This is a genomic window from Streptomyces armeniacus (genome assembly GCF_003355155.1).
Lineage (GTDB): Bacteria > Actinomycetota > Actinomycetes > Streptomycetales > Streptomycetaceae > Streptomyces > Streptomyces armeniacus.
This window is the reverse complement of the sequence record NZ_CP031320.1, coordinates 1,631,616-2,519,235: the sequence shown is the minus strand read 5'-3', so window position 1 is coordinate 2,519,235 and position 887,620 is coordinate 1,631,616. Positions and strand designations below refer to the sequence as shown.

The 887,620-nt window shown below is 72.2% G+C and carries 750 protein-coding genes, 1 tRNA gene, 1 rRNA gene, 16 pseudogenes and 3 riboswitches (1 of these 771 running past the window's edge); of the genes and pseudogenes, 364 read left to right on the top strand and 404 right to left on the bottom strand.

The features are described 5' to 3' along the window. Nucleotides 1–184: 184 nt before the first annotated feature. The 8 genes from rrf (at nucleotide 185) to DVA86_RS10950 (ending at nucleotide 6,157) form a co-directional block, all read left to right on the top strand. A 5S ribosomal RNA gene (rrf, locus tag DVA86_RS10985) occupies nucleotides 185–301 on the top strand. Nucleotides 302–381: 80 nt separating this feature from the next. Then, nucleotides 382–1,071, top strand: coding sequence for an HAD family hydrolase (locus DVA86_RS10980; RefSeq protein ID WP_208877751.1), 690 nt, complete (start codon nucleotides 382–384; stop codon nucleotides 1,069–1,071). Nucleotides 1,072–1,117: 46 nt separating this feature from the next. Further along, nucleotides 1,118–2,299 (top strand): acetoin utilization protein AcuC, encoded by a 1,182-nt coding sequence (locus DVA86_RS10975; RefSeq protein ID WP_208877749.1) that lies wholly within the window; start codon nucleotides 1,118–1,120, stop codon nucleotides 2,297–2,299. Nucleotides 2,300–2,450: 151 nt separating this feature from the next. Then, nucleotides 2,451–3,272, top strand: coding sequence for a phosphatase (locus tag DVA86_RS10970; protein ID WP_208884600.1), 822 nt, complete (start codon nucleotides 2,451–2,453; stop codon nucleotides 3,270–3,272). A 127-nt stretch (nucleotides 3,273–3,399) separates the two neighbouring features. After that, entirely contained in the window at nucleotides 3,400–3,609 is a 210-nt protein-coding gene (locus DVA86_RS10965; protein ID WP_121518344.1) for a helix-turn-helix domain-containing protein, read from the top strand. A gap of 196 nt (nucleotides 3,610–3,805) precedes the next feature. Continuing rightward, on the top strand, nucleotides 3,806–3,904 hold the full coding sequence (locus DVA86_RS10960; protein ID WP_003948845.1) for a 30S ribosomal protein bS22: 99 nt from the start codon (nucleotides 3,806–3,808) through the stop codon (nucleotides 3,902–3,904). Nucleotides 3,905–4,032: 128 nt separating this feature from the next. After that, nucleotides 4,033–5,142, top strand: a complete 1,110-nt coding sequence (locus DVA86_RS10955) for an NAD-dependent epimerase/dehydratase family protein (protein ID WP_208877747.1) — start codon at nucleotides 4,033–4,035, stop codon at nucleotides 5,140–5,142. Continuing rightward, nucleotides 5,135–6,157, top strand: coding sequence for a lysophospholipid acyltransferase family protein (locus DVA86_RS10950; protein ID WP_208877745.1), 1,023 nt, complete (start codon nucleotides 5,135–5,137; stop codon nucleotides 6,155–6,157). Before DVA86_RS10955 ends, DVA86_RS10950 begins: the two co-directional genes overlap by 8 nt. 81 nt (nucleotides 6,158–6,238) lie before the next feature. Here the strand turns inward: DVA86_RS10950 and DVA86_RS10945 are convergent, their stop codons facing one another. The 3 genes from DVA86_RS10945 to DVA86_RS10935 form a co-directional block, all read right to left on the bottom strand. Next, complete coding sequence (locus DVA86_RS10945) at nucleotides 6,239–7,483, bottom strand: DUF5667 domain-containing protein (protein ID WP_208877744.1); 1,245 nt, start codon at nucleotides 7,481–7,483, stop codon at nucleotides 6,239–6,241. 199 nt (nucleotides 7,484–7,682) lie between these two features. Beyond that, nucleotides 7,683–8,495 carry an ECF subfamily RNA polymerase sigma factor, BldN family gene (locus DVA86_RS10940; RefSeq protein WP_208877743.1) on the bottom strand — a complete coding sequence of 271 codons (813 nt, stop codon included), beginning with the start codon at nucleotides 8,493–8,495 and terminating at the stop codon, nucleotides 7,683–7,685. 388 nt (nucleotides 8,496–8,883) lie between these two features. Further along, complete coding sequence (locus tag DVA86_RS10935; RefSeq protein ID WP_208877741.1) at nucleotides 8,884–9,777, bottom strand: HAD family hydrolase; 894 nt, start codon at nucleotides 9,775–9,777, stop codon at nucleotides 8,884–8,886. An 82-nt stretch (nucleotides 9,778–9,859) separates the two neighbouring features. Here DVA86_RS10935 and DVA86_RS10930 point away from each other — a divergent pair, with 82 nt between their 5' ends. The 6 genes from DVA86_RS10930 (at nucleotide 9,860) to hemB (ending at nucleotide 16,311) form a co-directional block, all read left to right on the top strand. Next, a complete protein-coding gene (locus tag DVA86_RS10930; RefSeq protein WP_425470808.1) occupies nucleotides 9,860–10,114 on the top strand; it encodes a glutaredoxin family protein in 255 nt (84 codons plus the stop codon). A gap of 279 nt (nucleotides 10,115–10,393) precedes the next feature. Then, entirely contained in the window at nucleotides 10,394–11,173 is a 780-nt protein-coding gene (locus DVA86_RS10925; RefSeq protein WP_208877739.1) for a redox-sensing transcriptional repressor Rex, read from the top strand. Continuing rightward, on the top strand, nucleotides 11,170–12,582 hold the full coding sequence (locus tag DVA86_RS10920) for a glutamyl-tRNA reductase (RefSeq protein WP_208877737.1): 1,413 nt from the start codon (nucleotides 11,170–11,172) through the stop codon (nucleotides 12,580–12,582). Before DVA86_RS10925 ends, DVA86_RS10920 begins: the two co-directional genes overlap by 4 nt. Before the next feature lie 71 nt (nucleotides 12,583–12,653). Next, nucleotides 12,654–13,634 carry a hydroxymethylbilane synthase gene (gene hemC / locus DVA86_RS10915; RefSeq protein WP_281279356.1) on the top strand — a complete coding sequence of 327 codons (981 nt, stop codon included), beginning with the start codon at nucleotides 12,654–12,656 and terminating at the stop codon, nucleotides 13,632–13,634. Then, nucleotides 13,631–15,310, top strand: coding sequence for a bifunctional uroporphyrinogen-III C-methyltransferase/uroporphyrinogen-III synthase (locus DVA86_RS10910; RefSeq protein ID WP_208877736.1), 1,680 nt, complete (start codon nucleotides 13,631–13,633; stop codon nucleotides 15,308–15,310). Before hemC ends, DVA86_RS10910 begins: the two co-directional genes overlap by 4 nt. Nucleotides 15,311–15,321: 11 nt before the next feature. Beyond that, the gene (gene hemB, locus DVA86_RS10905; protein ID WP_208884597.1) at nucleotides 15,322–16,311 is read left to right on the top strand and encodes a porphobilinogen synthase; all 990 of its coding nucleotides are present in this window, start codon (nucleotides 15,322–15,324) and stop codon (nucleotides 16,309–16,311) included. A 39-nt stretch (nucleotides 16,312–16,350) separates the two neighbouring features. Here hemB and DVA86_RS10900 read toward each other — a convergent pair whose 3' ends face one another. From DVA86_RS10900 to DVA86_RS10890, 3 genes are all read right to left on the bottom strand, one after another. After that, entirely contained in the window at nucleotides 16,351–16,863 is a 513-nt protein-coding gene (locus DVA86_RS10900) for a GNAT family N-acetyltransferase (protein ID WP_208877735.1), read from the bottom strand. 140 nt (nucleotides 16,864–17,003) lie between these two features. Continuing rightward, nucleotides 17,004–18,494, bottom strand: a complete 1,491-nt coding sequence (locus tag DVA86_RS10895) for an FAD-binding protein (protein ID WP_208877733.1) — start codon at nucleotides 18,492–18,494, stop codon at nucleotides 17,004–17,006. An 83-nt stretch (nucleotides 18,495–18,577) separates the two neighbouring features. Beyond that, complete coding sequence (locus DVA86_RS10890) at nucleotides 18,578–19,180, bottom strand: TetR/AcrR family transcriptional regulator (RefSeq protein ID WP_208877731.1); 603 nt, start codon at nucleotides 19,178–19,180, stop codon at nucleotides 18,578–18,580. Nucleotides 19,181–19,270: 90 nt separating this feature from the next. On the opposite strand from DVA86_RS10890, the gene DVA86_RS10885 reads away from it, so the two are divergent. After that, nucleotides 19,271–20,065, top strand: a complete 795-nt coding sequence (locus DVA86_RS10885; protein WP_208877730.1) for an MBL fold metallo-hydrolase — start codon at nucleotides 19,271–19,273, stop codon at nucleotides 20,063–20,065. On the opposite strand, the gene argS is transcribed toward DVA86_RS10885, so the two are convergent. Then, the gene (gene argS / locus DVA86_RS10880) at nucleotides 20,062–21,840 is read right to left on the bottom strand and encodes an arginine--tRNA ligase (RefSeq protein ID WP_208877729.1); all 1,779 of its coding nucleotides are present in this window, start codon (nucleotides 21,838–21,840) and stop codon (nucleotides 20,062–20,064) included. The genes DVA86_RS10885 and argS overlap by 4 nt on opposite strands. A 166-nt stretch (nucleotides 21,841–22,006) precedes the next feature. Here argS and lysS point away from each other — a divergent pair, with 166 nt between their 5' ends. After that, nucleotides 22,007–23,755: a lysine--tRNA ligase gene (gene lysS, locus DVA86_RS10875; protein WP_208877727.1), complete on the top strand. Its 1,749-nt coding sequence runs from the start codon at nucleotides 22,007–22,009 to the stop codon at nucleotides 23,753–23,755. A 43-nt stretch (nucleotides 23,756–23,798) separates the two neighbouring features. Here lysS and DVA86_RS10870 read toward each other — a convergent pair whose 3' ends face one another. From DVA86_RS10870 to DVA86_RS10860, 3 genes are all read right to left on the bottom strand, one after another. Further along, on the bottom strand, nucleotides 23,799–25,340 hold the full coding sequence (locus tag DVA86_RS10870; protein ID WP_245997589.1) for a DUF2637 domain-containing protein: 1,542 nt from the start codon (nucleotides 25,338–25,340) through the stop codon (nucleotides 23,799–23,801). 128 nt (nucleotides 25,341–25,468) lie between these two features. Continuing rightward, nucleotides 25,469–26,155, bottom strand: a complete 687-nt coding sequence (locus tag DVA86_RS10865; RefSeq protein WP_208877725.1) for a DUF3558 family protein — start codon at nucleotides 26,153–26,155, stop codon at nucleotides 25,469–25,471. A gap of 85 nt (nucleotides 26,156–26,240) precedes the next feature. After that, a complete protein-coding gene (locus DVA86_RS10860) occupies nucleotides 26,241–27,221 on the bottom strand; it encodes a hypothetical protein (protein WP_208877724.1) in 981 nt (326 codons plus the stop codon). A gap of 191 nt (nucleotides 27,222–27,412) precedes the next feature. Between DVA86_RS10860 and DVA86_RS10855 the strand changes: the two genes are divergently transcribed. Next, nucleotides 27,413–28,606, top strand: coding sequence for an RtcB family protein (locus DVA86_RS10855; protein WP_208877722.1), 1,194 nt, complete (start codon nucleotides 27,413–27,415; stop codon nucleotides 28,604–28,606). A 110-nt stretch (nucleotides 28,607–28,716) separates the two neighbouring features. On the opposite strand, the gene DVA86_RS10850 is transcribed toward DVA86_RS10855, so the two are convergent. Further along, on the bottom strand, nucleotides 28,717–29,481 hold the full coding sequence (locus tag DVA86_RS10850) for an SDR family NAD(P)-dependent oxidoreductase (RefSeq protein WP_208877720.1): 765 nt from the start codon (nucleotides 29,479–29,481) through the stop codon (nucleotides 28,717–28,719). Nucleotides 29,482–29,575: 94 nt separating this feature from the next. After that, on the bottom strand, nucleotides 29,576–29,911 hold the full coding sequence (locus DVA86_RS10845) for a YnfA family protein (RefSeq protein ID WP_208877719.1): 336 nt from the start codon (nucleotides 29,909–29,911) through the stop codon (nucleotides 29,576–29,578). Between the two features lie 303 nt (nucleotides 29,912–30,214). Between DVA86_RS10845 and DVA86_RS10840 the strand changes: the two genes are divergently transcribed. Then, a complete protein-coding gene (locus DVA86_RS10840; protein ID WP_425470974.1) occupies nucleotides 30,215–31,966 on the top strand; it encodes a BCCT family transporter in 1,752 nt (583 codons plus the stop codon). 151 nt (nucleotides 31,967–32,117) lie between these two features. After that, nucleotides 32,118–33,869, top strand: coding sequence for a BCCT family transporter (locus DVA86_RS10835; RefSeq protein ID WP_222623312.1), 1,752 nt, complete (start codon nucleotides 32,118–32,120; stop codon nucleotides 33,867–33,869). An 84-nt stretch (nucleotides 33,870–33,953) separates the two neighbouring features. Here DVA86_RS10835 and DVA86_RS10830 read toward each other — a convergent pair whose 3' ends face one another. After that, complete coding sequence (locus DVA86_RS10830; RefSeq protein WP_208877715.1) at nucleotides 33,954–34,904, bottom strand: DUF389 domain-containing protein; 951 nt, start codon at nucleotides 34,902–34,904, stop codon at nucleotides 33,954–33,956. 197 nt (nucleotides 34,905–35,101) lie between these two features. On the opposite strand from DVA86_RS10830, the gene DVA86_RS10825 reads away from it, so the two are divergent. Beyond that, nucleotides 35,102–36,064, top strand: coding sequence for a TetR/AcrR family transcriptional regulator C-terminal domain-containing protein (locus DVA86_RS10825; RefSeq protein WP_208877713.1), 963 nt, complete (start codon nucleotides 35,102–35,104; stop codon nucleotides 36,062–36,064). Between the two features lie 113 nt (nucleotides 36,065–36,177). On the opposite strand, the gene DVA86_RS10820 is transcribed toward DVA86_RS10825, so the two are convergent. Continuing rightward, entirely contained in the window at nucleotides 36,178–36,729 is a 552-nt protein-coding gene (locus DVA86_RS10820) for a hypothetical protein (RefSeq protein WP_208884594.1), read from the bottom strand. A 125-nt stretch (nucleotides 36,730–36,854) separates the two neighbouring features. Between DVA86_RS10820 and hemL the strand changes: the two genes are divergently transcribed. The 9 genes from hemL (at nucleotide 36,855) to DVA86_RS10775 (ending at nucleotide 48,182) form a co-directional block, all read left to right on the top strand. Beyond that, nucleotides 36,855–38,162 carry a glutamate-1-semialdehyde 2,1-aminomutase gene (gene hemL / locus DVA86_RS10815; protein ID WP_208877712.1) on the top strand — a complete coding sequence of 436 codons (1,308 nt, stop codon included), beginning with the start codon at nucleotides 36,855–36,857 and terminating at the stop codon, nucleotides 38,160–38,162. Next, nucleotides 38,159–38,863, top strand: coding sequence for a histidine phosphatase family protein (locus DVA86_RS10810; protein ID WP_208877710.1), 705 nt, complete (start codon nucleotides 38,159–38,161; stop codon nucleotides 38,861–38,863). The genes hemL and DVA86_RS10810 overlap by 4 nt, the downstream gene beginning before the upstream one ends. Before the next feature lie 116 nt (nucleotides 38,864–38,979). Further along, entirely contained in the window at nucleotides 38,980–39,582 is a 603-nt protein-coding gene (locus DVA86_RS10805) for a TlpA family protein disulfide reductase (RefSeq protein WP_208877709.1), read from the top strand. Nucleotides 39,583–39,589: 7 nt separating this feature from the next. Further along, nucleotides 39,590–40,351: a cytochrome c biogenesis CcdA family protein gene (locus tag DVA86_RS10800; RefSeq protein ID WP_208877707.1), complete on the top strand. Its 762-nt coding sequence runs from the start codon at nucleotides 39,590–39,592 to the stop codon at nucleotides 40,349–40,351. Nucleotides 40,352–40,356: 5 nt separating this feature from the next. After that, the gene (gene resB / locus DVA86_RS10795) at nucleotides 40,357–42,108 is read left to right on the top strand and encodes a cytochrome c biogenesis protein ResB (RefSeq protein ID WP_208877705.1); all 1,752 of its coding nucleotides are present in this window, start codon (nucleotides 40,357–40,359) and stop codon (nucleotides 42,106–42,108) included. Beyond that, a complete protein-coding gene (gene ccsB / locus DVA86_RS10790) occupies nucleotides 42,105–43,241 on the top strand; it encodes a c-type cytochrome biogenesis protein CcsB (protein WP_245996481.1) in 1,137 nt (378 codons plus the stop codon). Before resB ends, ccsB begins: the two co-directional genes overlap by 4 nt. Before the next feature lie 171 nt (nucleotides 43,242–43,412). Continuing rightward, nucleotides 43,413–44,381 (top strand): helix-turn-helix domain-containing protein, encoded by a 969-nt coding sequence (locus tag DVA86_RS10785; protein ID WP_208877704.1) that lies wholly within the window; start codon nucleotides 43,413–43,415, stop codon nucleotides 44,379–44,381. Nucleotides 44,382–44,452: 71 nt separating this feature from the next. Then, entirely contained in the window at nucleotides 44,453–46,522 is a 2,070-nt protein-coding gene (locus tag DVA86_RS10780) for an ATP-binding protein (protein ID WP_208877702.1), read from the top strand. A gap of 31 nt (nucleotides 46,523–46,553) precedes the next feature. After that, the gene (locus DVA86_RS10775; protein ID WP_208877701.1) at nucleotides 46,554–48,182 is read left to right on the top strand and encodes an ABC transporter substrate-binding protein; all 1,629 of its coding nucleotides are present in this window, start codon (nucleotides 46,554–46,556) and stop codon (nucleotides 48,180–48,182) included. A 103-nt stretch (nucleotides 48,183–48,285) separates the two neighbouring features. Here DVA86_RS10775 and DVA86_RS10770 read toward each other — a convergent pair whose 3' ends face one another. Then, entirely contained in the window at nucleotides 48,286–48,642 is a 357-nt protein-coding gene (locus DVA86_RS10770; protein WP_208877699.1) for a PLD nuclease N-terminal domain-containing protein, read from the bottom strand. Between the two features lie 110 nt (nucleotides 48,643–48,752). On the opposite strand from DVA86_RS10770, the gene DVA86_RS10765 reads away from it, so the two are divergent. Then, nucleotides 48,753–50,204 carry a menaquinone biosynthesis decarboxylase gene (locus tag DVA86_RS10765; RefSeq protein ID WP_208877697.1) on the top strand — a complete coding sequence of 484 codons (1,452 nt, stop codon included), beginning with the start codon at nucleotides 48,753–48,755 and terminating at the stop codon, nucleotides 50,202–50,204. Then, nucleotides 50,201–51,121, top strand: coding sequence for a menaquinone biosynthesis prenyltransferase MqnP (gene mqnP / locus DVA86_RS10760; RefSeq protein ID WP_208877696.1), 921 nt, complete (start codon nucleotides 50,201–50,203; stop codon nucleotides 51,119–51,121). The genes DVA86_RS10765 and mqnP overlap by 4 nt, the downstream gene beginning before the upstream one ends. 125 nt (nucleotides 51,122–51,246) lie before the next feature. On the opposite strand, the gene DVA86_RS10755 is transcribed toward mqnP, so the two are convergent. After that, nucleotides 51,247–51,846, bottom strand: coding sequence for a rhomboid family intramembrane serine protease (locus tag DVA86_RS10755; protein WP_208877695.1), 600 nt, complete (start codon nucleotides 51,844–51,846; stop codon nucleotides 51,247–51,249). A 202-nt stretch (nucleotides 51,847–52,048) separates the two neighbouring features. On the opposite strand from DVA86_RS10755, the gene DVA86_RS10750 reads away from it, so the two are divergent. From DVA86_RS10750 to DVA86_RS10720, 7 genes are all read left to right on the top strand, one after another. Further along, nucleotides 52,049–52,789, top strand: a complete 741-nt coding sequence (locus tag DVA86_RS10750) for a UbiX family flavin prenyltransferase (RefSeq protein WP_208877694.1) — start codon at nucleotides 52,049–52,051, stop codon at nucleotides 52,787–52,789. 60 nt (nucleotides 52,790–52,849) lie between these two features. Beyond that, on the top strand, nucleotides 52,850–53,305 hold the full coding sequence (locus DVA86_RS10745) for an Lrp/AsnC family transcriptional regulator (RefSeq protein ID WP_208877686.1): 456 nt from the start codon (nucleotides 52,850–52,852) through the stop codon (nucleotides 53,303–53,305). 112 nt (nucleotides 53,306–53,417) lie between these two features. Next, nucleotides 53,418–54,584 (top strand): aminofutalosine synthase MqnE, encoded by a 1,167-nt coding sequence (gene mqnE / locus DVA86_RS10740; RefSeq protein WP_208877684.1) that lies wholly within the window; start codon nucleotides 53,418–53,420, stop codon nucleotides 54,582–54,584. 8 nt (nucleotides 54,585–54,592) lie between these two features. Next, the gene (locus DVA86_RS10735; RefSeq protein ID WP_208877682.1) at nucleotides 54,593–55,117 is read left to right on the top strand and encodes a GNAT family N-acetyltransferase; all 525 of its coding nucleotides are present in this window, start codon (nucleotides 54,593–54,595) and stop codon (nucleotides 55,115–55,117) included. 28 nt (nucleotides 55,118–55,145) lie between these two features. Beyond that, nucleotides 55,146–55,493 carry a DUF4229 domain-containing protein gene (locus DVA86_RS10730; RefSeq protein WP_281279278.1) on the top strand — a complete coding sequence of 116 codons (348 nt, stop codon included), beginning with the start codon at nucleotides 55,146–55,148 and terminating at the stop codon, nucleotides 55,491–55,493. Between the two features lie 340 nt (nucleotides 55,494–55,833). Continuing rightward, a complete protein-coding gene (locus DVA86_RS10725) occupies nucleotides 55,834–57,243 on the top strand; it encodes a dicarboxylate/amino acid:cation symporter (RefSeq protein WP_208877679.1) in 1,410 nt (469 codons plus the stop codon). A gap of 352 nt (nucleotides 57,244–57,595) precedes the next feature. Beyond that, nucleotides 57,596–58,204 (top strand): TetR/AcrR family transcriptional regulator, encoded by a 609-nt coding sequence (locus tag DVA86_RS10720; RefSeq protein ID WP_208884588.1) that lies wholly within the window; start codon nucleotides 57,596–57,598, stop codon nucleotides 58,202–58,204. Here the strand turns inward: DVA86_RS10720 and DVA86_RS10715 are convergent. Both DVA86_RS10715 and DVA86_RS10710 read right to left on the bottom strand, forming a co-directional pair. After that, the gene (locus DVA86_RS10715) at nucleotides 58,137–59,141 is read right to left on the bottom strand and encodes a MaoC/PaaZ C-terminal domain-containing protein (RefSeq protein ID WP_208884589.1); all 1,005 of its coding nucleotides are present in this window, start codon (nucleotides 59,139–59,141) and stop codon (nucleotides 58,137–58,139) included. The two genes, DVA86_RS10720 and DVA86_RS10715, sit on opposite strands and share 68 nt — an antisense overlap. A gap of 2 nt (nucleotides 59,142–59,143) precedes the next feature. Then, nucleotides 59,144–60,589 carry a 3-oxoacyl-ACP reductase gene (locus tag DVA86_RS10710; protein ID WP_208877678.1) on the bottom strand — a complete coding sequence of 482 codons (1,446 nt, stop codon included), beginning with the start codon at nucleotides 60,587–60,589 and terminating at the stop codon, nucleotides 59,144–59,146. Between the two features lie 72 nt (nucleotides 60,590–60,661). Here DVA86_RS10710 and DVA86_RS10705 point away from each other — a divergent pair, with 72 nt between their 5' ends. Further along, nucleotides 60,662–61,966: an acetyl-CoA C-acetyltransferase gene (locus tag DVA86_RS10705; protein WP_208877677.1), complete on the top strand. Its 1,305-nt coding sequence runs from the start codon at nucleotides 60,662–60,664 to the stop codon at nucleotides 61,964–61,966. A 284-nt stretch (nucleotides 61,967–62,250) separates the two neighbouring features. Then, the gene (locus DVA86_RS10700) at nucleotides 62,251–64,170 is read left to right on the top strand and encodes an AMP-dependent synthetase/ligase (RefSeq protein WP_425470806.1); all 1,920 of its coding nucleotides are present in this window, start codon (nucleotides 62,251–62,253) and stop codon (nucleotides 64,168–64,170) included. A gap of 93 nt (nucleotides 64,171–64,263) precedes the next feature. On the opposite strand, the gene DVA86_RS10695 is transcribed toward DVA86_RS10700, so the two are convergent. Then, nucleotides 64,264–65,169, bottom strand: a complete 906-nt coding sequence (locus DVA86_RS10695; protein ID WP_245997587.1) for a TauD/TfdA dioxygenase family protein — start codon at nucleotides 65,167–65,169, stop codon at nucleotides 64,264–64,266. A 237-nt stretch (nucleotides 65,170–65,406) separates the two neighbouring features. Between DVA86_RS10695 and DVA86_RS10690 the strand changes: the two are divergent. After that, a pseudogene (locus tag DVA86_RS10690) lies at nucleotides 65,407–66,476 on the top strand (ABC transporter ATP-binding protein). Here DVA86_RS10690 and DVA86_RS10685 read toward each other — a convergent pair. Continuing rightward, entirely contained in the window at nucleotides 66,477–66,680 is a 204-nt protein-coding gene (locus DVA86_RS10685; protein ID WP_031008279.1) for a cold-shock protein, read from the bottom strand. Nucleotides 66,681–66,964: 284 nt separating this feature from the next. Between DVA86_RS10685 and DVA86_RS10680 the strand changes: the two genes are divergently transcribed. The 5 genes from DVA86_RS10680 to DVA86_RS10660 all read left to right on the top strand — a co-directional run bounded on the left by DVA86_RS10680 (nucleotide 66,965) and on the right by DVA86_RS10660 (nucleotide 73,338). Then, entirely contained in the window at nucleotides 66,965–67,816 is an 852-nt protein-coding gene (locus DVA86_RS10680) for a menaquinone biosynthetic enzyme MqnA/MqnD family protein (protein WP_208877676.1), read from the top strand. Between the two features lie 80 nt (nucleotides 67,817–67,896). Further along, nucleotides 67,897–69,765 (top strand): serine/threonine-protein kinase, encoded by a 1,869-nt coding sequence (locus tag DVA86_RS10675; protein WP_208877675.1) that lies wholly within the window; start codon nucleotides 67,897–67,899, stop codon nucleotides 69,763–69,765. A 54-nt stretch (nucleotides 69,766–69,819) separates the two neighbouring features. Further along, a complete protein-coding gene (mqnC, locus tag DVA86_RS10670; RefSeq protein ID WP_208877674.1) occupies nucleotides 69,820–71,016 on the top strand; it encodes a cyclic dehypoxanthinyl futalosine synthase in 1,197 nt (398 codons plus the stop codon). Between the two features lie 80 nt (nucleotides 71,017–71,096). Continuing rightward, nucleotides 71,097–71,795: a demethylmenaquinone methyltransferase gene (locus DVA86_RS10665; RefSeq protein WP_208877673.1), complete on the top strand. Its 699-nt coding sequence runs from the start codon at nucleotides 71,097–71,099 to the stop codon at nucleotides 71,793–71,795. Between the two features lie 229 nt (nucleotides 71,796–72,024). Continuing rightward, nucleotides 72,025–73,338 carry a geranylgeranyl reductase family protein gene (locus DVA86_RS10660; protein WP_222623311.1) on the top strand — a complete coding sequence of 438 codons (1,314 nt, stop codon included), beginning with the start codon at nucleotides 72,025–72,027 and terminating at the stop codon, nucleotides 73,336–73,338. 609 nt (nucleotides 73,339–73,947) lie between these two features. On the opposite strand, the gene DVA86_RS36090 is transcribed toward DVA86_RS10660, so the two are convergent. The 3 genes and pseudogenes from DVA86_RS36090 to DVA86_RS10650 form a co-directional block, all read right to left on the bottom strand. Continuing rightward, entirely contained in the window at nucleotides 73,948–74,418 is a 471-nt protein-coding gene (locus tag DVA86_RS36090) for an MmyB family transcriptional regulator (RefSeq protein WP_342776349.1), read from the bottom strand. 101 nt (nucleotides 74,419–74,519) lie between these two features. Next, nucleotides 74,520–74,804: pseudogene (locus DVA86_RS36085) on the bottom strand (helix-turn-helix domain-containing protein); the annotation flags it as partial. A 124-nt stretch (nucleotides 74,805–74,928) separates the two neighbouring features. Next, nucleotides 74,929–75,756, bottom strand: coding sequence for a C40 family peptidase (locus DVA86_RS10650; RefSeq protein WP_208877671.1), 828 nt, complete (start codon nucleotides 75,754–75,756; stop codon nucleotides 74,929–74,931). A gap of 808 nt (nucleotides 75,757–76,564) precedes the next feature. Here DVA86_RS10650 and DVA86_RS10645 point away from each other — a divergent pair. Genes DVA86_RS10645 through nuoN form a run of 14 tightly spaced genes read left to right on the top strand, consistent with a single transcriptional unit; the run spans nucleotide 76,565 to nucleotide 92,670 of the window. After that, nucleotides 76,565–76,924, top strand: a complete 360-nt coding sequence (locus tag DVA86_RS10645) for an NADH-quinone oxidoreductase subunit A (protein WP_208877670.1) — start codon at nucleotides 76,565–76,567, stop codon at nucleotides 76,922–76,924. Between the two features lie 11 nt (nucleotides 76,925–76,935). Further along, complete coding sequence (locus tag DVA86_RS10640; RefSeq protein ID WP_208877669.1) at nucleotides 76,936–77,490, top strand: NuoB/complex I 20 kDa subunit family protein; 555 nt, start codon at nucleotides 76,936–76,938, stop codon at nucleotides 77,488–77,490. Continuing rightward, nucleotides 77,487–78,236, top strand: a complete 750-nt coding sequence (locus DVA86_RS10635; protein WP_208877668.1) for an NADH-quinone oxidoreductase subunit C — start codon at nucleotides 77,487–77,489, stop codon at nucleotides 78,234–78,236. Before DVA86_RS10640 ends, DVA86_RS10635 begins: the two co-directional genes overlap by 4 nt. Beyond that, nucleotides 78,236–79,570 (top strand): NADH-quinone oxidoreductase subunit D, encoded by a 1,335-nt coding sequence (locus DVA86_RS10630; RefSeq protein WP_208877666.1) that lies wholly within the window; start codon nucleotides 78,236–78,238, stop codon nucleotides 79,568–79,570. The genes DVA86_RS10635 and DVA86_RS10630 overlap by 1 nt, the downstream gene beginning before the upstream one ends. Further along, nucleotides 79,567–80,427, top strand: coding sequence for an NADH-quinone oxidoreductase subunit NuoE (gene nuoE, locus DVA86_RS10625; protein WP_208877665.1), 861 nt, complete (start codon nucleotides 79,567–79,569; stop codon nucleotides 80,425–80,427). Before DVA86_RS10630 ends, nuoE begins: the two co-directional genes overlap by 4 nt. Further along, entirely contained in the window at nucleotides 80,427–81,767 is a 1,341-nt protein-coding gene (gene nuoF, locus DVA86_RS10620) for an NADH-quinone oxidoreductase subunit NuoF (protein WP_208877664.1), read from the top strand. The genes nuoE and nuoF overlap by 1 nt, the downstream gene beginning before the upstream one ends. Continuing rightward, nucleotides 81,764–84,280 carry an NADH-quinone oxidoreductase subunit G gene (locus DVA86_RS10615; RefSeq protein ID WP_208877663.1) on the top strand — a complete coding sequence of 839 codons (2,517 nt, stop codon included), beginning with the start codon at nucleotides 81,764–81,766 and terminating at the stop codon, nucleotides 84,278–84,280. The genes nuoF and DVA86_RS10615 overlap by 4 nt, the downstream gene beginning before the upstream one ends. Continuing rightward, nucleotides 84,280–85,701, top strand: a complete 1,422-nt coding sequence (gene nuoH, locus DVA86_RS10610; protein WP_208884585.1) for an NADH-quinone oxidoreductase subunit NuoH — start codon at nucleotides 84,280–84,282, stop codon at nucleotides 85,699–85,701. The genes DVA86_RS10615 and nuoH overlap by 1 nt, the downstream gene beginning before the upstream one ends. After that, on the top strand, nucleotides 85,694–86,317 hold the full coding sequence (nuoI, locus tag DVA86_RS10605) for an NADH-quinone oxidoreductase subunit NuoI (protein ID WP_208877662.1): 624 nt from the start codon (nucleotides 85,694–85,696) through the stop codon (nucleotides 86,315–86,317). Before nuoH ends, nuoI begins: the two co-directional genes overlap by 8 nt. Then, nucleotides 86,314–87,219 carry an NADH-quinone oxidoreductase subunit J gene (locus DVA86_RS10600; RefSeq protein WP_208877661.1) on the top strand — a complete coding sequence of 302 codons (906 nt, stop codon included), beginning with the start codon at nucleotides 86,314–86,316 and terminating at the stop codon, nucleotides 87,217–87,219. Before nuoI ends, DVA86_RS10600 begins: the two co-directional genes overlap by 4 nt. Beyond that, the gene (nuoK, locus tag DVA86_RS10595) at nucleotides 87,216–87,515 is read left to right on the top strand and encodes an NADH-quinone oxidoreductase subunit NuoK (RefSeq protein WP_208877660.1); all 300 of its coding nucleotides are present in this window, start codon (nucleotides 87,216–87,218) and stop codon (nucleotides 87,513–87,515) included. The genes DVA86_RS10600 and nuoK overlap by 4 nt, the downstream gene beginning before the upstream one ends. A gap of 13 nt (nucleotides 87,516–87,528) precedes the next feature. Beyond that, entirely contained in the window at nucleotides 87,529–89,412 is a 1,884-nt protein-coding gene (gene nuoL / locus DVA86_RS10590; RefSeq protein ID WP_208877659.1) for an NADH-quinone oxidoreductase subunit L, read from the top strand. A 1-nt stretch (nucleotide 89,413) separates the two neighbouring features. Beyond that, nucleotides 89,414–91,021 (top strand): NADH-quinone oxidoreductase subunit M, encoded by a 1,608-nt coding sequence (locus DVA86_RS10585; RefSeq protein WP_208877658.1) that lies wholly within the window; start codon nucleotides 89,414–89,416, stop codon nucleotides 91,019–91,021. Continuing rightward, the gene (gene nuoN / locus DVA86_RS10580) at nucleotides 91,018–92,670 is read left to right on the top strand and encodes an NADH-quinone oxidoreductase subunit NuoN (RefSeq protein WP_208877657.1); all 1,653 of its coding nucleotides are present in this window, start codon (nucleotides 91,018–91,020) and stop codon (nucleotides 92,668–92,670) included. The genes DVA86_RS10585 and nuoN overlap by 4 nt, the downstream gene beginning before the upstream one ends. 108 nt (nucleotides 92,671–92,778) lie before the next feature. Here nuoN and DVA86_RS10575 read toward each other — a convergent pair whose 3' ends face one another. Further along, nucleotides 92,779–93,285 carry a hypothetical protein gene (locus DVA86_RS10575; protein WP_208877655.1) on the bottom strand — a complete coding sequence of 169 codons (507 nt, stop codon included), beginning with the start codon at nucleotides 93,283–93,285 and terminating at the stop codon, nucleotides 92,779–92,781. A gap of 89 nt (nucleotides 93,286–93,374) precedes the next feature. Continuing rightward, nucleotides 93,375–94,610: a fumarylacetoacetase gene (gene fahA, locus DVA86_RS10570; RefSeq protein WP_208877653.1), complete on the bottom strand. Its 1,236-nt coding sequence runs from the start codon at nucleotides 94,608–94,610 to the stop codon at nucleotides 93,375–93,377. 129 nt (nucleotides 94,611–94,739) lie between these two features. Here fahA and DVA86_RS10565 point away from each other — a divergent pair, with 129 nt between their 5' ends. Continuing rightward, nucleotides 94,740–95,207, top strand: coding sequence for a PucR family transcriptional regulator ligand-binding domain-containing protein (locus DVA86_RS10565; RefSeq protein WP_208877651.1), 468 nt, complete (start codon nucleotides 94,740–94,742; stop codon nucleotides 95,205–95,207). Here the strand turns inward: DVA86_RS10565 and DVA86_RS10560 are convergent. The 5 genes and pseudogenes from DVA86_RS10560 to DVA86_RS10545 form a co-directional block, all read right to left on the bottom strand. Then, a complete protein-coding gene (locus tag DVA86_RS10560; RefSeq protein WP_208877649.1) occupies nucleotides 95,155–95,715 on the bottom strand; it encodes a carboxymuconolactone decarboxylase family protein in 561 nt (186 codons plus the stop codon). The genes DVA86_RS10565 and DVA86_RS10560 overlap by 53 nt on opposite strands. A gap of 62 nt (nucleotides 95,716–95,777) precedes the next feature. Further along, the gene (locus DVA86_RS10555; RefSeq protein ID WP_425470804.1) at nucleotides 95,778–96,317 is read right to left on the bottom strand and encodes an alpha/beta fold hydrolase; all 540 of its coding nucleotides are present in this window, start codon (nucleotides 96,315–96,317) and stop codon (nucleotides 95,778–95,780) included. An 85-nt stretch (nucleotides 96,318–96,402) separates the two neighbouring features. Further along, a pseudogene (locus DVA86_RS36435) lies at nucleotides 96,403–96,567 on the bottom strand (alpha/beta fold hydrolase); the annotation flags it as partial. A gap of 173 nt (nucleotides 96,568–96,740) precedes the next feature. Then, entirely contained in the window at nucleotides 96,741–97,994 is a 1,254-nt protein-coding gene (locus DVA86_RS10550) for an alpha-amylase family protein (RefSeq protein WP_208877648.1), read from the bottom strand. Next, nucleotides 97,994–99,004 carry a 5-dehydro-4-deoxyglucarate dehydratase gene (locus tag DVA86_RS10545; RefSeq protein WP_208884584.1) on the bottom strand — a complete coding sequence of 337 codons (1,011 nt, stop codon included), beginning with the start codon at nucleotides 99,002–99,004 and terminating at the stop codon, nucleotides 97,994–97,996. The genes DVA86_RS10550 and DVA86_RS10545 overlap by 1 nt, the downstream gene beginning before the upstream one ends. A gap of 139 nt (nucleotides 99,005–99,143) precedes the next feature. On the opposite strand from DVA86_RS10545, the gene DVA86_RS10540 reads away from it, so the two are divergent. Next, nucleotides 99,144–99,962 (top strand): NAD-dependent epimerase/dehydratase family protein, encoded by an 819-nt coding sequence (locus tag DVA86_RS10540; RefSeq protein WP_208877647.1) that lies wholly within the window; start codon nucleotides 99,144–99,146, stop codon nucleotides 99,960–99,962. Nucleotides 99,963–100,033: 71 nt separating this feature from the next. Here DVA86_RS10540 and DVA86_RS10535 read toward each other — a convergent pair whose 3' ends face one another. Continuing rightward, a complete protein-coding gene (locus tag DVA86_RS10535; protein WP_245996480.1) occupies nucleotides 100,034–100,654 on the bottom strand; it encodes a TetR/AcrR family transcriptional regulator in 621 nt (206 codons plus the stop codon). Nucleotides 100,655–100,799: 145 nt separating this feature from the next. On the opposite strand from DVA86_RS10535, the gene DVA86_RS10530 reads away from it, so the two are divergent. Together DVA86_RS10530 and DVA86_RS10525 are read left to right on the top strand one after the other, a co-directional pair. Beyond that, on the top strand, nucleotides 100,800–101,849 hold the full coding sequence (locus DVA86_RS10530) for a DMT family transporter (protein ID WP_208877646.1): 1,050 nt from the start codon (nucleotides 100,800–100,802) through the stop codon (nucleotides 101,847–101,849). After that, on the top strand, nucleotides 101,749–103,068 hold the full coding sequence (locus tag DVA86_RS10525; protein ID WP_208877644.1) for a TerD family protein: 1,320 nt from the start codon (nucleotides 101,749–101,751) through the stop codon (nucleotides 103,066–103,068). The genes DVA86_RS10530 and DVA86_RS10525 overlap by 101 nt, the downstream gene beginning before the upstream one ends. Before the next feature lie 84 nt (nucleotides 103,069–103,152). Here the strand turns inward: DVA86_RS10525 and DVA86_RS10520 are convergent, their stop codons facing one another. The 6 genes from DVA86_RS10520 to DVA86_RS10495 all read right to left on the bottom strand — a co-directional run bounded on the left by DVA86_RS10520 (nucleotide 103,153) and on the right by DVA86_RS10495 (nucleotide 112,453). Continuing rightward, entirely contained in the window at nucleotides 103,153–103,629 is a 477-nt protein-coding gene (locus tag DVA86_RS10520) for a hypothetical protein (RefSeq protein ID WP_208885617.1), read from the bottom strand. Between the two features lie 186 nt (nucleotides 103,630–103,815). Then, nucleotides 103,816–104,445, bottom strand: a complete 630-nt coding sequence (locus tag DVA86_RS10515) for a carboxymuconolactone decarboxylase family protein (RefSeq protein WP_245996479.1) — start codon at nucleotides 104,443–104,445, stop codon at nucleotides 103,816–103,818. Between the two features lie 122 nt (nucleotides 104,446–104,567). Next, a complete protein-coding gene (locus DVA86_RS10510) occupies nucleotides 104,568–106,043 on the bottom strand; it encodes an alkaline phosphatase PhoX (protein WP_208877642.1) in 1,476 nt (491 codons plus the stop codon). Nucleotides 106,044–106,331: 288 nt separating this feature from the next. Further along, nucleotides 106,332–107,570 carry a S8 family peptidase gene (locus tag DVA86_RS10505; protein WP_208877641.1) on the bottom strand — a complete coding sequence of 413 codons (1,239 nt, stop codon included), beginning with the start codon at nucleotides 107,568–107,570 and terminating at the stop codon, nucleotides 106,332–106,334. 160 nt (nucleotides 107,571–107,730) lie between these two features. Further along, entirely contained in the window at nucleotides 107,731–110,715 is a 2,985-nt protein-coding gene (locus DVA86_RS10500) for a helix-turn-helix transcriptional regulator (protein WP_208877639.1), read from the bottom strand. A 238-nt stretch (nucleotides 110,716–110,953) separates the two neighbouring features. Then, complete coding sequence (locus DVA86_RS10495; protein WP_208877638.1) at nucleotides 110,954–112,453, bottom strand: hypothetical protein; 1,500 nt, start codon at nucleotides 112,451–112,453, stop codon at nucleotides 110,954–110,956. Nucleotides 112,454–112,678: 225 nt separating this feature from the next. On the opposite strand from DVA86_RS10495, the gene DVA86_RS10490 reads away from it, so the two are divergent. The 3 genes from DVA86_RS10490 to DVA86_RS10480 all read left to right on the top strand — a co-directional run bounded on the left by DVA86_RS10490 (nucleotide 112,679) and on the right by DVA86_RS10480 (nucleotide 116,208). Further along, complete coding sequence (locus DVA86_RS10490; RefSeq protein ID WP_245996477.1) at nucleotides 112,679–114,511, top strand: endonuclease/exonuclease/phosphatase family protein; 1,833 nt, start codon at nucleotides 112,679–112,681, stop codon at nucleotides 114,509–114,511. 118 nt (nucleotides 114,512–114,629) lie between these two features. Then, entirely contained in the window at nucleotides 114,630–115,526 is an 897-nt protein-coding gene (gene dapA / locus DVA86_RS10485) for a 4-hydroxy-tetrahydrodipicolinate synthase (protein WP_208877637.1), read from the top strand. A 70-nt stretch (nucleotides 115,527–115,596) separates the two neighbouring features. Then, nucleotides 115,597–116,208: a Uma2 family endonuclease gene (locus DVA86_RS10480; protein ID WP_208877635.1), complete on the top strand. Its 612-nt coding sequence runs from the start codon at nucleotides 115,597–115,599 to the stop codon at nucleotides 116,206–116,208. Here the strand turns inward: DVA86_RS10480 and DVA86_RS10475 are convergent. Further along, a complete protein-coding gene (locus DVA86_RS10475) occupies nucleotides 116,162–117,013 on the bottom strand; it encodes an EI24 domain-containing protein (RefSeq protein ID WP_208877633.1) in 852 nt (283 codons plus the stop codon). The genes DVA86_RS10480 and DVA86_RS10475 overlap by 47 nt on opposite strands. Nucleotides 117,014–117,129: 116 nt before the next feature. Here DVA86_RS10475 and DVA86_RS10470 point away from each other — a divergent pair, with 116 nt between their 5' ends. Together DVA86_RS10470 and DVA86_RS10465 are read left to right on the top strand one after the other, a co-directional pair. Then, nucleotides 117,130–118,236, top strand: coding sequence for a sensor histidine kinase (locus DVA86_RS10470; protein WP_208877631.1), 1,107 nt, complete (start codon nucleotides 117,130–117,132; stop codon nucleotides 118,234–118,236). Further along, nucleotides 118,233–118,898, top strand: a complete 666-nt coding sequence (locus DVA86_RS10465) for a response regulator (RefSeq protein WP_208877629.1) — start codon at nucleotides 118,233–118,235, stop codon at nucleotides 118,896–118,898. The genes DVA86_RS10470 and DVA86_RS10465 overlap by 4 nt, the downstream gene beginning before the upstream one ends. Nucleotides 118,899–118,976: 78 nt before the next feature. Here DVA86_RS10465 and dapD read toward each other — a convergent pair whose 3' ends face one another. From dapD to DVA86_RS10440, 5 genes are all read right to left on the bottom strand, one after another. Continuing rightward, nucleotides 118,977–119,966, bottom strand: a complete 990-nt coding sequence (dapD, locus tag DVA86_RS10460) for a 2,3,4,5-tetrahydropyridine-2,6-dicarboxylate N-succinyltransferase (RefSeq protein ID WP_208877628.1) — start codon at nucleotides 119,964–119,966, stop codon at nucleotides 118,977–118,979. Between the two features lie 244 nt (nucleotides 119,967–120,210). Then, a complete protein-coding gene (locus tag DVA86_RS10455; protein ID WP_208877627.1) occupies nucleotides 120,211–120,756 on the bottom strand; it encodes a TetR/AcrR family transcriptional regulator in 546 nt (181 codons plus the stop codon). Next, nucleotides 120,756–121,076 (bottom strand): DMT family transporter, encoded by a 321-nt coding sequence (locus DVA86_RS10450; protein ID WP_208877625.1) that lies wholly within the window; start codon nucleotides 121,074–121,076, stop codon nucleotides 120,756–120,758. The genes DVA86_RS10455 and DVA86_RS10450 overlap by 1 nt, the downstream gene beginning before the upstream one ends. Before the next feature lie 140 nt (nucleotides 121,077–121,216). After that, the gene (locus tag DVA86_RS10445; protein WP_208877624.1) at nucleotides 121,217–121,921 is read right to left on the bottom strand and encodes a response regulator; all 705 of its coding nucleotides are present in this window, start codon (nucleotides 121,919–121,921) and stop codon (nucleotides 121,217–121,219) included. After that, nucleotides 121,918–123,111, bottom strand: a complete 1,194-nt coding sequence (locus tag DVA86_RS10440) for a sensor histidine kinase (RefSeq protein ID WP_208877622.1) — start codon at nucleotides 123,109–123,111, stop codon at nucleotides 121,918–121,920. Before DVA86_RS10440 ends, DVA86_RS10445 begins: the two co-directional genes overlap by 4 nt. Before the next feature lie 227 nt (nucleotides 123,112–123,338). Between DVA86_RS10440 and DVA86_RS10435 the strand changes: the two genes are divergently transcribed. Continuing rightward, complete coding sequence (locus DVA86_RS10435; protein WP_208877620.1) at nucleotides 123,339–123,770, top strand: DUF6223 family protein; 432 nt, start codon at nucleotides 123,339–123,341, stop codon at nucleotides 123,768–123,770. A gap of 85 nt (nucleotides 123,771–123,855) precedes the next feature. On the opposite strand, the gene DVA86_RS10430 is transcribed toward DVA86_RS10435, so the two are convergent. From DVA86_RS10430 to DVA86_RS10390, 9 genes are all read right to left on the bottom strand, one after another. Then, the gene (locus DVA86_RS10430; RefSeq protein ID WP_281279276.1) at nucleotides 123,856–124,659 is read right to left on the bottom strand and encodes an SAM-dependent methyltransferase; all 804 of its coding nucleotides are present in this window, start codon (nucleotides 124,657–124,659) and stop codon (nucleotides 123,856–123,858) included. A gap of 155 nt (nucleotides 124,660–124,814) precedes the next feature. Next, nucleotides 124,815–125,144, bottom strand: coding sequence for a metal-sulfur cluster assembly factor (locus tag DVA86_RS10425; RefSeq protein WP_208877618.1), 330 nt, complete (start codon nucleotides 125,142–125,144; stop codon nucleotides 124,815–124,817). Continuing rightward, nucleotides 125,141–125,608 (bottom strand): Fe-S cluster assembly sulfur transfer protein SufU, encoded by a 468-nt coding sequence (gene sufU, locus DVA86_RS10420; RefSeq protein ID WP_208877617.1) that lies wholly within the window; start codon nucleotides 125,606–125,608, stop codon nucleotides 125,141–125,143. The genes DVA86_RS10425 and sufU overlap by 4 nt, the downstream gene beginning before the upstream one ends. 49 nt (nucleotides 125,609–125,657) lie before the next feature. Further along, nucleotides 125,658–126,926 (bottom strand): cysteine desulfurase, encoded by a 1,269-nt coding sequence (locus DVA86_RS10415; RefSeq protein ID WP_208877615.1) that lies wholly within the window; start codon nucleotides 126,924–126,926, stop codon nucleotides 125,658–125,660. After that, nucleotides 126,923–127,687, bottom strand: a complete 765-nt coding sequence (sufC, locus tag DVA86_RS10410; RefSeq protein WP_208877614.1) for a Fe-S cluster assembly ATPase SufC — start codon at nucleotides 127,685–127,687, stop codon at nucleotides 126,923–126,925. Before sufC ends, DVA86_RS10415 begins: the two co-directional genes overlap by 4 nt. Before the next feature lie 7 nt (nucleotides 127,688–127,694). Beyond that, nucleotides 127,695–128,036 carry a non-heme iron oxygenase ferredoxin subunit gene (locus tag DVA86_RS10405; RefSeq protein WP_208877613.1) on the bottom strand — a complete coding sequence of 114 codons (342 nt, stop codon included), beginning with the start codon at nucleotides 128,034–128,036 and terminating at the stop codon, nucleotides 127,695–127,697. Next, nucleotides 128,033–129,211 carry a Fe-S cluster assembly protein SufD gene (gene sufD / locus DVA86_RS10400; RefSeq protein ID WP_208877611.1) on the bottom strand — a complete coding sequence of 393 codons (1,179 nt, stop codon included), beginning with the start codon at nucleotides 129,209–129,211 and terminating at the stop codon, nucleotides 128,033–128,035. The genes DVA86_RS10405 and sufD overlap by 4 nt, the downstream gene beginning before the upstream one ends. Before the next feature lie 227 nt (nucleotides 129,212–129,438). Next, nucleotides 129,439–130,860, bottom strand: coding sequence for a Fe-S cluster assembly protein SufB (sufB, locus tag DVA86_RS10395; RefSeq protein ID WP_208877610.1), 1,422 nt, complete (start codon nucleotides 130,858–130,860; stop codon nucleotides 129,439–129,441). Further along, nucleotides 130,857–131,759: a helix-turn-helix transcriptional regulator gene (locus DVA86_RS10390; protein ID WP_245997583.1), complete on the bottom strand. Its 903-nt coding sequence runs from the start codon at nucleotides 131,757–131,759 to the stop codon at nucleotides 130,857–130,859. Before DVA86_RS10390 ends, sufB begins: the two co-directional genes overlap by 4 nt. Before the next feature lie 213 nt (nucleotides 131,760–131,972). On the opposite strand from DVA86_RS10390, the gene DVA86_RS10385 reads away from it, so the two are divergent. From DVA86_RS10385 to DVA86_RS10375, 3 genes are all read left to right on the top strand, one after another. Continuing rightward, nucleotides 131,973–132,896: an ABC transporter ATP-binding protein gene (locus DVA86_RS10385; RefSeq protein WP_208877607.1), complete on the top strand. Its 924-nt coding sequence runs from the start codon at nucleotides 131,973–131,975 to the stop codon at nucleotides 132,894–132,896. Nucleotides 132,897–132,984: 88 nt separating this feature from the next. Then, nucleotides 132,985–133,785 carry an ABC transporter permease gene (locus DVA86_RS10380; RefSeq protein ID WP_208877606.1) on the top strand — a complete coding sequence of 267 codons (801 nt, stop codon included), beginning with the start codon at nucleotides 132,985–132,987 and terminating at the stop codon, nucleotides 133,783–133,785. A 184-nt stretch (nucleotides 133,786–133,969) separates the two neighbouring features. Continuing rightward, nucleotides 133,970–134,968, top strand: a complete 999-nt coding sequence (locus tag DVA86_RS10375) for a COX15/CtaA family protein (RefSeq protein ID WP_208877604.1) — start codon at nucleotides 133,970–133,972, stop codon at nucleotides 134,966–134,968. Here the strand turns inward: DVA86_RS10375 and DVA86_RS10370 are convergent. After that, nucleotides 134,941–136,137 (bottom strand): amidohydrolase, encoded by a 1,197-nt coding sequence (locus DVA86_RS10370; RefSeq protein ID WP_245996474.1) that lies wholly within the window; start codon nucleotides 136,135–136,137, stop codon nucleotides 134,941–134,943. The two genes, DVA86_RS10375 and DVA86_RS10370, sit on opposite strands and share 28 nt — an antisense overlap. Nucleotides 136,138–136,485: 348 nt before the next feature. Between DVA86_RS10370 and DVA86_RS10365 the strand changes: the two genes are divergently transcribed. Then, nucleotides 136,486–136,875 (top strand): hypothetical protein, encoded by a 390-nt coding sequence (locus DVA86_RS10365; RefSeq protein WP_208877603.1) that lies wholly within the window; start codon nucleotides 136,486–136,488, stop codon nucleotides 136,873–136,875. Nucleotides 136,876–137,197: 322 nt separating this feature from the next. Here the strand turns inward: DVA86_RS10365 and DVA86_RS10360 are convergent, their stop codons facing one another. Then, nucleotides 137,198–138,139 (bottom strand): heme o synthase, encoded by a 942-nt coding sequence (locus tag DVA86_RS10360; RefSeq protein ID WP_208877602.1) that lies wholly within the window; start codon nucleotides 138,137–138,139, stop codon nucleotides 137,198–137,200. A gap of 435 nt (nucleotides 138,140–138,574) precedes the next feature. On the opposite strand from DVA86_RS10360, the gene tkt reads away from it, so the two are divergent. Genes tkt through pgl form a run of 5 tightly spaced genes read left to right on the top strand, consistent with a single transcriptional unit; the run spans nucleotide 138,575 to nucleotide 145,246 of the window. After that, on the top strand, nucleotides 138,575–140,650 hold the full coding sequence (gene tkt / locus DVA86_RS10355) for a transketolase (protein WP_208877600.1): 2,076 nt from the start codon (nucleotides 138,575–138,577) through the stop codon (nucleotides 140,648–140,650). A gap of 32 nt (nucleotides 140,651–140,682) precedes the next feature. Beyond that, nucleotides 140,683–141,801: a transaldolase gene (gene tal / locus DVA86_RS10350; RefSeq protein ID WP_208877598.1), complete on the top strand. Its 1,119-nt coding sequence runs from the start codon at nucleotides 140,683–140,685 to the stop codon at nucleotides 141,799–141,801. A gap of 6 nt (nucleotides 141,802–141,807) precedes the next feature. Then, the gene (zwf, locus tag DVA86_RS10345; RefSeq protein WP_208877597.1) at nucleotides 141,808–143,334 is read left to right on the top strand and encodes a glucose-6-phosphate dehydrogenase; all 1,527 of its coding nucleotides are present in this window, start codon (nucleotides 141,808–141,810) and stop codon (nucleotides 143,332–143,334) included. Further along, the gene (opcA, locus tag DVA86_RS10340; RefSeq protein WP_208877596.1) at nucleotides 143,331–144,464 is read left to right on the top strand and encodes a glucose-6-phosphate dehydrogenase assembly protein OpcA; all 1,134 of its coding nucleotides are present in this window, start codon (nucleotides 143,331–143,333) and stop codon (nucleotides 144,462–144,464) included. The genes zwf and opcA overlap by 4 nt, the downstream gene beginning before the upstream one ends. Then, nucleotides 144,461–145,246, top strand: a complete 786-nt coding sequence (pgl, locus tag DVA86_RS10335; protein WP_208877594.1) for a 6-phosphogluconolactonase — start codon at nucleotides 144,461–144,463, stop codon at nucleotides 145,244–145,246. Before opcA ends, pgl begins: the two co-directional genes overlap by 4 nt. Nucleotides 145,247–145,277: 31 nt before the next feature. On the opposite strand, the gene DVA86_RS10330 is transcribed toward pgl, so the two are convergent. Together DVA86_RS10330 and DVA86_RS10325 are read right to left on the bottom strand one after the other, a co-directional pair. Then, on the bottom strand, nucleotides 145,278–147,113 hold the full coding sequence (locus DVA86_RS10330) for a pectate lyase (RefSeq protein ID WP_222623310.1): 1,836 nt from the start codon (nucleotides 147,111–147,113) through the stop codon (nucleotides 145,278–145,280). 103 nt (nucleotides 147,114–147,216) lie between these two features. Further along, nucleotides 147,217–147,672 carry an ATP-binding protein gene (locus DVA86_RS10325; protein WP_281279275.1) on the bottom strand — a complete coding sequence of 152 codons (456 nt, stop codon included), beginning with the start codon at nucleotides 147,670–147,672 and terminating at the stop codon, nucleotides 147,217–147,219. Between the two features lie 293 nt (nucleotides 147,673–147,965). On the opposite strand from DVA86_RS10325, the gene DVA86_RS10320 reads away from it, so the two are divergent. The 4 genes from DVA86_RS10320 to DVA86_RS10305 all read left to right on the top strand — a co-directional run bounded on the left by DVA86_RS10320 (nucleotide 147,966) and on the right by DVA86_RS10305 (nucleotide 150,032). Then, complete coding sequence (locus DVA86_RS10320) at nucleotides 147,966–148,802, top strand: helix-turn-helix domain-containing protein (protein ID WP_208884576.1); 837 nt, start codon at nucleotides 147,966–147,968, stop codon at nucleotides 148,800–148,802. Further along, nucleotides 148,799–149,005 (top strand): DUF397 domain-containing protein, encoded by a 207-nt coding sequence (locus tag DVA86_RS10315; protein WP_208877592.1) that lies wholly within the window; start codon nucleotides 148,799–148,801, stop codon nucleotides 149,003–149,005. The genes DVA86_RS10320 and DVA86_RS10315 overlap by 4 nt, the downstream gene beginning before the upstream one ends. 49 nt (nucleotides 149,006–149,054) lie before the next feature. Then, nucleotides 149,055–149,261 carry a DUF397 domain-containing protein gene (locus tag DVA86_RS10310; RefSeq protein ID WP_208877590.1) on the top strand — a complete coding sequence of 69 codons (207 nt, stop codon included), beginning with the start codon at nucleotides 149,055–149,057 and terminating at the stop codon, nucleotides 149,259–149,261. A gap of 201 nt (nucleotides 149,262–149,462) precedes the next feature. Continuing rightward, nucleotides 149,463–150,032 (top strand): TetR/AcrR family transcriptional regulator, encoded by a 570-nt coding sequence (locus DVA86_RS10305; protein WP_208877589.1) that lies wholly within the window; start codon nucleotides 149,463–149,465, stop codon nucleotides 150,030–150,032. Between the two features lie 124 nt (nucleotides 150,033–150,156). On the opposite strand, the gene DVA86_RS10300 is transcribed toward DVA86_RS10305, so the two are convergent. Further along, complete coding sequence (locus DVA86_RS10300; RefSeq protein WP_208877588.1) at nucleotides 150,157–151,605, bottom strand: NCS2 family permease; 1,449 nt, start codon at nucleotides 151,603–151,605, stop codon at nucleotides 150,157–150,159. A 273-nt stretch (nucleotides 151,606–151,878) separates the two neighbouring features. On the opposite strand from DVA86_RS10300, the gene DVA86_RS10295 reads away from it, so the two are divergent. After that, nucleotides 151,879–152,556, top strand: coding sequence for a helix-turn-helix domain-containing protein (locus DVA86_RS10295; protein ID WP_245996473.1), 678 nt, complete (start codon nucleotides 151,879–151,881; stop codon nucleotides 152,554–152,556). A 307-nt stretch (nucleotides 152,557–152,863) separates the two neighbouring features. Here DVA86_RS10295 and DVA86_RS10290 read toward each other — a convergent pair whose 3' ends face one another. Continuing rightward, the gene (locus tag DVA86_RS10290; RefSeq protein WP_208877586.1) at nucleotides 152,864–153,166 is read right to left on the bottom strand and encodes a hypothetical protein; all 303 of its coding nucleotides are present in this window, start codon (nucleotides 153,164–153,166) and stop codon (nucleotides 152,864–152,866) included. Between the two features lie 901 nt (nucleotides 153,167–154,067). Between DVA86_RS10290 and DVA86_RS10285 the strand changes: the two genes are divergently transcribed. Further along, on the top strand, nucleotides 154,068–155,420 hold the full coding sequence (locus DVA86_RS10285) for a preATP grasp domain-containing protein (RefSeq protein ID WP_208877584.1): 1,353 nt from the start codon (nucleotides 154,068–154,070) through the stop codon (nucleotides 155,418–155,420). Between the two features lie 46 nt (nucleotides 155,421–155,466). On the opposite strand, the gene pgi is transcribed toward DVA86_RS10285, so the two are convergent. The 13 genes from pgi to DVA86_RS10220 all read right to left on the bottom strand — a co-directional run bounded on the left by pgi (nucleotide 155,467) and on the right by DVA86_RS10220 (nucleotide 171,477). Beyond that, nucleotides 155,467–157,107, bottom strand: coding sequence for a glucose-6-phosphate isomerase (gene pgi / locus DVA86_RS10280; protein WP_208884573.1), 1,641 nt, complete (start codon nucleotides 157,105–157,107; stop codon nucleotides 155,467–155,469). Between the two features lie 250 nt (nucleotides 157,108–157,357). Then, nucleotides 157,358–157,693 (bottom strand): RNA polymerase-binding protein RbpA, encoded by a 336-nt coding sequence (locus DVA86_RS10275; RefSeq protein ID WP_208877582.1) that lies wholly within the window; start codon nucleotides 157,691–157,693, stop codon nucleotides 157,358–157,360. A gap of 155 nt (nucleotides 157,694–157,848) precedes the next feature. Next, complete coding sequence (gene secG / locus DVA86_RS10270; protein WP_208877581.1) at nucleotides 157,849–158,085, bottom strand: preprotein translocase subunit SecG; 237 nt, start codon at nucleotides 158,083–158,085, stop codon at nucleotides 157,849–157,851. A gap of 123 nt (nucleotides 158,086–158,208) precedes the next feature. Further along, nucleotides 158,209–158,985 carry a triose-phosphate isomerase gene (gene tpiA / locus DVA86_RS10265; RefSeq protein ID WP_208877579.1) on the bottom strand — a complete coding sequence of 259 codons (777 nt, stop codon included), beginning with the start codon at nucleotides 158,983–158,985 and terminating at the stop codon, nucleotides 158,209–158,211. A 5-nt stretch (nucleotides 158,986–158,990) separates the two neighbouring features. After that, a complete protein-coding gene (locus tag DVA86_RS10260) occupies nucleotides 158,991–160,223 on the bottom strand; it encodes a phosphoglycerate kinase (protein ID WP_208877578.1) in 1,233 nt (410 codons plus the stop codon). A gap of 124 nt (nucleotides 160,224–160,347) precedes the next feature. Then, entirely contained in the window at nucleotides 160,348–161,352 is a 1,005-nt protein-coding gene (gene gap, locus DVA86_RS10255; RefSeq protein WP_208877576.1) for a type I glyceraldehyde-3-phosphate dehydrogenase, read from the bottom strand. Nucleotides 161,353–161,686: 334 nt separating this feature from the next. Continuing rightward, on the bottom strand, nucleotides 161,687–162,664 hold the full coding sequence (gene whiA / locus DVA86_RS10250; RefSeq protein ID WP_208877574.1) for a DNA-binding protein WhiA: 978 nt from the start codon (nucleotides 162,662–162,664) through the stop codon (nucleotides 161,687–161,689). Continuing rightward, nucleotides 162,655–163,737 (bottom strand): gluconeogenesis factor YvcK family protein, encoded by a 1,083-nt coding sequence (locus tag DVA86_RS10245; protein WP_208877572.1) that lies wholly within the window; start codon nucleotides 163,735–163,737, stop codon nucleotides 162,655–162,657. The genes whiA and DVA86_RS10245 overlap by 10 nt, the downstream gene beginning before the upstream one ends. 116 nt (nucleotides 163,738–163,853) lie before the next feature. Beyond that, the gene (gene rapZ, locus DVA86_RS10240; RefSeq protein ID WP_208877570.1) at nucleotides 163,854–164,789 is read right to left on the bottom strand and encodes an RNase adapter RapZ; all 936 of its coding nucleotides are present in this window, start codon (nucleotides 164,787–164,789) and stop codon (nucleotides 163,854–163,856) included. A 43-nt stretch (nucleotides 164,790–164,832) separates the two neighbouring features. Beyond that, nucleotides 164,833–166,857, bottom strand: coding sequence for an excinuclease ABC subunit UvrC (gene uvrC, locus DVA86_RS10235; RefSeq protein WP_208877568.1), 2,025 nt, complete (start codon nucleotides 166,855–166,857; stop codon nucleotides 164,833–164,835). Nucleotides 166,858–167,011: 154 nt separating this feature from the next. Then, nucleotides 167,012–170,089 (bottom strand): DEAD/DEAH box helicase family protein, encoded by a 3,078-nt coding sequence (locus tag DVA86_RS34955; protein WP_222623309.1) that lies wholly within the window; start codon nucleotides 170,087–170,089, stop codon nucleotides 167,012–167,014. After that, nucleotides 170,068–170,724, bottom strand: coding sequence for an MBL fold metallo-hydrolase (locus DVA86_RS10225; RefSeq protein WP_208877566.1), 657 nt, complete (start codon nucleotides 170,722–170,724; stop codon nucleotides 170,068–170,070). The genes DVA86_RS34955 and DVA86_RS10225 overlap by 22 nt, the downstream gene beginning before the upstream one ends. Before the next feature lie 30 nt (nucleotides 170,725–170,754). Further along, on the bottom strand, nucleotides 170,755–171,477 hold the full coding sequence (locus DVA86_RS10220; RefSeq protein WP_208877565.1) for a maleylpyruvate isomerase family mycothiol-dependent enzyme: 723 nt from the start codon (nucleotides 171,475–171,477) through the stop codon (nucleotides 170,755–170,757). 230 nt (nucleotides 171,478–171,707) lie between these two features. Here DVA86_RS10220 and uvrA point away from each other — a divergent pair, with 230 nt between their 5' ends. Further along, nucleotides 171,708–174,704, top strand: coding sequence for an excinuclease ABC subunit UvrA (uvrA, locus tag DVA86_RS10215; protein WP_208877563.1), 2,997 nt, complete (start codon nucleotides 171,708–171,710; stop codon nucleotides 174,702–174,704). Between the two features lie 469 nt (nucleotides 174,705–175,173). Beyond that, nucleotides 175,174–178,431, top strand: a complete 3,258-nt coding sequence (locus tag DVA86_RS10210) for a phosphodiester glycosidase family protein (RefSeq protein ID WP_245997579.1) — start codon at nucleotides 175,174–175,176, stop codon at nucleotides 178,429–178,431. Nucleotides 178,432–178,526: 95 nt separating this feature from the next. Here the strand turns inward: DVA86_RS10210 and DVA86_RS10205 are convergent, their stop codons facing one another. From DVA86_RS10205 to uvrB, 4 genes are all read right to left on the bottom strand, one after another. Further along, nucleotides 178,527–179,546, bottom strand: a complete 1,020-nt coding sequence (locus DVA86_RS10205) for a TerC/Alx family metal homeostasis membrane protein (RefSeq protein WP_208877561.1) — start codon at nucleotides 179,544–179,546, stop codon at nucleotides 178,527–178,529. A gap of 292 nt (nucleotides 179,547–179,838) precedes the next feature. After that, a complete protein-coding gene (locus DVA86_RS10200) occupies nucleotides 179,839–181,908 on the bottom strand; it encodes a TerD family protein (protein ID WP_208877554.1) in 2,070 nt (689 codons plus the stop codon). Between the two features lie 42 nt (nucleotides 181,909–181,950). Next, nucleotides 181,951–182,529, bottom strand: a complete 579-nt coding sequence (locus DVA86_RS10195; RefSeq protein ID WP_208877553.1) for a TerD family protein — start codon at nucleotides 182,527–182,529, stop codon at nucleotides 181,951–181,953. A gap of 126 nt (nucleotides 182,530–182,655) precedes the next feature. Continuing rightward, nucleotides 182,656–184,785 carry an excinuclease ABC subunit UvrB gene (uvrB, locus tag DVA86_RS10190; protein ID WP_208877551.1) on the bottom strand — a complete coding sequence of 710 codons (2,130 nt, stop codon included), beginning with the start codon at nucleotides 184,783–184,785 and terminating at the stop codon, nucleotides 182,656–182,658. Between the two features lie 159 nt (nucleotides 184,786–184,944). Between uvrB and DVA86_RS10185 the strand changes: the two genes are divergently transcribed. Both DVA86_RS10185 and DVA86_RS10180 read left to right on the top strand, forming a co-directional pair. Further along, entirely contained in the window at nucleotides 184,945–185,826 is an 882-nt protein-coding gene (locus DVA86_RS10185; RefSeq protein ID WP_208877549.1) for a glycerophosphodiester phosphodiesterase, read from the top strand. A 138-nt stretch (nucleotides 185,827–185,964) separates the two neighbouring features. Beyond that, on the top strand, nucleotides 185,965–186,570 hold the full coding sequence (locus DVA86_RS10180; RefSeq protein ID WP_208877546.1) for a methylated-DNA--[protein]-cysteine S-methyltransferase: 606 nt from the start codon (nucleotides 185,965–185,967) through the stop codon (nucleotides 186,568–186,570). Nucleotides 186,571–186,686: 116 nt separating this feature from the next. On the opposite strand, the gene DVA86_RS10175 is transcribed toward DVA86_RS10180, so the two are convergent. Further along, nucleotides 186,687–187,370, bottom strand: coding sequence for a M23 family metallopeptidase (locus tag DVA86_RS10175; RefSeq protein ID WP_208877544.1), 684 nt, complete (start codon nucleotides 187,368–187,370; stop codon nucleotides 186,687–186,689). Between the two features lie 473 nt (nucleotides 187,371–187,843). Here DVA86_RS10175 and DVA86_RS10170 point away from each other — a divergent pair, with 473 nt between their 5' ends. Continuing rightward, nucleotides 187,844–189,388, top strand: a complete 1,545-nt coding sequence (locus DVA86_RS10170) for an MFS transporter (RefSeq protein WP_425470800.1) — start codon at nucleotides 187,844–187,846, stop codon at nucleotides 189,386–189,388. Here the strand turns inward: DVA86_RS10170 and DVA86_RS10165 are convergent. The 3 genes from DVA86_RS10165 to DVA86_RS10155 all read right to left on the bottom strand — a co-directional run bounded on the left by DVA86_RS10165 (nucleotide 189,376) and on the right by DVA86_RS10155 (nucleotide 192,856). After that, entirely contained in the window at nucleotides 189,376–190,143 is a 768-nt protein-coding gene (locus DVA86_RS10165; protein WP_208877543.1) for a PIG-L deacetylase family protein, read from the bottom strand. The genes DVA86_RS10170 and DVA86_RS10165 overlap by 13 nt on opposite strands. A 433-nt stretch (nucleotides 190,144–190,576) precedes the next feature. Then, entirely contained in the window at nucleotides 190,577–191,935 is a 1,359-nt protein-coding gene (gene gad / locus DVA86_RS10160) for a glutamate decarboxylase (protein WP_208884569.1), read from the bottom strand. A 174-nt stretch (nucleotides 191,936–192,109) separates the two neighbouring features. Next, nucleotides 192,110–192,856, bottom strand: coding sequence for a MerR family transcriptional regulator (locus tag DVA86_RS10155; RefSeq protein ID WP_208877541.1), 747 nt, complete (start codon nucleotides 192,854–192,856; stop codon nucleotides 192,110–192,112). Between the two features lie 102 nt (nucleotides 192,857–192,958). Between DVA86_RS10155 and DVA86_RS10150 the strand changes: the two genes are divergently transcribed. Then, entirely contained in the window at nucleotides 192,959–193,957 is a 999-nt protein-coding gene (locus DVA86_RS10150; RefSeq protein ID WP_222623308.1) for an ABC transporter ATP-binding protein, read from the top strand. Continuing rightward, nucleotides 193,954–194,808, top strand: a complete 855-nt coding sequence (locus tag DVA86_RS10145; protein ID WP_245996469.1) for an ABC transporter permease — start codon at nucleotides 193,954–193,956, stop codon at nucleotides 194,806–194,808. The genes DVA86_RS10150 and DVA86_RS10145 overlap by 4 nt, the downstream gene beginning before the upstream one ends. Nucleotides 194,809–194,916: 108 nt before the next feature. Here the strand turns inward: DVA86_RS10145 and DVA86_RS10140 are convergent, their stop codons facing one another. From DVA86_RS10140 to DVA86_RS10120, 5 genes are all read right to left on the bottom strand, one after another. Then, the gene (locus DVA86_RS10140; RefSeq protein WP_245997576.1) at nucleotides 194,917–195,864 is read right to left on the bottom strand and encodes an ABC transporter ATP-binding protein; all 948 of its coding nucleotides are present in this window, start codon (nucleotides 195,862–195,864) and stop codon (nucleotides 194,917–194,919) included. A 140-nt stretch (nucleotides 195,865–196,004) separates the two neighbouring features. Next, on the bottom strand, nucleotides 196,005–196,430 hold the full coding sequence (locus DVA86_RS10135) for a lasso peptide biosynthesis B2 protein (RefSeq protein ID WP_208877539.1): 426 nt from the start codon (nucleotides 196,428–196,430) through the stop codon (nucleotides 196,005–196,007). Then, the gene (locus DVA86_RS36080) at nucleotides 196,427–196,849 is read right to left on the bottom strand and encodes a lasso peptide biosynthesis PqqD family chaperone (RefSeq protein WP_208877537.1); all 423 of its coding nucleotides are present in this window, start codon (nucleotides 196,847–196,849) and stop codon (nucleotides 196,427–196,429) included. The genes DVA86_RS10135 and DVA86_RS36080 overlap by 4 nt, the downstream gene beginning before the upstream one ends. A 22-nt stretch (nucleotides 196,850–196,871) precedes the next feature. After that, complete coding sequence (locus DVA86_RS10125; protein WP_208877536.1) at nucleotides 196,872–198,770, bottom strand: asparagine synthase-related protein; 1,899 nt, start codon at nucleotides 198,768–198,770, stop codon at nucleotides 196,872–196,874. Between the two features lie 16 nt (nucleotides 198,771–198,786). Beyond that, nucleotides 198,787–198,915 (bottom strand): lasso RiPP family leader peptide-containing protein, encoded by a 129-nt coding sequence (locus DVA86_RS10120; RefSeq protein WP_208877535.1) that lies wholly within the window; start codon nucleotides 198,913–198,915, stop codon nucleotides 198,787–198,789. A gap of 550 nt (nucleotides 198,916–199,465) precedes the next feature. Here DVA86_RS10120 and DVA86_RS10115 point away from each other — a divergent pair. Beyond that, nucleotides 199,466–200,056 carry a CAP domain-containing protein gene (locus DVA86_RS10115; RefSeq protein ID WP_208877534.1) on the top strand — a complete coding sequence of 197 codons (591 nt, stop codon included), beginning with the start codon at nucleotides 199,466–199,468 and terminating at the stop codon, nucleotides 200,054–200,056. A gap of 82 nt (nucleotides 200,057–200,138) precedes the next feature. On the opposite strand, the gene DVA86_RS10110 is transcribed toward DVA86_RS10115, so the two are convergent. From DVA86_RS10110 to DVA86_RS10095, 4 genes are all read right to left on the bottom strand, one after another. After that, a complete protein-coding gene (locus DVA86_RS10110) occupies nucleotides 200,139–200,834 on the bottom strand; it encodes a M48 family metallopeptidase (RefSeq protein ID WP_281279273.1) in 696 nt (231 codons plus the stop codon). 114 nt (nucleotides 200,835–200,948) lie between these two features. Further along, entirely contained in the window at nucleotides 200,949–204,620 is a 3,672-nt protein-coding gene (locus DVA86_RS10105) for a type I restriction endonuclease subunit R (protein ID WP_208877533.1), read from the bottom strand. A gap of 116 nt (nucleotides 204,621–204,736) precedes the next feature. Then, the gene (locus DVA86_RS10100; RefSeq protein WP_208877532.1) at nucleotides 204,737–205,729 is read right to left on the bottom strand and encodes a hypothetical protein; all 993 of its coding nucleotides are present in this window, start codon (nucleotides 205,727–205,729) and stop codon (nucleotides 204,737–204,739) included. Nucleotides 205,730–205,923: 194 nt separating this feature from the next. Then, complete coding sequence (locus DVA86_RS10095; RefSeq protein WP_208877531.1) at nucleotides 205,924–206,142, bottom strand: hypothetical protein; 219 nt, start codon at nucleotides 206,140–206,142, stop codon at nucleotides 205,924–205,926. 135 nt (nucleotides 206,143–206,277) lie between these two features. Here DVA86_RS10095 and DVA86_RS10090 point away from each other — a divergent pair, with 135 nt between their 5' ends. After that, nucleotides 206,278–207,063 carry a helix-turn-helix domain-containing protein gene (locus DVA86_RS10090; protein ID WP_208877530.1) on the top strand — a complete coding sequence of 262 codons (786 nt, stop codon included), beginning with the start codon at nucleotides 206,278–206,280 and terminating at the stop codon, nucleotides 207,061–207,063. Next, nucleotides 207,060–207,296, top strand: a complete 237-nt coding sequence (locus tag DVA86_RS10085) for a DUF397 domain-containing protein (RefSeq protein ID WP_208877529.1) — start codon at nucleotides 207,060–207,062, stop codon at nucleotides 207,294–207,296. The genes DVA86_RS10090 and DVA86_RS10085 overlap by 4 nt, the downstream gene beginning before the upstream one ends. Before the next feature lie 8 nt (nucleotides 207,297–207,304). On the opposite strand, the gene DVA86_RS10080 is transcribed toward DVA86_RS10085, so the two are convergent. The 6 genes from DVA86_RS10080 to DVA86_RS10055 all read right to left on the bottom strand — a co-directional run bounded on the left by DVA86_RS10080 (nucleotide 207,305) and on the right by DVA86_RS10055 (nucleotide 215,392). Next, a complete protein-coding gene (locus DVA86_RS10080) occupies nucleotides 207,305–208,516 on the bottom strand; it encodes a restriction endonuclease subunit S (protein WP_208877527.1) in 1,212 nt (403 codons plus the stop codon). Then, nucleotides 208,506–211,145: a type I restriction-modification system subunit M gene (locus DVA86_RS10075; RefSeq protein WP_208877525.1), complete on the bottom strand. Its 2,640-nt coding sequence runs from the start codon at nucleotides 211,143–211,145 to the stop codon at nucleotides 208,506–208,508. The genes DVA86_RS10080 and DVA86_RS10075 overlap by 11 nt, the downstream gene beginning before the upstream one ends. Before the next feature lie 74 nt (nucleotides 211,146–211,219). Continuing rightward, a complete protein-coding gene (locus tag DVA86_RS10070; RefSeq protein WP_208877523.1) occupies nucleotides 211,220–211,936 on the bottom strand; it encodes an RloB family protein in 717 nt (238 codons plus the stop codon). Continuing rightward, nucleotides 211,936–213,174: an AAA family ATPase gene (locus DVA86_RS10065; RefSeq protein WP_342776412.1), complete on the bottom strand. Its 1,239-nt coding sequence runs from the start codon at nucleotides 213,172–213,174 to the stop codon at nucleotides 211,936–211,938. The genes DVA86_RS10070 and DVA86_RS10065 overlap by 1 nt, the downstream gene beginning before the upstream one ends. 152 nt (nucleotides 213,175–213,326) lie before the next feature. Continuing rightward, nucleotides 213,327–213,971 carry a LuxR C-terminal-related transcriptional regulator gene (locus DVA86_RS10060; RefSeq protein WP_208884563.1) on the bottom strand — a complete coding sequence of 215 codons (645 nt, stop codon included), beginning with the start codon at nucleotides 213,969–213,971 and terminating at the stop codon, nucleotides 213,327–213,329. Between the two features lie 101 nt (nucleotides 213,972–214,072). Beyond that, the gene (locus DVA86_RS10055; RefSeq protein WP_208877519.1) at nucleotides 214,073–215,392 is read right to left on the bottom strand and encodes an ATP-binding protein; all 1,320 of its coding nucleotides are present in this window, start codon (nucleotides 215,390–215,392) and stop codon (nucleotides 214,073–214,075) included. A 151-nt stretch (nucleotides 215,393–215,543) separates the two neighbouring features. On the opposite strand from DVA86_RS10055, the gene DVA86_RS10050 reads away from it, so the two are divergent. Next, a complete protein-coding gene (locus DVA86_RS10050; protein ID WP_208877518.1) occupies nucleotides 215,544–216,932 on the top strand; it encodes a PspC domain-containing protein in 1,389 nt (462 codons plus the stop codon). After that, the gene (locus tag DVA86_RS10045) at nucleotides 216,929–217,453 is read left to right on the top strand and encodes a hypothetical protein (RefSeq protein ID WP_208877516.1); all 525 of its coding nucleotides are present in this window, start codon (nucleotides 216,929–216,931) and stop codon (nucleotides 217,451–217,453) included. The genes DVA86_RS10050 and DVA86_RS10045 overlap by 4 nt, the downstream gene beginning before the upstream one ends. A 21-nt stretch (nucleotides 217,454–217,474) precedes the next feature. On the opposite strand, the gene DVA86_RS10040 is transcribed toward DVA86_RS10045, so the two are convergent. Both DVA86_RS10040 and DVA86_RS10035 read right to left on the bottom strand, forming a co-directional pair. Continuing rightward, entirely contained in the window at nucleotides 217,475–218,068 is a 594-nt protein-coding gene (locus tag DVA86_RS10040) for a DoxX family protein (RefSeq protein WP_208877514.1), read from the bottom strand. Between the two features lie 186 nt (nucleotides 218,069–218,254). Next, a complete protein-coding gene (locus DVA86_RS10035; protein ID WP_208877512.1) occupies nucleotides 218,255–219,046 on the bottom strand; it encodes a class II aldolase/adducin family protein in 792 nt (263 codons plus the stop codon). A gap of 128 nt (nucleotides 219,047–219,174) precedes the next feature. On the opposite strand from DVA86_RS10035, the gene DVA86_RS10030 reads away from it, so the two are divergent. Together DVA86_RS10030 and DVA86_RS10025 are read left to right on the top strand one after the other, a co-directional pair. Next, on the top strand, nucleotides 219,175–219,528 hold the full coding sequence (locus tag DVA86_RS10030; protein WP_208877511.1) for a hypothetical protein: 354 nt from the start codon (nucleotides 219,175–219,177) through the stop codon (nucleotides 219,526–219,528). A 1-nt stretch (nucleotide 219,529) separates the two neighbouring features. Next, nucleotides 219,530–220,348 (top strand): alpha/beta fold hydrolase, encoded by an 819-nt coding sequence (locus tag DVA86_RS10025; protein WP_208877509.1) that lies wholly within the window; start codon nucleotides 219,530–219,532, stop codon nucleotides 220,346–220,348. A gap of 58 nt (nucleotides 220,349–220,406) precedes the next feature. On the opposite strand, the gene DVA86_RS10020 is transcribed toward DVA86_RS10025, so the two are convergent. Then, nucleotides 220,407–221,552, bottom strand: coding sequence for a C40 family peptidase (locus DVA86_RS10020; RefSeq protein WP_208877507.1), 1,146 nt, complete (start codon nucleotides 221,550–221,552; stop codon nucleotides 220,407–220,409). An 8-nt stretch (nucleotides 221,553–221,560) separates the two neighbouring features. Beyond that, nucleotides 221,561–221,719: riboswitch (cyclic di-AMP (ydaO/yuaA leader) on the bottom strand. A gap of 165 nt (nucleotides 221,720–221,884) precedes the next feature. On the opposite strand from DVA86_RS10020, the gene pcrA reads away from it, so the two are divergent. Continuing rightward, entirely contained in the window at nucleotides 221,885–224,383 is a 2,499-nt protein-coding gene (gene pcrA / locus DVA86_RS10015) for a DNA helicase PcrA (protein WP_208877503.1), read from the top strand. Nucleotides 224,384–224,518: 135 nt separating this feature from the next. On the opposite strand, the gene DVA86_RS10010 is transcribed toward pcrA, so the two are convergent. Beyond that, nucleotides 224,519–226,258 carry a M23 family metallopeptidase gene (locus DVA86_RS10010; protein ID WP_208884562.1) on the bottom strand — a complete coding sequence of 580 codons (1,740 nt, stop codon included), beginning with the start codon at nucleotides 226,256–226,258 and terminating at the stop codon, nucleotides 224,519–224,521. A 466-nt stretch (nucleotides 226,259–226,724) separates the two neighbouring features. Here DVA86_RS10010 and icmB point away from each other — a divergent pair, with 466 nt between their 5' ends. Beyond that, on the top strand, nucleotides 226,725–227,135 hold the full coding sequence (gene icmB / locus DVA86_RS10005) for a coenzyme B12-dependent isobutyryl CoA mutase small subunit (protein WP_208877502.1): 411 nt from the start codon (nucleotides 226,725–226,727) through the stop codon (nucleotides 227,133–227,135). 124 nt (nucleotides 227,136–227,259) lie between these two features. Here the strand turns inward: icmB and DVA86_RS10000 are convergent, their stop codons facing one another. Continuing rightward, nucleotides 227,260–229,017: a DUF5691 domain-containing protein gene (locus DVA86_RS10000; RefSeq protein ID WP_208877501.1), complete on the bottom strand. Its 1,758-nt coding sequence runs from the start codon at nucleotides 229,015–229,017 to the stop codon at nucleotides 227,260–227,262. Between the two features lie 5 nt (nucleotides 229,018–229,022). Then, the gene (locus DVA86_RS09995) at nucleotides 229,023–230,519 is read right to left on the bottom strand and encodes an SWIM zinc finger family protein (RefSeq protein WP_208877500.1); all 1,497 of its coding nucleotides are present in this window, start codon (nucleotides 230,517–230,519) and stop codon (nucleotides 229,023–229,025) included. Between the two features lie 92 nt (nucleotides 230,520–230,611). Here DVA86_RS09995 and DVA86_RS09990 point away from each other — a divergent pair, with 92 nt between their 5' ends. From DVA86_RS09990 to sucD, 8 genes are all read left to right on the top strand, one after another. Further along, entirely contained in the window at nucleotides 230,612–231,739 is a 1,128-nt protein-coding gene (locus DVA86_RS09990) for an ATP-binding protein (protein WP_425470799.1), read from the top strand. Next, nucleotides 231,718–234,330 (top strand): DUF5682 family protein, encoded by a 2,613-nt coding sequence (locus DVA86_RS09985; protein WP_245996466.1) that lies wholly within the window; start codon nucleotides 231,718–231,720, stop codon nucleotides 234,328–234,330. Before DVA86_RS09990 ends, DVA86_RS09985 begins: the two co-directional genes overlap by 22 nt. Further along, the gene (locus DVA86_RS09980; protein WP_208877498.1) at nucleotides 234,327–235,502 is read left to right on the top strand and encodes a VWA domain-containing protein; all 1,176 of its coding nucleotides are present in this window, start codon (nucleotides 234,327–234,329) and stop codon (nucleotides 235,500–235,502) included. Before DVA86_RS09985 ends, DVA86_RS09980 begins: the two co-directional genes overlap by 4 nt. 102 nt (nucleotides 235,503–235,604) lie before the next feature. Then, on the top strand, nucleotides 235,605–236,612 hold the full coding sequence (locus tag DVA86_RS09975; RefSeq protein ID WP_208877497.1) for a hypothetical protein: 1,008 nt from the start codon (nucleotides 235,605–235,607) through the stop codon (nucleotides 236,610–236,612). A gap of 94 nt (nucleotides 236,613–236,706) precedes the next feature. After that, nucleotides 236,707–237,801 (top strand): hypothetical protein, encoded by a 1,095-nt coding sequence (locus DVA86_RS09970; RefSeq protein WP_208877496.1) that lies wholly within the window; start codon nucleotides 236,707–236,709, stop codon nucleotides 237,799–237,801. A gap of 338 nt (nucleotides 237,802–238,139) precedes the next feature. Further along, entirely contained in the window at nucleotides 238,140–238,511 is a 372-nt protein-coding gene (locus DVA86_RS09965) for a hypothetical protein (protein WP_208877495.1), read from the top strand. 195 nt (nucleotides 238,512–238,706) lie between these two features. Continuing rightward, the gene (gene sucC / locus DVA86_RS09960) at nucleotides 238,707–239,897 is read left to right on the top strand and encodes an ADP-forming succinate--CoA ligase subunit beta (RefSeq protein ID WP_208877494.1); all 1,191 of its coding nucleotides are present in this window, start codon (nucleotides 238,707–238,709) and stop codon (nucleotides 239,895–239,897) included. Between the two features lie 65 nt (nucleotides 239,898–239,962). Continuing rightward, nucleotides 239,963–240,847 carry a succinate--CoA ligase subunit alpha gene (sucD, locus tag DVA86_RS09955; protein ID WP_208877492.1) on the top strand — a complete coding sequence of 295 codons (885 nt, stop codon included), beginning with the start codon at nucleotides 239,963–239,965 and terminating at the stop codon, nucleotides 240,845–240,847. 134 nt (nucleotides 240,848–240,981) lie between these two features. Here the strand turns inward: sucD and DVA86_RS09950 are convergent, their stop codons facing one another. Further along, nucleotides 240,982–241,998, bottom strand: coding sequence for an RNA polymerase sigma factor (locus tag DVA86_RS09950; protein WP_208877490.1), 1,017 nt, complete (start codon nucleotides 241,996–241,998; stop codon nucleotides 240,982–240,984). A 142-nt stretch (nucleotides 241,999–242,140) separates the two neighbouring features. Between DVA86_RS09950 and DVA86_RS09945 the strand changes: the two genes are divergently transcribed. Continuing rightward, entirely contained in the window at nucleotides 242,141–243,922 is a 1,782-nt protein-coding gene (locus tag DVA86_RS09945) for a cell division protein PerM (RefSeq protein WP_208877488.1), read from the top strand. A gap of 27 nt (nucleotides 243,923–243,949) precedes the next feature. Here the strand turns inward: DVA86_RS09945 and DVA86_RS09940 are convergent, their stop codons facing one another. Further along, on the bottom strand, nucleotides 243,950–244,861 hold the full coding sequence (locus DVA86_RS09940) for a hypothetical protein (RefSeq protein WP_208877487.1): 912 nt from the start codon (nucleotides 244,859–244,861) through the stop codon (nucleotides 243,950–243,952). 215 nt (nucleotides 244,862–245,076) lie between these two features. Here DVA86_RS09940 and purN point away from each other — a divergent pair, with 215 nt between their 5' ends. Together purN and purH are read left to right on the top strand one after the other, a co-directional pair. Then, a complete protein-coding gene (gene purN / locus DVA86_RS09935) occupies nucleotides 245,077–245,703 on the top strand; it encodes a phosphoribosylglycinamide formyltransferase (RefSeq protein ID WP_425470798.1) in 627 nt (208 codons plus the stop codon). Beyond that, complete coding sequence (gene purH / locus DVA86_RS09930; RefSeq protein WP_208877483.1) at nucleotides 245,700–247,262, top strand: bifunctional phosphoribosylaminoimidazolecarboxamide formyltransferase/IMP cyclohydrolase; 1,563 nt, start codon at nucleotides 245,700–245,702, stop codon at nucleotides 247,260–247,262. The genes purN and purH overlap by 4 nt, the downstream gene beginning before the upstream one ends. A gap of 83 nt (nucleotides 247,263–247,345) precedes the next feature. Here the strand turns inward: purH and DVA86_RS09925 are convergent, their stop codons facing one another. Both DVA86_RS09925 and DVA86_RS09920 read right to left on the bottom strand, forming a co-directional pair. Further along, on the bottom strand, nucleotides 247,346–247,993 hold the full coding sequence (locus DVA86_RS09925) for a hypothetical protein (RefSeq protein WP_208877481.1): 648 nt from the start codon (nucleotides 247,991–247,993) through the stop codon (nucleotides 247,346–247,348). Nucleotides 247,994–248,111: 118 nt separating this feature from the next. Beyond that, on the bottom strand, nucleotides 248,112–248,834 hold the full coding sequence (locus DVA86_RS09920; RefSeq protein ID WP_208877480.1) for an RDD family protein: 723 nt from the start codon (nucleotides 248,832–248,834) through the stop codon (nucleotides 248,112–248,114). Between the two features lie 296 nt (nucleotides 248,835–249,130). Between DVA86_RS09920 and DVA86_RS09915 the strand changes: the two genes are divergently transcribed. The 10 genes from DVA86_RS09915 to DVA86_RS09870 all read left to right on the top strand — a co-directional run bounded on the left by DVA86_RS09915 (nucleotide 249,131) and on the right by DVA86_RS09870 (nucleotide 262,486). Then, nucleotides 249,131–249,997 (top strand): bifunctional methylenetetrahydrofolate dehydrogenase/methenyltetrahydrofolate cyclohydrolase, encoded by an 867-nt coding sequence (locus tag DVA86_RS09915; RefSeq protein ID WP_208877478.1) that lies wholly within the window; start codon nucleotides 249,131–249,133, stop codon nucleotides 249,995–249,997. Next, complete coding sequence (locus DVA86_RS09910) at nucleotides 249,997–250,539, top strand: DUF3017 domain-containing protein (protein ID WP_208877476.1); 543 nt, start codon at nucleotides 249,997–249,999, stop codon at nucleotides 250,537–250,539. The genes DVA86_RS09915 and DVA86_RS09910 overlap by 1 nt, the downstream gene beginning before the upstream one ends. Before the next feature lie 210 nt (nucleotides 250,540–250,749). Next, entirely contained in the window at nucleotides 250,750–252,192 is a 1,443-nt protein-coding gene (locus tag DVA86_RS09905) for a helix-turn-helix domain-containing protein (protein WP_208877474.1), read from the top strand. A gap of 336 nt (nucleotides 252,193–252,528) precedes the next feature. Continuing rightward, entirely contained in the window at nucleotides 252,529–253,518 is a 990-nt protein-coding gene (locus DVA86_RS09900) for a malate dehydrogenase (protein WP_208877472.1), read from the top strand. Between the two features lie 369 nt (nucleotides 253,519–253,887). Then, entirely contained in the window at nucleotides 253,888–255,372 is a 1,485-nt protein-coding gene (locus tag DVA86_RS09895; RefSeq protein ID WP_425470797.1) for an aldehyde dehydrogenase family protein, read from the top strand. A 75-nt stretch (nucleotides 255,373–255,447) separates the two neighbouring features. Beyond that, entirely contained in the window at nucleotides 255,448–257,031 is a 1,584-nt protein-coding gene (locus DVA86_RS09890; protein ID WP_208877470.1) for a GMC family oxidoreductase, read from the top strand. Next, nucleotides 257,031–258,191 (top strand): quaternary amine ABC transporter ATP-binding protein, encoded by a 1,161-nt coding sequence (locus DVA86_RS09885; protein ID WP_208877469.1) that lies wholly within the window; start codon nucleotides 257,031–257,033, stop codon nucleotides 258,189–258,191. The genes DVA86_RS09890 and DVA86_RS09885 overlap by 1 nt, the downstream gene beginning before the upstream one ends. Nucleotides 258,192–258,243: 52 nt before the next feature. Continuing rightward, entirely contained in the window at nucleotides 258,244–260,283 is a 2,040-nt protein-coding gene (locus tag DVA86_RS09880) for an ABC transporter permease (protein ID WP_208877468.1), read from the top strand. 130 nt (nucleotides 260,284–260,413) lie between these two features. After that, a complete protein-coding gene (locus DVA86_RS09875; protein ID WP_245996465.1) occupies nucleotides 260,414–261,340 on the top strand; it encodes an ABC transporter substrate-binding protein in 927 nt (308 codons plus the stop codon). A 189-nt stretch (nucleotides 261,341–261,529) separates the two neighbouring features. Further along, nucleotides 261,530–262,486 carry an ABC transporter substrate-binding protein gene (locus DVA86_RS09870; RefSeq protein ID WP_208877466.1) on the top strand — a complete coding sequence of 319 codons (957 nt, stop codon included), beginning with the start codon at nucleotides 261,530–261,532 and terminating at the stop codon, nucleotides 262,484–262,486. 82 nt (nucleotides 262,487–262,568) lie between these two features. On the opposite strand, the gene DVA86_RS09865 is transcribed toward DVA86_RS09870, so the two are convergent. Beyond that, complete coding sequence (locus DVA86_RS09865; RefSeq protein WP_208877465.1) at nucleotides 262,569–263,336, bottom strand: isocitrate lyase/PEP mutase family protein; 768 nt, start codon at nucleotides 263,334–263,336, stop codon at nucleotides 262,569–262,571. Between the two features lie 8 nt (nucleotides 263,337–263,344). Then, complete coding sequence (locus DVA86_RS09860; protein WP_208877463.1) at nucleotides 263,345–263,824, bottom strand: carboxymuconolactone decarboxylase family protein; 480 nt, start codon at nucleotides 263,822–263,824, stop codon at nucleotides 263,345–263,347. Nucleotides 263,825–263,871: 47 nt separating this feature from the next. On the opposite strand from DVA86_RS09860, the gene pdxR reads away from it, so the two are divergent. Continuing rightward, the gene (gene pdxR, locus DVA86_RS09855) at nucleotides 263,872–265,395 is read left to right on the top strand and encodes a MocR-like pyridoxine biosynthesis transcription factor PdxR (RefSeq protein ID WP_208877461.1); all 1,524 of its coding nucleotides are present in this window, start codon (nucleotides 263,872–263,874) and stop codon (nucleotides 265,393–265,395) included. A 237-nt stretch (nucleotides 265,396–265,632) separates the two neighbouring features. Here pdxR and rocD (DVA86_RS09850) read toward each other — a convergent pair whose 3' ends face one another. Continuing rightward, a complete protein-coding gene (rocD, locus tag DVA86_RS09850) occupies nucleotides 265,633–266,838 on the bottom strand; it encodes an ornithine--oxo-acid transaminase (RefSeq protein ID WP_208877459.1) in 1,206 nt (401 codons plus the stop codon). Between the two features lie 210 nt (nucleotides 266,839–267,048). Here rocD (DVA86_RS09850) and trpS point away from each other — a divergent pair, with 210 nt between their 5' ends. The 4 genes from trpS to DVA86_RS09830 all read left to right on the top strand — a co-directional run bounded on the left by trpS (nucleotide 267,049) and on the right by DVA86_RS09830 (nucleotide 271,858). Next, nucleotides 267,049–268,065, top strand: a complete 1,017-nt coding sequence (gene trpS, locus DVA86_RS09845; RefSeq protein ID WP_208877457.1) for a tryptophan--tRNA ligase — start codon at nucleotides 267,049–267,051, stop codon at nucleotides 268,063–268,065. Nucleotides 268,066–268,214: 149 nt separating this feature from the next. Continuing rightward, a complete protein-coding gene (locus tag DVA86_RS09840) occupies nucleotides 268,215–268,814 on the top strand; it encodes a 2'-5' RNA ligase family protein (RefSeq protein WP_208877455.1) in 600 nt (199 codons plus the stop codon). 480 nt (nucleotides 268,815–269,294) lie between these two features. Continuing rightward, nucleotides 269,295–270,686, top strand: coding sequence for a hypothetical protein (locus DVA86_RS09835; protein ID WP_208877454.1), 1,392 nt, complete (start codon nucleotides 269,295–269,297; stop codon nucleotides 270,684–270,686). Between the two features lie 116 nt (nucleotides 270,687–270,802). After that, complete coding sequence (locus DVA86_RS09830; protein ID WP_208877452.1) at nucleotides 270,803–271,858, top strand: YihY/virulence factor BrkB family protein; 1,056 nt, start codon at nucleotides 270,803–270,805, stop codon at nucleotides 271,856–271,858. On the opposite strand, the gene DVA86_RS09825 is transcribed toward DVA86_RS09830, so the two are convergent. Next, entirely contained in the window at nucleotides 271,749–273,092 is a 1,344-nt protein-coding gene (locus tag DVA86_RS09825; protein WP_425470796.1) for a D-alanyl-D-alanine carboxypeptidase family protein, read from the bottom strand. The genes DVA86_RS09830 and DVA86_RS09825 overlap by 110 nt on opposite strands. A 224-nt stretch (nucleotides 273,093–273,316) precedes the next feature. Between DVA86_RS09825 and DVA86_RS09820 the strand changes: the two genes are divergently transcribed. Continuing rightward, entirely contained in the window at nucleotides 273,317–274,660 is a 1,344-nt protein-coding gene (locus DVA86_RS09820; protein WP_208877450.1) for a metallophosphoesterase, read from the top strand. A gap of 27 nt (nucleotides 274,661–274,687) precedes the next feature. Here the strand turns inward: DVA86_RS09820 and DVA86_RS09815 are convergent, their stop codons facing one another. Continuing rightward, nucleotides 274,688–276,286 (bottom strand): sensor histidine kinase, encoded by a 1,599-nt coding sequence (locus tag DVA86_RS09815; RefSeq protein ID WP_208877448.1) that lies wholly within the window; start codon nucleotides 276,284–276,286, stop codon nucleotides 274,688–274,690. A 152-nt stretch (nucleotides 276,287–276,438) separates the two neighbouring features. Then, a pseudogene (locus DVA86_RS09810) lies at nucleotides 276,439–277,137 on the bottom strand (response regulator transcription factor); the annotation flags it as partial. Between the two features lie 175 nt (nucleotides 277,138–277,312). Here DVA86_RS09810 and DVA86_RS09805 point away from each other — a divergent pair. Then, the gene (locus DVA86_RS09805) at nucleotides 277,313–279,916 is read left to right on the top strand and encodes an MMPL family transporter (RefSeq protein WP_208877444.1); all 2,604 of its coding nucleotides are present in this window, start codon (nucleotides 277,313–277,315) and stop codon (nucleotides 279,914–279,916) included. Between the two features lie 8 nt (nucleotides 279,917–279,924). Here DVA86_RS09805 and DVA86_RS09800 read toward each other — a convergent pair whose 3' ends face one another. Further along, entirely contained in the window at nucleotides 279,925–280,671 is a 747-nt protein-coding gene (locus DVA86_RS09800) for an AraC family transcriptional regulator (protein WP_208877442.1), read from the bottom strand. A gap of 177 nt (nucleotides 280,672–280,848) precedes the next feature. Here DVA86_RS09800 and DVA86_RS09795 point away from each other — a divergent pair, with 177 nt between their 5' ends. Next, nucleotides 280,849–282,036 (top strand): MFS transporter, encoded by a 1,188-nt coding sequence (locus tag DVA86_RS09795; protein WP_245997573.1) that lies wholly within the window; start codon nucleotides 280,849–280,851, stop codon nucleotides 282,034–282,036. A 4-nt stretch (nucleotides 282,037–282,040) separates the two neighbouring features. Here DVA86_RS09795 and DVA86_RS09790 read toward each other — a convergent pair whose 3' ends face one another. The 5 genes from DVA86_RS09790 to DVA86_RS09770 all read right to left on the bottom strand — a co-directional run bounded on the left by DVA86_RS09790 (nucleotide 282,041) and on the right by DVA86_RS09770 (nucleotide 286,330). Beyond that, a complete protein-coding gene (locus tag DVA86_RS09790; RefSeq protein ID WP_208877430.1) occupies nucleotides 282,041–282,826 on the bottom strand; it encodes a succinate dehydrogenase iron-sulfur subunit in 786 nt (261 codons plus the stop codon). Beyond that, on the bottom strand, nucleotides 282,826–284,580 hold the full coding sequence (sdhA, locus tag DVA86_RS09785) for a succinate dehydrogenase flavoprotein subunit (RefSeq protein WP_208877428.1): 1,755 nt from the start codon (nucleotides 284,578–284,580) through the stop codon (nucleotides 282,826–282,828). The genes DVA86_RS09790 and sdhA overlap by 1 nt, the downstream gene beginning before the upstream one ends. Nucleotides 284,581–284,604: 24 nt before the next feature. After that, a complete protein-coding gene (locus DVA86_RS09780) occupies nucleotides 284,605–285,078 on the bottom strand; it encodes a succinate dehydrogenase hydrophobic membrane anchor subunit (protein ID WP_208877427.1) in 474 nt (157 codons plus the stop codon). Between the two features lie 5 nt (nucleotides 285,079–285,083). Further along, on the bottom strand, nucleotides 285,084–285,464 hold the full coding sequence (sdhC, locus tag DVA86_RS09775; protein ID WP_208877426.1) for a succinate dehydrogenase, cytochrome b556 subunit: 381 nt from the start codon (nucleotides 285,462–285,464) through the stop codon (nucleotides 285,084–285,086). Nucleotides 285,465–285,793: 329 nt separating this feature from the next. Next, the gene (locus DVA86_RS09770; protein WP_208877424.1) at nucleotides 285,794–286,330 is read right to left on the bottom strand and encodes a 2-oxo-4-hydroxy-4-carboxy-5-ureidoimidazoline decarboxylase; all 537 of its coding nucleotides are present in this window, start codon (nucleotides 286,328–286,330) and stop codon (nucleotides 285,794–285,796) included. A gap of 535 nt (nucleotides 286,331–286,865) precedes the next feature. Between DVA86_RS09770 and DVA86_RS09765 the strand changes: the two genes are divergently transcribed. Beyond that, complete coding sequence (locus DVA86_RS09765; RefSeq protein ID WP_245996464.1) at nucleotides 286,866–287,657, top strand: 2OG-Fe dioxygenase family protein; 792 nt, start codon at nucleotides 286,866–286,868, stop codon at nucleotides 287,655–287,657. 24 nt (nucleotides 287,658–287,681) lie between these two features. Here DVA86_RS09765 and DVA86_RS09760 read toward each other — a convergent pair whose 3' ends face one another. From DVA86_RS09760 to DVA86_RS09750, 3 genes are all read right to left on the bottom strand, one after another. Next, nucleotides 287,682–288,848, bottom strand: a complete 1,167-nt coding sequence (locus DVA86_RS09760) for a carboxylate-amine ligase (RefSeq protein ID WP_208877423.1) — start codon at nucleotides 288,846–288,848, stop codon at nucleotides 287,682–287,684. 76 nt (nucleotides 288,849–288,924) lie between these two features. Continuing rightward, entirely contained in the window at nucleotides 288,925–290,067 is a 1,143-nt protein-coding gene (locus DVA86_RS09755; RefSeq protein WP_208877421.1) for a hypothetical protein, read from the bottom strand. Between the two features lie 204 nt (nucleotides 290,068–290,271). Then, entirely contained in the window at nucleotides 290,272–291,801 is a 1,530-nt protein-coding gene (locus tag DVA86_RS09750; protein WP_208877420.1) for a helix-turn-helix domain-containing protein, read from the bottom strand. 340 nt (nucleotides 291,802–292,141) lie between these two features. On the opposite strand from DVA86_RS09750, the gene acnA reads away from it, so the two are divergent. The 10 genes from acnA (at nucleotide 292,142) to DVA86_RS09700 (ending at nucleotide 306,889) form a co-directional block, all read left to right on the top strand. Continuing rightward, complete coding sequence (gene acnA / locus DVA86_RS09745; RefSeq protein ID WP_208877418.1) at nucleotides 292,142–294,859, top strand: aconitate hydratase AcnA; 2,718 nt, start codon at nucleotides 292,142–292,144, stop codon at nucleotides 294,857–294,859. 355 nt (nucleotides 294,860–295,214) lie between these two features. Further along, complete coding sequence (gene ngcE / locus DVA86_RS09740) at nucleotides 295,215–296,636, top strand: N-acetylglucosamine/diacetylchitobiose ABC transporter substrate-binding protein (RefSeq protein ID WP_208877416.1); 1,422 nt, start codon at nucleotides 295,215–295,217, stop codon at nucleotides 296,634–296,636. 99 nt (nucleotides 296,637–296,735) lie between these two features. Next, the gene (locus DVA86_RS09735) at nucleotides 296,736–297,812 is read left to right on the top strand and encodes a carbohydrate ABC transporter permease (RefSeq protein ID WP_208877414.1); all 1,077 of its coding nucleotides are present in this window, start codon (nucleotides 296,736–296,738) and stop codon (nucleotides 297,810–297,812) included. Nucleotide 297,813: 1 nt separating this feature from the next. Next, nucleotides 297,814–298,758, top strand: coding sequence for a carbohydrate ABC transporter permease (locus DVA86_RS09730; protein ID WP_208877412.1), 945 nt, complete (start codon nucleotides 297,814–297,816; stop codon nucleotides 298,756–298,758). A gap of 249 nt (nucleotides 298,759–299,007) precedes the next feature. Continuing rightward, entirely contained in the window at nucleotides 299,008–300,228 is a 1,221-nt protein-coding gene (locus DVA86_RS09725; protein WP_208877410.1) for an ROK family transcriptional regulator, read from the top strand. Nucleotides 300,229–300,392: 164 nt separating this feature from the next. Then, nucleotides 300,393–301,484, top strand: coding sequence for a substrate-binding domain-containing protein (locus tag DVA86_RS09720; protein ID WP_425470795.1), 1,092 nt, complete (start codon nucleotides 300,393–300,395; stop codon nucleotides 301,482–301,484). 155 nt (nucleotides 301,485–301,639) lie between these two features. Next, a complete protein-coding gene (locus DVA86_RS09715) occupies nucleotides 301,640–302,419 on the top strand; it encodes an ATP-binding cassette domain-containing protein (RefSeq protein ID WP_208877408.1) in 780 nt (259 codons plus the stop codon). Beyond that, complete coding sequence (locus DVA86_RS09710) at nucleotides 302,416–303,732, top strand: sugar ABC transporter permease (RefSeq protein ID WP_208877406.1); 1,317 nt, start codon at nucleotides 302,416–302,418, stop codon at nucleotides 303,730–303,732. Before DVA86_RS09715 ends, DVA86_RS09710 begins: the two co-directional genes overlap by 4 nt. Nucleotides 303,733–303,975: 243 nt before the next feature. Beyond that, nucleotides 303,976–305,904 carry a 1-deoxy-D-xylulose-5-phosphate synthase gene (dxs, locus tag DVA86_RS09705; protein ID WP_208877404.1) on the top strand — a complete coding sequence of 643 codons (1,929 nt, stop codon included), beginning with the start codon at nucleotides 303,976–303,978 and terminating at the stop codon, nucleotides 305,902–305,904. Nucleotides 305,905–306,067: 163 nt separating this feature from the next. After that, entirely contained in the window at nucleotides 306,068–306,889 is an 822-nt protein-coding gene (locus tag DVA86_RS09700) for an SGNH/GDSL hydrolase family protein (RefSeq protein WP_245997571.1), read from the top strand. Here the strand turns inward: DVA86_RS09700 and DVA86_RS09695 are convergent. Beyond that, nucleotides 306,886–307,062, bottom strand: a complete 177-nt coding sequence (locus tag DVA86_RS09695; RefSeq protein WP_222623475.1) for a hypothetical protein — start codon at nucleotides 307,060–307,062, stop codon at nucleotides 306,886–306,888. The genes DVA86_RS09700 and DVA86_RS09695 overlap by 4 nt on opposite strands. Here DVA86_RS09695 and DVA86_RS09690 point away from each other — a divergent pair. From DVA86_RS09690 to DVA86_RS09680, 3 genes are all read left to right on the top strand, one after another. Then, nucleotides 307,049–307,441, top strand: coding sequence for an MFS transporter (locus DVA86_RS09690; RefSeq protein WP_425470794.1), 393 nt, complete (start codon nucleotides 307,049–307,051; stop codon nucleotides 307,439–307,441). The genes DVA86_RS09695 and DVA86_RS09690 overlap by 14 nt on opposite strands. Nucleotides 307,442–307,502: 61 nt before the next feature. After that, nucleotides 307,503–309,014, top strand: a complete 1,512-nt coding sequence (locus DVA86_RS09685) for an amino acid permease (protein WP_245996463.1) — start codon at nucleotides 307,503–307,505, stop codon at nucleotides 309,012–309,014. 109 nt (nucleotides 309,015–309,123) lie between these two features. Continuing rightward, nucleotides 309,124–310,608 carry an ArnT family glycosyltransferase gene (locus tag DVA86_RS09680; protein WP_208877403.1) on the top strand — a complete coding sequence of 495 codons (1,485 nt, stop codon included), beginning with the start codon at nucleotides 309,124–309,126 and terminating at the stop codon, nucleotides 310,606–310,608. Here DVA86_RS09680 and DVA86_RS09675 read toward each other — a convergent pair. The 6 genes from DVA86_RS09675 to DVA86_RS09650 all read right to left on the bottom strand — a co-directional run bounded on the left by DVA86_RS09675 (nucleotide 310,590) and on the right by DVA86_RS09650 (nucleotide 317,641). Further along, nucleotides 310,590–311,042 carry a PIN domain-containing protein gene (locus tag DVA86_RS09675; RefSeq protein ID WP_208877402.1) on the bottom strand — a complete coding sequence of 151 codons (453 nt, stop codon included), beginning with the start codon at nucleotides 311,040–311,042 and terminating at the stop codon, nucleotides 310,590–310,592. The genes DVA86_RS09680 and DVA86_RS09675 overlap by 19 nt on opposite strands. A 128-nt stretch (nucleotides 311,043–311,170) precedes the next feature. Further along, nucleotides 311,171–313,300, bottom strand: coding sequence for a 3-hydroxyacyl-CoA dehydrogenase NAD-binding domain-containing protein (locus DVA86_RS09670; protein ID WP_208877401.1), 2,130 nt, complete (start codon nucleotides 313,298–313,300; stop codon nucleotides 311,171–311,173). Next, entirely contained in the window at nucleotides 313,297–314,511 is a 1,215-nt protein-coding gene (locus DVA86_RS09665) for a thiolase family protein (protein ID WP_208877400.1), read from the bottom strand. Before DVA86_RS09665 ends, DVA86_RS09670 begins: the two co-directional genes overlap by 4 nt. A gap of 222 nt (nucleotides 314,512–314,733) precedes the next feature. Beyond that, the gene (locus tag DVA86_RS09660) at nucleotides 314,734–316,005 is read right to left on the bottom strand and encodes a ribonuclease D (RefSeq protein ID WP_208877399.1); all 1,272 of its coding nucleotides are present in this window, start codon (nucleotides 316,003–316,005) and stop codon (nucleotides 314,734–314,736) included. 87 nt (nucleotides 316,006–316,092) lie between these two features. Further along, complete coding sequence (locus DVA86_RS09655; protein ID WP_208877398.1) at nucleotides 316,093–316,770, bottom strand: response regulator transcription factor; 678 nt, start codon at nucleotides 316,768–316,770, stop codon at nucleotides 316,093–316,095. 205 nt (nucleotides 316,771–316,975) lie between these two features. Beyond that, nucleotides 316,976–317,641 carry a DUF3000 domain-containing protein gene (locus tag DVA86_RS09650; protein ID WP_208877397.1) on the bottom strand — a complete coding sequence of 222 codons (666 nt, stop codon included), beginning with the start codon at nucleotides 317,639–317,641 and terminating at the stop codon, nucleotides 316,976–316,978. Nucleotides 317,642–317,723: 82 nt separating this feature from the next. Here DVA86_RS09650 and hemE point away from each other — a divergent pair, with 82 nt between their 5' ends. Next, nucleotides 317,724–318,788: a uroporphyrinogen decarboxylase gene (hemE, locus tag DVA86_RS09645; protein ID WP_208877395.1), complete on the top strand. Its 1,065-nt coding sequence runs from the start codon at nucleotides 317,724–317,726 to the stop codon at nucleotides 318,786–318,788. A gap of 87 nt (nucleotides 318,789–318,875) precedes the next feature. Here the strand turns inward: hemE and DVA86_RS09640 are convergent, their stop codons facing one another. Next, entirely contained in the window at nucleotides 318,876–319,817 is a 942-nt protein-coding gene (locus tag DVA86_RS09640; protein WP_208877394.1) for a DUF4349 domain-containing protein, read from the bottom strand. 136 nt (nucleotides 319,818–319,953) lie between these two features. On the opposite strand from DVA86_RS09640, the gene hemG reads away from it, so the two are divergent. Next, nucleotides 319,954–321,381, top strand: a complete 1,428-nt coding sequence (gene hemG / locus DVA86_RS09635) for a protoporphyrinogen oxidase (RefSeq protein ID WP_208877392.1) — start codon at nucleotides 319,954–319,956, stop codon at nucleotides 321,379–321,381. Nucleotides 321,382–321,385: 4 nt separating this feature from the next. Beyond that, nucleotides 321,386–322,102, top strand: coding sequence for a hydrogen peroxide-dependent heme synthase (gene hemQ / locus DVA86_RS09630; protein WP_208877390.1), 717 nt, complete (start codon nucleotides 321,386–321,388; stop codon nucleotides 322,100–322,102). A gap of 39 nt (nucleotides 322,103–322,141) precedes the next feature. On the opposite strand, the gene DVA86_RS09625 is transcribed toward hemQ, so the two are convergent. The 7 genes from DVA86_RS09625 to DVA86_RS09595 form a co-directional block, all read right to left on the bottom strand. Continuing rightward, nucleotides 322,142–323,797 (bottom strand): alpha/beta hydrolase, encoded by a 1,656-nt coding sequence (locus tag DVA86_RS09625; RefSeq protein WP_208877388.1) that lies wholly within the window; start codon nucleotides 323,795–323,797, stop codon nucleotides 322,142–322,144. 99 nt (nucleotides 323,798–323,896) lie between these two features. Beyond that, nucleotides 323,897–324,760 (bottom strand): TIGR04222 domain-containing membrane protein, encoded by an 864-nt coding sequence (locus tag DVA86_RS09620; RefSeq protein WP_208877387.1) that lies wholly within the window; start codon nucleotides 324,758–324,760, stop codon nucleotides 323,897–323,899. 124 nt (nucleotides 324,761–324,884) lie between these two features. Next, entirely contained in the window at nucleotides 324,885–325,595 is a 711-nt protein-coding gene (locus DVA86_RS09615; RefSeq protein WP_245996460.1) for a peptidyl-tRNA hydrolase, read from the bottom strand. A 64-nt stretch (nucleotides 325,596–325,659) separates the two neighbouring features. Continuing rightward, on the bottom strand, nucleotides 325,660–326,664 hold the full coding sequence (locus DVA86_RS09610; RefSeq protein WP_208877386.1) for a GNAT family N-acetyltransferase: 1,005 nt from the start codon (nucleotides 326,662–326,664) through the stop codon (nucleotides 325,660–325,662). After that, a complete protein-coding gene (locus DVA86_RS09605; RefSeq protein ID WP_208877384.1) occupies nucleotides 326,661–327,917 on the bottom strand; it encodes an MFS transporter in 1,257 nt (418 codons plus the stop codon). The genes DVA86_RS09610 and DVA86_RS09605 overlap by 4 nt, the downstream gene beginning before the upstream one ends. Continuing rightward, nucleotides 327,914–329,152, bottom strand: a complete 1,239-nt coding sequence (locus tag DVA86_RS09600; protein WP_222623306.1) for an ATP-grasp domain-containing protein — start codon at nucleotides 329,150–329,152, stop codon at nucleotides 327,914–327,916. Before DVA86_RS09600 ends, DVA86_RS09605 begins: the two co-directional genes overlap by 4 nt. A 12-nt stretch (nucleotides 329,153–329,164) precedes the next feature. Then, nucleotides 329,165–330,418: an ATP-grasp domain-containing protein gene (locus tag DVA86_RS09595; protein ID WP_208877380.1), complete on the bottom strand. Its 1,254-nt coding sequence runs from the start codon at nucleotides 330,416–330,418 to the stop codon at nucleotides 329,165–329,167. A 226-nt stretch (nucleotides 330,419–330,644) separates the two neighbouring features. Between DVA86_RS09595 and DVA86_RS09590 the strand changes: the two genes are divergently transcribed. Genes DVA86_RS09590 through DVA86_RS09575 form a run of 4 tightly spaced genes read left to right on the top strand, consistent with a single transcriptional unit; the run spans nucleotide 330,645 to nucleotide 334,832 of the window. After that, nucleotides 330,645–332,081 (top strand): coproporphyrinogen-III oxidase family protein, encoded by a 1,437-nt coding sequence (locus DVA86_RS09590; RefSeq protein WP_208877379.1) that lies wholly within the window; start codon nucleotides 330,645–330,647, stop codon nucleotides 332,079–332,081. Further along, the gene (locus tag DVA86_RS09585; protein WP_208877377.1) at nucleotides 332,078–333,244 is read left to right on the top strand and encodes a DUF1152 domain-containing protein; all 1,167 of its coding nucleotides are present in this window, start codon (nucleotides 332,078–332,080) and stop codon (nucleotides 333,242–333,244) included. The genes DVA86_RS09590 and DVA86_RS09585 overlap by 4 nt, the downstream gene beginning before the upstream one ends. An 11-nt stretch (nucleotides 333,245–333,255) precedes the next feature. Next, complete coding sequence (locus tag DVA86_RS09580) at nucleotides 333,256–334,167, top strand: ABC transporter ATP-binding protein (protein ID WP_208877375.1); 912 nt, start codon at nucleotides 333,256–333,258, stop codon at nucleotides 334,165–334,167. After that, entirely contained in the window at nucleotides 334,164–334,832 is a 669-nt protein-coding gene (locus DVA86_RS09575; protein ID WP_208877373.1) for an ABC transporter, read from the top strand. The genes DVA86_RS09580 and DVA86_RS09575 overlap by 4 nt, the downstream gene beginning before the upstream one ends. 166 nt (nucleotides 334,833–334,998) lie before the next feature. On the opposite strand, the gene DVA86_RS09570 is transcribed toward DVA86_RS09575, so the two are convergent. Beyond that, a complete protein-coding gene (locus DVA86_RS09570; RefSeq protein WP_208877372.1) occupies nucleotides 334,999–336,390 on the bottom strand; it encodes an alkaline phosphatase PhoX in 1,392 nt (463 codons plus the stop codon). A 197-nt stretch (nucleotides 336,391–336,587) separates the two neighbouring features. Further along, the gene (zapE, locus tag DVA86_RS09565; RefSeq protein WP_245996459.1) at nucleotides 336,588–337,721 is read right to left on the bottom strand and encodes a cell division protein ZapE; all 1,134 of its coding nucleotides are present in this window, start codon (nucleotides 337,719–337,721) and stop codon (nucleotides 336,588–336,590) included. A gap of 66 nt (nucleotides 337,722–337,787) precedes the next feature. Here zapE and DVA86_RS09560 point away from each other — a divergent pair, with 66 nt between their 5' ends. The 4 genes from DVA86_RS09560 to DVA86_RS09545 all read left to right on the top strand — a co-directional run bounded on the left by DVA86_RS09560 (nucleotide 337,788) and on the right by DVA86_RS09545 (nucleotide 341,230). Then, nucleotides 337,788–338,681 carry a pyrimidine reductase family protein gene (locus tag DVA86_RS09560; protein ID WP_208877369.1) on the top strand — a complete coding sequence of 298 codons (894 nt, stop codon included), beginning with the start codon at nucleotides 337,788–337,790 and terminating at the stop codon, nucleotides 338,679–338,681. A gap of 113 nt (nucleotides 338,682–338,794) precedes the next feature. Next, a complete protein-coding gene (locus DVA86_RS09555; protein WP_208884554.1) occupies nucleotides 338,795–339,268 on the top strand; it encodes an indole-3-glycerol phosphate synthase in 474 nt (157 codons plus the stop codon). 165 nt (nucleotides 339,269–339,433) lie between these two features. Then, nucleotides 339,434–339,892, top strand: coding sequence for an RrF2 family transcriptional regulator (locus DVA86_RS09550; RefSeq protein ID WP_208877367.1), 459 nt, complete (start codon nucleotides 339,434–339,436; stop codon nucleotides 339,890–339,892). 270 nt (nucleotides 339,893–340,162) lie between these two features. After that, a complete protein-coding gene (locus DVA86_RS09545) occupies nucleotides 340,163–341,230 on the top strand; it encodes a sulfite exporter TauE/SafE family protein (protein WP_208877366.1) in 1,068 nt (355 codons plus the stop codon). Nucleotides 341,231–341,378: 148 nt separating this feature from the next. On the opposite strand, the gene DVA86_RS09540 is transcribed toward DVA86_RS09545, so the two are convergent. Beyond that, a complete protein-coding gene (locus DVA86_RS09540) occupies nucleotides 341,379–342,269 on the bottom strand; it encodes an ABC transporter permease (RefSeq protein ID WP_208884553.1) in 891 nt (296 codons plus the stop codon). Nucleotides 342,270–342,490: 221 nt separating this feature from the next. Here DVA86_RS09540 and DVA86_RS09535 point away from each other — a divergent pair, with 221 nt between their 5' ends. The 5 genes from DVA86_RS09535 (at nucleotide 342,491) to DVA86_RS09515 (ending at nucleotide 347,224) form a co-directional block, all read left to right on the top strand. After that, nucleotides 342,491–342,721, top strand: coding sequence for a lantibiotic dehydratase (locus DVA86_RS09535; RefSeq protein ID WP_208877364.1), 231 nt, complete (start codon nucleotides 342,491–342,493; stop codon nucleotides 342,719–342,721). A gap of 280 nt (nucleotides 342,722–343,001) precedes the next feature. Beyond that, nucleotides 343,002–344,372, top strand: coding sequence for a UDP-N-acetylmuramate--L-alanine ligase (gene murC / locus DVA86_RS09530; protein ID WP_208884551.1), 1,371 nt, complete (start codon nucleotides 343,002–343,004; stop codon nucleotides 344,370–344,372). Between the two features lie 92 nt (nucleotides 344,373–344,464). Further along, nucleotides 344,465–344,875: a peptide-methionine (R)-S-oxide reductase MsrB gene (gene msrB / locus DVA86_RS09525; protein WP_208877363.1), complete on the top strand. Its 411-nt coding sequence runs from the start codon at nucleotides 344,465–344,467 to the stop codon at nucleotides 344,873–344,875. A gap of 144 nt (nucleotides 344,876–345,019) precedes the next feature. Beyond that, on the top strand, nucleotides 345,020–346,822 hold the full coding sequence (locus tag DVA86_RS09520) for an outer membrane protein assembly factor BamB family protein (RefSeq protein WP_208877361.1): 1,803 nt from the start codon (nucleotides 345,020–345,022) through the stop codon (nucleotides 346,820–346,822). A 45-nt stretch (nucleotides 346,823–346,867) separates the two neighbouring features. Beyond that, on the top strand, nucleotides 346,868–347,224 hold the full coding sequence (locus DVA86_RS09515; protein WP_208877360.1) for a VOC family protein: 357 nt from the start codon (nucleotides 346,868–346,870) through the stop codon (nucleotides 347,222–347,224). Nucleotides 347,225–347,302: 78 nt separating this feature from the next. On the opposite strand, the gene DVA86_RS09510 is transcribed toward DVA86_RS09515, so the two are convergent. From DVA86_RS09510 to DVA86_RS09500, 3 genes are all read right to left on the bottom strand, one after another. After that, a complete protein-coding gene (locus DVA86_RS09510; protein ID WP_208877358.1) occupies nucleotides 347,303–347,500 on the bottom strand; it encodes a hypothetical protein in 198 nt (65 codons plus the stop codon). Then, complete coding sequence (locus DVA86_RS09505) at nucleotides 347,500–347,901, bottom strand: carboxymuconolactone decarboxylase family protein (protein ID WP_208877356.1); 402 nt, start codon at nucleotides 347,899–347,901, stop codon at nucleotides 347,500–347,502. Before DVA86_RS09505 ends, DVA86_RS09510 begins: the two co-directional genes overlap by 1 nt. A gap of 282 nt (nucleotides 347,902–348,183) precedes the next feature. Continuing rightward, nucleotides 348,184–349,398 carry a glycoside hydrolase family 183 protein gene (locus DVA86_RS09500; protein ID WP_208877354.1) on the bottom strand — a complete coding sequence of 405 codons (1,215 nt, stop codon included), beginning with the start codon at nucleotides 349,396–349,398 and terminating at the stop codon, nucleotides 348,184–348,186. Between the two features lie 137 nt (nucleotides 349,399–349,535). Between DVA86_RS09500 and DVA86_RS09495 the strand changes: the two genes are divergently transcribed. Next, a complete protein-coding gene (locus DVA86_RS09495) occupies nucleotides 349,536–351,122 on the top strand; it encodes an NnrS multi-domain protein (protein ID WP_208877352.1) in 1,587 nt (528 codons plus the stop codon). Between the two features lie 26 nt (nucleotides 351,123–351,148). Here the strand turns inward: DVA86_RS09495 and DVA86_RS09490 are convergent, their stop codons facing one another. Beyond that, a complete protein-coding gene (locus tag DVA86_RS09490) occupies nucleotides 351,149–351,583 on the bottom strand; it encodes an ATP-binding protein (protein ID WP_208884550.1) in 435 nt (144 codons plus the stop codon). 179 nt (nucleotides 351,584–351,762) lie between these two features. On the opposite strand from DVA86_RS09490, the gene DVA86_RS09485 reads away from it, so the two are divergent. The 6 genes from DVA86_RS09485 (at nucleotide 351,763) to DVA86_RS09460 (ending at nucleotide 356,511) form a co-directional block, all read left to right on the top strand. Continuing rightward, nucleotides 351,763–352,620 carry a helix-turn-helix domain-containing protein gene (locus tag DVA86_RS09485; RefSeq protein WP_208877351.1) on the top strand — a complete coding sequence of 286 codons (858 nt, stop codon included), beginning with the start codon at nucleotides 351,763–351,765 and terminating at the stop codon, nucleotides 352,618–352,620. Beyond that, nucleotides 352,617–352,826, top strand: a complete 210-nt coding sequence (locus DVA86_RS09480; protein ID WP_208877349.1) for a DUF397 domain-containing protein — start codon at nucleotides 352,617–352,619, stop codon at nucleotides 352,824–352,826. The genes DVA86_RS09485 and DVA86_RS09480 overlap by 4 nt, the downstream gene beginning before the upstream one ends. Then, nucleotides 352,787–353,020, top strand: a complete 234-nt coding sequence (locus tag DVA86_RS09475) for a DUF397 domain-containing protein (protein WP_208877348.1) — start codon at nucleotides 352,787–352,789, stop codon at nucleotides 353,018–353,020. Before DVA86_RS09480 ends, DVA86_RS09475 begins: the two co-directional genes overlap by 40 nt. A 114-nt stretch (nucleotides 353,021–353,134) precedes the next feature. After that, on the top strand, nucleotides 353,135–354,268 hold the full coding sequence (locus DVA86_RS09470) for an extracellular catalytic domain type 1 short-chain-length polyhydroxyalkanoate depolymerase (RefSeq protein WP_208877346.1): 1,134 nt from the start codon (nucleotides 353,135–353,137) through the stop codon (nucleotides 354,266–354,268). Next, nucleotides 354,265–355,761 (top strand): tannase/feruloyl esterase family alpha/beta hydrolase, encoded by a 1,497-nt coding sequence (locus DVA86_RS09465; protein WP_208877345.1) that lies wholly within the window; start codon nucleotides 354,265–354,267, stop codon nucleotides 355,759–355,761. Before DVA86_RS09470 ends, DVA86_RS09465 begins: the two co-directional genes overlap by 4 nt. 93 nt (nucleotides 355,762–355,854) lie before the next feature. Then, on the top strand, nucleotides 355,855–356,511 hold the full coding sequence (locus DVA86_RS09460) for a LysE family translocator (RefSeq protein ID WP_208877343.1): 657 nt from the start codon (nucleotides 355,855–355,857) through the stop codon (nucleotides 356,509–356,511). Nucleotides 356,512–356,530: 19 nt separating this feature from the next. Here DVA86_RS09460 and DVA86_RS09455 read toward each other — a convergent pair whose 3' ends face one another. Both DVA86_RS09455 and DVA86_RS09450 read right to left on the bottom strand, forming a co-directional pair. Next, on the bottom strand, nucleotides 356,531–356,872 hold the full coding sequence (locus tag DVA86_RS09455) for a DUF5713 family protein (RefSeq protein ID WP_208877341.1): 342 nt from the start codon (nucleotides 356,870–356,872) through the stop codon (nucleotides 356,531–356,533). Nucleotides 356,873–356,986: 114 nt separating this feature from the next. After that, the gene (locus DVA86_RS09450) at nucleotides 356,987–357,859 is read right to left on the bottom strand and encodes an alpha/beta fold hydrolase (protein WP_208877340.1); all 873 of its coding nucleotides are present in this window, start codon (nucleotides 357,857–357,859) and stop codon (nucleotides 356,987–356,989) included. Between the two features lie 85 nt (nucleotides 357,860–357,944). On the opposite strand from DVA86_RS09450, the gene DVA86_RS09445 reads away from it, so the two are divergent. Then, complete coding sequence (locus DVA86_RS09445) at nucleotides 357,945–358,817, top strand: AraC family transcriptional regulator (RefSeq protein ID WP_208877339.1); 873 nt, start codon at nucleotides 357,945–357,947, stop codon at nucleotides 358,815–358,817. On the opposite strand, the gene treZ is transcribed toward DVA86_RS09445, so the two are convergent. Continuing rightward, entirely contained in the window at nucleotides 358,814–360,601 is a 1,788-nt protein-coding gene (gene treZ, locus DVA86_RS09440) for a malto-oligosyltrehalose trehalohydrolase (protein ID WP_208884548.1), read from the bottom strand. The genes DVA86_RS09445 and treZ overlap by 4 nt on opposite strands. A 100-nt stretch (nucleotides 360,602–360,701) precedes the next feature. Further along, entirely contained in the window at nucleotides 360,702–361,646 is a 945-nt protein-coding gene (locus tag DVA86_RS09435; RefSeq protein WP_208877337.1) for a GNAT family N-acetyltransferase, read from the bottom strand. A gap of 404 nt (nucleotides 361,647–362,050) precedes the next feature. On the opposite strand from DVA86_RS09435, the gene DVA86_RS09430 reads away from it, so the two are divergent. Continuing rightward, nucleotides 362,051–362,596, top strand: a complete 546-nt coding sequence (locus DVA86_RS09430; RefSeq protein WP_208877335.1) for an FHA domain-containing protein — start codon at nucleotides 362,051–362,053, stop codon at nucleotides 362,594–362,596. A 268-nt stretch (nucleotides 362,597–362,864) separates the two neighbouring features. On the opposite strand, the gene treY is transcribed toward DVA86_RS09430, so the two are convergent. Beyond that, complete coding sequence (gene treY, locus DVA86_RS09425) at nucleotides 362,865–365,309, bottom strand: malto-oligosyltrehalose synthase (RefSeq protein ID WP_208877333.1); 2,445 nt, start codon at nucleotides 365,307–365,309, stop codon at nucleotides 362,865–362,867. 124 nt (nucleotides 365,310–365,433) lie between these two features. Beyond that, nucleotides 365,434–367,548 (bottom strand): glycogen debranching protein GlgX, encoded by a 2,115-nt coding sequence (gene glgX / locus DVA86_RS09420; RefSeq protein WP_208877331.1) that lies wholly within the window; start codon nucleotides 367,546–367,548, stop codon nucleotides 365,434–365,436. A gap of 881 nt (nucleotides 367,549–368,429) precedes the next feature. Between glgX and DVA86_RS09415 the strand changes: the two genes are divergently transcribed. From DVA86_RS09415 to DVA86_RS09395, 5 genes are all read left to right on the top strand, one after another. Further along, the gene (locus tag DVA86_RS09415) at nucleotides 368,430–369,674 is read left to right on the top strand and encodes an SAV2148 family HEPN domain-containing protein (protein ID WP_208877329.1); all 1,245 of its coding nucleotides are present in this window, start codon (nucleotides 368,430–368,432) and stop codon (nucleotides 369,672–369,674) included. A 227-nt stretch (nucleotides 369,675–369,901) separates the two neighbouring features. Beyond that, nucleotides 369,902–371,449, top strand: coding sequence for a bifunctional cytidylyltransferase/SDR family oxidoreductase (locus DVA86_RS09410; RefSeq protein ID WP_245996457.1), 1,548 nt, complete (start codon nucleotides 369,902–369,904; stop codon nucleotides 371,447–371,449). A gap of 80 nt (nucleotides 371,450–371,529) precedes the next feature. Continuing rightward, nucleotides 371,530–373,485, top strand: a complete 1,956-nt coding sequence (locus DVA86_RS09405; protein ID WP_425470973.1) for a hypothetical protein — start codon at nucleotides 371,530–371,532, stop codon at nucleotides 373,483–373,485. Nucleotides 373,486–373,589: 104 nt separating this feature from the next. Beyond that, nucleotides 373,590–376,328 carry a CDP-glycerol glycerophosphotransferase family protein gene (locus DVA86_RS09400; protein WP_208884544.1) on the top strand — a complete coding sequence of 913 codons (2,739 nt, stop codon included), beginning with the start codon at nucleotides 373,590–373,592 and terminating at the stop codon, nucleotides 376,326–376,328. Between the two features lie 119 nt (nucleotides 376,329–376,447). After that, nucleotides 376,448–377,596, top strand: a complete 1,149-nt coding sequence (locus DVA86_RS09395; RefSeq protein WP_245996456.1) for an acyltransferase family protein — start codon at nucleotides 376,448–376,450, stop codon at nucleotides 377,594–377,596. Here DVA86_RS09395 and DVA86_RS09390 read toward each other — a convergent pair. After that, nucleotides 377,569–377,871 carry a hypothetical protein gene (locus tag DVA86_RS09390; RefSeq protein ID WP_208877326.1) on the bottom strand — a complete coding sequence of 101 codons (303 nt, stop codon included), beginning with the start codon at nucleotides 377,869–377,871 and terminating at the stop codon, nucleotides 377,569–377,571. The genes DVA86_RS09395 and DVA86_RS09390 overlap by 28 nt on opposite strands. A gap of 235 nt (nucleotides 377,872–378,106) precedes the next feature. Between DVA86_RS09390 and DVA86_RS09385 the strand changes: the two genes are divergently transcribed. Together DVA86_RS09385 and DVA86_RS09380 are read left to right on the top strand one after the other, a co-directional pair. Then, a complete protein-coding gene (locus tag DVA86_RS09385; RefSeq protein ID WP_208877325.1) occupies nucleotides 378,107–378,685 on the top strand; it encodes a TetR/AcrR family transcriptional regulator in 579 nt (192 codons plus the stop codon). Nucleotides 378,686–378,769: 84 nt separating this feature from the next. Beyond that, nucleotides 378,770–379,954 carry a GDSL-type esterase/lipase family protein gene (locus DVA86_RS09380; protein WP_208877324.1) on the top strand — a complete coding sequence of 395 codons (1,185 nt, stop codon included), beginning with the start codon at nucleotides 378,770–378,772 and terminating at the stop codon, nucleotides 379,952–379,954. A 116-nt stretch (nucleotides 379,955–380,070) separates the two neighbouring features. On the opposite strand, the gene DVA86_RS09375 is transcribed toward DVA86_RS09380, so the two are convergent. After that, entirely contained in the window at nucleotides 380,071–382,290 is a 2,220-nt protein-coding gene (locus tag DVA86_RS09375; RefSeq protein ID WP_245996455.1) for an MMPL family transporter, read from the bottom strand. A 266-nt stretch (nucleotides 382,291–382,556) separates the two neighbouring features. Here DVA86_RS09375 and DVA86_RS09370 point away from each other — a divergent pair, with 266 nt between their 5' ends. Both DVA86_RS09370 and DVA86_RS09365 read left to right on the top strand, forming a co-directional pair. After that, nucleotides 382,557–383,159 (top strand): DUF1697 domain-containing protein, encoded by a 603-nt coding sequence (locus DVA86_RS09370; protein ID WP_208877323.1) that lies wholly within the window; start codon nucleotides 382,557–382,559, stop codon nucleotides 383,157–383,159. 120 nt (nucleotides 383,160–383,279) lie between these two features. Continuing rightward, nucleotides 383,280–384,290: an NAD-dependent epimerase/dehydratase family protein gene (locus tag DVA86_RS09365; protein WP_208877322.1), complete on the top strand. Its 1,011-nt coding sequence runs from the start codon at nucleotides 383,280–383,282 to the stop codon at nucleotides 384,288–384,290. A 74-nt stretch (nucleotides 384,291–384,364) separates the two neighbouring features. Here the strand turns inward: DVA86_RS09365 and DVA86_RS09360 are convergent, their stop codons facing one another. Both DVA86_RS09360 and DVA86_RS09355 read right to left on the bottom strand, forming a co-directional pair. Beyond that, the gene (locus tag DVA86_RS09360) at nucleotides 384,365–385,186 is read right to left on the bottom strand and encodes a sirohydrochlorin chelatase (RefSeq protein WP_208877321.1); all 822 of its coding nucleotides are present in this window, start codon (nucleotides 385,184–385,186) and stop codon (nucleotides 384,365–384,367) included. A 69-nt stretch (nucleotides 385,187–385,255) separates the two neighbouring features. Next, nucleotides 385,256–385,441: pseudogene (locus DVA86_RS09355) on the bottom strand (hypothetical protein); the annotation flags it as partial. Here DVA86_RS09355 and pulA point away from each other — a divergent pair. Continuing rightward, nucleotides 385,437–388,034: a pullulanase-type alpha-1,6-glucosidase gene (gene pulA, locus DVA86_RS09350; protein WP_245996452.1), complete on the top strand. Its 2,598-nt coding sequence runs from the start codon at nucleotides 385,437–385,439 to the stop codon at nucleotides 388,032–388,034. The pseudogene DVA86_RS09355 and the gene pulA sit on opposite strands and share 5 nt — an antisense overlap. A gap of 81 nt (nucleotides 388,035–388,115) precedes the next feature. Here the strand turns inward: pulA and DVA86_RS09345 are convergent, their stop codons facing one another. The 3 genes from DVA86_RS09345 to DVA86_RS09335 form a co-directional block, all read right to left on the bottom strand. Beyond that, nucleotides 388,116–388,877 (bottom strand): TetR/AcrR family transcriptional regulator, encoded by a 762-nt coding sequence (locus tag DVA86_RS09345; RefSeq protein WP_245996450.1) that lies wholly within the window; start codon nucleotides 388,875–388,877, stop codon nucleotides 388,116–388,118. Nucleotides 388,878–388,988: 111 nt separating this feature from the next. After that, on the bottom strand, nucleotides 388,989–389,636 hold the full coding sequence (locus DVA86_RS09340; protein ID WP_208877318.1) for a LuxR C-terminal-related transcriptional regulator: 648 nt from the start codon (nucleotides 389,634–389,636) through the stop codon (nucleotides 388,989–388,991). 116 nt (nucleotides 389,637–389,752) lie between these two features. Further along, a complete protein-coding gene (locus DVA86_RS09335) occupies nucleotides 389,753–391,054 on the bottom strand; it encodes a sensor histidine kinase (protein WP_245996449.1) in 1,302 nt (433 codons plus the stop codon). Between the two features lie 257 nt (nucleotides 391,055–391,311). On the opposite strand from DVA86_RS09335, the gene DVA86_RS09330 reads away from it, so the two are divergent. Together DVA86_RS09330 and DVA86_RS09325 are read left to right on the top strand one after the other, a co-directional pair. Beyond that, the gene (locus DVA86_RS09330) at nucleotides 391,312–391,689 is read left to right on the top strand and encodes a 5-carboxymethyl-2-hydroxymuconate Delta-isomerase (RefSeq protein WP_208877317.1); all 378 of its coding nucleotides are present in this window, start codon (nucleotides 391,312–391,314) and stop codon (nucleotides 391,687–391,689) included. Beyond that, nucleotides 391,686–392,570, top strand: coding sequence for a Gfo/Idh/MocA family protein (locus tag DVA86_RS09325; protein ID WP_208877315.1), 885 nt, complete (start codon nucleotides 391,686–391,688; stop codon nucleotides 392,568–392,570). The genes DVA86_RS09330 and DVA86_RS09325 overlap by 4 nt, the downstream gene beginning before the upstream one ends. Nucleotides 392,571–392,643: 73 nt before the next feature. Here the strand turns inward: DVA86_RS09325 and DVA86_RS09320 are convergent, their stop codons facing one another. Further along, nucleotides 392,644–393,012 carry an arsenate reductase family protein gene (locus DVA86_RS09320; protein ID WP_208877313.1) on the bottom strand — a complete coding sequence of 123 codons (369 nt, stop codon included), beginning with the start codon at nucleotides 393,010–393,012 and terminating at the stop codon, nucleotides 392,644–392,646. 248 nt (nucleotides 393,013–393,260) lie between these two features. Here DVA86_RS09320 and DVA86_RS09315 point away from each other — a divergent pair, with 248 nt between their 5' ends. Then, nucleotides 393,261–394,112: an NmrA family NAD(P)-binding protein gene (locus DVA86_RS09315; protein WP_208877311.1), complete on the top strand. Its 852-nt coding sequence runs from the start codon at nucleotides 393,261–393,263 to the stop codon at nucleotides 394,110–394,112. Between the two features lie 144 nt (nucleotides 394,113–394,256). Here the strand turns inward: DVA86_RS09315 and DVA86_RS09310 are convergent, their stop codons facing one another. From DVA86_RS09310 to DVA86_RS09300, 3 genes are all read right to left on the bottom strand, one after another. Further along, nucleotides 394,257–395,240 carry a sigma-70 family RNA polymerase sigma factor gene (locus DVA86_RS09310; RefSeq protein WP_208877309.1) on the bottom strand — a complete coding sequence of 328 codons (984 nt, stop codon included), beginning with the start codon at nucleotides 395,238–395,240 and terminating at the stop codon, nucleotides 394,257–394,259. A 286-nt stretch (nucleotides 395,241–395,526) separates the two neighbouring features. After that, nucleotides 395,527–397,041 carry an exo-alpha-sialidase gene (locus DVA86_RS09305; protein ID WP_208877308.1) on the bottom strand — a complete coding sequence of 505 codons (1,515 nt, stop codon included), beginning with the start codon at nucleotides 397,039–397,041 and terminating at the stop codon, nucleotides 395,527–395,529. A 367-nt stretch (nucleotides 397,042–397,408) separates the two neighbouring features. Continuing rightward, nucleotides 397,409–398,050: an LAETG motif-containing sortase-dependent surface protein gene (locus DVA86_RS09300; protein WP_245996447.1), complete on the bottom strand. Its 642-nt coding sequence runs from the start codon at nucleotides 398,048–398,050 to the stop codon at nucleotides 397,409–397,411. Between the two features lie 189 nt (nucleotides 398,051–398,239). Here DVA86_RS09300 and DVA86_RS09295 point away from each other — a divergent pair, with 189 nt between their 5' ends. After that, complete coding sequence (locus tag DVA86_RS09295; RefSeq protein WP_208877306.1) at nucleotides 398,240–398,815, top strand: tetratricopeptide repeat protein; 576 nt, start codon at nucleotides 398,240–398,242, stop codon at nucleotides 398,813–398,815. Between the two features lie 6 nt (nucleotides 398,816–398,821). On the opposite strand, the gene DVA86_RS09290 is transcribed toward DVA86_RS09295, so the two are convergent. Then, nucleotides 398,822–399,157, bottom strand: a complete 336-nt coding sequence (locus DVA86_RS09290; protein WP_208877305.1) for a hypothetical protein — start codon at nucleotides 399,155–399,157, stop codon at nucleotides 398,822–398,824. A gap of 110 nt (nucleotides 399,158–399,267) precedes the next feature. Continuing rightward, a complete protein-coding gene (locus DVA86_RS09285; protein WP_208877304.1) occupies nucleotides 399,268–399,585 on the bottom strand; it encodes a nuclear transport factor 2 family protein in 318 nt (105 codons plus the stop codon). Between the two features lie 301 nt (nucleotides 399,586–399,886). On the opposite strand from DVA86_RS09285, the gene DVA86_RS09280 reads away from it, so the two are divergent. Then, the gene (locus DVA86_RS09280) at nucleotides 399,887–401,125 is read left to right on the top strand and encodes a lipase family protein (protein ID WP_208877302.1); all 1,239 of its coding nucleotides are present in this window, start codon (nucleotides 399,887–399,889) and stop codon (nucleotides 401,123–401,125) included. A gap of 100 nt (nucleotides 401,126–401,225) precedes the next feature. Here the strand turns inward: DVA86_RS09280 and DVA86_RS09275 are convergent, their stop codons facing one another. Then, on the bottom strand, nucleotides 401,226–402,548 hold the full coding sequence (locus tag DVA86_RS09275; protein WP_208877300.1) for an aspartate aminotransferase family protein: 1,323 nt from the start codon (nucleotides 402,546–402,548) through the stop codon (nucleotides 401,226–401,228). Between the two features lie 103 nt (nucleotides 402,549–402,651). On the opposite strand from DVA86_RS09275, the gene DVA86_RS09270 reads away from it, so the two are divergent. After that, nucleotides 402,652–403,398, top strand: coding sequence for a helix-turn-helix domain-containing protein (locus DVA86_RS09270; RefSeq protein WP_208877298.1), 747 nt, complete (start codon nucleotides 402,652–402,654; stop codon nucleotides 403,396–403,398). Nucleotides 403,399–403,463: 65 nt separating this feature from the next. Here DVA86_RS09270 and DVA86_RS09265 read toward each other — a convergent pair whose 3' ends face one another. Then, entirely contained in the window at nucleotides 403,464–404,447 is a 984-nt protein-coding gene (locus DVA86_RS09265) for a class I SAM-dependent methyltransferase (protein WP_208877297.1), read from the bottom strand. Nucleotides 404,448–404,998: 551 nt separating this feature from the next. Continuing rightward, nucleotides 404,999–407,896, bottom strand: coding sequence for an AfsR/SARP family transcriptional regulator (locus DVA86_RS09260; protein WP_208877296.1), 2,898 nt, complete (start codon nucleotides 407,894–407,896; stop codon nucleotides 404,999–405,001). 358 nt (nucleotides 407,897–408,254) lie between these two features. Here DVA86_RS09260 and DVA86_RS09255 point away from each other — a divergent pair, with 358 nt between their 5' ends. Next, nucleotides 408,255–410,666, top strand: coding sequence for an ATP-binding protein (locus DVA86_RS09255; protein ID WP_208877295.1), 2,412 nt, complete (start codon nucleotides 408,255–408,257; stop codon nucleotides 410,664–410,666). A gap of 515 nt (nucleotides 410,667–411,181) precedes the next feature. On the opposite strand, the gene DVA86_RS09250 is transcribed toward DVA86_RS09255, so the two are convergent. Further along, on the bottom strand, nucleotides 411,182–412,402 hold the full coding sequence (locus DVA86_RS09250; protein ID WP_222623304.1) for a hypothetical protein: 1,221 nt from the start codon (nucleotides 412,400–412,402) through the stop codon (nucleotides 411,182–411,184). A 584-nt stretch (nucleotides 412,403–412,986) separates the two neighbouring features. On the opposite strand from DVA86_RS09250, the gene DVA86_RS09245 reads away from it, so the two are divergent. After that, on the top strand, nucleotides 412,987–414,003 hold the full coding sequence (locus tag DVA86_RS09245; RefSeq protein ID WP_208877293.1) for a hypothetical protein: 1,017 nt from the start codon (nucleotides 412,987–412,989) through the stop codon (nucleotides 414,001–414,003). A gap of 990 nt (nucleotides 414,004–414,993) precedes the next feature. Here the strand turns inward: DVA86_RS09245 and glnA are convergent. Then, a complete protein-coding gene (gene glnA, locus DVA86_RS09240; RefSeq protein ID WP_208877292.1) occupies nucleotides 414,994–416,409 on the bottom strand; it encodes a type I glutamate--ammonia ligase in 1,416 nt (471 codons plus the stop codon). A 225-nt stretch (nucleotides 416,410–416,634) separates the two neighbouring features. On the opposite strand from glnA, the gene DVA86_RS09235 reads away from it, so the two are divergent. Further along, a complete protein-coding gene (locus DVA86_RS09235; RefSeq protein ID WP_208877291.1) occupies nucleotides 416,635–417,105 on the top strand; it encodes an RDD family protein in 471 nt (156 codons plus the stop codon). A 193-nt stretch (nucleotides 417,106–417,298) separates the two neighbouring features. Here DVA86_RS09235 and DVA86_RS09230 read toward each other — a convergent pair whose 3' ends face one another. From DVA86_RS09230 to lipB, 4 genes are all read right to left on the bottom strand, one after another. Beyond that, entirely contained in the window at nucleotides 417,299–417,988 is a 690-nt protein-coding gene (locus DVA86_RS09230) for a DUF4191 domain-containing protein (protein WP_208877290.1), read from the bottom strand. Between the two features lie 102 nt (nucleotides 417,989–418,090). Continuing rightward, nucleotides 418,091–418,261 carry an SCO2195 family GlnR-regulated protein gene (locus DVA86_RS09225; protein WP_208877288.1) on the bottom strand — a complete coding sequence of 57 codons (171 nt, stop codon included), beginning with the start codon at nucleotides 418,259–418,261 and terminating at the stop codon, nucleotides 418,091–418,093. 197 nt (nucleotides 418,262–418,458) lie between these two features. Beyond that, complete coding sequence (gene lipA, locus DVA86_RS09220) at nucleotides 418,459–419,400, bottom strand: lipoyl synthase (protein WP_208877287.1); 942 nt, start codon at nucleotides 419,398–419,400, stop codon at nucleotides 418,459–418,461. 72 nt (nucleotides 419,401–419,472) lie between these two features. Beyond that, nucleotides 419,473–420,273: a lipoyl(octanoyl) transferase LipB gene (lipB, locus tag DVA86_RS09215; RefSeq protein WP_208877285.1), complete on the bottom strand. Its 801-nt coding sequence runs from the start codon at nucleotides 420,271–420,273 to the stop codon at nucleotides 419,473–419,475. A 204-nt stretch (nucleotides 420,274–420,477) separates the two neighbouring features. Between lipB and DVA86_RS09210 the strand changes: the two genes are divergently transcribed. Further along, the gene (locus DVA86_RS09210) at nucleotides 420,478–422,142 is read left to right on the top strand and encodes an NsdA family TPR-like regulatory protein (protein WP_208877283.1); all 1,665 of its coding nucleotides are present in this window, start codon (nucleotides 420,478–420,480) and stop codon (nucleotides 422,140–422,142) included. A 141-nt stretch (nucleotides 422,143–422,283) separates the two neighbouring features. Here the strand turns inward: DVA86_RS09210 and DVA86_RS09205 are convergent, their stop codons facing one another. The 4 genes from DVA86_RS09205 to DVA86_RS09190 all read right to left on the bottom strand — a co-directional run bounded on the left by DVA86_RS09205 (nucleotide 422,284) and on the right by DVA86_RS09190 (nucleotide 426,192). Then, nucleotides 422,284–422,733: a VOC family protein gene (locus DVA86_RS09205; protein ID WP_208877281.1), complete on the bottom strand. Its 450-nt coding sequence runs from the start codon at nucleotides 422,731–422,733 to the stop codon at nucleotides 422,284–422,286. Nucleotides 422,734–422,893: 160 nt separating this feature from the next. Beyond that, nucleotides 422,894–423,283 carry a hypothetical protein gene (locus DVA86_RS09200; protein ID WP_208877279.1) on the bottom strand — a complete coding sequence of 130 codons (390 nt, stop codon included), beginning with the start codon at nucleotides 423,281–423,283 and terminating at the stop codon, nucleotides 422,894–422,896. A 198-nt stretch (nucleotides 423,284–423,481) separates the two neighbouring features. Beyond that, complete coding sequence (locus DVA86_RS09195; RefSeq protein ID WP_245996446.1) at nucleotides 423,482–424,957, bottom strand: FAD-dependent oxidoreductase; 1,476 nt, start codon at nucleotides 424,955–424,957, stop codon at nucleotides 423,482–423,484. 344 nt (nucleotides 424,958–425,301) lie between these two features. After that, nucleotides 425,302–426,192, bottom strand: a complete 891-nt coding sequence (locus tag DVA86_RS09190) for a TIGR01777 family oxidoreductase (protein WP_425470791.1) — start codon at nucleotides 426,190–426,192, stop codon at nucleotides 425,302–425,304. Nucleotides 426,193–426,243: 51 nt separating this feature from the next. Between DVA86_RS09190 and DVA86_RS09185 the strand changes: the two genes are divergently transcribed. Then, nucleotides 426,244–426,789, top strand: coding sequence for a GNAT family N-acetyltransferase (locus DVA86_RS09185; RefSeq protein WP_208877277.1), 546 nt, complete (start codon nucleotides 426,244–426,246; stop codon nucleotides 426,787–426,789). Between the two features lie 137 nt (nucleotides 426,790–426,926). Here the strand turns inward: DVA86_RS09185 and DVA86_RS09180 are convergent, their stop codons facing one another. Then, on the bottom strand, nucleotides 426,927–427,448 hold the full coding sequence (locus DVA86_RS09180; protein WP_208884533.1) for a DUF4240 domain-containing protein: 522 nt from the start codon (nucleotides 427,446–427,448) through the stop codon (nucleotides 426,927–426,929). Between the two features lie 298 nt (nucleotides 427,449–427,746). Between DVA86_RS09180 and DVA86_RS09175 the strand changes: the two genes are divergently transcribed. Continuing rightward, nucleotides 427,747–428,661: an SDR family oxidoreductase gene (locus tag DVA86_RS09175; protein ID WP_208877276.1), complete on the top strand. Its 915-nt coding sequence runs from the start codon at nucleotides 427,747–427,749 to the stop codon at nucleotides 428,659–428,661. 151 nt (nucleotides 428,662–428,812) lie between these two features. Here the strand turns inward: DVA86_RS09175 and DVA86_RS09170 are convergent, their stop codons facing one another. Continuing rightward, nucleotides 428,813–429,799 carry a helix-turn-helix transcriptional regulator gene (locus DVA86_RS09170; RefSeq protein ID WP_208877274.1) on the bottom strand — a complete coding sequence of 329 codons (987 nt, stop codon included), beginning with the start codon at nucleotides 429,797–429,799 and terminating at the stop codon, nucleotides 428,813–428,815. A gap of 358 nt (nucleotides 429,800–430,157) precedes the next feature. On the opposite strand from DVA86_RS09170, the gene DVA86_RS09165 reads away from it, so the two are divergent. Continuing rightward, nucleotides 430,158–431,723: a sodium-dependent transporter gene (locus tag DVA86_RS09165; protein WP_208877273.1), complete on the top strand. Its 1,566-nt coding sequence runs from the start codon at nucleotides 430,158–430,160 to the stop codon at nucleotides 431,721–431,723. After that, the gene (locus DVA86_RS09160) at nucleotides 431,723–431,854 is read left to right on the top strand and encodes a methionine/alanine import family NSS transporter small subunit (RefSeq protein ID WP_208877271.1); all 132 of its coding nucleotides are present in this window, start codon (nucleotides 431,723–431,725) and stop codon (nucleotides 431,852–431,854) included. Before DVA86_RS09165 ends, DVA86_RS09160 begins: the two co-directional genes overlap by 1 nt. 240 nt (nucleotides 431,855–432,094) lie before the next feature. On the opposite strand, the gene aceE is transcribed toward DVA86_RS09160, so the two are convergent. The 8 genes from aceE to DVA86_RS09120 all read right to left on the bottom strand — a co-directional run bounded on the left by aceE (nucleotide 432,095) and on the right by DVA86_RS09120 (nucleotide 443,986). Next, nucleotides 432,095–434,845 (bottom strand): pyruvate dehydrogenase (acetyl-transferring), homodimeric type, encoded by a 2,751-nt coding sequence (gene aceE, locus DVA86_RS09155; RefSeq protein WP_208877269.1) that lies wholly within the window; start codon nucleotides 434,843–434,845, stop codon nucleotides 432,095–432,097. 351 nt (nucleotides 434,846–435,196) lie between these two features. Continuing rightward, nucleotides 435,197–435,820 carry a GntR family transcriptional regulator gene (locus DVA86_RS09150; protein WP_208877267.1) on the bottom strand — a complete coding sequence of 208 codons (624 nt, stop codon included), beginning with the start codon at nucleotides 435,818–435,820 and terminating at the stop codon, nucleotides 435,197–435,199. 166 nt (nucleotides 435,821–435,986) lie between these two features. After that, complete coding sequence (sucB, locus tag DVA86_RS09145; protein ID WP_208877265.1) at nucleotides 435,987–437,792, bottom strand: 2-oxoglutarate dehydrogenase, E2 component, dihydrolipoamide succinyltransferase; 1,806 nt, start codon at nucleotides 437,790–437,792, stop codon at nucleotides 435,987–435,989. A gap of 60 nt (nucleotides 437,793–437,852) precedes the next feature. Next, nucleotides 437,853–439,241: a dihydrolipoyl dehydrogenase gene (lpdA, locus tag DVA86_RS09140; protein WP_208877263.1), complete on the bottom strand. Its 1,389-nt coding sequence runs from the start codon at nucleotides 439,239–439,241 to the stop codon at nucleotides 437,853–437,855. A 289-nt stretch (nucleotides 439,242–439,530) separates the two neighbouring features. Further along, on the bottom strand, nucleotides 439,531–441,141 hold the full coding sequence (locus DVA86_RS09135; protein WP_208877261.1) for a leucyl aminopeptidase: 1,611 nt from the start codon (nucleotides 441,139–441,141) through the stop codon (nucleotides 439,531–439,533). Between the two features lie 281 nt (nucleotides 441,142–441,422). Beyond that, on the bottom strand, nucleotides 441,423–442,229 hold the full coding sequence (locus DVA86_RS09130) for an adenosylcobinamide-GDP ribazoletransferase (protein ID WP_208877259.1): 807 nt from the start codon (nucleotides 442,227–442,229) through the stop codon (nucleotides 441,423–441,425). A gap of 60 nt (nucleotides 442,230–442,289) precedes the next feature. Further along, nucleotides 442,290–443,429, bottom strand: a complete 1,140-nt coding sequence (locus DVA86_RS09125) for a nicotinate-nucleotide--dimethylbenzimidazole phosphoribosyltransferase (protein ID WP_208877252.1) — start codon at nucleotides 443,427–443,429, stop codon at nucleotides 442,290–442,292. Nucleotides 443,430–443,782: 353 nt separating this feature from the next. After that, nucleotides 443,783–443,986, bottom strand: a complete 204-nt coding sequence (locus tag DVA86_RS09120; protein ID WP_208877251.1) for a hypothetical protein — start codon at nucleotides 443,984–443,986, stop codon at nucleotides 443,783–443,785. 84 nt (nucleotides 443,987–444,070) lie between these two features. Here DVA86_RS09120 and DVA86_RS09115 point away from each other — a divergent pair, with 84 nt between their 5' ends. Further along, nucleotides 444,071–445,360 (top strand): bifunctional adenosylcobinamide kinase/adenosylcobinamide-phosphate guanylyltransferase, encoded by a 1,290-nt coding sequence (locus tag DVA86_RS09115; protein WP_208877249.1) that lies wholly within the window; start codon nucleotides 444,071–444,073, stop codon nucleotides 445,358–445,360. A 79-nt stretch (nucleotides 445,361–445,439) separates the two neighbouring features. Here the strand turns inward: DVA86_RS09115 and DVA86_RS09110 are convergent, their stop codons facing one another. Further along, the gene (locus tag DVA86_RS09110; protein WP_425470972.1) at nucleotides 445,440–446,189 is read right to left on the bottom strand and encodes a class I SAM-dependent methyltransferase; all 750 of its coding nucleotides are present in this window, start codon (nucleotides 446,187–446,189) and stop codon (nucleotides 445,440–445,442) included. Beyond that, nucleotides 446,189–446,782 carry a DUF3043 domain-containing protein gene (locus DVA86_RS09105; protein WP_208877248.1) on the bottom strand — a complete coding sequence of 198 codons (594 nt, stop codon included), beginning with the start codon at nucleotides 446,780–446,782 and terminating at the stop codon, nucleotides 446,189–446,191. The genes DVA86_RS09110 and DVA86_RS09105 overlap by 1 nt, the downstream gene beginning before the upstream one ends. Before the next feature lie 310 nt (nucleotides 446,783–447,092). Here DVA86_RS09105 and DVA86_RS09100 point away from each other — a divergent pair, with 310 nt between their 5' ends. The 4 genes from DVA86_RS09100 to DVA86_RS09085 all read left to right on the top strand — a co-directional run bounded on the left by DVA86_RS09100 (nucleotide 447,093) and on the right by DVA86_RS09085 (nucleotide 450,302). Beyond that, the gene (locus DVA86_RS09100; RefSeq protein WP_208877246.1) at nucleotides 447,093–447,872 is read left to right on the top strand and encodes a PspA/IM30 family protein; all 780 of its coding nucleotides are present in this window, start codon (nucleotides 447,093–447,095) and stop codon (nucleotides 447,870–447,872) included. Nucleotides 447,873–447,963: 91 nt separating this feature from the next. Then, nucleotides 447,964–448,251: a PspA-associated protein PspAA gene (gene pspAA / locus DVA86_RS09095; protein WP_208877245.1), complete on the top strand. Its 288-nt coding sequence runs from the start codon at nucleotides 447,964–447,966 to the stop codon at nucleotides 448,249–448,251. 111 nt (nucleotides 448,252–448,362) lie between these two features. After that, a complete protein-coding gene (locus tag DVA86_RS09090; RefSeq protein WP_208877244.1) occupies nucleotides 448,363–449,625 on the top strand; it encodes a sensor histidine kinase in 1,263 nt (420 codons plus the stop codon). After that, nucleotides 449,622–450,302 (top strand): response regulator transcription factor, encoded by a 681-nt coding sequence (locus tag DVA86_RS09085; protein ID WP_208877242.1) that lies wholly within the window; start codon nucleotides 449,622–449,624, stop codon nucleotides 450,300–450,302. Before DVA86_RS09090 ends, DVA86_RS09085 begins: the two co-directional genes overlap by 4 nt. A 62-nt stretch (nucleotides 450,303–450,364) precedes the next feature. Here the strand turns inward: DVA86_RS09085 and DVA86_RS09080 are convergent, their stop codons facing one another. Further along, nucleotides 450,365–451,330, bottom strand: coding sequence for a GNAT family N-acetyltransferase (locus DVA86_RS09080; protein ID WP_208877241.1), 966 nt, complete (start codon nucleotides 451,328–451,330; stop codon nucleotides 450,365–450,367). Between the two features lie 114 nt (nucleotides 451,331–451,444). After that, nucleotides 451,445–452,650, bottom strand: a complete 1,206-nt coding sequence (gene nadA / locus DVA86_RS09075) for a quinolinate synthase NadA (protein ID WP_208877239.1) — start codon at nucleotides 452,648–452,650, stop codon at nucleotides 451,445–451,447. A gap of 271 nt (nucleotides 452,651–452,921) precedes the next feature. On the opposite strand from nadA, the gene DVA86_RS09070 reads away from it, so the two are divergent. Continuing rightward, on the top strand, nucleotides 452,922–453,275 hold the full coding sequence (locus DVA86_RS09070) for a HesB/IscA family protein (RefSeq protein WP_208877238.1): 354 nt from the start codon (nucleotides 452,922–452,924) through the stop codon (nucleotides 453,273–453,275). A 167-nt stretch (nucleotides 453,276–453,442) separates the two neighbouring features. Here the strand turns inward: DVA86_RS09070 and DVA86_RS09065 are convergent, their stop codons facing one another. Together DVA86_RS09065 and DVA86_RS09060 are read right to left on the bottom strand one after the other, a co-directional pair. After that, on the bottom strand, nucleotides 453,443–455,119 hold the full coding sequence (locus tag DVA86_RS09065) for a hypothetical protein (protein WP_208877236.1): 1,677 nt from the start codon (nucleotides 455,117–455,119) through the stop codon (nucleotides 453,443–453,445). Nucleotides 455,120–455,209: 90 nt separating this feature from the next. Further along, on the bottom strand, nucleotides 455,210–455,464 hold the full coding sequence (locus DVA86_RS09060; RefSeq protein ID WP_208877235.1) for a hypothetical protein: 255 nt from the start codon (nucleotides 455,462–455,464) through the stop codon (nucleotides 455,210–455,212). A gap of 138 nt (nucleotides 455,465–455,602) precedes the next feature. Between DVA86_RS09060 and DVA86_RS09055 the strand changes: the two genes are divergently transcribed. Further along, nucleotides 455,603–456,577, top strand: a complete 975-nt coding sequence (locus DVA86_RS09055; RefSeq protein ID WP_208877233.1) for a carbohydrate kinase family protein — start codon at nucleotides 455,603–455,605, stop codon at nucleotides 456,575–456,577. A 135-nt stretch (nucleotides 456,578–456,712) separates the two neighbouring features. Here the strand turns inward: DVA86_RS09055 and DVA86_RS09050 are convergent, their stop codons facing one another. Beyond that, complete coding sequence (locus DVA86_RS09050) at nucleotides 456,713–458,137, bottom strand: cysteine desulfurase/sulfurtransferase TusA family protein (RefSeq protein WP_208877232.1); 1,425 nt, start codon at nucleotides 458,135–458,137, stop codon at nucleotides 456,713–456,715. 530 nt (nucleotides 458,138–458,667) lie between these two features. On the opposite strand from DVA86_RS09050, the gene ctaC reads away from it, so the two are divergent. The 4 genes from ctaC (at nucleotide 458,668) to DVA86_RS09030 (ending at nucleotide 463,473) form a co-directional block, all read left to right on the top strand. Next, complete coding sequence (ctaC, locus tag DVA86_RS09045; protein ID WP_425470790.1) at nucleotides 458,668–459,663, top strand: aa3-type cytochrome oxidase subunit II; 996 nt, start codon at nucleotides 458,668–458,670, stop codon at nucleotides 459,661–459,663. After that, the gene (gene ctaD, locus DVA86_RS09040; protein WP_245996443.1) at nucleotides 459,660–461,423 is read left to right on the top strand and encodes an aa3-type cytochrome oxidase subunit I; all 1,764 of its coding nucleotides are present in this window, start codon (nucleotides 459,660–459,662) and stop codon (nucleotides 461,421–461,423) included. The genes ctaC and ctaD overlap by 4 nt, the downstream gene beginning before the upstream one ends. Next, on the top strand, nucleotides 461,420–461,818 hold the full coding sequence (locus DVA86_RS09035) for a cytochrome c oxidase subunit 4 (protein WP_208877229.1): 399 nt from the start codon (nucleotides 461,420–461,422) through the stop codon (nucleotides 461,816–461,818). The genes ctaD and DVA86_RS09035 overlap by 4 nt, the downstream gene beginning before the upstream one ends. Nucleotides 461,819–462,219: 401 nt before the next feature. Further along, nucleotides 462,220–463,473 carry a L,D-transpeptidase gene (locus DVA86_RS09030; RefSeq protein WP_208877227.1) on the top strand — a complete coding sequence of 418 codons (1,254 nt, stop codon included), beginning with the start codon at nucleotides 462,220–462,222 and terminating at the stop codon, nucleotides 463,471–463,473. A 63-nt stretch (nucleotides 463,474–463,536) separates the two neighbouring features. Here the strand turns inward: DVA86_RS09030 and DVA86_RS09025 are convergent, their stop codons facing one another. Further along, nucleotides 463,537–463,947 carry a response regulator transcription factor gene (locus DVA86_RS09025; RefSeq protein ID WP_208877226.1) on the bottom strand — a complete coding sequence of 137 codons (411 nt, stop codon included), beginning with the start codon at nucleotides 463,945–463,947 and terminating at the stop codon, nucleotides 463,537–463,539. Between the two features lie 185 nt (nucleotides 463,948–464,132). On the opposite strand from DVA86_RS09025, the gene ctaE reads away from it, so the two are divergent. The 6 genes from ctaE (at nucleotide 464,133) to DVA86_RS08995 (ending at nucleotide 471,725) form a co-directional block, all read left to right on the top strand. Continuing rightward, nucleotides 464,133–464,744, top strand: a complete 612-nt coding sequence (gene ctaE, locus DVA86_RS09020; RefSeq protein WP_208877225.1) for an aa3-type cytochrome oxidase subunit III — start codon at nucleotides 464,133–464,135, stop codon at nucleotides 464,742–464,744. An 89-nt stretch (nucleotides 464,745–464,833) separates the two neighbouring features. Beyond that, nucleotides 464,834–465,646: a cytochrome bc1 complex diheme cytochrome c subunit gene (gene qcrC, locus DVA86_RS09015; protein ID WP_208877223.1), complete on the top strand. Its 813-nt coding sequence runs from the start codon at nucleotides 464,834–464,836 to the stop codon at nucleotides 465,644–465,646. After that, a complete protein-coding gene (qcrA, locus tag DVA86_RS09010) occupies nucleotides 465,643–466,740 on the top strand; it encodes a cytochrome bc1 complex Rieske iron-sulfur subunit (protein WP_208877221.1) in 1,098 nt (365 codons plus the stop codon). The genes qcrC and qcrA overlap by 4 nt, the downstream gene beginning before the upstream one ends. Then, nucleotides 466,737–468,386 (top strand): cytochrome bc1 complex cytochrome b subunit, encoded by a 1,650-nt coding sequence (gene qcrB, locus DVA86_RS09005; RefSeq protein ID WP_208877219.1) that lies wholly within the window; start codon nucleotides 466,737–466,739, stop codon nucleotides 468,384–468,386. The genes qcrA and qcrB (DVA86_RS09005) overlap by 4 nt, the downstream gene beginning before the upstream one ends. A 375-nt stretch (nucleotides 468,387–468,761) precedes the next feature. Next, nucleotides 468,762–469,826, top strand: coding sequence for an anthranilate phosphoribosyltransferase (gene trpD / locus DVA86_RS09000; RefSeq protein ID WP_208877217.1), 1,065 nt, complete (start codon nucleotides 468,762–468,764; stop codon nucleotides 469,824–469,826). A gap of 305 nt (nucleotides 469,827–470,131) precedes the next feature. Then, nucleotides 470,132–470,249, top strand: a riboswitch (SAM riboswitch). 42 nt (nucleotides 470,250–470,291) lie between these two features. Continuing rightward, a complete protein-coding gene (locus DVA86_RS08995) occupies nucleotides 470,292–471,725 on the top strand; it encodes an aminotransferase class V-fold PLP-dependent enzyme (RefSeq protein ID WP_208877216.1) in 1,434 nt (477 codons plus the stop codon). 169 nt (nucleotides 471,726–471,894) lie between these two features. Here DVA86_RS08995 and DVA86_RS08990 read toward each other — a convergent pair whose 3' ends face one another. From DVA86_RS08990 to DVA86_RS08960, 7 genes are all read right to left on the bottom strand, one after another. Further along, nucleotides 471,895–473,187, bottom strand: coding sequence for a glycerate kinase family protein (locus DVA86_RS08990; RefSeq protein WP_208877214.1), 1,293 nt, complete (start codon nucleotides 473,185–473,187; stop codon nucleotides 471,895–471,897). Between the two features lie 31 nt (nucleotides 473,188–473,218). Then, complete coding sequence (locus tag DVA86_RS08985; RefSeq protein WP_208877212.1) at nucleotides 473,219–474,643, bottom strand: SLC13 family permease; 1,425 nt, start codon at nucleotides 474,641–474,643, stop codon at nucleotides 473,219–473,221. Nucleotides 474,644–474,765: 122 nt separating this feature from the next. Next, a complete protein-coding gene (locus DVA86_RS08980) occupies nucleotides 474,766–475,428 on the bottom strand; it encodes a response regulator transcription factor (RefSeq protein WP_208877211.1) in 663 nt (220 codons plus the stop codon). After that, nucleotides 475,425–476,876, bottom strand: a complete 1,452-nt coding sequence (locus DVA86_RS08975; RefSeq protein ID WP_245997568.1) for a sensor histidine kinase — start codon at nucleotides 476,874–476,876, stop codon at nucleotides 475,425–475,427. Before DVA86_RS08975 ends, DVA86_RS08980 begins: the two co-directional genes overlap by 4 nt. Before the next feature lie 113 nt (nucleotides 476,877–476,989). After that, nucleotides 476,990–477,361, bottom strand: coding sequence for a hypothetical protein (locus DVA86_RS08970; RefSeq protein WP_208877207.1), 372 nt, complete (start codon nucleotides 477,359–477,361; stop codon nucleotides 476,990–476,992). 131 nt (nucleotides 477,362–477,492) lie between these two features. Next, nucleotides 477,493–477,774 carry an Lrp/AsnC family transcriptional regulator gene (locus DVA86_RS08965; RefSeq protein WP_208877205.1) on the bottom strand — a complete coding sequence of 94 codons (282 nt, stop codon included), beginning with the start codon at nucleotides 477,772–477,774 and terminating at the stop codon, nucleotides 477,493–477,495. Then, entirely contained in the window at nucleotides 477,771–478,520 is a 750-nt protein-coding gene (locus DVA86_RS08960) for a rhomboid family intramembrane serine protease (protein ID WP_245996441.1), read from the bottom strand. Before DVA86_RS08960 ends, DVA86_RS08965 begins: the two co-directional genes overlap by 4 nt. A gap of 140 nt (nucleotides 478,521–478,660) precedes the next feature. On the opposite strand from DVA86_RS08960, the gene DVA86_RS08955 reads away from it, so the two are divergent. The 5 genes from DVA86_RS08955 to DVA86_RS08935 all read left to right on the top strand — a co-directional run bounded on the left by DVA86_RS08955 (nucleotide 478,661) and on the right by DVA86_RS08935 (nucleotide 484,357). Further along, the gene (locus tag DVA86_RS08955; RefSeq protein ID WP_121516464.1) at nucleotides 478,661–478,900 is read left to right on the top strand and encodes a hypothetical protein; all 240 of its coding nucleotides are present in this window, start codon (nucleotides 478,661–478,663) and stop codon (nucleotides 478,898–478,900) included. Nucleotides 478,901–478,919: 19 nt separating this feature from the next. After that, nucleotides 478,920–480,278: an NYN domain-containing protein gene (locus tag DVA86_RS08950; protein WP_208877203.1), complete on the top strand. Its 1,359-nt coding sequence runs from the start codon at nucleotides 478,920–478,922 to the stop codon at nucleotides 480,276–480,278. Nucleotides 480,279–480,689: 411 nt separating this feature from the next. Continuing rightward, nucleotides 480,690–481,724 (top strand): C40 family peptidase, encoded by a 1,035-nt coding sequence (locus DVA86_RS08945; RefSeq protein WP_208877202.1) that lies wholly within the window; start codon nucleotides 480,690–480,692, stop codon nucleotides 481,722–481,724. A 234-nt stretch (nucleotides 481,725–481,958) separates the two neighbouring features. Continuing rightward, nucleotides 481,959–482,993 (top strand): C40 family peptidase, encoded by a 1,035-nt coding sequence (locus DVA86_RS08940; RefSeq protein ID WP_245996440.1) that lies wholly within the window; start codon nucleotides 481,959–481,961, stop codon nucleotides 482,991–482,993. A 104-nt stretch (nucleotides 482,994–483,097) separates the two neighbouring features. Further along, nucleotides 483,098–484,357, top strand: a complete 1,260-nt coding sequence (locus DVA86_RS08935) for a hypothetical protein (RefSeq protein WP_208877201.1) — start codon at nucleotides 483,098–483,100, stop codon at nucleotides 484,355–484,357. On the opposite strand, the gene DVA86_RS08930 is transcribed toward DVA86_RS08935, so the two are convergent. Further along, entirely contained in the window at nucleotides 484,333–485,589 is a 1,257-nt protein-coding gene (locus tag DVA86_RS08930; RefSeq protein ID WP_208877200.1) for a glycosyltransferase 87 family protein, read from the bottom strand. The genes DVA86_RS08935 and DVA86_RS08930 overlap by 25 nt on opposite strands. A gap of 59 nt (nucleotides 485,590–485,648) precedes the next feature. On the opposite strand from DVA86_RS08930, the gene DVA86_RS08925 reads away from it, so the two are divergent. The 3 genes from DVA86_RS08925 to DVA86_RS08915 all read left to right on the top strand — a co-directional run bounded on the left by DVA86_RS08925 (nucleotide 485,649) and on the right by DVA86_RS08915 (nucleotide 488,704). Further along, complete coding sequence (locus DVA86_RS08925) at nucleotides 485,649–486,791, top strand: glycosyltransferase family 4 protein (protein ID WP_208877199.1); 1,143 nt, start codon at nucleotides 485,649–485,651, stop codon at nucleotides 486,789–486,791. Nucleotides 486,792–486,851: 60 nt separating this feature from the next. Continuing rightward, nucleotides 486,852–486,908 (top strand): trp operon leader peptide, encoded by a 57-nt coding sequence (locus DVA86_RS36265; protein ID WP_208884529.1) that lies wholly within the window; start codon nucleotides 486,852–486,854, stop codon nucleotides 486,906–486,908. Between the two features lie 125 nt (nucleotides 486,909–487,033). Beyond that, a complete protein-coding gene (locus DVA86_RS08915; RefSeq protein ID WP_208877198.1) occupies nucleotides 487,034–488,704 on the top strand; it encodes a chorismate-binding protein in 1,671 nt (556 codons plus the stop codon). Nucleotides 488,705–489,703: 999 nt separating this feature from the next. Here the strand turns inward: DVA86_RS08915 and DVA86_RS08910 are convergent. From DVA86_RS08910 to DVA86_RS08900, 3 genes are all read right to left on the bottom strand, one after another. Continuing rightward, a complete protein-coding gene (locus DVA86_RS08910; protein ID WP_208877191.1) occupies nucleotides 489,704–490,051 on the bottom strand; it encodes a hypothetical protein in 348 nt (115 codons plus the stop codon). Between the two features lie 274 nt (nucleotides 490,052–490,325). After that, the gene (locus DVA86_RS08905) at nucleotides 490,326–490,916 is read right to left on the bottom strand and encodes a lytic polysaccharide monooxygenase auxiliary activity family 9 protein (RefSeq protein WP_208877190.1); all 591 of its coding nucleotides are present in this window, start codon (nucleotides 490,914–490,916) and stop codon (nucleotides 490,326–490,328) included. Between the two features lie 421 nt (nucleotides 490,917–491,337). Beyond that, nucleotides 491,338–491,790 carry an excalibur calcium-binding domain-containing protein gene (locus tag DVA86_RS08900; protein ID WP_208877188.1) on the bottom strand — a complete coding sequence of 151 codons (453 nt, stop codon included), beginning with the start codon at nucleotides 491,788–491,790 and terminating at the stop codon, nucleotides 491,338–491,340. Nucleotides 491,791–492,018: 228 nt separating this feature from the next. Here DVA86_RS08900 and DVA86_RS08895 point away from each other — a divergent pair, with 228 nt between their 5' ends. Next, nucleotides 492,019–492,270 carry a hypothetical protein gene (locus DVA86_RS08895; RefSeq protein WP_208885614.1) on the top strand — a complete coding sequence of 84 codons (252 nt, stop codon included), beginning with the start codon at nucleotides 492,019–492,021 and terminating at the stop codon, nucleotides 492,268–492,270. Next, on the top strand, nucleotides 492,263–493,060 hold the full coding sequence (locus DVA86_RS08890; RefSeq protein WP_208877186.1) for an Fpg/Nei family DNA glycosylase: 798 nt from the start codon (nucleotides 492,263–492,265) through the stop codon (nucleotides 493,058–493,060). Before DVA86_RS08895 ends, DVA86_RS08890 begins: the two co-directional genes overlap by 8 nt. Before the next feature lie 81 nt (nucleotides 493,061–493,141). Here DVA86_RS08890 and DVA86_RS08885 read toward each other — a convergent pair whose 3' ends face one another. The 3 genes from DVA86_RS08885 to DVA86_RS08875 all read right to left on the bottom strand — a co-directional run bounded on the left by DVA86_RS08885 (nucleotide 493,142) and on the right by DVA86_RS08875 (nucleotide 495,912). Further along, complete coding sequence (locus DVA86_RS08885; RefSeq protein ID WP_208877182.1) at nucleotides 493,142–493,366, bottom strand: hypothetical protein; 225 nt, start codon at nucleotides 493,364–493,366, stop codon at nucleotides 493,142–493,144. A 506-nt stretch (nucleotides 493,367–493,872) separates the two neighbouring features. Next, the gene (locus DVA86_RS08880; RefSeq protein ID WP_208877181.1) at nucleotides 493,873–494,394 is read right to left on the bottom strand and encodes a hemerythrin domain-containing protein; all 522 of its coding nucleotides are present in this window, start codon (nucleotides 494,392–494,394) and stop codon (nucleotides 493,873–493,875) included. A gap of 108 nt (nucleotides 494,395–494,502) precedes the next feature. Then, nucleotides 494,503–495,912 carry an amidase gene (locus tag DVA86_RS08875; RefSeq protein ID WP_208877179.1) on the bottom strand — a complete coding sequence of 470 codons (1,410 nt, stop codon included), beginning with the start codon at nucleotides 495,910–495,912 and terminating at the stop codon, nucleotides 494,503–494,505. A 100-nt stretch (nucleotides 495,913–496,012) separates the two neighbouring features. Between DVA86_RS08875 and DVA86_RS08870 the strand changes: the two genes are divergently transcribed. Continuing rightward, a complete protein-coding gene (locus DVA86_RS08870; protein ID WP_208877177.1) occupies nucleotides 496,013–496,219 on the top strand; it encodes a hypothetical protein in 207 nt (68 codons plus the stop codon). Between the two features lie 318 nt (nucleotides 496,220–496,537). Here DVA86_RS08870 and DVA86_RS08865 read toward each other — a convergent pair whose 3' ends face one another. Next, nucleotides 496,538–496,744, bottom strand: coding sequence for a hypothetical protein (locus DVA86_RS08865; RefSeq protein WP_208877176.1), 207 nt, complete (start codon nucleotides 496,742–496,744; stop codon nucleotides 496,538–496,540). Between the two features lie 347 nt (nucleotides 496,745–497,091). Between DVA86_RS08865 and DVA86_RS08860 the strand changes: the two genes are divergently transcribed. The 4 genes from DVA86_RS08860 (at nucleotide 497,092) to DVA86_RS08840 (ending at nucleotide 501,441) form a co-directional block, all read left to right on the top strand. Then, nucleotides 497,092–497,700, top strand: a complete 609-nt coding sequence (locus DVA86_RS08860) for an SRPBCC family protein (protein WP_245996439.1) — start codon at nucleotides 497,092–497,094, stop codon at nucleotides 497,698–497,700. Beyond that, nucleotides 497,700–499,361 carry a radical SAM protein gene (locus tag DVA86_RS08855; RefSeq protein WP_245996438.1) on the top strand — a complete coding sequence of 554 codons (1,662 nt, stop codon included), beginning with the start codon at nucleotides 497,700–497,702 and terminating at the stop codon, nucleotides 499,359–499,361. The genes DVA86_RS08860 and DVA86_RS08855 overlap by 1 nt, the downstream gene beginning before the upstream one ends. Then, a complete protein-coding gene (locus tag DVA86_RS08850; protein ID WP_208877175.1) occupies nucleotides 499,358–500,176 on the top strand; it encodes a class I SAM-dependent methyltransferase in 819 nt (272 codons plus the stop codon). Before DVA86_RS08855 ends, DVA86_RS08850 begins: the two co-directional genes overlap by 4 nt. A 140-nt stretch (nucleotides 500,177–500,316) precedes the next feature. Continuing rightward, on the top strand, nucleotides 500,317–501,441 hold the full coding sequence (locus DVA86_RS08840; RefSeq protein ID WP_245996435.1) for a Crp/Fnr family transcriptional regulator: 1,125 nt from the start codon (nucleotides 500,317–500,319) through the stop codon (nucleotides 501,439–501,441). Nucleotides 501,442–501,474: 33 nt separating this feature from the next. On the opposite strand, the gene DVA86_RS08835 is transcribed toward DVA86_RS08840, so the two are convergent. Continuing rightward, nucleotides 501,475–502,983, bottom strand: coding sequence for a SulP family inorganic anion transporter (locus DVA86_RS08835; protein WP_208877173.1), 1,509 nt, complete (start codon nucleotides 502,981–502,983; stop codon nucleotides 501,475–501,477). Between the two features lie 356 nt (nucleotides 502,984–503,339). Here DVA86_RS08835 and DVA86_RS08830 point away from each other — a divergent pair, with 356 nt between their 5' ends. From DVA86_RS08830 to DVA86_RS08805, 6 genes are all read left to right on the top strand, one after another. Next, nucleotides 503,340–503,738 (top strand): MerR family transcriptional regulator, encoded by a 399-nt coding sequence (locus tag DVA86_RS08830; protein WP_208877171.1) that lies wholly within the window; start codon nucleotides 503,340–503,342, stop codon nucleotides 503,736–503,738. Nucleotides 503,739–504,088: 350 nt separating this feature from the next. Continuing rightward, a complete protein-coding gene (locus DVA86_RS08825; RefSeq protein ID WP_208877169.1) occupies nucleotides 504,089–505,393 on the top strand; it encodes an ABC transporter substrate-binding protein in 1,305 nt (434 codons plus the stop codon). Next, nucleotides 505,390–506,358 (top strand): carbohydrate ABC transporter permease, encoded by a 969-nt coding sequence (locus tag DVA86_RS08820; RefSeq protein WP_208877167.1) that lies wholly within the window; start codon nucleotides 505,390–505,392, stop codon nucleotides 506,356–506,358. The genes DVA86_RS08825 and DVA86_RS08820 overlap by 4 nt, the downstream gene beginning before the upstream one ends. Nucleotides 506,359–506,363: 5 nt before the next feature. Then, on the top strand, nucleotides 506,364–507,176 hold the full coding sequence (locus DVA86_RS08815) for a carbohydrate ABC transporter permease (RefSeq protein ID WP_208877166.1): 813 nt from the start codon (nucleotides 506,364–506,366) through the stop codon (nucleotides 507,174–507,176). 58 nt (nucleotides 507,177–507,234) lie between these two features. Then, nucleotides 507,235–510,405, top strand: coding sequence for a glycoside hydrolase family 38 N-terminal domain-containing protein (locus tag DVA86_RS08810; RefSeq protein ID WP_208877164.1), 3,171 nt, complete (start codon nucleotides 507,235–507,237; stop codon nucleotides 510,403–510,405). Between the two features lie 79 nt (nucleotides 510,406–510,484). Further along, a complete protein-coding gene (locus DVA86_RS08805) occupies nucleotides 510,485–512,155 on the top strand; it encodes a class I mannose-6-phosphate isomerase (protein WP_208877163.1) in 1,671 nt (556 codons plus the stop codon). Nucleotides 512,156–512,204: 49 nt separating this feature from the next. Here DVA86_RS08805 and DVA86_RS08800 read toward each other — a convergent pair whose 3' ends face one another. Beyond that, entirely contained in the window at nucleotides 512,205–512,741 is a 537-nt protein-coding gene (locus tag DVA86_RS08800; protein ID WP_425470971.1) for a Dps family protein, read from the bottom strand. 288 nt (nucleotides 512,742–513,029) lie between these two features. Between DVA86_RS08800 and DVA86_RS08795 the strand changes: the two genes are divergently transcribed. From DVA86_RS08795 to DVA86_RS08785, 3 genes are read left to right on the top strand one after another with little or no spacing between them, the layout of a single operon-like run. After that, complete coding sequence (locus tag DVA86_RS08795) at nucleotides 513,030–514,214, top strand: lycopene cyclase family protein (RefSeq protein WP_208877160.1); 1,185 nt, start codon at nucleotides 513,030–513,032, stop codon at nucleotides 514,212–514,214. Between the two features lie 36 nt (nucleotides 514,215–514,250). Continuing rightward, nucleotides 514,251–514,979 (top strand): methyltransferase, encoded by a 729-nt coding sequence (locus tag DVA86_RS08790; protein ID WP_208877158.1) that lies wholly within the window; start codon nucleotides 514,251–514,253, stop codon nucleotides 514,977–514,979. After that, nucleotides 514,976–516,526, top strand: a complete 1,551-nt coding sequence (locus DVA86_RS08785; RefSeq protein WP_208877157.1) for an FAD-dependent oxidoreductase — start codon at nucleotides 514,976–514,978, stop codon at nucleotides 516,524–516,526. The genes DVA86_RS08790 and DVA86_RS08785 overlap by 4 nt, the downstream gene beginning before the upstream one ends. A 63-nt stretch (nucleotides 516,527–516,589) precedes the next feature. Here DVA86_RS08785 and DVA86_RS08780 read toward each other — a convergent pair whose 3' ends face one another. The 10 genes from DVA86_RS08780 to DVA86_RS08735 all read right to left on the bottom strand — a co-directional run bounded on the left by DVA86_RS08780 (nucleotide 516,590) and on the right by DVA86_RS08735 (nucleotide 529,173). Next, a complete protein-coding gene (locus tag DVA86_RS08780) occupies nucleotides 516,590–517,618 on the bottom strand; it encodes a DUF5914 domain-containing protein (RefSeq protein WP_208877155.1) in 1,029 nt (342 codons plus the stop codon). Next, complete coding sequence (locus DVA86_RS08775; protein ID WP_208877153.1) at nucleotides 517,615–518,613, bottom strand: phytoene/squalene synthase family protein; 999 nt, start codon at nucleotides 518,611–518,613, stop codon at nucleotides 517,615–517,617. The genes DVA86_RS08780 and DVA86_RS08775 overlap by 4 nt, the downstream gene beginning before the upstream one ends. Next, entirely contained in the window at nucleotides 518,610–520,142 is a 1,533-nt protein-coding gene (locus tag DVA86_RS08770; RefSeq protein WP_208877152.1) for a phytoene desaturase, read from the bottom strand. The genes DVA86_RS08775 and DVA86_RS08770 overlap by 4 nt, the downstream gene beginning before the upstream one ends. Then, nucleotides 520,139–521,401: a polyprenyl synthetase family protein gene (locus DVA86_RS08765; protein WP_208877150.1), complete on the bottom strand. Its 1,263-nt coding sequence runs from the start codon at nucleotides 521,399–521,401 to the stop codon at nucleotides 520,139–520,141. Before DVA86_RS08765 ends, DVA86_RS08770 begins: the two co-directional genes overlap by 4 nt. 703 nt (nucleotides 521,402–522,104) lie before the next feature. After that, nucleotides 522,105–522,668: an ATP:cob(I)alamin adenosyltransferase gene (locus DVA86_RS08760; RefSeq protein ID WP_208877148.1), complete on the bottom strand. Its 564-nt coding sequence runs from the start codon at nucleotides 522,666–522,668 to the stop codon at nucleotides 522,105–522,107. After that, the gene (locus DVA86_RS08755) at nucleotides 522,665–524,401 is read right to left on the bottom strand and encodes an L-lactate permease (RefSeq protein ID WP_208877146.1); all 1,737 of its coding nucleotides are present in this window, start codon (nucleotides 524,399–524,401) and stop codon (nucleotides 522,665–522,667) included. Before DVA86_RS08755 ends, DVA86_RS08760 begins: the two co-directional genes overlap by 4 nt. 95 nt (nucleotides 524,402–524,496) lie before the next feature. Then, entirely contained in the window at nucleotides 524,497–526,113 is a 1,617-nt protein-coding gene (locus DVA86_RS08750) for a methylmalonyl-CoA mutase family protein (RefSeq protein ID WP_245997567.1), read from the bottom strand. 210 nt (nucleotides 526,114–526,323) lie between these two features. Next, nucleotides 526,324–527,262: a methylmalonyl Co-A mutase-associated GTPase MeaB gene (gene meaB / locus DVA86_RS08745; RefSeq protein WP_208877142.1), complete on the bottom strand. Its 939-nt coding sequence runs from the start codon at nucleotides 527,260–527,262 to the stop codon at nucleotides 526,324–526,326. Next, the gene (locus tag DVA86_RS08740) at nucleotides 527,259–528,749 is read right to left on the bottom strand and encodes a phenylacetate--CoA ligase family protein (RefSeq protein WP_245996431.1); all 1,491 of its coding nucleotides are present in this window, start codon (nucleotides 528,747–528,749) and stop codon (nucleotides 527,259–527,261) included. The genes meaB and DVA86_RS08740 overlap by 4 nt, the downstream gene beginning before the upstream one ends. A gap of 1 nt (nucleotide 528,750) precedes the next feature. Then, nucleotides 528,751–529,173: a cobalamin B12-binding domain-containing protein gene (locus DVA86_RS08735; protein WP_208877140.1), complete on the bottom strand. Its 423-nt coding sequence runs from the start codon at nucleotides 529,171–529,173 to the stop codon at nucleotides 528,751–528,753. 111 nt (nucleotides 529,174–529,284) lie between these two features. On the opposite strand from DVA86_RS08735, the gene DVA86_RS08730 reads away from it, so the two are divergent. The 5 genes from DVA86_RS08730 to DVA86_RS08710 all read left to right on the top strand — a co-directional run bounded on the left by DVA86_RS08730 (nucleotide 529,285) and on the right by DVA86_RS08710 (nucleotide 534,937). Further along, nucleotides 529,285–530,397 (top strand): enoyl-CoA hydratase/isomerase family protein, encoded by a 1,113-nt coding sequence (locus DVA86_RS08730; RefSeq protein WP_208877130.1) that lies wholly within the window; start codon nucleotides 529,285–529,287, stop codon nucleotides 530,395–530,397. A 7-nt stretch (nucleotides 530,398–530,404) separates the two neighbouring features. Beyond that, on the top strand, nucleotides 530,405–531,136 hold the full coding sequence (locus tag DVA86_RS08725; protein WP_245996426.1) for a FadR/GntR family transcriptional regulator: 732 nt from the start codon (nucleotides 530,405–530,407) through the stop codon (nucleotides 531,134–531,136). Nucleotides 531,137–531,161: 25 nt separating this feature from the next. Then, nucleotides 531,162–531,899: a VOC family protein gene (locus DVA86_RS08720; protein WP_208877128.1), complete on the top strand. Its 738-nt coding sequence runs from the start codon at nucleotides 531,162–531,164 to the stop codon at nucleotides 531,897–531,899. 129 nt (nucleotides 531,900–532,028) lie between these two features. Beyond that, nucleotides 532,029–533,228 carry an AAA family ATPase gene (locus DVA86_RS08715; protein WP_208877126.1) on the top strand — a complete coding sequence of 400 codons (1,200 nt, stop codon included), beginning with the start codon at nucleotides 532,029–532,031 and terminating at the stop codon, nucleotides 533,226–533,228. A 20-nt stretch (nucleotides 533,229–533,248) separates the two neighbouring features. Continuing rightward, entirely contained in the window at nucleotides 533,249–534,937 is a 1,689-nt protein-coding gene (locus tag DVA86_RS08710) for a VWA domain-containing protein (protein ID WP_208877125.1), read from the top strand. Nucleotides 534,938–535,035: 98 nt separating this feature from the next. Here DVA86_RS08710 and DVA86_RS08705 read toward each other — a convergent pair. Beyond that, nucleotides 535,036–535,533, bottom strand: a pseudogene (locus DVA86_RS08705) (TetR/AcrR family transcriptional regulator); the annotation flags it as partial. Between DVA86_RS08705 and DVA86_RS35235 the strand changes: the two are divergent. Continuing rightward, nucleotides 535,531–535,710 (top strand): annotated as a pseudogene (locus DVA86_RS35235) (amidase family protein); the annotation flags it as partial. The pseudogenes DVA86_RS08705 and DVA86_RS35235 overlap by 3 nt on opposite strands. Before the next feature lie 264 nt (nucleotides 535,711–535,974). On the opposite strand, the gene DVA86_RS08700 reads toward DVA86_RS35235, so the two are convergent. The 13 genes from DVA86_RS08700 to DVA86_RS08640 form a co-directional block, all read right to left on the bottom strand. Beyond that, nucleotides 535,975–536,880 carry an alpha/beta fold hydrolase gene (locus DVA86_RS08700; protein WP_208877124.1) on the bottom strand — a complete coding sequence of 302 codons (906 nt, stop codon included), beginning with the start codon at nucleotides 536,878–536,880 and terminating at the stop codon, nucleotides 535,975–535,977. Between the two features lie 153 nt (nucleotides 536,881–537,033). Then, the gene (locus tag DVA86_RS08695; protein WP_208877122.1) at nucleotides 537,034–537,693 is read right to left on the bottom strand and encodes a response regulator; all 660 of its coding nucleotides are present in this window, start codon (nucleotides 537,691–537,693) and stop codon (nucleotides 537,034–537,036) included. Next, complete coding sequence (locus DVA86_RS08690) at nucleotides 537,690–538,862, bottom strand: sensor histidine kinase (protein ID WP_208877121.1); 1,173 nt, start codon at nucleotides 538,860–538,862, stop codon at nucleotides 537,690–537,692. Before DVA86_RS08690 ends, DVA86_RS08695 begins: the two co-directional genes overlap by 4 nt. After that, nucleotides 538,859–539,692, bottom strand: coding sequence for a CPBP family intramembrane glutamic endopeptidase (locus DVA86_RS08685; RefSeq protein ID WP_208877116.1), 834 nt, complete (start codon nucleotides 539,690–539,692; stop codon nucleotides 538,859–538,861). Before DVA86_RS08685 ends, DVA86_RS08690 begins: the two co-directional genes overlap by 4 nt. A 148-nt stretch (nucleotides 539,693–539,840) precedes the next feature. Next, complete coding sequence (locus DVA86_RS08680) at nucleotides 539,841–540,836, bottom strand: aldehyde dehydrogenase family protein (RefSeq protein WP_245997566.1); 996 nt, start codon at nucleotides 540,834–540,836, stop codon at nucleotides 539,841–539,843. 1 nt (nucleotide 540,837) lies between these two features. Beyond that, a complete protein-coding gene (locus DVA86_RS08675) occupies nucleotides 540,838–542,322 on the bottom strand; it encodes an aldehyde dehydrogenase family protein (protein ID WP_208877114.1) in 1,485 nt (494 codons plus the stop codon). Between the two features lie 4 nt (nucleotides 542,323–542,326). Continuing rightward, a complete protein-coding gene (gene deoC / locus DVA86_RS08670; RefSeq protein ID WP_222623303.1) occupies nucleotides 542,327–543,301 on the bottom strand; it encodes a deoxyribose-phosphate aldolase in 975 nt (324 codons plus the stop codon). Beyond that, nucleotides 543,294–544,304 carry an ABC transporter permease gene (locus DVA86_RS08665; protein ID WP_208877113.1) on the bottom strand — a complete coding sequence of 337 codons (1,011 nt, stop codon included), beginning with the start codon at nucleotides 544,302–544,304 and terminating at the stop codon, nucleotides 543,294–543,296. Before DVA86_RS08665 ends, deoC begins: the two co-directional genes overlap by 8 nt. After that, nucleotides 544,301–545,854, bottom strand: a complete 1,554-nt coding sequence (locus DVA86_RS08660; protein WP_208877112.1) for a sugar ABC transporter ATP-binding protein — start codon at nucleotides 545,852–545,854, stop codon at nucleotides 544,301–544,303. Before DVA86_RS08660 ends, DVA86_RS08665 begins: the two co-directional genes overlap by 4 nt. Then, nucleotides 545,851–546,837, bottom strand: coding sequence for a sugar-binding transcriptional regulator (locus DVA86_RS08655; protein ID WP_208877111.1), 987 nt, complete (start codon nucleotides 546,835–546,837; stop codon nucleotides 545,851–545,853). The genes DVA86_RS08660 and DVA86_RS08655 overlap by 4 nt, the downstream gene beginning before the upstream one ends. An 8-nt stretch (nucleotides 546,838–546,845) precedes the next feature. After that, nucleotides 546,846–548,348, bottom strand: a complete 1,503-nt coding sequence (locus DVA86_RS08650; protein WP_208877109.1) for an FGGY-family carbohydrate kinase — start codon at nucleotides 548,346–548,348, stop codon at nucleotides 546,846–546,848. Then, entirely contained in the window at nucleotides 548,345–549,409 is a 1,065-nt protein-coding gene (locus DVA86_RS08645; protein WP_222623302.1) for a galactitol-1-phosphate 5-dehydrogenase, read from the bottom strand. Before DVA86_RS08645 ends, DVA86_RS08650 begins: the two co-directional genes overlap by 4 nt. 74 nt (nucleotides 549,410–549,483) lie before the next feature. Further along, complete coding sequence (locus tag DVA86_RS08640) at nucleotides 549,484–550,470, bottom strand: substrate-binding domain-containing protein (RefSeq protein WP_222623301.1); 987 nt, start codon at nucleotides 550,468–550,470, stop codon at nucleotides 549,484–549,486. A gap of 312 nt (nucleotides 550,471–550,782) precedes the next feature. Between DVA86_RS08640 and DVA86_RS08635 the strand changes: the two genes are divergently transcribed. From DVA86_RS08635 to DVA86_RS08625, 3 genes are all read left to right on the top strand, one after another. Next, a complete protein-coding gene (locus DVA86_RS08635; RefSeq protein WP_208877105.1) occupies nucleotides 550,783–553,092 on the top strand; it encodes a hypothetical protein in 2,310 nt (769 codons plus the stop codon). A 242-nt stretch (nucleotides 553,093–553,334) separates the two neighbouring features. Then, nucleotides 553,335–554,270, top strand: coding sequence for an arginase family protein (locus tag DVA86_RS08630; RefSeq protein WP_208877104.1), 936 nt, complete (start codon nucleotides 553,335–553,337; stop codon nucleotides 554,268–554,270). Further along, nucleotides 554,267–555,736 carry a sodium:solute symporter family transporter gene (locus DVA86_RS08625; protein ID WP_208877103.1) on the top strand — a complete coding sequence of 490 codons (1,470 nt, stop codon included), beginning with the start codon at nucleotides 554,267–554,269 and terminating at the stop codon, nucleotides 555,734–555,736. Before DVA86_RS08630 ends, DVA86_RS08625 begins: the two co-directional genes overlap by 4 nt. On the opposite strand, the gene DVA86_RS08620 is transcribed toward DVA86_RS08625, so the two are convergent. Next, nucleotides 555,706–557,214 carry a PucR family transcriptional regulator gene (locus tag DVA86_RS08620; protein WP_208877101.1) on the bottom strand — a complete coding sequence of 503 codons (1,509 nt, stop codon included), beginning with the start codon at nucleotides 557,212–557,214 and terminating at the stop codon, nucleotides 555,706–555,708. The genes DVA86_RS08625 and DVA86_RS08620 overlap by 31 nt on opposite strands. Nucleotides 557,215–557,266: 52 nt before the next feature. Here DVA86_RS08620 and DVA86_RS08615 point away from each other — a divergent pair. The 3 genes and pseudogenes from DVA86_RS08615 to rocD (DVA86_RS08605) all read left to right on the top strand — a co-directional run. Beyond that, a pseudogene (locus tag DVA86_RS08615) lies at nucleotides 557,267–557,755 on the top strand (Lrp/AsnC family transcriptional regulator); the annotation flags it as partial. Nucleotides 557,756–557,981: 226 nt separating this feature from the next. Further along, complete coding sequence (ddaH, locus tag DVA86_RS08610; RefSeq protein WP_222623300.1) at nucleotides 557,982–558,797, top strand: dimethylargininase; 816 nt, start codon at nucleotides 557,982–557,984, stop codon at nucleotides 558,795–558,797. After that, entirely contained in the window at nucleotides 558,794–560,074 is a 1,281-nt protein-coding gene (gene rocD / locus DVA86_RS08605) for an ornithine--oxo-acid transaminase (protein ID WP_208877097.1), read from the top strand. Before ddaH ends, rocD (DVA86_RS08605) begins: the two co-directional genes overlap by 4 nt. 28 nt (nucleotides 560,075–560,102) lie before the next feature. Here the strand turns inward: rocD (DVA86_RS08605) and DVA86_RS08600 are convergent, their stop codons facing one another. The 5 genes from DVA86_RS08600 to qcrB (DVA86_RS08580) all read right to left on the bottom strand — a co-directional run bounded on the left by DVA86_RS08600 (nucleotide 560,103) and on the right by qcrB (DVA86_RS08580) (nucleotide 564,169). Then, a complete protein-coding gene (locus tag DVA86_RS08600) occupies nucleotides 560,103–560,633 on the bottom strand; it encodes a hypothetical protein (RefSeq protein ID WP_208877096.1) in 531 nt (176 codons plus the stop codon). Then, nucleotides 560,617–561,108, bottom strand: coding sequence for an RNA polymerase sigma factor (locus DVA86_RS08595; protein WP_208877095.1), 492 nt, complete (start codon nucleotides 561,106–561,108; stop codon nucleotides 560,617–560,619). Before DVA86_RS08595 ends, DVA86_RS08600 begins: the two co-directional genes overlap by 17 nt. Before the next feature lie 85 nt (nucleotides 561,109–561,193). Continuing rightward, nucleotides 561,194–561,865 carry a class F sortase gene (locus DVA86_RS08590; RefSeq protein WP_208877093.1) on the bottom strand — a complete coding sequence of 224 codons (672 nt, stop codon included), beginning with the start codon at nucleotides 561,863–561,865 and terminating at the stop codon, nucleotides 561,194–561,196. Continuing rightward, nucleotides 561,862–562,260, bottom strand: coding sequence for a Tat pathway signal sequence domain protein (locus DVA86_RS08585; RefSeq protein WP_208877092.1), 399 nt, complete (start codon nucleotides 562,258–562,260; stop codon nucleotides 561,862–561,864). Before DVA86_RS08585 ends, DVA86_RS08590 begins: the two co-directional genes overlap by 4 nt. Before the next feature lie 142 nt (nucleotides 562,261–562,402). Beyond that, on the bottom strand, nucleotides 562,403–564,169 hold the full coding sequence (qcrB, locus tag DVA86_RS08580) for a cytochrome bc1 complex cytochrome b subunit (protein ID WP_208877091.1): 1,767 nt from the start codon (nucleotides 564,167–564,169) through the stop codon (nucleotides 562,403–562,405). A gap of 924 nt (nucleotides 564,170–565,093) precedes the next feature. On the opposite strand from qcrB (DVA86_RS08580), the gene DVA86_RS08575 reads away from it, so the two are divergent. Beyond that, nucleotides 565,094–565,747, top strand: a complete 654-nt coding sequence (locus DVA86_RS08575; protein ID WP_208877090.1) for a YceI family protein — start codon at nucleotides 565,094–565,096, stop codon at nucleotides 565,745–565,747. A gap of 118 nt (nucleotides 565,748–565,865) precedes the next feature. On the opposite strand, the gene DVA86_RS08570 is transcribed toward DVA86_RS08575, so the two are convergent. Continuing rightward, on the bottom strand, nucleotides 565,866–566,738 hold the full coding sequence (locus tag DVA86_RS08570) for a universal stress protein (RefSeq protein WP_208877089.1): 873 nt from the start codon (nucleotides 566,736–566,738) through the stop codon (nucleotides 565,866–565,868). 361 nt (nucleotides 566,739–567,099) lie between these two features. Between DVA86_RS08570 and DVA86_RS08565 the strand changes: the two genes are divergently transcribed. After that, on the top strand, nucleotides 567,100–567,855 hold the full coding sequence (locus DVA86_RS08565; RefSeq protein WP_208877087.1) for a polyamine aminopropyltransferase: 756 nt from the start codon (nucleotides 567,100–567,102) through the stop codon (nucleotides 567,853–567,855). Between the two features lie 179 nt (nucleotides 567,856–568,034). Then, the gene (locus DVA86_RS08560; RefSeq protein ID WP_208877086.1) at nucleotides 568,035–568,496 is read left to right on the top strand and encodes a VOC family protein; all 462 of its coding nucleotides are present in this window, start codon (nucleotides 568,035–568,037) and stop codon (nucleotides 568,494–568,496) included. Nucleotides 568,497–568,503: 7 nt separating this feature from the next. On the opposite strand, the gene DVA86_RS08555 is transcribed toward DVA86_RS08560, so the two are convergent. Then, nucleotides 568,504–569,544 carry a GlxA family transcriptional regulator gene (locus DVA86_RS08555; RefSeq protein ID WP_208877084.1) on the bottom strand — a complete coding sequence of 347 codons (1,041 nt, stop codon included), beginning with the start codon at nucleotides 569,542–569,544 and terminating at the stop codon, nucleotides 568,504–568,506. Nucleotides 569,545–569,718: 174 nt separating this feature from the next. Here DVA86_RS08555 and DVA86_RS08550 point away from each other — a divergent pair, with 174 nt between their 5' ends. Continuing rightward, nucleotides 569,719–570,150, top strand: a complete 432-nt coding sequence (locus tag DVA86_RS08550) for a Rid family hydrolase (RefSeq protein WP_208877083.1) — start codon at nucleotides 569,719–569,721, stop codon at nucleotides 570,148–570,150. An 18-nt stretch (nucleotides 570,151–570,168) separates the two neighbouring features. Here the strand turns inward: DVA86_RS08550 and DVA86_RS08545 are convergent, their stop codons facing one another. The 4 genes from DVA86_RS08545 to DVA86_RS08530 form a co-directional block, all read right to left on the bottom strand. Beyond that, on the bottom strand, nucleotides 570,169–570,642 hold the full coding sequence (locus DVA86_RS08545) for a thioesterase family protein (protein ID WP_208877081.1): 474 nt from the start codon (nucleotides 570,640–570,642) through the stop codon (nucleotides 570,169–570,171). Further along, entirely contained in the window at nucleotides 570,639–571,673 is a 1,035-nt protein-coding gene (locus DVA86_RS08540) for a 3-hydroxyacyl-CoA dehydrogenase NAD-binding domain-containing protein (RefSeq protein ID WP_208877079.1), read from the bottom strand. The genes DVA86_RS08545 and DVA86_RS08540 overlap by 4 nt, the downstream gene beginning before the upstream one ends. A 90-nt stretch (nucleotides 571,674–571,763) precedes the next feature. Beyond that, nucleotides 571,764–572,651 carry a beta-keto acid cleavage family enzyme gene (locus DVA86_RS08535; protein ID WP_208877077.1) on the bottom strand — a complete coding sequence of 296 codons (888 nt, stop codon included), beginning with the start codon at nucleotides 572,649–572,651 and terminating at the stop codon, nucleotides 571,764–571,766. Between the two features lie 211 nt (nucleotides 572,652–572,862). Continuing rightward, the gene (locus tag DVA86_RS08530; protein WP_208877076.1) at nucleotides 572,863–573,696 is read right to left on the bottom strand and encodes an IclR family transcriptional regulator; all 834 of its coding nucleotides are present in this window, start codon (nucleotides 573,694–573,696) and stop codon (nucleotides 572,863–572,865) included. Between the two features lie 454 nt (nucleotides 573,697–574,150). On the opposite strand from DVA86_RS08530, the gene DVA86_RS08525 reads away from it, so the two are divergent. Together DVA86_RS08525 and DVA86_RS08520 are read left to right on the top strand one after the other, a co-directional pair. Next, nucleotides 574,151–576,013, top strand: a complete 1,863-nt coding sequence (locus DVA86_RS08525) for an ABC transporter ATP-binding protein (RefSeq protein WP_208877075.1) — start codon at nucleotides 574,151–574,153, stop codon at nucleotides 576,011–576,013. 5 nt (nucleotides 576,014–576,018) lie between these two features. After that, entirely contained in the window at nucleotides 576,019–577,818 is a 1,800-nt protein-coding gene (locus tag DVA86_RS08520) for an ABC transporter ATP-binding protein (RefSeq protein WP_208877073.1), read from the top strand. A gap of 27 nt (nucleotides 577,819–577,845) precedes the next feature. Here DVA86_RS08520 and DVA86_RS08515 read toward each other — a convergent pair whose 3' ends face one another. The 11 genes from DVA86_RS08515 to bdeA all read right to left on the bottom strand — a co-directional run bounded on the left by DVA86_RS08515 (nucleotide 577,846) and on the right by bdeA (nucleotide 600,404). Beyond that, on the bottom strand, nucleotides 577,846–578,652 hold the full coding sequence (locus DVA86_RS08515; RefSeq protein ID WP_208877072.1) for an alpha/beta fold hydrolase: 807 nt from the start codon (nucleotides 578,650–578,652) through the stop codon (nucleotides 577,846–577,848). 75 nt (nucleotides 578,653–578,727) lie between these two features. Then, nucleotides 578,728–579,579 (bottom strand): pyrroline-5-carboxylate reductase family protein, encoded by an 852-nt coding sequence (locus tag DVA86_RS08510; protein WP_208877070.1) that lies wholly within the window; start codon nucleotides 579,577–579,579, stop codon nucleotides 578,728–578,730. Further along, nucleotides 579,576–580,775 carry a pyridoxal phosphate-dependent aminotransferase gene (locus DVA86_RS08505; protein WP_208877069.1) on the bottom strand — a complete coding sequence of 400 codons (1,200 nt, stop codon included), beginning with the start codon at nucleotides 580,773–580,775 and terminating at the stop codon, nucleotides 579,576–579,578. Before DVA86_RS08505 ends, DVA86_RS08510 begins: the two co-directional genes overlap by 4 nt. Beyond that, nucleotides 580,772–582,025, bottom strand: a complete 1,254-nt coding sequence (locus DVA86_RS08500) for a glutamate-5-semialdehyde dehydrogenase (protein ID WP_208877068.1) — start codon at nucleotides 582,023–582,025, stop codon at nucleotides 580,772–580,774. Before DVA86_RS08500 ends, DVA86_RS08505 begins: the two co-directional genes overlap by 4 nt. A gap of 91 nt (nucleotides 582,026–582,116) precedes the next feature. After that, nucleotides 582,117–583,301 (bottom strand): glutamate 5-kinase, encoded by a 1,185-nt coding sequence (proB, locus tag DVA86_RS08495; protein WP_208877066.1) that lies wholly within the window; start codon nucleotides 583,299–583,301, stop codon nucleotides 582,117–582,119. Nucleotides 583,302–583,303: 2 nt separating this feature from the next. Continuing rightward, the gene (locus DVA86_RS08490) at nucleotides 583,304–583,522 is read right to left on the bottom strand and encodes an MbtH family protein (RefSeq protein WP_208877064.1); all 219 of its coding nucleotides are present in this window, start codon (nucleotides 583,520–583,522) and stop codon (nucleotides 583,304–583,306) included. A gap of 39 nt (nucleotides 583,523–583,561) precedes the next feature. Continuing rightward, nucleotides 583,562–590,941, bottom strand: a complete 7,380-nt coding sequence (locus tag DVA86_RS08485; RefSeq protein WP_208877057.1) for a non-ribosomal peptide synthetase — start codon at nucleotides 590,939–590,941, stop codon at nucleotides 583,562–583,564. A 5-nt stretch (nucleotides 590,942–590,946) separates the two neighbouring features. Further along, nucleotides 590,947–594,297 carry an amino acid adenylation domain-containing protein gene (locus DVA86_RS08480; RefSeq protein ID WP_245997565.1) on the bottom strand — a complete coding sequence of 1,117 codons (3,351 nt, stop codon included), beginning with the start codon at nucleotides 594,295–594,297 and terminating at the stop codon, nucleotides 590,947–590,949. 282 nt (nucleotides 594,298–594,579) lie between these two features. Next, on the bottom strand, nucleotides 594,580–595,869 hold the full coding sequence (locus DVA86_RS08475) for a PucR family transcriptional regulator (protein ID WP_208877054.1): 1,290 nt from the start codon (nucleotides 595,867–595,869) through the stop codon (nucleotides 594,580–594,582). Nucleotides 595,870–596,005: 136 nt separating this feature from the next. Next, nucleotides 596,006–599,326 (bottom strand): helix-turn-helix transcriptional regulator, encoded by a 3,321-nt coding sequence (locus DVA86_RS08470; RefSeq protein ID WP_245996422.1) that lies wholly within the window; start codon nucleotides 599,324–599,326, stop codon nucleotides 596,006–596,008. Between the two features lie 172 nt (nucleotides 599,327–599,498). Then, nucleotides 599,499–600,404 carry a bis(hydroxyethyl) terephthalate hydrolase gene (bdeA, locus tag DVA86_RS08465; protein ID WP_208884514.1) on the bottom strand — a complete coding sequence of 302 codons (906 nt, stop codon included), beginning with the start codon at nucleotides 600,402–600,404 and terminating at the stop codon, nucleotides 599,499–599,501. A 657-nt stretch (nucleotides 600,405–601,061) separates the two neighbouring features. Here bdeA and DVA86_RS08460 point away from each other — a divergent pair. The 3 genes from DVA86_RS08460 to DVA86_RS08450 all read left to right on the top strand — a co-directional run bounded on the left by DVA86_RS08460 (nucleotide 601,062) and on the right by DVA86_RS08450 (nucleotide 602,826). Then, nucleotides 601,062–601,484, top strand: a complete 423-nt coding sequence (locus DVA86_RS08460; RefSeq protein ID WP_208877053.1) for a hypothetical protein — start codon at nucleotides 601,062–601,064, stop codon at nucleotides 601,482–601,484. Between the two features lie 66 nt (nucleotides 601,485–601,550). Next, complete coding sequence (locus DVA86_RS08455; protein ID WP_245996420.1) at nucleotides 601,551–601,709, top strand: hypothetical protein; 159 nt, start codon at nucleotides 601,551–601,553, stop codon at nucleotides 601,707–601,709. A 184-nt stretch (nucleotides 601,710–601,893) separates the two neighbouring features. Then, entirely contained in the window at nucleotides 601,894–602,826 is a 933-nt protein-coding gene (locus DVA86_RS08450) for a phosphatidylinositol-specific phospholipase C (RefSeq protein ID WP_208877051.1), read from the top strand. Between the two features lie 85 nt (nucleotides 602,827–602,911). Here DVA86_RS08450 and hisF read toward each other — a convergent pair whose 3' ends face one another. The 8 genes and pseudogenes from hisF to hisD form a co-directional block, all read right to left on the bottom strand. Then, nucleotides 602,912–603,694, bottom strand: a complete 783-nt coding sequence (hisF, locus tag DVA86_RS08445; protein ID WP_208877050.1) for an imidazole glycerol phosphate synthase subunit HisF — start codon at nucleotides 603,692–603,694, stop codon at nucleotides 602,912–602,914. A 113-nt stretch (nucleotides 603,695–603,807) separates the two neighbouring features. Further along, nucleotides 603,808–604,200: pseudogene (locus DVA86_RS08440) on the bottom strand (RidA family protein); the annotation flags it as partial. Then, nucleotides 604,197–604,952: a bifunctional 1-(5-phosphoribosyl)-5-((5-phosphoribosylamino)methylideneamino)imidazole-4-carboxamide isomerase/phosphoribosylanthranilate isomerase PriA gene (gene priA, locus DVA86_RS08435; protein ID WP_208877047.1), complete on the bottom strand. Its 756-nt coding sequence runs from the start codon at nucleotides 604,950–604,952 to the stop codon at nucleotides 604,197–604,199. The pseudogene DVA86_RS08440 and the gene priA, both read right to left, overlap by 4 nt. Then, nucleotides 604,952–605,602 carry an imidazole glycerol phosphate synthase subunit HisH gene (gene hisH / locus DVA86_RS08430; protein WP_208877046.1) on the bottom strand — a complete coding sequence of 217 codons (651 nt, stop codon included), beginning with the start codon at nucleotides 605,600–605,602 and terminating at the stop codon, nucleotides 604,952–604,954. Before hisH ends, priA begins: the two co-directional genes overlap by 1 nt. Next, entirely contained in the window at nucleotides 605,599–605,763 is a 165-nt protein-coding gene (locus DVA86_RS08425; protein WP_208877045.1) for a hypothetical protein, read from the bottom strand. Before DVA86_RS08425 ends, hisH begins: the two co-directional genes overlap by 4 nt. A 388-nt stretch (nucleotides 605,764–606,151) precedes the next feature. Then, a complete protein-coding gene (gene hisB, locus DVA86_RS08420; protein WP_208877044.1) occupies nucleotides 606,152–606,745 on the bottom strand; it encodes an imidazoleglycerol-phosphate dehydratase HisB in 594 nt (197 codons plus the stop codon). Next, entirely contained in the window at nucleotides 606,742–607,845 is a 1,104-nt protein-coding gene (locus DVA86_RS08415) for a histidinol-phosphate transaminase (protein WP_208884511.1), read from the bottom strand. The genes hisB and DVA86_RS08415 overlap by 4 nt, the downstream gene beginning before the upstream one ends. Nucleotides 607,846–607,905: 60 nt before the next feature. Then, nucleotides 607,906–609,252 carry a histidinol dehydrogenase gene (hisD, locus tag DVA86_RS08410; RefSeq protein WP_208877041.1) on the bottom strand — a complete coding sequence of 449 codons (1,347 nt, stop codon included), beginning with the start codon at nucleotides 609,250–609,252 and terminating at the stop codon, nucleotides 607,906–607,908. A 148-nt stretch (nucleotides 609,253–609,400) separates the two neighbouring features. Between hisD and DVA86_RS08405 the strand changes: the two genes are divergently transcribed. The 4 genes from DVA86_RS08405 to DVA86_RS36430 are packed head-to-tail and all read left to right on the top strand — an operon-like array spanning nucleotide 609,401 to nucleotide 612,643. Beyond that, on the top strand, nucleotides 609,401–611,020 hold the full coding sequence (locus tag DVA86_RS08405) for an oxidoreductase (RefSeq protein ID WP_208877035.1): 1,620 nt from the start codon (nucleotides 609,401–609,403) through the stop codon (nucleotides 611,018–611,020). A 52-nt stretch (nucleotides 611,021–611,072) separates the two neighbouring features. Beyond that, nucleotides 611,073–611,912, top strand: a complete 840-nt coding sequence (locus DVA86_RS08400) for an LON peptidase substrate-binding domain-containing protein (protein WP_208877033.1) — start codon at nucleotides 611,073–611,075, stop codon at nucleotides 611,910–611,912. A gap of 4 nt (nucleotides 611,913–611,916) precedes the next feature. Next, complete coding sequence (gene ybaK, locus DVA86_RS08395; RefSeq protein ID WP_208877032.1) at nucleotides 611,917–612,417, top strand: Cys-tRNA(Pro) deacylase; 501 nt, start codon at nucleotides 611,917–611,919, stop codon at nucleotides 612,415–612,417. A 34-nt stretch (nucleotides 612,418–612,451) separates the two neighbouring features. Continuing rightward, nucleotides 612,452–612,643, top strand: coding sequence for a hypothetical protein (locus DVA86_RS36430; protein WP_484421917.1), 192 nt, complete (start codon nucleotides 612,452–612,454; stop codon nucleotides 612,641–612,643). An 89-nt stretch (nucleotides 612,644–612,732) separates the two neighbouring features. Here DVA86_RS36430 and DVA86_RS08390 read toward each other — a convergent pair whose 3' ends face one another. Further along, nucleotides 612,733–613,419 carry a hypothetical protein gene (locus DVA86_RS08390; RefSeq protein ID WP_208877030.1) on the bottom strand — a complete coding sequence of 229 codons (687 nt, stop codon included), beginning with the start codon at nucleotides 613,417–613,419 and terminating at the stop codon, nucleotides 612,733–612,735. Nucleotides 613,420–613,496: 77 nt separating this feature from the next. After that, complete coding sequence (locus DVA86_RS08385) at nucleotides 613,497–614,825, bottom strand: DUF2252 domain-containing protein (protein ID WP_208877028.1); 1,329 nt, start codon at nucleotides 614,823–614,825, stop codon at nucleotides 613,497–613,499. 248 nt (nucleotides 614,826–615,073) lie between these two features. On the opposite strand from DVA86_RS08385, the gene dnaE reads away from it, so the two are divergent. Next, nucleotides 615,074–618,616, top strand: a complete 3,543-nt coding sequence (gene dnaE / locus DVA86_RS08380) for a DNA polymerase III subunit alpha (protein WP_208877027.1) — start codon at nucleotides 615,074–615,076, stop codon at nucleotides 618,614–618,616. A gap of 82 nt (nucleotides 618,617–618,698) precedes the next feature. Here dnaE and DVA86_RS08375 read toward each other — a convergent pair whose 3' ends face one another. Together DVA86_RS08375 and DVA86_RS08370 are read right to left on the bottom strand one after the other, a co-directional pair. Beyond that, nucleotides 618,699–619,709: an SAM-dependent methyltransferase gene (locus DVA86_RS08375; RefSeq protein ID WP_208877026.1), complete on the bottom strand. Its 1,011-nt coding sequence runs from the start codon at nucleotides 619,707–619,709 to the stop codon at nucleotides 618,699–618,701. A 156-nt stretch (nucleotides 619,710–619,865) separates the two neighbouring features. Then, the gene (locus tag DVA86_RS08370; protein ID WP_208877024.1) at nucleotides 619,866–620,039 is read right to left on the bottom strand and encodes a hypothetical protein; all 174 of its coding nucleotides are present in this window, start codon (nucleotides 620,037–620,039) and stop codon (nucleotides 619,866–619,868) included. A gap of 197 nt (nucleotides 620,040–620,236) precedes the next feature. Between DVA86_RS08370 and DVA86_RS08365 the strand changes: the two genes are divergently transcribed. From DVA86_RS08365 to DVA86_RS08340, 6 genes are all read left to right on the top strand, one after another. Continuing rightward, the gene (locus tag DVA86_RS08365) at nucleotides 620,237–621,502 is read left to right on the top strand and encodes an NYN domain-containing protein (RefSeq protein WP_208877023.1); all 1,266 of its coding nucleotides are present in this window, start codon (nucleotides 620,237–620,239) and stop codon (nucleotides 621,500–621,502) included. Between the two features lie 153 nt (nucleotides 621,503–621,655). Beyond that, nucleotides 621,656–622,648: an ABC transporter ATP-binding protein gene (locus DVA86_RS08360; RefSeq protein WP_208877022.1), complete on the top strand. Its 993-nt coding sequence runs from the start codon at nucleotides 621,656–621,658 to the stop codon at nucleotides 622,646–622,648. A gap of 310 nt (nucleotides 622,649–622,958) precedes the next feature. Then, nucleotides 622,959–623,687, top strand: coding sequence for an ABC transporter permease (locus DVA86_RS08355; protein WP_245997563.1), 729 nt, complete (start codon nucleotides 622,959–622,961; stop codon nucleotides 623,685–623,687). Between the two features lie 348 nt (nucleotides 623,688–624,035). Continuing rightward, nucleotides 624,036–624,725, top strand: a complete 690-nt coding sequence (locus DVA86_RS08350) for a hypothetical protein (protein WP_208877020.1) — start codon at nucleotides 624,036–624,038, stop codon at nucleotides 624,723–624,725. 43 nt (nucleotides 624,726–624,768) lie between these two features. Then, nucleotides 624,769–625,686: a thioredoxin domain-containing protein gene (locus tag DVA86_RS08345; protein WP_208877019.1), complete on the top strand. Its 918-nt coding sequence runs from the start codon at nucleotides 624,769–624,771 to the stop codon at nucleotides 625,684–625,686. Between the two features lie 208 nt (nucleotides 625,687–625,894). Further along, nucleotides 625,895–627,637 (top strand): serine/threonine-protein kinase, encoded by a 1,743-nt coding sequence (locus tag DVA86_RS08340; RefSeq protein ID WP_208877018.1) that lies wholly within the window; start codon nucleotides 625,895–625,897, stop codon nucleotides 627,635–627,637. 54 nt (nucleotides 627,638–627,691) lie between these two features. On the opposite strand, the gene DVA86_RS08335 is transcribed toward DVA86_RS08340, so the two are convergent. Continuing rightward, complete coding sequence (locus DVA86_RS08335; RefSeq protein ID WP_208877016.1) at nucleotides 627,692–628,264, bottom strand: dienelactone hydrolase family protein; 573 nt, start codon at nucleotides 628,262–628,264, stop codon at nucleotides 627,692–627,694. A 145-nt stretch (nucleotides 628,265–628,409) separates the two neighbouring features. On the opposite strand from DVA86_RS08335, the gene DVA86_RS08330 reads away from it, so the two are divergent. Further along, complete coding sequence (locus tag DVA86_RS08330) at nucleotides 628,410–629,525, top strand: mechanosensitive ion channel family protein (RefSeq protein ID WP_208877014.1); 1,116 nt, start codon at nucleotides 628,410–628,412, stop codon at nucleotides 629,523–629,525. Nucleotides 629,526–629,865: 340 nt separating this feature from the next. On the opposite strand, the gene DVA86_RS08325 is transcribed toward DVA86_RS08330, so the two are convergent. Together DVA86_RS08325 and DVA86_RS08320 are read right to left on the bottom strand one after the other, a co-directional pair. Then, nucleotides 629,866–631,461, bottom strand: a complete 1,596-nt coding sequence (locus DVA86_RS08325) for a Na+/H+ antiporter (RefSeq protein WP_208877012.1) — start codon at nucleotides 631,459–631,461, stop codon at nucleotides 629,866–629,868. A 2-nt stretch (nucleotides 631,462–631,463) separates the two neighbouring features. Further along, nucleotides 631,464–632,405, bottom strand: a complete 942-nt coding sequence (locus DVA86_RS08320) for an RluA family pseudouridine synthase (protein WP_208884509.1) — start codon at nucleotides 632,403–632,405, stop codon at nucleotides 631,464–631,466. 246 nt (nucleotides 632,406–632,651) lie between these two features. On the opposite strand from DVA86_RS08320, the gene DVA86_RS08315 reads away from it, so the two are divergent. Then, nucleotides 632,652–633,881 carry a metallopeptidase domain-containing protein gene (locus DVA86_RS08315; protein WP_208877007.1) on the top strand — a complete coding sequence of 410 codons (1,230 nt, stop codon included), beginning with the start codon at nucleotides 632,652–632,654 and terminating at the stop codon, nucleotides 633,879–633,881. An 82-nt stretch (nucleotides 633,882–633,963) separates the two neighbouring features. Here DVA86_RS08315 and lspA read toward each other — a convergent pair whose 3' ends face one another. Both lspA and DVA86_RS08305 read right to left on the bottom strand, forming a co-directional pair. Further along, nucleotides 633,964–634,533, bottom strand: coding sequence for a signal peptidase II (lspA, locus tag DVA86_RS08310; RefSeq protein WP_208877006.1), 570 nt, complete (start codon nucleotides 634,531–634,533; stop codon nucleotides 633,964–633,966). Between the two features lie 34 nt (nucleotides 634,534–634,567). Beyond that, on the bottom strand, nucleotides 634,568–635,605 hold the full coding sequence (locus tag DVA86_RS08305) for a TraR/DksA family transcriptional regulator (RefSeq protein WP_208877004.1): 1,038 nt from the start codon (nucleotides 635,603–635,605) through the stop codon (nucleotides 634,568–634,570). A 489-nt stretch (nucleotides 635,606–636,094) separates the two neighbouring features. Here DVA86_RS08305 and ileS point away from each other — a divergent pair, with 489 nt between their 5' ends. Next, nucleotides 636,095–639,232 (top strand): isoleucine--tRNA ligase, encoded by a 3,138-nt coding sequence (gene ileS, locus DVA86_RS08300; protein ID WP_208877003.1) that lies wholly within the window; start codon nucleotides 636,095–636,097, stop codon nucleotides 639,230–639,232. Between the two features lie 119 nt (nucleotides 639,233–639,351). Here ileS and DVA86_RS08295 read toward each other — a convergent pair whose 3' ends face one another. From DVA86_RS08295 to rsmH, 16 genes are all read right to left on the bottom strand, one after another. After that, nucleotides 639,352–640,566 (bottom strand): DivIVA domain-containing protein, encoded by a 1,215-nt coding sequence (locus DVA86_RS08295; protein ID WP_208877001.1) that lies wholly within the window; start codon nucleotides 640,564–640,566, stop codon nucleotides 639,352–639,354. Between the two features lie 52 nt (nucleotides 640,567–640,618). Continuing rightward, on the bottom strand, nucleotides 640,619–640,903 hold the full coding sequence (locus DVA86_RS08290; RefSeq protein ID WP_208876999.1) for a YggT family protein: 285 nt from the start codon (nucleotides 640,901–640,903) through the stop codon (nucleotides 640,619–640,621). A 61-nt stretch (nucleotides 640,904–640,964) separates the two neighbouring features. Continuing rightward, nucleotides 640,965–641,603, bottom strand: a complete 639-nt coding sequence (locus DVA86_RS08285) for a cell division protein SepF (RefSeq protein WP_208876998.1) — start codon at nucleotides 641,601–641,603, stop codon at nucleotides 640,965–640,967. Between the two features lie 163 nt (nucleotides 641,604–641,766). Continuing rightward, nucleotides 641,767–642,486: a YggS family pyridoxal phosphate-dependent enzyme gene (locus tag DVA86_RS08280; RefSeq protein ID WP_208876996.1), complete on the bottom strand. Its 720-nt coding sequence runs from the start codon at nucleotides 642,484–642,486 to the stop codon at nucleotides 641,767–641,769. A gap of 44 nt (nucleotides 642,487–642,530) precedes the next feature. Next, the gene (pgeF, locus tag DVA86_RS08275) at nucleotides 642,531–643,280 is read right to left on the bottom strand and encodes a peptidoglycan editing factor PgeF (protein WP_208876995.1); all 750 of its coding nucleotides are present in this window, start codon (nucleotides 643,278–643,280) and stop codon (nucleotides 642,531–642,533) included. Between the two features lie 115 nt (nucleotides 643,281–643,395). Beyond that, the gene (ftsZ, locus tag DVA86_RS08270; protein ID WP_208876993.1) at nucleotides 643,396–644,628 is read right to left on the bottom strand and encodes a cell division protein FtsZ; all 1,233 of its coding nucleotides are present in this window, start codon (nucleotides 644,626–644,628) and stop codon (nucleotides 643,396–643,398) included. Between the two features lie 240 nt (nucleotides 644,629–644,868). Then, nucleotides 644,869–645,696: a cell division protein FtsQ/DivIB gene (locus DVA86_RS08265; protein WP_208876991.1), complete on the bottom strand. Its 828-nt coding sequence runs from the start codon at nucleotides 645,694–645,696 to the stop codon at nucleotides 644,869–644,871. Nucleotides 645,697–645,747: 51 nt separating this feature from the next. Beyond that, entirely contained in the window at nucleotides 645,748–646,842 is a 1,095-nt protein-coding gene (murG, locus tag DVA86_RS08260; RefSeq protein WP_208876990.1) for an undecaprenyldiphospho-muramoylpentapeptide beta-N-acetylglucosaminyltransferase, read from the bottom strand. A gap of 6 nt (nucleotides 646,843–646,848) precedes the next feature. Further along, nucleotides 646,849–648,402 (bottom strand): putative lipid II flippase FtsW, encoded by a 1,554-nt coding sequence (ftsW, locus tag DVA86_RS08255; protein ID WP_245996418.1) that lies wholly within the window; start codon nucleotides 648,400–648,402, stop codon nucleotides 646,849–646,851. Nucleotides 648,403–648,454: 52 nt separating this feature from the next. Continuing rightward, nucleotides 648,455–649,915 carry a UDP-N-acetylmuramoyl-L-alanine--D-glutamate ligase gene (murD, locus tag DVA86_RS08250; protein ID WP_208876989.1) on the bottom strand — a complete coding sequence of 487 codons (1,461 nt, stop codon included), beginning with the start codon at nucleotides 649,913–649,915 and terminating at the stop codon, nucleotides 648,455–648,457. Beyond that, nucleotides 649,912–650,976: a phospho-N-acetylmuramoyl-pentapeptide-transferase gene (gene mraY / locus DVA86_RS08245; protein ID WP_208876987.1), complete on the bottom strand. Its 1,065-nt coding sequence runs from the start codon at nucleotides 650,974–650,976 to the stop codon at nucleotides 649,912–649,914. The genes murD and mraY overlap by 4 nt, the downstream gene beginning before the upstream one ends. Next, entirely contained in the window at nucleotides 650,973–652,379 is a 1,407-nt protein-coding gene (locus DVA86_RS08240; protein ID WP_208876986.1) for a UDP-N-acetylmuramoyl-tripeptide--D-alanyl-D-alanine ligase, read from the bottom strand. Before DVA86_RS08240 ends, mraY begins: the two co-directional genes overlap by 4 nt. Next, nucleotides 652,376–654,175: a UDP-N-acetylmuramoyl-L-alanyl-D-glutamate--2,6-diaminopimelate ligase gene (locus DVA86_RS08235; protein ID WP_208876984.1), complete on the bottom strand. Its 1,800-nt coding sequence runs from the start codon at nucleotides 654,173–654,175 to the stop codon at nucleotides 652,376–652,378. The genes DVA86_RS08240 and DVA86_RS08235 overlap by 4 nt, the downstream gene beginning before the upstream one ends. Continuing rightward, nucleotides 654,159–656,345 carry a peptidoglycan D,D-transpeptidase FtsI family protein gene (locus tag DVA86_RS08230; RefSeq protein WP_208876982.1) on the bottom strand — a complete coding sequence of 729 codons (2,187 nt, stop codon included), beginning with the start codon at nucleotides 656,343–656,345 and terminating at the stop codon, nucleotides 654,159–654,161. Before DVA86_RS08230 ends, DVA86_RS08235 begins: the two co-directional genes overlap by 17 nt. After that, nucleotides 656,342–656,719, bottom strand: a complete 378-nt coding sequence (ftsL, locus tag DVA86_RS08225) for a cell division protein FtsL (protein WP_208876980.1) — start codon at nucleotides 656,717–656,719, stop codon at nucleotides 656,342–656,344. The genes DVA86_RS08230 and ftsL overlap by 4 nt, the downstream gene beginning before the upstream one ends. After that, complete coding sequence (rsmH, locus tag DVA86_RS08220; protein ID WP_208876978.1) at nucleotides 656,716–657,675, bottom strand: 16S rRNA (cytosine(1402)-N(4))-methyltransferase RsmH; 960 nt, start codon at nucleotides 657,673–657,675, stop codon at nucleotides 656,716–656,718. Before rsmH ends, ftsL begins: the two co-directional genes overlap by 4 nt. A 387-nt stretch (nucleotides 657,676–658,062) precedes the next feature. Between rsmH and DVA86_RS08215 the strand changes: the two genes are divergently transcribed. From DVA86_RS08215 to DVA86_RS08200, 4 genes are read left to right on the top strand one after another with little or no spacing between them, the layout of a single operon-like run. Then, nucleotides 658,063–658,605 carry a beta-class carbonic anhydrase gene (locus DVA86_RS08215; RefSeq protein ID WP_208876977.1) on the top strand — a complete coding sequence of 181 codons (543 nt, stop codon included), beginning with the start codon at nucleotides 658,063–658,065 and terminating at the stop codon, nucleotides 658,603–658,605. Nucleotides 658,606–658,638: 33 nt separating this feature from the next. Further along, the gene (locus DVA86_RS08210; RefSeq protein WP_208876975.1) at nucleotides 658,639–659,673 is read left to right on the top strand and encodes an AAA family ATPase; all 1,035 of its coding nucleotides are present in this window, start codon (nucleotides 658,639–658,641) and stop codon (nucleotides 659,671–659,673) included. Next, a complete protein-coding gene (locus DVA86_RS08205; protein WP_208876973.1) occupies nucleotides 659,673–661,094 on the top strand; it encodes a DUF58 domain-containing protein in 1,422 nt (473 codons plus the stop codon). Before DVA86_RS08210 ends, DVA86_RS08205 begins: the two co-directional genes overlap by 1 nt. Then, nucleotides 661,091–663,472, top strand: a complete 2,382-nt coding sequence (locus DVA86_RS08200; protein WP_208876971.1) for a transglutaminase TgpA family protein — start codon at nucleotides 661,091–661,093, stop codon at nucleotides 663,470–663,472. The genes DVA86_RS08205 and DVA86_RS08200 overlap by 4 nt, the downstream gene beginning before the upstream one ends. Before the next feature lie 264 nt (nucleotides 663,473–663,736). Here DVA86_RS08200 and DVA86_RS08195 read toward each other — a convergent pair whose 3' ends face one another. The 3 genes from DVA86_RS08195 to DVA86_RS08185 form a co-directional block, all read right to left on the bottom strand. Further along, on the bottom strand, nucleotides 663,737–664,156 hold the full coding sequence (locus tag DVA86_RS08195) for a DUF3040 domain-containing protein (RefSeq protein ID WP_208876970.1): 420 nt from the start codon (nucleotides 664,154–664,156) through the stop codon (nucleotides 663,737–663,739). 267 nt (nucleotides 664,157–664,423) lie between these two features. Next, nucleotides 664,424–665,179, bottom strand: a complete 756-nt coding sequence (locus DVA86_RS08190) for a methyltransferase (protein WP_208876968.1) — start codon at nucleotides 665,177–665,179, stop codon at nucleotides 664,424–664,426. 153 nt (nucleotides 665,180–665,332) lie between these two features. After that, nucleotides 665,333–665,866: an SAV_6107 family HEPN domain-containing protein gene (locus DVA86_RS08185; protein ID WP_208876966.1), complete on the bottom strand. Its 534-nt coding sequence runs from the start codon at nucleotides 665,864–665,866 to the stop codon at nucleotides 665,333–665,335. Nucleotides 665,867–666,052: 186 nt separating this feature from the next. Here DVA86_RS08185 and DVA86_RS08180 point away from each other — a divergent pair, with 186 nt between their 5' ends. The 4 genes from DVA86_RS08180 to DVA86_RS08165 all read left to right on the top strand — a co-directional run bounded on the left by DVA86_RS08180 (nucleotide 666,053) and on the right by DVA86_RS08165 (nucleotide 671,422). Next, the gene (locus tag DVA86_RS08180; RefSeq protein ID WP_208876964.1) at nucleotides 666,053–666,940 is read left to right on the top strand and encodes an ATP-binding cassette domain-containing protein; all 888 of its coding nucleotides are present in this window, start codon (nucleotides 666,053–666,055) and stop codon (nucleotides 666,938–666,940) included. After that, nucleotides 666,940–669,030: a YhgE/Pip domain-containing protein gene (locus DVA86_RS08175; protein ID WP_208876963.1), complete on the top strand. Its 2,091-nt coding sequence runs from the start codon at nucleotides 666,940–666,942 to the stop codon at nucleotides 669,028–669,030. Before DVA86_RS08180 ends, DVA86_RS08175 begins: the two co-directional genes overlap by 1 nt. An 11-nt stretch (nucleotides 669,031–669,041) precedes the next feature. Further along, entirely contained in the window at nucleotides 669,042–669,656 is a 615-nt protein-coding gene (locus DVA86_RS08170) for a TetR/AcrR family transcriptional regulator (RefSeq protein ID WP_208876961.1), read from the top strand. A gap of 296 nt (nucleotides 669,657–669,952) precedes the next feature. Then, on the top strand, nucleotides 669,953–671,422 hold the full coding sequence (locus DVA86_RS08165; RefSeq protein ID WP_208876960.1) for a phytoene desaturase family protein: 1,470 nt from the start codon (nucleotides 669,953–669,955) through the stop codon (nucleotides 671,420–671,422). Between the two features lie 76 nt (nucleotides 671,423–671,498). Here DVA86_RS08165 and DVA86_RS08160 read toward each other — a convergent pair whose 3' ends face one another. The 5 genes from DVA86_RS08160 to DVA86_RS08140 form a co-directional block, all read right to left on the bottom strand. Then, nucleotides 671,499–672,722, bottom strand: coding sequence for a hypothetical protein (locus DVA86_RS08160; protein ID WP_245996412.1), 1,224 nt, complete (start codon nucleotides 672,720–672,722; stop codon nucleotides 671,499–671,501). A gap of 53 nt (nucleotides 672,723–672,775) precedes the next feature. Then, on the bottom strand, nucleotides 672,776–673,699 hold the full coding sequence (gene metF, locus DVA86_RS08155; RefSeq protein WP_208876959.1) for a methylenetetrahydrofolate reductase [NAD(P)H]: 924 nt from the start codon (nucleotides 673,697–673,699) through the stop codon (nucleotides 672,776–672,778). A 240-nt stretch (nucleotides 673,700–673,939) separates the two neighbouring features. After that, nucleotides 673,940–674,611, bottom strand: a complete 672-nt coding sequence (thiE, locus tag DVA86_RS08150) for a thiamine phosphate synthase (RefSeq protein WP_208876957.1) — start codon at nucleotides 674,609–674,611, stop codon at nucleotides 673,940–673,942. 85 nt (nucleotides 674,612–674,696) lie between these two features. Beyond that, nucleotides 674,697–675,062: a helix-turn-helix domain-containing protein gene (locus DVA86_RS08145; protein ID WP_208876956.1), complete on the bottom strand. Its 366-nt coding sequence runs from the start codon at nucleotides 675,060–675,062 to the stop codon at nucleotides 674,697–674,699. Between the two features lie 79 nt (nucleotides 675,063–675,141). Further along, nucleotides 675,142–676,344, bottom strand: a complete 1,203-nt coding sequence (locus DVA86_RS08140; protein WP_245997560.1) for an NAD(P)/FAD-dependent oxidoreductase — start codon at nucleotides 676,342–676,344, stop codon at nucleotides 675,142–675,144. A gap of 161 nt (nucleotides 676,345–676,505) precedes the next feature. After that, nucleotides 676,506–676,618, top strand: a riboswitch (TPP riboswitch). Here DVA86_RS08140 and thiO point away from each other — a divergent pair. The 7 genes from thiO (at nucleotide 676,616) to DVA86_RS08105 (ending at nucleotide 684,172) form a co-directional block, all read left to right on the top strand. Next, nucleotides 676,616–677,938, top strand: coding sequence for a glycine oxidase ThiO (gene thiO, locus DVA86_RS08135; RefSeq protein WP_208876953.1), 1,323 nt, complete (start codon nucleotides 676,616–676,618; stop codon nucleotides 677,936–677,938). (Overlaps the previous riboswitch by 3 nt.) Beyond that, a complete protein-coding gene (thiS, locus tag DVA86_RS08130) occupies nucleotides 677,938–678,156 on the top strand; it encodes a sulfur carrier protein ThiS (protein WP_208876951.1) in 219 nt (72 codons plus the stop codon). Before thiO ends, thiS begins: the two co-directional genes overlap by 1 nt. 189 nt (nucleotides 678,157–678,345) lie before the next feature. Further along, nucleotides 678,346–679,089: a thiazole synthase gene (locus DVA86_RS08125; protein WP_208884507.1), complete on the top strand. Its 744-nt coding sequence runs from the start codon at nucleotides 678,346–678,348 to the stop codon at nucleotides 679,087–679,089. Between the two features lie 109 nt (nucleotides 679,090–679,198). Further along, the gene (locus DVA86_RS08120) at nucleotides 679,199–681,469 is read left to right on the top strand and encodes a Stk1 family PASTA domain-containing Ser/Thr kinase (RefSeq protein WP_208876949.1); all 2,271 of its coding nucleotides are present in this window, start codon (nucleotides 679,199–679,201) and stop codon (nucleotides 681,467–681,469) included. 397 nt (nucleotides 681,470–681,866) lie between these two features. Then, nucleotides 681,867–682,589, top strand: a complete 723-nt coding sequence (locus tag DVA86_RS08115; RefSeq protein WP_208876948.1) for a transglycosylase SLT domain-containing protein — start codon at nucleotides 681,867–681,869, stop codon at nucleotides 682,587–682,589. A 5-nt stretch (nucleotides 682,590–682,594) separates the two neighbouring features. Further along, nucleotides 682,595–683,464, top strand: a complete 870-nt coding sequence (locus DVA86_RS08110; RefSeq protein WP_208876946.1) for a deoxyribonuclease IV — start codon at nucleotides 682,595–682,597, stop codon at nucleotides 683,462–683,464. Nucleotides 683,465–683,584: 120 nt separating this feature from the next. Beyond that, nucleotides 683,585–684,172, top strand: a complete 588-nt coding sequence (locus tag DVA86_RS08105) for a DUF4396 domain-containing protein (protein ID WP_208884506.1) — start codon at nucleotides 683,585–683,587, stop codon at nucleotides 684,170–684,172. Between the two features lie 34 nt (nucleotides 684,173–684,206). On the opposite strand, the gene DVA86_RS08100 is transcribed toward DVA86_RS08105, so the two are convergent. Continuing rightward, nucleotides 684,207–684,830, bottom strand: a complete 624-nt coding sequence (locus DVA86_RS08100; protein ID WP_208876945.1) for a sulfite oxidase-like oxidoreductase — start codon at nucleotides 684,828–684,830, stop codon at nucleotides 684,207–684,209. Nucleotides 684,831–685,014: 184 nt separating this feature from the next. On the opposite strand from DVA86_RS08100, the gene bfr reads away from it, so the two are divergent. Continuing rightward, nucleotides 685,015–685,494, top strand: coding sequence for a bacterioferritin (gene bfr, locus DVA86_RS08095; protein WP_208876944.1), 480 nt, complete (start codon nucleotides 685,015–685,017; stop codon nucleotides 685,492–685,494). Nucleotides 685,495–685,547: 53 nt separating this feature from the next. On the opposite strand, the gene DVA86_RS08090 is transcribed toward bfr, so the two are convergent. From DVA86_RS08090 to DVA86_RS08075, 4 genes are all read right to left on the bottom strand, one after another. Then, nucleotides 685,548–686,000, bottom strand: a complete 453-nt coding sequence (locus DVA86_RS08090; RefSeq protein ID WP_245996410.1) for a DUF7144 family membrane protein — start codon at nucleotides 685,998–686,000, stop codon at nucleotides 685,548–685,550. A gap of 75 nt (nucleotides 686,001–686,075) precedes the next feature. Then, a complete protein-coding gene (locus DVA86_RS08085; RefSeq protein WP_208876942.1) occupies nucleotides 686,076–686,417 on the bottom strand; it encodes a (2Fe-2S)-binding protein in 342 nt (113 codons plus the stop codon). 191 nt (nucleotides 686,418–686,608) lie between these two features. After that, nucleotides 686,609–687,958 (bottom strand): class II 3-deoxy-7-phosphoheptulonate synthase, encoded by a 1,350-nt coding sequence (locus tag DVA86_RS08080; RefSeq protein WP_208876940.1) that lies wholly within the window; start codon nucleotides 687,956–687,958, stop codon nucleotides 686,609–686,611. Nucleotides 687,959–688,120: 162 nt separating this feature from the next. Continuing rightward, the gene (locus tag DVA86_RS08075) at nucleotides 688,121–689,938 is read right to left on the bottom strand and encodes an AMP-dependent synthetase/ligase (protein WP_208884504.1); all 1,818 of its coding nucleotides are present in this window, start codon (nucleotides 689,936–689,938) and stop codon (nucleotides 688,121–688,123) included. A gap of 264 nt (nucleotides 689,939–690,202) precedes the next feature. Here DVA86_RS08075 and DVA86_RS08070 point away from each other — a divergent pair, with 264 nt between their 5' ends. From DVA86_RS08070 to DVA86_RS08045, 6 genes are all read left to right on the top strand, one after another. Continuing rightward, the gene (locus DVA86_RS08070; RefSeq protein ID WP_208876938.1) at nucleotides 690,203–690,964 is read left to right on the top strand and encodes a metallophosphoesterase family protein; all 762 of its coding nucleotides are present in this window, start codon (nucleotides 690,203–690,205) and stop codon (nucleotides 690,962–690,964) included. 108 nt (nucleotides 690,965–691,072) lie between these two features. Further along, nucleotides 691,073–691,561, top strand: a complete 489-nt coding sequence (locus DVA86_RS08065) for an SRPBCC family protein (RefSeq protein WP_208876936.1) — start codon at nucleotides 691,073–691,075, stop codon at nucleotides 691,559–691,561. A gap of 1 nt (nucleotide 691,562) precedes the next feature. Beyond that, the gene (locus tag DVA86_RS08060; RefSeq protein ID WP_208876935.1) at nucleotides 691,563–692,921 is read left to right on the top strand and encodes an ArsA family ATPase; all 1,359 of its coding nucleotides are present in this window, start codon (nucleotides 691,563–691,565) and stop codon (nucleotides 692,919–692,921) included. Nucleotides 692,922–693,012: 91 nt separating this feature from the next. Next, nucleotides 693,013–693,561: a DUF5304 domain-containing protein gene (locus tag DVA86_RS08055; RefSeq protein ID WP_208876934.1), complete on the top strand. Its 549-nt coding sequence runs from the start codon at nucleotides 693,013–693,015 to the stop codon at nucleotides 693,559–693,561. A gap of 108 nt (nucleotides 693,562–693,669) precedes the next feature. After that, nucleotides 693,670–694,611 (top strand): ROK family glucokinase, encoded by a 942-nt coding sequence (locus tag DVA86_RS08050; protein ID WP_208876932.1) that lies wholly within the window; start codon nucleotides 693,670–693,672, stop codon nucleotides 694,609–694,611. A 236-nt stretch (nucleotides 694,612–694,847) separates the two neighbouring features. Then, a complete protein-coding gene (locus DVA86_RS08045; RefSeq protein WP_208876930.1) occupies nucleotides 694,848–695,624 on the top strand; it encodes an endonuclease/exonuclease/phosphatase family protein in 777 nt (258 codons plus the stop codon). 411 nt (nucleotides 695,625–696,035) lie between these two features. On the opposite strand, the gene DVA86_RS08040 is transcribed toward DVA86_RS08045, so the two are convergent. Continuing rightward, the gene (locus DVA86_RS08040) at nucleotides 696,036–696,704 is read right to left on the bottom strand and encodes a hypothetical protein (RefSeq protein WP_208876929.1); all 669 of its coding nucleotides are present in this window, start codon (nucleotides 696,702–696,704) and stop codon (nucleotides 696,036–696,038) included. Beyond that, nucleotides 696,691–697,461 carry an alpha/beta hydrolase gene (locus DVA86_RS08035; RefSeq protein WP_208876927.1) on the bottom strand — a complete coding sequence of 257 codons (771 nt, stop codon included), beginning with the start codon at nucleotides 697,459–697,461 and terminating at the stop codon, nucleotides 696,691–696,693. Before DVA86_RS08035 ends, DVA86_RS08040 begins: the two co-directional genes overlap by 14 nt. 155 nt (nucleotides 697,462–697,616) lie before the next feature. Here DVA86_RS08035 and DVA86_RS08030 point away from each other — a divergent pair, with 155 nt between their 5' ends. The 4 genes from DVA86_RS08030 to DVA86_RS08015 all read left to right on the top strand — a co-directional run bounded on the left by DVA86_RS08030 (nucleotide 697,617) and on the right by DVA86_RS08015 (nucleotide 701,677). Next, nucleotides 697,617–698,417, top strand: coding sequence for a lysophospholipid acyltransferase family protein (locus tag DVA86_RS08030; protein ID WP_208876925.1), 801 nt, complete (start codon nucleotides 697,617–697,619; stop codon nucleotides 698,415–698,417). A 32-nt stretch (nucleotides 698,418–698,449) separates the two neighbouring features. After that, nucleotides 698,450–699,655: a MacS family sensor histidine kinase gene (macS, locus tag DVA86_RS08025; RefSeq protein ID WP_245996409.1), complete on the top strand. Its 1,206-nt coding sequence runs from the start codon at nucleotides 698,450–698,452 to the stop codon at nucleotides 699,653–699,655. Between the two features lie 79 nt (nucleotides 699,656–699,734). Then, the gene (locus DVA86_RS08020; protein ID WP_245997559.1) at nucleotides 699,735–700,388 is read left to right on the top strand and encodes a response regulator; all 654 of its coding nucleotides are present in this window, start codon (nucleotides 699,735–699,737) and stop codon (nucleotides 700,386–700,388) included. Between the two features lie 260 nt (nucleotides 700,389–700,648). After that, nucleotides 700,649–701,677, top strand: coding sequence for a 6-phosphofructokinase (locus DVA86_RS08015; RefSeq protein ID WP_208876922.1), 1,029 nt, complete (start codon nucleotides 700,649–700,651; stop codon nucleotides 701,675–701,677). A gap of 68 nt (nucleotides 701,678–701,745) precedes the next feature. Here DVA86_RS08015 and DVA86_RS08010 read toward each other — a convergent pair. Both DVA86_RS08010 and DVA86_RS08005 read right to left on the bottom strand, forming a co-directional pair. Continuing rightward, a pseudogene (locus DVA86_RS08010) lies at nucleotides 701,746–702,078 on the bottom strand (glutamine amidotransferase-related protein); the annotation flags it as partial. 68 nt (nucleotides 702,079–702,146) lie between these two features. Beyond that, entirely contained in the window at nucleotides 702,147–703,982 is a 1,836-nt protein-coding gene (locus tag DVA86_RS08005; RefSeq protein ID WP_208876918.1) for a sensor histidine kinase, read from the bottom strand. Between the two features lie 658 nt (nucleotides 703,983–704,640). Between DVA86_RS08005 and DVA86_RS08000 the strand changes: the two genes are divergently transcribed. Next, nucleotides 704,641–705,432: a tyrosine-protein phosphatase gene (locus DVA86_RS08000; protein WP_245996407.1), complete on the top strand. Its 792-nt coding sequence runs from the start codon at nucleotides 704,641–704,643 to the stop codon at nucleotides 705,430–705,432. A gap of 31 nt (nucleotides 705,433–705,463) precedes the next feature. Here the strand turns inward: DVA86_RS08000 and DVA86_RS07995 are convergent, their stop codons facing one another. From DVA86_RS07995 to DVA86_RS07950, 10 genes are all read right to left on the bottom strand, one after another. After that, nucleotides 705,464–706,858: an aspartate aminotransferase family protein gene (locus tag DVA86_RS07995; protein WP_208876915.1), complete on the bottom strand. Its 1,395-nt coding sequence runs from the start codon at nucleotides 706,856–706,858 to the stop codon at nucleotides 705,464–705,466. Further along, the gene (gene dxs, locus DVA86_RS07990) at nucleotides 706,855–708,855 is read right to left on the bottom strand and encodes a 1-deoxy-D-xylulose-5-phosphate synthase (RefSeq protein WP_208876913.1); all 2,001 of its coding nucleotides are present in this window, start codon (nucleotides 708,853–708,855) and stop codon (nucleotides 706,855–706,857) included. Before dxs (DVA86_RS07990) ends, DVA86_RS07995 begins: the two co-directional genes overlap by 4 nt. 21 nt (nucleotides 708,856–708,876) lie before the next feature. After that, nucleotides 708,877–709,899, bottom strand: a complete 1,023-nt coding sequence (gene hpnH, locus DVA86_RS07985) for an adenosyl-hopene transferase HpnH (protein WP_208876911.1) — start codon at nucleotides 709,897–709,899, stop codon at nucleotides 708,877–708,879. A 7-nt stretch (nucleotides 709,900–709,906) separates the two neighbouring features. Next, nucleotides 709,907–710,548, bottom strand: a complete 642-nt coding sequence (locus tag DVA86_RS07980) for a phosphorylase family protein (protein ID WP_208876910.1) — start codon at nucleotides 710,546–710,548, stop codon at nucleotides 709,907–709,909. After that, nucleotides 710,548–712,551 carry a squalene--hopene cyclase gene (shc, locus tag DVA86_RS07975; RefSeq protein WP_208876909.1) on the bottom strand — a complete coding sequence of 668 codons (2,004 nt, stop codon included), beginning with the start codon at nucleotides 712,549–712,551 and terminating at the stop codon, nucleotides 710,548–710,550. The genes DVA86_RS07980 and shc overlap by 1 nt, the downstream gene beginning before the upstream one ends. Before the next feature lie 72 nt (nucleotides 712,552–712,623). Continuing rightward, on the bottom strand, nucleotides 712,624–713,733 hold the full coding sequence (locus DVA86_RS07970; protein WP_208876906.1) for a polyprenyl synthetase family protein: 1,110 nt from the start codon (nucleotides 713,731–713,733) through the stop codon (nucleotides 712,624–712,626). After that, nucleotides 713,730–715,190 (bottom strand): hydroxysqualene dehydroxylase HpnE, encoded by a 1,461-nt coding sequence (hpnE, locus tag DVA86_RS07965; RefSeq protein ID WP_208876905.1) that lies wholly within the window; start codon nucleotides 715,188–715,190, stop codon nucleotides 713,730–713,732. The genes DVA86_RS07970 and hpnE overlap by 4 nt, the downstream gene beginning before the upstream one ends. Further along, nucleotides 715,187–716,155: a presqualene diphosphate synthase HpnD gene (gene hpnD / locus DVA86_RS07960; RefSeq protein ID WP_208876904.1), complete on the bottom strand. Its 969-nt coding sequence runs from the start codon at nucleotides 716,153–716,155 to the stop codon at nucleotides 715,187–715,189. Before hpnD ends, hpnE begins: the two co-directional genes overlap by 4 nt. An 8-nt stretch (nucleotides 716,156–716,163) precedes the next feature. Next, nucleotides 716,164–717,078: a squalene synthase HpnC gene (gene hpnC, locus DVA86_RS07955; protein WP_425470970.1), complete on the bottom strand. Its 915-nt coding sequence runs from the start codon at nucleotides 717,076–717,078 to the stop codon at nucleotides 716,164–716,166. 225 nt (nucleotides 717,079–717,303) lie between these two features. Continuing rightward, nucleotides 717,304–717,966, bottom strand: a complete 663-nt coding sequence (locus DVA86_RS07950; RefSeq protein WP_208876901.1) for a TetR/AcrR family transcriptional regulator — start codon at nucleotides 717,964–717,966, stop codon at nucleotides 717,304–717,306. Nucleotides 717,967–718,050: 84 nt separating this feature from the next. On the opposite strand from DVA86_RS07950, the gene DVA86_RS07945 reads away from it, so the two are divergent. Next, nucleotides 718,051–720,258 (top strand): MMPL family transporter, encoded by a 2,208-nt coding sequence (locus DVA86_RS07945; protein ID WP_208876898.1) that lies wholly within the window; start codon nucleotides 718,051–718,053, stop codon nucleotides 720,256–720,258. A 114-nt stretch (nucleotides 720,259–720,372) separates the two neighbouring features. On the opposite strand, the gene DVA86_RS07940 is transcribed toward DVA86_RS07945, so the two are convergent. From DVA86_RS07940 to DVA86_RS07910, 7 genes are all read right to left on the bottom strand, one after another. Continuing rightward, entirely contained in the window at nucleotides 720,373–721,197 is an 825-nt protein-coding gene (locus DVA86_RS07940; protein WP_245996406.1) for an ABC transporter ATP-binding protein, read from the bottom strand. Next, nucleotides 721,184–722,119, bottom strand: coding sequence for an ABC transporter permease (locus DVA86_RS07935; RefSeq protein ID WP_208876897.1), 936 nt, complete (start codon nucleotides 722,117–722,119; stop codon nucleotides 721,184–721,186). Before DVA86_RS07935 ends, DVA86_RS07940 begins: the two co-directional genes overlap by 14 nt. Before the next feature lie 62 nt (nucleotides 722,120–722,181). Beyond that, complete coding sequence (locus DVA86_RS07930; RefSeq protein WP_208884497.1) at nucleotides 722,182–723,054, bottom strand: glycosyltransferase family 2 protein; 873 nt, start codon at nucleotides 723,052–723,054, stop codon at nucleotides 722,182–722,184. A gap of 11 nt (nucleotides 723,055–723,065) precedes the next feature. Next, nucleotides 723,066–723,848: a CDP-alcohol phosphatidyltransferase family protein gene (locus DVA86_RS07925; RefSeq protein WP_208876896.1), complete on the bottom strand. Its 783-nt coding sequence runs from the start codon at nucleotides 723,846–723,848 to the stop codon at nucleotides 723,066–723,068. Beyond that, nucleotides 723,826–724,890, bottom strand: a complete 1,065-nt coding sequence (locus DVA86_RS07920) for an iron-containing alcohol dehydrogenase family protein (RefSeq protein ID WP_208876894.1) — start codon at nucleotides 724,888–724,890, stop codon at nucleotides 723,826–723,828. Before DVA86_RS07920 ends, DVA86_RS07925 begins: the two co-directional genes overlap by 23 nt. Further along, nucleotides 724,878–725,639, bottom strand: a complete 762-nt coding sequence (locus DVA86_RS07915; protein WP_208876892.1) for a phosphocholine cytidylyltransferase family protein — start codon at nucleotides 725,637–725,639, stop codon at nucleotides 724,878–724,880. The genes DVA86_RS07920 and DVA86_RS07915 overlap by 13 nt, the downstream gene beginning before the upstream one ends. Then, entirely contained in the window at nucleotides 725,636–727,573 is a 1,938-nt protein-coding gene (locus tag DVA86_RS07910) for a DUF5941 domain-containing protein (RefSeq protein WP_208884499.1), read from the bottom strand. The genes DVA86_RS07915 and DVA86_RS07910 overlap by 4 nt, the downstream gene beginning before the upstream one ends. Nucleotides 727,574–727,815: 242 nt before the next feature. On the opposite strand from DVA86_RS07910, the gene galE reads away from it, so the two are divergent. From galE to idi, 3 genes are all read left to right on the top strand, one after another. After that, nucleotides 727,816–728,811 (top strand): UDP-glucose 4-epimerase GalE, encoded by a 996-nt coding sequence (gene galE, locus DVA86_RS07905; protein WP_208876891.1) that lies wholly within the window; start codon nucleotides 727,816–727,818, stop codon nucleotides 728,809–728,811. Between the two features lie 161 nt (nucleotides 728,812–728,972). Continuing rightward, complete coding sequence (locus tag DVA86_RS07900; protein WP_208876889.1) at nucleotides 728,973–729,908, top strand: cation diffusion facilitator family transporter; 936 nt, start codon at nucleotides 728,973–728,975, stop codon at nucleotides 729,906–729,908. A 50-nt stretch (nucleotides 729,909–729,958) separates the two neighbouring features. Next, a complete protein-coding gene (idi, locus tag DVA86_RS07895) occupies nucleotides 729,959–730,519 on the top strand; it encodes an isopentenyl-diphosphate Delta-isomerase (RefSeq protein ID WP_208876887.1) in 561 nt (186 codons plus the stop codon). A 106-nt stretch (nucleotides 730,520–730,625) separates the two neighbouring features. On the opposite strand, the gene DVA86_RS07890 is transcribed toward idi, so the two are convergent. After that, nucleotides 730,626–731,174: an ATP-binding protein gene (locus DVA86_RS07890; RefSeq protein ID WP_208884496.1), complete on the bottom strand. Its 549-nt coding sequence runs from the start codon at nucleotides 731,172–731,174 to the stop codon at nucleotides 730,626–730,628. Nucleotides 731,175–731,381: 207 nt separating this feature from the next. Between DVA86_RS07890 and DVA86_RS07885 the strand changes: the two genes are divergently transcribed. The 4 genes from DVA86_RS07885 (at nucleotide 731,382) to DVA86_RS07870 (ending at nucleotide 736,118) form a co-directional block, all read left to right on the top strand. Then, nucleotides 731,382–732,173, top strand: a complete 792-nt coding sequence (locus DVA86_RS07885) for an enoyl-CoA hydratase/isomerase family protein (protein WP_208876885.1) — start codon at nucleotides 731,382–731,384, stop codon at nucleotides 732,171–732,173. Nucleotides 732,174–732,414: 241 nt separating this feature from the next. Further along, nucleotides 732,415–733,278 carry an SCO6745 family protein gene (locus tag DVA86_RS07880; RefSeq protein WP_208876884.1) on the top strand — a complete coding sequence of 288 codons (864 nt, stop codon included), beginning with the start codon at nucleotides 732,415–732,417 and terminating at the stop codon, nucleotides 733,276–733,278. 85 nt (nucleotides 733,279–733,363) lie between these two features. After that, nucleotides 733,364–733,504, top strand: a complete 141-nt coding sequence (locus DVA86_RS07875) for an LPFR motif small protein (protein WP_208876882.1) — start codon at nucleotides 733,364–733,366, stop codon at nucleotides 733,502–733,504. A gap of 130 nt (nucleotides 733,505–733,634) precedes the next feature. Then, nucleotides 733,635–736,118: a Tex family protein gene (locus DVA86_RS07870; RefSeq protein WP_208876880.1), complete on the top strand. Its 2,484-nt coding sequence runs from the start codon at nucleotides 733,635–733,637 to the stop codon at nucleotides 736,116–736,118. A 108-nt stretch (nucleotides 736,119–736,226) separates the two neighbouring features. Here DVA86_RS07870 and DVA86_RS07865 read toward each other — a convergent pair whose 3' ends face one another. Next, nucleotides 736,227–736,625, bottom strand: a complete 399-nt coding sequence (locus DVA86_RS07865; RefSeq protein ID WP_208876878.1) for a gamma-glutamylcyclotransferase family protein — start codon at nucleotides 736,623–736,625, stop codon at nucleotides 736,227–736,229. Nucleotides 736,626–736,934: 309 nt separating this feature from the next. Here DVA86_RS07865 and DVA86_RS07860 point away from each other — a divergent pair, with 309 nt between their 5' ends. Continuing rightward, nucleotides 736,935–737,906 carry an acyl-ACP desaturase gene (locus tag DVA86_RS07860; protein WP_208876877.1) on the top strand — a complete coding sequence of 324 codons (972 nt, stop codon included), beginning with the start codon at nucleotides 736,935–736,937 and terminating at the stop codon, nucleotides 737,904–737,906. A gap of 84 nt (nucleotides 737,907–737,990) precedes the next feature. Here the strand turns inward: DVA86_RS07860 and DVA86_RS07855 are convergent, their stop codons facing one another. Continuing rightward, a complete protein-coding gene (locus DVA86_RS07855) occupies nucleotides 737,991–739,625 on the bottom strand; it encodes an ABC-F family ATP-binding cassette domain-containing protein (protein WP_208876876.1) in 1,635 nt (544 codons plus the stop codon). Nucleotides 739,626–740,281: 656 nt separating this feature from the next. Here DVA86_RS07855 and DVA86_RS07850 point away from each other — a divergent pair. Continuing rightward, a complete protein-coding gene (locus tag DVA86_RS07850) occupies nucleotides 740,282–741,469 on the top strand; it encodes an amidohydrolase family protein (RefSeq protein ID WP_208876874.1) in 1,188 nt (395 codons plus the stop codon). A 26-nt stretch (nucleotides 741,470–741,495) separates the two neighbouring features. On the opposite strand, the gene DVA86_RS07845 is transcribed toward DVA86_RS07850, so the two are convergent. Together DVA86_RS07845 and DVA86_RS07840 are read right to left on the bottom strand one after the other, a co-directional pair. Beyond that, nucleotides 741,496–742,188: a nitroreductase family protein gene (locus DVA86_RS07845; RefSeq protein WP_208876872.1), complete on the bottom strand. Its 693-nt coding sequence runs from the start codon at nucleotides 742,186–742,188 to the stop codon at nucleotides 741,496–741,498. 2 nt (nucleotides 742,189–742,190) lie between these two features. After that, complete coding sequence (locus DVA86_RS07840; RefSeq protein WP_208876871.1) at nucleotides 742,191–743,087, bottom strand: LysR family transcriptional regulator; 897 nt, start codon at nucleotides 743,085–743,087, stop codon at nucleotides 742,191–742,193. Nucleotides 743,088–743,161: 74 nt separating this feature from the next. On the opposite strand from DVA86_RS07840, the gene DVA86_RS07835 reads away from it, so the two are divergent. Next, nucleotides 743,162–744,211 (top strand): DMT family transporter, encoded by a 1,050-nt coding sequence (locus DVA86_RS07835; protein ID WP_245996401.1) that lies wholly within the window; start codon nucleotides 743,162–743,164, stop codon nucleotides 744,209–744,211. Between the two features lie 306 nt (nucleotides 744,212–744,517). Continuing rightward, nucleotides 744,518–746,125 carry an ABC-F family ATP-binding cassette domain-containing protein gene (locus DVA86_RS07830; protein WP_208884493.1) on the top strand — a complete coding sequence of 536 codons (1,608 nt, stop codon included), beginning with the start codon at nucleotides 744,518–744,520 and terminating at the stop codon, nucleotides 746,123–746,125. A gap of 132 nt (nucleotides 746,126–746,257) precedes the next feature. On the opposite strand, the gene DVA86_RS07825 is transcribed toward DVA86_RS07830, so the two are convergent. Continuing rightward, entirely contained in the window at nucleotides 746,258–747,481 is a 1,224-nt protein-coding gene (locus tag DVA86_RS07825; RefSeq protein ID WP_245996398.1) for an oxidoreductase, read from the bottom strand. Nucleotides 747,482–747,548: 67 nt separating this feature from the next. On the opposite strand from DVA86_RS07825, the gene DVA86_RS07820 reads away from it, so the two are divergent. Together DVA86_RS07820 and DVA86_RS07815 are read left to right on the top strand one after the other, a co-directional pair. Further along, on the top strand, nucleotides 747,549–748,472 hold the full coding sequence (locus DVA86_RS07820; RefSeq protein WP_208876870.1) for an FAD-dependent oxidoreductase: 924 nt from the start codon (nucleotides 747,549–747,551) through the stop codon (nucleotides 748,470–748,472). Between the two features lie 50 nt (nucleotides 748,473–748,522). Beyond that, on the top strand, nucleotides 748,523–750,058 hold the full coding sequence (locus tag DVA86_RS07815; RefSeq protein WP_208876869.1) for a M1 family metallopeptidase: 1,536 nt from the start codon (nucleotides 748,523–748,525) through the stop codon (nucleotides 750,056–750,058). Between the two features lie 73 nt (nucleotides 750,059–750,131). Here DVA86_RS07815 and DVA86_RS07810 read toward each other — a convergent pair whose 3' ends face one another. The 3 genes from DVA86_RS07810 to DVA86_RS07800 all read right to left on the bottom strand — a co-directional run bounded on the left by DVA86_RS07810 (nucleotide 750,132) and on the right by DVA86_RS07800 (nucleotide 752,110). After that, nucleotides 750,132–750,725, bottom strand: a complete 594-nt coding sequence (locus DVA86_RS07810) for a hypothetical protein (protein WP_208876867.1) — start codon at nucleotides 750,723–750,725, stop codon at nucleotides 750,132–750,134. A gap of 26 nt (nucleotides 750,726–750,751) precedes the next feature. Next, a complete protein-coding gene (locus DVA86_RS07805; protein ID WP_245996395.1) occupies nucleotides 750,752–751,198 on the bottom strand; it encodes a hypothetical protein in 447 nt (148 codons plus the stop codon). A gap of 87 nt (nucleotides 751,199–751,285) precedes the next feature. Next, nucleotides 751,286–752,110: an oxygenase MpaB family protein gene (locus tag DVA86_RS07800; protein ID WP_208884489.1), complete on the bottom strand. Its 825-nt coding sequence runs from the start codon at nucleotides 752,108–752,110 to the stop codon at nucleotides 751,286–751,288. Nucleotides 752,111–752,651: 541 nt separating this feature from the next. On the opposite strand from DVA86_RS07800, the gene DVA86_RS07795 reads away from it, so the two are divergent. Then, nucleotides 752,652–753,482, top strand: coding sequence for a MerR family transcriptional regulator (locus DVA86_RS07795; RefSeq protein WP_208876866.1), 831 nt, complete (start codon nucleotides 752,652–752,654; stop codon nucleotides 753,480–753,482). 28 nt (nucleotides 753,483–753,510) lie between these two features. Here the strand turns inward: DVA86_RS07795 and DVA86_RS07790 are convergent, their stop codons facing one another. The 6 genes from DVA86_RS07790 to DVA86_RS35225 all read right to left on the bottom strand — a co-directional run bounded on the left by DVA86_RS07790 (nucleotide 753,511) and on the right by DVA86_RS35225 (nucleotide 761,232). Next, nucleotides 753,511–755,733 (bottom strand): 3-hydroxyacyl-CoA dehydrogenase NAD-binding domain-containing protein, encoded by a 2,223-nt coding sequence (locus tag DVA86_RS07790; RefSeq protein WP_208876864.1) that lies wholly within the window; start codon nucleotides 755,731–755,733, stop codon nucleotides 753,511–753,513. Between the two features lie 104 nt (nucleotides 755,734–755,837). Continuing rightward, entirely contained in the window at nucleotides 755,838–757,052 is a 1,215-nt protein-coding gene (locus DVA86_RS07785) for an acetyl-CoA C-acetyltransferase (RefSeq protein WP_208876863.1), read from the bottom strand. Between the two features lie 96 nt (nucleotides 757,053–757,148). Continuing rightward, a complete protein-coding gene (locus DVA86_RS07780) occupies nucleotides 757,149–758,291 on the bottom strand; it encodes an acyl-CoA dehydrogenase family protein (protein ID WP_208876862.1) in 1,143 nt (380 codons plus the stop codon). Between the two features lies 1 nt (nucleotide 758,292). Continuing rightward, the gene (locus DVA86_RS07775) at nucleotides 758,293–759,603 is read right to left on the bottom strand and encodes a CaiB/BaiF CoA transferase family protein (RefSeq protein ID WP_208876861.1); all 1,311 of its coding nucleotides are present in this window, start codon (nucleotides 759,601–759,603) and stop codon (nucleotides 758,293–758,295) included. 442 nt (nucleotides 759,604–760,045) lie between these two features. Next, nucleotides 760,046–760,834, bottom strand: a complete 789-nt coding sequence (locus tag DVA86_RS07770) for a class I SAM-dependent methyltransferase (protein ID WP_208876859.1) — start codon at nucleotides 760,832–760,834, stop codon at nucleotides 760,046–760,048. Then, the gene (locus DVA86_RS35225) at nucleotides 760,831–761,232 is read right to left on the bottom strand and encodes an MmcQ/YjbR family DNA-binding protein (RefSeq protein WP_245997555.1); all 402 of its coding nucleotides are present in this window, start codon (nucleotides 761,230–761,232) and stop codon (nucleotides 760,831–760,833) included. Before DVA86_RS35225 ends, DVA86_RS07770 begins: the two co-directional genes overlap by 4 nt. A gap of 367 nt (nucleotides 761,233–761,599) precedes the next feature. Here DVA86_RS35225 and DVA86_RS07760 point away from each other — a divergent pair, with 367 nt between their 5' ends. Further along, nucleotides 761,600–762,754: a sulfotransferase gene (locus DVA86_RS07760; RefSeq protein WP_245996394.1), complete on the top strand. Its 1,155-nt coding sequence runs from the start codon at nucleotides 761,600–761,602 to the stop codon at nucleotides 762,752–762,754. On the opposite strand, the gene DVA86_RS07755 is transcribed toward DVA86_RS07760, so the two are convergent. From DVA86_RS07755 to DVA86_RS07745, 3 genes are read right to left on the bottom strand one after another with little or no spacing between them, the layout of a single operon-like run. Then, nucleotides 762,751–763,524, bottom strand: coding sequence for an endonuclease V (locus DVA86_RS07755; protein ID WP_208876856.1), 774 nt, complete (start codon nucleotides 763,522–763,524; stop codon nucleotides 762,751–762,753). The genes DVA86_RS07760 and DVA86_RS07755 overlap by 4 nt on opposite strands. Then, a complete protein-coding gene (locus DVA86_RS07750; RefSeq protein WP_208876855.1) occupies nucleotides 763,521–764,366 on the bottom strand; it encodes an arylamine N-acetyltransferase family protein in 846 nt (281 codons plus the stop codon). Before DVA86_RS07750 ends, DVA86_RS07755 begins: the two co-directional genes overlap by 4 nt. Nucleotides 764,367–764,395: 29 nt before the next feature. After that, entirely contained in the window at nucleotides 764,396–765,733 is a 1,338-nt protein-coding gene (locus DVA86_RS07745) for a GNAT family N-acetyltransferase (protein WP_245996389.1), read from the bottom strand. Between the two features lie 184 nt (nucleotides 765,734–765,917). Between DVA86_RS07745 and DVA86_RS07740 the strand changes: the two genes are divergently transcribed. Then, complete coding sequence (locus tag DVA86_RS07740; protein ID WP_208876853.1) at nucleotides 765,918–766,661, top strand: SDR family oxidoreductase; 744 nt, start codon at nucleotides 765,918–765,920, stop codon at nucleotides 766,659–766,661. A gap of 229 nt (nucleotides 766,662–766,890) precedes the next feature. On the opposite strand, the gene DVA86_RS07735 is transcribed toward DVA86_RS07740, so the two are convergent. From DVA86_RS07735 to DVA86_RS07720, 4 genes are read right to left on the bottom strand one after another with little or no spacing between them, the layout of a single operon-like run. Then, on the bottom strand, nucleotides 766,891–768,093 hold the full coding sequence (locus DVA86_RS07735; protein ID WP_245996388.1) for a WD40/YVTN/BNR-like repeat-containing protein: 1,203 nt from the start codon (nucleotides 768,091–768,093) through the stop codon (nucleotides 766,891–766,893). 42 nt (nucleotides 768,094–768,135) lie between these two features. Next, nucleotides 768,136–768,762 (bottom strand): hypothetical protein, encoded by a 627-nt coding sequence (locus DVA86_RS07730; RefSeq protein ID WP_245996387.1) that lies wholly within the window; start codon nucleotides 768,760–768,762, stop codon nucleotides 768,136–768,138. After that, nucleotides 768,759–769,769 (bottom strand): lysophospholipid acyltransferase family protein, encoded by a 1,011-nt coding sequence (locus DVA86_RS35220; protein WP_245996386.1) that lies wholly within the window; start codon nucleotides 769,767–769,769, stop codon nucleotides 768,759–768,761. Before DVA86_RS35220 ends, DVA86_RS07730 begins: the two co-directional genes overlap by 4 nt. Continuing rightward, nucleotides 769,766–770,614, bottom strand: a complete 849-nt coding sequence (locus DVA86_RS07720; protein ID WP_208876852.1) for a GNAT family N-acetyltransferase — start codon at nucleotides 770,612–770,614, stop codon at nucleotides 769,766–769,768. The genes DVA86_RS35220 and DVA86_RS07720 overlap by 4 nt, the downstream gene beginning before the upstream one ends. Nucleotides 770,615–770,881: 267 nt before the next feature. Here DVA86_RS07720 and DVA86_RS07715 point away from each other — a divergent pair, with 267 nt between their 5' ends. Beyond that, complete coding sequence (locus DVA86_RS07715) at nucleotides 770,882–771,307, top strand: OsmC family peroxiredoxin (protein WP_208876850.1); 426 nt, start codon at nucleotides 770,882–770,884, stop codon at nucleotides 771,305–771,307. Nucleotides 771,308–771,478: 171 nt separating this feature from the next. On the opposite strand, the gene DVA86_RS07710 is transcribed toward DVA86_RS07715, so the two are convergent. The 6 genes and pseudogenes from DVA86_RS07710 to DVA86_RS07685 all read right to left on the bottom strand — a co-directional run bounded on the left by DVA86_RS07710 (nucleotide 771,479) and on the right by DVA86_RS07685 (nucleotide 780,209). Then, the gene (locus DVA86_RS07710; RefSeq protein ID WP_208876849.1) at nucleotides 771,479–772,531 is read right to left on the bottom strand and encodes a glycoside hydrolase family protein; all 1,053 of its coding nucleotides are present in this window, start codon (nucleotides 772,529–772,531) and stop codon (nucleotides 771,479–771,481) included. 111 nt (nucleotides 772,532–772,642) lie between these two features. Then, nucleotides 772,643–773,920: a TRAP transporter large permease subunit gene (locus DVA86_RS07705; protein ID WP_208876848.1), complete on the bottom strand. Its 1,278-nt coding sequence runs from the start codon at nucleotides 773,918–773,920 to the stop codon at nucleotides 772,643–772,645. Nucleotides 773,921–774,094: 174 nt separating this feature from the next. Continuing rightward, nucleotides 774,095–774,724, bottom strand: a pseudogene (locus tag DVA86_RS07700) (hypothetical protein); the annotation flags it as partial. A gap of 119 nt (nucleotides 774,725–774,843) precedes the next feature. After that, nucleotides 774,844–777,090 (bottom strand): hydantoinase/oxoprolinase family protein, encoded by a 2,247-nt coding sequence (locus DVA86_RS07695; RefSeq protein WP_208876847.1) that lies wholly within the window; start codon nucleotides 777,088–777,090, stop codon nucleotides 774,844–774,846. Between the two features lie 181 nt (nucleotides 777,091–777,271). Continuing rightward, the gene (locus DVA86_RS07690) at nucleotides 777,272–778,900 is read right to left on the bottom strand and encodes an FAD-dependent oxidoreductase (RefSeq protein WP_208876845.1); all 1,629 of its coding nucleotides are present in this window, start codon (nucleotides 778,898–778,900) and stop codon (nucleotides 777,272–777,274) included. A gap of 133 nt (nucleotides 778,901–779,033) precedes the next feature. Next, nucleotides 779,034–780,209: a LacI family DNA-binding transcriptional regulator gene (locus tag DVA86_RS07685; RefSeq protein WP_208876844.1), complete on the bottom strand. Its 1,176-nt coding sequence runs from the start codon at nucleotides 780,207–780,209 to the stop codon at nucleotides 779,034–779,036. A 164-nt stretch (nucleotides 780,210–780,373) separates the two neighbouring features. Between DVA86_RS07685 and DVA86_RS07680 the strand changes: the two genes are divergently transcribed. Then, nucleotides 780,374–781,240, top strand: coding sequence for an Fpg/Nei family DNA glycosylase (locus tag DVA86_RS07680; RefSeq protein WP_208876843.1), 867 nt, complete (start codon nucleotides 780,374–780,376; stop codon nucleotides 781,238–781,240). A 90-nt stretch (nucleotides 781,241–781,330) separates the two neighbouring features. On the opposite strand, the gene DVA86_RS07675 is transcribed toward DVA86_RS07680, so the two are convergent. Both DVA86_RS07675 and DVA86_RS07670 read right to left on the bottom strand, forming a co-directional pair. Then, entirely contained in the window at nucleotides 781,331–783,073 is a 1,743-nt protein-coding gene (locus tag DVA86_RS07675; protein ID WP_208876841.1) for a pyruvate dehydrogenase, read from the bottom strand. Nucleotides 783,074–783,262: 189 nt separating this feature from the next. Then, nucleotides 783,263–784,081 (bottom strand): GGDEF domain-containing protein, encoded by an 819-nt coding sequence (locus tag DVA86_RS07670; protein WP_208876839.1) that lies wholly within the window; start codon nucleotides 784,079–784,081, stop codon nucleotides 783,263–783,265. Nucleotides 784,082–784,416: 335 nt separating this feature from the next. On the opposite strand from DVA86_RS07670, the gene DVA86_RS07665 reads away from it, so the two are divergent. The 4 genes from DVA86_RS07665 (at nucleotide 784,417) to DVA86_RS07650 (ending at nucleotide 789,982) form a co-directional block, all read left to right on the top strand. Next, nucleotides 784,417–785,544, top strand: coding sequence for a hypothetical protein (locus DVA86_RS07665; RefSeq protein ID WP_208876837.1), 1,128 nt, complete (start codon nucleotides 784,417–784,419; stop codon nucleotides 785,542–785,544). Between the two features lie 235 nt (nucleotides 785,545–785,779). Further along, the gene (locus DVA86_RS07660) at nucleotides 785,780–787,180 is read left to right on the top strand and encodes an erythromycin esterase family protein (protein WP_208876836.1); all 1,401 of its coding nucleotides are present in this window, start codon (nucleotides 785,780–785,782) and stop codon (nucleotides 787,178–787,180) included. 191 nt (nucleotides 787,181–787,371) lie between these two features. Next, nucleotides 787,372–788,679, top strand: a complete 1,308-nt coding sequence (locus tag DVA86_RS07655) for an NAD(P)/FAD-dependent oxidoreductase (RefSeq protein ID WP_208884482.1) — start codon at nucleotides 787,372–787,374, stop codon at nucleotides 788,677–788,679. A 508-nt stretch (nucleotides 788,680–789,187) separates the two neighbouring features. Continuing rightward, complete coding sequence (locus tag DVA86_RS07650; protein ID WP_208876834.1) at nucleotides 789,188–789,982, top strand: AfsR/SARP family transcriptional regulator; 795 nt, start codon at nucleotides 789,188–789,190, stop codon at nucleotides 789,980–789,982. A 5-nt stretch (nucleotides 789,983–789,987) separates the two neighbouring features. Here the strand turns inward: DVA86_RS07650 and DVA86_RS07645 are convergent, their stop codons facing one another. Then, entirely contained in the window at nucleotides 789,988–790,668 is a 681-nt protein-coding gene (locus DVA86_RS07645) for a hypothetical protein (RefSeq protein ID WP_208876832.1), read from the bottom strand. Nucleotides 790,669–790,823: 155 nt separating this feature from the next. Here DVA86_RS07645 and DVA86_RS07640 point away from each other — a divergent pair, with 155 nt between their 5' ends. The 5 genes from DVA86_RS07640 to DVA86_RS07620 all read left to right on the top strand — a co-directional run bounded on the left by DVA86_RS07640 (nucleotide 790,824) and on the right by DVA86_RS07620 (nucleotide 795,758). After that, a complete protein-coding gene (locus DVA86_RS07640; RefSeq protein WP_208876831.1) occupies nucleotides 790,824–792,185 on the top strand; it encodes a sensor histidine kinase in 1,362 nt (453 codons plus the stop codon). Nucleotides 792,186–792,194: 9 nt separating this feature from the next. Beyond that, a complete protein-coding gene (locus DVA86_RS07635) occupies nucleotides 792,195–792,839 on the top strand; it encodes a LuxR C-terminal-related transcriptional regulator (protein ID WP_208876830.1) in 645 nt (214 codons plus the stop codon). A gap of 72 nt (nucleotides 792,840–792,911) precedes the next feature. After that, complete coding sequence (locus DVA86_RS07630) at nucleotides 792,912–793,223, top strand: glutaredoxin domain-containing protein (RefSeq protein ID WP_208876828.1); 312 nt, start codon at nucleotides 792,912–792,914, stop codon at nucleotides 793,221–793,223. 146 nt (nucleotides 793,224–793,369) lie between these two features. Beyond that, nucleotides 793,370–795,229 (top strand): asparagine synthase (glutamine-hydrolyzing), encoded by a 1,860-nt coding sequence (gene asnB, locus DVA86_RS07625; RefSeq protein ID WP_208876826.1) that lies wholly within the window; start codon nucleotides 793,370–793,372, stop codon nucleotides 795,227–795,229. Between the two features lie 61 nt (nucleotides 795,230–795,290). Then, a complete protein-coding gene (locus DVA86_RS07620; protein WP_208876824.1) occupies nucleotides 795,291–795,758 on the top strand; it encodes an anthrone oxygenase family protein in 468 nt (155 codons plus the stop codon). A gap of 86 nt (nucleotides 795,759–795,844) precedes the next feature. Here DVA86_RS07620 and DVA86_RS07615 read toward each other — a convergent pair whose 3' ends face one another. Both DVA86_RS07615 and DVA86_RS07610 read right to left on the bottom strand, forming a co-directional pair. Then, the gene (locus DVA86_RS07615; RefSeq protein WP_208876823.1) at nucleotides 795,845–796,912 is read right to left on the bottom strand and encodes a methyltransferase; all 1,068 of its coding nucleotides are present in this window, start codon (nucleotides 796,910–796,912) and stop codon (nucleotides 795,845–795,847) included. Between the two features lie 125 nt (nucleotides 796,913–797,037). Continuing rightward, nucleotides 797,038–798,240 carry a cytochrome P450 gene (locus tag DVA86_RS07610; RefSeq protein WP_208876822.1) on the bottom strand — a complete coding sequence of 401 codons (1,203 nt, stop codon included), beginning with the start codon at nucleotides 798,238–798,240 and terminating at the stop codon, nucleotides 797,038–797,040. Nucleotides 798,241–798,556: 316 nt separating this feature from the next. Here DVA86_RS07610 and DVA86_RS07605 point away from each other — a divergent pair, with 316 nt between their 5' ends. The 13 genes from DVA86_RS07605 (at nucleotide 798,557) to DVA86_RS07545 (ending at nucleotide 809,012) form a co-directional block, all read left to right on the top strand. Then, complete coding sequence (locus tag DVA86_RS07605) at nucleotides 798,557–798,892, top strand: TcmI family type II polyketide cyclase (RefSeq protein WP_208876820.1); 336 nt, start codon at nucleotides 798,557–798,559, stop codon at nucleotides 798,890–798,892. An 86-nt stretch (nucleotides 798,893–798,978) separates the two neighbouring features. After that, nucleotides 798,979–799,470, top strand: a complete 492-nt coding sequence (locus DVA86_RS07600; RefSeq protein ID WP_208884481.1) for a cupin domain-containing protein — start codon at nucleotides 798,979–798,981, stop codon at nucleotides 799,468–799,470. After that, the gene (locus tag DVA86_RS07595; RefSeq protein WP_208876819.1) at nucleotides 799,467–800,732 is read left to right on the top strand and encodes a beta-ketoacyl-[acyl-carrier-protein] synthase family protein; all 1,266 of its coding nucleotides are present in this window, start codon (nucleotides 799,467–799,469) and stop codon (nucleotides 800,730–800,732) included. Before DVA86_RS07600 ends, DVA86_RS07595 begins: the two co-directional genes overlap by 4 nt. Next, nucleotides 800,729–802,063 (top strand): ketosynthase chain-length factor, encoded by a 1,335-nt coding sequence (locus tag DVA86_RS07590; protein WP_208876818.1) that lies wholly within the window; start codon nucleotides 800,729–800,731, stop codon nucleotides 802,061–802,063. The genes DVA86_RS07595 and DVA86_RS07590 overlap by 4 nt, the downstream gene beginning before the upstream one ends. A gap of 132 nt (nucleotides 802,064–802,195) precedes the next feature. Next, nucleotides 802,196–802,486 (top strand): acyl carrier protein, encoded by a 291-nt coding sequence (locus DVA86_RS07585; protein ID WP_208876816.1) that lies wholly within the window; start codon nucleotides 802,196–802,198, stop codon nucleotides 802,484–802,486. Between the two features lies 1 nt (nucleotide 802,487). Beyond that, a complete protein-coding gene (locus tag DVA86_RS07580) occupies nucleotides 802,488–802,988 on the top strand; it encodes an SRPBCC family protein (protein ID WP_208876814.1) in 501 nt (166 codons plus the stop codon). Continuing rightward, a complete protein-coding gene (locus DVA86_RS07575; protein WP_208876813.1) occupies nucleotides 802,985–803,791 on the top strand; it encodes an SDR family NAD(P)-dependent oxidoreductase in 807 nt (268 codons plus the stop codon). The genes DVA86_RS07580 and DVA86_RS07575 overlap by 4 nt, the downstream gene beginning before the upstream one ends. Continuing rightward, the gene (locus DVA86_RS07570) at nucleotides 803,791–804,132 is read left to right on the top strand and encodes an antibiotic biosynthesis monooxygenase family protein (RefSeq protein ID WP_208876807.1); all 342 of its coding nucleotides are present in this window, start codon (nucleotides 803,791–803,793) and stop codon (nucleotides 804,130–804,132) included. Before DVA86_RS07575 ends, DVA86_RS07570 begins: the two co-directional genes overlap by 1 nt. Continuing rightward, a complete protein-coding gene (locus tag DVA86_RS07565) occupies nucleotides 804,132–804,566 on the top strand; it encodes an antibiotic biosynthesis monooxygenase family protein (RefSeq protein WP_208876806.1) in 435 nt (144 codons plus the stop codon). Before DVA86_RS07570 ends, DVA86_RS07565 begins: the two co-directional genes overlap by 1 nt. Before the next feature lie 261 nt (nucleotides 804,567–804,827). Further along, nucleotides 804,828–805,247 (top strand): RbsD/FucU family protein, encoded by a 420-nt coding sequence (locus DVA86_RS07560; RefSeq protein ID WP_208876804.1) that lies wholly within the window; start codon nucleotides 804,828–804,830, stop codon nucleotides 805,245–805,247. Between the two features lie 3 nt (nucleotides 805,248–805,250). Continuing rightward, nucleotides 805,251–806,903: a sugar ABC transporter ATP-binding protein gene (locus DVA86_RS07555; RefSeq protein ID WP_208876802.1), complete on the top strand. Its 1,653-nt coding sequence runs from the start codon at nucleotides 805,251–805,253 to the stop codon at nucleotides 806,901–806,903. A gap of 76 nt (nucleotides 806,904–806,979) precedes the next feature. Then, nucleotides 806,980–807,990 carry an ABC transporter permease gene (locus DVA86_RS07550; protein ID WP_208876800.1) on the top strand — a complete coding sequence of 337 codons (1,011 nt, stop codon included), beginning with the start codon at nucleotides 806,980–806,982 and terminating at the stop codon, nucleotides 807,988–807,990. A gap of 56 nt (nucleotides 807,991–808,046) precedes the next feature. Further along, complete coding sequence (locus tag DVA86_RS07545) at nucleotides 808,047–809,012, top strand: ABC transporter substrate-binding protein (RefSeq protein ID WP_208876799.1); 966 nt, start codon at nucleotides 808,047–808,049, stop codon at nucleotides 809,010–809,012. A gap of 30 nt (nucleotides 809,013–809,042) precedes the next feature. Here DVA86_RS07545 and DVA86_RS07540 read toward each other — a convergent pair whose 3' ends face one another. Then, on the bottom strand, nucleotides 809,043–810,533 hold the full coding sequence (locus DVA86_RS07540; protein WP_208876798.1) for an FG-GAP repeat domain-containing protein: 1,491 nt from the start codon (nucleotides 810,531–810,533) through the stop codon (nucleotides 809,043–809,045). Between the two features lie 352 nt (nucleotides 810,534–810,885). Here DVA86_RS07540 and DVA86_RS07535 point away from each other — a divergent pair, with 352 nt between their 5' ends. Beyond that, nucleotides 810,886–811,578, top strand: coding sequence for a class I SAM-dependent methyltransferase (locus DVA86_RS07535; RefSeq protein WP_208876797.1), 693 nt, complete (start codon nucleotides 810,886–810,888; stop codon nucleotides 811,576–811,578). Nucleotides 811,579–811,616: 38 nt separating this feature from the next. Here DVA86_RS07535 and DVA86_RS07530 read toward each other — a convergent pair whose 3' ends face one another. Further along, nucleotides 811,617–811,964 carry an MmcQ/YjbR family DNA-binding protein gene (locus DVA86_RS07530; protein WP_245996385.1) on the bottom strand — a complete coding sequence of 116 codons (348 nt, stop codon included), beginning with the start codon at nucleotides 811,962–811,964 and terminating at the stop codon, nucleotides 811,617–811,619. A gap of 119 nt (nucleotides 811,965–812,083) precedes the next feature. Here DVA86_RS07530 and DVA86_RS07525 point away from each other — a divergent pair, with 119 nt between their 5' ends. Continuing rightward, a complete protein-coding gene (locus tag DVA86_RS07525; protein ID WP_208876795.1) occupies nucleotides 812,084–812,641 on the top strand; it encodes a DinB family protein in 558 nt (185 codons plus the stop codon). Nucleotides 812,642–812,732: 91 nt separating this feature from the next. Here DVA86_RS07525 and DVA86_RS07520 read toward each other — a convergent pair whose 3' ends face one another. The 3 genes from DVA86_RS07520 to DVA86_RS07510 form a co-directional block, all read right to left on the bottom strand. Continuing rightward, entirely contained in the window at nucleotides 812,733–813,884 is a 1,152-nt protein-coding gene (locus DVA86_RS07520) for an RNA polymerase sigma factor (RefSeq protein ID WP_208876788.1), read from the bottom strand. 17 nt (nucleotides 813,885–813,901) lie between these two features. Further along, nucleotides 813,902–814,309, bottom strand: coding sequence for a YciI family protein (locus DVA86_RS07515; protein WP_208884479.1), 408 nt, complete (start codon nucleotides 814,307–814,309; stop codon nucleotides 813,902–813,904). A gap of 307 nt (nucleotides 814,310–814,616) precedes the next feature. Beyond that, entirely contained in the window at nucleotides 814,617–815,624 is a 1,008-nt protein-coding gene (locus tag DVA86_RS07510) for an FUSC family protein (protein WP_208876786.1), read from the bottom strand. Nucleotides 815,625–815,999: 375 nt separating this feature from the next. Between DVA86_RS07510 and DVA86_RS07505 the strand changes: the two are divergent. Further along, a pseudogene (locus DVA86_RS07505) lies at nucleotides 816,000–816,203 on the top strand (sulfate adenylyltransferase subunit CysD); the annotation flags it as partial. 67 nt (nucleotides 816,204–816,270) lie between these two features. Here the strand turns inward: DVA86_RS07505 and DVA86_RS07500 are convergent. From DVA86_RS07500 to DVA86_RS07485, 4 genes are all read right to left on the bottom strand, one after another. Further along, nucleotides 816,271–817,086, bottom strand: a complete 816-nt coding sequence (locus DVA86_RS07500) for a carbohydrate ABC transporter permease (RefSeq protein WP_208876784.1) — start codon at nucleotides 817,084–817,086, stop codon at nucleotides 816,271–816,273. Further along, nucleotides 817,086–818,012, bottom strand: a complete 927-nt coding sequence (locus DVA86_RS07495; RefSeq protein ID WP_208876782.1) for a carbohydrate ABC transporter permease — start codon at nucleotides 818,010–818,012, stop codon at nucleotides 817,086–817,088. Before DVA86_RS07495 ends, DVA86_RS07500 begins: the two co-directional genes overlap by 1 nt. Nucleotides 818,013–818,018: 6 nt before the next feature. After that, nucleotides 818,019–819,410: an ABC transporter substrate-binding protein gene (locus tag DVA86_RS07490; protein ID WP_281279271.1), complete on the bottom strand. Its 1,392-nt coding sequence runs from the start codon at nucleotides 819,408–819,410 to the stop codon at nucleotides 818,019–818,021. 148 nt (nucleotides 819,411–819,558) lie between these two features. Next, complete coding sequence (locus DVA86_RS07485; protein WP_208876780.1) at nucleotides 819,559–820,602, bottom strand: NAD-dependent epimerase/dehydratase family protein; 1,044 nt, start codon at nucleotides 820,600–820,602, stop codon at nucleotides 819,559–819,561. A gap of 106 nt (nucleotides 820,603–820,708) precedes the next feature. Between DVA86_RS07485 and DVA86_RS07480 the strand changes: the two genes are divergently transcribed. Beyond that, nucleotides 820,709–821,908 carry a thiolase family protein gene (locus DVA86_RS07480; protein WP_208876779.1) on the top strand — a complete coding sequence of 400 codons (1,200 nt, stop codon included), beginning with the start codon at nucleotides 820,709–820,711 and terminating at the stop codon, nucleotides 821,906–821,908. Nucleotides 821,909–822,106: 198 nt separating this feature from the next. Then, nucleotides 822,107–822,180 (top strand) — tRNA-Pro (locus tag DVA86_RS07475). Nucleotides 822,181–822,399: 219 nt separating this feature from the next. Here the strand turns inward: DVA86_RS07475 and DVA86_RS07470 are convergent. From DVA86_RS07470 to DVA86_RS07455, 4 genes are all read right to left on the bottom strand, one after another. Further along, nucleotides 822,400–824,781, bottom strand: a complete 2,382-nt coding sequence (locus DVA86_RS07470; RefSeq protein ID WP_208876778.1) for a beta-xylosidase/alpha-l-arabinosidase — start codon at nucleotides 824,779–824,781, stop codon at nucleotides 822,400–822,402. Nucleotides 824,782–824,857: 76 nt separating this feature from the next. Next, the gene (locus DVA86_RS07465; protein WP_208876776.1) at nucleotides 824,858–825,751 is read right to left on the bottom strand and encodes a carbohydrate ABC transporter permease; all 894 of its coding nucleotides are present in this window, start codon (nucleotides 825,749–825,751) and stop codon (nucleotides 824,858–824,860) included. 1 nt (nucleotide 825,752) lies between these two features. After that, nucleotides 825,753–826,655, bottom strand: a complete 903-nt coding sequence (locus DVA86_RS07460; protein WP_208876774.1) for a carbohydrate ABC transporter permease — start codon at nucleotides 826,653–826,655, stop codon at nucleotides 825,753–825,755. Continuing rightward, nucleotides 826,652–827,965 (bottom strand): extracellular solute-binding protein, encoded by a 1,314-nt coding sequence (locus DVA86_RS07455; protein WP_208876773.1) that lies wholly within the window; start codon nucleotides 827,963–827,965, stop codon nucleotides 826,652–826,654. The genes DVA86_RS07460 and DVA86_RS07455 overlap by 4 nt, the downstream gene beginning before the upstream one ends. Nucleotides 827,966–828,480: 515 nt before the next feature. Between DVA86_RS07455 and DVA86_RS07450 the strand changes: the two genes are divergently transcribed. From DVA86_RS07450 to DVA86_RS35205, 6 genes and pseudogenes are all read left to right on the top strand, one after another. Beyond that, the gene (locus tag DVA86_RS07450; RefSeq protein WP_208876771.1) at nucleotides 828,481–829,509 is read left to right on the top strand and encodes a LacI family DNA-binding transcriptional regulator; all 1,029 of its coding nucleotides are present in this window, start codon (nucleotides 828,481–828,483) and stop codon (nucleotides 829,507–829,509) included. A 236-nt stretch (nucleotides 829,510–829,745) separates the two neighbouring features. Next, complete coding sequence (locus tag DVA86_RS07445) at nucleotides 829,746–831,419, top strand: tetratricopeptide repeat protein (RefSeq protein WP_208876770.1); 1,674 nt, start codon at nucleotides 829,746–829,748, stop codon at nucleotides 831,417–831,419. 109 nt (nucleotides 831,420–831,528) lie between these two features. Then, entirely contained in the window at nucleotides 831,529–832,161 is a 633-nt protein-coding gene (locus tag DVA86_RS07440; RefSeq protein WP_208876768.1) for a class I SAM-dependent methyltransferase, read from the top strand. Nucleotides 832,162–832,308: 147 nt separating this feature from the next. Continuing rightward, nucleotides 832,309–832,731, top strand: coding sequence for a glycoside hydrolase family protein (locus tag DVA86_RS35215; RefSeq protein WP_245996384.1), 423 nt, complete (start codon nucleotides 832,309–832,311; stop codon nucleotides 832,729–832,731). Next, nucleotides 832,715–833,155 (top strand): annotated as a pseudogene (locus tag DVA86_RS35210) (glycoside hydrolase family protein); the annotation flags it as partial. The gene DVA86_RS35215 and the pseudogene DVA86_RS35210, both read left to right, overlap by 17 nt. A gap of 13 nt (nucleotides 833,156–833,168) precedes the next feature. Next, nucleotides 833,169–833,660 carry a hypothetical protein gene (locus DVA86_RS35205; RefSeq protein ID WP_245996383.1) on the top strand — a complete coding sequence of 164 codons (492 nt, stop codon included), beginning with the start codon at nucleotides 833,169–833,171 and terminating at the stop codon, nucleotides 833,658–833,660. 618 nt (nucleotides 833,661–834,278) lie between these two features. Here DVA86_RS35205 and DVA86_RS07430 read toward each other — a convergent pair. From DVA86_RS07430 to DVA86_RS07395, 8 genes and pseudogenes are all read right to left on the bottom strand, one after another. Next, nucleotides 834,279–836,006 (bottom strand): PQQ-binding-like beta-propeller repeat protein, encoded by a 1,728-nt coding sequence (locus tag DVA86_RS07430; protein WP_208876767.1) that lies wholly within the window; start codon nucleotides 836,004–836,006, stop codon nucleotides 834,279–834,281. Further along, on the bottom strand, nucleotides 836,003–836,761 hold the full coding sequence (locus DVA86_RS07425) for a hypothetical protein (protein ID WP_208876766.1): 759 nt from the start codon (nucleotides 836,759–836,761) through the stop codon (nucleotides 836,003–836,005). The genes DVA86_RS07430 and DVA86_RS07425 overlap by 4 nt, the downstream gene beginning before the upstream one ends. A gap of 474 nt (nucleotides 836,762–837,235) precedes the next feature. Then, a pseudogene (locus DVA86_RS36260) lies at nucleotides 837,236–837,386 on the bottom strand (MFS transporter); the annotation flags it as partial. Nucleotides 837,387–837,510: 124 nt separating this feature from the next. Further along, nucleotides 837,511–838,695, bottom strand: coding sequence for a hypothetical protein (locus DVA86_RS07415; protein ID WP_208876765.1), 1,185 nt, complete (start codon nucleotides 838,693–838,695; stop codon nucleotides 837,511–837,513). A 136-nt stretch (nucleotides 838,696–838,831) separates the two neighbouring features. Beyond that, on the bottom strand, nucleotides 838,832–839,542 hold the full coding sequence (locus DVA86_RS07410) for a GntR family transcriptional regulator (protein WP_425470775.1): 711 nt from the start codon (nucleotides 839,540–839,542) through the stop codon (nucleotides 838,832–838,834). 34 nt (nucleotides 839,543–839,576) lie between these two features. Then, on the bottom strand, nucleotides 839,577–840,080 hold the full coding sequence (locus tag DVA86_RS07405; protein WP_208876764.1) for a flavin reductase family protein: 504 nt from the start codon (nucleotides 840,078–840,080) through the stop codon (nucleotides 839,577–839,579). 49 nt (nucleotides 840,081–840,129) lie between these two features. Beyond that, a complete protein-coding gene (locus DVA86_RS07400; protein ID WP_208876763.1) occupies nucleotides 840,130–840,555 on the bottom strand; it encodes an ester cyclase in 426 nt (141 codons plus the stop codon). Continuing rightward, a complete protein-coding gene (locus DVA86_RS07395; RefSeq protein ID WP_208876762.1) occupies nucleotides 840,488–842,143 on the bottom strand; it encodes a BCCT family transporter in 1,656 nt (551 codons plus the stop codon). Before DVA86_RS07395 ends, DVA86_RS07400 begins: the two co-directional genes overlap by 68 nt. Before the next feature lie 244 nt (nucleotides 842,144–842,387). On the opposite strand from DVA86_RS07395, the gene DVA86_RS07390 reads away from it, so the two are divergent. The 7 genes from DVA86_RS07390 to DVA86_RS07360 all read left to right on the top strand — a co-directional run bounded on the left by DVA86_RS07390 (nucleotide 842,388) and on the right by DVA86_RS07360 (nucleotide 847,695). Further along, nucleotides 842,388–843,017 (top strand): amino acid synthesis family protein, encoded by a 630-nt coding sequence (locus DVA86_RS07390; protein WP_208876761.1) that lies wholly within the window; start codon nucleotides 842,388–842,390, stop codon nucleotides 843,015–843,017. After that, nucleotides 843,014–843,565 (top strand): amino acid synthesis family protein, encoded by a 552-nt coding sequence (locus DVA86_RS07385; RefSeq protein ID WP_208876760.1) that lies wholly within the window; start codon nucleotides 843,014–843,016, stop codon nucleotides 843,563–843,565. The genes DVA86_RS07390 and DVA86_RS07385 overlap by 4 nt, the downstream gene beginning before the upstream one ends. Nucleotides 843,566–843,571: 6 nt before the next feature. After that, on the top strand, nucleotides 843,572–844,312 hold the full coding sequence (locus tag DVA86_RS07380; RefSeq protein WP_245996382.1) for an alpha/beta fold hydrolase: 741 nt from the start codon (nucleotides 843,572–843,574) through the stop codon (nucleotides 844,310–844,312). Beyond that, nucleotides 844,305–845,792, top strand: coding sequence for an aldehyde dehydrogenase (locus DVA86_RS07375; protein ID WP_208876759.1), 1,488 nt, complete (start codon nucleotides 844,305–844,307; stop codon nucleotides 845,790–845,792). The genes DVA86_RS07380 and DVA86_RS07375 overlap by 8 nt, the downstream gene beginning before the upstream one ends. A gap of 1 nt (nucleotide 845,793) precedes the next feature. Further along, on the top strand, nucleotides 845,794–846,069 hold the full coding sequence (locus DVA86_RS07370; RefSeq protein ID WP_208876757.1) for a tautomerase family protein: 276 nt from the start codon (nucleotides 845,794–845,796) through the stop codon (nucleotides 846,067–846,069). After that, on the top strand, nucleotides 846,066–847,136 hold the full coding sequence (locus DVA86_RS07365; protein WP_208876756.1) for an LLM class flavin-dependent oxidoreductase: 1,071 nt from the start codon (nucleotides 846,066–846,068) through the stop codon (nucleotides 847,134–847,136). Before DVA86_RS07370 ends, DVA86_RS07365 begins: the two co-directional genes overlap by 4 nt. Nucleotides 847,137–847,281: 145 nt before the next feature. Continuing rightward, a complete protein-coding gene (locus DVA86_RS07360; protein ID WP_208876754.1) occupies nucleotides 847,282–847,695 on the top strand; it encodes a phosphatase PAP2 family protein in 414 nt (137 codons plus the stop codon). Nucleotides 847,696–847,702: 7 nt separating this feature from the next. Here the strand turns inward: DVA86_RS07360 and DVA86_RS07355 are convergent. From DVA86_RS07355 to DVA86_RS07345, 4 genes and pseudogenes are all read right to left on the bottom strand, one after another. Next, nucleotides 847,703–848,503 (bottom strand): annotated as a pseudogene (locus DVA86_RS07355) (aminotransferase class III-fold pyridoxal phosphate-dependent enzyme); the annotation flags it as partial. Next, nucleotides 848,498–848,896 (bottom strand): annotated as a pseudogene (locus DVA86_RS35195) (type 1 glutamine amidotransferase family protein); the annotation flags it as partial. The pseudogenes DVA86_RS35195 and DVA86_RS07355, both read right to left, overlap by 6 nt. Before the next feature lie 258 nt (nucleotides 848,897–849,154). Beyond that, nucleotides 849,155–849,949, bottom strand: coding sequence for a carbon-nitrogen hydrolase family protein (locus tag DVA86_RS07350; protein WP_208876753.1), 795 nt, complete (start codon nucleotides 849,947–849,949; stop codon nucleotides 849,155–849,157). Between the two features lie 64 nt (nucleotides 849,950–850,013). After that, nucleotides 850,014–850,781, bottom strand: coding sequence for an HpcH/HpaI aldolase family protein (locus tag DVA86_RS07345; protein ID WP_208876752.1), 768 nt, complete (start codon nucleotides 850,779–850,781; stop codon nucleotides 850,014–850,016). A 54-nt stretch (nucleotides 850,782–850,835) separates the two neighbouring features. On the opposite strand from DVA86_RS07345, the gene DVA86_RS07340 reads away from it, so the two are divergent. Then, nucleotides 850,836–851,513 (top strand): GntR family transcriptional regulator, encoded by a 678-nt coding sequence (locus tag DVA86_RS07340; RefSeq protein WP_208876750.1) that lies wholly within the window; start codon nucleotides 850,836–850,838, stop codon nucleotides 851,511–851,513. Between the two features lie 20 nt (nucleotides 851,514–851,533). Here the strand turns inward: DVA86_RS07340 and DVA86_RS07335 are convergent, their stop codons facing one another. The 5 genes from DVA86_RS07335 to DVA86_RS07315 form a co-directional block, all read right to left on the bottom strand. Then, nucleotides 851,534–853,210: an ABC transporter ATP-binding protein gene (locus tag DVA86_RS07335; RefSeq protein WP_208876749.1), complete on the bottom strand. Its 1,677-nt coding sequence runs from the start codon at nucleotides 853,208–853,210 to the stop codon at nucleotides 851,534–851,536. Further along, the gene (locus tag DVA86_RS07330; RefSeq protein ID WP_208876748.1) at nucleotides 853,207–854,028 is read right to left on the bottom strand and encodes a creatininase family protein; all 822 of its coding nucleotides are present in this window, start codon (nucleotides 854,026–854,028) and stop codon (nucleotides 853,207–853,209) included. Before DVA86_RS07330 ends, DVA86_RS07335 begins: the two co-directional genes overlap by 4 nt. 70 nt (nucleotides 854,029–854,098) lie before the next feature. Beyond that, the gene (locus DVA86_RS07325; RefSeq protein ID WP_208876742.1) at nucleotides 854,099–854,992 is read right to left on the bottom strand and encodes an ABC transporter permease; all 894 of its coding nucleotides are present in this window, start codon (nucleotides 854,990–854,992) and stop codon (nucleotides 854,099–854,101) included. 1 nt (nucleotide 854,993) lies between these two features. Next, the gene (locus DVA86_RS07320; protein WP_208876741.1) at nucleotides 854,994–855,938 is read right to left on the bottom strand and encodes an ABC transporter permease; all 945 of its coding nucleotides are present in this window, start codon (nucleotides 855,936–855,938) and stop codon (nucleotides 854,994–854,996) included. Nucleotides 855,939–855,993: 55 nt separating this feature from the next. After that, on the bottom strand, nucleotides 855,994–857,586 hold the full coding sequence (locus DVA86_RS07315) for an ABC transporter substrate-binding protein (RefSeq protein WP_208876740.1): 1,593 nt from the start codon (nucleotides 857,584–857,586) through the stop codon (nucleotides 855,994–855,996). Nucleotides 857,587–857,855: 269 nt separating this feature from the next. Here DVA86_RS07315 and DVA86_RS07310 point away from each other — a divergent pair, with 269 nt between their 5' ends. Beyond that, entirely contained in the window at nucleotides 857,856–858,659 is an 804-nt protein-coding gene (locus tag DVA86_RS07310) for an SAM-dependent methyltransferase (RefSeq protein WP_208876739.1), read from the top strand. Nucleotides 858,660–858,735: 76 nt separating this feature from the next. Here DVA86_RS07310 and DVA86_RS07305 read toward each other — a convergent pair whose 3' ends face one another. The 4 genes from DVA86_RS07305 to DVA86_RS07290 all read right to left on the bottom strand — a co-directional run bounded on the left by DVA86_RS07305 (nucleotide 858,736) and on the right by DVA86_RS07290 (nucleotide 862,559). Continuing rightward, nucleotides 858,736–860,367, bottom strand: coding sequence for an acyl-CoA synthetase (locus DVA86_RS07305; RefSeq protein WP_245996381.1), 1,632 nt, complete (start codon nucleotides 860,365–860,367; stop codon nucleotides 858,736–858,738). Between the two features lie 112 nt (nucleotides 860,368–860,479). After that, the gene (locus DVA86_RS07300; RefSeq protein ID WP_208876738.1) at nucleotides 860,480–861,310 is read right to left on the bottom strand and encodes an SAM-dependent methyltransferase; all 831 of its coding nucleotides are present in this window, start codon (nucleotides 861,308–861,310) and stop codon (nucleotides 860,480–860,482) included. 83 nt (nucleotides 861,311–861,393) lie between these two features. Next, nucleotides 861,394–861,612, bottom strand: a complete 219-nt coding sequence (locus DVA86_RS07295; protein ID WP_208884471.1) for a DUF397 domain-containing protein — start codon at nucleotides 861,610–861,612, stop codon at nucleotides 861,394–861,396. A gap of 74 nt (nucleotides 861,613–861,686) precedes the next feature. Next, nucleotides 861,687–862,559 carry a helix-turn-helix domain-containing protein gene (locus DVA86_RS07290; RefSeq protein ID WP_208876734.1) on the bottom strand — a complete coding sequence of 291 codons (873 nt, stop codon included), beginning with the start codon at nucleotides 862,557–862,559 and terminating at the stop codon, nucleotides 861,687–861,689. Nucleotides 862,560–862,871: 312 nt separating this feature from the next. Between DVA86_RS07290 and DVA86_RS07285 the strand changes: the two genes are divergently transcribed. Continuing rightward, nucleotides 862,872–863,369 (top strand): ATP-binding protein, encoded by a 498-nt coding sequence (locus DVA86_RS07285; protein WP_208876732.1) that lies wholly within the window; start codon nucleotides 862,872–862,874, stop codon nucleotides 863,367–863,369. Nucleotides 863,370–863,427: 58 nt separating this feature from the next. On the opposite strand, the gene DVA86_RS07280 is transcribed toward DVA86_RS07285, so the two are convergent. From DVA86_RS07280 to DVA86_RS07260, 5 genes are all read right to left on the bottom strand, one after another. Beyond that, a complete protein-coding gene (locus DVA86_RS07280; protein ID WP_222623299.1) occupies nucleotides 863,428–864,990 on the bottom strand; it encodes a family 43 glycosylhydrolase in 1,563 nt (520 codons plus the stop codon). Nucleotides 864,991–865,164: 174 nt separating this feature from the next. After that, the gene (locus DVA86_RS07275; RefSeq protein WP_208876731.1) at nucleotides 865,165–866,451 is read right to left on the bottom strand and encodes an NAD(P)/FAD-dependent oxidoreductase; all 1,287 of its coding nucleotides are present in this window, start codon (nucleotides 866,449–866,451) and stop codon (nucleotides 865,165–865,167) included. Beyond that, nucleotides 866,448–867,974 carry an NAD(P)/FAD-dependent oxidoreductase gene (locus DVA86_RS07270; RefSeq protein ID WP_208876730.1) on the bottom strand — a complete coding sequence of 509 codons (1,527 nt, stop codon included), beginning with the start codon at nucleotides 867,972–867,974 and terminating at the stop codon, nucleotides 866,448–866,450. The genes DVA86_RS07275 and DVA86_RS07270 overlap by 4 nt, the downstream gene beginning before the upstream one ends. Next, the gene (locus DVA86_RS07265) at nucleotides 867,971–869,410 is read right to left on the bottom strand and encodes an FGGY family carbohydrate kinase (RefSeq protein WP_208876728.1); all 1,440 of its coding nucleotides are present in this window, start codon (nucleotides 869,408–869,410) and stop codon (nucleotides 867,971–867,973) included. Before DVA86_RS07265 ends, DVA86_RS07270 begins: the two co-directional genes overlap by 4 nt. After that, nucleotides 869,407–870,939: an APC family permease gene (locus DVA86_RS07260; protein WP_208876727.1), complete on the bottom strand. Its 1,533-nt coding sequence runs from the start codon at nucleotides 870,937–870,939 to the stop codon at nucleotides 869,407–869,409. Before DVA86_RS07260 ends, DVA86_RS07265 begins: the two co-directional genes overlap by 4 nt. Nucleotides 870,940–871,160: 221 nt before the next feature. Between DVA86_RS07260 and DVA86_RS07255 the strand changes: the two genes are divergently transcribed. After that, nucleotides 871,161–871,922 (top strand): DeoR/GlpR family DNA-binding transcription regulator, encoded by a 762-nt coding sequence (locus DVA86_RS07255; protein ID WP_208876726.1) that lies wholly within the window; start codon nucleotides 871,161–871,163, stop codon nucleotides 871,920–871,922. 14 nt (nucleotides 871,923–871,936) lie between these two features. On the opposite strand, the gene DVA86_RS07250 is transcribed toward DVA86_RS07255, so the two are convergent. Next, a complete protein-coding gene (locus tag DVA86_RS07250; protein WP_208876724.1) occupies nucleotides 871,937–872,980 on the bottom strand; it encodes a LacI family DNA-binding transcriptional regulator in 1,044 nt (347 codons plus the stop codon). Nucleotides 872,981–873,217: 237 nt separating this feature from the next. On the opposite strand from DVA86_RS07250, the gene DVA86_RS07245 reads away from it, so the two are divergent. From DVA86_RS07245 to DVA86_RS07225, 5 genes are read left to right on the top strand one after another with little or no spacing between them, the layout of a single operon-like run. Further along, nucleotides 873,218–874,225, top strand: a complete 1,008-nt coding sequence (locus DVA86_RS07245) for a zinc-dependent alcohol dehydrogenase (RefSeq protein WP_208876723.1) — start codon at nucleotides 873,218–873,220, stop codon at nucleotides 874,223–874,225. Next, on the top strand, nucleotides 874,215–874,793 hold the full coding sequence (locus tag DVA86_RS07240; protein ID WP_222623298.1) for a TRAP transporter small permease: 579 nt from the start codon (nucleotides 874,215–874,217) through the stop codon (nucleotides 874,791–874,793). Before DVA86_RS07245 ends, DVA86_RS07240 begins: the two co-directional genes overlap by 11 nt. 3 nt (nucleotides 874,794–874,796) lie before the next feature. Next, the gene (locus tag DVA86_RS07235) at nucleotides 874,797–876,071 is read left to right on the top strand and encodes a TRAP transporter large permease (RefSeq protein ID WP_208876722.1); all 1,275 of its coding nucleotides are present in this window, start codon (nucleotides 874,797–874,799) and stop codon (nucleotides 876,069–876,071) included. Nucleotides 876,072–876,076: 5 nt separating this feature from the next. Next, a complete protein-coding gene (locus DVA86_RS07230) occupies nucleotides 876,077–877,141 on the top strand; it encodes a DctP family TRAP transporter solute-binding subunit (protein ID WP_222623297.1) in 1,065 nt (354 codons plus the stop codon). 47 nt (nucleotides 877,142–877,188) lie between these two features. After that, complete coding sequence (locus tag DVA86_RS07225; protein ID WP_208876720.1) at nucleotides 877,189–879,054, top strand: bifunctional sugar phosphate isomerase/epimerase/4-hydroxyphenylpyruvate dioxygenase family protein; 1,866 nt, start codon at nucleotides 877,189–877,191, stop codon at nucleotides 879,052–879,054. Between the two features lie 25 nt (nucleotides 879,055–879,079). Here the strand turns inward: DVA86_RS07225 and DVA86_RS07220 are convergent, their stop codons facing one another. The 9 genes from DVA86_RS07220 to DVA86_RS07180 all read right to left on the bottom strand — a co-directional run. Continuing rightward, the gene (locus DVA86_RS07220; protein WP_222623296.1) at nucleotides 879,080–880,078 is read right to left on the bottom strand and encodes a zinc-binding dehydrogenase; all 999 of its coding nucleotides are present in this window, start codon (nucleotides 880,076–880,078) and stop codon (nucleotides 879,080–879,082) included. After that, nucleotides 880,075–880,920: an ABC transporter permease gene (locus DVA86_RS07215; RefSeq protein WP_208876718.1), complete on the bottom strand. Its 846-nt coding sequence runs from the start codon at nucleotides 880,918–880,920 to the stop codon at nucleotides 880,075–880,077. The genes DVA86_RS07220 and DVA86_RS07215 overlap by 4 nt, the downstream gene beginning before the upstream one ends. A gap of 13 nt (nucleotides 880,921–880,933) precedes the next feature. Then, entirely contained in the window at nucleotides 880,934–881,743 is an 810-nt protein-coding gene (locus DVA86_RS07210; protein WP_222623295.1) for an ABC transporter ATP-binding protein, read from the bottom strand. A gap of 293 nt (nucleotides 881,744–882,036) precedes the next feature. After that, on the bottom strand, nucleotides 882,037–883,065 hold the full coding sequence (locus tag DVA86_RS07205; RefSeq protein ID WP_208876715.1) for an ABC transporter substrate-binding protein: 1,029 nt from the start codon (nucleotides 883,063–883,065) through the stop codon (nucleotides 882,037–882,039). Nucleotides 883,066–883,239: 174 nt separating this feature from the next. Beyond that, nucleotides 883,240–884,016, bottom strand: a complete 777-nt coding sequence (locus DVA86_RS07200) for an SDR family NAD(P)-dependent oxidoreductase (RefSeq protein WP_208876713.1) — start codon at nucleotides 884,014–884,016, stop codon at nucleotides 883,240–883,242. A gap of 40 nt (nucleotides 884,017–884,056) precedes the next feature. Further along, on the bottom strand, nucleotides 884,057–884,848 hold the full coding sequence (locus DVA86_RS07195) for an enoyl-CoA hydratase/isomerase family protein (protein WP_208876712.1): 792 nt from the start codon (nucleotides 884,846–884,848) through the stop codon (nucleotides 884,057–884,059). Between the two features lie 103 nt (nucleotides 884,849–884,951). Beyond that, the gene (locus DVA86_RS07190) at nucleotides 884,952–886,100 is read right to left on the bottom strand and encodes an acetyl-CoA C-acetyltransferase (RefSeq protein ID WP_208876710.1); all 1,149 of its coding nucleotides are present in this window, start codon (nucleotides 886,098–886,100) and stop codon (nucleotides 884,952–884,954) included. A gap of 7 nt (nucleotides 886,101–886,107) precedes the next feature. Next, the gene (locus DVA86_RS07185; RefSeq protein ID WP_208876708.1) at nucleotides 886,108–887,151 is read right to left on the bottom strand and encodes a quinone oxidoreductase family protein; all 1,044 of its coding nucleotides are present in this window, start codon (nucleotides 887,149–887,151) and stop codon (nucleotides 886,108–886,110) included. Next, nucleotides 887,148–887,620, bottom strand: partial view of a DUF7064 domain-containing protein gene (locus DVA86_RS07180; RefSeq protein WP_208876706.1) — the 3' portion only. Its footprint extends 523 nt past the window's final position; 473 of the gene's 996 nt are visible here — the last part of the coding sequence; the start codon falls outside the window, past its right edge; the stop codon is at nucleotides 887,148–887,150. Before DVA86_RS07180 ends, DVA86_RS07185 begins: the two co-directional genes overlap by 4 nt.

Genomic DNA, 887,620 nt, shown 5'->3' with positions numbered 1-887,620 from the left:
CTTTGAGATGACCGGGTTGATAGGCCGGATATGGAAGCCTCGTGAGGGGTGGAGTTGACCGGTACTAATAGGCCGAGGGCTTGTCCTCAGATGCTCGCGTCCACTGTGTTGGTTCTGAAACCACAACCAGCCGCACGCCCCCATGCGTGGGGTGTGCTGGTGTTGGGTGCTGGTTTCGTTGTGTTTCGGTGGTCATAGCGTGAGGGAAACGCCCGGTTACATTCCGAACCCGGAAGCTAAGCCTTTCTGCGCCGATGGTACTGCATACGGGAGTGTGTGGGAGAGTAGGACACCGCCGAACTATCTTTAGGGGTAGCCCCGTTGGCCTTGTGCCGACGGGGCTGTCTCACGTTCAGGGCAGGTGCCTCGTAGGCTGGCGCAATGCGCTACGACCTCGTCATCTTCGACAACGACGGCGTCCTTGTGGACAGTGAGCCGATCGCCAACCGGATTCTCTCCGCCTATCTCAGCGAGTTGGGCCACCCCACCACCTACGAGGACGCGCTCCGCGACTACATGGGCGGGTCCGTGCAGCGCGTGCACGACCTCGTACGCGAGCGGAGCGGGCAGCAACTCCCGGCCGACTTCGACGAGGTCCTGCACCAGCGCACGTTCGAGACCTTCCGGCGCGAACTCCAGCCCGTGACCGGTGTGTCCGAGGTGCTGGAGAAGCTGGCGGCCGACGGCGTCCCGCGCTGCGTCGCGTCGTCCGGGACCCACGAGCGCATACGTGTCGCGCTCCACAAAACCGGCCTCTACGCGCACTTCGGCGAGGAGCGCATCTTCAGCTCCCAGGACGTGGCCCACGGCAAGCCCGCGCCCGATCTGTTCCTGCACGCCGCCGCGGCCATGGGCGTACGGCCCGAGCGGTGCGCCGTGGTCGAGGACAGCCCACTCGGCGTACGGGCGGCGCTCGCCGCGGGGATGGACGTGTACGGGTACACGGCGATGACCCCGCCCGCCAAGCTCCGCCAGGCGCAGGCAGAGGCCCGAGGAGAGTCGCGGGTGGACTCCCGCGCCGGCGTCCTCTTCGACGACATGAGCGCCCTTCCCGGCCTGCTCGCGGGCTGAAGGGCCGGAACGGGTCGTTCACCGCGCCGGACGGTACGGTGTCGGCATGAGTGGCGGTGCGCAGCTGATGTGGGACGAAGCGGTCGCGGGTTACGACTTCGGTCCCGGTCATCCGATGGACCCCGTCCGTCTGTCGCTGACGATGCGGCTGATCGAGGCGTACGGCCTGGACCGGGAGCCCGGTTTGAAGGTCGCGGGTGCCCCGTCGGCCGGTCTGTCGACACTGCGCCTCGTCCACCGGCAGGACTACATCGACGTCGTGAAGCGGGTCTCCGCCGACCCGACGACAGCGGACGGGTCGTACGGGCTCGGCACCGCCGACGACCCCGCGTTCGCGGGGGTGCACGAGGCGTCGGCGCTGATCGCGGGCCAGTCCGTCGGCGCCGCCGAGGCCGTGTGGCAGGGCGAGGCGCTGCACGCGGTGAACTTCACCGGCGGCTTGCACCACGCGATGCCCGGTTCCGCTTCCGGTTTCTGCATCTACAACGACCCCGCCCTCGCCATCGCCCGCCTCCTCGAGCTGGGCGCGGAGCGCGTCGCGTACATCGACGTGGACGTGCACCACGGCGACGGCGTGCAGACCGTCTTCTGGGACGACCCGCGGGTGCTGACCATTTCGCTGCACGAGCACCCCCGCGCGCTGTTCCCCGGCACCGGCTGGCCCGAGGAGAGCGGCGGCGAGGACGCCGAGGGGACGGCCGTGAACGTGGCGCTGCCGCCCGGCACCGCGGATGACGGCTGGCTGCGCGCACTGCACGCGGTGGTGCCGGAGCTGCTGGAGGCGTTCCGGCCGGACGTGCTCGTCACGCAGCACGGTGCGGACACGCACATCGACGACCCCCTCGCGCACCTCGCGGTCTCCCTGGACGCCCAGCGGGCGGCGGCCGAGGCGTGCCACGGCTGGGCACACGAGCTGGCCGGCGGCCGGTGGGTGGCGCTCGGCGGAGGCGGCTACTCGGTGGTGGACGTCGTACCCCGCAGCTGGACGCACCTGGTGGCGATCGCGGCGGGCGCGCCGGTGCCGCCCGAGACGGTGGTGCCGGAGGAGTGGCTCGGCACGGTGTACTCCCGTACGGGAATGTCGACGGCGCCGCGACGCATGACGGACGGCCGCGAAGCGGCCTGGAAGGCGTGGGGAGAGTCGGGCTACGACCCGGCCGACGCGCTCGACCAGGCGGTGCTGGCCACGCGCCGCGCGGTGTTCCCGGCGCACGGGCTGCTGCCCTGACGGCGTACGGGCGTACGGGCGGACTGACTGACCGGCGAACGGACTGACCGGCGTACCCGCGTACGCACGCGCGCTGCGCCCCACGGGTGATGCCGCCCCGAACCCCCGCCCTCCACCCCGTACGGCCGCCAGCATGGTCGGCATGGAGTGCGTGCTGAGTAGTGCTGCCGCCGGACTGCGGTCCCATCTGCTGTCGTCCCGGCTGGCCGGGACGGTCGCGACGACGCGCGAGAAGAGTCTTGAGCGGTACCGCCTGTTCGCCGCCCGCGACCCCCGCGCGCTGCTCGGTCTGGAGCCAGAACGGGACTGGAGCGTGCCGGACTTGGTGGCCCTGATGGCCGCCGAGTGCGGCGTCTCGCCCGACCCGGCGCGGCTGACCGGGCAGGACACGATCGACCCGGACCGTACGGTGGCCGCGCTGGACGCGTTCGCGGCGCGGCTCGCGGCGGCGGCGCGGCGGCGGGCTCCGGTGCTGCTGGGAACGGGGCATCCGGGCCGACTCCTCGGGTTCTACGCTTCGTTGGCGTCGGGCCTCTCGGCGGCCGGCTGCCCCGTACTAGCACCAGCGGAGGGCAGCCGTGTCGACATAACGACCCGGTTCGGCGTACGCCCGTACAACCTTTCCTACGTACGGGGAGTCGCGTTGGTCCACGAGCCCGGCGCTCGCCCAACTCCGGGTGCGCCGGGCGCACATACCCACTCACCCCTCCCGTTGCGTACGGCACTGGCCGCGGCCGCGACCGGTGACGGGCCCGTTCCGGAACTGGTCATCGGTGATCATGGTTGGGTCTGCGCAGCAGGTCAGCTCGGCATCGAGGCGATGGGGCCGGGTGATACGGACGACCCGGCGCTGTTCGTCGGACAGGCCGAAGGCCGGGTGTCGGTCGCCGTTCCCCTCGATGACACTGCGCGGCCCGACCGCTACGGACCGCTAGCTCACTATGTACTCAATCGAGCGTGTCTGTCACAGTAGGAGACCGAACGCTACTCCTCTTCCCCACTTGCATCACCCGCACCTAATCTGGGGAGGAGCGCACATGCGAGCAGGAGTCACCGGAGGGGAAGCCGGTGCCCGACATGTGCGGAAGGTCAGGTGTGACATGGCTGCTGGCGAGAGGCCTCTCAACGAGGTCGTGTTCCTGACCGTGGCGGAAGTCGCCGCGGTGATGCGAGTGTCCAAGATGACCGTGTACCGCTTGGTGCACAGCGGTCATCTGCCGGCGATCCGGGTGGGCAGGTCATTCCGGGTCCCAGAACAGGCCGTTCATGACTACCTCCAGGAGTCGTACGTGGGGGTGGAGAGCGCTTAGCCGTCCTTGATCGCGAACGGTCCGCAGAGTTCCGTGGAGTTCCGCGGAGTGGCACGACGGACCTCGGTTTACGAGCATCACTCGGTGGCGGGTAGGCTGGCCCCATGTAGGTCGTGTGGGCTCGGACGCCCCGCACCGAGTGATTCGAGATGAGTTCTCCCCGCGTCAGTGGGGATGACCGTGAGCGAGGGTAGTCGTGGGCTCTGTTATCAAGAAGCGGCGTAAGCGGATGGCCAAGAAGAAGCACCGCAAGCTGCTCAAGCGCACGCGCGTGCAGCGCCGCAACAAGAAGTGAGCGAGCGCGCTGCTCGTTGACCGCCGCTTTTCGCCCCGCACCGCAGTGTGTGAGGCGGCGAGCGGCGGTTTTGTTGTTGCCTCGCGCCGTCGCGGGACACGTGGGACACCGGACGATGGGGAGAGTTCGTGGGCAAGGTCGTGCTCGTCACCGGTGCCGCCCGGCAGCTCGGTGGCCGTTTCATCCGCCGTGTGCAGCGCGACCCGGATGTCGAGCGGGTGATCGGCGTCGACGTGGTGAAGCCCGTCCACGAGCTGGGGGACGCGGAGTTCGTACGGGCGGACATCCGGCAGCCGACCATCGGCAAGGTCCTGGTGGAGCACGACGTCGACACCGTCGTCCACATGGACATCCACGGCACGCCGCTGAGCCCGCGAGGCGCCCGTGCGGCGGTCAAGGAGACCAACGTCATCGGCACGATGCAGCTGCTCGGCGGCTGCCAGAAGGCGCCCGGCGTGCGGCGGCTGGTGGTGAAGTCGAGCATCGGCGTCTACGGTTCGGCGCCCCGCGACCCGGCCGTCTTCGACGAGAGCACCCCGCCCAAGGCGCTGCCCAGCGGTGGCTTCGCCAAGGACGTGGTCGAAATTGAGGGGTATGTACGGGGTTTCGGCCGCCGCCGCCCCGACGTCTCCGTGACGGTGCTGCGCTTCGCGCACGTGCTCGGTCCGACGGTGGACTCGCCGATGGGCGACTACTTCGCGCTGCCCGTGCTGCCGACCGTGCTGGGTTACGACCCGAGGCTGCAGTTCGTGCACGAGGACGACGCGGTCGAGGTGCTGCGGATGGCGTCCGGCGAGCCCGCCCGCGGCACGTTCAACGCGGGCACCTTCAACATCGCCGGTGACGGCGTCCTGCTGCTGTCGCAGTGCGCGCGGCGGCTCGGCCGCCCGACTGTCCCGATGCTGCTGCCCGCGATCCGCTGGGGCGGCTCGGCGCTGCGCTCGGTGGGTCTCACGGACTTCTCGCCCGAGCAGATCCGGCTGCTCACGCACGGCCGGGTCGTACGGGCCGTGCAGATGCGGGAGGTGCTCGGGTTCGCGCCGCGCCACACCACGGCCGAGACCCTCGCGGACTACGCGCGCACCCTCGGCGAGGGCCTGCTGCCCCCGGAGCGGCTGGCGGGGGCCGTCGACCGGTTGGCGGCGCGGATGTCCGTACCGTACGCGTACGGGCGCGCGGGGGAGTCCGACCGTACGGGGGAGCAGCTGCACGAGGAGGGGCCGCACCGCCATGGCTGACGCCAAAGTGATCCCGTTCGACGACGACGGCCGGCGGCGGCGCCGTACGGACGGCCCGCAGGACGCGCCTCCGCGGGCGTCGGCGGCACACGACGCGCCGCAGGAGCCGCCCCCGTCCGAGTCCGGGGCTCCGCCCCGGACTGACGCGCCGGAGGACGACGCGCCCCCGCAGGGCCGCGGCTGGGAGGAACGGGCCGCCCGCGGGCTGGCGTTCCTCCGGCGCCGGATCACGGGCGACTACGAGGTCGACGACTTCGGCTACGACGCCGAGCTCACCGACCAGGTGCTGATGTCCCTGCTGCGCCCGCTGTACGAGACGTACTTCCGCGTCGAGGTGAAGGGCATCGAGAACATACCGGCTGACGGCGCCGCCCTCGTGGTCGCCAACCACTCCGGCACGCTCCCACTCGACGGGCTGATGCTGCAGGTCGCGGTGCACGACAACCACCCCGCGGGGCGTACGCTGCGACTGCTCGCGGCCGACCTGGTGTTCATGCTGCCGGTCGTGAACGAGCTGGCGCGGAAGGCCGGTCACACGCTCGCGTGTGCCGAGGACGCGCACCGGCTGCTTGGGCGCGGCGAGGTCGTCGGCGTGATGCCGGAGGGCTTCAAGGGGTTGGGAAAGCCGTTCGCGGAACGGTACAAACTCCAGCGTTTCGGGCGAGGCGGCTTCGTGTCCACCGCGCTGCGGACGGGCGCGCCCATCGTGCCGTGCTCGATCGTCGGAGCCGAGGAGATCTACCCCATGCTCGGCAACTCCCGGACGCTGGCGCGGCTGCTGGGCCTGCCGTACTTCCCGGTGACGCCCACGTTCCCCTGGCTCGGTCCGCTGGGCGCGGTGCCGCTGCCGACGAAGTGGACGATCCAGTTCGGCGAGCCGATCCCGACCGACGGCTACGCGCCGGAGGCGGCGGACGATCCGATGCTGATGTTCAACCTGACCGACCAGGTCCGGGAGACCATCCAGCACACCCTCTACAAGCTGCTGGTCCAGCGCCGTTCGGTGTTCTTCTGAGCGGTCCGGACCGCGACCCGGACCGCCGTTCCGACTGCCGTCCGGGTTCGCCGGACGCGGCGGACTCCGGTGTACGCGGGCCTACTTGTCGCCGCCCTTCCCATCGCCGCCCAGCCCCGGCAGGACCTCGGGGACCAGCGGCGGCAGGGTGATCTCCGGCGCCGGCTGCTTCGGCGTCTCCGACCCGGGGTCGGTGTCCGCCCCGGACCGCCGGCCGTCGGGCCTGCCGGACGGGTCGAAGAGGCCCTTGCCGCCGAGCAGTCCGTCGTCGGCCGATTCGGAGCCGGAGCCGGACGGCGTGGGCGTGCCCGAGTCCTCGCCCGTACCGTCCGCGGGGTCCGTCGACGAGGACGGTGTGGGCCGCGGCGGAGCGTCGTCCTCGGTGCTGCGCCCCTCGATCCCCGGGTCCTTCTCGGCGGGCGCGGCGTCGTCGGGCGACGGCGGGAACAGCGACCTGAGCGGACCGACCTCCTGCTCTATGGCGTCGAAGACGGAGCTCACCCGCTCCCCGACGTCGGAGAGCTGCCCCGGCAGCAGGTCGCGCAGCTGCGCCCAGCGCAGCCGGTGCTCCTTGGAGAAGGACGAGAGCGACTGCATCGTGCCGATCTTGCCGTCCCGTTCGTACGCCGCGCTGAGCAGCCGGTGGCCCTCGGAGGCGTCGTGCTGCATGCCGGAGAGCGCCCGGCGGACCTCCTGTACGGACTCGTGGTCGAGGTCGCCGGAGCGGCCACGCTCGACCAGCCGGCGGGCCTCACGCAGCCGGGTGGAGGCGTGGTCCAGATAGACCTTGCCGCGGTCGGCGTCGTCGCCCGCGAGGTCCAGCTGGATGCCCTCCATGCCCCGCTTGAGCCCGTACAGCGTGTCGCCGGGGAGCGCGTCCGAACTCGCCGCCGCGGCACCGCCGAACGCGGTGGCCGCCACGCCCACGCTCAGGCCGCCCGCCGCCAGCCCTTTGCCCAGCCGGGTCTTGGGGCGCAGCCGGGCCATGGCGCTCAGCGGTGGCGCGCGGTGCGCGCCTCTGCCCGTACGGGCGCCGCCGCGCTGCTCCGGCACCGGACGCCCGTCGCCCCTGCCGGCGGCGCCTTCGCCGAGGGAACCCTCGGCGAAGGCGGCCTCCATGGCGGCGATGAGCTGGGCCCGTTGGACGGTCTTCACCTCGGGGTCCAGGTCGGGCTTCGGCAGCGCGTCCAGTCCGTCCGCCACGGCGAGCAGTACGGACTGCTCGTGGTCGCCGTCGGCCGTTTCCTCGCCGACCTCGCGGTCGTGCTCGTCCAGGGCCTGGGCGAGGGCATGTGCCCGGCGGCTCGTCGACACGGATCCGATCACCGGCGGCACCTCCTCTCGTCAGCACGCGTCGACCCCCGCGGCAGGGAAGGAGTACGGCCCGCCCTCGTCCGCTCGGTGAACGGAAACCCAGGGCACGGCATGACCGCGGGGCGTCTGCATCCCCCTCAACGAGCGGAAAGCCAGTCGGGTTACGGAGTCACGATGATGTGACCGGGGGTGCCTGTGCTGCTACGAGTGGTTACCGCACGTCCTCCGGGAGGAGCCGGGCGAGCGTACGGACCGCGCGGTACTGGAGGGTCTTGATCGCGCCCTCGTTCTTGCCCATGATCCGGGCCGTCTCGGCCACCGTGAGGCCTTGCAGGAAGCGCAGGGTCACGCACTCCTGCTGCTGCGGGTTGAGCCTGCGGACGGCCTCCAGGAGTGCGGCGTTGGAGAGGGTCTCCAGAACCGATTCCTCGGGGCTGCGCTCGACTTCGTTCGCGTCGAGCATCTCGCCGGTGGTCACCTCGAGCCGGAAGCGGCTCGACTTGAAGTGGTCGGCGACCAGGTTCCGGGCGATCGTGACGAGCCAGGCGCCGAAGTCGCGGCCCTGCCAGGTGAACGTGCCGATGCGGCGCAGGGCGCGCAGGAACGTCTCGCTCGTGAGGTCCTCGGCCGTGGCACGGCCGCCGACGCGGTAGTAGATGTAGCGGTAGACGGTGTCGCTGTACTGGTCGTAGAGGCGCCCGAACGCGTCGGACTCGCCGTTCTGGGCGCGTTCGACCAGATCCATCATGCGGCGGGCGTCGCTGTCGCTCACCGCCGGACGGCGGCGTGCGGTCGAGGTGCCGGAGGAGCCGGTGCGGGCGCGTCTGCCGACGGCCCGGGGGCCCGTGGTGGCGCCGGTGGTGGCACCGTCGGCGAGTGCGTAGCAGGGGCGTGCGGGGACAGGTGCGGCTGCGGCGAGGGCGGGGACGGCGTACGCGGTGGGGACGAAAGTACGCAACTGGTCGACGACCGTTGTGCGCAGCGTAGCCAGGCCCGAGGTGTCAACCCCGACGTGTGGGTACACGGGACTCCCAGAGGCAGAGCTTCCATACGTGCAGAGCGGGACCTTGCGTCCGGTGCAGGGACGTGTGGGTACCGGATTGCGTCTGAGGAGAATAACGCTTCGTACAGGGAGCGCTACACCTAGTTGCTGAAATCGCCGATTCGGTTTGATCTGTTACGTGTTGACACTCGACCAGAAATCGAACACGTAGGGGGTGCTGACCGCTTTGGGAGCAGGTTTTGTCGATTACGTGGCCACTTCCGGCCGATTGCGGATCGCGGGACTGGCGGGGCGCAGGTGGGGGTAAAGGAGTGCGATGGGCGCGCGTGTCGTCGCCGTGCCCCGTTCGCACGCCGCCGTGCTCCCGGCGCGGGCAGTCGCGTTGGCCGCCCCGTAGTGCGTAAAGGCGCTAGCGGCGGCGGCGTTGGAGTGCGACGGCGGCCGCCGCGCCGCCCGCGACCGCGCCGACTCCGGCGGCGGCCGGTATGCCCACCTTCGCTGCCTTGCGCCCGGTCCTGTAGTCCCGCAGCCGCCAGCCCATTTCGGCGGCGTGCGCGCGAAGCCGGCTGTCAGGATTGATCGCATACGGATAGCCGACGAGCGACAGCATCGGAATGTCGTTCGCCGAATCGCTGTACGCGGCGCACCTGTCGAGCTCCAGATGCTCCGCCGCGGCCAGCGCGCGTACGGCCTCCGCCTTGGCCGGGCCGTGCAGCGGCTCGCCGACGAGACTGCCGGTGTAGACGCCGCCGACGGACTCGGCGACGGTGCCCAGGGCGCCGGTCAGTCCCAGCCTGCGGGCGATGATCGTCGCGGTCTCCACGGGCGCGGCGGTGACGAGCCAGACCTTCTGCCCGGCGTCCAGGTGCGCCTGCGCGAGGGCGAGCGTGCCGGGCCAGATGCGGCCGGCCATGTACTCGTCGTAGATCTCCTCGCCGATCGCCATGAGTTCGGACACCCTGTGGCCCTTGACGATGGACAGGGCGCTGTCACGGGCGTCCTGCATGTGCCCGGCGTTCTCGGCGCCCGCGAGTCTGAAGTACGCCTGCTGCCAGGCGAACCGGGCCAGCTCGCCCTTGCTGAAGAACTTCCGCTTGTACAGCCCGCGGCCGAAGTGGAAGAGGGCCGCGCCCTGCATGATCGTGTTGTCGAGGTCGAAGAACGCCGCGGCGCGGGTGTCCCCGCTGACCGGGAACTCCGGCGCCTCCTGCTTGCGCGCCGCCTCGGCGGCCGCCTCGCCCGCGAGAACGCTCCGCGCGGTCGCGGAGCGCCTACGGGGAGTGAGCCAGGACGGAATGGCCATACTGCGAGCATAGCCAGTCCGCCCGGTGGGTCCGTTACGGGCGGATGTCAGCTCGGGAACGCGGCGCAGGACAATGGGTCCCATGGAGACGCAGGAGCCCCAGAAGAAGGTCACTCTGATCGGGAAGCCCGGCTGCCATCTGTGCGATGTGGCCAGGGACACGATCGTCAGGGTCTGTTCCGAGACAGGCGCCGGCTGGGAGGAGAAGGACATCAACCAGGATCCGGAGCTGTACCGGCTGTACTGGGAGCAGATCCCCGTGGTGCTGGTGGACGGCGCACAGCACGACTTCTGGCGGGTGGATCCGGAACGGCTGCGGGCGGCGCTCACGGGCTGAGGCGTACGGCCGCACGGCGCCCGCGCGGTCCGTAATCGACTGGAATTCGATTACCATCGAGGTCGTTTTGAGTTCCGGGGGCGTATACGTGAGGAGTGTGACCGCGTGTCCCCCTTGGTGCATGTGGCGCCGGTCACGTTGACCGGACAAAGCGGACACCATCTTTGTGCACGCGTTCACAAAGGCATAGCCTGGACGCGACGGAGCGGTCCGGGTGAGTGCGCAGGGACATGCGTGGCCAGAGACCGCTCACCGCTTCGCGTAACCGGCAGGAGCACCGTGGCAACTGGCCGAACCCACCGACCGGCGACGACTCGGAGCCGAGGGATCCCCGAGGCGACCGTCGCACGGCTCCCGCTGTACCTGCGGGCACTCACCGCTCTGTCCGAGCGGTCGGTCCCCACTGTCTCCTCCGAGGAGCTGGCGTCGGCCGCCGGGGTCAACTCGGCAAAGCTGCGCAAGGACTTCTCGTACCTCGGCTCGTACGGGACCCGCGGTGTCGGCTACGACGTCGAGTACCTCGTCTACCAGATCTCCCGCGAACTGGGCCTGACCCAGGACTGGCCCGTCGTGATCGTCGGCATCGGCAACCTCGGCGCCGCCCTCGCCAACTACGGCGGGTTCGCCTCCCGCGGCTTCCGGGTCGCCGCGCTGATCGACGCGGACCCGGCGATGGCGGGCAAGCCCGTCGCGGGGATTCCCGTACAGCACACCGACGAGCTCGAGAAGATCATTTCGGACAACGGCGTCTCCATCGGCGTCATCGCCACCCCCGCCGGTTCCGCGCAGCAGGTCTGCGAGCGGCTGGTCGCGGCGGGCATCACCTCGATCCTCAACTTCGCGCCCACGGTGCTGTCCGTGCCGGACGGCGTGGACGTACGGAAGGTGGATCTGTCGATAGAGCTGCAGATCCTCGCCTTCCACGAGCAGCGCAAGGCCGGCGAGGAGGTTCCTCCCGAGGAGGAGACCGCGCCGCCCGCGGCACCGCCCGCCGCGACCGTGACCAAGCGCCCCGACTCGGGACCGGACGGGGACGTGCCCGCCGTGATGCCGGCATGAGTCTCCTCGTAGTCGGTCTCAGCCACCGCAGCGCTCCCGTGAGCGTGCTGGAACGCGCCGCGCTCGAGAGCGGGATGCGCGGCAAGCTGCTGCACGACACGGTCAGCGCCGAACCCGCCGCGGAGGCGGCGGTGCTGTCGACGTGCAACCGGCTGGAGCTGTACGCGGACGTGGACAAGTTCCACGCCGGCGTCGCCGAACTCTCCACGCTGCTCGCCCGGCACAGCGACGTCAGCCTCGACGAGCTCACGCCGTACCTCTACGTCCACTACGAGGACCGGGCCGTCCACCACCTCTTCTCGGTGGCCTGCGGGCTGGACTCGATGGTCGTCGGCGAGGGCCAGATCCTCGGCCAGATCAAGGACGCGCTCGCCGTCGCCCAGGACGAGCACACCGCCGGGCGGCTGCTCAACGACCTTTTCCAGCAGGCCCTACGGGTCGGCAAACGGGCGCACACCGAGACCGGCATCGACAAGGCGGGCCAGTCGCTCGTCACTGTCGGGCTGGAGACGCTGGCCGACGGGCGCGAGGTGGCGCCGTGGGTCGCGGGCAAGCGCGTCCTCGTGATCGGCGCGGGCTCGATGTCCTCGCTCGCCGCCACGACCCTCGCACGGCGCGGTGCCACCGAACTGGTGATCGCCAACCGCACCCTGGAGCGCGCGAACCGGCTCGCGGCGAGCCTCGCCGAGGCGGGTACGAGCGGCGCGCGCGCCGTCCCCGTCGGTGAACTCGCCGCCGAACTCCCGCGCGCCGACATCGTGGTGTCCTGCACCGGAGCCACCGGCCTGGTCCTGACGGCGGACGCGGTACGCGACGCGCTCCGCGACCGTACGGGCAGCCCGGACGGCGGCTCCGACGGCGGCCCGGACGGCGGCCCGGACGGCGAGCCCGTCGCGCTGCTCGACCTCGCCATGCCGCGCGATATCGACGCCGCCGTCCACCGGCTGGACGGCGTACGGCTGGTGGACATCGAGTCCCTCGCCGAGGCCGCCGCCGACGCGCCGATGGCCGCCGACGTGGACAAGGTGCGCGACATCGTGACGGAGGAGGTCGCGGCGTTCGGCGCCGCCCAGCGCGCCGCCGTCATCACGCCCACCGTGGTCGCGCTGCGCGCCATGGCCTCCGAGGTCGTGGCGGGCGAGATGGCGCGGCTGGAAGGCCGGTTGCAGGGCCTGGACGACAAGCAGCGCGCCGAGATCACGCAGACCGTGCGCCGCGTCGTGGACAAGCTGCTGCACGCCCCGACGGTACGGGTGAAGGAGCTGGCCGGTGAGCCGGGCGGCGCCGGGTACGCGGACGCGCTGCGGGAGCTGTTCGACCTCGACCCGCAGGCCGTGGCCGCCGTGAGCAGCCCCGGGCAGCCGGGCGGCGCGGGCCGGCACAGCGGCGCGGAACAGGAGCGGCCGTGAACGCGCCCTCCTCGCCGCGCGGCGACACGCGTAGCACCGGCAACGCCACCGGCAACGGCACCGGCGCCCCGCTGCGCCTCGGCACCCGGCGCAGCGAGCTCGCCATGGCGCAGTCCGGCCTGGTCGCCGAGCGCGTACGGCAGGTCACCGGCCGCCCCGTCGAACTCGTCGGCGTCACCACGCGCGGCGACGCCAGCCGTGAGCAGCTCACGCAGATCGGCGGCACCGGGGTGTTCGTGTCCGCGCTGCGCGAGGCGCTGGCCGCCGGCGACATCGACTTCGCGGTGCACTCGCTCAAGGACCTGCCGACCGCGCAGCCGCCGGAGCTGACGCTGGCCGCGCTGCCCGTACGAGGTGACCCGCGGGACGCGCTGATCGCCCGCGACGGGCTGGACTTCGAGCGGCTCGTACGGTCCGCGCGCGACACCGGAGCGCGCCCGCCGCGCGTCGGCACCGGGTCGCCGCGGCGTACGGCGCAGCTGAAGGCGTGGGCACGATCACTCGGCGCGGAGGTGGAGACTGTCCCCGTTCGTGGGAATATCGAGACGCGGATCGGGTACGTGCGCTCAGGCGACTTCGACGCGATCGTGCTTGCCGCCGCCGGGCTGACCCGTATCGGCCGGATCGACGAGGCCACCGAGCTGATCGCCCCGGACGTCATGCTGCCCGCCCCCGGCCAGGGGGCACTCGCGGTCGAGTGCGCGGTCACCCAAGCGCACCTGACCGCACAGCTCGCCGAGCTCGACGACCCGTTCACACGGGCCGCCGTGACCGCCGAGCGAACCCTGCTCGCCGCCCTGGAGGCCGGCTGCAGCGCACCTGTGGGTGCGCTGGCCGACCTGTTGGTCGACGGGCAGGCTGCCACCGAACTGCGCCTGCGTGGCGCCGTCGGCACGACCGACGGCACGACGTTGGTGCAGCTGTCCACCACCGGTCCCGTACCGGCGTCCGCCGCCGAGGCCGTGTCCCAGTCCGAACGACTGGGCCGCGAACTCGCCGACGAGATGCTCGCCAAGGGCGCGGCCGGTCTGATGGGGGAGCGAGCACTTTGAGCCCCACCGCCGCCCAGTCTTCGACAACGCAACACCTCTACGGTGCCCACGGGCACGTCACCTTCCTAGGTGCCGGGCCCGGAGACCCGGGACTGCTCACGCTGAGCGCCGTCGAGGCGCTGGCGCGGGCCGATGTGCTGGTCGCCGATCCGCAGGTGCACGGGATCGTACGGCCCCACGCGCGGGCAGGCGTGGACACACCGCTGCGCGGCGCGGAGCAGCCGGACCCCACCGGACAGGCCTCAACTGCCCATGCGGCCACCGGCGATTGGGCAAATATTGTCATGGCGGCCGCGCGCAGCGGCAAGCGGGTCGTCCGTGCGGTCGTGGGCGACCCGGGCCTCGACGCGGACGCCGCGCAGGAGATGCTGGCGTGCGTCGCCGAGGGCATCACGTTCGAGGTGGTGCCGGGTGTGGCGACCGCCGTGGGCGTACCCGCGTACGCCGGTGTGCCGCTGCGTGACGCGCAGGGCACCGACGTGCGGTTCATCGACGCCCGTACGGCCGACGACAGATGCTGGACGGAGAGCGGCGCGAGCGACGCCACCCTCGTGGTGTCCGTGGCGCTCGACTCGGTGGCCGCCGCCGCGGGCGAACTCGTCGCGGCGGGCCGCAAGCCCGACACCCCGCTGTCCGTGACCCTCGCCGGCACGACCACCCGGCAGCGCACCTGGACGGCCACGCTCGGCTCCATCGCGCAGACTCTGAAGGCGGCGAAGGTGCTGCCGTCGTCGGACGGCGGGCAGCCGGTCATAGCCGTGGTCGGCGAACGGAGCGCGCCCGCTCACCGTGAGCAGCTGGCGTGGTTCGAGTCGAAGCCGCTGTTCGGCTGGCAGGTGCTGGTGCCGCGTACGAAGGAGCAGGCGGCGTCGCTCTCCGACCAGCTGCGCTCGTACGGTGCCGTGCCCGCCGAGGTGCCCACCATCGCGGTCGAACCGCCGCGCACACCGCAGCAGATGGAGCGGGCCGTCAAGGGCCTCGTCACCGGCCGCTACGAGTGGATCGCGTTCACCTCCGTCAACGCGGTGAAGGCGGTGCGCGAGAAGTTCGAGGAGTACGGGCTGGACGCGCGCGCGTTCGCCGGAATCAAGGTCGCGGCCGTGGGGGAGCAGACCGCCGCCGCGCTGGTCGAGTTCGGCGTCAAGCCGGACCTGGTGCCCAGTGGCGAGCAGTCCGCGGCCGGGCTGCTGGAGGACTGGCCGCCGTACGACCCGGTCTTCGACCCGATCGACCGGGTGTTCCTGCCGCGCGCCGACATCGCCACCGAGACGCTGGTGGCCGGGCTGATCGAGCTGGGCTGGGAGGTGGACGACGTGACGGCGTACCGCACCGTACGCGCCTCGCCGCCGCCCGCCGAGACCCGTGAGGCCATCAAGGGCGGCGGGTTCGACGCGGTGCTGTTCACCTCGTCGAGCACCGTGCGGAACCTGGTCGGCATCGCCGGGAAGCCGCACAACGTCACGATCATCGCGTGCATCGGCCCGGCGACGGCCAAGACCGCCGAGGAGCACGGGCTCCGGGTGGACGTTTTGTCGCCGGAACCGTCCGTGCACAAGCTCGCCGAGGCGCTCGCGGACTACGGCCAGAAGCGCCGTTCCGAGGCCGCCGAGGCGGGCGAGCCGGTGAAGCGGCCGAGTGAGAAGCGGCCGACGAGGAGGAGGGCACGTACATCGTGAGCAGGGACGGCATGGCTGACGGCGGCTTCCCGCGCGTACGCCCGCGGCGGCTCCGTACGACCGCGGCGATGCGCCGTATGGTCGCCGAGACCCGGGTGCTCCCGGAGGACCTGATCCTGCCCGCGTTCGTGCGGGAGGGCATCGCCGAGCCGGTGCCCATCGGGTCGATGCCGGGTGTCGTCCAGCACACGCGGGACTCGCTGCGCAAGGCCGCCGTGGAGGCGGCCGAGGCGGGCGTCTCCGGGTTCATGCTGTTCGGCGTGCCCGAGGAGAAGGACGCGGTCGGCTCGCAGGGCACCGACCCGGACGGCATCCTGCAGCGCGCGCTGCGCGACGTACGGGCCGAGGTGGGCGACGCGCTGGTCGTCATGTCCGACCTGTGCCTGGACGAGTACACCGACCACGGCCACTGCGGCGTCCTCGACGCGCAGGGCCGCGTCGACAACGACGCCACGCTGGAGCGCTACGCCGAGATGGCCCGCGTGCAGGCCGACGCGGGCGCCCATGTGCTGGGCCCCAGCGGCATGATGGACGGCCAGGTCGGATACGTGCGCGCGGCGCTGGACGCGGCGGGGCACCAGGACGTGGCGCTGTTCGCGTACACCGCGAAGTACACCTCGGCGTTCTACGGCCCGTTCCGCGAGGCCGTCGCGTCCTCGCTGTCGGGCGACCGCAAGACGTACCAGCAGGACCCGCCCAACGGCCGCGAGGCCCTCCGCGAACTCGCCCTGGACGTCGCCGAAGGCGCGGACATGGTGATGGTCAAGCCGGGCCTGCCGTACCTGGACGTGCTCCATGCCGTCGCGGAACGCGCGGAGGTCCCGGTCGGCGTCTACCAGATCTCCGGCGAGTACGCGATGGTCGAGGCCGCCGCGGAACGCGGCTGGGTGGACCGCGAGCGGGCCATCGTGGAGACCCTGACGAGCTTCAAGCGGGCCGGTGCGAGCATGATCCTCACGTACTGGGCGACGGAGGCCGCCCGCCTGCTGGCCCGCGGCTAGCCGTACGGCGGGCGGGGCGGCCTGCGTACGTGGCTCGGCCTACGTCAGTTCGTCCGCCAGGAGGTCCATCAGCAGGCCGTCGTGCCAGGTGCCGTCCGGGCCGCGTTCGTACTGGCGCATGATCCCGACCGGGCGGAAGCCGACCTTGCGGTAGCAGGCGATGGCGGGCTCGTTGTCCGCCGCCGGGTCGATGACCAGGCGGTGGAAGCCGAGGTCGTGGACCAGGTGGCGGGCCAGGGTGCGGACCGTGTCGGTGCCGACGCCGTGGCCGTGCACGTCCGGGGCGAGGAAGAGGTCGATGTTCGCGTGCCGGTAGTCCGGCTCGTCCTCGGCGCCCCACTGGACCGCGCCGGCCACCTGCCCGCCGTACAGCACCGCGTACGTGTGGACCTCCGGGTCGGCGAGGTCCGCGGCCACGTCGGCCGCCAGGTCGCCGCCGCCGCGCCAGCGCGCGTACACCTCGGGCGTGGCACGGATCGCGGCCAGGGCCGGAACGTCGTCCGGGGTGGCCGGGCGCAGCGTGACCAGAGCGCCGGTCAGGATCTTCCGCATGCCCCCGATCCTGCCGGACGGGGGCGTAGGGGCGCCGTCAGGGGTGCGTACCGGCGCGTACGGAGTGGCGTACGCCTCCGTACGCGCCGGGTGCTGCGGGTGTCGCGGGTGTGTGCCGCGGCCGGCGGACGGCTCCGCCGTCAGAAGATGCCCTGGCCGGGGACCAGGATGCCGTGCGGGTCGTAGCGCCGCCGGGCCGCCTCGAGGCGCGGCCACGCGCTGCCGAAGTGGTCCCGCCAGTCCTCCGGTTGGAACGGAATGGACCCCACCGGGTACTGCTTGCCGCCCCGCTCCCGCACCGTCTCGTACGCGGTGCGGTTCGCGGCCAGCATCCGGTCGATCGTCTCCGGTTCCTCGGGCGGGCTGCTGCGGAGCACCGCCAGCAGATACGGCACCGCGTCATCCGGCACACGGAGCATCGGGGTCCGCAGGCGTTCGCGCAGCAGCGGGTAGAGCAGGACGACGCCCGGACCGACGTCCTCCGGGGTGAGGCGGCCGAGCAGTTCCGCCGCGAGCGGCTCGATGTCGTCGCCGGGCAGCAGCAGGTTGAGCCAGGGGTGCGCGTCGTCCCACAGGCCCGCCTCCTTCTGCTGCTCGACGGACTCGGCGAGCCGGTCGAGGAACGCGTAGTAGCCCATGCCGGCGATCTCCGCGCCCGCCGGGTCGTGACGCAGCCCGCGCAGCAGCTCGGCGTCGTCCGGCACGGGCCCGGCGGGCGGCCCGTACGCGACGGCCTCCAGCAGGTACGTACGGAACGTGCCTGTGTCGTCCGCCGCGACCTGCCCCTCCACGTACGCGAAGCGCCGCTCCTCGACCAGCCGCCGCTGGTCGGCCAGGAAGACCGCCAGGTCGGCGTACGGCAGGAGGTAGTGGCGTACGGTCTCCGGCGCGGTGACGAGCCGCAGCGTGGCGCCCACGACGATCGCGCACTGGCCGAGCCCGGCGCGTACGGCGTCGAACAGGTCGGCGTGCCGCACCGCCGAGCAGCGCACCAACTCGCCCGCACCCGTGACGACTTGGAGCTCCACCACCGTGTCCGCCTGCGCGCCGTGCCGGTGGGTCTGGCCGCCGAGGCCGCCTACGGAGACGGTGCCGCCGACGGACAGTTCGAGGTAGTCGGTGAACACCGGGGGTGTCAGGCCGTGTTCCAGCGTCGCCTTGGTGACTGTGCTCCAGCGGGCGCCGGCGCCGACGGTCACGGTGCCGCGCTCCGGGCGCCCCACGCCGGACAGCGCGTCCGTCGAGGTCTCGATCACCAGCCCGTCGGCGACCTGCGCCTGCCCGTTCGTCGCGTGGCCCTGGCCGCGCGGGGCGACGGGGATGGCGTGCTTCACGCAGAACCGGACCATGGCCACGACGTCGGCCACCGAGCCCGGCCGCAGCACGGCGGCGGGCGTGCGGTGCACCATGTGGCCGTAGTCGTCCGCGGCGGCGGCGCGCGAGGCGTCGTCGGTCACCAACTCGCCGTCCAGCGGCGGCACCTCGTCGAACGGCGCGCCGCCCGCGCCCTGTCTCGCGTCCCGTTCGGTGGCCCAGGCGCGGGCCGCCGGGTCGAAGCCCACGACGGTGACTGCCGCCGCCGTCGCGGCCAGTCCGTGCAGGGCGTGACGACGGGTCAATTCCAGGCGCATGCGCGGTCCTCCGATAGCTGCTGACTGCGTTTCCGTTCCCTGGTGGGGACGGAGAGACGCTACCCGGTGGAGGATCCCCGCTGTCAGGACTGGTCCAGGGCCCGCTCGATCGAGCGCCGGGCGCGGGCCGCGGCCGTACGGTCGTGCTGGAGCTGCATGGCCGCGTTCAGCGCCAGTCCGGCGGCGACGATCTCGAACAGCGCCTGGTCGATGTCGAATCCGGCGGGCAGCTCGCCGTTCTCCACCGCCGCGGCCAGGTCCGCCCGCAGCTGCTCCTGCCAGCGCGACCACACCTCGGCCACCGCGTCGCGGACCCGGCCGGGGCGGCCGTCGTACTCGCTGAGCGCCGCGGTCATCAGGCAGCCGCCGGGCAGCAACGGCGCCTCCAGGTAGCCGACGGAGTTGGCGCACACCGCGCGCAGCCGCCGCAGACCCGGCGGCTCGGCCAGCGCGGGCTCGACCACCCGGTGCCAGAAGTCCACGAACGCCTTGTCCAGCGTGGAGATCTGCAGCGTCTCCTTGGTGCCGAAGTGCTTGTGCACCCCGGACTTGCTCATCTCCAGCTCGTCGGCGAGCCGGCCGATGGTGATGCCGTCCAGCCCTTCCTCGGAGGCGATCTCGGCGGCACGGCCGAGGATGCGGCCCCTGGTGGCCTGCGCTTCGGCCGCTGAGCGTCGTGGTGACATACGGCAAGAATAGCGTACGGCCGTTCGCTATTGATTTAGCGAACGGCCGTACGCTAAAGTCCGGAGCCCACCGAGAAGAAGGAGCACGGGATGCGGGTACGACGACTGGGCTGGGCCGGACTGGAGATCGAGGCAGGCGGCAAGCGGCTGGTGATCGACTACGTGCGGGACCTCTCACCGCTGTTCACGGGATGGCCGCCCGGCGAAGGGCTGGCGGAGCCGGGAGGGAAGGCCGACGCCGCACTCGTCACCCACCTGCACCGGGACCACACCGACGCGGGCGCGCTCGCGGAGGTGCTGACACCGGGGGCGCCGGTGCTGCGGCCCGCGCCCGGCCACGGCGACGACGTGGACAACGTGACGACGCTGCCCGCCGAGCGCGAGCTGGTCCGGCACCGGCTGGCCGCCGAGATCGTGGATGTCTGGTCCACCCACGAACTCGGGCCGTTCCGCGTCACCGCGGTGCCCTCCGTCGACGGGCTGGGCGACCCGCAGCTCAACTGGGTGGTGGAGGCCGACGGTCAGCGGGTCTTCCACGGCGGCGACACGATGTTCCACGGCTACTGGTGGCTCGTCGCGCGCCGCTTCAGCCCGTTCGACGCCGCGTTCCTGCCCGCCAACGGCGCGGTGGTCGACGCGCCGCACCTGCAGCCGCCGAGCCCGCTGCCCGCCGCGCTGGACCCGGAGCAGGCCGCGGCGGCCGCGGAGATCCTCGACGCGCGGTACGCGGTGCCGATGCACTACGAGACGGAGCAGCCGGACAAGATCCCGGGCTACGTCGAAGTCTCCGACCCGGAGAAGGAGTTCCGCGCGCACGCCGGACGGCGCGCACACGTGCTGGCCGTCGGGGAATGGCTGGACCTCGGGGCCCCGGGCCTGACCTAGAGCCGCTCGGGTGTGCGGATGCCCAGGAGGGCCATGCCCTGGTGCAGGGTGCGGGCCGTCAGGTCGCACAGGAACAGCCGGTTCTCCACCTGGTCCGGGCCGCCCTCCGCCTTCAGGACCGGGCACTGGTCGTAGAACGTCGTGTACAGCGACGCCAGTTGGTAGAGGTACGCGGCGAGCTTGTGCGGCTCGTACGCCTCCGCCGTCTGTGCCAGGGTGTCGGCGAACTCGTCCAGGTGCAGCCCCAGGGCGCGTTCGGCCGGCGCCAGCGCGATCTCCGGGTGCGCCGCGGGCTTCGCGTCGCCGCCCGCGCGGCGCAGGATGGACTGGATGCGCGCGTAGGCGTACTGGAGGTACACGCTGGTGTCGCCGTTCAGCGACACCATCCGGTCGAGGTCGAAGACGTAGTCGCGGGTGAGGGAGTTGGACAGGTCGGCGTACTTCACCGCGCCGATGCCGACCTGCGTGGACCGCTCCCGGATCTCCTCGTCGGTGAGCCCGAGGCCCGCGCTCTTCTCCCGTACGACGGCGGCCGCCCGCTCCACGGCCTCGTCCAGCAGGTCGACCAGCCGGATCGTCTCGCCGGCCCGCGTCTTGAACGGCTTGCCGTCCTTGCCCAGGACCGTGCCGAACGGCAGCTGCCGCGCCGCGCCGTCCGGCAGCCAGCCCGCCCGCCGCGCGGTCTCGAACACCATCCGGAAGTGCAGGGCCTGCCGTGCGTCGACCACGTACAGCAGGGTGTCGGCGTGCAGCGTGCCGATCCGGTCGCGGATCGCGGCGAGGTCGGTGGCGGCGTAGCCGAAGCCGCCGTCGGACTTCTGGACGATCAGCGGCGTGGGATTGCCGTCGGGGCCCTTCACGTCGTCGAAGAACACGCACAGCGCGCCCTCGGAGCGCACGGCGACGCCCGACTCCTCCAGCTCCTTGACGACCTGGTGCAGGTCGTCGTTGTACGCACTCTCGCCGAGGGTGTCCTCGTCGCGGATCTCGACGTCCAGCAGCCGGTAGACGCCCTGGAAGTAGATCTTCGACTCGTCGACGATCTTGTGCCAGAGCCGCAGCGTCTCCTCGTCGCCGCCCTGGAGCTGCGCCACCCGGTCCCGGGCGCGGGTCTTGAACTCGGCGTCGGAGTCGAAGAGCACGCGCGACGCCTTGTACAGCCGGTTCAGCCGGGCCATCGCGGCCTCGCCCTCGCCGGTGGCGCCGGCCGCGTCCGAACTGTGGTCCAGCTCGTGCGGGTGCTCGATCAGGTACTGGATGAGCATGCCGAACTGCGTGCCCCAGTCCCCGATGTGGTGCCGCCGGACGACCTTCTCGCCCTGGTGCTCCAGGATCTGTACGAGCGCGTCGCCGATCACGGTCGACCGCAGATGGCCGACGTGCATCTCCTTGGCGACGTTCGGCTGCGAGTAGTCGATGACGGTCGTGCCGGGGTGCTCGGCGTACGGCACGCCCAGCCGCTCGTCGGCGGCGCGCGCGGCGAGCGTACGGACGACGGCCTCGTCCGTGACGGTGATGTTGAGGAAGCCGGGGCCGGAGACCTCGATGTCCGCGATCTCCTCGTTGGCGGGCAGCGCCTCGGTGACCCGCGCGGCGAGCTCCCGCGGGTTGCCCTTCAGCCGCTTGGCGAGCGCGAGCATGCCGTTGGCCTGGAAGTCCGCCCGGTCGCTACGGCGCAGCATGGGGTCGGCGCCCGCGGCCTCCGGCACGGCGGCCGAGAGAGCGTGCGCGAGGCGCTGGTGGACCGTGGCGGCGAGGGAGGGGACCGAGGCCATGGGCTGCTTACCGTTCCGTCGGGTGGTCAGGATGGTCAGAAGTGTTCAGCAGGGTTCCGCACGGGGGGTGGAATGAGCCCAGTATCCCATGGGCCGCATCCCCTTTTCCGGATGGGACAATGGGGCTGCCAGCCCCGTGAGCACGAATGCGAAGGAAGTACCGGACGTGGCAGAGACCACCCCCGAGGCCGACTGGGTTTCCCGTATCGCCGATGACGTCATCGCCGAGGCGGAGCGCCGCGCCCCGGGGAAACCTGTCGTGTGCGCGTCCGGACTCAGCCCGTCCGGGCCGATCCACCTGGGCAACCTCCGCGAGGTGATGGTCCCGCACCTGGTCGCCGACGAGATCAAGCGGCGCGGGGTGCCTTGCGAGCACCTCATCTCCTGGGACGACTACGACCGGTTCCGCAAGGTGCCCGCCGGGGTCGAGGGCGTCGACGAGTCCTGGAGCGAGCACATCGGCAGGCCGCTCACCTCCGTGCCCGCCCCGCACGGCAGCCCGCACGCCAGCTGGGGCGAGCACTTCAAGGCGGCGATGGCCGCGTCGCTCGCCGAGCTGGGCGTGGAGTACCGCGGCATCAGCCAGACGGAGATGTACACCTCCGGCGCGTACCGCGACCAGATCCTCTTCGCGATGCGCGAGCGCGCCCGTATCGACGCGGTCCTGGAGCGCTACCGCACGCTGGACAAGGCGGCCGGCGGAAACGCGGCCGGCGGCAGGAAGAAGCAGCAGAAGGCGCCCGACGCGGCCGAGGTCGAGGCCGCCGAGGGCTCGGGTGCGGCGGCCGAGGACGACGGCTCGGGCGCGGGCGCCGGCGCGTACTACCCGTACAAGCCGTACTGCACCGTCTGCGGCCGCGACCTCACCACCGTCACCGGATACGACGACGAGAGCACCGAGCTGTCGTACGTGTGTCAGTGCGGGCACGGCGAGACGGTGCCGCTCACCGAGCACCGGCGCGGCAAGCTCGTGTGGAAGGTCGACTGGCCGATGCGCTGGGCGTACGAGGGCGTGACCTTCGAGCCGAGCGGCGTCGACCACCAGTCGCCCGGCTCGTCGTTCGTCGTCGGCGGGCAGCTGGTGCGGGAGATCTTCGGCGGCGAGCAGCCGATCGGCCCGATGTACGCCTTCGTCGGCATCAGCGGCATGGCGAAGATGTCGAGTTCGAAGGGCGGCGTGCCGACCCCGGCCGACGCGCTGGAGATCATGGAGGCGCCGCTGCTGCGCTGGCTGTACGCGCGCCGCAAGCCGAACCAGTCCTTCAAGGTCGCCTTCGACCAGGAGATCCAGCGCACGTACGACGAGTGGGACGCGCTCGGCCGCAAGATCACGGAGGGCGCCGCGCAGCCCGCGGACATCGCCGCGCACCTGCGCGCGTCCACCACGGCCGCCGGGCCGCTGCCCGCGACGCCGCGCCCGCTGCCGTTCCGTACGCTCGCGTCGGTCGCGGACATCACGGCGGGCAACGAGGAGCAGACGCTGCGCATCCTGAGCGAGCTCGACCCGTCCGACCCGGTCGGCTCACTCGACGAGTGCCGGCCGCGGCTGGACTGCGCGGAGCGCTGGATCACCACACAGGTGCCGGTGGAGCAGCGCACGCGGGTACGGGAGACGCCGGACGCCGAGCTGCTCGACTCGCTGGACGAGGGGCAGCGCGACGGGCTGCGGCTGCTGCTGGAGGGGCTGGACGAGCACTGGTCGCTGGAAGGGCTGACCGGGCTCGTCTACGGCGTGCCGAAGGTGCTGGCCGGGCTCGAACCGGACGCGAAGCCGACGCCGGAGCTGAAGACGGCGCAGCGCGCGTTCTTCGCGCTGCTGTACCAGCTGCTGGTCGGCCGGGACACGGGGCCGCGGCTGCCGACGCTGCTGCTGGCGGTGGGTGCGGACCGGGTGCGGAAGCTGCTGGGCGCCTAGGGGCGCGCAGGGGCACGCAGGGGCCGCGCAGGGGAGTTCGGCGTCAGCCGCCCATGCCCATCTCGGTCTTGTACCGGTCGCGCAGTTCGTGGAGGTACCCCCGCAGGTACACCTCGCTGAGCAGGCTGCCGTCGGCGTCCGTGACACCGAACCTGTCGTGCAGCGTGCGCGAGAGCTGGCGGGCGCTGGGGAAGTCGTACTTGGCGGCGGCGTAGTCGCGGTACGCCTGGAAGTAGACCTCTTCGACGGCGACGCCGTCGGGTATGCCGGTGGGCTGGACCGTCTCCGGGTCGGGTTCCTGCTCCGGTTCCGGGCGGGGCTGCGATTGCAGCTGCGGCTCGGGCGCGTGCTCCTGCTCCGCCTGCCCGTCCGTGAGCTGGGGTTCGAGGAACAGCCGGTCCTGCTCCTGCTGTTCGGGCTCTGCCTGCCGGGCCGGGGCGTACGCGGCGGCGCCCGCGTGGCCGTTGACGGGCGCGTTGGCGTTGCCGAGCGCGCGTACGCGGCCGGGGCCCACGGGCACCGTGACGCGCGGGGCGCTGCTCGTGGGGGCGTACGCCTCGGCGGTGTACGCCTCGGCCGCGTAGGCGGGATCGGGCGCCGGGTCCGGGCGCTCGGCCTGCCGGGCGTGCTGCGGCCCGTGCCTGCGCGCCGGCGCCCCGGCGGGCGGTGCCGCTTCGGCCGCCGGTTCCCGTACGCCCGGCTCCCGCACGTCCGCCGCCTCCTGCGCGCCTGCGCCCTGTGCGCCCGCCTCGTGCGGGCCGGGCTCCCGTACGCCCGCCTCCCGCACCGCCGGCGATCCGGCCGGCGACCCGGCGGGCGCCACCGCCGCCGTCGCGCCCGGCGCGGCGCCCGCTGTGAGGCCCCACCCGGCCCCGGCACCGGCCACGAGCACCGGCGGCTTGATGCCCGCCGCGGCCAGCCCCGCCGGGCCCGTCTCGGCGAGCGGCACCCCGTAACGCGCCAGCCGCAGCGGCATCAGCGACTCCACCGGCGCCTTGCGCCGCCAGCCGCGGCCGTAACGGGCGCGCAGCCGCGCCTCGTACACCAGCCGGTCCTGCTCCATCCGGATCACCTGGTCGTAGGAGCGCAGCTCCCACAGCTTCATACGGCGCCACAGCCGGAACGTGGAGGGGAACGCGAGCAGCCAGCGCGAAACCCGTACGCCCTCCATGTGCTTGTCCGCGGTGATGTCCGCGATCCGCCCGATGGCGTGCCGGGCCGCCTCGACGGCGACGACGAACAGGACGGGGATGACCGCGTGCATCCCGACGCCCAGCGGGTCCGGCCAGGCGGCCGCGCCATTGAAGGCGATCGTGGCGGCCGTCAGCAGCCAGGCGGTCTGCCGCAGCAGCGGAAAGGGGATGCGGATCCAGGTGAGCAGCAGATCGAGCGCGAGGAGGACGACGATGCCCGCGTCGATGCCTATGGGGAAGTACGGTGCGAAGGCGCCGAAGTCCTTCTGCTCGGCGAGGTCGCGCACGGCGGCGTACGAACCGGCGAAGCCGATCGCGGCGATCACGACCGCGCCGGTGACGACGACGCCGATCAGTATTCGGTGCGTACGGGTCAGTTGTACGGCCTGCACTGGACTTGTCCCCACCCCTCGGAAGCTGGCGGCGCCCAGCCTGGCACACCCGGCCGGATCCCGGGCACCGGAACCTGGACGGGGCTGCTACCGCGGTGAGTTGACGGCCCGGTCCGGCCGCCGATTCGTCACTTGACGGCCGCGACCGCCTCCCTCGCCGCCTTTTCCCCCTTCTTCTTCAGTTCGTCCGCGCTCGGGAGCTTCGCGTCCTCGAAGCCGGTGCCCTCGTAGTCGACGGTGACGACGACGTTGTAGTTGCGTACGACGGTGCGGCTGATGCGGTAGTCCTGGTCCTTCTTGTTGGTCTCGTAGCCGATCGAGACCGCTTCCTGGCCGATCCCGGCGACCTTCGCCTGGTCGGCCTTCTTGTTGTCCTTGTTGCCGACGACCGACTCCGCCTCCTGCTTGAGGAAGCGACCCGCTTGCGTGTCACCGGAGCCGAGAGACGGGCCCGAGTCGTACCGCTTGAGCGAGACCGTCAACGCGCGGTACTCCGCGTTGTTCTTGCCGCTGCCGCCGCTCCACAGGCACGAGCCGTAGCTCTCGGTGTCGGTCGAGGCGAGGTTCTTCCCCTTCTCGCTCTGCGCGCCCGGCACCACGTCCTCGACCGTGCCCTTCGACAGGGTCTTGCACGGGTCCGGCAGCTGCTTGAACTTGACGGGCGCCACGCTCGCCGACTTGCTCGGGCTGGGGCTCTGGGCCTCGTCGTCGCCGTCGCCGTCGGAGTCGCCCGTGCAACCCGCGAGCAGGAGCACGGGTACGGCTACGGCTGCGCAGGCGATCTTCCGGGCCAGGCGCGGGTCGATTCGGTGCATGGTTCCTTCGCTTCCGGGTGTACTCGGGGGCCTCGTTGCTCTGCGGCCTCGGTTGTCGTCGGAGCTCAGTCGAGGTGAGTCGAGGTCAGTTGTCGTCGAACTTGCCGGCCAGCTGCCGGCCCAGCTCCTGCGCCTGCTCCTGGAGCTCGGCGCTGTCCGGGGTGCGGCGCTCGTCGGCGACCGACTGGGTGTACTCGACGGTGACGAGCACGTTCGCCGTACGGAAGACGAGCTTGATGTCCCGGTGCGTGGCGCGGCCGCTCTTCGTGGCGACGAGCTCGTCGTCGATGAAGGCGGCGTCGCCGATCCCGTCGAGCGTACGCGAGGGCAGCGCCTCCTCCGTGGACGGGGAGCCCGAGGGGGCCTCGGACGACGGCGACCCGGACGGGTCGGACGCCGACGGGTCGGAGCCCGCGCCGGGGGACTCGGTCGCCTTGCCGCCCTCGGGGGTCGCGCCGCCGCCGGGCTGGTCGTCGGGGGTCTCCTCGCCGGAGCTCCCGGAGTCCTCGGTGCCTTCGGCGGATTCGCTGTCCTGGGCGTCCTCGGTGTCCTCGGTGTTCTCGGGTTCCGTCGGGTCGGCCGAGGGGTCGACCCCCGCCTTCTCCGCCCGCTCGACGTACAGCAGATCGGTCTGCTCGTCGTCGCTCACGGCCGGGTCGTACGACACCACCCGCTCGAAGTCCACGGTGAGATGCCGGCTGCCGAGACTCGTCGCGCTCTGCCACGTGCACCCGACGCGACGGTCGGTGTCGTACGTGACGGACGCCTCACCCTCGTACGGCGACGGGCCGGTGCTGCTGCCGGGGTCGTCGGTGTCGGCGCCGTCCTCGGACTCGGCGCCGGGCAGCATCTGCTCCAGTGTGTCGCGGCTCACCTCACCGCACGGCTCGGGGAGCGTGCGGTACTTGCCGGGCGGCGCGGCCGTCTGCGACGAACTGCCGCCGCCCGGCTTGGTGTCGCCGCCGTCGCCGCCGGAGTCGGACGAACCGGTACAGGCGCTCAGTCCGCCGGTCAGCGTGACCACCAGCGCCGCACTGGTCAGGAACGTCCTTGCCCTCCGCTGCACCGGTCGCCTCCTGGGGTCGAAAACTTGTTGCCGCCACTGGGGGACAACGGAACACAATGTCTATCGCACGCACGACGCGGCCGTCCGGTCCACTGACGCCTATGTTGCGCGAAGTCCGGCTTTTCCTGTTGGGACGTTTTGCGGTCGAGTGCGGTTCTATCTTTGGGTTTATTACGGGGGAGTCGAGCGGGATGTCGTACACGGAAGTGCCCGGTGCCCGGGTGCCGATCCGGATGTGGGCCGACCCGGCCACGGTGGAAGACGGCGCGATGCAGCAGCTGCGCAACGTCTCCACGCTCCCCTGGATCAAGGGCCTCGCGGTCATGCCCGACGTGCACTACGGCAAGGGTGCGACGGTCGGTTCCGTCATCGCGATGCACGGGGCGGTCTGCCCGGCGGCGGTCGGCGTCGACATCGGCTGCGGCATGTCCGCCGTCAAGACCTCGCTGACGGAGAACGACCTGCCGGGCGACCTCTCCCGGCTGCGCTCCAAGATCGAGCAGGCGATCCCGGTGGGCCGCGGCATGCACGACGCACCCGTGGACCCGGCCCGGCTGCACGGCTTCCCGACCGCGGGCTGGGACGACTTCTGGTCGCGCTTCGACGGGGTGGCCGAGTCGGTGAAGTTCCGTCAGGAGCGGGCGACAAAGCAGATGGGCACGCTCGGCTCGGGCAACCACTTCTGCGAGGTATGCATTGATACGTCCGGTTCTGTGTGGCTGATGCTGCACTCCGGCTCGCGGAACATCGGCAAGGAGCTCGCCGAGCACCACATCGGCGTCGCCCGTGACCTGCCGCACAACCAGGGCCTCGTAGACCGCGACCTCGCCGTCTTCGTGGCGGACACCCCGCAGATGGCGGCGTACCGGCACGACCTGTTCTGGGCGCAGGAGTACGCCAGGAACAACCGGGCGATCATGATGGGGCTGCTCCAGGACGTCGTACGCAAGGAGTTCAGGAAGGCCAAGCCGGCGTTCGAGTCCGTGATCTCCTGCCACCACAACTACGTGGCGGAGGAGCGGTACGACGGGATGGACCTGCTCGTCACCCGCAAGGGCGCCATTCGCGCGGGCAGCGGCGACTACGGCATCATCCCCGGCTCGATGGGCACGGGCTCGTACATCGTCAAGGGCCTGGGCAACGCCGACGCCTTCCACTCCGCCTCGCACGGCGCGGGCCGGCGGATGAGCCGCAACGCCGCGAAGAAGCGGTTCTCGGCCCGCGACCTGGAGGAGCAGACGCGGGGCGTCGAGTGCCGCAAGGACTCGGGCGTGGTGGATGAAATCCCGGGCGCGTACAAGCCCATCGAGCAGGTCATCGACCGGCAGCGGGACCTGGTCGAGGTCGTCGCGAAGCTGAAGCAGGTCGTCTGCGTGAAGGGCTGACGTACCGGAACGACGCACGTACGCCGCCGGGGCACGCGCCCCGGCGGCGTACGTACAGCCGAACCGCCGCGCCCGCCGCGGCAGTCGGGCGCGCCCGCGGGCGCGGGCGGTCAACCCTCGCGGTGGACCTTCGTGTTGGACGCCTGCGCGCGCGGGCGGACGATCAGCAGGTCCACGTTCACGTGCGGCGGCCGGGTGACCGCCCAGCCGACGGTGTCCGCGACGTCGTCGGCCGTCAGCGGCGCGGCGACACCCTCGTACACCTTCGCCGCCTTCGACTCGTCGCCGCGGAAGCGGGTGAGCGCGAACTCGTCCGTCTTCACCATGCCGGGCGCGATCTCGACGACCCGTACGGGATGGCCGCACAGCTCGAGCCGCAGCGTCTCCGCGAGCACGTGCGCGCCGTGCTTCGCCGCGGCGTAGCCGGCGCCGCCCTCGTACGTGCCGTGGCCCGCGGTGGAGGAGAGGACGACGACCGTGCCCTCGTCCGTGGGCGAGGCGGCCAGCGCGGGCAGCAGCGCCTGCGTCATGTGCAGCACGCCGAGCACGTTGACCTCGTACATCTGCCGCCAGTCGGCGGGGTCGGCGCTCGCGACGGGGTCGGCGCCGAGGGCGCCGCCCGCGTTGTTGAACAGCACGTCGCAGCCGTCCAGGCCGGCTGCGAAGGCGTCCACGGCGGCGCGGTCGGTGACGTCGAGCGCGTACGCCTCGGCCTGGTGCCCGGCCCCGGTCAGCTCGGCGGCCAGCGCCTCGATGCGGTCGGCGCGGCGTGCGGTGAGGATGACGCGGAAGCCCTCCGCGGCGAGCCGACGCGCGGTGGCGGCACCGATACCGCTGCTGGCTCCTGTGATGACTGCGGTACGTGTGGTCGTCATGCCCGCAGCGTACGTGCGCCCGCCGGGCCGTCCTCCGGGGGCTCGGCGCCCGCCGGGCCCGCCCTCTCCGCCCGCCGGGCCCGCCGCCGCGGGCTCAGCCGTTCCTCGGCGCGTACATGATGAGCCCGACCCCCGCGAGGCACACCAGCGCCCCCAGCACGTCCCAGCGGTCCGGGCGGAAGCCGTCCGCGACCATGCCCCAGGCCAGCGAGCCGGCCACGAACACTCCGCCGTACGCGGCCAGGACCCGCCCGAAGTTGGCGTCGGGCTGGAGGGTGGCGACGAACCCGTAGGCGCCGAGCGCCAAGATTCCGGCTCCGATCCAGATCCATCCACGGTGATCGCGGATACCCTGCCAGACCAGCCAGGCGCCGCCGATCTCGAGCAGCGCGGCGAGCACGAAGAGCGCGATGGAACGGGCGATGAGCATGGGGGAAGGCTATGTGCCCCGCACGGTCCGGCTCGGGTTTGGGCTCCCCGCGAGGACGGTCGTATCGTCGCCGGGCGCTACCGGACTGAGATAATCGGGACAGATCACCCGATTCCACGGCGAAGAAGTGCGAAAGGGGAGCTCTCCGAGTCAAGCGGCGGCGATTGACCGATATGCCGCGGCGCATGCGGACAGTGAAGTCGGGTAGCGGCTTTCAGGGTCCATCTCCATAAGGGATTGAACGAAAGGTCGAGCAACGTGCAGGACAAACGGGAGGAAAGGGAGTCAAAGGGTGATCCGCCACTGGTCCCGGACTCAGTCAGCCAGCATTCCCCTTTGGCTCCCCAAACAGACAAGGTTGTATTCGGCGTCACCGCGGCGCTGACGCTCGCGTTCATCATCTGGGGCGCGGTCGCGACGGATTCCCTCGAGGACGCGTCGACCTCGATGCTGGACAGCGTGATGAAGAACGCGGGCTGGGCGTTCGTTCTCGCGGCGTCCGGATTCGTGGTCTTCTCGCTGTGGCTGGCCTTCAGCCGTTACGGAAAGATCACCCTCGGTAAGGAGGGTGAGCCGCCGGAGTTCAAGACGGTTTCCTGGGTCGCGATGATGTTCAGCGCGGGCATGGGCATCGGCTTGATGTTCTACGGCGTGAGCGAGCCCCTGACGCACTACACCTCTCCGCCGCCCGGCACGAATCCGGCGGACTCGGGCGCCAAGATGGAAACGTCGATGGCGACCACGCTGTTCCACTGGACGCTCCATCCGTGGGCGATCTACGCGGTGGTCGGTCTCGCGATCGCTTACAGCGTCTTCCGCCGCGGCCGGCGCCAGACGATCAGCGCCGTGTTCACCCCGCTCATCGGCGAGAAGAACGCGAACGGCCCCCTCGGGCGTGCCATCGACGTGCTGGCGATCTTCGCGACCCTGTTCGGCTCCGCCGCTTCGCTGGGTCTCGGCGCGCTGCAGATCGGCAGCGGTGTCGAGGAGGTGGGCTGGATGTCGAACGTGGGCACCGGCGTGCTCGTCGTCATCATCGCCGTGCTGACCCTGGCGTTCATCCTGTCCGCGGTGTCCGGTGTGGCCAAGGGCATCCAGTGGCTGTCCAACATCAACATGGTGCTGGCGGCGCTGCTGGTCGTGTTCCTCTTCGTGGCCGGCCCGACCGTCCTGATGCTCGACCTGCTGCCGACGTCGATCGGCTCGTTCTTCGGCGACCTGCCGCAGATGGCATCCCGTACGGAGGCCAGCAGCGGCGACGGCATCCTCGCGTGGCTGTCCGCCAACTCGGTCTTCTACTGGGCCTGGTGGATCTCCTGGACGCCCTTCGTCGGCATGTTCATCGCGCGCATCAGCCGCGGCCGTACGATCCGGCAGTTCGTCGGCGGCGTCATCCTCGTGCCGAGCGTCGTCAGCCTGATCTGGTTCGCGATCTTCGGTGGCACGGCGATGCACCTCCAGGAGGGCGGCGCGAAGCTGACCGACGAGGCGACGCCCGAGGGTCAGCTCTTCGCCGTGCTGCGGGAGTACCCGATCGCCGGCGCGACCACCCTGATCGTGATGATCCTGGTGGGCATCTTCTTCGTCTCCGGCGCGGACGCGGCCTCCATCGTGATGGGCACGCTCTCGCAGAAGGGGACCATGGAGCCGACCCGCATGGTCGTCATCTTCTGGGGTGTGCTGACCGGTGCGGTCGCCGCGATCATGCTGCTGATCGGCGAGGGAGGGGATACGGCGCTCACGGGCCTGAAGAACCTCACGATTCTCGCCGCGGTGCCGTTCGCCCTCGTCATGGTCGCGTTGTGTGTGGCGCTCATGCGCGACCTGCGCCGCGACGCGCTGATCCTGCGCAGCGAGAAGGGCGAGGAGGCCGTCGAGATGGCGGTCATCGCCGGGCACACGCAGTACGACGGCGACTTCGAGATCCGGATCGGTCCGGGCAGCGACGTCTCCATCGAGGACGTACGCAACCGGGCCGACGCTCTCATGCAGGAGGAAGAGGAGAACGGGAGCGACGGTGCCGAGGAAGTGACGGGCGGCACCCGTAAGGAGTGACGCCTTCCGCGGGGCGCCTTCCTGAGGGAACGCGCCCCGCCATTGAGATGTTTTTGTGATGAGTGACATAGCGGGCTCGGGGCAGGCACTTCCCCCGGGCTGAGTCGTCCCAGCCCGCTCTGCACTGTCTCTAGCGATAAGGAATGAATGCGTGGCTGCGCACACAACGTCTGAGCCGGCAGATAAGGAACCGGAAGTGGAACCGCCGGTACCGTATAAAACATCCTCCGTTGCGGCCCGCGTCTTCTGGCCTTCCGCAATCGTCATCCTGGGCTTCGTGCTCTATGCGGCGATAGGGCAGGAAACGGCCGCGGACCATGTCCAGACCGTGCAGGATGAGATCGTCGGCAATCTGAGCTGGCTCTACATGGCTCTGGTGTCGCTCTTTGTCATCTTCGTGCTCTGGGTCGGCATCGGCCGCTTCGGCGATATCCGGCTCGGCCGGGACAACGAGAAACCCGAGTTCAGCACACTTTCCTGGCTGGCGATGCTGTTCGCCGCCGGCATGGGCATCGGCCTCGTCTTCTGGGGCGTCGCCGAGCCGCTGAATTTCTACGACGCGCCCATGCCGGGCACCGGTGAGAGCGAGGCCGCGCGGTCGGAGACCGCGATGGTGCGGACCTTCCTCCACTGGGGCATCCACCCGTGGGCCATCTACGTGGTGGTCGGCCTCGCCGTCGCCTACTCCGTGCACCGCAAGGGCCGCCCGGTCTCGATCCGGTACGCGCTGGAGCCCCTCTTCGGAGACCGGGTGAAGGGCATCTGGGGCGACATCATCGACAGCATCGCCATCATCGGCACGCTGTTCGGCGTCGCGACCTCGCTCGGCCTCGGCGTGATGCAGGTGGCCAGCGGCATGAACTACCTCGGCTGGGTCGACGACCCGGAGAGCAAGACCCTGCTGGTGATCCTCATCGCCTGCATCACGGCCGTCGCGACGCTCTCCGTGGTCAGCGGCATCGGCAAGGGCATCAAGTGGCTGTCGAACATCAACATGGGCCTCGCCGCGGCGATCATGCTCTTCGTGATCATCGCGGGCCCGACGCTGTTCATCGCCAACGGGCTCGTCCAGGACACCGGCCTCTACCTGCAGGAAGTCGCCCGGTTGAGCTTCGACACCGGTGCGTCCCAGGGCGATGAGGGCACCACCTGGGTGAACGGCTGGACCGTCTTCTACTGGGGCTGGTGGATCTCGTGGGCGCCGTTCGTCGGCGTCTTCATCGCGCGCATCTCCCGCGGCCGTACGGTGCGCGAGTTCGTCTGCGGTGTGCTGCTCGTCCCGACCCTGCTGACCTTCGTCTGGTTCGCCGTCTTCGGCGGCAGCGCGCTGAAGCAGCAGATGGACGGCAAGGAGGACTACACCGACGGCGGCGTCAACACCAACAACGCGCTGTTCGAGCTGCTGGACACACTGCCCGGCGGCACGTTCGTCGCGGGTGTGGCGATCCTCCTGATCGTGCTGTTCTTCGTCACGTCCTCGGACTCCGGCTCGTACGTGGTCGACATGCTGGCCTCCGGCGGCGACCCGAACCCGCCGATCTGGAGCCGCGTGTTCTGGGCCCTCGCCGAGGGGGCCGTGGCCATCGCGCTGCTGCTCGCCTCCGGGTCCGGCGGCACGGCCTCGCTCGACACGCTGAAGACGGCGGCGATCGTGATCGCCTTCCCGTTCAGCCTCGTGATGGTCGGCATGTGCATCGCGACGCTGAAGTCCTTCCGTGAGGAACGGGCGGCATACCTCAAGGCCAAGCAGGAGCGGGAGCACGAGCGGATCATCGACCGTGCCGTCGCGGCCATGGAGGAGAGCATCGACGTGAACGGCAACGGCGACACCGGAGACGGCGGCGCCGGCGGCACCGACGCGGAGGGGGCGACGGCCACGCTGACGAAGAAGGACAAGGGCTAACCGGCCCCGGCGCGCCGCTGGGCGCCGGTCAGGACGACGACCGGCGCGCCGGCGGCCCGTACGCCACGGCGCCCCGCCGTGGTCTCAGACCTCTGAGACCACGGCGGGGCGCTGCTTGCGTTTCCGGGCCCAGAACGCCTTCTGCGCCAGCAGCGTGAGGGTGCCGGCGAGCAGGATGCCGACGAGGTTGACGCCGAGCTGCCCCATGGCGGAACCGGCCTCGGACAGTTCGCCGTAGCCGAGCGCGACGGCGGCGTACGCGGCGGCCGGGACGGTGGTGACGGAGATCGCGACGCCGACCAGCGCCCCGGACTTCGAGGAGGTCAGGGAGAGTATCCCGGCGACCCCGGCGAGCAGCGCCACCACGAGGGACATCTTGTCCGGGTGCCACACGAAGTCGCTCACCGGATGCGGCTTCGCGAAGTCCGCCTCGGAGAACAGCCCCAGCCCGTCCATCAGCAGGCTGAACAGGCCGGTCAGCAGCATCGCCAGCGGGAAGCCCGCCACGATCGCCGTCAGGGAGCGCAGCGCCAGCCGGGGCACACGGCGCACCAGGCTCGTACACACCCCGGCCAGCGGTCCGAACTCCGGCCCGACGACCATCGCGCCGACGATCAGGATCGCGCTGTCCAGCATCACCCCGCACGCCGCGAGCATGGTCGCCACGGTGAGGAACGCGAGGTAGGTGACGGACAGTTGGGACTCCTCGTGTGTCGCCTCCGTCAGCGACTCCCACAGCACCGCGTCCACGCCCTCGCCGGGCGCGTCCACCTTCGCCCGCTCGGCACGGTCCGACAGGCTCAGTTCGACCTGGTCGACCGCGACGCAGCCGTGCTCCGGGAGCCCGAGCGCGCGCAGTTCCTGCAGCAGATCGTCCGCGGCCTCGCGCGCCACGTCGCACATCACGACATCACCGGGCGGCGTGCGCGCGGCCCCGGGGAGCACGGCGAGATGGGTGGCGCCGACGGTGCTGTCCAGCAGTTTCACGACGGCGTCGGTGCGGTCCCCGGGCGCGATGATGCGCAGATGCAGCATGGCGGAAAGAGTAGACGGGACCGTGCCTCTGTCATGTCCGCTTCGACCCTGGTACGCCGTACCCGATCGCGCGTACGATGTACGTTCAGGCCGTTCAGCTGGCCAAATACCCAAGCTGCCCTAGGGTAGTGCGGTTCCGCGTGCGGCTGGCCTACTGCTAGCCTCTGCACTAGTACAGGAGAGGAAGGCAGTAGCACGTGACGAAGCCCACAGAGCCCTCCGAGCAGCCGCCCTATCTGCGCATCGTCGCCGGGATCCGCCGGCGCATCGTCGACGGCGAGCTCGTTCCGGGCGACACGGTGCCCTCGACGCGTCAGATCGCCAGGGAATGGGGCGTCGCGCTGGCGACCGCCACCAAGGCCCTGACCACCATGCGCCTCGAAGGGCTTGTCGAGACCCGCCCCCGATCCGGCACCGTCGTCGCGGGCGCCGCCGCCGTCGCGCCGCCCCGCAGACGTACGTCCGTCGCCCTGGCGCCCGACCAGGAGCTGAGCCTCGACCGGATCGTCGGCACGGCCATCGACATCGCCGACGCCGAGGGGCTGTCGGCGCTCTCCATGCGCGGCGTCGCGGCCCGGCTCGGGGTCGCCGCCATGTCGCCGTACCGGTACGTCCCCAGCAAGGACGACCTCGTCCTCCTCATGGCCGACGCCGCGTTCGGCGAGGTGGCGTACCCCGAGCACGCGCCCGAAGACTGGCGCGCCAGCGTCGAGTTGGGGGCCCGTGCCCTCTGGGCGCTGTACCGCAAGCACCCGTGGCTGGCCCAGCTGGGCTCACTCTCCAGGCCGCTGCTCGTGCCGAACCTGATGATCTACGGGGAGTGGGTGCTCGGCGCCCTCGACGGCCACGGCCTCGAACCCCACACGCTGTTCGACATCCACCTGCTGATCTACAGCCATGTCCAGGGCATGGCCGTCCATCTGGAGTGGGAGGCGCAGGCGGAGGCCGCCACCGGGCAGTCGGAGGACCAGTGGCGGGACAGCCGGGCACCCGTACTGAAGGAACTGGTGGAGTCCGGCCGCATTCCGACCTACGCCAGAGTGATGGGCGGCCTGGGCGGCGCGTACGAGCTGCGCCTCGACGTCCTCTTCGACCTCGGCCTCAGGGCGCTCCTGGACGGCATGACGCCTCTCGTGGAGGGCGGCCGGACGGAGCGCTGAAGGAGCGGCGCCGCCACCGGCGGCGCCGGCTCCGAACGCGGGCCGCGCGGCGGGGCGTTCGGCGTACGGTCGCATGCGGGGTCGCGTACCGGGGGTCGCGTACGGGCGGGGGCTCAGGGCCAGACGAGGCAGTACGCCTGGTGCCCGGCGAAGTGCAGCCGTTCGGAGAAGTCCTGCCACTCGTGCAGGAGTTGGTAGACGTTGAACGCGTCCTGCGGCCCCGAGCGGTCGGGAACCGTGGACCAGATGAACGCGGCGGCGCCCACGGACTCCTCGCCGATGCCGCGGAGCGGGTCGACGACGGTCATGGGGAGCTTCACCACGGCGTAGTCCGGGTGCAGGACGACGAGTTCGAGCGGGGGGACGCGGTAGAGCGGTATGCCCTCGATGCCGGTCAGGACCATCGCGGCCATCGTCTCCGGCTTGATCTTGGTGAACATTCCGTGACCCAGCTCGTCCCCGCCCAGCTCCTCGGGCCGCATGGAGATCGGCACGCGGGCCGCGGTGGCACCGTCGGGCGCGCCGAAGTACTTGTAGGTCACCCCCACTCGGCCGCCACCCTCGCTGCTCCCAGTCCTCGCCACCGCGTCACGTCGGTGCCGGCCCCGTGCGCGTTCAGGCTCGAGGTCCCCGGTCCCCTCGCCCAGTCCGCCACCGCGCTTCATGTCACCACCCGACCACTCGCGGCTCGCGCCGCGCAACCCGATCATCGTGTCAGAGACCTCCCCGCACACGCGTGTGTGAAACGCCCGGCGGCGGAAGGGCACACGGCTCTGACACCATGGCTCCTGTGACCTACTCGTACGATGCCCCAGTATCGCAGTCGCTGTTCGACCGTGCCTCCGTTGTGACACCAGGAGGTGTGAACTCTCCGGTTCGCGCCTTCCAGGCAGTGGGTGGTACGCCCCGCTTCATGGTGTCCGGTGAGGGTCCGTACCTCACGGACGCCGACGGCCGGGAGTACGTGGATCTGGTGTGCTCCTGGGGCCCGATGATCCTCGGGCACTCGCATCCGGAGGTGACCGCGGCCGTACGGGACGCGGTGAGCCGCGGCACGTCGTTCGGTACGCCGGGTGCGGACGAGGTGGCGCTGGCCGAGGAGATCACCGCCCGGGTCGCGCCCGTCGAGCGGGTGCGACTGGTCTCCAGCGGCACCGAGGCGACGATGTCGGCGATCCGGCTCGCGCGCGGCTTCACGGGCCGTACGAAGATCGTCAAGTTCGCCGGCTGCTACCACGGCCACGTCGACGCCCTGCTCGCCGCCGCCGGTTCCGGCGTCGCGACGCTCGGGCTGCCGGACACTCCCGGCGTGACGGGCGCGCAGGCCGGGGACACGCTCGTGCTGCCGTACAACGACCTCGAGGCCGTACGCGCCGCCTTCGCCGCGCACCCCGGCGAGATCGCCTGCGTCATCACGGAGGCGTCGCCCGGGAACATGGGCATCGTGCCGCCGCTCGACGGCTTCAACGAGGGGCTGCGGGACCTGTGCCGCGCCGACGGCGCGCTGTATGTCTCGGACGAGGTGATGACGGGGTTCCGGGTCGGCCGCGCCGGCTGGTACGGGCTCGACGGCGTCACCCCGGACCTGATGACCTTCGGCAAGGTGATGGGCGGCGGCTTCCCGGCCGCGGCCTTCGGCGGACGCCGCGACATCATGGATCAACTGGCCCCCGCCGGGCCCGTTTACCAGGCCGGCACCCTCTCCGGGAACCCGGTCGCCACCGCCGCCGGCGTCACGCAGCTGCGGCTGCTGGACGACGCGGCGTACGCGGCCCTGGACGCGGTGTCCGAGCAGCTGCGCGGGCTGGTCACCGAGGCGCTGGCCAAGGAGGGCGTCGCGCACCGGGTGCAGACGGCGGGCAGCATGTTCTCCGTCTTCTTCACGGACGGGCCCGTACGGAACTACGCGGAGGCGAAGGCGCAGGAGTCGTTCCGCTTCACCCCGTTCTTCCACTCGATGCTGGCGCAGGGCGTGTATCTGCCGCCTTCCGCCTTCGAGTCGTGGTTCGTGTCCACAGCGCACGACGAACGCGCCGTCGAACGCGTCGCCGCCGCGCTGCCCGCCGCGGCCCGCGCCGCCGCGGAGGCGACCGCATGAGCGCCGTCGGCCCGGCGGGCGTCGCGGACAGCAAGACCGTGACCGTCGTCCACGTGCTGCGGCACGGCGAGGTGGAGAACCCGGAGGGCGTGCTGTACGGCCGGCTGCCCGGCTACCACCTATCCGACCTCGGCCGCCGGATGGCCGACCGGGTCGCGGAGCACCTCGCCGAGCGTGACCTGACGCACGTCGTGGCCTCCCCGCTGGAGCGCGCCCAGGAGACCGCCGCGCCCATCGCGAAGCTGCACGGCCTGGACACGGCGACCGACGAGCGGCTGATCGAGGCGGAGAACGTGTTCCAGGGCCGCACCTTCGGCGTCGGCGACGGCGCCCTGCGCCGCCCGGTCAACTGGCGGCACCTGCGCAACCCGTTCCGCCCGTCCTGGGGCGAGCCGTACATCGACCAGGTCGTCCGCATGCGCGCCGCGCTCGACGCCGCGCGGGACGCCGCCCGCGGGCACGAGGCGGTGTGCGTCAGCCACCAGCTGCCGATCTGGATTCTGCGGAGCTACGTCGAGCGGCGCCGGCTGTGGCACGACCCGCGCAGCAGGGAGTGCAGCCTCGCGTCGCTGACGAGCTTCACGTACCTCGGCGACCGCATCGTGTCCGTCGGCTACAGCGAACCGGCACGCGACCTCGTGCCCGCCCATCTGCTGCCGGGCGCCAAGCCGGTGCGCGGCGCGAAGGGCCACGGGGCCTGAGGGAACACGGGGACTGAGGGGCGGCGCGGCGCCCGGCAACGGCGCCTGAACGGCCCGTACGTAACGGACAAGGGGGGCGACCAAGATCCCTCGGACGCCCATGCGAAACTTTTCACATGTTCCGAGTCCGCGCTGCCCGAAGCCGTACGACCCTGCTGGCCGCCGGGGCCGCGGCCGGGGTGATGGTGCTGGCCGGCTGCGGTGGCGGCGATACCGGCTCGTCGTCCGGCGACACCCAGTTCGTGCAGGGCACGGGCCAGGTCACCACCGTGCCCGAGGGCAAGCGCAAGGCCGTCCCGGACATCTCGGGGGAGACCGTGGACGGCGGCGAGCTGAAACTGTCGTCGTACCGCGGCAAGATCGTCGTGCTGAACGTCTGGGGCTCCTGGTGCGCGCCCTGCCGCGCCGAGGCGCCGCACCTGGCGAAGGTCGCCAAGGAGACCGAGGACAAGGGCGTCCAGTTCATCGGGATCAACACCCGTGACCTCGACAAGGCCAACGCCAAGGCGTTCGAGCGCACCTACGGCATCGACTACCCGAGCCTGTACGACCCGAGCGGCAAGCAGATCCTGAGGTTCCCCGAGAACAGCCTCTCCCCGCAGACCATCCCCTCCACGCTGGTGCTCGACCGGAACGGGAAGATCGCCGTCCGCGCGCTCAAGGAACTCGGCGAGGAAGACCTGCGCGCCATGCTCAAGCCGCTGACCGCGGAGAAGTGACCGCGTCATGAACGCACTCGCGGCCACCGGCGTCAACGAGACCGTCCTCAGCGGGACGCTCCTGCTCGCGCTGCCGATCGCGGTCCTCGGCGGCCTCGTGTCGTTCTTCTCGCCGTGCGTGCTGCCGCTGGTGCCGGGCTACCTCTCGTACGTCACCGGGGTCAGCGGCACGGACCTGGCGGAGGCCAGGCGCGGGCGGATGTTCTTCGGGTCGGCGCTGTTCGTGCTCGGCTTCACGGCGGTCTTCGTGTCCGGGGGCGCGCTGTTCGGCGGCTTCGGGGGGACGCTGCAGGAGCACCGGGACGTCATATCGAAGGTGCTGGGGACGCTGACGATCCTGCTGGGGCTCGCGTTCATGGGGATCATGTCGCGGTTCACCTCGCGGGAGTTCCGCATCCACAAGCGGCCCGCCGTCGGGCTCGCGGGCGCGCCGATGCTCGGCGTGCTCTTCGGCATCGGCTGGACGCCGTGCATCGGGCCTACGCTGGCGGCCGTGCAGACCCTCGCCTTCAACGAGGCGAGCGCGGGCCGCGGCGCGCTGCTCACGGTGGCGTACTGCCTCGGCCTCGGCCTGCCCTTCGTGGTCGCGGCGGTCGCCTTCCGGCGCACGCTGGGCGCGTTCAGCTGGGTCAAGCAGCACTACGCGTGGGTGATGCGGATCGGCGGCGGCATGCTCGTCGCGGTGGGCGTGCTGCTCGTGACGGGGGCCTGGGACCGGATCGTTTACGAGATGCAGGTGTGGTCGTCCGACTTCACCGTGGGGATCTGAGCGCGATGAGCGAAGACGTGACCAACGGACGCGACTCCTCCGTCGCGGTCGACGAACCGGACGCCGAGGACGACGCCCGTTCGCAGCTGTCGACCGCGCCCGCCGAGGAGCGGGCGCAGGCCGTCCCCGGCTCGTTCGGCGGCGTCCGCGCACCGGGCGCCGCCGGCCGCGCGCTGTGGCTGCTGCGCGAAGTGGCGGGCTGGGCCCGGTGGTTCTGGCGGCAGCTGACGTCGATGCGGGTCGCGCTGATCCTGCTCTTCCTGCTTTCCCTCGCCTCCGTGCCGGGCTCGCTGATCCCGCAGACGTCCGTGGACGCGGTGAAGGTCGACCAGTTCAGGCAGCAGCACGACGTGGTGGCGCCGCTGTACGAGAAGCTGCAGCTGTTCGACGTCTACACCTCGGTGTGGTTCTCGGCGATCTACATCCTGCTGTTCGTCTCGCTGGCGGGCTGCATCGTGCCGCGCAGCTGGCAGTTCGTCGGCCAGCTGCGGGCCCGCCCGCCGCGGGCGCCGCGCCGGCTGGACCGGATGCCCGCGTACACCACCTGGCACACGGACGCCGAGCCGGACGAGGTGCTCGGCACCGCCCGTACGCTGCTGGGCGGGAAGCGGTTCCGGGTGCACGCGCAGGGCGACGCGGTCGCCGCCGAGAAGGGCTATCTGCGCGAGGCGGGGAACCTCCTCTTCCATATCGCCCTGATCGTGCTGCTGCTGGCCTTCGCCGCCGGGCAGCTGTGGAAGTCCGAGGGCGGCAAGCTGATCATCCAGGGCGACGGCTTCTCCAACACCCTCACGCAGTACGACGACTTCAAGTCCGGTTCGCTGTTCGGCCCCGACGACCTCGACTCCTTCGGCTTCCGGCTGGAGGACTTCACCGCGACGTACGCGAAGGACGGCCCGGACGCCACGACGCCCCGCGACTACCGCGCCGACATCACGTACTGGGAGGGCGCCGACGGCAAGGAGAAGAAGACCTCCATCGAGATGAACCATCCGCTGGAGGTCGGCGGCTCCAAGGTCTACCTGCTCGCCCACGGCTTCGCGCCCGTCGTCACGGTCAAGGACGGGCAGGGCGACATCGCGTACCGCGGCCCGGTCGCGTTCCTCCCGCAGGACACCAACCTCACCTCCAGCGGCGTCGTCAAGGTGACCGACTACCGGGACGCGAAGGGCCGCAAGGACCAGCTCGGCTTCCAGGGCTTCTTCGTGCCGACCTTCGGCGGCGCGAACTCGGGCACGATGTTCTCGCAGTCGCCCGAGCTGGACTACCCGGTGCTGTTCCTCACCGCGTACCGCGGCGACCTGGGGCTGGACGCCGGGCTGGCGCAGAACGTGTACCAGCTCGACACCGACAACATGAAGCAGTTCAAGGCCGAGGACGGCCGCGCCCTCGCCCAGAAGATCCTGCCCGGCGAGACGATGAAGCTGCCGGACGGCGCGGGCTCCCTGAAGTTCGAGGGCGTCAAGCAGTGGGCCAACTTCCAGGTCTCCCACCAGGTGGGGAACGGCTGGGCGCTCGGCGGCGCCCTCGCCGCGATCGCGGGGCTGGCGGGCTCGCTGTTCATCCAGCGGCGCCGGGTGTGGGTACGTGCCGTGCCCGCGGCCGACGGCCGTACGGTGGTGGAAATGGCCGGACTCGGCCGCAGCGAGTCCCCCCGGCTCCCCGAGGAGCTGTCGGACCTCGCGATGAGCATGCAGGCCGAGGCGCCTGCCGTAGCAGAACCTTCCGAAGAATCTGCTGAAGGAGCAGGCAAGTGACCATCCTCGCTGCCGCACAGAACGAGAATCTCGCCGAGATCAGCAACTACCTGATCTATTCGGCGATGGCCGTCTACACCCTCGCCTTCTTCGCGCACATCGCCGAGTGGGTCTTCGGCAGCCGCAGCAAGGTGGCCCGTACGGCCGCCGCCCTCACCGCGAAGCGCGGCTCCGACGACTCGGGGGACCGGGAGCGGGAGGAGCCCGCCGCCTCCGCCCCGGCCGTCACCGTACGGAAGGGCGGCAGCACCTCGGTCCTCGAACGCCCCAAGGCCGCGCGCCCGAAGGTGGTCGTACGCTCCGCCGCCGGCCGCCGCGGCGACCTCCCGGACGGGCCCGGCGCCGCCGGCGGCGACGAACAGGGCGACCTGTACGGGCGGGTGGCCGTCTCGCTCACCGTGCTGGCGTTCCTGCTGCACGCGAGCAGCGTGCTGGCGCGCTCCCTGTCCGTGGAGCGGGCGCCCTGGGGCAACATGTACGAGTTCTCGACGGCGTTCTCCATGGTGGCCGTCGGCGCGTACCTCGGCTTCCTGCTGGCGAAGAAGAACGTGCGCTGGATCGGCCTGCCGCTCGTCACCACCGTCCTGCTGGACCTCGGGCTCGCCGTCACCGTGCTCTACACCGAGAGCACCCAGCTGGTGCCCGCGCTCGACTCGTACTGGCTGTGGATCCACGTCTCGCTCGCCATCGTCTGCGGCGCCCTCTTCTACCTCGGCTTCGTCGCCACCGCGCTCTACCTCTTCCGGGACCGCTACGAGACCAAGCTGCTGGCCGGCGGCACCCCGTCGCGCTGGGCCACGTCCGTGCTGGAGCGGCTGCCGTCGGCGTCCTCGCTGGACAAGTTCGCGTACCGGGTCAACGCCGCGGTCTTCCCGTTCTGGACGTTCACGATCGTCGCGGGCGCCATCTGGGCGGGCGACGCCTGGGGCCGCTACTGGGGCTGGGACCCCAAGGAGGTCTGGTCGTTCATCACCTGGGTCGCGTACGCCTGCTACCTGCACGCGCGGGCCACGGCCGGCTGGAAGGGGCGCAAGGCGGCGTACCTCGCGCTGCTCGCCTTCGCGTGCTTCCTCTTCAACTACTACGGCGTCAACATCTTCGTGACCGGCAAGCACTCGTACGCGGGCGTCTGATAACGCTTTCGCCTGCACTTCGCGTGACTCACTGGTGACTGCGCGGATGCCTGTGTAGGTTCGAAGGGCGGCGACAGACAGTTACGCACAGGCCAGTCGGTGCCGGTCGAGGGGGAGTTCGCCGCCAGTGTGCCTGCGACCGGGTGCCGGCGCGACGGACAGGACGCACGGGTGGCAGCAGCGGTTCCCTCGTTCCCCGATCCCGGTTCCGGCCCTCAGCCGTCCACCGCGGGCACGGACCGGTACGAGCCGCGCTTCCTGCTGTGGTTATGGCAGCGGACCGACGGTGAGCTGGACCTGCCCGTGCCCTCGGACAGTTTCGCCGCCCGGCAGAACATCCCCGAGAGCACCGTCCGCGCCGTCGCCGACCGGCTCCGCGGGCACGGCCTGATCCGTACGCACGAGGGCCCCGGCGAAGCCCGTACGGACCTGGCGCCGGCCGTCAGCCTGCGCGCGGCCGGCGCGGACCACGCACGCTGGCTGCAGGCGCGGCGCGCGGACCCGGCGGAGCGCGGGCGCTTCGCCCGTACGGCGCTGCTGGGCTGGATCTTCGCGCAGTCGGACCGGCGGCCGCTGCGCATCGAGGAGTTCTTCGACTCCGGGGAGATCTTCTTCCTCGGCGAGGCGCTGTCCGGCGGCGAGGTCGCCAGGACCGCCGCCTACCTCGCCGAGGCCGAACTCATCGCCTGCGAAGGCCCGCTGTTCCAGGGCCGCGTCGGCTCGCACGTGTCCCTCACCCAGCTCGGCGTGGACTGCGTGCTGACGGGCGCCGACGTCGGCCGGTACGTGGCGCAGTGGCGCCAGTCCGCGCGGCCGGTCAGCAACACGTACGTCGACACGGTGGTCGGCACCGTCCACGGCGACGTCACCGTGCAGCCCCTCTCCACGGTCGAACTCGCCGACCTCGTCGAGCAGTTCGCGCCCGCCCTGGTGCAGGACGAGGAGTCGCTGGCCGCGCTGCTGCGCAGCGCCGACGCGCTGCGCGAGGGCGACGACCCGCACGGCGGCGCGCCGGACCGCCACCACCAGCAGGGCCTGCTGGAACGGATCCGCAGCGCCGTGGGCGGATCGCCGGACTCCGTCGGCCGACAGGTGGTGCTGGACGCGGTGGGGCAGGCGATGCAGCGGCTGATGGGGTAGCGCGGAGCGGGCCGGGACGCCGTACGCGCACGCCGTACGGGGACGCATTACAGGGGGAAGGACAGGAGCACGTGACGGAGCTGTACGCACGGGAACCTCTCGTGCGGGGGCTGGTACCCAAACTGGTGGGCCTGGCGCACGACCGGCAGCAGACCGTGCCGCGGCAGCCCGACGACGACCTTCCGGTGGTGCTGCTGACCGGCCGGCACGGCATGGGCAAGACCGCCGTCCTGGACGAGCTGGCCACCTCGTACGAGGGCCGGCTGCCGCTCGCCCGCGCGGACCTGGCGGCGGCCGCGCCCACGGCGCGTACACAGCTGGGGACGAGCAACGTCTCGGCCGTCGTCGACACGCTGTTCCTGCTGGCCGAGGGGCTGGCGCCGGCGGTGCCGCAGTACGGGCGGCGCCGCTTCGACCGGCTGCTGCCCGGCTTGTTCGCGGTGTCCAGCTGGCACCGCGGGAACGTGGCCGAGCAGACCCTGGCACGCGAGCGCATCGCCCGCCTGCTCACCGCCTGCGAACTGCGGAGCGGCGATGAGGACGAGGGCGACACCGGCGTCGCGTGGATGGCGGACGTCGCCGCCCAACTGGCCGAGGCGAACGGCGACGACGACCTGGAGCCGGTCGCGGACGCCGTCGTACGGCAGTACTTCGACCGGCACGTGGGGCGCCGCGAGGCCCGTACGGTGCTCGACTGGTACGCCGCTCAGTCCAGCGCCGGCGACCAGGGCCCCGAAGTGCTGGTCAAGCTGAGCCTCCGGTTCCACCGCGGCGGCGACTTCCGGTACGACGTCGAAGACACCCTCGTGTCCGCCTTCCTGGCGGACCTGGCCGACGCGTACGGCACGTGGAAGCGCCGCACGGGTACGCCGCGGCCGCTCGCCCTGCTGGACAACGTGCACACGCCCGGCGGCCGGCAGTTGATCGACCTGCTGCTGCGCGCGCGGGCGGGAGCGCGGGCACGCGGTGACCGGCCCGACCCGCTGGTCGTCGTCGCGACGCAGCTCGGGCGCGGCGGTGGCGCGGCCGGTGAACCGGCCGAGCCCGCCGCGATCGCCGACGCCGCGGCCTGGTGCCGGCTGCCCGCGGGCACGTCGCCCGTGCCGCTCCACACGGTCACGCTGCCGCCGCTGAGCCGCCGCGACGTCCTGGCGATGCTCGACCACACGCCGCGCGCCCTGGACGCGTACCTGCCCAGTGCCCTGCACCGGCTCACCGGCGGCCAGCCGCTGGGCTGCGGCGTGCTGAGCGACGCCGTGCTCAACCTCGCGGAGGAGCGGGCGGCGCGGCCGGGGCAGCTGCTGGAGCTCACCACCCCGGACGGCAGGCCCGTCACCGAGGAGCTGCTCGAACGGCTCGTGGGGCAGCCGCAGTTGCGGGACCTGCTGGTGCTGCTGTCCCTCGCGCGCGACCCGGAGGCGGCGGGTGCGCTCGCGACCGCGTACGCGCCGCTCAGCGCCGAGCCGTACCCGGCGGACACCGCCGAACGCGACCTTGAACGGGAGCTGTGGACGGCGGGCGACGGGACGGCGTTCGTGGACGATCCGTTCCTCCGCGCCCTGCTGGTCGAGGAGTTGCGCAGGCGGTGCGCGGGCGACGGCGCCCGGTACCGCTGGCAGGACCTGCACGGCACCCTGCGCGACCACCACACCGCGCTCGGCGCCGAGGGCGAGCCGGACGCGCTGCGGCACACCCTCGCGGCCGGTGCCGCGGAGGCCGTGGTGGACCGGCTGACCGGCTGCTTCGGTGACTGGGAGGCCGCCCGCTGGCTGGACTGCCTGCGGCACGTGGCCACCGCCCCGCACCCGCCCACCGCCGAGTGGGAAGACCGGCGCCAGGAGATCGCCCGCGGCGATCACGACCGGCTGCGTGCCGACACCGACGACGTGCAGCGGTCCGTCCACAGGCTGCTGCACGGACTGTGGTACGTCGTCGACACCGTCGCCGAACCGTCCGAGCAGGCCTGCGCGGACATGGGCCGGGAGCTGGCCTTCCTGGCCCAGCGGCACGTCTCCGGCCACGCCGCGCTGACTTGGGCGTCCCAGGAGTGGCCGCTGGCCGCCCGGGAGAAACGGCCCCTGCCCGCCGCGGCCGGCCCGGGTGGCACCGGCGGCACCGGCGGCACCGGAAGAGCCCAGTGAAGCGAGCCAGCCGTTCAGAGAGCGAGAGGTCATGTCCCCGCAGATACGAGACCGCGTATGGCTCCCGGTGCACAAGTTCCTTGCCGGCGTGGTGTGTTTCCTGGTGCTCGTGGCCGGCGCGGCGCTGGTCGCCGTAAGCCTGGACGACGACGAACCGTGCGCGGAAGGACTGAAGGAGACCGGCCCGGCGAAGGAGTGCATCGGCGTCACCGACGAGGCGTACGTCTTCGAGGACGAACTGGAGGGTCTGATCCGCGGCATCGCGGCCGAGAACGCCCGCGTCCGCAAGGGCTGGGACAGCCCGGAGGACGGCCGTGCCCCCATCCCGTACGTCCGGATCGCCCTCATGATGCCGATGACACGGGACGCCAGCAGCGTCATGACCATCGAGCTGATCCGGAACGCGCTGGCCGGCGCCCACACCGCCCAGCTGCGCGCGAACCAGGACTCGGGGATGCGCTACCAGCTGCTGCTGGCCAACGACGGCAAGGATCTCGACCAGTGGGCGCCCGTCGTCGACCAGTTGGCGGGCATGACCGACGAAGAGTCGCCGCTGGTCGCCGTGATGGGCTTCCCGAGCAGCCATCCGCACACGCAGCGCGCGGCCGAGGCGCTGTCCGCACGGAAGATCCCGGTCGTCGGCCCGGTGATCACCTCGCCCGACATGAGCGCCGACTACCTCTTCAAGACGTCCGCGTCGAACGAGCACTTCGCGCAGGCGTTGGAGCGCTACCTCGAACGGGAGCCCGGCTCCGGCAAGGGGTTCCTGGTCTGGGACTCCAGAAAAGAGGACAACTACTCCGTCAACCTGCGCCAGGTCTTCATGAACCGCTTCGACAAGGACTACGGACTGCGTAAACGGAACGCCTCGTACCTTGGCGAGACCGGCTCCGGGGAGGGCATCCCGCAGCTGTTCGCGTCCATCGCGCAGAAGATCTGCCTGACGAAGGCGGACACCGTGTTCTTCGCCGGGCGCGACCGCGACCTGCCCGGTCTCGTCACCCAGCTCGCGGACCAGGCGTCCTGCGAGCACAAGCGGCCGATCAGGATCATGAAGGTCGGCATCGGGCAGGACCCCGTCTTCACCGACGAGGAGACCACCGAGCGGATGCGGAAGGCCCGTATCACCACGGTCGGCGGCTCGGACGTCGACCCGCGGTGGTGGCAGAAGGGGGAGGGGCAGCCGCCGGGCTTCGACGCGTTCCAGGAGGTGTACGAACGCCTCGCCAAGAAGCTGGACTTGGGCGGGAAGGCGCTGGACGACGGCTACACGATCATGTACCACGACGCGTTCACGGTGCTCGCCCAGGCCGCCGACGAGGCGTACACGGCGGCGAACAGCGAAGAGGGGAAGCGCGAAGGCAAGGACGAGGGTGAGGACGAGGGCGAGCCGCGGCTGCCGTCGAAGGACGATGTCTACAACACCATGACCAACATGAACGTGCTCGGCACGGAGGACGGCAGCGACTGCGTCAACTGCATCCGCGGCGCCAGCGGCACCTTCGGGTTCGACGCCGCCCCCGAGACGGACAAGTGGCCGGTGTGCAAGCCGGTGCCGGTGGTGGAGTACCCGGTGGGGGGCTCGGGTTCGGGCTCCGGCGGGAAGCGGGAGCCCGACTACCGCACGCACGAGGACATCTTCGACGGCAAGTGCCTGTGAGGCCGTGGCGCGTGCCTGTGAGGCCGTGCCCGTGAAGCCCGCGCCCGGCGGCCGTACGAGGGCGCGGGCGGGGCGCGTACGGGCGGTCAGGCCCGTACGGCCCTCAGGTGCCGGCCGGCGGCGGGGTGTCGTCCGGGCCTTCGTCGCCCGTGGTCCCGCGGTTCTTCCGGCGCCGTGCCTCTTCGTCCTCGTTGATCGACTTCAGGAACTCGGGGTTGTCGTCCGGCGCCACCCAGCGCCGCTCCTGCGGGCGCGTGGCACCGTACGGCGCGTTCTTGCGCGGGCGGCCGACAGCGAACCACGCGATCGGGCCCAGCAGAACCTGCCCGAAGAGCAGCACGATGATCACCCATGCGACCTTGGGCAGTTTGCGTACTTCCTTCTCCGGGGTGTTCAGGCAGTCGATGAAGGCATAGATCCACACCGCCAGGACCAGTAGGAACGGCAGATACCTCAGCATGTGGTGCGCCCCCTGGGTGCGAGCGGTTGCGGCGCGGCGTCGCCGTGCGGACGGCGGCCGTACAGGGCCAGCGTAACGGTGCGGGAAAGCCATGGATGATACTGGGGCGTATGGCATACGACGATCTCCGCTCGCTGCTGCGGGCGCTCGAGCGCGACGGCGACCTCAAGCGGATCAGGGCGGAGGTCGATCCTCGGCTGGAGATCGGGGAGATCGTCGACCGGGTGCAGAAGGACGGCGGGCCCGCGCTCCTCTTCGAGAACGTGCGCGGCACCCAGGTCCCGCTGGCGATGAACGTCTTCGGCACCGACCGCCGGCTGCTCAAGGCGCTCGGGCTGACCTCGTACGGTGAGATCAGCGAGAAGATCGGCGGGCTGCTCAAGCCGGAGCTGCCGCAGGGGTTCGTGGGGCTGCGCGAGGCGTTCGGCAAGCTCGGCGCGATGGCGCACGTACCGCCGCGGAAGGTCAAGGAGGCGCCCGTACAGGACGTGGTCCTGCGCGGCGACGAGGTGGATCTGGACGCGCTGCCCGCGCTGTTCACGTGGCCCGAGGACGGCGGCTGGTTCTTCAACCTCGGGCTGACGCACACCAAGGACCCGGAGACGGGCGTGCGGAACCTCGGCCTCTACCGGCTGCAGCGGCACGACCGGCGCACCATCGGGATGCACTGGCAGATCCACAAGGACAGCCGGAACCACTACCAGGTGGCGGCCAAGCGAGGCGAGAAGCTGCCCGTCGCGATCGCCTTCGGCTGTCCGCCCGCGGTGACGTACGCGGCGACCGCGCCGCTCCCCGGTGACATCGACGAGTACCTCTTCGCCGGCTTCACGCAGGGCAAGCGGATCGAGATGGTCGACTGCAAGACGGTGCCGCTGCAGGTGCCCGCCGCCGCCGAGGTGGTGCTGGAGGGGTGGCTGGAGCCGGGGGAGATGCTGCCGGAGGGCCCGTTCGGCGACCACACCGGCTTCTACACGCCGCAGGAGGACTTCCCGGCGCTGCGGATCGACTGCGTGACGATGCGGAAGCGGCCGGTCTTCCAGTCGATCGTGGTGGGGCGGCCGCCGACGGAGGACGGGCCGCTGGGGCGGGCGACGGAGCGCTTCTTCCTGCCCCTGCTCAAGATCATCATCCCGGACATCGTGGACTACCACCTGCCGGAGGCGGGCGGCTTCCACAACTGCATGATCGTCGCGATCGACAAGAAGTACCCCAAGCACGCGCAGAAGGTCATGCACGCCATCTGGGGCGCGCACATGCTCTCCCTGGAGAAGCTGATCGTGGTGGTGGACGCCGACTGTGACGTGCACGACCTGCACGAGGTCGCCTGGCGCGCGCTGGGCAATGCCGACTACGCCCGCGACCTGACCGTCGCGGAAGGCCCCGTCGACCACCTCGACCACGCCTCGTACCAGCAGTTCTGGGGCGGCAAGGCGGGCGTCGACGCCACCGCGAAGTGGCCCGAGGAGGGCTACACGCGGGACGGCGGCTGGCCGCAGATGATCGAGTCCGATCCGGACATCGCCGAACTGGTCACCAAGCGCTGGAAGGAATACGGGCTGTGAGCACCGCTGAGGGCGTGCCGGTGCCCGGTCCCACACGGCCCGAGACCGGCAGAGTACGGGCCTTCCTGCGGCTCGTGATGATCGAACACTCCGTGTTCGCGCTGCCGTTCGCGTACATCGCCGCGCTCGTCGCGATGTTCCACGACGACTCCACCGTCCACTGGCGGCAGCTCCTCCTCGTCACCGTCGCGATGGTGACGCTGCGCACCTTCGCCATGGCCGCGAACCGGATCATCGACCGCGAGATCGACGCCCGCAATCCGCGCACGGCGGGACGTGAACTGGTCACCGGCGCCGTGACCGTACGGACGGCCTGGACCGGCGCGCTCGTCTCCGTCGTGATCTTCCTGACCTCGTGCGCCCTGCTGAACCCCCTCTGCCTCGCGCTCTCCCCTCTCGCGGTCATCCCGATGGTCGTGTATCCGTACGGCAAGCGGTTCACGGACTTCCCGCACGCCATCCTGGGTCTCGCCCAGGCCATCGGGCCGACCGGCGCCTGGATCGCCGTGACCGGAGCCTGGTCCTGGGACGCGGTCGCCCTCGGCCTGGCCATCGGCATCTGGATCGGCGGCTTCGACCTGATCTACGCCTGCCAGGACGTGGCCACGGACCGGGCCCAGGGCGTCCGCTCCTTCCCCGCGCGGTTCGGGATCGCCGCCTCGCTGTACACCGCGCGCGGCTGCCACGCCGTGACGGTGGCGCTGCTGGCGCTGTTCGGGTCGCTGACCGGGGCCGGGCTGCTCTACTGGCTGGGCCTGCTGATCGTGGTCGGGGCGTTCGTCTACGAGCACTCCGTCGTCCGGCCGACGGACCTGTCCCGGCTCAACCGCGCCTTCTTCACGGTGAACGGGATCATCGGCATCGTGCTCTTCGTCTTCGCCCTGCTCGACCTGGTGGTCCGCGGCCTCACGGGGTGACCCGTGGCCCGCGGCAGCACGCGGCGGTCTTCGTACAGCGGTCCGGTACGGCGATCCCGTACGGCGGCGGTCCCGGCCGTCCTGGCCGGGCCCCGGCGCCCGGCCGTCCTGGCCGGGCCCGGCGGTCAGTGCCAGGCCGGCGGCCGTCCGGCGCCTATCGCGCCGCGCGTGCTGGAGGTCATGAAGGCCGCCAGCACGCCGCCTATCAGCCCGAAGAGGTGCCCCTGCCAGGAGATCCCGGCCGAGGTGGGCAGCACGCCCCAGAGGATCGAGCCGTACAGCACGGCGACAACCCCGCCCAGCGCCACGTCCGTGATGCGCCGGTCCACGAAGCCGCGCACCACCAGATAACCGAACAGCCCGAATACCAGCCCCGACGCGCCCGCCGTGTTGCTGTGCTCCGGAGCGGTCACCCACACGCCCAGCCCGCTCACGACGATGATCGTCAGCGCCACCGCCAGGAACCGGCCGGTGCCGCGCAGCGCCGCCATGAAGCCCAGCACCAGCAGCGGCAGCGTGTTCGCCATCAGATGGTCGAAGCCGAAGTGCATGAAGGACGCCGGGATCACGTCCAGCAGCTCGTCGGCGCGCCGTGGCTCTATCCCGAAGGTGTCCAGCGCGTTCCCCGTGGCCTGGTCCACCGCCTCCAGCACCCACAGGAGCCCGACCCAGAGCAGGATGAGCAGGGCCGCGGCCTTCACCCTGTAGCTTGATTCGCTCGCCATCGTCCTCTCCATCCCCCAAGAGAGCCGGTGCTGTCACCGGTGCGCGTACGACGTTCGCGCCGTTCGTCCGTTACAACGCCACAGGGGGTGTCCGGAGTTCCCGGCGCCGTCAACGGCCCCGTCAACGGCCCCGCGAACAGGCGCGGGAACGGACCCGCCCCCGTGTCCTGTGCCCGCCCGCGGGCGTCGTAGTCTCGAAGGCGTGAATTCCAGCCAGCGCCGCCCCTGGGTGGTAGGTGTGTCCGGCGCGTCCGGAACGCCCTACGCCGCCGCCGTCCTCCGCGCGCTGCTGCACGCCGGGGAAGCTGTGGACCTGGTCGTGAGCCGGGCCGCCCGGCTGACCGTCCTGGACGAGACGGGCCACCCGTTCCGCGACGCCCACGCCGCCGACGACCTGCACCGCTGGCTCGCCCGCGGCGCGGACGGCACCCCCGACGCGTACGACCCGGACGTCAGCGGCGTACGCCACTGGCCCGCCGGCGACCTGGCCGCGGGGCCGTCCTCGGGCTCGTATCCGGTGCGCGGCATGCTGATCGTGCCGGCGAGCACCGAGTGCGTCGCCGGTGTCGCGCTCGGGCTGTCGAAGGACCTGCTCCAGCGCACCGCCGCCGTCACGCTGAAGGAGCGGCGGCCGCTCGTGGTCGCCGTCCGCGAGACCCCGCTGACCGGCACGACCCTGCGGCACCTCGTCACGCTCGACGAGGCCGGGGCCGTCGTGCTGCCGACCTCGCCCGCGTTCTACGCCGGCGCGCGGGGCATCCAGGACCTCGTCGACTTCGTGGCCGGACGGGCGCTGGACGCCGTCGCCGTCCCGCACAAGCTCTACCGCCGCTGGGACCCGACCGCGGACCGCACGACCCAGGACCGTTCGACCCCGGACGGGTCGCCCGCGGATCGTACGACCCTGGAACGGACGCGAGGCACCGGCGGCCCGATGCCTTAGATTCGTATCCGAAGAATCCAGGAGTCTGCGAATCCCAGGAGAACGGAAGGCCCGGTACGCATGGACGCGGTGGACAGGCAGCTCATCCAGGCGCTGCGCGAGAACGGCAGAGCGTCGTACGCCGAGCTGGGCCGGCTCGTCGGCCTCTCCGGCCCCAGCGTGACCGACCGCATCAACCGGCTGGAGGCGGCGGGCGTCATCACCGGCTACCGCGCCACCGTCCACGCCCCCTCGCTGGGCCTCGGCGTCACCGCGCTGATCGGCATCCAGCTCTCGGACGCAGTGGACCACGAGGAGGTCGCGTCGCGGCTGCGGGACCTCGCGGAGATCGAGGACTGCTGGTTCATCGCGGGTGACGACTCGTTCATGCTCAAGGTGCGGGCGGGCGACATCGACGATCTGGAACGCGTCATCCGGCGGCTGTCCGGGACGAAGGGCGTGTCCCGCACGCGTACGACGATGGTGCTCTCCACCAAGTGGGAGAACCGCGTCGGCGAGCTGCCCGAGGACGCGTAGCACCCCGTACCACGCCCGTACGGCGCCGTACAGAGGGGCGGGGCACAAACCGCGGCAGCCGGGGGAGTACGCTCGAAAACCGCTCATCGCAGACCGAGGGAGGCGCGTGCGCATGGACGCTGGACTCAAGCGCGAGCTGGAGGAGAAGGTCCGTTCCGGGCAGCGGCTGACCCGCGAGGACGGCATCGCCCTCTACGAGTCCGACGACCTCGCCTGGCTTGGCGGCCTCGCCCACGAGGTGCGTACGGAGAAGAACGGCGACGTCGTCCACTTCAACGTCAACCGGCACCTCAACATGACCAACGTGTGCACGGCGTCCTGCGCCTACTGCTCGTTCCAGCGCAAGCCGGGCGAGAAGGACGCGTACACGATGCGCATCGAGGAAGCGGTGCGGCTGGCCAAGGCCATGGAGGGGGAGAACCTCACCGAGCTGCACATCGTCAACGGCCTCCACCCGACGCTCCCGTGGCGCTACTACCCGCGGTCGCTCAGCGCCCTCAAGGAGGCGCTGCCGGACTCGGTGTCGCTGAAGGCCTTCACGGCGACGGAGATCCACCACTTCGAGACGATCTCCGGGCTGGACGCGAGCGAGATCCTGGACGAACTGATCGACGCGGGCCTGGAGTCGCTCACCGGCGGCGGCGCCGAGATCTTCGACTGGGAGGTCCGCCAGCACATCGTGGACCACGCCACCCACTGGGAGGACTGGTCGCGCATCCACCGGCTCGCGCACCAGAAGGGCCTCAAGACGCCCAGCACGATGCTGTACGGGCACATCGAGGAGCCCCGGCACCGCGTCGACCACGTCCTGCGGCTGCGTGAACTCCAGGACGAGACGGGCGGCTTCCAGGTCTTCATCCCGCTGCGCTACCAGCACGACTTCGTGGACATGCAGGACGGCAAGGTACGCAACCGGCTCCAGGCGCGTACGACCATGGCCAGCGGCGCCGAGGCGCTGAAGACCTTCGCCGTGTCCCGGCTGCTGTTCGACAACGTGCCGCACGTGAAGGTGTTCTGGGTCATGCACGGCGTGCAGACCGCTCAGCTGGCGCTGCAGCACGGCGCGGACGACATGGACGGCTCGGTCGTCGAGTACAAGATCACGCACGACGCGGACAACTTCGGCACCCCCGACAAGCTCACCCGCGAGGACCTGCTCGACCTGATCCGAGACGCGGGCTTCCGCCCGATGGAGCGGAACACGCGCTACGAGATCATCCGCGAGTACGACGGGCCCGACCCGGACCGCCGTGAGTCGCCCCAGCCGATGCGGGTGTGAGTGCGCGCATGACCCTCCGCTTCGTCTCCGGGCCGCCGCTGGAACCACGCGTCACCGAGGGCATCACCGCCCTCTGGGCGGACGTCGTGAACGCCGGCGGCGCGGTCGGCTTCGTACCGCCGGTGACGCGGGAGGACGTACGGCCGGAGCTGCTGCGGTATCTGAACGGGATGGCCGAGGGCAGCGTCCGGCTGGTGGCCGGGTTCGACGAGCGCGGCGAGGTCGCCGCGACGGCCTTCCTGACGCTCAACTCCCACCGGCTGATGCGGCACTGGGTGTGGCTGTACACCGTGATGGTGCACCCGTCCCTGCAGGGCACCGGCACCGGACGGGAGTTGATGGCCGCCGCGGCGGACGCGGCCCGCGACCTCGAGGGGGTCCGGGGCATCCGGCTCACGATGCGCGGCGGACGCGGGACGGAACGTTTCTACGCCTCCTGCGGCTACAAGGAGGTCGGCCGCGTGCCGGACGCGATCAGGGTGGCCGACGGCGAGTACGAGGACGATGTCACCATGTGGATGACACTCCACTGAGTCGGATCGGACGAAGGAAGAGAAGGCCGTGAGCAGCACCTCACACGCAACGCTCCGCTACACCACCATGCGGCTGGGCATCTTTGTCGGCTGCCTCGTCCTCGTCGCGGTGCTGGCGTACGCCGGAATCCTGCCCGAGGGCATCGGCGACTCCAACCCGCTGTGGATCTTCCTGCTGGCCCTGGTGATCTCCGCGCCGCTCAGCTTCGTCCTGCTGCGCGGGCAGCGGGACGCGATGGCACAGCAGCTGGCCGGCGGAGTGGACAAGGCGAAGGGGAAGCTGGCCGCGAACCGCAGCATGGAGGACGACGCACAGGACGCGTCCGGGGGCGGTACGGGCGGCGGTACGGCGGACGAGTCGCCGCGTACGGCGTGAGAGCCGAGCAGCCGCGTACGGCGTAATCCGCGTCACATCCGAAACAGCGCCCCGCCGGGAATCACCTTCCACGGCGGGGCGTTGTGCGTCTTCGTGGCGTTACCCAAAGAGAAGCTTTGGGTACATCAAAGACGTGGTGTTAGCGTGAGCTCCGTGACGACAGCGGCCCCCTTCTCCGACGCGACGAGCGCGATGCTCGTCGCGCGGCTGCACGTCGACCTCTGCCGCTGCCTCTCCGCGGCCTGTCAGCGCCGCTGACCAGCGGCCGGACTTCCGCTCCGGTGTTCGCTCTGCTCCGCCTGCGCTCGCTCACGTCCCCTTTTTCCGTCCTCACCGGAGTGTGTCCGTGTCCACTGATACGTCCGCGTCCGCCGCGCCCGCACCCGCGCGTGTACGCATACCCAAGGTCCCGTTCTGGGCCCAGATCCTGGGCGGTCTCGTGCTGGGCGTCCTGCTCGGCTGGGCCGCCCGGCACTGGGAGATCGACTGGCTCGGGACCACCCTGACGAAGATCGGCGAAACGTTCGTACAGCTGCTGAAGCTGGCCGTCGCGCCCCTCGTCTTCTTCGCGATCGTCATCTCCATCACCAACCTGCGGAAGGTGTCCAACGCCGCACGGCTCGCCACCCGCACGCTGCTCTGGTTCATGGCCACGTCGCTGATCGCCGTTGCGATCGGCCTCGCCATCGGCCTGCTCACCAACCCGGGTTCGGGCACCGGGCTCAGCGCCCGTGACGGCGCCGAACCGGAAGAGAAGGGCAGCTGGCTGGACTTCCTCACCGGCATCGTGCCGACGGATGTCATCACGCCGTTCACCGAGCTCAACGTCCTGCAGATCGTGTTCATGGCCGCCGTGGCGGGCATCGCCGCGCTCCGGCTGGGGCCCAAGGCGGAACCGCTGCTGACGCTCGGCGAGGCCGTGCTCGCGCTGCTCCAGAAGGCGCTGTGGTGGATCATCCGGCTCGCGCCGCTCGGTTCGCTCGGCCTGATCGGCACCGCGATCAAGGACTACGGCTGGAACCTCATCAGCCAGTACGCGACCTTCACCGCCGACATCTACATCGGCTGCGCCATCGTCATGTTCGGCGTCTACCCGCTGCTGCTGGCCACCGTCGCCAAGGTCAACCCGGTGCAGTTCTTCCGGGGCGCCTGGCCCGCGATCCAGCTGGGCTTCGTCTCCCGCTCGTCGGTCGGCACCATGCCGCTGACGCAGAAGGTGACCGAACGCCTCGGGGTGCCGAAGGAGTACGCGTCGTTCGCCGTGCCGTTCGGCTCCACCACCAAGATGGACGGCTGCGCCTCCATCTACCCGGCGATCGCCGCGATCTTCGTCGCCCAGATCTTCGGCATCGACCTCGGCGTCGGCGACTACCTCCTGATCGCCTTCGTCTCGGTGATCGGCTCCGCCGCCACGGCGGGCCTGACCGGCGCCACCGTGATGCTCACGCTGACCCTCTCCACGCTGGGCCTCCCGCTGGCGGGCGTCGGTCTGCTGCTGGCCATCGACCCGATCCTGGACATGATGCGGACGGCGACGAACGTCGCCGGGCAGGCGCTCATCCCGGTGCTCGTGTCGGCCCGCGAGAAGATCCTGGACCTGGAGGCGTTCAACAGCGCCAAGAGCTTCAGCCTGGACGATCTGGAACGGGACGAGGCGCGGTCCGCGCGTACGCCGGACGGCGACCGCGACAGCGACGGTGACCGCGACCGCGACGCCGCCGGGGAGGGCGCGCAGCCGCTGCCCGCCTGATCCCTGCCGCCCTTTCTGGTGCCCCTTCTGGTGTCGGCCCGGTCCGTCCGGGCCGGCACCAGACCCGTTTTGGATCCGTTTCCGGCCAAGCGCCGCCCGTTTCCGGCCCGTTTCAGTTCCGGTCGCATTCGCCGGTCAAACCGTCGCGTATGTGCGGCCGTTCGGAACGGGCCGGTCGGCATGGGCCGTCAGCACGCTCCCGTACGCCGGACGCGCCCGGGGAACCGGGGGTGTGGGCGCGCTTCGGCGTAGCCTGACCACTGTTGACGCTCGGGGGACGGCGGGGTGGAGGAGCACAGAGGTGGGGACGAAGGCAAGCAAGCGGGTGCCAAGGGCTGTCCGCGAACAGCAGATGCTCGACGCGGCGGTCGAGGGATTCGCGCGGTACGGCTACCGCGCCGCGTCCATGGACGACATAGCGGAGGCGGCGGGGGTCTCGAAGCCGCTGGTCTACCAGTATCTGAAGTCGAAGGAAGAGCTGTTCACCGCGTGCATACAGCGCGAGGCCGCCGCGCTGGTCGCGGCCGTGCGCGCGAGCACCGAGGACGGCGCCGGCTGGGTGTCCGCCGACCGGCGGCTGTGGAACGGCCTGTGCGCCTTCTTCGCGCACACCGCCGCCCACCCGCACGGCTGGGTGGTGCTGCACCAGCAGGCCCGTACGCAGGGGGAGCCGTTCGCGCGCGAGGTCGCCGTGCTGCGTACGGAGATCACGGACCTGGTGACCTCGCTGATCGGGAAGGCGGCGCGGGACGCGGGCTGCGCGGACGACGTGCTGGCGGAACGGGAGGTGTCCGGGCTGGCGCACGCGCTGGTCGGGGCCGCCGAGTCGCTCGCCGACTGGGCCAACAGCCGCCAGGAGGACGCGCCTTCGGCGAAGGAGACGGCGGCCACGCTCATGAACTTCTGCTGGGCGGGCCTGGAGAACCTGATGAAGGGCGCCCGCTGGACACCCGGCCGCTGAGGTGCAGAGGCGGCTCGCCGCCGGCCGTGCCCGCTCCGGTGGGCGCGCCACGTAGCTCGAACGAGCCGTTCCGCTCGCCGTAGGCGACGGTGGCGGGGAGCAGCACGGGGGCACGGAACTCCGCCGAGAGGGCGAGCTGTTCGGCGCTCCCCGCGCTCCCGGTGCCGGTGCCTCCGGTGCCCGTGCCCCCGGTGTTCTGCGCTTCCGCGAGGCAGCGCGCGACCAGCCACATGCCGTGCGCGATGGCCCGCCGGAAGCCGAACGGGCGGGCGGTGAGCGGGTGCAGGTGGATCGGGTTGCGGTCGCCGGACGCCGCCGCGTAGCGGCGCCCCAGGCTGCCCGGCAGCGCCCACTCGGCGCGTACGGGGAGCGGCTCGGCGCGCGCGGCCTCCGTACGGTGCTCCGCGTCACGGTGGCCCTCGTCACCGTGCTCCGCGTCCGTACGGCCGTTCCGCGCGCCCTCGTCGGGGGCGCGCCGGTGCCGGTACAGGTAGGTGCTGCGTGAGCGCCACACCTCCGTACCGTCCAGCCACGCCTCCGTCAGCACGTCGAACCTGCTGCCCCTGCGGTGCGGCGCCAACCCCTCCGCACGTACCCGGAGTTCCGGGCGGTCCGCCGCGCGCAGTGCCCTGTGCTGGGTGATCTCGATGCCCGTGTGCACCAGGCCGAGCAGCGGGAACGGGAACGCGGGGTCGGCCATGAGCCGCATGGCCAGCGGAAAGCCCAGAACGTGCGGATAGGTGGCGGGCAGCAAGGCCCGCGCCGGGGGTGTCACGGGAGGCGTGAAGCCGCAGACGTCCGCGTACGCCGCGAGCTTGCCGTGGTCCACGCGCGCCCCGCTGAGCACCAGTTGCCCGGCGGGCAGCCGTGCGCCGTCGTACGGTCCGCGCTTGCGCAGGGAGCCGAGCGCGCCTTTCGCGAGGGTGGTGGCGAGCATCGTCACGCCCCCAGAAGGCTCTGTCCGCAGACGCGGACGACCTGCCCGTTCACCCCGCCGGAGCCGGGATGCGCGAACCACGCGACGGTCTCCGCGACGTCGGCCGGAAGGCCGCCCTGGGATAGGGAGTTCATGCGGCGGCCCGCCTCGCGGACGAAGAAGGGGACGGCGGCCGTCATCCGGGTCTCGATGAAGCCGGGCGCGACGGCGTTCACGGTGACGCCGTGCTCCGCGGCGGCGCGCGGCGCCAGCGAGCGGACCATGCCGGCAACGCCGGCCTTGCTCGCCGCGTAGTTGGTCTGGCCGGTGTTCCCGGCGATGCCCGCGATGGAGGCGGTGGCGACGATACGGCCGCCCGCGCGCACCGCGCCGGAGCCGAGCAGGTGGTCGGTGGTGCGCAGCACGGCGGCGAGGTTGATGTCCAGTACGGAACGCCAGCGTTCGGCGGACATGTTGGCGAGGCGCCGGTCGCGGGTGATGCCGGCGTTCTGTACGAGCACGTCCAGGCCGCCGGAGGGGAGAGCGGCGGCGATGTCGGCGCCCGCGAAGGGCGTGCCGATGTCCATCGGGAGCGCGCTGCCGCCGAGCCGTTCGGCGAGGGCCGACAGTTCCGGTTCGGACTGCGGCACGTCGAGGCAGACGACGTGCGCGCCGTCCCGCGCCAGCGTCTCCGCGACGGCCGCGCCGATGCCGCGCGCCGCTCCGGTCACCAGCGCCGTACGGCCGGCCAGCGGGCGCGCCGGACCGGCCGCTCGCCGGTCGCCGGAGGTCCGGCCGCCGGAGTGCCCGTCGCCTGCCTCCGGTACGGCGGCGGCCGTGGGGAGCGAGGGGTCCACGGTGATCGACTGGCCGCTGACGTAGGCCGACTTGGGGGAGAGGAGGAAGTGCAGGGTGGACTCCAGGGCGCCCGTACGCACGGTGCCGGCGTGCGCCTCGCCGTGCGCGCCGGGCGCCACCCGTACGCGTACGAGCTGCGCCGTGCACCCCTTCGTCAGCTCCTTGCCCAGTGACCGTACGAACCCCTCCAACGCCTGCTGGGCCGCCGCCTGGTGGTGGTCGTCCGGGGCGGGGACGCTGCCCAGGAGCACCACGCGGCCGTTCGCCGCGAGGCTGCGTACGACGGGATGGAGGGCGCTGTGCACCTCCCCGAGTTCCGCTGCGGACCGAATACCCGTAGCGTCCAGGACCACGGCGGAGAAGTGGGTTTCCGGTCGGGACGTATCGGCGGTTTTGGTGCGGACCGGCAGCCCGCACCCGCCGAGCGCCGCTGCGAGCGCAGCGCCGTCGCATGCCGTACGTCCGGCGGTGAGGTGCAGCAGCGGACCCCCTTCCAGTACGGGCCGCTCCGCCGACCAGCGGTGGAGCCGCGCGGGCTGGGGGAGGCCGAGGCGTCGGGAGAGGAAGCGGCCGGGACCCGTACGGGTCCAATGAAGGTAGCGGTCGGCCATTCCCCAACTCCTCGGCTTCGCGTAAATTTACTTCCGAGTAAGGTTACTCACAGGTCAGGAGTTTGGTCGAGGATGAGTTCCAGCGGCCTCATACGTTCCCAGGTCCCGCGCCGGGTGGCGGTCATCGGCGGCAGCCGCATCCCCTTCGCGCGCGCAGACGGTCCCTACGCGACCTGCTCGAACCAGGACTTGCTCACCGCCGCGCTCGGCGGCCTCGTCGAACGGCACGGCCTGCACGGCGAGCGCGCCATCGGCGAGGTCGTGGCCGGCGCCGTACTCAAGCACAGCCGGGACTTCAACCTGGCCCGCGAGAGCGTGCTCTCCACCGGCCTCGACCCCCGCACGCCCGCGTACGACATCCAGCAGGCCTGCGCCACCAGCCTGCAGGCCGTGATCGCGGTCGCGAACAAGATCGCACTCGGTCAGATCGACTCCGGCATCGCCGGCGGCGCCGACACCACCAGCGACCCGCCCATCGCCATGAACGACCGGCTGCGCCGCATCCTGCTCGCCACCCGCCGGGCCAAGACCCTCAGGGCGCGGACCCGTGAGATCGCCCCCGTACGGCCGAAGCACCTCCTGCCGGAGATCCCCCGCAACGCCGAGCCGTGCACCGGCCGTTCCATGGGCGAGCACGCCGCCCAGACGGCCAAGGAGTGGGGCATCACACGGCTGGAACAGGACGAACTCGCCGCCCGGAGCCACCGCAACCTCGCCACCGCCTACGACAGCGGCTTCCTGCACGACCTCGTCGTCCCCTTCAACGGCCTCGCCCGCGACCAGAATCTGCGCCCCGGCACCTCCGTGCAGAAGCTCGGTGAGCTCGAGCCCGTATTCGGCGTCACCGAAGGCGAGGTCACCGGCGAGGCCACCATGACCCCCGGGAACTCCACCCCGCTCAGCGACGGCGCCGCCACCGTCCTGCTCGCCGGGGAGGAGTGGGCACGGGAACGCGGTCTGCGGCCGCTCGCGTATCTGACCGCGTACGAGACCGGAGCCGTCGACTTCACCGAGGACGCCGGCGAAGGGCTGCTGATGGCGCCCGCCTTCGCCGTACCCCGGATGCTGCGGCGGGTCGGGCTCGGCATGGAGGACTTCGAACTCGTCGAGATCCACGAGGCGTTCGCCTCCCAGGTGCTCGCCACCATGGCCGCCTGGGAGAAGCAGGGCCTCGCGCCGGTGGACCGGAGCCGCCTCAACACCGCAGGCTCGTCGCTCGCCACCGGCCACCCCTTCGCCGCCACCGGCGCCCGCATCGTCGCGACGCTCGCCAAGCTCCTCGCGGAGCGCGAGGGCGCGCGGCCGGGCGCGCGGGGGCTCATCTCCATCTGCGCCGCCGGCGGTCAGGGGGTGACGGCGATTCTCGAACGTGCGTAGGGACTCCGGTCGGACCCGTCCCTTTCCGTGCCGTTCCGCTCCTTCCGCTCCTTCCGCTCGGTCTGTTCGGTCCGCTCGGGTCCGCGGGCGGGCTCGCGGAGCTGCGGGGCGGCGCGGACCAGCTCGGTCACACCGGTCGGCGCTCCTACGCACCGCGCACGCCGTACGCCACGCCGCGCGGCCCCGCCAGGGCAGGGCAGGACCGCGCGGCAGGCGGGGCCCGCGCCCTCCGTACGACCCAGCAGATCCGCGGAATCGGAACCTCCGACCCTCAAGGAGCCGCCATGCCAGAGCAGATCGCCGTCCCACCGGCATCCGCGACCGCCCCCGCCCCCGCCCTCGTCGAGCCGACCCGGCACGTGGTCGACGGGGTCGTACGAGAGGTGTCGGTGCCACCACTCGTGGCGCCCGCGCAGCACGGCTCCCTCGCGGACGTGCCCTTCCACAACTCCGCGGACGCCCCCACGGACGTCGTCCTCAGCCGCAAGCAGCCGGACGGGCGCTGGACGGACGTGACGGCGGCGACGTTCGCCGAGGAGGTGCGCGCCACCGCGAAGGGCCTGATCGCCCATGGCCTGCGGCCCGGCGACCGGCTGGCCATCATGGCCCGTACGAGCTACGAGTGGACCCTGCTCGACTTCGCCGGCTGGGCCGCCGGGCTGGTCACCGTGCCGATCTACCCCACGTCCTCCGCCTCGCAGGCGCGCCACATCCTCCAGGACGCCGACGTGGTGGCCTGCGCCGTGGAGAACGTCGAGCACTCGCGGCTGGTCACGGGCGTACGCGGCGCGCTGCCCGCACTCGAACACCTCTGGCAGCTCGACGCCGGCGCCGTCTCCCAACTCGTCGCCGCGGGCCAGGAGGTGCCGGACGAGGCCGTCGACGAGCGCCGCAGGCTGCTCACCCCGGACACCATCGCCACCCTGATCTACACCTCCGGCACTACCGGCCGGCCCAAGGGCTGCGTCCTCACCCACGGCAACTTCTTCGCCGAGGTCGACAACAACATCGAACTGCTCCACCCGATCTTCAAGTCCGTCAGCGCGGAGCCCGCCTCGACACTGCTGTTCCTGCCCCTGTCGCACGTGTTCGGGCGGATGGTCGCGGTCGGCTGCGTACGGGCACGGGTGCGGCTCGGGCACGCGCCGAGCATCAAGACGGACGAGCTGCTGGCGGACCTGGCCGGCTTCCAGCCCACCTTCCTGCTGGCCATCCCGTACGTCCTGGAGAAGGTCTACAACACCGGCCGCGCGACCGCCGAGAAGATGCGCCGCGCCTCCTCGTTCGACCGCGCCTCGAAGATCGCCGTGCGCTGGGGCGACGCCTGGATCGACGCCCGGCACGGCAGCGGCCCGGGGCCGGGCCTGGGCATCCGGGCGGCCCGCGGACTGTACGACCCGCTGGTGTACCGGCGGATCCGGGCGGCGCTCGGCGGGAAGGTGAAGTACGTCATCTGCGGCGGCTCACCGCTCGGGAAGCGCCTCGGCGCGTTCTTCACGGGCGCGGGGGTCGAGGTGTTCGAGGGGTACGGGCTGACGGAGACCACCGCCGCCGCCACCGTGACGCCACCGCTCAAACCGCGGCTGGGCACGGTCGGCTGGCCGCTGCCCGGCACGGCCGTACGGATCGCGGACGACGGCGAGGTGCTGCTGAAGGGCGGCCAGGTGTTCCGCGGCTACTGGGACTCCGCCCGGCGCGAGGCCGTGCCCGACGTGTCCGACGACGGCTGGTTCCGTACGGGGGACGTCGGCCGGCTGGACGACGAGGGCTATCTCACCATCACCGGGCGCAAGAAGGACCTGATCATCACCTCCGGGGGCAAGAACATCGCGCCCGCGCCGCTGGAGGACTGGCTCCGCGCCCACCCCCTCGTCAACCAGTGCCTGGTGGTCGGCGACGACCGGCCGTACGTCACCGCGCTGATCACCCTGGAACCGGACGGGCTCGCGCACTGGCAGCAGATGCACAAGAAGCAGGAACTTACGCTCGCGGAACTGGCCGAGGACGAGGACCTGCTGCGCAACCTCCAGCAGGCGGTGGACGAGACCAACCGGCTGGTGTCGCGCGCCGAATCGATCCGGCGCTTCGCGGTGCTGCCGCTGGACTTCACGGAGGAGGGCGGGCACCTCACCCCGTCGCTGAAGCTGAAGCGGGCGGCGATCGTACGGGACTTCGCCGAGGAGATCGACCGGCTCTACGCGTGAGGGGCGCGCCCGAGTGTGCCTGAGCGCGTCCGGGGCGGGCGACCGGCCGTGGTGTCACGGCCGGCCGCCCGCCGGAGGCGGTCCGCGGACCGCCTAGAAGGGGCGGTCGCCCGCGATCGCGACCCGTTCGGCGACGCGGCGGTGCGGCGCGTAGTCGTCCACCGCGTAGTGCTGCGTGGCGCGGTTGTCCCAGAACGCGATGTCACCGGGCTGCCAGTGGAACCGCACCTGGTACTCCGGGATGTGCGCCTGCTGCACCAGCTCGCGCAGCAGACGATCGCTCTCCTCCCTGGACATCCCCGTGATGTGGGTGGTGAAGGAGGTGTTGACGAAGAGGAGCTTGCGCCCGGACTCCGGGTGGGTGCGCACGACCGGGTGCTCCACGGGCGGGAACTGGTCCTGGAGCGGGGCGAGCCGTTCGGGACCGTAGAACCGGGAGAAGCCCGGGATGAAGTCGTGCACGGCGGTGGCGCCGTCGATCCGCTCCTTGATCTCGTCCGACAGGTTGTCGTAGGCGCAGCCCATGTCGGCCCACATGGTGTCGCCGCCGACCGGCGGCACCTCACGGAGCTGCAGGACGGCGCCCAGCGCGGGACGTTCGCGGAAGGTGACGTCGGCGTGCCAGACGTTCTCGAAGGTGGGTGTGGCGCTGCCGCCCTTGTCGAACCGCACCACCTCGTCGGAAGCGCCGCGCGCGAGCAGCGGGTTGGTCTCCAGCTCGCCCCAGTGCCGGGCGAAGTCGCGCTGGTGCTCGGGGCTGAGGTGCTGGGCGCGGAAGAACAGCACCTTCCACTCCAGCAGTGCGCGGTTCAACTCCTCGCGCACGGCGGGGCCGAGGGGTTGCGAGAGGTCGAGACCGTGGATCTCGGCCCCGATCACGCGGCCCAGCGGGACGAGCCGGAACAGCTCGTACGGGCGGTCCTCCCAGCCCTCGGGGACGCGGCGCAGGGTGCGGCGGCCCTCGTAGATGCCGCCGTCGGGGACCCGGGCGGCGCGCAGGCGGGGAGTGGGGGCGGGGGTCGCGGTCGTGGTGGATACGACGGGTTCGGTGCGGGTGCCAGCGGTGTGCGGATCGGTCAGAGACACAGAGCTCTCCTGGCTGCAGGGGTGAATGAGGACGTACCAGCGGGATGAAGGCGCTGACGTGCCGCAGCTAGAGACCGGACCGCTCGCACCCGTCGCGGTCCGGGACACCGAGGGTGCCTGCCGCGTATGACGAGTGCTGCATGATCATGCATGCCATTCTGGGAGCGGCCGCCGGCAGTGTCAATCCCACCTCCGGGTGCCGCTCCGCCCCGCACGCCGCCGCGTGTGCCGCTCACTCCCTGCGTGCTCTGGCCTCCCTCGCCGCCCGGCAGCCCCGGCGAAGGCGACCCCCGAAAGGAGCCCCCGGTGACCGCAGAGACCGGCCCCACCACCCCGACCGGCCTGCCCGTGCTCGCCGTTGATGCCCTGCGCAAGGCGTACGCGCTGCCCGGCGGCGGCCGCCTCACCGCCGTCGACGACATCGGCTTCACCGTGCCCGCCGGCGGCTCCCTCGGCATCGTCGGCGAATCCGGCTCGGGCAAGACGACCGTCGCGCGGATGCTCGCCGGCCTCGTACGGCCCGACGCGGGCACCGTCGCCGTCGCGGGCCGCGTACGGGACAGACGCACGCCCCGCGGGCGTACGGCGCGGCTGGCCCGGGCCCGGGAGATCCAGATGGTGTTCCAGGACCCGTACGTCTCGCTCGACCCCCGGCTGACCGCCCGCCAGTGCCTGCTCACCGCCCTGCGGCTGCACGGCAGCGCGCCCGCCGCGGCCGAGCGGCGGACGCTGCGGCTGCTCGACCAGGTCGGCTGGGCAGCAGCGAGGCCGCGGCCCGCCCGCACACCCTCTCCGGCGGTCAGCGTCAGCGCCTGGCCATCGCCCGCGCGCTCGCCGTGGACCCCGCCGTGCTCGTGCTGGACGAGGCGGTCGCCGCGCTGGACGTGTCGATCCAGGCGCAGATCCTGCACCTGCTGCTGGAGATACGCCGCGAGACGGGCGTCGCCCTCGTCTTCGTCAGCCATGATCTGGCCGTCGTCCGGCACGTCACCGACGAGACGCTGGTGATGTGCGGCGGCCGTGCGGTGGAACAGGGGCCGACGGCCCGGGTGCTGGACAGCCCGGAGGACGCGTACACGCGCGCGCTCCTCGCCGCCGTGCCCGGCGAGGGCTGGGACCCGGCCGAGGCCGTACGGGCCGCGGCGCCCGAAGGGGCACACACGGCAGGAGCCCCCGCTGGTGGCGGGGGCTCCTTGGGTGCTGCTCAATCAGTGAAGTGATCAGACGGGGGTGACGTTCTCCGCCTGCGGGCCCTTCGGGCCCTGAGTCACGTCAAAGTTCACCTGCTGGTTCTCCTCGAGGGAGCGGAAGCCGGTGGCGTTGATCGCGGAGTAGTGGACGAAGACATCGGGACCGCCGCCGTCCTGGGCGATGAAGCCGAAGCCCTTCTCGGCGTTGAACCACTTGACGGTTCCGGTAGCCATAAGCCCTCCCTGGGCCTATAAGGGTCGCCCTGCTCCAGAACCTGCAAGAAGTCTGAAAATGACGAGAGCCCGCGGTCACATGCTCCGCAGGCTCTGTACTGCAAGGGAAACCAAACTGCAACTTGCGGCGAGCCTAGCACGGTGATGCTGTGGCGCGGAAGTGCTGACGATCACCCTACGGACAGCCGCCCCGGCCCCCGCCCCGCCCCTGGCCAGACCGGGTCCGCGACCTGCTCGCGGTGCCGGTGGCCGGGCCGGGCGCTGCCGGGCGTACGCTCCGCAGTGTGACAGCACAGCCGAGATACCGCCCCCGCGTCGGGCACATCGAGTTCCTGAACTGCCTGCCCCTCTATTGGGGTCTCGCACGCACCGGCACCCTGCTCGATCTGGAGCTCACGAAGGACACTCCTGATCGCCTCAGCGAACTGCTGGTGAACGGAGATCTCGATATCGGACCGGTCCCGCTGGTCGAATTCCTTCGCAATGCGGACGACCTCGTCGCTCTCCCGGATATCGCGGTCGGCTGCGACGGCTCCGTCATGTCCTGCGAGATCGTCTCCCGGGTGCCGCTGGAGCGGCTGGACGGCGCACGCGTCGCCCTCGGCTCCACCTCCCGCACCTCCGTACGCCTGGCTCAGCTGCTGCTCGCCGAGCGGTACGGCGTCCAGCCCGACTACTACACGTGCCCGCCCGACCTCACGCGCATGATGAGCGAGGCCGACGCCGCCGTCGTGATCGGCGACCTCGGGCTGCGGTCCTATCTGCGCGCCCTCCCCGAGCCGGACCTCGACGTCCACGACCTCGGCCAGCTGTGGAAGGACTGGACCGGCCTGCCCTTCGTGTTCGCCGTCTGGGCCGTGCGCCGCGACTACCTCGAGCGCGAGCCCGAGATCGTACGGGCCGTGCACAAGGCGTTCCTCACCTCCCGCGACCTGTCGCTCGAGGAGGTCGCGAAGGTCGCCGAGCAGGCGGCCCGCTGGGAGCCCTTCGAGGCCCGCGTCCTGGAGCGCTACTTCACGACGCTCGACTTCCGGCTGGGCACGGAGCAGCTCGCCGGCATCCGGGAGTTCGCGCGCCGCACCGCCGGCACGCTCGGCTTCGACGAGGACGTACGGGTGGAGCTGCTGGACGGCTGACGATCGCGTGTGACGTGCCGTACGCGCCCCCTAAGCTGGTGCGGGAGCGCCCGCGCGGGTCATGGGGGAGGACACACACGATGCAGCCGCTCGATGCCGACGATCCGCGGGTCATCGGGGAGTACCGGCTGCTGCGCCGGCTCGGCGCGGGCGGCATGGGGCGGGTGTATCTGGGCCGCAGCCCCGGCGGCCGTACGGTCGCGGTGAAGGCGGTGCATCCGCGCTTCGCCGCCGACGACGAGTTCCGCGAGCGCTTCCGGCGCGAGGTCGACGCGGCCCGCCGGGTCGGCGCCGCCCCGCCGGGCGGCGGCCTCGCCTGGACCGCGCCCGTGCTGGGCGCGGACCCGGACGCGCGGGTGCCGTGGGTCGCCACCGAGTACGTCGCGGGCCCCACGCTGCAGCAGGCGGTGGCCGATCACGGTCCGCTGCCCGAGACGTGCGTACGGGCGCTGGGCAGCGGGCTCGCCGAGGCGCTGGCGGCGGTGCACGGGCTGGGCCTGGTGCACCGGGACGTCAAGCCGTCGAACGTGCTGCTCACCCTGGACGGCCCGCGGCTCATCGACTTCGGCATCTCCCGCGCCACGGACGGCACCTCGGTGCTCACCTCGACCGGCGTCTCGATCGGTTCGCCCGGTTACATGTCGCCCGAGCAGGTGCTCGGCAAGGGCCAGGTCGGGCCCGCCTCGGACGTCTTCTCGATGGGCGCGGTGCTGGCGTACGCGGCGACGGGCGGGTCGCCGTTCCCGGGCGACAGTTCGGCGGCGCTGCTGTACCTGGTCGTGCACGAGGAACCGGAACTGGACGGGCTGGCCGGTGAACTGCGCGAGCTCGTCGCCGAGTGCCTGGCCAAGAAGGCCGGGGACCGGCCGGACCCGGCGTCCGCCGCGGCGCGGCTCGTGGGCCCGGCCGTCGCGGGGGCGAGCGCGCTGATCCGTCCCGGCTGGCTGCCGGGCCCGCTGGTCGAGCAGGTCAGCCGGAGCGCGGTCGAACTCCTCAACCTCGAGCCGGAGACGCCGGACGAGGCGGCCTCGGGCCTCGTGCCCTTCACGCACAGCTCGCGGTCACCGGCCGAGGAGTGGCCCGGCGCGGCCCCCGGCGACGGCACGGACGTACGTCCTCCCGCCGGGCGGTGGCCGACACCGGCCGGCGCGGAGCCCGTCGCGGAGCCCGGTCCGGCGCCCGCCGGGGGAGGGGCGTTCGGCCCGCCCGACCCGTCGGCGCCCCCGGCGCAGAGCCCGTCCGCCCAGGTCCCCGCCGTGCCCGCGCAGGCCCAGAGCCCCGTCGTGCCGCCCGGCCTCGCACCCGTACCGCCCCCGCCCGAGCCGCCACCGCCGCCGCGGCGCGGCCGGTTCTCCGTCTCGGCCAACGCCACGACGAGCACCGCCGCCAACCCCGACGGCAGGCCGCGCGGACGGCAGTTGAGCTGCACTCTCGTGCTGTCCGTGGCCGGCGCGCTGGCGGTGGCGCTGATCACCGGCACCTTCGTCTTCGACCTGCTGCCCGGCGGCGGCGGAGCGAACGAGAGCGGCAAGGACAACGGCGGGCAACCGCCTGGCGTGACCGAACCGCCCTCCCCGACACCCAGCGCCGAGCCCACCGCGGGCGATGTGCCCGCCGCGTTCCTCGGCAAGTGGCGCGGCAGCGTGAAGATGGACAGCGGGCTGCCCGGCGGCACCCTGACCGTCACGTTCAAGAACGGCGCGAAGGGCGACCGTATCGCCCAGGGCAAGGTCGAACTCGCCGGCCTGTCCTGCCCCGGCTCCTGGAAGCTGACCTCCGCGAGCTCCGACAAGCTGCGTACGGACGGCTCCTCGCCCAGCAATGTGCAGGGGTGCACCAACGGCAGCACGAACGAGGAGTTCACGCTCCGGAAGGACGGCACGATCCGCTACGAGTCCAACGACGACGCGGGCGGCAACGTCGCCGGGACACTGCGCAAGATCGGCTGAAGGGGCTGGCGTACGCTGGATCAGTCGTTGCCGCCACCACGAAGGGACGCCTCGGTGCCCGAGAACGCCGACCTCCAGTCCGTGCTCGACCGCGCCGCCCAGGGTGGCCGCGTCACTCCCGAAGAAGCGCTCGACCTCTACCGTTCCGCACCCCTGCACGCGCTGGGCAGCGCCGCCGACGCGGTGCGGCGCAGGCGCTACGCGGGTACGGAGCACATCGCGACGTACATCATCGAGCGGAACATCAACTACACCAACTCCTGCGTCACCGCCTGCAAGTTCTGCGCGTTCTACGCCTCGCCGAAGAGCGACAAGGTGTGGACCCGGGACCTGGACGACATCCTGCGGCGCTGCGCCGAGACGGTGGAGCTGGGCGGCACCCAGATCATGTTCCAGGGCGGGCACCACCCGGACTTCGGCGTGGAGTACTACGAGGAGCACTTCGCCGCGATCAAGAAGGCGTTCCCGCAGCTGGTGATCCACTCCCTGGGCGCGTCCGAGGTGGAGCACATGGCGCGCATCTCGGAGGTGACGCCCGAGGAGGCGATCCGGCGCATCCACGCCGCCGGGCTGGACTCGTTCGCGGGTGCGGGCGCGGAGCTGCTTCCCGAGCGCCCCCGGAACGCGATCGCGCCGCTCAAGGAGTCCGGCGAGCGCTGGCTGGAGATCATGGAGACGGCGCACGGGCTCGGCGTCGAGTCCACGTCCACCATGCTGATGGGCACCGGCGAGACCAACGCCGAACGGATCGAGCACCTCCGCATGATCCGGGACGTGCAGGACCGTACGGGCGGCTTCCGCGCCTTCATCCCGTACACCTACCAGCCGGAGAACAACACGCTGAAGGGCCAGACGCAGGCCACCCTGTTCGAGTATCTGCGGCTGATCGCCGTCGCCCGGCTGTTCCTCGACAACGTCGCCCACATCCAGGGCTCCTGGCTGACCGTCGGCAAGGAGGTCGGCCAGCTGTCGCTGCACTACGGCGCGGACGACCTCGGCTCGGTGATGCTGGAGGAGAACGTCGTCTCCTCGGCCGGCGCGAAGCACCGCTCCAACCGCATGGAGCTGATCGACCTCATCCGCAAGGCGGGCCGGGTCCCGGCGCAGCGTGCGACGACGTACGAGCACCTGGTCGTCCACGACGACCCGGCGAACGACCCCGTCGACGACAAGGTCGTCTCGCACCTGTCGTCCACGGCGATCGAGGGCGGCACCGCGCACCCGGAGCTGAAGCTCGTCGACGCGGGCTGAGCGCGTACGGGCGGTGCGGCTGAGTGCGTACGGGCGGGGCGCGCGTACGGCTTCCGCGCGCCCGGTGAACAATGGGGTGCGTGACCCGCGCATCCCTGGACAAGCAGCCGCACGAAGTCGCCGCGATGTTCGACGACGTCGCCGCGCGCTACGACCTGACCAACGACGTGCTGTCCCTCGGGCAGGCGCGCCTCTGGCGCCGGGCGGTGGCTCGCGCCGTCGACGCGCGACCCGGTGAACGGGTGCTCGACCTGGCGGCCGGTACGGCGACCTCGTCGCTGCCGTTCGCCGAGGCGGGCGCGTTCACGGTGCCGTGCGACTTCTCGCTCGGCATGCTCGCGGAGGGCAAGCGGCGGCACCCGTGGATGCCGTTCACGGCGGGCGACGCGACGCGGCTGCCGTTCCGCGAAGGCGCGTTCGACGCCGTGACCATCAGCTTCGGGCTGCGCAACGTACACGACACGGACGCCGCCCTCGCCGAGCTGCTGCGGGTGACCGCGCCGGGCGGGCGCGTCGTCATCTGCGAGTTCAGCCACCCCACTTGGGCGCCGTTCCGCACCGTCTACACCGAGTATCTGATGCGCGCGCTGCCGCCCGTGGCCGACAAGGTGTCGAGCAGCCCCGACGCGTACGTGTACCTGGCCGAGTCCATCCGCGCCTGGCCCGACCAGCCCGCGCTCGCGCGCCGGCTCCAGCAGGCGGGCTGGGCGAAGGTGGCCTGGCGCAACCTCTCCGGCGGCATCGTCGCCCTGCACCGCGGCACCCGCCCGAAGGACTGACGGCGGCGCCGCGCGACCGCTACGGCGGCACCGGTGCCGTCGCCGCGCGACGACTCCCGGGCGCCCCGCGGCGCGAGCGCCACCCGCCGCCCTCATAGACTGTGCTTGTCCAGTGCACGGGCCATGGGGTCTCTCCCCCGCTCGAAGAGCCAGCGTGGGGTCTCCCCAGCTCGAAGAGCGAGGCGAAGGGCCGGCCGGCACGCGCCACCGAGTCTTGCAGGAGACCGACGTGACCGAGCCCTTGTCGAAGGTACCGTCCGAGCAGCGCGCCGACGTGATCGTCGTCGGCGCCGGACCGGCCGGTTCCACCACCGCGTACCACCTTGCCCGCGCCGGACTCGACGTCCTCCTCCTGGAGAAGACGTCCTTCCCGCGCGAGAAGGTCTGCGGCGACGGCCTCACGCCCCGCGCCACCAAGCAGCTCGTCGGGATGGGCATCGACATCTCCGAAGAGGCGGGCTGGCTCCGCAACAAGGGCCTGCGCATCATCGGCGGTGGCCAGCGCCTCCAGCTGGACTGGCCCGAGCTGTCCAGCTATCCGGACTACGGCCTCGTACGCAAGCGCGACGACTTCGACGAACAGCTCGCCCGCCAGGCCGAGAAGGCCGGAGCCCGCCTCTACGAGCGGTGCAACGTCGGCGACCCGGTGCTGGACGACCGTACGGGCCGCATCGTCGGCGTCGAGGCGAAGCTGGGCGAGGCGGGGACCGCCGCGAAGGACAAGACGGCGGTCACGTTCCGGGCGCCGCTCGTCGTCGCAGCGGACGGCAACTCCACGCGCCTGTCCCTGAAGATGGGCCTCCACCGGCGCGAGGACCGCCCGATGGGCGTCGCCGTCCGTACGTACTTCACCTCGCCCCGGCACGACGACGACTACCTCGAGTCCTGGCTGGAGCTGTGGGACCGGCGCGGCCCGCAGGACCGGCTGCTGCCCGGCTACGGCTGGATCTTCGGCATGGGCGACGGCACCTCCAACGTCGGGCTGGGCGTGCTCAACACCTCCTCCGCGTTCAAGGACCTCGACTGGCGGGAGATCCTCAAGGCGTGGTGCGCCTCGATGCCGGAGGACTGGGGCTACACCCCGGACAACCAGCAGGGCCCCATCCGCGGCGCCGCACTCCCCATGGCGTTCAACCGGCAGCCGCACTACACCCGCGGGCTGCTGCTGGTGGGCGACGCGGGCGGGCTGGTCAACCCGTTCAACGGCGAGGGCATCGCGTACGCCATGGAGTCCGGCCAGATGGCCGCCGAGGTCATCGCCCAGGCCCAGGCCCGCCAGACCCCCGCCCAACGCGAACTGGCCCTGCGCAGCTACCCCAAGGCCCTCAAGGACACCTACGGCGGCTACTACACGCTGGGCCGCGCCTTCGTGAAGCTCATCGGCAACCCGAAGGTCATGAAGCTGGCCGCGGAACGCGGCCTGAGCCACCCGATGCTGATGCGCTTCACCCTGAAGATGCTCGCGAACCTGACGGACCCGGTGGGCGGCGACAGCATGGACCGGATCATCAACGGCCTGTCGAAGGTGGCCCCGAAGGCGTAGCGCCCGACTCCGCTGAGACGGTCCCGTCCCGGCCGGTCTGAGCCGCGGCGGCTACGTGGAGAACGCCCCTGTACGTCCCTGTACGTCCCTGTACGGCCCGTGTGCGGGCCGTACAGGTGCTTCTTGCCGTCCTTGGCGACCGCGGTCAGATCGACGCACCAGTCCTGCTTCCCGGTCTCGCGGTCGACGTTGACGGGCCTGCGCCGACACCAGTTCAGGGTCGTCGACGTGGGTGCGCACCTTTCCGTCCAGGCCGACGGCGGAGATCGTGCCGTGCTTCAGCCGTCAGGGCCCTTGGCGCCGATGACGCCCGGCGTCGGCTGGCTGCCCTGGCCTGTCCGGTGCTGGTCAGAGCCGGAGCCGGAAGCGGAGTCGTTCATGGCGAATGCCGTACCGGTGGCCACGACGGCGACGAGAGCGGCGACCGCGACGGCGATCTGGAGCTTCTTCTTCAGTGTCCTCGTTTCTCAGGAAGGCAGCGGGTGTTGCGCGTGCCGGAATGAGGCATGCGTGTACCGCGGTGAGTTGAAGGCGTGAAATTCATCCGGCGGGCAGGCAGGCAGGCGTGCGTGACGAGGCGGCGCTGCCCGCGGCGGCCATACGGGCGGATCAGGCGCGTACGGAAGGAACGGCGCCTGCGGGGCCGTCGGCGTCGGCGTCCGCGTCCGCGTCGGCGTCCGCGTCCGTGTCGGTTTCGGTGGCCGCCGGGCTGTCCGCGGCGGGCTGAAGGTTCTGGGAGAGCAGCTGCAGTGCCGCCTGCGAGGCGGAGCCGGACGCGGCCGTCGTCACCACCAGCCGGATCCCCTGCGCCCGGGGCACCGGGAGCGAGTGCTGAAGGACATCCAGCTCACCGACCATGGGATGCCGCATCCGGTACTCGGCCGTGTCCCACGCGCGTACGCGGTGCTCGGCCCACAGCGTGGCGAACTGCGGGCTGCGCATGGTCAGCTCGCCGATGAGGGACGCCAGGTGCGGGTCGTCGGGGTATTCGCCGACCGCCTGCCGCAGCTTGCCCACGACGTCCCGTGCCTTCCTGGGCCAGTCCACGTACAGGTCCCGCGTGTGGGCGTCCAGGAACACCGGCCGGGCGGTGTAGGGACGCGTGGCCCCTGGGCCGGGCTGTCCGGAGCCGGGTGCCCGGCGAACAGCGCGTGCCCGGTGCGGTTCCACGCCAGGACGTCCGAGCGGCGGCCGACGACGACCACGGGCGAGTCCCCGAAGGCGTCCATCAGTTGGCGGACCGCCCCGGTGAAGCGCACGGCGGGGAGCCTGCGGCGGCGCGGACGGGCATCACCGGACAGGGTGTGCAGGTGGCGCCGCTCCGCGGGGTCCAGCCGCAGGGCCGTGACGAGCGCGTCGAGGACCTGCGGCGAGGCGTTGAGCGACAGGCCCTGCTCCAGCCGGAAGTAGTAGGCGACGCTGACACCGGCCAGCTGGGCCAGTTCCTCGCGCCGCAGCCCCGGCACCCGAGCGGGCACCCCGTACGGGCGGACACGACGGAGCCGGCCGTCGGTGTACGACGGCCGGCTCCGGCTGCGTTGCTGGGTTCCTGCGGTGCTGCGTGCGGCCGGCGCGTGCCTCAGAGGGGTGTCAGAGGACGCGGGTCGCGGAGGTGGGCGGGTAGTCGGAGAGCGCCTGCTGCACAACGCCCTTGGACGGGTTCGCCGCGTCGATGTACTGGTCGTTACCGACGTACACGGCCACGTGGTACGCGCTGCCGGTGCCGCCCCAGAACAGGAGGTCGCCCGGCTGGGCTTCGCTGACCGAGATCGGGGTGCCGGTGGTGGACTGGTCCTGCGAGACGCGCGGCAGGTCGATGCCGACCTGCTTGAACGCGGCCTGGGTCAGCCCGGAGCAGTCGTAGGCGCTGGGACCGGTGGCCCCGGAGACGTACGCCTTGCCGAGCTGCGCCCGCAGGAAGCTGATCACCTCGGCGGCGCTGCCCGTCGCGGTGGACGGCGCGGAGGCCGTGTCCGGGGCTTCGGCGGCGCTCAGCGTGGTGCGTTCGGAGGCGCGGGACGCGCGCTCCTCGGCCTTCTCTGCGGCCGCGGCCCTGCGGGCCTCCTGTGCCTCGCGCTCGGCCTTGGCCTTGGCTTCCTTGGCCTTCTCCGCCGCCTTGCCGGCCGCGGTGTCCCTGGCCTCGTCCAGCTCGTACTGGAGGGCCGACATCGCGAGCGAGTCGGCGGTCCGCTGCGCCGTTTCGGGCAGGTCCGCGGAGAGGGCGGGCATTTCTGCTGTCGTCTCGGCGGGCGAGCTCTTCTCGCCGGCCGAGTGGTCGCCGGACGACGCCGATGCTGCACCGGTCGTCACCGCGATCGTGCCGAGGACGCCACCGGCAACTCCGGCGCGCAGCGCCAGGTTCTTCCTGGACCGGGCGCGGGGCTTCCGGTGGCTGGGTATGTGAGCGGTCTGGGACATGGGTACTGGCTATCAGGGGTTCCGGGGTGCCTTCAATAAGAGTGGGATGCGCCACATTGGGGCCGTGGAAGGCGAGTTGAACGCTTCTGGATCTCTATCCGGGACTTCCGCGCGGGACGTCAATGCCCAACTACGCGCCTGTGTCCTGGCAGTTGTCCAGTAAGACCGAATTGCTCTCTCGGCTTATCACGCTCGTATAACGGGCGCAAAGAAGTCAGCGACTGCCGCGAGTTCGCGTGGTGCAGGTCACGGAGCATGTCCGAACTGCCCCTGTAAATCACCTACTCGGGAAGATAAGCCGCATCCTGCCTTGTGCGGGCGTTCACGACCTTCGGTCCCGTGGCGCGTTCCCGTGCGTCGTGAGAACGCTCCCCGCTGTCGTGCCGCGGAGCGCGGGAGCGCCCCGGCGCGTGTGCGCGGCTAGCACTCGGAGTTGTCCAGCGCGAATTTGCCACCGCAGTTCTACCCTTGTTATTGGCGGACAGTCTTTGGCAGGTCATGACGGGTGCCGGATCACCTGTGGTGAAGAACTGAATGCTTTGCGTATGCAGATGGCTGAGCATCTTTCGTCATGATCATCTATCGGGTGGTGGAGATCACAAAGGTCGTTGTCGTACCCCGTGTCGCAGATCACAGAGCAGCGGGCATAGGATGCCTCCACCAGGGCTTGTGAACTGCCTCACATAGGAGCGATCTTCGTGGGAAACGGCACCGGCCCAGTGGTCAGCCGGAAGTCAGAGTCGATCCCCCTCGGCCTGGCGGCCTGGGAATTGCCCCAGCAGGGGTCGACTGGAAGGAGCGAGGAGCGGTGAACGCGTACGCGCCCATCCTTGTACTGGGGGGCATCGGAGCTGCCTTTGCCATCTTCTCCGTGATCGCGGCCTCGGTCATCGGCCCCAAGCGCTACAACCGGGCCAAGCTCGAGGCGTACGAGTGCGGAATCGAGCCCACGCCGCAGGCGAAGGGCGGCGGGCGCTTCCCCATCAAGTACTACCTGACGGCGATGCTCTTCATCGTCTTCGACATCGAAATCGTCTTCCTCTACCCGTGGGCGGTCTCCTTCGACGCCCTCGGGATCTTCGGGCTCGTGGAGATGCTGCTCTTCGTGCTCACCGTCTTCGTCGCCTATGCGTACGTGTGGCGGCGAGGCGGGCTGGAATGGGACTAGGTGCATAAGTAATGGGACTCGAAGAGAAACTGCCGAGCGGCTTCCTGCTGACCACCGTCGAGCAGGCCGCCGGCTGGGTGCGCAAGTCGTCGATGTTCCCGGCGACCTTCGGACTCGCCTGCTGCGCCATCGAGATGATGACGACGGGCGCCGGCCGGTACGACCTGGCCCGGTTCGGCATGGAGGTCTTCCGCGGCTCACCGCGCCAGGCGGACCTCATGATCGTGGCCGGCAGGGTCAGCCAGAAGATGGCCCCCGTGCTGCGACAGGTCTACGACCAGATGCCCAACCCCAAGTGGGTCATCTCGATGGGCGTCTGCGCCTCGTCCGGCGGGATGTTCAACAACTACGCGATCGTCCAGGGCGTCGACCACATCGTGCCCGTCGACATCTATCTCCCCGGCTGCCCGCCGCGTCCCGAGATGCTGCTCGACGCGATCCTCAAGCTGCACGAGCACGTCCAGGGCGAGAAGCTCGGCGTCAACCGTGAGCAGGCGGCCCGAGAGGCGGAGGAAGCCGCGAAGAACGCGCTCCCGACGATCGAGATGAAGGGGCTGCTGCGGTGACTGAGAACAACGGTGTCAACCCCGACCAGGACCTGAACGCCGAGAACCTCCCCGGTCACCGCGGTGAGGGCGGCGAGGTCATCGGCGTGCGCCGCGGCATGTTCGGCGCCAACGCGGGCGCCGACACCTCCGGTTACGGCGGCCTCGTCCGCACCGTACGGCTGCCCGGCGGCACCCAGCGCCCGTACGGGCCGGGCCCGGAGGCGGGCTGGTTCGACGAGGTGGCCGACGAGCTGGAGGGCGCGCTCGAGGAGCAGGACCTGCTGCCCGAGAACGTGATCACCAAGACGGTGGTCGACGTCGGCGAGCTCACCTTCCACATCGAACGGGAGCACCTGCCCCGGGTCGCCCGCACCCTGCGCGACGACCCCGCGCTGCGGTTCGAGATGTGCACCGGCGTGAGCGCCGTCCACTTCCCCGAGGACCGCGGGCGCGAGCTGCACGCCGTCTACCACCTGCGTTCGCTCACCCACAACCGGTTGATCCGGCTCGAGGTCACGGCTCCCGACGCGGACCCGCACATCCCGTCGATCGTCGACGTCTACCCGACGAACGACTGGCACGAGCGCGAGACGTACGACTTCTTCGGCCTGATCTTCGACGGGCATCCCGCCCTGACGCGGATCATGATGCCCGACGACTGGCAGGGCTTCCCGCAGCGCAAGGACTACCCGCTCGGCGGCATCCCCGTCGAGTACAAGGGCGCCCAGATCCCGGCTCCCGACCAGCGGAGGTCGTACAGCTGATGTCATCCTCAACGACGCATGCCACCGCGGGTATCCGCGAGACCACCGAGGGCACCGTCTACGACGTGACCGGTGGCGACTGGGACGAGATCGCCGCGGCCGCCGCCCAGAGCGACGACGAGCGCATCATCGTCAACATGGGCCCCCAGCACCCCTCCACGCACGGCGTGCTGCGGCTCATCCTGGAGATCGACGGCGAGACGGTCACCGAGGCCCGATGCGGCATCGGGTACCTGCACACCGGCATCGAGAAGAACCTCGAGTACCGCACGTGGACGCAGGGCACGACCTTCGTGACGCGCATGGACTACCTCACGCCGTTCTTCAACGAGGCGGCGTACTGCATGGCGGTCGAGAAGCTGCTGGGCATCGAGGACGAGATCCCGGACCGCGCGAACGTCATCCGCGTGCTGATGCAGGAGCTCAACAGGCTCTCGTCGCACCTGGTCTGCGTCGCCACCGGCGGCATGGAGCTCGGTGCCACGACCGTCATGATCTACGGCTTCCGCGACCGCGAACTGGTCCTGGACGTCTTCGAGCTGATCACCGGCCTCCGGATGAACCACGCGTACATCCGGCCCGGCGGCCTCTCCCAGGACCTGCCGCCCGGGACGGTGGACGCGCTGCGCGAGTTCGTCAAGAAGATGCGGAAGAACCTGCCGGAGTACGACAAGCTCGCCACCAACAACCCCACCTTCAAGGCGCGGCTGAAGGACATCGGCTACCTCGACCTGGCCGGCTGCATGGCACTCGGCGCCACGGGCCCGATCCTGCGCTCCGCCGGGCTGCCGCACGACCTGCGCAAGGTGCAGCCGTACAGCGGCTACGAGACGTACGACTTCGACGTGCCGACCGTGGACACCTGCGACTCGTACGGCCGGTTCCTGCTCCGCATCGAGGAGATGCGGCAGTCGCTGCGCATCATCGAGCAGTGCATCGACCGGCTGGAGCCGGGGCCCGTGATGGTCGGCGACAAGAAGATCGCCTGGCCCGCGCAGCTCGCGCTCGGCCCGGACGGGCTCGGGAACTCCCTCGACCACATCAAGAAGATCATGGGCACCTCCATGGAGGCCCTGATCCACCACTTCAAGCTGGTGACGGAGGGCTTCCGGGTGCCGCCGGGGCAGGCGTACGCGGCGGTGGAGTCCCCCAAGGGCGAGCTGGGCGTGCACGCCGTGAGCGACGGCGGCACCCGCCCGTACCGCGTGCACTTCCGCGACCCGTCGTTCACCAACCTCCAGTCGATGGCGGCGATGTGCGAGGGCGGCCAGGTGGCCGACGTCATCGTCGCCGTCGCGTCCCTCGACCCCGTGATGGGAGGCGTCGACCGATGACGGATGTGTCACTCGGCATGCCCGAGCTGCCTGCGCCCGACTACCCGTCGGACGTACGGGCGCGGCTGGAGGCCGACGCGAAGGAGATCATCGCGCGCTACCCGGACAGCCGCTCGGCGCTGCTGCCGATGCTGCACCTGGTGCAGTCCGAGGAAGGCCATGTCACCCGCACCGGGCAGAAGTTCTGCGCCGAGATGCTGGAGCTGGCCACGGCCGAGGTGAACGCGGTCGCGACGTTCTACAGCATGTACCGCCGCAAGCCGTCCGGTGACTACCAGGTCGGGGTGTGCACCAACACGCTCTGCGCCGTCCTGGGCGGCGACGCGATCTTCGAGGAGCTGCAGCGCCACCTCGGCGTCGGGAACAACGAGACGACCGACGACGGCAAGGTGACCGTCGAGCACATCGAGTGCAACGCCGCCTGCGACTTCGCGCCGGTGGTGATGGTCAACTGGGAGTTCTTCGACAACCAGACGCCGGACAGCGCCAAGGCCCTCGTCGACGACCTGCGGGCGGGCCGCGAGGTGCAGCCGACCCGCGGCGCCAAGCTCTGCACGTTCAAGGAGACGGCCCGCATCCTGGCCGGATTCCCGGACGAGCGGCCCGGTGCCACCGAGGCGACCGGGGGAGCGGGCCCGGCGTCGCTCGCCGGACTGCGGCTCGCGAAGGGCGACACGGCGGGCCGTGTCGTCTCCCCGCGCAGCGCGCAGCCGCCCTCGGGCGAGCGGCCCGCGACGACGCCCAGCTCGCACGACGCACCCCAGCAGAACGCGCCGGCCGACCCCGCGCACCCGTCCGGACCGGTCACCGAGGCCGACCCGGTCGCCGAGCGCCCGGCCACCGAGGAGGGCCAGTGATGACCGCCGAGTCTCCCGAGAAGCTGCTGACCCCGGTGCTCTCGGCGTTCTGGGACCAGCCCGACGCCTGGACGCTGGACACCTACCGCCGTTACGAGGGCTACGAGGGCCTGCGCAAGGCGCTCGCCATGCCGCCGGACGACGTCATCGCGTACGTGAAGGACGCGGGGCTGCGCGGCCGCGGCGGCGCCGGCTTCCCCACCGGCATGAAGTGGCAGTTCATCCCGCAGGGCGACGGGAAACCGCACTACCTCGTGGTGAACGCGGACGAGTCCGAGCCCGGCACCTGCAAGGACATTCCCCTCCTCTTCGCCAATCCGCACTCGCTGATCGAGGGCATCGTGATCGCCTGCCACGCGATCCGCTCCGACCACGCCTTCATCTACCTGCGCGGCGAGGTCGTACCCGTGCTGCGCCGTCTGCATCTGGCGGTGCGCGAGGCGTACGAGGCCGGATATCTCGGCAAGGACGCGCTCGGCCCCGGCAAGGACCTGGAGCTGACAGTGCACGCGGGCGCGGGTGCGTACATCTGCGGCGAGGAGACGGCGCTGCTCGACTCCCTCGAAGGACGCCGCGGCCAGCCCCGGCTGCGGCCCCCCTTCCCGGCGGTCGCGGGCCTTTACGCGTGCCCCACTGTGGTGAACAACGTCGAGTCCATCGCCTCGGTTCCCGCCCTGATGAACAAGGGCAAGGAATGGTTCAGGTCGATGGGCAGCGAGAAGTCCCCGGGCTTCACGCTCTACTCCCTGAGCGGCCACGTCGCGGGCCCCGGCCAGTACGAGGCCCCGCTCGGCATCACGCTGCGCCAGCTGCTGGACATGAGCGGCGGCATGCGGCCCGGGCACCGGCTCAAGTTCTGGACCCCGGGCGGCTCGTCGACGCCGATGCTCACCGAGGAGCACCTCGACGTGCCGCTGGACTACGAGGGCGTGGGCGAGGCCGGTTCGATGCTGGGCACCAAGGCGCTCCAGTGCTTCGACGAGACCACCTGCGTCGTACGCGCCGTGACGCGCTGGACCGAGTTCTACGCGCACGAGTCCTGCGGCAAGTGCACCCCGTGCCGCGAAGGGACGTACTGGCTCGTCCAGTTGCTCCGCGACATCGAGGCGGGCAAGGCCACGCTGTCGGACATCGACAAGATCGACGACATCGCCGACAACATCAACGGCAAGTCCTTCTGCGCGCTCGGTGACGGCGCCGCCTCCCCGATCTTCTCCTCGCTCAAATACTTCCGCGAGGAGTACGAGCAGCACGTCACCGGCCGTGGCTGCCCCTTCGACCCGGCCGCCTCCACGGTCTGGGCCGACGACAAGACCGCTCACCTGGAGGTGAATGCGTGACCGTGACGACCGACGCCAAGACCTCCGGTGGCGGGGAGGGCCCTCCGCCGGAGGATCTCGTCTCGCTGACCATCGACGGCGTACCGATCAGCGTGCCCAAGGGCACCCTCGTCATCCGCGCCGCCGAACAGCTCGGCATCGAGATCCCCCGCTTCTGCGACCACCCGCTGCTGGACCCCGCGGGTGCCTGCCGGCAGTGCATCGTCGAGGTCGAGGGCCAGCGCAAGCCGATGGCCTCGTGCACCATCACCTGCACCGACGGCATGGTGGTCAAGACGCAGCTCAGCTCGCCGGTGGCCGAGAAGGCACAGCGCGGTGTGATGGAGCTGCTGCTCATCAACCACCCGCTGGACTGCCCTGTCTGCGACAAGGGCGGCGAGTGCCCGCTGCAGAACCAGGCCATGTCCACCGGCTCCGCGGACTCCCGCTTCGAGGGCAAGAAGCGCACGTTCGAGAAGCCCGTGCCCATCTCCACGCAGGTGCTGCTGGACCGCGAACGCTGCGTGCTGTGCGCCCGCTGCACCCGGTTCTCCAACCAGATCGCGGGTGACCCGATGATCGAGCTGCTGGAACGCGGCGCGCTCCAGCAGGTCGGTACGGGAGAGGGCGACCCCTTCGAGTCGTACTTCTCCGGCAACACCATCCAGATCTGCCCCGTCGGCGCGCTCACTTCGGCGGCGTACCGCTTCCGCTCCCGCCCGTTCGACCTGGTGTCCTCACCGAGCGTCTGCGAGCACTGCGCGGGCGGCTGCGCGACCCGTACGGACCACCGCCGCGGCAAGGTCATGCGCCGGATGGCCGCCGAGGACCCGGAGGTCAACGAGGAGTGGCTGTGCGACAAGGGCCGCTTCGGCTTCCGCTACGCGCAGCGCCCGGACCGGCTGACCACCCCGCTCGTACGCGACCCCGACACCGGTGAACTGGCCCCGGCCAGCTGGCCGGAGGCGCTGGAGGCGGCGGCACGCGGACTGGCCGCGGCCCGCCGCGACGGCGGCGTCGGGGTGCTGACCGGCGGCAGGCTGACGTACGAGGACGCCTACGCGTACGCCAAGTTCGCGCGCGTCGCGCTCGGCACCAACGACATCGACTTCCGCGCGCGCGTACACACCGCCGAGGAAGCCGCGTTCCTCGCCGCTCGCGTCGCGGGGCGGGGCCGGGACCTGGACGGCAGCGGGCTCACGTACACCACGCTGGAGCAGGCGCCGGCCGTACTGCTGGCGGGCTTCGAGTCCGAGGAGGAGGCGCCCGGCGTCTTCCTCCGGCTGCGCAAGGCGCACCGCAAGCACGGGCAGCGCACGTTCGCGCTGGCCACGCACGCCACCCGCGGGCTGGAGAAGGCCGGCGGCACGCTGCTGCCCGCCGCGCCTGGCACCGAGACGGAGTGGCTGGACGCGCTGTCCGGCGGCGTCGGGCTCGACGCGGCCGGCGAACGGGCCGCGGAGGCGCTCCGTACGGACGGCGCGGTGATCGTCGTAGGGGAGCGGCTGGCGGCCGCACCGGGCGCGCTCACCGCGGCCGTACGGGCGGCCACCGCCACCGGGGCACAGCTCGTGTGGATTCCCCGCAGGGCGGGCGAACGCGGCGCCATCGAGGCGGGCGCACTCGCCGGGCTGCTGCCCGGCGGACGCCCCGCGTCCGACGCGCGCGCACGCGACGAGGTCGCCCGGGCCTGGGGCCTGCCCCGGCTCCCGGAGGAGCGGGGACGCGACACCGCCGGGATCGTCGAGGCCGCGGCCGCCGGCGAGTTGGCCGGACTGGTCGTCGGCGGCGTCGAGGTGGCCGACCTGCCCGACCCCGCCCGCGCCGCCGAGGCGCTGGCCGAGGTCGGCTTCCTGGTCAGCCTGGAACAGCGGCCCTCCGAGGTGACGGAGCAGGCGGACGTGGTCCTCCCGGTCGCGGCCGTCGTCGAGAAGACCGGCACGTTCCTCAACTGGGAAGGCCGCGCACGCCTTTTCGACGCCGCGCTGAAGCCCGACCAGATGACCCGCCGCCACGTACAGCCCGACGGCCGGGTGCTGCACATGCTGGCCGACGCGCTGGACGAGCCCATGGCGCTCCCCGACGTCCGCGCCGCCCGCCGCGAGCTGGAACGCCTCGGCGGCTGGAACGGCCCGCAGCCGGAGCCGCCGCAGGAGCGGTCCCGCCCGCTGCCGCAGCCCGGCAAGGGCGAGGCGGTGCTCGCGGGCCACCGGCTGCTGCTCGACCAGGGCCGCCTGCAGGAGGGCGACGAGGCGCTGGCCGGCACGCGGCACGCCGCGGTCGTACGGGTCTCTCCGCGCACCGCGGAGGAGGCCGGCGTCAAGGACGGCGAACTGGTCCAGGTCACCGGCCCCGCCGGGCACGTACGGCTCCCGCTGATGGTCACCGACCCGATGCCGGAGCACGTCGTCTGGCTCCCGCTCAACTCCACCGGCGGCGGCGCCCAGCGGGACCTGGGCGCGCTGCCGGGTGCGTTGGTCAAGGTCACGCCCGTGCCCTCGGGCACGCCCGTCCCGAAGGAGGTGGACGCGTGATGCACGGCTACGCGCACGTGGTCGCGGCCGAGGACATGACGGCCTTCGGCACCGACCCCTGGTGGCTGATCGGGATCAAGGCGGTCTTCTGCTTCGCCTTCCTGATGCTGACCGTGCTCCTCTGCATCGTGCTGGAGCGCAAGGTCGTCGCCTGGATGCAGCTGCGCATCGGACCCAACCGGCACGGGCCCTGGGGCATGCTCCAGTCCCTCGCCGACGGTGTGAAGCTGATGCTCAAGGAAGACATCGTGGTGAAGGGCGCCGACAAGGCGGTCTACATCCTGGCGCCGATCGTCGGCACCATCCCCGCCTTCATGGCCATCGCCGTGATCCCCTTCGGGCCGCCCGGCAACGAGGTGTCGATCTTCGGCACCCGCACCGCCATGCAGCTGACCGACCTGCCGGTGGCGGTGCTCTACATCCTCGCCACCTCCTCCATCGCCGCGTACGGCGTGGTGCTGGCGGGCTGGTCGTCCAACTCGACGTACCCGCTGCTCGGCGGCGTACGGGCGACAGCCCAGGTGATCAGCTACGAGGTCGCCATGGGCCTCAGCTTCGCCGCCGTGTTCCTCTACTCCGGGTCGATGTCCACCTCGGCGATCGTCGCGGAGCAGGACGACCGGTGGTTCGCGGTGCTGCTGCCGGTCTCGTTCCTGATCTATCTGGTGTCGATGGTCGGTGAGGCGCACCGGGCGCCGTTCGACATGCCGGAGTCCGAGGGCGACCTGGTCGGCGGCTTCAACACCGAGTACTCGTCGATCAAGTTCGCGCTGTTCATGCTCACCGAGTACGTCCACATGGTCACGGTGTCCGCCCTCGCGGTCACCCTGTTCCTGGGCGGCTGGCGCGCGCCGGCACCGATCTCCACGTACTGGGAGGGCGCGAACCACGGCTGGTGGCCGATGCTGTGGTTCATCGCCAAGATGCTGGTGCTGCTGTTCGGCTTCGTCTGGATCCGGGCGGCGCTGCCGCGCGTGCGCTACGACCAGTTCATGAAGCTCGGCTGGAAGGTCCTCATCCCCGTCTCGATGGTGTGGCTGATGCTGGTCGCCGCCGTACGGGCGATGCGGAACGAGAACTACTCATTCGCCGACATCATCTACTGGGTCGCCGGCGCCGTGATCATCGTGCTGCTGCTGTCGTTCCTGGTCGACATCTTCCGCGAACGCGGCGAGAAGGCGCGCCAGGCCGAGGAGGAGAAGCAGCAGGCCGAGTCGGGCGGCGTGCCGTTCGACCCGATGGCGGGCGGCTATCCGGTGCCCCCGCTGCCCGGCCAGGCGCTGCCGCCCACACCGCGGCGGCCCTCCCGGGCGGAGCGGGACCGCGAACTGGTCGGCACGGCGGCGGAGCCGGCGGAACCCGCCGGACCGTCCGAGAGCAACACAGCGACCTCCCAAGGAAGGGGGAGCGACGATGCCTGAAAACCCCCTGGGCGGCTTCGGCGTGACCTTCAAGGCCATGTTCAAGAAGCGGCTGACCGAGCAGTACCCGGAGTACAAGAAGCCGACGGCGCCCCGCTTCCACGGGCGCCACCAGCTGAACCGGCACCCGGACGGGCTGGAGAAGTGCATCGGCTGCGAGCTGTGCGCCTGGGCCTGTCCGGCGGACGCGATCTACGTCGAGGGCGCGGACAACACCGAGGAGGAGCGCTACTCCCCGGGCGAGCGCTACGGCCGCGTCTACCAGATCAACTACCTGCGCTGCATCCTGTGCGGCCTGTGCGTCGAGGCGTGCCCGACCCGCGCGCTGACCATGACCAACGAGTACGAACTCGCCGACTCCTCCCGCGCGTCGCTCATCTACACCAAGGAGGAGCTGCTCGCGGGCCTCGATGAGGGCATGGTCGACTCGCCGCACGCGATCTTTCCGGGGATGACCGAGAAGGACTACTACAGCGGCCTGGTCACCGAGGCCGCCCCCGGCACCGTGCAGCAGGAGCCGCACTCCAAGAACAAGCTGAACGAGCCCCCGCAGCCCGCGGAGACCACCTTCGGGCCCGACGAGCCGGCGGCCGCGGAGGCGGTGAGGGAGAAGTGAGCGCCACTCTGGCGGCCACCACCACCTCCAGCGGCGAGGCCGTGCAGTTCTGGGTGCTCGGCACCGTGGCGGTCCTCGGCGCGCTCGGCACCGTACTGATGAAGCGGGCCGTGCACTCCGCGCTCTGCCTCGCCGGCACCATGATCATCCTGGCGGTCTTCTACCTCGCCAACGGCGCGTACTTCCTGGGCATGGTCCAGGTCGTGGTCTACACGGGCGCCGTGATGATGCTCTTCCTCTTCGTGCTGATGCTCGTCGGCGTCACCGCCAGCGACACGCTCAAGGAGACCATCAAGGGCCAGCGCTGGCTGGCCCTCGTCTGCGGCCTCGGCTTCGGCGTGCTGCTCATCGGCGGCCTCGGCAACGCGTCGATCAGCACGTTCAACGGGCTGGAGGAGGCCAACTCCGAAGGCAACGTGCACGGGCTGGCCCGGCTGATCTTCACCAAGTACGTCTTCGCCTTCGAGATCACCGGCGCCCTCCTGGTCACCGCCGCCGTCGCCGCCATGGTGCTCACGCACCGCGAGCGTACGGAGCGCAGGTCGACGCAGCGCGAGATGGCCGAGGAGCGCGTACGCGAGAACCGCCAGGTGCCGCCGCTGCCCGCGCCCGGTGTCTACGCACGCCACAACGCCGTGGACATCCCGGGCCTGCTGCCCGACGGCAGCCCCTCCGAGCTCACCGTCAACCCGACCCTGCGCGGCCGTGGCCAGGTGCGGGACGTCTCCACCGAGGCGCTCGCCGAACTGGCGGCGCTGGAGCAGCGTACGGAGGAGTACCTGGAGCGGGGCGAGGATCCCGAAGCGGCCGACGCCGACCGCGACCGCGACCCCGACCCTGACCCCGGCACCGACCGTGACGACGACGGGTCCGGCGACAGGGAGAAGGAGAAGGCCAAGTGAATCCGGTCAACTACCTCTATCTCTCGGCGCTGTTGTTCACCATCGGCGCCGCCGGGGTGCTGATCAGGCGGAACGCGATCGTCGTCTTCATGTGCGTCGAGCTGATGCTGAACGCCAGCAACCTCGCGCTGGTCACCTTCTCCCGGCTGCACGGCAATCTCGACGGCCAGATCATGGCGTTCTTCACCATGGTCGTCGCCGCCGCCGAGGTCGTGGTCGGCCTGGCGATCATCGTGACGCTCTTCCGCTCCCGCCACTCGGCCTCGGTCGACGACGCCAGCCTGATGAAGCTGTAAGGAGTACGGACCAGTGGAATCACTCATCGGGCTGCTCGTCGGAGCACCGCTCCTCGGCGCGGCCGTCCTGCTGTGCGGAGGCCGCAGGCTCGACCGTACGGGGCACTGGCTCGGCACGCTGCTGGCCGCCGCCTCGTTCGTGATCGGGCTGCTGCTCTTCGCGGACATGCTCGGCCAGGACGCCGAGCACCGCTCCATGCACCAGCACCTGTTCAGCTGGATCCCGGTCGCCGACTTCCAGGCGGACGTGGCGTTCCAACTCGACCAGCTGTCCATGACGTTCGTGCTGCTGATCACCGGAGTCGGCACGCTGATCCACCTCTACTCCGTGGGCTACATGGAGCACGACGAGCGGCGGCGGCGCTTCTTCGGCTATCTCAACCTGTTCCTGGCGGCGATGCTGCTGCTCGTCCTCGCCGACAACTTCCTGCTGCTGTACGTCGGCTGGGAGGGCGTGGGCCTCGCCTCGTACCTGCTCATCGGCTTCTGGCAGCACAAGCCGAGCGCGGCGACAGCGGCGAAGAAGGCGTTCCTGGTCAACCGGGTCGGCGACGTCGGTCTGTCGATCGCCATCATGCTGATGTTCACCACGTTCGGCACCTTCGCCTTCGAGGGCGTCTTCGAGGCGACCGGCGAGACCAGCGAGGGCAAGCTCACGGCCATCGGGCTGATGCTGCTGCTCGCCGCCTGCGGCAAGTCCGCGCAGGTGCCGCTCCAGTCGTGGCTCGGCGACGCGATGGAGGGCCCGACCCCGGTCTCCGCGCTGATCCACGCCGCGACGATGGTGACCGCGGGCGTGTACCTCATCACCCGCTCCGGCGAGATCTTCAACGCCGCCCCCGACGCGCAGCTCGCCGTCGTCACGGTCGGCGCGGTCACGCTCCTCTTCGGTGCGATCGTCGGTTGCGCCAAGGACGACATCAAGAAGGCCCTCGCGGGCTCGACGATGTCGCAGATCGGCTACATGATGCTGGCGGCCGGACTCGGCCCCATCGGCTACGCGTTCGCCATCATGCACCTGGTCACGCACGGCTTCTTCAAGGCGGGCCTCTTCCTCGGCGCCGGTTCCGTGATGCACGGGATGAACGACGAGGTGGACATGCGGAAGTACGGCGGGCTGCGGAAGTACATGCCCGTCACCTTCGTCACGTTCGGCCTCGGCTACCTCGCGATCATCGGCTTCCCAGGCCTGTCCGGGTTCTTCTCCAAGGACCAGATCATCGAGGCGGCCTTCGCCAAGGGCGGCACCCAGGGCTGGATCCTCGGCAGCTGCGCGCTGCTGGGCGCGGCCATCACCGCGTACTACATGACGCGGGTCATGGCGCTCACCTTCTTCGGTGAGAAGCGCTGGGACCCGGAGAAGACGCACCCGCACGAGTCGCCGAAGACGATGACGATCCCGATGATCGCGCTGGCCTTCGGATCGGTGTTCGCGGGCGGCTACTTCAAGCTGAACGAGAACTTCGTGCACTGGCTCGAACCAGTCACCGAGTTCGAGCACGGGCACCCGCCCATGTCGGCGTCGACCGTCACGGCGGCCACCGTCGTCGCGCTGCTCGTCGGTGTCGGTGCGGCCTGGCTCCAGTACGGGCGCCGGCCGGTGCCCGTGGTCGCGCCGCGCGGCAGCCTGCTGACCCGCGCGGCACGGCGCGACCTGCTCCAGGACGACCTGAACCATGTCGCTCTGGTGAAGCCCGGCGAGTACCTCACGCGCGGGCTGGTCTACCTCGACCACAAGCTGGTCGACGGGGTCGTCAACGGTACGGCCGCCTCGTTCGGCGGGCTGTCCGGGCGGGTCCGGCGGGTCCAGAACGGTTTCGTCCGCTCGTACGCGGTCTCGATGTTCGGGGGTGCGGCGGTGCTCGTCGCCGCGACCCTGCTGATGAGGGCGGTCTGAGATGTCATTTCCCCTGCTGACGGTCACCGCAGTGGTCCCGGCGGCCGGTGCGATCGCCACCGCCGCCGTGCCCGCCGCGCGCCGCGTGGCGGCCAAGTGGCTGGCGCTGTCCGTCTCCCTGGTGACGGTCGTGCTGGCGGCGGTCGTGCTCGTACGCTTCGACCCGGGCGGCGACCGCTACCAGCTCACCGAATCCCGGCCCTGGATCGCGGACTTCGGCGTCCGCTACGAACTGGGCGTGGACGGCATCGGCGCCGTCCTGATGGCGCTGACCGCGTTGCTGGTCCCGTTCATCATCCTCGCGGGCTGGCATGACGCAGATGAGCCAGCCGCGGAGGAGGGCGGCGACAAGCCGGGCCGCCGCTGGCGCCCCACCCAGGGCTTCTTCGCGCTGATCCTGGCCGTCGAGGCGATGGTGATCATCTCCTTCCTGGCCACGGACGTCTTCCTCTTCTACATCTTCTTCGAAGCCATGCTCATCCCGATGTACTTCCTCATCGGCGGCTTCGGCGACCGTGCCCACGAGCACGGCGAGGAGGAGGCGTCGCGCCAGCGGTCGTACGCCGCGGTGAAGTTCCTGCTCTACAACCTGGCCGGCGGCCTCATCATGCTGGCCGCCGTGATTGGCCTGTACGCGGTCACCGCCGACCAGCTCGGCGAGGGCACGTTCTCGCTCCAGGCGATCACGGAGGCGCGTGCCAACGGCGACCTGGACATGGCCACCAACACCGAACGGCTGCTGTTCCTCGGCTTCTTCTTCGCCTTCGCCGTCAAGGCGCCGCTGTGGCCGCTGCACACGTGGCTGCCCAACGCGATGGGGGAGTCCACCGCGCCGGTGGCCGTCCTGATCACCGCGGTCGTCGACAAGGTCGGCACGTTCGCGATGCTCCGCTTCTGCCTCGGGCTGTTCCCGGAGGCGAGCGAGTGGGCGACCCCGGTGGTGCTGGTGCTGGCACTGATCAGCATCATCTACGGCGCCCTGCTCGCCGTCGGTCAGCGCGACATCAAGCGGCTGATCGCGTACGCCTCGATCTCCCATTTCGGGTTCATCATCCTCGGCGTCTTCGCCATGACCTCGCAGGGCCAGGGCGGCGCCACGCTCTACATGGTGAACCACGGGCTGTCCACGGCCGCGCTGATGCTCGTCGCCGGCTTCCTCATCTCCCGGCGCGGCTCGCGGCTCATCGCGGATTACGGCGGGGTGCAGAAGGTCGCGCCGGTCCTGGCGGGCACGTTCCTGATCGGCGGTCTGGCGACGCTGTCGCTGCCCGGACTGGCGCCGTTCATCAGCGAGTTCCTGGTGCTGGTCGGCACGTTCAGCCGGTACCCGGTGATCGGGATCATCGCCGCCGCGACCATCGTGCTGGCCGCGCTGTACGTCCTCGTCCTCTACCAGCGGACGATGACCGGCCCGGTCAAGGACGGCGTACGGGGCATGCCGGACCTGCGCGTCCGCGAACTCGCGGTGGTGACCCCGCTGATCGCCCTGCTCATCTTCCTCGGCGTCTTCCCGAAGCCGCTGACGGACATCGTCAACCCTGCGGTCGAGCACTCGCTCTCCGATGTGGAGAAGCACGATCCTGCCCCTGATGTGGAGGCGGCCAAGTGAGCACCACGCAATCTCTCCACAACCTGTGGACGACGGCAGCGGCGGAGCCGGAGAAGATCCCGGGCCCGCACATCGAGTACGCCCAGCTGTCGCCGACGCTGATCGTGCTCGGCGCCGCCCTGGTCGGCATCCTGATCGAGGCGTTTCTGCCGCGGCGCAGCCGCTACACCGCGCAGCTCCTGGTCGCCGTACTGGCGCTGGCGTCCGCGTTCGCCGCGGTTGTCGGGCTGGGCGTAGCCGGGTACGGCACGTCCAAGGCGCAGATCGCCGCCATGGGCGCCATCGCGGTGGACGGCCCGGCGCTGTTCCTCCAGGGCACGATCCTGCTGGTGGGCCTGATCGCGATCTTCACGTTCGCGGAACGGCGGCTCGACCCCGTGACGCACGGCAACCGCGTCGACTCCTTCGCGGCGCAGGCCGCGGCCACCCCGGGCGGGCAGGCCGAACGGGACGCCGTACGCGCCGGGTTCACCACCACCGAGGTCTTCCCGATCGCGCTGTTCGCGATCGGCGGCATGCTGGTCTTCCCGGCCGCCAACGACCTGCTGACCCTCTTCATCGCGCTGGAGGTCTTCTCCCTCCCGCTGTACATCCTGTGCGCGCTGGCCCGCCGCAACCGCCTGATGTCGCAGGAAGCGGCGGTGAAGTACTTCCTGTTGGGCGCGTTCTCCTCCGCGTTCCTGCTGTTCGGCATCGCCCTGCTGTACGGCTACGCGGGCGCCGTCGACTACTCGGGCATCGCCCGCGTCGTCAGCAACGCCGATGCGGCCACCGATCCGGCCCTGGCCGGGACCATGGGCAACGACGCGCTGCTGCTCATCGGCGGCGCGATGGTGCTGATGGGCATGTTGTTCAAGGTCGGCGCCGTGCCGTTCCACATGTGGACCCCGGACGTCTACCAGGGCGCCCCCACCCCGGTCACCGGCTTCATGGCGGCTGCCACCAAGGTGGCGGCGTTCGGCGCGCTGCTGCGGCTGCTGTACGTCGTCCTGCCGGGCCTGCGCTGGGACTGGGAGCCCGTCATGTGGGGCGTCGCGGTCGTCACCATGCTCGGCGGCGCGATCGTCGCGATCACGCAGACCGACATCAAGCGCCTGCTGGCGTACTCCTCCATCGCGCACGCAGGCTTCATCCTGGCCGGTGTCATCGCGACCTCGGAGGACGGCGTCTCGTCGGTCCTCTTCTACCTGGCCGCGTACTCGTTCGTCACGCTGGGCGCCTTCGCGGTCGTCACCCTCGTACGGGACGCGGGCGGCGAGGCCACGCACCTGTCCAAGTGGGCGGGGCTGGGCCGGCGTTCGCCGCTGGTCGCGGCGGTCTTCGCGGTGTTCCTGCTGGCGTTCGCGGGCATTCCGCTGACGTCCGGCTTCGCCGGGAAGTTCGCGGTGTTCAAGGCGGCGGCGGAGAGCGGCGCGGGCGCCCTGGTGGTGGTCGGCGTGGTCTCCTCCGCCATCGCGGCGTTCTTCTACGTCCGGGTGATCGTGCTCATGTTCTTCCAGGAGCCGAAGGCGGACGGGCCCAGCGTGGCCGTCCCCAGCCCGCTGACGGTGACGGCCATCGGCATCGGCGTCGCGGTCACCCTGGTGCTGGGTGTGGCGCCGCAGTACTTCCTGGACCTGGCGGGCGACGCGGGGGTCTTCGTACGCTGAGCCGCCGCACGCTCGTAGCCGCACACAGCACAGACCGCCGCCCGGCGCCTCGGATGAGGCGCCGGGCGGCGGTCTGCCGCGGCCGTGCTGTCCGTACGGCCGCTTCCGTTACGGCAGGTCGTCCGCGCCGGGCGGACCGTTCGGGTCCGGGAGGTCCTGCGGGTCGGTCTTGCTCTTCGTGAACGTGCTCGACTGGCCGCTGTCCCACGCGACCGTCAGCTTCTCGCCGTCGAAGCTCTTGAAGGTGCCCTTGGCGTAATCCGTGCTGCCGTCCGCGCACTTCAGGTCCAGGGTCGCCGGCTGGGTGCTGTCCACCACTTCGCCCGAGCACGCGAACTTGCCGGTGACCAGGGCCTTCTGCTCGGCCACGACGAGGATGAGCGCGCTGCTGCCGGCGCCCTCCGTCGTCCAGCCGCCCTGGATGTCCATGGCCTTGACCTCGGTGCCGGCTTCCTCCTCCGGCGCGTTCTCCTCGCCGCCCTTGTCCTGGCTCTCCGATGCCTCGGACTCCTTCGAGGACGAGTCGCCGCCGTCGTCGCTTCCGCAGCCCGCGATCAGCAACGTGGCCGCCAGCGCCGCGGCGGCCACCCCCGAGATTCGTTTTGACGCGCGCACTTGTGGCACTCCTCCGTAGGTGTGCGGGCTCTCACCGGCCCGCAGGTGCACGTCAAGCTAGCAGCCGCCACGCGGCCGCGCCGTGGGCTTCATACGGTGCGCGCAGGTTCGACACGGCCCGACACCGCGCCCAGCCCGATTCGGGTGCCGGACGGCCCCGGCGCCCACGCGGTCAGCGTCACCTCGTCGCCGTCGGCCAGGAACGGGCCCTTGCCCCCGGTGAGTTCGAGGAGCGAGCCGAGCTGGTCCGGGTCCGGGCCGCTGACCGTTCCGGAAGCGAAGAGGTCGCCGGTGCGCAACGAGGCGCCGTTCACCGTCATGTGCGCCAGCTGCTGCGCCGCCGTCCAGTACATGGAGGAGAACGGCGGCTCGGCGGTCTTCCGCCCGTTCAGCGTGACGGTGATGCGGATGTCGAAGCCGCCCGGCTCGTGCCCGTCCGCGGCGCTGTCGTCGAGGTACGGGAGCAGCGGGAAGTCGCGGGCGGGCGGCTCCGTACGGGCCGCGTCCAGCGCGTCGACCGGGGTGATCCACGGCGACACGGACGTCTGGAACGACTTGCCGAGGAACGGGCCCAGCGGCACGTACTCCCACGCCTGGATGTCACGCGCCGACCAGTCGTTCAGCAGGCACACGCCGAAGACGTGGTCGCGGAACGCGTCCAGGCCCGCCGGCTCGCCCAGCCGGGACGGCGTACCGACCACGAAGCCGACCTCCGCTTCGATGTCCAGCCGCGCGGAGGGGCCGAACTGCGGCACCGCCTCGGCCGGCGGTTTCCGCTGGCCCTGCGGGCGTACGACGGGGGTGCCGGACACCACGACGGTGCCGGCGCGGCCGTGGTAGCCGATCGGCAGGTGCTTCCAGTTGGGGGTGAGCGGCTCGCTGTCGGGGCGGAAGATGCGGCCGACGTTCGAGGCGTGGTGCTCGCTGGCGTAGAAGTCGACGTAGTCGGCGACCTCGAACGGCAGCCGCAGCTCCACCCCGGACAGCGGGTACAGGTGCCGGGCGACGGTGTCGCGCCGGTCCGGGCCGGTCAGCCAGCCGCGCAGCTCGGCGCGTACGGCCTGCCAGACGGGGCGGCCCGCGGCCATCAGCGGATTGAGCAGGGGCTGTTGGAGCAGCTCCGCGTGCGGCGAGCCGAGCGCGGCGGCGACCGCGCCCGCGTCCAGCACGTGGGAGCCGTAGCGGACGCCGATCCGGGGCCGCCCGTCGGCGCCGGCGGGGGTGTCCCGGGGGCCGGCGTTCGCGGGTGAGAACAGGCCGTAGGGCAGATTGTCCGGTCCGAAGAGATCGTCTCCGGGCAGGTCGAGCGCGCTGGCGTCGGTCATCTGTGGTGCCTCGCCTTCGAGGTCGTCGCCGGTCAGGGGCGGGGCCAGGCTATCGGCCGCCGCGCACCGTACGGCGCGGGGCGGCCGCAGGGTGCCCGGTGGGACGTATCCGCGCCACGCCGCCGCGGGATGGGCCGCCGCGGCCGGGTGCAGCGTGTCCCGGAGCCGCTTCAGGTCGACGGGGAGGGCGCGGCGCCAGCCGAGCGTGATGACGGGGAGGAGCAGGAGGACCTGCTCGGACGCACCGTCCGCTGGGCCCACGTCAGCCAGCTGACGGACCTCACCGGGCTGCTGCGCGGTGGCGAACTCGTCCTCACCACCGCGGACGCGCTGCGCGGCGGCGCGGTCCGCCCGTCCGCCTACCTGGCCGGGCTCGCCGCAGCCGGCGCCGCCGGACTCGGCGGCGACCTCCCCGCCGCCGCGGCCCGCGCAACCCCCGCGCCTGTCCCGGACCGCGGCGGCGGCCACACCCCGTACGGTGGCCGCCGCACCGGCCGGTCCCGGCGGTGGGCGTTGCGGTCGGAGCCTGCGGCCGGGCCCCGGGTCAGGCCGTACGCAGCGGCACCGCGCACTGGTCGGAGAAGCCCTGGCCGGTGAGGCCGAGCGCGGCGTTGACCCGCGAGCGCTGGTTCTCGACGGCGACCATCATCACCAGCTCCATGAACGGGCGTTCACCGAGCCGGTCCACGAGCGCCGCCGCCAGCTCGTCGGTGACGGACGGCACGGTCTCGGTCATGGCGTCCGCCAGCTCCAGGACCAGCAGCTCCAGTTCGCCGAACTCCTCCCGGTGCTCGCGCCAGCTCGGCACGTACTGGATCTTCTCCATCGGCAGGCCCTGCTCGTCGGCCTCCCAGTGCCCGAAGTCCACGCACCAGGAGCAGCCGATACGGGCCGAAACCGCCAGCACGGCGAGGGTCTTCAGCCCCGGGTCCAGCTCGTTCCAGCGGGCGATCCGCTGCTCGTACCGGCCGCTGTCGCGCAGCATCCTGGGGTGGTGCCCCATGGCGGCGAGCGGGTCGAGCACCTTCCCGAACTTCCGCCGGGAGTACCACGCGGCCAACCGCACGGTGAGCGTGCGCGGCGGATCGAGCGAGATGCGGGCCATGATCGTCCTCCTTGGAGTGCCTCGTCACTCCTACGACGGACGGGGCACCCGGGAATGTGACATCAGGGCTCAGCCGGGCCTGCGGGGGCCGGCGGACCGGCGGGACCGGGCGCCGCCTCCGCGCGCGCGAAGCGCCTCACCGCGTCCGTGAACGCGGCCGGGTCGTCGAAGTTCGACAGGTGGCGCGCGCCCGGGACGAGTTCCACGCGGGCGCGGGGATGCGCGGCGGCGAACTCCCGCTCCCCCGCGCGGAACAGCCGGTCCTTCTCGCCGTTGAGGATCAGCACCGGCGCCCGTACGGCGCTCAGGTCGGAGGCGTCGAACCGGCCGAGGACCTCGCCCCAGGCGGCGGACAGGGTGTGGAAGGCGTAGCCGTCCGCGATGGTCTCCGCGACCACCTCGGGCGGGTACGTGCGGCGCAGCAGCGCGTCGTTCCAGCGGGTCAGCCGGGCGGCGCCGCGCTCGTGGCGGACGAGCCGCGGCACGAGCCGGGCGAGGGCCCGGTACGGGCCCGCCCAGGGGCCGCGGGTGGCGGCGCTGGCACCGGCGAGCACCAGGCCGCGCAGCCGTTCCGGGTGCCGCCGGGCGAAGTCCAGCGCCACGTAGCCGCCGAGGGAGTGGCCCCACGACGACGGCCGGTCCGGCGCCGAGTCCGTCGACCGCGCCGGCGACGACGCCGGCCGCGCTCTCGAGGCTCCACGGCTCCCGCCACCGCCTGCCGTGCCCCGGCAGGTCGACGGCCGCCACCGGGAACTCGTCCCGCAGGGCCGCGACCTGCGCGCTCCACTGGCCGCGGGCGAAGCGCGTGCCGTGGACGAGGACGATCGGCGGCCCGTCCTGTGTCTCCCCCACCAGGTCTCCGCGGTGTTCGGTGCGTGGACGGCGGCGTTGCGCCCGCCCGCCCCGGACGGTGGTCCGGCGGACACCAGTTGACCAGACAGTGCCGCGCACAGGGGCGGCCGCCCCGGCTCGGCGCAGCCGCTTCAGCCGATCCGCCTCAGCCGATCCGCCTCAGCCGATCCGCCTCAGCCGATCCGCTTCAGCGCGTCGCGCACCTGCGCGAGGTCGCCGTCGGAGGCCAGGCCCGCGTGGTACAGGCGCAGTTCGCGCGCGCCCAGCTCGCGTGCGTGTACGGCGTCCTCGGCCAACGTGTCCGGGGCGCCGCCCATGCCGGAGACGACGGGGAAGTTCGCGGCGAGCACCGCAGTGCGCGCGTCCGTTCCCGCACTCCTATCCGCGGATGCCCGCGCGAACGGCTCCAGCACCGCCGTACGGGCCGCCGCGCCGCCCCCGCAGGGCAGTACGACGCCGTCGGCGTGCTCCAGCACGGCGGCCGGTTCGGTGCCCGCGTTGGCGCCCGTACGGTGCGCGCCGGGGTGAGCGTGCAGCAGCACCCGAAAGCCATCGCCCGTACGCGCGTCCGCTCCCGTACGGGCACGCGCCTCCGCCCGTACGGCCGCCACCGCCTCCCTCTGGAGGCGGTTCGCCGCTCCGTCACGCCAGACCGAGACCGCCGACGCGTGCTCCGTGCCGAGCAGTTCGGCCACCGCCTGCCGCTCCTCCGCCACCGTAGGGGCGTGCGGCTCCGGCGCGCCGCGCCACAGGGGGGCGAGCGCGCGCAGCACCGTACGGCGCAGCTTTTCCGGGTCGGCGTCCAGTGACGCGTAGCCCTCCTGGCACGTGGCGCAGAAGCAGAGGGACATCAGGTGCTCGGCGACCGGTCCGAGCGGCACTCCGCCGGTCTTGTCGTGCGCGTGCAGGTGCGCGAGCCCGTACCAGCCGCAGGACTCCAGCTCCGTGCCGCGCGCCCCCGGTCGTACGGCGGCCTCGGCGGCGAGCGTGACGGCGTACTCGCGGACCTCCGGCTGCGCGATGCACGGGGCCCAGGGGTAGCGGTCGCCGTAGGCGTTGCGGACGCTGGTGTGCGGATGCTCCTCGCCCAGCCGGGAGTTGTGCGCGAGCACCACCCAGGAGTGCACCTCGAGTCCGGCCGCGGCGAGCTCGTGCGCGGCCTCCCCGAAGGGGTCGGCGGAGTCCAGCCAGCCCTGCGCGTACGGGCGGAGTGCGCGGCCCGCCCAGCGTGCGGGGTCCGCGGGGTAGAGGACGGCGGAGTGCCGTGCGGTGACGATGCGGGTGTGCGGGTGGCGCGGGGTCAGGGCGCGGGTGGAGTGGTAGGCGGAGGCGAGGGTGACCTGCTGTACGCCGAGACCGGCGAGGCGCCCGGGGGCCTCCGAGTCGCCGATGACGTCCCACGGGTACAGGAAGGCGGAGGCCCGCATCAGGCGTCGCCGGCCCGGCCGTTGGCGCCGGCCGCGTCGCCGGCCAGCGCGAGGCCGCGTTCCATCAGCGCGGACAGCTCCTTGACGTGCGCCGCGGTCGGTTCGGTCAGCGGCGGCCGTACCTCTCCGGCGGCCAGGCCGCGCAGCCGTACGCCGGCCTTGACGAGCGAGACGGCGTAGCCGGGGCGCTGGTTGCGCAGCTCGACGAGGGGCCGGAAGAAGCCGTCGAGCAGCCGTGTGACCGTGGCATCGTCGCCCGCTCCGAGCGCGCGGTGGAAGGCGAGGGCGACCTCGGGGGCGAAGCAGAAGGCGGCGGAGGAGTAGAGGTCGACGCCGATGCCGCGGTAGGCGGGGACGGTGAGTTCGGCGGTCGGCAGGCCGTTGAAGTAGCGGAAGCCGGTGCCGGGGTGCGCGGTGCGGACGGCGCTGACGATGCGCTGCATCAGGTCGAGGTCGCCGAGGCCGTCCTTGAAGCCGATCACGTTCGGGATCCGCGCCAGTTCGGCGACGGTGCCGGGGGCGAAGACGGCGTTGTCGCGCTGGTAGACGACGATGTCGAGGTCCGTGCCGGCGGCCAGCGCGCGGTAGTGCGCGAGCAGCCCTTCCTGGCCGGGTGTGATGAGGTAGGGCGGCATGGCCAGCAGCCCGTCCGCACCGGCGTCCTCGGCCAGCCGCGCGAACTCGGCGGCGAGCGCCGGTCCGTACCCGACACCGGCCACCACCGGTACGCGTCCCGCCGCCTCTTCGACCGCCGCCCCCACGCACTGCCGGAACTCCCCCGGCGCCAGCGCGTGGAACTCGCCGGTGCCGCAGCACGCGAACACCGCCCCGGCCCCCGCCTCGACGCCCTGCCGCACATGGGTGCGGAACACCGCCTCGTCCACCCGGCCGTCCGGCCCGTACGGCGTCACGGGGAAGAACAGCAGACCGTCGAGCCGCGCGGCCAGCGAAGACGCCGGAGCGGACCCGGCGGGCGAGGACGATGCGGACGGCGAGTCGGACGAGGACATCGGCGCTCCCAGATGGATGTACATGTTTATGATTGGCATCTATATTTCTGAACACGCTCACGCTAAGCCACGCATTTCTCGCGGGTCAAGGGCGCGGCCGGCGTGACAGACCACCAGGGCCACGAACGGAGACCTCCCCATGCCTGCTCCCCGCACCGTCCTGCTCACCGGCGCCGCCGGCGGACTCGGCACACTGATGCGCGAGCTCCTGCCCTCGTACGGCTACGAGCTGCGGCTGTTCGACGTACAGCCCGTGGACGGCGCACCGGAGGCGATCACCGCGGACCTGAACGACACCGCCGCCCTACGCGAGGCGGTGCGCGGCGCCGACGCCGTCCTGCACCTCGCGGGCATCTCCCTGGAGGCGCCGTTCGAGAAGATCCTCGCGGCGAACATCCAGGGCACGCACGCGCTGTACGAGGCCGTACGGCAGGAGGGCGTGCCCCGCGTCGTGTTCGCATCCTCGAATCACGCCGTCGGCTTCACCCCGCGCCCGCCGCAGCCGCGCGGAGACGTCCCGCTGATCCCCGTGGACACGCCGCGCCGCCCCGACACCTTCTACGGGCTGTCCAAGTCGTTCGGCGAGGACCTGGCGCAGCTGTACTGGGACCTGCACGGCATCGAAACGGTCTCCGTACGGATCGGCTCCTGCTTCCCCGAGCCCACCAGCGTCCGGATGCTGTCCCTCTGGATGAGCCCGGCGGACGGCGCGCGCCTCTTCCACGCGGCGCTCACGGCGGACGGCGTCGGGCACACCACCGTCTACGGCTCCTCCGCCAACACCCGTCTGTGGTGGGACCTGTCGTCCGCGCGGGCCCTGGGATACGAGTCGCAGGACGACTCCGAGCCGTACGCCGCGAAGCTCGTCGCCGAACAGGGCGAACCGGACCTGAGCGACCCCGAACACGCCTACGTGGGTGGCCACTTCTGCACCCGCCCGCCGCAGTGGCCGCACTGAGCCTGTCAGCCCTCACGGCCTCGGCCCCCAGGGGCGCGGCGCAACGGGGCGCGGTGCTACGGGTGGCGGCACTACGGGTGGCGGCAGCCCGCCCGTTCCAGGGCCAGGACGGCCAGTGAGCGGGCAGTCGCCGCCGGGGCCGGGGTGATTTCGAGGCCGCCGAGCACGGTCGCACCCTCGTACAGCAGCAGCAGTTCGTCCGCGAGCTCCGCCGGGTCGGCAGCGCCGGTGCCCGCGCACAGCTCCCGGAGGTAGCCGCGCATCCAGTGCTTCTGGCCCTCGATGACCGCACGGCCGGGGTGCGAGGCGTCGGGGAGTTCGGCCGCGGCGTTGACGAAACCGCAGCCGCGCGGGTTCTCGCGGCGCATCCACTCGGCCAGCGCGTCGAAGGCCGCCAGCACGCGTGCGTACGGGGTGTCGCCGGCCGCCTCGACCCGGCCGGTCAGCCAGTCGCGCCAGCGCTGGTCCCGCTCCCGCAGATAGGCCGCGACGAGGGTCTCCTTCGAGCCGAAGCGGTCGTAGAGCGTCTTCTTGGTGACGCCCGCCTCCCGGGCGATGAGGTCGACTCCGACCGCGTTGATGCCGCGTCCGTAGAACAGCCCGGACGCCGCGTCGAGGATCTTCCGCCCGCCGGGCGTGAGCACCTGCTCTGCCTGTCCTGCCTGCTCGGTCTGCTCAGCCTGCTCAGCCACTGGTCTGCCTCCTCCGCGTCGCCGCTCCGCTCGCCGTGCCGCTTGCGGTAAACCGATCTGTCTAGTTCACTCTACAGGCAGGACGACTAAACAGATCGGTTTACCACTCCGGCCGTACGCGGCCGCGACCGCGAGGAGCGACCCCATGCCCGCCGCCGTCATCTCCGCCGGCCTCGTGCTGATGTGGAGCTCCGGGTTCGTCGGCGCCGAACTCGGCACCCGCCAGGCCGGCGCCGACACCCTCCTGATGTGGCGGGCCGTCGCCGCCGCCGTGCTGCTCGGCAGCGGCTGGCTGCTGCTGCGCCGCCGCCGCATCCCGCTCCGGGTGCTGGCCGCGCAGGCGGTGATCGGCCTGCTGTCGCAGGCCGTCTACCTCGGTTCGATCTTCTGGGCCGTCGGCGCCGGCGTCCCCGCCGGCACCTCGGCGCTGATCGCCGCGCTCCAGCCGCTGGCCGCGGGCGCACTCGCCGGGCCGCTGCTCGGCGAGACGGTCACCCGGCGCCAGTGGGCCGGGCTGGTCACCGGGCTGGCCGGGGCGACCCTCGTGGTGGCCGACGACCTGACGGCGCCCGGGGCCGCACCGCCGTGGGCGTACGCGCTGCCCTTCACGGGCATGGCCGGACTGCTCGCCGCGAGCTTCCTGGAACGCCGTACGCCGCGGCCGCTCGAGCCCGTGGACGCGCTGCCCGTGCACTGCCTGACCAGCGCGCTCGCCTTCACGGCGATCGCCGCCGCGGCGGGGCACGCGACGCCGCCGGGCACCGGCTCGTTCTGGCTGGCGGTGGCCTGGGTGGTGCTGCTGTCCACCGTCGGCGGCTACGGCTTCTACTGGCTCAGCCTCCGCCGCAGCGGCGTCACCCGCACCAGCGCGCTGATCTATCTGACGCCGCCGACGACGGCGGTGTGGGCGTACGCGATGTTCGGCGAGTCCATGGGCACGCTCGCGCTGGCAGGGCTGGCGGTGAGCGTGGCGGGTGTCGTCACGGCGACGCTGCCCGTACGGGAGCGGGCGGGCGTACGGGGACGGGTGCCCATACGGGTTCGGGCAAAGGAACCGCAAACCACGGCCGTTCGTTACCCCGGTCATGACTGCTATGACCCCTGGCTCGAACCTTCCGCTGACCGCCGCGAGAGTGGCGGTGGAGGTGACGGCACCGGTGCGGCTCGACGTGTCCGGCCTGCTGATCGCCGCTGACGGCAAGGTCCGGTCCGACGCCGACTTCGTGTTCTACAACCAGCCCAGCGGTCCCGGCGTGACCCACAGCAGCGGTGCGGCCGACACCATCACGGTGGACACCGCGGCCGTTCCGGCCGATATCGAGAAGATCGTGGTCACGGCGAGTCTGGACGCCCCGGGCGCCACCTTCTCGGGCACCGAGCCCACCGCCACGGTCCGCGACGCGGGGTCGCAAGCGGTCGTCGCCACCTTCACACCGCCGCAGCTGAGCAACGAGACGGCGCTGGTCGTGGTGGAGGTGTACCGGCGTAACGGCGCGTGGAAGGTGCGCGCCGTCGGCCAGGGATACGCGAACGGACTCGGCGGCATCGCCACGGACTTCGGCGTCAGCGTGGAGGAGGAGCCGGCCGCCGCGCCGCAGGCGCCCCCGGCGCCGGCAGCACCTCAGGCCCCGCAGGCACCTCAGGCCCCGCAGGCCCCGGCGGCACCTCAGGCACCGCCCGCTCCCTCCGCTCCGATGCCGCCGTCCACGCCCGCGCCCTCGTTCCCGAGCCCGCCCGCCGCCCCGCAGGCACCCACCGGCCCGGCGGCACCGCCCGTACCGCCGGCCCCGGCACCCGCGCCGGCCGCCGCACCCGCACCCGCACCCGGCGGCGGCGGCAAGATCAACCTCGACAAGGGCCGGGTGAGCCTCCAGAAGAACGAGACCGTCTCGCTCGTCAAGGGCGGCCGCCCGATGCTCGCTTCGGTGAAGATGGGCCTCGGCTGGGAGCCCGCGTTCCGCTCGAAGGACATCGACCTGGACGCGTCGGTCATCGCGTACGACGCGAACCGCAAGAAGATCGACTCCTGTTACTTCGGCAAGCTCGCCATCCTCAACGGCGTCATCCAGCACTCCGGTGACAACCTCACCGGCGAGGGCGCGGGCGACGACGAGGTGATCACGGTCCACCTCGGCGATCTGCCCCAGCAGGTCTCCGGGCTGGTCTTCACCGTGAACTCCTTCTCGGGGCAGAAGTTCACGGACGTCGCGAAAGCGTACTGCCGTCTGCTCGACGCGGGCAGCGGCCAGGAGCTCGTCCGCTTCGACCTCACCAACGCCGAGCCGCGCACCGGGGTCCTGATGTGCAAGCTGATCAGGCAGTTCTCCGGTGAGTGGGAGATGACGGCCCTCGGCTCGTACGTCGACTCGCGCACCGTCCGCGGCATGGTCAAGCCGGGCGCCGCGGCGCTCTAGCGAGCACCGCACCCCGCACGCTCCGCACCCGAACCGGCGAAGGGCCGGCGCCCGTACGGCGCCGGCCCTTCGGCATGCCCCCGGCTACTCGATGGTGCCGGTCCAGCCCGGGTCCTCCAGCGTCAGGGCGGCGTCATCGGACGTACGCATGACGGTGACGCGGACCTTCTTCCCGTACCTGTTGTCGATCGCGTACTCCGCGGTCTTCTCCGCCTCGACGCCTGCGGCGAGGTTCTTGTCCTCACCCGGTTCCCCCGGCTCCCCCGGCCCCCCGTCGCCGCCCGCGTCCTTCAGCGCGTCGGCGAGGATGTCCTTGGCCATGTCCTCGAGTTCGGCGTTCCTGAAGCCGCGGCAGGGCGCGGGGGTGGCGTCGGAGACGGGCCCGTCGGGGTCCTTCTCGGCCCGGTCGACCTCCTTGCGTATCTCTTTCCTGCAGGAGTCGGCGGACTTGGTCTCACTGCCACCGCCGCCGTTGCCGCCGCCTCCGCCGCACGCGGCGGTGAACGTGAGCGCTGCCGCGGCGACCAGCACGGCCACCGCGCGGGTACGTCTCTCGGACATGGGTGATCCTTCGGGTGAGTCAGCGCGGGGTGGCGCATAGGGGACTCACAAGCCGAAGGGATGGTTGTGCCGGGGCCCCCGCGACTGGCCCAACACGCCCGACGCACACCACACGTACACCGCGGCAGACGGGCGTCCTCAAACGCCGGACGGGCTTGATCCAGCGCGCCACGGCCCGGCGGTCGCTCACGCGTAGTCGGTGAAGCGCGGAGCCTCCGGCTCCAAGGGGAGTCTTGTGGCGCGGGCCAGGAAGCTCACCGCGTGGTACCAGCCGCACAGCGTCAGCAGGTCCAGCAGCTGCTCCGGGGCGAACTCGCCCGCCAGCCGCCCCCACAGCTCGTCCGGCACGTCCGAACCGGCGTGCAGCGCGTCCGTCAGCTCCACGAGGAGCCGGTCGCGTGGGTCCGTCCAGCACGCGTCCGTGTGCGCCCCGTGGGTCAGCGAGCGGATCTGCTCCGCGTCCAGCCCCGCGCGCTCCGCGAAGACCGCGACGTGCACGCCCCATTCGTACTCGCAGCCGCGCAGCGCGCACGTGCGGTCGATCACGATCTCGCGCTCGCGGAGGCTGAACGTGGGGCGGCCACGGCCGAGTTCGTAGCCGCCCCACTCGTGCATCGCCTCGGCCAGCGGCGCGTTGCGCGCCAGCATGCGGAACAGCGCGATGGGCTCGCGGCCCGGCATCATCCGTTCCAGCAGTTCGGCCGTCTCCGGCGCGTACGGCGGCTCCAGCGGCGGGATACGACCGCCCCCGTCGACACCCTCAGCCGCCCCGGCGCCCTCGGCTCCGCCGGTCTCCCCGGCTCCCGGTGTCGACATCCTCGGCCCTCCCCGCTGCGGCGTCCGAAACGGCCACCCTACCCAGGCCGTTCAGCGCGGGACGGGCGCACAGCCGGGCCCGCGGAGCACCGGCCACGCCGTACGGGTCAGCGCCGTACGGGTCAGCGCCTCCGCTGACGTCGCCACGGCCCCGTGATGGCCAGCAGGATGCCGGGCATCTGGATGCTCGCGAACAGCGTGCTGCCGTCGGCCGAGAAGCAGACGCCCGCGAACTCGCTGTAGTCCGGCTCCTCCTCCGTGCCCAGGTTGAACTCGTTGCGCGCCAGCGGATACGTCTCGCCGCTGTCCGTCGCGCCGAACAGGTGCTGGTGGCCCTCGCCGTCCTCGGCGAGGATCAGGCCGCCGTACGGGGACACGGTGATGTTGTCGGGCCCGTCGAGGCCGCCGGGCTGGTCCGGGTCCTTGTTGACGGCGAGCCGCACCTTCAGCGTGACGGTGCGCCGCTTGGGGTCGTAGAACCAGACCTGGCCGTCGTGCGGTTCGCCGGGGCTGTCCTCGGCGCGGGCGTAGGAGGAGACGAAGTACGCGCCGCCGTCGCCCCACCACATGCCCTCGAGCTTGCGGGCGCGGGTGATCTCGTGGTCCGCGAACTGCTCGCGTACGGGCGTCTCGCGGGCGTCGCGGTCGGGCACGTCCACCCAGTCCACGCCGTACACGACACCCGTCTTGGTGCTGTGCGACAGGTCCTCGACGAAGCGGCCGCCGGAGTCGAAGCACTTCATGGCCTGCAGCTTGCCCGCGTCGTCCGCGAGGCCGCGCAGCCGGCCGCGGCCGTGCCGGAAGCCGGACGGCGGAACCCAGCGGAAGAAGAGGCCGTTGGGCTCGTCGGCGTCCTCGGTGAGGTAGAGGTGTCCGCGCCGGCTGTCCACGACGACGGCCTCGTGGTCGAACCGGCCCAGCGCCTTGATCGGCTGCGGGTCGCGGTTCGCGCGGCGGTCGTGCGGGTCGACCTCGAAGACGTAGCCGTGGTCCTTGGTCATGCCGTTCTCGCCGGCGCGGTCGGTGGTCTCCTCGCAGGTGAGCCAGGTGCCCCAGGGGGTGCTGCCGCCCGCGCAGTTCTGCGCGGTGCCGGCGATGCCGACCCACTCGGTGACGTGGTCACCGTGCTTGGAGACCTCCACGACGGTGCAGCCGCCGGGCGCGGCCGGGTCGTAGACGAGGCCGTCGGTGAGCGGCACGGGGTGGTCGTGCTCGCTGCGCGGCCCGGACAGCTCGTGGTTGTTGACCAGCAGCGTGGCGCCCCGCGCGCCCTCGAACGGCGCGGTGCCGTCGTGCTTGGCGGGCGTGCTCTCGCCGGACTCCAGCTTGGTGACGCCGGAGTGCGTGAGGACCTGGTACGAGAAGCCCTCCGGCAGCGCGAGGATGCCGTCGGGGTCGGGGATCAGCGGGCCGTAGCCGAGTTCGGGCCGGTGGCCGCCGCCGTGTCCCTGCGCGTTCCCGTCCCCGCTGCCCGTCCCGTCTCCCGGCGCCGCCAGTGCGCCGGGCGCACTGCTCAGTACGCCCGCGCTGCCGACGATGGCGACGCCCGCGCCCGTGACGGCGGATCGCCTGGCGAAGTCTCTGCGGCTGATCGGCATGTCTCTGCGGCCTCTCCCGTACGGCGACCGTACGTGCTCAACAGTGGTGACGCCGCACACACTGCTGCCCTTGGGCGAACCGCGGCTGAACTCCGTACGACGAATCCCCGTACGACGAACGGAAGCCTGACCGCCGGCAGCCCTGTGGCCGTGCCCGGGGAACGGGCACGGCCACGGGGTGCCGAACGGGCTCCGGGGTCCGGGGGCCAGGGTTCAGGACCCCGGAGCCACGTGCGCGATTTTCAGCCGTTCTCGATCATGCTCACCTCCGGTGCGGACCGGGAATGCTCAACGCAGCCCCAGGCCCGTCACGTTCAGCAGCCGGTTCGGCGAGCCGCTGCCCGGGTTGGACACCGCGCCGGACTGGGCGGCCGTCACGATCGCGTCGCTGACCTGCTGCGGGCTCGCGTCCGGGTGTGCGGACAGGTAGAGCGCCGCGGCGCCCGCCGCGTGCGGCGAGGCCATCGAGGTGCCGCTCATCTGGGTCGAGCCGCCGCCGTTGGCGGTGGAGACGATGGCGCCGCCGGGCGCGAACAGGTCGAGGCAGCGGCCGTAGTTGGAGAAGCTGGAGCGGCCGTCGCTCCGGTCCGTCGAGCCGAGCGTGATGGCCTGCGGCACCCGCGCGGGGCTGGTCCCGCACGCGTCCCTGCTGTCGTTCCCGGCCGCGACCGAGAAGGACACGCCGCTGCTGATGGCGCCCTGGACCGCGCTGTCCACCGAGGAGTTGGCGGGTCCGCCGAGGCTCATGTTGGCGCTGGAGGGGCCGTCGGCGTTCTGCGCCACCCAGTCGATGCCGCCGATGACCTGCGACCACTGGCCGCTGCCCTGGCAGTCGAGCACCCGTACGGAGACCAGGTCGGTCTTCTTCGCGACGCCGTAGTCCCGGCTGCCCATGGTGCCGGCCACGTGCGTGCCGTGGCCCTGGCAGTCGCTGGCGTCGCTGTCGTTGTCGATGAAGTCACGGCCGCTGGTGGCGCGGCCCTCGAAGTTCGGGTGGTCCATGTCGACGCCGGTGTCCACCACGTACGAGGTGACGCCCGCGCCGTCGTTCGGGTACGCGTAGTTGCCGTTCAGGGAGCCGTCGACGCGGTCGATGCCCCATGACGGCGGGTTGGGCTGCTCGCCGGTGGCCCGCGCCACCGCGTCCGCCTCGACGTACCGCACGCCGGGCGCCGCGGCCAGCCGTTCGGCCTGGTCCTCCGTGGCCTCCAGGGCGAAACCGCGGAAGGCCGCCGAGTACACGAGCTCCACGTCGCCGCCATGGCTGCCGACCAGGTCCTCTGCCTGGGTACGTACGGCGGCCCGCACACCGGACCGTACGGACGCGGCGCCGTCCAGCGCCACGATGTACCGGCCCTCGACCGCGCCCGGTACGTCCGCGTTCCGTATGCTGCCCCGTTCCGCGGACCCGTCCGGTGCCGTCTCGCCAGCCACAGCGGTGGTGCCGGCCAGCGCGAGCGCCATCGCGGCGATGCCTCCGGCGCCGACCGCTCCGAACCGTCTCTTCCTCGTGCTCCGTGTACGCATCCTGCTGCTCCTCAGGTGGGGGTTGCCCCGGGCCCGGTGGGGGAGCGCCGGCAGCGCCGGACCCGGTGGCCAGGCTCACCATCGGTGGGCGGGTGGGGCGAAACAATCCGGGATGCGGTAGGTAGGGGTACGCATTCAATCGCCGCGGTGTGTACGGGTGTCACGTACGTCCCGCCGGGTCGCGCCCCGTGCGGAGGGCGGCGACCTCGCTGCGGGAGGCGGCGTTCAGCTTGCGCAGCACTTTGGCGACATGCTGCTCCACCGTACGCGGTGACAGGTACAGCACGTCGGCGATCTCGCGGTTGGTGTGGCCGAGCGCCACGAGCCGGGCGACGTCGTCCTCGCGCGGGGACAGCTGGTCGCCGTAGCCCCTGCGGCCCCTGCGCGAGGGCAGCGTGACGCCGCTGCCGCGCACGGCGCGGCGGCAGCGCGCGGCGTCGCGCGCCGCGCCGAGCTCGGTGAACTCCTCGGCGAGCGCGGCCAGTTCGGCGGTCGCCGCGGCCGTTTCGCCGGTCCGGATGCTCCCGTCCGCACCCGTACGGGGGCCCGCACCCGTACGTGCGCCCGCCTCACCGCCGTCCGCGCCCGCATCCCGCTCCCCCGCCGCCGCGATGCGGCTGCGCGCCGCCGCCTCCGCGGCCCGCGCCGCGGCGTACGGCTGCGGCAGCGCCGCGTACCGCGCCCGCGCCTCGCCCAGCGCCGCCGCGGCCTCCTCGTGCCGCCCGCGCGCCCCCGCCACCAGGCCCCGGCACGCCCACACCGCGGCCGCCGCCAGCGGCGCGTCCCGCCCGGCGACGCCCGCCTCGAACTCGTCCGCCAGCCGCGCCGCGTCGTCCGTACGCCCGCCGCGCACCAGCGCGCCGACGGCCGCCGGCGCCAGGTCGCCCGCCCAGGGCCAGATGCCCTTGCGGCGGATGCGGGCGACGCCGCGTTCCGCCTCGGCGCAGGCGCCGGACAGTTCGCCGCGCGACACGCGCAGCCGCGCCATCATTCCGGCGGCGGTTGCGAGGATCGGCGCGGGCGCGTTCGCGGGGTCGGCGAGCCCGGCGGCGTCCAGCCGCGCCGCGGCCTCCTCCCACTCGCCGCGCGCCAACGCCAGCATGCCCAGCACCAGATGGGCGTCGGCGGCGATGCCGGACACGCCCTGCACCACGTCGAGGGTGTGCCGGGCGCGTTCGGCGAGACCCTGCCAGCGGCCGGCGTACCAGTCCAGCCGCAGCCCCGTGCCCTCCACGATGCCCTCGGTGTACGGCGCGCCGCACTCGGCGGCCAGCCGCCAGCCCTCGGCGCGGTATCGCTGCCCCTTCGCGTAGTGCCCGAGGCTGGTCGCGGCGTCCGCGAAGTTACCGCAGGAACGGGCGATCTGGCGGCGTTCCGCAACCGAACCGCCCTGCCCCAGCAGTTCCTCCGCGCGCGCCCACACGGAGCTGTCGCCGAGGCTCATGCGCAGCGCCAGGTGGTTGCCGCGTACGGCCATCAGCGCCTCGGGGTCGTCGCCCCGTTCGGCCAGCTCCTCGGCGCGCGTGATCCACCGCTCGTACACCTGGTACGGGTGGTCGCCCCAGCTGGGCATCGCCAGCGCGGCCATGCCGCGGGCGGCGAGTTCGGGGCGGTCGCGCAGCTCCTCCACGGCGATCTCGGTGTCGGCGCGGCCCGCCTCGTGGTCGCCGGCCTGGTTGTAGAGCAGCAGCCCGAGGTGGAGGCGTATCTCGCCGCGCAGCGCGTCCGGCAGCTGGCTCTCGCCGACCACGCGGCGCAGCAGCGCGCAGGCGCGGCGGTGCGACAGGCCGGCCACCGCGTCCCGGCTGAGCTGTGCGGCGAGCCGGCCGAGTTCGAGCGGGTCGAGGCGCGCGTCGGAGAGGAGCTCCTCCAGGAGTTCGACGGCGAGCGCGATGTCGCCCATCTCCCGCGCCGCCTCCGCGGCCGCCTCGCCGTACCGGTGCCACTCGGCGAGCGCGCCCGCCCGCCGCGCGTGGTACGCGAGTTGGACCAGCGGCGGTGCCTCGCGTGCGGCGAGCACCACCATCACCTCGCGGTGCAGCCGGTGCCGGTCGGGCCCGGGCAGGCCCGCGTACACCGCCTGCTGGGCGAGCGCGTGCCGGAAGCCGTAGCGGCCGTCCCCGTACTCGTGCAGCACCCCGGCGAGCAGTGCCTCCCGTACGGACTCCCCCGCCTCGGCCCGCGACGTGCCCGTCACGGCGGCGAGCAGCTCCTCGTCCACGGGCACCCGCAGCACCGCCACGGCCCGTACGGCGTCGGACGCGGCCGGGGACAGGACGGCCATCCGGTCCGTGATGGCCTCCTGGAGCAGCATCGGCACCTGTACGTTCTCCAGCGCCGCCCGCCCGCTGCCCGGATCGGACAGCCCGTCGGCGCCGGGCAGCGCGCGGATCACCTCCTCCAGCACGAACGGGATGCCCGCGGTGCGTTCCAGCAGGGCGGCGGCGAGCGGGCCGGGAATGTCGGAGTTGCCGGTGATGGCGGCGGTGAGGCTGCGTACGGCGTGCACGTCCAGCACCTGGAGCGGGATCAGCACGGCGGTGGTGCCGGGCGGATGGCGGTACGCGCGGCCCAGCGGCAGCCCGGTGCCCGGCAGGTCCTCGCGGCGGTAGCTGAGCACGGCGGACAGGCCGGCCGGCGGCTCGTCCACCAGGAACCGTACGAGATCGCGGGTGCCGTCGTCCGCCCAGTGCAGGTCCTCGACCACCACGACGACGTCGCCCAGCGCCGCCAGCAGCGCGCGTACGGCGCGGAACAGCCGGTGCTGGCGCGCGCGGTGGTCCTCCAGCGGCTCGGGGGCGGGCGGCAGCAGCCCGGCGAGCTCGGGGAGGTACGGGCGCAGCGCGCCGCACACCGGGCTGAGCCCGTCGGGGAGCCCGCCGTCCAGGCCGCGCAGCAGCTCGAACACGGGCCCGTACGGGAACGGTTCGCGCAGCGGGTGGCAGCTGCCGAGGAGGATGCGGCGGGCGCGTACGGAGGGGTGCCGGAGCGCCTCGCGGATCAGCCGGGTCTTGCCGATCCCGGCCTCGCCCTCCACGAGCGCGACCGACGGCGGGTGCGTGATCGCGTCGAGCAGCGCATGCAGCTCGCCGGTGCGCCCGACCAGGACCGGTGCCTCGGAACGCCGCTGGACCGCATCGGACATGTGCGTACGCCTCCCGGCCGGTGGGGTTCCGCGGGTGCAGAGCGCGCACTGCGACGACGGTACGGGTGGTGCGGGTGGTTGCTCACGGTGCGTAGGGGGTGCGTGGGGGTGACGTACCCGTGCGGTGCGGCGACAGCGCGAAAGCTATGCGCTCACGCGCGCCCCGGCAAGGCTTCCCGCACCGTACGGACGCGCCGCCTGCCGTACCGCCGCCTCCGGACACACGTCCGCGCGTCCCTCAACGCGACTGCGAGCGCGCCTTGAACGCCGCCTTCCGCGCCTCCTTGGCCGTCCGCTTGTCCGGGTGGATGCGCCCCATCGCCTCCAGCACGTCCGCCGTCGAGGGGTGGTCCACCTGCCAGGCGCGGTCGAAGAATCCGGTGTGCTGGTCGACCAGCCCCTGCACCAGGTCGCGGAGTTCGTCCGGCTCGCCCGCCGTGGCCAGCTGCGCGGCGAGGGTGTCCACGGTCAGCCAGAAGACCATCTCCTCGTCGGGCTGCGGCACGTCCCGCGCGCCGTTCTCCACCAGCCAGACCCGTGCCAGGCCGCCCAGTTCGCGGTCGTCCAGCACCTCCCGCAGCGCCGGTTCGGCCTCCGCGCCCGCGAGCGTCAGCGCCTGCTGGCAGGCGAGCCGCCGGGCGGGCGCCGTGCCGTCCTGGCCCCGCGCGGCGGCGAGGAGTTCGCGTGCGGCGTCCAGGACCGTACGGGCCGCCAGCCACTGCTCGAACTCCTGCCGCGCGCTCTCCTCCGGGAACGAGGGCACCGCGTCGAGCAGCATCCCCGCGTCCTCCCCCGCCAGGTCGCCCACGAGCGGCACGTCGAGGCCGGCGGCCAGCATCCGCTGCCGCACGCCGTACAGCCCCAGCGGCGTCAGCCGCACCATGCCGTAGCGCGAGACGTCCTCGTCGTCCGGCTCCTCGGGCAGCTCGCCCTCGGACTCCTGGGTGAGCGCCTCGTCCACCGGCTGGTACTCGACCAGGCCCGTCGGCGCCAGGATGCGGAACTGCTCGTCCAGTCGCATCATCGCCGACGAGACGCTCTCCAGCACCTCGTCGGTCGGCTCGTCCATGTCGTCGGGCACGATCATCGACGCGGCCAGCACCGGCAGCGGCACCATCGAACCGTCGGCCACGGCGGGGTCGGTGGCCGCGAGCAGATAGAGGTTGCCGAGCGCGCCGTCCAGGAAGTCGCTCTCCGCCTCGGCGTCGAAGTCCAGCGAGTCCAGCCCGACGGCGTCCGGGTCGAGCTGCCCGTCCGGGCCGACCGCGCCCTCGATCTCCCCGACCACGTCCTCGAGGCTGGGCGTCGCGGCGTCCTGGAGCACGCTCTCGAACCCGTCGGACCACACCTCCAGCACGTCCGCCGGCCCGCCCTCGCCCGTGACGCGGCCCAACTCGTCGCCGGGGGCGGCGGTCCCGACGGGCTCGTCGCTCTCCAGCGTGGGCTCCGCGTCCTCGTCCTCCGCCACCTCGACCAGGCCGGTGTCGAGAGCGAGGTGCCACGCCTCCGAGGCGTGGTACGGGCCCTCCTCGTCGTCCTGCAGACCCAGGTGTCCCGCGGCCTCCTTGAGCTGCCCGCCGAGCAACTCGCCGCCCGCGCCCACGCGGACGCCGCTGCCCGCCCAGCGGGCGAGCCGTACGGCCCGCGAGAACAGCGGTGCGGCCAGTGCGTCCCTGGCCAGTTCGGCCTCGGAGGGCAGCCGTACGGGCGGCATGGTGGGACTCTCGTCACCGTGCATGGAGGGTGGCTCCTCAGTGGAACGCGGATGGTGCGGATGCTGCGGTGCCCCAGCCTAGGACGTACCGGCGCGTCCCGTGGGTTCACCTGCCCGTGCTCCCGCGTATACCCGCCGTGTCTTGACAACATCGGGGGCCTCCGGGAACTTTACGCGCGTAGAAACCGACTCGCCCGCGCCCGCCACCCGGCCGCCGTGCCCGGCCAGTCTCCACGCCCGGAGGACCCCTTGACCACCCGTCACCACGCCGCGCTCGGCGCCCTCACCGTCGCCGCGCTCACCTCGACGCTGCTCACCGTCCCCGCCGTGACCGCCGGGGCCGACGCCCCGGAGCAGGTCCGGATACGCGACCTGCAGGGCACCACCCGTACGTCCCCGTTCGAGGGACGCGCGGTCACCGAGGTGCCGGGTGTCGTCACGGGCGTGCGCACATACGGCTCGAAGGGCTTCTGGATGCAGGACCCGGAGGCCGACGGCTCCGCGGCCACCAGCGAGGGCGTGTTCGTCTTCACCGGCTCCGCGCCCACCGTGCGCACCGGCGACGCCGTACGGGTCTCGGGCTCCGTAGGGGAGTTCGTGTACGGCGGCGCCGACTCCGGGAACCAGTCCGTGACCCAGATAACCAAGCCCGAGGTGAGCGTCGTCTCCTCGGGCAACCCCCTCCCCCGCGCCGTACGGCTCAGCGCGGACACCGTCCCCGACGCGTACGCGCCGGAGGGCGATCCGGCGGCCGGCGGCAGCATCGACGGGCTGAAGCTGCGCCCCGGACGGTACGCGCTGGACCGCTACGAATCACTGGAAGGCATGAACGTCCAGGTTGCCGACGCGCGCGTGGTCGGCCCCAGCACCGAGTACGCCGAGCTGTGGGTGACCGTGAAGCCGCGGGAGAATCCGACGGCGCGCGGCGGCACGCGCTACGGCTCGTACGACGCGCAGAACTCCGGCCGCCTGAAGGTCGAGAGCCTCACGCCGCTGTCCGAGGAGCCGTTCCCCACGGCCGACGTCGGCGACCGGCTGACCGGCGTCACCGCCGGCCCGCTCGACTACGACCAGCACGGCGGCTACCACGTGGCCGCCCGCGAGCTGGGCACCGTCACCGACGGCGGCCTCGCCCCCGAGCGGACCCGTGCGCAGCGCGACGGTGAACTGGCCGTCGCCACCTACAACGTGGAGAACCTCGACCCCGGCGACGACCAGGCGAAGTACGAGCGGCTGGCCAAGGGCGTCGTACGCGATCTCGCCGCGCCCGACATCCTCGCCCTGGAGGAGATCCAGGACGACACCGGCGCGGAGGACGACGGCACGGTCACCGCGGAGAAGACCGTACGGAAGCTGATCGACGCCATCGCCGCGGCGGGCGGCCCGCGTTACGACTGGCGCGGCATCGACCCGGAGGATGGCCGCGACGGCGGCGAGCCGGGCGGCAACATCCGCAACGTCTTCCTGTTCAACCCCGACCGGGTGTCGTTCACGGACCGGCCCGGCGGCGACGCCACCACCCCGGCGGAGGTCGTCGAGCGCGAGGGCCGCGCCGCGCTCAGCCACTCGCCGGGCCGCGTCGCGCCGGAGGACGCCGCGTGGGAGGACAGCCGCAAGCCGCTGGCGGGCGAATTCCGGTTCCGCGGGCGGCCGGTGCTCGTCGTGGCGAACCACTTCGCGTCCAAGGGCGGCGACGAGCCGCTGTACGGGCGGGTGCAGCCGCCGCGCCGGTCCTCGGAGGAGCAGCGGGTGAAGCAGGCACGGCTGGTCAACACGTTCGTCAAGGACGCGCTGGCCGTGGAGCGCAAGGCCCGGGTGGTGGTGCTCGGGGACGTCAACGACTTCGAGTTCTCGGACACGGCCGACGCCCTCACCGACGGGCGCGCGCTGCGCGGCGCGGTGGGGACGCTGCCGCCGCGGGAGCGGTACACGTACGTGTTCCAGGGCAACTCGCAGGTGCTCGACCAGACGCTGGTCTCACCCGGCATCCGCCGCTTCGACTACGACATCGTGCACACGAACGCCGAGTTCGCCGGCCAGGTCAGCGACCACGACCCGCAGGTGCTGCGCTTCCGGCCATGAGCGGCAGGGGGCGTCCGGGGCACGGCCGGGGGCGTACGGCGCACTGTTGAGCGCCGCTTACGCGACACGCCAGGACAACTAAGTGGACCCGCGCGCCCCCGGCTTCCACACTCCGGACATGTCCGCATCCCCCGGCCCCTTCGGCCGCATCAACGCCGCCATGATCACCCCGTTCGACGCCGACGGCGCCCTCGACCCGGAGGGCGCCGCACGGCTCGCGGCCCGCCTCGTGGACGAGGACGGCTGCGACGGCCTCGTCGTCAGCGGCACCACGGGTGAGTCGCCGACGACGTCCGACGAAGAGAAGACCCTCCTGGTACGCACCGTGGTCGAGGCGGTCGGCGACCGCGCCACGGTCACGGCGGGCGTCGGCTCCAGCGACACCCGGCACTCCGCCGGACTGGCCCGCGCCGCCGAACGCGCGGGCGCGCACGGCCTGCTGGTCGTCACGCCGTACTACTCGCGGCCCGGTCAGCCGGCCGTCGTACACCACCTGCGTGAGGTCGCCGACGCCACCGGCCTCCCGGTGCTCCTCTACGACATCCCCGCCCGTACCGGCACCGCCCTCAGCACGGAGTCACTGCTGCGGCTGGCCGAACACCCGCGCATCCAGGGCGTGAAGGACTGCTCCTACGACCCCCTCAAGGCCGCGAAGATCATCGGCGCCACCGGCCTCTCCTACTACTCCGGCTGCGACGAACTGATCCTCCCCCTCCGCTCGATCGGCGCGGTGGGCTGCGTCAGCAGCGTCGCCAACGTCGCGGGCCGGCACGTCCGCGCCATGCTCGACGCCTTCGACGCGGGCGACCACACCACGGCGACGCGCCTCCACCTCGCGCTCGTCCCGCTGGTCGACGCCCTGATGTCGGAGGCGCCCTACACGGTGACCCTCAAGGCCCTCCTCGCGGCCCACGCCCTCCCCTCGGGCCCGCTCCGCGCCCCGCTCCTCCCGGCCGACGACCTCCTCACGACCCGCGTGGTGGAGGCGTTCAAGCAGCTCACCCCGGCGACGTGACCGGCCCCCGGCCGTATCGTTGCACCGTGCGGCCGCGCCGCCCGGTGCGGCGGGGAGGAGGGGCACGTCGATGACCGTCGAGCTGACCGACAGGATCGAGATGGCCGAGAGCAACGACCGCAGGCTGGACTACATGTTCGAGCTGCTGGAGCGGATGCCGGTCCCCGAGGGCTACAAGGCCGAGATCGTCGAGGGGACCATCACCATGTCACCGCAACGGAGCGCGCACTGGGAGATCATCCGCCGGATCGTGCGGGCGCTGGAGGACCACTTCGGCATGGACATCCGGGTCATGTCCGACGTACGCATCGACCTTCCGGGGCACGAGAACGGCTTCTCCCCCGACGTGGCCCTGCTGAAGGACTCCGCCGAGTTCGTGCAGCCCGACGGCAGCCGCGGCTGGCGGTACCAGGACGTGGAGTTCATCGCCGAAGTGATCTCCCGGGGCACGGCCGCCAACGACTACGGGCCCAAGCGGGACGCGTACGCGCTGGCCGAAGTGCCCGTCCTGCTGATCGCGGACCCGTACACCGCCACGTGTCACGTGCACACGCACCCCAAGGGCGGCGAGTACCAGAGCCGACTGATCGCGAAGTTCGGCGAGGAGATCGACCTGACCGGGACAGTCCTCGGACTCACCCTGTCGACCGCGGAGTTCCCGTCGGAGGACCGGAGGGCCTGACCCCGTACGTGTCCGGGCTGCCGTACGGCGGCGGCTCCGGGTGGGCGGGCGGCGGGGTGGCCGGGGGCTGTTCGTCCAGCACGTCGCGTACGAGCAGGGCCGCGCCCGCCACCGCGCCCGGCATGAGGAGCACCGCCACGAACGGCACCAGGAAGGCCAGCACCAGCGGGGCGCCGAAGCCGATCGCGAGGCCCCTGCGGGTGCGCAGCAGCCGCAGCCGTTCGCGGACCGGGATGTCGCGGCGCTGCATGGCCACCGAGGTGAGTTCCAGGGTGAGGAAGAAGCCGGAGACGCAGATCCCGAGGACCGGGACGACCGTCTGGCCGAGGACCGGGACGAAGCCCAGGAGGAACAGCGGGAGGGCGTACAGCAGCGCGCGGTACAGCACGTACAGGCTGTCGCGGAGCGAGATCCACAGTTCGCGCCAGAGCGGCCGGTCGGGGCCGGGCGGGCAGCCGCCCTCGGACTCCTCGACCTGTTCGGACAGCTTCTCGTAGAACGGGTCGCCGATCAGCAGCGTGACGGCGGTGAAGGTCAGGACGGCGAGCAACAGCGCGCCGAGCCAGAGCAGCACCGCGAACAGGGTGCGCAGCACCGACTGCCACGGCGAACCCCAGTCGTCGGCGAAGGGCGTGGCCCAGGTCGCGATGTCGTCGGCCCAGAAGGCCAGCCCGGTCAGCGCGGCCGCGTACAGCAGGAACGCGAGCAGCGCGGGAATCAGTCCGAAACCGAACCAGCGGGTGTGCGCGCCGACCCACCGCTGTCCACGCCCCAAGTACCGCAGCCCCACCGCGAGATCGCTCATGACGGCACACTATCGCCGCCCTCACCGCGGCACGGACCGAGGCCGGAACGGAGGGCCGGGACAGAGGGCCGGGACAGAGGCGGGAACGTCCCAGGACCGTCGGCCATAATCCCCGCATGCTCCGCGTACGCCGCCGCCCCCTGCGCCTGACCGCCGACATCGCCGTGTCGGTGCTCGTCGCGTACTACCTCACCGTCGTCGTCCTGCTGGAGTCGGAGGGGCAGCCGTGGGCGCTGACCGCCCTCGGACTGGCCGCGGCGGCCGGGCAGGCGGTGGCGCTGTGGTGGCGGCGTACGCGCCCGGTGCCGGTGATGGCGGTCGCGCTCGCGGGCGGGACCTTCACGCACGTGATCGCCCCGGAGGGGGTGTTCCCGGTGGCGGCGCTGGTCGCGGTCGTGCCGCTGACGCTCGCGTATCCGCCGCGCTTCTCGCTGTACGGGCTGGCCGCGCTGCTCGCGCTCACCTCGATGAACTTCTGGACCACGACCACCGGGGACGCCCAGTTCGCGATGGTGATCCCGGTCCTCGTATGGACGCTGACGGAGACCGTACGGAGCCGCCGCGCGGCCATCGCGGAGGCGTCGCGGCGGGCGGTCGGCGAGGAACAGGCGCGGATCGCGCGGGAGTTGCACGACGTGATCGCGCACAGTGTGTCCGTCATCGTCGTACAGGCGGCGGCGGCCGACGACGTGTTCGACGAGGCGCCGGAGCAGGCGCGCGCGTCGCTCCGTTCGATCGAGTCCACGGGCCGGTCCGCGCTGGGCGAGCTGCGCAGACTGCTCGCGGCCACGCGCCCCGGCGGCGAGGACGAGTCGCGCCGGCCGCAGCCCGCGCTCGACCGGCTCGGCGAACTCGCCGAGCCGCTCCGCGCCGCCGGCCTGCACGTCGCTGTGCACCGGGAGGACACGACGGACGGGCCGCCCGTACCGGCCGGCGTCGAGCTGTCCGCGTACCGCATCGTGCAGGAGGCGCTGACGAACACGCTGCGGCACGCGGAGGGCGCGGGCCGGGTCGAGGTGACCGTACGGACGGCCGCTGGAATGCTGGAGATCGATGTGCTCGACGACGGCGGAGGCTCCGCCGCCGACACGGAGGGCGGGGGTTTTGGGATCACCGGGATGCGGGAGCGTGCCTCGATGCTCGGGGGAAGCCTGGACGCGGGACCGTGCTCTGGGGGCGGCTTCCGCGTCCAGGCCCGTCTGCCGCTGGAGGTGACGGGGTGACTGTACGGGTGGTGCTGGCCGATGACCAGGCACTGGTACGCGGCGGTTTCCGCATGATCATCGACGCCAAACCGGACCTCGAAGTGGTCGGCGAGGCGGCCGACGGCGAGGAAGCGTCGGTCCTGGTCGCGCAGGTCAAACCGGACGTGGTGCTGATGGACGTACGGATGCCGCACGTCGACGGCGTCGAGGCCATCGAACGCATCGTCGCCTCCGGCAGCGCGTCCCGGATCATCGTCCTGACGACGTACGACGTGGACGAGGCGGTGTTCGCCGCGCTGCGGGCAGGTGCCTGCGGCTTCGTGCTGAAGGACGTGCGCCCCGGCGAACTCGTCGAGGCGATCCGCGTCGTCGCGCGCGGCGACGCGCTGCTCGCGCCGTCCGTCACGCGCCGCCTGCTCGACCGCTTCGCCAACCGCCTGCCGGCGCCGACGGCCGCTCCGCCACCGGACCTGGCGCAGCTGACGGAGCGCGAACGGGAGGTGCTGCGGCTCGTCGCCCTCGCCCTGTCCAACGCGGAGATCGCCGAACGGCTGTCGCTGACCGAGTCCACGGTCAAGGCCCACGTGTCGGCGCTGCTGCGGAAGCTGGAGCTGCGCGACCGCGTACAGGCGGTGGTGCTGGCGTACGACCTCGGGCTCGTACGGCCGCGCTCCGGCTGACGGTGCCGGGCGCGGCCGTACGTCGGCGATACGTCGACCGTACGTCTCCCGTACGGCTCGTTGTTGCCGTGCGGCCGCCTAGTTGTTGCTGTGCAGCGCCTCGTTGAGGCCGCCCCACGAGCCCGTGCGCTGGAGCGCCTCGACGGTGCCGGTGGTGGAGTTGCGGCGGAACAGGAGGTTCTGCGCGCCGGACAGCTCCAGCGCCTTGACCACGTTGCCGTCGGGCAGCGTCACGCGCGTGCCGGCGGTGACGTACAGCCCCGCCTCGACGACGCAGTCGTCGCCGAGCGAGATGCCGATACCGGCCTCGGCGCCGAGCAGGCAGCGTTCGCCGATGGAGATGACCTGCTTGCCGCCGCCGGACAGCGTGCCCATGATCGACGAGCCGCCGCCGATGTCGGAGCCGTCGCCGACGACGACACCCGCGGTGATCCGGCCCTCGACCATCGACGTACCGAGAGTGCCCGCGTTGAAGTTGCAGAAGCCCTCGTGCATCACGGTGGTGCCCGCGGCGAGGTGCGCGCCGAGCCGTACGCGGTCCGCGTCCGCGATCCGTACGCCGCCCGGCACCACGTAGTCGGTCATGCGCGGGAACTTGTCGACGCTCGTCACGTTCAGCTGCACGCCGCTCGCGCGGGCCGCGAGCCGCGCCTCCTCGATACGGTCGGCCTGGACAGGGCCGATCGTGGTCCAGGCGACGTTCGCGAGCAGCCCGAAGAGGCCCTCCAGGCTCTGCCCGTGCGGCCGTACCAGCCGGTGGCTGAGCAGGTGCAGCCGGAGGTACGCGTCGTGCGCGTCCAGCGGCTTGTCGTCCAGGGAGCCGATGACCGTGCGTACGGCGACGACCTCCACCCCGCGGCGCGGGTCGGGGCCCAGCGCCTTCGGGGCGGCGTCGCCCAGCAGCTCGGCGGCGCGCTCGGCGGTCAGCCGCTCGGTCCCGGAGGGGCCGGGGGCGTCGGCCAGTTCGGGGGCGGGGAACCAGGTGTCGAGGACGGTGCCGTCGTCGGCGACGGTGGCGAGCCCGGCGGCGACGGCGCCGGTCGTACGGGTGCTGGGTGCGTCGGTCATAGCCGTCACGCTAACCGGACGGCGCGGGCGGTGGCGAACCGGGCCTCCCGGCCGGTACGGCGGCCGGGGCCGGGCGGGTGTGCCGTCGGGCACCGCGCTGCGTGTGCCGTAGGCGGCGCGCCGTGTCTGCCGTAGGCGGGGGCGCCGTGTCTGGCGTAGGCGGGGGCGCCGGTCACACGAGGACCGCTGCTCACACGGGCACCGCGGGTACCGCCCGGCCCGCTGGTCATTTCTGCCGCACCCGTCACACGGGCGCCGCGAAACCGTCCAGCAGCGCGCGGACCTCCGAGCGGACCACCGGCCGGTCGGTCAGCAGGAGTTGCAGCATCAGCCCGTCCAGCAGCGCGGCCAGCGCGCGTGCGTGCGCGTCATCGGCGGTACGGCGGCGCAGCTGGGCGGTGAGACCGTCCACGCACTTGGCGGCGATGGGCCGGACGCTGGGGTGGTGCAGCGCGGCGAGGTACAGCTCGTACTCGATCCGGGCACGCGTGCGGTCCCCGGACAGCGACTCCACGACGAACCGGGCGATCTCGTCGGCGAACGGCACGTCCGGGTCGACGCCGTCCACCCACCGTTCGACCGCGGCCAGCCACTCGTCGCTGATCTGCCCGAGCGCGGCGACCAGCAGATCGTCGCGCGAGGCGAAGTGGTACGTGGTAGAGCCCAGCGGCACGTCCGCCTCGGCGGCCACCCGGCGGTGGCTCACTCCCGCGATGCCGTGCCGGGCCACCACCCGGATCGCCGCATCGATGAGGCGCTGGCGGCGCTCCGGGTCGTAGCGGCGTGCCATCAGTGGGCTCCTCCCAGGTTGAGAACGACGACGCCCGCGATCACGAGCAGCAGTCCGAGTATCTTCGCAACGGTCACCGCCTCGCCGATGAAGACCATCCCGATGGCGGCGACGGCCGCGGTCCCGGCACCGGACCAGATCGCGTACGCCGTGCCGACGGACATGGTCTTGAGCGTCTGCGCGAGGAGCACGAACGCCACGATGTAGCCGACGGCCGTGCCGAGCGAGGGCCAGAGACGGGTGAAGCCTTCGCTGTACTTCATGGAAGTGGTGCCGAGTATCTCGGCGAGGATGGCGCTCCCGAGCATCACATAGACCATGCGTACGACCGTACACAACGATGTGTACGGTCGTCCATAGCGCGCGGCGGTCCGTGTGCCACCCAGCGATGCGCCCCGCTGCGGGCAGGCGGCCGCACCGGTCCGTCCTCAAACGCCGGACGGGCTGGATTCGGCACCGGTCAGGGGTCGCCGGGGGTCACCAGGCCCGATTCGTAGGCGAGGACCACCAGTTGGGCGCGGTCCCGTGCGTGGAGCTTCGTCATGGCGCGGTTGACGTGCGTCTTCGCCGTCAGCGGGCTGATCACCATCCGCGTGGCGATCTCGTCGTTGGACAGGCCCTGGGCGACCAGCGCGACGGCCTCCCGTTCGCGGTTGGTCAGCCCTTCCAGCCCGGCGCCCGCGCCCACGCCCTCCGCCCCGCCCGGACCACCCGCGCCGCCCGGACCGGCGCGCGGCGGCTGCGCCACGTACCGGTTGATCAGCTTGCGCGTGATCGACGGCGCGAGCAGCGCGTCCCCGCGCGCGGCGACCCGTACGGCGTGCAGCAGATCCTCCGGCACGATGTCCTTGACGAGGAATCCGGCCGCGCCCGCGCGCAGGGCGTGGAAGACGTACTCGTCGAAGCCGTAGTTGGTCAGGATCACGACGTGCACCCGGGCCAGGTCCGGGTCCGCGGCGATGCGCCGGGTCGTCTCGATGCCGTCGACCACCGGCATCCGGATGTCGACGAGCGCGATGTCCGGCAGGTGCTCCCTGGCCAGCGCCAGGCCCTCCGCCCCGTCGGCGGCCTCGCCCACCACCTCGATGTCGTCCTCCAGGTCGAGGAGCGCGCGGAATCCGCTGCGCAGCAGCGGCTGGTCGTCGACCAGCAGGACGCGGATCACGGCGTGCGGTCCAGGGGGAGTTCGGCCTCGGCGACGGGGAGTTCGGCTTCCACGCGGAAGCCACCCCCTTCGCGCGGTGCCGCGCGCAGACGGCCCCCGAGGGCGGTGACGCGTTCGCGCATCCCGAGCAGCCCGACCCCGGGCACCACGCCGGGCCCGGCCCCGGGCCCGCCCCCCGAAGGAGCGGAAGACGTGGCCGTGCCGTTGTCGTCGACGCGTACGACGAGGGCGTCCGGACGGTGCTCGACGCGCACGGAGACCGTGGTCGCGGCGGCGTGCCGGGCGACGTTGGTGAGCGACTCCTGCACGATCCGGTAGACGGTACGATCCACCGCGGCCGGAACGGCCGGCACGGCCGGTGCGCCGGGCGACCGCCCCTCGACCGTGAGCGTCACGTCCAGCCCGGTCGTACGGGTCCGCTCGACCAGTTCCTCCACGTGGGCCAGGCCGCGCGGCGGGGCCGTACCGTCGTCGCGCAGCGCCTCCAGCGTCGCGCGCAGTTCCCGTGTCGCCTCGCGGCCGGCGGCCTGGATGGCCAGCAGCGGCTCCGGCACCGGTTCGCCGCGCTTGCGGGCGACACGTACGGCGACCTCGGCCTGCACCTTGATGACCGAGATCTGGTGGATGAGCGAGTCGTGCAGCTCCCGCGCGATGTGCAGCCGCTCCTCGTCGGCGCGGTGCCGCGCGGTCTCCTCGCGGGTGCGTTCGGCCTCGTCGGCCCGCTGTTCGGCCTGCCGAAGCGCCTCGCCCGCGGCTCCGGCGGCGACCAGCCAGGCCAACTCCAGGGCGCCGCGGGCCTGCTGGAAGGCCTCACCCGTGTCGTGCAGCGAGGCCAGGGCCGCGAGCGGGAGCGCGGCCAGCATGGCCACGGACGCCACCACGGTGAGGGTGCGGTGCCCGGCCCGTACGGCGGCGTAGACGGCGAAGAGGTACGCGACGGCCGGTACGTCGAACCCGGCCGCCTGGTGGCCCACCGCGCACAGCCCGGTGGCGGCCAGGACGGGTACGGGCGCCCGGGAGCGCGCGGCGAGCGCCAGACCGCCCGCGGCGAGCAGCACGTAGCCGAGGGGCGCGGGTTTCCCGCCGGGGTGGTCCCCGGACACCCCCGCGAGCAGCAGCGTCGCCGCCACGCAGGCGGCGATCGCCCAGTCCCTGACACCGGCCGGCAGGCCGGACCCCCCTGCCCTCATGCGCGCACCCTAGCCCGGCGGCGCCGCGCGGGAGTCCCGCTCACGGACGAGGGGACGACTACCGCGCACGCGGTAGGCCCGTACCGGCTGCACCGTACGCGGCAGCCGGGTGCGCCGCCGGCGGCAGCGCGAAGTGCGTCCGTCCGCAGGACGACCGGCGGTGCGCCCGGCGGACATGCTCGGGCCACACCCGTACAGCACGACAAGTGACGCAGGAGGAGAGGGACATGAGCTCACCAGGAGCCCTGATGTCGAGCGGGCTGGTGCCGAGCGGGCTGGTGCTGGCCGCACCGGTGACCGCCGCCGGTTTCGACACCTCGACCTACGGGCGGCCCGTGGCCTCCGCCGCCGCCCTGCTGGGGCTGGCCGGTGTGGTCGTCGGCTGGCTGGCGCTGGCCCGGCCCGCCGGGCGGTTCGGTACGGGCGGCGGGCGGGGCGGAGCCGTCGCGGCCCTGGCGGCGGGGCTCGCCGCCGTGGCCTTCGGCGGGCTGGTCGCGGCCGCGTCCGACGGCGGTCTCGGCACCGGCAACGGGCTGGGCGGCGCCTTCGTCGCCCTCGCCACGGGGCTGGCCGCCACCGCCCTCGGCGCACGTGCCGTGGCCCGCACCCGCCGCGCCACGGCACCGGCCGAACCGCCGGCGGGACGGCGGACCGGCTGAACAGCCAAGGCGCGTACGGGCGGTGGGGCGGGTACGAACGGCGCAGCCCCTAAGGGCAGCGAGGCCCGTACGGGCGGCGAAGCCGTCACCCCTTGCGGGCCACCCCGCCCGCGAGTGCGAGCGTCTCCAGTTCGGGCTCCCGCTCCGGCCGCCAGCGGTCGGCGCGGACCACGCCGGGCTCCACCAGCTCCAGACCGTCGAAGAAGGCCGTGATCTGCTCGCGGTTCCGGCCCGTCACGTAGATGCCGCTGCTGCGGTAGAGGCGGGTGACCGCGTCCCGGGTCTCGGGGTTGCTCTCCGGCATGCCGTGGGTCAGCGCGAGGTAGCTTCCCCGCGGCAGGTCGGCCATCAGCCGGGCGACCAGCTCGTACGGGCGCCGGTCGTCCGGTACGAAGTGCAGCAGCGCGTTGAGCGAGAGCGCGACGGGCTCGCCGAGGTCGAGGGTGTGCCGCAGCTGCGGGGCGTCGAGGATGGTGCGGGGATCGGTCACGTCCCCGTGCAGATACGTGGTGCGGCCCTCGGGGGTGCCGGTGAGCAGGGCGCCCGCGTAGTTGAGGACGATCGGGTCGTTGTCGACGTACACCACCCGGGCCTCCGGGACGGCCTCCTGCGCGATCTGGTGCAGGTTCGGCTCGGTGGGGATGCCGGTGCCGATGTCCAGGAACTGCCGGATGCCCGCCTCGGCCGCCAGCCAGCGGGTCGTACGGTGCATGAACGACCGGTTCGCGCGCGCCCACGCCCGTACGCCGGGCCACACGGTCAGCACCTGCTCGGCGGAGGTCGCGTCGATCTCGTAGTGGGTCTTGCCACCGAGGTAGTAGTCGTACATGCGAGCCGAGTGCGGCTTGCTCGTGTCTATCTCGCCCGCGGGGTTCTCCCGTCCGGCCACAGCGGTCCTCCTCAGTCACCCGATACGGGGACCCTACCGGGCCGGGGCCGGGCAGACGGCGATGCCCGCCGGACCAACCGGCCCGGCGGGCATCGCCGTTGGAGCAAGCGCCGTAGGAACAGCGCCGTTGCGAACAAACGCCGTTGGAAACAGGCTCAGACGTTGAAGCCGAGCGCGCGCAGCTGCTCGCGCCCGTCATCGGTGATCTTGTCGGGGCCCCACGGCGGCATCCAGACCCAGTTGATCTTCAGGTCGTTCACGATGCCCTCGGTCGCGGCCCGTGCCTGGTCCTCGATGACGTCGGTCAGCGGACAGGCCGCGGAGGTCAGTGTCATGTCCAGCGTGGCGACGTTGGCTTCGTCGATGTGCACGCCGTAGATCAGACCGAGGTTGACGACGTCGATCCCCAGCTCGGGGTCGACCACGTCGTACAGCGCCTCGCGGACCTCTTCCTCGCTCGCGGGCTTGGTGGTGGTCTCGCTCATGCGGTCCTCTCCTTCGCAGCGCCCTCGCCCAGTGCCTGGGCGGTGGCGTCCTTCCATGCCATCCAACTCAGCAGAGCACACTTCACCCGCGCCGGGTACTTCGAGACGCCGGCGAACGCGACCGCGTCCTCCAGCACCTCCTCCATGGCGTCGTCCGGCTCCAGCTGACCCTTGGACTGCATCAGCTCGAGGAAGGTGTCCTGGATCTTCCGTGCCTCGTCCAGCTCCCTGCCGACCAGGAGCTCGTTGAGTACGGAGGCACTCGCCTGGCTGATCGAGCAGCCCTGCCCCTCGTACGACACGTCCGCGACCGTCTCGCCCTCGTACCGCACACGCAGGGTGATCTCGTCACCGCACGTCGGGTTCACGTGGTGCACCTCGGCGTCGCCGTCGCGCAGCCCGCGCCCGTGCGGGTGCTTGTAATGGTCCAGGATCACTTCCTGGTACATGGAGTCGAGCTTCACGAGTCCGTCCGTCCCTGCCCTCAGCTTGCGCGGGCTTGTCGCCAGTCGCCTATCCGAAGAAATTCCGTACCTGCTCCAGGCCGTCCACCAAGGCATCCACCTCGGCCGGCGAGGAGTACAGATAGAACGACGCTCGCGTGGTCGCAGGAATTCCGTACCGCAGGCACACCGGCCGTGCGCAGTGATGACCCACCCGGACCGCGATCCCCTGCTCGTCGAGCACCTGGCCCACGTCGTGCGGGTGGATGTCACCGAGCGTGAACGAGATCGTGGCGCCCCGCTCGTCGCCCGTGACGGGCCCGATGATCCGCAGGTCCGGCACGTCACGCAGCTTGGCGACCGCGTACTCGGTGAGCGCGTGCTCATGGGCCTGGATACGGTCCATGCCGATCGCCGAGAGATAGTCCACCGCCGCGCCCAGCCCGACGGCCTGCGCGATCGGCGGCGTGCCCGCCTCGAACTTGTGCGGCGCGGGGGCGTACGTCGACGAGTGCATCGACACCGTCTCGATCATCTCGCCGCCGCCCAGGAACGGCGGCAGGTCGTCCAGCAGCCCCTTGCGGCCCCAGAGCACGCCGATGCCGGTCGGACCGCACATCTTGTGCCCCGTGAACGCCACGAAGTCGGCCTGCAGCGCCTGCACGTCCAGCACCATGTGCGGCGCCGCCTGCGAGGCGTCGATGACCACCAGGGCGCCGACGTCCTGGGCGCGGCGCACGATCGCCTCGACCGGGTTGACGGTGCCCAGGATGTTGGAGACCTGCACGAACGAGACGACCTTGGTCTTCTCGGTGATGATCTCGTCGATGTTGGAGAGGTCGAGCCGGCCCTCGTCGGTCAGCCCGAACCACTTCAGCTTCGCGCCCGTGCGCTGCGCGAGCAGCTGCCACGGCACGATGTTGGAGTGGTGCTCCATCTCCGTGATGACGATCTCGGTGTCGTGCTCGACGCGGTACGGCTCGTCCGCCCAGCCCAGCATGTTGGCGACCAGGTTGAGCGACTCCGAGGCGTTCTTGGTGAACACCACCTCGTCGCGGCTCGGCGCGTTGATGAACGCGGCGACCTTGTCGCGCGCGCCCTCGTACAGCGCCGTGGCCTCCTCGGCCAGCACGTGGACGCCGCGGTGCACGTTGGCGTTGTGCCGCTCGTAGTAGCCGTTCAGGGCGTTGAGGACCTGGCGCGGCTTCTGCGAGGTCGCGGCGTTGTCCAGGTACACCAGCTTGTCGCCGTCGTGGACCGTGCGGTCCAGGATCGGGAAGTCCTTGCGGATCGCTTCGGTGTCGAGCAGGCCGTGAAGTCCGCGACCGGATGTTGTCACGCGGGTGCGCCCCCCTTCACGTACGACTCGTAGCCCTCCGACTCCAGCTTGTCCGCGAGCTCCGGGCCGCCGGACTCGGCGATCCGGCCGTGGGCGAACACGTGGACGTGGTCGGGCGTGATGTAGCGCAGGATGCGCGTGTAGTGGGTGATCAGCATGGTGCCGACCTCGCCGCTCTCGCGGACGCGGTTGACGCCCTCCGAGACGACGCGGAGCGCGTCCACGTCCAGGCCCGAGTCCGTCTCGTCGAGGATCGCGATACGCGGCCGGAGCAGCTCCAGCTGGAGGATCTCGTGGCGCTTCTTCTCACCGCCGGAGAAGCCCTCGTTCACGTTCCGCTCGGCGAACGCCGGGTCGATCTTGAGGCGCTCCATGGCCTCCTTGACCTCCTTGACCCACGTACGCAGCTTCGGTGCCTCGCCGCGGATGGCGGTGGCGGCGGTGCGCAGGAAGTTGGAGACGGAGACGCCGGGGACCTCCACCGGGTACTGCATGGCGAGGAAGACGCCGGCGCGGGCGCGCTCGTCGACGGACATCTCGAGGACGTCCTCGCCGTCGAGCCGCACCGAGCCGCCGGTGACGGTGTACTTGGGGTGTCCGGCCAGCGAGTACGCCAGCGTGGACTTGCCGGAGCCGTTCGGACCCATGATCGCGTGCGTCTCGCCCTGCTTCACGGTCAGGTCGACGCCGCGCAGGATCTCGCTCGGACCGCTCTCGGTCTCGACGGACACGTGCAGGTCATTGATCTCAAGCGTTGCCATGGGGAACTCAGGACTCCTGGTTGACGGAGACGAGCACAGCCGCGTCAGGGCCGTCTCCTTCGATCATTACGGGATATACGGGCACGGGGCGGGTCGCGGGCAGGCCCGAGGGCTTGCCCGAACGCAGGTCGAAGCTGGAGCCGTGCAGCCAGCACTCGATCTGGCAGTTGTCCACCTCGCCCTCGGAGAGGGAGACGTGGGCGTGCGAGCAGATGTCGTAGATGGCGAACACCTCGCCCTCGGTGCGTACGAGGGACACCGGGGTGCTGTCGATCTCCACCCGCTTCGGGGTGTCCTCCTCCAGCTCGCCCAGCTTGGCGACGCGTACGAAACCGGCTGCGCTGGTCATACCGTGGCTTCCAGTTCGGTCTCGATCTTCGCCAGCAGGCGCTCCTCCACGTCCGGCAGCCCGATCTGCTGCACGAGCTCGGCGAAGAAGCCCCGCACGACCAGCCGGCGGGCCTCCCGCTCCGTGATGCCGCGTGCCATCAGATAGAACAGCTGCTCGTCGTCGAAGCGGCCGGTGGCGGAGGCGTGGCCGGCGCCGACGATCTCACCGGTCTCGATCTCGAGGTTGGGCACCGAGTCGACGCGCGCGCCGTCGGTGAGCACGAGGTTGCGGTTCAGCTCGTACGTGTCGGTGCCCTCGGCCGCCTTGCGGATCAGCACGTCGCCGATCCACACCGCGTGCGCGTCGTCGCCCTGGAGCGCGCCCTTGTACGCGACGTTACTGCGGCAGTTGGGGCTGTCGTGGTCGACGAACAGCCGGTGCTCCTGGTGCTGGCCGCTGTCGGTGAAGTACAGCCCGTACAGCTCGGCCTCGCCGCCCGGACCCGCGTAGTTGACCCGCGGGTGGAGCCGCACCACGTCGCCGCCGAAGGTGATGACGACCGACTTGAACCGCGCGTCCCGGCCGACCAGCGCGTTGTGCTGGGAGCAGTGGACGGCGGTGTCGTCCCAGTCCTGCACGGACACGACGGTCAGCTTGGCGCCGTCGCCGAGCACGTACTCGACGTTGGCGGAGCGGACGTTGTCCCCGGTGTGGTCGATGACGATGACCGCCTCGGCGAAGGCGCCGAGCTCGAACACGGTGTGTCCGTAGCTCACGCCGCCCTCGCCGTGCAGGTTCACCCGCACCGGCTCGGTCAGCACGGCCTCCTTCGGCACCGTGACGACCGTCGCCTTCTCGAACGAGCTGAACGCCTGCGCCGCGACCCGGTCCACCGGCTTGCCCGCCCGGCCGACGCGCGCGTCGTCGCGGGCGACGGTCTCGACGGCCACCACGTCCGGCGCCGTGACCTCCGCCTTGAGCGAGCCGGACGCCTCCGCCGTACCGTCGTGCAGGCCCCTCAGCCGCTCGAGCGGAGTGAAGCGCCACTCCTCCTCGCGGCCGTGCGGCACGGGGAAGTCGGCCACGTCGAAGGACGGCGCCGCGCTCATCCTCGTGGCGACGGTGGACTCGGCAGCCACCGCGATCGATCCGGTGGTATTCGAACCGACCGGGATGTTCTGAGCCTCAGCCATGTCTCTCTGTTTCTAGTGTTCGTTCGCCTCCGGGCGCTCGTACCCGGTGTCGACGCTCTTCGACTTCCCCTGCCTTCGGCGGGGAGACCCCATGCGCGCGCTCGTTTCTCGCTCGCTTGGTCGCATCACTTCGACACCGGCGCGCCCTTTGGCTCACTCACCCAATTGCGGTTGGTAGGGGGCTTAGGTGCGGGCTGGGCCTGGTGACCCTGTCAGCAGCCGGCCGGTCAGCCGACGGCGCCTTCCATCTGCAGCTCGATCAGCCGGTTGAGCTCCAGCGCGTACTCCATCGGCAGCTCCTTGGCGATCGGCTCGACGAAGCCGCGGACGATCATCGCCATCGCCTCGTCCTCCGACAGCCCGCGGCTCATCAGGTAGAACAGCTGGTCGTCGCTGACCTTGGAGACGGTCGCCTCGTGGCCCATCGTCACGTCGTCCTCGCGTACGTCCACGTACGGGTACGTGTCGGACCGCGAGATGGTGTCGACCAGGAGCGCGTCGCACAGCACGTTGGACTTGGAGCCCTCGGCGCCCTCGGCGATCTCGATCAGACCGCGGTACGACGTACGGCCGCCGCCGCGCGCCACCGACTTGGAGACGATGTTGGAGGACGTACGCGGCGCCATGTGCACCATCTTCGCGCCCGCGTCCTGGTGCTGGCCCTCGCCCGCGAAGGCGACGGACAGCGTCTCGCCCTTGGCGTGCTCGCCCATCAGGTAGACGGCCGGGTACTTCATGGTGACCTTGGAGCCGAGGTTTCCGTCGACCCACTCCATGGTCGCGCCCTCGTACGCCACGGCGCGCTTGGTGACCAGGTTGTAGACGTTGTTCGACCAGTTCTGGATCGTCGTGTAGCGGCAGCGGCCGCCCTTCTTGACGATGATCTCGACGACGGCGGAGTGCAGCGAGTCCGAGTTGTAGATCGGCGCGGTGCAGCCCTCGACGTAGTGCACGTAGGCGTTCTCGTCGACGATGATCAGGGTCCGCTCGAACTGGCCCATGTTCTCGGTGTTGATCCGGAAGTAGGCCTGCAGCGGGATGTCGACGTGCACACCCGGCGGCACGTAGATGAACGAGCCTCCGGACCACACGGCCGTGTTCAGCGCGGCGAACTTGTTGTCACCGGCCGGGATGACCGTGCCGAAGTGCTCCTGGAAGATCTCCGGGTGCTCGCGCAGCGCCGTGTCGGTGTCCAGGAACAGGACGCCCTGCTGCTCCAGGTCCTCGCGGATCTGGTGGTAGACGACCTCCGACTCGTACTGCGCGGCGACACCGGCGACCAGGCGCTGCTTCTCCGCCTCCGGGATGCCGAGCTTGTCGTAGGTGTTCTTGATGTCCTCGGGCAGGTCCTCCCAGGTCTGGGCCTGCTTCTCCGTGGACCGCACGAAGTACTTGATGTTGTCGAAGTCGATCCCGCTCAGGTCGGAACCCCAGTTGGGCATCGGCTTCTTCCTGAAGAGCTTGTGGCCCTTCAGGCGGAGCTTCAGCATCCACTCCGGCTCGTTCTTCTTGCCGGAGATGTCGCGGACGACGTCCTCGGAGAGGCCGCGCTTCGCCGCGGCTCCGGCCGCGTCCGAGTCGGCCCAGCCGTACTCGTAGTTGCCCAGCCCTTCCAGTTCGGGGTGGGCAGTCTCCGTGGGGAGCGTCATGCGGGGTTCCTCCCGGCTGATTTCGCTGTGGTGGCGTTGCTGGTCGTGCTGGTGCCGGCGCTGCCGCCGGCCGTGCTGGTACTTCGGGTGCTGCTCGTACTTCGGGCGGTCCCGCCGGCCTTCCGACCGGCGGTCTTGGTGCCGCCGGCCGTGGAACCGCCGCCGGCCTGGCCGTCGGTACGGGTCTGGGGCACGAAGGTGGTGCACACTCCGTCGCCGTGTGCGATGGTCGCCAGCCGCTGCACGTGGGTGCCGAGCAGGCGGGAGAAGACCTCGGTCTCCGCCTCGCACAGCTGCGGGAACTGCTCGGCCGTGTGCGCCACCGGGCAATGGTGCTGGCAGAGCTGCTCTCCCCCCGAGCCGCGCTCGGCGGCGCCCTCGGCGGACGCGGGTGCGCTGCGCGCGGTGGCAGCGTACCCGTCCTCGGTCAGAGCCTCCGCCAGGGCCTTCGTACGCTCCTCGGGCGGCACTTGGTCGAGCGCCTGCCAGTACCGCTCCGCCTGGGCCTCGACCCGGGCACGCGCGAACTCGGCGACCGCGGCGTCACCCGCCGCGCCGCCGCCCGCCGTACGGGCGATCCAGCGCATGGCGTCGGCCGCGAGCTGGTCGTATGCCTGGTCGAACGCGTCCCGGCCGCAGTCGGTGAGCGCGAAGACCTTCGCCGGGCGGCCGCGCCCGCGCGAGCCGTAGACCCGCTTGGCGCGTGCCTCCACGACGCCCTCGCTGACGAGGGTGTCCAGGTGGCGGCGGACCGCCGCCTGGGTCAGCTCCAGGCGCAGGGCCAGCTCGGCGGCGGTGGAGGGGCCGTGGTCGAGAATGGAACGGGCGACCCTGTTCCGGGTGCCGTGCTGCTCGTCCGGCGTCGCGCTCCCCGCGGCGGACGGCCGTGCGCCGGGCACGTTCGAGCCGCCGGCGGCCGTGCCGACCGCCGTGCGCGTCTCGTGAGCGTCTCCAACGTTTTTCACAACGCTATTGTTGCGTAATTCGCGGTAGTGCGGCAAGCCACGCCCTGACCTGCCCGAATGGAGTACGTCACGTTAGGCGAGCCTTACCCGGCCCGGCCGCGAACCCCCGCGAACCGGCCACTCCCCCGCGCTCCTTAGACTCCCCGTATGCACTGTGCACCGGCTGTCGAGATCGCGGGACTGTTGAAGCGGTACGGCAGCAAGGCCGCGGTGAACGGGCTCGACCTCACCGTCGCCACCGGCTCCGTCACCGCCGTCCTGGGGCCGAACGGCGCGGGCAAGACCACCACCATCGAGACCTGCGAGGGCTTCCGCCGCCCCGACGCGGGCAGCGTACGGGTGCTCGGCCTGGACCCGTACGCCGACACCGCCCGGCTCCGCCCGCGCGTCGGGGTGATGCTGCAGAACGGCGGCGTCTACCCCGGCGTACGCGCCGACGAGATGCTCCGCCACATGGCCGCCCTGCACGCGCACCCCCTCGACGTCGCCACGCTGACCGAACGGCTCGGGCTGGGCGGCTGCGGCCGTACGCCCTACCGGCGGCTGTCCGGCGGCCAGCAGCAGCGGCTCGCGCTGGCGATGGCCGTCGTCGGCCGCCCCGAACTGGTCTTCCTCGACGAGCCGACCGCCGGCCTCGACCCTCAGGCCCGGCACGCCGCCTGGGACCTCGTACGGGAGCTGCGTACGGACGGCGTGACCGTCGTGCTCAGCACGCATCACATGGAGGAGGCGGAGGAGCTGTCCGACCACGTCGCGATCGTGGACGGGGGACGCGTGATGGCCGAGGGGCCGCCCGAGGAGCTGTGCCGCGGTGGCGCGGAGAACAGCCTCCGCTTCGCCGGCCGCCCCGGGCTCGACCTGGCCTCCCTGCTCAAGGCGCTCCCGGCCGACACGGCGGCCGCCGAGCTCACCCCCGGCGCGTACCGCCTGACGGGCACGGTCGACCCGCAGCTGCTCGCCACGGTCACGTCCTGGTGCGCGCAGAACGGCGTACTGCCGGACCGGATCTCGGTGGAACGGCGGACGCTGGAGGACGTGTTCTTGGAGCTGACGGGGAGGGAGCTGCGCTGATGAACCGGCATCGCCACCACCATCGGGGGTACGGGGGTCGCTCCCCGGGAGACCGCAGCCTGGAGCTGACGGGCAGGGAGCTGCGCTGATGAGTACCGGCACGCGTACCGGCGCGTTCACACCGGAGCCGGGGGCCGCGCCGCTGCCGCGCATGATCGCGGCGCAGGCCGCGCTGGAGACGCGGATGCTGCTGCGGCACGGCGAGCAGCTGCTGCTGACCGTCGTGATCCCCACGCTCCTGCTGGTCCTGTTCAGCGGCGTCGACATCGTCGACCTGCCGGACGGGCCGCCCGGCGGCGACGCCGACCAGCGCGTCGACTTCCTCGCGCCCGGCATCCTGGCGCTGGCCGTGCTTTCCACCGCCTTCACCGGGCAGGCCATCTCCACCGGCTTCGAGCGGCGCTACGGCGTACTCAAGCGGCTCGCCGCCTCCCCGCTGCCGCGCTGGGCGCTGATGACCGCCAAGACCTGCGCGGTGCTGGTGATCGAGCTGTTGCAGATCGCGCTGCTGACGGCGGTCGCGTTCGCGCTCGGCTGGTCGCCGCACGGCAACCCCGCGGCCGTACTGCTGCTCCTGGTCGCGGGCACCGCCGCGTTCTCCGGACTCGGCCTGCTGATGGCCGGGACGCTGCGGGCGGAGGCGACGCTGGCCGCCGCGAACCTGGTGTTCATCCTGCTGCTGGTCGGCGGCGGGGTGATCGTGCCGTTGGAGAAGTTCCCCGGGGCCGTACGGGGCGCGCTGGAGCTGCTGCCGATCTCGGCGCTCTCGGACGGGCTGCGCGACGTGCTGCAGAACGGCGCGGGGATGCCGTGGGGCGCGCTGGGGGTGCTCGCGGTGTGGGCGGTGCTCGGGCTGGCCGCGGCGGCCCGCTTCTTCCGCTGGGAGTGACGCACGCTCCCGTACGGAGGCGCCGCACGCAGCCGTAGGGACGCGCCGCTGACTCCCGTACGGAGGCGCCCCACGCTCCCGTACGGAGGTGCGGGGCGGCACCGTACGGAGGCACCGCGCGGCGCCGTACGGGAGCGCAACCCCCCTTGTGAAGGCGCGCACAAGGGGGTCATAACATGGCCTCGTGCCGAACCTCCTCGAAATCGCGCGGAACCCCATCGCGTACACCGCCGCCCGCTGGACGCCGACCCAGCGCACGCTGGAGCGCGCCACGCTGTCGTCCGTCGTGATGAGCGTGGTCATCGTGGTGACCGGCGGCGCCGTACGCCTCACGGGCTCCGGGCTCGGCTGCGAGACCTGGCCCAAGTGCGGCGAGGACAGCCTCACGGCCACGGCGGAGATGGGCATTCACGGTGCCATCGAGTTCGGCAACCGCATGCTCACGTACGTCCTGTGCGCCGCCGTCGGCTGGGCGATCGTCGCCGCGCGCTCCGCGAAGCCCGCGCGTACGGAGCTCAGCAGGCTCGCCTGGGCGCAGTTCTGGCTCGTCGCGGCGAACGGCATCATCGGCGGCGTCACCGTGCTGACGGAGCTCAACCCGTACACCGTCGCCGGGCACTTCCTGCTCGCCATGACGCTGCTCAGCGTCTCCACCGTCACGTGGCTGCGCGCCCGCGAGGGGGACGAGCGGCCGCGCCCGCTGGTCGGCAAGGCCGTGAAGCAGCTGGTGGCCGGGCTGACGGCGGCCGGCTTCGCGCTGGTCGCGATGGGCACCGTCGTCACGGGTTCCGGCCCGCACGCGGGCGACAGCAGCGATGTGCCGCGCATGCCCGTCGACGAGCAGCTGGCGGCGCAGCTGCACGCGGGACTCGCCTGGGTGGTGGTGGCGCTGACCCTGGCGCTGTGGCTCGTACTGCGCGCGTTCGACGCACCGGTCGGCCCCAGGGCGCGTACGCGTGAACTGTTCCTGGTGCTGCTCTCGCAGGGTGTGATCGGTTACGTGCAGTACTTCACGGAGCTGCCCGAAGTCCTCGTCGGGCTGCACCTGTTCGGCTCCACGCTGGTCTGGATCGCCGTACTCCGGCTGATCCTGTCGCTGCGCGAACGGGGGCTGCCGGAGGCTCCGGCCGTCCCCGCCCAGGCCACCGCCGGTGCTCAGCCGGTGGCCGCCTCGAGCGGGTAAGGGCGGGCCGCCTCGCCGCCCGGCGCGGGCTCCAGGCCGTACACGTGGCGGGCGTTGCCGTGCGCGAGCTGCCGCGCGATGCGTACGGCCTCCGCGTGCGAACAGGCGCCGCTCTCCGTCCAGCGGGCCAGCAGCCGCTCCGTGCGCGCCACGAAGCGCCGCGCGGCGACCACGTACAGCTCGGGCAACGCCCACGCGTCGCTGGAGAACAGCAGCTTCCCGGACGGCGCCTCCGCCAGCGTCTGCTCCGGCCAGGGCCCGGCATCGGCGTACACGTGTGGGAACTCCGCGGCGAGTTGCGCCCCCGTACGGTGGTGCGGCGCGCGCGGCAGCAGCACGATCCGCGCCCCGAGCCCGCCGGTCGCGTACAGGAACGGCCGCAGCCGCGCGGGATCCGCGCAGTGCAGCTGCACGGGGCGGCCGGTGGTGAGCGCCGCCCACAACAGGTGCCGTACGAGGGCGGGTTCGTCGGGGACAGGCGCGTGCGGTCCGTACGGTGCGCACTGTCCGTACGGCGCGGGGGTGCCGCGTGTGGGCGCCGTCCCCGTACGGTCCGGGTCCGGGTCCGCCGTACGCGCGGCACGTGCCCGCAGCCAGCGCCCCGCCGCGCGGCGCACCTCGTACGGGGTGGGTGCCGACCCCTCGTGGAAGGCGCCGCCCGAGACGAACGCCACCGCGTGCGACGCGGTGTGCAGGGCCTCGGCGACGTTGCCGAGGAACGCGTTGACGGAGCCCGAGGTGTCGGCGACCTGCGCGGCGAGCTCGCGCAGCGACACCGCCTCCCGGGCGCGGCCCAGGGCGGCGAGCCCGAGTTCGGCGGGGGTCATGGGCACGTCGCGCGTGCCCGCGGGAGCGCCGACAGGCATGACGTTCGTACCGGCCACGCCGGCGGGCGCCGCGCTGGTGTCCGTCACGAAGGCGCCGATGCCGCTGCCGCGCAGCAGCGCGCGGGTGGCGGCGTACGCGCCCAGCTCGCGGCGGCGCGCGAGGTAGTGCACCGGCGGGCAGTGCGCCGGCAGCCCCAGCAGGGGCGGGCACCAGCGGCGCAGGTCGCGGCCGAGCCCGCTGTCGAAGTGGCTGCTGCCGCGCGGCGGCGTACCACCGTGCGCACCGGCGACGGCGGCGAGATACGCCTCGAACGAGCCGATGCCCAGCTCGCCGTGGAGCACACCGCGGCCGTACTGGTCCGTGAGCGGCGTACGGCACAGGAACGGATCGCCGCGGCGCGCGTCTGCGGCGCCGCCGCCTGTGTCTGTGACGCCTGTGCCGTGTGCACCGCGTGTGCCGCGTGTGCTGCTTGTGGCGTCTGCCGGGTCTGCCGGGCCTGCCGGAGCCGTCACTTCCACCGCGCTCATCCCGTACCTCCGCACCGGCCGCTGCCCGTCCTTGTCCGCCGTGGCCGACGGCCACAAGGACTAACGCCTCCGGGCAAGTTGAGTGTCGCGCCGTGTGTGATCGGTCTCGCCCGCGGCGGCAGGCATCGCCAGCGCGGGATACCCGCCGGTAGCATCCTGTGCATGGCAGACACACAGCAGGCCGACGACGACGCGGCGGCCACGACCCCGTCCGGCGGCAGCGACAGCGGAACCGGCAGCGACCGGGACGCACGCCGTACGGCCCGCCTCGCCAAGCGGATCTCCGCGTTCGCGGCGTCACACGGCGGCAGCGCGGACGGCCAGATCGCGTACCTGGGCCAGCGGGGCGTCCGCCTCGTACTCGTCGCGCAGGACGGCACGTGGGGCGACCTGGTGGCCCCGTCCCGCACCCAGGCCGAACAGGCCGCGGCACGGGCGGGGATCACCCTGCACGACACGTTCGACGGCGAACTGGCGGAGAAGGTCCACACGGGCCCGTACGAGTGGTCCCGCATGGCAGGCATCCAGCTCGGCGGCCCGCCGAACGCGTAGCGGGCGCCCCCGCCTCACGTAAGACCCGCGCACCGTCCCCATGCCGCCGGACCCACACCACGGTGGCCGCTCACCGCTGCGGCGGAAAGACCCGCCCGGCCTCAGCCCTCGCTCATAGCCGCCCCTGGGCGCCCAGGGCGCCCACGACACGGACAGCTCACGCACCCGGGCGGCGCAGCCGCCCCGGGGCACGGCGCCGCCCGCAACCCGCGCCGCGCAGCGGCGCATCCCTCCCGCCGCCACAGCGCGCAACCACCGCGAAAACAGGGTCCGGCGGCCTCAACGACGGCCGCAGCCAGAACGTACGGCCGTCGCCAAGGGCTCAGCGGAGGAACGGGTCGATCGCCACGGCGACGAACAGCACGGACACGTACGTGATCGACCAGTGGAAGAGCCGCATCTCCTTGAGTTTGGCTCCCGTGGCCCCGGACTTGGCGCGCGACTGGAGACCGTGTGCCTCCTTGAGCCACCACGCGCCGGCGAGGCCCGCGACCACCGGGTAGAACCAGCCGACGTAGCCCAGCGGCCACAGGGCCAGGGAGACGGCGACCATCACCCAGCTGTAGAGGACGATCTGCCGGGACACGGCCGCGTTCGAGGCGATCACCGGCAGCATCGGAACGCCGACGCGGGCGTAGTCCTCCTTGACCTTCATGGACAGCGGCCAGTAGTGCGGCGGCGTCCAGAAGAACATGACGAGGAAGAGGACGACGGCGGCCCAGCTGACCTCGTTCTTCACCGAGGACCAGCCGATGAGGACGGGCATGCAGCCCGCGATGCCGCCCCAGACGATGTTCTGCGACGTGCGCCGCTTGAGGATCATCGTGTAGACGATCACGTAGAAGAGCAGCGCGCCGAGGGCGAGCCAGGCGGAGAACCAGTTGACGAGCAGGCCGAGCCACAGGGTGGAGCCGACGGCGAGCGCGATGCCGAACACGAGGCCCTCGCGCGGGCTGACCATGCCGGTCACGAGCGGGCGCTGCGACGTGCGGTGCATGAGCGCGTCGATGTCGCGGTCGAGGTACATGTTGAGCGCGTTGGCGCCGCCCGCCGAGAGGTAGCCGCCGACGCAGGTGGCGAGCACCAGCCACAGGTCGGGCACGCCCTGGGCGGCGAGGAACATCACCGGGATGGTGGTGATCAGCAGCAGTTCGATGATGCGCGGCTTGGTCAGCGCGACGAACGCCTTGATCCTGGCACCGAGCGGCCGGTGGACGGTGCTGTGGTCGAGCACCCCCGCGGGACGGGATTCGACGGCCGTCACGAACACCCCTGATCACGTCATAAACATGCGAGTCCCGGACGTGAAGGTCCGGTGAAGGCTCGCGCTTACCACGCCACTTTAGTCGTTGGCCATGATCGCCCCGTCCCGGGGGTCCTCCTCCGCTCGCCGTGTTGGCCGCGGCGCGCCCCGCCCCGTTCCCACCGCCGGTTCCACCGGCGTGACGCACGAGGCCAGGCGCGAGGCCGTACGGCGGCAGCGACGGTTCCGGAATCCGGGCGCCGGTCCCGGAATGCCACGGGGCTCCCGCGGAACGGCCCGCGGGAATGCCACTCGTCCCGATCCGGTTGCCCAAGGCGTCGGGTGACCACTCCGCGAACACCCGGAGGAGCGGTCGCCCGGCAAAGGTACGCTCGACACCGCCGGTGTGCCGTCCGTCACCGGCATCCGACATGCGGAGAGGAGCCCTGACCCAGGGTGAGCACCATGCCGACCACCACAGATCTCGACTGGACCGAACTGGACCAGCGGACCGTGGATACCGTCCGAGTCCTGGCCATGGATTCCGTGCAGAAGGTCGGCAACGGCCACCCCGGCACGGCGATGAGCCTGGCACCCGCCGCCTATCTGGTGTTCCAGAAGCTGATGCGGCACGACCCGACGGATCCCGACTGGACCGGCCGAGACCGTTTCGTGCTCTCGGTCGGCCATTCCAGCCTGACGCTCTACATCCAGCTGTATCTCGCGGGATACGGGCTGGAGTTGGACGACCTCAAGGCTTTCCGCACCTGGGGCAGCCGCACCCCCGGGCACCCCGAGCACGGGCACACGGCGGGCGTCGAGACGACCACCGGGCCGCTCGGCCAGGGCGTCGCCAACGCCGTCGGGATGGCCATGTCCGCCCGTTACGAGCGCGGCCTGTTCGACCCGGACGCCGCCCCCGGCACGTCCCCGTTCGACCACACCATCTGGACCTTCGCGGGCGACGGCGACCTCCAGGAGGGCATCTCCGCCGAGGCGTCCTCGCTGGCCGGCCACCAGAAGCTGGGCAACCTCGTGCTGCTGTGGGACGACAACCACATCTCCATCGAGGGCGACACCAAGGTCGCGATCTCCGAGGACACCGTGGCCCGCTACGAGGCGTACGGCTGGCACGTGCAGCGTGTCGACCCGCTGCCCAGCGGCGACCTGGACCCGGCGGCGCTGCACGCGGCGATGAAGGCCGCGCAGGCGGAGACGGAGCGCCCGTCGTTCGTCGCCGTCCGCTCGATCATCGCCTGGCCCGCGCCGAACGCGCAGAACACGGGCGCCTCGCACGGCTCCGCGCTCGGTGCCGAGGAGGTCGCAGCGACCAAGCGCGTCCTCGGCTTCGACGAGGACAAGTCGTTCCAGGTGGACGACGAGGTCCTCGCGCACGCCCGCGAGGCCGTGGACCGGGGCCGCGAGGCGCGCGCGGAGTGGGAGAAGCAGTTCGCCGCCTGGCGTTCCCGCGACCCGCAGCGCGCCGCCGAGTACGACCGCATCCGCGCGGGCGAGCTGCCGCAGGGCTGGGAGGAGAAGCTGCCCACGTTCGAGCCCGGCAAGGATGTCGCGACGCGCAAGGCGTCCGGCGCCGTGCTGAAGGCGCTCGGCCCGGTCATCCCCGAGCTGTGGGGCGGCTCCGCCGACCTCGCCGGCTCGAACAACACCACGTTCGCGGACACCTCGTTCCTGCCCGAGGGCAACAACGCGCCGGGCGCCGACCCGTACGGCCGTACGATCCACTTCGGCATCCGGGAACACGCCATGGCCGCCGCCATGAACGGCATCGCCCTGCACGGCAACACCCGCATCTACGGCGGCACCTTCCTCACCTTCTCCGACTACATGCGGAACTCGGTGCGGCTGGCCGCCCTGATGAAGGCGCCCGTCACGCACGTGTGGACGCACGACTCCATCGGCCTCGGCGAGGACGGCCCGACCCACCAGCCGGTCGAGCACCTGGCCGCGCTGCGCGCCATCCCGGGCCTGAACATCGTGCGGCCCGCGGACGCGAACGAGACCGCCATCACCTGGGCCGAGATCCTCAAGCGGTACGCCCGCAACCCGGCCCCGCACGGCCTGGCCCTCACCCGGCAGAACGTGCCGACGTACGAGGCCAACGAGCTCGCCGCCCGCGGCGGTTACGTGCTGGCCGAGGCCGAGGGCGGCAAGCCCGAGGTGATACTGATCGGCACCGGCTCCGAGGTGCAGCTCGCCGTCGAGGCACGGGAGCGGCTGCAGGCGCAGGGCGTGCCCGCGCGCGTGGTCTCGATGCCGTGCGTGGAGTGGTTCGAGGAGCAGGACCAGGGGTACCGCGACAGTGTCCTGCTGCCGCGGGTCAGGGCGCGCGTGGCGGTCGAGGCCGGCGTCGGGCTGACCTGGCACCGGTACGTGGGCGACGCCGGCCGCGTCGTCTCCCTCGAGCACTACGGCGCCTCCGCCGACTACGAGACTCTCTACCGCGAGTACGGCATCACCTCCGAGGCGGTCGCGCTGGCCGCCAAGGAGTCACTGGAAGCCGCCGCACGCTGACGCCCGTACCACACCAGTAGGAGATGCAACCCATGACAGACGCACTCAAGCGCCTCTCCGACGAAGGCGTCGCGATCTGGCTGGACGACCTGTCGCGCAAGCGCATCACATCCGGTGACCTCGGCGAGCTGCTCGACGAGCAGCACGTCGTGGGGGTCACCACCAACCCGACGATCTTCCAGAAGGCGATCTCGTCCGGTGACGGGTACGAGGACCAGCTGACGGATCTCGCGGCCCGCCGCGTGACCGTCGAAGAGGCCGTCCGCATGATCACGACGGCCGACGTACGCGACGCCTGCGACATCCTGCGGCCGCTGTTCGACGCGACCGGCGGCCGGGACGGCCGGGTGTCGATCGAGGTCGACCCGCGCCTGGCGCACAACACGAAGGCCACGGTCGCCGAGGCCAAGCAGCTCGCGTGGCTGGTGGACCGGCCGAACGCGTTCATCAAGATCCCCGCCACCAAGGCGGGCCTGCCGGCCATCACCGAGGTGATCGCCACCGGCATCAGCGTCAACGTCACGCTGATCTTCTCGCTCGAGCGGTACCGCGAGGTGATGGACGCCTACCAGGCGGGTCTGGAGAAGGCCGACGCCAAGGGCCTGGACCTGAAGGCGATCCACTCGGTGGCGTCGTTCTTCGTCTCCCGTGTCGACACCGAGATCGACAAGCGGCTCGACGAGCTCGGCACCGACGCGGCCAAGGGCCTCAAGGGCAAGGCGGCGGTGGCCAACGCGCGCCTGGCCTACCAGGCGTACGAGCAGGTCACCGGCGCCGACCGGTGGCAGAAGCTGGCCGGCAGGGGCGCCAACACGCAGCGCCCGCTGTGGGCGTCGACCGGCGTGAAGGACCCGGCATACCCGGACACCCTCTACGTCACCGAGCTGGTCGCCCCGAACACGGTGAACACCATGCCGGAGGCCACCCTCCAGGCCACCGACGACCACGGCGAGATCACCGGCGACACCGTGCGCGGCACGTACGAGCAGTCGCAGGCCGAGCTGGACGCCCTGGCCGAGGCCGGCATCAGCTACGACGACGTGGTGCAGGTGCTCGAGGACGAGGGCGTCGAGAAGTTCGCGTCGTCCTGGAACGACCTCCTGGCCTCGACCGAGGCGGAGCTGGCACGCCGCGCGCCGAAGGAGGCGTAACCGACCGTGAGCAGCGCGGCGAACCCGCTGCGTGACGCCCAGGACCGGCGGCTCCCGCGTATCGCGGGGCCGTCGGGCCTGGTGATCTTCGGCGTCACGGGCGACCTGTCACGTAAGAAGCTGATGCCCGCGGTCTACGACCTCGCGAACCGCGGGCTCCTTCCGCCGGGCTTCTCGCTCGTCGGCTTCGCCCGCCGGGACTGGGAGCACGAGGACTTCGCGCAGGTCGTGCACGACGCCGTGAAGGAGCACTCGCGTACGCCGTTCCGCGAGGAGGTCTGGCAGCAGCTGGCCGAGGGCATGCGCTTCGTGCCGGGCGTCTTCGACGACGACGAGGCGTTCCGGCGGCTGAAGACGACCATCGAGGAGCTCGACAAGTCCCGTGGCACGGGCGGGAACTTCGCGTTCTATCTGTCGGTGCCGCCGAAGTTCTTCCCCAGCGTCGTCTCGCAGCTCAAGAAGCACGGGCTGTCCGACGCGCAGCCCGGCTCCTGGCGCCGGGCGGTCATCGAGAAGCCCTTCGGGCACGACCTGGAGAGCGCCCGCGAGCTGAACTCCGTGGTGCACGAGGTCTTCCGGCCCAGCGAGGTCTTCCGCATCGACCACTACCTCGGCAAGGAGACCGTCCAGAACATCCTGGCGCTGCGCTTCGCGAACACGCTGTTCGAGCCGCTGTGGAACCGGTCGTACGTGGACCACGTGCAGATCACCATGGCCGAGGACATCGGCATCGGCGGCCGCGCCGGGTATTACGACGGCATCGGCTCCGCCCGGGACGTCATCCAGAACCACCTCCTCCAGCTGCTGGCACTGACCGCGATGGAGGAGCCCACCTCGTTCGACGCGAAGGCGCTCGTCGCCGAGAAGCTCAAGGCGCTGACCGCCGTACGGCTGCCGGACGATCTGGCCCGGCACACCGTCCGCGGGCAGTACGCGGCGGGCTGGCAGGGCGGCGTGAAGGTGCCCGGCTATCTCGACGAGGAGGGCATCGACCCCGAGTCGAAGACCGACACCTACGCCGCGATCAAGCTCGAGATCGACAACCGGCGCTGGGCAGGTGTCCCGTTCTATCTGCGTACGGGCAAGCGGCTGGGCCGCCGCGTCACCGAGATCGCGGTGGTCTTCCAGCGCGCCCCGCACTCACCGTTCGGCGCCACCGACACCCAGGAGCTGGGGCAGAACGCGCTGGTGATCCGGGTGCAGCCGGACGAGGGGGTGACGATCCGGTTCGGCTCCAAGGTGCCCGGCACGCAGATGGAGATCCGGGACGTGACGATGGACTTCGCGTACGGCGAGTCGTTCACGGAGTCCAGCCCGGAGGCGTACGAGCGGCTGATCCTCGACGTTCTGCTCGGCGACGCGAACCTCTTCCCGCGGCACCAGGAGGTGGAGCGTTCCTGGGAGATCCTCGACCCGATCGAGGAGCACTGGGACACGCACGGAAAGCCCGAGCAGTACGCGGCGGGGACCTGGGGTCCCGCGGCCGCGGACGAGATGCTCGCGCGCGACGGACGGAGCTGGCGGCGGCCATGAACATCGACCTCACGGACACCACGTCCAGCCAGATCAACTCGGCCCTGGTCAAGGCCCGCCGGGCGAGCGGTTCGCCGGCCATCGGCATGGTGCTCACGCTCGTCATCGTCACCGACGAGGGCAACCACTACGACGCGCTCAAGGCGGCGGGCGAGGCGTCCAAGGAGCATCCGTCGCGGATCCTCGTGGTCGTACGCCGGCCGGGCCGCTCCCCGCGCGACCGCGCGAAGGCGCGGCTGGACGCCGAGGTCCGGATGGGCGGCGGCGGTGCCGGAGCGGGCGAGACGGTGCTGCTGCGGCTCCACGGCGAGCTGGCGGCGCACGCGTACAGCGTGGTCCTGCCGCTGCTGCTGCCGGACGCGCCGGTGGTCGTCTGGTGGCCCGAGGACGCGCCGGAGAAGCCGTCCGACGACCTGCTGGGCACGCTCGCACAGCGGCGTATCACCGACGCCGCCGCCACCGAGGACCCGGAGGCGGCGCTGGTGCTGCGCGCGGAGACGTACGCGCCCGGCGACACGGACCTGGCCTGGACGCGCATCACGCCGTGGCGGAGCGTGCTGGCCGCGGCGCTGGACCAGAAGCACACGGAGATCACCGGCGCGACGGTGGAGGGCGAGGAGTACAACCCGTCCACCGAACTGCTGGCCCTCTGGCTCGCCGAACGGCTGAGCGTCCCGGTGGAGCGCGACGTCTCCGACGGGCCGGGCATCACGGCCGTACGGCTGATGACGGCTGACGGCGTGATCTGCCTCGACCGTGCCGACGGCTCGCTGGCCGAACTGGCCGTGCCGGGGCAGCCGGACCGGCACGTGGCGCTGCAGCGGCGTTCGACGGCGGAGCTGATCGCGGAGGAGCTGCGGCGGCTGGACCCGGACGAGGCGTATGAGCAGGCCGTACGGTTCGGTGGCGGCGGCGCGGGGACTGGGACTGGCGGTGTGAAGCAGGCCGGGGTCACGCAGGGCGGCGTCAAGCAGGCGGCGGCGAAGAAGCCGACCGCGCAGGCTGCCGCGAAGAAGGGCGCCGCCCGTACGTCCGCGAAGGCGGACGCGGCGGAGCCCGAGGCGGAGCCCGACGGCACGCAGCCCGCCGAGCGGGACGGGGCCGAGCCGAACGGGGCGGGCCCGAAGTGACCACCACCCCGCAGGTCGTGGTCCACCGCGACAAGGACGAGCTGGCGCAGGCGGCCGCGGCCCGGCTGATCACCACCGTCGTCGAGGCGCAGACGGCGCGCGGCACCGCGTCCGTCGTGCTGACCGGCGGCCGCAACGGCAACGCCCTGCTGGCCGCCGTCGCCGCCTCGCCCGCCCGTTCCTCCGTCGACTGGTCGCGGCTGGACCTGTGGTGGGGCGACGAGCGGTATCTGCCGGACGGCGATCCGGAACGGAACGTCACCCAGGCGACGGAGACGCTCCTCGCCTCCGTCCCCCTGGACCCCGCCCGCGTCCACCCCATGCCGGCGTCGGACGGCGCGCACGCGGGCGACGTGGACGCGGCGGCGGAGGCGTACGCCGCCGAACTGGCCGCCGCCGCCCGCCCGGAGGACCACGCCCCGGTCCCCGCGTTCGACGTGCTGCTGCTGGGCGTCGGCCCGGACACACACGTCGCGTCGCTGTTCCCGGAGCACCCGGGCGTACGGGAGACGGAGCGCGCCGTCGTCGGCGTCCACGGCGCACCCAAGCCCCCGCCCACCCGTGTCTCCCTCACCCTGCCCGCGATCCGCGCCGCCCGCGAGGTCTGGCTGCTGGCCGCGGGCGCGGACAAGGCGCAGGCGGCGGCGATGGCCCTGTCCGGAGCGGGCGAGATCCAGGCCCCGGCCGCCGGCGCGTACGGCACCGCCCGCACCCTCTGGCTTCTCGACAGCCTCGCCGCCGCCCAACTCCCCCGCGGCCTCTACCCGCCGGCCTCTCCCTGACGCCCGTACGGGCCTGCTGCGGGTTCGGTGCTCAGCGCCCGGCGACGTACGCCGTCAGCTGCGCCATGTTGGCCGTGAAGGCGGACGTGGTGATCCCCTCGACGGGCTCCCGCGGGACGTACGGCGGCTCCTCGGGCGGTGTACGCGGGTCGTAGGGCGAGGTGTCGTACAGGTCGCCGACGTGCCGGCTCATGTACGCCCTCCCGTCGTACGGGGTCGCCGGTGCCGGGCCGCGGTACGGGTTGGTGACCGTCTCCAGGGGCGACAGCCAGTGGTCGCGGTCGCCGAGCCCGTCCACCAGCCCGGCCGCCTCCTCGTCGCCGACCTCGGGCACCGGCACGGTGGCGTCCCGGAACAGGTCGTCGAGGGTGAGGTCGCGGAAGGTGAACCAGCGCGGCAGCGCTGTCCGGCCCTTCGCGGCCAGCGGTGAACGGGCCTTCAGATCCGCCACCTCGCCGGGCGTCAGCGCCATCAGGCTCTCGTACGTGCGCCGCAGCGCCGCCGTGTCCACGGACCGGCCGCCGGAGTAGTGGCTGAGCGTGTCGCGGTGGTCGTGGTCGTGGTAGTAGGCGCCGTTGCGGATGTTGGAGCCGAAGCGGTGCACGAACCGGGCCCGGTTGCTGCCCAGTTCGACGAACGTGGGGTGTGTACGGGAGGCGAGCAGCGGATTCTCGGCCTTCTGCCGGTCCGTCAGCGCGCAGCTCTCCAGCCAGGCGACGGCCTCCGGTACACGCCGCAGGAAGGCGTGGTCGCCGGTGAGCCGGAAGTAGGCGAACAGCTGCTGGACGTTGGTCTGCGTGGTGTGCGTGGCCAGCGCCCGCGGCTCGTACGAGCGCGCGCCCGCCGGTGCCCCCGCGGGCCTGCCGCGCGCGGGCCGCGCGAGGTGCTGGAGCGCCCATCCGGCCTGCGGCCCCGGCTGCTGCATGCGGTGCAGGCAGGCCATCGCGCGGCGCACCGGCCGTACGAGGTCCGTGCGGCCCAGCGTGTTCACGCACATCAGCAGGAACTTGATGTTCTCGCCCAGCACGTCGTCGTTGAACGTGACGTGGCGGGTGTAGTCGCCGTCCTCCATGCCGTGCCGGATGTCGGACGGCAGCCACGGCGGTACGTGCTCGGGCCACGGCATCCGGCTGACCGACCCGCGGAACGCGGGGAAGCGCTGCGGCCAGCCCCCGTCGGCGACACCGCCGCGCTGCTGCGCCCTGAGCAGGAACGTGATCACGCGGTCCAGCGCCCTGCCGATGCGCGGTTCGCGGCGCTCCAGGTAGAGGCGGAGCAGCAGTTGGGCGGCGGTGGAGGTGCCGGCGTCGTCGAAGGTGGCGTTGGGGTAGTGGTGCTGGAACTCCTCCAGCCGCCACCCGTTCGCCCCGACCGTCTCGTACCAGCCGCGCAGGGCGTCCTCGCCCGCGAAGTCGTGCACGTAGTTCCAGCCGCCGACGGGGAGTTGGGCGGCGGCGAGCGCCAGGCCGGTGCGTTCGGCGGCGCGGTAGCAGCCCTCGTCGCCTCCCGCGTGGTAAGCGTCGAGCAGCGCGTGCCCCACCGAGGGCGTACCGGGCGGCTGCACCCAGCACATGGTGCGGCGGGCCTCCATCTCGCCCCAGCTCTGCGAGAGATCGGGCAGATAGCTCCACACGTAGCCTCCTCGGTAGGAGACGTGTTCATCCATGAAGACGGCGGCCCGCCTCAACGCGTCGGCCGCCCCGGCTCTGCCGGTCGCGGCGGCGACCGGGTGTGCTGTCGGGCTTGCCGTTGTGCGGGCGGGGCGCGGGGCGGCGTGTGCGGCACCGGTCTGGGCGCTGACCAGGCCCGCGGCGGCGGGAGCCAGGGCGAGGCGGGCGAACGTACGGCGGTTCAGGGACATGCGCATCGGGCAATGCCTCCATTCCGGGGTCGACGCGGAGTGCGTCGCTGTCCTGACTACTACGCCTGGGCGCGCTGACCAATGAGTCAGACACAAGAATATTTTTCTCCTATGTGAACGAGGGTCGCTCCACACGTAGTTCGGCCCACACGTCCTTCCCCGGGGCCCCCTCGCGGGCCACGCTGCCCCAGCGGTCGGCGAGTTGCGCCACGAGGTACAGCCCGCGCCCGGACTCACCGTCGAGGCGCGGGGCCTCGGGAATCTCCCCGACCGCCGGAAGCACCCCCTCCGTACGCGTGTCCGCGACCTCGACACGCAACGTCTCGCCGCCGCGCACCCCGCTGCCGATGAGCCGTACGCGGAAGTCCCGCCCCCGCACGCGCCCGTGGCGCACGGCGTTCGCGCTCAGCTCGGCGGTGATGAGGGCCAGCGTCTCGTTCGGCGGGGAGTCGTACGGGTAGCCCCACTCGCAGAGCCGCTGCGCGACGAGGTGGCGCGCGAGGCGCGCGCCGCGCGGGGTGGAGGTGAACTGCATCCGGAACTCCCGGACGTGGGCGGGGTGCACGAGCGGCTGCGGGAGGCTGCGGGGCCTGCGGGGCGGGGCCTGGTGATCGGTTCATGGGAGTACGGTCGCGGCGCCCACCCGCCGCTGACCAGCCACAACGCACTGACCGAAACACGCTGTACGCGGGGGCCCACTCGTACGGGGTCAACCGCCCGGTTCGCGGTACGCGCTGTACGCGCGCGGGTCATTCTTGTACGCGGCGCGGGGCGTAACCGGCCCTGCGACGGCACCCGTTGGCCGCCCGTACGGGGGTGCCGGAGCGTACGTACGGAAGGTGCGGGGCCATGGGAGCCGTGGAGGACCGACAGCAGCAGCCGGAGCAGGGCGCCGAGCCCGGAACGGGCATCCTGCACGTCTTCGGCCAGCAGTTGAAGCTGTGCCGGGCGCGGGCGGGCCTGGAGCGGCCGGAGTTCGGCTCGCTCACGGGGTACTCGGCGTCGACCATCGCCTCGTTCGAGCAGGGCCGCCGCATTCCGTCCCCGCAGTTCATCGACAAGGCGGACGAGGTACTCGACGCGGGCGGCCTGCTGCGGGCGAGCAAGGACGAGGTGGCCCGCGCGCAGTACCCGGCGTTCTTCCGCGACGCGGCACGGCTGGAGACACAGGCGGTCGAACTCCACGTCTACGCCACGCAGGCCGTCCCGGGCCTGCTGCAGACGGAGGACTACGCGCGGGCGGTGTTCGAGATGTGGCGGCCGTTCCTCGACGAGGAGACCATCGAGCAGCGCGTGGAGGCCCGTATGGCACGGCACGAGATCTTCGTTCGTCGGCCCACCCCGCACCTGAGCTTCGTCGTGGAAGAGGCGATCCTGCACCGGCACCTCGGCGGCGAAGCGGTCTGGCGAGGCCAGCTGGAGCAGTTGCTCCTTGCCGGGCAGCGACGGAACCTCGAAATCCAGGTGATGCCGCTGGTGCGTCAGGAGCATGCTGGGCTTGCTGGCCCCTTCACCTTGATCGAGGACCGGAATGGGCAGAGGATCGCGTATACGGAAGTCCAGGGGGACAGCCGCGTACACACGGAGCGCGGCAAGGTCCGGGAACTGGAAGCCGCGTACGGGATTCTCCGGGCGCAGGCCCTGACCCCGGACGAGTCCCTTGCCCTGATCGAGAAGAGGCTGGGAGACCTATGAGCGGCGTGAAGGCCGAGCGGACCGACCGCGGTCCGAGCTGGCGCAAGAGCAGCTACAGCGCCGGGAACGGCGGCGAGTGCGTGGAGATCGCCACTTGCCCCGGCACCGTCCACGTACGGGACTCCAAGAACGCGAGCGGACCCATACTCTCCGTACCCGACACCCCCTGGACAGCCTTCCTCCGCTTCGCCGCCCGGCGCTGAACCGCCCGTCCGGCGGCGCGCGGATTCATCTGAAGAGGTTGGGAGAGAGATGAACGTCGAAGCGCCTGTGCAGCACGTGCCCGAGTCCGCCTGGCACAAGAGCAGCTACAGCAGCGGCGAGGGGGGCGAGTGCGTGGAGATCGCCACATGCCCCGGCACCGTCCACGTACGGGACTCCAAGAACGCGAGCGGACCCATACTCTCCGTACCCGACACCCCCTGGACCGCCTTCCTCCGCTTCGCCGCCCGGCACTGAGCGGCGGCGCGCGCCCGTCGGCGCTTCTATACGATGGCGTACAGAGGCACCTCAGCCAGCCCACTCAGCCCGTCCGGCGTTTGAGGACGGGCCCCGGCCCGCCCCCGGGCCGCGTTCGGCGTGCGAGGCGGTGACCGCCCACCGGCGGTTGCCGCAAGGCGCGGGCTGAGGACACGGGTGGCGAGGGACAGAGGAGCGATCATGGCGGTGGCTCGTACTCCGCGGCACGCGTGGATCTCAGCGGGCCTGCGGGCGCTCGGGGCCGGGGGCCCCGATGCCGTACGGGTCGAGGCGCTCGCGCAGGCCCTCGGGGTCACCAAGGGCGGCTTCTACGGGTACTTCAGCGACCGCGGTGCCCTGCTCGGCGAGATGCTGGACCGCTGGGAGCGCGACGTCACCGACGATCTGATCGCGCGCGTCGAGGCGGAGGGCGGTGACGCGCGGGACCGGCTGCGGCTGCTGTACGAGATCGCCGACACCGGCGAGGGGCTCGCCACGGACATCACGACCGATCTGGCGATCCGCGACTGGGCGCGGCGCGACACGGCGGTCGCCGAGCGCCTGCGGCGAGTCGACAACCGCCGTATGGAGTACCTGCGTTCGCTGTTCCGCGCCTTCTGCGACGACGAGGGTGAGGTCGAGGCGCGCTGCTTCATCGCGTTCTCGCTGTACCTCGGCTCCCACTTCGTGAGCGTCGACCACGGCGCCTTCAGCCGCGAGGACGTGCTGCGGCTGACGAACAAGTGGCTGCTCGACGCCCGTACGGACTGACCCGCGCAGCCAACGGAACACGGTGGCCCCGGCGGACGCGCGTACGTCCGCCGGGGCCACCCCGAACCGGCACAACCGGAAGAACCGGCCGAACCGGCCGAACCGGCCGAACCGGCCGAAGGGCTTACTTGATGCCCAGCACCTGCTCCAGCGGGTCGATCGCGAAGTAGACCGCGAACAGCGCCGCGGTCCCCCACAGCAGCCAGTGCACCTCGCGGGCCTTGCCCAGGAACGCCTTGATGACGACGTAGGCGATGAAGCCGGCGCCGATGCCGTTGGTGATGGAGTACGTGAACGGCATGACGACGATCGTCAGGAACGCCGGGACGGCCAGCTCGTAGCGGTCCCAGTCGATGTGCTTGACCTGCGTCATCATCAGGAAGCCGACCGCGACCAGCGCGGGCGACGCGGCCTGCAGCGGCACGATGGTCAGCACGGGCGTGAGGAAGAGGGCCAGCGCGAAGAGTCCGCCGGTGACGAGGCTGGCGAAGCCCGTACGGGCACCCTCGCCGACACCCGCGGCCGACTCGATGTACGTGGTGGAGGACGACGAGGAGGACGCGCCACCGGCGACCGCCGCCGCGCCGTCGATCAGCAGGACGCGGCCGAGGCCGGGGACCTGCCCGCGCTCGTCGAGGAGTCCGGCTTCGGCGGTGACGCCGACGACGGTGCCCATGGTGTCGAAGAAGTCGGACAGGATGAGCGTGAAGACGAGCAGGACGACGGTCAGGACGCTGACTTCCCCGAACGAGCCGAACAGGGAGAAGTCGCCCAGCAGCCCGAAGTCGGGGGAGGCGACGGGCTTGTCGGGCAGGCTCGGCGAGGTCACACCCCACGACTTGACGTCGGCGATCTCGTTGATCGCGACGGCCAGGACGGTCATCATGACGATGCTGATCAGGATGGCGCCCTTGACCTTGCGGGCCAGCAGCACGATCGTCACGAGCACGCCGACGCAGAACACGAGCATCGGCCAGCCGGTGAGCGTGCCGGTGCCGAGCTGGACGGGCACGGTGGTGTTCGCGGCGTCGGGGATACGGGTGACGAAACCGGCGTCCACGAAGCCGATGAAGGCGATGAACAGGCCGATGCCGACGCTGATGGCCTGCTTGAGCGGCTGCGGGATGGCGTGCATGACGGCTTCACGCAGACCGGTCATCACCAGTACGCAGATCAGCAGGCCCTCGAGCACGATGAGGCCCATCGCGTCGTCCCAGCTCATCTGGGGGGCGACCTGGAAGGCGACGACGGCGTTGATGCCGAGTCCCGCGGCGAGGGCGAGCGGCAGATTGCCGCCCACGCCCATGATCACGGTCATCACGGCGGCCACCAGCGCGGTGGCGGTGGCCAGTTGGGTGGCATCCAGCTGATTGCCGAACTTGTCCTCGGCGCTGCCGAGGATGATCGGGTTGAGCACCAGGATGTACGCCATGGTGAAGAACGTGGCGAGTCCGCCGCGTATCTCCCGGCTGTATGTCGAACCGCGTTCGGTGATGCGGAAGAACCGGTCGAGCGGGCCTCCCGTTCTGACCGGCGGCGGCGCGTCTGCCGGGCTTGTCGTGCTGGTCTGCATATCTGCGTCTCCTGGGCCTACCGTTGTGAGGGGGAAAGCTCCGGGCGCCGCCGAAAGCGTCTGACAGGTGTGCGGACAACGCCAGGTGGCACCTCGCGAGCGGATCATACGCGGCACAGCGCGATTCACAATTGTGTTCGGGTATCCCCTAGTTAACGGCTTAGAGTCGGTCCCTGTCGGTTTCTACGAAATCCGCGGCGACCTATCCCGCAAAACGGGATGCAGGCGACAGAGCCCATGGAGTTGCCGTTGGGAACTCCTTACTCTCTGCCCGTGCATCCACCGATCCCCTTCAACGCGCGCGCCGCCCGCACCCTGCGCGAGAGACTTGGGATGGCCCCGGGTCACGTCGCGTACGGCATGCGCGCCTCGTACGGCATGACGCACGTTTCCCCCGACCACATCACCGCCTGGGAACAGGGTGCCGCTCACCCCACGGCCAACGAACTCGCCGCGCTGGCGGGCGCCTTGTGGTGCGCGCCCGGCGAACTCATGGGCCGCCCCCGCACCTTGCTCGAACACCGTCTGGCCCGCGGAATAGCCGCCGAGGACCTCGCCCGCATAACCGGTGTTCCGCTCGACGCCTACCTCCGGATGGAGGAGTCGGGGCAGTGGACAGGCAACAAACAGCAGTCCGCCAACCTCGGCAAGGTGCTCGGACTGCCGCCGCGCGACTTCATCGCCGTCACCGGCCTCGAGGAGGAACTCGCCCGCCTCCTCACCGAGGCCGTCACCACCCGCTGGCAGGCCCATGCCCGCGCCATCGCGAAACTCGTCTCCATGGACCGCCGCGACCTGCAGGAACCGTTGAAGGCGATGCAGAGCGAGTACCAGATCCTGATGGCCGCCACCCTCAGCCGAGCCAGCGGAACGACTGCTTCCGGAGAGGAGGGACGCCGGTACATCGACAACATCGTCGACCGCTTCTGGGCCCAATTCCCGGAACACTAGGAAGTTTCCGGCGAAGTGAACGAGTCGGGGCGCGGCAGTAAACGGGCGGTGCCGCCCCTGACTTCAGACAACGGATATGTGAGCGCTTCCAGTGAATCACCGAAGCGCGCCGCACAATTCCCTTGCCACGACCTGAACATTCCGGCGTTGTCCGGCACTCTCCCCGGCATCCGCTATGTCGCGATTGCTGAAGTGACGTATGGCGGGCGGCAATTCAGTCTTCCGTTCAACCAACACGTTGTCCAGAAGTTGCCAACAGCAGTGCCCGCCAGAGCAGTTGGAGCGGCCCGCAAGACCGGCGGCCGTGCTAGCCGCCCGTACGGGAGGACAGCTCGCCGAGCCGCCAGAAGAGCCGGTTGTCCAGACACTGCCGCAGATACGGCACGCCCTCCGTGTAGTCGGAGCCGGACGCCGGGCCGATCATGCGGGCGGCGAGGGCGTGGTGCGTCGCCTTCCAGCGCTGGTGGCTGTGTTCCACACGGTCGAGGGCCGCGTCGAGGGCGGACCACTGGCCGGGGGTGAACCGGCCGGACCGCCGCGCGGCCAGACAGCAGTCCGTGATCGTGTCCAGGCCGCCCGGGCCGGAGGCGTACGACTCGACCGAGGGCACGCTCGTGAAGGCCGGCGAGCGCAGCCGGGCCGGCTCCGGCCCTGCCGCACAGCCACTCGAACAGCTTGTACCGCTCGGACTGGATCGCGCTGGCCCCCTCCGTGTACTCCCGGAACGTACGGAACGCCGGCACGTCCATCGTCGCCAGCAGGCTGAACAGCAGTGCGGCGCGGTCGAGCTGGCGGGCGGCGCCGTCGAGGCGCGCGGCGGTGGCGTACGGCCGCCCGCCCGCGAGGAGGTCGCGGGCCTCGCGTGCGGGGCGTACGAGGGCGCGGAAGACGGCCTCGTAGCTCTGGAGGACGCGCAGGAAGGGGTACTCGTCGTGCAGCACGTACACGGGCTGCATGCTGAGCTCGATGCGGCGGGCGGCGTCCGGGGCGAGGGGGTGCGGCCCGTCCCTCTGTTCCGGGTCCGGGTGCGCACTGAGCAGCCGCTCGAAGTACCGGTAGCGCTTCCGCCGCACCGCCTCGTACGGACGCGCCTCCGGCAGCGTCGCGGTCGCCTCGCGCGCCGCGCGCCGCTCGTACCGGAACGCGTCGGCGACGAGCCCGCCCACCAGCTCGCCCGTGGTCAGCCGTACGGCCAGCGCGGGCTCCGTCAGCTCCTCCAGCAGCGGCAGGCACAGATAGCTGCGGTAGCTGTAGCGCCCGTCCCGCTTGTCGAGGGGTCTGGATCTCCCGGAGTACGGCCTCGTACGGGAACTCCCGCGGCCCGGGAGCTCCGCACCAGGCGTTCACCGCTGCGGTCGCGGTGCCGTCCGGCGTGCTCACGCGCTTCATCCGTCCCAGAGTGCGCACGGCACCGCATGTCACGCCCGTCGGCGGAGGCAATCGGGCGGCAGCCGTACCGCACGCGCGGCCGGGTTCCGCACGCACCGCCCGTGCCGTGCTGCACTGGACAGATGAGTGCTCAGACGACGGAAACCGGCCGCCCGGACGACGACCGGCCGCTCATCGTCTTCGGGAACTTCGTGTCCGACGTCGTGTGCGGACGCGCCGCCGGCCCGCTCAACCTGCACGGCATGGTGCAGTCCTCGCGCAAGGTCTGGCTGACGGGGCCGGGCGACCTGCTGCTCACCCAGTACCCGGTCGGTGTCGATTTCCGGCGGTACGCGTGCCGCCTGCTCGGCCACGACCCGTTCTCCGTCACGGTGGTCGACGCGGCGCCCGACCCCACCCTTCCGCTGGCGGAGGCGCTGCGGCGCACCGGGCTGATGCACCACGTGCAGAGCTGGCTGGCAGGGCGCCGCGGCGTACGGCTGCTGCCGGTGGTGCTGGACCGCCCCACCGTCCACTTCGCGGCCTCCCTGGGGGTGTCGCTGTGCGGGTACGAGCGGACGGGCGTGCCGGACAGCGCACTGGACGCCGTGGACCGGCTGAACACGAAAAGCGGCTTCCGCACGGTGGCACGCCGGCTCGGCATCCGCGTACCCGAGGGATGCCACTGCCAGGACGGCACGGAGCTGGTCAGCGCCGTACGGGAGCTGCTCGGGCGGCACCGGGAGGTGCTGGTCAAGCCGGTACGGGCGGCGGGCGGGCACGGCGTACGCCCCCTCACGCGGGCGGACCTGCCGGAGCTCGCCGCCAGGCTCGCCGCGCACCGCAGGGGGGCCGGTCCGCAGCCCGAGGGGTGGGTGGCGGAGGAGCACCTGGCCTTCGTACGGGACGTGAGCGCGCAGCTGGAGGTGGGCGACGCGGGCCCGGAGGTCGTCTACACCGGCGAGATGCGCACCCGTGACGGCGGCTACCACGGGCTGCTGTCCCCCCTCGCGGAGAGCGGCGACGGGGACGGCGTACGGGCGGCGCTGGAGCACGCGGGGCTGGCCCTGGGCGCGTACCTCGCGGAACGCGGCTACCGCGGCCGGTTCAACGTGGACGCCGGCGTCACCCGCGACGGCACGGTGTACGTGGTGGAGAGCAACGTTCGGCGTACGGCGGCGACGGCGCGGCACGCGCTCGTACGGCGGCTGGCGGCGTCGCACGGGCACGGGGAGCGCGCCTGGCTGGCGGACGCCGCGCCGGGCGGCGCGGTGGCGCGGGGCTCCCGCGGCTCCGTCAACGCCGTACACGGGCTGCTACAGGACGCGGGCCTGGCCTACTCCCACGAGAGCGGCGAGGGCGTCGTAATCGCCACAGAGGCCACTCGCGGCTCCGGCTGGAGCTACGTGGTGATCGGCGCCGACCGCGCGCGGGCGGAGTCGACCGAACGCACCCTCCGCACCCTGCTCGGCGCGGACACCACGGCACGCGCCTGAGCCGCCGGATGCTGTGCACGCCGCCGGCCCCGGCCGCGGCCGGCCCTCAGTCCGTACGTCCCCGCAGCCGCCGGTACCGCGCCACGAGCGCCGTCGTCGACGCGTCGAGCCCGGCCACGGCCGCGCCCTCGGTCAGCGCGGGCTCGACGCGCTTCGCGAGCACCTTGCCGAGCTCCACGCCCCACTGGTCGAAGCTGTCGATGTCCCAGACGGCGCCCTGCACGAACACCTTGTGCTCGTACAGCGCGATCAGCTGCCCCAGCACGGACGGGGAGAGCTCCGCCGCGAGCACGGTCGTCGTGGGGTGGTTGCCGTCGAAGGTGCGGTGCGGCACCTGCTCCTCCGCGACGCCCTCAGCCCGTACCTCCTCGGCGGTCTTGCCGAAGGCCAGGGCCTGGCCCTGCGCGAAGAGGTTGGCCATGAGCAGGTCATGCTGGGCGGCGAGTTCGGGCCCGAGCTCGTCGACGGGGCGGGCGAAGCCGATCAGGTCGGCGGGGATCATCCGGGTGCCCTGGTGGAGCAGTTGGTAGTACGCGTGCTGCCCGTTGGTGCCGGGCGTGCCCCAGACGACGGGCCCCGTCTGCCAGGCGACGGGGCGCCCGGCACGGTCCACGGACTTGCCGTTGGACTCCATGTCCAACTGCTGGAGGTACGCGGTGAACTTGGAGAGGTAGTGCGAGTACGGCAGCACGGCGTGCGACTGCGCGTCGAAGAAGCCGCCGTACCACACGCCCAGCAGGCCCAGCAGCAGCGGCGCGTTGGCCTCGGGCGGCGCCGTACGGAAGTGCTCGTCGACCAGGTGGAATCCGTCGAGGAGTTCACGGAACCGGTCGGGACCGATCGCGATCATCAGCGAGAGGCCGATGGCGGAGTCGAACGAGTAGCGCCCGCCGACCCAGTCCCAGAACTCGAACATGTTGGCCGTGTCGATGCCGAACTTCGCGACCTCCGGCCCGTTCGTCGACAGCGCGACGAAGTGCCGGGCGACGGCCGAGTCGTCCGCCGGTGCGTCACCGTCGCCCAGCGCGTCCAGCAGCCAGTTCTTCGCGGACGTCGCGTTGGTGATCGTCTCGATCGTCGTGAAGGTCTTGGAGGCGACGATGAACAGCGTCTCGGCCGCGTCCAGCCCGTGCAGCGCCTCGTGCAGGTCGGCGCCGTCCACGTTGGAGACGAAACGGAAGTCCATGTCCCGCCGCGCGTACGGGCGCAGCGCCTCGTACGCCATCGCCGGACCGAGGTCGGAGCCGCCGATGCCGATGTTGACGACCGTACGGATGCGCGCGCCCGTGTGCCCGGTCCAGCCGCCGTCCCGCACCTGCGCGGCGAAGTCGCTCATGCGGTCCAGCACGGCGTGCACACCGGGGACGACGTTCTCGCCGTCGACCTCGATCACCGCGTCACGCGGCGCGCGCAGCGCGGTGTGCAGGACGGCGCGCCGCTCGGTGACGTTGATCTTGTCGCCGCGGAACATCGCGTCCCGCAGCCCGGCCACGTCGGCGGCCTCCGCCAGCTGCCGCAGCAGGGCGAGCGTCTCGTCGTTGACGAGGTGCTTGGAGTAGTCGAGATGCAGATCGCCGACCTGGACGCCGTACCGCTCGGCGCGCCGCGCGTCGGCGTCGAACAGCTCGCGCAGCCGCACCTCCCCCAGCCGTTCGCGGTGCCTGGCCAGCGCCTGCCACTCGGGCATGCGGTCGAGCGGCGTGCGCTCCGCGGTCCCGCCGGCTGCGTCCGCTCCGTCAGCGTTCTTCTGCACAGTCAAGCCGTTCTTCTCGTACGTGACACCAGCGCCGTCCAACCTAACCGCTCGACGGCCTGGCCGCGCGCCACGTCAGCGGCGTACGGCCAGGCCGTCGTCGGATGTTCAGCCGGATGTTCAACTGCCGGTCGGAGCAGCGGGTCAGAGCAGCCGGTGCCGGGCGGCCCATACGGGCAGCCGGTCAGATCTCGCCCCGGAGCTTGGCGAGTGCCTCCGCGAGGATCGCCTCCCCGTCGGCGTCACTGCGCCGCTCCCGCACGTATGCGAGGTGCGTTTTGTACGGTTCCGTACGCGGCGGGTCCGGCGGGTTCTCCCGGTCCTTCCCGGCCGGGAAGCCGCAGCGGGGACAGTCCCAGGTCTCGGGGATCTGCGCGTCGCCGGCAAAGCTCGGCTGGGTCTCGTGCCCGTTCGAGCACCAGAAGGAGATGCGCAGACGCGGCGCTGACTCGCCTCGCTCCGCTTCTCCCATCGGCCCCGCTCCGACCCGGCTTCCCCGGATCGCGTTGCCACTTGCCACGGTCGTAACTCCCTGCCTCACGGTGCTGCGGAGCATCAACGAGCGGCTCCGCTGCGGGCGCCCTAGTGTACGTAGGGCCCAACGCACGTCCAGTGACCGGAGTTACTGCGTCGGCCACGAACGCGAGCCCATGATAGGCCGCGCACGGTGGCCAGTCAGCTGTCGAACTTCATCAGCAGACCGAGCACGACGATGACGGCGAACCAGACGATCGCGACGATGACCGTGATCCGGTCGAGGTTGCGCTCGGCGACCGAGGAGCCGCCGACGGAGGACTGCATGCCGCCGCCGAACATGTCGGAGAGGCCGCCGCCCTTCCCCTTGTGCATCAGCACCAGCATCATCAGCAGGGCGCTGAGGACGATGAGGGCGATGGAGAACCCCAATTCCACGGCTGGACCAACTCTCTCGGACTGTCAGCGGACACTTACGGTATGCGGGGGCCGGACGGCGAGTCCGGCCCCCGACAGGGTACGACGAGTGCTCACCCGTCGTCACTCGCTCCCGTGCGGGCTTTACTGATCACGGAACCGGACAATCTTCACAAACTCATCCGCGTCCAGCGCGGCGCCGCCCACCAGGGCGCCGTCCACGTCGGCCTGCGACATGATCGCGGCGACGTTCCCGGACTTCACCGAGCCGCCGTACTGGATGCGTACGCCGTCGGCCAGCTCCTGGTCGTACAGCTCCGCGAGGCGGCGCCGGATCGCGTGGCACACCTCCTGCGCGTCCTCAGGGGTGGCGACCTCACCGGTGCCGATGGCCCACACCGGCTCGTACGCGATCACGATCGTCGCGGCCTGCTCGGCGTCCACGCCGTCCAGCGCGCCGTCGAGCTGGGCGAGCGTGTGCGCGACGTGCTCGCCCGCCTTGCGTACGTCCAGGCCCTCGCCGACGCACAGGATCGGCGTCAGATCGTTCCGGAAGGCGGCCTTCACCTTGGCGTTGCAGACGGCCTCGTCCTCGCCGTGGTACTGCCGCCGCTCGGAGTGACCGACCGTGACGTACGTGCACTTCAGCTTGGACAGCATCGGGCCGGAGATCTCTCCGGTGTAGGCGCCGGAGTCGTGCGCCGAGATGTCCTGCGCGCCGTACCGGATCTTCAGCTTGTCGCCGTCGACCAGGGTCTGCACGGAGCGCAGGTCGGTGAACGGCGGAAGCACGGCGACCTCGACGGCCTCGTGGTCCTTGTCGGCCAGCGCGAAGGCCAGCTTCTGCACGTGGGCGATGGCCTCGAGGTGGTTGAGGTTCATCTTCCAGTTGCCCGCCATCAGGGGCGTGCGGCTGCTCATCGGGGTCAGTCCTCCAGTGCGGCGAGGCCGGGGAGCGTCTTGCCCTCGAGGTATTCGAGGCTGGCGCCGCCACCGGTCGAGATATGGCCGAATGCGTTCTCGTCGAAGCCCAGCAGCCGTACGGCGGCCGCGCTGTCACCGCCGCCGACGACGGTGAAGGCGGCCTCCCCCGCGGGCGTACGGGCGTCCAGCAGGCCCTGGGCGACGGCGCGGGTGCCGTCGGCGTAGTCGGGGTGCTCGAAGACGCCCATCGGGCCGTTCCAGAAGACGGTGGCCGCGTCGGCGAGCTTCGCGGCGTACAGCTCGCAGCTCTCCGGGCCGATGTCCAGGCCCATCAGGCCGGCGGGGATCGCGTCCGCGGCGACTGTGCGGGGCGCCGTCGGCGCCTTGGCCTTGAGGTCGGGGAACTCGGCCGCGGCGACCACGTCCACCGGCAGGACGAACTCCACACCGCGCTCCTCGGCCCGCTTGAGATAGCCGCGCACCGCCGGGATCTGGTCCTCCTGCAGCAGCGACGAGCCGACCTCGTGCCCCTGCGCCTTCAGGAAGGTGTACGCCATGCCGCCGCCGATGAGGATGCGGTCGGCCCGCTCCAGCAGGTGGTCGATGACGCCGAGCTTGTCGGAGACCTTCGCGCCGCCGAGCACGACCGCGTACGGGCGGCTGACGTCCTCGGTCAGCCGCTTCAGCACGTCGACCTCGGTGGCGATGAGGCCGCCCGCGGCGTGCGGGAGCCGGGCCGGCAGGTCGTACACGGAGGCGTGCTTGCGGTGCACCGCGCCGAAGCCGTCGCCCACGTACAGGTCGGCGAGGGCGGCCAACTCGTCGGCGAAGGCGCCGCGTTCGGCGTCGTCCTTGCTGGTCTCGCCGGGGTTGAAGCGGAGGTTCTCCAGCAGCGTGACCCCGCCGTCGGCCAGAGCGCCGACGGTGGCCTTCGCGCTGTCCCCCACCGTGTCGGTGGCGAAGCCGACCTCGCCGCGCACGGAGTCGGCGAGCAGCTCGCCCAGCCGGCGGGCGACCGGGGCGAGCGAGAACTGCGGGTCGGGGGCGCCCTTCGGGCGGCCCAGGTGCGAGGCCACGATGACGCGGGCACCGGCCTCGGCAAGCTTGCGGATGGTGGGGACGGCGGCGCGGATACGGCCGTCGTCGGTGATGGTGCTGCCGTCGAGCGGAACGTTCAGATCGGCGCGGACGAACACCCGCTGTCCGGCGACCTGTAGCTCATCGATCGTCTTCATGCTTGGTGGGCTCCTAGCGTCTGGCTCTGGCTCTGCACGGGCCAGGGCTCGCGGAGCGCGTCATTGCGCTCCACGAGCCCTGGCCCGGTCGCATGTCGGTACTGCGATCGCGGAGCGATCAGCGTCAGAGCCGGCCGCCGACGAAGACCGTGAGGTCGACGAGGCGGTGGGAGTAGCCCCACTCGTTGTCGTACCAGCCGACGATCTTGACCTGGTTGCCCTGGGCCATCGTCAGGGACGAGTCGAAGGTGCACGACGCGGGCCAGTTGACGATGTCCGAGGAGACGATCGGGTCCTCGGTGTACTCCAGGTACCCCTTGAGCTGGCCCTCGGCGGCCTTCTGGAACGCGGTGTTGACCTCGTCCCGGGAGACCTCGCGGTCCAGCTCGATCACCAGGTCCGTCACCGAGCCGGTCGGCACGGGCACGCGCATGGCGATGCCGTCCAGCTTGCCCTTGAGCTGCGGCAGCACCAGGGCGGTGGCCTTCGCGGCGCCCGTCGAGGTCGGGATGATGTTCTCGGCGGCGGCGCGGGCACGGCGCAGGTCCTTGTGCGGGAAGTCAAGGATGCGCTGGTCGTTCGTGTACGCGTGGACGGTCGTCATCATGCCCTTGACGATGCCGAAGTTCTCGTCGACGACCTTGGCCATCGGCGCCACGCAGTTGGTCGTGCAGGACGCGTTGGAGATCACGTGGTGGTTCGCGGCGTCGTACTTGTCCTGGTTGACGCCCATCACGACGGTGATGTCCTCATCCTTGGCCGGAGCCGAGATGAGGACCTTCTTGGCGCCCGCGGCGAGGTGCTTCGCCGCGTCCTCGCGCTTGGTGAAGATGCCGGTGGACTCGATGACGATGTCGGCGCCGAGGTCACCCCACGGCAGCTGCGCCGGGTCGCGCTCCGCCATGGTCTTGAACGTCTGGTTGCCCACCGTGATCGTGTCTTCGGTGTGGCTGACGGGCTGCTTGAGGCGGCCGAGGATGCTGTCGTACTTCAGCAGGTGGACCAGGGTCGCGTTGTCTGTCAGGTCGTTGACACCGACGATCTCGATATCCGCTCCCTGCTCCAGGAGTGCGCGGAAGTAATTCCGACCGATGCGGCCAAAGCCATTGATGCCTACGCGGATCGTCACGAACCGATCTCCTCGTTGGTGCGCCGGCGCGGACACCGGCGATGCTGTATGGGATGTCCCCGACCGCTTCCGACCCTACCGCGCCGGGCGGTACGAACCGAACGCGGCGGTGTGGGCAGTCGCGGATTCCGCCGGACCCGGTCCACCGTGCGGCGCGGGAAGTCGCGATCTTTCCCCCGCCGCGACGGCGCGCACCCCGTGACCGGAGCCCGGCGGTGCCCCGACAGGCCCCGCCGCCGCGCAGCGCCCGAGGCCAGCCCCGCGCAGAGCGGCCCCAGGGCCGGCCAAGGGCGGGCACTCGCGGGGGGGGTGTCGGCCGCGGAAAAGGGGGGCGTCAGCCCACCATTTCCTCCGTGAGAGTCGCGTCCGTGCCGGGAATCCCCAGGTCCTGCGCCCGCTTGTCGGCCATCGCCAGCAGCCGCCGGATGCGCCCGGCGACGGCGTCCTTCGTCAGCGGCGGGTCCGCGAGCGCGCCCAGCTCCTCCAGCGAGGCCTGCTTGTGGTCCATGCGCAGCCGCCCCGCCGCCGCCAGGTGCTCCGGCACCTCCTCGCCGAGGATCTCCAGCGCCCGCTGCACCCGCGCGCCCGCGGCGACCGCGGCGCGTGCGGAACGGCGCAGGTTGGCGTCGTCGAAGTTCGCCAGCCGGTTGGCCGTGGCCCGCACCTCACGCCGCATGCGGCGCTCCTCCCAGGCGAGCACCGCCTCGTGCGCGCCGAGCCGGGTGAGGAGGGCGCCGATCGCGTCGCCGTCCCGTACGACGACCCGGTCCACGCCGCGTACCTCCCGCGCCTTCGCCGGGATCTGCAGCCGCCGTGCCGCGCCCACCAGCGCCAGCGCGGCCTCCGGGCCGGGGCAGGTGACCTCCAGCGAGGACGAGCGCCCCGGCTCCGTCAGCGAGCCGTGCGCCAGGAACGCGCCGCGCCAGGCCGCCTCGGCGTCGCAGGTGGCCCCCGAGACCACCTGCGGCGGCAGCCCGCGGATCGGCCGCCCGCGCGCGTCGACCAGTCCGGTCTGGCGCGCGAGCTGATCGCCGCCGGCCACCACCCGTACGACGTAACGGGAGCCGCGCCGGAGTCCGCCGGGCGCCATCACCACCAGGTCGGAGGCGTGGCCGAAGATCTCCAGGATGTCCTTGCGCAGCCTGCGGGCCGCGATCCCCGTGTCGAGCTCCGCCTCGATCACGATCCGCCCGCTCACCAGGTGGAGGCCGCCCGCGAACCGCAGGATCGACGAGACCTCCGACTTCCGGCAGCAGGTCCGGGTGACGGGGAGCCGGGAGATTTCATCCTTCACCGCTGCCGTCATCGCCATGGGCCGATCCTTCCATGCATCCGAAAAATACGGTCGTACGCGGCTGCCAGCAGCACCGGGTCGTGCCGGGTGCCACCTCCTCCGGGGGCTGCGGAGCCGGTGTCGGCTCCGCGGCTGCCGCAGGAGGTGGCGTCCACCGGTTCGGCCACGGGGGCCAGTTCGACTGCCGCCCCGAGCCGCTCTGCGGCCGCCCGGAGGCTTGCCTGGTCCGGTACAGCGGCCTGGTCGGCCAGCACCACGTCGAAGGCGAGTTTAGGGGCGTGTCGGGCCAAAACCTCCAAATGACGCTGCGGCGAAAATCCGTCCGTTTCCCCCGGCTGCGGTACGAGGTTGAGCGAGAGCACCCGCCGGGCGCGGGTCTCCTGCAGCGCGTCGAGCAGCTCGGGCACCAGCAGATGGGGGATCACGGACGAGAACCACGAGCCCGGCCCGACCACCACCCAGTCGGCGTCGAGCACGGCCTCCACGGCCTCCGGTACGGCAGGCGGGTCGTGCGGTACGAGCTGCACCCGCTGCACCTCGCCCGGGGTCAGGGCGACTGTGGCCTGGCCCCGTACGGTCGAGAGCGCGTCCGGAGCCGCCGGGTCGTGGCCGCGAACGCGGGCCTGGAGCTCCAGCGGCACGGCGGACATCGGCAGCACCCGGCCGTGCGCGCCGAGCAGCTTGCCCACCAGGTCGAGTGCCTGGACGTGGTCGCCGAGCTGCTCCCAGAGGGCGACGATCAGCAGGTTCCCGACGGCGTGCTCGTGCAGCTCGCCCTTGCTCACGAAGCGGTGCTGGATGACCTCCGCCCAGGTGCGGCCCCAGTCGTCGTCGCCGCACAGCGCCGCCAGCGCCTTGCGCAGGTCGCCCGGCGGCAGCACGCCCAGCTCGTCCCGCAGGCGCCCGCTGGAGCCGCCGTCGTCGGCGACCGTGACGACGGCGGTGAGGTCGCCGGTGATACGGCGCAGCGCGGTCAGCGAGGCGGACAGGCCCATGCCGCCGCCGAGGGCGACGACCTTGGGCTGCGCGCCGCGGCGCCGGGGCGGCCCGCCGCCGAGCGGCCGACGCAGCCGTATGGTCCTACGGGGCATTGCTCACGTCCCATCGGGCGTTCGTGCGTGGGGTGCGGGCGCCGCTCTCGGGCACCGTTGCGGGGCGCGGCCCGGGCTGCTCCCCCGGGCCGTCCTGCGGGCGTCGGTCACGGGCGCTACTCGCGCCCCATGTCGCGGTGCACCACGACGGTCTCCACGCCCTCGTCGGACAGGCGTCTCGCGAGCCGTTCGGACATGGCGACCGAACGGTGCTTGCCGCCGGTGCAGCCGACGGCGACGGTGACGTAGCGCTTGCCCTCGCGGCGGTACCCGGCGGCGATCAGCTGGAGCAGCTCCGCGTACCGGTCGAGGAACTCCTTGGCGCCGGGCTGGTTGAACACGTACCCGGCGACCTCCTCGTTCAGCCCGGTGAAGGGGCGGAGCTCGGGCACCCAGTGCGGGTTGGGCAGGAAGCGGCAGTCCACGACGAGATCGGCGTCAACCGGCAGCCCGTACTTGTACCCGAAAGACATCACCGTCGCCCGCAGCTCCGGCTCCTCGTCGCCCGCGAACTGGGCGTCGAGCTTCGCGCGCAGCTCGTGCACGTTCAGGCTGGAGGTGTCGATCACCAGGTCGGCGTCGCCGCGCAGCTCGCGCAGCAGGTCCCGCTCGGCCTCGATGCCGTCCACGATGCGGCCGTCGCCCTGCAGCGGGTGCGGGCGGCGTACGGACTCGAAGCGGCGGACGAGGGCCTCGTCGGACGCCTCCAGGAAGACGGTCCGCCGGGTGACCTCCTTGGCGTCCAGGTCCGTCAGGGACTGCTTGAGGTTGTCGAAGAAGCGGCGCCCGCGGACGTCCACGACCGCGGCGATACGGGCGACATTGCCCTGCGAGCGCGCGCCGAGGTCGACCATCGTCGGGATCAGCGCGGGCGGCAGGTTGTCCACGACGAACCAGCCCAGGTCCTCCAGGCACTTGGCGGCGGTGCTGCGGCCGGCCCCGGACATGCCCGAGATGATCACCAGCTCGGGCGTCTTCGCTTCCTCGGCTTCCGCGGGCTTCGCGGTGCTCACCTGTGCTCCGTCTCTGCGCTGTGCGTTGTCTGCGCTCATGGTGCTCGTCCCCCGTCGTGACCGGCTGCTCGTGACTGTCGTCTTACGTGCCTTCGTCTTCCACGATCTCACCCGTGGCGGTGTTCACCGCCGGGGCGGCCGGTGCCGTACGCGACAGCGCCGCCACGACCGACTCGGCGGTCTTCCGGCCCACGCCCGGCACCTCGCGGATCTCGTCGACGGTGGCAGCGCGGAGCCGTTTCAGCGAGCCGAAGTGCTTGATCAGCGCCTGCTTGCGGGTCTCGCCGAGACCGGGCACGGCGTCCAGCGGGCTGGCCTTCAGCGCCTTGCCGCGCTTGTTCCGCTGGTACGAGATCGCGAAGCGGTGCGCCTCGTCGCGGGCCCGCTGGAGCAGATACAGGCCCTCGCTCGTACGGGGCAGGACGACCGGGTCGTCCTCGTGCGGGAGCCAGACCTCCTCCAGCCGCTTGGCCAGCCCGCACACCGCCACGTCGTCCACGCCGAGCTCGTCCAGCGCCCGCTTGGCGGCCGCGACCTGCGGCTTGCCGCCGTCCACGACGAGGAGCTGCGGCGGGTACGCGAACTTCTTCGGCCTGCCGTCCTCGTCGCGGCCGTGCAGCTCGGCGGCGGGACCGGACGAGCCGGTGGGCGCGCCGTCGGCGTCGCCGTCGAGGCCGTTCTCGCCCTCGGGCCACTCGCCGGTCTTCTGCTTCTCCTGCAGATAGCGCCGGAAGCGGCGGCTGATGACCTCGTGCATGGCACGTACGTCGTCCTGTCCGGCGAAGGACTTGATCTGGAACCGGCGGTACTCACTCTTGCGTGCGAGGCCGTCCTCCAGGACCACCATCGACGCCACCACGTCGTCGCCCTGGAGATGCGAGATGTCGAAGCACTCGATGCGCAGCGGCGCGGTGTCCAGATCCAGCGCCTCGGCGATCTCCTCCAGGGCGCGGGAGCGGGTGGTCAGGTCGGAGGCGCGCTTGGTCTTGTGCAGGATGAGCGACTGCTGTGCGTTGCGCTGGACGGTCTCCATCAGGGCCCGCTTGTCGCCGCGCTGCGGGACGCGCAGGCTGACGCCCGCGCCGCGGCGCTCGGCGAGCCACTGCGCTATCGGCTCCACCGGCTCGGGCAGCGCGGGGACCAGCACCTCCTTGGGGACCGCGTCGCCCTGCTCCAGGCCGTAGAGCTGCTGGAGCGCGTGCTCGACGAGACCGGGCGTGCCGATCTCCTCGACCTTGTCGGTGACCCAGCCGCGCTGGCCGCGCACCCGTCCGCCGCGCACGTGGAAGATCTGTACGGCGGCCTCGAGTTCGTCCTCCGCCACGGCCATCAGGTCGGCGTCGGTGGCGTCGGCGAGGACGACGGCGTTCTTCTCCATCGCGCGGGTCAGCGCCTCGATGTCGTCGCGCAGCCGGGCGGCCTTCTCGTACTCCATCTCCTCGGCCGCCTCCTGCATCTGACGCTCGAGGCGGCGCAGGTACGTGCCCGTGCGCCCGGCCATGAAGTCGCAGAACTCCTCGGCCAGTTCGCGGTGCTCCTCCGGGCTGACGCGGCCGACGCAGGGCGCCGAGCACTTCCCGATGTAACCGAGCAGGCAGGGCCGCCCGATCTGCGCCGAGCGCTTGAACACGCCTGCCGAGCAGGTGCGTACGGGGAAGGCGCGCAGCATCAGGTCGACGGTCTCGCGGATCGCCCACGCGTGTGCGTACGGACCGAAATAGCGCACGCCCTTGCGCTTCGGCCCGCGCATCACCTGGACCCGCGGGAACTCCTCGTTCATGGTCACGGCGAGCGACGGATAGCTCTTGTCGTCGCGGTACTTGACGTTGAACCGCGGGTCGAACTCCTTGATCCAGGAGTACTCCAGCTGCAGCGCCTCGACCTCGGTGGCGACCACCGTCCAGTCGACGGAGGCGGCGGTGGTGACCATGCTGCGGGTGCGCGGGTGCAGATTCGCCAGGTCCTGGAAGTAGTTGGCGAGGCGTGAGCGCAGGCTTTTCGCCTTCCCGACGTAGATCACCCGGCGGTGCTCGTCGCGAAAGCGGTAGACCCCCGGGGAGTCGGGGATCTGTCCCGGCTTGGGTCGGTAACTGGAGGGGTCGGCCATGCGTCACACCCTACTTCCGCGCAGTGACAGCGACCGGTGTCCGGGGGTGGTGCCGGGGCGGTGAGAGCGGCGGTTGCGGGCCCTCTCACCGGGCGCCTCACGCCCGCCTCGCGCCCCGTCCCGCGCCCGCCTCGCGCCCCGTCCCGCGCTCGCCTCAGGTCCAGGCGACGCGCATCGCCGTCGTGGCCTCCAGCGGCGGCAGCCCGGCCTGCGCGGCCAGCACTCCGGCGCCCTCCGGGGAGCGGGTGTAGACGGGTTCGGCGCCGCTGACATGGCGGCGCCAGGCCGCGGCGTACGCGTCGACCCGGCGCCGGTTCTCGCCCAGTACGGCGGGCACGGCGTGGTGGACGACGGTGTTCCGCAGCCTGTTGCGGGTCGCGCGGCGCCCGGCCCACAGGCCCTGCCGGGTCAGCGCGTAGCGCGGCATCAGATAGCGCGGGTCGGCGACCGGCGAGACGGCCTCGTCGAACGCGGCCGCGAAGCACTCGGAGGCCGCCTCGGGCACGCCGTCCAGCCCGACGCGGTACGCGCCCGTCTCGTCCGGCGCCACCGACACCGCCTCCGCTCCGCGCGGCGTCAGCCCCGCCGCGTGCAGCCCGTCCGCGACCGCCCGCGCGACCGCCGTCAGCACCGGCTCGTCCGCCGCCGCGCGCAGTCTCCGCGCGCCCGCGGCGCCCCGCGCCACGGCGTACGCGGCCCAGCCGCCCAGCACGGCGGTCCCCGCCGCGAGCGGCGCGGCCCCGGCCGCAACGGGCGGCAGCGCGCAGACGAGCGCGCTGAACGCGCCCGCCCACGGGGAGGCGCCGCGCGGCACGGCGGGCGCGACGCCGTTCCGCGTGGGCACGGCGACGGGCGGTGCGGCCGGCGCCCCGTCCGGCGAAACGGCCACCGTCTGCCGCTGGCGGGGCACGGTGACGCGCACCGTGTGCACGAGCCGGTCCTCGTACGGGGTGCCGATCCGCCACAGCTCCCGCGCGGCGGCGCGGTCCTCCGCACGGTGCAGCATGAGCGCGTTGAAGCGGTCGAACTCGGCCTCGTGCGGCGGCCCGTACGGCGACAGCCCCGCGTGTACGTGTGCGACGCCGGAGATGATCTCGCCCGCGTCGGTGAGGCCGAGATAGCCGTCGTGTTTGCGTACGAAGCGCTCCCAGTCGCCGTTGCCCCTCGGGTGGCCGTCCGCCACGCACACCACCGACCACGTGTGCGCGGTCTTCTCCGGCCAGTCCGGGTCGAGCCGCAGGCCGCGGCCGCGGGTCTGTACGACGGCGGTGGCGGTGGTTGCCTCGGTCAGATCGACGAGGGTGTTGACGCAGCGCGCGTCCCAGCCCTCGCCGAGCATGCCGCGGGTGCCGATGAGGGCGCGGGTGCCGCCGGCCTCGAAGAAGCGAGTGGCGAGGGCGACCCAGCGGCGGCTGGTCCAGCTCCCGGTGATCTCGACGGAGGCCGCGGACGCGTGGTCCTCAGGGAGGCTGTCGGAGGCACCACCGTCGGAAGCGGCACCCTCCGGCAGCGGATCCAGCCGCAGGCCCGGCTCGGTCTCCGCCACGAACCGCGCGAACCGCCGCGCCGTACCGGGCGCCGCCGCCACCGTACGGCCGGTGACGAGCAGCGGGTCCAGCACTGCCGTACGCGGGTCCGCGGCCAGTTGGTCGAGCACCAGCCGCGCGGAGCCCGCCTCCTGGTCCAGTACGCCGTCGAGCGCGGCCGGGAGCGTGGCGGTGGCACGCTCGTGGTCGCACACGACGACCGCGCGCAACCGGTCGGCCAGCGTGCCGTGTTCGGCGGCGAGGATCTCCCGTACGGCGGTCGTTTTGGCCGCGCTGCGGGCCAGCACGCGGTCGACCGGCGAACGCCCGCCGCGTACGCCCCGGCCGGTGAGCCGGTACCCGACGGCGGGCAGCGCCGCCCGTACGGCCTCCAGCGCGGCCTCGTCGGCGGGCTCGGCGCTGGGCCGCAGACAGTGCCGGATCCAGTCGTCGAGCAGGCACACCCAGTCCGCCGCGGTGGGCGGCTGCCGGTGCTCCTCGCGGAGCCGTGCGCCGTCCGGGAGCGCGAGCAGGCCGTGGTGGTGGAAGCGGAGCGCGGCGCGGGCGGTGAGCGGGTGGTCGCGGGCGAAGCGGTGCCAGGGGACGGCCGGCCGGCCCTCTCCGGCCCCGCCGCCGCCCGCCGTGTCCGCCGTGTCCGCCGTGTCCGCCGTGCCCGCCGTGTCCGCCGCCGGACCCGCCGAATCCGCTGCCGTACGGCGGTGCACGACGCGTGCGTCGAGCCAGCCGAGGAAGGGGGTGGCGGCGAACGACGGGTCGAGCAGCCCGGTGGTGAGGGTGGCGAAGCGTTCGGCCTCGGCGGCGAGCCAGCCCGTCTCCTCGGCGGTGGGCGGGGTGAGCCAGGCCAGCTCGGCGTACGGGGCGAGCTGCCCTTCCCGTACGGCCGCGGGGATCGACGGGCCCTGCACCGCCGGGCCGAACAGCTCCTCCACGAGCGCGGCCTGCGCGGGGGTGAGCCGATCGGGCGGAGTGGCCGTGAGTCCGATCACGGTGGCGGCGGGCAGTTCGCGGAGCAGCTCGGCCAGCAGCTCGCCCCAGGTGTCCAGCAGGTGGTGGCACTCGTCGAGCAGCAGCGTGACCCGGCCCGCGGCGCGCAGCGCGGCGACCAGCTCGCGCCCCTGCGGGCGCAGCCGGTCCAGATGGCGGCGGGCCGGACGCGTACGGCGGGACGGCGACACCGGGCGGGACGACGCCGCCGGGCGGGACGACGCGCGGTCGCCGGAAGCGGCTCCGTACGGTGCTGCCCCGCCGCCCTCCTCGTCGACTTCCGCGTCCGGATCGAAGGAGGCGAGCGACTGGTACGTGAGCACCGTCACCGGGCGGTCCAGCGAGCGGTCCGTGCCCGCGGGCGCCGGTGCGGGCCGGAACCCGGCCCACTCCCGTACCCACTGGCCCTGGATCGCCGTGTTCGGCCCGAAGACCACCACCGGGTGCCCGAGCCTGCGCGCCGCCTCCAGCCCGGTCAGCGTCTTGCCGAGGCCGGGCGGCAGGACGACCCAGGCGCGCCGCCTGCCCTCCGCGAAGGCCGTCTCCAGCCCGGCCAGCGCCGCCTCCTGGTGCCGCCGCAGCGCCACCGGGGGCCGCGCCGCCGCGAATCCCGCCGTCCCCGTCTCCTCTGACGGGCCGGCGGGATCCGGGCCCCCGCCGGCCGCCACCGTGCCGCCCGTCACCAGCCGCGCTCGCGCCACTCCTGCAGGTGCGGCCGCTCCGCGCCGAGCGTGGTGTCGGCGCCGTGCCCGGGGTACACCCACGTCTCGTCCGGGAGCCGCGCGAACAGCTTGGCCTCGACGTCGTTCAGCAGGCTGGCGAACCGCTTCACGTCACCCCACGTGTTGCCGAGGCCGCCCGGGAACAGGCAGTCGCCGGTGAACAGGTGCGGGTGCCCGTGCGGGTCGTCGTAGACGAGCGCGATCGAGCCGGGGGTGTGCCCGACGAGGTGGCAGACGGTCAGCTCGGCCTGCCCGACCCGTACGGTGTCGCCGTCCTCCAGCGGCACGTCCGTCGGCACGGGGATGCCCTCGGCGTCGTAGCGCCCGGCGTACGTGCGCGCGTCCGTCGCCTGTACGACGGTGTCCAGCGCCTGCCAGTGGTCCTCGTGCCGGTGCGTGGTGACGACGGAGGCGATGCCGTCGTCACCGATGAGGCGCAGCAGGGTGTCCGGCTCGTTGGCGGCGTCGATCATCAACTGCTCACCGGTGGCTCTGCAGCGCAGCAGGTACGCGTTGTTGTCCATGGGGCCGACCGCGACCTTCGAGATCATCAGGTCGGCCAGCTCGTGCACGTCGGCGGGACCGCCGACCTTCACCACTCCGCGGTAAGCCATGGCGATACGTTAGCGGCTCCGGTGATCACCTCACAGCGGCGGGAGCGAGGGCAGCGGAGCAGAGGCGGAGAGACCGCTTCCGGTCGTACGTCCCGTGAGCCAGCCGGTCAGCGCGGCGGGTGTGCCGACGACCACCACCGGCTCTCCCGTACGCGCCCCGGTGCGCCAGCTGCGCCCGTCCTCCGCGCGCAGCTCGACGGCCTCGGTGAGGTCGGGGTGGCCGTCGAAGCGGCGGGCCATGTTGGCGGTCTCGCGGTCGACGAACCCGGCGGGGAGGTCGTCGATGGCGTAGCCGACGCCGAGGTCGACGTGGTGCAGCTCGACCTCGATCCAGCGGCGGAACGGGACGGACGCGGCGAGGTCCGTGACGCCGTTGCGCAGCTCGACGGTGCGCTGCCAGCTCTCGCCGGCCTCGTCGGCGAAGGCGGCGTCCAGCCGCGCGGCGCTGGCCCGCAGGTCCTCCAGGTGCTCCGCCGCGGTGTGCGGGGCGTCACGCTCGATGTCGGCGTCGCGGGATTCCCCGCTGACGTACATCGGCCGTCCGGAGAGTACGTTGATGAGAGCGTCCGCGTTGCGCGCGAGGTGGGCCAGCACGTGGCCCCGGGTCCAGCCGGGCAGGTGCGAGGGCGCGCGAACCGCGGCGTCGTCGAGCGCGTCCACGGCCGCCAGCAGGCGTTCCGTGGCATCGCGTACGGCGGTGGCGTCAGCGGCGGGGGATTCTGCGGCGGGGTTGTCGTGCGCAGGCGAAGTCATGATCCGAACGTACTCGGGTGACACCTTCGAGTGAAGGAAGCCCGGGTTCCCGGGGAAGCTCCATAAATCGAATACGCGTGCTATAGGCTCTGGCTTGCGGCATCCCGAACACATCGTCGCGGCGCTCCCCATACCCTGGGGCTGGGGACTGCGCCCTATCACGGGGGCAGGGGGGCTGCGCTCTATCACGCACCCGCCCCCTCACCACACACGGAAAGGTGCCTACTGGCGTGGCTGACCGTCTCTTCGTCCGTGGCGCTCGCGAGCACAATCTCAAGAACGTCTCTCTCGACCTCCCCCGTGACTCACTCATCGTGTTCACGGGCCTCTCCGGGTCGGGCAAGTCCTCGCTCGCCTTCGACACGATCTTCGCCGAAGGGCAGCGCCGCTATGTCGAGTCGCTGTCCTCGTACGCACGCCAGTTCCTGGGGCAGATGGACAAGCCCGACGTCGACTTCATCGAGGGCCTGTCCCCCGCGGTCTCCATCGACCAGAAGTCGACCTCGCGCAACCCGCGCTCCACGGTCGGCACCATCACGGAGGTCTACGACTACCTCCGGCTGCTCTTCGCCCGCATCGGCCACCCGCACTGCCCCGAGTGCGGCCGGCCCATCACCCGGCAGTCGCCGCAGGCGATCGTCGACAAGGTGCTGGACCTGGAGCCCGGCACCCGCTTCCAGGTGCTGTCCCCGCTGGTACGGGAGCGGAAGGGCGAGTTCGTCGACCTCTTCTCCGACCTCCAGACCAAGGGGTACAGCCGGGCACGGGTGGACGGCGAGACCGTCCAGCTGTCGGAGCCGCCGAAGCTGAAGAAGCAGGAGAAGCACACCATCGAGGTGGTCGTGGACCGCCTCACCGTGAAGGACAGCGCCAAGCGGCGGCTGACGGACTCGGTGGAGACCGCGCTCGGGCTCGCCGGCGGCATGGTGATCCTCGACTTCGTGGACCTGCCCGAGGACGACCCGCAGCGCGAGCGGATGTACTCGGAGCATCTGTACTGCCCGCACGACGACCTGTCGTTCGAGGAGATGGAGCCGCGCTCCTTCTCGTTCAACTCCCCCTTCGGTGCCTGCTCCGAGTGCACCGGCATCGGCACGCGGATGGAGGTGGACCCGGAGCTGATCGTCCCCGACGAGGACAAGTCGCTGGACGAGGGCGCCATCCACCCCTGGTCGCACGGCCACACCCGGGACTATTTCGGGCGTCTCATCGGCGCCCTCGCCGACGCGCTCGGCTTCCGTACGGACGTCCCGTGGGCCGGTCTGCCCCAGCGCGCCCGCAAGGCCCTGCTGAACGGCCACCGGACCCAGATCGAGGTGCGGTACCGCAACCGGTACGGGCGCGAGCGCGCGTACACCACCTCGTTCGAGGGCGCGGTCCCGTTCGTACGGCGGCGGCACCAGGAGGCGGAGACCGACACCAGCCGGGAGCGCTTCGAGGGGTACATGCGCGAGGTGCCCTGCCCGTCCTGCCAGGGCACCCGGCTGAAGCCGGTGGTGCTGGCGGTCACCGTGCAGGGGAAGTCCATCGCCGACGTCGCCGCGATGTCCATCAGCGAGTGCGCGGACTTCCTGGGCGCGATGAAGCTGAGCGACCGCGAGAAGACCATCGCGGAGCGGGTGCTGAAGGAGGTCAACGAGCGGCTGCGGTTCCTCGTCGACGTCGGCCTCGACTACCTCTCGCTGAACCGCGCCGCGGGCACCCTGTCCGGCGGCGAGGCCCAGCGCATCCGGCTCGCGACGCAGATCGGCTCCGGCCTGGTGGGCGTGTTGTACGTGCTGGACGAGCCGTCCATCGGGCTGCACCAGCGCGACAACCACCGGCTGATGGAGACCCTGGTCCGGCTCCGGGACCTGGGCAACACCCTGATCGTCGTCGAGCACGACGAGGACACCATCAAGACGTCCGACTGGGTCGTGGACATCGGCCCGGGTGCGGGCGAGCACGGCGGCGAGGTCGTGCACAGCGGCCCGTTGAAGGAGCTGCTGGCCAACGAGAAGTCGGTGACCGGGCAGTACCTCTCGGGCAGGAAGGTGATCCCGACCCCGGAGATCCGCCGGCCGCTCGACCCCAAGCGCCGGCTCACCGTGCACGGCGCCCGCGAGAACAACCTGCAGGACATCGCCGTCAGCTTCCCGCTCGGCGTGCTCACGGCCGTCACGGGCGTCTCCGGCTCGGGCAAGTCGACCCTCGTCAACGACATCCTGTACACCCACCTGGCGCGCGAGCTGAACGGCGCCAAGTCGGTGCCCGGACGGCACACCCGGGTGGACGGCGACGACCTGGTGGACAAGGTCGTGCACGTCGACCAGTCGCCGATCGGCCGTACGCCACGGTCCAACCCGGCCACGTACACCGGGGTCTTCGACCACGTGCGGAAGCTGTTCGCCGAGACGATGGAGGCGAAGGTCCGCGGTTATCAGCCGGGCCGCTTCTCCTTCAACGTCAAGGGCGGCCGCTGCGAGAACTGCTCCGGCGACGGCACCATCAAGATCGAGATGAACTTCCTGCCGGACGTCTACGTCCCGTGCGAGGTCTGCCACGGCGCGCGGTACAACCGGGAGACGCTGGAGGTCCACTACAAGGGCAAGTCCATCGCCGAGGTGCTGGACATGCCGATCGAGGAGGCCACGGACTTCTTCGAGGCCGTGCCCGCCATCGCCCGCCATCTGCGCACGCTCAACGACGTCGGGCTGGGGTACGTACGGCTCGGCCAGCCCGCGCCGACCCTGTCCGGCGGCGAGGCGCAGCGCGTCAAGCTCGCCAGCGAGCTGCAGAAGCGCAGCACAGGCCGTACGGTCTACGTCCTCGACGAGCCCACCACCGGGCTGCACTTCGAGGACATCCGCAAGCTGCTGTCGGTGCTGTCCGGACTGGTCGACAAGGGCAACACGGTGATCGTGATCGAGCACAATCTCGACGTGATCAAGACGGCGGACTGGCTCGTGGACATGGGCCCCGAGGGCGGCAGCGGCGGCGGACTGGTCGTCGCAGAGGGCACCCCGGAGCAGGTCGCGGGCGTCACGGGCAGCCACACGGGCAAGTTCCTGCGGGACATCCTGGGGAGCAGGGTGACCGACGCTCCGGCGGAGCTGAAGCCCGCCGGGAAGGCGGAGCAGGCGCGGGCCGCGAAGGGCGCCAAGAGCGCGAGGAGCGCGGCGGCGGCGAAGAAGCCCGCGGCGCGTGCGGGCGCCCCGGCCAAGAAGGCGGCGGCGCGCAAGCGGTGACACGTGTGCGGTCACACGTACGCGATCAAGCGCGTGCGGTGACTCGGAGCTGACGGCCCGTCGTTCGACGGGCCGTCAGTCGCGTTCCGGCACGCGGGTGCTCCGCGTGTTGCGACAGCGACCGGCGGGTGTCCCGCGTTAACGTCCAGCGGGTTGGGCGGAAATGCGGTGCACCTGCTGTTTTCGATGATTTCTCCCGCGACCTCTGGTGTAGACCGGTCGCTCTTGCCAGCGTGTGCGGCTGTGTGCGCAGAAAGCGCACAGAACTCACGTCTCTGTGGGAGATGTTGTGATTCGAGTCCCTACACGCAGAAGACCCTTCACCCGTTCGCTGATACCAGCCGCCACCGCGCTCGCGCTCGCCGCCGGGCTCGCCCCGGCCGCCGCCGAGGCGGCGCCCGCGCCCGCGCGTACGCCCGCGTCCGCGGTCCCGGCCGCCGCCCCCGCCGACGCGGGCGGGACCGACGGCATGGAGCTGTCCCGTACGAGCCGGCCGGTCGCCCCCGGCACCACGCTCACCTCGTTCGACCGGCTCAAGCCCGACAAGTGGCTGCGTGCCGACGCGCTCAGCGTGGACCTCGACGGCGGCGCCCAGGTCGACCACCTGTCCTCCGGCAGGGTCTCCGAGCGCCGCACCGTCGGCGAACTCGCGGACGCGCACGATCCGGGGAAGGGCCGCCGTACTGTCGCCGCCATCAACGCCGACTTCTTCGACATCAACGAGTCCGGGGCCCCGCTCGGCCCCGGCGTACGCGACGGCAGGCCCGTCAACTCCCCCGCACCCGGCAACTCCGAGTCCGTCGGCTTCGGCCCGGACAGCGCCGGCCGCATCCTGGACCTGTACTTCGAGGGCACGCTCACCCTGCCCGACGGCACCGAGCCCCTCGACGCGTACAACGCCGCCAACGTCCCCGACAACGGCATCGGCGCCTACAACGCGCAGTGGGGCGCGGCCGACCGCTCCCTGACCGTCGACGGCGCCGCGGACACCACCGAGGTGGCGGTGCGCGGCGGCAAGGTGACCTCGGTGTCCGGGGGGCCGGGCAAGGGCGACGTACCGCACGGCACCACCGTGCTGCTGGGCCGCGACGCCGGCGCCAAGACCCTGGCGGGGCTGGCGCCCGGTGACGAGGTGTCAGTCGAGTACCGCATGCGGACGGACGACGGCAGCCCCGTGCCGCGTACGGCGGTCGGCGGACGCGGCCTGCTGGTCGTGGACGGCGAGCCGCAGAACTGGGAGGGCCGGCCGAACAACCCGACGGCCCCGCGTACGGCGGTCGGCTTCTCCAAGGACGGCTCGACCATGCACGTGATCACCGTGGACGGCCGGCAGCCCGCCTCCGGCGGTGTCACCCTCACCGAACTCGCCCTGATGATGAAGGACTTGGGCGCCCACAACGCGCTCAACCTGGACGGCGGCGGCTCCTCCACGCTGCTCGCCCGCGAGCCCGGCTCGGACGAACGGCAGCTGGAGAACGCGCCGTCCGACGGCGAACAGCGCGAGGTGCCCAGCGGCCTCGCCCTCACCGCCCCCGACGGCAGCGGCCGGCTGCGCGGCTACTGGGTGGAGACCGCCGCCGACCCGGCGCGCGCCCCGTCCTCCGACACCGTGCCGGGCGGCCACCCCGAGCGCGTCTTCCCGGGCCTGACCCGGCAGCTGACCGCGGCGGGTCACGACGAGACGTACGGCCCCGCGAAGGGCGCGCCCCGCTGGCGTACGGACCGGCCCGGCGTCGGCAGCGTCGACGGCGACGGCACGTTCCACGCGCGTCGCACCGGCAGCACCGAGGTGACCGCGCACTCGGGCCGCGCGCGGGGCGGCACCCGGCTGGAGGTCGTCGGCGAACTGGACCGCGTACGGGCCACGCACGACCGGGTCGGGCTGGCGGACCCGGGCGCGAACGGGTCGTTCGGCGTCGTCGGCTACGACGCGCGCGGCACCAGCGCGCCGGTCGACCCGGCCGACGTACGGCTGAGCTACGACCGTTCGCAGTTCACCGTCACCCCGGACCCGGAGAGCGGCGGCTTCACCGTGGCGGCGCGTACGGACCAGGCGTCCGCCTCCGGGCAGATCACCGCGACGGTGGACGGGCACAGCACGGTGCTGGGCGTCACCGTGGGCCTGAACGAACGCGTGGCGGCGGACTTCGAGGACGCGCCCGACTGGACGTTCAGCGCGGCGCGCGCCGAGGGCTCCGTCGCGGCGGAGCCGGAGGGCCGTACGGGCGGCGGGCTGAAGCTGTCGTACGACTTCACCAAGTCCACGGCCACCCGTGCCGCGTACGTCAATCCGCCGGAGCGCATAGAGCTGACAGGCCAGCCGCAGAGCTTCACGCTGTCGCTCAAGGGCGACGGCAAGGGCGCCTGGCCCTCGCTGCACCTCGTGGACGCGAACGGCACGAGCCATGTGCTGCGCGGCCCGGACGTCGACTGGGAGGGCTGGCGCGAGGTCACCTTCACGGTGCCGGAGGGCGTCGCGTACCCGCTGGAGGTACGGCGCTTCTATCTGGCGGAGACGCGGCCCGCGGAGCAGTACAGCAGCAGCGTCGTCATCGACGAGCTGGTGGCGCACACGCCGCCGGACCTGCGGCTGCCGCCGAAGCCGGTGGTACGCGATCCGCTGATCTCGACGGCGGCCGACGTACGCGGGCGTGACTGGCGGTTCGCGGTGATGTCGGACGCGCAGTTCGTGGCGCGCGACCCGAACAGCGAGATCGTGCGGCAGGCGCGGCGGACGCTGCGCGAGATCCGGGCGGCGAAACCGGACTTCGTGGTGGTCAACGGCGACCTGGTGGACGAGGGTTCGCCCGCGGACCTGTCGTTCGCGCGCGACGTGCTGGAGGAGGAGCTGGGCGACGCCGTGCCCTGGTACTACGTACCGGGGAACCACGAGATAATGGGCGGGAAGATCGACAACTTCACCGGTGAATTCGGTCCCGCCCAGCGCACGTTCGATCACAAGGGCACGCGTTTCCTCACCTTCGACACCTCGTCGCTGACCCTGCGGGGCGGCGGCTACGGCCAGTTCGAGGAGCTGCGGCGGCAGCTGGACAAGGCGGAGCGCGACCCGCGGGTGCGTTCGGTGGCGGTCCTGCAGCACGTACCGCCGCGCGACCCGACGCCGCAGCAGGGCAGCCAGCTCACCGACCGGCTGGAGGCCGATCTGCTGGAGGACTGGCTGGGCGACTTCCGTACGCGCTCGGGCAAGGGCGTGCTGTTCGTCGGGGCGCACGTCGGGGTGTTCCACGCCTCGCGGGTGGACGGCGTGCCGTATCTGATCAACGGGAACTCGGGCAAGGCGCCGTCGGCACCGGCCGACGAGGGCGGCTTCACCGGCTGGTCGATGGTCGGAGTGGACCGTGGACACGGCCCGCAGCACGGGCGCGGCGGCGACCCGTTCGCCGTACGGACGGCCGCGCACGTGGACGGCCTCGCGCTGGACGCGCCCGCCCGGCTGTCCGTCGGCGACACGGCGGAGGCGGCGGCCACCGTCCTGCAGGGCGAGGGGGCGAATGCCCGCGAGGTGCCCGTCGGGTGGCCGATGAGCGCGGACTGGTCCGGATCCCGTGAGATGTGCGTCGGGAGCGGCGGCGACAGCGGCCGTAAGGGGTGCGCGGCCTCGTACGACCCGGTGACCGGCAAGCTCAAGGCGCTGCGGCCCGGGACGATCACGCTCGCGGTGGAGGTGAACGGGGCGCGGGCGGAGCGCGAAGTCGTAGTGCGCTGACGCCTGCTCTGGCGGCGTAACGCGTCGGGACCGCCGAGGACTTGGGCCTCGGCGGTCCCGTGCTCCGTACGGAAGGCGTTTACGGAAGGCGGCCGTCAGCGCTTGGCGTCGGCGTCCTCCGACGCGCCGCCGGAGGGCTTGCCTCCGGTGTGCTCGCCGTCGGTCTCCGGCTCCTGCTTCCTGGCGGCATACAGGCTGGTCGCCGTCGTGACGAGCAGCACCGCGCAGATGACGCCCAGCGAGACCGGGATGCTGATCACGGGCACGTGCACACCGGCCTCGTGCAGGGCGTGCAGCACGAGCTTCACGCCGATGAAGCCGAGGATGACGGACAGCCCGTACGAGAGGTGGACCAGCTTCTTGAGCAGCCCGCCGATCAGGAAGTACAGCTGCCGCAGGCCCATGAGCGCGAAGGCGTTGGCGGTGAAGACGATGTACGGATCCTGGGTCAGGCCGAAGATCGCCGGGATGGAGTCGAGCGCGAAGAGGACGTCGGTGGTGCCGATCGCGAGCATCACGATCAGCATCGGCGTCATCAGGCGCTGGCCGTGCTCGCGGATGAACAGCTTCGTGCCGTGGTACTGGTCGGTGGACGGGACGCGGCGCTCGATCATCTTGAGGAAGCGGTTCTCCTCGTACGCCTCCTCCTCGTCCTCGGCGCGCGCCTCCTGGATGAGCTTCCAGGCGGTCCAGATGAGGAAGCCGCCGAAGATGAAGAAGACCCAGGAGAAGGTGGAGACGATCGCCGCGCCGGCGGCGATGAACCCAGCGCGCAGCACGAGGGCGATGAGCACGCCGATCAACAGCACCCGCTGCTGGTAGATCGTCGGCACCGCGAACTTGGCCATGATCAGGACGAACACGAAGAGGTTGTCGACGCTGAGCGACTTCTCCGTGACGAAGCCCGCGAAGAACTCACCGGACGGCTGACCGCCGCCGAAGACCAGAAGGCCGAGTCCGAAGAGGGCGGCGAGCACGATCCAGACCGTGGTCCAGATGCCGGCCTCCTTGATGGAGACCTCGTGCGGCTTGCGGCCGCCGACGAAGAAGTCGACGGCGATGAGGGCGCACAGACCGATGACGGTCGCGACCCAGACGGCAAAGGAGACATCCATACGTGCTGTACCTCCGGCGGTCACTGCTGCCTGGAGGTCTCTTCCGCCCGTGGACACGCGATGCCGCGCCACCGGACCGGAGCCCCGGGGCCGGTTGGCCGGCCCGTACTGACGGGGACACCGCGAGGTTGGGAATACTCCCCTCCGCTGAGGCAAGCGTAAAGCAGAGCCAAGGAAAGGTAAAGTGCTCCTTTACCTTTCCTTGGCTGCCGCCCACCCGTCCCCCGGGGTCTGTGCGCGCCGGCGGGTCCGTGCCCGCCGGCTCAGCGGCCGTGCCCGTACGGCTGCCGGCTCAGCGGCCGTACGCCTGCCGCGCCGTCGCCACCTGCTGGAGCACCTGCGGCACGACGCGGCTGCCGCTCGGCACGAGCGGCGGCTCGTACGTCCACGCGTGCCCCACCCACGGGTCCGCCAGATGATCGTCCGGGACCGGGGTGATGCGCAGCAGGGAGCGCCACAGCGGGTCGAGCACCGGGCCGTACGCCCGTGCGTCCTCGCGGTCGGCGACCATCAGCAGATTGACGCCGACGGCCGGGCCCTCGTCCGCGAGGTAGCGGAGCTGGGTGACGGCCCGGTCGTCGAAGCCGTGCGGGAAGTCGTGCACGATCAGCAGCTGTTCGGCGGTGTCGAGCTCGGGCGGCAGCGACGAGGTCGCGCCGCTGCGCACGGCCATCTGCACCAGGTCGACGCGCTGGGTCAGCCGCTCCAGCATCTGTGTGACACCGGCGGCGCCCACGGCCGGTGGCTCCCGCAGCGCGCCCGACTCCAGCAGCGGAACGAGCGACGTGGCCGCGGAGCCCGCCGGGTCGATGACGTTGAGCGTGAAGTCGTCGACCGGATAGACCGCAACCAGCCGGGCCGCGATGGCCACCGCCGTCTCCACGGCGAGCCGGCGCAGCTCGTCGGAGCTGACCAGCGAGGCGCCCGAGCCGCTGTTCCCGCTGTCGATCCACAGGCCGCGGTCCAGCGGCAGCCGTACGAGCATGGGGATGCGCAGGTCGGCGCGCTCGGGGAGGGTGAGGTCGCCGAGCCGCAGCGCCATCGGCACCTCCATGGGCACCTCGTACGCCTGCCACACCGGGTTGTCCCAGCGGGCGAAGGCGGGCGGCAGCGCGGGCTCGACGACGGCGGCCTCCGCGACGAGCTGGTTCAGGTCCCGCTCGAGGACGGCGCCGGCCTGGTCGACGAGCTGGGTGTGCTTGGCGCGGGCCTCTTCCCTGGCCGCGTCGGCGACGGGGCCGACCCGGGTGCGCGGATCCGAGAGCACCTTGTCGAGCTCCTGCTCGCGGCGGGAGTCGGCGAAGTCCACCGCGGAGCGGTAGGCCGCGACGGTGCGCGCGAGGTCCTCGAACATGCCCCAGATCTGGTTGTACAGCCGCTCGTCCATGGACCAGCCGGAGGCGTCACCGGCGACGGGTACGGGCGGGCCGCCCGCGGGCTGTCCCGCGGCCCCCGACCCGGCTGCGGCTCCGGCTCCGGCTCCGGCTCCGGCTCCGGACGCTGCCGCCGCGGGCGAGCCCGCGCCGGACGGTACGGGCCCGGGCGGCGGGGCGGCGCCCGCTCCCGCGCCGGACGGCGTGCTGCTCGAACGGCGCGCCGGGTGCTGGTAGTCGACGGGTCCGCCACCGCCCGCCGGAGCGCCGGCGCTGTTGTCCGGGGCCGGGGTGCCGGACGGCACGGGGCCGCCGGACGGGCGCCCACGGCCGTCGGTACCGCCCTGGGGGTCGGCGGCCGGCCGGGCGGCGCCGGCCTGTGTGGCGTGCTGCCGGGCGCCGCGGGCGGCCGGCGGAGGAGGCGCCACGGCACGGGCGAGGCCCGCGGCGACCGCCTCGTTGATCGTGTCCGCGAGCTGCTGGGACTCGGGGAGCCCCTGGTCCTGGAGCATGGCGGCGAGCCCGCCCGCGTACCCCTGGCCGACCGCGCGCACCTTCCACGCGCCCTGCCTGCGGTACAGCTCCAGCGCGACGACCGCGGACTCCGCGTCCAGACCGGTGATCGTGTAGCTGGCGATCTCGGTCCCGTCGAGGCTCGTCACCGCCGCGAACGGCGAGGCGAAGGCGCCGAAGCTGGCCGGACCGCCGACCCCGGTGGGGAGTGCGAGCAGCACGTTGACCCGGTGGACCGCGTCGGGCAGTGCGTTGAGATCGACCGCGAGCCGGTGGTCGGCGGCGGCCTGCCGGGAGACCTCGAGCCCGGGGAGATTCGGCTCCGCCGGGTGCGCTATCCACCCCGCGTCGCGCATGTGCCCGTGCTCGTCGTTGAGCGTCGCCCCGGCGAGCACCGGCTTCCCGGCCGACACCCGGATCTCCAAACGGGTCTCGGGCAGTGGATGGTTCTGCCCGCGGACCAGCTCGGCCGTCATTTTCGCACCCCTCCGCCGCTTGCGGTCACGAAATCCTGCTGCCTACAGAAACGGCACGATCGTCGGCATCAGGTCCTGGAACGTGCGGCCGTTGGCGGCCTCACCGATGGCCGTCATGTTCCAGCCGTTGCCCTGCCGGTGGACCTTGGCCATGATCTGGGCGGTGTACTGACCGCCGCCGGTCAGCGTGTACCGCGCCATCTCCTGGCCGTTGGTCTCGTCGACCAGACGGCAGAAGGCGTTCTCGACCTCGGCGAAGGTCTGCCCGGTGAAGGAGTTCACCGTGAAGACGATCTGGTCGATGTGGACCGGCACACGCTGCAGGTCCACCAGGACCGCCTCGTCGTCGCCGCCCTGGCCGGCGCCGCCCACCAGGTTGTCGCCGGTGTGCCGGACGGAGCCGTCGTCGCTCACGAGGTGCCGGAAGAAGACGACGTCCACCGGCTGCTTGTCCGCGAACAGCACGGCCGAGGCGTCCAGGTCGATCTCCTTGGCGCGCTTGCCGAACAGCCCGCGGCGCGGAGCCGCCTGCCAGCCGAGCCCCATGCGCACCGCGGTCAGGGTGCCCCCATCGGACTTCTGCAGGCTGATGGCCTGCCCCTTGGACATGTTGACCGTCACTGCGCGTTCCCCTCTCGCCGTACTCTCTGCGTGCCGCCATCACCGACGGCACTCCCGCACCCTATGCAGTGCGGCCGACGCTCGCGCCAGGCCACCCCGTCTTTGTGTCGTTCTTGCAACACTCCGCTACTTCAGGCCCGCCTCCTTCATCTGCCTGAGCTCCTTCTTCAACTCCCCTACCTCGTCTCGCAGCCGTGCCGCGACCTCGAACTGCAGCTCCGCGGCGGCCGCGCGCATGCGGTCCGTCATCTGCTCGATCATCTGGGCGAGTTCCTCCGCGGGCCGGTCCGTCAGCTCGGCGGTTTCCCTGGTCTTCCCGGCAGTTGCCTTGCCGCCCAGCGCGGGCACCGGCGCCTTCGCGGGCTTGTCCTTGTCGCCGCCCGTGTGCCGGTAACCGGTGCCCAGCAGCTGCTCGGTGTCGATGTCCTCGCGAGCGATGTCGGCCACGATGTCGCCGATCTTCTTCCGCAGCGGCTGCGGGTCGATGCCGCGCTCCGTGTTGTACGCGATCTGCTTCTCCCGGCGCCTGTTGGTCTCGTCGATGGCCTTCTCCATCGCCGGGGTGATCTTGTCGGCGTACATGTGCACCTGGCCCGAGACGTTCCGCGCGGCACGACCGATCGTCTGGATCAGCGAGCGGCCCGAGCGCAGGAAGCCCTCCTTGTCGGCGTCGAGGATCGACACCAGCGACACCTCGGGCAGGTCCAGGCCCTCCCGCAGCAGGTTGATCCCGACCAGCACGTCGTACTCACCGGAGCGCAGCTCCCGCAGCAGCTCCACGCGGCGCAGCGTGTCCACGTCGCTGTGCAGATAGCGGACCTGGATGCCGAGCTCCTGGAAGTAGTCCGTCAGGTCCTCGGCCATCTTCTTGGTGAGCGTGGTGACGAGCACGCGCTCGTTCTTCTCCGTACGCGTGCGGATCTCGTGCACCAGATCGTCGATCTGCCCCTCGGTGGGCTTGACGACGACCTCCGGGTCGACCAGGCCGGTCGGCCGGATGATCTGCTCCACCACACCGTCGCCGCGGGAGAGTTCGTACGGCCCGGGGGTCGCGGAGAGGAAGACGGTCTGGTCGATGCGCTCCAGGAACTCCTCCCACTTCAGCGGGCGGTTGTCGATCGCCGACGGCAGCCGGAAGCCGTGCTCGACCAGCGTCCGCTTGCGCGCGGCGTCGCCTTCGTACATCGCGCCGATCTGCGGGACGGTCTGGTGCGACTCGTCGATCACGAGCAGGAAGTCGTCCGGGAAGAAGTCGATGAGGGTGTGCGGCGCCGAGCCGGGCTCGCGGCCGTCGATGTGCCGGGAGTAGTTCTCGATCCCGGAGCAGGTGCCGATCTGCCGCATCATCTCGATGTCGTACGTGGTGCGCATCCGCAGCCGCTGCGCCTCCAGCAGCTTGCCCTGCTTCTCCAGCGCGGCGAGCTGCTCCTCCAGCTCGGCCTCGATGCTCGTGACCGCGCGCTCCATGCGCTCGGGGCCCGCGACGTAGTGCGAGGCGGGGAACACGAAGAGGTCCTGGTGATCGGAGATCACCTCGCCCGTGAGCGGGTGGAGGGTGGACAGGGCCTCGATCTCGTCGCCGAACATCTCGATGCGGACGGCCAGCTCCTCGTACACCGGGAAGATCTCGACGGTGTCGCCGCGCACCCGGAAGGTGCCGCGGGTGAACGCCATGTCGTTCCGCGTGTACTGGATCTCGACGAATCGCCGCAGCAGCTGGTCCCGGTCGGTCTCCTGGCCGACCGAGAGGGGGACCATCCGGTCGACGTACTCCTGCGGCGTGCCCAGACCGTAGATACAGGAGACGGACGCCACCACGACGACGTCGCGCCGGGTCAGCAGCGAGTTGGTGGAGGAGTGCCGGAGCCGCTCCACCTCCTCATTGATGGAGGAGTCCTTCTCGATGTACGTATCCGTCTGCGGGACGTACGCCTCCGGCTGGTAGTAGTCGTAATAGGAGACGAAGTACTCCACGGCGTTGTTCGGCAGCAGCTCGCGGAACTCGTTGGCGAGCTGGGCGGCCAGGGTCTTGTTCGGCGCCATGACCAGCGTCGGCCGCTGGAGCTGCTCGATCATCCACGCGGTGGTCGCGGACTTGCCCGTGCCTGTCGCGCCCAGCAGCACGACGTCCTTCTCGTCGGCGCGGACGCGCCTGGTCAGGTCGGCGATGGCCGCCGGCTGGTCACCGCTGGGCTGGTAGGGGCTGACGACCTCGAAGGGCGCCGCCTTGCGTTCGATCTCCGTAACAGGCCGCATGCATTCAACGGTACGACCCGCCACTGACAATCAGGCTCGGCCCGGAAACGACGGACTCCCGCCGTTCAGCTGTCGGTCATCTGTTCCCCGGTTGCGTGTATCACACACGCGGGAACGTCTTCGCAGTCCGTGCACAGACCGACGCGAGGAGTTTCCGATATGCCGATCCGTCCCATCGCCGTTACCGCCGGTGCGCTGCTGGGCATGTCCGCCCTCTTCTCCACCGCCGCACCGGCCTTCGCGGACTCCCGGGCGGCCGGGGAGGGCGCGCCGGTCCCCGTCGCGCACCGCGGCGCGTCCGGCTACGCCCCCGAGAACACGCTCGCGGCCGTCGACAAGGCGGCCGAGCTGGGCATCGAATGGGTCGAGAACGACGTACAGCGCACCCGCGACGGCGAGCTCGTCGTCATGCACGACACCACCCTGGACCGTACGACGGACGCGGAAGAGGTCTTCCCGGACCGCGCCCCGTGGAACGTCGCGGACTTCACCGCGGACGAGATCGCGCGGCTGGACGCGGGCAGCTGGTTCGGCGAGGGGTACGCCGGGGCCAAGGTGCCGACTCTCAAGCAGTATCTCGACCGGGTCAGCGCCCACGACCAGAAGCTGCTGCTGGAACTGAAGAAGCCGGAGCTCTACCCCGGCATCGAGGGCGAGACGCTCAAGGAGCTCAGCAACGAGGGCTGGCTCGACGGGCGGCACGTCAAGGACCGGCTCGTCATCCAGAGCTTCAACGCCGAGTCGGTGGCCCGCGTGCACATGCGGAAGCCCGCAGTGAAGACCGGCTTCCTCGGCACGCCCGACACGAGCGACCTGCGCAAGTACGGGCGGTTCACGGACCAGATCAACCCGAGCCACACCACCGTCTCGAAGGACTACGTGGACGCGGTGCACGACGTGCGCGGCGCGCACGGCAAGCCGCTGGAGGTCTTCACCTGGACGGTGAACGACGCGGCGGGCGCGCGTGCGGCGGCCGACGCGGGGGTGGACGGGATCATCTCCAACTTCCCGGACGTGGTGCGCGACGCGGTGGCGGAGTGACGGCGGACGGCTGAGCGCGCCGCTGTCCGCCCCGTTGGCGGGGCGGGCCTCGTTGCCGGGCGAGGCCTCGTCGCCGGGGCGAGGCCTGGTTGTCAGTGGCGAGCCTCGTTGTCAGTGGCGGCCCGTAGGGTTCGGAGCGTGACGAACACCACGACAGCCTGGGCCTGGACACCGTACGACGCCCCCATCGGACCGCTGCTGCTGGCGGCGACCGGTGAGGGGCTCATACAGGTCGTCTTCCACGCCGGCCCGGACATCACCGAGCGCGCGCTGACCCGGCTGCGCGGCCGGTTCGGGCCCGCCGTGGGAGACGGCGCGGACACCCCGGACGGCGCCGACATATCCGGCATATCCAGTGGCTCCGGCGCTCCGGCCGGGCCGCTTGCCCGGCTGGCTGAGGCGGCCGAGCAGCTGGACGCGTACTTCGCGGGCACCCTGCGGACGTTCACGCTCCCGCTGGACTGGTCACTGACCGGCGGCTTCAACGAGCGGGTGCTGCGGGAGCTGGCCACCGGCGTGCGGTACGGCGCGACCGTCGGGTACCAGGACCTCGCCGACCGGGTCGGCGAGCCGGGCGCGGCCCGCGCCGTGGGCGTCGCGATGGCCGCGAATCCGCTGCCTGTCGTCGTGCCCTGCCACCGCGTCGTGGAGAGCGGCGGTGGCATAGGCGGGTTCGGCGGCGGACTCGAGACCAAGCGGACGCTGCTGGCACTGGAGGGCGTGCTCCCGGAGCCGCTGTTCTAGCGTGAGCCGCTTCCGTACGGGGGTGTGCTCCCGTACGGAAGGCCGTGCTTCCGTACGGAGCGGCTGTACCGGGGGCTGGTTCAGCGTGCGCCCCCGGCCGGGTTCCGTCGGATCCGTCAGACCTTCACGCCGTGCTTGTGCAGGAACGGCATCGGGTCGAAGCCGGAGCCGTACGCGGCGGTGGTCCGGATCTCGAAGTGGAGGTGCGGGCCGGAGGTGTTGCCGGAGTTGCCGGAGTTGGCTATCCGGGTGCCGGTGTTCACGTCCTGGCCGACCTGCACGTTGATCTTCGACAGGTGGGCGTACTGGCTGTACTTGCCGTTCGGGTGCTCGATCACGACGTTGTTGCCGTACGCGCCGCCGTTCCCGGCCTCGACCACGGTGCCCTTGTGCACGGACTTGACGGGCGTGCCCGTCGGGACGGCGAAGTCCTGCCCGGAGTGCTTGGCCGACCAGCGGTCGCCGCTGTTGCCGAAGGACGCGGTCAGTGTGTACGGCTTCGAGACCGGCTTGACCCAGGACGCCGCCTTCTTCGCGGCGGCCTTCTTGTCGTCCGCCGCCTTCTTGGCGCCGGCCTCGGCGGCCTTGTACTGCGCGTCGGACTGCTGCTTGGTGGCCTTGGCCAGGTCACCGGCCGCACTCGCCGCAAACGCGTCCTTGGGTGCGGGGGCCGCGGGCTGCTCGGCCGCGGCCGCGACGCCGGCCCCGAGCGCCAGGGAGGCGCACAGGCCCGAGGCGAGAAGCGCGACCTGACCGCGGGGATGGTTCATGAGCGTGGTGAGCGAGACCTTTTTGGGCATGCCGGTGCTACCTCCGAAGAATTCTGGGTAATCCCTGACTGCGAGCAGGGCTCCACCTTGGTAACGCGACATTCCGGCCCCGCCCAAAACCGGCGGATACTAGGCCGCCCCGTATCCGAATGAGGAGAATGGCGTCCTTTTACGCGGGCACCGGCGGATTCCGCGCCCGGTCGCCGGAGGACCTTTCTCCCCCACCCCGCACCTGAACTGGCACAATCGGACTTTCCGGGCACCGTGCCGCACCGCCCGAGGTCACCACCCGGCCGGACCGAAGGTCCGGGACTTTGGTCCCACGGGCTTCCTATTCCGGCTCGTAGTCACGAAAAGGCTGTGCCGCACCTCACCAGCCGGAGCGACAGAGAAGACCGCGCGGGCCCCTTTCTGTGACCTGGCGCACCCGAATTCTGTGACCTGGCGCACGCTCTTTTTTGTGACCTGGCGCACCCGATTCCGGGCTGGCAGACTGACCGGCCGTGACCGACACCCGCGATTCCGCCGACGCTCCTGACAGGAAACCGGCGGCCACGGACTCGGCGGCCACGGAGCCGCGGGCCGCCGCACCGCCGGGCCCGGAGGGCCTGGCCGCGCTGCGCCGCCGCGTGCACGCCGTGCTGGTCGTGAGCCAGATACTCGGCGGCCTCGGCGTCGCCACCGGCATCGCGCTGGCCGCCGTACTGGCCGAGGACATCAGCGGTTCGGAGGGGCTCGCCGGGCTGGCCTCCACCTCGTCCGTCGTCGGTACCGCCGTGCTGTCGCTCCCGCTCGCCGCGCTGATGGCCGCGAAGGGCCGCCGCCCCGGCCTCGCGCTCGCCTACCTGATCGCCGCCGTGGGCGGCGCGACCGTGGTCGTCGGGGCGATGCTGGAGAACTTCCCGGTGCTGCTGGCCGGGATGGCGGCGTTCGGCGCGGGCTCCTCGGCCAACCTCCAGGCGCGGTTCGCCGCCGCCGACCTCGCGGAGCCGGATCGCCGCGCCCGCGCGATCTCCACCGTCGTCTGGGCCACCACCATCGGCGCCGTACTCGGCCCGAACATCGCCGCCCCCGCCGGGCGCAGCGTCTCCGCCCTGGGGCTCGGGATACCCGCGACGGCGGGCCCGTTCCTGTGGGGCACCGGCATCTTCCTGATCGCGGGCGCGCTGGTGCAGCTGCTGCTGCGCCCGGACCCGCTGCTGACCGCCCGCGCGCTGGCCGCCCGGGAGGCCGAGGAATCGGCCGGTACGGGGAAGCCGCCCGCGGAGGACGGCCGTTCGCTACGGGCGGGCATGGCCGCGGTCGCCGCCTCGCCGCGCGCCCGGCTGGCGCTGGTGACGATCGCGGGCGCGCACACGGTGATGGTCTCGATCATGGTGATGACGCCCGTCGCGCTGAGCCATCACGGCGCGGACATCGACCTGATCGGGCTGGTGATCAGCGGCCACATCGCGGGCATGTACGCGCTGTCGCCCGTCATGGGCTGGCTCGCCGACCGGCTCGGCCGGCTCAGCGTCATCGGCCTCGCGATCGGCCTGCTCGTCTGCGCCGCGGCCCTCGCGGGTACGGCCGGCGCCGACCACTCGCGGTCGGCCGCCGGCCTCGCACTGCTCGGTCTCGGCTGGTCAGCGGCCCTCGTCGCGGGCTCCGCGCTGCTCACCGACTCCGTGCCGCAGCCCGCACGCGCCGCCGTACAGGGCCTGTCGGACCTGACGATGAACGCGGCGGCCGGCGCGGGCGGCGCACTGGCCGGAGTGATCGTCTCCCAGGCCGGTTACGGGTGGCTCACCGCGGTCTCCGCGGCGCTCCTGCTGCCCGTGGCCGCGCTGGCCTTCGCCGGCACGCTCCGGCGGGCGGCGGCCCGTACGCGCGAGGGGGCGCGGGACCGTACGCGCGGAAACGGAACGGACCGTACGCGCGAGGGCGGGCCTGACCGTACGCGCGAGGGCGGGCCTGACCGTACGGGCAGCGAAGCCGGACCGGCCGCGGACGCCGCGGCCCTCGCGCCGCCGGCCGCGGAATCGCCCCCTCCGTCTCAGCGCGGGTAGAGCTGGAACGACACCCCCCGCTTGCCCCCGAACCGCTCCCCCACCTGCTCCATCGCCGGCACCAGGAACGACCGCGCGTACGCCGCCGGCTCCTGGTCGCTGAGCGCCGTGAGATACGCGCGGTGCTCCGCCAGCGAGGCCACGGCGCGCTCGACCGACTCGTCCCCGACCGCCACCGCGTGCGTCGGCTCCGGCGACGCCGCCACCGCGACCCAGCGCACCCCGCCCCAGGGCTCCACGCCCTCCAGCTCCAGCTGCTCGGTGAAGATCCACCGGTTGCCGGCGTCCCCGACCGCGTCCAGCGTGGCGCGGCCCACGGCGCGGTGGTCCGGGGTGTTCCAGGCGACGCCGCCGAAGGTGTCGTGGTGGTTGAGGGTGATCACCAGCTCGGGCCGGAACGCGCGCACGGCCCCCGCGATGTCCCGGCGCAGCGCGACGCCCTCCTCGATCACGCCGTCCTTGTGGTCCAGGAACTTCACGTCGCCGACCCCCACGACGCCCGCGCTGGCCAGCTGCTCCGCCTCGCGCACCCGTGCGGACTCGCCCGGCTCCAGCCCGTCGATACCCGCCTCGCCGCGCGTCACCAGCAGGTAGCCGATCTCCCGTCCGGCGGTGGTCCATTCGGCGATGGCGGCGGCCGCGCCGTACTCGAGGTCGTCCGGGTGTGCGACCACCGCGAGGGCGCGCCCCCAGTCCTCCGGCATGGGCTCCAGCTGCCGCTGCTGCTCACCGAGTACGGCGTCCTGCTGGCTCATTTCGCGTCCTCCACACGTTGTTCTCGACAGAACGCCGGCCATGAGACCGCGTTCCCGGGGTACCGCTCACGGTGTCCGCCGGACCCGCTCCGACTCACCCATTGGCTCACTGATCGGCTCCCACTATCGCCGATTCCGGGGTGTGGCGGTGGGCATTCCCCTTCGCAGCTGAACACTGAGACGGTGGCCACCGGTACGGCCGCGTCACGCCGCCGCACCGGCCGCCCCTTCCCCGTCTCCTCCCCTTCCCCGTCCGTCCACGACCGCCCCGGGCGGCCAGGTGTCACAGGGAGCCATCACAAGGCAACCACCCCCAAGCCATACCCAGGGCCACTGGATCCTCCGGACCGTACGACAGCCCATCCGACCCATCAACAACGTAGGACCACCCCTCTCCCGCCCGCCCGGCGCGGTCTCCGGCGGTCGTACGGGGTCAGGCGCGGGGGCGGTTGCCGTGGGCGAAGGAGGCGGATTCCGGGCCGCGGAGCGGGGCGGGCTGGCGTTCCAGCTCCGTGAGGGCCCAGCGCAGGTCGTCCAGGAGCAGGTCGGCGAGGTCGTGTGTCAGCCCGTTGCGTACGACGAAGCGGAGGGCGGCGAGGTCCGTACGGTGTTCCGGGAAGGTGTACGCCGGGACGAGCCAGCCGCGTTGGCGCAGGTGGGCCGAGACGTCGAAGACCGAGTAGCCCGCGATCTCCGGGCGCAGCGCGCAGGCGAAGACGGGGAGTTCGTCCCCGTGGGTGAGCAGCCGGAACGGGCCGAGGTGGCCGATGCGGGAGGCGAGCGTCGTGGCGACGTCGCGGCAGTAGTCCTGAACGCGGCGGTAGCCGTCGAAGCCGAGGCGGAGGAACGTGTAGTACTGGGCGGCGACCTGGGCGCCGGGGCGGGAGAAGTTGAGGGCGAACGTCGGCATGTCGCCGCCGAGGTAGTTGACCCGGAAGACCAGGTCGTCCGGCAGTGCCGCCGTGTCGCGCCAGACGATCCAGCCGACGCCGGGGTAGACCAGCCCGTACTTGTGCCCCGAGGTGTTGACCGAGGCGACGCGCGGCAGCCGGAAGTCCCAGTCCAGGTGCGGGTCGCAGAACGGGGCGATCATCGCTCCGGACGCGCCGTCGACGTGTACGGGGATGTCGAGCCCGGTCTCCCGCTGCAGCGTGTCGAGCGCGGCGCAGATGTCCGCGACGGGCTCGTAGCTGCCGTCGAAGGTGGAGCCGAGGACGGCGACGACGCCGATCGTGTTCTCGTCGCAGTGTGCGACGGCCTGTTCGGCGGTCAGGTGGAGCCGGTCGCCCTCCATGGGGACGAGGCGGGGTTCGACGTCCCAGTACGCGGCGAACTTGTCCCAGCAGATCTGCACGTTCGCGCCCATCACCAGGTTGGGCCGCCCGGCCGGCGGGCGTACGTGTACGCCCGCGCGCGTACGGGCCTGCTGCCAGCGCCGTTTCAGCGCCAGCCCGGCCAGCATGCAGGCCTCGCTGGAGCCGGTGGTGGAGCAGCCGGGTGCCTCGGCGGGCTCGGGCGCGTGCCACAGCTCGGCGAGCATCCGTACGCAGCGTTGCTCCAGGGCGGCCGTACGCGGGTACTCGTCCTTGTCGATCACGTTCTTGTCGAAGCACTCGGCCATGAGGCGGTCGGCCTGGGGCTCCATCCACGTGGTGACGAAGGTGGCGAGGTTCAGCCGGGCGTTGCCGTCGAGCATGAGCTCGTCGTGGACGATCTGGTACGCCAGTTCCGGGTCCATCTCGCCGTCTGGAAGCGCCTCTCGCGGCACCTCGGGCGGTTCCGAGGCGAACATCGGGTTGAACGCCAGCACCGGGCGGTCGCCCCCGGACCTGCGGTGCCCGCCGTTCCTGCGTGACCTGGCCACGCTCACCACGGTAGGGCGCCGCGCCGGATCCCGCGCGGGGAGCGGGCCGCGCGCCCCGGGCCGCACGCCCCCCGGCGCCGCCGCAGTCCGCCGCCCCCGCCCCTACGCGCCCGCCGTGACGTACTGGTGCAGGTGTCCGGAGCCCTCCAGCATGGCGGTCGCCCGCGCCGTCAGGCTCTCCTGGCGCCGGGCGAGGGCCGCGCGGAGCGCGTCGCCGCTGCCGGCCTGGCGGAGGTCGTCCAGGACGGGGCCGATCTGGGGCAGCGGGTAGTGGCTCTGGCGGAGCATGTGGATCATGCGCGCGTCCCGTACGTCGGCCGGGCCGTACAGCCGGTACGACGTGCCCGGCGTGCGCTGCGGCGTGAGCAGCCCGGCGGATTCCCACACGCGCAGCGCGGAGGTGCGTACGCCGAGGTGCGCCGCCACCTCTCCGATGCGCAGGCCGGTGGGGGACTGCGCCGGCTCCGCGGACTCCACGCCCTGCTCCACGCCCTGCTCCACGTCCTGTTCCGCGACGGCCTCCAGCGCCTCGCCCGTGGCGCGCAGCGCGCGCTGCTGCTCGTGCAGTTCGGCGTGGGCGGCGTTCACGTGGGTGAGGGCGCGCGGCAGGTCCCCGTCGTGCACCGCCCGCATGATCGAACGGGCGGCGGCCGTCCCGTACCCCCGGGCGAGGGCCCGGTACGTGAGCAGCGCCCGCCGGTGCCGGTCCTCGAGCCTGCGGTAGCCGGAGGGCGTACGCCGTGCCGGGGGCAGGATGCCGGCGTCCTCGTAGTTGCGGACGAGCTGGGTGGAGACACCGGCCTCGCGCGCCAGGTCGACGGGGCGCAGCTCCGCGCCTTGACAGCTCATGGGTTCCACCCCGGTTTGAGGGTTTACGGCTCAACTGCCCACCGTACCGCGGCCGCAGCGCACAAAAGTCCCCACAAGCACTTCAATGAAACACTTGAAGGTATGAATGTCAGCGACAGGAACGACGGGAACCGCCCGGTGGTCGAGGTGCGCGGACTGCGCATGCGCTACGGCACCACCGACGCCCTCGACGGCGTCGACCTCCGGCTCGACCGCGGCGAGGTGCTGGCCCTGCTCGGGCCGAACGGGGCGGGCAAGACGACGACCATCGAGATCCTGGAGGGGTTCCGGCACCGTTCGGCGGGCGACGTACGGGTGCTCGGCAGCGACCCCGAGCACGGTGACGAGGCGTGGCGTGCCCGTCTCGGTGTCGTGCTGCAGTCGTGGCGCGACCACGGCAAGTGGCGCGTACGGGAGTTGCTGGACCACCTCGGGCGCTTCTACGCGCCGTACGGCACTCCGGAGCGCCCCCGCCCGTACGACACGGACGAACTCATCGCCCTCGTCGGCCTGTCCGGGCGGGCGGGCAGTACGGTCGGCACGCTCTCCGGCGGGCAGCGGCGCAGGCTGGACGTGGCCGTGGGGCTGGTCGGCAGGCCGGAGCTGCTGTTCCTGGACGAGCCGACGGTGGGCTTCGACCCGCAGGGGCGGCAGGAGTTCCACGAACTGGTGCACCGGCTGGCCGCGGCGGAGGACACGACGATCCTGCTGACCACGCACGACCTGGACGAGGCGGAGAAGCTGTCGGACCGCATCGTGATCCTGGCGGGCGGCCGGGTCGTCGCGGAGGGCAGCCCGGCGGAGCTGGCGCGGCGGGTCGCGGGCGCGGACGAGGTCCGCTTCAGCAGGGACGGCGAGTCGTACGTACGGTCCGTGCCGGACGGTACGGAGTACGTGCGCGGGCTGTTCGCCCGCCACGGCGCGGGCATCGGCGAGCTGGAGGTGCGCCGGGCGCGGCTGGAGGACGTCTACCTGGCGCTGGTACGGGACTTCGAGTCCGGGCAGCGTACGGCGGCCCCCGCGGAGCTGACGGCCACGTCACAGGCGGCGGCTGTGGCGGACGCGGCGGCTGTGGCGGACGCGACGGAGGTGGCGCCGTGAACGCGGGCACCGCGGTGGCCGTACGCGCCGGACTGCAGCGCGGACGCATCGAGTTCAGGCAGTACGCGACGAGCGGGCAGGACATCTGGTCGGCGCTGTTCACGCCCGTCGTCTCGCTGATCGTGATGTACGTGCTGCGGGACAGCACGGTGCCCGGCACGGACTTCTCGCTGGGCACGCAGTCCGTGCCGGGCATCCTCGGGCTGAACGTGGTGCTCACCGGGCTGGTCGGGCTGGCCATGGCCCTCGCCATGGACCGCGAGGACGGCACGGTGCTGCGCGCGAAGGCGACACCGAACGGCGTGCCCGGCTATCTGACCGGCAAGGTGGTCTCGCGGGCCGCGGTCACCGTCGTGAGCCTGTTCGTGGCGCTGGTGCCGGCGGCGTTCCTCTTCGACGGCATGGAGCTGGGCGGCGCGGCGTCGTGGCTGACGCTGGCCTGGGTGCTGGCGCTGGGGCTGGCTGCGACGCTGCCGCTCGGGGCGATGGCCGGGGCGCTGGCCGGCAGCGTGCAGAGCCTCGGTTTCGTGTGGCTCCTGATGATGGGGCTGGTGGGGGTCTCGGGTGTGTTCTACCCGGTCACGGCGCTGCCCGGCTGGCTGCAGCTGGTGGCGCAGGTGTTCCCCGTGTACTGGCTGGGGCTGGGGCTGCGTTCGGCGCTGCTGCCGGACGCGCTGGCGGCGGCGGAAGCCGGCGACTCGTGGCGGCACTTGGAGACGGCCGGTGTGCTCGGCGTGTGGGCGGTCGTGGGCCTGCTGACGGCGCCCGCCGTACTGCGCCGGATGGCGCGGCGGGAGTCCGGCGCGGCCGTGGCCGCCGGGCGCGAGAAGGCTCTGCAGCGGCAGGTGTGAAGAGGCAGCGGCAGGTGTGAGGGGCGGGCCGGGCGGCGCGGCAGCGGCCCGCCGCCCGGCCCCCTCACCCCGGGCGGCTGAACCACCGTGGCGACGGCGGTGCCGCCGTCAGGCGCGGATGCTGCGTCCCGTGTGGTGGAAGAACACGTCGTCCAGGGTGGGCGGCGTCGTGGACACCGCGTGCACCGCGATGTCCCGCGCGGCGAGCGCCACGCACAGCTGCGGAATCCACGTGGCGCCCTCACCGACCCGTACGGTGACGCCCGCGTCGGCCTCGTCGGGTACGGCGGCGTCCCCCGCCACCGCCGGGCTCAGCCCGAAGGTGTCCCGCAGGATGCCGGCCGTCGCCGCGTCGTCGGACGTACGCAGCCGGAGTCGGTCGTCGGCGATCTCCGCCTTCAGTTCGCGCGGCGGGCCCTCGGCGACGACGCGGCCCGCGTCGATGATGGCGATGCGGTCGCAGTGCTCGGCCTCCTCCAGGTAGTGGGTGGTGAGGAACAGCGTCGTACGCCGCTCGGCGCGCAACGCGTGCAGGTGGTCCCAGATCTGGGCCCGCGCGTGCGGGTCGAGGCCGACGGTCGGCTCGTCCAGGAACAGCACGCGCGGGTCGTGCAGCAGGGCCCGCGCGATCTCCAGCCTCCGGCGCATGCCGCCGGACAGGGTGCGCACCGGCGCGCGCTGCCGGTCGTCGAGACCGGCGAGCGCCAGCAGCTCCGCCCCGCGCGCCCCCGCTGCCGCGCGGGACAGGCCGTACAGGCGGGCGTGCACGTAGAGGTTCTGGCGCGCCGTCAGATTCGAGTCCAGCGCGCTGTGCTGGAACAGCAGGCCGACGGTGCGGCGTACGCGCTGCGGCTCCGTACGGACGTCCGCGCCGCACACGTGCGCTTCGCCGGCGGTGGGGCGGGCCAGCGCGCACAGGAGGGAGATGGTGGTGGACTTGCCGGCGCCGTTCGGGCCGAGGAACGCGAAGGTCTCGCCGGGGCGTACGGCGAGGTCCACGCCGCGTACGGCCTCGGTGCCGCCCGGGTACGACTTGGCGAGGGCGCGGGCGTGGATCGCGTACGGGTGCCCCGGCTCGTGCCCGTGCCCGTGCCCGTGCTCGTGCCCCTGCTCGTGCCCCTGCTCCTGGCCGGGTTCGCGCTCCCGCCCGTCCGCGGAGGTGGTCCGCCGCGCCGGGGAGGTGCGGGGGCGGGTGGTCACGGGCGCCTCCGCGGCGGGACGGCCAGCACCGGCGTGTAGTAGTCCGCGGCCTGCGGTTCGTCTATCGGCGTGCCGTCCACCGCGACCCAGGCGTGCGCGGAGAACGGCTGGGTGCGTACGCCCGTGCACCACGTCGGCCACACGCCCCGCAGCCGGCACAGCAGGGCGGTGGCCAGGGAACGCTGCAGACAGCCCTGCGGGCTGGTGCACCGGCGGCTGACGGTGACCACGGCCAGCCGCGCGTTGCTCGCCTGCCCGGCGGTGGCGGGTGCGGCGCGGCGGCGCAGCGTACGGAGCACCTGGCCGATGCGGTACGGCGGCAGCGTGGCGAGCAGGCGGGCGGCGGCGACCGCGAGGAGGGCGGACGGGCGGCGGCGGAAGGGCAGCCGGTCGTGGGTGGGGAGGACGACGTCGTAGCTCATGTGCGGCTCTCCTGGTCCGGCTTCCGGTTCTGCGTCCGGTCGCGGTTCCGGTTCCTGTTCGGTCCGCTGCCGCTGCCGCGGCCCGGACCTCGTTCCCGTGCGCCGTCGCGCGGCTGCGCCAGCCCTGCGTCGTGCAGCTGCCGGATCAGCGCGGCGACGTCGCTGTCCGCGCGTTCGGCGGCCGCCGGATGACGGGCGGCCAGCAGGGCGGCGGCCTGCTCGGCGTCCGCGCCGTCCAGCAGGGCGTGCAGGACGAGGGTCGCGGTGGTGTTCATCTGCCAGTACGCGCCGGTGCGCTGGTCCAGCAGCACCATGCCGTCGGCCGTAGGCGTCGCGGTGATGTGCGGCCGCAGGACGAGCGGCGTGAGCGGATCCGGCGAGGCGGATGAGGAGGACGGTGTGGACGAGGTCGTGGTCATGGCAGCCCATGCGTCTCTCGGTTCAGTGCGGAACGGGGTCGGGCACCGTGCCACTGCCGGTGTGGGGTCCGGCAGTGGCACGGGCGTTGAGGGAGCGCAGCCACGCCTCGCAGGCCAGGGTGGCGTCGAGCCCCGACAGGGCGGTGTTGTCCTTGTGCGGGCGCAGCAGTGCGCGCCGCAGCGTCGCGTCGTCGATCAGGCCGTGCCGGGCCAGCTCCGATCCGTCGAACAGGGCGAGCAGTTCGGCGCGGTGGCGGCGCAGGCCCGCGTAGTAGTCGGCGCCGAACGCGCCCTTGGTCGTACGGTGCAGCAGTTCCTCCGGAACGATGCCGCGCATGGCCGCCGCCAGCAGCGGCTTGAACCGCCACGGCGAGTTGCGGTCCTCCAGCCGGACCGCCAGGGCCGCGCTGAGCACGTGGTCGTCGAGGTAGGGCACGGCGAACGGCGGGCCGCCAGGGGAGCCTCCCGGGCCGGAGGACGCGGGGGAGGCGTTGACGCGGTTGGCCTGGCGTACGGAGGCGCCGGTGCAGCGTGCCATCAGTACGACGCCGTGCTGGGCGCGCCCGTCGGCGAGCGGTTCGACGGGGTCGGCCGGGTCGGTGGCGATGGCGCGGAGCAGTTCGCCGGCCGTCTCGGCGGCGTCGTCCGTCACCCAGTCCGGCAGCCGCAGCAGCGGCGACCAGGCGAACGACACGTGCCGCAGGCCGGGCCGCGGCGCCCGCAACCGTAAGGCCTGGTCGGCGAGTTCGTGACCGGGCGTACGGCTGTCGGCGAGCGCACGCGCCAGCGCGGGCGCCGACCAGCGCCCCAGCGTGCGGTGCGCGCGGAGATAGCGCAGGGCGGTGCGCGGGTGCGCGCGGAACAGGTCGTGGAGGTAGGTGGTGTCGGGCCGGAACAGTTCGTCGCCGCCGTGCCCGGCCAGATGCACCCGCGAACCCTCCGCGGCCATCGCCCGCACCGCGTGCGCGAGCCGCGCCCGCGTGCGCATCCACGCGAACGGCGCCTCCGGATCGGCGGCCGCCGTGTCCGGCCCGAGCCCGGCGAACATCGCGGCCGTACGGTCCGGCCGGTGCACCCTGTGGTGCGCACGCGGGAGGAGCGCCGCGGCCCGGTCGGCGAAGTACGCGTCGTCGTTGCCCGCGTCCCGCTCCGCCATCCGGAACGTCACCAGCTTCGCCGGGCCGCGGCCCGCGAGGAACGCGAGGCTCGTGGAGTCCATGCCGCCGGACAGATCCGTACTGACCGTGCCGCCGTGCGTCGTACGGGTCTGCACCGCGGCCGCCAGCGCGTCCCGTACGGCCGGTGCGCCCTCGGTGAGCGGCAGCGCCGGCTCGGGCGCGGTCCAGCGGCGCCGTTCGGCGGCGGTGCCATCCTGGGCGAGCTCCAGCCAGTGGTCGCCGGGCACCGCTCGTACGCCGCGCCACGGCGTCGTCTCGTGCAGCGGGAACGGCGCGGTCATGTTGGCGAGCCGCAGCGCCAGCCAGGACGGGTCCCAGTCGGCACCGGTCAGCCGGGCCAGTACGAGCGCCGAGTCGGCGGCGATCACGGCGTCGCCGACCCGTGCGTGGAACACGCGGCGTACGGACGCCAGCGTGCCCTGTGCGCGCACCCGGCCGTCGACCGAGGCGAGCAGGTGGAAGCAGCCCGGCAGCCTGGCCACCGTTCTGTCCATGTCGTGCACTGAACGGGCCCCGCGCAGCCGCTCGCGCAGCGATCCGACGGTGGCCGGGGAGCACCCGGCCACCGCCAGTCGCACCGTGCCCGCGGTCGCGACGGTCACCTCCCGCTCCGGCCACCGGCCCAGCAACCAGGGCCGCCCGGAGGCGTGTTCGATGACGTCGCTCGCCAGCGGGCGCAGAGCGCGCGCCGCGGCGAGGCCGGTGTCGCTGTCCGGGAGGACCGCGAACCATTCCTCACCCATGCCGGCTCCTGTGCGTCTAGTACCAGAGGAAGTAGCCGTCCCAGTCAACGAGCAGGTCGTTGTTGGGGCCCAGCGTCACTTCGCTGAACTCGCCGATTCCGACCAGTGCGGGGGGCTCGTAGACCTCCGTCGTGACCTTTTCCATGATGACCTCCGTTTCACGGTTGGCAGCGCGGCCTTTCCGCGGTTGTGCCGAATCGCAGCATGCCTGCTGTTTCGCGGGAACAGTCGCTGCCGGCCCTGAAACCACTCCACTTGGTGGCGGGGTGGCACGGGCAGCGCACCAATGCGGAGGTATACGGCGTACATGCGCGGCGCACGGCGGGTTGCTGTGTGCACGCCGTGGGGCGAGTGGTGCGGGAGGCCACCAAATGTGCGGACCCGCCGGTCGGTTACGCGCGACAAGGGTGTGCGCCGGTGGTGTGCGGTGGCGGGGGTTGCGCAGGGGCGGGCGTGAAAGGCGTACGGAAAGGACTCCGTATGTGAAAGGCGCCGGGTGGGGGTGGGATTTGCTAAGAGTAGTGCACTCGAAAGGCGTGTGTACGGGAAATCCGGGGACTGTTGTATTGACCCGTGCTGAACTCAATCGGAACCTTTGACGAGTTGCTTTCCGGTTCGGTTCCTCCGGCACTCTTCCCCGGTTGACGGGCATGGTGCGGCCGGGAGCCGGGCTGCGGGACAAAGGAGCGGAATACGTGGTGGAGTGGCGTGGGACCTCGGTGTGCGACGGCGCGGCACGCGCGGTGGCGACGGTGCTGTGCGGCCTGGCGCTGGCCGCCGGGCACGGCGGCGGCGCAGAGAGCGGCGCGGGGGGAGGCGCGGGGGGAGGCGCGGACGGGGCGCGCGGGAGAGCCGCGGCAGCATCGGCTGCCTTCGCCGCGCCGGTGGCGTACGCCGGGCCCGCCGTCGAGACGGAGGTCGTCGCCCTCGTGAACGAGCACCGCACGGAGGCCGGTTGCCCCGCCGTCCGTACGGATCCGGATCTGCGGGAGGCGGCCGAGGAGCAGAGCGGGCACATGGACCGTACGGGCGAGCTGACCCACGTCGGCGCCGGCGGCACGCAGCCCCTGGCCCGCGCCGAGGCGGCCGGGTACGACACGGAGCGGCTGGCGGAGAACCTCGCGCACGGGCCGTCCGGCGCGGCCGCGGTCGTCGACGCCTGGCTGGACAGCCCGGCGCACCGGGCGAACCTCCTCGACTGCGCCTACCGCGACATGGGCGTGGCCCTCACGGGCGCACCGGCCGACCCCTGGTGGGCCCAAGTGCTCGGCACGGAGCGGGATTAGCGCCCGCGATTCATCGCAGCCTGCCGGCCGCCGCGTTGCGAACCGTGCACGGGCTGAGCGATGGGTCACGCAGGGCGCCGCGCTACCGGCTCACATCCCCCAGCCACACACGCCGACCCATCTCGTCCAATTCGGCCTTGCGTGACCGGCACTCGGGAATGGCACGACCAAGTAGCCGCCAGTAGTCGGGCCCGTGCCCCGCGATCCGCGTGTGGGCCAGTTCGTGCGCGATCACGTAGTCGACGAGTGCGCCCGGGAGCTGGAACACGGCCCAGTGCAGCGACACGCGTCCCGCGCCGGTCCCCTCGCCGTCGCCCGAACGGTACGTGCCCCAGCGCCGGCCCAGGTCCCTCACCTCAAGCGTCGGCTCCGGCACCTCCATCCGCCCCGCCCAGGGTTGCGTGTGCCCCTGCGCCCAGCGCAGCCCTGTACGGCTGTACCAGTCGGTCAGCGCGCGCACCGCCGAGCGACGGCTGCTGGCCAGACCGCGGTCCAGCAGCAGCTCACCGTGGCGCAGACGGACAGGAGCACCCTCCGTGTCCACCAAGGCCAGCCGGTAGTCCCGGCCGAGGTACCGGAACACCTCCCCGTGGGTCAGCCCGCGCGCGGGATTCAACGGCAGGTGGCGTTGCCGTAGACGGAGCTTGTCCTCGATCCATCTGTGGCTGGCGCGTACGAAATCTTCCGCGCGGTGGAGCTCACACCCTTCAGGGACACGGAGGGTGAGAGAGCCGTCCCGTTCCACCGTCAGTCCAAGCCGCCTACGCTGCGCGCTCACCCGTACAGTGAACGGACGGCCGTCCAGAGTCAGGACGCCGCCGTCACGGAGGAGTGTGGTGGTTCCGGGCACCGGTCCAATCTAACCCGCTGCCTGCCGCCGCCCGTGGCACCTTCACCAGCCGCCCGTCGTGCCGCTGGCCCGCTGATACTGGGGGAGGTGTTCCTGGACGTGCCCGGCCAGTGATCGCGCGATATTCCGGTGCACCTCCGTCCCCGTCCGGATGCCCGCCGCGCGCAGCCCTCCACGTACGGCTTGGAAGATCTCTGTCTCGAGGCTGGTGAGGTGGCTCTCCTGACTCCGGAACGAGGCGAGCGTGACCCGTGCGGTGACCGCGGCACACACCTGCACACCAAGGTCGCGCAACTGCTCGTCGGGCAGGGCGAGGCCGTCGCCCTCCCGCGCGAGCCTGTCAGCGAGTTGGGCGTGCATCAGCCGTTCCGCCGGAGTCAGTCCGGCCAACGCGGGATTCGCCTCGTCCTGCTGGCGCGCTCGTACGATCAGCGCGCCGAGCTCGCGTTTCATCTCCTCCCAGCGGCCGTCGAACTCTCGCAGCACGCGGTCCAGCTCCTTGGACAGTTCCTCGTAGAGCTGGGGACGCTCCCGCCGCTCGTGCTGTTCCAGGTGGTACCGCAGGCCGTGCTGCTGCTCCGCAGCTGCCAGCCGCACGTTTGCGAGACGCTCGACCGCCGCGTCGAACTCAGGGTCGTTGATCGAGACCGGCACGATCTCCTGGGTGATCTGCGGCAGCGACAGATGGTCCGCGATCATCTCGCGGACCTCGCGGCCGTATGCGCGGAGGGAGAAGTCCCCGTCGGGCGCGTCTCGGTAGAGACGTCGTACGCGTTTCTGCAGCAGCGTCCACCACTGCGCGTCGGCCACATGTCCCAAGGCGGCTTCGTGCGGCAGCACTCTGTCCAGCGAGCGCATGAATTCGCTCAGCAGCCGGTCGAATTCAGCACGGTCGTCCTCGTCCGCCAGCATCAGCATGGCGTTGACCATGCCCGCGCGGCTGTGCAGGCCGGTGATCTCCCGGTCTCCCAGGAAGCGTTCGACTTCGGCGGCAGCAGCCTCCAGTCCGGGTACTTCGGTGGCCATGTCGCGCATCCCGCCCTCACGGACCTCGGGACTCGGGTCATCGCGGTACGTGGCCAGGGTGACGGTGAGATCCTTCAGCACCCCGTAGTAGTCCACCACCAGGCCGAGTTCCTTGCGGGGCGCGGGGCGGTTGACCCGGGCCACGGCCTGCAGCAGTTCCGCGTCCCGGATCGGCCGGTCCAGATACAGAGCCTGCTCCACGGGCGCGTCGAAGCCGGTCAGCAGCATGGACTTGACGATCAGGAAAGCGACGGGGGGCTCCTCCGCGAGCGCCGGAGGCAGACCGCTCTTGCTCCACGGATTCGTCCCGCCCAGCGGTGGCGGGTCGCCTTTTCTCTCCTCCTCCGGGTGCTCCGTCGCCCAGGGGTTCTCCGGCGGCGGTGTGGGCAGCGGCTGGAGGAAGCGGGCGATGTGCTCGGCCTGGCAGTCCGGATCCGTCCACTCACGCCAGCGTCCGCTCTTCTGCTCGACGCCGGCCGAGATCACCGGTACGAAGTCGATCCGGCGCAGCACCCGCTGGAACTGCCACGCCTTCAGCAGCAGCAGATCGTCGTTGAACGGGTCTTTCGGATAGGCCCGGTAGTCCCTGGGGTCCACGCCGCGTAGCCGGTCCGGATCGAAACTCCGCACACGCGCCATCAGTTCCGCACGCGCGTCGCGCAGCGCGTGCCGGTAGAGAACGGCGGCCTCCCTGCTCACCGCGGCTACCTGCGCCTTGAAGCCCCGGCGCAGCGGCCCCTTCACGTAGTGGATCAGCATGTCGACGGCCTTGGCACGGATCATCGGCACCGACTCGGCCACATCCCGCCCGGTGGGCCGGTTCCAGCGTCCGCGCAGTGCCTCCTTCTGCTTCGCCGTCAACGGGGCGAGGAGGTCCGCGAACCTGGTGTTGAGATCCTCGCCCTCGGTCACCTGCGCCGGGCCCGTACGGCCCTCGTACCGCACCGGTACGACCACACCGTCCGCTTCCGCCTCGTCCATGCGGTAGACGTCGATGGTGCGCCCGAAGATCTCGCTGCTCAACTTCTTCCGGCCCTGCAGGATGGGCGTTCCGGTGAAGCCGATCCGTGCGGCGTTCGGCACCGCGTCCCGCAGACACGCGTGCAGCACCGACGCGTGCGACCGGTGTGCCTCGTCGATCAGCACCAGCACCTTGTCGGAGTCGCTGCACCACCTGAACTCACGGCGCCGGGCCGGGTTCTCGGCCGGAACCGGATCGACCACGTCAGCCGGGTCCTCGCCCGCGTCGATGCGTTGACGGGCCTGTTCGAAGTCGTCCGCCAGGCTCCGCTCGTCACGGGCCGTCTCATCCAGGACCAGGCCCGGCACCCGTCCCAGGTACTTCTGGATCATCGCGAAGACGACCATCCGCCCACCGGGGCGTCCCGCATACTCCAGCATTCCCTCGACATCCGCCTGCGACTCGGCCGTCTGCAAAGGGCTTTCGCTGCGCTGCAACGCCTCGGACAGCTGATCCTGAAGCTGCTTGCGGTCCGTGATCACCAGTACGGTGAACGCGTTCAGCGCGGGATCGCGGTTCATATGCAGGCGCCGCACCAGGAACGCCATGGTGAGGCTCTTCCCCGAGCCCTGCGTGTGCCAGACCACGCCGCCCCGGTCGTCCTCCACGGCACCGGGTGCGAGCCGAGAGGGGCGCGTACGCAGCCCGTGCACGATCTTCTCCACGGCGCGGTACTGCTGGTGGCGGCAGACCGCCTTCACCCGCTTGACGACCTCGCCGGCGTCGTTCTTCACCGGCAGCTCGCAGATGTAATGCCGGACGATGTTGAGAAGGTTCGGCTGGTTGAGGGTGATCGCGATGAGCCGGTGCTGTCCGTTGATGTCCTGGCCCGCCGCCAGGAAGTGGCGTTCGCCGGGCAGCGACTCCTGCTGGGCGCGACGCATCTCCCGGTGCAGCGCCTTGTCGTCCTCGTAGTCGGGGGTGACGCTGCGCCAGGCGGCGTAGTGCGCCTCGTCGGCGGAGATGGTGCCGAGCGCGGCCTGGGTACCGTCCGCTGCCACCAGCAGTTGCGCGGTGGCGAACACCGCCGGTACGCCACAAGGGTGTTCCCGGCCGGGGCGTTCGTCGGTGTCCAGGGGCCTTCCCGCGTACGCCCGCAGGTCCCGTATCGCGTCACCGAGCGGGTCGGCGAGGTCCGGGCTCTTGCACTCGACGACGGCCAGCGGGATGCCGTTGACGAACAGCACGAGGTCGAGCGTCGCCGTACGGCCGCCGGGTGTACGGACTTGGAACTGGCTGACGGCCAGGAAGTCGTTGCGCGATGACCCTGGTTCCCAGTCGATGTAGTGGACCGGATCGTCCCTGCCGCTCGGAGCCCGCATCGTCGTGCCGCCGAGGAGCAGCCTGGTGGCCTCCCGGTTGGCGTCTTCGAGCGTCGGCCCGTCTGTATGTTCCACGAGCCGCCGCAACCGGCCCACCACTTCCCCCACAGCGGATTCGTCCAGCCAGGAACTCGCCGGGGTGGGCGTGCCGTCGGCAGCGTGGCGGGGCGTGGCGGGGTTGATACGGCGTACGGCTTCGGCCAGCCGACCAGTGAGCAGCGGATGGCCCGGCTCCCGGTCCTCCTCGGTGAGTTCGGAGCCGCGCACGTGCGTCCAGCGCATGGACTCGAGCTGGGCGGCGAACGGCCGTTCCGCCTCGTCCTGTTCCGTTGTCTGCGGCGCCATCTGCCCGTCGTCCCCGCCTCGCGTCGTCGCCAGTTCGTCGCCTACCGGACCCACCATTGTGCGGCGGAGAACGGCATCACGGGTGAGAACTCGCCAGCTTGGCCGGTACGTCGCGCTCAGGCCATCGCAGACACCGCCGTCTTCGCGCTCGTCCGGGTATCCGTGCGGGCGCCGGCGCGAGCCGTACGGAACGCGCGCAGGCCGGGACCCGGCGGCGCGGCTGCCGTCGGGGTGTCACGGCAGCCGGGGCACAGTTCGTCGTCCGCCGAGGAGGGCGCGAACAGGCGGGGCTGGGTGTGCGCGCCCGTGCACTCTCGCATCCGGGCGATACGCGGCTCTGGCGCACGCGGCTGTGGCGGCGGTGGGCCGTACGACTGCTCGGGCAGGGCGTGCTCCAGGCGCCAGCGCAGCGCGCCCAGCGGTGAACGGGCCTTGTCCAGGCCGTGCGTGAGCGTCTGCCGGATGAGCTCGGGGGAGAGGCAGGAGGCCAGCCACTCGGCGGCGAGGGGCGCCCAGGCGCGTGCCTTGCGTGCGGGCATGACGAGCCGCGGCTCGTGACTGCCCAGCGAACGCAGCAGCGCCTCGGCCTCCGCGAGCCGGGACGCGTCGTCGGGTGGGTGGGGTGTGTACTCCGTGGTGTTTGTACGGGGTTGACGGCCGACGGCCTGGCCGGTCGGCGGACCGGCGGCCGGGAGGGCCGCCGCCGGTGGCTGTGCGGCCGGTACGGCTGGGGGTACGGGCGCGGGCGTGGCCTTCTGTGTGGGCTTCGGCGCCGTCACGATGCCGCCGTCCCAGAGCGCGCGTGCGTCCGCCGCACTCACCACCACGTTGGAGATCAGCTGTACGGTGCGCCAGCGGCCCCGTTCGCCCTGCCGCCGCCACTCGTGCAGGTAGCCCTCGTCGAGGAGCTGCCGCTTGGCGCGCTGGAAGGCGGTCTTCCCGATCCCGGCGCGGGCGGCGGTGCGGGACAGGGGCTCGTTCGCGCCGCCGGGGAGGGAGAGTTGCCAGGCCAGCAGGCGTACGGCGTCCGAGGTGAGGCGGGGGTGCCGGATGATCTCGTTCGGCAACTGGGAGAAGTAGCGCGCGGGCGCGGTAACATGCCGGAACATCCCAGGGTCCCTTCTTGACCTTGGTGGTGAAGGCCCTCGGACGGTGTTGGCGCACCACCGGGGGCCGCCCCGTTTACGGAACGGGGCGAGCTGTCAGTTGGCAGCGTACACCGGCGGTTGTGGTTGTGTGACGTATGGTCACATCACGTAACCCCTTACGGTGTGACCGGAATTGGCCGCCTATGGCTCGGCCCTCAGGGGAGCTGACTGTTCCGGTTGAGCCCGCGCACGCGGGCGCTCAGCTCCTCGCCGGTGCGCGCCGGGCGCAGGTTCTCCGGCGGAACGTCCCACTCCCGACCGCCGAGCGGCGGACGCAACTGCGCGTACGGGCCCTCCTTGCCCATGACCTCGCCGACACGGCCGTTACGGGTGTCCACGGCGTACGAACCCGCCGGGGGAATCTCGCTGTTCATGGCTCAAACGCTGCTGGCGCACACGTAGGCTGACGAGTAACGACATGGATACAGAGCGTGCGTGTATCCGGTGCGACCACGGCAAGACGCGGCGGTGAGTGTGCGTTGACCAATGGAAACTGCTCCGAGCGCCCCATGGCCTGGCAGTACTGCGGCAGCCAGATGAAGCTCTGGCGCGAGCGCGCCGGGGTCCGGCGGGAGGATCTGGCCAGCGAGGCGGGCTACAGCTACGAGGCCATCAAGTCGATGGAACGCGGCGTGCGGAAGCCGCAGTTGGCCGCCCTGCGGGTGGCGGACGAGCTGTGCGGGGCGAAGGGGTTGCTGGTCGCGGCGACGGAGTTCCTGAAGCCGGAACCGTTCCCGTCCTACTCGCAGGACTTCATGCAGGCGGAGGCCGAAGCGGTCGTTGTGTGCTGGTACGAGACGCAGTTCATCCCCGGTCTTCTTCAGACAGAGGGATATGTGAGGGCACTCCTCAACGCACATTGCCCACCGCTCGATGATGAGACAGTCGATGAACGAATCGTGGCTCGCCTAGCGCGACAGCCGCTCCTCGACCGACAGTCCAAGTCGTTCAACTTTGTGGTTGAGGAGGCGGCCCTCCGCCGGAGGGTTGGCGATGCTGACGTACGCAGGGCCCAGTTGGAGCATCTCATGGTCGCTGGACGGGCCAGACACGTGAACATTCAAGTGATGCCAGCAGAGCTGGGTTCTCACCCGGGCCTCAAAGGGCCGTTCATTCTGCTGGAGTCCTCCGAGCGCGAGCATCTTGGCTACGAGGAAGGCCAGACCACAGGTGTCCTGTACTCCGACTCCGAAAAGCTCAGCATCCTCCGTCAGCGGCATGAAATGATCCTGCGGCTAGCCCTCAGCCCAGAGGAGTCTGCGCGGTTCATCGGAGAGTTGATGGAGGCCCTATGAGTGAGCAGCTGACATGGTTCAAGTCGAGCTACAGCAACGACGAGGGTGGTGCTTGTGTGGAAATTGCTCTTGCGTGGCACAAGTCCAGCTACAGCAACAGGGAGGGCGGCAACTGCGTTGAGGTCGCGAACCGCCCTGGCGCCGTACACGTCCGCGATTCCAAGGACGCCGCTGGACCCGAACTCGCCTTCCCCGCTGCCGCTTGGTCAGCCTTCGTGGCCCATGCGGGTTGACTGATCCGTCACACCCGAATCTTCCCGCTCAATAGGTCATCGGCTAGCGCCCGCTTCAACTTCCGTGTTTTGGCCAGCGCTTCGAGTTCGCGGTTGATGCGGTCATCCATTGAGGCGAGCGTTGAGACGATCTGGTGTTGACGATCAGGGGCGATAGGCAGGGCGATCGTTAGTTCCCGGAGCCGTGAGGGGTTCACATTCACCTGCTGCACAGCCACGGTGGCGATGGCTCGGACTCGCTGCACGGTTAGCGGGTGCCGCAGCCACTCGACCAGGTACTCTGGCGAGAGCCGCTTTGTGTCAGGATGCAGGCGAACCAAGTATGAGGCGAACGTAGCTCTTGGAAGTTCTCCCCGCCAGATTCCGGCCTTGCCTACGTGGTCGATGCTGTTTGTTCGATTGAACAGAACGTCCCCGCCCTTGAGCAGCAAGTCCTCGCGCACGGGCGTAGGGCAGTATCGAAGTTCGGTGACGTCCGGCTTGCCGTTGCGGAGATTGTTCATCCGTAGTGTCGGTAGACCTCGCTCATCGCGATCGAGCGCTTCGGAGATACCGTACTGAACCGACGGCACGACTTCTTTGAGGGGCACATTCGTCCAGCCGGGCTTTGTGCTGTGACCGTCTAGTGGGATAGCTGACAGGAGTGTTGCTTCCCGCATCGAGCGAAGCTTGGCGATCGTCGACTCGACGGCCCGTTCCGTGTCGGCAACGGAGCCGAGCGCTTCTACGATGCGACGCTGTTCCGCAATCGGCCTGAGCGGAAACTTGAGCCGAGCAAATCGATCCGCGCCAAGATGAGCAATGCTCGTCGTCTTCTTGGCGATTCCGGCGAACACGCTATTCGCTAGCCAGTGGGTGAAAATCTGCTGGGCGTAACCCGGTAGGACATCCGGGCCAACCCGGAAGCGAACGAGCGTATTCTGGAAGCAGTATTCCCCTTCAGGGCCGTCGTAGACAGCGCTCCGACCCACCAGCTCAAGGCTCTGGCCTTCGTTAAGTAGGATGTCGCCCGGCTTCAAGCTGTACGTGGCGAGTTCGGACGAGGTGAACCCCATGGTCTTGACGTCTGAGAAATCAATACGTCCGTGCAGGACGTTTGCCACTCGCAGATACGGATGAGGTCGTCCTGAATTGAGGCTGCTCGGCGAAAGTTGCTTCCCCATGCGGACCTCGCCGAGTTCGCCTACCGGCACCCAGCGGACTCCGTCGTCACCCGACATAACCCAGCTCCTCCAGGAAGCCCTCCATGCGCGTTGCCGCCTCGGCCCTTCGGGCCTCGATCGCGCGCAGGGACACCGCGTACTTGTCCTCCCAGGTGCGGTAGGTCTCGATCAACTCGCGCCGTTTGCGGACCACATGACTCTCCAGCTTCGCCGCCAGATCATCGTGCAGCAGCCGTAGGACGATGTTCTGCTCGTCCTCCGAGGTCAAGGCCTCGCGGGCCAAGGTGAGGCCCGGCTTCGGCGGTTGTGGCTCCGCCTCGTCCAGAAGGGACTGCTGGCCGTCAGCACTGGCGGGGGGCGCCGCCGCGACCGGTGCCGACGCGCCACGGCCGCCCAACGGCCAGAAGGAATCCTCCAGTTGCTTGACCTCCGCGGCGGCCTTCGTCCGCTTCCGCTTCAGAGCCTTGAGGTCGGCGTAGCTCAGCGCTGGCTTCATGCCCGAATCGGACTCCGAACCGGAGCCCGAGTCGGAGTCCTCGTCACCATCGTCGTCCTGAGCCGCCGTCGCCGCCTTGAGCTCGGCGTCCGCCTCCGCCTTCCGCGCGTCCGCCGCCGCCAGATCCGTCAGGAACTTCGGGGCGATCTGCGCGACCACCTTGTGGTCGTAAGCCTGCCGCCGTTCCGCGCCGCTGCGCTTGCGCGCGCCGCCCGTACGCGAGTCGCGTTCCGGTTCGAGTAGCGTTTCGACCATCTCCACCCAGCCGGCCACCACTTCCTTGAAGCCGTGGCTGGACAGGGCCATCAGCTCGTATCGCGCGTCCTGCCACCAGCCCGCGATCGTGCCGTCCAGCGCGAAGCGGTCGAGAAGCCCGACCTCGTTGAGTCGGGCGCGGAAGGACCCGAGTAGTTCGCCACGCGCACGTGCGAGCTGGGCGCGACGTTCGGCATCGGTCAGATCGTCGTCCTTGGCTGGCGCCAACCTGGCGATGACCTGCGTCTCGTCTGCCCACCACTTTTCGAACGCCGTCCGCAGCGCCTCTTCCCGTGGCCGCGCCAGCTCCGCCAGCCGCTCCGCGTCTGGGCGTTCGCCCTCCGGGGGGAAGTCGAGGTACGCGGGATCGTCAGCCCGTTCACGAAAGAGGTCGGTCACCTCCAGCCCGTACGCGCCCAGCAGCTTCCGTTTCGGCTCCGCCTCCACCTCGCTCCGGGGTACGCCGCCGAGCAGATGCGCCCGTACGTCCTGCGGCTCGGGCGGTGGCGTGTTGTCCACGTAGCGGCGGATGTTGAAGTTGTGGCCGTTCTCCGTGATATCCGCGCGGTCCACGACTTTCGCGAAGCCTTCCACGCTCTTGAAAGCGTGAAAGGTGGATACGATCTTCTCGACGTGCTCGGGCAGCAGGAAGTTCTGTGCGCGTTCCGAGTGGTACTCGCGGTCGGCGTTGATGAACAGCACTTTGCCGCGCCGGTCCGCGCGCTTCGCGCCGGGCGCACGCAGCACGAGCACGCACGCCGGAATGCCGGTGCCGTAGAAGAGGTTGGGGGCCAGCCCGATGACGGCCTCAATCAGGTCGGCTTCGAGGAGCTTGGCCCGGATGCGTTCTTCCTCGCCGCCCCGGAACAGCACGCCGTGCGGCATGACGGTGAATACGGAACCCTGCTGCTGCCACACCATGTCCAGCATGTGCTGGAGGAACATGAGGTCGGCTTTGCCGCGTTCGGATGTCGCGCCGTACCGCATCCGGTCCTTGAGCCCTTCGATCGAGGCCCTGTCGTAGTCGCTGGAGAACGGCGGGTTGCTCAGCACAAGGTTGTAGTCACGGGACATGTGCTGCGGGTCGGTGAGGGTGTCTCCGACTTTGAGGTCGAATTTCCGTACGTCGTGGAAGACCATGTTCATCGTGGACATGATGCGGGAGCCGCTGTTGGCGTCCTGTCCGGCGAGGAAAAGGTCGTGGGCGTCCTCGCCGTTCTCGTCGATGTACTCCTTGGCGTGGATGAGCATTCCGCCGGAGCCGACACACGGGTCGTAGATTCGAAGTCCCGCTCTGGGCCTGGCAAGTTCGACCATCATCCGGACGACCGCCCTCGGGGTGTAGAACTCGCCGCCCTTGCTTCCCGCCGAGTCCGCGAAATCCTTCAGCAGATACTCGTACGCGGCGCCGATCATGTCGGGGAACTCGAAGTCCTCACCCCGCAGGCGCATCCGGGAGAAGTGCAGAATGAGCGCGGACAGCCGCTTGTCGGCCAGCGCGGCAGAGGCGCTGCCGGAGCCGCTTCCGCCGCCGATGCGGTTGAAGTTGATGTGGCCGAAGATGCCCTGGAGCTCCTCGTTGCCCTTCTGCTGGGAGAGCGCGTCCAGGGCCGGTGTCAGCAGGCCGCTGGCGACGTCGTGGGTTCCGCCGGCCAGCCGGTCCCAGCGGGCTTGCTCGGGGACGAAGAGGACGCCACGGATCTGATAGTTCTCGTAGAGTTCGACCTCCTCCGCGATCTCCTCGGGGGAGTACCCCTGCGCCTTGCACTCCTTGGTGATCTCGTCCCGTGCCGCCTCGAAGTCGTCGTTGGCGCGTTTGAGGAAAAGCAGGACGAAGATGAAATCCCGGTACTCGGCCGCGTCCATCGACCCGCGCAGGATGTCCGCCGCGGCCCAGAGATGGCGTTCCAGCTGGGCGAGTGTGAGCTTGGCCACGTACGACGGCTCCCTCTGCTCTTGTTCCGACAGTGCTGGGAAGACCCTACGGTGTCGCGGGGTGTGACCAGCAGTCAGTAGCCGGTCAGGTCGAGAGCGTCTTCGACGAAGCGCCATACGTCGGTGTACGGGTCCCAGGTGGTCTGATCGGGACCGGTGTGCTGGGCGTTGAGCTTCTTGGCGAAGCTTCGGGCCTTCTTGTACCCCCCGACCACCTGGTCCGGACGTACGCTCTTCGCCAACTGGTCGGAGACTTTCGTGACCTTCGGTCCGTATGTCTTCGCGAATCCCGGCTGCCCCTTCAGCAGGTCCGCCGCGCTGTTGCAGACTCCGCCGAAGGTGCTGGTGTAGTTCTGGTAGTGGAGCAGCCGCCAGAGCTCGAAGCAGGGGTGCGAGTACGCGATGTGGACGCCTGCCGCTCTTGCGTCCGCGAAGGCCGTCGGGATCTGCTCGTGCTTGTCCCGGTCGAACAGGCACCACACCTGCGGCCAGCTCCAGTCGTCTTCCGTCAGCCCGGCGCGGCGTGCCTCACGTGTCACCGAGCGGCGGAGCTTGACCGCTTCGTCCACCAGAATGACGGGCTTGCGGTACTTGGTGGCCACGTGCGTGGTGCGGCAGTCGAAGTTCACCCTCCGGCCGGGGTTCGCGCGGGTGCCGTGATCACGGATGATGTCGATGTAGAGCTCCTCCGTCACCGCTCCCTCGGCGAAGACGTACACCTCGCGTGCACGCTCGGCTGTGGCCTTCTTCCCCTGCCGGTGTGCGGAGTCCCTCCCCTTGGACCTCGGCATCAGGACTCGTCCGCCTCCTCCGCGTCGCGCAGCGCATCCTTCAAGCGCAGGCTTCTGCCGATCTTTCCGGGCGTCATACGCGGCACACCGCCGAACGCGCCCGCGAGATAGGAGTCTGTGAGGTCTTCCTCTTCGCCCGGCTCGACATCCGCCAGCGGATACAGCTCCGTTCCGCCCCCCGCGTCCTTCTCGGTCAGCCAGATCTGACCGGGGTCCAGGAGCCGCCCGCCACGCGGAAGGCTCAGCAACGAGGGGGCGTGCGAGGTGAAGACGAGCTGTGCGCGATGGGTGTTCACCGACGGCGTCTGGAAGAGCCGTACCACTTCGGCGGCGAACTTCGGGTGCAGACTGGCGTCCAACTCGTCGATCAGCAGCACGGCACCCCGGTCCAGAGCCGTGAGAACAGGGCCGAGCATTGCGAACCACGAGCGCGTACCGAACGATTCGCGCGTCCAGTCGAGAGCGACCGGCTCCCCTTCGCCGGTGGAGTGCAGCAGCTGCACCGTAGGCCGCTGTCCGGACCTCACCTCCGCCCGCGCCTCACTGATGCCCAAATCCGCGACACGCAGAAGCTCTTCGATGCGCTCGCGGTTCTCCTCCTCCAGGAGCTGCTCGATGGTGAACGCTTCCCGCTGCAGGCGTTCAGCCTCAGGAGTGATGTCCCACAAGTTGTCGACGAACCACCGGTGAAGGGGCGTCAGCTGCGGGTGGTTGTCGTTGGCGGCGCGGGTGAGTAGGAGGGCATTGCTGCGGGTGGTGCGGGCGAGCAGTGCGCGATCCTGGAGGCGGTCCCCACGAAACTCGAAGACCCGCTCGCGTGAGACGTCCCGGTCGAACCACACCTGGCGCCGGCCGTGCGGGTAGGCGTGCAGCCACTCGGCGTCGACGCGACGATCGCTCAACTCGAAGCCGTACGTCCAGCGGACGCCGTCGTCCAGGACGAAGTCCGCTTCATAGAAGGTGCTTTCCGCCGCGCACTTCGGGTCGAGGGCGAACGGCTCACGGGGGATGCCGTCGTACGAGGTCCACTCACCGTAGGAGGACACGACCGCATCGCGCATCTTGCTCATGGCGGCGATGACATTGGACTTGCCCGACGCGTTGCCGCCGAAGATGCCGAGCACGGGGAAGACGGCCAAGTCCTTGCCGTCGGACAGCGTCAGCGTGCTTGCCGCGCCGCTCTCCTCACCGGGCGGTGGTACGAACGACAGCTCCTGCTCGTCGCGCAACGACCGCATGTTGGCCACGCGGAATCTCAGCAGCATGCGGTCCTCCTCTCCGCGCACAGGGTAGCCGCGCGATCACCAATGCGCCCGGTGAACGGTGCACGAAGCCCAGGCGGAGGCCGACCGAGCGCTCAGACCAGTCCGTGCCCGGATCAGTCCCGCGTTCAGACCAGCCGGCGGGCCGTGGCCCAGCGGGTGAGCTCGTGACGGTTGGAGAGCTGGAGCTTGCGGAGGACCGCGGAGACGTGCGACTCGACCGTCTTGACCGAGATGAACAGCTGCTTGGCGATCTCCTTGTACGCGTATCCGCGCGCGATCAGCCGCAGCACCTCCCGTTCGCGCTGGGTGAGCCGGTCCATGTCCTCGTCGACCGGGGGCGCGTCGGTGGACGCGAAGGCGTCCAGCACGAAGCCCGCCAGCCGGGGGGAGAACACGGCGTCGTCGTCGGCGACGCGGAAGATCGCGTTGACCAGGTCGGTGCCGGTGATGGTCTTGGTGACATAGCCGCGCGCGCCGCCCCGGATGACGCCGATGACGTCCTCCGCGGCGTCGGACACCGACAGCGCGAGGAAGCGTACGGGCGCGTCGGCCGCCGCCATCATGGTGGAGCTGCGGCGCAGCACCTCGACGCCGCCTCCGCCGGGGAGATGGACGTCCAGGAGCACGACGTCGGGGCGAGTCGCCTGGATGACGGTCATCGCCTGGTCGACGTCGCCCGCCTCACCGACGACCTCGACGCCCGTCTCGTCCGTGCGCCCGATCTCGGCCTGCACGCCCGCGCGGAACATGCGGTGGTCGTCGACCAGCACGACCCGCGCCCGCCGCTGCTCCGGCCGGGCCTCCGGTTCCGGTCCGGCTTCCGGTTGTGCTTCCGGCCGCGGTCCCGTCTCCGGCTGTCCCGTCTCGTCGCTCACGACTCCGTCGCCCTCTCCATCTCGAGCTCCACCTCTGTCCCTTCGCCCGGTGTGGACCGGATGCGGGCGGTGCCCCCGTTGCGTTCCATGCGGCCGATGACCGACTCCCGTACGCCCATCCTGTCGTCCGGCACCGCGTCCAGGTCGAAGCCGGGACCGCGGTCGCGTACGGAGACGAAGACCGTACGCCCCTCCACCTCGGCGAAGACCTGCACCGTGCCGCTCTCGCCACCGTACTTGGCGGCGTTGACCATCGCCTCGCGCGCGGCCTGGATCTGGGCGCTCAGCCCCTCGTCGAGCGGGCAGTCGCCGACGCAGACCACCTCCACCGGCACCCCGTGGTAGTCCTCGACCTCGGCCGCGACCGCCTTGACGGCCTCCGCCACGGACTCCGGTTCCGCCTCCTGGCCGCGCGCGCTGCCCTCCGGCTTGTACAGCCAGGCGCGCAGGTCGCGTTCCTGCGCGCGGGCGAGCCGGGTGACCTCCCGGGAGTCGTCGGCGTTCCGCTGGATCAGGGTCAGCGTGTGCAGTACGGAGTCGTGGACGTGCGCGGCGACCTCCGCACGCTCCTGCGCGCGGATGCGCATGAGCCGTTCCTCGGAGAGGTCCTGCATCATCCGTACCAGGTACGGGCCCGCCAGCAGCGCGATGCCGACCAGCACGGCGAGCGACGCCTGCAGCACGGGCCCGAGGTGCCGGGCGGAGCCCTGCACGACGACGATGCCGCTGACGCCGGCCGCGACCAGGACCACGCCGGCGGCGCTGCGCAGGAGCGGCAGCACGCCCTTGCGGCGGCTGACGGCGGCCCAGTGCGCGCGGCGGGCGTTGTCCGCCTGCCGCCACACGACGGCGACGCCGAGGCCGATGAGGAGCAGCGGCCAGAGGTACGTGTTCGCGCGCCCGAACGGCATGTTCGCGGCGAGGATGCCGATCACCGCCATCAGGCCCAGCAGCGCGAAGACCTGCGTCTTGTCGAGCATCCGCAGGCGGCGCATACGGCGACGGCCGCGCCCCTTGCGGCCCTTCTCGGTGTCGGCTCCGTCCGCCCGCGGCGCGGGTCTGGACACGGCGCCGACGCCGCCGGTGCCGAGCGGCACGACGAACCAGAAGGCGGCGTACAGGAGCACGCCCAGCCCGTTCGCCGTGCTCAGCCCCAGGAACACGATCCGCACCCACGAGACCGGCATCGCCAGGTGCCCGGCGAGACCGCGCGCGACGCCGCCGAGCATGCGGCCGTCCGCGGAGCGGTAGAGCTTCCGCAGCGGCGGCTCGTCGTCGGGCGGCGCGGTGTGCGCGGTCGGGGCGGCGGCGGTCATGCTCCGATCGTCACACGGCTGACCCGTACGGACATCAGGGTCGGGCCCTGATCCGCCCCCGAGCTTCACCGGGGAGGGGCGGCGGATATCAGGGGTCTGTCCGGGTAGGGCCCCGATGCCATCGGGGCGGCGGGCAGGCCACCATGGGCGCATGGCCGAAGACCACCAGCCGCCGTCGCACGGCGCACCACCGCCGGAGGACGGCGCGCCCGGCGTGCCCGAGCGGAAGCTCGTACGCAGCCGGAAGCACCGGGTCGTCGGCGGCGTGTGCGGCGGGCTGGGGCGGTACTACGACCTGGACCCGGTGGTCTTCCGGGTGCCGCTCGGCGTGCTGTCCGTGATCGGAGGGCTGGGCCTCGTCGGATACGGCTTCGCGTGGCTGCTCATCCCGGCGGAGGGCGAGACGGAGAACGAGGGTCGGCGGCTCCTGTCCGGACGCGTCGAAGGCACCTCGCTCACGGCCGTCCTGACCGCACTCGTCGGCTGCGGCCTGTTCCTCGCCTCCATCGGCACCAACCAGTCGTCGTTCTCGATCGGCGTCGCCGCCGCCGTGTTCGGCGCCGCGTACTGGTCGCACCGCCGCCGTACGGCCGAGGCCGCGGGGGCACAGGGCGGTCCGGTCGACCCGGCGACCGCGCAGGCCGTGGCCGAGGCGCCGCCGGAGACGCAGGCGCCTCCGGCGCCGTCCTCGCCGTCCTGGTGGCGCGAGCCGCTCACGAAGGACGGCGGCGGCCGTTCCCGCGGCACGGGCTACCTGTGGGGCCCGCCCGACCTGTGGGGCGAGGACGACGACGTGCGGTACGAATACGCCGCGCGCGCGGGCGGCGGCGACGGCGGGTCCCCCGTACCGCGGAACGGCGGCCACCCGCCGCGGCGGCGGCAGTCGATCGGCGGGGCGGTGTTCGTCGCGGCCTGCCTCGCCGCCGTGGTCGGCACCGGCGCGACCTGGACGGCGCAGCCGCTCGGGGTGACGCTCGCGGTCGGACTCGGCTGCGCGCTGGCCGTGTTCGGGCTGGGGCTGGTCGTCAGCGCGTTCGTGGGGCGTACGGGCGCGGGCACGATCTTCGCGGTCGTCCTGACCGGCGCGCTGCTGAGCGGCGCGGTGCTGCTGCCGGAGGACATCTCCACGGACGTCGACGACCGGCACTGGGCGCCCACCTCCGCCGCCGAGCTCCAGCGCCGCTACGAGATCGGCACCGGCCAGGGCGTACTCGACCTGACGGGGCTCCGGCTGCGGGACGGCAGCACCGAGCGTGTGGACACCCGGGTCGGAGCGGGCGAGCTGCGGGTGATCGTGCCGGACGACGTGGAGGTGCGCATCGTCGTCAAGGTCGGCCTGGGCAGCTACCGGCTGCCGGGCGACGCCGGGACGGACTCGGGCGGCGGAGTGGACCGCCAACAACGCCGTACGCTGGCGCCCGCCGGCGGCGGCGAGCCGAACGGCACACTGGAGCTGAAGCTCGACGTCGGAGTCGGCGACGCCACGGTGACCCGCGAGGAGCGGCAGCCCCGGGCGGAGAAGGAGGAGGCCGCGCGATGACGCGTCACCGGTTCGAGCCCGCACGGCTGGTGCTCGGCCTCCTGCTGCTGGCCGCGGGCCTGCTGTACGTCCTGGACGCGGGCGGTGAGCCGGACGTGCCCACGGGCGTGCTGCTCGCGCTGGTGCCCGCCGCCCTCGTACTGGGAGCCGTCGCCAGCCTGACGACGTACGGTTGCCGCCGCTTCCTGGCCGCCCGCCGCGGTGAGGGGCGGACGGCGGTGGGGCCGCGGGGGGAGCGGGGCCCGGGCTCCGCTACGGCTTCCGGTTCCGGCTCCCGTTCCGGATCCGGCTCCGGACCCGGTTCCCGTTCCGGGACGGGCGCCGGTGCGGAGGAGCTGCGCGACCTGCCGGTGGCGGCGCTGCGCGAGGGCTACGAGCGGGCGCGTACGCCGAACCCGCCGGACGCGGAGGAGACCGCAGCGGAGGCGGAGCACACAGAACCGGCGGGCGGCGCCCCGCCCCGGGACGCAGCCCGCCGTCCGCGTCCGCGTCCGGATCCGGGTCCGCGGGAGGACAGTTAGGCCCGTCGGCCCGTCGGCCCGTCAGCCGAATATGTGCTGCCCCTTGCGCCGCCGCCGCACCGCGAGCACCGCGTCCAGCGACAGCAGCGGCGAACCGGCGATGATGAGCGGCGTCCAGGCCATCATGTACGCGAGGTCGTTGCCGTAGTAATACGGCTCGGTCGACCAGGTCACCGTCAGCCAGAACGTCAGCGAGATGAACGCGCCCCCGAACGCGGCCACCCGCGACCACAGCCCGAACAGCGTGCCGAGTCCGACGGCCAGCTCGCCCAGCGAGATGGCGTAGCCGAAGCCCTCCGGGTTCTCCAGCGCGAGGTCGACCATCCAGCCGGCCCCGGCGGTCTCGCGGACGGCGTTCAGCATCTCGACCAGCGAGCCGGGGCCGTCGCCGGTCAGGAACGCGGAGTCGGTGAGCTTGTCGAGCCCGGCGTAGATGAACGTGACGCCGAGGAACAGCCGCAGCGGGAGCAGCGCGTACCGTGCGGCGTTTGCTCTGAGCCCGCCGTTCGGCGCGGGCGGCAGGCCGCCGCCTCCGCCACCGCCTCCGCCACCGGGACCGATTCCGCCGACCGTCTGGCCGCCGCCTTCGCCGCCTGTGCGATCCCCCAGTGACATGACCGTCCCGCCTTCCGGATGTGCGTCGGTGTGTGCGTTCGGGTGTGCGGAAGGAATTCTTCCGTACCTGTTCGCTCTGCACGCAATACGGCCGACGCCCCCGTGTCGTTCAATCGCGTACGAGTTCCGCCCCTACGCGTTCCACGGCGCACGCCGCGCGCACCGGATCAGTCCGGCGGGTCCGGCTCAGCTCAGCAGGTCCGGTTCCCCGCGCAGCACGCTGGTGTGCAGCGGCTGGTAGTTGATCCAGGCGACGAGATCGGAGCCGAGCTGCTCGCGCGTCGCGACCGCGTCCCCGTGGCCGATCCGCACCGGCCGCCCCGCGGCCTTGGCGGCGAGCTGGATCTCGCAGGCACGCTCCATCTGCAGGAACCACCAGGCCGCAGCGTCCACGGAGTCGCCGACTGTCAGCAGCCCGTGGTTGCGCAGGATGACGGCCTTGTGCGGGCCGAGCGTCGCGGCGATGCGGCGGCCCTCGTCCTCGTCCACGATGACGCCGGTGTAGTCATCCAGCAGCGCGTGATCCTCGTAGAAGGCGCACGCGTCCTGCGTGATCGGCTCCAGCGGCTCGCCGAGCGCGGCCAGCGCGCGCCCGTACGTGGAGTGGCTGTGCGCGACGGCGACCACCTCGGGCCGGGCCCGGTGCACTTGGGCGTGCACGACGAACGCGGCCTGGTTCACGTGGTAGCCGCCCTCCACGACCTGCCCGTCGCCGTTCACGAGGATCAGCTCGCTGACGGTGATGTGCCCGAAGGGCACGCCGAACGGGTTGACCCAGAAGCAGTCCTCGAACTCCGGGTCCCGCACGGTGACATGGCCCGCGACGCCCTCGTCGTACCCGTACCTGCCGAACAGCCGCAGCGCCGCCGCCAGCCGCTCCTTGCGGTGCTGCCGCAGCTCGTCGCCGGACAGGCCGTCGGGCGGCAGGGCGAAGTGCAGCCGGTCGGTGGGTATCGGGGCGGGTGTGGGCTGGGACATCGCGCTTCCTTCGGTCCTCCGCTGGTGTCGGGCCCGGCGTGTACGCGCGGGGTGTCCGGCATTCAAGCACGCCCGTCCGCACCCCCTCAGGGCGGCCGCCGGAGGCGTGCTCGCTAGGCTCGCGAGCCATGGAGACTCTGATCAATGTCTTTGTGGGCCTGCACATCGTGGGTATCGCCGCGCTGCTCGGCGGCTTCTTCTTCCAGCTGAAGGAGATGCGCGCCGGCGAGGCCCGGATCGTGCCGGGCATGCTGCACGGGGCGCTGACCATGCTGGTCACCGGAGTCGCCCTGGTCGGCCTCAACCAGGCCGACGACGCCGAGGTGAACAACGTCAAGATCGGGATCAAGCTCGCCGTCCTGGTGGTGATCCTCGGGCTCGTCTACGTGAAGCGGGACGAGGAACGGCTGCCCGCGGCGCTGTTCGGTACGGTCGGCGCGCTGACGACGGTGAACATCTTCATCGCCGTCCTGTGGACCTGACGTGCGGTCAGCCCCCGACTCCGCCGCGCTCGCCGCCGACGGCGCCCGCATCGCGTACCAGCAGCGCGGCCCCGCCGCCGGCGCGCCGCTCCTGCTGCTCTCCGGCCAGTCCAACAACCACCGCTGGTGGGACCGCGTACGGGACGACTTCCACGCCGAGGAACGGCACCGCACCGTCACGTTCGACTACCGCGGCACCGGCGACAGCGACAAGCCCGACGAGCCGTACAGCACACGGCAGTTCGCCGAGGACGCGGTCGCGGTGCTGGACGCGCTCGGGATCGAACGCGCCGACGTCTACGGCACCTCCATGGGCGGCCGCGTCGCCCAGTGGCTCGCCGCCCGGCACCCGGACCGCGTCGGCGCGCTCGTACTGGGCTGCACCTCGCCCGGCGGCCCGCACGCGGCGGAGCGCGGCGACGACGTACGCCGGTCGCTGGCCGGCGGCGACGCGGACGCGGTCCGGCAGGCGCTGCTGGAGCTGATGTACACGCCGGAGTGGCTGGCCGGGCACCCCGGGCCGTACACGACCCTCGGCGACCCCGTCATGCCGCCGTACGCCCGCCGCCGCCATCTGGCCGCCAGCAACCGGCACGACGCGTGGGACGTACTGCCCGGCATCACCGCGACCACGCTCGTCCTGCACGGCACCGACGACCGGTTCAACCCGACGGCGAACGCCTGGCTCCTCGCGGACCGCGTCCCGGACGCCCGGCTGTACCTGCTGCCCGGCGCGCGGCATGCCTACTTCGAGGAGTGCCGCGCGACGGCGGGCCGGCTCGTACTGGACTTCCTGGCGGAGGCGGGGCGTACGGCCTGAGCGCCCGTACGCCCCGTGCCGCACGCGTACGGGCACGGGCACGGGCACGGGGCGGGTGTCAGCCGGGGCGCACCGCGCTGTGGAACGGCATGTAGTCCACCGACTCGTACTTCACGTCGTCACCCGGCTTGGAGGCGTGGATCATCTGCCCGCCGCCGACGTAGATCCCGACGTGGCTGATGTCGTCGTAGAAGAACACCAGGTCGCCCGGTTGCATCGCCGACTTGGCGATCTTCGTCCCGGTGTTCACCTGGTCGTAGGTGACGCGGGGCAGTGAGACCCCGGCGGCCTTCCAGGCGTCCTGCGTGAAGCCGGAGCAGTCGTACGAGTTGGGGCCGGTGGCGCCCCACACGTACGGCTTGCCCAACTGCGCCTTGGCGAAGGCCAGTACCTTGTCGACCTTGCCCGACGGCGTGTCCGGGGCCGGGTCGCCGCTGCCGGGAGCGTCGGTGTCGTCCTCGCGCTCCCGCTCGCGTTCGCGCGCCGCCGCCTCCTCGCGTGCCTTCTCCGCCGCCTCACGGGCCTTGCGCGCGGCCTCGGCGCGCTTCTTGCGCTCGATCTCCGCGAGCCGCGCCTTCTCCTCGGCGGTCAGCTTCGACAGCAGCTGCCGCGCCTCGGAGAGCTTGGACTGGACGTCCTTCTTGCTCTGCTGGAGCGACTTCTGGGCCGAACTCAGCGAGCTGAGCTGCCTGGTGGCCTCGGCGCGCTTCTCGCCCGCCTCCCGCTGCCGGTCCTCGAAGTCGGTGACGGCCTGCTTCTGGCGGCCCGTCATCCGCTCCATCAGCTGCTTCTGGCTGAAGTAACCCTGCGGGTTCTCGGTGAGCAGCAGCGTCGCGGTGCCGGTCATGCCGCCGGTGCGGTACTGCTCGGCGGCGTACTGGCCGAGGGCGCGGCGCGCGTCGTTCACCTTGGCGGTGCGCTTGGCGACCTCGTCGAGGATGCCGTCCACCTTCTCGCGCTGGGTGTCGGTCTTCTCCTTCGCCGCGTTGTACTGCTGGGTCTTCGAACCGGCCTGCTGGTAGAGCTTGTCGACCTTCTTCCTGACCTCTTCCAGCGTCGGTTTGTCCTTGTCGTTCGGTGCGGCGTTCGCGCTCTGGGTGAGCAGCGTGACGGACGCGAGAGCGGCGGTGGTGACCCCCACCGCGCCGGTACGGGACGTGGCGGACTGGAGAATCCGGGTGCGCGGCTTGCGATGCGACGCCAAGGCCAGCGACTCCTTCCAAGGACCGCCTACCGGGTTAGCTGTCGGGTTCGGGCCTCGGAAGGCGGCCCTACGGAACACGCTGGGTGCGCGCTCCGATTCACCCCGTCTCGTTCGTGTCGGGTCCCCGGCTCCGGCTGTGGGGCGGCCGGACTCGGCGGAGGCAGCCCGTGTCGACGCTTTCGCCGACAGGGGGCGCGGGCCACCTGGCACGGCACGGTAGCGAAGGTGTGGGGCTGATGTGAAGGCTGATGTTCGATACGTCCGATATCTTTCTGTGACCTCAACGGTCTCGGACGTAGACTGTCAGTGCGGCGGCCTAGACTCGGACGACGATGAGCAGCCTCTTCGACGACAGCTTCCTGGCGGACCTCGAGCACCAGCAGCCCGAGGCGGACGCGCCCCCGCCGCCCCCTGAGGGAACGCCCGAGGACACGGGCTCCGAGCCCGTGCCGGACGACCTCTTCGCCGGCACCTTCGCGGGGAGCGGCGGGCGCGACGCGTACCACCGCGACGGCGCCCCGCGCACCGTGATCGACCCGGAGGCGCTGCTGGAGGGGATGAACGAGCAGCAGCGGGCCGCCGTCGTGCACACCGGCTCGCCGCTGCTGATCGTCGCGGGCGCCGGCTCCGGGAAGACGCGGGTGCTCACGCACCGGATCGCGTATCTGCTGGGCGCGCGGCGCGTGCACTCCGGGCAGATCCTCGCGATCACCTTCACCAACAAGGCCGCGGGCGAGATGAAGGACCGCGTCGAGGAGTTGGTGGGCCCGCGCGCGGCGACGATGTGGGTGTCGACGTTCCACAGCGCCTGCGTCCGCATCCTCCGCCGGGAGAGCAAGAAGCTCGGCTTCACCTCCAGCTTCTCGATCTACGACGGGGCGGACTCGAAGCGGCTGATGGCGCTCGTCTGCAGGGATCTGGACCTCGACCCGAAGCGGTTCCCGCCGAAGGCGTTCAGCGCGAAGGTCTCGAACCTGAAGAACGAGCTGGTCGACGAGGAGGACTTCGCGGCCCGTGCCGCCGACGGTTTCGAGAAGACCCTCGCCGAGGCGTACGCGATGTACCAGGCGCGGCTCCGCGAGGCCAACGCCCTGGACTTCGACGACATCATCATGACGACGGTGCACCTGCTGCAGGCGTTCCCGGACGTCGCCGAGCACTACCGGCGGCGGTTCCGGCACGTGCTCGTCGACGAGTACCAGGACACCAACCACGCGCAGTACACCCTGGTCAGGGAGCTCGTCGGGACCGGCGAGCCGGAGCCGGGGCAGGAGCGCGCGGAGCTGTGCGTCGTCGGCGACGCGGACCAGTCGATCTACGCGTTCCGCGGCGCGACCATCCGCAACATCCTCCAGTTCGAAGAGGACTACCCGGACGCCACGACCATCCTCCTGGAGCAGAACTACCGCTCCACGCAGACGATCCTGTCCGCGGCGAACGCGGTGATCGAGCGCAACGAGAACCGCCGCCCGAAGAACCTCTGGACGCAGGCCGGCGAGGGTGCCCGTATCTCCGGGTATGTCGCGGACACGGAGCACGACGAGGCGCAGTTCGTGGCCGAGGAGATAGACCGTCTCACGGACGCGGGCGAGACGAAGGCGAGCGACGTCGCCGTCTTCTACCGCACGAACGCGCAGTCCCGTGTATTCGAGGAGATCTTCATCCGGGTCGGGCTGCCGTACAAAGTGGTCGGCGGCGTCCGCTTCTACGAACGCCGCGAAGTCCGTGATGTGCTCGCCTATCTCCGGGTGCTGGCGAATCCGGAGGACGCCGTGCCGCTGCGGCGCATTCTCAACGTGCCGAAGCGCGGCATCGGAGAACGCGCCGAGGCGATGATCGACGCCCTCTCCCTGCGCGAGAAGATCACCTTTCCGCAGGCGCTGGTGCGGGTCGAGGAGGCGTACGGAATGGCGGCCCGTTCGGCGAACGCGGTCAAGCGGTTCAACACGCTGATGGAGGAGCTGCGGACGATCGTCGAATCCGGCGCCGGCCCGGCCACCGTCCTCGAAGCCGTCCTGGAGCAGACCGGGTACCTCGCTGAGCTGCAGGCTTCCACCGACCCGCAGGACGAGACCCGGGTGGAGAACCTCCAGGAACTCGCCGCCGTCGCCCTCGAATTCGAGCAGGACCGGGGCGAGGACAATCCCGGAACGCTCGCCGAATTCCTGGAGCAGGTCGCACTCGTCGCCGATTCCGACCAGATTCCCGACGAGGGTGAGGGCGAGGACAGTTCGGGTGTCATCACGCTGATGACGCTGCACACCGCGAAAGGCCTCGAATTCCCCACGGTGTTCCTCACCGGACTGGAGGACGGCGTGTTCCCGCACATGCGGGCACTGGGCCAGACGAAGGAGCTGGAAGAGGAGCGGCGGCTCGCGTACGTCGGAATCACGCGCGCCCGCGAACGGCTCTATCTCACGCGCTCGGTGATGCGGAGCGTATGGGGGCAGCCCTCGTACAATCCGCCGTCCCGCTTCCTGGAGGAGATTCCCGACCAGTACGTGGAGTGGAAGCGTACGGGTGCGGCTGCCGGGGGCGCCGGCGCTGCCGGTGGCGGCGGCGGGATGGCGCCGACGTCCGGGATCACCACCTCGTTCGCGTCACCGTCCGCGGGCGGGCGCCGCGGCCCGAGCGGCTTCGCGACCAGGCGGGCCACCGAACGGCCCGTCGTGGCGCTGTCGGTGGGCGACCGGGTCACGCACGACAGCTTCGGGCTGGGCACCGTCATGGGCGTCAAGGGCAGCGGGGACAACGCCGAGGCGACGATCGACTTCGGCGACGAGAAGCCGAAGCGGCTGCTGCTGCGGTACGCGCCGGTGGAGAAGCTGTAACCGGGACCGGCGGCGGGCCGGTCCGCGGACTCGCGGGCCGGTTCTCGGAACGGCTTGCGGACTCGCGGAACGGCTCGTGGGTCAGCCCGGCGGGACCGGCTTGCGGGCTGACCCGGCGGACTGACCCCCGGCGGGCTAGCCCGGCTCGATGCCGTGCGAGCGGAACCACGGCATCGGGTCGACCGCGGAACCGCCGCCGGGCCGTACCTCGAAGTGTAGGTGCGGCCCGGTGGAGTTGCCGGAGTTCCCGGAGTAGGCGATCACGTCACCGGCCTTGACCGAGCCGGAACGGATCTTGGTACTGCTGAGATGGCAGTACCACGTCTCCGTGCCGTCCTCCGCGGTCACGATGGCCATGTTGCCGTAGGAACCGCCCCACTTGGTGGTCACGGTGCCGTCCGTGGCGGCCTTCACGGCCGTGCCGTAGCTGGCCGGGAAGTCGATGCCGGAGTGCACCGACATCCAGTTCACACCCGCCTGCCCGTACTGCGCGCTGATCCCGGTGCCTTCCACCGGCGCGGCGAACTTCGGCCGCATGGCCTCCTTGCGCGCCGCCTCGGCCGCCTTGCGCTCGCGCTCCTCTGCCTTGCGCTTCTTGAGGTCGATGCGCTCCTGCGTACGGCTGGCGCGGTCGGCGAAGTCGTCGGCGTCGGCGGAGAGTCCGGCGAGCTGGGTGTCGAGCTTGTTGTTGGCGGGCGTCGGCTTGACCTCGCGGTCGGGCGACGCCTGCGTGGTCGTCTCACCGCCCTCGCCGTCGCCGCTGTCGCCCGAGACACCGGTGACGGAGGCTGCGGCGATGCCCGCCACACCGAGGACGGCCACGGAGGGCGCGGCGACGGTGAGCAGCGCGGAGCGCCGCGGCCTCGGCGAACGGCGGCGGCCGCGGCCGCTGGGCGACCCGGCGAGCGGAGCCGCCGGAGTCAGTACGGGCTCGGCGTCGGGGTGTTCGGCGTCGGCCGGGCCCTGCTCGGGCTCCGGGTCGAAGCCGTTGGCGTCGGGCGCCTGCGCGGCGTGCTCGTCGTACGGCCGCTCGTCGTAGGGCTGCTCTGTAAACGGCTGCTCGGTGAACGGCTGCTCGGTGAACGGCTGCTCGGTGAACGGCTCGTGCTCGTACGGGTGTTGGCCGTAGGCGGCGCCGTCGTACTCCGGCCGGCCGTACGCCGCGCCCTCGCCGGTGTCGAAGGTGGCGGTGCCCCAGGAGGTGGAGTCGTGGCCGCCGGTCTCGTACAGCGCGGCGTTCTCGTAACCACCGGTGTCGTAACCGCCGGTCTCGTACGCGTCGTACGCGCCCGAGTCCCACTGGGGTGCGGCGTACGCGCTCGCGTCCCAGTGCCCGGTGGCATCGGCGGTGGCCGGGGCGCCGTAGTCGGACTGCTCGGGGTGGTACTGCTGCGGGATGGCGCCGGCGGCCGGGTACCCGGTCTCGGACCAGAGCGCGCTGTCGTAGCCGCCGGTGTCGTAACCGCCCGTGTCGTAGCCGGTGACGGGGTAGGAGCCGCTGTCGTACGCACCGTTGGCGTACTGGCCCGTGGCGTACGCGCCGGTCTCGTCGTACGTGCCGGTGGCGTAGGCCCCCATGGCGTACGCGTCGCCGGGGTACGTGCCGGCAGGGTACGCGCCGGTGTCGTACGCCCCCGCGCCCTGGGCGTCCGGAAGGGAGCCGAAGAGCGGGTCTCCGTCGCCGTAGGCGACGGCGGCGAGATCGCTGAACGCGCCGGTGGCGTAACCGTCGTACCCGGTGACGGGGTAGCCGCCGGTCTCGTAAGTCGTGCCGTACGGCGCCTGCACGTAAGAGCCGGTGTCGTAGGCCGAGTACGAGAAGTCGGCAGCGGGGTCGGCCGGGAAGGAGTTTCCCGACGGGTGAGGGTCGTTCACCACCAACTTCACTTTCGCCTCGACGGCAGGGGCGGAGCAGCGAGGCGACTGTACCCGGCGGTATGCGATGGCGACAATCTTCCGCGGGTTTCCGGCCCCCAATAACCGGGCATTCAGCCGCCTTTCGGCGGACTGCGGGCCCGTACTCGGCGGGGTGTTCTATTTATGTTCGATATTGCCGGGGGATCAGAATGCCGCTCGGGCGTTTCTCCGCGAACTCCGTACGCGTACTCCGCGAGCCGGAACGGATGCCGGGGCGGACACCCGGGCGGATCGCGCGGTCGCACGGCGTAGCCGCGTGTGTCCGTCTGTGTGATTTCCCCCTCCCTCCCCACCCCGAACCGAGCGGGATGCGGGATGCTGGCGAGACAACGTTCGTTAACTTCGGCAGGCCGAGCCGTGGCAGCGCCGGGCAGCCGGGCGACCGCGGCCGCTGCCGGGGGTGCCGTCGCAGATGGAGGCAGTGATGGGTGTGTCGGGTCCGATCCGGGTGGTGGTCGCCAAGCCGGGTCTCGACGGCCACGACCGCGGGGCCAAGGTCATCGCGCGGGCGCTGCGTGACGCCGGTATGGAGGTCATCTACACCGGGCTGCACCAGACACCCGAGCAGATCGTGGACACGGCGATCCAGGAGGACGCCGACGCCATCGGCCTGTCGATCCTCTCGGGCGCGCACAACACGCTCTTCGCGAAGGTGCTCGAGCTGCTGCGGGAGCGCGAGGCCGAGGACATCAAGGTGTTCGGCGGCGGGATCATCCCGGAGGACGACATCGCGCCGCTGAAGGCCCAGGGCGTGGCGGAGATCTTCACGCCGGGCGCGCCGACGACCGAGGTCGTGGAGTGGGTCCGCAGCCACGTACGCCCGGTGGCCGCCTGACCGTCGGCCCCGCGCGCCCGGAGCCCCTGAGCCCCCGGGGTCCTTGAACCTCGGAGCCCTTGTGTCCCTGGGGCCCTTGTGTCCCCGGGGTCTTGAGCCCGCAGGCGGTACGAGCCCCGGCCGGTTACGGCGCGCTCTCGCGCCCGTCCGCCGGGCCCTCCCCGTCAGCCGGTTCCTTCCCGCCGCCGTCCTCGCCGCGCAGCTCGGCCAGCATCACCGCGCGCAGCCGCAGCGTGGACACCAGCCGCTGGAAGGCTTCCGACCAGTAGCTCCCGGCACCGGGTGAGCCGTCCTCCGGCTCATCCGGAACGGCCGCCAGGGGCGCCAGCCGGTCCGCGTCCGCAGGGTCGAGACAGCGCTCCGCGAGGCCCATCACCCCGCTGAAGCTCCACGGGTAACTGCCCGCGTCCCGCGCGATCTCCAGGGCGTCCACCACCGCGCGGCCCAGTGGATCCGACCAGGGCAGCGCGCACACCCCGAGTATTCGGAACGCCTCCGACAGCCCGTGTGCCGCGATGAACCGGGCCGCCCAGTCGGCACGTTCGTCCGCGGGCAGCACCGTCAGCAGCTTCGCCGGGTCGCCCGGACCGTCGGTGAGCGGGCCACTCGGCGGGCCGATCAGGGCCCGCGCCCATTCGGCGTCCCGCTGCCGCACGGCCGCCAGACACCACGCCGCGTGCAGGTCCTGCCGCCAGTCGTCGGCCACCGGCAGCGCGGTGATCTCGGCGGGCGTACGGCCGCCGAACCGCCCGGTCCACGCCGCCAGCGGCGCCGCCTCCACCAACTGCCCGAGCCACCAGGCCCGTTCGCCACGCCCGGACGGCGGCTTCGCGCTCACCCCGTCGCGCTGCATCGCCGCGTCGCACTCGTGCGGCGCCTCGACGACGATACGGACGCCGCCGCCCGTACGGTCCAGGCTCACGCAGGAGCGGGCCCGCTCCGCCATCCGGGCCGCCAGCGCCGACTCGGGGAGCGAGGACAGCAGTTCGGCGGCGGTCGCACGGACCGTACGGCTGCGGTCGGCCAGCGCCTCCTCCAGGAAGGGCTCGTCCTCGGGGGACAGGCCGCCGCGCAGGGAGTCGAGGAACATCAGCCGGTCCTCGGCCCGTTCGCCGGACCAGGAGCGCGCGAGCAGTGCCAGCCCGGCGGCCGGATCGCGCTGCCGCAGGGCGGTCAGCAGGGTGACCCGCTCGGAGAACAGCCCCTCGTCCCAGAGCCGTTGGACGGCCTCGGCGTCGGGATCGGCGTCAGGATCGGCGCCGGAAGCGGGGCCGAGGTCCGCTTCCGTGCCCGGCTCCGGGGCGTCGTCGGCGGCGGGCGTCGGTCCGGCGGCCCCGTGCACCGGTCCCGCGCTGCGGAGAGCGAACTTCCAGTCCGGGTTCAGCCGGGCCAGCCACAGCCCGCGCGGCCCCGCGAACGTGAGGGACTGCGGGCGCAGATCCGTACGCGCACGGGCCGCGTCGAGCAGGTCAGGAAGCTGCGCGTCCGGCACGCGGTAGCCGTACTCGTTCGCCGCGGCGAGCCACTGCGGCAGCAGCTCGGCGAGGTCCGGCGCGGTGCCGCGGCGCCCGCCGCCGTTCCCGCCGACTCCCGAACGGTTCGCGAGCAGCAGCGTGAGCCGCTGCGCCGCGGCGGCCGGGAGCGGCGGACGGTGGTCCTCCGGTGCGGGGTCCAGGCGCGGACCGGCCGCCGTGGGCCGCATTCCGGCCCGGCGCCGCACGGTCTCGACGGCCGCCGCGTCCAGCAGCGCCGTCACGCTCCCGCCGGGCGGCGTTCTCCGCTCGGCGCCCAGCAGGGCGGCCGTCACCAGCTCGCTCCACGCCACGGTCGCGTCCACAGCGGTGTCCCTCGCTTCCCCTCGAACGACCGTCGTCCCCGTCATCCCCGTCACAGCAGCACCGCCTCGGGCTCGCCCGCCGGTCCCCACGCGGTGTGCGGCGTGAAGCCGCGGTGGCCGCACTCCCCGAACACCGTCACCGGATCGCCCCCGGAGAGCGCCGTGAGCCGCCACAGCGCGGACTGGCGGCACCCGGGCGCGACCGGAAGCGCCGCGTCGCTGTCAGCGTCGGCCAACTGCCAGGAAATTCCCGGCTGGACCGGTATCGGCACGACGTCCGTCAGGACGACCGGCCAGCTGTCCAGCCACGGGTCGTCGCAGAGCGCCGCGGCATAGGAGGCGAGCGCGTCCGTGACCGTACCCCCGGCCCCGGCCGGCACGTATCCGGGACCGGACGGCCCGTGCTGCTCGCCGAGCGCCGCGCGCAGCCGGCACGCGCCGGGGTAGAAGGCGAGGTCGGCGTCGAGCGTCGTGCCCACCGGCAGCCACTGCTGAGGCGTACGGCCCGCGGCACCGAACGAGAGGAGCAGCGCGGGCTGTCGGGACCGCCTCCCGTGCAGCCATATGCGGCGCGTGATCAGCTTCCCCTCGTCCGTGTCCCGCTGGGCCAGCACCAGCCACTCGTCGCGCACCCGCGCCGCGGGATCGGCCAGCAGCTTCGCCGTGTCCACGGTGAGCCCCACCCTGGCCCGTACGGTCGCCGCCAGCGGCTCGGGCAGCGGCGCCCGCGCCGCGCCACCCTGCCCGGCGGGCACGGCTGCCTCCGCCGCGTCTACGGCCTCCGCGGCGGCGTCCTCCGGCGGTGGGCTGTCCAGCGCCAGGAAGCCCTGGGTGAGCAGGTGCAGCAGCGCGCACTCGGAAAGGAGCCGCTCCGGCCAGCCCGGACCCGACGTCGGGATCGCGCCCAACTCCCGTATGCGGTCCGCCAGCCCGCGCGCCTGCGCGTCGACCATCCGGGCCGCCATCTCGTCCCACGCCGCGTACCCCTGCTGGTCCGCCCCCGCGAGGCCGCCCCGCAGCAGGTCCGCGAGACGCTGCTCCAACTCCGTGGCGCCCGCCGTGATCGAACGGTGCCTGCGCTCCGCCCGCCGCCGCGCCCCCTCCGGGTCCGCCGGCGCCTTGCCGCCGCCCGCGCCCGCCGCCGCTTCGTCGTCCGCCCCCTGCGCGCCCTTCGCCGCGCGCTGCTCCGCGCGCCGGCGACGGCCGCTGAGCCACTCGTCCGCCCAGTCCGGCGCGGCGGGCAGCGCGCGCACCGACTCGGACTCGCCCGCCCACAGCAGGAGCAGGGCGAGCGCGTGCTTGCACGGGAACTTCCGGCTGGGGCAACTGCACTTGTACCCCGGCCCCTCCGCACCGTCGATGTCCACCACGGTCCGGTACGGAGTGCTGCCGCTCCCCTTGCACAGCCCCCACACCGCCCCGGCCCCCGCGCCGGCCTCGGACCACGGCCCGGGAGCGGCGAGCTTGCTCCCGCTCTTGCGTGACGCGGCGTCAGGCGCCAGCGCCATTACCTGTTCCGCCGTCCAGCGGGCCCCCTGTCCAGTCATGTCTCCGACGGTAGGGCCCGGCACTGACAATCGGCCCCGGAGCCGGCGGCCCGTACGTGTGCCGGGGCCGATTGTCAGTGCCGGGGTGCAAGGTGGTGTGCAGCTCATACACCGCACGCCGAGGGGGAGTTGTGACCGAGACGAATGCCCTGCGACCGCACGCCGAAAACGCCTTCGCGACGGAGCTCAAGGCGCTGGCGGCGGCCGACGACAGGCCGCGTCCCGAGCGCTGGAAGCTGTCGCCGTGGGCCGTCGCCACCTATCTGCTCGGCGGCACGCTGCCCGACGGCACCGCCATCACGCCCAAGTACGTCGGGCCCCGCCGGATCGTCGAGGTCGCCGTCAGCACCCTCGCGACCGACCGCGCGCTGCTGCTGCTCGGCGTGCCCGGCACCGCCAAGACCTGGGTGTCCGAGCATCTCGCGGCCGCCGTCAGCGGCGACTCGACGCTGCTCGTCCAGGGGACGGCGGGCACGTCGGAGGAGTCCATCCGGTACGGGTGGAACTACGCGCAGCTGCTCGCGCACGGACCCAGCCGCGACGCCCTGGTGCCCAGCCCGGTGATGCGGGCCATGGCCGAGGGCCTCACCGCGCGGGTCGAGGAGCTGACCCGCATCCCGGCAGACGTGCAGGACACGCTGATCACGGTGCTGTCCGAGAAGACGCTGCCCATCCCGGAGCTGGGCGAGGAGACCCAGGCGGTGCGCGGGTTCAACCTCATCGCCACGGCCAACGACCGCGACCGGGGTGTGAACGAGCTGTCGAGCGCCCTGCGCCGCCGCTTCAACACCGTGGTGCTGCCGCTGCCCGCCACTGCGGACGAGGAGGTCGACATCGTGTCCCGCCGCGTCGACCAGATCGGCCGGTCCCTCGACCTGCCGGCCGCGCCGGAAGGGCTGCACGAGATACGGCGCGTCGTCACCGTCTTCCGCGAGCTGCGCGACGGCGTGACGGGAGACGGCCGTACGAAGGTCAAGTCGCCCTCGGGCACCCTCTCGACGGCCGAGGCCATCTCGGTGGTCACCGGAGGGCTGGCGCTGGCGGCGCACTTCGGGGACGGGGTGCTGCGCCCGTCGGACGTGGCGGCGGGCATCCTCGGCGCGGTCGTGCGGGATCCGGCCGCGGACCAGGTGGTGTGGCAGGAGTATCTGGAGGCGGTCGTGCGCGAGCGCGAGGGCTGGAAGGACTTCTACCGCGCGTGCCGGGAGGTCTCCGCGTGAACGGGCCGCTGCTGCTGGGCGTCCGGCACCACGGGCCGGGCTCGGCGCGGGCGGTGCGGGAGGCGCTGGCCGCGTACGAGCCGAAGGTGCTCCTCGTCGAGGGGCCGCCCGAGGCGGACGACGTGGTCGCGCTGGCGGGGGAGGAGGGCATGCGTCCGCCCGTCGCCCTGCTGGCGCACGTGCTGGACGAGCCGGGCCGGGCGGCGTTCTGGCCGATGGCCGACTTCTCGCCGGAGTGGGTGGCGATCCGGTGGGCGCTGGAGCGGGGCGTTCCGGTGCGGTTCATCGACCTGCCCGCCGCGCACTCCCTGGCGGCGCTCGCCGAGGACGCGCCGGAGCCGGGCGGCGATGCGGTTCCGGACGGCGAGGCCGCTCCGGACGGCGAGGCGGGCGCGGGGGAGGACCGCGAGGAGGCCCTGCGCCTGGACCCGCTCGCGGTGCTGGCCGAGACAGCGGGCTACGACGATCCGGAACGCTGGTGGGAGGACGTCGTGGAGCACCGCGGCGCCGCGGACTCCTCCGCGTCGGACCCCGCCGGCCATCCCGGGTCCGCGGCGGCCGTCCGCGATCCGTACGCACCGTTCGACGCGCTCCGCGAGGCGATGGGCGCCCTCCGCGAGGCGCACGGAGACGGCGGCCACCCCCGCGACGCCCAGCGCGAGGCGCACATGCGGCTGCGGCTGCGCGAGGCGCGCCGGGAGCACGGCGACGACGGCGTCGCCGTCGTCTGCGGTGCCTGGCACGTCCCCGCGCTGGCGGCCAGTGTGTCCGTCGCTGCCGACCGCCGGCTGCTCAAGGGCCTGCCGAAGGCGAAGGTCGAGGTCACGTGGGTGCCCTGGACGCACCGCAGGCTCGCCCGGCACAGCGGGTACGGCGCGGGGATCACCTCCCCCGGCTGGTACGGCCATCTGTTCGCCGCCCCCGACCGCCCGCTGGAGCGGTGGATGACCAAGGTCGCCGGTCTGCTGCGGGACGAGGACCGCACCGTATCGCCCGCGCACGTGATCGAGGCGGTGCGGATGGCCGAGACGCTCGCCGCCGTACGGGGCCGACCGCTGGCGGGCCTGGCCGAGACGGTCGACGCGATACGGGCGGTGCTGTGCGAGGGCTCGGACGTGCCGCTCGCGCTCATCGAGGAACGGCTGATCGTCGGCGACGAGCTGGGCGAGGTCCCCGACGGCGCGCCCGCGGTGCCGCTCCAGCGCGACCTGGCCCGCCGGCAGCGGTCGCTGCGGCTCAAACCGGACGGGCGGCAGCGCGAGTTGGAGCTCGACCTGCGCAAGGACACCGACGCGGCCCGCAGCCGCCTGCTGCACCGGCTCCGGCTGCTCGGCGTGCACTGGGGCACCCCGGCGCAGTCCCGTACGGGGAGCACCGGCACATTCCGGGAGAGCTGGCGGCTGCACTGGGAGCCGGAGCTGTCCGTACGGATAGCGGAAGCGGGCATGTGGGGCACCACCGTGCTGGGTGCGGCGACCGCGAAGGCCCAGTCCGAGGCCGTCGGCACGAGCGTGCTGGCGGAGGTCACCGCGCTTGCCGAGCACTGCCTGCTGGCCGAGTTGCCGGACGCGCTTCCGGTGGTGATGCGGGTCCTCGCCGACCGGGCGGCGCTCGACTCGGACGTCGGCCATCTCGCGCAGGCGCTGCCGCCGTTGGTGCGGTCCGTGCGGTACGGCGACGTCCGCGGCACCGACGCTGCGGCGCTGGCCGAGGTGGCGGCGGGACTGGCCGAGCGCGTCTGCGTCGGCCTGCCGCCCGCCTGCGCCGGGCTCGACGCGGACGGCGCCGCGGAGATGCGCGGCCATCTGGACACCGCGCACCAGGCGATCGCGCTGCTCGCACAGAGCCGTACGCACGCGGACGCCGCCGCCGCCGACGCCGACGCCGACGCCGACACCGACGCCGACGCCGACGCCGACACCGACACCGACACCGACACCGACGAGACCACCGCCTCCGGCGACGGCCTGCTGCGGCGCTGGCACGGCGTCCTGCGGAAGCTGGCGTCCCGTGACCGTACGCCGGGGCTGGTGCGCGGCCGGTGCGCCCGGTTCCTGCTGGACGACGGCCGGTTGGAGGACGGCGAGGCGGCCCGGCTGATGGGGCTCGCGCTCTCGCCCGGCACGCCGCCCGCCGAGGCGGCGGCGTGGATCGAGGGCTTCCTCGCGGGCGGCGGCATGCTGCTCGTCCACGACAGACGGCTGCTGGAGCTGGTCGACGGCTGGCTGGCACGGGTGCCGCCGGAGGCCTTCACGGACGTCCTGCCGCTGCTGCGCCGCACCTTCGCGGCGTACGAGCCGGGCGTGCGGCGGACCGTCGGCGAGCTGGTCCGCCGCGGCCCCGCGGGGGAGGGCCCCGGCGGAGCGGGCGCGGCGGACGGCGCGGGCGGCGGCCCCGGCTCCGGGATACCGGGCTTCGGCCCCGGCCTGGACTGGGCCCGTGCGGACGCGGTGCTGCCGACCCTGCGGCTGCTGCTGGGCCGCGCCCCGCACGAGCAGCGCGCACGGCCCGCAGGGACGGCCGGTGCGGACGCCCACACGGAACACACGGAACACACGGAACCGGCACCGGAGCTGGGGAGGGTGAGTTGAGCCAGACACACGCGGGGCCCGCGGCCACGCGCCCCGACGACGAGCGGCTGCGCCGCTGGCGCCTCGTGCTCGGCGGCGGCCAGGGCGCGGAGGGCACCGGCTGCGAACTGAGCGGCACCGACGCCGCCATGGACAAGACGCTCACGGCGCTCTACGGCGACGGCAGCGGCGCCCGCAGCGGTGACCGCTCCGCCGGGCTGGGCGGTTCGGCGCCCCAGGTCGCCCGCTGGCTCGGCGACATCCGCACGTACTTCCCGAGCTCCGTCGTGCAGGTCATGCAGCGCGACGCCATCGACCGGCTCGGACTGTCGGCGCTGCTGCTGGAGCCGGAGATGCTCGAGGCCGTCGAGGCGGACGTCCATCTCGTGGGCACGCTCCTGTCGTTGAACAAGGCCATGCCCGAGACCAGCAAGGAGACCGCCAGGGCGGTGGTGCGGAAGGTGGTCGAGCAGTTGGAGAAGCGGCTGGCGGCGCGCACACGCGCGACGCTGACCGGCGCGCTCGACCGCTCCGCGCGGGTGAGCCGGCCGCGGCACCAGGACATCGACTGGAACCGCACCATCCGCGCCAACCTGAAGAACTACCTCCCGGAGTACGGCACGGTCGTGCCCGAGCGGCTGATCGGCTACGGCCGCGCGGCGCAGTCCGTGAAGAAGGACGTCGTGCTGTGCATCGACCAGTCGGGCTCGATGGCGGCCTCGGTCGTGTACGCGTCGGTGTTCGGCGCGGTGCTCGCGTCGATGCGGTCGATCAGCACCCGGCTCGTCGTCTTCGACACGAACGTCGTGGATCTGACGGACGATCTCGACGACCCGGTGGACGTGCTGTTCGGCACCCAGCTCGGCGGCGGCACGGACATCAACCGCGCCCTGGCGTACTGCCAGTCGCAGATCAGCCGCCCCGCCGACACCGTCGTCGTGCTCATCAGCGACCTTTACGAAGGCGGCATACGCGACGAGATGCTCAAACGCGTCGCGGCGATGAAGGCGTCGGGCGTGCAGTTCGTCACGCTGCTCGCGCTCTCGGACGAGGGCGCACCGGCGTACGACAGGGAGCACGCGGCGGCGCTTGCCGCCCTCGGCGCGCCGGCGTTCGCCTGCACTCCCGACCACTTTCCCGAGGTCATGGCCGCGGCGATCGAGAAGCGTCCCCTGCCGATCCCGGAGGAATGAAGTGAACGAATGGTGACGGGGGTTGTGGGGGCGACGGTTGAGCGTCAAGGATCACTGCGTCACCCGGAATCTCTCGTACCGGAAGGCTCCTTCGTGTCTGCCGTGCCCGCTGCTCTGCCTGCCGCCGTGTGCCTCCCGCGCTCGGCAGCCGCGCGGCGCGCACTGCTGACCGTGCTGTTCCTCGGCGGCTTCCTGGCGCTGGCCTTCCTCTTCGGAGGGAACGCGCAGGCCGCCACGAACGGCCTTCCGGACCCGTCCGGTTCGCCCGCGCAGCCCGCCAAGGCCGACACCGAAGCGGCCAAGGTGACGAAGGCGGCCGAGTCCGCAGCCCCGTCCGGTACGCACGGGCCGTCCGTCCAGAGCGACGCCGACGGACCGGCGAAGGCCGAGGACCTGAAGCCCGCCGACGCGCCCGACGCGCCGCGGGACCAGCCCGCTCAGCCGCGCACCGTACGGGAGGACGCCTCGGGCGCGGCCGAGGAGACGGGAGTGAAGGGCGAGGAGGCCGTCCGGCACGCGGGCAGCGACCTGGCACGGCACACCGAACGGGTCACCGCACCCGTCGCAGGACACGCCACCGAAGGCACCGACGGCGTCGCGGACGCCGCCGACAAGGCCGGCCTGTCGCGGCTCACCGAAGGACTCGTCAGCCTCGACGGCCTCCGCGGCGAGCTGCCGTACGGCGGCGGCGTGCGTACGGGCGACACCCACGGCGCGTACGGTGCGCAGGACCGTCAGGCGCACGGCGCGGACCGGAACCGGGACGGGTCGGCGCGCGATGCCGTGCACGGCCCCGACAGCCAGGTACCCGACGGCACTTCGGCCTTCACCGCGCTGCCCGACAGCGCGGCGGACGGCCACGCGTCCCTCGCGGACGGCGACAGCCCGTACGGCTCGGACCACCGTGGCCCGCTGCGGTCCCCGCTGCCCCGGATGCCGTCCGCACCCGTCTCCGTCGGCCCCGCGCAGGGCGCCGCGGGCACGGACCAACTCGCCGCGTACGTCAGCGACTCCGAGCGGCACGCACTCCCGCAGCCCGGCGCGCTGCGGCCGGCGGAAGGTACGCCGACGCGCGACCGATCCGCCGAGATCCTCGAATTCCCCGGCTAGGGCAGACCGTCCCCCGTCTGCTGTGACCTGCCGCGCGGGGGCGGGACAGGTCTGCCCGCTTGCCGAAACACCCGGAATTCGAAGGACATCCACCATGCGCAAGAACATCCGTCGTTCCCTCGTCGTCGCGGCCGCCGCCTCCGGCGTCTGGCTGCTCGGCGCCGCCACCGCCAGCGCGGACGAGCAGCCCGCCGTCCCGGGCACCGGCGCCGTCACCGACACCGTCGACGGTGCCCGGAACGTCACCGACCAGCTGCCTGCGGACGCCCCGGACGCGCAGCTGCCGGCCGACGCCCAGCTGCCGTCCGTGCCGTCGGCGCCCTCCACGCCGGAGACGCCCAACCTGCCGACCGTCCCGGACACCACCAGCGACCTCCGGAGCGAGGTCGACGGCCTGCAGGACAGGCTTCCGCGTACCGAGGTCGTCGACAAGGTCGCCGACAAGCCCGTGAAGAAGGTGAAGCCCGTCAAGCGGGCCACCAAGGCCGCCAAGGACGTCCGCAAGGCCGTACGCCAGGCCGTCGACGGCGGCTCGGTCCTCCCCGCGGTGCCCGGCCTCCCCGCCGCCCCGAACGCGCCCACCGTCCCGAACGCCCCGGCCGTCCCGGCGCACCCCTCCGTGCCGGGTACGGACGGACTGCCCGCCGCCCCCGAGGCCCCCGTCGTTCCCTCCGTCCCGGCCGCACCGAACACCGCCGACCTGATCACCGCCATCGGCGGCGCCGGCGTCCGTCCCGACCAGGTGACCACGCTCGTCGAGGGCGCCGGGACAGGGCAGCTGACCGGCACCGTCAAGACCACCCTCGCCACCGCCCAGCCGACCGTGGACCGCGCCTCCGAGTCGCTGCTGCCGCCCCTCGCGCGCCGCACCGTCGCGAAGGTGCTGCCGGTCGCCGAGCAGGCCGTCGCCGACACGGAGGTCGCCACCGACAACGCACTCGCCACCACCACCCCGTTCGCGCACGGCGCCGTCACCGACACCGCCGCGTTCACGCAGAACATCACCGCCGACACCGTGCCGTACGCCTGGACCCTGAGCACGGGCGCCGCGTACGACGTGCGGACGCTCGCGGACAACGCGGTCGCGGGCACGCAGCGCGTGACCGTGGTCCCGGGCGCCGGTGAGCTGACCAACGCCGCCTCCGTCCCGGCCCTGCCGGTGGCCGCGACGCTGCCCGCGCAGTTCTGATCCGGAGCTGAGCCAAGTCCGGTCCGGAGCTGAACCGGACCGGGACCGGACCTGAGCCAAGTCCGGTCCGGAGCAGATCCGGAGAAGATCCGGCGCCGGTCCGGAGAAGATCCGGCGCCGGTTCGGCACCGATCCGGGCGCGGACGCCCAGACCCGTACCGGCGGCTGTAGGCCTGTCGCCGGTACGGCCGCGGGGTGGCCCCTTCCGCAGGGGCCGCCCCGCACCTACCGTCCAGTACCACCACAACCGAACAGCCCCACCGGGACCGCCGGGCCCCTCCGTCCCGGCGGTCCCGGTCGGCCCAACCGTCACAGCACCCCCACCAGTTGGAGCCCTCATGCGTCGTACGAACACCCGCCGCGCCCTCGCCGTCCTCACCGCAGCCACCGGGCTGCTCGTCCTGGGCGCCACCTCCGCGCACGCCGACGGCCGGCCGGGCGCGGCGAGCTCGGCGGATTCCGCCGCGGAGGCCCCCGGCGTCCGCGAGACCCTGCGGGGCGTCATCGAGACCGCTCAGCAGGCCGTGCCCGAGGTGCCCGAGGGCGGTGGCGTCGAGGTGCCCGAGATCGTGCCCGGCGTGCCGAGCGTGGGCATCGTGCCGCTGTCCCTGCCGGGCCTGCCGGTCACCCCGGACCTCACGGAGGTCCCCGGGCTGGCGGAGCTGCCGGCGAACCCGGCGGACGTACCGGACAAGCTGCCGCTCCCCTGAGCCGTCCGGCCGTCATCTGTGTGCCAGTTGTGAGCCGTCTCACCGCGCCGTTGTGAGCTGGAATTCATGAAGCACTCACGGGCAGGGCTAACCTGCAAGGCGGACATGCCGCGCGCCCTCAGGTGAAGCCGCGGCCTCGCGGCACGCCCACGCTGACAACGAACCGCGATACCACAACTAAGGGGACGTACGCGCGTGGACCTGTTCGAGTACCAGGCGAGGGACATCTTCGCCAAGCATGACGTACCGGTACTGGCCGGTGAAGTCATCGACACGCCTGAGGCGGCGCGTGAGGTGACCGAGCGACTCGGCGGTCGCGCGGTTGTCAAGGCGCAGGTCAAGACCGGCGGCCGGGGCAAGGCGGGCGGCGTGAAGCTGGCCTCCGACCCGGCCGACGCCGTGGAGAAGGCGGGCCGGATCCTGGGCATGGACATCAAGGGCCACACGGTCCACCAGGTGATGCTCGCCCAGACCGCCGACATCGCCGAGGAGTACTACGTCTCCTTCCTGCTCGACCGCACGAACCGCACCTTCCTGGCCATGGCCTCGGTCGAGGGCGGCGTGGAGATCGAGGAGGTCGCGGCGACCAAGCCGGAGGCCCTCGCCAAGATCCCCGTTGACGCCATCGAGGGTGTGACGGAGGAGAAGGCGCGCGAGATCGTCGCCGCCGCCAAGTTCCCCGCGGAGCTCACCGACCAGGTGGTGAACGTCCTGCAGAAGCTGTGGGACGTGTTCATCAAGGAGGACGCCCTCCTCGTCGAGGTGAACCCGCTGGTGCTGACTCGTTCCAGCGATGGGGCCGGCGACGGCAAGGTCATCGCGCTGGACGGCAAGGTGTCCCTGGACGAGAACGCCGAGTTCCGCCAGCCGGACCACGCGGCCCTGGAGGACAAGGCGGCGGCCAACCCGCTCGAGGCCGCCGCCAAGGCCAAGGGGCTGAACTACGTCAAGCTCGACGGCCAGGTCGGCATCATCGGCAACGGCGCGGGCCTGGTCATGTCCACCCTCGACGTCGTCGCGTACGCCGGTGAGGCGCACCGGAACGTCAAGCCGGCCAACTTCCTGGACATCGGCGGCGGCGCCTCCGCCGAGGTGATGGCCAACGGCCTGGAGATCATCCTCGGCGACCCGGACGTCAAGTCCGTCTTCGTCAACGTCTTCGGCGGCATCACGGCCTGCGACGCGGTCGCCAACGGCATCGTGCAGGCCCTGGAGCTGCTCAAGTCCCGGGGCGAGGACGTCACCAAGCCCCTGGTCGTACGCCTCGACGGCAACAACTCGGAGCTGGGCCGCAAGATCCTCACCGACGCCGACCACCCGCTCGTACAGCAGGTGGACACGATGGACGGCGCGGCGGACCGCGCTGCCGAGCTGGCCGCGCAGTAGCTTCCGGCGCATCTCCGAACAACCCACAAGTGGGACTGACACGAGGGACCAGGACACCAACACCCATGGCTATCTTCCTCACCAAGGAAAGCAAGGTCATCGTCCAGGGGATGACCGGCTCCGAGGGCCAGAAGCACACGAAGCGCATGCTGGCCTCGGGCTCGAACATCGTCGGCGGTGTGAACCCCCGCAAGGCGGGCACGACCGTCGACTTCGACGGCACCGACGTGCCGGTATTCGGCAGCGTCGCGGAGGCCATGGAGGCCACCGGCGCGGACGTGACCGTCATCTTCGTACCGGAGAAGTTCACCAAGAGCGCGGTCGTCGAGGCCATCGACGCCGAGATCCCGCTCTGCGTGGTGATCACCGAGGGCATCGCGGTGCACGATTCCGCCGCCTTCTGGGCGTACGCCGAGCAGAAGGGCGGCAAGACGCGCATCGTCGGCCCCAACTGCCCCGGCCTGATCACCCCCGGCCAGTCCAACGCGGGCATCATCCCGTCGGACATCACCAAGCCCGGCCGGATCGGGCTGGTCTCGAAGTCGGGCACGCTGACGTACCAGATGATGTACGAGCTGCGTGACATCGGCTTCTCGACCTGCGTCGGCATCGGCGGCGACCCGGTGATCGGCACCACCCACATCGACGCGCTGCGTGCCTTCGAGGCCGACGCCTACACCGACCTGATCGTGATGATCGGCGAGATCGGCGGCGACGCGGAGGAGCGGGCGGCGGACTTCATCAAGGACAACGTGAAGAAGCCGGTCGTCGGTTACGTCGCGGGCTTCACCGCTCCCGAGGGCAAGACGATGGGCCACGCCGGCGCGATCGTCTCCGGCTCCTCCGGCACGGCGCAGGCGAAGAAGGAGGCCCTCGAGGCCGCGGGCGTGAAGGTCGGCAAGACCCCGTCCGAGACCGCACGGCTCGCGCGCGAGCTGCTGGTCGGCTGACGCGGCACTCCGGGTGTACGGGCCCGCGCCCCCTCTGGGGGGTGCGGGCCCGTCAGCGTGTGGTGGCCGCTGCGCCGTCAGGGCCGTGCTGCGCCGTCAGGGCCGTGCTGCGCCGTCAGGGCCGTGCTGTGCCTTCAGCGCTGTGCTGTGTCTTCGGGCCGTCCGGCGGGCTCCGACTGACCGGTGCGGTCCGGGCGTCCGGGCCGGCCCGTGGGCCGTACGGGCTCCGGGCCGTGCTCGCCGAGCCGCATCCGGTGGTTGCGTGAGCGCAGCTCCGGCAGGTACGCGCCGCCCGTCTGCCGCCCGAAGCCGGGCAGGCCCGGAGAGGCGGGCGCGTGCTGCTCCGGCGGCGCGCCGCCGCGTCCCTCGCACGTCACCCACGACACCGCCGTGGCCGCCGCGACGAGCGCGGTCAGCCCGACGGCGGCACGCGTGCGCCGCCGCGTCGTCTGCTCGCTGCAGCTCCGTACGAGCCGGGGCGGCGGTGTGCGTACGGGCTGTGCGGCGGCCAGCAGCCGCAGCCGCTCGCGGATGAGTACGGGCCGCCGCTCCTCGGGCGCCTGCCGCAGCTCCGGGACCGTCTCGCCGAGGGCCTCGCGGGCATGCCCGATACGGGCGGAGGCGGCGGCGGTGCTCGCCTCCGCCTCGATCGCCGTCTCCTCGACGCTGAGCCCCAGCCCGTCGTGCAGCAGCAGCGCCCGGCGGTACGAGCGCGGCAGCCGCATCAGGCCGTCCAGCATCGCGCGGTCGCCGGGCGGCCCGGGGTGCGCGCGGGTGGCGCGGCAGCCGGGGTGCAGCTGGTGCCAGGGGGACAGCGCGTACTCGTACGCCGCCGCCCGCACCCAGCCCACCGGGTCCGGGTCGGCCGCGACCTCGGGCCAGCGCTCCCAGGCGAGGTGGAACGCGTGGGCCACGGCGTGCTCGGCGATGCGGCGGTGGGCGCAGAGCAGGTACGCCTGCCGGGTCAGGGCGGGGGCGTGGCGGGCGTAGAGGGCGTCGAAGGCCGGGGCCGGCGGGTCTTCCGGGGGCTCGCCGTCGGCCGCCGCAGGCTCGGCCCCGGCCTCGGCCTGTGTCTCGGCCTCTGTCTCTGGTTGAGCCGTCGGCTCCGCCGCTGCCTCCGACTCCGCCTGCGCGCGCGACCTGGCCGTCATGCTCGCCTCCGCACCGTGACCCGCCATGAATCTGGAACCGCCGACCGTATTGTGTGAAAAGTTACACACCATCTCTTTCAGCGACACCACGACATTCATCCTGCTAACTGGCGAAACTCACCGTTGTTGGCAGCATGACCGGGTGCCGAACTCCACGTACCCCAGCCCGACACCCCACCTGGACGGCCCAGCCGCCCCCCGGCACCGGCCACCGGTCGGGGCCTGGCTGGCGGGCGGAGTGGTCGCCGCCGCGCTCGGGCTCGGCGTGTTCGCCGTCGCCGTACTGCTGCTGTGGATCAGCACCCCGTACCCCGGTGACGGGCCGGGCGGCGCCCTGCACATCGCCGCCGACCTGTGGCTGGCCGCGCACGGCGCGGACCTCGTACGGGACCGGACGCTGGCCGGCGGTACGGCGCCGATGGAGATCACGCCGCTGCTGTTCAGCGCGCTTCCGGCCTGGCTGCTGTACCGCGCGGGGCGGCATGCCCTGGAGGACGGAGGGCTGTATGGCGACGTGGAGGACGAAGACCCGTCGGAAGGCCCGTACGGAGGCCCGTACGGAGGCCCGTACGGAGGCCCGTACGGAGGCCCGTACGAAGGGGAGGCGCCCGCGGAGGCCGACCCGGTGCACGCCCTCGGCTGGCTGGTGGCCGGCTACCTGCTGGTCGCCGGCGTCGCCGTCGCCTACACCGCGAACGGCCCCCTCCGCGTCGACATCCTGAGCGCCGCCGTCTGCCTGCCGCTGTTCACCGCCGCGGTGGCGGCGTGCGCCGGGCGGTTCGCGCCCGGGCGGTCCGCGTTCCCCGCCCCGCGTACGCTGCGGCGCCTGCTGGCGGCGGAACGCGTACCCGCCTCCCTACGGCGTGCCGTGACCAGCCCGCACCTGCCCGGCGTCCTGCGGGCGGCCCGCGCCGCGGTCGTACTGCTGCTCGCCGGGGGCGCGTTGCTGACCCTGCTGGCGCTGATGTGCCACGCGGGCGCCGTCTGGCGCGCCTTCCCGCAGCTCACCGGCGCCGTGGCGGGGAACGCCGCGGTGCTGCTGCTCACCGTCGCGCTGCTGCCGAACGCCGTGGTGTGGGCCACGTCGTACGGGCTCGGCCCCGGCTTCGCGCTGGGCACCGGCAGCGCCGTGGGGCCGCTCGCCACCGACTACCCGCAGTTGCCGCACTTTCCGCTGCTCGCCGCCCTGCCCGCCGAGGGCACCGGGGCGACGCCGCTGACCTGGGCGCTGGGCGCGCTGCCGGCCGCCGCGGGGCTGACGATGGGATGGCGTGTGGCCCGTACGGCGGCGCCCGTGCGCGGGCGCCGCGACCTCGCGCGCAGCCGCCGCCACACACTGGCGGCGGCCGGGCTGGCGGCGTGCGCGTGCGGTGCCGTGATGGCGCTGCTCGCGGGATTCTCCGGGGGTGCGCTCGGCAACGGCGACCTCGCCCGGTTCGGGCCCAGTTGGTGGCAGACGGGGGCGGCGGCGCTGGGCTGGACGGCGCTGGTGGGCGCGCCGGCCGCGCTGCTCGTACGGGCGTGGCGACTGCGCGGGGGCGCCGCGCCCGTGGCGCCCCCGCCGCCTGCGGGCGCGGGGGCCGTGGCGGCTGTGCCCGCGAGCGGCGGGCTGTCGGTGACCGCGGTGACGGCGGGGGAGCGGGAGGACGCCGAGTGGTACAGCACGGCGTCCCGGCGTACGCGCTGGGCCGCGCTCAAGGCGGCGTCCGGTGGGCTGATGCCGGACTTCGAACCGGTCGGCACGGGCAAGGACACCGGCAGTAGAGCCGGAACCGGAACCGGGGAGGACGCCGAGGCCGTCGACGGGCACGAGCCGGACCCGCACGCCCAGGGCCCGCACGCCCAGGACCCGTACGAGCCGCTCCCCGACACCCCGCCGCCGCCCGGCGACGGCCCGCGCCCGGGGCCGTACGACCGCACCTGAATGGGGGGCCGCGCCTACTCGCAGGGCTCAGCCCTGGTTCTCCAGGATGGGGCGGATGCCGTCCGGCACCAGGTCGTCGCACTGCTGGCGGGAGGCCTGGGTGAGGGAGTCGTTCTTGCAGTTGTAGTAGTCGCTGTAGATCAGCTGCAGGCTGAAGGTGCCCGCCACGATCACGAGCGCGAGCCCGCCGGTCACGAGGCCGCTGATCGCCGCGCTCGTACGGGCCTTGGCCGCCTGTGCCGGGGTGACGCTGATCGGGATGGGCGGCGCGCCGCCCTGAGCGCCGCCGCCCTGGGTGCCGCTGTCCGCCGGGCGGTCGGTGCCCGCGACGTCCTCGGCGGATGCCCTGGTGCCGCCGCGCGAGCCCGAACCGCGCCGGGTCCCGGGGGGTTTGGCGCGCAGGCCGCTGATGCCCCAGTACACGGAGAGGGCGCCGAGCAGCAGCGCGATCTCCGAGAGGCTGAACAGCGCGAAGAAGAGGCCCCAGATCCCGGTGTGCAGCGAGTACCGCGCGTGCCGCTGGTACGGGTCGGTGGGGTCCCAACGCATGCCGCGGTTCTTGCCGTTGCCGTTGCCGCCGTTCCCGTTCCCGTTCCCGTTTCCGCCCGGGCCCTGTCCGGGGCCGCCCGGCCCCTGCTGGCCCGTGCCGCCGAAGCCGCCGCTCTGCCGGCCGGGCTGGCGGGGGCTCCACTTGCTGCCCCAGCGGGACGGCCGGCCGCCTTCGTCGCCGTTCCCGTCGCGGCCGTTCCCGTTGCCGTTCCGGCCGCCGCCGTCCTGACCGCCGTTTCCGCCGCCGTCCCCGTTTCCGCCGTTGTCGGGGGAGCCCGCCGGACGGCGCGGCTGCCAGGGCCGGTCCGGTTGGTCCTCGGGCGGCGGCGCGAAGGGGTTGTCCTCTTGAGAGGGCTCGGCATGGGCCGCGCGGCGGCGTCGGTCGGTCATGTGGAGTGTGTCTTCCCCTTGCTCTTTCCGCATCGGGTACGCATACGTATGCCCGACGCTACCTTCCGCTTCCGCCCCCGTCCCGTGGGGGGCCATGCGAGTGCCGGTATCGTTGCCGACGGTCGGCGGCTTCGTAGAGTTCCCCGGAATTGCCAGTTCCACAAGCTTGTACGACCGCACAATCCCGTCTCGCCAGAAAGAGCACCGTTGTGGCCGTGCCCGCTTCCCGCCCCGCCCGCCTCGTCGTGCTCGTGTCCGGCGCGGGCACCAACCTGCAGGCGCTGCTGGACACCATCGCCGTGCAGCACGTCGTCGGCTATGGCGCCGAGATCGTCGCCGTCGGCGCCGACCGGCACGGCACCGAGGGCCTGGAGCGTGCGAAGCGGTCCGGCATCCCGACCTACGTGTGCCGGGTCGAGGACCACGCCTCCCGCGCGGAGTGGGACGCGGCGCTGACCGCCGCGACCGCCGCGTACGAGCCGGACCTGGTGATCTCGGCGGGGTTCATGAAGATCGTGGGCAAGGAGTTCCTCGGCCGCTTCGGGGGGCGTTTCATCAACACGCACCCCGCGCTGCTGCCGAGTTTCCCCGGCACACACGGCGTACGCGACGCGCTCGAGTACGGCGTCAAGATGACCGGATGCACCGTCCACTTCGTCGACGAGGGCGTCGACACCGGCCCGATCATCGCCCAGGGCGTGGTCGAGGTGCGGGACGAGGACGACGAAACCGCTCTGCACGAGCGGATCAAGGAAGTCGAGCGACGGCTGCTCGTCGAGGTCGTCGGGCGCCTGGCGCGTGACGGCTACCGCATTGAGGGACGAAAGGTATTGATCCCGTGACCGCCGAAGGTACGAAGCGGCCCATCCGCCGCGCGCTGATCAGCGTCTACGACAAGGCCGGGCTGGAGGAGCTCGCCCGGGGACTGCACGAAGCGGGGGTGGAGCTCGTATCCACCGGTTCGACGGCCAAGCGGATCGCGGGCGCCGGGGTCCCGGTCACGGGCGTCGAGGAGCTCACCGGCTTCCCCGAGTGCCTGGACGGGCGGGTCAAGACGCTCCATCCGCGCGTGCACGCGGGCATCCTGGCCGACCAGCGGCTGGAGAGCCACCGGCGGCAGCTGAGCGAGCTGGGCGTGGAGCCGTTCGAGCTGGTGATCGTGAACCTGTACCCGTTCCGGGAGACCGTCGCCTCGGGCGCCGCTCCGGACGAGTGCGTGGAGCAGATCGACATCGGCGGGCCCTCGATGGTGCGCGCGGCGGCGAAGAACCACCCGTCGGTCGCCGTCGTCGTCAACCCCGAGCGCTACGGCGACGTGCTGACCGCGGCGAACGGCGGCGGCTTCGAGCTGGACGAGCGCAAGCGGCTGGCCGCAGAAGCGTTCCAGCACACGGCGGCGTACGACCTCACCGTCGCCACCTGGTTCGCGCTCGACTACGCCGCCGTCGACGACTCGGCCTTCCCCGACTTCCTCGGCTCCGCCTACCAGCGCGCCGACGTGCTCCGCTACGGCGAGAACCCGCACCAGCCCGCCGCGCTCTACGCCACCGGCAACGGCGGTCTGGCCGAGGCCGAGCAACTGCACGGCAAGGCCATGTCGTTCAACAACTACACCGACACCGAGGCGGCCCGCCGGGCGGCGTACGACCACGACGAGCCCTGCGTCGCGATCATCAAGCACGCCAACCCCTGCGGCATCGCGGTCGGTTCGGATGTCGCCGAAGCGCACCGCAAGGCGCACGAGTGCGACCCGCTGTCCGCGTACGGCGGTGTGATCGCCGTCAACCGGCCGGTATCCGCCGCGATGGCGGAGCAGGTCGCCGACATCTTCACCGAGGTGATCGTCGCGCCCGGGTACGAGGACGGCGCGGTCGAGGTGCTCAGCCGGAAGAAGAACATCCGCGTGCTGCGCTGCCCCGAGGCGCCCTCCGACCCGGTCGAGATCAAGCCCATCGACGGCGGCGCGCTGCTCCAGGCCACCGACCGGCTGCAGGCCGACGGCGACGACCCGGGCAGCTGGACGCTCGCGGCGGGCGCCGAACTCTCGGGCGCGGAGCTGGCGGAGCTGGCGTTCGCGTGGCGCTCGTGCCGCGCGGTGAAGTCGAACGCGATCCTGCTCGCGAAGAACGGCGCGACCGTCGGCGTGGGCATGGGCCAGGTCAACCGCGTCGACTCGGCGAAGCTCGCGGTGCAGCGCGCGGGCGAGGAGCGCGCGGCGGGCTCGTACGCCGCGTCCGACGCGTTCTTCCCGTTCCCCGACGGGCTGCAGGTGCTGACGGCGGCGGGCGTCACGGCCGTGGTCCAGCCGGGCGGGTCGGTGCGCGACGAGGCCGTGATCGAGGCGGCGAAGGCGGCGGGCGTCACGATGTACTTCACCGGGACGCGGCACTTCTTCCACTGATTCCACTGAGACGGGTGCGTACGGGCGCGTGCGTGCAGGCGCGCTCGTACGCTGCCGGCGGCCGCCGTCCCGGGCGGCCGCCGTCAGTGGCGGGGCCGGTTGAACCAGGCGCCCGCCTGGCGGTTGGAGCAGAAGACGATCGTCACGATCGCGGTGGCCGCCCAGATCATCATGAGCGCGGGGTTCTGCGTCCGGGTGCCGTACGTCTGGGCCATGGAGCCCAGGAACCCGAGCGCGGGCAGCACGGTGTTCACCGACGCCGCGACGATCGCGGTGACCCGGGTGCCCTGGCCGCCGTGCCCGAACTGCGTGGCGGGGACTATGTGCAGCGCGGACATGCCGCCGAAGATCACGAACCCGACGAGCGCGATGATCAGCGCGCCCCCGGTGCCGTTCGCGCCGAGGTCGTCCGCCATGTCGTCCACCGCGAGCCCCGCGATGATGAAGGCCACGGCGACCAGCCCCCACAGCGACCCTGCGACGAACAGCATCACGCGCGCCGCGACCACCTGGCCGGGCATCTCGTACGGCACCCACGGTGCGCCCGGGTACGGCGCCTGCGGATAGCCGTAGCCGGGCGGCATGCCCGGCTGCATGCCGGGCGGTGGCTGCTGCCCGTAGCCGTACGGGGGCGGGGCCTGCTGGCCGTACGGGGGCGGGGTCTGCCCGTACGGCGGCGGGCCGTACGGGCCGCTCGCGTAGGGGTTGTTGGGGTCGGGCGGATTGCTCATGGCGAGTCCCTCCGGCGAGGTCGGCACCGGCGTCGGCACAGCGCGGGGCCGTGCCGCCATGGTCTCGCGGCACGGCCCCGGGCTGTGTGCGTTCCGGTCACCGTTCGGTGACAACCGGTCACTTCTTGATGACGACGGTTCCCGCGGCGCGGTCGTGCCAGCCCTGGAGCTTCCCGCTGTTGTCGAAGAACGGCGACAGATAGACCAGCACGGCGCCGATGTAGCAGAGGAAGGCACCGACGATCGGGATGATGTAGCGGATGAACCCGCCGCCCACGCCCGGCAGTTGGCCGTCCGTCTCGCGCACGACGCGCAGGCCCAGGGCGAGCTTGCCGAAGGTGCCGCCCATGAGGGCGATCATCAGCCACTCGTAGAGCAGCATGAACACGCCGATGGCGGCCATCATGACCAGCATCGTGCCGAGCGCGCCCATGCCCGCGTCGGTGGCGTCGTTGATGCAGTTGTTGTACTCCGGGGTGCCGTAGGTCTTGCTGCTGCAGTCGTCGGCCTCCTCGGCGATGCCGAGTGCGCCCGCCAGCCCGACGGCCATCGCGATGCCGATGATCGCGCCGGTGATGAGGCCGTCGATCAGCCGCGCGAGGAAGCGCTGGCCCATCGTGGCGAGTTGGACCGGGCCGAGGTAGGCGATGTTGATGAAGCCGTTGTTGGCCTGCACCGTGCCCGGGGGCATTCCGCCGGGGGGCATCCCGCCCGGGGGCATCCCGCCCTGCGGGTAGCCGTAGGGCTGCTGCTGCGGGTAACCCTGCTGGGGCTGGCCGTAGGGCTGCTGAGGCTGTTGCCCGTACGGGTTGTTCGGGCCTGGCGGCGGTGGATAACTCACGGGCTGTTGCCTCCGAGCGGGAACGTGGGGACGGGTCGGAACGTGACGTCCCGGGGAAGTCCGCCCTCGCAGCCGCGCTGCGCGAGTTGTGTCTGCACGTGTGCCTCCCCCGAACGCCGGATGCCGTTTCGGCCTGGACTCGGTCCACCGGACGCGCCGGGCACGGCACCCGGCCAACCATGCTGCTGGCCGGGGCGCACCGCTGTCCAGCCGCGCTCCGCGAATGTGGCGAATCCGCAACGATCGCCGCAGCACCTGGTTGGAGCCGGACCCCCGGCATCCGCGAGTATGGGTACATGACCGCTCAGATTCTCGATGGCAAGGCCACCGCGGCCGCGATCAAGTCCGAAGTCGCCGCGCGCGTCGACGCACTCAGGGCCGGGGGCGTCACGCCCGGCCTCGGCACGCTGCTCGTCGGAGACGACATCGGCAGCCAGAAGTACGTGGCCGGCAAGCACCGCGACTGCGCGCAGGTCGGCATCGCGTCGATCCAGCGCGAGCTGCCGGGCACGGCGACGCAGGAGGAGATCGAGGCCGTCGTACGGGAGCTGAACGACGACCCGTCCTGCACCGGCTACATCGTCCAGCTCCCGCTGCCCAAGGGCATCGAGGTCAACCGGGTGCTGGAGCTGATGGACCCGGACAAGGACGCCGACGGGCTGCACCCCACGAGCCTCGGCCGGCTCGTCCTGGGCGAGCCGGGACCGCTGCCGTGCACCCCGAACGGCATCATCGAGCTCCTCCGCCGCCACGACGTCGAGATCCGCGGCGCGCACGTGGTCGTCGTCGGGCGCGGCATCACCGTGGGGCGGTCGATCCCGCTGCTGCTCACGCGGCGGTCCGAGAACGCGACGGTGACCCAGTGCCACACCGGCACCCGCGACATGCCCGCACTGCTGCGCCAGGCCGACATCGTGGTGGCCGCGGCGGGCGTACCGCACCTGGTCAAGCCGGAGGACGTGAAGCCGGGTGCGGCCGTGCTGGACGTGGGTGTGAGCCGGGACGAGAACGGCAAGATCGTCGGCGATGTGCACCCGGGCGTCGCCGAGGTCGCGGGCTGGCTCTCGCCGAACCCGGGCGGCGTCGGCCCGATGACGCGCGCACTGCTGCTCCAGAACGTCGTCGAGGCGGCGGAGCGCGGCGGGACAGGGGCGCGGCACTGATGAGCGGCAGCGGAGACGGACGGGCGACGGCGCCGGCGGCGGACGCGCCTGCCGCGGACGGGCCCGCAGCGGAAGCCCCTGCCGCGGACGGGCCCGCAGCGGACGGGGCCCCAGCGCCCGCAGCGCCTTCGGCGGCCCCGGCGCCCGCGCCCGAGGCGCCGAAGTCGCGGCGCTTCCCCACCTTCACCCGGGACACGGCGCGCCCCGAGGGCGGCGGACGGGCGGCCGGCGGCAGCGCCCCCGCGCCGTACCGCCAGTGGCCGCTGCTCGCGGTGTGCGGCGGGGTGCTGGTCGGACTGCTGGTCGTGCTCGCCGAGTTCCGGTCCGGGACGATCATCATCGGCCTGTCCCTGCTCGGCGGCGCCGTACTGCGCTGGGCGATGAGCTCGGTGGGCATGCTCGCGGTCCGCTCGCGGTTCACGGACATGGTGACGTACGGCGTGATGGGCGGCGTGATCACGCTGCTGGCGCTGATGGCGCAGCCCAACCCGGTGATCAGCATCCCGATCCTGGACGACATCGTGCACTTCTCGGTGCGTTAGCCCTCGTACGGGCCTCGTACGGAGGCGGGTCGGGGGGTCGGGGGCGCGCTCTGGTGGCACACTGGGGCTTGTGCGCGTGCGGTCAGTGAACTGAAACGCTCCCGTACGCCCCCCGGTCTGGAACCTCAGTCCTGGCTTTCTGCATCCCCCTGGGTAGCCAGTACGCAGACCCGGTGGGGGATCGGCACCTGGGGGATGAGGGGGAAGACGATGCCTCGCTGGAAGGCGCTACCGGACGGACTGGACCCGCAGATAAGCGAGTTCACCAGTCAACTGCGTCGCCTCGTGGACCGCAGCGGGATGAGTCTTGCGACGATCGCGGACCGGACGGAGTACAGCAAGTCGTCCTGGGAGCGGTACCTCAACGGCCGTCTGCTGCCGCCGCGTGGCGCCGTCCAGGCGCTGGCCGATGTCACGGGCACGGAGGTACGGCATCTCGCGACCATGTGGGAGCTGGCCGAACGGGCCTGGAGCCGCAGTGAGATGCGTCACGACATGACGATGGAGGCCATACAGGTCGCCCAGGCGCGTGCCGCGCTGTCGCCGACCGGCGAGACCCCGGCCAAGGGCTGGAAGTGGGGCATCGGCGGCAAGAATGCCAAGAACCCGGCCCCGGCCGGGCCGCCGCCCGGCGCCGTCGGCACTCCGGCGCCACCGCCCGCCGCGGGCGCTGGAGCCGCCGATTCCGCCCGTGACGCCGGCGCGGCGGGCCCCGTCGGCGCGGCGGGCGCCGCCGCCTCCGCCGCCTCCAGCGCACCGGCAACACCCGCCGCGTCCCCCGCGCCCCCGGCAGACGATCAGACGGCCGTCATGCGCCCCCGTACGCCCCGTACGCCGCGCCCCGACGCGGCCGTCGACCGGGGCACGACGCGGCTGAACAGGCCGTCCCTGCCGGACAGTTCCGCGTCCGCGCCCGCACCGGCGCCCGCACCCAAGCCCGTTGCGGCGCCCGGTCCCGTGGGGAACATCGACCCGCAGTCGTGGGGCACCAGGCGTACGCCCGAGGTGGCCGAGGCGCCGCCTGCGCACGCTTCCGCCGCCCCGCCCGGCACACCGCCGGCACCGCCCTCCGCCGCGCCCCACCCGGCCGCGGGCGTCCCCGGCGGCCACGGCGACACCACCGCGCAGCGCGAGCCCGGTGGCGACGGCGGCGGTCGCGGGCGTCAGCTGCTGATGCTCGCCGCGGGCGTGGTCGCCGCGCTGATCGTCGTCGCGGGCGCGGTGTTCGCCTTCGATCTGACCGGCGGCGACGACTCCGCCGCCCCCGACCCGACGCCGACCGCGGAGAACCCCGACCTGCCCGCCGGAGTGAAGTGTTCCGGGGCGGACTGCAACGGCAAGGACCCGGAGACGATGGGCTGCGGCGGCCAGTACGCCAAGACCGCGGGCTCCCGGAAGGTCGGCCCGCGCACGGTCGAGGTGCGGTACAGCAAGGTGTGCGGCGCGGCTTGGGCCCGGGTGACCGGCGGCGCGAACGGCGACTTGCTGCGGATCTCAGGCGGGAAGCGCACCCAGACCGAGGACGTGGACAGCCCGGACGCGTACACCCCGATGGTCCCGGTGAAGAACGTCCAGCAGGCGCGCGCCTGCGTGAAGCCGGCCGCGGGCGCCCGCGGTTGCGCGCGGGGCACGGCCACGGCCCCCGCGCCCTGACCTGACCCGCCGGCGCGTACGGAAAGCCGTAAGGCAGTAGCCCGTCGCGCCCTATGGAAAACCGCCCGAACCGCTCGCGCGCGAGCGCGCATGCCCGCGCGGAAAGCGGGCAGGCGTACGTCAGCCCCCCACGGGTGAGCCAACACGCACCGGCAGCCGCCCGCCGCCCCCCTCCTTGAGCGGGCGGCTGCCCACGGTTCGGGGGCGTCCGATAGCCTGACGGCAGCTCTCTTGACGTAGAGAGATCTCTGGAACAACGCAGGGAACGTCTCGGAGTCTCCCTGCGGCGGAGCCTCAGGAAGACACCATCGGAACGTCAGGTACTCGGAGATCGCCATGACCCGCACCCCCGTCAATGTCACCGTCACCGGCGCCGCGGGGCAGATCGGCTACGCGCTGCTGTTCCGCATCGCGTCCGGCCATCTGCTCGGCGCGGACGTGCCGGTGCGGCTCCGGCTGCTGGAGATCCCGCAGGCGGTGAAGGCCGCCGAGGGCACCGCGATGGAGCTGGACGACTGCGCCTTCCCGCTGCTCAGTGGCATCGACATCACCGACGACGCGAACGCCGCCTTCGACGGCACCAACGTCGCCCTGCTGGTCGGCGCCCGGCCGCGGACGAAGGGCATGGAGCGCGGCGACCTGCTGGAGGCCAACGGCGGCATCTTCAAGCCGCAGGGCAAGGCCATCAACGATGGCGCCGCGGACGACGTGAAGGTCCTCGTCGTCGGCAACCCCGCGAACACCAACGCGCTGATCGCGCAGGCCGCCGCCCCCGACGTACCGGCCGAGCGGTTCACCGCGATGACCCGCCTCGACCACAACCGCGCGCTGTCGCAGCTCGCGAAGAAGACCGGCAGCACGGTCGCCGACATCCGGAAGCTCACCATCTGGGGCAACCACTCGGCGACCCAGTACCCGGACATCTTCCACGCCGAGATCGCGGGCAAGAACGCCGCCGAGGCCGTCAACGACGAGAAGTGGCTGGCCGACGAGTTCATCCCGACCGTCGCCAAGCGCGGCGCGGCCATCATCGAGGCGCGCGGCGCCTCGTCCGCCGCATCCGCCGCCAACGCCGCGATCGACCACGTGCACACCTGGGTGAACGGCACCCCCGAGGGCGACTGGACCTCGATGGGCATCCCCTCGGACGGCTCGTACGGTGTGCCCGAGGGCCTGATCTCGTCGTTCCCCGTGACCTGCGCCGGCGGCTCGTACGAGATCGTCCAGGGCCTCGAGGTGAACGACTTCTCGCGGCCGCGCATCGACGCCTCCGTACAGGAGCTGGCCGAGGAGCGGGACGCGGTACGCGGGCTGGGCCTGCTCTGAACGCACGCTGACGGGCTCCGCGCGGACCCGGCCGTCACCCCCGGCCGCCGCTGAACGCGCGCCCCGTCACATCACCCGTCACAACGGGCCGGTACGGACCATCGCTGTCCGTGCCGGCCCGTTCGCGTTCCGTGGGAAAGGTGGCCGGAAACTGCCCCGTGTGCCCATTGACGTCATTCGGTTAGGCATTCGTGCTGTTACCGAGACCCAGGGGAACAGAGGCTCGTGAGGAAGGCCACTTATTCGACTCATAGAGACATGAGGCGGTCGGGATGGGGCAGGGGTTTCGTTTGATCACCACGCCTCGGCAGGTGATCAGGCACATTTCGTACATGGAAGGCAGATCACAAGGTGTCCGTAATCGAGAGCATGCACATCAACGGAGTGTGGCGCTCCGCCACAGCCGGCGGGACACGGGACGTTCTCGACCCGGCGGACGCCTCGGTCCTGGCGGTTGTCGCCGAGGGTGACGCGGACGACACCGACGCCGCTGTCGCCGCCGCCCGCGATGCCTTCGACAACGGGCCCTGGCCCGGGACACCCGCCACCGAGCGCGCGGGACTGCTGCGCCGCGTGGCCGACCTCCTGCAGCGCGACCGCGAGGAGATCGCCCTCACCGAGTCGCGCGACACGGGCAAGACCCTCGAGGAGGGCCGGGTCGACGTGGACGACGTCACCGCCGCCTTCCGCTACTTCGCGGACCTGATCGTGAACGAGTCCGGCGGCCGTGTGGTCGACGCCGGCAGCGCCGACGTACACAGCGTCGTCGTCCACGAACCGGTCGGCGTCTGCGCGATGATCACACCGTGGAACTATCCCCTCCTCCAGGCCAGCTGGAAGGTCGCACCGGCGCTCGCCGCCGGCAACACCTTCGTGCTCAAGCCCAGCGAGGTGACGCCGCTCTCCACCGTCCACCTGCTGAGACTGCTCGCCGAGGCCGGCCTGCCGACGGGCGTGGCCAACCTCGTCACCGGGGCCGGAAACCCCGTGGGCGCCCGACTGGCGGAACACCCCGGTGTCGATCTGGTCTCGTTCACCGGCGGCCTGGCCAGCGGTACGAAGGTGGCGCAGGCGGCGGCCCCCACCGTGAAGAAGGTCGCGCTGGAGCTGGGCGGCAAGAACCCGAACGTCGTCTTTGCGGACGCATGCGACACGGACGAGCGTTTCGACCACGCGGTCGATCAAGCCTTGAACGCGGCGTTCATCCACAGCGGCCAGGTCTGCTCGGCCGGCGCCCGGCTCGTCATCGAGGAGTCGGTACGGTCCCGCTTCGTCACGGAGCTCGCCGAGCGCGCCTCCCGCATCCGGCTGGGGCGCGGCACCGAGGACGGTGTGGAGTGCGGCCCGCTGGTCTCCGAGCAGCAGCTCGCCAAGACCGAGGCGTACGTCGCGTCCGCGCTCGCCCAGGGCGCCACCCTGCGCTGCGGCGGCGAGCGCCCCAAGCCCTCCGAGGTGCGCCCCGCCTCGGGCTACTTCTACTGCCCGACGGTTCTCGACGACTGCGACCGGAGCATGCGGGTCGTCCGGGAAGAGACGTTCGGGCCGATTCTGACCGTCGAGACCTTCCGTACCGAGGACGAAGCCGTAGCCCTCGCGAACGACACCGACTACGGTCTCGCGGGCGCCGTCTTCTCCTCGGACACGGCACGGGCACGCCGGATCGCGGCCCGTCTGCGGCACGGCACGGTCTGGATCAACGACTTCCACCCGTACCTGCCGCAAGCCGAGTGGGGCGGTTTCGGCAAGTCCGGAGTGGGCCGCGAACTCGGTCCGCACGGTCTGGCCGAGTACCGCGAGACGAAGCACGTGTACGAGAACCTGCGCCCCGCACCGGTGCGCTGGTTCGCGGGCTGACCCACCCACGTCCCCGCCGGAGGACCTTCGCCCGCACCCCCGGCGCCTTCATCCCCTCAAGGAGCAACACCCCCAATGGCCACCTATGACTACGTCATAGTCGGCGGCGGTACGGCCGGTTCCGTGATCGCCTCCCGGCTCACCGAGGACCCCGGCGTCCGCGTCGCCGTCATCGAGGGCGGTCCGTCCGACATGGACCGCCCGGAGGTGCTCACCCTGCGCCGCTGGCTCGGCCTGCTCGGCGGTGAGCTGGACTACGACTACCCGACGACCGAGCAGCCCCGCGGCAACTCCCACATCCGGCACAGCCGCGCCCGCGTCCTGGGCGGCTGCTCGTCGCACAACACCCTGATCTCCTTCAAGCCGCTCCCCTCCGACTGGGACGAGTGGGAGGAGGCGGGCGCCCGCGGCTGGAACGCCGAGACGATGGACCCGTACTTCGGGAAGCTGCGGAACAACATCGTCGCGGTGGACGAGAAGGACCGGAACGCCATCGCCCGCGACTTCGTCGAGGCCGCCACCGCCGCGCTGGGCGTGCCGCGCGTCGAGGGCTTCAACAAGGCGCCGTTCACCGAGGGCGCCGGCTTCTTCGACCTCTCGTACCACCCGGAGAACAACAAGCGCTCCTCCGCCTCCGTCGCGTATCTCCACCCCCACATGAAGGCCGGCGACCGCCCGAACCTGGACCTGTTCCTGGAGACCTGGGCGTACCGGCTGGAGCTGGACGGCAACCGCGCGACCGGCGTCCACGTGCGTACGGCCGACGGCACGGAGCGGCTGATCAGCGCCGAGCGGGAGGTACTAGTGTGCGCGGGCGCCGTGGACACCCCGCGGCTGCTGCTGCACTCCGGGATCGGGCCCGCCCGCGACCTGGAGGCGCTGGGCATCCCGGTGGCGCTCGACCTGCCGGGCGTCGGCGAGAACCTGCTCGACCACCCCGAGTCAGTGATCGTCTGGGAGACGGACGGCCCCATCCCGGAGAACTCCGCGATGGACTCCGACGCGGGCCTGTTCGTACGGCGCGACGAGACCGCCCCGGGCCCCGACCTGATGTTCCACTTCTACCAGATCCCGTTCACCGACAACCCCGAGCGGATCGGCTACGAGAAGCCCGAGCACGGCGTGTCGATGACCCCGAACATCCCCAAGCCGCACAGCCGCGGCCGGCTGTTCCTCACCTCGGCCGACCCGGCCGTCAAACCCGCCCTCGACTTCCGCTACTTCACGGACGAGGACGACTACGACGCCCGCACCCTCGTCGACGGCATCCGCCTCGCCCGCGAGGTGGCCCGCGCCGAACCGCTGGCCAAGTGGCTGAAGCGGGAGGTGTGTCCGGGCCCGGAGGTCACCTCCGACGAGGAGCTCAGCGCGTACGCCCGCCAGGTCGCGCACACCGTGTACCACCCCGCGGGCACCTGCCGGATGGGCGCCGCCGACGACGGACTCGCCGTGGTGGACCCGGAGTTGCGCGTACGCGGGCTGGCCGGCATCCGCATCGCCGACGCCTCCGTCTTCCCGACGATGCCCACCGTGAACCCCATGCTCGGCGTGCTCATGGTCGGCGAGAAGGCCGCCGACCTGCTGCGCTCCGACGGCTCCAGCGGCAAGTCCCCTGATACGACGCCCCATTCGACGACGGCACTGGGAGGTGTTGCGTGATGTCCGAAACCACCGAGACCCACCCGGTGTTCTCCGTCCGCAATCTGTGGAAGGTCTTCGGCCCCAAGGCGGAGAAGGTCCCGGGCAACAAGGAGTACGCGGGACTCAGCGCCACCGACCTGCGCGCCAAAACGGGCTGCACCGCCGCCGTACGCGACGTCTCCTTCGACGTGCACAAGGGCGAGGTCTTCGTCGTCATGGGCCTGTCGGGCTCCGGCAAGTCCACGCTCGTACGGTGTCTGACCCGGCTCATCGAGCCGACCTCGGGCTCGCTGGTGATGGACGGCGAGGACGTACGCGCCATGGACAAGAGCCGGCTGCGCGAGCTGCGCCGGCACCGCGCCTCGATGGTGTTCCAGAACTTCGGGCTGCTGCCGCACCGCAGCGTGATCGACAACGTCGCCTACGGCCTGGAGATCCAGGGCATGGGCCGCGAGGAGCGCCGCGCCGTCGCCGCCGAGATGGTGGAGAAGGTCGGCCTGGCGGGCCTCGGCGAACGCCGCCCGCGGCAGCTGTCCGGCGGCCAGCAGCAGCGCGTCGGGCTGGCCAGGGCGCTCGCCGTCGACCCCGAGGTGATGCTCTTCGACGAGCCGTTCAGCGCGCTCGACCCGCTGATCCGCCGCGACATGCAGGAGGAGGTCATCCGGCTGCACCGCGAGGAGGGCCGGACGATGGTGTTCATCACCCACGACCTGTCCGAGGCGCTGCGCCTGGGCGACCGGATCGCGCTGATGCGGGACGGCGAGATCGTCCAGCTCGGCACCCCGGAGGAGATCGTCGCCAACCCGGCCGACGACTACGTACGGGACTTCGTCCGCGACGTGCCGCGCGAGCAGGTCATCTCCGTACGGCGGGCCATGCGCGCCGCGGACGGCGCGGAGGCCAAGGCCGGCTCCGGCGCCTCCGAGGGCGCCGCCGGTTCCGAGCTGCCGCCGAACGCGCTCGTCTCCGACGCGATCGAGGCCGTGGCCCGTACCGGCGAGCCGGTGCGCGTGATGGACGGCAAGAAGCTCCTCGGCGTCGTCGGGCACGAGCAGCTGCTCGCAGTCGTCGCCGGCATCGACAAGGACGGCGGGGACGGCGGGGACGGCGGCGACGGCGGGGATGCCGGCAAGGACGGCGGGGACGGCAAGGAAGGCCGGGAGGTGGCTGCCGTATGAGCACCGCACGAACCGGCGGGCGCTCGCCCCGTACCCAGCAGGGGAGGGGCGTATGAGCGCGCCGACGCTTGAGAAGAAGGGCTCCGCGCCCGCATCCGGCTCCGGCGGCACGGGCGGCTCCGGCGACGAGGGCCTCGGCGTACGCGTACGGGCCTGGCTCGGCGCGAACCCCAGGGCCGCGCTGGTGCTGCTGGCGCTCCTGGTCGCGGTCGTCAGCGCCGTGATCGTCGGTGAGAGCGACTGGCCGGCCGGCTGGACCGTCGACGTCGAGACGCCGCTGAACGACCTGAACAACTGGCTCGTCGACAACCGCGACACCCACTGGCTGTTCCTGTACTTCCTGCTGCACGTCAGCAACTCCGCGCAGGACTCCGTGGACGGCATGATCGAGCTGTTCGAGTCGCTCGGCTGGGTCGGCGTGACCGCCATCGGCACGCTGATCGCCTGGGCCGCGGGCGGCGCCGACCTCAGCCGCCGCGCGCTGCGCGTCGGGGCGACCGCGCTCGGCGTGTTCGCGGTGTGCGGGCTGCTGGACATGTGGGAATCCACCATGGAGACGCTGGCCCTGATGACGGTCGCGGTGTTCGCCGCCGCCGTCCTCGGCCTGCTCCTGGGCCTGGCCGCCGGGCTGTCGGACCGCTGCGAACGGCTACTGCGCCCGGTGTTCGACACGATGCAGGTGATGCCGGCGTTCGCGTACCTGCTGCCGTTCCTGCTGATCTTCGGCATCGGCGTGCCGTCCGCGCTGGTCGCGACCGTCATCTACGCCGCACCGCCGATGGCCCGGCTCACCTCGCTGGGCCTGCGCGGCGCGGACCCGGCCGCCCTGGAGGCATCCGCCTCGCTGGGCGCCAGCTCCTGGCAGCGGCTGCGCACGGCGCGGCTGCCGCTGGCGCGCAAGGAGATGATGCTCGGCCTCAACCAGACGATCATGATGTGTCTGTCGATGGTCGTGCTCGCCTCGCTGATCGGCTCCGGCGGTCTCGGTGAGGAGATCTACCAGGCGCTCGGCGACATCGACGTCGGCGAGGCCCTGACCGCGGGCGTGGCCGTCGTACTGCTGGCCATCCTGCTGGACCGGACGACCGCCGCCGCGGGGGAGCGCCTCGACGAGCACGAGCCGCCGGGCCCGGGGCCGCTGGCGCGGCTGCGCGGCTGGCCGGTGTGGGCCGGGCTGGGCGTGCTGACGGCGGCGTTCGCGGCGTTCGGCAGCCGGCTGTGGGACCGCGAGTGGCCGGAGACCTGGACGGTGGACATCGCCGAGCCGGTGAACACCGCGGTGGACTGGTTCATCGACCACCTCGGTTCCGGTGTCCCGCTTCTCGGCGGCACCGTCACCTGGGCGAACGGCTTCGCCAACGGCGTGCTCAACCCGCTGCGCAGCGGCCTCCTCGCCACGCCCTGGTGGGCCGTGGTGCTGGTCGTCGCCGTGCTGGGCTGGGTCGTCGGGACCTGGCGCGCGGCGCTGAGCAGCGTCATCGCGCTCGGCCTGATCGGCGTGATGGGTTTGTGGGACCGGTCGTTCGACACCCTGTCCCAGGTGCTGGCCGGGCTCGTCCTCACGCTGCTGTTCGGCTTCCTGCTGGGCATCCTGGCGGCCCGGGTGGACCGCGTCGACCGGATGCTGCGGCCGGTGCTGGACACGATGCAGACGATGCCGCAGTTCGTCTATCTGATCCCGGTCATCGCCCTGTTCAGCCTCGGGCGCGCGGCCGGCATCGCGGCAGCGGTGATCTACGCGCTGCCCGCCGTCGTACGCATCACCGCGCAGGGCATACGGCAGGTCGACCCCGCCGCGCTGGAGGCCGCCCGTTCGCTGGGCGCCACCAGCAGGCAGCAACTCCTGCAGGTCCAGCTGCCGCTGGCGCGCCGGGCGCTGCTCGTCGCCGTCAACCAGGGCGTGGTGCTGGTCCTGTCCATGGTCGTGATCGCCGGCATGGTCGGCGGCGGCGCGCTCGGCATCGACGTGGTGAAGGGCCTGTCGAAGGGCGACCTGGCGCTCGGCCTGCCGGCCGGTGTGGCGATCGTCTGCCTCGGCATCGTCCTGGACCGGCTGTCCCAGCCCGCCGTACGGGAGCGGACGTACCGATGACGTACGCCGCGGCACGGGGGACACGACCGAGGACCCACCGATGACCCCTCAGGCTCCTGGCAACCCGCCAGCCGACAACACAACTACAAGAGAAGGCACTTCCCTCATGTACAAGAGCAAGCGAAGCAGAATGACTCTCGTCGCTGGTGTCGGCGTGGCCAGCATGGTGGCGCTCAGCGCCTGTGGCGCGGCGGAGACCGAGAGCGGCGGCAGTGACAAGGTCACCATCACGCAGCCCTCCTGGGTCGGTGCGCAGGCCAACAGCGCGGTCGCCAAGAAGCTGATGGAGGACGAGCTGGACGTCAAGGTCGACGTGCAGCAGATGGACGAGCCGGTCGCCTTCGACGCGCTGAACAGCGGCAAGGCGGACGCCATCCTCGAGGACTGGGACGGCGTCCCGAAGAAGGTCAAGACCTACGTCGACGAGAAGAAGACCGTCGTCAAGGGCGGCGACCTCGGCGTCACGGGCCACATCGGCTGGTTCGTGCCGAAGTACTACGCGGACAAGCACCCCGAGGTCCTGGACCCGAAGAACCTCAACAAGTTCGCGAAGGACTTCAAGACGTCCGAGAGCGGCGACAAGGGCCAGTTCCTCGGCGCGGCACCGTCGTACACGACGCACGACGAGGAGCTCATCAAGAACCACAAGCTGAACTTCAAGATCCTGCCCACCGGCAGCGAGGCGGCCCAGCTCAAGGAGATCCAGCGGCTCTACGAGGCGAAGAAGCCCTTCCTCACCTACTGGTGGGAGCCGCAGTGGATGAACGCCGAGATCGAGATGGTCGAGGTCAAGCTGCCCAAGTACGAGGACGGCTGCCTGGAGCCGCTGGAGAAGGTGACCTGCGGCTACGACACCCTCGCCCTGCAGAAGTACTTCAACGCGGACTTCGCCAAGGACGGCGGTGACGCGCACAAGTTCCTGAAGAACTTCAAGTGGACCACCGAGGACCAGAACGAGGTGGCCCAGATGATCGCGGGCGAGAAGATGGACCCGGAGGACGCGGCCGCGGCCTGGATCAAGGACAACAAGGCCAAGTGGGAGAAGTGGCTGCCGTAACTCCCGCACTGCGGTGGCTGAAGCCCCGTATGACGTCGTGTGACTAGCTCGGGTAAGCCTGTGACAGGCCCCTGACCTGGCCACTCCGACGAACCTGACCGCCCCCGGAACGCGTGCCGTACCGGGGGCGGTTACTCTTTTGTCTTGCGACACCCCCAGCCCCCCACCAGCGATTGACAGCCGCCCTCCATGTCTTCTGTCCTTCATCTGAGCAAGACCAAGGCCGCCCTCGCGGCCCTCACCCTCCTGGCGCTCAGTGCCTGCGGCTCCGACTCCGGTGCCGGCGCCTCCGAAGACGGCGACCCCGTCACCCTCACCGCGCCCACCTGGGCGGGCGGCCAGGCGAATGCCGCCGTCGCTGCTTACATCCTCGAAGAGGAGCTGGGATACGACGTCACGGTCAAGAAGATGGACGAGGACCACGCCTGGGAAGCCATCGGCGACGGCAGGGCCGACGCCATCCTCGAGGACTGGGGCCACCCGGACCTCGAGAAGAAGTACATCGACAAGAAGAAGACCGTGAAGCAGGCCGGCGACCTGGGCGTGAAGGGCCGCATCGGCTGGTACGTGCCGGAGTACCTGTCCGCCGAGCACACGGACATCACCAAGTGGCGGAAACTCAACGACTACTCGCACCTCTTCCGCACCCCGGAGACGGGCGGCAAGGGGCGGCTCCTCGAGGGCTCCCCGAAGTTCGTGACCCGGGACGAGGAGCTGATCAAGAACCTGAAGCTGGACTTCAAGGCGGTCTACGCGGGTAGCGAGGACGCCCAGATCAAGGAGATGCGCAAGCGCGCCAAGGACGAGGAGCCGTTCCTCACCTACTGGTGGCGCCCGCACTGGCTCGAGTCCGAGGTCGATCTCACGGAGGTCGAGCTGCCGCCGCACTACAACGGCTGCGACGCCGTCGAGGAGAAGGCCCGGTGCGGCTACCCCGAGACGGAGCTGCAGAAGTACCTCAACGCGGACTTCGACAAGGACGGCGGCAAGGCCGCCCACTTCCTCCGCAACTTCCAGTGGGGCGAGGAGGACCAGAACGAGGTCGCGAAGATGATCGCCCGCGACGGCCTCTCCCCGGAGAAGGCCGCGAAGCGGTGGGCGAAGGACAACAAGGGCACGTGGAAGGTCTGGCTCTGGGACCTGTGACGGGCCGCGCGGGGCGGCCCGCCGGGGGCGGGTCAGGTCAGGGCCGGTCCGGCTGGAGCGGGTCCGGCCGCGAGGACTCGCCCTAGGGGAGGGGCAGCGTACGGGCGATGTCCTCGTACGCCGCCAGCGCGCGGGCGTGCAGCCCGCCGCCGTACGTGATGCGGGACGCGCCCGCCTCGGCGAGTTCGCGCGCCGACGGGCCGTCCGGCAGCGGGATCGCGTTGACCGGGACGCCCAACTCCCCGGCGAGCACGCCGAGATCGGCCGGCGGCGCCGCGAACGGATACACGCACTCCGCGCCCGCCGCCACGTACAGCCGTCCCCGTTCGAGCGCCTCGCCCAGCGGGTCGGCGGCGCCGCGGATGTACGTGTCGATGCGCGCGTTCACGAACAGGCGGTCGCCCGCCGCCGCGTGCACCTCCGACAGGAAGTCCGCCTGCCGCCGCGGGTCGACGAGTTCGCCGCCCGCGGAGTCCTCCAGATTGCAGCCGACGGCCCCCGTGCCGAGGAGCCGCGCGACGAGCTCCGCGGGCGGCAGGCCGTAGCCACGCTCGATGTCAGCGCTCACCGGAACGCGCCCGTCCACCGCCCGTACGATCCGGGCCACCGCCGCGAACATCTCGTCCGCGGGGGTGCTGCCGTCGGCGTGGCCGAGCGAGGCCGCGATCCCGTGGCTGGGCGTGGCCAGGGCCTCGGCCCCGGCGCGTACGAACACGTCCGCGCTGGCCGCGTCCCACGGGCCGGGCAGCACCAGCGGATCGCCGGGCGCGCGCCCGGCGTGCAGGGCGCGCAGCCGGGCGGCGGAAGCGGGGGCCGGGGGCCGGGCGGGGTCCGGGGGCGGTCCGGTCACGGGGCGGATCACGCGTCCTTGAGCTTCGCGACGCCGGCGGGGACCGCGCGCGTGGTGACCTGGAACCGGTTCCACGCGTTGATCGCGACGATCTGCGCGATCAGCCGCGCCAGTTCGGCCTCGTCGAAGTGCTTCGCCGCGCGCTCGTACACCTCGTCCGGGACGTAGTCCTGGGTGAGCAGCGTGATCGACTCGGTCAGCGCGAGCGCCGCCCGCTCCCGCTCCGAGTAGACGCCGTCCACCTCCTGCCAGGCGCTCAGCAGGTCCAGCCGCAGCGCGGACTCGCCCTGCTCGCGGGCCTCGGTGAGGTGCATGTCGATGCAGTACGCGCACTTGTTGATCTGCGAGGCGCGGATCTTGATCAGCTCCGCCACCACGGGGTCGAGCCCGTCCGCGGCGGCGGCCTGGAAGGCGGCCATCGTCTTGTACACGTCGGGGGCGGTCTTGAAGAGGGCGATACGGGAACCGGGCTCGGATGTCGTCGTCATGAGCCCGACTCTACGCAGCCAGTAGCCCACCGATATGGTCCATTTCCATGGCGAGTTCCTGGGCCACTTCACAGTCGGAGGGACGGCCGGCCCCCGTCTCCGTCTCGGGCACCGACCTCCACCTCGACCTGGACCGCGGCCCCGGCGGGACCCCCGTACGCGGCCTGCGCGCCGCCCTCATGCGGGCGCTGCGCGACGCCGTACGGAACGGGCGGCTCGCCCCCGGCACCCGGCTGCCCTCCTCCCGCTCCCTCGCCGCCGACCTGGGCGTCGCCCGCAACACCGTCGCCGACGCGTACGCCGAACTCGTCGCCGAGGGCTGGCTCACCGCCCGGCAGGGCTCCGGCACGCGCGTGGCACGGCGTACGGCCGCCCAGCCCGTACGGCGGGCGGCACCGGGCCGCTCGACGGCGCGGGGGCCGTCGAGCGACCCGGAGCGCAGGGGCCCGTACGGGCCGTACGGGCCGCTCGACGGCACCGGCCCGCCCCGGCACGACCTCCGCACCGGCCGCCCCGACCTGTCGTCCTTCCCGCGCGCCGCCTGGCTCACCTCCGCCCGCCGCGCCCTGAACGCCGCCCCCAACTCCGCCTTCGGCTACGGCGATCCACGCGGCCGCCCCGAACTGCGCCGCGCACTCGCCGACTACCTGGCGCGCGCCCGCGGCGTACGCGCCGATCCCGCCCGCATCGTGGTCTGCGCCGGCTTCTCGCAGGCACTCGCGATGCTCGGCCGTACGGACCACACGGCGCGGTACGGCGTCGCCGTCGAGTCGTACGGCCTGTGGATCCACCGCGACATCCTCACCGGCGCGGGTGTACGCACACCGCCCCTCGCGGTCGACGGCCAGGGCGCGCGGGTCGCGGACCTGCACGGCTCGCCCGTACGCGCCGTCCTGCTCACGCCCGCGCACCAGTACCCGACCGGCGCCCCGCTGCTGCCTGACCGGCGCACGGAGGTCGTCGACTGGGCCCGGACGGTCGGCGGACTCGTCCTGGAGGACGACTACGACGGCGAATTCCGCTACGACCGGCAGCCCGTCGGCGCCGTACAGGGCCTGGACCCGGAACGGGTCGTGTACCTCGGCACCGTCAGCAAGAGCCTCGCCCCCGGGCTGCGGCTCGGCTGGGCGGTGCTGCCGGGGCACGTCGTGGACGCGGTGCTGGCGGCGAAGGCGGAGCACCAGTCCAGTGCGCTGGACCAGCTGACCCTGGCGGACCTGCTGGAGTCCGGCGCGTACGACCGGCACGTACGCGCCGTACGGCTGCGCTACCGGCGGCGCCGCGACCAGCTCGTCGCGACCCTCGCGGAACGCGCGCCGCACATCCGCGTCACCGGCATCGCGGCCGGGCTGCACGCGGTGCTCGAACTGCCGCCGGGCACCGAGCAGTCCGTCCTGCGCGCGGCCGCGCGCGTGGGGCTGGCCGTGGACGGCCTGTCGCGCTTCCGGCACCCGGACGCGGCGGGGGTGGACGGGGCGGTCCGTGACGCGCTGGTGGTCGGTTACGGGACGCCGCCGGACCACGCGTTCCCCTCGTCCCTGACCGCGCTCTGCGCGTCCCTCCCTCCCTGACCGCGGCGACTACCGACCCGTCGCTTCCGCACGGCGGGAAGCGGCCACTCCCAGCCCGTCCGGCGTTTGAGGACGGACCGGGGCGGCCACGGCTTGGTGGTGGCCAGTTTGCGTACGGGTGCGGCGCGGCCCCGTCGTGGCCGGGGGCCGTCCTCAATCGCCGGACGGGCTGAATTGCCTGGTTGAGGCCCGTCGTCGAGTGTGCCGGACGGGCTGGATTGCGTGGCTGAGGACGGTCTAATGCGAGAGCACCGCGCGGAGTTGGGCGAGGCCCCAGTCCAGGTCCTCCTTCGTGATCACCAGCGGCGGCGCGATGCGGATCGTCGACCCGTGCGTGTCCTTCACCAGCACGCCCCGCTCCATCAGCCGCTCCGAGATCTCGCGGCCCGTGCCGTGCGCGGGGTCGATGTCGACGCCCGCCCACAGGCCGCGGCCGCGTACCGCCCGTACCGCCCCGTCGCCCACGAGCAGGCCCAGTTCGCGGTGCAGGTGCTCGCCCAGTTCCGTCGCGCGCTGCTGGTACTCCCCGGTTCGCAGCATCGCGATGACCTCCTGCCCGACCGCGCAGGCGAGCGGGTTGCCGCCGAAGGTGGAGCCGTGTTCGCCGGGCCGGTACACGCCCAGCACGGCCCGTGAGGACACGACCGCCGAGACGGGGACGACGCCGCCGCCCAGCGCCTTGCCCAGCACGTACATGTCGGGCACCACGTCCTCCTGCTCGCAGGCGAACGTCGCGCCCGTACGGCCCAGCCCGGACTGGATCTCGTCCGCGATGAACAGCACGTTCCGGTCCCGGGTCAGCTCCCGTACGCCGGTGAGGTAGCCCGGCGGCGGGACGAGGACGCCCGCCTCGCCCTGGATCGGTTCCAGCAGGACGGCGACGGTGTGCTCGTCCACGGCCGCCTCCAGCGCGGCGAGGTCGCCGTAGGGGACGATCTCGAAGCCCGGGGTGTACGGGCCGAAGTCGCGCCGCGCGTCCTCGTCCGTCGAGAAGCTGACGATGGTGGTGGTGCGGCCGTGGAAGTTGTTGTCCGCGACGATGATCTTCGCCTGCCCCGCGGGCACGCCCTTGACCTGGTAGCCCCACTTGCGCGCGGTCTTCACCGCCGTCTCGACGGCCTCCGCGCCGGTGTTCATCGGCAGCACCGTCTCCATGCCGCACAGCTCGGCCAGCGACGCGCAGAAGTCGGCGAACCGCTCGTGGTGGAAGGCGCGCGAGGTCAGCGTGACGCGGTCCAGCTGGGCCTTGGCGGCGTTGACGAGCCGGGGGTTGCCGTGCCCGAAGTTCAGCGCCGAGTACCCGGCGAGCATGTCCAGGTAGCGCCGTCCCTCGACGTCGGTCATCCAGGCGCCCTCCGCGGAGGCCACGACGACGGGGAGCGGGTGGTAGTTGTGCGCGCTGTACGCGTCGGAGGTCGTGATCAGCTCGGAAGAAGTGACCATGGGTGGGCGTTCCGTTCTTCTCGTCAGACTGACAGGCGGTGCCTCTTTCTATCGCCGGTGGGCTGATTTACGAAGCCTGTATCCGGTGATGATCGTGGCGCGCCGCTGTTCGTACGGTCTGCACCCAGTGTCGCCCCCGTGGGTGTGACGTTCCCCGCGAGGCGGGCCCTGGGGCCTCGTGAGGCCCCGCGTTCTGCGAGAATGGGCGTCATGGCCAACGACCGTCGACCTCGCGTGCTGTCCGGGATCCAGCCCACCGCCGGCTCCTTCCACCTCGGCAACTACCTGGGTGCCGTGCGCCAGTGGGTGGCCCTGCAGGAGACTCACGACGCGTTCTACATGGTCGTCGACCTGCACGCGATCACGATCCCGCAGGACCCCGCCGAGCTGCGGGCCAGCACCCGCCTCGCGGCCGCACAGCTGCTGGCCGCCGGGCTGGACCCGGAGCGCTGCACGCTGTTCGTGCAGAGCCACGTGCCGGAGCACGCGCAGCTGGCGTGGGTCATGAACTGCGTCACGGGCTTCGGTGAGGCGTCCCGGATGACCCAGTTCAAGGACAAGTCCGCCAAGCAGGGCGCCGACCGGACCACCGTCGGCCTGTTCACGTACCCGATCCTGCAGATCGCGGACATCCTGCTGTACCACGCGGACCAGGTGCCCGTCGGCGAGGACCAGCGCCAGCACGTCGAGATCACGCGCGACGTGGGCGAGCGCTTCAACGGCCGCTACGGCCCGACGTTCACCATCCCGGAGCCGTACATCCTGAAGGAGACGGCGAAGATCTACGACCTCCAGGACCCGGCGATCAAGATGAGCAAGTCGGCGTCCTCCCCGAAGGGCATCGTCAACCTGCTCGACGAGCCCAAGGCCACCGTGAAGAAGGTCAAGAGCGCGGTGACCGACACGGGCTCGGAGATCGTCTTCGACGAGGAGAAGAAGCCGGGCGTCAGCAACCTGCTCACCATCTTCGCCACACTCTCCGGCACGGGTATTCCGGAACTCGAGCAGAGGTACGCCGGCAAGGGCTACGGTGCGCTGAAGACCGACCTCGCCGAGGTCGTCACGGAGTGGGTGACGCCGTTCCGGGCCCGTACCCAGGAATACCTGGACGACCCGGAGACGCTGGACTCCATCCTGGCCAAGGGTGCGGAGAAGGCGCGGAGCGTCGCCGCCGAGACCCTGGCCACGGCGTACGACAGGGTGGGCTTCCTGCCCGCGAAACACTGACCCGACGAAGACCCTCGTCCCGCGGCCGCCCAGCCGCCACACTGGCACGGGCACGCGCGCGGAGACGGGACAGCACGGACACGAAGAACGACGCGGCAGCACGACGCAACGGGGCACGGCAAGAGACACAGCGCAGGAGGGAGAACGACGTGGGGACCGTCACGCTCGGTGTATCGATCGCGGTCCCGGAGCCGTACGGCAGCTTCCTCCAGGAGCGGCGTGCGGGCTTCGGCGATCCCGCCGCACACGGCATTCCCACCCACGTCACCCTGCTCCCGCCGACCGAGGTGGACGCCGCGGCGCGGCCCGCCATCGAACGGCATCTGGCCGCCGTGGCGGCGGCGGGGCGCGCGTTCCCGATGCGGCTGTCGGGCACGGACACGTTCCGGCCGCTGTCCCCCGTGGTGTTCGTACGGGTGGCCGAGGGCGGCTCGGCCTGCGGCTGGCTGCAGGAGCGCGTACGCGCCACCGAGGGGCCGCTGCGCCGCGAGCTGCACTTCCCGTACCACCCGCACGTCACGGTCGCGCACGGCATCGCCGAGGAGGCGATGGACCGGGCGTACGCGGAGCTCGCGGACTTCGAGGCGGCCTGGACGGTGGACGGCTTCGCGCTGTACACGCAGGGCGCGGACTGTGTGTGGCGGCTGCAGCGAGAGTTCGCGTTCGGCGGCGCCAAGCCGTGCTTCCCCGCGGTGCCGCGGCAGGCGGACCTGTCGGACCTGTCCAGGCCCGCCGCGCCCTCCGTCTGAGCCCGCGCGCCCGCTCTCCTCTCTGGCCCTCCGCGGCGTCCGGCTGATTCCTGCGGCCGGGCGCCCTCTCTGCGTCCGGCCCTTTCCTGCTTCTTTCCAGCGGTTTTCTTCCGCGGCTCCCGGTGTTTTTCCGAACTGTTCTCCAGTGCATTTCTGCTGAACTCAGGTGCAGCAGACTCAATTTGAAATCCAGTGGCACAACAGGAATGATCCCAGTGCGCTGGAGCGGCGTGCCTGTCCGCATGCGCTCCACCGTATCGAAATGAGGAGAATTCCATGGGACAGCCGATACCGCCCAATTCCGCGTATCCGCCTCAGGGGGGTTCGGGACCGCCGCAGTGGCAGCAGGGGCCACCGCAGGGAGGCCCGCCCCAGGGGCCGCCGCCCGGCGGGCCGCCCGGTCAACCGCCTGGTCAGCCTCCGATGGGCGGTCCGCCCCCCGGTGGCCCGCCCGGTCCGCCCCCGATGGGCCCCGGTGGCATGGGGCCGGGCGGTACGGGCCCGGGGCGCCGGCGCCAGCAGAAGTCGAAGACGGGTGTGATCGTCGCCGCGGTGCTCGCGGTCGTGCTGATCGCGGGCGGTGGTATCTGGTTCGCCACCAGCGGTGGTGACGGCGGAAAAGAAGGCGACGCGGCGTCGGACGCGGCCGCGGCGAAGGTCGTCAACAAAGTCCCGATGCCGAAGGTCAATGACGAGACCGTCGCAAAGGGAATGTGGACGACCGACAAGAACTTCGTGAAGGCCGGGGTCAAGGAGATCGTCGGATATCCGCTGTCGGGCGGCCAGGCGGAATGGAAAATTCCGCTCGATGGCAACCTCTGCTGGTCCTCCTCGTACGTCACGAAGGAAGGCCAGGTCGCGGTCCTTTTTGAGAACGGCAAGGACAGCGATCCGGAGTGCACCCAGGTCGGCGTGGTCGACGTGCACAAGGGCAAGCTGCTCTGGCAGAAGCAGGCCGTCGACAGCTGGGGCGACACCATGGACTTCGACGAGGTCACGATGGGTGGCGGCACGGTGGCCGCGGGGGGCACCAGTGGCGGCGTCGCGTGGTCGGCCGAGGGCAGGCAGCTCTGGGCACCGGGGGAGGACGACCAGTGCGACGACGAGGGCTACGCGGGCAGCGAGGAGAAGCTGGTCGTCGTCCGCGAGTGTGGTGACGCCGACCCGCCCGCTCTACGCGTGCAGACCCTCGACCCGGCCTCCGGGGAGGCGAAGTCCACGTACAAGCTGCCCTCCGGCCCCGAGTACGTGCACGTGGCCTCCGTCGACCCGCTGCTGATCGGCGTCGACACCGGCGACGCGGAGCCCGGCGCGAGCGTCACGGACTTCATGACGATCGACGACAGCGCGGCGCAGGGCAAGCTGCTGAGCAAGATCGACATCCTGGCCGACGCGTACGAGCTGGACTGCCCCGCGGTCAATGTGGACGGCTGTACGGAGTTCGCCCTCGACAAGGGCACGAGCACGCTCTATCTGGGCTCGGACCAGACGCCGGACGAGCAGTACGACGTCGGCAACAAGATCGTCGCCTTCGATCTGAAGACCGGCAAGAAGACCGGCCAGTCGAAGATGGAGAAGGGCGTCGCGCTGGTGCCGATCGGCCTCGACGAGAAGGGCGCGGTCCTCGCGTACCAGGAGGCGACGACCGCAGGGGGCGGCGGCGTCTGGCGGGTCGACCCCAAGACGTTCAAGACGGAGAAGCTGCTGCAGCACCCGGCGGACACCGCCGAGATGGAGGGGAGCTTCAGCTCGGACCGGCGGCTGCTGTACACGGGCAAGAAGCTGTACCTGGGTGACGACCTGGCCCGGCGGCGTTCCGCCGACGTGTCCGGCGACCGCCCGCTCGCGGTGATCTTCGGCCCCGGCAGCTGAGCAGCGGCGCCTCCCGCGCGGGGCGCACGGCGCGTCCGGCCCCACGCCTAGCCTGTTCGGGCGTGGGGCCGGTGCCATGACGTGAGGGGACGTACGGGGGCGGGTAGGCGCTGGTGATGGAACAGCTCACCAAGCTGCCCGTCATCGGCCCGTTTTTCGCCTGGTTCTTCGGCACCAGGGTGTGGCGGGTGTACGAGCATCTCGACGCGCGCAAGTGGCAGCGGCTCGCCGCCGCCATCACCTTCACCAGCTTCCTCGCGTTCTTCCCGATGCTGGTGGTCGGCGTCGCCATCGGGGCCTCGTTCCTGTCCCCGAGCCGGATGCAGGACGTCAAGGAGACGATCGCCGAGCAGGTGCCGGGGATCTCCGACAAGCTCGACATCCAGTCGCTCGCGGACAACGCGGGCACGATCGGGCTGGTCGCCGGTGCGGCGCTGCTGTTCACAGGTGTCAACTGGGCCGGGACGCTCCGCGAGTGCCTGCGCGCCGTCTGGGACCTGGAGGAGGACCCGGGCAACCCGGTGCTGCTCAAGGCCAAGGACCTCGCCGTACTCCTCGGGCTCGGCCTCGCCGGGCTGGTCTCCATGGCGGGCTCCGCGTTCGCCGTCTCCGCCGTCGACTGGGTGGCGGAACGGGCGGGGCTGGCCGAGGGCGGTGTCGGCACCTGGCTGCTGCGCCTGGCCGGGTACGCGGCGGCGGTCGGGGCCGACTTCCTGCTGCTGTGGTACGTGCTGCGGGTACTGCCGCGGGTGAGTCCGCCGCGCCGGGCCATGGTGGTGGCGTGCCTGATCGGCGCCGTCGGCTTCGAGCTGCTCAAGCTGCTGCTCGGCGGCTACCTCCAGGGGGTGGCCGCCAAGAACACGTACGGCGCCTTCGGCGTGCCCATCGCGCTGCTGCTGTGGATCAGCTTCATGACCAAGCTGCTGCTGTACTGCGCGGGCTGGACCGCGACGGAGGAGACGGCCGCGGACGCGGAGCGGAGCGCGGACGCGGAGTCGGACACGGAGCCGGGCTCGGACTCCGGTTCCGGTTCCGCAGCCGGTTCAGGTTCGGATTCCGGTTCTAGCCGCGGTCCGGGCCGTGACGCCGCAGCCGGGCCAGGTCGGGCAGCGGCCACCGGCGGTGCACCGCGTACGCGCCCATCGCCAGCACCACGAGACAGCCGCCCGTGACCGCGAACGCCGTCCCCATGCCGCCGCCCGACGAGCCCTCGCCCGTCGGCCCGGCGGAGGCGAGCGACGCCTGGTCGGGGCCCTTGCCGCCGCGTACGTCGCCGTTCTTGCCGCCGCCCCCGGCGTCGCCGCCGGGCTCCTGCCCGCCGGGCGGCACCAGTTCGCCCACCGGCCGTACGGTGTCGGCCGCGCTGAAGCCCCAGTCGAACAGCTTCGCCGTCTCCTTGTAGACACCCAGGTCACCGCCGCCGCCCTTGGGGTGCATCACGGTGACCAGCAGGACGCGGCCGTCGCGTTCGGCGACACCCGTGAAGGTGTTGCCCGCCTTGGAGGTGGAGCCGTTCTTCACGCCGGCGATGCCGGGGTACGGGTCGAGCCCGTAGTCGCCGGTGAGCAGCCGGTTCGTGTTCTGGATCTCGAAGAACTCCCGCTTCTCCTTGCCCTCTTCGCCCTTCTCGCTCTTCTCGCCCTTCTTTGACTTCTTCGTCTCGCCGGGGAACTTGGCCCGCACCGTCGAGGCGTAGTCCCGGAAGTCCTTCTTCAGCATTCCGGAGCGGGCGATGAGCGTCAGGTCGTACGCCGACGAGACCTGGCCTTCGCGGTCGTACCCGTCGGGCGACACCGCGTGCGTGTCCAGCGCCCGCAGCTGCTTCGCGTGCGCGTTCATCTCCTGCACGGTCTTGTCCACGCCGCCGTTCATGGCCGCGAGCGTGTGCACCGCGTCGTTGCCGGAGCGCAGGAAGACGCCGAGCCAGAGGTCCCGTACGGAGTACGTCTCCCCCTCCTTGACGCCGACCAGGCTGCTGCCCTCGCCCATGCCCTCCAGATCGGCCCGCTTGACCTTGTACTCGCGGTCCTTCGGGAACTTCGGCAGCAGCGTGTCGGCGAACAGCATCTTGAGCGTGCTGGCCGGCGGGAGCCGCCAGTGCGCGTTGTGCGAGGCCAGGACATGGCCGGTTTCGGCGTCCGAGACGATCCACGAACGCGCCGTCAGCTTCTTGGGCAGATCGGGTGTCTTGGCGCCGGGACGCGGGTCGACCTGGGTGCCGGGCTCGCCCAGCTTGGCGCCGCCGAGCGTGGACATGTCGCCGGGCGGCTTGGGTGCGGGCTTGTCATCGGCGTGCGCCGCCGGTGCGGCGGGCGTCAGCAGAATGGGCGTCAGAAACGCTGCGGCTCCTGCGGCGAGCATGGTGGCACGGCGCGGGCGGCGTACGGCAGATGAGGTGGTCGGCACTCGTCGAACGTACAGGCACACAAGTCATATGGGCACCGGGAGGGTGTGCGTACGACACAGTAGCCCCCCATCAGCGATCAGATTAGGCCGATAGCCATACTTGCCTCTATGCGCCGGTCTTCCGGGGACTCACCCCCGAAACCCCCGAGTCTCACCCGTTCCGCCCGCCCTCTGCCGTGTTCCGCGGCCGCTGACGCCGGTTCCGGCGCGGGGCGGAGGCGGCGATGATCGCGCTGACGATCCTGCTCGTGCTGGCGATCGTGTCCACGGTCGTCACCGCGCACTGGTACCTGTGGCGGCGGCTCGTACGCGACGTGTCCGCGCCGGGCGGGTGGTGGCGGCGTACGGGCACGGTGCTCGCGTTCGCGTTTCCGGCGTGCGCGTTCGCGGCCTTCGTCACCCGGCAGTCGGAGGCGCCGTTCCTGGTGCAGCGGATGCTGGCCTGGCCCGGCTTTCTCTGGATGGCGCTGCTGCTCTACCTGCTGCTGGCGCTGCTGGTCGGCGAGCTCGTACGGCCTCTGCTGCGGCGCGTGCTGGCGCGGCGGGATGCCGTACGGGCGGCGGGCGCGGGCGCGGGCTCCGAGGGCGAGGGTGAGCGCGTCTCGGTGCCGGCGGCCCCGGCGGAAGCGGCCGAGTCCGCTTCCACTTCCGAGTCCGCGTCCGCTTCCACATCCGAGAGGGAGTCGGAGGAGGACCAGCCCGAGCCCGCGGACGGCGCCCGGCCCGAGCGCGGTGGCGAGGACCCCGCGCGGCGGCTCTTCATCGCGCGCACCCTCGCCGTCGGCGCCACCACCGTCGCCGCCGTGACCGTCGGCGCGGGCGCGTACAGCGTGCTCAACGGGCCCACCCTCAAGCGCCTCACCGTCCCGCTCGCCAAACTGCCGCGCAGCGCGCACGGTTACCGCATCGCCGTCGTCAGCGACATCCACCTGGGCCCGATCCTGGGCCGTTCGCACACGCGGCGCATCGTCGACATGATCAACGGCACCCAGCCCGACCTCGTGGCCATCGTCGGCGACCTGGTGGACGGCAGCGTCGCCGACCTCGGCCCGGCCGCCGCGCCGCTCGCCGAACTGGAGTCGCGGCACGGCTCGTTCTTCGTGACCGGCAACCACGAGTACTTCGGCGACGCCGGCGAGTGGCTCGACTACCTCCGCGAGATCGGTGTCCACCCGCTGGAGAACGCCCGCCGCGAGCTGCCCGGCTTCGACCTGGCCGGCGTCAACGACCTCGAGGGCGAAAACGAGGGCGAGGGCCCGGACTTCGGCAAGGCGCTCGGCGACCGCGACACCTCGCGCGCGTCCGTACTCCTCGCGCACCAGCCCGTACAGATCCACGACGCCGTCGACCACGGCGTCGACCTGCAGCTGTCCGGGCACACGCACGGCGGCCAGGTCTGGCCCGGCAACTACCTCGCCGGACTGGCCAACCCGACAGTCGCCGGGCTGGAGCGGTACGGCGACACGCAGCTGTACGTGACGCGGGGCGCGGGCGCGTTCGGGCCGCCCGTACGGGTGGGTGCCGAGTCGGACGTGACGGTCGTGACGCTGGCCTCGAAGCAGGCGTGAGTCTTCCGGCCGCCGGGCGAAGCCCCGTTACGGCGACGGCTGTTCCGTTTCGACAGGGGCCGTCTCGGCCGGGGCCGCTTCTGCCGGGGCCGCCCCGGCCGGGTCACCCTCCGCCGGGGCCGCCCCCGGGACCGCCGCGGGCAGGGTGACCGTCACCGCCAGGCCCTCGCCCGGGGCCGTGGCCACCCGTACGGTGCCGCCCTGCGCCTCCGTCCCGGCGCGTACGACGGACATGCCCAGGCCGCTGCCGTTCTCGCTCCCGGAGCCGCGTCCGGGTGCGCGGAAGAAGCGGTCGAAGATGCGGTCGGCGTCCGCGGGCTCCATGCCGGGCCCGGTGTCGGCGACGCACAGCACGCCGCGTTCCGCCCCGGGCCCGCCCTCGCGCGCGACCCGTACGCGTACGCGCGCCTCCGGCGGCGTGTGCACCCGTACGTTCGCCACGAGGTTGCCGACGATCTGCCGCAGCGTGGCCTCGTCCGCCAGCACCGGGCAGCCCTCGGCCGGGAGTTCGCGGTGCACGGGCCGTTCGGGCTGCTGCGCGGTGAGGTCGTCCAGGGCGTCCGCCGCGACGCGCGCCAGGTCGACGGCGCGCGGGCGCAGCTCCGGCTGCCGGTCGAGGCGGGCGAGCAGCAGCAGTTCGTTGACGAGCCGCGCCATGCGCTCCGTCTCGGCGGTCATACGGGCCAGGGCGCGGGACCGTTCCTCGTCGCCGTCGAGCATCCCGCGCTCGTACAGCTGGAGGTAGCCGCGTACGGAGGCGAGCGGCGTACGCAGCTCGTGCGAGGCGTCCGCGGCGAACCGGCGCAGCTGGGCCGCCGAACGCTCCCGCGTCTCGAAGGCGCCCTCGATCTGGTGGAGCATCGCGTTCAGCGCGGTGCGCAGCCGCGCGACCTCGGTGGCGTCCCTGCCGCGCGGTTCGACGCGGCGTGCGAGGTCGGCGCCGGTCAGCTCGCCGTCGGCGATGGCGGTGGCCGTGTCGACCATGTCGCCCAGCGGCCGCAGCCGCCGCCGGGCGGTCACCAGCGAGGCCACGGCGAGCACGGAGAGCAGCACGGCACCGGTGACGGCCTCGATCACGATCAGCTTGGTGACGTTCGCGCGGACGCTCTCGGTGGAGGCGACGGCGACGATGTAGCCGCCGTCCCGCAGCGCCGTCACCTTCGCCCGGTACGGGACGCCCGCCGCCTCGAAGGAACGGATCTCTCCGCTCCGTGCCCAGCCCGCCGGGTCGTCTACGGCGTCGGCGATGGCGCGGCGCCGGGCGGCGGCCCCGGGCGAGTACCGGTCCGCGGGGCCGACCTCGACGGGCTCGCCGTCTTCCGTCAGGACGAGCGGGCCCCGCGCGGACAGCATGGCGTAGCCGTTGCCGGCTCCGGCACCGAACTGGTTCTCCACCGCCCCGACGAGGTCGACGAGCCGCTCCGCGTCCATCCGCGTGAAGCTGGAGTTCCGTATGGCGTCGTGCGAGGAACGGAGCTCCGAGTCGATGTCCCGGACCAGCACCGTGTAGAGGCCGCCCGCGGCCACCCCGGCCGCCAGCACGAGGGCGACGGCGAGCAGCAGTACGTTGCGCGCGGTGAGCTGGGCGCTGAGCGAACGGGGGCGCCGCCACGGGCTCACGGTCACGGCCCGGCCTGGTCGCGGGCCCGTGCACGGGCGCGGTCACCGGTCTGCTCCGGAGGCCCGGGCGCCGTCGCCGTATCCGTCTCCGTCTCCGCAGCCGCAGCCGCAGCCGCAGCCGCAGCCGTATCCGCCGTATCGGCCGTCTCCGCCGCCTCCGTGAGCCCGTAGCCGACGCCACGCCGCGTGACGATCAGCGGCGGTCCCAGCCCGTCCAGCTTCCGCCGCAGATAGCTGACGTACGTCTCGACGACGCTCGACTCGACCACCGTGTCGAACCGCCAGACGTGGCGCAGGATCTGCTCCTTGGTGACGACGCGGCCCGCGTTGCGCAGCAGGTAGCGCAGCAGGTTGTACTCGGTCGGCGTGAGGCCCACCGGCTGCCCCGCCCGCCGTACGGTGAACGTGGCCTCGTCCATCTCCACGTCCCCGTGCCGCAGTACGTGCCGTTCCGCCGGGGTGGCGCGCCGGGTGCGGCGCAGCACGGCCCGTACGCGGGCCAGCACCTCGTCCACGTTGAACGGCTTCGTGATGTAGTCGTCGCCGCCCAGCGCCAGCCCGCCGACCACGTCACCGCCGCTGTCGCGTGCGGTGAGGAACACGACGGCGAGGTCGTCGCGTTCGGCGCGCAGTTCGCGGCAGATCTGCCAGCCGTTGCCGTCCGGCAGCATCACGTCGAGCAGCAGCAGATCGGGGCGCAGCTCGCGGGCCAGCGCCAGGGCCTGTTCGCAGCTCGCCGCGTGGGCGACGGCGAACCCGTGGAAGCGCAGGGTGATCTGCAGGATGTCGGCGATGCTCGGCTCGTCCTCCACGACCAGCACGGTGGCGGGGGTGTGCGGGTGACCGGGACCGTCCATGGGCCCAGTATCCGGCGCCGGAGGCGGCAACGGGCGGCCGGAACCTGAGAGTTCCCTGTGAAGCGGATCGGAGACCGCCGAGAGCCGTTCCGCCACCGCGTACGCGTCTCGGAGCCTTGGGCCTGTCGTTGGACCACAGGGACACGAGAGATCCGCCGAGACAGGAGAACGACCCGTGGCAGTTCTTGCGCGATGGTGCTTCCGGCACCGCATCGTGGTGTTCGCAGTCTGGTTGTGCGCCCTGCTCGGCACGTTTGCCGGGAGCAGCGCCGCGGGCACCGGCTACACCGACAGCTTCGAGCTGCCCGGCACCGAGTCGACCCGCGCCGCCGACCTGATGGCGGAGGAGTTCCCGCAGGAGGCCGGCAGCAGCAACTCGGTGGTGTGGCGCGTGCCCGAGGGGCGGTCCGTACGGGACGCCGCGGTGCGCGCGGACATGTCCGGCGCGCTGGCGGACATCGCGAAGGTGCCCGAAGTGGGCTCCGTGGCAGGGCCGTACGGGGCCGGCGGCGACAGCACGCGGATCAGCGAGGACGGTCGCGTCGCGTACGCCACCGTGACCTTCACCCGCCAGGCCGACGAGCTGGAGAAGGCGCACATCGAGGAGGTCATGGACGCCGCCGGGGCCGCCGCCCGCGACGGCCTCCGGGTGGGACTCGGTGGTGACGCCGTGGAGCGGGCCGAGGGTGAGCCGCCCGGCGGCATCGCCGAACTGGTGGGCCTCGCGGCGGCCGCCGTCATCCTCTTCCTCGCCTTCGGCTCGCTGTACGCCATGCTGCTGCCGCTGCTCTGCGCGGTCTTCGGGATCGGCACCGGGCTCAGCACCGTCGGGCTGATCAGCCACGTCACCGACCTCTCGTCGGCGGCGCCGCTGCTGGGCAGCCTCATCGGGCTCGGCGTCGGCATCGACTACGCGCTGTTCATCGTCACCCGGCACCGCAGCGGCGTCATGCGGGGCCTGGCACCCGAGGAGGCGGCCGTACGCGCGGTCAACACGGCCGGGCGCGCGGTGCTGTTCGCGGGCGGCACGGTCTGTATCGCGCTGCTCGGCATGATGACCCTCGGCATCGGGATGCTCGACGGGGTCGCCATAGCGGCCTCGTTGACGGTGCTGCTCGGCGTGCTGGCGGCCGTGACGCTGCTGCCCGCGATGCTCGGGCTGCTCGGCCCGCGCGTGCTCTCGCGCCGCCAGCGGCACCGGCTGGCCGTGCACGGGCCCGCGCCCGAGCAGGCCTCGGTGAAGCGCGGCTGGGGCCGCTGGGCCGCGTTCGTGCAGCGCCGGCCGCGTACGGTCGGCGCGCTCGCCACCGTCGTCATGGTGGTGGTCGCGCTGCCGGTCCTCTCGCTGCGGCTGGGCACCACCGACCAGGGCAACAACCCCGAGTCGAGCACGACCCGGCAGGCGTACGACATGCTCGCCGACGGCTTCGGGCCCGGCTTCAACGGCCCGCTCCAGCTCGTCGCCGAGACCCCCGGCGGCCCGGCCGGCGAGGGCGCCCGACGGGCGGCGCTGGACCGGCTGGTGGCGGACGTACGGGAGACGGACGGCGTGGCGCGTACGACCCCGCCGTCGTCGCCCGGACCGGACTCGCGGATCGCCGTCATACAGGTCGTGCCCGAGACGGCACCGCAGTCCGCCGGGACGGACGAACTGATCGACCGACTCCGTGACGAGACGCTGCGGGAAGCCGAAGCGGAAGGGGATGTGGAGGTCCTGGTGACCGGTTCGGTCGCCTTCAACAAGGACTTCGCGGAGGTCGTCACCGGCAAACTGCCCATGTTCATCGGCGTGATCGTGGCCCTCGGCTTCGTGCTGCTGCTGATCGCCTTCCGCTCCGTCCTCGTGCCGCTGACGGCCGCGCTGATGAACCTGCTCGCCGCGGCCGCCTCGTTCGGGCTGCTGGTCGCGATCTTCCAGTGGGGCTGGGGGAGCGGGCTGCTCGGCCTGGGCGACCAGGTGCCGATCACGTCGTTCCTGCCGGTCATCATGCTGGCCATGCTCTTCGGGCTGTCGATGGACTACCAGGTCTTCCTGGTCAGCCGCATGCACGAGGAGTGGGTGCACACGAAGGACAGCGCGCGGGCGGTACGGGTCGGGCTGGCCGAGACCAGCCGCGTGATCACGTCGGCGGCGCTGATCATGGTCTGCGTCTTCTCCGCGTTCGTCCTCAGCGGCGACCTGGAGGGCGTGATGGTCGGACTCGGGCTGGCGGGCGCGGTCGCGCTGGACGCGTTCATCCTCCGCATGATGCTGGTGCCCGCCGCCATGTTCCTGCTGGGCCGCGCCAACTGGTGGCTGCCGCACTGGCTCGACAGGCGGCTGCCGCATCTCGCGGTCGAGCCGAAGGAGGACGCGGAAGCGGGCCCGCCCGAGCCCGAAGCGGACCCGGAACCGGAAGCGGCGCCCCAACCCCGCGTGCAGGCACCCGTATCCGTATCCGCGCTCGCGCCCGTACCCGTGCCCGCCGGTGAACAGGCCGCGATCCGGGGCACGGTGCACGACGCCGCCGGCATCCCCGTGCCGCGCGCCTCGCTCACCCTGATCTCCGCCGGCGGCAACCAGCTCGCCAAGTCCCGTACGGCGCAGGACGGCAGCTACTCCGTCACGGCGCCGGGCGAGGGCGCGTACATCCTCGTCGCCACCTCGCCCGGACTGGGCGCTGCGAAGAGCAGGAGCGTGCTGCTGAACGACGGCCCGGTGCGGCTCGACCTCCGGCTGGACCGGCCTGAGGGCGACGGCGACGGGGAGGGGGAGGGGAGTGCGGGCGGGGCGCCGTAACGGCCCGGTCAGAGACGGCGGTTGTGGGTGCCGGGCGTGTAGCCGAAGGCGCGCCGGAAGACGTCGATGAACGCGCTCGTCGACGACCAGCCGCAGCGCCGGGCGACCGCGCTGACCGGCACGTCGTCGGCGAGCATGCGCAGGGCGTGGTAGAGGCGCAGCTGCGTGCGCCACTGCGGGAACGTCATGCCCAGCTCGCGGCGGAAGAGGCGGCTGAGGGTGCGTTCACCGGCCCCCGCCGTCGCCCCCAGCGCGGCGAGGCCGCGCGGGTCCGCCGGATCGCGGTGCAGGAGCGCGCAGACGGCGGCGAGCCGCGGGTCGGTGGGCGCGGGCAGCTGCACGGGCTGCTGGGGCGAGGCGCGCAACTGGTCGAGGAGCACGGCGCGCAGGCGGCGCCGTTCCGAAGTGTCGTCGAGCGGGCCGCGGGTGTACGCGAGGATCAGCTCCCGCAGCAGCGGGCCGACGGCCAGGACGGTGGGGGCGTCCAGTCCGAGCGGGTTGGTGTCCGGGGGCAGCCCGAGAAGGTGCAGGTCGAGCTGGCCGTGGGCGCGGTGCGCGTGTACGCAGCCGGCCGGCACCCAGATGGCGCGCGTGCCGGGGGCGAACCAGGTGCCCGCGTCGGTGGTGACGGCGAGGACGCCGGAGCCGGCGTAGATGATCTGGTGGTCGTCGTGCCGGTGCGCGTCGATGCGCTCCCCGGGCGCGAGCACCTGCGTACGGGTGGGCGCCTCGGGAGTGTGGCGGATATCCGGCATGGTTTGGCATTTTATCGGAAGCGCGCCAGGCGCTGCCGTGGCGACGATGAGCGGGTGCCGAAGCGACAGCCGAGCCCGAAGCGACCGAACCCCGCGCAGCCGTACCCCGCGCAGCCGAACCCCACGCGACAGAGCCCGAAGCCGCCCTCCCGCGGGCGGCCGCTCACCCTCCTCGCCCTGAGCCACGCCTGCGTGGACGTCTACCAGGGCGCGGTCGCCGCCCTCGTCCCGTACTTCGTGTCCGAACGCGCCTACACCTACGCCGCCGCCTCCGGCATCGTCCTGGCCGCCTCCCTCCTGTCCTCCGTGGTCCAGCCGCTGTTCGGCGCCTTCACCGACCGGCGGGCCATGCCGTGGCTGCTGCCGGTCAGCACGCTGGCGGCCGGTGCGGGGGTCGCCCTCGCGGGCGTCAGCGGTTCGTACGCCGTCACGCTGACCGTCGTCGCCGTGTCCGGGATCGGCGTCGCCGCCTACCACCCGGAGGCCGCGCGCGCCGCGCGCAAGGCGAGCGGCGGCAGCCACACCGCGATGGGCTGGTTCTCGCTCGGCGGCAACCTCGGCTTCGCCACCGCCCCGCTGCTCGTCTCCGCCGCCGTCGGCACGGGCGGGCTGCACGCGTCCCCGCTGCTGGCCGTGCCCGCGCTCGCCGGGGCGGCGCTGTGCGTGGCGGCGCTGCGCCGTACGAAGGCCGCCGCGGGTGCGACCGCATTGGCCGCCGCGCGTACGGAGCACGCCGCCGTACGCGACGACTGGGCGTCCTTCGTACGGCTGTCGGGGGCGGTCGTGTGCCGCTCGGTCGTCTTCGTCGGCCTCAGCGCGTTCATCGCGCTGTACGTGCGCGAGCGCACCGGCGGCGGCGAAGTCGCCGGCACGGCCGCGCTGTTCGTGCTCTACCTCGGCGGCGCCGTCGGCACCGTGGCGGGCGGGCGGCTCGCCACCCGCTGGGGCCGGCTGCCGGTCGTACGGTGGTCGTACGCGCTGACCGTCCCCGCCGTGGCCGGCGTGGTCTTCGTGCCGGGCCCCGCCCTGTACGCGTGCGTGGCCCTCACCTCGGCCGGCCTGTACGTGCCGTTCTCCCTGCACGTCACCCTCGGCCAGGACTACCTGCCCCGCCGCGTCGGCACCGCCAGCGGAGTCACCCTGGGCCTGACCGTCAGCGTCGGCGGCCTCGCCGGCCCGCTGATCGGCGCCCTCGCCGACGCCGCCTCCCTGCGGACCGCCCTTGCACCGCTGATCGCGCTGCCCGCGCTCGGCTGGCTGCTGCTGCGCACCCTGCGGGAGCCGGACATGCCGGAGGCGGCCGGCGCCACCGCCGGCCGCCCCCCGCCGCTGTCCGTACGCGACCAGTCCGTACGCGACCCCTGAGGCGTCAGAAACGGCGCGTGATCAGCGCCCGCTTGACCTCCTGGATGGCCTTCGTGACCTCGATGCCGCGCGGGCACGCGTCCGTGCAGTTGAACGTCGTACGGCAACGCCACACGCCGTCCTTGTCGTTCAGGATCTCCAGGCGCTGCTCGCCCGCCTCGTCGCGGCTGTCGAAGATGAAGCGGTGCGCGTTGACGATCGCCGCCGGGCCGAAGTACTGGCCGTCGTTCCAGAAGACCGGGCACGAGGACGTGCACGCCGCGCACAGGATGCACTTGGTGGTGTCGTCGAAGCGCTCGCGGTCCTCCGCGCTCTGCAGCCGCTCCCGCGTCGGCTCGTTCCCGGTGGTCACCAGGAACGGCATCACGTCGCGGTACGCCTGGAAGAACGGGTCCATGTCGACCACGAGGTCCTTCAGGACCGTGAGCCCCTTTATGGCCTCGACCGTGATCGGCTTGTCCGGGTTGATGTCCTTGATCAGCGTCTTGCAGGCCAGCCGGTTGCGGCCGTTGATGCGCATCGCGTCCGAGCCGCAGATGCCGTGCGCGCAGGAGCGCCGGAACGTGAGCGTGCCGTCGACCTCCCACTTGATCTGGTGCAGCGCGTCCAGCACCCGCTCCTTCGGATCGATCTCGATCCGGAAGTCCTCCCAGGACGCCTCGGCCGAGACCTCCGGGTTGAAGCGGCGGATCCGGAAGGTGGCCGTGATCAGGTGCGAGGCGCTGTTCTCCGCCGAGTCGACGGGGCCGCGGTCCGCGCCCTTGCCCTTGTCCAGAGTTGCGGTGCTCATCAGTACTTACGCTCCATCGGCTGGTAGCGGGTCTGGACGACGGGCTTGTAGTCCAGCCGGATCGACTCGGTGCCGTCGTCGCCCACCTCGCGGAACGCCATGGTGTGGCGCATGAAGTTGACGTCGTCGCGGTTCGGGAAGTCCTCGCGGTAGTGCCCGCCGCGCGACTCCTTGCGGGCGAGCGCGGAGACAGCCGTCACCTCGGCGAGGTCCAGCAGGTTGCCCAGCTCCAGCGCCTCCAGCAGGTCCGTGTTGAACCGCCTGCCCTTGTCCTGGACGCTGATGTTCCGGAACCGCTTGCGCAGCTCGCCGATCCGCTCGACGGCCTCCTTGAGCGTCTGCTCCGTACGGAAGACCATGACGTTCTTGTCCATCGTCTCCTGGAGCGCCTTGCGGATCTCCACCACCCGCTCGTTGCCGGTGGCGTCGCGCAGGTTCTCCACCTCGTCCTCGACGAACTTCGTGGGGTTGTCCGGCAGTTCCACGAACTCCGCCGTCGCCGCGTGGTCCGCCGCCGCGATGCCCGCGCGCCGCCCGAAGACGTTGATGTCCAGCAGCGAGTTGGTGCCCAGCCGGTTCGCGCCGTGCACGGACACGCAGGCGACCTCGCCCGCCGCGTACAGGCCGGGCACCGGCGTCGTGTTGTCGGCCAGCACCTGCCCCTGCACGTTGGTCGGGATGCCGCCCATCGCGTAGTGCGCGGTCGGCTGGATCGGGATCGGGTCGGTGTACGGCTCGATGCCCAGGTACGTACGCGCGAACTCCGTGATGTCCGGCAGCTTCGCGTCCAGCTGCTCCGGCGGCAGGTGCGTCAGGTCCAGATAGACGTGGTCCTTGTCGGCGCCGCAGCCGCGACCCTCGCGGATCTCGGTGTAGATCGCGCGGGAGACGACGTCGCGCGAGGCGAGGTCCTTCATCACGGGGGCGTACGTCTCCATGAACCGGTCGCCGTCCCGGTTCCGCAGGATGCCGCCCTCACCGCGGGCGCCCTCCGTGAGCAGGATGCCCATCTTCCAGATGCCCGTCGGGTGGAACTGGAAGAACTCCATGTCCTCCAGCGGCAGCCCGCGCCGGTACGCGGCGGCCTGGCCGTCGCCCGTCAGCGTGTGCGCGTTCGACGACACCTTGAAGAACTTGCCGCTGCCGCCGGAGGCGAACACCACGGACTTGGCGCGGAAGACGTGGATCTCACCGGTGGCCAGCTCGTACGCGACCACGCCGGCGGTCCGCTTGATCCCGTCGGACTCGTTGAGCAGCAGGTCCAGGACGTAGAACTCGTTGTAGAACTCCACGCCCTCCTTCACGCAGTTCTGGTACAGCGTCTGGAGGATCATGTGGCCCGTGCGGTCCGCCGCGTAGCAGGACCGGCGTACGGGCGCCTCGCCGTGGTTGCGGCTGTGGCCGCCGAACCGGCGCTGGTCGATCGTGCCGTCCGGGGTCCGGTTGAACGGCAGGCCCATCTTCTCCAGGTCCAGGACCGAGTCGATGGCCTCCTTCGCCAGGATCTCGGCGGCGTCCTGGTCGACCAGGTAGTCGCCGCCCTTGATGGTGTCGAAGGTGTGCCACTCCCAGTTGTCCTCCTCGACGTTCGCGAGGGCGGCGGCCATGCCGCCCTGTGCGGCGCCGGTGTGGGAGCGGGTGGGGTACAGCTTGGTCAGCACGGCGGTACGGCTCCGCTTGGTGGCCTCGATGGCCGCGCGCATCCCGGCGCCGCCGGCGCCGACGATGACCGTGTCGTACTTGTGGATCTTCATGGCAGAAACCTCAGCCCCGGTGCGCTAGCGGATGTTCGGGTCGAAGGTGAAGATCACCAGCGTGCCCAGCAGTACGGTGAACACCGTGGCGGTGTACAGCAGCATCTTGAGCCAGAGCCGGGTGTTGTCCCGCTCGGCGTAGTCGTTGATGATCGTCCGCAGCCCGTTCGCGCCGTGCAGCATCGCGAGCCACAGCATGACCAGATCCCACGTCTGCCAGAACGGCGAAGCCCAGCGGCCCGCCACGAACGCGAACCCGATCTTCGTCACGCCGCCGTCCAGCACCAGCTGGATCAGCAGGTGCCCGAGCACCAGCACGACGAGCACGATCCCGGACAGCCGCATGAACAGCCAGCCGTACAGCTCGAAGTTCGTCCGCGTCGACTTGGGCGTACGGGCGGTGCGCGCCCGCGGCGGCTCGATGACGGGCGCCGGGTTGCCCGGCCCGTACTCGGCGTCGCCGCCGGAGGTACCGGTCATCTCGATGTCAGTGGCCATGTCGATCAGCTCCCGAACAGCTCGCGCAGGGTGTGCTGCAGCACGGGGTAGAACGCTCCGGCCATCAGCACGGCCCAGATCCCCACGACCGTCCACAGCATCTGCTTCTGGTACTTCGCGCCCTTCGACCAGAAGTCCACGGCGATGACACGGAGACCGTTCAGCGCGTGGAAAAGCACGGCGGCGACGAGGCCGTACTCCATCAGATTGACGAGCGGCGTCTTGTAGATCGCCACCGTGTCGTCGTACGCCTCGGGGGACACGCGCACCAGCGCGGTGTCCAGGACGTGCACGAACAGGAAGAAGAAGATGAGGACGCCGGTGACTCGGTGAGCCACCCAGGACCACATGCCTTCCCGGCCGCGATACAGCGTTCCAGCCGGCACGGAACAAAACCCTCCGGGAGCGGGGACAAGGGGCCGGCCGCCATTTTCGGTCGGGCCCGGCCGGGTACGGTCCACCGGCCGTCGCCATCGTAGCCACGCTTTACCGGCGAGTTAGGGGCGGGGGCCCGCAGGTGTGATCAAACAGGCACGGATGGGCGGCCGGGGTTCGGGTACCCCGAGGAGGTATGGCCGCGGCCTGTCGGGGGCGGCCGGGAGGCCGTTGCGGTGGTCGTTGGCTACGGCTTCTGCCGTTGTCTTTGCGGCGGCCTCTACGGCGGCCTCTATGGCGGCCTCTATGGCGGCCTCTACGGCGGTCTCTGCGGCGGCCTCTACGGTCGCGCCGGGTCGGTGCGCGGGGCCGCGCCGAGCAGTCGCGCGAGTCGGCCGCGCGCGAGCCGCCGCAGCTCCTCGGCGGCGACGGCCCGTTCGGTGTCCTCGTCGTGGACCAGCCGCGTACGCAGCCCGACGAGCGCCAGGTCGACCCGTTCCTCGGCACGGCAATCGTCCAGGCACACGACGAACGTGTGCCCGAACCGCGCCTCGTACGCGGCGTGCGCCGCGCGCAGCGCGGTGTGCGCGGCGAGCGCGCTGGGCCCCTCGGTGAGCGGCTGATCGACGCGCTCCCCGGCGAGCGCTTCCGCGAGATCGGTGTGCGTCATGTCATAACTCGCCTCGTCGGCGGCGGCCAGCAGCGCCTCCACGTCCGGGTACGGCCGGTGCGCCGCCAGCCGGTGTGCCCACCGGGCACTGCCGCAACAGGTCAGCAGCGCGCGCTCCGCGTCCCGTACGGAGGCGTCGTTGAGCCGCCGCAGCGGGCTGTCCGGGGCACCGCCTCGCGGCGTGGGCAGCGGGAGAGGCAGGGGCATGGCTCCTCGCGCACGGGGTGACGGAGGCCCGCGCGAAGCGGGCCGGTGCGGTGGCGGGTGGCGCCGTCACCGTAACGAGGCGGCCGGGGCGTGGTCCGACGCGTGCGCGATTTTCACCCGAATGGGTAACTTGCCCACAACCCAGCCCGTCCGGCGTTTGAGGACGGACGGGGGCGGCCACGGCGTGTGCCGGGCCACTTCAGGGTGGCCTCCCAGAGGTACGTGGGCCAGCGGCCCGGCGGCGAACCTCGCGAGCATCGTGGCTGAGGGCCGTCCTCAAACGCCGGACGGGCTGGAATCTGGCTGAGGCGCTCGACCAAAGCGGAGGGGGCGCGCGGGGGCCGTCCCTTATCCACTTCCGACGCTGCCGCCGAGGGCTGAGGGGGCAGCCCGACCCCCGAACCTGAACCCCACACCTGCGTGGCAGGCGGCAGATTTGTACAAGAGCCGCCTCCGCCCCGGGCGCCCCTCCGGCGACGCCCGCCGAACGGCGCCCGACGGTTCGCAACACGGTCCCCGAGAAGGTGGTGACACAGTGGAGTACGACACCCCGCACACCCGCAGCCGGTCACGAGCACAGACGACGGTCCCGGCCGAGCCGCCGCCCGCCGAGATGCGGAGAATCGAGGAGTCCCTGCGTACGGTCGGCGCGTGCCGCGTCCCCGCCTCCGGCGTTCGCATGTGTACGGGCACGGAGCCCGAGGCCTGGGAGGTGTTCGCGCGGCACTGGGACAAGCTGGAGGCGGACACGTACGCGGCGGAGCGAGGCACGCGGCGGTTCCGCCGGTACGGAGCCTTCTCCTTCGACGCCGCCACCGCCCGTACGAGCCCCCTGTCGCACACCTCCTTCGTCCAGCCCGAGAACAGCAACCCCCTGTACACGGAGGTTGAACGCGTCTTCGAGCCGCTGACCGACGCGTTCGCCGACGACCCCCTGCTGCACGGGCTTCTGCGCCTCCTGGGCCGCGCGGCCACGGGCCTGGACGAGGCCAGGACATGGGTGGTGAAGGTCCATCCGTTCCGCGTCGTCGCGTCCGCGGACGACGCCGGGGAGCCCACTCCCGAGGGGATGCACCGCGACGGAGTGACGCTCGTTTCCTCGCTTCTCGTCAACCGCAGCAACGCCCGCGGCGGGCGGAGCACGGTGACCACGCTCGACGGCCGGCCGCTCCTCGAGACCACCCTCGGCAAGCCGGGCACGCTGCTCCTCGGCGACGACCGCAGCACCCTGCACGGTGTCTCCCGGGTCCGCCCGCGCGATCTCGCACGGTCCGCACGGCGCGACGTCCTCGTGGTCACCTTCGCACCGGAGTCCGGGCAGTCCTGAACGGACCCGCGCGGTGACCGCCGGTCAGGCGGGCCGGGGAGCGGTGCGGGCCGTGCGACCGGCGCGGGCCGTGCGCCGGACGAGGTCGTCGACGACGCCGTTCAGGCCCCCGTGCCGGGACTCGGCGGCCCGCTGCCGCTCCGCTCCGCCGCCGCGCGTGCCCAGACGCCGCAGGAAGTCCCGTACCAGCGCCAGGTCCCCGTTCCCCTCGAGGACCGGCCGCACCTCCTCGACCAGCCACCCGGCCTGAACGGAGAACGGGGCGACCCTCCCGTCCAGCGGGTCCACGCCCGACCCCGTCCAGCCGTCCCTGGCGGCGCGCCAGTACGCCGCCCGGAGCAGCTCGGCGCTGGGCCGCGGCCCCGGGTCTCCCTGCCGGACCCGGCCGAGGCCCGCCACGACGAGCGCGCGCACGAGTACGGCGAGGGCCACCGTGTCCTCGATGTCGGGCAGCACGTCCATGCAGCGGATCTCGACGGTGGGGAAGCGCGAGTTCGGCCGGATGTCCCAGAACGGCGTGCGGGCGTCGAGCATGGCCTCCGACCGCTCCATCGCCTCCGCCATCCGCTCGTACGCCTCCACGGACTCCGCGTACGGGGGCGGGCCCAGGCAGGGGAAGCGGCTTCGGATGACGGCCCGCCAGCTGGCGTATCCCGTCTCGCGGCCGTGGTGGAACGGGGAGTTGGCGGCCATCGCGACCAGGAGCGGCAGCCACGGCCGCAGGTGGTTGGAGACGAGTACGGCCGCCTCCCGGTCCGGGCAGTGCGCGTGCACGTGGAGAGCGCAGATCGCGAAGTCGTCGAGCATCGCCCGGTACTGGGCGACTCCTTCCCGGTACCGGGGGTGGTCGCCCAGCGCCTGGGTGCCGACCGGTGCGACGGCCGTGCCCGAAGCGCAGAGGCGGAGGCCCTGTGTGCGTGCGGCCGCGCAGGCCGCCCCACGGAGCCGTACGAGCTCCGCGCACAGGGCGGCGGCGTCCGCGCGGGGCGGCGTCCGGACCTCGACCTGGTACTCGGTGAACTCGCCCGTGACCAGGTCCCCCACCGACCGCGCGGCGTGGGCGGCCACGGCGCTGCCGGCGGGCTGCGGGGCCCGCGTGCCGGGGTGGACGAGGAAGTACTCCTCCTCGACGCCCATCGTCGGCGCGTCTCCCGGCGGTGCCGCGCGCGGAGAGGCAGGGGATCCGCTCATCCCCTCAGCATCAGTCCACGTGGTCCGCCTGTCACTTCGGCAGGCGGCCTCGGGCGCCGCCCGCCGTTCGGACTGCTCAGCGGTTCGGGCCGCGGAAGCGGCCGAACGCCTTCGTGAGTCCGCCGAGCGTGGAGCCCTCCGGCCGGGCCGCGCCGGGAGCGGGCGCGCCCTCGGGGCGCGGGGTGGCGGCGAGGGCGGCCTGTGCCGCCTCGGCCGCCTCCTTGTACAGGTCGCGCGACTGCGTCATGGACTCCAGTGCCTCGGCGTACTTGGTGACCATGCGCTTGGCGTGGGCGAGCTCCTCGTCCGGGGTGAGCAGGTGCCAGCCGTGCCGCAGCCGGGTCAGGGCCACTTCGGCGTCGGGCGGCAGGGGCCGGGGCAGTGCGGCGAACTCCTGTACCCGGTCGAGGAATTCGGCCGGTTCGCTGCCGTCCAGGAAGATGCTGCGGACCGTGTAGCGCTCCGGGTCGTAGTCGGGGTGCTGCGGCATGCCGGGCAGGACGATGGCTCCGCCGCGCGGCATCCGGGCGTTGAACTCCCGTTTCAGGGCGAAGTCCGCGATCCGGGCCTGCTCGGGGGTGGCGCGGTGCTCGACCACGCGGTGCCGCAGGCTCGGCGGCAGGAAGGCCGTGACGGGCCGCTGCCCCGGCGGGGCGGGTGTCATCGCCTCGTGCACCAGGATGTGCAGGTACCAGCTGTGCCGGGTGCAGTCCCGCAGCCGGCGGCGCAGGTCGTCGTCGTCTTTGGGCAGGTGGTTGGCGGTGCGCAGCCGTACGTCCGGGACGGTGTCGTGGTTCCAGGCCCCTTGGTCGACGTCGGGCCAGAACATGGTGACGGGCGAGGTCCATCGCATGGCCCACGCCTGTTCCGCCTCCGCGGCGAGCACCCAGGTGACGCCCTCGGTCTCCTTGCGCCGTGCGGGCGGCTCGTAGGTGGTGAGCTGGGCGCGTACGGTGACGCCCTCCTCCGGGCGCCAGCGCGCCTCGAAGAGCCGACGGGCCGACGGGCCGGGGTCCGCGGCCGCCTCGCGCGGGTGCAGCGCGGTGGAACGGGCCGCTTCCGCGGGGTCGAGTTCCAGGAAGTCGTCGAGCACCCCGGCCGCCTTGAGGGCGATGAGGTTGCGCTGGACGTCGAGCTCGGGATCGGGCCCGAGGTGGCGCCCGCGGCCGAGCCACGCGGTGTCGGGGACGGTGGCCGTTGGGGTGCTGTTCTTCGCCATGGAGTCGTTCTGTGAGCGGTCGGGGGACGGGACAAGTATGGTCCGGCGAAGGAACAGCCGTCCATGTTCCGCCTCAGAAGGCGGACTTTCCGGGGAGGACGGCGGCGAGCACGAGTTCGAACCGCGGGGGCGTGAGCCTGCCGCCGCATCCCGCCCTGGCCCACGGCACAGCAGGCCGGACGGGGTGCGGCGGCACCCCACGTATCAGATGTCGCGGAACGTCTCGATCTGCGCGCCCACCTCGTTGAGGCGCTCGGCCAAGTCCTCGTAGCCGCGGTTGATCACGTACACGTTGCGCAGCACCGACGTGCCCTCCGCCGCCATCATCGCGAGCAGCACGACCACCGCGGGCCGGAGCGCCGGCGGGCACATCATCTCGGCGGCGCGCCAGCGGATCGGGCCGTCGACCAGGACGCGGTGCGGGTCCAGGAGTTGAAGGCGGCCACCGAGCCGGTTGAGGTCGGTGAGATAGATCGCGCGGTTGTCGTAGACCCAGTCGTGGATCAGCGTCTGGCCCTGCGCGGCGGCGGCGATGGCCGCGAAGAAGGGGACGTTGTCGATGTTCAGGCCGGGGAACGGCATCGGGTGGATCTTGTCGATGGGCGCCTCCAGCTTGGAGGGCCGCACGGTGAGGTCGGTGAGGCGCGTACGCCCGTTGTCCGCCGCGTACTCGGGCGTGCGGTCGAAGTCGAGCCCCATCTCCTCGAGTACGGCGAGCTCGATCTCCAGGAACTCCGCCGGCACACGCCGTACCGTCAGCTCGGACTCCGTCACCACCGCGGCCGTGAGCAGGCTCATCGCCTCGACCGGGTCCTCGGAGGGGGAGTAGTCGACGTCGACGTCGATCTGCGCGAGGCCGTGCACGGTCAGCGTGGTCGTGCCGATGCCCTCGACGCGGACGCCCAGCTGCTCCAGGAAGAAGCACAGGTCCTGGACCATGTAGTTGGACGACGCGTTGCGGATGACGGTCACGCCCGGGTGCCGCGCCGCCGCCAGGAGGGCGTTCTCGGTCACCGTGTCGCCGCGCTCGGTCAGCACGATGGGGCGGTCCGGGGCGACGGAGCGGTCCACCCGCGCGTGGTACAGGCCCTCGGTCGCGGTGATGTCCAGCCCGAACCGGCGCAGCGCGATCATGTGCGGCTGCACGGTGCGGGTGCCGAGGTCGCAGCCGCCCGCGTACGGGATGCGGAACTGGTCCGTACGGTGCAGCAGCGGGCCCAGGAACATGATGATGCTGCGCGTACGGCGTGCCGCGTCCGCGTCGATCGCCGCGAGGTCGAGCTCGGCGGGCGGCACGATCTCCAGGTCGGCGCCGTCGTTGATCCAGCGCGCGCGAACGCCGATGGAGGCCAGCACCTCGAGGATGCGGTAGACCTCCTCGATGCGCGCGGCGCGGCGCAGCACCGTACGGCCCGAGTTGAGGAGCGTGGCGCACAGCAGCGCGACGCACGCGTTCTTGCTCGTCTTCACGTCGATGCTGCCGGACAGCTGCCGCCCGCCGACGACGCGCAGATGCATCGGGCCGGAGTACCCGAGCGAGACGATCTCGCTGTCGAGGGCTTCCGAGATGCGGGCGATCATCTCAAGACTGATGTTCTGATTGCCCCGCTCGATGCGGTTCACCGCGCTCTGACTGGTGCCCAGCGCCTCCGCGAGTTGTGCCTGTGTCCAGCCGCGGTGCTGACGGGCATCGCGGATCAAGTGCCCGATCCGGGCGAGGTAATCGTCGGTCATGAGGGAGACAATATCTCAGATGTGAGATAGACGCGGCACGAGACGGCCGTATGGGTGACGCGGGCCCGTGCGCGGCGGCGACGGCCGTCCGCCGCGTCCGTACGGTTCGCGGCATGTGCCCCGGGTACCCGCCATGCGGGATTCGACGCCTGTTCGGGTCCGCCGGAATCGGCGGTGCGGGGTAGGGCGCGCATGACCGTGCGGTGGTCGTGTACTAGAGTTATCTCGACATCGAGATACCTGTCGTAGGCGCACACGCCACCGCTTGCGAGTAAGGCTTGCCTAACCAAGCCGTGCTCACCATAGCGGATCGGCAATTCATGCATTGAAGGAGACTGTCGTGTCGGCGAACAGCTTCGACGCCCGCAGCACACTGCCGGTGGGCGACGAGTCGTACGAGATCTTCAGGCTGGACAAGGTGGAAGGCTCCGCCCGCCTCCCTTACAGCCTGAAGGTGCTGCTGGAGAACCTGCTTCGCACCGAGGACGGCGCGAACATCACCGCCGATCACATCCGTGCGCTCGGCGGCTGGGACTCGAAGGCGGAACCCAGCCGTGAGATCCAGTTCACGCCGGCCCGCGTGATCATGCAGGACTTCACCGGCGTGCCCTGCGTCGTGGACCTCGCCACCATGCGCGAGGCCGTCAAGGAGCTGGGCGGCGACGCCGAACGGATCAACCCGCTGGCGCCGGCCGAGCTGGTCATCGACCACTCCGTGGTCGCCGACAAGTTCGGCACGCGCGAGGCGTTCAGCCAGAACGTGGACCTGGAGTACGGCCGCAACCGCGAGCGCTACCAGTTCCTGCGCTGGGGCCAGACCGCCTTCGACGAGTTCAAGGTCGTCCCGCCCGGCACCGGCATCGTGCACCAGGTGAACATCGAGCACCTGGCCCGTACGGTCATGGTGCGCGACGGGCAGGCGTACCCCGACACCCTCGTCGGCACCGACTCGCACACCACCATGGTGAACGGGCTCGGCGTGCTGGGCTGGGGCGTCGGCGGCATCGAGGCCGAGGCCGCCATGCTCGGGCAGCCCGTCTCGATGCTCATCCCGCGCGTCGTCGGCTTCAAGCTGCGCGGCGAGCTGCCCACCGGCACGACCGCCACCGACCTGGTGCTCACCATCACCGAGATGCTGCGCGAGCACGGCGTGGTCGGGAAGTTCGTCGAGTTCTACGGCGAGGGCGTGGCCTCCGTGCCGCTCGCGAACCGCGCCACGATCGGCAACATGTCGCCGGAGTTCGGCTCCACCGCCGCGATCTTCCCGATCGACGACGAGACGATCAACTACCTGCGCCTCACCGGCCGTTCCGACCAGCAGCTCGCGCTCGTCGAGGCGTACGCCAAGGCGCAGGGCCTCTGGCACGACGCCAAGCACGAGCCGGAGTACTCGGAGTACCTGGAGCTGGACCTGGCCACGGTCGTGCCGTCGATCGCCGGCCCGAAGCGCCCGCAGGACCGGATCGCGCTGTCCGACGCCAAGCACAAGTTCGGCAAGGACGTGCGGAACTACGTCAGCGACGCCGACCAGGACGAGGCCGGCAAGGAGTCCTTCCCGGCCTCGGACTCGCCGGCCGTCTCCAACGGCGTGCCCACCAAGCCGGTCCAGGTGACCGGCCCGGACGGGACGGTGTACGAGATCGACCACGGTGCCGTCGTCGTCGCCGCCATCACGTCCTGCACCAACACCTCCAACCCGTCCGTGATGGTCGGCGCGGCGCTGCTGGCGAAGAAGGCCGTCGAGAAGGGCCTGACCCGCAAGCCCTGGGTGAAGACGACCCTCGCCCCCGGCTCCCAGGTCGTCATGGACTACTACGACCGCGCCGGCCTCACCCCGTACCTCGACAAGCTGGGCTTCAACCTCGTCGGCTACGGCTGCACCACCTGCATCGGCAACTCCGGCCCGCTGCCGGAGGAGATCTCCGCGGCCGTCAACGACAACGACCTCGCCGTCGCGGCCGTCCTCTCCGGCAACCGGAACTTCGAGGGCCGGATCAACCCCGACGTCAAGATGAACTACCTCGCGTCGCCCCCGCTCGTCGTCGCGTACGCCCTCGCGGGCTCCATGAAGGTGGACATCACCACCGAGGCGCTCGGCACCGACCAGGCCGGCAACCCGGTCTACCTCGAGGACATCTGGCCCTCCGAGCAGGAGGTCGAGGAGGTCGTCGCGGGCGCGATCGGCCAGGAGATGTTCACGAGCAGCTACGCCGACGTGTTCGCCGGCGACGACCAGTGGAAGGCGCTGCCCATCCCGACGGGCAACACCTTCGAGTGGGACGCGGAGTCCACGTACGTCCGCAAGCCCCCGTACTTCGACGGCATGGGCGCGCAGCCGGAGCCGGTCGGGGACATCGAGGGCGCCCGCGTGCTGGCGAAGCTCGGCGACTCGGTCACCACCGACCACATCTCGCCGGCCGGTGCGATCAAGGCGGACTCGCCCGCCGGGAAGTACCTCACGGAGCACGGCGTGCAGCGCCGCGACTTCAACTCGTACGGCTCCCGCCGCGGCAACCACGAGGTCATGATCCGCGGCACGTTCGCCAACATCCGGCTGCGGAACCAGATCGCGCCCGGCACCGAGGGCGGCTTCACGCGTGACTTCACGCAGGAGGACTCGCCCGTCACGTCGATCTACGACGCCTCGCAGAGCTACCAGGCGCGGGGCATCCCGCTGGTCGTGCTGGCCGGCAAGGAGTACGGCTCCGGCTCGTCCCGCGACTGGGCCGCCAAGGGTACGCGGCTGCTCGGCGTACGGGCGGTCATCGCCGAGTCGTACGAGCGCATCCACCGGTCGAATCTGATCGGGATGGGCGTGCTGCCGCTCCAGTTCCCGGCGGGTGCCACGGCGCAGTCGCTCGGCCTGACGGGTGAGGAGACGTTCAGCGTCACCGGCGTGACCGCGCTGAACGACAGCATCCCGGAGACCGTCAGGGTGACCACGGACAGCGGCGTCGAGTTCGACGCGACGCTCCGGATCGACACGCCCGGCGAGGCGGACTACTACCGCAACGGCGGCATCCTCCAGTACGTGCTGAGGTCGCTCATCCAGCGCTGACAGCCTGCGGCTTCACAGAACGAACACGGCGCCGCGCCCCGACACCGAGGGGCGCGGCGCCGTCGTATGTCCGGGAGGTCTCAACTAGGGAAAGACTGATGACCTAAGTTGTCTTCGATCTTGCCCCGTCGGCGACAAGTGGACTATACCTGTCGGCACCTTGCGTGAACCTCCACACAGCGGGCCGGTCATTACGGCACGATCCAGCTGCACGCGGTATCCAGCTTGATGCAGAATCCAGCCCCAACAGCACGACCAAGCTTCAAATGACCCGCGGTGTCGGGCCCTTCGCCAGTGGCGAGTTGACGGGAGACCGGTACACCGCCTGAGTCCTGGAGAAGGCGAGGACTTGAGCATGGGATCCACCTCCGATGTCAACCGTCGTGATGTCATCAAGCGCGCCGGCGCGCTCGGCCTGGTAGCAGTGCCCGGCATGACGGCGCTGTCCGCCTGCGCGAGCGGCGGCGACGACGAGAACAAGGACAAGGTCGACAAGGGCAAGAAGAGCAAGGACAACCCGCTCGGCGTGAACAAGAAGGCCGGGCTCGAGGTCGTCATCTTCAACGGCGGGTTCGGCGACAAGTACGCGCTGGACGCCGAGAAGATCTACTCGAAGTCGTACGGCAAGGTCACGCACGCCAAGACGCAGAAGATCCGCACCAAGATGCAGCCGCGGATGGTCAAGGGCAACCCGCCGGACGTCATCAACAACTCCGGCGCCGAGAACATGGACATCGCCAGCCTCATCGAGGACAAGCAGGTCGCCGACCTCGAGGCGCTGCTGGACTCGACGTCCCTCTTCGACCCGTCGAAGAAGGTACGGGACATGATGATGCCCGGCGTCGTGGAGAAGGGCACGTTCGGCGGGGACAAGATGTACCAGCTGAACTACTCGTACACGGTGTACGGCACCTGGTTCTCGCAGCCGGCGCTGGACAAGCTCGAGGTCGAGTACCCGAAGACCTGGGACGAGATGCTCTCCGTCTGCGCCAAGGCGAAGAAGCAGGGCATCGCGGGCTGGACGTACGCGGGCAAGCACCCGTACTACTTCGCGTTCACCATGTACCCGTTCATCGCCAAGATCGGCGGCGAGGACGTGCTCAAGGCGATCGACAACCTGGAGCCGAACGCCTGGAAGCACGACGCCGTCAAGAAGGCGTTCGACGCCTACTACGAGCTGCGCGCCAAGGACTACATCCTCAAGGGCACGCCCGGCATCGACCACATCCAGTCGCAGACCCAGTGGACCAAGGGGAACGCGCTGTTCCTCCCGAACGGCTCCTGGGTGGAGAACGAGGCCAAGGCGACCACGCCCAAGGACTTCGGCATGACCGTCATGCCGCCCACCGGCCTGGACAAGTCCGACGCCATGCCGTTCGAGACGCTGTGGGCCGAGGCCAGCGAGCCGTTCTTCGTGCCCGCGAAGGCGAAGAACGTCGAGGGCGGCATGGAGTTCCTGCGGGTCATGATGGGCAAGGAGTCCGCGCAGAACTTCACCAAGCTGGTCGCCTCGCTGACCTGCGTGAAGGGCGCGGCGGACGGCCTCGAGCTGAGCTCGGGCCTGTCCTCCGCGAAGAAGGCGCTGGACGCGGCGGGCGACAACATCGTCGGCCCGCGCCTGCCCGACTGGTACCTCACGCTGCACAAGGAGAAGGTCGGCGGCGCCATCGCGGCGATGATGTCCGGTGACATCAAGCCGGACGAGGCCATCAAGCGGGCGCAGAAGGCGGCGGACGAGGTCGCCAAGGACGACTCCGTCAAGAAGTACAAGCGCTGATCGGTCCGTGCTGAGCACAGTGGTCAGTTCGGCGCGCAGAGCGGTTTTGTCGGCTTCATCGGATTCCTCGGTGTCAAGGTGAGTACGGAGCGGGGCGGCATGGCGAATGACGTGCGGGCAGTGGACGGGAAACCCACTGGACCGGCACCACGTAAGGACGGGGAGCGCACGTCCTTCGGCGACTATCTCCTGTTCGCGGCGACACTCGTGCTGCCGCCCCGTTTCACTCCGGACCGGGTGAGATACGACCGGCGGTACCGGACGCTCGACAAGTACCGGTTCATCAGCTGGTTCCTGCTGGTGCCGCTGGTGCTCTACGCGATCCTGGTGATCTCCCCGTTCTTCCAGGCGTTCTACTACTCGCTGACGGACTGGTCGGGCTTCAGCAGCGACTTCAGCTTCGTCGGCATGGACAACTACGAGCGGATGCTCGACGACTCCGACTTCTGGGCGTCGGTCAAGAACAGCCTCCTGCTGCTCGTGGTGGCCCCGCTGGTGACGCTCGGGCTGGGCCTGTTCTTCGCGTTCATGCTCCAGGCGGGCGGCCGGCACAAGAAGTCGGAGGCGATCTCCGGCGTACGCGGCGCGAAGTTCTACAAGATCGTGTACTTCTTCCCGCAGGTGCTGTCGGTAGCGATCATCGGCGTCGTGTGGGGCGCCATGTACGACCCCATCACCGGTCCGATCAACGAGGTGCTGCGCACGTTCGGGCTGGGCTCCTGGACGCAGAACTGGCTCGCGAACCCCGACATCGCGATGCTGTGCGTGCTGTTTGTGCTGTGCTGGATGTTCATCGGCTTCTACGTGGTGCTGTTCTCCGCCGCGATGGGCTCCGTGCCCAAGGACATCTACGAGGCGGCGCTGCTGGACGGGGCCAGCCGCCCGACCACGTTCTTCCGCGTCACGCTCCCGCTGATCTGGGACACCGTGCAGACGGGCTGGATCTACATGGGCATCCAGGCGCTGGACGGGTTCGCCATCGTCCACATCATGACGATCAACGCCGGCGGCCCGGGCAACAGCACCCTTGTCACCCCGGTCTACCTCTACAAGAAGGCGTTCGACGCCGGACAGGCCGGCTATGCCACGGCGGTGGGTGTCGTGCTGCTGGTCATCACCATGATCTTCGCAGCGATCATGATGCTGCTCAGCAGGCGCGAGCGGATCGAGTTCTGAGATGAGCGGGGAGATTCAGGTGACGAGCGCGACGCAGCGCACCCAGGACGACGACGAGGCCATCGGCGCGGTCAAGGAGCCGCCGGAGCCCGCCCCGGCGAAGCCGGCGCGGAACGCCCAGGGCGCGACGCTCAACGTCTTCTCCAACGCATTCCTCGTGCTGTGGGTGGTGATGGCGGCGGGCCCGCTGGTCTGGGTGATGATCAACTCCCTGCGGGAGTCGGCCGACATCACGGGCAGCCCGTTCGGCTGGCCCACCTCGATCAGCCTCGAGAACTTCACGAACGCGTGGTCCGACGCGAACATCGGCAAGTACGCCCTCAACTCCCTCATCATTCTGTGCGGTTCGCTGCCGGGCACGATGCTGCTGGGGTCGATGGCCGCGTACGTGATCGCCCGGTTCAGCTTCCGCGGGAACCGCGTCATCTACCTGCTCTTCGCGGGCGGCATGATGTTCCCGATCATCCTGGCGGTCGTGCCGCTGTTCTTCGTGATGGACAACTTCGCGCTGCTGGACACCCGGCACGGGATCATCCTGGCGTACATCGCGTACTCGCTGCCGTTCACGACGTTCTTCATGACGGCGTTCTTCCGCACTCTGCCCGGCAGCGTCGCCGAGGCGGCGCTGATCGACGGCGCCTCGCACACCCGCACGTTCTTCCAGATCATGCTGCCGATGGCGAAGCCGGGCCTGATCAGCATCGGGATCTTCAACTTCCTCGGCCAGTGGAACCAGTACTTCCTGCCGCTGGCCCTGAACTCGACCGACCCGGACAAGGCGCTGCTCACCCAGGGCCTCGCCGAGCTGTCGGTCAACCAGGGCTACGAGGGCGACTGGGGCGCGCTGTTCGCGGGCCTGACCATCGCGATGGTCCCGATCCTGCTCGTCTACATGGTGTTCCAGCGTCAGGTGCAGGAGGGCCTGACGGCGGGCGCCGTCAAGTAACGGACTCAAGCGACGGCCGCGTACGACCGGGCCTCCGGCTGATCATGCCGGGGGCCCGGTCCGTCATACCCGCTCACGTCGGTACGATGGCTCACATCTGAGCGACGACCCCGCTCAAGGTCTTGACGGGAGATAACCACTAACGCTCTGCTTAGAGTTCATATGTTGGAAACGGGTCGTACCCCACTGCCGTGGTGCGGCCGACGGGCCGGTGGTCGTGCCGCCCGTCGAGGCGGGAGTGGTTCAGAAGTGGAGACACCGGGATCGCAGTCCTCGCTGCACCGGGCAAACCTGGAACGGGTCGTGCGCGCCGTACGGCTGGCGGGCTCGCTCACGCAGGCGGAGATCGCCCGCTCCACAGGGCTGTCCGCGGCGACTGTCTCCAACATCGTGCGCGAACTCAAGGACGGCGGCACCGTCGACGTCACGCCGACCTCCGCGGGCGGCCGGCGGGCGCGCAGCGTCTCGCTCTCCGGTGACGCCGGGATCGTCGTGGGCGTCGACTTCGGGCACTCCCATCTCCGGGTCGCCGTGGGCAACCTGGCGCACCAGGTGCTGGCCGAGGAGGCCGAGCCGTTCGACGTGGACGCCTCGTCCTCCGAGGGCTTCGACCGCGCCGAGGAGTTGGTCGAGCGGCTGATCGCGGCCACCGGCATCGGCCGCGACAAGGTCATCGGCGTCGGCCTGGGCGTCCCGGGCCCGATCGACGTGGAGACCGGAGCGCTCGGCTCCACCGCGATCCTGCCCGGCTGGCACGGCACCCGGCCGCGCGAGGAGCTCGCCGGGCGGCTCGGCGTGCCCGTGCACGTCGACAACGACGCGAACCTCGGCGCGCTCGGCGAGCAGGTCTGGGGGAGCGGCCGGGGCGCGACGGACCTCGCGTACATCAAGATCGGCAGCGGCGTCGGCGCCGGACTGGTGATCAATGGGCAGATCTACCGCGGTCCGGGCGGCACGGCCGGCGAGATCGGGCACATCACGCTGGACGAGTCGGGCCCGGTCTGCCGCTGCGGCAACCGCGGCTGCCTGGAGACGTTCACCGCCGCCCGCTACGTCCTGCCGCTGCTCAACTCGAGCCACGGGCCCGACATCACCATGCCCAAGGTCGTACGGCTCGCCCGCGAGGGCGATCCGGGCTGCCGCCGGCTGGTCGCCGACATCGGCCGGAACATCGGCAGCGGCGTCGCCAACCTGTGCAATCTGCTGAACCCGAGCCGCGTGGTGCTCGGCGGCGACCTGGCCGAGGCCGGAGACCTGGTCCTGGACCCCGTACGCGACTCCGTGGCGCGCTACGCCATCCCCAGCGCGGCCCGGCAGCTGACCGTCGCTCCGGGGACGCTGGGCGGCCGTGCAGAGGTGCTGGGGGCGCTGGCGCTCGTCCTCAGCGAGATGGGCGACTCGACGCTGCTCGACTCCGCGGCCCCGGCGGGCGGCCCGTCCGCTCCGGCTGCCGCCTCCGCGTCTGTGTGAGACGGTAGAGCGACTCTCCGTGCCCGCTTGTGCGTTCATGGTCGTAACGAATGGCATCGTTGCCGTCTCGTTAAGGATTTACTTCTTGACGGTGACAGTTGCTCGGAGTTGACTTCCAGCCACCTCGGCCGCAAGGACGCGGCCTCGTCAGGGAGGTTGAACCCATGAACGCAATGACGCGCCGCGTCGTCATTGGTACGGCTGCCGTCTCGATGGCTCTGACCCTTTCCGCCTGCGGCGAAGCCGGTGGCGGAGACGATGCAGGGGCCAGCGACAACAACATGATCGGCCTGCTGCTGCCGGAGAACAAGACGACCAGATACGAGACCTTCGACCGTCCGTTGATGGAAAAGAAGATCAAGGCTCTCTGCTCGGACTGCGAGGTCAAGTACAACAACGCCTCGCAGGACACCGAGCAGCAGAAGAAGCAGTTCGACGCGCTCGTCACGCAGGGCGTCAAGACGATCATTCTGGACGCGGTGGACGCCACCGCCACCAAGTCCTGGGTGGACCAGGCGGCCGACAAGGGCGTGAAGGTCGTCGCGTACGACCGGCTGGCCGAGGGTGATGTCGCCGCCTACGTCTCGTACGACAACGAGAAGATCGGCGAGCTCCAGGGCCAGGGCATGGTCGACGCCCTCGGCAGCGACGCGAAGAACTCCAACGTCGTCATGATCAACGGTTCGCCGACCGACCCGAACGCCGCGCTGTTCAAGAAGGGCGCCCACTCCGTCCTGGACAAGCAGGTCAAGAAGGTCGTCTACGAGCAGGACATCCCCGACTGGTCGCCGGACGAGGCCAACAAGAAGATGGCCGCCGCGATCACCTCGCTCGGCAAGGGCGGCTTCGACGGCGTCTACTCCGCGAACGACGGCATGGCCGGCGGCATCTCCACCGCACTGAAGAAGTCCGGCATCAAGGACGTGCCGCTGGGCGGCCAGGACGCCGAACTCGCCGGTCTGCAGCGCATCGTGAAGGGCGACCAGAGCTTCACGATCTACAAGGCGATCAAGCCGGAGGCCGAGACCACCGCCTCCATCGCCGTGGCGCTCCACCAGGGCAAGAGCATCGACAAGTTCGCGCCCACCACCGTGGACAGCAAGAGCAAGAAGGGCATCCCGGCGAAGCTGTACGGCGCCAAGGTCGTGACCAAGGAGAACATCAAGGACACGATCATCAAGGACAAGGTCTACAAGGTGAGCCAGATCTGCACCTCGCAGTTCGCCGCCGCCTGCAAGGCCGCCGGCCTGGAGTGACCGCCCCGCCCGCCTGCCCCGTGCAGGCGGGCATCTCCTCGGTGCCACCGGCGGCCGCCGCCCGGTGCGCCACGACCACGAATGTCCGAGGGGCCCGCTTCCGCCCGTACGCGCGTACGCGCGGAAGTGTCCCCGCACAGATCGGAGTTGGCCCAGTGCCGAACGAACCCGTGCTGGCGTTGCGCGGGGTCTCCAAGCGGTTCGGTGCCGTTCAGGCGCTCACCGACGTAGACCTTGAGATCCATCCCGGCGAGGTCGTCGCCCTCGTCGGCGACAACGGCGCCGGCAAGTCCACCCTTGTGAAGACGGTCGCCGGAGTGCACGCGATCGACGAGGGCACCATCGAGTGGAAGCGCAAGCCGGTCCAGATCCACCGGCCGCACGACGCGCAGGCGCTCGGCGTCGCCACCGTCTACCAGGACCTGGCACTCTGCGACAACCTCGACGTCGTCGCCAACCTCTTCCTCGGCAGCGAGCTGCGCCGGGGGTCCATCCTGGACGAGGTCGCGATGGAGAAGCGCGCCAAGGAACTGCTCGACACCCTGTCCATCCGGATTCCCAGCGTCCGTATCCCCGTCGCCTCGCTCTCCGGCGGTCAGCGGCAGGTCGTCGCCATCGCCCGCGCGCTGATCGGCGACCCCGAGGTGGTCATCCTCGACGAGCCCACCGCCGCCCTGGGCGTCGAACAGACCGCCCAGGTGCTCGACCTGGTGGAACGGCTCCGCGAACGCGGCCTCGCCACCCTGCTCATCAGCCACAACATGGCCGACGTGCAGGCCGTCGCGGACCGCGTCGCGGTGCTGCGGCTCGGCCGCAACAACGGTGTCTTCTCCGTACGGGACACCTCACACGAAGAGATCATCGCCGCGATCACCGGTGCCACGGACAACGCGGTGACCCGTCGCCAGGCGCGTACGACGGAGGCGTCGAAATGAGTGACCTCAAGAAGAGCGCACCGGCTTCCGGAGGCCAGCACGCCGGGCCGAACGGGGACGGGAACGGGAACGGCGCGTCGCCCACCGGCGCCGTCGACCCGCGGCTGCTCGTCCGCGAGCAGGGCTTCAAGGGCTATCTGACGGACTTCACCCGCCGGGTGCGCGGAGGCGAACTCGGTTCGCTGCCCGTCGTCGTGGGCCTGATCATCATCGCGGTCATCTTCCAGTCGCTGAACGACAGCTTCCTGTCGGCCAGCAGCCTCAGCAACATCGGCGTCTACACCGCCGGTCTCGGCATCATGGCCATCGGCGTCACCTTCGTGCTGCTGCTCGGCGAGATCGACCTCTCCATCGGCTCGGTGGCCGGCGTCGGCGCCGCGCTCTGGGCCGTGCTCAGCGTCACGCACGAGATGAACGACTGGCTGTCGGTCCTCCTCGCGGTCGCGGCCGGCGGTGCCATCGGGCTCCTGCACGGCGTCTTCTTCGCGAAGGTGGGCGTCCCCGCGTTCGTCGTCACCCTGGCCGGCTTCCTGGGCTGGAGCGGGCTCCAGATCTGGCTGATGGGCGACGAGGGCACCATCAACACGCCGACCGGCAGCATCGTCGAGGACCTCTCCGGCTACTACTTCGCGGACAAGGGCGCGGCGTACGGCGTCGCCGCGGTCGCCGTCCTCGGCTACCTCGCCTCCCTGCTGCTGGACGCCAGGCGCCGCCGCGCGGCCGAGCTGCCGTACCGGCCGACCAGCGAGATCGCGATCCGCACCGGCGTGATCGCCGTGATCTCGTTCGCGGTCGCGTACGTGCTCAACGAGCCCGTCGGCGCCCGCGGGCTGCCCCTCGCGCTGGTGATCTTCCTGGTGATCCTGGTGTTCGCGGACTTCGTCGCCCGCCGCACCACGTACGGGCGGCAGATCTTCGCCGTCGGCGGCAACGCGGAGGCCGCCCGCCGGGCCGGCATCAACGTGGAGAAGATACGGATCACCGTCTTCGGTATCGCGGGCATGCTCGCCGCCGTCGGCGGGCTGTTCATCGCCAGCCAGTCCGGCGGCGCCAGCAAGAGCCTCGGCGCCGGGAACATGCTGATGAACGTGATCGCGGCGGCCGTCATCGGCGGCACCAGCCTGTTCGGCGGCCGGGGCAAGATCTGGTCGGCGATGCTGGGCGCGCTGGTGATCATCTCCATCCAGCAGGGGCTGAACCTGCAGGGGATGGAGAGCGAGGTCCAGTTCATGATCACCGGCGCGGTGCTGCTCGCCGCCGTCGTGATCGACTCCGTGTCGCGCCGGACCCAGAAAACCGCGGGACGCACCTAGCGGCGGCCCGCGTTCGTGCGCGGCCGTACCCGGTCCGCGCCCGTGCGCCGCACCTGACCCGTACGGGCGCGTGTGCCCGGCACCCTCGCGGTGCCGGGCACAGCCGTGTCCGGGGCCACCCGCGTGACCGATATCGCACGGTCCGGGACGACAGCCGGATGAACGCCGGGACGACCGGAACATTAGACTCACGGGACCGCACACAGCTCGACGGCACAAGCTCGACAGCACAAGGAGGCACGGGTGGCGCTGCTGACCGGCATCACGGGACCGCGCGATCTGGACCGGCTCAGCCCGGAGCAGCTCGAGCAGCTGGCGGAGGAGGTGCGTACCTTCCTCGTGGAGTCCGTCTCCAAGACCGGCGGCCATCTCGGCCCCAACCTGGGCGTGGTCGAACTGACCATCGCCCTGCACCGAGTCTTCCACTCGCCCGCCGACCGTGTCCTGTGGGACACCGGCCACCAGAGCTACGTGCACAAGCTGCTCACGGGCCGTCAGGACTTCTCCCGGCTGCGGGCCAAGGGCGGGCTCTCCGGCTACCCGTCGCGCGCCGAGTCCGAGCACGACGTCATCGAGAACTCGCACGCCTCCACCGTCCTCGGCTGGGCCGACGGCATCGCGAAGGCGAACGAGCTGCGGCGTACCGGCGACCACGTCGTCGCCGTCATCGGTGACGGCGCGCTGACCGGCGGCATGGCCTGGGAGGCGCTGAACAACATCGCGGCCGCGAAGGACCGGCCGCTGGTCATCGTCGTCAACGACAACGAGCGCTCGTACGCGCCGACCATCGGCGGCCTCGCCGACCACCTCGCCACCCTCCGTACGACCGACGGCTACGAGCGCTTCCTCGCCCGCGGCAAGGAGGTGCTCAACCGCACCCCGGTCGTCGGCAAGCCGCTGTACGAGACGCTGCACGGCGCCAAGAAGGGCTTCAAGGACCTGGTGGCGCCGCAGGGCATGTTCGAGGACCTGGGCCTGAAGTACGTCGGCCCCATCGACGGGCACGACATCGCCGCCGTCGAGTCCGCGCTGCAGCGCGCGAAGCGCTTCGGCGGCCCGGTCATCGTGCACTGCCTCACCGAGAAGGGCCGCGGCTACCAGCCCGCCCGGCAGGACGAGGCCGACCAGTTCCACGCCGTCGGCGTGATCCACCCGGACACCGGACTGCCCGTCAAGTCCTCGGGCGCCGACTGGACTTCGGTGTTCGGCGAGGAGATGGTCAGGCTCGGCCGGGAGCGCGAGGACATCGTCGCCATCACGGCGGCCATGATGCGCCCGACGGGCCTGCACAAGTTCGCCGAGGCGTTCCCCGAGCGCGTGTACGACGTGGGCATCGCCGAGCAGCACGGCGCGGTCTCCGCCGCGGGCCTGGCCACCGGCGGGCTGCACCCGGTCTTCGCCGTCTACGCCACGTTCCTGAACCGCGCGCTCGACCAGGTGCTGATGGACGTGGCGCTGCACCGCTGCGGCGTGACGTTCGTACTCGACCGGGCCGGCGTGACCGGCTCCGACGGCGCCTCGCACAACGGCATGTGGGACATGTCGATCCTCCAGTGCGTGCCCGGACTGCGGCTCGCCGCGCCGCGCGACGCCGACCAGCTGCGGGCGCAGCTGCGGGAGGCCGTGGCGGTGGACGACGCGCCCACGGTGGTCCGCTACTCGAAGGGCGCCGTCGGCCCCGCCGTACCGGCCGTGGCCCGTGTCGGCGGTCTGGACGTGCTGCGCGAGACCGGCGCCGAGCAGCCGGACGTGCTGATCGTCTCCGTCGGCGCGCTCGCCCCGATGTGCCTGGACGTCGCCGATCTGCTGGACAAGCAGGGCATCTCGGCGACCGTCGTCGACCCGCGCTGGGTCAAGCCGGTGGACGAGGCGCTGGCGCCGCTCGCCGAGCGGCACCGGGTCGTCGTGACGGTGGAGGACAACAGCCGCGCGGGAGGCGTCGGTTCGGCGGTCGCGCAGGCGCTGCGGGACGCGGGCGTGGACGTGCCGCTGCGGGACTTCGGCATTCCGGAGCGCTTCCTGGACCACGCGTCGCGCAAGGAGGTGCTGGCCGAGATCGGCCTTACCGCGCCCGACATCGCGCGCCAGGTGACCGGGCTGGTCGCCAGGCTCGGCGGCCACGACAGCCGTTTCGACGGCGCCGAAGCGCGGGGCCAGATCGCCCGCGACTGACCGGCCCGGCGTCGGCGGGGCCGTGGTGCGCCGTCGACAGCCGGTACGGCACCCGCCCAGGGTCCGTCAGCAGATCGAGAGGGAGGCCGACGTGACCTTGTCGCACGCCGGGCAGCAGGGCCAGGGCCGCCGGGAAGCGGGGGACGGTCACGGCCGCAGCTTTCTGCGCTATGTCGCGCTGGGCGACAGCACGACCGAGGGCATCGGCGACGGTGACGAGGAATCCGGGTACCGCGGCGTGGCCGACCGGTTCGCCGAGCGGCTCGCGGCCACCTCCCCGGAGTTGCGGTACGCCAACCTGGCGGTACGGGGGTGCGGCACCGACCACGTCCGTACGGTGCAGCTGCCCGCCGCGCTCGCCCTGCGCCCGGACCTGGCCACGGTCGTCGCGGGAGTCAACGACTTCCTGCGGCCCCGTTACGACGTGGACGGGGTCGCGGGGCATCTGGAGGCGACGTTCGCGGCGCTCACCGACGCCGGGACGCACGTGGTCACGCTCACCTTCCCCGACATCGGGAAGGTCGCGCCCCTCGCCCGTCCGATCGCCTCCCGCGCACGCGCGCTCAACGCCCGTATCCACGAGGCCGCCGAGCGGCACGGCGTCACCGTCGTGGACACTGCCGCGCACCCCGTCACCGTCGATCCGCGCCTGTGGGACGCGGACCGGCTGCATCTCTCGCCGCTCGGGCACGAGCGCTCCGCGGCGGCCTTCGCGCACGCGCTCCGGCTCCCCGGAGCCGACAGCTCCTGGACCCTTCCGCTCCCCGTGCTGCCCTCGCCGCCGCCGTGGCAGGCCCTGCGCGTGGAACTCCGCTGGATGGCCGACTTCCTCGGCCCTTGGGTCCTGCGCCGCCTGCGCGGACGCTCCTCCGGCGACGGCCGCGGCGCCAAACGCCCGCAGCTGATGCCGGTGGCGCCCACCGCGCGGCAGGACGGCACCGCGCCGCAGGACGGCACCGCGCCGCAGGACGGCACCGGGGGTTAGCGGGCCGGACGGTCCTTCGCCTTCGTGGCCTGTGCCAGCAGCCCGTCGACGAGGGCGTTGAGGCCCTCGGGGTACGTGTCCCGCGCGGCCACCGTCCCCCACCGGTGCCCGACGGCCGCGAGCCGCGGCACCTTTGACGCCTCGAAGTTGCCGGGGGCGGTGTCCGGCGGCACGTTCGCCACCGACGTGCTCGGCCCGTCCGTCGTCGCCGGCGTCGGCTTCGGGCTCTGCCTCGGGCCGGTCGTCGCCACCGCCACGGCGGGCGTCGCGTCCCACGAGGCGGGCACTGCCTCGGCGCTGCTCAACAGCTCCCGCCAGCTCGGCGCCTCCCTCGGGCTCGCCTCCCTCGGGCTCGCCGCCCTCGGCACCGCCGCACAGCACCGTACGGGCGAGCCGGCCACGCCCGGCGCGCTCAACGACGGGTACGCGCTCGGCCTCGCCCTCAGCGCCGCGCTCCTGGTCGCCGCGGCCCTCGTCGCCCTCACCGTGCTGCGCGGCAGCGGAGCGGACACGTCGTCCCTTCGGGTGAAGGAACCGGGCTCCGCGGTGTAGCTGCCCCGCCGTCCCCGCGACGGGACGACGATGGCCGCCTGAAACGACCACGGAGGTACGGGTGAGCAAGGACGTGGACGCGGAAGGCCGCGGCTCCGGAGGGCTGTTCCGTACGAAGAGCGTCGAGCAGTCGATCCAGGACACCGAGGAGCCCGACCACGCGCTCAGCCGGTCGCTGTCCGCGCTCGACCTCACGGTGTTCGGCGTCGGGGTCATCATCGGCACCGGCATCTTCGTGCTCACCGGCTCGGTGGCCAGGGACACCGCGGGGCCCGCGGTCGCGATCGCCTTCGCGGTCTCCGGCGTCGTCTGCGCGCTGGCGGCCCTGTGCTACGCCGAGTTCGCCTCGACGGTGCCGGTCGCGGGATCCGCGTACACCTTCTCGTACGCCTCCCTCGGCGAGTTCCCCGCCTGGATCATCGGCTGGGACCTGATGCTCGAGATGGCGCTCGCGACCGCCGTCGTCGCCGTCGGCTGGTCCGGCTACGTGCGGTCGCTGATGGACACCGCCGGCTGGGAGCTGCCCACCGCCCTCCAAGGGCCCACCGCCGCCGACGGGTTCGGGTTCGACCTGCCGGCCGCGCTGCTGGTGCTGGTGCTGACGGTGATCCTGCTGCTCGGCATGAAGCTGTCCGCACGCGTCACGGCGCTCGTGGTGGCGGTGAAGGTGACGGTCGTGCTGATCGTGATCGTCGCCGGCGCGTTCCTGATCAAGGCGGAGAACTACCGCCCGTTCGTGCCGGAGGCCGAGGGCACCCTCGGCGGCTCGGGCTTCGACGCCCCGCTGATCCAGCTGATCTTCGGCTACGAGCCGACCACCTTCGGCGTCCAGGGCATCTTCACGGCGGCCTCCGTGGTGTTCTTCGCCTTCATCGGCTTCGACGTCGTGGCCACCGCCGCCGAGGAGACCCGCAACCCACCGCGCGACATGCCCCGCGGCATCCTCGGCTCGCTGTTCATCTGCACGGTGCTCTACGTCGCCGTGGCCGTCGTCGTCACCGGCATGCAGCACTACACGCGGCTGACGGTGGACGCGCCGCTCGCCGACGCGTTCAAGGCCACCGGGCATCCGGTGTACGCCGGGTTCATCAGCTTCGGCGCCGCCGTCGGCCTCACGACCGTGTGCCTGATCCTGCTGCTGGGCCAGAGCCGCGTGTTCTTCGCGATGAGCCGCGACGGCCTGCTGCCGCGGATCTTCTCCAAGGTGCACCCCCGCTTTGCGACCCCGTACCGCTCGACGCTCCTGCTGGGCCTCGTCGTCGCCGTCGTCGCGGGTTTCACGAGCATCGAGGAGCTGGCCAGCCTGGTGAACATCGGGACGTTGTTCGCGTTCACCGTCGTCGCCCTGGGTGTCATGATCCTCCGTCGCACCCGGCCCGATCTGCACCGCTCCTTCCGCACGCCCTGGGTGCCGCTGCTGCCCACCGCCTCGATCGCCGCCTCCGTGTGGCTCATGCTGAACCTCTCGGGGGAGACCTGGCTGCGGTTCGGCGTGTGGATGGCCGTCGGCGTCGCGCTGTACTTCTCGTACGGGCGCAGGCGCAGCAGGCTGAACGCGGGCACTCGGCGGTAGCGGCCCGGGCTCGTGGCGACCCCGGCCCTGTAGGGACGGCCCCGTACGGACCCGGCCCGGTGGCGACCCGGCCCGCGAGCACGGGCGCGGCGGCAGTAGGTTGACCCGCATGCATGCACGCGCCGTGGAGCCGCAGCGCCTGAAGCCGGGCCAGGGCCTCCTCCCGTCCGCGGAGACGACCGCGACCCGCCGGGCGTTCTGGCTCCGGCTGCTGCCCGTACTCGTCCTGCTGGCCGCCGTGACCCGGCTGCCGTCGTTCTTCCGTACGGTGTGGAACCCCGACGAGGGCTTCCTGGCCACGCAGGCGCGGCAGCTCGCGGACGGCGGCGTCCTCTACGACACCGTCGTGGACCGCAAGCCGCCGGTGCTGCCGTGGATCTACCGCGGCGCCTTCGCCGTCTTCGGCGACGAGTCGCTGTGGCCCCTGCGCGTCGCCGCCGTGGCCGCCACCGTCGCGACCGCCGTGCTCGTCGCGTCCCTCGCGCGGCGCCGCTGGGGCGACCGCGCGGCCTGGATCGCGGGCGGGCTGAGCGTGCTCCTCGCGATCGGCCTGAACCCGGAGGACACGCAGGCCGCGACCTTCGAGGTGTTCATGCTGCCGTTCACGGCGGCGGCCATGTGGTGCGCGGACCGCCGCCACTGGGTCTGGGCCGGGCTCGCCGCCGCCGTCGCCACCCTCACCAAGCAGACGGGCGGCGCCGTCCTGCTGCCGGTGCTGTTCCTCCTCGCGCACTCCCGCGCGGGCGCCCTCGCGCTGCTGCGGGTGGTGGCGGCGTACGCGGTGCCGCTCGGCGCCGCCGCGCTCACCTTCGGCGTCGGCCGCTTCAGCTACTGGACGGCGACTGGCTCCGGCTCGTACGCCTCCGTCGAGGGTGCCGTCGGCCTCGCCGTCATGCGCGGCGCCGGCAACGCCAGCCTGCTGGTCATCGCCAGCCTGCCGCTGCTCGCGGCGCTGACGTACGTGACGTGCGTACGGCGGCGCCCGCTCGCCGTACCCGACCTGTGGGTGTGGCTGGCCGCCTCGGGCGTCGCGGTGGCCGTGGGCTTCCAGTTCTACGGCCACTACTACATCCAGCTCGTCCCGCCCCTGGCGCTGCTCGCCACCGCCGCGCTGCGCGAACTGCGGCCCCGCGCCGCCACGGTGGCGCTCGCGGCCACGCTGGTGCTGGCCGCCGGGTACGTCGTCTGGGGCCTGGTTCTGCCGCGCCCCGAGCTGGACCACGCCAAGCGGGTCTCCGCCGAGCTGAAGGAGCGCGCCGGGCCCGGCGACCCGGTGCTGGTGTGGGGCATGCACCCGGAGGACTACTGGCTCGCCGACCGCACCCCCTCGTCCCGCTTCCTCACCGCGGGCTTCCTCACGAACTACAGCGGCGGCCGGGGCGGCGTACGCGTCGCCGAGCGGTACGGGATGCCGGGCAGCTGGCGTACGTTCCAGCGCGACCTGGCGGAGCGGCCGCCGGAGGTGATCGTGGACGACTCGCGCGGCAAGCCGTACCGGCTCGCCCGCATCCCCACGCTCCGCCGCTACATCGCCACGCACTACGAGCGGGCGGGAAGCGTCGACGGCGCGGTGTTCTACGTACGGCGTGACTGACGGCCGGTCCCGGACCCGCCATCGCCCCCGCCAGATCCGTCCGGCCCGTCCGGTCCGCCCGCCTCCGGGCGCACCGCGCGCGGCCCGCTGACCTCCGCGCCCAGCGCGCGTACGCGCTCCCGCAGCCCCCGGTCGGCCGTGATCACCACGCAGTCGCGGCCCGGCGCCTCCGCGCGGACCACCTCGACGATCGCGTCGTCGCCGCTGCCGCGCGCCGCGACCGTCCGTACGCCGGGCACGGACGGCACCGTACGGGCCGCGCCCTCCACCACGAGCACCACCTCGGCGGGCCCTGGGCGGCCGGGCACGCCGCTGTCGGCGTACGGGACGAGGCTGTCGCGGAGGCGTTCCGCGGCGCCGTGGCGGTCCCGCCACCAGCCGTCGGGGACGGAGCCGATGACGTTCGCGGCGTCCACCACAAGGAGCGTTCTCATCCGGGCCTCCTCCCCGTTCACGCGGCACGGCACACGGCCACACGGGCACACGGACACCTGGGCATACGGAAGGGGGTGCGCCGCCGGAGCGAGCGCACCCCCTGCCGTGGTGGTTGTTCCGTACGCTCCTACGCCGGCACGCTGGCCACGCCCGGCTCCAGGAACCGCTTGCCCGTCACGCGTTCGCTGACACCCTCGCGGTCCAGGTACGGGGTGATGCCGCCGAGGTGGAACGGCCAGCCCGCGCCCGTGATCAGGCACAGGTCGATGTCCTGGGCCTCCGCGACGACGCCCTCGTCCAGCATGATCCGCAGCTCCTGGGCGATGGCGTCCAGCGCCCGGTCGCGTACCTGCTCCTCGGTCAGCACCGTGTCGCCGGTCTCGAACAGCGCGGCGACCTCGGGGTCCAGCTCCGGCTTGCCGGAGTCGTAGACGTACAGGTTCCGCTTGCCCGCCTTGACGATGCGGCCGAGGTTATCGGAGACGCCGAAGCGGTCCGGGAACGCGGCGTGCAGGGTGCCCGCGACATGGTGGGCGACCGCCGGGCCGACCAGTTCCAGCAGCACGATCGGCGACATCGGCAGCCCGAGGGGCGCGAGCGCGCGGTCCGCGACCTCGACCGGGGTGCCCTCGTCGATGGAGCCGAGGACCTCACCGAGGAAGCGGGTCAGCACGCGGTTCACGACGAACGCCGGGGCGTCCTTCACCAGCACGGCCGTCTTCTTCAGCGATTTCGCGACCGCGAACGCCGTGGCCAGCGTCGCGTCGTCCGTGCGCTCGCCGCGCACGATCTCCAGCAGCGGCAGCACCGCCACCGGGTTGAAGAAGTGGAAGCCGACGACCCGCTCCGGGTGCTTCAGCTTCGACGCCATCTCGGAGACGGACAGCGACGAGGTGTTGGTGGCGAGCACGGCGTGCTCCGGCACGACCGCCTCGACCTCCGCGAACACCTGCTGCTTGACGCCCATCTCCTCGAACACGGCCTCGATGACGAAGTCCGCGTCCGCGAACGACTCCGCCTTGTCCAGGGAGCCGGTGACCAGGGCCTTCAGACGGTTCGCCTTGTCCTGTCCGACGCGGCCCTTGAGCAGCAGCTTGTCGATCTCCTCGTGGACGTAGCCGACGCCCTTGTCGACGCGCTCCCGGTCGATGTCGGTCAGCACGACCGGCACCTCCAGGCGGCGCGCGAACAGCAGCGCCAGCTGACTGGCCATCAGGCCCGCGCCGACCACGCCGACCTTGGTGACCGGCCGCGCGAGCGACTTGTCGGGGGCGCCCGCGGGGCGCTTGGCGCGCTTCTGCACGAGGTTGAACGCGTAGATGCCGCTGCGCAGTTCGCCGCCCATGATGAGCTCGGCCAGCGCGCGGTCCTCCGCCTCGAAGCCGGCGCGCAGGTCGCCGGTCTTCGCGGCGGCGATGATGTCGAGCGCGTGGTACGCGGCCGGGGCCGCGCCGTGCACCTTGCTGTCCGCGATGCCCTTGCCGCGCTCGACGGCCTGGTCCCACGCCTCGTCGCGGTCGATCTCGGCGCGCACCACCTCGAGGTCGCCCTTGAGCACCTGGGCGGTCCACTTCAGCGACTCCTCGAGGAAGTCGGCGCCCTCGAAGATCGCGTCGGCGATCCCCAGCTCGTACACCTGGCGGCCCTTGAGCTGCTTGTTCTGGTTCAGCGAGTTCTCGATGATCACGCTGACGGCGCGGTCGGCGCCGATCAGGTTCGGCAGCAGCGCGCAGCCGCCCCAGCCGGGCACCAGGCCGAGGAAGACCTCGGGCAGCGAGAACGCCGGGATGGCCGCGCTGACCGTACGGTACGAGCAGTGCAGCCCGGCCTCGACGCCGCCGCCCATCGCGGCGCCGTTGTAGTACGCGAAGGTCGGCACCGCGAGCGCCGACAGCCGCCGGAACACGGCGTGGCCGCCCTGCCCGATGGCCAGCGCGTCCTCGTGCCGCTTCAGCAGCTCGACGCCCTTGAGGTCCGCGCCCACCGCGAAGATGAACGGCTTGCCGGTCAGGCCGACGCCGACGACGTCGCCCGCCGCGGCCTCCGTCTCGACCTGGTCGAGCGCGGCGTCCAGGTTCGCCAGCGACTGCGGCCCGAACGTGGTCGGCTTGGTGTGGTCCAGCCCGTTGTCCAGCGTGATCAGCGCGAAGCGCCCGGCCCCGTACGGGAGGTCGAGATGGCGTACGTGCGCCTGCGTGACGACCTCGTCGGGGAACAGCTCGGCCGCTCCCTTGAGAAGTTCGGCGGTCTTGCTCACTTGCCCTCCCAGTGGGGGTTCTCCCAGATGACAGTCCCGCCCATGCCGAAGCCGACGCACATGGTGGTCAGGCCGTAGCGCACCTGCGGCTGCTCCTCGAACTGCCGGGCCAGCTGCGTCATCAGCCGCACCCCGGAGGAGGCGAGCGGGTGGCCGAACGCGATGGCGCCGCCGTACTGGTTGACGCGCGGGTCGTCGTCGGCGATGCCGTAGTGCTCCAGCAGCGCGAGCACCTGGACGGCGAACGCCTCGTTGATCTCGAACAGGCCGATGTCGCCGATCGTGAGACCGGCCTTCTTCAGCGCCTTCTCGGTGGCCGGGACCGGGCCGATGCCCATGACCTCGGGCTCGACGCCCGCGAAGGCGTAGCTGACGAGCCGCATCCGTACGGGCAGGCCCAGCTCGCGCGCGGTGTCCTCGGCGGCGAGGAGCGAGGCGGTGGCGCCGTCGTTGAGCCCGGCGGCGTTGCCCGGGGTGACGCGGCCGTGCGCGCGGAACGGCGTCTTCAGCCCGGCGAGGTTCTCCAGCGTGGTGCCGGGGCGCATCGGCTCGTCGGCCGTGGCCAGGCCCCAGCCGTTCTCCCCGCCCTCGCCGGTGGTCCGGCGGACCGAGATCGGCACCAGGTCCTGCTGGATACGGCCGTTGGCGTACGCCTTCGCGGCCTTCTCCTGGCTGCGCACGGCGTACTCGTCGGCACGCTGCCTGGTCAGGGTGGGGAAGCGGTCGTGGAGGTTCTCCGCGGTCATGCCCATGAACATCGCGGACTCGTCGACCAGCTTCTCCGACACGAAGCGCGGGTTGGGGTCGACGCCCTCGCCCATCGGGTGCCGGCCCATGTGCTCGACGCCGCCCGCGACGACGACGTCGTACGCGCCGAAGGAGAGCGAGCCGGCCGTGGTGGTGACGGCGGTCATCGCACCGGCGCACATCCGGTCGATGGAGTAGCCGGGCACGGTCTTGGGCAGCCCGGCCAGGATGCCCGCGGTACGCCCCAGGGTGAGCCCCTGATCGCCGATCTGGGTGGTCGCGGCGACGGCGACCTCGTCGACCTGCTCCGGGGGCAGGTCCGGGTTCCGGCGCAGCAGCTCACGGATGCACTTGACGATCATGTCGTCGGCGCGGGTCTCGTGGTAGATCCCCTTGGGGCCCGCCTTGCCGAAGGGGGTTCGGACGCCGTCGACGAAGACGACGTCCCTAGCGGTACGAGGCACGTTGGCTCTCCTCCAGGGTGCGGTGGTGACGCCGTACGGCGTACTTCCCGGCCCCCATGCTACTTACCGGTAACACCGTGGCAAGGGCCGCCCGCAGTGAAGGGCGGCACACCTCCGCCCGCGCTCCGTACGGGACCGTCTCCGCGCTCCGTACGGTTGCCGGTCCGCGCTCCGTACGGTGCCGGTTCGCGCTCCGTACGGTGCCGTCCGGCCGCGGCCCGGTCATTCCGCCGGTGCCACCGCCGTCAGGGCCTCGGCCAGCAGCGGGGCGGTCTCCTCGGTCTGCCACTGGCGGGCACCGTACGCGCGTAGCGCGTCGGCGACGCCCGCCTCCGACGCGTCCGCGGGCGGCTCCCAGCACAGCCGCCGTACGGTGTCGGGCGCGAGCAGGTTCTCCTGCGGCAGGTTGAGCTCCTGCGCGCGGGTGGTGACCACCGCGCGCGCGGCCGTGAGCCGCGCCGCCGCGTCCGGGTCCTTGTCGGCCCAGGAGCGGGGCGGCGGCGGACCGTTCAACGAGGGGCCCTGCTGCGGCAGTTCGGAATCGGGGAGCGCCCGCGCCCGTTCGATCGCCGCCTGCCACTGCTCGAGCTGGCGGCGGCCCATCCGGTGCCCGTAGCCGGGCAGCGCCGCGAGCGCCTGGCCGTTCGCCGGCATCCCGAGCGCTGCCTCGACGATCGCCATGTCGGAAAGCACCTTGCCGGGGGACACGTCGCGCCGCTGTGCGACCTGGTCGCGCGCGTTCCACAGCTCCCGTACGACGGCCATCTGCCGCCGTCTGCGGACCTTGTGCATGCCGGACGTACGGCGCCACGGGTCCTTGCGCGGCTGCGGCGGCGGCGCCGTCGCGATGGCCGCGAACTCCTGGAGCGCCCAGTCCAGCTTGCCCTGCGCGCGCAGCTCCTCCTCCAGCGCGTCCCGCAGGTCGACCAGCAGCTCGACGTCCAGTGCCGCGTACCGCAGCCACGGCTCGGGCAGCGGCCGGGTGGACCAGTCGACGGCGGAGTGGCCCTTCTCCAGGGCGTAGCCGAGGACGTTCTCGACCATCGCGCCCAGCCCCACCCGGGCGAACCCGGCGAGCCGCCCGGCCAGCTCGGTGTCGAAGAGGCGGCCGGGGACCATGCCTATTTCGCGCAGGCACGGCAGGTCCTGGGTGGCCGCGTGCAGCACCCATTCGGCGTCGCCGAGTGCCGCGCACAGGCCCGACAGGTCCGGGCAGGCGACCGGGTCGACCAGGGCGCTGCCCGCGCCCTCGCGGCGCAGCTGGATCAGATACGCGCGCTGGCCGTAGCGGTACCCCGACGCCCGCTCGGCGTCCACCGCGACCGGCCCCGTACCCGCTGCGAACGCCGCCACGACCCGGTCCAGATCCGCCGCGTCGGCGGTCACCGGAGGGATGCCTTCGCGCGGCTCCAGAAGGGGGACCGGCGCCGGACTCCGGTCCTCGGAGGGGTCCTGAGCTGCGTTTGCTGATGCGGTCTCTTGGGCGTCGGTCACCGGACCAGGGTAGCCGTGCGCACGCGCTGTGCAGCGCCCGCCGACGGAACGTTCCGTCGGCGGGCGCTTCGTGGAGGTGGACAGCGGTCAGTGGATGATGCCCGTCCGGAGGGCCACCGCGACCATCCCGGCGCGGTCTCCGGTGCCCAGCTTGCGGGCGATACGGGCCAGGTGGCTCTTGACCGTCAGGGCGGACAGGCCCATGGAGACGCCGATGGCCTTGTTCGACTGGCCCTCCGCCACCAGCCGCAGCACTTCGACCTCGCGCCCGGACAGTTCCCGGTGCCCGCCCGGGTGCCCGGGGCCGCCCGGGCCGCCGCCGGGGCGGCGGTGCATGCGCGCCGCCGCGGCGCCGATGGGGGCGGCGCCGTGCCGGGTGGGCATGGCGCCGCCGAGGCTGTTGCGGGTGCCGGTGACGACGTAGCCCTTGACGCCGCCGGCGAGTGCGTTGCGTACGGCGCCGATGTCGTCGGCGGCGGACAGGGCCAGGCCGTTCGGCCAGCCGGCGGCTCGGGTCTCGGACAGCAGGGTGAGCCCCGAGCCGTCCGGCAGGTGGACGTCGGCCACGCAGATGTCACGTGGGTTGCCGACTCGGGGACGGGCCTCCGCGATCGACGACGCCTCGATCACGTCCCGTACGCCGAGCGCCCAGAGATGGCGGGTCACGGTGGAACGGACTCGGGGGTCGGCTACGACGACCATGGCCGTCGGCTTGTTCGGGCGGTAGGCGACCAGGCTTGTGGGGTGCTCGAGGAGAACAGACACCGGGCCTCCTGGGGGAGTGGCGGGGAGGGAGCCGGCTCGGCGGACACACGCCGTATGACGGGACGAGCCGGGACGTTCCCTGGTGGAAGGGTCACAGACTCCTTCGGCAGCTACTCCGAGCGGCTTTAGAGAATGATCACGAATCAGTGATAACAAATAGTGCAATTCGGACAGCCGCTCGACGGTCCCGCCCCGACACGCCTGGTCACATGTGCTGCGGTCCCCGGCGCTGCGGCAGTGGTACGACCGCCCCGCCGTCTCCGTTCCCCGGCGGCAGCCCCGCGCACAGGCACAACACGTCGCACCACGCGCCGAGATGGGCCGCCACGTCCGGGGCCGCGTCCGGCCGCTCGGCCGGGTCCGGGCTCCAACTGGCCCGGATCTCCAGCTCGCTCTGCGGCGTACGGTCCGCCATGCCGCCGAAGAAGTACGAGCCCGAGCGCGTCACCGTGCCGCTCGGCGCCCCGTAACCCACCTCACGCGCCTCCAGCGCACCCGTCAGCCACGACCAGGTCACCTCCGGCAGGAGCGGATCCACCGCCATCTCCGCCTCCAGCTCCGCCCGGCCCAGCGTGACCACCCGGAACGTGCCCTGCCACGACCCCTGCCCGTCCGGGTCGTGCAGCAGCACGAAGCGGCCGTCGGCCAGCTCCTCGTCGGCGTACTCGACCGTCGCCTCCAGCGCGTACGCGAAGGGCGCGAGCCGCTTCGGCGCGGGGAGTGCGGCGAGCCGTACCTCCGGCCTGTGCCGTACGGCGTCCAGTGCCGCCACGGCGTCCCGGAAGGCGGGCGGGAAGCCGCTCCCGTCGGTGCCGTCCGTACTCTCCATGCCGTCAGTGTTTCCCGCCATTCGTGTTCGAGCCGCTGCCATGGGCGGAAAGAGTAGGCGTACCCGGCCGCCGGTGCCGGTAGGGACACGAGTCCGCCCGCCGCCGCGTGCGAAACTTCGGGTTGTGAGTGCCAACGACCGCCCCACGGGCCCGCCGACCGCCACCCGCGACTCCGCCTTCCTCAAAGCCTGCCGCCGTGAACCGGTGCCGCACACCCCCGTGTGGTTCATGCGGCAGGCCGGGCGGTCGCTGCCCGAGTACCGCAAGGCGCGCGAGGGCACCGGCATGCTCGAGTCGTGCATGCGGCCGGACCTGGTCACCGAGATCACGCTGCAGCCCGTACGGCGCCACCGCGTGGACGCCGCCATCTACTTCAGCGACATCGTGGTGCCGCTCAAGGCGATCGGCGTCGACCTCGACATCAAGCCCGGTGTCGGCCCCGTCGTGGAGCGCCCGATCCGGTCGCGCGCCGACCTGGACCGACTGCGCCCGCTGGAACCGGCCGACGTGGCGTACGTCGCCGAGGCCGTCGGCATGCTCACCGGCGAACTCGGCGGCACCCCGCTCATCGGCTTCGCGGGCGCGCCGTTCACGCTCGCCAGCTATCTCGTCGAGGGCGGCCCGTCCAAGAACCACGAGCACACCAAGGCACTGATGTACGGCGACCCGCAGCTGTGGGCCGACCTGCTGGACCGGCTGGCGGAGATCACCGCCGCCTTCCTGCGCGTGCAGATCGAGGCGGGCGCGTCGGCCGTACAGCTCTTCGACTCCTGGGCGGGCGCGCTGCGGCCGCGCGACTACCGGGAGTCCGTGCTGCCCGCCTCCGCCAAGGTCTTCGACGCGGTCGCGGAATACGGCGTGCCCCGCATCCACTTCGGCGTCGGCACCGGCGAACTCCTCGGCCTGATGGCCACCGCGGGCGCCGACGTGGTCGGCGCGGACTGGCGCGTGCCCCTGGACGAGGCCGCCCGCCGGATCGGCCCGGGCCACGCCGTACAGGGAAACCTCGACCCCGCCGTGCTGTTCGCGCCGCGTGAGGCCGTCGAGGAGCAGGCGGCGCAGGTGCTGGAGGCGGCACGGGACGTGCACGGGCACATCTTCAACCTGGGCCACGGCGTCCTCCCTGACACCGACCCGGACGCGCTGACGCGGCTCGTGGCGTACGTGCACGAGGCCACGGGGCGGTAACCGCCGTGCGGACAGCCGCCGTACGGGAACGACTGCCGTACGGCGGCTCCGCGGCAACCGCCGTGCGCGGCGGCCGGGCCGGCCGGTTCAGTCCGCCGGCCCTTCGCCGCCAGGGGGCCGTGCCGTCGCGGCGGGAGCTCCGCCGCGACGGCGTACAGCGCGCCAGACCAGGAACAGGAGGGCCGCGGCAGCCGCGAAGGGCAGTGTCGCGCCCAGGGCGATGACCACCCACCGCAGCATCACCACGAAGGCGCCCCAGCCGCCTGCCAGCGCGTCGCCGACCGACGTGCCGCCGTCCCCGCCGGAGCCGGACGACCCGTCCGGGTCGCGCAGGATCAGCGTCAGCGTCGCCATCCCGGTGCGGTCCTCCAGCGACTTCAGGCGTGCCTGCTGCGCCTCCAAGTCCGCCTGCCGGGTGCTCAGTTCGGACTCCAGCGTCACGACGTCGGACAGCTTCTCCGCGTCGTCCATCAGCTTCCGTACGCGCTCGACGCTGGCCTGCTGCGTCTTGATCCGGCTGCGTACGTCCACCATCTGGTCGGTGACGTCTTTCGCCGACACCTTCCGTTCCCGCAGCTCCCCGAGCCCGGACAGCTTGCCGAGCACGGACTCGTACTCCGCGGGCGGCACGCGCAGCGTCGCGCGTGAGCGTTCGCCGCCGTCGGGGTCCCTGTCCGTCGTCTCGCTGCCGACGTAACCGCCGGCGGCCCGTACGGTCGCACGGGCCTCGGCGAGACCGCCCGGCACGTCCTCCGTCTCCACGGCCACCTCGGCGGTACGGACGATGTGCTCCTGGGGGGAGGCCGGTGCCTCGGACGCGCCCGCCGACGGGTCCGCCTCGGCCCCCGCCTCCGCCTCCGGTGCGGCCTTCTGCGCCGCCTCCTGCCCCGCCTTCCCGTCGCGCGCCCTCTCCGGGCCGTCCGCTGAACCGCCGCCGTCGCTGCCCGACGTACAGCCGGTGACCCCGGCCGACGCGACCAGCAGGGCCGCGGCGAGCGCCACGGCCCCCCGTACCACCGGACTCCGCATCAATCCGCCCCCCACGCCTCGTGGTTGTCGCACCTTGGACGGGGCGGCGCGGGCGCCGGTTGCCGTACGGGGGTTGCGAAGCGGTCACGTCGAGGGCTCGTGCCGGGCGCGACGGCGGGTCTGGGAAAGTGGTGACATGCACGTCATCGTGATCGGCGGCGGGATCGCCGGGCTTGCCGCGGCCCACCGGCTGCTCCGGGACGGCGCCGCCGTGACACTGCTGGAGGCGTCGCCGCGGCTGGGCGGAAAGCTGTACGCGGGCGACATCGCCGGCGCCGCCGCCGTCGACCTCGGCGCGGAGGCGATGCTCGCCCGCCGCCCCGAGGGGGTGGACCTGGCGCGTGCCGTCGGGCTCGGCGACGCGCTGGAGCCGCCCGCCACCGCGGGGGCGTCGATCTGGACGCGCGGCGCGCTGCGCCCCATGCCCCGCGGGCACGTCATGGGCGTGCCCGCCGACCCGGCCGCGCTGGGCGGGGTGGTGTCGCCGGACGGGCTCGCGCGTATCGCCGAGGACGAGACGCTGCCCCGTACGGAGGTCGGCGAGGACGTGGCGGTCGGCGCGTACGTCGCGGAGCGGCTGGGCCGCGAGGTGGTGGACCGGCTCGTGGAGCCGCTGCTGGGCGGCGTGTACGCGGGCGACGCGTACCGGCTGTCGATGCGCGCCGCCGTGCCGCAGCTGTACGAGGCCGCCCGCGCGGAACGTTCCCTGCTGGCCGGTGTCCGCGCCCTGCAGGAACGGCAGGCCGCGGCGGGCGCTGCCGCGTCCGGACCAGTCTTCATGGGCATCGACGGCGGCATCGGACGGCTGCCCCCGGCAACGGCCGACGCGTGCCGCGCCGCCGGAGGGGACCTCCGTACGGGCACCTCCGTACGGGAGTTGCGCCGCGCCCGCAGCGGCGAGGCCGGCACCTGGCACGTCGGCACGGATGCCGGGGGCGGCGCCGGAGAGACGTTCGCCGCCGACGCCGTGATCCTCGCCGTCCCCGCGCCCGCCGCCGCGCGGCTGCTGGCCGCCGAGGCGCCGGCCGCGTCGGCCGAGCTGGCCGCCGTCGAGTACGCGTCGATGGCGCTCGTCACCCTCGCGTTCCGGCGCGCGGACCTCGACGGCACCCCGCCCGGCAGCGGCTTCCTGGTGCCGCCCGTGGACGGCCGCACCATCAAGGCGTCCACCTTCTCCGCCAACAAGTGGGCGTGGAGCGGCGCGCAGGACCCGGAACTGTTCGTGCTGCGCACGTCCGTCGGACGGTACGGCGAGGAGGAGCAGCTGCGGCGGGACGACGGCGAGCTGGTCGCCGCCTCGCGGCACGATCTGGAGGCCGCCCTCGGGCTGTCCGCGAAGCCCGTGGACGCGCTGGTGAGCCGCTGGGACGACGGCCTGCCGCAGTACCCGGTGGGGCATCTGGACCGCGTCGCCCGCGTCCGCCGGGACCTGGCCGCGCTGCCCGGGATGGCCGTGTGCGGCGCCGCGTACGACGGGGTCGGCATCCCCGCGTGCATCGCGAGCGCGTGGCGGGCGGCGGAGGCCACCCTGGCGCGGGGCGCGGAGGCGGGCGCGGGACAATGACCGCATGACTGCTGCACCGGAGAAGGCCCCCAACGCGGGCAAGAAGGCCAAGGACCTCAACGAGACCATCCGCTACACCCTGTGGTCGGTCTTCCGGCTCCGCGAGGTGCTGCCCGAGGACCGCACCGGGTACGCGGAGGAGGTCGAGGAGCTGTACGCGCAGCTCGCCGCCAAGGACGTGACCGTACGCGGCACCTACGACGTGTCCGGGCTGCGCGCGGACGCCGACGTCATGATCTGGTGGCACGCCGGCACGTCCGACGCGCTGCAGGAGGCGTACAACCGCTTCCGCCGCACCCGGCTGGGCCGCGCGCTGGAGCCGGTGTGGTCGAACATGGCGCTGCACCGGCCGGCGGAGTTCAACAAGGCGCACATCCCGGCGTTCCTCGCCGACGAGGAGCCGCGCGACTACATCTGCGTGTACCCGTTCGTGCGCTCCTACGACTGGTACCTGCTGGCCGACGAGGACCGCCGCCGGATGCTCGCCGAGCACGGCAAGATGGCGCGCGGCTACGCGGACGTACGCGCCAACACCGTCGCCTCCTTCGCCCTCGGCGACTACGAGTGGCTGCTCGCCTTCGAGGCCGACGAGCTGCACCGGATCGTGGACCTGATGCGTCATCTGCGGGCGTCCGAGGCGCGGTTGCACGTCCGCGAGGAGGTGCCGTTCTACACGGGGCGGCGCAAGCCCGTACAGGAGCTGGTGTCCGGGCTGGCCTGACGGGTCAGGCCGGGCCGTACGGGCCAGTCCGTACGGGAGCTAGCCGCGGTCCGTGACCCGCGCGCCGTCCGGGCCGGGCGCGCCCCGCGCACCGCGGTCGGCCTGCGGCTCCGGGCGGGGCGCGCAGTCGGCGGCGCGGCCCGGGGTCCTGCCGTGCAGCAGATACGCCTCCAGGTGCCGGTTGACGCACTCGTTGGGGCCGCCCGCGATGCCGTGCGAACCGGCGCCCCGCTCCGTCACCAGCGACGAGCCCGGCAGCCGCCGCTGCGTCTCCAGCGCGCCCTCGTACGGTGTCGCGCCGTCCCGCGAGGCGGCGAGCAGCAGCACCGGAGGGAGCGCGCCGGGCTCGGTGCCGACCTCCACGGGCCGGGACTGGGGGCCCTGCCAGTAGGCGCATGGCAGGTTCATCCAGGCGTTCTCCCAGGTGTTCAGGGGCGCGTGGGCGGCGAGTACGGCGTTGTCGCGGTCCCAGCGTGTCCAGTCGCGCGGCCAGGGGGCGTCGGCGCACTCGACGGCGTTGTAGGCGGCGTTGCTGTTCTCCGCGGCGGCGGCCGCGGACGCGCCCGTCTCCGGGGCGGCGAGGGCGAGCAGCGGGCGCCGGTTGCCCTTGCGGTACTCGGCCAGCGCGTGCGCGTGCCCGGCCCAGGCGTGGTCGGCGTACACCACGTCCAGGAAGCCGGTGAGCAGTTCGCGGGAGCCGACGGGGCGGTCGGCGCCGTCCCGGTTCCGGTCCACCGCGTCGCGCACCGTGTCGAAGGCGCGCTGGACGCGGGCGGGGGTGGTGCCGAGCCCGTACACGTCGTCGTGCCGGGCCACCCAGCGCTTCCAGTCGTGCCAGCGGCGCTCGAAGGCGGTGTTCTGGTCGAGGTTCGCCTGGTACCAGATCTTGCGCCGGTCGGGGTTCACGACGCTGTCCAGGGCGAGGCGCCGGACGTGCCCGGGGAACAGCGTGGCGTAGACGGAGCCGAGGTAGGTGCCGTATGAGACGCCGAGGTAGCTGAGCTTCCGCGCGCCCAGCCCGGCGCGGATCACGTGCAGATCGCGGGCGTGGTCGGCGGTGGTGAAGTGCGCCAGCCGGGCGCCCTGGTCGCGCGCGCAGCCGCGGGCGTACGCGGCGGCGCGTTCGCGCATCTGGCGCTTGTAGGACTCCGAGGGGCGCCGCGGCGCGCGGTTCGGGCCCTTCGCGAACTCCCGCGGCTCCTGGCAGGAGACGGGCGCCGACGGGCCGACGCCGCGCGGCGCGTACCCCACGAGGTCGTAGCTCTGCTGCAGCCGCTTCCAGGTGCCGCCCAGCTGCGAGCCGTACAGCGGGAACCGCAGTCCGTTGCCGCCGGGGCCGCCGGGGTTGTAGAGCAGCGGGCCCTGGTGGCGCTTCTTGCCGCCGGTGGCGCGGGCACGGCTGACGGTGAGGGAGATCCGTTCGCCGTGCGGCTTTGCGTAGTCGACCGGGACGCGCACCGTGCCGCACTGGGAGGGGACGGGCTCCTTCCCGGCGGGCGGGCACTTGTGCCAGTCGATGCCGGCCGCGGCCGCCTCCCGTACGGCGGTGCGCACGCCGCGCACCTCCGCGGTCTGCCCGTCGGCCCGCGCGGCGGCGCCGGGCGTGGCGGGGTCGGCGGCGCCGGTGGCGGGGGCGACGGCGGTCGCCGTCAGGGCCAGGGCGCCGAGCGTGCCGTAGAGCGCAACTGCTCGCACTGAGTGTCCTCGTTCCCTCTGTGGTCCCGGGTGTGGGCGGACACGAGGGATGCTCAGCGCGGTAGTTGAACGGGTAAAGCACCTGCGGGCGGTGTCGCGTCAATGCCCCCGAAGCGGGGACCGGGTACCCCCGAGTGCCGCGCGCAGGTCCGGCTGGGTGAGCACCGCGGGGCCGCGCAGGGCCAGCGCGGTCAGCAGCGCGCGGTCGGCGGCGTCACGGGCGTACGGGGCGGCGTCGCCCGTCGGGGCTGCGGCTGCGGCTGCGGCTGCGGCTGCGGCGCGGTCCGTGTCCGCCGCCGTGTCGTCGCGCAGCCGCCGCAGCCCGGCGGGGGACGCCCAGCGGGTGTACGCGTGCGCCTCGTAACGGGCGATGGCCAGGGCGCCCGCGGTGAGGGCCAGCGGCAGCGAGAACCACTGCGCCACCGTGCCCCGGTCGCTCCCCGTGTCGGCCAGCAGCGCCGTCAGCAGCCCCATGACGAGCACCAGCAGCGCGGCGCCGCGCACCTGCCGGGTGGCCGCGGTGACGTTCGTACGCACCCGGTCCGGCACGGCCAGCCCGGCGGCGGCCAGCCGTTCGGCCAGGGCGCGTACGGCGTCGGCGGCGGCGAGGGCCGCACGTACGGGCGGGATGCGGGACTGCCCGTCCGGGCCGAGGGCGGAGATCACGGAGCGCTCGATGTCGTCGCGGCCCTCCGGGTCGACGACCGTGGCCCAGCCGGTGTGCGCGAGGAGCAGCCGCCGGTCGCGGGACATCGAGACGAGCGTCAGATCGGCGACGCGGTGCGGGCCGCCGGAGAGGAACGCCGTCTCGTAGAGGGTGAGTCGGCGGCCGGCGTCCGGGCCCGTACCCGCTTCAGGGGGTGCGCTCTCGGGCGCCGCCCCGGCGGTGAGCGCGGCGTGGCAGAGCCGCGCGCAGGCCGCGAACGCGACCGCCCAGGCGGTGAGGAGGAGCAGCACCCACATGGGTGAGTTCTACCGGGGGCGGGGCGTGAGCGCCATACGTGTTCCGGAGTCCGGACGGGCGACCGGCGCGACGCGGTGCGTCTGCCGTCGGTCTGCGGTGCGTCTGGTGCGCGCCGCAGGGTGCTCAGCCGCGGGGCAGGTCCGGGTGGTCCGCGACCACCGTGCACGAGCCGGGCGCGATCTCCGTGAAACCCGCGTCCCGTACGACCGGCAGCCCCGAGCCCGTGAGCCGCGCCCACCGTACGCCCGATTCCGCCGTACGCACGGCGAGCGGGAAACCCGCGTCACGCCAGGCCGTACGGGCCGCCGCCGGCAGGCCCCACCAGGCGTACTGCGCGCCGTGCCCCGCCTGCGCCATCGCCTTGCCCGCCGACATCCGCAGCTCCGGACCGATCCACAGCACCGGCGTCCCCGGGGCGGGCGCGGGCGGCGGCTCCGGGTCCGCCACGTCCGTGCCGGACACCTGGAGCCGGGCCAGATCGCGGGGCCAGCCGTCGAGCGGGACGGGCGGGAACACCCGTACCTCCGCGGCCTGTCCCGTCACCGTGATCCCGGGCAGCGCCTCCGCGCGGCGCCACTCGGCTCCGCGCGCGCGGCGTACGACCTTGCGGATGCCGCGCTCCTCCCAGAGCCGTACGCGCTTGTGCCACTCGCCGTCATCGTCCTCCGTACGGGAGTCGCTGAGCAGCGTCAGCACGGCGCGGGCGGCGGTCTCCAGCGCGTCCGTACGGGCGGGCGGCGCGGCGCGTTCCATACGGACGACGACGGGGAGCACGTACTGGCCCTGCTCGTCGGAAGGGGCTCCGGGTGCGGCCGGCGGTACGGATGCGCTCACGCGGCAAGTCTGCCAGCCGCGTTGCCGCTTCCGGCGGGCGGCCGGGGCGGACGCCGTACGTCTGCTACGGGACGTCGTGAAGCGCGTACAGCGAGCTCACCTCCGCGCCGCGGAGGCGCTTGGCCTCGATGCTCTTCATGCCGGCGTGCAGCGCGGTGGTCTTGTGGGCGTAGGCGTCCTCGATCGGCAGGTAGTACGCGAGGTTGAAGTACGCGTACGGCGCGGGGTGCTCCTTGTCGGCGGCCACCGCCCTGATCCAGGTGGTGGCGCCGTAGTGGTAGGAGAGGCAGAAGCCGATCATCCGGTCCTGGTCGTACGCGGCGGCCACACGTGCGGTGTCTCCCATGGCCTCGGCCTGCCGCTTCAGCAGCTCCGTCATGACGCCCGTGCTGTCGCGCGCGTGGCCGTGCGACTTCTGGTGGCCGGCGAGCAGGCTGCCGGCGTCCTGGTAGCAGTCGCCGAGCGGCTGGATACGGAGGTCGAGTCCGGACTCGGCGAAGGCGCGGCGCTCACTGCGCACGCCGGCACGGCGCTTCGCGGGCAGGGAGGCGACGTAGTCGTCGAAGCCGTGGCCCGGCAGCGGAATGGTGGCGTCGTCCTGCTGGTGCCGGGGGCGTTCCCGGTAGAGGGGGGCGAGGGCGTCGGCGGCGGCCCGGGTGAGGTAGGGCCACCAGTGGGTGGTGCCGAGGCGGCCGGCGTGTGCGCGGGCGGCGTCGCGCAGCAGGGTCAGGCAGGCCGCGCGCTGATCCGCGGTCAGGCCGGGGGCGGTGAGGGGGGAGTTGTGGTAGCCGCGGCGGGCTCCGGCGATGACCCGCGGGCTCGCGGGAGAGGACAGGACGGTGTCTGTCCGGTAGTTGTCGTTGGGCTCCTCGTGCACTTCGTAGAGGGGCGTGGCGGCGAGGATCGCCCCTTCGCGGTCCCGTACGAGGACGTAGGAGGCGGTCGCGGTGGGGTCCTGTTCCTCTCCGGCGAGCCAGCGGTGGGACAGGTAGAGGCTGGTCTGCCGGGCCAGGCGGTCCCACTCGCCGGCGGGGACGTCGTGGATGCTGTGGACGAGGTCCGTGTTCAACGGCGGTTCCTTCGGCGGTGTCGGTTCGGCGCTTTGAGTGCGGGCGAGGCGAGGCACGCCAGGAGGCAGAAGGCGGCCTCCACCGCCCACGGTGCGAGCGGCCCGGTGTCGAGGAGGAAGGTGAACAGGGCCGGTGCGGCGATCATGCCGGACGCCCAGGAGAACTGGTACAGCCCCTGCGTGAAGCCGGAGGCGGCATCGGGGGTGAGGCTGACCGACAGCTCGTTCATCGCGGGGCCGAGGAGGATCTCCGCCACGCTGAACAGCACGATCCCCGCGACGAGGGCACTCCAGGCGGTGAACGCGAGGCCGGGGGCGGCCGGGGCGGCGAAGGCGAGCATGGCCAGGGTCATGAGGAGGTATCCGCCGCCGACCGCGCGGCGGGGGACCTTCGGGGCCAGGTGGGCGGTGATCGGAGTGGACAGGGTGGACACGATCACGGTGTTGATGACGAACACGACGCTCGCCGACCACGCGGGGAGGCCGAGGGTGCGGGTGGCGTAGAGGGCGATGAGGACCGACAGGAGGGCCTGGGCCAGGACGTAGGGGATGTTGAGGGACACGAGCAGCAGGTAGCGGCGCGTGTTGTCCGTGCGGGTGAGCTGTCCGCCGCCGGTGGGGGGTTGGGGGGCGGGCTTGGTGGTGCGCAGCGAGGCGAAGCAGGCGGCGGCGAGGAGATAGGTGGCGGCGTCGACGGCGATCATCCACTGGAGGGCCCCTTCGCCGGACAGGGCGAGTGCGCCCGCCGCGAGCCCGGCCCCGGCGGCGAGCCCGACGTTGCGCAGGCTGCCGGTGAAGGCGAACCACGCCCGTCGCTCGGCGGCGGCCGTGACATGCGTGACGAGGGTGCGCTGCGCGGTGAAGTACCCGTTGATTCCCGCCTGTACCAGCACGTAGGCGGCGGCGACGTGCCACAGCTCCCGCGCGGGCAGGAAGACGAGGAATCCGGCGCAGGAGAGCAGGTTGGCCCCCACGACCACGGCCTTCGGCCCGGCGCGGTCCATGACGCGCCCGGCGAGGAAGGTGACGGGCAGCGCGATGGCCTGGCCCACGGTGACGGCGATCCCGACGGACGCGAGCGGCAGGCCGCGTACGTCGGTGAAGTACAGCAGGCTCAGCGGCAGGAGCATGCCGTTGCCGAGCGAGTCGATCAAGTGGCCGGTGATGAACAGGCCGTGGCCGCGCAGCGGCGGAAGCCCCAGGATCCGGGACATGCCGCGGGGGCGGGGGCGGGACGGCGCGCTGGTGGTCACGGGGCGAGCAGCCGGGCGATCTTCTCCACGACGTCCGCCGAGGGGAAGCCGGTCGAACGGCGCATTCCCGCCAGGGTTTCGAGCGTCCGTGGCTCCTCGCCCTCGGGGAGGGTGAAGACGACGATGTCGCCGTGGCTGAACCCGTCGATCACCAGCTCGTGCAGGGTGACCAGCTCCAGGCCGCGAGCCAGCTCCGCCCTCGCCCGTTCGGGAACACCGTCGGGGACGAGGAACTCGATGGCCCACCCCGTCCGTACGGGCGCCCCGGCCGGCTCTTGCCCGAGGGCCAGCGCGGCGAGCGTACGGAAGGTATTGGTGCCGGAGGCCGCGCACGACAGGGTCGTGGCGCCGCCGATGCGCGGATTGACCTCCAGGATCCGGTACGTGCCCGCGGTGTGGATCATGTCGACGTTGACGCTGCCCTCGACACCGAGACCGGCGAACAGGTCGGTGAGCTTCTTCGCCACCGGCTCGAACGCCGCGTCGGCCTCGGGGCGGGGGCCGCACCAGCGCAGGTCGGCGAAGGTGAACACCGGCTGCGCCGCCGCGACACCGGTCCAGCACACCGGAAGCACCTGATACGCGCCCGGCGCGCCGACGATGTCCACACTGCACAGGTCCCCGTGCACCACCTCCTCGACGACCGCGGACACCGGGGGCGGAGCGCTCAGATAGCTCTCCAGTCCCGCCTCGTCGGGGATGGGCCGGATGCCCATGCTGGTGGAGTCCCACACGGGTTTGGACAGCAACGGGAACCCGGTCTCCGCCGCCGCCGCGCGGATGGCGTCCGCGTACCCGGGGACCGTGAGGCCGCGGCCGTGCAGGAGGTCGGAGTCCGCGCGGAAGCCCTTCGGCACGTCGAGGCCGGCGTGGGTGAGGAGTTGCTTGCAGTCCCACTTGTCGACCAGGCCCCATGTCACCTCCACCGGAGAGACCACCGTGGGAATCCCCGCGGCTCTGAGGATCTGCCCGGCCGCCGCGTCCCGCAGGGCGTTCTCACAGGGCAGGGAGATCGAGACGGCGGCGTCCGCGCCCCAGTCGGCGACCCGCTCGGCCAGTTCGCGCGCACCCAGCCCCGGGTCCAGCGGGAGCCGCTCGCCGGGGAAGTCCGCCTCGCCGGCCTGCCCGTGGGTGTAGAACAGGCCCGACCGCACACCCTTCGCCGAGAGTTCGTCCACCGCCTGCTGGATGTAGGGGTCGGCACGCTGGATGTCCACCGACCTCAGGAACGCCATCTTCACGGGGTTTCAGCTCACTTCCACTCGGGTCCGGGCGGCGACGTCCTCCGCCAGCCGGCGGGCTTCGGCGACGGTCCCCGCGCGGGCGACCACCTGCCCGATCCGGCACGAGGAGTCTTCGGGCTCGGGCACCGTGTCGCCCGCACCCAGGTGGAGTTCGCTGTGCGTGCCGGAGACCTCGGGGACGGACACGCGCCGCAGCCTGCCGCCGGACCGGGGCAGCAGGAATCGTATGGCGGCGGCGTCCGTACGCGTCGGCGCGGTGTCGGGGACACGGCCGAGCACGGTCTGCAGGTAGGCCACCGCCTCGCTGACCCCGGTGGCGGTCTCGACGACCTCGCACAGGTTCCCGCCCGGCAGCCGCGCCCCGGTCTCGAGTACGAAGGCCACTTCCGCCCCCGGAGGGATCTTCACCTCGGTGTGCGCGATCCCGTTCCTGATCCCGACCGCGAGCGCGGCGCGGGCCGCGGTGTGCCGGACGAGCCGGGCCGTCGACGGCGCCAGCCCGGCCGGGCAGGTGTGACCGGTCTCGATCCGGTGGGCACCGGAGGTGGTGTCCTTGCGTACGACCGGCAGCGGATACGCCACTTCGTCCGCCACGATCGTGTCGCACGAGAACTCCTCACCCGGGATGTACTCCTGCGCCAGCACCCTGGTGTCGAGCCGCAGTCCGTGCGGCTGCGCGTACGTGTGCCGCTGCGCCGCGGCCATCGCCGCGTCAAGCTGGTCCGGCCCGTCGAGCACACTCACCCCCCAAGACCCGCCCTGTTCCGCCGGCTTGACCACCAGCGGCCACCCCAGGCCGCGCTCCGCCACGGCCCCGCGGGCCTGCGCGGAGTCCCGTACGGCCGTCCACCGCGGTGCCGGAACACCGGCGGCGGCGAACGCCTCGCCCATGAGGATCTTGTTCCGGGCGGCGTGCGCCAGGGCAGGGTCGTTGCCGGGCAGGCCCAACCGCCGCGCGAGGAGCGCGGCGAGGGGGGTGAGGAGTTCCCAGCAGGCGGCGACTCCCGCGACGGAGTGGCGCCGGCAGAAGTCCTCCATGTCCTCCAGGGCACGCGGGGTGTCCGCCAGGTCCGTCTCGCACACCCCGGCGAGCGCGGACCGCAGCGAGGGGCTGTACGAGTCGTGAATGTCCTTGTGCGTGGCCGCGTACAGACGGACGCCCAGCCGGTCGGCGGCATCGACGAGGAAACGGCCGGCGTTCCCCATCGGCTCGACGACCAGCACCCCGGCCCCGCAGGGGTCTGTGCCGATGTTCATCGCCCTACTCAACCGGGTGGGAAGCCCCGTGGCCATCGTCGTGACCGACAAAGCCGACTCGGCCGCCCGGCAGGGATTTCAGAGCAACCTCCGAACAAGCCGCCGCCCATGGACACGTGACGCGCCCCGACCGTAGCTTCGCTTGTCCGCTCCACGCACGGAGCGCTGCGCAAGGTCGTCTTCACGCGTGACCGCACACCTCGGGGACCGAAACAGGGGGCAGCACGTGACCAGCCTGCATGACCAGCTCGCCGACCACATCAGCCAGGGCGTCATACCGCCCTACCAGTACTCCTACCCGCCCCGCTCCGCCTACCGGCCCCTGGAGCCGGGTGCGTGGGACGTCGGCGAGGTCTGGGACCGGGACCTGGCCAACCACCAGTCTCCCGAGCTGAATCTGTATCTGCACGTCCCGTTCTGCAACGTCAAGTGCGGCTTCTGCAACCTCTACACGGTCATCTCCACCGACCAGGACGTGTACGACGCCTACACCGACGCCCTGTGCACCCAGATCCGCGACCACGCGGCGATCATCCAGGCCCGCCGGCTGCGCACCGTCTACATCGGAGGCGGCACCCCGGCCCTGCTGCGCACCGAGCACTTCGAGCAGATCTTCACCACGCTCGCGGAGATCTACCCCAACTGGCGCTCCACGGTGGAGGAGGTGGCGATCGAAGCGACCCCGGACAGCGTCGTGGACAACCCGGACGGCTTCGCCCGCCTGCTGGAACTGGGGCTGACGCGGGCGAACATCGGCATCCAGTCCCTCGTCCCGCAGGAGATCAGGGAAGCCGGCCGGAGCAGGTCGAACGAAGACGTCATCCGCGAGGCCGTCCGCATCGTCCAGGAGCAGGGGCTTCCGGATCTGTCCACGGACCTGATCATGGGCTTCGCCGGGCAGACCCCCGAATCCTGGCGGCACAGCGTCGACGAGCTGGCCAGGCTGGAGCCCACCACCGTCTCGACCTACTTCCTCACGGTCCGCCCGGACGCCTGGTTCTCCAAGACCGGCTCGTACCAGTACATGTGGGACCCCGCCCTCTACGAGCGCTACGACTACGCCCGCGAGGTCCTCACCGGCGCCGGGTACGTCCAGGAGGGCTCTGTCCGCTACAAGAAGCCCGGCCGCGGCGGCTACGTGCAGAAGGTGCTCACCTTCCGCGGCGTCCCGCTGCTCGGCCTCGGCGTCGGCGCCCGCTCGTACACCTCCGTCCTCGACTACATGACGGGCAGCGTGCGGCCCTCCGCCAAGGAGGTCGCCGACTACATCCGCAAGGCCCGGAACCACGAGCTGGCCCCCGTCACCGGCTTCCCGCTCACCGGAGAGGAGATCGTCCGCAAGCGCCTCGTCCTCGACACCTTCGACCTCGACCTGTCCGAACTCGACCGCTTCGGCCTCGACAGGATCGGTGGCGAGGTGACGGCCGTACTCGACGCGGCCGAGACCAACGGCCTCATCCACCGCCTCGGCCGCCGCGTCCAGCTCACTCCAAAGGGCTTCAAGTACCGCGACATCCTGTCCTGGATGTTCTACTCCGAGCACGTCAAGACCCTGGACCGCGAGCACTACGAGGGACTGCACAAGGCCAACCGCCGCGCCCGCAAGACCATGGGCGCGGATCCGGTGCGCATCACCGGCATCGACCTCAAGGAGCCCGCGTGAGCGAGCTGTTCATCGCCGCGGGAGGCGGCGGTGACCCGCTCGGTGCCGCCATCACCGCCGCCGCCCTCGGCGTCACCGAGCCCACCATCGCCACGTACGCGTGGGAGCGTCCCGAAGTCGACCCCACCCCCGGCCCGCTGGGAGCCGCCGACTTCGACGGCCTGGAACGGGCGGCCGAAGGCCCCCTGTTCTCCCCGCGCACCCGGCCCGTCGGGCCCGCCGGTTCCACACTGCCGCGCCTGGCCGGTGACCTCCCGGGCCGTCTGGTGCTGATGGACCCGACCGCGGGCCTGCGGGCCCTGGCCGAGCAGGTCTTCCGCATGGCCTCGTGCGGGTACCACCGGGTCCACGTGGTCGACATCGGCGGTGACGTGCTCACCCACGGCGACGAGCCCACCCTGGCCAGCCCGCTCCCGGACGCCATGGTTCTCGCCGCCTGCCGGATCGCCGGAGTCGACGCCACCGTGTACGTGGCCGCGCCCGGCGCCGACGGCGAAGTCCCCCGGAGCGAGGTCGTCGCCCGCAGCGAAAGCTCCCGCATCACGCCGGGCGCGTACGCCGTCGAAGCGGCCGGAGCGGCGCTGTCCTGGCATCCTTCCGAGGCGTCCGCCCTGTTCGCCGCCGCGATCGAAGGGGAACGCGGCACGGTCAGGACCGTGACGCGCTCCCTCGAACTGACCGACGACTCCGCCGGCGTCCGCCGTCAGACCCTCGACGGCGCGATCGGCCACAACGTCGTGGCCCAGGCGCTCGTGGAGAAGAGACCGGGAACGCTGGAGGAGGCCGCGGACCTCTCGGCCGGACTCACCGGCCTCCACGAGATCGAGCGCGAACGGCAGCACGGACCGCCCCATGGACCGCAGCACGGGCGGCCGCATGAACGGCAGCAGGGACCGCACCACGAACGGCGCGACCCGGACAGCCACCGCACGCCGCCCGACAGCGCCCGTCCCCTCACGAGCCGCGACACTCTGCGGGAAGCCCTCCGTACGGAGCCGTCGGACGCGTCCCACGCGACCTTCCGCTTCGCCGCCCGCGCGCTCGGCCTCCCCTGGGAGCACATCCCCGCCCTGCGCAACGCCCTGTCCGCAAAGGGCCCCCTCCTGACGCTCGCCCGAACGGGCCGCGACATGGGGGCAGTAGCCGGGCGGCCGTACGCCTAGGCTGGTCCGCCATGAGACTGCGTGGCGTCGGACGGCGTTACCGGCTGGGCGGCCCCTGGGTGCTGCGCGGCGTGGACGCCGACCTTCCGGAGGCGGCCGTCCTGCGCGTCGAAGGCACCAACGGCAGCGGCAAGTCCACCCTGCTGCGGCTGCTCGCGGGCATCGACGCGCCGTCCTCGGGACGCATCACGGGACGGCCGCGCCGTACCGCGTACGTGCCCGAACGCTTCCCCGCCGCACTCCCGTTCAGCGCCGCCGGCTACCTCACCCATCAGGCGCGCGCACGCGGGCTGCGCGGAGGCGCCGCCGCGCGCGCGGCAGGGGAGTGGCTGGAGCGCTTCGGGGCGGGCGCGTACGCGCGTACGCCCATGGCCGACCTGTCGAAGGGCAGCAGCCAGAAGGTGGCCGTCGCCCAGGCGCTGCTTGCGGAGCCCCGGCTGCTGGTCCTGGACGAGGCCTGGACGGGCCTCGACCGCGAGGCCCGCGACGAACTGGACCGCGCGGTCGCCGAACGCGTCGCCGACGCAGGCACCGTCGTCTACGTGGACCACGACCCGCGGCGGCTGGCGGACTCGGTGCACACCGTGCTGCGGGTGGCGGACGGGCGGGTGGCGGCCGCGGCGGGGGCTGCGGCCGCTGATTCCGGCGCCGGTGATTCCGGCGCCGCCGCCGGTGCCGCTTCCGGGCCAACGGCCCGGGTCACCGTGACCGGCCCGCCCGGCGCGGCCCTGCCCGTGGGGCTGCCCGGCGCGCCGCGCGGTGAGCCGGGCCTGGACGGCTCCGTACGGCTGACCGTTCCGGCCGCACACTCCGATGCGCTGCTGCGCGCACTGCTCGCGGCGCGGCCGCCGTGGCACATCCGTACGGTGGAGCCTCCCACTGCACCGGAGGCGGATTCCGCGGAGGGTGGTCACCGGCCGTGAGCGCACTCGTCCGCTACCAGCTCGCCCTGCTGCTCCGCTCGCAGCGCTGGCTGCCGCCCCTCCTGCTGTACGCCGTGTGCGTGGGCGTCGGCCTGCAGGCGGGCCAGCCGCTGCTGGACTCCCTCGGCTTCGCCGCGGCGGCGCTGCTGCCGGTGGCCGCGTGGCTCGTACGGGTCTGCGTGACGGGTGAGCCCGAGTCCGCCCGGCACTGCGCAGCCGCCGCGCTGGGGCCCGCCCGTACGCATCTGGCGAGCGTGCTGGCCGGGTTCCTGTCCTCGGCGGTGCTGGGCGCGGCCGGTACGGCCGTGGTCCTGGTGATCAGCGACCCGCACACCACCGACGGGGCCACACGGGTGCCACTGCTGCCCGCCGCGGGCGCGGGGCTGCTGGCCGCGCTCGCCTGCGCGCTGTTCGGCACGGCCGTCGGCGCGCTGTGCAACCGGCCGCTGCTGCACAGCACCGGCTGGGCGGTCTGCTCGACGATGCTGGCGGCGCTGCTCGTCCTGGTCGTGGGCGTCTCGCCCGCGAACGCCGCCGTACGGGGGCTGGTCACGGCGTCGCACGACGGGGCCGTGCCGGTGCCGTGGCTGCCGTTCGCGGTGTCGTGCGGTGTGGCGGCCGCGGCGACGGCCGTCGCCTGCGCCCTCGCCTCGCGACGGCGTTGAGCGTCCCGCCTGTACCGGCACGCTGAGGTCGTACCTCAGCGAAGTCAGCCCGTCCGGCGTTTGAGGACGGACCCGGCCCGGGAACGGGCCGGGGTCCGTCCTCAAACGCCGGACGGGCTTGAAGGGGGTGCGGACGCGCTTGAGGGGCGCGCGCTCCGCGCTGGCGTCAGTGCCGCCAGGGGCCCGTGACGGCGAACGTCGTGCCCGGCGTATAGCAGTTCACGTACATCGTCCGGCTGTCCGGCGAGAACGTGACACCCGCGAACTCACCCCACGCCGGCTCGTCCGGAGTGCCGATGTTCTGCGCACCGCGCGCCATCGGGTAGACCTTGCCGCGCTTCGTCAGCCCGTACACGTGCTGCGCGCCCTCGCCGTCCTCGCACACCATCAGGCCGCCGCTGGGCGCCAGGCAGATGTTGTCCGGCTCCTCGCCGGGCATGTCGAGGTCGCTGTCGGGGCCGAAGAGGACGACCAGCGTGAGGTGGTTGCCCTCCGGGTCGTAGCGCCAGATCTGGCCGTAGTGGTCGGCGGCGGATCCCTCGTCGCTCTTGGCGTAGCTGGAGACGAAGTAGACGCAGCGGCCGCCCCAGTAGCAGCCCTCCAGCTTCTGGGCGTGCGTGATGCCCTTGCTGCCGAAGTCCTGGTGCCGGATGGCCGTCTCCTTGGCCAGCGGGTCCGGTACCTCCACCCACTCGATGCCGCGGAACGTCTTGCCGGTCTCGTGCACCGCGGACAGGTCCGGTACGCCGGGTACGCGCATGGCCTCCAGCGTGCCGCCCGCGCGCAGCGAGTCGAAGCCGCCCCGCGGGCGGTTCGGGAGGAAGCGGTAGAAGAGGCCGAACGGGGACTCGAAGGCGTCCTCCGTCTCGTACACGACGCCGGTGCCGGGGTCGATCGCGATGGCCTCGTGCTGGAACCGGCCCATCGCGGTGAGCGGTTCCGGCACGGTGCGGTGGCCGTTGCCGAAGGCGACCTCGAAGATGAAGCCGTGGTCCTTGGTGTAGCCCTCTTCTCCGGCCTTGAACTCGGTCTCCTCGCACGTCAGCCAGGTGCCCCAAAGGGTGTGGCCGCCCGCGCAGTTGGTGGAGGTGCCGGCGATGCCGACGCGTTCGTCGCGTACGCCGTTGTGACCGTCCAGCTCCAGAACGGTGCAGCCGCCCTTGGCCTCGGGGTCGTACGTCAGGCCGTCGACGGTGGGGACGGGCACCTTCCCGTCCATGCGGTTCTCGTGGTTGCGCACCAGCCACACCGAGTCGTGGCCGCCGCGGCCGTGACCGCGGGAGCCGGCGAAGGCGGCCATGCCGTCGTGGTTGCCGGGCACCTTGCCCTCGCCGGAACGGAGTTCGTCGCCCTCCTTCGACAGCACCTTGTAGCGGAACCCCTTGGGCAGGTCGAGCAGGCCGTCCGGGTCCTCGACGAGGGGGCCGTAGCCGTCTCCTCCGCCTGTTCCCTGTGCGTGGGCGGTACCCGCGAAGACTTCCGGGATGCTTCCTGCGAACGCGATGCCGGCTCCCAAGGCACCTGATCTTGCGAGAACTTCACGCCTGGTCGTGGACATGGACACTCCCTGTTGGCGGACAGGACGAACGGACCACGTGTGTGTACCACGGGAATCAGCCGATCGAACACCAGGCGGGCCGCGTCAATCTACGCGAGTCGCGCCGTACCCCCTGAGCGGTCCCGCGCCGGGGCCCGTACGGCGGCCGGTGCCGGGCCCGTACGGCGCACGCGTCAGGTCGCGTGCCAGGCCCCGCGTCAGGCCGCGCCGAGCTTCGCGCCGTCGCGGGCGAGGGCGGTGAGCCGGGAGATGGCGCGGAAGTACTTCTTGCGGTACCCGCCGGCCAGCATCTCCTCGCCGAACAGCGCGTCGAACGGCACCCCACTGGCGAGCACCGGCACCTCGCGGTCGTACAGCCGGTCCGCCAGCACCACCAGGCGCAGCGCCGTCGCCTGGTCCGGCACCGGCCGTACGTCCGTGAGGCAGACCGCGGCCAGGCCGTCGCACAGGGCGCCGTAGCGGCTGGGGTGGACCGTCGCCAGGTGGGCGAGCAGTGCGGGGAAGTCGTCGAGCGCGGCGCCGGGCGTGCCGTACGCGGCACGGGTGACCCGCGCGTCGTCGGCCGGAGGCGGCGCTTCCGGGAGGCCGCGGTGGCGGTAGTCCTCGCCGTCGATGCGCAGCGCGCGGAAGTGCGCGGACAGGCCCTGGATCTCGCGCAGGAAGTCGGCGGCGGCGAACCGGCCCTCGCCGAGCTTGCCGGGCAGCGTGTTGGAGGTGGCGGCGAGCGCCACGCCCGCGTCCACCAGCTTGCCGAGCAGCGACGAGACCAGGACGGTGTCGCCGGGGTCGTCGAGCTCGAACTCGTCGATGCACAGCAGCGCGTGGCCGCTGAGCGTACGGACGGCCTGCTGGAAGCCGAGCGCGCCGACCAGGTGGGTCAGCTCCACGAAGGTGCCGAACGCCTTCCGCTCGGCCGGCGCGGGCGCGGCGTGCCAGAGGGAGGCGAGGAGGTGCGTCTTGCCGACGCCGTAGCCGCCGTCGAGGTACACCCCGCGCGACCCGCCCACGCCCGGCGCCCGCCGGGCGCCCCTGCCGCCCCGCCGGAACCAGCGCTTCAGGCCGCCGTCGGGCGCGTTTCCGCCGGGTCCGCCGGGTCCGCCGGTCCCGCCGGGCCCGAGCCCGGCCGCGAAGCCGCTCAGCACCCGTACGGCCTCGCTCTGGCTGGGCTGCCCGGGGTCCGGGACATACGTCTCGAAACGGACGGAGTCGAAGCGGGGTGGCGGCACCATCGCGCCGACCAGACGCTCGGCAGGCACCTTCGGGCGCCGGGTGCACAGGGAGAGCGGGGCGGCGGCCGCGGAGTCGGCGGTCCGGGAGGCGGTGGTGGACACGTCCTTCATGCTACGGCGCGTCAATAAGCCGGTGCGGGCTCCGTGCGGCATGCCACACTGCCGACTATGCGACGCCTGTTCCCCTCCGCTCGACCCGACGTATCCGCAGCCCAGCCCGCCGGTGGCCCGGCGGAGACCGCCGACGGCGGGGAGTGGAGCCTCGAGGAGCTGGCGGACGCGTACGCCTACCCGGAGCTCCCTCGTACGGACGCCGCGGGCGGTACGGACGCCGCGTCCGGCAGCTGGCTGCGCGCGAACATGGTCGGCTCGCTGGACGGCGCCGCCTACCACGGCGGCCACTCCAAGCCGCTCTCCTCTCCGGCCGACATGCGGATCTTCGGCGTGCTGCGCGGCCTGGCGGACGTGGTGATCGTGGGTGCCGAAACGGTACGTCACGAGGGATACCGCCCGGCCCGCCGGCGCGAGGGCTTCGCGGCCCGGCGCGCGTCGGCGGGACAGGGCCCGGCGCCGGCGATCGCGGTGGTGAGCGGGAGCCTGGACCTGGACTTCGCGCTGCCGCTGTTCACCGAGCCGTGGGTGCCGACGCTCGTACTGACCGGGTCCGCCGCCCCGGAGGACAGGCTGGCGGAGGCGCGCGAGGCGGGCGCCGAGGTGCTGGTGGCCGGGGACGGCGCGCTGGTCGATCCGGCGCGGGCGGTCGAGGTGCTGGCCCGGCGCGGGCTGCGCAGGCAGCTCACGGAGGGCGGGCCGCGGCTGCTGGGTCAGTTCGCGGCGGCCGGGGTACTCGACGAGTTCTGCCTCGCCGTGGCGCCCCGGGTGGCGTTGGGGAGCGCGGCGAGGGTGATGGACGCGCCCGAGGTGGAGACGCCCGCCGAGTTCGTACTGGAGTCGTTGTTGGAGGAGGAGGGATTTCTGTTCACCCGCTACCGGAGGGCCGGTCACCAGGCACCGGAGGGCGGGGCTCCGCTCCGGGGGAGTGTGCACGAATCAGCGGAATAACGCCTTCCGCTTAACCTTGATCGGGCAGACTGAAGAGCGCAGACCCGTGTGACCACGGGGCAGAATGGTTTCTGTAGGGGTCCGCTGGCCTCGTGAAAGAGAAGGGCACCTCCGTGTTCACGACCGTGTTGATGATCGAGAAGCCGCTGGTGTCCGCCGACGTGGAGCTCGTCACCACCCTGCACGGGGACGAGCCGGTCTCCTTCGTCGTCCTCATGCAGCCCCGCGGTGACCAGGACCGGCTGCTGCGCGCCCTCGACGACGTCGTGCTCGGCGAGCTCGAGGACGCCGTACACGAGAGCGAGGAGCCCGAGGGCGGCGAGGCGCTCCAGCCCGCGCGGCTCGCGCTGGAGCACTCGCTGAAGTCCCTGCGGGAGGTGGGTGCGGACGCGATCGGGCAGATCATCGAGAAGCACCCGCTCGACGTGCTGACCTCCGTCGTCGCCCAGACCAAGGCGGACGAGGTGATCGTGCTGACCGCGCCGCACCTCGTGGAGGAGTTCTTCCACCGGGACTGGGCCTCGCGGGCCCGGCACAGGGTGGGTGTGCCGGTGCTGAAGCTCTTCGCGCACTCGGACGACGACTGAGTTCGTTCCGTACGTCCGCGTCGCCCTCCCATACGTCCGCGTCGCCCTCCCGTACGGCGTCACCCTTCCCGTCTTCGCGTGCCCCCGGGCGCTGGCGTACGCGGTCCGGGCGCGGGCTTGCGGGGTATGGCACCGGGCGCCGGTCCGGTGGCGGATAATGGACCCATGCGGATCTCGGCGAGAGCGGACTACGCGGTGCGTGCCGCGCTGGAACTGGCGGCCGCGGGCGACAGCGACCCGGTCAAGGCCGAGGCCATCGCGCTCGCCCAGGGCATCCCGCACAAGTTCCTGGAGGGCATCCTCAACGACATGCGGCGCGGCGGCCTCGTCGTCAGCCAGCGCGGCGGCAACGGTGGTTACCGCCTGGCCGCGCCCGCCGACACCATCACCATCGCCGACGTGATCCGCGAGGTGGAGGGTCCGCTGGTGTCCGTACGGGGCGCCCGCCCCCCGGAGTTGAGCTACACCGGGCCCGCGGAGTCGCTGCTGCCGCTCTGGGTCGCCGTACGCGCCAACGTCCGCGAGATCCTCGGCGAGGTCACGCTCGCCGATGTGGCCTCGGCCACGCTGCCCGCGCGGGTGCACAGGCTGGCCGACAACCCGGCCGCCTGGACCAACCCCTGACCGGTCGCTGACCGCCCGCTCGCGGTCCGCCCGCCGGTCGTCGCGCTGACCAGCGCCTGACCGGCCGCCTGAGCGGCTCTCGGCGGCCCTTTCGGCCGACCCTGTGCGGCGCCTTCCGGGGGCACCCCTCTCACCTGCGGCGTCTCGGATCACGGGCGCCTCGTCTCGCGTTCGTGCCCGCATGCTGAACACATCTTGCGGCTCGGCGGACAGCCAGGCAGTCTATTCCTGCTTAATCACTAGGAAAGCTAGGGAATCGCGAGGGCGGGCATGCGAACACTGATCGTGCTGGCACTGGCCGGGCTCGGCGCCCAGCTCGTGGACGGCAGTCTGGGCATGGCGTACGGCGTCACGTCGACCACGCTGCTGCTGGCCGTCGGCACCAACCCGGCCGCCGCCTCCGCGACCGTGCACCTGGCCGAGATAGGCACGACGCTCGTGTCCGGGGCCGCGCACTGGCGCTTCGGCAACGTCGACTGGCGGGTCGTGACACGCATCGGCGTACCGGGCGCCATCGGCGCCTTCGCCGGCGCCACCTTCCTCTCGAACCTCTCCACCGAGACCGCCGAGCCCGTGATGTCCCTCATCCTGCTCACCCTCGGCATCTACGTCCTCAGCCGATTCACCGTCTCCGGGCTGCCCACCACCAACCTGGACAAGCCGCTGCGCAGGCGCTTCCTCTCGCCGCTCGGCCTCGTCGCCGGTTTCGTGGACGCCACCGGCGGGGGCGGATGGGGCCCCGTGGGCACGCCCGCGCTGCTGGCCAGCGGGCGGATGGAACCCCGTAAGGTCATCGGCTCCATCGACACCAGCGAGTTCCTTGTCTCCGTGGCCGCCAGCCTGGGCTTCCTGGCCGGGCTCGGCTCCGAGGGCATCGACGCCACGTGGGTCGCCGCGCTGCTGCTCGGCGGCGTGATCGCCGCCCCGATCGCCGCGTGGCTCGTCCGGCACATCCCGCCCCGCGTGCTCGGCTCCGCGGTCGGCGGAGTCATCATCCTCACCAACGCCCGCACCCTGCTGCGCGGCGACTGGCTGAACGCGAGCGAGGGCGTCGTATGGACCGTGTACGTGGTCGTCTACGCGCTCTGGGCCGCGGCCGTCACGCACTCCATACGGGCGCACCTCCGGACGGAGGCGGAGGCGCGGGCTGCGGCTGGGTCCGCTTCCGCTTCCGCTTCCGCTGACGAGTCGGCAGCGGAGTCCGGGGCGGACGCCGGTGCCGGCAGGGTCCACGAACCGGCCGGGGCCGCGGCCGGGGCCCCGGCGGGGGCCGCCGCCGGGGCCCGTGACGACTCGTCGGGCCCCGACGAACCGACGGAGCCGACACCGGCGGTCTGACGCAACGCCCAAGCCTGTCCGGCGTTTGAGGGCGTCCCCCGGCCACCGCCGTGGGGGCGCCGGTCCCGGCCCTCCACTCCGGGACCGGGCCGGGGTCCGTCCTCAAGCGCCGGACGGGCTGGTTTGTGGTGCGGCTCGTTGGGCCGGGTCACTCGGGGCGGGCGAACCTTCGGGCCGCCCACAGCAGAGCCCCCGCCCCCGCCGCCGCCAGAACGCCGAGTTCCAGCGGTACGGGCGGCTGCCAGCCCGCCCATTCCGGGCCGCCCACCGCCCTGTGGCCCGGCGCGTAGTGCATGATGCAGCGGCGCAGCGCGTCGACGGCGTACGACAGCGGGTTGAGCGAGGTCAGTACGGCCACCCACGAGGGCAGCGCCGTAAGCGGGAAGAACGCCCCGGAGAGGAACAGCAGCGGCATCATCGCCAGCCCCAGCACCGTGCCGAAGGTCTCGACGGTGCGGATGCGTACGGCCAGGGCGAGCGTCAGCGCCGAGAAGGTGAAGGCCGTCAGGATCATGCCGAGCAGCAGGACGGCCAGCAGCGCCGGGTGGTACGGCAGCCCGATCAGGCCGGTGGTCAGTGCCAGCAGCAGGACGCCCTGCGTGGTCGCCACGGTCGTACCGCCGAGGCAGCTCCCGTACAGCAGGGTTGAGCGGCGTACGGGTGCCATCAGGGTCTCGCGGAGGTAGCCGCTCTCCCGGTCGATGATGAGGCGCATGCCGACGCCCATGGCCGGTGCCTGCACGGTCATCACCAGAACGCCGGGAAACAGGAACGCGCGGTAGTCGCCGCCCACGGTCCGGTCGGGGATGACGGACGCCAGGCCGCCGCCGAGCAGCAGGAGATAGAAGACGGGCTGGACGAGGACCAGTGCCGTACGCGTGCGTTCGCCGATGAGCCGCAGCAACTCGCGGTGTACCAGGGCGTGGACGGCGCGCAGTTCCCGCCGCGGGCCGGAGCGGCGGGACCGGAGGGCGGGGGAGCCGTCGCCCGGGGAACCGTCGGCGGGGGAACCGTCGTGCTGCCGGGGGTCGTCGGTGATCACACGCGCTCCCTGTCCGTCCAGCGGCGTTCGCGTCCGGTGTCGCCGCCCGGTGCCGCCGTACGGGCCGCATCCGGCGTTCGCGTACGAACGCGCTCGACGGGCGCGTTCGTACAACGCCCTCGTACGGCACGCCCCTTACCGCGCCCTCTCGACACGGGACGGTATTCCCCCACGCCCCCGTGGAACGCGGCGCATTACCCAAACCACACGTTGTGGTGATGCGGCGCCAACGTCGCCCAGACCCCCGGCTGCTCGACCACGAGATCCCGGTCGCCGTCTACGCCGACCGTGCCGCGCCCGGCACCCTCGACCTCGACGACATCGGCGTCTGCGCGGACCGGGACGAGCTGCGGCTGGTACGGCTCAGCGACGGCGCCGCGGTCCTCCACACGTTCGCGACGGACGGCGCGCCCGCCGGGGAGTGGGACGCGGCGCTGCTCCTCAGGTGAGCGTGTCCTTCAAGCCCGTCCGGCGTTCGAGGACGGTCCTCGGCCACGACGGACCCGCCGACGGGCCGGGACCGCTCGCGGGACCATGTGCGGCGGGCCGGGGCGCGTCGGGCGCGCCGGACGGCCCGCGGCCCCGGCCGAGCAGAACGCGGCGGGTGGAGGGCCACCGACCCCCACCGCATAGGCTGGTCCCGTGCCGCCCCCGACGGCGCGCGCCCCGCATCCGTACGACCTGGGAGCCCCCGCGATGACCGCCGTGACCGCCGTGCCGCCGCCCGCCATGGAACGTCCGCACTTCATCGGCATCGGCGGCGCCGGAATGTCCGGCATCGCGAAGATCCTCACCCAGCGTGGCGCCCGCGTCGCGGGCAGCGACGCGCGCGAGTCGGAGAGCGTGGCGGCGCTGCGCGCTCTGGGCGCCACCGTGCACATCGGGCACGACGCCGCGCACCTCGCCGCCGACGCCACGTGCGTCGTCATCTCCAGCGCCATCCGCGCCGACAACCCGGAGCTGGCCGCGGCGGCGGCCCGTGACGTCCCGGTCGTGCACCGTTCCGACGCGCTCGCCGCGCTCATGGAGGGGCTGCGTCCGCTCGCCGTCGCGGGTACGCACGGCAAGACGACGACCACGTCGATGCTCGCCGTCAGCCTCCGTACGCTCGGGCTGGCCCCCTCGTACGCGATCGGCGGCGACCTCGACGTCCCCGGCTCGAACGCCGACCAGGGCGCCGGCGAGATCTTCGTCGCGGAGGCGGACGAGAGCGACCGCAGCTTCCACAAGTACGCGCCCGAGGTCGCGATCATTCTCAACGTGGAGCTGGACCACCACGCCAACTACGCGTCGATGGACGAGATCCACGACTCGTTCGCCACCTTCGTCGGCCGCGTACGCCCCGGCGGCACCCTCGTCGTCTCCGCCGACCAGCAGGGTGCCCGGGAGCTGACGGCGCGCGTGCGCGGACGCGACGGCCTGAGCGTCCGTACGTACGGGGAGGCCGAGGACGCCGACGTACGCGTCCTGAGCGTCACCCCGCACGGGCTGACCAGCGAGGTCACCGTCGTACTCGACGGCGAGGAGCTGACGTTCGCGGTGTCCGTGCCCGGCCGCCACTACGCGCTCAACGCGGTCGCCGCCCTCACCGCGGGCGTCGCCATGGGCGTCCCCGCGCCCGAACTGGCCGGCGCGCTGCGCTCGTACACCGGCGTGAACCGCCGGCTCCAGCTCAAGGGCGAGGTGAACGGCGTACAGGTCATCGACTCGTACGCGCACCACCCCACGGAGATGGCCGCCGACCTGGACGCCGTACGCGGCGGCGCCACCGACGGGAGGGTGCTGGTGCTGTTCCAGCCGCACCTGTTCAGCCGTACGCAGGAGCTGGGGGCCGAGATGGGCGCCGCGCTGGCGCTCGCGGACGCCTCCGTGGTGCTGGACATCTATCCCGCCCGCGAGGACCCGATTCCGGGCGTCACCAGCACCGTCATCATCGACGCGGCGCGCGCGGCGGGCGCCGACGTACACCGGGCGCCCGCCAAGGAGGCGGCGCCGGAGCTGGTGGCGGGAATGGCGAAGCCCGGTGATCTCGTTCTCACCATGGGGGCGGGCGACGTCACGGAGCTCGGCCCGCTGATCCTCGATCGCCTGTCGGACTGACCGCGCTGACCAGGCCGAACGGGCTGACCGCGCTGACCAGGCCGAACGGGCTGACCGGCCGAACGGACCGAAGGACCGAAACGGAGAACGCCATGGCGTACGACATCGACAAGCCGGATGAGCAGTGGCGCGAGGAGCTGACTCCCGAGGAGTACCGGGTGCTGCGCGAGGCGGGCACGGAGCGGGCGTTCACGGGTGAGTACACGGACACCAAGACGACGGGCGTGTACAGCTGCCGGGCGTGCGGCGCGGAGCTGTTCCGCTCCGACACGAAGTTCGAGTCGCACTGCGGCTGGCCGTCCTTCTACGACCCCGCGGACAGCTCCGCCGTCGAGCTGATCTCCGACCGCTCCATGGGGATGGTCCGCACGGAGGTCCGCTGCGCGGCGTGCGGCTCGCACCTGGGCCACGTCTTCGAGGGCGAGGGCTACCCGACGCCGACGGACCAGCGGTACTGCATCAACTCCATCTCGCTCCGGCTCACCCCGACGACCGAGGGCTGACCGTACGGACGGTACGCCGCCCCGCGGCCCCCTTTCGTCCAGGATCGAAACACTGGGCCCGCGCCGCCCCGTCCCCTAGCCTGGCCGCCGACCCGCCCGTGACCGGCGGGTTCTCAGGGGGCACGGGGGATCGGGGGATCCGGGGTGGCACGAAGGCGTACGCACGCGGTGGCCGGGGCGGTGCTGCTGGCGCTGCTCGCGGGCAGCGCCTGTACGGGCGGCGGCGGGGGCGGGGAGAAGAAGGCGGAACCGGCGGTGCCGAAGCCGCTGAGGCAGCTGTGGGACACGAAGGTCACGGCGAGCGCCACCAGCCGTATCGGCTGGCTCACCGACGACACCGTGACGCTGCACGAACCGGAGAGCGGCGCGCTGCACGGCTACGACGCGGGCTCCGGCAGGCACCGCTGGAAGCTGACGCCGCCCACGGGGGCCGGCAGGGTGTGCGACACATCCGGGGAGGTCAACGGGCAGGGCGTCGGCGGCGTGGTCTTCGCTGCCGGGGACGAGGGCGAGTGCACGCTCGCGGCGGCCGTGGACTCCCGTACGGGCAGGGTGCTGTGGTCGAGGCAGCTCGGCGAGCAGCAGGGCGACGGCCCCAACGCCGGGGTCAGCGTCAGCGAGAAGGCGCTGACGGTCACCGGCCGCTGCGACGAACTGCGCCGCATGCGCCTGGCCGACGGCAAGCCACTGCCGACGCTGCTGCCGCGCGACACCGACTGCTCGCACGACACGGCGCACAACGCCCGCCGCATCGCCGCCCTCGACGACCCCGGCACGCCGGAGGGCGACGAGCGGGAGGCGGCGTTCGTGCTGTACGACCCGGACACCGGCAAGGAGTTGTGGCGCCGCCCCGCCGACGGCAGGGGCCCCGAGCTGGGGGCGCTGCTGGCGGACGACCCGGTCACGCTGGTGACGCAGGACAAGGGGCAGCGGTACATCCGTACGTACGACGGGAACGGCAAGCCCGTACACGTCCTCGGCAAGGAGCTGAGCAACGCCGTGGACGAGGTGAGCGGGCAGCGGCTGGCCGCGGAGGGCGTGTTGGTGACCCGGTTCGCCAACGACCCGCGCACGTACGCCTACGACCTCCGCACCGGCAAGACGCTGTGGCGCAAGGCGCTGGGCTCCAGCACCCTGCTGCTGGGCGTGAGCGACGGGCAGCTCGTCACGCGGTCGTCGCTGGTGCCCAAGGGGACGGCCCGCATCCAGGAGTGGCTGATCGGCTACGACCTGCGGGACGGCACACGCCGGACCCTCGGCAGGGAGCGCAAGCCCGAGGGGGCGGCGCTGAGCGGTGCGCCCGCGGTGCACAAGCGGAAGCTGTACTCGCTGGTCGGCACGGACTCCGCCGGTACGTACGCCCTGCGCGCCTACGCGCTCCCCGAACGCGGCGACACCACCGACTACCCCACACAGCCTCCGCCGGGGACGGCCGTCAAGTGGCGCAAGGGCGACCTGCGGCCGGAGCGGACACTCCTCGCGTGCGAGGCGGTGACCGCGGAGACCCGGGAGAAGATGAAGCTGACCGGCGACCGGCCGCCGCCCGACAACTGCGTCTGGCAGGAGAGAGACCAACCGGAAGGCAGCGAACGGGAGTTGTCGGTACGCGTCTCGACGCACGAGCCAGGGGAGCCCGGCAGCGGAGGCGGCAGCGGCAGCGGTGGCCCGGCGAAGACGGCGGTGGAGAGCGCGCGGCACGCGTACGACACGGCCCAGTACCTCGACGGGGCACCGGCGGTACGCGGGCTGGGCGAGCAGGCCAAGGGCAAGGTGTACAGCCTGTCCACGCACCTGATCGTGCGCTACCGCAACGTCACCATCGAGGTCAGGGCGGAGGGGATCGGCGACCGGGACAGCGACCGTACGCCGTCCCGTCAGCAACTCAAGGAGGCGGCGCACGCGGCCGCGGCGGACGTGCTGAGGCGGCTGGGCGACAAGAGCGGCTAGAAACCTGGACGCGTACCGACCGTGATCGCCGCTAGCGTGGCGGGCATGGCCATCGCTCGCTTGCCCCTCACCGTCGTCGACTGTCCCGACCCTGGTGCGCTCGCCGGGTTCTACGGGGCAATGCTGGGTTGGAAGATCGACGTCTCCGCCGACCGCGCGGCGGTTTGCGCCGAGTCCGGCCAGTGCATCTCCTTTCACAGAGTGGCTGATTACACGCCGCCGGTGTGGCCGTCCCCGGAGCGGCCCCAGCAGATGCACCTCGACATGATCGTCGACGACCTCGACGCGGCTGAGGCGGCAGTGACCGACCTCGGTGCGACCAGACATCCGCAGCAGCCCGGCACGTCCTACCGTGTCTTCCTGGACCCGGCGGGTCACCCCTTCTGTCTCTGTCTGGAGTGATCTCTCCTCGCCGGATGTCCGGTACCCGGTGCCGGATGTCGGGGTCGGTGCTCAGCGCCAAGCCCTCGCGGGGGACTTTCAGCGCGGCGCGACGGACAGGTCGCGCAGTTGGTCGTCGTAGTCCGCGAGCAGGTGCCGCAGTTCGTCGAGCGATTCGACCGGCACGTCGGCGGGCGCGCGGTCCACCACGTAGCGGGCCGCCGTCACGAGGGAGGCCAGCTCGTACGCGTGGAAGGTGCCCCTGAGGACCCGCGGCCGGACGCGTTCCAGTTCCATCAGGCCTCCTTGCCCCGCACATGTTCCTTGATCTGCTCGACTTCGGCGGCGAACGCGTCGTAGTCCTCCCGCATGCCGTTGATGTACGCGCTCCACCCCAGGCTCGTCTTCGCGTAGTGGACGGCCTCCTGGATCTCCTCGTCCGTGGCGCCGAACAGCTTGGCCGCTTCCGTGTGGAAGAGGAGGCAGTAGTGGCACTTGGTCTCTGTGTGCAGGCCGATGCCGATGAGTTCCTTGTACTTGTTGGGGATGAGCGTCTCCCCGAGCTCCATCTTCTTGAAGATCTCCCACTCGGGCGCCAGCATCTCGGTCGGCATCCGGGCCAGGAAGTGCGGAACAAGGCCCAGCGTCTCCTTGATGTCCGCCTCGATGTCGCCGCGGTTGACCGTGGCAGTAGTCATGACGACTCCCTTCTCACCGGCCCCGTGTGCCATCGAGGGGGGTCCCCGCAGTCTTGTTGACGCACGGGACCTATGACCCACTTTAGTGCTGTTTGTTCGATATGAACCGGCCGGATCCGGCTGAGTTTTCGTCAGGGCAGAGAGGTGGAGAGGGGAGAGGAAGAGGAGAGCGCGGAGTGCCCGCACCGCACGCGGGGCGCGCGGGCACTCCGTAACCGGCCGTCGGTGTCGGCCTGGGCCCCGGCAACTGCCTGGGCCTGGGCCTAGGCCTGGGCCTCGGCCTCAGCCGAAGCCGCGGATGCGGTGCTGCATCACCCGGTACGGCCAGTTGACCTCGGTGTTCCACTGGCTCACCGACAGGTGCAGCTCGCCCAGCGTGGAGCCGGGGATGATGTAGCCGCCGTAGAGCTGCGCGACGTGCGAGTCGTCCTCGTTGCCCCAGTCGCCGCCCCAGATCAGCGTCTGGCGGGGCGCGGCGTGGAGGTCGGAGGTGGGGGTGTCCATGATGATGCCGTCGATGCGGTAGTCACCCGCGTTGAACCACGTCAGCACCCACTTCCCGCCAAGCGGCCGCAGGCACAGCTCACCGAACGCGCCCTCCAGGATGGGCGTTGGCGGGTTGCCCCAGTTCCAGGCTCCGTCGCGGTAGCCCCACGGCTCGTACGCCGCCGGGTCCGCGATGGCCTCGCTGCGCACGCGGTTCAGGATGATCGGTCCCTTGCGGTCGAACGACGTCGAGTACACGTACACCCAACCGTCGTTCCCCAGCCCCCAGGTCAGGCACTGGAACAGGCGGCCGTCCCGGTCGCCGGGGAACTTCGCGCCCGTGTGCACCCAGGTCGCGCCCGAGTCGTCGGAACGCCAGATCTCGGACCACACGACGTTGTGCAGGCCGTTGTTCACCATGGCGTGCAGATACATGGTGCCGCCGATCGTGATCACGTCGGACGGCAGGACCGTGGAGAACTCCGGGTTGTCGTGCTCGTACGGCCACAACTGCTGCGCCGCGTCGCCGCCGACCGCGCCGGACCATGTGACCCCGGCGTTCAGGTCGGTGGTCGTGGACCAGAGCGCGACCGGCGAACGCCACCAGCCGCCGCCGACCGTCGCGTTCTCGAAGGTGTCGCCGAAGACCCACAGCGTGCGCCCGTCGGGCGTACGGGCCGGGATGCCGAGGTCCGTCGCCTCCATCCGGAAGCGGGTGGTGAGGCCGGGGCCGGTCAGGTCGGCGATCTTCTTCACCTCGAGCGCCTGGGCGCGGCGGCCGCGGCGTCTGCCGTTCGGAGCGCCGTTCGCGCCCGTGGCCCCCGTCGCGCGCGCCGTCGCGGCGCCGGCGCCGACCAGCAGCCCGCCGGCGGCGACGGCACCGGCGGCGGCGCGGAGCAGGGTCGAGCGGGAGACGTTCGCGGAGTCGTACGGGCCGTCGCCCGACCCGCTGTCCGGCCCCTCGCCCGACGTTGAAATCGAACTCTTCTCCCTGCTGTTCCTGTTGCGCATGAGCACACTCCTCACAATTGAGAAATCGATTTCACAGAGAGTTCTACAGGTGGCCTCCGCCGTCAATGGTCGGCGCACGGGCCAATGGCCGTGTCGCGCGGCCTCATAGAGTGATCCGCAGGGGAGGGCGGTGACTGGTGCTGCGCAGACGGTTCGACCGGCTGGTGCTGGTGCTCATCGAGGTACGTGGCGGCGAGCGCGACCGGGAGACGGCCAAGTCGGCCTGCGAGACGCGCGGCTGGCGGGTCGTCGACGAGTACGGGCGCGGCGAGGCCGCCTCCGCCGGCGTGCTGACCGCCGCGCCGGACGCCCGGCTGCTGTCCGTCGAGGTCGGCCTGTACGGCGCTGCCCGCCGCGCCGAACGCGGCGCCGCCTGGCGCGTACGGCGGCTGGCCCGCGCGTACAGCGTCGAGATGTACGTACGCCGCGCCGAACTGCTGCGCCGCGACCGCGAGTTGCTGCCCGACTGGTACGCGCACACCACCGCCCACCGGCCCGACGTGCCCGTACGGCCCGCCGCGCCGCCCGCGGTGCGGGCGTACGGATGGGCCCGGTTCCGCGCCCGCTGCCGGGAACGGCTCGGCCGGTACGACGCGGGTGTCCTCGTCGCCGGCACGCCGTCCGAGGCGCGACGGCTGGCCCGCATGCCGCGTGACGCGCACGCGTCGAACGGCGCGCACGCCGTGCGCGGCGACGACCTGGACGTACGCCTGGACGTACGCCCGGGGGACGGCCGTTCGCGCTCCCGCTCCGGGGTGGTGCTCCGCCGCGAGGACGATCTCAACGGGCGGCTGGCCGCGCTGTGCGTCTGGCTGGTCGTCATGTCCCTGCTGGGTGTCGTCGCCAGGGACGCCGAGGGCGGCGGCCGTTACGCCGTGACGACGCTCGCCCTCGCGGCCTTCGTCGCCGCACTCCGCGTCGGCACCCGCCTCGGACACGACGGGCGCGCGCTGTGGGGCGCCGCCGTCACGGTCGTCACCGCCCTGTTCTTCCTGCTGGCGTGGGTGGGCGGCCCCGGTGACCACTCTGGGCTGTCACGCGGACAGGCGTTCCTCATCGTGTTCGGGGTGTTCATCGGCGGCGGGCTGTGGCTGCTCGTACGGCAGTGGACCTGGGGTGAGTGGCTGACGGTGGCGGGGCCCATCGCCGCGACCGTGATCGGCTCGGCGCTGCTCGCGGCCGGATCCGTCAAACACGCGTTGTACGCCGACGAGTTGTCGCTCTCGCCCGGCGACCTCGACGTGCCGGGCGTCTGGCAGGCCATCGCCGCCGTCGCCCTGCTCCGCGACCTGTACCCACTGCTGCTGGTGCCCGCCGCGTACGGCTTCGCCAAGCACTTCCACTACGTACGCGACTTCCACGGCGCCACCGTCGCGGCGGTGCTGCTGGCCGCGTTCGGGGCCACGGCGCTGGGCGTCGTCCTCGACTCCGCCGACCGGGCGGCCCACGCGACGGTCGACGCGGCGGAACGCGGCACCCAGCCGCCCTCGTACTTCGGCGTCGACCCGTCCTGGACCTGCGTGGAACCGGTGGTGCCCTTGAGCGAACTCGCAAGCCAGGGCGGCCGCTTGCGGCCGGAACGCCCGTACGTCTCGTTCGGCGTCGCGGACGGCGACGTGGTGCTGTGGGACACGACGACGGATGGCCCGCTGAAACTTCCGGCCAAACACGTCCGCCTCGTCCCGGCCTCCACGCCGGACACGGCGTGCGCGCCGCCGCGCTGACGGTCTCCCGGGCCCGCGGGCGATTGCTACGCGGGCGCGAGCTTGAGCTCGGCCCAGACCGTCTTCCCGATTCCGTACGCACGCGGCGTGACGCCCCAGCCCTCGGCCAGCGCGGCGACGAGCAGCAGCCCGCGCCCGGATTCGGCGTCCGCCCCGGGGGCAATGCCGTGCGGGCGGGGCAACGCGGTGCAGGCGTCGCAGACTTCGATGCGGAGCAGTCCGTCGTCCGTACACGTGAGAGTCACCTTTACCTGACGGCCTGGTGGATCTCCCGCGTGCTGCACGGCGTTGGCGACGAGCTCGGACAGAACGAGTTCGGCTGTGGTGACGTCGTCCGGTCCCACGTCCCACGCGGTGAGCTGAGCCCGAAGCGCTGTCCGCGCCTGCGCAACGCTGCGCGGCGTGCGCGGGAGCCGATGCTGGACAGACCTGACCGTGAAGGCTGGACGATCTCCGGACATGACGTATCCCCTTTGCGACAGGGTCTGCTGGCAGTGAACGATCACCATGAGGTGGCAACTTGTGACGCCAAGTGATGCCTCGTAGTAGAGTGCTCACCAGTTGCACGGAAGTGCAAGAGCGGCGATAGAAGTGCACGTGCACTTTCACCTTGTTTTCGACCGGAGGCCAGGAGGTTCGGATGCCGGCAAGTCCCACTGTGAGCAGGCGGTTGCTCGGCGCTGAGTTGAGGGCGCTGAGAGAGGAGCGCGGCCTGACGGCTGACGAAGCCGCCGGACGGCTCGGCTGGCACCCCTCGAAGATGAGCAGGGTGGAAACCGGCAGGAGCGGGCTGCGCGATGCCGAACTCAGCCGGGTGCTGGACGTGTACGAGGTGACGGAGCCTGTCGCTCGCGAGGCCCTGAGCTCGATGTCCCGTGACGGCAAACGACGGAAGTGGTGGCAGCCGTACAGCGATGTGCTGACGAAGCGTTACTCGAGCTTCATCAGTCTTGAGTCCGAGGCGTCCTCTGCTCGCTCGTTTCAGATGTCGCTGGTGCCCGGCCTCCTGCAAACGCCGGACTATGCGCGTGCCGTGATCCGCGCGCTGAAGCCGGAGCGTGCACCTGACGAGGTGAACGCTCTGGTCGAGGTACGCCTCGCTCGGCAGAACGCTGCTCTCAACCGAGAATCACCTCTGCGAGTGTGGGGCGTCATCGATGAAGCCGTGCTGCACCGCGTGGTGGGCGATGGCGGGCTGATGGCCGGACAACTCAAGCGGCTGCTCACCGCTTCAGAACAGCCCGAAATCACCCTGCAGGTACTGCCGTTCGGAGCCGGTTCACACGCCGGGCTGCTTGGCCCCTTCGTGATCCTGGAGTTTCCGGTGAGGGCCGACTTGGACGTGGTGTGCACGGAAGGGCTCACGAGTAACGTCTACCTCGAACGTGAGGAAGACGTCGCCGCGTACAGCCGAGCTTTCGACCACGTGCGTGCTGCGGCGCTGGATGTCGGCCCCTCCCGGGACCTGATCGCCCGCAGAGCAGAGGACTTCACATGAAGCGAATAGACAGGCACCGCTCCGAGAGCGGCACGACGGTGTGGCGGACGAGCAGTTACAGCGGTGACCAGGGCGACTGTGTGCAGGTCGCGGGACTGGCAGGCGTAGTTGCCGTACGCGATTCCAAGAATCCGCACTTGGGCATGTTGCGGTTTTCTCCCGGGGCGTGGGACCGCCTCCTCGCAGAGGTGAAGGGCGAGATGTGAGCGCGTGCGGGCGCACTCGGTTCGCGGCGTGGCGCAAGAGCAGTTACAGCGGTCAGGGTGGCGACTGCGTGGAGATAGCCGACGGCTGCGGTGCCGTGGGCGTACGGGATTCGGCGCGGCCCGGCGGGCCAGTCGTCGTGTTCCCCGCCGAGGCGTGGGGCGCGTTCCTCGCGAGGGCCGTGGCGCGGCGGTAGGCGGCGGGCCGGGTGTGCGGCGGGCACGTTCGGGGGCCGGGGGTTGTGGTGCGCGGTTACGTTTCCAGGGGCGGGCGGGGTTCCTACGGTGGCCGTCAACCGTAGGAGGTCGCCATGCCGTTGGACGGAGCACCGCACAGGAACGGCCCGCGTGGGCGGAGGATCGCGGGCAGACTGGCGCTCGCCGGAGGGCTCGTGGCGGGGCTCGCGCTGCTCGCCCCCGCGCACGCCGCGCCACCCCAGCCACACGCCCCCACCGCGCACGCCCCCACCGCGCAGAGCTCCACCGCGCAGAGCAGCTCCACCGAGCAGCGCGCCACCGCGCAGAGCCCCACCGCGCAGGCGGCCGTGCCCCTGGAGCCCGTCGCCGACTACGGCGCGGACCCCGGCAACGTCGACATGTACGTGTACCGCCCCGACTCGCTCCCCGAGAACCCGCCCGTCGTCCTCGCGTTGCACGGCTGCACGCAGAGCGCCCAGCTCTACGCCGACAACTCCGGGCTCCCCGCCATGGCCGACCGGGACGGCTTCCTGCTCGTCTTCGCCGGTACCACCTCGGCCAACAACCCCAGTCAGTGCTTCAACTGGTTCCAGCCGACCGACAACGTACGCGACCAGGGCGAGGCCGCCTCGCTGCGGCAGATGGTCGCGCACGCGGAGCAGCAGTACGGGGCGGACCCGGCGCGTACGTACGTGACGGGGCTGTCCGCGGGCGGCGGGATGACGTCGGTGATGCTGGCCGCGTACCCGGACGTGTTCGAGGCGGGCGCGGTCGTCGCCGGGCTGCCGTACAACTGCACCAAGGACTCCGGCCCGTTCCTGTGCATGAACCCGGGTGTGGACCGCACGCCGGAGGAGTGGGCGCAGCGGGTGCGGGACGCGCACCCCGGGTACGAGGGCCCGTGGCCCCGCGTCGCCGTCTGGCACGGTGACCGGGACGCCACCGTCGCGCCGCGGAACGCCGACGAGTTGCGCGACCAGTGGACGGCCGTGCACGGCACGGACCAGACCCCGGACCGTACGTCGACGATCGGCCCCAACGGAACCAGCCGCGAGGAGTACGTGACGGGCGACGGGCGTACGGCCGTCGAGGTGGACCGGGTGCCGGGGATCGGGCACGGGACGCCGGTCGACCCGGGGAGCGGGCCCGAGCAGTGCGGGGCCACCGGTACGCAGCACTTCATCGACTCGATCTGCTCCAGCCACTGGATCACCGGGTTCTTCGGGCTGAGCGGTACGGCCCGATGAGCCCGCGCCGCCCTTTGTTCGGCGGGCGGGAGCGGCGCCCCGCGGCGGCCCCCGCCGTACGGGCGCCCGCACCGGCCGCCGCACGGACCGCCGTGCTGGCCGCTCTCCTGCTGGCGGCCGGTGCGGCCCCGGGCACCGCCCCGGCGGCCGCGGCTGCCGGGGCGTCGCCCCGTACGGAGGGCGCCTGCGCCCGTACGGGCCCGCTGACCGTCCCCGGCGCCGCACACCAGCGGGCCGCCTGCCTGCCGGAGTTGACCACCGCGGGCACGGTCGCCTCCGGTCACACCGACCCCGCCGACTGGGCCGGGCTGACCCCGGCCGCGCTGGACACGCCGAGCGGCGTGCCCGGCACGCAGATCGACGGCTACTTCCCGGACACCTCCCGCACCAACACCAACCACGGCTGGGACCACGACGCCCAGTTCGTCATCCGGCTGCCCGACCGCTGGAACGGCGGCCTCGTCGTCACCGGCGCGCCCGGGAACCGCGAGCAGTACGCCAACGACCGCGCCATCGGCGACTGGGCGGTGGCCCGAGGCTACGCGTTCGCCGCCACCGACAAGGGCAACACCGGCGCCGCCTTCCACCGCGACGGCGCCGCGCCCGGCGACGCCGTCGCCGAGTGGCACACGCGGTTCACCCAGCTGACGCGCGCCGCACGGGCCGTGACCGCCCAGCGCTACGGGCGCGCCCCCGCCCGCACCCTCGCCACCGGCATGTCCAACGGCGGCTACCTCGTGCGCTGGCAGCTGGAGAACCGGCCCGAGCTGTACGACGGCGGCGTCGACTGGGAGGGCACGCTGTGGCGCGCGGACGGGCCGAACCTGCTGACGTTCCTGCCGCCCGCGCTGCGCCACTACCCGGCGTACGCCGCCGGCGGGCCCGGTGCCGAACGGGCGCGCCGGGCGATGCACCGCGCCGGCTACCCGGCCGGGTCCGAGTTCCTGTGGCCGTTCCACCACCGAAACTACTGGGACCTCACCCAGCGCACGTACCGCGAGGAGCTCGACCCGGACTACGACGGCGCGACCGAGGCGGGCACCCCGTACTGCGCCCCGGGCACGCCCGCCTGCGACGCCGACTACGACTACGCGTCCCGCCCGCCCCGCGTCCACGCGGCGGTGGCGCGGCTCGGCCTCACCGGGCGGATCGGCAAGCCGCTCGTCACGCTGCACGGCACGCTCGACGTACTGCTGCCGATCTCCCGCGGCTCCGACCCGTACGCGCGCATGGTCCGGCGAGCGGGGCGCGGTGACCTGTTCCGCTACTACCGGATCGGCGGCGGCACGCACACCGACGCGCTCTTCGACACGTATCCGGAGCGGCTGCGGCCGCTGCTGCCGTGCCACCGCTCGGCGTTCACCGCGCTCGAACGCTGGGTGGAGCGCGGCGAACGGCCGCCACCGAGCCGTACGCTGCCCCGGCCCGCCGGGGCGGACCGCGAGACGCTGCTGACGTCGTGCCCGCTGGACGGCACGGCGGGGCCCGGCTGAGCCCCCGCCGGGCCCGGCTGAACCCGCCGCGGGCCCGGCGGCGCAGCCGAATTCGCTGGCACGGGGGCGGCGGGCGCGCGCAGGATGGCGGGCATGTACGACTTCCTGCTGCCCTTCCTGGGCGCCTGCCTCCTCGTCGCCCTGGCACCCGGTCCGAGCACGGTGCTGATCATCCGCAACTCCCTGCACGGCCGCCGCAGCGGCATGCTGACGGTCCTCGGGAACGAGACGGGCGTCTTCGTCTGGGGCGTCGTCGCGGCCTTCGGCCTGACGGCGCTGCTGGCGGCCTCCGAGATGGCGTACGACGTGATGCGCTTCGTGGGCGCCGGAGTGCTGATCGTCTTCGGCGTCCAGGCGATATGGTCGGCCCGGCGCGGCGGCGACGCCGGGCTGGGCGACGCCGCCGGTGGCGCCACCGACGGCGGTACGGGCGCGGGCGGCCCGGCGCCGGGCACGGGCTGGCGCGCGTACCGCGCCGGTCTCCTGATGAACCTGGCGAACCCGAAGGCCGCCATCTTCGCGATGTCCTTCCTCCCTCAGTTCGTCCCCTCGGGCGCGCCCCAACTCCCCACGATGGTGGCCCTCGCCGCGCTCTGGGCGGTCTTCGAGGTCGGCTACTACGGCACGTACGTCTGGGGCGTCGGCCGCCTGAAGCGCGTCCTCTCCCGGCCGGGCGTACGCCGCCGCCTGGAACAGGTCTCGGGCGGCGTCCTCCTCGCCCTGGGCGCCCGCCTCGCCCTGGAGGGCTGACCCGGCCCTGCGGCGGCGTTCACCAGTCGCGGGCCGCGACCAGCTTCTCCGTGTCGGCCTCCGCGAAGCCGTAGGCCGAGGCCACGAAGCAGAAGTCCTCGCATATCTCCTCGCGCGCGACCGTCTCGATCTCGCTGCCCGCAGCGTCGAACTCGGCCTCCAGCAGGTTGAATTCCTCCGTCGCCGCGTTGGTGAGCGCGTACAGGGCAGGCAGGTCCGACGGCCGTTCCGTCTCGATGCGTGAGCAGAGGCGGAGCAGGATCGCCCGGCCCTTGTCGAGGACGTGGTCCGGGAAGTACGCGTCCGCGTACAGCGGTTGGAGGAAGGCGTGCTCCGCCACCTGCTGGTTCGTGATTGGCATGGTGCTGCCCCGTTCCTTGCGAAGTGCCTTCGAAGTGCCAACGACACCGATCCTGCACCACGGCACTGACAATCCCGCCGGAGCGGCCGGCGGGCCCGGCCCCCGGCGCCGGGCTCAGACCACCGCGTGGCGTGCCGTGAAGGCCAGGAGCGGGGCGGCGGTCCGGGGCGGGTCCTCGAGGATGGGGGAGTGGCCGAGGCCGGGCAGCAGCCGGACTTCCGCGTCGGGAACGGCGGCGCGGTAGTCGGCGGCGGACGAGGAGCGCCATCGCCGGTCGTCCTCGCCGAAGAGCACCAGCAGCGGCTTGCCGACGGCCCGCAGCCGGTCCGGGAGCGGCTGCTGCGCCAGGTAGTCGGTCGTGCCCCGCATCGTCGCCGTGAGCGTGTGGTACGTCATGGCGCGCGCGTCGTCGAGGAGTTCCCGCGGGATCTCGTAGCCCGCGCGGCTGAAGCCCGTGCTCGCGAACTGCCGTAGCTGCTCATCCGTCGGCGGCCACTGCGAGGGTGCGATGGCGGCGGACCGCGGTGCGAGGAAGGCGTCGAGGCTGGGCCCGGTGTTGACGAGCGCGAGCGCGCTCACCAGCTCGGGGCGCCGTTCGGCGAGGGCCGTGGCGACCGCGCCGCCGCTGGAGTGGCCGGCCACGGCGGCGTGTCGGACGTCGAGCCGGTCCAGCACCGTGCCGACGCGGTGCGCCTGGGCCGGGGTGTCGTAGCCGCGGTCCGCCGGTTTGGCCGAACGGCCGTGTCCGAGCAGGTCGATCCGGACGACGCGATGGGTCCCGGCCAGCAGCGGAACCAGTGCGTCCCACGAGCGGGCCGAGGCGGCCGACCCGTGGAGCAGCAGCAGTACGGGGGCGTCGCGGGGGCCGTCCTGGCATACGTGGAGGTCGCCGTCCGCCGTGGACAGGAGGAGGTTCTCGGTGGGCTCGCCGGTGCTGTCCACGCGCGGACCGCCGGCGGATTCAGAAGCGGATTCGGAAGCAGCCATGCGGCCACTGTCACCGCCCGTACGCGCCGCCGTATTGGACGAATGTTCCCGCGGGCGGCTCCGGCAGCTCGCCTAACATGGAACGGTGCGGACCTTCGAGCACGGTACGGCCGTGTGGGATGTCGCCTGCCCGGCACGGCCCAGCCGGGTGGCCGGTGTCACCATGGCCGGGTTCCGCGTACGTGACCTGGACGCGCTCCGGATGGTCCCGCACCCCGCGGTGACGCTGCTGCTGGAGTTCGGAGAGGGCGTGCCCGTCGTGGACTGCGCCCCCGGGCAGCGGCGGCGGCAGTGGCAGAGGCAGCGGGGGAGCATCGTCGCCGGCCCCGGGCTCGGGTCCGGAGGCGCGGTGTGGGCGCGGGGGAAGAACGTCGAGTGCGTACAGGTGCGCCTGTCCCCGGTGATCGCACGCGCGGTCCTGGGCGTTTCCCCCGCCGAAATGGACGGCGCCGTGGTGTCCCTCGACGACCTGTGGGGCCGGGAGGCGGCCCGGATACGGGAGCGGCTGGGCGAAGTCCTCTCGTGGCAGGGCCGTTTCGCGCTGGCGGACGCGCTGCTCGTACGGCGCCACGCGGCCGGTGCGCCCGTGGACCCGGAGGTGGCGTGGGCCTGGGCGCGGATCGTACGCGGGCGTGGCCTCGTACGGGTCGACGGGCTCGCGGAGGAGGTCGGATGGAGCCGCAAGCGCCTGTGGTCCCGGTTCCGGTCGCAGCTCGGGCTGCCGCCCAAGCGGGCCGTGAGGCTGGTCCGCTTCGACCGTGCGGCCCACCGCCTGGTCGCGGGCGAGGACGCGGCCGGAGTCGCGGCGGGCGCCGGGTACGCAGACCAGTCGCATCTGCACCGCGACGTGGTGGCCTTCGCCGGGGTCACTCCCGGAGCCGTGGCCGCCGAGCCGTTCCTGGCGGTTGACGACATCGCCTGGCCCGGTCAGGGCAGCGCCCGCCGCGACACGCCCTAGCGCAGCACGGCCGCCGACTCCGGCGGCAGCACCAGCACCCCGTCGTACTCCGTGCCCGACGGCGCCCAGGCCGCGAGGAGTTCCTGCGGCGGGTCAGTGAGGGGGATCTCCGCCTTGTGGTGCGGGGAGAGGTTGACGGCGGCGTGCAGGGAGCCGCTGCGGAAGATCAGCCAGCGGGCGGACTCGTCGTACGTGACGTGGATTTCGCCCAGTGGCACCTGCGCGAGCAGCGGGTGGGCGTGGCGGATCGCGAGCAGCTCCCGGTGCCAGGTGAGCAGAGCGGCGTGCGGGTCGCGTTCCGGTTCCGTCCAGTCGAGGCACGAGCGCCGCCGGGTGCCGGCCGACTGCGGGTCCGGTACGGCCGCGCCGTCCCAGCCCTGGCCGGCGAACTCGCGGCGGCGGCCCGACCGTACGGCCTCCGCGAGCTCCGGGTCCGGGTGGTCGGTGAAGTACATCCAGGGCGTACGGGCGCCCCACTCCTCGCCCATGAAGAGCATCGGTGTCAGCGGCGACAGCAGGACCAGCGTCGCCGCGCACGCGAGCAGGCCGGGGGAGAGGGACGCCGCGAGGCGGTCGCCGCGCGCGCGGTTGCCGATCTGGTCGTGGTTCTGCGCGTAGCCGACGAAGTGGTCCGCGCAGACGGCGGGCGCGCCGGGCAGCACGGCCCTCGCCGGGCCGGGGAAGAGGGGCGCGCCGTGCCGGCGGCCGCGGAACGCCGAGTACGTGCCGTCGTGGAAGAAGCCGCTCCTGAGGGTCTTGGCGACGGCGGCGAGCGGCGCGGCGGCGAAGTCGGCGTAGTAGCCGTGCGATTCGCCGGTCAGGGCGGTGTGCACGGCGTGGTGGAAGTCGTCGTTCCACTGGGCGTGCAGGCCGTGCCCGTGCAGGGCGCGCGGCGCCGTCGTACGGGGGTCGTTGCTGTCGGACTCCGCGATCAGGAAGAGGGGGCGGCCGGTGTGCGCGGCCAGCCGGTCGACGGCGGCGGAGAGTTCGGCGAGGAAGTGCCCGGCGCGCGTGTCGGCGAGCGTGTGCACGGCGTCCAGCCGGAGCCCGTCCAGCCGGTAGTCGTCGAGGAACGCCAGGGCGCTGCCCGCCAGATACGCGCGCACCTCGTCCGAACCGGGCCCGTCCAGGTTCACGGCGTCACCCCACGGCGTGCGGTGCCGGTCGGTGAAGTACGGACCGAAGGCAGGGAGATGGTTGCCGTATGGGCCGAAGTGGTTGTGCACGACGTCCAGTACGACCCCGAGGCCCGCGCCGTGCGCCGCGTCCACGAACCGCTTGAGGCCGTCGGGCCCGCCGTACGGCTCGTGCACCGCCCAGGGCGACACGCCGTCGTAGCCCCAGCCGTGCCGGCCGGGGAACGGGCAGACCGGCATCAGTTCGACGTGGGTGACGCCCAGCGCGGCCAGGTGCGGCAGCCGGCCGACGGCGGCGTCGAACGTGCCCTCAGCGGTGAACGTGCCGACGTGCAGCTCGTACAGCACCGCCCCCGGCAGCGAACGGCCCCGCCACAGGTGCTGCCACTCGTACGTGCCGTGGTCGACGACCGCGCTGAGCCCGTCCGGGCCGTCCGGCTGGCGGCGGGAACGGGGGTCGGGCAGCGGGGGGCCGCCGTCCAGCCTGAAGCCGTAGCGCGCGCCGGGCTCGGCCAGCGCGCGTACCTCGGCGCTCGCCGTCCACCAGCCCGCGCGCGCCGGATCGCGCTCCCGCCGCATGGGGTGCTCGCGCCCCTCCAGCAGCAGCGTGACCCGTTCCGCCAGTGGCGCCCACACCTCGAACAGCATGGTCTCCATGCTGCGGCAGCGCGTGCCGTGACGCTACGGCGCGCGCTGCCGCGTCCCACTACGGAGTGCCGCCGCGGGTGTTACGGAGTGCCGTACGGCGTCACCCGGCGGGCGGCGTCATGCAGTAGCGGTGCTGCGTGACCGGGTACCCCGCCTTGGCGAACGAGGCCGCCATCGGCGCGTTCCCCAGGTCCGTACTGGCCGCGATCGACTCCGCGCCCCCGCCGACCAGCTGGTGGGTGCTGTCGGCGAGGAGGTCGTACGCGTACCCGTGGCCGCGCTGCTCCGGTACGACACCGATGAACGCCACGCACGGCCCGCTCGGGATCAGACCGGGCACGTGCAGCCCGACCAGTTCGCCGTCCGGGGTGTACGCCAGGCGCCACCACTCGCGCGGTGAACGCATCCGCAGCAGGTGGTCCATGTCCTCCCGCGCGGCCACCTCGATGCCCTTCTCCGGGTCGTCCGGGCCGACGGTGGCGAGGGCGTGCAGGGCGTGCGCGTCGAGCGTGCCGCGCGTGATGCGGCGCAGCACGTCGAGGATCACGGCGTCGTCCGGTTCGGGCCGGAAGACGAGCCGTCCGGGCAGCGCGGGCAGCCCGCGGTCCGGCGTCCAGTCGTACCGGAACCGCTCCACGAGCAGCCGGTACCCGGCGGCCTCCGCCGCGCCGATACGGGCCTCGGCGGCGGCACGCGTGCCGGGCGTGTCACGCCAGCCCGGCGGCAGGATCAGTTCGTATTCGACGCGCGGGGTGGCCTCGCGCAGCAGCCGTACGGCGGTGTCGTGCTCGCCGGGCGCGAAGTCGAACCAGTCGAGCAGCAGCGGTTCCGTCGCGCCGGGCGGCGCCCAGAAGGCGGCACGTGCGACGGCGCGGCCGCCGCGGAGCGCGACCCAGGTCCACTCGGGGCGGTACTCGCCGCCCTCGGCGACGGTGGTGTACGGGCGGCCGAGCAGTGCGCGGCCGACGGTCCCCGGGTCGTCCAGGGAGGTGAAGAGAGCGCGCGCGTCGGCTTCGACGAGCGGGTGGATGACCGTGTCGGTCATGGAGAGAAGTTCCTTCCGGAAGGCGTCGAAGCGCTCCCGGTCAGCCGTGAGTTGACGCCCGGGGGGTGAGGCGGGAGCGCGGTGTCGTGCTGCGGTGTTCGGTGCCGCGGTGCATCTGCTCTCGCCTCCTTCCGTCCGTTCGCGGGCGTGTCCGTACGGTAGCCGCCGCCCGCGGGGCGTGTCCACGGGGTTTCCGCGGCGGCGGAGTTCGGCGGCGGAGTTCGGCGTCGCGCGGCCGGAACCGGACCGGTGCTGTTCGCTGTCTGTACTGGTCAGGGCCGAACCCACCGGGGCGGCCGCGACGTTGATCGCCTCAGGGCCGTCCGCCGTGTCTGACATCCGGCGGAGATTCTGCGGCGATCAGCAGCCTGGACAGGAATTACAGCCCTACGGAGAATGAGCCGATGACCCCACTCGAGTACCGTGCGCAACCTCCGCGTGTGTCGGACGCGGACCGGGAGCGTGCCCTCGAGGTGCTGCGTGAGAGCGCGGTGGCGGGCCGGGTTTCGCAGGACACGTTCCTGCGCCGGATGGAAGTGATCCTCCAGGCGCACCAGCACGACGAGCTGGACGCCGCCGTACGGGACCTGCACAGCCGCCGGCGGGGCACCCGCTGGGTGTTCCGGGCGGTCGGGGCGCTGTCCTCGTTCCCCATGATGGTGCGCAGGGCGTGGCAGAAGGAGCGGCTGCCCGAGCTTCTCCTGCCGCAGCCCGGCCCGTACCCGCTGTCGATCGGCCGGGCGCCCGGCTCGGTGCTGCGGCTGAACGACTTCTCCGTCTCCCGGCTGCACGCGCAGCTGCGCAGCACGGACGACGGCTGGACGCTGCGCGACCTCGGCTCCAGCAACGGCACCTGGGTCAACGGGCGCCGCGTCACGGGCACGACGGTCGTACGGCCGGGGGACGAGGTCCGGTTCGGACAGGTCGGCTACCGGCTGACGGCACCCTGACGGTTCCCCGGCCGGTCCGCTCTTTCAAGCCCGTCCGGGGCGTTTGAGGACGGCCCTCAGCCAGGGATGTGGGGCAGTCGCCGGTGGGCGGTCACCGAATCGTGCGCCGGGCGCGGCGCGTGAGGGCCGGGGTTCGTCCTCAATCGCCGGACGGGCTGGGTTTGCTGAGGTGCGCTTTCCATCTGCCGCTACGGAGAGGCGGAAGCCAGGGCGGGCCCCCAGGGCCTCCGTCGCGCCGGGCGCGGCCCGGGGGCGGGCCGGGGGCCGGTCACTCCCGGAGGAGCAGTGCCACCGGGGCGTCGTCCAGCAGCTCCGCGACGTCCCGCGTGCCGCCCCCTTCCACCGCGCGGTCCGTCAGCAGTTCGCGCCAACGCCCGTCCGGCAGCGGCAGTTCCGTGCCGCGCCAGCCGCCCGCGTCGTGCAGTCGCCGCGCCAGCCGTGTGACGACGCTGGCGACCGCGCCGGAGCGCACGAACGCCACGCAGTGCCCGGCGGCCGGGCCGGTGGCGCGCAGCGGGGCGTAGGAGGCGGTGTCCAGGAACAGTTCCGGGCGGTCGCGGCGCAGCCGCAGCGCCGTACAGGTCAGCCGCAGCTTCTCCCGGTCCGCGCCCCTGCCCGCTGCCGCACCGTCGAAGTCGTCCGGGACGCCGAGCGCGCCGGGCGGGCGCCGGTTGTCGGGGTCGACGAGGGCGTGGTACGGGCGCTCCGTGCCCATGTACAGGTCCGGGACGCCCGGCATCGTCAGCTGGAGCAGCGCCATGCCCAGCTGGTTGGCGCGCACGTACGGCCACGCCTCCTTGGCCCACTCCGCCAGCGCGTAGAGCGCGGGCCCGCAGGGGCCGTCCGCCGCGAACTCCGCGACCGCGCTCTCGTACGCCTCGTCCGGCGCCGTCCAGCCGGTCCGCAGCGCGGCCTCCCGTACGGCCTTCAGCAGCGCCTCCGTCAGACGTTCCACGCTGGGGGTGCCCAGTGCCACCGCCGTCTGCCAGGCGGTCCACGCGAGGTGCGGGTCGGGCGCGTCGCGGCCGGTGGCGCGGGCGGTCTGCCGGGTGACGGCCGTCAGCAGGTCGCGCCACCGCTCCGGGCACTCGGTGAGCGCGGTGACCGCCGCACGCGCGTCGGCGCTGCGCTTCGTGTCGTGCGTGGACAGCGCGGTGGCGGTGGTCGGCCAGTCGCGCTGGACGCGCGCGCAGTACGCGTGGAACTCCTCCGGTGACACGTACGGGTGCCCCGGGTCGCCGCCCACCTCGCAGGCGGAGAGCAGCGGCGCGTACCGGTAGAACGCGGTGTCCTCGACGGCCTTGGCCCGCAGCGCGGACGACACCTGGGCGAAGCGGGCAGCGAAGTCGCGCGGCGCGGGCCCGTCGCCGAGCCGCCCGAGCGCCAGGTCCCGTACGACGTCCACCGCCTCCGCCTCGCGCGGGTCGCCGTACGTGCCGCCCCCGCCGCCCCCGCCATCAGCGGCGTGCGCGCGGGCGAACGCCGCGCGCGCCTTTTCCGCCGCCGTCTCCAGCGTCCGCGTGTCGGCCTCGCCGGCCGGGCGCCCGGCGGTGGCGTACGGGCGGTAGACCGGCAGCCGTACGAGTACCTCGCGCAGCGCCGTACGGAGCGCGGGCGGCGCGTGGTCGCGCAGCCGCAGCCCGTCGGCCTCCTCGCAGGCGCGGACGGCCGTACGGGTCAGCCGGTCGGTCTCCGCGGCGAGCTCGCCCGTGAGCACCTTGTACGCGGCGCGCCGTACGGTGGCGTGCCAGTCGCCGCCCCGGTCGTCGGGCACGCCGGTGAACTCGCGGTAGTGGGCGGTGAGTTCGGCGTGCCCGTACGGGTCGGTGAACAGGCCGTCGACGCGGTGCAGGGCGTCGTATCCGGTGGTGCCGTCGACCGGCCAGCGGGCGGGCAGCGTCTCGTCGCGGGCGAGGATCTTCTCGACGACCGTCCAGCGGCCGCCGGTCGCCTTGTGCAGCCGCCGCAGATAGCCGGCCGGGTCGGCGAGACCGTCCGGGTGGTCGACGCGCAGCCCGTCCGCCACGCCGTCGCGGAGCAGCCGCAGCACGGTGGCGTGGGTCGCGTCGAACACCGCCGGGTCCTCGACGCGGACGCCGATCAGCTCCGAAACGGTGAAGAACCGCCGGTAGTTCAGCTCGCTGCGGGCCAGCCGCCACCAGGCCAGCCGGTAGTGCTGGGCGTCCAGCAGCTCCGGCAGCGGCAGCCCGTCCGTACCGTCCCGCAGCGGGAGCACGTGCGGCCCGTACCGCAGCACGCCGCCCTCCACCCGCAGCGCGTCCTGCTCCGTACGGAGCGGCCCCGCGAGCACGGGCAGCAGCATCCGCCCGCCGCCCGCCGCCCAGTCCACGTCGAACCAGCGCCCGTACGGCGAGCCCGGCCCCTCCCGCAGCGTCTCCCACAGCGGGAGGTTGAGCCGTACGTCGGCGGGCACCGCCATGTGGTTCGGCACGATGTCCAGCACCAGCCCCAGCCCGTGCCGCCGTGCCGCGTCGGAGAGCGCGCGCAGTCCCGCCTCGCCGCCCAGCTCGGCGCGTACGGTGCCGTGGTCGGTGACGTCGTAGCCGTGCGCGGAGCCGGGCACGGCGGTCAGCACGGGGGACAGGTGCAGGTGCGACACGCCGAGCCGGGCGAGCCGCGGCACGGCTTCCTCGGCGGCGGCGAACGGGAACTCCGGCCGGAGCTGCAGCCGGTAGGTGGCGGTCGGTGTCATACGCGCCTACGTACCCCGCCGCGTGCCCCCGGTACGCAGCGCCACCCGCCCGGTGCACGCCCACATGCGCGTTCCCGCCGCCGCGCCCGTTCCCGCCGCCGCGCCCGCCTGCGGCGTACGCCCCTCAGCCCGGCCGCTGGAGGACGACCAGGCTGCGGTCGGTGAGGGTGAGGCGGTCGCCCGCGATGACCTTGGCGCCGCCGCCCTCCGGCACCGGGTCCTCGTCGGCCGTGTCCACGATGACCTGCCACTGGCGTCCGTGGTCCACCGGGACGACGAACTCCTGCGGCGCGTGCCGGGCGTGGAACATCAGCAGGAACGAGTCGTCCGTGACGCGTTCGCCGCGCGGGCCCGGCTCGGAGATCGCGCTGCCGTTCAGGAACACCGTCAGCGACTTGGCCTGCGCCTCCTGCCAGTCGCGCTGCACCATCGCGTCGCCCTGCGGAGTGAACCAGGCGATGTCGGACAGCTCGTCGTGCGTGCCCTCCACCGGGCGGCCGTGGAAGAAGCGGCGGCGCCGGAAGACCGGGTGGTCGCGGCGCAGCCGGACCATCGCGCGGACGAACGCGCACATCTCGTCCTCCTCGCCCGGCGCCGGCCAGTGCACCCAGGACAGCTCGCTGTCCTGGCAGTACGCGTTGTTGTTGCCGTGCTGCGTACGGGCGAACTCGTCGCCGTGGCTGAGCATCGGCACGCCCTGGGACAGCATGAGCGTGGCGATGAAGTTCCGCATCTGCCGCCGGCGCAGCCGCAGCACCGCCGGATCGTCCGTGGCGCCCTCGGCGCCGCAGTTCCAGGACCGGTTGTGGCTCTCGCCGTCGCGGTTGTGCTCGCCGTTGGCCTCGTTGTGCTTGCCGTCGTACGCCACCAGGTCGTGCAGGGTGAAGCCGTCGTGGCAGGTGACGAAATTGATGGAGGCGAGCGGGCGCCGTCCGTCGTCCTGGTAGAGGTCGGAGGAGCCGGTGAGCCGGGAGCCGAACTCGGCCAGCGTGCGCGGCTCGCCGCGCCACAGGTCCCGTACGGTGTCGCGGTAGCGGCCGTTCCACTCGGTCCACAGCGGCGGGAAGTTCCCCACCTGGTAGCCGCCCTCGCCCACGTCCCAGGGCTCCGCGATCAGCTTGACCTGGCTGACCACCGGGTCCTGCTGCACCAGGTCGAAGAACGACGACAGCCGGTCCACCTCGTGGAACTGCCGGGCCAGGGTGGCGGCGAGGTCGAAGCGGAAGCCGTCCACGTGCATCTCGGTCACCCAGTACCGCAGCGAGTCCATGATCAGTTGCAGCACGTGCGGGCTGCGCATGAGCAGGGAATTGCCGGTGCCGGTGGTGTCCATGTAGTAGCGGGGGTCGTCCGCGAGCCGGTAGTACGAGGCGTTGTCCAGGCCGCGGAAGGACAGCGTGGGGCCGAGGTGGCTGCCCTCGGCGGTGTGGTTGTAGACGACGTCGAGGATCACCTCGATGCCGGCCTCGTGCAGCGCGCGTACGGCCTGCTTGAACTCGAGCACCTGCTGGCCGCGGTCGCCCCAGGAGGCGTACGCGTTGTGCGGGGCGAAGTAGCCGAGGGTGTTGTAGCCCCAGTAGTTGGTGAGACCGCTGTCCGCGAGCCGGTTGTCCGTCACGAACTGGTGCACCGGCATCAGTTCCAGCGCGGTCACCCCGAGGCCGGTCAGATGGTCGATGACGGCCGGGTGGGCGAGCGCCGCGTACGTGCCGCGCAGCTCCCGCGGCAGCTTCGGATGCAGCATGGTGAGGCCCTTGACGTGGGCCTCGTAGATCACCGTGTGGTGGTAGTCGGTGCGCGGGAGCCGGTCGTGGCCCCAGTCGAAGTACGGGTTGACGACCACCGCCGAGACGGTGTGCGGCGCCGAGTCGAGGTCGTTGCGCCGGTCGGGGGCGCCGAAGTGGTAGCCGTAGACGGCCTCGTCCCAGTCGATGCGGCCGCTGACCGCCTTGGCGTACGGGTCGAGCAGCAGCTTGGCGCTGTTGCAGCGGTGGCCGCGCTCGGGCTCGTACGGGCCGTGCACCCGGTAGCCGTACCGCTGACCCGGCATCACCCCCGGCAGATAGGCGTGGCGTACGAAGGCGTCGGACTCGCGCAGCTCGACCGCCGTCTCCGAGCCGTCCTCGTGCAGCAGGCACAGCTCGACGCGGTCGGCGGCCTCGGAGAAGACCGCGAAGTTCGTGCCCGCCCCGTCGTAGGTGGCGCCAAGCGGATACGCGTGTCCCGGCCAGACCTGCATGCGATGACTCTTCCACTGAGAAGGGTGGGGGCACTGCGCACGCACGTGGTGTACGTGGTGCGCGCCGTGCCGGACGAACGCGGTCGAAGGGGGGCATTCGTCCAACCGAAGCCGCTGGGCGGCGCTTTCACCGCATCTCCCTTCGTCCGCGAGGCAACCCCGGCCGAGTTCGGCCCGTCCTGCTGGTCGACAGCTGCATAAGAGTATGCAGGCAAATGGGACACAAATGAAAACAAGGGGGAGTAAGTAGGCATAAGGCTGCTCCGCCATCCGGGGAAAGTGGTGGCGGGTTCGGCCACCGCCGTGACCTGCACGGCCCTGATGGTCGCGGTGACACTCCCGGGTGGCGCCTCGGGCGGCGACCGCGACGGGGCATCGGAGCGGCACGGGCGGCACGGGCGGGGCGGGGGCCGGCTCAGGCGGCCGGGCAGCGGCCCGGCACCGACGAGGCGGCACCCGAGGAGGGGGGAAGGGCACGGGCCGCGACCCGCTCACCGAGGACGAGACGCGGCGTGCCGGACGGCTCGCGCTCGACCGGGCGCTCCGGGAGATCGTCCCCGGCCACACCGACAAGTACGTGGGACGTAGTCACACTAGGCACCGCGTCTACGTCACCGACTGCAAGAGGTGCGAGCAGTTCGCCGGCCGCAGCGTGGGCGACTGCGGCTGCCGGTGCACTGGTGGGGCTTCCGGCTCGCGCCGCGCGACGTCACCGCGATGCACCCGCTGACTCCCCGGGAGCTGTCCGGACACAACGGGCACTACGGCCCGGCGAGTTAGCCGGAGAAATGGTGAGGACTCGGCGGCACACCGTCGCACCGCCACCCGGGTGCAGTAGTCTTCCTTGATCGAACAACAGGGTCCCGGAAGGCGGTGCGCAGGTGGGCTCGGGAGGGCTTGAACTCCCTCCAGGTGAGGGCAACGGCGGTGGAGGAGAAGCCGCCGACGTGCCCTCCGGCGCGGTGTCACTGGCACGGCCCATGGAGATCGGCGCGGACCTGGACTGGGGCGCGGACGCGTGGACGGAGGTGCGCACCCGCGCGCAGCGCGCCGGGCGGGCGTACATCTGGCTGAATCTCGTCGAACAGCGGCTGCGTGCCGTCGTGGCCGCCGTCCTCCGCCCCATATACGAGCCCGTGCACGGGGACGAGTGGGTGATAGCCGCGGCCGGCCCCGCCGGGCAGGAGTGGGTGCAGCGGGCCGTGGCCGTACGCGAGGTGAGCAGGCGCAAGGGCTACCTGCTGGACCCGGCGGACGACACCGTCCTCTCCTTTCTGACCCTGCCTCAGCTGCGCGAGCTGATGGTGCAGCACTGGCCGTGCTTCGAGCCGTACTTCGTGGAGCGGCGCGAGGTCGAACTCGCCCTGGACGAGCTGGAAGTGGCGCGCAGCGCCGTCGCCCGCAACCGTGCCCTGTCGGAGACGGTCCTCGCCCAGGCCGAACGCATGTCCTCGCGCCTCCTCGAACTGCTCAGCACCCCCGGCAGCGCCGCCGCGCCGTCCGCGCACCGGCTGCCCGCTGACGCGCTCGAGGAGCTCGTCGGGGACCGCTTCGGCGACGTCGTGGGCGTGCACTCGGACCGCGTACGGCTCCAGCGGCAGCTGCCCGCCGAGGACCTGTTCGGCGGGGCGCGGCGGCTCGACGCGGTGGGCATCGGACTGAACCTGCTGGTGCAGAACTACAGCGGCCGCCGCTTGGTGCGGCTGGCCGAGTCCGGCTGCCGGGTGCGGCTGCTGTTCCTCAACCCGGCCAGCACCGCCGTACGCCGCCGCGAACGCGAACTCGGCCTGAAGAAGGGCGAGATGAGCCGCTCGGTGGAGATGAACATCCTCCACATGCGCCGGGTGCGGGCCCGGCTCCGCGACCCGGCCGCGTTCGAGATCAACGTGTTCGACGAGACGCCGCGCTTCACCGCGTACCTGGTGGACGGTGACAGCGCGGGCGGCCTGGCGGTCGTGCAGACGTACCTGCGGCGCGTACGCGGCATGGAGGCGCCGGTGTTCGTGCTCCGGGGCGGCAGCCGCGACCTCGTACAGGACGGGCGGGGCGACGAGGAGCACGGGCTGTTCGACACGTACCGCGAGGAGTTCGAGTCGGTGTGGACCGACTCGCGGCCCGTTTCCTGAAGTCCACGCCGCGGACCGCGCGCTACGGATGAGCGCGGGCGCCGTACGAGTGCCCGTTCCGCGCCTGATTTAACGGTATTTGCCCGTCACGGGTCCCGTAGAGGTGACGACCGTCACCGTTTGATTAACGTCTACAACTGTTCACCTGACTGGATGGTCTTTGTTGCGCGGGGTTCACCTTCACGACCACAGACCAGAGCAAATCCGCGATGCCAGCAGGAGCCACAGTGACCACACAGACCAGGGGGGACGACGCTGCGGCCGGCACGGCCGCGGCCGGTGCCACAGCGGTCGTTCTCGCGGGAGGGACGGGCCAGAGAGTCGGCCTGTCCATACCGAAGCAACTGCTGAAGATCGCGGGGAAGACGGTGATCGAGCACACCCTCGCCGTCTTCGAACAGGCCGACGGCATCGGCGAGGTGATCGTGCTGATGGCCCCCGGATACGTGGCCGACGTCGAACGGATCGTCGCCAGGGCCGGGTTCGCCAAGGTCACCCGGATCATTGAGGGCGGCACGACCCGCAACGAGACCACCGAGCGCGCCATCGCCGCCCTCAGCGAGGACCAGGCCGGCGGCGCCGACCGGAAGGTCCTCTTCCATGACGCCGTACGGCCGTTCCTCTCCCTGCGCGTGATCGACGACTGCGTGGCCGCACTCGACCGCTACGGCGCCGTGGACGTGGCGATCCCGTCCGCCGACACCGTGATCGTCACCCGTACGCACGGCGACGACGGCGAGTTCATCACGGACGTCCCCGACCGCTCGCGGCTGCGCCGCGGCCAGACCCCGCAGGCGTTCCGGCTGTCCACGATCCGCCGCGCGTACGAAGCGGCGGGCGCCGACCCGCACTTCCAGGCCACCGACGACTGCTCCGTGGTGCTGCGCTACCTGCCGGACGTGCCGATCCACGTCGTCCGCGGCGACGAGTACAACATGAAGGTGACGGAGCCGCTCGACGTCTTCCTCGCCGACAAGCTGTTCCAGCTCGCGTCCACCGCGGCACCGGCGCAGGCAGGCGAGAGCGCGTACCGGCGGCTGCTCGACGGCCGGACGATGGTCGTGTTCGGCGGCTCGTACGGCATCGGCGCCGAGATCGCCTCCCTCGCCCGCGCGTCCGGCGCCCGCGTCTACGCCCTGGGCCGCTCCAGCACCGGCACCCACGTCGAGAACCCGGGGCACGTCGAGGACGCGCTGGCGCTGGCGTACGGCGAGACCGGGCGCATCGACCACGTCGTGAACACCGCCGGGGTGCTGCGCATCGGCAAGCTCGCCGACACCGACAACGCCGGCCTGGAAGAGGCGCTCCGCGTCAACTTCCTGGCCCCCGTGCAGATTGCGCGGGCCGCGCACAAGTACCTCGCCGAGACCGGCGGCCAGCTGCTGCTCTACACCTCCAGCAGCTACACCCGCGGCCGCGCCGGCTACAGCCTCTACTCCTCCACGAAGGCCGCCATGGTCAACCTCACCCAGGCCCTCGCCGACGAATGGGCCGCCGACGGCATACGCGTCAACTGCGTCAACCCGGAACGCACCGCGACACCCATGCGCACCAAGGCGTTCGGCCGGGAGCCGGACGGTTCGCTGCTCTCCGCCGAGTCCGTGGCCCGCACCTCGCTGGACGTCCTGCTGTCCAGCATGACCGGCCACGTGATCGACGTACGGCAGCAGGACCCGATGCGCGGTACGGCCGCCGCCTCCGCCTTCGACCAGGCCCTCGCCACCGTCCTGGACCGCAGCACCGGCGCGGCGAGCGAGAGCGCGGGTGTGGTGTGACGGATCTGAAAGACGTGCAGAGCCCGGTCCTGCGCCGCTTCCGGGTGGCCTCCTTCGCCGAACTGGCCGCCGCCGCCACGATGCTGCTCAGCTACCCGCTGCTGGTGACCGCGGCACTGCTGCCGCACGCCGTGTTCTTCGCGGCGGTCTGCGCCGTCAGCTATCTCGCGGACAGCCAGCTGCACCGGCTCGGCAGCCCTCTCGTCGGCCAGCTCAGCAAGGTACGCGCGGGGCTCTCGCTGCGCTTCCTCGTACGGCAGCTCACGCTCGTACTACTGCTGTCCCGGATGGAACTGGCCGACGACCCGCTGACGTTCACGGCCATCGCCGCCTTCATCCTCTTCTACGGCCTCCAGGCCCCGCAGAGCGCGCTCACCACCGTGCTGCGCCGGCGCCGCCGACTGCCGGTCATCACCCGGAACATCGACCTGTCCGCGCTGCGGATCGCCGACGCGCCGCCCGCGCCGCTGACCCGGCGGGCCGCCGAGAAGATGCTGCACCTCGACCTGCCCGCCGTCGCCGGCGTGCTGGCGTCCGCGCAGACGGGCCGCACGGCGTACGGGTTCGCCGGCATGGCCGTGACGCTCGCGCTCGCCGTGCTCTACACCGCCGTGCTGACCGGTTGTCTGCGCAAGGGGAAGCTGCCGCCGGACACGGACGCCGTCCTGGAGTGGTGGGACGGCTGGCTGCGCGCCTACCGGCCCACCACCGTGCTGTACTTCTCCGGCTCCGCCCAGTCCACGTACCAGGTCAACATGTGGCTCCGCACGCTGGAGCAGCTGGACGGCAGACCGCTGGTGATCCTGCGGGAGCGGCACACGCTCACCGACCTCGGCGCCACCTCCGTGCCCGTCGCGTGCGTGCCGTCGGCCGTGCACCTGATGAACTCGGACCTGTCGATGGTGCGCGTCGCGCTCTACCCGGCGAACGTCGGCAAGAACATCCACCTGCTGCGGGTGCCGACGATGAAGCACGTCTTCATCGGGCACGGCGACAGCGACAAGATCGCCAGCGTCAACCCGTACAGCAAGGTCTACGACGAGGTGTGGACGGCGGGCAAGGCGGGCCGGGACCGGTACGCGCTGGCCGGAGTCGGCGTACGCGACGAGGACATCGTCGAGGTCGGCCGCCCGCAGCTGGCCCCGATCCGGCCGCCGCGGCAGCTGCCGCCGGACACCATCCCCACCGTCCTGTACGCGCCCACCTGGGAGGGCTGGACGGACGAGCCGGGCAACACCTCGCTCATCCTGGCCGGCGAGAACATCGTCCGGCGGCTGATCACGTCCGAGCGCCCCGTACGGGTCCTCTACAAGCCGCACCCCTTCACCGGCACCCGTTCCCCCGAGGCCGCCGCCGCGCACGCGCGGATCACCGCGCTCGTCGAGGAGGCCGCGCGGCAGCGCGCCGCCGAACCGGAGTGGGCGCGGCGGGCGGCGCGGGAGGAGGCCGCGCAGGCGGCCGCACGCGCCGAACTGGCCCGTGTCGACGCCCGGCTGGCGTGCCTCAGCGCCACGTCGGGGCAGGGCGCGGACGAGGCGCAGACGGCGCGCGACGCGCTGGCCGACCCCGCGCGCGAGGCCGAGATCACGGCGCTGCGGGCGGAGTGGAACACGCACTACTGGCGGTCGTTCGGCTGGTGGGAGCACCGGGTGATCACCGGCTCGTGGCCCGCGCTGTACGACTGCTTCAACGAGTCGGACGGCATGGTCTCGGACATCTCCAGCGTGGTGTCCGACTTCATCGCCAGCGGCAAGCCGTACGCCGTCACGGACTCCGCGGGGCTCGGCGTCGTCGAGTTCAAGCGGCAGAACACCGCCGTACGGGCCGCCGTCGTCCTGTCCAACGACGCGGCCGAACTCGGCGTGCTGCCCGGCGCGATCGCCGACCCGTCCGCGGACCCGCTGGCCACCGCGCGCGCGGAGCTCAAGTCGTATCTGCTGGGCCCCGACGAGCCGCCGTCCATCGAGCGCTTCAACACCGCGGTCCGTGCCCTCGGCGCCAAGGCCGAGGTCCGCAACTTGGAACGGGTCGGCTAGCGCTCACGCGCCCGCCGCCCGCGCCCCCACGCACCGACCCACCGAAAGGCCCGCACGTGGCAGCCAAACCCGCCGACCCCGTACCCGAGGAACTCCGGCGCCTGATGAAGTTCCTCCCCGAAGCGGACGACGAGGAGCGCGCCGCGCTCCTCGCGGGGGCACGGGACCTGCTCGGCGGCGGGGCGCGAGCGGGCGTCCTGCGGAAGCTGCCGCCGCTGGAGCGCGTGAAGTGGCATCTGGCGGCAGAGGGACGCGCCGGTGAACTCGTCGGCGTGGTGCGGTTCGAGCGGGAGAACCCGGCGGCGTTCCACGTACGGGGCCTGCGCCGGGCCCGTATCGAGCTGCCGTGCCTGGACACCGGTTCGCTGCCGGAGGAGGTGACGCGGCTGCGCGCGGGCGAGCTGCCCGTACGCGCCAAGCTCACCGGCATGACGTGGGAGGACGGCAAGCTCGTCGTACGCGGCTACGCGTACCTCGTCAACGTCCCCGCCGCCACCCGCTCCCGCGTCCCCCGGCTCGCCTGGCTGCGCCGGCGTGGCAGCAAGCGGCGGGTGCCGCTCGGTCTGCGCACCGTACGGGACCCGCGGGCCACGGCCGACTCGAAGCAGGCGCTGCACTGCTACGACTGGTCGGGGTTCGAGATCGCCGTCGACCCCGCCAAGTTCCGTACGGGCGGCGGCTGGTCGCCGGGGGAGTGGGTCCTGACCGTCGCCGTGCCGGGGCCGGGCGGCGCGCACCGCGGCGGCGTCCTGAAGACGCAGATCGGCACCAGCGGGCACTCGCAGGTGCGGTTCCCGGAGGACGGCGTACGGCTCGTCGCGGGCTTCGACGAGGACCGGCTGCGGTTCACCGTGGACCGGGTGCCGGCCGAAGTCACCGGGCACGCGCGGGCGGACGACGACCTGGAGCTGGCCGTACGCGTACGGGACGCGGTGTGGGCCGCGTCCGGGCCGGTACGGCTGCGGGTCGTACGGGCCGGTTCGGACGAGCCCGTGGACTACGAGCTGGTGGATCGCGAGCCGTCGGACCGGTCCGCGGAGAAGGCGGACGACGGCTGGCGGCACTGCGCGGCCCGGGTGCCGGTGCCGGAGCTGTACGTCGCGGCCACCGAGACCGAGAAGACCGCCGACTTCCACGCGAGCTTCCTCTTCGACGACGGCAGCACCCGCCGCGCCACCGTCGGCGCGGACTTCGCCGCGGGCTGCCACCTGCTGCCCGGGGGCCGCGAGATCGCCGTGACCACCGACGGGCCCGGCCTGCTCAAGCTGCACGACCGCATGCGGCAGCCGGTGCTCGACCGGCTGGAGTGGACGGACGAGGGCGAACTCCTCCTGGAGGGCGCCTACTCCGGGCCCGCCGAGAACACGGACCTGATCCTCCGGCACGGCGAGCGCTTCGAGGAGCGGGCACTGCCGCTCACGTTCGCCGACGGCCGGTTCACCGCACGCGTACGGCCGGAGGAGACCGAGTCGTACGGCGAACGGCTCCCGCTGCGCAAGGGCCGCTGGTACTTCTCGTTCCGCGCGCGCGGTGCACGGAGTCACAAGACGGACGCGCCGGTGAAGATCCGCGCCGATCTCGTGGACCGGCTGCCGCTGGAGCACACGGGCACGCACCGCACGTACACCCTCGAACGGCGCTTCTTCGACCGCGTGTTCCTCGCCTCCGGCCCGGTGCTCACGGACGGCGAGCGCGGCGCTTACCGGCAGCGGCTGCTGCGCGAGGACTTCACCGCCGAGTGCAAGACGCGGCCCCTGCGCGACGCCGTCTTCTACAACAGCTTCGGCGGCAAGCAGTTCTCGGACTCGCCCCGCGCCGTGTACGAGGAGCTGATGCGGCGCGGCCTGGACGTCGAGCACCTGTGGTCCGTCTCGGACCAGCAGGTGGCGCTGCCTCCCGGGGCGCGGCCCGTGGAGTGGCACAGCGCGGAGTGGTACGAGGCGCTGGCCCGCAGCCGTTACGTCGTCACCAACGTCGGCATCGGCGACTGGTTCGAACGGCGCGAAGGGCAGCGCGTCGTACAGACCTGGCACGGCACCCCGCTGAAGAAGATCGGCGCCGACCTGCTGGGCACGCCCAAGGCCAACCGCGCGTACATCGCGAGCCTGCCGCACCGCTCCCGGCAGTGGGACTTCCTCGTCTCCCCGAACGCGTTCACGACACCCATCATGCGGAACGCCTTCTGCTGCGAGACCGAGATCCTGGAGTCCGGCTATCCGCGGAACGACATCTTCCATGCCCCGGACCGGGACAAGACCGCCGCGCGCGTACGCGAGACCCTCGGCATCCCGAGTGGCCGGAAGGTGGTGCTGTACGCGCCGACCTGGCGGGACGACCAGCGGTACGGCGGGCAGCGGTTCAAGCTCGACCTGCACGTCGACCTCGCTGCGGCGGAACGCGCGCTCGGCGCCGACCACGTGTTCCTCTTCCGCAAGCACCCGAAGGTGCTCGACAGCATCCCCGGCGCCGGACAGGGCTTCGTCTGGGACGTGTCGGCGTATCCGGACATCGCGGAGCTGTACCTCATCGCGGACGTGCTGATCACCGACTATTCCTCGGCGTTCTTCGACTTCGCGCACTCCGGCCGCCCGATGCTGTTCTTCACCTACGACCTCGAGCACTACCGCGACACCCTCCGCGGCTTCTACTTCGACTTCGCCGCCCGCGCGCCCGGCCCGCTCGTCAAGACGTCGGAGGAGCTCGTACGGGCCCTGCGCGAGCTCGACACGGTCCGCGCCGAGTACGGTGACCGGTACGCGGAGTTCGTACGGGACTTCTGCGAGCCCGCGGACGGACTGGCCACCCGGCGGGTCGTCGACAGGATGCTGGAGGTAGACCGCTGACGATGCAGGGGCCCCGCTCGCATGCACCGCTCCCGCCGGAGCGGAAACCGCCGGGCACATCGGATGCGCCGGATTCAACCCGTACGACGGACACACCGGATGTGTCCGGTACACCGAGCATGCCGGGCACGTCCGGCAAGGCGAAGAAGCCGGACAAGACGGATACGGCGGGTCGCGACCCGTTCTTCGACAACGCCAAGTACCTCGCCATCGTCCTCGTCGCGTGCGCCCACTCCTGGGAGCCGTTCCGGAACGACAGCCGCGCGGCGACGGCGCTCTACATGTTCGTCTACACCTTCCACATGCCCGCGTTCATCGTGATCTCCGGGTACTTCTCGCGCGGCTTCGACCTCAGCCCGCGCAGGCTGCACCGGCTGGTCACGGGCATCCTGGTGCCGTACGTCCTCTTCGAGTTCGCGTACGCCTTCTTCCGCCGCTGGGCCGACGACGACCCGACGTACCCGGTCAACCTGGTGGATCCGTACTTCCTGAACTGGTTCCTGGTCGCCCTCTTCGTGTGGCGGCTCACCACCCCGATCTGGCGGACGCTGCGCTGGCCGGTGCCGATCGCCGTCGGCATCGCCCTGCTGAGCGCGGTGACCCCGGACGTCGACTCGAACCTGGACCTGCAGCGGGTGCTCCAGTTCCTGCCCTTCTTCGTGCTCGGACTCGTCCTGAACCCCGAGCACTTCGCGCTCCTGCGGCGCCGCGCGGTACGGCTGGCGGCGCTGCCGGTGGGCGCCACCGCGCTCGTCTTCGCGTACTGGGCGGCGCCCCGGCTGAACTACCAGTGGTTCTACCGCCGCGACAGCGGCCAGGACCTGGGAGTCCAGGCCTGGGCCGGCGGCGCCATGAGCGTCGGCCTGTTCGCCTGCTCGATGCTGCTGACGGCGTGCTTCCTGGCGTGGGTGCCGCGGCGCCGCATGTGGTTCACGGCACTGGGGGCGGGCACGCTGTACGGCTACCTGCTGCACGGCTTCCTGGTGAAGGGCTCCGTGTGGTGGGGCTGGTACGACACGGACTGGCCGCACGCGGACTGGCCCCACACGCCGCTCGGCATGGTCGCCGTCACCCTGGTCGCGGGAGTCGTGATCACGCTGCTCTGCACGGAGCCCGTACGCCGGGTGTTCCGCTTCGCGGTGGAGCCGCGGATGGACTGGCTGTTCCGGCCGGACCCGGTGGCCCAGGCCCGGCGGCGCGTCCAGGGTGACGTCCAGGGCGACGGCGATCGGGACAGCGGTCAGTCGCGGTCCTCACCGGTGGCATAGCGGCGGGCCGCGAGCCGGGCCGCGTAGCGGTCCCTGCGGTTCTCCGCCCGGTTCATCTCGCCCATCTCCTTCTTGGCCGCGCGCCCGTTGGGGCCGGAGCAGCACGTGTTGCCGAACTCGGCGTACACCCACCGGCACCGCGTGCCGGGGTCCTCGCGGGTCGGCCCCGACTCCGGCGGCAGGTCGCAGGGGCCGAAGCGGTGATCGTGCGCAGGCAGGGGGCGGTGCTCGGCACAGCGCACCCACAGCGGCTTGGTCTTGTCCGTACGGGACATCTCGTTCCTTCCGGAACCCGCCGCCCGTACCCCCGGACCGTCCGGGCGGGCGGCTAGGGCAACCGCCGCATGGCGCCACGCTCCTTCCGGGGCTCGAGTACGGCCGGGCCGACGCCCGACGCGGACGGCACCCTAGGGCACGCCCCGCGGGAGGGAAAACCATTAACGTCTACCCATTTGCCTAAAGGCTTTAGGTAAACGCATAATGGCTTCAGGTAGAGGAAGGGAAGACCCCATGGCACGCGCGGGACTCACCACGGCACGCCTCACCCAGGCGGGGGCGGAGCTCGCCGACGAGCTCGGCTTCGACCAGGTGACCCTCTCGGCGCTGGCCAGGCGGTTCGACGTCAAGGTCGCGAGCCTCTACTCGCACCTCAGGAGCTCCCAGGACCTCAAGACCCGGATCACGCTGCTCGCCCTGGAGGAGCTCGCCGACCGGGCCGCCGAGGCCCTGGCCGGCCGGGCCGGCAAGGACGCCCTGACCGCCTTCGCCCACGTCTACCGCGACTACGCGCGCGAGCACCCCGGCCGCTACACCGCCGCCCGTGCGCCGCTCGACCCGGAGACGGCCGCCGCCAGCGCCGGCGTACGGCACGCGCAGATGACGCGGGCGATCCTGCGCGGCTACGACCTGGCCGAGCCGGACCAGACGCACGCGGTACGGCTCCTGGGCAGCGTCTTCCACGGCTTCGTGAGCCTGGAGGCGGGAGGAGGGTTCAGCCACAGCGAGCCGGACTCGCAGGAGAGCTGGATCCGGGCCCTGGACGCCCTCGACGCCCTGCTCCGGAACTGGCCCGCGCCGCCGTCGCCGTAAGCCGTACCGGCGCACGGAGCCCGCACCCCGTACCCGTACCCGTACCGATTCGACACCCGAACAGCAGCTGAGGCAGGACAGACGATGAGCACCGAGCACGACTGGATCACCACACCCCTCACCGCGGAACTCCTGCGCGGCGCCCTCGACCTGGAGCGCACCGCGCACGGCGTCCTGCTGCACCGGCTGCCCGCCCGTGCCCGCGCCCAGTGCGACGACCCGCAGCTGGCCATGGCCGAGTCCCAGCCCTCCGGCGTACGGCTCGCCTTCCGCACCCGCGCCACCGCCGTCGAGCTCGACACGCTCCCCACCAAGCGGGTCTACACGGGCGCGCCGCCCCGCCCGGAGGGCATGTACGACCTGCTGGTGGACGGCCGGCTGACCGCGCGGACCGCCGTGACCGGCGGCAACACCATGACCGTCGACCTGGCCACCGGGACCGCCGAGCACGCGTCCGGGCCCGTCGGCACCCTCCGCTTCGACGGCCTGTCCGACGCCGCCAAGGACGTCGAGATCTGGCTGCCGCACCGGGAGACCACCGAACTCGTCGCCCTGCGCACCAACGCGTCCGTCGAGCCCCTGCCCGACCGGGGCCGCAAGGTGTGGCTGCACCACGGCAGTTCGATCAGCCACGGCTCCGACGCCGACGGGCCCACCGGCACCTGGCCGGCGCTCGCCGCGTCGCTCGGCGGCGTGGAACTGGTCAACCTCGGCCTGGGCGGCGGCGCCCTGCTCGACCCGTTCACCGCGCGCGCCATGCGGGACACCCCCGCCGACCTGCTCAGCATCAAGATCGGCATCAACGTCGTCAACGCCGACCTGATGCGCCTGCGCGCCTTCGGCCCGGCCGTACACGGCTTCCTCGACACCCTCCGCGACGGCCACCCCACCGCGCCGCTGCTCGTCGTCTCGCCGATCCACTGCCCCATCCACGAAGACACCCCGGGCCCCGGCGCCTTCGACCTCAGCGCGCTGAGCGAGGGAGAGCTGCGGTTCCGCGCCACGGGGGATCCGGCCGAACGCGCCATGGGGAAGCTGACGTTGGGCGTCATCCGCGAGGAGCTGGCGCGGATCGTGGCGCAGCGGGCGGCCGACGACCCGCATCTCCACTACCTCGACGGCTGCGCGCTCTACGGCGAGGCCGACTTCGCCGAACTGCCGCTCCCGGACCAGCTCCACCCCGACGCCGCCACCCACCGCCGTATCGGCGAGCGCTTCGCCAAGGCGGCCTTCGCCGCGGGCGGCCCCTTCGCGGGCCGCGGCGCCTGACCGCGGGCAGGCGCACGCCAGGGCCGGACCCTCCTCCGTGGGGCCCGGCCCTGGCGCGGTCACTTACGGGCGCGTCACACCCGTACGTTCACACTCGTACGGTCACACCTGCGCGTTCACACCCGTACGGTCGGCTCGTCCGTGCCGTGACCCTGGACCTGCGGCGGCGGGCCCGGCTGCTCGGCGACCTCCTCGTCGTGGGTCATGTCGGGCAGCCAGTGCAGCCACTTGGGCAGATACCAGTTGCGGTCGTCGAGCAGCGCCATCACGGCGGGCAGCAGCACGCCGCGGATGATGGTCGCGTCGATGAGGACCGCGGCCGCCAGGCCCACGCCCATCTGCTTCATGCTCTGCATGGACAGCGTGCCGAAGATCGCGAAGACCGCGACCATGATGACGGCGGCGCTGGTGACCACGCCGGCCGTGGTGATGACACCGTGCCGGATGGCGTCGGCCGTGCTCCGCCCGGTCATCCGCGCCTCGCGGATCCGCGAGACGACGAACACGTGGTAGTCCATGCTCAGTCCGAAGAGGATCACGAACAGGAACAGCGGCAGCCACGAGATGATCGCCCCGATGCCCTCGGCGCCGACCAGCCCGGCACCCCAGCCGTGCTGGAAGACCATCGTGAGGATGCCGTAAGCCGCCCCGACCGACAGCAGGTTGAGCACGATCGAGGTGACCGCGATCGTCAGCGAGCGGAACGACAGCAGCATCAGGATGAAGGCGAAGATCACGACGAAGGCGAAGACCGGCGCGACGGCGCCCACCAGCTGGTCGTTGAAGTCCTTCGAGCCGGCGACCGAGCCGCCGATCGGCGCCTCCACGCCTTCCACCTTGTCCAGCGTGTCCGGACGCACCTGGTCGCGCAGGATGTTGAGGCTCTTCTCCGCCTTGTCCTGGTCGGAGCCGCCGATCAGCGGGACCTCGATGGTCGCGACGTTCTCCTTGTCGTGCGTCTCGACCTCCACCGGGCCCTTGGACGCGCCCTCGCTCACCGCCTGGGCACGGAAGTCGGAGATCGCGGAACGCACCGGTCCGGCGTTGATGTCCTCCGCCTTCACCACCACGCGTGCCGGGTCCGAACCGCCCGGGAACTCGGAGTTGACCCGCTCGTAGGTCTGCACGATCGGCAGCGAGTCGCCGAACTCCTGGTCCAGCGTGAGGTTCGCGGTGTTCATCCCGACGGCGGGCACGGCGATCGCCGCGAGCACACCGGCCGCCAGCACGATGGACGCCTTCGGGCGGCGCAGCACCTTGTCCAGCACCGCACGCCATACGCGGCTCTCGCCGTTCTCGTTCGTCGGGCCGCGCTTGATGCGGTTGAGGAACGGCACCCGGCCCTTCTCCACGCGCTCGCCCAGCAGCGACAGCAGCGCGGGCAGCACCGTCACGGAGCCGACCATGGCCACGGCCACGACCATCAGCGAGGCCAGGCCCATCGCCTCGAACTCGGAGAGCCCGGTGAACAGCATCCCGCACATCGCCACGATCACGGTCACACCCGAGATCAGCACGGCACGCCCGGAGGTGGCCGCCGCGACGTCGATCGCGGACTGCGAATCCCGGCCCTTGGCACGCTCCTCGCGCTCACGCCGCAGATAGAACAGGCAGTAGTCGACGCCGACGGCCAGACCGACCAGCAGCATCACGGAGTTGGCGGTCTCGCTCATCGGCTGGAACTGGCTGGCCACGCCCATCAGGCCCATCGTGGCCATGATCGCGGTGATCGCCAGCAGAACCGGCAGCAGCGCGGCGACCAGCGCGCCGAACGCGATCAGCAGGATGCCGAACGCGATGGGCACCGCCGAGAACTCGGCCTGCTTGAAGTCGTCGCCGAAGGCGTCGTCGAACGTCTTGTTCATGCTCGCGTCGCCGATCTCCTCGATCAGCAGCGTGTCCTCGTGCTTGTCCTGCACGCCCTGCACCGCGTCCAGCACCGGCTGCACACGGTCGCCCGCGGTCTCCGGATCGCCGCGGATGTTGAACTGGACGAGCGCGCTCCGCCCGTCCTCGGAGATCGTGTCGGTGTCGTACGGCGAGGCCGGCGCGGTCACCTCACCGGTGCCCTGCACCGCCTTGACGACCTGGTCGACCGCGGCGCGGAAGTCGGCCGACTCGGCCTTCGGGCCGCCGTCCTTCGCCTGCACGAGCACCGATTCGCCGGCCGGCTCGTCCAGCCCCGCGTCCTCGATGATCTGCATCGTCCGGCCGGTCTCGGTGCCGGGCAGCTGCTCGCTGTCCTTGACCTCCTGGGTGCCGGTCGCGGAACCGGCGACCATGGCCAGCACCACGAACAGCATCCAGATTCCGACGGCGGCCCACCTGTGCCGCACGCTCCAGCTTCCGGCTCTGGCGGCGATTCCGCGTTTCCCGACCACTTCTGTGCCCCCTCGCACGTGGTGGCCGCCCACTGCTGCCACCCTTGTGAAGACGCTATGGCCGCGGGAGGCTCCGCTCCATCCTGCTGTCTGGTGAGTCGGGGGGTGGCCAGCTACACCTTTCGAGGGGAGAGAACCCTACCGGGGGATGTGCCGTGCCCCTTACATGTAACTCCCCCGTGGACACACGCTGTGTCAGACCCACCGCATAGGGTGCGAGTATGACGACTTACGCGGCACTACTGCGCGGGATCAATGTGGGCGGGCACAAGAAGATCCCGATGGCGGAGCTGAGGGAGCTCATGAAGGGCCTCGGCTGGACCGACGTACGCACCTATCTGCAGAGCGGGAACGCCGTCTTCACCACCCCCGACGAGGACCCTGACCAGGTCTCCGGGGCGGGCTCCGGGCCGGACTCCGGGACGGGCACGGGCGAGGGCGGCGCGGAGGAGACGCCGCGGACGCGGCTGGAGCGTGCCATCGCCGGGCACTTCGGGTTCGAGGTGCCCTGCCTGGTGCGTACACACACGGAGTTGCGCGAGATCGCCGACGCCTGCCCGTATCCGGCCGCCGAGCTGGACCCGGCCAAGCTGCTGGTCCTCTTCCTGGACGAGACGCCGGACCCCGGGCACTTCGCGTCCCTCGACCCCGAGGCGTACGCCCCCGACACCTTCCGGCACATCGGCCGTGCGGTGTACTGCTACTTCCCCGACGGCATGGGCAGCAGCAAGCTCCCCGACGCGCTGGGCACGGTCCGCCCGCAACTGACGTCGACCGGGCGGAACTGGCGCACGGTCACCAAGCTGATCGAGCTGACGGCGTGACGGCGTGACGGCGTGATCCGCCGGGCCGGGGGCGGGCGTTGAACGCCTTGCGCTGAGAGCGATTCCGCTGTCAGCGTGCTGCACTCCCGCCGGCGGCACGCGCGGGGCAGAGTCGCCCCCATGAGACTTCTCGTGCTGGGTGGAACGGAATTCGTGGGCCGCGCCGTCGTGGAGGAGGCGCTCGCGCGGCAGTGGGAGGTGACGGTCTTCAACCGGGGCCGCCACCCCGTGCCCGAGGGCGCGACGGCGCTGTACGGCGACCGTACGGGCGGCCCCGAAGGGCTCGCCGCACTGCGGGAGGGGGAGGGCGCGGGCTCGGGCGGGTGGGACGCCGTCGTCGACACGTGGTCCGGCGCGCCGACCGCCGTACGGGACGCCGCCGCGCTGCTGGCCGGCCGCGCCGCGCGGTACGCGTACGTGTCGAGCTGCTCGGTCTACGCGTTCCCCGCGCCGCCCGGCCACGACGAGCACGCCGATGTGGTGGACGGCTCGCCGGACGCGGGCCCGACCGACTACGCCGCCGACAAGCGGGGCGGAGAGCTGGCGGCGACCGGGGCGTTCGGCGCGGACCGCTCGCTGCTCGTACGGGCCGGACTGATCCTCGGCCCGTACGAGAACGTGGGGCGGCTGCCCTGGTGGCTCGGCCGCATGGCGCGGGGAGGCGAGGTGCTGGCACCGGGCCCGTACGGGCATGAGCTGCAGTACGTCGACGTCCGCGACCTCGCCGTGTGGACCCTCGACGCCCTGGAGGCGGGTCGCCACGGCCCGTACAACCTGGTCAGCGCGCCCGGCCACACGACCATGGGCGAACTGCTGGAGACCTGCGTGTCCGTCACCGGCTCCGCCGCGCGGCTCCGCTGGACGGACCCGGGGACCATCGAGGCCGCCGGCATCGAGCCCTGGACCGAGCTGCCCGTCTGGCTTCCGCCCGGCCCGGTGTACGACGCGATGCAGCGGCTGGACGTGTCCCGGGCGCTGGCGGCGGGGCTCCGCTGCCGCCCGGTCGCCGAGACCGTACGGGACACCTGGGCGTGGCTGTGCGGAATCGGCGGCGTGGCCCCGCAGCGCCCGGACCGTACGAGCAAGGGCCTGGATCCGGAACGCGAGGCGGCCGTCCTGGCCGGCGGCTGACCGCGGCCGGGCACGCGGCGTACGCGGCCCGGCGTACGTGACCGTGGTGCACGCGGGCTCAGGCGTACGCGGCCCTACGCGGGCTGGGCCAGGGGCAGTTCGGCGGCCTGCCGGGCCTGCGCGTAGCGCAGCAGGAGCAGCCGGGCCAGCTCGGGGGACGGGCCGAGGACCGGCGCCAGCAGGTCGGCCCCGGCCTCCCGCGCGCCCTCGGCGATGCGGTCCGGGAGCCGCCCCGGCGCGATCACGTACGGCGCGACGACCACGCGGGCGGCGCCCTCCGCCCGCAGGGCGCGTACGGCGTCGGCCGTACGCGGCAGTGATGCGGAGGCGAACGCAGGCCGCACGGCGTACCAGTTGCTGGTACGCCGCCACTCCCGCGCGATTTCAGCGATCACTGCGATCGCCTCCGGGTCGGTGGAGCCCGCCGAGGCCAGGACGACCCCGGTCGAGCCGTTGCCGCGGCCGGCCGCCGCGCCCTGCGCGTCCAGTCCCGCCTCGTCCAACCCCGCCTCGTCCAACCCCGCCTCGTGGAGGCGCCGTTCCAGCGCCCGTACGAGCAGCGGGTGCGGGCCGAGGACCGGGGCCTGCCGCACGTTCAGCAGGGGCAGCCGGCGGGCCGACTCGCGGAGCACGGCCGGGATGTCGGACTTGGCGTGGAACGCGCGCGTGAGCAGCAGCGGCAGCGCGATCACGTCCCGTACGCCCTCCGCCGCCAGCCGCTCCAGCACGCGCGGGACGCTCGGCGCGTTGAAGTCGAGGTATCCCACCTCGACCCGCACACCCGGGTTGCCCGCCCGCACCCGCGCGCACAGCGCCGTGACCGTCGCGGCGTGCCGCGGGTCGCGGCTGCCGTGCGCGACGATCAGCAGCGCGGGGGCGGTGAGCGGGGTGTGCACGGGCGGAGCTTCCTTCGTGTCGTACGGAAACGGGGTTGCGGCGGGGCGTGGCGGATACGGGAGCGTCGGCTAGAAGTCCCAGCCCTCGTCGTCCGCTTCGGGCTGCGCGCCCTTCGCCTCCTGTGCCGCTTCGGCGAAGGCGTTGCCGGCCATGCCGGCGGTGAGGGTGGTGCCGTCGGCGGGGTCGATGAGGAGGAAGGAGCCGGTGCGGCGGGAGTCGGCGTAGGGGTCGATGGGCAGTGCTTCGGCGGTGCGCCCCCCGGAGGCCCCCGACGCCACCACACAGGCAGAGGCCAATGCCCAGCCCGAGGCCGCCGCCCAGTGGATCGACCGGCACACCCTCGCCTGGAAGGCGGACGACGCCCCCGCCGGCACCCGTACGCGGCTCGACTACGGCGGCCCCGACGGCGACCACCTCCGCCTCACCCCCGTACGGGGCGGCCTCACCGACGAGCAGCGCGCCAAGTACCCGCATCTGAAGGAGTACGCCGCCTTCACCGTCGACCCCCGCGACCGCGCCCGCGTCCCCGAGGCCGTACGCGGGCGGCTCGTCGTGACGCAGCGCGCGGCCGACGGCACCGTGCGGAAGTCCACCGGCGTGCAGATACCCGGCGTGCTCGACGACCTGTACGGCGCGCGCGCCGCGAAGGCCGCCCTCGGCCCCGTCTTCGGCGCCGACGGCCGCCCCACGCTGTCCGTCTGGGCGCCCACCGCGCGCCACGTCGAGCTGGAACTGGACGGCGAGACCGTACAGATGCGGCGCGACGACGCGACGGGCGTGTGGAGCGTACGGGGGGAGCACGGCTGGCGCGGCAAGCCGTACCGCTTCCGGGTGCAGGTGTGGGCGCCGTCCGTACGGAAGGTGGTGACGAACGAGGTCACCGACCCGTACTCCACGGCGCTGACCGCCGATTCGCGCCGCAGCCTCGTCGTCGACCTGTCCGACCGCCGGCTCGCGCCGCGCGGCTGGGACGGGCTGCGGAAGCCGGCGGCGACGCCGCTGGGGGACGCGCGCATCCAGGAACTGCACGTACGGGACTTCTCCGTCGCGGACAAGACGGCTCGGCAGCCCGGCCGTTACGGCGCGTTCACCGACGGCGGCTCGGACGGCATGCGGAAGCTGCGCGAACTGGCCCGCGCCGGGACCTCGTACGTGCACCTGCTGCCGACGTACGACATCGCCAGCATCCCGGAGCGCACCCGCGACCAGGCGCGGCCCGGCTGCGACCTGGGCGCGCTGCCAGCCGACTCCGCCGAGCAGCAGAAGTGCGTCGGCGAGGTGCGCGACAAGGACGCGTACAACTGGGGCTACGACCCGCTGCACTACACCGTGCCCGAGGGCTCGTACGCGACCGATCCGGACGGGCCGCAACGCACCCTCGAATACCGCGAGATGGTGCGCGGGCTGAACGAGTCCGGGCTGCGCGTCGTCCAGGACGTCGTCTACAACCACACTGTCGCCGCGGGCCAGGACCCGCGTTCCGTCCTGGACCGGATCGTGCCCGGCTACTACCACCGGCTGCTGGCCGACGGCAGCGTGGCGACCTCCACCTGCTGCGCCAACACCGCGCCCGAGCACACCATGATGGGCAAGCTGGTGGTGGACTCGGTGGTGACCTGGGCCAGGGAGTACAAGATCGACGGCTTCCGGTTCGACCTGATGGGCCACCACCCGAAGGCGAACATCGAGACCGTGCGCGCCGCCCTGGACCGGCTGACGCCGGAGAAGGACGGCGTCGACGGGAAGCGGATCGTGCTGTACGGCGAGGGCTGGAACTTCGGCGAGGTCGCGGACGACGCCCGGTTCGAGCAGGCCACGCAGCGGAACATGGCCGGTACGGGCGTCGCCACGTTCTCCGACCGGGCCCGCGACGCCGTACGCGGCGGCGGCCCCTTCGACGAGGACCCCCGCGTCCAGGGCTTCGCCACCGGCCTCTACACCGACCCCAACTCCTCGCCGGCCAACGGCAGCCAGGAGGAGCAGCGCAAGCGGCTGCTGCACTACCAGGACCTGCTCGCCGTCGGCCTCACCGGCAGCCTCGCCGACTACACCTTCACCGACTCCGGCGGGAAGCGCGTGAAGGGCTCCGAAGTGGACTACAACGGCGCACCCGCGGGCTACACGGCGTCGCCCGAGGAGGCCGTCGCGTACGCCGACGCGCACGACAACGAGACGCTGTACGACGCTCTCGCATACAAGCTCCCCGCGGACACCACCACCGCCGAACGCGCCCGCATGCAGGTGATCGCGCTGGGCACGGCCGTTCTCTCGCAGGGCCCGGCGCTCAGCCAGGCGGGCAGCGAACGGCTCCGTTCCAAGTCGCTGGACCGTAACTCGTTCGACTCCGGCGACTGGTTCAACGCCCTCCACTGGGACTGTCGCGCGGGCAACGGCTTCGGCCGCGGACTCCCGCCCGCCTGGGACAACGAGGACAAGTGGCCGTACGCGAAGCCGCTGCTCACCGCGCCCGCGCTCGCGCCGTCCTGCACGGACATCGACGGCACCTCCGCGGCCTACCGCGACCTGCTGCGGATACGGGCCACGGAGGACGCGTTCTCGCTGGACAGCGCGGCCGAGGTGCAGCGCGAGGTGTCGTTCCCGGTGTCGGGCGGCACGGAGCAGACACCGGGCGTCGTCGTGATGCGGGCGGGCGATCTGACGGTCGTCTTCAACGCGACCCCGGAGGAGCAGAAGCAGCCCGTACGCGCACTGGCCGGGCAGGACCACGCGCTGCACCCGGTGCAGGCGGGCGGCGCGGACGAGACGGTCAAGTCGGCCTCGTACGACGCCCGTACGGGCACCTTCACGGTGCCGGGGCGGACGGTGGCGGTGTTCACCGGCCGGTAGGCGCCCCCGTACGCCGGCGTCGTCCGGCGGGTGCCGTCACACGCACCCGCCGGACGCCCGTCGTGCACGGGGCGGTGCGGCTCACCGCTCTGGGTGGCCGCCCGCGGCGGCGGCGCCGCCCTGCCGGGGGATGAGGAGCTCGCCCGGGACGAGCCCCAGCAGGCTGGTCACCAGGCGGGCGACCAGGCCGTCCGGTGGCTCCTGCGCGACTATGCGGCGGATCGCCGCGGCCGTCTCCTCGTCGTCGGCGGCCGTCACGGCGGCCAGCGCCATGAAGCCGTGCACCAGCTGGAGTTCGAGGTCGCCGCGCGGTATGCGGCGGCCGTCGAGCCAGGTGAGGGCGGTGGTCTCGGCGAGGCCCACCCAGGACCGTACGACCAGGGCGAGCCGCGGCCCCGGCGCGTCGATCTCCAGGTGCGCCAGCACCTGTTCGTACGCCGCCTGCCGCACGTCGTCGATCACCGCGTTGGCCTCCGCCGAGCCCACCGCGGCGCCGCCGCGCAGCAGCGCGGAGAAGCCGGGCCCGTGGTCGGAGACGAAGTCGAAGTAGCGGCCCATGACGCGCAGCAGGCGGTCGCTCAACGGGCCGCTGTGCGGCTCGGAGAAGCGCGCGGCGAGCTCGTCGGCGGCCCGCCGGACGGCCGCCTCGTAGAGGCTGTGCTTGCCGGGGAAGTAGTGGTAGACGAGGGGCCGGGAGATCCCGGCCGCGTTCGCGATGTCGTCGATCGAGACCTTTTCCGGAGAGCGCTGGCTGAACAGCTCCAGCGCCACGGCGATCAGCTGCTCCCGCCGTTCCTCGACGCCCATCCTGCGGCGCGCACCGGGGGTCGTGGTGGTCGTCATAAGCCAACCTTAACGACGCGAACCGTACGGTGGTTGACTGCGGACCGTCCGGTTCCGGCCCTCTCGTACGGGTGCCGGCCAACACTCGGGCGGCTCTCGGGCAGCGACCGGTCAGCCCTGGTCGAGATAGGCCAGCACCGCCAGCACGCGCCGGTTGTCGTCGTCGGACGGCGGCAGCCGCAGCTTGCCGAAAATGTTGGACGTGTGCTTGGCGACGGCCCGTTCGGTGATGAACAGCTGCTGCGCGATCGCCGCGTTCGAACGGCCCTGCGCCATCAGCTCCATGACCTCCTTCTCCCGCGAAGTCAGGTTGGCCATCGGCTTGTCCTGCGCACGCCGCGACACCAGCTGCTGGATGACCTGCGGGTCCATGGCCGTACCGCCGGACGCCACCCGCCGCACCCCGTCGATGAACTGCTCGGCCTCGAAGACCCGGTCCTTCAGCAGATAGCCGACCCCGCCGTTGCCGTCGGCGAGCAGCTCACGCGCGTACAACTGCTCGACGTGCTGCGACAGCACCAGCACCGGCAGCCCCGGCCGCTTGCGGCGGGCCTCCAGCGCGCACTGCAGCCCCTCGTCGCTGAACGAGGGCGGCAGCCGTACGTCGACCACCGCGACATCGGGCTGCAGTTCCTCCAGCGCCCGCGTCAGCTCCGGGCCGTTGTCCACCGCCGCGGCGATCTCGAACTCGTACGCCTCCAGCATGCGGACGAGCCCGTCCCTCAGGAGAAAGAGGTCTTCTGCCAGGACAACGCGCAACGGAATCTCCATCAGGACGGCTGATACGGGGCCGATCACCGACGAATCTACCGTGTGCCCCACACCGGCTCAGCCCGCCCGCACCACCTCGTACGCCGTCCCGTACGTCCCGTACGTCACCTGGGCTCGGTCTGCTCGCAGGGGATCTCGATGGTGACCATCGTCGGGCCGCCCTCCGGACTGCTGAGGGCGAGCACGCCGTCCAGCGCGCCGAGCCGCCGCTCGATGCCCTTCATGCCAGTGCCCTTCTCCAGGTCGGCGCCGCCTCGGCCGTTGTCGGTGACGGCGATGCGCAGCATGCCGCCCGCGTCCCGGCTGTGGTGGATGTCCAGCCAGATCCGGTCGGCGCCGGAGTGCTTCGCCGCGTTCGTGAGCACCTCGCTGATCGCGAAGTACGCGGCGGACTCCACCGGTTCCTGGAACCGGCCCGTCAGCTCCACGTCCACCTCGACGGGGATCTGCATCCGCAGCGCGAGCGCCTTCGCGGCATCGCCCAGGCCGCGTTCGGCGAGTACGGGCGGGTGGATGCCGCGTACGAGGTCACGCAGCTCGGTCAGCGCCTCGGCGGACGACGAACGGGCCTGCGCGAGGATCTCCTTGGCCTTGGCCGGATCGCGTTCGATCAGCGCCTCCACCGTGCCCAGGCTCATGCCCATCGCGACCAGCCGCGCCTGCGCGCCGTCGTGCAGGTCGCGTTCGATGCGGCGCAGCTCCGCCGCGGAGGAGTCCACGGCGTCGTGCCGGGTCTCGTACAGCCGCTCCACGCGCTGCTCGAGCTGGGCACCGCGGGTCGGGCCGATGAGCAGCCTGGCGATCATGAAGTGGGCCTGGAGGGGATACCGGTTGACGTAGAAGCTGGCCGCGATCAGGGCCAGTCCGAGGAGGGCGGCCTGGACGGCGCTGCCGTAGCCCTTGATGGGGATGAAGGCGTACCAGTACCCGTTGTTCACAGCCTCCCACAGGCCGAACATCATGATCACGCCCTCGACGCCGTACACGAGCACGGCGAACGACAGCAGCGCCGTCACGAAGCCCGCGACCGCGTCGACCAGCAGCCAGAGGATGTCCCGCCATGTCGCCGGGTCCTTCAGCAGCTGGCTGGTGCGCTCCACGAGGCCGACGGCGCCGGGACGCTGCTCCGGCAGCGGGCGGTACGGCGAGGGGATCGCGATGCCCGCCCACTCGGAGGCGAGGAGGCGCCGCCGGTTCGCGTGCGCCCGCACCGTGTTGAGCACCGCAGGCGTCGTGAAGGCGCCCACTCCGAGCACGACGAACACGACGGACAGGACCGTGACGATGAACAGCGCCAGGGACGCCCCGATCGACAGCGCGGCCAGCCCCACCCCGCGGGCCGCCGCCTGCAGCGACTCCCGTACCGGCGGCCGCCACGACCTCGGCGTGTCCACGATGCTGCTCACTGGATGCTCCTCTTCCGGCCCGTACGACGTACCTCGGGCCCCCGTTGTCGCCCCCGCCCTCGCGGGTGACTCCAGTTTCCTGTGCGTGCCGGCGTATGACACTGGGGACGGGCACCCGGCAGGGGGTGTATCTGGCACCACCGCCGAGCATGCGGCCGCGTGCCGTCCGGTTGCCGCCGGCGGCCGGGCCGCCGCGTGCGGCAGTACCCGCGACCGGCCGCTGGGGCGGCACCCCGCCGTCGCATTACGGTGTCCCCATGCCGCACATCACCGTCGACTACTCCGACGTCCTCACCGATACCTTCGACCGCCGCGGCTTCGGCCGGGCCCTCCACCCCCTGGTCGCCAAGGCCGTGGACGGCAGCGTCGCCGCGTGCAAGACCCGCTTCCGCCGTGCCGAGGAATGCGTCATCGCGGACGGCGAGACCGACATCGCCATGGTGCACGTCGAGGTCGCGCTGCTCTCCGGGCGCACCCCCGAGGTCAAGGGCGAGCTGTCGCGGTCGGTGCTGCAACTCCTCCGCGGCTACGTCGGCCCGACACCCGGACACGCCCTGCACGCGTCCGTTGACGTGAGCGAACTCGACCGTGGCTGCTACTCCAGCCACCACGACCAGGAAGCAGCGACGGCATGAGAATCGGACTCCTCGGCACCGGCCCCTGGGCCTCCCTCGCACACGGACCCGCCCTGCACGCACACCCCGAGGTGGAACTGACCGGAGTCTGGGGCCGCCGGCCCGAGGCCGCCGCCGACCTCGCGGCACGCTTCGGCACCGAGGCGTACGACGACCCCGACGCGCTGTTCGCCGACAGCGACGCCGTCGCCATCGCGCTGCCCCCGGACATCCAGGCGCCGCTGGCCGCACGGGCCGCCGAGGCGGGCTGCCATCTGCTCCTCGACAAGCCCGTCGCCACCACACCGGAGGCGGCGGCGCTCGCCGTGGACGCGGCGAGCGCCGCCGGCGTGGCCTCGGTGGTCTTCTTCACGCTGCACTTCAGCGAGCCGACCGCGTCCTGGGTGCGGGAACAGGCCGCGACCGACGGCTGGCTGGTCGGCCGCGCCGACTGGCTGTCGCCGGTCTTCGGCGGCAGCGACTCGCCGTTCGCCGACTCGCCCTGGCGGCGCGAGCGCGGCGCGCTCTGGGACGTCGGGCCGCACGCGCTGTCCGTACTGCTCCCGGTGCTCGGCGACGTGACCGCCGTACGCGCGGCAGCCGGGCCCGGCGACACCGTGCACCTCGCGCTGCGGCACGAGGGCGGCGCCTCCAGCACCGTCGCCGTCAGCCACACCATGCCGCCGGAGGCGGCGGGCGTCACCGCCGAGCTGCGCGGCACGGGCGGGGTGGCGGCCCTGCCGGTACGGGAGTCGGACGCGGCGGAGGCGTTCGGGCGGGCCGTCGACGCGCTGCTCGCGTCGGTGCGCACGGGCGAACCGCACCCGTACGACATCCGCTTCGGCGCCCGCGTCACCGACATCCTGGCGCGGGCGGAGGAGTCGCTGAAGGCCGGCGGCTGAGGGCGTACGGCTCAGGGGGTACGGCAACGGGTTACGGCTGGGGGCGTACGGCCGAGTAGCTGCGGCCGGGTGGTCACGAGGGGCGGCGGGACAGCGCGTCGCGTACGGCGTCGTCCGTGCGCGCGACCACGGCTGTCCCGTCGTCCGCGGTGATGATGGGGCGCTGGATCAGCTTGGGGTGGGCGGCCAGCGCCTCGATCCAGCGCGGCCGTTCGGCCGGCTCGCGCGGCCAGTCCTTGAGCCCGAGTGTCTTCGCGTCGGCCTCCTGGGTACGGACGATGTCCCACGGCTCCAGGCCGAGCCGGTCGAGCACCGAGCGCAGCTCGGCCTCGGTCGGCGGGTCGTCGAGGTAGCGGCGGACGGTGTACTCCGCGCCGTCCTCGTCCAGCAGCTTCTTGGCGCTGCGGCACTTCGAGCAGGCGGGGTTGAGCCAGATCTCCATGCCGTCACCGTAGCGGCAGCGCACGCGCGCGGCACCGCACCCGTGCTGGTGACGCACCCCTGCGGCCCGTACGTCCGTCCGTCCGTCCGCCCGCGTCCGCGCATCTCCGCGGCAACGAGGACGGAAACCGTCCGCAACGCCTCCTAGCGTGCTGGGCACAGCCGGAAAACCGGTCGACGGAACCGTGCGGAAACCCGGGCGGGACCGAGCCGAGCCAAGCCCAAGCACGCAGAACCGAGGAGACAGCCGTGACCATTCTCGTGACCGGAGCGACCGGAACCGTGGGCCACGAGGTCGCACGACAGCTCGCCGCGGCGGGGCACCGGGTGCGCGCCCTGACCCGCGACCCCGCGCGGGCCGAGGCCGAGGGCCGGCTGCCGGAGGGCGTGGCCGCCGTCGCGGGCGACCTCACCCGGCCCGAGACCGTGCTCGGGGCGCTGGAGGGCGCCACCGGACTGCACCTGATCAACTTCGGCGGGGACGACTACGCGCCGCTGGACGGCGCCGGCGCCGAACTCGTACGGCTCGCCGAGAAGGCCGGGGTGCGCCGGGTCACGATGCTCCTCGGCGGCGAGAAGGGGCCCGTGGAGCAGGCGGTCGAGGCGAGCGGCATGGCCTGGACGCATCTGCAGCCCGTCGAGTTCATGGCGAACGCGCTGGACTGGGCGGAGTCCGTACGCGCCGAGGGCGAGGTGCGCGCGGCGTTCGCGCACACCCGCAGCGCGATGGTGCACGAGGCCGACATCGCCGCGGTGGCGGTGGCCGCACTGACGGAGGACGGGCACGGCGGCAGGACGTACACGCTGACCGGGCCCGAGGCGCTGACCCGGCCCGAGAAGGTACGTGTGCTCGCGGAGGCCGTCGGCCGCGACATCCGCTACGTCGAGCTCACCGAGGAGCAGGCGCGCGCGGCCTGGGCGGCGGAGGGGCACTCGCCGGAGACGATCGAGTTCTTCGTCTGGGTGCACGGGAACACCCCGGAGATCGGCTACACCGTGGTCCCCACCGTCGAGGAGGTCACGGGCCGCCCGGCACGCACGTTCGCCCAGTGGGCGGCCGAGCACGCCGACGCGTTCCGCGGTCCGGCGGCGGGGGCGTAGCCCACCGGCCGGGGCCCGCGTCCGGTACGGGGGGCCGGGCGCGGGTCCCGTACGGCGTACGGCTGCGGGTGCCGCACGGCCCTGCGTACGGGCGTGGGCGAGGGCCCGCGCCCACGCCCGTACGCGCGGTCCCGAGCCGGGGCCTCACTCGGGCGCCGGCAGCGTCTCCGGCAGCCCGAAGTCGGCGAACAGCCGCGTCTCGAAGAACGCCACCACGTGCGAGACGTGCGCGCCGCTGAGCGTGAGCACCATCAGGTTGAACGGCCGGAAGACGTCGTCCTCGCCCCGCATGTACATCCCGAAGGCGGGCTGCCCGTTCATCGTGGTGCTTATCAGCCGCAGGTCGCCGGGGCCGGCGGGGCACTTCGTGTCGATGAGCGTGCCGATGTCCTGCGGGCCCTGGTACCAACCCGTGAACGGCGGCATCTCCCAGACGGCCTCCTCCGTGAACAGCTTCACGATGGCGCTCATGTCCTTGACCTCGAAGGCCGCGACATAGCGGTCCAGCAGCTCGCGGTTCTCCTCGGAGAGCGGCTCGGTGGCGGCGTCCTCGCTCGGGGCCACCTTCTCGATCTGCGCCCGCGCGCGCTGCAGCGCGCTGTTCACCGAAGCCGTCGTCGTGTCGAGCAGCTCCGCGACCTCGGCGGCCTTCCAGCGGAGCACGTCCCGCAGGATCAGCACCGCGCGCTGCCGCGGCGGCAGGTGCTGCAGGGCGGCGACGAACGCGAGCCGGATGCTCTCACGCGACGTGACGATCGCGGCCGGGTCGGCGCCGTCGGCCCCGACCATGGCGTCCGGGACCGGCTCCAGCCACGGCACCTCACGCTGCTCGACGAGGGCCTCCGACGGGTCGGCGCTCGGCGCCCCCAGCCCCGTCGGCAACGGTCTCTTGCTGCGGCTCTCCAGCGCGTCCAGACACGTGTTGGTCGCGATCCGGTGCAGCCACGTGCGCATCGAGGAGCGGCCCTCGAACTTGTCGTACGACCGCCAGGCGCGCAGATACGTCTCCTGCACCAGGTCCTCGGCGTCGTGCACCGAGCCCAGCATGCGGTAGCAGTGGGCCAGCAGCTCGCGCCGGAAGGGGTCGGCCAGCTTCGGGAAGTCCTCGCTGACCAGGTTCTCCGCCATGGTTTCGCCTCTCACATCACCGGGCCTGTTGCCGTTGACCACATCTTGGCAGCGGGGTCTGACAACGGGATTTCTGCGGACCGTCGATGAGCTTTCGCGGCGGCCCCCGTATGCACACCTGACTCGAACCTAGGCCCCCCTGCGCGAAAGGCCAATACGCCAACAACATCGACAACCGCAGACACTCGCCGCAAACCCCGCCACCGCCGTCACCTGCGCGCCGCCGCCCCTCCCGTCACTCCGCCCCAGGGGCGCCGTCCGGGCCCGCCCGGTGGCGGTACGAGCGTCACGGCTCGCGGATCCAGTCCAGCGTGAAGCGCGCGAAGCGGATGCCTCCCGTGCCGCCGATCTCGTACAGCGCGCCGACCGAGCCGTCGTCCAGCACGGCCATCGTCGAGTAACCGGCCGTGCCGGGCTTGAGCAGCGCCGCGTACGGCCAGCTCGCCCCGTCGTCCTCGCTGAGCCGTACGGTCAGGTCCGTACGGGACGTGCTGCTCGCCGGGTTGCTGAAGAGGACCGTGGCGGTCCGGAGTGGTGCCTTCGTACGCGGGTCCACGCCGTCCGCGTCGGGCTGCACGTACGAGATCTCGTCGGCGTTCACCCGCGGGTCGATCAGCTCGGAGGCCGTCGGCTCGCCGAAGCGGCTGATGCCGTCGGGCGACACCGCGTAGAAGCGCCTCAACTGCAGGTCCGAGCGCATGTTCTGGGCGATACGGCCGTCGGAGCGCTCGACGGGCTTGCTCTCGTTGTAGCCGTTGCCGGCGGCGCTGCCCGCGTGCCAGGTGCGGCCGTGGTCGTCGCTGTAGACGTTCAGGGGGTGGCCGCCCTTGTCGTCCCGGTAGACGATCGGCTGCAGCAGCCGCCCGCCGCTCGTCTGGATGCCGTGCCCGGAAGCGGAGAGAACACCCTTCCAGGAGGGGTCCTTGACGTACGGGTTGAGATCGCGCGGCTCGCTCCAGGTCACGCCGGCGTCGTCGCTGGTGACGTACTCGACGTGCATGCTGTCCGGATCGTCCGCGGAATTGGAACCGGAACCGTCCGGCGGCCGGTGGTAACCGACCCCCTTCCGTGCCCTGTTGTAGAAGAGGTAGACCCGGTCCCGCTGCCGGTCGACCAGCAGGCTGGCGTCGCCCTTGCCCGTCTCGCTGGTGGCGCCGTGCGCGACGATCTCCGGGGCGGTCCAGGTGGCGCCGCGGTCGGTGCTGCGCCGCAGGCCGAGCTGGATGTTGTTGTCGCCCACGCCCAGGTCGCCGGGGCCGGTCACACGGGCGTCCGTGACGGCGAGGATCGTGCCGTCGTTCGTGACCGCCATCGCGGGGATGCGGACGGACGCCGAGGTGCCGTCGTACTCCTTGCCGTGCGCGTCCACCAGGCCCTTGAAGCGCGTGCCCGTGGTGAACACCGTCGTGGTCGTCATCCGCGGCTCGCCGCGCCGCAGTCCGCAGCCGAAGGTGCCGGAGGCGGACTTGCGGTAGCCGCCCGGGGTGCTGACGCGCAGCGCGTACGCGGCGCCGCGCGCGCGGTCCCACTGCACCGTCGCGCTGCCGCCGGCGGGGACGGTCTCGGTGGAAGTGACGCCGGGGTCGGGGCCGTTCACGGTGAACGTCTGCTCGGCGTCCGTGGCGTTCCCGAGGAAAAGCTGCAGCCTGTCCTCCGTGCAGTCGGCGCTCACCCGTGCGGAGAGCCCTTCGACACCGGCGTACGCGGCGGAGGGCGCGAGCGCGGGGAGCGCCGCGCCGAGCGTGACGGCGGCCGCGCCGCACGCGAGCCAGGATCTGACGCTTTCCGGGACACGGCGCACGCGGTGCACACGGCGCACGCGGCGCACACGGCGTACTGGGCGCATACGACGACGCACAGGCCACACTCCTACGGGCTTGCCGACCGGCCGCACGGAGCGGCGGGGGAGGGGGAGACAGCAGCGGTCCGGACGATAACGTCACAAGTCGTACGGTTCACGTACATCAAGGGCGGTCGTCGGGTGAATCGAGCGCGACCACCCGGCCGCGCGCCGCCCTCGTACGGAGCGCCCTCGTACGGAGCGCTCCCGTACGCGCCCGCTCCCCGTACGTACGACGGCCGGGGCCCGGCGCCCGTAGTGCGGCGCCGGCCCCGGCCCGTTCCCCCGTCGCGTCGGCGGTGTGTGACCGCCTGTCAGCGACCGTGCGTCACTGCTGGGCGGAGCGGCGCTTGCGCGCCAGCATCAGCAGCGCACCGCCCACGAGCACCACGGCTGCGGCGATGCCTGCGATGAGCGGCGTCGAGCTGGACGAACCCGTCTCGGCGAGGTCGGTGGAGGGCTCGGAAGTGCTGGGCGCGGGCGCCGCCTCGCTGCTGGCGGGCGCGCTGCTGCTCGGCGTGCCCGTCGCCGGGGGAGTGCTGCTCTCGCTGGGCGAGGGCGTCTCCGACGGCGTGTCGGTCGGCGTCGGGGTCGGGGTCGGCTCCGGGGACTCGTCGCACACCGGGGCGGTCTTGGTCTCGTCCCGGTTGTGCTGGTCGCCGTCGTTGGCCTTGACGATCAGCCGGACCTCGACGGGCTTGTCGTGGTCCGCGAGCTTCAGCTTCTTGCTGAAGTCGCCGCCGAACTTCTCGTTCAGCAGATCCTTGCCCTCCGCCTGCACGGTGACCGTGTTGGTGGGGTCGGAGCTGTAGTTCTTCAGGTCGACTGTCACCGTCGAGCAGTCCACCGACCACTGCGGTGTGTGGGCGGAGGCGGGTGCGGCGGCGAACATCCCCGTGCCGACCATGGCGGCCACTCCGGCCGCGACGAGGGTGACGGAACGGCGACGTCTGTGGTGCGGTGCTTTCAAAGTGGCCTCCGGGTCGAGGAGTGCTTGCGGTCATGGGTGTGGTACGAGCACAGAACCGTACTCCTGCGTGCACAGGGGGTCGCAGCCGCCCCCGCTTCTCCAACAACTCGGTACATAAGCGCAGTTCGGCGACGTGTCCGGGATCTTCACAACTCCGCGCCGGCGCGGGCCGTGTGTGAAGCTGTGCGCATGAACGAGACGGATGGGGCGTACGGAAGCGCCGCGGCGGCGGACTGGGAGCGGCGGGTCGCGGACGCCTGGGCGGCGATCGACACGTATGGCGAGGCGGAGTTCCGGGCGCTGATCGACGGACTCGCCGCCGAACTGCCGCACGGAAGCGCCCTCGCGGACTTCGAGCGCGCGTGCGCGTTCGACTCGACAGGTCACTCGGACCGGGCCGTTCCGCTGTACCGGCAGGCGCTGGAGACCGGACTGACCGGGCTGCGCAGACGGCGGGCGGTGATCCAGATGTCCAGCTCCCTGCGGAACATCGGCCGCCCGCAGGAGAGCGTGGAGCTGCTCCGCGCCGAACTGGCGGTCCCGTACGACGCGTTGGACGACGCCGAACGCGCCCTGGACGACGCCGTACGCGCCACCCTCGCACTGGCGCTCACGGACGTCGGAGGGGAGCGGGAGGCGGTGTCGCTCGCAGTGGGCGCGCTGGCGCGCCATCTGCCGCGCTACCAGCGCTCGATGGCCAACTACGCGCGGCGGCTGGTGGAGCCGGAGCCCGAACCGGAGCCGGAACCGGAGTCCGGCGCGTAGTCGGCCCTACGAGGTGGGCAGCCGCGCCCTGTCCGGGTCGAGGTCGGCGACGCTGCGGGCGACGAAGGTACGGTGCGGGTCGCGGTCGGCGAAGTACGGCGTGAGCTGCGCGTCGATCTCCTCCGCGGTGAACGTCCCGTCCGCCGCGGTGATCTTGATGAGACGCCCGTAGACGGGGCCGCCGGCCGCCTCGTTGGCGGCCTTCCAGTGCGCCGCCGCGCCGCGAGCGCCAGCGCCTTGCTCCGCCCCAGGCCCGCGGCGGCGCCGGTGACGACGGCGGTACGGCCTTCCAGGCTGATGCTCGAGCTCATCTTCCCTGCTTCCGTGCTGCGTGTGCGTCATCCGTCCGGAAGGTGTCCCGCGGAGTAGGGAAATCCCTGCCAGAGCCCCGTTCCGTGGACGTACGGGGGCGGTCAGGCGTACGCCGGGTGCCGGAGGCGTACGGCGGGCGGTCAGGCCTGGCCGGTGGTGATGCGGCGGATCTTTCCGCCGTCGTCGACGGTGAAGCGCCAGGAGGTGCGCATCGCGCCCCAGGTGTCGTTGCGGAAGTCAGCGGTCAGGGAGCGCCCGCCGTCGGTCTCGGACAGGACGTCCATACGGCCGTTGGCGTGGAAGATCTCGCGGTCGATCCACTGTTGGAGGTCCCGCTCGGTGCCGTCGTCGGACAGGGTGGCGCCCGGGGTGAGCAGGTCGAGGAACGCGGTGCGGTCGCCCGCGTTGACGGCGTCGACAAGGGCGCGTACGGCCGGGTCGGTGGGGGTGACGCTCATGCTGTGCTCCTGCCGGAAGGGCTGTGCCGTGTGGTCGCGTGGGGTGTTCTCACAGCCATGATCGGCGGGCATCGGGTGCGCCGCACGCGGGGCGCGGAGAAACGAACCTACTCCCGGGTATTGACGGGGCGGCCCGCCGGTGAGCATCCTCACATCGTACTTACTACTCGGTAGGCTACCGGCGGTAACTTCCTTGGCCTGCTCGCATTCCCAGCAGGCATCCGCACGCAGCCCACGCACCCCCACGCACCTCCAGGCACCGCCCACCAGGCATCCCCCATCGCTCCGCGAGGAGTCGCCCGTGAAGTCCCGTCCGTACAGGAGAGCGGTCACCGCACTGCTCGCCCTCGCCACCGCCGTGACCGTCGGCGGCGTCGCCGTGCCCTCGGCCCAGGCGGAGGACACCCGGCCGCCGTTCTACGAGCCGCCCGCCACGCTGCCCGCGAACAACGGCGACGTGATCCGCTCCGAACCCTCCGACTACTACCTCGACCCGCTCAAAGCGATCAAGGTCGACGCCCACGTGAACCGGGTCATGTACCGGTCCACCGACGGCAACGGCGAGCCCGTCGCCGTCACCGGCACCGTCATCACCCCCAAGACCGGCTGGTCCGGCAAGGGCGACCGCCCCGTCATCGGCTACGCCCCCGGCACCCAGGGCATCGGCGACCCCTGTGCGCCGTCCCGCCAGCTCGCCAACGGCACCGAGTACGAGGGCCTGTTCGTCAAGGGCCTGCTCGCCCGCGGCTACGCCGTCGCCATGACCGACTACGAGGGCCTCGGCACGCCCGGCGTGCACACGTACGTCAACCGCGCGGTGTCCGGCAACGCCGTCATCGACGCCGTACGCGCCGCCCAGCGCCTCCCCGAGGCCGGGCTGCCCGACGCCGGGCCCGTCGCCCTCACCGGCTACTCCCAGGGCGGCGGCGCCACCGCGGCCGCCGCCGAACTCGCCCCGGAGTACGCGCCCGAGCTGGACCTGAAGGGCGTGTCGGCCGGTGCGCCGCCGGCGGATCTCGCGAAGGTGGCCGAGAACCTGGACGGTTCGCTGTACGTCGGCTTCCTCGGCTACGCCGTCGCCGGCCTCGCCGCGGGCTACGACCTCGACCTGGGGCCGTATCTCAACGACAAGGGCGAGCGGTTCATGGCCGACGCGGAGAAGGCGTGCACGGCCGAGGCGGTGCTGAAGTTCCCGTTCATCAAGAGCAAGACGCTCACGGAGGACGGCCGTCCGCTGACGGACTACCTGGACGAGGAGCCGTTCCAGCGGATGGTGAACGAGCAGCGCATCGGCGAGCGCGCGCCGAACGTGCCCACGCTGGTCACCCACAGCCGGCTGGACGACGTGATCCCGTACGAGGTCGGCCGGGACATGGTCGCGGGCTGGTGCGAACGGGGCGCCCCGGACGTCGAGTTCGCGACACTCGCCACGCCGACGCATGTCGGCGGCGCGGTGGCCTCGTTCCCGCGGGTGTTCCTGTGGCTGGAGGACCGCTTCGCGGGCAAAGAGCCGTCCTCGGACTGCGGCTCCCTCTCGTAGCGCTGCCTTCCTGTGCTCGGCTCGCTCGCCGCGCCCGTAGGGGCCTGGCCGCGCGGGCTGTGCCCGTAACGCTCCGTCCTCTGTGGCGGCGGCCCGCCGATCAGTCGTACGTCTGGTCGGCGGGCCGCCCGGCCGCGGCCTTCTTGCAGTTCGTGAGGGCGCGGTCCAGGATGTCCACCGCCGTGTCGACCTCCTCGTGCGTCACCGCCAACGGCGGCGCCATGCGCAGGCAGTTCGTCTGCGAGCCGTCGCCCTTGACGATGTTCATCGACAGCCCCAGCCGCAGGCATTCGGAGGTCACGGCCGCGCCGAGCGCGCTCGCCGGCTCCTTGGTCTCGCGGTCGGTCACCAGCTCCAGCCCGACCAGCAGGCCGCGCCCGCGTACGTCGCCGATCTCCTCGTGCCGCTCCTGGAGTTCGCGGAGCCGCGCGAACAGGTACTCGCCGGTGGCGGCGGCCCGCGCGACCAGCTCCTCCTCGGCGATGACGTCCAGGACGGCGAGGCCCGCGGCGGCGGGCATCGGGTCGGACACGTGCGTCGTGATGTGCAGGAAGCCCTGGTCCGCGCAGCGTTCCTCGATCTCCGCGCTGGTGACGGTGGCGCCGAGCGGCACCCCGCCGCCGAGCGTCTTCGAGACGGTCAGGATGTCGGGCACGACGCCGTCCTGCTCGAAGGCGAACATCGAGCCGACACGGCCGAACCCGGTCTGCGCCTCGTCGACGATCAGCAGCATGTCGCGCTCCTCGCACTTCTGCTTCGCCGCCGCCAGATACCCGTCCGGAAGCGGAATGATCCCGCCAGTGGACAGCACCGGCTCCACCACCATCGCGGCGAGCGAGCCGACCGAGGACTGGTCGACGGTCTCGAAGCCGACGTCGAGGCAGAGCTTGTCGCAGGCGTTCACGCAGTGCCGGATCGGGCAGCGGTACTCGTACGGCGCCGGGATCGCGAAGCTGCCGGGCATCAGCGGCCCGTTGCCCTTGTGGCCCATGGAGTACGTCAGCGAGTTCGTGCCGGCCAGCAGCCCGTGGAAGCTGCGGGTGACGCCGACCATCTCGAACTTGCCCGTGTACGCCTTCGCCAGCCGGAACGCGATCTCGTTCGTCTCCGAGCCGGTGTTCAGCAGGATGGAGCGCGCCAGCGGCTCCGGCAGCAACCCGGCCAGCCGCCGGGCCAGTTCGAGGACGTCCTCGCTGACCATCCACGAGTTGAGGTGGATGACCTCGCGCAGGGACCGTTCGACGGCGGCGACGATGCGGGGGTGGTTGTGGCCCAGCGTCGAGCTGATCTGCCCCGAGGTGAAGTCGAGGATGCGCTGCCCCTCGGTGGTCGTCACCCAGGAGCCCTCGGCGCTCTCGACGACGAACGGGGCGAAGTCGCCGGCGTAACGGATCAGGTACTTCTCGCGCTCGTCGTGCGCCATGCGTCACTCCAGTCCACTTCTGCTGCGGCCACTATCCGCGACACACTGTCGAGGATGCTGGTCGCAGTCGTCAACCATTAAGTACGACGAGGTGTCGCGTTTAGTGGACGCTGTCCGAGGCGCCCGGTACCTTGACGCGAGACGTACGAGCCAGGACGGCGCACGTGACAGGACGGGCGTACGGGACATGACGGCGACGGAGAAGCGGGACCGGGACGTGGCGGTGGCGGAGAAGGCAGCGAAGGCAGCGCAGGCAGCGTTTGAGACGGGTGAGACGGCCGCGGCGGCGGGGCCGCCCGGCGACGACGATCTCGGGCGCCACATCCGCGACGCCCGCGTGCAGCGCGGCCTCACGCTGGAGGCGCTCGCCAAGGCCACCGGCCTGTCCCGGAGTTACCTCAGCAACGTCGAGCACAACAAGAACAGCCCCACGATCAGCACGCTGCGCACCATCCTGGACGCACTCGGCGTCACGCTGAGCCAGCTGTTCCGCACCGTCGAGGGCGAGCGGCACGCCGTGACCCGGCCCGACCAGCGCGTGGTCATCGCCCGTACCGGGAACGACGCCGTCCGCTACGAGCTGCTCAACCCGAACCCGCACGGCCGCCTCGAGTCCATGATCATGGAGGTCGCCCCCGGCGCCTCCTCCGGCGGCCACCCGCACACCCACGCCGGCGAGGAGGTCGGCCTGATCCTCAGCGGCGAGCTGGACTACTGGGTCGACGGCGTCCATTACGCCCTGCGCGAGGGCGACGCGGTGAGCTTCGACGCGACGCTCCCGCACCGCTACGCGAACCCGGGCAACGTCCCGTCGGTCAGCGTCTGGACGGTCACTCCGCCGAGCTTCTGACGCGACGGGACGGCGTACGGGCCGCCCGCGGGCCGCGCCGCCCGCGGGCGTGCGGCCCGCCGCGCTCAGCCGGGGTGCGGGGCGCGGGCGGTGTGCACGGTGGTGGCGGTGGCGTAGAAGGCATCGGGCCGCCAGAGGATGCCCGTGCAGGCGTCACCGTCCACCAGGCGGTCCAGCGTCTCGCGGTCCTCGGCGTCGAGCTGTTCGCCGACCCCGTCGCGCAGCCGTGTGAGATGCGTGTGCAGGTACTCGCGTGCGGACAGGGCGAGCGGCGCCGGGTGGTCGGTGAGGAACGTACGCGTCCCCGCGGGCACCAGCCCGGCCGCGGCGAGCATGCCCGGCCAGTCCTCGACCACGCCGACCGAGCCGGGCAGTTCGGCCCGCATCTCGCTGAACCGGTCTTCGACGACCGCGTCCAGCCGCGCCTGCAGGCCCGGACGGCCGATGCCGATGTCGCGGGGCAGGAAGCGCGCGGGCAGGCCGCGTTCGACGACCGCGAGCAGCCCGCCGGGGCGCAGCACGCCGGCGAGGGACTCCAACGCCGCCTGCTGGTCGCCGAGATGGTGCACGACATGGCTTGTCCAGATCACATCGGCCGAGCCCAGCGCGCCGAACTCCGCCGGCAGATCCGCCTGCCGCGTCCGTACGCGGTCGCCCAGCCCTTGCTCGGCGGCGCGCGCCGCGACCCGCTCCAGCAGCCCGGAGCCCTGGTCGACGGCGACGGTCTCGGCGTACGGGAAGGTCCGCGCGAGCACGCAGGTCACCACGCCGGGGCCGCTGCCGACATCGAGCACGCGGCGGACGCCGTGGGCGCCGTCGGCGCCGTCGCCGTTGGCCCCGGCTTCGGCTTCGGTGATCGCCCGGCGCAGCCAGTCCGCCGCGCTCTCGATGAATGGGCTGAGCAGCTCGGCCTCGGCCTCGAGGTGTGCGGCCATCGCCTCCCAGTCGATGTTGTGGTGGTTGTGCGCGCCGTGGCCGTGCTGGTGGTGCTGGTGCTGGTCCTCGTGCTGGTGCTTGTGCTGTGTGCCGTGGCTGTGCTGTGCGGTCATGGGGCACTCCCGTTCCGGATGGGTCCGCTGGTCTCTCGGCCGTACGGCCAGACTGCGGCCAAGCGCGCCGTAACGACAACTCTTGTTGCCATTTCCGGGACAACCCCCCACTACCCGGCCCGTCGAACCCCCGCCGGCCCGCGCTCCGAGGAGAACGGGGTTGAGAGGCACCAAAAAAAGCGAGTGTGCCGAGCTGGGCACCCGGCACACTCGCTGCCTACATTGCACCTGGTGGCTGCACTCCATGAGCGACGATGTATGGAATGCAGACGAGCGCTGCATAGAGCACTCGCCTGGCTATTTGGAACACGTTGCGCCTCTCGAAGCCATTACTAGTTTTACTGACGCACACCAACCTGCAGGGTTTTCGCCCGACGTGGTTGGTGCTCAAGTATGAGATCACGTAGGTGCCTGAACAGGCAAATTCTAGAAGGCGCACCCCTGGTCAATGTAGCGACAGGGTGTCCACCGTAGTGCAAATCTTTGCTCGCGTAACGCTCTGCTTCTCTGTGAATGTCACTGGCATATGCTGGGTGACTTGAACTCAGTCATCACGAGAGTGTGTTTCCGTGCCATATGCGGGCGAGCGCTGCCAAAGTCTCGTCCTCTTCGGAGCGAACCCCTATTCTGCGGCTCTGAGCGAGCCCTGTCTCCAGATGGGCGTAGGCTTGTGCCAGTCGCCCCGTGGCGGCTTCCGCCTCGCCCAGCGTGCGGAGCGCTTGGATTTCTTCCAGAGTGGAATGTATAGTCCGAGCGATGGCCAGTGCGGCGGCGTGGTGGGCGAGCGCTTCTTCACTTCTCCCCGTGTCCTGGAGGACTTTCCCGATTCCATTGCGGGCGATCGCCTCGCTGCGCCGGTCTCCTGTGCTGCGCAGTACGGGTAGGGCCGCCCTGTAGAGTTCCAGGGCCTCTCTCGGTTTTCCGCTGGCCCGCAGCGTGTCCGCCAGGTTGATCTGAAGAACCGCGTACTGCCCCTTGCTGCCGAGAGCCTGGAGGAGCTTGATCGAGCGCCGATAGGCGCTGATGGCGCTGTCCAGGTTTCCAGTCTCTTTGTACAATTCCGCCATATTGTTGAGTGCGATGAACTGGCCACGCCGGTCGCCGACATCTCGGAAACGTGCGAGACCGTCCAGGAAGTACTTGAGCGCCTCTTTCTGTTGCCCGAAGCTGAGGCAGATGGTGCCCATCATGTTGAAGCTCCTGCCTTGCTGGAGCCGGTCGGACTTGGCCAGGCGGAGCCGCAGGGCTCGCTGTTGCAACTTAAGGGCTTCAGGCTCGGCCGTGTGCCAGAAAGCGATGGACAGTTGGTGAAGAGCTTCTGCTTCGAGGGCGACGTCAGCGGTGTTCTCTGCTATCTCCAAGGCTGTACGGGCGCTCTCGATGGCTGTGTCGTAGGTGCCGGCGCTGGCGCAGACAGTGGCGAAGTCGATCAGGGCTCGGCCGGTGGTTCCTGCACTTTCGATCGTCTGCCAGTACGCAACGGCTTCGCGGAGCACGGTGATCGCCGTGGTCAGGTAGCCCTCACTGCTCAGGAAGCCCGCCAAGGCGTGGGCCATCATGGCCAGTTGACCGCGTGAGCCGTGGGCTCGGGCGTACTCCAGGGCCGCCAACAGGTTCGGGCCCTCGGTGGTGAACCAGCGCTGAGCGTCGTCCTCCTGCCATACAAGGGAGGCCGCGGCGGGGGGCAGATCGATGCGCAAACGATGCGGGTAGGCGCGCCGGTCAGCCTGGTCTGCGGTTCGCAAATAGTGGTCGAGCAGACGATCGAGCGAGTGGTGTCTATCCGTTGCCGAGTCGTGTTCAGCGAGGCCTGCGGCGTATTCACGTAAAAGGTCGTGAAGTTGATAGCGATGCGGCGCCGGCTCCGCGATAAGATGGCATATTAGCAGTTCCTCCAGTACATATTCTGTCTCGTCGACTGGAAGTCCACTGAGGGCGGCAGCGGCCCCGGGGCCGAACTCCGTGCCGAAGTGTAGACCGAGACAGCGAAATGCCCTCTGCTGTACGGGAGTGAGCGCCTGGTAGGAGACGGCAAGTACTTTGGTCATCGCCCGGTAGGAGTCGCGGATTTCCGGAAGCCTCCTGGGTGCTTGGTTGTAGCGCTTCACCAGGTCGGTGACAGTCCAGGAAGGTCGCGCGAGAAGACGGCTGGCCGTGATGTCCAATGCTAGGGGCAAGTACCCGCACAAACGGGCCAGTGTGGCCGTTTCGACTTGATTCGCCGTCCGCTCCTCGCCAAGCGTGTGGCGGAGAAGTGCGACGGCATCGGCGGGGGCGAGCACGTCCAGCGCGATGTGCTGGACACGGGGCAGGGCGGCCAGTTGGTAGCGGCTGGTGACAATTATCAGAGAAGCGGATTCTCCAGGCAGTAGCGGGCCAACTTGCTCGACGCCGGCGGCATCGTCCAAGAGGGCCACGAACCTGCGGTTCCGGGCCTCGGCGCGCCACAACGTGACCAGGCTCTCCAGATCCTGAGGAAGCTCTTGTACGGGTGTGCCGAGGCGCCGCAGAAGCTCTCGGAGAGCTTCAACGGGGGCCATCGGTGGCTGGTGGAGGGAGTGCCCCCGTAGGTTGATAGCCAGTCTTCCGTCAGGAAAGCGTTCATGCATCCGGCGCGCCGCACGTGCGGCCAGCGCCGTCTTTCCAGAGCCGGCCATGCCCGTGATGGCCTGGGGGCGCACCGAGCCGCTTGCTTGGGCAGAGGCGGCAGTCATCCTGTCCAGCTCAGAGTTGCGGCCGACCCAGATTCCTTCGGGTGGCAGAGAGTCCGTGGGTCCGGAGCTGCTTCTGCGAGCGAGAGACGTGGGCGGGGCGGGCAGCAGGGCGTCGACCGGTGTGCCAATCAGGATGCCCTGGTGGATGCGAGCGAGGTCATCACTCGGGTCAGTGCCTGACCGTCGCAGTTGATGCAGCGTGCGCTGCATCAACCGGGCTGCTTCCTCGGTGCGCCCGCATCCGTGGAGCGCCAGCGCGAGTTGCCGCGCGACGGGCTCCTTCGTCGAGTGCTGCTCCACAAGTGGCTGTAAGCCGGCAACGGCCTCCTCGAAACGGCCGAGCCTCAGCGCTATGTCCGCCTGTTTCAGGGCGGCCGCAAGGTTTTTCTCCACGACGAAGCGTCGGATTTCGGTCGCCCAGGCTCCCGGCAGTCCGGCCAGCGGCTCGCCACCCCATAGTCGTGACGCCGCCTGGTATGCCTTCAGGGCATCTCGTTCGCTGCCCCCTTCGGCCAAGCCCTGGCTCTGGTCGAGAAGGTTGAGGTAGTGACGCAGATCAACGGTGTCCGGATCTGCCTGGAGCGTATAGGTGTGTGTACGACTGATCACCGCAGGAGCGTTCGGGCCGGCAAGCGCCCAAATAGTCTTACGGATATGGTGAATGTGTACGTACAACGCCTCGCGCGGTTTCGCTGGCGGGTGATCGTCCCACACCCGGTGGACGAGGGTGTCCACCCCGACCGTTCTGCCCGTATCCCAAGCCAGTGAGGCGAGTGTCAGGCGCTCCTTGGGAGACCCGAGCGGGCTGCGTTCGTTCCCAGCCTGCAACGCGACTGCGCCGAGAAGCAGTATGCGGAGCTCCACCAGCGCCCTCCCGCCGGTTCGGCATGTTCCGTGGGTCGAGAGTGACACGGGCTCGGTTCGTATGACCATGTCATTGTGAAAGGAGGTCTGAAATTGGTCTCATGGCGATTGGGTGCGGTCGATCTCCACTCACACCGGGTAGGAAACGCTCGGGTGTGGCTTCGGAGGGAACCCAGCAGCGTGCGCCCAAACTGATGTTGTGTCCAGTCGGACCGGGGGGAGAGGCACCGTGCGGGACGAGGAGATGGTCGTTGCGCTGTTATCGGCCATGATTGCCAATCGACCACTGCACAGCTCACCGGCGGGCCAGGCGCTCAATCGGCTTGTGGGCACACGATATGAACCCTGGGAAGAGCCGGCGCGGTACTGGGATGAAGCCTGCCGCGCCCAGGGCGACCCGTTGCAGGCAATGTGGCGGCTGTCGAGTTCGTTGGCCGAGGAGGCCGCTGGCGACGTCGCGTTCAGGTCAGACCTGGACACGTGGCTGCGGCACCACCAGACAGAGCCACAGAGGTCTACCAACAGCATCAGCGGCTCAGCGCAGGTCTACGGCCCGAGTCTTCAGTCAGGCTCGATCCTCGGGGATGTCCACTTCCACCAGGCCGAACACGCTGTGATTCGCCCGCAGTTGGTACCACGACAACTCAGACCAGCGCCCGCACACTTCACAAACCGATGCGAAGAGCTCGGCGCACTGCACCGCATCCATCACACGCCCCGGAAAGGAGGGCCCGCGCTGGCAGTGATGAGCGGTCCCGGAGGCGTCGGCAAGACCACCTTGGCGTTGCGATGGCTGCACGAAGTTGCTGATCAATATCCTGACGGTCAGCTCTATGCCGACTTGATGCCAGGTGCTGCGGGAGAACCGGAGCCGATGGGCTCGGTGCTGGGGGGATTTCTCCGGGCTCTGGGCGTCGAAGGGGATCAAGTCCCAGCCGAAGCCGAGGAAGCAGCCGGTCTCTTCCGCTCGCTGACTGCCCGCGGGTGCATCGCAATCCTGTTGGATAACGCGGTCTCAGCAGCTCAAGTGCGGGCGCTTCTGCCTTCTTCGGTAGCCAGCACTGTTGTGGTGACAACGAGATGGCGCCTGGGTGGCTTGACCATGGACGGAGCTGACTTCCTTCACATCGCTCCGCTGCACCAGCAAGCGGGCAGGGAGCTGCTGACAACCACTGTCGGGAAGCATCGAGTCTCGGCGGAGGCTGACGCTGTTGCCGGCCTTGTGTCCCTGTGCGCAGGGCTTCCTCTGGCGTTGTCCATCGTAGGAGCGCGACTGGTGACACGGCCCCAGTGGCCAATCGCCCGGGTGGTTCGGGAACTCAAGGACGAACAACGACGGCTCCAGGCGCTGGCGATGGACGAGGTCTCAGTCTTGAGCGTGTTCGACCTTTCGTATGAGGGGTTGCCACCGGAGGCGGCACGAGCCTACAGATGGCTGGGCCTGCATCCGGGACCAGGCTTCTCTCCCGAAGCTGCCGCAGCGGCTCTGCAGGTGTCGAAGGGCGACACGGAAGTGGTGTTGGAGAGCCTCGTGGACGCCAGCCTCCTCAATTCCGACAACTCCGGCCGGTATTACTTCCACGATCTCGTCCGCCTGCATGCGTGTCAGCGCGCTGAAGCCGAGGACAGTGCGCCCACGCGCGATGGAGTAGTTTGTCGCCTCTTGAGGTATTACCTCGCCTTTACTGCTGCTGGTGACCGTGCGGTGACCCCGCTGGATTGGCATCTCCGTCCTGAGCATGGAGACAGTGATGTCTCGTATGCTTGGCAAACGAGCAGAGATGCACTTGCGATGCTCGAAAGAGAGCTGCCAAACCTGATGGCTCTCCTACGTACTGGCTACGAACGGGGTTTCGACGCCCTTGTATGGCAACTCGCTGAGTCGATGTGGTCATTGTTCCTCCACCGCAAGCACTTCCCGGATTGGATGACCGCATACGGGTTCGGTATCCAGGCCGCGTCACGCTGCGGCGATCCCGCTGCCCTTTCACGTATGCGTCATCATCTCGGCTTCGCCTTTCACAATCTGAGCCGCAAGCAGGAGGCCCTCCAACAAGGGGTCGCCTCGCTCGAGGCGGCACGCGAGGCCAATCACGAACTGGCCGAGACAGAAGCCCTGGGACTCCTAGGCATGGCGTATCGCTCTCTGGGGCGGTTCGACCAAGCCGTAGAGGTATTACGGCAAGGTGTCGCGCTCGATCGCGAGGCAGGCCGCGTAAGAGCAGAGGCACTCGGCCGACGTCGGCTCGGCCAGGCTTTGTTGGCCGCCGGGAGGATCGAGGAAGCCATTGGCGAGCTTACCCGTGGGCGCGACCTGGCCGAGTCATTGTGTGACAACATGGTTAAGGCGATGACCACTGTCTGGCTGGCTGACGCATATACGAGGGCGGGCCACGCCTCCGAAGCAATCACACTGGCCCAGGAAGCATGGTCAATCGTCGCCGAATCAGGATCCAGCCAGTACAGGGCTCAAGTACTGATGGTTTGGGGCGAAGCCGCTGAAGCGCTCACGGAGCTGTCAGTCGCAAGCAACCTCCTTAGGCGATCACGGGCCTTCTACCGCGAAGCCGGTGCGCCGGACTTAGGGAGAGTCGACCGCGCGCTTGGCAGGATCAAGGCGCAGCTAGCCGACGGCACCTGATTCTTCTCCGTCGTTGTGTGCTCTTCCGGTACCCACACTGGATAGTCCGGGGAGCTGGCCGACAGGAGCCCCGATAGCAATCCACGGATAGACACAGACGCCGCAGGCCTGAGCACACGCCGCTCTGTGAGCGCGATGGTGCAGAACTTGCCCAGCCTGGGTTTGGAGCAGGGTCTCACGCTCGCCCACTGAGACAGCGACAAGAGAACAGCCGGGGGCTGCGGCCAGCCAGGACTCTGCGACCCGCACAGCTCGGCTGGTCGTCGGCTGGGGACGACCGATCACCACATCAGCACTGTGTCTCCACCCGACCGCAGCTCCTTCCGCCACCACCAGGAACCTGTCGGCCCCCGAGCAGGGACACTCGTAACGCTGCCTCGCGGTTTCTCCCCAGACCCACACGCCTACGCCCGCATCGTTCCGGCTGTGCCAGTCGCATCGCGTGACATGTAAGCGCTCCCCCGTACTACCGGCGATCTGCCCGCCGAGGAGCGAGTGTCGGCACGGCCTGAGACTCATCCGACCTCCTCGATCGCCAGGCCGCCTCGGCAGCCCACAGGGACCGGAAGTGGCACCGGTGCGTTGGTCGGCGCCCTGCCAGGCTCGGGAAGGTCCAGCAGGCGATACATGGTCCGCCGCAGGATGCCGGCGGCCTGTCCCGGTACGGAAGTGATCAGCGCGGACACCATTTTCTGTCGGCACGAGTGATGTCCGTTTGCAATCTCCTCCATCTGCGGGGTCAGCGGCATGTCAGTACACAGATGGGCAGCCTCCTGCCGTACCACGTCAGCCAGGCTTCCTGGCCGCAAAAACCCCTCGCGGCCGGAAGCAGTCAGCATCACCGGACAGCCGATTGCCGCTCCATAACTGGTTACCGAGCCGTGATCACCGATGATCGCGTCCGCAGACACCAGTGCGGCCCGCCAGCCCTCCTCCGGTGGCAACAACAGCAGGCCCTCCCGCAGACAATCCGCCAACCAAGCTTGCACCTGCCAAGCCCCGTGCACGCCCCAGATATTTGGGTGCAGCACCGCCGCCACCCTGTATTGAGTACGCGGCAACTCACGCACCAGCCGGTCGAGTAGATCCGGATGAGTCCCCAGGACGGACTCGGGCTGCCAGGTGGAGGTCAACACCACGAGCTTCTGGTCCGGGCGCACTCCCAGTGCGCGCCGGTAGGCAGACCGCCACGGCACACTTGTCACCAACCGGTCGAAACAAACATCGCCGGCCACGACCGCAACGGGGACCGCTTCCGGACATGACTCGCGCAGAATCGCGAGTTCATCCCGGTGTGTGAGCGGCAAAGCGGCCGGTACCAACCGCCCACGGTGCACCAGCGAACCACGATCCAGCCCATGCGCCGGACCCGCAGCCGGACCGGAACTCCGGGCACGGAGCCTGGATGGCACCGCTCCGGCCCCGTGAGGGAGCAGCATTACCTGTCCGTGCAGCTGCTCGACTGCTGTCTCACTTGCAGCGAGAACAAGGTCGAACTCGCACTGCACGGCCTGCTGCCACGGAAGCAGCAACCCACCCTGTGCTCGCACGAACTCTTCCGCTCCGTGGCACACTGCTCCGTTCCGCGCGGGCGCCACGGTGAACATCACCACCACACGGTGATCGGACTCCAGCAGCGCCAGAACGTCCATCAGCCGGATGCCAGCGACCATGAACGGAACCACGACCAGCACGTTGCGGCATCCCCGGCGCAGCACCCGGCTGTTCGCGCCCAAACCGACCGGACTGTTCAGCCATAAGCCCCCCGCCATCAACGGACGCCCCCCAAGCGCGAGCCGAGCCGGCCCGACGATGCGGGCAGACCTGCGCCGCGCGGTAGCCCTTCGCCCCCGTGCCGGGAGCCCTCTGCGAGAACAACCTGGGTCGCTTCTCCACGCCTGTCGAACGTGATCACGACATCCCCCTGTACGTCGGCTACATTCCTTCGAGAGAGGGGCTGCCCGGCGGCCTTTGGCGGATTGCTTGCATGTGCCTTGCGGAAACCTTGCTACCGCAGAGCGGATTCTGCCGCCCGGGTTGAGGTCGTTTTAGTGCTTCGCTCCGGACTGCCTGGCCAGGCGCTTGCCTCGCTTGGGGGCTTGACGCCCGGGCCTGCTACTCGGCGCCTGGGATGGAGTATGGCCTTTTCGCGCCCTTGTGGCGAGATATAGGCAATCCCACGCTGGTCATGACAAGTGCAACCCATCAGCCTGGGGGTCATATGCACGATCGCATGCTTCGGGGTGGATATCAGTCTGATTGGAGTTTGCTGCTTGACCGAGTCCTCCTCCACTCTCGTCCCGGTGCCCCCGTCGACGTCGTGCTGTCGGACGTACTGCACGGCGTGGAGAGTGGCATCGTCTTCTGCGGAGCCAAGGCCCGCGAGGAGTCGCAGCGCAGGCGCGGCGCTGTAGAGGCGGTCGTGGTCGATCCGGAGCGCTACGTGCATCACCGAGCCACCATCGCGGAGCCCTTCTGTCTGCCGAAGGGAGGCGGCACCGGCCAGCTATCGCTGCTCGGAGAAGCAGATGATCAACTCGACGGGTTGTTGCAGGGCCAACGCGGGGGCGGAAGCGGGATCGCGCTCACGCCCACCGGCTACGTGGGAGCGGACGATTGCGGCGCCCTTCGTGCAGTCATGGAGCGCGCGAGCGAGCTGAACGGGGCTGAGGACATTGTGGTGCTGCCAATAGACAAGGGGTGGCTCCGAGAGCGCCATCTTGACTTCCTCACGACGCAACTCTCCGCTCTGCCGGTGACCAAGGCGCTCGTTCTGTGCGACACTCGCAATCCCCTTGAACGGAGGGGAGCGGCCACTGCGCTGCGCGAACTCGTCAGGGTGCCCCGTACCGGACTGCTCCGCACTGACCTCGCCGGTCTGGACGCTCTTGCGCACGGGGCGGTGTTCTCGGCGATCGGTGTCCAAACCTCGATGCGGCACGGCCGACCGCCCAGCGACGGCGGGCCGCCGCCCACCGGGCGCAGAGCCACGGTGCTGCATCCGCAACTCATGCGGTACTTCCGGTGCAGCACCTTGCACGAGGTATACGGGGCTCAAGGCACCCCATACTGCTCTTGCACGTATTGCGATGGTCGAGCACTGGGCAGATTCGAGGACACCGTGGAAGGGGTTGGCCAGGCTGATCTGCACAACATTGCGGTCTGGGCTCCTTGGGCTGCTCAATTGCAGGCAGAGCCTGACAAGAACGTGCGGCGCAGCATGTGGCGCTCACTCTGTGAGCAAGCCGTCGCCTCCCACGAGGAGATCAACCGGCAACTGAGGCGGAGCGTCTTCAAACCAGATCCCGCGCTCAGAGAATGGGCGGGAATTCGCTGATAGGGCAGGCGTTTATCGGGGCCGTAGACGTCCGTAAACCTGCTCCGAGAACCTCCATGCGGCCTCCGTATGGCGGCTGTTCGTCAAGACCCGTGGCAGCGCCACGAGCCGACAGCCCACCACGGCATTGTCGTGCACGACTCCGTGTCCGAACCACTCGGCTTGCAGGCCGACGAGTGAGTCGACCACAGGCCCCGTGACCCTGATGGCTGTCGAGGGGGCGTACGAGCCGAATCTCCCGGCACGCGACACTGCGCCAGTCGTCAGCCTTTGGGCCTGGACCATGGCCAGGTCCACTTGCACTGGAGGCACGGCCAGGCGCTCTGCTGCTCCTGCAGCCACTCGTACTGAACCCACAGGACAACGCCGCAACAGCCTCCGGTCCCGCTCGGTGATGGAAGACAGCGGCACCGGAATCCTGGCAGGCAGGCCGAGCAGTGCCCTGAAGACGCTCATCTCCCTGCCCATGTCCGCGGCTTCGTTACTCAACAACCCTGCCGCACAGGCTCGACGCCGCGCGTCCTCGCCCTCGTTCAGGCGGTAGAAGATCCATACCTGCACGTCACGTACACACATGTCCGCGATCCGCGTACCGGGTCGCAGGTCGCCAAGCAGCGACTCGCCGAGCTGCCGTACCCGTTCGGTGTCCCCGGTCCCATCCGAGGCAGTGCGATCCCCGTATTGCGTCTGACGACTCATCAGGTTCCCGGCTTTCTCTCGTGCGTCAACGCCCGCCTACGCGACACTCCTGCTCCGCTGGCCCATGTCTCATGTTCCGCAACTCCCCGAGTGCGGTGCGTGCCAGTACCGACTCGGCTGTCGATACCGGGGAGAGTAACGGTGGATTGCAGAAGCCCTGCGCCGGTCCCTTGTTGGGAGTGTGCCCACGGCGGAAACGAACGGTGACCCGCGGAAGACGCCAGAGGGCGTTTCCGCGGGTCACCGGAGGTCAATCACCGTCGGAGGCCGGGTCGACCGGCTTCCTTCGGTTTAGATGTCGAAGTACAGCTCGAACTCGTGCGGGTGCGGACGCAGTTGCATCGGTGCGATCTCGTTCGTCCGCTTGTAGTCGATCCAGGTCTCGATGAGGTCCGAGGTGAAGACCCCGCCCGCCTGGAGGTACTCGTTGTCCGACTCGAGGGCCTCGAGGACCGCCGGGAGGGAGGTGGGGACCTGGGGGACGCCCGCGTGCTCTTCCGGGGCGAGCTCGTAGAGGTCCTTGTCGATCGGCTCCGCCGGCTCGATCTTGTTCTTGACCCCGTCGAGGCCCGCGAGGAGCAGGGCCGAGAAGGCGAGGTACGGGTTCGAGGACGGGTCCGGGGCGCGGAACTCGACGCGCTTGGCCTTCGGGTTCGCACCCGTGATCGGGATACGCATCGCCGCCGAGCGGTTGCGCTGCGAGTAGACCAGGTTGACCGGGGCCTCGAAGCCGGGGACCAGGCGGTGGTACGAGTTGACCGTCGGGTTCGTGAAGGCCAGCAGCGACGGGGCGTGCTTGAGGATGCCGCCGATGTAGTAGCGGGCGGTGTCGGAGAGGCCCGCGTAACCCTGCTCGTCGTAGAAGAGGGGCTCGCCGCCGTTCCACAGGGACTGGTGGACGTGCATGCCCGAGCCGTTGTCGCCGAAGATCGGCTTGGGCATGAAGGTGGCGGTCTTGCCGTTGCGCCAGGCGACGTTCTTCACGATGTACTTGAAGAGCATCAGGTCGTCGGCCGCGGCGAGCAGCGTGTTGAACTTGTAGTTGATCTCCGCCTGGCCGGCCGTGCCGACCTCGTGGTGCTGGCGCTCGACCTGGAGGCCGTTCTTCATCAGCTCGAGGGAGATCTCGGCGCGCAGGTCCGCGAAGTGGTCGACGGGCGGGGCGGGGAAGTAACCGCCCTTGTAGCGGACCTTGTAGCCGCGGTTGCCGCCGTCCTCGATGGCGCCGGTGTTCCAGGCGCCCGCCTCGGAGTCGATGTGGTAGTAGCCGGCGTTCGCCTTCGTCTCGAAGCGCACGTCGTCGAAGACGTAGAACTCGGCCTCGGGGCCGAAGAAGGCGGTGTCGGCGACACCGGAGGAGGCGAGGTACGCCTCGGCCTTCTTCGCCACGTTCCGCGGGTCGCGGCTGTACTGCTCGCCGGTGATCGGGTCGTGGATGAAGAAGTTGATGTTGAGCGTCTTGTCCTTGCGGAACGCGTCCATACGGGCCGTCGACAGGTCCGGTACGAGCGCCATGTCGGACTCGTGGATGGCCTGGAAGCCGCGGATCGACGAGCCGTCGAACATCAGGCTCTCGCCGGGGTCGAAGGTCTCGGCCGGAATCGTGAAGTGCTGCATGATGCCCGGCAGATCACAGAAGCGGACATCGACGAACTTCACATCGTTGTCCGCGATGAACCCCTGGGCCTCGTCGGCGTTCTGGAACATCCAACTCCTCCTAGTCCCGCCGCGAGGGGACGGGCTTGCTGCCTTGGAGCGCTCAGCCTGTACCTTGCCTGTACGAGCCGCGCTGACGCCCGACCATAGGCAGAGGGCATTTCTCGGGCATGACCCATTTGTTTCGCCGATGTTAACCGGCTCGCACCCCTGGCCGAGCGCACGTCAGGGCACTCCGGCCGGCAAGGTCGTTTTTCGCCGCGATACCGTTGATGCGTGGACAACAGGGAAGCGATCGGATCGTGGCTCTCCGGCCCGCGCGCCACAGCCGAGAACATGGGCGCGGACTTCGGCTACCGCGGGGAGCGCCTCGGCCTCCCACGCGAGGGAACGGGCTCGATCGCGCCGCTCGGGCGGCGGTTCGGGGCCATCTTCATCGACTGGGGGCTGGCTGCCGTCATCGGTTACGGTCTGCTGTCCGGCCGTGACCTGTCGGCCGCGGACACCTGGACGCTCGGCGTCTTCCTGGTGATGAGCCTGCTCACCGTGGGCACGGTGGGGTGCACGCCGGGCAAGCGGCTGCTCGGGCTGCGCGTCGTCGCCGCGGACGGGGCCGGGAGGCTCGTGCCGTGGCGCGTCCTGGTCCGTACGGTCCTGCTGGGCCTCGCGCTCCCCGCGCTCGTCTGGGACCGCGACGGCCGTGGCCTGCACGACCGGCTCGCGGGCGCGGTGCAGGTCCGTATGTGAGACCCGTCCGGGCGTGAGACCCCGTATGTGAAACCCCGCTGCCGGGGCTGACCGGACGTGAGACCCCGCTGCCGTAGCTGAGGCGCGCGCCCGCCCCGCGTACACGCAGACGGGCGCGCGTACCCGTGCCCGTACGTGACCGACACGGCGCCGCGCGCCCGTACCCTCGTCCTCGCTGCCGCCGCCCGGAGGCTCAGCGGCCGCCCTGTCCCTTCGGCAGCCGCATGCCCTTGGGCATCGGGCCCTTCGGGATCGGCATGTTCTTCATCAGGTCGCCCATCGCCCGCAGCCGGTCGTTGGTCTCGGTGACCTGCCCGCCCGCCAGCACGCGCGGCAGCTTGAGCATCTTCGACCGCAGCTTCTTCAGCTCGACCTGGCCCTCGTCGTTGCCCACGATCAGGTCGTGCACCGGGACGTCGGAGACGACCCGCGCCATCCGCTTCTTCTCGGATGCCAGCAGGGAGCGGACGCGGTTCGGGTTGCCCTCGCCGACGAGCACGATGCCCGCCTTGCCGACGGCGCGGTGAACGACGTCCTGCTGGCGGTTGATCGCGACGGCCGGCGTCACGTTCCAGCCGCGCCCGATGTTCTCCAGCACCGCGGCCGCGGCGCCCGGCTGGCCTTCCATCTGCCCGAACGCCGCCCGCTCCGCGCGCCGTCCGAAGACGATCGCCATCGCGAGGAAGGCCAGCAGGAAGCCCAGGATGCCCAGATAGACGGGGTGCCCGATCCAGAAGCCGAACGCGAGGAGGACGCCCAAGGTGACGAGCCCCACGCCGGCAAGAATCCAGCCGATCCACCGGTCAGCACGCCGGGTCATCTTGTACGTCAGGGCGATCTGCTTGAGCCGCCCTGGATTCTCGGATGTTTCCTTCCTCGCCATAGGAGGAAGTTTACGTGTCCCCGCCGAGGGCGGGTGTCCCGGCCGGGGGTTCGGGGGTTGTCCCCCGGGAAGTGGCAGCGGCCGGGGCCCCGGGAACGGCGGCTACGTGCCGGGGCGTGCGACCGGCTTGCGGGTCTCCAGTACGTGCTGGGCCTCGGCCCGTGCCGTCGCCCGGCGGCGGTCGTCGAGGACCGCCGTCCAGGCGTTACGGCGCGCGGTCCGCTGTCCGCCGCTCAGCAGCAGTCCCTCCAGCGCGCGCAGCGTCGTACGCATCAGATCGTCCCCTCCGAGTGGCAGCGATGGGTGATTCCACCATCACAGAACGGTGTTACCAGCGGATGTCAGGGGGGTCAAACCAGCAACGGCTCCTGAGGCGAAGCTCACGCGACCTGCCCAGCAGCAGCCGTACGCCGGGCCCGTACGCCAGGCTCGTACACCGGATCCGCACACCAGGCCCGTACGCCACCCGCTCACGCCACCCGCGCGCCGCTCCGCGCCGCGACCGCCTGCTGGTACAGCCGGCCCGCCCGGTACGAGGAGCGCACCAGCGGTCCGGACATGACACCGGCGAAGCCGATCTCCTCCGACTCCTCCTGCAGCTCCACGAACTCGTGCGGCTTGACCCAGCGTTCGACGGGGTGGTGCCGCGGCGTCGGGCGCAGGTACTGGGTGATGGTGATCAGCTCGCAGCCCGCGCCGTGCAGGTCGCGCAGTGCCTGGCTGACCTCCTCGCGGGTCTCGCCGAGGCCCAGGATCAGGTTGGACTTGGTGACCAGCCCGTCCTCGCGCGCCTTGGTGATGACCTCCAGGGAGCGCTCGTAGCGGAACGCGGGCCGGATGCGCTTGAAGATCCGGGGCACCGTCTCGACGTTGTGCGCGAGCACCTCGGGGCGGGACGAGAAGACCTCGGCGAGCTGTTCCGGAACGGCGTTGAAGTCCGGGATCAGCAGCTCGACGCCGGTGTCCGGCATCATCGCGTGGATCTGCCGGACGGTCTCCGCGTACAGCCAGGCGCCGCCGTCGTCGAGGTCGTCGCGGGCGACGCCGGTGATCGTCGCGTACCGGAGCTCCATCTGCTGTACGGACTCGGCGACGCGGCGCGGCTCGTCGCGGTCCAGCTCGGCGGGCTTGCCGGTGTCGATCTGGCAGAAGTCGCAGCGCCGGGTGCACTGCTCGCCGCCGATGAGGAACGTGGCCTCGCGGTCCTCCCAGCACTCGAAGATGTTCGGACAGCCCGCTTCCTGGCACACCGTGTGCAGGCCCTCGCGCTTCACGAGGCTCTGCAGCGCGTTGTACTCGGGGCCCATTTTCGCGCGGGTCTTGATCCACTCGGGCTTGCGCTCGATGGGGGTCTCGCTGTTGCGGACCTCCAGGCGGAGCATCTTGCGACCGTCGGGTGCGACAGCGGACACGTCCGGCTCCCTACGTACCTTCGTACTTTCGATTCATCGGCGTGCACCAGCGTACGCCTGTGCTTGTGCGGCTCAGACGGCGCGGGGCAGTGGGACTGCCGTCTCGAGCACCGCACGCAGGTGCTTCTCCACTACGGGAAGCACTTCCGTCACCGGAACATTCCTGCCCAGCTCCTCCGAGAGCGACGTGACGCCCGCGTCCCGGATGCCGCACGGCACGATGCGGTCGTACGAGGTGTTGTCCGAGTCGCAGTTCAGCGCGAAGCCGTGCATCGTGACGCCCTTGGCGACGCGGATGCCGATGTTGACCAGCTTGCGGTCCTCGCCGCGCTGGCCCGCGTTGGAGGGGGCGTACTCGGGGCCGCTGAGCCGCGAGTCGAACTCGTCGTCGGTGCGCGGGTCGAAGTCGAGCGACAGCCCGCCGAGCCCGTCCGTGCCGCCGCCGGGCGACTGCCGTTCCGCCACCGGGTCGCCGAGCACCCACACGCCGCTGCGGCCCTCGATACGGGTCGTCTCCAGGCCGAACTCGGCGCAGACGCCGAGCAGCGCCTCCTCGATGCGGCGGACGTGCGCGACGACGTCGACGGGGCGCGGCAGTTTGAGGATCGGATAGCCGACCAGCTGTCCGGGGCCATGCCAGGTGATCTTGCCGCCGCGGTCGACGTCCACCACCGGGGTGCCGTCCAACGGGCGCTCGCTGTCCTCCGTACGACGGCCCGCGGTGTACACCGGCTGGTGTTCCAGCAGGAGACAGGTGTCCGGGACCTCGTCCGCGAAGCGGGCGGCGTGCACGCGGCGCTGTTCGGCCAGCGCCTCGGTGTACTCGACCGCCTCCGCGCCCAGTCCCAGCGTCACAAAGCGCAACTCGCCCATGGCAGCTCCTTCACGTCTGTCGCGCACGAGAGCCACTGTACGGGTGGCCGGGGGAGTGGTGGCCGCCGGGAGCCTCCTCACACGTATGGATGAATACGCGGTCGGAGGGGGCGAGGAGTGTGCCGCTGGCCATTACATTCGCGCCGTTCCAACAGGGCGCCCCGGCGTCTGCCGCAAGCCGTGAGGCAGGAGACCGTAAAGCTGATGACGACGGAACGACCTGGGGGCTCAACCCAGCAGCGCACTCCCAACCGCCAGCTCGCAGCACTGATCGCCGAGGCCGGGTTCTCCAACGCCGGTCTCGCCCGGCGCGTGGACCAGCTCGGCCTCGAGCACGGTCTCGACCTCCGGTACGACAAGACTTCCGTGACCCGCTGGCTGCGCGGTCAGCAGCCACGCGGGACGACGCCCGCGCTGATCGCGGAGGTGTTCACACGCAGGCTGGGGCGGCGGCTGTCCGCGCAGGACCTGGGGCTGGACGCGTGCGCTCCGGTCTACGCGGGACTGGAGTTCGCCGCGACGCCCGCCGAGGCCGTGGACATCGTGAGCGGGTTGTGGCGGAAGGACTCCGGGAGCCACGCCGAGCTGCGCAAGATCGCCTTCACCCCGGCCGGGCTGGTGGTGCCCAGCCGCGACTGGCTCATCGGGCGGCCCGACGACCGGGTCGCCCGCGGCCCGGAGCCGGGCGCCGGTGCCGGTTCCGGTACGGGCGCCGGGCCCGGCGCGGGAGCAGGCCCGGGCGCCGGGGGCCGGGCGGACGGCACCCCGCGGCCGGGGGAGACGCCCGTACGGGTGCCCGCACAGGCACGCGGAACGGGCACGCCGGTCCCGGGGCGCGCGCCCGGCGGCGCGGCCGTTCCGGGGCAGGGCGGTCCGGGCGGTCCCGGCGGTCCCGGCGGCGTCGGGCAGGTGCGTGCGCCGGTGCCGCCGACACCGCTGCTGGACCGCATCGAACGCGGCCCCGGCCAGCGTGTCACCAACGGGGACATCGCCGCCCTGCGTTCCGTCGGCGACCTCTTCCGCGCCCTCGACCACGCCTTCGGCGGCGGCCACGCCCGGCAGGCCCTGGTCCGGTATCTGGAGCACGAGGCCGAGCCGCTGCTCCGCGGCGTCTACGGCGAGCAGGCCGGGCGGCGGCTCTTCGCGGCCGTCGCGGACCTGACCCGGCTGGCCGGGTGGACGTCGTACGACATCGCCGCGCACGGTCTCGCCCAGCGCTACTTCGTGCAGTCGCTGCGGCTGGCACAGGCCGCGGGCGACCGCGCGTACGGCAGCTACGTGCTGGTCACGATGAGCCGCCAGGCCGTGTACCTCGGGCACGGCCGGGAGGCCGTGCAGCTCGCGCGCGTGGCGCAGCAGGGCGTCGGCGCGGCGGCGCCACCCGTCGTGCAGGCGCTGCTGCACGCGGCGGAGGCACGCGGGCACGGCGTGCTGAACGAGGTGCGGGCCTGTACGACCTCCCTGGCGCGGGCCGAACGGGCCCTGGAGACGGCCCGGCCGGGGGAGGACGTGCCGCAGTGGGCGCGGTTCTTCGACGAGGCGCAGCTGGCCGACGAGTTCGGCCACTGCCACCGAGACCTCCAGCAGTACCGGGCGGCCGCGCAGCACGCCGAACGGTCGCTCCAGCTGCGCGGTGCCGGGTACGCGCGCAGCCGCCTCTTCTGCCGGGTCGTGCTGGCGACGGCGCGGCTGGCGCTGGGCGAGGTGGAGCAGGCGTGTGCGCTGGGCGCGGAGGCCGCCCAGCAGGCGGCGGAGATGCGCTCGGCCCGCGCGCACGAGTACGTACGGGACTTCGAGCGCCGGCTCGAGCCGTACCGCGACGCGGCGCCCGTACGCGGCTACCGGGACCGGGTGGCCGCCCTGGGCTGACACCGCTCCTGGCCTGGCCTGGTCTGGCCTGGCCAGGCCCGGCACCGAACGGGGCCCCGGCCTCCCGGTCGGCACCGGGCCCCGTGCCTCCCGGCCGGCGCCGCCGCGCACCGCCGCACCGCCGCGGTGCGCGGCCGGACGTCAGCACAGGCAGAACTCGTTGCCCTCCGGGTCCTGCATCGTCACCCCGTAGTGGTCGGAGCCCTCGGTGAACAGCACGCGCTGTCTGCTGGCGCCCGCCGCCAGCAGACGCTCCACCTCGGCGTCGACCCGCTGTCTGCGGGTCTCCAGCGGGACGGAGAGGCCGCCGCCCACCTTCAGATCGAGATGCAGCCGGTTCTTCACGGACTTGCCCTCGGGCACCTGCTGGAACCACAGCCGCGGGCCGACGCCGTCCGGGTCGACCACCGAGTCGGCGCAGTCGCCGTCGCCGAGCTCCTCTTCGGGCACGCCGTGATGCAGCCAGTACGCCCGCCAGTCGGGGAAGCCTTCCGGCGGTGCCTCCGCCACGTATCCGAGCGCGGTCGCCCAGAAGCGCACAAGGCACTCCGGGTCCGCGCAGTCGATCGACAGCTGCATCGTGGTCGCCATGAACGCCTCCCGTGGAAAAGACCCCCGCGTGGACGGGAGCCGGGGCCGGCGGAGCGGGCCCCGACGACGATCCTGCACGAGGGGTCTGACAATCCACGGTGCGTACGACCGCCGTACGCCCCCGCGCACGCATGGCGGCCGTACGCGCCCGCAGCGCGGCCTACCGCGCGCTGTCGCGCGCCGCGGGCAGCAGCGAGCGCACCAGGCGGCACGTGGCGCGTGACGGCGGGCGTACGCCGATACGGGCGGCGGTGCCGCTGATCCTCTGGTCGGTGGCCCGCTCCGGGGTGTAAACCCCCGAGTCGAGCAGGGCTATCGCCAGCCGCATCGCCTTGAGCTGCCGGTTGTGCGTCTCGTACCACTCGCGCGGCTGCCCGGCGGGCAGCGGCACCTTGGGCACGGACCGCGCGGGCACGGATCCTGCCGGACCGGACCGCGCGGGCACGAACGCCGACCGGAGGGCCTCCGGCCGAACGGCCTTTGCCGGAACGGTTCTTGTCGCGGGACGGGTTGTCTGGGGACGGCTCGTCAGTGGGCGGACAGTGGCCATCAGGGACCTCCATGGGCCATGGACTTCCGCGGCTGTGAACTGCTTCCAGCTTATCGCCGCCCACTGACAAGACGCCCTGGTCGCAGCGGAGTTACGCGCTCCGCAACGCCCCCTCCCGCGCGCCCCATGAGCACCCACCGGAAACGGCCGCACGGGCCGCCGCACCCGCCCCTCGCGTCAGCCCTTCGCGTCAGCCCGTCACGCGACCGCGAGCAGTTCCCGCTCCCCGACGCCCGCCGTCCGCAGCCCGAAGTCGCGCAGCACCTCGACGGCCGCGCGCCGGGCCGAGGACAGCGCGCCCTGGGTGCTGGACGTGTCGCGGTGGTCCCCGCACACGTACAGCCCGCACAGCACCCGTACGGGCCGCCGCCCGTCGTGCGGCGTCGGCATCGCGGGCACGGCGCGCGGGTCGTGGTGGCTGCGCAGCAGCTCCCAGCGGTCCGTCGGAACGCCGTACAGCTCGGCGAGTTGGGTACGGGCGGCCTTGTCCAGCGGGCCGACCGGGTCGGCGGCGGCCGGGCCGAGCACCACCGAGCTGATCAGCGTCCGGTCGGGGCGTGCCCGGGACGGGTCCACCGCCGAGGTGACCCACGTGTGCGAGACCGGCCCGTGCCGGTCGGCGTCGACGACCAGCGCGGGCGCGGTCATCGGCGGTTCCTGCGCGGCGTGGTGCAGGACCGTCACGGGGTGGAAGTCCGGGACGCGCAGCCCCGGCAGCAGCCGCGCCGCGTCCCGCGCGCCCGTGGCGATCAGTGCGGCGCGGCAGCCGAGGACGCCGTGGCCGTCCGTGTTCACGGCGTTGGCCGCGACGGAGGTGGCACGTACGCCCCTCCGTACGGTGCCCTTCGGCAGCCCCGCCGCGAGCAGTTCGGGCAGTGTGGAGGCGCCGCCCGCGGGCAGGCACAGGCCGGAGCGTACGAAGCTGCGCAGCGCCAGATCGGCGACGCGGCTGGACGTCGTCAGCTCCGGATCGCACAACAGGGCGGCGAGCAGCGGCCCGACGAGCGTGTCGGCCGTACGGGTCGGGAGCCCTCGCGCCGACAGGGCCTCGCCGGCGGGGAGTTCGGCGCGGGCCCGCAGTCGTTCGGCGGGGGTGTTGGCCAGCCGGGCGAACCCGGCGCGCAGCCGGGCGAGGTCGAGCGCGTCGCTCATGGTCGTACGGGTGGTGCGGGCCGTACGCCCCAGTCCGCGTCCGCCGCCGAACGAACGCGCCGCGCTGAGCGCCTGCTTCGTGCTCCGCATCTGGTACGCGTACGAGTACGGGTACGGCACGCGCCCCTGGCGCCCCTCCCGCCCCTGCCGTACGGCGCGTGCGTGCCGCCCCGTGCCCGCCCGCAGGTCGCCGACGGGCAGGCAGCGGTCGCCCGTACGCATCAGGGCGCCCGGCGTGAACGGCCGCAGCGCCAGGGCGGAACCGAGGCCCAGGCCGGGCAGCCCGGCCAGCTCCGGCCAGTCGGAGCACAGCAGTCCGGCGCCGCGGTCCAGCCGGAAGCCGTCGACGTGGTCGGTCGCCATCCGGCCGCCGACGTGTGACTGGGCTTCGAGCACGACCACCGCCAGCCCCGCACTGGTGAGGTGGTGGGCCGCGGCGAGACCCGCGAGGCCCGCGCCCACGATCACCACATCGGCATCCGAGGTGTTCGTACGGCGTGTGCGTGCGCTGCTGGTGAGCACGTGCCCTCCCCGTGGTCGGCGCGCGACAGTAGGGCTTTCGGCCAGCGGGGACATGGAAGTCCCGTTGACCTCATGCCCAGGCAAGCGCGAGGAATACCCAAGTCCGCATAGACCCTATGCAGTTGAGGGATCGCTGTCAGTAGCGCGATGATCGGGAGTGGGGCACGGGAGCGCAATGAGCGCACGGGAGTCGCACAACGGGCGTACGACCGGCGTGCGCGGGGCGCCCTGGGGCGTCGGCGCGCCGCGGCACGTTCCGGCACCGTACGGTGCCGCTCCTGCGCACCGTACGGGCGTAGTTGGCGTCCGGTACGGGCCGCACACAGCCGTATGCCCGCGTACGGTCAGTCCAGCGCCGCCCTGATCGCCTCGTCGATCCCCGGGAACGCGAACGTGAACCCCGAGTCCAGCAGCCGTGCGGGCAGCACCCGCTGACTGCCCAGCACATCCTCCGCGAACTCCCCGAGGGCGAGCCGCAGCGCCGGTGCCGGTGCCGTGAACAGCGTCGGCCGGTGCAGCACCCGGCCCATGGCGGCGGTCACTTCGCGGTTCGTGACGGGTTCCGGGCCGGTGAGATTGACCGGCCCCTCCAGCGTGTCCGTGTCCAGGATGTGCCGGAGGGCCGCGATGTGGTCGTGCAGCGCGATGTGGCTCCAGAACTGCCGCCCGTTCCCCAGCCGTCCGCCCAACCCCGCCTTGAACAGCGGGAAGAGCCGCCCCCACGCACCGCCGCGCCGGGCCACGACGAGCCCCGTGCGCCCGTACACCGTCCGTACGCCCGCCTCCGCCGCGGGCCGCGCGGCGCGCTCCCAGTCCTGGCAGAGGTCCGCCAGGAAGCCCGTGCCGGGCGGCGCGCTCTCGTCGACGGCGCGGTCGCCGGTGTCGCCGTAGTAGCCGACGGCCGTGCCGACGAGGAGGGTGCGCGGTTTCGGGTCGAGGGCCGCGACGGCCTCGGCGATGGCGGTGGTGCCGTCGACGCGGCTGTCGTAGAGCTCCCGCTTGTACGCCTTCGTCCAGCGCCGGTCGCCGACGCCGGCGCCCGCCAGGTGGACGACGGCCTCGCAGCCGACGAGGCCCGCCGTGTCGACATACCTGCGTCCGGGGTCCCATTCCACTTCGTCGCCCGCGCGCGCGGAGCGCCGTACGAGCCGTACTGTCTCGTGCCCGTCCGCGCGGAGGGAGGCGAGCAGAGCCGTGCCGATGAGCCCGGTGGAGCCGGTAACCGCGATACGCATGGCGCCTATTGTGGTGGACGTGTGAACAGCGGGCGAGGCAAGGTGAGCCGCATGACCCTGGCCGCGCCGTTCACCATCCGCCCCGCCGAGCCCGCCGACGAGGACGCGCTCGCCGCGCTGGACCGGAACGGCTGGTCGGCGATGTACGCGATCGGGCCGCGGCCGGAGCCGCCGTACGCGCCGTTCTTCGACCGCTCGCACACCCCGGAGCAGTTCCTGGTGGCCGAACTGCCGCCGGACGGCGCCGGTCCCGTACGCGCCGGACGCACCGTACGGGGGCGGCTCGCGGGCTACGTACGGGTCGTGCAGCCCGTACCGCTGCCCAGCAACGCGCACGTACGGCAGATCCAGGGCCTCCTGGTCGACGAGTCCGCGCGCGGCCGCGGCATCGCCCGCGCCCTGCTGGACGCCGCGTGCGAACGGGCGCGCGCGGAGGGCGTGCTGCGGCTCACGCTCCGCGTGCTGGGGCACAACCTGCCCGCGCGGCAGCTGTACGCCGCCGCTGGTTTCGCGGTGGAGGGCGTGCTGCCGGGGGAGTTCCGGCTCGAAGGGGCGTACGTGGACGACGTGCTGATGGGACGCTGGCTGACGCCGTGACGCCGTGACGCCGTGACGCCGTGACGCCGTGACGCCGTGACGCCGTGACGCCGTGACGCCGTGACGCCGTGACGCCGTGACGCCCTGACACCCGTACGGCCGCCCTCCGGCAACCCGGCGCGCCCCGCGACGCCGCCTCAGCGTTCGCGGAAGCGGTCCCACAGCTTCGGCAGCCGTTCCGCCAGGGCGCGGTCGTCCTCCAGGTCGAGCGGCACGCCCTCCGGCTCCTCGGGCGGCTCGGGCAGCCCGAGGTCGGGCAGTTCGGTGCCGGTGAGCTGGTCGTACGCCTCGTCGGCCGCGTACCCCAGGTCCTCCGCCTCGCCGTCCAGCTCCGGGTCGAAGTCCCCGAGGAGGCCGGCGAGCGAGTCGGCGTCGTGCGCGGCGCTCTCGAACACCTCCCGGCCCTGCCCGATCAGCCAGCAGCGGAACGCGTCGAAGACGTCGTCGCTCGCCCCGTCCAGCAGAATCCAGGCGGCCGCCCACAGGTCCCAGCGGTACGCGCGGTTGAAACGGGACTCGAAGTGCCGGGCGAAGACCGCCACGGCCTCCGGGTCGAGCTGGGTCAGCCGCTCGACGAGCAGGTCGGCCTGTTCCTCGGGGTCGCCCTCGGCGGCCTCGCGGGCACTGTCCACGTGCTCCCAGAACTCGGTCTCGTCCATCACGGCACAAGCATCGTCCCTGACACCCGGCGCCGCACGCGGAGCGCGTCAGATGCGGCTGTGTCGTTATGGAGCGGCCGTCGGCGGCACCCGTACGAGCGTCGTCGGCGGCACCGTACGGACGCGCTCGGCGCACCCGTACGCGGCACCCGTGGGACGTACGGAAAGCCGGACACAGGATGTCGGGTATCGCTGGCACAGTCACTGCCGTGCGTACGCGGGCCGTACGCACGGCGCACGCGCGTACGGGCATACGGCGCACGCGCGTACGCGGTGACGACGAGGAGAGGCGGAGACAGTGCGGGAGCTCGAAGGAAAGATCGCCCTGGTCGCGGGCGCGACGCGGGCGGCGGGCCGGGCGATGGCCGTGGAGCTGGGCCGGGCCGGTGCGACGGTGTACGCGACCGGGCGCACCACCCGCGACCACGTGAGCGAGGTCGGCCGGGCCACCGAGACCATCGAGGAGACGGCCGAGCTGGTGACCGAGGCGGGCGGCACCGGGATCGCCGTGCCGACCGACCACCTGGAGCCCGAGCAGGTACGGGCGCTGACCGAGCGGATCGACCGCGAGCAGGGCCGGCTGGACATCCTGGCCAACGACCTGTGGGGCGGCGACCGGTTCGTCCAGTGGGGCAAGAAGATGTGGGAGCACGACCTGGAGGACGGGCTGCGCGTCCTGCGGCTCGGCGTCGAGTCGCACATCGTCACCAACCGGTACGCGCTCCCGCTGCTCATCAGGCGGCGCGGCGGCCTGCTCGTCGAGGTCACCGACGGCACCGAGGAGTACAACCAGCGCTACCGCGAGCCGTTCTACTACGACCTGGCCAAGTACGCGCCGCTGCGGATGATCCGCGGGCTGGCGGGCGAACTGGACGAGTACGGCGTCACGGCGGTCTGCCTGACACCCGGCTGGCTGCGTTCCGAGGCGATGCTCGACACGCACTTCAAGGTGACCGAGGAGAACTGGCGCGCGGGCTGCGAGCAGAACCCGCACTTCGCGATCTCCGAGAGCCCCGTCTACGTCGGCCGCGCCCTCGCCGCGCTGGCCTCCGACCCGGACCGCGGGCGGTTCCACGGGAGCTCGCTGTCCAGCGGCGGGCTCGCGCAGGTGTACGGCTTCACGGACACCGACGGCTCGCAGCCGGACGCCTGGCGGTACATCGAGGAGGTGGAACAGGCCGGGAAGCCGGCGGACACCACCGGCTACCGCTGAGCCCCCCGTCCCGTCTCGGCCCCGTCCCGGCGGGGCTCGGACCTGGCACCGGCCGGGCCTCGGACCTGACACCGGTCCGGCCACCGGCCTGGCACCGGTCCGGGCCCCGGCCTGACGCCGGTCCGGCCACCGGCCTGACACCGCCCGCCGCCTACGGCCGCGGCCCGCCCCCGTACAGCGCGGCCGTGGCCTCGGCGGCCTCCCGGAACCGTTCGCGCAGCTCCGGCGGTTCCAGCACCTCGCAGTCCGGTCCCAGCGAGAACAGCTGGCCGAACGCGACGTCCATGCCCTCCACGGGCAGCATCACGGTCAACCGGCCGTCCGCGGCCCGTTCGCCGGCCGCCACCGCCTCGTCGGCGGCCGTACGGTCCGTGACGTGCCGCAGCCGCCGCGCGCCCTGCTCGGACAGCCGCAGCGTCACCTCGTCGCGCAGGATGGAGCGGGCGAAGGCGGCCGCCCGCTCCGCCCAGAAGCCCGGCAGGTCGAACGTCTCGTCGCGGTCGAACCGGCCGCCGTCCGCCGGTTCGGCGACCGCCGTGAAGCGGTCCACGCGGTAGACGCGGAAGCCGCCGCTCGCGGCGCGCGCGGCGACGTACCAGACGCCGGCCTTCAGCACGAGCCCGTACGGCTCCAACTCCCGTTCCACCTCCCCGTCCTTGCGCCGGTAGCGGACGGCGATACGGCGGTCGTCCCACACCGCCTCGGCGACCGCGGGCAGCAGCGCCGGCGCCGCCGGCTCGTGCCACCAGCCCGGCGCGTCCAGATGGAACCGCTGGGCGGCCGACTGCTGCGCATCGGCCAGTTCCGGTACGAGCGCCGCCGACACCTTCAGACTGGCCGCCGATGCGGCATCCGCCAGGCCCATCTCGCGCAGCGCGGACGGCACTCCGGACAGGAACAGCGCCTCCGCTTCCGTCCGGGCCAGGCCGGTGAGCCGGGTCCGGTAACCCCCGATCAGCCGATAGCCGCCGGTGCGCCCCCGGTCCGCGTAGACCGGCACCCCGGCCTCGGACAGCGCGAGCACGTCGCGGGCAACGGTCCGTTCGGACACCTCCAGCTCCGCGGCCAGCTCGGCGGCGGTCATCGACCGCTGGGCCTGGAGCAGCAGCACCATTCTGATCAGCCGTGCAGCGCGCATGACCGAAGTGTGCCTCGCGTGCCGCGGGTGTACGGGTCGGGCCCGTGGGCACTGGGGAAAACCGAGGGGAAGGCTGTACGGAAAGCCGTACGGAGGGCGTACGGAAGGCGTACGGACAGGGTTTGCGGAAGGCCGTACGAGGTGCCGTACGACGTGCCGTACGGAAGGCGGACGGCACGGTGAGCGGAGCGGGCGGACGGAAGGGGGCGGAAGGCGGTGGCGGAGCCTCAGGACGCGGTGCAGGATGACGCGGTGCAGGATGGGGACAGTGCGCGGCTTACGGCTCCCCGAAGGGCGCCCGTACCGCCTCGCTGTTACCGTTCGGGCAATTGCGGCGAGATGATCAAGGACGACAACCATGTCTCAGCAACCCCGCGAGCGATGGGGATCCCGAGCCGGGTTCCTGTTCGCCGCGATCGGCTCGGCCATCGGCCTCGGCAACATCTGGCGCTTCCCGGCGGAGGCGTACAAGAACGGCGGAGGCGCGTTCCTCCTGCCGTATCTGATCGCTCTTCTGACGGCGGGTCTGCCGCTGCTCATCCTCGAGTACACGGTGGGCCGCAAGTACCGGCAGTCGCCGCCGGCCGCCTACCGGGAGCTGGCGAAGCCCGCACAGGTCATCGGCTGGTGGCAGGTCGCCATCTGCTTCGTGATCGCCACGTACTACGCGGTGATCCTGGCCTGGGGCATCCGGTACATCGGCTTCTCCTTCGGTGAGCAATGGGGTGACGACCCGGAGAAGTTCCTCTTCGGCGAGTTCCTGCAGGCCTCCGAGACGCCCGGCGACATCGGGGGCTACGTCGGCGGCGTCTTCTGGCCGCTGCTCGCGGTCTGGCTCGTGGTGCTGTTGATCCTGGCGATGGGCGTCCGGCGCGGCATCGAGAAGGCGAACATCATCTTCATCCCCTCCCTCGTGCTGTTCTTCCTCATCCTGGTCATCCGGGCGCTCACCCTGGACGGCGCCGCCGACGGTCTGGACGCCCTGTTCACGCCCGACTGGTCGGCACTGGGCGAGGGCAGCGTGTGGGTCGCCGCGTACGGGCAGATCTTCTTCTCGCTGTCCGTCGGCTTCGGCATCATGGTCACGTACGCCTCGTACCTCGGGCGCCGGGCCGACCTCACCGGCTCCGCGCTGGTCGCGGGCTTCGCCAACAGCTCGTTCGAGATCCTGGCCGGGATCGGCGTCTTCGCCACCCTCGGCTTCATGGCGAGCTCCGCGGGCGTACCCATCGACGAAGTCGCGGCCGAGGGCCTCGGGCTGGCGTTCGTGGCGTTCCCGACGGTCATCTCCAGCATGCCCGCGGGCTGGTTCTTCGGGCTGCTGTTCTTCACCTCGCTGGTGATCGCGGGCTTCACGTCGCTCATCAGCATCGTGCAGGTCGTGGTCGCCTCCGTGCAGGACCGGACCGGGATGGCGCGGGTGCCGGCGGTGCTCGGCGTCGGCGGCCTGATCGCGCTCGTCTCCCTGCTGCTGTTCTCCAGCGACAACGGCGTGCACTTCCTGGACGCGTCCGACCACTTCATCAACCAGTACGGCATCGCCATGGCCGCGCTTGTCTTCGTGATCATCGTCGCCTGGTGGCTGCGGCGCCTCCCGACACTCCAGGAGCACGCCAACCTGACCTCGGCCGTACGGCTCGGCAAGTGGTGGCTGGTGTGCCTGGGCATCATCACGCCGCTCGTGCTGGGCTGGATGATGGTGGACAGCCTGCGCACGGAGTTCGACGAGAACTACGGCGGCTACACCACGGACTTCCTGGTCAAGTACGGCTGGAGCGTCGCCATCGGGGCACTCGCCGTCGGCATCCTGATCTCGCTGATCCCATGGCGGCGTACGGGCGGTGCGCCGCCACGGCCGCCGGGCGGCGGCGACGGTCCGGCAGCGCCCGGTGAAACGCCCGACTCGGAGCGGAGGAGCGCCTGATGTCCGCCAGCGCACTCATCATGATGATCGTCGCGATCGTGATCGTCTGGGGCGGGATGACCGCCGCGATCATGAAACTACGCGGCCACCCGGACCCGCCGGACGACGACAGCCCGGCGGAACGGGCCTGACGCCGTACGGCGTGACGCGTACGGGGAGGGGCGCGTTCTGCGCGCACCCTCCCGTACGGTGCCGCCCGCCGGTGACACGGCAGGGCCGTGGCGGCTCTGGCCCGGGGCCGGGGCTGGGGGCCGTCCTCAAGCGCCGGACGGGCTGGGGGTCGCGTGCGCCGTGGCGCTCTTTCCGCCGTCGCACGTAAGAGCACCCGTCGCCCCCCACGGGCGACGGGTGCTCTGGTGTTGGGCCGCGGCTCAGGCCAGGCCGTAGCGGTCCGCCGCCTCGCGGACCGTCTCCTGCTTGACCTCGCCGCGCCGGGCCAGCCGGGCCAGTGCCGCGACGACCACCGACTCGGCGTCGACGCCGAAGTGCCGCCGGGCGGCCTCGCGGGTGTCGGAGAGGCCGAAGCCGTCCGTGCCGAGCGAGGACCAGTCCTGCTCCACCCACTGGCTGATCTGGTCCGGGACGGCGCGCATCCAGTCGCTGACGGCCAGCACCGGGCCGGGTGCCCCGGCCAGCGCGCGGGTGACGTACGGGACCCGGTCCTCGCCCCTGAGCTGTGCCGCGTCGCAGGCCAGGGCATCGCGGCGGAGCTCGCTCCAGGACGGCGCGGACCACACGTCGGCGGTCACGCCCCACTCCTCGGCGAGCATGCGCTGCGCGTCGAGGATCCAGTGGACCGCTGTGCCGGACGCCAGCAGCTGGATGCGCGGCGACTCCTCGCCGTCCGCGCCCTCCGTGTCCGGGGTCTCGCCCTCGCGGAACCGGTACAGGCCGCGGAGGATGCCCTCCTCGACGCCCTCCGGCATCGGAGGCTGCACTTTCGTCTCGTTGTAGACGGTCAGGTAGTAGAAGACGTCCTCGTGCTGCTCGGCGTCCGGCCCGTACATCCGGCGCAGCCCGTCCCGTACGATCACGCCGACCTCGTACGCGAAGGCCGGGTCGTAGCTGAGCGCCGCCGGGTTGGTGGACGCGATCAGCGGGGAGTGGCCGTCCGCGTGCTGGAGGCCCTCGCCGGTCATGGTCGTACGGCCCGCGGTGGCGCCGATGAGGAAGCCGCGGCCGAGCTGGTCGGCGAGCGCCCACATCTGGTCGGCCGTCCGCTGCCAGCCGAACATCGAGTAGAAGATATAGAACGGGATCATCGGCTCGCCGTGCGTCGCGTACGACGACGCCGCGGCCGTGAACTCCGCCATCGAACCGGCCTCCGTGATCCCCTCGTTGAGGATCTGACCGTCCGCGGCCTCCTTGTAGTAGAGGAGCTGGTCGCGGTCGACGGGGTCGTACGTCTGGCCCAGCGGCGAGTAGATCCCCGCGGACGGGAACAGCGACTCCATGCCGAAGGTCCGCGCCTCGTCCGGCACGATCGGCACCCAGCGTTTGCCGGTCTCCTTGTCCCGCATGAGGTCCTTGACCAGCCGCACGAACGCCATCGTGGTGGCGATCTCCTGCGACCCGGACCCCTTCGCGAGCGTCTCGAACGGCTTCGCCGACGGCTCCGGCAGCGCCACCGGGTGCACCCGGCGCGCGGGCGCGGGGCCGCCGAGCTCGGCGCGCCGCTCCTGGAGGTACCGCACCTCGGGCGAGTCCGCGCCGGGATGCGCGTACGGCACCAGCTCGCCGTCCTCCAGCGCGCTGTCCGGGATCGGCAGCTCCAGCAGGTCGCGCATCGCGCGGAACTGGGTGTTGTCCAGCTTCTTCATCTGGTGGTTCGCGTTGCGCGACTCGAAACCGGAACCGAGCGTCCAGCCCTTCACGGTCTGCGCCAGGATCACCGTCGGCGCGCCCTTGTGCGCGACGGCCGCGCGGTACGCCGCGTACACCTTGCGCGGCTCGTGACCGCCGCGCGAGGTGTGGAAGCACTCGCTGATCTTCGCGTCCGACAGCAGCTTCGCCAGCTCGGCGAGCGCAGGGTCGGCGCCGAAGAAGTGCTCACGGATGTACGCGGCGTCGCGCGTCGCGTACGTCTGGAACTGCGCGTCCGGCACCTCGCGCAGCCGCCGTACGAGCGCGCCCGTGGTGTCGAGCCGGAACAGCTCGTCCCAGGCGGCGCCCCACAGCGACTTGACGACGTTCCAGCCGGCGGCGCGGAACTGCGCCTCCAGCTCCTGCACGATCTTGAAGTTCGCGCGGACCGGGCCGTCGAGGCGCTGGAGGTTGCAGTTGATGACGAAGGTGAGGTTGTCGAGGCCCTCCCGGCCGGCGAGCGCGAGGGCCGCCGTCGACTCGGGCTCGTCCATCTCGCCGTCCCCGAGGAACGCCCAGACGTGCGAGCCCGCCGTGTCCTTGATGCCGCGGCCGGCCAGATAGCGGTTGAACCGCGCCTGGTAGACGGCCGATATCGGGCCGATGCCCATCGAGACCGTCGGGAACTCCCACAGCCACGGCATGCGGCGCGGGTGCGGGTACGAGGGCAGGCCCTCGACCGGGCCGCCCCCGGCCTCCTGCCGGAAGCGGTCGAGATGCGCCTCGGTCAGCCGGCCGTCGAGGAACGCGCGGGCGTAGATGCCGGGGGAGGCGTGGCCCTGGATGTAGAGCTGGTCGCCCGAACCGCCGGACGCCGCGTCCTCCTTGCCCCGGAAGAAGTGCTGGAACCCGGTCTCGTAGAGCCAGGCGGCGGACGCGAAGGTGGCGATGTGCCCGCCCAGGCCGTACCGGCTGCCGCGGGTGACCATCGCGGCGGCGTTCCAGCGGTTCCAGGCGGTGATACGGGCCTCCAGCGCCGCGTCGCCGGGGAACTCCGGTTCGGCGGCGGTGGGGATGGTGTTGAGGTAGTCCGTCTCCAGCAGCTTCGGCAGGAGGGGGGTGTCGTGGCCACTGCCGCTCGTGCCGCCGCCTGAGCGCTCGGCGTGCTCGAGGGTGCGGCGCAGCAGGTACGCGGCGCGGTGCCCGCCCGCATGGGCGGTCACGGCGTCCAGCGACTCCCGCCACTCGGCGGTCTCCTGCGGGTCGCGATCCGGGAGCTGGTCGAGCTCGCTCGGGGAGTTGCGTACGGGATCGGGCATGGTGGCCACCTTCCGGACGGGCGGACAGCTGAGCTGGGCGCTGTGTGGTGTGAGAACCGGTGGGTCCCGTTGGCAGGCAGGACAGGGGTTACGCCCCAGCAAGTGGACTGTACGCCTGCGATCGATGATCGATCAAAGCATCCGGCGAAATTGGCATTCCGTGCCATGGAATGGGGCACGTGGTGCCTGCTTCTCTTTCCGCCGCGACGGTGCATGGCCACGGTGGTGTGGGGCCACAGCGGTGCAGGGCCGGCGGCCTGCGCGGCGCCCCCTGCGGGCCCGGTGCCCGGCTGACCGCTGCTCTGTGGCTGAGGGCCGTCCTCAATCGCCGGACGGGCTTGGGTGCGGCGGCTAGGCGCGGGGGGCGCAGCCCAGGACGTGGGACTTGACCAGGTCGCCGATGCGCGGGTCCCGTCTGCGGAACGCCTCCAGTACCGCCTCGTGCTCCTCCGCGTACGACTCCTGCACCGTGCCCAGCCAGCGGATCGACAGCGCCGTCCACACCTCGATGCCCAGCGACTCCCAGGTGTGCAGCAGCACACTGTTGCCTGCGGCCCGGACCAGTTCGCGGTGGAAGGCCACCGTGTGCCGGACCTGTGCCTCGCCGTCCCCGCTGCGGTCCGCCTCGTACAACGCCGCCACGTGCGGTTCCAGCCGGGAGGCGTCCTCGCTGAGCCGGGGCGCGGCCAGCTCGGCGGCGATCTGCTCCAGGCCCGCGCGCACCGGGTAGATCTCCTCCAGGTCGGCGGCGGTGAGTTCGCGTACGCGTACGCCCTTGTTGGGCGCGGACTCGATCAGCCGCAGCGCCTCCAGCTCGCGCAGGGCCTCCCGCACGGGCGTCTGGCTGACCTGCAGCTCCACGGCGATCCGGCGTTCCACGATGCGTTCGCCCGGCTTCCAGCGCCCGCTGACGATGCCCTCCACAATGTGCTCCCGGATCTGCTCACGCAGCGAGTGGACGACGGGCGGGGCCATGATGTGCTCCTCCAAGGGCGGCTGGTGCCTCGACCTTACGGCTCCGCCCCGGCCCCGTGTACTGGGCAGGGGCGGAGGTCACACCGCCCCGACACGGCGGCGGCCCCGCCCGGAGAACTCCGGGCGGGGCCGCCGTACGTGCCGCGGTGCGGTCGGAGGCAGTGGGTCAGAGGCCGAGCTCGACCTCGAACTCGCCTGCCTCGAGGATCTCCTTGACCGCCGTCAGGTAGCGGGCGGCGTCGGCGCCGTCCACCAGGCGGTGGTCGTAGGAGAGCGTCAGGTACGTCATGTGGCGTACCGCGATCGTCTCGCCCAGGTCGGGGTGGTCGAGGACCACCGGGCGCTTGACGGTGGCGCCGACGCCGAGGATCGCCGCCTGGTTCGGGGGCACGATGATCGTGTCGAACAGCGCGCCGCGCGAACCGGTGTTGCTGATCGTGAACGTCGCGCCGGCCAGGTCGTCCGGGCTGATCTTGTTCGCCCGTACGTTGCCCGCCAGCTCGGCGGTCTTGCGGGCGATGCCCGCGATGTTGAGGTCACCGGCGGCCTTGATGACCGGGGTCATCAGGCCCTTCTCGGAGTCCACCGCGATACCGACGTTCTCGGCGTCGAAGTAGGTGATGGTGCCCTCGTCCTCGTTGAGGCGCGCGTTGATGCCCGCGTGCCCCTTGAGCGCCTGCACGGCGGCCTTGACGAAGAACGGCATCGGCGAGAGCTTGACGCCCTCGCGCTGCGCGAAGGAGTCCTTCGCGCGCGCCCGCAGCTTCATGATCTTGGTGACGTCCACCTCGACCATGCTCGACAGCTGCGCCTGCCCGTGCAGGGCCTTCATCATGTTGTCGCCGATGAGCTTGCGGACCCGCGGCAGCTTCACCGTCTGGCCGCGCAGCGGCGACGGCTCCAGCGGAGCCGCCGCGGCCTTCGGCGCGGCAGCCTGGGGTGCTTGCTGCGCCGCCTGCCGGGCCGCCTCGGCCGCGGCCGTGACGTCCTGCTTGCGGATACGGCCGCCCACGCCGGTGCCCTTGACGCTCGCGAGGTTGACGCCGTGCTCGGCCGCCAGCTTGCGGACGAGCGGGGTGACGTACGCGCCCTCGTTCTCGGCCGCGGACGGCGCGGGCGCCGCCGGGGCGGGCGCCTGCGCGGGCGCCGGGGCCTGAGCCGGAGCGGCGGGCTGCGGCTGAGCCGCCGGGGCGGGAGCCGGTGCCGGTGCCTGGGCCGGTGCGGCCTGTGGCGGCGCCTGCTGGGCGGGCGCCGGAGCGGGCTCCGGCTGCGCCGGGGCGGGCGCGGGCTGCGCCGGTGCCTCGGCGGGCGCGGCGGCAGCCGCCCCGGAGCCGATGACGGCCAGCTTGGCGCCGACCTCGGCCGTCTCGTCCTCGCCCACCACGATCTCGAGCAGCGTGCCCGCCGCGGGAGCCGGGATCTCGGTGTCGACCTTGTCGGTCGAGACCTCGAGCAGCGGCTCGTCCGTCTCGACGGACTCACCGACCTGCTTCAGCCAGCGCGTGACGGTGCCCTCGGTGACGGACTCGCCCAGCGCGGGCAGGACGACGTCCGTGCCCTCGGCGGAACCGCCCGCCGGGGCGGCGGCCGGTGCGGGCTGCTCCGGTGCGGGCTGCTCCGGTGCGGCCTGCGGCTGCGCCGCCGGCTGCTCGGCCTGCGCAGCGGGGGTGGGCTCGGGCTGCTGGGCCGCCTCCGACTCTGCGCCGGACCCGTCCCCTGCCTGCGGCGGGGATGCCCCATCATCGATGACGGCCAGCTCGGCGCCGACCTCCACCGTCTCGTCCTCGGCCACCTTGATGGAGGCCAGTGTGCCCGCCGCGGGGGCGGGGATCTCGGTGTCGACCTTGTCGGTCGAGACCTCGAGCAGCGGCTCGTCGGCCTCGACTTGCTCACCCTCGGCTTTCAGCCAGCGGGTGACGGTGCCCTCGGTGACGCTCTCGCCGAGCGCCGGCAGGGTTACGGAAACCGCCATGGTTTCGGTTGCTCCTTACGGAAAGTACGGATGTTCGTGGTGGTGTCGCGCCCGGGTGCGTCAGTCGTGCGAGTGCAGCGGCTTCCCCGCGAGCGCCAGGTGGGCCTCGCCGAGTGCCTCGTTCTGCGTCGGGTGAGCGTGGATGAGCTGCGCGACCTCGGCCGGCAGCGCCTCCCAGTTGTAGATCAGCTGGGCCTCGCCCACCTGCTCGCCGATCCGGTCACCGACCATGTGGACGCCGACCACGGCGCCATCGCGTACCTGGACGAGCTTGATCTCGCCCTGGGTCTTCAGAATCCTGCTCCGGCCGTTGCCGCCGAGGTTGTACTTGAGCGTCACGACCTTGTCCGCGCCGTAGACCTCCTTGGCCTTCTCCTCCGTGACGCCGACCGAGGCGACCTCGGGGTGGCAGTACGTCACGCGCGGCACGCCGTCGTAGTCGACCGGCACCGGGTTCAGCCCGGCCAGCCGCTCGGCCACCAGGATGCCCTCGGCGAAGCCGACGTGCGCGAGCTGGAGGGTGGGGATGAGGTCGCCGACGGCCGAGACGGTCGCCACGTTCGTACGGCAGTACTCGTCGGCGAGCACGAAGCCGCGGTCCATGGCGACCCCGGCCTCCTCGTACCCCAGCCCCTGCGAGACCGGGCCGCGGCCGATGGCGACGAGCAGCACCTCGGCCTCGTACGTCTTGCCGTTGGCGAGCGTGACCTTGACACCGCTGTCGGTGTACTCGGCCTTCTCGAAGAAGGAGCCCAGCGAGAAGGCGATGCCGCGCTTGCGGAAGGCGCGCTCGAGCAGCTTGGAGCTGTTCTCGTCCTCGGCGGGCACCAGGTGCGGCAGGCCCTCGACGATCGTGACGTCCGTGCCGAAGGACTTCCAGGCGGACGCGAACTCGACGCCGATGACGCCGCCGCCCAGGATGATCGCGGACTGCGGCACGCGGTCCATGACGAGGGCGTGGTCGGAGGAGATGATCCGGTCGCCGTCGATCTCCAGACCCGGCAGCGACTTCGGCACGGAGCCGGTCGCGAGCAGGATGTGGCGGCCGTTGTACGTCTGGCCGTTGACGTCGACGGAGGTGGGGGAGGAGAGCCGGCCCTCACCCTCCACGTACGTCACCTTGCGGCTGGCGACCAGGCCCTGCAGGCCCTTGTACAGGCCCGCGACCACGCCGTCCTTGTACTTGTGCACGCCGGCCATGTCGATGCCGTCGTAGCTGGCCTTCACGCCGAACTCGGCGCTCTCGCGCGCCTGGTCGGCGATCTCGCCGGCGTGCAGCAGCGCCTTGGTGGGAATGCAGCCGTTGTGCAGACAGGTGCCGCCGAGCTTGTTCTTCTCGATCAGCGCGACATCCAGACCCAGCTGTGCGGCGCGCAGGGCAGCGGCATAGCCGCCGCTACCGCCTCCGAGGATCACTAGGTCGAAAACGGTGCTGGCGTCGTTCGCCACGTCACGTCCTCCATGCATGGGTGCGCCGGGGCCGGTCCTCACCGGCCGGGCGGCTGTATGTGCGGCCGCATTTGTGTTCGGCCCTGGACTCGTCTTCTGTTGGAAGCCGCTGGGGCCCTGTCCTGCCGAGGATCCATCTTCGCACTTGTTGCCGGAAGACGGGACTCGGGTCCGGTACGGACGCCGACGGCCCCGTTCGCCGTGAGCGATCGGGGCCGTGCGGTGCGGGGCTCGTGCGCAGGTCGGGGGTATGGGACGGGCCCGCGGGACCCCCGTACGGTGCCGGGTGTCAGCCCAGGTCGCCCGCGGCCGTACGCTCCGCCAGCGCCAGCAGCGTGCGTACGGCGACGCCGGTGCCGCCCTTGGGGGTGTAGCCGTACGCGCCGGACTCGTTGAAGGCAGGGCCCGCGATGTCCAGGTGCGCCCAGGTCGTGCCGTCGGCGACGAACTCCTCCAGGAACACGCCCGCCAGGAGCCCGCCGCCCATCCGGTCGCCGATGTTGGCCAGGTCGGCGACCGGCGAGTCGATGGTCTTGCGCAGGTGCTCGGGCGCGGGCATCGGCCAGGCGTCCTCACCGGCCTCGCCGGCGATCTCGTGCAGGCTGGTGCGGAACGCCTCGTCGTTCGCCATGATCCCGAACGTGCGGTGGCCGAGCGCGACCACCATGGCGCCGGTGAGCGTGGCCACGTCCACGAGCGCGTCCGGCGACTCCTCGCAGGCCCGCGCCAGCGCGTCGGCCAGCACGAGACGGCCCTCGGCGTCGGTGTTCAGCACCTCGACGGTCTTGCCGCTGTACATCGTCAGCACGTCGCCGGGGCGGGTGGCCGTACCCGACGGCATGTTCTCGGCGAGCGCCAGCCAGCCGGTGACGTTGACCTGGAGGCCCAGCCGCGCCGCGGCCACGACGGCGCCGAAGACGGCGGCGGCGCCGCTCATGTCGCACTTCATCGTCTCGTTGTGGCCCGCGGGCTTGAGCGAGATGCCGCCGGAGTCGTACGTGATGCCCTTGCCGACGTACGACAGCGACTTCTTCGCCTTCGGGTGCGTGTACGCGATCCGGACCAGCCGCGGCGGGGAGTCCGAGCCCTGGCCGACGCCGAGGATGCCGCCGTAGCCGCCCTTGGCGAGCGCCTTCTCGTCCAGCACCTCGACCTTGAGCTTGTGCTCCTTGGCCGCGGTCTGCACCTCGGCGGCGAAGGCGGCCGGATTCAGGTCGTTGGAGGGGGTGTTGACCAGGTCGCGCGCCCGGTGCACCTCGGCGGCCAGCACCTGGGCGCGCTCGGTCGCCGCCTTGTGCGCCTTGTCGCGCGGCTTGGCCCCGACGAGGACGACCTCGGCGAGCGGCTCGCCGTTCTGCTTGTCGTCGGCCTTCGCGGACTTGCCGGGCTTGGCAGCCTTGCCGGTCTTGTCGGCCTTCGCGTCCTTGCCGCCGTTGCCGCCGTTGCCGCCGTTGTCGGAGCCGCGGTACGCGGTGAAGGCGTACGCGCCGAACAGCGCGCCCTCCGCGACCGCCGCCACGGCCTGCTCGTCCACGAGCGGCAGCGCGAACGCGCCCTTCTTGCTCCCGGCCAGCGCGCGGGCCGCGGCACCGGCGGCGCGGCGCAGCGCCTCCGGCTCGTACGCGTCGCCCTTCTTCGCCGGGGCGTCGCCCAGCCCGACCGCGACCACGACCGGCGCCGTCAGCCCGTCGGCCGGCGCCGGCAGCTTCGTGACCTCGCCCTCGCCGCCCTTCGCGCCGAGGCTGTCCAGGATGCGGGTCAGCTTCCCGCCGTACGCCTTGTCCACGCTCTCGCCGCCCGGCGCGAGCTCGGGTCCCTTGGCGCCCTTGGCGACGCCGACGACGACGGCGTCCGCGCGCAGCGTCGCGGCGGACGAAGTGCTGAGAGTCAGAGGAGACACGGTTGCAGGGACCTGCTTTCGTCTTGGGAGCCGCCGGGTGGTGCCCGCGGCTGGGACACTTCGGGCATCGTATGCCCGCCTGAGCCCGCGTTTTCGGCGACCCTACGCCTGTACGGTCCGGGCGCGCGACGCGCGCGGGGGCGCGGCCGACGGGCCCGCTCGGGCCCGCGTACGGCGGGCACGCCGCGAATCCGGCGGCCCGGCCCGGTGTCCGGCCCCGAGTCCGGCCGGTGTTCGGTCCCGAGTCCGGCCCGGACTTCCGGCCGGTGTCCGGCCCGGGTTCAGCCCAGGGTGAGGACCACCAGCGCGGCGGTCGCGGTCGTCTCGGCGAGCGCGCCGTACACGTCGCCCGTCACCCCGCCGAAGCGGCGGCGGCAGTGACGGAGTAGCAGTTCGCCGCAGGCGAGGGAGAGGACGACGGCCGCGGCGTACGCCACCGCGGCGGCCGGCACCCCGGCGTACGCGCCGTCCCCCGCAAGCGGCGCCCCGGCCAGCGCGGCCAGTACGGCGACCGCCGCGGCGGCACCGTACGCCGCCCGTACGGGCACCGTGCCCGCGACCGCCGCGCCCAGCCCTTCGGGGCGGGCCGCGGGGACGCCCTCGCGGGAGGCGAGGGTGAGCGAGGTACGGGCGGTCAGCGCGGCCACGGCGGCGGCCGTGGCGCCGACGGCCCAGCCCTCCGCGTACAGCTCGGCCACCGCCGCGGTCTGCGCCAGCAGCACGAGGACGAGGGTCAGCACGCCGAACGGCCCGATGTCCGACTGCTTCATGATCCGCAGCGCGTCGTCGGCGGGCTTGCCGCTGCCGAGCCCGTCGGCGACGTCGGCCAGCCCGTCCAGATGCAGCCCGCGGGTGAGCACGGCGGGCACGGCGACCGTACCGACGGCCGCGACCAGCGGGCCGCTCCCGAGCAGCAGCAGTACGCCGCCGAGCGCGGCCGCCGCCAGCCCCACCACGGCCCCGGCGACGGGCGCGCACAGCATGCCGCCGCGCGCGGCCGTACGGTCCCAGCGGGGCACGCGTACGGGCAGCACGGTGAGGGTGCCGAAGGCGAAGCGCAGGCCGGTACGGGCGGCTGCTGTGTCCATGACGGGAGGCTACAGCGGGCCTCCGCCGCCGTTGAGGGCGGCGGCGGAGGCCGCTTCGCGTCAGGTCGCGTCGAGTGCCGAGGCGGCGCCCGCGCCACCGGACGGCCCGTCGCCGTCCCCGTCGCCGTCCTCCGCGTCGTCCTGCTGCTCCGGAAGCTCCGGGAGCTCCGCCGCGAGCTGCGCCGCCGCCTGCACCAGCGGGAGCGCGAGCAGCGCGCCCACGCCGCCGCCGACCGAGACGCCGTGCTCGGTCAGCGGCTCGAGCGCCATCCGGTCGAGGGCCTTGCCGAGGGCCGGTTCGTCGTTCGCCTGCCCGGCCAGCCACCAGTCGGGCGCACGGAACGCCACCCGCTGCGCGACGAGCGCGCACGCCCCGGAGACCACGCCGTCCAGGATCACGGGCGTACGGCGCGCGGCGCACTGCAGCAGGAACCCGGTCATCGCGGTGAGGTCCGCCCCGCCCACGGTCGCGAGCAGCTCCAACTGGTCGCCCTGTACGGGCCGGGCACGCCGCAGGCCGTCCCGGATGGCCGCGCACTTGCGCATCCAGGCCAGGTCGTCGATGCCCGCGCCGCCCCGGCCGGTCACCACGGAGGCGTCCGTACCGCAGAGGGTGGCGATCAGGGTGCCCGCCGCCGTCGTACCGCCGACCGACAGGTCGCCGAGCACCACCAGGTCGGTGCCCGCGTCCGCCTCCTCGTCGGCGACGGCCATCCCCGCGCGGAACGCCTGCTCCGCCTCCTCCGCGGTGAGCGTGTCCTCGAAGTCCAGCCGCCCGGAGGAGCGGCGCACGCGGTGCCGCGTGACGTCCGGCGGAAGCTCGTCCTCCGCGCAGTCGACCGACATGTCGACCACGCGGACCTCAACGCCGAGCCGGCGGGCGAGGATCACGCCGGGGCTCTCGCCGTCGAGCACGCCCTGCACGAGCTGCCGCGCCGTACCGGCCGCGCGGCCGGAGACGCCCAGTTCGGCCACGCCGTGGTCCCCGGCGAAGAGAACCAGACGGGGGCTGACGACGGGCCGCACCGGCACCGACGACTGGGCGGCGGCGAGCCACCCGCCGAGCTCGTCGAGCCGTCCGAGCGCCTTGACCGGCAGCGCGGTACGGGCTCGCCGGTCCTCGGCGTCCCGGCGGAGGCCGCTGTCGGGGCGCTCGATGAGGTCTTCGAAGTCATCCAGATTCAGGCTGCCGTCACGCATGCGCGAAGATTACGGCACGCGCCGGCGCCACTCGCGGGCGCGCACCCGGGTCCGCGCCCCGGCCCGCGCTCGGTCCGCGCCGGGTCTGCACCGGTGTCCGCACCGGGCGGGCGTGCGTACGGCCTCTCGCCGGCCCAACTGGCGTGTGGCCGCCGGGCGGTGGGCCGCGCTGCCATGGGCCGCGTGCGGCGGTCACGGGGTGACGGTCCGTCCTCAAGCGCCGGACGGGCTGGAAGTGGTGCTTACGGTCGTGGGTGCGTGCCCGTGCCGGACGGGCTGGGGGTGCGCCGCCGGGCCCCGCTGTCGTACGGGGTGGCTGCCGCCGCCCCGTAGCGGGGCAGCGGCAGCGGTGACTACTCCGCGTGCAGGCTCATCGGGCCGTAGACCGGGGTGCCGTCCTCCAGCAGGGTCACCTGGTCCGCGCCGCCCTCCAGCAGGTCCTTCCAGACCTCGCCGATCCACGACTCGGCGTCTCCCTGCGTGGGGAACTCCTCTGGCGGGACGGCGGGTTCCGTCTCCGTGCCGTCGGACTTCTCGAACCGCCACGTCCACGCCATGTCGCCTCCCGGATCAGCCTCGTATGCCTCCCGCAGGGTAATGCCCGGTGCGCGCTCGCCGGGCGGGCGCGAGACGATCGACGCGTGGAACTCACTCTGCTTGGCACCGGGGCACCGGCGGGACTGCCCCGTCCCGACTGCCCGTGTGCGGCCTGCGCGGCCGCCGTGGGCCGCGAGGCGCGCGCGGCGACGGCGGTGCTCGTGGACGGTGCGCTGCTGCTGGACCTCACGCCCGGACCCGCGTTCGCGGCGGCGCGCGCGGGGCACTCGCTGCACGGCGTACGGCACGTACTGCTCTCGCATCCGCACGACGGCCCGGCCATGGAGTTCCCGGCGGGGCTCCCCGCGCCCGTACGGGTGCCGGACGGGCAGGAGCTGGCGCTGATCAGCGGGCACCGGCTGTGGGCGGTGCCGCTGGACAGCCCCGGCACCGGGTACGAGGTGACCGGCCCGGACGGCGACCGGCTGCTCTACCTCCCGCCGGGGGCCGCACCCGCCGGCCTGGAGCCCGCGCCCGCGACGGGGACGTCCGCGACGGGAACGTCCGCCGCGGCACCCGGACCGAGCGGCCACACCGAGCCGCGCGGGCACATCCCGCCGAGCGAGCCGTACGACCTGGTCCTCCTCGACGTGCTCGGGCGCCCCGACGCGCTGGCGCGGCTGCGCGCGTACGGCGCGGTGGGTCCGGCGACCGACATCGTGGCGGTGCACCTCGGCCACGACGTGCCGCCGGGCGACGAGACGCACCGGCGCCTCGCGGCGGCGGGCGCGCGCGCCGAGCCGGACGGTACGACGCTCGTGGTGGGCGCGTACCGGGACACACCGCCCCTGCCGCGCCGCACGCTGGTCCTCGGGGGCGCGCGTTCCGGCAAGTCGGTGGAGGCGGAACGGCGGCTGGCGGCGTTCCCCGGCGTCGAGTACGTCGCGACGGGCGGCGCGCGCGACGGCGACCCCGAGTGGGCGGACCGCGTCGCGCTGCACCGCGAACGGCGCCCGGCGTCCTGGCGTACGACGGAGACCTGCGACCTGGTCCCGCTGCTCGCCGAACGCGACGCGCCGCCACTGCTCGTCGACTGCCTCGCGCTGTGGCTCACGGACGCGATGGACTCCGTCGGCGCCTGGGACGACGCACGGTGGGCGAACGGCGGCGCCCGCGCACTCGCCGCACGCGTCACGGAGCTGACGGGGGCGCTGCGCGCGACGGACCGTACGGTCGTGGCCGTCAGCAACGAGGTCGGCTCGGGCGTCGTCCCCGGTACGCCCGCGGGCCGCCGCTTCCGCGACGAACTGGGGCGCCTGAACGCGGCGGTGGCGGGGGAGTGCGAACAGGTGCTGCTGGTGGTCGCCGGAACGGTGCAGCGGCTCCGCGGCTAGCGGAGGCGGAGCCGCAGACGGGCGCAGGAGTGGGGACGGGAGCGGGAGCGCGGGCGGCTCCCGTACGCACCCCCGCGCTTCAGCCGCGTACGGCGCACAGGTGCAGCATTGCCGCCACCGCCCGGTACGGGTCGGTGCGGCCCGCCCGCTCCTCCGCCGCGAGCATCCGCTCGTCGTCCGCGGGGGCGCCGGTCTCGGTGCCGAAGACCCGTACGCCGTACCACTGCCGCAGCGGCGTGCCGATCCCGTCCAGCAGCGACTTCAGGGCCTCCAGCCGGAAGGCGCGCTCCGGGAAGTCGAACGCCGCGAGCGCCGCCTCCCAGTCGCCCGTACGGCCGGGGTGCATGGCGAGCGCGGCGTCGTTCCGTATGAGCAGCGACAGCAGGCCGCCGGGGGCGAGCACCCGGGCGAGCCCGGCGAGGGTGCTGGCGGGGTCGCGGGCCTCGAGCAGCACACCGTGGCAGAGCACGACGTCGAACGCGCCGGGCAGGAAGTGCGCGCCGGTGTCCTGGCCGGCGCCTGCCACGATGCGGACGCGTTCGCGCACGTCCTCGGGCTCGGCTTCCAGCGACTCGGCCGCGAGCGCGCGCAGCGCCGGGTCCTGCTCAAGGCCGGTCACCCGGTGGCCGGCCCGCGCCAGCCGCAGCGCCTGGGTGCCGCGGCCGAAGCCGGCGTCGAGCACGCGGAGGCGCGCCGGCTCGTCCGCCGCACCGCTCCCGGAGCCGTCGCCCGAGCCGGCGCCGGTACCCGCACCGGCGCCGCCCGCACGGGTCTCGAGGAGCGCCGCGAGCTGTTCGTCGAGCTGCCGGGCGACCAGCTCGTGCCGGATCAGGGCAGTTCGCCGCGGGCGACCTGCGGCTTGGGCAGGCGCATGCGGCGCATCTGAAGGGTCCGCATGAGCGCGTACGCCACCGCGCCCTTCCTGCTCTCGTCGGGGAAGCGTTCGCGCAGTGCCTTCTTGAGCCGCACCGAGGTGCTGATCGAGTCGAGCACGATCATCACGATCACGCCGAGCCACAGCAGCAGCGAGATGTTCTTGACCTGCAGCGACGGCACGAGGCTGAGCGCCAGGATCACCACCGCGATGGGCAGGAAGAACTCGGCGACGGACCACTTCGCGTCCACGAAGTCGCGGGTGAAGCGCCGCACAGGCCCCTTGTCGCGGGCAGGCAGATAGCGCTCGTCGCCGCTGGCCAGCGCCTCGCGCTGGCGGGCCATGGCGGTACGCCGGGCCTCCCGCGTGCGTTTGGCCGCGTCCCTGCGGCTGGCCGGGGCCTTGGCGAGGCTGCGGCGCTGATTCTGCGCCTCGCTGCGCTTCGGCGTCGGGCGGCCCTTCGGGGCCTGGGGGTCACGGGGCTGGGGCTCGGCATCGTCCACCTGGGTGGTCGAGGCCTGCCCGTCCTTCGAACGGCTTCGGAACACACCCCCAGGGTACGGTGCCGCCGGCGGTCCGCCCCACCCCCGCCGGAGCACGATCCGGCAACACCGGTGCCCGGCGGGGGAATGCATGCCGCCGCCCGGTCGGGGCAGGCGTACTGCTGTCCGGTTGCTGCCACCCGGCCCTCACCTACTCCCTCCGCTGGAGGGAGCCGCGCACGATCGTCCTCCAGGATGAGCGGATCCGGGCCCGAACAGTGCGGTAATGGAACCAGGCCCCGTACCCTGGGGTCTCAAGACGTGGTGAGGCTCGAGTCCGTTACGAAGGGGGCGCGCGAGGCCCATGAGCGGTGTCATGAAGCGTATGGGAATGATTTTCCGCGCGAAGGCCAACAAGGCCCTGGACCGGGCTGAGGATCCGCGCGAAACGCTGGACTACTCGTACCAGAAGCAGCTTGAGCTGCTGCAGAAGGTGCGCCGGGGTGTCGCCGACGTGGCGACGTCGCGGAAGCGGCTGGAGCTCCAGCTGAACCAGTTGCAGGGCCAGTCCTCGAAGCTCGAGGACCAGGGCAAGAAGGCTCTGGCGCTCGGCCGCGAGGATCTCGCGCGTGAGGCGCTGACCCGTCGCGCGGCCCTCCAGCAGCAGGTCACGGACCTGGAGACGCAGCACCAGACGCTGCAGGGCGAGGAGGAGAAGCTCACCCTGGCGGCGCAGCGGCTCCAGGCCAAGGTCGACGCCTTCCGCACCAAGAAGGAGACCATCAAGGCCACCTACACGGCGGCGCAGGCGCAGACCCGGATCGGCGAGGCCTTCACCGGCATCTCCGAGGAGATGGGCGACGTCGGGATGGCCATTCAGCGGGCCGAGGACAAGACACAGCAGCTGCAGGCGCGCTCCGGCGCCATCGACGAGCTGCTGGCCTCGGGAGCGCTGGAGGACCCGTCCGGCACGGCGCACGACGACATCTCCGCCGAGCTGGACCGGCTGTCCGGTGGTACGGATGTGGAGCTGGAGCTGCAGCGCATGAAGGCCGAGCTGGCGGGCCCGGGCGAGAGCAAGCCCGCCATCGAGGGCGGCAACGCACAGGGCAGCGCCCAGCAGTCGCAGGAAACGCCGAAGTTCGACAAGCAGTGAAGCGGGAGCCCGGACGGCGCAGGAGACCGGCCGGGCGGCCCGGAGAGCCAGGCAGGCGGCGGCTGAGCGGCCCTTTGAGAAGGAGAGCGTCGTGATCGTACGGATCATGGGGGAAGGGCAGGTGAAGCTGGACGACAGCCACTTCACCGAACTGAACAAGCTCGACGACGAGCTGCTCGCGGAGATGGAGTCGGGCGACGTCGACGGTTTCCGCCGCACCCTGACCGCGCTGCTCAGCGCCGTACGGTCGATGGGCACCACGCTGCCCGACGACTCGCTGGAGCCGTCCGAGCTGATCCTCCCCGCGCCCGACGCGAGCCTCGAAGAGGTGCGGGAGATGCTCACCGAGGACGGGCTCATCCCCGGGCCCGCCAGCTGACGGCTGACGGGCCGCACGTGCCGGGCGAGGCCCGTCGCCTCCGCCGTGCCGGGCCCGTCCCGGCGGACCGGGAGGCGCGCCGTGCGTCCGCGGGCCCGTAACGTGCCTTCCGTGACGACCCTTTCCGGCGCGGCCCGCGTCTCCGAGGTACGCGGCTGGCTGCAGGCCCACCCGTACGTCGCGGACGCGCTCCTCGCGCTCGGCACCTTCGTGGCGGTGCTGATCGGTGCCGCGACCCAGCCGCACAGCGCGGACGGGCGGCCGCACTTCGGCGAGCGCGAGGTGCACGCGCAGACGCTGCTGCTCGCCGCCCTCAGCTGCAGCACTCTCGTGATGCGGCGCCGGATGCCGCTGCCGGTGCTGTGCTGCACGACGTTCTTCACGGTCCTCGGGCTGGTGATGGACCTGAACACGGGCGCCCCCTCGGACCAGCGGGCCGTGCTGTCGATCGCCACGGTCGTCGCGCTCTACACGGTGTGCGCCCGCACCGACCGTTCGACGTCCTGGCGGGTGGGCGCGGCGACGGTGCTGGTCATCACGGGCGCCGCGATGCTGTTCGGGGCGCGGCCGTGGTTCGCGCAGGAGAACCTCGGCATCCTCGGCTGGAGCGGTCTGGCAGCCGCCGTGGGCGACGCCGTACGCAGCCGCCGCGCGTTCGTCGACGCCATCCAGGAGCGGGCGGAGCGCGCCGAGCGCACCCGCGAGGAGGAGGCGCGGCGCCGGGTCGCGGAGGAGCGGATGCGGATCGCCCGCGAGCTGCACGACGTCGTCGCGCACCACATCGCGCTGGTCAACGTCCAGGCCGGCGTGGCCTCGCACGTGCTCGACAAGCGCCCCGACCAGGCCAAGCAGGCGCTCGCGCACGTACGGGAGGCCAGCCGGCACGCCCTGGACGAGCTGCAGTCGACGGTCGGGCTGCTCCGCCAGTCCGGCGACCCCGCCGCACCGACCGAGCCCGCGCCGGGGCTCGGGGTGCTGGACGAGCTGGTGGAGGGCTTCGTACGGGCCGGGCTCACCGTCGAACTGGATCTCCCGGCGCAGACCTCGCCGCTGCCGTCCGCAGTGGACCTGACCGCGTACCGGGTGGTCCAGGAGGCGCTGACCAACGTGCAGAAGCACGTCGGCACCGGAGCGCACGCGTGGGTGCGCATCGCGCGGGACCGCACGAGCCTGGAGGTCACCGTGTTCGACGACGGCGGCGGGCAGGCCCAGCAGGCCGCCGTGACCGGCAGCGGCCTCGGGCTGCGGGGGATGCGGGAGCGCGCGGCCGCGCTGCACGGCAGTTGCGAGGCGGGGCCGCTGGAGGACGGCGGGTTCCGCGTACACGTACGGCTGCCGCTCCAGGCGGCCGCGGAGGAGGGGAAGTCCGCATGACGATCCGAGTGGTGCTGGCCGACGACCAGGCGCTGCTGCGCAGCGCGTTCCGGGTGCTGGTGGACTCGGAGCCCGACATGGAGGTCGTGGGGGAGGCGTCGGACGGAGCCGAGGCGGTCGCGGTCACGCGCCGGGAGAGCGCGGACGTGGTGCTGATGGACATCCGGATGCCCGGCACGGACGGCATCGCCGCCACCCGCGAGATCAGTGCGGACGCCTCGCTGGAGGAGGTGAAGGTGGTCATCCTGACGACCTTCGAGCAGGACGAGTACGTGCTGCAGTCGCTGCGCGCGGGCGCCTCCGGCTTCCTCGGCAAGGGCGCGGAACCGGGCGAGCTGCTGACCGCGATCCGCATCGCGGCGCAGGGGGAGGCGCTGCTGTCGCCGGCCGCGACGAAGGGGCTGATCACGAAGTTCCTGTCGCAGGGCGGCGGTTCGGGCGACGTACGGGAGGGGCAGAGCGTGGCCGGGATGGACATGCTGACCGTGCGGGAGCGCGAGGTGCTGGTGCTCGTGGCGGCCGGGCTGTCCAACGACGAGATCGCCAAGCGGCTGTCCGTCAGCCCGCTCACCGTGAAGACGCACGTCAACCGCACCATGTCCAAGCTGGCGGCGCGGGACCGCGCGCAGCTGGTGGTGGCGGCGTACGAGAGCGGGCTGGTGCACCCGGGGAGCTGACCCCCGGGGAGCTGACCCCGGCCGCTCTTGCCGCACGTTCCCCGGCCGCCCTTGCCGCACCTTCAGGCGAAGGTGCGCGACGGCACGTACGGCGACGGCGGCCGCAGCCCGCGCAGCCCCACGTACCCCGCCGTGGCCAGCTCCAGCCCCGCCGCGAGCCCCACGTCGACGGCCCACTGCTGCTCGGCGGTCAGATACGGCACGCGCACCTCGGTGCCGTCCGGGACGCTGAGCAGCGCCGCCGTGAGCAGCCGGGTGGCGAGGCGGCGCGAGGTGGCGGCGAGCAGCTCGACGGTGCCGTCTCTGCCGAGGTAGCAGTAGCCGCTGCCGGCCAGGTCGTCGGTGACGAACAGGTCGTGGTGCCGCAGCAGCAGGTCGTGGTCGGCGCGGTGCGCGCCGCCGCGCAGCCGGCGGTCGACGGAGTCGAGCAGGTCGCGCTGCGCGGCTGTGCCCCGTACGACCGCGCCGTCCGGCGCGTCGAGGCGCGCGGCGTCCACCTTGCCGCGCAGCCGCATCGCCGGGTGCAGCTCGAAGCCGGCGCGGCGGCAGACGCGTGCGGCCGCCGGCTGCTGCGGGCAGCACAGGACGCCGCGCAGGCAGCCGCGCCCGTACTCCGCCGCCCGGCTCAGCAGCGCCTTCCCGACGCCCTCGCCGCGCGCCTCGGGCACCACGGCCAGTACGGCGAGCGCCCAGGTGCCCTCGCGTTTCGCGGACTGCGCGACGCCGACCGGGCGGCCGTCCGGCGCCTGCGCGAGCCAGCTGCCGCCGCGCGGGTCCGTACGGACGAGGTGGCGGGCGATCTCCCGCCGCCGGTCGGCCGGTTCGGGCGGCTCGGGCGGCTCGAAGGGGTCCGGGGGCTCGAACGCCTCGGGCGGCTCGTACGTCGCGTACGCGTCCGCCGGCTCGTACGGTCCGGGCAGCGCGGCGGCGTACGGCGTGAACGGCTCGTGCGGCCGCCGGGCGGCGGTCACGATCTGCCGTACGGTCTCGGCGTCTTCAGCGGTGTCCCGCAGAGGTCGCAGCAGCATGCCCCCATCCTCGCGCCGCCGCCCGCGGCGGGAGCGCGCCGGGCCCGGGGGACCGGCCCGTACCGCGCCGGGCCCACCCCCCGCGGTGCGGGCCCGGCGCGTCGCGCGTGCGGTCTACGGCAGCGCCAGCATCCGCTCCAGCGCGAGCTTCGCGAACTTCTCGGTCTCCTCGTCGACCTGGATGCGGTTCACCACGGTGCCGTCGGCCAGCGACTCCAACGCCCAGACCAGGTGCGGCAGATCGATCCGGTTCATGGTCGAGCAGAAGCAGACCGTCTTGTCGAGGAAGGCGATCTCCTTGCCCTCGGCGGCGTAACGGTTCGCCAGCCGCCGTACGAGGTTGAGCTCGGTGCCGATCGCCCACTTCGACCCGGCGGGGGCCGCATCCAGGGTGCGGATGATGTACTCCGTCGAGCCGACGTAGTCCGCCGCCGACACCACCTCGTGCTTGCACTCGGGGTGCACGAGGACGTTCACGCCGGGCATCCGCTCGCGTACGTCGTTCACCGAGTCCAGCGAGAACCGGCCGTGCACCGAGCAGTGGCCGCGCCACAGGATCATCCGGGCGTCCCGCAGCTGCTGCGGGGTGAGACCGCCGCCGGGCTTGTGCGGGTTGTAGACGACGCAGTCGTCCAGGGACATGCCCAGGTCCCGTACGGCGGTGTTGCGGCCGAGGTGCTGGTCCGGCAGGAACAGCACCTTCCGCCCGCCGGCACCGCCGCCGTCCCCGTCCCCGTCACCGAAGGCCCACTCCAGCGCGCGCCGCGCGTTGGACGAGGTGCATATGGTGCCGCCGTGCCGGCCGGTGAAGGCCTTGATGTCGGCGGAGGAGTTCATGTACGAGACGGGCACGGTGACGTCGGCTATCCCGGCCTCGGTCAGCACGTCCCAGCACTCGGCGACCTGCTCGGCGCTGGCCATGTCGGCCATCGAGCAGCCCGCCGCCAGGTCCGGCAGCACGACCTGCTGCCCGGCGGAGGTGAGGATGTCGGCCGACTCGGCCATGAAGTGCACGCCGCAGAACACGATGTACTCGGCCTCGGGACGTGCGGCGGCGTCCCGGGCCAGCTTGAACGAGTCGCCGGTGACGTCCGCGAACTCGATGACCTCGTCGCGCTGGTAGTGGTGGCCGAGCACGAAGACCTTGTCCCCGAGCTTCGCCTTGGCCGCACGGGCGCGCTCCACCAGGTCCGGGTCGGACGGGGCGGGCAGGTCGCCGGGACACTCGACGCCGCGTTCGCTCTTCGGGTCCGCCTCGCGGCCGAGCAGGAGCAGGGCGAGGGGTGTCGGCTGTACGTCCAGGGGTTGGGCGGTGGACACGTCACGCACCCTTTCTGTTTCCAGAACACGAGACTTATCGTCTCTTTGACGTTATCTATCATAACCGCTTCGTGTCAGTTTGACGATGGCCATCGCGTCGATGTGACGCATTCCCGCGGCGAGGGCTGCGGGCCCGGGGCCGGTGACCGTACGAGGCCCGGTGTGCGAGCATGAGAAGCGCGTGAAACGACGTACCTGCCTGGAATGAATCCGGGATGCCGCTGGTTGCAGCCGGTGGCAGAGCAGTCCGTACAACCCGGGAGAGAAGCAGATGTCCGTATCGGACGAGACCGCTGTGAGTGAGGGCATCATCCTGTCCGACACCGCTACGGCGAAGGTCAAGAGCCTGCTCGAGCAGGAGGGCCGTGACGATCTGGCGCTGCGCGTGGCTGTTCAGCCGGGTGGCTGTTCCGGGCTGCGGTACCAGCTGTTCTTCGACGAGCGGTCCCTCGACGGCGACGTCGTGAAGGACTTCGACGGCGTGAAGGTCGTGACCGACCGGATGAGCGCCCCGTACCTCGGCGGCGCCTCCATCGACTTCGTCGACACCATCGAGAAGCAGGGCTTCACGATCGACAACCCGAACGCGACGGGCTCCTGCGCCTGCGGAGACTCGTTCAGCTGACGCGGCACGGGCCCGTACGCATCGGGCCCGGCGCACACGTACAGCGCGTGGCATACGCAGCGCGGGCGCAGCACAGACACACAGCAGACGCACGCAGAACGCGGCGAAGGCGGCAGGCCCCCCACAGGCCCGCCGCCTTCGCCGTAGTGCGCCGACGCCGCGTTGCGTTACTTCCGCTGCGGCAGCGGCTCACCGTCCCGCGCGTCGACGACCTCGCGGTCGCCGAGCGGCTTGTCGAGCGTGACGTCGACGGTCTGCTGCTTCGCGATCATCACGCATGCCTTGCCGGGTTCGCGTTCGCCCTCCTCGACGGTGACGGTCACCTTGTCCCCGGACTCGTCCGCCTTCGCCGCGTACTTGTGGCAGACGCCGCCCCAGAACGTGACGGTCAGCTTCCGGCCCTCGGCCTTGTACGAGGAGACCGCCTGGCCCGCCTTGTCCTTGCCCTCGCCCTTGTCCGGGCCGTCCGGTGACGGGGGCTCCGCCGTGCCGTCGTCGCCACCGCCCGTACGGTCCTCACCGCCGGTGCGGTCGAGGTACTCCGGCTCCACGGCCGGGTACGTCACCGGGTACGTGTCCTTGCCGCCCGGCCGCTGCACCTCGTAGATCCAGGACGGTACGAGGACCGGCTTGCCGTGCGAGAACTGGGTGGCCAGGCCGAACTCCGCCCCGGTGACCGAGAGCGTCTTCGCCGTACCGGACGGCCCGCAGGGCACGTCCTCGGAGGTGACGCCGCCGGGTGCGGGCTTCGTCTGCGGCTTCTCGGGCTTCGCGTCCGGCTTGTCCGGCTTCGGGGGCACGGCGCAGCGCGCCGCCTCGAGCGTGCGCGGCCCGCCGTACTTGTTGAGCTGCTTGAGCGTGTCGGCGGCGCTCATCACCGGATACTCCGCGCCCTCCTTCAGCTCGCCCAACTTTCCGTGCGCGCGCGACAGTTTGCCGTCCGGGCCGACCGTGAACGTGCCGCCCCAGTCGTGCGTCGGCAGCCCTTCCACCTCCGGCTGGGCGTTGACGACGCGCAGCGATCCGTACGCGGAGGACGCGTCCAGCTCGGCGCCCTTCAGGTCCAGCGCCTCCAGTACCGGACGTACGGCGTCCTTCGCCTTCTCCTCGGAGACCGGCTCGGCGCCGTTCGACGGCACGGTCATCGTGCTGACGGCCTTGTCGTCCGAGGGGTCGGTGTCCGAGGCGCTGACTTCGCCGTCGCCGTCGCCGTCGCCGGAGCCCGAACCGGAGCCCGACGAACCGGACTCGGACCCGCTGCCCGGCTCCGCGCACTCCGTACGGTCGGGCAGCTTCCCGCCGCCCTTGGCGTTCGGCGTGCCGCACGTCATGTCGATCAGGTCTGCCTGCCGCGAGTACGTCCACATGCCGGCCGCGCGCTCGCTGCCGACGGACAGCGACGGGCCCTCCTTGCCGCCCGCGATCGTCCAGCGGCCGTGCTCCAGCTTCGGCGTGCCCGGTACGCCCAGCGCCTTGGCGACGGCGGTCACCTCGGACTTGCCGATGCTGCCGGAACGGCGGAACACGGACGCGGAGTCCGGCCCGTCGGGCAGCTTGCCGTCGGCGCGGTAGGTCGTGTGGCCGTTCGGGTTCGGCTCGCCCGGGGCGACCCCGGAACGGCTGTCGCCGCCGTCACCCGACTCCGTACGGCCCGCTCCGTCCAGTACCAGGGGTTCGGGCGCGGCCGACGCGTCCTCGCGTGCGGCGGATCCGCCGTCGTCGGAAGCGCTCGACGCCCAGTACGCGCCTCCACCTCCGGCGAGCAGCACGGCTGCCGCCACCGAGAGGACGGTCAGCTGACGTCGCCGCTCCCGGGGTCGCTCGGGGGTTTCTTGGGTGCTCACCGCATCGCTCCTTCGGCTCCGCTCATCACTCGGGTCGCATCCCTTGTGCGGGGATGCCCCTTGGACGGAGCGGTGGTACGAGCGGTTCCCTCAGTCCCCGTACTCGGACATACCGTCCAGCAGTCGCGCGGAGCGTGACGGCACGCGTACGCCGTGCAATGCTACGGGGCCGGTACCGGCGGCCTTGGACTCCCGGCGCCCGGAGCCGGAAGCGGAGCCGGAAACGGAACCCGTGGCGGTCCCCGTCTGCCAGTGCGGAGCCATCCGCGCGCAGTCGCCGCGCAGCTGCGCCAGCGACTCGGGCTCGGGCGGGGGGAAGCCGGGGGAGTGCGCGTGCTTGGTCATGAAGACGACGCTACGCAGCGGACGGAGTGCCGGGAAGGGCCTACTATCTGGTAGTTACGCCCTGTTCGACTACGGCGCGATAACGGGTAGCGTGAACGGGCCCGTCTCCATTCTCCTCCTCCAGGAGCAGATTTCGTCGTGCGTATCGCAGTCACCGGCTCAATCGCCACCGATCACCTGATGACCTTCCCCGGCCGTTTCGCCGACCAGCTGGTCGCCGAACAGCTGCACACGGTCTCCCTCTCGTTCCTCGTGGACGCCCTCGACGTCCGCCGCGGCGGCGTCGCCGCCAACATCTGCTTCGGCATGGGCCAGCTCGGCGCCAAGCCGATCCTGGTCGGCGCGGCCGGCGAGGACTTCGACGAGTACCGCGCCTGGCTCGACCGGCACGGGGTGGACACCGGATCGGTCCGCATCTCCGAGACGCTGCACACCGCGCGTTTCGTCTGCACCACCGACTCCGACCACAATCAGATCGGCTCCTTCTACACCGGCGCCATGAGCGAGGCCCGGCTGATCGAGCTCCAGTCGGTCGCCGAGCGCGTCGGCGGCCTCGACCTGGTCTGCATCGGCGCGGACGACCCCGAGGCCATGATCCGGCACACCGAGGAGTGCCGGACCCGCGGCATCCCCTTCGCGGCGGACTTCTCCCAGCAGATCGCGCGCATGGACGGCGAGGACATCCGCGTCCTGCTGGACGGCGCGACGTACCTCTTCTCGAACGAGTACGAGAAGGGCCTCGTCGAGTCCAAGACCGGCTGGTCCGGCGACGAGATCCTGGACCGCGTCGACACCCGCGTCACCACCCTCGGCGCCCAGGGCGTACGGATCGAGCGCAAGGGCGAGGAGCCGATCCTCGTCGCCTGCCCGGAAGAGGAGCGCAAAGCGGAACCGACCGGCGTCGGCGACGCGTTCCGCGCGGGCTTCCTCACCGGCCTCTCGTGGGGCGTCAGCCTGGAGCGTGCCGCGCAGCTCGGCTGCATGCTGGCCACGCTCGTGATCGAGACGGTGGGCACCCAGGAGTACGAGCTGCGCCGCGGCCACTTCATGGAGCGCTTCACCAAGGCGTACGGCGACGACGCCGCGTCCGAGGTCCAGGCCCACCTGGCCTGACCGGCGGCCGTCCCGCAGCCGTAACGGGCACCCGCGCCGCGCGCCGGCGGGGGTGCCCGTTCGCTGTTCCGGCACGGTGTGGCCGGGCGCCCTGGCGCGGCTTTCCCCGGCGTGGCGCGTACGGGCGTACGGGCGTCAGCCGCGGCGCCGTACGCGGTACGAGGTGCCCTCCGCGCCCAGGTAGTCGTGCCCCCGCATCTCGCACCACGCCGGGATGTCCAGCCGGGCCGCCTCGTCGTCGGCCAGGACCGTCACGACACCGCCCACCGGCACCTCGCCGATCGCCCTGGCCAGCTCGATGACCGGCGCGGGGCACAGCCGGCCGAGCGCGTCGACCGTACGCTCCCGCGCCGGCTCGTCCCCGTCCGCGCCCTCGGGGACGGCTGCGCCGGTCTCCGCGGGCGCGCCCAGGTGCGCACGTACGGAACGCACCGCCTCCGGCAGCACCTCCAGGAAGCGGTCCACGTCCGCCGCCTCCGTACCGGGCGGCAGCGACACCCGTACGTTGCCCTCCGACAGCACGTCCATGGCCTTCAGCACATGACTCGGCGTCAGCGTGCTCGACGTGCACGAGGAACCCGACGAGACCGAGAAGCCCGCCCGGTCCAGCGCGTGCAGCAGCGCCTCGCCGTCCACGTACAGGCACGAGAAGGTCACCAGGTGCGGCAGCCGCCGCACGGGGTCGCCGACCACCTCGGTGTCCGGGACGAGTTCGGGCACCCGCGCCCTGATCCGGTCCACCAGGGTGTGCAGCCGCGCGGCCTCGACGTCGGCCTCCGCGCGGACCGCGCGCAGCGACGCGGCCGCCGCGACCACCGCCGGGATGTTCTCGAAGCCGGGCGCGCGGCCCGACTCCCGTTCGTCGGTCGGCTGCGGCGCGGCGAACCGCGTCCCCTTCCGTACGGCCAGCAGCCCCACGCCGGGCGGGCCGCCCCACTTGTGCGCACTCCCGGCCAGCAGCGACCAGCCACCCGGCACGGCCCGCCAGCCGAGCGACTGCGCGGCGTCCACGAGCAGCGGCACCCCCGCCTCCCGGGACGCCTCGACCACCTCGGCGACGGGCTGTACGGTGCCCACCTCGTGGTTGGCGCTCTGCAGGCAGGCGAGGGCGGCGCCTTCGCCCTCGTCCTGGCCCTCGCCCTGTTCCCCGGCCCGCAGGGCCCGCGCGTACGACTCGGCCGCCACCCGGCCCGTACGGTCCACGGCCACCTCCGTGACCGAACCGCCGCCGGCCCGGTGCGACTCGGCCGCGTGCAGCACGGCGGAGTGCTCCACGGCGGACACGACCAGCCGGCGGCTCACGCGCCGCCGCCCGGCCAGCGCGCCGGCGATACCCGTGTGCAGGGCGCGGGTGCCGGACGGCGTGAAGGACAGCTCGTCCGGGCGGCAGCCGACGGCCTCGGCGGCCGTCTCGCGCGCCGCGTTCAGCAGCATGTGCGCCTGGCGGCCCTCGCGGTGCAGCCGCGCGGGGTCGGCCCAGCCCTCGTCCAGCGCGGCGAGCAGCGCCTGGCGGGCGACGGGGTGGAGGGGGACGGAGGATGCGGCGTCAAAGTAGGACACGTACGCACGCTAACGCGCCCGTCAGCCCGTCCGGCGTTTGAGGACGGCCCTCGGCCACGATGCACCTGCGGTGTGCGACGTGGGCGCGGTCCCACCCAAGCCCGTCCGCACCTTCAGCCCGTCCGGCGCTTGAGGACGACCCTCGACCACGACGCACCTGCGGTGCGCGACGTGGGCGCGGTCCCATTCACCCAAGCCCGTCCGGCGTTTGAGGACGGACCGGGGCGGCCGCCGGGCGGCACAGGGCCGGTTCCTTAACCGATGTCTGCCGGGCGCGGGACCCACCGTGGCTGAGGGCCGTCCTCAAACGCCGGACGGGCTGAAGGGGCGGTTCCCGCCCCTGGTGGGGCCGCGATTCCACCCCTTCGGGGTGCCGCGCGGCGCGTTGGGCACCCTCCCCGCGCGGGCCCAAATGGCGTCCGTTAGGGTTTGGTCCGCATAAACATCAAACCCCTGCCCCGCCAGGGCCGCGCCCGACCACCTAACGGCCGAGCCCGGCTGAGCGGGCGAGACTCTCGGGAAGGCGCTACGTGAGTCCCAACGGCTCCGACCTCCCCCACCGCCCAACGGGCGGGGGCGGTACCCCCTCGTCGCGGCGCCCGATGCGGCGGAAGCTGCCGCAAGCGCTGATGGCGGGTCTGGTCCTGGTGACCGCGACCGGCTGCACATCAAAGGACTTCCCCCGCCTCGGCATGCCCACCCCGGTCACGGAAGAGGCGCCGCGCATCCTCTCCCTGTGGCAGGGCTCGTGGGCGGCAGCGCTCGCGACGGGCGTGCTGGTGTGGGGCCTGATCGTGTGGAGTGTCATCTTCCACAGGCGCTCCAAGACCAAGGTCGAGGTGCCCGCGCAGACCCGTTACAACATGCCGATCGAGGCGCTGTACACGGTGGTGCCGATCGTCATCGTGTCCGTCCTGTTCTACTTCACCGCGCGCGACGAGGCGAAGCTCCTCGAGACCTCCAAGAAGCCGGACCACGTGGTGAACGTGGTCGGCTACCAGTGGAGCTGGGGCTTCAACTACATCGAGGACGTCGACGGCGATCCGAAGACGTCCGGTGAGAACTCCGGTGCTCTGAAGGCGATTCCGGACCGGATGAAGGAAGCCTTCCCGGAGGGCGCCGAGGGCGTCTACACCGCGGGCACCCCCGGCGACCGGAACCCGCAGAACGACAACCCGGGTCCGACGCTGTGGCTGCCGAAGGGCGAGACGGTCCAGTTCGTGCTGACCTCCCGCGATGTCATCCACTCGTTCTGGGTGGTGCCGTTCCTGATGAAGCAGGACGTCATCCCCGGGCACACCAACCGCTTCGAGGTGACTCCGAACAAGGAGGGCACCTTCATGGGCAAGTGCGCCGAGCTGTGCGGCGTGGACCACTCCCGGATGCTGTTCAACGTGAAGGTCGTCTCTCCGGAGCGCTACCAGAAGCATCTGGAGGAGCTGGCGAAGAAGGGCCAGACCGGCTACATCCCGTCGGGCGTCGAGACCACCGGTGACGCCAGGAATGCGGAGACGAATAACCCGTGAGCATCCTCAACGAACCGCACCAGGGTGCCGCAGCGGCAGACGACTCGTACGAGAACGAGCTGCCCGTGCGCCGTAAGCAGCCCGGCAACGTCGTCGTGAAGTGGATGACCACGACCGATCACAAGACGATCGGGACGCTCTATCTCGCCACGTCGTTCCTGTTCTTCGTCATCGGCGGCGTGATGGCGCTGTTCATGCGGGCGGAACTGGCCCGTCCGGGCACCCAGATCATGTCGAACGAGCAGTTCAACCAGGCGTTCACCATGCACGGCACGGTGATGCTGCTGATGTTCGCGACCCCGCTGTTCGCCGGCTTCGCGAACTGGATCATGCCGCTCCAGATCGGCGCGCCCGACGTGGCGTTCCCGCGGCTGAACATGTTCGCGTACTGGCTCTACCTCTTCGGCTCGCTCATCGCGGTGGCCGGGTTCCTCACGCCGCAGGGCGCCGCGGACTTCGGCTGGTTCGCGTACGCGCCGCTGTCCAGCGAGGTGCACTCGCCGGGCGTGGGCGCCGACATGTGGATCATGGGTCTGGCCTTCTCCGGCTTCGGCACGATCCTCGGCTCGGTCAACTTCATCACCACCATCATCTGCATGCGCGCTCCCGGCATGACGATGTTCCGGATGCCGATCTTCACCTGGAACGTGCTGCTCACCGGCGTCCTCGTGCTGCTGGCCTTCCCGGTGCTGGCCGCCGCGCTCTTCGCGCTGGAGGCGGACCGCGAGTTCGGCGCGCACATCTTCGATGCCGCGAACGGCGGTGCGCTGCTCTGGCAGCACCTGTTCTGGTTCTTCGGGCACCCGGAGGTGTACATCATCGCGCTGCCGTTCTTCGGCATCGTCTCCGAGGTCATCCCGGTCTTCAGCCGCAAGCCGATGTTCGGCTACATCGGCCTGATCGGGGCGACGATCGCCATCGCCGGTCTCTCGGTGACGGTGTGGGCGCACCACATGTACGTGACCGGCGGCGTCCTGTTGCCGTTCTTCTCCTTCATGACCTTCCTGATCGCGGTGCCGACCGGCGTGAAGTTCTTCAACTGGATCGGCACCATGTGGAAGGGCTCGCTGTCCTTCGAGACGCCGATGCTGTGGACCATCGGCTTCCTGGTCACCTTCACCTTCGGTGGCCTGACCGGGGTCATCCTGGCGTCGCCGCCGATGGACTTCCACGTGTCCGACTCGTACTTCGTGGTGGCGCACTTCCACTACGTGGTCTTCGGCACGGTCGTCTTCGCGATGTTCGCCGGATTCCACTTCTGGTGGCCGAAGTTCACCGGGAAGATGCTGGACGAGCGGCTGGGGAAGATCACCTTCTGGACGCTGTTCATCGGCTTCCACGGCACGTTCCTGGTGCAGCACTGGCTCGGTGCGGAGGGCATGCCCCGCCGGTACGCCGACTACCTGGCCGCGGACGGCTTCACCGCGCTCAACACCATCTCCACGGTCAGCTCGTTCCTGCTCGGGCTGTCGATGCTCCCGTTCTTCTACAACGTGTGGAAGACGGCGAAGCACGGCAAGAAGATCGAGGTCGACGACCCCTGGGGGTACGGCCGTTCGCTGGAGTGGGCGACCTCCTGCCCGCCGCCGCGGCACAACTTCCTCACGCTGCCGCGCATCCGCTCCGAATCCCCGGCATTCGACCTGCACCACCCGGAGATCGTCGCGCTGGAGCAGCTCGGTGAGCCGGGAACGCAGGAGAAGGTCCTGGTCGGAGAGGGCGCGGGCAGCGCCAAGGCGGGAGAGGGTGACGACAAGTGAAGATCCAGGGACACATGTTCCTCTGGCTGTCCGTCTTCCTGCTCGCCGTGGCCGCCGTGTACGGCGTCTGGTCGAAGGAGCCGGTCGGCACCACCGCCCTGTTCCTGGCGTTCGGCCTGTCGGTGATGATCGGCTACTACCTGGCCTTCACCGCCCGCCGTGTGGACACCGGGGCCCAGGACAACAAGGAAGCGGACGTCGCAGACGACGCCGGCGAGGTGGGCTTCTTCAGCCCGTACAGCTGGCAGCCGCTCTCCCTGAGCATCGGCGGCGCGCTCGCCTTCCTGGGCGTCGTCTTCGGCTGGTGGCTGCTCTTCTTCTCGCTGCCGCTGCTGCTGATCGGGCTGTGGGGCTGGGTGTTCGAGTACTACCACGGCGAGGCGCAGAATCAGTGACCGTACGTAGAGGCTGAGACGGCCGGCGATTCCGCCGGACCCTCCCCTTTGTGGTCGCGCGCCGTCGCGGCGGGACAACCCCGCTGCGGCGGCGCAGCCGTGTGCCGGGGGCAGCCCTCCGCACCTTGGCGACGGGCCGGAGCGCCCGCAAACCAGCCCGTCCGGGGTTTGAGGACGGCCCGAAGCGGCCACCGGCTCGCCGGTGGGCCCACTGCGCACGGCCCAGCGCACCGCCATCGCGGCCGGGGGCCGTCCTCAAACGCCGGACGGGCTTGATCGGCGCCGGACGGGCTGGATTCGGCGCGCCCTCGTCTACGCCCTCCGGGCAACCGGTGCGTACGCGTAACCCGTTCGCAGGCTGTCGGCGGGCCGCCGGACCGCGGCGTCTCTAGCTTGGGCGTATGAGACCTCGACCGAAGCGCCGGACGGCGCTGGCCTGCGCCCTGATACTCGTGCCCCTGACGGCGGGGCTCACAGCTTGTGGCGGCGACGCGAGTCCGCTCGCCGCCGCTCCTTACGACGCGAGCGACCAGGTGGCCGTCAACGCGGACGCGGGCGGGGACCGCGTCGACTCACGGAAGCCGCTCGAAGTGACCGCCAACGGCTCGGAAGCGCGGATCACGGACGTCATCGCCACCGACGCCGCAGGACGGCGGCTGGCAGGCGAGCTGTCGGCCGACGGCGACCGCTGGCGCTCCACGGCACCGCTGGCCGCCGGCGTGCGCTACACGGTGGTCGTCAGCACCGAGAACAGCAACGGCTCACCGGGCAGCCGCACCCTGCACTTCGAGACCAAGCCCGCCAACGGCCGCAAGCTCGGCGTCACCTTCGGCCCCGAGAGCGGCACGTACGGCGTCGGGCAGCCCATCGTGGCGGAGCTGAGCCACCGGATGCAGAGCGCGGGCGAGCGCAGGACCGTGGAGCGGGCGCTGCGCGTCGAGTCCACACCGCGTACGCAGGGTGCCTGGCACTGGGCGGACGGCAAGACGCTGCACTACCGGCCGCGTACGTACTGGCCCGCGCACGCCACCGTCACGGTCAGTTCGGCGCTCGGCGGCGTCGGCATCCGGGAGGGGCTGCGGGGTGGCGGCTCGAAGCCGCTCACGATCCGTACGGGCCAACGCGTCGAGGCCCTGGTGGACATGAGCGCGCACACCATGACCGTACGGAAGAACGGCAAGGCCGTCCGCACCATACCGGTGACCACGGGCAAGGCCGGCTTCGAGACCCGGAACGGCGTCAAGGTGGTCCTCGGCAAGCAGTCGTTCATCCGGATGCGCGGCACCAGCATCGGCATACCGGAGGGCAGCTCCGAGTCGTACGACCTCCCCGTGCACTGGAACACGCAGGTCACCCGCAGCGGCGAGTTCGTGCACGCCGCGCCCTGGTCGGTCGGCTCGCAGGGTGCCGCCAACGTCAGCCACGGCTGCACGGGCATGAGCACGGAGAACGCCCGCTGGTTCTACAACCTGGTCAAGCGCGGCGACGTGGTGCGCTACATCAACGGCAGCGGCGACCAGATGGCCACGTTCGACAACGGCTTCGGGGACTGGAACCTGTCCTGGAAGGAGTGGCGCCGCGGCAGCGCGCTCGTCGGCGGCACGACCGTCAAGAACGTCCGGAACGGGCCCGCGAGGCTCCGCTTCGAGATGTGACAGGGCCCGGGGACGGCCTCGTACGGGGCCGAAGAGGTGAGAGACGCGGCGTCTTTCGCCGTGTCACGCCGCCCCGGCGTCCGTACGGTGTCCGCCGCGCAGCAGTCCCGCGAGGGCGTCCGCGAGCGCGACCGGGTCCACCGGGTGCGAGACGGCCGCCTCGGCGCGGCTCCACGTCGCCAGCCAGGCGTCCTGGGGGCGGCCGATGAGCAGCAGGACGGGCGGGCAGCGGAAGATCTCGTCCTTGATCTGGCGGCACACGCCCATGCCGCCCGCCGGGACGGCCTCGCCGTCCAGCACACAGACGTCGACCTGGTACTCCTCCAGCGCGGAGAGCACGGCGGCCGGCGTCGCGCACTCCAGGTACTCGATCTGCGGTACGTCGGAGGCGGGGCGCCGTCCGGCGGCGAGACGCACCTGCTCGCGGGTGTTGGCGTCATCGCTGTAGACCAGCACCGTGGCGGTCGGCTGCATCGTTCCTCCGCGTGGGAATCTCGTCGAACTTCCAATGCCTGCCCGGATGCTACTCCCTCCGGCGCCGCCTCAACACCGCAGCCCAGGGCCCGTTGGAGCGGCGTTTGAGCAGCGCACGACGGTCGGACACACCGAACGGCACCCCCGGAAGTGAGGCCGGGATAAGCGACCGACATAATGTCGGCGTGGCGACAGCAACAGCAGTAGAAACCGGGCACGCGCACCCGTCGGTCAACCGGCCGAACCTCACCAGCGTCGGAACCATCATCTGGCTGAGTTCCGAGCTGATGTTCTTCGCGGCCCTCTTCGCGATGTACTTCACCCTGCGGTCGGTGACGGGTGCCGATTTCTGGAAGGAGCAGGCCGAGGCACTGAACGTGCCGTTCTCGGCGGCCAACACCACGATCCTGGTGCTCTCTTCCCTCACCTGCCAGCTCGGTGTGTTCGCGGCCGAGCGTGGTGACGTGAAGAAGCTCCGGGGGTGGTTCATCGTCACCTTCATCATGGGTGCGATCTTCATCGGCGGCCAGGTCTTCGAGTACACGGAGCTGGTCAAGCACGAGGGACTGTCCCTGTCCTCGGATCCCTACGGGTCGGCGTTCTACCTGACCACCGGCTTCCACGGGATGCACGTGACGGGCGGCCTGATCGCGTTCCTGCTCGTGCTGGGCAGAACATACGCGGCGCGGCGGTTCACGCATCAGCAGGCGACCGCGGCCATCGTCGTGTCCTATTACTGGCACTTCGTCGATGTCGTCTGGATCGGCCTCTTCGCCACGATCTATTTGATCAAGTGATCCGGGCGGTCCGACCGCACAGTGCAGAGCACTCGCAGCAGACACAGCCAGAAGCATCGACGCAGAAGATCCTGACACCGGGGTAATCCGTGAAAAAGCTCTCCGCACGACGGCGCCATCCGCTGGCGGCGCTCGTCGTCCTACTCTTCGCGCTGGCGGCCACCGGGGGGCTGTACACCGCGCTCGCCCCCGCGGATGAGGCGAAGGCCGCCCAGGGGTCGAGTTCCTCCCTCGCCATCGAGGAGGGCAAGAAGCTCTACACCGTCGGCTGCGCCAGCTGCCACGGGACCGGTGGCAAGGGCACCAGTGACGGCCCGAGCCTGACCGGTGTCGGCGCCGCCGCCGTGGACTTCCAGGTCGGCACCGGCCGTATGCCCGCGCAGCAGCCGGGCGCGCAGGTGCCGAAGAAGCAGCCGAAGTACACGCAGAAGGAGACCGACCAGCTGGCGGCGTACATCGCCTCGCTGGGCCCGGGCCCGAGCGTGCCGGACAAGTCGCAGTACGACCCGAACGACGCGGACCTCGCCAACGGCGGCGAGCTGTTCCGTACGAACTGCGCCCAGTGCCACAACTTCACCGGCGAAGGCGGCGCCCTGTCCAAGGGCAAGTTCGCACCGGACCTCGGTGACGTGACCAAGAAGCACGCGTACGAGGCGATGCAGACCGGCCCGCAGAACATGCCGTCCTTCCCCGACACGGTGATGACGCCGAAGGACAAGGGCGACGTCATCGCGTACCTGAAGACGGTCAACAGCAGCGAGGCGGAGACCCCCGGCGGCTACAAGCTGGGCGGCTTCGGCCCCGTCAGCGAGGGCCTGTTCGGCTGGGTGTTCGGGCTCGGCGGGCTGATCGCCGTCGCCGTCTGGGTCGCAGCGCGGACCGCAAAGGCCAAGAAGTCATGAGCAGTGAGACTGGATCCCACGGAACTGGATCTGACGAGAACGTGCCAGAGGACGAGAACGAGAAGCTCCCCGGCGAGCGCGAGCCGCAGGGCCACGGAGAGGTCGGCGTCCCCGACGAGGACCCCTTCGCGGACCCCGGGCTGCCCCCGCACGAGCACCGGGTACAGGACATCGACGAGCGGGCGGCGAAGCGTTCGGAGCGCACCGTCGCGATGCTGTTCACCGTGTCGATGCTGGCCACGGTCGGCTTCATCGCCTCGTACGTGGCGTTCCCGATCGACAAGATCGTCTACATCTGGCCGCTGGGGCACGTCAGCGCGCTGAACCTGTCGCTGGGCCTCACCCTCGGCCTCGCCCTGTTCTGCATCGGCGCGGGCGCGGTCCACTGGGCCCGTACGCTCATGTCGGACGTGGAGATCGCCGACGAGCGGCACCCCATCGAGGCGGAGCCCGAGGTACGGCAGAAGGTGCTGGCGGACTTCCGGCAGGGCGCCAAGGAGTCCCAGCTGGGACGGCGCAAGCTGGTGCGGCACACCATGTTCGGGGCGCTGACGCTGGTGCCGCTCTCCGGCGTCGTACTGCTGCGTGACCTCGGGCCGCTGCCCGAGGACAAGATGCGGCACACGGCCTGGAAAAAGGGCAAGCTGCTCATCAACGAGAACACCGACGAGCCGCTGAAGCCGGACGACATCGTCGTCGGCTCGCTCGCCTTCGCCAAGCCCGAGGGCCTGGACCAGCACGACCACGACTTCAACGTGGAGATCGCCAAGGCCGCCCTGATGCTCGTCCGCATCGAGCCGGACGACATCAAGGACAAGCGGACCCTCGACTGGTCCCACGAAGGCATCCTGGCCTACTCGAAGATCTGCACACACGTCGGCTGCCCGGTCAGCCTCTACGAGCAGCAGACGCACCACGTGCTCTGCCCCTGCCACCAGTCGACGTTCGACCTTTCCGACGGCGCACGGGTGCTCTTCGGCCCGGCGGGCCACCCGCTGCCGCAGCTGAAGATCAGCGTCAACAAGGACGGCTACCTCGAAGCGCAGGGTGACTTCGCGGAGCCTGTCGGCCCGGCCTTCTGGGAGCGCGGATGAGTACGACAAGCACGAACGCACCCGGCGCAGGTGCGCCGGGCAAGCGCAAGGCGCCCGCGGGCGAGAAGGTCGCGGACTGGGCGGACGGCCGGCTGGGCATCTACAGCCTGGCCAAGGCCAACATGCGCAAGATCTTCCCGGACCACTGGTCCTTCATGCTCGGTGAGATCGCGCTCTACAGCTTCATCATCATCATCCTGACCGGCGTCTACCTGACGCTGTTCTTCACGCCGAGCATGGCCGAGATCGAGTACCACGGCGCGTACGTCCCGATGCACGGCGTCGTGATGTCCGAGGCGTACGCGTCGACGCTGGACATCAGCTTCGACGTGCGGGGCGGTCTGCTGATCCGGCAGATCCACCACTGGGGCGCGCTGATCTTCATCGCGGCCATGCTGGTGCACATGATGCGGGTGTTCTTCACCGGCGCGTTCCGCAAGCCGCGCGAGATCAACTGGATGTTCGGCTTCCTGCTGCTCATCCTCGGCATGTTCACCGGTCTGACCGGCTACTCGCTGCCCGACGACCTGCTGTCCGGCACCGGTATCCGCTTCATGCACGGCGCGATCCTGTCGACGCCGGTGGTCGGCACGTACATCGCCATGTTCCTGTTCGGCGGCGAGTTCCCCGGGCACGACATCATCCCGCGCTTCTTCGCGATCCATGTGCTGCTGCTGCCGGGCATCATGCTCGGCCTGCTCGCGGCGCATCTGATCCTGGTCTTCTACCACAAGCACACGCAGTTCGCGGGTGCCGGGAAGACGAACAAGAACGTGGTCGGCATGCCGCTCCTGCCGGTCTACATGGCCAAGGCCGGCGGCTTCTTCTTCCTGGTCTTCGGCGTCATCGCGATGATCGCCGCGACCTTCTCGATCAACCCGATCTGGGTCCTCGGCCCGTACCGGCCGGACCAGGTGTCCACCAACGCGCAGCCCGACTGGTATATGGGCTTCCCAGAGGGCCTGATCCGCTTCATGCCCGGCTGGGAAGTCAACATCTGGGGGCACACGCTTGTGCTCGGCGTGTTCATCCCGCTGATGCTGCTGCCATTGGTGCTGACGGCCATCGCGGTGTACCCGTTCGTCGAGTCCTGGGTCACCGGGGACAAACGCGAGCACCACATCCTCGACCGGCCGCGGAACGTGCCGACCCGTACGGGCTTCGGCGCGGCCTGGATCGCCTGGTACATGGTGCTGCTGATCGGCGGCGGCAACGACGTGGTGGCCACGTTCTTCCATTTGTCGATCAACGCGATCACCTGGTTCGTACGCATCGGCTTCTTCGTGGTCCCGATCCTGACGTTCATCATCACGAAACGGATCTGTCTGGGCCTCCAGCGCAAGGACCGCGAGAAGGTGCTGCACGGGCGCGAGTCCGGCATCATCAAACGGCTGCCGCACGGCGAGTTCATCGAGGTGCACGAGCCCCTGGCGCAGGAGGACCTGCACACGCTCACCGCGCACGAGCAGTACGAGCCCGCCGAGATCGGACCCGAGTCGGACGAGCACGGCGTACAGCGCAAGGTCGGCAGATCGGAGAAGCTGCGGGCGAAGCTGTCCAAGGGCTACTACGGCTCGGACGGGCAGATCCCCAAGCCGACGGCCGAGGAGTACAAGGAGATCACGAGTGGTCACGGCCACCACTGAGTGATCCTGTGCCGGGCGGCCGGCTGCCTTCTGGCCGTCTGCCTGCCGGCTGACGGTCGGCTGACCGGTCCGGATACGGCGCACGCGGGCCCCGGTCCCCTCGTACGGAGGGGGCCGGGGCCCGCTGCTGTGTGGCGCGGCGCCGCCGGGGCGGCGGGCGCGCCGGGCGGGTGGCCGCGGGGCGGTGCGTGGCGGGTCGCGTGGCCGGTGCACCGTGATCAGAGTGCGGGCAGCACGCCCCTGCCGGTCCCCGCGCCGCTAGGCTGGCGGCGAGCCGCGCCACCGTGGCGCGCCCGCCGGACGTATGCCACCGGTGCCACCGGACGTGCGCCCGGCCGCCCAGCCGTACCACCATCCATGCCAGGAGTGATCCCCATGAGCGCTGCGACCCCCGCTGGAGGCGACACCACGGCGGCCCGCTCGTGGCCGGACGTACTGAGCTCCCTGCTGGCCGGTGAGGATTTGAACGCGGACGCCACGGCCTGGGCCATGGACCGGATCATGCGCGGCGAGGCGACCGACGCGCAGATCGCCGGCTTCGCGGTGGCCCTGCGGGCCAAGGGCGAGACGGTGGAGGAGATCTCCGGCCTCGTACGCACCATGTACGAGCACGCCAACGTGATCGAGGTGCCCGGTCCCACCGTCGACATCGTCGGCACCGGCGGCGACCGGGCGCGCACGGTGAACATCTCCACCATGGCCGCCATCGTGGTGGCCGGCACCGGCGCGCGCGTCGTCAAGCACGGCAACCGCGCGGCGTCCTCCGCGAGCGGTGCGTCCGACGTACTGGAGAAGCTCGGCGTCAACCTGGAGCTGACCCCGCAGCGCGTGGCGGAGGTGGCGGCGCAGGCCGGGATCACGTTCTGCTTCGCGGTGAAGTTCCACCCGTCGCTGCGGCACGTGGCGGGCGCGCGGCGGGAGTTGGGCATCCCGACCTCGTTCAACTTCCTCGGCCCGCTGACCAACCCGGCCCGGGTACGCGCGCAGGCCACCGGCGTCGCGGACGCGCGGATGGCGCCGATCCTGGCGGGCGTGCTCGCGGAACGCGGCTCGTCGGCGCTGGTCTTCCGCGGCGACGACGGCCTGGACGAGCTGACCACGACGGCCACGTCGACGGTGTGGGTCGTACGGGACGGCGCTGTGCGCCGCGAGTCGTTCGACCCGCGGGACATCGGGGTCGACCTGGTGCCGGTCGAGGCCCTGCGCGGCGCGGACTCCGCGTACAACGCGGACATCGCGCGCCGCCTCCTGGACGGCGAACACGGCCCCGTACGGGACGCGGTCCTGCTCAACGCGGCGGCGGCGCTCGTCGCCCTGGACCCGGCGGACGGCCCCCTGGCCGACCGCCTCGCGGCGGCCATGGCCCGCGCCGCGGAATCGGTCGACTCGGGCGACGCGAAGGCGGCCCTGGAACGGTGGGTGTCGGCGAGCAACGCGTAACCAGCTGCGCGCGCCGCCCCCGCTTGTACGGCTCCGGCCGGGACCCGCCTCCTGGGGCGGGCCCCGGCCATATCCAGCCTGTCCGGCGTTTGAGGACGGACCCCGACCCGTTCGCGGGGTGCGGTTGGGTGTGTTGCGTGATCGTCCACCGGTGTCTGCGCGTGTTCCGTGGCTGAGGGCCGTCCTCAATCGCCGGACGGGCTTGATCGGCTGAGGTGCGTCCTCGTCAAGCGCCGGACGGGCTTGATCGGGGCTCGGCCGGACGGGCTACTGCCGGGGCAAACGCGTATGGCATACTGCCGCCAGGTCACGAGCGACAGCGATCAAGGCCCCGGCCCGCTGTCCGGCAACCCTCCGTCCGTGGCGGGGTGCCCCGGGTGATGACCAGGCCGCAGGCAGCGAGGTCTGCGGCAAGCGCGGATCCCTCACGCCAGGGGTCCTGGTCTTCGAGGGAGTTCTGCCGTCATGTCCGTGTCCGTTGACACCGCTGTCCTCCGTACGCCCGCATCGCCGCCCCGTCGGCACGGCACCGCCGACGAGCCGCTGCCCGTACTCGGCAACGACGTGCTCGCCCCCCTCGTCACCGGCGGCGAGGTGTACTACGCCGCTCTCGACTACGCCGCCAGCGCCCCCGTACTGCGGCGCGTCTGGGACGACCTCGCCGCGTACGCCCCGTACTACGGCAGCGTCCACCGCGGTGCCGGGCACCTCTCGCAGGTGTCGACGCGGCTGTACGAGGAGAGCCGCGCCACCGTGGCGCGCTTCCTCGGGTGCCGACCCGACGACGAGGTCGTCTTCACCCGTGCCACGACCGACTCGCTGAATCTGCTGGCGCGTGCGCTGCCCGAGGGCACCCGCGTGTTCGTGTTCGAGACGGAGCACCACGCGTCGCTGCTGCCCTGGCGCGGCCGGCACACGACGTGTCTGCGCGCGCCGCGTACGCCCGAGCAGGCCGTCGCCGCCCTCGACGAGGCGCTGCACGCCGCGCCCGCGGGCCCGAAGCTGGTGTGCGTGACGGGCGCGTCGAACGTCACCGGCGAGATCTGGCCCGTACGCGAACTCGCCGCCGCCGCGCACCGGCACGGCGCGCGGATCGTCCTGGACGCGGCGCAGCTGGCGCCGCACCACCCCGTGGACATCGCCGAACTGGACGTGGACTGGGTCGCGTTCTCCGGGCACAAGCTGTACGCGCCGTTCGGCGCAGGTGTGCTGGCCGGGCGCCCCGACTGGCTGCGCGGCGCCGAACCGTACCTCTCGGGCGGCGGCGCCAGCAGGCGCGTCGCCCGCCGCGCGGACGGCGCGCTCGACGTCGAGTGGCACACGAACGCGGCGCGGCACGAGGCCGGTTCGCCGAACGTCATCGGCGCGTACGCCGTCGCCTCCGCCTGCCGGGCGCTGGAGGAGGCCGGGTTCGACCGCCTCGTACGGCGGGAACGGCAGCTGCTCGCCCGCGTACTGGAGGCGCTGGCGGACGTGCCGGGCGTGCGGGTGCTGTCGCTGTTCGGGGAGGAGGCGGAACGGGTCGGGGTGCTGTCGTTCGTCGTCGACGGCTGGAACAGCTCGCACTTCGCGGCGGCGCTGTCCGCGGAGTACGGGATCGGCGTACGGGACGGCATGTTCTGCGCGCACCCGCTGCTGCGCGTGCTGCTGGGGGGCGCGGCGGACGAGCCGGGGGAGTGCGGTGGGGTGTCCGGGCCGTCCGGCGCGTCCGGGGCAGCGCCGGAACCGGGGGAGCGGTCGTTGAACGCCGTTCGCGCCAGCTTCGGTGCGGGCACGCCGGACGAGCACGTCGAGCGGTTCGTACGGGCGGTGCGGGAGTTGGTGACGGACGGCGCGCGGTGGAGCTACCGGGTGGAGGACGGGCGCTGCGTGCCCACCGACCACCCGGCGTTTCCCTGACACGAACCTCAGCCACATCAAGCCCGTCCGGCGATTGGGGACGGACGCCCGCCCGTCCCGGGCGGCACCCGCGCACGATGGGGTGACCCGTCTCCGGCGGGAGCCGCTCGGCGCTGGCTGAGGGCCGTCCTCAATCGCCGGACTGGTTGGAGTTGGCGGCTCGCCGCCCTCAAGCGCCGGACGGGGAACGGGTGCCGGACGGGCTGGGTGAGCCGGTGGGCGTCTTCGTTTCGCTCAAGGGCTGGGCGAGGCGGCGCGGTGTGGGGGTCAGGCGCGTGCCCAGCAGGATCATGCGGACCGCGTGCTCGGCCGCGTCCGCGAGGTACTCCTCGCCGCGGCTCAGCGCCTCCGCCAGCCCTATCGGCGCGGGCAGGATGCCGCTGTACGCGTCCACGCCCGACGCCCGTACGGTGTGCGCGCCTTCGCCCAGCGTGCCCGCCAGCGCGATGACGGGCTTGCCCAGCGCCTTCGCCCTGCGGGCGACCTCCGCGGGTACCTTCCCGCGTGCCGTCTGGTGGTCCAGCGCGCCCTCCGCCGTGATGACCAGGTCGGCCGCGCCGAGCCGGGCGTCGAGGTCGAGGTGGCCGAGCAGTACGTCGAAGCGGGGCAGCAGCGTGCCGCCGAGTGCCGCCAGACCGGCGCCCAGCCCGCCGGACGCGCCGGTGCCCGGCGCGTACCGGAGGCGCGCGGCCCCCTGCCCGTCCCCGACGTCCCCGACGTCGCGCGTCAGGACGTCCGCCCAGCGCTCCAGGCCCCGGGCGAGCAGCTCCACCTGCGCCGGACCGGCCCCCTTCTGCGGGCCGAAGACCCGCGCGACGCCGTTCCGTCCGCAGAGGACGTTGAACGGGTTGCAGGCCACGTGGAGTTCGGCCGTACGGAGGCGCGGGTCGAGGTCGCGTGCGTCGATGCGGTCGAGGCGGGCCAGCGCGCCGCCGCCGTACGGGAGTTCGCGCCCGTCGGCGTCCAGCAGCCGCGCGCCGAGGGCGCGCAGGGCCCCCGCGCCGCCGTCGGAGGTGCCGGAGTCGCCGCAGCCGACGAGGATGCGGCGGGCCCCGGAGTCGAGGGCGGCGGCGATCAGTTCGCCGACTCCGTACGTGGTGGTCGCGCACGGGTCGCGCCGGTCCCCGGGTACGAGGGACAGTCCGGCGACGGCCGCCATCTCGACGACGGCCGTCACGTCATCGCCGCCCCCCGAGCCACCGCCGCCCGAACCTCCCAGCACCGCGAAGTGCGTCCGTACGGGCTCCCCGAGCGGCCCCGTCGCCGTACGCCGTACCAGCGTGCCCCCGGTGGCGACGGCCAGGGCCTCGGCCGTGCCCTCACCGCCGTCCACGACCGGGATGCGGTCGAGCCGAGCGTCGGGTACGGCGCGGCGTACGCCCTCGGCGATGGCGTCGGCCGCCTGCCGGGCGGACAGCGAGCCCTTGAAGCCGCTGGGTGCGATGGCGAAACGGTAGGTCACGGTGGATCTCCTCAGAGAACGTCAGAGAACGTCAGAGAACGGGGACGCCGAGCAGCGGCCAGACGGCGAGCGCGAAGAACAGGACGAGCGCGGCGGTCAGCGGCGCCAGTACGGTGGAGAGGCGCAGCAGGTCGCGGGGTGTGTACGTGGTGATCCCGGGCACGTCCGCGAAGAGCGCGACCGGCTTCGCGGACGCGGGCAGCGTGTGGCAGAAGCCCGCCGCGGCGGTGGAGGCGAGCGCGGCGGCCACCGGGTTGACGCCGGCGCCCGCCGCCGCGGCGACCACCAGCGGCACCAGCACGCTGGACCGCGCCGAACGGGACTGGAGCACCAGGTGCGCGGCGGTGCTGACCGCGACCACGACCGCGAGGAACAGCCAGGGCGGCAGCCGCGAGTCGCCGGACGCGCCGAGCCCGCCTACCAGCCAGCCCGCTGCGCCGGACCGGGAGAGGGCGATGCCCATCGCCATCGTCGCGGCCATGAACAGCAGCAGCGACCAGGGCACCGTACGGAGCGCGTCCTTGAGCCGTACGGTGCCGAGCACCGGGGACGCCGACACGACCGCGCCGATCAGCGCGACGAGCGCGGGCGGCACCCCGTGCAGCGGTTCCGCGCACCACAGGGCGACGACCGTGGACAGCAGCAGCAGGCAGCGGATCTCGACCGTGGAGAGCGGTCCGGTGACGGTGTCCTCGCTGTGCTTCTGGATGTCGTCCGCGGTGATCCGTACGCCGTCCCGCCGGTCGCTGCGCCGCGTCGTCGTCAACAGCACGGCCTCCGCGCCCAGATGGGCCGAGGCCAGCGCCAGCGGCAGCCCGAGCAGCAGCCATTCGGTGAACCCGATGTGCTCGCCCGCCGCCTCCCACAGCACGTGCACGGTGATGAGGTGTGCGCCCGCGCCGATGAGCGTGGCCACGGCGGACAGCAGGATGACGGTGGGGAACAGCAGCGCCAGCATCACGACCAGTCGGGTGCGGTCGGCGAGCGCCCTGGCCAGCGCGACGAACACCGGCAACGTGAGCGCCGCGCGCCCGGACGTGGCCGGTATGGCGAAGGCCGTCACGACGAGCGCCGCGGTGGTGAGGTGCACCAGCTGACGTACCGTACGGGCGCCGCCGACCAGGAACGCCGCCGCGCGGCCCGCGAGACCCGTACGGGACACGGCGGCGGCCAGGACGAAGGCGCAGATCAGCAGCCATACGGTGGGGTCGCCGAGGGCACCGAACAGCGTGTCGCTGCTTATCACCCCGGTCGCGGCGAGGGCGAGGCCGGCGCTCAGCGCGATGTACGTGTCGTCGATCGGTGTGCTGATCCAGGCGCAGGTCGCCACCGCGAAGATGCCGAGTGTGAGGCGGGCGTCGGCGGCGAGCCCGGGGAAGTTACCGGGGACGGCGAGGAGTGCGCAGAAGCTGAGGGTGGCGGTGAGGAAGACGGTCTGCTTGACGGAGAGGGACACGCGGACGAGTCTTCGGCTTCACCGTGAGTCCACCGTGAGGTCTTGATGAAGGAGATTTCATCCGGGGAAGGCCGGACCGGGGATTCATCCGGGCGGCGCGCAGGAGCAGCAGGCTAACGGCCTCAGCCCGGCAGCCGGTAGCCCATCCCGCGTGCCGTCTCCACCCGCCCCGCGCCGAGCTTCTTCCGCAGCGCGCGCACGTACACGTCGACGATGTTCGAGCCGGGGTCGAAGTCGTAGCCCCACACGTGCGAGAGGATCTGCTCCCGCGACAGCACCTGCCCGGGGTGCCGCAGGAAGAGTTCCAGCAGCACGAACTCACGTGCCGTCAGATCCACCGTGCGCCCGTCGGCGCTGGCCCGGCGGGTCCGCAGGTCCAGCGACAGGTCGCCGCTGCGCAGCACCGTCACCTCGGGCGTACGGCTCGAGGTGCGCAGCCGGAGCCGTACGCGGGCCAGCAGCTCCTCGAACCGGAACGGTTTCGTCATCCAGTCGTCCGCGCCGCCCTCCAGCCCGGCGACGGTGTCGCCGACCGAGTCCCGCGCGGTGAGGACGATGACGGGCACCGTGACGCGGGCCTCGCGCAGTTCGCGCAGGACGGTGAAGCCGTCGCGGTACGGCAGCCCGATGTCGAGTACGACGAGGTCGAAGCCGCCGGTGGCGGCGTAGTCGAGTGCGGTGTTGCCGTCGGCGGCGACCGTGGTGGTGAAGCCGTTGGCGCGCAGGCCCTTCTCGACGAAGGCGGCGATGCGCTCCTCGTCCTCCGCGATGAGGATGCGGTTCACGGTGCGGTCACCTCCGTTGCGGGCATGCTGCCGTCCCTTCCGTGCCTGTCGTTCGTGCCGTCCCTGCCGTCCCGGGACTCGCCGGGCTCGCCCGGCTCCTCGGCCGCGACCGCGATGACGAACGTGGCGCCGCCGCCCTCCGTCGTACGCAGTGCCACCCGGCCCCCGCGGTGCGCCTCGGCGATCGCCTTCACGATGGACAGGCCGAGGCCCGCGCCACCGCCGCCTGCCGCGGAGCCGCGCCGGGCGGTGCCGCGGCGGAAGCGTTCGAAGATCAGCTCGGCGTCCTCGGGCCGTACGCCCGTGCCGCTGTCCGCCACGTACAGCTGCACCTCGCGGTCCGTGCGCAGGGAGCCGATCCGTACGGGGGTGTCCGGGGCGGTGTGCTGTACGGCGTTCTGCGCGAGCTGCACCATGGCCTGCGTGATCCGCTGCGGGTCGAGCTGCACGGTGCCCTCGCCCACGGCGTCGAGTCGCCAGTCGCGGGGGGCCAGGGCGCGTGCCTTGACGTAGACGTCCGCGGTCAGCTCCGCCAGCTCCACCGGCTCCTCCGACACGAAGTCCGGCCGCTCCGCCTTGGCGAGCAGCAGCATGTCCTCGACGATACGGCTCATCCGGTCCAGCTCGTCCGTCACCAGCCGTACGGTCTCCTCGCGTTCCACCGGGTCGTCGCCCATCAGCTCCAGGTGTCCGCGCACGATGGTGATGGGCGTACGCAGCTCGTGCCCCGCGTCGTCGACGAACTGCCGCTGCGCCGCGAACGCCCGCTCCAGCCGGTCCAGCATCGCGTTGAACGTCTCGGCGAGCGCGGCGATGTCGTCCCGGCCGTGCACCGGGATGCGCCGGGTCAGGTCCTGCTCGGTGAGCTGCGCGGCGGTCGTGCGCACGAGCCGTACGGGCGCGAGGATGCGGCCCGCGACGGCCCAGCCGATGCCGCAGGTCATCAGCAGGGCGACGCCGGAGATGGCGAGCAGGATGCGGAACACGTCCTCGGCCATGGCCTGTTCGCGGTCGGCGTGGAACGCCACGACGAAGCTGCCGCGCCGCGAGTCGGCGGACGCGTCGATCCGTACCTTCGCCCAGCGGATCTCGCCCTCCGGCCGGTCCAGGGTGCCCGTACGGGCCCCGCTCGCGGTGATACGGCGCAGCGCCTCCCGGTCGCGGTGCAGCGGCAGCGCGGTGGGGATGTCGCGGCGCTGCCGCAGGACGGAGTCGCCGACGACGCCGAGCAGTTCCTCGTCGGGGTCGGCGTACTGGCGCTGCAGGAACAGTTCGATCAGGCGGCGCGACGTACGGAAGGGCGCGCCGGTCTCCGGGTCGCGGCCCTGGTCGACGAAGTTCGCGAACTCGCCCGTCTCCTGCGCCAGCAGCCGCGTGATGCGGTGGTCGACGTCCCGCTGCAGGATCGAACGGGTGGTGGTGGCCACCGCGGCGAGCGCGACCGCCATCACCACCAGCAGCCACAGCAGGATCCGGACCCGCGCCGTGACCTGCGGGCGGCGGAGGCGCCGCAGGCGGGGACGGTGCGGGCGGCGGAGGCGGTACGAGAGGGGCATGCGGGTCAGCCGTCGTCTCCGTCGTCGTCGCCACCGCCGGCGCCGTCGTCGTCCGCGTCGTCGTCCCCGCCCCGCTCGTGGGTGGCGGACGGCGGGGGTACGACCTGGTCGCCGTCGTCGTCCGGGGAGCTGGGACCGGTGGCGGGCGGCGAGGGGCGGCCGGAGGGCTCACCGGACCCGCCGGGCGACCCGGACGGGCCGCCGGAGGGCACGGGCGACGAGGGGTGCGTCGGCCGCGGGCTGTCGGAGTCCAGGTCGACCTCCGCGGGGGAGCGGGGCGGGTCCGGGCTGTCGGTCAGCACGTAGCTGGTGGCGGCGATGCCGAGCGGGATCGCCACGACGGCCGCGAGCGTCGCCATGCGGTGTGAGAAGGCCATGCGGGAAAGCCTGCGGGCGGTGGTGCGGTGTGCCGATGAAAGCGAGATGAAGAAGTCTTCATGCGGGATGCGGGATGCGGGATGCGGGATGCGGGATGCCGGATACGGGCCCCGGGCCGCGGACGCCCGCCCTACGCGTCGAGCCCGATCGCGAAGGCCGCCTCCAGGTCGTGCTGCGAGTACGTACGGAACGCGATGTGCGTCTCCGTGGCCAGCACGCCCTGGACCTTGCTGATCCGGCCGGGGATGACGTCCGCGAGGTCGTCGTGCTCGGCCACCCGCACCATCGCGATGAGGTCGTGCGCGCCCGTCACCGAGTACACCTCGCTGACCCCCTCCAGGGCGGCGATCTGCTCGGCGATCTCAGGGATGCGATCCGTGCTGCACCTGATGAGCACGATCGAGGTGATCATGGTGTGATCCCTTCGTCGGGGGTACGGCCCGTGGCCGCCGGGGCAGGCTCGCTCACTCTAGAGGAGCGGGGTGTACGGAAGCGCAGCCAGGCGTACAGGAAGCCCAGCGTGAAGCCTACGACGTGCGCGAGGTACGCCACCCCCGGTCCCTCGGTGTCCCGGCGGGCCGCCAGCCACTGCAGGGTCAGCCAGAAGACGAGCACCGCCCAGGCCGGGAAGCGCAGCGGGAGGAACCAGAGGAACGGCAGCACGCTGGTGACCCGGGCCCGCGGGAAGAGGTAGAGGAACGCGCCCAGCACCCCGGAGATCGCCCCGGAGGCGCCGACGAGGGTCTCGCTCGAATCCGGGTAGGCAGCGGCATAGCACAGCATCGCGGCATAGCCGACAATGACATAGAAAAGCAGGAAACGTGCCGCGCCCATCCGCCGCTCGGCCATCTCGCCGAAGACGAAGAGGAAGAGCAGGTTGCCGAGCAGGTGCAGCCAGTTCCCGTGCAGGAACAGCGCGGTGAACGGCGTGGCCAGCGGCCTGGGGCGGCCGCTCCACAGGGTGCGGGGCACCACTCCCCAGCGGTGGAAATGACCGGTCTGCTCGTGGAAGAGCGCCTCGCCGGTGCCGTACGCGGGCACGAAGCCGGACGCCGGACCGAGCAGGAAGATGAGGAAGCAGACCCCGATGAGGGTGTAGGTCATCACAGGGTGCCTGCCCGCCGAGCGGGTAGGGGAGCGGGTACCGGTGCCGTGCATGGAGCGGATCATGACGGCTCGGCGGCGGCGCGTACTCCTCGACACACGCGGGTGACGGCAGGTCGTAGGGTGACGGGGAGTGCCGCCCCGTAGACGAAGCGAGATCGCAGAAGCACCTCGGGAAGGAAGTGGACAACACCATGACGGTCCCCCAGCCCACGGCTGAGACGCGCTGGCGCTGCACCTTGTGCGGGAATCTGACCCGGTTCGACGTGACCCGCTCCAGCAAGGTGGTCGAGTTCGTCCATCTGGACCTGGCCGGGGAGGCGACGACCGAGGAGCGTGAAGTGCTCAGTGAGACCATCGAGTCCGTCCGGTGCCGCTGGTGCAATGCCGCGGACCAGATCGAGCTGGTGGACCGGCCGGGCGCAGAGGTCTGACGGACGGGCGGTGTGAGCGGTGGTGGCACGTACGGGCGGTGAACGCGAGCCGGATCGCGAGCCGTCGGACGAGACACTCGACCGCCCCCTGCCCGAAAAGGTGCGCCACCGGGTGGTGGCGCTCACCGGCGACGCGCTCGGCGGTCTGACGGTCGCCGAACTCCCCGCGCCGCTGCGGCAGTACGCACGCTTCACGCCGCAGCGGCGCGCGAAGTTCGGGGGCAACGCGATGGCGGCGGCGCTGGAGGGCGACACCGTCTTCCGGCAGCGCATCGCCGGGCGGCTGCGGGACATGCTGCCCGAGCTGACCGCGGCGGTGGAGAGCGGCACGCCCCCGGCGGCGGCGGATCCGGTGGACCTGGCGGCGGTGGCGTACGTGCTGCGCCCGCTGGGCTGGGTGAAGCTCGTCGTCGCGGCCGGCGAGGAGGCGCAGCGGGCGCAGGAGGAGCGCGCGGGCGAGGAGGCCCAGCGCGAACTGACCCGGCTGCGCGAGGAGTTGTCCCAGCAGCGCGCGGCGGCACGCGGCGACGCGGACCGGGCGCGTACGGAGCTGGAGTCCGTACGGAAGGAACTCGAGGTCACGCAGCGAAAGTTGCGCAGCGCGCAGAGCGACGTGAAGCGGGGCGAGGCGGAGCTGCGGAAGCTGCGGGCCGAGTTGGAGTCCGTACGCACCGCCGGGGCGAACGAGAAGGCCGCCGCGGACGGCGAACTCCGCCGGGTCAGGACCCGGCTGGCGGAGACCGAGGCGGCGCTGGAGGCGGGGCGGCGCGCGGCCCGCGAGGGGCGCAGCGTCGAGGACATGCGCGTACGGCTGCTCCTGGACACCGTCCTGGACGCCGCTCAGGGGCTCCGGCGCGAGCTGGCACTGCCCCCCGCGCAGGGGCGGCCCGCGGACTCCGTGGACGCCGTGGAGCCCGGCCAGATGACCCCGCGGGACATCGCGGCACGCGCCCTGTCGGAGAACGACCCGGCGCTGCTGGACCAGCTGCTCGCGCTGCCCCAGGCGCATCTGGTGGTCGACGGCTACAACGTCACCAAGACCGGCTATCCGACGATGCCCCTCGACAAGCAGCGGCTGCGGCTGCTGGGCGGGCTGGCGGTCCTCGCGGCGCAGACGGGCGCGGAGATGACGTGCGTCTTCGACGGCGCCGAACTGGCCGCCCCGGTGCTGCTCGCGCCACCGCGCGGGGTGCGGGTGCTGTTCAGCAAACCGGGCCAGACCGCCGACGAGTTGATCCGCAGACTCGTGCGCGCGGAGCCGCCCGGACGGCCCGTGGTCGTCGTCTCCTCGGACCGCGAGGTCGCCGACGGGTGCGCGGCGGCGGGCGCGCGTCCGGTCGCGTCGGTGCTGCTCCTCAAGCGGCTCGCCCGTACGTGAGCGCGCGCTGAAACGTTTGGTGTGCGGGGCCGCGCCGAAATCACGCCCAAGCGCGCCGATTCGGGACATTCGCCGGACATCCGCCTGCCGTCCGTGGGACCTTCGAAACGCCGTAAGTGCCCTGCCCGTTGTGTCCGTATTGCTCCTACAGAGCGTCAAGTGGCCGTAGCTGCGGGTGTGATGTGGGTAAAGAATGTTGTTCTGGAGCAGGTTTTTCTCCGAGGGATTTGATCCGATCAGATGCCCGTCGCTAGTGTCTGGCCTCGAACCCTCGCCCGGTTGATCACTCAACGGGAGTGGCAGCGGGGGTACCGCCTAGTTCCACGGCGTGCGTCACGGCGTTCGTTGTACGTCCGACGTGGAGCCGGAGAGTCTGCCGGCAGGCGGCTGAGGAAGAAGGAGCTCGCCCCAGTGGCGTCCCACCGTCGTCCCAAGCAGCCGAGCCGCACCCGCGTCACCGTTCTCACGGCGACCGCCGCCGCTGCCGTCGCCATGACCTCACAGGCCGCTTCGGCCGACGAGCCTTCGAAGCCGTCGAAGGAGGAGGTCAAGTCGAAGGTCGACAAGTTGTACGAGGAAGCCGAGGCGGCGACCGAGAAGTACAACGGCTCCAAGGAGAAGCAGAAGAAGCTCCAGAAGGAGGTCGGCAACCTCCAGGACAGCGTGGCCCGCGGCCAGGGCGACCTGAACGAGCTGCGGAACGGCCTCGGTTCGATGGCCTCCGCGCAGTACCGCAGCGGCGGCATCGACCCGTCCCTGCAGCTGTTCCTCTCCTCCGACCCGGACAGCTATCTGGACAAGGCGTCCACGGTCGACCAGCTCGGCACCAAGCAGACCGAGGCGCTGGAGAAGATCCGGAGCAAGCAGCGCAGCCTCTCGCAGCAGCGCGAGGAGGCGAAGGGCAAGCTCAAGGACCTCAGCGAGACCCGCAAGTCGCTCAAGTCGAAGAAGCAGACCATCCAGGGGAAGCTCTCCCAGGCGCAGACGCTCCTCAACAAGCTGACGGCCAAGGAGCGTGCCGCGCTCCAGGCCAAGGAGGAGCGCGCGAACCGCGACGCGGGTGACCGCGCCGACCTCGGCAGCGACGTACCCGCCTCGCAGCGCGCCAGTGCGGCGCTCTCCGCGGCGAAGGGCAAGATCGGCTCCCCGTACGTGTGGGGGGCGACCGGCCCCAGCTCGTTCGACTGCTCCGGGCTGACCTCGTGGGCGTACCAGCAGGCCGGCGTCTCGCTGCCGCGCACCTCGCAGGCGCAGGCCGGCGCGGGCACGCAGATCGGGCAGGACCAGCTCAAGCCGGGCGACCTGGTGCTGTTCTACAGCGACCTGCACCACATCGGCCTGTACGCGGGCAACGGGCAGGTGCTGCACGCGCCGAAGCCGGGCGCGAACGTGCGCTTCGAGTCGATCAACAACATGCCGTTCCAGTACGGAGTACGGGTCGGCTGAACCGCGGCGGGCGCCGAACCGGCGCTCCCGCAAACGTCGTTCGTCCGGGTGAATCCGGACGGGCTGCGCTGACTGCTCCGCCCCGCCGGTGACCTGCGTCATCGACGGGGCGTTCGGCATGTGCGGGGATCTTTCACGGAGCAGCGGATCATGGACGCTCTGTAATGGCGCGGTTACATTCTGCGGGCGTAGTTCGCCTTCGACTCACGCCCTAGCAGAAGGAGCGCGCCCGCCGTGGTCTCGCACCGGTCGCACCGACGCCCTTTCCCACCCGGCTCACGCTGGCCCGCCCGGGTCACCGTGCTGACGGCGGCCGCGTCCGCCGTCGCGGCCCTGACCTCGTCGATCGCGGGGGCGGAGCCGGACGAGGGCACGTCGTCGCACGGGTCGGCCGGCGCGCGCGTCGACCGGCTGTACGCACAGGCCGAGCGGGCCACCGAGAAGTACAACGGCGCGGCGGAGCGGGTGGCTTCGCTGCGCGAGCGCGTCGAGCACATCCAGGACGCCTCGGCGCGCGGCCAGGCGAAGGTCAACCGGCTGCGGAACGCACTCGGTGCGCTGGCCGGCGCGCAATACAGATCCGGCGCGATCGATCCGTCGGTCGCCCTCCTGCTGTCCGAGGACCCGGACGGCTATCTGGACAAGGCGGCCACGCTCGATCGCATCGGGGACCGGCAGCGCAACCGGCTGCGCGAGTTCCGCGGCGCGCAGCGCGTGCTGGAGCAGCGCCGCGCGGAGGCGTCGCGCACCCTCGAACGGCTGGCGAAGCAGCGGGCGGAGCTGAACCGGCACAAGAAGTCCGTACAGGCGAAGCTCGGTTCGGCGCGGCGGCTGCTGGAGCAGCTGTCGCCGGAGGAGCGCTCGGACCGCAAGCGCGCCGCGCGCGGCGTCCCCCGCCAGGGCGGCGGCGCCGAGGCGTCGTCGGCACGCGCCGCGGCGGCGCTGGCGGCGGCACGGAGCGCGGTCGGCTCGCCGTACGGCTGGGGGCAGGCCGGTCCGAACGCCTTCGACTGCTCCGGCCTCACGCAGTGGGCGTACGGGCAGGCGGGCACCGCGATCCCGCGCACCTCGCAGGCGCAGCGCTCCGCGGGCCGCCAGGTGCCGCTGTCCCAGGCGCGCCCCGGCGACCTGGTGATCTACCGCGCGGACGCCAGCCACGTCGCCATGTACGCGGGCAACGGGCAGGTGGTGCACGCGCCGCACCCGGGCGCGCAGGTGAGGTACGACCCGGTCGGCATGATGCCGGTGTCCGCCGTGACGAGGCCCTGACCGCAGCCCCTAGCGCCTGCCGGAGCCCGGCCGCAGCCCTGCCCGTACGGGCGTGACCGGCGCACGGTCCTGACGCGTACGCCCCGCCCCGTACGATCGCTGGTGTGGGTGAGGCGCGGCGCAGGCGGCAGGTGCGGTGGCTGGGCGGGCTGTTGCTGCTCGCGCTGCTCGCGCCCGTACGCGGCGCCGACGGGCCGTACGAGCACGAGCACGCCGCCCGCGACGGCATCCAGCACGTGCTGGACGGCCAGGCGGACGCGGTGCTCGCGGGCGACCGCGCCCGCTACCTCGAGGCCGTCGACCCCGTCGCGAGCGGCTACCGCGGCGCCCAGCGCGCCGTGTTCCGCAACCTCGGCCGGCTGCCGCTCGACCGCTGGTCGTACCGCATCGAGGACGTACGGCTGCGGGGAGCGCGCGCCGAGGCGGACGTACGGCTGCGGTACCGCTTGCGGGGCTACGACCGGGTGCCGGTGACCGCCACCGAGAAGCTCGCCTTCGCCCGCCGGGACGGCCGCTGGTACGTCGCGGGGGAGCGGCCGGGCAGCGCGCGCCAACTCTGGGAGCAGGGCCGGATGTCCGTGGTGCGCGGCAAGCACAGCCTCGTGCTGAGCGCGGATGGCGGGGACGGCGCGGTTGGCGTCGACGAGGCCATGCTGCGCGGGATATCCGCCGCCGCCGACCGCGCCGTCCCCGCCGTCTCCCTGTCCTGGCCGCGCCCCTGGGCCCGCCGCGTCGTCGTCGAGGTCCCCGGCACCTCACGCGCGATGGCCGAACTGCTCGGCGCGCCCACCCAGTCGTACGAGGGCATAGCCGCCGTCACCACCGGCGCCGGAGGCGGCTCCCGCGGTGCCTCCGCCGACCGCGTCGTGGTCAACCCGGAGGCGTACGGGGTGCTGACCGAGACCGGCCGGCAGGTCGTCATGACCCACGAGACCGTGCACGTCGCCACCCGCCCGCACACCACCGCCGCCACCCCGCTGTGGCTGTCCGAGGGGCTGGCCGACTGGATCGGCTACCGCGGTACGGGCCGTTCGCCGCGGAGCGCCGCGCCGCAGCTGGCCCGCGCCGTACGGGAGGACGCGCTGCCGCGCGGGCTGCCCGGCGACGACGAGTTCCGGTTCGACGGGGCCACCGACGCGCTGAACCGGGCGTACGAGGGCGGCTGGCTCGCCTGCCGGATGATCGCGGACCGCTGGGGCGAGGAGCGGCTGATGGCGTTCTATCTGAAGGCCGGCGAGCAGCGGCCGGGCGAGGACGGCGACCACCGGCGCGGCGTGGACACGGCGCTCCGTGCCGTAGTCGGTCTGGACCGGGCGGAGTTCACCGAGCTGTGGCGGGACTACGTACGGGACGAGCTGGCCTGAACGCCGCCCGCCCCGACCGCCTCCCGCGCCCCCTCGTGCGTACGCGCGCCGGGCAGCACCCCCGCGCGGCGCGGCTCGGTCACGGTCGTACGCCACAGCCGTACGCAGGCCAGTACGGACGCGGCGACCAGCAGGCCGTTCCGCAGCACCAGCAGTGTGACGCCCAGCGCGTCGCTGGCGACGACGTGCGCGAACCACACCGGGAACTCCAGCAGCGTCACGCCCGTCGCCGCCAGCACCAGCAGCGCGGGCAGCGTCTGCCGGCTCGCGCGGAGCGACACGCAGACCGCCGCCAGGCCCACCAGCCAGATCAGATACTGCGGGCTGATGACCCGGCTCGTCGTGGTGAACAGCAGTACGGCCGCGAACGCCGCGTCCGCCGGCGTGCTCTCCGTCCACTCCAGCGCCCGCACCCGCCACAGCAGCAGCCAGCCGAAGCCCAGCGCGGTGAGGCCGAGGGAGACGTCGCTGACGATGTTCACGTACGGGCCGAGGAACTCCACCGACCCGTAGTTGAGCAGCACCTGCCCCTCCCAGCCGTGGTGCCGTGCCACGTGGAAGACGAGCGAGCCCAGCGACTCCACCTCGGTCCCGCGGTCCCGCTGGGCGGTCAGGAAGTCCAGCGCGCCCGGCATCGCCGCCGTGAACAGCGCCGTGATCAGCGCGGCCGTGCCGAACGCGGTCAGCCAGACCGTACGGGCGGTCCGGCCGCGCCGCACGCCGACCAGCAGCAGCGCGGGCCACACCTTCAGCATCGCCCCGAACGCCGCCAGCGCCGCCGCCGTACGGGGCCGCCGGGCCAGCGCCAGCAGGGCCGCGACGGCGACGGCGGTGACCACCAGGTCGTAGCGCGCGTACGCGGTCGGGCCGAGCAGCGGCACACCCGCCACCCAGCACCAGGCGCCCGCCATGCGGCTGCCGGGGCGCCGCCCGGCGCGCAGCAGCAGCGCGAAGGCGGCCGCGTCGGCGGCGCACATCAGGACGTAGAACGCGGAGGCGTAGCCGAGGAACCACAGCGCGCCGGGCGACAGGACGGCCAGCGCGGCGGCGGGCGGGTACTGCCACGTCACGTCGTCCAGCGGGAAGCTGCCGGTGCGCAGCACGTCGAACCAGCGCTGGTAGATGAGCGACACGTCGGACGTGACGTCGGGCCCGGGCAGGGTGAGCACCTTGAACACGTACAGCAGGAGCACGGTCCGGGTCGCTAGCCAGACGGCGACGGGAAGGCGCATGTCAACGACATTACAGCCCGGGCCAGTAGCGCAGGAGCCGCCCGGTACTGTCGTCCGCGATGCACAAGACCCTGATCGTCACGAACGACTTCCCGCCCCGCCCCGGCGGCATCCAGGCCTTCCTGCACAGCATGGCGCTGCGGCTCGACCCGGCGCGCGTGGTCGTCTACGCGTCCACCTGGAAGCGCACCCGGGAGGGCCGCGCGGCCACCGCGCGGTTCGACGCGGAGCAGCCGTTCCCGGTCGTACGGGACCCCGCGACGATGCTGCTGCCCACGCCCCGCGTCACCCGGCGCGCCGCCGGGCTGCTGCGGGAGCACGGGTGCGGCGCGGTGTGGTTCGGGGCTGCGGCGCCGCTCGGGCTGATGGCACCGGCGCTGCGCAGGGCCGGCGCGGAACGGCTGGTGGCGACGTCGCACGGGCACGAGGCGGGCTGGGCGCAGCTGCCCGCGTCCCGGCAGCTGCTGCGGCGGATCGGCGAGGGCACGGACACCGTGACGTACCTCGGGGAGTACACCCGCAGCCGCATCGTGGACGCGCTCAGCGACGACGCCGCCGCGCGGATGGTCCAACTCCCGCCGGGTGTCGACGAGAAGACGTTCCACCCCGGCTCCGGCGGCGACGCCGTACGGGAGCGGCTGGGGTTGCGGGACCGGCCCGTGGTGGTCTGCGTGTCCCGGCTGGTGCCGCGCAAGGGGCAGGACACGCTGATCGAGGCGATGCCGCGGATCCTCGACGCGGTGCCCGACGCGGTGCTGCTGATCGTCGGCGGCGGTCCGTACCGCGCCGGCCTGGAGAAGCTGGCGGTCGCGACGGGCGTCTCCGACGCCGTGCGCTTCACCGGGCCCGTGCCCTGGGAGGAGCTGCCCGCGCACCACGGCGCTGGCGACGTGTTCGCGATGCCGTGCCGCACCCGCAGGGGCGGCCTGGACGTCGAGGGCCTCGGCATCGTCTATCTGGAGGCGTCCGCCACCGGGCTGCCCGTCGTCGCGGGCGACTCCGGCGGAGCGCCGGACGCCGTCCTGGACGGCGAGACGGGCTGGGTCGTACGGGGCGGCTCGCCTGGCGACGCCGCCGACCGCGTGATCACGCTGCTCCGCGACCCGGAGCTGCGGCACCGCATGGGGGCGCGGGGGCGTGCCTGGGTCGAGGAGAAGTGGCGCTGGGACCTGCTGGCGGAACGGCTGAAGGAGCTGCTGTAGCGGCGAGGACTGCCCACGCGGGCCCCGCGCTGTCCGGCGGGTTCGGGTAGGGTGCGGGACATGTTCGCGCAGACGACCCGTAACTGGTGGTGGCCGGCTCATCCGGCGGCCCACTGACTGCGCGCATCCCGCACTGACGCGAAGGCCGCCCGAGGGGCGGCCTTCGGTGTGTCCGGACAGCTTTTTCCGGGCAGGGCACGGCGGCCGTTCCTCCGCACCGATCACCGGAAGGAACCGCCCCGATGTCCGACGCACCCTCCGCCCCGCACTCTCACCCGCATCCGCACGAACCGTCCAGTCCCCGGCAGCCGTTCAGCCTCGACGAGCTGCTGCGGCCCGGCGCCCCGCCGTTCGCCCTGCTGCGGCGCCGTACGCCCGGCCGCGACCACGCCACCGTCGAGCTGCTGACCGGGCCCGTACGGGAGGTACGTACGCTCGCCGAGCTGCCCGTACCCGCCGCGGGCGCGCTCGCCCTCGTGCCGTACCGGCAGATCGCCGAACGCGGCTTCGCCGCACACGACGACGGCGCCCCGCTGTCCGTCCTCGTCCCCGACGAGGTGCGCGAACTGCCCCTCGACGCACTGCTGGACGCCCTGCCGCGGCATCCGGTCGAGGTGTCGGACGGCGCCTTCGACATCGGCGACAGCGCGTACGAGGACATCGTGCGGCAGGTCGTACGGGACGAGATCGGCACCGGCGAGGGCGCCAACTTCGTGATCCGGCGCGACTTCGAGGGCGTCGTCCACGGCTTCTCCCGCGCCGACGCGCTCGCGCTGTTCCGGCGGCTGCTCAGCGGGGAGCAGGGCGCGTACTGGACGTTCGTCGTGCACACCGGGGACCGCGTGCTGGTGGGCGCCAGCCCGGAGGTGCACGTGCGGATGAGCGGCGGCACCGTCGTCATGAACCCCATCAGCGGCACCTACCGCTACCCGCCGGAGGGCCCCACGGCGGACGGCCTGCTGGAGTTCCTCGGCGACCGGAAGGAGACCGAGGAGCTGTCCATGGTCGTGGACGAGGAGCTCAAGATGATGAGCGTCATCGGCGACCGCGGCGGCGTCGTCGTCGGGCCCCGGCTCAAGGAGATGGCGCACCTCGCGCACACCGAGTACGAGCTGCGCGGCCAGAGCACGCTGGACGTGCGCGACGTACTGCGCGAGACCATGTTCGCGGCCACCGTCACCGGCTCCCCGGTCGAGAACGCCTGCCGCGTCATCCGCCGCCACGAGCCGCGCGGCCGCGGCTACTACGCGGGCGCGCTGGCCCTCCTCGGGCGCTCCGCGGACGGCCGTACACAGACCCTCGACTCACCGATCCTCATCAGGACGGCCGACGTCGACGCCGCCACCGGCAGGCTGCGCGTTCCCGTCGGGGCCACGCTCGTACGGGCCTCCGACCCGGCCGCCGAGGTCGCCGAGACCCACGCCAAGGCCGCGGGCGTACTGACCGCGCTGGGTGTGCGCGGGGCGCCCGTACGCAGGCGGGGCGCGCGGCCGCGGCTCGCCGCCGACCCGCGGGTGCAGGCGGCACTGGAGTCGCGGCGGGCGGGGCTGGCGCCGTTCTGGCTGCGGATGCAGAGCCCGGCGGAGGAACCGCACGGGCACGCGTACGTGGTGGACGGCGAGGACACGTTCACATCGATGCTCGCGCACCTGCTGCGGGTGTGCGGCTTCGAGGTGACCGTACGCCGCTACGACCTGCCGGGCGTACGGGAGGCCGCGCTGGCCCACCGGGGGCCGGTCGTGCTGGGGCCGGGGCCTGGCGACCCGCGAGACACGGCCGACCCGAAGATGCGCTTCCTGCGCGGGCTGGCGCGCGACTGTCTCTGCTACACATTACACATCGGACGCTGCCGACGAAGGCCTCAGTGTAGATCGCGGTGGGCGCTTAAAAACAGACACCAACCTCGCGCATGAACGAGACAACTACATGCCCGCTTCCCGCGACTGCCCTACGAGCGCGTCCAGTTCGCCGAGCGTCGGCCCGCTGCCCGTACCGCCGCCCGTACGGCCCTGCTGTCCGTCGCCGTCCGCGCTGCCGCCCCCGGACGGCGGTCCGGCGCCGCCCGCCCGGTCCGCGTCCGCGTCCGCCGCCCCCGACGCCGCCGCCGCGCACCGGGCCAGCGGGGCCGGGGCCGACGCGGAAGCCCCGGCCGCAGCGGAGGCGGGAGCGGCGCAGGAGGGGGGGGGGGCAGGGGACGCAGCCCCCGCGCCCGAGGCGCCCGCTCCGCCTCCTCCCCCGCCAGCTGGCTGACAGCTGTACCGCTCGCTGCCGCCCGGTCCTTCCCGGGCGGCAGCGAGCTTTCTCTGGCTACGAGTTTGCAGTCCCTTTTACGCCGACTGCTTGGGGCAGGATCGTGGAACTCCGCCGGGGGATTGAACGGGTGCGATTCACCCCGTGATAAGAATCCACCGGGTGGCGGAGCCCTACCAGGACCGGCAGCAATCGCACAATCGCGCTGAGGTGTCACATGCGGGAGAACGAGATGCGTTTTGGGGAGTATCTCGGGATAGCTGCTGAGGCGGCCGTTGCGCATGTACGCCGGGCTGCGCCGCGTGGCCCTTGTCTGGGAAAGCAGCCCGGTCGGCTGACGGCGGCTGATCCGGAGAGTGCCGTCACCCGGTTGACCGATGAGCGGCTCCGCGCCCTGCAGGAACAGATCTTCTCGATCACCCGCGTCAAGGCACTGCTGGCCTCGCTGCGTACGGAACAGAGCACCCCCGCCGCCTTCACGGAAGGCGTGGATCGCAGCACAGAACCGGAGGAAATCCGCGCCCGCATAACCGACTGGGCATTTGGCACCACGAAGGAAGTGCTCTGCCTTGCCCCCTATAAGGAATACTCTTCCCGGTACATTTCCTACGTCCGCCCGCTCGTGCTGGACTTCCTGGGCCGAGGTATCCGTCTTCGCTCCATCATGCTCGCCGACGCGCCTCCCGATTCGCAGACCACGGCCGCATTGAGTACGGCGCTCTCTTCACCACGGAGAGCGGGCCCGCGACGGCCGGGTGGGCCACGTTGCTCAGGCCGAGGAACAGGCTGGCCGCGCCGCGCCGGCGGCCGTTGCCGGGGAGGAGCAGCCCCGCGCCGGCGGCGGCGCGCGCCGCGTCCAGCGTGCAGCGTGCAGCGCGCCGCGTGAGGGTGACCTTCTCGTTGCCGACGACGTCGAAGTGGATGTCCACGGCGGCGAGCTCGGCGGACTCGTTGAGCTGGTCGGCAATGCTGCTCATGGTGCTTCTTCTCCCCTTCTTGATGTCCTTCACCGGCGCCACCGGTCGCCCGCATCAGGCTTCTGACGTGCGGCCTGCGACGCCGACGAGGCGCCGTCACAGCGAACAACAGCGGAGCAGCGGAACGGAACTCAGCCGCAGCATGCTGCGAACGCTTGCATGTTGCTGCGGTCGGCCACCGGGGAGATGCGGTGGGCGATCGCGATCACCGCGTGCCAGGAGGACACCCGGCGTACGGCGTCACGGAAGCCAGCGCCTGCGGGGCGGACACCCCGCAGGCGGACACCAAGCTGGAACTCCGCGTCGGCTAGAACTCCACGTCGGAGCAGGCGTACCAGGCGGTGGGAGTGTCCACGTTGTTCCACACGGCCAGGATCAGATGGCGCCCGGACTTGTCCGGCAGCTTCCCGGCGTGGCTCTCCTTCATGTCCGGGAGCTCCCCGTCCATCGGCACCGTCAGGAACGGCTCCGGCTCCAGGTCAGCGCGGGTGAGTTCGGAGCCCGGATCCCAGCCGTCCTTGGTGACGTAGTACCGGTAGTCGACGGTCGCGTGGCGCGCCGTGTGCGTCCAGGTGAAGGTGTGCTCGGCGCCCGCGGTCAGTTTGGTGGTGGGCCACGCGCCGCCGCGCGGGTCGTCGAGGGGCGCGAAGGCCTCGTTGCCGCCCGCGCAGATCTGCCCGTCCTCGGGGCCCGCCTCCGGGAATCCGATGGGACCCTCGACGCTCTGCGGCTCGTGCTGGATGGGACCGCAGTCGGACACGGTGCCGTTGCCGCAGAACGCCTGGCGGCTGGTGGGGTCGGAGACGTAACCGTGGGCCTGTGCGGGGCCGGTGGTGACGAAGACGCTCGCGCCTGCGAGACCTGTGGCGGCCAGTACCGTGAGGAGTCTCTTGCGCATGCTGCTCGCTCCAGTCGTGGGTGGGGGGCGTGCGCGTGGGGAAAGCAGTGCTCTGGTCCAGACCAACTACGAAGCTAGCCGCCCGATTTGGTCATGTCCAGACCAGTAACGAGAGCGGTTTCAGGGCGGCTTCGGAACGGACCGCGGTCCACGGCCGGTTCACGACCGGCCGCGCCGCAGGACGCGGCCGGCAGCCGGAGCTCCCGTACGAGGGGCGTACGGCGGCGAGTCGGGGCACGTGCCCCGGCGGAAGAGCACGGCGCCCGCCGCGGTGCCGCCCAGGGCCAGGCGGTCGTCCTCCCTGCGCAGCGAGGTGCCCTCGCGCAGACCGGCCCTCTTCCTGGCCTGCTCTTGCTGGCCCGCTCTGGCCCGGACATGCGTAAGCCCGGACCTTGGGGAGGGTCCGGGCTCTCTGCGGAGGTCAGTTGGAAGAGCGGCGCCTGCGGTTCACGACGACCAGGCCGCCACCGGCCAGGAGCACGGCCGCGCCACCGGCCGTGAGGTAGGCCGTGGTGTCGTCGCCGCCGGTCTCCGCCAGCTCCTTGTCCTCCGTGGAGGTGGCCGGGGCCGCGGCCGCGTCATCGCCGTCGGTGTTCTCGCTGCCCTCGTCCGCGGGCGCTTCGGGTTCGTCCTTGTCCTTCGCCGGATCCTTCGCCACGAAGTCCTTCGGCGGCGCGTCGCAGCCGATTCCGTCCTTGTCGCGGTCGAGGTGCGGGCCGTAGTGCGGGTCGCTCTCGGGGATGTGCGAGTAACCGGCCTTGTACGCGGCGGTGCAGTTCTTGAACGGTTCGGTCGCCGAGGCGGCGGTGGCGGGCACGACGGCCAGGGCCAGGGCACCGAGGACGACGGCGGTGGACTTACTCAGCAGCTTCACAGGAGCCTCTCCAGAGTGGCGGGTTGAGGGGCCTGACGGTATTACGAGGTGACCGCCCCTCTACCTGAAAGCAGTCAAAGTGACCTTACTGTGACCCAAAACCGGCAATGTCGTCCTCATCGCGTCGTTCGGCGTCGTACGCGGCCGCGGTCCCCGTTTGCACGTTTGCACGTTTGCACGGACGGGCGGGGGAAACGCGGTAGCGGTGAACGTCCCTGGAAGGAGGCGGTGACGGTGCCGGAGCCGGGCAGCAAGGCGTACGACCAGAAGCGCCAGCGGTTGCGCCGCGAGTACGAGGACCAGGGCGAGCCGGACGCCAACGAGCGCGCGAAGACCGAACTGGAGCGGGACCCGCAGTACCGCCCGAGCGGCCCGCGTACGGAGCGGGGCCGCGGCCCGAAGGGCGAACGCGAGGAGCCGCCGGGCGGCGAGCAGGAGACGGGCGGCGAGCAGGAACGAGGCCCGGGGCCGAGTGCCTGAACTGCCCGACGTGGAGGCGTACCGGCGGGTCCTCGCCTCGTGCGCGCGTGGCAGACGGATCGAGCGGGTCGAGGTGTACGACGCCGGTGTCCTGCGGGACGTGAGCGGGCGGCGGCTGCGGCGCGAGCTGAAAGGGCGGCGCTTCCGCGAGCCCGAACGGCACGGGAAGTGGCTGCTCGCGCGCACCGACGGCCCCACCGTACTGCTGCACTTCGGGATGACCGGCCGGCTCGACTGCCACGACGCCGACGACCCGCCGCACCCGCACGACCGCGTCGCGTTCACCGTGACCGGCGGCAGCCAGCTCCGCTACCGGGACCAGCGCAAGCTCAAGGGCCTCTGGCTCGCCGACGACGACGGCGTGGCGCGCACCCTGGAGAGCCAGGGCCCCGACGCGGCCACGGTCGGCCGTGCCGAGTTCGACGCGGTGCTCGACGGCCGGCGCGGTGGCATCAAGTCGCTGCTGACGAACCAGTCCGCCCTGGCGGGGCTCGGCAACCTGCTGGCCGACGAGGTGCTGTGGCGCTCCGGGCTGGCCCCCACACGCCGGGCCGGCGAGCTGTCCGGCGCGGAACGGCAGCGGCTGTACGGGGACATGCGGCGCGTCCTGCGCTCCGCCGTACGGGCAGGCCGCGTACCGTCCCGCCCGTCCTGGCTCACGGGCCACCGCGACGACACCGATCCTGCCTGCCCGCGGTGCGGCGGGCCGCTCCGCCGGGGCCGCGTCGCGGGCCGCGGCACGGTCTGGTGCCCGCGGTGCCAGTCCGTGGCTTCAGGGCTTTCCGCCTGAACCGACGCGGTCCACGGTCCGGACCGGCCGGGGACGGCGGCTCAACGCCCCGTTCCGTCCAGCCGATTCAGGGGTGGCGGCTCAGTGGCGCTCAGGGCTGCGCTCAGGGCTGCGCTCGGGGCCGCGCTCGGGCGGTTCGCCGTAGGCCCACTCCTGCGCGTGCTCGTCCGGCCGCAGCGCGTCGCCCGCCTCGCCGGACCGTTCCTCGTCGGGCTCCTCCTCACCGACCGAGGTGAGGGCCTCGCGTACCTCTTCCCCGGTCTCCTCCGCCGCCGTACGCGGTTTCCTGCCGTCGTCGTGGCCCATCGGGCGGTTCCTTCCCTCCACAGCGGTGCGTGGCTCTCCGGTTGTTCGTGGGACCGTCGGCCCAGGCTGAGGACCGGGTTCCATGCCTGCGGCGCCGATAACCGCCCCCGGTGCGGCTCACCTCACTCCGTGCAGCGGCTCACCCGCCGCCGAGGCTGCGTCGGGACGTAAAGGGCGTGCGCGGTGTACGGGTCGCACGGCCCGTACGGGTCGGCCCGCCGGAGCGCCGGACCGCCGTATGCGCCGGACCGCCGTATGCGCAGGGCCGCCGTATGCGCAGGGCCGCCGTATGCGCAGGGCCGCCGCCGCCAACGCCCCGCCGGTCAGGAGGGGTCCGGTCCCCGCGTCCCGGATCTGCGTCGAGCAGGAGAAGCCGTTGGCGATGACCGGTGTCTCCGGGTCCGTCCGCGTCGCGGACCGCGGGGAGCAGGGCCTGCTCGCCGCAGTCCCCTGTTGAGGGCGGTGCCGAGGCAGAGCTGCCCCGCCGCGGGGCGACGCCCTGCGCCTCAGCTCATCCGGCCCCGCTCCGCCCGTACGGGCCTCAGCTCGGTGAACAGCGTGAGGGTGCGGCTGACAAGCCCGTCGTCGGATGCCGGGAGGCCGGGCGCCGCCGGGACGTCCGGCGTGGACGGGTACGCCTGCGCCATGCACTGCTTCCGGGCCTGGCGGATCGCGGTGCCCAGTTCGTTGAGGGTTCCCGCGGGGTAGGCGTTGCGGAGCCGGTGGAAGAGGTGTTCCTCCTGGTTCGCCAGCCTGCGGCGCACCTTCTGCAGGAGCTGGTCCAGGATGCGGTCGAACCCGGGATCGTCCAGGGCACGGCTTTCCCACTCCTCCAGCAGCGCCTCGATCCGGGCGTGGGCGTCGGCACCCCGGGCGACGATCGTGTCCGCGTCGGCCACCCGCGCGCGTACGGCGGGATGGAGGTACGTCGTCTCCAGCACGCTGTGGCAGACCAGCTCGACGGTCGCGGCGTCCGCGTACGCCCTGCGCGAGCTGTCGCCGCGTGGCAGGGCGTCGACGCGTTCCAAGAGCTCGATGTCCGCCTGCCGGGTGTCCCCTTTCGCACCCCGGGAAACCGAGCGGACGCCGGACACGACGTTGCGCGACTTCCAGGGCGCCTGAACACGCCGTCGGGGTCAGTGCGTCCGGGCGGTGAGGAGTCCGGCGAAGTGCGTGACGGTGCGGTCTTCCAGACAGGGGCCGATGATCTGTACTCCCAGGGGAAGGCCGTCGCTTGTGGAGCTCAACGGGACGGTCGCTGCGGGAAGGCCGACAAGACCCGCCAGGTTGAGCCAGGCGGTCTGCTCCCAGTAGCCGCGGCGTGCCCCGTCGACGGTGATGTGCCGCTCTGACATCGGCATGCCCGTCTGATCGAGTACGGCCTCGGTGGGGGCCGCGGGCGTCACCAGAACATCGACATGCCGGAAGTATTCGGCCCACCGTGCCCGAAGGCTCTGGCGGTCCTCGTCCGCGAGCAGCCATTCACGGTGGCGCATCGTCTGAGCACGGAGGAAGGGATGCTCGGGCCTTTCCTCGGCGGCCTTGACCGCCGAATTGAACGTGTTCTCGTCGGTGCCCGCCGAAGTGCCCGCGAACAGCAGCCGCGTGAACAGCCGGTCGGAGGTGGCCATTTCGACGGGCCGGGTGGTGTCGTCCACGCGGTCGCAGGCGTGCCGGAGTTCTTCCGCGACCTGGTCGAGCAGGGCCCGGGTTTCCGCGCTGACCGGGCAGTGGGGGTCGTCCGCCCACACGCCCACGCGGTAGTCGCCCAAGGTGGTGTGGCGGGGCCCCGGCAGGTCCAGGCGCCACGCGGCCTGGTCGCCGGGGCGTGGCGCGACGAGCACGTCGAGCGCGAGGTCGAGGTCGTCGGCGGTGCGGGTGAGCGGACCGAGCACGGTCATGTCGGTGGAGCTGTACGCACCGGGTGGACGCGGGATGTGACCCCGGGTGGGCACGATGCCGCCGCTGGTGCGCAGCCCGTACGTACCGCAGTAGTGCGCCGGGAGCCGGACGGAGCCCGCGAGGTCGCTGCCGAGCTCCCAGGGGGTGAGGCGGGTTGCCACGGCGGCGGCCGCGCCGCCGGAGGAGCCGCCGGCCGTACGCGTGGGGTCGTGGGGGTTGCGGGTGCTTCCGAACCGGGTGTTGCCGGTCTGGATGTCCTGGCACATCGGTGGAACGTTGGTCTTGCCCATGAGCACCGCCCCGGCGGTACGCAGCAGGGCGACGGCGTCGGCGTCACGCTCGGGGACGTGGTCGGCCAGGCCGGGAGACCCGCAGGTGGTCCGCAGTCCGGCGGTCTCCAGCGAGTCCTTCACCGTCATGGGCAGGCCCAGCAGCGGAGGAAGAAGCCCGCCGCGCGCCCGCCGCGCGTCGGCGGCCTCCGCCGCGGCCAGCGCGCCGGGCTCGTCGACGGTGATGACCGCGTTGCGCTCGGGGTGTGCGGCGATCGCCTCCAGGTGCGCGGCGGTCAGTTCGCGGCTGCTCACCTCGCCGCGGTCGAGCGCCCGTAGCTGGTCACGGGCCGAGAGTGCGGTCGGATCGCTCATACGGTTCCGGTGTCTCCCACTCGGGTGCGGCGGCTGCGTAGCGGTCGGCGATGGTCGGCGGTACGCAGCAGGGCGGACACCTCATCATCCGGCGTCGCGTGTGCCCGCGAAACCGCGCCCCCCGCGCGCACCCCATGCGCACCCGGGCGCGCCCGTCGGCCGTTTCGGCTACGCGGCGCTGTTGCGGATCGCGGCCGGGGCGTGGACGGCGGCGCTGCTGCTGTTCGCCGTCGCCGGCCACTGGGCGGTGCTGCTGCTCGTACCGGTGCTGACCGGGCTCGGCAGGGCATCACGATGCCCACCCTGACCGTCCTGGTCGACCATGCCGCCCCAGCGGAGCGGCGGGGCACGGCCACCTCGCGGCAGGCGAGCGCGCTCTTCGGGGGCCAGTTCGCCTCGCCGCTGGTGTTCGGGCCGCTCATCGACGCGACCTCGATCGCCACCGGGGCGCTGGTCGCCGCGGACGCCCGCACCGCACGACAGCGACACGGCCCAAGACGACGCTCCCGCCCGCGGGGCGTCGAACGCCCGCTGACCGGCGCCGACTCAACGGTTCCGGTCGGCCTCGGCCTGCTCCGTACCGTCGGTCAAGCGCGGCCTGAACACGGCCGCGCGCGGCGCCTCCTCAGAGGCCCACGGGAACGTCCGGCAGGTGCTTCCAGACCTGGCGCAGCGACGAGTAATTCTGCTGGGGCAGCCCGTACAGCACCTCCGCGAGCTCCGGGCGGGCTCCGGAGACCGCGGTCAGCACGGCCTCCCGGTCGGTGGCGCCCCGTGCGAAAAGGGGGTCGAGGTGGTCGGCGATTTCCAGGCGTGTGACCTCGCTGGTCATGCGTCACTCCCGTGAGCTGGGGCGCATACGCGCCGTGCGGGCGCCGGCTCCGTGAGTGCGGGACACCATCCAGCACCGCGCCCCGGGAGACGACTGTCGGAAGAAGGCCGGGACTCCGTCTCGACCAGCGTTTCCCACCCTAACGCAGCGGGAGATTCCCCATGTCCACTGGCTCTGTAACACAAGACGAGAGGGACTGATCATTGTGACGCTAGGTGAGAGTACGGAGCGCAATGTAGGCCTGTGTACGGCTCGGCGGCCGACACGGGCGGCGGAGTGTAAGCGCGGTTACGGTCCGGTCGGTGGCCGGCGCTCTAGCGTCGCCGTATGAACCGTGAGGATGGACGTTGAGCGCCGCACGCGTACTGCGTACCGCGGCCTGGACCGCGGGTGCGGGTGGTGCGCTGACCGCCGCCTACCTGGGCCTGGTGACCGGCGCCGTTCCCGTCGACGTCGGCGTGGGGCGCCGGACGCGGCCGCTTGGCCCGCAGACCGTGGACATCGCCGCCCCGCGGGAGACGGTGTTCGACGTGGTGGCCCGCCCGTATCTGGGCCGCACCCCGCGCGCGATGCACGACAAGGTGAACGTGCTGGAGCGCGGCAGTGACCTGGTGCTCGCCGAGCACTACACGCCGATCGCGGGCGGCCGGCTGAGAGCGGTGACCGTGGAGACCGTCCGCTTCATCCGGCCCGGGCGGATCGACTTCCGACTGGTGCGCGGCCCGGTGCCGTACGTGACCGAGTCCTTCGTCCTCGAGGAGGCGGAACCGGGGACGGGTACGGGAGCGGGAACGCGACTGGTGTACGACGGCGAGCTGGGCACCGACCTGTGGCGGCTCGGGCAGTGGTGGGGTACGGCGGTGGCCGCCCGCTGGGAGGCCGCGGTCGCCGCCTCGCTCGCCTCGGTCAGAACCGAGGCCGAACGCCGCGCCGCCTCTTCGAGAGGAGCTGTGTGATGGCCCAGGACCCGGCGCCGCGGCGCAAGGTGGACCGTGACGAGGTGTTCGTGGAGTTCACCAAGTCCGTCTGCCCGATGTGCAAGGCGCCCGTCGACGCGCAGGTCAACATCCGTGAGAACAAGGTGTACTTGCGCAAACGCTGCCGCGAGCACGGCGGGTTCGAGGCCCTGGTGTACGGGGACGCGGAGGAGTATCTGGCGTCGGCGCGGTTCAACAAGCCCGGCACGCTCCCGCTGACGTTCCAGACCGAGGTGAAGGACGGCTGCCCGAGCGACTGCGGGCTGTGCCCGGAGCACAAGCAGCACGCCTGCCTGGGGATCGTCGAGGTGAACACCGGCTGCAACCTGGACTGCCCGATCTGCTTCGCCGACTCCGGGCACCAGCGGCACCAGCCTGGGGGTGGCTCCAGGCCGGAGGCTTGGGGAGGCTACTCGATCACCCACGAGCAGTGCGAGCGGATGCTGGACGCCTTCGTGGCCTCGGAGGGCGAGGCGGAGGTGGTGATGTTCTCGGGTGGCGAGCCGACCATCCACAAGCACATCCTGGACTTCGTCGACCTCGCCCAGGCCCGCCCGATCAGGAACGTCACGCTCAACACCAACGGCATCCGGCTGGCCACCGACAAGAACTTCGTCGCCGAACTCGGCAGACGCAACCGGGTGCCGGGCCGTTCGGTGAACGTGTACCTCCAGTTCGACGGCTTCGACGAACGCACGCACCTGGAGATCCGCGGCCGGGACCTGCGTACCTTCAAGCAGCGGGCACTGGACAACTGCGCCGAGCACGGGCTGACCGTCAGCCTGGTCGCCGCCGTCGAACGGGGCCTGAACGAGCACGAACTCGGCGCGATCATCGAGTACGGCATCGACCATCCCGCCGTACGGTCCGTGGCGTTCCAGCCGGTCACGCACTCCGGCCGCCATGTGCCCTTCGACCCGCTGGACCGGCTCACCAACCCCGACGTCATCCGGCTCATCAACGAACAGCGCCCGGACTGGTTCCGGAAGGGCGACTTCTTCCCCGTCCCGTGCTGCTTCCCCACCTGCCGCTCCGTCACCTATCTGCTGGTGGACGGCCCGCCGGGCAGCCGTACGGTCGTGCCGGTGCCGCGGCTGCTGAACGTGGAGGACCACCTCGACTACGTCACCAACCGGGTCATGCCGGACGACGGGATCCGGGAGGCGCTGGAGAAGCTGTGGTCGGCCTCGGCGTTCATGGGGACGGAGACGACCGAGGAACAACTGCGCGCCGCGGCCGAGGCGTTGGACTGTGCCGAGAGTTGCGGCATCGACCTGCCGGAGGCCGTGCGGCAGCTGGACGACAAGGCGTTCATGATCGTGGTGCAGGACTTCCAGGACCCGTACACCCTCAACGTCAAGCAGCTGATGAAGTGCTGCGTCGAGGAGATCACCCCGGACGGGCGGCTGATCCCGTTCTGCGCCTACAACTCCGCCGGCTACCGCGAGCAGGTCCGCGCCGAGATGTCCGGCGTGCCCGTCGCCGACGTGGTGCCGAACGCGCTGCCGCTGGCCGGCCGGCTCACCGGCACCGTGTACGGCTCCAAGACCGCCCGTTCCGAGACCACCGGCACCGGAACCTCCGGCCCCGAGCCCGCGCGCGAAGACGCCGGTCCCTCCGCCGGGGAGGGGGCACGGTGACCGGCCACCACACGCGCCCCGGCCCTCCGCCCGGCGACGACCTCAAGGCCTGCTGCGCCGCCGCGTACTCCTCCGACGTGGTCGCGCTGCTGCTCGGCGACGCGTACCACCCCGGCGGCACCGCGCTGACCCGCCGCCTCGCCGACGGCCTGGACCTGGCCGAGGACTCCCGCGTACTCGATGTGGCCTCCGGCCGCGGCACCACCGCCCTGCTCCTCGCCGACGCCTACGGCGTACATGTCGACGGCGTGGACTACGCGGCCGCCAACACCGCTCTCGCCCAAGGCGCCGCCCAGGTCGCGGGGCTCGCCGGGCGGGCGGTCTTCACGACGGGGGACGCGGAGCAACTGCCCTGCCCGGACGGCGTGTTCGACGCGGCGGTGTGCGAGTGCGCCCTGTGCACGTTCCCCGACAAGGCCCGGGCCGCCGCCGAGTTCGCCCGCGTGCTCAGGCCCGGGGGCCGTCTCGGTATCACGGACGTCACCGCCGATCCCGGCCGGCTCCCGCCCGAACTGACCGGTCTGGCGGCGCGGATCGCCTGCGTCGCCGATGCCCGCCCTCTGGAGGAGTACGCCGCGATCCTGGCGGCCGCGGGGCTGCGCACCACCCGTACCGAGCGGCACGACCAGGCCATGGCCCGCATGATCGACCAGATCGAGGCCCGGCTGAACCTGCTGCGCATGACCGCCGCGGGACGGCTCGCCGAGGCCGGGGTGGACCTGGCGGCGGCGCCCGCCGTGCTGGCCGCGGCCCGCGCCGCCGTAGCCGACGGCACCCTCGGCTACGCACTGCTGATCGCCGAAAAGACGGCCTGACGCCCGTGCGGCCACTCGCTGACGCCCCCGCCGCCGCGCTACTCCCCCGTACGTAAGCGCCCTCACATACCCGTACCGGTCCGCCGCCCTAGCGTCACGGGTGAACGCGGAACGACCGGCAACGAAGGGAGTTCAGCATCATGGCCACCACAGCGCATGTCTCGCCGCACACCGCGGCGATCCCCGTCCACGCCGTCCACGGTGCGGCGGCCGGGCTGGCCGGTGGCGTCGGGATGGGCGTCTGGATGTCGGTGTCCCGCCCCATGACGGACACCGCGATGATCACCATGGTCGCGGGCCTGCTCGGCTCCACCGACGCCTTCGCGGGCTGGATCATCCACATGGGCATCGCCCTCTTCACCGGCACCGGCTTCGGCGTCCTGCTCGGCCGGTACGCGCGGAAGATGCCGCGCGGCAGCAGTCGCGGCGGCGGGGCGGTGCCCTACTGTCTGGCCGAGGGCAACAGCGCGCTGGCCGCCCCGGCCTGGGGCGCCGCACCGCCACCCTGGGCCCCCGGGCGACGCGAGGAGACCCGCCGCATGATCGACCACCACGACGGCGAGACCGGCGGCACGGACCGCACCTGGTGCATCTCCGAGGTCGACATCTTCCGCGACCTGCCGGAACGGGAGATGGACGCCATCGCCGCCGCGGCCCCCATGAAGACGTACGCGGCCGGGGACATCCTCCACGCCCCGGCCCAGCCGTCCGAGGTGCTGTTCATCCTCAAACGCGGCCGGGTCCGGATCTTCCGCGTCTCGGCCGACGGCCGCGCGCTGACCTGCGCGATCATCAGCTCCGGCACGATCTTCGGCGAGATGGCCCTGCTCGGGCAGCGCATGTACGACAACTTCGCCGAGGCCCTCGACGACGTCACCGTCTGCGTGATGAGCCGCGCCGACGTACGGAAGCTCCTGCTGTCCGACGCGCGTATCGCGGCCCGCATCACCGAGATCCTCGGCCGCCGCCTCGCCGACCTCGAACAGCGCCTGTCGGACAGCGTGTTCAAGTCGGTGCCCCAGCGCATCGCCACCACCCTGACCACCCTCGCCACCCGCACCGACGCCCCGGCAAGCAGGCTCCGGCCGGGCGCGCGCCATCCGCAGATCGCCCTCACCCACGAGCAGCTCGCCGCCCTGGCCGGCACCTCCCGCGAGACGACGACCAAGGTGCTGCGCGAGTTCGCCGCCCACGGTCTGCTCCGCCTTGCGCGGGGCCGTATCACCGTCCTCGAACCGGCCCGCCTTCTCGACGAAGCGGGCTGACCCTACAGGTCGGTCGAGACCGGCGGGGCCGGGTCAGTGTTCGGTGGTGAGTTGGCCGGCGAGTTTGTCGTGCATTTCGGCGCTGGGTTTGTTGAGGCCGATGATGGTGACTTGCTTGCCGCGTTTGGCGTACTTGGTTTCGATGGCGTCGAGTGCGGCGACGGAGGAGGCGTCCCAGATGTGGGCGTCGGTGAGGTCGATGACGACGTCGTCGGGGTCGCCCGCGTAGTCGAATTGGTAGACGAGGTCGTTGGAGGAGGCGAAGAACAGTTCGCCGGTGACGGCGTAGACGACCTGGTTGCCGTCGGGGTCGAGGACTCCGGTGACCTCGGCGAGGTGTGCGACGCGTTTGGCGAAGATGACCATGGCGACGAGGCAGCCGGCGATGACGCCGATGGCGAGGTTGTGGGTGGCCACGACGCAGGCGACGGTGACGGTCATGACGAGGGTCTCGCCCAGGGGCATGCGCTTGAGGGTGCCCGGCTGGATGGAGTGCCAGTCGAAGGTGGCGAAGGCGACCAGGATCATCACGGCGACGAGCGCGGCCATGGGGATGTCGGAGACGACCGGGCCGAACACCACCACCAGTACCAGCAGGAAGGCCCCGGCGAGGAAGGTGGACAGGCGGGTGCGGGCGCCGCTGGTCTTCACGTTGATCATGGTCTGGCCGATCATGGCGCAGCCACCCATGCCGCCGAAGAAGCCGGTGACGATGTTGGCGATGCCCTGGCCGATGGACTCGCGGGTCTTGTTGGAGTGGGTGTCGGTGATGTCGTCGACGAGTTTGGCGGTCATCAGCGACTCCATCAGCCCCACCAGCGCGAAGGCGAAGGCGTACGGGGCGATGGTGGTGAGCGTGTCCAGGGTGAAGGGCACGTCGGGCAGGCCGGGGACGGGCATGGAGGAGGGCAGTTCGCCCTTGTCTCCGACGCTGGGTACGGCGATTCCGGCCGCGATGGTGATGACGGTGAGGGTGATGATGGCGATCAGGGGCGCCGGTACGGCCTTGGTCAGGCGCGGGGTCAGCACCATCAGCGCGAGGCCTGCGGCGATGAGGGGGTAGACGGCCCAGGGCACGTCCCGCATCTCCGGCACCTGGGCCATGAAGATGAGGATGGCCAGGGCGTTGACGAAGCCGACCATGACGCTGCGGGGCACGAACCGCATGAGCTTCGCCACCCCGAGCGCGCCGAGGGCCACCTGGACGATGCCGCCGAGAATGACGGCGGCGACGAGGTAGCCGAGGCCGTGCTCGCGGTTGAGGGGGGCGATGACCAGGGCGATGGCGCCGGTGGCGGCGGAGATCATGGCCTTGCGGCCGCCGACGACGGAGATCACCACGGCCATCGTGAAGGAGGCGAAGAGGCCGACGGCCGGATCGACCCCGGCGATGATGGAGAACGAGATGGCCTCGGGGATGAGCGCGAGCGCGACGACCAGCCCGGCCAGGACCTCGGTGCGGAAGACCTTGGCGGAGGCGAGCCAGTCGGGCCGGGGGAAGCGGGCGCGCAGCGTGGAGCCTGCGGGCGGCGGTGAGGACATGCAACCGTTTCTGTTCAGGCACACACGTCCCGTGGACGTACGCGCGTCGTTGCTCGACTCCCCGTGGGGAGTCCCGGCGGCCCGGCCTCGATGGGGGCCTGCCGGTGGGTGGCGGCCGTGGTGGCCGCCGGTCGGGCATCATTGCCCGGAAGTCTGTGGCGGGCGGCGGGCCTCGGCCATTGCCTGTACAGCGCGGGGGCCCGTGTCCACACTCTACTGTGACGTGAGGGTCAGAGTCGAACCGGTGCTTGTGAAATGCAGGTGAACAAGCCCGCGGATCATGTGATCCCAGACACGTATCGTGGACCCCTCGAACGTTCCAATGCGGCGAAAACACAGAAGGAGAAGGCGCGGCGATGACTGAGCGGCAGATGCAGATCGGGGAGGTGGCCGAGCGGACGGGCTTGTCGCTGCGCACGATCCGGCACTACGAAGAGGTCGGTCTCGTCATCCCCTCCGCCCGCAGCAAAGGCGGCTTCCGCCTCTACACCGAAGCCGACGTCGAACGCCTCATGGTCATCCGCCGCATGAAACCCCTCGACTTCTCCCTCGACGAGATGCGCGACCTCCTCGAGATCACCGACCAACTCGCCGACACCGACACACCCCCCACCGCACCGGAACGCCAACGACTGCGCGAACGCCTCGACTCCTACTGCAAAGTCGCCGACGCCCGCTGCGAAACACTCCGCGCACGACTCATGGCAGCCGAAGACTTCGCCGCGACGCTACGACGCAGGATGAACGGCAAGTAGCAGCACAAAAGGGCGCGTTGACCCGGCACGGCACCGAACCTCGGCTCAGTTGGTATCGTTAACAACAGAGCGTGGTCGCGCGATCCGGCGTTGTCAACACTCCCCACAAGGTGCACCCCACACGGGACACCGACCGTCCGCGAGGACCGCCCCCACCCCGGCATCCCGCCTGAGTCGCGGCGCAGCCTGCCATCCGTACGCCTCATGCACATGCCGTGAGGGAGCGGGGCGCCGGGACCGCGATCCTTTCAATCGGCTTTCGCCGGAGATGTTGACAAGCCGCACGCACTGGAGTGGAATCCCGACCCGTCCGTGTTATCGGTAACGCGCACCTCCCGAGGGAGCCGTCCATGTCAGGTCGCCACCCGCCGATCAGCCCCTCCAGAGCCCAACTCAACCGGCGCGCAGTGCTGTTGGCCGCCGGTACCGGCGCGCTCGTCTCCGCGTGCAGCACCGCGTCCGGGCAGCCGGCCGGCAAGGTCGCCGTACACGGCGACAACACCAGCTTCGCCGAGCCGCTGTCCGCCGCCGGTGCCGCGATGAAGAAGGTCGCCGGGCTCAGCCTGGTCTCCGAAGTCATCCCGTCGGCCGAGTCGTTCGAGCAGGTCGTGAAGTCCTCGCTGCGCACCAACCGGACGCCCGACCTGCTGAAGTACTGGTCCGGGTACCGGCTCAAGGACCTCGCCCGCACCGGCGGCATCGTGGACCTGTCCGCGGTGTGGAAGCGCTGCGCCGCGCGAGGCTGGGTCGACCCCGCCCTGCGCGGTGCCTTCACCCACCGCGGCAGGGTCTACGGCCTGCCGATGAACCTCGCCCACTGGGTGATCTACTACAACCCACGGGTCTTCAAGGAGAACGGGCTGACGAAGCCGCGGACCTGGGACGACTTCCTCACCGCCTGCAAGACCCTCAAGGGCGCCGGGATCACCCCGCTGCACGCCGTCATCAGCGGGCGCTGGCCGGCGTTCATCTGGTTCCAGGAGATGCTCAGCCGGCAGGACCCGCGGTTCTATCTGGACCTGATGAACGGCCGTGCCCGCTACACCGACGAGCGCGCCGAGCGCGCGATGCGGACCATCAGCGACTTCGCCGACAACGGTTGGTTCACCTCGATGGACGTGGACCACAACACGGCGTCGGCGTCCCTCGTCCACGGCAAGCTCGGCATGATGCCGGCGGGCACCTGGATGGGCGCGACGATCACCGCCGCGGGCGGGAAGTTCGGCGAGAACGTCGACGCCTTCGTACTGCCCATGCAGAACGCCGGGTCCCGGCCCAGCGTGATCTTCGAGTCCAGCGCGTTCGCCTCCTCCGTCAAAGGGCCCGACCGGAAGGAGGCGTTCAAGGCCGCCGAGAACTGGCTGCACCCCGAGGTCGCGCGGGCCTTCGCGGACGCGCTGCAGGACGGCAGCCCCAACCCGAAGGTTCCGCCGGCCAATCCGGTGATCGAGGGTGTCGTACGCACCGTACGGGAGCGGAACTTCTCGCTGCTCAACCGCTTCTGGGAGCTGGGGCCGCCCGAGCTGGTCGAGTCGACAGTCGACGACCTGGCCGGGTTCATGCTCAACCCGTCGTCGTACCGCCCGGTGCTGCGGACCATGCAGGAACGCGCCGACGAGGCGTGGAAGGTGTGGCGGGAGGCGGAGGAGACATGAGCCGAACGGCCGCCGCCGCCAAGCCGGTACGGATACCGCGGCGGACACCCACTCGTACGCCCGGCCCCGCCGAACGCCGGGGCGCCTCACGCCGGCTGGGCGGGCCGCTCGCCGGCGTGCCCTGGGTACTGCCCGCCCTGCTGTTCGTCGGGGTGCTGCTGATCTACTCGTTCTTCCGCAGCATCTACGGCAGCTTCTTCGAGGACAACGGATTCACGCGGCACTACGTCGGCCTGGACAACTACACGCGGCTCGCCCAGGACCCGATCTTCGGGCAGTCGGTGCTCAACACCGCACTGTGGGTGGCCGGTACGCTGCTGCTGCCGGTGTTCACCGGACTGCTCATCGCCGTCGCCACGCACAACATGCGCTTCGGGAACGTGGCGCAGCTGGTGATCGTACTGCCCTTCGTGATCTCCGGTGCCTCCACCGCCGTGCTGTGGAAGTTCATCCTCACCACCGAAGGCGCGCTCAACGGGGTGCTGAGCACGGTCGGCCTCGACTCGTGGACGCAGAGCTGGCTGCTGGAGTGGCCGCAGAACACCCTCTCCATGATCGTGGCCTCCACCTGGCAGGGGACCGGCATCAACGTGGTGCTGTTCGCCGTCGGCCTGCGTGCCATTCCGCGCGACACGGTCGAGGCGGCCCAGCTGGACGGGGCCACCGGCTGGCGGATGTTCCGCTACATCACGCTGCCCCAGCTGCGCCCCATGACGGTCGTGGTCGTCGGCATGGCGATCGTCAACAGCCTCAAGGCCTTCGACATGATCTGGATCCTCACGCAGGGCGGCCCGGCCCGTTCCTCCGAGACGCTCGCGCTGACCATGTACCGCGAGGCGTTCCGGCTGTTCCACGTCGGCTACGGCTCAGCCGTCGCTCTCGTCCTGTCGGTCATTGTCGTCGCCTCCTCCTGGATGTACCTGCGCCGGCAGATGCCCGACACCCGCGCTGAAGGATCGAGGTGACTCCCATGGGACGCGCGACGCGCAACCTCTTCGTCGGCGTCTGCGTGGTGCTGTGGCTCGCGCCGCTGTACCTGCTGGCGGTCAACGTGCTCACGCCGGCCGGGGCGTACTCCGGCAGCCCGGACTGGTCCCCGCAGGGCTTCGCCCTCTGGGAGAACCTCTCCACCGCCTGGAACGAGGCGAAGATCGGTTCGGGCGTCGGCAGTTCCATGACGTACGCGCTGGTGTGCGGCGCGGTGGCCGTGTTCGTCGCCGCGATGGCGTCCTTCGCCGTCGTGGTGCTGCCGATCCCCAAGCCCGCCTTCTGGTTCTGGCTGATCTACTCCGGGACCCTCTTCCCCGTGCAGATGTTCCTCGGCCCGCTCTTCGGGATGTACGCGGACTTCAACCTGTACGACACCCGGCTCGGTCTGATGCTCGTGTACGTGGCCTGGAACATCCCGTTCGCGTTCTTCCTGATCCGCAATCAGCTGACAACGATGCCTCCGGAGGTGACCGAGGCGGCGATGCTCGACGGGGCGTCGTTCAGGCGGATCTTCTGGCGCATCCATCTGCCGCTGCTCGCCCCGAGCCTCGGCGCGGCGTTCATCTTCCAGTTCAGCGCCGTCTGGAACGACCTGCTCTTCGGCATCACCCTCAGCCGCAGCTCCGACGTGCAGCCGGTGATGGCGACCCTGGCGGCTCTGGACAGCGCGTACGCCGCGACGGGACCGCCGGTGATCCTCGCCGGCGCGCTCATCGTCTCGCTGCCCACCCTGCTGCTGTTCCTGATGTTCCGCGGCGTCTTCCTGCGCGGAGTCGCTTCCTCCGTCCGCTAGTGCGTGCCGTCCAAGCCCCCTGTCCTGCGCACCGTCCGCTCGTTACGGGAGATTCCACATGACCACCCGCGCCCTCGTACGTACCACCGACTGGGACCACGACCGCGTCCGCGACAGCCTCCGTACCTCCGTCGTCAGTGCGGAGGGCACCCTGAACGGTGTGGCGCTGCGGCTGACCGTCGAGCCCTTGATGCGCCGGGCGGAGGACGGCGGGCTGCTGCAGTCGCTGCGCGTGGAGGCGCTCAACGGGGCGCCTCCGCCCGACGAGTTGGTGGCGCGGACCGAGTCCGGCGCCACACTGCCCGCCGAACGCGTCGCGGGCCCCGGCGGCTCGGTACGCCTGCTGCTGCCCGCCGTCGAGACGACCGAACGGATCAGCGTCGGGCTGCCCGGGCACCCCGGCGGCATCAACGTGGCGTTTGCTCCCCAGCGGCAGTGGACCATCCATCTCGTCCACCACTCCCACCTCGACATCGGCTACACCGACCCGCAGGGGCGGGTGCTGGCCGAGCAGCTCTCCTTCCTCGACTCCTGCCTGGAGCTGACGCAGGCCACGGACGACTGGGAGCCCGAGTCGCAGTTCCGGTGGTGCGTGGAGTCGCTGCTGTCGTTCCGCCAGTGGGCGGACACGCGGCCGAAGGAGCAGGTGGCGGAGTTCGTACGCCGGGTGAAGCAGGGGCGGATCGAGCTCACCGCGATGCCGTTCAACCTGCACACCGAGACCTGCTCCACCGACGAGCTGCACGAACTGCTGCGGATGGCCAAGGACGTACGTGACGAGCACGGCGTCACCTTCACCTCCGCCATGCAGACCGACGTGCCCGGCTCGGTGGTCGGGCTCGTCGACGCGCTCAGCGACGCCGGTGTGAAGTACCTGTCCGTCGCGCACAACTGGGCGGGCCGCTCGGTCCCGCACCTGGTCGGCGGCGAGAAGCTGCCGCGGCTGTTCCACTGGCGCGCGCCGAGCGGCAAGAGCGTCCTGGTCTGGATGACCGACACCCCGCACGGCCTGTCCTACATGGAGGGTCCGCTCCTCGGCTTCGACACCGACTACGCGAGCGTCGACGACCTGCTGCCCGCCTACCTCACCTCGCTGGCCACCAACCCGTACCCCTACCAGGGCGGCGTCTTCGGCTGGCCCATGGACGCCAAGGAGATCAAGCGGGAGCCGTACCCGTGGGATGTGCTGCACCTGCGCGTGCAGGGCAAGTTCGGCGACAACGCTCCGCCCCGGCAGGTCATCGCCGACACGGTGCGCCGCTGGAACGAGACCTGGGCGTACCCGCAGCTGCGTCTGTCCCGCAACGAGGACTTCTTCACCGACGCCGAGGCCCGGCTCGGCGACGCGATCCAGACCTTCGAGGGCGACTGGACCGACTGGTGGGTGGACGGTGTCGGCTCCGGCGCGCACCCGCTCTCGCTCGCCCGCACCGCCCAGTCCGTCGTCGCCGACGCACAGACCATCGGCACCTTCGCCGGTGTGCTCGGCGCCGAGGGCGCAGGCGACGACACCCGCGACTCGGCGGGCGTCTACGAAGCCGTGTCGCTCTTCGACGAGCACACCTGGGGTGCCAGCGACCCCTGGTCGCACGGCGACCACGGCACGCACTCCGGTGAGCAGCAGTGGCACTGGAAGTACGGACAGGCGCTGCGCGCCCACGACGACGGGCGGTCGCTGCTGAGCCGGGCCTCGGCCCGGCTGGGCCAGCGCCTGACCCGTCCGGACGGCGTCGCGGCGTCGTACCACGTGGTCAACACGTGCTCCTGGCCGCGTACCGACGTCGTACGGTTCTTCCTGCCGGAGAGCAGCGTGCCGCTCGAACAGCCGGTCGCGGTGCTGGACGGGCGCACCGGACGGCAGCTCGCCCTCGAGGAGAGGGAGCAGGTCAACGACAGTCACAGGGACGCGGGCCGGTTCCTGGTGGTGCGCGTCGACGACGTTCCGGCGGCCGGGTCCGTACGGCTGGACATCGTGCACGCTCAGGCCCCCGCGAGCACCGCCGGGGACGCCGCCGCGGACGCCGCGGACGCCGCTAACGCCGCGGACAGGGACCGCAGCGAGGCCGAGGTGCTGGCCGACACGGCGGCGCGGGCGTACGCGCACCCCGCCCCGTTGCTGCTGGAGAACGAGCACCTGGCCGTACGCGTCGACCTCGCCCGCGCCTGCATCGCGTCCATCACCGACAAGGCCACCGGACGTGAGCTGGTACGCGAGGACGCGGTCGCCGGTTTCAACGCGTACATCCACGACAGCTTCACGACCGCGGGCGCCTTCAACCACAACTCCAGCCGCACCACCGCTTCCGACCGCCTGGAGCACCTCGGCCGCCGGAGCCTCGCCCCGCCCGCGGCGCTCACCGCCCGCCACTCGACGCCGACCGCGGAAGTCCTCACGTACGAGACGCACCCGGCGGGCGCCGACCGGCTGCGTACGACGCTGACCCTCCCGCACGGCGTGGCCCGCCTCGACATCGACAACCGGCTCGGCAAGGCCGCCACCCTGGGCAAGGAGAGCGCCTACTTCGCCTTCCCCTTCGCCCTGGACGAGCCGTCCGTACGGATGGAGGCCACGGGCGGCGCCACGGGCACCGGCCTGCCGGTCGTGCCCGGTTCGGCGCTGCACATGCGGGCGGTGCGCCGCTGGGTGGGCATGGCACAGGACGGCTTCCAGGTGGCGTGGTCGACGCGGGACGCGCCGCTGGTCCAGTTCGGGAACATCGCCCTCCCGTACGCCCCGTTCCCCAGGACGCTGGAAGAGGACGAGCCGGCCACGGTCTTTTCCTGGATCCACAACAACCTGTGGGACACCAACTTCCCCAGCGAGCAGGCCTTCGAGTTCAGCTTCCGCTACAGCGTCGCCTGCGGCCCGGCGGACGACGCGGGCCTGGGCCCGCGCACGTCCGCGGCCCTCAGCCGCCCGCTGCGCGCAGTGCGGGCACGGGGCGAGGCGACGGCGGACGCCGCCGCGACGCACACCTTCGTCCGGGTCGGCGACGCGCGCGTACGGCTCGTCGGCGCGACGACGGAGGAGGGGGGCGTACTCCTGCGGCTGCAGTCGTTCGCCGAGGAGCCGGTCGACTGCGCCGTACGGGCCGACTTCCCCGTCGCCGCGGCCCACCGCGCCGGCTACCTCGGCACCACGACGGGGGAACTGCCCCTGGACGACGGGGAAGTGACCGTACGCCTGCCCGCCCTCGGCACGGCCGCGGTGCTCTTCGAACGCCTCTGACCCCGGCCGAACCCAGCCGAACTCAGCCCAATCCGGCCAAACCAGGCCGAACCCAGCCGCACCGCACAAAGGAGTACGTGTGTACCGGCTCGACCCCCGTTATCCCCCCGCACCGCAGGCCCACCTCACCACCGGCTGGCGGGCCGTCGCGGACCGGCTCCCCGCCGCCCCGGCGACCGTCGCCGTCGACGGCCCGCCGACGGCGCCCTGGGACACCCTGGCCGGCGCGCTGTCGGCCGCGGACGTCCGCCTCGTCGACGTACGCACGCGTTACGCCGCCGCCGGCGACATCCGCGGCCGGACCGTAGGCCCGCGGGACACCGGCGACCCGTACTACTGCCGGCTGGCGCAGAACCCCCTCGACGACCTCTTCGACACCCTGCCGCGGGCCCCGCACGGCGCCGTCCTGACCGTCGTCTACGGTCCCGGTGCCGCGCTCGTCGAGCACGACGTGCTCTGGTACGCCGACGTGCCCAAGCGCCGTGCCGAGGCGGCGGTGGCGGAGGGGTGGGGCACGAACCTCGGGCTGCCCGGCGAGAAGGGCGACCTGCGCCGCCTGTTCTACGTCGACTGGCCGATGCTCGACCGGCACCGCGACACCCTCGCGCCCCGCATCGACGCGTGGCTGGACGTGCAGGACGCGGACCGCCCGGTGTTCCTGGACGGCGCCGGCCTGCGTGCCACCCTCGCGCGGCTCTCCCACGGCCCGGTCCGCACCCGCCCGTACTTCAACTCCACGCCCTGGGGCGGCCACTGGGCGCAGCGGGAGCTCGGCTTCAACCCCGGCGCCCGCAACAGCGCGCTGGGCTACGAACTGATCGCACCCGAGGCGGGCGTCCTCATCGGCCACGGTCCGGAGGCGCAGGCGGAAGTCCCGTTCCAGCTGCTGTGCGTGCTGCACCCCGAGGCCGTGCTGGGCAGGGAGGTGCACGCCCGCTTCGGAACGTCCTTCCCGATCCGCTTCGACTACCTCGACACCGTGGGCGGCGGCAACCTGTCCATCCACTGCCACCCCAAAGAGCCCTACATGCGGGAGCGGTTCGGCTGGACCTACACCCAGCACGAGACGTACTACATGACGCTCGGCGACGAGACCACCCGGGTCTTCCTGGGACTGCGCGAGGACGCCGACGTCGGCCTGTTCCGCAAGCAGGTGCAGGAGGCAGCGGCGGACGGCGTAAGGATGGACCCGGCCGACCACGTCATGACGTTCCCGGCCGAGCAGGGCCGGCTGTTCATGATCCCGGCCGGCACGCCGCACGCCAGCGGCGCGGGCAACCTGGTCCTGGAGATCAGCGCCACCCCGTACCTCTACAGCCTCCGCTTCTACGACTGGCTGCGTCCGGGCTCGGACGGCAACCCGCGCCCGCTCCCGTACGGCCACGGCTTCGCCAACCTGGAGACGGAGCGGCGCGGTGAGCGCGTTGAGCGGGACCTGGTGCAGGAGCCGCGGACGCTGCGTGCGGCACCGGGGTGGCGGGAGGAGCTGCTGGGGGCTCTGGAGGAGATGTTCTACGAGGTCCGCCGCTTCTCCCTCGAGGCGGGCGCGGCGGCGGACGACGACACGCGGGGACGCTTCCATGTCCTGAACGTGGTGGAGGGCGACGGCGTGACCATCGAGACGGCCGCGGGCGACCGGCACGCTCTCTCCTTCGCCGAGACGCTGACCGTGCCCGCGGCGGTCGGCGCCTACGTCCTGCGGGCCGCCGGCGACCGTCCGGTCAGGGTGGTGAAGGCACTGGTCCGGTGATACCGGTCCCGCGGGGCCTCGGGGAGGCGGGCACTGGCCTTTCCGCGTGTCAGGGCTGCTGGCGCGCCTGCCTGCCCGCCTGAGCCGCGGCATCCCGTTCGGAAGCGGCACCGGCTGTACTGAGCGCGCCGCCGGTGTTCTCGAGATGAGCGCGTACGAACCACTGGAAGAGCTCCAGACTGCGCAGGTGCTCGATCAGCAGGTCCTGCGTGACCGGGTCCAGCCTGTCCGTTTCCCCCACAGCGGTGCGGTGGTCCTCGATGACACCGGTGTAGACGAGGTCGAGGGCGCCCAGATGCTCGATCGCTTCCGCGCGGCCGACGGCGTAGTCGTCCCAGCTGCGTTCGGAGACCAGCACACCCGGAGTGCCGGGTGGCGAGCCGCCGAGGGTGGAGATGCGCTCCGCGGTCTTGTCGACCATCTCGCGTACGGCCTCGACCTGCGGATCGAGCATCTCGTGGACCGCGATGAAGTGCGGTCCCACCACGTTCCAATGGACGTGTTTCAGGGTGAGTGCGAGGTCGTTCAAGGCGTGCAGTCGCTGACGCAGCAGGCGGACCACCTCAGCTCCGTCTGGGCCGGACATGCCGGGAACGGTGTATACGGGGTCCGAGGTGTTGCTGGCCACGGTCACTCCTTCGCTCGTACCGGTCCGCCGGCCCGCCCGGCTCCGGTCCGTATTCGAGCATCCCGCAACCCCCGAACACCCGTTGGCGGCGCCCCCGCACCTCCAACCGGCGCAGCCTCCTCCCCCGAACGGGGCGAGCCACGCTGTCCGGTGCATCCGGCGGGCGCCCCGCCTGGGAGGCATCAGTGTCATCGGTCCCGCCCTTGGCTCCGAACTGCCGTTGATCAGACACGGAAAGGACGCAGCGTGCGCGACACGGACGTCATCATCGTCGGCGCCGGAGCGGCCGGGCTCTCCCTCGCGCGCAGGCTGACAGGGCTCCGCACCGAAGGCCGTACGCCTCTGTCGGTGATGCTCGTCGACGCGCCCGCAGGGCCGTTGCGACCGGCTGAGCGCACGTGGTGTTTCTGGGAGGAGCCGGGAGGCGAGTACGACGACCTCGTGGCCGCGCACTGGGACCAGCTGAGGATCACCGGAGCAGAGGGGCGCCCGCTGCTGAGGCGGGTCGCCCCGTTCCAGTACAAGATGCTCAGGTCGACGGCGTTCGCGGAGTGGACCAGCGAGCGGCTGGCGAAGGCAGGCTGCTTGCGCTGCGACCTCACCGTGGAGACGGTACGCGACGTGGCAGGCGGCGCGGAGGTGAAGGGCCGTGGCGAGGACGGCACCGACGTCAGCCTGCGCGCTCGCTGGGTGTTCGACTCACGGCCCCGGACACCGCCTGCGGCCCGCACGGCCCTGCGGCAGCATTTCCGTGGCTGGTTCGTACAGACGGAGCGGACGATGTTCGACACCGCAACCGCTGATCTGATGGACTTCCGCACGCGGCAGCCCGAGCACGGACTGTCCTTCGGCTACGTCCTGCCGCTCGGACCGTGCGCGGCACTCGTCGAATACACGGAGTTCTCCCGTACGGTCCTCGGCGTGGAGGACTACGAGCGGGCGCTGCGCCACTACTCCGGTGACGTGCTCGGACTCGGGGACCTGACGGTCACGGCCGTCGAGCAGGGAGTGATCCCGATGACCGATGCCCGGTTCCCGCGCCGGGCCGGCAGGTCGGTGTTCCTCATCGGAGCGGCGGGAGGCGCCACGCGGCCCTCGACGGGCTACACGTTCGCACCGATCCAGCGCGAAACCAGGAGCATCGCGGATGCCCTGGGACGTGGCCGGGTCCCACCTGCCCACGGCCCGCACCACGCGCGCGCCCGGTCCGTGGACGCGGTGCTGCTGCGGGCCCTGGACACTGGACGCGTGGACGGAAAGGACCTTCTTACCCGGCTGTTCCGAGAAGTCCCGATGGAACGCCTCCTCCGGTTTCTCGACGGCCGTACCCGCCTGCGGGAGGACGTGCAGATCGGTCTGCATACGCCCATGCTGCCGATGCTGCGTACCGCACTCGAACTCCCGGCCCTCCGACGGCGTCCGCCCGGATGAACCACTCCCCCGGATCCCAACCGTACGAGGAGCCTTGTGCCACTGCTGCGTGACACGGATCTGACGGCCGCGTTCGAGCATGCCGCGGCCTCATACGACCTCATGGTCGCGGGCAACCCCGGATACCACGGCCAACTCCGGCGCTCCGCCAGGCGCCTCGGGCTTCGTGACGGCGGTCGCGGTGCCCGGCTCCTCGATCTCGGATGCGGTACCGGAGCCTCGACCCGCGCGCTGCTCACCGCTGCACCGTACGCCGGGATCACGGCGGTGGACGCCTCAGCGGGCATGCTGGCCAAGGCTGCGGCCAAGACCTGGCCGCCGGCGGTCTCCTTCGTCCACGCCACCGCGGAAGGGCTCGCCGGGGCGGGTGTGACAGGGCCGTACGACGCCGTGTTCGCCTCGTATCTCTTCCGGAACGTCACGGATCCGGACGCGGTGCTGCGCCGCGTGCGCGACCTTCTCGCGCCGCGTGGCCGTGTCGTGGTGCACGAGTACGCGCTCAGCGGGCGACCGGCACATCGTGCGTTGTGGACGGCGGTATGCAGAGGGCTTCTGGTACCGGTCGCCCGGTGCTCGGGGGACGGGCCACTGTACGAGCACCTGTGGCGCAGCGTCGTCGACTTCGACACGGCTGGCGCGTTCGCGGCGCGGATGACACACGCCGGGTTCGCCGGAGTGCGCGTTCTGCCCCTGCCCGGCTGGCAGACCGGGATCGCCCACACCTTCGTGGCACACCTGCCCGTGTCCGGCGGAGCTACGCGGTGAGGGCCGGGAAAACGGATCACCGCCCCGGCCGGGACGGCAGCGCGTGTCTCATCCCCGCCGGGCCGGGCGGTGAGCACGTCACCGGAGCCGGGCCGCACGTCGCCGTGGTCGGCGGTGGCATCGCGGGCGTCGCCGCCGCCACCGCACTCGCGGAACGCCGGGTCGCGGTCACGCTGTACGAGCGGGCCGAGAGGCTGGGCGGCCGACTGGCGGGCTGGCCCGCGGAGTTGACGGACGGTGCCGTGGCCACGATGAGCCGCGGCTTCCACGCCTTCTTCCGTCAGTACTACAACCTGCGCGCGCTGCTGCGACGTGTGGACCGCGGGCTGCACATGCTCACTGCCCTGCCCGACTACCCGCTGCTGCACAGCGGCGGCATGTTCGACAGCTTCGCCCGGATCCCGCGTACCCCGCCCCTGAACGCGCTGGGTTTCGTCACGCGAAGCGACGCTTTCGCGTGGCGCGATCTCTCGCGGCTGGAGGCGCGTGCCGCGCTGCCGTTGCTGGACGTGCGCGTGCCCGGGGTCTACGAACGGCTCGACAGGCTCAGCGCGGCCGACTTCCTGGCACGGATCCGGTTTCCCGTGGCCGCGCACCATCTGGCCTTCGAGGTCTTCTCCCGCAGTTTCTTCGTGGATCCGCATGAACTGTCGGCCGCGGAGCTGGCGTTGATGTTCCACATCTACTTCCTGGGTTCCAGCGAGGGCCTGTTGTTCGAAGTGCCGCGTGAGCCGTTTCCGCAGGCGTTGTGGGAACCGTTCGGCGACTACCTCGCCAGTCATGGCGTGCGCATCCGTACGGGCACGACGGTGGCGGCTGTACGGCCCGCCGCGCACGGCGGCGTGGACGTGACGGCCGCGGACGGCACGGTCCGTCACGACGCGGCAGTGCTGGCACTGGACACCGCGGGGTTGAAGGAGCTGGTCGCCGCCTCGCCCGGACTGGCTGACGAACCATGGCGCGGGCGCATCGCCCGGCTGCGCACCGCGCCGCCGTTCCTGGTGTCCCGGTACTGGCTGGGCGCCCCGGTCGCGCGGGAGCGGCCCGGCTTCCTGGGCACCAGCGGCTACGGAGATCTGGACAACGTGAGTGTGCTCGACCGGTGGGAAGGCGAGGCGAACCGTTGGGCGCTCCGAACCGGCGGATCGGTGGTCGAGCTGCACGCCTACGCCGTCACCCCGGGCGCCGCACGGGACGCCGTACAGGGACGGTTGCTCAGCCAGCTGCACCGCGTGTACCCGGAGACCCGCAACGCCGAGGTGCTGGACCAGCGGCACGTGTGGCGCGAGGACTGTCCACACTTCCCTGTCGGAGGCTACTGGGACCGGCCGCTCGTACGGACGTCCTGCCCCTCGGTGACGGTCGCCGGCGACATGGTGCGTACGGGCCTCCCCGTGGCGTTGATGGAGCGGGCGGCGACCAGCGGGTTCCTCGCGGCGAACGTCCTCCTGGCACGCTGGGGGCTGCGGGGGGAGCCGCTTTGGACCGTGCCCCGCCGAGGCCGCTCGGTGGGGCTGCGGGCTCTGGCCCGGCTCGGCGTGTCCTGACCCGGCGGCCGGGACGCCCTGCCCGGTCCTCCCACCCGCCGACGGGGCATCGGTGACGCCGGGTCAGCCGGGGAACCGACCACTGCTGCGGAGCTCCCACCGGCGTTCCGCATAGGCGAGATCGTCCCGCCACAGCCGCCCGGCGGCGGCCCTCACCAGCGGGCGCAGCAACGGTGCGGCAGTTCGCGCCGCCGCGAAGCGACGGCGGCCCGAGCAGGCGATCACCGCCTCGATCACCGCCGTGCGCGGGTGTCCGTCCCCGGCCGGCCCGAGCGGGACGGCGTGCGTCTCGACCACCGACCCGGCGCCTTCGCCGTCGGTGATCCGCATGACGACCGTACGGGGCTCCGGCGCGAAGAAGACCGCGGAGACAGGCACGACGACCCGTCCTGCGACCCTGAACGAGACGTCGACTGCCAACGCGTCGTCCCCGGCTGTCCCGGCGTCCTCGGCGGGCCACCGTGGCGTATCGCGGACGGCGAGATCCACGAACGAGTACGGGTGGAGCCACGCACCATGCCAGGGGTCGAGCCGGTTGGCCACGATGTCCTCCGGCTCGCAACCGCCGGCTCCGGTGTAGACGGCGGTGACCGAGGCGTCCAGCCGCGGCCGGACCGGCAGGACGGGACGCTCCAGCGGCTGCTCGCGCCCCGCCGCGTCCAGTCGTACCCAGGCCAGAACGCCGTCGTCGTACGAAGGAAGGGGTTCCCAGCCGGCGAACGGGCGTCCCTCCAGGGCGAGACCGTGCCAGTGGCAGATCAGCCTTCCGCACCGGACGGGACTCCTGGCGAGGGGCGCGCCCAGGTGAGGGCAGGCGCCAGGGCCTGCGACCAGGTGTCCCGCCGCGTCACGCCAGGCGACCACTTCGACGCCGGCGATCGTCCGGCCGAGCGAAGTGTGCCGTGTGATCGCCCGGGTGTCACCGAGCACGTACCAGTTGCCGGACGGGCGTGCCTGCGCCCGCTTGAGCGCCGCATCGAGGAGAGCCGGCCGGGCTTCGCGCCAGGTGGGACGCTGACGCTCCCAGGCGGTACGGCCATGCAGCAGCCGCAGCGGGTCGCGTCCGCGGCGCGGGCCGGGCGACGGGCTCACGCGGCGCTCTCCCCCGCGGTCGCGGCGAACGCCTTGTGACGTTGGCGTCCCGCCCTTCGACGGGCCGACGCCAGCCTGGCGGCCGCGACACGGGCCAGGCCGTCGAGCGCGACGGCGGCGCGTCGCAGCGGTGGAACGACCGCGCGGCGGTGCAGGCTCGCGTAGCCGTCGTCGGCGATCGCCCGCAGAATGCCGCCGTAGAGAACAAAGGCGGTGCGGACGCAGGGCCTGGAGGCCGGGTCCAGCATCCGCAGCCCGGGGGCGGCCTCGCGGTACACGTTGCTGGTCATGCCGGCCGCCTCCTTGAGCGCCTCGGTGATGCGCGGGTCGCGCTTCCCCTCCGCCCGGCTCCACTGCAGCAGCCCGCGGTCAACACCGTGCGCGGCCAGCAGGTCAGCGGGCAGGTAGACGCGCCCCCGATCGAGGTCTTCGCCGACGTCGCGGAGGAAGTTGGTGAGCTGGAACGCCACACCGAGGGCGGCCGCGTGCGGGGCGGCTTCCGCGCGCGGGACGACCGTACCCAGCACGGGCAGCATCTCAAGGCCGATCACCGCCGCCGAACCGTACATGTAGCCGTGCAGCTCGTCCATGGTCGCGTAGTCCGTCACATGCAGGTCGGCCCGCATGGAGCCGAGAAAGTCGGCGAAATGACGGTGGGCGATGCCGTAGCGTTCCGCGGTGTCGGCGAGGGCGTGGACCACCGGCTCGGGACTGTGTCCACGCCGCAGTCCACTCGCGAGCCGTTCGGCCAGCGCACGCAGCCGGTCGGCGCGTTCCGCGGTGGCCGACTGACCGCCGGGGTCGTCGACGATGTCGTCCGCCCAGCGCGCGAACCCGTAGAGTGCGTGGACAGCGGGGCGCCGCTCGACCGGGAGCAGCCGGGTAGCGAGAAAGTACGTTCTGCCGTGCCGGGCGTTGAGCCGACGGCAGTGCGTGTAGGCCGCTCGCAGTCCTGGTTCCGTGATGCCGGCGGCGTCGAGTTCGCGGGAGGTCATGCGATTCCGCCCTGCGGCCGGCTCGGCGCCGTGCGGTGCGGTGCGGCCCGGTGGGCTCCTGTGACGCGGGCCGCGGCGAGCTTTCCCGACATCAGGACGGTGGGCACGCCGACACCTGGCGTCGTGCCGCATCCGGCGATGACGGCGTTCTCGGTACCGCGCACGAGGTTGCGCGGCCGGAACGGGCCCGTCTGAGCGACCGTATGGGCAACGGAGAACGGGGTACCCGCGGCGTGTCCTTGCCGGGCCCAGTCGGCAGGCGTGATCAGGCACTCCTCCTCGATGGACGCCTCGATGCCCTCGAGTCCACGGCGTTCGAGCTCGCTGAGCAGGCTCAGCCGATACCGGGGCCCGAGGTCCCGCCACCCGTGACTGCCGGGGCCGACAGAGGTGTTGGGACAGGGCGCGAGCACGTAGTGGACGTGCCGTCGTGGCGGCGCGAGCCCCGGGTCCGTGGCCGTGGGCCGGGTGATGAGCAACGAGGGGTCGGACATCAAACGACCGCTGCGCGTGAGTTCCCGGAATGTCCCTTTCCACTCCGCGCCGAACGAGATGGTGTGATGCGCCAGTTGCGGCCAGGTCCGGCGGGTGCCGAGGTGCAGCACCACCGCGGACGGCGAGTGCCGCAGGCCCAGCGGACGCTTTGGTCTACGGCCCAGCAGGCCGTAGGTCACGGACAGGTCCGGGGTCACGACCACGGCGTCGCAGGCGATGCGCTCGTGCTCGGTGACCACGGCGGTGATCCTTTCGCCGGACCGCTCCAGGCACGTGACAGCGTGTCCGTAGCGGAAGACGGCGCCCGCGTCCGTGGCCGCGTCAGCCATGGCGCGCGGCAGGGCGTGCATGCCCCCCGCCGGGAAGTAGACACCGGCGACGGTGTCCATGTAGGCGATCACGGCGTACGCTGCCAGCGCCCTCGACGGCTGCACCCCCGCGTAGAGCGCCTGGAAGGAGAAGACGCGGCGAAGCCTTTCGTCCTGGAGGAAGTGACCGATCCGGGATTCGAGACGGCCGAAGCCTCCGGCCGCCGCGAGCCGCGCGAGGTCCGGGCGGAGCAACTGGAGCGGCGAATCGAAGTTCGTGTCGATGAAGCGCCGCATCTGGGCGTCGTAGAGCTCCCGGAGCCAGGCGCGCAGCCGCCGGTAGCCGAGCGCTTCACGCGCGCCCGCGAAGCGTTCGATCGCAGCTTCCATGGCGTCCGCGCCTGTGTGGACGTCCAGTGCGCTGCCGTCGGCGTACTGGGCCCGGTACGCCGGATGCAGGGGCGTCAGCTCCACTCGGCCGGCAAGCGTCTCACCAACGGCGGAAAAGGCGTCGTCGGCCAGGTCGGGCATGGTCAGTACGGTCGGGCCGGTGTCGAACCGGTACCCGTCCCGTTCGATACGGCCGGCACGGCCGCCCGGCGTGGTGTCACGTTCGACGACGGTGACCCGGCGTCCGGCCCCCAGGAGGTGCAGCGCCGCCGACAGGCCCGCGAGGCCCGCCCCGACCACGACGACATGGTCCGTACGTCCCCGCACGGTCCTCATCGGTCCGCACCGCCAATGACACCGTCCGGGGACGGCGATTCCTCCCACAGGCCGTACGGTCCGGGTCGTCGTGCTGACCATGCCTTCGGCGCGGGCGGACGCGGGACCGTGGAAGCCACCGAGGTCAGCAGCCGGTTCAGCGCCTGGCCAGCGAAGCCGCCGAGAGCGGCTGCCCTGAGGTGACGCGTGCTCCGTGCGGTCATTCGTTCGATCTTGTCCTCGACCGCGCTCCGGGCGCCTGTTCCCGTGAGCACCTCCCGCACCCGTTCCAGACCGTCGTGCGAGAGGCCGGGATCGCCCAGCGCACCGTCGAGCACTGAGAGACTCCGCAGGTCCCCGCGAGCCTCGGCTCTGGCCCTGGCGACGGTCACGAGGAACGTGGGTTTCCCGGCTCTTACGTCGTCCCCTGAGGGCTTCCCCGTCTGCAGCGAGTCGCCGAAGACTCCCTCCAGATCGTCACGCAGTTGGAAAGCGATCCCGGCGCACCGGCCCGCGGCGGACAGGGCCCGGGCCGTCCTGGCATCGGAGCCGGCAAGCGCGGCGCCGATGGCGAGGGGACGTTCGACGGAGTACAGCGCGGTTTTGAGCGTGACCGTGCGAATCGCCAGGGCCGCCGACGCGGACCCCGTCATCTGGCCGTGCAGATCCAAGTACTGGCCGGCGATCATCTCCGTACGCATGGCGCGCCAGATGTGCAGGACACGGCTTCGTGCCCCCGAGGGGAATTCCGTATCGGTCAGGACGTCGTCCGCCCAGACCAGCGCCAGGTCCCCGGCAAGAATCGCTGCGGATGCCGCGAAGGGGCTGCCTTGCGGACTCGTGGCCGCGGATGCGGCGTACTGCGATTCGAGCTGGGCGTGGAACGAGGGCCCACCTCGGCGGCGGGGAGAGCCGTCCATCACGTCGTCGTGGACGAGTGCGCAAGTCTGGATGAGCTCGAGCGCCGCGGCGATACGCAGCGCGGCGTTCGCCTCCGCTGTTCCGCCCCCGCAGGCGCGCATCGCCCACCAGACGAACTGCGCGCGCATGCGCTTGCCGCCGCTGCCTGTGAAGCGCGCGACGCGTTCGCCGACATCGCGCGCGAAGCGGCAATCGACGGCCGCCACCTGCTCGACCCTCTCCGCCATGATCTCCGCAAGGGTGCGTTCCACGGCGCCGCGTACGTCTTCGTCGATCGCCGCCGTCGGAGCACCTCGGGCGCGGCCGGAGCCGGGCCGCCGGGCAGCCGAGCTGAGGGAGACTGCCCCAGCTGGGTGCATCTGAGTCCTCCACGTTCGTCGGCTGCTGTCGCTCCTCGTCCTTCTCGCGGGCGGCCGGGACCGGATGCACTGGTCGCGGAGCCGAACTGCCGCACACGTGTGCGCCGTCCGTGTCAGCTGGCCGGCACACGCTGGTGCGTCCGGCGAGACGATGAGCGATTCCTCTTCGGAAGGTACGACTTGACCGGCATGCGCGCTCGTCGAAGAAGTGCGGTGGACCGGACTGCCCGGCAGGCTCGGGGCTCTCCACCGTGCACCGGGCCTCATCGGTTACTCGACTGCGGTTCGTCCACACGCGCGATCCGGCGGACGGCAACCGTGAGGTGCTGGGCGTCGAGCCTGGCGGCAACCCGTCCAGAATGATCACGGGCACGGGGTCGCCGCACAGCGGCCCGACCGTCCCTGCCTCGTGTATCCAGGCCCTGTCGTCAAAGTCCCGCCTTGCCCACGGCGCCCTGCATGTGCGATGTGACGCACCGCCCGGGTGATGGCCCGGGCGGCGGAGGGCCGCAAGGCCATGCGGGTGGCAGAGCGAGCACGGGTTCGGGAGAGCCGACGAAGACCGGGGCAGACGGCTGTTCCGACTGATCCGGGAGTGGTCGACGACGTCATCGCCCTCGGGCCGCTGTCGAGAATTGCGTCGCCGCATCGGCGGAACCTCGTCCAGCCGGCCGTCTCGGGCTCTTCGTTCGCCGGCGCCATGTCAAGCGGTTCCCTCGGAGGATGGCCGGTCCCCGCACGCGCCCATCGCCCACATCCGGGTGTCCTCCCGCTCGATCCGCTGCGCGACCGCGGGCAGCAGCGCGGCCAGGCCGCCGAGGTAGTCCGCGGCCCACGCCGGTACGCGGCCGGGTTGCGCGTCCGCCAGCACCCGTACGGAACGCTCCGCGCGCCGCGTGACCGCGCGGGCCAGGCGCAGCAGCCCCGCGGCGTCGCTGCCGCCGGCCAGGACGTGGCTGCCGGGCGGGGGCGGCTCGGGCGGGGCGTAGTGGGCGAGGGCCGCTGCCAGTCGCCGCTGCGCGTCCCGCTCCGCGGGGCCGGTGAGGGCGGCGGGATCGGCGGGATCGGGGGGGTCGGCGGGGCCCGCGAGGGCGGCGGCGAGGTCGAGGAGGTCACGCTGGACCTCGCCCAGGACCGTGGCGTGTTCGGTGGCCATCGAGCCGGTGGAGATCGCCGCGCCGACGGCGGCGTTGGCCTCCTCCACGTCGCCGCAGGCGGTCAGGCGGGCGAGGGGCGGTGTCGGGCCGTTCGGGCCGTTGGTGATCATGGCACCATCCAGGACAGCAGGGGTGTGGACTGCAGGTAGACCAGCAGGCACATGAACGGGACGAAGACGGCCGTGGCCGCCAGCACCCGGCGGAACAGTTCGCCTTCCCGGCCCGCGAGGCCGACGGCGCTCGCCCCGATGGCGAGGTTCTGCGGGCTGATCATCTTGCCGAGCACGCCGCCCGAGGTGTTCGCGGCGGCGGTCAGGACCGGTGAGTGCCCGGCGCCCTCGGCCGCGCTCACCTGGAGCGCGCCGAACAGGGAGTTGGACGAGGTGTCCGACCCGGTGACCGCGGTGCCGAACCAGCCGAGCAGCGGCGACAGCACCGGGAACAGGCCTCCGGTGTCGGCGAGGAAAGCGCCCATCGTGCCGGTCTGCCCGGACGCGTTCATGACGTACGCGAGCGCGAGCACCGCCGTCACCGTCACCGCGGCCGTGCGCAGCTGGTGCAGCGTGCGCCCGTACGCCGCGAGCGCCTGCCGTGGCCGTACGCGGAGCGTCGCGGCCGTGATCACGCCGGCGAGGAGCAGCACCGTGCCGCCGCCGACGAGCCAGTCGAGCTTGAACTGGACGAGCCCGAGCGGCTCCCCGTCCGGTGACGTGACGTGCAGGCCCGGCCAGTCGAAGAACACGGTGGTTCTGCCGAGCGCCTCCGCGACGGCAGGTATGGAGACGACCGAGAACAGCGCGATGATCACGATGTACGGGGCGAAGGCGCGCAGCATCTCGGTGCGGGTGTCCGCCGGTTGTGGCGCCTCCGGCGCGCGGACCGCCGTACCGGTGCCCGAAGGGGCGGCGCCCTCGCGGCCGTCGGGCGTCACGGGGACCGGCGCGCCTCCCGAGCCGTCGGCCGCCTCGCTTCCCGCCGCACCGTCCGCGGGGTCCGCGGGGTCGTCCACCGCACCGTCCGACGGGCCCGCCGCGGGCCGCCAGACCCGCATGAGCAGGAGTACGGCGGCCGCCGAAACCAGCGCCGCCGCCACGTCCGTCAGCTCCAGCGGCCCGTAGTTGGCCATGAGGTACTGCACCGCGGCGAACGTCACCCCGCACACCAGCGCCGCCGGCCACGCCTCCCGCAGGCCGCGGCGGCCGTCGAGGACGACGAGCAGCACCAGCGGCACGAACACGGCGAGCAGCGGCACCTGACGGCCCGTCATCGCGCTGAGGTCGTCCATCGGCAGTCCGGTCACCCGGGCCAGGGTGATCACCGGGAGGCCGACGGCGCCGTACGCCACCGGCGCGGTGTTGGCGATGAGGGCGACGGTGGCCGCCTTCAGCGGGCTCAGCCCGATCGCGATGAGCATCACCGAGCAGATCGCGACGGGCGTGCCGAACCCGGCCAGCGCCTCCAGTAGCGCGCCGAAGGAGAAGGCGATGATGATGCCCTGCACCCGCCGATCGTCGCTGACCCTGGCGAAGGCGCGGCGCAGGACGTCGAAGTGCCCCGAGGTCACCGTCATCTGGTAGATCCAGATGGCGTTGACCACGATCCACATCGCCGGGAAGAGCCCGAACGCGGCCCCCTCCGCCGCCGCGTTGACCGCCTGCCCCGCCGGCATCCCGTACGCGGCGACCGCCACGGCGAGCGCCAGCGCGAGGCCGGTGAGGGCCGCCAGCCAGGCGCGTACGCGGACCACGCCGAGCAGGGTGAACAGCGCGAGCAGCGGCAGCGCCGCAACCAGCGCGGACCAGCCGAGACTTGAGCCGATGGGGTCGGTCACTTGCTCGTACATGGGAACCTCCCAGTTCCTCCACGCTGAGGAAGGGCGCCGGTACGGATGGGTCGCCGAGACGAATCGGTCGCCGGTACGGATGAGTTGAGGGGCGGTCAGAACACCGGGGTCTCGGTGTACGTGCCGAAGACACCGCGCAGCGCGCCGGTGATCTCGCCCATGGACAGGTGCGCCTTGACCGCCTCGATGGTGGCGGGCATCAGGTTCGCGCCGTCGTCCCGCGCGACGGCGAGCAGCCGCCGCAGTGCCGCCTCGGCACGCTCCGGGTCGCGGTCCGCGCGGACGCGCTTGAGGCGGGCGATCTGCCGGGCCTCGGAGGCGGGGTCGAGCTGGTGCGTCTCGATCTTCTCGGCCTCTCCCCCGTCGACGTACTTGTTCACGCCGATCACCGGGCGGTCCCCGCTCGCCTTGCGGCGGGCGAAGTCGTAGGCGGTGTCGGAGATCTCGCGCTGGAAGAAGCCCTGCTCGATGGCGGCCTCCACGCCGCCCATCTCCTCGATCCTGGCGAGGTACTCCCCGATGCCGCGCTCCAGTTCACCGGTGAGGTTCTCCAGGTAGTACGAGCCCCCGAGCGGGTCGATGACGCTCGTCACGCCGGTTTCGTCGGCGAGGATCTGCTGGGTGCGCAGGGCGATCTTCATGGCCTGCTCGCTGGGGATGGTGTACGCCTCGTCCAGCCCGTTGGTGTGCAGGGACTGGGCGCCGCCGAGGACCGCGGAGAGGGCCTGCAGGGCGGTGCGGATGATGTTGTTCATGGGCTGCGGCTTGGTGAGGGTGGCCGCGGCAGTCTGCGCGTGGAAGCGCAGCCGCATGGACTGCGGGTTCCGGGCGCCGAAGTCCTCGCGCATCATGCGGGCGTAGTAGCGGCGTACGGCACGGAACTTGGCGACCTCCTCGAAGAGGTCCGCCTGGCTGACGAAGAAGAACGACAGCCGGGAGGCGAAATCGTCCACGTCGACGCCGGCCGCGACCACGTCCGCCACGTACGCCTTGGTGATGGCCATGGTGAAGGCGATCTCCTGCTGCGCGTTCGCCCCGGCCTCGCTGATGTGGTAGCCGCTGATGTTCACGGGGTTGTAGCGGGCCATGTGCTGCGAGCAGTAGACGATGGTGTCGCGCACGATGCGCATGCTCGGGCGGACCGGGAAGATCCACTCCTTCTGCGCGACGTACTCCTTGAGTATGTCGTTCTGGATGGTGCCGGACAGCTTGTCGAGGTCGTATCCGCGCTGCTCGGCGACCGCCACGTACATGGCCAGCAGGATCCACGCCGAAGGGTTGATGGTCATCGAGACGCTGATGTCCTCGAGGTCGATGCCGTCGAACAGCGCCTCCATGTCCGGCAGTACGTCGACGGCGACGCCCTCGCGGCCGACCTCGCCGAGGCTCATCGGGTCGTCGCTGTCCAGGCCCATCAGGGTGGGCATGTCGAAGTCGACGGACAGGCCGGTCTGGCCCTGGCCGATGAGGTAGCGGAAGCGCTCGTTGGTCTCCTCGGCCTGCCCGAATCCGGCGATCTGCCGCATGGTCCACGTACGGCCCCGGTACATCGTGGGGTACGGGCCGCGGGTGTACGGGTAGCGGCCTGGCAGGCCGATGTCGGACCAGTCGGCCGGCAGGTCGGCGGGCGTGTATACGCGCTTGACCGGGAGGCCGCTGCCGGAGACGTACCGCTCCTTCGACTCGGGCCTGCGCGCGGTGAAGGCGGCCAGCTCGCGGCGCTCCCAGTCGGCGAGTTCGCCGGTCACCGCCCGTACCAGCGCGTCGGTGGCGAGCCGGGTGCCGTCCTGGTGTGCGTCCTGGTGTGGGGAGGCGCTGTTGTCGTCAGCCACGTCGTGCTCCTCGCATCCTGTTCTCGTCCTTGCCGCCGGCCGGTTTCCGCGTCCCCGCCGGTTCGTCGTCCCGGGCGGCCGGCCGTCCCGTCACAGCTGTCCGATCAGCCGTCGCGCCGCCGCCGCCGGGTCGTCGCGCTTGGCCGCGACCTCGTCCACGGCCGCGTCGAAGAGGGGGCTGCCGGGGCGCAGCCGCTCCCGTACGAGCTCCTCGGCCGCCCAGCGGATACGGGTGGCCGCTGCCTGGCGGGCGCGCCGCTCGCGTTCGCCGTGGTGCTCCATCCAGCGCAGGTGCTCGTCGAAGCGGCCGACGAGAGCGGGCACGCCCTCACCCCGGTCGGCGACGGTCTGCTCGATGGGCACGTTCCACTGGCCCGCGCTCCGGCGGCTCAGCCGCAGCACCTCGCGCAGCTCGGAGACGGTGCGGTGAGCCCCTTCACGGTCGGACTTGTTGACGACGTGCACGTCGGCGATCTCCAGCAGCCCGGCCTTGATGGCCTGGATGCCGTCGCCGAGCCCCGGCACGCTCACCACGGCCACCGACTGCGCGCCGCTGACGACGTCCACCTCGGCCTGGCCCACCCCGACCGTCTCCAGTACGACGACGTCCCGGCCGGCCGCGTCCAGCACGGTGACCGCGTCGAGTGCGGCGCGGGCGAGACCGCCGAGCGCGCCGCGGGTGGCGAGGGAGCGGATGAAGACGCCGGGGTCGCCGGCCAGTTCGGACATCCGGATCCGGTCGCCCAGGATCGCCCCGCCGGTGAACACGCTCGACGGGTCGACGGCGATGATGCCCACCGTGCGTCCGGCCCGCCGGTAGTGCGCCGTCATCGCGGACACGAGGGTGCTCTTGCCGCTGCCCGGCGGCCCGGTGACGCCGATGACGTGCGCCCGCCCGGCCGCGCGGTGCAACTCGGCCAGCACCGCGTCCGTACCGGGTGCCCGCCGCTCCACCTGGCTCAACACCCGTGCCACCGCGCCCTGTTCGCCGCGGAGTACGCGTTCGGCGAGCGGTTCGGCGGCCGTCACCGGGCGCTCCCGGGCAGCGGCTCGGCGGAGATGCGCCGCAGCAGTTCGCGGTTGTCGATGACGCGGCGCGCCTTGAACTCGGTGCGGTCGAAGGTGTGCTGCCGCACGGGCACGACCCGCGCGCCCACGCCCAGTACGGTGCGCAGCCGGTCCGAGATGTGCGCGGCCCAGTCGGGCAGCGCCGCCTCCGGGTGCCGCGGGTCGTACTCGACCTGCACCACCAGGGTGTCCATCGCCGTCTCGCGGCTGATCACGATGCGGTGCTCGCCGCCGTACCCGGGGGCCGCCATGACGATGTCGTCGATCGCGCTGGGCTGTACGTTCTCGCCGCGCACCGTGAACATGTCGTCGAGCCGGCCGTAGATGCCGCGCGGCAGGAACGGATACGTGCGCCCCCGCTCCGCCGACGGCGCCTCCCACCGGGTCACGTCGTTGGAGAGGAGCCGGATCATCGGCTGGCTGGTGCGCTCCAGCGTCGTGTAGACGGGGGTGCCCTCGGCGCCGTACGGCACCCGCCGGTGACCGGCCGGATCGCAGACCTCCGTGTAGACGAGGTCCTGCCAGCACAGCACGCCGGGCTCGTTCGCCGCCGCGCCCAGGTGCATCCAGGGGGCGACCTCCGCCATGCTGCCGGAGTCGTACACCTCGGCCTGGAACAGGCCGGTGATACGGGCGCGGATGGTCGGGATGCTCGCGCCCGGCTCGCCGGAGAAGAACATCGCGCGCAGGCCGAGCGAGGCCGGGTCGATCCCCTCGTCCTCGGCGACCTCGGCGAGGCGGAGCGCGTAGGACGGGGTGCCGTAGAAGACGGACACGCCCATCTGCCGTATCCAGCGCACCGTACGGGCCGACTGCCCCGGGGTGCCCGCGCCGAACGGGAACACCCGGGCGCCGAGGCGCTCCGCGCCCGTGTAGGCGCCCCACGAGCCCCAGTAGAGGCTGAGCGGTGAGGCCACCAGCACGGTGTCGGAGGGGCGTATGCCCATCGCCCACATCACCCGGGCGTGCGCGTTGGCGACGCTGCGCCAGTCGCGCTCGGCGATGCCGAAGGCGGTGGGGCGGCCGGTGGTGCCGGACGTTCCGTTGATGTGCTTGACCTGGTCAGGGGGTACGCAGAGATAGCTGCCGAAGGGCTCGTTGGCGGCCTGGTCCGCGCGCAGTTCCTCCTTGCGCACGACCGGGACCTTCTCGAAGTCCGCGAGAGTGCGGACGGAGGACGGGTGGATCCCGGCCTCGTCCCACTTGCGGCGGTAGAAGGGGGCGTTGTCCCAGGCGTACGCCATGACCTCGCGGATGCGTGCCGCGATCAGCTCGTCGCGCTGCTCGGCCGGCATGGTCTCGCGGCGCGGGAACCAGTGCGTCTGCCCTTCGGGCGGGCGGTAGGTCTCGTCGTACCGCGGTGGCCAGGTCCACTGCTCCATGGGCGAGTCCGCCTCCGTGGGGCCGGCCTCCGCGTGGTTCGCCTCCGAGGGGTTCACCGTCACCACGTCACCTCCCCGCCAGGGAGCGGATCTCGGCGACGATCGACTCGGGTGTGGAGTCCTGGCCGAGCACCCCGGCCACGCCGATCTTCCGCAGCTCGGCCTCGTCCTCGTCGGGCATCACGCCGCCGGCGACGATCGCGAAGCGGTGCGGCTCGTCGAGCTCGGCGAGCAGCTCGAACAGCCGGGTGAAGATGGACATGTGGGCCCCGGACAGGAGGCTGATGCCGAGGACGTCCACGTCCTCCTGCACCGCCGCCTCGACCACCTGCTCCGGCCGGCGGTGCAGTCCGGTGTAGATGACCTCCATGCCGGCGTCGCGCAGCGTGCGCGCCACCACCTTCACGCCCCGGTCGTGGCCGTCGAGACCGATCTTGGCGAGCATCACCCGGATCGGTTCGGCAACGGTCTCTCCGCGCACTGCCGTCATCACCACTCCCACCGGTACTGTATTCCGTGCATGTGGTAGGACCATAGATGTGGTCTTCCTCACGGACAATGGTCTGTCACGGGCTTTCTCGGAACAGGGAGACTGGCGCTCATGGAAACCACGCAGGTGCTGTGCCGCCGCGAGGGCCGGGTCGGGCGCGTCACGCTCAACCGCCCGCGCGCCCTCAACGCGTTGAACCTCGAGATGATCCGCGGCATCCACTCCGCCCTGACCGGCTGGCTCGACGACCCGGACGTCGAGGTGATCGTGCTCGACGGCGCCGGCGAGCGGGGGTTCTGCGCCGGCGGCGACATCACCGTCGTCCACGAGTCCGCCCGTACGGACCACGGGATCGCGCGGCGGCTGTGGCGCGAGGAGTACGCGCTGGACGCGCTGATCGCCTCGTACCCGCTGCCCGTCGTCGGGCTGATGGACGGGATCACCATGGGCGGCGGCATCGGGCTGACCGGCCACGCCTCGGTCCGTGTCGTCACCGAGCGGTCCGTACTGGCCATGCCCGAGGTCGCCATCGGGCTGGCGCCCGACGTGGCCGGCTCGCTGCTGCTCGCGCGGGCACCCGGCGAACTGGGCACGCACCTCGCGCTCACCGCCGGGCGCATCGGCGCCCGCGACGCCCTCGTCTGCGGCCTCGCCGACCACTACGTCCCCGCGGAGCGCCTGCCGGCCCTGACCGAGGCGCTGCGCCCGTACGGGCCGAAGGCCGCGGACGTGGTCGCCGCCATGGCGGAGGCACCTCCGGCGGGGGCGGCCGACCTTGCCGACGACCGTTCCTGGATCGACGCGTGCTACGCCGCCGACAGCGCCGCGGAGATCCTCGGCCGGCTCCGCGCCCGCCCCGAGCCCGCGGCCGCCGCCGCGGCGGAAGCCCTGCTCAGCGGCTCGCCGACGGCGGTGGAGGTCACCCTGCGCGCCCTGCGCGAGGCACGGTCCATGGCGACCGTCGCGGAGTGCCTCGTCCAGGACTACCGGCTGAGCTGCCGCTTCCTCGAAGGGCCGGACCTCCCCGAGGGCATCCGCGCCGCGGTGATCGACAAGGACCGGTCGCCCCGCTGGTCGCCCGCCAGCCTCACCGAGGTGACACCGGAGGCGGTCGACGCGTACTTCGCCCCGCTCGGCCCGGACGACCTGCGGCTGAGCCCTCCCCCGGCCGCGGTGCTAGCGTGGTCGGACCACAGCGAAGCGGAACCAACGAGGAACCGATGAGGCGGATTTGAGCAGCGAGACGGAATGGCGGACCGTCAGGCGCGTACGCACGCACGAGCAGGTGCTGACCCAGATCCAGGAGAAGATCCTCGACGGCCGGCTCCGCGTGGGCGACAGGCTGCCCAGTGAACGCGACCTCGTCGAGGCGCTCGGCGTCAGCCGCAACAGCGTCCGCGAGGCGCTGCGCGTGCTGGAGTCCATGGGCATCGTCGACGCCCACGTGGGCTCCGGCCGGGACGCGGGCTCCACCGTCGCCGGCCGGTCCACCGACGCGCTGGGCAATCTACTGCGGCTGCACATGGCGCTGTCGCAGTTCCGCCTGGGCGACCTCGTGGACGTACGGATCGAACTGGAGCGGCTGGCCGTGACGCGCGCCGCGGCCGAGGCCGGCACCGACGACCTGGCGCAACTGCACGCCCTGACCCGCGCCATGGCCGAGCCCGGCATGGACCACGAGCGCTTCCACGAGCTCGACGCCGAGTTCCACATCCGGCTCGCCCGCGCCTCGCGCAACGCCCTTGCCGCCGACCTCATGCAGGCGCTCCGCGACGCGGTGAAGAGCGAGATGATCGCCGCCTTCGGCCGCGTACGGGACTGGGACGCCACCGTGGCCACCCTCACCTCGGAGCACCGCGCGATCCTCGCCGCCGTCGAGGCCGGCCAGGGCGAGAAGGCAGCCGCCCTCGTCACCCGGCACATCCGGGGCTTCTACGAATCGGCCGGCACCGGCGAGGACTGATCCGTGCGGGCATAGAATCGCCGGCATGGCGACGCGGCTTGTTCAGATTGCGATGAACGCACGGGACGACTCGGCCCTCGGCCGGTTCTGGGCGGAGGTCCTCGGCTGGGGCACCGACAGCGAGGGACCCGGCGTGACCAACCTCGAGCCGGAGGGCTTCGTCTACCCCGATCCGGTCGCCGTCTGCATCGACGTCCTCGCCGTCCCGGAACCCAAGACGGTGAAGAACCGCGTGCACATCGACCTCGCCACCACCTCGGCCGCCCATCAGGCGGAGCTGGTCGCGCGCCTGCGGGAGCTCGGTGCGACACCCGCCGACGTGGGCCAGGGCGACGTGCCGTGGACGGTCCTCGCCGACCCGGAGGGCAACGAACTCTGCGTGCTGGAGCCCCGGTCCGTCTACCGGGACACCGGGCCGATGGCCGCGGTGGTGGTCGACTGCGCGGATCCGCGGGCCATGGCCCGGTTCTGGGGCGAGGCGACGGACTGGACCGTGCACGAGGTGACGGACGAGCAGGCGCTGCTGCGCTCCGCCAAGGGCGTCGGCCCGTATCTGGAGTTCGTCCGCACTCCCGACGCCAAGACCGTGAAGAACCGCATCCATCTCGATCTGCGGCCCTACCCCGGCGACGACCAGGCGGCGGAGGTCGACCGGCTGCGGGCACTCGGCGCCGCCGACCTCGACCTCGGTCAGGGCGACGTGCCGTGGACGGTCCTCGCCGACCCCGAGGGCAACGAGTTCTGCGTCCTCACCCCGCGCTGACGCGTACGCCTCCCACGCCGGCCGGCGACGTGCAGGGGGCCCGCGGGGCCTTCCGGACTCCGCGTTATGTTGCTCGGGCACAGGGTCGTCTCGCCGGCCCGGCAGGGCGGCGCGGGCAAGGGGTGGGATATGGGCGCACAGGACGCGGAGGACACGGCCCGGAGGCTGCGGGCCATCTGCGACGAGCTGTCGGACCGGTTCCATGAACGGGCCGACGTGGTGCGGACGCTGGTGGTGACGCTGCTGGCGGGACAGCACTCGCTGGTGCTGGGCCCGCCCGGAACGGCGAAGTCCGAGATGGCGCGGGAGCTCACGGGCCGGGTCGAGGGGGCGTCGTACTGGGAGATCCTCCTGTCCAAGTTCACCGCGCCGACAAGGATGTTCGGTCCCGTCGACGTCGCGGCGCTGGCTCGGGGCGAGTACCGGCAGGTCTACGAGGGCCGGGCCACGACCGCGCACGTCGCGTTCATCGACGAGATTTTCAAGTGCTCCACGGCGGCACTGAACGAGACGCTGGGCTTCCTCAACGAGCGGATCTACCACCCCGAGAGCGGCGGCGAGCCGATCCGCTGCCCCCTCATCGGCGCCATCACCGCGAGCAACGAGCTGCCCAGCGGGGAGGATTCGGCCGCCATCTACGACCGGCTGCTGGTGCGGATCGAGGTCGGTTACCTGACTGACCCCTCGAACTTCGCCCAGCTGGTCCGTTCCGCCGTCAGCCGCCCTGCGGCACCGGCGCGTACCACCGTCGAACTGGCCGCGCTGCGGCACGCCGTGACAGAGGCCGTCCCGGCCGTCGACGTACCCGACGTGATCGTGGACGCCGTGTGCACGCTGCGGGCCGCCCTGCGCCGCAAGGAACTCGTCGCCTCCGACCGCCGCTGGCGCCAGTCCGTGGGCCTGCTCCAGGCGTCCGCGTACCTCGACGGCCGCCCGGCGGTCGCCGAGTCCGACCTGTCGATGCTGACGCACGTGCTGTGGGACTCCCCGGCTCAGCGCCCCACCGTCGAACGCGAGGTGCTGCACCTGGTCAACCCCGACGTCAAGGAGGCGCTCGATCTGGCCGACACCCTCGCGGAGCTGGAGGCCCAACTCGACGCCATGGCCGGGCAGTCCCGCGAGGCGCTGAGCGAGTGGGTCATCAAGAAGGCGCACAACAAGCTCGCCATGGCGGGCAAGCGGCTGGAGAAGCTGCGCGAGGAGGCGGCGGCCGCGGGCCGCTCCACCGCCGCCATCGACCGGGTCACCGGCCGCCAGCGCGCCGTACGCGCCCGCGTGCTCACCGAGGCACTCGGCGTGGACGCGAGCATGGTGCAGGCCCAGCCCTGAACTCCGGAGGGAGCGGGACCGTGGACGGGACACCGAGCACGCTCAACGAGCTGGCGAACCGCACCGGCAAGTGGCTCGGCATGTCCGCCGCCGCCTCCGGGCGGCACACCGCGGCCGTGGTCGCGGACCGGTTCGAGCAGATTGCGTGGCGCGACACGTACGCGCAGTCGGCCGGACTGCGCGAGCTGGCCGAGGAGTTGAGCGGGCGGTACGGGACCGGGCCCGGGGCCGGGGCCGGGACGAGGACCGGGCCCGGGGCGGACGGCGGCCCGACCGGCGGCCGGCCGACCGACGACCTGCTGGCCGACGCGTTCCTGGCCGCGTACAAGGTCGCCCTCCGGCTGCGCGAGCCCGGGGAGATGGACCACTCGCGGCTGTTCAACCACCAGGTCGTCAGCTCGCTGGTGGAGTCGCCCGAGTTCGCCGAGCTGCGCCGGGAGACGGCAGGCGACCCGTACGCCGCCGCCATGGCCGTACTCGCCCAGGCCCCCGCGCTGCGCCGGATGCTGGACCACTCACGGGACGCCCGGGAACGGGCCGAGCAGGCGAAGCAGGCCAGGCACGGCGCCGAAGGCGCCGCGACCGCCGTGGGCGAGGCGCTCCAGCAGGCCGCCGCCGGGGCCGACGAGGCGGGCACCGTACCGGCCCCGGCGGCGGACGCCGTACAGCGGGCGGTCGAGACCGCGGAGGCCGCCGAAGCCGCCGCACGCCAAGCCGCCGAGGGCGCCGCGCAGGCCCTCGCGGCGGCGGCCCCCGGCGTGGCGGCGGGGGCGCGGAGCGCGGCGGCGAAGGCCGCCAAGGGCGCGCGGGAGGAGGCCGCGCTGATGCGGGCGTGGGGCGTCGGCGCCGGCGAGCTGGAGCGGATGGCGTTCGACGAGCGCGCCCGGCTCGCTGAACGGCTGCGCACCGGCCGGCTCGCGCAGTGGGCCGAACTGATCGGCCGCTTCCGGCAGATGGCCAGCGGCGAGCGCGCCCGTAAGGTGGAGAACGCGACCGGGGAACTGGTCGACGTCACGCTCGGCGACGACCTGTCCCGCGTGATCCCCTCCGAGCTGGCCAACCTCGGACTGCCCGAACTGCGCGCGGTGTTCGCCGCGCGCTACGCCGCCGGGGAGCTGATGCTCTACGACAGCCAGGGCGAGCAGACCACCGGCCAGGGCGCCGTCATCGCGTGCGTGGACACCTCGCACTCCATGTACACGGAGGGGCCCGGCGGGGTCAGCCGGGAGGCGTGGGCCAAGGGGTGCGCCCTGGCGCTGCTGGACCAGGCCCGCCACGCCGAACGCGACTTCGTCGGCATCCTGTTCTCCGCCGCCGGCAAGATCCAGGTCTTCCGCTTTCCGGCCGGGCAGCCCGCCGGGATCGCCCGGACCCTGGACTTCGCGGAGACCTTCCTCGGCGGCGGCACCAGCTACCAGACACCCCTGACCGCTGCCGCCGAACTGCTGGAGGAGGAGTTCAACGACGCCGCCCGCACGCGCGGAGACATCGTGATGCTCACGGACGACGAGTGCGACGTCACCGAGAAGTGGATGCGCGGCTGGCAGGAGGCCAAACACCGGCTGGGCTTCCGCGTCTTCGGCGTGGCCATCGGCGCCCCGCCCGCGGCCGAGGCCGGCTCGGTCCTGGACGCGCTGTGCGACAACCTCCGCTCCGTCGAGGACTTCACCGACGTCCACGCCGCCGCCGACCTCTTCCGGGTGATCTGACCCGGCGGCCATTCCCGGTCAACGACGGCGCCGTTCAGGGACGTTGCCGGTCAACGACGGCGCCGTTCAGGGACGTTGCCGGTCCACGACGGCGCCGGTCACGGACGTTGCCGGTCCACGATGCCCTCGACGATCCTCAGCAGCCGGTCCCCCGCCCGGTCGATGCTTCCGTTCTGGTTGCTGACCTGCGCGCCCTCCAGTACGAACGTGATCTCCGCCGCGGCCTGCTCCGGGTCCGGCAGCCCGGCCGCGGCGCACATGCCGACCAGCCGGCGGGTCTGGAGCGCCTTGTGCTCCTCGATCACCTGCCGTGCGGGATGGGCGGGGTCGGGCAGTTCGGCGAGGGAGTTGATGAACGGGCAGCCCCGGTGTGAGATCTCCGGCAGCCCCCCGGCGATGAAGCGGGCCAGGCCCAGGATCTGCTCCCGTGGCCGCCCGGGGTGTTCGGCCTCGACCCGGTCGAAGGCCGCCTGGTAGTCGGCGGCGAGGATCCGCAGCCACTCCGCGACGAGCGCGTCCTTCGTCTCGAAGTGCCGGTAGATCGCCATCTTGGTGGTCTCGGCCCGTTCGGCGATCGTCTGGACGCCCACCCGCCGGGCAACGTGGCGGGCACGCCCGCCATGTCCGTACCGGTGACGGCCGACGCGGGTACGGGGCTTCCGATCGGCATGCAGTTCGCCGCGGGCTAAGGTCGGGAAGACCGTCTGTTCCGCCTCGCCGGTCGACTCGAACGGGCCGCCCCGTGGTCGTCCCGTACCCCCACGGTCTGGGCGGCCCCGGCCACGATGTGCGTGCGTCGGGCCCAGCACGGTGACCCGCCACCCCCAGCCCGTCCGGCGCTTGAGGACGGCCCCCGGCCACGATGCGCGTGTGCCGGGCCCAGCACAGTGACCTGCTACCGGCGGTGGCCGCCCCGGTCCGTCCTCAAACGCCGGACGGGCCTGAAATGACGCCCGTACGCCGAGCCCCGCACAGCGACCCGCTACCGGCCGTGGCCACCCCGGTCCGTCCTCAAACGCCGGACGGGCTTGACGGCGTCAGGCCGTGGCGCGGGCCACGACTCGCTGCGTGGCCTTCGCCGCGACGTCAGGCCGGTCCAGATAGATGTGGTGGCCGCTCTTCGCCGCCGTGCTCAGCTTGCTGCGGCTGGAGATCGCGAGCCACTTCCGCTGGCCTTCGGACCACGCCCGCTCCAGACCCGGTCCGTGCTCGGGCACGGCCTCCAGGTACTTCTCCCCGTGCTGGATCACCTCCACCGGAATGTCCCCGGCCGAACGGACCTCGCCGTCCTTGATCACAAGCTTCTCCGGGTTGTTCCCCGCGGCGATCGCGAGGAACTGCTTCCGCAGGTCGCCCGCCGGACCGGTGGCGGTTTCGGGGACCTCGCGGGTGACGTCGGCGCTCTGGGTCGGGGAGGTGGCGTCCATCAGGACCAGGCCCTTGACCTTGTCCTGGTGGTCGGGGGCGTACCGGGCGGCGAGCAGCCCGCCCAGGGAGTGCCCCGCCAGGACGACCGGGGCGTCGGCGGCGACCTGCTCGAGTACGGCGGTGAGCACCTTGCCGCTGCTCTCGACGGTCTGGGGCCCGGCGGGCTTGTCGCTGGCGCCCGCGCCGAGGCGGTCGTACGAGCAGACCCGGTTCTTCTTGCTCAGGGTCTTCTGGAAACCGGCCATCTTCTTCACGCTGTCGCCTCCCCCGTGCATCAGGACGACGACCGGCGCGCCGTCGGCCGCGGGGCCCGAGCAGGACACGTTCACCGAGCTGCCGCCGACGTCGAGCTTCTGGGCCCCGTCCGGAAGGGCCCCCTCGCCCTTCTGCGCGGTGGCGGAGGTGGAGGGTTTCGCGTCGGAGTCCGAGGACGAATCCTCGCAGCCGACGAGTCCCGCGCCGGCCACGGTGCAGCACAGCGCGAGTACGGCGGAAGTCCGGGTCTTGCGGTTCATGATGTGTCCTCCTACAGGGGTAATTGACAGGCGCGAAAAGGGATTTCGCGCATGGGGATTCGCCGTGACGGCGCGGTTTCGGGCACACGGGTGCCGTGCCGCTTACGCGGTGGGCTTACGTGTGGTGTGGTGTCGGGCGGCCGTGCCGCTACGTCAGGTGACCAGGCCCTGGCGGTAGGCGTAGACGACGGCCTGGACGCGGTCGCGTAGTTCGAGCTTGCTGAGGATGCGGGACACGAAGGTCTTGACGGTCTCCTGGCTGATCCAGAGTGTCGCGGCGATCTCGCTGTTGGAGCGGCCGTCCGCGATGAGGCGGAGGACCTCCAGTTCGCGAGGGGTGAGGGGGATGTCGTCCGGGGAGTCCTCGGTGGGCCGGATGCGGGCGGCGTATCTGCCCACGAGCTGGCGCGTCACCTCGGGGTCGAGCAGTGCCGCGCCCATGGCCACCGTGCGGATGCCGTGCAGCAGTTGGGCGGGCGGCGCGTCCTTGAGCAGGAACCCGCTCGCTCCCGCGCGCAGCGCCTGGTAGACGTACTCGTCCAGGTTGAACGTCGTCACGACGAGCACCTTGACGGGATGCTCCACCCCGGCGCCGGCCAGCAGGCGGGTGGCCTCGATGCCGTCGAGCACCGGCATGCGTACGTCCATCACCACGACGTCCGGGTGCAGCCGGCCGGCGAGGTCGACGGCGGCCTGCCCGTCGCCGCACTCGCCCGCCACCTCGAGGTCGGGCTGGGCGTCGATGATCGTCACCAGCCCGGTGCGGACCAGCACTTGGTCGTCGCAGACGAGGACCCGGGTCGGCGCGGTCACGACAGGCTCCTCCCGGGGATGCGCGCGTGTACGACGAAGCCGCCGCCCGTACGCCGGCCCGCGCTGAAGTCGCCGCCCAGGACGTGTACGCGTTCGCGGAGCCCGGCGAGGCCGCGCCCGCTCCCGCCGGGGGAACCGGCCCGCGCGCCGGAACCGTCCGTGCTGACCTCGACGGTGATCTCCCGTACGCCGTGCCGCACCAGGACCGAAGTGCGGCTGCCGTGTGCGTACTTGAGCGCGTTCGTCAGGGATTCCTGTACGACCCGGTACGCCACGAGGTCGGCGCTGCCCGTCGACTCCGCCGGTGTGCCCTCCTCGGTGAACTCCACCTGCTGCCCGGCCCGGCGCGTCTGCTCCACGAGCGTGTGCAGCCGGCCGATGGAAGGCGTCCTGTCCTCGCTGCCGTAGTCGGGGTTGAGCAGGTCGAGCAGGTGCCGCAGGTCGGTGATGGCGCGCCGGCCGGTGTCGGTGACCGTGGTCAGGGTCTGGTCGAGGCGGTCGGGCGCGGCGGTCAGATAGCGGGCCGCTTCGGCCTGTACGACCATCGCCGTCACGTGGTGGGTCACGACGTCGTGCAACTCGCGGGCGATGCGGGCGCGTTCGGCCGTACGGGTGTCCTCGGCGACGCGGCGGCGGCGGTCGGCCTCGGCGGCCCGGTTGGAGCGCAGCCACGTGCCGATGCCCCACGCGAGGCACGTCGCCAGATAGAACGTGACGAACCCGCCCGCGGACTCGCCCGAACCGAGGTGCAGGAGCGCGGCCACCAGGGGCACGTACGCCACGGTGAGCAGGAGCGCGGTAAGGCGCCGGTGCCGTTCCAGCTTGGCCCCCACCGCGACCAGTGCGATGGGCAGCGCGGTGCCCGCGAACGAGTGGTAGCCGCGGAGCTGGTCGACGGCGAAGCCGGCCGACACCAGGACGAGGCAGATGACCGGCCACCGCCGGCACACGGCGATCGGGAGCCCTTGGAGGGCGACGGCCGCGATGGCCAGCGCGTCGAAGGGGCGGTGCGGTACGCCGCCGAGCATCGTCCCCTGGCTCTGGAACACGGGCAGCAGCGAGCCTACGGAGAGCACCAGCGCGACGGCGTACCCGACGGCGGTGTCGAACCGGCGCCACAGGACCGGGATCCGCTGCCACAGCTCCGGAATCCGGCGAAGAGTGCTCACTGGGGAATCTTAGTCGTGGCGTCCACACGGTCGGCGCGGCGGCGGGGCACCACGTAACCGCGCCTGCGGGCCAGCCACATGAACCCGACCGTCGCCAGCAGGCCGAACAGCACCGAGTACAGGCTGCCTTCCGGGCCGAAGTCGCCGCCGGTGACCGCTGCCGGGCCCGAGGTGGTGGACTCCAGCAGGCCCTCCGGGGTCTCGTTGCCGGAGACCTCGGTGCTGAAGATGCCGCCCGCGGCGAAGTTCCAGCCGAAGTGCAGGCCGATCGGCAGCCACAGGCTGCGGGTGGCGACGTACGCGGCGCCGAGCATGCCGCCGGCCTCGATCGCGATGGCGATGGCGCCCCACAGGCTGGCGTTCGGGTTGAGGAGGTGGGACATGCCGAACAGCGTGCCGGTCAGGGACAGCGCGATCCACGTGCCGGTCCATCCCTCGATGATCCGGAACAGCACGCCGCGGTACAGCAGTTCCTCCGTCACGGCGGCGGCCGCCATGAAGCCGAGCAGCCCCACCGCGCCCGACGGTGAGCCGAGGCCGTCGACTTCGTAGTCCCCGAGGAAGGCGATGTTCGCGATGACGAAACCGAACCCGCCGGCGCCGATGAGCGCGCCCCGGCCGAGCGCGGACTCGGCGCCGTCCCGGGCCAGTTCCGTGACCGGGCGGTGCTCGGTCCGCCCCACCACCCAGGCGTAGACGAGCACCGACAGCACGGCCGTGGGGACGCCGAGCGCGAACGTGACCCACGGGTTCCCCTCCACCGCGGCGACACCCTGGCCGCCCACGAAAGCGACCGCCGCAACGGCCAAGAGCTGCCATACCAGCCTCATCAAGACTCCTCCGCCAGGTTCCGCGGCCGGAGCGCCGCGGTCCGCCGAACGCTACGGATCGGGCGGAGCGGAATCGTCACCAGTCCGGGGGCACCTGTGTGTAGCTCTCACGGGGGACAGGCCGGCGTACGGGAAGCGCGATGTCCGCTTACGTCCCGACCGGGTGCCAGTACGTCTTCGTCTCCAGGAACGGGGTGACGCGGGCGAGCCCGGGGAGCGCCGCCCAGTCGGGCGAGGGCTGGGGCCGCAGGACGCGCTTGAGCGTGGCCGCCGCGGCCCGCTCCAGTTCGGTGGCCGACTCCCCCGCGCCGGCCAGGTCCAGGGCGTTGACGTCCGCGTGCGAGGCGAGGGGCGGGGCGAGTTCGGAGAGCCGGCCGCTGAGGATGTTGACGACGCCGCCGGGCAGATCGGAGGTGGCGAGGGCCTCCGCCAGCGTGACGGCGGGCAGGGGGGCGTGCTCGGCGGCGACCACCACGGCCGTGTTGCCGGAGGCGACGACCGGGGCGAGGACCGACACGAGCCCCAGCAGCGGGGAGCCGGCGGGGGCGAGGACGGCGACGACGCCGGTGGGCTCCGGCACGGAATGGTTGTCGTACGGCCCCGATACGGCGTTGGCGCCGCCCACGACCTGGGCGATCTTGTCCGTCCAGCCCGCGTAGTACACCCACCGGTCGACGGCCGCCGCGACCACGTCCTCGGCCGCGGCGCGGTCGAGGCCCTGGGCGTCGGCGGTCTCCCGTACGAACTGGCCGCGGCGGCCCTCGATCATCTCGGCCACGCGGTAGAGGATCTGCCCCCGGTTGTACGCGCTGCGGGCCGCCCACGGCCCGAAGGCCCGCCGGGCCGCGACGACGGCGTCGCGGGCGTCCTTGCGGGAGGCGAGCGCGGCGTTGGCGAGCGGGGCGCCGTCGGCTGTGGTCACGGGATAGCTCCTGCCCGACTCGGATCGAGGGAACGCGCCGCCCACGTACAGCTTGTACGTCTTGCGGACCGCCAGCCGTACGGGCGCGGGCGGGGGTTGGGGCGTGCTGCCGCCGTGCCCGGACTTCTGCCCGGACTTCTGCCCGGACTTCTGCTCGGACTTCTGCTCGGACTTCTGCTCGGACTTCTGCTCGGACTTCTGCTCGGACTTCTGCTCGGATATCTCAGACATCGAGGTATGCCTCCAGGCCGTGGCGTCCGCCCTCGCGTCCGTAGCCGGACTCGCGATAGCCGCCGAAGGGGCTGGCGGGGTCGAAGTTGTTGAAGGTGTTGGACCAGATCACGCCGGCGCGCAGCCGGCTGGCGGTCCACAGCATCCGGCTGCCCTTCTCCGTCCAGACGCCGGCGGAGAGTCCGTACGGCGTGTTGTTCGCCTTCTCGACCGCCTCCTGCGGGGTGCGGAAGGTGAGGACGGACAGCACGGGGCCGAAGATCTCCTCGCGGGCGATGCGGTGCGCCTGGGTCACTCCGGTGAAGACGGTCGGCGCGAACCAGTAGCCGCGGGCGGGGAGTTCGCAGTCGGGGGACCACGCCTCGCCGCCCTCGTCGCGGCCGGTCTGGGCGAGCGCGCGGATACGGGCGAGCTGTGCGGCGGAGTTGATGGCGCCGACGTCGGTGTTCTTGTCGAGGGGGTCGCCGAGCCGCAGCCGGGAGACGCGTTCGCGGAGCCGGTGCAGGACGTCGTCCGCGACGGACTCCTGGACCAGCAGCCGCGAGCCGGCGCAACACACCTGCCCCTGGTTGAAGAAGATGCCGCTCACGATCCCCTCGACGGCCTGGTCGAGGGCGGCGTCGTCGTAGACGATGTTGGCGCCCTTGCCGCCGAGTTCGAGGGTGAGCTTCCTGGGCGTGCCCGCGACGGCGCGGGCGATCTCGCGGCCGACGTCGGTGGACCCGGTGAAGGCGACCTTGTCGGTGCCGGGGTGGGCGACGAGGGCGCGACCGGTGCCGGAGGCTCCGGTGACGATGTTGACGACACCCGGGGGCAGTTCGGCCTCCTGGCAGATCTCGGCGAACAGGAGCGCGGTGAGCGGTGTGGTCTCGGCCGGCTTCAGGACGACGGTGTTGCCGGCGGCGAGCGCGGGGGCGATCTTCCAGGCGAGCATCAGGAGCGGGAAGTTCCACGGGATGATCTGTGCGGCGACGCCCAGCGGCCGCGGGTACGGGCCGCTGCCGGTGCCGCTGCCTGTGCCGTCCGCCGGGTGCGGCCCGCGGACGCCGTGGGCGAGCTTGTCGGCCCAGCCCGCGTAGTAGAAGAAGTGCGCGGCGGCCTGCGGGATGTCGAAGTCCCGGGTCTCCCTGATCGGCTTGCCGTTGTCGAGGGACTCCAGCACGGCGATCTCGCGTGCGCGCTCCTGGATGATCCGGCTGATGCGGAACAGGTACTTCCCGCGTTCGGTGCCGGTCGTACGGGACCACCGGCCGTCGTACGCGCGGCGGGCGGCGGCGACGGCGCGGTCCACGTCCGCGTCGCCGGCCACGGACACCTCGGCCAGGGGCTGTTCGTCGGCCGGGTTGAGGGTGGTCAGCGTCTGCTCGGCCGGTTCGGTGAACTCGCCGTCGATGAACAGCCCGTACGCGGGCCGCAGCGAGACCACGGCCCGTGATTCGGGCGCGGGCGCGTACGTGAAGGGGTTCTGGTCGGGCATGCGCTCAGTCCAGGGTGTAGTAGTCGGGGCCGGAGTAGGTTCCGGTCGTGAGCCTGGTGCGCTGCATCAGCAGGTCGTTGAGCAGGCTGGAGGCACCGATCCGGAACCACGCCGGATCGAGCCAGTCCGGCCCTGCGGTCTCGTTGACCAGCACCAGGAGGCGGAGCGCGTCCTTGGCCGTACGGATGCCGCCCGCGGGTTTGACGCCGACCTGGCGGCCGGTCGCGGCGCGGAAGTCGCGTACGGCCTCCAGCATGACCAGGGTGACGGGCAGCGTCGCGGCGGGCGCGACCTTGCCCGTGGAGGTCTTGATGAAGTCGGCGCCGGCCCGCATCGCGAGCCAGGAGGCGCGGCGGACGTTGTCGTACGTCTCCAGCTCGCCGGTCTCCAGGATCACCTTGAGGTGGGCGGCGCCGCCCCCGGGCCGCGCGCACGCCTCCTTGACCGCCGCGATCTCGTCGTGGACCTTGCGGTAGTCGCCGGCCAGGAAGGCGCCGCGGTCGATCACCATGTCGATCTCGTCGGCGCCGTCGGCGACGGCCTGGCGGGTGTCGAGGAGCTTCACTTCGAGCGGCGCCCGGCCTGCGGGGAAGGCCGTGGCGACCGAGGCGACGCCGACGCCGCTGCCGCGCAGGGCGCGTACGGCGACGCCGACCAGGTCGGGGTAGACGCAGACGGCGGCGGCGTGCGGCACGGAGCGGTCGGCCGGGTCGGGCCGCCGGGCCTTCGCGGCCAGCGCCCGTACCTTGCCGGGGGTGTCGGCGCCCTCCAGCGTCGTCAGGTCGACCATGCGGATGGCCAGGTCGATGCCCTGCGCCTTGGCGGTGGTCTTGATGGAGCGGGTGGCCAGGCCGGCGGCGCGGGCGCGCGCCCCCACCTCGTCGACGCCGGGGAGGCCGTGCAGGGCGGCGCGCAGCGACGCGTTGCTGAGGGAGGCGTCCACGGCGGGTGCCGGGGTCGCGGTGTTGTCGTCAGGCACGGGAACCCCGCTTCTCCATCAGCATGTTGAGGATCAGCGCGACGACCAGGATCAGTCCGGTGACGACCATCTGGAAGAACGAGCCGAGGCCCATGAGATTGCACAGGTTGCGCAGGACGGACAGCAGCAGGATCGCCACGAACGTGCCCATGACGCCGCCGCGCCCGCCGAACAGGTTGGTGCCGCCGAGGACGACGGCCGCGATGGCGTCGAGTTCGAGCCCGTTGAACGCGGTGGGCTGCCCGATGGTGAGCCGGGAGGTCAGCAGCACGCCGGCCAGGGCGGACAGGGCGCCGGAGATGACGAAGACGGCGGTGATCACACCCCGTACGGGCAGCCCGGAGAGCCGCGCGGCCTCCTTGTTGCTGCCGACGGCGTAGATGTACTCGCCGAACGTCGTGCCGCGCAGCACCAGGGCCGCCGCGATGGCGACGCCGACGAAGATCAGGCCGACGATCGGCACGTAGCCGATGAAGCCGCCGCCGAGGAGCCGGAACGCCTCGGGGCTGCTGCCGCCGACCGGTTCGCCGTCCGAGAGGAGGTACGTGAGTCCGCGGATGGCGGTGAGCCCGGCGAGGGTCGTCATGAACGCGGGCAGCGACAGATACGCCGACAGCCCGCCCATCACCGCCCCGAACGCGGCGCCCGCGGCCAGGCTGGCGGCTATGGCCAGGACGAAGTGGACGTCCTTGTCGATGAGCAGGGCGACGGTCATCCCGCCGAAGGCGGCGACGCTGCCGACCGACAGGTCGATGCCGGCGGTGAGGATGACCATGGTCATCCCGATGGCTACGATGCCGGTCAGTGCCGACTGCTGGAACAGGTTCGACATGTTGCGCGTCGTCAGGAACTCCGGGGCGAGGAAGCTCGCCACGGTGCACAGCGCGAGGAAGACGAGCACCAGGTTGAACTTGACGATGAGGTCCGCGCCCCGCGGCCGGCGCCGTCGGGTGTCGGCGGCGGCAGCAGCGACCGGCTCTGCTCCCGTGGAGGTCGTGGTCATGATGCGGCTCCGTTGGCGGGTGTCCGGCGGGTCCGGTGGGTCTCTCCGGTGATGACGGTGTGCGCGATGGTGTGCTCGTCGGTCGTACGCGGGTCGTAGCAGGCCGCGTTGCGTCCTTCGTGGAGCACCCATACGCGGTCGGCGTTGGCGGTCAGCTCGTTCAGCTCGCTGCTGGCGAGCAGCACGGCCACGCCCTGGTCGGCGAGTTGGCGCACCTGGCGGTACAGGTCGGCCTTCGCTCCGACGTCGAGGCCGCGGGTGGGCTCGTCGAGGAGCAGGACCCGTACGCCGCCCTTGGCGATCCACTTGGCGAGGACGACCTTCTGCTGGTTGCCGCCCGACAGCTTCCCCACCGGCTGGTCGGCGGAGGCGTACCGGACGCCCAGGTCGGCGAGTACGGGTGTGCCGCGGCTGCGTCCGGTGGCGCGGGGGCGGAGCCAGGGCGGCCGGCCGTGTGCGGTGATGGCGGCGTTGCGGGTGACGGACAGGCCGAGCATCAGCCCCTGCTCCTTGCGGCTCTCGGGTACGAGCGCGAGCCCGGCGCGTACGGCCGCGGCGGGGCTGCCCGTACGGAGTTCGGCGCCGTCGAGCCGCGCTGACACCGCCGCCCTGGTGTCCCCGAACAGCGCCCTGAGCAGGGTCGTACGGCCGGCCCCGCCCAGTCCGGCGAGCCCGGCGATCTCCCCGGCCCGTACGTCGATGCCGCGGACGTCGATCAGCCCGGGGCTGTGCACCCGCCGGATCTCCAGCAGCGGGGGGCCTTCGGGGCGTGGCCGGCCGGTGGGGTGCACGAGTTCGCGCGACTCGCCGATCATGGCGGCGACCAGTTCGTCGGCGCCGGTGGTGGCGAGGTCGTACACGCCGATCGAGCGCCCGTCGCGCATCACGGTGGCGCGGTCGCCGATCTCCGTCACCTCGTCCATGCGGTGCGTGATGTAGATGACGGAGCGGCCCTCGGCGGTGAGCGAGCGGATCACGTCGAACACCTTGTGCAGGTCGCTCTCGCCGAGCGTGGCGGAGGGCTCGTCCATGACGATGACGCGCGCGTCCATGGTGAGCGCCTTGGCGATCGCGGTGAGCTGCTGTGCGGCGATCGGCAGGTCCCGTACGGGTGTGGTGACCGGGAAGTCGCTGCCGACCCGTTCGACGGCGGCGCGGGCGAGCTCGGCGCGGCGCTTCTTCCGTACGAACGGGCCGTACGCGGGCGCGTGTCCGAGCAGGAGGTTCTGCGCGACGGTGAGATCGGGGATGAGGTCGAGCTCCTGGTAGATGACCGCGATGCCGGCGGCCATGCCGGCCTGCGGGTCCCCGAGGCGGACGGGCTCGCCGTCGAGGCGTATCTCGCCCTCGTCCGGGCGTATGGACCCGGCGAGGATCTTCATCAGCGTGCTCTTGCCGGCGCCGTTCTCACCGAGCAGGCAGTGGGTCTCGCCGGGGCGGACGGTCAGCTCGGCGTGGTCGTTGGCGAGGGTGCCGGGGAAGCGCTTGACGATCCCGCGCATGCTGAGGCGCGGCACTCCCCCGCCTCCGCGGCCCGTGTCCGCGCTCATGCCCGCCCCCTTCCCGCGCGCAGCTCGTCGCAGGAGGCGGGGTCGAGCAGGTGGGACGCGGTGTGGTCGTCGGTGACGAGCGTGTTGCACAGGCCGCTGGAGACGACGGCCGCGCACACGGCGTGCTTGGCGGTGCCGGAGACGACCGCCACGGACACCGGGCGGCTGCGCAGGGCGTCCAGCGGCAGGCCGAGCGTACGGTCGTCCAGCCGCTTGTCGACGATCCCCCCGCGAGCGTCGATGAAGCGGCCGACGACGTCCCCGACGGCGCCCGCGTCGGCGAGCTCCTTGAGTTCGCCGGCGCCGAGGTAGCCGGAACCGACCAGCACGGAGTCGCTGCCGATGGCGCCGGGGCTGAACAGGACGGTGTCCGCCTCGGCGGCCTGCGCGAGCACGTCGCCGACCGCGCTGTCCTGCTCCAGGGCGCGCCGGGTCGTCTCCTGCTCCACGATGGACGGGGCGGGCAGCACGGACAGGGTGCCCTCGCCGAGGTGGGCGATGCGGCTCGCCAAGTCCTGCGCGGAGCTGGGGGTGTGGGACCGGGTGAGGCCGCCGTTGATCTGCACGACGTGCACTCCGTGGGCCCATCCGGAGCTGAGGCTGCGGGCGAGCAGGTCCATGGTGCGGCCCCAGGAGACGCCGAGCAGCCGGGGTGAGGGGCTCAGCCGGGCGAGGTAGTCGGCTCCGGCCTCGGCGACGCGGGCCCGCAGCTCCTCCTCGTCCTCGGTGCGGCCCCGCGCCACCACCACGGCGTCGCGCAGACCGGTGGCGTCCTGGAGGCGCTCCTCGAGGCCGCGCACGCGGGACTTGGGGTGGACGACCTGTATCCGTACGAGTCCGGCCTTCCGCGCGTCGGCCAGCAGCCGGCCGACCTTCCAGCGGGTGAAGTGCAGCGTCTCGCCGATCTGCTCCTGCGTCAGCTCCTGCTCGTAGTACATGGAGGCGACCTGGTAGAGGAGGGCCTCGTCCTCGGTGGGATGCATCTCGCTCCTTACTGGACGGGTGCGCTGAGCCGGTGCGCGACCTCGCGGGTGGCGGCGGTCGCGGCGCGGTAGTCGGCGTAACCCTGCTCGTAGACCCGGTGGTGGGCCTCGTCCGGCTCGACGACGCGTACGTCGGGGGCGAACCCGGCGGCGGCCTCGGCGAGCGAACCGGCCTGGCCGGCGCCGGCCGCCGCGATCACCGCGCACGCGCGGAGCGTCAGGTTGTCGCCCTCGACCAGCCGCAGCGGGCGGCCGAGCACGTCGGCGGTCGTACGCAGCCACAGCGGGTTGTGCCGGATGCCGCCGGACACGTACACCTCCTCGACGGGCACTCCCCCGTCGACGAAGGACTCCAGCACCTGCCGGGTGCCGTACGCGACGCCCTCGGCCGCCGCGCGGTACACCTCCTCGGGGCGGGTGCCGAGGGTCAGGCCGAGTACGGCGCCGCGCAGCCGCGGGTCACGGAGCGGGGTGCGGTTGCCCATGAAGTAGTCCAGGACCAGCAGTCCGTGCTCGCGCGGCGGCAGCTCCGCCGCGTCCTTGATCAGGGCGGGCAGTTCGGCGCGGGGGCGGCCGAGCAGCTGTTCGCCGGCCCACTTCAGTACGGAGCCGGAGCTGACCTGGCCCCCCTCGACGAGCCAGCGGCCGGGGTTCAGCGCCTCGGGGTACGGGCCCCAGACCGTCCGCGGGTACACCGGGTCCTCGATCTCCGTGACGAACGCGGTGGACGTACCCGAGACCACGGACACCCGGCCCGTACGGGCGCCGCCGATGGCGAGCAGCGACAGATGGGCGTCGATGCCTCCGGCGGCGACCAGCGCGGGTCCGGCGATGCCCAGTTCACCGCGTGCCTCGGCGCTGAGCGGCGCGACCGGCTCGCCCACGGGGACGATGCGTTCGGGCAGCTTGTCGCGCAGGCCGGGGACGCCGAACCGCTCGTAGAGGTCGTCGGGGAGGCCTGCGCCGAGCGGGTCGTAGTTCCACTTGCAGACGGCGTTCATCTGCGAGCCGGTCCACTCGCCGGTCAGCCGCCAGACGAGATAGTCGACGGCCTCGGTGATGTGCCGGGCGGCGCGGTAGTTCTCCGGCTCGTTCCCGGCTAGCCACATGGCCTTCGGTACGAGCCATTCGACGGCGTCGGAGCCACCCGCGTAGGCGAGTACGGGGTGCTCGACCTCGGCGGTGGCCGCCGACTCCGCCGCCGCGCGGCTGTCCATCCAGAGCAGCGCGGGGCGCAGCGGGCGGCCCGCGCCGTCGAGCACCGCGACGGTGGAGGCGGTGGTGGCCACGGCGACGCCTGCGACGGCGGGCCCGCCCGCTTCGGCGAGCGCGCCCCTGGTCGCGGCCACCACGGCACGCCACCAGTCCTCGGGGTCCTGCTCGGCCCAGCCGGGGCGGGGGAACGAGATCGGGTACCCGCTCTCGCCCTGGCCGAGCGTGCGGCCGTCCGGCGCGTACACGGCGACGCGCGCGCTTTCCGTACCGAGGTCGATGGCCAGGAGGGCGGTCATGGGCGGTCTCCGTTCGGCAGGAAGAGCACCTTGGAGCTGAACACGGACCGCTCACCGAGCTGCCGCATGGTGCCAGCCACGTCCTCGAGGCCCAGCTCGTGCGTGATCATGAACTTCCACTGGAGCCTCCCCTCGGACATGGCGCGCACCGCCACGCGCCACTCGTCCCCGGGGAAGGGGGCGGAGAACGAGTTCCAGGCGCCGTAGAGAGTGACCTCGCGGCGGAGGAACGTGCTGAACGTCTTCTTCGGCAGCTGCACCGGATCGTGCGGGATGCCGATGAAGACGGCGTGGCCGTGCCGGGCGGCCAGTGTCACGGCCTGGTCGGCGGTGGCGGGCGCGCCCGCGGACTCGATGACCACGTCGTAGCCGGCGCCCGCCAGCCCGCGAGCCTGCTCGGGGCTGGTGGCGGTGTGGGTGGCACCGGCCTCCAGCGCCATGGCCGCCTTCTGCTCGCTCACATCGACCGACAGCACTTCGCTCGCGCCCTGGAGCAGCGCCCACTGGATGGCGAACAGCCCGATCGGACCGGCGCCGATCACGGCGACGCGGTGGCCGGCGCGCAGCTTCGTACGCCAGATGGCGTGCAGGGCGATGGCTGCGGGGTCGAGCATCGCGGCCGCCCGCGGGTCCAGGTCGGCGGGCAGCACCAGCAGGTTGCCCTCGGGCACCGCCACGTACTCGGCGTACGCGCCGGGCCGCCGGCTGCCGAAGTAGTCGTAGTCCTCGCAGAGGCTGAACTCGCCCCGTACGCAGGACGCGCAGTGCCGGCACGGCACCAGCGGCGGTACGGCCACCAGGTCGCCGACCGCGACCGTGCCGGCCGCGGCGACCTCGGAGCCCAGCGCCCGTACGTGGCCGGAGAACTCGTGTCCGCAGATCAGCGGCAGGTCGTACGCGACACCGGGCTGGAGCATCCGCGGAATGTCGGAACCGCAGACGCCGCAGGCGGCGACGGCCACCAGCACCTCGCGGGGGCCGGGTTCCGGCACCGGCACCTGCTCGAGCCGGATGTCACCCGGCGCGTGCAGCACGGCGGCTCGCATGGTCTTCGGCGTCATCGTGTCCTCTTCTTCCGTTTCTTTCCTGCGCCGGCGGGGGTTCGGGCCGCCGGCCTGGCCGCGCGGCCGTGCGGTCACGGCTTGCTCGCGGGCGCGAACGTGGTCGAGCCGGTGAACTCCCCGGCGTTGCCCTGGTCGACGGGCTCGGTCCCGGCGTCGACGTTGCCGTTGACCTTCTTGCCGCGCGCGACGTCCGTGGCGGTCTTGACGGCCGTACTGCCGAGCGAGATCGGGTCGTTGAGGGCGGTGGCGACGTACGGGCCGCCCTTGTCGATCGCCTTGACGGCCTCCATCAGCCCGTCGACTCCGGCGACCTTCACGTCCGTACGGCCGTTCTCCTTGAGCACCTGGAGGGCGCCGAGCGCCATGTCGTCGTTGTGCGCGTAGACGACCTTGGCGTCCGGGTTGGTCTGCAGCAGGTCCTGCATGGCGGTGACGGCCTTGGACCGGATGTAGTCGCAGTACGGGCCGGCCACGATCTTGATTCCCGGCTTGCCCTCGACGGCCTTGTGGAAGCCCTGGCTGCGGTCGCGGGCCACCGCGCCGCCGGCGTCGCCCTTGATCTCGATGATCTTGCCGCCCTTGGCACCGAGCTGCTCGGCGACCATCTCGCCCACGAGCGTGCCCATCTTCTTGTTGTCGCGGCCCACGTGCGCGTCGGCTCCCGACGGCACCGGACGGTCGACGGTCACCACGGGCACGCCCGCCGACTCGGCGGCTGCCATCCCGGCCTTGGCGCCCTTCGGGTCCACGGGGTTGACCAGCAGCACGTCGACGTCGCGGGTGATGAGGTCCTGGATGTCGTCGTTCTGCTGGGTCACCTCGCCGCCCGCGTCGGCGAAATAGAGCTTGGCCCCGGCCTTCTTGGCGGCCTTCTCGACTCCCGAGTGCAGCTGCACGTAGAAGGGCGACTGCTGCGTGGCCTGGCTGAAGCCGATGGTCAGCGAGCCATCGGACTTCTTGCGCTCACCGGAGTCGCCGCCGGGTGTGGTCGACACGGAGCACGCCGCGAGCGCCAAGGGGACGGATATGGCGACAGCGGTGCTGAAAATGCGCTTCATACGCATATGGACCTCCAGAAGTGGCCTTGGCGACGGACAGTAGGGCCGAAATCAAGCCACTAGCAACGGGTGCGCATTTTTTTGCTCACGTGAGCAGAGCCCCGAACTCAAGGTTCCTTTTCGGCCACGTACGGTGACGCCGCGGCTTTCTTTGGTCTAGGCCTGGACGGGTGTGCGCGGCGGTGGGAGCTTCCAGGCGTGTCGGTTTCTGTCAGTTGCTGTCGGAGTCGCCGTGGATGCCGCCGCGGGAACCGACACGGCTCAACCGGGACCGGCCCATCGCATTCCGCCCTGAATCGAGAGGACTCCGGCATGTGGCAACCACCCCCCACCGCACGCACGGCCAGACCCGCCGCGGCCCTGGGCGTCGCCGCTCTCGCGCTCGCCCTCGCGCTGGGTACCGCGCCCGCCGCCACCCCGGGCGCCGCCGCCGCCGCGCCGCCCACGCCCGCACCCGCCGACGCCGGGGAGCGGGCCGCCGCCGACCCCACGGCCCGTACGGCCTCCACCGCCGCCCGTACGGTCACGCTGGTCACCGGTGACCGGGTGACCCTCCTCGGCGACGGGGACCGGCCCGGCGTGGCGTTCGACCCGCGGGCGGGCGACCGTACCGGCGAACGGGCGGACGGCGACGGCCGGTTCGTGACGCGGTACGAGGACGGCGACGCGTACGTCATCCCGGCGGACGCGCTCCCGTACCTCGGACGCGCCCTCGACCCGGCCCTGTTCAACGTCTCCGCACTCGTACGCGCGGGTCTGACCACCACGCCGATACGCGCCGAGGGCGGCAGCGCGCCGCGCCCCGGGCCAGCGTTCGGCGCGGCCCTGGCGAAGCAGGCCGCGGCGGACGCGGCACACGGCGGCACGGGCGGCGGAACGCTGTTCGGCGGCGTCACCTCCGTCGGCCTCGACGCGCCCGCCGACTCCCGTACGGACGCGGCGCGTTCGGGCCCGCGTACGGCCGACTCCCGTACGCCCGGCCCCCGTACGGCCGCGGCGCCCCGCGCCGCCGACCCCCTCGCCCGCGTCACCGTCACCGGCGCGGACGGCGCACCCGTTCCCTCCGGGACGCTGAGCCTGGTCAACGTGGACGACTCCACCGTCTTCCGCAACACCGACCTGCCCGTCGAGAACGGCGTGGCCGAGGCCAACGTCCCGCCCGGCCACTACACCGCGTTCGGCGTCTTCCAGGAGTACGACGACGCGGGCGGCTCGGTCGCCGCGCGGCTGGCGAGCGTCGACTTCACCGTCCCCGAGGGCGACGGCGGGACGGATGCCGCCATCGACCTCGCGCAGGCGGACCGGCGCGTCGCGGTGAAGACCCCGCGCGAGGCCCACACCAGCGAGATCGTCCTCAACTACCGCCGCGACGACGCCAAGGGCGCCGCCGCCCTGGTGACTTCCTTCGGCGCCGCCCGCCCGGACTATCCGCTCTACGTCCAGCCCACCGGCGCCCCCGGCACGGGCGGCCTGCACTTCAACGTCCAGTACCACGGCGAGGCGCCCGCCTCCGCGCCCGAGCCCTACGGGTACGACCTCAAGTTCGACAACGCCGAAGGCATCGCCGAGGACCAGGAGTACGAGGCGACCGACGACCAGATCGCCACCCTCGAACTCCGGTACCACAGCGACAAGCCCGGCCGCACCGAGGGCAGCGCACGGCTGCTGCACCTCCCGTACGAGGACAGCGCCGGCGGCGTCTACCACGACGTCTCGGCACCGGCCGAGCGCACCGAGTACGTGGGCGGCTCACCCGGCCTGACGTACACCGACGCGCTGAAGGTCGACACCAACCGCTACGCGTCCGAGCCGCGCACCGTACGGCCCGGCACCACCACCCCGGTCGACTGGCTGCGCGGCCCGCTCCCGCCGGGGCTGAAGCGCCCCGCCCCGGACGCCGCCGCGGACGCGGACTGGGTGTGCACCAGCTGCCGCAGGGGCGACGACCTGTCCGTGCTGCTCTCCGAGATCACGGACTCCGACGGGCACTACTCCTGGCTGGCCGACGACGTACGCTCCTCGCACCTCGTACTGACCTCGGGCGACACCGTCCTCGAGGACCGGCAGAACGTGCTCGGGACCCTCCTCACCGTGCCGGAGGGCGAGGCCCCGTACAAGCTGGTCTACGACCAGACCAGGACCGGCACCTCCACCCGCCAGTCGCTCGTCACCCACACCGAGTGGACCTTCGACTCGGGCCGCCCGGCCAAGGGCACCGTGCCGGAGAGCTGGCGCTGCTACCGCGCGGACGGCGAGGTGGACACCGCCGAGGGCTGCGCCGCGCTCCCGCTGATCACCGCGGCGTACGAAGCGGGCGCCGCCCCGGACGGCACCGTGCCGGTCGGCGGGAACACCCTCGACGTCACCTTCGGCCACGCCCCCGGCACGGCGGATCCCCCGGCCGTCACCGGGGCCACCGTGGAGGTCTCGTTCGACGCGGGCGATTCCTGGACGGAGGCGACCACCACCGCCCGCGGCGACGGCCGCTACCACGCCGAATGGCAGACCCCGGCCCCCGCCGCGGGCAAGGACGTGGCCCTGCGCGTCTCCGCGACGGACGCGTCGGGCGCCACCCTCCACCAGACGGTGGAGGCCGCCTTCACGGTGACGGCGACGGACTGACCGACGGTCGCCCGGCCTTCCCCCTGCCTTCCCGCAGCGGGGAAGGCCCCGCCGCGCCCGGCCGGCGGTCGCGTCGATCGCCAGGTGGGCCAGTGGTGCGGGTCGGCGTTCGACATTCGGGCCGGGGGGTGGGAGAGGGTGCGGCGTGGAGCATGGGGCGCCACCCGATGAAGCGTGTTCGGCGGCCTTCGCGCAGTGGCGAAGCAGTGCGGCCCGCATGCCCCGAGCGCGCGAGGAGTCCCATGAACGCCCGCCCCCTCCGTCCCCGCACCGACCGCCGCTTCACCCTGCTCGGCGCCCCGTACGACGGCGCCGCCACCCTCGGCTGGCCCGGCAGCCGCTACGCGCCCGAGCGGATACGGGCCGCGATGAAGTGGATACTCCAGCGGCGCGAGGACGGGCAGGTGTACTGCCTCGACCACGCCGCGCTGCACCCCTTCCCCGAGGACCTGCTGGCGGACGCCGGGGACGTACGCACCGTCGCGCACGATCTGGAGGCCACGCTCGCCGGGGCCGCCGAGGGCGTACGGGACGTGCTCGCCGCCGGGCGTACGCCGGTGCTGCTCGGCGGTGACGACTGCCTGCTGTATCCCGTGGCCCGCGGCCTCGCCGAGACCACCGAGGGGACGGTCGCCGTCATCCATCTGGACGCCCATCTCGACCTGCTGGACCACAGCGAGCAGCAGGGCAGCCACAGCCATTCGTCGGGGATGCGCAGGGCGAGCGAGCTGGTGAACGTCGATGTGGCCGCGAGCGTCCAGCTGGCCTCACGTCACTTCAACTTCCCCTCGTCGCTGGCCTTCCGCGAGAAGGCGGGCCTGCGCAACATCCCGGCGGCCGAGATCCACCGGCGCGGTTCCGAGGCCGTCGCCGCCGACGTACTGGCCCATGTCGCCGCCGCGGACGCGGTGTTGCTGGCCTTCGACATCGACTGCGTCGACCCCGCGCACGCCCCGGGCGCGGGCGCGCACGAGCCGGGCGGGCTGACCTCGTTCCAGGCGCTCGACCTGGTGCAGCGCCTGGCGGCGTACACCGACGCACTGGTCCTCACCGAGGTCAACCCGCTGACCGATCTCAATGACCAGACCGCCAACCTGGCGGCCTACCTCGTCGCCCACTACGTCGTACACGGCGGCCTGGCCGGTCCTGGGCCCGAAGGCGCGGGTGCGCGGTCATGATCGACAAACTCATCATCGTGCTCTATCTGCTGCTGATGGTCGGCGCCGGTTACGTGGGTATGCGCCGCAGCCGTACATCCGAGGACTTCACGGTCGCCGGGCGGCGCCTCGGCCCGTTCATGTACACCTCCGCCATGAGCACCGTCGTGCTGGGCGCGGCGTCGACGGTCGGCGGCGTCAGCCTGGGCTACCAGTACGGGATCTCCGGCATGATGCTCGTCGTGTCGCTCGCGATCGGCATCGCCGCGATCGGCGTGTTCTTCGCGGGCCGGCTGTTCCGCAGCGGCGTCTACACCGTGCCCGCCGCCATCAGCCGCCGTTTCGGGCTGCGTTCGGGCCTGCTGAGCTCTCTCGTGGTGGTCTTCTACACGCTGATGGTCGGCGTCAGCCAGATCATCGGCATCGGCACGCTGCTCACGGTCGTCTTCGATGTCTCGCCCACCACGGCCGCGTTCATCGGCTGGGCCACGATCATGCTGTACAGCGTCGCCGGCGGCATGTGGTCGATCACGCTCACCGACGTGGTGCAGTTCCTCGTCAAGACCCTCGGGATCTTCGCCGTGCTGCTGCCGCTGGCGCTGCACAAGGCGGGTGGTCTGTCCGCCATGCGCGACGAGCTGCCCGGCAGCTTCTTCTCCCCCACGGGCATCGGTGTGGGCACGATCGGCGCGTACTTCCTGCTGTTCTTCTTCGGCTTCATGATCGACCAGGGGAACTGGCAGCGGCTGCTCACCGCGCGCTCCGAGAAGGTCGCCCGCTGGGGCGCGGTCGTCTCCGGCCTCTACTGCGCCCTGTACGGTCTCGCCGGCGCCCTCATCGGCACGGCCGCCCGCGTCCTGCTGCCCCAACTCGCCAACCCCGACGACGCGTACGCCCGTGCCGCCTCGCTCATCCTGCCGGTCGGCCTGTTCGGGCTGGTGATGGCCGCCGCGCTGGCCGCGGCCATGTCCACCGCCAGCGGGCTGCTGATCGGGGCGTCCACCGTCCTCACCAACGACGTGCTGCGGCCGCTGGGCGGCGGGCGGCTGAGCAGCGTACGGGCCAACCGGATCGCCCTGTTCGCCGTCGGGCTCGTCGCGCTGGCGGTCTCGTACGCGGTGGACAGCGTGGTCGGCGCGGTGACGCTGGCCGCGGACCTGCTGGCGGCGGCGCTGCTGGTGCCCGTCGTCGGGGCGCTGTTCTGGCGGCGGTCCACGACGGTCGCCGCGGTCGGCTCGATGCTCGCCGGCTCGGTGGTGTGCGTCGTGTTCATGGTGGTCTCCGGGCTGTACGCCAACGAGCCGGTCATGTACGGCATGGCCGCCGCCCTCGTCGTCTTCGTCCCCCTGAGCCTGCTCACGCGGCCCGATCCGGCCGTCGCCGGGCTGGAGTTCGAGGAGCTGCCGGACCGGGCGGCGGAGCACGGTACGGCGACAGAGCCGGCCGTACGGGCCGCTCAGCCCGTGCCGTCCTCCCGGAGCGCGTGAGCCTGGAGGGCCAGGGCCAGTTCGAGCCGTACGTACGCGGAGTCCAGGTCGCGGCCCAGGACCTGGCGTACGACGCCGAGGCGGTGGTGCAGGGTGTGCCGGTGGACGCCGAGTTCGGCGGAGGCCTGCGCCAGCGAGCCGTTGTGGTCGAGGAACGCGCGGACCGTGGCGATCAGCGGCACGCCCCGTTCCTCCTCGGCCCGGCGGAGCGGCTCGACCAGCCGGTCGAGGAGCAGGTCGGGCACCGACTGCTCCGCGGACCCCAGCAGCAGCTCGATCGCGCCGAGGTCGCGGATCAGCGTGACGTGCCGCCCCTCGCGCGCCCCGATGGCGAGCGCCTGCCGGGCCTGGCGCAGCCCTTGCGCCAGGCCCTCGGCGGACACCGACTCGCTCGCCCCGGCCGCCCCCGGGCAGGCGCGGGCGAGCGGCGAACCGGGGTCGCCGAGCGCCCCGAGCACATCGGCGGGGTGCGAGGTCAGCAGTACGGCCTCGCCGCGGTCGGTGTACGTGGCGAGCACCGGCGGCTCGTGGTCGGTGAGGGTGTCGTGCAGCCCGTCCGCGGGCGGCGCCCCGAGGACGATCACGGTGACGTCCCGCGGGTCGAGGCCCCACGAGGCGAGCAGCCGGGCGGCCGTCACGGCGTCCGCCCGGTCCCCCAGCGCCTCGCGCACCGCCTCGGCGCTCGCCCGGTGGCCCTCGGCCCGTGCTCTGCGGCGCTGTTCGAGGTCGTACGTGACGAGCGAGGCGGCGGCTGCGGCGACGGTGTAGTCGGGGCGGGCGAAGGGGGTGCCGCGCCACAGCAGCAGGCGCCCCCGTACGGTCCCGGCTCCCAGCGTGTGGCCGACGAGGTGGCCCCCGGCCTCCATGACGGAAAGCGACTGGCCCGCCCAGGTCAGCCCCGCCGCCGTACGCGCCGCCTCCGCCGCCGCGGTCTCCGGCGCCACGGCCAGCACCTCGTCCGCGGGCCCGACGACGGCCGCCCAGCCCCCGTACTCGCGCGCCAGCTCCCGCGTGATGCCGGGGACGGCGCCGCGCTCCAGCGCCGCGGCCGTCAGCCGCGGGTAGACGTGCAGGGCGCGCTGGAGCGCGGAGCGCTCCTCGGTCGCGATGCGGCTCGCCACGGCCTGGGCGAGCGCCACGAACGGGGTCGTGTACGGCACGGTCAGCACCGGCAGCCCGGTCTCCGCGCCGGCCCGTACGACCTCGGACGGCACCTCGGCGTAGACGAGGTCGACGGCGATCCCGATGCCCGCCGCCCCGGTCTCGGCGAGCCGCCGCGCCGTTCCGGCCACCGACTCGGGGCCGGGGTGCCCGATGCCGGTGACCAGCACGAACGAGCCCTCCTCCAGCCACGGCGTGGGGTCGGGCACCTCGCTCGCGTGCACCCAGCTGATGGTCCGGTCGAGCCCGGCCCCGCCCGCCGCCACCGTGAGCCCGAACTCCCGGCGCGCGACGAGTTCCCGCACGCTCAGCGGCATACGCAGGGCTCCTTCTGGCGGACGTGAGGCGAAGAGAGGTATCCACTACAACATGACGCACCAGCGCGTGACCCTCGACGACATCGACCGCAAGATCCTCTCGGCGCTCGTGGCCAACGCCAGGACGAGCTTCGTGGAGATCGGCCGGGAGGTCGATCTGTCACCGGCCGCCGTCAAGCGGCGGGTGGACCGGATGCGGGAGGCCGAGGTGATCACCGGGTTCACCACTCTCGTACGGCCCAGCGCCATCGGCTGGCGCACCGAGGCGTATGTCGAGGTGCACTGCGAGAGCGCGGCGCCGCCCCGCCGGCTGGCGGAGGTGGCCCGTACGTATCCCGAGGTCGTGGGCGCCATGACGGTCACCGGCGGGGCCGACGCGCTGCTGCACATCCGGGCCGCGGACATCGAGCACTTCGAGGAGGTGCTGGAACGCATCAGGGCGGAGCCGTTCGTGCACTGGACGAACAGCGTCATCGTGCTGAGCCACCTGCTGCCCGCCGGGGCCGGGGTGGGGGCCGTCGGCGCGGAGGCCGTCGCGGAGCGGGCGGACGGGGCGTCGGGCGCGGCGGAGGCGGTGGTGGAAGCGGAAGTGGAAGCGGAGGTGGAGGGACCGGAGCCGCCGGACACATCCGACGCAAAGAAGCGCCGCTGAGGCCGCCGAAGACGCAACATCCGTGCGCGAACGCGCAATCGCCGCTGCTTGTGGGCGTGACCTCGGCGTTCTTACCGTTGAGTGATCCCCCCATCCGGCGAAAGGACGCCCTCTGGTGACGACTGCCCGCGCCGCACGCCCGCGCCGCTACCTCCTGTGCGAACCCCGGCACTTCGACGTGCGCTACGCCATCAACCCCTGGATGCGAGTGGACGAAGGCGTCGACCGCGCCCTGGCCCTGGCCCAGTGGCGGCGGCTGGCCGACACGTACCGCGAACTCGGCCACACGGTGGAGACCGTCGAGCCGGTGCCGGACCTGCCCGACATGGTGTTCGCCGCGAACGGCGCCCTCGTCGTCGGCGGCCGGGTCCTCGGCGCGTGCTTCCACGCCACCGAGCGGCAGCCCGAGGCGGCGGCCTTCCAGGCGTGGTTCAAGGCGGCCGGCTTCGACGTGCACGTGCCGGAGTCGGTCTGCGAGGGCGAGGGCGATCTGGTGCCCGCCGGCCGCTTCCTGCTGGCCGGTACGGGATTCCGCACCACGCTCGCCGCACACCAGGAGGCGCAGGAGCTGCTCGGCGTGCCCGCCGTCAGCCTGCGGCTGACCGACCCGTACTTCTACCACCTGGACACGGCCCTGTTCGCCCTGGACGACGAGAACATCGCCTACTACCCCGGGGCGTTCTCGCCCGGCAGCCGCGAGGTGCTGCGCGAGCTGTTCCCGGACGCCGTCGTCGCGACCCGCGACGACGCACTGGCCTTCGGCCTCAACTCCGTGTCCGACGGCCGGAATGTCGTCGTCGCGCCGCAGGCGACGGCCCTGATCGAGCAGCTGTCCGCACACGGCTACGTACCCGTGCCCGTCGATCTCTCCGAACTCCACAAGGCCGGCGGCGGCGCCAAGTGCTGCACCCAGGAGGTCCGTTCCGCATGACCACGACCGCACCGATTTCCCCCGTTCCGGGGGCCACCGCGTCCGCGTCCGCGCCCGCACCCCGTACGGCTTCCCCGCGCAGCTCCGCAGAGCTGATCCAGGCGGAGGGCGCGACCGTCGCGCACAACTACCACCCGCTGCCCGTCGTCGTCGCACACGCGGAGGGCGCCTGGGTCGAGGACGTGGAGGGCCGCCGCTATCTCGACCTGCTGGCCGGCTACTCCGCCCTGAACTTCGGCCACCGCCACCCCGCCCTCCTCGACGCGGCCCGGCACCAGCTCGAGCAGGTCACCCTCACCTCGCGCGCCTTCCACAACGACCGCCTCGCGGGCTTCGCCGAGGGCCTCTGCGAGCTCACCGGCCTCGACATGGCGCTGCCGATGAACACGGGCGCCGAGGCAGTGGAGAGCGCCGTCAAGATCGCCAGGAAGTGGGCGTACGAGGTCAAGGGCGTCGCCCCGGACCAGGCGACCATCGTCGTGGCGGGCGGCAACTTCCACGGCCGTACGACCACCCTCGTCAGCTTCTCCGACGACCCGTCGGCCCGTACCGGCTTCGGCCCCTTCACGCCCGGCTTCCGCACCGTCCCGTACGACGACCTCGCCGCCCTCGAAGCGGCGATCGACGAGACGACCGCGGCCGTGCTGATCGAGCCGATCCAGGGCGAGGCGGGCGTACGCATCCCCGCCGACGGCTATCTCGCGGGCGTACGCGAACTCACCCGGCGCGCGGGCGTGCTGTTCGTCGCCGACGAGATCCAGTCGGGCCTGGGCCGTACCGGGACCACCCTCGCCGTCGACCACGAGTCCGTGCTGCCGGACCTGCTCCTGCTGGGCAAGGCCCTGGGCGGCGGCATCGTGCCGGTCTCGGCGGTGGTGGGGCGGCGCGACGTGATGAGCGTGCTGCGGCCCGGCGAGCACGGATCCACGTTCGGCGGCAACCCGCTGGCGGCGGCGGTCGGTTCGGCGGTGGTCGGGCTGCTGCGTACGGGCGAGTTCCAGCGGCGCGCGCGGGAGCTCGGCACCGTACTGGCGGAGGGCCTTTCCGCCCTCGACGGGCGCGGCGTGCTGCGGCACCGCGCCCGCGGACTGTGGGCGGGCGTGGACGTGGACCCGGCGGTCGGCACGGGCCGCGAGATCAGCGAACGGCTGCTGGCGGTGGGTGTCCTGGTGAAGGACACCCACGGCTCGACGATCCGCCTCGCGCCGCCGCTGACCATCACGGCGGACGAGCTGAGGTCGGCGCTGGCCGCCCTGGAACGGGTGCTGGCGGCGTAGGCGTGCCGCTTCGCGGCGGGACCGGTGCTCAGCTGCCGGTCCCGCCGCTCCGGATCGGCGAGGGTACGTGGGACGGCTCGGCGGTATCCGTCGACGCGGCGCCGGGTGTGGGCGCGGTCGGGCTGCCGGGGCTGCCCGTCGGCTGCCTTTCGGTCGGCCCGGGGCTCGCGGAGCCGGGCGGGCCCGACGGGGTGTTGGACGGGCCGGACGGGGTGTTGGACGGCCCGGACGGGGTGTCGGACGGCCCGGACGGGCTCGGGGTGGCCGGCGGACCGGTGGTTGCCGGCGGGCTGTTCGCGGGCCCGGGCACGGGCGGGACCGTCGGAGACGTGGGCTCGTCGGGTGCCGCCAGGTGCAGCGGCAGCGCGATGAGCGCGGCGACGGCGCAGGCCGTGCCGGCGCCCGCGGCGGTGCGCAGCCGCCGGCGGCGGGAGGCGGTGCGGCGGATCGCCTCATAGCGGCCGGGGGGCGCGCCGAGGTAGTCGGGGCCGGGCCGCAGGATGACGGCGAGGGGGTCGTCGGGGTCGGCGTCCGGACCGTCGTCAGGTCGTGTGATCAAGGCTTCTCCTGAGGTGGGCGCGGAGCAGTTCGCGGGCCGCGTGGAGGTCGGCCTTGACGGTTCCTTCCTTGCGCCCGGTCAGTTCGGACACTTCCCGGATCGGCATGTCAGCGTAGTAGTGCAGCAGGATCGGCACCCGGAGCCGTTCGGGCAGCGACTGCACGAGCAGGCGTACGGAGGGGTCGGCCTGTTCCGGCTGCGGGCTGACGGCCGCCTCGGTGACCGCACGGCGTACGGCTCTGCGTTCGCGTTCCTGCTTGCGCCAGTGGTCCCGTACGAGGTTGGCCGCGGTGACGTAGAGGAAGCCCTGCGGTTCCGCCACGGAGGTCCAGCGTGCCCACAGACGGGTGAACGCCTCCGAGGCGATCTCGTGGGCCGTCTCGTCGTCGTCGACCAGGCGGCGGCACCAGCCGGCGAGGCGCGGGTAGAGGGCGGCGAACAGCTCGGACGCGGCCTTCTCACGGGACCGTTTCAACGCTCTCCAGGGTCGTGGGGCACTCGGAGGGTCCGGGCCGGGCCCGCCGGCGCGGCGGTCGGCGGGCCGTAACCCGGCCGGCTGGTCAGGGACTTGAGGAACTCCGCGAGGAATTCAGCGCGGAACTCAGCGCGGCGAACGCGATCACGCTGTCGCGGTATCCGTCGCCGGTACGGGGGCCGCCGCACGTGATGAGACGCAGTTCCGGGCGGCCGACGTTCCCGTAGACGTCCTCCGTCGGGAACTCCGCCTGGGGGACGGTGCGTACGCCGCTGACGCTGAACACCGCCGCCGTGCCGTTCTCCAGGCGCGCCGTGACCCGGTCGCCCCGGCGCAGCCGTACGAGGCGGTGGAACACGCCGTCCCCGTACGAGCCGACGGAGACGTGGCCGAGGATCACCGAGGGGCCGACCTGGCCCGGCGTCGGCGAGTGCCGGTACCAGCCCGCGCGGTCGTGCTCCGTGACCGGCGGGACCTGCACGGTGCCGTCCGCGGCCAGCCCGAGTCCCATGACCGGGGTGTCGACCCCGATGGCCGGGATCTCCAGGCTGACCGGGACCGACCGCCGGAGGGCAGGCGCCGTCCTCCCGGGGCTCCTCCCGGACGGTTTCCCGGACGCCTTCGCGGACGGCGGCGCGGACGGCGGCGCGCTTCCGGAACGTGCCGGGCCGTCCCCGCCGGACGAGTTGCCGCCGCAGCCGGCGAGCAGCGAGGCCGCCGCCGCGGCGGCGAAGACGCGCCTGGAGGGCACGGTCATTCGCCGGCCGCCGCCCTCCGCCGGCGTACGAGATAGACCGCCGCCCCGCCCAGGGCGAGCGCCCCGGCGGCTCCCCCGCCGATCAGTTCACCCTTGCCGCCGTCGTTCGCCGAGTCCTGCGTCGCGCCGGTGTCGGGCGCTCCCTCCGGTACGACGGGGACCTCGCTGGGCTTGCCGTCCTCGGTCGATGCGGTGCTGGGGGCGGCGCTCGGGGCCTCGCTGGGAGTCGCGGAGTCGGTCACCGTCGGCTCCGGGCTCGGGGTCGCGGTGTCCGTCGGGACGCTCGTCTGCGTCGGGCTGGGGGTCGGGGACCCGTCGTCGGCGAACGCGGGCACGGCGCTCGCGAGCACGGCGGTGCACGCGAGTGCCAGGGCGCTGGAGGCTGTTCGGCGCATGAATCGCTCTCTTTCGTCGGTCCGCCCGCGTTCGTACGGCAGCAGGCTGGGTTGCGGATCGGGAAGAGAGACGAGGCGGCGGCGGAACGCGTTGTAAAGAGATGGCAAAGCCGCCGGGGGTGGCCACCGGCCCCCCGGCCGGTCAAGCGTCGGCCGGTGGCTGCCCGCCCGGCTCCGCCGTCGCCACGGCGCCCGTGTCCGGACCGGGAGCCGGGTCCGCGTCCCCGTCCGGCCGCCCGGAGGTGCCGTGCCCCGAAGTCCCGTGCAGGCGCCGGTACTCCCCGGCCGTCGGCTTCCGCACGTACGCCCCCTTCCCGTACAGCCCGCGCGAGACCAGCGCCCGTACCCGCGCCGCGCGGCGGACCGGCCGTACGACGCCGTTCGCGTCCTCCGACGGGCCCGCCTCGAGCGGGCGCGGCTGCTCGTGGGCGGTCAGCGTGTGGCGCTCCGCCGCGGTCAGCGGTGCGTGCACCTCCACGTACTCGCCGTGCGGCAGCCGTTTGATCACGCCGGTCTCGCGCCCGTGCAGCACCTTCTCCCGGTCGCGCCGCTGGAGGCCCAGGCAGATCCGGTGGGTGGCGACGAAGACGGCGACGGGGACCGCGAACACCCCGATCCGCAGCGCCCAGGTGACCGTGTTGATCGACAAGTGCAGCTGGGTGGCCGCCAGATCGTTGCCGCCGCCCAGGAGGAACAGCAGGTACAGCGAGATCCAGGCTGCGCCGATGCCCGTACGCACCGGGTGGTTGCGCGGCCGGTCCAGCAGGTGGTGCTCGCGCCGGTCGCCGGTGGCCCACGCCTCGATGAACGGGTAGACGGCGAGGAGCACGAGCAGCAACGGGAACGCGACGATCGGGATGAACAGGCCGAGGTTGAGTGTGTGCCCCCAGGCGTCGATCTCCCAGGCGGGCATGATGCGGACCATGCCCTCGGCGAAGCCGAGGTACCAGTCGGGCTGGGCGTTGGTGGAGACCTGGTCGGGCCGGTACGGGCCGTACACCCACACCGGGTTGATCGTCACCGTCGCGGCGATGGCCGCCAGCAGGCCGAAGACCATCATGAAGAAGCCGCCGGCCTTGGCGAGGTAGACAGGCATGAACGGGGCGCCGACGACGTTCCGTTCGGTCCGGCCGGGCCCGGGGAACTGCGTGTGCTTGTGGTGGAAGACCAGGATCAGATGCGCGACGACCAGCGCCACCATGAGCGCCGGGATCAGCAGGATGTGCACGGCGTAGAGACGCGGGATGATCTCGCCGCTGTCCCCCGTGGGGAACTCGCCGCCGAAGATGAAGAACGAGAGGTACGAGCCGACCACCGGCACCGACAGGGTCGCGGCCTCCACCAGCCGCAGTCCGGCGCCGGAGAGCAGGTCGTCCGGGAGCGAGTAGCCGAACAGCCCCTCGAAGAGGGCCAGTACGAGCAGCGTCCAGCCGATGAGCCAGTTGACCTCGCGGGGCTTGCGGAACGAGCCGGTGAAGAAGTGGCGCATCATGTGGACCATCAGGCCGGCGATGAAGATGAGGGCCGACCAGTGGTGCATCTGCCGTACCAGCAGCCCGCCGCGTACGTCGAAGCTGATGTCGAGGGTCGAGGCGTACGCCTCCGACATCACCACGCCGTTGAGCGGGGCGTAACTCCCGTGGTACACCACCTCGTTCATCGACGGCTGGAAGAACAGCGTCAGATAGACGCCGGTGAGGATGAGGACGACGAAGCTCCACAGGCAGATCTCGCCCAGCAGGAACGACCAGTGGTCGGGGAAGACCTTGCGCAGATACTTCCGGCCGAGGCCGTAGATCCCCAGCCTGCCGTCCGCCCAGTCGGCGACCCGCTCCCCGGTGGTCGCGCGCCCGCGCCCGCCGCCGCTCGCTCCCGGGCGGCCACCACTCGCTGACGTGGTCTCGGACATTCCGTGCCTTTCGTAGGAGTCTCCTGCCCCTACGACGAAGGCGCGGGTCCGGGCTGTGACACGGGCCCACCGCGATGTGACCTGGATCTCATCGGCTCCGTGCGCCGTGCACCGCGCACTGGCTCCGGACTTCGGAATACGCGGAAAACCCGCGTGCGTGGTACATGTTCCACGCGTGTATGAGTGAGCACGCAGCGTTCTCCGCGCGGGCCACAGCACAGGAATTACTGGGGTTTATCTCAGTTCTCGCCGCGGGGAGTCGCATCCGAGTGCGGGGGCGCGGGTACTTTCCGGCTCACGGTTGCCGCGGCCGGAACAGGCCGGCGGAACTTCGTTGAAAACGAAAGGAATTCCCGTGCCTGCTGGAACGACGGAGATCCACGCCAGGGCCGCGGCCGCGGAATGCGCCCGCGGTGGGCACTGCGAGACGGGTGATCGCGGCGAAGATCTCGTACGGCCCGTCGCGAGATGTCCGGACTGGAGCCCTTGGTCCCGTTGAGAGAGCGCACAACGGGGAATTCCGGTAATCCGCCGAATCGTTCCGCCGCCCGGTGCTCTCCGAGCGGGCCCGCAGGCCTGCCGTACGGGCGCGTGCCCCCCAACTCCCGGGCCCGGTGCGGCGATCCGGCGGTGATCCGGCACAGCCGGGACCTCGGCCCCGCGTGGCGCGAAGTGGCCACGAGGCCGGGGCGACTGCTCCGGCACCCGGAGCCGGGGCGCCTTCAGGACGTATCCCGGGCTGCCGGCGAAACCGTCAGGAAATGGCATAGCGACGCAGTTTACGCAATGCCCGGAATGGCCCGCTGAACGGCGTTCGCGCAGCGCATGTTGCAGGAACCTGCACCAAAAATACGCGGTCCGCCGGGTGGCTGAAACCCGTCCCCGCTGGCATGATCCACACGTACGAAAGCTAGAGGGAAGTATATGGGACTCTTCACACGCCGTCGCCGCCGCAATGCAAGTCTCGTTCCCAGCAGTTCTCTTCCGGAACCTCCCACGGTACAGGCCGCCGGTCCTCGGCGGCAGGAGAATCTGGCCCTGAGCAAACTCACGGGTGACTGGGTCTTCGACCCCGCGCACAGCAGCGTGGGCTTTGCCGCCCGGCACGCGATGATCACCCGGGTCCGGGGGATCTTCACCTCGTTCGAGGGCCGTATCCGTCTCGACGGAGAACACCCCGAGGCGTCGACCGCGGAGGTCGTCGTCGACGTCAGCAGCGTCGACACGCGAGTCGAACAGCGCGACGAACACCTGCGCAGCGCGGACTTCTTCGACGCGGGCCTGTTCCCGGTCATGACGTTCCGCAGCACGCAGGCCGTGCAGGTCGAGGAGGACGTCTACCGCATGACCGGTGCCCTCACCATCCGCGACCGTACGAACCCGGTGACCATCGACCTGCTGTACTCGGGTTCCGTGATCGACGCGTTCGGCGTGGAGCGGGCCGGCTTCGACGGCTCCGCGATCGTCAACCGCAGCGACTGGGGCCTCATCTGGAACGCGAGGCTGGAGACCGGCGGCGTCCTCGTCGGCGAGAAGATCAAGCTCGAGTTCGACATCTCCGCGATCCGCGTGAGCTGAACGGGCGGCGCCGCCCCAGGGGTTGAGGCGCCGCCCCTTCGGACCGTCCGCAGGGTCCGGTCGGTGAGGGCTCCAGCCGGTGAAGTCTCATTCGGTGAGGGCCTGATCGGTCAGGGCCTCAGTCGTGCGGTACGACGGCGACCGGCGCCTCCGTGTGGTGCAGGACGGCGTGGGTGACGGACCCGATGCGCGTGCCGACCGGAGCTGTACGGCGCCTGCGGCCCACGACCACCAGGGGCGCCCCCGACGACGCCTGGAGCAGTTCGCGGGCCGGCCATCCGAGGCTGACCTGGCGGTCCACGTCCACCTCCGGCCACTTGTCCCGCCAGGGCAGCAGCAGCATGCGCAGCGCCTCGTCCTTCTCCCCGGTCATCTCCTCGGCCAGGCTCTCCGGTACGGCCGACTCGCGGGCGCCGTAGGCGGGCGGCAGGCCCCAGCCGTGCACGACGCGCAGCCGGGCGGCCCAGCGCGCGGCCGTCTCGAAGGCGAAGGTCAGTGGTTCCTCGGGCGGGCGGTCGAGGTCCAGGCCCACCACGATCTCCCCGGCCGGTTCCGCCTCGTCCGGCGGCCCGTCCCCGTACGGCGCGGCCGCCCCCGCCCGTACGAGAACCACCGGGCGGCTCACGTGCGCCACGACGGGCAGGGCCACGGACCCGACGAGGAACCCCACCGCGAGCCCCAGCCCGCGCGACCCGAGAACGAGCAGGTCCGCCTCCTCCGCCGCGCCGACCAGCATCTTCGACGGCCGTCCGGACAGGCACCGGGTGCGCGTCTCCAGCGCGGGGTACCGGCGGGAGAGGTCCGCGGCCGCCTCGCGTACGGTCCGTTCGGCGCTCTCGTCTGCGGCGGTCGCGTACGGGTACGGGTCGTTCTCCCAGGCGAGTACGAGCTCCAGGCGGGCCGAGCGGCGCAGCGCCTCGCGTGCCGCCCAGCGGGCCGCGGCATGGCTCTCGCGGGAACCGTCCAGGCCCACGGTGACGGTGCGGGTCATGGTCGTACCTCCTCGGTGCGCCGCCGGGACGGCACCGCCGTCCCGGACCAACGCGTCGGCGGACCGAGGGCGCCCACTTCTCGCGGGCCCTGATTGCGCGGTGAGCGGTCTGTCGGGACCGTTGCTCCGCGTCTCTCCGATGCCCCCGGTCCACTTCCAGGACACCTCTCCGGAGCGTCCCTGACAAGTGCTGCCCGGCCCTTCCCGCCGTGCGGCGGGTGGCGCGGGTGGCACCGCCCATACGAGGACCGCCCGCCGGCAAGGGATCATGGCGGGACTCCCCGGCAGCGCCGGGCGGGCCGGTCACCCCGTGGCCACCCGGCGTCGGACCGGCGCCGCGCACTCCAGGAAGGGCCAACGCATGAGCGCACGTTTCGAGGAGATCGACTGGCGGCCCACGCCGATGGGCGACATCAGCCTGCGGCGCCGGCGGGAACCGGTGTCCGGCGAGGACGTGTACGAGGTGAAGCTCGGCGACGAGTTCCTCATGTCCAGTCTCTTCACGGCCGGGGAGATCGCGCTGACCAGGCTCGGCCTCGCGGAGGCGGCGCCGGACGCCGAACTCGACGTCGCCGTCGGCGGACTCGGCCTCGGGTACACCGCGCAGACGGCGCTGGACGATCCGCGGGTGCGCTCGCTGATCGTCGTGGAGGCGCTCGGCGAGGTCATCGAGTGGCACGAACGGGGGCTGGTGCCGCTCGGCGGCCCGCTCACCTCCGACCCGCGCTGCCGTCTGGTCCACGGCGACTTCTTCGCGTCGGTCGCCGACCCGCACGGCCTCGACCCGTACGAGCCGGGCCGCCGCTTCCACGCCGTACTGCTCGACATCGACCACTCGCCCCGGCACGTGCTGCACCCGCGGCACGCCGCGCTCTACGAGCCGTCCGGACTGCGCACCCTCGCCGAACTCCTGCACCCCGGCGGTGTCTTCGCCCTGTGGTCGAACGACCCGCCGGACGACGAGTTCACCTTGGCGCTCACGCGGGTCTTCGCGCAGGCGGAGGCCCACGTCGTCGAGTTCGACAACCCGCTCCAGGGCGGGATGGCGACCAACACCGTCTACGTGGCCCGGAACACCCCGCCTGGATGCCGCGTCGAAGACATGGGCCGACAATAGCGGCAAGGGCGACATCACGGACCTGTACGGCGAGCGCCTGGCCGCCGGGCATGCGAGGTCACGCCGGTGAGGCGGGACGGTCGCCGTCCGCCGCGGCCCGGCTCCTGCGGACGGTTCCTGTCCGCAGGAGGGGTCAGGGTGGAGTCCGTCGCGAATCCCGCCACGAACGGAGCCACGCCATGAGCCGCCACGTCCAGGTCACCTTCGACGCCCACGACCCGCGCGCGCTGTCGTCCTTCTGGCGCGACGTGCTCGGCTACGTCCACCCCGGCCCGCCCGGTGTCGAACTGCCCGAGGGCGCCGATCCCCTGGCCGCCTGGGACGACTTCCTCACGCGCATCGGCGTACCGGAGGAGCAGCGCAACACGAAGTCGGCCGTCGAGGATCCGGACGGGCGGGGCCCGCGGCTGTTCTTCCAGCAGGTGCCGGAGGACAAGGTCGTCAAGAACCGCGTCCATCTCGACGTACGCGCCGCTCCCGGGCTGGAGGGGAAGGAGCGGATGGCGGCGCTGGAGACCGAGTGCGAGCGGCTCGTCGCGCTGGGCGCGGCGCGCGTACGCCGTGACGAGCCCGCTCCCCCGATGAGCGCCGGCTTCATCGTGATGACCGACCCCGAGGGGAACGAGTTCTGTCTGGACTGACCGGGGCCTACGGCGTCACGCCCTGCGAGGCCGGGCCCGCAGCCGGGCCGTAAGACGCCCGGTACGCGGTCGGGGTGACCCCCACCTCCCGGCGGAAGACCGTACGGAAATTCGCGGCCGTGCCGAATCCGGCCGCCGCGGCGATCCTTTCGACGGACCAGTCGGAGGCTTCCAGGAGCCGGCGCGCGTGGAGAATCCGCTGCCGCGCGACCCACCGCATGGGCGGCATTCCCGTCTCGCGCGCGAAACGCCGGTTGAAGGTTCTCCGCGACAGCAGGCTGTGGTCCGCCATCCGCTGCACGGTGATCGCCGAGCCGATGTTCTCGAGCACCCATTCCCGCGTCGCGCGGAGGCTTTCGCGGGGAGGGGTCGGAACATCCGCGTACTGGGGCTCGTCCGAGCCGCGGACCGTGGAGAAGACGACCTCTTTCGCCACGCCGTCCGCGACCGCGGCCCCGAAATCCGTCTGGACGATGTGGAGGCACGCGTCAATTCCCGCTCCCCCGCCCGCGGAGGTGAGAAACGTCCCGTCCTCGACGAACAGCCGGTTCTCGACGACGTCGATTTCGGGGTACAGCGCACGGAGTTGACCGGTGTGGCGCCAGTGCGTCGTGGCCGACTTTCCCTTCAGCAGTCCGCCTGCCGCGAGCGCGAACACGCCCGTGCAGACGGCGACCACACGGGCACCGCGTTCGACGGCGGCCCGCAGTGCCCTCAGGTATTCCCCGGGTACGGGCAGCTGCGGGTCCTCGTAGCCCGGCACCACGACGACGTCGGCGTCCTCCGCACCGGCGAGCGGGTGCGTCGGCCTGATCTCCGCGGCCACTCCGGCGTACGGCGGCCCGCCGCCCGTACCGGCGGCCGTACCGCCGCCCGTACCGTCGGCGGCTCCCGTACCTTCGGCGGCTCCCGGGTCGTGAGCTCCGCACACGAAAACCCGGTAGTCCGGGTGCCTGCCGAACACGTGCGTCGCGATGCTGACGTCCAGCGCGTACGCCCGCGGCAGCGCGAGGACCGCGACAGCGGTCGTTCCGTTCTCGGACCGCAATGCCGGCTCCCCCTCTCTCCCCCTGTGCCCTCCAGCCTACGAGTGCGCGACTCGGCCCCGGCGGGCGGCACAATCCTTGCCGGAAGTGGCACTGTCGCCGCTGGTCCGCCCCTGACCTGGCCCATAGCTTCGTGGGAGTCCCACCGGAACACGCTCTTTGAGGATCGGAACGCCATGAGCAACGCAATCCAGGTCGCACGCCACGGAGTCCCTTGGGAGGAGAAGTACGGGTACGTTCAGGCGGTCCGGCGCGGTGACACCGTCTATCTCTCCGGCCAGGTGGCCCACGACGGCACGGAACTCGTCGCCCCCGCCCCGGTCGACGACGACGGCCGGGTCACCGATTTCACCCGCACCGCCGAGCAGCTGCGCCAGTGCTATGCCAACGCGGCGGAACTGCTCCGGAGTTTCGGCGCCTCGCTGGACGACGTCGTCGAAGAGGTCATCTACGCACGCGATGTCGACGCGGCCGACGCCGCGGCGGGGCCGGTACGCAAGGAAGCGTACGGCCGTCCGGACCCGCAGGTCGCGAGCACGATGGTCGGCACGCCTCGGCTGGCCTTCCCGCAGCTGCTGGTCGAGGTGAGGTTCACGGCACGCGTCTGACGCCCGGCCCGCGGGGTGTCAGGGTGCCGCGATCGAGCGGCCCGCCCACCCGGGCGGGGCCTCCGTCAGCGCCGTGAGGCGGTCGCGTACGTGGCCGGGGAACGGTGTCGCGCGGCCGGCCTCCTGGTCCACGTGGAGGGCGAGGAGTTCCGTGGTGGCGACGGGGCCGGCGTCTGCTGCCGGCTCCGCCCGCGGGCCGGTGACGACGTACAGCTCGTGGGTGAAGCGCGCCTTCTTCCCGGCCGCGCCCAGTACCCGTGTGCGTACGGCGAGGGACGCGCCGTCCGGAACGTCGCGCAGATAGCGGATGTGGGACTCGACGGTGTACATCGAGCAGCCGGTGCTCGCGCGGTACGCGGCGTCCATCCCCGTACGGTCCATCAGCGCGTCCGTGGCGTAGCCGAAGACCAGGACGTAGTACGCCTCCGACATGTGGCCGTTGTAGTCGATCCACTCCGGGCGCACGGTCTCGCGGAACAGCGGCAGGCTCATTCGGCATCCGCCCCTTCCCCGGCGCCGGAACCCGCCCCGGGCAGCCGGCCGGTGGCGCGCAGGACGGAGATGACGTCCCGGTCGCGTTCGGCAACGAGGTCGGCGATCGTACGGCCGTCGGCCGCGTCGTCGCAGCCGGCGACGACCGCGTCGTACAGCGCGCGGTCCAGCTCCGGCGCGTCCAGCCGGGTCCACGGGGACTTCAGGGACGGGCCGAAGTGGTCGAGCATGTGGGCCATTCCGCCCTCGCCGCCCGCGAGGGCGAAGGTGAGCATCGGGCCCATGACGGCCCAGCGCAGGCCCGGTCCCTCGGTGATGGAGAGGTCGATGTCGCGGACCGTCGCCTCGCCGTTGGCGACCATGTGCAGGGCCTCCCGCCACAGGGCCTCCTGAAGGCGGTTGGCGATGAAGCCGGGGACCTCGCGGTCCATGGTGATGACGGACTTGCCCGCCGCCTCGTAGAAGGCGGACGCCCACCGCACCGCCGCCGGGTCCGTCCGTTCGCCGCCGACGACCTCGACGAGCGGGATGAGGTACGGCGGGTTGAACGGGTGGCCCACGACCAGCCGGCCCGGGGTGTCCGCCTCGGTCTGCATGTCGGTCATCGGATAGCCCGAGGTGGAGGAGGCGATGACGACTCCGGCGGGCGTGGCGGCGTCCAGCTTGCCCAGCAGTTCCCGCTTGAGTTCGAGCTTCTCCGGTGCGCTCTCCTGGACGAACTGGGCCCCGGCCACCGCCTCTTCGAGCGTCGCGGCGACCGTGAGGCGGCTCGCGGAGGCGCCGGGGGCGAGGCCGAGCTGTCCGAGTGCGGGCCACGCCGCGTCGACGAGCCGGCGCAGCCGGGGCTCGGCGTCGGCCGCCGGATCCCAGGCGGTGACGTCGTAGCCGCGGGCCAGGAAGTGGGCGACCCAGCCGCCGCCGATCACGCCGGCGCCGACGCAGGCGACGCGGCGTACGTCGGCAGGTGCGGGCGCCGGTGCGGACGCGTGCGCGGGGCCGGCGGAGGGAGTGGGGGCGGAAGTCTCCGTCATCGGGGGCTCCTTGGAGGGGTGACTGCGGTGGCGGGAGGCGGGCTGGTGCGGGCCGGTGAGCGGGGCCGGGGCCGGAGCCTGGACCGGGACTCAGCCGCGCGGCTTGAGGCCGAGCGTGCGCCGCGCCTCGTCGGGGGTCGCGACCCGCGCCCCCATCGCCTCGACGAGCGTCACGGCACGCTCCACCAGCTGGGCGTTGGTCGCCTTGACGCCTTTGGCCAGATAGAGGTTGTCCTCGAGCCCGACCCGTACGTGGCCGCCGAGCAGCACCGACTGCGCCACCCACGGCATCTGCATGCGGCCCAGCGCGAAGCTGGCCCACTGGGCGCCGTCCGGCAGCATGTTGACCATCGACTGCAGCACTCCCGGGTCCGCGGGCGCGCCCCACGGGATGCCCATGCACAGCTGGAACACGGTCGGGTCGTCCAGCAGGCCCTCGGCGAGCAGCTGCTTTGCGAACCACAGCTGCCCGGTGTCGAAGATCTCCAGCTCGGGCCGTACGCCCAACTCCTGGACGCGCTTGGCGCCCGTACGGAGCATGTCGGGCGTGGAGACGTAGAGGTTCGACCCGTCGCCGAAGTTGAGCGAGCCGCAGTCGAGCGTGCAGATGTCCGGCAGCAGGTCCTCGACGTGCGGCAGCCGCTCCAGACCGCCGACCAGGTCGGTGCCGGGGAGCTGCGTGAGCGGTTCCCGCGGGTCGATGACCAGGTCGCCGCCCATGCCGGCGGTGAGGTTGATGACGACGTCGGTCCCGGTCTCCTTGATGCGCTCGACGACCTCGCGGTACAGCCGCGGGTCGCGGGAGGGCGCTCCCGTCCCGGGGTCGCGTACGTGGATGTGGACCGCGGCGGCACCGGCCGCGGCGGCCTCCACCGCCGAGGCGGCGATCTGCTCGGGGGTGACGGGGACGTGCGGGCTCTTGCGCACGGTGTCGCCGGCGCCGGTGAGGGCGCACGTGATGATGACGTCCTGGTTCATGGCGCTCGGGTTCCTCTCTGCGGATCTCTGCGGATCTCTGCGGATCTCTGCGGGTCTGTGCGGACCCTTGCGGATCTGTTCGGGGGTGCCTCCGCGGAGGGCGGGGTGGCGGAAGCCTCCGCGACCCTAGCCGCGCGCAGGGGGAATCTCAAGGCCACACGGTTTCACCATACGAGCGAGCGTCGCACCAATTGAACAACCCCGCCGCTCCTCACAGCCCCCCGGCGACCCGCGCGATCTCCTCCGCCGCCGCCCGCGCGAGCGGCCCCAGCGTGCCGAACCGCGACTCGGGCACGCGGTCCTGCGGCCCCCAGATGCTGACCACGGCAAACGGCCGGCCGCTGCTGCCGAGCACCGGCGCGGAGACGCCGTAGAGGTTCCGCTCCATCTCGCCCACGCAGACGCTGTACCCGTCCTTCCGCGTCTGCTCCAGCTGGTCGAGCAGCCGCGCCCGGTCGGTGACGGTGGTGTCCGTGTACGCGTCCAGCGGCCCGGCGAGCAGGGACTCCGCCTCCTCCGCGGGCAGCCAGGCGAGCAGCGCCTTCCCGGTGGACGTGGCGTGCAGCGGCACCTTCCGGTCCAGCCACCTGGCGCTCAGCACGACCGGCGGGGCCACCTCGTCGACGTACGTCAGCCCGAGCTGCCGCACCACCGCGAGGTTGGCGGTCTCGCCCGTCTGCTCGCTGACCCGGCGCAGCGTGCCGTGGGCTCGGCGGATCAGCCCGTCGAAGCCGGCGGTCGAGGCCATGCGGGCGACGGCGAAGCCGATCGTGTAGCGGTTGGAGACGGGGCCGCGCTCCACCATCCCGTACTGCTCCAGCGTGGACAGCAGCCGCCAGGCGGTGGCGCGATTGAGCCCGCAGCGCACGGCCAGGTTCGCGGCCGTTTCGCCGTCCGGGGCGCTGTCGGCCGTCGCCTGCAGCAGGGTGATCGCCCGCTCCAGCGACTGGACCCTGCCCGACGTCCCGCCCGGCTCGGCGGCGGAGGCAGCGGCAGCGGCCAGGGGGGACTCGTCGGTGTCGGTGGTGTGCTCGGCCTTCGGCATGCGGCTCTTCCTCGGTTCCTGACGGTTCACCCGGCCATCGTCTCATCATCCGTGCAACCCGTACGGCATGCGTACGCCCCCGAGGGGCCCCGCGCACCGGCGCGCGCACGGCACAACGTCGCTGCAACGCGGCCACCACGCCCGCACCACGGCCCGCTGGCAGCGTTCCCCACCAGCCGGAGAGACGGCCGCGGCGGGGCACACCCCAACGTTCCGCCACGGGCCTGCGTGCTCTGCGGCGAGCCCCCGGCAGCGCGGCGTTCAGCCGAGGTCCGCGGGCCGGCGGCCGACTGCCGTTCTTCTGAGGGGAGGTACGGAGGGGCCGCCGGGTGCGCCGGTGCGTGTGACCCCCCTCAGCGCACCGGCACCACGCCCCTGCCGCACGAGCGGCCGAGCCGTACGGCAGGGGCAGCACCGACCAGGGGGCGGCCGACCGCGACGAGCAGGGGGACAGGTGCGCTCCAGTGACCGAGTGGTGCTCGACGGGCTGCGTGCGACGGGCGGCAGCGGCGTGGGCCTGCTCGCCGTCGCCGTCCTGGACCCGGTCTCCCGACTGATGCTGCCCGCCGCCCTCGCCGCGGCGCTGGACGCGGCGATCGGCGACGCGTCGGGCACGCGGGCACTGTGGTACGTGTGCGGGCTGCTCGTGGCGGCCACGGCGTGCGAGATCGCGCGCGAGGTGCTGGAGAAGCGGTCCGTCGCGTTCTCCGCGCTGAGTCTGCGGCGCAGCATCCTGCACCACGCGCTGGCGCTGGGCTCCGGCGGGCGCCGCATGTACGGGCAGGGCGACCTGCTCAGCAGGCTGCTGGAGTCGACGCACGTCACGGCGACCGCGGGGCAGACGCTCGTGGTACTGGTCACGTCGGCGCTGACGTCGGTCGGCGGGCTGGTGGCGCTGTTCCTCATCGACGCGCGGCTGGCGCTGGCGTTCGCCGTCGGCGCGCCGCTGATGTGGTGGCTGACGCGGCGGCTGATGAGCGACGTCGGCTCCGCGACCGCCGAGTATCAGGGCATCCACGGCGAGGTGTCGGAGCGCTTCGTCGACGCGCTGCGCGGCGCGCGCACGATCCGCGCGGTCGGCACGGCCGAGCAGGAGGTGGAACGGGTGCTCGCCCCGCTGCCGCGGCTGCGTGCCTCGGGGATGGGGTTCTGGGAGATCCAGCGACGGGCGATCTGGCACGCCGGGCTGCTGACGCCGCTGCTCCAGATCGCCGTGCTGGCCGTCGGGGGCTACGGGCTGCTGAAGGGCCGCATCACTCCGGGCGAACTCCTCGCCTCCCAGGTGTACTTGGAGTACGCGCTCGGGCTGCTCAAACAGACCATGATCCTCGCCGTGTTCGCCCGTGCGCGCGGCTCCGCGGAGCGCATCGCGGAGCTGTACGAGGAGCGGGCGCCGTCGCCCGGCACCCGTCCGCTGCCGCCGGGCAACGGGCAGCTGACGCTGCGCGACGTGCATGTCGTACGGGACGGCAACGCGCTTCTCACCGGCGTCGACCTGGAGGTGCCCGCCGGCCGGAGCGTGGCGGTCATCGGCGCGTCCGGCTCGGGGAAGTCCACGCTGACGGAGGTCGCGGGCGGGCTGCTGCGGCCGGACTCGGGGCAGGTGCTGCTGGACGGCGCGCCTGTCGACGAGGTGCGCCCCGACGAGCTGCGCCACGCCGTCGGTTACGCCTTCGAGCGTCCGGTGCTGCTCGGGGACACCCTCGGTGACGCCCTCGCGTACGCCGACCGGCCGCCCGACCGGGAGCGGGTGAGCGCGGCCCTGGAGGACAGCTCCGCGGCGGCGTTCGTGCACCGGCTGCCGTACGGGCTGCGGACGCCGCTGCACCAGGTGCGGCTGTCCGGCGGCGAGTTGCAGCGGCTGGGGCTGGCGCGGGTAGCGTGCCGGGACAGCAGGCTCGTGGTGCTGGACGACGCGACCTCCAGTGTCGACAGCGCGACCGAGGCGGAGATCACCGCGGCGCTCGACCGCGCGCTGCGCGGCAGCACGCGGCTGATCGTCGCCCACCGCATGTCCACGGCCGCCGGCGCCGATCTCGTCGCCTGGCTGGAGGGCGGGAAGCTGCGGGCGCTCGCCCCGCACGGGGAGCTGCTGGCGGAGCCCGACTACCGCGCCGTCTTCCAGCCGCCCGGCCGCGACGGCGAGGACGGGAACGGGGCAGACGGTGAGATTGGTGAGAACGGGGAGCGCGGTGAGAACGGGGAGAACGGAGCCGCGCCCGCGCTGGCCGGCCGGTCCCTGTCGTACGAACAGGCCGCCCTGCTTCGGGAGATCGGCGCCGAGCATCCGACCCTGCAACTCCGGGTGGTGCGGTGAGCCCCGTGACCCGCGACGTGCCGTCCGGCACCGCCCCGCGGCGCCCCCGCGGCGGTGGCGGGCTGCACCGCAAGCCGACGGGCACGGCCCGTACGCTGCTCCGGCCCGTGTTCTCCGCGCACCGGCCCACCCTGGTGCGGCTGTTCCTGTGGTCGCTGCTGGGCACCGTGCCGGTGCTGCTGTCGGGGCAGCTCGTCGCCGCCTCGCTCGACCACGGCTTCCTCAGGGACGACGCCGCCGTGGGCTTCGGCGCGCTCGGCTGCTACGGCCTGGTCATGGTGGGCGGCGCGTTCGGCTCCCGGCAGGCGGTGCCTCACATGGCAAGGGTCACGGAAGCCGTGCGCGACCATCTCGTACGGGTCTCGGTGCGCGGCAGCATCCTCCAGGCCGTCGCGGCGGGGCAGCAGCCGCGTACGAGCGCCGTCTCCCGCATCACCGACCAGACGGAGCGCGCGCGGCAGCTGCTGGCCAACCTGCTGATGACGGCGAGCACTTCGGGCTTCACCTTCGGTGCGGCGATCGTCGGCCTGTCCACGCTGGCGCCCGTGGTGGGGCTGCTGCTGGTGCCGGTGGCGCTGGTGGCCGCGGTGGCGCTCGTACGCCTCTCGCTGGCGTGGCGGCGGCGCTACAGCCGGTCCCTCGACACGGAGGAGCGGCTCGCGGACGAGGCCGGGCGGGTGGTCGGCGGCATCCGGGACGTCGTGGCGTGCGCGGCGACCGGCCGGGCGGCGGGCGACCTCGAGGAGCGGCTGCGCACCAACGCCGAGGCCGCCGCGAGCGTCGGCGTCGTCGGCGGCGCGCGCAACGGCGTGATCGCGTTCACCGCGCGCATGCCGCTGATGCTGCTGCTGGCGCTCGCGCCGTGGCTCGTCTCCAGCGGCGCGCTGAGCCCGGGTCAGCTGGTCGGCGCGGCCACGTACCTCATCACCAGTCTGGAGCCCGCGCTGCGGGTGCTCGTGCAGTCCATCGGCAATCTGGGCCTCGAACTCGCCACGGTGCTGCGGCGGTTGTCCGCGTTCGGGCAGGTGCCGGTGCTCGCGGCCGGCGGCACGGCGGCGCCGGAGGCGGCGCGTGGCGCCGATCTGGACCTGCACCGGGTGACGTTCCGGTACGGGCCGCACTCCGAGCCCGTCCTGCACGACGCCAGCTTCCGCATCGAGTCGGGCGAGCACCTCGTCATCGTCGGCCCCAGCGGCATCGGCAAGTCGACGCTCGTGAACGTGCTCTCCGGGCTGGAGAGTCCGGAGAGCGGCGCGGTACGGCTCGCCGGCACGGACCTGGGCGAGCTGAGCACCGACTGGCTGCGCCGTACGGTGGCGCTCGTCCCGCAGGAGGCGTACGTCTTCGCGGGGACGCTGCGCGAGAACCTCACGTATCTGCGGCCCGACGCCGACCAGCGGCGGCTCGACCACGTCGTACGCGTCCTGGGGCTCGGCGAACTGGTGCGCCGGCACGGCGGGTACGACGGCGAGCCGCTGCACCCCGGGGCGCTGTCGGAGGGGCAGCGGCAGCTCATCACCCTCGCACGCGTCCATCTCTCGCCCGCGCGCGTCGTCATCCTCGACGAGGCCACGTGCCATCTCGACCCCGTGACCGAGGAACGCGTCGAGCACGCGTTCCGGCGGCGGGAGGGAACGCTGATCGTCATCGCGCACCGCATCAGTTCGGCGCTGCGGGCCCGGCGGATCCTGGTGCTGGACACGGGCGGCCTGCACAGCGGTACGCACGACGGCCTGGTGCGGGACTCGTCGACGTACGCCAACCTCGTCGGCCACTGGAACGGGGACGGCGGGGACGGCGCGTAGCCCCGGCCGTCCCCGTACGGTGGCCGTCTAGCGCGGCGCGAAGTGGTCCAGGAGCAGGCGGTTGACCTCGTCCGGCTGCTCCAGATAGCCGTAGTGGCCGCAGTCCGGGATCAGCGAGAAGGTCGCGCCCGGGATGGCGTCGGCGACCTCGCGGCCGTACTCCGGCGGCGTGACCAGGTCGTCGGCGAACGCGATCACGTGGGTGTCCGCCGTGATCGACCGGTACGCGGCCAGCCGGTCGGGCATCACGTCAAGGTCGAGCTGCGCCCGTACGCCGGGACTGCCGCCCGTGTCGGTCAGCTCGAACACGTCCAGCCAGTCGGCGATGGACGAGTCGTCGTTGAGCGTGCGCGGCGACAGGTTCTGGACGGCGCGCACGACCGCGCGGTAGCGGGCGGGCACGGCGACGCCCGAGTCGTGGAGGGCGATCTCCGCCTCGGCCATGGCGGCGCGCAGCACGTCCGTACGGCCGCGGGTGGCCATCAGGACGCACTGGCGGACCAGGCCGGGCTTGGCGAGGGCCACTTCCTGGACCACGTGCGCGCCCATGGAGGTGCCGACGATCCGGCAGGGGGCCAGGCCGAGGTGCTCGATGAGCCCGATGACGTCGCCGGCCATGTCGTCGACGGTGATGCCGCCGGCGCAGGTGTCGGTGGGTTCGATGCCCCTGTTGTCGAAGGTGATGACCCGGAAGCCGGCGGCCACGAGCGCGGGCACCTGGTGCAGGTGCCAGACCCGTCCGCCGCTGCCCGTCCCCATGACCATGAGGACGGGTTCTCCGCTGCCCGTGTCCTGGTAGTTCAGCCGTATTCCGTTGATCGTCCCGATGGGCATGGTGCGTGTTCCCGACTTCCGTGACCGAGTGGGCTGTTCCGATGGCTGGAGGTGCTGTCGAAGGGGCGAGTCCGGCTACACGAGCCGCCGGTGCGACACGTCGAGGGCGGCGTCGACCGACGCGCCGAGCGTGCCGGAGATGTCCCGCGCGGCCAGCGCGTCGAGCGCCGCGCGGGTCATGCCGCCCGGCGAGGCGACCATGCCGGCGATCTCCGGCAGGGACATCCCGGCGCCCAGCAGCACGCCCGTACCGCGCAGCGACTGCGCCACGAGGACCTTCGCCGTGGTCTCGTCGAGCCCGCGGGCTACTGCCTCGCCGGCGAGCGCCTCGCCGAACGCGCTGAAGAGGGCGGGGCCTGCTCCGGCGACGGCGCTCACCAGCTCCATCGACGCGTCGTCGGTGACGACGACGTGTCCGATGCCGCCCAGCAGCGCGTGCACCTGCCGCCAGTGCGCGCGCTCGACGCGCTGTCCGGCGGCGACCGCCGCCACCCCCTCCCGCACGGCGAGGGCGACGTTCGGCACGGCGCGTACGACGGGCCCGTGCAGCGCCTTCTCCAGGGTGGCCAGCCGGTACGAGGCGACGAACGACACGAGCAGCTGGCCCTCGCGCAGCGTGCCCGCCAGCTCGGCGACGACGCCGGGGGCTTCGGCCGGGTCGACGGCGAGCACGACGGTGTCCGCGAACCGTACGACCTCGGCCGCGCCGCCGGCCACGCGGATGCCCTGCTCCTCGGCCAGCGCCGACGCGCCGGCGTTGGTGCGCGAGGTGGCGACGATCCCCTCGGCGGGGTGCCCGGACGCGACGAGGCCGCGGACCGTCGCGGTGACGATACGGCCGCAGCCGACGAAGCCGAACGCGCAGCGCGGCGCCTCGCTTCCGGCGCCCGGGGCGGGCCCGGCGGCACCCGCCGCTCCCGCGCTCAACTCGTCTCCTCGATCCAGTCGCATACCGCGGAGACGCCGGCGCGTACGCGGTGCTCCGGCTCGCTGCCGACGGCGACCCTGACGAACCGCTCGCACGACGGCCCGTACCCGGCGCCCGGTACGACGCTCACCTGCCGCTCTTCCAGCAGCCGGGAGGCGAACGCGTCGGAGTCCAGGCGGGACGCGCCCAGCGACACGAACAGGTAGAACGTCGACGAGCCGGGCATGGTGCCGATGCCACGCGCGGTCAGCTCGTCCGCGATCCCGTTCCGCAGGGTCACCACGTCCCGTATCTGCGGCCGGGTCATGTCGAGGATGCCGTCGAAGTTCTCGGCGAGGTAGTAGCTGAGGATCGTCGGGGCGCAGGTGACGATGTGCTGGTTGAGGGTGAGGATGCTGTTCACGATGTCGGGGTGCGCGATGGCGTAGCCGATCCGCCAGCCGGACATGCCGTAGTTCTTCGACATCGAGTTGCAGATGACCGTCCGCGTCTTGTGCGGGTCGAAGGTCCCGCAGGACAGGAAGCGGTCGTCGCCGACGACGAACTCGTTGTACGCCTCGTCGGCCAGCACCTGCAGCCCGTGCCGCTCCGCGACCTCGTACAGGGCGCCGAGTTCGTCCCGCCCGAGGACGTGCCCCGAGGGGTTGTTCGGGTTGTTGACGATGACCAGGCGGGTCCGGGGCGTGACGTACCGCTCCAGGTCGCCGGCGGACTCGTACCACGGCACCTGTACGGGGACGCCGCGGCACAGGCGCACCTGCTCTACGTAGCTGACCCAGGACGGTTCGAGGATCAGCACCTCGTCTCCGGGGTCGATCAGTGCCAGCAGGGCGAGGTAGATGGCGGCCTTGGAGCCCGCGGTGACGACGAGTTCGGTCTCGGGGTCCACCGGCGTCTGACACTCGACCTTGTAGTACGTCGCCAGCTTCTCGCGCAGCAGGGGCAGTCCGCGGCTGTGCGAGTAGTGGTGGATGCGGCCGGCGGGGAGGTTGTCGAAGTACGGCGTCGGGACGTCGAAGAACGCCTCCCCGAGTGACAGGGTGATCACGTCGCGGCCCTGGGAGGTCATCTCGTAGACCCGGTTGTTGTACTGGATCGAGGAGGCCGGGGCCACGGACTCGACAAGCCGCCCGGGAGTCGGGGAAGGCATGGGCACCTCACTGTCGTCGGTGGCGAGTGTGACGGAGCGGCTCATCGGAGGATCCGGACGTGCCCGCTGCCCCACACGACGTTCTTGACGCAGGTCAGCGACTCCAGCCCCATGGGGCCGCGGGCGTGCAGCTTCTGCGTGGAGACGCCGATCTCGACGCCGTAGCCGAACTCGCCGCCGTCGGAGTAGCGGGTCGAAGCGTTCACGAAGACGCTGCCGGAGTCGACGGCGCGGGCGAAGCGGCGTGCGGCGGAGATGTCCTGCGCGACGATGCCCTCCGCGTTGGAGGTGCCCCACCGGTTGATGTGCCCGATCGCCTCGTCCAGGTCGGCGACGACGCGTACGGCCAGCACCAGGTCGAGGTACTCCGTGCCCCAGTCCGCCTCCGTGGCGGGCTCGGCCTGCGGCCACACCTCGCGCGTACGGGGGCAGCCGCGGACGGACACGTCGCGGCCGGCGAGTTCGTCCAGCACCTTCGGGAGCCAGGTCCCGGCGAGGTCCTCGTGGACGACGAGGGTCTCGACGGCGTTGCAGACGCTGGGCCGCGACGTCTTGCCGTTGACGGTGATGTCGGAGGCCATGGCGGGGTCGGCGGAGGCGTCGATGTAGAGGTGGCAGTTGCCGGCGCCGTCGATGACGGTCGGCACGGTGGCGTTGTCCTCGACGCTCCGGATCAGCTCGGGGCCGCCGCGCGGCACGAGCAGGTCGACGTGCTCCTTGGCGCGCATCAGCTCCAGGGCGGCGTCCCGCGACACGTCGCGGATCATCTGCACGGCGTCGGTGGGCACGCGTTCGTCGGCCGCGAGCACGGCGCTGAGCTTGTCGAAGACGGCCTCGTTGGTGTGCCGGGCGATGGAGGAGCCGCGCAGCACGGCGGCGTTGCCGGACTTCAGGCAGAGCGCGGCGACGTCGACGGCGACGTTGGGGCGTGCCTCGTAGATGACGGCCACCACGCCGAGGGGCTCCCGTACCTGCTCGATGACCAGGCCCTGGGGGCGCGTCTCGCCGCGTACGACCTCGCCGACCGGGTCCGGCAGAGCGATCACCGTGTGCACGGCCCGCACCATCGCGTCGATACGGCCGTCGGTGAGGGTGAGCCGGTCCAGCAGGGTGCGGGACGTGCCGGCGGCGGCCGCGGCCTCCAGGTCCAGGGAGTTGGCCTGCTTCAGCTCCTCCCGGCCGGTGTCGATCGCCTCGGCCATGGCGCGCAGGATGTCGTCCTTCACACCGGTGTTGAGTTCGCGTACGGCGTGCGAGGCGTGCGCGGCGGCCCGGCAGATTTCGCTAACCGACATGGTGTTCTCTCCCGTTCGTGTTCGTGTGGGTGGCGGTCGTTCGCGGTCGTTCCTGTGCGCGGCCGGATGCCGGCGGGCCGCGCCGTTCCGTTCACGTGCCGGGGACCGGCGGGCCCGGCACGTAGTCGTCGGGAGCGAGCAGCACCGCGTACGCCGGCTCCGCCGGGTCCGGCGAACTGCGGGCGGCCTCCAGCGCCGGTGCGCCCGTGCGCGTACGGCCGCGGGCGAGGAGCCGCGAGTCCTGGTCCCGTACGTCGACGACGTCGTGTGCCGTGAAGTCCCCCGCGGTTTTGAGCACGTGGTGTGCCATGACGGGCTCCCCGGCGGCGACGCTGTGCCCGGCGCGGGAGTCGACCCACACCTGGCCGCGCGGCAGCGCGGACAGCGCGCGCCACAGCCGTCCGGTCTGCGCCGTGCCGGTGGGGCACGGCCGTACGACGGTGCCGAGGTCGCCGCCGCGTACGACGTCGAGCACCGCCCTGTGCTCGGCCGCGCCGGTGATGACCGAACGCGCTCCGCCGTAGGCCCCGATCCACAGCGCGCACAGCTTCGTCGTCATGCCGCCGGTGCCGACGCCGCCGGACTGGTCCCACACCAGGCTCTCCGCCTCGGGTGACAGCACCTCGACGCGGGGGATCCGGCGTGCGGGCTCGCCCGGCCGCGGCGGCGTCTCGCAGATGCCGGGGACGTCCGTCATCAGCACCAGGTGCCCGGCGGACAGTTCGGCGCTGAGCAGGGCGGCGAGGATGTCGTTGTTGCGGACCATGATCGCGTCGTTCTCGTTGACGACGGGGACGAGCCCGGCGGCGATCGCCCCTCCCAGCGCCTCCCGCACACTGGCGGCGTGCGGTTCGGCGGTCACGTCGTGGGGCGTGAGGAGGAACTGCGCTGCCGCGAGGCCGCGTTGCTCCAGGCGCGTGCGGAACGCCTCGTAGAGCCGCCCCTGTCCCACCGCCGCGGCGATCTGCCGTGCCGCGGACGACTCGGCGGCGACCGGCGGGAGTTCGCCGGCGCCGAGCGCGATGGCGCCGGAGGTGACGAGCACTGGGTCGTACCCGCCTGTGGCGAGGTCCGCCACGGCGTCCGCGAGGGACTCGATGCGGGCCGGATCGATGCTCCCGTCCGTGACGAGGGAGGAGGTGCCCGTCTTGACGACGACGCGCCTGCTCTCCGCCCGGACCGCAGCTCCGGCCGGCGCCGCGACCGCCGCCGGGACCGCAGCTTCGTCCGGCACCGCGACGGCCGCCGCGGCGTCCGTTCCGTCAGCCGTGGGCATGCTCAGCCCGCCTCGTCCATCGCCCTGACGAGGCTCTTGGGGCGCATGTCGGTCCAGTGCTCGTTGATGTACTGCAGTGCGTCGTCGCGGGACACGTCGCTGACCGCCCGCTCCCAGCCGGCGGGCACCTCGACGAAGGCGGGCCACAGGGAGTGCTGGCCCTCGTCGTTGACGAGCACGTGGTAGGTGCCTTCGGGGTCCTCGAACGGATTGGTGGTCATGTCTCGTTCTCCCTTCTCGGGTTCTCGGGTTCTCGGGTCTCACTGTTCGGGCGGCGCGCTCAGCCTCGCGTTGAGCAGGGCGCCTATGTCGCCGACCGCGGCGGGGTCCAGCAGCATGGAGCCGTGGTCGGAGTCGATCTCGGCGACTTCCCAGCCGCCGCGGGCGTACGGCTCCCAGATCCCCGCCTCCGGCCGCTCACGGCCGCTGGGCGAGAAGTGCCGCAGGGCGCGGAGGAACAGCACGTCCGCGTCCAGGGGTTCGGGCGTGAAGTGCGGCAGCAGCCAGGCGTTGTTGACGTAGACGTCGGTGGCCGGGAGCAGATACTCCTCGGGCAGCTGCGCCATGGTCAGCTGCTGCTCGCTGGTGAACGCCCGGAAGCGGCGGAGCACTTCGGCGCGGTCCCCGTGGAGTTCCCCGGCCTCGTACGGGAATTCCATCGCGTCGAACATGGCGCGGAGGATCGCAGGAGTGTCCGGTGCGGCGGTGGCGGCGGCCGGGTCGCCGGGGTAGCTGTCCAGCAGCGCCACCAGGTCCACGTCCTCGCCGGCCGCGCGGAGCCGGGCGGCCACGGCGTGCGCGACGACGCCGCCGAGCGACCAGCCGAGCAGCCGGTACGGGCCGGCCGGCTGGGCCTTCTGGATCAGCCGTACGTAGTCCGCGACCATCTCGGCGGCGCTGGTGGCGACCGGTTCGCTGCCGGTAAGCCCGCGGGCCTGAATGCCGTAGACCGGCACGTCGGGGTCGATGTGGGGCAGCAGCCGCGAGTAGCACCAGCTGACGCCGGAGCCGGGGTGTACGCAGAACAGCGGCGGCCGGCTGCCGGTCCCGCGCAGCGGCAGCACCGCCTCCAGCGCCGTGCCGGCCTTGCCCGGCTCCCGTACGAGCTCGGCCAGCGCGGCCGGGCTCGGCGCCTGGAACAGGCTGCGCACGGACAGTTCGACGCCCAGCGTCTCGCGTACGCGGTTCATCAGCCGGGTCGCCAGCAGCGAGTGGCCGCCCAGCGCGAAGAAGTCGTCGTGGATCGCGACCCGCGCAAGGCCCAGCACCTCGGCGAACAGCACGCACAGCGTCTCCTCGCGCGGCCCGCGCGGCGGCACCGGCCGCTCGCCGCCGTCCGGCTCCGCGGGCGCGGGCAGCGCCGTACGGTCCAGCTTGCCGCTGGGCAGCACGGGCAGCGCGTCCAGCACGACGAACGCCGACGGAACCATGTAGTCCGGGACGCCCCTGGCGACGTGCTCGCGCAGCTCCGCCGGGTCCGGCGGCTCCGGACGCACCGCACCGCCGTCCGGCCCTTCGGGCACCACGTACGCCACGAGCTGCGGCGCTCCGGACCTGGAGTCGCGTGCGACCACCGCGCTGTGGCCGATCTCCGGGTGCTCGTTGAGCACGGACTCGACCTCGGCCGGCTCCACCCGGAAGCCGCGGATCTTGATCTGTGCGTCTGCGCGGCCGAGGAAGTCCAACTGCCCGTCGGCGCGCCACCGTACGAGGTCGCCGGTCCGGTACATCCGCTGTCCGTCGCCGCTGTACGGGTCGGCGACGAAGCGCTCCGCGGTCAGCGCCGCGCGGTTCAGATAGCCGCGCGCGACGCCCGCGCCGGCCGCGTACAGCTCGCCGGGCACGCCGACGGGGACCGGGCGGAGGGAGCCGTCCAGGACGTACGCCCGCATGTTCCGGACGGGCGCGCCGATCGGCGGCACGTCCGGCCAGTCCGCCGGGTCGCCCGTGCACAGGCCGGCGGTGACGGCGTGCGTCTCGCTGGGCCCGTAGTGGTTGTGCAGGCGGCGGCCCGCGCCCAGCGCGCGTACGGCGTCGGTCACCGTCAGCGCCTCCCCGGCCTGCGCGAGGTCCCGCAGCTCGGGCAGCTCCGTGCCGGCGTCGCGCAGGGTCTCGCCGAGCGCCTGGAGGACGAGGTTGGGCACGTGGAGTTCCTGGACGCGGTGCTCCGCCAGCCAGTTCAGGAGGCGTCCGGGGTCGCGGCGTACGTCCTCCGGGCACAGCACGAGGGTCTTCCCGGCAAGGAGCGCGGAGAGGATCTCGTGTACGGACACGTCGAAGCTCAGCGCGGCGTACTGCGCCACCCGTACGCCCGCGGGCGCGGTGAACACGGTGTCGTGCCACGCCACGAGGTTCGTCATCGCCCGTACGGGCAGCACGACGCCCTTGGGGCGGCCGGTGGTGCCGGAGGTGTAGATGACGTACACGGGGTGGTCGGGCGACACCGGGTGCGTACGGTCCCGCGCGGTCAGCCGCTCCGCCGGCAGGCCGTCCCAGGGCGCGTGCCGTTCGCCGGGGCCGACGACGACGCGCTCGACGGTGCCGGGCAGGGCGTCCCGCAGCCCGGGCGTGGTGAACACCAGGGCGGGCGCGGCGTCTTCGAGCATGAACGCGATCCGGTCCGCCGGGTACTCGGGGTCGACGGGCAGGTAGGCAGCGCCTGCCTTCAGCACGCCGAGGAGCGCGACGACCATCTCCACCGAACGCGGCAGGGCGAGCGCGACAAGACGCTCCGGGCCCACGCCGCGGCTGCCGAGCCAGCGGGCCAGGCGGTTGGCGCGGGCGTCGAGTTCGCCGTAGGTGACCTCCTGGGTGCCGAAGACGACGGCGGGTTCGGCGGGACGCTCGTCGGCCTGCCGCTCGAACCACTCGTGGAGGGTCTGCGGCGTCGCGTGCTCCGTACGGTGGTCCGCGTGCGCCGTACGGTCGTCGGTTCCGTGCTCCGTACGGTTCCACTCCCGCAGCACGAGGTGGCGCTCCCGCTCGCCGAGCACGTCGATGGTGCCGACGGGGGCGGCCGGGTCGCGGGTCATGGCGTCGAGCACGCGCACCAGCCGCTCGGCGATGGCGTCCACGGTCCCGCGGTCGAACAGGTCGGTGCTGTACTCGATGCCGCCGCTGATGCCGGCGGGCGCGGCGCCCTGCCCGCTCCCGTTCCCGTTCCCGTCCCCGTCCCCGTCCGCGGCGCCGGTTTCGCCGTATCGCTCGCTCATGCCGAACACCAAGTCGAACCTGGCCACTCCGGTCGCCACCGGCTCCCCGGACACGTCGAGCCCGGGGAAACCGCGCGTGGCCGCGACGGCCTCCCGCGAACCGCCGCTGTGGAAGGTGAGCATCGTCTGGAACAGCGGGTGGCGGGCCAGCGAGCGGGCGGGGTTGAGCAGTTCGACGAGCCGCTCGAAGGGGATGTCCTGGTGGGCGTAGGCGGCGAGGTCGCTCTCCCGTACGCGGGAGACCAGCTCCCGCGTGGTCGCCTCGGGGTCGACGCGGGTGCGCAGCACCAGCGTGTTGACGAAGAACCCGACGAGGTCGTCCACCGCGTCGTCGCTGCGGCCCGCGACGGGCGTGCCGAGGGGGATGTCCGTGCCGGCGCCGAGCTTGCCGAGCAGGACGGCCAGTCCGGTCTGCACCACCATGAAGACGCTCGACCGGGTCTCCCGCGCCAGCGACACCAGCCGCCCGTGCAGTTCCGCGGGGATCTCGAAGCCGGTCCAGTCGCCGCGGTGCGTGGCAACGGCCGGGCGCGGCCGGTCCGTCGGCAGCGCCAGCTGCTCGGGCAGGTCCGCGAGGGCGTCCCGCCAGAAGGCGACCTGTGCGGCGGCCGGGCTGCCGGGTTCGTCCTCGGAGCCGAGGGTCTCCCGCTGCCACAGCGCGTAGTCCGCGTACTGCACCGGCAGCGCGGGCCACACCGGCGGCTCCGAGCGGAGCCGGGCGGCGTACGCGGTGGCCAGGTCCCGCATCAGCGGGCGCAGCGACCAGCCGTCGCACGCGATGTGGTGGACCACCAGCAGCAGGACGTGACTGGGCGCCGCACTCCCCTCCGCCTCCTCCGCGGCGGTCTCGAACAGCCGCGCGCGCAGGGGGATGTCGGTCTCCAGGTCGAACGGGTCGCCCGCGGCCGCGCTCAGCCGCTCCGGCAGCGCCTCCTCGGTGCACCGCTCCACGGGGAGGGCGGGGCGTGCCCGGCCGGCCGGGAGTATCCGCTGCCGGGCGCCGTCGTCGTCCTCGCGGAACACCGTACGGAGGCTCTCGTGCCTGCCGGTCACATCGCCCAGCGCCGCCTCCAGAGCCGCGTGGTCGAGTGCCCCGTCGAGGCGGAGCGCCAGCGGGATGTTGTACGTCGAACCGGGCCCCTCGAAGCGGTGGATGAACCACAGCCGCTGCTGTGCGAACGACAGCGGCAGCACCTCGGGGCGCTCCTTCGCCGTGAGGGCCGCGCGTCCCCGTACGGCGTTCTCGTCCAGCTCGGCGGCCAGCGACGCGACCGTAGGGTGCTCGAAAAGCTGCCGTAGGGCGACCTCGGCGCCGAGCGTCGTCCGTATGCGGCCGGCGAGGCGGGTGGCCAGCAGCGAGTGCCCGCCCGCCGCGAAGAAGTCGTCGTCGATGCCCACCCGGGGCAGGCCCAGCACCTCCGCGAACAGGCCGCACAGGATCTCCTCCCGCGGCCCGCGCGGCTGCCGCCCCTGGCCGTGCCCGTCCTGCGGGTGCCCGGTCTCGGGCAGGGCGGCGCGGTCGAGCTTGCCGTTGGCCGTCAGCGGCAGCCGGTCGAGGTACGCGAAGGCGGCGGGCACCATGTGGCCCGGCAGGCTCTCCGCCAGGTGCTCGCGCAGCTCGGCGGTGCACGGGCCGCCGGACGCGTCACCCGGCTCCCCGGACGCTTCCGCGCCCGCTCCCGCGCCCTCGCCCGTACGCGCGGCGGGCACGACGTACGCCGCCAGCCGCTTGTCGCCGGCGGGCCCGTCGACGGCCAGCACGGCGCACTGCGCGACCCCGGGGTGCCGGGAGAGCACCGCCTCGATCTCGCCCGGTTCGATCCGGAAGCCGCGGATCTTGACCTGGTCGTCGACCCGCCCGACGAACTCGAGCTGCCCGTCCTCGCGCCGGCGCACCACGTCCCCGGTGCGGTACATGCGGTCGCCCGCGGGCCCGAACGGGTCGGCCACGAACCGTTCCGCCGTCAGCCCCGCGCGGTCCAGATAGCCGCGGGCCAGTCCGGCGCCGGCGACGTACAGCTCCGCGGGGACGCCGGGCGGCACCGGGCGCAGCGCCCCGTCCAGCGCGTACACGCGGGTGTTGGAGACCGGGCGGCCGATCGGCGGCACTCCGGGCCCGGACAGCGGGTCGCTCATGGTGGCGCAGACGGTGCTCTCGGACGGGCCGTACGCGTTGACCATGCGGCGCCCCGCGGACCAGCGTTCCGCGGTGGCGGGGTGGCAAGCCTCGCCCGCGACCCACAGCGTCCCGTCGCCGCGGAACGCTCCGGTGTCCGCGGGCATCGTCTCCACCACGGCGGGCGTCAGCGTCGCGTGCGTCACGCGCGCCGCGCTGAGTTCCGCGGCGAGCGCCTCGCCGCCGGTCGCCCGCTCACGGGGGCCGAGCACCAGCGTGCCGCCGGAGAGCAGCGCCGCGGTCATCTCCCACACGGACGCGTCGAAGCCCGGCGAGGCGAACTGCAGGACGCGGCTGCCGGGGCCGATGCCCGTGCCCTCCGTCTGGGAGACGGCGAGGCTGGGGATGCCGTGGTGGGTGACGACGACTCCCTTGGGAGTGCCGGTCGTTCCGGAGGTGTAAATGACGTACGCGGGGTGGCGCGGCCGGAGCGGCGCGGTCCGCTCCGCGTCCGTCAGGTCGGTGCACGGGAGGGCGTCGGCCTCCGCCCGTACGTCCGGGTCGTCGAGGCACACGTACGGCGTGCTGTGCGCGGGCAGTTCGGCCAGCACGTCACGTGTGGTGAGCAGCAGCGCGGGGCGGGCGTCGTCGAGCATGAACGCGATCCGGTCCGCCGGGTACGTGTGGTCGACCGGCAGATACGAGGCGCCCGCCTTGACGACGGCCAGCACGGCGGCGACGGAGGTGGCCGAGGCGGGCGCCGCCAGCGCGACGTGGGTCTCGGGCCCGGCCCCGCGCCGTACGAGCCACCGCGCGAGGCGGTTGGCCCGCTCGTTCAGCTGCCGGTACGTGGTGTCCGTGCCGTCGTGGCCGACCGCCACGGCGTCCGGGCCGCGCCGTACGCGCTCCTCGAACAGCTCCGGGAGGGTCGTGTCCGGCACTTCGCGCCGGGTGCCGTTCCAGGTCGTGAGCAGGCGGTGGCGCTCCTCGGCGGCGAGCATGTCGACGCCGGCCAGCGGCAATTCGGGCCGGGTGGCGAAGGCGTCCAGGAGACGCAGCAGCCGGTTGCCGATCTCCTCGACGCGGGCGCGGTCGAACGCGTCGGGGCGGAAGCCCAGCCGGAAGCCGAGGCGCTCTCCGGGGAGCACGGCCAGGCTCAGCGGGAAGTGCGTGGCGTCCCGCGTCGTGACGCGTGTGACGCGCGCCGCGCCGTCGCCGGGCGAGGCGGCGGAGTCGGTGCCGGCTCCGGGCCGCGTGTCCAGCGGGTAGTTCTCGAAGACCATCCCGGAGTCGAACAGCGTCTCGTGGCCGCCGAGCCGCTGGATCTCGGCCAGCCCCAGCCACTGGTGGTCCAGCAGCCGCGCCTGTTCGCGCTGCACGCGTTCCAGCAGCGCCGCCGGGGTCTCGGCGGGGTGCGTGCGGACGCGCAGCGGGACAGTGTTGATGAGCAGGCCCACCATCGAGTCCACGCCCGGCAGTTCGGGCGGCCGCCCGGAGACGGTGACACCGAACGTCACGTCGGTCTGCCCGGTCAGCTGCCCCAGGACGAGCGACCAGGCGCCCTGGAGCACCGTGTTCATGGTCAGGCCGCGCGAGCGCGCCATCGCGTGCAGCGCCGCGTCGGTCTCCGCCGTCAGCGCCGTGTGCACCGCGTCCGGTACGGCGGCCTGCCGCGGCAGTGCCGGGGCGACGAGCGTGGGTGCGGGGATGCCGGACAGCGCCTCGCGCCACGCGGCCTCGGCCGCCGCCCGGTCCTTGGTCCCGAGCCAGGCGAAGTAGTCGCGGTAGCCGCGCGCCCGCGGGAGTCCGTGCTGTGCGCCGCCCGACTCGTACAGCGTCCACAGTTCGCGCAGCAGGACCGGCATCGACCAGCCGTCCAGCAGGGTGTGGTGGAAGGTCAGCGCGAGCCTGTGCCGGGCGTCGCCGTGGCGCAGGAGCAGGAACCGCAGCAGGGGCGGGCGCCGTACGTCGAAGCGGGTCCACCGCTCCTCCTCCAGCAGCGCGCGGGCGTCGTCCTCCGCCGCGTCCCGCAGGTCCTCCTCGCGCCACGGTGCGGCCACGGCGGAGGCGACGACCTGCACCCACTCCCCCGACCTGCGCTGCCGGAAGCAGACCCGCAGGTTGGGGTGGCGGGCGAGGAGCGCCTCGGCCGCGCCGCGCAGGGCCGCGGTGTCCAGCGCGCCGTCGATGTCGAGGGTCAGCTGGGCGGTGTAGACGTCGAGGGAGTCCTCGTCGTACACGCTGTGGAACAGCAGCCCTTCCTGCAGCGGTGTGAGCGGAAGGATGTCCTGTGTGGTCCGTGCGCGCTCCATGGCTCTCACTTCTGCCAGTCGGCTTCGAGGTCTGATGCGAGCTCGTCGATCTCGTCCTGGGAGAGCGACGGGACGCCGATGTCCGAGGGCGTGAGCCCGCCCGCGCCGGGGCGTTCGGCGTGCGCGGCGAGCGCCTCCAGCGCCTGGAACCAGGACTCGGCGAGCGGCCGCACCCGGTCCGCGCCGAGCAGTTCACCGGCCCAGCGCCAGTGGGCGACGAGCCGCGGCCCGTCCGGGCCGTCCTCGGCAAGGGAGTTCACTTCCAGTACGTGCGCCAGCGGCATGCGGGGGTCGGCGCCGCCGCCCAGCGCGCCGGACTCCGGCGCGGTGGCCCAGTCGCCGGTGCCGGCGGCGCCGAACCGCCCGAGGTAGTTGAACCCGAGCTCCGCCCCGCGGTGCCCGGCGAGTTCGGGGGCCGTACGGGGGTTGAGGTAGCGCAGCATGCCGTAGCCGAGGCCGTGTTCGGGGACGGCGCGGAGCTGCTCCTTGACCCGCTTCAGCAGGGTGCCCGCGGCCTCGCCGCCGGACCACGCGTCCTCCGTGTCGAGCCAGCCCGCGTCCAGCCGTACGGGGTGGATGCTGGTGAACCAGCCGACGGTGCGGGACAGGTCGGTGCCGGGGAACAGTTCGTCGCGCCGGCCGTGGCCCTCCAGGTCGACCAGCACGCTGTTGCCGGAGCTGTGCTCCTTCCAGCCGTCCAGCGCCAGGATCAGCCCGGCGAGCAGCACGTCCTCGACGCCCGCGTGGAACATCTCCGGTACGCGCGTGAGGACCGCCCCGGTGGTGCCGGCGTCCAGCCGCAGGCTCAGCGACCGTGCCGTGGCGTGCGTGTCCCGCGCGGCGTCGAGGCCGCGCCCTTCCAGCAGCGGCGGTACGCCGCCGACCGTGCGGCTCCAGTGGCCGAGCTGCGCGGTGCGCTCCGGGGTACGCGCGGCGTCGGCGAGGGTACGGGCCCAGCCGCGCAGGGAGGTGCGTACGGGCTGGAGCGCCGGTTCGCCGCCCGCGCACAGCGCGCCGTACGCCTCGGCCAGGTCGGGCAGCAGGATGCGCCACGAGACGCCGTCGACGACCAGGTGGTGGCCGACGACGAGCAGCCGCCCGCTCTCCTCCGGGCCGCGGTCGAGCCACACCGCGCGCAGCATGCGTCCGGCGCGCGGGTCGAGCGCGGCGGCTGCCTGCCGGGCCTGCTCGTGCACCAGCTCCGTGAGCCCGGTGCCGCGCAGTCCGGCCGCGTCCACCCGTACGAGGCAGCCGTCGGCGTGTGCGCCGGCGGGCGGGATCGTCAGCGTACGGCCGTCCGCGCCCAGCCGGGCGCGCAGCGCGTCGTGGTGGTCCAGCACGGCCCGTACGGCTCCGGCGAGCGCGTCATCCCGGGTCCCGGCCGGGACCTGGAGCAGCGCCGACTGGTGGAACGAGTCCACGGGGCCGCCGAGTTCGGCCAGCCAGGCGAGGATCGGCGTGGCCGGTACGTCGCCCATGCCGGCGCCGTCGCCCTCCGTCTCCGCGGTGCCCGCGTCCGCCTCGGCGGCGATCTCGGCGAGGCCCGCGGGGGTGCGGTGCTCGAAGACGTCGCGGACGGCGAAGACCAGTCCGGCCCGGCGTGCGGCGCTGACAAGCTGGATGGACGAGATGCTGTCCCCGCCCAGCGAGAAGAAGCCCTGGTCGGCGCCGACCGTCGGCAGGCCCAGCGTGCTCGCGAAGATGTCGCACAGGACACGCTCGCGCTCCGTACGGGGCCCGGTGCCGGCCGGTACGTCCGGGGCGTCCGGCGCGGGGAGGGCGCGGCGGTCGACCTTCCCGTTCGCGGTCAGCGGCATCCCGTCCAGCGCGACGAACGCGGACGGCACCATGTAGTCGGGCAGGACGGCCGCCAGACGGGCCGTCAGGGCCCCGGTGTCCGTGCTGTCCGGTGCCGCGCCGTCCTCGGGCACGACGTACCCGACGAGGCGCTTGGCGCGGGTGCCGCCGGTGCCGCCGTGCGGCGCGGGGTCCTCGCGTACGAGCACCTCGGCCTGTGCGATGCCGGGCGCGGCGGCGAGTACGGCCGCGATCTCGCCGGGTTCGATGCGGAAGCCGCGGATCTTCACCTGGTCGTCGGCGCGGCCCACGAACCGCGCCTCGCCGTCGCGCGTGAGCCGTACGGTGTCGCCCGTGCGGTACATCCGGCTCCCCGCGGGCCCGTACGGGTCGGCGACGAACCGCTCCGCGGTCAGACCGGCGCGGCCGGTGTAGCCGCGGGCGAGGCCCGCCCCGGCGAGGTACAGCTCGCCGGGCACGCCGGGTGGCACCGGGTCCAGGCTGTCGTCCAGCACGTACCTCCGCACGCCGTCCAGCGGCCGGCCGATGGGCAGCGCGTCGGGCACCCGTTCGGCCGGGCCGACCGGGTGGCTCAGCGCGAACGTGGTCATCTCGGTGGGCCCGTAGCCGTCCACCACGGTGGTGTGCGGGCAGGCCGCGCGCACGCGCCGTACGGCGTCGGCGGGCACCACGTCGCCGCCGGTCCACACCTCCCGTACGGCGGCGAAGCAGTCCGGCGCCTCCTGCGCCAGCACGGTGAACAGGCCCGCGGTCAGCCAGAGTCCGGTCACCGGGTGCGCGGCGAGCAGTCGCCGCAGCTCGGCCACGTCGAGGTCGCGGGGTGCGACGGCGAGCCGGCCGCCGGTGAGCAGCGGCACCCACAGCTCGTACGTGGACGCGTCGAACGCCGTGGACGAGTGCAGCAGGACGCACGCGTGCGCGCCGCCGCGCCAGCGCCGGTCCAGGGTCAGTTCGACGACGTCCCGGTGCGTGACGGCGACGCCCTTCGGGGTGCCGGTCGAGCCGGAGGTGTACATCACGTACGCCAGCTGCTCCGGGTCGACGCGTACGTCCGGCGCGCTCGCGGGGACGCCCGCCGGGCCCGGGTCGCCGGGCGTCACCACCGGCAGGTCCAGCTCCCGCGCCCGGGGCAGCCCGGAGGCGTCGGTGACGACGAGTGCCGCGCCCGTCTCGGCGGCGATGCGGCGCAGCCGTTCGGCGGGGAAGCTCTCGTGTACGGGGACGTAGCAGCCGCCGCTCTTGAGCACGGCCAGCGTCGCGATCACGAAGTCCGCCGAGCGGGGCAGCATCAGCACGACGGGTGTCTCGGCGGCGACGCCGTGGGCGAGGAGCCGGTGCGCCAGGCGGTTGGCGCGGGCGTCGAGTTCGGCGTAGTCGAGGCTCTCGCCCTCGCAGACGACGGCGGTGTCGTACGGAGCGGCGCCGGCGCGGGCTGCGAAGACGTCCGGGACCGTCGTACGGGCGGGAGCGTGTGCGGGGGGATGGGTCTGGCTGGGGGGAGTTCGCCTACGACAGCAGCCGCCGGGGCCGCCGTACAGGACCCGCCCGCGGTTCAGGGCCGCGTCCCAGCGTCCGTGGCCGCGGACTGTGCGGGTGCCCAGCGGGGGTCCGTACGGGCGCGCCCGTACGGACGTGTCGCCCGCCCGCCGGGCCGACAGAGGTCGTACGGGTCGTACGGGCCCGTACGCGTGCGCCGCGCCCGTTCGACCGACCCCCTGGAGGAGCCTGATTGCGGGCCGTCCTCAAGCGCCGGACGGGCTGGAAGTGGCCGGTTGCGCCCCGTCGTTCGGCGGTCAGCCGGGGCGGTCAGCCGGGGGCGGTCAGGCGCGCAGGAGGCGCCGGGCCGAGAGCGCCAGGGACAGCTCCACCAGGTCGGCGGGGCGGGCCAGGGAGCGGTCGGTGAGCTGTTCGCAGCGGCGCAGCCGGTTGAGCACCGTGTTGCGGTGGCAGTACAGCCGGGACGCGGCACGCGGCGCCGAACCGTCGCACTCCAGCCACACCGTCAGCGTCTCCAGCAGCACGTCGCGGTCCGGCGGTTCGAGCTGGAGCAGCGGCCCGAGCACGCGTTCCGCGAGGGCGGCGCCCAGGCCCGGCGCGGACACGACCAGGGCGGCGGGCAGGTGGTCGTCGAGCAGCACGCTGCCGCCCTCCTCGGGGCAGACCTTCAGCGCGGTCTCCGCGAGACGGCGGGCGTCGCCGACCGCGCTCAGCCCGGCCACCTCGGAGCTGATGCCGATACGGACGCCGGGCGGCGCCGTCAGCGCCCGCGCCGCCTCCGGCAGGCCGCCGTCGCCCGTCCGCTCCCCGTCGCCCAGCAGCGCGATGCCGTGCTCGCCGCCGTCGGCGCCGGTGTGCCAGAGCACCCGTATCCCCGGCAGTTCGGGCCGCGGCAGCGCGCCGCCCGCGCTGACCGGCGGCCGGAGGCTGCGGGCGACGCGCAGCACGGCGTACCTGCCGTGTTCGGGCAGCGAGAGCGCCGCCGCGACCTCGGGCAGGTCCGCGATCCGCGTCGTGCCGTCGAGCAGCGCCTCCGCCATCAGCCGCAGCCGGTTCTCGCGGCGCCAGTCCAGGTGCCGCTTCGCGCGGTGGTACGCGTCGGCCACGAGCGTGCAGTGCTCGTCCACGAAGTTCCACACGTCGGCGGCCACATGCACCAGCAGCCGTACGTCCTCCGGCCGACGCCGTACGGTCTCCTCCACCAGCCCCTGCCACACCATCGCGCCGCCCAGCCGGAACGCGTGCAGCAGCGCGTCCAGCGGCTGGCCGCGTTCGGCCCACAGTTCACCAATCCGCCAGGAGCAGCGGCGTGCCGACTCGCGGTTCTCGCGGGGGCGGATCAGCGAGCCGACGTTGTGCCGCAGCGAGCGGTGCACCTCCTGCCACACCTCGGTGGGCTCGGCCTCGATCGCGACGCGGTACGCGGCCTCCTGTTCCCGCAGGGAGGCCACCAGCCGGTCGGTCAGCTCCGGCAGATGGTCCAGCAGCACCTGCGCGGAACGGTGCAGGACGGCGACGGCCTCCGCGTTGGCGCGCGACCGGCTGGGCGGAGCGGTGTCCGGCAGGCCGGGCACCGCACGGACACGGGACCGGGATCGTACGTCTGGCTGCATCACAGACCTCCACGTGGGTCGTATCCCTGCGGAGCGGCGAGCGAGGCGCCGTACCAGCGTGAGGCTGGCAGGATGACATACCATCCGGTCGGTACCTAGGGGTCGCGTGCGACATCGGCTGGGCGGGAAGCCGTTTTCAGGACTCCTGCCGCCGCGCCGCGCGGTCGACGAGGCGGGCCAGTTCGACGCGGGACCGCACACCCAGCGTGGCGAAGATGTTGCGCAGGTGATGGTCGACGGTGCGGGGGCTGACCGAAAGCCGTACGGCCACCTCGCGGTTGGTGGCGCCGTCCGCGACGCAGCGGGCGATACGGAGCTGCTGCGGCGTGAGCGCCCGCAGCGGCTGCGCGTTCTCCGCCGCGCCGCCGGGCGGCGCGGCCTCCCCGCTGGTGTCCTCGGCAGTCTCCCCCGCCCCCGTCGTCTCGCCGGTCGCGCGCAGTTCCGCGCGCGCCTGGGCCGCCCAGCTGCGGGCGCCGCAGCGCTCGAACCCGATCAGCGCGTCCCGCAGCTGCTCCCGCGCCGCCAGCAGCCGCCTCCGGCGGCGCAACTCCTTGCCGTGCAGCAGCTGCGTACGCGCCCGCTCGAACTCGCCGCTCGCGCGCTCGTGCCGCGCCACCGCGCGCGCGTAGAGCGCCCCCGCCGCCTGCGGGCCCGCCAGCAGCGCGCGGCAACGCTCCAGCTGGCCGGGTGCGTTGGGGTCGGCCGTCCAGCCCGCCCAGTCGGTGAACTCGACCAGCGCCGTACGGACGTCCGCGTCCGTGTCCTCCGCCCCATTGCGGGTGGCCGCCCCGCCGCGGGTGGCCGCCTCGATGAAGCACGGCACGGCGAGCATCCGTACGGCGTGGTGCCCGCGCCGCGGTCCGGGCCGTACGAGCGGGCCGAGCCGCGCCGCCGCCTCCTGCGGGCGCCCCTCGGCGAGCGCCGCCCGCGCCAACGCCCATACGGTGAGCGCCTCCACCATCACCAGGCCGTGCTGCGCGGCCGTACGGGCGGCGGCGGACGCGTGTGCCGCGCAGTCCCGCGCCGTGCCCTCAACGGACGCCGCCATGGCGAGGATCGCGTGGTGGTGCGCGGCGGAGTTCCGCTGCCCCGTACGCTGCGCGGCGCGCAAGCCCGCACGGGCGTGCTCGCGTGCGCGGGCGTGCAGGCCGGAGCGCAGCTCGCTGTACGCCAGGTACTCCAACGCCTGCGGCACGAGCGTGACATGGCCGTGCGCACGGGCCGACGCGAGGGCGCGGGCGGCGGCCTCCCGCGCCGCGGCGACCTCGCCGAGGACGAGCGCGGCCGCAGAGGCACGTATCAGGTCAGCGGGCTCGGACCTGCCTGCCGCCAGCTCCAGCACCCGGTGGAGCGGCGGGCGCGCGGCGGTGAAACGTCCGCGCATGACGGCGGCCATTCCGGCGCAGTAGTGGACGAGGGGGGCGGGGGTGCCCGCCGTGCGCGCGACGGCGGTACGGGTGGTGGCGGTACGGGAGGTGGTGGTACGGGCAGTGGCCGTACGGGTGGTGGCGGTGCCGGTGGCGGTGCGTACGGCGGGCCGCCGCGGGTCCAGCGCGGCGGGCCGGTCCACGGTCCGGTCCGGCCCGCCCGTCGGGTCCAGGCCACCCCTCGCGTCCAGCCCGCCCGTCCGGTCCAGTGCCGCGAGATACGCCGGTACGTCGCCCGCCGCCCATGCCGCGTCCGCCGCCCCCAGCACCGCGTCCAGGGCGAAGCCCGGCTCCTGCGGCGCGAGCAGCCCGGCCGCCAGCAGCAGCGCCTCGCGGGCGTCGGCGACCGGCCCGTCCCGCAACTCGAGGACGCCACGGACGAGTTCGGCACGCCCGCGTACGGCCCGGCGTGCGGGCAGTCCGCGCGCCCTGCCGAGCAGCCCGCGCGCCGTACGGGACGCGCCCGCCAGCCGGGCGTGATCCGCGGCAGCGGTGAAACGGGCGACGCGCGTGTCGTCGTCCTCGCTGAGTTCGGCGGCGCGGGCGAGCGCGCCGGCGACGGCGCGGTGGCCGTACGGCGCCCGCGGTGCCGTACCGCCGGCGGCCGTGTTTCCCGCGACTGCCGCTTCGACCGCTTCCGCGAGGGCGTCGGCGAGCGCGGGCGCGGGGCCGGTGACGGCGGCGGCCTCGTGGCGGAGGCGGGACAGCCGGTTCCGTTCGCCGTGCAGGGCGGAGGCGAGCAGCGCGTGCGCGGCCTGCCGACGGGCCAGCGGCTCCCCCGCGTACACGGCGCGGGCGAGCAGCGGCGGGTCGAAGCGGATACGGCCCTCGGCGGTACGGATGAGCCCCGCCATCTCCGCCGGGCCGAGCGCGGCCGGTCCGAGTCCGGCGGAACGGGCGGCGCGCAGTACGAGGTCGGCGTCGGCTCCGGCACCGCCCTCGCCGGGGCCGTCGGGTGCGTCCGGCCCGCCCGAGTCGCGAGGGTCGCCCGACTCGCCCGGCCCGCGCCGCAGTTCGGCCCCCGGGCCGCGCTCCGTGCCGCGCTCCGGACCGCATTCCGGTTCCGGCTCCGGTCCGGCCTCCGGATCCGCCGCCAGTTCGGCCGCCGCCGCGGCCAGCCCGAGCACCAGCCCGGTCCCGTACGGCAGCGCGCGCAGCCGGGCCGCGTAGCCGCGCAGCAGCGCCCGTTCGACCGGCAGCGGATACGGCAGCGGGTCCGCCCCGGTCAGCTGCCGCCCGGTGAGCAGCGCCACCAGGTCCGCGAGCAGCCGCGGGTTCCCGCCCGCCGCGCGCAGCAGCCGCTCGCGTACGTCCGCGACGGCGCCCACCGGAACGAGCTCGTCCAGGAGCGCCCCGGCGGCCTCCGCTGCCAGCGGCGGTATCCGCAGGCCGGGCACCGCGGCGAAGTCGGGCTCCCCCGCGTACACCTGCTCCGTCGTGACGAGCACCCCGACCGGATACGCGGGCCCGGCCCGCCGCGCGGCGAACCCCAGCGCCGTACGGGACTCCCGGTCCCAGAGGTGTACGTCGTCCACGCACACCAGCAGCGGCGCACCCGCGGCCATCGCCCGCAGCTCCTCCAGAAACGCCGCCTCCTCCACGAAGGCCGCCGCGCCGACACCCGCGCGCAGCACGTCCGTTGGCGGGGTGGCGCGCGCCTGCGGAGGCGCGCCGCACAGCAGCGCATGGAGCCCGGCGTACGGGAGCGCGCTCTCGGCGGGCGTGGCACGCGTGTGCAGGACGAGGCCCGCGCCGCGGGACGCGAAGCGGGCGGCGGCGTGGGCGAGGAGCGTACTGCGGCCGAGTCCCGGCCGCGCTGACAGCACCAGCGCGCCACCGACGCCGTCGGCGAGCCGCGCGGTCAGCGCCTCGACGGCGCCGGCTTCCGCGCCGCGGCCGTACACGCGGAGCGGGCTGCGCGGGGCGCTCGTTCCATTTGTGGTTCCGGCTGTCATTCCGGCGCGGGTTCCGGTCGTCGTTCCGGTGGGGGCTCCGGCGGTCGTTCCGGTGGTCGTTCCGATTCCGGTCACGCGCTGAGGTTACTTCCGCGTTAAGAAGTTCACCCGGGATCTGGGCAGACCCCCAGCGCCCGCCCGGCATCGCTGTACGGCGGCACAGCAGCGGGGACGGCGACCGTGACTGCACGGCCGCCGTCCCCGGCATCACGCGTACGGGTACGGGTACGGGTGGTGCCCAACGTCCCTAGCTGTGCGGGCAGTTGCCCCGGTACTCCTCGATGTCCCTGTCGGGCCGGGGAATCGGGCAGAGGAACTGCTCGTAGCGGGTGTCATTGTCGATGAAGCGCTTGAGCCACGAGATGCTGTACTTCGCGATGGTCGTGTTGGACGTGTTCGGGGTGAAGTGGCTCGCGCCGTTCAGCTCGAGGTACGCCCGGTCCAGCGAGCTCGGCAGGCTCTCGTAGAACGGCTCGGAGTGCGAGCGCACCGGCGCGATCGTGTCGCCGTCGGCCCCCACGACCAACGTCGGCACCTGCACCTCGGGCCACGACTTGTCCGTGTTCCAGCCGGTGAGCGGGATCGCCGCCTGCAGCGACGGACGGCTCTTGGCCGCCTCCAGAGAGCCGCCACCGCCCATCGAGTGGCCCATCACGCCGAGCCGCGTCGCGTCGATGCGGTCCGCGACGTCGCTCCGCTGGGTCAGGTAGTCGAGCGCGGCGAGGAGTTGGCGGCCCCGGCTCGCGGGCTGGTCCGCGGTGGTCAGGGTGTCGATGGTGAACACGACGAAGCCCTGCGAGGCGAGCCGTTCCCCGTACCACGCCATGCTGGACTGCGTGGCCGTGAACCCGGGCGCGACGGCGACCGCGCCGAAGGTGCCGTCACCGGTCTCCGTCGGGTAGTAGATGGTGCCGCCGCCGAAGCCGCTGACGCTCAGCGACGAGACCCGGTCCTCGTCGACGTCGTAGTGGCCGCGCGGCGCCTCGACGCTGGACTCCGTGGGGTCGGGCCCGCGTTCGTACGGGTTCTCCGCCGCCGCGGGCTGCGCGGGGGCCGCGGCCGTCTCCGGCGCGGCCTGCGCGCCCGGCACGAGGACATAACCGGAACCGGCCACGGCGAGCAGACCGGCGAACCCCGCCAGCCCCGCCCGCAGCCGCCTCCTGCCCGCCCGGCGGTGGCCCGGCGCGGACCTTCTCGTATCGCGCTCGCTTGTGTTGCTCTCGCTTCTGTGCTGAGGCACTCGGAGCGTCCTTCCGTCGTGGCGGCGCCACACCCGGGGGAGCCGGGCGGTGGGGGATCCGCCGGTGTCACTGACAGCAGCCACGGTCGGTGCGGACCCGGCCCGCACACATCGGCGTAATCACCGGCCTTGGCCCCGACTGCCCCCTGTGAGCCGCTGTTCCACCGAACGGCCCGTGGCGTACGGGCCCGAGCCGTACAGGCCGCTCCGGCCAATTTCCCCGTACACCGGCCCAGTTCACGTACCGGAGGCCCCCGGTACGTTTCGCCCCCGCGATCCGCCCGGCCCTCGAGCAGCACGCGGCGGCCAGCGGCGTACGGATCACACCCCGCCCGGACGCTCGCACGAGCACACACCTACCCGGCGGTTCGCGGCTCTGGCCTGAACCGGGCAATTACCGCCAGGTCACGTTGCTCCTTTGACCGTTCGTGGATGAAGTGTGTGCGACCGGAGCGCGAGGTGTCTTCCTTTGGCGAGCGGCGGCAAGTGGTACTACTACAGCGACGAGTTGGCGAAGTGGAGTGGGGACGCGTACCCCTCGGCCTGTGGCTCATCGGGTGCGGCGTCGCCATGAGCAGTGGTCAGTCCTGGAAGGACGGGAAACGGGTGCGGGCACTCCTCCGGGAGGGCGAGCAGGCGAACGTGGTGCTCCCGGTCCGCTACCCCGGTCTCGGCCTCCCGTGGCGTGCGGTCCGTGGCTGCTTCCTCGTCCTCACCGGACAACGGCTGCTGGTGTTCGGATACAACAGGCTCCTCGACATCCCGACCCGCCTCCTGTGGGCGGCCGACCGGAACGAGCACTCCGTCGGGCTGCGCAGTGGCCGGTTTCTGACCGTCACGGGCCGTGGTTCGTCCCTCCAACTGGTCGCGCCGCCCGGACGCGGCGCGACTCGTGTCCGCGTCCCGCAAGCCGCCGTAACCGCTGCGCTCCCCGAACTGAACGGCGCGCCCGTCCCGACGGCGGCAAGAGCGACCAGCGCACGTAGAGACTGAGCTGGGAGGCGGATTGTGAACCGACTCGGGTGGACGGTCGAGCAGCGGGCGGCCTTGCGTTGGTATATGGCCTTCATCACCGTAGTGACCGTCCTGGGCATTGTGCTTTCCATCGGGCTCATCGTCGCGGGCAACGCCCGTGGATGGGGGCTCCTGGCGTTCGTCGTGCTGTTCAGCGGCGGTGTGCAGATCTGGTACAGGTCCATGCGGAGTCAGCAGCCGTAGCAGGCGTCAGGCGCGCATTGGCCTCTACCAATGTGCGCGCCGTTGCAGTAACTTCGGCGCGCGGCGCGCCCCGCGGCACTCCCCCGCGCCGCACGAGTCCGCCCCCCACCCCACAACGGAGACTCCCGTGCGCGATGCCCTCGCAAGGACCGGTACCAGTAGCCAACGGATCGGCAGACGCGGCGTGCTGCGAGGTGCGGCCGGTGCCGCGCTCGGGGTCGCCGTCGGCAGTACGGCCGTCGCCGCCGGTACGGGCGCGGCCTCGGCCACGCCCGCCGCCGCCACCATCACGGCCGCCGAGCCGCACAGTTGGATGTCCGGGCTGCCCGACGACCGTACGGTCGACGACCTGTCCATACCCGGCACGCACAACAGCTGCGCGACGGTCGGCGGCCCTTTCGACACCGCCAAGTGCCAGGACCTGTCGCTGCCGGATCTGCTCGGCGCGGGCGTACGGTATCTCGACATCCGGTGCCGGCCGATCGACGGGGCGTTCGCCATCCACCACGGCGCGGTGTACCAGGAGAAGAACTTCAACAACGTACTCACCGAGTGCCGTGACTTCCTCACCGCCAACCCGGGCGAGACCGTGCTGATGTCGGTGCAGAAGGAGCACTCGGACGCGTCCGCCGAGGAGTTCGCCGCCATCTTCAACGACCTGTACATGAAGGAGCAGGGCTTCGAGTCGCTGCTGCACCGCGAGTCGGACCGGCTGCCCGCGCTCGGGGACGTACGGGGCAGGGTCGTGCTCATCGCACGGGAGCCCGGGATCGGCGGCATCGACCGGGGGAACACCGGGCTGCTCGCCGTGCAGGACGAGTACGAGCTGCCCGTCGCGGAGAAGTGGGCCCGCGTACAGGAGCACATGGACGCCGCCGCGTCCGAGGCCGGCAGCACCACCCGGCTGTCGGTCAACTACGTGAGCACGACCACGGGCGAGACGATCCCGGCGCCCCGCAACTACGCCGAGGAGCTGAACCCCCTGGTCGAGACGCGCCTCAACGAGGAGTACGACCGCGGCGACCGCCCCGTGCACGGCGCGGTCCTCGTCGACTTCGCCGGCACCGTCGCACCCGGACTGCCCGCGGCGCTCTACCGGATGAACGAGCCCGGATGAACAGAGAGCGGATGAACGAGCAGGCCTGAGCCCGGTCTTCGGCCTCAGGCCCAAGCCGCGGCGCAGGGCCGACGGGGCCGCGCGGTCAGCGGACCGGGCGGCCCGCGTCCCGTAGTGTGTCCTTGACCTGGCCGATGCGCAGGTCGCCGAAGTGGAAGACCGAGGCGGCCAGTACGGCGTCGGCGCCCGCCGTGATCGCGGGCGGGAAGTCCGCGAGGCGGCCCGCGCCGCCGCTCGCGATCACCGGGATGGTGACGTGGCGGCGCACGGCGGCGATCATCTCCGTGTCGTAGCCGTCCTTCGTGCCGTCCGCGTCCATGGAGTTGAGCAGGATCTCGCCCGCGCCCAACTCGGCGGCCCGGTGCGCCCATTCGACCGCGTCGATGCCCGTGCCGCGGCGGCCGCCGTACGTGGTGACCTCGTAGCCGGACGGCGTACCGGAGGTGCCCTCAGCCGTGTCCGGAACCCGCCGCGCGTCCACCGACAGCACCAGCACCTGCCTGCCGAAACGCTCCGCGATCTCCCGGATCAGCTCCGGCCGCGCGATGGCCGCCGTGTTGACGCCGACCTTGTCCGCGCCCGCCCGCAGCAGCTTGTCGACATCGTCCGTGCTGCGGACGCCGCCGCCCACCGTGAGGGGGATGAACACCTGCTCGGCGGTGCGGCGTACGACGTCGTACGTGGTGGCGCGGTCCCCGGAGGACGCGGTGATGTCGAGGAACGTCAACTCGTCGGCGCCCTCCGCGTCGTAGACCTTCGCCATCTCGACGGGGTCGCCCGCGTCGCGCAGGTTCTGGAAGTTGACGCCCTTGACGACCCGGCCGGCGTCCACGTCCAGGCAGGGGATGACTCGTACGGCCAGGGTCATGCGCGCTCTTGCTCCTCGGTTCCCATACCCGTCCCGGTTCCGGCTCCGGATCCGCTTCCGGTCCCGGTTCCAGATCCGCTTCCGGTTCCGGATCCGCGTTCCGCGGCCCCGTCGCCCCGGTACGCCTCCAGCTCCACTTCCACCAGGATCCGCGAGTCCACGAACCCCGAGACCACGACCAGCGTCGCCGCCGGGCGCGCCGCGTCGAACAGCTCCTTGTGCGCACGTACGACCTCGTCCACGTCCCGCGCGTGCGTCAGATACATCCGGGTCCGGATCACCGCGTCGGCGCCCAGCCCGAACTCCTTCAGCGCCGCGAGCCCGTTCCCGAAGGCCGCCCGCGCCTGCTCGTACGGGGAGCCCTCGCCGTGGACGACGCCCTCCGTCAGCGGCGTCGTGCCCGCCACCAGCACCCGGTCGCCTGCCGCGACCGCGCGTGCGAAGCCGATGGTCTCTTCCCAGGGACTGTCCGACTGCACACGCTCGATGCGGTGGCGGTTGGTCATGGCGACACGGCCTCCAAAGCCTCTTCCAGGGTGAACGCCCGGGCGTAGAGGGCCTTGCCGACGATCGCGCCCTCGACACCCTCCGGTACCAGGGTGGCGATCGCCCGCAGATCGTCAAGCGACGAGACGCCGCCCGAGGCGACGACGGGCCGGTCCGTCGCGGCGCAGACGCCGCGCAGCAGCTCCAGATTGGGGCCCTGAAGGGTGCCGTCCTTGTTGATGTCGGTGACGACGTAGCGGGCGCAGCCCTCGGAGTCGAGCCGGGCCAGCGTCTCGTACAGGTCGCCGCCGTCCCGCGTCCAGCCGCGCCCGCGCAGCGTACGCCCGCGTACGTCGAGGCCGACCGCGATCCGGTCGCCGTGCTCAGCGATGATCTTCGCGACCCACTCGGGGGTCTCCAGCGCGGCCGTGCCGAGGTTCACGCGGGTGCACCCGGTGGCGAGGGCGGCGGCGAGGGACGCGTCGTCGCGGATGCCGCCGGACAGCTCGACCTTGATGTCCATCGCGCCGGTCACCTCGGCGATACGGTCCCGGTTGTCGCCGGTGCCGAACGCGGCGTCCAGGTCCACCAGATGGAGCCACTCGGCGCCCGACCGCTGCCAGCTGAGCGCCGCCTGCAGCGGGTCGCCGTACGAGGTCTCGGAGCCGGACTCGCCGTGCACAAGGCGTACGGCCTGGCCGTCGCGTACGTCGACGGCGGGGAGGAGTTCGAGCGTGGGCGTGCCGGACGGCGCGCCGGAGGAGTGGGGCATCAGAGGGTACCGATCCAGTTGGACAGCAGCTGCGCTCCGGCGTCGCCGGACTTCTCGGGGTGGAACTGGGTGGCCCACAGCGGGCCGTTCTCCACGGCGGCCACGAACGGGCTGCCGTGCGTGGTCCAGCCGACCAGGGGCGCGGTCATCGCGGCGTGCGTGGCCTCGAACTCCCAGTCGTGGACGGCGTAGGAGTGCACGAAGTAGAACCGCTCGCCGGACGGGACGCCCGCGAACAGCCGGGAGCCGGCGGGGGCGTCCACCGTGTTCCAGCCCATGTGCGGCACGACGTCCGCCTTCAGCGGGCCGACGGTGCCGGGCCACTCGGCCAGGCCCTCGGTCTCGACGCCGTGCTCGACGCCGCGCGCGAAGAGGATCTGCATGCCCACGCAGACGCCCAGCACGGGGCGGCCGCCGGCCAGCCGCCGTTCGACGATCCACTCGCCGCGGGCCTCCCGCAGGCCCGCCATGCAGGAGGCGAACGCGCCGACGCCGGGGACGAGCAGGCCGTCCGCGTTCATCGCGCGGTCGTAGTCGCGGGTGATCTCGACCTCGGCGCCGGCCCGCGCGACGGCGCGCTCGGCGGAACGGACGTTCCCGAAGCCGTAGTCGAGGACGACGACGCGCTTGGCGGGCGTGGCGGCGCTCATGCCCACACCGCCAGCCGCATGACCCCGCCGACCAGCGACATGGCTGCGGCGAACCCGAGCAGCACCACCAGGCCGCGCGGCATCTCCTGCTTCCAGAACGAGATGGCGCCACCGAGGAAGAACAGCCCGATGAAGATGAGCAGCGCCGAAAGCCCGGTCACAGCATTTGTCCGTTCGCCCCGCCGCGGCAGCGGCTCGTGTCACGGCCGCCCGCACAGCGCAGAGGTGCGGCCATCGCCGTCGTCTGCGGCCGAGCGGCCGCGCGTGCGTCGCTCACAGCATTTGTCCGTTCGCTTCTCCGCCCGCACAGCGCAGAGGTGCGGCCATCGCCGTCGTCTGCGGCCGAGCGGCCGCGCGTGCGTCGCTCACAGCATTTGTCCGTTCGCTTCTCCGCCCGCACAGCGCAGAGGTGCGGCCATCGCCGTCGTCTGCGGCCGAGCGGCCGCGCGTGCGTCGCTCACAGCATTTGTCCGTTCGCTTCTCCGCCCGCACAGCGCAGAGGTGCGGCCATCGCCGTCGTCTGCGGCCGAGCGGCCGCGCGTGCGTCGCTCACAGCGCCCCCTTCGTCGAGGGGATCCCCGTCTGCCGCGGATCGATCTCCGAGGCGTAACGGAGCGCCCGCGCCAGCGCCTTGAACTGGCACTCGACGATGTGGTGCGCGTTGCGCCCGTACGGCACGTGGACGTGCAGCGCGATCTGCGCCTGCGCCACGAACGACTCCAGGATGTGCCGCGTCATCGTCGTGTCGTAGTCCGCGCCGATCATCGGCGCCATGCCCTCCGGCTCGCTGTGCACCAGATACGGCCGCCCCGACAGGTCGACCGTCACCTGCGCGAGGGACTCGTCCAGCGGCACCGACGCGTTGGCGAACCGTACGATCCCCCGCTTGTCGCCGAGTGCCTGCCGGAAGGCGGCGCCCAGCGCGAGCGAGGTGTCCTCGATCGTGTGGTGGCTGTCGATGTGCAGGTCGCCGTCGGTCTTGACGGTGAGGTCGAACAGGCCGTGCCGGCCGAGCTGGTCGAGCATGTGGTCGTAGAAGCCGACGCCTGTCGACACATCGACGGTTCCGGTGCCGTCGAGGCCGATCTCGACGGCGACCGACGTCTCCTTGGTGGTGCGCTCGGCGCGGCCGGTGCGGGTCATGCTGCGGTCTCCTTCTTGAGCTTGCGTACCGCGTCCAGGAACGCGTCGTTCTCGGCCGGCGTGCCCGTGCTGACCCGCAGCCAGCCCGGCACTCCGTTGTCGCGGACGAGCACGCCCTCGTCCAGCAGCCGCTGCCAGAATTCGTGGGCGTCGGTGAAGCGGCCGAACTGGACGAAGTTGGCGTCCGAAGCGGTCACTTCGCAGCCCGCCGCGCGCAACTCCGCAACCAGCCGGTCCCGTTCGGACTTCAGCTGCTCGACGTACCCGAGCAGCGTATCCGTGAACTCCAGCGCGGCCAGCGCCGTGGCCTGGGTGACGGCGGACAGGTGGTACGGCAGCCGCACCAGCTGGACGGCGTCCACCACGGCGGGCGCGGCGGCAAGGTAGCCGAGCCGGAGCCCGGCCGCGCCGAACGCCTTGGACATGGTGCGGGACACCACCAGCCGCGGCCGGCCCTCGATCAGCGGCAGCAGCGACGGGCCGTGGCTGAACTCGCCGTACGCCTCGTCCACCACGACCATCGCCCCGCCGGGCTTCGCGGCCTGCGCCGCGTCGTACAGCGCGAGGACGGTGTCCGCGTCGACGGCGGTGCCGGTGGGGTTGTTGGGCGAGCAGACGAAGACCACGTCGGGCCGCTGCTCACCGATGGCCCGTACGGCCGCCTCGGTGTCGATGGTGAAGTCCGCGCGGCGCGGCCCCGAGATCCAGCCGGTGCCGGTGCCGCGGGCGATGAGCGCGTGCATGGAGTACGACGGCTCGAAGCCGATCGCCGTACGCCCCGGCCCGCCGAAGGCCTGGAGCAGCTGCTGCAGCACCTCGTTCGAGCCGTTGGCCGCCCACACCTGGGCGCGGTCCACGGGGTGGCCGGTCGTACGGGTGAGGTAGTGCGCCAGCCCGGCGCGCAGCTCGAGGGCGTCCCGGTCGGGGTACCGGTTGAGCGCGCGGGCCGCGTCGGCGACCTTCTCGGCGATCCGGGCGACCAGGGGCTCGGGCAGCGGGTACGGGTTCTCGTTGGTGTTCAGCCGCACTGGCACGTCCAGCTGGGGCGCGCCGTACGGCGACTTGCCGCGCAGCTCGTCCCGCAGCGGCAGCTCGTCCATGCCGTCGGAGGCGGCCCCGGACCCGGACCCGGGGCTGGTGGTGTCGGGGTTGCCGGTCACTTACCGAGGTACCTTCCAGTCGAATCTCGCCTCGAGGGCCGCCCCGTGCGCGGGCAGGTCCTCGGCTTCCGCGAGCGCCACCACGTGGTGGGTGACCTCGGCGAGCGCGTCCCGTGAGTAGTCCACGACGTGGACGCCGCGCAGGAACGACTGCACGGACAGGCCCGAGGAGTGGCAGGCGCAACCGCCCGTCGGCAGCACGTGGTTGGACCCCGCGCAGTAGTCCCCGAGGGAGACGGGGGCGTACGCCCCGACGAAGACGGCGCCCGCGTTCGTCACCCGGGCGGCGACTCCGGCGGCGTCCTCCGTCTGGATCTCCAGGTGCTCGGCGGCGTACGCGTTGACGACGGCGAGGCCGTGCTCCACGTCGTCCACGAGGACGATCCCGGACTGCCGTCCGGCCAGCGCCTCGGTGATGCGCTCCTGGTGCCTGGTCGCTGCCACCTGCGCCTTCAGCTCCTGCTCGACGGCCCCGGCCAGCGCCTCGGACGGCGTGACCAGCACGGCGGCGGCAAGCGTGTCGTGCTCGGCCTGGCTGATCAGGTCGGCGGCGACGTGCGCGGCGTCGGCGGTGTCGTCGGCGAGCACGGCGATCTCGGTGGGCCCGGCCTCGGCGTCGATCCCGATACGGCCCTTGAGTAGCCGCTTCGCCGCCGCCACATAGACGTTCCCGGGCCCGGTGACGAGCTGCGCGGGGCGGCAGTCCTCCGTGCCGTACGCGAACATGGCGATGGCCTGGGCGCCGCCTGCCGCGTACACCTCGTCCACGTCGAGCAGCGCGCACGCCGCGAGGATCGTGGGGTGCGGCAGCCCGTCCCACTCCGTGCCGGGCGCGGACTGCGGCGGCGAGGAGACGGCCAGCGAGCCGACGCCGGCTTCCTGCGCCGGCACCACGTTCATCACCACGGACGACGGATAGACGGCCTGACCGCCGGGCACGTACAGCCCGACGCGCTCCACCGGCAGCCACCGCTCGGTGACGGTGCCGCCGGGCACGACCCGCACCGTCGAGTCGGTGCGCCGCTGGTCGCGGTGGACGATACGGGCGCGGCGCACGGACTCCTCCAGCGCTGCCCGTACGGCCGGGTCCAGCCCGTCGAGGGCGCGGTGCAGCGACTCGGCCGGGACGCGGATGCGGTCGAGGGTGCAGCCGTCGAAGCGGGCGGCGTAGTCGATCAGTGCCCGGGTGCCGCGATGGCGCACGTCGTCGCAGATGGGCCGCACCTTCTCCAGGGCGGCTTCGACGTCGAGCTCGGCGCGCGGCAGCAGGCTGCGGTCGATTCCGTCACCGGGCGCTCCGGCGGCGCCGGAGGGGACAGAACCCCGCAGATCGATTCGGGAGATCACGAAACCCATTCTCGCAGACCGGAAACGGCGGCCGGGCGCCCGTATCACTGACTGATATGTGACCCACAAGGTCACCATTGCCACTAGCGTTCGTCCGGTCACGGAGGGGTAAGGGACGGGGAGACCGCGGGACTGAGGGGGAACGAAAGTGAGCGATCCGTCGGATCCGGGCGAACCGCCCGCCGGCCTGCAGCTGACGACCGCCGAGTGGGGCATGTGGCAGGCGTTCCGGAACGGCAGCGAGCACGATCTGAGCAGCGGTGAGGCGGAGCTGGACGACCCGAACGGCGAGCACGACTGGGGGCCGCGGCGCACCGTACGCGCCCGGGTCATCGCGCTGCTCCTGCTGCACGGGCCGCCCGCGCTGCTCGGCCGGGTCGCTTCGCTGCACCTCACCGGTGCGTACATCACGGGCAAGCTGAACCTTTCCGGCGGCACCATCGAGCCGTATTTCGAGCTGCGCCAGTGCCGCTTCGAGAAGGAGGTGCTGATGCCCGAGGCCCAGCTGGCCACGGCGCGCATGATGAACTGCTACATCCCCCGGCTCGAGGCCGCGCGTGCCCGCATCGAGGGCGACCTGCACCTGGCCCGGTGCAGCATCCCCGGCGGCATCCGCCTCACGGACGCCACCATCGGCACCGACCTGCTGCTGAACGAGGCCACCGTCGGCAGCGGGCGGCACATCCGCGCGATCGCCGCCGACGGCCTCAACGTCTCGCAGGAGCTCCAGGCCAGCCTGCTCGTCACGGACGGCGAGGTGTCGCTGCGCGGCGCGACGGTCGGCGGCTCGCTGTTCATGTACGGCAGCGTGCTGCGGAACCGGCACGGGCGGTACGCGCTGCACGCGCCGCAGCTCACCGTCGACCAGTTCGCGCACTTCGCCGACGCCGAGCCGGACCGGTCCCGGCTGATCCAGGGCGGCGCCACGCCGCCGACCGGCACGTACTACCCGTACAGCAACCCGGGTTCGACCCGGCGCCGCACCAAGCGCTTCGAGTGCACGGGCGGCGTGAAGCTGGACGACGGGCGGTTCGGCAGCCAGCTCGTTCTGGACAACGCGCGCTTCCAGCTGGAGCGGGACCAGGAGCTGTCGCTGCGCCGGGTCACCACACCGGAGCTTTGCTTCACCTCGCAGGCGCCGGAGCGCGGCGTGGTCGTGCTGTCCGGCGCCTCGGTGGAGAACCTCGTGGACAAGGTGGGGTCCTGGCCGAAGGACGAACGGCTGTGGATGGCGGGCTTCACGTACCAGCAGCTGATCCACCGCGGGCACTTCTCGCTCCAGCAGCGGCTGCAGTGGCTGGCGGCGGCGACACCCGAGTACTCCCCCGGCCCGTACGAGCAGCTGGCCAACGTGTACCGGAACAGCGGCGAGGACGCCGACGCCCGCGCCGTCCTGCTCGCGAAGCAGCGCCGGCGGCGGGAGACGCTGCCGCTGGCGGGGAAGCTCTGGGGCTACCTCCAGGACGTGACCGTCGCCTACGGATACCGGCCGGGGCAGGCGGCGCTGTGGATGGCCGTCGTCTGGGCCGCCGGGGCGGTGCTGTTCGCGGCGGACAAGCCGAGCCCGCTGAAGGAAGGCGAGTCGCCGGACTGGAACCCGGTGCTGTACTCGCTGGACCTGCTGCTTCCCGTCATCACCTTCGGGCACGACACGGCGCGGAATCCGCACGGCTGGTACCAGTGGCTGGCCGCCGCGATGATCCTGCTGGGCTGGGTGCTCGCCACGACGGTCGCCGCGGGCGCGACGCGGCTGCTGCGCCGGCAGTGAGGCACGCCGGTCAGCCACGAGAGGGGCGCGGAAGGCTTTAGGCTTACCCGTTGTGACAACCGCGCTTCCGCTCTTCCCGCTCAACTCGGTGCTGTTCCCGGGCCTCGTGCTGCCGCTGAACATCTTCGAACCGCGGTACCGCGCGCTGATGCGCGACCTGCTGGAGATCCCGGAGGACGCACCGCGCCGCTTCGGCGTCGTCGCCATCCGCGACGGCCGCGAGGTCGCGCCGACCGCCGCCGGACTGCCGGACTCCGCGCAGCCGGCGGGCGCCGACCCGACGGCGGGCTTCGGGCCCGACCCGATGAAGTCGTTCTACAGCGTCGGCTGCGTCGCCGACGCCTCCACCATCCGCGAGCGCTCCGGCGGCGTCGTCGCGGACGAGGAGGAGGACGACTCGGCTACGGGCGCGGGTTCCGGTGCCGGTTCCGGTTCCGGCAGTCCCGGCGAGGCGGACGAGGACGAGAGCGGCGGCTACGAAGTGCTCGCCACCGGCACCACCCGCTTCCGCCTGCTGTCCGTGGACGCCAGCGGTCCGTACCTCGTCGGCGAGGTCGAAGAGCTGGAAGAGGAGGAGGGCGAGGGCGCCGGTACGCTCGCGTCGGGCGTCCTGCGCGCGTTCCGCGCGTACCAGAAGCGGCTCGCCAGCGCCCGCGAACGGACCCTCGCCGCCGGGCAGGAGCTGCCCGACGACCCGTCCGTCGTCTCGTATCTCGTCGCCGCCGCGACCGTCCTGGACACCCCCGCCAAGCAGCGGCTGCTCCAGGCACCGGACACCGCGACGCGGCTGGCCGAGGAGCTGAAACTCCTTCGCAGGGAGACGGCGGTGATCGGTAAGCTTCCCTCGCTCCCGGCGGCGGAGCTCACCCGCCGCCCCACCAGCCCCAACTGAGGCCATGGCGAAGAAGAAGCAGAAGCAGCAGTCCTCGGCGACGCCCGCCACGGTCGCCGCCACCCAGGCCGGGGTGGCCTTCACCACCCACTTCTACGAGCACGACCCGGCCGCCGCGTCCTACGGCGAGGAGGCGGCCGAGGCGCTCGGCCTCTCCCCCGAGCAGGTCTTCAAGACCCTCGTCGCCGATGTCGACGGGGCGCTCACCGTCGCCGTCGTCCCCGTCTCCGCGTCGCTCGATCTGAAGGCGCTGGCTGCGGCGGCCGGCGGCAAGCGGGCGGCGATGGCCGACCCGGCCGCCGCCGAACGCACCACCGGGTACGTACGGGGCGGCATCTCCCCACTGGGGCAGCGCAAGCGGCTGCCCACGGTCGTGGACGCCTCGGCCGAGGGGCACGACACGGTCTGCGTGTCGGCGGGGCGGCGCGGGCTGGAGATCGAACTGGCGCCGGGCGACCTGGTCGCGCTGACGGGCGCGACGACGGCGCCGATCGCGCGTACGTAACCGGCCCGGCCGTCCGTACGCACACGGAGCGCGGATGTGGCCGGAACCGGGCGGCGGCGGGGCTTCACACGGGGGCGTACCTCGGCTACGTACACAGGCAGGTACAAAGAAGGGCCGTGCGAGGCCGACCACCCAGCAAGGGGGTTCCGCCGTGTCGAAGCGCACCCGTAAGCGCCGCTGGCGCGTCCGCAAGGGCCACGCCAACCACGGGCGCCGCCCGTCCTGACGCCCGGCGCGTCAACCCGGCGCCGTACGCCCCGCGTCCGGCGCCGTACGTACGCCCACCGATCCGGCCGTGCCCGGCCGTGCCCGGCCTCACCAGGCCGGTGGCGGCGCCGGCGGGAGCGGCGGCTCCGGGTCGCGCTTGCCGAACGCCGCCGTGAACGCCAGGTGCACCGCCAGCGCGGCGAACGGGAACGCCAGCAGCGCCCCCTTCGCCTCCAGCTTCAGCGGGGCGTCGAACGTCTTGCCCTCGCCCACGTCCTTCGCGTGCGCCGCCAGGTCGCTGGTCGGGCCCAGCCAGACACCGAGCTTCCAGCCGATCAGCGCGGCCACCAGGCCGCCGGCCGCGAGGCCGACCACGAGGCCGACGCCGCCCTGCCGCCGCAACCAGAACACGGCGGTCCCGGCCAGCGCGCCGAGCCCGAGCCCGAGCAGGACGAAGGTGCCGTCGGCACCCATCGCCTCCTCGCCCTCGGGGTGCTTGAGGTAGACGGCGTCGCCGTCCGAGATCAGCGGCACCCGCGGCGCCAGCCACAGCCACAGCAGCCCGAAGACCACACCCAGCACCGCCACGGCCAGCGTGACGAGCACCGCGTCACGTGCCTCCTGCCGCACCGGCAGGGCCTCCGCGAGCGACGGGGGCTTCCCGCCCCCGTCGCCGGGCCCGCCCCCGGCTCCGCCGCCGTGCTGCGGCCCGGCGTGCTGGGGCGGAGCCGCCCAGGGGTCGTGCTGCCGCTGCGAGTGATCGCTGTTCGGTGAGGAGGGTTTCGGTGCCGTCACACCGCCATCGTGCCAGGCTCGGGCGCCCGTTCGGCACGGGGACGCCGGACGGCCGTGTCACGGTGCACCCGCGACCCCTACAGCCCCGGAATCCGCCCGTTCCGGAACAGGTCGACGAAGATCTGGTGGTCACGGCGCGCGACCGAGCCGTACTCGTGCGCGAAGTCGACCAGCAGCTCCGGGAAGCCCTCCTCGTCGGCCGCGATCGCCGCGTCGATGGCCCGCTCGGTGGAGAACGGGACCAGCGAGTGGCCGCTCTCGTCGTCAGCCGCCGAGTGCATGGTCGCGGTGGCCCGCCCGAGGTCCGCGACGACCTGGGCGATCTCCTCGGGGCTGTCCAGATCGGACCAGTCGAGGTCGACCGCGTACGGCGAGACCTCCGCGACGAGCTGCCCCGCGCCGTCCAGCTCCGTCCAGCCGAGCCACGGGTCGGCGTGCGCCTGGAGGGCGCGCTGCGAGATCACGGTGCGGTGGCCGCCGTGCTGGAAGTACTCCCGGATCTCGGGGTCGGTGATGTGCCGGGAGACGGCGGAGGTCTGGGCCTGCTTCATGTAGATCACGAGGTCGTTCTCGAGGGCGTCGCTGTGGCCCTCGAGCAGGATGTTGTACGACGGGAGGCCCGCGCTGCCGATGCCGATGCCGCGGCGGCCCACGACGTCCTTCACGCGGTACGCGTCGGGGCGGATGTCCGAGCTGCCCGGCAGGGTGTCGAGATAGCCGTCGAAGGCGTCCAACACCTTGTAGCGCGTCGCCGAGTCCAGGTCGACCGCGCCGCCGCCGGGGGCGAACCGGCGCTCCCAGTCGCGGATCTCGGTCATGCTGTCCAGCAGCCCGAAGCGGGTGTGCGCGCGGGCCGCGCGCAGCGCCGCGAGCACCGGGCCCTCGGCGGTGTCGAGGTTCAGCGAGGGGATCTCGTCGCCCTTGGCGCCCGCCGCCAGTGCGTGGATGCGCTCGCGGTAGGCCACCGCGTACGTCCGGACGAGCGCGGTGATCTGCCCGTCGCTGAGCGCCTTCGTGTACCCGAGGAGGGCCACGGAGGCGGCGAAGCGCTTCAGGTCCCAGGTGAACGGGCCGACGAAGGCCTCGTCGAAATCGTTGACGTTGAAGATCAGGCGGCCGTTCGCGTCCATGTACGTGCCGAAGTTCTCGGCGTGCAGATCGCCGTGGATCCAGACCCGGGCGGTGCGGTCGTCGAGGAACGGGCCGCCGGCCTTGCCGGCGTCCTGGTCCGCGTAGAAGAGGCAGGCCGTGCCGCGGTAGAAGGCGAAGGCGGAAGCGGCCATCTTCCGGAACTTGACCTGGAAGGCGGCCGGATCGGCGGCCAGCAGCTCGCCGAAGGCGGTGCCGAACACCTCGAGAATCCGCTCGCCGCGCTCTTCGGCCGCGCCGGCCTGCTGGGTTGCCATGGGAGTGCCCCTTACTTACTGCTCGTGCGTCCGCTGCTTCCAACGCGCGAGGGTAGCCCGGAGTGCCCGGGTCCGCGGCGGCTTCGGCGGAGCCCGTGCGGGGCCCGCGGGCACCGCCGCGGCGGCCGCGGCGGTGCCCGTACAGCACCTTCGGCGGGCGGCGCGGCGGATCGGGCGACGCGTTGTCAGTGCCGGGTCGTAGACTCCTGAATCGCCCCTGAAGACCCGCGCCGGAGGTGGCCCGTCCCGTGACAGACCAGCAGTTCACACACTTGCATGTGCACACTCAGTATTCGCTGCTGGACGGCGCCGCGCGCTTGAAGGACATGTTCAAGGCGTGCAACGAGATGGGCATGTCGCACATCGCGATGACCGACCACGGCAATCTCCACGGGGCGTACGACTTCTTCCATCAGGCGAAGGACGCCGGGGTCACACCGGTCATGGGCATCGAGGCGTATCTCGCCCCGGAGTCGCGGCGCAACACCCGGCCGGTCAAGTGGGGCACCCCGCACCAGAAGCGGGACGACGTCTCCGGCAACGGCGCGTACACGCACATGACGATGTGGGCGCGTAACGAGACCGGTCTGCACAATCTCTTCCGCGCCCAGTCGCGGGCCAGCCTGGAGGGCTTCTTCCGCAAGCCGCGCATGGACCGGGAGCTCCTCGCGGAGTACGCCGAGGGCCTGATGGCCACCACCGGCTGCCCCTCCGGCGAGGTCAGCACCCGCATCCGGCTGGACCAGATGGACGAGGCACTGAAGGCCGCCGGGGAGTACCAGGACATCTTCGGCAAGGAGAACTTCTTCGTCGAGCTGATGGACCACGGCATCGACATCGACAAGCGCGCGCGGGACGGCCTGGAGGAGATCGCCCGCAAGATCGGCGCGCCGTTCGTCGTCACGAACGACTCCCACTACACGTACGAGCGCGAAGCCGCCGCGCACGACACCCTGTTGTGCATCCAGACGGGGAACAACCTCTCCAACCCCGACCGCTTCAAGTTCGACGGCGCGGGCTACTACCTGAAGTCGGCCGCCGAGATGTACGCGATCGACTCCTCCGACGCCTGGCAGGAGGGCTGCCGGAACACGCAGCTCCTCATCGCCGAACGGGTCGACACCACGGGCATGTTCGAGCCGCAGAACCTGATGCCCCGCTTCGACGTGCCCGAGGGGTACACCGAAGTGACCTGGTTCCGCGAGGAGGTCAGGCGGGGCATGGCCCGCCGCTATCCGAACGGCGTGCCGGAGGACCGGCAGCGGCAGGCGGACTACGAGATGGACATCATCGTCGAGATGGGGTTCCCGGGATACTTCCTGGTCGTCGCCGACTTCATCATGTGGGCCAAGAACAACGGCATCGCGGTCGGCCCGGGCCGCGGCTCGGCGGCGGGCTCGATCGTGTCGTACGCGATGGGCATCACCGACCTCGACCCCATCGACCACGGCCTGATCTTCGAGCGGTTCCTCAACCCCGAGCGCGTCTCCATGCCCGATGTCGACATCGACTTCGACGAGCGCAGGCGGGGTGACGTCATCCGGTACGTCACCGACAAGTACGGCGCCGACAAGGTCGCCATGATCGGCACGTACGGCACCATCAAGGCCAAGGCCGCCATCAAGGACGCCTCCCGCGTGCTCGGTTATCCGTACGCGATGGGCGACCGGATCACCAAGGCGATGCCCGCCGACGTGCTGGGCAAGGGCATCCCGCTGTCCGGCATCCTCGACAAGGACCACCCGCGGTACAGCGAGGCGGGCGAGGTCCGGTCGATGTACGAGAACGAGCCCGACGTCACCAAGGTCATCGACGCGGCGCGCGGCATCGAGGGCCTGGTCCGGCAGATGGGCGTGCACGCCGCTGGCGTGATCATGTCCAGCGAGAAGCTGATCGACCATGTGCCGGTCTTCTCCCCGAAGAACGACGGCACGGTGGTCACGCAGTGGGACTATCCGAGCTGTGAGGCGCTCGGCCTGCTGAAGATGGACTTCCTGGGCCTGCGGAACCTCACGATCATGGATGACGCGGTCAAGCTCATCAAGAAGAACAAGGGCGTGGACCTCACCCTCCTCGACCTGTCGCTGGACGACCCCAAGACCTTCGAGCTGCTGTGCCGGGGCGACACGCTCGGCGTGTTCCAGTTCGACGGCGGCCCGATGCGCTCCCTGCTGCGGCTGATGAAGCCGGACAACTTCGAGGACATTTCCGCCGTCTCGGCGCTGTACCGGCCGGGCCCGATGGGCATGAACTCGCACATCAACTACGCCCTCCGGAAGAACGGGCAGCAGGAGATCACCCCGATCCACCCGGAGCTGGAGGAGCCGCTCCGGGAGGTCCTGGGCATCACCCACGGCCTGATCGTCTATCAGGAGCAGGTGCAGAAGGCCGCCCAGGTCCTCGCCGGCTACTCACTGGGCCAGGCCGACCTGCTGCGCCGCGCGATGGGCAAGAAGAAGCAGGAGGTCCTGGACGCGGAGTTCGTCAACTTCCAGCAGGGCGCCCGGGACAAGGGGTACTCGGACGAGGCGATCCAGGCCGTCTGGGACGTGCTGGTGCCGTTCGCGGGATACGCGTTCAACAAGGCGCACTCCTCGGCGTACGGCCTCGTCACGTACTGGACGGCGTACCTCAAGGCGAACTACCCCGCGGAGTACATGGCGGCGCTGCTCACCTCGGTCCGCGACGACAAGGACAAGTCGGCGGTCTATCTCAACGAGTGCCGCAAGATGGGCATCAAGGTGCTCCCGCCGGACGTCAACGAGTCGGAGGCGAACTTCACGCCGCGCGGCGACGACACCATCGTCTTCGGCCTGACCGCCGTGCGGAACGTCGGGAACAACGTGGTGGACTCCATCGTGAAGTGCCGCCGCGCCAAGGGGGCGTACGCCTCGTTCCCCGACTTCCTGGACAAGGTCGAGGCGGTCGTCTGCAACAAGCGGACGGTCGAGTCGCTGATCAAGGCGGGCGCGTTCGACGCGATGGGGCACACCCGCAAGGGCCTGACCGCGCACTTCGAGACGATGATCGACAACGTCGTGCAGGTCAAACGGAAGGAAGCCGAGGGCCAGTTCGACCTCTTCGGCGGCATGGGCGACGACACCGGCGACGACAAGCCCGCCTTCGGGCTCGACGTCGAGTTCTCGGACATCGAGTGGGAGAAGACGTATCTCCTCGCGCAGGAGCGGGAGATGCTCGGGCTGTACGTCTCGGACCACCCGCTGTTCGGCCTGGAGCACGTCCTCAACGACAAGGCGGACGCGGCGATCGCCCAGCTCACCGGCGGGGACTACTCCGACGGCGCGATCGTCACCATCGGCGGCATCATCTCCGGGCTGCAGCGCAAGATGACCAAGCAGGGCAACGCCTGGGCCATCGCCACGGTGGAGGACCTGGCCGGCTCGATCGACTGCATGTTCTTCCCCGCCACCTACCAGCTGGTCTCCACCCAGCTCGTCGAGGACGCCGTCGTCTTCGTCAAGGGGCGGCTCGACAAGCGCGAGGACGTGCCGCGGCTGGTCGCCATGGAGCTGATGATCCCGGACCTGAGCGAGGCGTCGGCCAACGCTCCGGTGACCATCACCATCCCCACGGTCAAGATCACACCGCCGCTGGTGGAGAAGCTCGGCGAGGTCCTCACCCACCACCGCGGCGCCACGGAGGTCCGGGTCAAGCTGCAGGGCACTCGCCGTACGACCGTGCTGCGGCTGGACCGGCACCGCGTGACCGTCGACCCGGCACTGTTCGGTGACCTCAAGCAGCTGCTCGGGCCCGCCTGCCTGGCGGGCTGAGCCACCGCCCGTACGGGGGCCGCGCGCGTGCCGGGACGTACGCGCGCGGCCGGAGCGGGAGGCGGGCCGGCTCCGGCCGGTGTCAGGGCTTGCGGGCGACCGCCGCGAGGATGTTGATGTCCGCGTCCGTGACATCGGCGATGTCGCGGTAGCGGGTCCGGCCGACGTCCTCGAGCCCGTCCCGGCCGTCCCGCTCCACGACGGTGCCGTCCCCGCGGTCCGTACGGTCGGGGCCGTCCGCGCCGCCCGCACCCTCCGCGCCGCCCGCACCGCCGTCCGCGGCGGACTCGCGTTCTACGTCCGGCCGGTGGTCGGGCCGCCAGCGGTGCACGGGCACGAGTCCGGGCTCGATCATCTCCAGCCCGTTGTCGGTGAGGAACTTCCGGATCTTCGCCTCGGGCCGGAGGACGAAGGTGAGCCCCCGCTTCTGGTACGTCTCCGCCACCTTCGTGATCCGCTCCGGGTTCCGGTCGGCGGTGAGGTGGCTCAGCACCAGATGGCTCCCGGACGGCAGCGCGGCCAGCAGCTCCCGTACGGCGGCGTACGCCTCCTCGTCCTCGACGAAGTGCAGGATCGCCACCAGCACCAGCCCGACCGGCCGGTCGAAGTCCAGCGTCCGCGCCGCCTCGCGCAGAATCGTCGCGGGGTCGCGCAGGTCGGCGTCGACGTAGTCGGTACGGCCGGCGGGCCCGCTGTCGAGCAGGACGCGCGCGTGCACCAGCACCACGGGGTCGTTGTCGACGTAGACGACCCGCGACTCGGGCGCGGTCCGCTGCGCGATCTGGTGGACGTTCTCCTGCGTCGGCAGCCCGGTGCCCACATCGAGGAACTGCCGGATGCCCGCCTCCGCGGCCAGCTGCCCGACGGCTCGGCGCAGGAACGCCCGGTTGTGCCGTACGTCGAGGTAGCCGCGCGGGTTGGCCGCCAGCGCCGCCTTGGCCGCCTCGCTGTCGGCGGGGTAGTGGTCCTTGCCGCCGAGGAACGCGTCGTAGACGCGCGCCGGATGCGCCCTGCTGGTGTCGATCCGTCTGCTGAGCTGCTCGGCGGTGTCGTGCGCGGTGCCGGTTTCGTGCGCGGTGGCGTCCTCGCTCATCGGACCATCCCCCCTGAAAGCCGTAGGTGCGACCGCCCGCCACACGGGCCGGGGACAAACCTAGCCCTGGGTACGGCTCAGCGGACAGTGAGGAGCGCGCCCGGGGTACGGGGGCGCGCTCCTCGCTGTCCGCTCAGCGGCACGGGGCCGGTGGCGTCAGTTGTGCCCGAAGCTCTTCTTCCGCCCCTTGTGCGCCACCTGCGCCGGGCTGCCCTCGGACTTCATGTCCTCCGCCGCGGCCGCCTCCGCCTCGCTCTTCGACTGCTCGGCGCCGCGCTGGGCGGCGCTGCTCCGCTGCTGCTTCCGTTCCCGGTTCTTGTTCTTGGCCATGACCGTCCTCCTGGATGGGGTCTCTCAACGTGGGGCCGGAAACAGCCTTACATGAGGGGAGGAAAGCCGCATTCCAGGCAATTACCATGAGTGAGGCCAGTATTCTGGGCCCGCCACGCCGGTGATCGAGTTCAGGCAGTTAACCCTCGTGCCGTCGGGCAGACTCGAGGGAAACGCGCTGCGAGAGAAGGTGGAACGTGGACCGCTGCGTCGTCCTGGTGGACGCCGGATATCTGCTGGGCGCCGCCGCGAGCCTGCTGGCCGGAGAGCCCACACGTTCCCGTATCACCGTCGACCACACGGCGCTGATCCAGGCCCTGCGGGAGCGGGCCGAGGGCGATACGGAGTGCGCGCTGCTGCGTATCTACTGGTTCGACGGCGCCCCCGACCGCGTACCGCAGCCCGAGCACCGCCGGCTGCGCGTCATGCCCCGCGTCACGGTGCGGCTGGGCGCTCTCACCCGCAGCGAGGGCCGCTGGGCGCAGAAGGGCGTCGACGCCGCGATGCACGCGGAGCTGACCGAACTGGCCCGCAACCGCGCCTGCTCCGACATCGTGCTGGTCACCGGCGACGGCGACCTGCTGCCCGGTCTGATGTCCGCCAAGGAGCACGGCGTCGCCGTCCACCTGTGGGCCGTCCAGGCCGCCGACGGCGACTACAACCAGTCCGAGGACCTGGTCGCCGAGGCCGACGAACGCCGCGTGCTGGACCGTACGTGGATCACCCGGGCCGTACGCGCCAAGGACCTCAGCGGCGTCTGCGCACCGCAGCCCGAGCCCAGGCCGGAAATCGCCGCGATCCTCGCGGCGCCGCTGCCGGAGTCGGCGAAGAACGGCGGCGCGCCCGCCTCGTCCGCACCGCCCGCCGAGCACACCACCGCGGACGGCGAACGCGCCCCCGAGGACGCCGCCGCCGAGCGGACCGCCGAGGAGGCGCCCCCGCAGCGCACCGAGAGCACGGGCGTACCCACCCCGAAGGACCTCGCCGGGCTCGGCCGTCCACCGCACGGCCCCGCGCACACGCAGCCGGCCACATCCGCCGGGGCCACGCTGCGCTGGTCGTCCGACAAGGGCTGGATCGAGCGCGCGAGCACGGGCGGCGAGGCGCCCGAGATCGCCGCGCTGCCGATGCTGGCGCAGCTGACCACGGCGGAGCAGCGGTGGGCGGACCGCGAGGAGGACATCACGGCCGTCAGCGGCGACCCGTTCGAGGTCGGCCAGGTCTTCGCACGGCGCTGGATCGCCCGGCTGAGCAGCCAGTCGCATCTGCACCACCTGTCCGGCGAGTACCCGCGCATCCCCCACCGCATCGACGGCGAACTGCTGCGGTACGCCGCCCGGTTCGGGCTGCTGGCGCACAAGGACGACCAGATCGACGAGCACGACCGGTACGCGATCCGCGCCGGCTTCTGGCGCGAGGTGGACGCGCTGACGGCCACGGAGCGGTCGCCGGCGGCCGAGTAGCACCCGCGGGGGCGCGGGGAGCGTACGGCCCGCGCCCGTCGTGTCGAAGTCGCCCCTGTATGCCCCGCTCGACCCCCCTCCACGCGGGCCGCGCGGACGGGCCGCGTACCCTCGTAGTTCGTGGAAGCGGGCACGGGGCAGGCGGTGGGCAGTATGGGGACGCCAGCGCAGGCCGTCGTGCGGACAAGCGACCTGGTCAAGACGTATCCGCCGGGCCGCGCGCGGCGCGGCACACCCGCCACGCCCGAGGTACGCGCCACCGACGGCGTCACCCTCACCGTGCGCCGCGGCGAGGTCTTCGGCCTGCTCGGCCCGAACGGCGCCGGGAAGTCCACCCTCGTACGCCAGCTCACCGGACTGCTGCGGCCCGACTCGGGCGGTGTCGAGGTGCTCGGGCACGACCTCGTACGGCATCCGGAACGGGCCGCGCGGCTCCTCGCGTATCTGGGGCAGGAATCGAGCGCGCTGGACGAGCTGACCGTGTCGCTGGCCGTCGAGACGACGGCGCGGCTGCGCGGCCTCGAGCTGCGCGCGGCGCGGCACGCGCGCGACGCCGTCCTCGACGAGCTGGAGCTGTGCGCCATCGCCGGCCGCCCCCTGCGGAACCTCTCGGGCGGCCAGCGGCGGCTGGCCTGCGTCGCGACCGCGCTCGCGGGCGAACGGCCGCTGCTCGTGCTCGACGAGCCGACCACCGGCATGGACCCCGTCGCGCGGCGCGCGGTGTGGGCGGCCGTCGACCGGCGCCGCGCGGACCACGGCACGACCGTGGTGCTGGTCACCCACAACGTGATCGAGGCCGAGACCGTGCTGGACCGCGTCGCGGTGATGGACCGCGGCCGGGTGATCGCCTGTGACACCCCGGGCGGTCTGAAGGCGCTGATCGGCGACGACGTGCGGCTCGAACTGGTCTGGCGCGACCGGGCACCCGTCGAGGTCCCGGAGGTCGCCGCGCTCGGCGCCGACGCGGCCGTCGCGGGCCGCCGCTGGACCCTGCGCCTCACCCCGGAGGCCGCGCGCGACGCGGTCGCCACGGTGACGGCCGGGCCCGCTTTCGCCGCACTCGACGACTTCACGCTCGCCACGCCGAGCCTGGAGGACGTCTATCTGGCACTCGGGGGCCGTACGGAAGGCTTGGTGAAGACGTGAGGTACGCCGTGAGGCACGCCGTGAGGCACGTGCGGACGGCCCCGGTGCCGCGCCCCGCCCGCGTACGGGCGCCGCACCGCGTGGCGCGCGTACGGGCGCCGCAAGCGCCGCACCGCGCGGCGGAGGCGCGGTGAGCACCGCGGCGGCGGAGAGCCGCGCCGCGCTCGGCGAACCGGCGGCCGGGTCGGCAGGTGGCCCGGCGGGTACGGGTGGCCCTGCGGGTGCGGACGGTCAGGCCGGTGCGGGCGCGGCGACCCGCGCGCCCGCCGCCGGCACGCCCGCTCCCGCGCCGCTCGCGCCCCGCGCGCGACTGTGGCCGTCGATGGGCGCCGTGTACCGGGCGCAGCTCTCACGGGCCCGCGTGGCGCGCATCCCGCTGCTGTTCGTGGCCACCTTCCAGTCGCTGGGGATCATGGTCCTGATGCGCGGGGTGGTGGACGGCGGCGCGGAGGCGCGCGCGGTCGTCGCCGGGTCGAGCGTGCTGGTCGTGGCGTTCGTCGCGCTCAACCTGCTCGCCCAGTACTTCGGCCAGCTCCGCGCCAGCGGCGGCCTCGACCACTACGCCACGCTGCCCGTGCCCGCCGCCGCGGTGGTCCTCGGCGCGGCCGGGGCGTACGCCTCGTTCACCGTGCCCGGCGTCGTCTTCACGGCGGTGGCCGGGAGCGTGCTGTTCGGACTGCCGCTGAGCGGCCTGTGGGTGCTCGTGGCGGTCATCCCGCTCGCCGGCGCCGCCCTGGCGGGCCTGGGCGCGGCACTCGGGCTGCTCGCCCCGCGGGCGGAGCTCGCGACCGTATGCGGCCAGCTCGGCATGTCGGCCGCGCTGCTGCTGGGTGTCCTGCCGGGCGACCAGCTGCCGGGGCCGGTGCAGTGGGTACGCGATCTACTGCCGTCGACGTACGGCGTCGAGGCGCTGGCCCGCGCGCTCGAGTCCTCCCCGGAGTGGGCGCGGGTGGCGCTGGACCTCGGGGTGTGCGCGGCGGTCGGCGTGGTGTCGCTGGCGGTGGCGACGTGGGCGTACCGGCGCGCCTCGGTCCGCTGACCGATTCTCTCCCCGGTCCGGCGCGTACCTCCAGCCCGTCCGGCGTTTGAGGACGGCCCTCGGCCACGACGTACGTGCGGTGTGCCGCGAGCAGCAGGGCCACCGGCAGCCCGGTGACCGCTTCGGGCCGTCCTCAAGCGCCGGACGGGCTGGATGTGGCTGAGTCCGCTACCAAGCAGACGGGCCGGTGGCCGCCCCTGGCCGTCCTCAAACGCCGGACGGGCCGGATGTGGCCGGGGCAGGCGGACGGCGCAAGCGGGCCGTGCGTAACGGTCGAATACCGGGAGAGTCCCGTTGCGGACCCCTTTAGCTGCCGCTTAGCCCCCGCCATGGCACACTCGGGCGGCGATGGGCATAGCAGAGGCAGGTTTCCGTACGGCGCGGGCAGCGGTCTTCACCGCGCTGTGCGTCGCCCTGTCCGCTGGCGCCCACGTGCTGCTGTCCGGCACCCCCGTGCCGCCCGTGACCCTGGTCGCCGTCAGCGCCGGCGTCTTCCTGCTCGCCTTCGCTCTCGCCGACCGCGAGCGCGGCTACTTCCGCATAGCCGCCCTGCTGATCCCGCTCGAGCTGTTCGCCGACACCGTCTTCACCACCGGTCAGCACGCCTGTTACGGACAGGCCGGCGGCCCGGTGACCGGGCCGCTCCGGTCCGTGGGGATCGACTTCGTCTGTGCCGGAGGCGACTTCGGTACGCCCCTCGCCCAGATGGCCCACGGCGGTTCGTCGCTTCCGCTGCAGGCCGCCGCCCCGGCCGGTTCGCCGTGGCTGCTGCTGTCCGCGCATGTGGCCGTCGGGCTGCTGGCCGCAGCCTGGCTGCGCCGCGGCGAGGCCGCCGTCGCGCGGCTGCTGCGCGCGGCGGCCGCGACCGCGTTCCGGCCGCTGCTGCTCGCCGTCGCGACCTGCCGTACGAGCGCCGCGGACGGCCCGCCCGCCGGTACGGCCCGCGCGCTGCCCGTACGTACCGCCCGCAAGTTCCCGCTGATCCGGCACTCCGTGCTGCGTCGCGGGCCGCCGTACGCCCTGGCGACCGCCGCCTGAGCACACGACGTCCCCCGACACGTACGACACGGAGAAAACGACCATGAGCAAGCGCAACAGCCAGGAAGCCAAGCGCGCCGCCCGCGAGCGGCTGCGCGCCGAACGCGAGAAGCAGGCGAAGCGCGAGAAGATCCGCCGCCAGCTTGTCGTGGGCGGTTCGATCGTCGCCGTCCTCGCCGTCGCCGCCGGTATCGGCGTAGCGGTCTCCAGCATGGGCGGCAACGGCGGCGAGGGAGACTCCAGCGACTGGAGCGCCGCCAAGAAGCTCGCCGCCAAGGGCGAGGGCGGCAGCGTCACGGTGGACGGTACGAAGCAGAAGTACGCCGCGCCCGCCAACACGTCCGGCAAGAACGGCACCGAGATCGTCGTCGGTGACAAGAAGGCCAAGCACACCCTCGGCATCTTCGAGGACATGCGCTGCCCGATCTGCTCCACGTTCGAGCAGAGCAACGGCAAGGTCATCCTGGAAGACATCGAGAAGGGGAAGTACAAGGCGTCGTTCACCTTCGGCACCTTCCTCGACGAGAACCCGGCGGCCAAGGGCACCGGCTCCAAGAACGCGCTCAGCGCGCTCGGCGCCGCCCTGAACGTCAGCCCGGACGCGTTCCTCGAGTACAAGGAGGTGCTGTACTCCAAGGAGCACCACCCCGAGGAGTCCGACGACGCCTTCGCGGACGACCAGGGGCTCATCGACATCGCGCAGAACGTCAAGGAGCTCAAGGGCAACAAGGAGTTCGAGAAGGCCGTCAACAACGGGACGTACGACGCCTGGGCGCTGGAGATCTCCAAGAAGTTCGACAAGTCCGGCGTCCAGGGCACGCCCACCGTCAAGCTGGACGGCACCCACCTGAAGGCGGACTCGCAGGGCAGCCCGCCGATGACGCCGGAGCAGCTGAACTCACTGGTGGACAAGGAGATCGCGGAGAGCGGCAACGGCAAGGACAAGGGCAAGAGCGAGTAGCCCACGGCCACGCCGCGTCGCTCGCCTCGTACGGGCGCGTACGGCGCGTACGGGCGCGGGCTTACGGCGGGCAGGCGGCCGCACGCGGTCGCCTGCCCGCCGTCGTTTCCGGGCCGGACCCGGCCCACCGCCCGCGCGTCCCGGACTTCGGGGCACGATCCGGTATCCCCGCCGCCCGGCGCACGGCCCAACCCGTAACCTGGCCCCCATGGCCGGGGGCAGCGCGGGACAGATCATCGACGGCCGCTTCGAACTCCTCGAGCGGCTCGGCAGCGGCGGCATGGGCACGGTGTGGCGGGCCCGCGACAGCGCACTGCACCGCGAGGTGGCGCTGAAGGAAGTGCGGCCCGTCGACCCGGCGCTCACGCCGGAGGACTCGGACGCCGCGCGCATGCTGCGCGAACGCGTCCTGCGCGAGGCCCAGGCACTGGCCCGGGTCAGCCACCGGAACGTGGTGACCGTCCATCACATCGTCGACCAGGGGCCGTACCCCTGGATCGTCATGGAGCTGCTGCCCGGCCCGAGCCTCCAGGAACGGCTGACGGACGGCCCGTTGACACCGCAGGAGGCCGCCCGTACGGGGCAGCAGGTGCTGGGCGCGCTCCGCGCGGCACACGCGGCGGGCATCCAGCACCGGGACGTCAAACCGGCGAACGTCCTGCTGCGCGCCGACGGCAGCGCCGTCCTCACCGACTTCGGGATCGCCGCGCTCCAGGGCTCGGCGTCCCTGACCGTCACCGGTGAACTCGTCGGCTCCCCCGAGTACATGGCCCCGGAACGCATTCGCGGCGCGGACGACGACCCCGCCAGCGACCTGTGGTCGCTCGGCCTCACCCTGTACGTCTGCACGGAGGGCCACAATCCGCTGCGCCGCGGCACCGGGCTGGCGACGCTGGCCGCCGTGCTCGACGATCCGGTGCCGCCGCCCGTACGCAGCGGGGAGCTGACGCCGGTGCTCAACGCGCTGCTCGTACGGGACGTCGCGGCCCGGCCCGGTGCCGAGCAGCTGGAGCGGATGCTCACGGACGTGGCGGAGGGGCGTACGGCCGCGGCGTACGAGGCGACCGAGACGGCCATGCCGCCGCCGGTCCTGCCGCCCCGGGGCCAGGCCCAGTCCCAGCAGCCCCCGGCGCCGCAGGGCCCTCCCCCGCCGGGCCCGGTGCCGCCCGGGGACGAGACGCCGCGGCAGACCGCTCCCCGGCTCCCGTACGGCGCGGCAGCCGGCGCGTACGGCAGCCCCGGCGCGTACGGCCCCGGTGCGCCCGGCAGCCCCACGCCGCCGCCCGGCGGCACACAGCACGGCACCCGGCACGGTCTGCGCCGCGGTCTGCTGATCGCGGGGGCGGCGGTCGCCGTGGCCCTGCTGGTCGGGGGCAGCGCGTACCTGATGAGCAGCGGTGACGACGGCGGCGCCGAGGCCGACGGCAAGGGCGACAGCGCTTCCCAGGCGCCCGCCGACGAGTCGCCGACCCGCTCCCCCGGCCCGTCCGGGTCGCCCAGCCCGCTGGACACGCCCACACCGTCCGGCCCCGGCACGCCCACCACGGACGGGCCCGAGCCGCCCACCTCGAAGGCGCCCGTACCGCAACGGCCGTCCGAGAACACCTGGATCGCGCAGCTCGGCTCCGTACCGAAGTCCGACGGCGTCGCCGCCCGCAACAAGCAGCAGCAGGCACTGAACGCCAAGGTGTCCGGCGTGCGCTGGCTCGACAGCGACAACTTCGCCTCGCTGCGGCCGGGTTACTGGATGTTCTACCGGCCGGGCCCCGACGCCACCGCCTCCGGCGCCTTCACGGACGGCAACGCGGCCGCCGACTGGTGCGCGAGCCAGGCGCTCACCTCGTCCAACGCGTGCGTCGGCCGCTACCTCAGCGACGAGCGCGCCGACCGCGTCTACATCTGCGCCCCGGACCAGAGCAAGGGCACGGGCCGCTGCACGCGCCCGGACTGAGCCTGGACACCCTGGACAGCCTGGGCCGTACGAGGGTACGAGGCGGGTGCGCGATCACAGGTCCGCGAGGAAACCCAGCGCCGTACGCCACGTCTTCTCCGCCGCCTCCGCGTCGTGGTCGTCGAGGCCCGGGTCCGTGTAGAGGTGCCCGGCGCCGGGATAGCGGTAGACCTCCACGTCGGCGCCAGCGCGCTGCATCCGCAGATACCACGCGTTCAGCCAGTCGTGCGGCTCGAACGGGTCCGGGTCCGCGACATGCAGCTGTACGGGAAGGTCGTCCACGGACGCGCCGTCCGCGATGTCGGACGTGCCGTGGAACAGGAGCAGCCCGCGCGCGTTCGTGTCGGCCATCGCCACGTTCTGCGCGACGGACCCGCCCAGCGAGAACCCCGCGTACACGAGCCCCTGCCCGGACAGCGGCGCGGACGCGGTGACCGCGCGGCGCAGCAGCTCGTCCGTGCCGATCTCGTCCTTGATGTCGCGGCCCTGCTCCACCGTCTCCGCCGACCGGCCCTCGTACAGGTCGGGCACGTGCACGGTGTGGCCCGCGGCCCGCAGCCGCTCGGCGGCACTGTGAACGGCGGGGCGCAGGCCGTAGACGGAATGGAACAGCACAACAGTGGCCATCGGACGGTGTCTCTTCCCACAGGAGCAGAATTTCGTGCTCGCCCATACTGCCAGTTAGCGTTTCGCCCGACGGCCCACCGGGACCACGGGCACCAGGACCACCAAGGGGCCAGGGGGAGGCCAGGGAGAGGAGCTGAGAGGTTCAATGGAGCACGTGCTGCGCCCGGTCCTCGTGATCGGCGCCACGATCGCTGTCGCCGTGATCGTCGGCTGGTTCGTCAACCGGATACTGACCACGGCTGACCGCAGGCACCCGGAGACACCGCTCTGGGGACACCTCCGGAACTGCCGGCTGCCGCTGCAGGTGGTGCTCGTCTCGACGGGCCTGCAGGGTGCGTACGGGCTGACCGGCATCGACACTTCCGAAGACCGCCTCATCAAGAACATCCTGGCGCTCATCACCATCGCCGCGCTGGTCTGGCTGGCGGTACGGACGGCCAGCGCCATCGCCGAGACCGCCCTCGCCCGCTTCGCCTCCACCACCCGCGACCCGGCCCGCGTACGCCGCTTCCGTACGCAGCTGACGATGATCCAGCGGGTCGTCACCTTCGTACTGGCGACGATCGCCGCGGCCGTCGCCATCCTGCTGCTCTTCCCCGGCCTGAAGGCACTGGGCGCGTCGATGCTCGCGTCGGCGGGAGTCATCGGCATCGTCGCCGGTGTCGCCGCCCAGTCGATGCTCGGCAATCTCTTCGCCGGGCTCCAGGTCGCCTTCGGCGACTCCGTACGCATCGGCGACACGGTGGTCGTGGAAGGCGAGTGGGGCACGGTGGAGGAGATCTCGATGGCCTTCCTGACCGTACGGATCTGGGACGACCGGCGGCTGACGATGCCCGTCTCGTACTTCAACAGCAAGCCGTACGAGAACTGGTCCCGCGGCGGCAACGAGATCACCTGCACCGTGTACCTGCACCTCGACCACTCCGCGCCCGTACAGGAGATGCGGGAGAAGCTGCACTCCGTGCTCAAGACCCGCGAGGACTGGGACCGGCGCAGCTGGAACCTGGTCGTGACGGACACGACACCGACCACGATCGAGGTGCGGGCGGCGATGTCGGCCAAGGACACGGACGACTGGTGGACGCTGCAGTGCGGGGTCCGCGAGGAGCTGATCACGTGGCTCCAGCGGGAGCACCCGTACGCGCTGCCGCGCGTCGCCACGTCACCGGCGGCGGTGCCGCCGCCGCGGGACGCGGCGCCCGCGCCGCGGGTGGGGACGCAGGGCGGCCCCACCCCGGGCGAGGGCCCGGGCGAGATCTGACCGCCTCCCGCGCCTTCGTTGCGCTGCGGAGGTGCCACGCACCTCTCTTTCCGCCGCGACGGCGGCACGCCACGACGGCGTAGCCCGGCGGTGCCACGCACCCTTCTCTCCGCCGCGACGGCGTAGCCCGGCGGTGCCGTGCCGGGCCGCGCCATGGCCCCCGGCAGGGGCGAGCCGTCCCGGGGACCCGCGGCACCGCGGTGGCTGAGTGCCGTCCTCAAACGCCGGACGGGCTGGATGTGCCTGGCTGAGCACCGTCCCGAACATCGGACGGGCCGGGAGCGGCGCGCTCCGCCCGCGAAGTGACGAGCACGCTCGTCGGGTACAGGGCCCGTGGGCCCTATTGACCGCGGAAGCTGCGGACGTCCAGGCGGTGCAGCACGCGGTCCACGATCTCCGGGTCGATACCCGGCTCCCCCCGCGCCGCCAGCACTTCGTGCCGGGCGGCCGACAGCAGCTCGCCCTGCAGCCGGTGGATCTTCTTCAGCCGCCGTACGCGCTGCGCGTGCGCGTCCCGCCGTTCCTCGTCCACGAGGTCCGGCGAGATCCGTACGCCGACGTCCTGCGCCCGCCGCAGCAGCGCCTCGGAGATCTCCTCCGGAAGATCCTCTTCCGCCTCGATCTCGCGGAGCCGCCGCTTCGCGGCCTTGGCACAGCGGAGGGCCAACTGCCGTTCCAGTTCCCGTTCGGCCGCGGTGTCCGCCCGTACGTGCAGCCGCCGCACCAGCCAGGGCAGCGTGAGCCCCTGCAGCACCAGCGTGGCGAGCACCACCGCGAAGGCGATGAACAGGATCGCGTCGCGCTCCGGGAACGGCGCGCCCCCGTCCACCGTCAGCGGCACCGCGAGGGCCAGTGCGACGGAGGCGACGCCGCGCATGCCCGCCCACCACACGACGGTCGTCTCCCGCCAGCTCAGCGGGATGTCCTCGTCCAGGTCCTTGCGCCGGTGCAGCCGGCGGGCGAGCCAGGACGCGGGCAGCAGCCACAGCAGCCGTACGACCACCACCGCCGCGACCACGAACCCCGTGGCAGGGAGCAGTTCGCGCCAGCGGTCGCCCACCGCGCCGAGAACGGGCTGCAGTTCGAGGCCGATCAGCCCGAACGCGACGCCCGTGACCAGCGTGTCGACCACCGACCAGAACGTCTGCCCGGCCAGCCGCCCGCTGACGTCGTCCGCGTCCACCGCCCGCCCGGAGGCCAGGAACAGCGCGGTGACCAGGACGGCGAGTACGCCGGAGCCGAGCAGTTCCTCGGCGAGCACGTACGAGGCGAACGGCACCAGCAGGCTCAGCCCGATCTGCAGCGTGACGTCGTCGAGGAAGGTCATCAGCCGGTTCGCGGCCCAGCCCAGCGCCAGCCCGACGGCCACGCCCACGGCGGCCGCCAGGCCCAGTTCCGCGGCGGCCTCGGGCAGCGAGAAGTGTCCGGTGACGGCGGCGGCGATGGCCACGTGGTAGAGCGTGATCGCGGTGACGTCGTTGAACAGGCCCTCGCCCTCGAGGATCGACACGAGCCGCCGCGGCAGTCCGAGCCGCGCCGCCACCTGTGTCGCCGCGACCGGGTCAGGCGGCGCCACCAGCGCGCCGAGCGCGACGGCGGCGGTGAGCGGCAGGCCGGGTACGACCGCGTCCGCGACGACCGCGACGACCGCCGTCGTCACGAAGACCAGCGCGACGGCCAGCAGCAGGATCGGCCGCGCGTTCGCCGTGAACTGCCGCCACGACGTGCGCTGCGCGGCCGCGTACAGCAGCGGCGGAAGGACCAGCGGAAGGATCAGATCCGGTGGTACCTCGACCTCCGGTACTACCGGCAGCAGCGCCAGCACCCCGCCGAACAGGGTCATCAGCACCGGTGAAGGCAAGCCCAGGCGTCCCGCGACCGGGGCCATGATCACCGCGGCGAGCAGCAGCGCGAAGATCAGGGCGAGTTGGTCCACACTTACGCACTCTCCGCGCGCACCCTGTCCAGCGCGCGCTGAAGATCCTCCGGATAGCCGCTCTCGTACTCCACCCAGCTCCCGTCCGCCGGGTGCTCGAACCCGAGCCGTACGGCGTGCAGCCACTGCCGTGTCAGCTTCAGCCGGGCGGCCAGCGTCGGGTCGGCGCCGTACGTGAGGTCGCCGACGCACGGGTGCCGGTGTGCCGCCATGTGGACCCGGATCTGGTGCGTACGCCCTGTCTCCAGCTTGATGTCCAGCAGGCTGGCGGCGCGGAACGCCTCCATCAGGTCGTAGTGCGTGACGGACGGCTTGCCCTCGGCGGTGACCGCCCACTTGTAGTCGTGCTGCGGGTGCCGCCCGATGGGCGCATCGATGGTGCCGCTGAGCGGGTCGGGGTGGCCCTGTACGAGCGCGTGGTAGCGCTTGTCGACCGTACGCTCCCGGAACTGCTGCTTCAGCAGCGTGTACGCGCGCTCCGACTTGGCGACCGCCATCAGCCCGGACGTGCCGACGTCCAGCCGGTGCACGATGCCCTGCCGTTCGGCGGCGCCGGACGTGGTGATGGTGTAGCCGGCGGCGGCCAGGCCGCCGATGACGGTGGGCCCCGTCCAGCCGGGGCTGGGGTGCGCGGCAACCCCCACGGGCTTGTCGACGACCACGATGTCCTGGTCGTCGTGGACGATCTCCATGCCCTCGACGGGCTCGGCGACGACCCGTACGGGCGCCGCCGGCGCAGGCATCTCCACCTCGATCCAGGCGCCACCGTGCACCCGGTCGGACTTCCCGGCCTCCGCACCGTCCAGCAGGACCTTCCCGCCCGCGGCCAGCTCGGCCGCCTTCGTACGGGAGAAGCCGAACAGCCGGGCGAGGGCGGCGTCGACGCGCTCGCCTTCGAGGCCGTCCGGTACGTGCAGGGTTCGGACTTCGGGAAGCATGCTCACCTGATCGAGTATGCCGGACGGGCGGTGCGCCCCGGACCAGACGCCCGTACGAGGCGGCCGCGGCAGCCCGCCGTACGCCTCGCCCGCACCCGCCACGGCCCCGCCGTACGCCTCCCGGCGCACGCGGAAGCTCCCCGTACGGCCTCCCGCCGGCCGCTCACCCGCGCGGCTCCCTCCGGCATGCGCGGCCCCCTCCCCACGGTGACGGTGTGACTACGGTCCGAGCCCGCCCGGAGGGAGCTCCGTATGTCCGCAGTGCCCGCGCGCCACCGGATACCCGGTTGCCGAGCCATCGCGGTCGTCACCGCGACCGCCCTGTCCACGCTGGGCCTGGCCCTGCTGCCGGGGGGAGACGAGGCGGACGCCCTCGACATCTCCGGACCGTGCGCGATCGACGGGGCGCCGGGGTTCGGTGAGGGGCCGACGAACGCGGAGTACATCCGTCCGGAGGGCCACAAGAAGGCGACCATGATCATGGTCGACTTCAGCGACATCCCGGCCCGCACCCCCGCCGCCGAACGCGCCGCCTTCTTCTCGGACTACGGCAAGCGCTATCTCGACCAGTCCTCGTACGGCAGCTACCGGCTGGACCTGGAGCCGACCAGGCAGTGGATACGGATGCCCGGTACCTGGTCCTCGTACGACATCCGCCGCGGCATCAAGTCCGAGGGCATGCGCAAGTACGTGCAGGACGCCATCGACGCGGCACGCGCGCAGGGCACCGACTTCGGCGACACCGAATTCGTGTACGTCGTCGCGGACGACAACGTGCCCGCGCAGCCCACCGTTTCGCAGGCGAACACCTTCGACTCGCTGCACGCCGGCCCCCGCGACATCCGCGGCGCCGCCCTCGTCTTCGGCCGCCGCGCCGACTCCGCCACCTGGCAGCGCGGCAACTTCGTGCACGAGGCCAACCACCTCTACGGCCTGCCCGACCTCTACAACGTGTACAACGGCGCCTCGGTCGAGTTCGCCGGCGGCTGGGACACGATGAGCATGGCCGGGATCTCGGACCTGATGGGCTGGCACAAGTGGAAGTTCGGCTGGCTGACCGACCGTCAGGTGGCCTGCGTCAACGGTCCCGGCACCAGCACCCACGCGCTGAAGCCCATAGGGTCGCCGGACGGCGCGAACATCGCCGTCGTCAAGACCGGCCCGAGCACCGCGATCGTCGCCGAGGCCCGTACGAAGACCGGCCTCGACGGGAAGATCTGCGGCGAGGGCGTGCTGCTCTACACCGTCAACTCCGGCGTCGAGACCGGCCGGGGCCCGATAAGGGTCGTCGACTCCATGCCGCGCAGCGAGGGCGGCAGCGCGTGCGCGGACCGCTCCCCCATGGAGCTCGCCGAGCTGGGCGACGCCCCGTTCCGTACGGGCGACGCCCACACCTTCGCCAACGGCGTACGGGTGGCGGTCACCGGCGGCACCGGAAAGCCCGGCGCGCACTACACGGTCCGGGTCAGCAAGCCGCGCTGACGCCGCCGGCGGTGGCGCCGGTGACGTCGGTGACGTCGGTGACGTCGGTGACGTCGGCCCGGTGGCGCCGGTCCCCGTGACGTCAGTCCCGGTGCAGGGTGCCGTCCGGGTCGAGACCACGGAAGGAGAGCACCACGATCAGGATGCCGCCGCACACGATCGCCGAGTCCGCGAGGTTGAACACCGCGAAGTGCGTCGGCGCGATGAAGTCCACCACCGCGCCCTGGAAGACACCTGGCGAACGGAAGACCCGGTCGGTGAGGTTCCCGAGCGCACCGCCCAGCAGCATCCCGAGCGCGATCGCCCAGGGCGTGCTGTAGAGCTTCCGCGCGATGCGGGCGATGACCACGATCACCACCGCCGCGATCACGGTGAGCACGATGGTCAGCGCCTCGCCGATGCCGAAGGCGGCGCCCTTGTTCCTTATGACCTCGAGCCGCAGCACCGTGCCGAACACGTCGATCGGCTCCTGGTGTTCCAGCCGCGCGACCACGATCAGCTTGCTGACCAGGTCCAGGGCGTACGCCAGCGCCGCCACTCCGACGAGCACGGCGATCCGGCGGCGGCCCCGGGGCGGCGGCTCCGCGGACCGCTCCTCCGTCGCCTCGTCCTCGTCGTCCGGGGTCTCGATGGCCCGCTCCGCCTCTGTCACGAGATGAGGGTACGACACATGTGTGCGGACACGGTCAGCGGCGCTCCTGCTTCTGCTTGCACTCCACGCACAGCGTCGCGCGCGGGAACGCCTGCATACGGGCCTTGCCGATGGGATTGCCGCAGCTCTCGCACAGCCCGTACGTGCCGGCCTCCAGCCGCTCCAGGGCGCGCTCCGTCTGGTACACCATCTCGCGCGCGTTGGCGGCCAGCGCCATCTCGTGCTCGCGGGTGATGTTCTTGGTGCCGGTGTCGGCGTCGTCGTCACCCGCGCCGTCCCCGGAGTCCCGCATGAGGCCGGTGAGGGCCTCCTCGGAGGACGCGATCTCGGCGTGCAGCCGCACCGCCTCGCTCTGCAGCTCGGTCCGCGCCTCGTCGACCTCTTCCGGCGTCCACGGGTCCTCACCGGGACGTACGGCCAGCTCGCCTGGTTTCGCGGGGGTGGTCTGGGCCGTACGGGCGGTGGGAACCGCCGCGGCCTTCGCCGCCGGAGTCTTCTTCGCAGCCACCGTCTGGGCTCCCGTCTTCTTAGCGGCAGATGTCTTGGGGGCGCGCTTCGTGCCGGCGGGCGCCTTCTTCGCCGTGGCTTTCTTCGCCGTGGTCTTCGTCGCCGCGGCCTTCTTGGAGGGTGCCTGCTTGGCAGGCGCTTTCCTGTCCGGCGCGGACGTCGTTTTCGTCACAGTCCGCTTCGCCGTGGTCTTCTTCGCGGGCGTCTTCTTCGCGGCCGTCTTCTTCGCCGGCTCGGGCTTCTCCTCGGGGGCGGCCTTCTTCGCCGCCGTCTTCTTGGCTGCCGCCTTCCTGGCTCCCGTCCCCTTGGCCGCCGTCTTCTTGGCGGTGGTCTTCTTGGCAGCTGTCTTCTTCGCCGCGGTCTTCTTGGCCGGCGCCGCGGCCCCCGCGGTCTTCTTCTCCGGCCTCTTCGCCGCCGTCTTGTTCGCTGGGGCCTTCGCTCCGTCGGACCGCTTGGCGGGCCCCGAGGACCGCTTCGCGGCACGCTTCTTGGCAGTCTGCCCCTGCGCGGGGGCAGGCTGCTGCGCAGCTGCCGTCTTCTTCGCGGCGGTCCTTCTCGCCACCATGGCCGCGGCCCCTTCACATATTGTGATCTTGCTCGCGAATCGTGACCGGAACGATAAATCGACTTCGCGTGCGCGGCAACGGGGCACGCCGGTCCGATCGCGATCTTCGAGCCGTCGAGAGGCGCCCCCGCAGTCCTTGCGAAACCGTTGTGCCCCGCTCTGCGGTCCGAAAACCGTTCATGCCCATTGGCGGCGGCCCGTACACTAGGTGCAGCGAAAGGCGTAGAAGGGGACGAGTAGCGTCCGTACGCAGCCCAGAGCGACCCGGGGACGGTGTGAGCCCGGGGGCGAGCGCGATGCGAAGATCACCCCGGAGTCGCCGGAAGAAAGCTCCCCGGAGCGAGTAGACCCGGCAGCGCGGCCCAATGAGGGGGTGGCGGCAGGTCCGCCGCCAAGGAGGGTGGTACCGCGGGAGGGCTGCCGTAGTGCGGCAGACGCTCTCGTCCCTCCGACGGAAGCAGCCACGTCCGCCGGAGAGAGACGACCCCGATGAGTCCGCAGCCGCAGTACCGCCAGGTCCCCGCGCAGGTCGACCTGCCCGAGCTCGAGCACGCCGTGCTCGAGTTCTGGGACGAGCACAAGGTCTTCGCCCGCAGCCTCGAGCAGTCCGAGGGACGCCCCGAGTGGGTGTTCTACGAGGGCCCGCCCACCGCGAACGGCATGCCCGGCGCCCACCACATCGAGGCGCGCGTGTTCAAGGACGTCTTCCCCCGCTTCCGCACGATGCAGGGGTACCACGTGGCGCGGAAGGCCGGCTGGGACTGCCACGGGCTGCCGGTCGAGCTGGCCGTCGAGAAGGAGCTCGGCTTCAACGGCAAGCAGGACATCGAGGACTTCGGCATCGCCGAGTTCAACGCCCGCTGCCGCGAGTCGGTCACCCGGCACACGGACGCCTTCGCCCAGCTCACGAGCCGTATGGGCTACTGGGTGGACATGGACGACGCGTACCGCACCATGGACCCCGAGTACGTCGAGTCCGTCTGGTGGTCGCTGAAGGAGATCTTCACCAAGGGCCTGCTGGCCCAGGACTACCGCGTCGCGCCCTGGTGCCCCCGCTGCGGCACCGGCCTGTCCGACCACGAGCTGGCGCAGGGCTACGAGACGGTGGTCGACCCGTCCGTCTACGTCCGCTTCCCGCTCACCTCCGGCCCGCTCGCCGGCGAGGCCGCGCTGCTGGTCTGGACGACGACCCCGTGGACGCTCGTCTCCAACACCGCGGTCGCCACCCACCCCGACGTGACGTACGTGGTCGCCACCGACGGCAGCGAGCGGCTCGTCGTCGCCGAGCCGCTGCTGGAGAAGGCGCTGGGCGAGGGCTGGACGGCGACCGGCCAGTCGTTCACCGGCGCCGAGATGGAGCGCTGGGCCTACGAGCGCCCCTTCTCCCTCGTCACGCTGGAAGACGCGAACTTCGTGGTCAACGCCGAGTACGTCACGACCGAGGACGGCACGGGGCTGGTGCACCAGTCCCCCGCGTTCGGCGAGGACGACCTGCGGACCTGCCGCGCGTACGGCCTGCCGGTGGTCAATCCGGTCCGGCCCGACGGCACCTTCGAGGCGGACCTCGGGCTCGTCGGCGGCCAGTTCTTCAAGAAGGCCGACGAGTCGCTCGTCGCCGACCTGGACGCGCGCGGCCTGCTGTTCCGGCACGTGCCGTACGAGCACAGCTATCCGCACTGCTGGCGCTGCCACACCGCGCTCCTCTACTACGCGCAGCCGTCCTGGTACATCCGCACCACCCAGGTCAAGGACGCCCTGCTGCGCGAGAACGAGCGCACCAACTGGTATCCGGACTCCGTCAAGCACGGCCGCTACGGCGACTGGCTCGACAACAACATCGACTGGGCGCTGTCCCGCAACCGCTTCTGGGGCACCCCGCTGCCCATCTGGCGCTGCGCCGACGACCATCTGACGTGCGTCGGCTCGCTCGCCGAGCTGAGCGAGCTGACCGGCGCCGACCAGTCCGGCCTGGACCCGCACCGGCCGTTCATCGACGAGATCACCTTCCCCTGCCCCACCTGCGGGGAGACGGCGACGCGCGTCCCCGAGGTGATCGACGCCTGGTACGACTCGGGCTCGATGCCGTTCGCCCAGTGGGGATACCCGTACCGCAACAAGGAGCTGTTCGAGAAGCGCTATCCCGCGCAGTTCATCTGCGAGGCCATCGACCAGACCCGCGGCTGGTTCTACACGCTGATGGCCATCGGCACACTCGTCTTCGACAAGTCCAGCTACGAGAACGTCGTCTGCCTCGGCCACATCCTCGCCGAGGACGGCCGCAAGATGTCCAAGCACCTGGGCAACATCCTGGAGCCCATCCCGCTGATGGACCGGCACGGCGCGGACGCGGTCCGCTGGTTCATGGCAGCCGGCGGCTCGCCGTGGGCGGCACGCCGGGTGGGCCACGGCACGATCCAGGAGGTCGTCCGCAAGACCCTGTTGACGTACTGGAACACGGTCGCGTTCCAGGCGCTCTACGCCCGTACGTCCGGCTGGGCACCCTCCGGGGCGGACCCGGCGCCGGGCAAGCGCCCGCTGCTGGACCGCTGGCTGCTGAGCGAACTCCACGCGCTGGTCGACCTGGTGACCGCCGCGATGGAGAACTACGACACGCAGCGCGCGGGCAAGCTGCTGTCCACCTTCATCGACGACCTGTCGAACTGGTACGTACGCCGCTCCCGCCGCCGTTTCTGGCAGGGCGACCCCGCCGCGCTGCGCACCCTGCACGACACCGTCGAGACGGTCACGCGGCTGATGGCGCCGCTCGTCCCGTTCATCTCCGAGCGGGTCTGGCAGGACCTGGTGGTCCCGGTGACCCCGGACGCGCCGGAGTCCGTGCACCTCGCGTCCTGGCCGGTGCCCGACCTGGACGCGGTCGACCCGGAGCTTTCGGGCGACATGCTGCTCGTACGCCGCCTGGTCGAGCTGGGCCGCGCGACGCGCGCGGAGTCCGGTGTGAAGACGCGGCAGCCGCTGTCGCGGGCGCTGGTGGCAGCGCACGGTTTCGAGACGCTCTCCCCCGATCTGCGCCGCCAGATCACGGAGGAGCTGAACGTCAGCGAGCTGGCCTCCCTCTCGGAGGTCGGCGGCTCCCTCGTCGACACCACCGCCAAGGCCAACTTCCGCGCACTGGGACGCCGTTTCGGCAAGGGCACCCAGGCCGTCGCGAAAGCCATCGCCGACGCGGACGCCGCCGCGCTCTCGGTGGCGCTGCGCGAGGGCGACGCCGCGGTCGAGGTCGACGGGGAGCGCATCGCGCTCGTACCGGAAGAGGTCATCATCACCGAGACCCCGCGCGAGGGCTGGTCCGTCGCCTCGGACTCGGGCGCGACGGTGGCGCTCGACCTGGAGATCACGCCGGAGCTGCGCCGGGCCGGGCTCGCGCGGGACGCGATCCGCCTGATCCAGGAGGCGCGGAAGAACTCCGGGCTGGACGTGGCCGACCGTATCGCCCTGCGCTGGTCCGCCACGGACGCGGAGGTCGCCCAGGCGCTCACGGACCACACGGGGCTCATCTCCGAGGAGGTCCTGGCGGCGGACTTCGCAGCGGGCGACGCGGACGAGTCGTACGGGGAGCCGTTCGCGGACGAGTCCCTGGGCCTGACCTTCCGCCTCCGCAAGGTGTAGCGGGCCACCGGCCGCATCCGGCCCGTACGGCACACGAAACGGGCCGGGTCCGAGAGAAGCTCTCGGACCCGGCCCGTTGCCGTATGCGACTCGCGTCGGTCAGACGCCGACCGGAACGGTCAGTTGTCGTCCTCGTCGATCAGGAAGCCCCGCATCGGTGACGGCGCCTGCTGCACCGGCTGCGGCCCGCCCTGCGGACGTACCGGAGCCATCGGCTGCGTCATGGCCGGCGTCATCTGCTGCTGGCCGCCACCGTAGGTCTGGCCGCCGTTCTGCGGGTGCCCGCCGGGACCGCCGTGGCCGCCGCCCGGGCCGCCGTGACCGCCCATGGACTGGTTGTTGCCACCCATGGACTGGTTGCCGCCCATCGACTGGTGACCGCCCATGGTGCCGCCTCCGCCGCCCGAGGGCGCGCCCGCCGAAGCCATCGACGGGGACGGGGGCAGCGACGCGGTCGCCGGGGTGCGCGGCGGGGCCAGCGAGTCGTCGGCCTGGTTCTCCAGCTGGCGCAGCTGGCTCTCCAGGTACGACTTCAGCCTCGTGCGGTACTCCCGCTCGAAGCCGCGCAGGTCCTCGACCTTGCGCTCCAGCGTGGCGCGCGCGGACTCGAGCGAGCCCATCGCCACGCGGTGCTTCTCCTGGGCGTCCCGCTCCAGCGCGTCGGCCTTGGCGCGGGCGTCCCGCTCCAGGCCCTCGGCGCGGCTGCGGGCCTCGCCGACGATCTTGTTGGCCTCGGAACGGGCCTCCGCGATCGCCTGGTCAGCGGTCTGCTGGGCAAGAGACAGCACGCGTGCGGCGCTGTCGTTGTTCTGGCCGCCGCCCTGCTGCTGCATCTGCTGCGGCACACCGGGGCCGCCGGGGCCCTGCGGGCCGCCCATCATGCCGGTCTGCGGACCACCGGGACCACCGGGGCCGCCCGGGCCGCCGGGACCCTGCGGGCCGCCCATCGGGCCGCCCTGCTGCGGACCTCCGGGGCCGGCGGGCAGCTGAGGCTGTCCGCCCGGCAGCTGGGGCGGTCCGCCCATCCCCTGCTGCGGATGCTGCTGCTGAGGCGGCACCGGCTGCGGTCCGGATATGGCGGCGGGCACGGGTGGCCCGCCAGGACGTTCCTGGGGCTCGGGTTTGCGCATGCCGCCGCCCTGCTGCTGGTTCTGGGCAGCAGCACGGGTCGCCGCGGCCAACTTGGCCCGCAGGTCCTCGTTCTCGCGTAGCAGGCGCGTCAGTTCGCCTTCGACCTCGTCAAGGAAGGCGTCGACCTCATCCTCGTCATAGCCTTCACGGAGACGGACGGTCGTGAACTGCTTGTTCCGCACGTCCTCGGGGGTCAGTGGCATCTCTTCACCTCAACGTAAGTCGTCGGCATATCGGCAAGACCGTTTCGCTCGTTCACAGCCTGGCCACGACGCTGATCAGGATCCAGACGATGATCATGAGCACGAAGAAGGACAGGTCGAGCGCCACGCCCCCGAAGCGTAGCGGCGGGATGAACCGCCGCAGGAGCTTGAGTGGCGGATCGGTGACAGTGTAGGTGGCCTCCAGAACGACCACCATCGCCTTGCCAGGTTGCCATGAGCGGGCGAACTGGAAGACGTAGTCCATCACCAGCCGGAAGATCAACACGAGGAAAAAGCAGTACAACGCGATCTGGATCACCTGCAGTGCGGTCTCCATCTGCGTTGCCTCTCCCCTGACTCTCGTGTGGCCTCACGGCCCGCTTCCATGACCCTGCGTCTCAGCTCTGGTTGAAGAACCCGCCCTCTGCGATGCGGGCCTTGTCCTCCGCCGTGACATCGACGTTAGCAGGAGACAGCAGGAAGACCTTCTGTGTCACGCGTTCAATACTTCCGTGCAGACCGAACACCAGACCGGCCGCAAAGTCCACAAGTCGCTTCGCGTCCGTGTCGTCCATCTCGGTCAAGTTCATGATCACCGGGGTGCCTTCGCGGAAGTGTTCCCCGATGGTACGGGCCTCGTTGTAGGTCCGGGGGTGCAGTGTGGTGATCCGGTACGGCTCCCGTTCGGACACGACCTTGGGCATGATCACCGGGGCACTCTTCTCCAGATTCTGGCGTTCAGGTGTGATGGATGACACGGGGGCAATCCTCCCCGCTCGTCCGCTTTCTGGCACCGCCGCCGGGGGCGGCGAGGCCTCGCGCTCCCGCTGCGCCGGGGGGTGCATCACCCGTACCGACTCCTCGGGTTCGCTCTTCTGCAACGAGTGGTGCGACTGCGGCTGATGGTGCCGCCGACGCTCCCGTTCGGGCTCCGGCTCGGGCTCGAACTCGTCGTCGGGGTCGAACCCCGGGCCGTCGTACCCATCGTCCTCCACGAGGCCGAGGTAGACCGCCATCTTGCGCATAGCGCCGGCCATTCTCTGCGTCCTCCGCTCTGTGGTGGGCCCCCTGCCTCCGGCGGGAGGCCCCAGGCTCCGTCACCGGTGGCCATGGATCCACGTGGCCTGTCCGCCTGTCGGTTCTGACTGTTTCAGCGGAAATGACCATATTTTCTACTGTGGTCCGACTTGCTTGGCGACGTTACCCGAGCCGGGGTCGGACTCCGAGTACCGCGCTGCCGACGCGCACATGTGTCGCACCGGCCGTCACCGCCTCTTCGAGATCCGCGCTCATACCTGCCGAGACCATGTTCGCAGCAGGATGCTCCGCCCGCAGGCGGGTTGAGATTTCCCACAGCCGCTCGAACGCCTCGCCGGGCCGTCCCTCGTACGGGCCGGAGAGCGGCGCGACCGTCATCACCCCCGCCAGCCGCAGGCCTTGGGCTCCGGCCACTAGTTCGGCCAGCTCCGGCACCCCCGCGGGCGGCGCACCACCCCGTGGGGTGGACGTTTCTGACGCCCCGTCAAGCCCCACCTGGATCAGCACCCCCGTCTCCCGTCCAGCGCGCACCGCCGCCTCGGAAAGCGCGTTCACGAGCCGAGGCCGGTCCACCGAGTGCACGAAATCCGCATAAGAGGTCACGGAACGCACCTTGTTGGTCTGCAACTGGCCCACAAAGTGCCAATTCAGTGAAAGATCCGTGCAGGCAGCGGCCTTCGGCGCAGCGTCCTGGTCCCGGTTCTCCGCCACGTCGCGGATTCCGAGTTCCGCCAGCAGCCGTACGTCGCTCGCCGGGAAGGTCTTCGTGACGACGACGAGTGTGACGTCCTCGCGTGCGCGCCCCGCCGTGCCACACGCGCCGGCGATGCGCTCCTCCACCCGGGCGAGGTTGGCGGCCAGCTCGGCCTTGCGGTCACTCACGTGCTGTCCCCGTACTCGTTCCTCGTGCTCATCGCTCGCCTCCCTCACCGGTCGAACCCCGTACCGGCCGGATCCAGCCAGACGTAACTCGCGAGGCGCCCGGTGGTCTTCTCCCTGCGGTACGAGAAGTGGTCCGCCGACTCCAGCGTGCAGACGCCGGACTGCTCCACGGTTTCCACGCCCAGGGCCGCGAGCTGCGCCCGTACGCCCGCGGGCACGTCGAGCGCCGGAGTGCCCCAACTCGTCGTGGCGTACGCCTCGGGCACGACCGCCGCGACCTCGTCCCGCATGTCCGCGGGCACTTCGTAGCAACTGCCGCACACCGAGGGGCCCGTACGCGCCCTGATCCGTGCGGGGTCGGCGCCGAGCCCGGTCATCGCCTCGACTGTCGCGCCCACGACGCCGGCCGCCAGTCCGGGCCGCCCCGCGTGCGCCGCGCCCGCGACCCCGGCGACGGGGTCGGCCAGCAGCACGGGTGTGCAGTCGGCCGTGAGCACCGCGAGGGCGAGACCGCGCCGCGCGGTGATCACGCCGTCGACCGGATCGCCGCCGAGGGCGGCCGGTTCGCCGACGACGGCGACGTCCGTCCCGTGCACCTGGTTCATCCAGACGACCCACTCCGGGTCGAGTCCGAGCCACTCGGCGGCGAGCCGCCGGTTCTCCCGTACGGCCTCGGGGTCGTCACCCACCGCGCCGCCGAGGTTGAGGGACGCATGAGGAGCGGCGCTCACCCCGCCCCACCGGTCGGTGGAGGCGAAGTGGGCGCCGCTCGCGATGTCGTACCGGCCTATCACCGTGCGGTTTCCCGCACTTGGGCCGTACCGGGGTCCGTAGCCGGGTCCGTGCCGAGGCCCGTAACCCGGGCAACGCCGGGCGACTCCGGAGAGCCGCACCGGCCCGCGGTCCCGCTCACTTGAGGAAGTCCGGCACGTCCAGCTCCTCCGCCTGGCTGTCCTGGTACGGACGGGCCGGCGGGATCTGCGTCGGCGCCGGCGGCGGGGCGACGGTCTCACCGGCGGGCGGAGCGGGCTCGGCGACCGGCGCGGTCGCCTCGTCCTCCCGCGGGCTGAGGACGCCGAGCGTGGGCCGGTCGCGGTCCGTGTCGGTGTCCGGGGCCTGCCGGGGGGCCGCCGAGGAGGTCTCCTCCTTGCCGCCGTACGCGCCGAGGACCTTGTCCCGGTTCTTGGACGGCGGCTGGCCGCCGTCGAAGCCCGCGGCGATGACGGTGACCCGCACCTCGTCGCCGAGCGCGTCGTCGATGACGGCGCCGAAGATGATGTTGGCCTCGGGGTGTGCGGCCTCGCTCACCAGCTGGGCGGCCTCGTTGATCTCGAAGAGACCGAGGTCCGAACCGCCCGAGATGGAGAGCAGGACGCCTCTGGCGCCGTCGATGGACGCCTCGAGCAGTGGCGAGGAGATCGCCATCTCGGCGGCGGCCACCGCGCGGTCGTCGCCGCGCGCGGAGCCGATGCCCATCAGCGCGGAGCCCGCCTCGGACATCACGGACTTGACGTCCGCGAAGTCGAGGTTGATCAGACCGGGGGTGGTGATGAGATCGGTGATGCCCTGCACACCGGACAGCAGCACCTGGTCCGCGGACTTGAACGCGTCGAGCACGCTCACCTGACGGTCCGAGATGGACAGCAGCCGGTCGTTGGGGATGACGATCAGGGTGTCGACCTCGTCGCGCAGCCCCGCGATGCCGTCCTCCGCCTGGTTCGCGCGGCGGCGGCCCTCGAAGGTGAACGGGCGGGTGACGACGCCGATCGTCAGGGCGCCGAGCGAACGCGCGATATTGGCCACGACGGGCGCGCCGCCGGTGCCGGTGCCGCCGCCCTCCCCTGCCGTGACGAAGACCATGTCGGCCCCCTTGAGGACCTCCTCGATCTCCTCCCGGTGGTCCTCGGCCGCCTTGCGGCCGACGTCGGGGTTGGCCCCCGCGCCGAGACCGCGGGTCAGTTCGCGGCCGACGTCGAGCTTGACGTCGGCGTCGCTCATCAACAGGGCCTGCGCATCGGTGTTGATCGCGATGAACTCGACGCCCTTGAGACCGACCTCGATCATCCTGTTGATGGCATTCACGCCACCGCCGCCGATACCGACGACCTTGATGACTGCGAGGTAGTTCTGCGGTGCTGCCACGTCGAAGGCCTCTCGCCTCGAGTTACGTATCCCTGCTGGGGCGGTTCGTACGCCGACCCGAACCCTAACCGTGAAGTTTAGGGTTACCAGTGCCTGTAGTTCTTGGAGTCTTCGCAACGGACACTAAGTCGACAAGTGCTGGGTGTTCAACGAACACGCCGAACCTCCCGTTTTTCTTTTCACCCTATGTGATCAGGCCAAGCAGTGCTTATCCAGGGTGCTGGCCTGCGTGGATGTACGTCAACTCGGCATCGTGGAGGGGGCGCTGGGGACACTCACGTCGAAGTGCCGGGCGTCCTTCGCGGCTTTCATCAGCGCCTTCAGTGCCTTCGCCTTCGCCGCGCCGCGCTCGCCGCTCCCCCAGAGCACCGTACGCCCGCCGGTCAACTCCAGAGTGAGGGAGTCGTACGAGCGGACGTGGACGCTCCGGATGTCCTCCGCCACGGCCGCCGGTGCCGCGGTCGCGGCCCGTACCGCCGCGCGCCGCAGCCGCTCCGCCGTGAAGTGCCGCGCGGCCGCCGGCCGGCCGCTCTCCACGACCAGAAGCGGAACACCCTTCGGACGCTTGCCGACTGTGGCGAAACGCACGCCTTCGGCGTCCACTTCGACGTATTTTCCGGCCTTTTCCTGAACGAGTTCCGGCTTTCGCTCGGTCACTTTCAGACCCACTCCGTGCGGCCAGGCGCGGACGACCTCGGCCGTGCGGATACGCGGCAGCCGGTCCCGCAGCCGCCGTTCCGCCGCCGACTTGTCGAGCGAGACGAGCGGGGACCCGAGCGGAATGGCGGCCGCGTCCCGGATCTGTTTCTCCGTCAGGACGCCTGCTCCGCTGACCGATACGTGCTCAATACGCAGCCAGGAAGACCCGTACAGCGCCCAGACGCCGAATGAGCCGAGGAGCAGCGCGAGCACGAGGAGCAGCACCACGGCGCGCCGCCGGAGCCGCAGCCCCGTACGCCGGCCGCGCCGCGGGCCGCCGCCCGCGGCGTCTCCGGAGTCCGCGGCCGGGCCGCCGGGGCGGTCGCCGCGGCGCTCGCTCCGGTCGGCGTCCCTCGTCGGTACGGGCACACTCCCTGCCTTCTCACGCCGCTCGGCGGCCGGACGCTCCCGCCCGTCCGGTCAGCCCTGGCGGCGTGCCGCGATCGCTTCGTACACCATGCCGACCAGCAGCTCGTCGGCGTCCCGGCGGCCGAACTCGGCCGCCGCGCGCGCCATGTCGTGCAGCCGGTGCGGATCGGAGAGAACCGGAAGCACATTGCCCTTGATCCACTCCGGTGTCAGCTCGGCGTCGTCGACGAGCAGCCCGCCGCCCGCCTTGACCACCGGCTGGGCGTTGAGCCGCTGTTCGCCGTTGCCGATCGGCAGCGGGACGTACGCGGCCGGGAGCCCGACGGCTGACAGCTCCGCGACGGTCATCGCGCCCGCGCGGCAGAGCATCATGTCGGCAGCGGCGTACGCGAGGTCCATCCGGTCCACATACGGTACCGGTACGTAAGGCGGCATTCCCGGCATGTGGTCGAGATCCGGCATTTCATTCTTCGGGCCCACCGCGTGCAGGACCTGGATGCCCGCGCGCTGCAGGTGCGGCACGACGGTCTGCACGACCTCGTTCAGCCTGCGCGCGCCCTGCGAGCCGCCGGTGACCAGCAGGGTGGGCAGGTTGAGGTCGAGGCCGAAGGCCGCGCGGCCCTCCGCGCGCGCCGCCGAACGGTCGAGGACGGCGATGTTGCGGCGCAGCGGGATGCCGACGTAACGGGCGTGCCGCAGCTTGCTGTCCGGGGTGGAGACGGCCACGTGGCGGGTGTAGCGCGAACCGATCTTGTTGGCCAGCCCGGGGCGCGCGTTGGCCTCGTGTACGACGATGGGCACCCCGAGCCGTTTGGCCGCGAGATAGCCGGGCAGCGCGACGTAGCCGCCGAAGCCGACCACGCAGTCCGCCTTGGTGCGCTCCAGGATCTGCTCCGCCGCCTTGATGGTGCCGCGTAGCCGCCCGGGGACGGTGATCAGCTCGGGTGTGGGTTTGCGCGGCAGCGGTACGGCCGGGATCAGGCCGAGTTCGTAGCCCCGCTCCGGGACGAGCCGGGTCTCGAGACCGCGCTCCGTGCCGAGAGCCGTGATGCCCACGGTCGGGTCCTGCCTGCGCAGGGCGTCCGCGAGGGCGAGCGCGGGCTCGATGTGGCCGGCGGTCCCCCCACCGGCGAGTACGACATGCACCGAAATTCACCGCTCTCCGGACGGCGGCCGTTCGGCGCGCCGTCTCATCGTCTTCCTTCTCACCCCGGCCCGCATCCTGCCGAACACAGGCTGCCGCATGTCCAGTGCCGCTCGTGCCGCCGGGTCGCTGCGCGCGAACGCGATCAGCAACCCGATGGCGAACATCGTCGGCAGCAGAGCGGAACCCCCGTAGGAGAACAGCGGGAGCGGGACACCGGCGATCGGCAGCAGGCCGAGCACCGCACCGATGTTGACCACGGCCTGCGCCGTGATCCAGGTGGTCACGCCTCCCGCGGCATACCTGACGAAGGGATCCTCCGTGCGTCCGGCCACGCGGATACCCGCATAGCCTAGAGCCGCGAAGAGAGCGAGTACCGACAGCGTCCCCGCGAGACCCAGTTCCTCTCCTGTCACGGCGAAGATGAAGTCGGTGTGTGGTTCGGGGAGTTGACCCCATTTTTCCACACTCGCACCGAGCCCGGAACCAAACCATCCGCCGGAGGCGAGCGCGTAGATCCCGTGCACGGCCTGCCAGCACTGGTCCTCCGGGCCGGGGTCGGTGGCGCCGAGGCAGCCGAGCCGCGCCATCCGGTTGGGGCTGCTCTTGATCAGCAGAAAGCCGAGCGTCGCGGCGACGGCGAGCGTCGTGGCGAACAGCCGGGTGGGCGCGCCGAGCAGCCAGAGGAGGCCGAAAAGGATCGCTGTGAGAATGATCGCGGTGCCCATGTCGCCGCCGAGCATGATCAGCCCGAGGAGCATGAAGGCGACCGGTACGAGCGGCACCAGCATGTGCTTCCACTGCGTCAGCAGCCGCTTCTCGCCCTTGCGCGCGAGCAGGTCCGCGCCCCACAGCACCAGCCCGAGCTTCGCGAACTCGCTGGGCTGGAGCTGGAACGGGCCGCCGAGCTGGATCCAGTTCTGATTGCCGTTCACCGCGTGCCCTATGCCGGGTACCTGCACCAGGCACAGCAGGAAGACGGAGGCGGCGAGCAGCGGATACGCGCACGCGCGGTGCAGCTTCACCGGCATACGGGAGGCGGCGAGCATCAGCAGGGCGCCCAGCGCGGCGGCGACGAGCTGCTTCTGGAAGAAGTACGTGGACGGCAGCCCGGACTGCAGCGCCTCGATCTGCGAGGCGGAGAAGACCATCACGAGGCCCAGCGCGGTGAGCAGCAGGCTGCCCCCCAGGACGAGGTAGTACGCCGTCAGGGGGCGGTCCCAGGCGCGCCGCGCGCGGGCGTACAGCCGCTGCAGCCGGGCCGAACCGTCGTTCCCGCTCGGGGGTTTCGGTCGCTTCGGAGGCCGCCGGGGCGGAGGGGCGGGCGTACGGGCGGGCCGGCGGAGCGCCGCGCCGCGGGCGCGCGCCGGTGCGCCGGCGGAGGCGGGGTCGCGCGGGGCGGCGTCGCGGCGTACGCGGCGTGCACCGGGGTCGCGGCGGGACGGGTCACCGCCGCGCGGCGGCTGGTCCCGGCGGGACGGCTGCTCGCCGCGGGACGGGCGCGCGGCGCGCGCGGAACGGTCGCGGGGCGGGGGCTGAGGCGGGTTGCGGTCTGTCGTCATGTCCGTGTCCCCTCCTGGTCGCCCGCAGCCGCGGTCCGCGGGGACCGGCGGGCTACTGTTCGTCGGCGGTCCGGACGGTGGCCAGGGCGTGTACCGCCGCCGCGAAGGCCTCGCCGCGTCTGTTGTAGTTCGTGAACATGTCCATCGAGGCGCAGGCGGGTGCCAACAGGACCGTATCGCCGGGCTGCGCCAGCCGTGCCGCTTCGGCCACGGCCGCCGCCATCGCCCCAGTGTCGGTCCGCTCGAGATCGACCACCGGGACATCCGGGGCGTGTCGCGCCAGGGCTTCGCGGATGAGGTGGCGGTCCGCACCGATCAGTACGGCACCCCGCAGCCGCGCCGCGGACGCCGTGACGAGCCCGTCGAACGTCGCGCCCTTGGCCAGTCCGCCGGCAATCCAGACGATGGGGTCGTACGCGGCCAGCGAGGCTTCCGTGGCATGGGTGTTGGTGGCCTTGGAGTCGTCCACATAGCGCACGCCGCCGACATCCGCCACGTGCTCGATGCGGTGCGCGTCCGGCCGGAAGGCGCGCAGCCCGTCCCGTACGGCGGTGGGCGGCACGCCGTAGGCGCGGGCGAGGGCGGCGGCGGCGAGCGCGTTGGCGATGTTGTGCGGCGCCGGGGGGTCGACGTCGGTGACCTCGGCGAGCTCCTGCGCCTGCTGGTGCCGGCGCTCCACGAAGGCGCGGTCGACCAGCAGGCCGTCCACGACGCCGAGTTCGGAGGGGCCGGGCGTGCCCAGCGTGAAGCCGATGGCGCGGCAGCCCTCGACGACGTCGGCGGCGCGCACCAGCTCGCCGGTCGCCGGGTCCGCGGTGTTGTGCACGCAGGCGACCTCGTTGCCCTCGTAGACGCGGCCCTTGTCGGCGGCGTACGCCTCCATGGAGCCGTGCCAGTCGAGGTGGTCGGGCGCGAGGTTGAGGACGGCGGCGGAGTGCGCACGTACGCTCGGCGCCCAGTGCAGCTGGTAGCTGGACAGCTCGACGGCCAGCACGTCGTACGACTCCGGGGAGAGCACGACGTCGATCAGCGGGGTGCCGATGTTGCCGACGGCGGCGGTGCGCAGGCCGGCGGCCTCCAGGATGGCGGCGAGCATCCGTACGGTGGTGGTCTTGCCGTTCGTGCCGGTGACCGCGAGCCAGGGCGCGGCGCCGGGGCCGCGCAGCCGCCATGCCAGCTCCACGTCGCCCCATACGGGGACGCCCGCCGCCGCGGCGGCCGCGAACAGCGGGCTGTCCGGCTGCCAGCCGGGCGAGGTGACGACGAGGCCGGTGCCGTCGGGCAGCGTGGCGCCGTCGCCGAGCCGCACCGCGATGCCCTCCGCGGTGAGCGGTTCGGCGCGGGTGCGGTGCGCCTCGCTGTCGCCGCCGTCCACGACGGTGACCTCGGCGCCGTACCGGGCCAGGGCGCGGGCGGCGCTGATGCCGCTCACGCCCAGCCCGGCGACGGTGACCTGACGGCCCGTGAAGTCCTCGGCCTCGTCGGCGGGTCCTGGCACGGGTGCGGTGCTCATTTCGCCGCCGCCCACCCGGCGTAGAAGATGCCGATGCCGAGGATCGCGCACATGCCCTGGATGATCCAGAAGCGGACCACGACCAGGACCTCGGACCAGCCCTTGAGTTCGAAGTGATGCTGCAGCGGTGCCATCTTGAAGACGCGTTTCCCGGTCAGCCGGAACGAGCCGACCTGGATCACGACGGACATCGTGATGAGGACGAACAGGCCGCCGAGGATGGCCAGCAGCAGCTCGGTGCGCGAGCAGATGGCCAGTCCGGCCAGGGCGCCGCCGAGTGCGAGCGAGCCGGTGTCGCCCATGAAGATCTTGGCGGGCGAGGTGTTCCACCACAGGAAGCCGAAGCAGGCGCCCATGAGCGCGGCAGCCACGACGGCGAGGTCGAGCGGATCTCGTACCTCGTAGCAGGCGGGGCCCGCGGTGAGCTCGTTGGCGCAGGACTCCTGGTGCTCCCAGACGCAGATGAAGGTGTACGCGCCGAACACCATCACCGACGCGCCGGTGGCCAGGCCGTCCAGACCGTCCGTCAGGTTCACGCCGTTCGACATCGCGAGGATCATGAACAGCGCCCAGATGACGAAGATCACCGGGCCCAGATACCAGCCGAAGTCCTGGGTGAACGACAGCCGGGTGGAGGCCGGCGTCAGATTGCGGTTGTCCGCGAAGTTCAGCGCCAGGATCGCGAAGGAGACGCCGACGATCAGCTGTCCGGCCATCTTCGCCTTGGCCCGCAGGCCGAGGCTGCGCTGCTTGACGATCTTGATGTAGTCGTCCAGGAAGCCCACGAGACCCATGCCCGCGAACAGGAACAGCACCAGCACGCCCGAGAACGACGGCTCACTGCCGGTGAGCACCTTCGTGAGGACGTACGCGACGAGGGTCGCCAGGATGAACGCGATGCCGCCCATCGTCGGCGTGCCGCGCTTGCTGTGGTGGTTCTGCGGCCCGTCGTCGCGGATGAACTGCCCGTAGCCCTTGCGGGCGAGCAGTTTGATCAGCAGCGGCGTCCCGATGAGGGACAGGAAGAGACCGATAACCCCGGAGAACAGGATTTGCCTCATCTGGCAGCGACCTCGCCCTCGTCGAGCAGGGCGAGCGCGACCCGCTCCAGCCCAACCGACCGGGACGCCTTCACCAGTACGACATCCCCCGGGCGCAGCTCCCTGCGCAGCAGGTCGACCGCCGCCTGAGCGTCGGACACGTGCACCGACTCCTCACCCCACGAACCCTCGTTCTTGGCACCCATGTCGAGCCAGACGGCCTCCTGGCCGCCCACCGCCACGAGCTTGCTGACGTTGAGCCGGACGGCGAGCCGTCCGACCGCGTCGTGCTCGGCGAGCGACTCGTCACCGAGCTCGGCCATCTCACCGAGCACCGCCCAGGTCCGCCGCCCCCCGGCCATGGCAGCGAGCGCACGGAGTGCGGCCCGCACGGAGTCGGGGTTGGCGTTGTAGGCGTCGTTGACGACCGTGACGCCGTCGGCGCGCTCGCTGACCTCCATCCGCCAGCGGGAGAGTGTGCCCGCGGCGGAGAGCGCTTCGGCGATCCCCTCGACGGACATGCCCAACTCGCAGGCGACGGCCGCCGCGGCGAGCGCGTTCGACACGTGATGCTCACCGTACAGGCGCATGGTCACGTCACTGCACCCGGAGGGTGTGTGAAGCGTGAAAGCGGGGCGGCCTTGCTCGGTGAGCCGGACATTCTCGGCACGAACGTCCGCGTCGGCGGCCTCCCCGAAGAACACCACGCGCGCGCTCGTACGGGCCGCCATGGCGCGTACGTACGGATCGTCCGCGTTGAGCACGGCCACGCCGCCCTCCGCCGCCGGCGGCAGCGACTCCACGAGCTCGCCCTTGGCCTGGGCGATCACCTCGCGGCTGCCGAACTCGCCGATGTGGGCGACGCCGACGTTGAGCACGACGCCGATGCGGGGCGGTACGAGTCCGGTGAGGTAGCGGATGTGGCCGACGCCGCGGGCGCCCATCTCCAGGACGAGGTGGCGGGTGTCCTGCTCGGCGCGGAGCGCGGTGACGGGCAGCCCGATCTCGTTGTTGAGCGAGCCGGCGGGCCACACCGTCGGGCCCAGCCGCTCCAGCAGCTGCGCGATCAGGTCCTTGGTGCTGGTCTTGCCCGCGGAACCGGTGAGCGCGACGACCTGGGTGCCGAGCTTGGCGACCGTGTGCCGGGCGAGGGCCCCGAGCGCGGTCTCCACGTCGTCGACGACGATCGCCGGGACGCCGACGGGTCTGGTGGCGAGGACGGCCACGGCGCCGTCGGCGACGGCCTGTCCGGCGTAGTCGTGGCCGTCGACGCGCGCGCCGTCGAACGCGGCGAACAGGCCGCCCGGCACCACCTTCCGCGAGTCGATCACGACCGGCCCGGTGACCTCGGCGTCCGGGTCCGGTATGTCGCACTGCTGTCCGGAGACGACAGCGGCGATCTCGGTGAGGGAGAGGGGGATCATCGGTTCTGGTCGTCCGCCTGGGAGTCGTCCGGCTGGGATGTGTTCGCGGGGGATGCCACGGGCGGGGCGTCCGGCCGTGCCGCGTCCGGCTGCTGCTGCCCGCCCGGCTGCCCGGCTGCCTGCCGGGCAGCCCGCCGGGTCGCCTCGATGACGTCGCGCAGCACCTGCCGGTCGTCGAACGGGCGGACCACACCGGCGATGTCCTGGCCGAGCTCGTGCCCCTTGCCCAGCACGAGCACCGTGTCCCCCGGCTCGGCGCGGGCGACGGCCGCGGCGATGGCCGCCGCGCGGTCCTCCTCGACCAGGACGGTGCCGCGCTCGTACGCGGGGACCTCGGCGGCGCCGGCCAGCATGGTGGCCAGGATCGCCAGCGGGTCCTCCGTACGCGGGTTGTCGGAGGTGAGCACGGCGGTGTCGGAGAGCCGGGCGAGCGCCGCGCCCATGGCGTTCCGCTTGTGCGGGTCGCGGTCGCCGCCGCAGCCGAGGACGGCGTGCACGGCGCCGTCGGTGACCTTGCGTACGGCGTACAGGACGGACTCGACGGCGTCCGGCTTGTGCGCGTAGTCCACGACGGCGAGGTACGGCTGCCCCGCCTGCACCCGCTCCAGCCGCCCCGGCACGCCCGGTACGGCGGCGATGCCGTCGGCGGCGGTCTGCGGGTCGATCCCGGCCACGGCGAGCGCGGTGATGGCGGCGAGCGCGTTGGCCACGTTGAACGGGCCGGGGAGCGGCGCGACGGCGCGTACGGACACGTTCTCCGGGCCGACGGCGGTGAACGTGGAGCCGGTCGGGCCGACCTCGACGTCCTCGGCCCGCCAGTCGGCGTCCGGATGGCCCTCGGCGGAGAAGGTGGTGACCGGCACCTGGGACTCGCGGATGAGCCGGAAGCCGTACTCGTCGTCGAAGTTGACGACGGCCGCGCGCGACCGCGCCTTGGTGAACAGCTGGAGCTTCGCCCGGAAGTAGTCCTCCATGTCCGGGTGGAAGTCCAGATGCTCCGGGCTGAGGTTGTTGAAGACGGCGACGTCGAAGACGCAGCCGTCGACCCGGCCCAGCACCAGCGCGTGGCTGGACACCTCCATGGCGACCGACCGCACGCCCCGTTCCCGCATCACCGCGAACAGCGCCTGCAGCTCGGTCGCCTCGGGCGTCGTACGCTCCGACTTGAGCCGCTCGTCGCCGATACGGGACTCGACGGTGCCGATCAGACCGGTGAGCGAGCCGTCCTTCTCGGCGGCCTTCCGCAGGCCGCCCTCGATCAGGTACGCCGTGGTGGTCTTGCCGGACGTGCCGGTGATGCCGATCTGCAGCAGGTCCTCGCCCGGCTCGCCGTAGATCCGTGCGGCCAGTGCGCCCATACGGCCGCGCGGGTCCGGCACGGTGAGCACCGGCAGCCCGGTGGCGGCGGCCCGTTCGGTGCCGGCCGGGTCGGTGAGGACGGCGACGGCGCCGAGGCTCGCGGCCTGGTTGGCGAAGTCGGCGCCGTGGAAGCGGGCGCCGGGCAGGGCGGCGTAGATGTCGCCCGGCCGTACCGCGCGCGAGTCGTGGGTGATGCCGGTGGCCGCGGCGCCTCCGGCGGGCTCGTCCGCGGCGGGCGCTTCGATGCCCAGCTGCCGGGCCAGCTCCGCCAGCGGCGCGGGACGGGGCTGCTCCGGGCGGGGCGGCGCGGTGGGGTTCTGATCAGCTTGTGGCACGGCGGTGAGCGTACCGGGCGGCGGCTCGGTGTCGCGAAGCGAGGGGCGCGGCGTACGCGCGGGGTCCCGGCGGTTCCACGCACCGTCAGTGATCGTTCTCACGTGCTGCTCCGTGGCGTTCGTTCTGGTCGAAGAAGACGGGCATCGGACGGGGCTTCTCACCCGTCGGCGGGATCTGCAGGGACTTCAGCGAGAACTCCATGACCTGCTTGAAGACCGGGCCGCACACGTCACTGCCGAAGTAGCTGCCCTTACGCGGGTTCTGTACGGCGCAGTAGACGGTGACGCGCGGCTTGTCGGCGGGCGCGAAGCCGGCGAAGGAGGAGGTGTAGCCGCGGTAGCGGCCGGTCTCCGGATCCACCCGGTTGGCCGTGCCGGTCTTGCCGGCGACCTGGTACCCGGGGATGCGGGCCGCGGTGCCGGTGCCGTCGTCGCTGGAGACGACGGTCGCCAGCATCCGTGCCAGCGTGCCCGCCGTCTTCTCGCTGACGACGCGCCGCTTGTCCGGCTCGGGCGCGGCGGTGAAGCGCCCGTCCGGACCTTTCGTGCCGCGTACGAGGCTGGGCTCGACGCGGGTGCCGCCGTTGGCGATCGTGGAGTATATCGACGCGGCCTGGACGGCGTTGAGCGACAGCCCCTGCCCGAACGGGATCGTGTACTGCTGCGACGCCGACCAGTCCGCGGGGTCCGCGAGCAGCCCGGGAGTCTCGCCGGGGAAGCCGAGCCCGGTCTTCCGGCCGACGCCGAACTTCCGCAGGTACGAGTGCAGCACCCGGTTCGCCTGCGGCTGCGTCTTGCCGAGCTGTTCGGTGGCCAGGATGGTGCCGATGTTGCTGGACTTGGCGAGCACGCCGTTGAGGGTGAGCTGCCAGGTGGGGTGGTCGACGTCGTCGGCGAACGAGCGGTCGGCGCGCGGCAGCCTGTTGGGCACCGTCACATGGGTGCCGGGGGTCGCGGCGCCCTCCTCCAGCACGGCGGCCATCGACATCAGCTTGGATGTCGAGCCGGGCTCGAACGCGTCCTGGAGCGCGCCGTTGCCGAGGCTGGCGCCGTCGGCCTCACGGAGGCGGTTCGGGTCGAACGTCGGCGCGTTCGCCACCGACAGCAGCTCGCCGGTCGCGGTGTCCTGCACGACCACGTAACCGCCGTCCGCCTTCGACTTCTCGACCTGCTCGCTGATGGCGCGCTGCGCGGCCCACTGGATGTCCCGGTCGAGGGTCAGCTCGATGTCCGAGCCGGGCACGGGCGACTGCTCCTCCACGTCGGCGGTGGGGACCTGACGGCCGCCGGACTGGGTGTAGGTGATCTTGCCGTCCTCGCCCTGGAGCTTCTTGTCGAGGAGCGCCTCCAGACCGCCGCCGCCCTTGCCGTCGGCGCTGACGAAGCCGAGCACGCTGGCGCCGAGCTCGTCGTTCGGATAGACGCGCTTGGCGTGCTCCTCGGAGTAGACCCCGGCGAGCACGTTGGTGCCCTTGCCCTTGGCCGCCTTGTCGGCGAGCGCGCTCTTCAGGTCCTCGATCTGCCGCCACGCCTGCGGTGTCCGCTTCCGCGCGAGGACCGTGTACCGGGTGTCGCGCTGCGACAGCTTCTTCGCCAGCTCCCCGGTCTCCTCGCCGAGGATCGGCGCGAGCAGCGTGGCCGCCTGGGCCGGGGCGTCGGGGACGCCGGCCTGGTCGGGCCGGAAGAGGTACGGGTCGGCGGTGATGTCGTACGCGTCCACCGTGGTGGCCAGCGGCGTGCCGTCGCGGGCGGTCATGGTGCCGCGCTCGGCGGCGAGCGGCACGGTGATATAGCGGTTCACGGCGGCCTTGTCGGCGAACGCGCCCGCGTCGACCGCCTGCACCTGGAGCAGGCGGGCGGTGAAGATCAGCACGACGAGGGTGATGGTGAAGCCGATGAGGCGCAGCCGCGGGCGCGGCCGGGCGAGCCGGAGGGCGGTGCTTCCGTGCGGGCGTTCACCCGTACGTGCGGGGCGGTCCGTACGGGAGGCGCGCGCGGGGCGGTCCGTACGGGCGTCGCGGTCCGTACGGGAGCGGTCCGTACGGGAGCGGTCCGTACGGGCGTCGGTGCCGGCGCGCGCGGGGCGCGGAACGCGGCGGTCGGGGCGCGCGTCGCGCGGCGGCTCGCCGCGGGGGCGCTCGCCGCGGGCGTCGCGCTCGCCCCGGGGACGCTCGCCGCGCGCGCCGCGCGGGCGTCCGTCGCGCTCCCCGCGCGAGTCGCGGCCCTCGCGCTCCCCGCGTGAGCCGCGCCCTTCGCCCGGTCGTTCGCTCACGGCGCCCCCTGCCCGCCCTCGCCCGCGGCCGGTTCCGGCTTGCCGCGCACCGTGCCGTCGGGGTACAGGAAGGCGGGCGCGCCGCCGGGGACCATGCCGAGTTCGCGGGCGCGTCCCTCCAGGGCGCCGGGCGCGGAGTACGAGCCCACCTCCTGCTCCAGGGCCTGCTGCTCGTCCGTCAGCTCCTCGGTCTGCTGCTCGAGGTCGTCGAGCTGGAACGAGCCCTTGTTGAGCGAGGCGTTGAGCAGCAGGAGCGCGAGCAGCCCCGAGCCCAGCAGCAGCACCATCAGCAGGACGAACGGCGTACGCGCGGCTCTCGAACTCCCCGACGGGACCAGGCTCACCAGCCTGGCGAGGCGCTGCTGTGCGGTCATGGCTGTACCTCCCTGACACGCTCGGCGCCGCGCAGCCGTGCGGGGGCGGCGCGGCGGTTCTCGGCGATCTCGTCCTCGGTGGGCAGTTCGGCGCCGCGGGTGAGCAGCTTGAGCCGCGGCTGGTAGCGCTCGGGCACGACGGGCAGCCCGGCGGGCGCGGTGTTGGCGGCCCCGGCGGCGAGGACCCGTTTGACGAGGCGGTCCTCCAGCGAGTGGTACGCGAGCACGGCGATGCGGCCGCCGACCGCGAGCGCGTCCACGGCGGCCGGAATGGCCCGCTCCACGGCCTCGAGCTCGCCGTTGACCTCGATGCGCAGCGCCTGGAACGTGCGCTTCGCCGGGTTGCCGCCGGTCCGCTTGACCGCCTGCGGCAGCGCGTCGCGGATCACCTCGACGAGCCGCGCGCTGGTCTCGAACGGCTCCTTCGCCCGTTCCCGTACGACCGCCTCGACGATCCGCCTCGCCTGCTTCTCCTCGCCGTACGTGCGCAGGATGCGGACCAGCTCGCCCGGCGCGTACGTGTTGAGCACCTCCGCCGCGCTCACTCCGCGCGTCTGGTCCATCCGCATGTCCAGCGGCGCGTCCTGGGCGTACGCGAAGCCGCGCGCCGCCTCGTCCAGCTGCATCGAGGAGACCCCGAGGTCGAACAGCACGCCCTGCACGCGCGGCGTGCCGAGCTTGTCCAGCACGTCGGGCAGTTCGTCGTAGACGGCGTGTACGAGGGTGGCGCGGTCGCCGTACGGCGCCAGCCGCTCCCGGGCGTGCTCGAGCGCGGCGGGGTCGCGGTCCAGGCCGATCAGCCGGGCGGCGGGAAAGGTGGTCAGCAGCGCCTCGGCGTGCCCGGCGAGGCCGAGCGTGCAGTCGACGACGGTGGCGCCCGGTTCGGCGAGGGCGGGGGCGAGCAGGTCCAGACAGCGCCGCAGCATGACCGGGACGTGACGCTCGTTCGTACTCATGTGCCCTCTCAGGTCCGGCGGGCACCAGGGCCTGTCCGGCCGCACGTGCATCTTGGTCCCCGCCCGCTCTGCTGGGGAAGCTGCCTCTGGCGCCGGGGAAGGGGCGTCAGACGGCCCGGAGCGGGAGGAGGCCGAGCCGCACGTACGCGGCCGCGTACGCGAAGGACCCGGAATCCACGGGGAGTGCCACGCCTCCCACTTCGCGTCACTTTAGTCCACTACTCCCCCCGGTCAACCAACTGGTCAGGCGCGTCCCGGCAGCTCCGTACGGGGGCGCCCGGCGCGGGCGTACGACCTGTGGGTTACCTCACACGACGCTCCGTTGACCCGCCTTTGACCGGTCTCTCCGCGGGCCGGACGGCCCTGTGACCAGCTAACGTCGTAGGCATGTCCTCGTCTTCTGCGCCCTCCGCTCGCGAAGAAACCGTCACCGACCGTCTCGTGGCGGCCAACGAACGCTACGCCGCCGAGTTCACCGACCCCGGCATGGACGCCCGGCCCGTCCTGCGGGTCGCCGTGGTCGCCTGTATGGACGCCCGCCTCGACCTCCACCGTGCGCTCGGCCTCGAGCTGGGCGACTGCCACACCATCCGGAACGCGGGCGGCGTGGTGACGGACGACACAATTCGCTCCCTGACCATCAGCCAGCGCGCCCTCGGGACCCGTTCGGTGGTGCTGATCCACCACACGGGCTGCGGACTGCTCAACCTCACCGAGGACTTCCGGCACGAGCTCGCCGCCGAGGTCGGACAACGTCCGGCCTGGGCAGTTGAGGCTTTCCACGATCTCGACAGCGATGTCCGGCAGTCGATCGAACGGGTGCGGACCTCGCCGTTCCTTCCCTTCAGGGACGATGTGCGGGGCTTCGTCTTCGATGTACGGACGGGCCGGCTGCGGGAGATCGAGCCCGAGATCGAAGCGGAAGAGTGACGTAATCGCCTGCCACCGTGAACAATGGGCCAAGTGACAACGTATGACGAACACGTGAGCCTCAACGATCTGACGACCACCGCGGACGACGTGCGCCGCTCGGTGGAGAGCGTGATCGAGGGCAAGCCGGAGGCGGTGCGGCTGTCGCTGACCGTGCTGCTCGCCGAGGGCCATCTGCTGATCGAGGACGTGCCGGGCGTCGGCAAGACCATGCTGGCGAAGGCGCTCGCGCGCTCGATCGACTGCTCGGTGCGGCGCATCCAGTTCACTCCGGACCTGCTGCCTTCCGACATCACGGGTGTCAGCGTCTACGACCAGCAGCGGCAGGACTTCGAGTTCAAGCCGGGCGCCATCTTCGCCCAGATCGTCCTGGGCGACGAGATCAACCGCGCCTCGCCCAAGACGCAGTCCGCGCTGCTGGAGTCCATGGAGGAGCGGCAGGTGACCATCGACGGGCAGACGTACACGCTGCCCGACCCGTTCATGGTTGTCGCCACCCAGAACCCGGTCGAGATGGAGGGCACCTATCCGCTGCCGGAGGCGCAGCGGGACCGCTTCATGGCGCGCGTGTCCATCGGCTACCCGAGCCCGGCCGCCGAGCTGGAGATGCTCGACGTGCACGGCGGCGCCTCGCCGCTGGACGACCTGCAGCCGGTGGCGCACGCGCACGACATCGTGAAGCTGGTGGAGGCCGTGCGCGGGGTGCACGTGTCCGACCCCGTACGGCGGTACGCGGTGGACCTGGTCGCCGCCACCCGTACGCACCCCGATCTGCGCCTCGGCGCCTCGCCCCGCGCCACCCTGCACCTGCTGCGGGCGGCGCGCGCGGCGGCGGCGCTGTGCAGCCGCGAGTTCGCGCTGCCGGACGACGTACAGTCGCTGGCCGTCCACGTGCTGGCGCACCGGCTGCTGCCGACGGCGCAGGCGCAGCTGAACCGCCGTACGCCCGAACAGGTCGTCGCCGAGATCCTGCAGCGCACGCCCGTGCCCACCGGAACCGCGCAGGCCACGCCGGCCGTTCCGGCCACCCCGCCCGACTACGGCCGGCAGCAGCCGCGGGGCTACTGATGTCCGGCGGGCACAGTCCGGCAAGCGGCCAGGCCGGGGCGCGGGGGCAGGGCGCCGGCGTCCCGGGCCGCATCCAGGGCCAGGACCGGCCCGGCCCGGACAGCGGCCAGGTCAGCCCCGGCGCCCAGGACCCGGGCCGGCACAAGAGCTCGCTGCGGACCGCCCTCGGCGGCCTCACCACACGGGGCCGGTCCTTCCTCGCCGCCGGAGTGGCGGCGGCCATCTGCGCGTACATCCTGGGCCAGGCCGACCTGCTCCGGGTCGGCATGCTGCTGGCCGCGCTGCCGCTCGTCTGCGTCCTGGTGCTGCACCGCACCCGCTACCGGGTCGCGGGCTCGCGCCGGCTGGCCCCCGCACGCGTGCCCGCGCGCAGCGAATCGCGCGTGCACCTGCGCGTCGACAACGTCTCCCGGCTGCCCACCGGACTGCTGATGCTCCAGGACCGGGTGCCGTACGTGCTGGGGCCGCGCCCCCGCTTCGTACTGGACCGGGTGGAGCCGGGCGGCCGCCGCGAGGTCTCGTACCGCGTGCGCTCCGACCTGCGCGGGCGGTTCCCGCTGGGGCCGCTGCAGCTGCGGCTGACGGACCCGTTCGGCATGTGCGAGCTGACCCGGTCGTTCAGCGCGTACGACACGCTCACCGTCGTCCCGCAGGTCGAGCCGCTGCCGCCGGTGCGGCTGGCCGGCGAGACCAGCGGGTACGGCGACGGGCGGCAGCGCTCGCTGGCGCTGGCCGGCGACGACGACGTGATCCCGCGCGGCTACCGGCACGGCGACGACCTGCGCCGCGTCCACTGGCGTTCGACCGCCCGCTACGGCGAGCTGATGGTGCGCCGCGAGGAGCAGCCGCAGAAGGCGCGCTGCACGGTGCTGCTCGACACGCGGCGCGGCGCGTACACCGGGTCGGGACCCGACTCGCCGTTCGAGTGGGCAGTCTCCGGCGCCGCCTCCGTCTGCCTGCACCTGCTGGAACGCGGTTACGCCGTACGGCTGTTGACCGACACCGGCGCGATGGCGCCCGGCCCCGACGGAGCCAGCTTCGGCGGTGACTCCTCGGACACGGCGGGACTGCTGCTGGACACGCTGGCGGTGGTCGAGCACTCCGCGGAGCACGGCCTGGCCCGCGCGCACGACGTCCTGCGCGGGAACACGACGGGCCGCGAGGGGCTGCTGATCGCCTTCGTCGGCGATCTCGACGAGGACCAGGCCGCGCTCATCGCGCGGATGCGGCAGCGTACGAACCGGGCGGTGGCGTTCGCCGCCCAGGCCGCACACCCCGGGCTGGGCCCGGAGACATACGAGGCCGCCATGCGGGCACTGGCCGAGTCCGGCTGGACCGCGCTGCCGGGCGGGCCGGGCACCTCGCTGCCCGCGCTGTGGCGGGACGCGGACAACGCCGTGGTGAAGGGGCTGGACCGATGAGTGGACGGGCGCGGCTCGCGGTCTGCGCGGCGGCGGCGACGATCGCCGCCGCGTGCGCGCTGCTGCCGCTGGTGACGCCGGCGACCTGGCTGCTGCAGGCGGCGGCGCTGGTCCTCGTACAGACGGGCGTGGGCGCCGCGGCCCGGCGGGTGCCGCTGGCACGGCCGCTGACGATCGCGGCGCAGGCGCTCGTGTCGCTGGTGCTGCTCACGGCGGTCTTCGCGCCGCTCGAGGCGTTCGCGGGCGTCGTGCCGAGCCCCGAGGTGTTCCAGCGGTTCGCGGACCTGCTCAACGCGGGCTCGGACGACGTGAGCCGGTTCGCGATACCGGCGCCCGTCACCGACGGCATACGGCTGATGCTGGTCGGCGGCGTGCTGGCCATCGCGCTGATCGTGGACGCGCTGGCGGTGACGTACCGCAGCGCCGCCCCCGCCGGACTCCCGCTGCTCGCCCTGTACTCGGTGGCGGCCGGGCTGTCCGAGGGCGGCGCGCGCTGGCTGTGGTTCGTGTGCGCGGCGGGCGGCTATCTGCTGCTGCTCCTCGCGGAGGGGCGGGAACGGCTGTCCCAGTGGGGCCGCGTCTTCGCCGACCGCTCGCGCCCGTTCGGGAAGGCCCACCAGCCGGGCAGCGTGACGGGGCCGGCCGTGGCGCCGGTGCGCACCGGGCGCCGGATCGGGGCGCTGACGCTGGGCATCGCGCTGGTCGTGCCCGCGCTGCTGCCGTCGCTGAGCGGCGGGCTGCTGGACTCCGTACGGGACCGGGGCGGCGGCGGGAGCGACAACAGCACGGTCTCGGCGGTGAACCCGCTGGTGGCACTGCAGGACAGCCTCAACCAGCCGGAGAACCGCACCGTGCTGACGTACGGCAGCAACACCCGGTCCCCCGACGAGATGTATCTGCGGATCGTCGCCCTGGACCAGTTCGACGGCTCCTCCTGGAAGCCGTCCGAGCGGCGCATCACGGAGGTCCCGGACCCGCTGCCGAACCCGCGCGGGCTGGCGCCCGAGGTCCGTACGGACACCATCCGCACCAACATCAGGGCCGCCGACTGGTACGCGCAGAACTGGCTGCCGATGCCGTACCCCGCCAGCCGCGTCCAGGTCGACGGCCGGTGGCGGTTCGAGCCGGAGGGCCGGACGCTCGTCGGCGACCGTGGGCAGACCACGCAGGGCGCGGAGTACGACGTGGAGAGCCTCACCGTACGGCCCACCGCGCGGCAGCTGGCGCAGGCCGGGTCGGCGCCGGAGTCGGTGGCACGCGAGTACACGGAGGTGCCCGACTCGCTGCCGTCGATGGTCCACCGCGAGGCGGAACGCATCACGCGCAACGCGGACAACGACTACGAGCGCGCCGTCGACCTCCAGCAGTGGTTCGCGGAGGACGGCGGCTTCACGTACGACACGGAGGTACGGGCCGGCAGCGGATCGGCCGCGATCGTCAACTTCCTGGAGCAGAAGGAGGGCTTCTGCGTCCACTTCGCGTTCTCGATGGCCGCGATGTCCCGCACCCTGGGCATCCCCGCCCGGGTCGCGGTCGGCTTCACGCCCGGCAGCTCGCAGAGCTCGGGGCGGATGGCGGTCGGCCTGCAGGACGCGCACGCCTGGCCCGAGCTGTACTTCGAGGGCGTCGGCTGGACACGCTTCGAGCCGACGCCGACCCGCGGCTCCGCGCCCGTGTACGCGCAGCCGGACGCGCCGGACATCGACGACGGCGCCGACGACGAACTGCCCGCACGCCCCGAGGACTCGCAGGAGCCGAGCCCGGCGCCCTCGCAGTCGGAGCAGTGCACGGCGGAGCAGAAGCGGGCCGACCCGCAGTGCGGGCAGCTCGCGCCGCCGACGGACAGCGGCTCGTCGGGCGGCGGCTTCCCGCTGCGTATGACGGTGCTGCTGGCCACGGCCGGTCTGCTGCTGCTCGGCGTACCGCTGCTGCCCATGCTGTGGCGGACCAGAGCCCGTTCGAGACGCCTCGCCGCCCGCGCCGGGCCACTCGCCGCCTGGCGGGAGATGCTCGACTCGGGCTGGGACTACGGCGTCCCGCCGGACGAGTCGGCGACCCCCCGTACGGCCGCGGCGCGGCTCGCCCGCGACGGCGAGCTGGGGCCGGAGGCCGCCGCGGCGGCGCACCGGGTGGCGCTCGCGGTGGAGCAGGTGCTGTACGCCCGCGAGCCGCGCCCGGCGGACGGGCTCGCCGACGACGTACGCCAGGTCCGGCAGGCGCTGCACGAGGCGGCGTCGAAGCGGCGGAGGGCGCGGGCGCTACTGCTGCCACGTTCGTCCGTTCGGGTGACATGGGCGGTCTCGGCGGGCTGGACGGCGGCATCGGAACGGTGGCGCGGACGGCTGCGGCTCCGCTTCGCGACGGGCCCCCGGCAGTGACGGCCGGGGCCACATCCCAGCCGATCCGGCACTTGAGGACGGCCCGAAGCGGCCACGACGGGCACCCGGCCAGGCTGCCCGGCTGAACGCACGTACGCCGTGGCCAGGGCCGCGTCGGGCGCTCAGCCGCCGCGGACAGCACGACGGGTGGGGGCCGCCTCCCTGAGAGGCGGCCCCCACCCGTACACCGTTTACGGAGGAACCTGACGGTCTGAGGAGCGCGGACGCGCGCTCAGCGCGCCCCGCCTGCCTTGTACGCCGCGGCTAACCCTGCTCGTCGCGCCGTCGCTGCCAGCGGTCCTCGATGCGGTTCATCATCGAGCGCCGCTGCCGTGGCTGCCGGCGCTGCCGCGTGCCGGCGGGCGACGGCGGCGCCGCCGCGGAGCCGCCGCCGGACTGCTCCTCGCCCGGCTTGGGCGCCTTGCGCCAGCCGGTCACGGCCAGCACGGCGCAGCCGAGCATGACGAGGAAACCGACGACGCTGATCCAGATCTGCTGCGCGACCATACCGGCCATGAGGAGGGCGATACCCACGAGAAAGCCCGCCACTGCCTGGTAGACCCGCTTGCGGGTGTACGTGCGCAGCTCGCTTCCCTCGAGCGCTGTCGCGAATTTGGGATCTTCGGCGTACAGCGCTCGCTCCATCTGCTCGAGCATGCGTTGCTCGTTCTCAGAGAGCGGCACGGCGTCCTCCTACTCGTCGGTCGCGGGGGCGACCGGGTGCGACCCTTCAAGGATAGGCAGGGAATCGCCCCCGTGAAACCCGCCCTCTACGCCAATTCCTCCCACCTGCACCGGGATGCCGGGCAGTGGTGATGGTCGGTGTATTCCGTGCATTCCCTCACCGCCTTTCCGTCATGCCGGACGGTGTGCCTCGATCATACGGCGCGTAGCAGACAATCGGGCGGGCTGTGGCATAGCGCACGACCCCCGCCGCCGCACCGCGGACCGTCAGCGCGGCCCCACCTCGGCCAGCACGTGCAGCTGGCTCGCCACCGAGTGGAACGCGGGCAGTTCGGACGCGGCGGCCTCGAGCCGGGCGAGCGCCTCCTGCGCGTCCGGCTCGGTGTCCACCAGCGCGCCGGGCACCAGGTCCGCGAAGACGCGTACGCCGTGGACGGCCGCCACCTCCAGGCCGGTGCCGGTGACCAGCTCGGTCAGCTGCTCGGCGGTGAACCGGCGCGGCACCGGATCGCCCGCGCCCCAGCGCCCGTCGGCCGCGGTGAGCGCCTGCCGCGCCTCGGTGAAGTGGCCCGCCAGGGCGCGCGCGAGCACCGCACCGCCGAGCCCGGCGGCGAGCAGGCTGAGGACGCCGCCGTCGGTGCGCAGCGCCGCGACCGCGTTGCGCAGTCCCTCGGCGGGGTCGTCCACGTACTCGAGCACGCCGTGGCAGAGCACCGCGTCGGAGCCGCCGCGCTCGGCGACCTCGAACAGTCCGTGTGCGTCCCCCTGCACACCGCGCACCCGGTCGGCCACGCCGGCCTCGGCCGCGCGGCGTTCCAGGGCGAACAGCGCGTTGGGGCTGGGGTCGACCACCGTGACGCGGTGGCCGAGCCGGGCGACGGGCACCGCGAAGTTCCCGCTGCCGCCGCCGGTGTCCAGGACCTCCAGCACGTCGCGGCCGGTGGCCTTGACCCGCCGGTCCAGCGCGTCCTTCATGACCTCCCAGACCACGGCGGTACGGATGGAAGCGCTGGGGCGGGACATGGCGGAGCTCCTCGGCGGCTCTGGTGCTGGCGCTCCCAGCCTATCCGGCACGGACGCCGCCCGGTGCGGCCCTGCGCGGCCGCCCGTACGGCGATCCGTACCCGTGCCGCGGCCCGTACGCGATCCGCATCCGTACGGCGGCCCGTACGGGCGTCACCCCGCGCGCGGGTGCACGTGGGGCATGCCGTGCGTCATGCCGTGCCGGAGCGTGCCGTCCGCCGGCGGCTCGTCCACCGGTGCCACCCGCGGCTGCGGCAGCGCGGGCTGCGAGACGAGCATCCGCTCCACCATGCGCAGGAACGCGCCGGCCGCGCGGACGAGGTCGTCCGCCTCCCGCCAGCTCGCGGCGCCCTGGATGCCCGCCTCGGCGCGGGCGCGGCGCTGCGCGCCGGAGGCGAACAGCACGCACCACTCGGTCAGTTCGGGTGCGGCCTCGGGCAGCACCTCCCAGGCGCTGCGTATGCGGTGTCTGCGCCGTTCACTCGTCTCGGGGCGGCCGCGCACCGCGAGCACGGCGGCGGCGGTGCGCAGCGCGGCGAGATGGGCCGTGGCGTACCGCTCGTTCGGCGTCTCCATCGCCACGGCCTCGTCCAGGCCGTGCTGCGCCTGGGCCAGCAGGTCGAGCGCGGCGGGCGGGGCCGCGGCGCGGCGCAGGACGGGGTGGACATCGTTCGGGGGCCCGTGCATGGCGAACCTCCTGCAGTCGTCTGACGGTTCCGATGATTCGGCCGTATGTGCACATCGTTGCTCATGCCACTGACAATCCACTCTGACCTGCACAAACGCCCTTTGCGAGGGCGCTGCCCGCACGAACTCTCCGCATGCGGCATACTCTTGTACTGACCGGTCAGTACAAAAGAGGACCGACAGGGAATGGGGAGAGCAGCCGTGCGCGAGGAGACCAAGGGCGGCGTCGCCGTCTCGGCCGCCGGACTGGAGCTGAACGGCTCGCGGGGCACGGTGTTCCGGGACGTCGCGGTGGAGGCCGGACCCGGAGCGCTGATCGCCGTCGACGGTCCTTCCGGCTCAGGACGCAGCTGTCTGCTGCTGACGCTCACCGGCCGCATGCGGCCCACCGGCGGCCACGCGGAAGTGGGCGGCCACCGGCTGCCCCGGCGGGCCGCGGCGGTGCGGCGGTTCAGCGCGCTGGGCCCGGTGCCGGGCGTCACCGACCTCGAACCGGCCCTGACCGTGGCCGAGCACCTGCGCGAACGCGCCCTGCTCCAGCGCCGGTTCGGCGCCCCGCTGCGCGCCCTGCTGACGCCACGGCGGGAGCGTACGGCCGCCGCACGCGCGCGGCTCGACACCGCGCTGGCCGCGGCCGGGCTGGACCTGGACGCGCTGCCGAAGGGGCCGCGTACGCGCGTACGCGATCTGGATCGGCTGGAGGCCTTCCGGCTCGGCACCGCGCTCGCGCTCACCGGCGAGCCGCGGCTGCTCGCCGTGGACGACGTGGGGTTCAAGCTCCCGGCGGACGACTGCCGGGCGGCGTGGTCGGTGCTGTACGGGGTGGCCGCCGCCGGTACGACCGTGCTGGCCGTCGGCACGCCGCCGCCACCCGGCGGAGGCGCGCCGGAGCCGGAGCCCGCGGGTGGCGTGGTCACGGTGCGGACCGGCCGCCCGCAGGCCGACCCCGAGGCAGGCACGGGCCGTACGGCGGACGCGGAAGCGGCGGACGCAGACGCAGACGCGGCAGACGCAGACGCAGCAGACGCGGAAGCGGCAGACGCTCCCCGCACCCCCGCCGAGGAGCGCGTCTGATGCGGGCCCCGAAGCTGGCCGCGCTCGAACTCCGGCGCTTCAGCCGCGGGCGCCTCCCCCGCGCCGCCATGGCCGCGATGCTGCTGCTGCCGCTGCTCTACGGCGGGCTCTACCTCTGGTCGTTCTGGGACCCGTACGACCGCCTCGACCGGATACCCGTCGCGCTGGTCAACGACGACCGCGGCGCCACCGCGGGCGGCGAACCGCTCCGCGCCGGCGACGCGCTCGTGGAACAGCTGCGCGGCAGCGACACGTTCGACTGGCGGGAGACGAGCGCCGCAGACGCGCGCGCCGGTGTGGAGGACGGGCGCTACCAGCTCTCGCTCACCGTGCCCGCCGACTTCAGCGAGCGCCTCGCGTCCGGCGCGGGTGACAGCCCGGAGACGGGCGCGCTCAAGGTGCGGACGAACGACGCCAACAACTACCTCGTCGGGCAGATCTCCCGCACCGTCTTCTCCGAGGTGCGCGCCGCCGCGTCGAGCAAGACCGCGCGCGGCTTCTTCGACCGGATCTTCATCTCCTTCTCCTCCCTGCACGACCAGACGCAGAAGGCCGCCGACGGCGCCGACGAGCTCGGTGACGGCATCGGCAAGGCGAAGCGCGGCGCGGGCGATCTGGCCGGCGGGCTGGACGACGCGGAGGAGGGCAGCGGACAGCTCAAGGACGGTACGAAGGAGCTGTACGCCGGCTCCGGCAAGGTCAAGAAGGGGGCGAGCCAGGTCGCCGGCGGGACCCAGAAGCTGGCGGACAAGGTGAACGGGGCGGCGCGTGAGGTCCGTCCGTTCCTGCGCGAGCACGACGACGACATCGGGATCGCGGCGCGGGCCGTCGCACGCGGCAGTACGTCGCTGAAGGAGAAGCTGGACGGGCTGCCGGCCACCGCCCGCAAGGCGCGCACCGATTCGCGCCAGGCGGAGCAGGCACTGTCCGCGATCTACGAGGAACGGTGCGGGACTTCGCCGCCGGCGGGTGACGGCGGTGCCGGGTGCCGGGACCTCAAGAAGGCCGTGGACGCCGCGGAACGGTCCGCGGGCGTCGCGAAGAAGGTCAACGATCTCGTCAAGGACCGTCAGAAACTGGACGATCTCGGCCGGGACCTCGACACGCTGCACACCCAGGCGACCGCTCTCGCCAAGGCCGCCCCGCATCTGGGCGACGACCTCGACCAGGCCGTCAAGAAGGTCAACAAGCTGAACGAGGGTGCGCACAAGGTCTCCCGCGGCACGGCCAAGCTGCACACCGGCCTGTCGGCCGCCAAGTCCGGTGCGGCGTCCCTCGACACGGGCCTCGGCAGGCTCTCCACGGGGGCGGACAGCCTGCGCGGCGGGATGTTCCGGCTGGCCGACGGTTCCGTGGAGCTCGCCGGCGGGCTGCACAAGGGCGCCGACAAGATCCCGGACTACGACAAGCGGCAGCGCGACGACCGTACGGGCGTCATGGCCGACCCGGTCGGGCTCACCTCCGGTGCGCTGCACGCCGCGCCGAACTACGGCACCGGCTTCGCCCCGTACTTCATCCCGCTGTCCCTGTGGGTCGGCGCGATGGTGGCGTACATGCTGCTCCAGCCGCTCAACCGGCGCGCGCTGGCGGCGGGCGCGCCCGCCTGGCGCATCGCGCTCGCGGGCTGGCTGCCGGTGGCGGCGATCGGCGCCGCACAGGCCGGCGTGCTGCTCGGCGTCCTGCACTGGGGGCTGGGCCTCCAGATGGCGCGCGGCGCGGCGACGGCGGGCTTCCTGCTGCTGGTGACGGCGTGCTTCACGGCGCTCGTGCAGCTGCTCAACGCCCGTTTCGGGCCGGCCGGGAGGATCCTGGTGCTGGCGCTGCTGATGCTCCAGCTGACGTCCGCCGGCGGCACGTACCCGGTGCAGACGAGCCCCGGCTTCTTCAGCGCGCTGCACCCGTTCCTGCCCATGACGTACGTGGTCGACGGGCTGCGGCATCTCATCACCGGCGGCGGGCTCGGGCCGGTCTGGCAGGCGTGCGGGGTGCTGGCGGCGTACACGGCGGGCGCGTTGGCGCTCACCGCGCTCGCGGCCCGCCGCCGCCAGACCTGGACCGTCGACCGCCTGCACCCGGAGATCAGTCTGTGAGAATCGGCACCATGGACACGACCAGCGCCCGCCGCAACGCGACCCGGCAGAAGCTCTACGAGGCGGCGGTCACGCTCATCGCCGAACAGGGTTTCTCCTCCACCACCGTGGAGGAGATCGCCGACCGCGCGGGCGTCGCCAAGGGCACCGTCTACTACAACTTCAAGAGCAAGACCGAGCTGTTCGAGGAGCTGCTGCGGCACGGCGTCGCGCTGCTCGCCGCCGACCTCCGGCACGCCGCCGACAAGACCGCCGCCGAGGGCGGCAGCCGGGTCGACGCGCTGGACGCGATGGTCCGCGCCGGGCTGCTGTTCATCGACCGCTATCCGGCCTTCACGCAGCTGTACGTCGCCGAACTGTGGCGCACCAACCGCGCCTGGCGCTCGACGCTGACCGTCGTACGCCGGCAGGTGGTCGCGGTCGTCGAGACGGTGCTGCGCGCGGGTGTCGAGGAGGGCGAGCTGAGCGGCGAGATCGACATCCCGCTGACGGCCGCGGCCCTGGTGGGAATGGTGCTGGTGGCGGCACTGGACTGGCAGTCGTTCCAGCCGGAGCGCTCGCTGGACGACGTGCACGGCGCGCTGTCTCTGCTCCTCCAGGGACGCGTCGGCGGACGCGTGCCGTAAAGCACACGCCCGCCGGCGCCCCCCGTGCCCCCGTTCCCCGTATCCCCCGGCTCGCGCCCCCCTTGGGCGAGTGCCGGACGGGCCGCCGCGCCATTCCGCCGCCCCGTGCCGGCGGTGCGGCGCCGCGCCCCTTCCTGACGCACACTCTTCCGTCCGGGCAGGTCGCAGACCATCCGTGCGGCTACTCAACCCGTTGCCTAGGTATCCGTACTCATGGGTAGTCACCCGGGCCCGGGTGCCCGGTACGGTCCGCCCGCCCGTAGCGGCGGCATATGCGGGCGTTAGAGTCGCTGGTCATGGCACGTATTGCGGTGACCGGCGCGGGTCTGGGCGCCATGGCGGCGGCGGCCCGGCTGGCCGTGGCCGGGCACGAGGTGACGGTGTACGAGCGGACGGAGACGTACGGCGGCGGCGTACGGCAGTACGCGCGCGACGGCTTCGCCTTCGACACCGGCCCGGGGCTGCTGCGGCTGCCCGCCGTCTACCGCGACCTGTTCGTCAAGACCGGACGCGAACCCCTGGAGCAGTGCGTCGAGTTGACCCGCGTCGACCCCGGCGTACGGCACCACTTCGCCGACGGCGGCAGCGTGACCCTGCCGAGCATCTCGCGCGGCGGCATCGCCTCGGCGCTGGACGCGGCCCTGGGCGCGGGGTCGGGCGAGCGCTGGAACGCGCTGCTCGACCGCGCCCGTACCGTCTGGGAGGCCACCCGCCGCCCGCTGCTGGAGGAGCCGCTGCTGCCCGGCGCGGACCGGGCGGCGCCACTGGGGCGCGACCCGTACCCGCATCCGGCGGCGCGCGGGCGCGGCTTCCTGCGCCGGCGCGCGGGGCGTACGGGCGGTGGCGGGCGTCCGGGACGGGGCGGGCGTACGGCGACGACGCTCGCCGACGTCGCCGCGGCCGAGCTGCGCGACCCGCGGCTGGTCGCACTGCTGGAGAGCCACGCGCGCGCGTACGGTCTCGATCCGGCGCACACGCCCGCGAGCGCCGTCGTCCTCCCGTACCTGGAGCAGACGTTCGGCTGCTGGTACCCGCACGGAGGGACGCGCGCGCTGGCGCGGGCGGTGTACGAGCGCTGCGTGGCGCGCGGGGTGGAGTTCCGCTTCGGCGCCGGGGTGCGGCGCGTACGGGAGGCGGGTGGCCGGGCGGCGGGCGTGGAGCTGGCCGACGGGCGTACGGAGCCGGCGGACGTGGTGGTCGCGTGCGGGGGTGTGCCGGGCGCGGGCGCGGAAGCGGGGCGCGGGAGCGAGTCGGGGAGCGCGCGCTTCACCGTGCTGCTCGCGCTGCGCGGCGCACGCCCGCGTGATGCCGTACACCGCACCGTCGTTCACACGCCGGAGCGCATGGTGACCGTCCTGCGGCCCGACGATCCGGCGCTGCGCCCGGACGGCGCGCACGAGTCCGCCGTCCTCACCACGGCCGTCCCGGGCGGCCCGCTGGAGGCGCCGGAGCGGCTGGCGGACGAGCTCGTGGCCGCGGCCGACGCGGCCGGACTCGGCCTGGGCGAAAGGGTGTTGTGGCGCGAACACCGCACGCCACCGGACTACGAGGCGGAGACCGGCTCCCCCGGCGGCGTGGTCCCGGCGCCCGCGCTGGCTGGCGCGGACGGGGCGTTCCTGCGGGCGCCGAACCGGGCGCCGCTGGACGGTCTGTACGTGGCGGGCGGCTGGTCGCACCCGGGCGGCGGGCTCGCGCACTCGGGCATGTCGGGGGCGCTGGCGGCCGGGCTGATCGTGGAGGGCGACGACTGGCGCGGCTCGCAGTAGCACCAGCCCCCGGCGGGCGGATCAGCAGGCGGAACAGCGGGCGGATCAGCGCGTACGAACAGGGGACCGGCCGGGCTCAGTAGCCGCCGCGCTGCTCGCCGTAGTCGTAGCCGTACCCGTTGCTGTCGTAGCCGTTGCTGTCGTAGCCGTTGCTGTCGTAGCCGTTGCCCGAGGTGTCGTAGCCATAGCCGTTGCTGTCATAGCCGTTGCCGGACGTGTCGTACCCGTAGCCGTTGCTGTCGTAGCCGTTCTGGTACGGGTACCCCGCGGGATCGGGCGGCGGGGAGCCGGGGTCGCGCTGCTGCGGCACCCACACGCCGCCGGGCGGCGTCTGCTGGTAACCGCCGTCGGGATACGGGGAGTCGGGATAGTAGCCCTGCTGGGGCGCGTACTGACCGTCCGTCACATACTGCGTGCCGTAGCCGTCGGACGGCTGGCCCGCGCCGGGCGCGGGCGCGTACGCGGGCGCCTCCGGCGGGTAACCGGTCTGCGGGGCATAGCCGTTGGCCGGGTCGTACGCCCCCGCGCCGTCGTACGCGCCGCCCGCGCCGTCGTACCCGTTCAGCCCGTCGTAGCCGCCCCCGTCGCCGTACGCCGCGGTGGTGGCGTACTGGCCCGTGTCGTAACCGCCGTTGCCGAACACGTCGGCACCGTCAGCCGGGTACCCGTCCGCGCCGTAACCGCCGTACGCGTCCGCGTACGCCGGGGCGTACGGATCCTGCGGAGGCATCGCCGGCGCTTGCGGCGGTACGGGCGGCGGGCCGCCGGCCGCGGCCATCTGGGGCTGCATCTGCGTCTGGTCCTGCGCCTGGTAGGCGTCCTGGCCCTGGTACGGGTCCTGCCCCGGCGCGTATCCGGGGTAGCCGCCGGGCGCGCTGCCGAGCTGGTCGCCGCGGTCGTAGACGCCGTACTCGCCGGTGTCGTCGCTCAGCGGCTGCGGCTGGTACGTCTCCAGCTCGGAGACCTCCAGCACCGGTTCGGCGTCCACCGGCGGCAGCGGCTCCATGCCGCCGCCGTCGCGACGGCGGCGGCTGGAGCCCGGTTTGCCGCCGAGTGCCCAGCCGGTGGAGAAGCCTCGGCGGTACGAGAGGGTCACGAAGGTCTGGCCGACGGCGAAGGCCATCGCGCCCACCGTGATCACGACGATCGACGACATGACCACCACGCCGACCACCACGGCCGCGAAGCCCGCGAAGGCCAGCAGCCGCCAGCGCAATCGCGCCTTGTACTGCAGCAGCACCTCGCCGAGCAGCCACAGTGCGACGATTCCGAACGCTATGTAGAGGACCGTCCAGCCCATGTACGCCCTCTTCCCGCTGCCGCCCAGCTCAGCTCAGCTCACGTCAGTACAGTTCAGCCCTGGGACTGCCTGTGGAGTCCCAGATTCTCGTAGATCTCGAGGGTCGCTGTGGAGTGGTTGAGCGTGATGAAGTGCAGTCCGGGGATGTCCTCGGACAGCAGCCTCGCGCACAGCTCCGTGGCGTACTCGATTCCGATCGAGCGTACAGCCGCCGGGTCGTCTTTGGCCGCGTGGATGCGGTCCGTCAGCCCACTGGGGAAGCTGGCGTTGCTCAGTTCGGCCAGCCGCTCGATCTGCGCCACGCTCGTGACCGGCATGATCTCCGGAATGATCGGCGTCTGGCAGCCCTGCGCGGCCGCGCTGTCACGCAGCCGCAGATAGTCCTCCGCGCGGAAGAACATCTGGGTGATCGCGTAGTCGGCGCCCGCGCGGCACTTGTTGACGAAGTGCCGTACGTCCGTGTCCCAGTCCGTCGAACGCGGGTGCATCTCCGGGAACGCCGCGACGCCGACGCAGAAGTCCCCGGCCTCCTTGATGAGTTCGACCAGCTCCGAGGCGTATGTGACACCCTCCGGATGCCGCACCCACTCCCCCATCGGGTCGCCGGGAGGGTCACCGCGGATCGCGAGGACGTTCCGGATTCCCGCGTCGGCGTACTGGCCGATGACGTTGCGCAGTTCGGTCCGCGAGTGGTTGACCGCGGTCAGGTGCGCGACGGGCGTCAGGGTGGTCTCGTTCGCGATCCGTTCGGTGTTCTTGACCGTCCCCTCGCGGGACGAGCCGCCGGCTCCGTAGGTCACCGACACGAAGGTCGGTGAGACGGCCTCGATGCGCCGCAGGGCGTTCCAGAGGGTGCGTTCGCCCTTCTCCGTCTTGGGCGCGAAGAACTCGAAGGAGTACGACTGTTCACCGGAGGCGAGCAGCTCTCGTACGGTCGGCGTGCGGTCTGTCCTGGTGATAGGGGTACCAAGGGCCATGCGTGCAGGTTAACCGGCGCCGCAAGTGCGCATCACATCCGCTGGGGCGCTATGTCCCGTCCGTCCGGCTCCCGACCGGTACGGAAGCGCGTACGGGACGTGCACGGAAGGGATACGGGAGGCGTAGGTCCCGCGTACGGACCGTGCGTACGGCGTGACCGTACGGACCGTGTGCGTGCAACCACCGTACGGAGCGCGCGGCGTCACCGTACGGAGCGCGCACCGGCGACCGTACGGGGCTCACTCTCCCCGTACGGGACGCTCACGCAGCCGCTTCGCCAGCTGCGCCGCCGCCGCGCCGGGGTCGGACGCCTCGGTGACCGCGCGGACGACCACCACGCGGCGCGCGCCCGCGTCCAGCACCTCTTCCAGGTTCGTCAGGTCGATGCCGCCGATCGCGAACCAGGGGCGGACGGGCACCAGCGACGCGGCGTACCGCACCAGCGGCAGGCCGGGCGCGGACCGTCCGGGCTTGGTGGGGGTGGGCCAGACGGGGCCGGTGCAGAAGTAGTCGACGCCGGACGCGGAGATCGCCTCGTCCACCTGCGCCTCGCTGTGCGTGGAACGGCCGATCAGGACGTTGTCGGTGCGGTACCCGAGGATGTCGCGGGCCGCCGGCACCGGCAGGTCGCCCTGGCCCAGGTGCAGCACGTCGGCGCCGATGGTGTGCGCGATGTCCGCGCGGTCGTTGACGGCGAGCAGCGTGCGGTGCCGGCGGCAGCTCTCGGCGAGGACGCCGAGGTGCTCCAGCTCCTCCCCCGCCTCCATGCCCTTGTCCCGGAGCTGGATGACGTCCACGCCGGAACTGAGCACCTCGTCCGCGAACTCGCGCAGGTCGCCCTGCTCCTTACGGGCGTCGGTGCACAGATACAGCCGGGCGTCGGCCAGCCGCTCACGGGCGGTTCGGAACATAGGGGTGCCCCCAGAAGGGGGTGTACGGACCGCGCGCGGCGGTCCGTACACCCGGTGGTTGAGTGGTGTGTGTCGGTCGGCGGTCTCAGACGGCGAGCGCCTGGGCCCGCCGCTTCACTTCGGTCCCGCGATTCTCCCGCAGGGCCTGTGCGGGGGTGCCGGGCAGCGTGTCATCCGGGGTGAACAGCCATTCCAGCATCTCCTCGTCGGTGAAGCCGTCGTCCTTGAGCAGCGTGATGGTGCCGACCAGGCCCTTCACGACCCGGCCGTCGCCGATGAAGTCGGCCGGCACCTGCAGCACGCGGTTCTCCCCCCGCCGCACCGCGATCAGCTGGCCCTCCTTGACCAGCTGGCGGATGCGGGTCACCTCGACGTCGAGCCGCTCGGCGACGTCGGGGAGGGTGAGCCACGCGGGGACGAGAGCATCGGTCTTTGCGTCAATCTCGGTCACATACCCAGAGTGCCATCCCGCACTGACAGTCACTACCGCAGCGTCGGCACGTACTGCGTCCCGCCGCCTGCCGTACCCCCTACCGCACCGTGTTCTTCAGCGGCACTTCCGGGTCGGCGAGCAGCTCCGGATCCACGCGTGCGTCCTGGCCCATCAGCTTGCGCGCCTGCGCCAGGTCGCGCGGGCGGCCCACGGTGAGCAGCGCGGTGAGCGCGCCGTCCCGCAGCCAGCACACCGACCACGCGGCGCTGTGCGGGTCGCCGCGGCGCACCAGTTCGTCGCCGTCCGAGTGCTGCCCGATGTACTGCACGAAGCGCCCGAACTGCTCCGACCAGAAGTACGGCACGGGGTCGTACGCGGCGCCCTCCGCGGCCCCCTCGCCGCGGGCCTCGCCGCCTGTACGCGCGTCGGCCAGGACGTTCGCGGCGACGACACGCGGCCCCTGCATCGCGTTGTCCCAGTGGTGCACCAGCAGCCGCCTGCCGTAGCGGGCGGAGGGGAACGACGCGCAGTCGCCGACGGCGTACACGTCCGGCGCCGTCGTACGCAGCGTCTCGTCCGCCCGTACGGAGCCGTCCGGGCACAGTTCCACACCGGAGCCCGCCAGCCAGCCGGTCGCGGGACGGGCGCCGATGCCGACGACCACCGCGTCGGCGGGCAGCCGCTCGCCGTCCGCGAGCACGACGGCGCCCGGCTCGACGGCGGCCACCGCGACGCCCGTACGGAGCCGTGCGCCGCACTCCTCGTACCAGGCGCGCATCGGCTCCGTGACCTCCGCGGGCAGCGCCCCGGGGAGCGGCCGATCGGCCGCCTCCACCACGGTCACGTCGCAGCCGACGTCGCGGGCGGCGGTCGCGAACTCCGCGCCGATCCAGCCCGCGCCGACCACGACCACCGTACGGCGCTCGTCGAGCACCGTACGGAGGCGTTCGGCGTCGTCCAGCGTGCGCAGCAGGTGCACGCCGGGCACGCCCTCGCTGCCGGGCAGCGCGAGGGGCTCGGCGCCGGTGGCGAGGATGAGCCGGTCGTACGGCACCGGGCCGTCGTCCGTGTCCAGCTCGTGTGCCTCCGGGCGCAGGCCGGTGACGCTGCGGCCGAGCGCCAACTCGACGCCGAGCGCGTCGAAGTCGATGTCGAACGCCGAGCCCTCCGCCTTGCCCAGCAGCACCGCCTTGGACAACGGCGGCCGGTCGTACGGCTGGTGCGGCTCTGCCCCGATCAGCGTGACGGGGCCGGTCCAGCCCTGCTCACGGAGTTGGACGGCGGTCTGTACACCGGCCATCCCCGCTCCGGCGATCACGGCCCGCTGCTGCGTCTGACTGTCGTTCACGCGGTCACCCTAACCGTGTGCGCCGCGCGCGCGGCAGCCGGGAGCGCACCGTAGGGGAGCCGCTTTGGCGGGCCTTAACGCCCCCGCAGGAGGCGCAGTAGGCTGGCCGCAGCAGCACATACCGCGGGAGCCCGGACGGACCGGGCTGAGAGGGAGGCTGGCCGGCCTCCGACCGTACGAACCTGATCCGGGTCATACCGGCGAAGGGAGGAGCCGACCCACCATGGGCGACAGCAGCGGCAACAACGACAGCACGCAGCGGCGCGACGACCCGTACACGCACGGACACCCCGACGTCCTCGTTCTCGGCGGGGGCGTCATCGGCCTCGTCACGGCCTGGCGCGCGGCGCAGCGCGGGCTCCGTACGGAGGTGGCCGACCCGGCGCCGGGCGGCGGCGCCGCACAGGTCGCGGCCGGGATGCTGGCGGCGGTCACCGAGCTGCACTACGGCGAGGAGGCGCTGCTCCGCCTCAACCTGGCCTCCGCCCGCGGCTATCCGGCGTTCGTCGCCGAACTGGAGGAGGCGAGCGGCCAGGACGTCGGCTACCGCGCCTGCGGCACCCTCGCCGCCGCACTCGACGCCGACGACCGCGCGTTCCTCCGGGAGCTGCACGCCCTCCAGCTCCGCCACGGGCTCGACTCGGAGTGGCTGTCCGGGCGCGAGTGCCGCCGTCTGGAACCGATGCTCGCCCCCTCCGTACGGGGCGGCCTGCGCGTCGACGGCGACCACCAGGTCGATCCGCGCCGGCTCGCCGCCGCCCTCGTCACCGCCTGCGAACGCGCCGGTGTCCGCTTCCTGCGCGCCTCCGCGGCGCGGCTGTCGGTCGTACGGGACCGCGCCACGGGCGCCGTCCTGGACGACGGTACGGAGCGCGCCGCGCACCGTACGGTGCTCGCGACCGGCCCGTACAGCGGCGGCCTGGCGGGTGTGCCGGACGAACTGCTGCCGCCCGTACGGCCGGTGAAGGGGCAGGTGCTGCGGCTGCGGGTGCCGTCCGCGTACGCGCCGTTCCTCTCCCGTACGGTGCGCGCCGTCGTGCGCGGCGCGCACGTGTACCTGGTGCCGCGCACCAACGGCGAGCTGGTCGTCGGCGCCACCAGCGAGGAGCTGGGCTGGGACACGACGGTCACGGCGGGCGGCGTGTACGAGCTGCTGCGCGACGCGCACGAACTGGTGCCCGGCATCACCGAACTCCCGCTGGCCGAGACCGGCGCCGGGCTGCGCCCCGCCACGCCCGACAACGCGCCGCTGCTCGGACCGACCGGACTGCCCGGGCTGTACGCGGCCACCGGGCACTACCGCAACGGTGTGCTGCTCACCCCGGTGACCGGCGACGCCATGGGCGAGCTGCTGGCCACGGACGAACTGCCCGCGTACGCGCGCCCCTTCAGCCCGCGCCGGTTCCGCACCGGTGCGTCCGCGCGCGCGGACGCACCCGCGGAGGCGCCAGAACCCGCGGGGCCACCCGGACCCGTATCCGCAGCGCGCCCGGCCGGGACGACGCCGGCCGGGACCGAGCAGGCGACACAGCAGGAGCAGCCCTGATGACCGTCACCGCACACGGACACATCACCGTCAACGGCGAACCCCTCGAAATCTCCGCCGGATTCACCCTCGACCGGCTGGTGGCGACGTTCACCACCGCACCGTCCGGCGTGGCGGCGGCGCTCAACGAGGCCGTCGTACCGCGCGGCCAGTGGCCCCGCACCACACTCGCGGACGGCGACCGGGTCGAGATCCTCACCGCAGTCCAGGGAGGCTGAGCACACATGACGGGCACTCTCACCGCCGGGACGGCCGGCACGGGCGCCGAAGCCGACACCCGTACGGAAACCGGCACCCCTACGGAGACCGACACCCGTACGGAAACCGGCACCCGTACGGAAACCGGCACCCGTACGGAGGCCGATCCGCTCACCCTCGGCGACGCCACCTTCACCTCGCGCCTCATCATGGGCACCGGCGGCGCCCCCAGCCTCGACGTGCTGGAACGCTCCCTGCTCGCCTCCGGCACCGAGCTGACGACCGTCGCGATGCGCCGGCTCGATCCGACGGTCCAGGGCTCCGTGCTGTCCGTACTCGACCGGCACGGCATCCGCGTACTCCCGAACACCGCCGGCTGCTACACCGCCGGCGAGGCCGTGCTCACCGCGCGGCTGGCGCGCGAGGCGCTCGGCACGGACTGGGTGAAGCTCGAGGTGATCGCGGACGAGCGCACCCTGCTCCCCGATCCAGTGGAGCTGCTGGACGCCGCCGAAACGCTCGTCGACGACGGCTTCACCGTCCTCCCCTACACGAACGACGACCCGGTGCTCGCCCGCAAGCTCGAGGACGCGGGCTGTGCCGCGATCATGCCGCTGGGCTCCCCCATCGGCTCCGGGCTCGGCATCCGCAACCCGCACAACTTCCAGCTCATCACCGAACGCGCCGGGGTGCCGGTCATCCTCGACGCGGGCGCCGGCACGGCGTCCGACGCCGCGCTCGCGATGGAACTGGGCTGCGCGGCGGTCATGCTGGCGTCCGCGGTGACCCGGGCGCAGGAGCCGGAGCTGATGGCGGCGGCCATGCGGCACGCGGTGGAGGCGGGCCGCCTCGCGTACCGCGCGGGCCGCATCCCCCGCCGCCACTTCGCGGAGGCGTCGTCGCCGACGGCGGGCACGGCGGTGCTGGACCCGGAGCGGCCGGCGTTCGGCTGAGCGAAACGTCATGGCGGGATAGGAGGGTTGTCACACTTCCGCTTCAGTGCCTTCCGCCCGGTGCACAGGGTGGAGTGGGCCGACAGGGCCGCCTCGTAGACTCTGCGCCGTGGATACGACCCTTCACGACCCACTCGTCGGGCAGCGGCTCGACGGGCGCTACCGCGTCGACGCGCGCATCGCAGTCGGCGGGATGGCCACGGTGTACCGCGCCGTGGACACCCGCCTGGACCGCGTGCTCGCGCTGAAGGTGATGCACACCTCGCTCGCCGCCGACGGCGTCTTCGTCGAACGCTTCATCCGCGAGGCCAAGTCCGCGGCCAAGCTCGCCCACCCGAACGTGGTCGCAGTCTTCGACCAGGGCACCGATGGCACGTACGTCTACCTCGCGATGGAGTACGTCGCCGGGTGCACGCTCCGCGACGTCCTCCGCGACCGCGGTGCCCTGCGCCCCCGCGTCGCGCTCGACGTGCTGGAGCCGATGCTCGCCGCGCTCGGCGCCGCACACCGCGCCGGGCTCGTCCACCGGGACATGAAACCGGAGAACGTCCTGATCGGCGACGACGGCAGCGTCAAGGTCGCCGACTTCGGGCTGGTGCGCACGGCGGACGGGCAGACCACGTCCAGCACCGGCAGCATCATGGGTACCGTCTCGTATCTCGCGCCCGAGCAGATCGAGGAGGGCACGGCCGACGCGCGCGCCGACCTGTACGCGTGCGGCGTGCTGCTCTACGAGATGCTGACCGGCGCCAAGCCGCACGCGCCCGGCACCCCGGCCCAGGTGATCTACCAGCACCTGCACGAGGGCATCCCGACGCCGTCCCGCTCCGTACCCGGGCTGGCCCGGCAGCTGGACGAGCTGGTCGCGCGGGCCACAGCACGCGCCCCCGGGGACCGCCCGGACGACGCGGTGGCGCTGCTGGCGGAGGTCCGTACGATGCGGGCGACGCTCAGCGACGAGGAGCTCGACGCGGTGCCGCCCCGGGCCCGTACGGACGCGGACGAGGGCGCCGAGCACCTCACGAGCGTGCTCTCGCGCCGCGTGAGCCAGGGCGCCGTGGCGCCGCCGGCGGCCGGAGCGGCGGCGGGGGCAGGCGCGGGCGCTGGCGCGTCCTCGGATACGCCCCAGGACGCCGTGCCGGGCCGGGTGCCGGAGGGCCGGGCACCCGCGGCGGAGCCGGAGCCGCCCGTACGGGACGGGATCCCCGCGCAGGCCGGGGCGCCGCCGGTACGGGCCGAGACGCCCGACCGCGACACCACGCAGCTCGCCGCCCTACCGCACGCGGAGGCCGCGGAGCCGCCCGCCGGGTCCGCACCCGCCGAGCACGCTCCCCCGGGCGCGAACGCTGCCCCCGGGGCGGCTTCCGGCATCCCGTACACCCCCAGCCCGTACGCCCGCGCCCACGCCCTCCCGGACCCGGACGCGGAGCCCCGTACGGACGCCGACGCGGACTCCCCGGCGGACGGGGCCGGCGGGACCCGGGACGCGACGGGGCTGCGGCGGTGGCTGCCGCGCCGCACCCTGCTGATCCTGGCCGCCGTGCTGCTCGTACTGCTGGCGGGCGGCGGCGCCTGGTACTTCGCCGCCGGGCAGTACACCAAGACCCCCGCCGTGCTCGACATGACCGAGGCCAAGGCGCGGGACACGCTCGAGAAGGCCGGCCTCGACGTGGACGTCCAGCGGGACTACAGCCTGCGGGTCAAGCGCGGCCGCGTCATCGAGAGCTCCCCCGGGCCGGGCGAGCGGGTCGGCGGCACCGACGCGGTCACCATCGTCGTCTCGCGCGGCCCGGAGATCGTCAAGGTGCCGGATCTGTCGGACCAGCCGCTGGCGAAGGCGCGCGCGAAGCTCAGGGACGTGGGGCTGGAGCCGGGGCTGATCTCGCGCGAGTTCGACGCGCAGACCGCCCAGGGCTCGGTGATCCGCACCGAGCCGGACACGGGCACCGGGAAGCGCCCCGGCTCGGCCGTCGCCCTCACGGTCTCCAAGGGACAGGCGATCCAGGTCCCGGACCTGATCGGGGACGAGGAGAAGTCGGCGCGGGACGTGCTGGAGGCCCTCGGCCTGAAGGTACGCATCGCCAAGGAGCGGGTCTTCTCCGACGAGGAGGCCGGCACCATCGCCAAGCAGTCCTCCAGCGAGGGCGCGCCCGTGGCCAAGGGCGACACCATCACGCTCACACTGTCCAAGGGGCAGGACATGGTGGCCGTCCCGGACGTCGGGGACATGACCGCCGACAAGGCGCGCCAGACCCTGGAGGGCGCGGGCTTCACCGTGGACGTGCGGAAGGTGTTCGTCTCCGACCGCGTGTTCAACCAGGCCCCGGACGCCGGCGACAACGCGCCGCGCGGGTCCGAGATCACCATCTGGGTGCGCTGAGCCGCCGGGCTCACACTCCCACTGCCGAACCCCACAGGGGCGGCGCCGGACGGCGCCGCCCTTTGGCGTGTCGAAACCCCCCAAACCACTCACCTCATGTGCTTCTGCGAACACTCCTGGTGATGCGACCCCGGGCGCTCTGTGAGCCCGCACATAGGACACAGATCACTTACGACCAGGATTAGTGCGGATATTTCGGACTCCTGATGGCGTTGACCTGCGAGTGAGACATCCGCTCTGTCCCCTTCTCACGAAAGCGGGTAGTACGTCACACTTTTGATCCGCGAATTTCCAGGCCCTAACAATTGCCGACGTCGCACGGTGCCGTGAACAGATCGCGGCCCTTCTGCCTGTCCCCTGCCTCTGCGACGCAAGCAATCGAAAGGCCGCTCTTTCCATGCTCAGCATCAACCGCTTCACGCGTATGTCCAAGACCGCCAAGCACTCGACCGCCGGCGTCGTGGCCGGAGCCGCCGCACTTTCCCTGGCCGTTGTGCCCGGTTCCGCCGACAGCGGCGACAGCAGCCAGAGCACCGCCGCGAAGGCCGACACCATGCCGGTGGCCTTCACCGGGAAGGTCAAGCACCCGGAGTCCCAGCAGGACGGCATCGCCCAGCAGGTCGACGCCGTCGAGCGGGCACAGGCGAAGGCGGCGGCGAAGAAGAAGGCCGCCGAGGCGAAGCGGCAGGCCGCCGCGAAGGCCGAGGCCGCCGAGGCCGCGAAGAAGCGCGAGGCCAAGCAGCCGGCGAGCCGCTCGGCCGAGCGCCCGCAGGTGAAGAAGGCCGCGAAGCCGAACTTCCCCAACAACCTGGACGGCTGGATCCGCGAGGCCCGCTCGATCATGAAGGAGAAGGGCATACCCGGCTCCTACGAGGGCATTCACCGCAACATCATCCGTGAGTCCGGCGGCGACCCGAACGCCATCAACGACTGGGACATCAACGCCCAGAACGGCGTGCCCTCCAAGGGCCTGCTCCAGGTGATCAAGCCGACCTTCGAGGCGTACCACGTCAAGGGCACCCCGAAGAACCTCACCGACCCGGTCGCGAACATCGTCGCCGCCTGCAACTACGCGGCCGACCGCTACGGTTCGATGGACAACGTCGACTCGGCATACTGAGCTGTGTGACGACTCCGCGAGAACGCAATCCCATCGGCGGTCATGTCCCGGTAGCCCGGGGCCTGGCCGCCAATGGCCTTTCCTACGCGAACGAAATCGGGGCGGAGGCCGTCCAGGTGTTCGTCGCGAATCCGCGCGGCTGGGCGACAACGCCCGGCCGCGCGACGCAGGACGAGGAATTCCTGGCCGGCTGCGCGGCCGGGCGGATTCCCGCGTTCGTCCACGCGCCGTACCTGATCAATTTCGGTTCGCACACCGAGGCAACCGCCCGCAATTCCGTTTCCTCGCTCCGCCATTCACTGCGCCGCGGCCGCCGGATCGGCGTGGCAGGCGTCGTCGTCCATACGGGCGCGGCGACCGGCGGCCGGCCCCCTGACATCGCGCTGGCGCAGGTGCGCGAGCGGATGCTGCCACTGCTGGACGAGCTGACGCACGAGGACGACCCGTGGCTGCTGCTGGAGCCGACGGCCGGACAGGGCGCCTCGCTCTGCTCCCAAGTCCCCGACCTGGAGCCGTACTTCGAGGCGCTGGACCGGCACCCGAAGCTCGGGGTCTGCCTCGACACCTGCCATCTGCACGCGGCGGGCCACGACCTGTCCGTACCCGGCGGCATGAAGCAGATGCTCGACACGCTGGAGGCCGTCGTCGGCTCCGGGCGGCTCAGGCTGATCCACGCGAACGACTCGAAGGACGTCGCCGGCGCGCACAAGGACCGGCACGCGAACATCGGCGCCGGGCACATCGGTGCGGAGCCGTTCGCCGAGCTGATGAGCCACCCGGCGACCGCCGGGGTGCCGCTGGTGATCGAGACACCCGGCGGCAAGGAGGGGCACGCGGCGGACGTGGCGCGGCTGAAGGAGCTGCGGCCGCACTGAGCACCCCAGGCCGGGCGGGCGGGCGGTGCGGACACGCACCGGGAGGCGGAATACCCCTCAGGGGTATATGGTTGCCCGTGTCGGCAGCCACCGTTCCGCTTTCCCTACGAGGTGTTGATGATGCAGCAGCCGCCCTCCCGCACCGGGCACGGCACGCACGATCACGACGGACACGAGCACGGCGCGCACGCGGACCACACAGAGCACGCAGACCACGCCGAGCACGCAGACCACACCGCACACGCGGGCCACATGGACCACACCGGCCACGCCCCCGCCTCGTGGTCCATGGCCGCCAGGGCCACGCTCCACTGCCTGACCGGCTGCGCCGTCGGCGAGGTGCTGGGCATGGCCATCGGCACCGCCCTGGCCTGGCACAACGCGCCGACCATGGCCCTCGCGATCGTCCTCGCGTTCCTCTTCGGCTACACCTTCACGATCTACGCCGTGCTCCGCGCCGGCCTGAGCGTCCGGTCGGCCCTGAAGGTCGCCCTGGCCGCCGACACGGTGTCGATCGCCGTGATGGAGCTGGTCGACAACGGCGTGATCCTGATGACGCCGGGCGCGATGGACGCCCATCTCTCCGAGTGGCTGTTCTGGGGCACCCTGGCGGTGGCGTTCGCGGTCGCCTTCGTGGTGACCACCCCGGTGAACCGCTGGCTGATCGGCAAGGGCAAGGGCCACGCGGTGGTGCACCAGTACCACTGACCGCCGGGAGTACGGGGGACGGCAGGGGCGGCGGCTAGAGCCCGGGCCCGTCCCCCGGCTCCTCCTGGTAGGAGTAGCGCTGCTCCTGCCAGGGGTCGCCGATGTTGTGGTAGCCCCGCTCCTCCCAGAAGCCGCGCCGGTCCGCCGACATGTACTCGATGCCGCGCACCCACTTCGGCCCTTTCCAGGCATACAGGTGCGGCACGATCAGCCGTACGGGGAATCCGTGCTCGGCCGTCAGCAGTTCGCCGTCGCGGTGGGTGGCGAAGAGGGCGTTCTCCGCGGTGAAATCGGAAAGCCGCAGATTCGAGCTGAAGCCGTACTCCGCCCACACCATGACGTGCGTGGCCTCCGGGCCCGGCGGCGCCAGCTCCAGGATCGTACGGGTGCTCACTCCGCCCCATTCGGCGCCCAGCATGCTGAACTTGGTGACGCAGTGCAGATCCGCCACCGCGGTCTCGTAAGGCAGCGCACTGAACTCCTCGTGCGACCAGCAGTGCTTGTCCGCGTCGGCGGTCACGCCGAACACCCGGAATTCCCAGCGCTCCGGCCGGAATTTCGGCACCGGCCCGTAGTGGGTCACCGGCCAGCCTCGCTGCAGTCGCTGTCCCGGCGGAAGCTGCGCTTGCTCCGATTCGCGGCTTTCCGGCTGACCCATACGTCCATGGTGACAGACCACCCCGGGTGCCCCTGACCGCCCCCCGCCTGCAACCTACACAATCCTTAAATCCGGGCAATTCCGGTAACTTTGCTAAGCCTGCACTTACTGGACCGGCTCGCCACAGCGGTGCGAGGATGCGCGCGCACATCCTCCGATTCACGTGTGGAAGGAGCCCGCTGCCATGCAGGGCGATCCCGAGGTCATCGAATTCCTCAACGAGCAGCTGACCGCCGAGCTGACGGCGATCAACCAGTACTTCCTGCACGCCAAGATGCAGGAGAACTTCGGCTGGCCCAAGCTCGCCAAGTACACGCGTTCCGAATCGTTCGACGAGATGCGCCATGCGGAACGGCTCACCGACCGCATTCTCTTCCTCGAGGGCCTGCCCAACTACCAGCGGCTGTTCCACGTACGTGTCGGCCAGACGGTCACCGAGATGTTCCAGGCCGACCGGCAGATCGAGGTGGAGGCGATCGACAGGCTGCGCCGCGGGATCGAGGTCATGCGCGCCAAGGGTGACATCACCTCGGCGAACATCTTCGAGGAGATTCTCGCGGACGAGGAGCACCACATCGACTACCTCGACACGCAGCTGGAACTCATCGAGAAGCTCGGCGAGCCGCTCTACATCTCGCAGCTGATCGAGCAGCCCGACAGCTGAGCCCGGCCGCGGGCGGCGGCGGGCGCGGGGCCGGTCCCGCCCGGCCGCCGCCGTCAGGGGGCGGTACGGTCGCCGCCCGCCTCCCCCGCGCCCGCGCCCGCGCCCGCGCCCGAAGGCATCGTGCACAGCGCCCAGATGACGAGCGCGGACATGGCCATCAGCACGATGGACCACACCGGGTAGTACGGCAGCGACAGGAAGCTCGACACGATGAGCAGCCCCGCCATCACCACGCCGACGACGCGGGCCCAGAGGCTGCCGGAGAACAGACCGAACGCGACGAGCACGGTGGCGGCGCCCAGGATCAGATGCACCCAGCCCCAGCCCGCCGTGTCGAACTCGAAGGTGTAGTCGGGCGTCGCCACGATCAGATCGTCCTTGGCGATGGCCACGATGCCGCGGAAGACGTCGAGGACGCCGGCGATGAGCAGCATCACCGCCCCGAAGACCACGATCCCCCCGGCGAATCCCTGGTGGACCGGCTGATGCCGGACGGTGTGTGCCATGTCGCTCGGCCTCCCGCGCTGTCGCCCTGGCAGGGATTATCCGCCCGGGGAAGCGGGCCCGCACCTCAGACGGTGTCAGGCGGCGGCGGGCTGAACGGCAGGAGACTGAGCGGCGGCACGCTGTACGGCCGCGGGCTCGAGGACGCCCGGTTCGCGTACGGCGGGTTCGTGGGCGCCCGGTTCGCGTACGCCCGGCTGGGGCGCCGCCGAGGGCGGGAGTGCGGGCTCGCTCTGCTCGATGCCCGCGCGGCGCGGGCAGCTGCCGCGTCCGAGGAGGCCCTGGATGCGGCGGACGCACGAGCCGCAGTCGGTGCCCGCCTTGCTGGCGGAGGCCATCTGGCGCGGGGTGCAGGCTCCGGCCTCCGCGTGCTCACGGACCTGCTCTTCGGTGATGCCGAAGCACGAGCAGACGTACACGCGGTCACCTCCAGCTCGGCACGGCTCTCCCGGAGCCCGTTGACAGTGAGGTAACCCTAACCTTACCCGGCCCGCGCCGTCCACCAAACGCCGTGGGGCCCGGGTCACACCGCAGGTGACACGGACCCCACGGGCCGGCGCTCAGCGCTCACTCGCCGCGGCTCGCTCGTCGCGCGCTCGCTCGTCGCGGCTCACTGGTCGCGGTACATCTCCGCCACCAGGAAGGCCAGGTCCAGCGACTGGCTGCGGTTGAGCCGCGGGTCGCACGCCGTCTCGTACCGCTGGTGCAGGTCGTCGACGAAGATCTCGTCGCCGCCGCCCACGCACTCCGTCACGTCGTCCCCGGTGAGCTCCACGTGGATGCCGCCGGGGTGCGTGCCCAGGCCCTTGTGCACCTCGAAGAAGCCCTTGACCTCGTCCAGCACGTCGTCGAAGCGCCGCGTCTTGTGCCCGCTGGCGGCCTCGAAGGTGTTGCCGTGCATCGGGTCGCACACCCACGCCACCCGCGCACCGGACGCGGTGACCTTCTCCACCAGCGTCGGCAGCCGGTCGCGGATCTTGTCCGCGCCCATCCTGGTGATGAACGTGAGCCGGCCCGGTACGCGGTCCGGGTCGAGCCGGTCGATGAGCGTCAGCGCGTCCTCGGGCGTGCTGTTCGGGCCGAGCTTGACGCCGATCGGGTTCCGCACCTGGGACGCGAACTCGATGTGCGCGCCGTCCAGTTGCCGGGTGCGCTCGCCGATCCAGAGCATGTGCCCGGACACGTCGTAGAGGTTGCCGCTGCGCGAGTCCGTACGGGTCAGCGCGCTCTCGTAGTCGAGCAGCAGCGCCTCGTGCGAGGCGTAGAACTCGACCGTCTTGAGCTCCTCCGGGTCGGTGCCGCAGGCGTGCATGAACTTCATCGCCTGGTCGATCTCGCGCGCCAGCGCTTCGTAGCGCTGCCCGGACGGCGAGCTCTTGACGAAGTCCTGGTTCCAGGCGTGCACCTGGCGCAGGTCGGCGTAGCCGCCCGTGGCGAAGGCGCGCACGAGGTTCAGCGTGGAGGCGGACGCGTGGTACATCCGCTTGAGCCGCTCCGGGTCGGGCGTGCGGGCCTCGGCGGTGAACTCGAAGCCGTTCACCGAGTCACCGCGGTACGTCGGCAGGGTCACGCCGTCGCGGGTCTCGGTCGGCTTGGAGCGCGGCTTGCTGTACTGCCCGGCGATGCGGCCGACCTTCACCACGGGCACGGAGCCGGCGTACGTGAGGACCGCGCCCATCTGGAGCAGGGTCTTCATCTTGTTCCGGATGTGCTCCGCCGAGACGGCGTCGAACGCCTCCGCGCAGTCACCGCCCTGCAGCAGGAAAGCCTCGCCCCTGGCGACGGCGCCCAGCCGCTCCGTGAGCAGGTCGCACTCGCCGGCGAAGACGAGCGGCGGATACGACTCGAGCTCGGCGGTGGCTGCGCGCAGAGCCTCGCGGTCCGGCCAGTCAGGCTGCTGCGCCGCGGGCAGGTCTCGCCAGGTGCGGACACCGGCGTCGGAATTGGCGTTCACGGTCACCACCCCAGGTTACGTGGTCGCGGGCGCGGACATTACGCCGGACCGGTGAATGAGACGGGTCAGTGTACGGCGGCACGGCGCGCACCCGTCGTACGGAACCGGCCGCCCGCCGTACGGGCTCCCGCGCGCCCCCGCGTACGGGCTCCGCGCACGTGTCGCGGGTCACCCCCCGTAGAGGGCCTCGATGTCGCCCGCGAAGTCCTTCGCGACCACGTTCCGCTTCAGCTTCAGCGACGGGGTGAGGTGCCCCGACTCCTCGCTGAACTGGGCCGCCAGCACGCGGAACTTCCGTACCGACTCCGCCTTGGACACCGCCGCGTTCCCGTGGTCCACCGCCTGCTGCAGCTCCGCCAGCAGTTCCGGATCGGCCAGCAGCTCCGAGTGCGTGAGCGCGGCCTTGCCGTGCTCCTCGGCCCAGCGCGGCAGGAACTCCTCGTCCACGGTGAGCAGCGCCCCGACGAACGGCCTGCCGTCGCCGACGACGATGCACTCCGCGACCAGGGCGTGCGCGCGGATGCGGTCCTCGATGACGGCCGGGGCGACGTTCTTGCCGCCCGCCGTCACCAGGATCTCCTTCTTGCGGCCGGTGATCGTGAGGTAGCCGTCCGCGTCCAGGGAGCCGATGTCGCCTGTGTGGAACCAGCCGTCGGCGAGGGCGTCCTCGGTGGCCTGCTCGTTGTTCCAGTAACCGGTGAAGAGGTGCTCGCCGTGCAGCATCACCTCGCCGTCGTCGGCGATCCGGATCACGGAGCCGGGCAGCGGCTGCCCCACGGTGCCGGTCTTCTGCCGGTCGTACGGGTTGAAGGCGGTGGCGGCACAGGACTCAGTGAGGCCGTAGCCCTCCAGCACGGTGAAGCCGATGCCGCGGTAGAAGTGGCCCAGCCGCTCGCCGAGCGGTGCGCCGCCGGAGATGGCGTGGGTGGCGCGGCCGCCGAGCACCGCGCGCAGCTTGCCGTAGACCAGCCGGTCGAAGACCTTGTGCCGGAGCCGCAGCCGGAGCGACGGGCCCTCGCGGGTGTCCAGCGCGCGGCTGTACGCGATGGCCGTGTCCGCCGCCTTGTCGAAGATCCGGCCCTTGCCGCCCGCCTGGGCCTGCGCACGCGCGGAGTTGTAGACCTTCTCGAAGACGCGGGGCACGCCCAGGACCATGGTCGGGCGGAACGCGGCCAGTTCGTCGGTCAGTGTCTTCACGTCGGACACGTGGCCGAGCTTGACCGGTGCCATCACCGCGGCGACCTGGACGAGCCGCCCGAAGACGTGCGCGACGGGAAGGAAGAGGAGGACGGACGACTCGCCGGTGCGGAAGAGGGCGCCGAGACGTTCCACCACGTTCCCGCACTCGGCGAAGAAGCTGCGGTGGGTGAGGACGCAGCCCTTGGGGCGGCCGGTGGTGCCGGAGGTGTAGACGATGGTGGCGGGCGAGTCGGCGTTCGGCGCGGAGCTACGCGCGTCCACGGTCGCGTCGGGGACACCGTCGCCGGCCGCGGTCAGCTCGGCGACGGCGCCCCGCCCCTCGGGGTCGCGGGGCGAGGACTCGATCTGCCATACGTCGGTCAGCGCGGGCAGCCGGTCCCGTACGGCGTCCAGCGCCTTGGCGTGCGCCTCCGTCTCGACCACCGCGGCGACCGCGCCCGAGTCGCCCAGGATCCAGGCGAGCTGCTCCGGCGAGCTGGTCTCGTACACCGGCACCGTGACGGCGCCCGCGCTCCAGATCGCGAAGTCCAGCAGCGTCCACTCGTAGCGGGTGCGGGACATCAGCGCCACGCGGTCCCCGACCTGCACACCGGCGGCGATCAGGCCGCGCGCGGCGGCGTGCACCTCGGCGAGGAAGCCGGCCGCGGTGACGTCCTCCCAGACACCACCGCGCTTCCGGGCGATCACGGGAACGTCGGGATGCTGAGCGGCGTTACGACGGATGAGGTCGGTCAGATTTCCGTCCGCGGGGACCTCGTAAAGGGCCGGAAGGCTGAACTCGCGCAACTGCTGCTCCTCGTCGGCGCCGGACGGGGACCTTGCGGGGCGGCCTCCGTGGACTCGGTCCAAGATCTCCGGGGATCCTGAAGGATGACGGCCCGGACGTTACCCACTGGTAAAGCCATGGGGATAGGGGGCGGCGGTGAGATGTTCGCTCCGTCACACGCGCGCCCGGACACGCCTTGCCGAAAGGTTAGTGCACACCCCGAGGGGCCGGGAATCGCCGCAGGTGGACATCGTGTGACTGGACAGCACATCTAAGGTGAGCCCATGCGAGTGCATGTGGTGAGCGACGTACACGGCAACAGCCGCGACCTCGCCAGGGCGGGTGACGGCGCGGACGCGCTCGTCTGCCTCGGCGACCTCCTGCTGTTCCTCGACTACGCCGACCACTCGCGCGGCATCTTCCCCGAGCTGTTCGGCGTGGAGAACGCGGACCTGATCGTCGAGCTGCGCACCGCACGCCGCTTCACCGAGGCCCGCGAGCTGTCGGCGCGGCTGTGGGCGGGCGTGGACCGGAAGGCGACCGTGGAGGCCGCCGTACGCAGGCAGTACGCCGAGCTGTTCGCGGCCTTCCCGACCCCTACGTACGCGACGTACGGCAATGTCGACATGCCGCCGCTGTGGCCCGAGTACGCCGGCGACGGCACGACCGTGCTGGACGGCGAGACCGCCGACATAGGCGGGCTCCGGTTCGGCTTCGTGGGCGGCGGGCTGCCCAGCCCGATGCGCACCCCGTACGAGATCGACGAGGAGACGTACGCCGCGAAGATCGCCGCGCTCGGCGAGGTCGACGTGCTGTGCTCGCACATTCCGCCCGAGGTCCCGGAGCTGTGCTACGACACCGTCGCCCGCCGCTTCGAGCGCGGCAGCGCGGCGCTGCTGGAGGCGGTGCGCACCATACGGCCGCGGTTCCACCTCTTCGGGCACGTGCACCAGCCGCTGGAGCGGCGGATGCGGATCGGGCGCACGGAGTGCGTGAACGTGGGGCACTTCAACCACACCGGTACGCCGTGGGTACTGGAGTGGTGAGGCCACCGGGCAGCTGCCGGACGGCAGATGACGGCGGCACCCCAACCGCGCGGTAGCCTTCCAGCGCACACGGCAGCAGCGGCACGGGCAAGCGGAGGAGCCACGGCGATGGCGGAACACACCAGCTCGAGCATCACCATCGAAGCGGCACCCACCGAAGTCATGGGTGTGATCTCGGACTTCGGGCGCTATCCCGAGTGGACCGGCGAGGTCAAGGAGGCCGAGGTGCTCTCCTCTGACTCCGACGGGCGCGCCGAACAGGTACGCCTCCTGCTGGACGCCGGCGCGATCAAGGACGAGCACACGCTCGAGTACGAGTGGGCCGGCGAGCACGAGGTGCGCTGGCACCTGGTCAAGTCGCAGATGCTGCGCGCGCTGGACGGCTCGTACGTGCTGGCGCCGCTGTCCGGCGGCGCGAGCACGAAGGTCACGTACCAGCTGACCGTGGACGTCAAGATCCCCATGCTCGGGATGATCAAGCGCAAGGCGGAGAAGGTCATCATCGACCGCGCGCTGGACGGGCTGAAGAAGCGCGTCGAGTCGGGCGCGGGCGGCCCGGAGGGCGGGCCGGACGCGTCGAAAGGCGACCGTCCCTGAGATGCCGGACGACGGTCCGGACCGCACGGATGGCGACGACCGTACGGAGGCCGAAGAGGCCCGTACGGATGGCGACGACCGTACGGAGGCCGCACCGGCCGTCCGTACGGTGCTCGTCACCGGCGCGGGAGGCAGCGGCCGTACGACCGTCGCGGCCGCGACCGCGCTGCGCGCCGCGCGGGGCGGCGCACGCACGCTGCTGCTGAGCACCGCGCCGGACGGGGTGCTGGAGGCGGTGCTGGACGCGCCGCTCGCTCCGGCGTACGGGGCGGAGGACGCGTACGGGCCGCTGCGGCCCGCCGCCGTGGACGGCGTACCCGGGCTGTGGGCGGCCCGCGTCGACCCCGACGAGGACTTCCGCGCGCAGGCCCTGGCCGTCCAGCGGCACGCACGCGCCGCGCTGGAGTTCACCGGCTCCGAGCCGCTCGCCGAGGACGAACTCACCACGCTGCCCGGCGCCGGCACCTTCGCGCTGCTCCGCGCCCTGCGCGCGGCCGGCGGCACGGACGGCTCCACCGGGCCCGCATGGGACGTGGTCGTCGCCGACCTGCCGCCCGCGCCCGAGGCCCTCGCCGCCCTCGCGCTGCCCGAGCAGCTGCGCCGCTACCTGCGGCGCCTGCTGCCGCCCGAGAAGCAGGCCGCGCGGGCGCTCCGCCCGGTCCTCGCGCAGCTCGCCGGGGTGCCGATGCCCGCGGAGTGGCTGTACGGCGCCACCGCGCGCTGGGAGCGCGAACTCGCCGGTGTACAGCGGGTGATCGACGCCGCGGGCACCTCCGTACGGCTGGTCACCGAGCCCGGCGGCGCGCTCGCCGTCGCGGCACTCCGTGCCGTACGGCCCGCCCTGGCGCTGTACGGCCTGCGCGTCGACGCGGTCGTCGCGAACCGCGTCCTGCCCACCGGCTCCCCCGACGAGTGGCTGGCCGCACTCTCCGGGCGGCAGCAGGCCGTACTCAAGGAACTGCGCGAGGCCGCCGGCGACGCGCCGCTGACCGAACTCCCGCACCTGGGGCGGGAACCGCGCGGCCCGCACGACCTGGCGGCGCTGCCGGCACCGGCCGTCCGCGGCATGGACGCGGAGCCCGGCAGTGCCGCCGCCGTCGAGGACCGGCTGGCCGAGGAGGGCCTGCTGCACTGGCGGCTGCCCCTGCCGGGCGCGGGCCGGGACGCGTTGGGGCTCGTACGGCGCGGGGACGAGCTGACCGTCGGCGTCGGCCCGTACCGCCGTACGCTGCCGTTGCCCTCCGTGCTGCGCAGGTGCCGGGTCACGGGGGCGGCGCTGGCGGACGGGGAGCTGCGGGTGCGTTTCGCGCCGGAGCCGGGGCTGTGGCCACGGGCGGAAAGCGGTCAGGACGGGGGCTGAGGGCGCGCGGCGGCCCACGCCGTGCGGCTGTTCGGGTAACGTCGAGAGTGAGCCCGTACGACCACAAGTCGCCCGTCCCGTAGGAGCCGTCATGAGCGATGCCGCCGCCGAGCGCCCCGCAGCCGAGCCCGACGCCGACGCCGACGCCTGGGCGGCCGCCTGCGAAGAGGACCTCGCCGCGGAGAAGGCCCGCCGCCGCGCGGAGTACGGGCCGCAGCCGGTCAGCGCGGCCGAGGAGCTGCGGCGGCTGGCGGACGCCGTGGCCGACAAGGTCGGGCAGCTCGGCAAGCCGCTCGCCGGACCGGCCGGGCAGGCCGCCGCGCAGGGCGTCGCCCAGCAGCTGTTCCAGCAGGCGCGGGCCGTCGTGGAGCCGGTCGTCGAGCGGAACCCGCAGGTCTTCGACCACCTCGCCACGGCGGGCAGCGAGCTGCTCGCGGCGTACCGCTCCGCGGTGCAGGGCGAGGAGCGCCGCTGGTCGGCGACGGTGCGGCCGGAGGACGCGCAGCGTCCGGCGGACCTCACGAAGGACGGCACGGACGGCACGAAGGACGGCACGGACAGCGGCGGCGACCGTGGCAGCGGCGAGGGGCGGCGCGACGGCGACGACCCCGGCGGACCGCAGCAGATCGACCTGGACTGAGACCCGTCGCCCCGCGGGCCGTCCGCCCGTACCGGACGCGGCCCGAGCCTCCCCGTGCGCTCCGGTACCCTCATGCGCAGCGGGGATCGACCGAAAACTGAGGGACACATGGGACTCACCATCGGCGTCGACATCGGCGGCACCAAGATCGCGGCCGGCGTGGTCGACGAAGAGGGCACGATCCTCGAGACGTGCAAGGTGGCGACCCCGCCGACCGCGGAGGGCGTCGTGGACGCCATCGGAGGCGCGGTCCGTACGGTCAGCGCCCAGCACCCGGTGGAGGCCGTCGGCATCGGAGCCGCGGGGTACGTGGACGACAAGCGCGCCACCGTGCTCTTCGCCCCGAACATCGCCTGGCGTCACGAGGCGCTCAAGGACAAGGTCGAGCAGCGCGTCGGGCTGCCCGTCGTGGTCGAGAACGACGCGAACGCGGCGGCCTGGGGCGAGTACCGCTTCGGCGCCGGGCAGGGCCACGACGACGTCGTGTGCATCACGCTCGGCACGGGCCTCGGCGGCGGCATCGTCATCGGCGGCAAGCTGCACCGCGGACGCTTCGGAGTGGCGGCGGAGTTCGGCCACATCCGCGTCGTCCCGGACGGCCTGCTGTGCGGCTGCGGCAGCCAGGGCTGCTGGGAGCAGTACGCCTCGGGGCGCGCCCTCGTACGGTACGCGCAGCAGCGTGCCGCCGCGACGCCCGAGAACGCCGAGGTGCTGCTCGGCCTCGGCGACGGCACGGCGGAGAACATCGAGGGCCGGCACATCAGCCAGGCGGCGCGGGCGGGCGACCCGGTGGCGGTCGACGCGTTCCGCGAGCTGGCGCGCTGGGCGGGCGCCGGACTGGCCGACCTGGCCTCGCTGTTCGACCCGTCGGCGTTCATCGTGGGCGGCGGCGTCTCGGACGAGGGCGATCTGGTCCTGGACCCGATCCGCAAGTCGTTCCGGCGCTGGCTGGTCGGCGGCCAGTGGCGGCCGCACGCCCAGGTGCTTGCCGCCCAACTCGGCGGCGAGGCCGGGCTGGTGGGCGCGGCGGACCTGGCCCGCCAGGGCTGACACCGCACGGGCAAACCAGCCCGTCCGGCCCGTGGACACCGCCCGGGGCCAGGGACCGCCCACCGGACCCTGAGCCCGGCCACGGCGCTCAGCCGGGCAAAACCAGCCCGTCCGGGTTTGAGGAACGCCCTCGGCCACGACGCACGCGCGGCGCGCCGCACGCGCGTTGGGCACGTAAAGGCGTCGCAGAGACCACGTACGGACCAGGCACAGGACACGTACTACGCTTCGGTGACATGACACTTGCGGATCTTGCGGATCTCCCCGAGTCGAAGTCCGAGCCCGAAGGCTCTGCCGTGATCCGCCTGCTCAGCTACAACATCCGCTCCATGCGCGACGACAAGGGGGCGCTCGCCCGGGTGATCCGGGCGTGCGCCCCCGACGTCGTCTGCGTGCAGGAGGCGCCGCGGTTCTTCCGCTGGCGCAAGTACGCCTCGTGGCTCGCCCGTCAGACCGAGCTCTGCTACGTCACGGGCGGCGCGACGGCCAGCGGCCCGATGATCCTGGCGTCGCTGCGCGCGTACGTCGAGCACACCGAGGACGTGCTGCTGCCCCGTACGCCCGGACTGCACCGGCGCGGACTGGCCACGGCCGTCCTCCGGTTCGGCTCCTCGGCGCGGCTGTCCGTCGTCAGCTGCCACCTCAGCCTGCAGGCCGCCGAACGCCACGCGCAGGCGGGGATGCTGCTGGACCGGCTGCCGCGCGCGGAGACGCCCCACTCGGTGGTGGCGGGCGACCTGAACGACCGGCCCGGCGGCCGGGCCTTCCGCCGGCTGGCGGACTCGTTGCAGGACTGCTGGGCGGCGAAGCCGTGGGGCGGCGAGCACACGTCGACACCGGACGATCCGCACCAGCGCATCGACGCCGTGCTGGCGTCGGACGGCATCGAGGTGCTGGGCTGCGGCGTCCCCGCCGGGCTCGCGGGCGTCACAGACCGCGACCTGCGGGCGGCGAGCGACCACCTGCCCGTACTGGCGGCGCTGCGGATTCCCCCGGCGGCGCCGGCCGGGTGAGGGCTCAGCGGGCGCCGTTGGGCCCAGCGGGCGCCGGAAACCGACGCGTCAGCGCGCGCCGTTCGGCTTCACTTCGGCGCGCTCGCGTTCGCGGCGCAGCTCGATGGAGATCAGCCAGCCGGTCAGCAGTGTCACCAGGGTGAACACCATCAGCAGAGTCAGCACGATCGGCCCCCTTTCGTCGCCCCGGCCGTCCCGAGTCGCCGGACGGGCCGGGTGTGCCGGCCCCTCGATGGTCGCGCGGGGGCGGTACGGGGCGCACTGCCCGATTCGGGCAGAGTTCGCGGGGCGCACGCTGCCGGATCGTGCGCAGACCCGGCAGCGGGTGCCGGACCCGTGGCCGGACCGCCGGAAAGGCCGCGGACCGTGACCGGTGACCGCTGGCCGCGACCGGTGACCGGACCGGACCGGCTAGACGACCGCTCCGCGGCCCGGGTCCTCGAAGTCGTCGTCGTCCGAGTCGTCCCGCATGCGGGCCACCAGCGTGCCGAAGCCGCCGAGGAAGCCGCCGACGCCCAGCGTGATGATCCACCAGGTCATGTCGAGGCGGAACAGCACCGCGGCGAGCAGCAGCAGCGGGCCGCCGAGCACCGCGAACCACGCGAACCTGGTGGTCGGGTCGGTCTCCGGGAGCGGCGGCGGCTCGGGGGGCACGAAGTGGCCCTCGTCCTCGTCCTCCTCGGCGGCGTCCCAGTCCCGCGGCCCGGTGCCCGCCGCGTAGACGGTGACGCTGCGCACGGGCGGGTCGCCCGCGTCCTCCGGATCGCGGTCGCGGTCGTCGTCGGCGGGCCGCGTGAGGGTGTCGCCGTCCGGCTCGCGCCGGTCGTGTCCGTCGCCGTGACCGCCGTCGCCGTCGTCCTCACGCGCCTCGTCCGGCGCGTCGGCGCCGTCGTCCTCGCGCGCGTCCCCGGAACCGCCGGGACCGTCGTCGTCCGTACGGAGCCCGGCGTCCGCCTGCCCGACGTCCGGCACCTCTCCGTACGCGGCGACGATCTCCGCCCAGGCCGCCTCCTCGTCCGGGGGCAGCACGGGCTCCGGCTCGTCGCCGCCCTTGCCTGAGTCGGCGTTACGCCCTGTCACGTGCCTGCTTCCCTGCTGCGATACGGGAGATGAAGCCCTCGCTGTCCGCGAAGATGCGCTCCGCGTCGTGGTCGAGTGTCGCGACGTGGTAACTCCGCTCCAGCAGCGTCTCGGTGACGTCCTCGGACGACACCGAGGCGAGGATGTGCGCGGAGTCCGCGGGCGGCACCACGTGGTCCGTCCGGCTGTGCAGGACGAGCAGCGGCTGGGTCACCTGGGCGAGTTCACCGCAGGCGACGCGGAAGAGGTCCCGCAGCGAGTGCGCGGCGCGCAGCGGCACCCGGTCGTAGCCGAGCTCGTGGCTGCCCTCCTTGGCGATGTCGTCGGCGATGCCCTTCGTCGACCGCACCAGGTGGCGTACGACCGGCAGCGCGTACCCCTCCAGCCGCGGGAAGCTGCACGCCGGGTTGACCACCACGACGCCGCTCACCGCGTCGCCGTGCCGGGCCGCGAGCCGCAGCGCCAGCGCGCCACCCATGGACAGGCCGCCCACGAAGACCTGCTCGCAGCTGTCCCGCAGGACGCGCAGCTCGCGGTCCACGGTGGCGTACCAGTCCTGCCAGCCGGTCACCTCCAGGTCCTGCCAGCGGGTGCCGTGGCCGGGCAGGAGCGGCAGGGACACCGTGTACCCCGCGTCGGCGAGGTGCAGGGCCCAGGGGCGGAGTGACTGCGGAGAGCCGGTGAAGCCGTGGCAGAGGAGCACTCCGACCTGTGAGCCGTCGTGGCGCATCGGTTCGGCTCCTGGAATGAGCGGCACCGTGGGACTCCGTTCGCGGCGGGCAGGCGGCAGTGCTGCCACTCTAATTCGTCGTACGCGGGTCCGGCAGTGCCCGGGTGCGCCCGCACATCTGATCCGGAACAGAGGGCCGTACGGCGGGATAGGCTCGGAGCGTCGGACACAGGAGGTCCCGGTTGTTCTACGGCGCGATGAAGCTGTCGGTCGGCAGCTCGCTCAAACTGGTCTTCCGCCCCTGGGTGGAGGGCCTGGAGAACATTCCCGAAAGCGGCCCCGCCATCCTGGCGAGCAACCATCTGTCGTTCTCGGACTCCTTCTTCCTGCCCGCGGTGCTGGACCGGAAGGTCACGTTCATCGCCAAGGCCGAGTACTTCACCTCGCCCGGTGTGAAGGGGCGGCTGACGGCCGCGTTCTTCAAGGGCGTCGGGCAGCTTCCGGTGGACCGCTCCGGCGTACGGGGCGCGGGCGAGGCGGCCATCCAGAGCGGCATGGAGGTGCTGGAGCGGGGTGAGCTGTTCGGCATCTACCCCGAGGGCACGCGTTCCCCCGACGGCAGGCTGTACCGCGGCAAGCCCGGCGGGCTGCCGCGGCTGGCGCTGCGTTCCGGCGCCCCGGTGATCCCGGTCGCGATGATCGACACGGAGAAGATCCAGCCGCCGGGCCAGGTGGTCCCGAAGCTGATGCGGCCGGGCATCCGGATCGGCAAGCCGCTGGACTTCAGCCGCTACCAGGGCATGGACGCGGACCGCTTCATCCAGCGCTCGGTGACGGACGAGGTCATGTACGAGATCATGAGGCTGTCCGGCCAGGAGTACGTGGACATCTACGCCACCGCCGCCAAGCGCCGTATCGCCGACGCCGACAAGGCCGAGAAGGCCGAGAAGGCGGAGCGCGAGCAGGCGGAGAAGGCCGGGAAGCAGGGGAAGGGCGGGCGGCCGGGGAGCACCCGCGGGGACGATCACCGGAGAGCCGCTTAGCGGCACCGTACGAGCACGGACGGGGGGGCGGAATGGCCGCGAAGATGTCGGTCGAGCAGCCGCTGTGGCGCGCGCTGACCGGGTACCGGGTGGCGACGCTCCTCTACGCGATCGGCCTGCATCTCCTCGTGCGCGGCGAGTACGCGCACCCGGTCGTCGCGAGTGTCTACATCGGCGCGCTCACCGTGTGGACGGCGTGCACGGCCGGGAAGGCCCTGTCGGCGGAGCGCTGCACGGTCCCCTTCCTCGCCGGCGACCTGACGATGGCGCTGACCGGCATCGTCCTCACGCGCTACGTGGCGTCGTCCACGCAGCTGGCGGAGGGCGTCACCACCCTGCCGTCGATCTGGACCGCCGGCGCCGTGCTCGGCTGCGCCATCAAGGGCGGCTGGCGCTGGGGCGCGGCGGCCTCGGCACTCGTCGGCATCGCCAGCCTCCTGGAACGCGGCGGCGCGACCCGCGACACCGTGCACAACGTGCTGCTGGTCTGTGTGGCCAGCATCGCCATCGGCTACGTGGTGGAGGTCGCGCGCGCCAGTGAACGTACGCTGGCCCGCGCCCTCCGTATCGAGGCGGCCACCCGCGAACGGGAGCGGCTCGCGCGCGACATCCACGACAGCGTGCTGCAGGTGCTGGCAATGGTGCAGCGGCGCGGCGCGAAGCTCGGCGGTGACGCGGCCGAACTCGGGCGGCTCGCGGGCGAGCAGGAGGTGGCGCTGCGGGCGCTGGTCTCGGCGCGCTCTCCGGCACGGGACGCGGCGGAGGAGCACGCGACGGCCGCGGCCGGTTCACGCGCGGGTTCCGCACCCGGCGGCCCCGCGCCCGGAGCGGAAGACGGCGCGGAGCGCACAGTCGACCTGCACCGGCTGCTGGCGGGCGAGGCGGGGGCGCGGGTGACGTTCTCGGGACCCGGCACTCCCGTACGGCTGGCCGCGGAGGCCGCACGCGAACTGGCGGCGGCCGTCGCGGCCGCCCTGGACAACGTGCGCCGGCACGCCGGGGAGCACGCGCGCGCGTGGATCCTGCTGGAGGACGAGCCGGACTCGGTGCTGGTGAGCGTGCGCGACGACGGGCCCGGCATCCCGGCCGGGCGGCTGGAGGACGCGGAGGCCGAGGGCCGTATGGGGGTCGCGCTGTCCATACGCGGACGGCTGCGGGAGCTGGGCGGCACGGCGGAGCTGGTGTCCGTGCCGGGGCAGGGAACCGAAGTGGAATTGAGGATGCCGAAGCATGTCTGACCAGGACCGGTACGAGGACCAGGCGCGGGCCGCGGACGGGGAAGGTGCGGAGGCGCGGCGCGAGCCGGCGCTGCGGGTGATGGTCGTCGACGACCACCCGATGTGGCGCGACGCGGTCGCCCGCGACCTGGGCGAGGCCGGCTTCGAGGTGGTGGCCACGGCGGGCGACGGCGAGCAGGCCGTACGCCGCGCGCTGGCCGCCGCACCCGACGTGCTGGTGCTGGACCTCAACCTGCCCGGCAGGCCGGGCGTCGAGGTCTGCCGCGAACTGGCCGGCGCCGACCAGAAGTTGCGGGTGCTGGTGCTCTCGGCGAGCGGCGAGCACGCGGACGTGCTGGAGGCCGTGAAGTCCGGCGCGACCGGCTACCTGGTGAAGTCGGCGAGCACCGAGGAGCTGGTGGACGCGGTGCGCCGTACGGCCGACGGCGACCCGGTGTTCACGCCCGGACTGGCCGGACTGGTGCTGGGCGAGTACCGGAGGCTGGCCACCGAGCCGGCGGCGTCCGCGGCGACGCCCGCGGACTCCGGCGTTCCGCAGCTGACGGAGCGCGAGACCGAGGTGCTGCGGCTGGTCGCGAAGGGGCTCAGCTACCGGCAGATCGCCGAACGGCTGGTGATATCGCACCGGACCGTGCAGAACCACGTGCAGAACACCCTGGGCAAGCTGCAGTTGCACAACCGCGTCGAGCTGGTGCGGTACGCGATCGAGCGCGGCCTGGACGGCGAGGACTGACCGGGCACTGACTGCGGACTGGCCGGGAACCGACCGCGGACTGACCGGAGACGCTCCCCCGGCGCCCCTCGCGCACGCCCTCGGCGCGCGGCGCTGACGTACGCGGCTGAGCGGTCCCTCGTACGAGTGAGCGGGCAGGGACGCGGATGGCCGGTTCGGGGCGTCATGACGCGGAATCCGTGCCGTACGCCCCATCCCCTGTGATCTGGATCACCGCTAGCGTGGCGGCTGTCGCGTCCACGTGAGAAGGGAACATTCCCATGCGGGTCGGAGTGCTGACCGGTGGCGGAGACTGCCCCGGGCTCAATGCGGTCATGCGGGCCGTGGTCCGTAAAGGAGTTCAGCAGTACGACTATGGCTTCCTCGGGTTCCGGGACGGATGGCGCGGTCCGCTGGAGGGGGACACCGTGCCGCTCGACATCCCCGCCGTCCGCGGCACGCTGCCGCGCGGCGGCACGATCCTGGGCTCCTCGCGTACCAACCCGTTCAACGAGGAGAACGGCGTCCGCCGGATCCGGGAGAACCTCGCCAAGCACGAGGTCGACGCGCTGATCGCGATCGGTGGTGAGGACACGCTCGGTGTGGCGGCCCGGCTCACCGACGAGTTCGGCATCCACTGCGTCGGCGTGCCCAAGACCATCGACAACGACCTGTCCGCCACCGACTACACCTTCGGCTTCGACACCGCCGTCCATGTGGCCACCGAGGCCATCGACCGGCTGCACACCACCGCCGAGTCCCACATGCGGGTGCTGGTGGTGGAGGTCATGGGCCGGCACGCGGGCTGGATCGCCCTGCACTCCGGCCTCGCGGGCGGCGCCAACTGCATCCTCATCCCCGAGCAGCGCTTCGACGTCGAGCAGGTCTGCGGCTGGGTGGAGTCGCGGTTCAAGGCGAGTTACGCGCCGATCGTGGTCGTCGCGGAGGGCGCGATGCCCAAGGACGGCCAGATGGTGCTGAAGGACGGGTCGAAGGACTCGTTCGGGCACGTCCGGCTGTCCGGCGTCGGCGAGTGGCTCGCCAAGGAGATCGAGGCGCGTACGGGCAAGGAGGCGCGTACGACCGTGCTGGGGCACATCCAGCGCGGCGGCACGCCCAGCGCCTTCGACCGCTGGCTCGCCACCCGCTTCGGGCTGCACGCGATCGACGCGGTGCGGGACGGCGACTGGGGCACCATGGTGGCGCTGCGCGGCACCGACATCGTGCGGGTGCCGCTCGCGGAAGCGACGGCCAAGCTGAAGACGGTTTCGCCCGAACTGTACGAGGAGGCGGGCGTGTTCTTCGGCTGACCGGCGTGCGAGGTGCCCGGGGCCGACCAGCCCCGTGCCCCGGGCACCGCGCTCGTACCGGAGTCCGTTCAGACGTGGACGGCGGCCAGCAGCTCCGCCGTGATCTCCGCGCCGTTCAGGCTCAGCACGGACTCCGGGTGGAACTGCACGCCCGCGAAGCCCGGTCCGCGCAGCGCGTGCACCTCGCCGCTGCCGCCGTCCCGGCTCACCTCGACGTGGCGCAGGGCGAGCCGGTCGGCGGTCCGGTCCGGGCAGTGCGCGGCGTACGAGTTGTAGAAGCCGACCGTCTCGGCGCGTCCGAAGAGGTCGATCCGCTCCTGCGCGCCCTGGTACGGGCGTGCCTTGCGGACGAGTTCCAGGCCCAGTTCGGCGGCGATCAGCTCGTGCCCGAGGCACACCCCTGTCCCTTATACACTCCTGACGCCGCCGACCGTGGCCTCAGGTGAGATCCCCGGGGTCGCCGGCTCATTCAATAGTGTGTAGGTGTGGTGAGGATCAACGAGTCATATGCGTATGCGGGCTGCGGCGGTGGCGGACGGGTCTTGGGGGCGGTGTGGGTCGGGTGGGTCTCGTCGGTGCCGTCGGACTCGTCCGCGAGGCTGGTGCCCCGGCGGAACGCGGCCATCAGACCTGGGTCGTGACCTGCGTCCGGCTCATCCGTGGTCACCTGCGCCCGCGGGCCGTCGCGCAGCTCGGGCACGAGGTGTTCCTGACGGCGCCGCTTGGGCAGCTGCGGGCGCTCGCCGGGTGCGGCCGCCGGCGGGGGCGCGGGCTGCTGCGCCCGTGGCGGCGGCTGCTGCGGCGGACCGGGGGGCGGGCCGCCGGCCCGTACGCTCTCGGGCGCGGGCGCCCGTACGTGCTCCGCTTCCTGGGGCCGTGCCCGGCCGTGCGTCTGCGCCGGGATCTGCGGCGCGGGACTCTGCGGCTGGCCGTGGTGGACCGGCTGCGGGGGCTGGCCGGGCTGCTGCTGCGGCACGCCGTTCGGCGCCGCCGCGCGCTGGTGCTCCTGACCCTGGGGGTGGCCCAGCGGGTAGCCGTGCTGCGCGCTCTGGAGCTGGCCCTGCGGTACGCCCGTACGCTGCGGCACGGCGGCCGGCACGGGCTGTGCGGGCTGTGCGGGCTGTGCGGCGGACTGCTTGGAAGTGTCCGCCGTGTCACCGAGCACGGGCCGCGGCAGCACCAGGACCGCCTGGATGCCGCCGTAGATGTTGCTCTGCAGCTGGACGACGATGCCGTGCCTGCGCGCGAGCGCGGAGACGACGAACAGGCCGATCCGGCCGTCGGAGAGCAGTTCGCCGACGTCGAACTGCTCGGGGTCGGCCAGGAGCGCGTTCATCCGGTTCTGCTCGTTCGCGTCCATGCCCAGGCCGCGGTCCTCCACCTCGACGGCGAGGCCGGCGGTCACGTGCTGGGCGCGCAGCAGAACGGTGGTCTGCGGGGCGGAGAAGATGGTCGCGTTCTCCACCAGCTCGGCGAGCAGGTGGATGACGTCGGCGACGGCGTGGCCGCGTAGCGTGCCCTCAATCGGCGGGACCAGCTTCACCCGGGAGTACTGCTCGACCTCGGCGATCGAGGAGCGCAGCACCTCGGTCATCGTCACGGGCCGGGTCCACTGCCGCCGGGAGACCGCGCCGCCGAGCACGGCAAGGTTCTCCGCGTGCCGCCGGATGCGGGTGGCGAGGTGGTCGACGTGGAACAGTCCCTTGAGCAGATCCGGGTCCTCGACCTCGTTCTCCAGTTCATCCAGGAGTTCGATCTCGCGGTGCACCAGCGACTGGAGCCTGCGCGCGAGGTTCACGAACACCTCGACCTTCTCGTCACTGCCGCTGCTGCCCGCGCGTACGAGCGCCGCGGCCTCCGCGACCGCCGCCTCGGCGGTGTGCTGGGCGAGCGTCAGCTCGTGCCCGAGCCGGTCCAGCGCGTCGCCGGCGGGCTCGAGCTCCGGGGGCGGCCCGGGGATGCGCGGCCGCTCGCCCTGCTCCAACCTGCGCAGCTGGGCCCGTACTTCGGTCTGGCCGCGCTCGGAGGACCGGCGCAGCTGGCCGTACCGCTCGACGGTCGTACGGGCCTCGGTCGAGGCGAACAGCGCGGCCCCCACCACCACCGCGCAGGTGAGCAGCAGCGATCCGGCGAGCACGCCCCAGAGGGTGGCCGACGCGGGCGCACCGGTGGCGTCGACGCCTCCCTGGTCGCGCATGACGAAGGCGATCACGGCGCTCGCGGTGACGGCCACGATCGCGGCGGGGAGGACGGCGAGCCGGACCATGCGGTGCCGCATCGCGGCGTCACCGGCGCTCTCGCGCACCGGAATCCTGCCGTGCCGCGCACGGGGCCCGTTCGAGCTGGAGGGGACGGCCGCGGCACCTACGGGAGCGGACGTTCCCCTTCCTGTCTGCACCGAATGGCTCGGGGGTTCAGGCATCGGTTTCCTCGGTTGGCTTGAGGTCTGTCTGAAGGGCCTGCTCGAGGCACGCCGGACGCTCACAGCGCCGTGGCTACGCTAGCTGTCACTACGGCGCCGAGCGGGCGCTGATGACATATTCGCCACCCCTCGCCAGCTCCTAACGGGTGAACTCGTCGGGCACACGATTGACCGGGCGCACAGATCATAACTCGCTTGCGGAATGCGGAAGTTACCTGGTCTGCCCGACTGTGAAGGCCGGACACGACCAATTCCCGCCATGTTGGAGCCGCGAAGCGGAATGTGCGTGAGCATGCCGTACGGCAGGGCTGGACAGCGGGATCGGGACCGTACAGGGCCGTAGTCGGAATGTCGACAAGGGCATATGCGCGCCCGCCGCACCTCCTTCCGCACAGACCGGATCGCACGGCTGATTACCCCTGGCACCCAATGTCGTATGGTCGGCAGAAACCATCCGCCACACCCTCGTCAGCACCGGAGCGGAACACGCCGGAGCGGATTCGCGGCGGACCCGGAGCACACCCCGAGCAGAGGAGCGCCCGTGACCACGCAGCCCGCCGAGCCCACCCTGACCGGGGTGCGCAACTTCCGCGATGTCGGCGGACTGCCCACGGCCGACGGGCGCCGGCTGCGGCACGGAGTGCTGTTCCGCAGCGGGCACCTGGCGCACGCCACCTCCGAGGACGTGGCGTATCTGAGCGGTCTCGGGCTGCACACGGTGTTCGACTTCCGCAACTCCGCCGACCAGGCGCTGGAGGGCCCGGACGCGGCGCTGCCGGGCACCCGCAACGTGAACATCCCGCTGACCGACCCGGCCGACGGCGCCGACTTCTGGCGGATGGTGCGCAAGGGCGACCTCGCCCAGCTGCGGGCGGCGCTCTCCGACGGGCAGGCGGCGGACCGGATGACCGCCTCGTACCGCGCCATGGTCCTGGGCCGCACCGCCGAGCACAGCCGTGTGCTGCACGACATCGCCGGGGACAGCGTGCCCGCGCTGCTGCACTGCGCGGCGGGCAAGGACCGGGCGGGGCTGTCCATAGCCGTGACGCTGCTGGCCGTCGGCGTACGGCGGGACGCGATCGAGGCCGACTACCTCGAGTCGAACTCCCCGCACCGCCGGTACAAGGTGCACCGCGCGGAGGGCGCCGAGGGCGGCCTGTCCGCCGAGGTGCTGGAGCTGCTCGCGCCGCTCTTCGACGCGCGCCCCGGCTACCTCGCCGCCGCCTTCGACACGATCGACGAGGAGTGGGGCGACGTCGAGGCGTACCTCACGGAGGGCCTGAAGCTGAGCGCGGGCACCCGGGAACGGCTGCGTGAGCGCCTTGTCGACTAGTCGACCGGGCCGGGCACCGGCGCGGTACGGCTCAGTCGCCGCGGTGCCCGGACGTCACCGCCTGTTTCATCAGCGTACGGCCGAAATCCCACATGAGTCCGCCGCCCGTGTGCGCCTCGTCCATGACCTGTGTGAACGCGTCGACAAATCGATCCGCCTCCCGTTCCCCGACGATCAGCGGCGGAATCAGCTTGATGACCTCCAGATGGTCGCCGGAGACCTGGGTGAGGATTCTGTGCCGACGCAGCAGCGGCGCGACGACCATTTGCGCGAACAGTCCCTTGCGGGCGGTCTGGAGCATCGTCCACCGGCTGCGCAGCCGCAGCGAGGACGGCCTGCCGAACTCGATGCCGATCATCAGGCCCCGGCCGCGTACGTCGTGCAGCAGCTCGTAGCGGCCGACGAGCTCGGCGAGCCGCCCGCGCAGCAGATCCCCGGTGCGCCGGGCGTTCTCCGTCAGCCTGTCGTCCGCGATGACCTGCAGCGTCGCCAGGCCGGCGGCCATGGCCTGCGCGTTCGCCCCGAAGCTGGCGGAGTGGACCAGTACGCGGTCCATCGAGGAGTAGACCTTCTTGAAGATCCACTCCTTGCCCAGCGTCGCGCCCACCGGCACGTAGCCGCCGGACAGCGCCTTCGCGACGCACACGAGGTCGGGGGCCACGCCGTCCTCGTGCTGGTACGCGAAGAAGTCGCCGGTACGCCCCAGGCCCGTCTGCACCTCGTCGACGATCAGCAGCCCGCCCCGCCGGTGCAGCGCCTCGCGGGCCGCGCGCAGATATCCGGAGGGCGCCGCGTGCACGCCCTTGCCCTGAATCGGCTCGACGACGAGCGCGGCCACGTCACCCCGTGCCAACTCGCGTTCCAGCGCACCGAGGTCCCCTAGCGGAACGGGCGTATCGGGTAGCAAGGGCGCAAAACCTTCACGGAATCCATCTTCGCCGTTCACCGACAGAGATCCTGTGGTGAGACCGTGAAAAGAGTGATGACAGTGGAGAATTCGTGGTTTCCGTGTGGCGTAGCGGGCGAATTTCAGCGCGGTCTCCACCGCCTCGGTGCCGCTGTTCCCGAAGAACACCCGCTCCATTCCCGGTGCGTGGCCGAGGAGCCGCTCGGCCAGCAGCCCGGGCAGCGGCGCGCAGTCGAAGCGGGTGAGGTCCGGCAGCGACGCGTCGAGCACGTCGTGCAGGGCCTGCCGTACGACGGGGTGGTGCCGGCCGAGGGCCATCACGCCGAAGCCCGCGAGCATGTCGAGGTAGTCGCGGCCCTCGGTGTCGTAGAAGTACGCGCCCTCGGCCCGCTGGTAGACCTGGTCGAAGCCGATGGTCCGGAGCATGCGCGGGAGTTGGTGGTTGAGATGCCGGGAGTGCAGGGCGTGGCCCTCGCCGCCGCGTTCGGCCAGCAGCTTGGCCAGATCGAAGTGGCTCACCCGGCGGTCTCCTCGCTCGCCGCCCCCACTCCCGCACCCCCGGCTCGCCCCTCCCCGCCGGCAGCCGCGCCCGGTTCGCCGCGGGCGCGCAGCACGGTGGCGGCGATACGTCCGGCGATCTCGGCCGGTGTCAGCCCGACGTCGGCCAGCAGCTCCGCGCGCTTGCCGTGCGCCAGGAACTCCGGCGGCAGGCCGATGCCGCACAGCGGCCGGTCCACACCGGCGTCGCGCAGCGCCTGGTCGACGGCCGAACCGACGCCTCCGGCGCGGCAGTTGTCCTCCACCACCGCCACCGCCCGGTGCTGCGCGGCCAGCGGCGGCAGGGCCTCGTCGACGGGCTTGACCCAGCGCGGGTCCACGACCGTACAGTCGATGCCGCGGCCCGCCAGCAGCTCCGCGGCCTCCAGGCACACCGGCGCCATCACGCCGACGGCGACGAGGAGCACGTCGCGGGCGGGCCGTTCGGCGCCGCCGGCCCCGTCCGGCCCGGCCGTGGCGGGCTCCGGGTGCTCCCGGAGCACGTCGAGTCCGCCCACGCGGCGCACCGCGGGCAGCGGTTCGGCGACGGTCTCCTTCGGGAAGCGCACCACGGTGGGCGCGTCGTCCACGTCCAGCGCCTCCCGCAGCTCCGCCCGCAGCTGCTCGGCGTCGCGGGGCGCGGCGATACGCAGCCCCGGTACCGCCTGCAGTACGGACATGTCCCACATCCCGTGGTGCGAGGCGCCGTCGGGCCCGGTGATCCCGGCCCGGTCCAGTACGAACGTGACGCCGCACCGGTGCAGCGCCACGTCCATCAGCAGCTGGTCGAAGGCCCGCCCCAGGAACGTGGCGTAGACGGCGACGACCGGGTGCAGCCCGCCGGTGGCCATGCCGGCCGCGGAGACGGTGGCGTGCTGCTCGGCGATGCCGACGTCGAAGATCCGGTCCGGGTACGCCGCCGCGAACGGCCCGAGCCCGACCGGTTCGAGCATCGCCGCGGTCACCGCGACGACGTCCTCCCGCTCGGCCCCGATCCGTACCATCTCGTCGCGGAACACCGAGGTCCAGGACGGCCCGGCGGCCGGCGCGACGGGCTCGGCGGTGAGCGGGTCGATCCGCCCGACGGTGTGGAAGTGGTCCGCCTCGTCGGCCAGCGCCGGCTCGTAGCCGCGGCCCTTCTGCGTACGGCAGTGCACGATGACCGGCCCGCCGAACCGTTTTGCCCGCTGCAGCGCGGACTCCACCGCGCCGATGTCGTGGCCGTCGATCGGGCCGACGTACTTCAGCCCCAGGTCCTCGAACATGCCCTGTGGCGCGACGGCGTCCTTGAAGCCCTTCTTCGCGCCGTGCAGCGACTCGTACAGCGGCTTGCCGACGACCGGCGTCTGCTGGAGCACGCCCTTCCCCCAGGCCAGTACGCGCTCGTACTCGTCCGTCGTACGCAGCGTGGCCAGGTGGTTGGCGAGGCCGCCGATGGTCGGCGCGTACGAGCGCTCGTTGTCGTTGACGACGATGACCAGCGGGCGGTCCTTCGCTGCCGCGATGTTGTTCAGCGCCTCCCAGGCCATCCCGCCGGTCAGCGCGCCGTCACCGATGACGGCGGCCACGTGGTGCGGGCGGCCCCGCACCTGGTTGGCCTTGGCCAGGCCGTCGGCCCAGCCGAGGACGGTGGAGGCGTGCGAGTTCTCGATGACGTCGTGCTCGGACTCCGCGCGCGACGGGTAGCCCGACAGCCCGCCCTTGCCCTTGAGCTTCGAGAAGTCCTGCCGGCCGGTCAGCAGCTTGTGCACGTACGCCTGGTGCCCGGTGTCCCACAGGACGCGGTCCGCGGGCGAGTCGAACACGCGGTGGAGGGCGATGGTCAGCTCGACCACGCCCAGGTTCGGACCGAGGTGGCCGCCGGTGCGGGCCACCGCGTGGATCAGGAACTGCCGGATTTCCTCGGCGAGTTCGTCGAGCTCCGACCCGGTGAGCCGTTTGAGGTCGTCCGGTCCCCCGATGTCTTCGAGCAGAGGCATGATGAGCCCCCCTTCCGCGGCTTAGCTGCGGTTTCCGCGTACGGTCTCCCGTGCCGCGCGCAGCGATTCCTTCAGCGAACCCATGGTGGCCAGGACGGCGGTCGGCTCGTAGCCGCAGTGCGCCATGCAGTTGGCGCAGCGCGGGTCCTTGCCCCGGCCGTACGCGTCCCAGTCGGTCTCTTCAATGAGCTCCCGGTACGTCGGCACGTAGCCGTCGCTCATCAGGTAGCAGGGGCGCTGCCAGCCGAACAGCGAGTAGTTGGGGATCGCCCAGGCCGTACACGGGAAGTCGGCCTTGCCCTCGAGGAAGTCGAGGAAGAGCGGGCTGTGGTTGAGCCGCCAGCGGCCGCGGTTGCCGCCCGCGAACGCCTTCCGGAACAGCTCACGGGTCTGGTCGACGCCGAGGAAGTGCTCCTGGTCGGGCGCCTTCTCGTAGGCGTACGCGGGCGAGATCATCATCTCGTCCACCTTCAGGTCGTCGTTGAGGTAGTCGAGCACCTCGATGACGGTCTGCGGGGTGTCGGTGTTGAAGAAGGTGGAATTGGTGGTGACACGGAAGCCGCGCGCCTTGGCCTCCTTCATCGCCGCCACGGCCTCGTCGAACACCCCTTCTTTGGCGACCGATTCGTCGTGCCGCTCGCGCAGTCCGTCGATGTGGACGGCGAAGGCGAAATAGCGCGAGGGCGTGAACTTGTCGAGGTGTTTGCGCATGAGCATCGCGTTGGTGCACAGGAAGACGTACTTCTTCCGCGCCACCAACTGCCGTACGATCTCGTCGATCTGCGGGTGCATCAGCGGTTCGCCGCCCGCGATGGACACCATGGGGGCGCCCGACTCGAGGACCGCGCCCACCGCCTGGGCGACCGGCATGCGCTGCTTGAGCACGCCCGCCGGATGCTGGATCTTGCCGCAGCCCTCGCATTTGAGATTGCAGGCGAAAAGCGGCTCCAGCTCCACGATCAGCGGGAACTTCTCCTTCTTGCGGAGTTTCTGTTCGAAGAGATACGTACCGACGCGGATGGACTGGCGGAGCGGCATGGCCATTTCTCGCTCACCTCCGGGGTAGCAGCAAGGATCGGTGCCATTCGAGGAACGCGGGCAGGACCGCGCGCAGGACGCGGAATGCCGATATTCCTCCCTTCAGCGTCCCGACCCTGATCAGTTCGTGCTCGGGGGCGTCCACCACCACCCGTACGGCGGCAACCGGACGGTCCGGGGCGCTGCGTACGGCGGCGCGGAGTGTGGCGGCGGACTCCATGTCTACGGCGATGGCGCCCGTCGCGCGCAGTTCCGCCCGCTCGGCGCCCCGTACCACGTGGTCGGAGCCCGCGAGCGGGCCGGTGTGGAGTGTGCCCAGCGGGGCGAGCGCCTCGGCGAGGCGCTCGGTGCCCACGCATGCCGTACGGCCGTCGCCGTCGTGTGCGGCGTCCGCCAGCACCAGGTCCCCGGGGTGCATCCCGGAGGCCAGGCCGGCGCAGAAGCCGGTGGCGACGACCGCCGTACGGCCCGGCACGGGCTCGTCGCGCAGCGCGCGCGTGACGGCGCTCGCCGCCGCGTCCGGGCCCATGCCCGTACGGAGTACGGTGGCCGGCCCGCCCGCGCCGCGGCGCAGCGCCAGCCGCTCGATGCCGAGCGCGCAGGCGATCAGCAGCGGGGCGCCGTCGGCCGCGGACGCGGGGGGCGTCGGCGCCATCAGCTGTCCCGGCCGCCGCGCCCGACGCCGTCCCGCAGGTAGCGGCCGAGCGCGGTGACGGGGAAGACCATCCGGTACAGGTGGTAGTTGATGGAGAAGTCCCAGGGGAAGCCGGTGCCGGTGAAGTACGGCTCGTCCCATGCGCCGTCCTCGCGCTGCGTGCGCGCGAGGAAGCCGATGCCGCGCTCGACGGCCTTGGTGTTCCGCTCCCCCGCCGCCAGCAGCGCGAGCAGCGCCCACGCGGTCTGCGAGGCCGTGGACTCGCCGCGGGCGATCCACTCCGGGTCGCGGTACGAGCGCAGGTCCTCGCCCCAGCCGCCGTCCTCGTTCTGGACGCTCTCCAGCCAGCTCACCGCGCGCCGTACGGACGAGTGCGACGCGGGCAGCCCGGCCGCCACGAGCGCGGGGACCACCGAGCCGGTGCCGTACAGGTAGTTGACGCCCCAGCGGCCGAACCAGGCGCCGTTCTCCTCCTGTTCGGACAGCAGCCAGGCGAGGGCGCGCCGGTTCGCCGGGTGGTTGCGGTGGCCGTTGTGAGACAGCATCTCCACCACGTGGGCGGTGACGTCGGCCGAGGGCGGGTCGATGACCTCGCCGAAGTCGCAGAACGGCAGCCGGTTGGGGAACGGGCTGGTGTTGTCGACGTCGAACGCGCCCCACGCCCCGTTCCTGGACTGCATGCCCAGGGTCCAGCGGATGGCCCGCCGCAGCGCCCCGTCCACGCGTACGGGGTCGGCGTGCCGCACCCGGTTCAGGGCGAGGACGACCTCGGCGGTGTCGTCGATGTCGGGGTAGTTGTCGTTGTGGAACTCGAACGCCCAGCCGCCCGGCGGCAGTCCGGGCCGCCGTACGGACCAGTCGCCGGGCCGTACGACCTGCTCGCCGAGCATCCAGTCGGCGGCCTTGACGAGCGCCGGGTGGTCCTCGGGCAGGCCGGCGTCGGCGAGGGCGATGGTGGCCAGGCAGGTGTCCCAGACCGGGGACTGGCACGCCTCGATCATCCTGCTTCCGTCGTCGCGCCAGACCGCGAAGCGGTCCAGGGACTCCAGGCCGGCGCGGATGACGGGGTGGTCCAGGTCGTAGCCGAGGAGCCACAGGGCGATGATCGAGTAGACGGCGGGTGGCTGGATTCCGCCCCAGCAGCCGTCGTTCTCCTGCCGTTCGATGATCCAGCGGGAGGCGTCCCGCAGCGCGGCGCGGCGCAGGCGGCGTACGGCGAACCTCCGGTACGTGTGCAGCGCCGCGTCCAGCCGCTGGAACACGCCGTCCCAGGTGTTCGCCGCGGCCCGGGGGCGCGGCGGATTGGGGCACGCCGGGTCGCGGTGCAGCTCTTCGAGGGCGAACGGCGCCGGATGCACCGGGCGGTGGGCGGAGACCACGGTGAGCGGGACGATGGTCTGGCGGGCCCAGCAGCCGAAGTCGTAGATGTTGAGCGGGAACCACTTCGGGAAGTAGATGATCTCCGGCGGGAGTTCCGGCAGGTCCGCCCAGCGCCACCAGCCGAACAGCGCGAGCCAGATCCGGGTGAACACCCGGCTCCCGGCGACCCCGCCGTGCTCCCGTACCCAGGCGGAGGCCGCCGCCATGTGCGGCGCGTCCGGCTCGTCGCCGGCGAGCCGGAGGGCGACGTACGCCTCGATGGTCGTGGACAGTTCGCCGGGCCCGCCGTGGAAGGTGGCCCAGGTGCCGTCCGGGCGCTGTTCGGAGCGGATGAAGCGGGCGGCGGCCGCGGTGGTGTGCTCGTCCCGGATGCCCAGGAACTCGCGCAGCAGCAGGTCCTCGGCGTCCATGGTGACGTTCGTCTCCAGGTCGCCCTTCCACCAGCCCTCGTCGTGCTGGCGCACGAGCAGGTGCTCCACCGCGCGGGCGCTGGTGCGCTCGGCGAGCGCGCGGGGGCCGTCCTGCTCTCCGGTGCCGGTCCGGATGCCGGGGGCGCCGTCCCGTTCCTCGGCGCGTACACGGGGCGGAACCGCCCCGGTGCTGCCGTCGGCTGTGGCTGTCATCGCTTCCCCTTCCGCGTGTCCGCTGTGCGAGCCGTGCACCGCCGTAACGGCAGCAGCGCCGTATGCGTTACGTCACCGCTGCCGTACGACGACGAAGTCCGCGAGCGCGACCAGCTCGTCGCGCACCGTGCCGGGCATGTCGATCCCGTCGAGCGCCTCCAGTGCCTTGTTGTGCTGTACGCGGGCGATGCCGGAGGTGGCCTCCCGGCCGCCCGCCTCCTCGATGAGCGCGGCGCGTGCCGCGAACTCCGTCTCGTCGAAGTCCTCGAACTCCCGCTGGGTCTTCTTCACGTCCGCCGCCATCAGGTCGGCGAGGCGTTCGGCGGCCGGGCCGCCCGCGGCGAGCGCGGCGACGACGGGCAGCGACTTTTTACGCTGCCGCAGGTCGCTCCACGTCGGCTTGCCGGTGGACTCCGGGTCGCCCCACACGCCGAGCAGGTCGTCCACCGCCTGGAACGACAGGCCCAGATGGAAGCCGTACGCCTCCAGCGCGTCGGCCGTACGCTCGTCCGCGCCGCCGAGCACCGCGCCGATGGAGGTGGCGCAGGCGAGTAGCGCGCCCGTCTTGTTGCCCTCCATCTCCAGGCACTCGTCGACGGTGACGCGCTCGCGGTGCTCGTAGCTGATGTCCTGCGCCTGCCCGTCGATCAGCTTGCGGGTGGCGGCGGTGAGGCGGCGGGTGGCGCGTCCGGCGTCGGCGGTGCCGAGTTCGAGGAGTATTTCGTTGGCGAGGGCGAACAGGGCGTCGCCGACGAGGATGGCCTGCGCGGGCCCGTGCACCTTCCACACGGTGTCGCGGTGGCGGCGCTGCTCGTCGCCGTCCATCAGGTCGTCGTGCAGGAGCGAGAAGTTGTGTACGAGTTCGACGGCGACGGCCCCCGGCACGCCCGTCTCGGGCGCCGCGCCGGCGGCCTCCGCGGAGACCAGGGCGAGCGCGGGGCGTACGGCCTTGCCGCCGTCCGCGTCGGAGGGCCGGCCCTCGGCGTCGATCCAGCCGAAGTGGTACGCGGCGACCGTGTCCATGGGCGGCGCGAGCCGGTCCACGGCGGCGCGGAGCACCGGGGTGGCGAGCGTACGGCCCCGCTCCAGCAGGGCGGTGACGCGCGCGGAGTCGCTCGCGGGGCGCTGCCGCGCCGGACTTGCCGTGTTCACCGGAGCTCCTCGTTCTGTGCTGCCGTTCATGCCGCCGCTGCCCTTCTTTCCGTACCGTGCGGTGGTTCGTCGTCATGCGCACGGCCTGTACTGCCGAGCGCTTCCCTGGCGGCGGTGATGCCACTGCGCACAGCGCTCTCCATGGTCGCGGGCCAGCCGGTGTCGGTCCACGCCCCGGCGAGGAGGACACCCGGCAGCCCGGTGCGGGCGGGCGGCCGGAGCCGCCCCACCCCCGGGTCGGGAGCGAACGTCGCTGTCCGCTCCCTGGTCACGAAGAAGTCCACCACGTTCGCGCCGCGCGCGGCGGGCAGGAGCCGCGCCAGCTCGCGGAGGTAGCGGCGGCGCAGCTCGGCGACCGGCGTGTCGATCTCGCCGGCCGCGGCGGACTGGGACAGCGCGAGGTACTGGCCGCCGCCGGTGAGCCCGGAGGGGACCGTACGGTCGAAGACCCACTGCACCGGGGAGCCCAACGCGGTGAAGAAGGGGCGGCGCAGCACCCTGCGGTCGTACACGACGTGGATGTTGAGGATCGGCGCGTCGCCGATCCGCAGCAGCCGGTCCTTGTCGGGCAGCGCGCCGTCCGGCACCAGCCGGTGCGCCTCGCCCTGCGGGACGGCCAGCACGACGGTGCCGGCGTCCAGTTCCTCGGGCTGTTCGCGCGTCTGTGCCGTACGGCGGTCTGCGGTCACGCGCCAGCCGCCGTACGGTGCGGGCGCGATGCCGCGGGCACGGGTCTGCAGCATGGTGCGTACGCCCGCCCGCTCCAGTTCGGCGCGGGCGAGGATGTCGTGCAGGTCGCCGAGCGGGGCATGGGACACGCCGATGTCGGCGCCGCCGGGGGTGGTGAGCAGCCCGGTCTTGAAGACCTTGGCGGCGAGGCCCATGGAGGAGTCGGCGGCGCGGGCGTTGAGCGTGGGCACGCCGACGAGCTCCCACAGCGCCTCGACGGAACGGGCGGACTGGCCGTGCCGGTGCAGCCAGCTCGCGAAGTCGGTGCCGTCCAGGGCCGGGTCGGCCGGGTCGAGCCGTTTCATGGCGAGCGCGGCGCGCCCGACGGCGGCGCGTTCGGCGAGCGACAGGTGCGGGTACGTGGCGAGCCCGGCGGCCAGGTGCAGCGGCACGGGCAGCCCCGTACGCCGCAGCCGGCCGAGCCGGCCCGCCGCCGCGTCCAGGACTGGCACGTCCAGCCGGCGCTGCAGCGGCGCCAGTTCGGTGGCACCGACACGGCGCAGGAACCACTGGTACGCGGTGCAGCAGCGCAGGTGTACGTGCTGCCCGTTGTCGACGGTGAGCGCGCCGGCCGGCGAGTCGCGGCGGAAGGAGAACGCAAGGCCGCCCAGCCGCGGGCGCGACTCCAGAAGCGTCACCTCCAGCCCGGCGTCGGCCAGCCGCAGCGCCGCGGTGGTGCCCGCCAGCCCGCCGCCGATCACGACGACGGGGCGTGCGGCGCGCCGCGTCCGCGCGGGCCGCGTCTCCGGGGCCGTCACGCGGTCCTCCCGCGCGGGGCGCGGCGCGCGGTGCGCCGGGCGGCGTGCCGCGCGTCCAGTCCGGCGAGCCCGCGCGCCGCGACGTACGCCTTCTCGCGGACGGGCAGCGACACGCGGCCGCGCAGCACCGCCTGCGGGTCGTGGGCGATCCGTTCGAGCAGCCTTCGGTAGATCCCGGCCATGGCGGCGACACAGGCGCCGGACCGGCGGTCGAGCATGGGCAGCAGCGTGAACCCCTCCTCGAACAGGGCGCGGGCACGCCGCGCCTCGAAGTGCACCAGGCCGGCGAAGTCGGCGCCGGGTGGCGGGGTCTCGTGGTGGAAGCCGGCGGAGCAGCCGAACTTGTCGAGATCCTCGGTGGGCAGATAGACGCGTCCGTTGCCTGCGTCTTCCCGGACATCCCGGAGGATATTGGTGAGTTGGAGCGCGAGGCCGAGAGTATCGGCGTACTCGGCGGCGCGGGTGGTGTCCCGCGCGCCCGCGCTCCCGGCGGTCCCGAAGACGCCGAGCGACAGCCGTCCGATCGCGCCGGCGACGCAGCGGCAGTACGCGCGCAGCTCCGCCCAGGTCTCGTAGCGCTGCCCGTGCACGTCCATCAGCACCCCGTCGATGACCTCGTCGAGGGCGCCGAGCGGGATCGGAAAGCGGCGCGCGGCATGGCTGAGGGCCACGGCGACGGGGTCGGTGTCCTCCTCGGACACCTGGCCGTCCCGTACGCGTGCGAGCAGTTCCCTGGTGTCCGCGAGCCGGGCCTCCTTGTCCGCGGGCCCCAGATCCCCGTCCCCGATGTCGTCGACGCGCCGCGAGAAGGCGTAGAGCGCGCTCATCGCGCGGCGCTTGCCGGCCGGGAGCAGGCGGATGCCGTAGGCGAAGTTGCGGGCCTGCTGTCCCGTGACGGTCTCGCAGTAGCCGTAGGCGGCGAGTACCGGCGGGGACACCTGCCGCTCGGGCCGGGTTCTGACCACGGTCGGGGTCACCCCTCTCTTCGCAGTGCCATGCCCGCCTCGCGCAGCAGCCCGCGCTTGGTGGGTTCGGGAGGTCCGGGCAGTACGTCGTACCCCGCGGCGCGGATGGCCCTCAGCGCGGCGCGCCCGCCGCCGACGAACCCGGCGAGCAGCAGCCGGAGCCGGCCGCCGACGCTGCGTACGAGGGGCAGGCCCTCGTCCAGCAGGCGGTGCGCGCGTTCGGACTCGAAGGCGATCAGGGTGCGCACGGAGGCGTTGGCGGTGGGCGCGGCGAGGTCGGACTCGCGGACGGAGAAGCGCGCCATGTCCTGCGCGGGCAGATAGACGCGGCCGCGCGCCAGGTCCTCGGCCACGTCCTGGAGGTGCTCGACGATCTGCAGCCCGGTGCAGACGGCGTCGGAGCGGCGTACGCGTTCGGGGGTGGCGGTGCCGGTGACGGACAGCACGAGCCGGCCGACGGGGTTGGCGGACAGCTCGCAGTATCCGGCGAGCTGCTCGTACGTCGCGTAGCGGAGCACCTTCTGGTCCTGGCGGTTGGCCTCGATCAGGCCGAGGAACGGCGCCGGGCCGAGCCGGTGCCGCCGTACGGCGGGCACGAGCGCGGCCAGCAGCGGGTGGCCGGGCGCGGCGCTGGGCCCGCTGCCCTCGGCGACACGGAAGGCGCGGTGGAGATCGGCCTCGAAGGCGTCGAGCAGGGCGAGCCGGTCGGCGGCCTGGCCCGGGCCGACGCCGAGGTACGCGGCGTCGCGGCCGCCGGGGGCGAGATCGCCGTCGCCGATGTCGTCGACGAGGCGCGCGAAGCCGTAGACGGCCATCAGATCGTCCCGCCATGCGCGCGGCAGAAAGCGGGGGGCCACCGGGAAGTTCTCGCCGGCGGCCTTGGCGAGCACCGTATGCGCGTGCGCGTCCGCGTCCGCGGTCACCACGTGCTGCCAGGAGCCATTGCCGTCACATCTCCGTTTCTACACCGTTGCCCCGGGACAGAGATTTCGGACACGCCGCGCGGGCTGACCTGCGCGGCTGGGTGCTGACGGGCCCGGGCGGGCCCGCTTGGCGCCCGAATTGCCGCTCATCGGCACCGCTACAGCTTACGCCGTACATCGACTTCATGTGCGAGTACGGGCGGAGTGCGGGCACTTGGCGGCCCGTCAGGGCGCGGTGAATCCGGCGACGAGCGTGCGCAGCGCGCGGTCGACCGCGGCGTCCCGCTGATCGTCCGGCAGCAGCGAGAACGGGCCGTCCAGGATCAGCATGGCCAGCCCGTGCACCAGCGACCAGGCGGCGACCTCGGCACCCGGTCGGCGGGCGGGCGGCATGAGCCCCGAGGCGACCAGGCCGTCCAGGATCCCGATGAGCAGTTCGAAGGAGCGGAACTGGTGCTCGCCGGACGCGGGCTGCGGCACACCCTCGTCGCTGAGCCCCATCGCGAGGTCCGGGGTGTTGCAGAACGCCGACCGGAACAGGCCGGGTTCGTCCAGCGCGAAGCCGATGTAGCCCTTGCCCATGGCCAGCACGCGCTCCTCCACGCCCTCGTCGGGCTCACCGGGCACCGAGCCGGCCGCGCCCTCCATCCGCTCGGCGAGCATCTGCTGGCCGACGGTCTTGACGGCGAACAGCAGGTCGCTCTGCCCGGCGAAGTGCCGGTACGCCGCGGTGGGCGAGACGCCGACCTGGCGGGCGGCGGCGCGCAGCACCACCGCGTCCGGGCCGCCGGCCCGTGCCAGTCCGACGGCGGCGTCGATGAGTGCGTTGCGCAGGTCGCCGTGGTGGTAGCGGCCCTTGCCTGCCGTGGGCGCAGAGATGTCCTCCATGCCTCTATCCTGCCCGATGTTGACACTATTAACATTCCCCGCTTACGTTGGATGTTGACGCTGTAAACATCCAAGGGGATCGCCATGTTGCACCGCATAGCCGAGCTGGCCCTGCGCCGCGCCCGAGCACTGCTGCTCCTCACTCTCGTCGCCGTGGTCGCCATGGGCGCCGTCGGCTTCGGTGCCTTCGGAAAACTCCAGGCCGGGGGCTTCGAGGACCCCGACGCACCCTCCAGCCGCGCCCAGAAGCTCATCGACGACAAGTTCGGCGGCGACACCAACCTCGTACTCCTCGTACGCGCCGACAACGGCCTCGACTCCCCCGGCGCCGAACAGGCCGGCCGGGAGCTCACCGCGGGGGTCAAGGACACGCCGCACGTGACGAACGTCGTGTCCTACTGGGACGCCGGCGGCTCCGCCCTCACCTCCGAGGACGGGAACCAGGCCCTCGTCATGGCCCATGTCGAGGGCGGCAGCACGAACCTCGCCGAACGCGCCGAGAGCGTCATCGACGAGTGGAGCGGCGACCGCGGCGCCGTCACGGTGAAGGCGGGCGGCACCGCCGCGCTCGACAAGGACGTCACCACCCAGGTGTCCGGCGACCTCGCGCTCGCCGAGACGATCGCCGTGCCCGTCACGCTGATCCTGCTCATCCTCGCCTTCGGCAGCGTCGTCGCCGCGCTGCTGCCCCTCGCCATCGGGCTGATCGCGATCCTCGGCACGTTCGCCGAGCTGTACGTGCTCGGCAGCATCACCGACGTCTCCGTCTTCGCCATCAACCTCACCACCGCGCTCGGCCTCGGCCTCGGCATCGACTACGGCCTGCTGCTCGTCAGCCGCTTCCGCGAACGCCTCGGCGAGGGCGACGAGGTCGCCGAGGCACTGCGGACGACCGTACGGACGGCCGGGCGCACCATCGCGTTCTCCGCCGCCACTGTCGTGGCCGCGCTGTCCGCGCTGCTGCTCTTCCCCCCGTTCTTCCTGCGCTCCTTCGCCTACGCCGGGATCGGCGTCGTCGCCATCGCCGCGCTCGCCGCCCTGATCGTCGTTCCCGCCCTGCTCGCCGTGCTCGGGCACCGGGTCAACAGCGGGCGGCTGCCCTGGGCGCAGGCCGTACGGAAGCCCGACGCGCCCGTCTGGGGCCGGCTGGCCGGCGTCGTGATGCGCCGTCCCGCGCTCACCGCGCTGCCCGTGCTGGCCGTGCTGCTGCTCGCGGCGAGCCCGCTGCTCGGCGTCACCTTCGGCACCCCGGACGAGCGGGTGCTGCCCGAGGACGCGCAGAGCCGCGAGGTGTCGACCGCCGTACGGGACCACTTCCCCGGCAACGACGCGAACGCGGTCCAGGTCGTCACCCGCGGCCCGGTCGCGAAGGAGCAGCTGGCGCCGTACGCCGAGACGCTCGCCGGCCTGGACGGCGTCGTACGGGTGCAGGCCAGCACCGGCACGTACACCGCGACCGGCTCCACCGGGCCCGGCCCGGCCAACGCCGCGCTCGGCCGCCCCGACGCCCAGCGGATCACGGTCACCAGCGACCTCGAGTCGAAGTCCGCGGCCGCCCAGGACCTGGTCCGCGAGGTGCGCGGGACCGCCGGTCCCGGCGGTACGGAAACGCTGGTGGGCGGCACGGACGCGCGGCTCGTCGACTCCAAGAAGGCGATCGGCGACCAGCTGCCGCTGGCGGCGGCCATGGTGGTGTTCTCGACCTTCATCCTGCTGTTCCTCTTCACCGGGAGCGTGATCCAGCCGCTGCGGGCGCTGGTGCTCAACGCGATCAGCCTGACCGCGTCGATCGGCGTCATGGTGTGGCTCTTCCAGGACGGCCACCTGGCGGACCTGCTCGGCTTCACGCCGATGCCGATGGACACCTCGATGACCGTGCTGCTGTTCTGCATCGTCTTCGGGCTGTCCATGGACTACGAGGTCTTCGTCACCAGCCGGATCAAGGAGCTGAACGACGCGGGCGCCGACAACGTCACCGCCGTCACCCGCGGCCTGTCCCGCACCGGCCGGATCGTGACGATGGCCGCGGGGCTGCTCGCCGTGAGCTTCTTCGCCTTCGGCACGAGCAGCGTCAGCTTCCTGCAGATGTTCGGGCTCGGCAGCGGCCTGGCCATCCTGATCGACGCCGTCGCCGTACGGGGTGTGCTGGTGCCGGCGGCGATGCGGCTGCTGGGGCGGCACGCGTGGTACGCGCCGAAGGCGCTGCGGCGGCTGCACCGCAAGGTCGGCCTGGACGAGGGCGGCGGCCCGGAGCGGGTGCAGGAGCCGGACCGTACGCCTGCCGGGGTCTGACACCCGGCACCGTCCCCCGGACGGCGAAGACCCCCGCGCGGGAGGGAGGCGCGGGGGTCTTCGCTACGTGCTCGCGGGAGGCGGGCCGGGCCGGGCGGCCCTGGGTGCCGTCCGCTACTTGCCGGTGAACTTCTCGTATTCCTTGAGGACTTCGTCCGTCGGCCCGTCGAGCCGCAGCTCGCCGTGCTCCAGCCAGAGCACCCGGTCGCAGGTGTCCCGGATGGACTTGTTGTTGTGGCTGACCAGGAACACCGTCCCGGCCTCCTTGCGCAGTTCGCGGATACGGGCCTCGGACCGCTTCTGGAACTTCTTGTCGCCGGTGGCCAGCGCCTCGTCGATCATCAGCACGTCGTGGTCCTTGGCCGCCGCGATGGAGAACCGGAGCCGGGCGGCCATGCCGGAGGAGTACGTGCGCATGGGCAGCGTGATGAAGTCGCCCTTGTCGTTGATCCCGGAGAAGTCGACGATGCTCTGGTACCGCTCGCGGATCTGCTCGCGGCTCATGCCCATCGCGAGCCCGCCGAGGATGACGTTCCGCTCCCCCGTCAGGTCGTTCATCAGGGCGGCGTTGACGCCGAGCAGGGACGGCTGGCCGTCGGTGTAGACCTTGCCGCGCTCGGCGGGGATCAGCCCCGCGACGGCCTTGAGCAGCGTGGACTTGCCGGAGCCGTTGGACCCGATGAGGCCGATGGCCTCGCCGCGGTACGCGGTGAAGCTGACGCCCTTGACCGCGTGCACCGTGCGTACGCCCTTGTCGGCGCTGCGGCGGATCATCCGGTTCAGCGCGGCGGTGGCGCTGCCCTTGCCGCGCGGGCCGCCGTTGACGCGGTAGACGATGTGCAGCTCCTCGGCGATGACCGTGGGCACCCACGCGTCCGCGGCCGCCTGCGCCGGGGCGCCGGCGGGCTTCGCGTCGCTCGACTTCTCAGCCACGGCCATAACGCTCCTCCGCCTTCCAGAAGTATACAAATCCGCCGATTCCCGCGAGGAGCGCCCAGCCTGCCGCGAGCAGCCAGACGTGCCCGGGGAGACTCTGATGGTGCGGCCCGTCGATCAGGGCGTAGCGCATGAGCTCCAGATAGACGGAGATCGGGTTCGCCAGCAGGGTCTCGGTGACCCATGTCGGCACGTCGCGCTTCTCCAGCATGTGCTCGAGCGGGAAGATCACGCCCGACGCGTACATCCAGGTGCGCAGGATGAACGGCATGAGCTGCGCGAGGTCCGGGGTCTGCGCGCCCAGCCGCGCCATCACCAGCGCCAGCCCGGTGTTGAAGATGAGCTGCAGCACCAGCGCCGGGATGATCAGCGGCCACAGCACGGTCGGGAAGTGCTGGAAGCCGATCAGGATCACGGCGAGCACGAGCATCGAGTACAGCAGCTGCTGGAGCTGCTGCAGCGAGAAGGAGACCGGCAGCGAGGCACGCGGGAAATGCAGCGCCCGTACGAGACCGAGGTTCCCGGATATGGCCCGGACCCCCGACATCACCGACTGCTGGGTGAAGGTCCACACGAAGACGCCGGTCACCAGGAACGGGATGTACTCGTCGTTCTTCATCCCGCCGCGGCCGCCCATGAGGACGCCGAAGATGAAGAAGAAGACCGTGGCGTTCAGCAGCGGCGTGAGCACCTGCCACACCTGGCCCAGCTTCGCCTGGCTGTACTGCGCGTGCAGCTTCGCCCGGGAGAAGGCGAGGATGAAATGGCGCCGCTCCCACAACTGCCGGACGTACTCCGGCAGCGAGGGCCTGGCTCCGCTGACGGTCAGGCCGTACTTCTCCGCGAGCGCTGCCGGAGACAGGCCCTGATCGGGTGACGGCGGGGAATTCACGGCGACCGCACCATTGTGCGTTGTCTCGCTCACGTTGAAACTTTCGTCCTCACTCTGCAGTGACTGAGCCCCCGATGTTCTCAGACCCGAGCTTGTCAGATCACGGGAGGTCGGCCCAGCCGGGTGAGCCTCCAGACCGTGCTCCACTTCATCGGCCTGCGCGGTCCGCACGGGCTGCTCCAGCCCTCCCGGAAGCCGCCCAGCCACGCGCGGAGCGCGGGCCGCGAGGGCCGCCGGGCCAGGGTGAGCAGGAGCCATACGCCCAGGTAGGCCGGGATGAGCAGGACCGGCAGGTTGCGGCGGGCCAGCCAGACGCGGTTACGGGCGACCATGCGGTGGTAGACCGCGTGCCGGCTCGGTGCGGTGGTGGGATGGTGCAGCACCATGTCGGCGCGGTAGTCGATCGCCCAGCCGGCATCCTGGGCGCGCCAGGCCAGATCGGTCTCCTCGTGCGCGTAGAAGAACTCGTCCGGCAGCCCGCCGACCTGCTCCAGCACCTTCGTACGGACGGCGTTGGCGCCGCCCAGGAAGGTGGTGACGCGGGAGGAACGCAGCGGGTCGGAGGCGCGCAGCCGGGGCACGTGGCGGCGCTGGGTCTCGCCCGTGTCCGGGTCGGCGATGCGGAAGCTGATGATCCCCAGCCCGGGGTCGGCCTCGAACGCGGCGCGGCACAGCTCGGCGGTGTCGTTCTGCGGCAGCAGCCCGTCGTCGTCCAGGAAGAGGAGCGCGTCCACGTCACTGCCGCCGGGACCGAAGGCCTCGATTCCGACATTCCGCCCGCCGGGGATCCCGAGATTTTCCGGAAGCTCGACCGTCCGTACACCTGGCGGCAACTCGGGCAACGGCGCGCCGTTACCCACGACCACGACCTCGATCGGATCGCCGTCCTGCTTGGCCACCGAGTCGAGCAGCGCGCGCAGTTCCTCCGGCCGGTTGCCCATCGTGAGGACGACCGCGCCGAGACGCATCGCGGGCCCGCTCATTTCAGCCTGCTCGAGGCGAGGATGGACACCAGGTGCAGCAGCGTCTGCAGTACGGCGATGGCCGCCAGCACCGCGACCCCGAGCCGGGTGAAGAAGAGGTCGCCGCGCACCATGTCCAGTACGGCCACGAAGAGGATCAGCAGCGACGCCTCGACGCCGCCCACCAGGCGGTGGAACTTGAGCGCCGCGGCGGCCCTGCGGGCCAGCGCGAGCCCGGACGAACGCGGCGTCGCCGCCTCGTCCTTGACGGCCGCGAGGCCGCTGCGCGCGCGGGCCACGTCGACCAGGTCGGTCTCGGCCTTGATGAGGATCGCGCCGAGCGCGGCGACCGTGCCGATGAAGGCCCAGAGCCAGTTCGTGCCGCCCTCGGACTGGAAGACGTCGGCCGCCCGTACGCCGAAGCCGACGAGCAGGGCGGCCTCGGACAGGTAGTGGCCGACGCGGTCGAGGTACACGCCGGTTATCGAGGTCTGGCCGCGCCAGCGCGCGACCTCGCCGTCGACGCAGTCCAGCAGCAGGTAGAGCTGGATGAGCAGGGCGCCGACGAGCGCCCCGGTCAGGCCCGGCACCAGCAGTGCCGCGCCCGCCAGGACGCCCGCGACGACCATCAGATGGGTGAGCTGGTTGGGCGTGATCCTGGTGTTCACCAGGTACGGGTCGCAGCGCAGCGAGAGCTCCCGCATGTACAGGCGCCCGGCCCAGTGCTCACCGCTGCGGCGGTCCTTCACCCCGTCGGGGTGTACGACCGGCCTGAGTTCAGCTACCGATGGCTTGTGCATAGTCGGCGTACGCGTCCCTGATCTGGTCGGCTGACAGGTCGAGGTGCTCGAGGATCGTGTAGCGCCCGGGGCGGGTCTGCGGTGCGTACTCGACGGCGGCGACGAACTCGTCGACGTCGAAGCCGATTTCGCCGGGCAGTACGGGCAGGCCGTGCCGCCGCAGGACGCTCGCGATGAGCCCGGCGTCCTCGTGCGCGCCGCGCAGGTGCATCGCGAACGCCGCGCCGAGACCGCACTGTTCGCCGTGGAGCGCGGAGCGCTTGGGGTACATCAGGTCCAGCGCGTGGCAGATCTCGTGGCACGCCCCGGAGGCGGGCCGGCTGTCCCCTGCGATGGACATCGAGATGCCGGTGAGCACGAGTGCCTCGGCGTAGATGACGAGGAAGTCGTCGTCGCCGATGCCGCCCGGGTTGCGCAGCACGGAGTCGCCCGCGCTGCGCGCCATCGCGGCGGCCAGGCCCTCGAACGCCTCACCGGTCACGCGGTGGGACAGCTCCCAGTCGGCGACGGCGGAGATGTTGCTGAGGGCGTCGCCGATCCCGGCGCGTACGTACCGCACCGGCGCCTCGCGGATCACGTCGAGGTCGATGACGATGGCGATCGGGTTGGGCACGCCGTACGAGCCGCGGCCCGCGTCGTTGTCCAGGGTGGAGACGGGCGAGCAGAGGCCGTCGTTCGCCAGGTTGGTGGCGACCGCGACCATCGGCAGGCCGATGCGCGCGGCGGCGTACTTCGCGGAGTCGATGACCTTGCCGCCGCCGAGGCCCACGACCGCGTCGTAGCGCCCGGACTTCTTGATCTCGTCGGCCAGCCGCACCGCGCCGTCGATCGTGCCGTCGGCGGCGTCGAACCACTCCGCGCCCGGCAGCGCCGGGGCGATCCGGTCCCGCAGCGCCTGCCCGGAGCGGGGGCTGATGGCGACCGCGAGCTTGCCGCCGGGCGAGATGCGCTGGTCGGCCAGGAGGGTCCCGAGATCGTTGAGTGCACCGGCCCGGATGTCGACCGTCAGCGGGGACGGGATCAGTCGGGTCAGTACCGGCATGCGATCTCCCGTCCCTTGGCGAGGTCGTCGTGGTTGTCGATCTCGACCCACGAGACGTCGCCGATGGGCGCGACGTCGACCTTGAAGCCGCGGTTGGCCAACTCCTGGTAGCCGTCCTCGTAGTAGAGGTCGGGGTCCCGCTCGAAGGTGGTCTTGAGCGCGTCGGCCAGCTCCTCCGCCGCGTCGCCCTCGATGAGGGTGAGCCCGATGTACTCGCCGGTCGCGTCCGCCGGGTCCATCAGCTTGGTGATCCGCTGAAGGCCCTTCTCCGGGTCGGTGACGACCTTCATCTCCTCCTCGGCGAGCTGCTTCACCGTGTCGAGGGCGAGGATGATCCGCTGGCCCTGGCCGCGGGCGGCGAGGAGGGTCTTCTCGACCGAAACGGGGTGCACGGTGTCGCCGTTGGCGAGCAGCGCGCCCTCCTTCAGGACGTCACGGGCGCACCAGAGGGAGTAGGCGTTGTTCCACTCCTCGGCCTTGTCGTTGTCGATCAGGGTGAGGCTGACGCCGTACGTGCGCTCCAGTTCGGCCTTGCGCTCGTACACCGCCTCCTTGCGGTACCCGACGACCACGGCGACATCGGTGAGTCCGACCTCGGCGAAGTTGGCGAGGGTCAGGTCGAGGACGGTCTTCGCCGCTCTGCCCGACCCTTCCTCTTCAGGGCCCACCGGCACCAGGGCCTTCGGCAGGGTGTCGGTGTAGGGGCGCAGACGCCGTCCGGCGCCGGCAGCCAGCACGAGGCCGATCATGCGGGTTCTCCTGTTTCGTCGTGTACGGCGGGTGCTCCGGAGGACACCCAGAAGCGGATGCTCTCGCTGAGCACCGCGGCCGCGATGACCGCTGCGAGCGCGGTCAACGCGATGGTGAAGCCTTGCTCTGAACCACCCGCCCAGAGAGCGGCGGCGGCCGTGACCACCACGGTCCGTCCTTCGTGCCCCCCGATCGCCCGCACCAGCCGGTGCGGAGGCGCTCCGGTGCCGCCGCGGATGCGGTACACCGTGTCGTAGTGATGGTAGGCGACCGCGGCCACCAGCCCGAAAGCGGCGGGCAAGGCACCGTTCACCTCGGAACGGGCCGCGAGCACCAGAATGGTGCAGTATTCCGCGATACGGAAGAGGGGCGGAACCAGCCAGTCGAGCGGGCCCTTGAGGGGCGCGGCGACGGCGACGCCGGAGGCGAGCACGTACGCCAGCGCGGCCGGCACCGGCCACCAGCTCCCGGCCGGTGCCCACAGCGCGGCGCCCGTGACGGCGGCCGCGCCGAGCGCGGCGGCGAGGGGCGCGACGAGCAGGGCGGCGGCGCCGGGCAGGCTCCCCAGCCGGCGGGCACCGCCCGCGACGAGTTCGGCGGCGGGGCCGCTGTCCGCGAGGTCGGCGAGGGCGCGCGCGGCACGGTCCGTACGGCGCGCCTTGCGGGTGACCGAGCGCAGCACGCGCCCGGCCGTCGTGTAGCAGGCGGCGAACGCGCAGCCGATGATCAGCACCCACAGGGTGATACGCGGTGTGGTGCAGGCCGTCAGGACGGCGATCAGCGCCCAGCGTTCCCCGATGGGCAGCACGATCATGCGGCGGACCCAGACCGTCCAGCCCGCGCTGTCCAGCCGGTCCGAAAGGGCCGCGGTCGGGCTGGTGTTGGCGGTGGCGTCGTGGTTGGCCTCGGTGAAGGCGAAGTCGACGACGTGCCGCGCGGTCTGCAGCACCATCGCGCCCAGCGCGAGCGCCCACACGTCGTCGCCGCCGCGTGCGGCGCCCAGCGCGAGGCCCGCGTAGTAGGCGTACTCCTTGGCCCGGTCGAAGGTCGCGTCCAGCCAGGCGCCCATGGTCGAGTACCGCAGCGCGTAACGGGCCAACTGCCCGTCCGTGCAGTCCAGTACGAACGACGCGAGCAGCAGCACGCCGGCCGCCACGAACCCGCCGCGCGTGCCGGTCGCCGCCGCGGCCGCCGCGATCAGCGCGGTGAGCAGCGAGGCCGTGGTGACCTGGTTCGGGGTGAAGCCGCGCCGGGCGCACCAGCGGGCGAGGTAGCGGGAGTACGGGCTGATGCAGAAGGTCGTGAAGAAGCCGTCGCGTGACTTCACGGCGCTGCGCAGCCGTACGGCCTCGTCGTCCGTGCCGTCGACCGCGTCGGAGGCCGCGCGCCGCGCCTCGTCGTCGGCGGGCACGGCGGCCACGAGGACGCCGAGTTCGGGCCGGTGCACGCCGACGCCCGCGGAGTCCAGGGCCCCGGCCACCGAGTCGGGCAGCGTGGGGAGCGTACGGAGGGACGCGGGGGCGTCCGCCTGCGTGGCGGTGCGCGTGCCGGACGCCGGGTCCGGCGCGGGCGCGTCGTCCGCCGCGGGCCCCCCGTCAGCCGCGGCCGCCGTCAGGGCGCCCGCCAGCGCCGTACGCGCCTCGGGCAGGACGGTCACCGCGCCGGGCACCGCGGCGGCCGGGAAGCGGGGGTCGGTCAGGGCGAGCCGCAGGCTGTGTACGTGGCCGACGAACCGCGGGTCGACGAGCGCGACCCGCCGGCCGGGCGCCACGGCGTCGAGTTCGGCCGCCACAGCGGCTGCCGTGCCGGCTGCCGCCCCGGAGCCCGCTCCGGCGTCGTCCGGCACCGTCCGCACGTCGAAGCCGAGCGAGCGCAGATCGCTCTCCAGCGGCGACCCGGCTGGCGGGCGGCCGGTGAGGATGGCGGTGGACAGCGGACTCACTCCTTGGCGGCTGACACGTCTGCGGCACCGGCGTCGTCACGTCCGGGCAGCGGTCGGGAACGCGCCCTCACCCGTTTGCCGGAGGGCGGCATTCGGCAGAGGTTATCGGATCGGCGGAAGCGGGCGTTCACCGCGCATTCACCGGGGCGGGGTTGCCCTGCCGGAGGACAGCATGCTCGATCATGGCCCGGGCGCCAAACGGGCCCCCTCGGGGCGCCGGATAGGGTGCCGATATGACGTGGTTGATCACAGGTGGTGCGGGCTACATCGGGGCGCACGTGGTGCGGGCGATGGCGGAAGCCGGTGAGCCGGTGGTCGTCCTCGACGACCTGTCCAGCGGCGTGCCGGACCGGCTGCCGCCGGAGGTCCCGCTGGTCCGCGGCTCGATCCTGGACCGCGCGCTCCTGGACCGTACGCTCGCCGGGCACGGCGTACGCGGGGTGGTGCACCTCGCGGCCAAGAAGCAGGTCGGCGAGTCCGTGGAGCAGCCGCTGCTCTACTACCGGGAGAACGTGCACGGGCTGACCGTGCTGCTGGAGGCGGTGGCCGCGGCGGGCGTCCGCCGGTTCGTGTTCTCCTCGTCCGCCGCGGTCTACGGCACCCCGGACGTGGATCTCGTACAGGAGGACACGCCGTGCGTGCCCATCAACCCGTACGGCGAGACGAAGCTCACCGGCGAGTGGCTGGTCCGCGCCGCCGGGCGTGCACACGGAATCGGCACGGCCTGTCTGCGGTATTTCAACGTCGCGGGCGCGGCACGGCCCGAACTCGCGGACACCGGGGTGTCCAACATCATCCCGATGTTCTTCGACGCGCTGACCCGGGGCGAGGCGCCGCGGATCTTCGGCGACGACTATCCGACGCCCGACGGCACCTGCGTCCGCGACTACATCCACGTACAGGACCTGGCCGACGCCCATCTCGCCGCCGCCCGCCGGCTGGCCGCCACGGCGCCGGCGGAACCGGGCGCCGGCCGCGACCTCACCGTGAACATCGGCACCGGGCAGGGCGTGTCCGTACGCGAGATGGCCGAGCTCGTCGCCCATGTCACCGGCAGGCACGAGCCCGCCGCACGCGTCGCGCCGCGCCGCGCGGGCGACCCGGCGCGGGTGGTGGCCGCCGCCGAGCTGATCGGCAAGGAGCTGGGCTGGGCGCCCCGGTTCGGGGTACCCGAGATGGTCGCGTCGGCCTGGCAGGGCTGGTGCCTGCGACACCCCGAGGCACGCTGACCTCGCCTCCTCCAGGGGCGCCGCCAACGCTCTGACCTGGGACGGAAAAGCCCAGGTCAGAGCAGATGACAACCGTCTTCAGTGCCGCGTTGCCCGATACCCCCCTGCCGTAGTTCACTGGCGATCGTCAGCACGTTCGACGCGACGCGGAAGGCGGCAGTATGGGCGCGGGACACGATCACGGAGCACTCCCGGCGGGCAGCACCGGTACGGCGGCCGCCGCGCACCGCGTACGGCTCCGGATCGCGCTCGGGATCACGCTCAGCGTGATGGTGGTCCAGATCGCTGGCGGCCTCGCCGCCGACTCACTGGCACTGCTCGCCGACGCGGGCCACATGGCGACGGACGGGCTCGGCCTCGGCATGGCGCTGCTCGCGATCCACTTCGCCAACCGGCCCAGCAGCGCGCGCCGCACCTTCGGCCTGGCCCGCGCGGAGATCCTGGCCGCCCTCGCGAACTGCCTGCTGCTGCTGGGCGTCGGCGGCTACATCCTCTTCGAGGCCACCGACCGGTTCCTGCACCCCGCCGACACCGACGGCGGCCTGACGCTGCTGTTCGGCGCGTTCAGCCTGCTCGCCAACCTGGTCTCGCTGGCCCTGCTGATGCGCGGCCAGAAGGAGAGCCTGAACGTGCGCGGGGCCTTCCTCGAGGTGCTGGCCGACGCGCTCGGCTCGGTCGCCGTCCTCGTCTCGGCGCTGGTCATCATGACCACCGGCTGGCAGGCGGCCGACCCCGTCGCGTCGCTGCTGATCGGCCTGATGATCGTGCCCCGTACGCTCCGGCTGGCCCGCGAGGCACTGGAGGTGCTGCTGGAGGCGGCGCCGAAGGACGTCGACATGGCCGAGGTGCGGAACCACATCCTCACCGTGCCCGGCGTGGAGGGCCTGCACGATCTGCACGTCTGGACGATCACCTCGGGCATGCCGGTGCTGTCGGCGCACGTCGTGGTGGACCAGAGCGCGCTGGACGGGGTGGGCCACGAGCGGATCCTGCACGAGCTCCAGGACCGGCTGGGCGCACGATTCGACGTCGAGCACTGCACCTTCCAGCTGGAGCCCCGGGGACATGCGGTGCACGAAGCGAAGCTGTGCCACTGACGTACGGCACACTGGGCACGTAACCGGACAAGCGCAAGAGAAGGATGAATATGGCGGACAGCTCGGCGGAGCCGATCATGCTCGAACTGGTCGACGAGGACGGCAGGACGACCGGCACCGCGGAGAAGCTCGCCGCCCACGTCCCGCCGGGCCGGCTGCACCGCGCGTTCTCCGTCTTCCTCTTCGACGACCAGGGCAGACTCCTGCTCCAGCGCCGGGCTCCCGGCAAGTACCACTCCCCCGGCGTGTGGTCCAACACCTGCTGTGGGCACCCGTATCCGGGCGAGCCGCCCTTCGTGGCCGCCGCCCGGCGGGTGGGCGAGGAGCTGGGCGTCACGCCGACCCTGCTGTGCGAGGCGGGCACGGTGACCTACCACCACCCGGACCCGTCCTCCGGGCTGGTCGAGCGGGAGTACAACCACCTGTTCGCGGGCTTCGTACGGGAGCCGCTGCGGCCGGACGCCGAGGAGATCTCCGAGACGGTCTTCGTCACCCCCGGTGAGCTGGAGAAGCGGCACGAGGCCGGGCCGTTCTCGGCGTGGTTCATGACGGTGCTGAACGCGGCTCGGCCCGTGGTCAGGGAGCTGAACGGGGCCGGGGCGGGCTGGTAGCCGCGCCGCCGTCGGCCGCCCGGTCCCGTACGCGGGCGGCGGTCACCGGCCGGCGGTGCGCGCCGGCCGGTGGCGTACGCGGCCGGGCCGCCGTGTGCGGCCCGGCTCAGCCCGCCGGGTCGCCCCGCAGCGGCTCGCCGCCGCGGGCGGCGCCGGGCAGCGGCAGCGCCGCCCAGATCACCTTGCCGCCGGCCCCGGTCTGCTCCACGTCGCAGACCCCGCCCGCCTCGCCGGCGATCGTCTTGACCAGGAGAAGCCCGCGCCCGCCGGTGTGCTGCTGGTCGGGATCGGCCTCCAGCGCCTTCGGCCGGTACGGGTGGGAGTCCTCGACCGCGACCCGTACCCAGGCGGCGCCGAGCGAGACCTCCACGCCGATCTCCGGCGAGAGCAGCGCGGCGTGCCGTACGGAGTTCGTGACCAGTTCGGAGACGATCAGCAGCAGTCCCTGCAGCAGGTCGTCGGGCAGCGGCGCGCGCTGACGGCGCACCAGGTCACGGACGGCATGCCGCAGCTGCGGCACCGCGGAGTCGACCGGCGGGGCGCTGAACCGCCAGGTGCCCTCGTACCAGAGAGGCATGGCGCGCTCCTGAACCGGCGTCGCGACCGGGGCACGGCCACCACCCGTCTCCGGTGGCAGACTCCCGCGGATTTCCATCTCCCGCACCCCGCTCCTATCGAGTGTTCTTGCATCTGTTCTTGCATCGAGTGTTGATATCTCACACCTGAAGTCCGGTGCAGTGAACGCAAGTCGGCACTTATCGATGGCATTTGACAAAGTGCTTACGGTTCGAGGTCACCTGTGACCGACCTTGCATGGGCGAATGCCACTTTCCGTGACTGCCGGACGGATACGATCACGCCCATGGAGTCAGCCGAGGGCACGCTGGACACGGAGCGGAACAACGGAGTCGCCACGGTCACCATCCGTCACACCGCCAAGCGGAACGCGATGACACCGGCCATGTGGCGCCAACTCCCCGTGGTTTTGGGGGCACTTGCCGCTGACACGTCCGTTCGGGTCCTGCTCCTGACCGGCGCGGACGGTACTTTCTGCGCGGGAGCGGACATCAGCACCCTCCGTACGGCGACGGACGGGACGCCCCCTCGGGACGCGCCGGACGCACCGGACGCGCAGGGGCTGGCGGTGGCGGCGGAGGAGGCGCTGGCGGCGTTCCCCAAACCGACGCTCGCCGTCGTACGCGGACACTGCGTGGGCGGCGGCTGCCAGCTCGCGGCGGCCTGCGACCTGCGGTTCGCCGCCGAGGACGCGCTCTTCGGGGTCACGCCGGCGAAGCTGGGCGTCGTGTATCCGGCGACGTCGACGGAGCGGCTCGTACGGCTGGTGGGCCCGTCGACCGCCAAGTATCTGCTGTTCTCGGCCGAGTTGATCGGCAGCGAACGGGCACTGCGCTGCGGCCTGGCCGACGAGGTGCACCCCGGCGGCGAGCTGGACCGGCAGGTGGCGGACTTCGCGGCGGTGCTGGCGTCCCGTTCGCAGCTGACGCAGGCGGCCGCGAAGGAGTTCGCGGACGGGCGCGGTGACGAGGCGCGCGTCGCGCACTGGCGCCGCGAGTCGGCGGCGGGCGGCGACCTGGCCGAGGGGGTCGGCGCGTTCCTGGAACGGCGTCCCCCGCGCTTCGCGTGGTCGCTCTGAGCGAGCCGCGACGACTGAGGAGTGACATCGGCGGCCACCGCGCCTGTGGGTCGCGGGCCCGCAGGCGCGTGGAGCAGCCCGCGCCCGCCGTGGCCGAGGGCCGCCCTCAAACGCCGGACGGGCTTGATTTGAGCCCGCCGGCGTGCAGGTCCCGCAGAGGTCGCGCGCAGGTCCCGCGCAGGCCGGACGGAATCGTTCCATCCCCTTCCGTCCCGCAATTACCCCTCGGTAACGTGAGGTCATGACGACTCTCCCCGATCGCGCCGGGCGACACTGCCACAACGTCCTGAATCCGCTGCACTCCGCCGCGTACTTCGCACCCGATCTGGCGAAGGAGCTGGCGCCGTACGGCATCGAGGACCCCGCGGCGGTCTACCTGGCCGGACGTGCCGCGGCCATGGGCGCGGTGGGCGCGGGGACGGTCACAGCGACCTTCTACAACTTCAACCACGCGCTCGTCGCCCGTTTCGTTCCGGAAGTATGGGATTTCGCCTCGCCCGACACCGTGCTCGCCGCCCGGCTCCGCGCCGTGGACTCGACGCTGCGCCGGCTGCTCGGCGAGGAGACCGCCGCCTCGGACGAGGTCCGCGAGGCCGCCGAACTGGCGCTGCAGGCCGCCCGCGGCTGCTCGCGGGCCGGCCGCCCGCTGTACGCGGCACACGCCGACCTGCCCGTACCGGACGCCCCGCACCTCGCCCTCTGGCACGCCGCCACGCTGCTCCGCGAGCACCGGGGCGACGCCCACCTCGCCGTCCTCCAACGCGCCGCCCTGGACCCGCTGGAGGCGCTGGTCAGCCATACGGCCAGCGGGCGCGGCATGGCCCCGAAGTGGGTGCTGAGCACCCGCGGCTACAACGAGCAGGACTGGACCGCGGCCCAGGACCGGCTGCGCGACCGCGGGCTGCTGGACGCCACCGGCGACCTGACCGAGGACGGGCTCACGCTGCGCAAGGAGCTGGAGGACGAGACCGACGAGCTGGACCGCGGGCCGTACGAGCAGCTCGGCGCGGACGGCACGGCCCGGCTGACGGAGCTGGCCACCGGCTTCACCAAGGCCGCGCTCGCCAACGGCGCGTTCCCGGCCGACCTCTTCGGGAAGGGCTGAACCGGACGGGCCGGACGGGCCGTGCGGGTCGGACGGGCCGTGCGCGCGCGGGTTTGAGTGCGGGAGCGGCGGCTACACGGGGTGCATGAAAGCCATAGCTGACATTCTCCGCATGATCGGTGGCGCGCTCGCCACCATCGTGACCCTGCCGTTCCGCGCGCTCGCGCGGCTGTTCAGCGGTGCCTCGCGGACGGTACGCCGCCCGCGCACGGGCCCGCGTATCTGAGCCGTACGACCACCGTACGGCCGGGGCGAGGCGCGTCCCACCGTCCGCCTGTCGGTGCCACCTGCCACAATGCAGGCTCACCGGGTGACATCCGGGAGCAATCAGCAGCGACAAGGCGGAACGGATCAACGTGACGACCACCATCGAAGGCAGGATCGCCGAGGAGCTCGGCGTACGGGAGCGGCAGGTCAAGGCCGCGGTGGAGCTGCTCGACGGCGGTTCGACCGTCCCGTTCATCGCCCGGTACCGCAAAGAGGCGACGGAGCTGCTCGACGACGCCCAACTGCGCTCGCTCGAGGAGCGGCTGCGCTATCTGCGCGAGCTCGAGGAGCGGCGCGAGGCGATCCTCGAGTCCGTACGGTCCCAGGGCAAGCTCGACGACGAGCTGGAGGCCCGGATCCGCGCCGCGGAGACCAAGGCGCGACTCGAGGACATCTACCTGCCGTACAAGCCGAAGCGGCGCACCAAGGCGCAGATCGCCCACGAGGCCGGGCTGGAGCCGCTCGCGGACGGCCTGTTGGCCGATCCGGACGTGGACCCGGAGGCCGCGGCGGCGGCGTTCGTCGACGCGGAGAAGGGCGTCGCGGACGTGGCCGCCGCGCTCGACGGCGCGCGGGCGATCCTCGCCGAGCGGTTCGGCGAGGACGCCGACCTCATCGGCGAGCTGCGCGAGCGCATGTGGGCGCGCGGCAGGCTCGGCTCGAAGGTGCGGGAGGGCAAGGAGGAGCAGGGCGCGAAGTTCAAGGACTACTTCGACTACTCGGAGGCGTTCACCGAGCTGCCCTCGCACCGCGTGCTGGCGATGCTGCGCGGCGAGAAGGAGGAGGTCCTCGACCTCGCTCTGGAGCCCGAACCGGAGGCGGAAGCGGAAGCCGCCGCCGGGCCCGCGGCCGCCGAGCCGAGCGCGTACGAGCGGGCGATCGCGCACCGCTTCGGGGTCGCCAACCGCGGCCGCCCCGGCGACAAGTGGCTCGCGGACACCGTCCGCTGGGCGTGGCGCACCCGCATCCTCGTGCACCTCGGCATCGACCTGCGGCTGCGGCTGCGTACGAACGCCGAGGACGAGGCCGTACGGGTCTTCGCCGCCAACCTCCGCGACCTGCTGCTCGCCGCGCCCGCGGGCACCCGCGCCACGATGGGCCTGGACCCCGGGCTGCGTACGGGCGTCAAGGTCGCCGTCGTGGACGCCACCGGCAAGGTGGCGGAGACCAGCACGATCTATCCGCACGCGCCGCAGAAGCAGTGGGACCAGTCGCTGGAGACGCTGGCGGCGCTCGCCGCGCGGCACGGCGTCGAGCTGATCGCGATCGGCAACGGCACCGCTTCCCGCGAGACCGACAAGCTCGCCGGTGAACTCATCTCCGCACGGCCGGAGTTGAAGCTCACCAAGGTGATGGTGTCCGAGGCGGGCGCCTCGGTGTACTCGGCCTCCGCCTTCGCCACCCAGGAGCTGCCGGACCTGGACGTCTCGCTGCGCGGCGCCGTCTCCATCGCGCGCAGGCTGCAGGACCCGCTGGCCGAGCTCGTCAAGATCGACCCGAAGTCGATCGGTGTCGGGCAGTACCAGCACGACCTGTCCGAGGTGAAGCTCTCGCGCTCGCTGGACGCGGTCGTCGAGGACTGCGTGAACGGCGTCGGCGTGGACGTCAACACCGCTTCCGCGCCGCTGCTCTCCCGCGTCTCGGGCATCGGCAGCGGCCTCGCCGAGAACATCGTGGCGCACCGCGACAGCAACGGCCCGTTCAGCAACCGCAAGGAGCTGAAGGAGGTCGCACGGCTCGGCCCGAAGGCGTACGAGCAGTGCGCGGGCTTCCTCCGCATCCTCGGCGGCGAGGACCCGCTGGACGCCTCCGCCGTGCACCCGGAGGCGTATCCCGTCGTGCGCACGATGGTGCAGTCGGCGGATGCCGACGTGCCGACGCTCATCGGGAACACGAAGGTGCTGCGTTCGCTTCGGCCCGCCGACTTCGTGAACGACAGCTTCGGGCTGCCGACCGTGACCGACATCCTCAAGGAGCTGGAGAAGCCGGGGCGCGACCCACGTCCGGCGTTCCGCACGGCCAGCTTCAAGGAGGGTGTGGAGAAGCTGGGCGACCTGTCCGCCGGGATGATCCTGGAGGGGGTCGTGACGAACGTGGCGGCGTTCGGCGCGTTCGTCGACGTCGGCGTGCACCAGGACGGGCTGGTCCACGTGTCCGCGATGTCGAAGACGTTCGTGAAGGACCCGCGGGACGTGGTGAAGCCCGGGGACATCGTGAAGGTGAAGGTCCAGGACGTGGACGTGGCGCGGAAGCGGATCTCGTTGACGCTGCGGCTGGAGGACGAGGCACCGGCGGAAGGCTCCGGCGCCCGTGGCGGCGCGGGGTCCGGCGGCGGTGAGCGGCGGCGTGGCCGCGGCGGCCAGGGCGCGGGCTCCGGTACGGCGCCGCGCCAGCGCCAGGGCGGCCAGGGCGGCCAGGGCAAGCAGGGCGGTGCCCAGGGCGGCCAGGGCGGCAAGCAGAACGGCGGCCGCGGTGGCGCAGGCAAGCGCCAGGCGGCGCCGCCCGCCAACAGCGAGATGGCGGACGCGCTGCGCCGCGCGGGCCTGCTGGACGGCGGCGGCAAGAAGCGGTAGCCGCGGTGGCGGTGTCCGCGGGCTCCCGGCCCGCGGACACCGCCGCGAGCAACGGACCACCGGGAGACGGGCTCACCGGGAGCAACGGTCCCGGCTGGCCCGGCCGGTTCAGCCGGTTCGCCCGAGGGCGGCCGCATAGGCGGCCAGCTCACGCCGGGCGAAGGCGGCCGCGTCCCAGCCCGCGTCGAGCACCCCGCCGCCCCGCCAGACGTACGCCGACGCCCGCCGCCCGTCGGCCAGCTCGACGGGCCGCGGTTCGTACTCGGGGCCCTCGAAGGCGTCGAGCACGTCGCGCTCCCCCGCCGACAGCCCGGTGAGCAGCAGCCCCTCGACGGTGGCTCCCGGCGCGGGCACGAGTCCGGGGTAGACGTGCCCCGCGAGAGCCGCGGCCCGCCAGCCTGCGGCCGCGGCCGCGCTGTTCTCCGGCACGCGCCCCAGGAGGGCGCGCAGCACCTGGGGGAAGCGGAGCGTGCCGTACACGAAGAGGGGTTCACCGCGGCCGGTCATGCCGCGACCCTAGTGCGCCACGACCCGGAGAATCGCAGGAGCGCGTCGGCCGTGCCGCCCGGGTCTTCTGCGGCGACGCCGGATCACGCGACGGGACACGAACGCGCGGCGACCGCGCGCGGCGAGACGTTTGCCACAGCCGCGTTCACGGGCGGCTCCGTGGCCTGCCGCGTCGCGCGCGCCCGTAATGATCGCCTTGCCATATCCGGGCACATCAACTTACGGTGTCGTAACCTACGGCACCGTAAGTGTCGCCCCGTGCGGGGCGCCTCCCGCTCGCCCCACCGTCCCCTCTTGTCAGGAGCCGCCGTGAGCCCCACCACCACACAGCACGCAGGTACGGACCAGTGGACGGACGCCCGTCTGCTCTACGCACTGGAAGAGGTGGTGGAGAAGGAGCTCAACCGGCACCTGTCGGTGGCCAGAGACTGGATGCCGCACCAGTACGTGCCGTGGAGCGACGCCCGTGACTTCGACGGCCCGCTCGAGGGCGAGGCGTGGACGCCGGACCAGTCGAAGGTGACCGACGTCGGCCGCGTCGCCCTCGTGGTCAACCTGCTCACCGAGGACAACCTCCCCTCGTACCACCACGAGATCGCCTCCCTCTTCGGCCGCGACGGCGCCTGGGGCACCTGGGTGCACCGGTGGACCGCCGAGGAGGGGCGGCACGGGATCGTCATGCGCGACTACCTGCTGGCGTCCCGCGCGGTCGACCCGGTGGAGCTGGAGAAGCTGCGGATGGCGCACATGTCGGAGGGCTTCGAGTCCGACAACGCGCACAGCATGCTGCACTCGGTCGCGTACGTCGCGTTCCAGGAGCTGGCGACCCGCGTCTCGCACCGCAACACCGGCCACCAGTCCGGCGATCCGGTCTGCGACCGGATGCTCGCCCGTATCGCCACGGACGAGAACCTGCACATGGTCTTCTACCGCAACCTGCTGGCCGCCGCCTTCGAGCTCGCGCCGGATCTGACGATGCAGGCCGTACGGGACGTGGTCGTGCAGTTCCGGATGCCGGGCCACGGCATGCCCGGCTTCGAACGCGCCGCCGCCCGTATCGCCATCGGCGGGATCTACAACCTCCGTATCCACCACGACGACGTGATCCAGCCGGTGCTGCGCTACCTCAAGGTGATGGAGATCGGCGGCCTCGGCCCGGAAGGGCTGAAGGCGCAGGAGGAACTGGGCCTGTTCATGACCGGACTGGACGGCGAGGCCCGCAAGTTCGACGAGCGGCTCGCGGCGCGCAACGCGCGCAAGGCGGCCCGCGCGGCGGGCTGACCGGCGGCTGTCCGAGGGCCCGCAGCCGTACGAGGTCCGGCAGCCGCGCGCCGACCGCGTCCGCGGGCCGGGCCGGCGTCCGCCTCACCGTTCGGTGACGCGGCCTTCCGCGACCTCAAGCCGCCGCGTGGTGTGCACCGCGTCGAGCATCCGCCGGTCGTGGGTGACCAGCAGCAGCGTTCCCTCGTACGCGGCGAGCGCCGCTTCGAGCTGCTCGATGGCCGGGAGGTCGAGGTGGTTCGTGGGCTCGTCCAGGACCAGCAGGTTGACGCCGCGCCCCTGGAGCAGGGCAAGCGCCGCACGGGTGCGTTCGCCGGGTGACAGGGTCGCCGCGGACCGCAGGACGTGCTCCGCCTTGAGCCCGAACTTGGCGAGCAGCGTACGGGCTTCGGCGGGCTGGAGCTCCGCGGCGGCACCGAAGGCGTCGAGCAGCGACTCCTCGCCGTAGAACAGCCGCCGCGCCTGGTCGATCTCGCCGATGCGCACGCCCGAACCGAGCACCGCCGCGCCCGCGTCCAGCGGCAGTCGGCCGAGGAGGACGGCGAGCAGCGTCGACTTGCCGGAGCCGTTGGCCCCGGTCACGGCCACCCGGTCGCGCCAGTCGAGCTGGAGGTCGACGGGCCCGAAGCGGAAGTCGCCGCGCCGGACTTCGGCCCCGCGGAGGGTGGCCACGACGGCGCCGGAGCGGGGCGCGTCCGCGATGTCCATGCGGAGCTCCCACTCCTTGCGGGGCTCCTCGACGGTCTCCAGCCGTTCGATCATCCGGTCCGTCTGGCGCGCCTTGGCGGCCTGCTTCTCGGTGGCCTCGACGCGGGCGTTCCGGCCGATCTTGTCGTTGTCGCTCATCTTGCGCCGCGCGTTGCGTACGCCCTTCTCCATCCAGCCGCGCTGCCTGCGCGCCCGCGCCTCCAGGTCGGCGCGCGTGCCGGCGTACTCCTCGTACTCCTCGCGGGCCTGCCGCCGCGCGCGCTCGCGCTCGTCGAGATACGACTGGTAGCCGCCGCCGAAGAGGGACACCTGCTGCTGGGCCAGGTCGAGTTCGAGGACGCTGGTGACCGTACGGGCGAGGAACTCGCGGTCGTGGCTGACCAGCACGGTGCCCGCGCGGAGGCCGCCCATGAACGTCTCCAGCCTGGCCAGTCCGTCCAGGTCGAGGTCGTTGGTGGGCTCGTCGAGCAGGAAGATGTCGTAGCGGCTGAGCAGCAGCGAGGCAAGGGACGCGCGGGCGGCCTGGCCGCCGGAGAGCGCGGTCATCGGGCGGTCGAGGCCGGTGTCGAGGCCGAGTTGGGCGGTCACCTCGGCGGCCCGCTCCTCCAGGTCGGCGGCGCCGAGCGCGAGCCAGCGCTCCAGCGCGACGGCGTACGCGTCCTCCCCGCCGGGCTGGCCCTCGGACAGCTGCCGGGTCCCCGCCTCCAGCGCCGCCTCCGCGTCCGCCACGCCGGTGCGCCGCGCGAGGAAGCCGCGTACGGTCTCGCCGGGGCGCCGGTCCGGCTCCTGCGGCAGATGGCCGACGGTGGCGGCGGGTGGGCTCAGCCGTACGGTGCCCTCCTCCGCCTCGGCCAGCCCGGCCAGCATCCGCAGCAGGGTGGACTTGCCCGCGCCGTTGACCCCTACGAGCCCGATGACGTCGCCGGGGCCGACCACCAGGTCGAGTCCGGAGAACAGCGAACGGTCGCCGTGGCCGGCGGCGAGATCCTTGGCGACGAGGGTGGCAGACACAATTCGCCGATCTTAGGCGAAGTGCGGGGTGGGCTGCGCGCGAATATTCCGGCGCGATCAGCGTGTCACCGGGCCGTGGCCGCCCCTGTCCGTCCTCAACCGCCGGACGGGCTCGAAGCGGCGATGCCCGCCCATCGGCCGGTCCGGTCAGCCGGTCAGGCGGTCAGGCGGTCAGGCGGTCAGGCGCCAGACCATGACCAGCGCGCCCAGCACGGTGATCGCGGTGAGCACGAGCATGGCCACCGCCACCCCGCGGCTGCCGGGTAACCGGTGCTTGCCGTCCATGGGGCCCTCCCGTCGCAGCGGTCCCCCTACTGCAGGGTCGCTGCGAACTGGCAAGCGAGTAAAGGGCACGTACGCACGTACCGCCGCCCGCCGCGTCCCGCCGGAACCCTTCGCACTCTTGTCGCGACCTGTTCACACGGCGGTGACCGCTCCGCACTCGTACGGGCGCGCGCGGGCTATAGAGTGACCCGCACGCGCGGCAACTCCGGTCCGGTGAGGTGGTGTTGGAGTGCGCGCAACGGGCGGGGCCCCGGCGTTCTCGCCTTCCCGCACGCGTGCGTTCCCGCCCCAGGGAGTGGGCGGGCACGCGCGCTGCGGCACGTTCCGTGCTCCGCCCGGCGACGCCCCCGCGTGATCTAGTGTGTGGCCGCATGGACTTCCTCCTGTCAGCCGGGCGCGTTCTCACGGCGGCGGGTCAGGCGCCCGTCACCGACGGTGCGGTGCTCGTACGGGACGGACGCGTCGCCGCCGCGGGCGAGCGTGCGGAGATCGAGGCCGGGGCGGGCACCGGCGTACGGGATCTCGCGCGGCTGGACTTTCCCGGCGCGACCCTGCTGCCCGGCCTCATCGACTGCCACGTGCACCTCGCGTTCGACGCGGGCGCCGACCCGGCGACCGCCGTCCAGGAGGTCGACGGCACCGGCCTGATCCTGGACATGGCGGCGCGGGCGGAGCGGATGCTGCGTACGGGCGTCACGACCGTACGGGACCTCGGCGACCGGGACGGCCTCGCGCTGCGGCTGCGCCGGGCCGTCGCGGACGGCGCGGTGCGCGGGCCGCGCGTGCTGGCCGCGGGCACGCCGCTGACCCCGCCGGGCGGGCACTGCTGGTTCCTCGGCGGCGAGGTGTCCGGCAAGGCCGCCATCCGCGAGCTGGTCCGGCGGAACGCGGAGGGGGGCGCCGACGTCATCAAGGTCATGGCGACCGGCGGCGGGATCACGGCGGGCGGACCGGCCGTCTGGGAGCCGCAGTTCACGCCCGACGAGCTGCGGCTCGTCGTACGGGAGGCCGCGGCGGCGGGGCTGCCCGTCGCCGCGCACGCGCACGGCACGGACGGCATCGCCGCGGCGGTGGCGGCGGGCGTGGACACCATCGAGCACTGCACGTGGCTGGCGCGGGGCGGGTTCGACGTACGGGAGGAGCTCGTCGCCGAGATCGCCGCGCGGGGCATCCGGGTGTGCCCGGCGCCGAGCCCCAACTGGCGTGGTTTCGCGGAGCGGTTCGGGCCGGAGCGCGCGGAGGAGATGTTCGCGCGGGTGCGCTGGATGAGCGAGCAGGGCGTACGGCTGATCGCGGGCACGGACGCGGGAGTGCCGTACGCCGTCTTCGACGACTACGTCTCGAGTCTCGGCTTCTTCACCCATCTCGGGTTCACGCCCGCCCAGGTGCTCGGCATGGCCACCGCGGAGGCGGCCCGCGCCCTGGGCGTCGACGGCGACACGGGGGCGCTGCGGCCGGGCCTGCGGGCCGACCTACTGGTGGTGGGCGGCGACCCGCTGGCGGACCTCGAGGCGCTGCGGGACGTGCGCTTCGTCATGGCGGACGGGCGGCCCGTCTGAGACACACGGTGCCGGGCGCGCCGGTCTCACAGCCGCACCATCACCTCGTCCAGCGGCTTGCGCCGCAGGTCCGGCACGCGCACGTCCGGGGCCGGGTAGCCGACCGGGATGACGTACGACGCACGCTCCTCGGGCGGGCGGTCGCAGATCTCGTTGAGGAACCTCATCGGGCTCGGGGTGTGCGTGAGGGTCGCCAGACCCGCCTGGTGCAGGGTCGCGAGCAGCAGGCCGACGGCGATGCCGACGCTCTCCTTCGTGTAGTACGGGCGGGGCGAGTGCGGGCCCTTGTGCACCTCGAAGACGACGATGACGGCGGGCGCGACCTCCAGGAACGGCTTGTGCTCGTCGGTGCCGATCGGGGCGAGCGCTTCGAGCCACTCCCCGGAGGCGCGGCGCCCGTAGAACTCGCGCTCCTCCGCCTCGGCCGCCTCCCGGAGTCGGGTCTTCCGCGCCGGGTCGGTGAGGACGACGAAGCGCCAGGGCTGCACGTGGGCGCCGCTGGGCGCGGTGGACGCCGTACGGACCGCCCACTCCAGTACGCCGTCGGGCAGCGGGCGCGCGTCGAAGTCGCGTACGGTCCGCCGCCGGGACATGACCTCGTAGAACGCGCGGGCGCGCTCCTCGGCCTCGTCGGCGGGGACCGTCATGGGTCGCAGCGGGACCGTGGCGTACGCGCCGCCGCCGGGGCCGTCACTCGTGCGGGAACTGGTGTGGACCATGGTCAGCAGGACAGCACATGCCGCGCGAGGGCGGCTAGACAGGCACGGATGATAGGACTCCGCGAACCTCCCCGCCACGCCGCCAGCACCTCCCGTTCCAGCGCCGGCTCGCAGGCGACGAACCGGACGCCGTCCGGCGCGGGCCGCTCCGCCATCGCCGGGACGAGTGCGGTGGTCAGCCCGGCCTCGACGAGGGCGAGCTGGGTGGTGTACTCGGCGACGGTGTAGCGGATCCGCGGCTCGGTGCCGCGCCCGCGCACCGCCTGTACGAGGGCCTCTCGCGGCTCGGTGCCGGGCGCGCAGCTGGCCCACATCTCGTCCGCCAGCTCGGCCAGGTCCACCGTGTCCCGTCCGGCCAGCGGGTGGCCGGCCGCGAGGGCGACCCGTACGTGCTCGCGTACGAGCGTCTCGAACGCGACTCCGGCGGGCAGCGCGATGGGGCGGTTGCTCCAGCTCTCGATGACCAGCAGGTCGAGATCGCCCGCGAGCAGCAGGGGCAGCATGTCGATGGCCTCGCCGTCGCAGACGGTCGGGGCCAGCCGGGGGTGCTCGCGGGTGAGGTCGGCGAGCGCGCCGGGCAGCAGGGTGCGGAGGGCGCTGCCCACGCCGCCCAGCCGGAGCGGCCCGAGGATCTCCTCGTGGAGGTCGGCCAGGTCCGTCTCGGCGGCGGTGAGCTGGCCGAGCACGCGGTCGGCGTGCTCGGTGAGGACGCGCCCGGCGTGCGTGAGCCGTACGCTGCGGCCGTCCGGTTCCAGCAGCCGGTGGCCGGACTCCCGCTCCAGCTTGGCGAGTTGCTGGGAGACGCCGGACGGCGTCACGTGCAGGGCCCGCGCGGCCCGTGCGATCGAGCCGTGCGCGGCGACGGCGACGAGAGCGCGGAGTCGGTCGACACTGAACACGGTAGAAATGCTACCGGGATCCCTTCAGAAAGCGTCGCTTTTGATTACGGGTGCCAGCCCCCACAGTGGTGGACATGGCATCGGCATCCCAGCGCCCGGGCGGCGCGCGCACGGACATGGACACGGGCGTGAGCACGGAGGCGGGCACGGCCGCGGGCACGGACGCGGCTGCGCGTACGGGCACCGGCACAGCGGCGCGTACGGGCGCGGAGGCGCTCCCGCGTACGCACACCGCGCCCCACTCCGTCCCCGCCCGCGCCGTCGTGCTGCTCACGGCGGGCGCGGCGTGCACCGCGGCGTCGGGTGCGTTCGTGAAGCTGTCCGGCGCCGACGCGGGCACGGCCGCGTTCCTGCGCTGCGCGCTGGCGCTGCTGGTGCTGGTGCCGTTCGCGCTGCGGGAGTACGCGCGCGCCGGGGGCCGTTCGCGCCGCCTCCTGCTGCTGGACACGGCGGCGGGCGTGCTGCTCGGCGTGGACTTCGTGCTCTGGTCGGCCTGCGTGCTCAACCTCGGCGCGTCCATCTCGGCCGTCCTGCTCAACGTCCAGGTCGTGGTGTTCCCGCTGCTCGCCCGGCTGGTGTCGGGCACCCGGATGCCGGTCCGGTTCGTGCTGGCGATCCCCGTCATGCTCGCGGGCGTCGCGCTCGCCAGCGGGGCGGTCGGCGGCGCGGGCGGGAGCGGCGACCCGGTGACGGGCGTGCTGTTCGGCACGGCGGCGGGCGTCTCGTACGCCGGGTACCTCTTCCTGACCCGGCTCGCGGGCGGCCGTACGCACACGGTGCTGCCGGTGTGCGTCTCCACGGCGGCGGCAGCGGGGGCGGCCGCCGTCCTGGGCGGCCTGATGACCGGCATCAACCCGCCGGACACGGCGGCCGCGTGGGGCTGGCTGGCCGCGCTGGCGCTGTTCGGGCAGGTGCTGACGTGGCTGCTGATCGGTGCGGCACTCCCCCGGCTGGCCCCGAACGTCGGCGCCGCGCTGCTGCTGCTCCAGCCCGTACTGGCCGTCCTGGTGGGGGTGGTGGCGCTGGCCGAGCGGCCGACGGCGTTCCAGATCGGCGGCAGCGCGCTGGTGGTCGGCACGGTCTGGTACGCGACGCGCAGCCCCGCACCGGCGGCCCGCGACTGAGGGCGTACGCCGCGTATGCGCCCCGCAGGGGACCCCCGGCTGGACGGCTGGACGGCCGGGCGTCCAGGGCGGCTTGCGCCCGTACGCTGTACGGCGTATGGTCTGCGACGGCTCTGTTGCCGTCGACAGGAGAGGCAGTTGCTCGTCTGAGGTCCTGAGACACCGTGTGCCCCGTCTGTGTGCCACGAGTGTGACCTCGGAAGCGAGCTGCCTTTCTCCGCATCTCCCTCCGCCCCTTACCGGGGCTCGGTGTCTCCGCGTTGCTCACCATCCGCAGCACGACGGCGACGGGAGACCCGTATGTCCATGTCCACCACCTCCATCACCTGCACCCGCCTCTCCTTCGGCTGGCCCGACGGCAGCTCCGTGCTGACGGACCTCGACCTGGCGGTCGGGCCCGGCAGAACCGGGCTGATCGGCCTCAACGGCACGGGAAAGTCCACCCTGTTGAAGCTGATCGCGGGCGAACTCACCCCGCTCGACGGCTCCGTACGGGTCGCGGGCGAGATCGGCTACCTGCCGCAGAACCTCACCCTCGACACGACCCTCCGGGTCGACGAGGCGCTCGGCATCGCCGCCGCCCGCGCCGCCCTGCACGCGATCGAGGCCGGCGACGCCGCCGAGGAGCACTTCACCGCCGTCGGCGACGACTGGGACGTGGAGGAGCGCGCGCGGGCCACGCTCGACCAGCTCGGGCTGACCGGCATCGGCCTCGACCGCACCATCGGGGAGGTCTCCGGCGGCGAGTCGGTGCTGCTGCGGCTGGCGGCGCTGCTGCTGAGCCGGCCCGACGTACTGCTCCTGGACGAGCCGACGAACAATCTGGACCGCGAGGCGCGGCACCGCCTGTACGACGCGGTGACCGCCTGGTCCGGCGTGCTCGTCGTGGTCAGCCACGACCGCGAACTCCTGCGGCTCGTCGACCAGATCGCGGATCTGCGCCCGGACGGCGTGCACTGGTACGGCGGCAACCTCGACGCGTACGAGGAGGCCGTCGCCGCCGAACAGGAGGCCGCCGCGCGGATGGTGCGCGTCGCGGAGGCCGACATGAAGCGGCAGAAGCGCGAACTGACCGAGTCCCAGTCCAAGCTGGCCAAGCGGGTGCGCTACGGCAACAAGATGCACGCCAACAAGCGCGAACCGAAGATCATCATGAACCAGCGCAAGCGGGACGCGCAGGTCTCGGCGGGCAAGCACCGCATCATGCACGAACAGCGCCTGGAGGACGCCAAGGAGCGACTGGACGAGGCCGTGGAGGCCGTACGGGACGACGCCGAGATCCGCGTCGACCTGCCGTTCACAGCCGTACCGCCGGGGCGCCAGGTGCTCACCATGCGCGGGGTCGGGCTGCGGTACGGCGCCCGCGCGCAGCTGGATCTGCACGGGCCCGAGCGGATCGCGCTGCTCGGGCGGAACGGCGCGGGCAAGTCCACGCTGCTGCGCACCATCGCGGGCCAGATCCCGCCGGAGGAAGGGGAGGTGCAGACGCATGTGCCGGTGCGCTCGCTGCCGCAGCGGCTCGACGTGCTGGACGACGGGCTGACGATCGTCGAGAACGTGGCGCGGCTGGCGCCGGAGGCGACCAACAACCGTATCCGGGCGCAGCTGGCGCGCTTCCTGTTCAAGGGCGCGCGTGCGGACCAGACGGTGGGCACGCTGTCCGGCGGCGAACGGTTCCGTGCGACGCTCGCCGCCGTCATGCTCGCCGAGCCGGCGCCGCAGCTGCTCATGCTGGACGAGCCGACGAACAACCTCGACATGGCGAGCGTCCGCCAGCTCACGGCGGCGCTGGCCTCGTACGAGGGGGCGCTGATCGTGGCCGGGCACGACGTGCCGTTCCTGCGGGACATCGGCATCACGCGCTGGCTGCGGCTGGACGAGGAGCTCACGCCGGTCGACCCGGAGGAGCTGTGAGGGGGCGGCGCGCGCACGGGACACGGCGCACGTGTGCGTACGGGACGCGGCCCGTGCGGGCGTACGGGACACGGCGCACGTGTGCGTACGGGACGCGGCCCGTGGGCGCGTACGGTACGGGCGGCGTGCGGCTCAGGCCGCGCCCGCCCGCGCACGGGCCGCCGGCGCGACGAGCACGCCGCCGGGGGCCCGCGCCACCACGTACGTCTCGCCGCGCGCCGTCTTCGCGTCCAGCGTGAAGCGGTGGCTGCCGGGTTCCAGCGTCTCGTCCAGCAACTCGCGGGTGTGGGTGCGGAACAGCCGGTCCAGCCGGTAGGCGGTGAGCCGCACCCGGCAGGGGAGGCCGACGTGCACCGTCACGGTGCCGTCGGCCGCCTCCAGCCCGGCCAGCTGCCGCTGCCCGTGCGGGCCGCGGTCCAGGGCCTGTTCGATCTGGGCGACCAGCACCGGGATGGCCGGGGCCAGGCCGTCCACGAAGGCGGCGTCCGAGCCCGCGGCCTCGAAGGCGGCCCGTGCGGCCTGCCGCTGCTCGTCGCCGATGCCCCGGCCGAAGGCCACGGCGCCGTACGTGCGCAGCTCCGCGGCGTCCGTGTTCGCCGGGTCGTGGGCGATCTCGGTGCCGATGCCGGTCTGGCGCAGGGCGTTGGCGAGCCGGTTGAGGACGGCGGCGCGGGCGCCGACGAGCAGGACGCGGCGCGGCGCCGGCCGTTCGCCGCCCTCGGCGAGGAGCCGTTCCAGCACGGCGCGGTACTCGGCGGCGCGGAAGCGGTACGGTCCGACGCCCGGGTAGCCGTCGCGCCCCAGGTCGGCGGTGAGCTCCGTCTGCCACGCGAAGTCGCGCCAGACGATGGCACCGTCGTCCGCGCCGTCCGGTCCGCCCTCCCGTTCGATGACGGCGGTGACGGCGCCGCAGTCCAGGCCCTCGCACTCGGGGCAGCCGTAGAGCACGTACCGCCCGTCCGCCAGCGGCGCCTCGGCCTCCAGCAGCAGCCGGCGCACGTGCGCGGTGAAGATGGACGGGCCCATGTCGGCGGCGAGCGGGGAGACGGCGTCGACACCGTCGAGGCGCGGCAGCAGCGGTGCCCCGTCGACGGTGAAGTCGAGGTACTCGCGGTGCGCCTGGTACGCCCCGTCCGGCAGCACCCCGCCCGCGCGGGTCGCCGGTGCGAGCCCGAACGTCGCGTACGCCGCGGTGCCCTGCCCCCGTGCGCCCTCCCCCTGTGTCCCCTGCCGGTCCACGCCCTGTCCGTCCGCGCCCTGCCGGTCACCCTGTCCGTCGGGGCGCTGTCCGCCCGTGTCCCGTTCCCGCACGCCGTGCTCCCCCGCGCTGTCCTGTCCCGTGTCCTCGCCGGCCATGGTCCGAGTATTCCCGCACGGGTGCGCTCGAGTGCCCGGGAGTGCGAAATCCGGCTAGCGTGCGCCTATGCGCGAGGTGCTGATCATCGGGGGCGGAGTCATCGGACTGACGACGGGCGTGCTGCTCGCGGAGGACGGCGTACGGGTACGCGTGTGGAGCCGCGAGGGGGTCGCCGGAACCACCTCGGCGGTCGCCGGCGGCCTGTGCTGGCCGTACCGCATCGAGCCTGCTCAGCGCGCCGCGGAGTGGGCGGTACGGTCCTTCGCCACGTTCGCGGAGCTGGCGCGGCGGCCGTCCGCGACGGGCGTGCGGATGCGGGCGGGCACCATGGTGGACGACCCGCCCGCGGCTGAGTGGGCGGCTCTGGTGGGGCCGCGTACGGTCGCCCCGGTCGTCGACATGACGACTTATCTCCCTTACCTTCAGCGCCGGTTGGAGGCCGCGGGCGGCCGCTTCCAGCAGCGCGCGCCCCGGTCGCTGGACGAGGTGGCCGACGCGGCGCCCGTCGTCGTCAACTGCACCGGGCTGGGCGCCCGCGAGCTGGTGCCGGACCCCTCGCTGCGGCCGATCCGGGGCCAGTTGGTGGTCGTGGCCGATCCGGGCGTCGAGGAGTGGTACGTCTCGGCCGGGCACGGCGCGGCGGAGTCGACGTATGTCATCCCGCAGCCGTACGGCGTGCTCCTCGGCGGCACGGCCGAGGAGGACGCGGAGGACACGGAGCCCGACCCCGCCACGGCCGAGGCCATCCTGGCGCGCTGCGCGCGCGTGCGTCCCGAGCTCGCCGGCGCGGAGGTGCTGGCGCACCGCGTCGGCCTGCGCCCGTACCGGCCGAGCGTGCGGCTGGAGACCGTACGGCTGCCCGGCGGCGGCGTGTGCGTGCACCACTACGGGCACGGCGGAGCCGGGATCACCGTCTCGTGGGCCAGTGCCGAGGACGCTGTGCGGCTCGCCTCGGAAGCGGCAATACGTCGTGGACATGACGTGCCCTGACGGAGTAGACATCGCCAAACGACTCCTGACCCGACAGAGTTGGAGGACTCGTGCGTCAGAGATTCATCGCGCCGGCCGCGGTCGCCGTCACCCTGCTGCTGGCGATCCCGGCATCGGCGGCGGAACCCGCGCCGGGCGCGCCGGGCGCGGGCGACCCCTACTACCCGGACTACGGCAACGGCGGCTACGACGTCTCGCACTACGACCTGCGGCTGAAGTACCAGCCCGAGAACGACCGGCTGGACGGCACCGCCACCCTGCTGGCCACCACCACCCAGGAACTCTCCCGGTTCAACCTGGACTTCGCACTCGACGTGCGCGACGTACGCGTCAACGGCCGCAAGGCCGCGTTCGCCACCTCCGGCGCGCACGAGCTGGAGATCACCCCCGACCGGCCGCTCGCCAAGGGCCAGCGCGTCACCGTCGTCGTGCGCTACTCGGGCACGCCCTCGAAGGTCGAGGTGAACGGCTTCACCTCCTGGCACCGCACACCGGACGGCGGTGTCGCGGCCAACGAGCCGGAGGCCGCCTGGTGGTGGTTCCCGAGCAACGACCACCCCACCGACAAGGCGACCTACGACGTGAGCGTGGCCGTACCCGACGGCACCCAGGCGATCAGCAACGGCGTGCTGACGTCCGAGCGTTCGCAGGCCGGCTGGACCCGCTTCGGCTGGCGCTCGGACCAGCCGCAGGCGACGTATCTGGCGACCCTGGCCGTCGGGAAGTTCGACATCGTCAAGGACGAGACGTCCGACGGGCTGCCGGTGCTGAACGCGTACAGCAAGGACCTCGGCGAGAACGACCGCGGCGCCCGCGCCAGCATCGAGCGCACCGCCGAGGTGACGGAGTGGCTGGCGGGCGTCTTCGGCCCGTACCCGTTCAACGCCATCGGCGGCTACGTGCCCAACACCGACACCGGCTACGCGCTGGAGACCCAGACCCGGCCGTTCTACAGCCAGCGCAGCTTCTCCGCGGGCACCAACGTCTCGCTGGTCGTGCACGAGATGGCGCACCAGTGGTACGGCGACAGCGTCTCGGTGCACGGGTGGCGGGACATCTGGCTGAACGAGGGCTTCGCGACGTACGCGCAGTGGCTCTGGTCGGAGGAGCAGGGCGAGGGCACGGCGCAGGAGATCTCCGACTACACGTACGCCTCGTACCCGGCGGACGACGAGTTCTGGACGGTGAAGCCGGGCGACCCGGGCCCGGAGAACCAGTTCCACGACGCCGTCTACGACCGCGGCGCCATGACCCTGCAGGCGCTGCGCAACGAGATCGGCGACGACGACTTCTTCGCGATCCTCAAGGGCTGGCAGGACGAACAGGCGGGCGGTGACGCGGAGGTGCGGGACTTCGTGGCCTACGCGGAGCAGGTCTCCGGCAAGCCGCTGGCCGCGCTGTTCGACACCTGGCTGTACGAGCCGTCCCGGCCGGACGCCCCGGCGGCCAAGGGCGGCGGGACGGAGCGCGCGAAGCCGGCCAGGCCGGAGAAGCCGCAGTCCTGGAGCGACATCCAGGCGGCGAAGCACGGCCGCGAGCACGGCAAGCACGCGGAGCACGGCGGCGAGCACGGGCACGGGCACTGACGGCCGGTGCTCCTCACGCGCCGGGCGGGCCGTCTCCGCGGCCCGTCCGGCGCGCGCCCGCACGCCGGGCGGCTCACCGCTTGTCCGTGTCCTCGATCGAGCTGGGGCCCATCTGGGACGCGGAGCTGAACTCCGGCAGCGTGGAAGGCTGGTCGAAGAGGAAGAAGCTCTGGTTCATGCCGACGGTGAACTCCAGATAGGCGCCCGTGGTGGCGTCGAAGCCGTAGTAGGTGTTGCAGGCCCCGGCCCCGTCGCTGTACGTGCCGTCCATGGCCGGGAGCGGGACGTTGACCATGCCCCCGCTGTTGTTGGACTCCGTCTTCGACGGCGGTGTGCCCAGCGCGCAGTACGACACGGGGAGGCCCTTCAGCACGAAGTACCCGTACTCGCCCTTGGCGTTCTGCAGGTAGACGTAGCTGAGTTTGCCCTTCGCGCCGGCCTTCCCCCAGGTCTTGATCCATTTGTTGATGGTCTCCCGCGTCGACGAGTATTCGGGGACCTCTATCGGCTGCTTCTTCACCAGCTTGTCGTAGCCCGACTGCTTCGCCCTCGTCTCCTTCGCCTGTGAGGAGTCGTCCTCGCAGGCGGAGGCGGTGAGGAGCGTCAGGACGGCGGCGACAGCCAGTGCGGTACGGGCGGTGCGGGCGGTGCGGGCGGTGTGCTGCATGGTCGTGCTCCTTTTCCGGCCCGGGGTCACGGCGCGCACCGCGTCGCCGTGTCGTTCACGTCCAGCCGCGGCGGCAGGTCCCTGTCCTTGAAGGCGCTCCGGTGCTCCTGCGCGGCCCGGGAGTTGTACTCGTGGACGGCTTCGGCACGCGACGACTTCAGTGCGGTGAGGGATGTGTCGATCCGCGCCCGCCGGGACGCGGTGGCCGTTCCGCGCTCCTCTTCCAGCGCCTTGATGGTCCCTTCCTTGGTCTGCACCGCGGTGCAGAGCCCGAAGAACTCCTCGTACGTGGCGATACGGAACGCGCCGGAGCCCTCGGTGCGCTCACGCTTGTCGGCTTCGCCGCGGAACGGGGCGGTCAGCCACCCGACGCCGCCGAACACGAGGGTGGCGACGAGGCCGACCGCGGCCAGGACGGCGATGCCGCCGATGACCCCGACTCCGAACGTGAACCCTTCCCGGGTCGTGCTCATCTGCTTCCCCTCCTGCCGGCGCCTGCTCCGGGCGTGCGGAGACCGGGCCTCCTCCGGTGAGGCACTCGGCAGGACCATCGAACCCCGTCATGCCCGGGACCGGTCCCGGCGCCGGGCCGCCCGCCGGGCGTCGCGGGCCAGGGGCAGGTACCGCAGGCGCTCCGGGAGCAGCGGCAGCAGCACCCGTACGGCGCGCCCGAAGCGGCGCAGACGGCGTTCCTGGCGGGGCGTCCACTCCAGGCCGATCGCCGCGCGCGCGTCGGGCGGGACCAGCCCGGTGGTCACGAAGCGGCGGAAGCGCAGCAGCGCCGGGGTCAGTGCGGGCCACGCGGCGCGCAGGACGGCGCGCAGCGGGCGCGGGCCCCGGTCGGGCGGCGGCACGGGAAGGGCGACGGAGAGCAGGTCGCGTACGACCGCCGTGCGTTCGAGCCCGCCGGCCAGCACGCGCGCGTACCGCGCACGGAACTCCTCGACCGTACGCGGCAGTTCGCTCTCCGGCACCCCCAGGACCTGCCCGACGCACCGCCACTCCGCGTACAGCCGGCGCTCCTGGCCGTCCGTGAACGGGCGCCCGAAATAGCGCTGCGCGTGGCACATCACGGGGAAGCCGGTGGCGTGCACCCAGGCGTACGTGGCGGGGTCGAGCGCGTCGTACGGGCGGCCGCGCGCGTCCGTGCCCCGGATGTGCCGGTGCAGCCGCAGCAGCCGTTCGCCCTCGGCGGCGGCGCGCTCACCGCCGTACACCCACAGCTGCATGCTGTGCAGCGAGCGCGCCGCGCGCCCCCACGGGTCCGTGCGGAACACGGAGTGGTCCCCCACTCCGGCGGCCACCGCGGGGTGCGCGACCTGCATGACCATCGCGGCGGGTGTGGTGAGCAGCGCGCGCACGTCGCCCACGAGGTCCCACAGCATGCCGCCCTCGGGCGGCGGCGCCGGGACGCCGTCCGCCCGCGCATCGCGGCGGCCGCGCACGTCCACGCCCCCATGGTGCGCCGGGTCAGAGCACGCCGTCGAGCTCGTCGAGTACGGGCGCGATCACGCGGCAGGGCGGGCACGCGGAAGGACGGGCCTCAGCCCGATTCAAGCCCGTCCGGCGTTTGAGGACGGCCCTCGGCCACGATGGACCCGCGCGTGACCACACACGTATCGGACCACCACCGCCCGGTGACCGCCCCCGGCCGTCCTCAAACGCCGGACGGGCTGGATGGGCTGGCCCCGCCCCCATGGTGCGGCCGTGCGGTGGGGGCGGTCGCCGTACGGCCTGCGGGCAGCAGCCCGCGCGCTTCGTAGTACCGCAGCGTGCGTGCCGCGCCGGGAGGAAGCCGTGCCGAGAGCTTTCACAGAACTGGTGAGACAGCAATACTGTTGAACAGTGCGAGGACTGCCGGCGCGAGACCGGCGGAAACCGGAAGAACCGGCGGAACCGGCAAGGATCAGCAGAGAGGCGTGACCGATGGCGGACCAGGATCAGGACCGGCGCCGGGACCAGGACGCGGCCCCGGACCGGCGGCTGGACACCGACACCCTGACCGTCGACCAGCTCGCCGCCCGCGCCGGCGTCACCGTGCGCACCATCCGCTTCTACAGCACCCGCGGCCTGCTGCCGCCGCCCACCATCGGCGCCCGCCGCGTCGGCCGGTACGGCCCGGACCATCTGTCTCGGCTTGCGCTCATCGAGGAGCTGCAGCACCAGGGCATGACGCTGGCCGCGATCGAGCGCTATCTGCAGCGGCTGCCGGACGACCTCAGCTCGCACGATCTGGCCATCCACCGCGCCATGGTCGCCTCCTGGATGCCGGACACCGTCGACGAGAGCACCCGCACGCAGCTGGAGGGGCGCGTCGGGCGGGAGCTGACGGACGACGACCTCAAGCGGCTCGAGGCGATGAGCGTGCTGGACCCGACGGACGATCCGGCCGTCTTCCGGGTCGACCCCGCGCTGGTGCACCTCGGGGTGCGGCTGCTGGACGTGCCGATCTCGCAGCCGTCGATCCTGGCCGCGCGCGAGGTGGTGCAGGGGCACGCGCGGGCGGCGGCCCGCGAGTTGAGCAGGCTGTTCAAGGACGAGGTGTGGGAGCCGTACCGGGAGCGGGAGGCCGACCCGGAGCAGCTGGAGCGGATGAAGTCGCTGTCGGCGCACATGCAGCCGATGGTGGTGCAGGCGCTGCTGACGGCGTTCCAGCGGTCGCTGCGGGAGGAGCTGCGGGGAACGTTCCCGGCGGAACGTTCCCCGCGTACGGACCCGGACGACGCCGGCCAGTCGACTGGCCGGCCGGTCGACTGACTGGCCGGTCGACTGACTGGCTGGTCGGCTAGTCGCTGAACCGCTCCCCCTTCGCCGCCTTCTCGGCGAGCAGCGGCGGCACCGCGAAGCGCTGCCCGTACGCCGCCTCCAGCTCGCGGGCGCGGGCGGCGAAACCGGCGGGGCCGCCCTCGTACCCGTTGATGTACTGCAGGACGCCACCGGTCCACGGCGGGAAGCCGATGCCCATGATGGAGCCGATGTTGGCGTCCGCGACCGAGGTCAGCACGCCTTCCTCGACGCACCGCACGGTGTCGAGTGCCTCCACGAACAGCATCCGCTCCTTGAGCTCGGTGAGGTCCACGTCCTCGGGCCGTACGGTCTCACCGGCGCCCGCCGCCCGCGTGAAGTGCTCGCGCAGGCCCGGCCAGAGGCGGGTGCGCTTGCCGTTCTCGTCGTAGTCGTAGAAGCCCGCTCCGCCGCTGCGGCCCGTGCGTCCGAACTCGTCGATCATCCGGTCGATGACCGCGTCCGCCGGGTGCTCGGGCCACGTCGTGCCCGCCGCCTCGAGCGCCTGGCGGGTCTCGTTGCGGATCTTCCGCGGCAGGGTGAGCGTCAGCTCGTCCATCAGCGCGAGCACCTTGGCCGGGTAGCCCGCCTGGCCGGCGGCCTGTTCGACGGTGGCCGGCTCGATGCCCTCGGCCAGCATCGCCACGCCCTCGGTGATGAAGTGGCCGATGACGCGGGAGGTGAAGAAGCCGCGCGAGTCGTTGACGACGATCGGCGTCTTGCGGATCTGCCGCACCAGGTCGAACGCGCGGGCCAGCGCCTCGTCGCCGGTCGCGCCGCCGCGGATGATCTCCACCAGCGGCATCTTGTCGACGGGTGAGAAGAAGTGCAGCCCGACGAAGTCCTCGTCCCGGCCGACGCCTTCGGCGAGCGCGGTGATCGGGAGCGTGGAGGTGTTGGAGCAGAGCAGGGCGTCCGGCGCGACGACGTTCTCGATCTCCTGGAAGACCTTGTGCTTGAGCGCCGGGTCCTCGAAGACCGCCTCGATGACGGCGTCGCAGCCCGCCAGGTCCTGCGGGTCGGCGGTGGGCGTGATGCGGTCGAGCAGCGCGGCGCGCTTCGCCTCGGTCGTACGGCCGCGGGCCAGCGCCTTGTCGAGCAGGCCCTCGGAGTACGCCTTGCCCTTCTCCGCCGCCTCCCTCGACACGTCCTTCAGCACGACCTCGATGCCGGCCTTGGCGCAGGAGTACGCGATGCCCGCGCCCATCATCCCGGCGCCGAGCACGGCGACGCGGCGGACCGTACGCTCCGGGACGTCCTGGGGGCGGTTCGCGCCGGAGTTGACGGCCTGGAGGTCGAAGAAGAACGCCTGGATCATGTTCTTGGAGATCTGGCCGGTGACCAGCTCCGTGAAGTAGCGGGCCTCGATGGCCTGCGCCGTCTCGAAGTCGACCTGGGAGCCCTCGACGGCCGCGGCCAGGATGTTCCGCTGCGCCGGGTAGGGGGCGCCGCCCGTCTGCTTGCTGAGGCCGGCCGGGAACGCGGGCAGGTTGGCGGCGAACTTCGGGTGCGCGGGCGTGCCGCCGGGGATCTTGTGGCCCTTGACGTCCCAGGGCTGCGCCGACTCGGGGTGCGCGTCGACGAACGCGCGCGCGGCGGCGAGCAGTTCGTCCTCGGTCTGTACGACCTCGTGGACCAGCCCGTGCTCCTTCGCCTGCGCGGGGCGGTACTGCTGGCCCTGGAGGAGCACCTTGAGCAGCGCGTCGGCGATGCCCAGCAGGCGCACCGTACGGACGACGCCGCCGCCTCCGGGCAGCAGCCCGAGGGTGGCCTCCGGGCAGCCGATCTTCGAGCCGGGCGCGTCGAGGGCGACCCGGTGGTGGCAGGCGAGGGCGATCTCCAGGCCGCCGCCGAGCGCGGCGCCGTTCATCGCGGCGACGACGGGCTTGCCGAGGGTCTCGATGCGCCGCAGGTCGCGCTTGACGCGCATGCCGGTGGCGTAGACGCGGTCGGCGTCCTCGGGCCGTGCCCGGATCAGCTCACGCAGGTCGCCGCCCGCGAAGAAGGTCTTCTTGGCGGAGGTGACGATGACGCCGCGCACGCTGTCGCGTTCGGCCTCGAGGCGGTCGGCGACCTCGGTGAGGGAGGTCTGGAACGCCTCGTTCATGGTGTTGGCGGACTGGGCCGGGTCGTCGAGGACGAGCGTGACGACGCCGCTCTCGTCCTGCTCCCAGCGGATGGTGGACGCCGAGGGCGCCCCGGACGCCGTGGACTTCGTGGACACAGTGGTTCTCCGTTTGGGTTGGGCCTGCCGGTCGTACGGGCCGGGTGTACGTGCCGGGCAGCGGTGTACGTGCCGGGCGGAATGCCGTTGCGTGGGGCGGGCGTTCAGAGCCGTTCGACGACGGTCGCGATGCCCATGCCGCCGCCGACGCACAGCGTGGCCAGGCCGTACCGCTGGTCGCGGCGCTCCAGTTCGTCGACGAGCGTGCCGAGGATCATCGCCCCGGTGGCGCCCAGCGGGTGGCCCATGGCGATGGCGCCGCCGTTGACGTTGACCTTCTCCAGCGGCAGGCCCATGTCCCGTACGAAACGGAGCACGACGGCCGCGAACGCCTCGTTGATCTCCACCAGGTCCATGTCGTCGATGGTCAGCCCGGCCTTGGCGAGCGCCTTGCGCGTGGCGGGCGCCGGGCCGGTGAGCATGATGGTGGGGTCGGCGCCGGAGACGGCGGCGGAGACGATACGGGCGCGGGGCCGCAGCCCGTAGCGGGTGCCGACCTCCTCGCTGCCGATCGCGACCAGCGCCGAACCGTCCACGATGCCGGACGAGTTGCCCGCGTGGTGCACGTGGTCGATCTCCTCCACCCAGTGGTACTTCTGCAGCGCCACCGCGTCGAAGCCGCCCAGTTCGCCGATGTCCGCGAAGGACGGCTTGAGCTTGGCCAGCGAGTCGGCGGTGGTGCCCGGACGGATGTGCTCGTCGCGGTCCAGCACGGTGAGCCCGCTGCGGTCGGTGACCGGCACGACGGAGCGGTCGAAGCGGCCGTCCTTCCAGGCCGCGGCGGCCCGCTCCTGGGACACGGCCGCGAACTCGTCCACGTCGCGGCGGCTGAAGCCCTCGATCGTGGCGATCAGGTCGGCGCCGATGCCCTGCGGCACGAAGCCGGTGTCGAAGCTGGTCATCGGGTCGTTGAACCAGGCGCCGCCGTCGCTGCCCAGCTTCACCCGCGACATCGACTCGACGCCGCCGGCCAGGATCAGGTCCTCCCAGCCGGAACGGACCTTCGCGGCGGCCAGGTTGACGGCCTCCAGGCCCGAGGCGCAGAAGCGGTTCTCCTGCACGCCCGCCACGGTGTCCGGGAGGCCCGCCGCGATGGCGGCGATCTTCGCGATGTCGGAGCCCTGGTCCCCGATCGGTCCGACGACGCCCAGCACGACGTCGTCGATGGCGGCCGGGTCCAGGCCAGGGTGCCGCCGGCGCAGCTCGTGGATCAGCCCGACGACGAGGTCGACGGGCTTGGTGCCGTGCAGGGCACCGTCGGGCTTGCCGCGCCCGCGCGGGGTGCGGATGGCGTCGTACACGTACGCTTCCGTGGTCACGTTCAGCAGCCTTTCGGGGAAACGGGCTTCAGGGGCTTGGTGGGTGGCGTGGCGGCCGTACGGGCGGGGGCCGTCGGGGCAGCCGCAGCCGAGGCGTCAGCCGAGCAGCGAGCGGCCGATGATCTCCTTCATGATCTCGGTGGTGCCGCCGTAGATCGTCTGTATGCGGCCGTCGGTGTAGGCGCGGGCGACGGCGTACTCGTTCATGTACCCGTAACCGCCGTGCAGTTGCAGGCACCTGTCCGCGACGCGCTTCTGCAGCTCGGTGGCCCACCACTTGGCCATCGAGGCGTGCACGGCGTCGAGTTCGCCGTTCGCGTGGTCGGTGATGCAGCGGTCCAGGAAGGTACGGGTGACGGCGCACTCGGTGGCCATCTCCGCGATCTCGAACCGGATGTGCTGGAGCCTGGCCAGCGGCCGCCCGAACGCCTCGCGCTCCTTCACGTACTCCGTGGTGATCTCCAGCAGATGCTCGGCGGACGCGATGCCGGCCACGGCGATGGCCATGCGCTCCTGGGCGAGGTTCGTCATCAGGTGCACGAAGGCGCCGTTGAGCTCGCCGAGCAAGTTCTCCTTGGGCACGCGCACGTCGTTGAAGAACAGCTCCGCCGTGTCCTGCGACTTCTGCCCGATCTTGTCGAGGTTGCGGCCGCGCTCGAAGCCCTCCATGCCGCGCTCGACGACCAGCAGGCTCAGGCCCTTGGAGCCGCCCTCGGGGGTGGTCTTGGCGACAACGACCACCAGGTCGGCGAGGATGCCGTTGGAGATGAACGTCTTGGACCCGTTCAGCACCCAGTGGTCGCCCCGGTCCTCGGCGCTCGTACGGATGCCCTGGAGGTCGGAGCCCGCGCCGGGCTCGGTCATGGCGATGGCGGTGATGGTCTCGCCCGAGCAGAAGCCGGGCAGCCAGCGCCGCTTCTGCTCGTCGGTGGCGAGCCCGGTGAGATACGGCCCGATGATGTCGTTGTGCAGCCCGATCGCCAGCCCGGACGCGCCCGCGCGGGCGAACTCCTCGGCGAGGACGGCGGCGTAGCGGAAGTCGGGCTCTCCCCCACCGCCGTACTCCTCGGGCACCGCCAGCCCCAGCAGCCCCTGGCGGCCCGCGGCCAGCCACGCGGCGCGGGAGACGATGCCGTCCTTCTCCCACTGCTCGTGGTGCGGCTCGACCTCCTTGGCGAGGAAGGTGCGCACGGTCTCGCGGAAGGCGTCGTGGTCCCCGGTGAAGATGTGGCGCTTCATGTCAGTCGGCTTCCTTCTCGGGAACGGGCGCTTTGGCGCGGCGGGCCGGCGACTGCGCGGTCTGGGAGGTCTGTGCGCTCTGGTCGCTCTGGTCGGTCTGTGGTGACTGCGCGGCCTGTTCGGCGGCACGGACCGCGGTGTGCACGAGCCCGGGAAGGTGCCAGTCCCGCGCGACCTCCGCCGTGTGCGCCCCGGGCCGGGCGGGCCCCGACCGCACGGCGCCGGGTGTGGCCGAGAAGCGCGGGGCGGGCGCGGGCTGCGTGATGCCGTCGTGCTCCACGAAGGTGCCGCGGGCGGCGAGTTGGGGGTGCTCCGGCGCCTCGCGCAGCGAGAGTACAGGCGCCACGCACGCGTCCGAGTCCGCGAAGACCCGCGCCCACTCGTCGCGCGTACGGGTGCGGAAGCGGGCCGCGATCGCCGCCCGCAGCTCGTCCCAGCGGCCCGGGTCCTCGCGGGGCGGCGGCGCGGCCCCGTCGTCCCCCAGCCCGAGCAGCCGCACGAACTCGGCGTAGAACCGCGGCTCCAGCGCCCCGACGGCCATGTGCCCGCCGTCGCTCGTCTCGTACGTGCCGTAGAACGGGCTGCCGCCGTCCAGCAGGTTGGCCTCGCGCCGGTCCTGCCAGACTCCGGCCGCGAGCATGCCGTGGATCATCGCGGACAGATGGCTCGTGCCGTCCACGATCGCCGCGTCCACGACCTGCCCGGCGCCGCCCTCGGCACGGGCGTGGTGCAGCGCGGCGAGCACGCCGATCACGAGGTAGAGCGAGCCGCCCGCGTAGTCGCCGAGCAGGTTGGCGGGCGCGTACGGCGGCCCGTCGGCCGGTCCGGCGAGGCCGAGGGCGCCGGTCACCGCGATGTAGCCGATGTCGTGCCCGGCGCGCGCGGCGAGCGGGCCGTCCTGGCCCCAGCCGGTCATCCGCCCGTAGACGAGCCGCGGGTTGCGGGCCAGGCACTCGTCCGGGCCGACGCCGAGCCGCTCGGCGACGCCGGGCCGGTACCCCTCCAGCAGCACGTCCGCGCGCTCGACGAGGTCCAGCACGGTGGCGGCGCCGTCCGCGGACTTGAGGTCGAGGACGATGGAACGCTTGTTGCGGTTGGTGACGTCGCACTCCGGGTCGATGCCGAGGCCGGGACCGCCGGGCCGGTCGACGCGTACGACGTCGGCGCCGAGATCGGCGAGGACCATCGCGGCGTACGGCCCGGGGCCGATCCCGGCGAGTTCCACCACCCGGACGCCGCCGAGCGGGCCGTGTGCTGCCGACGCCGTGCCGTGTCCGCGCGTGCGGTGCGGGCGCGGGTGTTCCGCTGTCATGGAGAGCCCCAGCCGTATGACACAAATGATGTAACACCAGTGATGCTAAGAACGTGTTCCACGTTCCACAAGCCCCACGGAACATCGGTGCGAACGGACTCGGCCAGGACCGGCGCGGTTTTACATGTCGCGCCCGCCCGCCATGGTCACCGGCTCGATGGCTTTCGTGTCGTCGTGTCGGCCCAACGGCGTGGTGCTGGTCTACAGCCCGTCGTGGATTCCGCCGGACCCTCGCCGCGGTGGCTTCGCGCCGTCGCGGCGGGAAGATTGGCGCGGGGCACGCCACATCCAGCCCGTCCGGCGATTGAGGACGGATCTCAGCCCGCCGCGGCGGGAAGACCGGCGCGGTGCGCCCCACATCCAGTCCGTGGGCGTTTGCCGCACGTACGTGAGGCGCGGGCGTACCCGGGACGTCGGGCGTACGGCGCGGTGCGGACGTACGTCAGCCGCGGGCGGCGCCGTCCGCGCCGTCCACGCCTGCGCGGCTGAACTCCGCCCGCCAGCGCCGCACTTCGGGCTGTTCCGGATCGCGGACCTCCTCGACGCGCACCGCACGCAGCCCGTCCGCCGCGAACGCGTCGATGTCGGCGCGCGTGAGCGGCCACGGCGGCCCCTCGTCCGGCTCGTCCCCCGGCTCCCCCGCGAACGCGATGACCAGCAGTGTCCCGCCCGGCGCGACCAGGTCCCGTACGCGCGCGACGGCCTGCCGCCGGTACGCCACGGGCAGCGCCTGCACCGTCTGGCTCTCGAACACGAACGGGAACGCACGGTGCCACTCGGGCGGCGGGTCCAGCAGGTCGGCCGTACGGTAGTGCACCGCCGAGTCCGGGAAACGGCGCTCCGCCTCCCGTACGGCGGTGGGTGCCACGTCGAAGGCGACGGTGTCGTAGCCGAGCCCGGCGATGAACTCGGCGTCGTCACCGAGCCCGGCGCCGATGACGAGGGCGCGGGGCTCCCGGCCCGACTCGGGGGCGGCCGGCGTGCGGTCGGCCGCGCCGCCCGCGGCACGGCGGCGCGCCCATTCCGTGAGCAGCGCGTGCGGCGCCCCCCGGTCCCACGGGACCTCGGCCTCGCCGTGCGCCGCCGCGGCGTACAACCGCTCGAACCAGCCGGTGGGCGAGGCGCCGTCCACCGCGGACTCCGCCGCGAGCCGGCGACTCACCTCGTCCGCGTCCACCGCGTCCACAGCGTCCACCGCGTGCTCCTGCTCCGGGTCGGGCGCGCCGCTCATTCCGGCCCCCGGTCCGCCGCGCCCGGACCCCCGCCCGGACGCTCGTCGAGCTCCGCGACCAGCCGCTTCGGGGCCACGACGCGGTAGCTCTCCTCCACCCAGTCGCAGAGCAGCTCGGCGTCCGGCGCGCCGTCCCGCTCCAGCGGCAGGGAGACCCAGCCCGACCTGCCGAGCCCGTACCCGGCCGGGGTGGCTCCGGGGAAGGACATCGCGTGCTCGTGCGCCTCGGGGTTCTTCAGCTTGACGGTGATCCCGACCGGGTAGCTGCCGTCGTCGGTGCCGAGGAACACGAAGATCTTCTTGTGCACCTTGGCCACGGCGTCGTCGCCCCAGGGGAACTCCTCGACCGCGCCCGGCAGGCGCAGCGCGAACGCGCGGGCCCGTGCGCGGGCCCGCAGCGCCGCCTCCGGCGGCGGTGGAGGGTCCTGCTGCGTCGTCACGCTGCCAGCGTACGGGCGCCCGTACGGTCGCGCGCGGCCGTATGCGGAGACCGCCCCCAGCCCGCCCGGCGTTTGAGGACAGCCCCGGCCACGGCCTACGTGCGCCGGGCCAGGCACGGCGACCCGGCACCGGTAGTGGCCGGTCCCCCGTCCGTCCTCAAGCGCCGGACGGGCTTGATTTCGCGCCCGTACGTGCCACGCAACAGCCGCATGGCCGGGTCGGGTACGGTCACCGCTGGCGAACGAACCGTACGCGCCCGCCGCACACCGGTGGCGGGCGCCGAGCGGTGGACGGCAAGTGGCGAGCGGCGAGTGGAGTGAGTGCGTGGACGTGCGGCCCCTGACCTTTGTCGTCGGTACCGGACGCAGCGGCTCGACCGCGCTGTCCCGCATCCTCAACCTGCATCCCGACGTGCTGAGCCTGAACGAGATGTTCGCCTCGCTCGGCGAGAGCGCGCTGCCCGGCGAGCCCGTGTCCGGCGAGGAGTTCTGGCAGGTGCTGGCCGGGCCCAACCGGTTCTTCGACGGGCTCACCCGCAGCGGCGTCCCGCTCCCCGAGTTCCTCTACAACCGTCTGGACGGCGGCCGTTACTCCGCGGACACCACCGGCATCCCCGCGCTCTGCCTGATGGTGCTGCCGCATCTGGTGGCCGGGAACGCGCGGGAGACGGACACGGACGGCGGCAACACGGAAGACGCGGAAGCGGCGGGGGCGGACGCGGCGCGCGTCGACCCGGCCGAGGTGGACGCGGCGCTCGACGCGCTGGAGCCGGCGGTCCGCGGGCTGCCGCGGCGGCCCGCCGGGCAGCAGTACGAGGCGCTGTTCGGCCTGCTCAGCGCGCGCTTCGGGGGCGGACACGCCGTGGTCGAGCGCTCCGGGTACTCGCTGCAGGCGGTGCCGAAGCTGCGCCGGGTGTTCCCGCACGCGCGGTTCGTGCACCTCTTCCGGGACGGCCCGGACTGCGCCGTGTCGATGAGCCGCCACATCGGCTACCGCTCGATCGCGGTGCTCCGCGAGATCTTCCGGCGCACCGGCGTCAGCGCGCTCACGGAGCTGACACCTGACCTCGTGAGCACGCTGCCGCACGACCTGAGCGAGGTACTCGGCGAACGCTTCGACCCGGCGCTGCTCCTCGAACGGCCCATGCCCGTCACCGACTTCGGCGCCCTCTGGTCCGAACTGGTCACGGAGGGCGAGAAGTCCCTCGACGGCCTGCCGCCGGACCGGCGCGCCGGACTGTCGTACGAGGGCCTACTCGACACGCCGCGCGAGGAGCTGGCCCGGCTGGCGGTGTTCGCCGGGGTGGAGCCGTACCCGGTGTGGCTGGAGCGCGGCGCGGCGCTCCTCGACGGCGCCCGGCGCGGCGCCGCGCTGCGGCTGCCGCGGGCGGAGCTGGCCGAGCTGCGGGAACGCTGCGCGCCGGGCATGCGGGCGCTGGGGCTGGAACCGGCGGCGGACGGCACGGGCGTACGCCCCTAGGGTCTGCCGGTGGCCGCGGCGCGTCCCTCTTCGCCGGGTGACCTGCTCTCGCCGGTCTGCCGGGTCGCGGCCTCCCGCAGTGCCTCCCGGCACAGCGCGTCGGCGCGCCGCGTGGTCTCCGGCAGCCGGTAGCGGCGCGCCAGCGACAGCGTGTGCGCGCAGGCGGAGTCGAGGCTGACGCGGTGCCCGACGGACACGAACACCGGCCGTACGCCCTCCCGCGTGCGCAGCGCGCGCCCGACCTCCTCGGTGCCGTCCAGCAGCGGCGCGCTGTCGCCGCGCGCCGCGCCGACCGGCCCGTGCCGGAAGACGAACGGCGTCTTCGCCACGCCGACGGTCGCCAGGCCCGTCAGCACGCCCAGATGGCTGGCGAGGCCGAAGCGGCGCGGGTGCGCGAGCCCGTAGCCGTCGCACACCACCAGGTCGGGGACGCGCCCGAGGCGTTCCAACGCGTCCAGCACGGCGGGCAGTTCACGGAAGGCGAGCAGGCCGGGCACGTACGGGAAGGGCACGCGGGCGTACGCGGTGGCCCGTGCGACGACCTCGTGCGTACCGCCGTCCAGTGCGACGGCCGCGGCGGCCACCACGTCGTGCGTGTCGTCGTAGGCGACGTCGACCCCGGCGAGTACCGTGCCCGGCGTGCCGGGCGCGGGGGCCCGGTCGGCGAGTTCGACACGCGGGCGCAACTGCTCCTGTACCGCCCGCGCTTCGGCCTCAGTCGCGGGCCACGCCGCGCCACGCGCGTCCGACGTGTGCGCGCTGCCGCTCATGTGCCGGCGTTCCCGGGCGTGCCGTCCGCCCCGCCGGCCACGTCCGTCTCGTCCACCATGCGCGGCGAGCGGTCCACGACACGCGGCTCGCGGTCCAGCTCCAGCCCGAACAGGTCACGGTACGTGTCCAGCACCTCGTCCGCGGCCAACTCCCGCTCCGTACGCGCCCCCTGGGCGCTCGTCGTCACCAGGTTGCGGCCGCTGAGGGTGAGCCGCCCGCCGTCCTCGGCCAGCCGGGAGCACACCAGGGAGCCGGTGAAGTGCGAGCGGGGCGACGTGCGGTTGTACCAGCTGCCGACCTCGAAGTCGGCGAGCTCGCGCGGGCGGCGCTCCAGCCGGTACTCCAGCTTGCCGTTCATCAGCACGTCCAGGTCGTCGTCCTCGGTGGGCACGATCCGGAACACGCCGCCGGGGTCCGTCTGTTCGCCGCTGTCGTCCAGGCTCAGCGGATACTCGCTGTGCTTGCCGAAGCCGACGTCGGCCAGCCACCTCGAGCCGTCCGCCGCCTCGACGCGCAGCGCCAGGTGGCTGTACGGGACGGTGGGCCGCTTCCCCTCGTACGGCCGCGCGGCCAACAGCGACACGCCGTAGCCGAGTTCGCGCAGCAGGGCGCCGAACGCGCCGTTGAGCTCGTAGCAGAAGCCGCCGCGCCGCGCGTCCACGATCTTGGCGAGGATGAGCTTCTCGTCCAGCACGATGTCCTCGCCGAGATGGATCGAGAGGTTCTCGAAGGGCACGGCGATCAGATGCCTGCGGTGCAGCTCACGGAGCCCGGCCGGATCCGCGGCGGCCGGGCGGCCGGCACCGATACGGCGCAGGTACGCGTCAACAGGGGTGTCCATGGCTCCAGTATCCGCCGCCGCCCCGCCCGTCAGAAACCGTCCAGGGTGTGCGGCAGCTGCTCAGTGGCCAGGGCGGCGTCCAGCCGGGCCGCCGCGCTCGGGGTGTGCTCGGTGACCAGTCCGGCCTGCACCATCCGCCGCAGCTCGGCGCCGCCCAGATAACAGGCGCCCAGCTCGCGGATGCCGAGGGTGAGATCGGCGGGGCGTTCGGGGCCGGCGGGGCCGGCGGGGCCCACGGCGTCGACAGGGTCCCCGGGGCGGTACGACACGCCGCCGTCCGGTCCCGCGGTCAGCCGGAAGCGGCCCGTCCCGCCCGGGAACACGGTGTCCGAGACCTCCAGCACCACGTCCACCGGCGCCGCCCAGGACCGCGCGGCGAACGCGGCCTCCGGGTCCAGCAGCCGCAGCCGCAGCGCCGGGCACTCCTCGGTGACGCGGACCTGGTCCCGGTCCGCGGCCATCAGCAGGAGCGGGTCGTCCAGCGGGCGGTCGCCGGCGCGGACGGTGCCGGTCAGGTCGATCGACGCGAGGTACCGCCAGAGCGCGGCGGCCGCCTCGGGCGTGTCGGCCTCGAGCTCGTCCACCCGGACAAGTCCGGCCGCCCGCCCCTCTCCGGGCCCCTCGCTCCGGGTCCGGTACACGGCGTAACCGGCCGGGACGCGGTCGCCGCCGGTGCCGCCGGTGATTTCGGCAGCGCCCGTGTCTTCCGTGTCGCCCGTGCCGCCGCCGAGGACCACGACGCGGGGCGGGCTCAGCTCCTCGTCGTCCTCGTCCTTCTCCGGCAGCACCTCGTCCTTCCACCACGTGTCGTCCCGGGCGATCCGGCCCGCCCGTACGGCACGGCGCGCCGCGTGCAGCGGGCCGAGCACCGCGGGCGCGTCCGCCGGGTCGACCAGCCTCAGCGGGCGCTCGTCGGGCGCGACACGCAGGGCGAGCGGGCGGGTGGAGTCGATCTCCACCGCGTACGCGCGGGTCGCCGTGCCGAAGCCGAAGCGGCCGTAGATGGCGTCCTGCGACGCCCAGAGCACGGAGACCGGCTGCCCGTTCGCCGCACAGCGCCGCCACATCTCGTCGAGCAGCCCCGTCAGCACACCGCGCCTGCGGTGTGTCGGGGCGACCGACACGAACGACAGGCCCGCGGCGGGCAGTTCGCCCCCGGGCACGGACAGCCGGAACGGGAACGCGGCGGCCAGCCCGACCAGCCGCTCGCCCTCGTACGCGCCGACGCGCTCGCAGCGCAGCAGGGCGTCCCGGTGCTGCTTGCGCTGCTTCTCGTCGGCCTCGTCGTGGAAGACGAGATAGGCGTGGTCCAGGGCACGGTCCAGGTGCGCCTCAGGCAGGGTGCGGAAATCCACGGTGGTCGTCACGTCTCGACGCTAACCGGACAGTGGGGAACGGGCATCCGATTAAGGCCACGGCCGCGCGTACGGGCATCGCGCCGGGCGGGGGGACGCGCCGTAACGCCCTGTCCGAAACGCGCCAGCCTTCCGCGACACGCCCAGCGAGGATCGGGTCATGTCAGAGAACCCGCTACGAACAGGGACGAACACGATGATTTCTCCGCTCGACGGCAAGGTGGCACTCGTGACCGGCGGCAGCCGGGGCATCGGCGCGGCCGTGGCACTGCGGCTCGCCGAGGACGGCGCCGACGTCGCCCTCACCTACCGGCAGGACGGCGAGCGCGCCGAGCAGGTCGTGGCCCGCGTCAAGGCGGCGGGGCGCCGGGCGCGCGCGGTACGCGCGGACTTCGCGGACGCGGCGGACGTACGGGCCGCGGTGGCGGACACGGTCGGTGCGTTCGGACGGCTCGACATCCTGGTCAACAACGCCGGCGTCGGCCGCCTCGGGCCGATCGGCGAACTGCCCCTGGAGGACGTCGACCAGGTGCTCGCCGTCAACGTGCGCGGCGCCTACCTCGCCGCGCAGGCCGCCTCGGAACACCTCGCGGAGGGCGGCCGTATCGTCCACATCGGCAGCTGCATCACGGAACGCGTCCCGTTCCCCGGCGGCACGCTCTACGCGACCAGCAAGGCCGCGCTGACCGGCCTGTCCAAGGCGCTCGCCCGCGAACTCGGCCCGCGCGACATCACCTCGAACGTGGTGCAGCCCGGCCCGACCGACACGGACATGAATCCGGCGGACGGCCCCAACTCGGCCGCCCAGCACGGCTTCACCGCGCTCGGACGCTTCGCGGAACCGGGCGAGATCGCCGCGACGGTGGCGCACCTCGCGGGGGGCGCGGGGGCGTACATCACGGGCGCGTCGATAGCGGTGGACGGCGGGCACGCCGCGTAGGCCCTCCGGGCGGGCGCCGCCACGACCGGCGGCTTCGGATGCCGCCGCGCCAACCTTCTCGCCGCGACGGCGCGAAGCCATCGCGGGGAGGGTCCGGCGGCATCCGCGACGGGTTGTAGAGCGGCACGCGGCCGCTGGCCGATACGGATGCCGGTGGCACACCAGAGACACGGCCCTCAACCCGGAACACCCGGGCCGAGGGCCGTCCTCAAACGCCGGACGGGCTGGATCAAGGCTTGAGTTGGAGGCGTGCGATGCGGCCCTTTTCGCCCGAGGCCCAGCAGCCGAAGTCCGGCGCGCAGTCCACCGTGTCGTACGAACCCGCGTCCACCGTGCGCCAGTTGCGCCCGCCGTCGAGGGTCACGTCGGTGCCCGTCGGGCCGACGGCCAGTGCGGCGTTACGGGTGTGGGGCAGCCAGGCGGCGCCCGAGCGGTACTCGGGGACCGGGCGGGTGCTCTCCGCCCAGTTCCTGCCCGCGTCGCGGGTCACCGCCGAGGCGTGCGGGGACTGTTCGCCGGGGCGGAAGTCGCCGCCGACGGCCAGCCCGTGCCGCGTGTCGCGGAACGCGAGGCCGAACACGCCGCGTTCCGGCGCGCCCGCCGGGACCGGCGCGTCGGTGGCCGTCCAGTTCCGGCCGCGGTCGTCCGAGTGCAGGACGCGCGCCGTGCCGGCGCCGCCCGTCGCCATCCACACGTCGCGGCTGCCGCTGCTGACCAGGCACTGCCCGCTGGCGGCGAAGTTGGCCTCGCCCTTCTGCGCGGGCGGCATGCCGTCGTCCGGGAGTACGTCCCAGTGGCGGCCGCCGTCGTCGGTCGACAGGATGCGGAACTTCCCGTTCACCGGATCGCTGACCGCCAGCCCGTGGCGGCGGTCGAAGAAGGTCAGGCAGTTGAAGAAGGCTTCTGGCGTGTCGTTGCGGAAGGTCTCCGTCCAGGACGCGCCCGCGTCGTCCGTACGGAACACCCGCGACTCCTCGCCCGGCCCGATGGCCAGGACGACGGCGCCGCGCGCGCCGAACGCCTCGATGTCGCGGAACTCCAACTCCCCCGCCCCGGGCGGCGACACGTCCCGCCAGTCCCGGCCGCCGTCGCGGGTCAGCAGGACGGTCCCGCCGCTGCCGGCCACCCATGCCGTCGACCGGCTGACCGCGTCGAGGCCGCGGAACCGCGCGTCCGTGCCGCTGTCCTTGAGCGACCAGCCGATGCCGCCCAGGCCCCCGGCCGCCAACTCCCGCTGCGCCTGCGGCCCCTGCGCCCGCGCCCCTTGCTCCCCGCGCGCCTGTTGCACCTGCGCCTGCGCCTGGCCCGCGCCGAGCGCGGCGGCCAGCGCCGCGCCGCAGAGCCCGGCCGACACCACTCGCCGCAGAGCGCCCGTACGCGCCGTCCCCAGCCCCGCCAACCCCGTGCGCCGCTTGTTCCCCTTGGCCCTCATGGACAGGGAACCTAGCCCATGGCGGCCCCGGCGTCAGCCGCGTCAGCTGCCTTCGGGGGCGATCTGCTCGGCCAGGACGACGGCCAGGAAACCGATGCCGAGTACGGCCGTCGCCAGCCGGGTACGGCCGCGGCGGCTGAGCACGATGGCGGTGCCGGACAGTATGAGCGCGATGCCGTAGAGGCCGACGGTCAGCAGCGAGGGCGCGTTGCCGAGCCGTACGACGAGCACCACGCCGACGACGACCATGACGACGCCGGAGGTCACCATGCGGATCCGGCGCGCCTGACGGGGCGTCATGCCGGGGCGCGGCTCCGGCTGGAGTTCGCCGGCGTCCTCGCCGTCGTACGCGTCCTCGTCCTCGTCGTCGTCCAGGTCCGCGTCCCGGTCGCCGTCGTAGCCGGCGTCGGCGGCCTCGTCCGGGTCCGCGTCGGGGTCCGGGTCAGCCTCCGGGTCCAGGTCGGCGTGCGTGTCCAGCTCGGATTCCCGGTCGCGGTCCGCGTCGGGTCTGCCGGCCGCCTCTTCCGCCGCCGTACGCACGGCCGCCGGCTTCGTCGCCCCCGGCTTCGCGGCGGCCCTGGTCGCCGCCGCGCCTGCCCTCCGTACGCCCCCGTCAGAGTCCCGGTCTGCCTCCGCGCCGTCGACTTCTCCGTCTTCGAGTGCCGTCATCGGCGTTCCTCACCTTCATCCCCCGAGCACGAGCCGTAGTCCGGGAGGTTACCGGCCGCCGCCACCGCGCGTGCCGCCGCCCCGGCGAGCGCGCGCCTGTCGGCGTACGCGCCGGGCGCGAGCGGCGGCAGCACGGTGATCTCGGCCAACACCCCCCGCGCGGCGGCCACTCGGCGCAACGAGGCGAGCAGCGTGTCGTCCCCGACGAAGGCCGTGACGGCGGTGACGGCGGCCGGACCGGTGACGGCCGACCGGCCTCCGTACGAGTCGGTGTGCGAGTCCGCGTACGAGACTCCGTACGGGTCGGCGGCCGCGTCCGGCGCACCCGGTGCCACCCGCCGTCCGCGCGGCACCAGCCGGTAGCGCACCACCACCGGCTGCACCGGCACCCCGGCGTCGTACGCCGCCTGGAACACGGCGCGCCGGAACGCGCCGTGCCGGCGCCCGCACCAGGTGCTGCCCTCCGGGAACGCCACGACCGCCGACCCCGCGCGCAGCGCGGCGGCGATACGGGCGACGGCGTCCGGCAGCGTGCGCAGCCGCGCCCGGTCGATGAACAGCGTGCCCCCGCGCCGGGCGAGCCGCCCGAGCACGGGGTACGCGGCGACCTCGCTCTTGGCCAGCATGCGGCCCGGCCGTACGGCGGCGAGCAGCGGTACGTCCAGCCACGACGTGTGGTTGGCGACCACCAGCACGGGGCCCTCGGCCGGTACGGCGCCACTGATCCGCACGCGTACGCCGAGGGCCCGGACCACGGCGCGCGACCAGGCGCGTATCGGGCGGTCGCCGCGTACGAGACGGCACAGCGCGACTCCGAGCAGCAGCACGCACACCAGCGCGGCCCAGCGCGCGTACCGGCGCGGCCGCCCCACGGTGGGCGCGGAGCGGGGCAGGCAGCGCCGGGTGGTACAGGTGGCCGCAGGCATCCAGGCGTGCGCGTCGGCCTGTACGCCCGCGGGAACCCCGGCGGGCACTCCGGCGGACACGCTCGCGGACACGGCGCTCACGCCGGTACGAGGGAGAGGAAGTGCCGCAGATAGCGCGGGTTGGTGTCGCGCAGGGAGAGCAGCACGTACAGGTCGGCGACGTGGAAGTCCGGGTCGTACGCGGGCGGTCCGCACACCTTCGCGCCGAGCCGCAGGTAGCCGCGGAGCAGCGGCGGGAGGGCGTTGCGGGCAGCACCACCGGACGCGGCACCGGACGCGGCAGCGGCACCGGACGCGCCCGCACCGGACGTATCCGGGCCCGAGGCCGGACCAGAAGGCGTTTCCGGCGCGTGCCACGGCAGCCTGGGCGCCACGCGGTGCTCGGGCGGCGCGAGATGCCGCTGCGTCACCGTCCGGCAGACGTCCGCCGCGTACGCGCCGCCGTCGGCGAGGGGCAGGGAGCAGCAGCCGGCCAGCCAGTTGTGGCCGCTGCGGGTGAGGTAGGCGGCGATGCCCGCCCACATGAGGGCGATGACGGCGCCGTCCCGGTGCGCGGGGTGCACGCACGAGCGGCCGACCTCCACCAGGTCGGAGCGGAGCGCGGCCTGCGCGCTGAGGTCGAACTCGCTGTCGGCGTAGAGCCGTCCGGCGACCCGGGCGCGTTCGGGCGGCAGCAGCCGGTACGTGCCGACGACCTCGCCGGTGGCGCGTTCGCGGACGAGGAGGTGGTCGCAGTACGCGTCGAACGCGTCGATGTCGTGGCCGGGTTCGGTGGTGGTGAGCCGGGCGCCCATCTCGGGGGCGAAGACGTCGTGGCGGAGCCGCTGGGCGGCGCGTACCTCGGTCTCGTCGACGGCGAGCGAGACGGTGTACGGGGTGGGGGCGGGGACGGATGCGGCGGGCGCGGGAGCGGAAATCACTGTCATGTCTTGTTCTTGACCGCACAGACTTGACTTGACATGACCGCGCAGGATCGGCGGGATGTGGGGCTTCTGAACAGGTCGCCCCGGCGGCCTGACCGCCGCGTGCCCGCGCGCGCTCCCCGCGGAACGGGGCGCGCTCGACGCGCGCGCTCCCCCGCGTACCGGCGCGTAGCGCCGTCCCCGCGCTTCGCGGCGCGTCATGCCGTGCGAGACGGCGCCGGGAGCGGGAGGATCGGAGGTGCAATCCGTTCATACGCAGGAGGGATCCGCATGGCCACCACACGTACGGCGCACACGGTATGGCGCGGGAATCTGATGGAGGGGTCGGGCACCGTCTCCTTCGACTCGTCCGGCATCGGCGACCAGGCCGTGTCCTGGCCCGCCCGCTCGGCCGAGCCGAACGGGAAGACCAGCCCCGAGGAGCTGATCGCCGCCGCACACTCCAGCTGCTTCTCCATGGCCCTGTCCAACGGACTCAACAGTTCGGGGACCCCGCCGACGCGGCTCACGACGCAGGCCGAGGTGACGTTCCAGCCCGGCACGGGCATCACCGGCATCCACCTCACGGTGGAGGGTGAGGTCCCCGGCCTGGACGAGGGCGCGTTCGCGTCCGCCGCGGCCGACGCGAAGGCGAACTGCCCGGTGAGCCAGGCCCTTTCGGGCACCTCGATCACGCTGTCCGCCAAGCTGGCCTGAGCCGCCGGTCCCGCGGGCCCGCCGCCGCGCCCCGGCCGCACGTGTGCGTACGCGTACGCACGCCTGCGTGCGGTCCGGGGCGCGGCGGCGCCGTACGCCCTCCTGAGCGCCGGCGCCCCGCGCGCCACGCGCCGCCCCGCGCGCCACGCGCGGCCCTGAGCGAACGCGCCCCTACTCGCGGGCGCGCGCGACCGCGATGCGGCCGCCGAGCCGGTCCCCCGCCTCGTAGATCATGTACTCCTTGCCCCGGTCCGTGCCGAACGTCGGTGCCGCGGCCCGCCCGTTGTCCGGCGCGCCCTGCATCGGCTTGTGGAAGACGCCGAGGTGCTTCCGCTTGCTGAAGTCGTTGCCCAGCTCGGTGATGAGGATGTTGCCGCCGCTCTCCTTGTCCGTGTGGTACACGACGTAGGTGCTGCCGTTGCGGTGCAGCAGATGCCCACCGCTGATGTTGACCGCGCCGACGTCGGAGTGCCGGACCAGCGGCTCCTCCGGGAAGGTCCAGTCACGGCCGTCCGCGGACCAGCCCCAGCCGATGTCGCGGTGGCCGTTGCGGTTGACCATGAAGGTCATGACGTAGTGGGCGCCGCGCGCGGGCAGTCGGTGCTTGAACGCCCGGGCGTACGAGGTCTCGGTGGCGCCCGGCTGATCGTCGGTGGTGAGCACCACCTTGTCGTACGTGAACTGGATGCCGTCCTTCGAACGCGCCAGCCGCGTCGTGTTGTTCTCGCCGTGGAAGTACAGCCACAGCTCGCGCTCGCCCTCGTGCCACATCACGTGCGGAGAGGAGACGTGCGAGACGCTGTAGTGCGGCTGCCAGTCCCGCTTGACCAGCGGGTTGCCCTCGTACTCGGTGAACGGGCCCTCCAGCGAGTCGCCGTAGGCGAGGCAGATGCCGCCCGGCGCGTCGTGCGGGGCGTAGTAGAGGTAGTAGCGGCCGAGGGGGTTGTCGAGGCGGTCGTACACGCCGCGTATGCAGGGGAAGATGATCTCGCCGGTGGGGTTGTAGTCCAGGTCGCCGGGGCTGAGGAGCGTGTCCAGGTAGGCGTAGTCGGGGAAGCCCCCGGGCGCCGCGTGCGCGGGCGCCGCTGCGGTGCCGACGACGCCGCCCGCGGCGAGCACGGCGGGTACGGCAGCGGCGGCACGCAGCAGGGTGCGGCGCTGCAACGGGGCGTGGTGCCGGGGGTCCTGGCCGGATGCGGTCGGCGTCTGGTGCGGTTCTGGCATGGCGGTCTCCGTTCGGTGAATCGGGAAGGTCGGACTGCGAACCGTGAACTGTGAACCGTGAACCGTGAACTGACTGAAAATGGACGAGGATTGAAGGCCCGGGGGCGGGACTCAGAGGTAGAGCGCGGCGGTGACGCACAGTCCGCCGAGCGCGACACACCAGACGTACGGCAGCGTCCGCACCATCACCTGCTGCGGCGACACGCCCGAGTACTGCGCGCTCCACACCGTCTGCGTGCTGGTCGGGTCGGCGACGCCGAGCACCTGGTTGTACGAGGTGGTGAGGCCGAGTACGGCCATGGCGGGGTAGATGCCGGTGGCGATCAGGACACCGGCGATGCCGGCGCCGAGACCGAACACGTTGAGCGGGCCGCGGTACAGGCAGAGCGGCACCAGCACCGTGAACAGCAGCACGAACAGCACCTGGTTCTGCGGGCTGACGGACTCCACCAGCGGCTCCAGCGCGTCGACGGCGCCTGGCAGTTGTACGGCGGTGAGCAGCACGCCGATCGCGATGAACAGGGCGATCGGGGCGGCGGCGACGTCGAACGCGGCGTAGAGCGTACGCAGCAGGCGGGCGTTCATCTCGCGCGGGCGTGTCGTGGTGAACAGCGCGTACAACACGCCGGCGAGCATGGACGGGATGATCGCCAGCTCGAAGCCGAGCGCGAGGATCATCGGCACGGCGGGCGTGAGCAGCGCGTACCAGGGCGCGTCGCCGAGCCGCCGCGAGCGGCTGGCCCGCTTCTCCGGCGACCTGAGCGACCAGGTGTGCTCGACGCCCCTGCGGCGCGACTCGACGAGCACGAACAGCACCGCGAAGAAGAGGGCGAAGGGGAACAGCTTCAGCATGAACCCCCGGACCGTCGGCACCGGCAGGTCCAGCGCGGTGGAGAAGAACTGCCACACCGGCAGCTCGAACGGCATGCCCGCCGCGATGCCCATCAGGATCGTGCCCGCTGCCGTGATCTTGGGGATGCCCACGGCGATCATCGCGGGGATGCCGATGATTCCGGCCAGCATGGCGGCCGGTGCCGAGCCGGTGACCGTGCCGACGAGGAGCGACACGCCCAGTACGCCGAGCGCGACGATCGTGGGGCGGTCACCGCCGAACTCCACGATCTTCCGCACCAGGGTGCTCGCGATGCCCGTCTCGTCCAGCAGCTTGCCCAGCCAGGAACCCAGCAGGATCGCGACCATGGTGGACGCCAGCATCACGGCGCCCTCCTGGAGGACGCTGTCCATGAGGCTGTTCTTGCCGGTCAACGGCGCGTCCGCGACCACCGCGACGGCCACCCCGAGCAGCACCAGGGCGAACGCGGTGGGCAGTTTGCGGCTGAGCATGGCGGCGACGCCGACCGCCATGATCACCAGGATGACGATGCCCATCAGGGCTCACCCCTCTCTCGGGTCTGGCCGGTTGTGTCTGGTCGTGTCGTTCCGTACGGGCGCGGGTTCGGTCCCGGCCACTGGTGCGGTCCCGGCCACGGGTCCGGTCCCGGCCACGGGTGCGGTCCCGGCCACGGGTGCGGTCCCGGCCACGGGTGCGGTCCCGGGTACGAGCGGCAGTGCGCGGCTCAGCGCAGCGGTCAGCAGCAGCGGGCTGCGCCCGAGGCCGCAGACGGCGCGCGCGTAGCTGTGCGCGGCGAGTTCGTCGGCCCCGGCGACGTGCCCGGCGAACCGGAACCGCCCCACGCGCAGCACGGTGTGGTCCAACGCCCGCCGCAGCGCTGCCTTTTCGGCCCGCTCGTGCAGGCGGCAGTGCGCCTCCTCGTGGGCGAGGGCGGCGGCGCGTACGGAGCCCGCCGGGTACCAGTCGCGCCAGCCGAGCGCGTCGATCAGCTCCTCTGCGTACGCGAGCGTGTCGACGTACAGCTCGACGGCGGGCGGCCGGGAGGTGTAGCGCGCAAGCAGCAGCCGCTCGGGGTCCAGCCCTCCGGCGCGCTCCACGACGCGCGGCCCGCCGCCGTGCACCCCGTGCGCTCCGGGCGTGTCCGCCGTGCCCTCCCCGGCCGCGTTGCCGTATGCCCCGGTGGCGAGGCGTGTCCCGAACTCCTCGGCCGCGTACGCCCATCGGTCCAGCAGCGCCGGATCGCGCCCCTCGTGGGTGGGCGTAGCGGCCAGCAGCCGTACGGCGAACTCCCGGTCGTCCAGCGCGGCCAGCCGCCCGCAGTCCGCGCGCAGCGCCCGCAGCTCCGTGCCGCCGCGGCCCGCACCGCCCGTACGCCCGTCGCCGCGGCCCGTTCCGCCGCGGCCCGTTCCGCCGGAGGTGCCGCCCGTACGCCCGTGTGCGGCCCGGCGCGCCACGGCCGTCACGTCCGCACCTCCACGACGGCCACCACCGGATCGTCCGCGTGCCGCGCCCGCAGCTCGCTGCGGGCGAGCGCGAGCAGCGGCTGCGCCTCCAGCACGCCCGACAGGTCCGCGATGCGGGAGCCGAGGAGCAGCCGCAGGGCCGGGGCCCGTACGCCGCCGTCGCCGTACGAGGTGGACTCCCGTACGAGGCGCGCCAGTTGCTCAGGTGCCTGCGCGACGGTCGTCGTCTCGATCCGCGCGTCCGGGGCGTGCAGCCGTACGACGCCGTCCGCGTCCACGACCCGTACCGGGTGCCGGGTGCCGCGCAGGAAGCGGCGCCGCGACTCGGTGCCGTACACGGTGTGCGCGTCCGTCTCGGCGAGCACCCGCACCGCGTCCGGTTCGGCCTTGAGGCTGGCGGCCGCCGTACGCAACCGCTCGCCCGCGTCGGCGCGGTGCGCGCGGTCCTGCGTACGGAGTTCGGTCGCGCCGGTGGCGACCGCCCGTACGGTGCTCGTCTGCGGGTCGACGGTGACCTCCACCTCGACCCCCGAAGCCTCCGCGCCCTGCGCGACGACGGCGCTTTCCGCCTCGTTCCGTACGCCGAGGATCTGCTCCTGCGTGGCGCCGGGGATGATCCGCTCGATCTGCTCGCGCACGAGCGCCAGCGCCACGCCGATGGGGCTGATCACCTCGGCGTGTTCGGCGATACGGCCCTCCAGCCCGCTGCCCGCGGCCAGATGCGGGGTGACCGCGGCGGCGCCGCCTCCGCCGCCGACCAGCACGACGGCGTCGCGGTCGAGCCGGTAGTCGCGGATCATCGTGTCGACGACTTCCCGTACGGGCGCGGCGCCCGCGTCCAGCACCTGCGCGGCGGCCCCGGCGACGTCCGTGCCGAGCTCGGCCGCGAGCGGTTCGAGCGCGGCGCGGGCCACGGCGGGGTCGCAGCGGGCGAAGTCGCCCTCGCGGACGCGGCCGAGTGCGTTGGCGGCGCAGGTCATGGTGAGCGCGTACCGGCCGCCGGCGGCGTCCAGCACGGCGTGGTCCGGCGGGTCGCCCTCCATCGGGCTGACGGTCACCAGCCGGGCGTCGCGCAGGTCTTCGAGCGTGGCGAAGCAGGCGTACGGCAGCCCGGCGATGTGCGCGCTGCGCGGCCCGACGGCGGTGACCCTGCGGCCCCCGCTTCCGCCCCCGCTCCCCTTGCCGACACCTTTGCCGAGGGTCAGGCCGCCCTTCCCGGGCCCCTTGCCGAGACCCTTGCCGAGCCCGGCGCCGACTCCCTTGCCCCCGCTGCCGATCCGCACCATCGAGCCGCCGCCGACGCCCACCGTCCGTACGTCCAGCGCCGACAGGTACGAGCCCTTGCCGAGCACCGTGGCGTGCCGTACGGCGACCTTGCCGCGCCGGATCACGCTGATGTCGGTGGAGGTGCCGCCGGTCTCCAGGAACACGCCCTCGCTGACCCGTTCCTGCATCAGCGCGCCCGCGACGCCCGCCGCGGGCCCGGACAGCACGGTCAGCAGCGGGCGGCGGCGCATCTCGTCCAGGGACATCACGCCGCCGTCGCAGCGCATCACCATCAGCGGCGCGGTCACGCCCGCCTTGGTGATGGACGAGTCCACCAGGTCGGCGGTGGCCAGCATCTTCGGCAGGATCGCGGCGTTGACGGCGGCGGTACGGGTGCGCTTGTGCAGGCCGTAGAGCGACGTGATCTCGTGCGCGGCGGTCGTCGGCATGCCGTACGGGCGCGCCGCCGCGACCACCTCCTGCTCGCCCTCGGCGAGGTCCACGCTGAACGGCTCGCTGGCGACGAGGACTTCGGCGCCGCGCCCGCGCAGCTCCTCCACGGCGGCCCGTACGCGGGCGGCGTCGGAGGGGTCGTCGACGTGGGCATAGTGCAGCGGGAACCGCTTGCCGGGCGTGAGCTGGAGCCGGCCGAGCGCGGCCAGCCGCCGGGTGAGCGCGGCGCCCGGGCCGGTGCCGATGCCGACGAGTCCGACGGTGGCGACGTCGCCTTCGAGCAGCGCGTTGGTGGCCTGCGTGGTGCCGTGCGCAAGGAAGGCGACCTCCTCCGGGGCGCAGCCGACCTGTGCCAGCAGCCGGTCGAGCGCGTCGACGATGCCGTGCGCGACGCCGTCCTCGTGGTGGTGGCTGGTGGGCACCTTGACCTGGCCGAGCAGGCCGAGGGTCGAGGCGTCGACGGCCACGGCGTCGGTGAAGGTCCCGCCCACGTCGATGCCGACGCGGACGCGTGGAGAGTTCATGCTCGTGCACCTCTTCGTGTCGTCTCGGATACGGGTCGTGCTGCGCACTTCTCTTCGCCGCGTCCGTACGGCGGCGCTCCGGCGGGCGGCTCCTGGGCGGGCGATTGCTCTGCGGGCGACGGCGGCGCGGCGGGCAACGGCGCGGCCGAGCGCCGCGGGGGCGCGCCGTCGCCTACGGCCGCTAGTAGCCCCGTACGTCGGGCCAGTGCCGCTGCACCCCCTCCCGGTCCAGCAGCCGCGCGAACTCCGCGAAGCGCTTGTCCTCGGCCTGCACCTGCCGCGGTTCGACCGCCTCGTCCAGGCAGTGCGCGGCGAGCGCGCCGGCGACCTCGCCGAGGTTCCACTCGACGGGGTGCAGCCGGAAGCAGCCGTTGGTGATGTGCGTGGTGCCGATGTTCTTGGCGGCGGGCAGCAGGTTCCGCACACGGCGCGGTACGAGCGCGCCGAGCGGGATCTCGAACGGCACGGAGCCGATGTCGACGTAGTTGTCGCCGCCCGTGGAGGGGTGCAGGTCGATGCGGTAGCTGCCGACGCCGACCGCGTCCCGGTGCCGGGTTCCGCCGTACGGCCCCACCAGGTCGATCGCCACGTCCTGTTCGGTGACGGTGGTGACCGCCCGGATACGGCGCGACTCGCGCACGTACGGCGCCTTCGCCAGCCCGTCCGGCGTACCGGTGACATCGGGCCGCAGCGCCAGCCCGGGGAAGCCGGTGCCGCCGTCGGCGCGGGGCGCCTCGGTCTGCAGCCAGTACAGGACGGAACGCGACAGCTCCCGCGCCCCGTCGAGCGCGGCACGCGCGGTCTCCTCACCGGCTCCGGCGAAGGGCGTCAGCCAGTAGTCGTTCAACGGCCAGTTGACGAGGGTGATGTCGGAGCCGAACGCGCCCGGCCGGTGCAGCTTGCGCGCGAGGATGCGGCGGAAGCCCCACAGCTCCTTGTCCCCGGCGTCGGCGCTCTGGTCGGCGGCCACGTCCAGCGGATCCAGTTCGGGGTTGGGCACGAAGGTCCGCGGTACGGGCTCCAGGCTGCGCGGGTCGGGCGCGAGGAAACCGAGGAGCGGGCCGGGCCAGAAGGCGGGGCGGTACTCGCGCCAGAAGCCGTAGTCGGCAGGCCGGTCGATGGTGTGGTCCTCACCCTGGTGGTGCGAGAGGGCGAAACAGACGGTGATGCCCTGCTGGTTGAGCGGGTCGGCGCGCTCGGGGGCGTGCGGCTCGCCGTGTTCGGCGCGCGCCTCGGCGCCGTTGACGTGCTCCACGCCGGCGAGTTCGAGGAGTTCGCCGGTCTCGGTGGCGTCGAGTACGTAGCGGGCGGCGACGGCGTGCCGGTCCCCCGTACGTGTGTCCTCCAGCGTGACCGCGCGTACGACATCGTTGTCGGACTCGGCCTGCACGGCCCGGTGTTCGGTGAGCAGCGTGAGCCTGCCGGACGCGCGGTGCGGCGCGAGCATCGCCTCCAGCACGGCGAGGGCGACGCGCGGCTCGTGGCACAGCTTGCTCACGCGGCCCGCGCCCGGGTTGAGTTCGCGCTGCGCCAGCGCCTCGGACCGCAGCGGATACCACTGCCGGTAGTAACCCCGTATGCCCTCCCGCAGCGCGCGGTACGTCGCCGTGGTGCCGAACTGCTCCACCCACGGGTGCTCGTCCGGCGGCACCGCCTGCGACGTGAGCTGACCGCCGATCCAGTCCGTCTCCTCGGTCAGGACGGCCCGGCGGCCCGCCCGGCACACGGCCAGGGCGGCGGCCACGCCGCCCAGGCCGCCGCCCACGATGAGGACGTCGGTCTCGGCCGGAACGGCTGTCGGATGGGGCATGTACGTCTCCTTCTGCGGTCTGTGTTCTGTCGTTCTCTGGTCTGCGGGAGGTCCGTGGTCTGCGGAGGTCTGTGGTCTGGGGGGTGTCGGCCGTACGTGGGCGTGCGGGTCGGCCAGCGACGGCGGCGGCGCGTCAGCCGCCGTCCGGTGCCGCGCCCGGCGCCGCTTCCGGTGCCGTCTCCGGTGCCGTCTCCGGTGCCGTCTCCGGCGGCGGACCGGCCGTGGCACCGGCCCGGAACGCGCAGGGCACCAGCGGCCCGGGTACGGCAGGCCCCGGTACGGCACCGGAGGCCCCCTGTTCCGGCTCCTCGCCCGCCATCACGGACACCAGGAGCCGTACGGCCGTGGCCCCCAACTCCGTACGCGGCACGTCGAACCCGGTGGGCACGGGCTCCGCCCCGAGGTCCGCGGGCGGCGCCCCGAGCAGCGCCAGCGAGAGGTCGCGCGGCGCCTCCAGGCCCGCCGCCCCGACCGCGCCGAACAGCGCACGCCAGGCGCCGCCCGTGTCGGTCTCCTCCGCGACGAACGCCGTGACCCCGGCCGCGCGCCACGCCCGTACGCGTTCCGCCGTGATCTCCGCGGCGGGCTCCGCCGTACGGGCCACCGTCTCGGGGCCGCCGGGCAGTCCGGCGCGCTCCAGGCCGAGCAGGAAGCCGCGTTCGCGGTCGGTGGAGGCGGGCGCGTCGTCGTCCTCGCGCACCAGCACGATGCGGCGGTGCCCGGCCTCGGCGAGATGGCGTACGACGTCGGCGCTGGCCGACACGTAGTCGGCACCGACCCAGGCCAGGCCCTCCAGCTCGTCGCGGCGGCCGATGTGCACCGCCGGATAGCCGTCCTGGACGAGGCGGCGCAGCTCGCGGGCGGGTATGTGCCGCCCGAGGAACAGGCAGCCGTCGGCCAGCCGCACCCGGTCCAGCGCCTCGGGCGTGGTGGCGGCGGGCCCGTGCGCGCTGGAGCCGGTGAACAGCACCAGGTCGTAGCCCTGCGCGGCGGCCTCCTGCTCGACGCCGGCGAGCAGCGGGTAGTACGAGTGCCGCTCGTCGGTGGGGAAGGTCGCGGTGAAGCTGAAGACGCCGAGCAGGCTGTTGCGGGCGGCGGCGAGGCTGCGGGCGGCCGGGTCGGGGACGTAGCCGAGTGAGCGCGCCGCCTCCAGCACCCGTACGCGGGTGGCCTCCTGGATGACGATGCCCTGCTTGTTGCCGCCGAGTACCAGCGACACCGTCGTCTGGGACACGCCGGCCTCCCGCGCCACGTCTGCCTGCCGGGGGCGCCCCCGGCGGGGGGCCTGCGGACCGCGCTTGCTGCTCATCGGCACCTTTCGGCTCGTTCCGGTTCCTCATTACTAATACGCATTAGTTTTACGGCGGCTGGAGCAGCACTGGAGTAATGCGGATTAGCGGACACCCTGAGGGCGGGCACGGCCCGCCGTCAAGGGGTGTGACAGGACGCTTTTCAGCCAGCAGACTGGGGAGCATGCCCGAACTGCCGGAAGTCGAGGCCCTCCGCGCGTTCCTGGCCGGCCGGCTCGACGGCCGGCGGATCGCGCGCGTACAGCCCGTGGCCATCAGCGTCCTCAAGACCTACGAACCGCCCCTGGACTCGCTCGAAGGACGCGCCTTCACCGGCGTGTCCCGTTACGGCAAGTTCCTCGCCCTCGAGGCCGGCGAACTGCAGCTCGTGACCCATCTCGCGCGGGCCGGCTGGCTGCGCTGGCAGGACAGCCTGCCGTCCACGCCGCCCCGGCCCGGCAAGGGCCCGCTCGCGCTGCGGCTGCGGCTGGCGGAGCCGGAGGGCGCCGGGTTCGATCTGACCGAGGCGGGCACGCAGAAGCGGCTCGCGGTGTATGTCGTACGCGACCCGCACGACGTACCCGGCATCGCGCGGCTCGGCCCCGATCCGCTCGGCGACGGCTTTTCGGCGGAGCTGTTCCGCGGCCTGCTGCGCGGCGAGCGGCGCCGTCTGAAGGGCGTGCTACGGGACCAGCGGGTGATCGCCGGGATCGGCAACGCGTACTCGGACGAGATCCTGCACGCCGCCCGCATGTCCCCGTTCAAGATCGCGGACACGCTCTCGGAGGAGCAGGCCGACGCGCTGTACGAGGCGGTGGGAACGACGCTGCGCGATGCCGTCGAGCGCTCGCACGGGGTGGCCGCCGGGCGGCTGAAGGCCGAGAAGAAGAGCGGGCTGCGGGTGCACGGGCGTACGGGTGAGGCGTGTCCCGTCTGCGGGGACACGGTGCGTGAAGTGTCGTTCAGCGACTCGTCGTTGCAGTACTGCCCGACGTGTCAGACCGGGGGCAAGCCGCTTGCGGATCGGCGCTTGTCGCGCCTCCTGAAGTGACGGGCTCTTGAGCCCGTCCGGCGTTCGCCGACAGCCCAGTCCCGCCCCTTCAACGCCGGACGGGCTGGAGTGGGCGGCTGAGCGCCGTACTCAAGGGCGGGGGATGTTGCGGAGGTTGGCGCGGGCCAGGTCCAGCATCGTGCCCACGCCGCCGTCCAGCACCGTGCGTCCCGCCGCCAGCGCGAAGCCTTTCACCTGGCCGAACGTGATGTGGGACGGCACCGACAGCGCGTTCGGGTCCGTGATCAGCTCGACCACCGCGGGCCCCGGCCGTTCGAACGCCTCGCTCAGCGCGTCGCGGATGCCGCTCGGCTGCTCGACCCGCCAGGCCGGGATGCCGATGCCGCGGGCGATGGCGCTGTAGTCGACGGCGGCGTGGTCGGTCTCGTACGCGGGCAACCCGTCGACCATCATCTCCAGCCGGACCATGCCGAGCGAGGCGTTGTTGAAGACGACGGTCTTCACCTGGAGGTCGTGCTGCCGGACGGTGAGGAGTTCGCCGAGGAGCATCGCGAGACCGCCGTCGCCGGAGAGCGAGACGACCTGCCGGGACCGGTCGGTGAAGGCCGCGCCGACCGCGTGCGGCAGGGCGTTGGCCATGGTGCCGTGGCTGAAGGAGCCGATGACGCGGCGGCGCCCGTTCGGGGTGAGGTAGCGGGCGGCCCAGACGTTGTTCATGCCGGTGTCGACGGTGAACACGGCGTCGTCGGCGGCGAGTTCGTCGAGGATGCTCGCGGCGTACTCGGGGTGGATCGGGACGTGGTGGTCGACGTTCCGGGTGTACGCGTCGACGGCCGTCGTCAGCGCGCGCTCGTGCCTGCGCAGCATCGTGTCGAGGAAGCGCCGGTCGGCCGCGGGCTCCAGCAGCGGCTGTACGGCGTCGAGGGTGGCGCCGACGTCGCCGTGTACGGCCAGTTCCAGCGGCGTACGGCGGCCCAGCCGGCGCGCGTCGTGGTCCACCTGCACGGTCTTGGCCTGCGGGAGGAACGCGTCGTACGGGAAGTCGGTGCCGAGCATCAGCAGCAGGTCGGCGTCGTGTACGGCGTCGTGGCAGGCGCCGTAGCCGAGCAGCCCGATCATGCCGACGTCGTACGGGCTGTCGTACTGGATCCACTCCTTGCCGCGCAGCGTGTGCCCCACCGGCGCCTTGAGGGTGTCGGCGAGCCGCATCACCTGGCTGTGCGCGCCGCGTACGCCCGCACCGCAGAAGAGGGTGACGGTGCGTGCGTCGTTGAGGAGGCGGGCGAGGTCCCGTACGGCGTGCGGGGCCGGGGTGACGGTGCCGCAGGCGGGGGTGGGGACGGTGCGGCCGGTGGGGTTCGGCGCGGGCTTCTCGCCGATGTCGCCGGGCAGGACCAGTACGGAGACGGTGGAGCCGCCGAGCGCGTGCTGGGCGGCGATACGGGCGAGGCGGGGCATCTGCTCGGGCTGGGAGAGCAGTTCGCACCAGTCGGCGGCCTCGCTGAACAGCTTCTCCGGGTGCGTCTCCTGGAAGAAGCCGGTGCCGATCTGGGTGGTGGGGATGTGGGAGGCGATGGCGAGGACGGGCGCGCCGCTGCGGTGGGCGTCGTACAGCCCCTGCACCAGATGGGTGTTGCCCGGCCCGCAGGAGCCGGCGCAGACCGCGAGCCGCCCGGTGATCTGGGCCTCGGCGGCCGCGGCGAAGGCGGCGGCCTCCTCGTTCCGTACGTGGATCCAGCGGAGCGCGCCGTCGGAGCGGCGGATGGCGTCGACGAACGGGTTGAGGCTGTCGCCGACGACTCCGTAGACGCGCTGGACACCGGACTGGATCAGGACCTGGACGAGTTGGTCGGCGACTTTCGCGGCGGCCATGGCCATCCCCTCGTTCGACTCGTGTCCCGGGGGCGCCCGGCGGGTTCGGGCCTTCGGGACGTTCCGGACCGAGCGTAGATCAGCCGGGGCGGAAGGGGCGGCAGGCGCCGTCGGCACCCGGGGCGGCTCCCCTGTGCTGCTGGTCGCGGGCTGTGCTGCCGGTCGCGGGCCTGGGTGCCGGGCCTCCCCTCACCGGGCGGCGCGGGCCGGCGCGGGGACCGGGGCCGTGACGAGGACCGGGCCGGGGGCGCCCGTACGGCCGAGCGCCTCGCCGAGCAGCGCGTGCAGCCGGGCCGCTCCGGCGGCGGACAGCACGAGCTCGCCGGGAGCACCGGGAGCACCGGGGCCGCCGGGCGCGCCGCGCGCGCCCTCCGGGGCGTGCCCGAACGCCGCGAGGGGGATGCGGATCGGCGCGTCCGGTGCGGTGGCGCTGTCCGCCGTACGGGCGCGTCCGCCGCCGGCGCGCTTCACCTCGCGCAGGGCGACGTCCGCGTCCAGGACGAGGTCCGCGAGACTCGCGCGGGCCGCGGGCACCGTACCGTCGCAGCAGGCCACGCCCATCGAGACAGCCTGGCCGGTGAGTTCGACGGTGGTGCTGCGGCTGGCGCGGGCGGTCACGGTCAGCCGCCGGATGTGCTCCTGGGCGCAGCGGGCGACGGCCAGTGCCTCGTCGCGGGTGGAGCCGGGCAGCAGGATGAGGAACTCGTCGCCGGCGTGGCCGCCGTAGCGCCCGACGATGCCGCCGTCCATGCCGTTCAGCACCGACGCGACGGCGCCCAGCACGGCGTCGCCCGCGAGGTGGCCGTACGTGTCGTTCACGGCCTTGAAGCGGTCGAGGTCCGCGAGCACCAGGGCGAGCGGCTGGCCGCGGCGGTGCGCGCGGTCGGCCGCTCTGGACGCGCGGGCGTCCCACTCCTGCCGGTCCAGCACGCCGGTGAGCCGGTCGGTCAGCGGCTTGCGGCAGAGGGCGCAGCGTGTCCGCTCGGCGGTACGTGGCGCGGTGGTCATCGATCGCATCTCCCGACATCGTGGAGGCACGGCTCCACGGCATCCCCCGGTGAACTCGGGCAACCCCGATTTGACTGACGGCGCGGCAAGCCCGGTGCGTAGTCGAGCCGTCGCACTCCGTGAGTCTAGGTGCACAGCGACCCGGCGCGTCAAACTCCGGTTGACATAGTGCAGTTGAACGCACTAGTGGTCCGGACCATGGCCGCCATACTCCGGCGGCGAAGCGGAATCCGGCTCCCCACTTTCGGTCCTGGCCGAAGGGCCGCGGAACCCCGCCGTTCTCCGTCTAGCCTCGTGCCGGATTCTCCGGGGTGGGGAGTCGGGGGGAGGACGTCATGGGAAATCCGCGAACGACCGGAACGGCCGGAACGGCGGGTCGGAAGGCGCGGCTGGCCGCGCTGCTGGGGGCGGGGGCCCTCGCCGTGCCTGTGCTGGCGGGAGCACAGGCACAGGCGGGGGACGCGGCGGCGGCCGCCGCCGCGGAAGCGCGGCCCAACGACGACCCGGGCTCGCTGCAGGTCTACGACGCCAACGTGGAGAACCTGCCGACGACCGACGAGCGGCCGCCGGAGGAGTGCGCGGGCGACTGGCACGACCTGATGTACTACATGCGCACCCAGGAGCTGAAGCCGGACGTCTACCTGGTGCAGCAGCTCAACAACCGGGACCAGCTGGACCTGCTGCTGGACCGGATGGAGTCGCACTTCGGCGAGGCGTACGCCGGTGTGCTCGCCGAGAACGACCCGGAGCCGACCACGGGCGGCGCCTGCAACCCGTTCAAGAAACGCCAGACGAACGCGGTGATCTGGCGTACGGACCGGCTGGAGCTGGTCAAGTCGGCCTCGCCCGGGAACCGTTGGCAGGCGCAGAACGAGGTCGCGGGCCAGTGCGTGAATAACGACCAGCCGCGCACCAAGGGCGTCAAGGCGCTGCTGCACGACAAGGTATCGGGGAAGACGGTCACCGCGGCCTCCTTCCACTGGCCCACGATCGGCCACGGCGGCGACGCCTGCGCCGACTCGAACATCGGTGAGCTGTCCAACGAGCTGACCGAGGACGGCTACGACGAGCACGCCGGCCATGGCGCCACCGACCTGTACGTGGCCGGCGGCGACACCAACGCCCACGACCGGCGGGACGGCGCGTGGCGCACCTGGTACGAGGCGGCCAACGGCGACCTCGGCGGGAAGTACGGCTTCCGGGACGCCGTGTACGCCCACTGCGCCACGCAGAGCGACCCGGCCGGGTGCCGGGCGGACAGGTGGACGCTGGAGACGCAGTCGCTCCGGCGTGTCGACTACGTGCTGGCGCGCAAGCCGGGCGGGGCGCTGCCGCGGATCACGGGCACGGTGGTGCCGACGTTCGAGGACGGCAACAAGGCGGACGAGGAGATCAGTCAGGACGGTGACAGCCCGCTGGTCTTCTCGGACCACCGCGCCGTGGGGGCCCGGGTGCACTACTGACGGATCACTCACGGGTACCCGACGGGTAGCTGACGGGACGCTGACGGGTCGCCAGGTTTGGGACAGGGCACCGGACCTGGCGTTCCGCGCGTCATACCGGGGTAGGTGGTGCTGGCACCACCTGAGGGCGGGTGGTATCCGGTTCGCTTCCTGGCGTGTACACGGGGAGGCTGGGGGCCGGACCGGCGGCCGACCGGGCCGGTCCGCCGACCACGTGCCTCAGGGAGAGAACCCGATGCCACTCGTCTCACGCCGGACGCTGCTCGCCGCCCTGCCCGCGCTGGCGCTGACGGTCACAGCGGGCGGACCGGCCCGCGCCGGCGCCCGTTCGCGGGCAGCGGGGCCGGACCCCGGGCCTGCCGCAGGACCGGCCGCGGGCCCGCGCGCCAAGGGCGCGGAGACCGTGCTCGCCGCCCTCGCCCGCGCCTCCCGGCCGCTGCGGTCGGTACGGCCGAACGGCGACCTGTCCGACCTGCGGCCGCTCGGCGCTGCGATCGGCCGCAGCGCCGTCGTCGGGCTCGGCGAGGCGGCGCACGGCGCCCGCGAGCTGTTCACGCTCAGGCACCGGGTCTTCCGCTACCTCGTCGAGGAGAAGGGCTTCACCACCTTCGCGCTGGAGACCAACTGGGCGGCGGGGCTGCGCATCAACGACTTCGTACGGCACGGCACGGGCGAGCCGCGCGCGATCATGGCGGAGGAGTTCGGGAACGGCAAGTGGCCCTGGAACGTACGGGAGTATCTGAACCTGATCACGTGGATGCGCGAGCACAACCTCCGCAACCCGGACCGGCAGGTGCAGTTCATGGGGAACGACCTGGCGTACCCGCGCATCGCCGACACCCTCTTCGAACGCGTGCTGGGCTATGTCACGGAGCACCACCCGTCGCTGCGCCCCATGTTCGGCAGGCTCTACCGCGAACTGTGGGCGCACGCCGAGGAGTCCGACTTCAGCGCGCTCCCCCAGCCCGAGCGCCGCCGCATGGCCGGCCAGGCCCGGCACGCCGTGGCCCTGCTGGAGGGGCTGCGCCCGGAGGGCGGCAGGCCGTCGTACGCGTGGACCGTGCAGCACGCGCGCGTCGTCGCGCAGACCGCCACGCTGCTGTCGTACGACCTCGAGGACGAGCGGCAGATCCCGGAGGCGATGCGCTACCGCGACGAGCTGATGGCCCGCAACACCGCCTGGTGGCACCGGAACACGGGCCACCGCATCCTGCTGGCCGCACACAACGGGCACACGGCGTACGAGACGTACGCGCCCGCGCGGTATCCGCGGACGCAGGGCGCGTACCTGCGGAAGCTGCTCGGCGACGACTACCTCAGCGTGGGCACGACCTTCGGGCGCGGCGCGGCCACCGTGCCGGGTGACGACGGCGGGTGGGAGACGACGAAGTTCGGGCCGCCGCGCGAGGGCAGCAGCGAGGAGTTGCTGGACCGGGTGGTGAACGTGGCGGGCAGCCGCAACTTCCTGCTGGACCTGCGGTCCGCGCCGCCCGCGGCACGCGCGTGGCTGAACGAGTCGCGGGTCACCCGGGACATCGGGCCGCCCGGCGACCCGTACCGGCCGTTCGTGCTGGGCGACGGGCACAGCGTGCTGATCCACCTGCACCGGTTCCGCTCGGCGCGCCCGCTGTCGTAGCCAGGGGCCCCGCCGTCGCGGGCATCACGGCGGCGGGCGTTCACGGCGGCGGGCGTCACCGCGCGTGACGCATGTGTACGGGGGCGCTCCGGCGGATACGCGGGACGCACGCCCGTACGCGGCGCGCCCGCCCCCGGACGTGCCGCGACCGCTGACGCAGGAGGTCCACCGTGCAGCGACGCCCTCGCATCGTGATCGTCGGAGGCGGCTTCGCCGGCTACCAGTGTGCACGTACGCTCTCCCGCCGGGCCAGGGGCGCCGCCGAGATCGTGCTCGTCAACCCGCACGACTACTTTCTGTATCTGCCGCTGCTGCCCGAGGTGGCCGTCGGCACGCTGGAGCCGCGCCGTGTCTCGGTGTCGCTCACCGGCAACCTGCGCGGCGTACGGCTGGTGCTGGGCGAGGTCGGCGGCGTGGACCTGGAGGCCCGCCGGATCACGTACACCGACCCGGAGGGCGAGCTGAGGCCGCTGGACTACGACCGGCTGGTGCTCACCGTGGGCAGCGTCAACAAGCTGCTGCCCATCCCCGGCGTCGCGGAGCACGCGCACGGCTTCCGCGGCATGCCCGAGGCGCTCTACCTCCGCGACCACCTCACGCGGCAGACGGAGATGGCCGGCGCCACGGACGATCTGGAGGAGCAGGCCGCGCGCACCACCTTCGTCGTGGTCGGCGCCGGGTACACGGGCACCGAAGTCGCCGCGCACGGCGTGCTGTTCACCGACGCGCTCGCCCGCCAGAACACCGGGCTGAGCAGCGCCACGCGGCCCCGCTGGTTGCTGCTGGACATCGCCGACCGCATCCTGCCGGAGCTGGACGAGAGGCTGTCGCGGACGGCGACACGGGTGCTGCGCGACCGGGGTGTCGACATCCGTACGGGCACCTCCGTCAAGGAGGCCACTCCGGAGGGAGTGCTGCTCGACGACGGGGAGTTCGTCGCCAGCCGCTCGCTGATCTGGTGCGTGGGAGTGCGCCCCGACCCGCTGGTCGAGGCCGTGGGGACGCCCACGGAACGGGGGCGGCTGTGCGTGGACGAGTACCTCACCGTGCCCGGCCACCCGGAGGTGTTCGCGTGCGGCGACGCGGCCGCCGTACCGGACCTGACCAGCCCCGGCGACGTGACGCCGATGACGGCCCAGCACGCACACCGGCAGGGGAGGATCGCCGCGCACAACGTCGCCGCGTCCTGCGGACAGGGCGCGCGGCGCCCGTACAAGCACCACGACCTCGGCTTCATGGTCGACCTCGGCGGCGTGCAGGCGGCGGCGAACCCGCTGCACGTGCCGCTCGGCGGCCCGCTCGCGAACGCCGTAACGCGCGGCTACCACCTGCTGTCGATGCCGGGCAACCGCGTACGGGTCGCCGCGGACTGGCTCCTCGACGCCGTACTGCCGCGCCAGGGGGTGCAGTTCGGGCTGGTGCGCTCGGGCTCGGTGCCGCTGGACACCGCGGCACCGGAACTCGCGCGCGTACCGGCGCCGGACGGCGGCGGCGGCTGACGCGTAATGCGGAAGCGCTGCGCATGAATTGACTTCTCAAGGATCGCTTGAGCGCGAACAGGGCTTACGTTGACTGGAACATGGAGAAGTAGATACTCATGTCGCAGGAGGGGACAACGGTACCGGTCGGTAGTACCGGACCGGTCGTGAACATGATGAGTCACGACCGCCGGAAATGGGGGATGCGTTTCCGCTCTGCTCCGTTGCATTCCCGCTGCCGGGTGGCCTGCGGGGCAAACTAGGGATCGTCATAGACGATTTGGCGAAACACTTACGACACTGATTATTCAGTGGCGCGGGGGCGGTCGGCGCCCTCGCGCAGCGGGGGACAGGGGGACCGGCGAGCATGCGGTTGCGCACGGAGCATGCGGGGTGTTTTACACCGGTTGAGGCAGAAGTGACTCCCGGGGCACATGTTCCGCCGTACGCCGTACACCGTCCCCACGGCTCCGTGGCCGGACGGTGTGAAGTGTTTCTTTTTCGCGGTGACTTGAGTGAGGTGTGTGTGGTGAAGTTCAACGTTCTGGGCCGACTCGAAGTAATCGGGGACGCGGGAGACTGCGTCCCGTCCGCGCCGAAGCAGCGGCAACTGCTCGTACTGCTGCTGACGAATGCGAATCGGGTGACTTCCACGGAGACGATTACCTCGGAGTTATGGAGTGGATCGCCCCCGGCCAGACTGGCCACGACGATTCAGACTTACGTCTACCAGCTGCGCCGCCGGCTGGTCGGGGACGACTGGAAAGCCATGGATCTGATCGCCACCTGCCCTTCCGGTTATCTGATTCGGGCGGACGTCGAGAACATCGACATGTACCGCTTCGAACAGGCCGTGCAACGCGCCCGCACCTGCCTCGCCATGGACCCGGAGAACGCGCTCCAACTGCTGTCCCAGGCGCAGCCGATGTGGCGCGGCGCCGCGTTCGCGGACGTGCCGCGCGGGCCCCTGCTGCAGGCGCACGCGGCGCGCCTCGAGGAGTTCCGCATGGAGGCCCTGGAGCTGTGGATCGAGGCCGGACTGCGGTCGGGACGGCACCGGGAGCTGGTCGCCGAGATCACGTCCCTCATCCTGCTGTACCCCTTCAACGAGCAGCTGCACGGCCAGCTCATGCGGGCGCTGGCGATGGGCGGACGCCGCCGGGAGGCACTGGAGGTGTACCAGCGGCTGCGCCGTACGCTCCAGCGGGACCTGGGCGTGGAGCCGACCAGGGCGCTCAAGGAGATCCAGCAGCGGGTGCTGATGGACAACTTCCCCTCCCTGTCCTGCCATCCGGACGCACGCGTCGGTCCACGCCCCGCCTGAGGCCGCTAAGGGGTGCCGCCGCCCGAGGACACGCCCTGAGCCGCCGATTCGGTCCGGGCCGCGGACGCGCCCTGCGTCCGGCCCACCGCGCGCTGCCGCTCCGGCCGCTCCCGCCGCTCCGGCCGCGGCGCGGCGCCCGGCTGCCGGCTGTCCTTCGCCCGGCGGCCCCAGCGGGTGCGCCCCCACGGCTTGAACGTCGACAGCAGCGTGGTCGTGGTCAGCAGCACCAGCATGCCGGCGGACCCGGCGATCACGCCGTCCTCCAGCACGCCGATGTCCGCGGCGTAGTCCGCCTCCGTACGGGCCAGGGCCTCCTTGACGGACTGCGCGATGTAGACGTACGCGAACACGGCCGCGCCGACCGTCAGCACCAGCTTGTCCAGCACCCACCAGTGGTGCAGCACCCGCCACTTGCCGTACAGCCCGGTGACCAGGCCGGTGATCAGGGTGCCCAGGGCACACGGGATCATGATCACGGTGTCGCTGAGGTGCATCAACTCGTAGGCCGCGGGCCGCAGGTGCTCCCCCGCGGACGTACGCGCCGCGATGGCCATCATCAGCATCGCGTACGCGCCCCCGAGCCAGCCCACGGAGATCGCGACGTGGCAGAACAGCCACGTCTTACGGGTACGGGGGCGCATCCGCCAGGTCAGCGCGCGCTTCTTGGGGGGTGCTTGGTCGGTCACCGTGTCCTCCTCGGCGCGGACGCGCGCCCTGCCGCCGTCCGCTGCCTACGAGCGGACCACGCGGCCCGGGCGCGGCACATCAGAGCTGTCCGTAGGTCCGGGGTAGAGATAGCTCTACTGCGCCGCGGGCGCCCCGCTTCTACGCTGGATGGATCATGGACGACGTCCGAGCAGGCGCCGCACCGGCGGTGACGACCGCACCGGCCGCACCGGCCGCGCCGGCCGCACTCCGCCGCGCCATGGCCGCGCGCCCGCAGCGCTTCGTCGGCTCCGCGCTGCCCTGGCGCTGCGCCGTGTACGCCGCCTCCGGCGCCGTCACGGGCGCCTGCACACTGCTGGTGGTGACGGTCACCGTGCCGCTCGGCGTGCTGCTCAGCCCCGTACTGCTCGGGCTGGTGCTGCTGGCGGGCGTGAGCGTGTCCGGCGTCGCCGCCGGCGCGGTCGAACGGCGCCGGGTGCGGCTGCTGGGCGTACGGCCGGTCCGCTCCCCGCACCGCGTGCTGGGCGACGTGGGGCTGCGCACCTGGCTGCGGGTGCGCTGGCGGGAGCCGGCGACCTGGCGGGAGCTGCGGTACGTGCTGCTGTCGGCCACCGTCCTGTGGCCGCTGGACTTCCTGACCGTCGCCGCGCCCGTCGCCGCCGCGACGCTGCTGCCCGCCCCGCTGTGGTACGCGCTGTTCGCCGGCGACGGCACCGTGACCGTCCTGAACGTCGAGGTCGGCTCCCCCGGCTCCGCGCTCGCCGTGACCGGGTTCGCCGCCCTCGTCCTGGTGGCGGCCGCGTATGCGCTGACCGCGGTGGCGGCCGTACGGCTGACGCTCGTACGCCGCCTGCTCGCGCCCGCGCCGACGCCCGGCGCCGGGGCGATGGAGCCGGTGCCGGCGAGCGGACGGCTGGTCGACGCGTTCGACGCCGAGCGGCGGCGCATCGAACGCGACCTGCACGACGGTACCCAGCAGCGGCTGATCGGGCTGACCATGACGCTCGACATGGCCCGTATGCGGCTGGAGGAGACGGCGGCCCCGGACGGCTCCGTACGGCCGCTCGGCGCGTTCCTGGACAAGGCGCAGCACGAGGCCGCGCAGACCCTCGCCGAGCTGCGCGAGCTGGTGCACGGCATCCATCCGCACGTGCTGACGGAACGCGGCCTGGCGGTGGCCGTGGACGAGCTGGCGGGCCGTCAGACCTTCGCCGTGGACGTGAACCTGCGGATCGCGGGCAGGCTGCCGGACCGTACGGAGAGCACCGGGTTCTTCGTGGTCAGCGAGGCGCTGGCGAACGTCGCCAAGCACAGCGGCTGCGACCGCGCCTGGGTACGCGGCTGGGTGGCCGGGGATAACCTGGTGCTGGAGATCGAGGACGCCGGTACGGGCGGCGCCGCGCCGGAGCGCGGCAGCGGGCTGCGCGGCCTGGCGGAGCGGGTCGCCGGAGTGGGCGGACTGCTGCTGTCGAGCCCGGAGGGCGGCCCGACAGTGCTGCGTACGGAGATCCCCTGCGTGGCGCCACGACACGGTTGAGGGAGCGCCATGCGGATCGTCCTGGCGGAGGACTCCGGGCTGATCCGGGAGAGCCTCGTGGGGCTCATCGGCCACCTCGGGCACGAGGTGGTGGCGGCCGTCGACAACACCGGCGCCATGACCGCCGCCGTCGACGGCTACGCGCCGGACCTGCTCGTCACCGACGTGCGGATGCCGCCCGGCTTCTCCGACGAGGGCCTGCGGGCCGCCGTGGAACTGCGCGCGCGGCTGGACCGGCTGCCGATCGTGGTGCTGAGCCAGTACGTCGAGACGGTGTACGTCGCCGAGCTGCTCGAGGCGGGCGGCGCGGGTACGGGCTACCTGCTCAAGGACCGGGTGTCGAACGGCCGGGAGTTCGTCGCCGCGCTGGAGGAAGTCGCCGCCGGAGGCACCGTCGTCGACCCGGAGGTGGTCCGGAGGCTGGTGGCGCGCCGCCGCGACCCGCTCGCCCAGCTGTCGGCGCGCGAACGGGAGGTGCTGGAGCTGATCGCGCGGGGGCGCTCCAACGCCGCGATCGGACGGGAACTCTCGCTGACCGACGCCACCGTCTCCAAGCACATCGGCGCGATCTTCACCAAGCTCAGTCTGGACCAGAGCGCGGGCGACCACCGCCGCGTGCTCGCCGTACTCACCTATCTGCGCGGCGGCCCGTGAACCGCGGCGCCACCGCTCCCCTACGCTGGGCAGCGTCGCGCGGGCCGGCCGCGCACACCTGAGGGGGCATTGATGGCCGAGGACAAAGAGGTCGGCACGGACCAGGAGGGCACGGCGCGCGCACTCGAGGACGGCGTGGTCGTGTACTGGCGGCCCGGCTGCATGTTCTGCGTGCATCTGCGCTTCCGCCTGCGCCGCGCGAAGCTCGAGCACACAGAGGTGAACATCCGTCAGGACCCCGAGGCGGCGGCGTTCGTCCGCTCGGTCGCGGACGGGAACGAGACCGTGCCGACGGTGACCGTGGCGGGCAAGGCCATGGTCAACCCGTCGATGAAGCAGCTGCGGGAAGCGGTCGCCGCCCACGCACCGCACCTGCTCACGTAGAACGCCTCCGCAGCCCGTACCGCCCCGTCAGCCGTCCTCGACCTCCCCCTTGAGCGGGTCCGGACAGCATGTGGCCAAGGCCGTGCGCCGCGCCACGGGCGGGCGCACGGCGAGGTCCGTATGGCTGAGCCTGGAGGCGGAACGGTATGGCTGGAATCACGGGATGGGTGGACCACGGCGGCGAACTCCAGCGGGACGCGGCGCTCGTACGCCGGATGACCGGTGCCCTGGCGGCGCGCGGTCCGGACGGCGAGGCGCTGTGGGCGGGCCAGCGGGCCGTGCTGGGCCACCGGCGGCTCGCCGCCGAGGGCCAGGGCCTGCGGCGGTGTGCCACCGGCGCCCCGGGCGCCGCCGCGGTGCTGGTCTTCGACGGTGAGCTGTACGACCGCGCGGCGCTGCGCGACGCGGTGATCGCCCGCGGCCGGCGCCCCGACGGGGACGGCGACGCGGACCTGGTGCTGGCGGCGTATCTGGCGTGGGGTCCCGCCTGCGTACGGGAGCTGAGCGGGGTGTTCGCGTTCGGCCTGTGGGACGAGCGTACGGACGAACTGCTGCTCGCCCGCGACCCCGTGGGCATCAAGCCGCTCTACTACTACCCGACGCCGCGCGGTGTGCTGTTCGCCTCCGAGCCGAAGGCGCTGCTGGCGCACCCCGCGGTGGACGTGACGGTCGACGCGGACGGGCTGCGCGAGGTGCTGTCGTTCGCGGGCACCCCCGGGCACGCCGTGTTCCGCGGGATGCGGAAGCTGCTGCCGGGCGAGCTGCTGCGGGTCGGCCGCGAGGGCCGTACCGCCGACCGGTACTGGCGGCTGGAGGGCCGGCCGCACACCGACGACCTGGAGACGACGGTGGAGCGCGTACGCGAACTGCTGTCCGCGTCGGTCGCGCGGCGGCTGGCGGTCGGCGGCCCCGAGGTCAGCATCATGCTGTCCGGGGGGCTGGACTCCAGCCTGATCACGGCGCTCGCCCTGCGGGAGACGGAGCGGCGCGGCGGCGGCCGGGTGCAGACGCTCTCCGTGGACTTCAAGGAGCACTCCGCGAACGCGCGCCGGTCCGGGACCGACGACAGCACGTTCGCCATCGAGCTGGCACGCGAACTCGGCACCGAGCACCAGGACGTGCAGCTCGACCGTGCGGAGCTGCTGGGCGGTACGGCGCGGGCGGCGGCCCTGCAGGCGTACCCCGATCTGCCGTGCCCCGTGGGGGAGATGACGACGGCGCTGCACGTGTTCTTCCGGTCGGTGGCCTCGGCCACTCCGGTGACCGTGATGGGCGAGTGGGCCGACACCCTGTTCGGCGCCTTCCTGCGGCTGGAGGACCCCGAGGTGGTCGCACGGCGGACGCTGCCGTGGGTGGCGTCCGCCCAACTGCACGTGCGCAGCGGCGGGGTGGGCTCGGGGCTGTTCGCGCCGGACCTGCTCGGCCTCCTCGATCTGCCCGCGTACTGCGAGGCCCGCTTCGAGGAGGAGGTCGCGGACATGCCGGTGCCGCCCGACGGCGAGGGGCCGCCGGAGAGCGCGCGCGACCGGCGGATGCGCGAGATCAGCTATCTGTATCTGCGCGGCTGGATGGAGATGGGCCTCGCCCAGGACGACGGGCTGACCTCGTCGCACGGGCTGCGGTTCCGGGCGCCGTTCGCCGACCCGGAGCTGATGCAGTACGCGTACGGCATCCCGTGGTCGATGAAGAACTTCGACGGCAGATCGAAGAGTCTTCTGCGGGAGGTGGCGAGCGGACTGGTCCCGGCCCGGATCCTGGAGCGCCCGAAGAACCCGTTCCCGTCCACCCCGGACACAGCCCACGCGCGGGCGCTGCGGGACGAGTTGACGGCGCTGCTGGACGACCCGGCGGCGCCCGTGCTGCCGCTCGTCGACGTGCAGGCCGCGCGCGAGGCGGTGGCGGACGTGGAGAAGCTGGCGACGGGCTGGCAGAGCCGGGCCGACGTGGAGATGATCCTGCAGACCGACACGTGGCTGCGGCTGTACCGGCCGCGGCTGGCGCTGTGACCCGGGCCGGCGGCGGGGCGGGCGGCGCCCGCGGGGAAGCCCGTACGGAAGGAGCGCGCGCATGATTCCCGTGCTCGCGCCCCTCGCCCTCGCCGCCAACGGGCTGGCCGCCGGCGTCCTGCTGTGGGCCGTCCTCGGCGGGATGCCGATGCTGCGCTGGCTGCCGGCCGAACAGTACGTGCGCGTGGAGCAGTTCTGGGGCAACCGGTTCGAGCCGTTCCAGCCGGTGTGCGTCGCGTTGACGCTGCTGTGCGGCGCGGCGCTGGCGGCTGCCGCGTCCGGGGCGGTGTCACGGACACTGTTCGCGCTCGCGGCGGCGCTGGCGGCGGGCGTGCTGGCCGTGTCGGTCACCCGGAACGTACCGCTCAAACGGTGGGTGATGGGCCTCGATCCCGACCGGCTGCCCGACGACTGGGAGCAGCGCGATCCGCGCGCCGCCTGGTCGTACTGGAACACCGTCCGCTCCGTCCTCGCCGTGAGCGGCTTCGCCCTCAACGCGCTCGCGGTCGGCGTGGAGCTCTCGGGCTGACGGCTCCTCCGCAGGCACAGCGGTGCGGCTGCCCGGACGCGTATGGCGTCCGGGCAGCCGCGGTGCCGTCGGTGGTGACCGTACGGTCAGCCCGCCTTGTGGGCGACGACCGCCGTCTCCAGCCCGTCCACGAGCCGGAGGGTCTCGCTCGACGCGAACCCGGCCTGCGCGGCCCACTCCTGGCACTCGGCGGCGGTGTACTCCGAGCCGCCGGGAGTGACCAGCAGGAGGTTGAGCGAGCCGAGCAGCCCGGTGGCGTTCTCCCGGCGCGCGTCGTCGATCATGCGGTCGTAGACGACGACCATGCCGCCGGGGCGCAGCGCCTCGTACGCCCGGCGCAGCAGTTCCCGGCGCTGCCCGGCGTCCCAGTCGTGCAGGATGTGGCCGAGGACGACGACGTCGGCGGCGGGCATCGGGTCGGCGAAGAAGTCTCCGGTGGCGAAGCGCGTACGGTCGCCGAGCCCGTGCTGCGCCATGTGGGCCTCGAAGAGCGGCTTCAGGTCGGGCAGGTCGAAGACGGCGCCCTCGAGGTGCGGGTGTGCGGGCAGCAGGTGCGCGAGGAGGTTGCCGCGGGCGCCGCCCACGTCGACGACCTGCTTGTGCGCCCGCCAGTCGAGGAGCGCGGCGAGCTCCGGGCCGAGGTGGTTGGTGATGGCGTCCATCGCGGCGATGAAGCCGAGGAGTTCGCGCGGGTTCTCGTAGAGCCGGTTGAAGTAGTCCTGGCTGTTCCAGCCGATGTGCGGGGTGCCGGAGCGGAGGCTGTCGGTCAGCCCGGACCACGCGTGGAACAGCCGGCGGCTCGCCTGCCGCATCCAGCCGCCGAGGTACGAGGGCTTGTTCTCGTCGAGGTAGAGGTCGGTGGCGGGGGCGTTGCGGTAGCTGCCGCCGGCGTCGCGGTCCAGCACGCCGAGCGCCACCAGGGCGTCGAGGAAGTCGCGGGCGCCGCGTGCGTGCAGCGCGTAGCGCTCGCGCAGGGCGTCCTCGGTGACGGGCCCTTCGGCGAGCCCGGTGAAGAGGCCGATCTCGACGGCGGTCAGCAGCGTCTTCGACGCCCAGAACGACGTACCGAGCTCGATCAGCGGCCGCGGGCTGGGTGGCGCGGGTATGCCCGCGGCGGCTGGTGCGGTTGCGTGTGCGGGCGTTCTGGCGGTCATGGGGCGGTCCTCTCGACGGATCGGTTGCCGGGTCGGGCCCGGGTTCGGGCTGGGGTTCGGATGCCCGTGCGCGGGCGCGTACGGGTGCGTGCTCGGGTGCGCGCGGGAGTCCGGGGCGCGCCGTCTCACCAGGTCAGCCGCAGCTTCTCCGGGATGCGGAAGGCGCGGCCCTGGCTCCAGTGCAGGTCCTGCTCGGGCTCGGCCAGCGCGAACGCGCCGAGTTCCCGTACGAGCGCCTCCAGGACGACCTGCAGCTCCACCCTGCCGAGATGGGCGCCGAGGCAGTGGTGGATGCCGTGCCCGAAGGCCAGATGCGGGTTGTGCTCCCGCGCGAGGTCCAGGGTGCCGGGGGCGGCGAAGACCCGTTCGTCGTGGTTCGCGGAGTTGACGCAGGGCAGCACGGCCTCCCCGGCCCGTACGGTGACGCCGCCGATGACGACGTCCTCCACGGCGATACGGATCGGCCCCACGCCGCCGCCCGCCTGCGAGAAGCGCAGCAGCTCCTCGACGGCGGCGGGGATGCGCGCGGGGTCGGCGGCCAGCTCCGCGACGGGCGGGCCGGCGAGGTTCAGTACGGCGTGGCAGATCTCGGCCGTCGTCGCGTGGTAGCCGGCGACGAGCATGGTCTGCCCGAACGCCAGCAGCTCCTCCGTGCTGAGCAGTTCGGCGCTGTCGCGCGCCGCCACCAGCTCGGAGAGCAGGTCTTCGCCCGGGTCGCGGCGCTTTCGTTCGATCAACTCGCTCAGATAGGCGCGCAGTTCGCCGACCGCGGCGCGCACTCGCTCAGCCGATCCCTGCCCGAAGGTCAGCAGCAGGTCCGTCCACTCCTGGAACAGCCCGTGGTCCTCGTCCGGGACGCCGAGCAGTTCGCAGATGACGGTGATGGGCAGCGGCCTGGCGAGCCCTTCCACCAGGTCCGCGGGCGGGCCCGCGCGGCGCATGCGGGCCACCATGCCGTCGGCCAGCTCCGCGACGTGCGGGCGCAGCTGCTCGACGGAGCGCACCGTGAAGGCGCGCGCCACCAGCTTGCGCAGCCGCGTGTGCTCCGGCGGGTCCAGGACGAACAGGGACTTCGAACCGGTGGTCACCGGCAGGATCTTCGGCGCGTCCGGCGCGGTGACGGCCGCCCGGCTGAACCGCGGGTCGCCGAACACCCGCCGTACGTCCTCGTGCCGGGTGACCAGCCAGACCGTGTGTCCGTTCGGCAACGCGGCCCGCGCGACCGGCTGTCCGGCGCGCAATTCCGCGAACTCTGCCGGCGGGCGTAACGGATCCGTGCCGGCGAAGGGGAAACGGGGAATCTCGGCGCTGTTCGACGTGCGGTCCATGAGCTCTCTCCGCTGTCTCGGACGCCCGGCCGCCGCGCGGTCCGTTGGGCGGCCGGGTCGTCTCGGGTCCCGGCGGTCCGGGAGCGACCGGGTCGTCTCGGGTCCCGGCTCGCCCCCGAGTCTTGGCAGCGCGTCTCGCGGACGCCTCACAGCGCGCTGAGGCCATGCGCCGGTCTTGAGCCGCCCGTCAGGAGGGCGGGCCACGGTGTGGCTGCGGGCGCGGTCCACCGCGCCCCGAGCCCGTTCAGAGCCGCACGGGCACCGGCCGTACGCCACAGCTCCGGCCGTACCCGACCGCCGTACAGAGAGGCAGACGATGCACCGGACCCTGATCGTGGCGCGGATGGAGCCGCGCAACGCCACCGCCGTCGCGGAGGCATTCGCCGAGTCGGACACCGGGGAGCTGCCCCGGAAGGTCGGGGTGACCCGGCGGACGCTGTTCCGCTTCCACGACCTGTACTTCCATCTCGTCGAGGCGCACGAGGACATCACGCCCGCGCTGTACCGGGCGCGCGAGGAGGAGCCGTACGTGCGGCTCAGCACCCGGCTCGCGGAGCTGGTCTCGCCGTACGACCCCGGCTGGCGCGAACCCAAGGACGCCATGGCCGAGCCGTTCTACGTCTGGACGCCGGAACGGGGGCGGGAGCGGTGAGCGGCGCGGAGCCGGTGGCGGCCCCGGAGGCCGTGGCGAGCCGGGAGGCCGTGGCGGATCCGGAGCCCGCGGCGGACCGCGGCCCCGTGGCGGACCAGGTGCGGGTGCGGGCCGACGCGGTGGTGCCCAACCGCCGCCGCGGCGGCGACATACGGGTCACGCTCAGCCCTCGTACGGTCGGCTGCGGTTCGGGGTTCGGCGGCGTGCTGTATCTGGCGCCCGGCGAGTTCGTGACGGAGCACTACCACCCGTACTCGGAGGAGTTCCTGCACGTCGTCACGGGCGAGCTGACCATCGCGCTGGACGGCCGGCCGGTGACGCTCGCGCCGGGCGACTCGCTGCTCGTACCGATCGGCGTACGGCACCGGCTGGTCAACGAGGGCGCGGACCGGGCGCACGCCGTGTTCCACCTGTCGCCGCTCGCGCCGCGGCCCGAACTGGGGCACGTGGACACGGAGGAGCCGGTGGCACCGCACGCGGCGCAGCCGCGGGTGGGGCCGGCGCCTGCCGGGGCTCCCGCCTCGGGGGCGGGGGCCGCGGCGGGTTCCGCGGAGCCGCGGCCGGAGGACACGCGGTGAGCCGCCGGGCCGTCATCACCGGTCTGGGGGTGGTCGCACCCGGCGGGGTGGGCGGCGCGGCCTTCTGGGACGTCCTCGTCTCGGGCGGTACGGCGACCCGGCTGATCTCCCTGTTCGACGCGGCCGGCTTCCGCTCCCGTATCGCCGCGGAGGTCGACTTCGACCCGTACGCACACGGCCTGACCCCGCGTCAGGTACGCCGGATGGACAGGGCGGCGCAGTTCGCGCTGGTCTCGCTGCGCGAGGCGGTCGCGGACAGCGGCCTCGACCTGGCGGACGTGCCGCCGGAGCGGCTCGGGGTCAGCCTCGGCAGCGCCGTCGGGTGCACGATGGGCCTGGAGGAGGAGTACGTGGTGCTCTCCGACGGCGGCCGGAGCGACACCCTCGACCACCGCTACGGCGTGCCCCACCTCTACGGCTACATGGCGCCGTCCACGCTCGCCTGCGAAGTCGCCTGGGAGGCGGGTGCGGAGGGGCCGGTCGCGCTGGTGTCGACGGGCTGTACGTCCGGACTGGACGCGGTCGGCCACGGCGCCCAGCTGATCGCGGAGGGCTCGGCGGACGTGGTGCTGACAGGCGCCACCGACGCGCCCCTCTCCCCCATCACAGTGGCGTGCTTCGACGCGATCAAGGCGACCTCGCGGCGGAACGACGACCCGGCGCACGCGTCCCGGCCGTTCGACGCCACACGCGACGGGTTCGTGCTCGGCGAGGGCGCCGCCGTACTGGTGCTGGAGGAACGCGAGGCCGCGCGGCGGCGGGGCGCGACCGTGTATGCCGAACTGCTCGGCTTCGCGTCGCGCAGCAACGCCTTCCACATGACCGGACTCAAGCCGGACGGACGGGAGATGGCCGAGGCGATCTCCACCGCCCTGGACCAGGCCCGGCTGGACCCCACCGCCGTCGACTACGTCAACGCACACGGCTCCGGCACCGTCCAGAACGACCGGCACGAGACCGCGGCGTTCAAGAAGGCACTGGGCGATCACGCGTACGGCGTTCCCGTAAGTTCGATCAAATCGGTGATCGGACACTCACTCGGAGCGATCGGAGCGCTCGAACTCGCCGCGTGCGCCCTGGCGTTGCGGCACCAGACGGTGCCGCCGACCGCAAACCTCGACCACCGCGACCCGGACTGCGACCTCGACTGCGTGCCGCACACGGCCCGCGAACACGCCATGTCCACGGTCCTCAGCGTCGGCAGCGGATTCGGCGGCTTCCAGAGCGCGGCGGTGCTGGGCCGGGCGGGGAGAGCGGCATGAGCGGCGCGGACGCGGGGGGCCGCGCCGGAGAGGCCGTCGCCGCCGCGGGGGGCGTACGGGCCGAAGGGACCGTACGCCGGAACGTACCCGCCGAGGCCTCCCCCTCAGCCGAACACCCCGGTGCGCGCCTGGTGTTCACGGGCCTCGGCGTCGTCGCGCCCACCGGGGTGGGCGCCGAGGAGCACTGGGCGTCGGTACTCGCGGGACGCACCGGCATCGGCAAGATCACCCGGTGCGACGCCGAGGCGTACCCGCTCCGGCTCGCGGGGCAGGTGCCCGCGTTCGACCTCGCGGCGCACGTACCGCCCCCGCTGATGCCGCAGACCGACTGGTGGACGCAGCTCGCGCTGGCCGGCGCGGCCCTCGCGCTGGCCGACGCGCGGCTGGAGCCCGCGGAACTCCCCGAGTACGAGATGGCGGTGGTCACCTCCAGCTCCTCCGGCGGAACGGCGTTCGGGCAGCGGGAGATCCACCGGCTGTGGTCGCGCGGCCCGGGCCACGTGGGCGCGTACCAGTCCATCGCCTGGTTCTACGCCGCGACCACCGGGCAGATCTCGATCCGGCACGGCATGCGCGGCCCGTGCGGCGTACTCGCCTGCGAACAGGCGGGCGGGCTCGACGCGCTCGCGCAGGCCCGCCGGCTCGCCCGCGAGGGCTCGCGGCTGGTGGTGACGGGCGGCACGGACGCGTCACTGTGCGAGTACGGCGTGATCGCCCAGCTCAGCACGCTGCCGCTGGCCCGGCGGGACGACGTACGCCGCGCCTACGTCCCGTTCGACCGCGCGGCCTGCGGCTATCTGCCCGGCGAAGGCGGCGCGATCCTCCTCGCGGAGCGGGAGGACGCGGCCCGCGAGCGCGGCGCGGACCGGCCGTACGGCGAACTGCTCGGCTACGCCTCCGGGTTCGACCCGGCACCCGGCTCCCGGCGCCCGCCGGCGCTGCACCGGGTGGCCCGCAACGCGCTGGCGAACGCGCGGCTCGAGCCGTCCGAGATCGACGTCGTGTTCGCGGACGCGATGGGCACACCGGCGGCCGATCTGGCCGAAGCGCAGGCGATCAGCGCGCTGTTCGGCCCGTACGGGGTGCCCGTGACCGCGCCGAAGACGCTGACCGGGCGGCTGTACGGCGGGGGTGCGGCGCTGGACGTCGCCACCGCGCTGCTGTCCCTGCGGGACGGCGTGGTGCCCGCGACGACGGGGCCGCGTGAGATCGGTCCCGGCTGCGAAATCGATCTCGTCACCGGGTCCCCGCGTGAACTCCCGCTGCGTACCGCCCTCGTGCTGGCCCGCGGGCACGGCGGCTTCACCTCGGCCGTGGTGCTGGGCCGTTAGCCCGCGCCGGACACCGCGACGCGATCACACGCTCAAAACGCTCAACCGCTCACCAACCGAATGCCAGACGACTGACAAGCGACAAACGACCGGCAACCGCTCAACACCGCACGACAGAAAGGAACCACGCCCATGACCACGAACCCGACGTTCTCCATGGACGAACTGCAACGGCTGCTGCTGACCGACTCCGTGGAGGGCGCCGCCGTCGACATCGCCGCCGCGGCCGACACCCCGTTCCAGGAGCTCGGCTACGACTCCCTCGCCATGCTCGAACTCGTCTGCCGGGTCGGCCGCGAGTACGGCGTCAGCCTCCCGGAGGACGCCGAGAAGGCCATGACCACACCCAACGAGGCCGTGCGCTACATCGGCCGCTCACTCGCGGACGCCCGGCTGGAGCCGGGCCTCGGAAGGACGGCCTGACATGTCGGAACGTACCGACAACGCGGTGGTCGTCGACGCCCCGCTGGACCTGGTCTGGGACATGACCAACGACCTGGAGTCGTGGACGGAGCTGTTCAGCGAGTACGCGGCCGTGGAGGTGCTCTCGCGCGACGGGGACACCGTCACGTTCCGGCTCACCCTGCACCCGGACGAGCAGGGCCGCAGCTGGAGCTGGGTGTCGGAGCGCACCTCCGACCGCCGGTCCCTGGTGGTGAACGCGCACCGGGTGGAGACGGGTGTCTTCACGTACATGCACATCCGCTGGGAGTACGCGCCGGAGCCGGGCGGCGGCGTGCGGATGCGCTGGATCCAGGAGTTCGAGATGAAGCCGGACGCGCCGCTGGACGACGCCGGCATGCGCGACCGGCTGAACCGGAACACCGCCGTGCAGCAGGCGCGGATCAAGGAACGCATCGAAGCCGCCGCACGCGGCACCGACGGCCAGAGCCCCGCGCCGGCCGGCCTCAAGGGGGAATCATGACCGGAACCCGGACCGGACCCGGAGCGGAGTCCGCGGGCCTCGCGGCCGCCGGCGGCAAGCTCCTGACCGGCGCGAAGGTGCTCGTCACCGGCGGCACCCGGGGCGTGGGCCGCGGCATCGTCAGCGTGCTCGCGGCGGCCGGTGCCGACGTCGCCACCTGCTACCGGCAGGACGCCGAGGCCGCCGCCGCGCTCGAACGCGAGCTGAAGCGGAACGGCGGCGACCACCACGTGCTCCGTGCCGACCTCGCCCAGCCCGAGGAGATCGCGCGGCTGGTGGCGGAGTGCGGCACCCGCTTCGGGCGGCTGGACGCCGTGGTGAACAACGCGGGCGCCATCAGCCACATCCCGTACGGCGAACTGCCGCTCGACGAGTGGCACCGGGTGATCGACACCAACCTCACCGCCGCCCACCTGGTCGTCCAGCACGCGCTGCCGCTGCTGCCGGAGGGCGCGTCGGTGGTGAACGTCGGCTCGAAGTCCGCCGAGGTGGGCATCCCGCTCCGGGCGCACTACACGGCGGCGAAGGCGGCGCTGGCCGGCCTGTCGCGTTCGCTGGCCAAGGAGTTGGGGCCGCGCGGCATCCGCGTCAACGTGCTCGCGCCCGGCGTCATCGAGACCGAGGCCATCGGCGCGCTGCCCGCCGAGCAGGCGGCGGCGATGCGGGAGCGGTACTCGCGGAAGACCGCGCTCGGCCGGCTCGGGGCACCCGACGAGGTGGGCGGCGCGGTGCTGTTCCTGGTCAGCGGACTGTCGCGGTATGTGACGGGTGAAGTCCTGCACGTGGACGGGGGGATCAGCTGATGTCCGTGTTCCGCGTGCTGCTGCGGATGCAGATCAAACCGGGCATGGAGGACGCGTTCGAGCGCGAGTGGAGCCGCGTCGGCGAGTCCGTCACGGCGCACCCGGCCAACCTGGGCCAGTGGCTGGCGCGCAGCTGCGAGGAGAAGGGCGTCTTCTACATCACCAGCGACTGGACGGACGAGGAGCAGTTCCGGGAGTTCGAGCGCAGCGACCGGCACGTGACGCACAGGCAGAAGCTGCACCCGTACCGCTCGGGCGGGTCGATGAGCACGATGCGGGTGGTCGCGCACCTCGACGGCTCGCAGCCGGACGGATCGCACGTGAACGGCACGGGGGTGTGATGCGTACGGATACGGGCGCGGGCACGGCTACGGGCGCGGGCACGGCTACGGGCGCGGGCGCGGAGGCGCGTCCGGACGACGCTCCGGACGGGGATGCACACGGCGCTCCGGACGCGGATGCGCACGGCGTGGCCGAGGTGCGCGTCCTCCTGCACCACTCCGCCCCCGGCCCGGCGGACGGCCGCGCGCTCCGCGCCGCGTACCGCCGGGTCAGCGCCCGGCTGGCGGCGGAGCCCGGCCTGCTCGGCAGCGAGCTGCTGCAGTCGGTCACCGACCCGGCCGTGTACGTGGTGGTCAGCCGGTGGACGGACTTCGACGCCTTCCGCCGCTGGGAGCAGGGCCCGGAGCACCGCGACGTGACGGCGCCACTGCGCCCGTACCGGGCGTCGGCGGACGAACGGGCAGGTATCTACCGCGTGGTGGACACGTACTGAGCAGGTGTTGAGCACGTACTGACGCGTACTGAGGAGGTGGTGTGCAGGGACGAGGGAGTACGCGTGCGTGGCACGAGGGCGGCGGCCTCCGCCGCCCTCCGTTCGTGCGCCGTATGGCACACTCGCGGAATCGATTTCATATCTGGGGCCACAGATCTGGCCTGCAGCGATGCGGAAGTCGTGACCCATCGCCCCCGGGCCATTGACCTGCCAGGGGGCGCACTCATAACCTCCCCGCGAATTCGATTCCAAGGAGCGGCCGTGCTCACGAACATTCACCCCTATCTCACCGGCGACCTGCTCCGGTATCTGGACGCCATGGGCCACGGCGACACCGTGGTCCTTGCCGACGCCCACTTCCCGGCCGCGCGGACCGCCACCCGGCTGCTCGACTTCCCCGGGCTGACCACGCCGGGGCTGCTCGGCGCCGTACGCACCGTGGTGCCGCTCGACGACGCTCCCGCGCTGGAGCTGATGACCTGCCCCGACGGCCGGCGCCCGGTCCAGGAGGAGTTGACGGCCGCCGCCGGCGTGCGCCCCGAGGACGTACGGGAGCTGGCGCGCGGCGACTTCTACACCGCAGCTGCCGCCGCCTTCCTCGTCGTCCGCACCGGCGAGAGCCGCCCGTACGGCAACGCGATCCTGCGCAAGGGCGTAGTGACGCAGACAGGAGGGCACTGACCCATGGCATCCGACGGTCACAGCGCCGTGACCGGCAGCGAGCGCGACGGCACCGGCCCCGACGGCACCGGCCCCGCGGACACGGGCCCCGACAGCACCGGCACCCACGGGCCCGACGCCCAGCCCCTCCTGCGCGTACGCGGCGTCACCAAGAGCTTCCCCGGGGTGCAGGCCCTCCGCGACATGCGGCTCGACCTCGCCGACGGCGAGGTCCTCGCACTCGTCGGCGAGAACGGCGCGGGCAAGTCCACGCTCATGAAGCTGCTGTCCGGCATCCACGCGCCCGACGCGGGCGAGTTCTTCCTCGACGGCCGCCCCGTACGCGCGCACACCCCGCGGCAGGCCCAGGAGCTGGGCATCAGCGTCATCCACCAGGAGTTCAACCTGATGCCCGACCTCACGGTCGCGCAGAACATCTTCATCGGCCGCGAGCCGCGCGGCCGTCTCCTGCTCAGGAACCGCGAGCTCAACTCCCGCGCCCAGGAGCTGATCGACCGCCTCGGGCTGCCGCTGGAGCCGACGCGCGTGGTCGGCACCCTGACCGTCGCGCGGCAGCAGATGGTCGAGATCGCGAAGGCGCTCTCGTACGACGCCCGCGTCCTGATCATGGACGAGCCGACCGCCGCGCTCAACGAGTCCGAGGTGGCGGCGCTCCACGAGCTCATGCGCCGCTTCGTACGCCCCGGCACCGGCGTCATCTACGTCTCGCACCGCATGGACGAGCTGAAGGCCGTCGCCGACCGCATCACCGTGATCCGCGACGGGCAGTACGTGGACACCCTCCGCACCGCCGACGCCTCCATGCAGGAGGTCATCAGCCGCATGGTCGGCCGCGAACTCGACACGGAGGCGGGCCCGGAAGACGTACGCGAGGACCGGGAGACGGTGCTCGCCGTGTCCGGGCTGTCCACCAAGCCGCTGCTGCGGGACGTCGGTCTGGAACTGAAGCGGGGCGAGATCCTGGGGCTGGCGGGCCTGATGGGCGCCGGGCGCACGGAGGTGGCGCGGGCCATCGTCGGCGCCGACCCGATGATCTCGGGGACGGTGACGCTGCACGGGCGGCCCGTACGGATCAGGAACCCCGCGGACGCCGCCGCCCACCGCATCGGCTACCTCTCCGAGGACCGCAAGCGCCTCGGGCTGCTGGTGGACCAGGACGTCAGCGCCAACATCGGGCTCAGTTCGCTCCGTTCGCGATTCCAGTCGTTCGGCTTCGTCGACGACGAGGCGGTGCGTACGAAGTCGGAGGAGCTCGTCGAGTCGCTGCGGATCAGAACGCCCTCCGTGCACCAGACGGTCAAGCACCTCTCCGGCGGCAACCAGCAGAAGGTCGCGCTCGCCAAGTGGCTGGTGAAGGACTGCGACATCCTCATCATCGACGAGCCGACGCGCGGCATCGACGTGGGCGCCAAGGAGGAGATCTACCGGCTGCTCAACGAGCTGGCCCAGGACGGCAAGTCGATCATCATGATCTCCTCGGAGCTCCCGGAGCTGCTGCGCATGTCGCACCGGGTCGTCGTGATGAGCGAGGGCCGGGTGACGGGCGAGCTGACCGCCGACGAGGCCACGCAGGAGAAGGTCATGCACTACGCGACGCTGCGCCCCGCGTCCGCGCCCGGCAGCCCGGACGAGACCGGCCCGGACGCGGCCGCCTGACCCCGGACGCGTACCCGTACGCCCCCGCCCCGGCAACCCCCTGCACTCCCCCGCATCCGCAAAGGCAGGAACCACCATGACAGCGCCCGCAGTCGCCGCGCCGCAGGACCAGCAGCAACCGGAACAGGACCGGTTGCGCGCCAGTCTGAAGGGCAAGTTCCAGCAGTTGCTGGCGTTCGGCAGCCTCGTCGCCATCGTCGTCTTCTTCTCGTTCGCCAGCCCCAACTTCCTCAACTACAGCAACATCACCTCGGTGCTGTTCTCCACCGTCGTCATCGGGACGCTGGCGCTCGGCGCGACGTTCGTCATCGTCTCCGGCGGCATCGACCTCTCCGTCGGCACCGGCATGTCGCTGTGCGCCGTCATGGCGGGCGTGTTCATCGTCAACTGGGGCATGCCCGTCGCCCTCGGCGTCCTCGCCACGCTGCTGTTCGGCGCGCTGATCGGCCTGGTCAACGGCCTGAACGTGACGGTCCTGAAGCTGCCGCCGTTCATCGCGACGCTCGCGATGATGCTCGTCGCGCAGGGCCTCGCGCTCGTGGTGTCGGACAGCGCGCCGATCTACTTCGACTCCGGTTCCGGTTACACGGACCTCTCCACCGGCAGCATCATCCCCGGCACCGACTTCCCCAACGCCGTGCTGATCCTCGCCGCCGCGGCCGTCATCGGCGGCGTCGCGCTGAACCGTACGCTGCTGGGCCGCTACACGTACTCCATCGGCAGCAACGAGGAGGCCACCGGGCTCTCGGGGATCGACGTACGCAAGTGGAAGATCGTCGTCTATGCGATCTCCGGCCTCTTCATCGGCCTCGCGGGCATCCTGATCTCCGCCCGCCTCGGCTCCGCCCAGCCCGCCACGGGCATGGGGTACGAGCTCCAGGCCATCGCCGCCGTCGTCATCGGCGGCACGTCGCTCTCGGGCGGCAAGGGCTCCATCCTCGGCACCGTGATCGGCGCGCTGATCATCTCCGTACTCAACAACGGCCTCCAGATCACCTCCGTACCGCAGGAGTGGCAGAACGTGATCCTCGGCTGCGTCATCGTCGCCGCCGTGTACGCGGACCAGGCGCGGAAGCGGACGGCCTGACCGCCGTCCGGCGACCGGGACCGGCAGGGGAATTCGAGCGAGGATTGGGACACACCATGCAGCCAAGGCGGAACGCCGCGCTGGTAGTCGCGGCTGGCATGGCGCTCGCGCTGAGCGCCTGCAGCGGCGGATCGGGAGACGGCGGCGACCAGGACAAACCGTATGTCGCCATCGTCTCCAAGGGCTTCCAGCAGCAGTTCTGGCAGGCCGTCAAGAAGGGCGCGGAGAAGGAAGCGGAACGCCAGGGCGTGACCATCAGCTTCGACGGCCCCGCCACCGAGACCGAGGTCGAGAGCCAGGTGACCATCCTGTCCAACGCGTTCGGCAAGAAGCCCGACGCGGTCGGCCTGGCCGCGCTGGACTCACGGGCGGTGGAGCCGCTGCTGAAGGACGCGCAGGACGACAAGACGCCGGTCATCGCGTTCGACTCCGGCGTCGACAGCGACATCCCGCTGACCACGGCGGCGACCGACAACAAGGCCGCCGCGGCCGAGGCCGCCAAGCACATGGCGAAGGCACTCGGCGGCAAGGGCAAGGTCGCCATGGTCGTCCACAGCCAGACCAGCGGCTCGGGCATCGACCGCCGCGACGGCTTCACGGAGTGGATGAAGAAGAACGCCCCCGGCATCAAGCTGCTGCCGGTCCAGTACGGCGGCGGCGACCAGACCAAGTCCGCCGACATCACAAAGGCGATCCTCGCCGCCAACCCGGACGTCAAGGGCGTCTACGGCTCCAACGAAGGCTCCGCGATGGGCGTCGTCCAGGGGGTCAAGGAGAGCGGCCGGGACGGCATCAAGACGGTCGGCTTCGACTCGGGCCAGGGCCAGATCAACGCCATCAACGACGGCACGATGCTGGGCGCCATCACCCAGAAGCCGGGCGCGATAGGCGAACAGGTCGTCGCGGCGGCGGTCAAGGCCATCAAGGGCGAGAAGCTGCCGAAGGTCATCGACACGGGCTACTACTGGTACGACCGCCGCAACATCGACGACCCGAAGATCCAGTCGGTGCTGTACCGCTGACGTTCTATGGGCCGGGTCTCTCCCGCGTCTTCAGTCAGGGGAGAGGCCCAGCTCCGGCAGGGAGAAGCGGCGTACGCCGTCCGTACTGAGGCCGTCCGGGCCGCCGCGGAAGTACCAGAAGCCGCCGTAGCGGTGCTGCGGGCCGGTGATGTCCTCGGCGGCGAGTACGTCCGTGTGACCGTCGCCGTCGGCGTCGAGGAGCTGGAGGCGGTCCGCGAAGTGGTCGCGTTTGCCGATATCCGATCTGAAGGCGTCGCCGGGCACCCCGGGGGTGTCCAGGCCCACGTGCTGGAACGGATGAATGCCCGGCCCGTCCCCGAGCCGCGCGACCTGGATACGCCCGCGGTTGCCGTAACTCCCGTACGGCACGGTGGACACCAGCTCGGGGCGGCCGTCGCCCGTCACGTCGCCCGCGAGGAGCGGTTCGCCGACGTCGTCGCCGGTGGTGAGGGTGGCGGTGCCGGCGCGCACGCCGTCGGGCCCGCCCCGCAGGTACGTGCGGGTCCGCTTGTCGCCCTGGCCCGGCGGCAGGATGTCGGGATAGCGGTCGCCGTCCAGGTCCGTGCCCGCGCGCGGACCCGGGCCTGAGCTCCAGGTGCCGATGTCCTCGCCGAGCCGCTCCGTCAGCCCCTTGTCGAGCACGGGCCCGTCCTCCGTACCGCGGAAGAACTTCGCGGGGACGGGCGGTTCATCGCCCTCGTACTCCTCCTCGGACGCGTTGAGCAGCAGGATGTCCGTGTCCCCGTCCCGGTCGAAGTCCGCCGCGACCGGTTCTCCGCTGAAGCTCTCGGAGGTGCCGGAGCCGCCGTCGAGGGTCTGGACGGAGGCCGGTTCGCCGGACGGTGCGAACGGGCCGTACACGACTCGGGGGAGATTGCCCGGGTCGATGAGGTCGGGGTGACCGTCGCCGTTCACGTCACCGGCCGCTTCCGCGTCGAACGGGTCCTCGGCGCGGTCGCCCGGCACGTCGACGCGTACGGGCCGCTCCCCCAGTCCCTTCGGTCCGCCGCGCAGCAGGACGGTGTGGCTGCCGCGGCGCCCGTTCCTCTCGTTGTCGGGGAGGGGCAGATACCGGTGCGCCACCACGTCCGAGTAACCGTCGCCGTCGAAGTCGGCGGCCAGAGGGCGCGCGTAGCCCTCTGCGAGGAAACCGTTGGAGTCCTTGCGTCCGCTGCCCGCCACGAGCGGCCGGCCGGTCGGGCGCAGCCCGCCGTCGCCGCCGCGGAAGACGGCGATGGGGCCGTAGCCCCGTTGCAGATCCGAGGGGGCGCTGCCGGTGACGACGAAGGCGGCGTCGGCGTGGCCGTCGCGGTCGAAGTCGGCCTGGCCGTCCGGGACTCCGAGGTCCTTACGGGGCGGGCCACCGGCGGACGGCGGCCCTCCGGCGGGTGGCGGGCCGCCGGAACCGCCCGAGTCCTCGTCCCCCTCGCCCCCGGAGCACGCCGTCACCGCCGCCAGCAGCAGCACGGCGCCGCCCACCGCGGCGCGGCGGCACGCCGTACGTGCCTTCCTGTATGTCATCGCCGCAGGGTACCGGCCGTACGGTGAGGGGGAGCAGGGTGGTGGCGGCGGGAACGGCCGGTGCCCGCGGCGGCCCCTCAGCCCCCGGACGGCGCCTCCCCTGCCCCGTTCCCGCCGCCCGTCTCCGTGGCGTACGGCGCAGTCCCCTGTGCTGCACGTACGCCGCGTCCGGACCGGGGCGCCCGACCCCCGGCGCGGGCCGCACGACCGTAACTCGGCTCGCGCGGGACGGGTCCCGGGCGCGGCGGTATAGGCGGGGGCGCGCGGTGCAGGCGGGGCGGCACAGACGGGGCGCGCGCCACGGCCCGTACGGCGCCTGCCTGTTGTGCCGCTCCCCCGGTACGGTCCGGGCATGGCAGACCGTCCCGCCGTGCACGGCTACTGGGAGGCCGACGGCGCCTCCAAGGACTTCACGCACGCCCTCGACCACGAGCTGCTGGCCGCGTACGTGCCCCGCGACGCCCGCGTCCTCGACTACGGCTGCGGCTACGGCCGGCTCACCGCGCGGCTCGCCGCCCTCGGCTACGGCGACGTGCGCGGCGTCGACCCGTCCCGCGCCATGGTCGAACGCGGCCGCCGCGAGCACCCCGCGCTGGACCTCGCCCACCAGTCCGCGCTGCCGCTCCCCCGCGCGGACGGCCACACGGACGGCTCGTACGACGCGGCGCTCCTCTTCGTCGTCCTCAACTGCGTGCCAGGGGACGCCGACCAGCGCGCGATCGTACGGGAGCTGGGCCGGCTCCTGCGGCCGGGCGGCGTGCTGTACGTCAGCGACGTGCCCGTACAGCGCGACGCGCGCAACGTCGGCCGCTACGAGCAGCACGCGGCGCACGCGCCCGAGGGCACGCCGTACGGTGTGTTCACCACACCCGACGGAGGGCTGTTCCGGCACCACCCGCCGGGGCACGTACGGGAGTTGCTGCACGCGTACGGCTTCACGGTCGAGGAGGAGCGTACGGGCACCTCCGCGACGCTCCACGGGCACACGGCCGGCCACGTGCAGACGATCGCGCGCCGCCGGAACGCCTCACGCGCCACCCCGTAACCGGCCGTCCGCGCACGTCGGTTGACGACGGGGCGCGCTCAGCGCCCGTCCGGGAGCTCCTCCGCGAGGCGCGGCGGGGCCGCCTGCTTCCAGGAGTCCACGATGATGTCCTGGAGCTCGTCCAGGTCCTCCAGCGCCGCGAGCCGTACGCGCACCCAGTGGGAGCTCGCCTCGTGCGGCGGCACCCAGAACTTCTCCGGCTCGGCGGCGATCAGCTCTCCCCGCTCCAGCTTCGGGCACCGTACGGCGAACGACGTCTCGTCGTCGGGCATCGTCACGAACATCTTCCCGGCGGCACGGAACGTGGGCATGCCCCAGGCCAGCACCTCCTTCGTCTCGGGGAGGGACAGGGCGACACGTCGCACGTCGTCGGGACCGGCAGTCATGATCGGCATTTTACGGTCCGTACGCCTCCGCCGGGGCGCGCACCCGGCGTAGGACACGGACCGTGCAGGGCGCTTCAAATCCAGTGGCGGGTACGCACCGCACGCACGACCATGTGCGCATGAGTGACGAACCCGCGCGATGGAGCCAGGCCACCCGCTACCCCGACATGTGGGCCGACCCGGACGACGACCCCCGCGAGAGCGGCGTCAGCCCGGAGGGCGAGCTTGCGACGCTGCAGGACTTCCTGTCGGGTTACCGCAAGACCCTGCTGATGAAGTGCGAGGGCCTGAGCCCGGAGCAGCTGGCCCTCCGCTCGGTTCCGCCGTCGACGATGTCGCTGCTCGGCCTGCTGCGGCACCTCGTCGAGGTGGAACGGGACTGGCAGACCTGGATCACCCACGGCGACCCGGTGCCGAAGCTGTACGGCGAGCGCGGCGCGGACTTCGACGGAGCGGTCGGCGAACAGGCCGTGGTCGACGCCGCGTACGCCGATCTGGCACGCGAACAGGCCGCGACGGACGCCCTCTTGGCCGAGCACCCGGATCTGGGCGAGCACGTGGGGCGGGAGGACATCGCGGTCCGGGAGCTGATGGTGCACGCGATCGAGGAGTACGCCCGGCACTGCGGGCACGCCGACCTGCTGCGCGAGTGTGTCGACGGGAGGGTGGGCCAGTAGCCGGGGCCCGTCACGCCGCGCACCGTCCTGCCGCGCACCGTCACGCCGTCCGCCGCGTCCTGCCGCCCGTCGCTTCACGCCGCGCGCCGCGTCAACCCTGCCGGCTGAGGTGCGCGTTGAGCCGGGCGGCCTGGCGTGTCAGGTGGTCGCGTTCGGCGAGGTTCGGCGCCTTCCGGGCCGCCTCCGCGTACAGCCGTGCCGCCGTCGCCAGGTCGCCGTCGCGCTCGTGGAGGTACGCCGCCACCGCCGTGTGGCGCGGCAGGGCGTCGTCCAGCGCCGCGAGCGCGGCCAGACCGGCGCGCGGCCCGTCGGCCTCGCCGACGGCGACCGCGCGGTTGAGCCGGACGACGGGGCTGTCGGTCAGGCGCGCCAGCTCGTCGTACCACTCCACGATCTGCACCCAGTCGGTCTCCTCGGCCGCCGGCGCGTCCGCGTGGAGCGCCGCGATGGCGGCCTGGGCCTGGAACTCGCCCAGCCGGTCGCGTACGAGCGCCGCCTGCAGGATCTCGACACCCTCGGCGATCGACGCGGTGTCCCACCGGCCGCGGTCCTGCTCGGCGAGCGGCACCAGGCTGCCGTCGGACGCCGTACGGGCGGCGCGCCGGGCGTGGTGGAGCAGCATGAGCGCGAGCAGGCCCGACACCTCGGGGTGGTCGATGGCGGCCGCGAGCTGCCGGGTGAGCCGGATGGCCTCGGCGGCGAGGTCGACGTCGCCGGAGTAGCCCTCGTTGAAGACGAGGTAGAGGACGCGCAGCACGGTGGCGACGTCGCCGGGCTGGTCGAACCGCACGCCCGAGACCGTCCGCTTGGCGCGGCTGATGCGCTGCGCCATGGTCGCCTCGGGCACGAGGTAGGCCTCGGCGATCTGGCGGGTGGTGAGCCCGCCGACGGCGCGCAGGGTGAGCGCGACCGCGGAGGACGGCGTGAGCGACGGGTGGGCGCACAGGAAGTACAGCTGGAGGGTGTCGTCCGCCGCGGGAGCCGGTCCGGGCGGCGGCTCCTCCTCGACCCGGTCCTCACGCCGGCGCCGGGCGGCCTCCGCCCGGGTCGCGTCGAGGAACCGGCGCCAGGCCACGGTGACCAGCCACCCCTTCGGGTCCCTCGGCTGCTCCTCGGGCCACACCCGTACGGCCTCGACCAGGGCGTCCTGTACGGCGTCCTCGGCCGCCGCGAAGTCGGCTCCGCGGCGGACGAGGATTCCGAGGACGCTCGGGGTGAGGCTCCGGAGGAGAACCTCGTTCATCGGAGAGGCCACTCCGGTCACTCCGTGATGGTGGGCGGCTCGGCCAGGAACGGACGCAGTTCGAGCCACTCGTGGATCGGCTCCCCGCCCGCCCCGGGCGCGGCCGACAGCTCCCCGGCCAGCTCGACGGCGCGCTCGTAGCTGTCGACGTCGATCACCATCCAGCCGGCGATCAGGTCCTTGGTCTCGGCGAACGGCCCGTCGGTGACCGGCGGGCGCCCCGGCCCGTCGTACCGCACGAACGTCCCCTCGGGGGCGAGCGCCTGCCCGTCGACGAACTCGCCGGTCTCCTCGAGCCGGTCCGCGAAGTCCCGCATGTACTGCACGTGCGCCGAGATCTCCTCGGGCGTCCACTTGTCCATCGGCACGTCGTTCGCCGGTGCCGGGGCGCCGCGGTAGTGCTTCAGCAGCAGGTACTTGGCCATGATGTTCTCCTCGGTCCTGGTGCGACCCATTGTGGTCACGTTCACCTCGGGGACGGAGCCGGCCACGGGTTCTCGACATCACCACCGAAACTTTTTCCGTCCGCGCGGCCGAGGGCGCGTGAGCAGGGCTCCTGGCCCAGCACATCCAGCCCGTCCGGCGCTTGAGGACGAATCCGGCCCGTCCCCGGGCCGCGCCCAGCACACGATGCGGTCACCGCCCACCGGCGACTGCCGCGAACCGCGGGCTGAGGGCCGTCCTCAAACGCCGGACGGGCTCGGGTGGGTGACCGCTCCGGCCCGGGTGGGGTCAGGCCGCCGGGGCGGACGTCGTCAGGGTGTGGATCGCGTGGAGTTCCGTCATCACGTCGTGCAGCGAGCGGCACCCGCGCGGGCCCGGGGGCAGTGGCGGAGCCGTGTGGCCGCGGCCGTCCTCCAGTGCGTCGGCCATCGCGGCCAGCGCCGCCGTGACCTGGTGGACCTCGGCGTCCGGCGGGCGCGGGACGCCGTATTCGAGGCGTACGGCGCACACCGTCGCCGCGTCGGCGATGCGCTCGGCCCGCGCCAGTACGGCGAGCCAGTCGTGCCGGCGCGCGCCGTACGGGCCCGGCAGTTCCGCCGCTGCCGCCTCCGCGACCGCCCGCGCCTCCGCGAGGGCGCGGTAGGCGGTGTGCCGGAGGGCGGCGCAGTGCGCGGCGGCCGGGTCCGGGGCGGCGGCGAGGTGTACGGGGCCGGGGCGTACGGGACGGGGCGGGCGGTCGAGTTCGAGCGTGTGCCGCAGATAGCGTTCGGTGGCGCGCAGCGCGACCGCGAACCGGTGCCCGACGCGTACGCGCGGATCGGACAGCCGCGGCAAGTGGCCGACGAGCAACGCTATTCCGCAGGCCAGCGCCGTGTCCACCAGCCGGGCCACGGTCACCGCGGTGTCCCCGACGGTGTGCATGAAGGACAGCACCAGCATCGTGATCACCGCGGTCAGGAGGCCGATGTGGCGCGTGGCGGCCGGGATCAGCGCGCCGCCCGCGACGACCACCGCCACCGGCCACCACGTGCCGCCGCACCACGCGGCCAGCACGGTGAACGCCAGGACGCCCACCGCCGTGCCCGCGAAGCGGTTCACGACGCGGGAGAACAGCGGGCCCATGTCGGGCTTGATCAGGAACGCGGTGGTCGTCGGCAGCCAGTACCAGTGCTCCTCGTGCAGGGCCAGCGCGAGGGCGGTGGCGGCGGCGACGCACAGCGCCACGCGCAGCCCGTACTCCCGCCCGGCAGGCCCGAGCACGCTGCGGCGCAGCGGGTACGGGCGCGGGGCGGGCACGTACGGGGCGGCGTCCGCCGGAGCCGTGCCCGTCGGTGGCCCGCCCGCCCTCGACGTCCGTGGTGAAGGCCGCGGAGCCGTCCCCCTCCAGGCCGGCGGTGAGGACGGCCCTCCCCGCGACGGCGCCGGAGCGCGCGGGGGCGGGCGGTTCCGGCGGGGGCGCAACGACGCCAAGGGACTGCGCGAACGTGTGCAGCCGCGCCGCGCCCGAGCGGCACGTAGGCGGCAGCACAGGCGAATGCGGACGTTTCGCTGGTGATGCGGGTGAGCGGGGGGCGGACTTCTGCCAAACGCCTGCCCGACGCACACTCGAAGACCCTTCGCGAAGCCTCCGTTTCTGCCACGATTCGATTAGGGCGGGGGCACGGTCACGACGAAACCCTGGAGACCCGCCAGGTGCGCTACCGCACCGTCGGCGACATGTCCTGCACCGGCGCCGTCGACTCCGACGCCGACACCGTGGACAAGGTCATCACCGAAATCACCGCCTCCCGCCTCACCGAACGCGGCGCCACCCGCGCGGATGACAAACTCTCCGAAGCCGCCATGGAAGACCGCAAACGCGAGGGGTACTTCTGAGGGAGGGCCTTCCCGGAGAAGGACCTCCCGTGAAGCGGGCGGCGGCCGGACGGCCGCCGCCCGCTTCTCACTTGAGCCCGGTCAGCGCGATGCCCCGGACGAAATAGCGCTGGCTGAAGATGAGGATCAGCGCGGTCGGGACGAACATGATGACGGACCCGGCCGCCGTCAGATGCCAGAGCGTGAAGTGCTCCTGGTTGAACAGGGTCAGCCCGACGGGAATGGTCCGCATCTCCTCGGTGGTGGTGGCGACCAGCGGCCACAGGAACTCGTTCCACTGGAAGATGAACGTGAACAGCCCCAGCACCGCCAGCGCGGGTTTCGCCTGCGGCAGCACGATCCGCCAGTAGATGGTGAACTCCGAGGCGCCGTCCACCCGCCCCGCGTGGATCAGGTCGTCCGGAATGGGCTGGATGAACTGCCGCATCAGGAAGATCCCGAAGCCGTCCATCAGGAAGGGCATGATCAGCGCCTGATAGCTGTTCAGCCAGCCCATGTTGGACATCATCACGTACAGCGGGATCATCCGGACGAAGAGCGGGATCATCAGCGTGGCCAGAATCGCCACGAAAAGCGTGTTGCGGAACGGGAAGTCGAACTTCGCGAAGACGTAGCCGACTAGCGGGTCGAAAAGGAGATGGGCGATGGTGATCCCGCCCGCCACGACGAGGCTGTTGACGATGAAGTTGGCGAACGGCGCCTCCTCGAAGAGCGTCGCGTAGTTCCCCCACTGCGGCGAGTCCGGAATCAGCACCGCCTCACCGGACAGCGTCTCGCCCTCCGTCTGCAGGGACAGCGCGACCATGTAGAGCAGCGGAAGGATGGTGAGCGCGCTGGCCAGCACCAGCAGCGCGTAGACGGTGACACGTACGGCCCGGCTCATCAGTACTGCACCTCCCGCCGCCGCCCGGCGCGCAGCTGGACGGCCGTGAAGACCATGATGACGATCAGCAGCAGCACGGAGAGCGCCGAGGAATAGCCGAAGTCACGGCTGCGGAAAGCCACGTTGAAGACGTGGAAGACATAGAGGTCGGTGCTGTCGGCGGGTCCTCCGTTCGTGATGATGTACGCCTGCCCGAACGCCTGGAGCCCCGAGATCACCGCCATGACGGTCACGAACAGGGTGGTGGGTGCCAGCAGCGGCACCGTGATGCGCCAGAACCGCTGCCTGCTGTTGGCCCCGTCGATGTACGCGGCCTCGTAGTAGACCTCGGGAATTCCCTGCAGTCCGGCGAGGAACAGAATCATCGTGTAGCCCGCGATCTGCCACAGGGTGATCACGATGATGGTCACCAGCGGATCGGTGTTGAGCCACTGCTGGGTGGGCAGGTCGAATTCCTTCAGCAGCCGGTTGAGAATGCCGAGTTGCGGGTCGAGGATGTTCCGCCACAGCAGCCCGACCACGGCCACCGACGTCAGATACGGGACCAGCAGCGCCAGCCGGAACACCGTACGCCCGCGCAGCGGCCGGTTGACGAGCAGCGCGAGGCCGAGCCCCAGCACGATCGCCCCGACGGTGGTGCCCGCCGCGAACAGGAGCGTCACCACGAAGGAGTTGCGGGCGGCCGGGTCGTCGAACGCGTCGACGTAGTTCCCCAGCCCGTTGAACTCGTCGGCCTGCGGACCGGAATGCATGCTCGTGTTCACGATGTCGGCGATCGGCATGTAGAAGAACACCGCGAAGAACACGAGCGCGGGCAGGAGGAACAGATAGGCGGTACGCGCCTGCCGCGCCTTCAGGGTGAGCGGCCGCGACCTGCGGAGGCCGCGCGGAAACCGCGCGCTCCGGTCGCGGGTTTTCAGCGGCATTCCCCGCTACCCCTTGATGAGCTTGCGGCCGGCCGTCACGTACTGCTCGTACGCCTTCTCCACCGGTTTCTTCTCCATCACGATGCCCTGGTACATCGTCCGGAAGAGGTCGATGGACAACTCCCCGTACTTCCCGGTCACATAGAGGTCCAGATACGGGTCCTCGGCGTACGTCAGCCCCTTCGCGAACGCCTTGGTGAGCGGATCGTCCTGCACCACGGGTTCCTTCATCCAGGACTTGCGCGGCATCAGCATGCCCTCGTCCCGGGTGACCGCGACCTCCGTGCGCAGTTCCGTGAGCCGTTTGATCAGGTCCCAGGCGAGATCGGGGTGTTTGGCCTTCTTGGGAATGAACACGCTGGTGCCGGCCAGAATGGTGGACTGCTTCTTGCCTTTCGGCACCTGGGCCACGCCGAGTTCGAGGTCCGGGCTGCTCTTCTCGATGGGCTCCAGGTCCCAGGGCCCGGAGACGATCATCGCGGCGCGTTCCGCGGAGAGCAGTTTCTGCGGCCCCGAGTAGTCCGTACCGGGTGTCGGCACCGGGGACACCTTGTGCTTGTGCACCAGGTCGGCCTGGAACTGGAGCGCCTCCAGCGCCGCCGCCCGCGGTGTCAGCAGTTCCTGGCCGTCCGGGTTGTAGAGCCGTACGTCGTTCTGCAGCAGCCAGGGCCAGGCGTACGACTGGTCCTGGTTCAGCGCGATGCCGTGTACATCGCCGCCGGTCAGTCTCTTGCCGACGCTGACCACCTCGTCCCAGGTCGTCGGCGGCTCGACCCGGGCCTTGCGGAACATCGCCTTGTTGTAGAGCAGCAGGCTGCAGGTCTGGTGCAGCTGGATCCCGTACGCCTTGCCCCGGTGGGCGTTGTGCCGGACGGCGGCCTCCTGCCAGTCGTCCGGGTAGCCCATCTCCGCGCCGTCCCGGTCCAGATAGTCCTGGAGGCTGAGGACGTCGCCGCTGAGAGCGAACTCCTGCGTCCAGCCGCCGGGTTCCTCCATCAGGTCCGGCACGTTCCCGGAGGAGAAGTCGGTGAGGATGCGGGTCCGCATGTCCGGCCACTGGTACTTCTGCATCCGTACGGTGACGCCGTGCTTCTTCTCGAAGGCGTCGATGACCTTCTGGTACGCCGCGTAGTCGTGGCCCGCGTTCCAGTAGACCGTGACGGTGCCGCCGCCTCCGTCACCGCCGCCCTCGTCGTCGGGTGCGCCCGAACCGCAGCCGGCCAGCGGTACGGCGGCCGCGGCGCCGCCCGTCAGGGCGAGCATGCGGCGCCGGGAGAGTGCTCCGCCGGGGGCAGGGCCGGCCGCGGGGCCGGGGTCAGGGTCGGGGTCGGTGGCGGGCTGGGAGGCGGGGGCGCGTGAGCCGTTGTGCGGGGTGTTCCGGGAGCCGTTGCGGGACATGGGGGCGCTCCTCTCGACGCGTGCGCCGTCGCACAGTCGACTTCCCATTGCGGCTGAGGGAGCGTGACGCGTCAACCCTCCGTGCCATCTGGAGTACGCACCGCATCCGCCGTACGGAGCTGCCCCTCCGCTGAGCTGCCGCGCCGCCCTACGGTGTGCCCGCCGCCCGCAGCGGCGCCCGCGCGAAACCCTTCATGCCGGCGTCGAAGCCGACCCGCGCCTCCCAGCCCAGCTCGGTCCGCAGCCGTTCCGACGACGCGGTGATGTGCCGTACGTCCCCGAGCCGGTAGCCGCCCGTCACCTCCGGAGCGGGCCCGCCGTACGCGTCCGCCAGCGCCTTCGCCATGTCCAGGATGGTGTGCGGCTCGCCGCTGCCCGTGTTGTACGCGCGCAGCTCGCCGCCCGTACGCCCGCCGCGTGCCAGCGCCTCCAGCGCGGCCACGTTCGCCGCCGCCACGTCGGTGACGTGCACGAAGTCGCGGCGCTGCGCCCCGTCTTCGTACACCTGCGGCGGTTCGCCGCGTTCGAGGGAGGAGCGGAAGAAGGAGGCGACCCCGGCGTACGGGGTGTCGCGCGGCATCCCGTCGCCGTAGACGTTGTGGTAGCGCAGGCTGATCGCCCGCCCGCCGGTGGCGCGCGCCCAGGCCGCCGCCAGATGCTCCTGGGCGAGCTTGGTGGTCGCGTACACGTTGCGCGGGTCGACGGGCGCGTCCTCGGACACCAGGCCCGGTTCGAGCGCGGCCCCGCAGCGGGGGCACGGCGGCTCGAACCGGCCGGCGTCCAGATCCGGCACGGACCGCTGCCCGGGCCGCACCACCCCGTGGATCCGGCAGACGTAGCGGCCCTCGCCGTACACCACCATCGAACCGGCGAGCACCAGCGCGCCGACCCCTGCCGCCGCCATCTGCTCCAGCAGGACGGCGGTGCCGAGGTCGTTGTTGCTCACATAGCCCGCGGCGTCGTCGAAGCGGCTGCTCAGGCCCACGGTCGCGGCCTGGTGGCAGACCGCGTCCACCCCCGCGAGCGCCCCGGCCACGGCCGCGGCGTCCCGTACGTCGCCGGGCACGGAGCCCTCCGGGCCCCGCTCCCGTGCCGCCGTGTCGAACACCACGGGCTCGTGCCCGGCCGCCCGCAGAGCGGCTGCGATGTGCGAGCCGATGAAGCCCGCCCCTCCTGTGACCAGTACGCGCATGGCCACACGCTAGGCCGGTGAACGCCCGGTGGCGCCGTGCCGCTCCCACGCGTCAGAGATCCGTAAGGTCTGGCCACGGGATGCCGGCGGTGCCACGATCGGTGCCATGAACAACGACCGGCTCCGCGATGTGTATGTCGTCGACTCCGTCCGCACTCCCGTCGGCAAGTACGGGGGCGCCCTCGCCCAGGTCCGCCCCGACGACCTGGCCGCGCATGTCGTACGCGCCCTGCTGGACCGTACGCCCGCGCTGGACCCGGCCCGCGTCGGCGACGTCGTGTTCGGGAACGCCAACGGCGCCGGCGAGGAGAACCGGAACGTCGGCCGGATGGCCGTCCTCCTCTCCGGCCTGCCCCTCAGCGTCCCCGGCAGCACCGTCAACCGGCTCTGCGCCTCCGGTCTCGAGGCCGTCGTCCAGGCCGCCCGCGCGGTCGCCGTCGGCGACGCGTGCGCGGTGATCGCGGGCGGCGTGGAGTCGATGAGCCGCGCCCCCTGGGTCGTACCCAAGCCGGAGCGCGCCTTCCCCGCGGGCGCCCCCGAGATGTACTCCACCACCCTGGGCTGGCGCATGGTGAACGACCGCATGCGCCCCGAGTGGACGGTCAGCCTCGGCGAGGGCGCCGAACTCATCGCCGACAAGCACCGCATCACCCGCGAGGACCAGGACCGCTTCGCCGCCGCCAGCCACCAGAAGGCCGTCGCGGCCTGGAAGGAAGGGCTGTACGACGGCGAGGTCGCGCCGTACGAAGGGGTGGACCTGCCCCGCGACGAGACCGTACGGGACGGCAGCTCCCCCGAGGCCCTCGCACGGCTCAAGCCGGTCTTCCGCAAGGACGGCAGCGGCACGGTCACCGCGGGGAACTCCTCGCCGCTCAACGACGGCGCCGCCGCCCTGCTGCTCACCGACGAGGAGGGCCTGGCCGCCACGGGCCGCGAGCCCCTGGCCCGTATCCGCGCCTCGGCGGCCACCGGCATCGAACCGCAGCTCTACGGCCTCGGCCCGGTCGAGGCGGTCCGCCGCGCGCTGGCGAAGGCGGGCCGAGACTTCGGCGGGCTGCGCACGGTCGAACTGAACGAGGCCTTCGCGGCCCAGGCACTCGGCTGCCTCGCCGAATGGCCCGAGCTGGACCCGGCGGTCGTCAACCCGCGCGGCGGCGCCATCGCCATCGGCCACCCCCTCGGCGCCTCGGGCGCCCGCCTCGCGGGCGCGGTCGCCCACCAGCTGGCGGCGGCGGGCTCGGGCACGGGCCTGGCGGCGCTCTGCATCGGCGTGGGCCAGGGCCAGGCACTGGTCCTGGAACGCTGACCACCGGCCCGTCCCGTACGGACCCCGCTCCCGCCGCGTGACCGTCCCGTGCGTGAGCCCGCGCACGGGCCCGCGCACGGGCCCGCGACCGCCCGGGCCTGCGCGGGAGTGCCATAAGGGGTGCGCGAGCACGCCGACGAGTGCGGTATTGTTCTCGTGCACGGCCGACGAGGGGGAAACCCCGCGTCGCACGGGCACCGGGACGTGGCGCAGTTTGGTAGCGCACTTGACTGGGGGTCAAGGGGTCGCAGGTTCAAATCCTGTCGTCCCGACCGCGAAGAATGCAGGTCGGAAGCCGCTTCAGCGTTTGCTGGGGCGGCTTTCCCCGTACGTGCGTCCGCTCCCCGTGGGAGCACTCGTGCTCCCACGCTCCCACTCGGTCAACGGTGCCCCTTTCATCCGCCACCCGTTCCGGTCGCTTTCCCCCGCGGTACGCAGCAGTTGCGCACTGCCGCCAACTGCTGCCGCGACGTGCGCTGCGCACGCCTGGTTCATGGCCGGGCAACCGGCTCCTGCCCGATCGTGGCGTGCAAGCGCCGCGTGTGGTCCACATGGCGCTCGGCTCCGGTCAACGTGACCCTGGCCGTCAGGCGCGGATCCGCGCTGGAGGCGGCCAACCGCACTTCCAGCTCGCCCGGTTCGACGACGCGCCGACCGTCGCGTCCGGTGAAGGAGGCGAGGTCGGCCGGGACCGTGACACGGAGGCGCCGGGCCTCGCCCGGCTTCAGATCGACCCGGGTGTAGCCGACCAGGCGCTGCACCGGCTGGACGACGGAGGCAACCGGGTCGTGCAGATAGAGCTGGACGACCTCGGTTCCGGACCGCTCGCCTGTGTTGCGGACGGTGAAGGTGAGGGTGAACTCGCCGTCCGTCGGAGCCTCCTGGACGTCCACGGTCAGGTCTGTCCAGTCGAACCGCGTGTAGGACAGACCGTGACCGAAGGCGAACACGGGGGTCGGGTCGATGGTGGACACCTCGCTGACGTGAGCGAGCCGCGCTCCGAGGTACGTGGCCGGCTGGGAGCCCGGCCCGCGCGGCACGCTGACCGGGAGACGTCCGGAGGGATTGGTACGGCCACTGAGCACCCCGGCGATCGCGTGCGTGCCCTCCTCACCCGGGAAAAAGGACTGCACGATCGCAGCGGACTCCTCCACGGCGCGGTCGAGAGCGTACGGTCGTCCCGCGAGCAGGATGGTGACCACGGGTGTCTCCAGGTCGAGCAGGGCGTCGAGCAGTTGCTGCTGCGCGCCGGGCAGCACCAGCGAGGCGACGTCACATCCCTCGCCGGTGGTGCCCCGCCCGAAGAGTCCGGCTCGGTCGCCGAGCACGACCAGGGCGATGTCCGCCTCGCGTGCCACCCGGGTGGCCTCGCGGATGCCGGAGAGATCTCCGTCATCGATTCCGGTGCCGCGGACGACCGTGATCTCGGCGTCAGGGAACTCGGCGGCGAGAGTGTCGCGCAGCGTGGGCAGCTCGATGCCGAGTGGGGTACCGGGGTGGCGGACACCAATGTGCTGGGGGAAGGAGTAGCAGCCGAGCACGGCGATGGGCTCGTCGGCGTTGGGACCGAGCAGGGCGATGCGGCGCGGCCTCTCGAGCGGCAGGGTGCCGTCGTTGCTCAGCAGCACGACCGCTTCCTCGGCGATCGTACGGGCCAGCGCGCGATTCTCCGGACCGTCCAGGTCGATTCGGCCGCGCAGGGCGGCCGGGTCGTCCAGGTCCGCCCCGTCGAGCGCCGCCGGCACAGGGCTCCAATCCGGGTCGAGCAGGCCGAGTATCGCCTTCTGGGTGAGTGTCCGGCGCAGGGCGCGATCGACCAACGCCTCCGGTAGGCGGCCGTCGGCGACGGCCTCGGTCAAGGGCGCGCCGTATGTCTTGACATTGGGCAGCTCGACGTCGATGCCGGCGCGCAGCGCCGTGCCGGCGGCGCCGGCCCAGTCGGCTGCGATGCCGTGCAGCGTCTTCAGGAAGGCGATGGCGAAGTAGTCGGCGACGACGGTGCCGTCGAAGCCCCACGTGTCGCGCAGCAGCCCGGTGAGCAGATTCTCGTCTGCCGCGGAGGGCATGCCGTCGGTGTCGGTGTAGGCGTTCATCACCGACCGGGCGCCGCCTTCACGGATCGCCATCTCGAAGGGAGGCAGCAGAACGTCGGCGCGTTCACGCGGGCCCAGGGAGGAGGGAGCGAGGTTACGGCCGGCGCGAGAGGCCGAATAGCCGGCGAAGTGCTTGAGGGTGGCGACGATCCCGGCGGACTCAAGGCCCTGCACGTATGCCGTCCCGATGGTGCCGACGAGGTACGGGTCCTCGCCGATGGTCTCCTCGACCCGGCCCCAGCGGGCGTCGCGCACCACATCCAGGACGGGCGCGAGTCCCTGGTGGACGCCGACGGCACGCATGTCGCGGCCGATGGCTGCGGCCATGCGCCGCACCGTGTCCGGATTGAAGGTGGCGCCCCAGGACAGCGGAACGGGGTAGGCCGTCGCCCCCCAGGCGGCGAAGCCGGCCAGACACTCGTCATGCGCGAGAGCGGGGATGCCGAACCGGTTCGTGGCGGCGATACGGCTCTGGGTGCGGGCCAGGGAGAGTGCGCCCAGAGCGGGGTCGACCGGGACCGTGCCGAAGGGCCGGGTCAGCTGGCCCAGTCCGTTGGGCAGGAGCGCGTCGAGATCGACGGCCTCCTCCATGTCGTGCTGGTGGGGGGCCACTTCACCGCCCTGATCGGAGGCGCCCACCCACACTCCGTACAGCTGGGCGATCTTCTCCTCGAGGGTCATCGCGTCGATCAGGGCGTCGACTCTCGCGGTGACGGGAATGGCGGGGTCGTTCCAGAGGGAGATTCCGGTGGTGTTGTCTACAGCCACGTTGGCGTTCACTTTCCTCCCACGCCCGTCAGCCCCTTGGCCAGGGCGCGGCGGGCGAACAGGTAGACGAGCAGGGCGTCGGCGTCGGTCAACGGCTGAATCCGGCGGTCAGACCGCTCAGCAGCTGGCGGCGGCCGAACGCGTACAGGATGATCAGGGGCAGGGTGGTGAGGACGACGGCGGCCAGGAGGGCGGGGACGTTGACCCCGTACTCGCCCTGGAAGGTCCACAGGGCGAGCGGCAGAGTCCGCTGGGAAGGGCTCTGGGTGAGGATCAGCGGCAGCAGGAATCCGTTCCAGATGGTGAGCGCGTTGAAGATGGTCACGGTGAGGATGGCCGGCCGGGTGAGCGGCGCCGCCAGACGCCACAACGTCCCCCACTCGGTGGCTCCGTCCACCCGCATCGAGTCGAACAGCTCCTTGGGCACGTCGCGGATGAAGTTGGCGAGTATCAGCACGGACAGCGGGATGGCGAAGGCGATCGACGGCAGGATCAGCGCCAGCAGGCTGTCGTACAGCTGTAGCTTGATGATGATCAGATAGACCGGGATGGCCGTCGCCTGCAGCGGGATGGCGAGGCCCATGAGGAACATGCCGTTCACCACGCGCAGGAACCGCATGCGCCAGCCGCGCACGATGGCGTAGGCGGCCATGAAGGAGACCGCGACCGCCGGCACCACCGCGCCGGCGGTGACCACGACGCTGTTCCAGAAGTAGCTGATGAAGTCGGACTCGAGGACCAGCTCGTAGTTGTCCAGTGTGGGGTCGGTCGGCGGCGCCAGCGGGTTGCTCGCGTAGTAGTTGCTCCGGGCCTTGAGGCTGGTGATGAGAATCCAGTAGAGGGGTACGACGACGACAGCGAGCCATAGCCATCCGGCCAGACCGCCGAGCCAGTTGCGCCGGTGGGCGGTCGCACCGGGACGGTGCCCCCGCTCGCGTGGGGTGGTCTTCTGCGGTTGCGGCTTGGTCAGCGTGGTGGTCATGTCAGGCTCCCTCAAGCTGGCTCTCACCGGCGTCCCGGCCTCCGAGCCGGCGCAGCAGCAGGGCGATGGCGAGGCCCATCAGGACGAGGATGACCGCGATGGCGCTGGCCGGCCCCATCAGCTCGGCCTGGAAGCCCCGTTTGTACATGTCCAGCGCGAGGACCCGGGTGGCGTCTCCCGGGCCGCCCTCGGTCAGGACGAAGATGAGGTCGAAGAAGGTGAGCGAGCCGATCACCATCAGCGTCGACGAGGTGATGATGGTGTATTTGAGCTGGGGCAGCGTGATGCTGAAGAACTGGCGGATCTGCCCGGCGCCGTCCAGCTGTGCGGCCTCGTACAGGGACTGCGGGATCTGCTGGACGCCGCCCTGGTAGATCAGCGAGTGGAACGGGACGAACTGCCAGGAGACGACGAAGACGACGACGCCGAAGGCGAGCCAGGGGCGCCCCAGCCAGTCCTTGCTGAGCCACTCGAACCCCAGCCCGGCGCCCAGCCCGAAGTTGGGGTCCAGCAGCGCCCTGTACGCGACCGCGATCGCCGCGGAGCTGAGCAGGAGCGGGACGAAGTAGATCAGGCTCAGCACCGCCCGGTAGCGCTGGCGGCCGGCCAGGAACGTGCCGAGCAGAATGCTCGCCGGTGTCTGAACCGCCCAGGACACGGCCATCACCAGGAACGTCACCCAGAGGGCGTGCGGCAGCCCAGGGTTGGTGAGCACCGCACGCCAGCTGGTCAGCCCGGACGGGTGGATGGTGCCGATCCCGTCCCACGTCGTGAAGCTCAGCGCGAAGACGCCGACGAGCGGGACCAGGGCGAAGCCGACGAAGAACAGCAGCGCCGGCACGGCCAGCCAGGGCAGGATGCTGCGCCGGCCCTCGCGCCCTGTGGAGCCCGTGAGTGCGCTCACTTGCCGATGACCTTGTTGAGATTGTCGGTGAACTGCCGCGGCGAGATGGACAGCTGGAACAGCTTGGCGATGTTGTCCAGCAGCGTCTCGGCGGCCGTCGGGCTGAGCGCCTGGTCCCAGGACTGGCCGAACGTCTTCGCGTTGCTGGCAATGCCGTAGACGAACTCCAGGAACTCGGAACTCTCAGATTCGGCCAGCAGCTTCTCCGAGCCCTTCCGGATCGGCACCGCCCCGGTGTCGATCCACTCCTTCACCTCGTCGTCCGTGAGGACGCCGGTGGCGAAGAAGTCCTTCGCTATCTTCTTCTGCTTGGCGCTGGCCTTCGAGGAGATGGACAGGTACTGGGCGGGGTTGCCGACGGAGTTGCCCGGATCGCCCTTGCCGCCTTCGACGGGTGGGAAGTTCATGAAACCGAGGCCGCCGCCGGAGACGAAGTCTCCGCCCTCGGACTGCTGGATGCCGTACGACCAGGAGCCTTGCAGCATCATCGCGGCCTTGTCGGTGTACAGCAGCGCCTGGTCGGCGTTGGAGTCCGCGGTGATCGAGGAGAAGCCCTTTATGAATCCGCCCGCCTTGACCAGGTCCTGCACCTTGGTCAGCGCCTCGATGGCCGCCGGGTGGGACCAGGCGCCCTTCTCGCCGTCGAAGACGGCCTGGAACACCTCGGGGCCGCCGATGCGGTCGAACAGGAACTCCAGCCACATCATGTTCGTCCACCGGGACTGGCCGCCGAGCGAGAACGGCGCTATGCCCTCCGCCTTGAACTTGGGCACCAGGGACATGATGTCGTCCCAGGACTGGGGCGGCTCCACGCCGACGTCGTCGAAGACCCTCTTGTTGTAGAACAGGACGACCGGCTCCACGCTCTCGAACGGCATCGCGTAGATCCTGCCGTTGACGGTCGCCGCGCCGAACGAGGACGGGAAGAGGCGGTTCTTGATGTCAGGGTTCTCGTCGAACCACGGGGTGAGGTCGTCGACCTGGTCGGCCTCCACGTGGGTGCGCAGCGTTCCGCCGCCCCACCCCCAGATGATGGTGGGCGCTTTCCCGGCGCCGATGGCGGTCTTGATCTTCGTCTTGTAGGCGTCGTTCTCGAAGGTGGTGACCTCGATCTGCCCATTGGGGTTGGCCTCGTTGAACCGCTCCACCGCACCGGTCCTGACGCCTTCCTGAGGCTGGCCGCTCAGGTGCCAGTACGTGGCCGCGCCGTCGCCGCCCTTGCCGGGGCCGGATGAGCCGCATGCTGCGAGGGCCGCGGAGGCCGGCACGCCGGCGGCCAGGCCGAGGAGGGTACGTCGGGAGAGCGCCATGTTCTTCTCCGCACTCGAGAGCCATCGGCTTCTCGTGAGTCATGTGAGTCATGGTGAAAGGTTTTCGAAACTTCCTTCTCTGAGCTCTGTTTCAGCAAACTAGGTTTCGGGCTGACACCCTGTCAAGGTGTGTGCAAGCGCGTGGTCGCGCTGCCACCAGCCGCGCAATATCGGGCACAAGCAGCCCTCGAGAAGGCTTGACAAGGACCGAAACTATTTCGAAAGTAATGGCTCGGGACGGAGAGGCGGAGCTATGGCCGCGGCTGATGCACTGTCGGCGCAGGTCATGCACAAGGTCGCGCAGCTCGGCAGCCGCTGCGTCGGCAACTGCCCCGGACCGCGTTCACCGGACGCGATCTCACACAGATCGTCGGACGTGTCGAGTGTGAGGGGCTCGTCGGCACCTCTCCGGACGAGCTCGGGGCCGGGTTGCCGTACGGTTGACCGGTTCCACCCGCACTGCCGGCCCGACCGGCAGCTCACCACACCGGTGGACGTACAGCTGAGAGGAACCGATGCGTCCGAACGCCAGGCGCACCACCTTGGCGGACATCGCCCAAGCGGCGGGAGTCTCCGTCGCGACCGTGTCCAAAGTGGTCAACGGTCGCGGCGACGTGGCGCCGCACACCCGCAGCCGGGTGCAGGAACTGTTGCATCAGCACGACTACCTCGCACCCGTGTTCCGCCACACCGAGGTCGTCGAAAGCCCGACCATCGAGGTGCAGTTCCAGGGCGGCCTCAAGTCGTACGTGGCCGAGACCCTCGAGGGCATCATCGACTCCGCCGCCGAATCCGGGGCCTCGGTGGTGATCAGCAAGGCGTCCCATGCCCCGCACTGGGCCCGGGACCTGGTCTCAGCCGGGCGCCGCGCCGTCATCGCGGTCACCAGCGTGTACACCACAGCGCACCTGAACGAACTGGCCCGGTCCGGGCTGCCGTTGGTCGTGCTGGACCCACTGCACCTGCCGGACAGCCGCGTCCACAGCGTCGGGTCGACCAACTTCGCCGGCGGCCTGGCCGCGACCCGGCACCTGCTCTCCCTGGGTCACCGCCGCGTCGCCTACATCGGCGGACCGGCCATGGCCGTATGCAACCAGGCACGCACGCACGGCTACCGCGCCGCCATGGAGGCGGAAGGAGCGCAGGTACCCGACGCCTACGTCCGGCCCGGAGAATTCACGTACGAGACCGGGTTGCTCGGCGCCACGGCACTACTGGGCCTGCAAGAGCCACCGACGGCGATCTTCGCAGGCAACGACGAGATCGCCCTCGGTGTCATCGAGGCCGCCCGCACCCGAGGCCTGCGCGTCCCCGAAGACCTGAGCGTGGTCGGCTTCGACGACACAAGCCTCGCCCAGATGGCTTCACCGCCACTGACCACTGTGCGCCAGCCCCTGCGGGAGATGGGCGGTGCGGCCATGCGCACCGCCCTCCGACTGGCCACCGGTGAAAAGGTCGAGTCCCATCACATCGAACTCGCCACCGAGCTCGTGGTACGCGCCTCAACGGCGCCGCCCCGCGAAGAGACTTCGGCGCGTAGGTAGTCGCAAGTGAGAGGTCGCACTGATGGCCTGCAGCAGCCCGGTGGTGGGTCGCCCGCAGGAGATCTCCTCCTGCATCGCGTACTGCCCCGACGGGACCGCCCTGGATGACGTGATCCGCATCGCGGGCAGCCTACCCTTGGCCACAAGGTGTCCCCGGAGCCTTCACCACGTTGGGACAGTGCGTGCCGGTCGCGGCGCGTCCCCTGGCCGTCCGGCCGTACCTTCAGGAGAGCCGAATGGACTACTACGACCTGGGCACCCACACCCGCCCCGTGACGACGTCCTCCCCGTCCGCCCAGATGTGGTTCGACCGCGGGCTGCTCTGGTCGTACGGCTTCCACCACGAGGAGGCCGTCTCCTGCTTCGAAGCCGCTGCCGCGGCGGATCCGAACTGCGCAATGGCCTACTGGGGCATCGCCTACGCCCTCGGTCCGAACTACAACAAGCCCTGGGAGTTCTTCGAAGGCGAGGACTTGGCCCGAACCGTCGAACGCACCCACGCGGCCGTCGAACGTGCGCACGAGAAGGCGGCCGGCGCCACTCCCGTCGAGCAGGCATTGATCCAGGCATTGCGGTACCGGTATCCGCAGGCGGAGGCGGCCGAGGACTGCTCGGTCTGGAACGAGCCGTACGCCGACAGCATGCGCGCCGTGTACGAACTCGCTCCCCACGACCTCGATGTCGCCACACTCCATGCCGACGCACAGATGAACCTCACGCCCTGGCAGCTGTGGGACCTGCGCACCGGACTGCCGGCGGCAGGCTCCCGCACGCAGGAGGCCAGGGCGGTCCTCGAGCGGGCGATCGGCACCGGGCCCGGGAAGACACACCCCGGTCTTCTGCACATGTACATCCACCTCATGGAGATGTCCCCGACCCCCGAGGCAGCCCTGCCCGTCGCGGACCGGCTCCGTGGCCTCGTACCCGACGCCGGGCACCTCCAGCACATGCCCACACACCTGGATGTGCTCTGCGGGGACTACCGGCGAGTCGTGTCGGACAACACCGCCGCGATCAGCGCCGACGAGAAATACCACGCGCGGGCCGGCGCGATGAACTTCTACACCCTCTACCGCTCGCACAACTACCACTTCAAGATCTACGGTGCGATGTTCCTCGGCCAGTCGGCGACCGCCCTGGAGGCCGCCGCGCAGCTCGAAGCCTCCATCCCCGAGGAACTGCTGAGGGTACAGAGTCCGCCCATGGCCGACTGGCTGGAGGGCTTCCTCGCCATGCGGGTGCACGTGCTCATCCGCTTCGGCCGCTGGCCGGACATCCTGGGCCTGCCGCTGCCTGCCGACCCGGGGCTGTACTGCACGACGACGGCGATGCTCCACTACGCCCGCGGTGTCGCCTTCTCGGCGACCGGCCGGATTCCCGAGGCGGACACCGAACGCGAACGCTTCAGTCAGGCCGTCTCCCGCGTGCCCGAGTCACGCATGCTGTTCAACAACACCTGCGTCGACATCCTCGCGATCGCGTCGGAGATGCTCGACGGCGAACTGGAGTACCGCAACGGGAACTACGACGCCGCTTTCGCCGCGCTGGAGCGGTCGATCGCACTCGACGACAGCCTTCCCTACGACGAGCCCTGGGGATGGATGCAGCCCACCCGGCACGCGTACGGCGCCCTGCTTCTCGAACAGGGACGCGTGGCAGAGGCGGAGGCCGTCTACCGGGCCGACCTGGGCCTCGACGACACACTGCCGCGTCCTTCACAACACCCCGGCAACGTATGGGCGCTGCACGGATTCCACGAATGCCTCCTGCGCCTGGGCAAGACAGCGGAAGCGCAGATCGTGGCCCAGCAACTGAAGCTGGCGTCCGCCATGGCGGACGTGCCGATCAACGCGTCCTGCTTCTGCCGTCTCGAAGCGGTCGCGGGCGCGGCGGAAGGCGGCTGCTGCTGACTGCCGGTGTGAGATCTCGGCGGTTCCGGACCACGGACTCCTCGCACGAGGTTCCTGCTCGGAGCCGTCACGGAGCGAGCACTCGTGCTCCTCGCCTACCCTGGCCGTCATGAGCCGTTGGGAAGAGCTGACCGGTGGGACGTCGGGAGAGGACTACGCAGCCCGGTTCGCGGCCCTGGCCGGCAGCGGCAAGGACATGCACGGCGAGGCACGGTTGTGCGCCGCGCTGGTGCCCGCCCCCGCACGGGTACTGGACGCCGGGTGCGGCACCGGCCGCGTCATGATCCGGTTGGCGGAGCTCGGGTACGACTGTGTCGGGGTCGACCTCGACGCTTCCATGCTGGCCGTGGCGCGCAGGCAGGCGCCGGAACTGCCCTGGATCCAAGCCGACCTGGCCACGTTCGACCCGGCTGAGCTCCATGTTGCCGCGGACTTCGACCTCGTGATCACCGCCGGCAACATCTTCCCGCTCCTCGCTGCGGGTACCGAGGCGGCGGTGATCAACCGCTTGGCCGCGCCCCTGCGCCCCGGCGGCCTCATGGTCGCCGGATTCGGCCTGGACGAGGCCCACCTGCCCGTACCACCCTCCATCACCCTGTCCGAGTACGACGCCTACTGCGCCGCGGCCGGCCTCACCTTCGTCGACCGCTTCGCCACGTGGGACGCCCACCCCTACGAGGGCGGCGGCTATGCCGTCAGTGTCCACCGGAGCCTCTCCATCAGCTCCGGAGCGGATCAGTAGGAGGTCAGCCTTTCAGCGCAGTACGAGTCGTCGCCGATGTCTCGCGGCACCATGAGTAAGTCCTGGGCCACTTCAAGACATGGTGAGGTCACCCAAAGCCCAGTGAACGACCGGCTGCTCATCGCTGTGGAGCGACAGGAACTGTGCATGCGATACGCCCCGCCCGGCCTCTGCGTGAACGACTTCGCCCTCCTGCGCGACGACGACGGCACATACGCGCTGCTGCACCTGCAGGGCCCCTGGACACCGGAGTTCGACCACCTGCAGATGGAGACCTCCTACGGCCGGGCCACCTCGACCGACCTGGTCGGCTGGCAGCCGCAGGGCACCACCTTCGGCAACGGCCTGCCCGATCGCTTCGACCAGCGGACGGTGTGGACCATGCACCCCTTCCGGCACGGCGGCGGAATGGCGATGTTCTACACGGGGGTGAGCGGGCTGACGCCGGACGGCTGGCCGCTCCAGTCCCCCCGGGCTCGCGTACTCCGACAGCACCGACGGCACCAACTGGCGGCGGCACGCCACCGGGCCGGTCGTCGAGGCGGACCCGCGCTGGTACCGCACCGGTGAACGCATGGGCTGGCGCGACCCGTTCGTCGTACGCGACCACGAGTCGGACGGCTGGGTGATGGTCCTCTGCGCCAGTGACGCCTCCCTCCCCGTGGAGGTCAGCGGCTGCGTCGCCTGGGCCACCTCTGACGACCTGGAGCACTGGACCGTCCACCCACCGCTCATCTCCCCCGGCGACGTCGACGAGCTGGAGTGCCCGGTCCTGGAACGCCTCGACGACGGCAGCTGGCTGCTGCTCGGCTCCATCGGCGCCACCCGCGGCATCGAGGCATGGACCGCCCTCCACCTCAGAGGCCCCCTGGACCCGCCGTGGCCCGGTTGCCCCGACCGGCGCATACGCCCCGCGCGTCATCGCCGCGCCGAACGGCTCCCGCGTCGTCCTGCACACCACACCCCGCCGCGTCGGTCTCACGGACACCGGTGACCGCTGCCGCGGCATGCTCGCCCAGCCGAAGTCGCTTGTGGTGGAGAGCAAGTCGGCTCCCCGCCTGGAATGGTGGTCCGGCCCGAACACCTGGCTCGGCGAGGAGACCCACCGCCCCACCCTGCACGCGGTCGGCGACATCGGCATAACCGGGCCTGTCGAGATCACGCTGCGCACCGACACCCCGGAAAGCGACCGTCTCGCCCTCGCAGTCGGCTGCGACGGCAAGAACACCTGGGCCACCGGCCCCGACGGGGCCCAGCTCGGCGAGACCGTCCTGAGTAAACCCGTCACCACCCTGCGCATCCTCACCATCGGCGAGTACGTCGAGGTCTACGCCGACGGCGTCTTCGCCCTGACCGTCTTGTGCTACTCAGGTCAGCCCACACCGCGGAGGGCCATCAGCGCAGGACATGAACGCACGATTCGCATCCGCCCGATCCGGCTGCCCGACCCCCACCGCGACGACGCCTCGGCCATCTGGCCCGGCCCTCCAACTCCCTGACGGCCGGCAGCCCGCCTCCGCTGGCCGACACCCCGCGCGACCCCGGACAGGTCAAGCCACGAACGTCACCGCCAACGGTCTCCGCTTCCCCGATGACTTCCCGAGCCGGACCAGATGGACGCCGAGGCGCTCAGTGAGGAACGCCTCGAACTGTCGCCCGGCGAAGCCCTTGTCCGCAGGGGTCACCTGATAGGTGTAGGTGTGTTCAGTCGTCGAATTTCCGTCACGAGGCGCGGCGCGTGCCTCTCCCGTCTGCTGGCGCTCCATCAGCTCGACGCGTGGGGCCTCCCGTACGGCAGCAGACTGTCTGAGCACGTGGCCGCCGTCGTGGCGGAGCTGGCATCGAACGCCGTGCTGCACGGGCGGGAGCCGGGGCGGGACTTCGAGCTGCGGCTCGTTCTCGACGGCGAGGACGAAGGCGACGGCAGTCCGCTCCAGGGCGAGGTCAACGATACGCGGTGCGTGGCGCAGCCGCCCGAGAAGCCGACCCGGCCGGAGGCCGACGGCGAGGGCGGGCGGGGCCTGCTGAGCGTGGAGGCTCAGCTCGCGGTGGGGCGTGACGGAGGGGCCCGAGCCGCTGACGACGGTGTGGGCGGAGCTGGATTGCTGAGCGTCCGTTCAGCTTCGGGCATGGCCGCGCAGGACGCGGGCGACGCGGGTGAGCAGGTCCACGTCGCGGCCGGAGACCATGAGGACGTGTTTGCCGGTGGCCTTGAGTATCAGGGAGTCGGCCTTCTCCCCTTCGGAGCCCAGTCGGTACAGATATGTGCCGGGCCCGAGGCGGCGGATCCTGTCGCTTGAGGTTTGCCACGGCAGGTCGGCTTCGACGAGTTGTCGAGCTGTGTCTTCGTCAGGGGCCACCCATTGCACGCTGATCTGGAAGATGTCCTTCTCGTGCGCCGATGGCGGGGAGAACCGGCAGGCGGACGGATGGGGGAGGCCGACTCCGAAGACCTTACGGCTCTCCTCCACTGGGACTCGTGCGTAATTCCTTCCGATCTCGGCGAGTTGGCGGTCGGACAACAGCTTGCATGCGGCGGGCCAGTCGGTGGGGGATACGCCTCCCAGAGCCGGATTTGCCGTTTCTTGCCGCTTCAGGCGCAGCGCACTGAAACGCCTTCCGTGCCCTACTTCTCTCTCAGTGATCACAGAATCACCGACGACCTTGAGCCCTGTTCCTCCGCCCGGGACCGGCAAGGTGTGTTGCCGACCCGTGCGATCGATGATGAGGCTCTGGCTAGGTCGGCCGTATTGGACGAGATCAAATTCGCTCTCCCTCCCGAGCAGGCCTGAGATAAGCGTTCCGTTTGCCAGCATGGCCGGCAAACGGTGGTCGATCCGGCTCCGCCGCCATGGTGCGTCGGTGCCGATACCAAGCTCGTAGAAGTTCGGCTGGCTTTCGAAGTACAGAGTCTTTCCGGAGCGCCCGGTGAGAGTCATGAGGCTCATTTGCTGCTGATTGAACGAGGGGTCGCTGACTGCTGCCTCGGCCAACCGCTTACCCGAGTCATCGAAGACGCTCACTATCGATCGGCCACGGTCTTCACGGCCGACACTGATGAGATCCGGGGTGGCTGAGAAATGCTTGCCTTCCAGGCGCCCCAGGTTTCTCCGCCAGACAATTTGGCCGCTGCCCGGGTCGATGGCTTCGAGAACGTATTCTTCGCCCTGACACCGCTTCAGCGTGATCGAGTGCTTCCGCGTCGCCGCGAATTGCCGATCCGCGCGACAGCCCGGATCCTTGTCCTCCCGCTCCCACGTGGGTTTCCCGGTTCGCGGATCCAGGCCGACCGAGCGCTTTCCCCCGTTCCACACGAGACCCTGCTCGGTGAACGCGACGACCGCTTCGGAAGGCCCGCCCCCACCCTCTTCCCCAGGGTGAAGAATGGATTCCACCGTGCCTCGCCGCGCCCATAGATGGCCACCAGAGTTCACGTCATATGCTCTCATGGCTCCGTTGCGCCCGATCCCCTGGTTCTCCACGATCTCAGCATCATTCTCCCGGTAGTCCAGGAGAACGTCTCCTACCTGATACGTGCGGGAAGGCTGTCCATGGGTCTTCTCCAGCGTCCGGACCACACGTCCTGTGGCGACGTCCAGCACCTCCGCGGTGCCTGAATGCCGCACTGTCAGTGTCCGGTCGAAGCCGAAATCCACGGGCTCGAATCCGATAGGCGTGATATCCAAAGGGCCAGTCTTCGCGGTCCACTGGCGCTCCCAGACGAGCGTGCGAGGCGTGGAGTCCGGAGGGGAGCTGCGGTCCTTCCCGTCGTCCGGGCTGCCTGATGTGCAGGCGCCCGTGAGAGCGGCGAGTGTCAGCAGGCAGAGACCGACGCGGTATCTCATCGGCACTTCTTCGCGGCGGAGAACTCGCACATCTCTGGGGCGGTCATCCTGTGCGGGCCCGTCGGAGCGTAGAGGTAGCCGATATCGTAGGTGTCGTTCAACGCCGTCACTGCGTATGCCTTCCCGCGTGGGGGTGGGATCTTCTGCGAATGGCGCTTGCCGTTCAACGTGTAGCGCATGACGAGCTCGAACTCTCGGTGCCCTTGTTTTGACTGAAAGAACGCCCTGATGCTGACCTGTTCCTGGGGCGCCAGCGTGATCACGTTGTCATGGAAGTGCGAACGGTGCGGCGAGTCTTCGTCGTAAAGATAGGGATCAGGATCGTCCATATCCGCCGCCAGCTTGACCTTGGGGGAGTCTCCCTGCCCCTCCGAGCACAGCAGTGCGCCGTCGAACGGGCGCGTCGCTTGCGGTGCCTTGGGCACAATGTCGATCGACTCGACTGTCAAGGCCCGTTGGTGGCCCTGGAGCGTGATGCTGATGCCCAACTGCCCCACCGCTGCGCCGCCCTGGCGCTCTGCCACGTGTGAGGGGCCACTTCCGGTGGCCATTTCTGTACGCTCGGCCAGCGTGGTCGGGGCGTCTGGAAGCGCCATGCAACCTTGGTCGTCCGGAATGAGCCGCGCCGTCCCATAGAGATGCGGTCCACTCGGCGATGCTGCGGCAGAACGCTTTGCGGGCGCCTCTTGCGCGGCCTCCTCACCACCGCCGGGAAGGTACTCGCCCAATGCGGCCACCAGCAGCGGTGCACCCACGAGGACCAGAACACTCGCCCCTACGCGTTTGAGGCGGCGCACGCGTGCCTTGCGTGGATCGACCGGTGGATGCATGCGGTTGTTTACCCGTCGCCCGGATAGGTCCATCGATCACCCCGGAAAGCGTTGAGGAAGCAGTATGGCCACTCGGGGTGCATGCGCGCGACGGTCAATTCGGCCGTATACGGGCCGGTGCCGCTGAGCGCGAGCGCGTACGCGCGAGCGGTTACGCGCGCTGCTCCTTCAGGTAGTCGACGAAGGTGCGTGCGCCCCGTGGCGTATTCCGGGCTCAGGTGGCCGCCCGCGTCGCTGTCTGCGGCAACCGTCGCCTGCCCCGAGATGACCAACTGGCTGCCGCTGTCGCAGGCTTCGCCGAACCGAGTGCCGGCTTGAGGGCCCCGTACGGGAAGTGCGCACGCCCGGTCTTCTTCCTGTCACGGGACAGCGGGAACCAGTTCCGTCGTAAGTGGCGTCCGCCCCGCCCGCCAGGCTAGCCGCCGTCCACACCACGAGGGCCCGGGTACGGGCGGGCCCTCTCCGGGAAAGCGGCCGTCAGGATCGTCAGGGTGGCCAAGGCCAGTACGGGGGCACCCAGCCCCTGGAAGGCGCGTGCGGCGATCATCTGATCCCGGCCCCGACGGCTGGGGCACGATCGCGGACCGGCTCACGCGGTTCGTGGAGAGTGCGCCGTGAACATCACGAGTGCGCCGTGAAGACCACGGCACTGACGACCCGGCCCCCGTCCGCCGTCAGACCAGCAGCCCTCCGCCTCCCGGGCGGAAGACGACGCGTGCCGTACGCGGCCCGAGCACGGGGTCCGCGCGCAGGTGCGCGTAGTCGTCCTTGCGGCGCGGCGGCAGGTCCAGGAGGGTGCCCGGGCCGGGGTCCTGCACGCTGATGCCGAGTTGCAGGCAGGTGTCGGCCAGCCGCCCGTCCAGGCGTCCGCGCCGTCCCCTCTCGTGGTGTATGCGTACGGGCTTCCCCTCGGCCTTCAGCGGCCCGGCCAGCTCCGGCAGCAGCGCGTACAGCTCGGCGGGCAGCGGCTGCGACTTGAGGCTGACGTTGGGCGTCCAGTAGTACGAGTAGTGGTCGACGAAGCCGGTGAGCCAGCCGCCGCAGCCGCCCTCGGGGACCAGCCGGCCGCTGACCATGGCCTCGAAGGCGCCGCTTTTCCGCAGGACTTGGAGCAGGCCTTTCCCGTTGGTCTTCGTCTGGGTGCGGGTGAACAGGGAGAGCAGCCGCAGCCGTACCTCATCGTCGGGCCGGGCCGCCGCGAACACCTCGGCGATGTCCTGCAGCAGGGTCTCGTGTGCCCGCCAGGCGCATTCGCCCCGCACCATGACGCCGAGCAGCCTGGTGTTCTCCTCGGCGCCTAGCCCGGCGGCCGCGGTGGCGGTACGGACCAGGCCGACGAGGTCCGCGGGCGGCTCGAGGGAGTTCCTGGCGGCGGTGGCCTCGATGAACCGGGCCGTTTCGCGGTGGGCCCGCTCCGGCGGCAGCGCCTCCTGCAGCCAGCGCAGATGCCGCCCCTGCTCGGGCCCGCGCAGGCCGAAGTCACCGGTCAGCAGCAGGGCGTTGGCGATCAGGTGGTCGGCGTCCACGGGGAGCGCGTGCTTCTCCTCGGCCTGGCGTGCTCTGCGCCAGGCGCCGGTGGCGAACCACCCGTGGAGCAGGTAGCTCACGTTGTCCCAGAAGAACGGCAGGTGGGGCGGCGGGAGTTGGTCCGCGCGCGCGTCCAGTTCCCGGAAGTACCGGGTCTGGGGGCCGTCCTGCATCTTCGGTTCCGGCAGCCAGGTCTCGCGGACGTAGGCCATCAGCTCCTCGGCACGGCGTACCGCTTCCGCCTGTTCCTCCGGGGGGTGCGGCTGTGCCGTACGGAGCCAGTTCAGGTAGTGGTCGTCGTGCCCCGGGGCGGGGCGGGTTGATCCGCGCATGGCAGGCATTGTGGCCGATGCCCGCGTACGGAGCCGCCCCTGGGGGCCGCCCCGCCCGCCTGGCACCGGATGCGAGTCCGTGACCAGCCGGTCGGCCGGACCTCGGACCCGTCGGCGTACGGGTGCTGAGGGGCGGTCAGGCTCCTTCCGTACCGGTGGCCGGGGGCGAGGCCGGGGTGCCGATGGGCAGGCCCGCCAGCAGCGCGCGCCGGCTGGCGCGGACGTGTTCGCGCATGACCTGCTCGGCGCTGTAACCGTCCTTCTCCAGGATCAGCTCCAGGACGAGGTGGTGCTCACGGTCCGACTGAAGAGGGCGTCCCGGCTGGCTCAGTGAGGTGTTGACCAGCCGGGAGTAGGCGAGCTGGTTCATCAGCATGCGGTAGTGGGCTTCCAGCTTGCTGTTGTCGGCGCCCGCGATGAGCAGGTCGTGGAACTCCTGGACGAGTTCCGCGTAGCGTCCCTGGTCACCGCGCGCCACTGCGTCGTCGGCCTCGTGCAGATTCCGCTCCAGCCCGTCGATCTCCGGGACGCGGCCGCGCTGGGCGAGAAGGCGGGCGGCCGCTCCCTCCAGCAGTTCCTTCATCTCGAAAAGTTCGGTGATCTCGCGTCGGGACGGAGCGGTGACGAAGGTCCCCACGCGCGGCCGGATCTCGACCAGTCCTTCGGTCTGCAGCTGCTTCAGGGCCTCACGGACCGGCGTGCGGCTGACGCCGAACTCCTCCGCGAGCGCGAGCTCCGAGAGCGGGGCCCCGGGCTTGATGTCCCCCTTGATGATGCGCCGTCTCATCTCGTCGATGACCCTGGACTGCATCGACCCCTTCGCCGACGCGCTTGTGCCGCGATTCACCGAGCCCTCCTCCGTCGTTCGGGCCGCGCACGGGTCACCCCAGGGGGGTGAGCGCGCCGCCGTCGAAGAACTTACCCGCGCCGTAGACCATCGGGACGTTGTCGGTGACCGCGGCATGCACCACGCGGCAGATGAACACCGTGTGGGTGCTGGCCTGGAGCCGCTCGCGGATCTCGGCCTCCATCTGCGCGCTGCTCCGCGCGATCAGCGGGCTCCCGAACGGGCCGCGCTCCCAGTCGAGTTCCCTGAACTTGTCATCGGACTTCCCCGCGAAGGTGCCGACCACGTCGAGCTGCTCCGTGGAGAGGATGTTGATGGCGAGATGATCCTCCCGGAACAGGCAGTCGTGCGTCGATGAGGTGCGCTGGACGCACACCATCACGATGGCCGGGTCGAGCGAGATGCTCGAGAACGCGTTGACAGCCAGCCCTCTGGGGACGTCCCCGTCCATCGCGGTCACGACCGTGACGCCGGTGACGAACCGGCGGTTGACGCTTTTCATCAGGTCGGCGTTGGGCTCCGTGGACAGCGGTGTCATGGAAGTGCTCCTTGGTGATGGTGATCGTCGTGTCTGCCCGGCCAGGCCGTCAGTCCTGTCCGACGCGGATGATGCCGAGCGCCGAGAGCAGGGCCCGGGGGTCCCAGGTCACGTACTCCTCGACGACGCGTTCCCCCTCGAACCGGGCGAACGTGGCTCCGCTGACGTCGACTTGCCGCCTCGTGGCGGGGACTCCGAGGAAGGAGTGCTCGTGGGTTCCGCTGCTGTGCCAGCGGATCGCGGCCCTGTCGCCGTCGACCACGATGTCGTCGATCGTCGTGACCAGATCGGGGAACGCCTCCCGGATGGAGACGATCGCGGCCTTCAGCGCATCGGGGCCCTGGGGCCGCCCGTCACCGCCGTGGCGCAGGTAGGATGGGCTCAGCAGTGAGTCGAGGGCATCGACCTCACCCCGGCCCCAGGCCGCCGCCCACACCTTCTCGATCAGGGCGCGGCGGGTTTCCGTGTGCGGCATCAGTCTTCCCCTTTCGGTCTGCGTCGAGCTCCTTCCAGAAGGACACCGCCAGCCCGGCGATGATCACGAGGAAGGGCAAGGACGCGACGATTACGGTGTTCTGAAGGGCTGTCAGTCCCCCGGCGAGCAACAGCACGACGGCGGTGACTCCGGTGAGGACTCCCCAGAGGACGAGCACCGGACGGCGCGGGGTGAGCAGTCCGTCCGAGGTCATCATGGACAGCACGTAGGTGTTGGCGTCCGCGCCGGAGACGAAGAACATCACGACCAGGACGATCGCGATCGCGGACGTGACGCCGGCGAGCGGGAAGTGGTCGAGGGTCGCGAAGAACGCGCTGTTCATGTCCGCCCCGGCCTGCCGGGCGATGTCTCCGTCCTGGAACAGGTCGAGGTGGATCGCCGTACCGCCGAAGACCGAGAACCAGGTGAAGAACACCACGCTGGGCACCACCAGGACACCGGCGATGAAGCCGCGGATGGTGCGTCCGCGGGAGATACGGGCGAGGAAGACGCCGACGAAGGCGCCCCAGGAGACCCACCAGGCCATCATGAAGTACGTCCAGAGCTGCATCCATTCGAGACCGCCGAACGCGGTGCCCTGCAGGCTCATCCGGAAGAAGTCGGTCGCCCAGCGGCCCACGGACTCGATGTACAGGTTCGCGATGAAGACGGCGGGACCCACGACCAGCATGAAGACGAACAGTGCGACCGCGAGTAGTGAGCTTCCCTGGCTCAGGAACTTGATGCCCCTGCTGACGCCGGTCACGGCGGAGACGGTGAAGACGGCCGTGACGGCGGCGATGATCACCACCTGCGTCACGGAGTTGACCGGGATCCCGAACAAGGTGCCGAGCCCGTTGTTGATTTGGAGCGCTCCGAGTCCGAGGGACGTCGTGGTGCCGAACAGCGTCGCGAACACGGCGAGCACGTCGATCGTCTTGCCGACGGGCCCGTTCACACGCTCGCCGAGCAGCGGCACGAACAGCTGGCTCACGAGGGTCCGGCGGCCCTTGCGGTACGTCGAGTAGGCGATCGCGAGTCCGAAGACCGCGAAGATGGCCCAGGCGTGCAGGCCCCAGTCGAAGTACGAGTACTGGAGGGCACGCACCGCCGCCTCCGGCGTGTTCGGCTCCGCGAGGCCGTGCGGCGGCGCCGCGAGGTGCGAGATCGGCTCGGCGACACCGTACGAGACCAGGCCGATGCCCATGACCGCGCTGAGGATCATGGCGAACCAGGTCGGTGTCGAGAACTCGGGACGGTCCGTGTCCTTGCCGAGCCGGATCTCGCCGGCGGGGCTGAAGGCCAGGAACACCAGGAAGACCAGGATGGCCAGCGTGACCACGAGGTAGGTCCAGCCGAACGTGCCCGTCACCCAATCCAGGGAGGCGGTCGTGACGCGGTTCAGGTTGTCCTTGAAGAGCACCGCCCAGGCGACGAAGAGGGCGGAGATGCCGAGCGAGGCCCAGAAGACGGAGCCGAGCCTGCCGACACGGTGGTGGTCGCCGCTGTCCTGAACGGCGCTCTCGTCAACGCTCCCGGACGGCGCCTCGGGCGTCATCTCCGCACCCGATCGAAGGTGGCTGAACATGAAACTCCTAGCGTCCGGAGGTCCGCCAACCGGTGGCGTTGGCATACAAGGAGCAGTAAGGCAGGTCACGTTTGAGGCGTCAAGGGTTCGTCACCACCGGATCGAGACCCGCCTTCCGGCACCGACTGTTTACACAGGTCATGGCCGTGAATAACAGAAAGGCCGAGGTCACTGCAGTCCACTGGCGGGCTCGTTCGATCCATGCCCTTGCCATGCGGAAGACACATGCCTATCGTTCCGTGGCATGCAAGAGCGCACCGTGGATCATCCTGACGAACGCATCGGCCTCCGCAAGCTCGTGCTCTACCGCGACGTCGTCCTCACCGAGGCGGGCACGGCCCCCGTACGGCCCGCGCGGCGTGCCAGCGTCGCCGCCGTCATCCGGAACCCCTGGGTGAACGCCGGCCTGTCAGCTGATCTTCACGCGGAGCAGAGCCGGATCGCCCCGGCACTCGCGCGGCTGCTCACGGACCGGCTCATCGGCGCCCTGGGCGGAGTCGGGGAGATCGAGGCCTTCGGCAAGGCCGCGATCGTCGGCACCGCGGGCGAGATCGAGCACGCAGGAGCCCTCATCCACACGCCGTACTTCGGCAACCTCGTCCGGGAGTTCCTCCAGGGCGAATCCATCATCTGTTTCGCCGACACGCGTGCCGAAGCCGGCGAGACCGTCATCGTCCCGCTCTGGCACAAGACGCACGCCGCGACGCGGAGCCACTACCAGACCGTCAGCGCGCGTGTTCCCGACGCCCCGTGCGCGGACGAGATCGTCGTCATCGCCGCCGCTTCCACGGGGCCGCGCCCGCACCCCCGTATCGGGGACCGCGAGACCGATCCCGCCGTCACCGCAGAAACCCTGGAGGAAGTCCCGTCATGAACATCCGTAAGATCGTGACCACCGTCGAGGAGATCCGTACGGAAGGCGGCCGCCAGGTCACCCCCGCGGCCCGGATCGCCGTCGTCGCGGCAGTGATCGAGAACCCGTGGGCGGGCCAGGGCTTCGTCGACGATCTCGCCCCCGGAATCGCCGCCAACGCCTCCGACATCGGCGCGGTGCTGGCCCCGGCGGTGCTCGACGCCCTCGATGCTCCCGCCGAGGCCTACGGCAAGGCGGCCGTCGTCGGCCTCGACGGCGAGATCGAGCACGGCTCGGCGCTCATTCACACGCTCCAGTTCGGCGACCACTTCCGCAAGGCGGCCAACGCCACCACCCTGCTGCCGGCCGTCGAGAAGCGCGGAGCCGCCGGCACGGTGTTCGACATCCCCCTCAAGCACATCACCGACGCCACGGTCCGCTCGCACCACCAGACGACCGAGGTCCGGATCTCCGACGCCCCCCACCCCGGCGAGATCGTCATCGCGCTCGCCGCCGCCGCCCAGGGACGCCCTCAGCAGCGTCTCGCGCCGCTCTCGACCGAGCGGTAGGCGCTCATGGCGCTCCTGGGCAAGCCGACGATCGTGCTGCTGCACGGCGTGGGGCTCGACCACACCATGTGGGAGCCCGCGGCCGCGCTGCTGGCCGACCGGTTCACCGTGATCACCCCCGACCTGCCCGGCCACGGCGCCCGGCCCCCGGCAGGCGACGGGGTGACACTCGCCGACCTGGCCGACGGGGTCGCCGGCGGGATTCCGGCGGGCTCGCACCTCGTCGGCTTCTCGCTCGGCGCGCTCGTCGCCCAGCATCTCGCGCTGTACCGGCCCGGCCTGGTGGCCACGCTGACCTCGGTCAGCTCCGTATGCGAGCGGACGGCCGAGGAGCGGGCGTCCGTCCTCGCCCGGCTGCGCTCCGCCGAGGCCGACTTCCCGGCGAGCGCCGCCGCGTCCCTCGACCGCTGGTACGCCGGAACGGACGTCGACCCCCGCTGGGTCAGCCGCACCGAGGCCACACTGCGGGCCAACGACGTCGGGTCCTTCCTCCGCTGCTACCGCGTGTTCGCCACGGCGGATGCCGAACTCGGGCCGGCGCTGGGCACGATCGCCGTACGCGCGCTGGCGGTCACGGGTGAGAACGACACGGGTTCCACGCCCGAGATGACCCGCCGGCTGGCAGCGGCTCTGCCGGACTGCCGCGCGGTGATCGTCCCCACCGCACGTCACATGCTGCCCGTCGAGCGTCCCGAGGCGCTCGCCGACTCCCTCACGACCTTCATCGGAGAGTCCGCACATGTCTGAACTCACCACGTCGCAGCACTTCATCGGCGGGGCCCGGGTGGAGCCCGCCTCGGGCGAGTACTTCGAGAGCACCAACCCGGCCACCCGCCGCGTGCTCTACCGGGCGGCACGCGGAGGCGCCGCCGACATCGACCGGGCCGTGACCGCCGCGCGGGGAGCGTACGAGGATGCGCGCTGGCGCGACCTCAGCCAGACACGGCGCGGGCGTCTGCTGCGGCGCCTCGGTGACCTGATCGCCGAGAACGCCGAAGAGCTCGCCCGGATGGAAACGGAGGACAACGGCAAGCTGCTGCGCGAGATGCGCGGGCAGCTGGCCACGCTGCCGGAGTACTACCACTACTACGCCGGGCTCGCGGACAAGATCCACGGAGATGTCGTCCCCACCTCCGACCGCCGGGTGCTCAACTACACGGCCCGCGAACCGCTCGGCGTCGTCGGCGCGATCACTCCCTGGAACTCTCCGCTGACGCTCACCAGCAGCAAGCTCGCCCCCGCGCTGTGCGCCGGCAACACCGTCGTGATCAAGCCCTCGGAGCACACCTCGGCCTCGGTCCTCAGGCTCGCCGAGCTGGCGCTCGAGGCAGGGTTCCCGCCGGGTGCGGTGAACGTCGTCACCGGGTTCGGCGGCGAGGCCGGGCAGGCGCTGGTCGACCACCGGGCGCTGGCGAAGATCTCGTTCACCGGGAGCACCGCCACCGGGTCGCGCATCGCCGCGGCGACGGCGGGCCGGTTCGTCGGCTCGACCCTCGAACTCGGCGGCAAGTCGCCCAACATCGTGTTCGAGGACGCCGACATCGCGAACGCCGCGATGGGCGTCGTAGCCGGCATCTTCGCCGCCGCCGGCCAGACCTGCATCGCCGGCAGCCGGGTGTTCGCGCACCGCTCCGTCTACGACGACCTCCTGGAGCGCGTCTCCGACCGCGCCCGGAGCATCCGGATCGGCGACCCCCTCGACGAGAAGACCGAGCTCGGGCCGCTGGCCTTCGAGGGCCAGCGGGACAAGGTCGCCGCGTACGTCGACATCGGCCGCGGCGAAGGCGCGCGGGTGCTCACCGGCGGGCGCTCCACCGACGGCGGTCTCGGCGGCTTCTTCTACGAGCCCACCATCCTCGTGGACGTCGACAACAGCATGCGCGTCGTACGCGAGGAGATCTTCGGCCCCGTACTGGCGGTCATGCCGTTCGACACCGAGGAGGAGGCCGTCCGGCTGGCCAACGACACCGAGTACGGTCTCGCGGCCGGCGTCTGGACGCAGAACCTCGCGCGGGCGCACCGTATGGCGGCGCGGCTGGACGCCGGGACGGTGTGGGTGAACACCTACCGCGCGATGTCTCCGATGTCGCCGCGGCAGGGCTTCAAGTCGAGCGGAGCCGGCGTCGAGCACGGCACCGAGACGATCAAGGAGTACACGCGGCTCAAGAGCGTCTGGATCAACACCGGCGAAGAACCCGTGGCCGACCCGTTCACCATGCGGAGCTGACATGCCACAGGTCTCGATCACGATCGCCGAGGGCCGCACCCCGGCGCAGCTGCGGAACCTGATGCACGAAGTGCACGCCGCGGTCCTGCGCACCACGGACACCCGGCCCGAGTACATCCGTGTCGTCGTCCACGAGGTCCGCCGGGCCCTCTGGGCGACCGGTGACCTCACCGTCACCGAGAGGGACGCGGCCGAGACGGGCCGTACCGGAGAGCACGGCGGTCAGGCCGCCGCGCCACGCCCGGTCACCCCAGCAGCAGACGAGGAGCAGTCATGAGGTTTTCGTTGTTCGTGCACATGGAGCGCTGGGACGAGGAGGTCGGCCACCGGCAGCTGTTCGAGGAGCTCTCCGAACTGGTCCTGACCGCGGAGGCGGGCGGGTTCGGCACCGTGTGGATCGGTGAGCACCACGCGATGGAGTACACCATCTCCCCCAGCCCCATGCCGCTGCTCGCGTACCTGGCCGCGAGGACCTCGACCATCCGCCTGGGCGCCGGAACGATCGTCGCCCCGTTCTGGAACCCGATCCGGGTCGCCGGTGAATGCGCGCTGCTCGACGTCATCAGCAACGGCCGGATGGAGGTCGGACTCGCCCGCGGAGCCCACCAGTTCGAGTTCGACCGCCTGGCGGGCGGGGTCTCCGCCCGCGACGGCGGCAGGCACCTGCGTGAACTCGTGCCCGCCGTCCGGGAGCTCTGGCAGGGCGACTACGCCCACGACGGGGAGATCTGGCAGTTCCCGACGTCGACCAGCGTGCCCAAGCCCGTACAGCGGCCCACGCCGCCCATGTGGATCGCCGCCCGCGACCCCGACTCCCACGACTTCGCCGTGGCCCAGGGATGCAACGTCATGGTCACGCCGCTCATGAAGGGAGACGAGGAAGTCGTCGACCTCAAGCGGAAGTTCGACACCGCGGTGGCGAACCACCCCGAGGTGCGCCGCCCCGAGCTCATGGTGCTGCGGCACACCCACGTGCACTCCCCTGACGAGCCCGAAGGCTGGCGCCCGGCGGCGGAGGCGGTCAACCGCTACTACCGGACGTTCGACGCCTGGTTCGGCAACAAGACCACCCCGGTGAACGGATTCCTCGACCCCAGCCCCGAGTCGAAGTTCGAGGGGCGCCCCGAGTTCGAGCCCGAGTCGCTGCACAGGACCGCGGTGATCGGCACCCCGGCGGAGGTCATCGAGCGGCTGCGCACGTACGAGGAGCTCGGCATCGACGAGTACAGCTTCTGGATCGACACGAGCCTGTCCCACGAGGAGAAGCGCGAGTCCCTGGAACTGTTCGTCAAGGAGGTCATGCCCGCCTTCCAGGACGACGGTGGTGCCGTCTCCGGGCGGTGAGACCCGCCGACGGGACCGTACTGTTGGTGCGGGCGCCAGGAGAGGCTGGTCCCGGTGCGGCGGCCTCTCGGGGCGGGCCGAACACGACGGGGGGGCTCGCGTTGGATCGCCTGGCCGGAGCGGGTCGCCCGGACGCGGCGGGCACGTGACCGGGCGTCCGGCGTCCGCGGTGCTGCCGCAGCCGCTGCGCGCCCGGCTCGGGCCGGTCGCGGTCCTCGCCGCGCTGGTGGTGAGCGTGGTCGGGATCCTGCACGCCGGTCACGGCAGGCCCGGCGTGGTGGACCGGTGGCTACGGCCGGAGACGGGCGAAGTGCGGTCACCGTGGCGGAACGCCGCTCTCGCCACTGACTTCCTGGGGGAGCCCGTGGGTGCGGCGACGCTGCTCGTGCTCGCCGCGGCGTCGGCCGCCGGTGCCGCCATGGGCTGGGCACAGGTCGCCCTGGGCGCGCACTACCCGACCGACGTCCTCGGCGGCTGGTGCACCGCGCTGGCGGTGGTGCCGGCGACCGCGTGGCTGGTTGACCGGACAGCCGACGCCCGTCGGCGGAAACGCCGCTGACGTCCCGTCACGCCAAGCGGCGGAACACGGGCTTCACCGGCCGGCCGCCCAGCCAGGGGCGGGGTCGGCGGCGTCCAGCGCCTTCCGGTACACCGCACACGCCTGGGCCACCACCTCGACGGTGCGGTCGATGTCCGCGTCGTCGAGCGCGCTGCTCACCACGAACGACGGGGCCAGCACACCGCCCGCGAGGAGCCGGCGCAGGAACAGGGTGCGGTACCGCTGCGACGGCTGCCCGTTCTCGTCGAGGGTGGCGTAGACCAGGTTGCTGGCCCGGCCCCGGAGCACGATGTGGTCGCCGACGCCCATGCCGTCCGCGGCTTCGCGCACACCGGCGGCCAACCGCTCGCCGAGGGCGTGCAGTTGCGCGGTGACGCCCTCCTCGACGTACGTGGTGAGCACGGCCATCGCGGCGGCCAGCGAGTGCGTTTCGGCGCCGTGCGTGGTGGACAGCAGGAACACCCGCTCGCCGGGGTGCCGCAGCCCGCCCCGCTCCATCAGCTCGCGGCGCCCGGCCAGCGCGGAGACGGCGAACCCGTTGCCCAGCGCCTTGCCGAACGTGGAGAGGTCGGGGACGACGCCGTACAGGCCCTGGGCGCCCGCCTCGGACCAGCGGAGGCCGGTGATCATCTCGTCGAAGACCAGTACGCAGCCATGCCGGTCGGCCAGTTCGCGCAGCCCGGCGAGGTAGCCCGGGGTGGGGGTCTCCCCCGCTCGAACGGAGTGATGAGCCAGGGGAAGGCTCGGTGTGTTCGGCGGGTTCGAGGATCAGGCAGGCGACCTCGTCGCGGTACCGGGTGAGCAGGTCCGGGTCGTCCATCGCCCGCTTGAGGAACGCGGGCAGCTCGGTGGTCAGCGTGCGGCCCAGCAGCACCGGGATGAACTCGTCCTGCTTCCACTCGCCGGCACCCACCCCGTCTCCCGGGGCCTCACCGGAGTCTCCCGGTACCTCGCCGGGTTCGCCCGTGCGGCCGGAGGCGCCGGGGATCAGAAGCAGGTCGGCGCGCTCCGGATCGAGGGTGCCGGCGGCGCGCAGCGGCAGTCCTCCGGTGCCGCTGATCACCTCACGGGGGCCTTCCGCGGTCACCAACTCGACGGTCACCGCGCCGTCCGACGCCGAGCCGCCGGCGTACAGCACCTCGTAGGGAGCGATGACATCGAGCGGGTCGAAGCCGTCGAACAGGACGATCTGGATGTGCATGGGGCTGCCTCCGGTCGATCTTCATCGGACGCTCCGAAGTCAACCGGCCGCGGACGCGCTCACCCAGTGGCGCTGGTGGCAGGTTTCAACGGAAAAGTGCCAATAGCTTCCGGGAGACGGAGAGTCGCGACGGTGGAGGGCGCCTGCCTGTCGACCTGCGGTGCCGGTGCGACGCGGACGGCCCCGCGCAGGTCGTACGCGCGGCAGTGGCGCGTACGGCGTGCACGGGGCCGGAAGTGCGCTCCGCAGTGCGCGGGTTCAGCCGAAGGACACCGTGAAACGGCGGTTCGCCAGGCTCGGGTTCTTCGCCCGGACCTCCGCCACCCGCGAGGCGTCGAGGACCGCCGACGCGACGCCCGGGTTCTCGCCGGCCGACGCCGTGATGTGACCCATGGGGTCGACGATGCTGCTCTGGCCGCTCCACGTGGGGCCGGTCTGGCCGCAGCCGAGGACGTACACGGTGTTCTCGATCGCCCGGGCCCGCAGGAGGGTGGTCCAGTGGTCCTCCTTGGCCGGGCCGACGACCCACGCGGCCGGGACGAGGACGGCCTCGGCGCCGGCGTCGACCAGGAAGCGGGCCATCTCGGGGAAGCGCAGGTCGTAGCAGGTCATGACGCCGAAGGTGAGGCCGTCGAGTACGAAGGTGAGGGCCTTCGCGGGCTGCGGCTCGATACGGTCGGACTCCCGGTAGCCGAAGGCGTCGTAGAGGTGGACCTTGCGGTACACGCCGAGCTGCCCGCCGGTACGGTCCACGGCGAGCACGGTGTTGCTGGGCTTCCCCGAGCCGTCGGCGGGCGTCTCGGTCATCCCGGCGACCACGGCGATGGAGTGCTCCTTCGCGGCCGCGGCGATCGCCGACGCGAACGGCCCGTCGAGCGGCTCGGCCTGGCCGGAGGTCTCGGCCGTGAGGTCGGGGTTGGCGTACATGGCGTTCTCCGGGAGAACGACCAGGTCCGAGCCCTGGGCGGCGGCCGTGGCGATCAGACCGGTGGCCGTCTTCAGGTTGGCGGACTTGTCGGTGGTGGCGGCGAACTGGGCGACCGTTGCGAGCATGGGAGGGAGTGCCTTTCACGTAGTGGATCTGAGCTGGTTCCGCGCGGCGTCCGGGCGTGCGCCCCTACGGCCGCCCCTCGCGGGCGAGTTCTGCGGTCTCGTCCAGTGCCGCGCGGAAGCCGGCGAGGAGGGCGCCGTGCTGCATCGTCAGGACGAGCTGGTCGGCGCCGTGCGCCAGAGCGAACGCCTTCTCCGCGGCGGACCAGGCCGGCAGGACCCAGGGCTTGCCCGCGGAACGGGCCGCGTCCGCGATGACGGTGAGGTCGGCGAAGTCCCCCTCGCCACGGGAGTAGGCGCCCCGCTCCCGGCGCATCGACAGGTCGCTGGGGCCGACGAAGACACCGTCGACGACCGGCAGGGCCAGGATCTCCTTGATGTCGTCGAGGGCCCCGGAGTCCTCGATCATCGGATAGATCCGGGTCTCGCGGTCCTGCCGGGCGATCCAGTCGTCGTCGAAGCCGCCGTAACCGGTGGTCCGGCCTCCGGCGAAGCTGCGGTCACCGAGGGGCGGGAACTTGCCGTACGCGCAGACCGCGGCGGCGTGTTCGGCGTTCTCGACGTGCGGGACGACCACCGCCGTGGCGCCGAAGTCGAGCGCCTGCTGGATCGGGCCGCGCTCCGGCCCGAGGACCTTGGCCAGAACCTCGAGGTCCAGCCGGCGCAGGAACGGGATGAAGCGCTCGAGGTCGGCGAGGTCGAAGGCGCCGTGCTCGATGTCGAGCACCACGGCGCCGTAGCCCGTGGCCGCCACGATCTCCGCCGCCGCGAAACTCGGGTCGGAGAGCCAGGCGGCGTACCTGCGCTGCTGATCGGTTGCGGTCCGCGAGGACATGAGTCTCCTAATCAGGTATACACTGCGTATACAAATCGTCGAGGGAGCAGAAGCGTGTCAGTCGACCAGGGGGGAAGCGCCAACTCGGCGCGTGCACGGGCCTACGAGTGGGTCCGTGAGGCCATCTTGCTGGGGCGCTACCCGGAGGGTGCGTTTCTGGAGGAGAAGATCCTCTCGGAGGAGGCGGGGGTGTCGCGGACGCCGGTGCGCGAGGCCCTGCACCGGCTGGCGGCGGAGGGGTTCATCGACCTGCCCCCTCGGCGCGGCGCCCAGGTCCGCCGCGTCACCGTCGGCGAGATGATCGAGACGTACGAGATGCGGCAGGTGCTGGAGATACACGGCTTCCGGATCCTGTGCGAGAAGCAGATCGAGATTCCGCCGGAGCAGGCCGAGCTGCTGGACCGCATGGGCGACGCGGACCTGCTGGAGCGGTCCCGCAACGGCGACCGCGAGGCGATCGCCGAGCACGCGAAGTTCGACTTCCGCTTCCACTGCGGCTTCGTGGCGGCGACCGGCAACTCCGTGCTCCTCGACCTGTTCCGCAGCCTCCAGCCGCGGCACCAGCGGATCGGCGTGTCCGCGATCACCATCCGGCCCAACCGCCTGCCCGTCATCATGCGGGAGCACCACAGCCTGCTGGCCGCGCTGGTCAAGCACGACTTCGAGCGCGCCGCCGACACCCTGCGCACCCACCTCAACCCCGATGACACGGTGGTCGCGCACCTGAAGTGACGGCCGGGCCGCGCAGGTGTTCACGCCGCCATCTCGCGCCACAGCCGCCGCCGTTCGGCCTGCTGGGCCGGGTCGGGTACGGGTGCGGCGGCCACGAGCCGCCGGGTGTAGTCCGTCTGCGGCCGGGCCAGCACCTCGTGCGTGGGGCCGTGTTCGACCAGGCGGCCGTTCTGGAGCACCGCGACCTCGTGGGCGAGCAGTTCCACGACCCCGAGGTCGTGGCTGATGAACAGGCACGCGAACCCCATCCGGTCCTGCAGCTCCCGGAACAGCCGCAGCACGGTGGCCTGGACGGACACGTCGAGCGCCGACGTCGGCTCGTCGGCGATGAGCAGTTCCGGCTCCAGCGCCAGCGCGCGGGCGATTCCGACGCGTTGGCGCTGGCCGCCGGAGAGCTCGTGCGGGAAGCGTTCGGCCCAGCTCACCGGCAGCTCGACCTGCTCCAGGAGTTCGGCCACCCGCTCGCTCGCGGCGCTGCGGTCCGCTCTGCGGCCCGTCAGCAGGGGCGCGGCGATGGAGTCGCCGATCGACAGCCGGGGGTTGAGCGAGGCGCCGGGGTCCTGGAAGACCATCGAGTAGGTGGGGCGGAAGGCACGCAGCCTGCGGCCGGTGAGGCGGGTGACGTCCGTGCCGCACACCTCGATGGACCCGGCGGTCGCCCGCGCGAGGCTGACGACGGCGCGTCCGATGGTGGACTTGCCGGAGCCGGACTCGCCGACCAGGCCGAGTACCTTCCCCTTGCCGACGGCCAGGCTCACGCCGTGCACGGCCTTGAAGCCCTTGCGGCCCAGCCTGCCCGGGTACTCGACCTCGAGGTCCGTGACCCGGAGGGTCGCGGTCTCGCTCGTCGGCGTCTCCTCGGGCGCGGGTTCCGCCTCGCCGGGGGCCGGGGGCTTCGGGACGGCGGCGAGGAGTCTGCGGGTGTAGTCGTGCCGCGGCGCGGAGAACAGCCGGCCGACGGGGGCCTCCTCGACCACCTCGCCCTGCTTCATCACGACCACGCGGTCGGCCAGGTCGGCGACCACGCCCATGTCGTGGGTGATGATCAGCACCGCGGAGCCGAGGTCCTTCTGGAGGCTGCGCAGCAGATCGAGGATCTCGGCCTGCACCGTCACGTCGAGCGCCGTGGTCGGCTCGTCGGCGATGACGACCTCGGGCGACCCGGAGATCGCCATGGCGATCATCGCCCGCTGCCGCTGGCCGCCGGAGAGCTGGTGCGGATAGCTGTCGACGCGGCGTTCGGGCTCCGGGATGCCGACCTTCGTCAGGAGCTCCACCGCTCGCGTACGGGCCTCGGCGGCGGAGATCCGCTCGTGGCACCGTACGGCCTCGGCGATCTGCCGCCCGATGGTGTAGACGGGATTGAGCGCCGTCATCGGCTCCTGGAAGATCATCGCGATGCGCTTGCCGCGGATGCCGCGCAGCGCCTCGTGATCGAGGCCGAGCAGCTCGGTGTCGTGGAAGCGGATGCTCCCGCGGTGCCGCGCGTTCGCGCCGACCAGGCCCAGGACCGACATCGAGCTGACGGACTTGCCCGAGCCGGACTCGCCGACCAGCGCGACGACCTCTCCCTTGCCGACGGTGAAGCTGATGTCCCGTACGGCCGGGGTCCACTCCCCCGAGATGCGGAAGTCCACCGACAGCCGGTCCACGGTCAGTACGGCGTCGGCCGCCGGTGCCGTGTCCCCGCCCGTCACGGTGTCCCCGCGGCGGTCGCGGTACGGGTGTTGGCGTCGTACTCGCGCAGGTACGCGGCGCAGAAGCCGAGGACCCGCTCGATCCAGACCTCGCCCGTACGGGCGCTGCCCAGGCTCACGTCGCCGGTGCAGCCGGTGGGGCTGACCTCGGAGAAGTCCCAGAAGACCGTGCCGGGCACGTCGTAGCCGGGGATGGCGGCGTCGGTGTAACTGGTGGGAGTCCAGCCCTCCTTGGACTCCAGGCCCCCGGGCCGCGCGAGCTCGCTCTGCACCTGCTCGGGGAACATCGCCAGCATCGCCGAGTGCTCCGGCTCCGCGCCGTGCCCGTACGCCGTGGCGGGGTCCTCGTACACGTCGCGCATGAGGGCGTACCCCAGCTGCCACGGGTAGAGGTGCCCGATGAGCACGCCGAAGTCGCGCCGCGCGTCCAGGCTCGCGCCGGTCACGGGGCCGACGTTGCCGCCGTTGTTGTCGACGATGACGATGCGCCGGAAGCCGGAGGCGACCAGGGCCTGGAGGATCTCGTACGTGACGTTGCGCAGCGTCTCCTGGCTGAGGGAGAGGTTGCCGGCATAGCCGCGGAACGTGCCGGAGTGGCCGTAGTTGAGGGCCGGGGCGACCCAGTGTCCGTGCTCGCGGGCCAGCCGGTCCGCGACCCACTCGGCGACGATGGAGTCCTCGTGCACCGGCAGATGCGGGCCGTGCTGCTCGATGGCGCCGATGGGGAGGAGTACGACCGGGTCCTGCTCTGCCAGGTGCCGGACCTGGGTCCAGGAGAGCTCGCCCAGCCGGTGGGTGTCGGGCAGGGTGGCGGCCATGTGGCGTTCCTTTCGCTTGCGGTGCGGTGCTGCGCGGCCCGCCGTACGCCTGCGGGCCCGGGAAGGGGGTTCAGGAGTCGGTGCCGCGGCGCCGCGGGTCGAGGAGGTCGCGAAGGCCGTCACCGAAGACGTTCAGCGCCAGCACGATGAGGATGATCAGGACCGACGGGTAGATCAGCAGGGCGGGCTGCACCTCGAGGAAGTCGCGGCCGGCGCCGACCATCGTGCCCAGGGACGGCAGCGGGGGCTGCGCGCCGAGGCCGAGGAAGCTCAGGCCGGCCTCCATCTGGATGGCGAAGCTCACGGACAGGCTGAGCTGCACGATCACCGGAGCGGCGACGTTCGGCAGGATGGTGCGCAGCAGGATGCTGGTGCGCCGGGTGCCCATGATCTCGGACGCCTCGACGTACTCCACGTTCCTGATGGCCAGCACCTGGCTGTGCACGATCCTGGTGAACCGCGGGATGTAGAGCACGCCGATGACCATCACGACGTTGATCAGCGCCGGCCCCATCGCGGCGACCACGGCGATGGCCAGCACGATGGGCGGGAAGCTCAGCAGGATGTCGATGCCGCGCATGATGACGGCCGACGCGAGGCGGCCGCCGTAGCCGGCGACCAGGCCGAGCGCCGTTCCGACGACTCCGGCGATGGCGACGGCCGACAGCGCCACCGCCAGCGACGTACGCAGCCCGATCAGCAGCCGGGAGAGCACGTCGCGCCCGAAGTCGTCGACACCCAGCACCCCGTCCCCGGTGAGGGGCTTGCCGACGATGTCGCGGTAGTCGTGCGGCGCGACGAGCGGTGCCAGCAGGGCGGCCAGGCCGACCAGGAGCAGGAATCCGCCGGCGATGGCCGTACGCCGGTTGGCGGCCAGCCGCCGTACGAAGTGCTTGCCGCGGCGCCCGTTGCCGGGGGCGGCCCCGGGCGGGGCGGGGACGGGGGTGAGTTCGGCGGTCGTCATGTCAGGCTTCCTCCGCCCGCGGGTCGAGGGCTCGTGTCACCAGGTCGCCGACCAGGTTGACGAGGATGACGATGGCCGCCACGGAGAGGACGACGGCCTGCACGATCGGGTAGTCCCGCTGCCCGACGGCGCTCATCAGCAGTGAACTCACCCCGGGCCAGCCGAAGATCGTCTCGACGAGGACGGTGCTGCCGATGAGGGTGGTCAGTTCGACGGTCGCCGCGGAGGCCACCGGCAGCAGGGCGGTGCGCAGCGCGTGGTCCTTGATCACCCGGCGCTCGGTGAGCCCTTTGGAGCGTGCGGTGCGCACGTAGTCGGTGTTGAGCGTCTCCAGCATCGCCGAACGCGTCATGCGCGTGATGACGGCGCAGGAGGCGGCGGTCAGCGTGACCACCGGAAGGATGAGGATCTTCAGATGGGTGACGGGGTCTTCCCACGGGGTGGTGAAGCGCTGCGGCGGCAGGACGGGGATGAAGAACGCGAAGACCATCAGCAGCAGCGTGCCGATGACGAACACGGGCAGGGAGATCCCGAAGATCGATCCGGCGACCAGGGCGTGGTCGGCGGGCCGGTCGGCGCGGGTGGCGGCGATCCGGCCGAGCAGGACGCCCAGTACGAGGGCTATGACCAGGGAGATCAGGACGAGTTCGAGCGAGTTGCCCAGGCGGGTCGGCAGATCCTGCATCACGGGCCGGCTGCTCATCAGCGAGGTGCCGAGGTCCCCTTGGAGCAGCCGCCCCCAGAAGCCGAGGTACTGCTCCAGGAACGGCTCGTTGAGATGCATCGCCTCGCGTGTCTGGGCGACCTGCTCGTCGGTGGCGCCGTCGCCGAGCGCGGCCCGTGCCGGGTCGCCGGGGATGAGCCGGACGAGCAGGAAGACGATGCTGCCGACGGCGAAGAGCTGGAGCAGCGCCTGCGCGAAGCGGGTGAGGAGGAACCGTCTCACGCTGCCTCCCCGGTGTCTGCGGCCGGCCTTCCCGCGGCCCGGCGTGTGTGCGGCCTCATGCGGTCTTCTCCATCCAGATGCGGCGGAGGGTCACCCCGGTCCAGGACCCCTTGGGAGGGTGCTGGTAGCCCTTGACGTAGTCGTAGTGCGCTTCGCCCTGCTGGCGGCGGATCGTCCAGGTCATCGGCAGGAGCTCGAGCGCCCGCTGCTCCACGTCCCGGTAGATCTCGTCGCGCAGGGAGCGGTCGCGGGTGCGGCGGCCCTCCGCCAGCAGCCGGTCGATCTCCTGGTCCTTGAAGCCGGTGTTCACGGCGAAGGTGCCGGTGCTGCTGAGGAAGTCGCCCAGTGAGGAGGGGTCGCCGAACTTCGGCGCCGTACCCCACGAGTGAGCGGGAAAGGACTTGGCGGTGACGCTGGCGCGGAAGGTCAGCCACTCCTGCTGAGTGAGCCGTACGTCCACCCCTGCCGCGCGGATCCCGGGCAGCATGGCCTGGGCCGGGCGGGCGATCACCGAGTAGGTGCTGGTGGTGACCACCGGCAGCGTCATGCCTTCCCGCCCGGCCTTCTTGAGCAGGAAACGGGCCTGCTCCGGGTCGTACGGCAGCGTGTTGTCGAGCTTCCGCGGATAACCCGCGAAGGCGTCGGGCATCAGCGCCCCGTCGATGGGCTGCCCGTGGCCGAGCAGCGCCGTCTCCAGCACGGACGGCCGGTTGATGGACAGCGCGATGGCCTTGCGGACGCGTACGTCGTCGAACGGCGGCTTGCTGGTGACGAATCCGACGAAGCCGAAGCCGAAGGTCCGGTCGGACGCGAAGCGCAGCCGGGGGTTCTCGGAGATGACGTCGACGTGGGTCGCGGGGACGTAGTCGATCATGTCCACGGTGGCGGTGCGCAGGGCGGTCACGCGGGCGTAGTCGTCGCTCATCGGCTGGAAGACGATGGCGTTGAGGTACGGGAGCCCGTCGTCGAAGTAGTCGTCGAAGCGGGTGAAGGTGGTGCTCACGCCCGGGATGCGCTCAACGAACCGGAACGGTCCCGTCCCCATGACCTGCGTCATGGGATCGGCGCCGGACTCGATCCATCGCTGGGAGACGATGTTCGCGGTCGGTCCGGCGAGGACGAAGGGGATCGTCGTGTCGGGCTGCTTCAGCCGGAAGACGACCGTGTCGGCGCCGCGCGCCTCGACCTTCTCGACCAGGTCGAGGAGGGGGCCGGTGGTGGCGGCGGTCTTCTTGTCCATCATCCGCCGGAACGAGAACACCACGTCCTCGGTGGTCAGCCGGGTGCCGTCGTGGAAACGCACGCCCGGGTGCAGTCTGACCTTGTAGGTCGTGGTGTCGGTCCAGCCGAACTCGGCCGCGAGATCGCCGACGATCTCGCCGTTCCCGTCGTACTGGAGCAGTCCGTTGTACGTCAGCTGCCGCAGGAAGTCCGATGCCGCGCCGGTGGTGACGTGCGGATCGAGGTTGGCCGGGTCCGTGGACAGCCCGAAGTGCAGGACCCCGCCGCGGTTCGGCTTGCCCGGCCGGGCCCGCACGGCCTCCATGGACTCGGGCAGGTTCACGGGAGTCCCGCAGCCCGCCAGAGCCGCACTGCCGAGCGCGCCACCGCCTACTGCGAGCAGGCGCCGCCTGCTGATTGGTGCCATGACATCTCCACGCATCGGGGCCCAGGACGAGCCGGTCCGGGTGTGGATCCACCGTGCATGGAGCATGTATACACGGAGTCCACACAGTGGTCAACGGATCGGGAAGGGCCGAAAACACGGCCGTGTACGCCCCCGCCACGGCCGGTCCCCGGGCGGGTCCTCGGCCAAGCCGCTGGCGGGGCGCGGCAGTTGAGGGTAGGTATGGGGCGTACGTTGGGATGGTCCGGCCGCCGTACGTGCACCCGTCTGCCGCCAGTGAGGGGAATTCCATGACCGACAGTCCCGAGCAGAGCCCGCGCGGAGTGGACACCACGGTTCCGCACTCCGCCAGGGTCTGGAACCACTGGCTGGGCGGGAAGGACAACTACAAGGTCGACCAGGAGCTCAGCGCCCGGTTCTGCGAGGTCTTCCCCGGCATCGTCGATCTCGCGCGCACCTCCCGGTACTTCCTGGTGCGCACCGTGCGCTATCTCGCCGAGGAGGCGGGGGTCCGGCAGTTCCTCGACATCGGCACCGGGCTGCCCACCGCCGACAACACCCACCAGGTCGCGCAGCGGTGCGCGCCCGAGTCGAAGGTCGTCTACGTCGACAACGACCCGCTGGTGCTGGCGCACGCCCGCGCGCTGCTCACCAGTACGCCCGAGGGGACGACGCAGTACATCGACGCGGATCTGCACGACCCGGACCGGATCCTGCGGATCGCCGGGGAGACGCTGGACTTCTCGCAGCCCGTCGCGCTCACGATGATGCAGACCGTGGGACACGTCGCCGACTACGCCGAGGCCCGCGCGCTCGTGGACCGCCTGATGGCCGCCCTGCCCTCCGGCAGCTATCTCGCGCTCAACGACAGCGTCGACACCCACAAGGCGAACGCCGAGGCCACCGCGCGCTACAACGACAGCGGCGCCGTCCCGTACCAGCTGCGCAGCCACGAGCAGATCGCCGGCTTCTTCACCGGGCTGGAGCTGGTGGAGCCCGGCGTGGTGGCGCTCGCGCACTGGCGGCCCGACTTCGCGGAGATCAGCGACCCGGCGGAGACGGGAGCGGTCGGCGGGGTCGGCCGCAAGCCGTAGCACCGCCCCGGCCGCCACCGCCGCCCCCGTCCGGAGGGCGGGGGCGGCGGGCAGGGACGGCCGCCAGGGCGGCGGCTCAGGTCTCCGCCTGCCCGGACAGCCCCGCGTGCTCCGCGCGCAGGTCGCGCTTGAGGATCTTGCCGCTGGGGTTCTTGGGCAGGGCCTCGGCGAAGACGACGTACTTGGGCCGCTTGTAGCCGGCGAGGTGCTCGCGTACGTGGGCGTGCACGGCGTCCTCGGTGAGGGCCGCGCCCGGCTTCGGTACGACGGCCGCGATGACCGCCTCGATCCAGCGCGGGTGGCTGATGCCGAACACCGCGACCTCGGCCACGCCGTCGAGGAGGTAGATCGCCTCCTCGACCTCGCGGCTGGCGACGTTCTCGCCGCCGGTCTTGATCATGTCCTTCTTCCGGTCGACCACCGTCAGGCAGCCGTCCTCGCTCATGACCCCGAGGTCGCCGGAGTGGAACCAGCCGCCGCGGAACGCCTCGGCGGTCTTCTCCTCGTCGTTGTAGTAGCCGAGCGTCGCGTGCGGGCTGCGGTGCACGATCTCGCCCGTCTCGCCGGGGGGCAGCACCTTGTCGGACGCGTCGACGACGCGTGTCTCGACGTTCAGGGCAGGCCACCCGGCCGACCCGGCGTGCGTCTCCTGTGCGTGCGGGCCCAGGATCGTGGCCGCCGGGGCCATTTCGGTCTGGCCGTAGAAGTTCCACAACCGGAGGTGCGGGAGCCGCTCCCGCAGCTCGCGCAGGACCTCCACGGGCATCGGGGAGGCGCCGTAGTAGCCCTTGCGCAGCGACGACAGGTCCCGTACGGCGAAGTCGGGGTGGCCGAGCAGGGCGATCCAGACGGTCGGCGGGCAGAACAGCTTGGTGACGCGTTCCCGTTCGATCGTCTCGAGCAGCGCGGCCGGGTCCGGCGCGGGCAGGATGATGCTGGTCGCGCCCAGGTAGATGTCCACGGAGAGGAAGCAGTCGAGCTGCGCGCAGTGGTAGAGCGGCAGCGCGTGCACTTCGACGTCGTCGGCGCTCATGCCCCCGTCGATCGCGCACGATACGTACTGCGACACCAGCGAACGTGACGAGAGCAGCACGCCCTTCGGCTGCGCCTCCGTGCCGGAGGTGTACATCAGCCGCAGCGGGTCGTCGTCCGCGACGGACGCCTCGACCGGCTCCGGATCGCCCCGGTCGATCCAGGTGTCGACGTCCTCCCAGCCGTCGGCCGCCGCCGAGCCGGTCCCGGCGATCCAGCCGCGTACCCCGCCCCGCGTCCCCGCGGCGGCGAGCGCCTTCCCGGCGGTGGGCGCGAGGGAGTCCTCGGTGACCATCCCGGCGGCACCGGAGTGGCGGAGGATGTACGCGATCTCCTTGGCGCCCAGCATGAAGTTCACCGGAACGAGGACCGCCCCCAGCCGCGCGGTGGCGAAGGCGAGCACCACGTACTGCCGGCAGTTGCGGCTGAGCAGCGCGAGCCGGTCGCCCTTGCGCAGGCCGCGGTCGGCGAGCGCGCGGGCGCAGCGGTGCACCGACCTGTCCAACTCGGCGTAGCTCACGCGGCGTTCGCCGGCCACGACGGCGGTCTTGCCGGGGTATCGCGCGGCGGTACGGGTGAGCAGGTCGCTCACGGAGTGCCGGCGGACGTCGGCGACGAGCCGAGCGGTCGCGGGAGTGAACGCCACGGGGTCGGGCGTCGCCATCGGGTCGGACATCTGGGCCTCCGGTCTCAGACGGTTCCGGGGCGCCCCGCGTGTCAGCCCTCGTTCGGGTCGGCCGGCACGCGGCCCCGGTGACTCGTGACCGTATAGCGATCCGGCCGCCGGGTCACCGTACGGAGCGCTTGATGCCCACCCCGGCCCACAGGCTGACCTCGGCGTCCGAGTGCCCGTCGGCCGCGTCACCGTCGGCCCCGTCGGGGCGCCAGCGGTGGCCGACGGTGACGCCGGGGGCGAGCAGGTCGAGACCTTCGAAGAAGCGGGCGACGTCCCCCTGGGAGCGGAACTGCACGGGCGTCCCGGAGTTGGTGTAGATGTCGGTGACCTTCTGCCAGGTGGGCGAGTCGAAGTCGGGCGTGCAGTGACTCAGGGCGAGTGCGCTGCCCGCGGGAAGGACGCCCAGCAGCCGGTCGACGATCCCGTACGGGTCCTGGGCGTCGGTCACGAAGTGCATGAGGGCGTTCAGCGAGAGCGCCACGGGCTGGCCCAGGTCCAGCACGTCTTCCAGCTCGGGGGCGTTGAGCAGCGACTGCGGATCGTTGACGTCGGCCTGGATGTACGTGGTGCGGCCCTGGCGCGTGCTGCGCATCAGGCGCTCGGCGTACTTCAGGACGAGCGGGTCGTTGTCGGCGTAGACGACCCGGGCGTCGGGGACCACGGCCTGGGCCACCTGGTGCAGGTTCGGTTCGGTGGGGATGCCGGTGCCGATGTCGAGCCACTGCCGGATGCCGTGCTCCCGGGCGAGGACGCGGGTGGCCCGGTGCATGAAGGCGCGGTTCTCGCGGGCGCAGGTGAAGATGCCGGGGTAGGCGGTCGCGACGGCCTCGGCCGCCTGCTTGTCGACGTCGAAGTGGTCCTTGCCGCCGAGGTAGTAGTCGTACATGCGGGCGGAGTGGGGCCTGCTGGTGTCGATGTCCCGCGCGGCGTGGCTGTTGCTCATCTCGTCCCCTTCAGCGGTGTTCGTGGTGCGCCGGGCAGGTCACGGCCGGGGCCGGCACGGATCCTCCCGCTCGTTCTGCTGGTTCAGCCGGCCGTCAGATGGTCGGCGAGGCCCCTCTTCACGCCTGCGACGAACGCTGCGAGTTCCTGCGGCGTGTAGATCAGCGCCGGACCGGCGGGATCGGTGGACTGCCGCAGGGCGATACGGCCGTCGGCGAGCTGCTTGGTCTCCACGCACTGGCCCCCGTTGGGCCCGCTCCATGGGCACTCCCAGCCCTGCTCGCCGAGGTCCAACGCGGGCATCCCGTTGTAGACGTGGCCTGTGTGGACGTGGCCCTTGCGTACGTGGCCGTTCTGGACTTGGCCGTCGGTGAGGGTCATGAGTACTCCTTGCGCAAGCGGTGCAGCACCGCTCTGCTGTCTGCGGACGAGGTCAGCAGGGACATCCGGTTGTGCGCTTCGAGGTGGGCCGCGACGTCGGAGCGCTGGTCCAGGTACATGGAGCCGGTGAGGATCTCGCTGTAGACGATGTCGGGCAGCTCCGGTTCCTCGAACCGGAAGTAGGTGAAGGGGGCGCACGCTCCGACGTGGGCGCCCGCGGAGAACGGCACGATGTCGACGCTGACGTGGTCCAGCTCCGAGACCTCCAGGAGCCGGTCGATCTGCTCCCGCATGACCTCCGCGCCGCCCACGGCCCGGTGCAGTACGGCCTCCTCCATCACGACCCACAGCGTGGGGGCGTCGGGCCGCTCCAGCAGGCCCTGGCGGCGCAGCCGCAGGCCCACCCGGCGCTCGAGGTCGTCCTCGCTGTCGTTGGGGAAGCCGCCGCGCAGGACGGCGCGTGCGTACTGGTAGCTCTGCAGCAGCCCGGTGACGTAGTGGGGTTCGTAGGTACGCAGGGTCTTGGCGCCGGTCTCCAGGCTGACGTACGCGGTGAACCACCCGGGCAGCACGTCGCGGTACGCGTGCCACCAGCCGGGCTCGTTGGCCCGCTCGGCGAGGGCGACGAACTCGTCGATCTCCTGCTGCCCGGCCCCGTAGGTCTGCAGCAGCTTCTCCACGTACAGGGGCTTGAGGGCGACCTCCGCCTTCTCCAGACGGCGGATGGTCAGGGGCTTCACACGCAGGGCCTGGGCAGCGTCCTCCAGCGACACCTCCGCGGCCTGCCGCATGTCCTGCAGCCTGCGGCCGAGGATCATCCGGAGAACGGTGGGTGCGCTGGCGCCCGCTCCTGAACGAGCTTCGCTCATGCCCTACCTCCTGAGGGACCGTCATCAGCACGAGTCTGACAGCGACTTGCTGATGCCGCTAGAAGGATACCGTCTTCCTGAAATTATCAGGGAGGAGCTTGCAGTATGAACTCGGCTGCGAGCATAGTGACTTGTGCCAGCGACCTCGCCCCGCGCGAGCGCGCAGTACGCCAACCTGCCGTAGACCACGTGGAGTTGGCGTGCCGGCGTACGTGTCGCGCGCCCGCACACCGGAACAACCCCCCGCCCCGCAGGCCCGCGACCACCTGCCCTGTCTCCTGACCGCGCCCGTCCCGATGGAAGGCGACAACGGTGTCTCCCCTCCCCCACACCACCTCCTCCCCTCAGCCGTTAGAAGTCGGGGGTCCGGACCGAACACACTGGCTCGAGCTCCCGGCCGAGCGCCCCAGCGTCGGGGCCGCCCGCCGCTCGCTGACCGCGCCGCTGACCGCGTGGGGCCTGCCAGAGGACCTGTGCGCGGACGCCGTTCTGCTCATGTCCGAACTGGCCACCAACGCCGTGTGCCACACGCTGAGCCCGCGGATCCTCTGCGGCGCCGGGCTCGTCACCGACATGTGCCTCCGCATCGAGGTGCACGACCACGACCGCACCGGCGGCGGCCTGTCCCGGTGCCGCCCCGGACCGGACGACGAGAACGGCCGCGGCCTGCTCCTCGTCCAGGAGATCGCGTACACCTGGGGAGTCGACCGCTCGGCGCGCACCGGAGGGAACGCCGTATGGGCGACCCTGACGACCGCGTCGTACGACGGCACCGGGACCGCGGGGCGCGGCCACGGCACCGTCTGCTGAACGCCGGCCGCTGAACGCTGCCTGCTGAGCACCGCCCGCCGACGACACCCGGGGAGCCCTACGGGTAGACCTCGGCCCTGTCGACGCTGACGAACGCGGCGCCGGACTCGGGGTTCTTCTCGCCCGTCACCCGGACCGTGACCGTGTGCTCCCCCGGTTCGAGCCGCGGGCTCACCCACTGCAACTGCTCCCCGACGCGCGTACTGCCGTGGAAGTCGACACGCTGCTCCGCGCCGCCGTCGACCGAGACGGCGGCGATGCCGTTGCCGGTGTCCTTGACGGACAGCAGCGCGAGGCGGGTGCCGTTGAAGCGGATGGTCGCGGTGGCCCCGGCCTCCTCGCTCCAGTGGTCGTCGCCGTGGAAGCACTGGGCGCCGCACTGGCTGCCGGAGTTCCAGTTCCCGGTGTACGTCACCTGCGGGTCGGTGTCGTTGAGCGCGGTCGTGCCCGGGCCCGGGTCGCCAGCGGGGAGGTCGACCGGGGTGCCGAGGGCGACGGGGACGCCGAGGTCCGGCCGGCCGTCGGCGGTCCAGCCGATCCGCTGCGCCCGGGTGGTGCGCCAGTCGTAGGTGTACGCGGACGTGTTCTTCGCGTGGTACGCGATCCAGTCCTCGGTGCCGTCGGGCGAGGTGAAGAAGAAGTGGTGCCCCGGGCCCCAGACACCGGCGGCATCGTTGCGCGAGAAGAGCGGCCCGGGCTCCTGCGTCCAGGCGGCGGGGTCGAGCGGATTCGCGCCGGGCGGCAGGGACTTCGACCAGACCGCGTAGTCCGGCTTGCCGGTGTCGCAGGCGGAGTAGGTGAGGAAGAGACGGCCGTCCTTGTTGCGGATGGGGGTCGGACCCTCGCGCACCTCCGGGCAGTTGCCGTCGACGGGCAGGTGGACGCGGCTGCCGCCGAGGGTCCAGGGGTTGGCCATGGGCGCGAGGAACAGCTGGTTGCGTACGCCGTCGTCACGCTCGCCGCTCCAGGCGAAGTACAGCTTGCCGTCGTGCTCGAAGGGCTCGCCGTCGATGGCCCAGCGGTCGTTGCCGGAGTCGGCGACCTTGGCCTTGAAGTGGTACGGGCCGAGGGGGTCGGAGCCCTCGGACTCGAGCACGTACATGCGGTGCGCGGAGTCGTTGCCGTCGCTCGCGGTGTAGTAGAGGTACCAGTGCTCGGCGCCGTCCACGGTCGCCTTGTACAGGCCCGGCGCCCAGATCTGCCGGTTGCGGGACGGGTCGCTGTCGCGCCACACCTCGTGCGGCTCGGCGGTCAGCAGGGTCGCGATACTGGGCGACCTCCAGATGCGCAGGGCGTCGCCCTGGGTGGTCGCGATGTAGTAGTGGCCCTCGTGGGTGACGAGGGCCGGGTCGGGTCCGGTGTTGACGGGATTGCGGAACTGGCCGGCGGCCGTGCCCTTCTGCTTGGGCTTGACCTTGGTCTTGGTCTTGGTCTTGGTCTCGGATTCGGTCTCGGCCTTGGCCTTGGCTTCCGGCTCGGCTTCGGAGTTCCCGCCACGGTCGGCGGACGGACGGGCGGCGGCCGGGCCGATTCCGGCCATGGCGACGACGAGGCACAGGGCCGCGGCCAGGAGCGGCCGGCGTCTGCGGCGCAGTGGATGTCTCACGGGCGTACCTTCCATACGATGCCGATCAGGCTCTGGACGGACACACGGCGTGATGCACGAACACAGGCGTACAGAAAGGTATATAGCGCGAATTCCAACGTTGTACAAGCGTCGGCGCAGCCCGTACGCGCCCCCGCGCAAGGCGTACGGGAGCGGTACGGGAGCTGTACGGGGGCGGGGAGCGGCCGGTCAGTCGAGGCCGATGCGGACCGTTCCGCCCGTGGCGGAGGCGCGGTCGAGGAGCGCCGAGGGGACGCGGAAGACCCGCCCGGGCGCGGCCGGCCAGGGCAGCGTACGGCGGGCGAGGACGCGGCCGTCCTGACGTACGGTCACCCGGGGGAACCGCACGAACTCGTCGGTCCACAGCAGCAGTCGGCCGCGCGCGGGCGGCGGATCGTACGGGCGCAGGATCTGCGGAGCGACCCAGCGGAACGGGACGTCGGCGGCCAGGCGCAGGCCGTCCTCCGGCTGCCGGTGGCCGCGCAGGTGCCGGATGACCTGTTCGGCGACGTGCCGCCCGTCGAGCGCGGCGATGTCGGCGGTGTCGACGGGGTGGAGCAGGTTCCCGGCGGCGAAGGTGCCCGCGCGGCTGGTGCGCAGGGCGGTGTCCGTGACGGGCCCGAGGGTGCCGTCGTCGAGGGTGATGCCGGCGGTGCGGGCGAGTTCGTGGTCGGGGATCCAGTCGCCGGTGAAGACGACGGTGTCGCAGGCGAACGTACGCCGCCGGCCGGTGTCGAGGTGCTCGATCTCCACGGCCTCGCAGCGGCCCTTGCCGATGACGCGGGTGACGCGGGTGCGGGTGGCGACGGGGACGCGGAGCACCGTACGGCCGGCGGCGTTGAAGGCGGCGTACGACTCGGCCCTGGCGTACTGGCTGACCATGAGGGCCGGTGTGCAGCCCGCCTCGCGCAGGGTGACGGCCGCGGACCAGCTGACGAGTTCGCCGCCGACGATGACGGCCCGCTTGCCGACGGGCTGGTGGTGCACGTGGACGAGGTTCTGCAACTGGCCTGTGGTGTACACCCCTTGGGGCCGGTCGCCTGGGATGCGGCGTGCGCTGCGGGGGCGTTCGCGGGCGCCGGTGGCCAGCACGGTGGCGCGGGGCCGTATGCGGAAGCGGCCTTCGGGGCTGGTGACCTCGGCGGCGCCGTCGCCTGCCCAGCCGGTGACCATCGTGCGGGTGCGGATGTCCGCGCCGGCGGCGGTGGCCCGGTCGGTGAGCTGCCGGGCGTACGCGGGCCCGGATAGGACACGGTGCAGGTCGCGCAGCCCGTAGCCGGTGTGGTCGCTGTGCCGGGGGATGCCGCCGGCCTCGGGTTCGCGGTCGACGACGAGGACGTGGCCGGCGCCTGCCCCGGCCAGCTCGGCGGCGGCGGTGAGACCGGCGGGGCCGCCGCCGATGACGAGGACGTCGGGCGTGAGCAGCGGGGTTCCGGCCGTGGACGGGGCGGGCGTGGTGCTGGCGTGCTGGTTCATCGTTGTCCTTCGGGCCTGGTCGGCACGGTCGTCGCGGACGTCTCGGTCGGCACGGACGTCTCCGTCGGCACGGACGTCTCCGTCGGCACGGTCGGCGCATCGTCGCGGTCGCCGCAGCCGTCGCGGGTGTACCGGCGGCACAGGGCGTCGACGGCCGCGCCGCAATAGAAGCCCTGGCAGCGGCCGTTCATGGCGCGGGTGCGGCGGCGCAGCCCGTCGAGGCCGCGGGCGGGTACGGGGGCGTGGCAGGCGTCGCGGATCTCGCCTTCGGAAACGCGTTCGCAGAAGCAGACGATGGTGCCGTACGCCGGGTCCCCGGCGATGAGTTCGGCGTCCTCGTACGGGCGGGGTGCGGCCTCGCCGATGTTGGGCATGTGCGGCGGGCCGGGCAGCCGGCCGCGGCTCTCCAGGTCCAGTCCGGCGTCGGCCAGGAGGGTGCGTACGTGCTCGGCGATGGCCATGCCCGCGGTCAGCCCCGTGGAACGGATGCCGCCGACGACGAGGTAGCGCTGCTCCGGGGTGGCTTCGATGACGTAGTCGCCGTGCTCCGTCGCGGCCCGCAGACCCGCGTAACTCGCGGTGACCTCCTCGGCCAGCAGACGGGGCATGAGCTGTTCCCCCTTGCGAAGCAGGTACGCCTGGCCGTCCTCCGAAGTCCCGGTGTCGGTGCGGTCGGTGAGGTCTTCGGCGGTGGGGCCGAGCATGACGTTGCCGTAGATGGTCGGTGAGATGAGCACGCCCTTGCCGCGGGAGGTGGGCACGGGCAGGACGATCTTGTCGACCAGGGGGCGGGCGAGCTTGTCGAAGACGAACAGCTCGCCGCGGCGCGGGGTCACGGTGAACCGGTCGTGGCCGAACAGCCGGTCGATGTGGTCGGCGCCCAGCCCGGCCGCGTTGACGACCCAGCGGGCGCGTACGTCACCGGCCGTGGTGGTCAGCGTGGTGTGGCCGTCGTGGGCCTCGACGCCGGTGACCGAGTGCCGCAGCAGGATGTCGGTGCCGCGCTGCTGTGCGTCGGTGGCCAGGGCGAGGCTGGTGGTCCAGGTGCAGATGATCGACTCGTCCGGTACGGACAGCCCGCCGAGCACACCGTCTCCGAGGCCGGGCACGGTGCGGTAGACCTCGTCGGCGCCGACGAGGCGGCAGTGCGCGTAGCCGTTGGCCTCGGCCTTGTCCCGCAGCCCCGGCAGGGCGTCGAGCTCCTCGAGGGTCCAGGCCACCAGCAGGGCGCCGGTGTGCTCGACGGGGATGCCGGTGGCCTTGGCGTACTCGGACAGCAGGTGGAAGCCGCGGGCGACGAGGCGGGACTCGAGGGTGCCGGGTGTGGCGTCGAAGCCCGTGTGCAGGATGGCGGTGTTCGCCTTGCTGGTGCCGTCACCGACGTCATCGCGGGCTTCGACGAGGGCGACGGTCAGCTCGTAGCCGGACAGCTCCCGTGCGATGGCCGCGCCGACGATGCCGCCTCCGATGACGGCGACGTCGTGGACGCCGGCGTGAGGGGCCCGTGGGGTGGCGGGTGTCATGCGTGTTCTCCCTTGCCGGCGCGGGCGGCGGCGGCCCGCGTCCAGGTGGTGCGGAATTCCTCGGCCCGGTCGGCCGGCCAGCGGGGCTCGTATACGGTCGTGGGCCGCCAGTCGCCCACCGCGTCCTCCAGGGTGAGCGCCGGGTCCAGTGCGCAGCGGGCCATGGCGGCGGCGCCGAGCGCGGTGGCGTGCGCGGAGGGGTAGAGGTCCACGGGGAGCTGGCCGATGTCCGCCTGCGCCTGCATCAGGGTGGCGCTGTTGGTCAGGCCGCCGTCGGCGCGCAGCCGCGTCAGGGGCCGGCCGAGGTCGGCCTGGACCAGCCGGCCCAGCTCGGCGACCTGTGCGGCGATCCCCTGGAGCACGGCGAGGACCAGGTGCCCGGGCCGGGTGGAGAGGGTCATGCCGGTGAGCGAGGCCGTCGCCTCCGGCGCCCACCAGGGCGCGGCGAGGCCCGCGAACGCGGGCACGCACAGGACGCCTTCGGCGTCCGCGGCGGCCAGCGCGTCCAGTTCGGCGGCGGAGCCGACGAGGCCGAGGTCCTGTAGCCACCGTACGGCGGAGGCGACGGTGTAGACCTGCCCGTCGACGCAGTACGGCGTACGGCCGCGGGCGCGCCAGGCCACCGAGGTCGTCAGCCCGGCGGTGGAACGCACGGCGCTGCGGCCGGTGTTTGCCAGCAGGAACGCCCCGGTGCCGTACGTGCACTTCGCGGTCCCCGCCTCCAGGCAGCTCTCCGCCACGAGTGCGGCCTGCTGGTCGACGATCAGACCGGCCACGGGGACGGGGGCGGCGCCGCCGAAGGCGCGCGTGGTGCCGACGATCTCGTCGCAGGCGGCGATGCGCGGGAGCCGCTCGTCCGCGAGGCCGAACAGGCCGGCGAGCTCGCCGTCCCAGGCGACCGTGTCCAGGTCGAGGAGGAGCGAACGGCTGGCGGTGGTGGCGTCGGTGACGAACTCGCCGGTGAGTTGGTGGACCAGCCACGTGTCGGTGGTCGTGACCACGCCCTCGCGGGTGAGGTTGCGGCGCAGCCACGCCATCTTCGGGGCGGAGAAGTACGGGTCGAGGACGAGACCGGTGCGTGCGGCGAAGCGGTCGGCGTGCTCGGCCAGTTCGTGGCAGATGCCCTCGGCGCGGCGGTCCTGCCACACGATCGCCGGGGACAGCGGGGTGCCGGTGGCCGGGTCCCAGGCGAGGACCGTCTCGCCCTGGTTGGCGAGGGCGACGCAGTCGACGGGGCGGCCGGCCGTACGGACCGCGCTGCGGCCGGTGTTCAGGACGGAGTCGAGGAGTTCGCCGGGGTCCTGCTCGACTCCCCCGCCGGGCAGGTAGACCGGGCGTACGGTCTCCTCGGCGACGGCGACGGTGCCCTCGGCGGAGTCGACGACGACGGCCTTGGTACCGGAGGTGCCCTGGTCGATGGCGAGGACGGTGGTCATCGGGGGCTGCCCTCCGCGGTGACGTCCGCGGCGTCCGCGGCGTCCAGCGTGCGGTCGACGTCGGCCATGTCGGGCATGGTCAGCCCCTGCCTGCCGCGCCGGCGGAGGAGTCCGGCGAAGTAGACGGCGCCGATGGCGAACAGCACCAGTACGTACGTCCAGGGCGCGCGGAAGGAGGCGTCGCGGAAGATGAGCAGCTCGTACGCGAGCCACACGCTCGCGACGACCAGGACCGGCACCTCCCAGCGCCCGAGTGCGAAACCCCGGGTCGGCGGAAGGGACTTGCGCTTGGCGATGTACATGGCGATCGTCCCGGCGTAGATGAGGGCGGGCAGCAGCGTGGCCGCCGAGAACAGCTCGAACAGCGCGTCCGTGGAACGCGAGAACAACGCCAGGATGGCCTGCGCGACGAGCAGCATGAACACGGACGCGTTCAGCGGCGTGGCGGTACGCCGGTCCACGCGGCGCAACAGGCGCCAGCCGGGGAAGCGTTCGTCCCGCGACATCGCGTACACCAGGCGCGTTCCGCTGAGGGTGATGACGAGTCCGCAGGAGAAGATCGAGATCACGACGAGAACGAGCAGCACCTTGCCGACGACCGAGCCCAGTACGGCGGTGATCACGGTCGCCACCGGGGTCTCGGAGGTGCCGACTCCGGCCACCTTGCCCGCCGCGGCGGTGATCGCGACGAGGAACAGGAAGCCGAGCACGCCGAGCGAGATGACGGCGCGGACCATGGCCTTGGGGATCACACGGGCAGGTTCGCGGGTCTCCTCGGCCAGGTTCGCCGCCGACTCGAAGCCGACGATGGTGAAGGCCCCGAGCAGGAACGCCAGCGCGAACGGGCCCGCCTCGGTGGCGCCGCCCAGCGCGTAGTAGCCGTCGGCGGGCACGGACGCCGTGTCGAAGAGGTTGCCGAAGTCCAGCTTGCCGGTGAAGGCGCCGACGGCGAACAGCAGGACCGTCAGCGCGATCATGCCGATCAGCTGCACGGTGACCGCGACGCTGTTGACCTTGTGCGTACTGCGCGTCGACAGGGCCACCAGCACCGCCTGGAGCAGGACCACCACCGCCGTGATCGCCCACGCGTTCTGCGTGGTGCCGACGTACCGGAACAGCTCCGGCAGGATCGTCGAGGCGATCGTGTAGTCCACGGCGACCACGACCACCCCGAGGAACGCGAACGAGATCCAGCCCATGATCCAGCCCCACACCGGGCCCACGATCCGCGACACCCACTGGTACGAGTAGCCGCTGATCGGGATGCGCGCGGCGAGGGCGCCGAAGACCAGCGCCACCGTCAGCTGGCCGACCACGGCGATCGGCCAGGCCCAGATGCCGCGCGGACCCGAGGTCGCGAGGACCGCGCCGTAGGTCGTGAAGATGCCCGTCGCGATCGACACGAACCCGAAGGCCACGGAGAACGAGGCGTACCAGCCCAGTTCCCGGGGCATCTTCCGCTGCGGCTCCTCGGCGGTCTGCAGGCGGGACTCCCCCGCCCCGTGCGCGCCTCTGTCTGGATGCGTCATAGCTCGTTCCCCTGCTTCAAGGTGTCCCGCCGCGAGTGCGGGCCGGTGGACGCGGACGGGCCGTAAGGCACCCTCGCTGACCGAATCTGTGGAAAACTGACTGCGAATACCCGGAAGTGTGGACCTCTGCCCGCCTCTCGTCAAGAGGAACCCCGAGCTGCCGTACTGCCGTCCTAGAATGCGGTCAGAGATCCACAGAAACAGTCAGGAAGGGCTCGCGCGTGCTTGCCGCAGAACGCCACCGCAGGATCGTCGCCGAACTCTCCCGGCTCGACTTCGTCACCACCGACCACCTCACCACGCTCCTGCGCGTGTCCCACGAGACCGTACGGCGCGACCTCGCGCTCCTCGAACAGCGCGGCGAACTCCTGCGCATCCACGGCGGCGCCACCACCCGCCAGGCTCCCGTCGGCGAGGAAGCCCCCTTCACCGAACGCACAGGCGCCCACGCGGCGGAGAAGGAATCCATCGGACGCGCGGCGGCGGCGCTGGTCCGCCCGCACCAGACCGTCGTCATCGACGTCGGCACCACCGCACTGGAAGTCGCCCGCGCCCTGCCCGCCGACCACACCGGCGTCGTCGCCACGCCCTCGCTCCTCGTCGCCGCCGAGGTCAGCACCAGGCCCGGCATCGACGTCCTCGTCAGCGGCGGCCGGCTGCGCCCCGGCGACCTCGCCTGCTCCAACGCCCAGACCGTGGCGTTCTTCGGCAACCTGCGCGCCGACGCCGCCTTCATCGGCTCCGGCGGCATCGCCCCCTACGGCCTGACCGACTACCACCTCGACGAGGTCGCCACCAAGCACGCCATCCTCGACAACACCACCACCAGCTACGTCCTCGCCGACTCCAGCAAGTTCGGCCGTACCGCCGCGCACCGCGTCTGCGGCCTCGACGGCTTCGACGCCCTCATCACCGACCAGGAGGCCGACGCCGACCTCCAGGCCGCGCTCACGCGCGCGGGCACCGGGGTCCACGTGGCCTGAACGTACGCGGGGCCTCAGCGGGCACCGGCGCGGGGCGGGGCGCCCGCTGCGGGGGCGGGTCCGGTGGAGTGGCGGATGACCAGGTGCGAGGGGAACACCACCTGGCCGTGCGGCGCCCCCGCGGGCTCCTGGTCGCGCATGCCCAGCAGCATGTCGACCGCCGTCCGGCCGGTCTCCTCGAACGGGCCGGCGAGGGTGGTCAGCGGCGGAGAGCAGAAGTCGGCGCCGAATATGTCGTCGTAGCCCACCACGCTGACCTCCGCGGGCACGCGGACGCCGCGCTGGGCGAACCGGCGGAGCATGCCGATGGCCATGAGGTCGTTGTGCGCGACGGCCGCCGAGGCGCCGGAGCCCAGCGCGGCGTCCGCGGCGGCGGCGCCGCCCGCCACGGAGGGCGGGAAGGGGCCGAGTTTGGCCGCCGACATCCCGAACCGGTGCGCGGCCGCCGCCAGGGCGTGCCAGCGCCGGACACCCGGCCACGACATGCGCGGGCCGATCAGGTACACCACCGACCGGTGGCCGAGCGAGGCCAGGTGCTCGACGATCTGCCGGGTGCCCTCCGCGTGGTCGACGATCGCGCTGGCCACGCCGTCCACCTGGCGGCTGACGAGGGTCAGCCGGTGTCCCTCCGCCAGCTCCCGGATGCGCTTGTCCACCATCCTGCTGGCGGCGATGACAAACCCGTCGACCGAGGGCCCGAGCCGCTGGATGTTGCGCGCCTCGACCTCGGGTGACTCCTCCGTGTCGCCGACGATCAGCGTGCAGCCCGCGGCCCGCGCCTGGTGCTCAGCGCCCCGGATGATGCCGAAGAAGTGCGGGTTGGTGATGTCCGAGACGAACAGCGCGAGGGTCTGCGTACGACCGGACGGCAGGGCGCGCGCCAGCGGGTTGGTCTGGTAGCCGAGCCGCTCTGCGACCTCGCGTACGTGCTCGCGGGTCCGTGCGCTGACGCGGTCCGGCTTGGCGAGCGCCCGCGACACCGTGGAGGCCGCCACTCCCGCCGCACGCGCGACGTCGTAGATCGTCGGCCGCCGGCCGCCGCCGCGTCCGCTGTTCACCGGCACCGCGCCTCCGCTCGCTCTCCCCGCTCTTGCCGCTCTGCCCGCTCTCCCCGCTCCGCCCGAGGTGGCCGGGCCCGCCGGCTCCCGGCGGGCCAGTGTGGCAACTTTTGGCAACCGATTGCCACCCCTCCCCCGCGGTCCTAATGTCACCGCAACCTTCCAGCCACGTGTGGCGGCCGTCACAGCAACGCGCCCCCGGCCGCCCGGACTTCGGAGAGGACGGGAACGGGTCTCATGCGAGCGATCGTCCTGACGCGGCCCCGCCGGATCGAGGTCGCGGCCGGCTGGCCGGAGCCACGGCCGGGTGCCGCCGACGTCGTCGTGGCGGTACGGGCCGTCGGGCTCTGCGGCTCCGACCTGAGCGTGTACGACGGCACTCGCCCGGTGCCGTACCTGCCGTGGGTCATGGGGCACGAGGGCGGGGGCGAGATCGTCGCCGTCGGCTCCGCCGTCACCGACCGCCGGGCCGGCCAGCGCGTGGTCGTCGAGCCCAACTACTGCTGCCTGGCCTGTCCCGGCTGCCGCAGCGGCACCACCTCCGCCTGCGAACGCCGGCAGAGCGCCGGGATCAACGTGCCCGGGCTGCTCGCCGAACGCGTCGCGGTGCCGGCGCGCTTCACGTGGCCGGTGCCGGCGACCGTCCCGGACGAGGCGCTGGCCTGCGTCGAGCCCCTCGCGGTGGCGCGCTCCGCCGTCCGCAGGTCGGACGTGGGCGACGGCGACGCGTGCCTCGTCGTCGGGGCGGGCTCGCAGGGCCTGCTGGTCTGCCAGACGCTGCTGGCCGCAGGCGCCCGCGCGTACGTCACCGACCCGCACGAGGGCAGGCTCGCGCTCGCGGAGAGCATCGGCGCCGAGCCGGTGGACCCGGCGCGGGCGCGGGGCTACGCGACGGTGTTCGACACCGTGGGCCTGCCGGAGGCGTGGGAGACGTCCCAGCGCGCCGTGGCCACCGGCGGCACCGTCGTCATGATCGGCATGGGCGCGCGGCCCGTACCGCTGTCCACCATGGCGCTGGCCCGCCGTCAGCTCGTGGTCAGGGGCTCCCTCATCTACGACCACCCCGGCGACTTCGCCGCCACCCTCGCGGCCCTGGCCGCGGACGGCGGACTCGCGCCCGGCCGGGTCCTGCACGCGGAGACCCCGCCCGAACGGGCCGCGGACGCCTTCGCCCAGGCCCGTACGGCGCCGGGCAAGTCCTGGATCAACCTCACGAGTTGGCGGGAGGACGCACGTGACCGGTGACGAGGCGACCCCCCGGCAGCGTGCACGGCCCGCCGTGCTCCGCCGGCTGTCGGCGGCCGAGGCCGCCGTGGGCGGGCTGCTGCTGGCGCTGATCTTCGTGCTGACGCTGCTGCAGGCGGCGCAGCGGTACCTGCCCGGCGGCGGCTGGGTGTGGACCGGCGAACTGGCGCAGTTCGGCCTCGTCTGGCTGACGTTCGCCATGGCCGGCCATCTGGCCGCGCGCGACGGCCACGTCACGCTCAAGGTGGTCGACACCGTCGCGGGCCCGCGGGTCCTGAGGCTGGTGGGCATCTTCGCCAACCTGACGGTGGCGGTCGTCTGCCTGAACCTCGCGTACGAGGCGTACGCGCTGGTCACCGACGGTTCGCAGCAGACGTCGCCCGCCCTGGACATGCCGCTCGGCTGGCTCTACGTGATCCCCCTCGCGGGGCTGCTGCTGACCACCGTCCGCTCCGTGGTCGCCGTCTTCCTGCCGGAGCCGGAGACCGACGACGGCCCCGCCGTCCACGCCCCCGCCGTCCACGGCGCCGCGCCGGACGCCGGACCGGCCGAACACGAGGAGCCCTGACGCATGACCATGCCGCTGCTGGCCGCCTCCATCGCCGTGCTGCTCCTGCTGCGTGTGCCGGTCGCCTTCGCGCTGCTCGGGCCCTCGCTCACGTACGTGACGATGAACGGCTACTCGCTGGGCCTGAGCACCCGTCAGGTCGTCGACTCCATCGACAGCTTCCCGCTGCTGGCCGTGCCACTGTTCATCCTGGTCGGGGTGGTGGCCAACCGGTCCGGCATCGCCGACCGCATCTTCGACTTCGCGCTGGCGGCCATCGGCCGCGTACGGGGCAGCCTCGGCTACGTCAACATCGGCGTCAGCCTGGGCTTCTCCTGGATGAGCGGCTCCGCGCTCGCCGACGCCGCCGGGCTCGGCAAGGTCGAGGTGCCCGCGATGGTCCGCAGGGGCTACCCCAAGCGCTTCGCCGTCGGCATCACCGCGGCGTCCAGCCTGATCGGCCCGGTCATGCCGCCGAGCATCCCCGCGGTCGTGTACGCGGGCATCGCCGGGGTGTCGACCGGCGCGCTGTTCGCCGCCTCGGTCGCGCCCGCCTTCCTGCTGGCCGCCGGGCTCGCGGTGATGGTGTACGTCCTGGTGCGCCGTCAGCCGGGCATCCAGGACCAGCCCTTCGAGTGGCAGCGGCTGCGGGCGGCCACGCTGCGGGTGCTGGCGCCGCTCGGCGCACCGGTGATCATTCTCGGCGGCATACTCGGCGGCGTCTTCACCCCCACCGAGGCCGCCGCCGTCGGCGCCGCGTACGTGCTGGCGCTCGGCTTCGCGGACCGCCGGCTGCGGCTGCGCGACCTGCCCTCGATCGCCCGCGAGACCGCCTCGACGACGGCCTCGATCATGCTGATCATCGGGGCCTCCGGGCTGCTCGGCTGGATCCTCGCCCGCGAACGGGTGCCCCAGTCGGTGGCGGACGCCTTCCTGAGCGTCACCGACAGCCCCGTCGTCTTCCTGCTTCTGGTCAATCTGCTGCTGATCGTCCTCGGCGCGGTCCTCGAGGGCATCTCCGTACTGGTCATCGCCGTGCCGATCCTGCTGCCGATCGCGGAGGAGTTCGGCATCGACCCGATGCACTTCGGCGTCGTCGTCATCGTCAACCTCATGATCGGACTGCTGACCCCGCCCATCGGTGCGGTGCTGTACGTGATGAGCCCGGTCAGCGGCCTGCCGGTGCACGAGGTGTTCCGCGGCACGGCGCCCTTCCTGATCCCCCTGACCGCGGTGCTGCTGCTGGTGACCTTCGTACCGTCCACCGCCACCTTCCTGCCCGCACTGCTCGGGCTCTGACGCCCGTGCACCGGCCGAACCCGAAGTACCTCAACGACGAGGAGGAAGCGATGCAGAGCAAGGCGACGCGATTCCGTACGACGGCGGCCCTGTGCGCGGCCGCCCTGCTGGCGGCCGGCTGTACGGCGATGAGCGACGACAAGGGCGGCGGCGACGGCGGCACCGTCAAGCTGTCGTTCGCCAACAGCTACACGCCCGAGCACCCGCACACCCGCTGCGGCGTCGAGGCGGTGGCCGACGACATGCGCGAGCAGGACAACGGCGTCGAGATCGAGACGTTCCCCAACAGCCAGCTCGGCGACGACACGGCCCGCGTCACCTCCGTCATGGACGGCGACATCGACATGGACGTGCAGGGCTCCTCGGCGCTCGCCGAGGTGTACGCGCCGATCGGCGTGCTCGACATGGCGTACGCCTTCGACGGACCCGACCAGCTGTTCAGGTTCTTCGACAGCGACGCCGGCAGGGAGCTGAAGGACACGTTCGCCGAGAAGACCGGGATGCGGGTGCTCGACGTGTGGTTCTTCGGCATGCGGCACTTCTCGGCCAACGAGCCCGTACGCGAGCCCGGCGACCTCGGGGGCCTGCGGATGCGCTTCCCCGATTCGAAGGTCTATCTGGAGAACGCCAAGGCCCTCGGCGCCAAGGCCACCACGGTCGCCTTCGAGGAGCTGTACCTGAGCCTCCAGCGCGGCGTCGTCGACGGTCAGGAGAACCCCATCCCCACCGTCGTCGAGATGAGCATGGAGGAGGTGCAGAGCCACGTCAGCCTCACCGGCCACCAGACGGGCTCCCAGTTGATAGTCGTCAACGAGGACAGCTGGCAGCGGCTCTCCGGCGAACAGCGGCGGGCCCTGCAGAAGTCGGTGTCCGGCACCCGTGCGGAGAACCGCGAGTGCGTCGAGCGGGAAGAGGCCCGCATCCTCAAGCAGTGGGCGGAGAAGGGCAAGCCCGAGGTGGTCGAGGACGTGGACCGCGAGGCGTTCCGCGGCAAGGCCGAGGCGTACTTCACCGAGAACCTGAAGGGCGGGCAGCGCGAACTCTACGACGCCGTACGCGCCGCCGGATGACCCGTACGCCCGCGCTCGCACGCGCCCCCACGCGAGAGGTGAGGAACATGCGCCGGTCCATCGCCACCGTATGCCTGTCCGGCACGCTGGAGGACAAGCTGGCCGCGGCGGCCGCCGCGGGGTTCGACGGGGTCGAGGTCTTCGAGAACGACCTCATCGCGTCGCCGCTCACCCCCCGGCGGATACGCGCGCGGTGCGCGGAACTCGGCCTGTCGGTCGATCTGTACCAGCCCTTCCGTGACTTCGAGGCGGTCGGCCCCCGCCTCCACGAGCGGGCGTTGCGCCGGGCGGAGCGCAAGTTCGACCTCATGGAGCAGCTGGGCGCGCCCATGATGCTGGTGTGCTCGTCGGTGTCGCCGGACGCGGTGGACGACGACGACCTCGCCGCCGGGGAGCTGCACGCGCTCGCCGAACGCGCCGCCGCCCGCGGCCTGAAGGTCGCCTACGAGGCGCTCGCCTGGGGCCGGCACGTCGACACGTGGGAGCACTCCGCCGAGATCGTGCGCCGCGCCGGGCATCCCGCGCTCGGCCTGTGCCTGGACAGCTTCCACGTCCTGTCCCGCGGCGGGGACCTCGGCGCGCTGAGCGGCTTCCCCGGCGAGAAGCTGTTCTTCCTCCAGCTGTCCGACGCGCCCTGGCTGCGGATGGACGTCCTGCAGTGGAGCCGGCACTACCGCCTCTTCCCCGGCCAGGGCGGCTTCGACCTCGCCGCCTTCGTCAGCCGGGTCCTCGCGGCGGGTTACCGGGGGCCGCTGTCCCTGGAGGTCTTCAACGACGTCTTCCGGCAATCGGCCCCCGACCGGGCGGCGGTCGACGCGATGCGATCCCTGATCACGCTCGAAGAGGACCTCGGCCGCCGCCACCCCGAGGCCGCCGCGGCTGTACGCGATCCCGCCGCGCCGCCGTCCGCCCCCGAACCGGCCGGGTACGCGTTCGTCGAACTCGCCGTCGGCGGCACCTCGGGGCCGCAGATCGCACAGGCGCTCGCCGCCATGGGCTTCGCCCACGCCGGCCGGCACCGCAGCAGGCCGGTGGAGTTGTGGCAGCAGGGCGGCGCCCGCGTCCTGCTCGACAGCGGCGCCGCCGCGGCCGGCGAACGTACCGAGGTCAGCGCCCTCGCCGTCGGGACCGGCGATCCGGCGCGCGCCGCGCGACGCGCGGAGGCGCTACTCACGCCGGCGCACCCGCCCGCGGACGGCTCGGCCGGCACCCGGCTGACGTCCGTCAACGCCCCCGACGGCACCCGGGTGTTCTTCTGCCGCACCGGCGCGGACGCCCCCGGCGGCTGGCTCGGCGACTTCCTCCTCACCGGCGCCGGCCACGCGTCGCCCGCCGGCCTCGCCGGCCTCGCCGGCCTCACCGGCATCGACCACGTCGCGCTGTCGCAGCCGTTCGACTTCTTCGACGAGGCCACCCTCTTCTACCGCTCCCTGCTCGGCCTCGATCCCCAGCACGACGCCGAGTACGCCGCCCCGTTCGGCCTGGTGCGCAGCCGGGCGGTCGCCGACGCCGGACGCCGGGTCCGCATCGTGCTCGACGGCACCGTGCTCCGCCGCGGCACCTGGGCCCCCGGCGTCCCCGACCCGCAGCACATCGCCTTCGCCACGGACGACATCTTCGCCACCGCCCGCGTGCTGCGGGAGCGCGGGGCACCGCTGCTCGCCGTGTCGGAGAACTACTACGACGACCTCGACGCCCGCCTCGCCCCCGACCCGGAGCTGCTGGCCGCCATGCGCGAGTGCCACGTCCTCTACGACCGCGACGAGCACGGCGAGTTCTTCCACACGTACACCGCCGTCCTCGGCTCCCGGATCTTCTTCGAGGTGGTGCAGCGGGTGGGCGGCTACGCGGGCTACGGAGCGGTCAACGCCCCCGTACGGATGGCCGCCCACCACGCGGCCCGCACCGCGTAAACCGTACGGGTGCGAGGGGCGTTGCTCACGGTCCGGGCTCCAGGCTCACGACCACCTTGAGCCGGCCCGGAGCGGGCGTGACGGCCAGGTCGTAGGCGCGCTGGACCTCGTCCGCCCCGAAGGTGTGCGTCACCGTGAGCGCGAACAGCTCGGGGTGGGCGCGCAGATACGCGTCCGCCTCGGCCAGCATCCGCCGGCGGTCCGAGGTGCCGCCCGCCATGAGGGTGAGGTTCTTACGGAGCATCGCGTCCATGTCGATCGTCTGCACGGGATCGTCCGGCACGCCGAAGTAGAACACCCGCCCGGCGGAAGCGGCGGCGTGCACCGCGTGGTTGAGCGTCGACGCCTGATGCCCGATCGCCTCGACGACGACGTCCGGCCGTGCGTCCGCCGCGAGGCCGGCGGCCCACGTACCCGTGGCGGCCCAGTGCGGTGCGTCGATGCCGAAGTCCCGGGCGGTGTCCGACCGGTCGACCCGGTCGACCCCGATGACGCGGCGTGCTCCGCGGTTCTTCAGCACATGGGCGAAGAGCAGGCCGATGGGGCCGAGGCCCAGCACGGCGCACACGTCGTCGGTCACGTCACCGGTGCGCTCCACCGCGTAGAGCACACACGCCAGCGGCTGGAGCAGCACGGCCTGCTCCGGGGCGACCGGAGCGTCGTAGCCGCTCAGGCTCGCGGAGTCGGTGACGACGTACTCGGCCATCCCGTCGAACGCGGTGGCCCAGCCGACCACGTGCTGACCGGGCTCGAATGCGGGGTCGGTCGTGGCGACGACGGTTCCGGCCACCTCGTGCATCGGGAATCCCGGCCGTCCGATGGCGCTCCGGGCGTTCCCCGCCGGCTCCCAACGGCCCGGCGTACCCAGGAAGAAGGGCACGTCGCTGCCGCAGATGCCGCCGGCCAGCACCTTCAGCAACACCTGTCCGGGCCCCAGTTGGCCGGCCCCGGGCCGCGGCACCTCCACGGAGCCGAACGTGGCGGGAGCCGTGAGGGCCTTGGCCCACATCGACCCGCCGGTCACGACGTCTGCTGCCAGACGAGCAGGCGCTTCTCGGCGGCGGTGAACAGCCAGTTCATGGCGACGGCGATGACCATCAGCTCCACCAGGATCGCGAAGACGGTGTTGATCTGGTACGAGGACGAGTAGAGCACGATCTCCTGGCCCAGGCCGCCCGTAGCGGCGACCATCTCCGAGGCCACGACGCCGAGCAGCGCGTAGGTGAACGTCAGCCGCAGGCCCGCGAACATCGTCGGCACGGCGGACGGCAGCACCACCTTCGTCAGCAGCGAGACCCGCTTCAGTCCGACGACGCGCGCCATCGTCATCAGGTCGCTGTCGACAGAACGCACCGTGGAGCGGGCGTTCTCGGCGAGGATGAAGAAGACCATGCTGACGGCCAGTACGACCTTCGAGGTCATCGTCAGCCCGAACCAGGCGATGAACAGGGGCGCCAGTGCGATCCGCGGGACGCTGTTGATCGGCGCCAGGAACGGCCCGAAGATCGCGTTCAGTGTCGGGCTGAGCCCGAGCACCAGACCGGCGACCGTACCGGCCACCGAGCCGACCACGAACGAGACAGCGACCGCGGCAGCCGTCGCCCGCAGTGAGGACAGCCCCTTCTCCGAGGGCAGGTAGTCGACGATGGCCGTCCAGATCCCGCTGGGCTGCCCGTACAGGTTCCGGTCGGCCCAGCCCTGGCTCGAGGCGGTCTCCCACAGCACCAGGAAGGCGACGCAGATCAGGACCTGGGCGGCGTGGACGAACGCCTTGGACTGCACGAGGTGAAGCGGGGCGGCGGACGTCTTCCGTGCCCCGGCACCCGCGCCCTGCCGTGAGCGCGCCTTCTCGGTGGTCGTGGTCATGGGTGTCCGCCCTTCAGCTCGCGCCCCGAGGCGGCCGGTCGCCGATGGCGCCCTCCAGCCGCTCGAAGAGGTCGTGGTGGATGCGCTTGAACTCGTCCGAGAACTGGATCTCTCCCAGGTCCTCGGCGCGGGGCCGCGGCAGATCGACGACCCCGTCGTCGGCGATGCGGCCGGGGTTGGGCAGCATGACGATCACGCGGTCGGCCAGCAGCACCGCCTCCTGGAGGTCGTGCGTGACGAAGATGACCGTCTTACGGGTGTCGCTGCCCTGGTGCTGCTCCCAGATCCGCAGGAACTCCGCCTGGAGGGTCAGCTTGGTACGGGCGTCCAGCGCGGCGAAGGGCTCGTCCATGAGCAGGATGGACGGGTCGGGCGCCAGCGTCCGTGCCAGCGCGGCCCGCTGGCGCATGCCCTGCGACAACTGGAGGCGGTACTGGGATTCGCGGCCCGACAGCCCGACGAGGTCGAGCATCTCGCGGGCGCGTTCGCGGCGTTTCGCGGGCGCCCAGCCGCGCGTCTCCAGGGGCAGTTCCACGTTCTTGCGCGCGGAGCGCCAGGGCAGCAGGGCGTCCCGCGCGAACATGTAGCCGATGTCCATGTTCGGCAGCTCGGGTGCGCGGCCCAGGAGCGTGACCTCGCCGCTCGTGGGCTGGACCAGCCCGGCGAGCATGTTCAGCATGGTCGTCTTGCCGCAGCCGCTGGCTCCGACCAGGGCCACGAACTGCCCCGCCGAGATCTCGGCGCTGACACCCTGGAGGGCCACGACCTCCCTGGCCCCGGCGGCGGAGCCGCGCTCGGCGCGCTTTCCCCGGAGCTGGAACACCTGATGCACGTCCCTGAACGAGATCAGCGGGGGCGTTCCCGATGCGGCTGTGATTTCGGGCCTCACGGCCGACCTGCTTTCCGTCCTGGCTGCCAACGTCACCATCTCCTCACCACCTGGAAGTCAGAGGTCCGCCGATGGGGCATGACGGCCGCGCCGCGGGGGCCCTCTGCCGGGTGACCGCAGTCACACCGAGAAAATCTCACGTTAAACGCGAGATAGCAATATCTGAGGCGGACCCCCGGACCCCGCACCGGGACCCCGGAACGCGCGCCGAACGGCCGATGGGGCGGTCAGCCCTGCGGCTTGACCAGGGTGTCGAACGTCGGCTTCGGACTTCCCTTGAGGATGCCGAGCTCCACGTACGAGTCGAACGTCGCGTCGAGCCTGCCCTTGTCGAGCTTCGTGGAGTAGTCGCCGTACGCCTGGTCGAGGACCAGTTCGGCGACCGGCTTGTCGACGCCGGTGTCCTTCTCCAGCATCGCCACGCTGGACTTCCGGTTCTCCGGGGCCTTGATGAACGCCAGAGCCTCCTCGACGGCAGCGCAGAACGCCTTCGCCTTCTCCGGCCGCTCCTCGAGGAACCTGGTGGGAGCCACCCAGCCGCTGCCGTAGTAGTCCTTGTACGCCTTGGGTCCATCCGGCATGTACAGCAGCGGCTTGCCGGACTTCGCGTTCAGGATGTGCTGGGTTCCGGTCGGGTTGACCTGGGCCACGTCGACGCTGCCCTTGCCGAGCGCCGCGATCGCGGCACTGCTGCCTCCGCCGAGGTTCACATAGGTGACGTCCTCGACACCGGCCTCCTCGAGCGCCGCCGCGAAGATCTTCTGCAGCCCGGAGCCGACCGGCGTCTGGATGCCGACCTTCTTGCCCTTGAGGGACTTCAGCACCTGCTGCCAGGTGGCGCCCTCCTCCGCCGACGGCAGCTCGGAGCCCTTCGGCGCCATCAGCGTGGTCTGCAGGACGTCGATGCCACCGCAGAAGAACGCGCCCTTGCTGCCGGCCTGCCAGCCCTGCCCCAGGGTGCCGACCGTCACCTGCCCGACATCCGACTTGGTCGCGTCGAGCCCTTGCATGCCCTGCAGGTTGGCGGGCTGCTCGGTGATGTCGATCTCGATGCCCCGCTTCTCGAAGAAACCTTCCTGCTCCGCCATCATCACCGGCAGCCGGTAGGACTGGGCGGCGAACATCATGACGCGGACCGGGCCGTCCTCCCCCTTGGACGACGCCTCCGTACCACCACCACCGCACGCGGCGGCCGAGCCGGCCACGAGCACGCCCGCCACGGCCAGCGCGGGGCGGGAAATCCTGTTCCTGTGCATTGCGCTACCTCCGTTGTCCAAGCCCTCGCACGTCCCACCGCACCTAGCTGATGCAGCATTTCACGTTCAACGGTAGATAATAAGGTTTGTGCATGAACAAGTCTGCGGCGAACCGCTCCGCGCGGGCCCGCCAGGGCCCGCCCGAAGCGCCGCCGCACGCCGGGCGGGCCCTCCTCAGTGCAGGCTCCAGCCGCCGTCCACGGGCAGCGTGATACCGGTGATGTACGAGCCCGCGTCCGAAGCCAGCAGCAGCAGGGCGCCGTACAGCTCACTGGTCTCGCCGACACGCCCCAGGGGCGTACGCGCGAGCACCTTCCCCGCACCCACCTCGGACTCCAGGAGCGGATCGGTCATCTCCGAGGAGAAGAAGCTGGGGGCGAGCGAGTTGACCCTGATGCCGTACCGTGCCGACCACTGCATGGCCAGGTCCCGGGTCATGCCGTTCATCCCGGCCTTCGACGAGGAGTACGCCACCTGCGGGATGGCGCCGCCGCTGATACCCAGCACCGACGACACGTTGACGACCGATCCGCCGTGCCGGGCGCCGATGCACGCGCGCCCGAACGCCTGGGCCATGTAGTAGGCGCCGACCAGGTTGATTCCCAGCACCCGGTTGAAGTCCTCGGGACGCTCCTTGTGCGCGGGGGCGGCGTGACCGACGCCCGCGTTGTTCACCAGGACGTGGACGTCGCCGAGTTGCTCCACCGCCGCGTCGACGAGCGCGTCGCAGTCCTCGGACCGCGAGACGTCCGTCGGCACGGCGATGCAGCGGCGGCCGGTGGCGGCGATCTTGCCCTTGACTTCCTGCAGGCGGTCGACCCGGCGGGCGGCGAGCACCACGTCGGCACCGGCATCGGCCAGCGCCTCGGCGAAACCGACACCCAGGCCCGACGAGGCCCCGGTGACGATGGCGACCTTGCCGTCGAGCCTGAACTGCTCCAACACACTCATACGGGACCTCTCGTGGATCGGTGGGTACGGCAGCCGGGAGTCACTCACCGCGGAAGACCGGCTCACGGCGCTCCTCGAACGCCTTGCGGCCCTCCGCGACATCGGCCGAAGCGAAGATCGCGGGCATGAGGTTCTCGCCCTCGCGGTAGTGGCCGCCGGCGGCTTTGTTGAGCGTCCACTTGGTGGCCGACACGGCGAGCGGGGCGCGCTTGGCCAGCCGGGCGGCGAGCGCGGTGTACTCCGCCACCAGGGACTCGTGCGGCACGACCTTGTTGACGAAGCCGAATTCGCGCGCCTCCTCCGCACTGACGTCGTCGGAGGTGTAGGCCATCCATGCGACCCGGCGGCGGCCGATCATGTCGATGCCGCGGGTGATCGTGACCGCCGGGACCAGGCCGTGGTTCATCTCGCGGAGGCCGAACCGGGCCTTGTCCGAGGCGATGGCCAGATCGCAGGCCAGGGCGATCTCGGTGCCGAAGCCGAAGGCGTACCCGTTGACGGCGGCGATGACGACCTTCCCGAGGCGCTCGATGGCCTCGAACGGCGCGTGTGCCAGCCGGATGAACCTGCGGCAGTTCCCCATGCTGTCGAACGTCATGCCCCCGAGGTCGGCGCCGGCCGAGAAGGCCTTGCCGTGGCCGCCGGTGAGGACCACGGCGCGGACTTGGGCGTCGTCCTCGAAACCGGAGATGGTCTCGGCCAGTTCCCCGAAGAGCGTCGGGCTGCCCGCGTTCAGTACGTCGGGCCGGTGCAGGGTGACCACGGCGTAGCCGTCCTGCGGGTACTTCTCGACGTACAGCGTCTCCCTGTCGACGCGTTCCATGTCAGCCATCTGCGGGTCCCTCTCACTGGAGAACTTGCTTTCTTACGTCCAACGTAAATATCTGACCACGAGACCGCACCGGCCCGGGCGGATCCGGGCGTACGCGGTGGGATCAGAGCGCTTCGACGATCGTGGCGTTGGCCATGCCCCCGCCCTCGCACATCGTCTGGAGGCCGTAACGACCGCCCATACGGCGGAGGTTGTGCACCAGCGTGGTCATCAGCCGGGCCCCGGTCGCGCCCAGCGGATGCCCCAGGGCGATGGCGCCGCCGAGCGGATTGGCACGGGCGGGATCGATGCCGAGTTCCCGCAGCCAGGCGAGCACCACGGGCGCGAACGCCTCGTTGATCTCGTACTGGTCGATCCCGTCGGCGGACAGTCCGGCCCGCTTCAGGGCCTGCCGGGTCGCGGGAATCGGCGCGGTCAGCATGAGGACCGGATCGGCGCCGGTCACGGTCATGGTGTGGATCCGTGCCAGCGGCGACAGGCCGTGACGCGAGACCGCGGCCTCGGACGCGACGACGAGCGCGGCCGCGCCGTCGGAGATCTGGCTGGAGACGGCGGCGGTGATCCTGCCGCCCTCGGTCAGGGTCTTCAGCCCGGCCATCTTCTCCAACGAAGTGTCCGCACGCGGACCCTCGTCCGCGTCCAGCGAGCCGAACGGCACGATCTCCTGGTCGAACGCTCCGGCCCGCTGCGCGTCGAGGGCTCGCCGGTGGCTGGTGAGCGCGAACTCCTCCATCGCCTCACGGGTGATCCCCCACCGCTCCGCGATGAGCTCGGCGCCACGGAACTGCGAGACCTCCTGGGTCCCGTAACGGGCGGTCCAGCCGGGGCTGTTGTACGGCGTGCCGAAGCCCTGCTGCTCGCCGACGACGGCCGGGCTGGAGATCGGCACGAGGCTCATCACCTCGACACCGCCGGCCACGACGAGGTCCTGGGTGCCGGACATGACGCCCTGGGCCGCGAAGTGCAGTGCCTGCTGCGACGATCCGCACTGCCGGTCGACGGTCGTGCCCGGAACGTGTTCGGGCAGGCCCGCCGACAGCCACGCGGTGCGGGCGATGTTCGTGGACTGGGCGCCGAGCTGGTCGACGCAGCCCAGGATCACGTCCTCGATGTCGCCGGCGTCGACTCCGGCCCGCTTCACGGCGGTCTCCAGGGCGTATCCGGCCAGATCGGCCGGGTGTACGTGGCTCAGACCGCCCTTCCTGCGCCCCACGGGGGTGCGGACGGCACTGACGATGTAGGCCTCGGCCACGGTCTTCTCACTCTCGGCTAGTGGGGTTCACGGTGACGACCGTCCGGCCGGCCGACCGCCTGCCCGCCAGGAACTCGTGCGCGGCGGCGATTTCGGAAGCGGGGAAGACGGCCGCGACCACGGGTGTGGCGCCACCGTTCTCGAACAGGTCGAGCACCCGGGCCACGGACGGACGGACCAGCTCGGGGCTGTCGCGCAGCCAGTTGCCGAGGGTGAAGCCCGAGACGGAGATGCCCAGTTCGAACAGCGTGTGCAGCCGGAACCGGCTGCTGCTCCGGCCGCTGCTGGCGCCGACGCTGACCAGTCTGCCGCCGGGTGACACGCAGTCGAGGCTGCGGCCGAGAACGTCGCCGCCGACCGACTCGAGCACCAGGGGTACTCCCCGCCCGCCGGTCGTCTCGCGGACCACGTCGGCGAAGTCGGTGGTCGTGTAGTTGACGACGGTGTCGGCCCCCGCTTCCCGTACGCGCGCGCACTTCTCGTCCGAGCCCGCGGTCGCGATGACGCGGCCCGCGCCGTACGCCCGGCACAGCTGCACGCAGGCCGATCCGTAGGCACCGGCGGCGGCGTGGACGAGGACGTCCTCGCCCTCCTCCAGCCGTCCCATGGTGACGATCGCGGCGTCCGCGGTGAAGTAGGGCCCGGCGGCGCCGGCGGCCTGGGCGTCGTCGAGCGTGCCGGGCACGGGGTGCACCTGGCCGGCGGGCACGGCCGCGAACTCCGCCGCGCCGCCGCCGCGCGGGATCACGCCGAAGACGCGGGTGCCGTCCTCGGGCCCGGCGGTGTCCGGGCCCCTGCCGACGACCACGCCGGTGAGGTCGTGCCCCATGACGTACGGCGGGGCCGGCGCGCCGGGGTACTTCCCGGCACGTTCCAGGAGATCGGCCCAGTTGACGGCGAAGGCACGCACCTGGACGAGCAGTTCCCCGGGGCCCGGCACCGGGACGGGCACCTCGTCCCAGCTCAGCGTCTCGGGCCCGCCGTGCTCCGCGAAGCGCAGCCCCTTCATGGTCGCGCCGTTCACGGCCGTGCCCTCCGTCGCCGTACTCACGCCTCGGTCATCCCCGCCGGGACCCCGTCGGTCATACGGTCGTGGTACTCGGAGATCCCGTAGCCGGTCGCTCCCTGGTAGTCGAGCTTCACGAGGTACTCCGCGAGGCGGGCGACCTCGCCGTCCCGGCGGTTGCGGAGCGGGACGACATGGAAGACGCTTCCGCTCGCCTCGACCCGCTCGCCCGCCTCGGTCCACATCGAGACCCGCATGCCCGTGGCGTAGTACGGCGCGGAGTCGGTGTAGTCGCTCTCCACCGTGACCTTGTTGACCAGTTCGACGAAGCCGTCGCGCAGGACCATGCCGTTTCCGGGTGCCCGGGCGTCACCGATCCGCTGGCTCCAGGCCACGAAGCCGTTGCGCTCGTCGGTCATACAGGAGATCCAGCGCCAGTAGCGCGGGCCCTGCCATTTACGGGGCCCCCAGGAGTGGTCGCGGAAGCCGAGGCCGTCGATCTCGCGGCGCTCGC

Excerpts from the sequence above, each read along its gene's own strand:
- DVA86_RS08995 (WP_208877216.1), top strand. The coding sequence starts at position 470,292 with ATGTCCGTGTCCGTTGACACCGCTGTCCTCCGTACGCCCGCATCGCCG.
- DVA86_RS10900 (WP_208877735.1), bottom strand. The coding sequence starts at position 16,863 with ATGCGGAAGATCCTGACCGGCGCTCTGGTCACGCTGCGCCCGGCCACC.
- sdhA (WP_208877428.1), bottom strand. The coding sequence starts at position 284,580 with ATGAAGATCCACAAGTACGACACGGTCATCGTCGGCGCCGGCGGCGCC.
- hemQ (WP_208877390.1), top strand. The coding sequence starts at position 321,386 with ATGACTGCTGCACCGGAGAAGGCCCCCAACGCGGGCAAGAAGGCCAAG.
- DVA86_RS10720 (WP_208884588.1), top strand. The coding sequence starts at position 57,596 with ATGCTCGACGCGGCGGTCGAGGGATTCGCGCGGTACGGCTACCGCGCC.
- DVA86_RS09265 (WP_208877297.1), bottom strand. The coding sequence starts at position 404,447 with ATGACCGCACAGCACAGCCACGGCACACAGCACAAGCACCAGCACGAG.
- DVA86_RS08500 (WP_208877068.1), bottom strand. The coding sequence starts at position 582,025 with ATGTCGGTTAGCGAAATCTGCCGGGCCGCCGCGCACGCCTCGCACGCC.
- DVA86_RS08885 (WP_208877182.1), bottom strand. The coding sequence starts at position 493,366 with ATGGGCCACGACGACGGCAGGAAACCGCGTACGGCGGCGGAGGAGACC.
- DVA86_RS09995 (WP_208877500.1), bottom strand. The coding sequence starts at position 230,519 with ATGACTGGACAGGGGGCCCGCTGGACGGCGGAACAGGTAATGGCGCTG.
- DVA86_RS10440 (WP_208877622.1), bottom strand. The coding sequence starts at position 123,111 with ATGAGGGCAGGGGGGTCCGGCCTGCCGGCCGGTGTCAGGGACTGGGCG.
- DVA86_RS09545 (WP_208877366.1), top strand. The coding sequence starts at position 340,163 with ATGCGAACACTGATCGTGCTGGCACTGGCCGGGCTCGGCGCCCAGCTC.
- DVA86_RS10700 (WP_425470806.1), top strand. The coding sequence starts at position 62,251 with ATGCCAGAGCAGATCGCCGTCCCACCGGCATCCGCGACCGCCCCCGCC.
- DVA86_RS10930 (WP_425470808.1), top strand. The coding sequence starts at position 9,860 with ATGGAGACGCAGGAGCCCCAGAAGAAGGTCACTCTGATCGGGAAGCCC.
- DVA86_RS08875 (WP_208877179.1), bottom strand. The coding sequence starts at position 495,912 with ATGAGCGATCCGACCGCACTCTCGGCCCGTGACCAGCTACGGGCGCTC.
- DVA86_RS09455 (WP_208877341.1), bottom strand. The coding sequence starts at position 356,872 with ATGCCAATCACGAACCAGCAGGTGGCGGAGCACGCCTTCCTCCAACCG.
- DVA86_RS10710 (WP_208877678.1), bottom strand. The coding sequence starts at position 60,589 with ATGGCCGACCGCTACCTTCATTGGACCCGTACGGGTCCCGGCCGCTTC.
- DVA86_RS09430 (WP_208877335.1), top strand. The coding sequence starts at position 362,051 with ATGACCCCACTCGAGTACCGTGCGCAACCTCCGCGTGTGTCGGACGCG.
- DVA86_RS10245 (WP_208877572.1), bottom strand. The coding sequence starts at position 163,737 with ATGCCCCGTAGGACCATACGGCTGCGTCGGCCGCTCGGCGGCGGGCCG.
- DVA86_RS08115 (WP_208876948.1), top strand. The coding sequence starts at position 681,867 with ATGCTCAGCATCAACCGCTTCACGCGTATGTCCAAGACCGCCAAGCAC.
- DVA86_RS10765 (WP_208877697.1), top strand. The coding sequence starts at position 48,753 with ATGGCATACGACGATCTCCGCTCGCTGCTGCGGGCGCTCGAGCGCGAC.
- DVA86_RS08335 (WP_208877016.1), bottom strand. The coding sequence starts at position 628,264 with ATGGCCACTGTTGTGCTGTTCCATTCCGTCTACGGCCTGCGCCCCGCC.
- icmB (WP_208877502.1), top strand. The coding sequence starts at position 226,725 with ATGGGTGTGTCGGGTCCGATCCGGGTGGTGGTCGCCAAGCCGGGTCTC.
- DVA86_RS09790 (WP_208877430.1), bottom strand. The coding sequence starts at position 282,826 with ATGAGCACCGCAACTCTGGACAAGGGCAAGGGCGCGGACCGCGGCCCC.
- DVA86_RS08070 (WP_208876938.1), top strand. The coding sequence starts at position 690,203 with ATGCGAGTGCATGTGGTGAGCGACGTACACGGCAACAGCCGCGACCTC.
- DVA86_RS07615 (WP_208876823.1), bottom strand. The coding sequence starts at position 796,912 with ATGACCGCCAGAACGCCCGCACACGCAACCGCACCAGCCGCCGCGGGC.
- DVA86_RS08460 (WP_208877053.1), top strand. The coding sequence starts at position 601,062 with ATGAGCAGTGGTCAGTCCTGGAAGGACGGGAAACGGGTGCGGGCACTC.
- DVA86_RS10080 (WP_208877527.1), bottom strand. The coding sequence starts at position 208,516 with ATGTCGGGTGACGACGGAGTCCGCTGGGTGCCGGTAGGCGAACTCGGC.
- DVA86_RS07380 (WP_245996382.1), top strand. The coding sequence starts at position 843,572 with ATGGCGCTCCTGGGCAAGCCGACGATCGTGCTGCTGCACGGCGTGGGG.
- DVA86_RS07830 (WP_208884493.1), top strand. The coding sequence starts at position 744,518 with ATGTCCACCACCTCCATCACCTGCACCCGCCTCTCCTTCGGCTGGCCC.
- DVA86_RS10495 (WP_208877638.1), bottom strand. The coding sequence starts at position 112,453 with ATGCACGGTGACGAGAGTCCCACCATGCCGCCCGTACGGCTGCCCTCC.
- DVA86_RS07430 (WP_208876767.1), bottom strand. The coding sequence starts at position 836,006 with ATGAGATACCGCGTCGGTCTCTGCCTGCTGACACTCGCCGCTCTCACG.
- DVA86_RS07915 (WP_208876892.1), bottom strand. The coding sequence starts at position 725,639 with ATGATCGGCCTCGTGCTGGCTGCCGGCGCCGGACGGCGTCTGCGCCCC.
- DVA86_RS07930 (WP_208884497.1), bottom strand. The coding sequence starts at position 723,054 with ATGCGTCTCGGCGCGGTCGTCCTCACGATGGGCAACCGGCCGGAGGAA.
- DVA86_RS09640 (WP_208877394.1), bottom strand. The coding sequence starts at position 319,817 with ATGCGGAGTCCGGTGGTACGGGGGGCCGTGGCGCTCGCCGCGGCCCTG.
- DVA86_RS07685 (WP_208876844.1), bottom strand. The coding sequence starts at position 780,209 with ATGAGCAGCAAGCGCGGTCCGCAGGCCCCCCGCCGGGGGCGCCCCCGG.
- DVA86_RS07680 (WP_208876843.1), top strand. The coding sequence starts at position 780,374 with ATGCCCGAACTGCCGGAAGTCGAGGCCCTCCGCGCGTTCCTGGCCGGC.
- DVA86_RS08755 (WP_208877146.1), bottom strand. The coding sequence starts at position 524,401 with ATGTACGAGCAAGTGACCGACCCCATCGGCTCAAGTCTCGGCTGGTCC.
- DVA86_RS08970 (WP_208877207.1), bottom strand. The coding sequence starts at position 477,361 with ATGGCCTTCTCACACCGCATGGCGACGCTCGCGGCCGTCGTGGCGATC.
- thiO (WP_208876953.1), top strand. The coding sequence starts at position 676,616 with ATGGGCGACAGCAGCGGCAACAACGACAGCACGCAGCGGCGCGACGAC.
- DVA86_RS09030 (WP_208877227.1), top strand. The coding sequence starts at position 462,220 with ATGAGACCTCGACCGAAGCGCCGGACGGCGCTGGCCTGCGCCCTGATA.
- DVA86_RS10175 (WP_208877544.1), bottom strand. The coding sequence starts at position 187,370 with ATGCCCAAAAAGGTCTCGCTCACCACGCTCATGAACCATCCCCGCGGT.
- DVA86_RS08830 (WP_208877171.1), top strand. The coding sequence starts at position 503,340 with ATGACTGAGCGGCAGATGCAGATCGGGGAGGTGGCCGAGCGGACGGGC.
- DVA86_RS07550 (WP_208876800.1), top strand. The coding sequence starts at position 806,980 with ATGACAGCGCCCGCAGTCGCCGCGCCGCAGGACCAGCAGCAACCGGAA.
- DVA86_RS07245 (WP_208876723.1), top strand. The coding sequence starts at position 873,218 with ATGCGAGCGATCGTCCTGACGCGGCCCCGCCGGATCGAGGTCGCGGCC.
- DVA86_RS08735 (WP_208877140.1), bottom strand. The coding sequence starts at position 529,173 with ATGACGGCAGTGCGCGGAGAGACCGTTGCCGAACCGATCCGGGTGATG.
- sufD (WP_208877611.1), bottom strand. The coding sequence starts at position 129,211 with ATGGCTGAGGCTCAGAACATCCCGGTCGGTTCGAATACCACCGGATCG.
- DVA86_RS07265 (WP_208876728.1), bottom strand. The coding sequence starts at position 869,410 with ATGACCACCGTCCTCGCCATCGACCAGGGCACCTCCGGTACCAAGGCC.
- asnB (WP_208876826.1), top strand. The coding sequence starts at position 793,370 with ATGGCTGGAATCACGGGATGGGTGGACCACGGCGGCGAACTCCAGCGG.
- DVA86_RS07310 (WP_208876739.1), top strand. The coding sequence starts at position 857,856 with ATGACCGACAGTCCCGAGCAGAGCCCGCGCGGAGTGGACACCACGGTT.
- rocD (WP_208877097.1), top strand. The coding sequence starts at position 558,794 with ATGACCACGACCGCACCGATTTCCCCCGTTCCGGGGGCCACCGCGTCC.
- DVA86_RS08915 (WP_208877198.1), top strand. The coding sequence starts at position 487,034 with ATGTCCGACGCACCCTCCGCCCCGCACTCTCACCCGCATCCGCACGAA.
- mraY (WP_208876987.1), bottom strand. The coding sequence starts at position 650,976 with ATGAGGCAAATCCTGTTCTCCGGGGTTATCGGTCTCTTCCTGTCCCTC.
- rapZ (WP_208877570.1), bottom strand. The coding sequence starts at position 164,789 with ATGAGCGCAGACAACGCACAGCGCAGAGACGGAGCACAGGTGAGCACC.
- DVA86_RS07490 (WP_281279271.1), bottom strand. The coding sequence starts at position 819,410 with ATGTCCCGCAACGGCTCCCGGAACACCCCGCACAACGGCTCACGCGCC.
- DVA86_RS08240 (WP_208876986.1), bottom strand. The coding sequence starts at position 652,379 with ATGATCCCCCTCTCCCTCACCGAGATCGCCGCTGTCGTCTCCGGACAG.
- DVA86_RS07605 (WP_208876820.1), top strand. The coding sequence starts at position 798,557 with ATGCACCGGACCCTGATCGTGGCGCGGATGGAGCCGCGCAACGCCACC.
- DVA86_RS08160 (WP_245996412.1), bottom strand. The coding sequence starts at position 672,722 with ATGGGCTGGACGGTCCTCTACATAGCGTTCGGAATCGTCGCACTGTGG.
- DVA86_RS08975 (WP_245997568.1), bottom strand. The coding sequence starts at position 476,876 with ATGGCGGTCGCGCTCGCCGCGGTGGCCACCACCACCCGTTCGATCCTG.
- DVA86_RS08490 (WP_208877064.1), bottom strand. The coding sequence starts at position 583,522 with ATGACCACCAATCCGTTCGAGGACCCCGAAGGCACCTACCACGTGCTC.
- DVA86_RS08065 (WP_208876936.1), top strand. The coding sequence starts at position 691,073 with ATGGCGGAACACACCAGCTCGAGCATCACCATCGAAGCGGCACCCACC.
- DVA86_RS08635 (WP_208877105.1), top strand. The coding sequence starts at position 550,783 with ATGTGGCAACCACCCCCCACCGCACGCACGGCCAGACCCGCCGCGGCC.
- DVA86_RS07195 (WP_208876712.1), bottom strand. The coding sequence starts at position 884,848 with ATGGCTGACATGGAACGCGTCGACAGGGAGACGCTGTACGTCGAGAAG.
- DVA86_RS08565 (WP_208877087.1), top strand. The coding sequence starts at position 567,100 with ATGAGCGCACGTTTCGAGGAGATCGACTGGCGGCCCACGCCGATGGGC.
- DVA86_RS10640 (WP_208877669.1), top strand. The coding sequence starts at position 76,936 with ATGGGACTCGAAGAGAAACTGCCGAGCGGCTTCCTGCTGACCACCGTC.
- DVA86_RS07300 (WP_208876738.1), bottom strand. The coding sequence starts at position 861,310 with ATGAGCAACAGCCACGCCGCGCGGGACATCGACACCAGCAGGCCCCAC.
- DVA86_RS07875 (WP_208876882.1), top strand. The coding sequence starts at position 733,364 with ATGAAAGCCATAGCTGACATTCTCCGCATGATCGGTGGCGCGCTCGCC.
- trpD (WP_208877217.1), top strand. The coding sequence starts at position 468,762 with ATGAGCGCTGCGACCCCCGCTGGAGGCGACACCACGGCGGCCCGCTCG.
- DVA86_RS08205 (WP_208876973.1), top strand. The coding sequence starts at position 659,673 with ATGTCCGGCGGGCACAGTCCGGCAAGCGGCCAGGCCGGGGCGCGGGGG.
- DVA86_RS09620 (WP_208877387.1), bottom strand. The coding sequence starts at position 324,760 with ATGTGGGTGCTGCTCCTCCTCACCGCCTGGGCGGTCGCGTTCGCGGCC.
- DVA86_RS09345 (WP_245996450.1), bottom strand. The coding sequence starts at position 388,877 with ATGACGACCACCACGACCCCCGGTGCGCGCCGCAGGATGGGCGTCGAG.
- DVA86_RS09225 (WP_208877288.1), bottom strand. The coding sequence starts at position 418,261 with ATGCGTACGACGCTGCGCGCGCTGGAGGGACTGCTGCTGAGCGGCGGA.
- DVA86_RS07445 (WP_208876770.1), top strand. The coding sequence starts at position 829,746 with ATGGACTACTACGACCTGGGCACCCACACCCGCCCCGTGACGACGTCC.
- DVA86_RS07950 (WP_208876901.1), bottom strand. The coding sequence starts at position 717,966 with ATGGAGGACATCTCTGCGCCCACGGCAGGCAAGGGCCGCTACCACCAC.
- DVA86_RS10585 (WP_208877658.1), top strand. The coding sequence starts at position 89,414 with ATGTCATTTCCCCTGCTGACGGTCACCGCAGTGGTCCCGGCGGCCGGT.
- DVA86_RS07755 (WP_208876856.1), bottom strand. The coding sequence starts at position 763,524 with ATGAGCGGCAGCGCGCACACGTCGGACGCGCGTGGCGCGGCGTGGCCC.
- DVA86_RS10050 (WP_208877518.1), top strand. The coding sequence starts at position 215,544 with ATGGCCGAAGACCACCAGCCGCCGTCGCACGGCGCACCACCGCCGGAG.
- DVA86_RS08765 (WP_208877150.1), bottom strand. The coding sequence starts at position 521,401 with ATGCACCCAGCTGGGGCAGTCTCCCTCAGCTCGGCTGCCCGGCGGCCC.
- DVA86_RS09100 (WP_208877246.1), top strand. The coding sequence starts at position 447,093 with ATGAAGCGTATGGGAATGATTTTCCGCGCGAAGGCCAACAAGGCCCTG.
- DVA86_RS09150 (WP_208877267.1), bottom strand. The coding sequence starts at position 435,820 with ATGGCCCCGCCCGTCGTCCACTCGCTGCGTGAGCAGATCCGGGAGCAC.
- DVA86_RS07215 (WP_208876718.1), bottom strand. The coding sequence starts at position 880,920 with ATGACCACGACCACCGAGAAGGCGCGCTCACGGCAGGGCGCGGGTGCC.
- DVA86_RS10155 (WP_208877541.1), bottom strand. The coding sequence starts at position 192,856 with ATGAGCTGTCAAGGCGCGGAGCTGCGCCCCGTCGACCTGGCGCGCGAG.
- DVA86_RS08625 (WP_208877103.1), top strand. The coding sequence starts at position 554,267 with ATGATCGACAAACTCATCATCGTGCTCTATCTGCTGCTGATGGTCGGC.
- DVA86_RS07940 (WP_245996406.1), bottom strand. The coding sequence starts at position 721,197 with ATGGCCGTGGCTGAGAAGTCGAGCGACGCGAAGCCCGCCGGCGCCCCG.
- DVA86_RS08840 (WP_245996435.1), top strand. The coding sequence starts at position 500,317 with ATGGCCACCACAGCGCATGTCTCGCCGCACACCGCGGCGATCCCCGTC.
- DVA86_RS09365 (WP_208877322.1), top strand. The coding sequence starts at position 383,280 with ATGAGACTTCTCGTGCTGGGTGGAACGGAATTCGTGGGCCGCGCCGTC.
- DVA86_RS10685 (WP_031008279.1), bottom strand. The coding sequence starts at position 66,680 with ATGGCTACCGGAACCGTCAAGTGGTTCAACGCCGAGAAGGGCTTCGGC.
- DVA86_RS08105 (WP_208884506.1), top strand. The coding sequence starts at position 683,585 with ATGCAGCAGCCGCCCTCCCGCACCGGGCACGGCACGCACGATCACGAC.
- DVA86_RS07525 (WP_208876795.1), top strand. The coding sequence starts at position 812,084 with ATGAGTGACGAACCCGCGCGATGGAGCCAGGCCACCCGCTACCCCGAC.
- DVA86_RS10890 (WP_208877731.1), bottom strand. The coding sequence starts at position 19,180 with ATGTCACCACGACGCTCAGCGGCCGAAGCGCAGGCCACCAGGGGCCGC.
- DVA86_RS09320 (WP_208877313.1), bottom strand. The coding sequence starts at position 393,012 with ATGGAGATCTGGCTCAACCCCGCCTGCTCGAAGTGCCGCAGCGCCAAG.
- sufC (WP_208877614.1), bottom strand. The coding sequence starts at position 127,687 with ATGGCAACGCTTGAGATCAATGACCTGCACGTGTCCGTCGAGACCGAG.
- DVA86_RS08455 (WP_245996420.1), top strand. The coding sequence starts at position 601,551 with ATGGCCTTCATCACCGTAGTGACCGTCCTGGGCATTGTGCTTTCCATC.
- DVA86_RS08140 (WP_245997560.1), bottom strand. The coding sequence starts at position 676,344 with ATGGCCGGTGTACAGACCGCCGTCCAACTCCGTGAGCAGGGCTGGACC.
- DVA86_RS08955 (WP_121516464.1), top strand. The coding sequence starts at position 478,661 with ATGACGGTCCCCCAGCCCACGGCTGAGACGCGCTGGCGCTGCACCTTG.
- DVA86_RS08905 (WP_208877190.1), bottom strand. The coding sequence starts at position 490,916 with ATGCGCAAGAGACTCCTCACGGTACTGGCCGCCACAGGTCTCGCAGGC.
- DVA86_RS10505 (WP_208877641.1), bottom strand. The coding sequence starts at position 107,570 with ATGCGTACACGGAGCACGAGGAAGAGACGGTTCGGAGCGGTCGGCGCC.
- resB (WP_208877705.1), top strand. The coding sequence starts at position 40,357 with ATGAGCGAAGACGTGACCAACGGACGCGACTCCTCCGTCGCGGTCGAC.
- DVA86_RS09490 (WP_208884550.1), bottom strand. The coding sequence starts at position 351,583 with ATGTCCGGAGATCGTCCAGCCTTCACGGTCAGGTCTGTCCAGCATCGG.
- DVA86_RS07925 (WP_208876896.1), bottom strand. The coding sequence starts at position 723,848 with ATGCACAAGCCATCGGTAGCTGAACTCAGGCCGGTCGTACACCCCGAC.
- DVA86_RS09480 (WP_208877349.1), top strand. The coding sequence starts at position 352,617 with ATGAAGCGAATAGACAGGCACCGCTCCGAGAGCGGCACGACGGTGTGG.
- DVA86_RS09600 (WP_222623306.1), bottom strand. The coding sequence starts at position 329,152 with ATGGCGTTCCTGAGGTCGGTGGACATCCAGCGTGCCGACCCCTACATC.
- DVA86_RS07305 (WP_245996381.1), bottom strand. The coding sequence starts at position 860,367 with ATGTCCGACCCGATGGCGACGCCCGACCCCGTGGCGTTCACTCCCGCG.
- DVA86_RS09800 (WP_208877442.1), bottom strand. The coding sequence starts at position 280,671 with ATGCCGGATATCCGCCACACTCCCGAGGCGCCCACCCGTACGCAGGTG.
- DVA86_RS10715 (WP_208884589.1), bottom strand. The coding sequence starts at position 59,141 with ATGCTCGCCACCACCCTCGCGAAAGGCGCGCTCGGCTCCCTGCGCAAG.
- DVA86_RS09400 (WP_208884544.1), top strand. The coding sequence starts at position 373,590 with ATGAAGTTCCTCCCCGAAGCGGACGACGAGGAGCGCGCCGCGCTCCTC.
- thiE (WP_208876957.1), bottom strand. The coding sequence starts at position 674,611 with ATGTTCCGAACCGCCCGTGAGCGGCTGGCCGACGCCCGGCTGTATCTG.
- DVA86_RS07740 (WP_208876853.1), top strand. The coding sequence starts at position 765,918 with ATGATTTCTCCGCTCGACGGCAAGGTGGCACTCGTGACCGGCGGCAGC.
- DVA86_RS09460 (WP_208877343.1), top strand. The coding sequence starts at position 355,855 with ATGTACGACTTCCTGCTGCCCTTCCTGGGCGCCTGCCTCCTCGTCGCC.
- rsmH (WP_208876978.1), bottom strand. The coding sequence starts at position 657,675 with ATGAGTACGAACGAGCGTCACGTCCCGGTCATGCTGCGGCGCTGTCTG.
- sufB (WP_208877610.1), bottom strand. The coding sequence starts at position 130,860 with ATGACGCTCCCCACGGAGACTGCCCACCCCGAACTGGAAGGGCTGGGC.
- DVA86_RS08505 (WP_208877069.1), bottom strand. The coding sequence starts at position 580,775 with ATGAGCCGCTCCGTCACACTCGCCACCGACGACAGTGAGGTGCCCATG.
- DVA86_RS09210 (WP_208877283.1), top strand. The coding sequence starts at position 420,478 with ATGACGACGGAACGACCTGGGGGCTCAACCCAGCAGCGCACTCCCAAC.
- DVA86_RS08665 (WP_208877113.1), bottom strand. The coding sequence starts at position 544,304 with ATGACCACGACCTCCACGGGAGCAGAGCCGGTCGCTGCTGCCGCCGCC.
- DVA86_RS10855 (WP_208877722.1), top strand. The coding sequence starts at position 27,413 with ATGTCGTACACGGAAGTGCCCGGTGCCCGGGTGCCGATCCGGATGTGG.
- DVA86_RS07850 (WP_208876874.1), top strand. The coding sequence starts at position 740,282 with ATGGACTTCCTCCTGTCAGCCGGGCGCGTTCTCACGGCGGCGGGTCAG.
- hemG (WP_208877392.1), top strand. The coding sequence starts at position 319,954 with ATGCACGTCATCGTGATCGGCGGCGGGATCGCCGGGCTTGCCGCGGCC.
- DVA86_RS10895 (WP_208877733.1), bottom strand. The coding sequence starts at position 18,494 with ATGCGCCTGGAATTGACCCGTCGTCACGCCCTGCACGGACTGGCCGCG.
- DVA86_RS08775 (WP_208877153.1), bottom strand. The coding sequence starts at position 518,613 with ATGACCTCCCGCGAACTCGACGCCGCCGGCATCACGGAACCAGGACTG.
- DVA86_RS09085 (WP_208877242.1), top strand. The coding sequence starts at position 449,622 with ATGACGATCCGAGTGGTGCTGGCCGACGACCAGGCGCTGCTGCGCAGC.
- DVA86_RS08345 (WP_208877019.1), top strand. The coding sequence starts at position 624,769 with ATGAGCAAGCGCAACAGCCAGGAAGCCAAGCGCGCCGCCCGCGAGCGG.
- DVA86_RS10865 (WP_208877725.1), bottom strand. The coding sequence starts at position 26,155 with ATGCACCGAATCGACCCGCGCCTGGCCCGGAAGATCGCCTGCGCAGCC.
- sucB (WP_208877265.1), bottom strand. The coding sequence starts at position 437,792 with ATGGCGGTTTCCGTAACCCTGCCGGCGCTCGGCGAGAGCGTCACCGAG.
- treY (WP_208877333.1), bottom strand. The coding sequence starts at position 365,309 with ATGACACCGACCGCCACCTACCGGCTGCAGCTCCGGCCGGAGTTCCCG.
- DVA86_RS07660 (WP_208876836.1), top strand. The coding sequence starts at position 785,780 with ATGCCACTCGTCTCACGCCGGACGCTGCTCGCCGCCCTGCCCGCGCTG.
- DVA86_RS08585 (WP_208877092.1), bottom strand. The coding sequence starts at position 562,260 with ATGCGCCGAACAGCCTCCAGCGCCCTGGCACTCGCGTGCACCGCCGTG.
- DVA86_RS08020 (WP_245997559.1), top strand. The coding sequence starts at position 699,735 with ATGGTCGTCGACGACCACCCGATGTGGCGCGACGCGGTCGCCCGCGAC.
- DVA86_RS08055 (WP_208876934.1), top strand. The coding sequence starts at position 693,013 with ATGAGCGATGCCGCCGCCGAGCGCCCCGCAGCCGAGCCCGACGCCGAC.
- DVA86_RS07350 (WP_208876753.1), bottom strand. The coding sequence starts at position 849,949 with ATGCTCGCAACGGTCGCCCAGTTCGCCGCCACCACCGACAAGTCCGCC.
- DVA86_RS09885 (WP_208877469.1), top strand. The coding sequence starts at position 257,031 with ATGTCCGAAACCACCGAGACCCACCCGGTGTTCTCCGTCCGCAATCTG.
- DVA86_RS09650 (WP_208877397.1), bottom strand. The coding sequence starts at position 317,641 with ATGGCAGCGGCTCGAACACGAATGGCGGGAAACACTGACGGCATGGAG.
- DVA86_RS09510 (WP_208877358.1), bottom strand. The coding sequence starts at position 347,500 with ATGGAACTGGAACGCGTCCGGCCGCGGGTCCTCAGGGGCACCTTCCAC.
- DVA86_RS08385 (WP_208877028.1), bottom strand. The coding sequence starts at position 614,825 with ATGGCAACCCAGCAGGCCGGCGCGGCCGAAGAGCGCGGCGAGCGGATT.
- uvrC (WP_208877568.1), bottom strand. The coding sequence starts at position 166,857 with ATGGCCGACCCCTCCAGTTACCGACCCAAGCCGGGACAGATCCCCGAC.
- DVA86_RS09385 (WP_208877325.1), top strand. The coding sequence starts at position 378,107 with ATGGCACGCGCGGGACTCACCACGGCACGCCTCACCCAGGCGGGGGCG.
- DVA86_RS07275 (WP_208876731.1), bottom strand. The coding sequence starts at position 866,451 with ATGAACCAGCACGCCAGCACCACGCCCGCCCCGTCCACGGCCGGAACC.
- DVA86_RS07330 (WP_208876748.1), bottom strand. The coding sequence starts at position 854,028 with ATGGCCGCCACCCTGCCCGACACCCACCGGCTGGGCGAGCTCTCCTGG.
- DVA86_RS09295 (WP_208877306.1), top strand. The coding sequence starts at position 398,240 with ATGAACGAGACGGATGGGGCGTACGGAAGCGCCGCGGCGGCGGACTGG.
- DVA86_RS10260 (WP_208877578.1), bottom strand. The coding sequence starts at position 160,223 with ATGAAGACGATCGATGAGCTACAGGTCGCCGGACAGCGGGTGTTCGTC.
- nuoF (WP_208877664.1), top strand. The coding sequence starts at position 80,427 with ATGACCGCCGAGTCTCCCGAGAAGCTGCTGACCCCGGTGCTCTCGGCG.
- DVA86_RS07825 (WP_245996398.1), bottom strand. The coding sequence starts at position 747,481 with ATGGCCGGCGAGGACACGGGACAGGACAGCGCGGGGGAGCACGGCGTG.
- DVA86_RS07735 (WP_245996388.1), bottom strand. The coding sequence starts at position 768,093 with ATGAGGGCCAAGGGGAACAAGCGGCGCACGGGGTTGGCGGGGCTGGGG.
- DVA86_RS09330 (WP_208877317.1), top strand. The coding sequence starts at position 391,312 with ATGCCGCACATCACCGTCGACTACTCCGACGTCCTCACCGATACCTTC.
- nuoE (WP_208877665.1), top strand. The coding sequence starts at position 79,567 with ATGACGGATGTGTCACTCGGCATGCCCGAGCTGCCTGCGCCCGACTAC.
- DVA86_RS10805 (WP_208877709.1), top strand. The coding sequence starts at position 38,980 with ATGTTCCGAGTCCGCGCTGCCCGAAGCCGTACGACCCTGCTGGCCGCC.
- DVA86_RS10105 (WP_208877533.1), bottom strand. The coding sequence starts at position 204,620 with ATGGCGCCGCAGACAACGGAACAGGACGAGGCGGAACGGCCGTTCGCC.
- DVA86_RS09465 (WP_208877345.1), top strand. The coding sequence starts at position 354,265 with ATGAGCCCGCGCCGCCCTTTGTTCGGCGGGCGGGAGCGGCGCCCCGCG.
- DVA86_RS08295 (WP_208877001.1), bottom strand. The coding sequence starts at position 640,566 with ATGCCACTGACCCCCGAGGACGTGCGGAACAAGCAGTTCACGACCGTC.
- qcrB (WP_208877091.1), bottom strand. The coding sequence starts at position 564,169 with ATGTCCGAGACCACGTCAGCGAGTGGTGGCCGCCCGGGAGCGAGCGGC.
- glnA (WP_208877292.1), bottom strand. The coding sequence starts at position 416,409 with ATGTTCCAGAACGCCGACGAGGCCCAGGGGTTCATCGCGGACAACGAT.
- DVA86_RS10520 (WP_208885617.1), bottom strand. The coding sequence starts at position 103,629 with ATGTCCGAGAGACGTACCCGCGCGGTGGCCGTGCTGGTCGCCGCGGCA.
- DVA86_RS10185 (WP_208877549.1), top strand. The coding sequence starts at position 184,945 with ATGCCGATCCGTCCCATCGCCGTTACCGCCGGTGCGCTGCTGGGCATG.
- DVA86_RS08375 (WP_208877026.1), bottom strand. The coding sequence starts at position 619,709 with ATGAGCGAGGACGCCACCGCGCACGAAACCGGCACCGCGCACGACACC.
- DVA86_RS10315 (WP_208877592.1), top strand. The coding sequence starts at position 148,799 with ATGAGCGGCGTGAAGGCCGAGCGGACCGACCGCGGTCCGAGCTGGCGC.
- DVA86_RS08630 (WP_208877104.1), top strand. The coding sequence starts at position 553,335 with ATGAACGCCCGCCCCCTCCGTCCCCGCACCGACCGCCGCTTCACCCTG.
- idi (WP_208876887.1), top strand. The coding sequence starts at position 729,959 with ATGGCGGACAGCTCGGCGGAGCCGATCATGCTCGAACTGGTCGACGAG.
- DVA86_RS08560 (WP_208877086.1), top strand. The coding sequence starts at position 568,035 with ATGAGCCGCCACGTCCAGGTCACCTTCGACGCCCACGACCCGCGCGCG.
- DVA86_RS09500 (WP_208877354.1), bottom strand. The coding sequence starts at position 349,398 with ATGCGCAACAGGAACAGCAGGGAGAAGAGTTCGATTTCAACGTCGGGC.
- DVA86_RS10530 (WP_208877646.1), top strand. The coding sequence starts at position 100,800 with ATGCCCGCCGCCGTCATCTCCGCCGGCCTCGTGCTGATGTGGAGCTCC.
- DVA86_RS09710 (WP_208877406.1), top strand. The coding sequence starts at position 302,416 with ATGAGTGACCTCAAGAAGAGCGCACCGGCTTCCGGAGGCCAGCACGCC.
- DVA86_RS07405 (WP_208876764.1), bottom strand. The coding sequence starts at position 840,080 with ATGACACCGCTGTCCACGGAGCCCAACGCCGACCTGATGAAAAGCGTC.
- DVA86_RS09755 (WP_208877421.1), bottom strand. The coding sequence starts at position 290,067 with ATGGCGAAGAACAGCACCCCAACGGCCACCGTCCCCGACACCGCGTGG.
- DVA86_RS07385 (WP_208876760.1), top strand. The coding sequence starts at position 843,014 with ATGAACATCCGTAAGATCGTGACCACCGTCGAGGAGATCCGTACGGAA.
- DVA86_RS10435 (WP_208877620.1), top strand. The coding sequence starts at position 123,339 with ATGAGCTCACCAGGAGCCCTGATGTCGAGCGGGCTGGTGCCGAGCGGG.
- tpiA (WP_208877579.1), bottom strand. The coding sequence starts at position 158,985 with ATGAGCAGCCGCACGCCCCTGATGGCGGGCAACTGGAAGATGAACCTC.
- DVA86_RS09380 (WP_208877324.1), top strand. The coding sequence starts at position 378,770 with ATGAGCACCGAGCACGACTGGATCACCACACCCCTCACCGCGGAACTC.
- DVA86_RS07775 (WP_208876861.1), bottom strand. The coding sequence starts at position 759,603 with ATGACAGCGGAACACCCGCGCCCGCACCGCACGCGCGGACACGGCACG.
- DVA86_RS09735 (WP_208877414.1), top strand. The coding sequence starts at position 296,736 with ATGGCGAATGACGTGCGGGCAGTGGACGGGAAACCCACTGGACCGGCA.
- DVA86_RS09820 (WP_208877450.1), top strand. The coding sequence starts at position 273,317 with ATGATCGCGCTGACGATCCTGCTCGTGCTGGCGATCGTGTCCACGGTC.
- DVA86_RS07770 (WP_208876859.1), bottom strand. The coding sequence starts at position 760,834 with ATGAGCGGCGCGCCCGACCCGGAGCAGGAGCACGCGGTGGACGCTGTG.
- DVA86_RS09950 (WP_208877490.1), bottom strand. The coding sequence starts at position 241,998 with ATGACGGCCAGGTCGCGCGCGCAGGCGGAGTCGGAGGCAGCGGCGGAG.
- DVA86_RS07885 (WP_208876885.1), top strand. The coding sequence starts at position 731,382 with ATGGAGTCAGCCGAGGGCACGCTGGACACGGAGCGGAACAACGGAGTC.
- DVA86_RS09230 (WP_208877290.1), bottom strand. The coding sequence starts at position 417,988 with ATGGCGAGGAAGGAAACATCCGAGAATCCAGGGCGGCTCAAGCAGATC.
- DVA86_RS07200 (WP_208876713.1), bottom strand. The coding sequence starts at position 884,016 with ATGAGTGTGTTGGAGCAGTTCAGGCTCGACGGCAAGGTCGCCATCGTC.
- DVA86_RS10135 (WP_208877539.1), bottom strand. The coding sequence starts at position 196,430 with ATGAGCTACGACGTCGTCCTCCCCACCCACGACCGGCTGCCCTTCCGC.
- DVA86_RS10920 (WP_208877737.1), top strand. The coding sequence starts at position 11,170 with ATGAGTCTCCTCGTAGTCGGTCTCAGCCACCGCAGCGCTCCCGTGAGC.
- DVA86_RS07555 (WP_208876802.1), top strand. The coding sequence starts at position 805,251 with ATGGCATCCGACGGTCACAGCGCCGTGACCGGCAGCGAGCGCGACGGC.
- DVA86_RS08370 (WP_208877024.1), bottom strand. The coding sequence starts at position 620,039 with ATGGCCAAGAACAAGAACCGGGAACGGAAGCAGCAGCGGAGCAGCGCC.
- DVA86_RS07670 (WP_208876839.1), bottom strand. The coding sequence starts at position 784,081 with ATGACCACCGCGCCACGTACCGCCGAGCGGACACGCTGCGCCCTCTGC.
- DVA86_RS07585 (WP_208876816.1), top strand. The coding sequence starts at position 802,196 with ATGACCACGAACCCGACGTTCTCCATGGACGAACTGCAACGGCTGCTG.
- DVA86_RS07485 (WP_208876780.1), bottom strand. The coding sequence starts at position 820,602 with ATGCGCGTACTGGTCACAGGAGGGGCGGGCTTCATCGGCTCGCACATC.
- DVA86_RS10950 (WP_208877745.1), top strand. The coding sequence starts at position 5,135 with ATGGCTGACGCCAAAGTGATCCCGTTCGACGACGACGGCCGGCGGCGG.
- DVA86_RS08530 (WP_208877076.1), bottom strand. The coding sequence starts at position 573,696 with ATGCCGAAGGCCGAGCACACCACCGACACCGACGAGTCCCCCCTGGCC.
- DVA86_RS09435 (WP_208877337.1), bottom strand. The coding sequence starts at position 361,646 with ATGACCGACACGGTCATCCACCCGCTCGTCGAAGCCGACGCGCGCGCT.
- DVA86_RS08185 (WP_208876966.1), bottom strand. The coding sequence starts at position 665,866 with ATGCACGGGCCCCCGAACGATGTCCACCCCGTCCTGCGCCGCGCCGCG.
- DVA86_RS07675 (WP_208876841.1), bottom strand. The coding sequence starts at position 783,073 with ATGGCCGCCGCGAAAGTCGCCGACCAACTCGTCCAGGTCCTGATCCAG.
- pcrA (WP_208877503.1), top strand. The coding sequence starts at position 221,885 with ATGAGCAGCCTCTTCGACGACAGCTTCCTGGCGGACCTCGAGCACCAG.
- DVA86_RS09970 (WP_208877496.1), top strand. The coding sequence starts at position 236,707 with ATGCGCAAGAACATCCGTCGTTCCCTCGTCGTCGCGGCCGCCGCCTCC.
- hisB (WP_208877044.1), bottom strand. The coding sequence starts at position 606,745 with ATGACCCGCACCGGCCGCGCCGAGCGCACCACCAAGGAGACGTCGGTC.
- priA (WP_208877047.1), bottom strand. The coding sequence starts at position 604,952 with ATGCCCCACTCCTCCGGCGCGCCGTCCGGCACGCCCACGCTCGAACTC.
- galE (WP_208876891.1), top strand. The coding sequence starts at position 727,816 with ATGACGTGGTTGATCACAGGTGGTGCGGGCTACATCGGGGCGCACGTG.
- DVA86_RS10810 (WP_208877710.1), top strand. The coding sequence starts at position 38,159 with ATGAGCGCCGTCGGCCCGGCGGGCGTCGCGGACAGCAAGACCGTGACC.
- DVA86_RS08125 (WP_208884507.1), top strand. The coding sequence starts at position 678,346 with ATGGGCACCGGCGGCGCCCCCAGCCTCGACGTGCTGGAACGCTCCCTG.
- DVA86_RS09450 (WP_208877340.1), bottom strand. The coding sequence starts at position 357,859 with ATGGCTGCTTCCGAATCCGCTTCTGAATCCGCCGGCGGTCCGCGCGTG.
- DVA86_RS08700 (WP_208877124.1), bottom strand. The coding sequence starts at position 536,880 with ATGAACCGCAAGACCCGGACTTCCGCCGTACTCGCGCTGTGCTGCACC.
- DVA86_RS09895 (WP_425470797.1), top strand. The coding sequence starts at position 253,888 with ATGCACATCAACGGAGTGTGGCGCTCCGCCACAGCCGGCGGGACACGG.
- DVA86_RS08305 (WP_208877004.1), bottom strand. The coding sequence starts at position 635,605 with ATGGTGGCGAGAAGGACCGCCGCGAAGAAGACGGCAGCTGCGCAGCAG.
- DVA86_RS10085 (WP_208877529.1), top strand. The coding sequence starts at position 207,060 with ATGAGTGAGCAGCTGACATGGTTCAAGTCGAGCTACAGCAACGACGAG.
- DVA86_RS07715 (WP_208876850.1), top strand. The coding sequence starts at position 770,882 with ATGGCCACCACACGTACGGCGCACACGGTATGGCGCGGGAATCTGATG.
- DVA86_RS08855 (WP_245996438.1), top strand. The coding sequence starts at position 497,700 with ATGGCCCAGGACCCGGCGCCGCGGCGCAAGGTGGACCGTGACGAGGTG.
- DVA86_RS10850 (WP_208877720.1), bottom strand. The coding sequence starts at position 29,481 with ATGACGACCACACGTACCGCAGTCATCACAGGAGCCAGCAGCGGTATC.
- DVA86_RS09515 (WP_208877360.1), top strand. The coding sequence starts at position 346,868 with ATGGCCATCGCTCGCTTGCCCCTCACCGTCGTCGACTGTCCCGACCCT.
- DVA86_RS08640 (WP_222623301.1), bottom strand. The coding sequence starts at position 550,470 with ATGAAGCGCATTTTCAGCACCGCTGTCGCCATATCCGTCCCCTTGGCG.
- DVA86_RS09680 (WP_208877403.1), top strand. The coding sequence starts at position 309,124 with ATGCATGCACGCGCCGTGGAGCCGCAGCGCCTGAAGCCGGGCCAGGGC.
- DVA86_RS07400 (WP_208876763.1), bottom strand. The coding sequence starts at position 840,555 with ATGCCGCACACGGAAACCCGCCGCGCCCTGATCGAGAAGGTGTGGGCG.
- DVA86_RS07365 (WP_208876756.1), top strand. The coding sequence starts at position 846,066 with ATGAGGTTTTCGTTGTTCGTGCACATGGAGCGCTGGGACGAGGAGGTC.
- DVA86_RS10935 (WP_208877741.1), bottom strand. The coding sequence starts at position 9,777 with ATGGCCATTCCGTCCTGGCTCACTCCCCGTAGGCGCTCCGCGACCGCG.
- DVA86_RS07345 (WP_208876752.1), bottom strand. The coding sequence starts at position 850,781 with ATGTCCTCGCGGACCGCAACCGATCAGCAGCGCAGGTACGCCGCCTGG.
- DVA86_RS07720 (WP_208876852.1), bottom strand. The coding sequence starts at position 770,614 with ATGACAGTGATTTCCGCTCCCGCGCCCGCCGCATCCGTCCCCGCCCCC.
- DVA86_RS09395 (WP_245996456.1), top strand. The coding sequence starts at position 376,448 with ATGCCGGGCACGTCCGGCAAGGCGAAGAAGCCGGACAAGACGGATACG.
- DVA86_RS07515 (WP_208884479.1), bottom strand. The coding sequence starts at position 814,309 with ATGGCCAAGTACCTGCTGCTGAAGCACTACCGCGGCGCCCCGGCACCG.
- msrB (WP_208877363.1), top strand. The coding sequence starts at position 344,465 with ATGGCGTACGACATCGACAAGCCGGATGAGCAGTGGCGCGAGGAGCTG.
- DVA86_RS10200 (WP_208877554.1), bottom strand. The coding sequence starts at position 181,908 with ATGACGGCCGAGCTGGTCCGCGGGCAGAACCATCCACTGCCCGAGACC.
- DVA86_RS10100 (WP_208877532.1), bottom strand. The coding sequence starts at position 205,729 with ATGTTCCGGCATGTTACCGCGCCCGCGCGCTACTTCTCCCAGTTGCCG.
- DVA86_RS07390 (WP_208876761.1), top strand. The coding sequence starts at position 842,388 with ATGCAAGAGCGCACCGTGGATCATCCTGACGAACGCATCGGCCTCCGC.
- DVA86_RS10540 (WP_208877647.1), top strand. The coding sequence starts at position 99,144 with ATGCCTGCTCCCCGCACCGTCCTGCTCACCGGCGCCGCCGGCGGACTC.
- DVA86_RS09880 (WP_208877468.1), top strand. The coding sequence starts at position 258,244 with ATGAGCGCGCCGACGCTTGAGAAGAAGGGCTCCGCGCCCGCATCCGGC.
- DVA86_RS07575 (WP_208876813.1), top strand. The coding sequence starts at position 802,985 with ATGACCGGAACCCGGACCGGACCCGGAGCGGAGTCCGCGGGCCTCGCG.
- DVA86_RS07635 (WP_208876830.1), top strand. The coding sequence starts at position 792,195 with ATGCGGATCGTCCTGGCGGAGGACTCCGGGCTGATCCGGGAGAGCCTC.
- thiS (WP_208876951.1), top strand. The coding sequence starts at position 677,938 with ATGACCGTCACCGCACACGGACACATCACCGTCAACGGCGAACCCCTC.
- DVA86_RS09550 (WP_208877367.1), top strand. The coding sequence starts at position 339,434 with ATGCGGATCTCGGCGAGAGCGGACTACGCGGTGCGTGCCGCGCTGGAA.
- DVA86_RS08170 (WP_208876961.1), top strand. The coding sequence starts at position 669,042 with ATGGACACGACCAGCGCCCGCCGCAACGCGACCCGGCAGAAGCTCTAC.
- DVA86_RS07695 (WP_208876847.1), bottom strand. The coding sequence starts at position 777,090 with ATGAACTCTCCACGCGTCCGCGTCGGCATCGACGTGGGCGGGACCTTC.
- DVA86_RS09080 (WP_208877241.1), bottom strand. The coding sequence starts at position 451,330 with ATGCTGCTGCGACCTCTGCGGGACACCGCTGAAGACGCCGAGACCGTA.
- DVA86_RS08770 (WP_208877152.1), bottom strand. The coding sequence starts at position 520,142 with ATGAGGACCGTGCGGGGACGTACGGACCATGTCGTCGTGGTCGGGGCG.
- DVA86_RS09965 (WP_208877495.1), top strand. The coding sequence starts at position 238,140 with ATGCGTCGTACGAACACCCGCCGCGCCCTCGCCGTCCTCACCGCAGCC.
- DVA86_RS08685 (WP_208877116.1), bottom strand. The coding sequence starts at position 539,692 with ATGAGGCTGGTATGGCAGCTCTTGGCCGTTGCGGCGGTCGCTTTCGTG.
- ftsL (WP_208876980.1), bottom strand. The coding sequence starts at position 656,719 with ATGACCGCACAGCAGCGCCTCGCCAGGCTGGTGAGCCTGGTCCCGTCG.
- ftsW (WP_245996418.1), bottom strand. The coding sequence starts at position 648,402 with ATGACGACAGACCGCAACCCGCCTCAGCCCCCGCCCCGCGACCGTTCC.
- metF (WP_208876959.1), bottom strand. The coding sequence starts at position 673,699 with ATGGCCCTTGGTACCCCTATCACCAGGACAGACCGCACGCCGACCGTA.
- hisF (WP_208877050.1), bottom strand. The coding sequence starts at position 603,694 with ATGACCCTGGCCGTACGAGTCATCCCCTGCCTGGACGTGGACGCCGGC.
- DVA86_RS09915 (WP_208877478.1), top strand. The coding sequence starts at position 249,131 with ATGACCGCTCAGATTCTCGATGGCAAGGCCACCGCGGCCGCGATCAAG.
- DVA86_RS08575 (WP_208877090.1), top strand. The coding sequence starts at position 565,094 with ATGGGACTCTTCACACGCCGTCGCCGCCGCAATGCAAGTCTCGTTCCC.
- macS (WP_245996409.1), top strand. The coding sequence starts at position 698,450 with ATGGCCGCGAAGATGTCGGTCGAGCAGCCGCTGTGGCGCGCGCTGACC.
- DVA86_RS09310 (WP_208877309.1), bottom strand. The coding sequence starts at position 395,240 with ATGGCGGAGAACCTGGTCAGCGAGGACTTCCCGAAGCTGGCCGACCCC.
- ngcE (WP_208877416.1), top strand. The coding sequence starts at position 295,215 with ATGGGATCCACCTCCGATGTCAACCGTCGTGATGTCATCAAGCGCGCC.
- DVA86_RS07565 (WP_208876806.1), top strand. The coding sequence starts at position 804,132 with ATGCGTACGGATACGGGCGCGGGCACGGCTACGGGCGCGGGCACGGCT.
- DVA86_RS08800 (WP_425470971.1), bottom strand. The coding sequence starts at position 512,741 with ATGTCCGGCCCAGACGGAGCTGAGGTGGTCCGCCTGCTGCGTCAGCGA.
- DVA86_RS09730 (WP_208877412.1), top strand. The coding sequence starts at position 297,814 with ATGAGCGGGGAGATTCAGGTGACGAGCGCGACGCAGCGCACCCAGGAC.
- DVA86_RS07810 (WP_208876867.1), bottom strand. The coding sequence starts at position 750,725 with ATGCAGCACACCGCCCGCACCGCCCGCACCGCCCGTACCGCACTGGCT.
- DVA86_RS08960 (WP_245996441.1), bottom strand. The coding sequence starts at position 478,520 with ATGCACGGCACCGGTACCCGCTCCCCTACCCGCTCGGCGGGCAGGCAC.
- DVA86_RS08815 (WP_208877166.1), top strand. The coding sequence starts at position 506,364 with ATGGGACGCGCGACGCGCAACCTCTTCGTCGGCGTCTGCGTGGTGCTG.
- DVA86_RS10380 (WP_208877606.1), top strand. The coding sequence starts at position 132,985 with ATGAGTACCGGCACGCGTACCGGCGCGTTCACACCGGAGCCGGGGGCC.
- DVA86_RS08820 (WP_208877167.1), top strand. The coding sequence starts at position 505,390 with ATGAGCCGAACGGCCGCCGCCGCCAAGCCGGTACGGATACCGCGGCGG.
- shc (WP_208876909.1), bottom strand. The coding sequence starts at position 712,551 with ATGACAGCCACAGCCGACGGCAGCACCGGGGCGGTTCCGCCCCGTGTA.
- DVA86_RS08925 (WP_208877199.1), top strand. The coding sequence starts at position 485,649 with ATGCACAAGACCCTGATCGTCACGAACGACTTCCCGCCCCGCCCCGGC.
- DVA86_RS09595 (WP_208877380.1), bottom strand. The coding sequence starts at position 330,418 with ATGAACATCGGCACAGACCCCTGCGGGGCCGGGGTGCTGGTCGTCGAG.
- DVA86_RS07205 (WP_208876715.1), bottom strand. The coding sequence starts at position 883,065 with ATGCACAGGAACAGGATTTCCCGCCCCGCGCTGGCCGTGGCGGGCGTG.
- DVA86_RS10225 (WP_208877566.1), bottom strand. The coding sequence starts at position 170,724 with ATGGCTTACCGCGGAGTGGTGAAGGTCGGCGGTCCCGCCGACGTGCAC.
- DVA86_RS08865 (WP_208877176.1), bottom strand. The coding sequence starts at position 496,744 with ATGACCAGCGAGGTCACACGCCTGGAAATCGCCGACCACCTCGACCCC.
- DVA86_RS08165 (WP_208876960.1), top strand. The coding sequence starts at position 669,953 with ATGGCACGTATTGCGGTGACCGGCGCGGGTCTGGGCGCCATGGCGGCG.
- DVA86_RS10300 (WP_208877588.1), bottom strand. The coding sequence starts at position 151,605 with ATGCAGACCAGCACGACAAGCCCGGCAGACGCGCCGCCGCCGGTCAGA.
- DVA86_RS10965 (WP_121518344.1), top strand. The coding sequence starts at position 3,400 with ATGGCTGCTGGCGAGAGGCCTCTCAACGAGGTCGTGTTCCTGACCGTG.
- DVA86_RS10150 (WP_222623308.1), top strand. The coding sequence starts at position 192,959 with ATGAATGTCAGCGACAGGAACGACGGGAACCGCCCGGTGGTCGAGGTG.
- DVA86_RS08330 (WP_208877014.1), top strand. The coding sequence starts at position 628,410 with ATGGAGCACGTGCTGCGCCCGGTCCTCGTGATCGGCGCCACGATCGCT.
- DVA86_RS07580 (WP_208876814.1), top strand. The coding sequence starts at position 802,488 with ATGTCGGAACGTACCGACAACGCGGTGGTCGTCGACGCCCCGCTGGAC.
- DVA86_RS09830 (WP_208877452.1), top strand. The coding sequence starts at position 270,803 with ATGGAACAGCTCACCAAGCTGCCCGTCATCGGCCCGTTTTTCGCCTGG.
- whiA (WP_208877574.1), bottom strand. The coding sequence starts at position 162,664 with ATGGCGATGACGGCAGCGGTGAAGGATGAAATCTCCCGGCTCCCCGTC.
- DVA86_RS08215 (WP_208876977.1), top strand. The coding sequence starts at position 658,063 with ATGTCCTCGTCTTCTGCGCCCTCCGCTCGCGAAGAAACCGTCACCGAC.
- uvrB (WP_208877551.1), bottom strand. The coding sequence starts at position 184,785 with ATGCGGCCTGTTACGGAGATCGAACGCAAGGCGGCGCCCTTCGAGGTC.
- DVA86_RS09060 (WP_208877235.1), bottom strand. The coding sequence starts at position 455,464 with ATGACCAAGCACGCGCACTCCCCCGGCTTCCCCCCGCCCGAGCCCGAG.
- DVA86_RS09760 (WP_208877423.1), bottom strand. The coding sequence starts at position 288,848 with ATGAGCGGATCCCCTGCCTCTCCGCGCGCGGCACCGCCGGGAGACGCG.
- ybaK (WP_208877032.1), top strand. The coding sequence starts at position 611,917 with ATGGCGAAGAAGAAGCAGAAGCAGCAGTCCTCGGCGACGCCCGCCACG.
- DVA86_RS10030 (WP_208877511.1), top strand. The coding sequence starts at position 219,175 with ATGGAGACTCTGATCAATGTCTTTGTGGGCCTGCACATCGTGGGTATC.
- DVA86_RS10090 (WP_208877530.1), top strand. The coding sequence starts at position 206,278 with ATGGCCTGGCAGTACTGCGGCAGCCAGATGAAGCTCTGGCGCGAGCGC.
- dapA (WP_208877637.1), top strand. The coding sequence starts at position 114,630 with ATGTCCGCATCCCCCGGCCCCTTCGGCCGCATCAACGCCGCCATGATC.
- DVA86_RS07280 (WP_222623299.1), bottom strand. The coding sequence starts at position 864,990 with ATGGAAGGTACGCCCGTGAGACATCCACTGCGCCGCAGACGCCGGCCG.
- DVA86_RS08965 (WP_208877205.1), bottom strand. The coding sequence starts at position 477,774 with ATGATCACCTCGATCGTGCTCATCAGGTGCAGCACGGATCGCATCCCT.
- DVA86_RS07980 (WP_208876910.1), bottom strand. The coding sequence starts at position 710,548 with ATGGCGCCGACGCCCCCCGCGTCCGCGGCCGACGGCGCCCCGCTGCTG.
- DVA86_RS08360 (WP_208877022.1), top strand. The coding sequence starts at position 621,656 with ATGGGGACGCCAGCGCAGGCCGTCGTGCGGACAAGCGACCTGGTCAAG.
- DVA86_RS07845 (WP_208876872.1), bottom strand. The coding sequence starts at position 742,188 with ATGGTCCACACCAGTTCCCGCACGAGTGACGGCCCCGGCGGCGGCGCG.
- sucD (WP_208877492.1), top strand. The coding sequence starts at position 239,963 with ATGGCTATCTTCCTCACCAAGGAAAGCAAGGTCATCGTCCAGGGGATG.
- nuoI (WP_208877662.1), top strand. The coding sequence starts at position 85,694 with ATGCCTGAAAACCCCCTGGGCGGCTTCGGCGTGACCTTCAAGGCCATG.
- DVA86_RS09170 (WP_208877274.1), bottom strand. The coding sequence starts at position 429,799 with ATGCGCGCTGCACGGCTGATCAGAATGGTGCTGCTGCTCCAGGCCCAG.
- DVA86_RS09580 (WP_208877375.1), top strand. The coding sequence starts at position 333,256 with ATGAGACTGCGTGGCGTCGGACGGCGTTACCGGCTGGGCGGCCCCTGG.
- DVA86_RS10545 (WP_208884584.1), bottom strand. The coding sequence starts at position 99,004 with ATGTCCTCGTCCGACTCGCCGTCCGCATCGTCCTCGCCCGCCGGGTCC.
- DVA86_RS09485 (WP_208877351.1), top strand. The coding sequence starts at position 351,763 with ATGCCGGCAAGTCCCACTGTGAGCAGGCGGTTGCTCGGCGCTGAGTTG.
- DVA86_RS35205 (WP_245996383.1), top strand. The coding sequence starts at position 833,169 with ATGCTCGCCCAGCCGAAGTCGCTTGTGGTGGAGAGCAAGTCGGCTCCC.
- DVA86_RS07620 (WP_208876824.1), top strand. The coding sequence starts at position 795,291 with ATGATTCCCGTGCTCGCGCCCCTCGCCCTCGCCGCCAACGGGCTGGCC.
- DVA86_RS10745 (WP_208877686.1), top strand. The coding sequence starts at position 52,850 with ATGGACGCGGTGGACAGGCAGCTCATCCAGGCGCTGCGCGAGAACGGC.
- DVA86_RS09160 (WP_208877271.1), top strand. The coding sequence starts at position 431,723 with ATGTCCGCCAGCGCACTCATCATGATGATCGTCGCGATCGTGATCGTC.
- DVA86_RS08715 (WP_208877126.1), top strand. The coding sequence starts at position 532,029 with ATGGGCGCACAGGACGCGGAGGACACGGCCCGGAGGCTGCGGGCCATC.
- aceE (WP_208877269.1), bottom strand. The coding sequence starts at position 434,845 with ATGCCCGATCCCGTACGCAACTCCCCGAGCGAGCTCGACCAGCTCCCG.
- DVA86_RS09505 (WP_208877356.1), bottom strand. The coding sequence starts at position 347,901 with ATGACTACTGCCACGGTCAACCGCGGCGACATCGAGGCGGACATCAAG.
- DVA86_RS07465 (WP_208876776.1), bottom strand. The coding sequence starts at position 825,751 with ATGACCACCACGCTGACCAAGCCGCAACCGCAGAAGACCACCCCACGC.
- DVA86_RS08415 (WP_208884511.1), bottom strand. The coding sequence starts at position 607,845 with ATGGACGAGCTGCCGCTGCGGGACGAGCTGCGCGGCAAGTCGCCGTAC.
- murD (WP_208876989.1), bottom strand. The coding sequence starts at position 649,915 with ATGAGCACCGCACCCGTGCCAGGACCCGCCGACGAGGCCGAGGACTTC.
- DVA86_RS08180 (WP_208876964.1), top strand. The coding sequence starts at position 666,053 with ATGGGGAGAGCAGCCGTGCGCGAGGAGACCAAGGGCGGCGTCGCCGTC.
- DVA86_RS09070 (WP_208877238.1), top strand. The coding sequence starts at position 452,922 with ATGTCCGTATCGGACGAGACCGCTGTGAGTGAGGGCATCATCCTGTCC.
- DVA86_RS10830 (WP_208877715.1), bottom strand. The coding sequence starts at position 34,904 with ATGCTGCATCTGCGCATCATCGCGCCCGGGGACCGCACCGACGCCGTC.
- DVA86_RS08545 (WP_208877081.1), bottom strand. The coding sequence starts at position 570,642 with ATGAGCCTGCCGCTGTTCCGCGAGACCGTGCGCCCGGAGTGGATCGAC.
- DVA86_RS09205 (WP_208877281.1), bottom strand. The coding sequence starts at position 422,733 with ATGGCGACCACGATGCAGCTGTCGATCGACTGCGCGGACCCGGAGTGC.
- DVA86_RS09370 (WP_208877323.1), top strand. The coding sequence starts at position 382,557 with ATGACGACTTACGCGGCACTACTGCGCGGGATCAATGTGGGCGGGCAC.
- DVA86_RS10975 (WP_208877749.1), top strand. The coding sequence starts at position 1,118 with ATGAGTGGCGGTGCGCAGCTGATGTGGGACGAAGCGGTCGCGGGTTAC.
- DVA86_RS10040 (WP_208877514.1), bottom strand. The coding sequence starts at position 218,068 with ATGTCACTGGGGGATCGCACAGGCGGCGAAGGCGGCGGCCAGACGGTC.
- DVA86_RS09940 (WP_208877487.1), bottom strand. The coding sequence starts at position 244,861 with ATGACCGACCGACGCCGCCGCGCGGCCCATGCCGAGCCCTCTCAAGAG.
- DVA86_RS08720 (WP_208877128.1), top strand. The coding sequence starts at position 531,162 with ATGGCGACGCGGCTTGTTCAGATTGCGATGAACGCACGGGACGACTCG.
- DVA86_RS07225 (WP_208876720.1), top strand. The coding sequence starts at position 877,189 with ATGCGCCGGTCCATCGCCACCGTATGCCTGTCCGGCACGCTGGAGGAC.
- DVA86_RS10065 (WP_342776412.1), bottom strand. The coding sequence starts at position 213,174 with ATGCGGTCGTTGCGCGACGAGCAGGAGCTGTCGTTCGTACCACCGCCC.
- DVA86_RS09200 (WP_208877279.1), bottom strand. The coding sequence starts at position 423,283 with ATGGCCACTGTCCGCCCACTGACGAGCCGTCCCCAGACAACCCGTCCC.
- DVA86_RS09180 (WP_208884533.1), bottom strand. The coding sequence starts at position 427,448 with ATGGACGAGACCGAGTTCTGGGAGCACGTGGACAGTGCCCGCGAGGCC.
- DVA86_RS07705 (WP_208876848.1), bottom strand. The coding sequence starts at position 773,920 with ATGGGCATCGTCATCCTGGTGATCATGGCGGTCGGCGTCGCCGCCATG.
- DVA86_RS09900 (WP_208877472.1), top strand. The coding sequence starts at position 252,529 with ATGACCCGCACCCCCGTCAATGTCACCGTCACCGGCGCCGCGGGGCAG.
- DVA86_RS08760 (WP_208877148.1), bottom strand. The coding sequence starts at position 522,668 with ATGATCACCAACGGCCCGAACGGCCCGACACCGCCCCTCGCCCGCCTG.
- DVA86_RS07865 (WP_208876878.1), bottom strand. The coding sequence starts at position 736,625 with ATGACCGGCCGCGGTGAACCCCTCTTCGTGTACGGCACGCTCCGCTTC.
- DVA86_RS07640 (WP_208876831.1), top strand. The coding sequence starts at position 790,824 with ATGGACGACGTCCGAGCAGGCGCCGCACCGGCGGTGACGACCGCACCG.
- DVA86_RS10425 (WP_208877618.1), bottom strand. The coding sequence starts at position 125,144 with ATGAGCGAGACCACCACCAAGCCCGCGAGCGAGGAAGAGGTCCGCGAG.
- DVA86_RS08175 (WP_208876963.1), top strand. The coding sequence starts at position 666,940 with ATGCGGGCCCCGAAGCTGGCCGCGCTCGAACTCCGGCGCTTCAGCCGC.
- opcA (WP_208877596.1), top strand. The coding sequence starts at position 143,331 with ATGAACATCGACCTCACGGACACCACGTCCAGCCAGATCAACTCGGCC.
- DVA86_RS07270 (WP_208876730.1), bottom strand. The coding sequence starts at position 867,974 with ATGACACCCGCCACCCCACGGGCCCCTCACGCCGGCGTCCACGACGTC.
- DVA86_RS07260 (WP_208876727.1), bottom strand. The coding sequence starts at position 870,939 with ATGACGCATCCAGACAGAGGCGCGCACGGGGCGGGGGAGTCCCGCCTG.
- DVA86_RS09570 (WP_208877372.1), bottom strand. The coding sequence starts at position 336,390 with ATGTCCACGACCAGGCGTGAAGTTCTCGCAAGATCAGGTGCCTTGGGA.
- DVA86_RS08810 (WP_208877164.1), top strand. The coding sequence starts at position 507,235 with ATGACCACCCGCGCCCTCGTACGTACCACCGACTGGGACCACGACCGC.
- DVA86_RS10565 (WP_208877651.1), top strand. The coding sequence starts at position 94,740 with ATGGGCCGCCGCGGCCGGGTGCAGCGTGTCCCGGAGCCGCTTCAGGTC.
- DVA86_RS08550 (WP_208877083.1), top strand. The coding sequence starts at position 569,719 with ATGAGCAACGCAATCCAGGTCGCACGCCACGGAGTCCCTTGGGAGGAG.
- DVA86_RS10775 (WP_208877701.1), top strand. The coding sequence starts at position 46,554 with ATGTCCCCGCAGATACGAGACCGCGTATGGCTCCCGGTGCACAAGTTC.
- DVA86_RS10755 (WP_208877695.1), bottom strand. The coding sequence starts at position 51,846 with ATGGCGAGCGAATCAAGCTACAGGGTGAAGGCCGCGGCCCTGCTCATC.
- mqnE (WP_208877684.1), top strand. The coding sequence starts at position 53,418 with ATGGACGCTGGACTCAAGCGCGAGCTGGAGGAGAAGGTCCGTTCCGGG.
- DVA86_RS10165 (WP_208877543.1), bottom strand. The coding sequence starts at position 190,143 with ATGAGCCAGCAGGACGCCGTACTCGGTGAGCAGCAGCGGCAGCTGGAG.
- lipB (WP_208877285.1), bottom strand. The coding sequence starts at position 420,273 with ATGGGCGAGTTGCGCTTTGTGACGCTGGGACTGGGCGCGGAGGCGGTC.
- DVA86_RS08655 (WP_208877111.1), bottom strand. The coding sequence starts at position 546,837 with ATGCATCCCACCGAGGACGAGGCCCTCCTCTACCAGGTCGCCTCCATG.
- DVA86_RS08730 (WP_208877130.1), top strand. The coding sequence starts at position 529,285 with ATGGAAACCACGCAGGTGCTGTGCCGCCGCGAGGGCCGGGTCGGGCGC.
- DVA86_RS35215 (WP_245996384.1), top strand. The coding sequence starts at position 832,309 with ATGCGATACGCCCCGCCCGGCCTCTGCGTGAACGACTTCGCCCTCCTG.
- DVA86_RS10480 (WP_208877635.1), top strand. The coding sequence starts at position 115,597 with ATGACCGTCGAGCTGACCGACAGGATCGAGATGGCCGAGAGCAACGAC.
- DVA86_RS07495 (WP_208876782.1), bottom strand. The coding sequence starts at position 818,012 with ATGCCGCTGAAAACCCGCGACCGGAGCGCGCGGTTTCCGCGCGGCCTC.
- DVA86_RS10475 (WP_208877633.1), bottom strand. The coding sequence starts at position 117,013 with ATGAGCGATCTCGCGGTGGGGCTGCGGTACTTGGGGCGTGGACAGCGG.
- DVA86_RS10560 (WP_208877649.1), bottom strand. The coding sequence starts at position 95,715 with ATGGCCCGCATCTCGCTCGATCCGCCGCGCACGCTCACCGTGCGGTTG.
- DVA86_RS09325 (WP_208877315.1), top strand. The coding sequence starts at position 391,686 with ATGAGAATCGGACTCCTCGGCACCGGCCCCTGGGCCTCCCTCGCACAC.
- DVA86_RS10705 (WP_208877677.1), top strand. The coding sequence starts at position 60,662 with ATGAGTTCCAGCGGCCTCATACGTTCCCAGGTCCCGCGCCGGGTGGCG.
- DVA86_RS08200 (WP_208876971.1), top strand. The coding sequence starts at position 661,091 with ATGAGTGGACGGGCGCGGCTCGCGGTCTGCGCGGCGGCGGCGACGATC.
- DVA86_RS10285 (WP_208877584.1), top strand. The coding sequence starts at position 154,068 with ATGAGTGCTCAGACGACGGAAACCGGCCGCCCGGACGACGACCGGCCG.
- DVA86_RS10205 (WP_208877561.1), bottom strand. The coding sequence starts at position 179,546 with ATGGATGTCTCCTTTGCCGTCTGGGTCGCGACCGTCATCGGTCTGTGC.
- DVA86_RS09560 (WP_208877369.1), top strand. The coding sequence starts at position 337,788 with ATGCGACGCCTGTTCCCCTCCGCTCGACCCGACGTATCCGCAGCCCAG.
- DVA86_RS07290 (WP_208876734.1), bottom strand. The coding sequence starts at position 862,559 with ATGAGCGAAGCTCGTTCAGGAGCGGGCGCCAGCGCACCCACCGTTCTC.
- DVA86_RS10330 (WP_222623310.1), bottom strand. The coding sequence starts at position 147,113 with ATGCGCATGTCCCTGAACCGCCGTACGTTCGCCCGCCTCGCCCTGGCT.
- DVA86_RS10450 (WP_208877625.1), bottom strand. The coding sequence starts at position 121,076 with ATGGTCTATGTGATGCTCGGGAGCGCCATCCTCGCCGAGATACTCGGC.
- DVA86_RS07945 (WP_208876898.1), top strand. The coding sequence starts at position 718,051 with ATGTTGCACCGCATAGCCGAGCTGGCCCTGCGCCGCGCCCGAGCACTG.
- tal (WP_208877598.1), top strand. The coding sequence starts at position 140,683 with ATGACAGACGCACTCAAGCGCCTCTCCGACGAAGGCGTCGCGATCTGG.
- DVA86_RS10510 (WP_208877642.1), bottom strand. The coding sequence starts at position 106,043 with ATGCCGATCAGCCGCAGAGACTTCGCCAGGCGATCCGCCGTCACGGGC.
- DVA86_RS10405 (WP_208877613.1), bottom strand. The coding sequence starts at position 128,036 with ATGACCAGCGCAGCCGGTTTCGTACGCGTCGCCAAGCTGGGCGAGCTG.
- DVA86_RS07480 (WP_208876779.1), top strand. The coding sequence starts at position 820,709 with ATGAACAACGACCGGCTCCGCGATGTGTATGTCGTCGACTCCGTCCGC.
- DVA86_RS08930 (WP_208877200.1), bottom strand. The coding sequence starts at position 485,589 with ATGCGCCTTCCCGTCGCCGTCTGGCTAGCGACCCGGACCGTGCTCCTG.
- DVA86_RS09875 (WP_245996465.1), top strand. The coding sequence starts at position 260,414 with ATGACTCTCGTCGCTGGTGTCGGCGTGGCCAGCATGGTGGCGCTCAGC.
- DVA86_RS10120 (WP_208877535.1), bottom strand. The coding sequence starts at position 198,915 with ATGGAAAAGGTCACGACGGAGGTCTACGAGCCCCCCGCACTGGTCGGA.
- DVA86_RS07500 (WP_208876784.1), bottom strand. The coding sequence starts at position 817,086 with ATGAGCCGGGCCGTACGTGTCACCGTCTACGCGCTGCTGGTGCTGGCC.
- pgi (WP_208884573.1), bottom strand. The coding sequence starts at position 157,107 with ATGCCCGAGTGGCAGGCGCTGGCCAGGCACCGCGAACGGCTGGGGGAG.
- DVA86_RS07545 (WP_208876799.1), top strand. The coding sequence starts at position 808,047 with ATGCAGCCAAGGCGGAACGCCGCGCTGGTAGTCGCGGCTGGCATGGCG.
- DVA86_RS10650 (WP_208877671.1), bottom strand. The coding sequence starts at position 75,756 with ATGTCCCAGACCGCTCACATACCCAGCCACCGGAAGCCCCGCGCCCGG.
- DVA86_RS08485 (WP_208877057.1), bottom strand. The coding sequence starts at position 590,941 with ATGGAGCGCGCACGGACCACACAGGACATCCTTCCGCTCACACCGCTG.
- glgX (WP_208877331.1), bottom strand. The coding sequence starts at position 367,548 with ATGCAGGTCTGGCCGGGACACGCGTATCCGCTTGGCGCCACCTACGAC.
- DVA86_RS07820 (WP_208876870.1), top strand. The coding sequence starts at position 747,549 with ATGCGCGAGGTGCTGATCATCGGGGGCGGAGTCATCGGACTGACGACG.
- DVA86_RS09750 (WP_208877420.1), bottom strand. The coding sequence starts at position 291,801 with ATGACCGACGATTACCTCGCCCGGATCGGGCACTTGATCCGCGATGCC.
- DVA86_RS09870 (WP_208877466.1), top strand. The coding sequence starts at position 261,530 with ATGTCTTCTGTCCTTCATCTGAGCAAGACCAAGGCCGCCCTCGCGGCC.
- DVA86_RS10125 (WP_208877536.1), bottom strand. The coding sequence starts at position 198,770 with ATGGGTGAGGAATGGTTCGCGGTCCTCCCGGACAGCGACACCGGCCTC.
- DVA86_RS09905 (WP_208877474.1), top strand. The coding sequence starts at position 250,750 with ATGCCTCGCTGGAAGGCGCTACCGGACGGACTGGACCCGCAGATAAGC.
- DVA86_RS08100 (WP_208876945.1), bottom strand. The coding sequence starts at position 684,830 with ATGGGTCAGCCGGAAAGCCGCGAATCGGAGCAAGCGCAGCTTCCGCCG.
- DVA86_RS08620 (WP_208877101.1), bottom strand. The coding sequence starts at position 557,214 with ATGCCGCTGAGCGTGCGGGAACTCGTCGCGCGCCGGGAGTTCGGGCTC.
- DVA86_RS07835 (WP_245996401.1), top strand. The coding sequence starts at position 743,162 with ATGGCATCGGCATCCCAGCGCCCGGGCGGCGCGCGCACGGACATGGAC.
- DVA86_RS08660 (WP_208877112.1), bottom strand. The coding sequence starts at position 545,854 with ATGAGCGCGGACACGGGCCGCGGAGGCGGGGGAGTGCCGCGCCTCAGC.
- DVA86_RS10500 (WP_208877639.1), bottom strand. The coding sequence starts at position 110,715 with ATGTCCGATGCGGTCCAGCGGCGTTCCGAGGCACCGGTCCTGGTCGGG.
- DVA86_RS10000 (WP_208877501.1), bottom strand. The coding sequence starts at position 229,017 with ATGACGGGGACGACGGTCGTTCGAGGGGAAGCGAGGGACACCGCTGTG.
- DVA86_RS09405 (WP_425470973.1), top strand. The coding sequence starts at position 371,530 with ATGCTGCTCAGCTACCCGCTGCTGGTGACCGCGGCACTGCTGCCGCAC.
- DVA86_RS08590 (WP_208877093.1), bottom strand. The coding sequence starts at position 561,865 with ATGACCGTGCCCTCCAGGCGCGTCTTCGCCGCCGCGGCGGCGGCCTCG.
- DVA86_RS07665 (WP_208876837.1), top strand. The coding sequence starts at position 784,417 with ATGGGAAATCCGCGAACGACCGGAACGGCCGGAACGGCGGGTCGGAAG.
- DVA86_RS09535 (WP_208877364.1), top strand. The coding sequence starts at position 342,491 with ATGCGGCGCCAACGTCGCCCAGACCCCCGGCTGCTCGACCACGAGATC.
- treZ (WP_208884548.1), bottom strand. The coding sequence starts at position 360,601 with ATGCTGTTCGAGGTGTGGGCGCCACTGGCGGAACGGGTCACGCTGCTG.
- DVA86_RS08825 (WP_208877169.1), top strand. The coding sequence starts at position 504,089 with ATGTCAGGTCGCCACCCGCCGATCAGCCCCTCCAGAGCCCAACTCAAC.
- DVA86_RS07590 (WP_208876818.1), top strand. The coding sequence starts at position 800,729 with ATGAGCGGCGCGGACGCGGGGGGCCGCGCCGGAGAGGCCGTCGCCGCC.
- DVA86_RS08645 (WP_222623302.1), bottom strand. The coding sequence starts at position 549,409 with ATGACGCCGAAGACCATGCGAGCCGCCGTGCTGCACGCGCCGGGTGAC.
- DVA86_RS09130 (WP_208877259.1), bottom strand. The coding sequence starts at position 442,229 with ATGGACACAGCAGCCGCCCGTACCGGCCTGCGCTTCGCCTTCGGCACC.
- DVA86_RS07535 (WP_208876797.1), top strand. The coding sequence starts at position 810,886 with ATGGCAGACCGTCCCGCCGTGCACGGCTACTGGGAGGCCGACGGCGCC.
- DVA86_RS10885 (WP_208877730.1), top strand. The coding sequence starts at position 19,271 with ATGCGGGTACGACGACTGGGCTGGGCCGGACTGGAGATCGAGGCAGGC.
- DVA86_RS07805 (WP_245996395.1), bottom strand. The coding sequence starts at position 751,198 with ATGAGCACGACCCGGGAAGGGTTCACGTTCGGAGTCGGGGTCATCGGC.
- DVA86_RS10525 (WP_208877644.1), top strand. The coding sequence starts at position 101,749 with ATGACCCCTGGCTCGAACCTTCCGCTGACCGCCGCGAGAGTGGCGGTG.
- DVA86_RS09390 (WP_208877326.1), bottom strand. The coding sequence starts at position 377,871 with ATGTCCCGTACGGACAAGACCAAGCCGCTGTGGGTGCGCTGTGCCGAG.
- DVA86_RS07920 (WP_208876894.1), bottom strand. The coding sequence starts at position 724,890 with ATGCCGGTACTGACCCGACTGATCCCGTCCCCGCTGACGGTCGACATC.
- DVA86_RS07375 (WP_208876759.1), top strand. The coding sequence starts at position 844,305 with ATGTCTGAACTCACCACGTCGCAGCACTTCATCGGCGGGGCCCGGGTG.
- murC (WP_208884551.1), top strand. The coding sequence starts at position 343,002 with ATGGAACGTCCGCACTTCATCGGCATCGGCGGCGCCGGAATGTCCGGC.
- DVA86_RS10820 (WP_208884594.1), bottom strand. The coding sequence starts at position 36,729 with ATGAAGCGCGGTGGCGGACTGGGCGAGGGGACCGGGGACCTCGAGCCT.
- hpnH (WP_208876911.1), bottom strand. The coding sequence starts at position 709,899 with ATGGCCATGCCGCTCCGCCAGTCCATCCGCGTCGGTACGTATCTCTTC.
- DVA86_RS08350 (WP_208877020.1), top strand. The coding sequence starts at position 624,036 with ATGGGCATAGCAGAGGCAGGTTTCCGTACGGCGCGGGCAGCGGTCTTC.
- DVA86_RS07455 (WP_208876773.1), bottom strand. The coding sequence starts at position 827,965 with ATGGCGCTCTCCCGACGTACCCTCCTCGGCCTGGCCGCCGGCGTGCCG.
- DVA86_RS09275 (WP_208877300.1), bottom strand. The coding sequence starts at position 402,548 with ATGGCGCACGACGAGCGCGAGAAGTACCTGATCCGTTACGCCGGCGAC.
- DVA86_RS10845 (WP_208877719.1), bottom strand. The coding sequence starts at position 29,911 with ATGCTCATCGCCCGTTCCATCGCGCTCTTCGTGCTCGCCGCGCTGCTC.
- gad (WP_208884569.1), bottom strand. The coding sequence starts at position 191,935 with ATGTTCGCCTCGGAACCGCCCGAGGTGCCGCGAGAGGCGCTTCCAGAC.
- argS (WP_208877729.1), bottom strand. The coding sequence starts at position 21,840 with ATGGCCTCGGTCCCCTCCCTCGCCGCCACGGTCCACCAGCGCCTCGCG.
- DVA86_RS09770 (WP_208877424.1), bottom strand. The coding sequence starts at position 286,330 with ATGCCCCTGCCTCTCCCGCTGCCCACGCCGCGAGGCGGTGCCCCGGAC.
- DVA86_RS08675 (WP_208877114.1), bottom strand. The coding sequence starts at position 542,322 with ATGCCCGACCAGAACCCCTTCACGTACGCGCCCGCGCCCGAATCACGG.
- DVA86_RS10455 (WP_208877627.1), bottom strand. The coding sequence starts at position 120,756 with ATGGCACGCCGCTACGACCCGGAGCGCCGCCAGCGCCTCATCGATGCG.
- ileS (WP_208877003.1), top strand. The coding sequence starts at position 636,095 with ATGAGTCCGCAGCCGCAGTACCGCCAGGTCCCCGCGCAGGTCGACCTG.
- DVA86_RS10550 (WP_208877648.1), bottom strand. The coding sequence starts at position 97,994 with ATGCGGGCCTCCGCCTTCCTGTACCCGTGGGACGTCATCGGCGACTCG.
- bfr (WP_208876944.1), top strand. The coding sequence starts at position 685,015 with ATGCAGGGCGATCCCGAGGTCATCGAATTCCTCAACGAGCAGCTGACC.
- DVA86_RS07710 (WP_208876849.1), bottom strand. The coding sequence starts at position 772,531 with ATGCCAGAACCGCACCAGACGCCGACCGCATCCGGCCAGGACCCCCGG.
- DVA86_RS07295 (WP_208884471.1), bottom strand. The coding sequence starts at position 861,612 with ATGCCCGCGTTGGACCTCGGCGAGCAGGGCTGGGAGTGCCCATGGAGC.
- DVA86_RS07325 (WP_208876742.1), bottom strand. The coding sequence starts at position 854,992 with ATGACGACCGCCGAACTCACCCCCGTCCCCGCCCCGCCCGGGGCCGCC.
- trpS (WP_208877457.1), top strand. The coding sequence starts at position 267,049 with ATGGCCAACGACCGTCGACCTCGCGTGCTGTCCGGGATCCAGCCCACC.
- DVA86_RS08190 (WP_208876968.1), bottom strand. The coding sequence starts at position 665,179 with ATGTCCCGCCCCAGCGCTTCCATCCGTACCGCCGTGGTCTGGGAGGTC.
- DVA86_RS09120 (WP_208877251.1), bottom strand. The coding sequence starts at position 443,986 with ATGGCGTGGACGTGGCGGTTCGAGAAGTCCGACGGCACGGAGACGGAA.
- DVA86_RS08475 (WP_208877054.1), bottom strand. The coding sequence starts at position 595,869 with ATGCAGCCAGACGTACGATCCCGGTCCCGTGTCCGTGCGGTGCCCGGC.
- DVA86_RS08015 (WP_208876922.1), top strand. The coding sequence starts at position 700,649 with ATGCGGGTCGGAGTGCTGACCGGTGGCGGAGACTGCCCCGGGCTCAAT.
- DVA86_RS36430 (WP_484421917.1), top strand. The coding sequence starts at position 612,452 with ATGTGGCCGGAACCGGGCGGCGGCGGGGCTTCACACGGGGGCGTACCT.
- DVA86_RS07800 (WP_208884489.1), bottom strand. The coding sequence starts at position 752,110 with ATGCTGTGGGACCTCGTGGGCGACGTGCGCGCGCTGCTCACCACACCC.
- DVA86_RS07235 (WP_208876722.1), top strand. The coding sequence starts at position 874,797 with ATGACCATGCCGCTGCTGGCCGCCTCCATCGCCGTGCTGCTCCTGCTG.
- DVA86_RS07890 (WP_208884496.1), bottom strand. The coding sequence starts at position 731,174 with ATGGAAATCCGCGGGAGTCTGCCACCGGAGACGGGTGGTGGCCGTGCC.
- qcrA (WP_208877221.1), top strand. The coding sequence starts at position 465,643 with ATGAGCAGTGAGACTGGATCCCACGGAACTGGATCTGACGAGAACGTG.
- DVA86_RS09285 (WP_208877304.1), bottom strand. The coding sequence starts at position 399,585 with ATGAGCGTCACCCCCACCGACCCGGCCGTACGCGCCCTTGTCGACGCC.
- DVA86_RS09190 (WP_425470791.1), bottom strand. The coding sequence starts at position 426,192 with ATGCGTATCGCGGTTACCGGCTCCACCGGGCTCATCGGCACGGCTCTG.
- DVA86_RS07690 (WP_208876845.1), bottom strand. The coding sequence starts at position 778,900 with ATGCCCCATCCGACAGCCGTTCCGGCCGAGACCGACGTCCTCATCGTG.
- DVA86_RS07315 (WP_208876740.1), bottom strand. The coding sequence starts at position 857,586 with ATGGCACCAATCAGCAGGCGGCGCCTGCTCGCAGTAGGCGGTGGCGCG.
- hemB (WP_208884597.1), top strand. The coding sequence starts at position 15,322 with ATGGCTGACGGCGGCTTCCCGCGCGTACGCCCGCGGCGGCTCCGTACG.
- DVA86_RS08090 (WP_245996410.1), bottom strand. The coding sequence starts at position 686,000 with ATGGCACACACCGTCCGGCATCAGCCGGTCCACCAGGGATTCGCCGGG.
- proB (WP_208877066.1), bottom strand. The coding sequence starts at position 583,301 with ATGCCCACGGCTGACGGAACGGACGCCGCGGCGGCCGTCGCGGTGCCG.
- fahA (WP_208877653.1), bottom strand. The coding sequence starts at position 94,610 with ATGACCGACGCCAGCGCGCTCGACCTGCCCGGAGACGATCTCTTCGGA.
- DVA86_RS10055 (WP_208877519.1), bottom strand. The coding sequence starts at position 215,392 with ATGACCGCCGCCGCCCCGACCGCGCACACCGCGCCGCCCGACGACGAG.
- DVA86_RS07900 (WP_208876889.1), top strand. The coding sequence starts at position 728,973 with ATGGGCGCGGGACACGATCACGGAGCACTCCCGGCGGGCAGCACCGGT.
- DVA86_RS07540 (WP_208876798.1), bottom strand. The coding sequence starts at position 810,533 with ATGACATACAGGAAGGCACGTACGGCGTGCCGCCGCGCCGCGGTGGGC.
- DVA86_RS10800 (WP_208877707.1), top strand. The coding sequence starts at position 39,590 with ATGAACGCACTCGCGGCCACCGGCGTCAACGAGACCGTCCTCAGCGGG.
- DVA86_RS09165 (WP_208877273.1), top strand. The coding sequence starts at position 430,158 with ATGTCTCAGCAACCCCGCGAGCGATGGGGATCCCGAGCCGGGTTCCTG.
- DVA86_RS10630 (WP_208877666.1), top strand. The coding sequence starts at position 78,236 with ATGTCATCCTCAACGACGCATGCCACCGCGGGTATCCGCGAGACCACC.
- hisH (WP_208877046.1), bottom strand. The coding sequence starts at position 605,602 with ATGAGCGCCGCCACGCCCGCCAAGCGCGTCGTCGTCCTCGACTACGGC.
- DVA86_RS10365 (WP_208877603.1), top strand. The coding sequence starts at position 136,486 with ATGGCAGACACACAGCAGGCCGACGACGACGCGGCGGCCACGACCCCG.
- DVA86_RS08570 (WP_208877089.1), bottom strand. The coding sequence starts at position 566,738 with ATGACCCGCACCGTCACCGTGGGCCTGGACGGTTCCCGCGAGAGCCAT.
- DVA86_RS10310 (WP_208877590.1), top strand. The coding sequence starts at position 149,055 with ATGAACGTCGAAGCGCCTGTGCAGCACGTGCCCGAGTCCGCCTGGCAC.
- DVA86_RS08535 (WP_208877077.1), bottom strand. The coding sequence starts at position 572,651 with ATGAACCAGGACGTCATCATCACGTGCGCCCTCACCGGCGCCGGCGAC.
- pdxR (WP_208877461.1), top strand. The coding sequence starts at position 263,872 with ATGGCGAGTTCCTGGGCCACTTCACAGTCGGAGGGACGGCCGGCCCCC.
- DVA86_RS10470 (WP_208877631.1), top strand. The coding sequence starts at position 117,130 with ATGCTCCGCGTACGCCGCCGCCCCCTGCGCCTGACCGCCGACATCGCC.
- DVA86_RS09720 (WP_425470795.1), top strand. The coding sequence starts at position 300,393 with ATGAACGCAATGACGCGCCGCGTCGTCATTGGTACGGCTGCCGTCTCG.
- DVA86_RS10045 (WP_208877516.1), top strand. The coding sequence starts at position 216,929 with ATGACGCGTCACCGGTTCGAGCCCGCACGGCTGGTGCTCGGCCTCCTG.
- DVA86_RS09835 (WP_208877454.1), top strand. The coding sequence starts at position 269,295 with ATGGGGCCGGGCGGTACGGGCCCGGGGCGCCGGCGCCAGCAGAAGTCG.
- DVA86_RS09125 (WP_208877252.1), bottom strand. The coding sequence starts at position 443,429 with ATGCGTGACGGCAGCCTGAATCTGGATGACTTCGAAGACCTCATCGAG.
- DVA86_RS08515 (WP_208877072.1), bottom strand. The coding sequence starts at position 578,652 with ATGCCCATCGGGACGATCAACGGAATACGGCTGAACTACCAGGACACG.
- DVA86_RS09290 (WP_208877305.1), bottom strand. The coding sequence starts at position 399,157 with ATGACGCACACGCAGCACGGAAGCAGGGAAGATGAGCTCGAGCATCAG.
- DVA86_RS10095 (WP_208877531.1), bottom strand. The coding sequence starts at position 206,142 with ATGAACAGCGAGATTCCCCCGGCGGGTTCGTACGCCGTGGACACCCGT.
- DVA86_RS10210 (WP_245997579.1), top strand. The coding sequence starts at position 175,174 with ATGGAGCTGTCCCGTACGAGCCGGCCGGTCGCCCCCGGCACCACGCTC.
- DVA86_RS07450 (WP_208876771.1), top strand. The coding sequence starts at position 828,481 with ATGCGTCCGAACGCCAGGCGCACCACCTTGGCGGACATCGCCCAAGCG.
- DVA86_RS07880 (WP_208876884.1), top strand. The coding sequence starts at position 732,415 with ATGACGACTCTCCCCGATCGCGCCGGGCGACACTGCCACAACGTCCTG.
- DVA86_RS08650 (WP_208877109.1), bottom strand. The coding sequence starts at position 548,348 with ATGACCGCCCTCCTGGCCATCGACCTCGGTACGGAAAGCGCGCGCGTC.
- DVA86_RS09925 (WP_208877481.1), bottom strand. The coding sequence starts at position 247,993 with ATGAGCAATCCGCCCGACCCCAACAACCCCTACGCGAGCGGCCCGTAC.
- DVA86_RS10220 (WP_208877565.1), bottom strand. The coding sequence starts at position 171,477 with ATGACTTCGCCTGCGCACGACAACCCCGCCGCAGAATCCCCCGCCGCT.
- DVA86_RS08315 (WP_208877007.1), top strand. The coding sequence starts at position 632,652 with ATGTCCGCAGTGCCCGCGCGCCACCGGATACCCGGTTGCCGAGCCATC.
- DVA86_RS36080 (WP_208877537.1), bottom strand. The coding sequence starts at position 196,849 with ATGACCACGACCTCGTCCACACCGTCCTCCTCATCCGCCTCGCCGGAT.
- DVA86_RS07780 (WP_208876862.1), bottom strand. The coding sequence starts at position 758,291 with ATGAAGCGCCACATCTTCACCGGGGACCACGACGCCTTCCGCGAGACC.
- DVA86_RS07970 (WP_208876906.1), bottom strand. The coding sequence starts at position 713,733 with ATGAACGGCAGCACAGAACGAGGAGCTCCGGTGAACACGGCAAGTCCG.
- DVA86_RS10980 (WP_208877751.1), top strand. The coding sequence starts at position 382 with ATGCGCTACGACCTCGTCATCTTCGACAACGACGGCGTCCTTGTGGAC.
- DVA86_RS08045 (WP_208876930.1), top strand. The coding sequence starts at position 694,848 with ATGACACTTGCGGATCTTGCGGATCTCCCCGAGTCGAAGTCCGAGCCC.
- DVA86_RS08060 (WP_208876935.1), top strand. The coding sequence starts at position 691,563 with ATGCCGGACGACGGTCCGGACCGCACGGATGGCGACGACCGTACGGAG.
- DVA86_RS09470 (WP_208877346.1), top strand. The coding sequence starts at position 353,135 with ATGCCGTTGGACGGAGCACCGCACAGGAACGGCCCGCGTGGGCGGAGG.
- DVA86_RS10035 (WP_208877512.1), bottom strand. The coding sequence starts at position 219,046 with ATGTCCCAGCCCACACCCGCCCCGATACCCACCGACCGGCTGCACTTC.
- rocD (WP_208877459.1), bottom strand. The coding sequence starts at position 266,838 with ATGGTCACTTCTTCCGAGCTGATCACGACCTCCGACGCGTACAGCGCG.
- dxs (WP_208876913.1), bottom strand. The coding sequence starts at position 708,855 with ATGCCTCTGCTCGAAGACATCGGGGGACCGGACGACCTCAAACGGCTC.
- DVA86_RS10675 (WP_208877675.1), top strand. The coding sequence starts at position 67,897 with ATGCAGCCGCTCGATGCCGACGATCCGCGGGTCATCGGGGAGTACCGG.
- nuoH (WP_208884585.1), top strand. The coding sequence starts at position 84,280 with ATGCACGGCTACGCGCACGTGGTCGCGGCCGAGGACATGACGGCCTTC.
- DVA86_RS08540 (WP_208877079.1), bottom strand. The coding sequence starts at position 571,673 with ATGACGGAGACTTCCGCCCCCACTCCCTCCGCCGGCCCCGCGCACGCG.
- qcrB (WP_208877219.1), top strand. The coding sequence starts at position 466,737 with ATGAGTACGACAAGCACGAACGCACCCGGCGCAGGTGCGCCGGGCAAG.
- DVA86_RS09185 (WP_208877277.1), top strand. The coding sequence starts at position 426,244 with ATGACCCTGGCCGCGCCGTTCACCATCCGCCCCGCCGAGCCCGCCGAC.
- DVA86_RS07610 (WP_208876822.1), bottom strand. The coding sequence starts at position 798,240 with ATGGACCGCACGTCGAACAGCGCCGAGATTCCCCGTTTCCCCTTCGCC.
- DVA86_RS09780 (WP_208877427.1), bottom strand. The coding sequence starts at position 285,078 with ATGGCCACTGACATCGAGATGACCGGTACCTCCGGCGGCGACGCCGAG.
- DVA86_RS09025 (WP_208877226.1), bottom strand. The coding sequence starts at position 463,947 with ATGCAGCCGACCGCCACGGTGCTGGTCTACAGCGATGACGCCAACACC.
- DVA86_RS07795 (WP_208876866.1), top strand. The coding sequence starts at position 752,652 with ATGGCGGACCAGGATCAGGACCGGCGCCGGGACCAGGACGCGGCCCCG.
- DVA86_RS07395 (WP_208876762.1), bottom strand. The coding sequence starts at position 842,143 with ATGTTCAGCCACCTTCGATCGGGTGCGGAGATGACGCCCGAGGCGCCG.
- DVA86_RS08835 (WP_208877173.1), bottom strand. The coding sequence starts at position 502,983 with ATGTCCTCACCGCCGCCCGCAGGCTCCACGCTGCGCGCCCGCTTCCCC.
- DVA86_RS07370 (WP_208876757.1), top strand. The coding sequence starts at position 845,794 with ATGCCACAGGTCTCGATCACGATCGCCGAGGGCCGCACCCCGGCGCAG.
- DVA86_RS07570 (WP_208876807.1), top strand. The coding sequence starts at position 803,791 with ATGTCCGTGTTCCGCGTGCTGCTGCGGATGCAGATCAAACCGGGCATG.
- DVA86_RS08340 (WP_208877018.1), top strand. The coding sequence starts at position 625,895 with ATGGCCGGGGGCAGCGCGGGACAGATCATCGACGGCCGCTTCGAACTC.
- DVA86_RS07730 (WP_245996387.1), bottom strand. The coding sequence starts at position 768,762 with ATGACGGCACTCGAAGACGGAGAAGTCGACGGCGCGGAGGCAGACCGG.
- DVA86_RS09675 (WP_208877402.1), bottom strand. The coding sequence starts at position 311,042 with ATGAGAACGCTCCTTGTGGTGGACGCCGCGAACGTCATCGGCTCCGTC.
- dapD (WP_208877628.1), bottom strand. The coding sequence starts at position 119,966 with ATGACCGACGCACCCAGCACCCGTACGACCGGCGCCGTCGCCGCCGGG.
- DVA86_RS07530 (WP_245996385.1), bottom strand. The coding sequence starts at position 811,964 with ATGACTGCCGGTCCCGACGACGTGCGACGTGTCGCCCTGTCCCTCCCC.
- DVA86_RS07440 (WP_208876768.1), top strand. The coding sequence starts at position 831,529 with ATGAGCCGTTGGGAAGAGCTGACCGGTGGGACGTCGGGAGAGGACTAC.
- DVA86_RS07630 (WP_208876828.1), top strand. The coding sequence starts at position 792,912 with ATGGCCGAGGACAAAGAGGTCGGCACGGACCAGGAGGGCACGGCGCGC.
- DVA86_RS07750 (WP_208876855.1), bottom strand. The coding sequence starts at position 764,366 with ATGGACACCCCTGTTGACGCGTACCTGCGCCGTATCGGTGCCGGCCGC.
- DVA86_RS10070 (WP_208877523.1), bottom strand. The coding sequence starts at position 211,936 with ATGCCGAGGTCCAAGGGGAGGGACTCCGCACACCGGCAGGGGAAGAAG.
- DVA86_RS10305 (WP_208877589.1), top strand. The coding sequence starts at position 149,463 with ATGGCGGTGGCTCGTACTCCGCGGCACGCGTGGATCTCAGCGGGCCTG.
- DVA86_RS09860 (WP_208877463.1), bottom strand. The coding sequence starts at position 263,824 with ATGACGACGACATCCGAGCCCGGTTCCCGTATCGCCCTCTTCAAGACC.
- DVA86_RS08050 (WP_208876932.1), top strand. The coding sequence starts at position 693,670 with ATGGGACTCACCATCGGCGTCGACATCGGCGGCACCAAGATCGCGGCC.
- DVA86_RS10385 (WP_208877607.1), top strand. The coding sequence starts at position 131,973 with ATGCACTGTGCACCGGCTGTCGAGATCGCGGGACTGTTGAAGCGGTAC.
- DVA86_RS10515 (WP_245996479.1), bottom strand. The coding sequence starts at position 104,445 with ATGTCGACACCGGGAGCCGGGGAGACCGGCGGAGCCGAGGGCGCCGGG.
- DVA86_RS10770 (WP_208877699.1), bottom strand. The coding sequence starts at position 48,642 with ATGCTGAGGTATCTGCCGTTCCTACTGGTCCTGGCGGTGTGGATCTAT.
- DVA86_RS10735 (WP_208877682.1), top strand. The coding sequence starts at position 54,593 with ATGACCCTCCGCTTCGTCTCCGGGCCGCCGCTGGAACCACGCGTCACC.
- DVA86_RS09910 (WP_208877476.1), top strand. The coding sequence starts at position 249,997 with ATGAGCGGCAGCGGAGACGGACGGGCGACGGCGCCGGCGGCGGACGCG.
- DVA86_RS08285 (WP_208876998.1), bottom strand. The coding sequence starts at position 641,603 with ATGGCCGGCGCTATGCGCAAGATGGCGGTCTACCTCGGCCTCGTGGAG.
- DVA86_RS07415 (WP_208876765.1), bottom strand. The coding sequence starts at position 838,695 with ATGCGCGGATCAACCCGCCCCGCCCCGGGGCACGACGACCACTACCTG.
- DVA86_RS08290 (WP_208876999.1), bottom strand. The coding sequence starts at position 640,903 with ATGGAGACCGCACTGCAGGTGATCCAGATCGCGTTGTACTGCTTTTTC.
- DVA86_RS07520 (WP_208876788.1), bottom strand. The coding sequence starts at position 813,884 with ATGAACGAGGTTCTCCTCCGGAGCCTCACCCCGAGCGTCCTCGGAATC.
- DVA86_RS09890 (WP_208877470.1), top strand. The coding sequence starts at position 255,448 with ATGGCCACCTATGACTACGTCATAGTCGGCGGCGGTACGGCCGGTTCC.